General features: G+C 62.0%; 802 protein-coding genes, 2 tRNA genes, 2 other RNA genes, 12 pseudogenes and 2 riboswitches (2 of these 820 cut by a window edge). Of the genes and pseudogenes, 461 read left to right on the forward strand and 357 right to left on the reverse strand.

Going from position 1 to position 920,150, the window contains the following annotated elements; genetic code table 11:
• From ACYG9R_RS19225 to ACYG9R_RS19280, 12 genes and pseudogenes are all read left to right on the forward strand, one after another.
• A protein-coding gene (locus ACYG9R_RS19225; RefSeq protein ID WP_023734935.1) for an N-6 DNA methylase crosses the window boundary here: on the forward strand, positions 1–139 show its end. It extends 2,024 nt beyond the left edge of the window; only the last 139 of its 2,163 coding nucleotides appear in the window; the start codon falls outside the window, past its left edge; its stop codon occupies positions 137–139.
• Positions 140–300: 161 nt separating this feature from the next.
• Complete coding sequence (locus ACYG9R_RS19230) at positions 301–1,164, forward strand: RusA family crossover junction endodeoxyribonuclease (RefSeq protein ID WP_023734934.1); 864 nt, start codon at positions 301–303, stop codon at positions 1,162–1,164.
• A gap of 56 nt (positions 1,165–1,220) precedes the next feature.
• On the forward strand, positions 1,221–1,763 hold the full coding sequence (locus ACYG9R_RS19235) for a hypothetical protein (protein WP_155923340.1): 543 nt from the start codon (positions 1,221–1,223) through the stop codon (positions 1,761–1,763).
• A 261-nt stretch (positions 1,764–2,024) separates the two neighbouring features.
• Positions 2,025–2,237: a helix-turn-helix transcriptional regulator gene (locus ACYG9R_RS19240; RefSeq protein WP_081726958.1), complete on the forward strand. Its 213-nt coding sequence runs from the start codon at positions 2,025–2,027 to the stop codon at positions 2,235–2,237.
• Positions 2,227–2,400 carry a hypothetical protein gene (locus ACYG9R_RS19245; protein ID WP_023825069.1) on the forward strand — a complete coding sequence of 58 codons (174 nt, stop codon included), beginning with the start codon at positions 2,227–2,229 and terminating at the stop codon, positions 2,398–2,400. Before ACYG9R_RS19240 ends, ACYG9R_RS19245 begins: the two co-directional genes overlap by 11 nt.
• A 312-nt stretch (positions 2,401–2,712) precedes the next feature.
• Positions 2,713–3,435 (forward strand): hypothetical protein, encoded by a 723-nt coding sequence (locus tag ACYG9R_RS19250; RefSeq protein WP_023825068.1) that lies wholly within the window; start codon positions 2,713–2,715, stop codon positions 3,433–3,435.
• Between the two features lie 219 nt (positions 3,436–3,654).
• Positions 3,655–4,233, forward strand: a complete 579-nt coding sequence (locus ACYG9R_RS19255; RefSeq protein ID WP_031199909.1) for a hypothetical protein — start codon at positions 3,655–3,657, stop codon at positions 4,231–4,233.
• A gap of 298 nt (positions 4,234–4,531) precedes the next feature.
• A pseudogene (locus ACYG9R_RS19260) lies at positions 4,532–4,639 on the forward strand (SAM domain-containing protein); the annotation flags it as partial.
• 189 nt (positions 4,640–4,828) lie between these two features.
• Positions 4,829–7,258 carry an AAA family ATPase gene (locus ACYG9R_RS19265; protein ID WP_245260144.1) on the forward strand — a complete coding sequence of 810 codons (2,430 nt, stop codon included), beginning with the start codon at positions 4,829–4,831 and terminating at the stop codon, positions 7,256–7,258.
• Between the two features lie 17 nt (positions 7,259–7,275).
• Positions 7,276–7,935 carry a hypothetical protein gene (locus ACYG9R_RS19270; protein ID WP_155923339.1) on the forward strand — a complete coding sequence of 220 codons (660 nt, stop codon included), beginning with the start codon at positions 7,276–7,278 and terminating at the stop codon, positions 7,933–7,935.
• Positions 7,936–8,047: 112 nt separating this feature from the next.
• Positions 8,048–9,316, forward strand: coding sequence for an ABC transporter substrate-binding protein (locus tag ACYG9R_RS19275; RefSeq protein ID WP_023825066.1), 1,269 nt, complete (start codon positions 8,048–8,050; stop codon positions 9,314–9,316).
• A gap of 1,218 nt (positions 9,317–10,534) precedes the next feature.
• Positions 10,535–11,050 (forward strand): M23 family metallopeptidase, encoded by a 516-nt coding sequence (locus ACYG9R_RS19280; protein ID WP_023734925.1) that lies wholly within the window; start codon positions 10,535–10,537, stop codon positions 11,048–11,050.
• Between the two features lie 215 nt (positions 11,051–11,265).
• Here the strand turns inward: ACYG9R_RS19280 and ACYG9R_RS19285 are convergent, their stop codons facing one another.
• Complete coding sequence (locus tag ACYG9R_RS19285) at positions 11,266–12,537, reverse strand: twitch domain-containing radical SAM protein (protein WP_196813638.1); 1,272 nt, start codon at positions 12,535–12,537, stop codon at positions 11,266–11,268.
• Between the two features lie 290 nt (positions 12,538–12,827).
• Between ACYG9R_RS19285 and ACYG9R_RS19290 the strand changes: the two genes are divergently transcribed.
• The 9 genes from ACYG9R_RS19290 (at position 12,828) to ACYG9R_RS19330 (ending at position 31,366) form a co-directional block, all read left to right on the forward strand.
• On the forward strand, positions 12,828–14,909 hold the full coding sequence (locus ACYG9R_RS19290) for a caspase family protein (protein WP_023734922.1): 2,082 nt from the start codon (positions 12,828–12,830) through the stop codon (positions 14,907–14,909).
• A 685-nt stretch (positions 14,910–15,594) separates the two neighbouring features.
• A complete protein-coding gene (locus ACYG9R_RS19295) occupies positions 15,595–17,121 on the forward strand; it encodes a heparinase II/III domain-containing protein (RefSeq protein WP_196813637.1) in 1,527 nt (508 codons plus the stop codon).
• A 55-nt stretch (positions 17,122–17,176) separates the two neighbouring features.
• Positions 17,177–17,626 carry a hypothetical protein gene (locus ACYG9R_RS19300; RefSeq protein ID WP_023734920.1) on the forward strand — a complete coding sequence of 150 codons (450 nt, stop codon included), beginning with the start codon at positions 17,177–17,179 and terminating at the stop codon, positions 17,624–17,626.
• The gene (locus tag ACYG9R_RS19305; RefSeq protein WP_023825065.1) at positions 17,623–19,839 is read left to right on the forward strand and encodes a glycosyltransferase family protein; all 2,217 of its coding nucleotides are present in this window, start codon (positions 17,623–17,625) and stop codon (positions 19,837–19,839) included. Before ACYG9R_RS19300 ends, ACYG9R_RS19305 begins: the two co-directional genes overlap by 4 nt.
• A 90-nt stretch (positions 19,840–19,929) precedes the next feature.
• Positions 19,930–21,735: a methyltransferase domain-containing protein gene (locus ACYG9R_RS19310; RefSeq protein WP_023734918.1), complete on the forward strand. Its 1,806-nt coding sequence runs from the start codon at positions 19,930–19,932 to the stop codon at positions 21,733–21,735.
• A gap of 1,152 nt (positions 21,736–22,887) precedes the next feature.
• Positions 22,888–27,819: an AAA domain-containing protein gene (locus ACYG9R_RS19315; protein WP_023734929.1), complete on the forward strand. Its 4,932-nt coding sequence runs from the start codon at positions 22,888–22,890 to the stop codon at positions 27,817–27,819.
• Positions 27,816–29,330: a hypothetical protein gene (locus ACYG9R_RS19320; RefSeq protein ID WP_023734928.1), complete on the forward strand. Its 1,515-nt coding sequence runs from the start codon at positions 27,816–27,818 to the stop codon at positions 29,328–29,330. Before ACYG9R_RS19315 ends, ACYG9R_RS19320 begins: the two co-directional genes overlap by 4 nt.
• Before the next feature lie 847 nt (positions 29,331–30,177).
• Positions 30,178–30,642 carry a nucleoside diphosphate kinase regulator gene (gene rnk / locus ACYG9R_RS19325; protein ID WP_023825064.1) on the forward strand — a complete coding sequence of 155 codons (465 nt, stop codon included), beginning with the start codon at positions 30,178–30,180 and terminating at the stop codon, positions 30,640–30,642.
• Between the two features lie 160 nt (positions 30,643–30,802).
• The gene (locus tag ACYG9R_RS19330) at positions 30,803–31,366 is read left to right on the forward strand and encodes a nucleoside-diphosphate kinase (protein WP_023825063.1); all 564 of its coding nucleotides are present in this window, start codon (positions 30,803–30,805) and stop codon (positions 31,364–31,366) included.
• Positions 31,367–32,089: 723 nt separating this feature from the next.
• On the opposite strand, the gene ACYG9R_RS19335 is transcribed toward ACYG9R_RS19330, so the two are convergent.
• Positions 32,090–32,980, reverse strand: coding sequence for a LysR substrate-binding domain-containing protein (locus ACYG9R_RS19335; protein ID WP_023825061.1), 891 nt, complete (start codon positions 32,978–32,980; stop codon positions 32,090–32,092).
• 1,021 nt (positions 32,981–34,001) lie between these two features.
• Here ACYG9R_RS19335 and ACYG9R_RS19340 point away from each other — a divergent pair.
• Positions 34,002–35,156: a sulfite oxidase gene (locus ACYG9R_RS19340; RefSeq protein WP_023825060.1), complete on the forward strand. Its 1,155-nt coding sequence runs from the start codon at positions 34,002–34,004 to the stop codon at positions 35,154–35,156.
• Positions 35,157–35,527: 371 nt separating this feature from the next.
• On the opposite strand, the gene ACYG9R_RS19345 is transcribed toward ACYG9R_RS19340, so the two are convergent.
• The 7 genes from ACYG9R_RS19345 to ACYG9R_RS19375 all read right to left on the reverse strand — a co-directional run bounded on the left by ACYG9R_RS19345 (position 35,528) and on the right by ACYG9R_RS19375 (position 43,116).
• Positions 35,528–36,541, reverse strand: coding sequence for an ABC transporter substrate-binding protein (locus ACYG9R_RS19345; RefSeq protein WP_023825059.1), 1,014 nt, complete (start codon positions 36,539–36,541; stop codon positions 35,528–35,530).
• A gap of 342 nt (positions 36,542–36,883) precedes the next feature.
• Positions 36,884–38,032, reverse strand: a complete 1,149-nt coding sequence (locus tag ACYG9R_RS19350) for a response regulator (protein WP_023825058.1) — start codon at positions 38,030–38,032, stop codon at positions 36,884–36,886.
• A 13-nt stretch (positions 38,033–38,045) separates the two neighbouring features.
• Positions 38,046–38,393, reverse strand: coding sequence for a response regulator (locus ACYG9R_RS19355; protein ID WP_245260139.1), 348 nt, complete (start codon positions 38,391–38,393; stop codon positions 38,046–38,048).
• A gap of 14 nt (positions 38,394–38,407) precedes the next feature.
• Positions 38,408–40,516, reverse strand: a complete 2,109-nt coding sequence (locus tag ACYG9R_RS19360; protein ID WP_155923337.1) for a sensor histidine kinase — start codon at positions 40,514–40,516, stop codon at positions 38,408–38,410.
• The gene (locus tag ACYG9R_RS19365) at positions 40,482–41,045 is read right to left on the reverse strand and encodes an SCO family protein (RefSeq protein WP_023825055.1); all 564 of its coding nucleotides are present in this window, start codon (positions 41,043–41,045) and stop codon (positions 40,482–40,484) included. Before ACYG9R_RS19365 ends, ACYG9R_RS19360 begins: the two co-directional genes overlap by 35 nt.
• Positions 41,046–41,065: 20 nt before the next feature.
• Positions 41,066–42,073, reverse strand: coding sequence for an ABC transporter substrate-binding protein (locus tag ACYG9R_RS19370; protein WP_023825054.1), 1,008 nt, complete (start codon positions 42,071–42,073; stop codon positions 41,066–41,068).
• A gap of 29 nt (positions 42,074–42,102) precedes the next feature.
• A complete protein-coding gene (locus ACYG9R_RS19375; RefSeq protein ID WP_081726954.1) occupies positions 42,103–43,116 on the reverse strand; it encodes an ABC transporter substrate-binding protein in 1,014 nt (337 codons plus the stop codon).
• An 859-nt stretch (positions 43,117–43,975) separates the two neighbouring features.
• Between ACYG9R_RS19375 and ACYG9R_RS19380 the strand changes: the two genes are divergently transcribed.
• The 5 genes from ACYG9R_RS19380 to ACYG9R_RS19400 all read left to right on the forward strand — a co-directional run bounded on the left by ACYG9R_RS19380 (position 43,976) and on the right by ACYG9R_RS19400 (position 47,358).
• Positions 43,976–44,500 carry a hypothetical protein gene (locus ACYG9R_RS19380; RefSeq protein ID WP_155923336.1) on the forward strand — a complete coding sequence of 175 codons (525 nt, stop codon included), beginning with the start codon at positions 43,976–43,978 and terminating at the stop codon, positions 44,498–44,500.
• A gap of 128 nt (positions 44,501–44,628) precedes the next feature.
• Positions 44,629–45,258: a tyrosine-type recombinase/integrase gene (locus tag ACYG9R_RS19385; protein WP_023825052.1), complete on the forward strand. Its 630-nt coding sequence runs from the start codon at positions 44,629–44,631 to the stop codon at positions 45,256–45,258.
• An 84-nt stretch (positions 45,259–45,342) separates the two neighbouring features.
• Positions 45,343–45,729, forward strand: coding sequence for a DUF3768 domain-containing protein (locus ACYG9R_RS19390; RefSeq protein ID WP_245260138.1), 387 nt, complete (start codon positions 45,343–45,345; stop codon positions 45,727–45,729).
• 7 nt (positions 45,730–45,736) lie between these two features.
• Positions 45,737–46,759, forward strand: a complete 1,023-nt coding sequence (locus ACYG9R_RS19395) for a hypothetical protein (RefSeq protein ID WP_050590569.1) — start codon at positions 45,737–45,739, stop codon at positions 46,757–46,759.
• Entirely contained in the window at positions 46,759–47,358 is a 600-nt protein-coding gene (locus ACYG9R_RS19400; protein ID WP_023734909.1) for a hypothetical protein, read from the forward strand. The genes ACYG9R_RS19395 and ACYG9R_RS19400 overlap by 1 nt, the downstream gene beginning before the upstream one ends.
• Positions 47,359–47,362: 4 nt before the next feature.
• Here ACYG9R_RS19400 and ACYG9R_RS19405 read toward each other — a convergent pair whose 3' ends face one another.
• Positions 47,363–47,584: a helix-turn-helix domain-containing protein gene (locus ACYG9R_RS19405; RefSeq protein ID WP_023734908.1), complete on the reverse strand. Its 222-nt coding sequence runs from the start codon at positions 47,582–47,584 to the stop codon at positions 47,363–47,365.
• A gap of 153 nt (positions 47,585–47,737) precedes the next feature.
• Between ACYG9R_RS19405 and ACYG9R_RS19410 the strand changes: the two genes are divergently transcribed.
• Positions 47,738–49,219: a DUF4339 domain-containing protein gene (locus ACYG9R_RS19410; RefSeq protein ID WP_023825050.1), complete on the forward strand. Its 1,482-nt coding sequence runs from the start codon at positions 47,738–47,740 to the stop codon at positions 49,217–49,219.
• A gap of 460 nt (positions 49,220–49,679) precedes the next feature.
• Positions 49,680–51,836, forward strand: coding sequence for an exonuclease domain-containing protein (locus ACYG9R_RS19415; protein WP_023734906.1), 2,157 nt, complete (start codon positions 49,680–49,682; stop codon positions 51,834–51,836).
• A 493-nt stretch (positions 51,837–52,329) separates the two neighbouring features.
• On the opposite strand, the gene ACYG9R_RS19420 is transcribed toward ACYG9R_RS19415, so the two are convergent.
• A complete protein-coding gene (locus ACYG9R_RS19420) occupies positions 52,330–52,950 on the reverse strand; it encodes a Ros/MucR family transcriptional regulator (protein WP_460221841.1) in 621 nt (206 codons plus the stop codon).
• Positions 52,951–53,108: 158 nt separating this feature from the next.
• Here ACYG9R_RS19420 and ACYG9R_RS19425 point away from each other — a divergent pair, with 158 nt between their 5' ends.
• Positions 53,109–53,285, forward strand: a complete 177-nt coding sequence (locus ACYG9R_RS19425; protein WP_155923335.1) for a hypothetical protein — start codon at positions 53,109–53,111, stop codon at positions 53,283–53,285.
• Between the two features lie 84 nt (positions 53,286–53,369).
• On the opposite strand, the gene ACYG9R_RS19430 is transcribed toward ACYG9R_RS19425, so the two are convergent.
• A complete protein-coding gene (locus ACYG9R_RS19430; RefSeq protein ID WP_023734903.1) occupies positions 53,370–53,738 on the reverse strand; it encodes a DUF488 domain-containing protein in 369 nt (122 codons plus the stop codon).
• A 323-nt stretch (positions 53,739–54,061) separates the two neighbouring features.
• Positions 54,062–54,508, reverse strand: coding sequence for a hypothetical protein (locus ACYG9R_RS19435; protein WP_155923334.1), 447 nt, complete (start codon positions 54,506–54,508; stop codon positions 54,062–54,064).
• 163 nt (positions 54,509–54,671) lie between these two features.
• Here ACYG9R_RS19435 and ACYG9R_RS19440 point away from each other — a divergent pair, with 163 nt between their 5' ends.
• The 5 genes from ACYG9R_RS19440 (at position 54,672) to ACYG9R_RS19460 (ending at position 58,933) form a co-directional block, all read left to right on the forward strand.
• Entirely contained in the window at positions 54,672–55,913 is a 1,242-nt protein-coding gene (locus ACYG9R_RS19440) for a hypothetical protein (RefSeq protein ID WP_023734902.1), read from the forward strand.
• A 34-nt stretch (positions 55,914–55,947) separates the two neighbouring features.
• Positions 55,948–56,529, forward strand: coding sequence for a HupE/UreJ family protein (locus ACYG9R_RS19445; RefSeq protein WP_023734901.1), 582 nt, complete (start codon positions 55,948–55,950; stop codon positions 56,527–56,529).
• Between the two features lie 86 nt (positions 56,530–56,615).
• Positions 56,616–57,011 carry a hypothetical protein gene (locus ACYG9R_RS19450; RefSeq protein ID WP_155923333.1) on the forward strand — a complete coding sequence of 132 codons (396 nt, stop codon included), beginning with the start codon at positions 56,616–56,618 and terminating at the stop codon, positions 57,009–57,011.
• Between the two features lie 8 nt (positions 57,012–57,019).
• The gene (locus tag ACYG9R_RS19455; RefSeq protein ID WP_081726953.1) at positions 57,020–57,904 is read left to right on the forward strand and encodes a DUF4198 domain-containing protein; all 885 of its coding nucleotides are present in this window, start codon (positions 57,020–57,022) and stop codon (positions 57,902–57,904) included.
• 615 nt (positions 57,905–58,519) lie between these two features.
• Positions 58,520–58,933 carry a response regulator transcription factor gene (locus tag ACYG9R_RS19460; protein ID WP_050590565.1) on the forward strand — a complete coding sequence of 138 codons (414 nt, stop codon included), beginning with the start codon at positions 58,520–58,522 and terminating at the stop codon, positions 58,931–58,933.
• Between the two features lie 111 nt (positions 58,934–59,044).
• Here ACYG9R_RS19460 and ACYG9R_RS19465 read toward each other — a convergent pair whose 3' ends face one another.
• From ACYG9R_RS19465 to ACYG9R_RS19475, 3 genes are read right to left on the reverse strand one after another with little or no spacing between them, the layout of a single operon-like run.
• Positions 59,045–59,824: an ATP-binding cassette domain-containing protein gene (locus ACYG9R_RS19465; RefSeq protein WP_031247018.1), complete on the reverse strand. Its 780-nt coding sequence runs from the start codon at positions 59,822–59,824 to the stop codon at positions 59,045–59,047.
• Complete coding sequence (locus tag ACYG9R_RS19470) at positions 59,814–60,836, reverse strand: ABC transporter permease (RefSeq protein WP_031199895.1); 1,023 nt, start codon at positions 60,834–60,836, stop codon at positions 59,814–59,816. Before ACYG9R_RS19470 ends, ACYG9R_RS19465 begins: the two co-directional genes overlap by 11 nt.
• A gap of 58 nt (positions 60,837–60,894) precedes the next feature.
• Positions 60,895–61,842, reverse strand: a complete 948-nt coding sequence (locus tag ACYG9R_RS19475; protein WP_196813636.1) for a sugar ABC transporter substrate-binding protein — start codon at positions 61,840–61,842, stop codon at positions 60,895–60,897.
• A 404-nt stretch (positions 61,843–62,246) separates the two neighbouring features.
• Between ACYG9R_RS19475 and ACYG9R_RS19480 the strand changes: the two genes are divergently transcribed.
• On the forward strand, positions 62,247–67,817 hold the full coding sequence (locus tag ACYG9R_RS19480) for a trifunctional serine/threonine-protein kinase/ATP-binding protein/sensor histidine kinase (protein WP_023734893.1): 5,571 nt from the start codon (positions 62,247–62,249) through the stop codon (positions 67,815–67,817).
• Between the two features lie 178 nt (positions 67,818–67,995).
• Here the strand turns inward: ACYG9R_RS19480 and ACYG9R_RS19485 are convergent, their stop codons facing one another.
• The 9 genes from ACYG9R_RS19485 to ACYG9R_RS19525 form a co-directional block, all read right to left on the reverse strand.
• On the reverse strand, positions 67,996–73,461 hold the full coding sequence (locus ACYG9R_RS19485) for an ATP-binding sensor histidine kinase (RefSeq protein ID WP_023734892.1): 5,466 nt from the start codon (positions 73,459–73,461) through the stop codon (positions 67,996–67,998).
• 545 nt (positions 73,462–74,006) lie between these two features.
• Entirely contained in the window at positions 74,007–75,086 is a 1,080-nt protein-coding gene (locus ACYG9R_RS19490; RefSeq protein WP_023734891.1) for an ABC transporter ATP-binding protein, read from the reverse strand.
• A 34-nt stretch (positions 75,087–75,120) separates the two neighbouring features.
• Positions 75,121–77,229: an ADP-ribosylglycohydrolase family protein gene (locus ACYG9R_RS19495; RefSeq protein ID WP_023734890.1), complete on the reverse strand. Its 2,109-nt coding sequence runs from the start codon at positions 77,227–77,229 to the stop codon at positions 75,121–75,123.
• 38 nt (positions 77,230–77,267) lie between these two features.
• On the reverse strand, positions 77,268–78,101 hold the full coding sequence (locus tag ACYG9R_RS19500) for a carbohydrate ABC transporter permease (protein ID WP_023734889.1): 834 nt from the start codon (positions 78,099–78,101) through the stop codon (positions 77,268–77,270).
• Positions 78,098–78,943, reverse strand: a complete 846-nt coding sequence (locus ACYG9R_RS19505) for a carbohydrate ABC transporter permease (protein ID WP_023734888.1) — start codon at positions 78,941–78,943, stop codon at positions 78,098–78,100. The genes ACYG9R_RS19500 and ACYG9R_RS19505 overlap by 4 nt, the downstream gene beginning before the upstream one ends.
• A gap of 131 nt (positions 78,944–79,074) precedes the next feature.
• A complete protein-coding gene (locus tag ACYG9R_RS19510) occupies positions 79,075–80,394 on the reverse strand; it encodes an ABC transporter substrate-binding protein (RefSeq protein WP_023734887.1) in 1,320 nt (439 codons plus the stop codon).
• A 33-nt stretch (positions 80,395–80,427) separates the two neighbouring features.
• Positions 80,428–81,435 carry a LacI family DNA-binding transcriptional regulator gene (locus ACYG9R_RS19515; protein WP_023734886.1) on the reverse strand — a complete coding sequence of 336 codons (1,008 nt, stop codon included), beginning with the start codon at positions 81,433–81,435 and terminating at the stop codon, positions 80,428–80,430.
• A 404-nt stretch (positions 81,436–81,839) separates the two neighbouring features.
• Complete coding sequence (locus ACYG9R_RS19520; protein WP_023734885.1) at positions 81,840–82,622, reverse strand: alpha/beta fold hydrolase; 783 nt, start codon at positions 82,620–82,622, stop codon at positions 81,840–81,842.
• Positions 82,623–83,044: 422 nt separating this feature from the next.
• A complete protein-coding gene (locus tag ACYG9R_RS19525; protein WP_023734884.1) occupies positions 83,045–84,589 on the reverse strand; it encodes an FAD-dependent oxidoreductase in 1,545 nt (514 codons plus the stop codon).
• Between the two features lie 593 nt (positions 84,590–85,182).
• Here ACYG9R_RS19525 and ACYG9R_RS19530 point away from each other — a divergent pair.
• The 3 genes from ACYG9R_RS19530 to ACYG9R_RS19540 all read left to right on the forward strand — a co-directional run bounded on the left by ACYG9R_RS19530 (position 85,183) and on the right by ACYG9R_RS19540 (position 90,994).
• The gene (locus ACYG9R_RS19530; RefSeq protein WP_023734883.1) at positions 85,183–86,478 is read left to right on the forward strand and encodes an epoxide hydrolase family protein; all 1,296 of its coding nucleotides are present in this window, start codon (positions 85,183–85,185) and stop codon (positions 86,476–86,478) included.
• 1,325 nt (positions 86,479–87,803) lie between these two features.
• Positions 87,804–90,629 carry a PAS domain-containing protein gene (locus ACYG9R_RS19535; RefSeq protein WP_050590563.1) on the forward strand — a complete coding sequence of 942 codons (2,826 nt, stop codon included), beginning with the start codon at positions 87,804–87,806 and terminating at the stop codon, positions 90,627–90,629.
• Positions 90,626–90,994, forward strand: a complete 369-nt coding sequence (locus ACYG9R_RS19540; RefSeq protein ID WP_031199892.1) for a response regulator transcription factor — start codon at positions 90,626–90,628, stop codon at positions 90,992–90,994. The genes ACYG9R_RS19535 and ACYG9R_RS19540 overlap by 4 nt, the downstream gene beginning before the upstream one ends.
• 666 nt (positions 90,995–91,660) lie before the next feature.
• On the opposite strand, the gene ACYG9R_RS19545 is transcribed toward ACYG9R_RS19540, so the two are convergent.
• The gene (locus ACYG9R_RS19545) at positions 91,661–92,257 is read right to left on the reverse strand and encodes a redoxin domain-containing protein (protein WP_023734878.1); all 597 of its coding nucleotides are present in this window, start codon (positions 92,255–92,257) and stop codon (positions 91,661–91,663) included.
• A gap of 558 nt (positions 92,258–92,815) precedes the next feature.
• Between ACYG9R_RS19545 and ACYG9R_RS19550 the strand changes: the two genes are divergently transcribed.
• From ACYG9R_RS19550 to ACYG9R_RS19575, 6 genes are all read left to right on the forward strand, one after another.
• Positions 92,816–95,437 carry a PAS domain-containing protein gene (locus tag ACYG9R_RS19550; protein ID WP_155923331.1) on the forward strand — a complete coding sequence of 874 codons (2,622 nt, stop codon included), beginning with the start codon at positions 92,816–92,818 and terminating at the stop codon, positions 95,435–95,437.
• Positions 95,434–95,808: a response regulator gene (locus tag ACYG9R_RS19555; protein ID WP_023734875.1), complete on the forward strand. Its 375-nt coding sequence runs from the start codon at positions 95,434–95,436 to the stop codon at positions 95,806–95,808. Before ACYG9R_RS19550 ends, ACYG9R_RS19555 begins: the two co-directional genes overlap by 4 nt.
• A gap of 41 nt (positions 95,809–95,849) precedes the next feature.
• Positions 95,850–96,509: a response regulator transcription factor gene (locus ACYG9R_RS19560; RefSeq protein ID WP_023734874.1), complete on the forward strand. Its 660-nt coding sequence runs from the start codon at positions 95,850–95,852 to the stop codon at positions 96,507–96,509.
• A 293-nt stretch (positions 96,510–96,802) separates the two neighbouring features.
• Complete coding sequence (locus ACYG9R_RS19565; RefSeq protein ID WP_023734873.1) at positions 96,803–97,759, forward strand: enoyl-CoA hydratase/isomerase family protein; 957 nt, start codon at positions 96,803–96,805, stop codon at positions 97,757–97,759.
• Positions 97,760–97,825: 66 nt separating this feature from the next.
• Positions 97,826–99,223: a class II fumarate hydratase gene (fumC, locus tag ACYG9R_RS19570; RefSeq protein WP_031199887.1), complete on the forward strand. Its 1,398-nt coding sequence runs from the start codon at positions 97,826–97,828 to the stop codon at positions 99,221–99,223.
• A gap of 92 nt (positions 99,224–99,315) precedes the next feature.
• On the forward strand, positions 99,316–100,119 hold the full coding sequence (locus tag ACYG9R_RS19575; RefSeq protein ID WP_023734871.1) for an MIP/aquaporin family protein: 804 nt from the start codon (positions 99,316–99,318) through the stop codon (positions 100,117–100,119).
• An 86-nt stretch (positions 100,120–100,205) separates the two neighbouring features.
• Here the strand turns inward: ACYG9R_RS19575 and ACYG9R_RS19580 are convergent, their stop codons facing one another.
• The 4 genes from ACYG9R_RS19580 to ACYG9R_RS19595 form a co-directional block, all read right to left on the reverse strand.
• Positions 100,206–101,786 (reverse strand): MFS transporter, encoded by a 1,581-nt coding sequence (locus ACYG9R_RS19580; RefSeq protein WP_023734870.1) that lies wholly within the window; start codon positions 101,784–101,786, stop codon positions 100,206–100,208.
• A complete protein-coding gene (locus ACYG9R_RS19585) occupies positions 101,783–102,859 on the reverse strand; it encodes an HlyD family secretion protein (RefSeq protein ID WP_460221877.1) in 1,077 nt (358 codons plus the stop codon). The genes ACYG9R_RS19580 and ACYG9R_RS19585 overlap by 4 nt, the downstream gene beginning before the upstream one ends.
• A 329-nt stretch (positions 102,860–103,188) precedes the next feature.
• Positions 103,189–104,262, reverse strand: coding sequence for an MBL fold metallo-hydrolase (locus ACYG9R_RS19590; RefSeq protein ID WP_023734868.1), 1,074 nt, complete (start codon positions 104,260–104,262; stop codon positions 103,189–103,191).
• Positions 104,263–104,500: 238 nt separating this feature from the next.
• Positions 104,501–104,800, reverse strand: coding sequence for a hypothetical protein (locus ACYG9R_RS19595; RefSeq protein WP_023734867.1), 300 nt, complete (start codon positions 104,798–104,800; stop codon positions 104,501–104,503).
• A gap of 713 nt (positions 104,801–105,513) precedes the next feature.
• On the opposite strand from ACYG9R_RS19595, the gene ACYG9R_RS19600 reads away from it, so the two are divergent.
• The 3 genes from ACYG9R_RS19600 (at position 105,514) to ACYG9R_RS19610 (ending at position 109,063) form a co-directional block, all read left to right on the forward strand.
• Positions 105,514–106,170 carry a VOC family protein gene (locus ACYG9R_RS19600; protein WP_050590574.1) on the forward strand — a complete coding sequence of 219 codons (657 nt, stop codon included), beginning with the start codon at positions 105,514–105,516 and terminating at the stop codon, positions 106,168–106,170.
• Between the two features lie 409 nt (positions 106,171–106,579).
• Positions 106,580–107,872, forward strand: a complete 1,293-nt coding sequence (locus tag ACYG9R_RS19605; RefSeq protein ID WP_023734865.1) for an epoxide hydrolase family protein — start codon at positions 106,580–106,582, stop codon at positions 107,870–107,872.
• A 138-nt stretch (positions 107,873–108,010) separates the two neighbouring features.
• Complete coding sequence (locus ACYG9R_RS19610) at positions 108,011–109,063, forward strand: alpha/beta fold hydrolase (RefSeq protein ID WP_023734864.1); 1,053 nt, start codon at positions 108,011–108,013, stop codon at positions 109,061–109,063.
• Positions 109,064–109,090: 27 nt separating this feature from the next.
• On the opposite strand, the gene ACYG9R_RS19615 is transcribed toward ACYG9R_RS19610, so the two are convergent.
• Positions 109,091–110,854 (reverse strand): MOSC and FAD-binding oxidoreductase domain-containing protein, encoded by a 1,764-nt coding sequence (locus tag ACYG9R_RS19615; protein ID WP_023734863.1) that lies wholly within the window; start codon positions 110,852–110,854, stop codon positions 109,091–109,093.
• Positions 110,855–111,322: 468 nt separating this feature from the next.
• Between ACYG9R_RS19615 and ACYG9R_RS19620 the strand changes: the two genes are divergently transcribed.
• Both ACYG9R_RS19620 and ACYG9R_RS19625 read left to right on the forward strand, forming a co-directional pair.
• Positions 111,323–112,048 (forward strand): sensor histidine kinase, encoded by a 726-nt coding sequence (locus ACYG9R_RS19620; RefSeq protein ID WP_023734862.1) that lies wholly within the window; start codon positions 111,323–111,325, stop codon positions 112,046–112,048.
• Between the two features lie 152 nt (positions 112,049–112,200).
• Entirely contained in the window at positions 112,201–113,223 is a 1,023-nt protein-coding gene (locus ACYG9R_RS19625) for an SLAC1 family transporter (RefSeq protein ID WP_023825047.1), read from the forward strand.
• A 1,104-nt stretch (positions 113,224–114,327) separates the two neighbouring features.
• On the opposite strand, the gene ACYG9R_RS19630 is transcribed toward ACYG9R_RS19625, so the two are convergent.
• From ACYG9R_RS19630 to ACYG9R_RS19640, 3 genes are all read right to left on the reverse strand, one after another.
• Entirely contained in the window at positions 114,328–114,720 is a 393-nt protein-coding gene (locus tag ACYG9R_RS19630) for a GlcG/HbpS family heme-binding protein (protein ID WP_023734859.1), read from the reverse strand.
• 46 nt (positions 114,721–114,766) lie between these two features.
• Positions 114,767–115,606, reverse strand: a complete 840-nt coding sequence (locus ACYG9R_RS19635; RefSeq protein ID WP_031199880.1) for an enoyl-CoA hydratase/isomerase family protein — start codon at positions 115,604–115,606, stop codon at positions 114,767–114,769.
• Positions 115,607–115,904: 298 nt separating this feature from the next.
• Positions 115,905–117,725: an ABC transporter ATP-binding protein/permease gene (locus tag ACYG9R_RS19640; protein WP_460221842.1), complete on the reverse strand. Its 1,821-nt coding sequence runs from the start codon at positions 117,723–117,725 to the stop codon at positions 115,905–115,907.
• 509 nt (positions 117,726–118,234) lie between these two features.
• On the opposite strand from ACYG9R_RS19640, the gene ACYG9R_RS19645 reads away from it, so the two are divergent.
• Positions 118,235–118,750, forward strand: coding sequence for a Dps family protein (locus tag ACYG9R_RS19645; protein ID WP_023737320.1), 516 nt, complete (start codon positions 118,235–118,237; stop codon positions 118,748–118,750).
• Between the two features lie 189 nt (positions 118,751–118,939).
• Here the strand turns inward: ACYG9R_RS19645 and ACYG9R_RS19650 are convergent, their stop codons facing one another.
• Positions 118,940–119,833, reverse strand: coding sequence for a sensor histidine kinase (locus tag ACYG9R_RS19650; protein ID WP_081726924.1), 894 nt, complete (start codon positions 119,831–119,833; stop codon positions 118,940–118,942).
• Positions 119,834–119,930: 97 nt separating this feature from the next.
• On the opposite strand from ACYG9R_RS19650, the gene ACYG9R_RS19655 reads away from it, so the two are divergent.
• The 4 genes from ACYG9R_RS19655 (at position 119,931) to ACYG9R_RS19670 (ending at position 123,024) form a co-directional block, all read left to right on the forward strand.
• Complete coding sequence (locus ACYG9R_RS19655) at positions 119,931–120,641, forward strand: SDR family NAD(P)-dependent oxidoreductase (protein ID WP_023824710.1); 711 nt, start codon at positions 119,931–119,933, stop codon at positions 120,639–120,641.
• Positions 120,642–120,664: 23 nt separating this feature from the next.
• Positions 120,665–120,901, forward strand: coding sequence for a tautomerase family protein (locus ACYG9R_RS19660; protein WP_023737317.1), 237 nt, complete (start codon positions 120,665–120,667; stop codon positions 120,899–120,901).
• 236 nt (positions 120,902–121,137) lie between these two features.
• Entirely contained in the window at positions 121,138–121,593 is a 456-nt protein-coding gene (locus ACYG9R_RS19665) for a VOC family protein (protein ID WP_023744399.1), read from the forward strand.
• A gap of 684 nt (positions 121,594–122,277) precedes the next feature.
• Positions 122,278–123,024, forward strand: coding sequence for a Crp/Fnr family transcriptional regulator (locus ACYG9R_RS19670; protein WP_023824711.1), 747 nt, complete (start codon positions 122,278–122,280; stop codon positions 123,022–123,024).
• Positions 123,025–123,426: 402 nt separating this feature from the next.
• Here ACYG9R_RS19670 and ACYG9R_RS19675 read toward each other — a convergent pair.
• The 3 genes and pseudogenes from ACYG9R_RS19675 to ACYG9R_RS19685 form a co-directional block, all read right to left on the reverse strand.
• A pseudogene (locus ACYG9R_RS19675) lies at positions 123,427–123,711 on the reverse strand (PilZ domain-containing protein).
• 188 nt (positions 123,712–123,899) lie between these two features.
• Complete coding sequence (locus ACYG9R_RS19680; RefSeq protein ID WP_023669677.1) at positions 123,900–124,142, reverse strand: DUF982 domain-containing protein; 243 nt, start codon at positions 124,140–124,142, stop codon at positions 123,900–123,902.
• A complete protein-coding gene (locus tag ACYG9R_RS19685) occupies positions 124,142–124,372 on the reverse strand; it encodes a hypothetical protein (RefSeq protein WP_023737312.1) in 231 nt (76 codons plus the stop codon). Before ACYG9R_RS19685 ends, ACYG9R_RS19680 begins: the two co-directional genes overlap by 1 nt.
• A 191-nt stretch (positions 124,373–124,563) precedes the next feature.
• Here ACYG9R_RS19685 and ACYG9R_RS19690 point away from each other — a divergent pair, with 191 nt between their 5' ends.
• Positions 124,564–124,896, forward strand: coding sequence for a VOC family protein (locus tag ACYG9R_RS19690; RefSeq protein ID WP_245260103.1), 333 nt, complete (start codon positions 124,564–124,566; stop codon positions 124,894–124,896).
• 171 nt (positions 124,897–125,067) lie between these two features.
• Here ACYG9R_RS19690 and ACYG9R_RS19695 read toward each other — a convergent pair whose 3' ends face one another.
• Positions 125,068–125,985 carry an NADP-dependent oxidoreductase gene (locus tag ACYG9R_RS19695; RefSeq protein ID WP_023824712.1) on the reverse strand — a complete coding sequence of 306 codons (918 nt, stop codon included), beginning with the start codon at positions 125,983–125,985 and terminating at the stop codon, positions 125,068–125,070.
• Between the two features lie 244 nt (positions 125,986–126,229).
• Between ACYG9R_RS19695 and ACYG9R_RS19700 the strand changes: the two genes are divergently transcribed.
• A complete protein-coding gene (locus ACYG9R_RS19700; protein ID WP_023737206.1) occupies positions 126,230–126,439 on the forward strand; it encodes a DUF3072 domain-containing protein in 210 nt (69 codons plus the stop codon).
• Positions 126,440–126,510: 71 nt separating this feature from the next.
• On the opposite strand, the pseudogene ACYG9R_RS19705 reads toward ACYG9R_RS19700, so the two are convergent.
• Positions 126,511–126,874 (reverse strand): annotated as a pseudogene (locus tag ACYG9R_RS19705) (nuclear transport factor 2 family protein).
• Between the two features lie 822 nt (positions 126,875–127,696).
• Here ACYG9R_RS19705 and ACYG9R_RS19710 point away from each other — a divergent pair.
• Positions 127,697–127,942, forward strand: a complete 246-nt coding sequence (locus tag ACYG9R_RS19710; protein WP_023737208.1) for a hypothetical protein — start codon at positions 127,697–127,699, stop codon at positions 127,940–127,942.
• 739 nt (positions 127,943–128,681) lie between these two features.
• Entirely contained in the window at positions 128,682–129,029 is a 348-nt protein-coding gene (locus ACYG9R_RS19715; RefSeq protein ID WP_023824713.1) for a VanZ family protein, read from the forward strand.
• A gap of 667 nt (positions 129,030–129,696) precedes the next feature.
• Here the strand turns inward: ACYG9R_RS19715 and ACYG9R_RS19720 are convergent.
• Complete coding sequence (locus tag ACYG9R_RS19720; RefSeq protein WP_023737300.1) at positions 129,697–129,969, reverse strand: hypothetical protein; 273 nt, start codon at positions 129,967–129,969, stop codon at positions 129,697–129,699.
• A 59-nt stretch (positions 129,970–130,028) separates the two neighbouring features.
• On the opposite strand from ACYG9R_RS19720, the gene ACYG9R_RS19725 reads away from it, so the two are divergent.
• The 7 genes from ACYG9R_RS19725 to ACYG9R_RS19755 all read left to right on the forward strand — a co-directional run bounded on the left by ACYG9R_RS19725 (position 130,029) and on the right by ACYG9R_RS19755 (position 135,746).
• Positions 130,029–130,145 carry a glycosyl hydrolase 108 family protein gene (locus tag ACYG9R_RS19725; RefSeq protein ID WP_245260116.1) on the forward strand — a complete coding sequence of 39 codons (117 nt, stop codon included), beginning with the start codon at positions 130,029–130,031 and terminating at the stop codon, positions 130,143–130,145.
• Positions 130,146–130,216: 71 nt separating this feature from the next.
• Entirely contained in the window at positions 130,217–130,324 is a 108-nt protein-coding gene (locus ACYG9R_RS19730) for a DUF1515 domain-containing protein (protein ID WP_023737299.1), read from the forward strand.
• 597 nt (positions 130,325–130,921) lie between these two features.
• The gene (locus tag ACYG9R_RS19735) at positions 130,922–131,677 is read left to right on the forward strand and encodes a Crp/Fnr family transcriptional regulator (RefSeq protein ID WP_023737297.1); all 756 of its coding nucleotides are present in this window, start codon (positions 130,922–130,924) and stop codon (positions 131,675–131,677) included.
• Between the two features lie 1,532 nt (positions 131,678–133,209).
• The gene (locus ACYG9R_RS19740; protein WP_023824714.1) at positions 133,210–133,419 is read left to right on the forward strand and encodes a hypothetical protein; all 210 of its coding nucleotides are present in this window, start codon (positions 133,210–133,212) and stop codon (positions 133,417–133,419) included.
• Between the two features lie 129 nt (positions 133,420–133,548).
• Complete coding sequence (locus ACYG9R_RS19745) at positions 133,549–133,743, forward strand: hypothetical protein (protein ID WP_156933297.1); 195 nt, start codon at positions 133,549–133,551, stop codon at positions 133,741–133,743.
• Between the two features lie 369 nt (positions 133,744–134,112).
• Positions 134,113–134,334: a DUF768 domain-containing protein gene (locus tag ACYG9R_RS19750; protein WP_023737055.1), complete on the forward strand. Its 222-nt coding sequence runs from the start codon at positions 134,113–134,115 to the stop codon at positions 134,332–134,334.
• A 905-nt stretch (positions 134,335–135,239) separates the two neighbouring features.
• Positions 135,240–135,746, forward strand: coding sequence for a GNAT family N-acetyltransferase (locus ACYG9R_RS19755; protein WP_023737054.1), 507 nt, complete (start codon positions 135,240–135,242; stop codon positions 135,744–135,746).
• Between the two features lie 33 nt (positions 135,747–135,779).
• Here ACYG9R_RS19755 and ACYG9R_RS19760 read toward each other — a convergent pair whose 3' ends face one another.
• Positions 135,780–136,217 carry a nuclear transport factor 2 family protein gene (locus ACYG9R_RS19760; protein ID WP_023737053.1) on the reverse strand — a complete coding sequence of 146 codons (438 nt, stop codon included), beginning with the start codon at positions 136,215–136,217 and terminating at the stop codon, positions 135,780–135,782.
• Positions 136,218–137,773: 1,556 nt separating this feature from the next.
• On the opposite strand from ACYG9R_RS19760, the gene ACYG9R_RS19765 reads away from it, so the two are divergent.
• The 8 genes and pseudogenes from ACYG9R_RS19765 to ACYG9R_RS19800 all read left to right on the forward strand — a co-directional run bounded on the left by ACYG9R_RS19765 (position 137,774) and on the right by ACYG9R_RS19800 (position 146,656).
• Positions 137,774–139,213: an NAD(P)-binding domain-containing protein gene (locus ACYG9R_RS19765; RefSeq protein ID WP_023701140.1), complete on the forward strand. Its 1,440-nt coding sequence runs from the start codon at positions 137,774–137,776 to the stop codon at positions 139,211–139,213.
• Between the two features lie 24 nt (positions 139,214–139,237).
• On the forward strand, positions 139,238–140,413 hold the full coding sequence (locus ACYG9R_RS19770; RefSeq protein ID WP_023824715.1) for an acyl-CoA dehydrogenase family protein: 1,176 nt from the start codon (positions 139,238–139,240) through the stop codon (positions 140,411–140,413).
• A 13-nt stretch (positions 140,414–140,426) separates the two neighbouring features.
• A complete protein-coding gene (locus tag ACYG9R_RS19775; protein ID WP_023824716.1) occupies positions 140,427–141,686 on the forward strand; it encodes an LLM class flavin-dependent oxidoreductase in 1,260 nt (419 codons plus the stop codon).
• Between the two features lie 10 nt (positions 141,687–141,696).
• Positions 141,697–142,038 (forward strand): DUF3088 domain-containing protein, encoded by a 342-nt coding sequence (locus tag ACYG9R_RS19780; RefSeq protein ID WP_023727409.1) that lies wholly within the window; start codon positions 141,697–141,699, stop codon positions 142,036–142,038.
• Positions 142,039–142,042: 4 nt separating this feature from the next.
• Positions 142,043–143,224, forward strand: coding sequence for an acyl-CoA dehydrogenase family protein (locus ACYG9R_RS19785; protein ID WP_023824717.1), 1,182 nt, complete (start codon positions 142,043–142,045; stop codon positions 143,222–143,224).
• Positions 143,221–144,576, forward strand: coding sequence for an LLM class flavin-dependent oxidoreductase (locus tag ACYG9R_RS19790; RefSeq protein WP_023824718.1), 1,356 nt, complete (start codon positions 143,221–143,223; stop codon positions 144,574–144,576). The genes ACYG9R_RS19785 and ACYG9R_RS19790 overlap by 4 nt, the downstream gene beginning before the upstream one ends.
• Before the next feature lie 74 nt (positions 144,577–144,650).
• Positions 144,651–145,745: an LLM class flavin-dependent oxidoreductase gene (locus tag ACYG9R_RS19795; protein ID WP_023824719.1), complete on the forward strand. Its 1,095-nt coding sequence runs from the start codon at positions 144,651–144,653 to the stop codon at positions 145,743–145,745.
• 180 nt (positions 145,746–145,925) lie between these two features.
• A pseudogene (locus tag ACYG9R_RS19800) lies at positions 145,926–146,656 on the forward strand (NADPH-dependent oxidoreductase).
• Positions 146,657–146,662: 6 nt separating this feature from the next.
• Here ACYG9R_RS19800 and gcvA read toward each other — a convergent pair.
• Positions 146,663–147,673, reverse strand: a complete 1,011-nt coding sequence (gene gcvA / locus ACYG9R_RS19805) for a transcriptional regulator GcvA (protein ID WP_352723180.1) — start codon at positions 147,671–147,673, stop codon at positions 146,663–146,665.
• Positions 147,674–148,009: 336 nt separating this feature from the next.
• On the opposite strand from gcvA, the gene ACYG9R_RS19810 reads away from it, so the two are divergent.
• Together ACYG9R_RS19810 and ACYG9R_RS19815 are read left to right on the forward strand one after the other, a co-directional pair.
• Positions 148,010–149,605, forward strand: a complete 1,596-nt coding sequence (locus ACYG9R_RS19810; protein ID WP_023824720.1) for an ABC transporter substrate-binding protein — start codon at positions 148,010–148,012, stop codon at positions 149,603–149,605.
• A gap of 94 nt (positions 149,606–149,699) precedes the next feature.
• Positions 149,700–151,295, forward strand: a complete 1,596-nt coding sequence (locus ACYG9R_RS19815; protein WP_023824721.1) for an ABC transporter substrate-binding protein — start codon at positions 149,700–149,702, stop codon at positions 151,293–151,295.
• A 79-nt stretch (positions 151,296–151,374) separates the two neighbouring features.
• On the opposite strand, the gene ACYG9R_RS19820 is transcribed toward ACYG9R_RS19815, so the two are convergent.
• Positions 151,375–152,829, reverse strand: coding sequence for an FAD/NAD(P)-binding protein (locus ACYG9R_RS19820; RefSeq protein ID WP_050590553.1), 1,455 nt, complete (start codon positions 152,827–152,829; stop codon positions 151,375–151,377).
• Positions 152,830–153,015: 186 nt separating this feature from the next.
• Between ACYG9R_RS19820 and ACYG9R_RS19825 the strand changes: the two genes are divergently transcribed.
• Positions 153,016–155,460, forward strand: a complete 2,445-nt coding sequence (locus ACYG9R_RS19825; RefSeq protein WP_023824723.1) for an NtaA/DmoA family FMN-dependent monooxygenase — start codon at positions 153,016–153,018, stop codon at positions 155,458–155,460.
• Positions 155,461–155,491: 31 nt separating this feature from the next.
• Here the strand turns inward: ACYG9R_RS19825 and ACYG9R_RS19830 are convergent, their stop codons facing one another.
• From ACYG9R_RS19830 to ACYG9R_RS19850, 5 genes are all read right to left on the reverse strand, one after another.
• Positions 155,492–156,754 (reverse strand): FAD-dependent oxidoreductase, encoded by a 1,263-nt coding sequence (locus tag ACYG9R_RS19830; protein ID WP_023824724.1) that lies wholly within the window; start codon positions 156,752–156,754, stop codon positions 155,492–155,494.
• A gap of 8 nt (positions 156,755–156,762) precedes the next feature.
• Positions 156,763–157,980 (reverse strand): acyl-CoA dehydrogenase family protein, encoded by a 1,218-nt coding sequence (locus tag ACYG9R_RS19835; protein WP_023824725.1) that lies wholly within the window; start codon positions 157,978–157,980, stop codon positions 156,763–156,765.
• A 15-nt stretch (positions 157,981–157,995) separates the two neighbouring features.
• A complete protein-coding gene (locus ACYG9R_RS19840; protein WP_023824726.1) occupies positions 157,996–159,033 on the reverse strand; it encodes an ABC transporter substrate-binding protein in 1,038 nt (345 codons plus the stop codon).
• A 9-nt stretch (positions 159,034–159,042) separates the two neighbouring features.
• Positions 159,043–160,227, reverse strand: coding sequence for an LLM class flavin-dependent oxidoreductase (locus ACYG9R_RS19845; RefSeq protein ID WP_023670870.1), 1,185 nt, complete (start codon positions 160,225–160,227; stop codon positions 159,043–159,045).
• 63 nt (positions 160,228–160,290) lie between these two features.
• Positions 160,291–161,901 carry an ABC transporter substrate-binding protein gene (locus ACYG9R_RS19850; RefSeq protein WP_023824727.1) on the reverse strand — a complete coding sequence of 537 codons (1,611 nt, stop codon included), beginning with the start codon at positions 161,899–161,901 and terminating at the stop codon, positions 160,291–160,293.
• Between the two features lie 313 nt (positions 161,902–162,214).
• Between ACYG9R_RS19850 and ACYG9R_RS19855 the strand changes: the two genes are divergently transcribed.
• The 8 genes from ACYG9R_RS19855 (at position 162,215) to ACYG9R_RS19890 (ending at position 169,325) form a co-directional block, all read left to right on the forward strand.
• A complete protein-coding gene (locus ACYG9R_RS19855; protein ID WP_023670872.1) occupies positions 162,215–163,201 on the forward strand; it encodes an ABC transporter permease in 987 nt (328 codons plus the stop codon).
• Positions 163,202–164,200, forward strand: coding sequence for an ABC transporter permease (locus ACYG9R_RS19860; protein WP_023824728.1), 999 nt, complete (start codon positions 163,202–163,204; stop codon positions 164,198–164,200).
• Between the two features lie 2 nt (positions 164,201–164,202).
• A complete protein-coding gene (locus ACYG9R_RS19865; protein WP_023824729.1) occupies positions 164,203–165,201 on the forward strand; it encodes an ABC transporter ATP-binding protein in 999 nt (332 codons plus the stop codon).
• Positions 165,179–166,126 (forward strand): ABC transporter ATP-binding protein, encoded by a 948-nt coding sequence (locus ACYG9R_RS19870; RefSeq protein ID WP_023670875.1) that lies wholly within the window; start codon positions 165,179–165,181, stop codon positions 166,124–166,126. The genes ACYG9R_RS19865 and ACYG9R_RS19870 overlap by 23 nt, the downstream gene beginning before the upstream one ends.
• Before the next feature lie 20 nt (positions 166,127–166,146).
• Positions 166,147–167,202, forward strand: coding sequence for an aldo/keto reductase (locus ACYG9R_RS19875; protein ID WP_023670876.1), 1,056 nt, complete (start codon positions 166,147–166,149; stop codon positions 167,200–167,202).
• A 61-nt stretch (positions 167,203–167,263) separates the two neighbouring features.
• Entirely contained in the window at positions 167,264–167,902 is a 639-nt protein-coding gene (locus tag ACYG9R_RS19880; RefSeq protein WP_155923311.1) for an NAD(P)H-dependent oxidoreductase, read from the forward strand.
• Between the two features lie 299 nt (positions 167,903–168,201).
• Positions 168,202–168,501 (forward strand): hypothetical protein, encoded by a 300-nt coding sequence (locus tag ACYG9R_RS19885; protein WP_023729588.1) that lies wholly within the window; start codon positions 168,202–168,204, stop codon positions 168,499–168,501.
• Positions 168,502–169,139: 638 nt separating this feature from the next.
• On the forward strand, positions 169,140–169,325 hold the full coding sequence (locus ACYG9R_RS19890; protein ID WP_023681021.1) for a hypothetical protein: 186 nt from the start codon (positions 169,140–169,142) through the stop codon (positions 169,323–169,325).
• Between the two features lie 173 nt (positions 169,326–169,498).
• Here ACYG9R_RS19890 and ACYG9R_RS19895 read toward each other — a convergent pair whose 3' ends face one another.
• Both ACYG9R_RS19895 and ACYG9R_RS19900 read right to left on the reverse strand, forming a co-directional pair.
• Complete coding sequence (locus ACYG9R_RS19895; RefSeq protein ID WP_155921622.1) at positions 169,499–169,702, reverse strand: hypothetical protein; 204 nt, start codon at positions 169,700–169,702, stop codon at positions 169,499–169,501.
• A gap of 371 nt (positions 169,703–170,073) precedes the next feature.
• Positions 170,074–170,445 (reverse strand): response regulator, encoded by a 372-nt coding sequence (locus ACYG9R_RS19900; RefSeq protein WP_023670881.1) that lies wholly within the window; start codon positions 170,443–170,445, stop codon positions 170,074–170,076.
• Between the two features lie 495 nt (positions 170,446–170,940).
• Between ACYG9R_RS19900 and ACYG9R_RS19905 the strand changes: the two genes are divergently transcribed.
• Complete coding sequence (locus ACYG9R_RS19905) at positions 170,941–171,633, forward strand: N5-glutamine methyltransferase family protein (protein ID WP_023824730.1); 693 nt, start codon at positions 170,941–170,943, stop codon at positions 171,631–171,633.
• Positions 171,634–171,687: 54 nt separating this feature from the next.
• Here ACYG9R_RS19905 and ACYG9R_RS19910 read toward each other — a convergent pair whose 3' ends face one another.
• From ACYG9R_RS19910 to ACYG9R_RS19930, 5 genes are read right to left on the reverse strand one after another with little or no spacing between them, the layout of a single operon-like run.
• Complete coding sequence (locus ACYG9R_RS19910; RefSeq protein ID WP_023824731.1) at positions 171,688–171,954, reverse strand: acyl carrier protein; 267 nt, start codon at positions 171,952–171,954, stop codon at positions 171,688–171,690.
• Positions 171,955–172,009: 55 nt separating this feature from the next.
• Positions 172,010–173,566, reverse strand: coding sequence for a class I adenylate-forming enzyme family protein (locus ACYG9R_RS19915; RefSeq protein ID WP_031199694.1), 1,557 nt, complete (start codon positions 173,564–173,566; stop codon positions 172,010–172,012).
• On the reverse strand, positions 173,556–175,583 hold the full coding sequence (gene asnB / locus ACYG9R_RS19920; RefSeq protein WP_023824733.1) for an asparagine synthase (glutamine-hydrolyzing): 2,028 nt from the start codon (positions 175,581–175,583) through the stop codon (positions 173,556–173,558). The genes ACYG9R_RS19915 and asnB (ACYG9R_RS19920) overlap by 11 nt, the downstream gene beginning before the upstream one ends.
• 6 nt (positions 175,584–175,589) lie before the next feature.
• Complete coding sequence (nadE, locus tag ACYG9R_RS19925) at positions 175,590–176,570, reverse strand: NAD(+) synthase (RefSeq protein WP_280800234.1); 981 nt, start codon at positions 176,568–176,570, stop codon at positions 175,590–175,592.
• Positions 176,567–179,317 (reverse strand): non-ribosomal peptide synthetase, encoded by a 2,751-nt coding sequence (locus ACYG9R_RS19930; RefSeq protein ID WP_023824735.1) that lies wholly within the window; start codon positions 179,315–179,317, stop codon positions 176,567–176,569. The genes nadE and ACYG9R_RS19930 overlap by 4 nt, the downstream gene beginning before the upstream one ends.
• A gap of 341 nt (positions 179,318–179,658) precedes the next feature.
• Here ACYG9R_RS19930 and ACYG9R_RS19935 point away from each other — a divergent pair, with 341 nt between their 5' ends.
• Complete coding sequence (locus tag ACYG9R_RS19935) at positions 179,659–180,384, forward strand: AAA family ATPase (RefSeq protein ID WP_023670888.1); 726 nt, start codon at positions 179,659–179,661, stop codon at positions 180,382–180,384.
• Between the two features lie 79 nt (positions 180,385–180,463).
• On the opposite strand, the gene ACYG9R_RS19940 is transcribed toward ACYG9R_RS19935, so the two are convergent.
• Complete coding sequence (locus tag ACYG9R_RS19940; protein ID WP_023670889.1) at positions 180,464–180,676, reverse strand: DUF768 domain-containing protein; 213 nt, start codon at positions 180,674–180,676, stop codon at positions 180,464–180,466.
• 87 nt (positions 180,677–180,763) lie between these two features.
• Positions 180,764–182,242, reverse strand: a complete 1,479-nt coding sequence (locus ACYG9R_RS19945; protein WP_023824736.1) for a M10 family metallopeptidase C-terminal domain-containing protein — start codon at positions 182,240–182,242, stop codon at positions 180,764–180,766.
• 1,010 nt (positions 182,243–183,252) lie between these two features.
• Here ACYG9R_RS19945 and ACYG9R_RS19950 point away from each other — a divergent pair.
• From ACYG9R_RS19950 to ACYG9R_RS19975, 6 genes are all read left to right on the forward strand, one after another.
• Positions 183,253–184,479: a glycosyltransferase family 4 protein gene (locus tag ACYG9R_RS19950; RefSeq protein WP_023824738.1), complete on the forward strand. Its 1,227-nt coding sequence runs from the start codon at positions 183,253–183,255 to the stop codon at positions 184,477–184,479.
• The gene (locus ACYG9R_RS19955; protein ID WP_023824739.1) at positions 184,476–185,735 is read left to right on the forward strand and encodes an O-antigen ligase family protein; all 1,260 of its coding nucleotides are present in this window, start codon (positions 184,476–184,478) and stop codon (positions 185,733–185,735) included. The genes ACYG9R_RS19950 and ACYG9R_RS19955 overlap by 4 nt, the downstream gene beginning before the upstream one ends.
• A gap of 1 nt (position 185,736) precedes the next feature.
• Positions 185,737–187,734 (forward strand): asparagine synthase (glutamine-hydrolyzing), encoded by a 1,998-nt coding sequence (gene asnB, locus ACYG9R_RS19960; RefSeq protein WP_023681032.1) that lies wholly within the window; start codon positions 185,737–185,739, stop codon positions 187,732–187,734.
• Position 187,735: 1 nt separating this feature from the next.
• Positions 187,736–189,937 (forward strand): GumC family protein, encoded by a 2,202-nt coding sequence (locus tag ACYG9R_RS19965; RefSeq protein ID WP_023681033.1) that lies wholly within the window; start codon positions 187,736–187,738, stop codon positions 189,935–189,937.
• 69 nt (positions 189,938–190,006) lie between these two features.
• On the forward strand, positions 190,007–192,175 hold the full coding sequence (locus ACYG9R_RS19970; protein WP_031199699.1) for a polysaccharide biosynthesis C-terminal domain-containing protein: 2,169 nt from the start codon (positions 190,007–190,009) through the stop codon (positions 192,173–192,175).
• Positions 192,176–192,395: 220 nt separating this feature from the next.
• The gene (locus ACYG9R_RS19975; RefSeq protein WP_050589855.1) at positions 192,396–193,601 is read left to right on the forward strand and encodes an acyltransferase family protein; all 1,206 of its coding nucleotides are present in this window, start codon (positions 192,396–192,398) and stop codon (positions 193,599–193,601) included.
• Between the two features lie 49 nt (positions 193,602–193,650).
• On the opposite strand, the gene ACYG9R_RS19980 is transcribed toward ACYG9R_RS19975, so the two are convergent.
• Entirely contained in the window at positions 193,651–194,787 is a 1,137-nt protein-coding gene (locus ACYG9R_RS19980; protein WP_023737042.1) for an NAD-dependent epimerase/dehydratase family protein, read from the reverse strand.
• Between the two features lie 159 nt (positions 194,788–194,946).
• A complete protein-coding gene (locus tag ACYG9R_RS19985; protein WP_023689781.1) occupies positions 194,947–195,624 on the reverse strand; it encodes a helix-turn-helix transcriptional regulator in 678 nt (225 codons plus the stop codon).
• 254 nt (positions 195,625–195,878) lie between these two features.
• On the opposite strand from ACYG9R_RS19985, the gene ACYG9R_RS19990 reads away from it, so the two are divergent.
• On the forward strand, positions 195,879–197,597 hold the full coding sequence (locus tag ACYG9R_RS19990) for a PAS domain S-box protein (RefSeq protein ID WP_023824741.1): 1,719 nt from the start codon (positions 195,879–195,881) through the stop codon (positions 197,595–197,597).
• Positions 197,598–197,698: 101 nt separating this feature from the next.
• Here the strand turns inward: ACYG9R_RS19990 and ACYG9R_RS19995 are convergent, their stop codons facing one another.
• Complete coding sequence (locus tag ACYG9R_RS19995) at positions 197,699–198,376, reverse strand: LuxR C-terminal-related transcriptional regulator (protein ID WP_023670902.1); 678 nt, start codon at positions 198,374–198,376, stop codon at positions 197,699–197,701.
• A gap of 634 nt (positions 198,377–199,010) precedes the next feature.
• On the opposite strand from ACYG9R_RS19995, the gene ACYG9R_RS20000 reads away from it, so the two are divergent.
• The 9 genes from ACYG9R_RS20000 (at position 199,011) to ACYG9R_RS20040 (ending at position 209,579) form a co-directional block, all read left to right on the forward strand.
• Positions 199,011–199,739: a nucleotidyltransferase family protein gene (locus ACYG9R_RS20000; RefSeq protein ID WP_023681041.1), complete on the forward strand. Its 729-nt coding sequence runs from the start codon at positions 199,011–199,013 to the stop codon at positions 199,737–199,739.
• A gap of 49 nt (positions 199,740–199,788) precedes the next feature.
• A complete protein-coding gene (locus ACYG9R_RS20005; protein ID WP_023824742.1) occupies positions 199,789–200,940 on the forward strand; it encodes a DegT/DnrJ/EryC1/StrS family aminotransferase in 1,152 nt (383 codons plus the stop codon).
• On the forward strand, positions 200,937–201,611 hold the full coding sequence (locus tag ACYG9R_RS20010) for a sugar transferase (protein WP_023824743.1): 675 nt from the start codon (positions 200,937–200,939) through the stop codon (positions 201,609–201,611). Before ACYG9R_RS20005 ends, ACYG9R_RS20010 begins: the two co-directional genes overlap by 4 nt.
• Before the next feature lie 44 nt (positions 201,612–201,655).
• Positions 201,656–202,660, forward strand: coding sequence for an SDR family NAD(P)-dependent oxidoreductase (locus tag ACYG9R_RS20015; protein WP_023711226.1), 1,005 nt, complete (start codon positions 201,656–201,658; stop codon positions 202,658–202,660).
• The gene (locus ACYG9R_RS20020; RefSeq protein ID WP_023824744.1) at positions 202,657–203,934 is read left to right on the forward strand and encodes a hypothetical protein; all 1,278 of its coding nucleotides are present in this window, start codon (positions 202,657–202,659) and stop codon (positions 203,932–203,934) included. The genes ACYG9R_RS20015 and ACYG9R_RS20020 overlap by 4 nt, the downstream gene beginning before the upstream one ends.
• On the forward strand, positions 203,921–205,180 hold the full coding sequence (locus tag ACYG9R_RS20025; RefSeq protein WP_023824745.1) for a polysaccharide biosynthesis/export family protein: 1,260 nt from the start codon (positions 203,921–203,923) through the stop codon (positions 205,178–205,180). Before ACYG9R_RS20020 ends, ACYG9R_RS20025 begins: the two co-directional genes overlap by 14 nt.
• A 70-nt stretch (positions 205,181–205,250) precedes the next feature.
• The gene (locus ACYG9R_RS20030) at positions 205,251–206,165 is read left to right on the forward strand and encodes a class I SAM-dependent methyltransferase (RefSeq protein ID WP_245260104.1); all 915 of its coding nucleotides are present in this window, start codon (positions 205,251–205,253) and stop codon (positions 206,163–206,165) included.
• Between the two features lie 334 nt (positions 206,166–206,499).
• A complete protein-coding gene (locus tag ACYG9R_RS20035) occupies positions 206,500–208,212 on the forward strand; it encodes a type I secretion system permease/ATPase (RefSeq protein WP_023824747.1) in 1,713 nt (570 codons plus the stop codon).
• Positions 208,213–208,283: 71 nt separating this feature from the next.
• On the forward strand, positions 208,284–209,579 hold the full coding sequence (locus ACYG9R_RS20040) for an HlyD family type I secretion periplasmic adaptor subunit (protein WP_348528062.1): 1,296 nt from the start codon (positions 208,284–208,286) through the stop codon (positions 209,577–209,579).
• Between the two features lie 289 nt (positions 209,580–209,868).
• Here the strand turns inward: ACYG9R_RS20040 and ACYG9R_RS20045 are convergent, their stop codons facing one another.
• Positions 209,869–211,299, reverse strand: coding sequence for a coiled-coil domain-containing protein (locus tag ACYG9R_RS20045; RefSeq protein WP_023824748.1), 1,431 nt, complete (start codon positions 211,297–211,299; stop codon positions 209,869–209,871).
• 714 nt (positions 211,300–212,013) lie between these two features.
• On the opposite strand from ACYG9R_RS20045, the gene ACYG9R_RS20050 reads away from it, so the two are divergent.
• Positions 212,014–212,238: a hypothetical protein gene (locus ACYG9R_RS20050; protein WP_196813616.1), complete on the forward strand. Its 225-nt coding sequence runs from the start codon at positions 212,014–212,016 to the stop codon at positions 212,236–212,238.
• Positions 212,239–212,785: 547 nt separating this feature from the next.
• Here the strand turns inward: ACYG9R_RS20050 and ACYG9R_RS20055 are convergent.
• Positions 212,786–213,298, reverse strand: a complete 513-nt coding sequence (locus ACYG9R_RS20055; protein ID WP_023753040.1) for a response regulator — start codon at positions 213,296–213,298, stop codon at positions 212,786–212,788.
• A gap of 179 nt (positions 213,299–213,477) precedes the next feature.
• Between ACYG9R_RS20055 and ACYG9R_RS20060 the strand changes: the two genes are divergently transcribed.
• The 5 genes from ACYG9R_RS20060 (at position 213,478) to ACYG9R_RS20080 (ending at position 216,224) form a co-directional block, all read left to right on the forward strand.
• Positions 213,478–213,774 (forward strand): hypothetical protein, encoded by a 297-nt coding sequence (locus ACYG9R_RS20060; protein WP_023824749.1) that lies wholly within the window; start codon positions 213,478–213,480, stop codon positions 213,772–213,774.
• Positions 213,761–213,994 carry a hypothetical protein gene (locus ACYG9R_RS20065; protein ID WP_023670915.1) on the forward strand — a complete coding sequence of 78 codons (234 nt, stop codon included), beginning with the start codon at positions 213,761–213,763 and terminating at the stop codon, positions 213,992–213,994. Before ACYG9R_RS20060 ends, ACYG9R_RS20065 begins: the two co-directional genes overlap by 14 nt.
• Before the next feature lie 98 nt (positions 213,995–214,092).
• Positions 214,093–214,362: a hypothetical protein gene (locus ACYG9R_RS20070; RefSeq protein WP_023824750.1), complete on the forward strand. Its 270-nt coding sequence runs from the start codon at positions 214,093–214,095 to the stop codon at positions 214,360–214,362.
• A gap of 203 nt (positions 214,363–214,565) precedes the next feature.
• Positions 214,566–214,742, forward strand: a complete 177-nt coding sequence (locus tag ACYG9R_RS20075) for a hypothetical protein (RefSeq protein ID WP_155929682.1) — start codon at positions 214,566–214,568, stop codon at positions 214,740–214,742.
• A gap of 1,059 nt (positions 214,743–215,801) precedes the next feature.
• Complete coding sequence (locus ACYG9R_RS20080) at positions 215,802–216,224, forward strand: acetate/propionate family kinase (protein ID WP_023824754.1); 423 nt, start codon at positions 215,802–215,804, stop codon at positions 216,222–216,224.
• Between the two features lie 306 nt (positions 216,225–216,530).
• On the opposite strand, the gene ACYG9R_RS20085 is transcribed toward ACYG9R_RS20080, so the two are convergent.
• From ACYG9R_RS20085 to ACYG9R_RS20110, 6 genes are all read right to left on the reverse strand, one after another.
• A complete protein-coding gene (locus ACYG9R_RS20085) occupies positions 216,531–217,283 on the reverse strand; it encodes a GGDEF domain-containing protein (RefSeq protein WP_023754503.1) in 753 nt (250 codons plus the stop codon).
• A 165-nt stretch (positions 217,284–217,448) separates the two neighbouring features.
• Positions 217,449–218,162, reverse strand: coding sequence for a thermonuclease family protein (locus ACYG9R_RS20090; protein ID WP_245260106.1), 714 nt, complete (start codon positions 218,160–218,162; stop codon positions 217,449–217,451).
• Between the two features lie 13 nt (positions 218,163–218,175).
• Positions 218,176–219,375: an ABC transporter substrate-binding protein gene (locus ACYG9R_RS20095; RefSeq protein WP_023824756.1), complete on the reverse strand. Its 1,200-nt coding sequence runs from the start codon at positions 219,373–219,375 to the stop codon at positions 218,176–218,178.
• A gap of 98 nt (positions 219,376–219,473) precedes the next feature.
• Entirely contained in the window at positions 219,474–220,010 is a 537-nt protein-coding gene (locus tag ACYG9R_RS20100; RefSeq protein WP_460221843.1) for a lytic transglycosylase domain-containing protein, read from the reverse strand.
• A 247-nt stretch (positions 220,011–220,257) separates the two neighbouring features.
• Positions 220,258–220,629, reverse strand: a complete 372-nt coding sequence (locus tag ACYG9R_RS20105; RefSeq protein WP_023824758.1) for a hypothetical protein — start codon at positions 220,627–220,629, stop codon at positions 220,258–220,260.
• A gap of 68 nt (positions 220,630–220,697) precedes the next feature.
• Positions 220,698–236,099 carry an Ig-like domain-containing protein gene (locus ACYG9R_RS20110; RefSeq protein ID WP_460221844.1) on the reverse strand — a complete coding sequence of 5,134 codons (15,402 nt, stop codon included), beginning with the start codon at positions 236,097–236,099 and terminating at the stop codon, positions 220,698–220,700.
• 322 nt (positions 236,100–236,421) lie between these two features.
• Between ACYG9R_RS20110 and ACYG9R_RS20115 the strand changes: the two genes are divergently transcribed.
• Positions 236,422–237,360 carry a transglutaminase-like cysteine peptidase gene (locus ACYG9R_RS20115; protein WP_023696389.1) on the forward strand — a complete coding sequence of 313 codons (939 nt, stop codon included), beginning with the start codon at positions 236,422–236,424 and terminating at the stop codon, positions 237,358–237,360.
• A gap of 85 nt (positions 237,361–237,445) precedes the next feature.
• Here ACYG9R_RS20115 and ACYG9R_RS20120 read toward each other — a convergent pair whose 3' ends face one another.
• The 4 genes from ACYG9R_RS20120 to ACYG9R_RS20135 are packed head-to-tail and all read right to left on the reverse strand — an operon-like array spanning position 237,446 to position 243,028.
• On the reverse strand, positions 237,446–238,087 hold the full coding sequence (locus ACYG9R_RS20120; protein WP_023681069.1) for a ribbon-helix-helix domain-containing protein: 642 nt from the start codon (positions 238,085–238,087) through the stop codon (positions 237,446–237,448).
• On the reverse strand, positions 238,077–239,366 hold the full coding sequence (locus ACYG9R_RS20125; RefSeq protein ID WP_023824760.1) for an HlyD family type I secretion periplasmic adaptor subunit: 1,290 nt from the start codon (positions 239,364–239,366) through the stop codon (positions 238,077–238,079). Before ACYG9R_RS20125 ends, ACYG9R_RS20120 begins: the two co-directional genes overlap by 11 nt.
• 43 nt (positions 239,367–239,409) lie before the next feature.
• Entirely contained in the window at positions 239,410–241,542 is a 2,133-nt protein-coding gene (locus ACYG9R_RS20130; RefSeq protein ID WP_023824761.1) for a type I secretion system permease/ATPase, read from the reverse strand.
• A 37-nt stretch (positions 241,543–241,579) separates the two neighbouring features.
• On the reverse strand, positions 241,580–243,028 hold the full coding sequence (locus tag ACYG9R_RS20135; protein ID WP_023824762.1) for a TolC family protein: 1,449 nt from the start codon (positions 243,026–243,028) through the stop codon (positions 241,580–241,582).
• A gap of 1,445 nt (positions 243,029–244,473) precedes the next feature.
• On the opposite strand from ACYG9R_RS20135, the gene ACYG9R_RS20140 reads away from it, so the two are divergent.
• From ACYG9R_RS20140 to ACYG9R_RS20160, 5 genes are all read left to right on the forward strand, one after another.
• Complete coding sequence (locus ACYG9R_RS20140) at positions 244,474–245,190, forward strand: pentapeptide repeat-containing protein (protein ID WP_023687777.1); 717 nt, start codon at positions 244,474–244,476, stop codon at positions 245,188–245,190.
• Between the two features lie 504 nt (positions 245,191–245,694).
• Positions 245,695–246,882, forward strand: a complete 1,188-nt coding sequence (locus tag ACYG9R_RS20145; RefSeq protein ID WP_023736095.1) for a magnesium transporter — start codon at positions 245,695–245,697, stop codon at positions 246,880–246,882.
• A 534-nt stretch (positions 246,883–247,416) separates the two neighbouring features.
• Complete coding sequence (locus ACYG9R_RS20150; RefSeq protein ID WP_196813617.1) at positions 247,417–248,634, forward strand: tetratricopeptide repeat protein; 1,218 nt, start codon at positions 247,417–247,419, stop codon at positions 248,632–248,634.
• Positions 248,635–248,645: 11 nt separating this feature from the next.
• Positions 248,646–249,455 carry a FecR family protein gene (locus tag ACYG9R_RS20155; RefSeq protein ID WP_023824764.1) on the forward strand — a complete coding sequence of 270 codons (810 nt, stop codon included), beginning with the start codon at positions 248,646–248,648 and terminating at the stop codon, positions 249,453–249,455.
• Between the two features lie 90 nt (positions 249,456–249,545).
• On the forward strand, positions 249,546–251,516 hold the full coding sequence (locus tag ACYG9R_RS20160) for a CHASE2 domain-containing protein (RefSeq protein ID WP_196813618.1): 1,971 nt from the start codon (positions 249,546–249,548) through the stop codon (positions 251,514–251,516).
• 85 nt (positions 251,517–251,601) lie between these two features.
• On the opposite strand, the gene ACYG9R_RS20165 is transcribed toward ACYG9R_RS20160, so the two are convergent.
• The 4 genes from ACYG9R_RS20165 to ACYG9R_RS20180 form a co-directional block, all read right to left on the reverse strand.
• On the reverse strand, positions 251,602–252,576 hold the full coding sequence (locus ACYG9R_RS20165; protein ID WP_023824765.1) for a L,D-transpeptidase family protein: 975 nt from the start codon (positions 252,574–252,576) through the stop codon (positions 251,602–251,604).
• A 315-nt stretch (positions 252,577–252,891) separates the two neighbouring features.
• On the reverse strand, positions 252,892–253,146 hold the full coding sequence (locus ACYG9R_RS20170) for a hypothetical protein (RefSeq protein ID WP_023704584.1): 255 nt from the start codon (positions 253,144–253,146) through the stop codon (positions 252,892–252,894).
• A 224-nt stretch (positions 253,147–253,370) separates the two neighbouring features.
• The gene (locus ACYG9R_RS20175; RefSeq protein WP_023667962.1) at positions 253,371–253,574 is read right to left on the reverse strand and encodes a hypothetical protein; all 204 of its coding nucleotides are present in this window, start codon (positions 253,572–253,574) and stop codon (positions 253,371–253,373) included.
• 290 nt (positions 253,575–253,864) lie between these two features.
• Complete coding sequence (locus tag ACYG9R_RS20180; RefSeq protein WP_023681081.1) at positions 253,865–254,776, reverse strand: LysR family transcriptional regulator; 912 nt, start codon at positions 254,774–254,776, stop codon at positions 253,865–253,867.
• 176 nt (positions 254,777–254,952) lie between these two features.
• Between ACYG9R_RS20180 and ACYG9R_RS20185 the strand changes: the two genes are divergently transcribed.
• From ACYG9R_RS20185 to ACYG9R_RS20205, 5 genes are all read left to right on the forward strand, one after another.
• Complete coding sequence (locus ACYG9R_RS20185) at positions 254,953–256,155, forward strand: MFS transporter (protein WP_023824767.1); 1,203 nt, start codon at positions 254,953–254,955, stop codon at positions 256,153–256,155.
• Between the two features lie 300 nt (positions 256,156–256,455).
• Positions 256,456–257,283 carry a transporter substrate-binding domain-containing protein gene (locus tag ACYG9R_RS20190; RefSeq protein ID WP_023691453.1) on the forward strand — a complete coding sequence of 276 codons (828 nt, stop codon included), beginning with the start codon at positions 256,456–256,458 and terminating at the stop codon, positions 257,281–257,283.
• 144 nt (positions 257,284–257,427) lie between these two features.
• Positions 257,428–258,708 (forward strand): NAD(P)/FAD-dependent oxidoreductase, encoded by a 1,281-nt coding sequence (locus ACYG9R_RS20195; protein WP_023824768.1) that lies wholly within the window; start codon positions 257,428–257,430, stop codon positions 258,706–258,708.
• Between the two features lie 19 nt (positions 258,709–258,727).
• Complete coding sequence (locus ACYG9R_RS20200; RefSeq protein ID WP_023712239.1) at positions 258,728–259,699, forward strand: amino acid ABC transporter permease; 972 nt, start codon at positions 258,728–258,730, stop codon at positions 259,697–259,699.
• A 622-nt stretch (positions 259,700–260,321) separates the two neighbouring features.
• Positions 260,322–260,885, forward strand: a complete 564-nt coding sequence (locus tag ACYG9R_RS20205) for a sigma-70 family RNA polymerase sigma factor (RefSeq protein WP_023667968.1) — start codon at positions 260,322–260,324, stop codon at positions 260,883–260,885.
• On the opposite strand, the gene ACYG9R_RS20210 is transcribed toward ACYG9R_RS20205, so the two are convergent.
• The 11 genes from ACYG9R_RS20210 to ACYG9R_RS20260 all read right to left on the reverse strand — a co-directional run bounded on the left by ACYG9R_RS20210 (position 260,886) and on the right by ACYG9R_RS20260 (position 269,858).
• Positions 260,886–261,062, reverse strand: coding sequence for a hypothetical protein (locus ACYG9R_RS20210; RefSeq protein WP_023667969.1), 177 nt, complete (start codon positions 261,060–261,062; stop codon positions 260,886–260,888).
• Positions 261,063–261,203: 141 nt separating this feature from the next.
• Positions 261,204–261,422, reverse strand: a complete 219-nt coding sequence (locus tag ACYG9R_RS20215; RefSeq protein WP_023824769.1) for a hypothetical protein — start codon at positions 261,420–261,422, stop codon at positions 261,204–261,206.
• A gap of 73 nt (positions 261,423–261,495) precedes the next feature.
• The gene (locus ACYG9R_RS20220; protein ID WP_023691450.1) at positions 261,496–262,398 is read right to left on the reverse strand and encodes a class I SAM-dependent methyltransferase; all 903 of its coding nucleotides are present in this window, start codon (positions 262,396–262,398) and stop codon (positions 261,496–261,498) included.
• Positions 262,399–262,402: 4 nt separating this feature from the next.
• Positions 262,403–263,380 (reverse strand): GNAT family N-acetyltransferase, encoded by a 978-nt coding sequence (locus ACYG9R_RS20225; protein ID WP_023667972.1) that lies wholly within the window; start codon positions 263,378–263,380, stop codon positions 262,403–262,405.
• Positions 263,381–263,388: 8 nt separating this feature from the next.
• Positions 263,389–264,546, reverse strand: a complete 1,158-nt coding sequence (locus tag ACYG9R_RS20230) for a glycosyltransferase (RefSeq protein ID WP_031199707.1) — start codon at positions 264,544–264,546, stop codon at positions 263,389–263,391.
• A 7-nt stretch (positions 264,547–264,553) separates the two neighbouring features.
• Complete coding sequence (locus tag ACYG9R_RS20235; RefSeq protein ID WP_023699985.1) at positions 264,554–265,486, reverse strand: glycoside hydrolase 5 family protein; 933 nt, start codon at positions 265,484–265,486, stop codon at positions 264,554–264,556.
• On the reverse strand, positions 265,479–266,240 hold the full coding sequence (locus ACYG9R_RS20240; protein WP_023687791.1) for a TIGR04290 family methyltransferase: 762 nt from the start codon (positions 266,238–266,240) through the stop codon (positions 265,479–265,481). Before ACYG9R_RS20240 ends, ACYG9R_RS20235 begins: the two co-directional genes overlap by 8 nt.
• A gap of 3 nt (positions 266,241–266,243) precedes the next feature.
• Positions 266,244–267,047 (reverse strand): sugar phosphate nucleotidyltransferase, encoded by an 804-nt coding sequence (locus ACYG9R_RS20245; protein ID WP_023687792.1) that lies wholly within the window; start codon positions 267,045–267,047, stop codon positions 266,244–266,246.
• Entirely contained in the window at positions 267,047–268,147 is a 1,101-nt protein-coding gene (locus ACYG9R_RS20250) for a CgeB family protein (protein WP_023687793.1), read from the reverse strand. Before ACYG9R_RS20250 ends, ACYG9R_RS20245 begins: the two co-directional genes overlap by 1 nt.
• Positions 268,148–268,161: 14 nt before the next feature.
• Positions 268,162–268,758: a histidine phosphatase family protein gene (locus ACYG9R_RS20255; protein WP_023667978.1), complete on the reverse strand. Its 597-nt coding sequence runs from the start codon at positions 268,756–268,758 to the stop codon at positions 268,162–268,164.
• The gene (locus ACYG9R_RS20260) at positions 268,755–269,858 is read right to left on the reverse strand and encodes an inositol-3-phosphate synthase (protein WP_023736084.1); all 1,104 of its coding nucleotides are present in this window, start codon (positions 269,856–269,858) and stop codon (positions 268,755–268,757) included. The genes ACYG9R_RS20255 and ACYG9R_RS20260 overlap by 4 nt, the downstream gene beginning before the upstream one ends.
• Before the next feature lie 14 nt (positions 269,859–269,872).
• Between ACYG9R_RS20260 and ACYG9R_RS20265 the strand changes: the two genes are divergently transcribed.
• Positions 269,873–271,759 (forward strand): hypothetical protein, encoded by a 1,887-nt coding sequence (locus ACYG9R_RS20265; protein WP_245260107.1) that lies wholly within the window; start codon positions 269,873–269,875, stop codon positions 271,757–271,759.
• Between the two features lie 8 nt (positions 271,760–271,767).
• Here the strand turns inward: ACYG9R_RS20265 and ACYG9R_RS20270 are convergent, their stop codons facing one another.
• From ACYG9R_RS20270 to ACYG9R_RS20310, 9 genes are all read right to left on the reverse strand, one after another.
• Positions 271,768–271,953, reverse strand: coding sequence for a hypothetical protein (locus ACYG9R_RS20270; protein ID WP_023667982.1), 186 nt, complete (start codon positions 271,951–271,953; stop codon positions 271,768–271,770).
• A gap of 94 nt (positions 271,954–272,047) precedes the next feature.
• Positions 272,048–273,088 carry a UDP-glucuronic acid decarboxylase family protein gene (locus tag ACYG9R_RS20275; RefSeq protein ID WP_023681096.1) on the reverse strand — a complete coding sequence of 347 codons (1,041 nt, stop codon included), beginning with the start codon at positions 273,086–273,088 and terminating at the stop codon, positions 272,048–272,050.
• A 23-nt stretch (positions 273,089–273,111) separates the two neighbouring features.
• Complete coding sequence (locus ACYG9R_RS20280; RefSeq protein ID WP_023824773.1) at positions 273,112–274,215, reverse strand: CgeB family protein; 1,104 nt, start codon at positions 274,213–274,215, stop codon at positions 273,112–273,114.
• On the reverse strand, positions 274,212–275,306 hold the full coding sequence (locus ACYG9R_RS20285; protein ID WP_023667985.1) for a CgeB family protein: 1,095 nt from the start codon (positions 275,304–275,306) through the stop codon (positions 274,212–274,214). Before ACYG9R_RS20285 ends, ACYG9R_RS20280 begins: the two co-directional genes overlap by 4 nt.
• The gene (locus ACYG9R_RS20290) at positions 275,303–276,433 is read right to left on the reverse strand and encodes a CgeB family protein (RefSeq protein WP_023824774.1); all 1,131 of its coding nucleotides are present in this window, start codon (positions 276,431–276,433) and stop codon (positions 275,303–275,305) included. The genes ACYG9R_RS20285 and ACYG9R_RS20290 overlap by 4 nt, the downstream gene beginning before the upstream one ends.
• Positions 276,434–276,435: 2 nt before the next feature.
• Positions 276,436–277,536, reverse strand: coding sequence for a glycosyltransferase family 4 protein (locus tag ACYG9R_RS20295; RefSeq protein WP_023681099.1), 1,101 nt, complete (start codon positions 277,534–277,536; stop codon positions 276,436–276,438).
• Positions 277,521–278,813, reverse strand: coding sequence for a TIGR04295 family B12-binding domain-containing radical SAM protein (locus tag ACYG9R_RS20300; protein ID WP_023824775.1), 1,293 nt, complete (start codon positions 278,811–278,813; stop codon positions 277,521–277,523). The genes ACYG9R_RS20295 and ACYG9R_RS20300 overlap by 16 nt, the downstream gene beginning before the upstream one ends.
• Positions 278,810–279,883 carry a GDP-mannose 4,6-dehydratase gene (locus tag ACYG9R_RS20305; RefSeq protein WP_023691444.1) on the reverse strand — a complete coding sequence of 358 codons (1,074 nt, stop codon included), beginning with the start codon at positions 279,881–279,883 and terminating at the stop codon, positions 278,810–278,812. The genes ACYG9R_RS20300 and ACYG9R_RS20305 overlap by 4 nt, the downstream gene beginning before the upstream one ends.
• The gene (locus ACYG9R_RS20310) at positions 279,880–280,986 is read right to left on the reverse strand and encodes an NAD-dependent epimerase/dehydratase family protein (protein WP_023733216.1); all 1,107 of its coding nucleotides are present in this window, start codon (positions 280,984–280,986) and stop codon (positions 279,880–279,882) included. The genes ACYG9R_RS20305 and ACYG9R_RS20310 overlap by 4 nt, the downstream gene beginning before the upstream one ends.
• A 217-nt stretch (positions 280,987–281,203) precedes the next feature.
• Between ACYG9R_RS20310 and ACYG9R_RS20315 the strand changes: the two genes are divergently transcribed.
• On the forward strand, positions 281,204–281,479 hold the full coding sequence (locus ACYG9R_RS20315) for a hypothetical protein (RefSeq protein WP_023667991.1): 276 nt from the start codon (positions 281,204–281,206) through the stop codon (positions 281,477–281,479).
• Between the two features lie 215 nt (positions 281,480–281,694).
• Here ACYG9R_RS20315 and ACYG9R_RS20320 read toward each other — a convergent pair whose 3' ends face one another.
• From ACYG9R_RS20320 to ACYG9R_RS20335, 4 genes are all read right to left on the reverse strand, one after another.
• Positions 281,695–282,021 (reverse strand): low affinity iron permease family protein, encoded by a 327-nt coding sequence (locus ACYG9R_RS20320; protein ID WP_023824776.1) that lies wholly within the window; start codon positions 282,019–282,021, stop codon positions 281,695–281,697.
• Positions 282,022–282,131: 110 nt separating this feature from the next.
• Positions 282,132–282,614 (reverse strand): DUF2269 family protein, encoded by a 483-nt coding sequence (locus ACYG9R_RS20325; protein WP_023824777.1) that lies wholly within the window; start codon positions 282,612–282,614, stop codon positions 282,132–282,134.
• On the reverse strand, positions 282,614–283,900 hold the full coding sequence (locus ACYG9R_RS20330) for an SDR family oxidoreductase (RefSeq protein ID WP_031199708.1): 1,287 nt from the start codon (positions 283,898–283,900) through the stop codon (positions 282,614–282,616). The genes ACYG9R_RS20325 and ACYG9R_RS20330 overlap by 1 nt, the downstream gene beginning before the upstream one ends.
• Positions 283,901–284,065: 165 nt before the next feature.
• On the reverse strand, positions 284,066–285,022 hold the full coding sequence (locus tag ACYG9R_RS20335; protein ID WP_031199711.1) for an NAD(P)/FAD-dependent oxidoreductase: 957 nt from the start codon (positions 285,020–285,022) through the stop codon (positions 284,066–284,068).
• A gap of 188 nt (positions 285,023–285,210) precedes the next feature.
• On the opposite strand from ACYG9R_RS20335, the gene ACYG9R_RS20340 reads away from it, so the two are divergent.
• From ACYG9R_RS20340 to ACYG9R_RS20375, 8 genes are all read left to right on the forward strand, one after another.
• Positions 285,211–285,552 carry a DUF768 domain-containing protein gene (locus ACYG9R_RS20340; protein ID WP_023696361.1) on the forward strand — a complete coding sequence of 114 codons (342 nt, stop codon included), beginning with the start codon at positions 285,211–285,213 and terminating at the stop codon, positions 285,550–285,552.
• Between the two features lie 370 nt (positions 285,553–285,922).
• Positions 285,923–286,744 carry an ABC transporter substrate-binding protein gene (locus ACYG9R_RS20345; protein ID WP_460221878.1) on the forward strand — a complete coding sequence of 274 codons (822 nt, stop codon included), beginning with the start codon at positions 285,923–285,925 and terminating at the stop codon, positions 286,742–286,744.
• Between the two features lie 76 nt (positions 286,745–286,820).
• A complete protein-coding gene (locus tag ACYG9R_RS20350) occupies positions 286,821–287,522 on the forward strand; it encodes an ABC transporter permease (RefSeq protein WP_245259917.1) in 702 nt (233 codons plus the stop codon).
• Positions 287,522–288,193: an ABC transporter ATP-binding protein gene (locus ACYG9R_RS20355; protein ID WP_023668000.1), complete on the forward strand. Its 672-nt coding sequence runs from the start codon at positions 287,522–287,524 to the stop codon at positions 288,191–288,193. The genes ACYG9R_RS20350 and ACYG9R_RS20355 overlap by 1 nt, the downstream gene beginning before the upstream one ends.
• A complete protein-coding gene (locus tag ACYG9R_RS20360) occupies positions 288,190–289,365 on the forward strand; it encodes a type 1 periplasmic-binding domain-containing protein (RefSeq protein WP_023824780.1) in 1,176 nt (391 codons plus the stop codon). The genes ACYG9R_RS20355 and ACYG9R_RS20360 overlap by 4 nt, the downstream gene beginning before the upstream one ends.
• The gene (locus tag ACYG9R_RS20365; protein ID WP_023824781.1) at positions 289,353–290,315 is read left to right on the forward strand and encodes a PQQ-dependent catabolism-associated beta-propeller protein; all 963 of its coding nucleotides are present in this window, start codon (positions 289,353–289,355) and stop codon (positions 290,313–290,315) included. Before ACYG9R_RS20360 ends, ACYG9R_RS20365 begins: the two co-directional genes overlap by 13 nt.
• Positions 290,312–291,037, forward strand: a complete 726-nt coding sequence (locus tag ACYG9R_RS20370; protein ID WP_023824782.1) for an ATP-binding cassette domain-containing protein — start codon at positions 290,312–290,314, stop codon at positions 291,035–291,037. The genes ACYG9R_RS20365 and ACYG9R_RS20370 overlap by 4 nt, the downstream gene beginning before the upstream one ends.
• Complete coding sequence (locus ACYG9R_RS20375) at positions 291,034–291,840, forward strand: ABC transporter permease (RefSeq protein WP_023681112.1); 807 nt, start codon at positions 291,034–291,036, stop codon at positions 291,838–291,840. The genes ACYG9R_RS20370 and ACYG9R_RS20375 overlap by 4 nt, the downstream gene beginning before the upstream one ends.
• 1 nt (position 291,841) lies before the next feature.
• Here ACYG9R_RS20375 and ACYG9R_RS20380 read toward each other — a convergent pair whose 3' ends face one another.
• From ACYG9R_RS20380 to ACYG9R_RS20440, 13 genes are all read right to left on the reverse strand, one after another.
• Entirely contained in the window at positions 291,842–292,258 is a 417-nt protein-coding gene (locus ACYG9R_RS20380) for a c-type cytochrome (protein WP_023681113.1), read from the reverse strand.
• Complete coding sequence (locus tag ACYG9R_RS20385) at positions 292,239–293,117, reverse strand: cytochrome c oxidase assembly protein (RefSeq protein ID WP_023681114.1); 879 nt, start codon at positions 293,115–293,117, stop codon at positions 292,239–292,241. The genes ACYG9R_RS20380 and ACYG9R_RS20385 overlap by 20 nt, the downstream gene beginning before the upstream one ends.
• A complete protein-coding gene (locus ACYG9R_RS20390) occupies positions 293,114–293,455 on the reverse strand; it encodes a hypothetical protein (protein WP_023681115.1) in 342 nt (113 codons plus the stop codon). The genes ACYG9R_RS20385 and ACYG9R_RS20390 overlap by 4 nt, the downstream gene beginning before the upstream one ends.
• On the reverse strand, positions 293,455–294,060 hold the full coding sequence (locus tag ACYG9R_RS20395) for a cytochrome c oxidase subunit 3 (protein WP_023824783.1): 606 nt from the start codon (positions 294,058–294,060) through the stop codon (positions 293,455–293,457). The genes ACYG9R_RS20390 and ACYG9R_RS20395 overlap by 1 nt, the downstream gene beginning before the upstream one ends.
• A complete protein-coding gene (ctaD, locus tag ACYG9R_RS20400) occupies positions 294,057–296,027 on the reverse strand; it encodes a cytochrome c oxidase subunit I (RefSeq protein WP_023824784.1) in 1,971 nt (656 codons plus the stop codon). The genes ACYG9R_RS20395 and ctaD overlap by 4 nt, the downstream gene beginning before the upstream one ends.
• Entirely contained in the window at positions 296,024–297,037 is a 1,014-nt protein-coding gene (coxB, locus tag ACYG9R_RS20405; protein WP_023824785.1) for a cytochrome c oxidase subunit II, read from the reverse strand. The genes ctaD and coxB overlap by 4 nt, the downstream gene beginning before the upstream one ends.
• Positions 297,034–297,567, reverse strand: a complete 534-nt coding sequence (locus tag ACYG9R_RS20410; RefSeq protein WP_023824786.1) for a c-type cytochrome — start codon at positions 297,565–297,567, stop codon at positions 297,034–297,036. The genes coxB and ACYG9R_RS20410 overlap by 4 nt, the downstream gene beginning before the upstream one ends.
• Positions 297,564–298,355: a substrate-binding domain-containing protein gene (locus ACYG9R_RS20415; RefSeq protein ID WP_245260108.1), complete on the reverse strand. Its 792-nt coding sequence runs from the start codon at positions 298,353–298,355 to the stop codon at positions 297,564–297,566. The genes ACYG9R_RS20410 and ACYG9R_RS20415 overlap by 4 nt, the downstream gene beginning before the upstream one ends.
• Positions 298,356–298,413: 58 nt before the next feature.
• Entirely contained in the window at positions 298,414–300,291 is a 1,878-nt protein-coding gene (locus ACYG9R_RS20420) for a methanol/ethanol family PQQ-dependent dehydrogenase (protein WP_023824788.1), read from the reverse strand.
• Positions 300,288–301,070, reverse strand: a complete 783-nt coding sequence (locus tag ACYG9R_RS20425) for a heme-binding protein (protein ID WP_023712209.1) — start codon at positions 301,068–301,070, stop codon at positions 300,288–300,290. Before ACYG9R_RS20425 ends, ACYG9R_RS20420 begins: the two co-directional genes overlap by 4 nt.
• A gap of 273 nt (positions 301,071–301,343) precedes the next feature.
• On the reverse strand, positions 301,344–302,393 hold the full coding sequence (locus tag ACYG9R_RS20430) for a chemotaxis protein CheB (protein WP_023824789.1): 1,050 nt from the start codon (positions 302,391–302,393) through the stop codon (positions 301,344–301,346).
• A 135-nt stretch (positions 302,394–302,528) separates the two neighbouring features.
• Complete coding sequence (locus tag ACYG9R_RS20435) at positions 302,529–303,497, reverse strand: manganese catalase family protein (protein WP_023681124.1); 969 nt, start codon at positions 303,495–303,497, stop codon at positions 302,529–302,531.
• 366 nt (positions 303,498–303,863) lie between these two features.
• A complete protein-coding gene (locus ACYG9R_RS20440; RefSeq protein WP_023714655.1) occupies positions 303,864–307,016 on the reverse strand; it encodes a GAF domain-containing protein in 3,153 nt (1,050 codons plus the stop codon).
• A 220-nt stretch (positions 307,017–307,236) separates the two neighbouring features.
• Here ACYG9R_RS20440 and ACYG9R_RS20445 point away from each other — a divergent pair, with 220 nt between their 5' ends.
• From ACYG9R_RS20445 to ACYG9R_RS20460, 4 genes are all read left to right on the forward strand, one after another.
• Entirely contained in the window at positions 307,237–307,491 is a 255-nt protein-coding gene (locus tag ACYG9R_RS20445) for a hypothetical protein (protein WP_023714654.1), read from the forward strand.
• A gap of 128 nt (positions 307,492–307,619) precedes the next feature.
• Entirely contained in the window at positions 307,620–308,678 is a 1,059-nt protein-coding gene (locus ACYG9R_RS20450; protein WP_023714653.1) for an alpha/beta fold hydrolase, read from the forward strand.
• Between the two features lie 19 nt (positions 308,679–308,697).
• Complete coding sequence (locus ACYG9R_RS20455) at positions 308,698–309,228, forward strand: DUF1003 domain-containing protein (RefSeq protein ID WP_023714652.1); 531 nt, start codon at positions 308,698–308,700, stop codon at positions 309,226–309,228.
• Between the two features lie 242 nt (positions 309,229–309,470).
• Positions 309,471–309,863 (forward strand): response regulator, encoded by a 393-nt coding sequence (locus ACYG9R_RS20460; protein WP_023714651.1) that lies wholly within the window; start codon positions 309,471–309,473, stop codon positions 309,861–309,863.
• A 185-nt stretch (positions 309,864–310,048) separates the two neighbouring features.
• On the opposite strand, the gene ACYG9R_RS20465 is transcribed toward ACYG9R_RS20460, so the two are convergent.
• The 3 genes from ACYG9R_RS20465 to ACYG9R_RS20475 form a co-directional block, all read right to left on the reverse strand.
• Complete coding sequence (locus ACYG9R_RS20465) at positions 310,049–310,225, reverse strand: hypothetical protein (RefSeq protein ID WP_023687819.1); 177 nt, start codon at positions 310,223–310,225, stop codon at positions 310,049–310,051.
• A gap of 191 nt (positions 310,226–310,416) precedes the next feature.
• Positions 310,417–310,653 carry a DUF6894 family protein gene (locus ACYG9R_RS20470; protein ID WP_023668023.1) on the reverse strand — a complete coding sequence of 79 codons (237 nt, stop codon included), beginning with the start codon at positions 310,651–310,653 and terminating at the stop codon, positions 310,417–310,419.
• Positions 310,654–310,672: 19 nt separating this feature from the next.
• The gene (locus ACYG9R_RS20475; RefSeq protein ID WP_245260109.1) at positions 310,673–311,608 is read right to left on the reverse strand and encodes a Crp/Fnr family transcriptional regulator; all 936 of its coding nucleotides are present in this window, start codon (positions 311,606–311,608) and stop codon (positions 310,673–310,675) included.
• A gap of 212 nt (positions 311,609–311,820) precedes the next feature.
• On the opposite strand from ACYG9R_RS20475, the gene ACYG9R_RS20480 reads away from it, so the two are divergent.
• Entirely contained in the window at positions 311,821–315,150 is a 3,330-nt protein-coding gene (locus ACYG9R_RS20480) for a DEAD/DEAH box helicase (protein WP_032886946.1), read from the forward strand.
• Positions 315,151–315,220: 70 nt separating this feature from the next.
• Here the strand turns inward: ACYG9R_RS20480 and cyoD are convergent, their stop codons facing one another.
• The 5 genes from cyoD to ACYG9R_RS20505 all read right to left on the reverse strand — a co-directional run bounded on the left by cyoD (position 315,221) and on the right by ACYG9R_RS20505 (position 320,364).
• Entirely contained in the window at positions 315,221–315,631 is a 411-nt protein-coding gene (cyoD, locus tag ACYG9R_RS20485) for a cytochrome o ubiquinol oxidase subunit IV (protein WP_023668026.1), read from the reverse strand.
• Positions 315,628–316,314: a cytochrome (ubi)quinol oxidase subunit III gene (locus tag ACYG9R_RS20490; protein WP_023668027.1), complete on the reverse strand. Its 687-nt coding sequence runs from the start codon at positions 316,312–316,314 to the stop codon at positions 315,628–315,630. Before ACYG9R_RS20490 ends, cyoD begins: the two co-directional genes overlap by 4 nt.
• Complete coding sequence (cyoB, locus tag ACYG9R_RS20495; RefSeq protein ID WP_023824792.1) at positions 316,311–318,311, reverse strand: cytochrome o ubiquinol oxidase subunit I; 2,001 nt, start codon at positions 318,309–318,311, stop codon at positions 316,311–316,313. The genes ACYG9R_RS20490 and cyoB overlap by 4 nt, the downstream gene beginning before the upstream one ends.
• Positions 318,312–318,313: 2 nt before the next feature.
• Complete coding sequence (cyoA, locus tag ACYG9R_RS20500; protein WP_245260110.1) at positions 318,314–319,243, reverse strand: ubiquinol oxidase subunit II; 930 nt, start codon at positions 319,241–319,243, stop codon at positions 318,314–318,316.
• 230 nt (positions 319,244–319,473) lie between these two features.
• On the reverse strand, positions 319,474–320,364 hold the full coding sequence (locus ACYG9R_RS20505; RefSeq protein ID WP_023668030.1) for an MBL fold metallo-hydrolase: 891 nt from the start codon (positions 320,362–320,364) through the stop codon (positions 319,474–319,476).
• A 299-nt stretch (positions 320,365–320,663) separates the two neighbouring features.
• Here ACYG9R_RS20505 and ACYG9R_RS20510 point away from each other — a divergent pair, with 299 nt between their 5' ends.
• A complete protein-coding gene (locus ACYG9R_RS20510; RefSeq protein ID WP_023824793.1) occupies positions 320,664–321,821 on the forward strand; it encodes a hypothetical protein in 1,158 nt (385 codons plus the stop codon).
• A 69-nt stretch (positions 321,822–321,890) separates the two neighbouring features.
• Here the strand turns inward: ACYG9R_RS20510 and ACYG9R_RS20515 are convergent, their stop codons facing one another.
• Genes ACYG9R_RS20515 through ACYG9R_RS20525 form a run of 3 tightly spaced genes read right to left on the reverse strand, consistent with a single transcriptional unit; the run spans position 321,891 to position 324,777 of the window.
• Positions 321,891–322,412, reverse strand: coding sequence for a ferritin-like domain-containing protein (locus tag ACYG9R_RS20515; protein ID WP_023687824.1), 522 nt, complete (start codon positions 322,410–322,412; stop codon positions 321,891–321,893).
• A 47-nt stretch (positions 322,413–322,459) separates the two neighbouring features.
• Positions 322,460–323,602 carry a UDP-galactopyranose mutase gene (gene glf / locus ACYG9R_RS20520; RefSeq protein ID WP_023681140.1) on the reverse strand — a complete coding sequence of 381 codons (1,143 nt, stop codon included), beginning with the start codon at positions 323,600–323,602 and terminating at the stop codon, positions 322,460–322,462.
• A 2-nt stretch (positions 323,603–323,604) separates the two neighbouring features.
• Positions 323,605–324,777 carry a glycosyltransferase family protein gene (locus ACYG9R_RS20525; protein WP_023824794.1) on the reverse strand — a complete coding sequence of 391 codons (1,173 nt, stop codon included), beginning with the start codon at positions 324,775–324,777 and terminating at the stop codon, positions 323,605–323,607.
• A gap of 354 nt (positions 324,778–325,131) precedes the next feature.
• Between ACYG9R_RS20525 and ACYG9R_RS20530 the strand changes: the two genes are divergently transcribed.
• Positions 325,132–326,049, forward strand: coding sequence for a glycoside hydrolase family protein (locus ACYG9R_RS20530; RefSeq protein WP_023700021.1), 918 nt, complete (start codon positions 325,132–325,134; stop codon positions 326,047–326,049).
• Positions 326,050–326,329: 280 nt separating this feature from the next.
• On the opposite strand, the gene ACYG9R_RS20535 is transcribed toward ACYG9R_RS20530, so the two are convergent.
• On the reverse strand, positions 326,330–326,506 hold the full coding sequence (locus ACYG9R_RS20535) for a hypothetical protein (protein WP_155922451.1): 177 nt from the start codon (positions 326,504–326,506) through the stop codon (positions 326,330–326,332).
• A 139-nt stretch (positions 326,507–326,645) separates the two neighbouring features.
• On the opposite strand from ACYG9R_RS20535, the gene ACYG9R_RS20540 reads away from it, so the two are divergent.
• Both ACYG9R_RS20540 and ACYG9R_RS20545 read left to right on the forward strand, forming a co-directional pair.
• Complete coding sequence (locus tag ACYG9R_RS20540; RefSeq protein WP_023712198.1) at positions 326,646–327,155, forward strand: pyridoxamine 5'-phosphate oxidase family protein; 510 nt, start codon at positions 326,646–326,648, stop codon at positions 327,153–327,155.
• 40 nt (positions 327,156–327,195) lie between these two features.
• Entirely contained in the window at positions 327,196–327,795 is a 600-nt protein-coding gene (locus ACYG9R_RS20545; protein ID WP_023824795.1) for a cupin, read from the forward strand.
• 1 nt (position 327,796) lies between these two features.
• Here the strand turns inward: ACYG9R_RS20545 and ACYG9R_RS20550 are convergent, their stop codons facing one another.
• The 6 genes from ACYG9R_RS20550 to ACYG9R_RS20575 all read right to left on the reverse strand — a co-directional run bounded on the left by ACYG9R_RS20550 (position 327,797) and on the right by ACYG9R_RS20575 (position 330,409).
• On the reverse strand, positions 327,797–328,093 hold the full coding sequence (locus tag ACYG9R_RS20550; protein ID WP_023681146.1) for a SemiSWEET family sugar transporter: 297 nt from the start codon (positions 328,091–328,093) through the stop codon (positions 327,797–327,799).
• Between the two features lie 14 nt (positions 328,094–328,107).
• A complete protein-coding gene (locus ACYG9R_RS20555) occupies positions 328,108–328,518 on the reverse strand; it encodes a hypothetical protein (RefSeq protein WP_050590551.1) in 411 nt (136 codons plus the stop codon).
• A 90-nt stretch (positions 328,519–328,608) separates the two neighbouring features.
• Complete coding sequence (xth, locus tag ACYG9R_RS20560; RefSeq protein WP_023824796.1) at positions 328,609–329,385, reverse strand: exodeoxyribonuclease III; 777 nt, start codon at positions 329,383–329,385, stop codon at positions 328,609–328,611.
• 68 nt (positions 329,386–329,453) lie between these two features.
• Entirely contained in the window at positions 329,454–329,666 is a 213-nt protein-coding gene (locus tag ACYG9R_RS20565; protein WP_245259911.1) for a hypothetical protein, read from the reverse strand.
• The gene (locus ACYG9R_RS20570) at positions 329,663–329,818 is read right to left on the reverse strand and encodes a hypothetical protein (protein WP_155923313.1); all 156 of its coding nucleotides are present in this window, start codon (positions 329,816–329,818) and stop codon (positions 329,663–329,665) included. The genes ACYG9R_RS20565 and ACYG9R_RS20570 overlap by 4 nt, the downstream gene beginning before the upstream one ends.
• A gap of 63 nt (positions 329,819–329,881) precedes the next feature.
• Positions 329,882–330,409 carry a YciE/YciF ferroxidase family protein gene (locus ACYG9R_RS20575; protein WP_023681150.1) on the reverse strand — a complete coding sequence of 176 codons (528 nt, stop codon included), beginning with the start codon at positions 330,407–330,409 and terminating at the stop codon, positions 329,882–329,884.
• 423 nt (positions 330,410–330,832) lie between these two features.
• Between ACYG9R_RS20575 and ACYG9R_RS20580 the strand changes: the two genes are divergently transcribed.
• A complete protein-coding gene (locus tag ACYG9R_RS20580) occupies positions 330,833–332,233 on the forward strand; it encodes a phospholipase D family protein (RefSeq protein WP_023824797.1) in 1,401 nt (466 codons plus the stop codon).
• 91 nt (positions 332,234–332,324) lie between these two features.
• On the opposite strand, the gene ACYG9R_RS20585 is transcribed toward ACYG9R_RS20580, so the two are convergent.
• Together ACYG9R_RS20585 and ACYG9R_RS20590 are read right to left on the reverse strand one after the other, a co-directional pair.
• Positions 332,325–332,621 carry a hypothetical protein gene (locus ACYG9R_RS20585; RefSeq protein WP_023668045.1) on the reverse strand — a complete coding sequence of 99 codons (297 nt, stop codon included), beginning with the start codon at positions 332,619–332,621 and terminating at the stop codon, positions 332,325–332,327.
• 73 nt (positions 332,622–332,694) lie between these two features.
• Entirely contained in the window at positions 332,695–333,687 is a 993-nt protein-coding gene (locus ACYG9R_RS20590; RefSeq protein WP_023748070.1) for a YihY/virulence factor BrkB family protein, read from the reverse strand.
• 192 nt (positions 333,688–333,879) lie between these two features.
• Here ACYG9R_RS20590 and ACYG9R_RS20595 point away from each other — a divergent pair, with 192 nt between their 5' ends.
• The 3 genes from ACYG9R_RS20595 to ligD all read left to right on the forward strand — a co-directional run bounded on the left by ACYG9R_RS20595 (position 333,880) and on the right by ligD (position 337,198).
• Positions 333,880–334,104, forward strand: a complete 225-nt coding sequence (locus ACYG9R_RS20595; RefSeq protein WP_155921617.1) for a hypothetical protein — start codon at positions 333,880–333,882, stop codon at positions 334,102–334,104.
• Positions 334,101–334,394 (forward strand): hypothetical protein, encoded by a 294-nt coding sequence (locus ACYG9R_RS20600; RefSeq protein ID WP_023687836.1) that lies wholly within the window; start codon positions 334,101–334,103, stop codon positions 334,392–334,394. The genes ACYG9R_RS20595 and ACYG9R_RS20600 overlap by 4 nt, the downstream gene beginning before the upstream one ends.
• 161 nt (positions 334,395–334,555) lie before the next feature.
• The gene (gene ligD, locus ACYG9R_RS20605) at positions 334,556–337,198 is read left to right on the forward strand and encodes a DNA ligase D (RefSeq protein WP_023824798.1); all 2,643 of its coding nucleotides are present in this window, start codon (positions 334,556–334,558) and stop codon (positions 337,196–337,198) included.
• A 55-nt stretch (positions 337,199–337,253) separates the two neighbouring features.
• Here the strand turns inward: ligD and ACYG9R_RS20610 are convergent, their stop codons facing one another.
• On the reverse strand, positions 337,254–337,724 hold the full coding sequence (locus ACYG9R_RS20610; RefSeq protein WP_050590555.1) for a GFA family protein: 471 nt from the start codon (positions 337,722–337,724) through the stop codon (positions 337,254–337,256).
• A gap of 190 nt (positions 337,725–337,914) precedes the next feature.
• Here ACYG9R_RS20610 and ACYG9R_RS20615 point away from each other — a divergent pair, with 190 nt between their 5' ends.
• The 4 genes from ACYG9R_RS20615 to ACYG9R_RS20630 all read left to right on the forward strand — a co-directional run bounded on the left by ACYG9R_RS20615 (position 337,915) and on the right by ACYG9R_RS20630 (position 340,929).
• A complete protein-coding gene (locus tag ACYG9R_RS20615) occupies positions 337,915–338,139 on the forward strand; it encodes a hypothetical protein (protein WP_023712192.1) in 225 nt (74 codons plus the stop codon).
• 290 nt (positions 338,140–338,429) lie between these two features.
• On the forward strand, positions 338,430–339,914 hold the full coding sequence (locus ACYG9R_RS20620) for an alpha,alpha-trehalose-phosphate synthase (UDP-forming) (RefSeq protein ID WP_023824800.1): 1,485 nt from the start codon (positions 338,430–338,432) through the stop codon (positions 339,912–339,914).
• Positions 339,915–340,161: 247 nt separating this feature from the next.
• A complete protein-coding gene (locus ACYG9R_RS20625) occupies positions 340,162–340,326 on the forward strand; it encodes a hypothetical protein (RefSeq protein ID WP_023729495.1) in 165 nt (54 codons plus the stop codon).
• Positions 340,327–340,665: 339 nt separating this feature from the next.
• The gene (locus tag ACYG9R_RS20630; protein WP_023681159.1) at positions 340,666–340,929 is read left to right on the forward strand and encodes a hypothetical protein; all 264 of its coding nucleotides are present in this window, start codon (positions 340,666–340,668) and stop codon (positions 340,927–340,929) included.
• A 225-nt stretch (positions 340,930–341,154) separates the two neighbouring features.
• Here the strand turns inward: ACYG9R_RS20630 and ACYG9R_RS20635 are convergent, their stop codons facing one another.
• The gene (locus ACYG9R_RS20635) at positions 341,155–341,445 is read right to left on the reverse strand and encodes a hypothetical protein (protein WP_031262058.1); all 291 of its coding nucleotides are present in this window, start codon (positions 341,443–341,445) and stop codon (positions 341,155–341,157) included.
• Between the two features lie 2 nt (positions 341,446–341,447).
• Positions 341,448–342,002 carry a response regulator gene (locus ACYG9R_RS20640; RefSeq protein ID WP_050588792.1) on the reverse strand — a complete coding sequence of 185 codons (555 nt, stop codon included), beginning with the start codon at positions 342,000–342,002 and terminating at the stop codon, positions 341,448–341,450.
• A 158-nt stretch (positions 342,003–342,160) separates the two neighbouring features.
• Between ACYG9R_RS20640 and ACYG9R_RS20645 the strand changes: the two genes are divergently transcribed.
• The gene (locus tag ACYG9R_RS20645) at positions 342,161–345,274 is read left to right on the forward strand and encodes a CheR family methyltransferase (RefSeq protein WP_023729494.1); all 3,114 of its coding nucleotides are present in this window, start codon (positions 342,161–342,163) and stop codon (positions 345,272–345,274) included.
• A complete protein-coding gene (locus ACYG9R_RS20650; protein WP_023700039.1) occupies positions 345,271–345,687 on the forward strand; it encodes a response regulator in 417 nt (138 codons plus the stop codon). Before ACYG9R_RS20645 ends, ACYG9R_RS20650 begins: the two co-directional genes overlap by 4 nt.
• A 181-nt stretch (positions 345,688–345,868) precedes the next feature.
• On the opposite strand, the gene ACYG9R_RS20655 is transcribed toward ACYG9R_RS20650, so the two are convergent.
• From ACYG9R_RS20655 to ACYG9R_RS20665, 3 genes and pseudogenes are all read right to left on the reverse strand, one after another.
• Positions 345,869–346,114, reverse strand: a complete 246-nt coding sequence (locus ACYG9R_RS20655; RefSeq protein ID WP_023725497.1) for a hypothetical protein — start codon at positions 346,112–346,114, stop codon at positions 345,869–345,871.
• Between the two features lie 90 nt (positions 346,115–346,204).
• Positions 346,205–346,607: pseudogene (locus ACYG9R_RS20660) on the reverse strand (SDR family NAD(P)-dependent oxidoreductase); the annotation flags it as partial.
• A 606-nt stretch (positions 346,608–347,213) separates the two neighbouring features.
• Positions 347,214–347,999: an SDR family NAD(P)-dependent oxidoreductase gene (locus tag ACYG9R_RS20665; RefSeq protein WP_031199728.1), complete on the reverse strand. Its 786-nt coding sequence runs from the start codon at positions 347,997–347,999 to the stop codon at positions 347,214–347,216.
• A 524-nt stretch (positions 348,000–348,523) separates the two neighbouring features.
• On the opposite strand from ACYG9R_RS20665, the gene ACYG9R_RS20670 reads away from it, so the two are divergent.
• Genes ACYG9R_RS20670 through ACYG9R_RS20685 form a run of 4 tightly spaced genes read left to right on the forward strand, consistent with a single transcriptional unit; the run spans position 348,524 to position 350,896 of the window.
• Entirely contained in the window at positions 348,524–348,985 is a 462-nt protein-coding gene (locus ACYG9R_RS20670; protein ID WP_245260111.1) for a hypothetical protein, read from the forward strand.
• Complete coding sequence (locus ACYG9R_RS20675; protein ID WP_023681168.1) at positions 348,982–350,202, forward strand: NRAMP family divalent metal transporter; 1,221 nt, start codon at positions 348,982–348,984, stop codon at positions 350,200–350,202. Before ACYG9R_RS20670 ends, ACYG9R_RS20675 begins: the two co-directional genes overlap by 4 nt.
• Positions 350,199–350,561, forward strand: a complete 363-nt coding sequence (locus tag ACYG9R_RS20680; protein ID WP_245260251.1) for a hypothetical protein — start codon at positions 350,199–350,201, stop codon at positions 350,559–350,561. The genes ACYG9R_RS20675 and ACYG9R_RS20680 overlap by 4 nt, the downstream gene beginning before the upstream one ends.
• A gap of 2 nt (positions 350,562–350,563) precedes the next feature.
• Positions 350,564–350,896 (forward strand): hypothetical protein, encoded by a 333-nt coding sequence (locus ACYG9R_RS20685; RefSeq protein WP_023681169.1) that lies wholly within the window; start codon positions 350,564–350,566, stop codon positions 350,894–350,896.
• Positions 350,897–350,975: 79 nt separating this feature from the next.
• Here the strand turns inward: ACYG9R_RS20685 and ACYG9R_RS20690 are convergent, their stop codons facing one another.
• The gene (locus ACYG9R_RS20690) at positions 350,976–351,551 is read right to left on the reverse strand and encodes a GNAT family N-acetyltransferase (RefSeq protein WP_023824802.1); all 576 of its coding nucleotides are present in this window, start codon (positions 351,549–351,551) and stop codon (positions 350,976–350,978) included.
• A gap of 202 nt (positions 351,552–351,753) precedes the next feature.
• On the opposite strand from ACYG9R_RS20690, the gene ACYG9R_RS20695 reads away from it, so the two are divergent.
• From ACYG9R_RS20695 to ACYG9R_RS20715, 5 genes are all read left to right on the forward strand, one after another.
• The gene (locus tag ACYG9R_RS20695; RefSeq protein WP_031194920.1) at positions 351,754–352,074 is read left to right on the forward strand and encodes a hypothetical protein; all 321 of its coding nucleotides are present in this window, start codon (positions 351,754–351,756) and stop codon (positions 352,072–352,074) included.
• Between the two features lie 634 nt (positions 352,075–352,708).
• Entirely contained in the window at positions 352,709–353,119 is a 411-nt protein-coding gene (locus ACYG9R_RS20700) for a DUF427 domain-containing protein (protein ID WP_023725490.1), read from the forward strand.
• Between the two features lie 40 nt (positions 353,120–353,159).
• Positions 353,160–353,579, forward strand: coding sequence for an HD domain-containing protein (locus ACYG9R_RS20705; RefSeq protein ID WP_023824804.1), 420 nt, complete (start codon positions 353,160–353,162; stop codon positions 353,577–353,579).
• 332 nt (positions 353,580–353,911) lie between these two features.
• Entirely contained in the window at positions 353,912–354,418 is a 507-nt protein-coding gene (locus ACYG9R_RS20710) for a YciE/YciF ferroxidase family protein (protein WP_023668075.1), read from the forward strand.
• A 129-nt stretch (positions 354,419–354,547) separates the two neighbouring features.
• Positions 354,548–355,594, forward strand: a complete 1,047-nt coding sequence (locus ACYG9R_RS20715) for an ATP-dependent DNA ligase (protein ID WP_050590557.1) — start codon at positions 354,548–354,550, stop codon at positions 355,592–355,594.
• 653 nt (positions 355,595–356,247) lie between these two features.
• Here the strand turns inward: ACYG9R_RS20715 and ku are convergent.
• On the reverse strand, positions 356,248–357,075 hold the full coding sequence (ku, locus tag ACYG9R_RS20720) for a non-homologous end joining protein Ku (RefSeq protein ID WP_023681176.1): 828 nt from the start codon (positions 357,073–357,075) through the stop codon (positions 356,248–356,250).
• Positions 357,076–357,230: 155 nt separating this feature from the next.
• On the opposite strand from ku, the gene ACYG9R_RS20725 reads away from it, so the two are divergent.
• The 5 genes from ACYG9R_RS20725 to ACYG9R_RS20745 all read left to right on the forward strand — a co-directional run bounded on the left by ACYG9R_RS20725 (position 357,231) and on the right by ACYG9R_RS20745 (position 367,371).
• Positions 357,231–357,773, forward strand: coding sequence for a DUF6894 family protein (locus ACYG9R_RS20725; RefSeq protein ID WP_023700055.1), 543 nt, complete (start codon positions 357,231–357,233; stop codon positions 357,771–357,773).
• Between the two features lie 23 nt (positions 357,774–357,796).
• Positions 357,797–358,417, forward strand: a complete 621-nt coding sequence (locus ACYG9R_RS20730) for a cysteine hydrolase family protein (protein ID WP_023687850.1) — start codon at positions 357,797–357,799, stop codon at positions 358,415–358,417.
• A 637-nt stretch (positions 358,418–359,054) separates the two neighbouring features.
• On the forward strand, positions 359,055–359,381 hold the full coding sequence (locus ACYG9R_RS20735) for a response regulator (protein WP_460221879.1): 327 nt from the start codon (positions 359,055–359,057) through the stop codon (positions 359,379–359,381).
• A gap of 192 nt (positions 359,382–359,573) precedes the next feature.
• Positions 359,574–365,285: a HAMP domain-containing protein gene (locus tag ACYG9R_RS20740; RefSeq protein WP_031195793.1), complete on the forward strand. Its 5,712-nt coding sequence runs from the start codon at positions 359,574–359,576 to the stop codon at positions 365,283–365,285.
• Between the two features lie 10 nt (positions 365,286–365,295).
• The gene (locus ACYG9R_RS20745; RefSeq protein WP_023704642.1) at positions 365,296–367,371 is read left to right on the forward strand and encodes a response regulator; all 2,076 of its coding nucleotides are present in this window, start codon (positions 365,296–365,298) and stop codon (positions 367,369–367,371) included.
• Positions 367,372–367,496: 125 nt separating this feature from the next.
• Here ACYG9R_RS20745 and ACYG9R_RS20750 read toward each other — a convergent pair whose 3' ends face one another.
• The 7 genes from ACYG9R_RS20750 to ACYG9R_RS20780 all read right to left on the reverse strand — a co-directional run bounded on the left by ACYG9R_RS20750 (position 367,497) and on the right by ACYG9R_RS20780 (position 373,142).
• A complete protein-coding gene (locus ACYG9R_RS20750) occupies positions 367,497–367,925 on the reverse strand; it encodes a GFA family protein (protein WP_081726065.1) in 429 nt (142 codons plus the stop codon).
• Positions 367,926–367,964: 39 nt separating this feature from the next.
• Positions 367,965–368,108 (reverse strand): hypothetical protein, encoded by a 144-nt coding sequence (locus ACYG9R_RS20755; protein WP_460221845.1) that lies wholly within the window; start codon positions 368,106–368,108, stop codon positions 367,965–367,967.
• Positions 368,109–368,134: 26 nt separating this feature from the next.
• Complete coding sequence (locus ACYG9R_RS20760) at positions 368,135–368,452, reverse strand: hypothetical protein (RefSeq protein WP_023687854.1); 318 nt, start codon at positions 368,450–368,452, stop codon at positions 368,135–368,137.
• Positions 368,453–368,721: 269 nt separating this feature from the next.
• On the reverse strand, positions 368,722–369,693 hold the full coding sequence (locus ACYG9R_RS20765) for an SDR family oxidoreductase (RefSeq protein ID WP_023668089.1): 972 nt from the start codon (positions 369,691–369,693) through the stop codon (positions 368,722–368,724).
• Positions 369,694–369,876: 183 nt separating this feature from the next.
• A complete protein-coding gene (locus ACYG9R_RS20770; protein ID WP_023824808.1) occupies positions 369,877–370,518 on the reverse strand; it encodes a hypothetical protein in 642 nt (213 codons plus the stop codon).
• 455 nt (positions 370,519–370,973) lie between these two features.
• Positions 370,974–371,954 carry a cell division protein FtsZ gene (gene ftsZ / locus ACYG9R_RS20775; protein ID WP_023702103.1) on the reverse strand — a complete coding sequence of 327 codons (981 nt, stop codon included), beginning with the start codon at positions 371,952–371,954 and terminating at the stop codon, positions 370,974–370,976.
• Positions 371,955–372,272: 318 nt separating this feature from the next.
• The gene (locus tag ACYG9R_RS20780) at positions 372,273–373,142 is read right to left on the reverse strand and encodes a LysR family transcriptional regulator (protein WP_023668092.1); all 870 of its coding nucleotides are present in this window, start codon (positions 373,140–373,142) and stop codon (positions 372,273–372,275) included.
• Positions 373,143–373,377: 235 nt separating this feature from the next.
• On the opposite strand from ACYG9R_RS20780, the gene ACYG9R_RS20785 reads away from it, so the two are divergent.
• Together ACYG9R_RS20785 and ACYG9R_RS20790 are read left to right on the forward strand one after the other, a co-directional pair.
• On the forward strand, positions 373,378–373,533 hold the full coding sequence (locus ACYG9R_RS20785; RefSeq protein WP_023681184.1) for a DUF1127 domain-containing protein: 156 nt from the start codon (positions 373,378–373,380) through the stop codon (positions 373,531–373,533).
• Positions 373,534–373,674: 141 nt separating this feature from the next.
• Positions 373,675–374,745, forward strand: a complete 1,071-nt coding sequence (locus tag ACYG9R_RS20790) for a DUF930 domain-containing protein (RefSeq protein ID WP_023824809.1) — start codon at positions 373,675–373,677, stop codon at positions 374,743–374,745.
• A gap of 87 nt (positions 374,746–374,832) precedes the next feature.
• On the opposite strand, the gene ACYG9R_RS20795 is transcribed toward ACYG9R_RS20790, so the two are convergent.
• From ACYG9R_RS20795 to ACYG9R_RS20820, 6 genes are all read right to left on the reverse strand, one after another.
• A complete protein-coding gene (locus ACYG9R_RS20795) occupies positions 374,833–375,576 on the reverse strand; it encodes a ribonuclease activity regulator RraA (RefSeq protein ID WP_023824810.1) in 744 nt (247 codons plus the stop codon).
• A gap of 23 nt (positions 375,577–375,599) precedes the next feature.
• Entirely contained in the window at positions 375,600–376,763 is a 1,164-nt protein-coding gene (locus ACYG9R_RS20800) for a mandelate racemase/muconate lactonizing enzyme family protein (protein ID WP_023824811.1), read from the reverse strand.
• 31 nt (positions 376,764–376,794) lie between these two features.
• A complete protein-coding gene (locus ACYG9R_RS20805) occupies positions 376,795–377,892 on the reverse strand; it encodes an ABC transporter ATP-binding protein (RefSeq protein ID WP_023824812.1) in 1,098 nt (365 codons plus the stop codon).
• 124 nt (positions 377,893–378,016) lie between these two features.
• The gene (locus ACYG9R_RS20810; protein WP_023729478.1) at positions 378,017–378,907 is read right to left on the reverse strand and encodes a carbohydrate ABC transporter permease; all 891 of its coding nucleotides are present in this window, start codon (positions 378,905–378,907) and stop codon (positions 378,017–378,019) included.
• On the reverse strand, positions 378,904–379,863 hold the full coding sequence (locus tag ACYG9R_RS20815) for a carbohydrate ABC transporter permease (protein ID WP_023824813.1): 960 nt from the start codon (positions 379,861–379,863) through the stop codon (positions 378,904–378,906). The genes ACYG9R_RS20810 and ACYG9R_RS20815 overlap by 4 nt, the downstream gene beginning before the upstream one ends.
• A gap of 80 nt (positions 379,864–379,943) precedes the next feature.
• A complete protein-coding gene (locus ACYG9R_RS20820) occupies positions 379,944–381,422 on the reverse strand; it encodes an ABC transporter substrate-binding protein (protein ID WP_023668101.1) in 1,479 nt (492 codons plus the stop codon).
• Positions 381,423–381,627: 205 nt separating this feature from the next.
• Between ACYG9R_RS20820 and ACYG9R_RS20825 the strand changes: the two genes are divergently transcribed.
• From ACYG9R_RS20825 to ACYG9R_RS20845, 5 genes and pseudogenes are all read left to right on the forward strand, one after another.
• Positions 381,628–382,338, forward strand: a complete 711-nt coding sequence (locus tag ACYG9R_RS20825; protein WP_023739522.1) for a GntR family transcriptional regulator — start codon at positions 381,628–381,630, stop codon at positions 382,336–382,338.
• Between the two features lie 54 nt (positions 382,339–382,392).
• On the forward strand, positions 382,393–383,559 hold the full coding sequence (locus ACYG9R_RS20830) for a mandelate racemase/muconate lactonizing enzyme family protein (protein WP_023681194.1): 1,167 nt from the start codon (positions 382,393–382,395) through the stop codon (positions 383,557–383,559).
• A gap of 56 nt (positions 383,560–383,615) precedes the next feature.
• Positions 383,616–384,976, forward strand: a pseudogene (locus ACYG9R_RS20835) (mandelate racemase/muconate lactonizing enzyme family protein).
• Between the two features lie 47 nt (positions 384,977–385,023).
• Positions 385,024–385,351: pseudogene (locus tag ACYG9R_RS20840) on the forward strand (NIPSNAP family protein).
• A gap of 8 nt (positions 385,352–385,359) precedes the next feature.
• Positions 385,360–386,562: a mandelate racemase/muconate lactonizing enzyme family protein gene (locus ACYG9R_RS20845; RefSeq protein WP_023824814.1), complete on the forward strand. Its 1,203-nt coding sequence runs from the start codon at positions 385,360–385,362 to the stop codon at positions 386,560–386,562.
• A 74-nt stretch (positions 386,563–386,636) separates the two neighbouring features.
• Here the strand turns inward: ACYG9R_RS20845 and ACYG9R_RS20850 are convergent, their stop codons facing one another.
• Positions 386,637–387,275: a MarR family winged helix-turn-helix transcriptional regulator gene (locus ACYG9R_RS20850; protein ID WP_023824815.1), complete on the reverse strand. Its 639-nt coding sequence runs from the start codon at positions 387,273–387,275 to the stop codon at positions 386,637–386,639.
• 116 nt (positions 387,276–387,391) lie between these two features.
• Between ACYG9R_RS20850 and ACYG9R_RS20855 the strand changes: the two genes are divergently transcribed.
• Both ACYG9R_RS20855 and ACYG9R_RS20860 read left to right on the forward strand, forming a co-directional pair.
• The gene (locus tag ACYG9R_RS20855; RefSeq protein ID WP_460221846.1) at positions 387,392–388,921 is read left to right on the forward strand and encodes an MDR family MFS transporter; all 1,530 of its coding nucleotides are present in this window, start codon (positions 387,392–387,394) and stop codon (positions 388,919–388,921) included.
• 67 nt (positions 388,922–388,988) lie between these two features.
• Positions 388,989–389,825: an amidohydrolase family protein gene (locus ACYG9R_RS20860; protein ID WP_460221847.1), complete on the forward strand. Its 837-nt coding sequence runs from the start codon at positions 388,989–388,991 to the stop codon at positions 389,823–389,825.
• A 49-nt stretch (positions 389,826–389,874) separates the two neighbouring features.
• Here ACYG9R_RS20860 and ACYG9R_RS20865 read toward each other — a convergent pair whose 3' ends face one another.
• Positions 389,875–390,660: an SDR family NAD(P)-dependent oxidoreductase gene (locus ACYG9R_RS20865; protein ID WP_023824817.1), complete on the reverse strand. Its 786-nt coding sequence runs from the start codon at positions 390,658–390,660 to the stop codon at positions 389,875–389,877.
• Between the two features lie 82 nt (positions 390,661–390,742).
• Here ACYG9R_RS20865 and uxuA point away from each other — a divergent pair, with 82 nt between their 5' ends.
• From uxuA to ACYG9R_RS20890, 5 genes are all read left to right on the forward strand, one after another.
• Complete coding sequence (gene uxuA, locus ACYG9R_RS20870) at positions 390,743–391,927, forward strand: mannonate dehydratase (RefSeq protein WP_023824818.1); 1,185 nt, start codon at positions 390,743–390,745, stop codon at positions 391,925–391,927.
• Positions 391,928–392,130: 203 nt separating this feature from the next.
• On the forward strand, positions 392,131–393,420 hold the full coding sequence (locus ACYG9R_RS20875) for a D-arabinono-1,4-lactone oxidase (RefSeq protein ID WP_023687893.1): 1,290 nt from the start codon (positions 392,131–392,133) through the stop codon (positions 393,418–393,420).
• Complete coding sequence (locus ACYG9R_RS20880) at positions 393,417–394,589, forward strand: alanine racemase (protein WP_031199743.1); 1,173 nt, start codon at positions 393,417–393,419, stop codon at positions 394,587–394,589. The genes ACYG9R_RS20875 and ACYG9R_RS20880 overlap by 4 nt, the downstream gene beginning before the upstream one ends.
• A 79-nt stretch (positions 394,590–394,668) precedes the next feature.
• Positions 394,669–396,381, forward strand: coding sequence for an aldehyde dehydrogenase family protein (locus ACYG9R_RS20885; RefSeq protein ID WP_352497916.1), 1,713 nt, complete (start codon positions 394,669–394,671; stop codon positions 396,379–396,381).
• A gap of 49 nt (positions 396,382–396,430) precedes the next feature.
• Positions 396,431–398,083 (forward strand): FAD-binding dehydrogenase, encoded by a 1,653-nt coding sequence (locus ACYG9R_RS20890; protein ID WP_023691361.1) that lies wholly within the window; start codon positions 396,431–396,433, stop codon positions 398,081–398,083.
• Positions 398,084–398,322: 239 nt separating this feature from the next.
• Here ACYG9R_RS20890 and dgoD read toward each other — a convergent pair whose 3' ends face one another.
• Together dgoD and ACYG9R_RS20900 are read right to left on the reverse strand one after the other, a co-directional pair.
• Positions 398,323–399,471, reverse strand: coding sequence for a galactonate dehydratase (dgoD, locus tag ACYG9R_RS20895; protein ID WP_023714596.1), 1,149 nt, complete (start codon positions 399,469–399,471; stop codon positions 398,323–398,325).
• Between the two features lie 7 nt (positions 399,472–399,478).
• Positions 399,479–400,168: a FadR/GntR family transcriptional regulator gene (locus ACYG9R_RS20900; protein ID WP_245259915.1), complete on the reverse strand. Its 690-nt coding sequence runs from the start codon at positions 400,166–400,168 to the stop codon at positions 399,479–399,481.
• A 245-nt stretch (positions 400,169–400,413) separates the two neighbouring features.
• Between ACYG9R_RS20900 and ACYG9R_RS20905 the strand changes: the two genes are divergently transcribed.
• The 4 genes from ACYG9R_RS20905 to ACYG9R_RS20920 all read left to right on the forward strand — a co-directional run bounded on the left by ACYG9R_RS20905 (position 400,414) and on the right by ACYG9R_RS20920 (position 404,751).
• Complete coding sequence (locus ACYG9R_RS20905) at positions 400,414–401,403, forward strand: arabinose ABC transporter substrate-binding protein (protein ID WP_023668118.1); 990 nt, start codon at positions 400,414–400,416, stop codon at positions 401,401–401,403.
• 70 nt (positions 401,404–401,473) lie between these two features.
• The gene (gene araG / locus ACYG9R_RS20910; RefSeq protein WP_023824821.1) at positions 401,474–402,985 is read left to right on the forward strand and encodes an L-arabinose ABC transporter ATP-binding protein AraG; all 1,512 of its coding nucleotides are present in this window, start codon (positions 401,474–401,476) and stop codon (positions 402,983–402,985) included.
• Between the two features lie 11 nt (positions 402,986–402,996).
• The gene (gene araH / locus ACYG9R_RS20915; protein WP_023824822.1) at positions 402,997–403,947 is read left to right on the forward strand and encodes an L-arabinose ABC transporter permease AraH; all 951 of its coding nucleotides are present in this window, start codon (positions 402,997–402,999) and stop codon (positions 403,945–403,947) included.
• Between the two features lie 24 nt (positions 403,948–403,971).
• On the forward strand, positions 403,972–404,751 hold the full coding sequence (locus tag ACYG9R_RS20920; RefSeq protein ID WP_023668121.1) for an SDR family oxidoreductase: 780 nt from the start codon (positions 403,972–403,974) through the stop codon (positions 404,749–404,751).
• Between the two features lie 62 nt (positions 404,752–404,813).
• Here the strand turns inward: ACYG9R_RS20920 and ACYG9R_RS20925 are convergent, their stop codons facing one another.
• Positions 404,814–405,761 carry a GlxA family transcriptional regulator gene (locus tag ACYG9R_RS20925; RefSeq protein WP_023824823.1) on the reverse strand — a complete coding sequence of 316 codons (948 nt, stop codon included), beginning with the start codon at positions 405,759–405,761 and terminating at the stop codon, positions 404,814–404,816.
• Between the two features lie 86 nt (positions 405,762–405,847).
• Here ACYG9R_RS20925 and ACYG9R_RS20930 point away from each other — a divergent pair, with 86 nt between their 5' ends.
• The 7 genes from ACYG9R_RS20930 (at position 405,848) to ACYG9R_RS20960 (ending at position 412,982) form a co-directional block, all read left to right on the forward strand.
• On the forward strand, positions 405,848–406,555 hold the full coding sequence (locus ACYG9R_RS20930; RefSeq protein WP_023824824.1) for a DJ-1/PfpI family protein: 708 nt from the start codon (positions 405,848–405,850) through the stop codon (positions 406,553–406,555).
• Between the two features lie 121 nt (positions 406,556–406,676).
• On the forward strand, positions 406,677–407,411 hold the full coding sequence (locus ACYG9R_RS20935) for a FadR/GntR family transcriptional regulator (RefSeq protein WP_023824825.1): 735 nt from the start codon (positions 406,677–406,679) through the stop codon (positions 407,409–407,411).
• Positions 407,408–408,604: a PLP-dependent transferase gene (locus tag ACYG9R_RS20940; protein ID WP_023824826.1), complete on the forward strand. Its 1,197-nt coding sequence runs from the start codon at positions 407,408–407,410 to the stop codon at positions 408,602–408,604. The genes ACYG9R_RS20935 and ACYG9R_RS20940 overlap by 4 nt, the downstream gene beginning before the upstream one ends.
• A gap of 26 nt (positions 408,605–408,630) precedes the next feature.
• On the forward strand, positions 408,631–409,908 hold the full coding sequence (locus ACYG9R_RS20945) for an ABC transporter substrate-binding protein (RefSeq protein WP_023685297.1): 1,278 nt from the start codon (positions 408,631–408,633) through the stop codon (positions 409,906–409,908).
• A 231-nt stretch (positions 409,909–410,139) separates the two neighbouring features.
• Entirely contained in the window at positions 410,140–411,063 is a 924-nt protein-coding gene (locus ACYG9R_RS20950) for a carbohydrate ABC transporter permease (protein WP_023685296.1), read from the forward strand.
• A complete protein-coding gene (locus tag ACYG9R_RS20955) occupies positions 411,063–411,911 on the forward strand; it encodes a carbohydrate ABC transporter permease (protein ID WP_023691354.1) in 849 nt (282 codons plus the stop codon). Before ACYG9R_RS20950 ends, ACYG9R_RS20955 begins: the two co-directional genes overlap by 1 nt.
• A 3-nt stretch (positions 411,912–411,914) precedes the next feature.
• Positions 411,915–412,982, forward strand: a complete 1,068-nt coding sequence (locus ACYG9R_RS20960; RefSeq protein ID WP_023668129.1) for an ABC transporter ATP-binding protein — start codon at positions 411,915–411,917, stop codon at positions 412,980–412,982.
• A gap of 2 nt (positions 412,983–412,984) precedes the next feature.
• Here the strand turns inward: ACYG9R_RS20960 and ACYG9R_RS20965 are convergent, their stop codons facing one another.
• Positions 412,985–413,827, reverse strand: a complete 843-nt coding sequence (locus tag ACYG9R_RS20965; RefSeq protein WP_081725414.1) for an AraC family ligand binding domain-containing protein — start codon at positions 413,825–413,827, stop codon at positions 412,985–412,987.
• A 245-nt stretch (positions 413,828–414,072) separates the two neighbouring features.
• Between ACYG9R_RS20965 and melA (ACYG9R_RS20970) the strand changes: the two genes are divergently transcribed.
• The 6 genes from melA (ACYG9R_RS20970) (at position 414,073) to melA (ACYG9R_RS20995) (ending at position 423,061) form a co-directional block, all read left to right on the forward strand.
• Positions 414,073–415,539, forward strand: coding sequence for an alpha-glucosidase/alpha-galactosidase (gene melA, locus ACYG9R_RS20970; RefSeq protein WP_023687911.1), 1,467 nt, complete (start codon positions 414,073–414,075; stop codon positions 415,537–415,539).
• A gap of 98 nt (positions 415,540–415,637) precedes the next feature.
• Positions 415,638–417,749: an ABC transporter substrate-binding protein gene (locus tag ACYG9R_RS20975; RefSeq protein WP_023725460.1), complete on the forward strand. Its 2,112-nt coding sequence runs from the start codon at positions 415,638–415,640 to the stop codon at positions 417,747–417,749.
• 97 nt (positions 417,750–417,846) lie between these two features.
• On the forward strand, positions 417,847–418,854 hold the full coding sequence (locus tag ACYG9R_RS20980) for an ABC transporter permease (protein WP_023725459.1): 1,008 nt from the start codon (positions 417,847–417,849) through the stop codon (positions 418,852–418,854).
• On the forward strand, positions 418,855–419,991 hold the full coding sequence (locus tag ACYG9R_RS20985; protein WP_023687914.1) for an ABC transporter permease: 1,137 nt from the start codon (positions 418,855–418,857) through the stop codon (positions 419,989–419,991).
• Positions 419,992–420,001: 10 nt separating this feature from the next.
• Positions 420,002–421,669: an ABC transporter ATP-binding protein gene (locus ACYG9R_RS20990; RefSeq protein WP_023739498.1), complete on the forward strand. Its 1,668-nt coding sequence runs from the start codon at positions 420,002–420,004 to the stop codon at positions 421,667–421,669.
• 21 nt (positions 421,670–421,690) lie between these two features.
• A complete protein-coding gene (gene melA, locus ACYG9R_RS20995; RefSeq protein ID WP_352608518.1) occupies positions 421,691–423,061 on the forward strand; it encodes an alpha-glucosidase/alpha-galactosidase in 1,371 nt (456 codons plus the stop codon).
• Between the two features lie 29 nt (positions 423,062–423,090).
• Here melA (ACYG9R_RS20995) and ACYG9R_RS21000 read toward each other — a convergent pair whose 3' ends face one another.
• On the reverse strand, positions 423,091–424,737 hold the full coding sequence (locus tag ACYG9R_RS21000) for an acetolactate synthase large subunit (protein WP_023824827.1): 1,647 nt from the start codon (positions 424,735–424,737) through the stop codon (positions 423,091–423,093).
• 107 nt (positions 424,738–424,844) lie between these two features.
• On the reverse strand, positions 424,845–425,753 hold the full coding sequence (locus tag ACYG9R_RS21005; protein WP_196813619.1) for an AraC family transcriptional regulator: 909 nt from the start codon (positions 425,751–425,753) through the stop codon (positions 424,845–424,847).
• A gap of 126 nt (positions 425,754–425,879) precedes the next feature.
• On the opposite strand from ACYG9R_RS21005, the gene ACYG9R_RS21010 reads away from it, so the two are divergent.
• Entirely contained in the window at positions 425,880–426,536 is a 657-nt protein-coding gene (locus ACYG9R_RS21010; RefSeq protein WP_023824829.1) for a glutathione S-transferase family protein, read from the forward strand.
• A 125-nt stretch (positions 426,537–426,661) separates the two neighbouring features.
• Positions 426,662–427,222, forward strand: a complete 561-nt coding sequence (gene msuE / locus ACYG9R_RS21015; protein ID WP_023725454.1) for an FMN reductase — start codon at positions 426,662–426,664, stop codon at positions 427,220–427,222.
• A 301-nt stretch (positions 427,223–427,523) separates the two neighbouring features.
• Here the strand turns inward: msuE and ACYG9R_RS21020 are convergent, their stop codons facing one another.
• The 9 genes from ACYG9R_RS21020 to pcaQ form a co-directional block, all read right to left on the reverse strand.
• Positions 427,524–428,555 (reverse strand): hydroxyacid dehydrogenase, encoded by a 1,032-nt coding sequence (locus ACYG9R_RS21020; RefSeq protein ID WP_023824830.1) that lies wholly within the window; start codon positions 428,553–428,555, stop codon positions 427,524–427,526.
• A gap of 253 nt (positions 428,556–428,808) precedes the next feature.
• Positions 428,809–430,254: an aldehyde dehydrogenase gene (locus ACYG9R_RS21025; RefSeq protein WP_023824831.1), complete on the reverse strand. Its 1,446-nt coding sequence runs from the start codon at positions 430,252–430,254 to the stop codon at positions 428,809–428,811.
• Between the two features lie 94 nt (positions 430,255–430,348).
• Positions 430,349–431,134, reverse strand: coding sequence for a coniferyl-alcohol dehydrogenase (locus ACYG9R_RS21030; RefSeq protein ID WP_023824832.1), 786 nt, complete (start codon positions 431,132–431,134; stop codon positions 430,349–430,351).
• Positions 431,135–431,136: 2 nt separating this feature from the next.
• Positions 431,137–432,201: a branched-chain amino acid ABC transporter permease gene (locus ACYG9R_RS21035; protein ID WP_023824833.1), complete on the reverse strand. Its 1,065-nt coding sequence runs from the start codon at positions 432,199–432,201 to the stop codon at positions 431,137–431,139.
• The gene (locus ACYG9R_RS21040; RefSeq protein WP_023685279.1) at positions 432,198–433,094 is read right to left on the reverse strand and encodes a branched-chain amino acid ABC transporter permease; all 897 of its coding nucleotides are present in this window, start codon (positions 433,092–433,094) and stop codon (positions 432,198–432,200) included. The genes ACYG9R_RS21035 and ACYG9R_RS21040 overlap by 4 nt, the downstream gene beginning before the upstream one ends.
• Positions 433,091–433,819: an ABC transporter ATP-binding protein gene (locus ACYG9R_RS21045; protein WP_023736026.1), complete on the reverse strand. Its 729-nt coding sequence runs from the start codon at positions 433,817–433,819 to the stop codon at positions 433,091–433,093. Before ACYG9R_RS21045 ends, ACYG9R_RS21040 begins: the two co-directional genes overlap by 4 nt.
• Positions 433,816–434,490 carry an ABC transporter ATP-binding protein gene (locus ACYG9R_RS21050; RefSeq protein ID WP_352444670.1) on the reverse strand — a complete coding sequence of 225 codons (675 nt, stop codon included), beginning with the start codon at positions 434,488–434,490 and terminating at the stop codon, positions 433,816–433,818. Before ACYG9R_RS21050 ends, ACYG9R_RS21045 begins: the two co-directional genes overlap by 4 nt.
• 89 nt (positions 434,491–434,579) lie before the next feature.
• Positions 434,580–435,878, reverse strand: coding sequence for an ABC transporter substrate-binding protein (locus ACYG9R_RS21055; protein ID WP_023821833.1), 1,299 nt, complete (start codon positions 435,876–435,878; stop codon positions 434,580–434,582).
• A 276-nt stretch (positions 435,879–436,154) separates the two neighbouring features.
• Entirely contained in the window at positions 436,155–437,072 is a 918-nt protein-coding gene (gene pcaQ / locus ACYG9R_RS21060) for a pca operon transcription factor PcaQ (RefSeq protein ID WP_023685275.1), read from the reverse strand.
• A gap of 92 nt (positions 437,073–437,164) precedes the next feature.
• Here pcaQ and pcaD point away from each other — a divergent pair, with 92 nt between their 5' ends.
• Genes pcaD through pobA form a run of 6 tightly spaced genes read left to right on the forward strand, consistent with a single transcriptional unit; the run spans position 437,165 to position 441,983 of the window.
• Positions 437,165–437,974, forward strand: coding sequence for a 3-oxoadipate enol-lactonase (pcaD, locus tag ACYG9R_RS21065; RefSeq protein WP_023691336.1), 810 nt, complete (start codon positions 437,165–437,167; stop codon positions 437,972–437,974).
• On the forward strand, positions 437,967–438,380 hold the full coding sequence (gene pcaC / locus ACYG9R_RS21070) for a 4-carboxymuconolactone decarboxylase (protein WP_023714835.1): 414 nt from the start codon (positions 437,967–437,969) through the stop codon (positions 438,378–438,380). The genes pcaD and pcaC overlap by 8 nt, the downstream gene beginning before the upstream one ends.
• Positions 438,370–439,125, forward strand: coding sequence for a protocatechuate 3,4-dioxygenase subunit beta (pcaH, locus tag ACYG9R_RS21075; protein WP_023668154.1), 756 nt, complete (start codon positions 438,370–438,372; stop codon positions 439,123–439,125). Before pcaC ends, pcaH begins: the two co-directional genes overlap by 11 nt.
• The gene (gene pcaG, locus ACYG9R_RS21080; RefSeq protein ID WP_023712112.1) at positions 439,125–439,739 is read left to right on the forward strand and encodes a protocatechuate 3,4-dioxygenase subunit alpha; all 615 of its coding nucleotides are present in this window, start codon (positions 439,125–439,127) and stop codon (positions 439,737–439,739) included. Before pcaH ends, pcaG begins: the two co-directional genes overlap by 1 nt.
• Positions 439,740–439,758: 19 nt before the next feature.
• Positions 439,759–440,811, forward strand: coding sequence for a 3-carboxy-cis,cis-muconate cycloisomerase (locus tag ACYG9R_RS21085; RefSeq protein ID WP_023685270.1), 1,053 nt, complete (start codon positions 439,759–439,761; stop codon positions 440,809–440,811).
• The gene (pobA, locus tag ACYG9R_RS21090) at positions 440,811–441,983 is read left to right on the forward strand and encodes a 4-hydroxybenzoate 3-monooxygenase (RefSeq protein WP_023685269.1); all 1,173 of its coding nucleotides are present in this window, start codon (positions 440,811–440,813) and stop codon (positions 441,981–441,983) included. Before ACYG9R_RS21085 ends, pobA begins: the two co-directional genes overlap by 1 nt.
• A 13-nt stretch (positions 441,984–441,996) precedes the next feature.
• Here pobA and pcaF read toward each other — a convergent pair whose 3' ends face one another.
• From pcaF to ACYG9R_RS21105, 3 genes are read right to left on the reverse strand one after another with little or no spacing between them, the layout of a single operon-like run.
• Positions 441,997–443,202 carry a 3-oxoadipyl-CoA thiolase gene (gene pcaF / locus ACYG9R_RS21095; RefSeq protein WP_023687925.1) on the reverse strand — a complete coding sequence of 402 codons (1,206 nt, stop codon included), beginning with the start codon at positions 443,200–443,202 and terminating at the stop codon, positions 441,997–441,999.
• A gap of 1 nt (position 443,203) precedes the next feature.
• Positions 443,204–443,992: a CoA-transferase subunit beta gene (locus ACYG9R_RS21100; RefSeq protein WP_023685267.1), complete on the reverse strand. Its 789-nt coding sequence runs from the start codon at positions 443,990–443,992 to the stop codon at positions 443,204–443,206.
• Positions 443,989–444,846, reverse strand: a complete 858-nt coding sequence (locus ACYG9R_RS21105) for a CoA transferase subunit A (protein WP_023685266.1) — start codon at positions 444,844–444,846, stop codon at positions 443,989–443,991. Before ACYG9R_RS21105 ends, ACYG9R_RS21100 begins: the two co-directional genes overlap by 4 nt.
• Positions 444,847–444,962: 116 nt before the next feature.
• On the opposite strand from ACYG9R_RS21105, the gene ACYG9R_RS21110 reads away from it, so the two are divergent.
• From ACYG9R_RS21110 to ACYG9R_RS21165, 12 genes are all read left to right on the forward strand, one after another.
• On the forward strand, positions 444,963–445,733 hold the full coding sequence (locus tag ACYG9R_RS21110; protein ID WP_023714833.1) for an IclR family transcriptional regulator domain-containing protein: 771 nt from the start codon (positions 444,963–444,965) through the stop codon (positions 445,731–445,733).
• Between the two features lie 206 nt (positions 445,734–445,939).
• A complete protein-coding gene (locus tag ACYG9R_RS21115; RefSeq protein ID WP_023687928.1) occupies positions 445,940–446,665 on the forward strand; it encodes a GntR family transcriptional regulator in 726 nt (241 codons plus the stop codon).
• 3 nt (positions 446,666–446,668) lie between these two features.
• The gene (locus ACYG9R_RS21120) at positions 446,669–447,703 is read left to right on the forward strand and encodes an ADP-ribosylglycohydrolase family protein (RefSeq protein WP_023824835.1); all 1,035 of its coding nucleotides are present in this window, start codon (positions 446,669–446,671) and stop codon (positions 447,701–447,703) included.
• Complete coding sequence (locus tag ACYG9R_RS21125) at positions 447,700–448,674, forward strand: PfkB family carbohydrate kinase (RefSeq protein WP_023690765.1); 975 nt, start codon at positions 447,700–447,702, stop codon at positions 448,672–448,674. The genes ACYG9R_RS21120 and ACYG9R_RS21125 overlap by 4 nt, the downstream gene beginning before the upstream one ends.
• 33 nt (positions 448,675–448,707) lie before the next feature.
• A complete protein-coding gene (locus ACYG9R_RS21130) occupies positions 448,708–449,769 on the forward strand; it encodes an ABC transporter substrate-binding protein (RefSeq protein WP_023733149.1) in 1,062 nt (353 codons plus the stop codon).
• Positions 449,770–449,835: 66 nt separating this feature from the next.
• Entirely contained in the window at positions 449,836–450,705 is an 870-nt protein-coding gene (locus tag ACYG9R_RS21135; protein ID WP_023690767.1) for an ABC transporter permease, read from the forward strand.
• The gene (locus ACYG9R_RS21140) at positions 450,705–451,493 is read left to right on the forward strand and encodes an ABC transporter permease (RefSeq protein WP_031199749.1); all 789 of its coding nucleotides are present in this window, start codon (positions 450,705–450,707) and stop codon (positions 451,491–451,493) included. Before ACYG9R_RS21135 ends, ACYG9R_RS21140 begins: the two co-directional genes overlap by 1 nt.
• Positions 451,493–452,560 carry an ABC transporter ATP-binding protein gene (locus tag ACYG9R_RS21145; protein ID WP_023712103.1) on the forward strand — a complete coding sequence of 356 codons (1,068 nt, stop codon included), beginning with the start codon at positions 451,493–451,495 and terminating at the stop codon, positions 452,558–452,560. The genes ACYG9R_RS21140 and ACYG9R_RS21145 overlap by 1 nt, the downstream gene beginning before the upstream one ends.
• A 103-nt stretch (positions 452,561–452,663) precedes the next feature.
• Positions 452,664–453,752 carry a Gfo/Idh/MocA family protein gene (locus ACYG9R_RS21150; protein WP_023712102.1) on the forward strand — a complete coding sequence of 363 codons (1,089 nt, stop codon included), beginning with the start codon at positions 452,664–452,666 and terminating at the stop codon, positions 453,750–453,752.
• A 54-nt stretch (positions 453,753–453,806) separates the two neighbouring features.
• On the forward strand, positions 453,807–454,721 hold the full coding sequence (locus ACYG9R_RS21155) for a sugar phosphate isomerase/epimerase family protein (RefSeq protein WP_023705643.1): 915 nt from the start codon (positions 453,807–453,809) through the stop codon (positions 454,719–454,721).
• 16 nt (positions 454,722–454,737) lie between these two features.
• On the forward strand, positions 454,738–455,832 hold the full coding sequence (locus ACYG9R_RS21160) for a fatty acid desaturase family protein (RefSeq protein ID WP_023736018.1): 1,095 nt from the start codon (positions 454,738–454,740) through the stop codon (positions 455,830–455,832).
• Between the two features lie 86 nt (positions 455,833–455,918).
• Positions 455,919–456,722, forward strand: a complete 804-nt coding sequence (locus tag ACYG9R_RS21165; protein WP_023682254.1) for a 3-methyl-2-oxobutanoate hydroxymethyltransferase — start codon at positions 455,919–455,921, stop codon at positions 456,720–456,722.
• On the opposite strand, the gene ACYG9R_RS21170 is transcribed toward ACYG9R_RS21165, so the two are convergent.
• Entirely contained in the window at positions 456,723–458,231 is a 1,509-nt protein-coding gene (locus tag ACYG9R_RS21170) for an HAL/PAL/TAL family ammonia-lyase (RefSeq protein WP_023823208.1), read from the reverse strand.
• Positions 458,228–459,229, reverse strand: coding sequence for an ornithine cyclodeaminase family protein (locus tag ACYG9R_RS21175; protein WP_023696222.1), 1,002 nt, complete (start codon positions 459,227–459,229; stop codon positions 458,228–458,230). The genes ACYG9R_RS21170 and ACYG9R_RS21175 overlap by 4 nt, the downstream gene beginning before the upstream one ends.
• A gap of 110 nt (positions 459,230–459,339) precedes the next feature.
• On the opposite strand from ACYG9R_RS21175, the gene ACYG9R_RS21180 reads away from it, so the two are divergent.
• From ACYG9R_RS21180 to ACYG9R_RS21210, 7 genes are all read left to right on the forward strand, one after another.
• Positions 459,340–460,773, forward strand: a complete 1,434-nt coding sequence (locus tag ACYG9R_RS21180; protein ID WP_023823207.1) for a DHA2 family efflux MFS transporter permease subunit — start codon at positions 459,340–459,342, stop codon at positions 460,771–460,773.
• Positions 460,774–461,044: 271 nt separating this feature from the next.
• Positions 461,045–462,031, forward strand: a complete 987-nt coding sequence (locus tag ACYG9R_RS21185) for an ABC transporter permease (RefSeq protein WP_023668176.1) — start codon at positions 461,045–461,047, stop codon at positions 462,029–462,031.
• A 59-nt stretch (positions 462,032–462,090) separates the two neighbouring features.
• Entirely contained in the window at positions 462,091–463,116 is a 1,026-nt protein-coding gene (locus ACYG9R_RS21190; protein ID WP_023668177.1) for a sugar ABC transporter substrate-binding protein, read from the forward strand.
• Between the two features lie 78 nt (positions 463,117–463,194).
• Positions 463,195–465,318 carry an ABC transporter permease gene (locus ACYG9R_RS21195; RefSeq protein ID WP_023823206.1) on the forward strand — a complete coding sequence of 708 codons (2,124 nt, stop codon included), beginning with the start codon at positions 463,195–463,197 and terminating at the stop codon, positions 465,316–465,318.
• Positions 465,315–466,364 carry an SMP-30/gluconolactonase/LRE family protein gene (locus ACYG9R_RS21200; protein ID WP_023823205.1) on the forward strand — a complete coding sequence of 350 codons (1,050 nt, stop codon included), beginning with the start codon at positions 465,315–465,317 and terminating at the stop codon, positions 466,362–466,364. The genes ACYG9R_RS21195 and ACYG9R_RS21200 overlap by 4 nt, the downstream gene beginning before the upstream one ends.
• Positions 466,364–467,860, forward strand: coding sequence for a sugar ABC transporter ATP-binding protein (locus tag ACYG9R_RS21205; protein ID WP_023714820.1), 1,497 nt, complete (start codon positions 466,364–466,366; stop codon positions 467,858–467,860). Before ACYG9R_RS21200 ends, ACYG9R_RS21205 begins: the two co-directional genes overlap by 1 nt.
• Before the next feature lie 248 nt (positions 467,861–468,108).
• A complete protein-coding gene (locus tag ACYG9R_RS21210) occupies positions 468,109–468,516 on the forward strand; it encodes a carboxymuconolactone decarboxylase family protein (RefSeq protein ID WP_023823204.1) in 408 nt (135 codons plus the stop codon).
• 45 nt (positions 468,517–468,561) lie between these two features.
• Here the strand turns inward: ACYG9R_RS21210 and ACYG9R_RS21215 are convergent, their stop codons facing one another.
• The 12 genes from ACYG9R_RS21215 to ACYG9R_RS21270 all read right to left on the reverse strand — a co-directional run bounded on the left by ACYG9R_RS21215 (position 468,562) and on the right by ACYG9R_RS21270 (position 479,566).
• Positions 468,562–469,449, reverse strand: coding sequence for an amidohydrolase family protein (locus ACYG9R_RS21215; protein ID WP_023705629.1), 888 nt, complete (start codon positions 469,447–469,449; stop codon positions 468,562–468,564).
• A complete protein-coding gene (locus ACYG9R_RS21220) occupies positions 469,449–470,585 on the reverse strand; it encodes a vWA domain-containing protein (protein ID WP_023823203.1) in 1,137 nt (378 codons plus the stop codon). Before ACYG9R_RS21220 ends, ACYG9R_RS21215 begins: the two co-directional genes overlap by 1 nt.
• Positions 470,586–470,820: 235 nt before the next feature.
• Entirely contained in the window at positions 470,821–471,705 is an 885-nt protein-coding gene (locus tag ACYG9R_RS21225; protein ID WP_023823202.1) for an AAA family ATPase, read from the reverse strand.
• Positions 471,705–472,709: a xanthine dehydrogenase family protein molybdopterin-binding subunit gene (locus ACYG9R_RS21230; RefSeq protein WP_023696212.1), complete on the reverse strand. Its 1,005-nt coding sequence runs from the start codon at positions 472,707–472,709 to the stop codon at positions 471,705–471,707. Before ACYG9R_RS21230 ends, ACYG9R_RS21225 begins: the two co-directional genes overlap by 1 nt.
• A gap of 1 nt (position 472,710) precedes the next feature.
• Positions 472,711–474,078: a xanthine dehydrogenase family protein molybdopterin-binding subunit gene (locus ACYG9R_RS21235; protein WP_023736010.1), complete on the reverse strand. Its 1,368-nt coding sequence runs from the start codon at positions 474,076–474,078 to the stop codon at positions 472,711–472,713.
• A gap of 11 nt (positions 474,079–474,089) precedes the next feature.
• Positions 474,090–474,572 carry a (2Fe-2S)-binding protein gene (locus tag ACYG9R_RS21240; RefSeq protein ID WP_023725426.1) on the reverse strand — a complete coding sequence of 161 codons (483 nt, stop codon included), beginning with the start codon at positions 474,570–474,572 and terminating at the stop codon, positions 474,090–474,092.
• A gap of 60 nt (positions 474,573–474,632) precedes the next feature.
• Positions 474,633–475,427, reverse strand: coding sequence for an FAD binding domain-containing protein (locus tag ACYG9R_RS21245; RefSeq protein ID WP_023823201.1), 795 nt, complete (start codon positions 475,425–475,427; stop codon positions 474,633–474,635).
• Positions 475,428–475,443: 16 nt separating this feature from the next.
• Positions 475,444–475,887: an SRPBCC family protein gene (locus ACYG9R_RS21250; protein ID WP_023699669.1), complete on the reverse strand. Its 444-nt coding sequence runs from the start codon at positions 475,885–475,887 to the stop codon at positions 475,444–475,446.
• A gap of 111 nt (positions 475,888–475,998) precedes the next feature.
• Positions 475,999–476,826, reverse strand: coding sequence for an AraC family transcriptional regulator (locus ACYG9R_RS21255; RefSeq protein ID WP_023696208.1), 828 nt, complete (start codon positions 476,824–476,826; stop codon positions 475,999–476,001).
• Between the two features lie 149 nt (positions 476,827–476,975).
• The gene (locus ACYG9R_RS21260) at positions 476,976–477,746 is read right to left on the reverse strand and encodes an SDR family oxidoreductase (RefSeq protein WP_031199106.1); all 771 of its coding nucleotides are present in this window, start codon (positions 477,744–477,746) and stop codon (positions 476,976–476,978) included.
• A 39-nt stretch (positions 477,747–477,785) separates the two neighbouring features.
• Entirely contained in the window at positions 477,786–478,784 is a 999-nt protein-coding gene (locus tag ACYG9R_RS21265) for an ABC transporter permease (RefSeq protein WP_023673048.1), read from the reverse strand.
• A gap of 41 nt (positions 478,785–478,825) precedes the next feature.
• On the reverse strand, positions 478,826–479,566 hold the full coding sequence (locus ACYG9R_RS21270; protein ID WP_023699667.1) for an ATP-binding cassette domain-containing protein: 741 nt from the start codon (positions 479,564–479,566) through the stop codon (positions 478,826–478,828).
• A 466-nt stretch (positions 479,567–480,032) separates the two neighbouring features.
• Here ACYG9R_RS21270 and ACYG9R_RS21275 point away from each other — a divergent pair, with 466 nt between their 5' ends.
• Positions 480,033–481,022 (forward strand): sugar-binding protein, encoded by a 990-nt coding sequence (locus ACYG9R_RS21275; protein ID WP_023673050.1) that lies wholly within the window; start codon positions 480,033–480,035, stop codon positions 481,020–481,022.
• Positions 481,023–481,201: 179 nt separating this feature from the next.
• Positions 481,202–481,984, forward strand: coding sequence for a FadR/GntR family transcriptional regulator (locus ACYG9R_RS21280; protein WP_023673051.1), 783 nt, complete (start codon positions 481,202–481,204; stop codon positions 481,982–481,984).
• Positions 481,985–482,002: 18 nt separating this feature from the next.
• On the opposite strand, the gene ACYG9R_RS21285 is transcribed toward ACYG9R_RS21280, so the two are convergent.
• Positions 482,003–482,941 carry an NAD(P)-dependent oxidoreductase gene (locus ACYG9R_RS21285; protein ID WP_023687954.1) on the reverse strand — a complete coding sequence of 313 codons (939 nt, stop codon included), beginning with the start codon at positions 482,939–482,941 and terminating at the stop codon, positions 482,003–482,005.
• A 117-nt stretch (positions 482,942–483,058) separates the two neighbouring features.
• Between ACYG9R_RS21285 and ACYG9R_RS21290 the strand changes: the two genes are divergently transcribed.
• Positions 483,059–483,949, forward strand: a complete 891-nt coding sequence (locus tag ACYG9R_RS21290) for an NAD-dependent epimerase/dehydratase family protein (RefSeq protein WP_023699664.1) — start codon at positions 483,059–483,061, stop codon at positions 483,947–483,949.
• A 107-nt stretch (positions 483,950–484,056) separates the two neighbouring features.
• Positions 484,057–484,833 (forward strand): FadR/GntR family transcriptional regulator, encoded by a 777-nt coding sequence (locus ACYG9R_RS21295; RefSeq protein WP_023736007.1) that lies wholly within the window; start codon positions 484,057–484,059, stop codon positions 484,831–484,833.
• Between the two features lie 140 nt (positions 484,834–484,973).
• Here ACYG9R_RS21295 and ACYG9R_RS21300 read toward each other — a convergent pair whose 3' ends face one another.
• The 5 genes from ACYG9R_RS21300 to ACYG9R_RS21320 form a co-directional block, all read right to left on the reverse strand.
• Entirely contained in the window at positions 484,974–486,080 is a 1,107-nt protein-coding gene (locus tag ACYG9R_RS21300; protein ID WP_023736006.1) for a Gfo/Idh/MocA family protein, read from the reverse strand.
• A gap of 32 nt (positions 486,081–486,112) precedes the next feature.
• Positions 486,113–486,949 carry an ATP-binding cassette domain-containing protein gene (locus ACYG9R_RS21305; RefSeq protein ID WP_023712088.1) on the reverse strand — a complete coding sequence of 279 codons (837 nt, stop codon included), beginning with the start codon at positions 486,947–486,949 and terminating at the stop codon, positions 486,113–486,115.
• Positions 486,946–488,061 carry an ABC transporter permease gene (locus tag ACYG9R_RS21310; RefSeq protein WP_023823200.1) on the reverse strand — a complete coding sequence of 372 codons (1,116 nt, stop codon included), beginning with the start codon at positions 488,059–488,061 and terminating at the stop codon, positions 486,946–486,948. The genes ACYG9R_RS21305 and ACYG9R_RS21310 overlap by 4 nt, the downstream gene beginning before the upstream one ends.
• A 157-nt stretch (positions 488,062–488,218) precedes the next feature.
• Positions 488,219–489,187, reverse strand: coding sequence for a rhizopine catabolism ABC transporter substrate-binding protein (locus ACYG9R_RS21315; RefSeq protein WP_023696200.1), 969 nt, complete (start codon positions 489,185–489,187; stop codon positions 488,219–488,221).
• A gap of 63 nt (positions 489,188–489,250) precedes the next feature.
• A complete protein-coding gene (locus ACYG9R_RS21320) occupies positions 489,251–490,162 on the reverse strand; it encodes a polysaccharide deacetylase family protein (protein ID WP_023696199.1) in 912 nt (303 codons plus the stop codon).
• A gap of 359 nt (positions 490,163–490,521) precedes the next feature.
• On the opposite strand from ACYG9R_RS21320, the gene ACYG9R_RS21325 reads away from it, so the two are divergent.
• On the forward strand, positions 490,522–491,766 hold the full coding sequence (locus tag ACYG9R_RS21325) for a DegT/DnrJ/EryC1/StrS family aminotransferase (protein WP_023673061.1): 1,245 nt from the start codon (positions 490,522–490,524) through the stop codon (positions 491,764–491,766).
• 19 nt (positions 491,767–491,785) lie between these two features.
• Here the strand turns inward: ACYG9R_RS21325 and mocR are convergent, their stop codons facing one another.
• The 4 genes from mocR to ACYG9R_RS21345 all read right to left on the reverse strand — a co-directional run bounded on the left by mocR (position 491,786) and on the right by ACYG9R_RS21345 (position 495,082).
• A complete protein-coding gene (gene mocR, locus ACYG9R_RS21330; RefSeq protein WP_245260001.1) occupies positions 491,786–493,252 on the reverse strand; it encodes a rhizopine catabolism transcriptional regulator MocR in 1,467 nt (488 codons plus the stop codon).
• A 1-nt stretch (position 493,253) separates the two neighbouring features.
• A complete protein-coding gene (locus ACYG9R_RS21335) occupies positions 493,254–493,460 on the reverse strand; it encodes a LacI family DNA-binding transcriptional regulator (protein ID WP_023705614.1) in 207 nt (68 codons plus the stop codon).
• A gap of 214 nt (positions 493,461–493,674) precedes the next feature.
• The gene (iolE, locus tag ACYG9R_RS21340) at positions 493,675–494,586 is read right to left on the reverse strand and encodes a myo-inosose-2 dehydratase (RefSeq protein WP_023752959.1); all 912 of its coding nucleotides are present in this window, start codon (positions 494,584–494,586) and stop codon (positions 493,675–493,677) included.
• Positions 494,587–494,794: 208 nt separating this feature from the next.
• On the reverse strand, positions 494,795–495,082 hold the full coding sequence (locus tag ACYG9R_RS21345) for a DUF3175 domain-containing protein (protein WP_023673065.1): 288 nt from the start codon (positions 495,080–495,082) through the stop codon (positions 494,795–494,797).
• A 231-nt stretch (positions 495,083–495,313) separates the two neighbouring features.
• Here ACYG9R_RS21345 and ACYG9R_RS21350 point away from each other — a divergent pair, with 231 nt between their 5' ends.
• From ACYG9R_RS21350 to ACYG9R_RS21380, 7 genes are all read left to right on the forward strand, one after another.
• Positions 495,314–496,486 carry an MFS transporter gene (locus ACYG9R_RS21350; RefSeq protein ID WP_050590505.1) on the forward strand — a complete coding sequence of 391 codons (1,173 nt, stop codon included), beginning with the start codon at positions 495,314–495,316 and terminating at the stop codon, positions 496,484–496,486.
• A 155-nt stretch (positions 496,487–496,641) separates the two neighbouring features.
• Positions 496,642–497,670: an HTH-type transcriptional regulator GntR gene (gene gntR, locus ACYG9R_RS21355; protein WP_023746968.1), complete on the forward strand. Its 1,029-nt coding sequence runs from the start codon at positions 496,642–496,644 to the stop codon at positions 497,668–497,670.
• Between the two features lie 325 nt (positions 497,671–497,995).
• A complete protein-coding gene (locus ACYG9R_RS21360) occupies positions 497,996–499,120 on the forward strand; it encodes a sugar ABC transporter substrate-binding protein (RefSeq protein ID WP_023682221.1) in 1,125 nt (374 codons plus the stop codon).
• A gap of 94 nt (positions 499,121–499,214) precedes the next feature.
• The gene (locus ACYG9R_RS21365) at positions 499,215–500,777 is read left to right on the forward strand and encodes a sugar ABC transporter ATP-binding protein (protein WP_023749923.1); all 1,563 of its coding nucleotides are present in this window, start codon (positions 499,215–499,217) and stop codon (positions 500,775–500,777) included.
• On the forward strand, positions 500,774–501,754 hold the full coding sequence (locus ACYG9R_RS21370) for an ABC transporter permease (RefSeq protein ID WP_023733121.1): 981 nt from the start codon (positions 500,774–500,776) through the stop codon (positions 501,752–501,754). Before ACYG9R_RS21365 ends, ACYG9R_RS21370 begins: the two co-directional genes overlap by 4 nt.
• A complete protein-coding gene (locus ACYG9R_RS21375; protein ID WP_023673071.1) occupies positions 501,751–502,737 on the forward strand; it encodes an ABC transporter permease in 987 nt (328 codons plus the stop codon). The genes ACYG9R_RS21370 and ACYG9R_RS21375 overlap by 4 nt, the downstream gene beginning before the upstream one ends.
• 2 nt (positions 502,738–502,739) lie before the next feature.
• Complete coding sequence (locus ACYG9R_RS21380; protein WP_023823197.1) at positions 502,740–503,294, forward strand: gluconokinase; 555 nt, start codon at positions 502,740–502,742, stop codon at positions 503,292–503,294.
• On the opposite strand, the gene ACYG9R_RS21385 is transcribed toward ACYG9R_RS21380, so the two are convergent.
• Positions 503,289–504,437, reverse strand: a complete 1,149-nt coding sequence (locus tag ACYG9R_RS21385; RefSeq protein ID WP_023823196.1) for a hypothetical protein — start codon at positions 504,435–504,437, stop codon at positions 503,289–503,291. The two genes, ACYG9R_RS21380 and ACYG9R_RS21385, sit on opposite strands and share 6 nt — an antisense overlap.
• 113 nt (positions 504,438–504,550) lie before the next feature.
• Here ACYG9R_RS21385 and ACYG9R_RS21390 point away from each other — a divergent pair, with 113 nt between their 5' ends.
• A complete protein-coding gene (locus ACYG9R_RS21390) occupies positions 504,551–506,092 on the forward strand; it encodes an acyl--CoA ligase (RefSeq protein WP_460221848.1) in 1,542 nt (513 codons plus the stop codon).
• Between the two features lie 63 nt (positions 506,093–506,155).
• Here ACYG9R_RS21390 and ACYG9R_RS21395 read toward each other — a convergent pair whose 3' ends face one another.
• Together ACYG9R_RS21395 and ACYG9R_RS21400 are read right to left on the reverse strand one after the other, a co-directional pair.
• Positions 506,156–506,605 carry an RrF2 family transcriptional regulator gene (locus ACYG9R_RS21395; RefSeq protein ID WP_023673075.1) on the reverse strand — a complete coding sequence of 150 codons (450 nt, stop codon included), beginning with the start codon at positions 506,603–506,605 and terminating at the stop codon, positions 506,156–506,158.
• A 260-nt stretch (positions 506,606–506,865) separates the two neighbouring features.
• Positions 506,866–507,846, reverse strand: a complete 981-nt coding sequence (locus tag ACYG9R_RS21400; protein ID WP_023823194.1) for a sulfate ABC transporter substrate-binding protein — start codon at positions 507,844–507,846, stop codon at positions 506,866–506,868.
• A 240-nt stretch (positions 507,847–508,086) separates the two neighbouring features.
• Here ACYG9R_RS21400 and ACYG9R_RS21405 point away from each other — a divergent pair, with 240 nt between their 5' ends.
• Together ACYG9R_RS21405 and ACYG9R_RS21410 are read left to right on the forward strand one after the other, a co-directional pair.
• Positions 508,087–508,359 (forward strand): AbrB/MazE/SpoVT family DNA-binding domain-containing protein, encoded by a 273-nt coding sequence (locus ACYG9R_RS21405; protein ID WP_023687970.1) that lies wholly within the window; start codon positions 508,087–508,089, stop codon positions 508,357–508,359.
• Positions 508,359–508,757 (forward strand): type II toxin-antitoxin system VapC family toxin, encoded by a 399-nt coding sequence (locus ACYG9R_RS21410; protein ID WP_023725412.1) that lies wholly within the window; start codon positions 508,359–508,361, stop codon positions 508,755–508,757. Before ACYG9R_RS21405 ends, ACYG9R_RS21410 begins: the two co-directional genes overlap by 1 nt.
• 14 nt (positions 508,758–508,771) lie before the next feature.
• On the opposite strand, the gene ACYG9R_RS21415 is transcribed toward ACYG9R_RS21410, so the two are convergent.
• The 7 genes from ACYG9R_RS21415 to ACYG9R_RS21445 form a co-directional block, all read right to left on the reverse strand.
• Positions 508,772–509,812, reverse strand: coding sequence for a sulfate/molybdate ABC transporter ATP-binding protein (locus tag ACYG9R_RS21415; protein ID WP_023673079.1), 1,041 nt, complete (start codon positions 509,810–509,812; stop codon positions 508,772–508,774).
• Between the two features lie 73 nt (positions 509,813–509,885).
• Positions 509,886–510,770, reverse strand: a complete 885-nt coding sequence (gene cysW / locus ACYG9R_RS21420) for a sulfate ABC transporter permease subunit CysW (protein ID WP_023690809.1) — start codon at positions 510,768–510,770, stop codon at positions 509,886–509,888.
• Positions 510,763–511,614: a sulfate ABC transporter permease subunit CysT gene (cysT, locus tag ACYG9R_RS21425; protein WP_023687973.1), complete on the reverse strand. Its 852-nt coding sequence runs from the start codon at positions 511,612–511,614 to the stop codon at positions 510,763–510,765. Before cysT ends, cysW begins: the two co-directional genes overlap by 8 nt.
• Positions 511,615–511,632: 18 nt before the next feature.
• Positions 511,633–512,661: a sulfate ABC transporter substrate-binding protein gene (locus ACYG9R_RS21430; RefSeq protein WP_023823193.1), complete on the reverse strand. Its 1,029-nt coding sequence runs from the start codon at positions 512,659–512,661 to the stop codon at positions 511,633–511,635.
• Positions 512,662–512,891: 230 nt separating this feature from the next.
• Complete coding sequence (locus ACYG9R_RS21435; RefSeq protein ID WP_023714805.1) at positions 512,892–513,587, reverse strand: M15 family metallopeptidase; 696 nt, start codon at positions 513,585–513,587, stop codon at positions 512,892–512,894.
• A 241-nt stretch (positions 513,588–513,828) separates the two neighbouring features.
• Entirely contained in the window at positions 513,829–515,934 is a 2,106-nt protein-coding gene (gene pbpC / locus ACYG9R_RS21440; protein ID WP_031199095.1) for a penicillin-binding protein 1C, read from the reverse strand.
• Positions 515,935–516,017: 83 nt separating this feature from the next.
• Positions 516,018–521,504 (reverse strand): alpha-2-macroglobulin family protein, encoded by a 5,487-nt coding sequence (locus ACYG9R_RS21445; RefSeq protein ID WP_460221849.1) that lies wholly within the window; start codon positions 521,502–521,504, stop codon positions 516,018–516,020.
• A gap of 277 nt (positions 521,505–521,781) precedes the next feature.
• Between ACYG9R_RS21445 and ACYG9R_RS21450 the strand changes: the two genes are divergently transcribed.
• The 8 genes from ACYG9R_RS21450 (at position 521,782) to ACYG9R_RS21485 (ending at position 537,163) form a co-directional block, all read left to right on the forward strand.
• Positions 521,782–523,710 carry an autotransporter assembly complex protein TamA gene (locus tag ACYG9R_RS21450; protein WP_352791636.1) on the forward strand — a complete coding sequence of 643 codons (1,929 nt, stop codon included), beginning with the start codon at positions 521,782–521,784 and terminating at the stop codon, positions 523,708–523,710.
• A gap of 2 nt (positions 523,711–523,712) precedes the next feature.
• Complete coding sequence (locus tag ACYG9R_RS21455; protein ID WP_023823191.1) at positions 523,713–529,760, forward strand: translocation/assembly module TamB domain-containing protein; 6,048 nt, start codon at positions 523,713–523,715, stop codon at positions 529,758–529,760.
• Positions 529,761–530,012: 252 nt separating this feature from the next.
• Positions 530,013–531,665: an ABC transporter substrate-binding protein gene (locus ACYG9R_RS21460; protein WP_023668187.1), complete on the forward strand. Its 1,653-nt coding sequence runs from the start codon at positions 530,013–530,015 to the stop codon at positions 531,663–531,665.
• 223 nt (positions 531,666–531,888) lie between these two features.
• Complete coding sequence (locus ACYG9R_RS21465) at positions 531,889–532,923, forward strand: ABC transporter permease (protein WP_023687977.1); 1,035 nt, start codon at positions 531,889–531,891, stop codon at positions 532,921–532,923.
• Between the two features lie 13 nt (positions 532,924–532,936).
• Positions 532,937–534,094 (forward strand): ABC transporter permease, encoded by a 1,158-nt coding sequence (locus ACYG9R_RS21470; RefSeq protein WP_023690814.1) that lies wholly within the window; start codon positions 532,937–532,939, stop codon positions 534,092–534,094.
• Between the two features lie 48 nt (positions 534,095–534,142).
• Positions 534,143–536,359, forward strand: coding sequence for a dipeptide ABC transporter ATP-binding protein (locus ACYG9R_RS21475; RefSeq protein ID WP_023668190.1), 2,217 nt, complete (start codon positions 534,143–534,145; stop codon positions 536,357–536,359).
• Positions 536,360–536,501: 142 nt separating this feature from the next.
• Positions 536,502–536,729, forward strand: a complete 228-nt coding sequence (locus ACYG9R_RS21480) for a hypothetical protein (protein ID WP_023668191.1) — start codon at positions 536,502–536,504, stop codon at positions 536,727–536,729.
• Entirely contained in the window at positions 536,726–537,163 is a 438-nt protein-coding gene (locus ACYG9R_RS21485; protein ID WP_023668192.1) for a TA system VapC family ribonuclease toxin, read from the forward strand. Before ACYG9R_RS21480 ends, ACYG9R_RS21485 begins: the two co-directional genes overlap by 4 nt.
• 56 nt (positions 537,164–537,219) lie before the next feature.
• On the opposite strand, the gene ACYG9R_RS21490 is transcribed toward ACYG9R_RS21485, so the two are convergent.
• On the reverse strand, positions 537,220–537,810 hold the full coding sequence (locus ACYG9R_RS21490; RefSeq protein WP_023735994.1) for a transglycosylase SLT domain-containing protein: 591 nt from the start codon (positions 537,808–537,810) through the stop codon (positions 537,220–537,222).
• 216 nt (positions 537,811–538,026) lie between these two features.
• On the opposite strand from ACYG9R_RS21490, the gene ACYG9R_RS21495 reads away from it, so the two are divergent.
• Both ACYG9R_RS21495 and ACYG9R_RS21500 read left to right on the forward strand, forming a co-directional pair.
• Positions 538,027–539,565: a trimethylamine methyltransferase family protein gene (locus ACYG9R_RS21495; protein WP_023821802.1), complete on the forward strand. Its 1,539-nt coding sequence runs from the start codon at positions 538,027–538,029 to the stop codon at positions 539,563–539,565.
• Positions 539,566–539,643: 78 nt separating this feature from the next.
• Entirely contained in the window at positions 539,644–542,085 is a 2,442-nt protein-coding gene (locus ACYG9R_RS21500; protein WP_023712071.1) for a GcvT family protein, read from the forward strand.
• 97 nt (positions 542,086–542,182) lie between these two features.
• Here the strand turns inward: ACYG9R_RS21500 and ACYG9R_RS21505 are convergent, their stop codons facing one another.
• Positions 542,183–542,575 carry a DoxX family protein gene (locus tag ACYG9R_RS21505; protein ID WP_023707718.1) on the reverse strand — a complete coding sequence of 131 codons (393 nt, stop codon included), beginning with the start codon at positions 542,573–542,575 and terminating at the stop codon, positions 542,183–542,185.
• A gap of 208 nt (positions 542,576–542,783) precedes the next feature.
• Here ACYG9R_RS21505 and ACYG9R_RS21510 point away from each other — a divergent pair, with 208 nt between their 5' ends.
• The gene (locus ACYG9R_RS21510; RefSeq protein ID WP_023705593.1) at positions 542,784–543,272 is read left to right on the forward strand and encodes a hypothetical protein; all 489 of its coding nucleotides are present in this window, start codon (positions 542,784–542,786) and stop codon (positions 543,270–543,272) included.
• A gap of 75 nt (positions 543,273–543,347) precedes the next feature.
• Here the strand turns inward: ACYG9R_RS21510 and ACYG9R_RS21515 are convergent, their stop codons facing one another.
• On the reverse strand, positions 543,348–544,124 hold the full coding sequence (locus tag ACYG9R_RS21515; protein WP_023823190.1) for a VOC family protein: 777 nt from the start codon (positions 544,122–544,124) through the stop codon (positions 543,348–543,350).
• A gap of 192 nt (positions 544,125–544,316) precedes the next feature.
• Here ACYG9R_RS21515 and ACYG9R_RS21520 point away from each other — a divergent pair, with 192 nt between their 5' ends.
• Positions 544,317–545,036 (forward strand): gamma-glutamylcyclotransferase, encoded by a 720-nt coding sequence (locus ACYG9R_RS21520; protein ID WP_023668199.1) that lies wholly within the window; start codon positions 544,317–544,319, stop codon positions 545,034–545,036.
• A gap of 68 nt (positions 545,037–545,104) precedes the next feature.
• Here the strand turns inward: ACYG9R_RS21520 and ACYG9R_RS21525 are convergent, their stop codons facing one another.
• On the reverse strand, positions 545,105–545,509 hold the full coding sequence (locus ACYG9R_RS21525; RefSeq protein ID WP_155923166.1) for a hypothetical protein: 405 nt from the start codon (positions 545,507–545,509) through the stop codon (positions 545,105–545,107).
• Positions 545,510–545,761: 252 nt separating this feature from the next.
• Here ACYG9R_RS21525 and ACYG9R_RS21530 point away from each other — a divergent pair, with 252 nt between their 5' ends.
• The 6 genes from ACYG9R_RS21530 to ACYG9R_RS21555 all read left to right on the forward strand — a co-directional run bounded on the left by ACYG9R_RS21530 (position 545,762) and on the right by ACYG9R_RS21555 (position 550,848).
• On the forward strand, positions 545,762–547,129 hold the full coding sequence (locus tag ACYG9R_RS21530; protein ID WP_023668201.1) for an NAD(P)-dependent oxidoreductase: 1,368 nt from the start codon (positions 545,762–545,764) through the stop codon (positions 547,127–547,129).
• A 425-nt stretch (positions 547,130–547,554) separates the two neighbouring features.
• Positions 547,555–547,908, forward strand: coding sequence for a hypothetical protein (locus tag ACYG9R_RS21535; RefSeq protein ID WP_023668203.1), 354 nt, complete (start codon positions 547,555–547,557; stop codon positions 547,906–547,908).
• A gap of 59 nt (positions 547,909–547,967) precedes the next feature.
• Complete coding sequence (preA, locus tag ACYG9R_RS21540) at positions 547,968–549,281, forward strand: NAD-dependent dihydropyrimidine dehydrogenase subunit PreA (RefSeq protein WP_023668204.1); 1,314 nt, start codon at positions 547,968–547,970, stop codon at positions 549,279–549,281.
• A 109-nt stretch (positions 549,282–549,390) separates the two neighbouring features.
• Positions 549,391–549,909 carry an RrF2 family transcriptional regulator gene (locus ACYG9R_RS21545; RefSeq protein WP_023823189.1) on the forward strand — a complete coding sequence of 173 codons (519 nt, stop codon included), beginning with the start codon at positions 549,391–549,393 and terminating at the stop codon, positions 549,907–549,909.
• A gap of 26 nt (positions 549,910–549,935) precedes the next feature.
• Positions 549,936–550,394: a carboxymuconolactone decarboxylase family protein gene (locus tag ACYG9R_RS21550; protein WP_023690827.1), complete on the forward strand. Its 459-nt coding sequence runs from the start codon at positions 549,936–549,938 to the stop codon at positions 550,392–550,394.
• Between the two features lie 76 nt (positions 550,395–550,470).
• Entirely contained in the window at positions 550,471–550,848 is a 378-nt protein-coding gene (locus tag ACYG9R_RS21555) for a DoxX family protein (RefSeq protein WP_023823188.1), read from the forward strand.
• Positions 550,849–550,850: 2 nt separating this feature from the next.
• Here ACYG9R_RS21555 and ACYG9R_RS21560 read toward each other — a convergent pair whose 3' ends face one another.
• Positions 550,851–551,573: an SDR family oxidoreductase gene (locus ACYG9R_RS21560; protein ID WP_023823187.1), complete on the reverse strand. Its 723-nt coding sequence runs from the start codon at positions 551,571–551,573 to the stop codon at positions 550,851–550,853.
• Positions 551,570–552,409: an SDR family oxidoreductase gene (locus ACYG9R_RS21565; RefSeq protein ID WP_023823186.1), complete on the reverse strand. Its 840-nt coding sequence runs from the start codon at positions 552,407–552,409 to the stop codon at positions 551,570–551,572. The genes ACYG9R_RS21560 and ACYG9R_RS21565 overlap by 4 nt, the downstream gene beginning before the upstream one ends.
• Before the next feature lie 99 nt (positions 552,410–552,508).
• Here ACYG9R_RS21565 and ACYG9R_RS21570 point away from each other — a divergent pair, with 99 nt between their 5' ends.
• Entirely contained in the window at positions 552,509–553,381 is an 873-nt protein-coding gene (locus ACYG9R_RS21570) for a helix-turn-helix transcriptional regulator (protein WP_023823185.1), read from the forward strand.
• Between the two features lie 10 nt (positions 553,382–553,391).
• Here ACYG9R_RS21570 and ACYG9R_RS21575 read toward each other — a convergent pair whose 3' ends face one another.
• Positions 553,392–554,021, reverse strand: a complete 630-nt coding sequence (locus ACYG9R_RS21575) for a TetR family transcriptional regulator C-terminal domain-containing protein (protein WP_023687993.1) — start codon at positions 554,019–554,021, stop codon at positions 553,392–553,394.
• 255 nt (positions 554,022–554,276) lie between these two features.
• Here ACYG9R_RS21575 and aptA point away from each other — a divergent pair, with 255 nt between their 5' ends.
• From aptA to ACYG9R_RS21605, 6 genes are all read left to right on the forward strand, one after another.
• On the forward strand, positions 554,277–555,605 hold the full coding sequence (gene aptA, locus ACYG9R_RS21580; protein ID WP_023687994.1) for an omega-aminotransferase AptA: 1,329 nt from the start codon (positions 554,277–554,279) through the stop codon (positions 555,603–555,605).
• Between the two features lie 139 nt (positions 555,606–555,744).
• Positions 555,745–556,164: an endonuclease domain-containing protein gene (locus ACYG9R_RS21585; RefSeq protein ID WP_245260016.1), complete on the forward strand. Its 420-nt coding sequence runs from the start codon at positions 555,745–555,747 to the stop codon at positions 556,162–556,164.
• A 3-nt stretch (positions 556,165–556,167) separates the two neighbouring features.
• Complete coding sequence (locus tag ACYG9R_RS21590) at positions 556,168–557,418, forward strand: Zn-dependent hydrolase (protein WP_023690832.1); 1,251 nt, start codon at positions 556,168–556,170, stop codon at positions 557,416–557,418.
• A gap of 62 nt (positions 557,419–557,480) precedes the next feature.
• Complete coding sequence (gene hydA / locus ACYG9R_RS21595) at positions 557,481–558,932, forward strand: dihydropyrimidinase (protein ID WP_023699634.1); 1,452 nt, start codon at positions 557,481–557,483, stop codon at positions 558,930–558,932.
• Positions 558,933–559,012: 80 nt separating this feature from the next.
• Positions 559,013–559,306 carry a hypothetical protein gene (locus tag ACYG9R_RS21600; protein WP_245260000.1) on the forward strand — a complete coding sequence of 98 codons (294 nt, stop codon included), beginning with the start codon at positions 559,013–559,015 and terminating at the stop codon, positions 559,304–559,306.
• 16 nt (positions 559,307–559,322) lie between these two features.
• Positions 559,323–559,706, forward strand: coding sequence for a hypothetical protein (locus ACYG9R_RS21605; protein WP_031197044.1), 384 nt, complete (start codon positions 559,323–559,325; stop codon positions 559,704–559,706).
• Positions 559,707–559,723: 17 nt separating this feature from the next.
• Here ACYG9R_RS21605 and ACYG9R_RS21610 read toward each other — a convergent pair whose 3' ends face one another.
• Entirely contained in the window at positions 559,724–560,128 is a 405-nt protein-coding gene (locus tag ACYG9R_RS21610; protein ID WP_031196380.1) for a cupin domain-containing protein, read from the reverse strand.
• 110 nt (positions 560,129–560,238) lie between these two features.
• On the opposite strand from ACYG9R_RS21610, the gene ACYG9R_RS21615 reads away from it, so the two are divergent.
• From ACYG9R_RS21615 to ACYG9R_RS21630, 4 genes are all read left to right on the forward strand, one after another.
• Complete coding sequence (locus ACYG9R_RS21615; RefSeq protein ID WP_023682182.1) at positions 560,239–561,030, forward strand: ABC transporter ATP-binding protein; 792 nt, start codon at positions 560,239–560,241, stop codon at positions 561,028–561,030.
• Positions 561,031–561,360: 330 nt separating this feature from the next.
• On the forward strand, positions 561,361–562,239 hold the full coding sequence (locus ACYG9R_RS21620; RefSeq protein WP_023690837.1) for an ABC transporter permease: 879 nt from the start codon (positions 561,361–561,363) through the stop codon (positions 562,237–562,239).
• Positions 562,236–563,390 (forward strand): ABC transporter permease, encoded by a 1,155-nt coding sequence (locus ACYG9R_RS21625; protein WP_023682179.1) that lies wholly within the window; start codon positions 562,236–562,238, stop codon positions 563,388–563,390. The genes ACYG9R_RS21620 and ACYG9R_RS21625 overlap by 4 nt, the downstream gene beginning before the upstream one ends.
• A gap of 38 nt (positions 563,391–563,428) precedes the next feature.
• Positions 563,429–564,400: an ABC transporter substrate-binding protein gene (locus ACYG9R_RS21630; protein WP_023682178.1), complete on the forward strand. Its 972-nt coding sequence runs from the start codon at positions 563,429–563,431 to the stop codon at positions 564,398–564,400.
• 48 nt (positions 564,401–564,448) lie between these two features.
• Here ACYG9R_RS21630 and ACYG9R_RS21635 read toward each other — a convergent pair whose 3' ends face one another.
• Positions 564,449–564,907 carry an Lrp/AsnC family transcriptional regulator gene (locus ACYG9R_RS21635; protein ID WP_023682177.1) on the reverse strand — a complete coding sequence of 153 codons (459 nt, stop codon included), beginning with the start codon at positions 564,905–564,907 and terminating at the stop codon, positions 564,449–564,451.
• A gap of 123 nt (positions 564,908–565,030) precedes the next feature.
• Here ACYG9R_RS21635 and ACYG9R_RS21640 point away from each other — a divergent pair, with 123 nt between their 5' ends.
• Positions 565,031–566,314, forward strand: coding sequence for a cystathionine gamma-synthase family protein (locus ACYG9R_RS21640; RefSeq protein ID WP_023668225.1), 1,284 nt, complete (start codon positions 565,031–565,033; stop codon positions 566,312–566,314).
• Positions 566,315–566,560: 246 nt separating this feature from the next.
• Here ACYG9R_RS21640 and ACYG9R_RS21645 read toward each other — a convergent pair whose 3' ends face one another.
• From ACYG9R_RS21645 to ACYG9R_RS21655, 3 genes are all read right to left on the reverse strand, one after another.
• Positions 566,561–568,210, reverse strand: a complete 1,650-nt coding sequence (locus tag ACYG9R_RS21645; RefSeq protein WP_023735984.1) for a thiamine pyrophosphate-binding protein — start codon at positions 568,208–568,210, stop codon at positions 566,561–566,563.
• A complete protein-coding gene (locus ACYG9R_RS21650; RefSeq protein ID WP_023668227.1) occupies positions 568,207–569,382 on the reverse strand; it encodes a CaiB/BaiF CoA transferase family protein in 1,176 nt (391 codons plus the stop codon). The genes ACYG9R_RS21645 and ACYG9R_RS21650 overlap by 4 nt, the downstream gene beginning before the upstream one ends.
• A gap of 82 nt (positions 569,383–569,464) precedes the next feature.
• Positions 569,465–570,397 (reverse strand): alpha/beta fold hydrolase, encoded by a 933-nt coding sequence (locus ACYG9R_RS21655; RefSeq protein WP_023735983.1) that lies wholly within the window; start codon positions 570,395–570,397, stop codon positions 569,465–569,467.
• Positions 570,398–570,537: 140 nt separating this feature from the next.
• Here ACYG9R_RS21655 and ACYG9R_RS21660 point away from each other — a divergent pair, with 140 nt between their 5' ends.
• The 4 genes from ACYG9R_RS21660 to ACYG9R_RS21675 all read left to right on the forward strand — a co-directional run bounded on the left by ACYG9R_RS21660 (position 570,538) and on the right by ACYG9R_RS21675 (position 573,671).
• Entirely contained in the window at positions 570,538–571,428 is an 891-nt protein-coding gene (locus tag ACYG9R_RS21660) for an alpha/beta fold hydrolase (RefSeq protein ID WP_023735982.1), read from the forward strand.
• A complete protein-coding gene (locus tag ACYG9R_RS21665) occupies positions 571,425–571,874 on the forward strand; it encodes a MarR family winged helix-turn-helix transcriptional regulator (RefSeq protein WP_023714791.1) in 450 nt (149 codons plus the stop codon). Before ACYG9R_RS21660 ends, ACYG9R_RS21665 begins: the two co-directional genes overlap by 4 nt.
• A 98-nt stretch (positions 571,875–571,972) precedes the next feature.
• A complete protein-coding gene (locus ACYG9R_RS21670; protein WP_023735981.1) occupies positions 571,973–572,986 on the forward strand; it encodes a ribonuclease T2 family protein in 1,014 nt (337 codons plus the stop codon).
• A 70-nt stretch (positions 572,987–573,056) separates the two neighbouring features.
• Entirely contained in the window at positions 573,057–573,671 is a 615-nt protein-coding gene (locus tag ACYG9R_RS21675; RefSeq protein ID WP_155923164.1) for a hypothetical protein, read from the forward strand.
• Between the two features lie 5 nt (positions 573,672–573,676).
• Here ACYG9R_RS21675 and ACYG9R_RS21680 read toward each other — a convergent pair whose 3' ends face one another.
• Positions 573,677–574,963 (reverse strand): GGDEF domain-containing protein, encoded by a 1,287-nt coding sequence (locus ACYG9R_RS21680; protein ID WP_023705571.1) that lies wholly within the window; start codon positions 574,961–574,963, stop codon positions 573,677–573,679.
• 235 nt (positions 574,964–575,198) lie between these two features.
• Here ACYG9R_RS21680 and ettA point away from each other — a divergent pair, with 235 nt between their 5' ends.
• From ettA to ACYG9R_RS21695, 3 genes are all read left to right on the forward strand, one after another.
• Positions 575,199–576,848, forward strand: coding sequence for an energy-dependent translational throttle protein EttA (gene ettA / locus ACYG9R_RS21685; RefSeq protein WP_023725379.1), 1,650 nt, complete (start codon positions 575,199–575,201; stop codon positions 576,846–576,848).
• A gap of 49 nt (positions 576,849–576,897) precedes the next feature.
• The gene (gene tam, locus ACYG9R_RS21690) at positions 576,898–577,668 is read left to right on the forward strand and encodes a trans-aconitate 2-methyltransferase (protein ID WP_023823183.1); all 771 of its coding nucleotides are present in this window, start codon (positions 576,898–576,900) and stop codon (positions 577,666–577,668) included.
• Between the two features lie 131 nt (positions 577,669–577,799).
• Positions 577,800–578,921, forward strand: a complete 1,122-nt coding sequence (locus ACYG9R_RS21695; protein ID WP_023823182.1) for a beta-ketoacyl-ACP synthase III — start codon at positions 577,800–577,802, stop codon at positions 578,919–578,921.
• Here the strand turns inward: ACYG9R_RS21695 and ACYG9R_RS21700 are convergent, their stop codons facing one another.
• On the reverse strand, positions 578,922–579,488 hold the full coding sequence (locus ACYG9R_RS21700) for a methyltransferase family protein (protein WP_023823181.1): 567 nt from the start codon (positions 579,486–579,488) through the stop codon (positions 578,922–578,924). It abuts the gene before it with no gap.
• 196 nt (positions 579,489–579,684) lie between these two features.
• On the opposite strand from ACYG9R_RS21700, the gene ACYG9R_RS21705 reads away from it, so the two are divergent.
• On the forward strand, positions 579,685–580,296 hold the full coding sequence (locus tag ACYG9R_RS21705; RefSeq protein ID WP_023697036.1) for an MOSC domain-containing protein: 612 nt from the start codon (positions 579,685–579,687) through the stop codon (positions 580,294–580,296).
• A 59-nt stretch (positions 580,297–580,355) separates the two neighbouring features.
• On the opposite strand, the gene ACYG9R_RS21710 is transcribed toward ACYG9R_RS21705, so the two are convergent.
• Together ACYG9R_RS21710 and ACYG9R_RS21715 are read right to left on the reverse strand one after the other, a co-directional pair.
• Positions 580,356–581,198 carry an SDR family oxidoreductase gene (locus ACYG9R_RS21710; protein ID WP_023697035.1) on the reverse strand — a complete coding sequence of 281 codons (843 nt, stop codon included), beginning with the start codon at positions 581,196–581,198 and terminating at the stop codon, positions 580,356–580,358.
• A 145-nt stretch (positions 581,199–581,343) separates the two neighbouring features.
• Entirely contained in the window at positions 581,344–582,306 is a 963-nt protein-coding gene (locus tag ACYG9R_RS21715; RefSeq protein ID WP_023668243.1) for a D-amino acid aminotransferase, read from the reverse strand.
• Between the two features lie 152 nt (positions 582,307–582,458).
• Between ACYG9R_RS21715 and ACYG9R_RS21720 the strand changes: the two genes are divergently transcribed.
• Positions 582,459–582,965 carry a hypothetical protein gene (locus ACYG9R_RS21720; RefSeq protein WP_023682159.1) on the forward strand — a complete coding sequence of 169 codons (507 nt, stop codon included), beginning with the start codon at positions 582,459–582,461 and terminating at the stop codon, positions 582,963–582,965.
• A gap of 6 nt (positions 582,966–582,971) precedes the next feature.
• Here the strand turns inward: ACYG9R_RS21720 and ACYG9R_RS21725 are convergent, their stop codons facing one another.
• Together ACYG9R_RS21725 and tsaA are read right to left on the reverse strand one after the other, a co-directional pair.
• The gene (locus ACYG9R_RS21725; protein ID WP_023668245.1) at positions 582,972–583,286 is read right to left on the reverse strand and encodes a DUF2293 domain-containing protein; all 315 of its coding nucleotides are present in this window, start codon (positions 583,284–583,286) and stop codon (positions 582,972–582,974) included.
• Positions 583,283–583,788: pseudogene (tsaA, locus tag ACYG9R_RS21730) on the reverse strand (tRNA (N6-threonylcarbamoyladenosine(37)-N6)-methyltransferase TrmO). Before tsaA ends, ACYG9R_RS21725 begins: the two are co-directional and overlap by 4 nt.
• Before the next feature lie 166 nt (positions 583,789–583,954).
• On the opposite strand from tsaA, the gene ACYG9R_RS21735 reads away from it, so the two are divergent.
• Both ACYG9R_RS21735 and metF read left to right on the forward strand, forming a co-directional pair.
• A complete protein-coding gene (locus tag ACYG9R_RS21735) occupies positions 583,955–584,977 on the forward strand; it encodes an ArsR/SmtB family transcription factor (protein WP_023823180.1) in 1,023 nt (340 codons plus the stop codon).
• Positions 584,977–585,894 (forward strand): methylenetetrahydrofolate reductase [NAD(P)H], encoded by a 918-nt coding sequence (gene metF / locus ACYG9R_RS21740; RefSeq protein WP_023688016.1) that lies wholly within the window; start codon positions 584,977–584,979, stop codon positions 585,892–585,894. Before ACYG9R_RS21735 ends, metF begins: the two co-directional genes overlap by 1 nt.
• Positions 585,895–586,348: 454 nt before the next feature.
• Here metF and ACYG9R_RS21745 read toward each other — a convergent pair whose 3' ends face one another.
• Positions 586,349–587,266, reverse strand: coding sequence for a DMT family transporter (locus ACYG9R_RS21745; protein WP_023682155.1), 918 nt, complete (start codon positions 587,264–587,266; stop codon positions 586,349–586,351).
• Between the two features lie 211 nt (positions 587,267–587,477).
• Here ACYG9R_RS21745 and ACYG9R_RS21750 point away from each other — a divergent pair, with 211 nt between their 5' ends.
• Positions 587,478–588,698 (forward strand): alanine racemase, encoded by a 1,221-nt coding sequence (locus tag ACYG9R_RS21750; protein WP_023668250.1) that lies wholly within the window; start codon positions 587,478–587,480, stop codon positions 588,696–588,698.
• On the opposite strand, the gene ACYG9R_RS21755 is transcribed toward ACYG9R_RS21750, so the two are convergent.
• Positions 588,695–589,426, reverse strand: a complete 732-nt coding sequence (locus tag ACYG9R_RS21755; protein WP_023823179.1) for an SDR family oxidoreductase — start codon at positions 589,424–589,426, stop codon at positions 588,695–588,697. The two genes, ACYG9R_RS21750 and ACYG9R_RS21755, sit on opposite strands and share 4 nt — an antisense overlap.
• A 115-nt stretch (positions 589,427–589,541) precedes the next feature.
• Here ACYG9R_RS21755 and ACYG9R_RS21760 point away from each other — a divergent pair, with 115 nt between their 5' ends.
• Positions 589,542–590,441, forward strand: coding sequence for a LysR family transcriptional regulator (locus ACYG9R_RS21760; protein ID WP_023682153.1), 900 nt, complete (start codon positions 589,542–589,544; stop codon positions 590,439–590,441).
• 25 nt (positions 590,442–590,466) lie between these two features.
• Here the strand turns inward: ACYG9R_RS21760 and ACYG9R_RS21765 are convergent, their stop codons facing one another.
• Together ACYG9R_RS21765 and ACYG9R_RS21770 are read right to left on the reverse strand one after the other, a co-directional pair.
• Positions 590,467–591,696: a lytic murein transglycosylase gene (locus tag ACYG9R_RS21765; RefSeq protein WP_023682152.1), complete on the reverse strand. Its 1,230-nt coding sequence runs from the start codon at positions 591,694–591,696 to the stop codon at positions 590,467–590,469.
• Between the two features lie 32 nt (positions 591,697–591,728).
• Complete coding sequence (locus ACYG9R_RS21770; protein WP_023682151.1) at positions 591,729–592,526, reverse strand: glycoside hydrolase family 25 protein; 798 nt, start codon at positions 592,524–592,526, stop codon at positions 591,729–591,731.
• Positions 592,527–592,809: 283 nt separating this feature from the next.
• Here ACYG9R_RS21770 and ACYG9R_RS21775 point away from each other — a divergent pair, with 283 nt between their 5' ends.
• Positions 592,810–594,189, forward strand: coding sequence for a serine hydrolase domain-containing protein (locus ACYG9R_RS21775; RefSeq protein WP_023690860.1), 1,380 nt, complete (start codon positions 592,810–592,812; stop codon positions 594,187–594,189).
• A 124-nt stretch (positions 594,190–594,313) separates the two neighbouring features.
• On the opposite strand, the pseudogene ACYG9R_RS21780 reads toward ACYG9R_RS21775, so the two are convergent.
• The 3 genes and pseudogenes from ACYG9R_RS21780 to ACYG9R_RS21790 form a co-directional block, all read right to left on the reverse strand.
• Positions 594,314–594,970, reverse strand: a pseudogene (locus ACYG9R_RS21780) (class I SAM-dependent methyltransferase); the annotation flags it as partial.
• Positions 594,967–596,265, reverse strand: a complete 1,299-nt coding sequence (locus tag ACYG9R_RS21785) for a BtaA family protein (RefSeq protein ID WP_031199088.1) — start codon at positions 596,263–596,265, stop codon at positions 594,967–594,969. The gene ACYG9R_RS21785 and the pseudogene ACYG9R_RS21780, both read right to left, overlap by 4 nt.
• 31 nt (positions 596,266–596,296) lie before the next feature.
• Positions 596,297–600,256: a hydantoinase B/oxoprolinase family protein gene (locus ACYG9R_RS21790; RefSeq protein ID WP_023823177.1), complete on the reverse strand. Its 3,960-nt coding sequence runs from the start codon at positions 600,254–600,256 to the stop codon at positions 596,297–596,299.
• Between the two features lie 177 nt (positions 600,257–600,433).
• On the opposite strand from ACYG9R_RS21790, the gene ACYG9R_RS21795 reads away from it, so the two are divergent.
• The 7 genes from ACYG9R_RS21795 (at position 600,434) to ACYG9R_RS21825 (ending at position 604,415) form a co-directional block, all read left to right on the forward strand.
• On the forward strand, positions 600,434–600,631 hold the full coding sequence (locus ACYG9R_RS21795; protein ID WP_023668260.1) for a hypothetical protein: 198 nt from the start codon (positions 600,434–600,436) through the stop codon (positions 600,629–600,631).
• Positions 600,632–600,839: 208 nt separating this feature from the next.
• Complete coding sequence (locus ACYG9R_RS21800) at positions 600,840–601,559, forward strand: J domain-containing protein (protein WP_023668261.1); 720 nt, start codon at positions 600,840–600,842, stop codon at positions 601,557–601,559.
• Positions 601,556–602,323 (forward strand): N-acetylmuramoyl-L-alanine amidase, encoded by a 768-nt coding sequence (locus ACYG9R_RS21805; protein ID WP_023668262.1) that lies wholly within the window; start codon positions 601,556–601,558, stop codon positions 602,321–602,323. Before ACYG9R_RS21800 ends, ACYG9R_RS21805 begins: the two co-directional genes overlap by 4 nt.
• A gap of 184 nt (positions 602,324–602,507) precedes the next feature.
• A complete protein-coding gene (locus ACYG9R_RS21810) occupies positions 602,508–603,212 on the forward strand; it encodes a lytic transglycosylase domain-containing protein (protein WP_023729353.1) in 705 nt (234 codons plus the stop codon).
• Between the two features lie 50 nt (positions 603,213–603,262).
• Positions 603,263–603,660, forward strand: an RNA gene (gene rnpB / locus ACYG9R_RS21815) — RNase P RNA component class A.
• Positions 603,661–603,840: 180 nt separating this feature from the next.
• On the forward strand, positions 603,841–604,125 hold the full coding sequence (locus ACYG9R_RS21820; protein WP_023735972.1) for a type II toxin-antitoxin system ParD family antitoxin: 285 nt from the start codon (positions 603,841–603,843) through the stop codon (positions 604,123–604,125).
• A gap of 125 nt (positions 604,126–604,250) precedes the next feature.
• Positions 604,251–604,415, forward strand: a complete 165-nt coding sequence (locus ACYG9R_RS21825; RefSeq protein WP_245259999.1) for a type II toxin-antitoxin system RelE/ParE family toxin — start codon at positions 604,251–604,253, stop codon at positions 604,413–604,415.
• Between the two features lie 9 nt (positions 604,416–604,424).
• On the opposite strand, the gene ACYG9R_RS21830 is transcribed toward ACYG9R_RS21825, so the two are convergent.
• A complete protein-coding gene (locus ACYG9R_RS21830; RefSeq protein WP_023823176.1) occupies positions 604,425–605,540 on the reverse strand; it encodes a cystathionine gamma-lyase in 1,116 nt (371 codons plus the stop codon).
• Between the two features lie 402 nt (positions 605,541–605,942).
• Between ACYG9R_RS21830 and mraZ the strand changes: the two genes are divergently transcribed.
• From mraZ to ACYG9R_RS21935, 21 genes are all read left to right on the forward strand, one after another.
• Positions 605,943–606,416: a division/cell wall cluster transcriptional repressor MraZ gene (gene mraZ / locus ACYG9R_RS21835; RefSeq protein ID WP_023823175.1), complete on the forward strand. Its 474-nt coding sequence runs from the start codon at positions 605,943–605,945 to the stop codon at positions 606,414–606,416.
• Entirely contained in the window at positions 606,413–607,429 is a 1,017-nt protein-coding gene (rsmH, locus tag ACYG9R_RS21840; protein WP_023823174.1) for a 16S rRNA (cytosine(1402)-N(4))-methyltransferase RsmH, read from the forward strand. Before mraZ ends, rsmH begins: the two co-directional genes overlap by 4 nt.
• 4 nt (positions 607,430–607,433) lie before the next feature.
• A complete protein-coding gene (gene ftsL / locus ACYG9R_RS21845; protein ID WP_023823173.1) occupies positions 607,434–607,826 on the forward strand; it encodes a cell division protein FtsL in 393 nt (130 codons plus the stop codon).
• A 14-nt stretch (positions 607,827–607,840) separates the two neighbouring features.
• Entirely contained in the window at positions 607,841–609,565 is a 1,725-nt protein-coding gene (locus tag ACYG9R_RS21850; protein WP_023682141.1) for a peptidoglycan D,D-transpeptidase FtsI family protein, read from the forward strand.
• 54 nt (positions 609,566–609,619) lie between these two features.
• Positions 609,620–611,074, forward strand: coding sequence for a UDP-N-acetylmuramoyl-L-alanyl-D-glutamate--2,6-diaminopimelate ligase (locus ACYG9R_RS21855; RefSeq protein ID WP_023823172.1), 1,455 nt, complete (start codon positions 609,620–609,622; stop codon positions 611,072–611,074).
• The gene (locus ACYG9R_RS21860) at positions 611,071–612,504 is read left to right on the forward strand and encodes a UDP-N-acetylmuramoylalanyl-D-glutamyl-2,6-diaminopimelate--D-alanyl-D-alanine ligase (RefSeq protein WP_023823171.1); all 1,434 of its coding nucleotides are present in this window, start codon (positions 611,071–611,073) and stop codon (positions 612,502–612,504) included. The genes ACYG9R_RS21855 and ACYG9R_RS21860 overlap by 4 nt, the downstream gene beginning before the upstream one ends.
• An 18-nt stretch (positions 612,505–612,522) precedes the next feature.
• The gene (mraY, locus tag ACYG9R_RS21865) at positions 612,523–613,605 is read left to right on the forward strand and encodes a phospho-N-acetylmuramoyl-pentapeptide-transferase (RefSeq protein ID WP_023668273.1); all 1,083 of its coding nucleotides are present in this window, start codon (positions 612,523–612,525) and stop codon (positions 613,603–613,605) included.
• Positions 613,606–613,613: 8 nt separating this feature from the next.
• The gene (gene murD, locus ACYG9R_RS21870) at positions 613,614–615,014 is read left to right on the forward strand and encodes a UDP-N-acetylmuramoyl-L-alanine--D-glutamate ligase (RefSeq protein ID WP_023823170.1); all 1,401 of its coding nucleotides are present in this window, start codon (positions 613,614–613,616) and stop codon (positions 615,012–615,014) included.
• The gene (gene ftsW, locus ACYG9R_RS21875) at positions 615,014–616,165 is read left to right on the forward strand and encodes a putative lipid II flippase FtsW (protein WP_023823169.1); all 1,152 of its coding nucleotides are present in this window, start codon (positions 615,014–615,016) and stop codon (positions 616,163–616,165) included. Before murD ends, ftsW begins: the two co-directional genes overlap by 1 nt.
• Before the next feature lies 1 nt (position 616,166).
• Entirely contained in the window at positions 616,167–617,291 is a 1,125-nt protein-coding gene (gene murG, locus ACYG9R_RS21880) for an undecaprenyldiphospho-muramoylpentapeptide beta-N-acetylglucosaminyltransferase (RefSeq protein ID WP_023699607.1), read from the forward strand.
• Positions 617,291–618,697, forward strand: coding sequence for a UDP-N-acetylmuramate--L-alanine ligase (gene murC / locus ACYG9R_RS21885; RefSeq protein WP_023823168.1), 1,407 nt, complete (start codon positions 617,291–617,293; stop codon positions 618,695–618,697). The genes murG and murC overlap by 1 nt, the downstream gene beginning before the upstream one ends.
• A complete protein-coding gene (murB, locus tag ACYG9R_RS21890) occupies positions 618,694–619,659 on the forward strand; it encodes a UDP-N-acetylmuramate dehydrogenase (protein ID WP_031199085.1) in 966 nt (321 codons plus the stop codon). The genes murC and murB overlap by 4 nt, the downstream gene beginning before the upstream one ends.
• 302 nt (positions 619,660–619,961) lie before the next feature.
• On the forward strand, positions 619,962–620,888 hold the full coding sequence (locus ACYG9R_RS21895) for a D-alanine--D-alanine ligase (RefSeq protein ID WP_023668279.1): 927 nt from the start codon (positions 619,962–619,964) through the stop codon (positions 620,886–620,888).
• Positions 620,876–621,817, forward strand: coding sequence for a cell division protein FtsQ/DivIB (locus tag ACYG9R_RS21900; protein WP_023823167.1), 942 nt, complete (start codon positions 620,876–620,878; stop codon positions 621,815–621,817). The genes ACYG9R_RS21895 and ACYG9R_RS21900 overlap by 13 nt, the downstream gene beginning before the upstream one ends.
• A complete protein-coding gene (ftsA, locus tag ACYG9R_RS21905) occupies positions 621,814–623,121 on the forward strand; it encodes a cell division protein FtsA (RefSeq protein WP_023823166.1) in 1,308 nt (435 codons plus the stop codon). Before ACYG9R_RS21900 ends, ftsA begins: the two co-directional genes overlap by 4 nt.
• A gap of 66 nt (positions 623,122–623,187) precedes the next feature.
• On the forward strand, positions 623,188–624,846 hold the full coding sequence (gene ftsZ / locus ACYG9R_RS21910; protein WP_352446328.1) for a cell division protein FtsZ: 1,659 nt from the start codon (positions 623,188–623,190) through the stop codon (positions 624,844–624,846).
• 271 nt (positions 624,847–625,117) lie between these two features.
• On the forward strand, positions 625,118–626,065 hold the full coding sequence (gene lpxC / locus ACYG9R_RS21915) for a UDP-3-O-acyl-N-acetylglucosamine deacetylase (protein WP_023668283.1): 948 nt from the start codon (positions 625,118–625,120) through the stop codon (positions 626,063–626,065).
• Between the two features lie 262 nt (positions 626,066–626,327).
• Positions 626,328–627,197, forward strand: a complete 870-nt coding sequence (locus tag ACYG9R_RS21920) for an outer membrane protein assembly factor BamD (RefSeq protein ID WP_023668284.1) — start codon at positions 626,328–626,330, stop codon at positions 627,195–627,197.
• Between the two features lie 218 nt (positions 627,198–627,415).
• Positions 627,416–629,089, forward strand: coding sequence for a DNA repair protein RecN (recN, locus tag ACYG9R_RS21925; protein WP_023668285.1), 1,674 nt, complete (start codon positions 627,416–627,418; stop codon positions 629,087–629,089).
• Between the two features lie 111 nt (positions 629,090–629,200).
• The gene (gene ligA / locus ACYG9R_RS21930) at positions 629,201–631,405 is read left to right on the forward strand and encodes an NAD-dependent DNA ligase LigA (protein WP_023804333.1); all 2,205 of its coding nucleotides are present in this window, start codon (positions 629,201–629,203) and stop codon (positions 631,403–631,405) included.
• Positions 631,402–632,097: a DUF2461 domain-containing protein gene (locus ACYG9R_RS21935; protein ID WP_023682130.1), complete on the forward strand. Its 696-nt coding sequence runs from the start codon at positions 631,402–631,404 to the stop codon at positions 632,095–632,097. The genes ligA and ACYG9R_RS21935 overlap by 4 nt, the downstream gene beginning before the upstream one ends.
• 22 nt (positions 632,098–632,119) lie before the next feature.
• Here ACYG9R_RS21935 and ACYG9R_RS21940 read toward each other — a convergent pair whose 3' ends face one another.
• Positions 632,120–632,878: an SDR family NAD(P)-dependent oxidoreductase gene (locus ACYG9R_RS21940; protein ID WP_023823164.1), complete on the reverse strand. Its 759-nt coding sequence runs from the start codon at positions 632,876–632,878 to the stop codon at positions 632,120–632,122.
• A gap of 116 nt (positions 632,879–632,994) precedes the next feature.
• Between ACYG9R_RS21940 and ACYG9R_RS21945 the strand changes: the two genes are divergently transcribed.
• The gene (locus tag ACYG9R_RS21945) at positions 632,995–633,723 is read left to right on the forward strand and encodes an AzlC family ABC transporter permease (protein ID WP_023823163.1); all 729 of its coding nucleotides are present in this window, start codon (positions 632,995–632,997) and stop codon (positions 633,721–633,723) included.
• Positions 633,720–634,016 carry an AzlD family protein gene (locus ACYG9R_RS21950; RefSeq protein ID WP_023741691.1) on the forward strand — a complete coding sequence of 99 codons (297 nt, stop codon included), beginning with the start codon at positions 633,720–633,722 and terminating at the stop codon, positions 634,014–634,016. The genes ACYG9R_RS21945 and ACYG9R_RS21950 overlap by 4 nt, the downstream gene beginning before the upstream one ends.
• 155 nt (positions 634,017–634,171) lie before the next feature.
• Here the strand turns inward: ACYG9R_RS21950 and ACYG9R_RS21955 are convergent, their stop codons facing one another.
• The 3 genes from ACYG9R_RS21955 to ACYG9R_RS21965 all read right to left on the reverse strand — a co-directional run bounded on the left by ACYG9R_RS21955 (position 634,172) and on the right by ACYG9R_RS21965 (position 637,652).
• Positions 634,172–636,016, reverse strand: coding sequence for an aminopeptidase P family protein (locus ACYG9R_RS21955; RefSeq protein WP_023823162.1), 1,845 nt, complete (start codon positions 636,014–636,016; stop codon positions 634,172–634,174).
• Between the two features lie 105 nt (positions 636,017–636,121).
• Positions 636,122–636,994 carry a 50S ribosomal protein L11 methyltransferase gene (locus ACYG9R_RS21960; protein ID WP_023823161.1) on the reverse strand — a complete coding sequence of 291 codons (873 nt, stop codon included), beginning with the start codon at positions 636,992–636,994 and terminating at the stop codon, positions 636,122–636,124.
• An 82-nt stretch (positions 636,995–637,076) separates the two neighbouring features.
• Positions 637,077–637,652, reverse strand: coding sequence for an SCO family protein (locus ACYG9R_RS21965; protein WP_023697009.1), 576 nt, complete (start codon positions 637,650–637,652; stop codon positions 637,077–637,079).
• Between the two features lie 182 nt (positions 637,653–637,834).
• On the opposite strand from ACYG9R_RS21965, the gene ACYG9R_RS21970 reads away from it, so the two are divergent.
• The 3 genes from ACYG9R_RS21970 (at position 637,835) to ACYG9R_RS21980 (ending at position 639,865) form a co-directional block, all read left to right on the forward strand.
• On the forward strand, positions 637,835–638,353 hold the full coding sequence (locus tag ACYG9R_RS21970) for a CreA family protein (protein ID WP_032885447.1): 519 nt from the start codon (positions 637,835–637,837) through the stop codon (positions 638,351–638,353).
• A 61-nt stretch (positions 638,354–638,414) separates the two neighbouring features.
• A complete protein-coding gene (locus ACYG9R_RS21975) occupies positions 638,415–639,056 on the forward strand; it encodes a DapH/DapD/GlmU-related protein (protein ID WP_023697007.1) in 642 nt (213 codons plus the stop codon).
• A gap of 377 nt (positions 639,057–639,433) precedes the next feature.
• Positions 639,434–639,865 carry a low affinity iron permease family protein gene (locus tag ACYG9R_RS21980; protein WP_031197915.1) on the forward strand — a complete coding sequence of 144 codons (432 nt, stop codon included), beginning with the start codon at positions 639,434–639,436 and terminating at the stop codon, positions 639,863–639,865.
• Positions 639,866–639,891: 26 nt separating this feature from the next.
• Here the strand turns inward: ACYG9R_RS21980 and ACYG9R_RS21985 are convergent, their stop codons facing one another.
• On the reverse strand, positions 639,892–640,758 hold the full coding sequence (locus ACYG9R_RS21985) for an SDR family NAD(P)-dependent oxidoreductase (protein ID WP_023815565.1): 867 nt from the start codon (positions 640,756–640,758) through the stop codon (positions 639,892–639,894).
• Positions 640,759–640,889: 131 nt separating this feature from the next.
• Between ACYG9R_RS21985 and ACYG9R_RS21990 the strand changes: the two genes are divergently transcribed.
• A complete protein-coding gene (locus ACYG9R_RS21990) occupies positions 640,890–641,171 on the forward strand; it encodes a hypothetical protein (RefSeq protein WP_023668298.1) in 282 nt (93 codons plus the stop codon).
• 12 nt (positions 641,172–641,183) lie between these two features.
• Here the strand turns inward: ACYG9R_RS21990 and ACYG9R_RS21995 are convergent, their stop codons facing one another.
• Entirely contained in the window at positions 641,184–641,759 is a 576-nt protein-coding gene (locus tag ACYG9R_RS21995) for a TMEM175 family protein (RefSeq protein WP_023682120.1), read from the reverse strand.
• A 153-nt stretch (positions 641,760–641,912) separates the two neighbouring features.
• Here ACYG9R_RS21995 and ACYG9R_RS22000 point away from each other — a divergent pair, with 153 nt between their 5' ends.
• Positions 641,913–643,121 carry an MFS transporter gene (locus ACYG9R_RS22000; protein ID WP_023823160.1) on the forward strand — a complete coding sequence of 403 codons (1,209 nt, stop codon included), beginning with the start codon at positions 641,913–641,915 and terminating at the stop codon, positions 643,119–643,121.
• A 3-nt stretch (positions 643,122–643,124) separates the two neighbouring features.
• Here ACYG9R_RS22000 and ACYG9R_RS22005 read toward each other — a convergent pair whose 3' ends face one another.
• Positions 643,125–644,597, reverse strand: a complete 1,473-nt coding sequence (locus tag ACYG9R_RS22005; RefSeq protein ID WP_023823159.1) for an MATE family efflux transporter — start codon at positions 644,595–644,597, stop codon at positions 643,125–643,127.
• Between the two features lie 176 nt (positions 644,598–644,773).
• Between ACYG9R_RS22005 and ACYG9R_RS22010 the strand changes: the two genes are divergently transcribed.
• Positions 644,774–645,571: a L,D-transpeptidase gene (locus ACYG9R_RS22010; RefSeq protein ID WP_023823158.1), complete on the forward strand. Its 798-nt coding sequence runs from the start codon at positions 644,774–644,776 to the stop codon at positions 645,569–645,571.
• A gap of 78 nt (positions 645,572–645,649) precedes the next feature.
• On the opposite strand, the gene ACYG9R_RS22015 is transcribed toward ACYG9R_RS22010, so the two are convergent.
• Positions 645,650–647,125 (reverse strand): esterase-like activity of phytase family protein, encoded by a 1,476-nt coding sequence (locus tag ACYG9R_RS22015; protein WP_023823157.1) that lies wholly within the window; start codon positions 647,123–647,125, stop codon positions 645,650–645,652.
• A gap of 161 nt (positions 647,126–647,286) precedes the next feature.
• Positions 647,287–648,312 carry a LacI family DNA-binding transcriptional regulator gene (locus tag ACYG9R_RS22020; RefSeq protein WP_023688052.1) on the reverse strand — a complete coding sequence of 342 codons (1,026 nt, stop codon included), beginning with the start codon at positions 648,310–648,312 and terminating at the stop codon, positions 647,287–647,289.
• 194 nt (positions 648,313–648,506) lie between these two features.
• Between ACYG9R_RS22020 and ACYG9R_RS22025 the strand changes: the two genes are divergently transcribed.
• The 5 genes from ACYG9R_RS22025 (at position 648,507) to ACYG9R_RS22045 (ending at position 653,494) form a co-directional block, all read left to right on the forward strand.
• Complete coding sequence (locus ACYG9R_RS22025) at positions 648,507–649,538, forward strand: Gfo/Idh/MocA family protein (protein ID WP_023823156.1); 1,032 nt, start codon at positions 648,507–648,509, stop codon at positions 649,536–649,538.
• On the forward strand, positions 649,538–650,443 hold the full coding sequence (locus ACYG9R_RS22030) for a sugar phosphate isomerase/epimerase family protein (RefSeq protein WP_023744620.1): 906 nt from the start codon (positions 649,538–649,540) through the stop codon (positions 650,441–650,443). The genes ACYG9R_RS22025 and ACYG9R_RS22030 overlap by 1 nt, the downstream gene beginning before the upstream one ends.
• Positions 650,444–650,559: 116 nt before the next feature.
• Positions 650,560–651,573: a substrate-binding domain-containing protein gene (locus ACYG9R_RS22035; RefSeq protein WP_023682113.1), complete on the forward strand. Its 1,014-nt coding sequence runs from the start codon at positions 650,560–650,562 to the stop codon at positions 651,571–651,573.
• 86 nt (positions 651,574–651,659) lie between these two features.
• Positions 651,660–652,457: an ATP-binding cassette domain-containing protein gene (locus ACYG9R_RS22040; RefSeq protein WP_023668308.1), complete on the forward strand. Its 798-nt coding sequence runs from the start codon at positions 651,660–651,662 to the stop codon at positions 652,455–652,457.
• Positions 652,454–653,494, forward strand: coding sequence for an ABC transporter permease (locus tag ACYG9R_RS22045; RefSeq protein WP_023682111.1), 1,041 nt, complete (start codon positions 652,454–652,456; stop codon positions 653,492–653,494). Before ACYG9R_RS22040 ends, ACYG9R_RS22045 begins: the two co-directional genes overlap by 4 nt.
• A gap of 318 nt (positions 653,495–653,812) precedes the next feature.
• Here ACYG9R_RS22045 and ACYG9R_RS22050 read toward each other — a convergent pair whose 3' ends face one another.
• Together ACYG9R_RS22050 and ACYG9R_RS22055 are read right to left on the reverse strand one after the other, a co-directional pair.
• Positions 653,813–656,599, reverse strand: a complete 2,787-nt coding sequence (locus ACYG9R_RS22050) for an ATP-dependent helicase (RefSeq protein ID WP_023823155.1) — start codon at positions 656,597–656,599, stop codon at positions 653,813–653,815.
• 80 nt (positions 656,600–656,679) lie between these two features.
• Positions 656,680–657,657 (reverse strand): DUF2059 domain-containing protein, encoded by a 978-nt coding sequence (locus tag ACYG9R_RS22055; protein ID WP_245259998.1) that lies wholly within the window; start codon positions 657,655–657,657, stop codon positions 656,680–656,682.
• 98 nt (positions 657,658–657,755) lie between these two features.
• Between ACYG9R_RS22055 and ACYG9R_RS22060 the strand changes: the two genes are divergently transcribed.
• Positions 657,756–660,095 carry a glucose/quinate/shikimate family membrane-bound PQQ-dependent dehydrogenase gene (locus ACYG9R_RS22060; protein WP_196813565.1) on the forward strand — a complete coding sequence of 780 codons (2,340 nt, stop codon included), beginning with the start codon at positions 657,756–657,758 and terminating at the stop codon, positions 660,093–660,095.
• Between the two features lie 611 nt (positions 660,096–660,706).
• The gene (locus ACYG9R_RS22065) at positions 660,707–661,612 is read left to right on the forward strand and encodes a dienelactone hydrolase family protein (protein WP_023823153.1); all 906 of its coding nucleotides are present in this window, start codon (positions 660,707–660,709) and stop codon (positions 661,610–661,612) included.
• Between the two features lie 3 nt (positions 661,613–661,615).
• Here the strand turns inward: ACYG9R_RS22065 and ACYG9R_RS22070 are convergent, their stop codons facing one another.
• The 4 genes from ACYG9R_RS22070 to ACYG9R_RS22085 all read right to left on the reverse strand — a co-directional run bounded on the left by ACYG9R_RS22070 (position 661,616) and on the right by ACYG9R_RS22085 (position 664,298).
• Positions 661,616–662,065, reverse strand: a complete 450-nt coding sequence (locus ACYG9R_RS22070) for a response regulator (protein WP_023668313.1) — start codon at positions 662,063–662,065, stop codon at positions 661,616–661,618.
• On the reverse strand, positions 662,062–663,210 hold the full coding sequence (locus ACYG9R_RS22075) for a histidine kinase dimerization/phosphoacceptor domain -containing protein (RefSeq protein ID WP_023823152.1): 1,149 nt from the start codon (positions 663,208–663,210) through the stop codon (positions 662,062–662,064). Before ACYG9R_RS22075 ends, ACYG9R_RS22070 begins: the two co-directional genes overlap by 4 nt.
• Before the next feature lie 258 nt (positions 663,211–663,468).
• A complete protein-coding gene (locus ACYG9R_RS22080; protein ID WP_013531006.1) occupies positions 663,469–663,666 on the reverse strand; it encodes a hypothetical protein in 198 nt (65 codons plus the stop codon).
• A 146-nt stretch (positions 663,667–663,812) separates the two neighbouring features.
• Positions 663,813–664,298 (reverse strand): thioesterase family protein, encoded by a 486-nt coding sequence (locus ACYG9R_RS22085; protein WP_023823151.1) that lies wholly within the window; start codon positions 664,296–664,298, stop codon positions 663,813–663,815.
• Between the two features lie 102 nt (positions 664,299–664,400).
• Between ACYG9R_RS22085 and ACYG9R_RS22090 the strand changes: the two genes are divergently transcribed.
• From ACYG9R_RS22090 to ACYG9R_RS22100, 3 genes are all read left to right on the forward strand, one after another.
• Positions 664,401–665,810: an FAD-binding oxidoreductase gene (locus ACYG9R_RS22090; protein WP_023823150.1), complete on the forward strand. Its 1,410-nt coding sequence runs from the start codon at positions 664,401–664,403 to the stop codon at positions 665,808–665,810.
• 20 nt (positions 665,811–665,830) lie between these two features.
• Positions 665,831–666,310 (forward strand): hypothetical protein, encoded by a 480-nt coding sequence (locus tag ACYG9R_RS22095; RefSeq protein WP_023815557.1) that lies wholly within the window; start codon positions 665,831–665,833, stop codon positions 666,308–666,310.
• 157 nt (positions 666,311–666,467) lie between these two features.
• Complete coding sequence (locus ACYG9R_RS22100) at positions 666,468–670,400, forward strand: AsmA family protein (protein ID WP_023823149.1); 3,933 nt, start codon at positions 666,468–666,470, stop codon at positions 670,398–670,400.
• A 7-nt stretch (positions 670,401–670,407) separates the two neighbouring features.
• Here the strand turns inward: ACYG9R_RS22100 and ACYG9R_RS22105 are convergent, their stop codons facing one another.
• The 4 genes from ACYG9R_RS22105 to ACYG9R_RS22120 all read right to left on the reverse strand — a co-directional run bounded on the left by ACYG9R_RS22105 (position 670,408) and on the right by ACYG9R_RS22120 (position 672,209).
• Positions 670,408–670,629 (reverse strand): ribbon-helix-helix domain-containing protein, encoded by a 222-nt coding sequence (locus tag ACYG9R_RS22105; protein ID WP_023699587.1) that lies wholly within the window; start codon positions 670,627–670,629, stop codon positions 670,408–670,410.
• A gap of 13 nt (positions 670,630–670,642) precedes the next feature.
• Positions 670,643–670,837 (reverse strand): DUF4169 family protein, encoded by a 195-nt coding sequence (locus tag ACYG9R_RS22110; RefSeq protein ID WP_023823148.1) that lies wholly within the window; start codon positions 670,835–670,837, stop codon positions 670,643–670,645.
• A gap of 18 nt (positions 670,838–670,855) precedes the next feature.
• Entirely contained in the window at positions 670,856–671,395 is a 540-nt protein-coding gene (locus tag ACYG9R_RS22115) for an SspB family protein (RefSeq protein WP_023741675.1), read from the reverse strand.
• A 130-nt stretch (positions 671,396–671,525) separates the two neighbouring features.
• Positions 671,526–672,209 (reverse strand): TetR/AcrR family transcriptional regulator, encoded by a 684-nt coding sequence (locus ACYG9R_RS22120; protein ID WP_023823147.1) that lies wholly within the window; start codon positions 672,207–672,209, stop codon positions 671,526–671,528.
• A 187-nt stretch (positions 672,210–672,396) separates the two neighbouring features.
• Between ACYG9R_RS22120 and ACYG9R_RS22125 the strand changes: the two genes are divergently transcribed.
• On the forward strand, positions 672,397–673,602 hold the full coding sequence (locus ACYG9R_RS22125; protein WP_023823146.1) for a multidrug effflux MFS transporter: 1,206 nt from the start codon (positions 672,397–672,399) through the stop codon (positions 673,600–673,602).
• Positions 673,603–673,769: 167 nt separating this feature from the next.
• Here ACYG9R_RS22125 and ssrA read toward each other — a convergent pair.
• Positions 673,770–674,128, reverse strand: a transfer-messenger RNA (tmRNA) gene (gene ssrA / locus ACYG9R_RS22130).
• Positions 674,129–674,296: 168 nt separating this feature from the next.
• Here ssrA and ACYG9R_RS22135 point away from each other — a divergent pair.
• Positions 674,297–674,608 carry a DUF2853 family protein gene (locus ACYG9R_RS22135; protein WP_023667416.1) on the forward strand — a complete coding sequence of 104 codons (312 nt, stop codon included), beginning with the start codon at positions 674,297–674,299 and terminating at the stop codon, positions 674,606–674,608.
• Positions 674,609–674,968: 360 nt separating this feature from the next.
• A complete protein-coding gene (locus ACYG9R_RS22140) occupies positions 674,969–675,763 on the forward strand; it encodes a thymidylate synthase (RefSeq protein ID WP_023823145.1) in 795 nt (264 codons plus the stop codon).
• A 28-nt stretch (positions 675,764–675,791) separates the two neighbouring features.
• Here the strand turns inward: ACYG9R_RS22140 and ACYG9R_RS22145 are convergent.
• Positions 675,792–675,989: pseudogene (locus ACYG9R_RS22145) on the reverse strand (TOBE domain-containing protein).
• Positions 675,990–676,148: 159 nt separating this feature from the next.
• Here ACYG9R_RS22145 and modA point away from each other — a divergent pair.
• The 4 genes from modA to ACYG9R_RS22165 all read left to right on the forward strand — a co-directional run bounded on the left by modA (position 676,149) and on the right by ACYG9R_RS22165 (position 679,183).
• Complete coding sequence (gene modA / locus ACYG9R_RS22150) at positions 676,149–676,943, forward strand: molybdate ABC transporter substrate-binding protein (protein WP_155923189.1); 795 nt, start codon at positions 676,149–676,151, stop codon at positions 676,941–676,943.
• 15 nt (positions 676,944–676,958) lie between these two features.
• Positions 676,959–677,663: a molybdate ABC transporter permease subunit gene (gene modB, locus ACYG9R_RS22155; RefSeq protein WP_023668326.1), complete on the forward strand. Its 705-nt coding sequence runs from the start codon at positions 676,959–676,961 to the stop codon at positions 677,661–677,663.
• Positions 677,660–678,772, forward strand: coding sequence for a molybdenum ABC transporter ATP-binding protein (gene modC, locus ACYG9R_RS22160; protein ID WP_023823144.1), 1,113 nt, complete (start codon positions 677,660–677,662; stop codon positions 678,770–678,772). The genes modB and modC overlap by 4 nt, the downstream gene beginning before the upstream one ends.
• A 69-nt stretch (positions 678,773–678,841) precedes the next feature.
• Positions 678,842–679,183 carry a winged helix-turn-helix domain-containing protein gene (locus ACYG9R_RS22165; RefSeq protein ID WP_023667411.1) on the forward strand — a complete coding sequence of 114 codons (342 nt, stop codon included), beginning with the start codon at positions 678,842–678,844 and terminating at the stop codon, positions 679,181–679,183.
• A gap of 202 nt (positions 679,184–679,385) precedes the next feature.
• On the opposite strand, the gene cobF is transcribed toward ACYG9R_RS22165, so the two are convergent.
• Positions 679,386–680,159: a precorrin-6A synthase (deacetylating) gene (cobF, locus tag ACYG9R_RS22170; RefSeq protein ID WP_023682093.1), complete on the reverse strand. Its 774-nt coding sequence runs from the start codon at positions 680,157–680,159 to the stop codon at positions 679,386–679,388.
• Between the two features lie 147 nt (positions 680,160–680,306).
• On the opposite strand from cobF, the gene ACYG9R_RS22175 reads away from it, so the two are divergent.
• The 6 genes from ACYG9R_RS22175 to ACYG9R_RS22200 all read left to right on the forward strand — a co-directional run bounded on the left by ACYG9R_RS22175 (position 680,307) and on the right by ACYG9R_RS22200 (position 686,018).
• Positions 680,307–681,323, forward strand: coding sequence for a DUF4424 domain-containing protein (locus tag ACYG9R_RS22175; protein WP_023823143.1), 1,017 nt, complete (start codon positions 680,307–680,309; stop codon positions 681,321–681,323).
• Positions 681,323–681,841 carry a dihydrofolate reductase gene (locus ACYG9R_RS22180; protein WP_023667408.1) on the forward strand — a complete coding sequence of 173 codons (519 nt, stop codon included), beginning with the start codon at positions 681,323–681,325 and terminating at the stop codon, positions 681,839–681,841. The genes ACYG9R_RS22175 and ACYG9R_RS22180 overlap by 1 nt, the downstream gene beginning before the upstream one ends.
• Before the next feature lie 144 nt (positions 681,842–681,985).
• Positions 681,986–683,095, forward strand: coding sequence for an FtsH protease activity modulator HflK (hflK, locus tag ACYG9R_RS22185; protein ID WP_023823142.1), 1,110 nt, complete (start codon positions 681,986–681,988; stop codon positions 683,093–683,095).
• Positions 683,095–684,072: a protease modulator HflC gene (gene hflC / locus ACYG9R_RS22190; protein ID WP_023668332.1), complete on the forward strand. Its 978-nt coding sequence runs from the start codon at positions 683,095–683,097 to the stop codon at positions 684,070–684,072. The genes hflK and hflC overlap by 1 nt, the downstream gene beginning before the upstream one ends.
• Before the next feature lie 4 nt (positions 684,073–684,076).
• Entirely contained in the window at positions 684,077–684,262 is a 186-nt protein-coding gene (locus ACYG9R_RS22195) for a DUF2065 domain-containing protein (RefSeq protein WP_023668333.1), read from the forward strand.
• A 238-nt stretch (positions 684,263–684,500) separates the two neighbouring features.
• Positions 684,501–686,018 (forward strand): DegQ family serine endoprotease, encoded by a 1,518-nt coding sequence (locus tag ACYG9R_RS22200; RefSeq protein WP_023823141.1) that lies wholly within the window; start codon positions 684,501–684,503, stop codon positions 686,016–686,018.
• Positions 686,019–686,061: 43 nt separating this feature from the next.
• Here the strand turns inward: ACYG9R_RS22200 and ACYG9R_RS22205 are convergent, their stop codons facing one another.
• Together ACYG9R_RS22205 and serB are read right to left on the reverse strand one after the other, a co-directional pair.
• Complete coding sequence (locus ACYG9R_RS22205; protein ID WP_023744631.1) at positions 686,062–686,634, reverse strand: GNAT family N-acetyltransferase; 573 nt, start codon at positions 686,632–686,634, stop codon at positions 686,062–686,064.
• The gene (serB, locus tag ACYG9R_RS22210; RefSeq protein ID WP_023823140.1) at positions 686,631–687,518 is read right to left on the reverse strand and encodes a phosphoserine phosphatase SerB; all 888 of its coding nucleotides are present in this window, start codon (positions 687,516–687,518) and stop codon (positions 686,631–686,633) included. Before serB ends, ACYG9R_RS22205 begins: the two co-directional genes overlap by 4 nt.
• Here serB and miaA point away from each other — a divergent pair.
• Both miaA and ACYG9R_RS22220 read left to right on the forward strand, forming a co-directional pair.
• Complete coding sequence (miaA, locus tag ACYG9R_RS22215; RefSeq protein ID WP_023823139.1) at positions 687,508–688,491, forward strand: tRNA (adenosine(37)-N6)-dimethylallyltransferase MiaA; 984 nt, start codon at positions 687,508–687,510, stop codon at positions 688,489–688,491. The two genes, serB and miaA, sit on opposite strands and share 11 nt — an antisense overlap.
• Before the next feature lie 130 nt (positions 688,492–688,621).
• The gene (locus ACYG9R_RS22220) at positions 688,622–689,413 is read left to right on the forward strand and encodes a GGDEF domain-containing protein (protein WP_023668337.1); all 792 of its coding nucleotides are present in this window, start codon (positions 688,622–688,624) and stop codon (positions 689,411–689,413) included.
• Between the two features lie 287 nt (positions 689,414–689,700).
• Here the strand turns inward: ACYG9R_RS22220 and ACYG9R_RS22225 are convergent, their stop codons facing one another.
• Positions 689,701–691,533, reverse strand: a complete 1,833-nt coding sequence (locus tag ACYG9R_RS22225; protein ID WP_023668338.1) for an ATP-binding protein — start codon at positions 691,531–691,533, stop codon at positions 689,701–689,703.
• Between the two features lie 152 nt (positions 691,534–691,685).
• Here ACYG9R_RS22225 and ACYG9R_RS22230 point away from each other — a divergent pair, with 152 nt between their 5' ends.
• Genes ACYG9R_RS22230 through ACYG9R_RS22240 form a run of 3 tightly spaced genes read left to right on the forward strand, consistent with a single transcriptional unit; the run spans position 691,686 to position 693,102 of the window.
• Positions 691,686–692,252 carry a helix-turn-helix domain-containing protein gene (locus ACYG9R_RS22230; RefSeq protein WP_023668339.1) on the forward strand — a complete coding sequence of 189 codons (567 nt, stop codon included), beginning with the start codon at positions 691,686–691,688 and terminating at the stop codon, positions 692,250–692,252.
• A 4-nt stretch (positions 692,253–692,256) separates the two neighbouring features.
• Positions 692,257–692,565, forward strand: a complete 309-nt coding sequence (locus tag ACYG9R_RS22235; protein WP_023682084.1) for a hypothetical protein — start codon at positions 692,257–692,259, stop codon at positions 692,563–692,565.
• Between the two features lie 15 nt (positions 692,566–692,580).
• Positions 692,581–693,102 (forward strand): GNAT family N-acetyltransferase, encoded by a 522-nt coding sequence (locus tag ACYG9R_RS22240; protein ID WP_023823138.1) that lies wholly within the window; start codon positions 692,581–692,583, stop codon positions 693,100–693,102.
• Here ACYG9R_RS22240 and ACYG9R_RS22245 read toward each other — a convergent pair.
• Entirely contained in the window at positions 693,099–694,901 is a 1,803-nt protein-coding gene (locus ACYG9R_RS22245) for an NAD(P)/FAD-dependent oxidoreductase (RefSeq protein WP_023823137.1), read from the reverse strand. The genes ACYG9R_RS22240 and ACYG9R_RS22245 overlap by 4 nt on opposite strands.
• A gap of 138 nt (positions 694,902–695,039) precedes the next feature.
• On the reverse strand, positions 695,040–695,930 hold the full coding sequence (locus ACYG9R_RS22250) for a LysR family transcriptional regulator (RefSeq protein WP_023823136.1): 891 nt from the start codon (positions 695,928–695,930) through the stop codon (positions 695,040–695,042).
• Positions 695,931–696,051: 121 nt separating this feature from the next.
• Between ACYG9R_RS22250 and tmpA the strand changes: the two genes are divergently transcribed.
• The 3 genes from tmpA (at position 696,052) to ACYG9R_RS22265 (ending at position 698,607) form a co-directional block, all read left to right on the forward strand.
• Entirely contained in the window at positions 696,052–697,203 is a 1,152-nt protein-coding gene (gene tmpA / locus ACYG9R_RS22255) for a 2-trimethylaminoethylphosphonate dioxygenase (RefSeq protein ID WP_023823135.1), read from the forward strand.
• A complete protein-coding gene (tmpB, locus tag ACYG9R_RS22260) occupies positions 697,200–697,784 on the forward strand; it encodes a (R)-1-hydroxy-2-trimethylaminoethylphosphonate oxygenase (RefSeq protein ID WP_023707734.1) in 585 nt (194 codons plus the stop codon). The genes tmpA and tmpB overlap by 4 nt, the downstream gene beginning before the upstream one ends.
• A 394-nt stretch (positions 697,785–698,178) precedes the next feature.
• The gene (locus ACYG9R_RS22265) at positions 698,179–698,607 is read left to right on the forward strand and encodes a hypothetical protein (RefSeq protein WP_023731683.1); all 429 of its coding nucleotides are present in this window, start codon (positions 698,179–698,181) and stop codon (positions 698,605–698,607) included.
• Between the two features lie 49 nt (positions 698,608–698,656).
• Here ACYG9R_RS22265 and ACYG9R_RS22270 read toward each other — a convergent pair whose 3' ends face one another.
• The 3 genes from ACYG9R_RS22270 to ACYG9R_RS22280 all read right to left on the reverse strand — a co-directional run bounded on the left by ACYG9R_RS22270 (position 698,657) and on the right by ACYG9R_RS22280 (position 701,157).
• Positions 698,657–699,304, reverse strand: coding sequence for a LuxR C-terminal-related transcriptional regulator (locus ACYG9R_RS22270; protein WP_023668347.1), 648 nt, complete (start codon positions 699,302–699,304; stop codon positions 698,657–698,659).
• Positions 699,301–700,692 carry a sensor histidine kinase gene (locus ACYG9R_RS22275; protein ID WP_023690914.1) on the reverse strand — a complete coding sequence of 464 codons (1,392 nt, stop codon included), beginning with the start codon at positions 700,690–700,692 and terminating at the stop codon, positions 699,301–699,303. Before ACYG9R_RS22275 ends, ACYG9R_RS22270 begins: the two co-directional genes overlap by 4 nt.
• Positions 700,693–700,854: 162 nt before the next feature.
• Positions 700,855–701,157, reverse strand: a complete 303-nt coding sequence (locus ACYG9R_RS22280) for a DUF1236 domain-containing protein (protein WP_023731684.1) — start codon at positions 701,155–701,157, stop codon at positions 700,855–700,857.
• 561 nt (positions 701,158–701,718) lie between these two features.
• Between ACYG9R_RS22280 and ACYG9R_RS22285 the strand changes: the two genes are divergently transcribed.
• From ACYG9R_RS22285 to ilvN, 3 genes are all read left to right on the forward strand, one after another.
• Positions 701,719–702,681, forward strand: a complete 963-nt coding sequence (locus tag ACYG9R_RS22285; protein WP_023668350.1) for a DUF1236 domain-containing protein — start codon at positions 701,719–701,721, stop codon at positions 702,679–702,681.
• A 331-nt stretch (positions 702,682–703,012) separates the two neighbouring features.
• The gene (locus ACYG9R_RS22290; RefSeq protein WP_023817979.1) at positions 703,013–704,809 is read left to right on the forward strand and encodes an acetolactate synthase 3 large subunit; all 1,797 of its coding nucleotides are present in this window, start codon (positions 703,013–703,015) and stop codon (positions 704,807–704,809) included.
• Positions 704,810–704,890: 81 nt separating this feature from the next.
• Entirely contained in the window at positions 704,891–705,463 is a 573-nt protein-coding gene (ilvN, locus tag ACYG9R_RS22295; protein ID WP_023668352.1) for an acetolactate synthase small subunit, read from the forward strand.
• A gap of 11 nt (positions 705,464–705,474) precedes the next feature.
• Here the strand turns inward: ilvN and ACYG9R_RS22300 are convergent, their stop codons facing one another.
• Positions 705,475–705,855, reverse strand: a complete 381-nt coding sequence (locus ACYG9R_RS22300; RefSeq protein WP_023702997.1) for a metalloregulator ArsR/SmtB family transcription factor — start codon at positions 705,853–705,855, stop codon at positions 705,475–705,477.
• Between the two features lie 156 nt (positions 705,856–706,011).
• Between ACYG9R_RS22300 and ACYG9R_RS22305 the strand changes: the two genes are divergently transcribed.
• From ACYG9R_RS22305 to ACYG9R_RS22345, 9 genes are all read left to right on the forward strand, one after another.
• Entirely contained in the window at positions 706,012–706,968 is a 957-nt protein-coding gene (locus tag ACYG9R_RS22305; RefSeq protein WP_023823133.1) for an acyl-CoA desaturase, read from the forward strand.
• A gap of 122 nt (positions 706,969–707,090) precedes the next feature.
• Complete coding sequence (locus ACYG9R_RS22310; RefSeq protein ID WP_023682076.1) at positions 707,091–707,687, forward strand: LysE family translocator; 597 nt, start codon at positions 707,091–707,093, stop codon at positions 707,685–707,687.
• Between the two features lie 225 nt (positions 707,688–707,912).
• A complete protein-coding gene (locus ACYG9R_RS22315; RefSeq protein ID WP_023823132.1) occupies positions 707,913–709,208 on the forward strand; it encodes an efflux RND transporter periplasmic adaptor subunit in 1,296 nt (431 codons plus the stop codon).
• Positions 709,205–712,366: an efflux RND transporter permease subunit gene (locus ACYG9R_RS22320; protein ID WP_023823131.1), complete on the forward strand. Its 3,162-nt coding sequence runs from the start codon at positions 709,205–709,207 to the stop codon at positions 712,364–712,366. The genes ACYG9R_RS22315 and ACYG9R_RS22320 overlap by 4 nt, the downstream gene beginning before the upstream one ends.
• A gap of 65 nt (positions 712,367–712,431) precedes the next feature.
• Positions 712,432–713,055: a nitrile hydratase subunit alpha gene (gene nthA / locus ACYG9R_RS22325; RefSeq protein ID WP_023690920.1), complete on the forward strand. Its 624-nt coding sequence runs from the start codon at positions 712,432–712,434 to the stop codon at positions 713,053–713,055.
• Positions 713,052–713,711, forward strand: a complete 660-nt coding sequence (nthB, locus tag ACYG9R_RS22330) for a nitrile hydratase subunit beta (RefSeq protein WP_023822146.1) — start codon at positions 713,052–713,054, stop codon at positions 713,709–713,711. Before nthA ends, nthB begins: the two co-directional genes overlap by 4 nt.
• On the forward strand, positions 713,698–714,072 hold the full coding sequence (locus ACYG9R_RS22335; protein WP_023690922.1) for a nitrile hydratase accessory protein: 375 nt from the start codon (positions 713,698–713,700) through the stop codon (positions 714,070–714,072). The genes nthB and ACYG9R_RS22335 overlap by 14 nt, the downstream gene beginning before the upstream one ends.
• 35 nt (positions 714,073–714,107) lie before the next feature.
• Positions 714,108–714,350, forward strand: coding sequence for a hypothetical protein (locus ACYG9R_RS22340; protein ID WP_155921648.1), 243 nt, complete (start codon positions 714,108–714,110; stop codon positions 714,348–714,350).
• Positions 714,351–714,656: 306 nt separating this feature from the next.
• Positions 714,657–715,784, forward strand: a complete 1,128-nt coding sequence (locus ACYG9R_RS22345; RefSeq protein ID WP_023668361.1) for an ATP-dependent DNA helicase — start codon at positions 714,657–714,659, stop codon at positions 715,782–715,784.
• Positions 715,785–715,818: 34 nt separating this feature from the next.
• On the opposite strand, the gene ACYG9R_RS22350 is transcribed toward ACYG9R_RS22345, so the two are convergent.
• Positions 715,819–716,238 carry a SpoIIAA family protein gene (locus ACYG9R_RS22350; RefSeq protein WP_023690925.1) on the reverse strand — a complete coding sequence of 140 codons (420 nt, stop codon included), beginning with the start codon at positions 716,236–716,238 and terminating at the stop codon, positions 715,819–715,821.
• A 112-nt stretch (positions 716,239–716,350) separates the two neighbouring features.
• Between ACYG9R_RS22350 and ACYG9R_RS22355 the strand changes: the two genes are divergently transcribed.
• From ACYG9R_RS22355 to ACYG9R_RS22370, 4 genes are all read left to right on the forward strand, one after another.
• Entirely contained in the window at positions 716,351–717,091 is a 741-nt protein-coding gene (locus ACYG9R_RS22355) for a pyridoxine 5'-phosphate synthase (RefSeq protein ID WP_023690926.1), read from the forward strand.
• Between the two features lie 77 nt (positions 717,092–717,168).
• On the forward strand, positions 717,169–719,082 hold the full coding sequence (locus ACYG9R_RS22360; protein WP_023823130.1) for a potassium transporter Kup: 1,914 nt from the start codon (positions 717,169–717,171) through the stop codon (positions 719,080–719,082).
• Between the two features lie 141 nt (positions 719,083–719,223).
• Positions 719,224–721,143 (forward strand): potassium transporter Kup, encoded by a 1,920-nt coding sequence (locus tag ACYG9R_RS22365; protein ID WP_286459217.1) that lies wholly within the window; start codon positions 719,224–719,226, stop codon positions 721,141–721,143.
• A gap of 36 nt (positions 721,144–721,179) precedes the next feature.
• Positions 721,180–722,220: an SDR family oxidoreductase gene (locus ACYG9R_RS22370; RefSeq protein ID WP_023823129.1), complete on the forward strand. Its 1,041-nt coding sequence runs from the start codon at positions 721,180–721,182 to the stop codon at positions 722,218–722,220.
• Between the two features lie 50 nt (positions 722,221–722,270).
• On the opposite strand, the gene ACYG9R_RS22375 is transcribed toward ACYG9R_RS22370, so the two are convergent.
• Complete coding sequence (locus tag ACYG9R_RS22375) at positions 722,271–723,161, reverse strand: SDR family oxidoreductase (RefSeq protein WP_023706160.1); 891 nt, start codon at positions 723,159–723,161, stop codon at positions 722,271–722,273.
• Between the two features lie 138 nt (positions 723,162–723,299).
• On the opposite strand from ACYG9R_RS22375, the gene ACYG9R_RS22380 reads away from it, so the two are divergent.
• Both ACYG9R_RS22380 and ACYG9R_RS22385 read left to right on the forward strand, forming a co-directional pair.
• Positions 723,300–723,707 (forward strand): winged helix-turn-helix transcriptional regulator, encoded by a 408-nt coding sequence (locus ACYG9R_RS22380; protein WP_023823128.1) that lies wholly within the window; start codon positions 723,300–723,302, stop codon positions 723,705–723,707.
• Between the two features lie 75 nt (positions 723,708–723,782).
• Positions 723,783–725,111: an FAD-dependent oxidoreductase gene (locus ACYG9R_RS22385; RefSeq protein WP_023823127.1), complete on the forward strand. Its 1,329-nt coding sequence runs from the start codon at positions 723,783–723,785 to the stop codon at positions 725,109–725,111.
• On the opposite strand, the pseudogene ACYG9R_RS22390 reads toward ACYG9R_RS22385, so the two are convergent.
• Together ACYG9R_RS22390 and ACYG9R_RS22395 are read right to left on the reverse strand one after the other, a co-directional pair.
• Positions 725,041–725,704: pseudogene (locus tag ACYG9R_RS22390) on the reverse strand (glutathione S-transferase family protein); the annotation flags it as partial. The gene ACYG9R_RS22385 and the pseudogene ACYG9R_RS22390 overlap by 71 nt on opposite strands.
• A gap of 37 nt (positions 725,705–725,741) precedes the next feature.
• A complete protein-coding gene (locus ACYG9R_RS22395) occupies positions 725,742–726,047 on the reverse strand; it encodes a Rieske (2Fe-2S) protein (RefSeq protein WP_023668375.1) in 306 nt (101 codons plus the stop codon).
• 95 nt (positions 726,048–726,142) lie between these two features.
• Between ACYG9R_RS22395 and ACYG9R_RS22400 the strand changes: the two genes are divergently transcribed.
• From ACYG9R_RS22400 to ilvC, 3 genes are all read left to right on the forward strand, one after another.
• A complete protein-coding gene (locus ACYG9R_RS22400) occupies positions 726,143–726,601 on the forward strand; it encodes a MarR family winged helix-turn-helix transcriptional regulator (protein ID WP_023668376.1) in 459 nt (152 codons plus the stop codon).
• Between the two features lie 142 nt (positions 726,602–726,743).
• Entirely contained in the window at positions 726,744–727,409 is a 666-nt protein-coding gene (locus ACYG9R_RS22405) for a TetR/AcrR family transcriptional regulator (protein ID WP_081726780.1), read from the forward strand.
• 23 nt (positions 727,410–727,432) lie between these two features.
• Complete coding sequence (gene ilvC, locus ACYG9R_RS22410) at positions 727,433–728,452, forward strand: ketol-acid reductoisomerase (protein WP_013531065.1); 1,020 nt, start codon at positions 727,433–727,435, stop codon at positions 728,450–728,452.
• 80 nt (positions 728,453–728,532) lie between these two features.
• Here ilvC and ACYG9R_RS22415 read toward each other — a convergent pair whose 3' ends face one another.
• Positions 728,533–728,817 carry a PilZ domain-containing protein gene (locus ACYG9R_RS22415; RefSeq protein ID WP_023685169.1) on the reverse strand — a complete coding sequence of 95 codons (285 nt, stop codon included), beginning with the start codon at positions 728,815–728,817 and terminating at the stop codon, positions 728,533–728,535.
• 169 nt (positions 728,818–728,986) lie between these two features.
• Complete coding sequence (locus ACYG9R_RS22420; protein WP_023690328.1) at positions 728,987–729,580, reverse strand: BA14K family protein; 594 nt, start codon at positions 729,578–729,580, stop codon at positions 728,987–728,989.
• A gap of 157 nt (positions 729,581–729,737) precedes the next feature.
• Here ACYG9R_RS22420 and ACYG9R_RS22425 point away from each other — a divergent pair, with 157 nt between their 5' ends.
• Both ACYG9R_RS22425 and ACYG9R_RS22430 read left to right on the forward strand, forming a co-directional pair.
• A complete protein-coding gene (locus tag ACYG9R_RS22425; protein WP_023690932.1) occupies positions 729,738–730,850 on the forward strand; it encodes an endonuclease/exonuclease/phosphatase family protein in 1,113 nt (370 codons plus the stop codon).
• A 5-nt stretch (positions 730,851–730,855) separates the two neighbouring features.
• Positions 730,856–731,575: an NUDIX hydrolase gene (locus ACYG9R_RS22430; RefSeq protein ID WP_023668380.1), complete on the forward strand. Its 720-nt coding sequence runs from the start codon at positions 730,856–730,858 to the stop codon at positions 731,573–731,575.
• Here ACYG9R_RS22430 and ACYG9R_RS22435 read toward each other — a convergent pair.
• The 4 genes from ACYG9R_RS22435 to ACYG9R_RS22450 form a co-directional block, all read right to left on the reverse strand.
• A complete protein-coding gene (locus tag ACYG9R_RS22435) occupies positions 731,572–731,814 on the reverse strand; it encodes a hypothetical protein (RefSeq protein WP_023690325.1) in 243 nt (80 codons plus the stop codon). The two genes, ACYG9R_RS22430 and ACYG9R_RS22435, sit on opposite strands and share 4 nt — an antisense overlap.
• Before the next feature lie 129 nt (positions 731,815–731,943).
• Complete coding sequence (locus tag ACYG9R_RS22440) at positions 731,944–733,161, reverse strand: ABC transporter permease (protein WP_023823126.1); 1,218 nt, start codon at positions 733,159–733,161, stop codon at positions 731,944–731,946.
• Positions 733,158–733,862 carry an ABC transporter ATP-binding protein gene (locus ACYG9R_RS22445; protein ID WP_023823125.1) on the reverse strand — a complete coding sequence of 235 codons (705 nt, stop codon included), beginning with the start codon at positions 733,860–733,862 and terminating at the stop codon, positions 733,158–733,160. Before ACYG9R_RS22445 ends, ACYG9R_RS22440 begins: the two co-directional genes overlap by 4 nt.
• 4 nt (positions 733,863–733,866) lie before the next feature.
• A complete protein-coding gene (locus tag ACYG9R_RS22450) occupies positions 733,867–735,153 on the reverse strand; it encodes an efflux RND transporter periplasmic adaptor subunit (RefSeq protein ID WP_023712690.1) in 1,287 nt (428 codons plus the stop codon).
• Between the two features lie 113 nt (positions 735,154–735,266).
• Between ACYG9R_RS22450 and ACYG9R_RS22455 the strand changes: the two genes are divergently transcribed.
• From ACYG9R_RS22455 to ACYG9R_RS22465, 3 genes are all read left to right on the forward strand, one after another.
• Positions 735,267–736,175, forward strand: coding sequence for a PhzF family phenazine biosynthesis protein (locus ACYG9R_RS22455; RefSeq protein WP_023823124.1), 909 nt, complete (start codon positions 735,267–735,269; stop codon positions 736,173–736,175).
• 346 nt (positions 736,176–736,521) lie between these two features.
• Positions 736,522–736,597, forward strand: a tRNA-Lys gene (locus tag ACYG9R_RS22460).
• A gap of 32 nt (positions 736,598–736,629) precedes the next feature.
• Complete coding sequence (locus ACYG9R_RS22465) at positions 736,630–736,782, forward strand: hypothetical protein (protein ID WP_155923159.1); 153 nt, start codon at positions 736,630–736,632, stop codon at positions 736,780–736,782.
• Here ACYG9R_RS22465 and ACYG9R_RS22470 read toward each other — a convergent pair.
• The 8 genes from ACYG9R_RS22470 to ACYG9R_RS22505 form a co-directional block, all read right to left on the reverse strand.
• The gene (locus ACYG9R_RS22470) at positions 736,775–737,047 is read right to left on the reverse strand and encodes a hypothetical protein (RefSeq protein WP_155923157.1); all 273 of its coding nucleotides are present in this window, start codon (positions 737,045–737,047) and stop codon (positions 736,775–736,777) included. The two genes, ACYG9R_RS22465 and ACYG9R_RS22470, sit on opposite strands and share 8 nt — an antisense overlap.
• A gap of 250 nt (positions 737,048–737,297) precedes the next feature.
• A complete protein-coding gene (cobT, locus tag ACYG9R_RS22475; protein WP_023823122.1) occupies positions 737,298–738,308 on the reverse strand; it encodes a nicotinate-nucleotide--dimethylbenzimidazole phosphoribosyltransferase in 1,011 nt (336 codons plus the stop codon).
• Between the two features lie 24 nt (positions 738,309–738,332).
• On the reverse strand, positions 738,333–739,100 hold the full coding sequence (gene cobS, locus ACYG9R_RS22480) for an adenosylcobinamide-GDP ribazoletransferase (RefSeq protein WP_031199073.1): 768 nt from the start codon (positions 739,098–739,100) through the stop codon (positions 738,333–738,335).
• The gene (locus tag ACYG9R_RS22485; RefSeq protein ID WP_023670839.1) at positions 739,097–740,410 is read right to left on the reverse strand and encodes a cobyrinate a,c-diamide synthase; all 1,314 of its coding nucleotides are present in this window, start codon (positions 740,408–740,410) and stop codon (positions 739,097–739,099) included. Before ACYG9R_RS22485 ends, cobS begins: the two co-directional genes overlap by 4 nt.
• Positions 740,407–741,213, reverse strand: coding sequence for a uroporphyrinogen-III C-methyltransferase (cobA, locus tag ACYG9R_RS22490; protein WP_023670838.1), 807 nt, complete (start codon positions 741,211–741,213; stop codon positions 740,407–740,409). The genes ACYG9R_RS22485 and cobA overlap by 4 nt, the downstream gene beginning before the upstream one ends.
• Entirely contained in the window at positions 741,210–741,974 is a 765-nt protein-coding gene (gene cobM / locus ACYG9R_RS22495) for a precorrin-4 C(11)-methyltransferase (RefSeq protein ID WP_023670837.1), read from the reverse strand. Before cobM ends, cobA begins: the two co-directional genes overlap by 4 nt.
• Positions 741,971–742,357, reverse strand: coding sequence for a cobalamin biosynthesis protein (locus ACYG9R_RS22500; RefSeq protein ID WP_023690940.1), 387 nt, complete (start codon positions 742,355–742,357; stop codon positions 741,971–741,973). Before ACYG9R_RS22500 ends, cobM begins: the two co-directional genes overlap by 4 nt.
• Positions 742,354–743,580: a bifunctional cobalt-precorrin-7 (C(5))-methyltransferase/cobalt-precorrin-6B (C(15))-methyltransferase gene (locus ACYG9R_RS22505; protein ID WP_023823120.1), complete on the reverse strand. Its 1,227-nt coding sequence runs from the start codon at positions 743,578–743,580 to the stop codon at positions 742,354–742,356. The genes ACYG9R_RS22500 and ACYG9R_RS22505 overlap by 4 nt, the downstream gene beginning before the upstream one ends.
• 208 nt (positions 743,581–743,788) lie before the next feature.
• Between ACYG9R_RS22505 and ACYG9R_RS22510 the strand changes: the two genes are divergently transcribed.
• Positions 743,789–744,547 carry a cobalt-precorrin-6A reductase gene (locus ACYG9R_RS22510; protein WP_032885524.1) on the forward strand — a complete coding sequence of 253 codons (759 nt, stop codon included), beginning with the start codon at positions 743,789–743,791 and terminating at the stop codon, positions 744,545–744,547.
• Here the strand turns inward: ACYG9R_RS22510 and ACYG9R_RS22515 are convergent.
• From ACYG9R_RS22515 to ACYG9R_RS22555, 9 genes are all read right to left on the reverse strand, one after another.
• Positions 744,511–745,275: a precorrin-3B C(17)-methyltransferase gene (locus tag ACYG9R_RS22515; protein ID WP_023823118.1), complete on the reverse strand. Its 765-nt coding sequence runs from the start codon at positions 745,273–745,275 to the stop codon at positions 744,511–744,513. The genes ACYG9R_RS22510 and ACYG9R_RS22515 overlap by 37 nt on opposite strands.
• Positions 745,272–746,045, reverse strand: a complete 774-nt coding sequence (locus ACYG9R_RS22520) for a precorrin-2 C(20)-methyltransferase (protein WP_031199068.1) — start codon at positions 746,043–746,045, stop codon at positions 745,272–745,274. The genes ACYG9R_RS22515 and ACYG9R_RS22520 overlap by 4 nt, the downstream gene beginning before the upstream one ends.
• Complete coding sequence (locus tag ACYG9R_RS22525; protein WP_023823117.1) at positions 746,042–746,674, reverse strand: precorrin-8X methylmutase; 633 nt, start codon at positions 746,672–746,674, stop codon at positions 746,042–746,044. The genes ACYG9R_RS22520 and ACYG9R_RS22525 overlap by 4 nt, the downstream gene beginning before the upstream one ends.
• 2 nt (positions 746,675–746,676) lie before the next feature.
• Positions 746,677–748,167 (reverse strand): precorrin-3B synthase, encoded by a 1,491-nt coding sequence (gene cobG, locus ACYG9R_RS22530; protein ID WP_023823116.1) that lies wholly within the window; start codon positions 748,165–748,167, stop codon positions 746,677–746,679.
• Entirely contained in the window at positions 748,164–751,838 is a 3,675-nt protein-coding gene (gene cobN, locus ACYG9R_RS22535) for a cobaltochelatase subunit CobN (protein WP_352445517.1), read from the reverse strand. Before cobN ends, cobG begins: the two co-directional genes overlap by 4 nt.
• 18 nt (positions 751,839–751,856) lie before the next feature.
• Positions 751,857–752,909, reverse strand: coding sequence for a cobalamin biosynthesis protein CobW (gene cobW, locus ACYG9R_RS22540; RefSeq protein WP_023823115.1), 1,053 nt, complete (start codon positions 752,907–752,909; stop codon positions 751,857–751,859).
• A 2-nt stretch (positions 752,910–752,911) separates the two neighbouring features.
• Positions 752,912–753,337 carry a DUF1636 family protein gene (locus ACYG9R_RS22545; RefSeq protein ID WP_023823114.1) on the reverse strand — a complete coding sequence of 142 codons (426 nt, stop codon included), beginning with the start codon at positions 753,335–753,337 and terminating at the stop codon, positions 752,912–752,914.
• Between the two features lie 38 nt (positions 753,338–753,375).
• Positions 753,376–753,580: riboswitch (cobalamin riboswitch) on the reverse strand.
• A 58-nt stretch (positions 753,581–753,638) separates the two neighbouring features.
• Entirely contained in the window at positions 753,639–754,331 is a 693-nt protein-coding gene (locus ACYG9R_RS22550; RefSeq protein WP_023823113.1) for a DUF6348 family protein, read from the reverse strand.
• 29 nt (positions 754,332–754,360) lie between these two features.
• Positions 754,361–755,584, reverse strand: a complete 1,224-nt coding sequence (locus ACYG9R_RS22555; RefSeq protein ID WP_352445513.1) for a winged helix-turn-helix domain-containing protein — start codon at positions 755,582–755,584, stop codon at positions 754,361–754,363.
• A 327-nt stretch (positions 755,585–755,911) separates the two neighbouring features.
• Here ACYG9R_RS22555 and ACYG9R_RS22560 point away from each other — a divergent pair, with 327 nt between their 5' ends.
• The 26 genes from ACYG9R_RS22560 (at position 755,912) to ACYG9R_RS22685 (ending at position 781,740) form a co-directional block, all read left to right on the forward strand.
• The gene (locus ACYG9R_RS22560) at positions 755,912–756,277 is read left to right on the forward strand and encodes an NADH-quinone oxidoreductase subunit A (protein ID WP_023670825.1); all 366 of its coding nucleotides are present in this window, start codon (positions 755,912–755,914) and stop codon (positions 756,275–756,277) included.
• Positions 756,268–756,849, forward strand: coding sequence for a NuoB/complex I 20 kDa subunit family protein (locus ACYG9R_RS22565; RefSeq protein WP_023670824.1), 582 nt, complete (start codon positions 756,268–756,270; stop codon positions 756,847–756,849). The genes ACYG9R_RS22560 and ACYG9R_RS22565 overlap by 10 nt, the downstream gene beginning before the upstream one ends.
• 4 nt (positions 756,850–756,853) lie before the next feature.
• A complete protein-coding gene (locus tag ACYG9R_RS22570) occupies positions 756,854–757,456 on the forward strand; it encodes an NADH-quinone oxidoreductase subunit C (RefSeq protein WP_023823112.1) in 603 nt (200 codons plus the stop codon).
• Between the two features lie 33 nt (positions 757,457–757,489).
• A complete protein-coding gene (locus ACYG9R_RS22575) occupies positions 757,490–757,867 on the forward strand; it encodes a four helix bundle protein (protein ID WP_031193090.1) in 378 nt (125 codons plus the stop codon).
• Positions 757,868–757,933: 66 nt separating this feature from the next.
• Positions 757,934–759,124: an NADH-quinone oxidoreductase subunit D gene (locus ACYG9R_RS22580; RefSeq protein WP_023670822.1), complete on the forward strand. Its 1,191-nt coding sequence runs from the start codon at positions 757,934–757,936 to the stop codon at positions 759,122–759,124.
• Positions 759,125–760,456 (forward strand): NADH-quinone oxidoreductase subunit E, encoded by a 1,332-nt coding sequence (locus ACYG9R_RS22585; protein WP_023823111.1) that lies wholly within the window; start codon positions 759,125–759,127, stop codon positions 760,454–760,456.
• Positions 760,456–760,659: a hypothetical protein gene (locus ACYG9R_RS22590; protein WP_023823110.1), complete on the forward strand. Its 204-nt coding sequence runs from the start codon at positions 760,456–760,458 to the stop codon at positions 760,657–760,659. Before ACYG9R_RS22585 ends, ACYG9R_RS22590 begins: the two co-directional genes overlap by 1 nt.
• Positions 760,660–760,662: 3 nt before the next feature.
• Positions 760,663–761,967, forward strand: coding sequence for an NADH-quinone oxidoreductase subunit NuoF (gene nuoF, locus ACYG9R_RS22595; RefSeq protein ID WP_023670819.1), 1,305 nt, complete (start codon positions 760,663–760,665; stop codon positions 761,965–761,967).
• A gap of 72 nt (positions 761,968–762,039) precedes the next feature.
• Entirely contained in the window at positions 762,040–762,732 is a 693-nt protein-coding gene (locus tag ACYG9R_RS22600; protein WP_023823109.1) for an NADH-ubiquinone dehydrogenase subunit, read from the forward strand.
• A gap of 11 nt (positions 762,733–762,743) precedes the next feature.
• Positions 762,744–763,025, forward strand: coding sequence for a pentapeptide repeat-containing protein (locus ACYG9R_RS22605; RefSeq protein WP_023731233.1), 282 nt, complete (start codon positions 762,744–762,746; stop codon positions 763,023–763,025).
• Entirely contained in the window at positions 763,025–765,106 is a 2,082-nt protein-coding gene (gene nuoG, locus ACYG9R_RS22610) for an NADH-quinone oxidoreductase subunit NuoG (protein ID WP_023823108.1), read from the forward strand. Before ACYG9R_RS22605 ends, nuoG begins: the two co-directional genes overlap by 1 nt.
• A 2-nt stretch (positions 765,107–765,108) precedes the next feature.
• On the forward strand, positions 765,109–766,152 hold the full coding sequence (nuoH, locus tag ACYG9R_RS22615) for an NADH-quinone oxidoreductase subunit NuoH (protein WP_023685202.1): 1,044 nt from the start codon (positions 765,109–765,111) through the stop codon (positions 766,150–766,152).
• Positions 766,152–766,643 carry an NADH-quinone oxidoreductase subunit NuoI gene (gene nuoI, locus ACYG9R_RS22620; RefSeq protein ID WP_023690956.1) on the forward strand — a complete coding sequence of 164 codons (492 nt, stop codon included), beginning with the start codon at positions 766,152–766,154 and terminating at the stop codon, positions 766,641–766,643. Before nuoH ends, nuoI begins: the two co-directional genes overlap by 1 nt.
• Before the next feature lie 123 nt (positions 766,644–766,766).
• Positions 766,767–767,387, forward strand: coding sequence for an NADH-quinone oxidoreductase subunit J (locus ACYG9R_RS22625; RefSeq protein ID WP_023690957.1), 621 nt, complete (start codon positions 766,767–766,769; stop codon positions 767,385–767,387).
• A 1-nt stretch (position 767,388) separates the two neighbouring features.
• The gene (gene nuoK, locus ACYG9R_RS22630) at positions 767,389–767,697 is read left to right on the forward strand and encodes an NADH-quinone oxidoreductase subunit NuoK (protein WP_023670810.1); all 309 of its coding nucleotides are present in this window, start codon (positions 767,389–767,391) and stop codon (positions 767,695–767,697) included.
• Between the two features lie 10 nt (positions 767,698–767,707).
• Positions 767,708–769,681, forward strand: a complete 1,974-nt coding sequence (gene nuoL, locus ACYG9R_RS22635; RefSeq protein WP_023823107.1) for an NADH-quinone oxidoreductase subunit L — start codon at positions 767,708–767,710, stop codon at positions 769,679–769,681.
• Positions 769,681–771,186 (forward strand): NADH-quinone oxidoreductase subunit M, encoded by a 1,506-nt coding sequence (locus ACYG9R_RS22640; RefSeq protein WP_023823106.1) that lies wholly within the window; start codon positions 769,681–769,683, stop codon positions 771,184–771,186. Before nuoL ends, ACYG9R_RS22640 begins: the two co-directional genes overlap by 1 nt.
• Positions 771,187–771,204: 18 nt before the next feature.
• On the forward strand, positions 771,205–772,641 hold the full coding sequence (nuoN, locus tag ACYG9R_RS22645; RefSeq protein ID WP_023823105.1) for an NADH-quinone oxidoreductase subunit NuoN: 1,437 nt from the start codon (positions 771,205–771,207) through the stop codon (positions 772,639–772,641).
• A gap of 5 nt (positions 772,642–772,646) precedes the next feature.
• The gene (locus ACYG9R_RS22650) at positions 772,647–773,468 is read left to right on the forward strand and encodes a biotin--[acetyl-CoA-carboxylase] ligase (protein WP_352445505.1); all 822 of its coding nucleotides are present in this window, start codon (positions 772,647–772,649) and stop codon (positions 773,466–773,468) included.
• Positions 773,469–773,500: 32 nt separating this feature from the next.
• Positions 773,501–775,174, forward strand: coding sequence for a ribonuclease J (locus tag ACYG9R_RS22655; RefSeq protein WP_023753471.1), 1,674 nt, complete (start codon positions 773,501–773,503; stop codon positions 775,172–775,174).
• 96 nt (positions 775,175–775,270) lie between these two features.
• Positions 775,271–775,675 (forward strand): methylmalonyl-CoA epimerase, encoded by a 405-nt coding sequence (gene mce, locus ACYG9R_RS22660; RefSeq protein WP_023805491.1) that lies wholly within the window; start codon positions 775,271–775,273, stop codon positions 775,673–775,675.
• Positions 775,672–775,956 carry a DUF1467 family protein gene (locus tag ACYG9R_RS22665; RefSeq protein ID WP_023823104.1) on the forward strand — a complete coding sequence of 95 codons (285 nt, stop codon included), beginning with the start codon at positions 775,672–775,674 and terminating at the stop codon, positions 775,954–775,956. The genes mce and ACYG9R_RS22665 overlap by 4 nt, the downstream gene beginning before the upstream one ends.
• Positions 775,957–776,686: 730 nt before the next feature.
• Positions 776,687–778,015 carry a proline--tRNA ligase gene (gene proS, locus ACYG9R_RS22670; RefSeq protein ID WP_023823103.1) on the forward strand — a complete coding sequence of 443 codons (1,329 nt, stop codon included), beginning with the start codon at positions 776,687–776,689 and terminating at the stop codon, positions 778,013–778,015.
• A 104-nt stretch (positions 778,016–778,119) separates the two neighbouring features.
• Positions 778,120–779,358, forward strand: a complete 1,239-nt coding sequence (locus tag ACYG9R_RS22675; protein ID WP_027050260.1) for a lipoprotein-releasing ABC transporter permease subunit — start codon at positions 778,120–778,122, stop codon at positions 779,356–779,358.
• On the forward strand, positions 779,355–780,038 hold the full coding sequence (locus ACYG9R_RS22680; RefSeq protein WP_023823102.1) for an ABC transporter ATP-binding protein: 684 nt from the start codon (positions 779,355–779,357) through the stop codon (positions 780,036–780,038). The genes ACYG9R_RS22675 and ACYG9R_RS22680 overlap by 4 nt, the downstream gene beginning before the upstream one ends.
• Positions 780,039–780,489: 451 nt before the next feature.
• Positions 780,490–781,740, forward strand: coding sequence for a peptidase M50 (locus ACYG9R_RS22685; protein WP_023823101.1), 1,251 nt, complete (start codon positions 780,490–780,492; stop codon positions 781,738–781,740).
• A gap of 19 nt (positions 781,741–781,759) precedes the next feature.
• Here the strand turns inward: ACYG9R_RS22685 and lipB are convergent, their stop codons facing one another.
• Positions 781,760–782,503 carry a lipoyl(octanoyl) transferase LipB gene (gene lipB / locus ACYG9R_RS22690; RefSeq protein WP_023670798.1) on the reverse strand — a complete coding sequence of 248 codons (744 nt, stop codon included), beginning with the start codon at positions 782,501–782,503 and terminating at the stop codon, positions 781,760–781,762.
• A 338-nt stretch (positions 782,504–782,841) separates the two neighbouring features.
• Between lipB and ACYG9R_RS22695 the strand changes: the two genes are divergently transcribed.
• Positions 782,842–782,926 (forward strand) — tRNA-Leu (locus ACYG9R_RS22695).
• Between the two features lie 200 nt (positions 782,927–783,126).
• Here ACYG9R_RS22695 and ACYG9R_RS22700 read toward each other — a convergent pair.
• Positions 783,127–783,360 (reverse strand): GcrA family cell cycle regulator, encoded by a 234-nt coding sequence (locus ACYG9R_RS22700; RefSeq protein ID WP_081726779.1) that lies wholly within the window; start codon positions 783,358–783,360, stop codon positions 783,127–783,129.
• A 237-nt stretch (positions 783,361–783,597) separates the two neighbouring features.
• Complete coding sequence (locus ACYG9R_RS22705; RefSeq protein WP_023823099.1) at positions 783,598–784,677, reverse strand: sensor histidine kinase; 1,080 nt, start codon at positions 784,675–784,677, stop codon at positions 783,598–783,600.
• Between the two features lie 399 nt (positions 784,678–785,076).
• On the opposite strand from ACYG9R_RS22705, the gene ACYG9R_RS22710 reads away from it, so the two are divergent.
• Positions 785,077–786,009 (forward strand): TauD/TfdA dioxygenase family protein, encoded by a 933-nt coding sequence (locus ACYG9R_RS22710; protein ID WP_023823098.1) that lies wholly within the window; start codon positions 785,077–785,079, stop codon positions 786,007–786,009.
• A 27-nt stretch (positions 786,010–786,036) separates the two neighbouring features.
• Here the strand turns inward: ACYG9R_RS22710 and sucD are convergent, their stop codons facing one another.
• The 5 genes from sucD to ACYG9R_RS22735 form a co-directional block, all read right to left on the reverse strand.
• Positions 786,037–786,936 carry a succinate--CoA ligase subunit alpha gene (sucD, locus tag ACYG9R_RS22715; protein ID WP_023823097.1) on the reverse strand — a complete coding sequence of 300 codons (900 nt, stop codon included), beginning with the start codon at positions 786,934–786,936 and terminating at the stop codon, positions 786,037–786,039.
• Between the two features lie 128 nt (positions 786,937–787,064).
• A complete protein-coding gene (locus ACYG9R_RS22720) occupies positions 787,065–788,249 on the reverse strand; it encodes a malate--CoA ligase subunit beta (RefSeq protein ID WP_023712720.1) in 1,185 nt (394 codons plus the stop codon).
• An 18-nt stretch (positions 788,250–788,267) separates the two neighbouring features.
• A complete protein-coding gene (locus ACYG9R_RS22725) occupies positions 788,268–789,242 on the reverse strand; it encodes an HpcH/HpaI aldolase/citrate lyase family protein (RefSeq protein WP_023670793.1) in 975 nt (324 codons plus the stop codon).
• A gap of 10 nt (positions 789,243–789,252) precedes the next feature.
• On the reverse strand, positions 789,253–790,443 hold the full coding sequence (locus ACYG9R_RS22730; protein ID WP_023731220.1) for an aminotransferase class V-fold PLP-dependent enzyme: 1,191 nt from the start codon (positions 790,441–790,443) through the stop codon (positions 789,253–789,255).
• A gap of 146 nt (positions 790,444–790,589) precedes the next feature.
• A complete protein-coding gene (locus ACYG9R_RS22735; protein ID WP_023670791.1) occupies positions 790,590–791,255 on the reverse strand; it encodes a response regulator transcription factor in 666 nt (221 codons plus the stop codon).
• Positions 791,256–791,521: 266 nt separating this feature from the next.
• Here ACYG9R_RS22735 and mgtE point away from each other — a divergent pair, with 266 nt between their 5' ends.
• Positions 791,522–792,940: a magnesium transporter gene (gene mgtE / locus ACYG9R_RS22740; RefSeq protein ID WP_023670790.1), complete on the forward strand. Its 1,419-nt coding sequence runs from the start codon at positions 791,522–791,524 to the stop codon at positions 792,938–792,940.
• 158 nt (positions 792,941–793,098) lie between these two features.
• Positions 793,099–793,485, forward strand: coding sequence for a MerR family transcriptional regulator (locus ACYG9R_RS22745; protein WP_006203215.1), 387 nt, complete (start codon positions 793,099–793,101; stop codon positions 793,483–793,485).
• Positions 793,486–793,785: 300 nt separating this feature from the next.
• Here the strand turns inward: ACYG9R_RS22745 and ACYG9R_RS22750 are convergent, their stop codons facing one another.
• Together ACYG9R_RS22750 and ACYG9R_RS22755 are read right to left on the reverse strand one after the other, a co-directional pair.
• Positions 793,786–794,292, reverse strand: a complete 507-nt coding sequence (locus ACYG9R_RS22750; RefSeq protein WP_031199065.1) for a methyltransferase family protein — start codon at positions 794,290–794,292, stop codon at positions 793,786–793,788.
• Entirely contained in the window at positions 794,289–795,299 is a 1,011-nt protein-coding gene (locus ACYG9R_RS22755; protein ID WP_023733796.1) for a heparan-alpha-glucosaminide N-acetyltransferase, read from the reverse strand. The genes ACYG9R_RS22750 and ACYG9R_RS22755 overlap by 4 nt, the downstream gene beginning before the upstream one ends.
• A 232-nt stretch (positions 795,300–795,531) precedes the next feature.
• On the opposite strand from ACYG9R_RS22755, the gene ACYG9R_RS22760 reads away from it, so the two are divergent.
• A complete protein-coding gene (locus ACYG9R_RS22760; protein ID WP_023710815.1) occupies positions 795,532–796,731 on the forward strand; it encodes an MFS transporter in 1,200 nt (399 codons plus the stop codon).
• Positions 796,732–796,738: 7 nt separating this feature from the next.
• On the opposite strand, the gene ACYG9R_RS22765 is transcribed toward ACYG9R_RS22760, so the two are convergent.
• Positions 796,739–797,914, reverse strand: coding sequence for an aromatic ring-hydroxylating oxygenase subunit alpha (locus ACYG9R_RS22765; RefSeq protein WP_023823096.1), 1,176 nt, complete (start codon positions 797,912–797,914; stop codon positions 796,739–796,741).
• A 134-nt stretch (positions 797,915–798,048) separates the two neighbouring features.
• Here ACYG9R_RS22765 and ACYG9R_RS22770 point away from each other — a divergent pair, with 134 nt between their 5' ends.
• The 5 genes from ACYG9R_RS22770 to cobO all read left to right on the forward strand — a co-directional run bounded on the left by ACYG9R_RS22770 (position 798,049) and on the right by cobO (position 801,159).
• On the forward strand, positions 798,049–798,741 hold the full coding sequence (locus ACYG9R_RS22770; protein ID WP_031199063.1) for a gamma-glutamylcyclotransferase: 693 nt from the start codon (positions 798,049–798,051) through the stop codon (positions 798,739–798,741).
• Positions 798,742–798,808: 67 nt separating this feature from the next.
• Positions 798,809–799,003: riboswitch (cobalamin riboswitch) on the forward strand.
• A 36-nt stretch (positions 799,004–799,039) separates the two neighbouring features.
• Positions 799,040–799,219: a CbtB domain-containing protein gene (locus tag ACYG9R_RS22775; protein WP_023670784.1), complete on the forward strand. Its 180-nt coding sequence runs from the start codon at positions 799,040–799,042 to the stop codon at positions 799,217–799,219.
• Positions 799,220–799,234: 15 nt separating this feature from the next.
• Positions 799,235–800,038 carry a CbtA family protein gene (locus tag ACYG9R_RS22780; protein WP_023670783.1) on the forward strand — a complete coding sequence of 268 codons (804 nt, stop codon included), beginning with the start codon at positions 799,235–799,237 and terminating at the stop codon, positions 800,036–800,038.
• Positions 800,031–800,543, forward strand: a complete 513-nt coding sequence (gene cobU / locus ACYG9R_RS22785) for a bifunctional adenosylcobinamide kinase/adenosylcobinamide-phosphate guanylyltransferase (RefSeq protein WP_023710812.1) — start codon at positions 800,031–800,033, stop codon at positions 800,541–800,543. The genes ACYG9R_RS22780 and cobU overlap by 8 nt, the downstream gene beginning before the upstream one ends.
• 1 nt (position 800,544) lies before the next feature.
• Positions 800,545–801,159 (forward strand): cob(I)yrinic acid a,c-diamide adenosyltransferase, encoded by a 615-nt coding sequence (gene cobO / locus ACYG9R_RS22790; RefSeq protein ID WP_023706118.1) that lies wholly within the window; start codon positions 800,545–800,547, stop codon positions 801,157–801,159.
• A 157-nt stretch (positions 801,160–801,316) separates the two neighbouring features.
• On the opposite strand, the gene cbiB is transcribed toward cobO, so the two are convergent.
• The gene (gene cbiB, locus ACYG9R_RS22795) at positions 801,317–802,294 is read right to left on the reverse strand and encodes an adenosylcobinamide-phosphate synthase CbiB (RefSeq protein WP_023823095.1); all 978 of its coding nucleotides are present in this window, start codon (positions 802,292–802,294) and stop codon (positions 801,317–801,319) included.
• Here cbiB and cobD point away from each other — a divergent pair.
• Together cobD and ACYG9R_RS22805 are read left to right on the forward strand one after the other, a co-directional pair.
• A complete protein-coding gene (gene cobD, locus ACYG9R_RS22800) occupies positions 802,293–803,348 on the forward strand; it encodes a threonine-phosphate decarboxylase CobD (RefSeq protein WP_023823094.1) in 1,056 nt (351 codons plus the stop codon). The genes cbiB and cobD overlap by 2 nt on opposite strands.
• Entirely contained in the window at positions 803,345–803,854 is a 510-nt protein-coding gene (locus ACYG9R_RS22805) for a tyrosine phosphatase family protein (protein WP_023823093.1), read from the forward strand. Before cobD ends, ACYG9R_RS22805 begins: the two co-directional genes overlap by 4 nt.
• Positions 803,855–803,863: 9 nt before the next feature.
• Here the strand turns inward: ACYG9R_RS22805 and ACYG9R_RS22810 are convergent, their stop codons facing one another.
• Positions 803,864–804,667 carry a creatininase family protein gene (locus tag ACYG9R_RS22810; RefSeq protein WP_023823092.1) on the reverse strand — a complete coding sequence of 268 codons (804 nt, stop codon included), beginning with the start codon at positions 804,665–804,667 and terminating at the stop codon, positions 803,864–803,866.
• Between the two features lie 53 nt (positions 804,668–804,720).
• A complete protein-coding gene (locus ACYG9R_RS22815) occupies positions 804,721–805,104 on the reverse strand; it encodes a RidA family protein (RefSeq protein WP_023670775.1) in 384 nt (127 codons plus the stop codon).
• A 257-nt stretch (positions 805,105–805,361) separates the two neighbouring features.
• Between ACYG9R_RS22815 and ACYG9R_RS22820 the strand changes: the two genes are divergently transcribed.
• From ACYG9R_RS22820 to ACYG9R_RS22850, 7 genes are all read left to right on the forward strand, one after another.
• Positions 805,362–806,366 (forward strand): ABC transporter substrate-binding protein, encoded by a 1,005-nt coding sequence (locus ACYG9R_RS22820; protein ID WP_023823091.1) that lies wholly within the window; start codon positions 805,362–805,364, stop codon positions 806,364–806,366.
• A 2-nt stretch (positions 806,367–806,368) separates the two neighbouring features.
• Positions 806,369–807,193 carry an ABC transporter ATP-binding protein gene (locus ACYG9R_RS22825; protein ID WP_023706113.1) on the forward strand — a complete coding sequence of 275 codons (825 nt, stop codon included), beginning with the start codon at positions 806,369–806,371 and terminating at the stop codon, positions 807,191–807,193.
• Positions 807,180–808,031, forward strand: coding sequence for an ABC transporter permease (locus ACYG9R_RS22830; RefSeq protein ID WP_023670772.1), 852 nt, complete (start codon positions 807,180–807,182; stop codon positions 808,029–808,031). The genes ACYG9R_RS22825 and ACYG9R_RS22830 overlap by 14 nt, the downstream gene beginning before the upstream one ends.
• Before the next feature lie 198 nt (positions 808,032–808,229).
• Positions 808,230–809,531 (forward strand): cytosine deaminase, encoded by a 1,302-nt coding sequence (locus ACYG9R_RS22835; RefSeq protein WP_023823090.1) that lies wholly within the window; start codon positions 808,230–808,232, stop codon positions 809,529–809,531.
• Positions 809,531–810,934 (forward strand): FAD-binding oxidoreductase, encoded by a 1,404-nt coding sequence (locus ACYG9R_RS22840; RefSeq protein ID WP_031199061.1) that lies wholly within the window; start codon positions 809,531–809,533, stop codon positions 810,932–810,934. The genes ACYG9R_RS22835 and ACYG9R_RS22840 overlap by 1 nt, the downstream gene beginning before the upstream one ends.
• A gap of 286 nt (positions 810,935–811,220) precedes the next feature.
• Positions 811,221–811,802: an NAD(P)H-dependent oxidoreductase gene (locus ACYG9R_RS22845; RefSeq protein ID WP_023700354.1), complete on the forward strand. Its 582-nt coding sequence runs from the start codon at positions 811,221–811,223 to the stop codon at positions 811,800–811,802.
• Positions 811,802–812,383 (forward strand): NAD(P)H-dependent oxidoreductase, encoded by a 582-nt coding sequence (locus ACYG9R_RS22850; RefSeq protein ID WP_023690990.1) that lies wholly within the window; start codon positions 811,802–811,804, stop codon positions 812,381–812,383. The genes ACYG9R_RS22845 and ACYG9R_RS22850 overlap by 1 nt, the downstream gene beginning before the upstream one ends.
• Positions 812,384–812,551: 168 nt before the next feature.
• Here the strand turns inward: ACYG9R_RS22850 and ACYG9R_RS22855 are convergent, their stop codons facing one another.
• The 5 genes from ACYG9R_RS22855 to ACYG9R_RS22875 all read right to left on the reverse strand — a co-directional run bounded on the left by ACYG9R_RS22855 (position 812,552) and on the right by ACYG9R_RS22875 (position 820,165).
• Positions 812,552–814,999 (reverse strand): GcvT family protein, encoded by a 2,448-nt coding sequence (locus ACYG9R_RS22855; RefSeq protein ID WP_023744689.1) that lies wholly within the window; start codon positions 814,997–814,999, stop codon positions 812,552–812,554.
• Complete coding sequence (locus ACYG9R_RS22860) at positions 814,996–816,177, reverse strand: pyridoxal phosphate-dependent aminotransferase (RefSeq protein ID WP_023670766.1); 1,182 nt, start codon at positions 816,175–816,177, stop codon at positions 814,996–814,998. Before ACYG9R_RS22860 ends, ACYG9R_RS22855 begins: the two co-directional genes overlap by 4 nt.
• Positions 816,177–817,076 carry a homocysteine S-methyltransferase family protein gene (locus tag ACYG9R_RS22865; protein ID WP_023823088.1) on the reverse strand — a complete coding sequence of 300 codons (900 nt, stop codon included), beginning with the start codon at positions 817,074–817,076 and terminating at the stop codon, positions 816,177–816,179. The genes ACYG9R_RS22860 and ACYG9R_RS22865 overlap by 1 nt, the downstream gene beginning before the upstream one ends.
• Positions 817,073–819,526 (reverse strand): GcvT family protein, encoded by a 2,454-nt coding sequence (locus ACYG9R_RS22870; protein ID WP_023823087.1) that lies wholly within the window; start codon positions 819,524–819,526, stop codon positions 817,073–817,075. Before ACYG9R_RS22870 ends, ACYG9R_RS22865 begins: the two co-directional genes overlap by 4 nt.
• A gap of 96 nt (positions 819,527–819,622) precedes the next feature.
• Positions 819,623–820,165, reverse strand: coding sequence for a helix-turn-helix domain-containing protein (locus ACYG9R_RS22875; protein WP_023815506.1), 543 nt, complete (start codon positions 820,163–820,165; stop codon positions 819,623–819,625).
• 282 nt (positions 820,166–820,447) lie between these two features.
• Here ACYG9R_RS22875 and ACYG9R_RS22880 point away from each other — a divergent pair, with 282 nt between their 5' ends.
• Positions 820,448–821,152 carry a nitroreductase gene (locus tag ACYG9R_RS22880; protein WP_023700347.1) on the forward strand — a complete coding sequence of 235 codons (705 nt, stop codon included), beginning with the start codon at positions 820,448–820,450 and terminating at the stop codon, positions 821,150–821,152.
• 18 nt (positions 821,153–821,170) lie between these two features.
• Here the strand turns inward: ACYG9R_RS22880 and ACYG9R_RS22885 are convergent, their stop codons facing one another.
• The 5 genes from ACYG9R_RS22885 to ACYG9R_RS22905 form a co-directional block, all read right to left on the reverse strand.
• A complete protein-coding gene (locus tag ACYG9R_RS22885) occupies positions 821,171–822,613 on the reverse strand; it encodes an MFS transporter (protein WP_023823086.1) in 1,443 nt (480 codons plus the stop codon).
• Positions 822,614–822,766: 153 nt separating this feature from the next.
• The gene (gene soxG / locus ACYG9R_RS22890) at positions 822,767–823,384 is read right to left on the reverse strand and encodes a sarcosine oxidase subunit gamma family protein (protein ID WP_050590489.1); all 618 of its coding nucleotides are present in this window, start codon (positions 823,382–823,384) and stop codon (positions 822,767–822,769) included.
• Complete coding sequence (locus ACYG9R_RS22895) at positions 823,377–826,370, reverse strand: sarcosine oxidase subunit alpha (RefSeq protein ID WP_023815505.1); 2,994 nt, start codon at positions 826,368–826,370, stop codon at positions 823,377–823,379. The genes soxG and ACYG9R_RS22895 overlap by 8 nt, the downstream gene beginning before the upstream one ends.
• Positions 826,367–826,663, reverse strand: coding sequence for a sarcosine oxidase subunit delta (locus tag ACYG9R_RS22900; RefSeq protein WP_023670367.1), 297 nt, complete (start codon positions 826,661–826,663; stop codon positions 826,367–826,369). Before ACYG9R_RS22900 ends, ACYG9R_RS22895 begins: the two co-directional genes overlap by 4 nt.
• Before the next feature lie 11 nt (positions 826,664–826,674).
• Positions 826,675–827,934 (reverse strand): sarcosine oxidase subunit beta family protein, encoded by a 1,260-nt coding sequence (locus ACYG9R_RS22905; protein ID WP_023670368.1) that lies wholly within the window; start codon positions 827,932–827,934, stop codon positions 826,675–826,677.
• Positions 827,935–828,252: 318 nt separating this feature from the next.
• On the opposite strand from ACYG9R_RS22905, the gene ACYG9R_RS22910 reads away from it, so the two are divergent.
• The 14 genes from ACYG9R_RS22910 (at position 828,253) to ACYG9R_RS22975 (ending at position 845,604) form a co-directional block, all read left to right on the forward strand.
• Positions 828,253–830,742, forward strand: coding sequence for a mechanosensitive ion channel family protein (locus ACYG9R_RS22910; RefSeq protein ID WP_023700342.1), 2,490 nt, complete (start codon positions 828,253–828,255; stop codon positions 830,740–830,742).
• 144 nt (positions 830,743–830,886) lie between these two features.
• Entirely contained in the window at positions 830,887–831,150 is a 264-nt protein-coding gene (locus ACYG9R_RS22915; protein WP_023670370.1) for a hypothetical protein, read from the forward strand.
• Positions 831,151–831,356: 206 nt separating this feature from the next.
• Positions 831,357–832,790: a UbiA family prenyltransferase gene (locus tag ACYG9R_RS22920; RefSeq protein ID WP_023691000.1), complete on the forward strand. Its 1,434-nt coding sequence runs from the start codon at positions 831,357–831,359 to the stop codon at positions 832,788–832,790.
• A gap of 3 nt (positions 832,791–832,793) precedes the next feature.
• Positions 832,794–834,146: an FAD-binding oxidoreductase gene (locus ACYG9R_RS22925; RefSeq protein WP_023823085.1), complete on the forward strand. Its 1,353-nt coding sequence runs from the start codon at positions 832,794–832,796 to the stop codon at positions 834,144–834,146.
• A gap of 124 nt (positions 834,147–834,270) precedes the next feature.
• Positions 834,271–834,714 carry an EamA family transporter gene (locus ACYG9R_RS22930; protein ID WP_023700340.1) on the forward strand — a complete coding sequence of 148 codons (444 nt, stop codon included), beginning with the start codon at positions 834,271–834,273 and terminating at the stop codon, positions 834,712–834,714.
• Entirely contained in the window at positions 834,711–835,718 is a 1,008-nt protein-coding gene (locus tag ACYG9R_RS22935) for an NAD-dependent epimerase/dehydratase family protein (protein WP_023681794.1), read from the forward strand. The genes ACYG9R_RS22930 and ACYG9R_RS22935 overlap by 4 nt, the downstream gene beginning before the upstream one ends.
• Positions 835,719–835,785: 67 nt before the next feature.
• Positions 835,786–837,216: an aspartate aminotransferase family protein gene (locus ACYG9R_RS22940; protein ID WP_245259874.1), complete on the forward strand. Its 1,431-nt coding sequence runs from the start codon at positions 835,786–835,788 to the stop codon at positions 837,214–837,216.
• A 33-nt stretch (positions 837,217–837,249) separates the two neighbouring features.
• Positions 837,250–838,476, forward strand: a complete 1,227-nt coding sequence (locus ACYG9R_RS22945; RefSeq protein ID WP_023706096.1) for a glycosyltransferase 87 family protein — start codon at positions 837,250–837,252, stop codon at positions 838,474–838,476.
• Positions 838,473–839,228, forward strand: a complete 756-nt coding sequence (locus ACYG9R_RS22950) for an FkbM family methyltransferase (protein WP_023823084.1) — start codon at positions 838,473–838,475, stop codon at positions 839,226–839,228. The genes ACYG9R_RS22945 and ACYG9R_RS22950 overlap by 4 nt, the downstream gene beginning before the upstream one ends.
• A 154-nt stretch (positions 839,229–839,382) precedes the next feature.
• Entirely contained in the window at positions 839,383–841,944 is a 2,562-nt protein-coding gene (locus ACYG9R_RS22955; RefSeq protein WP_023823083.1) for a GcvT family protein, read from the forward strand.
• Positions 841,945–842,035: 91 nt separating this feature from the next.
• On the forward strand, positions 842,036–842,881 hold the full coding sequence (locus ACYG9R_RS22960; RefSeq protein ID WP_023823082.1) for a DUF1194 domain-containing protein: 846 nt from the start codon (positions 842,036–842,038) through the stop codon (positions 842,879–842,881).
• A 99-nt stretch (positions 842,882–842,980) separates the two neighbouring features.
• The gene (locus ACYG9R_RS22965; RefSeq protein WP_023823081.1) at positions 842,981–843,931 is read left to right on the forward strand and encodes an ABC transporter substrate-binding protein; all 951 of its coding nucleotides are present in this window, start codon (positions 842,981–842,983) and stop codon (positions 843,929–843,931) included.
• Positions 843,932–844,036: 105 nt separating this feature from the next.
• On the forward strand, positions 844,037–844,810 hold the full coding sequence (locus ACYG9R_RS22970) for an ABC transporter permease (RefSeq protein ID WP_023670383.1): 774 nt from the start codon (positions 844,037–844,039) through the stop codon (positions 844,808–844,810).
• A complete protein-coding gene (locus ACYG9R_RS22975) occupies positions 844,807–845,604 on the forward strand; it encodes an ABC transporter ATP-binding protein (RefSeq protein ID WP_023823080.1) in 798 nt (265 codons plus the stop codon). The genes ACYG9R_RS22970 and ACYG9R_RS22975 overlap by 4 nt, the downstream gene beginning before the upstream one ends.
• A 13-nt stretch (positions 845,605–845,617) precedes the next feature.
• On the opposite strand, the gene ACYG9R_RS22980 is transcribed toward ACYG9R_RS22975, so the two are convergent.
• From ACYG9R_RS22980 to ACYG9R_RS22990, 3 genes are all read right to left on the reverse strand, one after another.
• Positions 845,618–846,556: a GlxA family transcriptional regulator gene (locus ACYG9R_RS22980; RefSeq protein ID WP_348524244.1), complete on the reverse strand. Its 939-nt coding sequence runs from the start codon at positions 846,554–846,556 to the stop codon at positions 845,618–845,620.
• A 349-nt stretch (positions 846,557–846,905) separates the two neighbouring features.
• The gene (locus tag ACYG9R_RS22985) at positions 846,906–847,040 is read right to left on the reverse strand and encodes a hypothetical protein (protein ID WP_023681787.1); all 135 of its coding nucleotides are present in this window, start codon (positions 847,038–847,040) and stop codon (positions 846,906–846,908) included.
• A 363-nt stretch (positions 847,041–847,403) separates the two neighbouring features.
• On the reverse strand, positions 847,404–847,589 hold the full coding sequence (locus ACYG9R_RS22990; protein WP_023681786.1) for a hypothetical protein: 186 nt from the start codon (positions 847,587–847,589) through the stop codon (positions 847,404–847,406).
• A 202-nt stretch (positions 847,590–847,791) separates the two neighbouring features.
• On the opposite strand from ACYG9R_RS22990, the gene ACYG9R_RS22995 reads away from it, so the two are divergent.
• A complete protein-coding gene (locus tag ACYG9R_RS22995; protein ID WP_023670389.1) occupies positions 847,792–848,691 on the forward strand; it encodes a LysR substrate-binding domain-containing protein in 900 nt (299 codons plus the stop codon).
• Positions 848,692–848,791: 100 nt separating this feature from the next.
• On the opposite strand, the gene ACYG9R_RS23000 is transcribed toward ACYG9R_RS22995, so the two are convergent.
• The 10 genes from ACYG9R_RS23000 to ACYG9R_RS23045 form a co-directional block, all read right to left on the reverse strand.
• On the reverse strand, positions 848,792–849,781 hold the full coding sequence (locus ACYG9R_RS23000) for an alpha/beta hydrolase (RefSeq protein WP_023823079.1): 990 nt from the start codon (positions 849,779–849,781) through the stop codon (positions 848,792–848,794).
• 251 nt (positions 849,782–850,032) lie between these two features.
• Entirely contained in the window at positions 850,033–850,200 is a 168-nt protein-coding gene (locus ACYG9R_RS23005) for a hypothetical protein (protein ID WP_196813564.1), read from the reverse strand.
• Positions 850,201–850,386: 186 nt separating this feature from the next.
• Positions 850,387–852,456, reverse strand: a complete 2,070-nt coding sequence (locus ACYG9R_RS23010) for an ASKHA domain-containing protein (RefSeq protein WP_023681782.1) — start codon at positions 852,454–852,456, stop codon at positions 850,387–850,389.
• 380 nt (positions 852,457–852,836) lie between these two features.
• A complete protein-coding gene (locus tag ACYG9R_RS23015) occupies positions 852,837–853,817 on the reverse strand; it encodes a methyltetrahydrofolate cobalamin methyltransferase (RefSeq protein ID WP_023688111.1) in 981 nt (326 codons plus the stop codon).
• Between the two features lie 80 nt (positions 853,818–853,897).
• A complete protein-coding gene (locus ACYG9R_RS23020) occupies positions 853,898–854,989 on the reverse strand; it encodes a methylenetetrahydrofolate reductase (RefSeq protein WP_023823077.1) in 1,092 nt (363 codons plus the stop codon).
• Entirely contained in the window at positions 854,986–855,609 is a 624-nt protein-coding gene (locus ACYG9R_RS23025) for a methylenetetrahydrofolate reductase C-terminal domain-containing protein (protein ID WP_023823076.1), read from the reverse strand. Before ACYG9R_RS23025 ends, ACYG9R_RS23020 begins: the two co-directional genes overlap by 4 nt.
• Positions 855,602–855,904 (reverse strand): virulence factor, encoded by a 303-nt coding sequence (locus tag ACYG9R_RS23030; RefSeq protein WP_023670397.1) that lies wholly within the window; start codon positions 855,902–855,904, stop codon positions 855,602–855,604. The genes ACYG9R_RS23025 and ACYG9R_RS23030 overlap by 8 nt, the downstream gene beginning before the upstream one ends.
• A 188-nt stretch (positions 855,905–856,092) precedes the next feature.
• Complete coding sequence (locus ACYG9R_RS23035) at positions 856,093–856,875, reverse strand: formyl transferase (RefSeq protein WP_023823075.1); 783 nt, start codon at positions 856,873–856,875, stop codon at positions 856,093–856,095.
• Positions 856,876–856,984: 109 nt separating this feature from the next.
• Positions 856,985–857,560, reverse strand: coding sequence for a DUF4893 domain-containing protein (locus ACYG9R_RS23040; RefSeq protein ID WP_023670399.1), 576 nt, complete (start codon positions 857,558–857,560; stop codon positions 856,985–856,987).
• Between the two features lie 114 nt (positions 857,561–857,674).
• Positions 857,675–858,304 (reverse strand): DUF1638 domain-containing protein, encoded by a 630-nt coding sequence (locus ACYG9R_RS23045; RefSeq protein WP_023691015.1) that lies wholly within the window; start codon positions 858,302–858,304, stop codon positions 857,675–857,677.
• A 65-nt stretch (positions 858,305–858,369) separates the two neighbouring features.
• On the opposite strand from ACYG9R_RS23045, the gene ACYG9R_RS23050 reads away from it, so the two are divergent.
• Positions 858,370–858,510: an entericidin A/B family lipoprotein gene (locus ACYG9R_RS23050; protein ID WP_023670401.1), complete on the forward strand. Its 141-nt coding sequence runs from the start codon at positions 858,370–858,372 to the stop codon at positions 858,508–858,510.
• Between the two features lie 89 nt (positions 858,511–858,599).
• Here ACYG9R_RS23050 and ACYG9R_RS23055 read toward each other — a convergent pair whose 3' ends face one another.
• Positions 858,600–859,298: a corrinoid protein gene (locus ACYG9R_RS23055; protein ID WP_023670402.1), complete on the reverse strand. Its 699-nt coding sequence runs from the start codon at positions 859,296–859,298 to the stop codon at positions 858,600–858,602.
• Positions 859,299–859,559: 261 nt separating this feature from the next.
• Between ACYG9R_RS23055 and ACYG9R_RS23060 the strand changes: the two genes are divergently transcribed.
• The 7 genes from ACYG9R_RS23060 to ACYG9R_RS23090 all read left to right on the forward strand — a co-directional run bounded on the left by ACYG9R_RS23060 (position 859,560) and on the right by ACYG9R_RS23090 (position 867,423).
• On the forward strand, positions 859,560–861,134 hold the full coding sequence (locus ACYG9R_RS23060; RefSeq protein WP_023670403.1) for a trimethylamine methyltransferase family protein: 1,575 nt from the start codon (positions 859,560–859,562) through the stop codon (positions 861,132–861,134).
• A gap of 89 nt (positions 861,135–861,223) precedes the next feature.
• Entirely contained in the window at positions 861,224–861,910 is a 687-nt protein-coding gene (locus ACYG9R_RS23065) for a 4Fe-4S dicluster domain-containing protein (RefSeq protein ID WP_023670404.1), read from the forward strand.
• A 104-nt stretch (positions 861,911–862,014) separates the two neighbouring features.
• Positions 862,015–862,752, forward strand: coding sequence for a dienelactone hydrolase family protein (locus ACYG9R_RS23070; protein ID WP_023823074.1), 738 nt, complete (start codon positions 862,015–862,017; stop codon positions 862,750–862,752).
• 95 nt (positions 862,753–862,847) lie between these two features.
• Positions 862,848–864,026 carry a BaiN/RdsA family NAD(P)/FAD-dependent oxidoreductase gene (locus ACYG9R_RS23075; RefSeq protein WP_023823073.1) on the forward strand — a complete coding sequence of 393 codons (1,179 nt, stop codon included), beginning with the start codon at positions 862,848–862,850 and terminating at the stop codon, positions 864,024–864,026.
• A 215-nt stretch (positions 864,027–864,241) separates the two neighbouring features.
• Positions 864,242–864,802 (forward strand): RNA polymerase sigma factor, encoded by a 561-nt coding sequence (locus ACYG9R_RS23080; RefSeq protein ID WP_023696454.1) that lies wholly within the window; start codon positions 864,242–864,244, stop codon positions 864,800–864,802.
• 2 nt (positions 864,803–864,804) lie between these two features.
• On the forward strand, positions 864,805–866,916 hold the full coding sequence (locus tag ACYG9R_RS23085) for a vWA domain-containing protein (protein ID WP_023823072.1): 2,112 nt from the start codon (positions 864,805–864,807) through the stop codon (positions 866,914–866,916).
• A 240-nt stretch (positions 866,917–867,156) separates the two neighbouring features.
• Entirely contained in the window at positions 867,157–867,423 is a 267-nt protein-coding gene (locus tag ACYG9R_RS23090; RefSeq protein WP_031199054.1) for a hypothetical protein, read from the forward strand.
• 8 nt (positions 867,424–867,431) lie between these two features.
• Here the strand turns inward: ACYG9R_RS23090 and bmt are convergent, their stop codons facing one another.
• Both bmt and ACYG9R_RS23100 read right to left on the reverse strand, forming a co-directional pair.
• On the reverse strand, positions 867,432–868,454 hold the full coding sequence (gene bmt, locus ACYG9R_RS23095) for a betaine--homocysteine S-methyltransferase (protein ID WP_023823070.1): 1,023 nt from the start codon (positions 868,452–868,454) through the stop codon (positions 867,432–867,434).
• Between the two features lie 114 nt (positions 868,455–868,568).
• Entirely contained in the window at positions 868,569–869,426 is an 858-nt protein-coding gene (locus ACYG9R_RS23100) for a helix-turn-helix domain-containing protein (RefSeq protein ID WP_023681768.1), read from the reverse strand.
• A gap of 224 nt (positions 869,427–869,650) precedes the next feature.
• Between ACYG9R_RS23100 and ACYG9R_RS23105 the strand changes: the two genes are divergently transcribed.
• Together ACYG9R_RS23105 and ACYG9R_RS23110 are read left to right on the forward strand one after the other, a co-directional pair.
• Positions 869,651–870,661 (forward strand): fatty acid desaturase, encoded by a 1,011-nt coding sequence (locus ACYG9R_RS23105; protein ID WP_031199052.1) that lies wholly within the window; start codon positions 869,651–869,653, stop codon positions 870,659–870,661.
• A gap of 91 nt (positions 870,662–870,752) precedes the next feature.
• The gene (locus tag ACYG9R_RS23110) at positions 870,753–871,580 is read left to right on the forward strand and encodes a phosphate/phosphite/phosphonate ABC transporter substrate-binding protein (protein WP_023823068.1); all 828 of its coding nucleotides are present in this window, start codon (positions 870,753–870,755) and stop codon (positions 871,578–871,580) included.
• On the opposite strand, the gene ACYG9R_RS23115 is transcribed toward ACYG9R_RS23110, so the two are convergent.
• From ACYG9R_RS23115 to ACYG9R_RS23130, 4 genes are all read right to left on the reverse strand, one after another.
• Positions 871,545–872,852, reverse strand: coding sequence for a M24 family metallopeptidase (locus ACYG9R_RS23115; protein ID WP_023696460.1), 1,308 nt, complete (start codon positions 872,850–872,852; stop codon positions 871,545–871,547). The genes ACYG9R_RS23110 and ACYG9R_RS23115 overlap by 36 nt on opposite strands.
• Before the next feature lie 55 nt (positions 872,853–872,907).
• On the reverse strand, positions 872,908–874,437 hold the full coding sequence (locus ACYG9R_RS23120; protein WP_023823067.1) for an ArnT family glycosyltransferase: 1,530 nt from the start codon (positions 874,435–874,437) through the stop codon (positions 872,908–872,910).
• Positions 874,438–874,521: 84 nt separating this feature from the next.
• Complete coding sequence (locus tag ACYG9R_RS23125) at positions 874,522–877,092, reverse strand: GcvT family protein (protein WP_023823066.1); 2,571 nt, start codon at positions 877,090–877,092, stop codon at positions 874,522–874,524.
• A gap of 73 nt (positions 877,093–877,165) precedes the next feature.
• Positions 877,166–878,743, reverse strand: coding sequence for a trimethylamine methyltransferase family protein (locus tag ACYG9R_RS23130; RefSeq protein ID WP_023688131.1), 1,578 nt, complete (start codon positions 878,741–878,743; stop codon positions 877,166–877,168).
• A gap of 271 nt (positions 878,744–879,014) precedes the next feature.
• Here ACYG9R_RS23130 and ACYG9R_RS23135 point away from each other — a divergent pair, with 271 nt between their 5' ends.
• The 5 genes from ACYG9R_RS23135 (at position 879,015) to ACYG9R_RS23155 (ending at position 885,230) form a co-directional block, all read left to right on the forward strand.
• Entirely contained in the window at positions 879,015–880,208 is a 1,194-nt protein-coding gene (locus tag ACYG9R_RS23135; protein WP_023688132.1) for an MFS transporter, read from the forward strand.
• A gap of 110 nt (positions 880,209–880,318) precedes the next feature.
• Entirely contained in the window at positions 880,319–881,476 is a 1,158-nt protein-coding gene (locus ACYG9R_RS23140) for an MFS transporter (protein ID WP_023730703.1), read from the forward strand.
• A 97-nt stretch (positions 881,477–881,573) separates the two neighbouring features.
• A complete protein-coding gene (locus tag ACYG9R_RS23145) occupies positions 881,574–883,643 on the forward strand; it encodes a prolyl oligopeptidase family serine peptidase (RefSeq protein ID WP_023823065.1) in 2,070 nt (689 codons plus the stop codon).
• 32 nt (positions 883,644–883,675) lie between these two features.
• A complete protein-coding gene (locus ACYG9R_RS23150) occupies positions 883,676–883,798 on the forward strand; it encodes a hypothetical protein (RefSeq protein ID WP_023670422.1) in 123 nt (40 codons plus the stop codon).
• A gap of 52 nt (positions 883,799–883,850) precedes the next feature.
• Complete coding sequence (locus ACYG9R_RS23155) at positions 883,851–885,230, forward strand: aspartate aminotransferase family protein (protein WP_023688135.1); 1,380 nt, start codon at positions 883,851–883,853, stop codon at positions 885,228–885,230.
• A 424-nt stretch (positions 885,231–885,654) separates the two neighbouring features.
• Here ACYG9R_RS23155 and mmsB read toward each other — a convergent pair whose 3' ends face one another.
• From mmsB to ACYG9R_RS23170, 3 genes are all read right to left on the reverse strand, one after another.
• On the reverse strand, positions 885,655–886,539 hold the full coding sequence (gene mmsB, locus ACYG9R_RS23160) for a 3-hydroxyisobutyrate dehydrogenase (protein WP_023688136.1): 885 nt from the start codon (positions 886,537–886,539) through the stop codon (positions 885,655–885,657).
• A gap of 77 nt (positions 886,540–886,616) precedes the next feature.
• The gene (locus ACYG9R_RS23165) at positions 886,617–886,985 is read right to left on the reverse strand and encodes a four helix bundle protein (RefSeq protein WP_023688137.1); all 369 of its coding nucleotides are present in this window, start codon (positions 886,983–886,985) and stop codon (positions 886,617–886,619) included.
• Between the two features lie 69 nt (positions 886,986–887,054).
• Complete coding sequence (locus ACYG9R_RS23170) at positions 887,055–888,224, reverse strand: isobutyryl-CoA dehydrogenase (protein WP_023688138.1); 1,170 nt, start codon at positions 888,222–888,224, stop codon at positions 887,055–887,057.
• Between the two features lie 148 nt (positions 888,225–888,372).
• On the opposite strand from ACYG9R_RS23170, the gene ACYG9R_RS23175 reads away from it, so the two are divergent.
• Both ACYG9R_RS23175 and ACYG9R_RS23180 read left to right on the forward strand, forming a co-directional pair.
• Positions 888,373–888,981, forward strand: a complete 609-nt coding sequence (locus ACYG9R_RS23175; RefSeq protein WP_023670427.1) for a dimethylsulfonioproprionate lyase family protein — start codon at positions 888,373–888,375, stop codon at positions 888,979–888,981.
• 2 nt (positions 888,982–888,983) lie between these two features.
• Positions 888,984–890,459 carry a cobyric acid synthase gene (locus ACYG9R_RS23180; RefSeq protein WP_286488138.1) on the forward strand — a complete coding sequence of 492 codons (1,476 nt, stop codon included), beginning with the start codon at positions 888,984–888,986 and terminating at the stop codon, positions 890,457–890,459.
• A gap of 107 nt (positions 890,460–890,566) precedes the next feature.
• Here the strand turns inward: ACYG9R_RS23180 and ACYG9R_RS23185 are convergent.
• The 3 genes and pseudogenes from ACYG9R_RS23185 to ACYG9R_RS23195 form a co-directional block, all read right to left on the reverse strand.
• Positions 890,567–890,785 (reverse strand): annotated as a pseudogene (locus ACYG9R_RS23185) (AraC family transcriptional regulator); the annotation flags it as partial.
• A 99-nt stretch (positions 890,786–890,884) separates the two neighbouring features.
• A complete protein-coding gene (locus ACYG9R_RS23190; RefSeq protein WP_023670429.1) occupies positions 890,885–891,055 on the reverse strand; it encodes a hypothetical protein in 171 nt (56 codons plus the stop codon).
• 52 nt (positions 891,056–891,107) lie between these two features.
• A complete protein-coding gene (locus ACYG9R_RS23195) occupies positions 891,108–891,893 on the reverse strand; it encodes a TSUP family transporter (protein WP_023823063.1) in 786 nt (261 codons plus the stop codon).
• Positions 891,894–892,088: 195 nt separating this feature from the next.
• Here ACYG9R_RS23195 and ACYG9R_RS23200 point away from each other — a divergent pair, with 195 nt between their 5' ends.
• Positions 892,089–892,520, forward strand: coding sequence for a TerB family tellurite resistance protein (locus ACYG9R_RS23200; protein ID WP_023688142.1), 432 nt, complete (start codon positions 892,089–892,091; stop codon positions 892,518–892,520).
• 115 nt (positions 892,521–892,635) lie between these two features.
• Here ACYG9R_RS23200 and ACYG9R_RS23205 read toward each other — a convergent pair whose 3' ends face one another.
• The 5 genes from ACYG9R_RS23205 to ACYG9R_RS23225 all read right to left on the reverse strand — a co-directional run bounded on the left by ACYG9R_RS23205 (position 892,636) and on the right by ACYG9R_RS23225 (position 899,280).
• Positions 892,636–894,258, reverse strand: coding sequence for an ABC transporter ATP-binding protein (locus tag ACYG9R_RS23205; protein ID WP_023823062.1), 1,623 nt, complete (start codon positions 894,256–894,258; stop codon positions 892,636–892,638).
• Positions 894,255–895,124, reverse strand: coding sequence for an ABC transporter permease (locus ACYG9R_RS23210; RefSeq protein ID WP_023823061.1), 870 nt, complete (start codon positions 895,122–895,124; stop codon positions 894,255–894,257). The genes ACYG9R_RS23205 and ACYG9R_RS23210 overlap by 4 nt, the downstream gene beginning before the upstream one ends.
• The gene (locus tag ACYG9R_RS23215) at positions 895,121–896,068 is read right to left on the reverse strand and encodes an ABC transporter permease (protein WP_023700305.1); all 948 of its coding nucleotides are present in this window, start codon (positions 896,066–896,068) and stop codon (positions 895,121–895,123) included. The genes ACYG9R_RS23210 and ACYG9R_RS23215 overlap by 4 nt, the downstream gene beginning before the upstream one ends.
• A gap of 334 nt (positions 896,069–896,402) precedes the next feature.
• Entirely contained in the window at positions 896,403–897,878 is a 1,476-nt protein-coding gene (locus ACYG9R_RS23220) for an ABC transporter substrate-binding protein (protein WP_023823060.1), read from the reverse strand.
• 121 nt (positions 897,879–897,999) lie between these two features.
• Positions 898,000–899,280, reverse strand: a complete 1,281-nt coding sequence (locus ACYG9R_RS23225) for an acetylornithine deacetylase/succinyl-diaminopimelate desuccinylase family protein (RefSeq protein ID WP_023751595.1) — start codon at positions 899,278–899,280, stop codon at positions 898,000–898,002.
• 223 nt (positions 899,281–899,503) lie between these two features.
• Between ACYG9R_RS23225 and ACYG9R_RS23230 the strand changes: the two genes are divergently transcribed.
• On the forward strand, positions 899,504–899,935 hold the full coding sequence (locus tag ACYG9R_RS23230) for a L,D-transpeptidase (protein WP_023681747.1): 432 nt from the start codon (positions 899,504–899,506) through the stop codon (positions 899,933–899,935).
• 13 nt (positions 899,936–899,948) lie between these two features.
• Here the strand turns inward: ACYG9R_RS23230 and ACYG9R_RS23235 are convergent, their stop codons facing one another.
• The 7 genes from ACYG9R_RS23235 to ACYG9R_RS23265 all read right to left on the reverse strand — a co-directional run bounded on the left by ACYG9R_RS23235 (position 899,949) and on the right by ACYG9R_RS23265 (position 908,774).
• Positions 899,949–900,956: a lipid A biosynthesis lauroyl acyltransferase gene (locus tag ACYG9R_RS23235; protein ID WP_031199047.1), complete on the reverse strand. Its 1,008-nt coding sequence runs from the start codon at positions 900,954–900,956 to the stop codon at positions 899,949–899,951.
• A gap of 4 nt (positions 900,957–900,960) precedes the next feature.
• Positions 900,961–901,989: a zinc-binding dehydrogenase gene (locus tag ACYG9R_RS23240; protein WP_023815478.1), complete on the reverse strand. Its 1,029-nt coding sequence runs from the start codon at positions 901,987–901,989 to the stop codon at positions 900,961–900,963.
• Between the two features lie 36 nt (positions 901,990–902,025).
• Positions 902,026–903,297: a beta-ketoacyl-ACP synthase gene (locus tag ACYG9R_RS23245; protein ID WP_023700301.1), complete on the reverse strand. Its 1,272-nt coding sequence runs from the start codon at positions 903,295–903,297 to the stop codon at positions 902,026–902,028.
• 42 nt (positions 903,298–903,339) lie between these two features.
• Complete coding sequence (locus ACYG9R_RS23250; RefSeq protein WP_023823058.1) at positions 903,340–904,530, reverse strand: beta-ketoacyl-ACP synthase; 1,191 nt, start codon at positions 904,528–904,530, stop codon at positions 903,340–903,342.
• Positions 904,531–904,585: 55 nt separating this feature from the next.
• Positions 904,586–904,867, reverse strand: a complete 282-nt coding sequence (locus ACYG9R_RS23255; protein ID WP_010909964.1) for an acyl carrier protein — start codon at positions 904,865–904,867, stop codon at positions 904,586–904,588.
• Positions 904,868–905,076: 209 nt separating this feature from the next.
• Entirely contained in the window at positions 905,077–905,625 is a 549-nt protein-coding gene (locus tag ACYG9R_RS23260) for a histidine phosphatase family protein (RefSeq protein WP_023691044.1), read from the reverse strand.
• Positions 905,626–905,723: 98 nt separating this feature from the next.
• Entirely contained in the window at positions 905,724–908,774 is a 3,051-nt protein-coding gene (locus tag ACYG9R_RS23265) for a caspase family protein (RefSeq protein WP_245259997.1), read from the reverse strand.
• Positions 908,775–908,919: 145 nt separating this feature from the next.
• Between ACYG9R_RS23265 and ACYG9R_RS23270 the strand changes: the two genes are divergently transcribed.
• From ACYG9R_RS23270 to ACYG9R_RS23280, 3 genes are all read left to right on the forward strand, one after another.
• On the forward strand, positions 908,920–909,870 hold the full coding sequence (locus ACYG9R_RS23270; RefSeq protein WP_023833822.1) for an AEC family transporter: 951 nt from the start codon (positions 908,920–908,922) through the stop codon (positions 909,868–909,870).
• A gap of 251 nt (positions 909,871–910,121) precedes the next feature.
• On the forward strand, positions 910,122–911,579 hold the full coding sequence (locus tag ACYG9R_RS23275; RefSeq protein WP_023670445.1) for an NAD-dependent succinate-semialdehyde dehydrogenase: 1,458 nt from the start codon (positions 910,122–910,124) through the stop codon (positions 911,577–911,579).
• 193 nt (positions 911,580–911,772) lie between these two features.
• A complete protein-coding gene (locus tag ACYG9R_RS23280) occupies positions 911,773–912,798 on the forward strand; it encodes an aldose epimerase family protein (RefSeq protein ID WP_023823055.1) in 1,026 nt (341 codons plus the stop codon).
• 4 nt (positions 912,799–912,802) lie between these two features.
• Here the strand turns inward: ACYG9R_RS23280 and ACYG9R_RS23285 are convergent, their stop codons facing one another.
• Complete coding sequence (locus tag ACYG9R_RS23285; RefSeq protein WP_023823054.1) at positions 912,803–913,723, reverse strand: sugar kinase; 921 nt, start codon at positions 913,721–913,723, stop codon at positions 912,803–912,805.
• 154 nt (positions 913,724–913,877) lie between these two features.
• Between ACYG9R_RS23285 and ACYG9R_RS23290 the strand changes: the two genes are divergently transcribed.
• Both ACYG9R_RS23290 and ACYG9R_RS23295 read left to right on the forward strand, forming a co-directional pair.
• Positions 913,878–914,321: a FixH family protein gene (locus tag ACYG9R_RS23290; RefSeq protein WP_023751587.1), complete on the forward strand. Its 444-nt coding sequence runs from the start codon at positions 913,878–913,880 to the stop codon at positions 914,319–914,321.
• A gap of 4 nt (positions 914,322–914,325) precedes the next feature.
• Positions 914,326–915,525 carry a cytochrome-c peroxidase gene (locus ACYG9R_RS23295; RefSeq protein ID WP_023823053.1) on the forward strand — a complete coding sequence of 400 codons (1,200 nt, stop codon included), beginning with the start codon at positions 914,326–914,328 and terminating at the stop codon, positions 915,523–915,525.
• 1 nt (position 915,526) lies between these two features.
• Here ACYG9R_RS23295 and ACYG9R_RS23300 read toward each other — a convergent pair whose 3' ends face one another.
• The gene (locus ACYG9R_RS23300; protein ID WP_023681737.1) at positions 915,527–915,979 is read right to left on the reverse strand and encodes an Lrp/AsnC family transcriptional regulator; all 453 of its coding nucleotides are present in this window, start codon (positions 915,977–915,979) and stop codon (positions 915,527–915,529) included.
• Positions 915,980–916,143: 164 nt separating this feature from the next.
• Between ACYG9R_RS23300 and putA the strand changes: the two genes are divergently transcribed.
• Together putA and ACYG9R_RS23310 are read left to right on the forward strand one after the other, a co-directional pair.
• Positions 916,144–919,752, forward strand: a complete 3,609-nt coding sequence (gene putA, locus ACYG9R_RS23305; RefSeq protein ID WP_023823052.1) for a bifunctional proline dehydrogenase/L-glutamate gamma-semialdehyde dehydrogenase PutA — start codon at positions 916,144–916,146, stop codon at positions 919,750–919,752.
• Positions 919,753–919,839: 87 nt separating this feature from the next.
• Positions 919,840–920,150 carry the 5' end (the start) of a glycosyltransferase gene (locus tag ACYG9R_RS23310; RefSeq protein WP_023818078.1) on the forward strand. 754 nt of this gene lie beyond the right edge of the window, so only the first 311 of its 1,065 coding nucleotides appear in the window; the start codon lies at positions 919,840–919,842; its stop codon lies off the right edge, out of view.

Below are 920,150 nucleotides of genomic sequence, written 5' to 3' on the forward strand. Positions count from 1 at the left end.
GCAAGAGGCTGTCGCGAAATTGTTGATGCGCTCCGAGCTAAACATCGAGAACTTGTCGGAGCATCTCGGCGGAACGATTGAGGAGATTCGATCTCTCATTAGTGCTTCGCTTTTCCATGTGTTTGCCGCGAAGTCGTGACGGACCGACATGGTTTTGTCTAGTCGCCTTACGGGGCACCTTTCCTCGCTTTCTTCACGTGCACAAGGAATTTCTCTGGGGATTTGCGTGGGCAGTTTGACTGGTCGCTTCTCAGTGTGCCTGAAGCATCACACCGTTCGTGCATCCGTCGAGGCGTCCCGATGATCGAAGAGCCATATTCCGACGAGCCTATCTTTGTCGAACGCAGAGGGGCAGATGCGGGCCTCAATCCCATGTTCGGAGAGTGGCAGAAGACGTTCAACTTCGCGCCTGTACCATACGGGGATGGCGGGGCCAGATTGCGGGCATTCCACGAGGCCATTGCCACCGAGCTCACGAACAAGTGGATATATTCCCACGAGGTCCAGCTCGATATTACGCTGAACCTTGATGTCCAGACTGTTCTAGAAACATCGGATACGGCTGATCTCGACAACTACGCAAAGGCCATTCTCGACGGGCTCAAAGGCCCACGCGGCATTATGTTCGACGATACACAAGTGCAGGCGCTCGCGATCTCTTGGCTGGACGGCTACGGCGATCCTAGCTTCAAGGTGTCTGCGAGAAGTTCGCCCGACGATTTCGTGCTTAAGCCGGCTGAATTTTATGAAATGCCGGACGGGCTTTGGTACCCTCATGGTCGCATCGTCTGGAGCAATGGCGGCGAAGAGCCCCTTCCTGACAAAAGCCATTTCATAGGTCTGTCGATTATCGAACTCATGAGTTCGGTGAAGACGCGCGCTCGCGCCGAAATGCGCAATGCCGGCGCCGACCGTCTGCGCGCCTATCAACGCGGGAAGTATCTGTCATCAATGGCGCGGGGTTACCCGCGCGGACGGATTGCTGACAGCGGCTTCACTTTGCAGCCAAGGCGCGAATGGCAAGAGGCTAGGCGTATTTGGAGAGAGGCGAATCCCGGTGAGATCGACGACATAGAGCACGCTCTTTCGGAACTCCGAAAAAGCTACGACACGATGATAGAGGTGCTTGCCGGCCGCCTCCCAGCAGACGACAGGGGCCGATGAATCACCAGCCCGGATTCTCGCCCAGAGCCTTCCTACGAAGCCGGAAAGCGGCCCTCGTGCATTTTTCGACCGTCATGGCCGGGCGCTTGGATCTTACCTTTCCGAACGACTTACGGCAGGCGAAGACGATGAAGGGAGTGCCCCTGTCGTTCTCAACCATTTTGGCAGGTGACACGAATCCACACATGGCCGGTCGTGGCGGTGCGGAAGGCAGTGTCGGGCTGCTCGTTGATATCGGGCCTGATACAGTTATCAACTCCGTTTCGCCAGACGACAGCGGGAGCAATGTGGACGGCTCGCTTGGTCTCGATCCCAGTGATGAAAACTGTAAAAACAGCATCGACAATCGTCTCACCAGCAACGAATGGCATGTGAAGGATTACGTGCCAGTCGGCATATTCCTCCTAGCGCCGATTGTCGTTCGTGAAGTCCATGAGATTGGCGGTGCCTTGACGCCTATTGAAGTGAAAATCGGCCTTGAAACGATCTTGATGCATTTTCCCGGCGAGCGGGTTTTCAGTGCCAACGAGCGACATTCCTTGAGTGGGATCGTGTTGCCAGCCAATGGCAAGCTGTCGGCTATGACGACATGTTGCTAAAGTCATGGGAAATTATATAGCATAAACAAACGAGTTCTCAGTTTCATCCTGTCGGGCGCCCCGCCCAACGATCTTAGCCAATCTCGTATTGCGGCGCCCGAGAGGCTATCAACGGTAATGAGTTCCCATTTTCGCACACTCGCGGCGCTAAGCCGAATTGTTTGGCGCTAAGCCGAATTCGTCTTAGCGGTTTTCCGATCGTCCTCAGCTCGCTCAATCTCCGCTAACACCGGCGTCTTTCCTCTTAAGGAGTTGTCGCCGATGCCCCAGAATACCCTACTGCCCGCGACTGGCTTTGTCCGGCTCGCATCCATCCTCGCGCCTCAAGGCCCGATCCCTGTTTCTCGTTCGACTTGGTGGGCCGGCGTCCGCGCCGGCAAATTCCCGCCGTCGATGAAGCTCGGCCCGCGTACCACCGTCTGGCGGGTCGAAGACATTCGCGCGCTTATAGAAGGAGGCGTCGATGACCGCTGACAGCATCGATGCCGACGGCGCTTATTTGGGCTGCGCCGAAATAACGTCCCAGCCGGGCTTCGAAGCCGTCATTGCAGCGCGCCGCAACGCAGCGCGCCGCAGCCTGCACGAGACCATCTTGGCCCAGGTTACCGGCCAAGACGCGGTGGACAGCATCAACTAGGCCTAGGTTGGACGAGCTCTGGGCCGATAAAGCCATTTCATGTTCGAAGTTGGCGGCACGCTCGAAAACGCAAGCGGGAGGCCGAATCCTCTGACTCAGTGCCGCACGCAGAAGTAAGTGCAGAGAGAGAGCCGTGAACTGCGCTAGCAATCGCATTCGGCATCAACGAACCATGTCCATAACATGAGCACAGCGTCAACCGACCGTTGGCGAACCTTAAACGAAGGATACGTAATGCCTGACCAAACACATCACGACCAAGGCGACTTGGCGCCTTGGATTGCCGACAGACCTAGGAGCCTCCTTACGAGTGTGACCACCATCGATTCTGTCAACATTGCACAAAATGGTCAGTTCGTTGGAGACTGGATCCTACGTAAGGACTTCGATCCGGTCGCTGAAGCGGAGAAGGGCCAGCAAGCCTGGGATCTCATTCAAGACGGGATGGAGATCCAAAACCAGAGCTGGCTTCAAAATCAGTATGAAATTTTCCTCAAAATGGAGAACAACCGGGCAGAACACTACCAGCGATTTATCAATCACCCCTTCTTCGAGTTGTATCGCAAGAAGCGCCCGAAGTTGGACGACGAGCCGCTTGATGTCATGCGCCATGTCCTGCGCTTTGGCTTCCAGGCCTTCGAGACCAGAAGCGGGCTTTATCGAGCGGCCCGGCGCTACGCAGCGCTCCTGTGTGGGCATTATAACGACGGACGTCCGGCGGACGAAGTCGCAGCTCGGCTTAACAAAAAGTCGCGCAAGTACAGGCTGCTGACCTTGATGGAGCCTAAGAAGCCCAGGAAGGAGGACAGGTCGGTCAGCTCGGAGGTGCCAGCCACTTTGCGTATGCCCAAGCCGGAGCGGACGAAGCACAGCAAGCCCACTGTGCGGGTGCTGTTCAAAAGCGAAACGCTCGTCGAGCGGATCAAGGCGCTGCCGGTTGGCGGATGTTTCATTGTGGCCGTCGAACGCCGCAAGGGAAAGTTTATTGCTCGTTCAACAAAGCTGTTTCCGGAGGCTGCCGCTGACAACACTTAACGAAACCACGAGGGTGCAGGGCAAGAGACGGCGCCGCAGAAGTCGTACCTCGTCCATGTCGGTGTAATTGTTCTACACCCGCAGATACTAATTTCCCAGCAGTAAAATAGATGGGTGGCTAGCAGCGACGGATCGCCTCGCTCGTTCCGCAGCCCATCAATCAAAACAGCTCAGACCGGCCGAGGGACATCCTCGCCGGTAGTTGGAAGGTATTGCCAAATGAGACCCAATGACCATCACCACCACGACAACCGCAAAGCTGTTCACCAAATGATCAGTGGCTATTCGCAATGGGTAGAGGAGAAATTTTGCAACGGGCATCGCGTCTACCTAGTGACGATGCAATTTTCTCACTTACAAGGTGGGCATCGCGCAAAGTACGACCAGATGTTGCGCGATGCCGAGCGGGTCTACAAGTTTTTGATCATGCGGGTAGTGCGGAACTGTAAACGCATCACAGACCCCGATTTGCTGCCGTTCTGGATCTTGGTGCCGGACTTTCCTGTCGCCAAGTACGCCAAAATGAGCCTCGCGGCCGTCACTGTAAACGATGGCCTTCATCTCCATGCCATCATCGTGATGCCGAAAATCTGCCGGTTCAGCAAACGGCTTAGCCGCCACTTCAGGCTCAACCAGATGGCTTATGTGGTTGCCGACAAGCCGCTTTGTCGGTTGCATGCAAAACGCATCAAGACTGATCCCGGGTATGTGGTTGGATACGCGCTCAAGTCGATCAAATCGGGCCGCAGCAGCGTCGATGACATTGTCATCTTCCCGAGGTCACGCGGCGAGCGCTAGGCACGGCAGGATCGTTCCAGGGAGATCAACGATGACCCATGCAACTTCTATTCGCGCAAATATCACCGATTGAACCACAAATATGTCGCCCGAACGTCGTACCGCACCCTGATGTCCGCTATGCGCCCAATGTCCGCCGTTGATGTCTACTTGGTCGTTCCCCGAAAGCAGACGCTCGGGTCAGGCGGCATGATGTCCGGGTTTGACCCGTAACTGCCGTTCCCTGTTCCCGAGGGTATGACGACTCCCCTTCCAATTTGCGATATGGTTCCAGACAGCACCCTTAGGGGAGAAGGACGTGGACATCCCGGGATGGCTAAGTAGCCTTGGACTGGAGCGATACGCTCCGGCCTTTCGCGACAATGACATTGAACCCGAGATGCTTCCTCAGCTAACGGCGGAGGATCTGATAGCACTCGGGGTCACATCGGTCGGTCATCGGCGCCGGTTGCTTACCGCTGTGGCTTCCTTCGGAGACACGTCCAGCCCTTTGCCGATCAAAGCATCCTCGCGTGACCGCGGAAGCTCGCCGGCAAGGCCGCCCGAGCAGGGTGACGCACGGCCACCGCACGCCGAACGGCGCCAGTTAACAGTCATGTTCGTGGACCTCGTCGGCTCGACCGAGTTGTCGCAGCGCCTCGACCCTGAGGACATGCGGGAGGTCATTCGCGCTTATCAGATCGCAGTGTCAGGAGAGATCACCCACTACGAAGGGCGAGTCGCCAAGCTCATGGGTGATGGGGTGCTGGCTTATTTCGGTTGGCCGCAGGCGCACGAAGACGATGCCGAACGAGCGGTTCGCTCGGGCATGGCCGCCGCTGCAGCAACAGCCCGACTTACAGCGCCGGGAGGCCAACCGCTGGCTGCCCGCATTGGCATCGCGACGGGACTGGTCGTTGTCGGTGATCTCGTTGGCGAAGGATCAGCACAGGAAGAGGCCGTTGTAGGCGACACGCCTAACCTGGCTGCGAGGCTGCAAGCGCTCGCCGAGCAGGGCAGCGTTGTTGTAGCTGACGGCACGCAACGACTGGTGGCCGGTCTATTCGATATGGTCGATCTCGGCCACCGGGAGCTCAAGGGTTTCGCAAAGCCGTTCCGCAGCTGGCGCATTGTCGGCGAGACGGCGGCAGAGAGTCGTTTCGAGGCGCGGCAGGACATTGTGACGCCGATTGTTGGGCGGGACCAGGAACTCGAGTTTTTGGTTGACCAGTGGCACCGGGCCTGTGCCGGGGATGGCCGAGTGGTGCTGCTGTCTGGAGAGCCGGGTATTGGCAAGTCCCGGATTATCGCGGCGATGGTCGATCGATTGAGCGCCGGGCCCCCTGCGCGACTACGCTATTTTTGCTCGCCCTATCATATCAACAGCGCGCTTCACCCCGTGGCCGCGCAGGTCGAGCGGGCGGCTGGACTGGATCGCAACGACAGCACCGACACCAAGCTCGACAAGCTGGAGGCCCTGCTCCGCGGGATCGTTCCGGACGTGGTGGAAGCAATTCCGCTGTTGGCGACACTGCTGTCGATCGACACGACCGGCCGATACTCGTCGACCAGGCTGCCACCGTCAGCCCAAAAGGCCCGTACTTTGGCCGCCCTCGTCCAACAAATTGAATCGCTGGCCGCGCGCGAGCCCATCATCGTCCTTGTCGAGGATGCGCACTGGATCGATCCGACAACCGGCGAGTGGCTGGATATGCTGATTGAACGCCTGCGGAACATGCGGGCACTCCTGATTGTAACCTTTCGACCTGAGTTTCAGCCGCGTTGGATTCAGTTTTCGCATGTAACCGCGCTCTCGCTCGATCGCCTCGGACTCGGTCAAGGAGCAGCGATCATGGATCGCGTGGCGGGTGGAAAGACGTTGCCGCCGGAGGTAGCCAGCCAGATCTTGGCCAAAACCGAAGGCGTTCCGTTGTTCGTTGAAGAGCTGACCAAGACCGTGCTCGAATCCGGTCTCCTTATCGACGCGGGCGACCACTACGTGCTCTCAGGTCCTCTGCTTCCTTTTGCCATTCCGTCGACCCTTCAGGATTCTTTGATGTCTCGCCTCGACCGACTGGGTGCGGTCAAGGAGGTAGCTCAAATCGGCGCTTGCATTGGCCGCGTCTTCCATCATCGGTTGCTGGCAGCCGTGATGGGTGCCAACGAAGTCCATTTACAAGAGGTGATGCCGCAGTTGGAAGAATCCGAGCTCGTTTTTCGGCGAGGCGTTCCTCCAGAGTCGACCTATACGTTCAAGCATGCGCTCGTGCGGGATGCAGCCTATCAGAGCCTGCTGAAAAGCCGTCGGCAACAAATCCATGCCAAGATCGCCTCGACGCTGGAGGCGCAATTCCAGAATATTGTCGGGGCAGAGCCCGAGACACTGGCCCACCATTATACGGTGGCCGGCGTAAATGATCTGGCTGTCGCCTATTGGCTGAAGGCAGGGCAACTCGCGCTGAAGCGATCTGCCAATCTCGAGGCAGCGTCCCACCTCCGGAAAGGGCTAGAGCTGGTTGGATCATTGCCCGGATCTGAGGAGCGCCTTAGGCGGGAGCTTTCCCTGGAGAGCGCGACCGGCACCGCAATGATTGCGGCCAAGGGCTGGGGGGCTCCAGAAGTCCTTCAAGCCTTTTCGAATGCGCGAAGGCTCGCCGACACGCTGAACGACAAGCCTCAAATATTCGCTGCGATGCGCGGGGAGAGCTCGTATCAGACCATTTCAGGCAACCTACGAGCGGCCGAGGCCCTGGGCCACCAATGCCAAACTCTAGGTTTGGAGCTTGCGCAAGCTTCCGATGATTCAGGGTACATCCTCGAAGCACATCACCAACTTTGGGGGATCTACTATTACCTCGGCGACTACGGCGCGAGCGAACGTCATGCAAGCCATGGCCTGGCCACTTATGATTATGAGGACATCATCACCTTGCCTGGGGCTATGCCGGACACGACCCGGGCGTATGCTGTAGGGCGTTTTCTGCACAGATGCTCTTCATGCGCGGCCATTCGGTCCAGGCTCTCGCACGCTCACGCGATGCAATAGCGCTAGCCGAGCGAGACTTGCATCCGGTCAGCACAGCACAAGCGCAGCTAAGTTTCTGCTTGGTCCACCTGATGCGGCGCGAGCCTGCCGAAGCCCTTCAATGGGCGAAGAAAGCTGTCACTTTATGTGATGAATTCGTCATGCCATTGCTGCTTGGCCAGTCTCGTGTGTATTTCGGCTGGGCGCTCGCCGGTCTGGGGCAGTTGGAGGAAGGCATTCGCCAAATGCGCCTGGGAATTGCGGGTATCGCCGCAACTGGCGCGGATATGGGCATGGCCTACTACCTTTGCATTCTCGCGCGCAACTGCGGCGAGCGCGGCGATGCAAGCGAAGGCCTTGCCCTCCTGGCGCAGGCTTTCGACACTCTGGGCAAATCGACCTCGAAGTATCAGCTACCAGAGTTATTGTGCACAAGGGGTGAGTTGGTTTCAGCGCTGGACCCGACCGATGAAGCCGCCGAAAGCTGGTTCCAGCAATCGCTCTCGGCGGCCCGCGATCAAGGCGCGAAATCCTCTGAACTGAGGGCCGCGCTTCGGCTCACCCGCCTCTATGCCGGCCAAGGCCGCAACGATAAGGCGCGGCATATTCTTGCGCCAGTCCACGCCAGCTTCACCGAGGGGTTTGACACACCTGATCTCCTAGAGGCCAAAGGGCTGCTCCAAATGCTTTCGCATTAGACGGAACGTGGGTGAAGCACTGCATCCAATACGCAAATTCCTAGTTGGACGACGCTGCTGTGGAAGGAGAAGCGATATGCAAACGTGGGCTGGTCTGTTGCTAGGCGCCGCCATGACATTTGCGAGTGGACCTGTTTCGGCCAAGGAACTCACTATCCTTTGGGCGGAGTGGGATCCGGCGAATTACCTTCAGGAACTCGGCAACGAGTACGAGAAGGAAACCGGCGTCAAGGTAACTGTTGAAACGACTGCCTGGCCGGGATTCGAAACCAAGGCCTTCGCCGAGTTCAACGCCAGCGGCGACGCCTATGATATGGTCGTCGGCGACTCGCAGTGGCTCGGCGCGGGCTCGACCGGCGGCCACTATGTCGACCTGACCGACTTCTTCGCCAAGAACGACGTGGCCAAGCTCATGGCCCCTGCCACGGTAAAATTCTACGCCGAATATCCTGGCAACAGCGGCAAATACTGGGCGATCCCGCTCGAAGGCGACGCCGTCGGCTGGTCCTATCGCAAGGACTGGTTCGAAGACCCCAAGGAGATGGAAGCCTTCAAGGCGAAGTATGGCTACGACCTCGGCGTGCCGAAGGATTTGAAGGCGCTGCGCGACATCGCCGAGTTCTTCTACCGTCCGGACCAGAAGAAGTACGGCGTCGCGATCTATACCGACAATACCCACGACGGGCTGGCAGCGGGCTTCGAAAGCATGCTGTTCTCGTACGGCGGCGAGCTTGGCGACTACTCGACCTACAAGGTCGACGGCTTCATCAACTCCGACAAGGCGATTGCCGCGCTCGATGCCTACAAGGAGCTGTACGAATTCACGCCTCCGGGGTGGGCCAACGCCATTTTCACCGAGGACAACCAGGCGATCACTGAAAACCTGGCGGCGATGAGCATGAACTTCTTCGCGTTCTTCCCGTCGCTGATCAACGAGGCGAGCAATCCCAACGCCAAGAACACCGGCTTCTTCGCCAACCCTGCAGGACCGAACGGCGACCAGTTCGCCGCGCTTGGCGGTCAGGGCATCTCGATCGTCTCCTACTCCTCGAAGCAGGCCGAATCCCTGAAGTTCCTGGAATGGTTCATCAAGGACGAGACCCAGAAGAAGTGGGCGGCGCTCGGCGGCTACACCTGCAGCGCAGCCATACTGAAGTCGGACGAGTTCCAGAACGCCACGCCCTACAACAAGGCCTTCCACGAGACCATGTTCAAGGTGAAGGATTTCTGGGCGGTTCCGGAGAATGCCGAACTGCTGCTACAATTCAACCAGCGCGTATATCCTTATGTAACCGGCGATTCCGGCACGGCCAAGGAAACGCTTGACGCGCTGGCAGCCGACTGGAATGCGACTTTCAAGAAATACGGCCGCCGCCAGTAGGCCGTCTATTCTGGTGACCTCAATCGCCGCTTCTGGCGCAAGGCGGTAGCCACTTTGCCGGACGCAAGCGTCGGTTTTCTCGATCAATTGTCGCGAAGGGGACGGTCCGCTCCCGGCCTAAAGGCTGCCGGTCCACATTACGCCTCGTTGTCGTCGTTCTGGCGTGGCTTTGCCTAGCCCGAAGCGGTCGTACGCTCATGTCGAGGGTCGATCGCTCCTTACGAAGGAGGACACTGCGCTTCCGCCGCGGCAACGATCGAATTGCAGCGCCCGGCCCGCGAGGCCGCGCTGGCACTGGAAGAGATGCTAAAGGACCTACTGCCTACCCCCGCTGAGGCGCCTGAGCCCACCAACGCGCACCAGCCGCTTCCCAGTGCCCGATACACTCGCGACGCACCTGACGAGGCCGCCCGCCGCCGGGCCCGCGCCGAGCTGCTCGTGGCCAGATGTCTGAACCCGAAGAGCCGCAAGAGTGGCCGGTCGTGACGGACGGCGAGCCGATCCCCTTCGACGACCCCCTCGCCGATTGGTGACTTTGTGTCCGAAGCCCAGTGATACGCCCCTACAAGGCGCAAATCACACGGCGTCCCAGCATAAAAAATCTAACAAAAACAGCAATTCCATACCTGGTGCGTGATACGCTGTCCAATGGTTGTACCATCGGAGGGTCCAACCTGCCGCAACTAACCCCGGCAACTAGCACCAACCGACAGTTTACCGAACCCGGCGCTCAATCTCGCGTCACCAAGCGCTCGGCGCTTCCTTGGACGGGTCGGTGGGGGAGCGAGTCTCCGCCATTGCGGCTTAGCTTACCTGCGCAAACCAAGGGCTGTCACTTGCTACGTACAAATCAGCCTACATAGTGGAATCGAATTCTGGAGCTAGAACATGCCCGCCCGCTCGACAATTCGCACGGCCGCACCATCCAAGGGTACCTGTAAGGCACCATGCGTGGCGTCGAAACTTGGTGGTGCCTGCTAGTGCACCATAGCGGTCGAGGTCGGGTTGTGACTCGATTTCGATAAAAACAAGGAGATCTTAAATCGGCGGACGGGTGACAGGGATCGGGGGAGACCTCCAGCGTTCGGCCGCAACGAGGTCGAAGACTGGCGCTCGAACAATGTAAGCGTTGGCCTAGGTCGTGCTCCTACACGAGGGCAAGGTTATCATGGCGTGGGAAAGTTGATATGCTGCAGCAACGCCATCGGAGCACTTAACATGAAACTGCCGCTCGACGTGAACAAGATTCGGGACGACGGACCTCGTGAAGCCTTAGGCAACTCATTTGGTTTGGTCAGAAAGGACAAAAAGAACAAGGCGAAATGGCATAGAGGATGGGATTTGTCTGCCCGACCTGGCTCGGCGGTCTACGCGATAGCAGACGGACGAATAATACACAGATTTCATAACGTTAAGGGGTACGGAGAGGCCATTGTCCTAGAATTCGATAATCCCAAGTTCGATCCGTGGAGCAGAACGTGTGGAGGGCTGCAGACCTATCGCAAGCTTTATGCCGTTTACGCTCATCTCAGCAAGATGTTGAACTTGAACTCAGTACACAAAGGCCAAGTGATTGGATACACGGGCACCGGAGGTAATGCCGTAGGCGAACCTCCCCATCTGCATTTTGAAATCATGCTCGAAGAACCGCTTAACCCTCACTCGCCGCGGATCGATCCTGGCGAGTTGTTTGGCTACTCGTTCTATGTCTGCGAAGGCCGGATAGGGCGATAGCGCTCGTGACAGGAAACATGGGGTGAGGCCGCCAACGGCACTAAGGGAAACAAAGTCGATCCGTGTTCGGCAGTACAATTTACCTCTTGTCTGGAGGGAACGCTAACGGGCATCTACGAACCAGCGATGCGTGATAGACTGTCTCCCAGCTCGAACTGTGGAGAAGTGAACTCACTTTCCCATTTGGAGCCAACAACACGGGCGATAAACTGTTGTCAATCTCCGGTATAGTTGGCGAGCCGCCGGTCGACTGACAGAAGATTTTGGAACTGCCCCTGATCGTGGCGGGCGCTTTCAAATTCTCCGATGACCTTGGCGTCGTAAGCGCTACGTTTGGGGGGTGCGGCGGCTCCAAGCTTCTCCCTCGTCAACGCAAGTTCGAGTGTCGAGTACACCGTGTCGAAGAGACTGTCCCGATCGTGAGCGTCGATCCAAATCATCCATCTTCTGCACCAATCCGCCCTGACTTGTTGCGGAAGGAATTCGACCGCCATATAGCGGTTGATGTCGCGCGGCACCATCAACTTGGCTGTTACGTGTATTTTGCGCTTGAGAGCGAATTGCAACAAATCACCCAGATGAAGCAGGCCGACTGATGTTAAAGTCAAATCGAGCGCCGCACTTATGCACGCATGCCTACGCGTCATATCAAGGAGAATATCCAAATTTCGGGCAAATATGTCAGTCTTGAAGCCGGTCCTTATATACTCGCCAGCCTGCCCCACGCCGTCGATAGATGCTTGCACATACACACTATTGAAGCAGGGCCACAAATCTTCGACGCTTCGGCCCCGATACGAAAACACTGTGAGATTGGTGTTATATGCCACATCGACATTTGCGGCTTCGCCGGACGATGCGAGTTCGCTCATGACATCCCAATGGGTGGAATCCATCAGGGGCTCTCCGCCAGCCCAATACAGATGTCCTACACGGCGCTGTTTGGCCGCCGTCATCAGTTCTTCACGAGCTCTGCCCAAGGCGGCAGCCCTGAGATCGACATACGCGGGGTCCCAATTGTGAACGTGCTCGCCGAGTTCTTGAAGGCCGATGTTACGGCGCGCCTCGACCTCCGCTGAGGATGAGGAATGCGGACCGCAAGTCCGACAGCGCAAATTGCAGGTCGACGTTCGATAGTCGAATGTTACAGGTTGCAGGGTTGTGGAACCATCGTCGGCGGTCGATGCTATCGCTTTGTCGATCATCTCGGGCCAGCGGCTTAACACTTCGTCCTTGTAAGAAAGAGTCCGATTGCCCGTATTCGAGCAATGGCCGCACCGCTTCGGCAATGTGCCGCTCAGCATTTGTCGACGAACGCCTTTGACTTCTTCCGAATTCCAATAATCCTCCAGTGAAGCCGAGGGGCCGCCTTCGGGATACTTTTCCAAAGAGACATCGATGCAGCAAAGCTTTCTACGGCCCTGCGCGCTTACGTGCGCGTGGATCCAGGGGAGCAGGCAAAAGCTGTCAATGGGTGACGCGGCCACGGACAATCCAATATGGCTTGTTCCTAAAATCTAATCAAAATCGATCGGATACGCAAAGATTTTCCATTCCTACGTCTCGCAAGCGCGAACAATGCCGGATTATGCAGGAATGAGCCCAAGTTGCAGCCCGCGAATTTGAAGAAGGCAAGCGCGAGCGGCCATAGTGGCTAAATTCCCGCAGTTACTTTGTCGACCGCCCTTCTTTTGAGGTGTTCCGACTTGTGATCCAAGCCAATGTCGCCGTATGCTCATGATGATTTTTGTTCGAGTTGGCTTCTAGGGGTCGGCTAATGGTCAATCGCCGCCTGGTACTTAGCGCCTGCCTTTTTGTCCCACTGGCGTTGTGGGACACCGTAAAGCCGGCGGCGGCCGAAACTCGGCTCGCACTTGTTATCGGAAACTCAGACTATTCGAACGTTACGAAGCTTCCCAATCCGACGAATGACGCTCGGCTGATCGCATCTTCGTTGGAGTTGGTCGGCTTCACCACGATAACGGCAGTAAATGCCAAACGCCGTGACTTCCTCGAGGCGATTAAAAGTTTCGTCGGGAAAATCGATTCAGACACCGTCGTGGTCTTTTACTATGCCGGGCACGGCATCCAATACCACGATGAGAATTTCCTTCTGCCGATCGACACCGAAGTCAGGCAACCTGGGGATCTGCCTTTCGAAGGTGTCAGCCTGAAAGCAATCACTGACGAACTGATGGAGGCCAAGCCGCATGTAGCCATCCTTATTCTGGATGCGTGTCGTGACAATCCACTGAAAGGTGGCGCCAAGAACTCGAAGGCGGATTTCGATGACGGTCTCGCGAAAATGCCAGGTGCTGTCGGTACGTTTATCGCATTCGCGACAGCTCCGGGTGCGGCTGCAATGGATGGTGCGGACGCTGACAGTCCTTTTAGCAAGGCACTCGCGTCCTACATCTCGAAGCCTGGTCTGCCGATTGAACAGGTATTTAAGCGTGTTCGCGAAACCGTAGTCGACAAGACAGACGGATTGCAGGTGCCTTGGGACAACACTTCGTTGATCACCGATTTTTTCTTCGTTAGCGCCATGGGCGACGAGCCCGAAGTGGTGCGAATGTCCGAGGCAGATGCAACCGCTTGGCGGGATGCTTCGACGGCCGACACGCTCAAGGCGTACAAGGGTTACATTTCCAAATATCCGGATGGCTTGTTCTCCGACCTCGCTACCGCACATGTCCGTGCTATCGAAGAGCCTCCCAAGTCCGAAACGCCGAAGAGCGGAAATGAAAAGCGAGGGCTCTCCTCAGTGGCGGATCTTTCAGACTGGAACAAGGCGAACAAAGTCGGGAGTTCAGCTGCATACAAAGACTATCTCGTAGCGCATCCGGATGGATTCTTCGCCAAACTCGCCCGTCTGCGCATAGAAGATACGTCGACCGCCGACCTAGCAAACATGACTCCCATTACCACAGTGCAGACACCGAATTTTCAGGAGTTCGTTGAAAACCCGCTTTACCCGGAAGTCACTGATTGCGATCGGTTGGCCGGGCACGTCCAAGAGGCCGCCGATCCGGCGGTAGGGGTCTTTTTTGGCCAGATCGAGCCTGCCAAGGCGGTTCCAGTCTGCCAGCACGCGCTTGAACAATATCCCGACAGCTTGAGGATTCTGACCAATTATGCGCGAGCCATCGACGCGGCCGGACGTCACGAGGAGGCCCGCGCGCTCTATCAAGCCGGCGCCGAAGCCGGCTTCCCAATTGCGTACCGTTCGTTGGGTGACGTTTACCGTGACGGTCGCGGCGTCGAGAAGGACTTGAAGGAGGCCCGGTACTGGTATGCGCTCGGTGCCGAAAAGTACAATGTCTTTGCGGAGCTCAATCTCGCGCTGATTTACGAGGGCGGGCTCGGTGTGCCGGTTAACAAGAGCAAAGCTGTTCAATGGCTATGGCGCTCGGCAAGCCAGGGATTTGCTCCTTCCATGGAAAAGCTGGCCGGCTATTACCTCAACGGCGACGTCGTGCCGAAAGATGAGCGACAAGCGGCGATCCTTTTGCAAGGCGCAGCCGAAATGGGGCATATTTGGGCAGAGCAACGTCTCGGTGAACTTTACATTTCCGGTACCGGCGTAAAAGCCGACCCATTGTTGGGAAGGGAATGGATCGAACGGTCGGCAACGCAAGGAAACGCTTACGCGCAAGTCGAAGTCGCAAAATTGTACCGTGATGGGGTCGGAGGGAAATCCGATGCCGTCGTCGCTTTGAAATGGCTTTATCTTGCAAAGAAGGGCGGTGCCGTTTCGGCTGATGAAGCCCTGTCTGAGCTGGAGGCAAAAGTTTCGAAGAAACAGTTGAAGCAGGCTAAGCTGCTTGCCAGCCGTTTCGCGGCGAAGCCCATTAAATGACTTTGCTAGCGATTGGCGATAAAAAGAGCGGGGCCTAACAAAGCCGGAATTGCTGGCGAAACATTTTTGACGCGTAGTTTCGCGATATTGGTTGGAAGAGGCTTGTGCTCACAGTGCCCTTTCAGCTACCCTATGTCCTGCTGAAGGTTGTGTTGGGGAAACATAGCAACCCATGACCAAGTTTTTGCTGGCAAAGATTTCGTCATTGGCGTTTGCAATCTCCTCGGCAGCGCTTCTGAGCGGGTGTGAGACCAGCGGCGGAAAGCCCGAACTCTGCGACCCCGGCGTTCAAGGCGCCAGGTGCGCGAAGATACCCAAGGCAAATGCGGTAAGGAGCGCCAGCCCGCGCCAATCGTCCCACTACTAACCTTTGAGTGATCTTCCGCGAGATGGCGCCTCCCAAACCCGTCGATCGGGAACGCAATTTTCGACCTTCGAACCACTGAGGTTGTTTGCTTCGAATTGAGGCAAAATGAATGCGCCGCTTTTTGTCACACGACATGGTGTTGCAAGGATTAGAAGATCAGTCGATTCGGACCCCTTCGCGCGGAGGGTTGCGGATAGTGTCCTTTCGGATGCCGACTGCTTGATGGACTTGCCGCCCCTTCTGTTGGAACGCGAGCCGGGGCGGAGCGTAATTCTGCCGACGGCGCGTAGGTTGTACGATCGGGTCGCCGTCTTGGGAATGGCGTCGATATTGACGGGAAACAATCGCTATCGCCGTCGAGGCGTTTCTGAACTTGAGAACGCTACAGCTTTCGATAGCTGGAATCCGTCCCATTTTCTCGACGTTGCCGAAATGGCATGCGGATTTGCCCTTGGCTTGGAATGGTTCGGTCCGGCGACGTCACATACGGAACGCGTGTTTTTAGAAGACTCTCTCGCCGAGAGAGCTTTGCGGCCGGGCCTCGATCAGTTGCGCGCCGCAGCGCACTGGACGACAGCGGCACACAATTGGAATGTCGTTTGCTGTAGCGGCCTTATCGTTGCAGCATTGGCAGTTGGTGCGCGTCATGCAGAACTAGCGGGGGAAGTCATTGCGCGCGCGACAGCCGCACTCGCCCATGGCCTGTCCTCTTTTGAGTTCGATGGTGGTTATGCCGAAGGCCCGGGTTACTGGGAGCATTCTGCACGATACGCCGTCGTGGCACTGGCCGCGCTTAGTGAAAGGGGCTTTATAATCCCCGACCCTGCGGGCCTTGCTGCGAGTTGGCTCTTCAACCGGGAAACCACTGCCCCCTCAGGTGCATGCTTCGATTTCGGCGATACGGTCCCGCATCCCGGCCGTTCGCCGATCCTTGGTTGGCTTGCCAGTCATAGCGGCCAGCCGGAGGCGGCTCTATGGCAACGGACTTCGCCTGGCAATCTTCATCCGTTCGACCTCTTGTGGCTCTCCGAAGAACAGGAGTCGAGTTTATTCGTTCAGAAACCGGTCACCGCCTTTCAGGGGGCGGGAATCTGTATCTTGCGGAAGTCCATCGGAACCTCTGAGGCCTATATCGGGTTCAAAGGCGGGCGCAACGATATCAACCACGCACATCTTGATTTGGGATCGTTCGTCTTTGAGGTTGGCAAAATCCGTTTCATAAGCGAACTTGGACGTGACGACTACGCGCTTCCCGGGTATTTCGACCTTGACGCCCGGTTCAGTTATTTTCGACTTGGGACGGCTGGCCATAGCACGATCACGTTCAATGGTAGATCTCAGTCGCTGGGGGCGCATGCGCGATGGTTGGGGACCTCCGATCAAGTGGACTTCGTTGCGGCCGCCTTTGAGATTGAAGACGAAAGTTCCCCAGTGCGTCACCGTCGCGGCATTGTGATCGATGGCGAATACGTCTGGATAGTTGATGAGATCACGCGCAAGCACGACACGCTGGAACCCATCCGGATCAACTGGCGCGCCTTCACCCAAGCAGAAATTTTCTGGCGGCAAAGGGCGGCAACGCTCACCATCGGAGGGCAAACTCTTGCTGCAGAGATCGTCGATAGCGGCGACGTTGCCTGGATTGTCGATCCGGTGGCATCGCCGCCGGGGGAGGGTGACAATTCGGGATTTACATGCCTGCGACTCGAGACCGAGATGACAGGGTCAGCGCAACGTTTGTGTGTAGCGGTCTCGGCTCCGACAACCCAAGGCAGCATTGCAGACAGAATGCCACCGCCCAGTATTGATTTGTGGCCATTGACCTTGCCGAGGAACGCCGGCTGAATAAAAGTCCATGAATCGGCCTTTTCACTGAAACGCGTAGAGAGGCAGGTGAAATATGAGGCTTCGATCGCTTATACCGTTCGCTAAGCGCCGCAACGATAAGCAGATTCCTTCCGACGAAGACGATATGCACATCTACCGGAGCGTAGCTGCCAAACCACTCGTAATGGTGACGGTTCTTGGAGTGAAATCGGATCTTCTCGATGAGATTATCCAGACTACCTCGCGCAAGTTCGAACCCAAGCATCGCCTGGTCTTTCTTACCGACTCGTCGGAATTCGGCATCTTTCGAAGCAATGGGGCAATCTTCGAATATTTTCCGCCGCTGCTGGAGCAGCGTCTCCATGCTGCGGTAATGCCTTGGCCGGAGTACCTCACCGAACGCTGGGCGCTGCTGGTAGCCAAATGGCGACCTATCCACATTATCGCCTACGGACAGAACATCGACGGATTTTTGGCCGCGGCATTGTCATCCGTTGATCAAACGCCGGTGCGGGGGACGTGACACACTTCGACATTGTTTTCGTTGCTGACGTTCGTTTCGAGGGAGGAACCTCGACGGCAATCGCGCTTGAAATGAAGTGTGCGGCACGCATGGGCCTTCGTATTGGGCTTTTGATGGTGAAGGGGCCGCTTCTGGGGCTTCCCTTTCCTGTTCACCCGCATATCCGCGCCATCCTCGACAGCGGGCTTGCCGAAAGGCTCGACCCCGACGTGAGAATCTCAGCAACCCTTGTTATAATTCATCACCCCACGATCATGGAGAATAGGCCGACACGCCCCATCCGAATCCGGTCGGACCGTGTCGTGGTGGTATTGCACCATCCTTGCTATGATCGGAAATATGCCGTCCAGTACGATCTTCCCCGGATTGTCAGGAATTGCTTCGATGCATTTGGGTCGGAAATCCACCTGGCGCCGGTCAGTTCCGTCGTCCGGAACAGCCTGCCACGAACTCTGCCGCCGCACGCCAACGCTACCGAAGCCGATTGGGAGAATCTCCTCGACCTGGACGACTGGCAACAACGCCCCCCTCGGAACGTTTCGACCCCGGTCGTGATCGGTCGGCATTCGCGCCCCGATGCGCTCAAATGGCCTAACACAAGGCAGACCGCCTTGTTGGCCTATCCGTCTGACGGGTCGAAGTACCGTGTCCGGGTATTGGGCGCGGGCGACTATTTGCAGAAGCTATATGGCGACCTACCTTCGAATTGGGAGCTCTTGCCATTTTCGTGGGATGGCACCTCAGATTTCCTTCGCTCACTCGATTTTTATGTCTACTACCATAGTGACGACTGGTCAGAGGCATTCGGGCGCACCGTTCTGGAAGCAATGGCGATCGGTCTTGTTGTTATACTGCCTCCCCATTTCGAAGACCTATTCGCCGGTGCGGCGGTTTACTCCGCGCCGGCACAAGTGGAACGCGTGATCAAGCGTTTCGTCGACGACCCTGTCGCCTATGCAGAGCAGGGAGCCCGTGCTCGCGCGCATGTAGAAATGCGCCACATGGCCGAGCGCTACGTCGAGCGACTGCGGTCGTTTAGGGTGACGCCTAGCGTTGCTGCTGCGTGCTCGGTATTCTCGTCGTTGCAACCCTTGCCTGATCGCAATGTGCTGTTTATGTCCTCAAATGGCATTGGCATCGGGCATCTGGCACAGCAACTCGCTATAGCGCGCCACTTACCACCTACCCTGCAGGCGCACTTCGCGACAATGTCCTATTCCATAAGGGCGGTGATTGAGGAAGGTTATCCTGCACACTTCTTCCCATATCATCGGCATCTCGGTGCCGACGTCGGTGACTGGAACCGCGTTCTTTCGGAAGAGCTATTCGACCTAATCTCTCATTTAAAGCCTGCCATATTCGCTTACGACGCGACCGCGGTGTTCGACGGAGTGGTGCGCGCCGTAGCCACTCATCGAAATATGTTTTCGATCTGGGTCAGGCGCCCGATGTGGCGGGAAGTCCATCGGCCGTTTCTTGAGCTGGCATCGAAATTCGATGCCGTTATCGAGCCCGGTGAACTAGCCGAGGACTTTGACACCGGCCCGACCGCAGCGTGTCGTGGAGAAGTGTTCCTAGTTCCGCCGGTTCTGCACGTCGCGCCTTCGGAACGCCTGCCGCGCGAGGTGGCCCGAAAAGCGCTCGATCTGGCCGACAGCCTAAAGGTGGTTGCCATCCAACTTGGCTCTGGTGCCAATTACGACATGTCCAGTGTGCATAGGACCGTCGTCGACGCGCTGCTCCGGCGGACAGACACCATGGTGCTCGACATCCGCTCTCCACTAGACATTGTCGATCCTCGGGGCGTGCCTGACCATCCACGGTTAAAGCGCCTGTCGCTGTTTCCAAGCTTTCGATACAGTTTGGCTTTCGACGCAGCCGTGAGTGCTGCGGGCTACAACGCGTTTCATGAGCAAGTGCTGGGAGCGATACCAACACTGTTCGTGCCGAACGAAGCGGAGGAGATGGACCGCCAACTCGCTCGCGCCCGTTGGGCCGAACTGACTGGACGAGGGTTGGTTTTGAGACGGAATTTCGACTTGGCTCACAGCAAGGCGCTTGTCGACCGCCTGCTCGATCCCGCCGAGCAAGCAAACATCATTGACCGCTGCACGGCGATCGAATGGACGAATGGCTCCGAGGACATCGCGAGTTATATCGAAGACCACGCCAGGCTGGTTCGCACCGACTGGGATATTACGAAAGAGGATTGAGTATCGATGTCACCGCGACCCGATGCTGGAAGCTGGAGGGGCGGGCGGGTACCGACTTGCAACATTTGCGGATGCTCCCGATTTGTCGACATGGCACCGAACCCGGCGAGCATTTTCGTGCGACCGAGAGCCCAATGCGACGGTTGCCATTCCCTTGAACGCCACCGGCTCCTCTATGAGTTGCTCCGATCCCGGTCGTATCTGAACGGAGCCCGCCGTGTTCTCCATATCGCGCCAGAGCTTGGGCTGGCGCGCGCTCTGTGCGCGCGCTTTGGCGATGGCTACTTCGCCTGCGATATTGATCCGGCCAAATATCCCGGCCTTTCCGTAGCGCGAGTTGATCTATGCGACGGGCTTGCTGAGTTTTCGGAGCAATCGTTCGACATCGTGATACATAATCATGTGTTGGAGCACATTGCATGTGACTACAAGACCATATTGCGGCAACTCGACCTGCTCGTGGCGCAGGGGGGTGTGCACGCCTTCACTGTCCCGTTTATGAGCGGCGGCTTCAGAGAATCGTTCTCCGACAGTGAGAGCGACCGTCTGAAGAACTTCGGCCAGACCGATCACTACCGCGTTTTCGGAACCGAGGACCTGAGTTCAACGATTGCGGCAGTCGTGAAAGTGCCGGAAGCGTATGATGCCAGTTTGATGGTTCCGCCAGAACGACTACGCGAAATAGCAGTGCCGGAAAACCAATGGCGCGGCTACAACAACAATGCGGTCTTCTTCATAGAGAAGAGCGGAGTGAGAGCGCCAAGGACTGTTGCCCCGGTTGGCGGCATTTCAGAACGGCCGCAGCTTCCGTCACGTGATCGTCGACCCGCTGCACTCTTTGTCTCTGCGAACGGCGTTGGCCGCGGCCATATTAGCCGCCAATTGGCCATCGCCTCCCGCCTCTCTCAGCGTAGCGCCTTCTTCCTGACTATGTCCTATGCGGCACGGATGATTGCTGCAAACGGCTTTCCGTTCCAGTTTGTCCCGCATCATGACGCCACCGGTGAGCCGGAGCCGGAATGGCACGCAAATCTAGCGCGCGAGATCGAGCTTGCTTTGAACATGAGTGGTGCCGACACCCTTGTCTATGACGTCAACTTCGTCTTCGACGGGGTTATCGATGTATTGCGCGCACGAAAGCCATTGAAATCCTTATGGATTCGGCGTGCAATGTGGCCTGAGATACATCGCTCCTATATTGGCGCCGGCATTCATTTCAGCACCATCATCGAGCCGGGCGATCTGGCCGAAGCGCTCGATGAGGGACCGACCGTGAGCGACCGGGCCTCCGTTGAGCGGGTGCCGCCCGTATTAGTGATCAACCCTAATGAGAGACTCTCGCGAGAACAAGCCCGCGATGCGCTTGCCTTGCCTCGTGACCGGACGCTCATCATGGTCGATCTAGTGTCGACCAGAATCGATACCTACGTCAGGATGCGCGAGCGCGTTCTGCAAGATCTGCTGGGCAGGCCAAACACTTGTGTGGTCGAGTTGGAGCCGATGCAGAAGACCATCGGCACCGTAACGTCTAGTGACCGTCATCGGATAATCCGCGTCGACGGCGCCTTCCGCTACAGCGCCGCTTGGGACGCAGCCGTGACGCGTTGCGGTTATAACATCTTCCACGAACATATCCTTGGCACGGTTCCGAGCATCTTTGTTCCCAATGATGCTCCGGATATGGACCGGCAGTCGGTTCGTAGCAGATGGGCTGAGGAAAACGGTTGCGGAGCAAGCCTCGCAGTCGAGCCCGACGCCTCGCAGTTGCGGAGCAAACTCAATCTGATCTTCGATAAGGCATGGCGCGAGCGTGTTGTCAGCGCGTGCGCCCGGCTACGATCGGATGGGTGGCAGAACGGCGCCGAAGCGATCGCTCGGATAATCGATGCGGCATGATGGCCACGGCGGTGCGCTTTTACAGCCCGAGATAAAATCGACGGGGAGGTTCTCATTAAGAATCGAGAAGGCGTGGCTAAGGATGCTCTGCGGATCCGACCGCGAAATATTGGCGCGTCATCGAGCCAAAAAGACGTTTGTGATGGGACGTTTGTTAGCGTTCGGCACCTTCACACTATTGGACGTCGTTGTCTCCGTCGCTTTCCGTCGTCATCTCCGGGAGTGCTCATCCTCGCTCCGGGATTATACTGAACATGAATATGTGGAAACATAGGCCCTAGGTCGTTCACCAGAACTAAATACTTTGCGCTTCCAAAGTTAGAGTCAAGTTCCTTCTGCAAAAAGTATCCCATGAGAGTTGAAAACATGCCGACCCCAAGATCAGACAGTTTTTTCGTCCTGATATCAACTGCGTTACCGGAATGATGCAGGGACCAACGAGAGTGATTATACCACTCTTGTCCTGCAGTGAATTCAAGCTCGACGCGCCTCGGCGCATATTGCTTGAAAACGCGTCGAATTATCGGAATAGCCTGCCGCATTGGCGGACTGAGGCGGCTTTCGATCTGTCTCATCGGAATCTCCGTGAAAAAGAAAGTGTCATTCCTATACCACAAGTACCAGGTGCAGCGTAGAGGGCTCCGCACAAACCCGACACGGTATTCTGTTTGTGCCGCGGCATTGACGCAGCAGGACTGCTCAGGGGCGTGGCGAGTTGCGTTATCCGCACAATAGAAATCCTCACAGCTTTCCGAACAGAACAGGCATCCTGACCTGGCTGGCCCCGGATCTGTATGGCGGATGTGGACATGTGGATGTCATGGACCAGAAATCGAAAGTTCGCTTTTGGGAGTGCTAGCGGCAGCAGTGCGCCCAATTTCGGACGGTGAGGCAAACTTTGCCTTCGCCTGGAAGCAGACATTCCGATCGCCATCTTGATAGTCCACGGCAGAGCCCCGAAGCCGCCGTTCGGTCGAGGACTGCGACGTAGTCGGTCGACCCGCGCCAGTGGCCCGCGATCTTCTGGACAACATTGTTCGCTATGATCTACCCCCTTCCGCCAAGGCGCGTATCCTGCTCAAAGGAAGTTGCCAGCGCAAAAACGAAAGCTAACATCTGGAGTGGCCGCGGTAGCGGCTCGGGGGAATTCGCTTGAAGATCATCAACTGCGGGAACGGCCTACATGTGCGCGAGGTGAAGGGCATCGAGACCTTAGCTTCATTGCCTTCGCACTGGTTCGCTTATACGAACCTCGACCTTGCTACCGCGCCCGGCTCAAGCCGCGAGATCGACGTCATCATCGTGGCGGACGACCGCATACTCGTCGTCGATCTCAAGGATTGGTTCGGCCCGATCGAGAGCCGCGATGGGCATTGGTACAACGCCGGGCGGGACCATGGCCCGTCGCCGGTCGCGAAGATATCTGCCAACGCGCGCCACGTCTTCATTCAGCTCGAGGCCCACCTCAAGCGCCACGCCAAGGGCGCAAAGCCGATCGTCCCTAGGGTACAGGGCCTTGTGGTCCTGACCAAGGCCACAGACCTCAGCGGCATTTCGGAGACCGAGCGGCGGGCGGTAATGCCCGTCGCGGCGTTCACTTCTTCGCTCAAGTCGGTTCCCAAGCGGATCGAGGTGTTCGGCAAAGGGCCACCCGCTGGCATCCTGACCTCGGCGGAGTGGAAGGACCAGCTCTCGAAGTTCTTCAATATGAGCAAGGGCGTCTTCGTACCTGGCCGACGGACCTATGGTGGCTTCTATGCCTCGTCCGCCGCACCGGTGTTCGAGCACCCCGAGGGAATCTTCGCGGAGTTCGAGGCGAGCGACGAACGGCAGTCGCCAACCCTCGGAGTCCTGCGGCTATGGGATTTCTCCAAGGCGGAAACTCGCTTCCAGACCGAAGAAGGACGTAGCGAGATCGCCGGTCGCGAGCAGGAGGTCATCGCCTACCTGCAGGACCGAAGCGAACAGTGCGACAGCGTGATTGTCGGCGGCAAGACGCGCGACCCGACCTTCGGCGTACGATACTGGGAGGTCTATGACCGCCGGCGCCGGCTTCACCGTCTGACAGATTTTGGCAGCTCCGAGCTAGCTGACCTTAGCCGGGTCGATCGAATCGAACTGGCTCGCCAATTGCTCTCATCCCTCGACGCGCTTCACCTCGCGGAGGCAGCGCACCTCGACCTCGGACAGCACAGCGTCTGGGTGCAGCGACCGTCAACCGTTCGGCTCTCGCACCTGATGGCGGCAAGCTACCCCGATGTTCGCTCGCTCGGCGAGTCGCGCTTCCAGTTTCTGTCAACAGGCAAGCTGCCAGAGGACATCTTCGGAGTCGAAACAACCCCTAAACGTCGCGACGTGTTCCTCGCCGCTTCCGCCATTCACCGCATCCTCCTGGGCACGGGCCCTGCAACCTCGAGCGGAATTCCCGAGTGGGACAGCGAGTGCGACAAGGCATCCGACTACGTCGAACTTTACGGCTGGCTGGCGTCCGCGCTCGCGCCCGACCCAATGCACCGGTTCAAGGACGCGGGGGACGCGCTGACGGCCTTCAACGCTGCAGTCGCCATCCGGCCCACGCCTGCGGAAGTCGTAGCAGGGCTTGAGCGGCATCGCGGCGCGATCAAGAGCCAGATGGCTCTCTTCCAGGCCTATCCGCCTGCCGAGATCCTGCGAGACGACGAGACGCGCGCCTTGTGGCGCTCCTGCAAGGACGGTCGCGAGGTGCTGGTAAAGGTCTGGAAGCGTGCTTCGTGGGGCGACCAGAAGAAGGAAGGATCGCGCATCCTTGATTTCCTAGATCAGCTCGCCGAGCTCTCGGCAGTCGAGCCCGAGGGATGCGCGAAAATTCTGGGTGCGATGTGGCTGGGCGATGCGATCGTCATGATCCAGGAGTGGATCGATCGCCCCGACCTCGCGCTGTTGATGGCGGAGCACCCAGAGCAATTTGGCGAGGAAGCGCGGCTTCAATTAATCGACGCTCTTGCCCGGCGCGTCGAGGAGTTGCACACCCTTCGCCTGGCGCATGGCGACCTCAAACCTGCCAACATCCTCGTCGATCCCGCAGCACCGAGCGACCCGGTTATCGTCGACCTGAGTGACTTTACGACGGCCACCGAAGGCGACACTGTAACTGCGCGCTATGCCCCCGAGAGCGGCGGTCGCTTCGAACGCGATTGCTTCGCGGTCACAGTCATCGGCGAGGAGCTCCTCGCCGGAAGCGATTCGAGAATATCCGGCCGCCTTCGCGAGGCAATCGCGAAGGTGCGAACCGACGACCCGGCGAACGCGACGTTGCTTCCCTTGATCGATGTGCTGGCAGCCGGCGAGCCGCACGACGCGGACTTGGCGACGATCCGGCTCGCTAGCCCACACGTAGGGGCAGGCCCTTTGCTACCGGACGAGGGCCATTATTTCCTGCGCCCCGCCCCCTGGGGACGTACGCTCATTATCCGCGGGGCCTGCGAGGAGCTTGAGGTCAGCATCGGGGCTGACGGAAAGCCCTACCGGCTCAACCGGCGCGCTCTGGAGCAGTCGAGGATCAGGCTTTTCCAGAGGTTCGAGTTCGCGTCACTCGAAGCTGCCATCATCGTCGAGGACGGTCCAGTTACCAATCTGGAAGACCTCACTCCGCTGCTCGAACGCGAGGATGTCACTGCGGCCCTGGGTCCGACGCAGCCCAGGGCGACGGAGGCCGAGGTGAGCGCGGAGGGCGAGCAGCCCGCCGAACAACGCGACATCGTTTCAGGCGAGTCGCCCGAGGACGACCTGATCGAGGCGATCGCTGCTGAGCCACCGCCGAACGGTCAGGTAGACGTGGCGATGCTGTGGGGGATCCTCGTCGATGCCGAGCGGGAGTTGGTCACCTACGGGCAGGTTGCCGAGGACAGCGTCTTGGACATAAGCATCAACCGGCACAAGGTCCAGTTTGACCTGCTGAGTGGGTCGTTTGACTACAATCGGCGTGACCGTGTCATGGTCGAGCGCGAGGACCGCCGAGGCAATTGGCGGCCCGTCGGCCAACTCGACCTCCAGCGATCCAAGCCTGACACGCTCTATCTGGAAAGCATGCGGCCGGAGCAGCGAAACGGACCGCCGCTAGTCGGGGAGGGCGACGAGCTTCGCTTCCGGAGCCGCATGGAGGAGACCAGCCTCGACCGTCGCCAGGCTGCGGTCAGGCGGATCGTCGGGCGCACCTCGCGTACGCGCAACCTGATCGGAATCCTCGATCCGCGCACCGCGGCAACACCGCAGTCGTTGCCCGATCGCCAGCCGGTCGAAAAGTTGAAGGAGCAGTACGAGCTCAATGACCAGCAGGCCGAGGCCTTGTCAGCTGTGCTCGCCACACGCCCGCTCGCCCTCGTGCAGGGGCCGCCGGGAACAGGCAAGACGGTCTTCATTGCGGCGTTGGTGCATGCCGCTCTCACCTTGGGGCTGGTGCGCAATGTCCTGCTCGCAAGCCAAGCGCATGAAGCGGTCAACAATGCCGCCGAGGCCGTGCTTAAGCTCTTCGCTCGGGCGGGTGAGATACCGAGCATCCTTCGCGTCGGCAACGAGGGTGTTGTCTCAGACCGCCTGCTGCCATTCCACGTCGAGCGAGTCGAGCAGCTCCAGAAGGATAGGTTCCGTGCCGAGATGCGCGAGCGCTTGGCCGTCGCCGCCCAGGGACTGGGCATTCCAGAGGCGCTGACGGACGCGCTGACCCATGTCGAGCTTGCGATAAGGCCCGTCGCGGCCCGGCTGGCCAGCTTGCAGGACGAGGAAAGTTCGGCGCAACGAGTAACAGCGCTTCGCGAGACAATCAGCCAGCAGGTCTTGCCGCTTGGCATAGACGACACGCTGCCCGCCGACCTGGCGGCCGAGAAGATTGTCACGACGATTGTCGACGCCTGCCTCCAGGCCATGCCGCAGGGCGAGCGCCCGAGCGCTGACCGTGTTGCTAGGTTCCAGGCAGTCGCAGGGCTAGCACGCGACTTCGTGGGAACAGTCTCGACCGAGCAACGGAGCCTCGAAACTTTCCTCGCCGGAACGCGCCAGATCGTCGCTGGGACCTGCGTGGGGCTCGGCAGATCGGCGCTTGGCTTGACCTCAACACCCTTTGACCTCGTGATCGTCGACGAAGCGGCGCGCTGCACCGCCAGCGAGCTCGCGGTGCCGATCCAGGCGGGCGCATGGATCGTACTCGTCGGCGACCATAAACAGCTTGAGCCACAGCATCCGGAGTCAGTGGTCGACGAAGTCGCCGAGCGCCTCGGCGTGGGCGTGGCGGAGGTTGCGAGGAGCGACTTCGAGCGCATCTTCGAGACACCCTATGGGATTGCCGCGGGTCACACGCTGCGACGGCAATATCGTATGCTCCCCCCGATCGGTGAGATTGTCTCGCGGTCATTCTATGGCAAGCGCCTTGAGCATGGTCGCGTGACGCCGATCATCGACGCAGAAGCGCTACCTGCCGACCTCAGCGCGCCTGTCACGTGGTTCGACACGGCGCCGTTTGGCGAGCGCGCCAAGCAAGCCGATCCCAATCATCGCAAGAGCCTGACCAATACGGTTGAGGCAGACGTGATCGTAAGCCTTCTTAAGCGATGGAGCGAATGCCAGCTGTTCCTCGACTGGCTTGCCCAACAAGCAACGCATGCCCATGGCATCGGGATCATTTGCGCCTATTCGGCCCAACGTGACCTCGTGAGGCGCAAAATCGCCTTGGCACCGATCCATCCCTCGCTGCGAGCCGCGATGAAGGTGGACACGATCGACAGCTACCAGGGCAAGGAAAACCCCATCGTGATCGTGTCGCTTGTTCGCAATAATTGGGACGGGCCCGTGCAGGGCGGCTTCAAGACAATTCGGCCTGGATTCCTCGCTAGGCCCAACCGCATCAACGTCGCGATCAGCCGGGCGATGGACCGCCTCGTTATCGTGGGTAGCTTGAAGCGATGGGAGGAGGCCGGGCCGATGGACCGGATCGCGCGGGCCTTTGCCAGTAACGTTGAATACGGGCACGCAAGGGAAGTAGATGCAATGGCTTTACTGGAGAATCGGCTCAACGCCGCGCCCATCGATGGCGCCTTGGAGAAGGCACAATGACCGTCCAGCCCCGCAGTAAGGTGACGCTTGGCCCCGTGCGCGAGGGGCTCGTCGAAGAATCGGAGGACGGCCCGCTCCAGTTGGCGACGATCGACCTAACGCTGCCCTGTCGTCGGTTCGTCGTCGAGCACAAAGTCGCTGATGTTGGCAAGGTCTCCGTGACAGCCGAGTTTCTAATTCGCTTCGTCCGCGCAATGGGAAGCTGCACAGAGGAAGCGGTCCAGTCCTTCTTCGGATATAGCCGGCGCGAGATGGCCTACGTTTTCCACGAGGTCGAGGACGCCGACTACATCCGTCGGAGCGAGGGACGCATCACGCTGACACAGACGGGGCTTTCGCTCTTCCGCCCTGGTGTCGAAGAACCACTTATCTACGAGGTCGAGCGCAAGATCGCACGCGTCGGCTTCGACCTCATCTCGCTGGCGCCCGCCGAAAAGAAATTTCTGAGCTACTTCGAGCGGAACCTTCCCGAGCTGCCGCTGGCCGACGTTGAGCAAGTCAGCTCGGCAACGGAAAGGGTGCCGTCGTCGTTCCGTCGTTTCTTTCGCGAGTTCGCGCTGAAGATCGATCCAATCTCGACCCCGCGACGCACGCTCTATTCCATCGACGGGGTGGCGGCTGAGGAGCGCTTTTCGACGCTCGTGCGCGTCCGGTTGGTGTCATCGGGGCTCAAGCCAACCTTACCCGACATCGACCTTTCCGAGTGGAAGTCAGACTACGAGTTGTCAGATCGTGAGGCAGTGGGGCTTGCGGTCGCCGAGATGGTCGAGCGCATGGCTGTTGCGCGGCGGGAAGACGATGGCGAGGCATACCAGCTCCTGATCCAACTTGCCCAAGACTATCTTAAGGAATGGACGCGCCGCGATGGGTTAAGCGTGCAGCGGTTCTATCGACACGCCTTCACGAGCCACGGCGACGTCCGTGCTGACCGCCCGACCGTGCCGATCATCGGCAGCCTATTCACCAAGGAAAATGCGCGTAGGCTGTTCGATGTCGCAAGCTACGGCCTGCGCAAAACGCGCCACGCCGCAGCTGCGATCTATTGGGTGGTGCCCCAGGCCCCACTTTGGGGAAGCACCTCGATCATGGCCGAAATCCTCGAACAGTTCCGCGAACGGATCAATCGCTTGAACGAGGATCTCGGTGTGCGGCAGAACGTAGAGTCGATTTCGTTGACCGCACAGCGCGCCGAGCGCTGGGTGAAGGAAGCCTTCACCCGCGGGTACGAGTCGAACGCCCGTGTATTTCCCGGCGGGTTCGAAATGCTGCTCGTCCCGGGTGCCTTCGTCGCCGCGACGGTCCACGCGCCGATCGGCCAACAATCGGGCTTGCCGGTCCCTTTGGGCTTTGCGAGTTTCGACTCGCACGTGTTGGCGCGTGCGGGCGAGTTGCTCGACGCGAACGCCGAAGCGTTCAAACTCGGTGACGTGCTCAGACGAAACCTTATCGCGCCGCCCGCAACGGAAAAGACGGAGGACAGTGCAGGACGGGCCGTGCCCGCCTCAAAATAGCCGCCGCACCCCTCGAACGGCGAACATGATCCAGAAAAGTTGCGGTTCGCGACCTCGGAGACAGCAGCAGCTTCGCGTCGCACGTTGTTGACAACTCGCGGCGTCGAAAGGGGTCAATGCGCAAGGTGATCGAACCAAGCATAATTTTGAGCGTCGTCGAAACGGCATCTATCCCCAAAAATTCTATTAGAAGCGGTCAGACCGCATGCGGCCCCAAGGCTGCCGGACCGCAATGCGCCTATATCGGCCGCTAGGCATCCCGTCACCCGAGCCTGAAACCGGACGTTCCCGTCATCGTGCACTTAGGTGGATTTTCCGCCATAAGCCGACATCAGTCTACTGCCTTGAGCCCGGCGATCTCGACGCGACGCACCGGCCGTCGGGTGTCTCGACACCGGCAGATTTCAGGACAGTTGGTGATCTGAGTTGACGAACTCGCGCCTATCCTGCGTGCCATCCTAGGCGGCTGCTCCCTCATGTCGCAAGCGCTGCTGCCCCAATCAGGACCTTGTCGGATCCCTCCGGACGTGGTCGATCCGCCGGCATCAGCGTTCTGGCTGGCGTGGGTCGCCTTGACTTCGCGGAGTACGTCACCAACTATAGCTTATGAGCACCGCCGCCAAAATCCTTCGCGATTTTGTTTTCCGGGTTTGCCCCATCGCGGGATCATAACCCCCGGCTCGGCTGCCATGCGCCCCGAGCCGAGGGGCAACACTCCTAAGTCAACATGTGATCCGTAGGGTGCACCGCCTCTGGGCTTTGGTGCATCGACGAAGATTTTCCCGAATTGGCCAGTTCCCGCCACCTTTGATGACGGCACTGGCCCAACTAGAATATGAGTATCCAAATGCAGAACAACACGAAAACTCGGCGCAAGCCGAACATCCGCATCTCGCAGTCGGACCATGCACGTTTATCGGTCCTTGCAAGCACAGTGGCCGCACGAAATCCGGAGGCGGCAGATGAGCTGCTCGCCGAACTCGAGCGCGCGCGCATCGTCGCCGATGGCTGGGTCTCCACCGGCACCGTCCGGATGGGCTCGATTGTGACGTTCAAGCCCGACACCGGCGATCGGAAAACCGTGACGCTGGTTTTCCCTGGCGATGCGGACATCTCCGAAGGCAAGGTTTCGATCCTCACGCCAATTGGCACAGCCCTGATCGGCCTCTCGGCTGGGCAGTCGATCATGTGGACGGCGCGGGACGGGCGTCGACACGAATTGTTGGTGCTTGACGTGAGCCAGCCCGCTCCGGAAGGCGGTGTAGCCGATCGGCGCGCCCCAGCGTCTTCGACAATTGCTGCGGGCGTCTAGACATGGGCGTTTCCATTCGTCTCCTCAATCACGCGGGCAGCCTCATCGCGGGAGTGTGACCCCTGCGCCGGCCTGTCCTGGCCCGCACAGGGGGTAGCTTTCCACACCCGATCAATTGCTTGACGCCGGATCCCTTGCCGGGGCCGGTTGGAGACGCGCCATGCCCACTATCGATAGCTGTAAACTGACCACCAAGGACTACACGATTCTTGAAGTGATGCAGGAGCGCCGACCTGCCCGCGGCGATGCCTTCTCGGCTATCCTTCAACAGAAGATATCGAGCGCAGTTGTGGTGTTTCGGGAAGACATCCCGGCCACTGTCGTGACACTCAGTAGCCGAGTGGCTTATCGGGTGAACGACGGCCCTGCCGAAACTCGCATCGTCGCCCATGACGAGATACGTGGTCTGGTTGGCATGCTTTTGCCGATCACCAATTCGCGCGGCCTGGCGCTGCTTGGTCTGGCCGAAGGTCAGTCCATGTCCATTCCGACAGCGGACGGTGGCCTTGAAACGCTGTCTGTGCATGAAGTGGTCTATCAGCCAGAAGCCGCAAGGCGCGAGAGACTGAAGCTGGCGGGGGGTGCTGGGCCGGGCTCGTGGCGACCGGACGGGCCGGTACTGCGCATCGTCCATCGTTCCGATGAGACGCAAGACAAAGTGGCAAACCATGTCATGGCGGCTTTCGACACCGGGTTCGACGACCCGGGTCCGTCAGCCGCCTGAAAGCTCGACTATCCCGAAGGCTGTGGAGGCGGATAGACAGGCGTTCCGTCAGCTCTTGCCTGCACTAAGTGAGGCCAACGAACCAGGATCTGACTATGGACGATTACGACGACCAGAAAGGCGCCGAGCCTTTGAAGATGTGCGAGCCGCCCTGAGAGGTTGGGTATTCTTCGCCGCTCTAATGACCGGAATGTTGGGCGTGGCCTACGCATTGAGCGAAATGTGGATGACCGACGAAGGTCGTCCAGTCCAGTACGCGACACCAGCTACGCAAGAACAGTACGCGCGTCTGGTTGCGAGTGGGTGACCGCAGTCGGAGTGCGTCCAGAGGAGTATGGGACACACTCTGGCGCACGAAGGCATCAATGATCGACAAGGCGACGGCAATACAGCATTCGTCACATTCTGTATCAACACCAAGATGCCTTCACCGGCTGGCGCTACCTTCACAAGGCAAAGAAATCGATGATGTTCGATCAGAGTGCTTTTGAGGCAACGCTCGAAATGGTGCTCCGTGAGTTCGAGAAGAGATATCGGATTGAGCGGGTGAAGCCGCTTTGGCCATCCTGAATGTAGTCAGGATGGCAGGCCCCGATGCGGCCTTGATGTTCCTTTCGAGCGGTAGCTTCGGGACAGGAGCTTTCCTTGCCGGAGGGAAAGGCTAACGACCGCACCGAGGCGGCAGCGGCCGGGCGGTTTGGGGCGCGCCTGACCGTCCGGCCTTCAGGACCACGTGGCCTCGTCCGAAACCCACTTATGGAACGCGGCGATACGAGGGTCAGTCCAGCAATCTTTTCTGCAACACAAATGATAGGCCTCCGTGTCGTCAGAGATCTGCATATCCTTGAACGGCAGGACCAATTCTCCCTTGGTGATCTCTTGGTAGAGCACAGAGAGGTCTCCAATCGCGACGCCCTGACCCATGGCGGCGGCACGATAGGCCATATCGGCACTGGGAAAGACCTCACCCGAGTTCACGTCAAGAAGGTTCGGCGCAAATCGCCCAGCCCAAACTTTCCAATCGTGTCGATCAGGCGTTTCATGCAGCAGGTTATGGTGAACCAGGTCGGCAGGAAACGTTATTGGCACCCCCCTTTCCAGTAGCTTTGGAGAGCAAACTGGGGTGCCGAACGATTGCAACACCAACACCGCCTCGATATCTTTCGGCCGATTTGGATAACCGCAGTCAAAGGCGAGATCGAACTCACCTCCGAAGAAAATTTCCCAGTCAAAAGGAGCGGTCGTTACCCGAATACCGATTGCAGGCCATTGCTGCTTGAAACGGTCAAGTCGCGGTAGCAGCCACCGAATGGAGAAGGTGGGCGGGCAGATAACCTTCAGATGCCGAGGCTGGCGTTGCAGGTCTTGAGCTCCCGCGGCAATGCTTTCGAACGCGGCCGCCAGGATGGGTTGAAAATTGCGCCCCGCATCGGTCAAGACCAACCGACGGGGCAATCGTCGAAACAATTCCACTTGCAATGCTGTTTCCAACAGCTTGACGTGCCTGCTGATCGCTCCTTCGGTCACGCATAGCTCCTCAGCCGCGCGCGCAAAGCTTTCGTGGCGCGCGGCTGCTTCGAAAGCCCGAAGCGCATTGAGTGAAGGGAGACGCATCGACTGTCACTACCTCAGGAATTCTGAGCCTACCCCAGAGAAAGACTGGTTTGTAGCCGGTACGCTGTCTGCCTACGTTGTCATCTGCAAGCGCGAGGTTGGCACGGAGGCCTGACGGTGAGCAACAATCTTCTTGCATCGACGTTTCAGGACTTGTTCCAGCAGGTTCGAGCAATCAGAATAGCTGGCTATGTCTCAAGATGGCGGCAACAGCATTTCTACCGCCGTGACCTAGCGCGACTATCGGGGGTAGCGCCGCACATGATCGACGACATTGGGTTGACGAAGGACGAAGTGGAGTCTGAACTTGCAAAGCCATTCTGGCGATGATCGGATCCTGTCTAGGCCGACCACTTGAAAGCTGGAACCCTTCGTCGGGTGCGCTAAGCTTCCCCTTCAGGTCAAGTCACGACGCGCCCACGCCAACCCTGAATGTCCGGCCTTGAAGATTCGCAGACCGAAGCTGCCGGTCAGCTACCGGCCCAAGGCTACTGAGCTGTAATGCGCCTCAGTCTGCGGTCCGCTTCGCCACCGCCAAGCTAGAGTAACGGTTGCGCCAGTCTTCGGGATCGGTCGGCGCAGCGCGCTCGTCACGACGAACGGAACGAAGTGCAGCTTTTCAGCCGGTGGGGATCTCTATTGTGATCGCGTGGAAAGGTGGCGTGGGGTCATGGGCCTGAATTGGTCAACCACAAATTGAGCCTTCGATTGGCCTGGTAGTTGCCGTCGCCCTCGATCGCGATCCGAGGGGCTCCGATTTTTGGCAAGACCGGGAATCAGCAGGAACACCGCAAGGTCACTATCCCGTCCAAGTTGTGGACACTTCAATTTCAAAGGCGCATTCTTCAAAGACGAAACCCAAGCAGAGTTTCGTCCAATGCTCCAAATGCTTGAGATGCGTCGCTGATTGCCTGACCTGTCCGGACATCCGGGTGGGGCAGTCATTCATTGTGCGCCTGTCCGTGATCAGGCTACGGCCCACAAGGCAAGCTGCAGTCCGGATCAACTGGGAGGAAACAGAATGCCTCATCTTCAACGCAGAGAACTTATTCAAGGAAGCGCGGCTCTTGCCGCAATCGCCGCTCTCCATGCCTCGCGGGCTTACGGTTTTCCTGCACGGCCCGGCGAGGAAGTCGTCAAATGGACCGATCAGCTGCCGCCGAACCCCGTGCCGGAGGTCATCAAGAATCAGATCGTCTGGGAGGACCTCGATTCATGGGTGACGACCAACGACAAGTTCTTTTCAATCGCGCATTTCAACAGGCCGGTCATCGACGCAGCCACGTGGAAGCTCGAAATCGGCGGCCTAGTCAAAAAGCCGTTGGCCCTGACGCTCGCCGACATCAAGGCCCGGCCGCGCCAGGAAGTCACGTTCACGGTCGAATGTTCGGGCAATACGGGCCTCCCGTTTTTCAACGGCGGGATCGGCAATGCCCGCTGGGCGGGCACGCCGCTTGCACCGATCCTAGAGGAGGCCGGCGTTCTCGACAGCGGCATCGAGGTTGTCTTCTGGGCCGCCGACGAAGGCGAGATCAAGAAGGCCGATGACGTCACGTTCAAACAGAACTTCGCGCGCAGCATGTCGCTCGCAGACGCCATGGATGCAAAAAACATCCTTTGCTACGAGATGAACGGAACCACCCTGCCGCCCGACAACGGCTTCCCGGTGCGGCTGATAGCGCCCGGCTGGTACGGGGTCGCAAACGCGAAATGGCTCAAACGCATCGAGTTGCGCGACCAGCGCTTTGAGAACCGGTTCATGGGACGCGACTACGTCACGCTCCGCGAGGAGGACCATAACGGTGAGATCGTGTGGGTGGAAACCTCCGTCGGACGCGCGCGCCTCAAATCGGCGCCGGCCCGGGTGACCCATATCGGCAGCGATTACCGGATCGTTGGAGCTGCCTGGGGTGCACCGATCGATCGGGTCGAGGTGAAGATCGACGAAGGCCCGTGGATGCCGGCGACCCTTGACGCCACCGAAGAGGCTGAGTTCGCTTGGAAGATGTGGTCTTTGGACTGGCCCAAGCCGTCCGCCGGGGAGCACACCGTCACCTCGCGCGCGATCGATAAGAGCGGCAACATTCAGCCGGCAATGACCGATCCATGGATTGCTAAAAAACATACCTATTGGGAGAGCAACGGACAGGTGACCCGCCGTATTCAGGTCAGTTGACGGCCGAGCAGCTTTGAAAGCTGTGTGGGGACGGGTTTGAGTGCGATCCCGTTTCGCCCTGGGCATTGCCAGTTTAAACAGCGGTGCGGACGCAGAAATGATCGATAGGCCGATAGAGGTGGAATACGCAACGCTGCGCACGATTTTGCGCTCCAGGTGGCCATGGCGTTGTTGGCGGCATAGGGCGCAAATCTAAAGTCGCTGCGGTCGCCGTCGCCCTTGCGAAGGCGAGGCCGGTGTAATATTTGGAGGCTGGTTGGTGCCGACGTCCGCCCGTTAGTTGCCGCGAAAATGGCACAACGACACGGGCGCCTATCCTGCTCGCCCGCGCTATGATCAGCGCCAAGGCGAGAGCTGCGTCTGCTAAGGTCTCAGGCCTTCAACTCGCGTTTGAGCTCCTCGAGGAAACGCCAGTCCGTTCCGTTGGCCAGGATTTGTTGCGGGCTCGACTTGATCATGCCGGTCTCCTGCATGCGCAGCGCATAGAAGCGCACGCTGTCCTCGGCGTCGAACACGCGCCACTTGTCGTGCTGAGCACCGTTCAGCGTCCCAAGAGCTTCGTCATAGTTGGGTAGAAAGCCTCGATCGACGAGCTGCTGTGCCGCCAACGACGGATCAGAAGCGCACAGGTCAGCGGATTTGAGAATGGCGCGCAACACCCGCTTCGTCGCGACCGGGTATCTGCTCACATAGTCCGCATTGCCGGCAACCATGCAGCAAAAGTATTGCGACCACGGGCGGTCGGTCCCGTTGTTGACGATCGTATGGCCGATCTTCCGGGCGTGCAGGATCTGCGGTTCGGGCGGACCAGCCATGTAGGCATCGACCTTGCCGTCGATGAACATTTGCATAGGGGCCTGTTCACCCTCCACCCACTCGATATCGTGCATGGGATCAAGCCCAACGTAGTTGGCCATAAGGGCCGTCAGGATGTGAGGATGCGACTCCACCGACCCTCCCCCGACGCGCTTGCCCCGCAGATCCCTGATGCTGCGGACGCTGTCGTTGCCGATGAGCTCAAAGCAGCCGGAATGCACGCCGATCAGCACTTTGACCGGCACGCCAGCGTCGATCGATCTAATGTGCATCGACGGCATGTTCATGTCGAAATCGATCAGGCCGGCGGAGAGCCACTTGGAATTGTCGATGTGCGTGTCGCCTTCGACATATTGGACATCGGTGAAACCGTCGGCGCGCAGAAGTTCTCCGGCGAGGTAGATGGACGCCCAGCAGTAAGCGCCTCCGACCCACTGTCCCAAGCGGACGGTTGTCGTTTCCAGAGCAGGCTCCCCGGCCGCGCTGGATGGGCGGACATTGAGGAGCCCGGCACCACCGATCGCCGACAGGCCGGCCAGGAATGCGCGACGATTCTGAATTAGCTTCATCGGGACGCTCCTTTGGCAAACGGATCGTCCCTAGGAACCAAGCAAATGACCCCAGTAGAGGACGGACAATGCGTGAGCGCGCCAAGTAATCGGGAGTCGAAGCACGCCCTGTATAAAGGCGGAGTCTTGTCGCTCTTCAGTCGCTGACCAAGAACGCTTTCAGCCAGCGATTAACGACCATACGCCTTCTCAACGTTCGTGGCGAGGGCAATGCTCTCAGCCAGGGCCAAGCCCTGTACGGAACCCTCGCGATCGCTGATCGGTCTGGCTGCCGGCATCCTTGTATGGCCCAATTCACTCGAATGCGCAGAAGGCGATCTATCTCATTAGACACAGTGATCCCTAGCTTGGCCGACCGACCCACCGCACGATTTCATAGGCCGGCATCGGGCGGCGAAAACCCTTCAGTGTTAGTTCACCAACCGGAGCGGATTCGACCAGTGATTCGACCGCGCCGAAGACCCGTTGGCTGACGAGAATCTGTCGAGCCTTTGCCTCTTCGCACAATCGAGCCGCATGGTTCGACACAGTGCCAATTACCGCATAGTCGGCGCGCTGATCGAAACCGATCCGCCCGATAGTTGCATGGCCCCGAGCGATGCCGATTCCGAAGCCGAGCAAGTAATCCCGCTTCCGCCATTGCTCCGAATGCCCGTCAATCGCATCGCGCATTGCCGCGGCCATAGACACGGCCCTCTCAGAATGGTCGGCGCATGGCAGGGGATCGTTGAAAACCACGACGATACCGTCGCCGACGAACCGCTCCAAAGTCCCTTCGTAGCGGACGATTTGTTCGCCGAGACAGGCGTGATACTCGCCAAGAACCGTCATCACTTCCTCGGGCTCGGCGGTCTCGGCGAAGGCTGTAAAGCCGCGTAGATCGCAGAAAACGACGGTTACCTCGCGGCGGTGACTTTGCAGAAGCGCATCGCCATTTCCCGCCGCAACGATGAGGTCGGCGACCTGCGCGGGCAGAAACCGCCGGAGCCGGCCCATTCGCTCGATCTCGGCCACCTGCTCAGCCACGGTCTGCTCGAGCGAGCGGTTCCAGTCGGAAAGCTGTGTGGCCTGATCCTGAAGCAGTTTGGTCTGGCTTGCGACGGTATCGTGAAGCGCTTTCTGGCGCAGCATAGAGCGCACGCGCGCCAGCAGCGCCTGGTGCTCGAAGGGCTTCGTCAGATAATCGTCGCCGCCGGCATCCAGCCCCTCGACCACATCGCGCGTGTCGGCCTTCGCCGTGACGAGGATGACCGGAATCGCCTGGAGGGATATGTCCTGCTTGAGCAGGCGCACCACACTGATGCCGTCTAGCTTCGGCATCATGATGTCGAGCAGGATCAGATCCGGCTCGAGTTCGCGGGCTTTCGCAAGCCCCTCTTCACCATCCGCGGCAGTCACTACTTCGTAGCCATTTGCCTCGAGGCGCATGCGCAGGATCTCGAGATTTTCCGGAGTATCGTCGACCGCGAGAATTCGAGGCGGATCGTGCAAGCAATGTCTCCCCTCAGGAAAGGAACTGGCGAATTTCGGCGAGCAGCTGGCGCGGACTGAATGGCTTGGCAACGTAGCCATCGCACCCTGCAGCAAGGGCTTTCGCCTCGTCGCCCGAAAGCGCGTAGGAGGTGACCGCGATTATAGGAATGTGCCGGAGCGCTGGGTCGGCCTTGATGCGGCGGGTCGCTTCATACCCGTCGATCACAGGGAGCTGAATGTCCATAAGGATCAGGTCCGGCCTGTGCGCTCCGGCTGCTGCGATGCCGGCGGCGCCGTCCGCCGCCTCGATCAGTTCGTATTCGGTGGTGGCAATGAGATCCCGGATGATCTGGCGGTTGTCCTCGGTGTCTTCCACCATCAGGATTCGTTTGCTCATGCGGCCCTCACGTTCCCTTGCACCCGGATCGGTATTTTCAGGCGGAATGTCGACCCTGACCCGATCACGGACTCGACGTCTATGGTTCCGCCATGCATTTCGACGATGCGCTTCGAGATCGCCAGGCCCAGTCCAGTGCCGCCCTTCTGCTTGGTACTGCTGCTGTCGACCTGCTGGAATTCTTCGAAGATGAGAGCGTGGTCCGTGGACGCGATGCCGGGACCTGTATCCCGGACGGTGATCACGAAATGTCCGTCGGCCGCACCAGCAAGAATGTCGATCGCACCCGTCTCCGTGAATTTGACGGCATTGCCTGCGAGATTAAGCAGAACCTGGGTTAAGCGGCGCTCGTCTCCGCGGCCGATCGGGAGGTTCTCGGGAATGGTCGTAGCAAGAGTCAGACCTTTCGCTTGCGCCAGCGGCTCTATAGCCGCGACGGTTGATCGCACCACCTGTCCGACGGAATAGTCCTCAAGCGACAGACTGAGCTGGCCGGCTTCGATCTTTGAAAGGTCGAGCACGTCATTGATGAGCCCAAGGAGGTGGCGGCCGTTTGCCTGCACGCGTACCACGGTCGCTTTTGCCTTGTCCGGGAGCTCGCCGTAGATGCCGTCGACCAGCAGTTCAGTGAAGCCCAGAACCGAATTGAGCGGTGTCCTGAGCTCGTGGCTCATATTCGCGAGAAACTGGGACTTGTGGCGGCTAGCTGCCTCCAGCTCCCGGCCTTTCTCCTCGATCTCGCGGAACAGCTTGGCATTCTGGATCGCGAGCACCGATTGGGCTGCGAAAGTCTCCAGCAGGTGCACGACCTGCTCGTCGAACTCTCCTGGCTCCCGACGCCTGACGACCAGTGCGCCGACGATTTTTTTCGGCCTCAGCAGCGGAATGATGAGAATGCTCCGGTAGCCGGCGTCGAGCATGATCTTCTGAACGAGCGAGCGCGTTCCCGTAGCGAGATCGGGGATCTGGACAGGCGTGCAGTGCTCTGCAGCACCGCCGATTCCCATGTCATTCAGCCCGATGGCCTGATCTGACATCACCGCAATGAGTTCATTGCTCATCCCAAAGGTCGCGCGCAAGCGGAACTTTTGGCTCGTGCCGCTGAACACATAGATTGTGCCCGCGTCCGTGTCCGACAGTTGAACCGCCTTGGCCACGATCGTCTTCAGAACCGTGTCGAGATCGAGCGTGGAATTGACGGCCTTGCTGACTTCGCCAAGCGCCTCCAACTCGCCCACGAGTCGTGCAAGCTCGGCTGTTCGAGCTTGAACTTCCTGATACAGTCGCCCAAGCTGCGCGGATGTCTGATTGACGTTGCTGGCAAGCGCGCCTAGTTCGTCCCGGTTTGCAACCACAACCTGTTGGGCGAAGTCGCCGGCTGCTATCTGGCTGAGACGCGCTTCGATTTTCTTGACCGGCTCGACCAACGACGAGGAGATGATGTAGCCGAGCGCCAGCGCCAGCAGGATGCTGCCCACCGCAAAGGAGACGACGATCAATCTGGAGGTTCCGTACGCCCCTTCGGTCGTCTCTATTGCCGCCACCATGTCGGCTTCGGCGATGTTGACCAGCTGGTTGGTCAGGCGCTCGAGGCGGTCGGCCGATGGCACGATCTCGTCCAGCTGGACCTTGCGCGCCTCCTCGGTATTGCCGGCGCGAATGAGTTCGGCCACATGCGTCACCCCGGCCGTCAGCTGTTCGTACTCTTGCCTGACCTGGCCAAGCAATTCCACCTCGGCTTGGGCGACGAACTCCATGCGGTCGAGATCGTAGCCGAACTGATTGAGCTGGCGCAGCGCCGCATCCAGCATCCGGTCGTCCTGAAGCAACAGGGCGGTGGAGATGCCGTAGAGCTGGGTGGTCGTATCGTGCTGTACCTGGCGGTAGGCCGCGATCCTGCGTTGCAGCTTGATCAGCTCGTTGGTCTGGTCATTGACCCCACTCAACACCTGCAACCCGACGGCCCCGAGCACGATCAGCAGGCCGACGATCGACAGAAACGCGATCAAGAGCTTGGTCTGGACGCGCGCCGGCAGCCGGGCAACCCAGCCGACTAGCTGGTTCGTTATGTTACTTGGATTCGTCCAAGAGGCTGAGAAGGTCACCCCGGAACTCCTCGAGGTCGAAACGAACGCCGAGATACTGTACGCGCAACATACCGCTCGGGTCTATGAGCGATGCCACTGTGGTATGGTCGATATCGCCCTCGGCAGTCTTCCGCGCGAATACGCCGTATTTCAGCGCGACCTCGCGGACAGCCGACGGATCGCCCGTGAGGAATGACCAACCCTTTGGATCGGCACCGAAAGCCGCGGCATATTCCTCGAGCACTTCGGGCGTGTCGCGCTCCGGGTCGAGGGTGATTGAGACGAAGTCGATCTTCGACCCGAAGTTGGATCCGAGCTCGTCGCGCACCTGCGCCATGTTGGCGGTCAGCATCGGGCAAACGCTGGTACAGTAGGTGTACATGAACGCGACCGCGACCACCTTGCCGCGAAAATCGCGTAGCGACACGCGCGTCCCGTCCTGCGATGTCAGCGTGAAGTCCGGAGCGGGCCCGATAACGGGCAGGCGTTCCTCGTGGGGCGCGTCCTGCGCCTGCGCCGGCCAAGGAGCGAGCAGAGACAGTGCCAATGCGCATGCCGGCCAGCAACTCACGTCTTCATCTCGCGCTTGAGCTCCGCAAGGAAACGCCAATCCGTACCTTCCGCGATAATCGTGTCGGGTGTGGAGCCGATCAAGCCGATTTCCTTCAGCCGCAGCGCATAGAAGCGGACGGTGTCAGTTGAATCATAGTCCCGCCATTTCCGGTAAGGCAATTCGCTGATCGCTGCGAACGCATCATCGTAGTGGCTGGCGAACCCGCCCGCGACCAAGCGCTCGGCAACCAGGGCCGGCGCGGCGGTGCATAGATCCGCAGCCTTGAGGATGGCGCGCAGCACCCGCTTGGTGGCAACAGGATGCGCGGCCACGAAATCGCTGTTGCCGGACAGTATGCAGCAGAAATATTGCGACCAAGGTCGGTCTACGGTGCTGTTGACGATCACATGGCCGATTTTGCTGCGCCGCAATTCCTGCGGGTCCGGTGGAAAGCCCAGGAACGCATCGATGTCGCCGCGCGCGAACAGCTCCTTGGGCTTGACCGCCGGGTCCACGACCCAGTTGATGTCGCGCACCGGATCGAGCCCGACATAGGCCGCGATGCTGGCGAGGAACAGATGCGGCCCCGAGCCGAGCCCCTGGACGCCGACGCTCCGGCCTTTCAGATCGACGACGCTGTCGATCCCGCGCTTGGCAAACAGCTCGAAGCAACCGGGATGGACGCCACCGAGCAGAGTGATCCGCGCACCGGAGTCCAAGGCGACGATCGAATTTGTCACGAAGTTGAGGCTAAAGTCGATCTCGCCATTCGCCACCGCGGAGGCCGTGGCCGTACCGGGACCTGCGGCGACATAGGCAATTTCGGTGAAGCCCTCAGCGCGCAGCAGGTCCTCTGCAACATACTGTGGCGCCACGCAGATGCTAGGGATCTTGGCCAAGCGAATGCGCGTGGTCTCCGGCGCCGGCTCGGCAAGAACTCGAGTTGGAGCGCCGACGAGGCTTGCGGTGCCGACAGCCGTCAAGCCAGCCAGGAAGCGCCTGCGGCTCTGGTTGATTTGCATGTCTACGTCTCCCCTCGAGACAGATGGGATCAGGTTTTCAGCTCACGCTTCAACTCGTCGAGGAAGCGCCAGTCGGTGCCGTCGGCAATAATCTGTTGCGGACCCGCTTTGATCATGCCCGTCTCCTGCATGCGCAGCGCATAGAAGCGCATCGAGTCTTCAGGATCGAAATCCCGCCACCGGTCGTAGCGGATATCCTTCAGGGTTTGCAGCGCGTTGTCATACGACGGCATGAATTCGCGATCGACCATCAGCCGCGCCACCATCTGCGGATCCGACGCGCAGAGGTCGGCGGCCTTGAGGATCGATCGCAAGACCCGCTTGGTCGCCACCGGGTATCTTGTCACATAGTCCGTTGTGGCGGAGATCATGCAGCAGAAATATTGTGACCATGGGCGGTCTACGGCATTGTTGAGGATCGTATGGCCGATCTTTTGGGCGCGCAGCTCCTGCGGCTGGGGCGGCGTGCCGAGGAATGCGTCGATCTTCCCTTGAACGAAGAGTTCCGTCGGCTTGACACCCTCGGTCAAGACCCACTGGATATCGTTGACGGGATCGAGCCCGACATAAGCGGCCATGAGGGTCAGCCACACGTGTCGCGAGCTATTGAAACCATCCACTCCCACTCTCTTGCCCCGCAGCTCCGTGACGCTGCGGATGTTCTCCCTTGCGATCAGTTCGAGGCATCCCGAGTGCAACCCGGTCAGCACCTTGATCGGCACGCCGGCGTCGATCGACGTGATCTGGTTCGGCGGAAAGTTCACCGAGAAGTCCGTCTCGCCGCGCGCGATCCATTCCGATTGGTCGATGCTTTTGTCGCCTTTCACGTAGCGAACGTCGGTGAAGCCCTCGGCGCGCATCAATTCTCCGGCGATGTACGCGCCTGCCCAGCAGTAGGAAGTATCAACCCACCACGGCAGACGAACCGTGGTCGTTTCCAGTGGAGGTTCAGCGTGTAGTGACTCCGGAAGACCGACGATACCTGCAGCGCCTACCATTGCAGCGCCGGCCAGGAATCGGCGGCGGGTTTGGATGGTCTGCATCAGAACGCTCCTCTTCCGATTGGCAAAAGGCAATATTGGCCGGAACCGAGCAAAAGAGGTTTCGGCAGAGGCAGATGGTCCGGTGAGCGCGACGAGTAGTTGTGGAACCTAGGCGCCTAGTCCGATGTGGGAGTCTTGCGCTCTCAGTCGCCGGCTCATGTATTAGCAGCCGACGATATGCCTACGGTACGCCCAATTTGCGTAGGTTGCGAGCGCAAAACTTACTAAGCCAAACGTCTTGGTCCCACCGGCTGAACGTCCGCTATCGTTCTTCGGACGCGAAAAGCTGCCATTCCGCTGACGGCCAAGAGCTGACGACGAGATGAGATATGCCTGGCGGCGCGATCAGTCTCTAAATTCGCGATCTCTTGCCCATCGTTGCATCTCTCGTACTGTAAGCCTTCGGGTGAAGTGGCATCGGGCCGTTGGTTGGGACCCGCGTTGACAAGTCGGTCCGTGTTGCCAACTGCCGAAACGCTGACCTACGTAGAAATTGCTGCACAGTACTCTCAAATTCGCAAGCCGCAGCGCAGAACGAAACGCCACTGGTTGCGCCTACCTTATCTCCCTGCTGCTCGGATGAGTTGCGCCCTACTTCAATCACTATCTTCGATCGCAAGCCCGAGCATGTGAAAAGGGCGCCTTCAGTGCCCCTTTCCGTTTCGTAAATCGTCGGAAGCTTGCGCTCGGCTCAGAGTAGACAGTATCAGGTTTTTAATTCACCGCTTAGCCTCTCTAGGGAACCGTTGCGGCGGATTGCTCTATTCCTATATTCAGTTATATTTACATCTACATTTGACTTTGCCGTTTGTTCATGTTATGTTCTATCGTGACTAAATAAACAGCAATGGAGATTGAGATGGAGAAATTTGCCGTTATTCTTGACGGTAGCGTTGAAGGCAGACCGCGTGCGTGCACGTTCGCGGGGGATGCGATTGGCGCAGCTCTTACTGTCGCACACGCGCAGCGTGTCGCCGTAGTGGTCCCGTCGACCGACGAGCTTGCCGTCCTGGCAAAAGAGATACCGGTCGGTCGAGTGTCGCCGGCCGGCAAGGTCGTCTGTGCGTTTGTAAAACACGATGTCTACGAAAAGTTCGCGGCTTTGATCGGCACCGAGCACGAGCTGCGACCAGCCGATGCCGGCAGCGTCGCCGACCAGCCTCCCGTCACGGCACCGGCGCAACAGCTGGATCTTTGGTCTAGTATTGTCGTTGGCTCGACTGTGCTTGCCACGGTCGGCCGCGAGGACGGCTGGTGGGAGGCCGTTGTCCTTGCCGCCGATCCCTCCAGCGACCGCTTAACGTTGTCGTGGCGTGATTGGCCGAACCTGCCGTCGTTTAGTACATCGCGGCGCCGCGTAGCGCTTGCTGCACCGAGCGCTTGAACCTCGGTTGCCTTCGGCGGGAACGCGCCCGCCGAAGGCACATTTATTCCGCCAAAAGGTGATTGTGCAATCTCAAGTTGCATTTAACTCGTAAATGTGTCATTGTGATTGTGTCAACTGGTTGAGCTTTGTCGAAGATAGCCGGCCGTTTTAACCGCCACCAAACACACAAGGAATTCAACATGCGAGGTCAGCCAGCAAAGTTGCTGCGGCCGTCGGAACTGCGCGCGCTTCTGACTTGGAGCAAGCGAAGCCGACTGCCGCTGAGAAATCGTGTAATCGTACTTTTGAGTTTTCGTGCTGGCCTTCGAGCCTGCGAAATCGCTGCCCTCGATTGGTCGATGGTATCGACAGCGAATGGCAAAATCGCGCCATTGATCGAGTTGCCTGGGTGGGCGGCGAAGAAAGGAAGCGGTCGACGCATTCCGATGCATCCTGAGATCAGCCAGGCGCTCAAGCAACTCGTTCGCGGTGCCGACCTGACCGGGCCAGTCATCGTGTCGGAACGCAGAGACCGAATGAGCGCAAAAACCATCGTCAACTGGTTTGCTCGCGTCTACGGCAACTTGAACCTCGAAGGCTGCTCATCACATTCGGGCCGCCGAACCTTCATCACCCACGCCGCTCGCATGATCCACAAAGCCGGTGGTTCGCTGCGCGACGTTCAGCAGCTGGCCGGGCACAAGTCGCTGAATACCACCCAATCCTACATCGACGGCGACGCTACCGCCCAACGCAAGCTGATGCGTCTCCTCTAACCCCCACTGACCATCCAATCACCTTCGCCTCGGCAGCAATCGCTGCCGTGCCGCCTTCGCTCGTGCTCAAGAAAGGAAAAACTCATGACCAAGAAAGACAACGGAATGTCACCGGCTGATATCGAAATGATCCGGGGAATGCTCGATGAAAACCTAGTCAAAATCCGTCAACTCAACGACGACCTTAGGATCCGACGCCTTGGTGGAACAATTGTCATTACCGCTGGTATCGCCGGCCTTGGCGCATCGGCCGTAACGAAGACCATCGCCGCAATCGCCGCCTTCGATGCTTTCACACCGGAGAACGACCCCAACGGCGAGCATGACTGTGCTGTCATGACCGTCGACGGCGTCAAAATCATTTGGAAAATCGACTATTATGACCTCAAACGGCAGTTTCTTTCACCCGATGCCTCCGACCGAAACGTCACCTCTCGCGTCATGACCGTCATGCGCGCCGATGAATATTGAGAGGCACATGACGATGGTGAAAACAATTGATGACGCCCGAGCGATGATGGCAGCGCTGGTCACTCTGCCAGCCCAGTCAGAACATCATGGCATTGATCCATTGGCGCTCGGCCAATCCTCAGATGCGTCAGAGGCAATTGCCAATTCCGATACTTCCTGGCTGTACCGATCACTGATTGACGGTTTTAGCTACCAGGGGATTCGTGACTCACACGCCCGCGCTTATATCGAAAAGCACGGCAACGCCGAATGGTACGGCGTCACCAATGCGCTCAGCAGAGAATGGCTTTCCAGCGAGCAGGAACTCTGCCCGAAACTGGCTGACTTTGATAGCTATCGCGGTTGCCGTTATCGCAAGGCAATTCAGACCTGCGCTAATCCCGACAGCCTGGCCACGTGCCCTGTGCCGAAGCTTGCATTGAGGAAGGGTGTTCTTAACGAGCAAGCTTTCTCACTCTATCTGTTCATCCGCGACGTCTGCCGTGGCGATCTGGTTGCCTTCATCGACCGATTGCTTGATGTGACCAGCACCAGCGAAGACCCGGTCTCCGCCGGACGCGAAGAGCTTCTGGCGGCTTTCACGCAAGTCGTTGGCGTCTCACGCAAGCTTGCCGGCATGATGCTCTCGCAAATCCTCCTCAACGCTGGTCCCGATCGCCAACGATGGCACGCCGTCGGCGCATCAGTCGTCGTCGTCGACTCGCTGGTGCATAACTTTCTTCACCGGACTGGCATCCATGCTGCCTATCAAGCTGACCATCTCTATGGGCAACTCTGCTACAGCGCTGTCGGCTGTGAGTTTATCTTGCGCGACCTCGCAGCAAAAATGGCTGGCAAGCCGACCCTCTCCATCTCGCCACGAGCGCTGCAGCATGCGGTCTGGCGTTTCTGCGCCGCGGACGAACTGTCCGTCTGCAATGGGAACAACATTCGTGACACTCTCCCCTGCGAAATCCATTGGTGCCCGCTCGGACACCACTGTAGTCGACTTCCCCTCCGACCCGCGAAGCCTGGGAGGGAGGAGGCCTGATGTCACATCACGCACCGCTGCCCTTTCGCCAGGGCGAGCTCGATGGCCTCTGTGGGGTTTACGCTGTCGTAAACGCGGTTCGACTGGCGCTTGGCGTTCAAGCGAATCTTCTGCGCCAACGCGACTGGCAAGATCTTTTTGTCGCACTGCTGGAATCGGTTGATCGGTCTGTAGGGGCGGCTCACGCCGCTTCGAACGGTATCGATACACGGCCTCTAAAATATTTGCTGAAGGTCGCGATCTCGCATATGGCGACCGAACACGACTTGACCATCCGAGCAAAACCTATGCTGGCTCGAGACGAACGGCCATGTTTTGAAAAGCTCTTGCGTCGTATCGGCGATTGGGTTGGACAACCGGGTCAGGCCGTAGTGTTGTCAGTCTTCGGCTCGCTCAACCACTGGACGGTCGTCCGCCGTGTCAGCCATCGCTCTCTCATCCTCTTCGATAGTAGCGGCTATGCGCGGATCTCGCTCGATGCCTGCCGCATGGCCCACGAGCGGCCAAGGCCCAAAGGACGACAGCACATCGTCCCGCACGACGCCATTTTTTGCGTGGGCCGCCATGAATCAAAACGACGCGCAGCACTCAGTGGCTAGGACATCATTTCTTTGTCTTCGGTCGTTTCAAAAGGTCCGAAGCGTCCACGTTTAACGCATTGGCCAGTCGATCAACCACGTCGATTGAAGCGCTGTAGACGTTCCTCTCCAACGAGCTCACATAGGTTCTGTCGAGTTCCGCCCTATGAGCAAGCTCCTCCTGCGAAAGCCCTAGCTCGCCTCTCAGTGCCTTCAAGTTGAAGGCCAGCACCTCTCGTATTGTCATGAACGAGAGAGCAGCGCCTTGTCGAGTATTCCACCACGGAGTATACTCGACATTCCCGCTCTACGGAACCGACCGTCCGCCGGCAATTCCAAGTCTCGGCGCGCTCCATCACGGCACAGCTGCGCAACATCCTTGATTTCACGGAGAACTAACATGTCGCTTTGGTTTTACGAGCGGGACGGAAAATCCATCGGGCCGGTAGACGAGTCCGAGTTGGCAAGCATCATCGCTGCTGGCGAAGTGGATCCGGAAACTCGCGTCTGGACGGCGGAGTTTGGTACGGAATGGAAAGTCGCCAATCAAACGCGCCTTTTCAGGGATGATCTGTCGGCGCCACCTCTGCCGCAGCTTGTAGAACCTCCGCAGCTAGCTCCGATGATCGGGCGCCAGACTGCTAAGTTTGTGCATCCGGAGTCTTCGGAAATTTACGCATATCTGCTTGCTGGCTCCCCTCTGCTCATCACGGTGCTCGTACTAGCGGCTTGGTTCGCAACCCGCAATCTCGCTGATGGGGCCTTGGCAGCCGTCTATGTCGGAGCGACTCTGGCCACTCTCGTCCTTGCCCTTCGCGACCGTGGTGAACTGGTCAAGACCGGGTTGGCTAAGTCTGACACAATGATGGTTGGCTTCGTTCTCCTGACGCCTCTCATCTACTTCCTCAGGCGCGCAGCGGTGACAAACAGGTCGGCGCAAAAATACATCTGGATCTGGCTTATCTCGCTGGGCGTCTCCTTCATGGCTTCGCCAGAAACCATCCCTCCTCAGCTTGCCTTTCTAACAAGTGCGCAGCCCCCGTCTGCGTCTGCGGCAAGGGTTGGTAACCAGCCATCCAAACCCAAAGCCGAGATCGATAGACAGGTCTTGGACGACCTCGGTTCCAGCATCGTTAATTGCTGGGCTTTTCCGGCGAATGCGAAACGACAGGCATCCGTCCGCATGCGCTTGCTGCCGACGGGAGAGCTTGATGGAAAGCCAACTGAAATCACCGCGGGATCGGCGTCAACCAGGGCGGACGAGGCTTTGCCTGCCTCAGCCGTACGTGCGGTATTAAATTGCGCGCCGTATGCCAATTTCGTCGCAAAGTCGCCAGAGCTTGCGGGCAATGATTTGATTGTCACGCTCGATCCGGTGAGCATTTCATCTCGTGTGCAAGTGGCAGAAGCCGAAAAAAGCGAAGCCATAGGCGCCGTATCACAAGCCGACGCAAGTTCGTCGAACGCGGACGGAGGGTCGGCTGCTCAAAAGTTGCCGCCGTATAACGATATGCGGGAGCTCTTTGCAGAACACCTAGTGCTCCTATCCAACCCATTGAATGCTGGAGAAGCCGAAGCGAAGCTGCGGCAGCGAGTGGTCGCTCAAATGACGGCCTTTGTTGCTGATTACACGGAGGAGCCATCATCTTGGCTCATCCAACTCGCTGCCGAGGTTGGACCTGCTCTTACGCCAGGAAAGGGATTCTTCTGTCGTGTGTCCAAAGATGACGCAGAGAGCATCGCGCGGCTGCGGCTGGTCTCGGCTATTCGACCGGGAATTGTCATCTCTGGTGAGCTGGGAGAATATAACTTGGATCTCCCGAATCGCGTGATGTCTATCGTGCTCGACCCGTGCCAGATTGTTGATATCCCTCCCCAGTAAACCAGGTGGGCGCTGTACCTCTAATAAACAGCGCCAATGAACGCATCACTTCCGTGACTATGTAAGTTTTGATCGAAATGGCCAGCTGCATGGTAGTTGGTAGCTTTTGCCACGAATCGCTTGAGGCGTGCATCCCGAAGTACTCGGGCTTCTCGTGAGAAACCGAGGACGAAATCCGCGGCGCTGTCATGCCGTGTTGGCGATCGAGTGTATCGCACCTGATGGCACGAAAAACATGTCACCAGCTATGTGCTTCCGACCGGAGCCGAAGGTGACGATTCGTTTGAGCGACGCATGAGGAAACAATCGGATTGAGGTCCACGTTGACATCTTCTCAGGATTGGAACAAATGTAGAACGTGCCAATTTTCTCGACGCTATTAACTGCTTCCGTGAAGAGCGATCGCTCAAGCCTTCTCAGGAATGGCATGCGTCGAACTGCGTAGCGGATATGAACCTGAATGAAGCTGCCTGTGTTGCCGGTCTATTATTATCATGATCATTTCACCGAAATGCTCGACATCGTCAGCGATACCTATGGTGCGGTGCTGACGGATCGACACCGCGCGTTTATCGCGACTTTTGCGACAATTTCGAAGGATGCGCAGTGCCTTCTGATCCGCATGATAAATCGGCGCGGAAGCATCTTTCGACAGTCGGCTTTTCGTTACGCCGAGATATCGAACCCTGGCCGCGCCGTGGCAGTGCTCCGGGCCCTTGGATATGTGCGGTCACTCGCGCACAGCGACTATGCATCCTTCATCGTCTGCCATGCGAAAGAAGCGCTCACGAAGGCTGGGAAGGACGCCGGCCTCACCGATCTGCGAACGTCCTGGGCGAAGGGAAAGGTGGTCGAATATTATCTGGCGAACGTCTCATTTGAGACAGCCTATCACCATTGCGGAGGCGATGATTTCATCGCGCTCGGCGACACGGCCCCGGTCGAATTCCTGCTGTACCTGTATTTCGGGAAGACCGAGCGAGATTTGAAGAACTTCGCCCTGCGCGACCTCGGCATCCTGCGCACCAACAAAAATGCAAACCTGAGTGCCCGCTTCACCGACGCTGAAGAGGCTCATGCAAGCTTCCACTACAGCCGGCTACTTGATCGATTTGAGATCAAATCCGAGGTTACCTTTCGCGCCTCTATTTCTGAAATTCTCGATGGTCCCGAATGCACAACCGACTACGCCGAGGAATTGAAAAGCCGAGCGGCGCACAAGGCAGGACAGTTTTTTGAAAAAGACGGCGAGAAGGGAATTGCGATACAACTGTATCGTGCCGGTTCATCCTTTGTTTGTAATGAGCGCCTGACGCGTTTGCTCTACTCAACGGGAGATAAAAAAGGGTCGGAAGAGCTTCTTCGCAGGATGATTGACGATCCGGCGAGCGATGATGAATTCGTCTTTGCAAATGATTTTTATGCCCGCAAGTTCAACGGTCGGAGAACAGGGCTTTGCACCGAACTGCTGCGGGCCGGCCATACCGTCACAGTCGACGACAGCTGGCGCGGAAATCCTGAGGCTGGCGTAGCGGGCGTCATGCGAAGGCAGGGCCGCACGGTCTTCTATGCAGAGAATAAGCTCTGGCACTGCCTGTTCGCTTTGCTGTTCTGGGAAGAGCTGTTCGAGTCTGGCCAGCTCCATTCGAGCTTCGACTGGGTGCCGCATTGCTTGAAAGACAAGAGCTTCGCGCGTCTGTTCGCGCGCGATATTGACGCGAAGCTGTCTGCCGTGTCGTCGCAGTCCGTGCTCGCCCTAATTTTGCGCACCATCGCAGGAAAGTGGGGGACACCGAACGGGCTCTTTGCCTGGGATCATATCGACATGGATGCGATACGACCCTTGCTTGCCGCTCATCCCGGCGGGGTGAGCACCATCCTTCGGCTCATGAGCGAAGACTTTCGCGCTATGCGCGACGGATTTCCAGACTTGATGATCGAGTTCAATGGCGAGGTCGCTTTTCTTGAAGTCAAGGCGGAAGGAGACGCTGTACGCCGCAATCAACTCACGCGCCTGCGTCAGTTGTCCAGCGCAGGTATCAAGGCTGAAATCGTACGTGTCGATTTTCGCTTCGATCCTGATCAAGAATATGTCGTTGTCGACATCGAAACGACTGGAAGCTGGTCGAATGGCGACCGTGTTACCGAGATCGGTGCCGTAAAAATCCGCAATCATGAAATTGTCGATGAATGGACGTCGCTGATCAACCCGCAGCGGTCGATCCCGGCGGCCATCACACGGCTCACCGGCATTACAAACGCTATGGTAAGAGACGCTCCACTTTTCGCGGAGATCGCGGACAGCTTCATGCAATTCATGGGCGACGGCATCTTCGTCGCCCACAATGTCAACTTCGATTACGGCTTTCTCTCCGGCGAATATGAACGGCTCGAGCGTCGCTTCCGGTTTCCCAAACTCTGCACGTGCGCGACCATGCGCAAGCAATTCCCAGGTCATAAATCCTACAGTCTTGCCAATCTCTGCGACGTGTACGACATCGACCTCAAAGGACATCACAGGGCACTCTGTGACGCACGCGCCGCAGCTCATCTTCTCAACCTGATCAATGGGAAACGCGATACCGGTCCTGCAACGCTTGCGGAGCAAGCTGCATAGGCTGGCCCGGCGGTGAGTTTCGATTTGCACACGCGTCCATTGCCACTAATCGCCGCAGTTGCGATCTCGGCATCGCCCTAATTATGTCTTTGACACTTGCCGCACTCGCCCCGCGCTGATGGGCGACCAAATTCCGGCTAGCGGACTATTCCGGCGATCCGGCCAGTGACGCGCATGGACGTCCCGCGAGGGGACGCTCGACGATTTTGGGCTGTTTCCGAATGACCCTGATCTTACCTTGCTTGTGCAATCCTTGGAGCAGCTGGTAGCGCGGCCCCGCAAGCGCGTACTTGACGATTTCCGCGAGACAAAAAATTGCCGGTGTCGCAGCCGCCCGGGCGGCAGCAGCCCGACGCACCGATTATTGCCGTCGACGTCAGCGTCTCAGAATGGGGCACTATTGTTGGCTCCGTAATTGCAAGACACATATCGGGGTAGGGCACGGGAAGGTCCGCCGTCTCGCGAATGGGACGGCGGCTTTCGTGTTAGGTAGTCAGGCGCGTTCCTTCGCTTTGTGCTTAACCGGTGCCTTTGCTGGCGTAGTCTTTCGACCTAGACCAATTGACTTTGCCATTGCGGACCGAACGGCAGCGTAGTTCGGCGCCACCATAGGGTAGTCGCGCGGCAAACCCCATTTGGTGCGATACTCGTCAGGCGTAAGATTGTGTGACGTCGCCAAGTGTCGCTTCAGGGATTTGAATTTCTTCCCGTCTTCTAGGCTTACGAGGTAGTCGGGGAATATCGACCGATTTGGATTGACCGCAGGGATCAGCTCTGCTCGATCGGCTGCGACTGGCTGGCGGATGCCAGACAATGACGCGTGCACAGAGGCTATGAGGTCAGGTAGGGCGCCCACGGGAACCGGGTTATTGGCCACGTAAGCAGAGACTACATCAGCGGTTAGCTCGGCCAGGTGAACGTCGTGGTTGTGTTCGTCCATCATAAGTCCCCGTTTGTGGGGTCTGTCTATTAGAACGCCCTCATCCGTGCAACCTCCTCCATGCGAGCCACAACGACATCGCTTCATCCCTTGGCCATTAAGGGGCACCGGCAGATAGGCGTTGGCAATTAGCCAGTCACCGATGATGGTTTTGACAAGGTCAAACTTCGACATGTCCATCTCGACCGCAATGACGGACAGCGAATCCTCCACTCTCGGAACGAGTTCGATACCGTCGGTTTTTCTAATTACGAGCGCCGCGTCGGAGCATGAATTGTAGATCGGCGCGCGTAATCATTTGCCGCGTTGCGCCCGTGGGGCTATGACTGGCTATGAGTGAAAAAACTGATGATCTAAAGATCGAAATTCAGAAAGCTGTCGCCATGCTCAATGAATGCGAGGCGGCTATGCGTCTTGGCGAAAGCAACCTTGCCCACGATTTGATTCGCCAGACGATTGTTAGGTTTGAGCGATTGCTTCACGAGGCTGAAACTGTTCCTCAGACTTGATGGACATGCGACTTCAGCTTCGATGAGCGGCCGAGTTTGGTGCTTCCGTTGTAATTGTAGTCCGTGCAAAGCGATATGACATGATTACCAATCTTTCAGCAGAATATCTCTGAGGACAACGGCATCGTTGTGGGCTTCATCATGAGCCGAGTAGACGAGCGTGATAGCTCCCTGCCGTATCATATCGCGCAGTCGGTCGAGCTCACCGCGATGCTCGTTGATCTCCGCAACATATCGCATGCGGAATTCCTCCCAGCGTGCTGGGTCGTGTCCAAACCATTTCCGAAGCTGGGTGCTCGGCGCGATTTCTTTCATCCAAAAATCAATGCCCGCGTCCGTCTTCTTCACCCCTCTCGGCCAAAGCCTATCCACCAACACCCGCGTACCGTCGCTGACGTCACGGCTCTCATATGCCCTTTTTAATTTTACTGGGTGGAGAAGTTTTTCGCTCATCGATGCCCTTTCCTGTTCTGCCCGTCTTGGTGTCGTCAGCTGCACTCTCAGAAGCAAGCAGAATTCACTTCCGAGGCTGGGTTACTATTCTTTGCGCCGACCAGCCACACGTTCACACATAGTGGTGTTCCTTCGCGAAATTCGGAGACATTGAGCATTATCAGCCTGCCATGACCGCCATCTCTCAGCAATTTTGCAGGCTCTCAGCACGCTACCCCCGTCGCGGTGCGGATCCAATATGGTTTCGGGGACCATGGCCATTCAAAGATATCCCTACGCTCGCCGAAACCGGTGTAGCGGGCAACGCGACCGGAGAGTATCCATCATTGGTATCGGTGCAATAAAAGACGGCGGCATGGCTGTCCCACCGCCGGCAGATCGCTGACACCTATGATCACTTCAAGCAGCTGACGTTGAACGGCAGACACGTATAGGCAAAGCGTTGAAACCGAATTGCGGCGAAGGCTAAGCCCGGTCGCCAGTTGCACGTTCAGTGTCACCTGCCTTGCTCCTGCTTCTTTCGGTGGCGACAGGAATTGTTGATCGGCCACGTGCTGGGCCTGCGGCGCGCATTCACCGCGAGCACAAAGGGCAGTATCGTTTTGGCTGCTTTTGCTGCGGTCGGTGTTCCAGATTGTCTCTAACGCCACAACTTGGCTTGCTGCTGGCTTCGCTTGATACGCCCGTCTTGCCGGCAGATCGGGCAATGCGCTCGGCCGCCTGAGCCTGACAAGTTCGTCAAAGCACAAATCATTGAGGTCGTAATCCAATCGCGCGGATGTCCGCCCATTGACATCCTGTGTCTACGTCGAGCCACCCATTGCTCAATGGTATTGCCGATACGTTCGTTCAATAGATGTGTCCTCATCTCGGCTCAATTCTGTAGCGAAGCGGAGCCTTTTGTTGAAACGCCGGGAAACGGGAGTACGCGCGATGCCGCATGAACGATTGGATGTGACCCAGAGAGCGGTTGTCGCCGCGACGATGCTAGCGTTGTGTATCGGCGGTATCGAGCCCGCGTGGAGCTCTGATCACTTCGATTCCCCCGCCATGACCGCGAATCCCCAAGCGGATATTGCTGACGTGTACGCATGGACAGCGCCTGATGGTCGCCGGTTGAATCTCGTCATGACAGTGGTCGGACACAGCCTTTCCGACCGTTTGCAATATGTGCTGCATATCGATAGCGGGAAGACCTTTGGTCATACGACAGCTTCCACGACCATCACCTGCCGTTTCCCAACGCCTAAATTAGCGAGTTGCAAGCTTGGCAACTCGGATCGGGTGGACGGGGATGCCAGCAACATAGGTGGTCTACGGAGCCGCAATGGCAGGTTCCAGCTGTTCGCGGGACTGCGCGACGATCCCTTTTACAACAATGTCAAAGGTTCAATTAGCGCCTACGGCGTGGGGCTTGCTGCCATGAAAGGTGGAAGCGCCCCCCCCGATGCTGCCGGATGTCCTCAACTAGACGCTAAAGCCACGAAGGCGGTTGCCGATCAATGGCGGCACACGGATGGCGGTCCTGCAACCAATCTCCTTGGCAATTGGACGGCGTCCGCGATCGTTGTCTCCGTGGACCTGGACGCCATCTCGGCAGGGGGGTCGATATTGGCGGTCTGGGGTTCCGCCGCCACCTCGAAGCGACTACTCGATCGGATGGGCCGGCCGTTTGTTGGAAATACTTTGCTGGGCGTTTCTCCGTTTTCGACTGACGATGCGAGTGGTGATGAACGTGAGAAGTTCAACGAGGTCGGCGTGAAAGGAGGTGGTACCTTTGAGACGCGGATCGAAGGTTCGTTGGCATTCCAGGACAGTCTTGACGGAGAATGCGGCAATCAGCTGCTTGCGGAAAAGATGCCTGCTTCTCCGGCACGCTATCGCGCGCTTGCTAAAATGTTCGCTGACGACCGGCTCTGGGTCAACAGCGCGGTCCGTGAGTGCAAGCAGTTCCTGGCGGTTGAACTGGCAGCATTGGCCGGCCGGACTGCCTACCGCGCCGATTGCGGGGGCCGCAGCCCAGTTTACGACACACCGAATATGTGGCGATCTCTGTTAGTCCAAGGAACCACAAACGAAATCGCTTGGGACGGTCTGCTTGGCGATGAGCATCGACCTTCTGCAACAGACTTTCCGTTCCTTGCGCCGCCCGATCCGAAAGGGGTGGATCATTAAAATGCGCCGCGGTGCTCCGTGTCGCAGATCGACCATGAAGATCTTGGTTGGAATCGTGCTGATCTTCGCATCGAGTTCGGCGCAGGCCCACATGGGAACCGGTCTTCCTGGCGGGTTCGCGTCAGGGTTCTTGCATCCGCTCAGCGGCGCAGATCACATGTTGGCCATGGTTTCGGTGGGTCTATGGGGAGCCTATTTGGGACGCCCGCTCATCTATTTGCTTCCGGTAATTTTTCCGACGGTCATGGCAGGCGGCGCTCTGCTGGGAATGGTCGGCTTGCGCCTGCCGGCCGTCGAGGTTGGCATCGCGCTTTCAGTTCTGGTGCTGGGCGGCTGCATCGCCTTCGCTGCGGCCGCTCCAATCTGGTGTGCCGCCCTTATCGTCGGTGTTTTCGCAATCTTCCATGGCTATGCCCATGGGGAGGAACTGCCCTCGGCGGCCGACCCCGTGGCATATAGCACAGGCTTCGTGCTCTCCACCGGCTTGTTACACGTATTCGGTATCGGGATTGGCGCCCTCAACGGCTATCGTTGGGGCGCAGTGGCGACCCGCCTGACCGGTGGCTTCATCACAGCAAGCGGACTCTGGTTCCTATATGCGGCGACACGGCCGTGAGGGGAGGGGTACTTCCACCGGCGCTGTTGTTTGCGGCATTAGGTCTCGCGCTCGCTTTTGCTCCGCTTCGCGCGCGATTGTGGAGCTTGGTCGCACTCGTCGGCATACTTGCCTCAGTTTTGCGGGTGAATTTGCCGCCTGACTGGCTCGAGATGGCATTTCTCGGATGCTGGATAAGCACCGCTATCACCGCCGCGGCTGTTCACCTGCCTCGCGGGCTCGGCCTATCAGGCAGCGTTGCACTTGCAGTCAATGCAGGCGTTTGGGCTCACATGGTGGTAGCGTTCTCCGGCGTGCCCTCCGACGCCTTCTGGGCGCTGCTTGCGGTTACAGTGATCGTCCCAGCAGCCGGGTTGATCGCGTTAAATGCATCGATCGCTATCAAGGTGGCATCGAGTTGGCTCATCGCGATCGCTGTGCTTGCCGGAACACTGCCATTCCTTCATGTCACCCCCGGATATCTTCCTGACCACCTCGAATAGGAACTGTCATGACAAGAGATGGGCGAAGCCAATTTAGTCGGATTTTGCGCTCGCGCGGATGGCTCGCACTTTCTGTTCTGTTTGCTTGCAGTGCGTTTCCCGCAGGCGCCCATGATTTCTGGATTGCGCCAAGTTCATACTGGATTTCACCCGCCGTCGTCGTTGGGATGACTCTTCAGGTAGGGCATGGGCCATCTCGCCAGCGATCGCCAATCCCGCTGCGCCGCATAGTCCGTTTCGAAGCGGTGGGACCCGACGGTGCGAGAACAGATTTGAAGGCAGGGCTAAATTTGGGAGGCAGTGCGGAAGATGGCAGTTTCGCCCTTCAGAAACCCGGGTTGAACGTGATTGTTCTTCAGACGGACAGCCTCGCTCAAACACATTTGCCGTCAATCCGATTCAACGACTATCTCGAGGCCGAAGGACTGACCCCGGCGCTCGATTTGCGGACCCGTCTTGGTCGCATGGACCGCGATGGATCAGAAAATTACAGCCGATGTGCGAAATCGATAATGCAGGTCGGCCCCGTTGGCACAGGTCCTCAAGGGCAGATAACTCGCCCCCTGGGTTTACCACTGGAGATCGTACCGGACCGCAGCCCTTATGCACTCCCACGATCCGCGGAGTTTCCCGTGCGGGTTTTATATTTGGGCCGGCCGTTGGCCGGAGCGTTGGTCAAGTTGACCCATTTGGAGGACGACGCCGCGCCCTTGGAATCTCGCCTTACCGATCAGGCGGGCAGAGCGACCTTCACATTGCCGATTGACGGTTCATGGCTGCTGAATGTGATTTGGACGCGGTCTCAGCCGAGTTGGGCCGAAACGGACTTCGAAACCACTTTCTCCAGTCTCAGCTTCGGCTTCCTGCGGAGCGCGTCAACTCCAAGCCGTTAGGTTCCGCTCGAAAGATGGTCCATCGGACGTGAGGTGAACGCCGCACGGTCCATCCTGGACTTTCTCGTGGCGCTGCATAGGAAGGGTCAAGCCATGATCACGGCCTGCCATAGCGCCACCTTCGCATCCTATAAGCTGGCGTAATTTGGTTGTGTGCCACTGCCTTCGAAGCCGCTCTTGGTCACAAACCTGAACCGTATCTACGCTCAGCAGCAGATTGCGATTGATCGGCTCGACATGCTAACCATATCCATTGCGCCAGCGGCGACTTTTCCGATGGCTGCTGAGGCAATGAGACAGGATCCGCCGTCCCTGTTCAGATTCTCGTCCACGTATCTTTAACCGGTAGTAGAAAGTTCGGGACGACAGGGCGGCAGACGGAGCACTACGGGATTGCTAACCAGCCGCCTGCGAGAGGTCATGGTTTTGGTCACTCAAGGCTTGCGAGTCGAACCGGTGCGAGACGCGGCATAGGCGGATTGAGATGGAAGCACCTCATGGGAGAGTGATGCAAGAATGAAAGTTCGTTCGGTTACGGACATGGTGAGCACGGCCGCGAGCGTCAGTCTGGTGGCGGGAATGTCAGCAGAGCGTAACTGTCTTCGGAGGTGGTAGATGGCCACACCGCATGAGACGGACACAGGTCGGGCCACTGGCCAAAAGGTCCTAATCTCGATCATTGATGATGACGAGTCGATCCGCGAGTCCGTTGCGGGCCTAATTCTTTGGATGGGTTTCCGGGTCGCGACATTCGCATCTGGCCCCGAGTTTCTAGCCTCCCCTGAGGTCCTGGATAGCGCTTGCATCGTGTCCGACGTGCAAATGCCGGATATGAATGGCTTCGAGCTGCACCGTCGATTACGGGATCTAGGTCATAGTATTCCGACGATTCTGATTTCGGCATACCCCAATGACGAGGTCGATGTGCGCGCTTCGGCCGAGGGTATCATTGGTTACCTTTGTAAGCCCTTCAGCATCGAAGAATTGGTAATGTGTGTCCGTTCGGCTTCTCTAGCTCCCAAGGGATGATGCCGTAGCTTGGGGTCTCAGCAACAGTGAGGGATGCTATCTTGTGCTTAGAAGGCTTCGTCGGCAAAAATGACTTTGGAAGGTAGCCTGATGACTGCGATCGCTGGGTCTTCAACCAGCGTTCCGCTCCAATGCGCCGTTTGCTTCATCAATTTTGCCCGCCATCAGCCTCATCAGCTGGTTTTCCGTAAGGTCAGACCTCTTGAACGTTCCGAGTTGGCGCCCGAGAAACAGCACTACGAACGTATCTCCGATCGAGTACGCGTGCTGAGCGTTATGCGTAACCAAGATCACGCCGATTCCCGCCTCCTTCGCCTTCTGTATGTAGCCTAGGACGATCTCGGCCTGATTCACTCCAAGAGCCGACGTCGGTTCATCGAGAATGAGAATGCGAGCGCCAAAATGTACGGCTCGAGCGATCGCGACGCACTGACGTTGACCGCCCGAGAGGGTGTTGATCGACCTACGCACGGCGGCCGAGCTGACGCCTAGATCACGCAGCGCTTCCTCGGTCATCGCGATAGCGCTGCGGGAATCAAATCGCTGGAACGGTCCCCAGCCAATCCGTGGCTCTCGCCCGAGAAAGAAATTGCGATACACGGACATGATCGACACCAAGGCAAGGTCTTGGAAGACTGTTGCAATGCCCATGTCTAGAGCGTCGCTCGGCGACCCCAGACGCACTCCAACCCCTGATACGCGTACAGTCCCGTTGTCGGGCTTTGCCACGCCACATAGGATTTCAATCAGCGTAGACTTGCCGGCTCCGTTGTCACCTAGCAGGCAAACCACTTCCCCCGGCCGGACGGAGAGGCTCACGTCAACCAACGCTGCAACATTCTGGTACGATTTCGAGACGCAGACAGCCTCAAGGTAAGGGTCATCTTTTATGAGCCGCACCCTCCGGTTTCATCGCCTTTAATCGAGTGTAGTTATTGATAAGCACCGCTATCAGAAGCATGAGACCAAGAAATGTCATGAACCAGACATCGGGAAGCGGCGTGAAGAAGAAGCCTTGGTCGACCATGCCAAAGAGCAGGGCTCCGAAAAGGGATCCGATTGGCGACCCGTAGCCGCCGGTCAGGAGCGCACCGCCGATGACCGCAGCCGTGACCACCTCGAATTCGCGCCCGACCGCTGCGTTGGCATTGCTTTGGTTTATGGCAAAGATATCCAGTGCGGCAACTAACGATGCTGAAACCGCCACCGTCACATAGAGTAGGATTTTGACCTTTTTGACCGGGATACCCAGCCGCACAGCGGTCCGCGAATCTCCGCCGGTGGCATAGATCCAATTGCCGAAAGCGGTCTTTTCCAGGACCCACGCCGCTAAGATTGTTATGAGAACCCACCAGCACAGCGAAATGGAAAACGGACCGATCGAGGATGCAAACAATGCCGCCGACGCGTCCCCGGCCGTCACGTCTCGAACGCCATCCACCGTGCTTGTGCCAATCAACATCCGTAAGCCGCCTTGTGCAGCACCGCGCAGAATGAACAGCATCGCCAACGTTATTATGAAAGAGGGCAACCTGGTTGTCACGACAAGGAGGCCGTTGATTATTCCGACAACTGCTGCCGCCGAGATGGTGACGGCCAAAGCTGCTGAAAGTGGCCACCCACATTCAACTAAAAGGTAGCCTAAAATCGACTCGGCTGCCGCCACCATAGATCCAACAGAGAGGTCGAACTCGCCCGCTACCATCAGGAGCGTGACCGGTGCGGCAATAATGCCGATTTCCGCCGCGACCTCCAGATAGTTGCGTGTCATCGGCAGTGTCAGAAACCCTGCCTCGCCTGTGAAAACGGCAAAGAAGACAAAAACGATTACCGTCCCGGCGACGGCGGTCAATTCTGGACGGGCCAACACTGAAGCAATGCGCTTGGCGCTCAGGATTCCCATGGTGGCGCCTTAGTATCAAACGACATGCAGCGCCTCCAGCCCTGGATTCTGGTTACTCCTAGCGAGCGGAAGCCTCAAGTCTGTTGACGTTGTTCGGAGTGATAACGACGGGCCCGGTCACGAGCACTGGCTCGGCTGGTTGAATGGCTTGGCGAATATACAGCGCCAGCATTATCACCGGATAGTAGCCTTGAGCGTACTGTTGCGCATCAAGGGCGAAATCTAGTTGGTGCGCCTTGAGGGACGAAACGGCGCCTGCTGTTAGATCGATCGTGCCCCAATGCATCGCCTTTCCGCGCTCACCTATGTCGGTGCGGACCTGGGTCATTGCCGCGATGCAACATCCACCGATAGAGAATACGGCGTCTATCGAGGGGTCTTTTTGCAGTTGCGATTCGGTAATCGTCTTGATCCGGTTTGAATTGTTGAAATCGGTGAGCGGGATCTCGGCCAAAGCTGAAGTTCCAGCAAATGCCGCCTTGAACCCGTTGGTACGCGCATCAAGGAAGGGCAATGCGCCAATAGGGGCGGTGATAATCAGCGCGTGTTTCGAGCCGAGAGCATTGAACTGCGCTGCGCCCACCGCGCCCTGTCTACCCGGGTCATCGCCAACGAACGCAAGCGCGCCGACATCGGCCACCTGGTCGCCTCCCTGATTAACGATAATTACTGGAATGCCGGCTTCCGACGCTTTCTTGATACTCTCGTTTAATGAAGCGGGCGTTGGATCGGACACGATAATACCGTCAGGTTTTGCGGCTATGGCGGCTTCAAGATTCCGGCGCTGCTGGTTCGGGTCGTTTAGATTGTTTTCGATGCCGCGATACTGCACATTCACGCCAAGGTCGTTGCCTGCCTGCTCTAGGCCTTTGATAACGCCCGACCAATACGTATCGGACGGCGGGGAATGGGTCACCATTATGAAGTTTGGCTTGGCGATGGCGACGCCTTCGACGCTGGAGACGCACGCAAGTGCGATGGCTATCATTGCAACCTTGTTGAACATGATCTTTCCCTCTGGTGCATCCCTTACGCTCTTCTGGCGCGCCGACCCGCTCATCGCGGCGAGCCGCGTATTTTCGGCATTCGTAGTAAATGTACCAAACCCCATTTTTTTGCAAATCAGAGGGCACTGTCTAGCGACGGAGAAGGGAGCCAGGTGAGGATCAACCGCTCGCGCAATGACATTGGCATATTGTTCGCCAGAACTCGCTGAAGTTCCCTTGCCGTGTACCAAGAAGCGGCCACGGGGATTGGTGTCCTTTTTTCATTTTACCGCATTTGGACAAACTAGGCTCGCCTGCCAGTCGCCGAACAGTCGCCCGGTGGCGAGTGGAGCCTAGTCAGCACGGTTTCTTTGTGAAACGCTCCTCCGCAATATCCAATTGGAAAAACCGTGGAGCGTGATGGATGGAGCCGCAGATCTCGCTTTTTGCGCGCGAAAGTGGTCCTGAAGTTCTGTGGAAGGACGGCGAGCGCGCGCTCCATCGAGAGCTAATGGCTTATGGTGATCAGCCGCCGCGCAATGTGCTTGCGCTCAGGTTGACCACAGTGCACCCACGTCCGACGAGCATCGCTCAGATCGCGCATGAGTTCGAACTCAAGGACCATCTCGACAGTGCTTGGTCTGCCCGTCCCATAGAGCTCGTTCCAGACCGCGATAGAACGATACTGATATTGGAAGATCCCGGTGGCGAAACACTTGACCGCCATATCGGTAAACCGATGTCGATACCTCAGTTCCTTCGACTGGGTATAAGCACTGCAGCGGCCCTAAGCCATGCACATCAACGAGGCTTGGTCCATAAGGATCTGAAGCCGATACATATTCTGGTGAACCAGATATCTGAGCGAGTGTGTCTGACGGGGTTTGGCCATGCCTCCCGACTGCCGCGTGAGCGTCAGGCACTTAGCCCACCAGAGTTCATCGCAGGAACGCTTGCGTACATGGCACCTGAGCAAACCGGACGAATGAACCGCTCGATCGACTCGCGTAGCGATCTCTACTCGCTCGGAGTGGTGTTCTACGAAATGTTGGCGGGCGTGTTGCCATTCACCACGTCCGACCCCCTCGAACTGATTCATTGCCACATTGCCAGGACTCCGGCGCCGCTGTGTGAAAGAGTGGCGAATATACCAGGCCCGATCTCCGATATAGTCACAAAACTGCTCGCGAAGACAGCCGACGAACGCTACCAGACCGCCACTGGCGTCGAGCATGATCTCCAACGTTGCCTGTCGCAGTGGCAAGCGGCAGGGAAGATCGTCCCATTTACCATAGGCGCCCGTGACACGCCTGATCGACTAATGATGCCAGAGAAGCTCTACGGAAGAGATATCCAAATTGCGTCCCTGCTAAATGCCTATGGTCGCGTCGCGACGACTGGGGCAACGGAACTGGTGATTATCTCTGGGTATTCCGGGATCGGAAAATCCTCCGTCGTGAACGAGATGAATAAGGCCATATTATCGTCTCGCGGCCTCTTTGCTTCCGGCAAGTTCGAACAGGAAAAGCGCGATATTCCGTACGCAACGGTCGCTCAGGCATTTCAGCGATTGATCCGCAGCTTCTTAGGCAAGGGCGACTCGGAACTGGCAGGCTGGCGCAGGGCATTGCGCGAGGCCGTAGGGTCACAAGGACAGCATCTAGTCGAACTCATGCCCGAACTGAAGCTGGTTATCGGGGAGCAACCGCCTGCTCCGGATCTTCCGCTGCAGCAGGCGCAGCAGGCTTTCCAAATAGCCTTCCGAGGCTTTGTCGGCGTGTTCGCAACGGAAGAGCATCCGCTGGTACTGTTCCTAGATGATTTGCATTGGGTCGATGCGGCATCGCTCGACCTCCTCGAAGATCTGATGACCCGTTCTGAGCTTCGCTACCTGCTGGTGATCGGCGCTTACCGGGACAACGAAGTCGATTTGGATCACCCGCTCCCCCGCAAGTTGGAGGCCATTCAAAGCACGGGCCTGAAAGTCGAAAAGACTAAGCTGACGCCTCTCAGCCGAAAACATCTTGAAGAGCTGGTGATGGACGCGTTTCATTGCGTTCGGGCTCGCGCTGTCGCTCTAGCTAGAATTCTTTTTGAAAAGACCGCTGGTAATCCTTTTTTTGTAATGCAGTTCCTGTCTGCCCTTGTCGATGAAGGCGTAGTTGAATTCGATCGGACAATAGGAGCTTGGACTTGGGATCCTGAAGGCATTCGAAGCAAATTATACACCGAAAATGTGGTTGAACTGATGGTGGGCAAGCTTGCCCAGCTGTCAACAGTTACGCAATCTGCACTGCTCCAATTGGCTTGTCTTGGGACCGCCGCTTCCACCGCGATGCTTGCGACGGTCCTCTCGAGGTCGGAGGATCACGTCCATGCAGCGCTTTGGGATGCCGTTCGGCGGAATTTCATCGAGAAGAGTGACGATAGCTACAGATTTATTCATGACCGAATACACGAAGCTGCCTATTCGCTGATCCCGCACGACAAACGGATCGAGATGCATCTCCACATCGGTAGAGTGCTGGTCTTGAACACGCCCTCTTCAATGCGAGATGAGTTGATTTTCGATATCGTCAATCAGCTCAACCGCGGCACTGCACTTATCTTCTTGAAGGAAGAGCAGGAACAACTCGCCGAGTTCAACCTGATTGCAGGCAGGCGAGCTAGGGCGTCGGCCGCCTTTCTTCCAGCACTCAATTATTTCGCTACCGGCGCATCACTTTTGGGAGCCCAAGCTTGGGTAGATCGCCATGAACTCGCGTTTGCCCTTGAGTTCTATCAGGCTGAATGCGATTTTCTTATCGGTCAGAAATGGGCTGCCGAAGAACGCCTCACTACGCTCTCTGTCCGAGCAGGAAGTACGCTTGAGAGAGCGACTGTCGCTTGCCTGCGCATTGATTTGTATACGACCCTCGATCAATGCGACAAAGCCGTTGACATCTGCATCGAGTATCTGGGTCACTTGGGAGTGAACTGGTCACCGCATCCGACGCGAACTCAGGTGAAGCGCGAATACGGCAAGATTTGGAAGCGGATCGGCGATCGGACGGTTCAAGAACTGGTCGATTTGCCGTTGATGAAAGACGCTGTTTCCCTCGGCACACTAGACGTGCTCACGAGGATCTTTCCGTCGGCGCTTTTCACCGATGCAAATCTGCTTTCGCTTGCCATCTGCCGCGCAATTAATCTGAGCCTGGACGAAGGGCACGGCGACGGCTCCTGTGTTGCCTACGTCTTTTTCGGCAAAATAGCCGGGCCCCAGTTCGGCGATTACAAAGCTGGGTTCGCGTTCGGTCATCTCGGTTATGAATTGGTGGACAGGCCGGGCCTGGAGCGATTTCGCGCCCGTGCCTATCTCTGGTTTGCGCAGTTTTCATTAACGTGGACCCGACATGTCAGCGTTAGTCGAGCGCTTATTTGGCGGGCATTTGAAACGGCGAAGGAGGCTGGCGACCTCACGTTCACCGTGTATAGTTTCGATAACCTTAACACGAATTTCTTAGCGGCGGGTGATCCGCTTGAAGAGACACAGCGTCAGGCGGAGCGAGGTTTGGAGCTCGCCGTGCGAGCGAAATACGACCACATAATCGATCTCATGAAGGCGCAAATGGGTGTTATACGATGTTTGCGGGGACTGACTTACAAATTTGGCAGTTTCGATGATGGGCAGGTGAGCGAGTTTGAGCTCGAACGGCGCTACGCGGCCAACTCTGCAACTAAACAACCCGAATGTTGGTATTGGATTAGGAAGCTTCAGGTCCGCTTCTTTGCCGGGGAATATTCTACTGCATTAGCCTGCGCGGCAAGAGCCCGTGAGTTGCTTTGGACATCCGCTGCGATGTTTGAGACAGCGGAATATCATTTCTACGCGGCGCTTTCTCTTGCTGCTTTCTGCAATCCAGTCCTGGCGAAATCCGCCGATCCAACATCGCACTTCTCCAAGAGGCCAGGTGCGCTCGAGGACCACTGTCGGACACTCGTGGCGCATCACAGACAGCTCGAGCTGTGGGCTGAGAATTGTCCAGAGAATTTTGAAAACAGAGCTGCGCTGGTTGGTGCAGAGTTAGCGCGGCTCGAAGGCCGCTATCTAGAGGCGGAGCAGCTGTATGAACAGGCAATTCGCTCCGCCCGTGTCAATGGGTTTTTCCACAATGAAGCGATCGCCTATGAGACAGCCGCGCGGTTTTACTCCGCCAGGGGGTTTGAAGACATCGCAGAAATGTATCTTTCAAAAGCCCGCGACGGCTATTTGAGATGGGGCGCACTGGGCAAGGTAAGACAGTTAGAGGCTGACCATCTCAGATTAAATATCGTCAACCGATACGTCGGAAGCAGCGACGGGGCGACGCCTGCCAAACACCTCGATCTCGCCGCCGTTCTGAAGGCTTCTCAGGCTCTATCAAGCGAAATTCTGTTGCCACGACTCGTCGAGCAGTTGATGACGATCGCCTTGCAGAGTGCGGGCGCTGACCGAGGACTGCTTATCCTACCGCGTCAGGACGATTACGTGGTCGAAGCTGAAGCTCGAATAGTCGGCGACGGCATCGTCCTGCAATATGGCCACTCCACAGAACTGGTGGCTCCCGAAACCATCCTTCGCTACGTCATGAGGACGCAAGAAGCGGTAATTCTCGATGACGCAACCAAGCAGCATCTCTTTTCAGTCGACCCATATATGACTTTTCGCAACCCGCGATCGGTTCTCTGCCTTCCGCTGGTTCGTCAGGGGGTTCTGGGCGGAATGCTTTACCTTGAGAACACCTTGGCATCGCACGCCTTCACGTCCGATCGCATAACACTCCTGGAACTCTTGGGAACCCAGGCGGCGATTTCTTTGGAGAACACGCGTCTCTACAGCGATCTGCAAGAACGCGAGGCGCGTGTTCAGCGGCTGTTCAACGCCAACATCATCGGGATATTCACTTGGGATCTTAATGGTAGAATCACCGATGCGAATGATGCGTTCTTGCGGATCATCGGATATCGACGTGAGGATCTCGAGTCTGGCTCACTGCGCTGGAAGAGCCTGATGCCCGATGAATGGGATCCGCAAGATGATCGCATTATGGACGAAATGCGCGCTACTGGCGCCGCGACGTCATTCGAGGGAGCCTACGTCAAAAAAGATGGCACCCGCGTTCCTGTCTTGATCGGTGCGGCACTCTTCGACATGCGGTCAACCGAGGGCGTTGCATTCGTCGTCGATCTGACGGATCGGCAACTAGCCGAGGAAAAAGCGCGCGAAAGTGAACGTCGATATCACGAAACCAAGCTGGCGCTCGCACACGTAAACCGTGTAACCACAATGGGACATCTGGCGGCCTCGATCGCCCACGAACTGAGCCAACCTATCTCAGGTGTGGTTGTCAGCGCGGAGACGGCGTTACTATGGCTGGGCGAAGCGCCAAACGTTCCTGAAGCTCAAAAAGCGATCGCACGAGTTGTCCGCGATGGCACCCGCGCTGGGCAGGTGTTCAGTCGGATCCGTACACTTGTTAAAAAGGCACCCTCGCTAAAATCGATTTTGGATATAAACGAAGTCATCCTTGAGACCATCAGCCTTACACATGGCGAAGCCATCAAAAGTGGCGTTTCAATCGAAATGCGGCTCAACGAGAGGCTGCCGCTGATCTTGGGCGATCGAGTCCAGCTGCAGCAGGTCGTTCTCAACCTCATTATGAACGCTCTTGATGCCATCAAGGGGACCGGCGACACTGCAGGAGAAATCCGAGTGAGCTCTGCGGTCACGGGCTCCGGTGAAGTCCATGTATCGGTGCAAGACTCGGGACCAGGCATCGATCCCGCAAACCTCGAACGCATTTTTGGAGCGTTCTATACGACCAAGGCTGACGGGCTCGGCATGGGGCTCTCGATTTGCCGCTCAATTATTGAGGCGCATGGTGGAAAACTATGGGCAACTATGGTCCAAACTCGAGGAGTAATCTTCCATTTTGTCGTGCCTGTTGAGGAGAGAAGTCATGCCAGGCAGTAACCAAAAATACGATTCCCGATCTTCCATGAGGACGCACTCACGATGCTAGATGCGTCGTGCGTGCGGGGAAAGGACGCATTTCATAATGATGTCACCAACAACCTGGCGGATTTTGCTTCTTCTAGCAGTTTGGCCCATAGACTCCTGCCGAGCGTTCGATATGACGGCAACAAATGCGCTACGGCGATTTTTCAATTGGCAGCATAACGTTAAACACGGCGCCATGAGGTTTGTTCGGAGTTGCCCATAGCCTGCCGCCATGCGCTTCCACGATCGTGCGGCAGATCGGCAATCCCATCCCCAACCCACTGGACTTGGTCGTGTAAAACGCCTCGAAAATACTCTCAGGATTGGCCTGAGATAGACCCGGACCCGTATCGCTGACCGCGACAAGGACGCCGTCTGAGTCAACCTTGCTGGTGCTGATCGACAATTCGCGCAGTACCTGCCCAACCTCGCTCATGGCTTCGATGGCGTTCATGATCAAATTCAGGATCACCTGTTGTAATTGGACTCTGTCCCCCAAAATGCGCGGCAACCCCTCTGCCAGTTGCATCTTCGCCACGACGCCTCTCTCTGACATTGGGATACGGGCTAGTGCCGAAATTTCCAAAATTGTTTCGTTGATTTCCAAATTTTCCTTCCGGGCAGGGGCATTTTTGGAGAAGTCACGAATACGGCTTACAATATCAGCGGTCCTCTTACCGTCTCTCATAATGCGATCGATGGCGTGCTTGGCCCCATCCAAATCTGGCGGCTGACGAGCGAGAAAGCGCATCGCGGTTCCAGCATTCGTCAGCGTGGCAGCTATAGGTTGATTGACTTCGTGAACAATGGAGGCTGCGAGTTGGCCCATTGTCGCTACGCGGTTCGCGTGCACCAGCTCGGCCTCGGCGCGTTTTCGCTCCGTCAGATCTACAACGAATGCGACGCCCTGATGTCCGAGTTCGTCGAAGGTCGCCCCACCCACAAGCACGGGCACGAGATTGTCGTCTTTCCGAAGAAGATCCTTCTCGTACGGTCTGCAGGTTCCAGTAGAAGCCATGTCCGCGAATGCTCGTTCGTCCGCCCAGCTCCATTCGGCGGGTGTCAAGGAGGTCCAACGCAACGAGCCCGAAGCAACATCGCCGCGGCTATATCCCACGATTTGGAGAAAGGCCTCGTTGGCTTCCATGATGCGACCGTCGAGATCGAAAATACATATTCCGATGATATTGGAGTCGACAAGACGCCGAACCTTTGCCTCCCGCTCTTGGAGATCGCTATACAAGCGTGTGTTTTCAAGCGAGATCGCTGCTTGCGCCGCAAGCAGTTCCAGGACCCCGATTCGTCCCGGCGTGAACGCGTGTGAGGTCAGCGCGTTTTCCAGGAGGACAATTCCTGTCAACTCTCCCTGTTTGATCAGCGGTACGCACAGGATTGACTTTGATAGTTGATGGTGCAGATACCCGTCCACGGAGAACAGGTTAGGTTTGGAGGCATCATCGAGAATGACGCTTTCCCGTGTGCGGATGACGTAGCGCACAAGGGATTCTGGACACGTGATTGACGTGATCGGCTCTTGATTTAATGTGACTTCGATCTGATTTCCGGCCGCCCGCGCTTCCGCATGGATCAGATATTCACCCCCTGACGGCAGGATCAAAAGGCCGCGATCCGCGCCCGCGTTCTCGATCAAGGTCCTCATCAGCCGCTTGATTAACTTGGGCAGCTCGATCTCTCCAGACAAAGCCTGAGAGGCTGCTATGACACTCTCTGCGTCGAGATGTTGAACCCGGGAGCCAATGCCCGCGTCACGACCTTGCACTTCCGGAGCGGTCAGGTGCGGATAAAGCCGGTCTAGCTGCCGCGCCTTGCCGTCGGCGCCCCAGCGGACATAACATCGCCGAGCATGACCTAAATGGGCAATGGCGGAAATCTTTGAGCCGCGCGCATTGTAAAACCTCGCGGCCAACTCATAGGCAAGGCCTTCGTTCTGCACGAACCCTTGATCGCGAGCAGAGGAAATTGCCTCCTCGTAGAGCCGCATGGCTTCAGCATCCCGTCCTTCGATACGGGCGAGCTCCGCGGAAACAAGTGCGTGCTTGTCGCCGAAGGTCGGTGGGTAATTTGCAGCCCACTCTCTGAGTTGCTCCAGGTGCAGCGCCAGGAGATCATGCCAAGCTCCCTTCTCGCCGACCGAAGCGCTCTCATAGAGAGCAGTCACGGTCAGCGCGGTATAGTAAACATAGTCGAGCTTCTGGAAATGAACCGGTGCAGCCCAAAGCAATTCTTTCGCTGTCTCGGCCGATGCGAGCGCCTCGACGTAGTCGCCCGACAAGAACCGGGCTTGTAACTTCAAGATCCAGTACAGGCAGGTCGCCGTGGCCGTCCCGTCAGCCATGATCTGCGCCTCGAAATCCGCTTCGTCAAATTGCGCATCGCTGAAGGTAGAGAAAGTTAAGGACCGGCCCTGCATGGTCGCTACGAAGCGTTGCTGGGCCTCGATCACGGTAGCGACGTCATGGAACCGAGCTTTCCGGACAAAATCCAGGGCCCTTTCCGACTCCCGCCACACTGCGTCGAGCGGGTCGTTCCGCGTCAGAAAATTCGTTATCGACTTGTCCATGCAGTAGCAGGCGACAGTCAGATCACCGGTGTCGTTTGCTATACGAAAGGCCGTCTCAAGAAAATTTATCGAGGTTGCGATCGGTTGTGTCCAGACGGCGACAACGCCTTTCGCATGGTAGGCCTTCCCCCGGTAGGCGACGAAACCTTGCTTATTGACAAGCTCGCAGGCGAGCTCAGCGAATCGATAACCGTCGCCGTAACGGCCAAATACTGGTCCCAGGATTTGGCCGAGATCGGCATAGCCATGGGCCGATGCGCCGCAGGTTCCGTGCTGCATTGTCATCTTCGCTATCCGGCACGCGAGCAACGACCACAAATTGAAGTCGGTATGGTTAGCAGGGGAGAGGAGCACTGACAGCACATCCATCGCGGCCAGCATTTCTGGATCCGTCATCATTGGCAGATCAATCAAGTTTTCGATCGGCTGTCCGCCAAGAGTTTGCCAGACCGTTTCGTATTCCGCCTGGACTTGCGCCTCAGTCGGGTGCGCCGAGATGTCAATGCCGAACAGGCGCAGGCACGAGAGTGCGCTGTCGACGGCTTGGGCATTTTCCGATTTCAGAGTGTGGAGCAGGACTTTCAGACGATAGGTGGTCGCCAGGTCGACTTTCGACGCCGCGCGTTGCAGCAAATCAATTATCAATTGCTCAGCTTCTTCGAAGTTGCCGCTCAAGAATTCGCATTCCGCACGTTCTAACCAGAGGCCGAATGTCAGTTCGTATTGTTTGTTCCAGCTTGTTTTGTCGAGCATGGTCATGCCGGCCGCTAGATACACGGATGCGGACACATAGGCAGCGGACGCTTTGGCCTTTCTCCCTGCGCGCAGGTTGAGCGTCGCTAACTGGGATTTCTCCTGCGGTTTAATCAGTTGTCCAGCGCCCCGATTGAGCTGGCCGGCGACATCGAATAGGTGCTCGGCGAGCTGGTCATCCGTCATGTTCGCCAGAAGCGTGCGGCCGACGAGCAGGTGGGCGTCAACTCGATGTCCGTCGGGGATAAGCGAATAAACCGCCTGTTGAATTCGATCATGCAGAAACCTGTACGCGCCATCCTGCTGATCGATGAGACCTGCATAAACAGCTTCCCGGAGCGTCTCGTGCATTGCTTCCTCTGTCTCTTTCTGAACCAGAGTCAGGATGGCGACGTCGGTGGCGTGGCCAAGACAGGCGAGCTGTTTCAACACGTCTTGGGTCAGGGGAGAAAGTCGCTTCAGCTTCTCCACCATGAGATCCACCACATTATCGGTATAGCCCTTGGCGTGTATGAGATCGATTTCCCAATGCCAAGCTCGCGCAACAGGATCAAATGTGAGCAATCCCTCGTCGGCCAATTCCGTCAAAAACTGGATTGCAAAGAATGGATTTCCCCCGGTTTTCTCCTGAACCAGCTCCGACAAAGGCCGCGCACGCTCGATATCACAGCGGATTGCACTCGCGGTAAACTGGCTGATCTCGTCGGACCCGAGGGGACCCAGCTTTATCTCACCCACCCTCGCATCAGTTTTTTTGATCGTATCCAGCATATGCAAAAGCAGGTGAGCGGGCCCGACCTCGTCGTCTCGATAGGCGCCAACCAGCAGAAGGTTGCGCACCTCCGAATGCGTGATCAGGTGCCCGATAAGGTCGAGTGTGGCTGCGTCCAGCCATTGCAGATCATCCAGGAACAGCGCGAGCGGGTGCTCCGGCGTCGCAAACGCGCCAAGGAAGCGACGGAACACAGCCTTAAATCGGTTTTGCGCCTCTTGGGACGGCAGGTCGGAAACGGACGGTTGTTTCCCGATGATGAACTCCAGTTCGGGAACGAGGTTGACGATCAGCTGTCCGTCCACACCGACCGCCTCTGACAAGATACGCCGCCAGCGATCCACTTCCCCTTCGCTCTCAACGAGAATCTGACGGACCAGGGTCTGGAAGGCCTGTGCCAGAGTTGCGTATGGGCTATCGCGCTTGTACTGGTCGAACTTGCCTGCAGCGAAAAGTCCCCGCGACGGGACGATGACCTTATGTAACTCGTTCACCACTGAGGATTTGCCGACACCGGAATAGCCGGATATCAATACGAGTTCGGAGGTGCCTTCGACCACTACCCGATCGAACGACGCGAGCAGAGATTCGATCTCGCTTTCGCGCCCATAGAGCTGCTCCGGGATCATCAACTGGCCCGATGTGTCGTGGGCGGCTAGTGGGAATGGTTCGATGCGACCATGTAGCTGCCATTCCATTAGGCACCGACGCAGGTCGGCCTCGACCCCCCCCGCGGTCTGATAGCGTTCCTCGGCCGTCTTCAGGAGAAGCTTCATCACGATTGACGAGAGTACCTGAGGAATTTCGCTTATACTTTCAGTGGGCGAGACAGCACGCCTCGCAATATGGCAGTGCACCCATTCCATCGGATCAGAAGCGGTGAATGGGAGCCGGCTGGTCAAGATTTCGTACAGCGTGACCCCGAGAGAATAGAGATCGCTCCGGGAATCGATAGAACGGTTCATACGCCCCGTCTGTTCAGGAGCCATGTACGGAAGCGATCCGGCGATGAATTGGGGCGCTTCAGGCTGCTGACGCTCCCGCGGAAGCCGAGACGCAACCCCAAAGCCTGTAAGCCAAACGCGACCGCGGTCGTCTACAAGTGCGTTCGCCGGCTTGATGTCCTTATGGATGAGCCCTTGCTTGTGGACTTGACCAAGCGCCACTGCCAAACCAATGGCAATACGCAGCAAGTGGGATAAATCGATGGGGAGTCCTTTGTGCTCCTCTATTGCTTGGTCCAGGGGTTCACCGCCTGAATCCTCAAGGATGAGGAGCATTCGTCCTTGGTGGCGAGCAATGGCGAGGGGCCGGGCGGCCCATGCTGCATCAAGTCCGCTCGCCAGCGCGTATTCGTGTTCGAGCCGCCGAATACTCTGAAGTGACGGCTGCTCACCAGCGACCGACACCGCTAGAATCGGTGTCTGGTTGCCGACCTCTTTGCCGCGGTAGAGCGTGAACTCCGCCCCTTCGCGAAGCACCTCCAAGGCGTACTCGGAATCCTCGGCCATCAAGCTTCTTATTGCTAGGAGAATGAGCCCTTGTCACAGAAAGAGATTGGCCCGCGAAACCCGGAGTCGAGCACGACCCTACTGTCAATCTGCCGGAGCGTCCATCTTTATTGGTTTGCTGCGAATGAGCCGCAGCCCGATCCCAGCCTTGCAGGACAAACGCCACTTTACATAGACAGCCTTTCGTCCTGGAGTTCCACCTGTCAGGAGTCCGTCGCATTGATCAAGCTGACCGCTCTGATCCCGCAGCTCGGTATCGAGCAACTCGCTCTCGAGCTGTCGCTTGACGATGAGGCTTCGACAGGAAGGACGGCGCCACACAACTGGCCAAAGCGGCACATGGCGAAATGGCTAACTCGAAACTCAAGGCGCGGCTTTGAAGGAAGACGCCCAGAATTTTCGACACTCTGAGAGGCTCGCCGTATATCTGGCACATGTCGAGCCAGCAGAAATGCAGACGTCTACAAAACTGCGTGATGTGAGGCCGATCAATCGCGACACGCTCTTTCGATTCGAGACAATGCATCCGGCCAGGCGAGACCCCGTTATCGTCGATGCAAAGCTTGACTGGTCTCGGCGTCGAACAGGCTCACCTTGGCGATGTCAGGCTCTACAAAGAGAATCTCGCCGGGGCGGGCACTGATTCTCTCACGAAACACGGCGACCGCCGGCGTGCCGGCGATCCTCAAATGAACCTGTGTTTCGGAGCCTGTTGGCTCGACCACGTCAATCGATGCGGCAATACCCTTGCCCGAGAGAGGGATCCTGAGATGTTCGGGCCTTAAGCCGTAACGCACCTGCTTCCCCTCCGCCGCGCTGAAGCCCGGCGCGACCGGCAAAAGCGTGCCGTCGTTGGTTCGCACCGCCGGCGCGCCGTTGTTTCGCGTCACGACGCCATCTATGATGTTCATCGACGGCGAGCCGATGAAGGTCGCGACGAACAGATTGGCCGGATGATCGTAAAGCTCGAGCGGGCTGCCGATCTGCTCCACCCTCCCGTCATTCAACACGACGATCTGGTCGGCCATGGTCATAGCTTCGACCTGGTCGTGCGTGACGTAGACCGTGGTGGTGCGCAGGCGTTGATGCAGCGCCTTGATCTCGGCGCGCATGGCCACGCGCAATTTGGCATCCAGGTTCGATAGCGGCTCGTCGAACAGGAACACCTGCGGGTTGCGCACGATGGAGCGGCCCATGGCGACGCGCTGGCGCTGGCCGCCTGACAGCTGGCGCGGATAGCGATCGAGCAGCTGGGTCAGGCCAAGGATTTCCGCCGCCTTGGCCACCCGCTCGTTTTTTTCCGCCTTCGGCGCTTTGGCCAGCGTCATCGAGAACGCCATGTTCTCGGCGACCGTCATATGCGGGTAGAGCGCATAGTTCTGGAACACCATGGAGATGTCGCGCTTCTTTGGCGGCAGGTCGTTGACGACCTTGTCGCCGATGCTGATCGTGCCGCCCGAAATATCCTCCAGTCCGGCGATCATGCGCAGCAGCGTGGACTTGCCGCAGCCCGAGGGTCCGACCAGTACGACGAACTGACCGTCCGGGATCTTGACCGAGACGCCGTGCAGCACGGCGTGCCCGGCGTAGGATTTCAGCACGTTGTTGATTTCGACTGAAGCCATTCAGATCTTCCCTATGATCGTAGGTGCAGCACGTTCAGGCGCCGCTCACATGTAGTTCGTCGGTGGAGAGCGCACCTTCGGCGATGAGCAGTCCGATGCCGCCATCGGGCAATGCCTCGGCGCTGGTGTCGACCGCCTCGATCGCCACACCATCGAACAGCGCTTTGATGTGGCTGCCCTTTACGGTCAGCGTCACCGGGATCGCCTTTTCGAAAACGAGATCGTATGCCGTCTCCGCCAGAACGGCGGTGTCGGCGTCCCGTGTGCGCACGATTTGCAGCTTTCCGTCGCGAGTGGCGCGCACGGCGTAGTAACGCCGCAGGCCCTGAACGCGCGCGCAGACGCCACCATAATTGCCGAGGTGAATGACGATGTCGCCGAAGACTGTATAGTCGGTCCATTGCCGCGTCCCGTGAATCACGATGCCTTCGTCGCGGCTTTGCGAAATGCGGAAGCTCGGAGGATAGCGTTTGGAAAAGAAGCTGACGCCATTCACCCAGGCCATGCGCCAGAAATCGCATTCGCCGGCGGGACGGTGCAGCGTGAGTTCCGGCGCCCCGTCCCAGCGGAGATAGTCAAGCAGCACACGGCCATCCGCACGCTTGCCCCCGCTGGTGAGTACGATGCCGATCTCGGCGATCGGCTGGCCGTCCAGATCCGGCAGGCGCCATGACAGGACACGGTCTTCGCCCGCCTTCAAGATGACCGCATCGCCATCGAAATCGCGCAGACGATCCTCGCCATCATAGGCACGGATGCGCAGCCGCACCGACACCGCGCCCTGGTTGTGGCGATCGGCGACGACGCGCGCCTTGACCACTTGCCCGGGATAGACTAGCGGCGTCGCCATCAGATCGTAGGTGCGCATCGACAGCACCTCGCGCGGCGAGAAGGTCGGCGTCGTCACCGCGGCGCTCAGCCCTGGCGCCAGCGCCCCATAGTTTATGGTCAGTGCACGCGCGTTCTCGAATTCGACATTGCCGACGCGAACGCCGATCGCTGCGCCATGGCCTTCAACCGGGCGGAACCCTTGCTGGCTGCCGGACAGCGAGAAATGGAACTGCGCGCCGCCCTTGGGCGCATCGAGCGGATTGCCGCCGGCAAGCGTCATGCCGAGATTGGCGATGTAGTATGCCGTCCGCACCGCGTCGTTGATCGAATTGCCGCCATCGGCCGACGAGATCAGCAGCCGGTCGGCGATCGGCCCGCGCCAGTCCGGACCTGCCTCGACGCCATCGAGGCCCAGCATCAGCGCGAGCAGGCAGCCGACATTGCCGGCGTTGCAGTCGGTGTCCCAGCCGGACGTGTTGACGATCATCTGCGCCTTCTGGAAATCGTCAGGCGCATAAAGTACAGCCATCACCATCAGCGCGTGGTTAGGCACGACATGGCAATTGCCGGGATATTTGTCGTAGCCGTATTTGTCCTCGATCTTCTGACGCGTGTCGTGCCAGTCGGGATGCTGTTTCACCCAGCCTCTGATATCGGCGATGAGCTTGGCGATCAGGCTGTCGCGCGGGATCACCGACAGGCCGGTGTCGATGAGATGGTCGATGTCGCTGGACACGAAGGCTTCCGCCTCCATCGCTGCCCACAGCATCGCCGCATAGACGGATTCACCGTCATGCGAGACCTTGCCGGCCTGTTCGGCAAGTTTTGCCGCCAGAAGCGGCTGCCCCGGCGCCACCATCGCCCAGCCATCGATGAAGATCTGCGCGCCGATCTGCTCGGCCACGGTCGCACCATTGGTCGCGATCGACCCGGAATGTGGGGCAGGAATCCCCTTCTTGAGGTTGAGCCAGGCGGTATGCTCGGTCGAATTGCCCGAGCCGCCCCACCACAGGATCGAGCGTTCCTCGACGATGTAGTTCAGCCACGCCTTGCCGATGGCCTCGGCCGGCAAATCCGGCGAAATGCCGTAATCCTCAAGCGCGCGGATGAAGGTGAAGGTGCCGGCGACATCGTCATCCGTCACCACCAGCGGCTGGTTCAGCCGCTCATGCACGTAATAGTCGATCGGCCCGAGCTCTTTCATGATCTTCTGGTAAGTCCAGCCCTCGAACGGCCGGCCGAGATAAACCCCCACCAGCTTACCAAGCACGCCGGCATAGACCCGTTCCAGATAGTCATTGGGTAACTGCATGTTCTGCTCCAGATACTCGAAATATTTCAGCCCGGGTTTCAGCCCTTGACCGAGCCGCCCGCCATGCCTTCGATGAACCGCTTCTGCATGGCGACAAACAGCACCACCACCGGCACCACGATGATCAGCGCGGCGGCCATGATCTCACCCCAGTCGGAACTGTATTGCCCGCTGAGCAGGTAGAAGCCGATGACGGCAGTGACCTTGTCGGCCTTCTGCAGGAAGGTCGTCGCGATCACGAATTCGTTCCAGGAATTGAGCCCGATGATCAGCGCGACTGTCAGAATCCCGGGTGACACGATCGGCAGCATGACCTTGGAAAACACCTGCCAATGGGTGGCGCCGTCGATCAGCGCGGCTTCCTCGAGCTCCTTCGGCACGGCGATGAAATAGGTCCTCAGCAGCATCACCGCGAACGGGCTGTAGAGCGCGGTGTAGATCAACGCGACGCCGAAGACATTGTTGACCAGGCCGAGCTTGGCGAAGCCGAAATAGAGCGGGAAAATGTAGAGCTGGATCGGCGCCGTGGTGGTCGCCAGCAGGTAGAACGTCCAGATCTTCCACGAGGCGACTTTCTTGCGCGCCAGCACATAGGCCGACAGCGAGCATGTCGTGCAGACGAGAATGATCGTGGTGCCCGACAACAGCAGCGAATTGATGAAGGTTTTCGAGAACTTGGCGTGCGCCCAGGCGTTGGTGAAATTCTCCCAGCGGATCGGGTTGGGCAGTGACAGCGGGTTCTGCACGATCTGCGCCGCCGGCTTCAGCGCGTTGAGCACCAGAAGCGCGATCGGAAACAGCGCGATGAAGGCGCCGATGCCCAGCACGATGTAGGAGATGGTGAGCGTCGTCCGGCTTTCGACCATTCTCATTGCTCGCCCTCCTGCGTCTGCAGCCGGACATAGAAGAAGGTGCCTACGAGGCCGAACAGGCTGATCACCAGGGCCGCCGCCGCTGCCTGGCCGACATTGAGGTCGTAGAAAGCGTGGCGATAGGCGAGCGTCGACAGCACCTCGCTTGAAAACGCCGGGCCGCCCTGGGTCAGGATGTAGACGAAGTCGAAGGCGAGAAAGCTCCAGATCACCGTCATGATCAGCATCAGCATGATGGTCGGCCGGATCCCCGGCAAAAGCACATAGCGCATCATTTGGCCGTAGCTGGCGCCCTCGATGCGCGCCGCTTCGATCTGCTCCTGAGGCACCTGCCGAAGGGCGGCGAAGAAGATGACGCACAGAAAGCCCCACCAGTGCCATAGGTCGACGGTCGCCACGCCGAACAGCGCGGTCGATGGCTGCGCCAGCGGATTGGCGACCGGCAGGCCCATGCGCTGCAGCATGCCGAACACGCCGGTGACCGGGCTGTAGATCATGCCTTGCCAGACGCGCGCGGTGATGACCGTGGCGATGACGACCGGCAGGAAGTAGACGACCTGGAAGAAATTGCTGCCGCGCCGCACGATCAAGAGCATCGACGCCGCCAGCAGCCCCATGGCGATCGGCACCACGAGGAAGATGCCGGTCCAGATGATGTTGTTGGTCAGCGCCGACCAGAACACGCCATCGGCGAGCAGCGCCCGGAAATTGTCCAGCCCGGAGAAAGTCGGCGTCGAAATACCGTCCCAGTTGCAGAATGCCAGGACAACCGTCAGCAGTGCCGGAACCAGCACGATGACGAAATTGATGATCAGCGTCGGGACGAGATAGAGCCGGTGCATGGACAATTGCCCTGGGTTTTGGAGCATGATGCCGAAAAGTGTGAAGCGGTTTTCGGACGACATCATGCTCTATTGATTTAGCGCCGGTCAGGCGCCGCTCCGTCGCTGGTTCGGTTGGGTTTTGCGGTGCCTCAAGCCCGCTTCGGTGCCGCCGGCACCTTGCCGGCCGTCTTTTCCTGCTGAAACGTTTCGTCGAGCTTCTTGAGGTAGTCCTTCGACGAGATCTTCTTCAGCCAGACTTCCTCCATGCCGCTGACCAGATAGGTGTCGGTGGCGGGCGGCAGGAAGGTCCATGTCGTGTAGCCATATTGGCCGGCGCCGACGGCGGTCGACAGGTTCTTCATCGACTCGGTGTAGAGCGGCAGCACCTTGTCGGAGAGTTTTACCCCTGACAGATCCTTCAAAGGCAGGTTCCACTCGCCCTGCCAGGCCGAGTTCATGGCGCCGTAGAATGTGTCGCTGAAGATATAGTCGAGCACCGCCGCCGCGCCGTCCGGATTTTCGGATTTCGCGTTGACCGAGAGCGTCGAGCCGATGCCGAGCGCATAGACCGGCGGGCCGCTCGTGCTCGGGAAACCGACGAAAGCCGGTTCGGCATTGTTGGGCGGGAAATAGGTCGGGACGTTGGTAAAGCTCCAGGTTCCGCTCGGCGCCATGCCGGCCTGGCCGGTTGCCACCTGGGCAAAGGCCTGCTCCAGCGTCAGCGAGAAATAGTTGGGGCCGAAATAGCCCTTCTGCCACCACTCATCGAGCTTATCGATGGCCGCCTGGATGGACGGATCGGTCCATGGAATGGCGCCCGTCAGCGCCTTGTAGACATTGTCGGGACCAGCCACCGAATTGAGCACGATCGAGACATGGTGCTCGTTGGCCGGCCGCCAGTCGGCATTGCCGGCGCCGAACGGCACCAGGCCCTTGGCCTTCATCTCGTCGGCCAGCGCCTCGAGCTCGGCGATGGTGGTCGGCGCCTTCCAGCTGCTCTTGTCGAACAGTGTCTTGTTGTAGAACAGACCGAGCGTCTCGTAGGTCTTGGCCAGCGCATAGAGCTTGCCCTCGTACTTGCCGAGTTCCGTGAACAGCGGCAGCAGCCGGTCGTTCCAGCCGAGCTTTGCCGCGTAGTCGTCGAGCGGCAGCAACTGCCCGGCCTGCGCCATCGACGCGACATAGCTCGGGCCGGCGGTGAAGACGACGTCCGGGCCATTGCCCGACAGCATGGCGATGCGCAATTGCTTGTCGAGGTCGGAGCCGCGGAAGTCGATCGACAGATCATCCTCCGGATGCGCCGCATTGAACGGGTCGATCAGAATGGTCTTGAGGTTGTCCTGGTTTTCCGGTGAGGCGGATTCGTACCAGAAGCCGACCGGCTTCTTGTCGTCGGCAAAGGAAAGGCGCGGCAGCAGCGGCAGGGCGACAAGCCCGAGGCCGGTCTTGACCAATGTACGGCGTTGCATGATGTTCTCCTCCGATATCGTTTCTTATGGCAGTCAGGTCGAACCGCGTTCGATCAGGCTGTAGGGCATTTCGAGCGCGGTCCCCGCGCCCGGTGAGGCGCCGCGCAGGCGCTCCATCAGGATCTGTGCAGCCTTGACCCCCATGTCGCCCTGGAATTGCGCGACCGTGGTCAGCGATGGTGTGACCAGCCGCGCCGCCGAAATGTCGTCGAAGCCGGCAACCGCAATGTCGCCGGGAATGGCGATGCCGCGATCGCGCAGCGCCTGCATGACGCCGATGGCCATCAAATCGTTGGCGGCAAAGATCGCCGTCGGCGCATAGCCGCTGGCCAGCACCGCCTCGGCGGCACGGGCGCCGCCGGTCTCGCTGAATTCCTCGTCGACGAGGATGTAGGGCGTGCCGCCGGCCTCGGTCAGCGCGGTGCGATAGCCTTCGACCCGCACGCCCTGGGGGCCACCGCGGCCGGCGACCATGGCGATGCGCCTGTGGCCGCGGCCGATGAGAAACTGCGTTACCGAGAAGGCGGCGGCGTAGCTGTCGACAAAAATGTCGTCGATGGCGATGTCGCCGCCGCGCTTCTTGCTGGACTCGATACGCACCACCGGCACGCCGGCATCGAGCAGCGGTTTGAAGTCGCCGGCGCGCAAGGTGAAGAACACGCCGATCACACCGTCGACCCGCCCCTGACGGGACCAGTCGAGAAAATGCCGCTCGCGCTCGGCCGAGCCGTCGGTGCTGACCGCGATCACGTCATAGCTGAGGTTTTCGGCCACCGACTGGATGCCGCGCATCAGCGCCGGATAGAAAGGGTTGGTGATGTCGGGCACGACGCAGGCGATGGTCATGGTGCGGTTGGTCTTGAGCGCCTGCGCGAACCGGTTCGGCGTATAGCCAAGCTCCGCCGCCGCCTTGGTGATCCGCTCCCAGGTCTCCGACGAAATCGCCGGAGACCCGCCACCGCTCATCACCATCGACACGCTCGCCTGCGATACGCCCGCCAGCCGCGCAACGTCTTTCTGTGTGGCCCGACCAGTGCGCAATCAAAATCGTCCCTTATACGTAACAACAACCTATTAATACGTATTAAAGTACTGCGAATGGGGCGTCAAGAGGCGGAGTCTCGGGTCTAATCGCCGAAGGTACGCAGATGCATTTAGCCGGCGTCTTCGGGCCGATATTTCGCTCAAGACACCCGACCTGAGGGGCTTCATGATCGTCGTGGGGCAACGAGAAAGGCATTCGTTGCCCAGCGTGAGCATCGGTTGGTTCTTGGCCGATCGGATCGCACTGCGAAGCGAACTCATGACGGTACGGAGAAGCGTCAGGACCGCGTCCACCGGACGAATTGACGGCTCCCATATCAACCAGGGTCGCGACTCTATTCAGTGTTGCAAATGCTGCAATGTAGGTTCATCGGACTTGGATCTGCGCTTGTGACGCATTATCATTTTGCGTTCGCCGCATCCTCGATCAGAGCAGCCACCTCCCGAGGGTGGGAGACCATAACCAAATGGGAAGCGCCTGGGACGACCACTGTCTTCCGCGCATGGGCACGTTCAGCCATGAAAGCCATAGCGGCCGGCGGGATGTTGCGGTCTGAACCGCCGTAAATCGACCAGGACGGAATGGTTTTCCAGGCCGCACGAACTGCCCGTTCGGCCAGGGCGGCCTGATTCACTGGACGCTGCGCCGCACTCATCAGCCGCGCGTCCGCCTCGGGGAGGTCTGCGGCGAACTGGGCATGGAATTTGTCTTGCTGTATGTACAGGTCCTGGTCACCGTTCGGCAGATTGACTGGAGGCGCAAGCGTGGACCCGAGTGTGCTTCCCGGAAATTTACCAGTTAGTTCGAGGCTGCTCTCACCAATCTCGGGCTCGAAGGCAGCAACATAGACGAGCGCCCGCACATTAGATAACTGGCCCGCCATGGCGGAGATCACCGCCCCAGCGTAAGAATGGCCGACAAGAACGACCGGTCCCTTTACTGAACCAATGACGCTTGCGACATAAGCCGCGTCACCAGAGACGCTTCGCAAAGGGTTGGCCGCCGCGATCACAGTGAATCCGTCATGGATCAGATCCGCGATCACGCCGTTCCAGCTGGCAGACTCCGCGAATGCGCCGTGGACCAGGACGATTGTGGGCTTTGGCTCGTCGCCGAGGGCGACGGTGGCGCCGGCCAGACTAAATGCCCCGACTATCGCACCGATATTGACGAAACTGCGCATGATTCAACCTTTCTGTTAACTACTCCGCCACCAGAGCCGCTCAGTGTCGCCAAATCTATCGCACTAAGGTGTCGTCGACACCTTGGTGTAGGTGTGTTCAGCTTGAATAGGGCGAATCAGATCGGACTCGAACCGCCATCGCCCTTCCGTGGCTGGTCTCAATATTGAAATACGTGACCTGCCTTGCATTCAAATGTGCAACTGCCGGCTCGGGACTGACGGTATTGAGGAGATATGCAGAACCGGAGCTATCTGCCCTCCAAAGAAATCCTTGCGTGCGGATCAGCGAAAAAACGCTTCACCGTCGGACTACGTGGGTAAGTCAACAGACTACCGTCCTTCATGGATTTGTACCGCCAACGCTCGGCCCCTCATCTCTGATCTTTTTGGCCACCGGGAGCGCTGTGGCTCGTCCCCAAGCCCTACGACTTACCAACACTTGTTTGCCGCTCCATTTCCACCTCAGCTTCCAAGCTCTCGATGTCACGGAAGATCGAAGCAACGGCCAGCGTAAGCCCTGCGCGCTTGAAGCGCAGCAGGCAGTCTTTTGCACCAATGTCTCCATCAACCTTGATCTCGTCCCATCGCTCGGCATGACCAACGTAGTTGATCGGTATGTTGTAATGCTGGCTCCAAAAGAACGGCAGTGCGACGAATTTCTCGCTGTGGCCGAGCATATTGAGTGCTGCAGTTTGCCCTTGTCTCTCTGCAACCACCCAATGCTCGACACGAATCTTTTCGCCACTATTTGGATCGGGCCACCGCGCAATGTCGCCTGCCGCGAAGATCCCAGGCGCGCTCGTCTCCAGAAGGGCATTGACTGCGACACCGCGATCTATGTTGAGTCCAGCCTTTTCGGCCAGCCTAACCCGCGGTCGCACCCCGATACCGGCGACAACGAAATCCGCCTCAAGCATATTTCCGCTCCTGAGAGTCAGCTTCTTGCCATCGATGCTGCTCGCGATGTCCTCGAGATGGAATACGACACCGTTCTCCTCGTGGAGGGCGCGGATGAAGTCGCCCATTTGCGAACCAAGAACCCGCTCCATAGGACGTTTATCCGGCGCCACGACGTGAATTTCGATACCACGCGAGCGCAGGGCCGCGGCCACTTCCAGTCCAATGAAACTGGCGCCGAGCACGATGGCGCGGCGCGCGGTCGAGGCGTGCTCGATGATGGCCTTGCAATCCGCGAACGAGCGCAGCGTGTGAACGTGTGGCTGGTCGGCGCCGGGTATGTCCAAGCGAACTGGCTCGGCTCCGGTCGCAAGCAGTAGCCTGTCGTAGGGTGTCCGGGTCCCGTCCGCGAGTACAACCTCATGGGAACGTGCATCGATGCTGGCGACGTCCGCATTGAGACGCAGATCGATATCGTTCTTTGCGTAGAAGCTTTCCCGGCGAAGCGGAACCCAATCCTCCGGCGCATTGCCAGCCAAATAGTCTTTGGAAAGAATAGGCCGATCAACCGGCGGCGCGTCGTCGTTGCTGAGCATGACGATGCTGCCTTGATAGTTTTCGCGCCGCAGTTTTTCGGCTGCTGCGAAGCCTGCCGCGCCGCCGCCGACAATGACGATCTTCCCGGGAGGATGGCTGGACCCTCCTACGCGCTGCTTTGGTTCCGTCCGTTTTCGCTTTTCTCTCACGAATATCCGATCATCGCGCAGCTCCACCGACCAGCAAGCGAGTGGTTTTAAGGCAGGCGCGCGCAATGCTTCGCCCGTGCGCAAATCGAAGCACGCGTGATGCCATGGGCACCGAACCGTGCTCTCAACCAAAAGACCATCAACGAGTGGCCCGCCGTAGTGGGTGCATGTCGCCCCGATGGCGAAAACTTCAGTCCCGCGGCGTACCAACAACACCTGTTCACCGCCAGAATGACCGACGAGCTTTCCGCCATCGGGAAGGTCAGATAAAGCGATGCCGTTGACCAGATCCGGTCCGTTCGGTTTGGTATGATATTCAGCCATCTTCTTCTCCCTTCCCGATGCATTTGAGATCGCCTCCGACATTCCTGCCTCCAGCCCTTGGCCAGGCGGGCGGAGCTGATAGCTAGGGTCGCCTGTTTCAATCCGCCCCGGCCAACATACTGTGGATCTTACGGCGGCCATTGGGCCGGCGGTCCATGGCTAACGGCTCTCTGGCGTTGCTGTGTCGGTGACATCTTGCGCCTCAGTCAATGCGGACGGCAGGACGAATCAGCGCCGCGGCTCTGATTTCGTTTTCTCATTCCGAATCCATTTCGGAAAATCGAAGTCGCTGGCCATTATCGATTCGCGGGTATGAGACCCGCGCTGCCCCGCTAAATCAATTGGACCCAAGTATCGCCGATACCTTTGTGCCGACGATGAAATGCCCAATCCTTCGCGCTGTCTGCCGCAAGCGCCTCCGCAACAGCCCTGAGCTCGAGTGGCGGAGCCTCGGCGTTGCCGCGAGATGCACTTGGAGCATACCAAGGTATCGGCGATACCAACGTTCAATAGAAGTGACCGGTACTTACTGGCCTCATTGATTCGTGCTGTCTCGAGGCGAGCAGCTTTAGTCAAGTTATGAGGAGGTACAGATGTCATCATTATCTTCAATGTCCACCCGCCGGGAAGTTCTCGCGGCATCCGCCGCAGGGGCTATTGCGATGATTACCTTGCCGGGTGTCGCGGGAGCAATGAAGAGTGGCGGGTCTGAGACCATTCGCCCGTTCCGCGTCCACGTTGAGGACGCTGATCTCGTCGACCTCAAGCACCGCCTCAAAGCTACGCGGTGGCCTGAGCGCGAGACGGTGAATGACACCGCCCAAGGTGTTAGGCTCGCGACGATGAAGGCGCTCGCGCATTATTGGCAGACCGAATACGACTGGCGCAAATGCGAGGCGTACCTGAACGGCTTGCCGCAGTTCGTTACCGAGATCGACGGGCTGGATATCCATTTCATCCACATTCGCTCGAAGCATGCGAACGCGCTACCGGCCATCGTCACCCATGGATGGCCGGGCTCGATCATCGAGCAGTTGAAGATCATCGGTCCCTTGACCGATCCGACGGCCCATGGGGGCGGCGCTGCAGACGCCTTTGACCTTGTCATCCCCTCGCTGCCGGGACACGGCTTCTCAGGGAAGCCGACGGCAGCTGGCTGGGATCCAATCCGGATCGCGCGAGCCTGGGGCGAACTGATGACGCGGTTAGGGTACACGCGATACGTGGCGCAGGGCGGCGATTGGGGAAATGCCGTCACCGAGCAGATGGCGCTGCAGAGTCCGCCGGGTCTGATCGGCATTCATACGAACATGCCGGCCACGTTGCCGGATGAGGTCTCGAGTGCGCTCGCGGCGGGCGGCCCTGCGCCCTCCGGTCTATCGACCGACGAACGTTATGCCTGGGATCAACTCGACTTCTTTTGGAAGCATGGGTTGGCCTACGCCCAAGAGATGGCAAACCGACCGCAGACGCTGTACGCGCTGGCGGATTCACCCATCGGGCTCGCGGCCTGGATGCTCGACCACGATGCACGCAGCTACGACCTGATCGCCCGAGTCTTCGACGGAAAGTCCGAGGGTCTGTCCAAGGAAGACGTCGTTGACAACATCGCGCTCTACTGGCTCACCAACACTGCGGTCTCTTCGGCGCGCCTCTACTGGGAAAGCAAGCTAGCTTTCTTTGCGCCGAAAGGTGTGCCGCTCCCCACTGCGGTGAGTGCATTCCCGGACGAGATCTACACAGCGCCGCGCAGCTGGACTGAGAAGGCTTATCCAAAGCTGATCTATTACAACCGTCTCCCGAAAGGCGGCCATTTCGCGGCCTGGGAACAGCCGCAGGTTTTCGCCAACGAGCTCCGGGCTGCGTTCAGGTCGATACGTAGCGCCTGATCCCCGCCAGTGCAGACCTGCACGCCTCCCAAGTGGGCGTGGTGAGCGCAGAGTCCGGCCGTCCCCGCAGGCGGAGCGGCCGGCTCTGCTTCAGGACGTCATCATCGATGATCGTCACGAGCGGACGGTTGGTCATCGGACTGGGCGCCGCGTTTTCCGTATGCACGGTTTCAGGCCCGCGATTTGTTCCGAGATGTAAGGGATGGCGAACGGAACGCTCGCTCCCGGGCCGGTATGCGCTCTCCCAGATCTGTCCTTTGTGGTGCTCATCGATCGAGCGGCCAATGGAGAGCCCGACGCCGCCCTACTTGCTGCGACAGCAGCTGATCGGTGCGTCGGAAAACCCCGGTTTTTGTGATCCGACAACGATAATCCCAATATCATCCCGGTAGCCCCATTGGCATTGTCACGGGCGACACTCGGCGTCGCCAGAGCCGTACGTCCGGCAGCCGGCCACTGCGAGACAAGCCTCCGAGCGCCCCGACAACGACGTACCAACCTCGCCCGGCTGAAGGGTCTCTCCGAGCGATTGTGCGAGGGTGGCCACGGCGCAAATGCGCCGCTGCCACCATTGAGAAGCACGTAGACGAAGTCGACAGGGAGCATGCCGAGCAATGCGTACAGCAAGGTTCCCGTGGCAGGCAGCCAGTCCCCGAGGGCGCTTGCTAGTACCAGCAGAAATGCTGCGTCTGAACGAAATCATCTCCCAGAAGAAGGGAGGAAGAGTGATCCAAGGGACCTGACTTTCGAATTACGATTTCCAAGATTGAACCATTTTCTAGTCTCGGAAGAAGAGCGTGCACGCGCGATATTCTGTATCCTTTTACGAGCGAATCTTTGCCCAGCGACCGGCGAGAAAGACTCAGACCGATACCAAGGTGCTATGGATTTTCGGAATGGGAGGGAGCAGCGTTACACGAAAGTCCTGCGCTGGGCAGTTAAGTGGCCACGTCAGGTCAGCCTGTGCTGGTTGAGGGCGCTCAGCTGGATCGAGCGCGTGCCGTTATGTATTCCTTCAATAGTGAGGACCAAGGATATCGCGTTTTATGTCATTAATAAAATGCTTCGACCGCGGCGATCGAGTAGTTCAGATGGCGGGTCGACGTCGCCATCGTCACAATGCTAACCAATGGGGTAGCGACGGGATCGATCACAGTGCAGCGCATTGACGAGTTGAAGTTTCGCAGAACTACCGGCTTGGACCCAGGCATCAGTCAGTTCGGTATCCTCGAGAAAAATTCTTTCGTACCCACCACGCAAGAGTTTCTTCAAAGACTGCTTCAACGCCGTGCCGACAAAGCGCTCTCGCAACGAACTGCAAGCTGATGATGCAAATCGACGTTCTCCTCGCCGAGAATAACCGACTTCAGCGCTGTCTCAGCGACCTGGGTAGCGTTATGGCGCTGCCCAGCACATGGGGTGGCCGCGAGCCATTGATGGCCGGTCAACTACTCGACTTGGTTCTCGGCATGCTGGACCTCGACTTCGCCCATTTGCACTTCAAGGATGCCAACGACAATACGCGACGGCAGGTAACGCGACTGTCACAATGGGCGCGAAGCGTGGCCACATCGGAGGATTTCGGGGCGATGCTGGGGCCCTTGACGACCGCCGAGGCGACAGAATGGGCGCAACGACTTACGGTTGGCGGCAGTGTTCTTACGATCCTGCCTGTGCGCCTAGGCGCGCTTGGAGAGTTCGGGCTGCTGGTGACAGGTTCGCGGCGGGAGGATTTCCCGCGCGAGACCGAAACAGTTCTCCTGAGTGTCGCGGCCGCTCAGGCGACGATCGGCTTGCAGGCGGCTTTGCAACTCGACGAAGAGAAACGCTCTGCCCATGCAGAGCAAGCGATCGCTGCAAACGAGCGTAATCTTGCGCAGTTCGTAAACACGATTCCGGGTCTAGCGTGGTCCGCCCGGATCGATGGCTCGGCCGAGTTCTTCAACCAGCACTACCTCGACTACGTCGGGCTTACGGTCGACGAGGCGCTTGGGGCCGGTTGGGTGAACGCAGTTCATCCGGAGGATCTAGAGGGATTGATTGCGAGTTGGCATGCGATGTTGGCTTCACGTCAGGCAGGCGAAGCGGAGGCTCGGCTCAAGCGCTTCGACGGCGAGTACCGCTGGTTTCTGTTTCGTACAAATCCTCTGCACGACGAGGCCGGCGGAGTCGTCAAATGGTTTGGTGTCAACATCGACATCGAAGATCGCAAAAAAGCCGAGGAGGCGCTGCGTACTGGTGAGTGGAATCTTCGTCAGTTAACTGAAACCATCCCTCAGATGCTGTGGAGCGCTACACCCGATGGATCCATTGACTACTGCAATGCGCGCTTGTTGGATTACACGGGGTTCTCGGTTGGTGAAATCATCGGCGGTGGTTGGATCAAAATGCTGCACGCGGACGATGTCGAGCGGGCCAGGAAAGTCTGGCTTGCTTCCATTGAGAATGGGACTCCCTATCAGGTCGAAGTGCGGACGTTCCATGCTGCCGACCGCAGTTATCGCTGGGTTTTGACCGATGCGTTGCCGCTCCATGACGACTTCGGTCAAATTCTGCGATGGTATGGTAGTTGTATCGATATCCATGATCGAAAGGAGGCCGAATCAGCTATTGCAGCAAGCGAGCGAACCCTCGCACAAATTATCGATACGATTCCGGTCTATGTTTGGTCGGCTGGCGCCGATGGTAGCACCGATTTTCTCAACAGTGGCTATCTTGAATATCTCGGAATTGGGCGAGACCAGATGCAGGATTGGCCCTGGTCAGCCGTGGTTCATCCGGACGATCGTCAGGCAAGCGCCGGTGTCTGGAAGGACTTGTTAGTTTCGGGACGTGCTGGTGAAGTACAAGCCCGCTTCCGTCGTTTCGACGGGGAATACCGTTGGTTTTTGTTTCGGGCAAATCCGCTTCGTGATGAGACTGGTGCCGTCAAATGGTTCGGAGTTACGATAGATATCGAGGAATTGAAGCGTGCGGAGGAGAGGTTGCGCGCCAGCGAATGGAATCTGCGTCATCTCACGGAGACCATTCCTCAGATGCTCTGGAGCGCCAAACCTGACGGGGCGATCGACTACTGCAACACGCGTTTGCTTGACTATGCCGGATTCACTGCCGGGAAAATCACGGGCGACGGTTGGAAAAGTCTCGTTCATCCGGATGATCTCGCTCAAGCTGCGCGCGCGTGGTCCACGAGTGTCGTGACCGGCAGGCCTTATCAGGTGGAAGCGCGCCTCATTCACGCTGCCGACCGTTCGTTTCGCTGGTGTCTAACCACAGGCCTACCGCTGCGTGATGAAGACGGGCGAATCCTCAAGTGGTACGGCGTATGTGTCGACATGCATGAATGGAAAGAGGCGCAAGACGAACTACGCGAGACCCAGGCGGCGCTCGCTTACATAACGCGCGTGATGACCATGAGTCAGCTTACAGCATCGATTGCCCACGAGCTAAATCAGCCTTTGGCCGGCATCATGACGAATGCCGGTACGGCCCTGCGCATGCTGACTGCCGAACCGCCGAACATCGACGGAGCTCGTGAAACTGCAAAGAGAACAATCAGAGATGCTCAGCGCGCATCGGAGGTAATTTCTCGGCTACGCGCCCTCTTCACCAAAAGAATCACCACCTCTGAGGTCGTGGACCTGAATGCCGCCGCACAAGAGGTAGTTGCATTGTCATCGAACGAATTACACAAACGCAATGTGAGCCTTCGAGTCAATTTTGCCCAAAATCTACCACACGTAATAGGTGACCGCGTTCAGCTGCAGCAGGTAATTCTCAACTTCATACTGAACGGCGCTGAAGCAATGGATGAAGTGATGGATCGGCCGAGAGAATTGTTCGTCTCGACTGAGCTAGAACGAACGGGCCATGTTAGGGTTTCGGTCAAGGACGCCGGCGGCGGTTTCGATCCTGCTCTGGTCGAGAAGCTCTTCGGCCCGTTCTATACGACCAAAAGCGACGGTATGGGCATCGGTTTGTCCGTTAGCAAAACTATAGTCGAGAATCATCAGGGCCGTGTTTGGGCTGAGCGTAACGACGGCCTTGGCGCTACGTTCAACTTCTCAGTTCCTTCTCTGATTGCGCAAACATCATTCAACAGGTCTAGGAATGTCCCGTCGAGTTTGGCGGAAAGTACTGGACATACATGATGATAACACGGGCATACATCGCAGTTGTTGACGACGATGAGTCTGTTCGCGAGTCTCTGCCGGATCTAATCGGTATCTTTGGCCATGAAGCCGAAGCATTCTCCTCGGCAGAGGAATTCCTGGCTTCCAAACGGGTCAATCAAGCCAAGTGCTTGGTCCTTGACATCGCAATGCCTGGTATGTCCGGCATCGAGCTCCAACGCCAGCTGGCTCTCCAAGGTCGGCAGATTCCGATCGTCTTTATTACAGCACATGGAGATGATCGGGTCTGTCAGCGTCTGCGTCAGAGCGGGACAATTGAATGTCTCTTAAAACCGTTCACTGATACTGCGCTGCTTGATGCGCTCAACGCTGTTCTCCACTAGCTACTAGTTCAGGATGGTGGGGGCGTCGCCCTCGGACCGTGCTCTACTCGTCGCACACACCCCTCCCGAAGTCCGTTGACGCAGAGAATGGCGGGGATCGTCCTGCGCTTCATTCGTGAGCTTCGCGATGACTGATCCTAGTCGGCGCGTGACACTGAAGTGTTGTATGGCGGCCAAAGCAGGAGGGGGCGGTCTCTTATTCCTGATGCTCTGCCCGATATCGCCGGATCCGTGGGTCATCGCGTACGAGCCATAGCGGCCGTTCGCTATAAAGATCGAGCCCGTCGAGCGAATGATTGATCGGCAACGCCTGGGCGAGCCTTCCCGGTCCTCATGCCAGGTCGCTGAACCGCTCGATACCGCGATTGAGCCGCATGATCGCAGTGCCTTCGAGCGGCTCGAGCTTTCGACTCGGCATGCCCGGTCCGATCTCAGGGATCTAGCTCGAGACATTCAGCATGTCGAGATGCGGTAGGCGAGATAGAAATAGGCGTGACCGCGCTCGAAAAACAGCGAGCGATCGCACCCCAGTGGGGATCCAGAGCCGCTCGTATCTCAAGTCTTCCATGCTAAATCTTCTTAACATCCTCAGGCCAAAACCCCACACGGCGACTAAAGCTCGTCACCTTGCCAGCACGGACAGCGCGCACCCACAAATTTTCGAATTCATTCCTGTTCGCGAAATGTTTGAACGCGCGTCTTTCCGTAAGGATAGAAAAGCTCCTTACGACCAGTCTGCCACGCAGCCCTGAGTTCCGGCCTGTTGATGTCCCAGTCCGGCCGGCATTTCATAGTCACCGCTCGCATGTCCTGCCGCAGTTCCTCCACCGTGGGTCGCCCGAAAAACCAATACCCATTGTAGACCTTGTAGACGACAAGACCCGGCTCCATGACGATAACGTGAGGGATCATGGGGTTGTGCGTCGGATCCGTGTACTCCGCGATGTCGAGGTCCTTCTGCACAACGCGCCGCGGGTCCGAGAGAAAAGGCCAATGGGCGCCCACGCCAGTACGATATTCGCTCGTCTCCAGAAGATTGTCCGTCGTAATGGTGACAAGCCGGCAATAACCCACGTCCATTTCTCGATGAAGCTGGACTAGCCCTTCAGCCTGCCGGCGGTCCTTGGGACAATACCCGCCCCTACCGAGAACGAGGACCAACGGATCCCGTCCCTGCAACTCGGAAAGCGTTCGCCGCGCGGCAGTGTGATCTGAGAGTTCATAATTCGGAAAAATAGAGCCGGGAACAATATCGGATCGCATAATAGCACCACTGATTCCGACTGATAAATGTCAAGTCGCTAACGCAAACAGCAAGTAGTATACAATAGCAGGAAAACCGCTAAATCCATCTATACGATAGTATTGACAATACCATTGGATGACAAGACCCCAGACCAGGTCTAGCCGATATCATCGCGACCGCCCGGAGCCGCCCCAAATCCTTGCGTTTTCACTGTGTCACCGCAGGAGGTTTGGATGAATACGAAAACGAAAATGCTGCACTTCGACTCACCCACTCGTCACTGCCTATTGCCGAGTGACGTTTGACAGCCGCCGCTACACACGTCCGTCTAGGTCGATCCAGGATTAGCCGAGTTGGAGCAAAAAGGTGATGGCCTGACGGTGGTTTCGATCCCTGGCGCGCGAGCGTGCAGGAATGGAGGACGATAAAGTCGCGTTACTAGAGACATGGACGAACCGTCGATCGCAGATCATTGTCTTGCAGCGTTGCACTCCTTTTTCCCATCGCGCATTCGATCTCGTCCCAAAACCGACACCTACGCATAATAGACGTTAGTGTTGTCCCGGGGGCATGGTGTGTCAGGACGTAGGCCTGTTCTGGTAGGCGGCAACGGTCATGAAGAAACTGCCGCATCCGCTCCCTTCGCTGGATCTGAACTCGGCGACGTGGGTCATGGCTGTTCTTTCTTCAACGGCGATGAGGTTTTTGGCGTGAGCGCGGCAGAACAGAAGAAGCACTGTGCAAAAAGCGATGAATCCCTCGTGACAAGCCAGCACGATTTCAAACTCATCATCGATACCATTCCTGCGATGGCATGGTCAGCTCGCCCAGACGGCCTCACTGAGTTTCTAAGCCAGCATTATCTAGAGTACACCGGCCTCTCCGGCGAGCAGGCGAGGGGGTGGGGCTGGACGACTGTGGTCCATACTGACGACCAGGATGGGCTGCTCACCCTATGGCAGACAATCATAGTGTCGGGCGAAGCCGGAGAAACCGAAGCCAGATTGCGCCGATTTGATGGAACTTATCGATGGTTTCTTATCCGCGCTAACCCGTTGCGGGATGAGTCGGGCAACATCGTCAAATGGTATGGGTTGAACATTGACATCGATGATCTGAAGCAGGCTGAGGACAAGGCCCTCGAAGCTGAGGGCGAGCTACAACGAACGATCGACGGGATACCGGCGCTGGTTGCGGCTTATTACCCCGACGGCTCGCGAATTTCTATCAAAAAGCGGGGGCGCGAGTTCACTGGACTGTGTGCTGAGGATGTGACGAATGGTGGCTGTAGGGGCGCAATCCACCCAGATGACATCGAGCTCGAAGAGAGCAAATGGCGCGCATGTGTCGCGACCGGAGAAACGTTCGAGCATGAGTACCGCGTTCGTGCGAGTGACGGGACATATCGCTGGCACATTGCCCGTCGCGTGCCGGTCCACGACAAAGCGGGTCGGGTGATCCGATGGTACGGTATCAGTCACGATATTGAGGGTCGGAAACGGGCGGAAGCTTTTCTCGCCAGCGAGAAGCATTTGCTGAAGATGATCGCGTCGGGCAATTTGCTTCGGGATGTTCTCAGCGCGTTGTGCGTTTTTGTCGAAGACGCCGCCCCCGACTGCTTCTGCGACGTCCACCTGATAAATTGGAGCAGCTCGACATTCGAATATGCCGTGGCTCCTTCCTTGCCTCCCGACTACAGCGCGCCGATTGCCGGCATGCCCGTCGACGGCGACCTGTTGCCATGTGGCATAGCGGCCTATCAAAAAACGCAGGTGGTCGCAGTGGACATGGAATCTGATCCCCGTTGGTATACGTCGCCTGTGCGGCTACATGTTCTGAAGCACGGATATAGGTCGGTGTGGAGCACTCCGATTTGTTCCAGAGAGGGGCGGGTGCTTGCCACCTTTTGCATCGTCCAACGGAAGCCTGCGAGCCCTTCGCCGCACCATCAGGATCTCATCGCGCACGCCACACAAATCGCCAGCATTGCAATCGAACGTTCCCTTATCGAGGCAGCGCTCAGGCGGAGCGAAACGTTGCTTTCGGAAGCACAACGCTTAAGTTCCACGGGCGCGTTCTCCTGGCGCTTGGACACTGACGAGATCGCCTTTTCCGAGGAACTCTATCATATCTTCGAACTCGATCCGAACTCCCCCGTGACGCTTGAACGGCTCCGTGAGCGAATCCACGCGGATGACCTCCAGTCGCTGTCCGCCCAGATGACTCGGGTTCGAGCCGGGCAGAGTTATCTCGGCTATGAGATCCGGCTGCGGATGCCGGATAGCAGGGTCAAATTTCTACGCACGTTTGGCAAGGTCATTCGCCATCAGGATGATCGCATGGAATGCCTCACCGCAGTGCAGGACGTGACGGGGCGGCGACAGGCTGAACAAGCACTTGGCAGAGCCCGGTCTGAACTCGCACATGTAACCAGGGTTTCGAGCCTCGGAGTATTAACAGCCTCGATTGCCCATGAAGTCAGTCAACCTTTATCGGGGATCATTACGAACGCGAGCACCTGCCTGCGCATGTTGGCGGCCGATCCTCCAAACATTGACGGCGCACGCGAAACCGCCCGCCGAACCATCCGCGACGGCAATCTAGCCGCAGATGTGATAACGCGATTACGCGCCCTCTTCAGCAAGCGAGCACCTACCCTTCAGTCGGTGGATTTGAACGAGGCGGCAAGGGAGGTGATCGCTTTGTCGTCGGGCGACGTTCAGAGCAGTCGCGTGGTTCTTCAGCCCCAATTGGCTGAGGGTCTGCCGCTCGTTGCGGGCGACCGTGTCCAGCTTCAGCAGGTGATCATGAACCTGATGCGAAACGCGGTGGACGCCATGAGCGGGGTAGATGATCGCCCAAGGCAGTTGATAGTAAAGACCGAGGCGGATGGAAATGACCATGTGCGCCTGTCTGTACGGGATTCCGGCACAGGTTTCGGCCCAGATGGTGCGGAGCGGCTCTTTGAACCCTTCTACACCACCAAGAATGAAGGCATGGGGATGGGATTGTCCGTTAGCCGTTCCATCATCGAGAGTCACTGCGGGCGTCTATGGGCAGCAGCAAATGATGGCCCGGGAGTGACGTTCACGTTCTCCGTGCCCGAATACTCCAGGGAGCGATTGTCTTTGCAGGATGTGAGTGTTGGTACGGCGTCCGCGGTCGGTGGTGTTCGAAGATCGGCGGGAGCGAGATGAAGCCTGCGGATGCACTGGTGTCAGTGGTTGACGACGACACGTCTGTGCGCGAGTCCTTACCAGATTTGCTCAAGGAGTTGGGCTTCAGGGTGGACACATTCGCTTCGGCAACGGAGTTTCTGGCGTCTGACAGCATTCATGAAGCCAAGTGCCTGGTTCTCGATGTCACCATGCCCGTCATGACAGGCCCCGAACTGCAACAGGAACTAGCGCGTCGCGGGCAAGAGATTCCGATCGTCTACATTACCGCGCAGCGGACCAGTGCCATGCGGCTTCGTCTCATCGAACAGGGTGCGGTCGAGTGCTTGTTTAAGCCGTTCAGCGATAGGGCCCTTCAGGAGGCTCTCCATCTGGCGGTTTGTAAGCCTTGAAAGTGATGGATTGTTAATGCCGGCTTAGGAGGATAATTGCCATGTACACGGGTGTAGCGGCTGAACTAGGCAGTGTCGCGATGTCGGACGAAGCATCCGTGGTGTTCATTGTAGACGACGACATTTCGGTGCGTGAATCATTAGAGTTGCTAATCTGCTCGTCAGGTTGGCAGCCGGAGGCGTTCGGTTCAGCAAAAGAATTCCTCGATCGACCCCAGGTTGCCCTGGTTTCGAGCTGCCTCATCTTGGACGTCAATCTACCGGATCTGAGTGGGCTCGACCTGCAGAGTCTGATGGCTAACGAGCGTACCCCTATGCCCATCATCTTCATAACCGGCTACGGGGACGTACCGATGACAGTCAAGGCGATGAAGGCCGGGGCTGTCGAGTTTCTAACCAAACCATTCGACGAAGAGGAACTATTGGGTGCAATCAAGCTGGCACTCCAAAGGAGCAAGACCGCTCTCGCTCTGGACGCCGATTTGCAAGCTCTCAGGCATCGCCACGGATCGCTCAGCCGTCGCGAGCAAGAGGTTATGACGCTGGTCGTCTCTGGTCTCTTGAACAAGCAGGTCGGCTTTGAGCTTGGCATCAGCGAAATCACAGTCAAGGCACATCGTGGCCAGGCTATGCGAAAAATGCAGGCCCGCTCGCTGGCCGAGCTGGTGAACATGGCAGCCCGACTCGCCACCGCTGAGTAGTCGCTTTTCTCCGCGACTGGGTACCGATTCAAACGCCATCGCGCGGTGGGAGGCTCCATCAATCCCAAGGTATTGACGATACCATGGTGCTATCGTCTCAGCCCCGACATTCGTACATTATTGTGGTGTCTGAAGTAGATTTTATATATAAAAGGGACAGTAGAGCTTCTGTTGCTGATAAGAGGCAGTGATGGGTGAGTTGTGCGCGTGAAGTGGCTTAACTGAACCCTTGGTGCCGCGATGTGATCATGTTGTATGTGGCGGATTTTGACATTTAGCGAGGTAAATTGGCTATGATGTATTCCAAGGTCAAAAAGTCAGTATTGTTGGCCGTTGTCGCATTCCTGCAGGGGCCTCCGAACGTTTTCGGACAGGAAACAACGTTGCCCAGTGTTGCTAGCGCGCCGCTTGCAGCGACACTGAGCAAAACGACCGAAAAGATCCGCCTGACACGCAAGAGCGAGGCCTACTGGGAAGTCACTTTCAATAATCCTCCACTCAATATCATTGGCCCGTCCGAGGTCCGCGAGCTTGCAAAAATTGTTGGGCAGATCGAAGCTGATGGGAGGGTCAAGGTAGTAGTGTTTGACAGCGCGGTCCCTGGTTATTTCATCGCCCACTACGACCTGTTAGGTCCCCTCAAGGATTCCACAGGCATGGAGCCGGGGCCAACAGGTATGCATCCCGTGCCTGATGTCATGGTACGCATCAGTCGGCTGAAGGCTGCGACGATCGTTTCAATTCGTGGGCGGGCGAGTGGTATAGGCAGTGAGCTTGCGCTCGCCGCGGATATGCGGTTTGCCAGTCGAGAGAAAGCGGTTGTGTCGCAGTTTGAAGTTGGCGCCGGCTTCGTCCCTGGGGGCGGCCCTATGGCGCGGCTGCCTCGGCTGGTCGGCCGCGGCCGCGCTATCGAGATGTTGATCGGTGCCGAGGGCTTTGATGGCGAATTAGCCGAGCGCTACGGTTATGTGAATCGGGCGCTGCCCGATTCACAATTGGACAGTTTTGTCGACGCCTTGGCGACGCGAATTGCGTCGTTCGACGGGCAGGCGATCGCTGACGCTAAGACCTTGATCAACCAAGCTAGCCTGCCACCGGACTCTGAGATGCAGCCGGGGTGGGATGCGTTCATCACTTCCGTACAACGGCCTGCGGCCCAGGCGCGTCTAAAGGTACTCGTCAACGAAGGACTACAGCGGCCCGGAAAGGTAGAGAGAAACCTAAACGAATATACAGCCAAGTATCGGTAGCGGTCTACGGAGACTCGAATCAACGAGCAATATCAAGGGTTGTGAAGAGGACGGACCGTGACTCGCATGCGCAAGGAGACCGACAGTCTGGGTGTGGTGAACGTCCCAGCCCGCAAGCTGTGGGGGGCTCAGACGCAGAGGTCTCTCGATCATTTTTCCATCGGGAGAGATTTGATTCCGCGGGAAATGATCACAGCTTATGCGGTGCTCAAGAAAGGCGCTGCCAACGCCAATCAGGCAGGCGGACGGCTCGATGCTCAAGTCCATCGACTGATTGTGCAGGCATGTGACGAGATATTGGCGGGGCAGCATCAGGACATGTTTCCGCTCCACGTGTGGATGACGGGCAGCGGTACTCAGTTCAACATGAACGTTAATGAGGTGATTTCCAACCGGTGCTGTCAGCTGACCGGGACCGTCCTTGGGAGTAAGACGCCAGTTCATCCAAACGACCATGTTAATATGGCGCAATCGTCAAACGATTCATTTCCTTCCGCGATGAACATCGCGACGTCAACCAACGCTAAACGGCGCCTGATTCCGGCGGTCAAGCAGCTCGAGGAAGCCATCCGGTCCAAGTCCGAGGAGTGGAACGACATCATCAAGATCGGCCGTACTCATATGCAGGATGCAACGCCGCTGACTTTGGGCCAGGAATGGTCTGGATATGCTGAAATGCTGACCGACAACCTTGATCGGCTCGAGAGTTCATTAGGCGGCGTCTATCGTCTCGCCCTCGGCGGGACGGCGGTTGGCACCGGGATCAATTCCGCACCAGGTTTCGCAGAAGCAGCCGCGGCCGAAATCGCGAGGCTGACCCAGCTCCCATTTGTAACCGCGCCCAACAAGTTTGCCGTCCAGGGCGCACACGACGCCTTGGTACAGTTTTCTGGCACGATGCGCACTCTGGCAACTTCACTTTACAAGATTGGCAACGACATTCGTCTCATGTCGTGCGGACCCCGAACAGGCTTCGCCGAACTGATAATACCGGAGAACGAGCCGGGTTCCTCCATTATGCCCGGCAAGGTGAATCCCACCCAGGCCGAAGCGCTAACCATGGCTGCCGTGCAAGTGATGGCCAATGATGTTGCAGTGGGGTTCGGCGGGGCCGGCGGATATCTTGAGATGAACGTCTACAAGCCCCTGATCATCCACAACATCACCCACTCGATCACGATCATCACCGACAGCTGCACGAACTTTCGTCGGTTCCTGATCGAGGGTACGAAGCCCAACACGAAGAAGATTGCCCGGGATGTCCGCGATTCGCTGATGCTCGTCACCGCACTCTCGCCTGTCGTTGGTTATGATAAAGCTTCGAAGATTGCGCACTATGCGATGGACAACGATCTCACGCTGAAAGCAGCTGCTCTGAAGCTGGGCCTCGTTTCCGAAGCAGTGTTCGACCGCGTGGTTAAACCAGAAAAGATGGTGAGACCGTACGTCGCAACATCCGCCTAGGTGAGCGTTAGCTCGTCCAAGCCGGCGGCCGCTGCTGCCGTCCTGGGCAAGGCGGTCATCACCTTCAACTAGCTATTCCCAGGAGGATATCCATGAGCACCCATCCTGTTGGCTTCGGCGAGGCCGCTCTCGCACTGCAGATCGGCGAGTCTCGTTTCAACGCAAACTGGAAAAGTCCCCGACATCGGTTCAGGCGCCTATTGTCAGAGTTTATCGGCACTGCAGGATTGACTTTCGTATTATCAGCCGGTGCAGCCATTCTGGTTTTGCACGGCGGGATAAAGGTTGAGCCCATCATCGCTGCGTTCATCCTGTCGGCGATTTCTGCATTGTGGCTGGTCGCGGCGATCTATTTTCTCGGCGACATTAGTTCGCACTTCAATCCTGCCATGACATTTGCGTTTGCCTTGCGCGGCGATATGGGTTGGCCGATGTGCATGGCCTACGTCATTGTGCAGTTGATTGCCGCGGCGGCGGGATCACTTCTTGCCCGTTCGTTCTTCGGTATCGAAGGCAATCTCGCGGCCACGATTCCGCAACCTGAGCAACTCATCCAAGCAGTGTTCTTCGAGGCCATCCTGACATTTGGCATGGTTTTGATGGTGATCTCGATGGCAAACGGCCCGAAGCTCAATGGCCAGTTTATCCCTATCGCCGTGGGTGCCTACGTGATGTCGCTGGGGACCCTGGGGGGCCCCTACGAAGGAGCAGCGATGAACCCTGCCCGTGCTTTCGGACCCGACCTGGCGCGAGGCGATCTGTCAACGTGGTGGGTCTACGTCGTGGGACCGGTCGTAGGCGCGATTATTGCCGCATTCGCTGCCAAGATTCTCCGAGGCCCAGCCAATGCTCAAGAGGCACAGGCGGCGATGGGAACGCCCCAGGACGAGTCCTGAGTTAGGTCGACTATGTTTCGTCATCTGTTGAGTACAGATGTTTCCCCCGGCGTTTCCGACAATAGCAGCCTAGATCCTCGGTAAACTTATTCGCCCGAGGATCGACGGCCAAGAACCCTCTTGCAGACGACTAGGCAAGGCCCCGCGATCAAGAACAACAGCACAAGCGCGAAGAAGGCCTCATTGAAGGAAATGGCGATCGCCTGCCTGTCGACAGCCTGCCGCAGAAGCGATAGCGCGGCCCTACCAGAGACAACACTGTCGAGGCCCCTGCCCGCAAGTTGGCCTGCCACCGCTTTCAGACGCTCCTCGAGCGAGACATCGCCAACGGCCAAGTGGGACGCCAGGATGGTCCTGTTATAAGTAAGTTGTCGATCGAGATAAGTTTGCAGCAGAGAAGTACCGGTCAGACCACCAATCTGTTTACCAAGACCGAAAAGACCGATCCCGAATGGCAAGGCCTTGACGGGAAGCCGCATGAAGGCAGACAGCGTCAGGCTGATGAACAGGAGACCCAGCCCAAAGCCGCGCAGGAGCAGTGGAAACTCCAGATCCACAGTTCCGCTGTCGCTTGTCGAACCCGACAGGAACCACATTGACGAGGCGAAACACACGACACCGACAGGAGCCAAAGCAAGCGGATTTATTCTGCTTTTCTGTACCCCGACCCCCGCCAGCAGCAGGGTGCACCCCAAGATTACTCCACTCGGCAAAAGGAGTGTTCCAGCATCCGTAGCCGTGAAACTGAGAACGTTTAGGGCAAAGGCCGGGATGAGAAAGGCGCTGCCGGACAACGCGAATCCGGCTACCAGACTGACGACAAATGCGAAGCGAAAGTCGGGATCACCCAAAGGCGACGTGGGGAGGATCGAACGGTCCGATGCAAATCCAAGTTCCCACAGCGGCAGGAGGATGACCGCCAGCAAGCCGCTCAGGGCGAAAAGAGTGATGGGCCCGTCATCGAACCAATTGAACCTGCTGCCTTGCTGCGACACATACGTCAAAGATGCAGCGGCGATTCCAACCAGCACGACCTGGGGATAGGGGAGGCGGATCTTGTCGCGGAACGCTTGCCTCCGGTCCGCCGCCAGCATGACCAGGGCGACAATGCCCACCGGCACGTTGCTCAGGAATATCCAGTCCCATGACCGGTGGTCGACAAGCCAGCCTTGCAGGGCTGGCGTCACGGTCGTCGGGGCCATCACCGAGCCCAGGGCTAAAACAGCTTGCACTACCGGTTGCTGAGGGCTTGAGAAACGCAAGAACAGCAGCGTCTGGCCTGCCACGAGCACAGTCGCGCCGGCAAGACCCTGAACGATGCGGCAGAAGTCAATCCAGGCAATATCGGCGGAAGTGATCATTGCAGCAGACGCCAGGAGAAGCGCGACCGCGCCGGCGCGCAAACAGGGTGTAGGCTTCAGCGCTGCAACAAACAGCGGCGCGACCAAGAAGCCGGTCATTTTGGCCGCGAGAAATGCGATGTCTAAAGTCGCGAATTCGTCGCTCGTGGCATGTATGTCGCCCAGCATATCCAGGCGCCCGATAGAGAGCGCCGTGCTGGCGATCGAATCCATGACGGCGGTCAGTACAACTCCGATCAAGACCAACACGTCGCCCAGCGCTTCGGGCTTCGCCACTGAGTGTCGCGGTCCGATCTGACGGCTCATTTCGCCGCACCAGGCCGATTTCCGGCAAGCTCGCCAACCGGGTTCGAAGAGGTGGTTGCGGGATCGGTCTCTCGGCTCACCCGGACAGCAATGCGGGCTGAAAGTCCGGGAAGCAGCCGGCCTGGCAACGGATTGTGTGTAAGTCTTATCTTGACTGGAACGCGCTGAACGACGCGGATGAAGTTACCAGTCGCATTGTCCGGTGGCAGCACGCTGAAGGCAGCCCCGCTACCCGGGGCAAAGCTGTCAACGACACCATCAATCTGAACACCAGGGTACTCGTCAATCATCACCCGAACTGATTGCCCGATTTCCATTCGATTTAGCTGGGTTTCCTTGAAATTGGCCACGACCCACACATCTTGTACCGGAACGATGTCCATACCCGGGGTGCCGGGAGTGACGTACCGCCCGACGCGAACTTGCCGGTTGCCTACGACACCGTCGATTGGCGACTGTATGAGGGTATTGGCAAGATCCATCCTGGCCAGGCTGACTGACGCTTTCGCCTGAGCCATCGCTGCTTGGGCGCCGGCGAGTTGGGCACTTAGCACGCCAAGCTTGAGCCTTTGCGCCAGAGTATTGGCCGCCGCGGCTTTATCCGCAGCCTCGGCTTTTGTGAACCCGGTCTGTGCATCCTGGAGTTTTTGTTCGCTGGCTGTTCCGCTCTTCTGGAGAGCGGTGTAGCGGTCAAGATTGGCTCTTGCAAACAGCAGATCCGCTGAGACCGACCGCTCCTGTGCCGCCGCTTGTTCTATCAAGGCATCTTGCAGATTCTGCGTTGCTCCAATGTTTGCGATATCGGCTTGTCGCGTGGACAGGGTGGCAATGGCTTGGTCGAGTTTCGCCCGGTAGTCACTATCGTCGATGCGAAACAGCAAACTCCCCTTGCGAACGTTGGCGTTGTCTCCAACCGGGACTTCCACCACATAGCCGGAGAGCTTGGGCGCGATGCTCGTTATATCGCCGCGCAGATAAGCGTTGTCCGTGGTCTCCTCGAAACGGCCGTGAAAATACCATTGCCAGGCCCAGGCTCCCGAGAGCGAAATCGTTACAGTCGCCACCACCACGATAGCTACCTTCCGAGCCTGACCTATTGGTGCTCGCGTTGATGCAGACGAAGCCACAGAACCGATTGCGGGAGATGCCGCTGGTTGCGATTGGTCATCACTCTCAAACGGCGGTTGCGCGGGTCCTTCAAAGCCTTCAGCTCGGAGCATTTCAACGATCCAATCTCCAACATGTGGCTAGTCAACTTGCGAGTTGGCTCGGTGTGGCCGGATCGCGGATCAGTCGCCGTATTGGCTGCTAGTCCGGCAAACCCATTGAACGCCCCCGCACCGCCCCTCGACGAGATCGCCCAGAGGGACAACCCAGTCTGAAACCCTCGGATTGTAGGCCTTCAATCGATACGAAGGCTCTGCTCCATCGCGTAGCACTGGTCCCAGATGAACACGTCATACCCGGCCAGTCGGGACTGCCACTTGGGCGTGACCGCATTGACGCATTGCACGACGACGCGGTCGATATAATTGTCATAGACAGCCCAGAGGTTGGCCGTGTCTTCTGCTTCCATTTCTTCGCCGGGCGGCGTTGACTTCAGCGCAGCAGCTGCGGCGGCCTTCAGGTCATTCATGAATTCGAGCTGAGTACGGACGTCGGAATGCGTGCCTACGCGATTGACATGACCCCCAACAAGCGTTTCGAACGGCAATGTATCGATATAGGCCACTTGGTCGAAGTAGCCGGGGATGTCCTTGGCAAGTGCGAAGCGACGCCAAGGCATCCAGCCAGGAAAGATCACGTCCACCACCATCAGGACCTTCTGTTCTGGAGCATAGATGAAGATGTTGCCCGGCTCATGTGGACTGCTGCCGGGATAGGTCAGTTCAAGAACCTGACTACCGACGTTCAAGGTGTAATGGTCCTTGAATGTGACGCTCGGTAGGGGGCGCCTGGGATCTTTGGCCCGATCGAGCAGCCTCAAGGTTTCTTCCTGGGCGATGATAATTGGACGGCCGCCGAGGTCGTTCGCGCCGCCAATATGATCCACGTGCGCATGGCTGTAGACGAGATATGTGATAGGCCGATCCGTCACCTCAGCGATTGCCTGGCGTATGTGAGCCGAGTACCCCGGAGGGGCGTCGATCACAACCACACCTTTTTCATACACCAGGAACATCGACTGGTACCCGTTGTCGGTGACCATGTAGAGGCCGCGACCCAGCTTTTGGCTCCGGTATCCCTTCTTCCAGTCGATGGCGGGGGTTACGTCCTCCTTGGGAATCGGAAGGTACTGATCGACGCGCGCGCCTATCGGCGCCAACGACGGCATACTCTGGTAAGGGGCACCAGCCTGTCCGGGCAACGTGTCCGCGCGGGCACCGCCGATTGGCGCCAAGCCGAAGCCAATAGTGAGAATAAGACAACCGGCGCTTGCTGCTGCCCTCGAGATAGCGAAGCGGTATAGAAGCATAACAATCTCCTATCATCGAATAGTATTTAACATTAACGGTTTGTCGATAAGTCTGAACATCATTTGATGATCGTAGATAGCACCAATAACCTGGCGTTAAAGTAACGCCCTGACTGCGATTCTTAGAATGCACACCTCATGACCCGGCAATCACCCGAACCGATAGCGATAGACCGAATCACCTGGCACCTCGAACAATACTGACGGATAGGTGATCCCCTGTTCGATCGGAACAGCTTCAATGCCCCTGGCCAAGAGCATTCAGATCAGCACAGAATTCCGCGTAAGGTTTGGTCATCCCCGCGTCCTGACATTCTCTTATCATCGCCTTGCGCTTGCCCATTGGGAGGGTTCCAAGGGCTGCCCTAAACCTGCTCCTCATAACCGGATCCGTATGGGTCTGCCTCTTAATGGAACTGGTATGGCTAAACGACAGCTGGTTGATCGGGTCGATGACATCAAGTGCGCCGGCAAACGCGCTTCCCCCGATTACTGAGAGTGCAAATGCGGTGACGAGACATTTAGCTCTAACGTCCATGACGTATTCCTTTTCCTCACTGAGCAACCGCCGAGCTGACAATCGCCACGATAAACTACCAATACTTCTCCCGACCACGCTATAACGGGACGAATTGAAGTGTACCTGTAGACCGTCGCGAATCTATTGTTCGATGGTATCGCCGATACTTTGGCATTGATCGTCGAGAAATGCTGACCTGAAGTGCGTCTGTCGGACGCCAAGGAAGGAATTCGGTGCGATCGGGGCTTGTTGCTCAGCTCTCCGATGGCTTCCCGCCGTGTGCAGGTAGTCCTTGGCGCGATGCCAAATGCTCCACCTGATACCAAAGCGTCATGGATCCCATACTTTAAGCGGCCCACAATTTCGGTTTGCACGATAATTGCATTCAGTAGGTGGCGCACGTGTCCGGAGATAGGTCCTTGATTTTCCATCGGGAGCAAATGAGGCCGAAGCTTATGCCAAGGAGATCATTGTTGCCTGCAGAGCGCGAGTTCCTGGCGGCGTTGGCGACGGTGGGGATCGTCGGCGCCCCTCCCGGAACGCTGAAGGCGTGGATCCAAGACGATTCTCAGCGAGCGGGCGAGGGCCGTGGCGAGGTGGCTGCTCGATCCAGTCATTGTGTACAGTGGAACGCCAACCACCGATACCATCGGGTAATTGATGGGGTCGCGTTGCTCTGCTCTCGTGTTGGCACTGGGGGGAGTGTTGCCGCCGAACCGATGGAGCTTGATATGAGCGATGATGTAGAGCGCACCGATGCAGTCAAGAAGCGCCAGGAATTGCCGGCGGTCGATATGAAGCTTGAGGTCGTTGTCATTCCTGTTTCGGATGTCGACCGGGCTAAGCGGTTTTACGGCGACCTGGGTTGGAGGCTCGATGCCGACATTGCCGTCGGTGACGCATTTCGGGTTGTCCAGTTCACGCCTCCCGGCTCGCCAAGTTCGATCCACTTCGGTATCGGCCTCACGTCCGCCGTGCCCGGTTCCGTACAGGGGCTCTATCTCGTCGTCTCCGATATCGAAGCGGCGCACGCCGAACTCGCGGCTCGCGGGGTCGATGCGAGCGAAGTGTCATATCGTACAGGGCCTGGACAGCCGACGATCAAAGGGAGGGATCCTGAGCGGCGAACCTACAACTCCTTTACTTCGTTCAAGGATCCCGACGGCAATGGGTGGCTGTTACAGGAAATCACCACAAGACTCCCGGGACGCGTCGATGGCGACACGACGTTTGCCTCGCCAGCCAAGCTTGCAGCTGCGCTCCGACGCGCGGCAGAAGCCCATGGGGAGCATGAGAAGCGGAGGGGCGGACAGAGGGACGACAGCTGGCCCGATTGGTACGCCGAGTACATTGTAGCGGAGCAGACCGGCAAACCGCTGCCGGCCTGAGTGCTGCCATACTCGTACACGCCGGCGCAAGAAGGATAACGCCCACGGTGCATCGGACGAGTTTGTGTTGTGGGAATCGTCGAAGTTCGTGGGTATCAGGGTAGTAATTAGTGCGGTGCGCGGCGTTGTTCGAGCAGGTGAAGCACAACGCAAAATTCGTCGACAAGCACACCCAGCCCGAGGATTGTTCGACAACGGCTTGACGGCCATTGGAGGATTTCGGCCGATGTCCAGCAGGTGCGCTTTCTAACCACGCAGTACCTGACGATTCTGGATGACGTGACAGCGCGTATTTGGCGCTTGATCCAACCAGCGAAAGTATCGCCGATACCATCGTTCTATAGATTTTTGCACCTTGGATAAAGACCTTGTAATTATTGTGTGGATAGACGTGAACCAGGAGGATTTAATGTCAGCGACGTCGTTATCACCAACTCGTCGCGATGTCGTTGTTGCGGTCGCTGCGGTTGGAGCTGTCAATCTGGCGCCAAGAGTGTTGCGGGCAGCTGCTAGCGAAGAATCCATCCGTCCGTTCAATATCCACGTTCCGACATGGGCGCTTGCAGATCTTCGCAGGCGTATCAAAGCCGTAAGGTGGCCGGAACGGGAGACCGTCGATGATCGTTCGCAGGGCGTCCAACTGGCGAAGCTTCAGGCCCTCGTTGAGTATTGGGGCAGCCGTTATGACTGGCGCAGGGTGGAGGCAAAACTGAACAAGTTGCCGCAATTCATCACCAGCGTGGACGGAGTGGATATCCAATTTGCGCACATTCGCTCACAGCATGACGGGGCACTACCCCTGCTTATGACGCACGGCTGGCCTGGCTCGATTATAGAGCTCTTGAAGGTCATCGGTCCGCTGACTAATCCTACTGCGCACGGGGGGAGGATCGAAGATGCTTTTCACCTCGTTCTTCCAACCATGCCGGGGTACGGCTTCTCGGGTAAGCCAACTGCCACTGGTTGGGCTCCGGCGCGGACGGCTGCCGCGTTTCATGAGTTGATGCTCCGGCTGGAATACACCGAGTACGTGTCGCAGGGAGGCGATTGGGGTGCGATTGTCTCGCAGTTGTTGGCTGTTCAGGCTCCGAAAGGTCTTCTCGGTATTCACGTTAATATGCCAAGTACTGTACCGCCGGGCATTCTTCGGCATCTCCGCAATTTCGACCCGGCGCCGGCCGAATTATCGGATCGGGAGAAGAACGCCTACGATCGGCTGCTGCACTTCTATCGCGATGGCTTTGGCTACGCGGCGATAATGAATCAGAGCCCCCAAACCATCGGCTATGCCCTCTCCGATTCTCCCGTCGCAATGGCAGCTTACTTTTACGACAAGTTCTCTGAGTGGACGGATAGCGACGGAGAGCCAGAACGGATCTTCACCCACAACGAGATGCTGGATGCCATCTCTTTCTATTGGTTTACCAACTCGGGAGCTTCATCATCGCGAACGTATTGGGAAAGCTCGCAAGCAGGCGGTGGCCCGTTTGACGCGTTTGACATCCCAAAGGTCCCTGTGGCGGTCACCGTGTATCCGGCCGAGATCTACCGCGCACCACGGAGTTGGGGCGAGAGAAGCTTCCGCAACCTCATTTATTGGAATGAAGTGGACAGAGGGGGCCATTTCGCGGCGTGGGAGCAGCCTTACGTCTTCACTGCCGAGCTCAGAGAGGCGTTCAGATCGTTACGCCGATCAATCTGAGGCGAAAGAGGCGATCCTCCCCCCATCGCCTTCGCCCAGTAGCGCGGCCGGGTCGCCCCTCCACCCGGCCGCGCGTTTGAGTTGCAGGGGGCAAGAAGACACGGATCATTTCCCTGAAGGAGGCTAACAATGAATGACGTGCCCCAACAAATTGACCACAATCGCCGTCGCCTACTCGGGACGGCTGTTGCGGCTATGACTGCGTTAGAGCTCGGGACAGGTAGTCCCGCCGCGGCGAGATCCTCTGTCGATCACACAAGCAAGGGTCTCGCGACCAAAGCGACACAACAGTTGCTGGATTCTTTGAGGCAGATCGACGCCGGAATGCTTAACATGGGATACGCGGATATGGGATCGCGAACCGGCGCGCCGGTGGTCCTCCTCCATGGCTGGCCATACGACATCCAGACTTATGCCGGTGTGGCGCCTTTGTTGGCTGCCGAGGGGTATCGCGTGATCGTTCCGTATCTGCGCGGATACGGCACAACGCGGTTCCTTTCGGACAGTACGATGCGCAACGGTCAGCAGTCGGCAGTTGCCCTGGACGTCGTTGCACTGATGGATGCGCTCGGTATTGAACGGGCAACTATTGCCGGCTGTGACTGGGGCGCCCGAACGGCAAATATAATGGCAGCCCTATGGCCGGAACGGTGCAAGGCTATGGTCTCGGTGAGCGGCTATCTGATCGGCAGTCAACAGGCCGGGAGGCAGCCGTTGCCACCGAGCGCGGAATTGCAATGGTGGTATCAGTACTACTTTGCGACCGATCGCGGGCAGGCTGGCTATCGGAAATTTACCCGCGATTTCGCAAAGCTGATCTGGCGTCTCGCCTCGCCGCGATGGGATTTCGACGATGCGACTTTCGACCGTAGCGCGGTCGCCTTTGACAATCCCGATCATGTGGCGATTGTGATACATAATTACCGTTGGCGTCTAGGCCTCGCCGAGGGCGAACCTCAATATGATAACCTGGAGAAGCGGCTTGCGCAGGCGCCCGTCATCACCGTTCCTACAATCACGCTGGAGGGCGACGCTAATGGCGCGCCTCACCCTGAAGCCAGCGCCTACGCGAAGATGTTCTCAGGAAGGTACTCTCACCGCCTGATCACGGGCGGCGTAGGGCACAATTTACCGCAGGAAGCGCCGCGGGCTTTCGCCGATGCAGTAATCCAGGTCAGTGCGGGCACATGACGGTCCGACAAGTCCTGTCTGACTACCTTAGAGATCAAGGACGACGTCCCCAGTAGGCTGGGAACAGCAGATCAAGGTGGTGCTGCTTGTCGGCGGCTCAATTGGATCAGGCTGAAAAGCGACTGTTCCAGCCACGAGCCCGGTCTGACAAATGTGACAAACCCCCGTGCGGCACGACCATCGCGTGGGGACGTCGCACGCTTCAGCAAGTTCAAGCAGACTCTTGAATCCTGACCCCCAATGGACGCTCAAGCCACTGCGTGCGAACGAAACTAGAGGGCCCGTGCCGGCGGATTCCGCAGGTGGATGGGGCGGCCGCCCTGGGGATGTAGTAATACCTGGTGTACTCGAAGGACGCGGGCCGAACAGCTCCGTATGGATTGCATCTGCGGCGACACCCCAGTCTGCAAGCGCTGCGCCGAGGTCGCCCATAAACGCAGATGGCCCGCAGAGATAGAAGGTGCCATGGCGCGGAACATCGAGTTGTTGAAGCACCTCGATGTTCAAGTGTCCGGCGGAATCAAAATCCGAACCTTGCCTGTCCTCGCGATCAGGCGCGCTGTAGCTTACATGGCTGTGGCTGCGGGGCAGGTCTTTCAGCAAGTCTCGAACCTCTTGGGCAAAAGCATGTTCGTGGCCACATCGAGCTCCGTGGAGCCACCAGACTTCCCTTGTCGAACCCGTTGCCGCCAACGCATGGAGCATCGCAATCACGGGCGTCGAACCCACCCCGGCACTTAGAAGCACGATTGGACCGTTGCCTGGGCGTAGAGTGAAGCTGCCGCGTGGTGCGCTGATCTCCAGCACGTCTCCGACTTCAACCCGGTCATCAATGTAGGCACTCGCCACACCTTGTATTTCCCGCTTTACGCTTATTCGGTAGTAGGGCTCACCGGGTTCACCCGACAAAGAATAACTGCGCATAATGGCCGGGGCGTCGGGCGTCATTTGCAGGCGCAGTACGACAAACTGCCCAGGAAGCGCCGCTGCGAGGCGAGGTCCATCAACGGGCTCTAAGACCAGTGACATCACACTGATGCTCTCGCGGATCTTGTGCATCACGCGCAGCGGGCGAAATCCCGTCCACGCAGGAGGTGATTCCGACATGGGATCAAGCCCGGCATTGCGTCTCGTGGCATCACGGTCCTTGCTTTGTGCGAGCAATGCCCGGAAGGATCCCTGCCAGCCTTCGCTTAGCGCGGGGATGCGCAATGCTCGCTCGATTTGGCTGCGAGGGTGACTGGGCAAATATAGCAAGGCATTGACCTCCGACACGGTCATTTGCTCAGGGCCGCTCGCGACCTGGACGATCTCGTCTCCAGCCTCGACCTGGCCTTCTTCCAGGACGCGCAGATAGAAGCCGGGCCTGGCTCGCGCAACCAGCAGCGCAGCCATACGCGGCTCATTCATGCGAATACCGATCCGGTAGCAAGTGACGCGCGGTTGGGTCACTTCGAACAAGGCGCTCCCAATCCGGTAGCGATCGCCAATGCACACATCATGGTCCGGCAGGCCATCGACTGTGAAGTTCTCGCCAAACTGTCCGTAGGAAAAATTATTGCGGCCCAGCTCGCGTTGCCAATACTGATAGGATTCGGATTGGTAGACCAAAACGGCCCGCTGTTCGCCGCCGTGCCCCACCATGTCTCCCTGCTTGTCGCCATCGACGTTGAGCCGTCGTACCTGGCGTGGGCCCTGAACGGATGTTTTCCAGACTGCAGTATCAACTGTCCTTCCGCTCCAAGGAACGCCACGCGGCAAACCCACATTGACCGACAGCAAGCGAGCCATCCCTGCGTCCTTTCTGCCAGCCACCACCAGCCAGTTGCGCTCGGGTAAGCCCTGATCGGGGGATACTTAGCGTCAGCGCCCACCAATGCAAACTAGCACGTCGGGCCACCGAATCGATCGACACCAAAGTATCGGGAATACCATCGTTCAATATATCCGGACTTTGACCGCTGTCAGTAATCTATTAGTTGAACGCTTTTGATTGGCATATGTACAGGTATCGAGATCGGACGACGCAAGGGACTGTCATCTCGAGTTCTCAACCGGTTCCATCAATCCTCCACTGACGTAACGATGTCATCATCTGTCTGGCTGCTGGCGCGGGATTGTATGCGGGAGCTGTGTGAAACAAACGGCGAGGAGAGCGCTCCTGGGATTCAGTTGGTTTGTCCTCGATCACGATACGCAGTGATTATGCTTGGTTCCTGAACGTAAGCGAATGTTGAATCGAACAAGCGGAGAAGTCGGATGTCGAGCCTGCAAGTAGATAATAGTATATTTGAAGGGCATCGGAACATTCCGCAAGGGCGCCTGGCCCTGCAGATGTCCACCGCCGGCGTCGTCCATGACCTCGGTAATCTCATTCAAGTCGCGTCATCCGCGTTAAACCACCTGGGCAGAGACCCTAACATCGCAACGGCTCCAGGCGCAGGGATGGTGATTGCTGGCGCCAAGACCGCTCTCGAAAAGGCGGGTTGTCTCGTCAGGCAGACCATTAGGACAGCTAGAGAGATTGAAGAGGTAGTATCCCATGCGAATGTGGGCATCTGCTTGGCCGACGTCGAAGCTCTTGTACGTAGCGCGTGGGATGAAAACCTCCGTGTGGAGGTTTGCATCGACCCCGACCTTCCTTTGGTAAGGTGCGATCGAGCCGGGCTGCAAAATGCCGTCCTGAATCTTCTGCTCAATGCGCGCGATGCGATGCCCGACGGCGGCTTGATATCAGTTCACGCCATGGTGTCGGGAAATCCCAGGGAGGTGAATGTTCGGGTTGAAGACCGAGGAATTGGGATGACGAGCGAGACGATGGTGCGAGCATTTGATCTCTTCTTCACGACCAAAGGCGAGGGGTTGGGTGGAGTTGGATTGCCGATGGTCAAACGTTTCGTTGAAGATTCGGGTGGAAGCATCGATCTAGCAAGCATCCTCGGGTCAGGCACAGTCGTGACGCTGAAATTGCCGGCGATGCGTTAGCGACCTAAGGCGTAGGGTGTGCATTCAGCTGCCCATGTCCTTTGATTGGATGGCTCTGCGATTTTGGGGCAGGCTCGTGAGGATGCAATATTAAAGAGTGGTTCGAATCGGAAGGCGTTGCGAAAGTGACTGGACCGCATTCCAAGGGAAAGGTGGCGCTAGAGCACCAGGCCTTGATTCATCTCCCGACGGAGCGATCTCCAATAGCTCGGTTTCCCGCCTCGTTTTTTTCTATCGGCCTCGGGACAAGTTCGTTCTCCATAATGTGGCAGGTCGCGCATCAACTGTGGGCGGTCCCCAAAGGAATTGCTGTGGCGTCCGTGGTATTGGCCATGTGCATATGGACAGCTCTTTTGACGCTTTACGCTTTGAAGTTGTGGTTGGCCCCATTGGCCGTACGAGCTGAGCTCGCGGATCCTGTTCAGAGTTGCTTCCCTGGTCTGGTGGGTGTCGGGATGATGCTAACTGCGGTAAGCGTGTTGCCGTTCGACGCGACGGTAGCCACCATTCTGATATGCATCGGTGGAGTGCTCGCGATTGGATTTGGGTTTTGGCACTCGCAAAAGATCTGGAAACACGCAATTGCTCTATCGGACGCGACACCCGCCTTATATCTGCCTGTAGCCGCAGCGTCGTTCGTCCTTAGCATTGGCCTGTCGGCATTTGGGCAATTTGAGTGGGCCCAACTGGCTTTAGGCGCTGGGCTCTTCTCGTGGCTTACAATCGATTCCGTCTTGTTCCGTCGTCTCTATTTTGGCGAACCGCTCGGACATCACATTAGGCCGACCCTTGGCGTACAGCTCGCCCCTCCAGCGGTTTGTTCGCTAGCTTATGTCAACTCGTCGGCTACATCCGGAGATGTCTTTGTTCACTGTCTCATCGGTTACGCAATCCTGCAGGCCATTCTTCTTGCCGGCTTGCTTCCACGGATCATGGACCGCTTTTCCGCCGGTCTATGGAGCGTCAGCTTCGGCGCCACGGCGTTGGCGACAACGATTGAAAAATTGGCCGTTCGTGGCGACGCTGGTTTGGCTGGCATTTTGGCTGTTCCCATTTTTACGGCCGCAAACCTGCTGATTATATGGCTGGTTGTTAGGACAATAATTTTAGCCATGACAGGCTCATTATTGCCGTCACTTCCGGACGGGCAAGTACAGCATCCTGCATCTCGCTGAAGGGAGGCTACTTCCAGCGAAAAGCAGTTCCAGCAGGATGTGCAGCCTTGATCGCCGTGATCTTCCGGGAGCCAAGGACCAGGGGCACCCGGCTGCCAACCTTCGCCGAGAGATGGTCGCGCTGCACGATCCGGTCGGCCGCCGCGAGGCGCGCAAGCGGGCGTCTGGTATGTTGCAACATGTACCAGACTTCCGACGCTGATCCCGCGTCGACAGCTATATGCACCAGATAGCAGGCGATATATGCGTCAGCGCGTTATGATACCCATTGCGCTTGTGAAGTTGTCTTTGCTTGTCCCTGATGAGCGAGCCGTTATGCTCGACGCACGATCCAGGCGCAAATCCTCGATCTGCTGAGCTACCGGAGCGATGGCGAGATGCTCGAGCCTCTGCCGATGCTAGTTCATTGAAACGAGCGGCGTCAGCCTGACCTGTTGAACTGAGGACAGTCCGGCGTTGCCGCCGTCCGAGCTAATTCTCCGTAGAACTTCGAAGGCGACTTGGTGAACTCGGCAACGAAAATGCTTTTTGGTTGCAGCAGAATGCCTGCGCCGAGCAACAAGCTCAACAAAACCGCTATTTATCGCCGCAGCCTGAGCCAGCGTCGTGATTGCCTCGACTTATAGCAACTCGGTCTGCTAGCCACCCAACGGCGGAGCGGAAAAGGCGTCCGCAGCCCGCCTTGTTCTACGCCTTTGTAAGCTGGGCCGCGTCGTCGAAAACGCCATGTTCCCGGCAATCATCATATTCAAAAAGGCATATGTAGTGGACGGCCCGCCGGTCGATAACAATCGTGCCCCGGGGATGTTTCTCAAAGCAAGGTTCAGCAAATCTTCCGCAGCAGACTGCTGGCGAGCAACCCATGAACTCGCCGTCGTACGTGTCCGAGAGACGCTGTGTACCTCGGTCAAAGTGCATGGCCTGGTGCGCTTGTCGATCATGACGTTAGCCACAAGACCGCTCCGACCAATATTTTGTGACAGGACGCAGGACCGCTATGGAAATCTCGGCTACTGCTCTCCCCCCACACCGATGTTCGGTTGGGCTCCAAGGTGATCCCGTCGCCCCTAGCCGAGGGTTCTGGCGAATTTGGCCGAAGCGCAGTTAGCGGACACTAGCTTCCACAATCCAAACATCCTCTTCTGCAGTGCCGCCGCTAACGCCGACACCTGCATACACATTTCCATGCTCGTCGAGCAGCGGAACACCTCCACCCATAGGGCAAAAGCGCCCCCCGCCGACTGTGGGCAACGCGTATAGCGATTGGCCCGGCTGTACGAGCGGCAGGATGTCCGCCGTGCGAAGGCGTACCAGTGCCGAAGTATACGCCTTGCGCTCGGAAATCTCGAGCGCGAAGACAGGCGCGCCGTTCATCCGGTGTTGGAGAACCAGATTGCCGTGAACATCGATAATACATACGGCGACAGGGACGTTGACCTTTGTCGCTTCTGCCTCCACACGTTCGGCAACCGACTTCGCTTTCGTGAGCAGATCCATGGAATGATCCTTATCGTTGAGGGGACGCCGTCGCATCGACTGCGGTCTATCGCTGAGGCAGCTCGCCCAGGTGAAAAGCCAGCCGATTCTCGACATCTCCCGGCGACTGGAAGCCCTTGGCGGTCAGCGACTTGATGCCTTCCTGAGCGGCGGGTCGGCTTAGCGAAGCTATGCAGGCTTCCCATCCTGCGCCCAGCTCTACATCCGACGGAAGACTGGTATTGACCAAACGCTTGGTTTGCCCGATGGCCCATTTGTCGAACCTCGAAATCCGAGTGGCGAGCGCATCAACGTACGCGTCGAGCTCTGCGTCCGGCAGGGCTTTGTTCACGTAGCCATACGCCTCAGCCTGTTCTCCACGGATGTCCTCGGAGGTCAACAGAACCTCCATGGCGCGATTGCGACCGATCAGGTGAGGCAGGCGAGCCATCGGTCCGCCGCCGGCGACCATACCCACGCCAACCTCCCACTGGGAAATGATGGCCTTTTCCTTACTGGCGAAAGCCATATCGCAGGAAAGGGTGATTTCGCTCCCGTTGCCCGTAGCGCGGCCCCGGATGAGGGCGATCGAGGCCACCGGCGCGCGCGTCAGCCGCACAAGAAAATCCGGCCAGGGCGGCAGGCCCGTCGGTCCCGGCGGCAGCGCGAGCATATCCTCGATCCGCGCCTTGAAGTCTGAATGGTTGAGGAAGTATCCCTCGACGCTACTGTCGAACACCACCACCCGAAGATCTTCGTCAGCCTCAATGGCGTCAATCAGATGGGTGAACTCTTTCACCATCTGTGGACCCATGACGTTGAGCGGGGCATTGTCGAATGTGACTCGCCAATAGGTGGGCGTCCGGCGTGTCAGGCGAATCTGCGGGGTGGTTGTCGTGGTGTCCACTGGAAGCTCCTTGGATGTTTACCTGCTCGGTGCCTCGAAGATGATGCATTGGGTGCTGGCCCGCGATTGGACGAACGTGTCGCCAAGACCATGGTGTCGGTCTGGCAGGGCGGGCCCATCGCTCGGTGATCAAACGGGCACGACCCTCAATCGCGCTGCGAACCTCTGATCTGCAGGTCCCCTGCAGGATAAGCGCTGCATCAAGTGAACTGCGTAGTCATCGCGCAAAATATGGACGTGAGGGACGCTGTCCAACCGGACAGGCGATGGTACCACCCGATGCGATCTGAATATCGATCTATTGCTCGCGGCGGACGGCAGCCGGCTCCGGATCAATGGCGCCGGCCCTGACACGAACAGGTTTCAGCGGCTTGGCACCGGTGTCGTTGACGATTGTCAGGCCACGCGGAAAGAACCGGTTGTGATGCTGGCCGCGCCCGATATTGATGATCGCGGCTCCCTTCAGATGCTTTTCCAGCATCGTCAGCACGCGCCTCAGCGAGGGTCCGTCGAACGCATCCATCGCTTCGTCGATGATCACCCACTTCGGCTGCCGCAACGCGAGCCTGGTCACGCCCAGCAGGCGCTGTTCGTCATCGGCCAACTCATGGTCCCAGCGTCCCACGCGGTCGAGTGACGATGACAGCCGTTCAAGACCAACCTCGGTCAGCACGGCCGAAATGTCGGCATCGCTGGCGGGCGCATGCCCATTCGCGTGATTGAGCACCTCTCGCAACGTGCCGGCCGGCAAATACGGAACACGCGGCACGAAGATGAGAGTTTCTCCAGCCGGCAGGCCGATTTTCCCGCTGCCCCAGGGCCAAAGGCCGGCAATGGCGCGGAAGAACAATGTCTTGCCGGCGCCTGGGTCGCCGGTGATCATGACGCGCTCACCGGGATGGATCTCGACATGGCTGTCTGAAAGTTTGGTGCAGCCCTCCGGCGAGGCCACTTGGAGCTTCTCGAAGGTCAGGCTGCCATTGGCGTTATCGCCGAATTCGATGCGCTTTTCCTTGTCGTGCAACACATCGGTTTCATCGAGCGCAATGCGGAAGTCGGCAACGCGCATCAGCGTGGCGCGCCAGTCGGCGATGCCGCCGATATTGTTGATGAACCAGCGCAGCGACGAGTGCACCTGGTTGAAGGCGCCGACCGCCATCATCAACCCGCCAAAGCTGATATCGCCTGAAAAATAGACCGGCGATGCCACAAGGATCGGCGCCACCACGGTGATCCAGCCATAGGTATCGGTCACCCAGGAAAGGTTGATCTGCGCTTTGTAGATGTTTCGCATCGCGCCCAGCACCGTGCCAAGGTCGATTTCGAGCCGTCTCTTGGCATCGGCTTCGCCGTGATAGAGCGCGATGGCGTCGACATTCTCGTTGACGCGCACCATCCCGGAACGCAGCTCGGCCTCGCGGGTGTAGCGGTCGCTGTTGAGGCGGATCAGCGGCCGCCCGACCAGCCAGCTCAGCCAGGAGGCGATGCCGGCATAGAGGAACGCGGCCCAGACCATGTAGCCCGGTATCGCCAGCGACCAGCCGTTGATGTGGAAGACGAAGCCCGACGAGAGTTGCCAAAGCACGCCGACGAACGACACCAGCAGGATGAAGGATTGCAGCAGGCCGACGCCGAGGTCCGTCGACAGATCGGACAGATGCGCGGCATCCTGCTGCATGCGCTGGTCGGGATTGACGCCGATGGCGCCGGCATTGGCGAGCCGGAAGGCCCGCGCCGGCCGCATCCATTGGTCGATCAGGTCGAGCGTCAGCGCCTCGCGCAGCTTCAGCCGGATCATCTGGTTGAGCCAGGTCTGAGCGATGTTGAGCAGGAGCAGCGTGCCGGCAATCACGGCAAAGATCATCAGCTGATGCAGGAAGGCCGCCATGTCGCGACGCGCCAGCGCATCGTAGAAAGGCTGGTTCCAGCGGTTGAGCAGAACCTGGCCGATCGACGTGGCGACGATGACCGCCATGATGCCGACCGACGTCCAGACCAGCCACTTGAACACCGGTGAGCCTATCAGCGCCCGTTTGATCGTCGCCACCTGATCGCGCAGGCTGCTGGCATCGACGGTTACCGGCTGAGCGGTGGCGGACTTGTCCGGTTGATCAGCCATGCACGAGGTCCTTGCGTTCAGAAGCGTTGCTGAAACCAGATGGAGATACCTGAAGGCATCCGCCGCTCAAACGGACCGCGAATACACTCGCCGCAGAGAGGCCGGGAACGGGCCCAACCCCAGTTTCCATCATGACGACGAGGACTTCATCGAGCGACGCGATGCTACGACGCGTCGTGCTTGGCCCAAGCGGTATCGGCGACAGGTCTTCGTCATTTGGACATCGGTTTAACGACGCGTACACGATGCCGGTACTGTCCGACACCGTCCATAGCACCTAGGTGTCGGCAAGCAGCTTGAGCTTAACCAAATACGGTAGTTTTTTACGGGGTTTGACGGTGAAGGCGGCCAAATCCTCCTTGCGCCAATTCACGCTTGAAGCCCAAAGTACGATGCGTAGCGTCCCTACGATCGTCCGACACCTTCGTCTGATTGGATCAGAACACGGCATTTCCTATGTGGTTTGTCGAAACGGCGCCGGTGCGCGGCCTATAGAGGGAAGTTGAAAAATGACGCAACAGTTGAGCAAGACAGCCGGTTCGGATCGCTTCCTTCGCACTCCGACAGACCTTGGTTCCGAGGCAACCCGCGACATCGCTGCCGGCCTGGCCGGTCTGCTTGCTGACGTGTTCGCCTTGTATCTTAAGACCAAGAATTTCCACTGGCACATGAGTGGTCCGAATTTCCGGGACTATCATCTCTTGCTCGACGAGCATGGCGACCAGATTTTCGCGATGACCGACGCGATCGCGGAGCGTGCGCGTAAGATCGGCGGAACCACGATCCGTTCGATCTCCGATATCGCGGGACGCCAACGGATCCTCGACAACAACGCCGACTATGTTGATCCCCAGGACATGCTCTCAGAGCTTCATGGCGACAACAAGCAGTTGGTTGCGGAGCTGCGTCGTGTCCATGAGCTGTGCGATAGCTATTCGGACATTGCCACCGCGAGCCTGATCGAAGGATGGATCGACGAAAGCGAACGGCGCAGCTGGTTTCTCTACGAGGTTTGCCGCGCGTGAGCGGAACGTGGGCAAGGTGGCGGATGAGATCCTGCACGCCCGAAAAAAGCACCGGCAAGGATCGCGCACTCCGTTCCGCCGGTCGGGTAGCATGGATCCGTATCGACTCTGCCGCGTGAAACCGGCTCGCCCTCTGCTTGACTCCGATAGGGGACCCAGACCGCGCGATAGCAGTCTCGGGTGCAGAAGCTAGGGCGCTATCAGAGGGAAACGCACACCCACGATCGATCCACGCGGGGTGAATTTCCATTGCACCGAGCCCCCAATTTCCGCCGTCAGCGCGTGTATCAACCACCGCCCTCTTTCTTCTGGCCGATGATAGGCCGCGCATCCGTCGTCGCAGACAACACAACAGACACTGTTGCCACTCCTGTTCAGTGAGACACGGATTGAACCAGGGCTATCCCCTAGGCCGTGCCGTGCTGCGTTCCGGACCAACTCGGAGACGATCAGACCGACCGGCCAGCACCGCGCGGCGTCAAGCCGGATTTCGTCCGTTGCAACAGTCAGCTGAATGCTCCGCTCGCCAAGGGAGGCACGTGAAAGGCTGTGACACAGCTTCCCAACATGATCACCGAGGTCGATGTATCCCTCAGTGATGGGCACGAGAAGCGATTGATGCGCCTCTGCCATCGCCCGCAGACGATCCGCTGCGCGCCTTAACGCCAGCGTAGCCTCTCCGCTGGACGAGGCCAGCGACAGAATCGCTATCGCTTCGCCATATTCGTTGATTACCCGATGGCTAATCTCTTCGACAAGATGCCACGCCAGCGGCTGGCACGATGCCGATGATGGATTCGCACGTCCTGTTAGCATGACCAGATCCTCCGCTAACATCGCCGCACCTCGGAAGCACCGTTCGCGATGTTTCGGAAAATGACAGCAGACCGCGCCGAAACATTCTATTGGGCCAAGGTGTCGGCAATACTTAAGACGGACACACCCCCCTGTGGATGGGCATCGGAGTATTGGCGAGCAGTGCTCGTCCCAGTCAAAAATGCCCGGCGCTGTGGAGACGCCACCCGCCCGCAAAGCGGGTAGGTCGCTGTATAAACCCCGATACCTAAGTATATGCGATACCATTGGACGATGGTTGCCGGGCCATACTGCAGATACGTGTTACCTGGAAAATGACGGGACGCAGTCTGGTTGTTAGTGGTCAGTATCGCCGAGGTCTGTCATGGAAACTGGTCGTAAAGTCGTTGTCATCACCGGCGGGTCGCAGGGCATTGGCGCGGCGTTGGTTGAGGCGTATCTCGGCCGAAATTACCGCGTTGTCGCTACCTCTCGATCTATCAAATCTTCCGATAGCTCGGACTTGCTCACGATCTCGGGTGACATCGGCAACCCGGCGACGGGACCGAGGGTGATCGAGGAAACACTGCAGCGTTTCGGGCGGGTCGACACGCTGATAAACAACGCCGGAGTTTTCCTTGCCAGCAGTTTCACGCATTACACCGCGGAGGATTATGCCCGCGCCGTTGCTACCAATCTGACCGGTTTCTTTTTCGCCACCCAGGCCGCGATCGCCGCAATGGAACGTCAAGCGGGCGGCCATGTCGTCAACATCACAACCAGCTTGGTGAAGCAGGCCAGTTCGAAGGTGCCATCGGTGCTTGCTTCGCTGACCAAGGGCGGAGCTGACGCCGCGACCCGTAGTTTGGCGATCGAATATGCCCGCAGCGGAATCCGGGTGAACGCCGTGTCTCCGGGCGTCATCAGGACGCCGATGCATGCGCCAGAGACGTACGAGAGGCTGGCGGCCTTGCATCCACTGGGTCGGCTGGGTGAGATTTCCGATATCGTCGGAGCGGTCCTCTACCTGGAGGATGCCGCTTTCGTGACCGGAGAAACGCTTCATGTCGACGGCGGCCAGAGCGCTGGCCACTGAGCCATCAGTCAAGGGAGGTTCTTATGCCTATTGTCACCGTCCAGCTCACCCGCGAAGGCATCGAGCCTGGTGTGGATCATGTAACTGTGGAGCAGAAAGCAGCCATCTACAAGGGCGTGAGCGAGGTGCTGCTCGACGTCCTCGGGAAGCCGCTGGACTGGACCTGGGTAGTGTTTGAGGAAGTGGAGATGGAGAATTGGGGTTGGGGCGGGATGCCCGTCGCGGAATACCGCAAGTTGCTGGCCGCGAAGGGCGTTTGAGCCCTGATAGCCTTTCCTGAAAAACATGCTGGGGGTTCAGGTGGGATAGTTTCGTTTTCGACGTAAGCAGCCATGCTGTGTGACGCCGTGGAGGTGGAATGCCGTGTACGTCGCCGGCGTCGGCTAAGAGACGGATCATACAAAAGGCCAACTAAAACCCGTGTCGGCGGAGCGCTATTGAAATCTGTTCTCGCGGGCCATGGCGGATCGCGAAGACCTCGAAATAGGAGTCGCGGATGACGGAAGTACGAGTTGAGGATGAAATCTATGCAATGCCCCCGCAGCATGGCTTCACCGTCGCGCATTTTCTGACCGTCGCCGACATCGAACGCTCAGCTCGATTCTATGAGATGGTCTTCGGAGGACGCATTCTTAGCCTGGGCGATAGCAGCGGCGCGCCGGGATATATCCGCATCGCCAATACCTGGCTCATCGTCAACATCGGCGGCGGCCCCACACCTGACAAACCGTCGGTGACGCTCGGCGTTCCCCCAGATCCCGATTCACTCAGCAGCTTCATGAACATCCGCGTTGCTGATATTCATTACTGCTATCGACGTTGGCAAGGTCGGGGCGCTGAGTTCATCACGGAACCGATGGAAAAGTACGGCGAAACTCGCTGTTACATTCGCGATCCAGACGGCTACATCATCGAAGTGGGTCAGAGTAAGCCGCATGTCGTTTACGGTTAAGCCCTAGAAGGACGTATACCTTCTACTCGAGCCAGGCCTCGGTCTCCGCTAAGATGCTGAGCGGGTCATGCCGGAAATCTGGACGAGCGCCGTTCGGTAGATATTTTCGGGAGATCGCCTGGAAGGTTTCGGGCTATGCTCGCACAAGAAGTTCCATAGGTCGGCCGACATGATAGGTCGGAGACGCCGGGGATCGGTCTGCGCACAGCGAGCTTCCCGATGTCGGCCGTGCGCGTGAACAAAACCGACGTATCCCGGATGAATGGCTCGTCCGGAAAAGAGCAGAACCGCTGTCCTTCGGTGCGCAACGCGGCGAGCATTCCATCGCGCTCGCCGCGGACTAATTATCCAAGCGTGCCTAGTACGGGCTTTTGTCACTGATTTATGCTACAGGCGTGCTACTTTTTTAAAGAAATAGACCAATAAAATCAGCGCTTAGGCGAAGGCGCGCTGCGTCTCTTCGGGCGCGCCACTCTTCAAGCAAGTGCTTGAAATCGCTTAAAGCGTTGATTTTACTGCTACTGATCCGCACGCGTGCTACTTTCGCGTGCAAAAGGATTGAGGACAGCTGAACCCCAGCCCCGCCTGCATAGTCGACGCACCGACCATTGGCCGTCGTCTCCTCTGGGCAGCGGGAACATTAGCGCCAACTAAAAGTTGGGAGCAAACCCGAACAGGTTTTTGATGGCACATGGTCCGTCTTTCAACATCTTGATCCGCAAGCTCCAAGCCATCTCGGAACTCGCAGAATCAGACATTGCGATCTTGGGGAACATCTCGATTCAGGAGAAGAAATACCAGGCCAATGAAGACATTTTGCGGGAGGGCGAGAAGCCGAACCTTTCCTTCGTCGTTCTTGAGGGCTTGATAGGGTCGACCAAACTAACCGGGGAGGGCAAGCGTCAGATCTCCTCCTTTTTTGTTCCGGGCGACATTCCCGACCTGCATGGTTTGCATTTGTCGGTCATGGATTGCACTTTCACCCCTCTCATGCCCTCTCGAGTGGGCTTCATGCGGCACGACGATCTTCGCGCCATTTGCAAACAGCACTCTTCGATAACGAGAGTGTTTTGGCGCTCCACTGTGATCGATGCGGCGATCTATCGAGAGTGGGTCACCAACGTCGGAAGGCGCGACGCCTACTCTCGTATGGCTCACATTCTTTGCGAACTTATTGTCCGCCTTCGCTCGGTCGGTCGCATTGAAGATCATGTGGCCTATCTCCCCATAACGCAGGCTGCACTTGGCGACGCACTAGGCCTCTCCTCTGTGCACGTGAACCGAGTGCTTCAGGACCTTCGACGCGACGGTCTGATATCTACCCTTGGCTCGCGTTTTCATGCGCCCGACTGGGCAGGGCTCGTTCGCGCCGCAGATTTTGACTCTACCTATCTGCATCATAAGGCTGCGCAGACGGGTGCCGGTTTCTGAGAATGCTGGGTCGCTCATGATGCATTGAGCCAACCCCTCGCGATCCTTGAAACCGAATCTGCTGTAGAACCCGCATTCCAACAGGAATGTCGATCACTGCTTGAGAACTGGACCGCAGACTTACCTAGTGGACGGCATGGCTTCCCAAAGCTACGACCTGAGGAAGGAACCCGCCGAAAGCTGGACGGTGTTTGACGTCTTCACTGGGTACCCCCGCAGGCGCGTGAGCGTCTGGCTAACTATCTGGACGAGGAATATTCCCGTGATCTTCAGCCTTCTGACCATGTCGACCTGAAGCGAAGGTTCGCCGGGGGGTAACCTCTAAAGTATGACTGCCATGGAACACGTGTGGAGCGCCGGAGAATGTCCAAATTCCCGAGTCTGTGCATCCCGGGCATAGGCTTAGCCATAGTGGAGACGCGGCTTTGGCACGTTCCTATAAATTGAACCCCGATTAGGTCGTTCCTGCGCCACCGCAGAACTGCTTGGTAGGCAACGCCGTCGGTCGGCACGTAAAGCACGAACCGCTCGGGGACACGCGATTCCACCGGGACTTTGAGTTCAGCTCCGCCACTGTTTTGGTTCCGAATGGTGCAACTGATCTCGGAGTTTGTGATTCCGCCGATGATTGAGGCGCCTTTCAGCACCCCGCTGCCTTCGTTCGCGGCGATGCTCTTCATCAACCATGTGACCTCCATCGGTCGCCCCCGGCCCTATCCTACGCCCACGGGCGAACAGCTGTCCATCTAGGTCGTCGCTCGGTGGTGTCTCACTTTGAAATTTGACGGAGACGGACGGCAAAGATATCCGTTGCGCTGGTGAATTTGCGCACCGCCAACGCGAACAGACCCGAATGGTCTCGCCGTATAGCGATTTTAATCCGGCAGTAGCATCTCCTCTTCATCTGCTGCGGCTTCGAACAGCAGCCGGAAATCGTTACCCGGCATTTTGCCATCCATCGCAGATAGGCAAGCCTCGGCCGCCAGCCTCCACTTGGGGCCACGATTGGACCACTTTAGGAGCTCCTCGGCGGCGGCATCAACCCGGTTGACGCCAAGGCGAAGTCCCGGGCGCTCGGTCTTCACATAAACTGGAGGGTTGAACCAACGGTGGGGCATCACGCCTCTCGAACGTCAAAGGCGATGAACAGTCCCCAAGCTGAGGCTGCACGAACGATCATTTCGACCAACTGGCAGTCAGTCTCACGAAGATCATGGCCGCGCTCGCGCACCGCTGCAATGGTCGCCTTGACGGAAATTGTGTTGCCCGGTTGAGAACCCAACAGGACCTCGCGGACCAGCTCCTTGGCCGTTTGCTGCGTAGGCCGAACAGGTGCTTGAATGTCCATCCCATCCTCCCAGAGAGATAGAACCTCAATCAGCTATTCTGTGGGTCACTTTCCGAAAAAGGCAAGAGCCGGAAACGTACAAAGCAGGTTCCCGCAAACACCGCATTTCGGAACGGAATCCACCCTTGCCCATTTATTGGCGGAGCCAATTTGCACGAAGGATGTGAATGCAAACCCAAGGAGTTTACGCCGTGCTCGCCACGGCAAGGATGGAGAAAGCGGAGGAGTTCTATACCCGGCTTTTCGAGCGGAGGCCTGATGATCGTCCCATGGACGGGTTGATCCAATGGCGCAACGTCGCAGGCGCGAACTTGCAAATCTTCCATGATAAGGAAAATGCTGGGTCCGGCAGACTGACTATTGTGGTCCCCAAAATGGACAAAGCCCGGAGGTCGCTTGAAGAAAGTGGCGTAATGCTCACACGTGAATCGGAGGGTGATTACGGAAAGATTGCCCAGATCGCAGACCCTGACGGCAATCGTATCACTCTTGCAGAGCCCCCATCGCGGCCTTTCAACACGTGAAGGATTCGACCTCCTCTGTTTGGCAAACCAGCTCATCGGGTTACGATGGACGACCCCAATTCCTCGCCCGGCTACAATGACTACATCCCGCGAAAGGCGCTGTTTTGCACCTCACCGTGTCAGCTGCCGACGCGGCCATAAGGAGAGAGGACCCGCCTCCGCCCCAAATTCTCACGGACGAACGCGGACAACCGTCTTTCCTGCACGTCGGTCGGTTGAGTTGAAGGTGCCGATGGCATCATCCAAGCTCGAAACCTTGCCAATGTTCGTCCGCAGTCGTCCATCGCGGATCCGCTGCACTATCTCAGAAAGCTGGGGGCGATCAGCCTCGACGACGAAGTCAACGGTCAGGCCATCGGCAGGTCGAATGTCCGTTGGTCCAACGACTGTGACAAGGATACCTCCGGCCCGGACGAGCGTTGCGGATCGCTTCTGGAAATCGCCGCCGATGACATCGAACACCAGATCGACGCCGCCTACATCTTCAAGCGTGTCTTTTGCGAGGTCGAGGAATTCATTTGCACCGAAGTCGAGCGCTTTCTGGCGGTCGGCGGCCCGCCCGGTGCCGATCACATAGGCTCCAGCCTCCCTGGCAAGCTGCGCCACCATCGAACCGACGGCACCGGCAGCGCCATGCGCGAGAACGCTCTGCCCGGCCTTGATGCGGCCATGCTGAAACAGCCCCTGCCATGCGGTTAGGCCGGAGATCGGCAGGCTAGCGCCCACCGTAAAGTCGACATCGCCGGGCAGCGGCGCGAGGTTACGGGCCTCCATGGCAACATACTCGGCGAGGGTGCCGTCGCGATGCCAGTCCGCGAGGCCGAACACCCGCTGACCGATAGAAAGCCCTGTGGTGCCGTAGCCGAGCGCAGTGACCACACCAGCCAGTTCGTGGCCCAGGATCGAAGAGGTCCGGTCACGGAAGGCTCGATCGGCCCACGTCGAGGGCCACTCCAGTTCGGTGTTGACGAATCCTGCCGCATGAACCTGTACGACCACGTCGTTAATTGCCGCCTGAGGCTCGGGCAGCTCCACCAACTTCATCCCGGCCGTTCCTGCAGTCTGGTCCGTCGCTACGATTGCTTTCATGGGGATTGTCTCCTCACCGTTGGGGTAAATTGCGGGCGCGGAGGATCTTTCGATGTCTCGCGCAGAGTTGGCGTCGGGTTCATCGTTGGCGACCGCGAGCGGAAGCTAAGCAATCTCGTCGGATTCTTCCAGCACGGGTAACTTGCAGTCGTGAACACCTATGCCCTCGCAATTTCACACACTTCAAGCATGTGGAACAAAAGCAGATCAAATACGTTGTGCCGTTCCCAACACGGAGAGCGTCATGCAAACTTCACCCCGAGCCAAAAGCGAAACTATCAGCAAGGATCCTGACGAATGGACGACTGGTGACGAGCCAATGACTCCGTCGCAAGCTTCCTACTTGAAAACATTATGTGAGCAGGCGGGCGACGACAGAAGCTACGCTGAAGATCTAAGCAAAGCCGAGGCCTCGAAGCGAATCGACGCGCTAAGGAGTGAGCTCAAGCTCTAAAGGCGCTGGGAGACCTACGACAGGTTGAAGGTCGCCAGTTTCGCGGTATTTGGCCTGTGATCTGGACGGTCCTAATGGTGAAGGTGGTAGAGTTTGCTAACGATCTTCCACTCTCCTGCGATCTTGAGCAGGGAAAGATAGTCGGTGAACCTTGTGGTTCCAAATTCGTCCTCAACCTTCACAGTGGCTGCATCGCCCGTAATGTCGAGCGATGCGACTGTCCAGTTGGGGCTGGTGTTCGGCGGCAAGCCCGCACCCATCACCTCGCCGACATAGGGCATCGACACTCAGCCATTCGACCGCGCCCTGGAAGTTACCGATGTTTGATGCGCGTGGGTGGAAGGCTGCCCCCAGCCCTTCTTCGGCACCGGTGGACATGGCCAAAACGTAACCTTCGATGGTAGCGGTAATAAGACTTTCATCGGTCTGTGACATCGAGGCTTCTCCACGCCAGTGTTTGCAGCGGTCAGAGCATGGAGGGACCGATCCTTGCTGACAACAGGCAAACGGTTTTTCGGACCAGTTGGGTCCGTTTCCTTTGTTGCTTTCGCGGTTACTTCTGACGACGCCTCGCGCCAAAGGCCGCCAGAAATCAAGTCGAGTTGAGGGTGTGTCGCAAGCTCCCTACTTCCGAAACGAGTCAGCGCCCTGTGGTTTTGAAGCGAGTTCACTGTTTCAACCGCCTCGTTCTGTTCAACAACGAGGGCCTTGCGCTGCGGCTGCTTTGATCGAATGCAAGCGTTCGGAGTACGAGTAACCAACTCCCTTGCCGGTCGAGTACAACTTTACCGGCACCGTGGCCTAGCGATGCGCGCAAGCCTTCATGTGGGGGAGAGGCCAGCAGTGCTGCAGTTATGCCTTCCCTTCTGCAGCGAAAGCCCCAGCAGGCAAATCAAAGTAGCCAGCTCGAAGCGCTGTCCGACCAGAAGAGGCAGTTTCACTACAACGCCCCGCTTCGACGTTTTCGCGAGCAGCAGAAGTGTCTCGGTCGTTGCTGACAGCCGGAATAGCGGTCGTATCGGTATCCATTCTGGAGCAGATAATAGCAGGCTACACTTATCAGCAAGTGCTTATGAGCAGGCTTTCCGCGTGTAGACAACGAGGCAGCTAGATTGTCTTTATCCACCGTGCCGCACGGTTGGGGAGGCGACCAGAGCCGATGTGAAGGGGACTAGGCAAGCTAATATTCGCTTGCGCTAATTTAAAAGTGCCGTAACGTCATGCTCAGCCTTTTGGGGAGGCGCAACGGTGGGGAGTATGATGAGAGTAGCTGTGTTTTGCGCGGCGATCGTGATCGCTGGGACTGGTGTCGCTGTTGCCAAGGAGAAGAAGGTGGTGGTGAGTGACGCCACGGACCTTTGCTCTACGAAGCACTCGGCCAAGAAGCAGGTGCTCGAGCTGGACTGCAGGCCGACCGGAACCGCCAAATTGCCGGCCGGTGGAACGCCGGAAAAGCCGCGCCTTGGATACGACACCGATCCGTGGCTGGTTAAAGGCCTTTAGACACTAGGCGACGGCAACACAGCGCGGCTAAGGGGATTGTGCGCTGGCGGTGAAGCCTTCATTGTTCTCTCATCGGCGGAACATTGTCGCCTGGAAACGCTTCGGACGGTGCACTGCCCCATCAGTGCAACGTTCCCTTCCTTGTTTGCACTGGCCGGCTGCCGAAAGGTGGCCGGCTTTTTTGTATATAAGCGCAACCTGATGTTTGGAGCTTGTTGATTGGACAGCAGCGAGTGGCCGCTGCTGCGTTAGCGTCCAGGATTGGAATTTGTAAAGGCGAGATCACCAAGGCAGGGATGAACCAGGCTAGCAACGGTTTCGTCTGTTAGCCGCGACGCCGACGAAATTGAATTCAGAAGGGCGTCGGCCGGGCTGCCCAACATCAGGGTGGGCCAAGGCTGGACGGAGTCCGCTCCCGCCCAGCCGTGCCCGGCATGATACGCATCGCACCTGGGCGCAAGCCGTACCAACGGCCCGTCTATTCCGCCGCGCCTTTCGGCAGGAAACCCTCGGCCTCATCACAATGGAGGGCGACATTCGCAGCGCCCTATGGAACCATCCAGAGTGACATAGGCTGTTTTGTGGGACTTACTGGTGACATTAGTAGGCCTGTTAGGCATGTTCGCGCTCGTAGCTCAGATCCAGGTTGGAGCCCTGCCTCGTGCACCAGTATGGGAAGCGAGAACTAGGAACCGGGAGTGCTACGAATAGATTGCCGCAGTGCAGCTTTTTTCAGAGCATGGCAAGGGCTGCCTTTCTCTCCACGTTGGCGGTCGTCCTGCTGCTCGCGCTATTGCCAGACCACTTGCTGCACGCCCTCGGATTGGCCTTTACGTCTCATCACGACAAGCTCAACCACGCCGCCGCGTTCGCCACCTTGTCGGCTTTGGGTAGCCTCGGCTGGCCCCAACAGGTGGTCCGGCTGGCGGTTTTACTTGCTTTAACGGGCGCAGCGATCGAAATCCTTCAATGCGTCACAGAGCGTGACATGAGTGTCTTCGACTGGTTTGCCGACTGCGCCGGCATGGCATACGGGCTGAGAACTATCAGCTGGGTGAAGGAGATTCTAGGCGAACCGGTTATTTGATCGCCACAGGCTCCGCCTTACCGCCGCCGTGTTGGCCCACTTGCCAGCCTCACGCCGGGGCCGCCTTCGATCACCCTCGCTATTGCCATTCAATTCCGACGCAAAGGCCGATCGCAAGGCCATAGTTTTCAGGGCCGCTCACCATTTAGACTTAGGTCCGATTATTTCGCGCAAATGGCCGACGCCGGAAACATTTCTCCTTCTACTTTGTTGCAGTGGCCGTGCCGCTGAGGAGAACATGCACAGTGCCTCTATCAAATGAACTGCGCGACGTACCTATAGAATTCAAATGCCCCTCCTGTTCGTGCCCTATGGTGAGAAGGGGATCCTGGCTGAAAACGATTGCCGGTTTCAACTGCGGTAGCTGCAGGTCCAGAGTGCGGATCGGCTACGAAGAGAAGCTGGCCATATTCGAGCGGCACCTTAAGCGACGTGCGCCAGATCTGGGCCGACGACCAATGGAGTGCGATCCCGGCAACGATTCCTGAGAGTGTCGGAAATTCAAGCTCCAACTGCTTGCGGCTGGTCTTCTGCCGCAAGTCCAACCTTCATCTGGTTGCAAGGTCAGGAGGCTCTTTCGTCCGTACGGAACCGATGATGGCGAGCGGTTTCGATGCGCTCGGAGCACCGAGCAGGTCGACACGTTTCTGGTAGCGACCACCAATCTCTAGCTGACCGCTTCCACGTTCTGACGAGGTGCGAGCAACTTGATCTTCAATAGTCTTTTTCGAGCCAGCATGCTCGCCGCCTCTGCGATACGGTCTCCGTATGCATCGGCGACGAACGATAGCGTCGACAGGTCGATAATGAGGTCGTCGATCGCGCCCGCCAAGACACTGGACCCGCGCCCAAATTGATGCACCAGCGCCCGCACTTCCTTAAGTGCCGTCGAGGCTTCACCCGCATCCAGCAGCGCCTCGATCTCATCGAAAACCTGCATCCCGACCCTCCCGCTTTAAAACGGTGGCAATTTCGCGCGAAAAGAAAGCGCCTGCCAAGGTGCTCACGCGCGAAGGCGGCTATTCAGACAACAAGAAAGACCCTGGTGGCCCAACGATGAAGGGCGTCCATGGAGGGCGTTCAGCGAGACGCAACCGAGATCCGGCGCGACATTAAACGACAGCGATGCTTGAGCCGCGCTCTCTTACGAGCAATCCGAGCAGCGCCCAGCCGCCAGCCGATCGAAGATGTACGCCAAGACCGACAAGCTGGTGCAGCGTTTTGCCAAGGCTGAAGACGCGGTGAAATCCCTCAGAGAAGACATGACCGGGGTGAGGCGGCCACTGCCGAGGTGACCCGGTGGAAGTTGATGGGCATCGGCGCATTGGGCTCACTGCATCGCAGCGGCGGCGCTCGCGTCGCTAGTTACGCCCTATTCGTCTATCTGGCGCGAGCTGCGTGGCGGATCACGAGTTCTATCCGTGCTGCTGAGTCAGCAGAATTCCACACCACCTCCGGATAGGCCGTCTAGATCCGGTAACCGCACATTCTTGAGCACATTGTACGATTGTTACGCAAAGCAGCGGCCGCATCGACTCTCATCATCTTGGAACTACATTGCCACAATGGCTCAGCTCTTTGAATCCGACCCAGTGAACGCTTCATATCAGCTGATCGTGGACCACTATGAGACAGCGGTTTCACTCCAGGAGCGCATTGTCACTCGCGTTCGACAATGCGGTTTGTCAACGAAAAGTGATGACGAATTCCTGGAGCATCTGAACGCCGTCTTAGCGCGGGCGCGCCAAAGGTTGGCTCGGGCCGATCAATGCAATTAAGAATGGGACATCCGCGGTCCGCAGGCATAGAGTGTGCCATCGACGGCAACTCCAAGGGCGTCCGTCGGCTGTGAGCGATCAACATGCTTCCGCCCCCAATAGGGAGAGGGAGCTATGACAGCCTCCAGTTCACAAACTCACACTGCCGCGCAACGCGACACCGGCCAAAATTCGATCTATCGCAATTCGCTGCTGCTTCGAATGTGCTCGGCAGACTTGGCATTGCTGCAACCTCATTTCGAAAGCGTCTCCCTTGGGCTGAAGACGCATCTCGAAGTGGCGGGGTCACCAATCAGCACCGTGTACTTCTTCGAGAGCGGTCTCGGGTCAGTGGTGGGCGAGCTGCGGCCTGGTATCGAAGCTGAGATCGGAATCATTGGTTGTGAGGGCATGACCGGCTCAGCGCTCGTCATGGGCGATGACCGATCAACGCACGATTGTTACGTGCAATTAGAAGCCCGAGCCTTTGGTATAGACGCGGGCCTCTTCAGCAAGGCGCTTTTGACAAGCCCAACCCTGCGAAGTTTTCTGCTCCGCTACGTTCACTACTTTCACCTCCAGGCAAGCTTCACCGCGCTCAGCAATGCCCGGATGAACATCGTCGACAGGCTCTCAAGATGGCTGGTGATGTGCGATGATCGCGTCGACGGGAACAGCTTTGCGATTACGCACGAGTTCTTGTCAGTTATGCTCGGTGTCAGGCGGCCCGGCGTCACCATAGCGCTGCAAACCTTGGAGGGCCAAGGTCTGATACGCTCAATGCGAGGAGAGGTAGTCATTCTTGATCGCGCGCGTCTAATTGCGCTGGCTGATGGGTCATATGGCAGGGCTGAAGCCGAATACGCTCGGCTAGTCGGCAAACTGCATTGACGGCAGACGCCGCGCCCGTGCACAGTGCCTGCAACAGAGCCCGCCGGCTGAGCCACGGGTGTTTTTGCGTCAGGCGGGAACATTCCCGCTCTGAGGCTGTTTGGCCACAATCGGCTCGTTCTTCAGCGGTCCGTGCCGGTGACCAAGATGCGTCCCTCACTCGTCATGGTCGGCCCGCGCAGCCTCGGAAGCAGGCGCGGGCCATCCCATCAAGCCCTAGCCCCACGGCAGGGGCTTTTTGCTGTGCGGATCTGATGCGTTCCTGGCGGGAGTAAACGCTGTCGCTCCGTACCGAGGTGAGTTCCTCCCGGAAATGATGCATGAGCGCTCGCTCTTCCGCCAGACATGATCGGAGCGACCGTGCCATTTCGATACAAAGTGATGATTCTATTGGGTAATCTTTGCTCATCGTCGCATTCAAACTCGCGCTGAGTCTGTTTGTTCCATGGGCAAGAGCGCCTAGCTATTGAAAACCGAGCGACTTCTTTCGTTTGCCGCTTTAGGTATTGCGCAAGAGCAACACCTAAACGTGAGTTATCGCGACCTCGGCGCCTCTGGTTGACAATCGTGGCGGCCTCACTGCATTTTCGCGTTGAGGGACAAACGTGGGGATCCTGCCTGAAGAAGCCTTATCAGAAGCCTGAATTGAAGAAGCGCGAGAAGCTCTCGGCCGTAACGGCTGTGTGCACGCTATCAACCTGCACCGATGAGTGAGAACCTTTAGGCCCAAGGCGTTTTGCCGAATTCACACTAGAGAGGGACTGCAGTGAAGAAAGAATACAGGAAGCCGGTACTGACCAAACGTGGGCGTCTCAGCGCGGTGACGGCGGGAGGGTTACCTAGTGTTATTGTCTTGCCGCCTGAGCCCCTATGACCCAACGAGTGCCCTGCAACACAAGCCCGCTGGCCTCGTCGGCGGGCTTTTCATTTGCTTTAGGAACAACGCGTAAATGGATAAGTTGGTCCACCGCAGCGCTCGGTGAGGATGCCTTACCACTGCCGACCGGCGGCAAAGGGTCCGGCCCGCGCTTTCCTTCCTAGTGTGACGTGGCCCTGAAGGCTGCCAAGTTCTTCCTGCCTCACTGATCCAGTTCAAGCGGATCGTGATCTGGTTGCTCGTGCCACATCACCTGGCGGAAATCGCGTTTCGACCTGCTGACCGCAGATCGGGCATGCGTGAGATCGATCGTCCCCGTCCTGCGGTTGGTGTGGCTTGCCGGGGATAGGCGGTCCAAGGTCGGCTATTCTAGTCATGCTCGACCGAACACGATGCTGCGCAAAGTTCCGTCAGTCTGCTCAGTTGGTGAAAGAAATCGCACCAAAAGCGGTAGTCATCTGGTCGACCGTCGAAATGAGCCTCCAAAGCGCAGTGCGCTACGGCGTTCGCCGCTTCCATCCATAGAGTTCGATCTCAGATTGATCTCGGTCGACGAGATCGGCAATCTTCAAAGCGGCAAAATCAGCGCTCCGCATCGCGAGCCTCCGTGGACCAAATATTCCCAACCCCTAAGGGGTGACTATATGATCTCCTCATGACAACTCTGCGGTACGATATAAGGCGAGAACCGGATCGGACGTGGACGGTGTTCGACGTGTTCACCGGGCTCCCGGCTATTGTAGCGGGCCACGCATCTGTCGACCTTCCCGACATGGAGTATGCCGAAGAGCTGGCCGCCATCCTGAATGCCGACGACCTGAAGCAGAGGCTATCTCACGGTAGGTTCCCCGGAGGGTTCGCCTGACTGAAGTGGCATTAGCCCCGTCGTATTGCCCATCCAGGATGGTTCGTCCGGTCCGAACAAGCAACTGTTATTGATCTACCGACTATGACGGTCTTAAGTCGACTTACCATTGCTTTTCGTAGGGTGGACGTGACGGGCAACGTGGTGCCAATGTGCAAGGACGCGCCTTGCCTAGAAGTGGTCGGAGCCAGTGGCGAATGGGTGGTCCGCATCATTGAAACTGACCAGGAAATTACACGATCATTCGGCCTGGAATCGTTCGCGCTGTCCTTCGCGGAAGGCCAGCGGATACGCCTGCATCTCGACAAGGTTGTGCGGCTTTAGGACCCTCCTGCGGCTGGGTAACCTCAGAGCCGCGACGGTGATGGCCGATGGATGTGCTTGAACAAGAAATTGCCGATCTCCTGCATTGCCGACATATGCTGGTAATCCGCTAAAACCAAAGAAGGAGGCGATCTAACCCGATCGCGCCAACCAAGGCCAACACATAGGCGATAGCAATTCCTACAATCGCTGGGAGAACGAAAATGGCCGACGCCATGGTTGGGGAACCCGGGTGGGTAGGCGCCGGCCACAAGCGGAACAGGCCCGCCGCGCCACACACATCGCTGATTTGTCATGAGGTGGTTATGGTGTGATCGCGTAAGAGCTTAGATGACCGGAACCTAATAAACGCAGCGCGCTTATCTGCTCATGAGCACGCGCGGCGCAAACTTTCTGCAGAAGTGGATTTCGAACAAGGTCCCCAATACCGTCGGTTCCGGTATAATCTCCGTTGCCGAGCTGACCCAAGAGCTTTTCGCCGATGCTAAAGCGCTCGGCATCAAAACCACAGAGATCGAGGAAGATAGCGGCAGCGCCTACGAAGCGGTCCTCAATGCGATCGTCCGTCGCAACGACCACCTGGCAAACTGACCATGTCACGCTGCTAAGGGCGAGATACAGCGATAGAACAGGTCTTCCTTTGTTTGGCAGCCCTGTATTCAGCTTCCCACGGCAACGCGTGGAAGTCGGGCTTGTGCCCCGCCTCACGGTAGTCAGCCTGAGTGAGGTAACTTGCTTTGTCCCGCTCCACAACGCAAACAAACGGCGGATTCCCCGGGCACCTATAAACGCCTACAGCTTTTTCCATGCGACAGGTGTGCTACGGGTGCTCGAAGATGTCGTCCTTCATTGCGATGACAGAACAACACAGAAGATCGGGTGGCCCGTATTGTCGGCCCGGAACCCTGTAGGCGGACTGTAGGTGGGGGGCGGACGCAAAGGCACTCCGTTGGTCTGCGCTAATCTCGCTGCGGACCGAAACGGTAGGGGGCGCGTGGTGAATCGGTAAACTGGCGGAAGATTGCGGCATCGCGAACTGCTGAAGCGCCTTCGTCAACGTTATCGCGACGACATGGCGGAAGGGTGGAGAGGATGCCGGCCCAATTCCTGTTGGCGTTTCGGCTTTTCAGGCCGACGTAAACACCCGGCAGAGTGTCCCCAAATCCGTGGCCGAGAGCGATATCGGGCCGTCGTCGTTCTCTTTCCCGTTTGTAGAGATCGGCCATTCTTAAGGGTGAGCGGTTTCTTCGCATCGTAGCAAGAAACGGTCAAGGATGAACCAGCCAAAGGCGGACCGGCTCGCCTGTCAGCCGCCGCGTCTACACAGCTGAGCTCAGGAGGGCGTCGGCCCGGCTACCCAACAGTGAGAATTCTTTCGATCGGCGTGGTTCCGGGTTAAGGTTCCTCTCCGAATTAGGGGGCAGGCCCATACGGAATTTGCCAATTCTGTTTCAAACAGTAACTTCTGCTTTGTGTCGCTTTTGGGAGGCGTCTAGATGGTCATTGACATTTTACTGGTTGCCCCGACCGATCTCCATCGGGTCCGGGACCTTGCCCTGGTCATCTGGCAGGCCCACTATACACCCCTGATCGGCGCAGACCTGGCGGCGGGCATCGTAGCCGATATCTATTCCATGCCCAGTCTCTACGCGGACATGCACGAGCGACGGCAAAGCTATTGGATTATTACGACAGACGGGAAGGATGCAGGTTATGCCTCCGCGTATGTCCAAGGCGGAACCCTGTGGATCAAGAAGCTGTATCTGCTGCCTGAAACCCGAGGGCTGGGATTGGGCAAACTCCTGATCGAGACAGTTCGCAACTACTTCGGCGTAGGGTATCCGCAAGCGCTCTTTGTCGCTGAAAAGAACCAATCCGCGATCGATTTCTACCGTTCCCAGGGGTTTTCGATCGAGCGTCTGGAGCCTGTAATGATGGGTCCACACCAATTCCACGACTACTTGATGACCAGAGCGGGTTTACCGGACGCAGCAGGAAAATAATGGCGCGTCACCCGGCTGGCGGCTATCGGCTCATTAATCCAATATATCTGTGGGCAGGCTCGTGTCCTCCCCTGCCTTGTCCCAAGCCTGCGCCGCAATCTTCCAGTTGCCCTGATCCTTCACCAAAAGCATCATTTCAACCACTCGCTCCAAGTTGATCTCGTTTTCGACATTCTCACAGGCGATAACTGCCACTGCTACATTGCCAAACACCTGTATCTTGCTGCCGAGAACCCTTTCATCAAGCGACAACAGGTCGCTTCCTGCGAGAGAACTCATTCGCTTGATGAACGCGGGGATGGATTGGGGCCGGGCCGGCCGCGATGAAGGAAACATTTGCGCATCCGGAAAAAAATCGGATCGGAATTTCTCCCAGTCGGGCTCGCCCGCCGCCTTCCAACTCATGCTTGCAAACTGGCGCGAGATCAGAGCCCGTATGGCGTTACAGTCGCTCTCAACCGTTGTGTCCATTGCAGAAACCTCCTCAGATCATACTCAGGGGTTAGCAGAGGCTTCCCGGGCCGATTGGAAGGCTGCACCCTTTGCGATAGCTGCTCCAAACCTGGTCCAATAATATGCTTTCCGCAACATCATTGGCATGCCATCCGAAACAGAACCGCTTTCTCCTGTTCTAGAACAAAGGTTGCATTACAATTGATGCCGGTGGGGACAAACGCATCCGTGATTGGATCCCCGCAGGAGGGCAGCTTCGATCTGCCGCCAGCTAACAGTGGACGTTCAGCTCTCGGCCCCAAATCAGCATCGGCAAAGCTCGATTTGCACTATCCGGGCCCAATCCGGTCAAAATCGGTTTTTGTCACTGATCTATGCTACAGACGTGCTACCTTTGATAAAAATAAGCCAACGAAATCAACCGTTAAGGCGACGGGGCGTTGCGTCTCTTCGGGCGCGCCACTTTTCGCCACAAGTCGCTTGAGGCTTGCATCCCGGTACTCGGGCTTTCTCGTGAGAGAAACCCATGACGAAAGCTCGTCGCTCAGGCTCAGGTCGACGACCCGCATCGCCGGCGTGCACGATTTGACTGCTCGCGGCCGGGTAGTTCGCTTGGTCGTGGTGTAAAACAGCGGTTTAGAATGTTGGTGTTATTGTTGGTATCAAGCGCTACGGCGAGATATTAACTACAGGAAATCGCGAAACTAAATTGCGATAATGTGGGTTTCTCCGGGCCCACCATTTTATTATATATCAATACCTTACGCCTAATTATTTGAGTTTGAGTTGAGCGTTATCGGGTAAATCTATGGCTTCTGGGCAAAATGGTTTTGGGGCCCGTTCGTCAATTTTCTCCGTCTCGTTGATGGCACTGTCACACCTAGCTCAAGCCCCCTGGGTTCGAAATACCCTGCAAGGATGCCTGCGGCAATCGGCGGCAACGACGTGCAATTAGGCGGGTTCTGAACTCGGCCGCAGTCTCAAAATGCGCTTGCCAGTTCGGTTGATCTGTGCGGATCTGGCAGCCAATTCCGACAGAATTCTCTTACCCAGCCCGGACAGGTAAAGGCTGAGGAAATCATGAGAATGGTAATCGGTAATGTCCCCAACCGCATCGTTTTCCATCGGTCGTGCTTTGAAATAGATCTCAATCGCGACCGCGACGGCGCCGTGTACTTGACGCCGTGCAGCTCAAGGCGTGGTGAGAGCCGCCACCAATCGAAGTCCTCGAGGTCTCCTTTCGGGTGCATGACGCGTTTTTACACACGTGGGCTCGACCCCTACTTGGGTGAAGTGTCGGAAACGCAGCGTACTCCTTTCAACGGGCAAGAATTGCAGCGGAATCGACGCGGGCAACCGAGCGTTCAGATTATGTCAGCCCTGCGCGCCAATTGTTCGCTTGTCATCACGGATTGCAGGTGGTGCCGAATATCCGGCAGCAGCCCGGTGACGCTCCGATTGTGCCGTTGGATGCAAGTGAAAAAAACTACCGGGCAATCAAAGCAGACATTTCTGGACTGTTTGCCGACCGGGGCGGAGTTTGGTGTAACACTTGAACTTCAGCCAGGACCGAAATGGCCTTACCGTCCGATCCAGATCACGACGCCCGCGAAACACTTCGACTGATCGGTCCCGATCCGCAAAATTGGGTGCCGGATCGGGAGGGCATCGACCACAATGTCTTTGTCGTTGGCGGCGGGCAGACTGGCGCGACCTTCGCCTTCGCGTTGAGGCGGGCCGGCATCGGCAAGGTCACGGTCATCGATGCGGCGCCGGATGAGGGCAAGGCCGGCATCTGGCTCACGCATGCGCGGATGAACCGGCTGCGAACACCAAAGGGCCTGCCGGGACCGGAACTCGGCCTGCCGGGCCTGAGCTTTCAATCCTGGTACGAAGCGCGCCATGGTGCCGAAGCCTATGCAGGCTTCGACCGCATCGCGCGGACGGATTGGGCGAATTACCTGAAATGGTATCGCGACTTTCTCGGCATTGGCATTCGCTACGGCACGCGTCTCCTTCGCATCGAGCCGGCTGACGGGTATCTTCGCCTCCACCTCGATGCCGGCGGCACGCCATTGATCGAAACGGCGCGGAAGATCATTCTGGCCAATGGCTTTGGCGGCAGCGGCGGTCCAATGATACCGGCGGTGCTCGCTGCTCTGCCCCAGGGCTTTGTCGCACACAGTTCTGCAGCAATCGATTTTGCCTCGCTCAAGGGCAAAGCGGTCGCTGTCGTCGGGTCGGCGGCTTCGGCATTCGATGCGGCGGGGACAGCCCTTGAGGCCGGCGCGCAATCGGTGCGCCTGTTCGCGCGGCGCACCAGTATCGCCAGCGTGCCGATCAACCGCGTGCGGGGTTATCCCGGCGCCTATGACAACTATCCGCGCTTGCCCGATCCGGTGCGCTGGCGCCAGGCACTGCGCTTCCGCGAGGCCGGTTCGACGCCACCGCCCGATGCCGTGGAGCGGGTAGTGCGGCACAAGAATTTCCACCTGCATCTCGGTGCCCCCTGGACGAATGCGGATATCGACGGCGGCAAGGTCGTCACCGACATCGGCGCCGAGACGTTCGCTTTCGACTTCGTCATCGCCGGCACCGGCTATTTCGCCGACCCGACGCGCAAGCCGGAATTTAGCAATTTCGCCGCCTCGATCCGGCTGTGGCGTGACCAATACGCGCCGGCGGAAGGCGAACTGGATGAATTTTTCGGCGCCCATCCCTATCTCGGCCTCGGCCATGAATTCCTCGAGAAAGCGCTGGGGGAGGCGCCGTTCCTGAGGAACATCCACGTCTTCAATCCAGGCGGCTTCGTCAGTTTCGGCCTGCCGATCGGCGATGTTCCCTCTATCAGGCGCGACGTGCCGGCTGTCGTCGCCCGCATCAGCCGCGATCTCTTCCTTGCCGATCTCGACAGCCATGAGAGCCGGATAACCGGCAGCCATCCGGCCGAGTTCGGGGAGGAGGCCTACGCCTCTGCCGTCTGGCGGCCGGCACAGACCATTGCGGCGGAATAGACGCATTTCCATGGACAAACGCCGATGACCTTCAGCCCTGACCTTTCCGACCCGTTCGTCGCCACGGCGGTCGAGCTGCGCACCATCTTCGATCGCGATGCGGTGGCGCGCGACAAGGCCGGTGGACGACCGGTCGAGCAGATCCGCCTGCTCAAGGAAAGTGGACTGCCGTCGGCGCAGATTCCCAAAAACTATGGCGGCAAGGGCGCGCCCTGGCTGTCGGTGCTGCGCGTCGTGCGCGAATTTGCCCGCACCGATGGTTCGCTAGCCCATCTCTACGGCTACCATCATCTGCCGCTCAACGGCGTGTTATTTCGCGGTACGGACGCGAAGAAGGACCAACTGCTGACACGCTCGGCCCGCGAGAACTGGGTCTGGGGCAATTCCGGCAACGCCATGTCGAAGACCTCTACGGCCAGGCGCAACGGCTCGGGCTGGATCCTGAACGGCTTCCGGCCGTTCTCTTCCGGCTCGCACATCGCCGACTATATCCAGGTGGCATGGGAAGACGGCCAGGACCGCCTGGCAGCTGCGATCCCGGCCGATCGTGAAGGTATCGTCATCGAGGATGACTGGGATGGCGTCGGCCAGCGGCAGACGGGTTCCGGTAAAGTCACGTTCAAGGATGTGCATATCGGTGATGACGAACTGATCGGCTCGCCCGCCGTGCCGCTGACGCCGTTCCAGACGCTGATTTCACTCTTCCAGCAGGCGGTCCTGCTCAACCTCTTCGTCGGCAGCGCGCAAGGAGCGCTGAGCGACGGCCGCGACTATACGGTCTCGCAATCGCGACCCTGGGTCTATTCCGGCTATGAGAACCACACCGATGATCCGTTCGTTCAGCGCAAATATGGCGATCTCTATATCCGCACGCTGGCTGCCGCCGAACTCGCCGATGTGGCGGCGCGCAGCCTCGATGCCGCCTATGGCAAGGGCGAGGCCTTGACCCTGGAGCAGCGCGGACAGACGGCGATCGACCTTGCCACCGCCAATGTCTATGCCGGGCAAATCGGTCTCGACGCATCGAGCGAGGTCTTCGAGGTGATGGGCGCCCGCTCGGCCACCAAGGCCAATGGCTATGACAGGTTCTGGCGAAATGTGCGCACGCACACGCTGCACAACCCGGCCGAATACAAGAAGCGCACCATCGGCACCTGGTTGCTGACCGGGGAATTCCCGGTCGGCGGGTTGTATCGCTGAGGAGGCGCGGAAAATGGCCAGGCGCAAGGACAAGCTCAAGCTTGGAGCGTTTCTTCTCTTCACCGGCCACCATGTGGCGGCATGGCGCCATCCACAGGCGGCCGAGGGGACCAGCCTCGGCGACTATGTCGAACTGGCCAGGCTCGCGGAAGCGGCCAAATTCGATGCGATCTTCTTTGCCGATGGCGTCGCGGCGCGGCTGAGCAATCTCGAGGCTGCCAGCCGCAAGGCGCATAGCGGCGTCTATCCGTTCGAGCCCATTACGCTGCTGTCGGCGCTGTCGGCGGTGACCACCAACATCGGCCTGATCGCCACGGCTTCGACCAGCTATTCCGATCCCTACAATCTAGCCCGCCAGTTCGCGTCGCTCGACCATCTGAGCGGCGGGCGCGCCGGCTGGAACCTCGTCACCTCGTCCGATCCGGATGCGGCATTCAATTTCGGCCACGATACGCATATCCAGCACGGCGACCGCTACGATCGCGCCGAGGAATTCGCCGATGTCGTGCTTGGGCTGTGGGACAGCTGGGAGGATGATGCCTTCCCGCGCGACAAAGTGAGCGGGCGCTATTTCGACAAGGAGAAGCTGCATGTGCTGAACCACAAGGGCCAGCACTTCGAGGTGCGCGGTCCGCTGAACACGCCGCGCACGCCGCAAGATGAAGCCACCGCCTTCTATGCCGACGTCAAGGGCAGGCTCGGTAAGTACGGCCGTTCAGAGGATGATCTGAAAATCCTGCCAGGCATCTTTCCGGTCGTCGGCCGCAGCGAAGCCGAGGCGCAGGAAAAGTTCGAACAGCTGCAGGATCCCATCCAGCCGGAAGTGGGCCTCGGTCTGGTCTCGGCGCTGGCCGGCGGCTTCGATCTCACCGCCTATCCGCTCGACGGGCCGGTGCCGGAACTGCCGGAGACCAATGCCGGCAAGAGCCGGCAGGCGCTGGTCATCGATCTGGCGCGGCGCGAGAAGCTGACGATCCGGCAGCTCTATTTGCGCATCGCCGGCGCTCGCGGCCACTGGCAGGTGGTCGGCACGCCACAACAGATCGCCGACACGATGGAAGAGCGCTTTGAGAATTACGGCGCCGACGGCTTCAACATCATGGCACCGATCATGCCCGGCGGCTTGAAGGATTTCATCGAGTTGGTGGTGCCGGAACTGCGCCACCGTGGCCTGTTCCGTCGGGAGTATGAGGGCAGGACCTTGCGCGACAATCTCGGCCTGAAGCGGCCGGCAAACCGTTTTTCGCGGCATGCCGCTGCGGCGGCGGAATAGGAATGAGCCGATGGCGCGAGACACGCTCTTTCTCATCCAGCCGGGTTTCGCCGACCCAAAGCATCCGGGCCAGACCTTCGTCTGCCCCTATTCCAACAAGGTCGAAGGGCTGCTCGCAGCCTTTCCCGATCTTGCCGCCAGGCTGGACGTCGAGCGCGTGCCGTTCGCAAGGCCGAGGGGTAAGGTGATCGATACGCTCGGCGAACGCCACCAGTCGCTGCCGGTGCTGGTCGTCGGCGGTGATCCGCCAGCCGACCTACCGACCGCCAAGGGCAAGGTCTTTGCCGACGACACAAGGCGCATTCTTGCGCTGCTTGCCGAGCGCCACGGCTTCCCGCATCTGCATGAGTGACCTGATGAGCTTCGATCCCGATACCTCCAATCCATGGGTCGCCAAGGCGGTCGAGCTGCGCGACATCTTTGCCCGCGACGCGGTCGAGCGCGACCAGCTTGGCGGCAGGCCCGTCGAACAGATCCGCCTGCTCAAGGAGAGCGGCCTGCTCAGTATCGTCATTCCCAAGGAATTCGGCGGCGCCGGCGAACCCTATTCGACGGCGCTGAAGATCGGCCGCGAGTTCGCCAAGGTCGACGGCTCGATCGGCCACATCTACGGCTACCATTTCAGCGCGCTGATCGCCGCAAGGCTCAATTCGGACGAACCGTGCTCAGCCGATCTGCTGCGGCGTTCGGCTGCGGGCGACTGGTTCTGGGGCAACACCGGCAACAGCTTTTCCAAGACGCTGTTCGGCCGCAAGGATGGCGAGTGGACGATCGTCAGCGGCTTCAAGCCCTTCGCCTCCGGCTCGCATGTCGCCGACTATCTTTCGACCTCCTGGGAAGACGAGGTCAGCGGCGAGCGGAAGTTCGCGGCCATCCCGGCGGATCGTGAGGGCATCACCATTCTCGACGACTGGGACGGCATCGGCCAGACGCAAACCGGCAGTGGCAAGGTCGCCTACAAGGATGTTAGGATCCATGACAACGAACTGGTGCGCGGCTGGGTCGACGCGTCGCTGCCGATCCGCACCATCGGCCCGCTGCAGCAGCAAAGCGTGCTGCTCAATGTCTTCATCGGCACCGCCCAGGGCGCACTGCTAGCGGCACGCGACTACACGCTCAACAGCTCGCGACCGTGGATGTATTCCGGCGTCGAGCGCCACATCGACGATCCATGGATCAAGCGGCAATATGGCGAGCTCTGGGTCAAGACGCGGGCGGCAACGGTGCTGGCTGATCGCGCTGCGGCGGCGATCGATCATGCGATCGCGCGCGGCAAGGCGTTGACCGAGCAAGAGCGCGGGGAAGCGGCGGTTGCAGTTGCCGCGGCCAACGTGCTGGCCGGCAATGTCGCGCTCGAAGTCACCACCGAGATCTTCGAGGTGATGGGCGCGCGCTCGGCGGTGCGCAAATACGGCTTCGACCGTTTCTGGCGCAATGCGCGCATCCACACCTTGCACAACCCCGCCGAATACAAGGCCCGCACCGTCGGCACCTGGTATCTGACTGGCGCCTATCCCGAGCCCGGCGTCTTTCGATGAGCGGCCGACAGCTCCACCTCAATGTCAACATCCTGCACGCCGGCTTCTCGCCGGCGGCATGGCGGATGGACGGGGTCGACCCCTATGCCGCCTTCACCGTCGACCACTATGTGCAGGTGGCGAAGATCGCCGAGCGCGCCAAGCTCGACGCTATATTCCTTGCCGATCAGGCGGCAATTTCGGATCGCATCGACTATCGGCCGATTACATCGCTGGAACCGACCATCGTGCTGGCGACGATAGCCGCCGCGACCGAGCGCATCGGCCTGATTGCGACGGCATCGACCAGCTTCAACGAGCCCTACAACATCGCCCGTCGTTTCGCGACGCTCGACCATGTCAGCGGCGGGCGCATCGGCTGGAACATCGTGACCACGGCCGATCCCGCCTCGGCCCGCAATTTCGGCCTGACCGGCGCGATAGATCATGGCCGGCGCTACGAGCGGGCCGCCGAATTCACCGAAATCGTCAAGGCGCTGTGGGACAGCTGGGAGGACGATGCCTTCATCGGCGACGTCGCCAGTGGGCGCTTCGTCGATGCCGCCAAGGTTCACGCCATCGAGCACGAGGGCGCGCATTTTTCGGTGCATGGGCCGCACAATGTGCCGCGCTCGCCGCAAGGGCATCCGGTGGTCATCCAGGCCGGCGGTTCCGATGACGGCAAGGAGCTCGCCGCGCGCCACGCCGAAGCGGTGTTTTCCGCGTCGCAATCGTTCGAGGAGGCGCTCGCCTACGCAAAGGAGCTGAAGGCCCGGGCTGTCGCCTATGGCAGAAGCGGCGGCCTGCCGCTCAACCTCGCCGGTCTGGCCACCATCATCGGCAGCACCGAGGCGGAAGCGGAGCGGCGGCAGGAAGAACTGTGGGACCGCATCCCGCTCGACTACAGCCTGACGCGGCTGTCGGGCGTGCTCGGCATCGACCGCGAGCGGCTGAGGCTCGACGAGAAGCTGCCTGACGTCATCCCGCTGCCGCCCAACGGCGGCCACACCTTCTTCAAGGCCACGCTGGCACTTGCCCGCAACAACGATTTCACCGTTCGCCAACTGATCCGGGCGCTCAACGGCAGTACCGGCCACCGCACCGTTGTCGGCACGCCGGAGCAGATCGCCGACGATATCGAAAGATGGTTTGTCGCCGGCGCCGCCGATGGCTTCAACCTGATGCCTGACGTGCTGCCGACCGGGCTGGAAGTCTTTGTCGATACGGTCGTGCCGATCCTGCGCCGGCGCGGCCTGTTTCGCAGCGACTATGAAGGGCGCACGCTGCGCGACCATCTCGGCCTTATCAGGCCTGAAAGCCGTTTCGCGCCGCAGCCGCACAAGGCGTCAGGGTTGCTCGGGGCCACCCATTGAACGATCATCAAACGATAACGGCGCGGAAGGTACCGCCATTGACCTCCACGCTCGACAAAAATACAGGCCCGACAATGAGCGCTGATCCCGAATTTCTCTGGTACATCCCGAACCAGATCGATCCCGGTCACCGCGGCGAGCCGGCCGTCGAGGACCACAACAGCCTGGAGACGCTGACCAGCCACGCAAAGGCGCTTGAGGAACACGGCTGGAAGGGCGCGCTGATCGGTACCGGCTGGGGTCGGCCCGACACGTTTACCGTCGCCGCCGCGCTCGCCGCGCGGACCACCTCCTTCGAGCCGCTCATCGCGATCCGCCCGGGTTACTGGCGGCCAGCGCACTTCGCATCCGCGGTCGCCACGCTCGACCAGCTGACCCGCGGTCGCGTGCGTATCAACATAGTGTCGGGCAAGGACAACCTCGCTGCCTATGGCGACAGCGAAGGCGAGCAGAACCATCGCTATGCCCGCACCAGAGAGTTCATGCGGCTGGTTCGCAGACTTTGGACCGAAGAGAACGTCACCTTTGCCGGCGAGCACTTCAAGGTCACCGGGTCTACCGTCATGCCCCGCATCCCTGTCCGTGGAAACCGTCGCCATCCCAGGCTCTATTTCGGCGGCGCGTCGGAGGCGGCCGAGCGCGTCTCGGCCAGCGAGGCCGATGTCCAGCTGTTCTGGGGCGAGCCGCTCGACGGCGTCCGGGAGCGGATCGAGCGGCTCAAGGCCTTGAGCCGGGAACTTGACCGGGACCTCCCGCCTCTACAATTCGGGTTGCGGGTCACCACGCTGGTCCGCGACACCACCGGGCAGGCCTGGGCGGACGCCGAGGCGAAGGTCGCCGAAATGGCAAAGGGCCAGGGCGCCGGCTGGAATGATCATGGTCGGGCGGTAGCGGTAGGCCAGCAGCGTCTGCTCGATCTGCACACGCGCGGCGAGGTGCTGGACGACAATCTCTACACTGCGCCGGGCAAATATGGCGGCGGCGGCGCCGGCACCACCTGGCTGGTCGGCTCGGCCGCCGACGTGGCCAGTTCGCTCGGCAAGTACCGGGATCTGGGCATCACGCATTTCGTGCTCTCGGACACGCCGTATCTTTCCGAGATCAAGCGGCAAGGCGACCAGTTGCTCCCGCTATTGCGCAATAGGGTCCAAGCCGCGTTTGTTGAATGACGTGGGGTTGTCAGAACACCGAACGAGCCAGATCGCCAAATAGGGACGACAATGCCACAGCCGGCCGCTTTCAGCATCCGCCCTTCCGACGCCGACCTGCGCGGTGAAGCAGCACTAAGGCGGCGTTACCGGGCGCCGCAAGAGGCGAACACTGCAAACTAGAACGAAGCCCTCGAGGCGATCCTTTCACATCGCTCGGTCCGCAACTATCTCGCCAGGCCTCTGCCCGAAGGGACGCTCGAACTTATCATCGCTGCCGCCCAGTCGGCGCCGACCTCGTCCAATCTGCAGGCGTGGAGCGTCATCGCCGTCGAGGATCCGGCGCGCAAGGCGCGGCTTGCCGGACTGGCGGCGGTCAATCGCCATATCGAGCAGGCGCCGTTGCTGCTGGTTGGCTGGCCGACCTGTCACGGCTGCGCGCCATTGCCGAGGCAAACAGCCGGGCGGGCGAGGGGCTCGATTATCAGGAGAGTTTTCTGCTGGCCGTGATCGACGCAGCACTTGCCGCGCAGAATGCCGTGGTGGCAATCGATGCGCTCGGGCTCGGCTCCTGCTACATCGGCGCCATGCGCAATCATCCTGAGGCCGTGGCGCAAGAGCTCGGCCTGCCGCCGGAAACCGTGGCGGTGTTCGGCCTGACCGTTGGCTGTCCCGATCTCCTGGCTGCGACCGACATCAAGCCCAGACTGCCGCAGCGTGTTGCGCTGCATCGCGAGCGCTATCAGTCAGGCTTCGATCAGGACGATCTCGCAGCGTACAATCTGACGCTTCGCACCTTTCAGCAAGAGCAGTCGATGCCCGTTGTCGACTGGACCGAACTGATGTCGAACCGCATCGGCAGCACTGCGGCGCTGAAAGGCCGTGATCGCCTGGGTGATGCGCTCAAGGCGCTGGGCTTCAAGCTCAAATAGCCAAGGCTATTCGGCGGCAACGATGGCGATGCGCGCCGGCAGTGCTGCCGGCGGTGTGAAGTCGAGTGCGCCAACCCTTCGCGCCTCAGCCTTCAGCCAGCCATGGAAGCGCTCGACGGTCGCGAGCTTCGCCTTGTGTGGCGTCGTCGCGAAGTAATAGGAAAACTCGACCGGCTGCGGCGAGCCGAAAGGGCTGACCAGCCGCCCTGCCGCAAGGTCAGGCTCGGCCAGTCGGAATTTGCCGAGACCGATGCCCTTGCCGGCAACCGCGGCGTCGAGTACCAGCGAGGACTGGCTAAGCCGTATGCCGCCGTCGACAAGGCGGCCGGACAGGCCGTTGGATCGCAGCCAGCCCTTCCAGTCGGGGCAACTTGGATCGCGCTCCGGCCCGTCCTCATGCAGGATCGGCGCGTTACGCAGCCCTTCCGGTCCACGGAAGAGGCCGTGCGTGCGGGCAAATTCGGGGCTGCAGACAGGCAGCACCGCTTCCGAGAACAGCCGTTCCGTGATGAGGCCGCTATAGGCGCCCGAGCCGTAGCGGATGACACAGTCGATATCTTCGCTGGCAAAGTCGGCAAGCCTTGTCGATGCATCGACCAGTACTTCGAGTCCGGGCACCGCCTCACGCAGCGCGTCGAGGCGCGGGATCAGCCATTTGCTGGCGAAGGAGGGCGCGACCGACACCTTGATCGGCGCATCCTCCTCGTCGCCGGAAATACGCGCGACCGATTCGACAACGACGTCGAAAGCCTCGGTGAGCCCGGGCATCAGCGCCTGACCGGCCGAGGTCAGCAAAAGCTCGCCCCGGTTGCGCTGGAACAGCGGTTGCCCCAGGTGATCCTCCAGCAGGCGGATCTGCTGGCCGATGGCGGCGGGCGTGACATGGAGTTCTTCCGCCGCTCGCGTAAAGCTCAGATGGCGGGCGGTTGCGACAAAGGCGCGAAGCGAGGTCAGCGGCGGAAGTCTCGCCAGCGTCGGTCGTAGCTTCCTCGGTTTGGCGCGAATGAGATCAACCATGAGGCGCATTCAACACGTTCGGACCCGGCGCGACGAGGGCGGGCTTTGCGCCAAAGCGTGCGGCGGAAAATTTCGTTTGCCGCAGCGTCGCGCCAGCGGGAACGGAAATCTAAAAAATCGCAATGTCTACTATTCTTGTAGAAATAAGACGGGCAGCACCGATTTGGGTGTCGGTCGGCTTCGCAGGCCTGGAATGAACCAGTCGTGCAAAGCGGCGCTTTCGGCCGACGATAGAAAATCATTCTTCCGGTTTTGCGCGACGGCAGGGATCATTGCGTCGAGGCGCCGGAGTGCGTTCGGCCGCCGGATGCAATCCGTTTTCCGGAGCCCAAGACCATGTCTGTCAATCGTCGTCATTTCAACCAGCTCTTGCTGCTTGGGGGTGCGAGTTTCGCATTGCCCGGCCTTTCCTTTGCAGCCGAAGGCACGCCCGTTCAGGGCGGCACGCTCAACTGGGCCTACTATCCCGATCCGACGTCGCTGATCGCCATCAACACCTCGTCGGGCACCGGCCAGGCGATCGGCCCCAAGGTGAACGAAGGCCTGCTTGATTTCGCCTACGACCTCACCCCGAAACCGCTGCTGGCCACGGAGTGGTCGATCAGCGATGACGGCCTGCGCTACACCTTCAAGCTGCGCCAGGGTGTCAAGTGGCATGACAGCAAGGACTTCACCTCGGAAGATGTTGCCTTCACCATCTTCCGGCTGAAGGAGGCGCATCCGCGCGGCCGCATCACCTACCAGAACGTGACAGCGGTCGAGACGCCCGATCCGCACACCGCCATTGTCGTGCTTTCGAAGCCGGCGCCCTATCTGATCACGGCGCTGAGCAGTTCGGAATCACCGATCGTGCCGAAGCATGTCTACGAAACGTTCAAGCCGGCAGAACAGCCCAAGCTGGAACAGACGATCGGCACCGGCCCCTTCGTTCTCAAGGAATGGGTGCCCGGCAGCCATCTGATCTTCGATCGCAATCCGAACTATTGGGATGCGCCAAGGCCTTACCTCGACCGCGTCGTGCTGCATGTCATTCTCGACCCGGCGGCACGCTCGGCGGCTCTTGAAACCGGCGAGATCGATATCGGCGCCAATCCCGTGCCGCTGGCCGATATCGAGCGGCTGAAGGCCAACCCCGCTTTGGTCGTCGACACCAACACCTATGCCTATTCCGGCCCGCAGCAGCAATTGTTCTTCAACTACGAGAACGAAATCCTGACCAAGCGCGACGTGCGTCTGGCCATCGCCCACGCGATCGACCTGCAGAAGCTGGTCGACATTGCGCTCTATGGCTATGCGCAGGTATCGCCAAGTCCCATCAGCACGGCACTGCCCAAATGGTATGACCCCAGCATCAAGGCGCGCGAACCCGACCCCAAACTGGCGGAGAAACTGCTCGACGATGCCGGCCATCCGCGCGGCGCCGACGGCACGCGCTTTAAGCTCCGGCTCGCCTACAACGCGTTCCTGCCGGCGTCCTATGCCGATTTCATCAGGCAGTCGCTGGCAGTGGTCGGCATCGACGCCGAGATCCTGAAGCTCGATCTGTCGACGTTCCTGAAGACCGTCTACACCGACCGCGCCTGGGACCTGGTGGTTGAGTCGCTGTCGAACACCTTTGATCCGACGCTCGGCGTCCAGCGCGCCTACTGGTCGAAGAATTTCAAGATCGGCCTCGTCTTCTCCAACGCCAGCCACTATGCGAACCCCGAGGTCGACCAGATCCTCGAAGCCGCCGCAATCGAGCCCGACGAAACGAAACGGCGCGAGCTCTGGTACAAGTTCCAGCACATCATCCATGACGACGTGGTGTCGGTCGACCTCGTTGCGGCCGGTGCCCAGATTGTTGCCAACAAGAAGGTCAGGGATTTCGCACCCGGAGCGCAAGGCATCAACAACAGCTTCGCGCAGATCTGGCTCGCGCCAAACGCATAGGCGCTCGGATTGCCTTGCCTTGGATCGGTGCGTGAAACCACCGATCCCGACTTTTCCCCATAAAGACAAATCGCGCAAACGCGGAGTACCGACCATGACCATCAACCGACGCTTGTTCAATCAGTTCCTGCTGCTGGCCGGCGCGAGTACCGCCCTACCTGCCGGGGCCTTTGCCGAAGACGCCAAGCCGGTGGCGGGCGGCACGCTCAATTTCGTCTACTATCCCGAGCCCAACCAGATCGTTTCCATCAACACCAGCGCCGGTGGACCGGCCACCATCGGGCCGAAGATTTTCGACGGCCTGCTCGCCTACGACTACGACCTCAATCCAAGGCCGCAACTGGCCACCGAATGGTCGATCAGCGATGACGGGCTCGAATATGTCTTCAAGCTGCGGCCGGGGGTGAAATTCAGCGACGGCCATGATTTGACATCGCAAGACGTGGCCTTTTCGATCTCGCGACTGCGTGAAGCGCATCCGCGTGGACGCATCACCTTCCAGAATGTCACCGACGTCGACACGTCGGATCCGCATGTGGTGAAAATCAAACTGTCTAAACCGTCCGCCGCGCTGATCTCGGGGCTGGCCGCGACGGAATCGCCCGTCGTGCCCAAGCACATCTACGAGAAGCTGAAGCCGGCGGACGATCCGTCCTTCGAGCAGATCATCGGCAGTGGACCGTTCGTGCTCAAGGAATGGGTCAAGGGCAGCCACATCATCGTCGAGAAGAACCCGACCTATTGGGATGCGCCAAAACCCTATCTCGACCGGATCATCTTCCGCTTCATCACCGATCCCGGCGCGCGCGCCGCGGCACTCGAGACGGGTGAAGTCGACATCGGCCCGAACCCGGTGGCGTTTGCCGATCTGGAGCGGTTCAAGGCGTTGCCGCAGTTCGTCGTCGATAGCACCGTCTTTGCCTATAGCGGCCCGCTGCACCAGCTGATCATCAACCTGGAAAACCCGATCCTGAAGGAGAAGAAGGTCCGTCAGGCAATCGCGCATGCCATCGATCTTGATGCGATCAATGCCATCGTGTTCTACGGTTATGGCCAAGTGTCGCCGACACCGATCAGCGTCGTCAACAAGAAGTATTTCGATCCCGATGTGAAGGCGGCGACCGTCGAAACGGCGCTGTCGGAAAAACTGCTCGACGAGGCTGGCTTCAAGCGCGGAGCGGACGGCATCCGCTTCAAGCTCAGGCTCACCAACAATCCCTATAATCCGTGGGGCTATGCCGACTTCCTCAAACAGGCACTGGCCAAGATCGGCATCGACGCCGAGATCCAGAAATTCGACTTCGGCACCTATGTCAAAACCATCTACACGGATCGCACCTGGGACCTGTCGACGGAATCCTGCGGCAACATCTTCGACCCGAGCGCCGGTGCGCAACGGCTCTACTGGTCGAAGAACATCAAGATCGGGCTGCCATTCTCCAACGGCGCGCACTACGAGAACCCTGAGGTCGACCGGCTGCTGGAGGCCGCATCGGTGGAGCTTGACGAGGCCAAGCGCAAGCAGCTGTTCTTCAGGTTCCAGGAGATCATCGCCGACGAGTTGCCGATCATCAATCTGATCGCACCGCCGACCATCATCATTGCCCGCAAGGCCGTCAAGAATTACGCGCCGGGTGCTGAAGGCCTGTCGGCCAGTTTCGCAGACGCTTATATCGATCCGAACGCCTGAACCCGGCGGACATCAGCAAGAAAAGGGCCGCGTCTCGGCGCGGCCCTTTTCGTTTCTATGGTCTTGAGGTGCAGAACGGTCAGGCCAGAGCACGCAGCCTTGGGCTGGAGCCGACCAGAAGGCCGGCAAGGGCGATGGCTTGCGCCAGCTGTTCGCCGATGGAACTCGATTCCCAGGCGACGCCGCGCAGCGGATGGCCGATGGCAAACAGATTGCCGTGGGTCCTGCCGTCGCCGGAAATCACCTGGCCGTCATGCGTGGCGTCGATGCCGAACCCGGTCGCATGCGGCCTGACGATGCCGTTCTCCAGCAGGCTCTGGACAAACGGATCGGCGATCCGCCGCCAGTCATGCTCCTGATGGCCCCGGCAGTTGACGACACCGTCGAAACGCAGCCGTTCGACCGCGCCGCTATCGCGCCAGCGGATCTCGGCGACAATGCCGCCGGCTCGCGGATGCAGTGCCAGCACCCGTCCGGCGCCGCCCGCCCAACGGCCTTGGCTTTGCGCCAGTGCGACGCGCTCAAAGCTCGGCGGCGCCGCTCGATGCGCGGTGACGTCCCAGAAAGCGCGCAGATGGCGTGCGAACTTCAGGCGCTCCTTGTCGGTAGCGCCTTGCCACAGAGCCAGGATCCACGGCCGGATCGTCAAAGGCAGCCCTTGCCAGTCCAGCCCGGCGGCCTCGATGGCCCGGCGTTCGGCCTTTACCAAGGCAAGAAGCGCCCTCGTGGTTTTCGGCAGCGGCCGCCCGGTAAGAAAATCGCGCGACGCTTCGGTATTGCGCCGAGGCTCGACGATCTGTCCGCGCCGCGACACGACGCGATAGCTGCCCTTGAAGCCGCGCGCCTCCATGCTGGCGACGACGTCGACCATGCTGAGACTCGAGCCGATCAGCAGCAATTGCCTGCTGCCGGCAAGCCGGTCGAGCGCCGCCGGATTCCAGGGGTTGGCGACATAGCGGGGATCGCCGACGATGGCTGCTTCCGTGGCGGACGGCTCGCTCTGGAACACGCCGGTCGCCAGGACGACCTCATCGGCCAGCAATTGCTGGCCATCGCTGGTGCCGACGCAGACACCACATGGACCGGTCAGCATGTCTATTGCCGAGGCGTTGATGTGGCGCAATGAGGAACGCCCGTCCGCGTCTTTGGTCGCTCTCGTCAGTTCGGACTGGACATAGCTGCCGAACAGCCAGCGCGGCGGGCTGGAGTCAGGCACATCTGCGGGCGGCGCCCAGCCATGCTCCGGCCCATTCGCCATGAGCCAGCGAACGAGATGATCGGGGTCATCAGGGTGCAGCGAGAAGATGCGCGCCGCGCCGTTGACGAGGTGTTGTGGATCGACGGTGCTGTAGGCGACGCCGCGGCCGAGCTCTGCCCGTCGCTCGATGATGGTGATTGCCAGCGGTTCGGTCGAACGGTCGAGCAGCTTGATCGCGGCAACCGCGCCGGCAAAGCCACCGCCGACGATGATGATCGAGCGCGGGGTCGAACGCGGAGGGATGATCGAAGGCGGGGAGGAGGGGGTATGAAACATCAAGGACCTTTGCGACACCGACGGTGCGTGGCTCTAGCCCATCGCTCCCGCGCCGGCCATCGTGCTTTCCCTTGACCCGATGTCAAAAAACAATAATTGCCAGCTGGCGAAAGGCATTCTTTCGCTCAGTGGGTTTGGCAGGCGCTAGATAGGAACGCCCTTTTGCGATCAACCTGAAAGCCGCTGATGACTGAAGATCGAAAGATAAGGCTTGGCGCTTTCGTCCGCGGGCCGGGCCATCATGTAGCTGCCTGGCGCCATCCCGATGTGCCGGCCAATCCGGGCCTGAGTTTTCAGCACTACGCGGACGCCGCGCGCACCGCAGAGCGCGGCCTCTTCGACATGGTGTTTCTTGCCGACAGCCTCAGCGCGCGCAATGGCGAGCAGCCGATCGAGACTTTTGAACGCACCGGCCATGTCGTGCATTTCGAGCCGCTGACGTTGTTGTCGGCGCTCTCGACGGTGACGCAGAGGATCGGGCTCGTCGCGACCGCTTCGACCACCTATTGGGAGCCTTTCCATCTGGCGCGGCTGTTTGCCTCGGTCGACCATCTGAGCGGCGGCAGGACAGGCTGGAATGTCGTCACCTCGGCCGATGCGCCCGCGGCCGCCAATTTCAGCCGCGACCAGCACCCCGTTCATGCCGATCGCTACGACCGCGCCGAAGAGTTCGTCGCCGTGGCGCAGAAGCTGTGGGACAGCTGGGACGACGATGCCTTCGTCGCCGACAAGGCTTCGGGGATCGCCATCGACCGGCACGGCATCCATGCTCTTGACCATGTCGGCAGGCATTTCCGCGTCAAAGGACCGCTCAACGTCGCCCGCCCACCGCAGGGCCATCCCGTCATCGTCCAGGCCGGTTCGTCCGATGCCGGCCAGCACCTGGCGGCGCGCACGGCGGAGGTGGTTTTCACGGCCCATCCGACCATCGAATCGGCGCGGGGTTTCTACAGCGAGCTGAAGGGCCGGCTGGGCTCGTTTGGCCGCTCCGCCAACAGCTTGAAGATCATGCCCGGTGTCTTTCCAGTCGTCGCGCCGACACGTGCTGAAGCCGAGGACAAGTTCGACGCCATCCAGCGCCTGGTCGATCCGGTGGTCGGCGTGGCGCTGGTTTCCGGACTGCTCGGCGGCGTGGATCTCTCCGGTTATCCGCTCGACGGAGCATTGCCGGAACTCGGCAGTTCCGATGCAGTGAAAAGCCGGCTGAAAGTCGTTTCCGAATTGGCCGCGAGCCGGAACCTGACGATCCGGCAATTGTACCTCGCCGTTGCCGGTGCACGTGGCCATTTCCAGATCGTCGGCACGCCAAAGGATGTCGCCGACATGATGGAAGAGTGGTTCACCGGCGGCGCGGCCGACGGCTTCAACGTCATGCCGCCGATCCTGCCGACGGGCCTCACCGATTTCGTCGATCTCGTCATCCCGGAGCTGCAGCGGCGCGGCCTGTTCCGCACCGCTTACGAAGGCAGCACGCTACGCGAGAATCTCGGCCTTGCGCGTCCGGTCCGTGGCGCCGCCGAACAGCAAAGAGAGGAAAGCATCATGAGCGACACGACGATCGACTCGACAACGTTTCGCCAATGGCTGGCGGACGGCGAGGAACTGGCGGTGCTGGATATCAGAGACAGCGCGGCTGTCGGATATGCATCGCCGCTGTTCGCCACCAATCTGCCCGCAGATCAGGTCGAGGCGGAGATCGACCGCTTCATCCCGCGCAAAGCGGTGCGCACCGTGCTGGCCGATGACGGCAGCGGCGTTGCCGAGCGACTTGTCGAACGACTGACCGGGCGCGGACGCAGCCAGCTCTTCGCACTGGCCGGTGGAATTCCGGAATGGACGAAAGGCGGCTTGGACGGCTTGCCGACCTTCGACACGCCGGGCGTCGATTTTTCGTTGGCGATCCGCGACGAGAAAGGAACGCCGGTCATCACCGTCGACGAACTTGAAGCGCTCAAAGGCCAAGTCGCCGACGTGGTGATCCTCGACAGCCGGACGGTAGCGGAGTTCGACAAGGACCATGTGCCTGGCGCCATCAGCGTGCCGGGCGCCGAACTGGTGCTGCGCTTCGCCGACCTGGTGCCGTCGCCGGAGACGCAGGTGGTTGTCTCCTGTGCCGGCCTGCCGCGCGCAATCATCGGCGCGCAGACGCTGATCGACGCCGGTGTGCCCAACAGGGTTGCCTATCTGCACGACGGCACCAAAGCGTGGCGTGAGGCCGGCCTTGCGCTCGAGACCGGCAGGACTGCTGGGTATGGTTCGGCCAGCGAGGACGCGAAGCGCTTCGCCGGAGAGCACATCGCAAAACTCGCCGAAGGCGACAGCTTTCCGCGCATCGATGCGGCGACCGCGGCAGCCTGGGCGAAGGACGAGAAGCGGACGACCTACCTGCTTGACGTGCGCACACCGGAGGAATTCGCCGAAGCGCACATTGCCGGGTCGATCGCGTCGGAGGGCGGGCAGTTGCTCGGCGTCGCCTATCGCACCATCGCCGTGCGCGGCGCTCGTGTCGTGCTCATCGACGACCTGCTCGGCGTCCGCGCCGCGACGACGGCGCACTGGCTGCAACGCCGCGGTTTCGAGATCGCCATCCTGTTGCATGACTTCCAGTCGGCCAGCCTGGACGCGGCGTAGAGGAAGAACTGTCGAGTGATTTTGGAGGCCGCTATTCGGCGGCTTCCTTTTGACGGCGGCGGCCTGAGAGGACATTCTTCTGCATCGCCGTCAGCGAAGACCGCACCGCATTGGCGCCGTGTTCCAGCATTCTCGCCTCATAGTCCGACAAGGCTTCGAGGAGTGGTTTGTCGCCGCGTCTGGCGGCCACCAGTTCCGGCACCAGCAGCCCGGCATCATAGATCGCGGTGTTGCCGCCGAGCGCGCGGAAATAGGTCATGGCATGGATGGCGTCCCCGAGCAGCGTCACCCGTTTCGTCGGCCACGGATCGACAGGCTCCGAGCTGTGGACGTGCAACAGCGCCACCGTCGACGGGTCGGTGTAGCGAATGAGGTTGAGGATGTCCTTGTGCCAGTGGCCGATCTTCGAGATCAGCAAGTCGAGCAGTTCGGCGCCGGAGAGCCTTGCCAGCGCATCGTCCGTGGCGAGCTCATCCTTTTCATACGCGGTGTTCCACCAGACATAGCTGGTGGTGTTGTTGAAATGGAAACCGGCAACGTCCTTGTGGGTGTCGTCGTCCAGCCCGATCAGCCCATATCTACGATAGGCCTCGACATTGACCCGATGGCTGGTGACCATCAGCCCGTGACCTTCCGTCGGTCTGATGCCGGCATTGTAGTCGAGCAGCAGCGGCGAGATCTGGTGAAGGGCTGCGGCATGCAGCGTCATCTTGCCGGCGAGGCGTCTGACACCGGTGTCGAAGCTTCGCGCCTGCGGCACCAATTGCTGGCGCACGCGCGAGCGGGCGCCGTCGGCGCCGACCAGCACATCGGCATGGATTGTCGAGCCGTCCTCGAAATGAGCTGTTACCGAACCGTCCGGCTGCTCCTCGTAGCGTGAAAAGACCTTGCCATGGCGCACGACACCGTCGAGGCCGGACAGCAGCACCTGGCGCAGCGTGATGCGGCTCACCGACTTTTCGATATGCGTGTCGTCAACCTCGCCCTGCGCATTGCCGCCACCCCAGGCATCCTCGCCCAAGGTTTCGAAATTCTCGTCGAGCAGGATGTTGCGGTCCGGCGCCTGGCCGAGCGTGGCGACAAAGGCTTCGTAGAGTTCCGGCGGCAGATTGGCGATCAGCGAATCGATGCCGCGCTGGCGGATGCGCAGGCGGAAACCCTGGACATAGTCGGTGCGGGCGCGATCCTTCTCGAAGACGGCGACGCCGATGCCGTTCTTCTTCAGGCCCTGCGCCAGTGTCAGGCCGCCAGGGCCTCCACCGACGATGGCGACTTCGACATGTTCGGATGCCATGACGCCGCTCACCCGACCGCCTTGAGCCTGGGTTTGACAGCAACAGCCGGCGGCTCGGCTACCTGAGGGGCAGCGTGGCGGCTGAGCGCCGCTTTGGCGGCGATCGTGCGGATCATGTGGTTCTGTGGTGCATGCGAGCGCGCGGTCAGCGTATCGCGATGGTGGCGCTCGAGCTGGAAATCTCTGTTGAGGCCGGGATTGCCGGCAAGCTCCAGCGCCAGCGAGGTGACGGCAACGGCATTGTCGATGACGACATGCCTGACCGTCATGCCGTCGGTGCCGACCGGTCGGCCGGCATCGACATCTTCGGCGAGCGAACGCAGCAGCCGCGTGCTGGTCGCAAGCCGAACCTCGATGTCGCCCAGCCCCGCCTGGATGTGCGGCACCGTCGATAGCGGCGCGCCGAGGCTCGCCGGCGCGTGCGTGGTGACGAAGGAGGCCAGCCGGTCACGGGCCGCGCGGGCCGCACCATGGTAGACAGCGCCGATCAGCGAAAAGAAGAACGCTGTCGGCCCTTCTTCACGCCTCAGCAGTTCAGACGCCGGCTGTGCCTCGGTAATGTCTTCGGCAGGCACTACTACATTGTCGAGGATGACATCGTCGCTGGCGGTGGCCCGCATGCCGGCGGCATTCCATGTCTTTTCGACGCGCAATCCCGGCGCATTGGTCGGCACCAGGAACGAGGCGAGGCGCGGTTGCGGCTCGTCGGTCAGCGCCAGCAAGTTCACCCATTTCAGGATCGGAATGCCGGTGACGTAATTCTTGTGGCCGGATATCCGCCAGACATTGCCGTCGCGCCGGGCAATGGTTTCGGGCGGCTTGCCATGAGCGGGCGAGCCGATCCCCGGCTCGGCCTGCGCGGCGTTGATCAAAGCAGGGCCGAGGCGGCCGGCCTCGACAATCCGCTGCACCAGATGGCGCGGCCATTTGCCGGATTTCCGCAGCGCGTACTGGCTGTTGTAATGCATGGCCAGCACCAGCGCCGTCGACGGCTCGCCACGGCCGATCTCGGCGATCACTGCCTGGGCTTCCACCAGCCCGCCACCGAGGCCCCCATGCTCGCGCGCCGTCACCAGGCCAAGCAGCCCGGCCTGGTGAAGCCGGTCGAAATTGGCGAACGGAAAATCCCCGGTCGCGTCGTGATGCGCGGCGGTCATCGCGAAGTCGTTGGCAAGGCCGGCTGCCGTGTCGAGGAGTTGTGGAAACTCGGGAATGGTCGAGGTCATGAAGCTGGCTTCCTCTCAGGCGGCGGCGCGAATGGTCACCAGATCGAGCGGCCGGCGATCGACCCATTTCTCGACGTCGAAATCGCTGGCGAGAAAACCCCAGTCGCACAGGAAATCCTTGTAGTGGGAAACCGCCGCGATGAGCTCGGGCTGCAGCCCGAGGCCGAGATGTTTGTGGACATCCGGACCGTTGGCCGCCAGCACCTGCTCTTCGGTGGCGCCGGATTCGCGGGCAACGAAGCGCCGCGTCTCGTCGGGATGCGCCTCGGCCCAGGCGCTGGCGCGCAGGATCGTCTCGATCAGCCGAGCGATCAGATCGGGGCGTTCTTTTGCCAGCAAATCGTCGACGGTCAGCACGCGCGGCGAACCGGAATTGATGCGGATATTGGGCTCCGGGTGGAAGCCGAATTCGGCGACCTGGATGGCGCCGATCAGATTGGCGACATTGATGCCGGCCGTGCCCTTGACATAGATGGCGTCGACGTCGCCACGGATCAGGGCTGCTGCCTCCTCGCCATAGGCCTGCTTGCGCTTGAGGCCGAACAACGATGGCCCTTCCTGGCTGTCGAGCACACTGTCGGTCAGCGCGATGTCGACGATCTCGACGTCGGCATGGCTGAGGCCCTCGAGCGACAGCGCCGATACCAGGCCCTTCAGCGCCGTCGCCCGCATGAAGTCGACGATGCCTTCGGGACGCCGGGCGATGCCGAAGCGGCGGCCTTTCAGGTCTCTGGTCGTTTTGATGCCGGAGCCGGGCAAGGCGATGATGGCCTGGAACTCGTCGGTCCAGGTGATGCCGACGAGACGCGTCTTGCGCCCTTCGGAACGGGCACGGATCGGCGGCACGTTGCCGCCGTGGCGGAACGACCAGTCGAGCGTGTGGTTGAAATGGCTTTGGCGGATATCGCGGTTGGGCGAGTCGATGATCGACTTCAATTCGATCCCTTCCTTGCGGAAGGTTTCCTCGAGAAGCCCGAGTTGTGCCGCAAGTCCGACAGGCGTCGGCACCGGGCAGCGTGTGTACCAGATTTCGGAGATCGCAGTCGTGGTCATGATTGCTCCTCAGACGTTGCGCAGGCCGGCCTGCTTCATCAGCGGCAGGATGTTCTCGCCGAAGAATTCGAGATCCGGCTTGAAGTCGAAGAAGGACAGTTGCAGTCCGTCGATGCCGGCGTCCTTGAGCTTGACGAACTGGTCGACGATCTGCTCGGGCGTGCCGATGAGATAGATGTTGCCGCCGACCTTGGCGTAGGGATCGTCACGGCCTTCTCGACCTTTCCAGGCCTGGGCGTCGCTGTTGAAGGTCTGGAAGCCTTTCGGCGTGCGGCTGTCGGCATGGGCGACGATCTGGTCGGCGACCGCCCAGGCTTCCTTCTCGGTCGGTCGGCTGATGACCAGCGGGTTGAGCAGCGTGCGCACGGTGCGGCCGACACCGAGGGCCGCGTCCTTTACCTTCTTGGTATGCGCCGGCAGCGCCTCCAGCGCGCTGGCTATGTCTGAGCCGGCCGGGCTGGTGACGAAGACGATGTCGGAGTAACGGCCGGCAAAGGAAATGCCGGCGTCGGAGCCGGTGGCGTTGACCAGGATCGGCCGGCCGTAATTCGGCTTCGGCGTGACAAAGCCGCCGTTGAGCTTCCAGCTCGATTCTCCGGAGAAGGAGAAATTCTCGTCGTCCTGCCACAGCCGCTGCAGCACTTCGACAAACTCGGCGGCGAGTTCGTAGCGGCGGTCATGCTCGATGCGGTTCCAGCCGAACATCTCGTGTTCGACGGCGCGATGGCCGGTGACCACATTGATGCCCCAGCGGCCGCCGGAGATGTGGTCGAGAGTAGCGCCGAATTTCGCCAGATGCAGCGGATGCCACGGGCCGTAGAGAACATGCATGGTCGAGATCAGCATGATCCTCTTGGTGATCGCGGCCATGGCTGCGATGGACACGAAACTGTCAAGCGCCTGGCCGTTGAAGACACCGCCATAACCACCCTTGGGCAGCCATTGGCTGAGGGCAAAGACAAGGTCGAAGCCAAGCTCTTCCGCCCTGAGCGTCAGGTCGCGATTGTAGTCGAAGCGCCAGTCGGTCGAACGCTCCAGGGTCGAGTTGGTCCAACCACCGGCCTGGATCGGCAGGAACAGCCCGAGCAGCACCGGCTGCTGAAGCGCTTTCGACAGCGGGCTGTCGGGATAATCGGTGGGCGCCCTGAAGAAGGGCGTGCCGACGATGGAACCAGGCTTATGGGCGAGCGTCATGGCGAACTTTCTCGGATGGAGGCAGGGAACCCGTGCGTGAAGACCGCGCACGGGTTTGGCGGATCAGGCGACGATGTGGGCTGTTGCGAGGGAGCCGGCATTGCCCTCGGCGCCCACCGTGTGGTCGGCGATGCGCTTGTTGTAGAGGGTGATTTCCGGCTGGCTGACGATGCCGATGTCGGGCAGGTCCTCGACCAGGATCTGCTGGATCGCGGCCCATTGCTCGAAGCGCTTTTCGTGGTCGACCTCGACAGCGGCCGCTTCAAGGAGTTCATCGACCTTGGGGTTGCTGTATTTCGAGCCATTCGAGAACGGCACGCCCGGCTTGAAATTCTTCGACCAGTAGAGGCGCTGCACGCCGACCGTCGGGTCGAACAGATTGCTCATGCCGTTGAAGGTGAAGTCGAAATCGCGGTCGGTGTAGATGCGCTTGGTGTAGGTGGCGAAATCCTGGCTGCGCACGGTGACCGCGATCCCGACCGCCGACAGCGCCTGCTTGATGTATTCAGCGCCACGCTTGTAGGTCTCGCCGCTCGGAACATAATCGTGGACAAGCTTGAGCCGGATGCCGTCGGCGTCGCGCGGCAAGCCTGCCTGGTCGAGCAGTTTCTCAGCGGCAGCAATGTCGACCGGATAGGTCTTCAGGTCGGCGACGAACCACTTCTTCAGATTGGGATTGATCGGGCCCGGAATGGTCGCGCCATAGCCGTAGTTGATGGTGTCGCGGATGATGTCGCGGTCGATGACATGGGCGAAGGCGCGGCGGACGCGAACATCCTGGAAATAGGGTTTCTCCAGGTTGAACTCGACCCGGCTGATGCCGTTGGAATACTGGTAACCCTGCTTCTCGAAGCCGATATGCGGCAGCGTTTCGAATCGCTGCAAATCGCTGTACGGGATCGGCGTTGCCGGCGCCAGGTCGATCTCGCCGGTCTCGAGCGCCAGTGCGCGTCCCGAGGCGTCCGGAATGAAACGCACGATCAGCCGGTCGAGATAGGGGCGCGGTGCATCCCAATAGCCGGGGTTGCGTTCGTAGACGATGTGGCTGCCGCGGACCCATTCCTTGAAGACGAATGGGCCGGTGCCGATCGGAGCCGTGTTGACCGGATTCTCGGCGGCCTTGCTGCCGTCATAAAGATGCTTCGGCACGATCGGCGTTTCGGCCGCGGCCAGCGCCGTGATCAGGTAAGGTGCCGGCTTCGACAGAACCAGCGTCACGGTCAGCGGATCCGGCGTCTGGATATCGACAAGGTTGAGGAAGGTGTTGCGGCCGCGCGGATGAACCTCCTTGATCGTGGCGATCGAATAGGCGACGTCGGCAGCGGTGAATGGCTGGCCGTCATGCCACTTCACGCCTTCGCGCAGCTTGAATGTGTATTGCAGGCCATCGTCGCTGACCGACCACTGCCTGGCCAGCGATGGCCGCGGCGTGAGATCGAAATCATAGGTCAGCAGGCCCTCGGTGGTCTTTGCCGAGACGTAGACCGAATTGAATGCGGTGTGGGCGATCGTCGTCAGCACCGGCGGCTCAGCCGAGAGCAGCAGTGTCGCCGTCCCACCCTGTTTCGGCTCGGCTGCGTAGGCACTGCGCGATGCGGGCAACAGGGTGGCTCCGAGCACTGTCGCCGAAAGGCCGAGGAACCTGCGGCGGTTCGGAGTGAGGAAATGAGACATGGTGCCCTGGTCCTTTTTTGCTGCCGGCATCAATCGGCCGGTCGTCGGCAGCCGGGTGAAAAATCCATCGTTCCAAGAGCCGGCCCGTTTGTGAAAAGATTTGGCCGCCGCGCTCCCGCACTTAAGATTTCATACTTCAAATGGCTTTTTTTGTAGCATGAAATAAAATTCCATTCTGCAGTTTCGCCATTTGCAGAACAAAATTTCTTAGATCAGGTTTGACAATGTCTATAAATCTTGTCAACTAAAAAGCTCGGAACTTCCGGGAAACAGTAAACCCGCATCGTCAGCCACAGCCGGGATAGCGAAAACGATGTCGACCCTGACGCGCATTGGAAGAACGTTTCGACGCACCGCGATCCAGGCGGTGCCGACCGTTCTGGGCATTGTGATCCTGAACTTCTTTCTGCTGCAGCTTGCGCCCGGCGACGCCGCCGACGTCATGGCCGGCGAGGCCGGTTCGGCCACGGTGGAAACCATGGCTGCGCTGCGCGAGCGCTTCGGGCTCGACAATCCGCTGCTCGTCCAGCTGTTCAACTATCTCTACAACCTGGCGCATTTCAGTCTCGGCTTTTCGCCGCGCTACGGCATGCCGGTCGCCGACCTGATCGGCCAGCGGCTGCCGGGCACACTGTTGCTGATGGCGGTGGCGCTGAGTATCGCCATCGCACTCGGTCTCGTCCTCGGATCGTTGATGGCGGTGTTTTCGGGACGCCTGCCGGATCGTCTGCTTTCGGTCGTTTCGCTGCTGTTCTATTCGATCCCGGGCTTCTGGATCGGCTTGATGCTGATCGTGCTGTTCTCGGTCAAGCTCGGCTGGCTGCCGAGCGGCGGTTCGGGAACCATCGGCAGCAATCTGACCGGTCTCGCCGGCCTGTGGGACAAGGTGCGCTACATGATCCTGCCGGCGCTGTCGCTGGCACTGTTCTACGTGGCGATCTATGCGCGGCTGACGCGTGCGGCGATGCTGGAAGTCCAATCGCAGGACTATGTGCGCACCGCCGCCGCCAAGGGCTTGTCGCCAACCATCATCACCATCCGCCATGTCCTGCGCAACGCGCTGATCCCCATCACCACCATGGCCGGCATGCATGTCGGCGGCATGCTTGGCGGCGCCGTGGTTGTCGAGACCGTCTATTCCTGGCCCGGCCTCGGGCGCCTCGCCTTCGAGGCGGTCATGGGCCGCGATTTCACGGTGCTGCTCGGCATCCTGCTGCTGTCGTCGCTGCTGGTCATCGTCGCCAATGCGACGGTCGATCTGCTGCACGCCTGGCTCGATCCCCGCATCGGAGTGCGCTGAATGGCTTCCACCGATTTCGTCGCGGGCGACGCCCGCTCCCGCCGCGCCTATGCCGAGGCTCGCGAGCCTGCGGCACCGGCTGAACCCGAGGCGAAGAGCTGGAGCAATCTTCACGCGCCCGACGCGCGCTCCGCCTCTGCGGCATCGGTACCGATTGCAGCCGGCGGCCGGGCGCTGAGGATTTTCCTCCGCAATCCCAACGCCATGTTCGGCGTGGTGTTCCTGTCGCTGGTCGTGCTCGCAGCATTGCTGGCGCCCGTCGTTTATCCGGCCGATCCGCTGTCGATGGTGGCGCGGCCCTTCCTTTGGCCGGGGCAGAATCCTGGCTTTCCGCTGGGCACCGATTCCATGGGCCGCGACGTGCTTTCCGGCATTCTGCACGGTGCGCGGATTTCGCTGTTCGTCGGCCTGGTGGCGACAGCACTTGGCCTGAGCTTCGGCATCCTTGTCGGCGCCACCGCCGGCTATTTCGGCGGCTGGATCGATGACGTGCTGGTGCGCCTGATCGAGATCTTTCAGACCATACCGAGCTTCGTGCTTCTGGTCGTCATGGTGGCGATCGCGCAACCGACGGCGCTTGTCGTGACGGTGGCGATCGCCGTCATCACCTGGCCGACGGTGGCGCGGCTGACCCGCGCCGAATTCCGCGCCATTCGCGAAAAGGATTTCGTCATGGCCGCGCGCAGCCTCGGCTATGGCCATGCCCGCATCATCTTTCGGGAGATATTGCCAAACGCGCTGCCGCCTTTGATCGTGACCTCGTCGGTGATGGTGGCAACCGCAATCCTGATGGAATCGGCGCTGTCCTTCATGGGCCTCGGCGATCCCAATGTCGTCAGTTGGGGCTCGATGATAGGAGCGGGCAGGGAGTTGATCCGCACCGCCTGGTATCTGACAGCACTGCCGGGGCTTGCGATCGTCTTCACCGTGCTGGCGCTGAACCTGATCGGCGACGGCCTCAACGACGCGCTCAACCCGCGCTTCTCGCAGGAGCGCTAGAGATGACCGCTGCTTTGCTCAAGGTCGACAATCTGACGGTTCGCTTCCCGAGCACCGAGCCGGTCAGCCGGCTGAGTTTCGAGGTCGGCGAAGGCGAGACGCTGGCGATCGTCGGCGAATCGGGCTCCGGCAAATCGCTGACAGCACTTGCCCTGATGCAGCTTCTGCCGCGCTCGGCGAAGATCCCCAATGGAAGGATCGAGTTCGCCGGCAGGGATCTGCTCGGTCTCGACCAGAAGGCGATGCGGAACCTGCGCGGGCGCGAGATCGCCATGATCTTCCAGGAGCCGATGACGTCGCTCAACCCGGTGCTGACCATCGGCCGGCAGATCACCGAGGTACTGACGCTGCACGAAGGCATACGCGGCAAGGCAGCGCGGAACCGTGCCATCGAGCTTCTCAATCTGGTGCGTATTCCCGATCCGCAGCGGCGCATCGACGACTATCCCCACCAGCTTTCCGGTGGCATGCGCCAGCGAGTCATGATTGCCATTGCCGTTGCCTGCCGTCCGCGCCTGCTGATTGCCGACGAACCTACGACGGCGCTGGATGTGACCATCCAGGCGCAGGTGCTCGACCTGCTCGATACGCTGCGCCGCGAACTGTCGATGGCTGTCGTGCTCATCACCCACGATCTCGGCGTCGTCGCGCAGTGGGCCGACAAGGTCGTCGTCATGTATGCAGGACGCAAGGTTGAACAGGCGCTGCCCGGCGCGCTGTTCAGAACCCCGCTCCATCCCTATACGCGCGGCCTGCTGGCCGCTTCGCCAAGGCTGAAGACCAATCTGCACTACCGCGACGCCAGGCTGACGGAGATACCCGGCAGCATCGTCTCGGCCGCTGGCGAGAAAGGCTGCCCGTTCCGGCCGCGCTGCGCGGTGGCGCGCGATAGCTGCGCCCATTTCGTGCCCGACCTCGTCGAGGTGAGCGAGGATCGCCTCGTCGCCTGCCCCTACAGCTTCATTCCGGAGGTTGCGCATGGCGCTGCTCTCGGTCTCTGACCTCTCCACGCATTTCCATGCTCAGGGTGGTGCGTTGCGCGCCGTCGACGGCGTCTCGCTCGAGGTCGGACGCGGCGAAACGGTTGGCCTCGTCGGCGAAAGCGGCTGCGGAAAATCGAGCCTCGGCAAGACGATCATGCGGCTGGTCGATCCGACCAGCGGCAAGATCGAGTTCAACGGCACCGACATCACCGTTCTCGACGCCCGCCGGCTGAAGGCGGCGCGCCGCAACATCCAGATGATTTTCCAGGATCCGTTCGCGTCGCTCAACCCGCGCCACACGATTGGCGACATCCTGACCGCGCCGCTGAAAGTCCATAGCATCGGCAACAAGGCCGAGCGGCGCAAGATTGTAGAGGATATAATCGAGCGCGTCGGTCTGCCCAAGGATTCGCTTGGCCGCTACCCGCATGAATTTTCCGGTGGTCAGCGCCAGCGCATCGGCATCGCCCGGGCACTGATCCTCAATCCGGAACTGGTCGTCTGCGACGAGCCGGTGTCGGCACTCGACCTTTCGATCCAGGCCCAGATCCTCAACCTGCTGGTCGACATGAAACGGCAGCTCGGCCTGTCCTACCTGTTCATCTCGCATGATCTGTCGGTGGTCCGCTATTTCGCTGACCGGGTGCTGGTCATGTATCTCGGACGCATCGTCGAAAGCGCCGACAATGCGACGCTGTGGACCTCGCCAAAACATCCCTACACGCGCGCACTGATGGACGCCGTGCCGGACCCGGTGCGCCGGCGTCAGGCAGCGCCGATCCATGGCGATCTGCCGAGCCCGCAGAACATCCCCAGCGGTTGCCGTTTCCACACGCGCTGCCCGCTGGCGACGGATCTCTGCCGTTCGCAGGAGCCTGCATTCCGGGCGATCGCGGCGGGGCATCACGTCGCTTGCCACTACGCCGAACCAACCCTCAACTGAAAGTTCAACGGAGCAAAACAATGTCCGATTACCGCTATCTCGGCCGCAGCGCCCTGAAGGTTTCCCCGCTCAGCCTTGGCACCATGATGTTCGGCGGGCCGACCGAGGAGACGGTCGCGCACCGCATCATCGACAAGGCGCGCGAGCAAGGCGTCAATTTCATTGACACCGCCGACGTCTACCACAATGGCAAGTCCGAGGAAGTTGTTGGCCGCGGCATCAAGGCGACGCGCGATCATTGGGTGGTGGCGACCAAATTCGTCAACTCGCATGACAAGGGTCCCAATCTCGGCGGCCATTCACGCAAATGGGTGATCCAGACCGTCGAGAACAGTCTGAGGCGCCTGGGAACAGACTACATCGACCTGTTCTATTTCCACCGCGCCGTCTTCGATGCGCCGCTGGAGGAGCCGGTGCGGGCCATCGCCGACCTGATCCGCCAGGGCAAGCTGCGCTATTTCGGCGTGTCGAACTTCCGTGGCTGGCGCATCGCCGAAGTCGCGCATCTCGCCGATGAACTCGGCATCGACCGGCCGGTGGCCAGCCAGCCGCTCTACAACATCGTCAACCGCACCGCCGAGGCCGAGCAACTGCCGGCGGCAGCCTATTTTGGTCTTGGTGTCGTCTCCTACAGCCCGCTGGCGCGCGGCGTGCTGACCGGCAAATACGAGCCCAACCAGGCGCCAGCCGCCGACACTAGGGCCGGGCGTGGCGACAAGCGTATCGCCGAGACCGAGTGGCGCCCGGAATCGATCGAGATCGCCAGGCAGATCGCGGCGCACGCAAAGTCGCGCGGTGTCTCGGCCGCCGATTTCGCGCTGGCCTGGGTGCTCAACAACCGGCTGATCACGGCGGCGATCGCCGGTCCGCGCACTGAGGAACAGTGGGACAGCTACGCCAAGGCGCTGGACTTCAGGCTGACCGCCGAGGACGAGGCCTTTGTCGACCGCCTCGTCACCGCCGGCCATGCCTCGACGCATGGGTTCAACGATCCGAGCCATCCGGTCGAAGGCCGTGTGCCGCGTTCCGAGCCGGCCGCACCGATCCCGCTGACGCGGCCTCTGCGCGCCGCCTGACGGTCAGCTGTGGACTGGCGGGGCCGGCGGCCCCGTCAGAGTCTCCAATCATTTCGCACAGATGAGAGAGACCACGAATTTCCATGTCGAACGGCTGCGCCAGAACATCGTCGTGTTGTCAGGCAACACCCATAGGCCGTCGAAATCACGGAGGCTGGCGCATCATCTGGGTGAGGCACTGCGCGAAAAACTGTCGGTCACAGTGAATTTCCTCGATCTCGTCGATGCCGGCCGCGGTCTGGGTGCTGCGTTCACGCGTAAGGAATCGACGCCGGAGGCGCTGGATGTGGTGGCCGCGGTCGAACAAGCCGACGCGCTGATCGTGACGACGCCGGTCTATAATGGTTCCTATGCTGGCCTGTTCGACCTCATCGATCCGCTGGCACTCGTCGATCGCCCAGTCCTGATCGGCGCGACGGGAGGCGGCCAGCGCCACGCGCTGGTGGTCGAACACCAGCTTCGCCCGCCGTTCGGCTTCTATTCGGCGCTGAGGGTGCCGAGCGCCGTCTATGGCAGCGACAGCGATTTTGCCGACGGCAAGCTTTTGGATCCAACGGGCCTGGGCTGGCCGCACAGGCCGTGGACCAGTTCGCGACGTTGCTTTCAGCGCGGCAGCCGAAGAGCCAACCGGTCAGGCTGGCTTCAGGCTGACGGGTATCGGGCTCGGCCAGGTGCCGGCTGCCTCGGCAAACGGAACTAAGGGGTTCGGGAAGGTCGTGAACATCTTTTAGTGTAGTAGGGTGATGGCTGCCTGGAAGTTTCGCTATTCGTGCTCCATCTGAAGGCCAAACACCGAGCGTTCGGTGCTTTGGCCGTCGTCGGAACCATACGGAACGATGCGGGAAGATTTCTGATTTTTGCCCGCGAAAAACCCAACAAAATCGACGATTTTCGTTCGCCCTCCGGGCCTACCAGTCGCCTTGATGAACAAGGCTTTGCGTCGAGGGTAGACAACCTGGTTAGACAGTCGGTCAGACAAACCGCTTCAGAAGCTTCGCCATGCCCTCCACGGCGAGCCGCTCCTGCTCCGTATCGACTTTTTTATTGAAATCCCGAATTCGGTGGCCTTACAAGACCGATGTTGCCATTGCTCGTAGGTCGGCTGTGATGGATAACGTGGTTCCATTCCGCAAGGCCGTGCCTTGCGTCGAAGTGACAGAAACCTGCGGCGAATGGTTCGTCCGCGTGGTTGAGAAAGATCAGGAAATTGCCAGGTCATTCAATCAGGAATCGTTCGCGTTGTCCTTTGCAGAAGGCCAGCGGATACGCCTAGGGCTAGCGAAGGTCGTGCGCCTGTAGGGCGCTGTGGGGCGGCATTGTAGGCATTCAAGCATGAGCGGAACCTAATTTGCAGCCGCAAATTAATGTCCAATGAATGAACTCCCAAACCGGAAAAAACTCGTGCCTGACCCTCAACCTCGGCGCGGCTCCAACAAAGGTGTGTTGCTAGCGGCTGCAGCGCTGCTGTTTGCCTTTCTCGCTCTTATTCTGTTTGGGTTTTTTCAGTAAGTGCGCGCGGCGCCGGCTTCCTAGAGAGGGCAGAGCACCTGCCGACGTGATCTTCGATCGCTCGCGTCCTTGCGGCGGGGCGACTATCCAAGCCGGCTCGGTTCGTCGCTCCTGACGGGTTCGGCGGTCCCACCACAGCAGGATGATCATTCGGCAATTTTTGGCAGCGCCGGTATTCAACTCACGCCCAAAGCGATTGAACTGAAGCTGGCCGTCGATGTCGTGACTGACGCAGCATGAGCCGAACAGGCGAGGCAAGCGCAAGCCTTGGGGCCCAACCTCAGACAGACGAAGCACGCTCGTGCAGTCTGGAGACAGCGCAACGAGTTATTCATTCGGGCGCCTTCGCATCACCAGCGGAACGAAAGAGTTAACTGGCGGTTTACTAGGGAAGGATTGCAGGACGAAAAACATTGAGGACTTCTGCCATGACAATGTTGTTCGAACCACTCGACTCTGAAGGTTACAAGCGCAGCGTGGTCTACCATGCGGCACGCTTGTCCATGCTCCACAATCGAATGCTGAAGCGTTTCGACAAGGTCGATAAAGCGGCTGAAAAGGTTGAAGCCGAGGTGGAGCTGTTTGATGAAGCTGTTCGCACTCTTTACGAATGAGCGGCATGTTGACCGCCGACGTTCCTGCTAGCGCGTATACGGGCGCGGGGTTCACCGTTGCGTCACCAGGCGATGTCGCGCCGCGTATTTGGGCTTGATAAGCACGATCTAATGTATACGATTCACCCAGCCGGCCTGGCTCCCCCGCCATCGGGCCGGTCAGGCCCGACGGTTCAACGCACCACCCCAAACGACTGTCGGGCCGCCAGGACGCTCACTGCGCAGCCGGGTTCATGCTTTGCCTTTTTTTCTCGAAAAGCGCGAGCTTGGTCATATAACCAATTCTGATTTTTGCATGGCATTGGGTGCAGTTGAAGTTGGATATCACCTTCAACCACGATCCCTTTTTTATGATGACATGAGAACAGTTTGGACATTCCAGTTCCAGGTACTCGTCCCCCATATCGTTTGAAATCGGCACTACGACACTCCCCAACAGTTGCCCGTGAAACTTGCGCTTCGAGATCGGCCGGCACCTCCGTGCTCAAACCCCGAACGTGGGTCCTTGGCAGATGTTCCGCAATCCGACCTCTGGCGACCGGGATCGGACCTAAGTCCAAATCGCCGCCAACAGGCCGAGAAGTGGAACCCCGGCGGATGCTTTTTGAACGCTGAATTTCCGTCCTCGCCGGTCGTAGTCCGCCGTCCTCATGGCCAAAGCGCCAATGTTGCCCTTTGTGAGACTGACCTCGTCCGGCCTACCAGGTCGCCAGGGCGCAACTCCGGTAATAATGCGGCGGAGCGAATGTCAGCGCGAAGCTGTGCGCAGGGACGCCAACTCGCTCACAGCAGCAAGGATGACAGCATCGGTTGCCGGCTTCGGCAGGAATCTGCAGTCGCGGAAAGCCGCGGGAACGTCGGCGGGGCCAAATCCCGACAAGAAGGCAAAGGGGATGCCTCGCGCCTGCAATATCCTCGCCACCGGCAGACCCGTTTCACCGTTCAGCTGGATGTCTAGCAACGCCACGTCAATCTTGTCCGATTCGACAAGACGCAGAGCGGCGGATACCGACGGCACAGGTCCGACCACCTGATAACCGGCGCGACGCAGCCGCGCGGCAGTGTCCTGCGCGACTAGCCATTGATCCTCAACAATCAGAACACTCACGCTTTCGCTCACGGCCCCTCTCTGCGATTGACCGGAAATGAGATGTCGATCCGAGACCTTCGGACAGTTGTTTCGACATGTCCGCAAACCTATAGGTAACCTCTCCATGCAGCAAGGTGAGGCTGATACTGGAGCGGAGGCGCTTCCACCGACCACTTGCTGAATTACTGGAGCCGAAGATTAGCGCGTCAATGCAGCTGCGGTCCGCCTCCGCTCCATCAGAGTTGGATAGGCGTTTACCCTCTCCACGATCCGCAAAATCTAAAAGCCTCCGTACCACGCCATTGGCTCTTCAAAGCATCAGCAGCACCTCTCTCTCTCTCTCTCTCTCCATCTTGGGCGACCTGAGATTGCGATCGGTCAATGAGCGTCAGAAGTGCGATGCACCGAGTTTGTGCCTGCAGTTTTTCGAAGGAAAGGCTTGAGAATTCATGATTTCGGAGCAGGTTTGGCTGGCGCATGAGCGCCGCAGATCTATACTGGGGAGATCAAGCGATGGGGTCGGCCATGAGCAAAGAGTTCAGTGTAGCTGATGCCTATGGCGCCGGCCGCGCCATCTTCATGGGACTTGAACTTCTGGTTTCGCCCGGTGCGCTCGTCCCCAGACCTGAGACCGAGTTGCTCGGCAAGACCGCGCTTGGTGTGTTGCATCAGATGAACCTGCCGGCTCCGCGCATAGTTGATATGTGCTGCGGCACTGGGAATCTGGCGTGCTCGATCGCCTACCATGTGCCCAGCGCCCTTGTCTGGGCAAGCGATCTCACCGATGAATGCGTCGAAACGGCACGCCGCAACACCTCACATCACGGCATGGCTGAGCGTCTTTCGGTGCTTCAGGGCGACTTGTTCGACTCTCTCATCGGCCTTGGGTTAGACGGAACTATCGACGTAATCGTCTGCAATCCGCCTTACATTTCTGAAAAGCGGCTCGAGGGCGACCGCGCCCATCTGATCGAGCTTGAGCCGCGCGAGGCGTTCGCAGCCGGCCCTTACGGCCTGAGCATTCATATGCGCGTACTGAAAGACGCACCGCGATACCTGCGGCGTGGCGGCATCCTGCTCTTCGAGGTCGGGCTCGGCCAAGACCGACAGGTAGCGGGTCTGCTGGAACGCAGCAAGGCATTCGAGAACATCCGTTCGGTCTCGAACGAAGCGGGCGAGGGCCGGGTGGTCCTGGGGCAAGTCAAGACGCAGGCATGAATCCTGCGAGAGTCAGACCAAATACGGGGCTGCTCTGGGCGTTACGCTTACCCATCAGTTCATTTTGCGGATGATGTATTGCTCGATCCCCTGGATGGAATCGAGGTTTTCAGGCAGAAGTTCGCTATCCTCGACGATAATGCCAAAGGTCTCCTCGATGAAGCCGATAATCTCAAGCACACCCGTCGAGTCGACAATGCCTTGATCGAGCAAGGATGCGTCATCCAGCAATGCCTTGACGTCGCTGACGTAGAAATTTGAAACCAAGAAACTACGAATCTGCTCGCTGTAGATTCCGGTGCGTTCCTTGATGGTCAACATGAATTCGTCCTCCGTGGCGTCACCATTAAATCAGCGACTTGGTTCTGGCCCCGCATCATGACAGCGCCGTTTTCTTGAGTTTTCCCGTGTCCGTCATCGGCAGGTTCGCCACAACGACGATGGATTTCGGGACCATGAAGTTTTCCAGACGCTTCTGGCACTCCTTCTGCAGTTCCCTTTCGCCAATGGCTCTTCCATGCTCCATCACCACAAAGGCTTTCACCGCTTGCCCGAGGAGTTCGTCGGGAACACCGATGACAGCCGCTTCCCGGACTCCTGGAATGTCCATGAGTACGTTTTCCACTTCCCTTGGCGCCACCTTCTCGCCTCGCGACTTTATGATCTCATCCCCACGGCCAACGAAGTAGAGGTAACCCTCCGTATCCATCCGGCAGTAGTCGCCGGTGTATAGGACCTGCTCGCCGGGCAGCGGGCCGGGTTTGAGTTTCCTGGCCGTTGCCTCGGGCTTGCCCCAATACCCGTTCATCACCGTTGCGCCGCGAATGACGAGTTGGCCGACAACGCCTGGGCCTATCCGCCTGTCATGCTCGTCAACGATCCACATCTCCGTATTCGGGATTGCGATCCCTACGCTCAATGGCTTTCGCTCGAGGTCCTCTGGCGGCAAATAGGTGCAACGTTTGCATTCGGTGAGACCGTACATCGAATAGATGCGTGCACCCGAAAACAGCTCGCGAAGCATGAAAATATGCTTGAGGGGTAGGGCTGCCGCAGTGTTTGTGACGTAGCGGATGCTCGAGAAATCCTGGTCTTTGAGGGACCTGAGTTCGGAGAGTGCGGCAAAGATTGTGGGCACGCCGGGAAAGCCCGTAATGCCCTCCTGCCTGATCAACCCGAGGATCTGTGCCGGGAAAGCGAACGAGCGTTCGAGCACCAGCCGGGCGCCGGTACGAAAAGCCATGATCATCTGGTACAGTCCATAGTCGAAGGCGAGGGGTAGGACATTGAGGATCACCTCGTCCTCGGCAATCGCCAGGTAGGAAGCGATAGACGCGCACGCGGTCATCATGTTTCTGTGCGTCAGCATCACGCCCTTGGGTTCGCCCGTCGACCCGGACGTGTAGATGATGGCTGCCAGATCAACATCGATGCACTGCCGTGCCGGCGGCGTATCCGCGCCATTGGCGAGGGCGGCGTCCCAGCGCACGGCAAACGGCAGCTGGGCGAGTTCGACGTCGTCGATCGGTCCCGATACGATCACCCGCAGAAGTGACGGGCAGCCGCGCGCCGGCTCGCGGAAGATCGCGTGCAGATGGCCGTCCGTGATGAGCGCCGTCGGCCGGCAGTCGTTGAGCAGATAATCGAGCTTGTCGCTCTTGGTGAGCGGGTTGACGATGCACACCACCGCATTCGCCTTTAGCACCGCCCAGAAGCTAACCACCGTCTCGACGGTGTTGTCGGCGAAGATCATCACGCGATCACCGCGAACGACTCCGGATGCGGCCAGGTCCCGGGCGATCGCGTTGGCTCGCGTTTCGAGTTCGAGGTAGGTGACACGCTGCCTGTTGCACACCAGCGCCACCTTACTTCCGTGTCGGACGGCTGAATGGGCGAGGTAGTCATGCAGCAATGGTACGGCATCATGCAACATGCAGGCGCTCTTCCCGATGTTCGCAGTCGACGTCGACGCTGAGTGTGCATTCGAGCGTTGCACTGGGACAACCCGCGACGAACTGCTGATGAAGAAGTTGGGTCGACAACACGCCGACCAGCGCCATGTTGTCGGCATTGGACAGGTCGCCATCGCCAGTTCTGGCCTGGCATTTGGCAAGCAGGTGCGTGACCGCCTTTGGATCGAAGACATTCGCCTCGCGCAGGGCCGCCTGCGAAACCGCCTCGCGTGCGTAATCCGGAGCGTCTGCGCCGACGAAGCAAAGCGCGTTGGGCGCACGGAAGGGCTGCTTCTTGCGGGCTATGATCTCGGAGGGCAGGATGGGTGCCGCCATGCGCTTCAGCACGTGCTTCTCGTCGAGGCCGCGGAGTTTGAAGGAGGGTGGCAGCGAATTCGCGAGCCTCACAAGTTCATCGTCCAGGAACGGGAAGCGCCCCTCGACGGAGTGAGCCATCAGCATCCTGTCGCCTTGCGAGGAGAGCAGATAGCCCGACATCAGTGTTTGCACCTCGAGATACTGGTCCTGCGCAAGGGGGCTCCAACGGGCAAACTGCGCGGGCAGACGGGCGAGCAACTCGGACACGGCGTCGCGGCCCTGCGTTCGAGCCCGCATATCGGCCGTAAACAAGCGCTTGATGGCACTGGTGGTTCGCCAGCGTGTTTCATGAGCAAAGCCCGGCGCGTCGTAAGCGTGAATATTTCGCCCGAAGAACTGACGCGCCATCGCCTGCTGTTGCACCGGCGAGCGGGTGAGATAGGGGTAAAGGCGTTCCAGGAGCCGAGAGCGTCGTGTCGAAGTCGGGTGGCGCCCCCAGAAGCGGCGGACCTTGCCTTCGCGGAACAGGTCGTAGCCGGCGAACATTTCGTCAGCGCCTTCGCCGGTCAGCACGACCTTGATGCCACGCTCGCGCACCAGGTGCGAGAGCAGGAAGAGTGGCGCCGGGGCAGTCCTCAGGATCGGGCGTTCGGTGTGTTGGATTACCTCCGGAAAGATTCCGGCTATATCTCTGCGCGAAACGACCACTTCATGGTGCTCACTGCCGATCGTCTCGGCAACCATTCGCTGGAAGCGGGTCTCGTCATATTCGGTGTCGGCAAAACGCAAGGAGAAGGTTTGGAAGCGCTCGCCCGCGAAGCGCCTTGCGAGCGCGGCCACAAGGGAACTGTCCAGCCCTCCGGAGAGGTAGCACCCGACAGGCACGTCGGCGCGCACCATTCTGAGCGCCGTCGCGGCCTCAAGAGCGCTAGACACGCGGTCCACTGCGTCACTGCAGGACCCGGGGAACTCGCCCTGCCGCGATCCGAAATTGTCGGGATAGGAAGGCTGCCAAAAAATCCGCTCACGAACGGTGCCATCCTGATAGATGCGGACACGACCCGGCTCGAGTTCGTTGATTCCGTGGAAAACTCCTTGCGGCGGAACGACCGTCCAGAGCGTGAACGTCTGATCGATGCCGGCGGGATCAAAGGCGCGAGGTATGGATCGATCGGCCGCGAAAATGGCTTTCACTTCGCTGGCGAAATAAAGCCGGTGCGCATGCTCGCTGAAATACAGCGGGCAAATGCCGAAGCGGTCGCGCGACAATACGAGACGATTGGCCACTGAATCCCAGATTGCAATTGCCCATTGGCCGTTCATCCGCTCGAAGGCCGTTTCTCCCCACTCACGATAGGCGTGTAGCGCGACCTCCGTGTCGCTGCGGGTTCGGAAGCGGTGGCCGAGCGCCGTGAGTTTTTCACGCAATTCGACGTAGTTGAATATCTCGCCGTTGAACACGATCCACGTCGTAGCGCCTGTATCCGCCATCGGCTGCTGGCCACCGGAAAGATCGACGATGGACAGGCGCACATGCGCCAGCCCCGCGCGTCTGTCCCGGTAGAGACCGCGCCCGTCGGGACCGCGATGCGCCAGCGCGCCCATCATCTGCATCAGCGCCTGCCGCGAAGGAGAAGCCGCTGTGGCATTCAGCGCCACGATTCCAGCGATGCCGCACATGCTCGGTCAATCTCCGCCTTCGGCGGACAGCAAAGGCCGCGCGTGAAGATAGTGGGCCGCCCTTCGTTTCGCTTCGATGTCCTTGAACACTTTCTGAAGCTGGGGCTCGGTGAGGCCAGCAACCGCCGCGAGCTCATTGCTGGCGACCCCGTGGTTCAGGCCGTAGAGGCATAGATCCATCAGGTGATAGGGCAGCGCGAAATAGAATTCTTCCTGGCTTTGGGCCATGGAAAAAGTGTCGGTGGTCGGTGGCCGCCGCCGGATTTCATCATCCACCTCGAGATATTCCGCGAGTTGATAAACCTGGGTTTTGTAAAGGTGAACGATCGGCATCACGTCGGCGGCTCCGTCGCCCTGCTTGACAAAAAAGCCCTGGTCGTACTCGAGGCGATTTGGAGTGCCGACAACCGCGTATTTGAGGCGGTCGGCGTGATAGTATTCCGTCATCTTGCGCAGGCGCTGCTTGTAGTTTGTCGCAGCAACGATCTGCAGATAGGCAGCTGGCGGCAGACGCACGGTATCTACTTTACCCTGCGGATCCTGGACCGTGAGGCGGGTTATATTGAGCCCGCTGCTCTCCAGAACCGACGCGATCACCAGCTTGCATTTCCATCCTTCCCCATAATCGGGAACGACGGTCTGGATCGCCTCGATCTGCCGGCGGTAGGCCCCAATGGCCTCCAGTGCCGGTGCTATGTCCTCAAGGACGCTTTCAATGCCAAGCTGTGCCGCGAGGCGGCGGCCAAGTCTCAGGGAGTCGCCGGAAGAATCCCGCTCCGGCATGAACAGTCCCAGGACCTTGTCTTTCCCGAACGCGCGCATGCACAAGGTCGCGACGACGGAGCTGTCGATACCGCCGGAAAGACCGACAACCACGCCGCGACGATGCAGGGTGCCGAGAACCTGAGTGCGCAAGGTGTCAACGATGCGATCGACCTCCGCGCCGGCATCGAGCGTCAGCATGTCCTTGCTGAATTCCGGAATTATGTCGATGACAAGTCCTCCCTTTTGCGAGATTCGGCGGGGGAATAGGTCTGCACGATGGCCGTCTCGATAAGCGGACGGTTGGTGGCAAGGTTTGGTTCGACGACAAGGTCGATGTGGCTGCCCGTGATCGAAATGACGTCCAGGTGTGCCAAGACGCTGTCCCAGCCCAAGGCCCGCGGCATTCCCTCCCTGCGACATCGGAACAAGGTACCGGAGAGGGGCAGAGCCGGTTTCGGTGCCTCAAGCCACTGGAAGAATGACTTCGCCCTTAAAACCTCCTGCAGTTCCAGTTTGGTCCTGAAGATCGTCGGGTTGAACTCTCCATTGGCAAATCTGTCCAGAATCCTGGCCAGACGCGCTTCGCCGCCCACGGCGACGGTGATCTTCGCAAGGGCTCTGCAAGCCATCCGGTGCGCGGATATGCGGTTGGTGCGAATACGATAGAACGTACGGGTAAGTGTCTCCCAGTGGTTGCTCGGCTCGTGCAGGAGGCTCGTGTCGAGGATGCCCAGGAACCGCACCGTTCGCCCGGCCTTCATGAGCCGTGCGGCAACCTCGAATGCAACCGCGCCACCCAGAGAATGGCCGAGAAGTCGCACGGGGCCCGCAGGTTGGATGCGGCTTATCTGCTCGAGTGCGGCGCCAGCCATGGCGCTGAGGGTGTTGTGTCCGTCCAGTATCGCCGCAAGGCTCGGATATCGGATCGGGTTTACACGGGCGACTTTCCCCATGGCGGCTGCGAACGCAGCGAGGCTCGGACCATAGCCAACGGACCCTGGAAACAGGAAAAGAACCGGGGGGTGGTGCTTCTTTTCGCGCCCTTCGCCTAACCGTGCAGAGACGACCGCCTCAACCATCTCGTCCAAGCTCATGCCGACGGTGAATGCCTCGAGGCCCAGCTCTTGCCCGATGGCGTTTTCGATCGCCATGACGCAGTGCAGCAGCTGCAGCGAATCTCCCCCAGCATCATCCCAGTTTCCGGCGGCAGTGCCTGTGTTGAGAACCTGCGTCCACGCGTGCTGCACTATTTGACGCGTGTCCTTTGCTCCTCCGGCGGGCGGAGCATCGAGAGTGGACGACCGGGCGGCTTGCGCCCTCCTTCCGTGCGAACGATCTATCTCGGCCAGTGTTGCCAAATCGACCTTACCTCCCGACAGGCGTGGGATTGCGTCAACGGTGTGCAATCGCAAGGGACGCAATGGTGCCGGCAAGGTCATCCTGAGGAGCTGGCGAAGGTCGTCTGCAAAAGCGCCGCCTGCGAAGCGCTGGGGAACCACGAAGGCGATGAGTTCCTGCGCGGCCGTTACCATCACCACGGCATCCGCCACTGAAGGCGCGCAACGCAAGACCCGTTCGAGTTCGGCGGGCTCGATGCGTCGACCATTGATCTTGATCTGGCGCCCTTTGCGGCCGACGATCCTCAAGATGCCATCATCGTCCAGCCGAACGAGGTCCCCGGTCGAAAAAAGCCGAGCCTTGGGATCGTCGGGGTCCGGCTGAGCGGGAACGACCACACCGTTCTCCCAATGACCAAGCAGGACATAGCGGCTTTTGATCAGAAGTTCTCCACTTTCGCCTGGCCCTACATTGCGCTCCGCTTCGTCGACGATAGCGAATGTCATACCAGGGAGCAGCCTGCCGACGGGAACCGACGCGTCTTGCTCGGGCCAGTCAGGCGGCAAGAACCATTGCGAACCGATGGTTTCAGTCGATGAGTAGCCGATCTGGATCAGACACTGGTCCGAAACGGCTTTGCGCAGCAAAGCGATGTCCGTCCATGCCACTTTCTCCCCACCGATCCGGGCCACTCTGAGCGGCCAGGAAGCGTCGGCGGGCGCCTCAGCCAGGAGGGCTCGAAGCAGTGCCGGCACAAGATAGGCGATCGTCACACCTTCGGACTGCAATCGAGCGCGCGTAGCGCGCAGGCCGACAGTCTCCACCTCGAGAAGATGCAATGTGGCGCCCGTCAGCAGCGCCGCAAAGATCTCCCGGCAACCGGCGATCGTGGCTGGCCCGGTCAGCGGCAGGAAAACGTCATCCGCACTGATATGGCACGCATCGACATATTGCCGGACCCGCCATAGCAGGCTGCGTTGGCTGTTGACGATTCCCTTGGGGCGCCCGGTGCTACCTGAAGTGTAAAGCACCAATGCAGGCGCATCGACCGAAACGATAGGGGGCTCATGCTGCTGTTCTGGGTGTTGATCGTTGGGCGCCACGGCGGCGGCAATTTCGATCCAGATGATCTCTTGGGCCAATTCGACCGGGCGAACATTTTCGGCGCCTAAAATCGCGCCGAGCCGCGCGGCACTGACTATATCGAAAATGCGAGAGGCGGGATCTCTTGTGTTGAGCGGAACCGAAGGCCGTCCCGCCGCCATGGTCGCCAACATCGCCACAGGATACCAAGCGGAGTTTGCTTGCAGGATGCCGATGGCCTGCCCTTCGGGGACGACGGCACTGATATGAGTTGCCAGCGTCTCGACCGCCCGGAAAAGCTCAGAAAAAGTCAGGCGGTTGGCGCCGTCGCTGATTGCGAGCTTGTCAGGATGCCGCCTGGCGACATCTCCAAGGTGGTCGAAGATTGGAGTGTCCGCAAATTTGGCACCCATCTGTCGGTAACGGCGCCAGACTGGCCCCCCTTGGTCAAGATCATATTCGGGAACGACTGACCACTTTCGGGTGGGTCGCAGATCCACCTGTAGGTTTTGATTTGCCACTTCCGAATGCAAACACACTGAGGACATTCAGGGCCCCGCCAAGCTGACGGTCGAACATCGCTCGCCGCGGAGATCTTTTCATCAATCATTCGGATGATGCCTCGATCTTGCCTAGCCAGCGCTTCCCGAGCGTCCTTCAGAAGTTTTGCCATCTGTGTCCAGCACCGGTCGTTTTTCCTTGCAAGCTCCGTCGAGCGCAAGACGGCTTGCCCAGGCAAACGGAGCGATCGGCATCTCCGCTAGAATCCGGGCTCGGTGCCCAGATTCACTGACTGGAACAATCATTCAAATGAACGTTGGTGTGATCTGAAATCCGGCTAAGCTTGATCCGTAGGGGAATGACTGCTCGTTCGGAGACGCTTGAGCATATGATCATCGAGTTGTTTGGGCCGCCTGGCGCGGGTAAAACCACGCTGCTTCGCGGCCTCTGCCAAGGGCTGGCGAGACACGGCATCAATGTGAAGACAGTAAATGGGTATCGCCTGATTGAACCTGGATCGGCTCAGGATGACGCTCCGGAAATCCGCCATGGCATAGGAAGAATTGGCAAAAAGATTGCCACATCCGGTCCTATCTTGCTGTCGACCTTGCCAAAGGACAGTGTCGCGGCCCGGCTTCTGGCATCGATCCCTCTTCGAAGCCGCGTGTGGTCATGGCGAATGAAGGTCGACATCGCCCAACTGTGCCAGTCCTGGCGCCAAGCGCGGGAGTCGCCCGGTTGCTTCATCTTCGAAGAGGGCATGATTCAGGCTTTGTGTGCGCTGGGCGTGCTGGCTAGAACTCCAAGCCTCGACGCGGTCCGCGAGTGCCTGGCGTTCCTGCCGCGGCCGGATCTCGTTGTGCAACTCGACGCGCCCCAGGAAACGTTACGCCGCCGTCTTGTGGATAGGCATGCGCAGCAACCGCTCCTCGAGGTTATGCTGTTCGAACTTGGCGTGGACAAAGGATTAAGGCAGGCCGAAATCTCAAGAGAGGTCGGCGAGTGCCTGCGCCAGGACCGATGGCCGTTGATACAAGTCAATGGTGCTGAACCTCACGACGTGGACGGGGTCGTCGCGCGCGTTCTGGGAGAGCATGTTGGTCATGCTGCCTAGGCTGGCCCATGACCTATGATCCATGACACATTTATGCATTTGGCGCCAAGCCGGGCAGCATCTGCCGCCAAGCGCGCAATCATGTCGAATCGTGCTGATCGAGCACTTCGAGCATGGTCGTCAACATGCTTCCGACTTCCTCAGAGATTTCCTCGGGGCGGATTCCCGCTCTGATGGCATCCGCCGTTGCTTGGTCCGCAAGTTTCGCCGCAAGAGCCGGATCGGCCTTGGTGTAGAGTGGGATCTTATCCTCTACCCATTTCTGCAGGAATTCGATGCCGCGCGCGCTCATACCAAGTACAAGCTCGGCGGGGCTTCTTGGTTCCGTCAGCCATATTCAAGAACGTCAGACCATCTTGCTCAGCTGACGTTCCCACGGTCACGTCACGATGAACGAGGACGCCGTCAGAGCCAGATGTGGCGATAGAGTGGCAAATTGGATCTGATGTGCGCCGCCCGAGCCGTCGCTGTCAAGGGAAAGCGCGCCGGTCGTGCTGTTATAGACGATGTGATCGCCGCTGTCGTGCGCGGCCCTGCCGGCGTAAAACGCCGAAGAGGGAAGGGCGCCTGTATGCAGGCCGGCAAACACGGTGTGGTCGAGTTGGATCTTGTCGTGGCCCACTTTGAAATCGGTTACCTTGTCGATATTGCCGACCTTGAGAGCCGAATCGAAGACAAAGACGTCGTTGCCGCCATGTCCCGTCAGAACGTCTCTCCCGCCACCGCCGTTGATAGTGTTGCTCCCGGAATTGCCATCAATGGTTTGGGCGAATTCGTTTCCCGTGAGCTTGATGGCGGCAGTTCCCAATTTGCTGGTGGTCGCAAGATGCTCGACCTGCGAGCCGGCCGACAGCGCGTAGCTGACCGATGCCAGCACGCTATCGTTGCCGCTGTGCCGCAGTTCCACCACCTTGTCGCTGGCGTTGTTGACATAGTAGGTGTCGTTGTAGCCGCGGCCCATCATCGTGTCCGCGCCAGCGGTGCCGCGAAGCACATCCGCGCTACCCGTGCCGTAGAAAATGTGATCGCCGGTGCTGGTCGGAGGGACACTTGTGGGCGGAGGCACTGTGCTGGTAGGCGGCGGCGTCGGTTCGCTGGCCGAAGGACCGCTTGCGGTGCTCTGGTTGTGTTGAAGGAACAGAGCCTGCAGCGTCGGCGAGCTCTCAAGCGCCGTGTCGCCCTGTTGAGAACCCCAAGCATAGGCATAGTCGAAGGCCGGCGAAGGCGCTACCTTGGCCCAGTGGTCCAACATGGTCTTTTCCTGAGCAACGCTGGGCAGGACATAGCGACCGCCCGTGTCGGTCGTCCAGTCGCCGCCGCCGAAGGTCTGATACACGGGAACGACCTGACTGAGCGGGATGCCCGAGGCGACGGCCGCCGCCACAGTCCTGTCGATCATGTTGTAATCAATCGTGCTTGTTCCGGTCCGTACCGGGTAGGGATCCAAGCCGTAATAGTCGATATGCGTGTTGGCAGGATTGAATGTGTTTGAAAAGTCGGGGTTAGCGGAAGACCCCATGTTCATCATGGTTATGAAGGTCTTGGCGCCCGGCAGGTGGCTGTGGATCCAGTCTGACTCCGCCTTCAGATCAGCGGCGGTGGCATAAGTTCCCCATTTGCCGGTCGGGTCCGGCTCATCGACCAGGAAGAAGCCAAACACTTTCGGATTGCCGATGAAGGGCGTGACCTTCTGGATAAAGGAGGAGGTTGCACCATCGGCTTCATTGAGCCACACCAGGCCTTTCTGGCCGGCCGGCAAGGCGTTGAGCTGGTCCAAGGAAGATACATCAACAAGATTGAATCCGGCTTTCGCGACCTCGGAGGCCGACCCGCCCGAGGCGTAATGGAGTGTTGTCATTGACATACCCTTCGTCCGATTCGGTAGGCGCCCCACACCTGCCTAGGGAAAGGATCCATTAGCGACAAATCAAATACCGGCGTCCCTTGATAGAATCTTTGATCATCGTCCGGAAAACACAACAGCCTCGATGCTACGCTTGCGTTAGAGGTTTGTAGATGATCCAAGTATGTCGGGCGCTCAAGCCTGCAACGAAAGCATTGCAGCGAAGTCTGCCGGAGCGCCTGCGCATTTGCAGTGGCGGCAATCGGCCAATGCGCGCTTCGGTTGCGCGAGCCACCGCCCAAATGCGCGCTTCCGCAGGATTTATTCGAGCTCAGACCGCAAAAGGAACCGCGTCCTGGCGAAGCCCTCCCATTGCAGCCGCTCAATGCTCCTCGTAAAAAGCCTCGGCGCCAAAATGAGCAAGGCAGTACTCCACAAGGTCATGCGAGGCGCGCGCCGCTGGCAATTGCGGAGAGGCACTGAACTGGATCCCACCGGGTTCAACGGAAAGGCGGGCGTGCCGGTCCGGATGACGGCGAGCATGGCAACGCGGTCGCCTAGCCGCGGGAAGATGCGGCTGGTGGGTCCGACCATATCCAGAGACCGGGTGAAAGCCTGTTTCCAGACGAAGCGATCGGGAGAATTGGCGGTGCGAGTCATCACACCGCCTGGTCGCGATGTTGATCCGGCGAGAGAAGGCGGGCGGAAGTTGCTTTGAACGCGGCGCGCGGACCTTTCGAACACAGCCCTTTTTTATATCCGGCCCGCCGTGTCGTACGCGAAGATGTCGTCCTTGCACCGTCAGACCGGATGAACCCAACTCACTGACCGAGGCGACAGCGGTTGTGGCTGCATTGCCGCATCGTTGATCAGCTTGCTTCATGCAAACAGACGAGGACAGCACGAAAGCGTGCTCCTAGCGTGGGACTGGCTGTTGTGTGTTCAGGGGCGATGAAACCGGCCATGGAAACCGCGGATAGGATCAGCTGTTTTACGCGATTGGTATCGCATCCAGGAGCGACAGGATGAGTCCGCATCTGGTTTGCGTTGGAGGCGAGGATCATAGACTAAGAATCCCGTTTCTTTTGGCGCTTCGCGAAAGGGGTTTTCAAGTCACTGCCGTTTCGAGTGATCTCGGAGCCGCCTTTTCACCCCATGGCATTGCCCATCGCCGATTCGGGTTCGACCGCTTTGGCAGCGGCGGTGCAGAATGGGGTGCTGTCAGCGCGATCCGTGAACTGATGTCCGAACTGCGTCCGGACATCATTCAAAGTTTCGACACCAAGCCCAATCTCCTAACTCCACTGGCGGTGCGCGGGCACGTTCCCGTCGTTCGCACCATCAACGGGCTTGGTTGGACATTCTCGTCGCGGGAGCCGCGGGCCCTGGCATTGCGTCCTTTCTTTTGCGGCCTTCAGGGGGTGGCGTCTCGTTGGACAGCCATGACCGTCTTCCAGAATAGTGATGATCAGGCCTTCTTCGAGCGCTACCGGCTGGTGGCTCGCGGCAAAGGGCGACTGATCCGGAGTTCTGGCATCGACCCCGATGCATTCTCGATGGCAAGGTATCGTGGTCCTTCGGCTGCCACGATGCGCGAGGAACTTGGCCTACAATCGGCCCAGGTCATAATATTTGTCGGCCGGCTCACGCGGCAGAAGGGGATTCCAACCCTCATCGAGGCGGTTCCTCGCGTTATCCGCGAGAGGCCCAACGCGCGTTTCGTACTTGTCGGCCCGCAAGACTCCGAAGGTCCGTTTGCCGTCAGCAGAGCCGATATCGAGCGCCATGTTCCCCACGTTGTCGCATTGGGGCCAAGGCGCGACATTCCAGCCCTCCTTGGCATGGCGGATATCTTTGCGTTTCCGACGCAATATCGCGAGGGAATTCCGCGTGTCCTGCTGGAGGCGGGATTGTCCGGATTGCCGATCGTCGCCTCGAACATGCCGGGCTGCAACGATGTGGTTGAGGATGGCTGGAACGGCTATCTCGTGGCGCCGCGCGACGCGGATGGCTTGGCCTCCCGGATAGTCGATCTTCTTTCCGACCCCGCCCGTGGCAAGACCATGGGCAGCCGTTCCGTCGGATTCGTGCGGGAGCGGTTCTCGCTGTCGTGGGTAATCGACCAGTATTGCGACCTGTACAAGACAATCCTGGGTGGCAGATATCGCAGCAGGCTTGTTCAAGCGGCGCAGGCGAATCCGAGGGAAGAGGCGGTGCCGAGCCCCCATCGACTGGGCGAGGCGCGGCAATGATGCGTGATGCGCTTCTGGCCTTCGGCGTCGCGATGTCCTACGCGGCGCAACTCAGCATCCCAGGGCTGCCCTTCGGCTACAGCGAACTGTGCCTCACGCTCTGGATAATGCTGTCGATGACGCGAATCCTTGCTGGCGGCCAACTGGAGGTTACGCCGGCACTGGCTAAGCTTGGGCTTTTCTGGCTGATCCTGGCGCTTGCCATGGGCGTGGGTTACATCATCGGTTTTCTGACAACCACGTTGTTCCTGGATCCGTTGTTGCACGACACGCTGGCCTATGTGCTGTTGGCGTGCGTCACCTGTCTGGCCGCTGCGGAGCCCAACGCGTCCTTCCGTTTGCGTCGTATCGCCTGGTGGATGGTTGCTGTCGCGAATGCGGGCTTCATCGTTCAGGTAGGGCTTGGTTTCGGCTGGCTCCATCAGGCTGGGGTCGAACCCTGGTACTGGGACCGCTTCTGCGGGTGGTCCGACAATCCGAACCAGCTTGCGCTCTACTGCGCCCTGCTCGGTCCACTGGCCTTGCATCTTGCCACAACCACCAGCAATAAATGGGGAAGATGCCTTGCCCTATGCAGCCTCATATTCACCGTTTACGTCGGAAGGCTGACAAAAAGCGATACCTACCTTTATACCACGGTCCTGGCTTGTCTGATCCTTCTCGGGCTGCGGGTCCGGGCCTGGCTGACGAGCGACGGCAATAAGGCGAGCCTTTCAAGGCAGCTTGCCGTCCTGATGGCCGTTGGCTTCCTGCCGCTGGCCCTGTCTATAGCGCCCTATGCCCTCAGCGAGGCCTCCAGCGCCGAAGACTTCGCCAAGAGCCTGACCAAAGACAAGGGCGGGGAAGCGACTGCCCAAACCGCGGCGCTTCGCCTCTACCTCTGGAATGCAGCCTTGGAGAAGGGGGCACGATCGGGATCGCTTGGACTGGGTCCGGGCCCGCACCTAGATAGTCCCCCCGTGGTCAATCAACAGTTTTTGCCGCGGCCCTTCGAGGCGCACAGCACCATCCTGGATCTCTACACTCAGGGCGGCCTGATTTCGGTTCTAGCCCTGATGTGGATCTTCGGCTCGGCTGCGTTGTCCGCCTGGCGGGCGAAGCTGGACGCTCTGGTGGCGCTCGTGGCATCGATCGCCGTTTTCAGTGCTCCGCATTTGGTCATCCGCCATCCGATCGTGTGGTTCTGTCTGACCCTCTGCCTTGCCGCTGGGACGCCGGAAGCGATCCCCGCGATTGTTCGCCAGAGGAGATGCTAGAATGTGTGGGATCGCCGGAATTTTGTTGGCGCCCGATGCAGCCAACGCAAGTGCGCTCAGGGCCATCGGACCGATGGCGACGGCGCTTCGTCATCGCGGACCTGACGGTGAGGCCTTCTGGGTGAGCCGTGAAGGGGGGGTAGCCTTCGGCCACCGGCGACTGGCCATCGTCGACCTGTCCGAAGCGGGTCGCCAGCCAATGCTCTCCGCGAGCGGTCGGTATGTCATCACCTTCAATGGCGAGATATACAATTTTCGCGATCTGCGCCGTGAACTGGAAGGGGCGGGCCATCATTTCCGCGGCGCCAGCGACACGGAGGTCATGCTGTGCGCGATCGAAAGCTGGGGCCTTGATGCAGCCCTCGCGCGCTTCGCTGGCATGTTTGCTTTCGGGCTGTGGGACCTGAAGAACCGAACGCTTCAGCTTGCCCGCGACCGAATGGGCAAGAAGCCACTCTATGTCGCCTTAACACGTGACGCGCTTGTCTTCGCCTCGGAGTTGAAGGCGATCACTTGCTTCCCAGGGTTCACCCCGGAACTCGATGTCGATGCGGCGACGACGATGGTTTCCAACGGCTGGGTGCCGGATGACCGTTGCATTTGGCAGGGCGTGTTCAAGCTGCCGCCTGGTTCAATCCTGTCGGTCACTGCGGCGCAATTCGCCGACGCCCGCGGCACCGGTTCGCTTGAGCATCGCATTCACCCTTGGTGGTCGCTGGCCGATGTCGCCAGCAAGGGACAGCGCGATCCGATAGCCGCCAGCGACGAGGACCTCGCGACCGAGCTCGACAGCCTGCTCCGCCTGGCCGTCAAGCAACGAATGATTGCAGATGTGCCGCTGGGCGCCTTTCTGTCGGGCGGGATCGACAGCTCGACTGTCGTCGCCCTGATGCAGGCACAGTCCCGAAACCCCGTTCGGACGTTCACCATAGCGTTCGGGGAAGGTGGGTTTGATGAAGCTCCCCATGCGGCCGCGGTTGCTCGGCATCTGGGCACCGATCATACGGAACTTCATCTCTCGCCGGCTGCCGCGCTTGAGGTCATTCCGGAGCTGCCCCGGATTTGGGACGAGCCGTTTGCCGATGAATCGCAGATACCGACGCTGCTGGTGTCGCGCCTCGCGCGGCAACACGTAACCGTGGCGCTTTCAGGCGATGGCGGCGACGAGTGCTTCGCAGGCTATTCTCGACACTTCCTGGCAACCCGCCTCACAAAGCAGCATGAGCTGCCATTGTCATTTCGCCGGCTGTTGGCATCGGGGGCTGGGTTGCTGGCCCAAGCCTCTCAGAAAGATATCTTCGGCAATCTGCCGCTTTCGGCGAATATGCGGCATGGCTTGCGCGGTGACCGCCTGGCTCGCCTTGCCCGCCTGCTCGCGGCGCGAGATGAGGACGAACTCTTTCTGCAACTGACAAAATCTTCAGCCAACGACCTTGTTCATCGCAAGCCGTCGACAGCACCTACCGACACCACAAAGCTCGACGGCCTGCTCTCGCGTCTCCTATTCGCCGACATGACAGGCTATCTACCGGGCGACATTTTGGTGAAGCTCGATCGAGCCACCATGGCCAACAGCCTCGAGGGGCGATGCCCGATCCTGGACCATCGCGTCGTTGAATTCGCCTGGCGCTTGCCAGCCCGTGCCAAAGTCCGAAACGGGAAGGGCAAATGGTTGCTTCGCCGACTGCTTGATCGTTATGTACCACGCCGACTGGTCGACCGGCCCAAGCAAGGTTTCGACGTTCCGGTCGGGACTTGGTTGAAAGGGCCCTTGCGCGGCTGGGCAACCGATATCATTGCCACGATCGGCCGCTCCGGGGACGGGGTCATCGACCGTGAGAAGGTCGACGCATGCTGGCGCAATCATCTGCATGGAAGCCAAGATAATTTCCGCGACCTGTGGCCGGTGCTCATGTTTCAGGCGTGGCGCAACGAAGCCATGCGGCCATCGACGGTCGCCACGCACCCTTCTTACCATATCGAACTGACAGGGGATTGAGATGGAAGGTTCCATAGCCAACCGCGCCCGGCGTCCGCGCGCCAAGCAGATGGAAGTTGGGACACTTGAAACCAATCTGCGCTTGATGCGGCCGCCACGCGAGCCAACGCAATCGTCACCCTTCCACCAGCTCGTCATCATCCTGACGACGCGAAAATGGTTCTTGCTTGCCATGGCCCTTCTGGGCGGCATCCTGGCCGGACTGGCAGGCTTCACCCGCCCGGTGCTGTTCGAGGCAACGACCCAGGTCATTATCGATGCCCCGAGCAGCAGTGCTTCGGGCGGCGTGGCATCCGCCCAGGACTCGCTGGAATCGAACATCGATGATCATCTGACGATGCTCTCCTCGCAAGGCCACCTGCGTCGGGTCTTGGCAGCACTGCGCAAAGCCCAACCAGTCGACGGTAACGGAAAGACCGTCGTCAATGCCGTCCCGCCCGCGGCTGGCTCGTTCCTCATCGATCTCCTGAACAGGGCCTGGAGACAGGATAACACGGTGGCGGAAAATCCGGACGCAGCGGACGCGCCCGAGCTGAAGGCGCTACGCAACGGAATGAGGGTCGGACAAGAGCTGCGATCGCGCGTCATCACCATCGGCTTCACCGATCCAAATCCGGCGCGTGCGGCACTTGTCGCGAACACGTTTGCCCAGGTCTACATTCAAGATCTGGTACAAAAAAGCCGGGCATCGGATCAGGTTCATCTGGATTCGATAGTCGCCAGCCTTCCGCAAGTACAAAGGGATCTTGTCGAAGCGACAGATCGGCTGGAGACATACCGGCTCACGCATGGCGCCGTCGATCAGACTGCGGCCAACAACGCAGCCAGTGAGACAGCGGAACTCGGCCGGCAGATATTCCTATCGAAAGCCAGTCTTTCCGCGTCGGAAGCGCGCCTTCGCCGTATTGAGGACCTGCGCAAGGCGGGCGCCCCGGTCACGGCCATCGCTGAAGAAATCGGGTCGCCCGTGTTGACGGACCTGGTGACACGCCAGTCGGGTGCCGCCGCCGACGGCGATCTGCGCAACGCGATCGCCCGCGAAATGGAGCAAAGCGTTGCCCGAATCGCTGCCGAGGCAAATGTCTACCGGTCTCAGGCTACGGCTCTTGAAAGTCGCAAGGCGATGCTCGACGCGGCCGTGGCCGACACGGCGAGCCAACTTTCGGGGCTGCGTTCCCTTGAGCCTAGGGTAGCCATCGTGACGCAGCATTACAACGAACTCCTGAGCCGGCAGCAGGATCTGATACGTCGCATCGCCGCTCCTTCGCCAGGCGTAGCGGTCCTTTCGACCGCCTGGCCGCCGTCGACCCCCGTGACATTGTCGCCGATTTTCCTGATTCCCCCCGGCATGGTCGTCTTTGGTCTCATGGGGGCGGTCATTGTCCTGGTCCGCAACGGTTTCAACCAAACCTTGCGCAGTGAAGCCGAAGCCGAGGCCGAGCTTGGGGTCCCGTGCGTAGGACTGCTTCCCAGGGTTGCGGGACTTAATGCCAGAAAGCTGCGGCATCTGGTTCTGAGCCAGCAGAACTTGCCGTTCAGCCGCGCCGTGACTTCGCTGCTCGTCACTGCGGCGCCAACTCAGGGGAAGGGGCAGCCGCCGCATATCATTCTCGTGACGTCCAGCATCCAGGACGATGCCAAGACCGAGTTGGCATGGAGCCTGGCGCTGGCGGCAACGCGGCTGGGAGGAAGAGTGCTTTTCCTCGATCTCGATCGCAAGGATGTACGGCTCACGAACGGGTTTCGTGGTGAATTCAGCACCGACAAGGCCCGGAACTCCTTCGGCGACTATGTGAATGAACGTTGCGTGCTGAAGGATGCAATTACGAGGATGCCGGAAATCGGTATCGACCTCATGGCCGCTCCAGCACCTTCCGATGATCTCCTGACGCTTCTGTCCACCGTCGACAAATGCCAGTTCACCGAGGAGCTGCGTTCGGCCTACGACGTGGTCATCATGAACGGTCCCCTGGGCCTCGGGGGGCCTGAAACCAGGCTGCTTAAGCGCTGGGCCGATTCGGTGCTTTTTGCCGTTCGCTGGGCAAGGACGAGGCGCAGCATTGCCCGTGGTGCTCTGGATGCAATAGGGGCCGGCGGATCCGCCACCGTTCCAGTAGGGAGTGTGCTCACCCGGGTGAACCTGAAGAGGCTAGCCGGCTCCAGGCTCGGAGACAACGCCGATCTTCTGTTGGAGAGGGTTTGAAGATGCGTGTGCGATCTTCAACAGAAGCTCCAGGGAGCGATCGCGCCCCTAAATCGAGCCAGCTACACGATGATCATTGAATTTTTCGGACCTCCAGGATCCGGCAAAACAACCTTCGCACATGCGCTTGCGCAGCAGCTGCGCGGGAAAGGCTATCACGCCAAGGTCGCTCTCAGCTACAAGCCAAGCACCAGGGCCGCCAAATATGACCTCGGAATCTTGCTGTTCATATCACGGATCGTATCGGCGATAGTTTCAACCTCCAGAATACTGCTTTTTTCGGCAGGGCGAGCCGATGATATTTCCAATTCCTTTGCAATGGTGAGGATGATACCGCCAAGAAACCGAATTTGGCGCGCGCGAATCTGGCGATACATCCTGCACCTTTCGCGTTGCTGGAAGTCTGCTGAGCAATCGCCCGAAATTATAATTTTCGATCAAGGATATGTTCAAGCGATTGGTTCGCTTGCGATGTTTAATGGGAGCACCAACCCCAGAGCGCTGGAAAAGGCGCTCAGCCTCGCACCGGCGGCCGATCTCACCGTCAGGCTCTTGGTGCCAGCTGCGGTCGTGGAAAGTCGCCTTCGTCGGCGGATGGAGCTTGAGCCGCCGGCGGAACGGATTTTCGAGGCCGACTTGAACGTGAACATGCGCTCGTTCGCCGTTTTTGAAGCGATGCATGACCTCCTGACAACATCTGGCCGGGAAATCATCTCCGTCGAAAACACCGATGGTCCATCGACCTTTAAAAGTATTTGTCGGATTGAGAGACAAATACTTTCTGCATTGTCGCGCTTCGATAGGGCGGTCGGCGAAAAGCAAATTGAGTTGCCAGCTCATCGCGCAGATGTAACTGGTTCAGCAACCGCACCGCCGCGCAACAAGGACATGGGCTCGCGGCTCGCTTGGGCAAGCATATTCGCCTTGCTGATCTATATTGGTGGCGCTGGTTTGACCAGTCTTGCCCAGTTGGCAATTGCACGCCTTATCGGACCTCACAACTACGGCATCTATTCCTACGTTCAGGCTTGGACGTCAGTGCTCGCCTATCTGGCAACGCTTGGTTTTAATGTATCATTGTTGCGTTTCCTCCCGGCCTATAGGGCCAGTGGCAGGCTTGATCTGGCCCGCGGCGTGATAAGATTTGCGCTGCAGAGATCGCTGATAGCGGCAACCTTGTTCGGGATGATCGGCGCTGCGTCCGTCCTGTTCCTTTCAGATCCAACGGAAAGAGGACTTGAGACAAGCATCGTGCTCGGCATGATGGCTGTGCCCTTGGTTACGGCCTATGCTCTCGGAGCCACGCTTGTGCGTGCTTTCGGCGGCGTTGTCTCGGCGTTGTTGCCGGAGCGCATCATGCGAGACGGGCTCCTGCTCGTGTTGGTAGCGCTCCTGGCATTGTCGGGATTTCGAACAGTGGATGCGCCCTCGGTGACGCTGGCGGTGCTTGTGAGTTCCGCTTTCACAGCGGCGCTGGTGTTCATCATCGCTAGGAGGTTTGAACCACCCGGCCTGGGACACGCCAAGCCAAGTTATGCCTCGAGGGAATGGTGGCTTGCCGTCCCCCCGCTCATGCTCATCACTGGGCTCGATGTTTTCGTCAGTCGGGCAGGAGTCCTGGTTTTGGGCTGGACAAGCCATATTGCTGAAGCGGGTATTTTCGCGCTGGCCTTGAATGTCGCGATGCTCGTGGGCCTGTCCCGTATCGCCGTGGCAACCATGTTTTCGCCAACAGCAGCCGATCTCTACGTCAGAGGCGATCGCAGAGGCCTACAACAACTGTTCGCGCGCGCAACCCTGCTTTCTGCTGGCGGTGCCATCCTGGTGGCCGTCCCAATGATGGTGATAGTCGAGCCGTTCTTGAGCTATTTCGGTGAGGGTTATAGCGCGGGAGCGCCGATCGCACGGGTTCTGATTTTGGGATATGTCTTTGTCGCGCTGTGCGGGCCCCAACAGAATCTCCTGACCATGACTGGAAATGAATGGGCTGCGGCAACGACGATGGTAGCGGGTGCTGTGGCCAATATAATTGCCTGTGCAGCCGGAGTTGCGGTGTACGGCCTGCTTGGCGCTGCGGTGGGTGTGGCACTTGCACTGAGCATCTGGAGCATTGCCATGGCCGTTTATATCCGCAAGCGACTGAAAATCATGCCAGGCTTGGTTTTTGCCTTGCTGTCGATGAGGCCGAGCGCGGTCGATGCCCGTCAATGGCATTGGTTCTTGAGGGCGAGCAAATGAGACCACTGTTTTCGCTACGGTGATCGCCGTCGTTCGGGCAGGAAGTCACGAAGCCCGGATCGCACAAAGGCCATAGGGCTGCGCAGACGCTTCGGCGTATACCTGTTCCGGACACCCGCTCCCCGCGGGCAGCCGATACTTTGCGGGCGGTGTCCGTCATTTGAAGGATGCATCAGTTTCGGAGGTGCACCACGGTGTGCTCACAATCTGCGGAGCATCCATGGAACAAGCCCGAATGGCGAGCGCCTCGGCGCCTGCAGTGCGCCGTCGCTCGGAGAGATCGACGCCTGTCGAGCGCAGCCAACGCGAAACCCTCACCCAGGTCCAGGTCCTGCGCGCCCTCGCGGCTAGTTCGGTCGCGCTGCGACACGCCCAGCATGATGCGGCCACCCTGGAATTACAGGCCGGCCGCACCTTTCAGAGCTGGAATCCGATACCATGGAGCGCTGGAGTCGATATTTTCTTCGTGATTTCCGGCCTTATCATGGTGCATACGTCGCGACAGCTGTTCGCAAAGCCCGGGGGCGCGCGTCTCTTCATTTCCCGCCGGATCGCGCGAATTGTCCCGCTATATTGGGCGCTCACCTCGCTCTACATTGCGGTAGCGGTGGCCGCCCCAAATCTTCTCAACCAGAGCTACGTCGATTTCAGGTTTGTAGTCGAATCCTACTTATTCGTTCCGGCCAGTCGCCCTGACGGCGTCGTTCAGCCGGTCTACGAGTTGGGTTGGACGCTCAATTATGAGATGCTGTTTTACGTGCTGTTCACGGCGACGATCGTGCTGCCCATGCGGTGGGCAGTTACGGTCCTGCTCACGATCCTGGTTGGGATGGTGCTCTTGGGCGCTCTTGCGGCTCCTTTGCCAGAGCCTTGGGGTTTCTGGACCAATCCGATCATCCTCGAATTCGCTTTCGGCGCGATGATCGGGGTCATGTGCGCCTCGGGCCTGCGGCCTTCCGGCCCAATCAGGGCCTGTGTCGCCGCAACGGGACTGGGTGCCCTGATGCTTGCGGCGGCGTTTCCCGATATCTCGGCCGGCCTTGGTCGCCCTGTCGTGTATGGCATTCCGGCGTCTCTAATTGTTTGGAGTGCTGCCCTGGCAGAGCCGGGTAAACTGAGGCATGACAGCCTGGCGGCGAGGTGGGCCGCTGGCGTTGGCGATGCGTCATACGCTCTTTACCTCATGCATCCATTCGTGATCCGCGCCATGCGCATAATTTTCTGGCGTACAGGCTTGATCTTTGTGCTCGGCCCGTGGGCTTTCATCGGTTCGGCCTTGGCGATAACCCTGGGCGTGGCATTTATCACCCACCGTCTGTTCGAGAAGCCGCTCACCCGCTATGCGCGGCGCCTTTTGGGGGTCGGGCACAGCACAGGGCGGCAGCTTGGGTCCCTTCCATTGCCGGCGTATCCCAAGACAGATTGAAGGCGAGCCGCGACCCTGCCACACCAAGGAAATGCCGCTGTTGTGCTCACTATGCCGTTGCCGTAAGGCCGGCTGGTCGCACCTGTCCGACGGGGCATGCATGGAATTCCCGATACCATTCCACGAAACGTTGCACGCCGTCCTCCAGTGTTGTCGCCGGTGCGAAGCCAACGGCGCGGCGGAGGTCCCTGACATCGGCGCGGGTTTCCAGGACGTCACCTGGTGGTAAAGGTACGTTGACGCGAAGGGCGCGGCGGCCAAGGGCCGTCTCGATGAGCGCGATCAGATGGTTGATTTCTTCAGGCCGATCATTGCCGATATTGTAGAGCCGATACGGCGCCGAGCTGGTGGCAGGATCGGCAGCGCGACCGTCCCAATCGGGATCCTGACACGGTGGTTTGGCGAGCACGCGAACAACCCCCTCTACGATGTCGTCGATATAGGTGAAATCCCGCCATACGCGCCCGGCATTGGCGATTTCGATCGTTCGGCCCTCGGCGATGGCATGGGTGAAAGTATAGACAGCCATGTCGGGCCTGCCCCAGGGACCATAGACGGTGAAGAAGCGCAGTCCGGTTGCGGGCAAGCCGAACAGATGGCTGTAGGAATGCGCCATGCACTCGTTGGCGGCCTTGGTGGCGGCGTAGAAGCTCACCGGATGATTGGCACCATGATGCTCGGAAAAGGGTATGCGTCGATTGGCACCATATACGGAGCTCGACGAGGCATAAACGAGATGGCTGACGCCGGCGTGTCGGCAGCCCTCCAGAACGTTGAGAAACGCGACTATGTTTGACTCCACATAGGCATGCGGGTCCACGAGCGAATGACGTACCCCGGCCTGGGCGGCCAGATGCACGAAGTGCGATGGCTGGAATTCGCAGAACAGCGCTTTCACCAGCGACCGGTCCGCCAGGTCGAAGCGCATCGGCGTGAACCTCGGCTCGGCGCAGAGCCGTGTAAATCGCGCCTCCTTCAGCTTCAGGTCGTAGTAAGGCGTGAAGTTGTCGACGCCGATGACCTCGGCGCCGAGCCGCAAAAGGCGTAACGCAACATGAAATCCGATGAACCCAGCGGCGCCCGTGACGATGATCGGCCCCGTGTGCGTAAGGGTCGACGCAGCACCATCCTGCAGCCCGTGAACGATATCCGCCAGCTTGTTGACCTTCGAATCTGCTTCGGCCATGGCAAGTCACTCCCGTTTCCAGGTTCCGCGTTCCGCGCTATCTCGGCAGCGCTTGAACGATCGGAAATGGCGCCGCCGGCCTTGTGATCTACGCGACAGCGCGCTCAATGCGGGCCGCCGCTGTCTGAATCAAAGCGGATGCAGACAGCAGTCGATTTCTCATGGCAAAACCGAAATGCGCCCCAAAAGAGCCACTAGTTCCGCCTGACGCCTCGTGTCGGTCTTGGCGAACAGCGAGGCGAGCTGAGAGCGAATAGTCGTGCGACTGAGATGCCAGCTACGGGCGATCTCCAAGGGCGCGTCGCCATGGGCCAGGCGTAGCGCCAACTGCGTTTCCGCGCTGGTCAAACCGAACATCCTTTGCAACGTGCGAGGGTTGGCCGCCGATTTGTTATCCCGGTCCAGCAATGCGACGACGGTTGTCCCGTCCGGTGTAACGACGCCCGTCTCGTTCATGGTCACCGGCCTGTCGCCTCTGCTGTGGATCACTACCCACGAGAGTGAGCCCGGCTGGAGGTGGACCGGAACATTCGCGACCAGCCGCCTCAACCCGGCAGCAAGCTCGACGGCTGTATCAGTTGCTTCGCCCTGGCGTGCGAGGGTGTCCCGAGCGGCAGCGTTCCATTCTATTACTTTCTTGTCTCGGTCCAGGACGAGATAGCCGCAACCCATACGATCAAGCATGCCGGTGATGGATTCCAGGCTGCGTCGTCGAGATCCGCCGACCCTTGCGTCCGGCCGGTCCACAAGGCTTATCGGCCTTTCGTGGCGGGTATCGTTCAATACAATGTATTGCCTGCCTGCAAGCGCATCGTTTCGCGTTTCAATCAGTGTCATCGCTTCCACCCAACCCATTGCTACTGACGCAAATCAAATCTGATGAAGTTGCTGCTTCAACTTGAATTTCCACATACTGCGAGAAATCTGCGAATGGTTTTTCCGCAGCGTCTCTTGGATATATCTTTCTGAAGAGCGCTCCTGACACCATGATTTTATTCGCCGGCAAAGTCATGGCAATCGGGCATTGGGATTAGGTGCCACCCCTTCGGCCTAGTCTCGACGGACTAGACCGAAAGTTGTAGTCTTTGCGCATGGGTTCGGACCTGCGCTGGCTCAAATCGAATGTGTCGAGCACTACGTGGGCTCATCTAGCTTCGCTTTTGGTGTTTGCAGCATCGATAGCATTCGAGGCGATAAGTACGGTATATGGCGGCCAGCCGTTGCCGCTTGTTGCGTTTATCCCCATAACCGTTGTCATCGTGTATCTTGAGGGCCGTTTTGTTGCCATCGCAGCAACGCTTCTGATGGCGGTCGCCGGCTTGTGGATGCGACACCTGTTGGACGGTCACCTCACTGGTGGAGACTGGACCGGGGCCGTCTTCCTTCTGGGTTCGGGTAGCCTGATCGCAGCTGTGTTCCACCGCCTGCGACAAGATCTGCATGGTGCGCTCAGGGTGGCAGAAGCGAGGCTCGGTGCCATCGACGCTGCCGCCTTGGGCTTTGCTAATACCAATCGCCATGGCGAACTGCTGCAGTCGAATAGACGGCTTTTGGAGATGACCGGCTACGCGCACAAGGAACTTGCCCAACTCAAGCTGGAGGAACTCATTGTCCCCGACGATCGAGGTACTGTGCGGAAACTTTTGGAAGATTTGGGCAATGGGACCGCGTCTGCTACGGATATCCGCGTTTTGCGCAAGGATGGCACGGCATTCTGGGCTCACCTGGCCCTGTCTTCGTCGCGGCCGGAAGAGGCGCCAAATGAGAGCGTATTCGCGGTGATTGACGATATTTCCGAGCGACAAGCGGCACGCGAGGCCCTTCGGGCTCAGAAGGAATGGCTCGATCTCGCCGTATCTGCCGGGCGCCTGGGCACATGGCAAATAGACATTGAGGATGGGACAGTCGCCGGCTCCGGCAAGTTCTGGGACATCCTTGGTCTGCCTCCGGCCCCAGTCCGCCGCTTGGAAGAACTCTCGGCCGTAATCCATCCCGTCGACTGGCCGAAGTTGTCCGCCTCGGCAAAGCCTTCATCGGCATTGAACTTTGACGTCGAGATTCGCGTCCGGCAAGTGGATGGTCACACACGCTGGATTGCATTGCGTGGACGGCAGGAAGAGCACGGCGACCGCAAAATGCGCATCGGGGTGGCGGCGGATCTGACCGAACGTCGACAAACAACTTTGCTTCGCGCCGCCGTAAAGAGACGCGAGCGCATAATGCGCGAAGAGCGCCATCGGTTCAGCAATGTGTTTCCAGTGATTAGAGCTCTGGTCAACATGATCGATATTCCCGACAATGATGTTGCCAAATACAAGGAGATGTTGATCGATTGGATTCGAACACTGGAGGCGACCCATCGCATCCTTTCTCGTCATGCCAACCTGTCAGGGATGCTCCATGAACTCGTGGACCGGGAATTGCAGCCCTTCAAGGAGACACGCGACATTACGATCAGTGGACCTTCCCTCACTGTGCCAAGCGGCGCCGCCGAGGGCTTGGCGATGATCCTTCACGAGTTGACGACAAACTCGGTGAAACATGGTGCGCTGGGTGACCCGAATGGCAAGGTCGAAGTTAAGTGGCGATTTGCATCCGAGGACGAAGGTGACGACCTCGTGTTCGATTGGGTGGAATCGGGCCGACGGAAGAGTTCAAAAGTCGTACGCCGCGGGTTCGGGTCACTGATAATCGGTGTGGACAGCACGCCGCTTGTCGGGCATTCCCCGAATATGGAAATAACCGAAGATGGCCTTCGATATTCGCTGCGTGTATCGCGCAAAGAAATTGAGGAATTTGGATTGCAATAGAGCCCCTCCAAGTCGAAGCCGAATTGGCCAATTAACCGATGGTGTGGGCCCTTTGCTGCGATTTCCTGCAAGCAAACTCGGGCCGGTTCGAGGGGCATACGTCAACTCGCCTGTCTCGTCAGCCAGCTTTGGAGCAACACAGCTGCTTCGGTACGGTTTCTAACCCCAAGCTCACGCAGCACGGCTGCGGCATGGATTTTCGTTGTCGCCTCGGCAATGTCCAGATTACGGGCAATCTCCTTATTCGAGTACCCCTCTGCCATCAGCTTGAGGACGTCCTTCTGTCTAGACGTCAGCCTAGCGACGTCGCCCGAGCCCTCGTGCCGGCGGCTGGGATTTTGAACCGGAGGTGGGGGGGCATGCGATCTCTGGTCGGCAGACGTTCGAGATAGCAGAGATGGCACATAGATCCGGCCAGCGAGGATTTCGTTTACAGCCAGCACGACTTCTTCGTCGCTCTGCGATTTGACGATATACCCGTGAAGTCCGATCGAAAGCGCGGTCAGTATCTCCGAGCGGGAATCATCCCCGGAAACGATCGCAAAGCGAGTGTCAGGATAGGCAGCCATAAAGTCGCTGAGCACTTCCTGATGGAACAGCCCAGGCATGTTCAGATCGAGGATCGCAAGATCGATGGAAGCCTGCTCCTCTAGAAGATTGACCGCGGCATCGAAACACGAAGCTTCGAATATTTCGGCGCTTGGAATTCCAGCCATGAGAGCCAGCCGGAGACCACGCCGATATAAGCCGTGATCGTCGGCAATGACGATCCGAGCCATGCAACTACCCCAACGCGTTACTCGGTTCCCGACGAGAAAACCCGCTGGAACCTCCCATTCGCCTATGATCGACAATCCGTGGTGGTCCTAAAATGGCGGCCATCCACTGGTCAACGCATCACAGTGATGTCCGCAGCGTCCCATCCACGCACATCCAGAACGTCTAATATAATACTAAATTGCGAAGCTCATCCATAGATTTTTAACCCTGGCGTGCGGTGCCCGTCCGCAAAACGATGCCGGTTTCCCATTTCTGGGTCCAAAGCCAGCTGTTCAGGACCATCGTAATCATGTGACATCTGTTATGTCGCCACCCGCTGTCGCCGGACCTGTAGGCCGGTCCGCCCCTGGCGGATCGCAGCTTTCTTGAAAGCAATTGCTTTCGTTTTATCGGCGTCATGATCAGTGCCCAATCGCGCTTCTATCGGCTGTTGATCTCGTGGCCATCTAATACCTTGAACGTTTTGAATCCCTACCATTCGAATGCACGACGACAGCCGCCCCGGCTGTCACATACCTTTTCGCATATGATGTTCGGATTGCCGCCGAGGTTTGGCCGGATTTGAGGGTGTGCCCTGGCCGGACAATGGAACACCGATCCCGAACAAAGCCAACTGCAGATCAGGAGGATCGAATGAAAGCGGTGATTCAATGTGGTGGGATGGGTACGCGCCTTCGACCGTTTACATCGGTCCTGCCGAAACCATTAATGCCGATAGGGGCCAGGCCTGTTCTTGAGTTGCTTTTGAAGTGGCTGCGGCGCAACGGCATTGAAGAGGTATATATTACGACAGGGTATCTAGGACATTTGATCCGGAGCGTCTGCGGCGACGGATCGCAATGGAACTTGAAGATCAAATATACCCAGGAAATGGAGCCACTCGGCACCGTCGGACCTCTCTCTCTGATTAGGGATGAACTGAACGAAACATTTGTCGTTCTGAACGGCGATGTCCTCACAGATCTAAGCCTGAGCCGGTTTGTAGCCGCGCACCGCTTGCATAGGGATCCCGTTACGATCGCCACGGCGTGCCGTCATATCAAGATGGACTTCGGGGTCATCGACGAGATCGACAATACCGTCCAGCTCTTCCGGGAAAAGCCGACGCTTTCCCATCTCGTCAGCATGGGTATTTACTGCATGAACCCAGATGTCCTGCGGTTCATTCCGTCCGGGATCCCATTTGGGTTCGATGACCTGATGCTGCAGATGATGCAGGGCGGCACGACCGTGCATGTTTACAAGCATGACGGTCTTTGGCTCGACATCGGTCGTGTCGATGACTTCCAGAATGCACAGGCAATTGCCTGGGAAGATCAGTCGTCCTCAATCGAGGTCGCGGCTGCCGCTGCAGCCGCATGAAAGTCTGATGCAGAGGTCTAGCCACTAACAAGGCTTTCAGGAGGTCAAGATGCTCTTGGTGAGCGCCCCGATCCTAGGCGTGCCAGAGAAGGCAGCCCTGTCGCAGGTGATTGATAGCGGCTGGCTTACGATGGGGGACAGGGTACGAGAGTTCGAACAGGCCTTTGCCAGCATGCATGGCGCGCGAGATTGCGTCGCGGTTGGTTCCTGCACCGCAGCGCTCCATCTTCTCCTCCATGCTTTGGGCATCGGCCCTGGCGACGAAGTACTGGTTCCTTCGCTGACGTTCGTGGCGACGGCGAATGCGGTGCTGTATGTAGGGGCGACGCCGGTCTTCGTCGACATCGAGTCCGTCGACGTGCCGTTGATCTCGGTTGCGGAAGCCGAAGCGCGGTGCACGACGCGCACGAAAGCGGTCATTCTCGTTCACTTCGCCGGGTATCTCGCCGATCGGGAACAATGGCAGCGGTTCGCCCGGCTTCGCGGGCTGCATATCATCGAGGACGCTGCGCACGCGCCCGGGCTTAGGGAAGTCGGGACCTTCGGCGCCGCGGCCGCGTTCAGCTTCTATGGCAACAAGAACATGACAACGGCCGAAGGGGGCGCCGTGATTGCACGTGACCCCGATCTGCTCGACAGGGTTCGCCTGGCCCGCGGGCACGGAATGACCACGGGGACGCATCAGCGGCTGAACAGTCGTACGCCGCAATATGATGTCACGATGCTCGGGTTCAACTACCGAATGGACGAGATGCGAGCGGCAATAGGGCTGGTTCAGTTGCAGAACCTGCAAGAGTGGAACGAAATCAGGCGTATCATAGCTGTCTTGTACCGACGCCTGATCGCGGACCGTTGCCCAGCCATTGTCATTCCATTTAGCGAACCCCGGACGTCGGCTTACCACATCATGCCGATCGTCCTGCCGCGCTACGCGAGCCGGCAGGATGTCATCGACGAGCTGCGGACACAGGGCATACAGACCACCATCCACTACCCGCCGGTGCACCAAATGACGTTCTACCGCGAGCGCCTTCCCGGCGTGAGTTTGCCCCGAACAGAGGATTTCGCTGAGCGAGAGCTCACAATTCCGCTGCACCCCCAGATCACTTCCGCCGCCGCCGAATCAGTCGTGGCTGCCCTGGCAGCCGCGCTCAAAACAGGCGCGCTCAAAGCAGGCGCCCAAAGAGGAACTGCTGCATGAATGCGTTAGACCCTGCCTTTCACCGGATGTTCGTTCCCAATCCTGATCACGGCTTTGCGAGACGCGCAATCGATCTTGCGGTGGCGGGCATCGCTACCGTCGCATTGGCGCCATTGATGCTGCTGATCGCCGGAGCGCTTCTGCTCGAGGGCGGTGGCTCGATCTTGTTCGCTCAGACCCGCATCGGGGCCGGCGGCCGAACCTTCCGCATGTACAAATTTCGCAAATTCGGTGTGAACTGCGGCTCTCAAGGCCTTGCGCTGACGGTCGTGGGCGATACACGCATGACCACCGTTGGCCGCTTTCTCGCAGCGACGAAGCTGGACGAACTACCGCAGCTGTGGAATGTCCTCAAAGGCGAAATGGCGATCGTCGGCCCACGGCCCGAGAGCCTGGCTTTCGCCGATTGTTTCCGGGGCGAGCTTAGGGCCGTGCTGCAATACAAGCCAGGCCTGCTGGGACCAGCCCAGGTCGTTTTTCGGCACGAAGCGCATTACTTCCCCCAATCCGTAGATCCGATCGTGTTCTACCGGGAGGTCATGTTCCCCGCCAAGGCAACACTGGACCTCTCATATTATCCGCGACGCACCATCGTCTCCGACCTCGCGTGGATGGTGCGGGGAGTGCTGGCAGTGGTCGGTTGGGTTCCGGTACCGCCGATCGACATTTGAATATCCAAGGGAAGCGTTCCAAACAGCCAAAGGAATGCGCAGTGATGAGCTACAATGGAAAGAAAGTCCTGGTGACCGGCGCGGACGGATTCATCGGTTCGCATGTCACGGAGGCGCTTGTTCGCAACGGGGCAGATGTCACAGCCCTTGCCCTTTACAATTCCTTCGACAGCCATGGATGGCTAGACGATCTGCCGGACACCATCCGCAGCCAGTTGAGGCTCGTCCGTGGTGACGTCCGCGACAGTGCGTTCCTTAACCGGATCATGCGCGGCCAAGCCGCGGTTTTTCATCTGGCGGCGCTTATTGCGATTCCATACTCCTACGCCGCTGCCCAGTCCTATGTGGAAACCAACATCTTAGGCACGGTGAATGTCCTCGAAGCGGCGCGCCTGTGGGAGACGGAGCGGGTGATCCATACCTCGACGAGCGAGGTCTATGGAACTGCCCAAACCATGCCGATCGGCGAAACACACCCCCTGCAGGGACAGTCACCGTATTCGGCGTCCAAAATCGGCGCCGACATGATGGCGGAGTCCTACGCCAGGTCGTTCGATGTCCCTGTGGTCATCATGCGACCCTTCAACACGTATGGCCCGCGCCAGAGTGAACGCGCCATCGTGCCGACCATTATCCGGCAGGTCCTCGACCCGAAATGTCCTGCAATCATGATCGGGGATACCAGCCCGATCCGCGACCTGACCTATGTCGAAGATACCGCGACAGCGTTCCTGACCGCAGGTCTCGCCCAGCTCGAGTTCGGCCACGCCTACAACGCTGGCAGCCAACGCGCTGCGACCGTCTCGGACGTATTGGCCATTGTTCTTGAGTTGACCGATTGCAAAAAGCCGGTCCGTCGTGATGAAAGGCGCCTGAGGCCGCAAAATTCCGAAGTTCGCGCCTTGCTCGCCGACTCCTCGCGCTTTGAACGCGAGACTGGATGGCGGACACAGACCAGCCTGCGCGATGGGCTGGAGCGAACAATCACGTGGTGGCGCGAGCGCCTTAGTGAAGGCCGGGTACGGCGCGAAGTGGGTTACATGACATGACCCTGGGCGGCCGTCATGCGTTGGCGCTGTTGCTGGCTGCCGGTGCCATATCTCCCAACATCTACGTTGCCGGTGGCCGTCAAAGCAAGGCAGCGGAGGCGGCGGCCACTGCGGTCCTGAACAACCTGCCGGGCTATGTGCGCGAAACAAGGGATCCTTGGTCTGGCATGGTTTTCGCACGGATCACCAGACCGGGCGTTCTCGGCCGGGCGGGTGTATGCGGGAAGAAGTACTGCACCCACCGTTACTCAAGCGCACAGGCTTGGAATGCCGACCAGAGCCTGCTCCTGATCGCGAATGGCTGCGGTGGCCTGTGCTTTCTCGACGGACAAACCTACTTGCCTTTGTTCCACCGCAACCGCGCTACCGAATGCGAATGGCATCCCACTGATCCCGAGTTGATGATCTGCGTCGGGGGCCGGCAGATTGCGACATGGGCGCCACGTACCGATCATGAGGACGTCGTGTTTGCCTCCGCAGCGTACTCCAACCTCAAATTTGGACCCAACAAAGGCAATCCGAGCCGCGACGGCAGCCGGATTGCGGTGCGTGCAACGAACAATGACGGCAGAGCGGTGGTCTTTGGCTACGATCTAAAGCAACGGCGGAAATTCCCGGATATCGATCTTGCCGAATTACCGGGAACAACCGGCTCCTGCTCGATCTCACCACTCGGAATCAACATAGTGTGTTCCCAGCAATTACCGGACGGAATCGAAGCGAGTTTCGTCTTCTCCATAGACGGCATATTGCGCCAGAAGTGGATGGAGCACCATCGACCGGGCCATGGCGACATGACGGTCGATTCCGACGGAAGCGAAATCTATGTCGGGATCAGCAAATCGGATCCTGACAAATATCAGGTGATCAAGCGCCGCTTGGCTGATGGCAAGGCTACCTCGCTGATGAAATATGGCGAGGCCATGCATGCGTCACTCAGGTCGCTCGGCAGGCCCGGCTGGGTGTTTCTGAGTTATGGCGGCACGCCAGCCGAACTATCGCAGCATCCCGACTGGGCGCCTTACGCTCAGCAAGTCATTGCGCTGCGTCTAGACGGCAGTGGAGAGGTCCGCCGTGTCGCAGACACGCACAACGCGCCCTTCGACTACTGGAGCGAGACGCATGCCTCTCCGTCTCCAGACGGCACCCAGGTGGTCTGGTCCAGCAACTGGGGCGTGCCCGGTGGCCCGGTATACGATTTCGTTAGTCGTGTTGAATGGCCTTTGAAGCCGGTGTTCGACCGGAAGGAGATTGTCGCAAATGACCTTCAGTAGACGATACGTTCTTGGCGCAGTCGTGATGATGTCGCTAACCTCGATGGCTTGCGCAGGCGAGGTCGAGCCCTATCAACTCTCACCTGGCGATACGGTCGAGATAGGAATAGCGCCGATCCCTGATCGGACGCAGCGCGCCGTAGTCCAGATGGATGGCAATATCGCCCTTCCGGAGGCTGGAATGATCATGGTCGCAGGCCTGACGGCGTCCCAATTGCAAAGGCGCATGCAAGAGGTCTTGCCAAGCAAGATTTTTCACGTGCGTCTGACTGATGGGCGGGAGCAGACAGTTACTGTCGAGCCCGACGATGTCACAGCGATCATAGCGGACTATCGCCCGATCTATGTAACGGGCGATGTGCTCACCCCGGGACAACAGGCCTACCGTCCGCTCATGACTGTACGGCAGGCGCTGGCCGTTTCCGGCGGCTTCAGTCTTTTGCGATCACGGGCGGGCCAGGCCGGGCCTGATCCGGTCGATCTCAAGCGCGATTACGAAATGCTCTGGGGAGATTACACGAAAGAATACCTTCACGCCGCCCGCATTCGCGCCGAGCTTCAGGGCCAGGCGGATTTCGACAAGAAGACACCACAGGGATCACCTCTTTCGCCGAGCGTTGTAGCCGCGATGGCTCAGGCTGAAGCAGAGGCGCTGAAGGTTGCGCTGAGTGATTTCCGGCAAGAGCAGGATTTTCTGGAGAAGGGCCGGACGGACGCTGCCGAGCAAATTGGCGTTTTGCAGAAACGCGAACGAGTCGAGGGCGAGAGCGTGAAGGCGGATGAGCAAGATTTGGCGCGAGTGACGAAGGCATTCGATGCAGGCAATCTGACCAACACCCGGCTCGCGGATGTCAGGCGCGCGTTGCTTCTGTCTTCAAGCGGCGCGCTTCAAACCTCGGTCGAACTGATGAGGGCGCGGCGCCAGCAGGAGGACTTTGTCAGACAGCACGAACGCAACGACAATCAAAGGAGGATTGGCCTGCTGACGGATCTGAAGGACACCAACGCCCGGCTGGCGGATGTCACCGCCAGGCTCCATGCCGCCAGCGAGAAGCTGCAGCCGACCGGAGCATCCACACAGCCATTGCCGATTGCCGGCGAAACGGTACGGGCCCAGGTGACCATTGTGCGCAAGATCGGCAATGAATGGCGCAAGCTGTTGGCTGACGAAGATGCGATTGTGCTGCCGGGGGATACTCTCGAAGCCAGATTCAGCAGTGAACTGCAAAGTGTGGCAGTCCAATAGGGCGTCAGCGCAGTCCGTGCGGAGCTTACTGTTCTATCGGGGGGGCAACCCAACTGAACGGAGATCCAAGGTGAGGCGCATTTTCAACCAGGGAGCGACCCTGACACCCTCAACGAACGCGGATCAGATGACGCAGTCTGCAAGTTATGCTTCCCATATGCCGTCAGCGCGAATTGTGCGGTCCAGGTCGCGCGCCGGTGAGTCCGGAAATTGGCATGAATTTACGTCCAGCAAGGAGAGCAATGCGCAGGGCGGCTGGGTGTCGGACGGCTACAGGACCAGCCATTGCGCGCCCGGCTACGGCCTACATTACAACAAAACGCACAGTTCCGGCTATTATGGCGCGCTTTGGGAGAACATCGAAAAGCCCCTGATCCTCGACGTTCTTCGCCCCTTGAGCGGAGCGAGCCGAAACTGCCTCGATTTCGCATGCGGAACAGGTCGCATCGCCGAGGTAGCCGCCGGCCTCTTCAGCGAGGTGGTTGGCGCCGACGTTTCCAGAACTATGCTCGACAGCGCTCAAGTACCGCCCAATGTGAGTTTGCGTCACGTCGACGTGACAAGGGAGCAGTTGGGTATGACGTTCGATGTGGTAACCGCATTTCGTTTTTTCCTGAACGCAGAGGATGAACTGAAATGGCATGCACTGAAAGCGATCAATGAGCACCTGAAAGATGGCGGGCGGCTTGTGTGCAACGTTCACATGAATGCGACGTCGCCCGTCGGCCTGGCGTGCCGGCTGCTCAATCGAGTGTCTGGACGCACAATTCGCCACACGCTGAGCGCGGCGAGGTTCAAGGCCCTCCTGACTGCCTCGGGATTCACCGTCGAGCAGACGATACCGTACGGTTACCTGCCTCGGCCGGGAAACCTGTTGCCAGGGTTCTGTGAAATGATGATGCAGCCTGTCGAGAAGGCCTGCAGAAGGCTTTGCGTTCCTGGCCAGCTGGCGCAACACTTCCTGGTTGTTGCGAGGAAGCGCTAAATCCCGAGAAAGCCCCGAAAACGGCAGGCAGCGGTTTTCTTGGGGTGGCTCGCCCTGCATGAAACCCCGTCTAAATACGGTGGAACGGCAGTTTTCCCCCGATTTGACATGTGGGTTCCGGGTTTCTAAGGGCAGCGCCACGATTTTGCTACATTTTGACTAAAGTCCAATCATGTTAGTGGGGCGTAATATTAGAAGGCTAAGGGGATACGCTCCTGAACAGCAAGAGATTGTCCGTGCCCAGTGGGGCCAGTGAGCTTGCGCAACGATCTCTCACGGGAGGTCGAAACCCATGAACCCTGGTGGAAGGAGTTCGTCGGATCTGCGAGGCGCAATGCTTGGGACCGTGCCTGGCCTGGTAGGCGTCGGCGTATTCTCGGCAGTCATAAACCTTCTCGCCCTGACCGGCTCGGTCTATATGCTGCAAATTTACGATCGCGTTTTACCTTCGCAGAGCGTTCCGACGCTTGTCGGGTTCACCATCGGAATGCTGGGTCTTTACGCTGTCTACGGGCTGCTGGATTTCGTGCGGCTGCGCCTGCTGGTTCGAGTGGGCAATCGTGTCCATAGGAATTTGAAGCAGAGGGTGTTCGGCCTCTCGCTGTCCTTGCCGCTCATTGGCGGGCAGGATGCGAACCGGATACAGCCCCTCCGTGATCTCGATCAGCTACGCGGCTTCCTTTCCGGAATGGGGCCGACTGTCATCTTCGACGCTCCGTGGATTCCATTTTACCTGCTGATCATCTATTTCCTGCATCCCGCGCTCGGTCTGTTGTCCACAAGCGGTGCGATCATTGTCGTGCTGCTCACGGTCATGGCGGAAGTTCTTGGCCGCACATCGGTGACACGCGCGTCCGAGACGCTGGTGTCGCAGCGCAATCTCGCCGAATCCGGACGCCGCAACGCGGAGGTCGTACGCGCGATGGGCCTTTCCGCACGGCTTGCCCACCGCTGGGGCGAGATCAATAACGCATATCTGAGGCACCAAGAGAAGCTTTCCGACGTCGTCGGCGCCACCGGGGCACTCTCTAGGGCACTGCGTTTGGCCTTGCAGTCCTGCGTTCTTGGACTGGGTGCCTACCTGGTGATAGGAGGCGAAGCCTCGCCAGGTGTGATCATCGCATCCTCCATCTTGCTGGGCCGCTCATTGGCTCCTGTTGACGCCGCTATCGCGAACTGGCGAGGCTTCGCCGCGTTCCGGCAAAGCTATTCGCAACTGGCAACGGCCCTGGCCGCTTTTCCTGACCGGGACGAACATATGGAACTTCCGCGCCCCCAAGCGGAGCTTGCGGTCGAGGACCTGACTATAGCGCCACCGGGCCAGCAAAAACCGACGGTAGCCAATGTCAGCTTCCGCCTGGCTGCAGGGACGGGAATGGCCGTTGTCGGCCCGAGCGGTTCTGGCAAAAGCACGCTTGTGCGCGCGCTGGTGGGCGTCTGGCAGCCACTTCGCGGCACGGTGAGGCTGGACGACGCCTCGCTTGACCAATGGGACCAAGAACGTCTTGGCGCACATATTGGCTACCTGCCCCAGGACGTCGAACTGTTTGATGGAACGGTTGCCGATAACATTTCGCGATTTGGCGGGAAGGGCGACGCCAAGGGCGTGCTTGCAGCTGCCAAGGCAGCGGGCGTCGACAAAATGATCCTGCGATTGCCGAACGGTTTTCAAACTCGCATGGGCGAGGGAGGAACAGCGTTGTCGGCTGGACAGCGGCAACTCGTAGGGCTTGCCAGGGCACTTTACGGCGATCCGTTTCTCGTCGTTCTGGACGAGCCGAATTCAAATCTGGACGTCGATGGCGATACCGCCTTGGCCGGCGCGATCCTGGCAGTGCGCAGACGTGGAGGCATCGTCATCGTAGTTGCGCACCGTCCTTCTGCCCTTACCAACATCGACAGGGTACTCGTAATGTCCAATGGGATGCTTCACGCCTTCGGCTCACGCGAGGAGGTCCTGGCCAACGTCATCCGCCCCTTTGCTGCGCCTGTTGAACGCCCGGCAGCGGCCGTCGCGATGCACAAAGGGGTGAGCGGTCATGCATGAGGGATATTTTTTTGTCTGAGGCGACGATGGCTCCATCGGCCCCGATCGGCAATGGGAGCCGGCGCAACGCGATGATTTCGGGCACGCGCGATGGAATCAGGGCCAACCTGATCCTGGGGGCGGCGGTCACGGTTACGTTAATTGCCGGCGGCGGGCTCTGGCTCGGTCTGACCAAGATTGCTGGCGCGGTAATTGCGCCTGCGACCGTGGTGGTCGAGAGCAACATAAAGAAGGTCCAGCATCTGACGGGCGGCACGATAGGGGGCATCTTCGCGCAAGATGGGGACCATGTACGGGCCGGCGATGTGATGGCACGGTTGGACGACACACTGACACGGGCCAATCTGCAGATAATTAGCAAGGATCTTGATCGGGCAACGGTTCGGCTTGTGCGGCTGGAGGCAGAGCGGCAAGGCCTGTCGGAGATGCAGCTTCCGTTCAGCCTTCAAGCGCGAATGGGCGAGCCGGAGCTGGCTGCGCTGGTGAACGGCGAGCGCACGCTGTTCGACAGCCGCGCTACGGCCCTCAACGGGCAGAAGGCACAGTTGCAAAGCCGCTCAAAGCAACTCGAACGCCAAGTTGAGGGCCTCAAGGCGCAACAGACCGCGGAAGAACAATCCGTGGTCCTGCTGGATGGCGATCTTGTCGATGTACAGGCGCTTTTTACAAAGAAGCTGGTGTCCAAAGAGCGACTTAGCAACATCAGACTGGATGCCACCCGGGCGCACGGAGAATCAGGGCGCCTCGCGGCGGCGGTTGCCGAGGCGCAGGCCAGGATCAGCGAGACCGAACTGCAGATACTTCAGCTCGATGAACAAAGGCGTAGTGACGTAACGAGCGAACTTCGTGAAACGGAAGCCAAGCAGACCGAACTCAGCGAGCGCAAGGTTGTGGCGCAGGACGAACTGGCCAAAACCACCATCCGCGCTCCGCAATCGGGAACGGTACAGGAATCTTCCATTCACACGATCGGCGGCGTGATTGCCGCGGGCGAAGTTCTGATGATGATCGTCCCTGACACCGGCAACCTTGTGGTCGACGCGCTGATTGCGCCGTCGCGCATAGATGACGTTCGTCCAGGTCAGCGGGTCTCGATCCGGTTTCCGGCTTTCGACGCCGGTACCACGCCTGCCTGCCAAGGGTCTGTCAAGCGCATCTCGGCGGACCTGATAAAAGATCAACAGCGCCAGCTTTCTTATTTCTCGGCGCGCATCAATGTCGAAGACAAGTCCACATGTCTGACCGATGCCAAAGTGCTCAAACCCGGTATGCCAGCGGAGGTTCACATAAGTACGGACGAACACAGCGTCTGGTCTTATCTGCTGAAGCCACTTACCGACCAGATGTCGAGGGCTTTCCGGCAATGACATGGCGGCTGTGGGCGGTCGACCGCGGGCACACTGCAGGCGTGCTTGCTGACATACTGGCTGGTAGGCGACGTGATGCCGGACAGGGGTGACGCCGGCGGACGACGCGCGAGCTCGTCTGGGACATTGTCCCGGCTACAAGGCCCCAACAGGATTTTCCTGGCCGCCTCACCAAGTCCTGCTCCGACAACAGCGTTAGCGTCCTGTCATCTTTTGCGCAACAAAGAGCGCATACCGTTCCACGATCATCGACAGGGGCAATTGCCTCACGAGGAGAGGTTCTTTGCCCCTACGACGCGGCGAGGGCCCTCCGGCGGACACGGCGTGCGGCATGCACCGTTCGGTCTGCAGTCACCGCTACATTTGCCACGTCAGATGTATGCGGCAAGGCGTTCGCGCTTCCATGCGACCTCTTGTAGGGCAGCAATTCCCTGACCCGAGCATTGACCGAGGCAATTTCGACCCGCAAGTCCTCACATTCCTGCCGTCTCACATCGAGTTCAATCTGATCGGATGCCTGCTGCATGGACAGTTGTGCAAAATCTGCGGTGATCTTGGAAAGGTTCACCTTGTTGGTTTCGGCCTCCTCAGCGAGTGCGGCCAACCTTTCGTCAGTCACCTGTTTTTCCGCTAGGGCGTCGCTCCATTGTAGCTGGAGCCTGGCGATCTCGGCCGCGGCCTCGTTGTTTGCGATTGAGGCGAGTTCGAAGCGCGATTGGAGGCTTTGAACTTCTGAGCGCAATCCTCGGTTCTCAGCCTGGCAGCGTTTAAGCTCGCCATCCATGTCCGCCTGCATAATCCTGGCTGCTTCGGTCACCTCCCATAACTTCGCCTGCGCAACCTCGAGTGAGGTGTGCAATTTGATTGCCTCTTTTTCGCTCTTGCCGAGCGCACTCAGCATTTCGGAATTTCGCGCAGCTTCGTTGGCATGGATCGTGGAGAAGGCATCCAGCCTATGCCGTGCCTCTTCCTCCCGCTTCATGGCCTTTTCCAGGTCAATAGACAGGCTCACATTCTTTTCACGCAGCTGTTTGTTCTCTCGGGAGCGCCTGTCGGCCTCGACATTTGCGGCGGCAAGCATGTTCGTGAGGTCGCCAAATTCCGCTTCGTTCTTTGTGGTGGTGTTCGCCGCTTCGACCAGCTCCAGCCTTGCCGCGGCCAATGCGCCACGGAGCACTTTGCACTCCTGAACAAGGCTTGCCTGGCGCTGCTGCAATGTCTCGACCGTGCCCTGACGCTCACAGTACCGTCTGTTCAGGTCATTGAGTGTTTCCGACAAGCTCCTTTGATCTGCGATCAGATTTTGATTCGCCAACTCCAGTTCGTTGGCACGGAGAATGTCCGCGTGAAGGATGTGAAAAAACTCGAACGTCAGTTGACATGTGCTTGTAATTTCGGAGATTTTTGCGTTGATCTCCTCGAAATGGAGCTTGGCATCGTGGAACAAGCCGTTAAACGAGCTCACGGCAGCAATTCGGCTCTGCGTGTGTGAGGTCAGCCGATGTGCTGGTATCGGCGAGCTATCATCGTCGTCGCCGGCACCGCCCTCACTCCATACGCTGTCATCCTGTTCGTTGTTGTCGCCTGCCATGTTTGGCACGTCGGCGACATCCTCCAAATCGAGGCACTGGTCGACAGCGTTAGCCAAGTCAGCTTCGAGATCGTCGAACGACCTCTCCACATTGTCCTCGGCGCGTCTGATCAAATCCCTGAACTTCATGACTTCATCCCCTGCAGCCGCATGCCCGGAACCATTGAGGCACGAGGACTGAGATGCTTTTGTATCGAGAGCTCAACTCAGCGTCTTCGTTCAATCAAACGATGCCAGGGCGCCGGCGCCGCGAGGAGCCGAGAGCTGCGATTGGAAGGCCCTACATCGGTCTAGGTGCCTGCTGACTTATTCTTGAGGACTGCGCGGCTCCCCTTCTTGCCATCGTCTTGGCGTCAATGGTGTGTTGCCTGGGCACATTAACGCTCAGGTGCAGAAGCCCCGACGAACGGCCCGGCACAGCCTCTTGTGGGGCGCATCAGGCGGCCGGGCCTAACCGGCGGTTGAGTGTTTTGGTTTGCCGGCTGACTCACCATGCGACATTGGCGAGGCAAGCGCATCATTCGAACGAATTGGGGACCGGCCGCCTGGCCGCTCAATCACACTAAGCTTCCGTTGCCGGAGCTGGCGACGAGGTGCTTTGCCTCGAGCATTGGTATCTACATACGAAGCGGCAATACGCGCCGATGGAGCAGTGGTCCGACCCGTCAAACTATCGCTGCAAAATGCGCGGCGGAAGGCATCCGAGGATATTCTCCGTTCAGCGGTAGGAGATCGAACGCGGGCGATCTTGCTGAATTCCCCAAACAATCCCGGCGGATATGTATTCGGCAAGGAGGATCATTGCCACATTTGCCGAGCGGCACAATCTATGGATCATCAGCGATGAGGTTTACCGCAGCACAATATTCAACGGCGAGTTCCTCTCAACAGCATCTGCAGGCTAGGATGGACGCTTGGGCCGGTCTTGGCATCAGTTTGGAAAATCTTGCGCAATGCATGTTTTTCGGATCGCCGACCTGTATTCAGGATGCCGCAGCGGTGGCTCTCGATGAGGCGGTGACGAAGAGATGCGGTTTTCTCAAGCGAACTGCAGCGCTGCATCGTTGATTACGCACGTGGCGCTCCCCTCAAGATAGGTGGTTACCATTCTCGCGCTGCCGGTGAGCATTGGAGTCCGCACTGTGTTGGACGTGCGCTCATGCGTCGGGAAATTTCTTATAGACAGGGGAGGGTCTGTCAGGCTGGAAAATCACAAGCTGCCCCGCGAATGAGGAAGCAAAAAAGGTGCAAGACCAGATCGATTCTTCCGGGCAACTCGGTCCTCGCATCATCGCCGATCAGCGGCCGTACCGTCGAGAACCAAAATGCGCACGATCTCAGCCGGTCGGCTTCGACCAAAACATGCGGACTACCGGACGGGGACAGTCGGTGCCGCGTCCCGTCCTGTGGCCGGCGCTATGCTGACGCTCCTACGGTATCCCGTTCACCGCGGCAGGAGGGCGAATTTCCTCCGTCCTGCGCGGGACAACCGTCCACTGTTGCGGCCGCACGCAGGACTGCGGCTTATACGCCGTTCTTCCTTTGAGCGGCGTCCAGTTCGCAGGGCTAAATCACCATTGGTATGCAGACGAGCCTCTCGGCGTCTGGACAGAGATCAATTGCGCTTTGCACCAGGGTTCCTGGATCGTAAGCTCCAAACACGCTGCAGTCGCCTGATATGGTCCACTACGTTGGCCGGCTCATACGGCTTCGCAAGGTGCGGGCCTTCCTGACAAAGGTCGCCCGCCGCGATCGCAGTTCGTTCTACTGCGGCAGAAAGCACTATTTTGACCTCGGGCTTGTTCTCGCGAACCCACTTCGACAGTTGGAACCCGTTCATGTTGCCCGGCAGGTCAACGTCACACAAGACGGTGTCCACACCGAACTCCGCATAGTTCAACGCTTGTTGCGCCTCACGTGCGAAATGAGCCTCAATCACCCTGTAGCCACAGTGGCGGAGATAGTCCGCGATGACGCATCGGGCGATGACGTCGCCGTCAACCACGAGGATCGTTTGGCTCTGTTGGTTCGGGGCTTCCATTGACGGAGAACGGTCAGCAACCGGCAGGGTTCCACGCATCATGACCTGCGCGGGATGCCGACCGAAGATCGCGGCGAGATCCTGCACGAAATGATCCCTGCCGGCGGGCGCATTCAATTCAGCGGAGCGATGCCGCACTGGTGACGCCGTTTGCCACCTGGTCGACGAGACGGGCTAGAAGGCATGGTCTCGAAGCTCGAGGGCAGTCCATATCGCAGCGGCAAACGAGCGCTTGGCGCAAGATCAAGTGCTTTGAGGAAAAGGAAATGCAAATCATCGGTGCACAGCGCGAGCGCGGCAAAGCTACCCAGGTGATCATGGCTGAAAAGGCCTCTACAAAGGCGGCGCACTCGTCAACTTCAATGCCGATGAGCGGCAAGCGCTTTGGGATCGTGTCCAGGGCAAGGTTGGCGGCCCCGGTCCCGAAGGGACATAAAAAGGAAAAGGCCGAGTGGCTGAAGCCCGGACTGGTTGGCTGGGTCGAGACCCTCAAAGGCGAAGAGAAGCTGCGGCACGCAAGGCTGCTGGATTTCCGGGAGGATGATGCAAATGGCCATGCCTAAGAAAGATCAGGAACGCGCCACCTACGCCTGGATGTACGGCGCCCAAGCGCGCAAGGATGGCAAGGAGCGTGAGGTGCCAGCTTACTGGCAGGAACATGCCGACGCGTGGCTGCAGGGCTTTGACGGTGTGGCGATGGACGGTTTTGGCAAGACCAAAACCGTCAACAACGAGATGGAGGCCGAGGTCGACGAAGCTGCCGTCGAGCGCCCCGACGAATAGCCATTTTGCCGTATGCCGTATGGTTGTTTTTAATTGGAGAAGGGTTTCGTTGGGCCTATAAAGATTGCGTTTACCATTGCCTTTTTAGGGAGAATGCGATGGTTGCAACGCCCATAGAAATCGCTCAAGCCGCTACTGCGACTACGGCCACCTTGCTGAAGTGGCAGAAGTCCATGGAGGAACGCGCCACGTTTCGCCAGAACATGGATCAATCGCGCAGGGCGATTCAAGCCTCACGCGATCTGCTGAAGCGCCTTCGCCAACGTCATCGCGACGACATGGCGGAAAGTTCGGAAATGCCAACCCGTCTACTGTGCCGATATCGCAACGCGCCGGCAGCTAGCGGGAGGCGACCAGAGCCGATGTGAAGGAGAAAGTTTCAGTGGGCTGTTCCTGGGGTCGGCAACGAAGTTTAAGCCTTGTCAACCAGCGACTTTTTTCGCCCGCGTGGAAGCGCCACATGTCTTTCGACAAGGCGCACGTGCTCGGCCTCGACAGGGAGACGACGCCGGATGATGAGAGTATGCGATCATGCTAATGTCTGCGAACCATGCGAATGAAGGAAAGCCGCGTGGCAGTGCCAATCAACGACGTTGAGACCAAGGTCGGCGGGTGCGATCAGGTTCGGACCATGATGACGGGCTGGTGGGCCTGCACATGGTGGTGGCTACCGCGCTACCGCCTTGCTTTGCGCCAGCCGGCGGCCCATGCCTCTGCCTCGCTGCACAGCCAGCGCTCGCTGTACTGAAACTGATCGTCGTCTTCCAGTAATGCTCCTGCACTGGACGTGATAAATCGCTCATCGGTACTGGTGGAAATGTTGCCCTTGATATCGCAGCTCCCCGCGCCGGCCGTGCGGGTGCCACTCAGCCAGCCAGCTGGGATGAGCCGGTCAGGGAACCATCACCAGCGCCGGCAGATATTGCCGTCGCCACATCCACCGGCCCTTTGCGTTCTTGCGCCAGCGGTCGGCCTGATCCGCACCTTGATGACGCTGGACTTTGCCCACGCCCTCTCCCCCGAGTGCAGAATGCTTCCAAAGCGGTAGCGAGTCCAGACCGGAACATTAGCGCCGACTAACGGTTATTTCGGCAGTGTTCCGAACCGTGATTGGTAGAGCGTTGGTGGGTTTCATCTTGTCTATTTTTCCGGCCTGACGGCAGACCAGCTGCTAGGCAGCGCCGTTTCTATGATAGTGTGTTTGCTGCTTTATCACGCTCTAGCTACGGACCCTTAACTGATGGTCCACTTCCCGGCTACCCGGCAATCGAAGGTCGCGCGACGTTCCCGACTTTTTCAGCATGATGAGAAGCGCCTCTAGGATTTGTTGTGCGCCCGTAGCCAGTGCCCATGCATTCGCGACGATCTCTTGCTGACGCTCTGTCATCCCGCCCTCCTGAAAATATGAGGTCGGAGCGTGCTTTAGAAAGCTTCGCCCCAGCAGGGGCGTGCTTGACGATTTCGGCGAACAGAAAAAGTCGCCGGCTCCGCCCGACCAGGCCGGGATGGTCGTTGGGAAATTTGTTGACGGCGCTCGTGTTCACCTCACGTCCAACGCGGTTGAACTGCAGCTGACCGTCGATGTCGTGGCTGAGAATGTCCTTGAGGCTGGTCCTTTGGTCCCCGGGTCCAGCCAGGCGTCATAGTATGCCTGGTAGAGAATGAGAGGCTGTTGATCATGTGATGATGGTGCAGCTGGTTATGTCGAGATTGGAATTGTAAGCCCAAAGCCCGGCGAACGAGAAAGGCGCGTGGGCTGGCTGGGGCAAAGCGCGCAGCTGAATGACCGGAAGCTGCAGACGGACGATTGGTCACCCTTCTCTACGAGCAATCCGGCCTGCTCGGAGTGTCAGGGATATCCGGTGATATGCGGACGCTAATCGACTCCGATGATCCTCTTGCCGCCGAAGCAGTCGATCTCTTCGTCTATCGTATCGCACGCGAGATCGGGTCGCTGGCCGCTGCGATAGGCGGACTGGACACGCTGGTGTTCAAGGCAGGCATACGCCAAAACGCGCCATATATTCGAGAGAGGGCCGGGGCTGTGGCCGGCTGGCTTGCGGTTAATATCGACCACAAGCTGAATGGGCGAGGCGACGAGGTCATCAGCCTTGCTGGTTCCGACGTCGACGCGCTTGTGATCCCAACCGATGAAGAGAGAGCCGTGGGGATCCAGCTGCTATCTGTGTGCCTCAAGCTTTGTCGCTCGTACCCTGAGCGCCGAACCTGATGCTACTCGCGCGGCGGGTGTCTCGGCCTGTCAGGAGTTCGGCGGCAGGAGCATGGTCCCATAGCCGGCCATCAAGGCGATCAAGGCTGCTGCAACCAGCGGCAACCAGAACTTGATCGGTCCGGCAATACTGCCAGCGATGCGCGGCCGATGCCATCAGCACCGTCAGGAGCCAGACCTCCCACGGGTTGAAACCGCCCCATGGGTCAATCGTCCGGTTTGGCAACAAGGGCAAGATGATCGCTGCCGCAGCCGTGCGGCAAGACATATTTGCGGCGGTGTTCCTCCGGCAACGAGTCGTCTCAGCTAGTTGTGGAGGTGCGACAGTTGAAGTCCAGGCTGGTGCTCCACGCCGGATAACAGCGATTCCGCCGATCGGAACATGTCCTCGAATTCCAACTCGTTTTCAAACACCACGCCGCCGACGCTGATGGTCAGCGTGTCCGCGGTTCCTTTTGGCGCGAAATAGGCTTGGGCCACGCGCGCCCGGATACGCTCGCCGATCTCCCTGGCGTCGTCTTCTGTCGCACCGGGCAGAAAGACCCCGAACATGGAGGTTCCGATCCGGCCCACCAGATCTTCCTTGCGTACCGATGACTGGATGGTCGAGGCTATGAGCCGCAAGGCTTCGTCACCCCAGCCAAGGCCGAAGCGCAGATTGATGGACCTGATGTGTTCGGGATGAATGACCAGGAAGGCGCCAGATCTTGGACCAGACGATTCCGGCCTGGTTGCTCTCCTTTCAACCATCGACGTGAAGACTGTCCGGTTGAGGCAGCCTGTCAGGCTGTCAAAGGTCGCCGACTTGTTGAGTTCTCTTCGATAACGGACGAGCTCGGTCCGCTGCAGTCCAATGAACAGGAAAAGTGGGCCACCGACGATGACCGGCAACAGGATCGCTGTGACCATGCTGCGGCCGAAGGGCGTCAAGGCTTCCGAGAACAGAAGCAGATAATTTAGGCCAACCGAGAGGAGCAGAATTCCCGCCGATCCCAGGGCAGTCAGCCATGCGATATCTTTCCATTGCCGGGGCGAGCTATTCGCCATTGGTGTCATCATTAGCCAATCTCCCGCCTGATCGGCTGTCATAAGGCCAAGGTGCTGCACTTTCAGTTTCGAGGAAACATACAATTTTAGTAATGGCGCAATCACCTACCATCGGCCCGAAATCAGCCCTTCAAAAGCAAGGCTACGGCGGCAAAAGCAACGACACCGAATTATCGGCTATTGCGGCGGGCCGAATATCCCCATCTGCGCCTCTCTGGCCACTGCCTCCGCCTTGCCATAGATGCCACTCGCCAAGGCCGTCGCCCAGCCATTGGAAACAAGCCACGCGCCGACATCCTGCTTGCCCAAGCTGCACGGTGCCGCAATGGCAAAACGATCGATTTCCGGCGGCACGACGCATTTCAGCGCCCGGCCGCGCAGCCAGGAATTGAACGTCGCGCGCGCACGCTGGCCGCAAGGCCAGGCGATGCCACGAAAGGAACAGGTCTCATCCAGGTCAATGCCTTGGATCCCGCTGATGGCTACCTTGCGCCCCATCGATTCGAAGGTTGCCGACGAGGTGGCAACCGGTTGGTACAGCAGGACCTCTTTCCAATCCTTTGGCATTCGCATCCCTGCAGGCGCGGCCAGACCAAGGTCGCTGAGCGGCGGGCGCGGCTCGACCCGTTCGATTTGCGCCGAATCAAGCTGTGGCGGCGCGATAAGGTCCTGAGCAATCTTGCGTGCCCGTCCTCGCCATGGCGTATTGGCGACGGTCGCAACTGGTCGCATTGGCTGGCTATCGTCGATGGATTGACGCGGCGCTGGTATCGGCCGATCGATGGGAAGCAGATCGGCGGCCCGGATGATCAACAAGACCCCGGACAGGAGCAGCAGGCTTCCGAGCAATATCAAGCGATTGTGCCTCAGCCAGCCCATCAACTCAAGCAAGGTTCCTTGCCCCTCAATACCCCGATGTCGATTTGGCGACCAGCTTGAGTACGCCTTTTCGAACCTGGTAGAAGGGCATGGATCGCTCACTGGAGCCATCCGCCCGAAACCGGAACAGGCCGGTCGATCCGCGAAATCCGCTCCGATTTTCGAGCACCTGCTTGCTGAAGCCGTCAGGCCCGGCCGAACTTGCAATTCCTGCTGTCAGGGCGACCATATCATAGGCGTAGGCGACATTGGCGTCGGCTGGATAATTGTAGGTCGTCTTGAAGCGGTCGGCGATCGGGCCGGTTTCGGTTGGGTCGAGCGTGGCGATGTAGGAGCTCTCAAACAGCGGCTCCATCGGATGTTCCAGCCAGCGGTTGGTTCCAACGACGGCAATTGCTTTTCCAGGAATGCCTTTCGTTTTGAGCGCCGCAAGGATCTGCGCCGGATTGTCGTCGCCGCTGGCGATGATGATGGCATCGGGAGCCTCGACCAGCGAGCCCATATCATTGACCACTTTGGTGCCGCCATCGCCGGCCGGATACGGAATGGTGACGGCGAGCGTCGCGCCATAGATGCTGAGGCTGTTGGCGACCCGCTTTTCAACCGCGCCGGCATTCGCTCCTGCCGCGACGAGCAACACGAACTTCTTGCTGCCTTTGGCCGCCAGGCCGGCTGCGCCCGCGGCCGCGCTGTCGGCCTCGTTGAGGCGCACCGCATAGACGCCCGGGCCGCCGGCGAAATTGTCGGCCAGCGCCAGCACCGGCGGCCGCTTCGATCCCGACAGCTTGGCAATGTGCTGAGCCGCGGCAAGTTCCACCGGGCCGATGACGATCGTGGCTCCGGTGGTGATAGCCTTCACCGCCAATTCGCTGGCGTGCGCGCTGTCGCCCATGGTGTCCTCGACCGTGACCGTGAGCAGGACATTTCCAAGGTCGGCCATCGCCAGCTTGGTCGCATCGAGCATCTTCCTGCCGTTTTCGCCGGCGTTGCCCGGGGCCGACAAAGGCAGCAGCATCGTGACCTTCGTCGATCCCGTGCCGAGCGATTGCGTCGCCTGGGCGGGACCGGCAACAGCGCCGGCGGCCGGCGCTCCGGGTGCGGCTATCGCCGCCGGGTCGAGCGCGTCCGAGACGCTGCCCTTCGACTGGCAGCCCGACACTATGCCCGCGAACGCAAAGACGATCGCCCACGTCCACGAACCGTGTCGCTGCCGGCCAGAATCCATGATGCCTCCCTGATATCCCGCCGGGTATTTGTCCCGGTCTCATCCGTTCATCTTACGGCAGACTTGCCTCGCCGTCTTTGCAATTGCTGGATTATGGCTCAGCCGTCGAAAAGTCTTGCCCGGAGCGCCTTGATCATTCTGGCTTGCCCGGCGCTTCGATAGTCCGTGCATTTCATGTATCGCGGGCCCGGCACGAACAGCCGGCGCACACAAATCCGCCTCGCCGGGGCAGGGGCACCATCGTCTCCTGCTGTCGGGAATGCGGAGAATCCGAACGTCGCCACCGGCAATGGCCCGGCCACCGCAAAACCTTCTCTCGCCAGGATTGCACGCGCACGCCGGCAGTAGCGGACCGAAAGTTCGGAGAACCGGGTTTCACCGTGCCCGGCACGATACTTCATGACGGTGGTGCAGAGATCGCCTGCGGCAAGGCTGTTTGCCTGCGCCAGATATCTGACGCCGAGCGCGATGTTGGTCGCCGGCGCGCCAAGCTCGTCGAGCGAGCCACGAAAGCCCAGCATTCGGGCCGTCGCGGGCATTACCTGCATCAACCCGACCTCACCATCGGCGCCGTGCACATCGGGATCGAATCCGCTTTCGATCTCCATCACCGCGTGCGCCAGCACCGGCTCCAAGCCGTAGAGCGATGCCTGGCACGTCGCGAACGCCTTGAATGTCTCGCGCGTCCATTCCGGAGCGACATCGCAGCGAACCGGCCGCGTCAAGCCGGACGGAGCTTGCTGCTCGAGGGCAGGTCGTTCCAGCCAGTTGGCACGGGCTTCAGGGGCAAAAACGGCCAGTGCGATCGCTCCGGCAATCGCTCTCGACAATCTTCCACGGGCGATCATCGTCAGCCTGTCGGCGCGACTTGATCCCTTTCGGTCAGTTCATGTACTCGACCATGCGGTCGTGGAAGCACTCGCACTTGTTGAGCGTGTCCTCGTCCTTGTAGTTCGTCTTGAGGTAGCCATAGGCCATGCCGCAGGCGACCTTGGCTTCCGACGCCCAGACGAAGGCGGGGCGGGACGAATTGATCCATTCCGAGCTGTTGGCGACGGCCACCGACTCGTCCATCAGCTTGACCACCTGGACCTTGAGATCGACGATGTTGTCGTTCAACACCAGGTTCGATGTGCCGACGGTCCGGCAATAGTCGGCCACCGGCCCGTCGATGATGTCGGCGGCATAGCCCGTCGACCCGACTGCCAGCAACAGCGTCGCAGCGGAAACCAACAGTCTTACGGAACGTTTCATGATGAGATCCCCCTCTGTATTCCTAATCTCTAATACATAGCATAGTCGCGTGGCCCCGCACCATGCTCCTAGACCACGTTTGCCGTTGTCGTATGCTGCGTCACTCCGTCATCGTAGAGCAGGGTGATCGTGTTGGCGACGGGTGCATTCGTCAAGGTGGCCACGTCCACGAAATTGGCGCCGTTGGCCAAACCGTCGGCGTCGACGCTGACAGTGTTCGTTCCCGCATTGTAGTTCACGAAGTCGCCGACATTGGCCCCTCCGGCGGCTGTATCGAACAAGGAGGTAAGGTCGATGATGTCGCCATGGCCGCCGACACCGCTGTAGTCAGCGATAAGATCTTTGATGTCGAGGTGCTCGAGCTTGAACGTATCGACGCCTATACCACCGGTGAGCGTGTCCTGACCGGAACCGCCGATCAGCAGGTCGTTGCCGTCGCCGCCGAACAGTATGTCCGCTCCCGAGCCGCCGTAAAGCGTGTCGTTACCGGAGTTGCCCGACAAGGTATCATCGCCGCGTCCGCCGGAGAGGATATCAGCCTGGAGATTGAGTCCATTGAGGGTGTCGTTACCGTCCTCGCCGAGCAGCGTGGTTTCTGTCGCGGTCGTGGTGTGAGTGTCCACGCCCGAAGTTCCTTGCCAGGTGCTGAGATCGGGCGAAAGGTGTGCCGTCACTGACCCGGCAATTGGGTCGCCGTCACCGTCGGTTGCCGTGACCGGGATCGAGATGTCGAACGGTGTGACGGCGTTGGCGGTCGTGTAGGTGACCGGGCCTAGCTTGAAGTCATTCGAGCCAACATTGGCCGAAATTTCGATTGCGCTGAACGGGTCCGAATTTGCAACCACGGTAAAGGTGTCGCCTTGCGCGAGACCGGTGATCGTCCACGTTCCGTCCCCATTGTTCGTTGCGGTCGGAGTAGCTCCGCCGGAGCCGTTGACGACAGTGACCAAGGCGCCGAGGGCCGTGCTTTCGCCGGTAACATCACCTATGTAGGTGTTATCATAGTCGGCGTTGACCGGGCGGATCGTTATAGAAACCAGGCCAGGTCCCGAGACATTGCCAATCCCCTGTGTATAGCTAGCCACCTCGTAGTGATCCGTATAGTGGGTTCCCGCCCCGATGCCCGCGGGGGTTCCGGCGATGGTGCCGTCGGTGGTTGCATTGCTGACGAAATCGAAGCGGATCTTCTCACCAGGGCTGATGCTGTTTCCGCCATCGACGCCCCAACTGCCCGTGCTGGTGTTCACGGAATTGGGGCTGTTGGCGGTTGCGAGCAGGTCGCTGGTTGAGCCGATGGAGTCCAGGACAATCGCTTGGTTGTTGCCACCGCTTGGCGAGAAGTTCGCCGTATTGAACTGGTTGCCGGCAAACATCGTCGCGGCCTGGGTGTATGTCCAAGTATCTGTCGCCGGGTTCAGGGTCGCCGTGAAAGCGAGGTCGCTGCCGTTCGCGGCCGAGGTCCGTCCCTCCACAGTATGCGTATCGACGACGTGGAAGAAGACCTGCTCGCCATTCAGGAATATGTTTGTGCTGCCTGATGTGACGGCCGCGCCTTCGGTCACGTTGAACACGACATTGCCAACGCCGTCAGCACCGGCGCTCGCGGCAAAATTGATGCTCTCCGTCAGCACCGTATGCGTGGTGTTTTCCACGAAGATGCCATCCGGCTTGAATGGCAGCGGAACGTCGTCCAGGACCGTCAGATTGACCGATCCGGAAACATGATCACCGCTGGTGTCGGTTGCCACCACCTGAAGCCCGTTGATGGTGACGTTGCCCGAGCCGGCAAGATGCTGGAGCTGGTCGGTCAGTGTCGCGGTAACGACGGGTGTCAACGAACTGTTGGCGCCGGCGCTTGTGTTTGACAGCGCCAGATAGACGAATGCGCCGAGGTTCACGCTGCCGGCCGTTTGTATCAGACTGCCGACGAGTTGGTTGCCGACGAGCGCCCAGCTGATTGTGTATCCAGAGGCTAGGCCAGAAACAGTCGGCGCCACCCAGTTTGGATCGCCGGTCGGGTTGGCGAATGCAACATTAATGGCTTCGCCGGTCGTGGTGAAGGTGATGCCGCTGATTGCTTGCGCCGTCTCGCCGCGGCTGCCTGGGTTGGTGCCGGTCACGGCCCCGGCTTGGAGATCCGCAGGCGCCGAAGCATCGAGCGTGGTGTCGAGCGCGGCTTCGTTCAATGTCAACGATGCAGTCCCGCCACCCGATGGAACGGTGTTGGTCTGCACATTCAGGGTCACCGTGGCCGTCGAAGTGTCGCCGTCACCGTCCTTGATCGTGTAGGTGAAAGAGTCCGAGCCGACATAGATGCCCGTCGGCGTGTAGGTGAACGTTCCATCGTTGTTGTAGGTGACGGTGCCGTGAGCACCGTTGGTGGCGGTCACCTGGCCGCTGACCGGATTGTTGTCGGTGTCGACGCCGTCGGCTCCGAATTTGTCGTTGTCCAAGAGACCAGTGAGAACCGTTGCACCTGTGATGGTCGGAGCCCAGGTGTCGGCGGTGGCCGTCGGCACGTCGTCGACGATGGCGACGTTGATGGTGCCGGTGGTGGTGTTGCCGTTGGCGTCGGTGACCTTGTAGGTGAAGCTCTCTGCGGCGTTGACGGTGTCGGTACCGGCGGTCGCCGGTCCATGCACCGGTGAGGTCAGCGTGTAGACATAGGTGCCGTCGGTATTGACCTGGATGGTGCCGTAGGTGCCTGCGGTGGCGGCATTGCCGCCGCTCAGCAGCTGATAGGTCAGCGGTGCGAAGCCGCCAGTGGCGTTGAGCTGGTTGGAGGCATCGGTCTCGGTGGCCAGGGCCGGCAGCGAGCCGGTCACCGAGCCGTGCGCAAGGTCGGCGCCGCTCGTGGTGGTGTCGAGTGCGGCTTCGTTGACCGTCACGTCGTTGTCGGCCGGTGCAACAAGCCCGGCATCGGCCAGGTTGATGGTCAGCGTCGTCGTCGACAGGTCGCCGTCACCGTCCTTGAGCGTGTAGACGAACACGTCCGTGGTGTCGGCGGCGATGTTGTTGGCCGTCGACTGGTAGGTGTAGGAGCCGTCGGCGTTGAGATGCAAAGTGCCGTGCAGGCCGGCAATGTCGGTGCCGACACCGCCCGATACGGCCGTCGTGGTGTTGCCGCCGGCGGCGCGCACGCCATCGATGGTGGCGCCGTCGGCGCCGGCCACGTCGTTGCCCAGCACGCCGGTCGCGGCGACCGTCAGCAGGGCGCCTTCATTGACATTGCCGCTGTCGTTCGTGGCCGTCGGCACGTCGTCGACGATGGCGACGTTGATGGTGCCGGTGGTGGTGTTGCCGTTGGCGTCGGTGACCTTGTAGGTGAAGCTCTCTGCGGCGTTGACGGTGTCGGTACCGGCGGTCGCCGGTCCATGCACCGGTGAGGTCAGCGTGTAGACATAGGTGCCGTCGGTATTGACCTGGATGGTGCCGTAGGTGCCTGCGGTGGCGGCATTGCCGCCGCTCAGCAGCTGATAGGTCAGCGGTGCGAAGCCGCCAGTGGCGTTGAGCTGGTTGGAGGCATCGGTCTCGGTGGCCAGGGCCGGCAGCGAGCCGGTCACCGAGCCGTGCGCAAGGTCGGCGCCGCTCGTGGTGGTGTCGAGTGCGGCTTCGTTGACCGTCACGTCGTTGTCGGCCGGTGCAACAAGCCCGGCATCGGCCAGGTTGATGGTCAGCGTCGTCGTCGACAGGTCGCCGTCACCGTCCTTGAGCGTGTAGACGAACACGTCCGTGGTGTCGGCGGCGATGTTGTTGGCCGTCGACTGGTAGGTGTAGGAGCCGTCGGCGTTGAGATGCAAAGTGCCGTGCAGGCCGGCAATGTCGGTGCCGACACCGCCCGATACGGCCGTCGTGGTGTTGCCGCCGGCGGCGCGCACGCCATCGATGGTGGCGCCGTCGGCGCCGGCCACGTCGTTGCCCAGCACGCCGGTCGCGGCGACCGTCAGCAGGGCGCCTTCATTGACATTGCCGCTGTCGGCGGTGGCCGTCGGCACGTCGTCGACGATGGCGACGTTGATGGTGCCGGTGGTGGTGTTGCCGTTGGCGTCGGTGACCTTGTAGGTGAAGCTCTCTGCGGCGTTGACGGTGTCGGTACCGGCGGTCGCCGGTCCATGCACCGGTGAGGTCAGCGTGTAGACATAGGTGCCGTCGGTATTGACCTGGATGGTGCCGTAGGTGCCTGCGGTGGCGGCATTGCCGCCGCTCAGCAGCTGATAGGTCAGCGGTGCGAAGCCGCCAGTGGCGTTGAGCTGGTTGGAGGCATCGGTCTCGGTGGCCAGGGCCGGCAGCGAGCCGGTCACCGAGCCGTGCGCAAGGTCGGCGCCGCTCGTGGTGGTGTCGAGTGCGGCTTCGTTGACCGTCACGTCGTTGTCGGCCGGTGCAACAAGCCCGGCATCGGCCAGGTTGATGGTCAGCGTCGTCGTCGACAGGTCGCCGTCACCGTCCTTGAGCGTGTAGACGAACACGTCCGTGGTGTCGGCGGCGATGTTGTTGGCCGTCGACTGGTAGGTGTAGGAGCCGTCGGCGTTGAGATGCAAAGTGCCGTGCAGGCCGGCAATGTCGGTGCCGACACCGCCCGATACGGCCGTCGTGGTGTTGCCGCCGGCGGCGCGCACGCCATCGATGGTGGCGCCGTCGGCGCCGGCCACGTCGTTGCCCAGCACGCCGGTCGCGGCGACCGTCAGCAGGGCGCCTTCATTGACATTGCCGCTGTCGGCGGTGGCCGTCGGCACGTCGTCGACGATGGCGACGTTGATGGTGCCGGTGGTGGTGTTGCCGTTGGCGTCGGTGACCTTGTAGGTGAAGCTCTCTGCGGCGTTGACGGTGTCGGTACCGGCGGTCGCCGGTCCATGCACCGGTGAGGTCAGCGTGTAGACATAGGTGCCGTCGGTATTGACCTGGATGGTGCCGTAGGTGCCTGCGGTGGCGGCATTGCCGCCGCTCAGCAGCTGATAGGTCAGCGGTGCGAAGCCGCCAGTGGCGTTGAGCTGGTTGGAGGCATCGGTCTCGGTGGCCAGGGCCGGCAGCGAGCCGGTCACCGAGCCGTGCGCAAGGTCGGCGCCGCTCGTGGTGGTGTCGAGTGCGGCTTCGTTGACCGTCACGTCGTTGTCGGCCGGTGCAACAAGCCCGGCATCGGCCAGGTTGATGGTCAGCGTCGTCGTCGACAGGTCGCCGTCACCGTCCTTGAGCGTGTAGACGAACACGTCCGTGGTGTCGGCGGCGATGTTGTTGGCCGTCGACTGGTAGGTGTAGGAGCCGTCGGCGTTGAGATGCAAAGTGCCGTGCAGGCCGGCAATGTCGGTGCCGACACCGCCCGATACGGCCGTCGTGGTGTTGCCGCCGGCGGCGCGCACGCCATCGATGGTGGCGCCGTCGGCGCCGGCCACGTCGTTGCCCAGCACGCCGGTCGCGGCGACCGTCAGCAGGGCGCCTTCATTGACATTGCCGCTGTCGGCGGTGGCCGTCGGCACGTCGTCGACGATGGCGACGTTGATGGTGCCGGTGGTGGTGTTGCCGTTGGCGTCGGTGACCTTGTAGGTGAAGCTCTCTGCGGCGTTGACGGTGTCGGTACCGGCGGTCGCCGGTCCATGCACCGGTGAGGTCAGCGTGTAGACATAGGTGCCGTCGGTATTGACCTGGATGGTGCCGTAGGTGCCTGCGGTGGCGGCATTGCCGCCGCTCAGCAGCTGATAGGTCAGCGGTGCGAAGCCGCCAGTGGCGTTGAGCTGGTTGGAGGCATCGGTCTCGGTGGCCAGGGCCGGCAGCGAGCCGGTCACCGAGCCGTGCGCAAGGTCGGCGCCGCTCGTGGTGGTGTCGAGTGCGGCTTCGTTGACCGTCACGTCGTTGTCGGCCGGTGCAACAAGCCCGGCATCGGCCAGGTTGATGGTCAGCGTCGTCGTCGACAGGTCGCCGTCACCGTCCTTGAGCGTGTAGACGAACACGTCCGTGGTGTCGGCGGCGATGTTGTTGGCCGTCGACTGGTAGGTGTAGGAGCCGTCGGCGTTGAGATGCAAAGTGCCGTGCAGGCCGGCAATGTCGGTGCCGACACCGCCCGATACGGCCGTCGTGGTGTTGCCGCCGGCGGCGCGCACGCCATCGATGGTGGCGCCGTCGGCGCCGGCCACGTCGTTGCCCAGCACGCCGGTCGCGGCGACCGTCAGCAGGGCGCCTTCATTGACATTGCCGCTGTCGTTCGTGGCCGTCGGCACGTCGTCGACGATGGCGACGTTGATGGTGCCGGTGGTGGTGTTGCCGTTGGCGTCGGTGACCTTGTAGGTGAAGCTCTCTGCGGCGTTGACGGTGTCGGTACCGGCGGTCGCCGGTCCATGCACCGGTGAGGTCAGCGTGTAGACATAGGTGCCGTCGGTATTGACCTGGATGGTGCCGTAGGTGCCTGCGGTGGCGGCATTGCCGCCGCTCAGCAGCTGATAGGTCAGCGGTGCGAAGCCGCCAGTGGCGTTGAGCTGGTTGGAGGCATCGGTCTCGGTGGCCAGGGCCGGCAGCGAGCCGGTCACCGAGCCGTGCGCAAGGTCGGCGCCGCTCGTGGTGGTGTCGAGTGCGGCTTCGTTGACCGTCACGTCGTTGTCGGCCGGTGCAACAAGCCCGGCATCGGCCAGGTTGATGGTCAGCGTCGTCGTCGACAGGTCGCCGTCACCGTCCTTGAGCGTGTAGACGAACACGTCCGTGGTGTCGGCGGCGATGTTGTTGGCCGTCGACTGGTAGGTGTAGGAGCCGTCGGCGTTGAGATGCAAAGTGCCGTGCAGGCCGGCAATGTCGGTGCCGACACCGCCCGATACGGCCGTCGTGGTGTTGCCGCCGGCGGCGCGCACGCCATCGATGGTGGCGCCGTCGGCGCCGGCCACGTCGTTGCCCAGCACGCCGGTCGCGGCGACCGTCAGCAGGGCGCCTTCATTGACATTGCCGCTGTCGGCGGTGGCCGTCGGCACGTCGTCGACGATGGCGACGTTGATGGTGCCGGTGGTGGTGTTGCCGTTGGCGTCGGTGACCTTGTAGGTGAAGCTCTCTGCGGCGTTGACGGTGTCGGTACCGGCGGTCGCCGGTCCATGCACCGGTGAGGTCAGCGTGTAGACATAGGTGCCGTCGGTATTGACCTGGATGGTGCCGTAGGTGCCTGCGGTGGCGGCATTGCCGCCGCTCAGCAGCTGATAGGTCAGCGGTGCGAAGCCGCCAGTGGCGTTGAGCTGGTTGGAGGCATCGGTCTCGGTGGCCAGGGCCGGCAGCGAGCCGGTCACCGAGCCGTGCGCAAGGTCGGCGCCGCTCGTGGTGGTGTCGAGTGCGGCTTCGTTGACCGTCACGTCGTTGTCGGCCGGTGCAACAAGCCCGGCATCGGCCAGGTTGATGGTCAGCGTCGTCGTCGACAGGTCGCCGTCACCGTCCTTGAGCGTGTAGACGAACACGTCCGTGGTGTCGGCGGCGATGTTGTTGGCCGTCGACTGGTAGGTGTAGGAGCCGTCGGCGTTGAGATGCAAAGTGCCGTGCAGGCCGGCAATGTCGGTGCCGACACCGCCCGATACGGCCGTCGTGGTGTTGCCGCCGGCGGCGCGCACGCCATCGATGGTGGCGCCGTCGGCGCCGGCCACGTCGTTGCCCAGCACGCCGGTCGCGGCGACCGTCAGCAGGGCGCCTTCATTGACATTGCCGCTGTCGGCGGTGGCCGTCGGCACGTCGTCGACGATGGCGACGTTGATGGTGCCGGTGGTGGTGTTGCCGTTGGCGTCGGTGACCTTGTAGGTGAAGCTCTCTGCGGCGTTGACGGTGTCGGTACCGGCGGTCGCCGGTCCATGCACCGGTGAGGTCAGCGTGTAGACATAGGTGCCGTCGGTATTGACCTGGATGGTGCCGTAGGTGCCTGCGGTGGCGGCATTGCCGCCGCTCAGCAGCTGATAGGTCAGCGGTGCGAAGCCGCCAGTGGCGTTGAGCTGGTTGGAGGCATCGGTCTCGGTGGCCAGGGCCGGCAGCGAGCCGGTCACCGAGCCGTGCGCAAGGTCGGCGCCGCTCGTGGTGGTGTCGAGTGCGGCTTCGTTGACCGTCACGTCGTTGTCGGCCGGTGCAACAAGCCCGGCATCGGCCAGGTTGATGGTCAGCGTCGTCGTCGACAGGTCGCCGTCACCGTCCTTGAGCGTGTAGACGAACACGTCCGTGGTGTCGGCGGCGATGTTGTTGGCCGTCGACTGGTAGGTGTAGGAGCCGTCGGCGTTGAGATGCAAAGTGCCGTGCAGGCCGGCAATGTCGGTGCCGACACCGCCCGATACGGCCGTCGTGGTGTTGCCGCCGGCGGCGCGCACGCCATCGATGGTGGCGCCGTCGGCGCCGGCCACGTCGTTGCCCAGCACGCCGGTCGCGGCGACCGTCAGCAGGGCGCCTTCATTGACATTGCCGCTGTCGGCGGTGGCCGTCGGCACGTCGTCGACGATGGCGACGTTGATGGTGCCGGTGGTGGTGTTGCCGTTGGCGTCGGTGACCTTGTAGGTGAAGCTCTCTGCGGCGTTGACGGTGTCGGTACCGGCGGTCGCCGGTCCATGCACCGGTGAGGTCAGCGTGTAGACATAGGTGCCGTCGGTATTGACCTGGATGGTGCCGTAGGTGCCTGCGGTGGCGGCATTGCCGCCGCTCAGCAGCTGATAGGTCAGCGGTGCGAAGCCGCCAGTGGCGTTGAGCTGGTTGGAGGCATCGGTCTCGGTGGCCAGGGCCGGCAGCGAGCCGGTCACCGAGCCGTGCGCAAGGTCGGCGCCGCTCGTGGTGGTGTCGAGTGCGGCTTCGTTGACCGTCACGTCGTTGTCGGCCGGTGCAACAAGCCCGGCATCGGCCAGGTTGATGGTCAGCGTCGTCGTCGACAGGTCGCCGTCACCGTCCTTGAGCGTGTAGACGAACACGTCCGTGGTGTCGGCGGCGATGTTGTTGGCCGTCGACTGGTAGGTGTAGGAGCCGTCGGCGTTGAGATGCAAAGTGCCGTGCAGGCCGGCAATGTCGGTGCCGACACCGCCCGATACGGCCGTCGTGGTGTTGCCGCCGGCGGCGCGCACGCCATCGATGGTGGCGCCGTCGGCGCCGGCCACGTCGTTGCCCAGCACGCCGGTCGCGGCGACCGTCAGCAGGGCGCCTTCATTGACATTGCCGCTGTCGGCGGTGGCCGTCGGCACGTCGTCGACGATGGCGACGTTGATGGTGCCGGTGGTGGTGTTGCCGTTGGCGTCGGTGACCTTGTAGGTGAAGCTCTCTGCGGCGTTGACGGTGTCGGTACCGGCGGTCGCCGGTCCATGCACCGGTGAGGTCAGCGTGTAGACATAGGTGCCGTCGGTATTGACCTGGATGGTGCCGTAGGTGCCTGCGGTGGCGGCATTGCCGCCGCTCAGCAGCTGATAGGTCAGCGGTGCGAAGCCGCCAGTGGCGTTGAGCTGGTTGGAGGCATCGGTCTCGGTGGCCAGGGCCGGCAGCGAGCCGGTCACCGAGCCGTGCGCAAGGTCGGCGCCGCTCGTGGTGGTGTCGAGTGCGGCTTCGTTGACCGTCACGTCGTTGTCGGCCGGTGCAACAAGCCCGGCATCGGCCAGGTTGATGGTCAGCGTCGTCGTCGACAGGTCGCCGTCACCGTCCTTGAGCGTGTAGACGAACACGTCCGTGGTGTCGGCGGCGATGTTGTTGGCCGTCGACTGGTAGGTGTAGGAGCCGTCGGCGTTGAGATGCAAAGTGCCGTGCAGGCCGGCAATGTCGGTGCCGACACCGCCCGATACGGCCGTCGTGGTGTTGCCGCCGGCGGCGCGCACGCCATCGATGGTGGCGCCGTCGGCGCCGGCCACGTCGTTGCCCAGCACGCCGGTCGCGGCGACCGTCAGCAGGGCGCCTTCATTGACATTGCCGCTGTCGTTCGTGGCCGTCGGCACGTCGTCGACGATGGCGACGTTGATGGTGCCGGTGGTGGTGTTGCCGTTGGCGTCGGTGACCTTGTAGGTGAAGCTCTCTGCGGCGTTGACGGTGTCGGTACCGGCGGTCGCCGGTCCATGCACCGGTGAGGTCAGCGTGTAGACATAGGTGCCGTCGGTATTGACCTGGATGGTGCCGTAGGTGCCTGCGGTGGCGGCATTGCCGCCGCTCAGCAGCTGATAGGTCAGCGGTGCGAAGCCGCCAGTGGCGTTGAGCTGGTTGGAGGCATCGGTCTCGGTGGCCAGGGCCGGCAGCGAGCCGGTCACCGAGCCGTGCGCAAGGTCGGCGCCGCTCGTGGTGGTGTCGAGTGCGGCTTCGTTGACCGTCACGTCGTTGTCGGCCGGTGCAACAAGCCCGGCATCGGCCAGGTTGATGGTCAGCGTCGTCGTCGACAGGTCGCCGTCACCGTCCTTGAGCGTGTAGACGAACACGTCCGTGGTGTCGGCGGCGATGTTGTTGGCCGTCGACTGGTAGGTGTAGGAGCCGTCGGCGTTGAGATGCAAAGTGCCGTGCAGGCCGGCAATGTCGGTGCCGACACCGCCCGATACGGCCGTCGTGGTGTTGCCGCCGGCGGCGCGCACGCCATCGATGGTGGCGCCGTCGGCGCCGGCCACGTCGTTGCCCAGCACGCCGGTCGCGGCGACCGTCAGCAGGGCGCCTTCATTGACATTGCCGCTGTCGGCGGTGGCCGTCGGCACGTCGTCGACGATATCGATCACGATTGCCGCCGGGGCTGACGAGGAGGTGCCGTCCGACACGGTGAGCGAGAAGGTCTCGGTCTCGGTGACGGCGGGAACGTCCGTGGTCGGACTGGTCAGCGTGTACTGGTAGGTCGCTACGCCAGTTACCGCGTTGTAGCCGGTGATCAGCAGCGTGCCGTGGTCGCCCGGGAAGGTCGAACCGTTGAGGCTGGCGATGGCAACCGTGGTGCCGCCGATGGTGACGCTCTGGACGTCGTCGAGGCCGTCGGGGTCCGATACCGTGAAGGTGCCGGTCGCAACCGTGCTGCCGTTGCCGGCCGCCGAACCCGCCGCAAGGCCGGCTTCATAGACCAGGTCGTGCGCGCCGGCCGGGTTGCCCTGGTCGACGACGATCTGCGGCGCGTCGTTGGTGCCGTTGATGGTGATGGTCAGGGACGCCAGAGCGGTATCGCCGTCGCCGTCCGCCACGGCATAGTCGAAGCTCTCGGCCACGGTCTGGCCGGCATCCAGCGCCTGTACCGCGGCATACCCGGCCGGGTTCTGGGCCTGGGTGTAGAGCACGTATGTGTAGCTGCCGTCGGCGCCCACCGTCAGCTCGCCGTAGGTTCCTGCTACATGATTGGCAACGGCACCGTCCCAGGTGATCGAGCCCAGGCCGTCAGTGCCGAGGTGATCCGCGTGGCCGTCGGTTGCGTTGGCGTCGGCGCCGCCGACCCCCGTGATCACATTGCCATCTGCAGTCAGCGGCCCATCTTCGGTGACCGAGTCCTGATCGTTGACCGCAACCGGACCGTCATCCTGGAATTCGATGCTCAAGGAGACATGGGATACGGCGGTGCTCGTGTCGCCATCGAAATCGGTGATCGTGGCCTTGACGTGCAGGTCGGCGGTGACGGTCGCGATGTCGTCAAAGGCTGCGGTGCTTGAACCGTCGACGTTGTGAGCGATCGGCTGATACTGCCCGATCCAGACCGCTCCGGTTGGATCGACATAAACCTTGAAGACGTCGACGCCGTTGGCAGAGCCGACGAGAACGCCGTCCGCATTTGTCGAGAGCATGATTGCCAGGCCGTCGAGTGTCTTCAGGCCCGAATCGATGTTTGCCAGCGGGTTGCCGTTCGCATCCGTCACCGCAAAGGAGAACGTCGCGTCGTCGTCCGCGCCAACCGACGCATTGAACAGGCCGAGTGCACTGGCTGAAGATTTTGCGTAACCTAGTGCGTCTGGTTCGGTGACCAGGGCAGGCGGGGGCAGCGCGGTGTCGTTGGCCGGATTGGGATCCGCGGCATTGTTGACGCCGGCGGATTCGTCGTGGCTGACCCTGAAGACCTCCGTCTGCGTGGTGACGGTGGTGATCTTGGCTTCGATGCCGAAGATCTTGAACGGGTTGCCGCCAGTCAAGGTCGCATCGGTCCCGCCAGCGTTGGAATCGAAGGTAAAATCGTTGTAGTTGCCCACCTTGAGCTGGTCGAACGGTGTGCTGCCCACAACTTCGACCGTCGCACCATCCGGCACGCCGGCGAAGGCATAGCCCACCTGCACGCCGCCTTCGAAAACAGCCGTACCGGCCGTCAGCACACCGTTGATGTTCACGGTGAACGGCTCGAACGTGCCACCGTCCTTGGCGCCGATGAAAAGAATGGCATTGTGAATCTGGTGAGCCTGGGAGACGTCGATCGTGAAGCTGACCGACGACACGTCATAGGAACCACCGTCGGTGTTGGTGGGGATATTGAGGTTGTTGACGAAGTCCATCGTCACGATTTCGGGGCCAGCAAGCGGATGGGTTTCGTATCCGTCGATGATCTGGCCGTCGCCGACGCCGATCTTGGTGCCGGTGGTGTTGACGGAATTGTCGCCTTCGTTGATGTCGATGCCGCTGAGCTTGATGTCGTGATTGCCGGCGCCATCCATGCCGCGAATATCGGTGTTGCCGGCCTGAAGCGTGTAGACGATCGTTTCGGTCGTGGTTGTGGTTGTCGTGCCGGCATCCCGCGCGACGATCTGCGGAACGTCGTCGAGCACCTGGACCTTGAATGTACCAGCCGCCAGTCCGATGGTGTCGCCGTCACCGTCCATGGCAACGACAAAGGCCGAAAGATCGATACCGCCATTGGCAAGCGTGTTTTCGGTGTTGTCGCCCGGGAGCGTATCCAGAGTCGGATGATCGATCTGATCGATCAGGGTGAAGACATAGGAGCCGTCCGCACCGACGGTCAGGGTGAAAACAGGACGATCCGTGCCCGCCTGATAGCCGGCGCCGGCGCCTACATCGACATAGCCGGTCAGGGTCGTGCCGTCGGAAACGATGAGGACATTGCCGCCTTTCGAATCAAATCCCGAATCCGATGGGGTGGTTTGGGTGACAAGGCCGAAGGCCGAGGTCGCATTCGGGCCGTCAGAGCCGAAGTCGACGATTGCATTCAATGCGCCGGCAGCACCGATGGCAACAGCGGAGGAGTTTGTTCCGGTCACTTCGCCGTCCGGCTGAGGATTGTCGGCATTTCCGGTGGACTGGCTGTTGTGCAGACCGTCTTCGTCGACATTCGCGGTGATCTGGGCGGTGCCAATGGCCTTCGGCCCGTCGTCGTCGAAGGAGAATGCCGAACCCTTGCCGTCGATCAGGTCGACGGTCGCCTTCTCTGTGATGGTGTCGCCGTCGCCATCCTGGCGCGTTACCTCATATTGCAGCTGAACCTGGCCGCCATTGGTCAGCCACAGATTGAGTTCGGAATCGAACTTGTTGCCGTCGGCGCCATGGTTAAGTGCCTCATAGAGCGTGGTCTGCAGCTGCTCGGCGCCAGGCGCCCCGGTGATCGCGATGGTCAGAACCTGATCGCCATGCGTGTCGCGGCCGACGATCACTCCTCCTTCGAGGAAGAGCGTGACGGCGCCGCCGTCGGTGGCGGTGAGATTCGTGGCAAGGCCACCGGCCGGAATGCCGGTGAAGCTCAGATTCCCGGTAACGGTACCAGGACCGTCCGAACCATAGCTGCCGCCGACAGTGAACAGATTGGTCAGTCCGCCTGCTACCGCGGTGTTGACCTGCGCCAGGCCCGGACCGGCATCATCCGTGTTGGCGTTGCCGCCGGCATCTTCGGTCTCGCCGATAGCGCCATTGTAGCGATCCGCGCCAACCGTCTCGTCAAGCTCGACGGAAAGCAGGCCAGCCGCTCCATCGTGGGCGCCGACCGTTAGGCTTGGCCCATCGTCGTCGAAGGAGAATGCGGAGCCTTGGCCGTTGATCAGGTCGACGGTCGCCTTCTCGGTAATGGTGTCGCCGTCGCCGTCCTGGCGCGTTACCTCATATTGCAGCTGAACCTGGCCGCCATTGGTCAGCGACAGATTGAGTTCGGAATCGAACTTGTTGCCGTCGGCGCCATGGTTGAGCGCTTCGTAGAGCGTGGTCTGCAACTGCTCTGCGCCGGGCGCGCCGGTGATCGCAATGGTCAGGACCTGATCACCCTGCGTGTCGCGGCCGACAATCACTCCTCCTTCGAGGAAGAGCGTAATGGCCCCGCCGTCCGTGGCAATGAGATTCGTGGCAAGGCCACCGGCCGGAATGCCGGTGAATGCCAACTGCGCGGTCGTGCTGCCTGGCCCGTCGGCACCGTAGACGCCGCCAACGGCGAACAGCGAAGAAAGGCCACCCGCCAGGCCGGTTGTCACCTGGGCCAGGCCAACCCCGTCATCGGTGTTGGCGTTGCCGCCGGCATCTTCAGTCTCGCCGCTATTGTAGCGGTCGCCGCCGACCGTCTCGTCGAGTTCGACGGAAAGCAACTGTGCCGCTTGCGCGGTTGCCTGGACCGAAAGCGTTGGGCCGTCGTCCAGCACACCAATATTGAGGGTCGCGGTGGCCGGATCATTGTCTGTGTCTGTAACCACGACGGCAAAGCTGTCGGAAACCCCCTCGGTCGTTCCGGTCGATGAGTTGTCGTGATGATCAAGAGTGTTGTCGGCAAGGGTATAAATCCAGCTATAGCCGTTCGTAGGATTGCCGGTGACCACGAGCGTGCCGTATTGCCCGGCAACGCTGCCGCCGTTGGTCACGTCCACACCGTCAATGACAAGCGTCCCGATGCCATCACCCGAGACGATGTTGAAGGTCCCTGAAACCTGCTCGGCGGTGCTGGCCGGGTCCGTCCCGTCGGAAAGCGCGGCCTCGTTGACGACAAATCCGGAGCCAATGTCGATTGTCGGCGTCGTATCTTCTTCCCTGACCCCGATCGTCAGCTCACGCGGCTCCAGCCGTCCAAATTGCAGGTCCGTCGGCGGCAACAATGCGGAAAGATCGAAGCCGTCGCCGATACCACCTGGGGGAATGGTGAAGTCGCCGCCGGCACTGCCTGGGGCGCCGCCCGGGCCGGCCGAGATCGAACCATCGGCGCCGAAGGCGACATCGACGTGGCTCGCTTCAAGAGCGGCCAGCAAGGCCACGCGCGGAACTTCGACATCACCGATGATGAAGGTCGGCACGTTGAGCGCGCCATCCTTGATGAGGATGACTGAACCGTCGGCCTGTTCCAGCAACAGATTGTGGCCGTCGACCTTGATGTTGTCGATGGAGACGTCCGCCGGAAGTTTCACGATGTTGCTGGCGTCGGCCACGTATTCATGCGGCGCGGCTGCCGCCGGCGCTTTCGCCTCCGCGGGTGCTGCCGGCTGAACGGGTGCGCCACTGCCGACATCGACCGGCACCGGCTCGGCAGGCGCCGCCTGAGCGGCCTGCGCTACCTGGATGCCTGCCTGCGATGGCGAGCCGCCATGTTCATGTGAAGAGTGCTCGTCCCAAGAATTCGAGACGGTATCTAAATCGTTACTGGTCGTCATCGCCAAACCCCTCCGGCATTTCCCGGATAGAGACAGTGACGACTTCTGCTTTGCAACTGTCCCGCAATCAATTTCATATATCCCGGTATGCAAGTCTCGGCATTTTTTACGTGTGGTAAACCCGGAAGATATAATCTGATATACATTGACCGCGCCGCGCTTCGTTTATATCCGCCGGCTGAGCTGGATTGGTAAACAGAAGTATAAGTTTGAATAAAGTTTTACACAAAATAGGTATTCCCGATTGAAGGAAACTTATCCACCTTCCTTTCCAGTAATTTGAGACAAGATTGGTACCGTCCACAGTCAAGAGGTGGGCGTCATGAAAAAAGAAAAATCTGCCCTGGGAATAACCGGGCTCAGGCTCCTCCTGCTGGCAATGGCGATCGCAAGCCTGCCGCAGCCATCATCCGCGAAAGCAATTGCCGTGAATGCCGGCGCTGCCGCTGGAGTTCTGGCGGCGGTCGAAACCCCGTCCAGTCTCGGCGGCGTTTCGCTGGCTCGGCCGCAGCCATGGCAGCCGGTTTCAGCCTACCGGATCGGCATGATTTTCAGCAGCTCTGTTGCCGTTGATGAAAAGCGTGGTTCTTCGATCGCGCCGCCCGCCGCCGGGATCGACCTGATCCAGACGGCGGCGATCATTCCCGGCGTGTTCGGTTCTGTTGCCCTGTCGATGCGCAATTTCCCGGTTTCGGCGCGCTGGGCGCCGGTCTACAAGGCAATTGTCGACTGTACCGCGAGCAGCGCGTGCGAACGCAAGAACAGCGCCTTTGCCGAGATCGTCAAGGCAGCCGGGAACAAGCGCTTCATCGACAAGTTGTCCTTCGTCAACTCAAGTATAAATCGCGCCATCGCCTACAAGAAGGACAGCGTGGTTTACGGCAAGCTCGACTACTGGGCCAAGCCCCGGGAAATCCTTGAGCGGCGGGCAGGGGACTGCGAGGATTTCGCCATCCTCAAGATGGCCGCGCTGCTGCATGCAGGCATCCCGGCGCAGAGCATGTCGCTGGTCGTCTTGCAGGATCGCAAGCGCGGTTTCTTTCATGCCGTGCTGTCGGTCAGCACCGGCAGCGGCGTCTTCATTCTCGACAGTTTGAGCAATGTAGTTTCCCGCGACACAGACCTGCCGACCTACGTGCCGCTGTATTCGTTCAGCACCGATCGCGCGTGGATCCATGGCGCGAAGACCGGTTCTGCTCAAATAGCCGATATCAAGGGCGGCCTTTCGACGGTCGCGCCTGGTGAAGGTGTGCAGCCGTAAGCTCCCATCAGAGAGTCTTGAGCGCTCTATCTCTTGTTTGACGCAATTTTCCACGGAAACCGCTCGCACTTTTCCCGGAATTGCTCTAGCCGCCGAAGACGAACGCCATCAGCAGTTCCGGCTCGACCACCGGCGCCCGCACCGCGCTCAGTTGACCGCGGTAGCGGCGGTCGCCGGCGCCTATGACGAAACCGGTCGCGACCGGCGTCTCGCCATTGGCGTCGAGCCTAGCGAATATGTCGGCGACATTGAGGTCCAGCGCCAGCTTGAGATCCTGGCGCGCGTCCTCGTTCGGCGCCACCGGCAATTGCCGCCGCACCAGTTGCTGGAACGGCGCATTGAAGGTCAGGATCTTCTTCGACGATGCCAGGGCAAAGGCCGGCGAGGGACAGGCGACGAGAATGGCGCTGATGGTTTTGATCGACGCGAGCCTCTGCAAGGTGAGGTTTTGGTCGGCCAATCCACGCATGCAGGCTACGCGAATTGCCGATGTCAGGTTTCCGGCGTTGGCGTGGCTCTCTGCAATTTCCTCGATCAGTGTGCCGATCGTGCATTTGCGGCTTTCCGCCATCTGCTTCAGCGATGTCCAGAACGCCCGTTCCAGACGAATGCCGCGGCGCATGCCGCCACGCGCCACAACCCGGAACTCCAGTCCGAAATCCTCTGCCGCCAGCGGTGGCAGCAGCCGGTCGCGATCGGCAGGAAGGGAGACCGCGCTATCGCTCACTCATTGCCTCCTCTCGCGCCTTGTTGATCGGCTTCATAAGGTAGGTGAGAATCGTTTTGCGTCCGGTCTTGATGTCGACCGAACAGATCATGCCGGGGATGATCGAATAGGTCTTGCCGTCGCGTGTCAGGGTCGATTTGTCGGTGGCGACACGGACCTGATAATAGGGTTCGCCGGTCTTCTGGTCGACCAGGCTGTCGGCAGTGATGTTCGAGACCTTGCCTTCGATGCCGCCGAAGATCGAGAAGTCATAGGCGGTCACCTTGATCAGGGCATCCTGGCCCGGCCGGATGAAGGCGACGTCCCGCGGTGAGACCCGGGCTTCGACCAGCAGGGTCTCGGACGTCGGCACGATACCCGCGACGACCGCGCCGGGCTGGACGAAGGCGCCGACCGTGTTGATGTCAAGCGTGTTGACGATACCATCGACAGGCGAACGGATATCGGTACGCGCCACCTTGTCGGTGGCACCGCGTATCGTCTCGTCCAGCACCGAGAGATCGGCCAGCGCCTGCGTCAGATCGCTGAGCGCTTCCTGTTGCAGCTGGAGGCCAAGTTCGTCGACCTGAAGCTTGGCTTCCGTGATGGCAGACCTGGCTTTCTTGATGGTCTCTCCGGCAAGCGTCAGCTGACCATTGAGCTCGGTCTGCTCGCGCTCGACGCGGAGCTGCTCGGTTCGCGCCATCAGGCCCTTCTTGACCATCGCTTCGACCAGCTTCGCCTCCTGGTCGCTGACGGCCAGGTTCTTGGTGAGGCGATCGGCATTGGCGTTGGCTTCGTCGAGTTCCTTCTCACGCTGATCGAGGCGCGACTTGAGAACCGACAGTTTGACTTCGAAGTTGTCGCGCCGCGCGATTAGCAGCTTCTGCTCGTTGTCGCAGATTTCCGGCGCCACCTTCTGGATCTCGGGCGGGCAGGGAAACGCGCCCTCTAGACTTCCGGTCTGTTCGAATTTGAGCCGTGCAATGCGCGTCTGCAATGCCCGCGCCTTGGCCTGCTGCTCGCCAAGGCTGGAAGTGTTGAAGGTGTTGTCGAGACGAATGATGAGGTCATTCTTCTTGACGACCTGACCGATCGTCACGGCGATTTCCTGAACCACGCCCGGCTCGCTGGCCTGGATGATCTGGGTCTTCGACGCCGGTATGATCTTGCCGTCGCCGCGTGCGATTTCATCGACCTCGGCGAAGGATGCCCAGGCTACCGAACTCGCAAAAAGCGCTCCGATAATGAATATCGAAGCCGACGCAAAAAGCGGCGGACGGTCTTCCCTGGCTAGCATTTACCACGTCCCAACGTGCTGTGTTCACGCATAATTCTGTTCGTCAGGCGCTTGTTTTCTGCAGCGCTTGTATCACCTGGTCTTTCGGTCCATCGGCAACGATCTTGCCCTGCTCGATGACGATCAGGCGGTCGGCCAGCTCGAGCATGCTGAAGCGGTGCGTCGATACGATCAGGGTCGTGTTGCGATCGAAAGCCACTTTGAGCTGCTTGATCAGCTGGCGCTCGGAAGCCAGATCCATCGAGCCGGACGGCTCGTCCAGGAACACGATTTTCGGTTTGGTCAGCAACAGGCGGGCAATTGCCATTGTCTGCCTCTGACCGCCCGAGAGATTGGTGCCGCGCTCGCCGACATTCATGTCGTAGCCTCGCGGATGGCGGGAGACGAAGTCGTCGACGCCGGCAGCCTTGGCCGCCTCGACGATCTGCTCATCGGTCGCCTCCGGGCACGCCATCAGGAGATTTTCCTTGATGGTGCCGGAAAACAGATCGTTGGCTTGCGCGACGATCCCGACCGCGGCGCGAACCTCCGATGGGTGGTATTGGCGGATGTCGATCCCGTCCAGCAGCAGCTCGCCGGAGGTCGGCAGGAAAAGCCTGCCGATCAGCCTCCCCATGGTCGTCTTTCCCGAGCCTATGCGGCCGATGATGCCAATCCGCTCACCGGGCTTCACCGAGAAATTCAGGCCGGTCAGCACTTCGTTTTCGGAACCCGGGTAGACAAAGCCGACATTCCTGAATGCCATTGCACCGTTGCGAATGGGGCGGTTGACGAAACCAACCGTGTCCGGCCGATCCTCAGGCTGCGCCATGATCGAATTCACCATTCGCAGGGACAGCATCGCCTGGCGAAGTCTGGACAAGGTGATCGCAATCTGCCCAAGCGGGGCCACCGCCCGGCCCGCCAGCATGACGGTGCCGATGATGGCGCCGGTCGAGACATGCCCTTCCGAAAAGGCATAGGCGCCGGCCACGATCAAAGCGACGGTGACCATCTGCTGGATGGCTTGCGTTATGTTGCCGGCGGCAGCCGAAAGCTGTTTGATCTTCTCGGACGTGTTGGATGCGTTCTTGGAATGCTCCGCCCATTTTCGCAGAAGGTACGCCTCTGCCCGCAGCGATTTGATCGTTTCCAGCGTGGAGATGGATTCCACCAGCAGGGCCTGGCGCTGCGAAGCCTCGTTCATGGAAGCGGCAACGCGTTTGCCGATGCGCCGTTGCGTGATCAGCCCGACGATCACCGAGGCGACAAAGGCAATGGCCGGTATGACGACCAGCCAACCGCCTATCGCATAGATGACAAGAAGAAAGACGAAGACGAAGGCTGTGTCGATGAAGACGCTGATGGTGTTCGACGTGAAAAACTCGCGCACGAACTCGTACTGGGTCACCCGATTTGCATATTCGCCGGTTGAGCCGGGCCTTGCCGACAAGGACGAGTTCAGCACCTTCTCGAAAAGCATATAGGAGATGCGAAGATCGGCCTTGCGCCCGGCATAGTCGATCAGTGACGCTCTGGCGGTCTTCAAGAGTAGGTCGAACAGAATGACCGCGCCGATCCCGATCGACAGCACCCAGAGCGTCGATATCGCCTTGTTCGGCAAGATCCTGTCGTAGACGTTCATGGTGAAGATCGGTGAGGCAAGAGCCAGCAGATTGATGAATACCGCCGACAGGATGACCTTCGAATAGGTGCGCCAGAACGGCCCCATCGTGCCGGTCAGCCAATGTCGCCGCTCGATCTTGGCCGCCGAACCGACGCTCATCGCCTCTACTGCGTTGGCATAGGTTATCGAGAACGAAACGCCGCCACTAATATAACTTCCGGAAAACTCGGATTTGCTGATTATCGTGCGGCCGTCTTCCTGGGGAGCGGTCGTAAATCCACCGTCCTCGGTCTGGGCAAGCAGCGCTACAGGCAACTGGCTGACGCGAAACAGAATGGCGGGAAGGTCGATGCGTCCGCGAAGAAAGTCGCGATGGCTGAATTCCGTGATTTCAAGACCGATGCGTTCGGCAAGATGCCGGATGGCGTCGATATCGATGCGGGTGTCTGACAGCGGCACGCCGGCAAACAGCACGGTCTCGGAACTCGGCCTGCCGAGGTACCCGGCAACAGCGGAGAAGCAGGCCTTGAACGCCTCTTTTGGGGAGAGGATTTTGGGTTGTGGGTTCACGATCGGCCCGCAGGACTATCGTTCGTCCTTGACCTTCCTACTTCTTTCTTACCGGTGCGAGGATGTCGAAAGGCAGATCGTTCGTCTGCTCCGACGGCGTGCGCGCATAGGTTTCGGTGTCGGCCGTTTCAGGCGCATTGAACTCGGCCTTGGCATAGGCGGTGGCCTGTTTTGCCGGCTGAAGATTCATGGTCTTCAGCAACTGCCCGGTTGCCGCCAGCAGCCGGTACTGCGCGAAAAGCGACGCGTAGGATGCGGTGTCGGCAAGCGTAGCTGTGTTGAACCGCGTGTTCTGCGCGTCGAGCACGTCGAGCAGCGAGCGCTGTCCGACCTTGAACTGCTCGCGATAGGACGCCACCAGCCTTTCGTTGGCGGCAGCCTGAAGCTTCAATGTCTTTGCCAGATCGGCCTGCCGGAAGCGGCGATCCCATGACGTACGGACGGCTTCCTCGATCTCGCGCAGAACCTGGTGCAGCACAAGGCGCTGCTCGCTGGTGCGGCGGACCTGCTCTTGCTCGTTGGCTTTGTCGATGCCGCCGCGATAGAGGTTCCAGCGCAGCACCAGCCGCGCCTGCAGGTCGCTAGCGTCGCCATTGTCGCCGTCGATGTCATAGCCGCCGCGGGCGCGGCCTTCGGCGATGACGGAGGGCCCGAATTTCGCCCGCGCCGCATCCACCAGGGAGGCGGCGGCGTCGATATCGCTGTTGGCCATGTGGACGCGCGGATTGTTCTGTCGCGCCAGCCCTAGCGCGTCGTCGAGCGACCTTGGCAGCGCGCTCGAGACATCGCCTGGCCTTGACGCGTTGGTCAGCGGCTTACCGACCGTCTTGAAGAACCGTATCTTGGAAGCCTCCAGTTCTTCGGTCGCCTCCTGCATACGTGCCTTGGCAGCGAACAGCCGCTCCTCGGCCTGCTGGCGATCAGCCTCGTTCAACGCGCCGCCTGCAATACCTTGCCGGATGTCGCCGAGGATTGCCTGGTGAAAGCCCAGATTCTTCTTCGCTTCCGAAACGATCGAAGCCTGCAGCATGTATTCGAGATAGTCCTGGACGACAGACAGTCCAATGAATTCAGACCGTTCCAGCACCCGGAACGATGCGCCGTCGACCCGCGACGCCTGACGGTTCAGTTCCGCCCGCCTTGCGCCGCTGTCATAAAGCGTCTGCGTGACAACGACATCGGCTTCCGACGGATAGAGCGCGTCATCCTCTATGGACAGCGAACGCCGGGAGGAATTGTCGAGACGACGAACCCCCGCCGACGCCTCGACATCGACGCTGGGAAGATAAAGTCCCTTCGCTTGGCGTAGCTCGAATTCGATTGCTTCGCGGTTTTCGATCGCTTGGCCAATTTCGGGGTTGGACTCCACCGCAACCGCCATCGCCTCCTGGAGAGTGAGCGCGCGAGCATTCCCACAACTCAATATGGCGACCGTCGTCAGCAGGCCGAGGCGCTTGCCTATCGCCGACATAGATGTCGTATTCATTTCACCCCACCCCAACGTTCCCCTGCGCCATTATTGCCAGGCGTTACAACTCAACCGTGATTGTTCACAAATTTGCAAAATATGGGAGCACTTATTGATTTAGTGACCGCTAAAACGCTAAATTCAAGCAAAATTCTATAGAATGTCGCAAAAATGGCACATAAAATACCCACTGCGGTTTTTGAGTAACAGCCGTCCGAGTTTGAACAGGCAAGCGAAACCGCTCCGGGAAGGAGGACCGCAAGGCCACCTTACGACCTATTTGCTCCTGATAGCTTGACTATTTCTGGGTGTATTTTTTCAGCGAGGTGACCGACAACATCTTGGTTGGCGGCTACAATCGGCAGGATAATCTTAGCCCGCTTGCCAGAGCCTGGAACCGACACCCCGGTCTTTCTTCGACCTGAAGCGTGGGCATAAATCCCTGAGCCGGCGAATAAAGGCCGACAACTGCTTCACTGGCCAGCGTGCCAGCATAGGGCTCATATGACGGCCGATCAACGACTCGGTCAACCGAAGAGGTGACGGTACTTTTTGAGGCGGTTCTGTAGGCCATCGAATGCCGCAAGGTCCAAAAATCGCTCCATTGAACCCGATAGCTGGTGAAACCTCAAAATAGTTCTTGCGGCGATTTTCCGTTAAAATCAAAAGCGCAATTTTTTTGACGGTTAGTGTCCGCCTTTTCGCAGCTCAGAAAAAAATCTGACTGGAATTGAGTCATACGCTGTTTAAACAATGCGGAACGAAGTGGTCGGTTGCGCCACCACTTTGCGGGACGACATACGAGAGTTGCAGGACGAGCGCGGTCAAACATCGAGGGCCGCCGGCTCGTTAGATACCACTACTCGTTCCTCCGCGCCATTCCAACAGGCTGAACTTCGAGGCAAGTGAGCCGGTCCTGGTCCGGCGCCTCGACTCGTAAATCCATTCCACCGATCACAACTGCCTGCAAGCTGCCGCTTGTTTGTTACTTCCCAAGTCTCATCGGCCATATCGAGGCGCTAGACCGTCAGCTGGTCGCGCGCTGTTGCCACAGCTGCCGATCTGCAACCGTCCCCATTTCCGCCGTTCTGGACCCTGTCTCCCAACGTTTGCAAAACGAGGTCAGCTATGGTCGGCAGTTTGGGGTCGCGGGAGCATACGGGATGATACGGGACCTTTCAGATTTTGGCCCACCAAAATCCAGCAAAATCAACAATTTCCGTTCGCCCTCCGGGCCCACCAATAACTCACGGCTTACGCCGAACTCTTTGTTTTGTGATCGCATCCGCGAAAAAGCACTCTACCGTCAAAGCTTTTCCCCACCTCTCGATAATTTCGCAAGCTGCCGCTGGCTATCGGCGGATCGTTGATGCGCAACTGTGACGGCGGTCGTTACCGTGGCTCGAGTGTCAGCAGATGTGGTAAGGCTGATTGTCGACGAGTAGCAGAGGGGTCCAGCAACAATGACTTTGAGACGAACCAGAGCTTACGGCGGATCCGGCTTGGTTCTGGCGGTTTGCACTGTATTGGCTTGGCAAAACGCCACCGCCGCTCAAGATTGCTACGCAGCCGCGACGCCTGGCGTCAATTGGCAGGAGTGTGACAAAAAGCTTCTCATCCTGGAAGGACAGGACCTGAGCGGGGCAAACCTGTTCGGTGTTGATTTCACTTCGACCGACCTCAGGAACAGCAATCTCCTTGCGGCAAATTTTGAGAAGGCAACGCTTGTGCGCGCTTCCCTGGCCGGCTCGACCGCCAAAGGCGCCCGGTTCGACAAAATCGAGGCGTACAGGACCGACTTCAGCCAGATGGACGCGCAGGGCGCTGTGTTTACGGGCGCGGAAGTGCAGCGCTCGAATTTCCAGAACGCCAATCTGGTCAATGTTGATTTCACAAAGGCGGAATTGGGGCGTGCACAGTTCCATGACGCCGATATCAGCGGCAGCCACTTTTCGTTTGCCAATCTCGCGCGGGCGGATTTCCGAGGAGCGAAGTTCACCGCACCGATAGACTTTGACGGCGCTTTTTTCTTTCTGACCCGTATCGAGGGCCTCGATCTATCCAATTCGGCGGGTCTGTCCCAGTGGCAGCTCAACATGGCTTGTGGAGACGCCCGGACCGAGTTGCCTTCTGGCATGACGAGGCCAGAAGATTGGCCCTGTCAATTCCAGCAGGAATAGCCCGCCCGTCCGCTTCCCGCCCAAAGGCTGCCGGGCGGCAAAGCGCCTCAATTCAGTCCTCGGCCGCGGGTCAAAGCACGACACTGCGGGACATTTCCGGCAATCTCATTTACCGGCGAACGACAACGACCAAATGGAGGACGGATGCCCAAGGTCAAAGGTGATACCGCTCTGGACAAGGAGCGCGCCAAAACAGAGAAGCTCCTCAAAAAGGTTGGATACACAGCCTTGAAGGAGGCCGGTGTGGTATCCAAGCGACCCGACCTCCCAAATCTAAAGATTGAAAAGCGAGGGAAGTAGCGCGGACACTCCCATGCTGACCTGACCGAAGGCACGCCCAAAATGTAGACGTCTGCTTTGCCTTCTCAAGCTAGGAGTGTGCAGGCGGCGCTTGCGACAACCACAAAGCGGACTGCTGGGGCCGGAAGAAGCTGTCGTATTTCCGCCCCGGTGCGATCCGATACTTCACAACTTTTTCACTTTCCAATTGGGGGGCCATAGCAAATGAACGAAGAGACCGGCGTTCAGAAGTTGGTGCGCACGCTGCGTGCTCGAGCACCTGATGACGCAGCTGAATTGCTCGCTAGAGAGTCTCCCGAGTTCATCCGCGACACACTAAAGCTGTTGCCGGACGGGCACGCCCGTAAGGTGGCCGAGCATTTGCCACTGCATATGCGGCCCATCAGCTCTCATGACGGTGAGATGGGTTTCGCGATCCCCGAGTCGCTCGTCGACGTGATGGACCCGATCCCCGCCAGCGTTCCTGTCGGGACGACGGTTGCTGCCGCGGTGGAAGCTGTCAGAGGCGCCCAGGTGCCGACCGAGCTCACTTATCTCTACGTCACGGACGAGGGCAATAGACTGGTTGGCCTAGCGGTCCTGCGCGATCTGATGCTGAGCGAACCCGACGCGATTGTCGATCACATCATGCTGCCCAGGCCGTTCGCTCTTGATGTCGGTCTCTCTTTGAGTAACGCATGCAAGGCGGCGGTACGGCGTCACTATCCTGTCTATCCGGTGGTGGATGCGGAGAACCGGCTGCTCGGGCAGGTTCGCGGCTGGCGATTGTTCGAGCAGCAAATCATCGAGATTTCCGCCCAGTCTGGCCAGATGGTAGGCCTCCAGAAGGAGGAGCGCTCTTTTACGCCGCTGTTTTCAGCCTTCCTGAAGCGTCATCCGTGGCTGCAGTTGAATCTCCTGACGGCCTTCATGGCCGCATTCGTGGTCAGTTCGTTCACAGGCACGATCGAGAAGATCGTCGCTCTGGCGGCGTTTCTCCCGGTCTTGGCCGGGCAGAGCGGAAACACCGGCTGCCAGGCACTGGCTATGACGCTGCGTGGCCTTGCCCTGGGGGATGTGGACAAACGACCGAAGCTGCACTTGGTGATGAGAGAGGGCGCGCTCGCGGCCGCCAACGGCGTGCTCGTCGGCGTTGTTGCGGCTGCGGCGATGTGGTTCTATGCCTCGAGGCAACCGGCGTCGGCGGCGCAGGCGCCGATGCTGGCACTTGTGATCCTGCTTGCCATGTCCGGATCGTGCCTCATGTCCGGCATCTCCGGCGTGCTGATCCCGTTGGGCCTGCGCCGGGTAGGCGCCGATCCGGCGGTCGCCTCGGCGATCTTCCTCACCACCGTGACCGATATTGTAGGCATGGGCCTGATGCTGGGGCTGGCCACCATGCTCGTGCTGTAGCAAGCTGCGTGCGGTGACGCGTCCCTGGGCGTTGAGGCAATGAGCTGACCTCGCGTTAAACGAAATTGCAAGACCCGGGCCGAATCGCACACGCGTCGTGAGAAGCACCTTCCGGCAGCTCTCCGGCCCCTTGCGAAACGCGACGGAAGGCCTTTGGAGAAGCCGTGGGTGACCTTGAAGCCTGGTGACCAGATACGGAGAATCGCCCACCCAATATTAATCTTGTCGGCTGTGCGATCCACTACTGATGAGATTTGAGTTTGTTAAGCCTTGGGCCAAATACTTCAATCACGTGCAGCAATGTCGAGAAGAGTTTTTGACAATCAGCGCAGCCGAAATAGGAATAAACCCGATATCTTGTTGCGCAGCTGCAACAGCTGCTGAGGACTCGCATAAGTCCGGCGACCGTTCAGTCGCCTTTTTCTTGCAGTCGTGCTAAGTCTCTCGCACTAGTCGGGTTTGGGGTGGGTTCTCGGCATGCAATCTTCGTTTCGAACGATCTTCGGCGTCGCCGCAGCGCTGCTTTGTGCCGGCGTGTTGCCGGCCGGCGCACAAGGTCTTTTTGGGGCCTATGACGATGCGTTTGCGGCCCGCATCGCCAGTCCGGCCGACAATGGAACGCTCGCCCAATTCGTCACGGTTGCGGTCAACGCTGGGCAATACGATCAGGCGATCTCCTCGATCGAGCAGTATCTGATCCAGTACCCCCGCGATGCGCGCGCCCGGCTTGCGGCCAGCCGGTTGTATTACCATGTCGGGTCCTATGAATTGGCCCGGCGGCAGGTGCAGTACGGCATCGAAGTCGGGGGTCTGACCGCAAGTGAGCAACAGGAAGCTGTTCGCCTGCTCGCCCGCATCGAGCGCGCGTTGCGTGGCGTCACCTGGGAACTCGCCCTGACCGGCGGCGTATTCAGCGCATTCACCGATTTTGAGCCAGGCGGGGCGCAGGACGACGACAGCTTCGTCTCGCCTTACGGGCAGGCGGAAGGTTTTGTGCGGTGGGACCTCGGCACGCCAAGTGCCGACGCGCTCGTTCTTTCGGGGTCGTTGACCGCGACTGAGCGTCTTTTCACGGAAGACCTGTCGGTTCCGGGTGGCGAGAAGACTTTTATCCACGGCAACGCAGCGATAACCTGGGACAAGGGGCTGCCCAACAGCGGGATCGATTCGCTGCGCCTGCTGCTTTCCGCGTTCACCGTTACGGATCGTTTCGACAGCGACATTTACGAAACTGGTATCGGCCTCAGTGGACGTTTCGTCGTTCGCCCGACGGTCGAGACGACGCTCTTCGCCGGTGGCGGCTACATCGATCTAAGCGCCTCGCAAGGCATTTTCGCGGATAGCAGGGTCTTCTATGAGGCAGGCGGCAGCTACCGCTTCCGCAATGGCCAGGCGCTCGGCTTGCGCTTTGTCGGCTCGAATGAATTCGCTTCCGGATCGGGCGAAATCAGCCGCAGCTATACGGGCGAGGTCCGCTATGGCGGCCTGTTGATGAACGTACCGGATCTTTTCGCATGGTCGCACCAGATCGCCTTATCGGCCGGCCACAGCGACACTCCCGATCTGTCCGTCGGCATCGGCACAAATATCAAGAGCGACTTCTGGCGCATTGCCTCGGAAAGCGATTTTCAGCTGACGGAAGCGCAGAAGATCAGCGTCGATCTCGCCTACCGCAAAACCAACTTCGCCCTCGCCAACCGCGACCGAAAATCGTTCGAAATGCTCATGAGCTATACGTTGACGCTCAATTGAAAGAGGCCGCGATGAGGTATCATCAGATCGTCATTTTTATCGCCTGCCTCGCCTTCGCGGCACCATCCGCTGCTGAGACGGTCGGGTCGATGACGGCCTATCAGACCATCATCGTCCGCAATAACGGCGGGACGATGAACGTTGGCGCGGGCGTCGAACTCGGCGACCAGTTGCGCAGCAATCCCACCGGTCTCGGAATGCTGGTGTTCCGGGATGAATCGAGCGCCAAAATTGGTCCAAACACCAGCCTGACGATCGATGAGTTCGTCTACAATCCGGGCTCCGGGTCGGGAAAGATCGACATCGGGATGAACAGCGGCCTGGCACGTTTTTATGGCGGCCAGGTTTCGAAAGGGGGCGTCATGCAGGTTGCGACGCCGCACATGGTGCTCGGAGCGAGAGGCGGCATCATCGAAGTGCTGGTGGCAGCCGGCCAGACCGTCGGCATATTGCGCGCCGGCCGCATGACCTGCACGATCAATGGCAAACGGCTGGTCATCACGAACCCGGGCTACGCCTGCACGTCGGACGATGGCAAGCTTCTGGCCGGCTACGGCGGCATCGACGCCTTCCCGATCTTGGACAGTATCGACCGGATAGCGGGAACCGGCCTGCCGGGCGCACCGGGTCCTGGGTTGGAAGTAAGCGCAATTTGTGCGTCGGCTCTAGGCTCCTCGCTCAAAGTCTGCGGGTCCAGGGACGGCGCACTGCCAGGAGTGGTCATGGAATTCCCTGACAGCCCAACGCCACCTGCGGGCAGCGGGGGGCGGCGGGGCGAGTGTGAGGGTGAGGGTTGCTGCTACTACTACAACTGCGATTAGGCCTGGCTGCACGAGATGAGCCACTCGGTCGGTAGGCGCTGGGCTGATTGGCGGCAAGCCGGCAGACGCAAAATATCCGGCCTTGTGGTCGTGCTCCTGCTGCTCGCTTGCCATTTGGCTTTTGACGGGCCGTTGTCGCGCCTGCGTGAGCGGACGTACGACTTCTATCAGTTTCTCGCCCCACGTCAGGCGACGAGCAATCCTGTCGTGATCGTCTCGATAGACGACGCCAGCCTCAAGGCACATGGGCGATGGCCCTGGAACCGTGGCCTCTTGGCCGATCTGGTCGATGGCATCACGCAATCCGGTGCGGCGGTGGTCGGGCTTGCGCTGGTACTCCCCGAGGCTGACACCTCGCCTGAGGGCATCGCCGGAGACAAGCGCCTGGCAGCGGCGCTGTCCAAAAGTCGAACGGCGCTTGCCGTCAGCCTGGGCAATGAAGCGACGGTATCAGAAGCAGAACCCAAAGCCGGCTGGTCGATCGTCGGGCAAGTGCCCGATACACTTCCCGGCTTCACCGGTCTTACCGGCTCGCTTGCCGAATTCTCGAACGCCGCCGCAGGCCTCGGCGTGATTCGCACCTTGCCCGATCCCGACGGCGTACTGCGCCATGTGCCGCTGCTCTGGCTTCGCAATACCCCTCAACGCGCGCAGCTGTGGCCGTCTTTCGCACTCGAGCTCCTGCGCCTTTACGCTGGACAGGACGGTTACACAGCCCGGATGAATGCAGCCGGGTTCGACGCACTCAGGATGGCAGGCGCCATTGTGCCGCTCGAGCCGGAGGGGAGCATCCGCCTCTGGGAAACCGCCACGGACACGCCTCGCCTGTCTGCCAGCACTATCCTTTCGGGCCATGGCGATCCGCGGCTGCGGGACGCCATCGCCATTGTCGACCTGTCGGCTGTGGGCCTGACGCAGTACCTGCCCACGCCGACGAGTCCAGCGCGACCAGGAGCGGAGATCCACGCCGATGCGATCGGCCAGATGCTTGCCGGGCGCTTCCTGGCAGAGCCAGCGCACGCGCGTATGCTCGAGCGGCTCTGGTTTCTCCTCAGTGCCGTCGTTTTCATCGGGCTTTCTGGAGTGCTCGCCGGGCGTGTCGTGCTTGGCGCCATCTCCCTGGCGCTGCTGGCCGTCACGCCGTTCGTGTTCGGCGCTCTCGAGTACAGCCTGCAGGGTGCACTCTATGACCCGCTGCAGCCGGCGCTTGCAACCATCATGGTTGCGGGCTTCGAAGGCTATGTCCTCTACAGGCGCAGCGAGCAGCGCCGGTCCACCCTGACGCGACAGTTCTCCCAATATCTGTCGCCCTCCGTGGTGCAGCGCCTCGCAAGCTCGGACACCGAGGCAATCCTGTCCGGCGAGAAGCGCGAGATCACAATTTTGATCAGCGACATACGTGGCTTCACGACCATGAGCGAACAGCTCGACACCCAAGAGATCGCCAAGGTGGTCAACCATTTCCTCGGCATTGCGACCGATGAGATCCTCAAGCGCGACGGCACCATCGACAAGTTCATGGGCGATGCGGTGCTGGCCTTCTGGAACGCACCGCTAGATCAACCCGATCATCGTGAGCGTGCGCTCGACGCGGGCCTGGCCCTTATCGAGCGGGTGAGGCGCGAAGACGCCGCCTTCACCGCGGATGGCCATCGCTCCATCGAAATCGGCGTCGCCATCGAGACCGGCATCTGCTCGGTAGGCAATTTCGGCTCCGAACGGCGCTTCGATTACACCGCGATCGGCTCCCCCGTGAACCGCGCGGCACGGCTCGAATCGACGACCAAGAAGCTGGGCATCCCCCTGGTGCTTGGACCCGGCTTTGCGGCAGGAGCATCGATGCCGGTCGTCCAGGCGGGCGCCTTTGAGCTCCAGGGTTTCAAGGGCGAGGTCCCGGTTTTCACCGTTCCGGAGATGCAAGCTGCTCAACAAGGTATGAGCCGCGAAGTAGAGAGCCAACGTGGTGAGCAATCTGGCGCCCCCGCCATGGTGGTTGGTTCGCCGCCATCCGTGCAAATGGCGCCGCTTGATGTTGCACCCCGAACCCGAAGCACGCGCTGATCGGCCAACGGGTCGCAGGATGCGATTGTCACGGGCACCGACGGACATCTTGTTTCGGCGACATCGAGGGATGCGACGGCTTGCGTCACTCGTCCTTGAAAGTCACCTTCATATGTTTGTGCACCATTGAGGCGAGGTCCTCGGCATCCCAGTTCGTTAGCCTGATGCAGCCGTGAGAGAAGGTCTTCCCGATCTTGCCGGGTTCGGGCGTGCCGTGAATGCCGTAGCTTTCGATGGAGAGGTCGATCCAGATTGATCCCACGGGATTGTTAGGGCCGGCAGCAATGGTGAAGGGCCGCTTGGTTTTGACTCCCTTGAATGCAAAATCGGGATCGTAGTGATAGGTCGGGTTGTGCACCACCCTTTGGATCTCTGCCTGCCCACTTGGTGCCGGCTTCTCGTCGCTCCCGATCGACGCAGGGTAGACGGCAAGCGCTTTATTGGAGGGGTCGAGCACGCGCACCTGATGAGCGCCTTTGTCGACTTCGACGCCGGCAATGGTGGCGGGAGGTTCACCCCGGCCAACATCTGGTACCAGCAGCGTGGTTCCAGCTTTCCTGAATCCGGTGCCTGGGTTTAGCCTCCTGAGCAATGGTTCGCTCACATGGAAGCGCTCCGCCAGCTTCTCGATCGAGTCGTGATAGCCAAGCCTTCTCAGGCGAGCCATCCTCTCCATGCGCCCCGGAATGCGTTTGGTGAAGGGGCCGCGTACATCTTTGCGGGTCAGTTCATAGGTGATCAGAGCTGGGCTGGTGGAGGTTGCCATCAGCTTGTCCCAAGTCGCCTGGGTGAGCTTGCCATCTGGGGCCAGTCCGTTCGACGCCTGGAAGGCCTTGACCGCCTTGGCGAAGTTCTCTCCAAGGCGGCCGTCGATGAGCCCCGGTGAGAAGCGCGCACGATCCAAAAAAATTTGCGCCTTCAGCACGGCAGGATCGAGCCCTTTCGGATCGCCGGCGGAGAATTGCGCCTGATTTACAGCGGCTAGATCCAGCTTGGCCGCCTCCGTCCCGCCGCATGCGAAGGCGAATGCAATGGCGAGGAGGAGAAGGAGCCTGATCATCGATGTCACTCCTTGCGTTAAATCGCACCTGATCTGCTTCTATGACGCGCTGTGGCAGATCTGGTTCCATTCGCCGGTAGGAGGATCATAGGCAACCAGCCTTACGCCCGCCGACCGGTCCGAGACGTTCGATGCCCATGCCTTGCCCCTCACGAGAGGCGTTGCTGGCCGCGCAGATCGGCAGTGTAAAAATGGTCTGGCCATGTTGACGTGAGCTTCTACCTTCAAACTGCCCACTACCTGGACCGGCAGTCAAATGGTCTCAGGGCAGCAAGTGAGGAGATGCGCTGGGAACCGGCTTGTCGGGCGGGTATTCTATTGATCTTCGGTATCGATAGATCCATGTTCCGTCGTCACTGTGATCGCGTTGTCGCCCGCGATTACTCTAGCGTATTCGAAGCGCTCCAACTTCTGTTCTGCCGATAGGCCTTTGAACATCGCGGTGGCCGAGTTCGTGATTTTGAAGTCGCCGCAACTCGGACAGCGAAACTCCCGGATGTCACCAACTGTCTCCGAATTAACGAGCGCCTGCTCATCTGTAATCGGGCAAATTGCGGCCATCCAAGCCATCGTGGTCCTCCGTCCTAAGGCCGTCCCCGATTACCCAAAAGGCATCGTCGAGTGCAAAATCCATTTCTGCCGACGCTCACCCCACCTGGAGTACTCCACCGAGTAGATTGCGCTCTCCACTCTCCAACCCAGAATGTGGATTAAAGCCAGTTCCTCGGCGAGCGATTTGCTGGTGAGCGGTAGGCGCTCTCGCTCTGGAGCCTCTCCCAAACGATCGGAGATGTTCATGTAGCGTCGGGCAGGACCGAAGGGCCGGAACGTGGCGTTTTCATCTCTTCGGCAATCACCAGTAGCGCCTCCAGAGCGACGGCGATCCCCGACATCACCGTACTTATGTCTGCGCTGCCGCCGAGCGTCGAAAGTTCGGCCGCTCGCGTTTGCATGCTTTGGCTCAGCTCTTGTAACTTCAGGCGCAGCTCGTCATCCATGGTATGTTCTCCAAGCTTGACGCTGGAGGAACGCGCCTGCTTACAACCCGTTCCGCCGGTGGCCGCAGAGAACCAGAGACACCGCAGATGCTACAACTTGCGCTGTGGCGGCGCTTAGGATGGGCGGTGGATTGAGCCTCAGCGAATGACCGTCGGCAAATAGCGGATGCTTCAGTCTCGAAAAGGTGCTGGACGGCTCGATATGCACCGCCCCTTGGCCCTGGGTGCTGGTCCCATGCACAGTAAGGCCGTGCAAGTGCGCGCGGCCTCTGGGCTCAACATTCCAGTCGTCATGGTCCAAAGTTGTCCCAAGGTGGGTTCTCACCAAAGTGGGCGGCGAGAAGCGTCACGAAGCTTTGAACTTTGGCGGAAAGATGCCTTCTTGACGGGTACATCGCGTAGATCGACCGGCTTACCGGCTTGAACTGGGGCATCACTGTCTCCAGCTGGCCCGAACGAATGGCTTCTCCAACAAGGAAAGTGGGGCAAAGTACTATGCCTGCTCCACCCAGCGCCGCATCGCGCAGGAGCTGCCCGTTCGTTGCCGTCATCCGTGCAGTGATTTTTACCGCCACTTGCCCCTTTGGTCCGTCGAACCGCCATTTTCCGCGGCTGGCGCGCAACGCGTAGTCCAGACAATCATGGTCGTGGAGATCCGACGGCTTTGTGGGACGCCCGCGTCTGTCCAGATAATCGCGCGAAGCGCAGACCACCTCGCGTGACGGCGCGATTCGGCGAGCAACCAGATTGGAAACCGTGAGTGGAGCGATGCGTACCGCGACATCCAGGCCCTCTTCCACGATGTCAACCACACGGTCGTCCAACACCAACTCAACCGACACCTCCGGGTAGACCGCGAGATATTCTGCAACGACTCTCCCAAGGTGCATCGCGCCGAAGGAGATCGGCGCGCTGACACGCAGTGAGCCGGTCGGACGTGTCTTGCTCTCGGCCGCGCTCGTACGAACTTCCTCGACATCCTCGATTATGCGCAGACTGCGCTCGTAGACGGAGGCGCCGAGCTCTGTCAGGCTGATGCGCCGGGTCGTCCGGTTGAGAAGGCGTGCGCCAAGCCACTCTTCCAGCATCTGGACATGCTTGCTCACAGCCGCTGGCGATAGTCGCATCCGCTTGGCCGCTCCAGCGAAGCTGCCTTCACCGACGACGTTGGCAAACACGGTCATGCTGGTCAGCCGGTCCAACTGCAATCACCTCTTTCATTCACGTTTCGTGAATTCACCATCCATATCTCCCTCGATTATCAATCCGCAGTGGACAGATTATCTGAAACCAGGCCGGGATCAATTGCCCGATCCGTCTCTCTAACGTTTGCCCGAAACGTTGGCGTCGAGTGCCTTCTCGCGGGCTGGAGGTGATCATGTCTCTGACCAAAGCAGCCCTTCGGGAGAAACAGGGAGCCACTTTTCGCATGTGGCTCTCCGTGCTCACTGTATCGCTGGGTATTTTTTCGATGATCACTGCGGAGCAACTCCCTGTGGGGCTGATTCCGGCAATTTCTTCCGAGTTGAATGTCTCTATTGGGAGTGGCGGTCTCACGGTGACGATACCCGGCGTAATTGCGGCGTTCGCTTCTATCGGTTTGCCGTTGGCAGTGGGGAGGCTCGACCGGCGTATTCTGATGGCGGGCCTGCTCGCGGTAATGGCTGCGGCGAGCGTGATTTCAGCGCTCGCAACGAACTTTCCCGTTCTGCTCGCGTCCAGGCTGCTCGTCGGGATCACCATCGGTGGCTTTTGGGCGATAGCCGGAAGCATCGCAGTACGCCTTGTTCCTGGACCGTCCGTGCCGCGCGCCATGACTATTGTCTTCGGCGGTGTAAGTGCCGCTGCGGTGCTGGGCGTGCCGGCCGGCACGATCATCGGTGATCTAGTCGGCTGGCGCGGCGCGTTCTGGTCTCTCGCCTTCCTGAGCTTTGCCATACTGCTCGCCGCCCTGCTTGTGCTTCCGAAGCTGGAGGCGGCGCAGCCTGTGGAGGTGAAAGCCCTGCGTGCGCAATTGCGCAATCCCGCCCTCCTGTCGGGCGTGGTTGCGACCGCACTGCTGGTGGCTGCCCACTACGGTGCCTACACTTTCGTGAGCCCGGTGTTGCTGGAGGTCTCGGGCGTCACTGCAGGGAGCATAGGTTGGTTACTGTTGGGGTATGGCATTCTCGGAATGATTGGCAACGCCGTCGCAGGCGTCTGGGCCGCCAAATCCGTCGGTCGCACATTGGCCTGCATCGTCATTGGGCTCGGCGCCACGCTGGCTCTCTTCCCGTTGCTCGGGGTCACGCCGCTCACAGGAACCATCCTGCTGCTGGTGTGGGGCTTCGCGTATGGCGCGGCGCCCATCACGCTGCAGACGTGGGTGCTGAGTGCAGCACCAGAAAGCGCGGAGACCGCGACGGCCATCTACTGCTTCACTTTCAATCTTGCCATCTCCGTGGGTACCCTAGCGACCAGTCAGATCGTCGACACGATGGGCGTGAACAGGGTCCTCTGGGTCGACTCCGCCATCATCCTGCTGGTGCTGCTGCCGGTGTGCCGCGCACCCATGCTTAACCGGAACATCGGAAACTCGTAGACAGCAAGCCATCCTGTGCCGCCCATCTGGCAATGATGCTGTGTAGGTTGAAGTAGACCTTCGTTTCCTCTGTCTTGAAAGTCACGCGCATCACATCAAACGCGGGTTCCGCCGCACCGTGCGGGTGCCGATGCTTTGCGCCCCGGAGGACAACTGCCTACTTGAAAAAGGACTTGATCCCCTCGTCGATATGTGTGCTGATATGAGATCGATCTCATGCCGCGCTCTCAATTGCTGTTTCTCTACGGGAGCGCGCTCTGGGAAGCATATGTCTGAATGACGATGAAGAGGGAGGTTCAAGTGAGGAAATTGATCGCGTGGCTGGCCTTGGCCACTACCACGCTCGCGTTCGCGTCTGCGGCCTCGGCGGGTGAAACCATCAACCGGGTTACCTCGAAGAAGGCAATGGTGGTCGCCACAAACAGCGGTTGGCCGCCGCAGAGTTTCCTCGACGACAGCAATCAGTTGGTCGGCTTCGACATAGATGTCTCGAAAGAGATCGCAAGGCGCCTCGGTGTCGAGGTCAGTTTCGATACGCCGGACTGGGCGACGATGACGGGCGGCCATTGGCAGGGACGTTACGATCTGGGTGTCGGCTCGGTGACGCCGACCAAAGCGCGCGCCAAGGTGATCGATTTCGAAGGCATCTATTATTATAGCCCCTACGTTTACGTGGTTCACAAGGACAGCCCGGCCAAATCGGTCGCCGACCTGAACGGCAAGATCATCGGCGTCGAGACCGCCACCACGTCGGAGGATTTCATCCGCAGACAACTCGAGATCGATGCTCCCGGCCTGCCGCCCATCGAATACAAGCTGGAGCCCGGTGAGATCAGGACTTTCGCTGACTCAATGCTGCCGTTCGACGATTTGAGGCTCGGCGACGGCGTGCGCCTCAACGCGGTCATCGCACCAGAACAGACGGCTCAGAACGCGATAAAGAACGGCTACCCGTTGCGTGTCCTGGAAGGCGGCTATGCCTTCCGTGAGCCACTGGTGGTGATCGCGGAAAAAGGTGATGCCGAGTGGAATGCCAAGATCGGCGGCATTCTCGACGAGATGAAGAAGGACGGTACCCTCGCGAAACTGACCACCAAGTGGTACGGCAAGGATTACAGCTCTGACTGAGAGGCATCGTGGATAAAGCTTGAGCGGGGTGCATTCAATTGAACATCCCGCTCCATCTGTTTTGTTTCAGCCGCATTTCCACGACACCGGGCGGCTCCGCCTGCCTGCAAAATGCTCTAGTGCCGCCACCTCATCATATTGATCATGACATGTCCTGACACATATTACCGACGCACGCTTGCCGACAACACCATCAGACCGCCGCTGAGCGGCGTTTCCGAGTGCGAGACAGTCGTTGTCGGCGGCGGACTGGCCGGCCTGACGACGGCGTTGCAGCTGGCTCGCGCCGGCCAGCAGGTCGTCGTGCTTGAGGCGCAGCGGATAGGATTCGGCGCTTCCGGTCGCAATGGCGGCTTCGTTAATCCCGGTTTCGCCACCGGCACCGACAACATCGCCGCGATGGCCGGCGTCGACGCGGCACAAAAACTGCACCGCCTGTCCATCGAAGGCGTCGACTTCGTGCGGCAGACGATCCGCGATCTCGACGTCAAGGCGGCAGAGCCGCGCTCCGGTATATTGAGCGTGCTTCGCCACGATGGCGGCGCCGTGCTCAAGGCATATGCCGAGCAACTGGCGCGGGATTTCGACTACCGGCTCGACTATCTCGATCGCGACCAGGTGCGAGCGGTGCTGCATTCGGATCGCTACCACCAAGGCCTGCGCGATCCCAGCGCCTTCCACATGCATCCGCTTAACTATCTGCGCGCCGTTGCTGGCGAGATCGAGCGGCTGGGCGGCAGGATATACGAGAGAACGGCTGCCGTTGAAGCCAACCTTGACGGCGCCGAAAAGATCTTGCGTACCGACAGCGGCGAAGTGCGCGCCCGCCAGGCCGTAGTTGCCACCGGCGGATATACGGGGCCACTGGTCGGTCGGCTGCAGCGGGCATTCCTGCCGATCGCCACTTACGTTATGGTGAGCGAGGAGGCGCCTGACCTCATCGCCAAGGCGATTACGACGACCGACGCCGTCGGCGATAACCGTCGCGCAGGCGATTATTACCGTGTTGTCGAAGACGGCAGGCGGCTGCTCTGGGGAGGGCGCATCACCACCCGGGCAGCCTCATCGGGCGTGTTGGCGAGGCAATTGCGCCGTGAGATGGTCACCACTTATCCGCAGCTCGAACACCTCAAGACCGAACTCGCCTGGTCCGGGCTCATGTCTTATGCCCGGCACATGATGCCCCAAATAGGCCCGTTGCAGCCGGGCGTCTGGTACCTCACGGCTTTTGGTGGCCATGGCATCAACACCACGGCGATCGCCGGCAAGTTGATCGCCGAAGCCATACTGGGACAATCGGACCGCTACCGGCTGTTCACACCCTTCGGCCTTGCCTGGGCGGGCGGCCCGGCTGGACTTGCGGTTGCGCAACTCACCTACTGGAAGCTGCAGGCGCAGGATTGGTGGCGCGAGCGGGCCCGCTGACCGCAGGGAGATCGAAGACGTGATCGGCCGACTATTGCTCAACCACCCGGACGCGGCGCGCCGCGTTGGCGTGTTCTTCGTGCTCGCCGCCATCGCCGCCGGCCTGTATGGGCTCGGCATCAAAGCCAGTTGGCTCGGCAAGCTCGTTCCGTGGTCGGTCGAGTGGCTCGCCGCCAACCCGGACGTCGGGCGGGCGGTCTCGGCGGTGCTGATCGCATTGATCTTGGTGGCGAACTGGAACGCGCTGCGGTATCTCAGCCGCAAACAGCAGATTGTGGCAGTTTGGATAGAGCTGTTCGTGTTGCTAATGTTGTTTTTCTATTCCTTCGACCTGTCCTTCGCGTTCATCGCCAAGAAGATCGGCTTCCTCGTCTCGAAGGGTGTGGTGACGACCCTCTACATTTCGGCCATTTCGATCGCCATCGCCACCCTCATCGCCTTCGTTGGCGCCATCGCCAAACTTTCCCGCAACGGCGTGGTCTATGGCTTGGCGACCTTCTATACCTCTCTGTTTCGTGGCTTGCCGTTGTTGATGCAGATCTACATCATCTATCTCGGCCTGCCGCAGATTGGCTACGTGATCGGCGCCGTGCCGGCCGGCATCATGGCGCTGTCGCTCTGCTACGGCGCGTACATGACCGAGATCTTCCGCGCCGGCATCGAAAGCATCTCGCGCGGCCAGACCGAGGGTGCTACGGCACTCGGCCTTAGCGCTAACCAGACGATGTTCCTGGTCATCCTGCCGCAGGCGATGCGCGTCATCGTGCCGCCGACCGGCAACCAGTTCATTGCGATGCTGAAGGATTCTTCGCTGGTCTCGGTGGTCGGGGTCTGGGAGATCATGTATCTCGCACGCACGCAGGGCCAGACCGAGTTCCGCCACATCGAGATGCTCATCACCGCCTCGATGATCTATTGGCTGCTCTCGATGGGGCTCGAGTTCCTTCAGTCGCGGATCGAGGACCGGTTCGGGCGCTCACTCAAGCGCTGATCGTCATCCGTGATCTTCGCCAAAGCGAGTTGCACAGCACCGCAACAGCCAGCTTCGGAGAGCAGCTGCAGATTGTACGCGACAGCATGCCGTTCGGCGACGTCGTGAGGGGTGAATCAACCCGGTATTTCATCGGCTTAGCCCGATCGGAGGGCAGAATAGAGCAAGTGCTGGACGAGCATGTTCGTTGGCCGACCGCCCGGCAACTACGACCGATTGCTGGATTTCACCCGCGCCAATAAGTTAACAAAATTAATGACTCTAACATGTCTCCGGCCAACCATTATCGCTATGTATCGATGGCAGCCGAGTTCGCCACTGGTTCGCCAATAGGTTTGTCAGCAGTGGTTTGCGCGTTACCAGCCGCACGACTCGGTCCATGCCCTGCACAGCCAAACGCACCGGCGAGACTTCCCGGGAATGAAGCTCGGCATGGTGTTTCGTTCCTTTGAAGTGGGCGTGGTTGGGGGAAGACCGTAGTCGGCGTGTTCGCGCCCGGTGGAATTTTCGAAGAGTTGTTTCCAACGGCGGGAACGAACCAAACTTCCATGCATTTAGCTCTGGCTTCGTTCATTCACTCTTTCTTCTGGGAGCTGGACCATTGTCATCCGGAGGCTATCTCTTGGCCGACCAACAAACCAATGACGTTTCCATCGTTGATCTGATACCTGCCCTGCGGGCTTTCGCGCGCACCTTCTGCCGCGTTCCAGACGATGCCGACGATCTGGTGCAGGAAACGTTGACCAAAGGGCTCGCCAACATCGACAAGTTCGAACCTGGTACACGCATGAAGTCGTGGCTCTTCACCATCATGCGCAACACCTACTACACCCGGATCAAGATCGCTGCACGGGAAGCGCCAGGCCTTCTCGACTGCGCGTCTTCGAGACCGATTTCGGAAGCTACCCAGGAATGGACCGTTCAGAGCAAGGAAGTTCACGGCGCCATCCAAAAGCTGCCCGAACATCAGCGCGAGGTGCTGATGCTGATCGGCGTTTTGGGAGTGGGCTACGAGGAAACCGCCGAAATCTGCGGCTGCGCGGTAGGGACGGTCAAGAGCCGGCTGAACCGTGCCCGCGCCAACATCCTTGAGCTACTCGGGGAGAGCTCGTTGCAGACATTGATAGAAAGGCGAAATCAGCTGTCGGATGGTCAGCTCGATATAGAGGTCGACAGCCGCAGATAATCAGCTCTTCACGTCTCGCCGACGCTTCTCGACGAGAGCATTTTGCAATTGGATCGCCAGCTTGGATAGGCGGTCTGGTATCTTTTCCTGCTCTATGGCGGCCAGCAGGGAAGCAATCTCCTGATCCACTGCCATCTCGACAAGCAGATCCGTGGTATCGTCGCTCGAATGAGACATCACGTTCTCTTGATAGCATCCCTAGATCCAAGTCTGATGATGAGCGCTCGGCACTACAAGGCGTTGTCGACCGCCGAGAGGCTCACCGGCGGCCCTTGCACAGTTTTCCTCCGTGCCGCGGCAAGACGCGGCGCGGTGGCGTCAGTCCTTCAGCAACCGGTTTGCGGCGTGATCCTGAAATTGATCGGACTTGATTCGATTGCCGTCCAGCCCGCGCTCTCGGCTATGTTGCTTCCTGTCGCGGTTGGACAAAACCGCGCTTTCTTCGATCTTGTCCTTGTCCAAGGTGGTCATTGCGCCGGCGCCGGCACCTTTGCCTTGGCTGCCTTGGCCGAAATGCTTTTTGCCGCCGGATGCCATGATCTCCTCCTTCGAATCCAGGACACCGATCGGTGCCGACGCCCGAACCGGCATCGCGCTGTAATGTTCCGTCTCACCCAGCAAGCAGGAAGGCGTCGCCATCCCATGACCCAAACGGCTTCTCGCCGTCGATGACGACCCGCAATTGGTGAGCTTGCGCAAGACGGCCGATGTCGGCCCGGTCCAAAGAAAGCGATCCGCGATAAGAATAGTTGAGCAATGCGAGCCGGCCCGGCCGTTTGAGAACGCGCGCAATTTCATCGAAAAGCCGCTCAGCCATGCCGGCCAGGACCAGGTAGGGAAAGCTGTCGACCGCCAACACGCAATCGAAACTGTCGTCGTCGAAGTCGGCCAGATCGAGACCGGAGGTTTGGCGCAGTTCGACATTGCCGAGCGCTGCGCATTGCTCGGAGGCGATAGAGATCATCCGCGATGATATGTCGATGCCGACCATCCGCTTGAAGGAATTGGACAGCGCGCGCTCGAAACGTCCGATGCCGCAACCGATGTCGAGAATGTCTCGTTCAATTCCGGTGAATTCTCGCGCCTCGAGCCATTCAACGATTTCGTCGGTCATGGCTGTCAGCCGCTCGTCATCGCCAAGGGATCCTAACTGGACACTTGCGGCTGTCGAAATTGCTGCCGCGGCATCAAAACTCGAGGCCAGCCGCGTGACGACGGCAATATCCGTCTCGCCGTTACCGCGTTCATGCCGAACGGCGCCGCCTGTCGCTCGCAAAGTGGCAAGGACGCCCGGTCTGTGGCGCAGCAGTCCAGCGACCTTTCGCAGTCTTTCAGCATCGCCGGTATCCGCCGGACGGACTTTCAGCACGAACTCCGCCAATTCCGCCGCTTCAATTGTGGGCGGCAGGTGAAGCGCCAGCCTGACGAGAACAGCTTCGGCGCAGGCACCATCGGCCATGCAATCTTCGACCGCCCGTCTGACCGATGTCCGGCGCTGCGCGTGCACACTCATGACATCAACTCCGCGTCCAGATCCTCCGCATCGTCCACCTGTCGACGGCGCCCCAGCCATATTTGTAGGCCTCCTGGCCGCGCAGGAAGTCGAACTCGCGCGCATCCTCGCGGATCGACTCCGCGATCGCGTGGCCGATCAGGATCGCCCCTGGGCTCTCCTCGGCATATGCAGGATCTAGGCCGCCGAGATAGGCATAGGCGCGGCCGCGGTGGTGAAATCCGTAATAGGCGGCGACAGTCGTGCCATCGATCGCGAGCAACCAGCATCGGACCAGGCCGTGAGCATCGAGCAAGGGAAGTGAAAGCCCATGGAAGTGCTGCACGGCGGGGTCGGCCAATACACCACCTCCATGTCCAACCCAGCGTGCCTGGTGCAGGCGGATCAATTGGTTCAGGAAGTTCTGATCGCCCCGCGCTGACGCCAACGCGAGCCGGCCGCGTCTGGACGCCGCTTGGCGCGCCCGGCGCAACTGGCGCCTGCGCCGAGCGGGAACGCAGCCGGCCAACGTGTCGTCGCCGGCAACAGCAAGCACGGGACAGGCTGCATGAATTACCGGCCTCTCGACCGTTAAACCGGGATGCGCGATCGTAAGACCGGCACTGTTTTGCGGCAGATCAGACAAGATCCATTGTGACCACCCGACCGAGCAGATCGTTTCGGCAATGGTGGCGACAACCGCCGCCTCGATATCCCGGACAGCCAGGATGTCCAGATAATCACTGAGCGAAATACCGACCGGAAGCAGCTTCGAACCGGCCGTTCCATGCTCGAGATAGAGTGGCGCCAGCCCGACCAGATCGCCGCCACGCCAGACCGCGACTGTCGCCAGTTCACCGGGTGCGAATGCGCGCCACCATGGCACCAGCCAAGCGGGGGATTGGAACGGCGTCGCAGAGGAGCTCTGCTCCCATAGTTTCCACCAGTGCGGCGTCAAGGCATCGAATTTTACGGGGTCATCGATGATTTCGCTGCGCAACACTGCTTTTCTCACGGTGCCGCAGCGAAGCGCCGGCAATCTGTGCCAAGTTGTGCCAGCGCCTGATAGGCAGCCATATACGACGAGATCATCCGTTCCAGCGAAAACCGCCGTCGCGCCTCCACCCGGCACGCCTCGGCGTCCAGGCTGGGCGCCGCAAGAATGGCTTGGGCCATTTCGTCGACTGTGTTGACGAGAAAGCCCGTCCTGCCGTGCTCGATGACATCCGCAAGCGCGCCATTCGGGAATGCGACCACCGGGGTACCGCAGGCGAGGGCCTCCATGGCGACAAGCGAGCTTGTCTCGGCGGCGAGGCTTGGAATGACCAGACAGCGGGCTGCGTTGAGAAAGCGCCTCTTGGCGTTAAAACCGAGCGGGCCCAGGAAGCGGCGGCGAGCATCAAGACGGGATTGGACCTCGTCGCGAAAGTAGCGCGTATGTGTTTCGTAGGGATAGACCTTGCCGCCGATGACCAGGGGCACGCGCGCCTGTTTGGCCGCGTCCAGGGCCAGGTGAATGCCCTTTTCCGGGCAGACCCGGCTGAGAACCAGGGCAAAGTCTCGCTTCGGCTGCACCAGGCTCAGTGCTTCGATGTCAACGCCGTTGGGAATCGGCGCCACCAGTCTGGCCCCTGGTGGCGCCGTTTGCTGCTGGGTGGGCGAGACCGCATGGAGCCACAGGTCGTCCCGCGTCGGTCGCAGAGCCTCGGCCGGATACCAGTCCAAGGGCAGGTGGAGGCTCACCAGGGTCGGACCATCGTCGGGCAGATAGGCATGAAAATCGATGCCGTGCAGATGAACCACATCGATCGGCCATCGGGCGCGGGCAGCGGCGATCGCTTTGCGATGAGCCTGCTGCGCGCGGCTCTTCGCCGCCTCGTCGAGCACGCCGTTTTCAGCCGGTATTTCCACAAGGATACCGCTCGCGCTGGAGCCGCGGCAGCCAATGACGATAGAGCGGTGGCCGGCGCGAACCAGCTCCCGATCGAGCATCGACAGAACCTGTTCGGCACCGCCGACAGCATCGGGTCCGACGGGTGCGAGAGGGTAGGCGACATTGAGGACAGTGAGCGCCGCGGCTGGTTGCGCCTCGGTCCCGTATGCCGCACCACCTGTCGATGATGCCGCTAATTCGTCCAATGTGTCAGGCGTCTGGTGCATTGGCAGCATGACACTTTCACGCTGCCGAGGCCCGCCGCGTCGGGAGCGAAGCGGACGTCATGCCGGGCGCATAGCGGCGGATCATGGTTGCGCAGAATTCCGCGAACTCCTCCGGCGCCAGTGGCGGGCTGGTGTGGTGGGGCATCATTCCCCGATGCTGCGGTGTAAAGCAAAAGGTGACCGTCACGTCGAAATCGGCGAGTGCCTCCATCTGCCGGTCGAACCAGTCCAGCGCGTTCGGCCGGAAGCTGTCTGCCCAGGAAAGCCCCGTGCGCATATTGGTGACGCCCAGCCGCTTCATCCAGGCGACGGCATCGTCCAGCCGGGGGTCCTCGAAATGAAACCACTGCACCAGTCCCATTGCGGGCGTGTAGCGCAGGAACTCCTCCAGCGCTGGTTTTGGCGTGCCGTCCTGGCGCAGCAGCCCCATGTGGAAATGTCGATAGTAAGAAGAGCCCTCCGCCTCGCGATGCCGCGTCGTTGCTTCCCATTCGCGCGGAAGATCGTAGAGGCTGTACCACTGGATACGTGGTGCGTTGCCAATCAGCAACTCGGCGGTGCGCTTGAGCCCCCAGACCTGGATTTCTTCCGCGCCGAAGGTCGATACGCCGACTTCGCTGACCCAGATGGGAAGGTTGGTGACGGTCGCGATCTCGCCGATCTTCTGCGGCCATTCGTGGATCTGCCACAGGTTCCAGTCGAGCGGAAAGCCGTGCACGGCGACGGCATCGACATGGTCCAGCACGCCGAATTCCTTCATGCGGGTGATAAAGCCCGGATCTATCGGCGAGATGCCACCGAGTACTTTCGTCAAAGACGGGTTCTCCGACGCGATTGCGTCAGCCGACAAGATCGCCATCCTGGCAAAGCGGCTCCAATCGGGATCGAGCTCTGGGTCCCAATGCGATTTGTTGTTGGGCTCGTTCCAGATCATGGCGGCTTCAATCATGGAGCTGTCCTTTCGAGGGATAGATGGCGCCGCCGCCGGCCGGGTCCCCGGCTGCGCGGCAGAAATAGACCTCCTGCTCGGGGTGCAGAACGATCTCGAAACCGGCGCTGCGCAGCATCGCTTCGGTGCAGGCGCGGTTTGGAATCCACCAGTTGGTGGGATCGTCGGCATAGCGGTGCTCGATGAAATGCAGCTTGGGAAATTGCGGCTGGTCGAACAGGTCATGCGTCCAGAAATGATAGTTTTCTTCCAACTCGGGCAGATCCGCGCTGCCGCGCTGCATGGACTGGAAGATCATCAGGTCACGGGCGACATGTTCGCGGATCAGGTCGAGCGCGAGCAAGGGGTGGCGCAAATGGTAAAGCACCCCCATGAACAGCACGACATCGAATGTCTCGCGCAGCGAGCCGACGTCGTAGACCGAAAGCTTCTGGAATTCGATCTCGCAATCGGCAACCTCGGCCGCAAAGCGAGCTTGGGCCAGATAGGCGTCATCGAAATCGATGCCGAGGACACGGTCAGCACCTCGCCGTTTCATCTCGATGGAGTAAAATCCTGCATTGCAGCCGATATCGAGTACCGCCTTGCCTGTCAGATCAGCGGGAATGGCATTGGCAAATTTGCGCCATTTGATCAGCGGGTAGTTGCCCAGAAAATGGTTGGGAGCGGTTTCGACGCCGGCAAGTTCCATGTTGTGGAACCATGGGCCGAGCGCATCGATGCGGCGGCGGATTTCGGCATGGGAATGCAGCATGGCTCAGGCTCCTTCGCCAGGAACGACGGGTACATGCGACTGCGCGCCGGGCATGATCATGGTGGGCCGGCGGTGCGCGGATGAGGCGTCGTTTTCAAGCAACCGCAGCGCTGTGCGATAGCCGTTGAAAGTGCCGACATCGACATAGTCCGACCCAGCCCTGACACCAAAAGCTGTACCGCCGGCCGCAATATAGGCGTTGACCAAAGTGCCGATATATTCGTCACTGCGCTCCCGCTCACGCCAGAGTGCCGCAAGCTGATGCAGGATATGGCCCGGCATCTTGAACGCACCCCAAACCCAGTTCGTGGCGGCATCCTGCCGCTTGACCTGGATTTCGATCACGCGCTCGTGGACGTCGATGACGACGGCGTCGAAGAATTCCGGCTGATCCACCGGGAAAAGCAGAAATGAGAGCTGATCGTCGGGCAAATGGCGGAAACCGTCCTCGGGAAACCAGATCGTATCGGGAAGGCCGACCAGGACGACCTCGTCGGGCGCGACGAGGGGCGCCGCCCGGAAGATCGCATCGCACAGACCGACGGGGTTCGGCTGCACCACGAAGAGAGCCGCCGCGTCACCGTAGCCGGCGGCGTAGTATTCAAGGATGTCGGATTTGCCCGATCCGATGATGAAGCAAATCTTGTCGACGCCGGCCTGCACCATGCGCCGTACCAGATACTCGCTCACGGCGCAGGGACGCTCGGTCTGTCCATCGATCCGGCTACCGACCGGCAGCAGCTCTTTCGAGAAGCCGAGCGGCTGAATGCGGCTGCCGCGCCCGGCAGCGGGTACGATGCCCAACATCAGACCGCTTCCCTCATCGGTTCGCCGGGAGATCTTTGAAAGGCATCGTTCAGGATGCGATCCAGTTCCGCCGCGCGCCGTGCGGAAGTGTGTTCGCCCAAGACCCGGTCGCGGGCACGCCTTCGAATGCCGTCGAGCTCGCACTCCGGCAATTGCAATGCGGCGACCACATCATCGGTGTCATGCGCCAACAATATTTCGCGGCCGGGTTCGAAAAATTCGGCCAGGCCCGGCCATGCATCGGTGACGATGGCAGCCCCACACGCGGCCGCTTCGAAGAGCCGTCCCGACGGGCACCAGCCCTTTTGCGCCATCGCCTCCCGGGTGACGTTCAGTGTCAGGCGAGATGATGAGAAGAAAGCCGGATGGTCGGCTGGCGGAAGATGCCTGACAAAGAAGATGTTGTCACTCCATGGGAATTCCTGCGGATATTGCGCGCCGCCAATGATGAAACGGTGGTCGGGCAGGCGCGCGGCCGGGCGGACTAGCAGCTTTTCGACGCCGGCCTGGCGATCCGCCGCGTAAGTTCCGAGATAGGACAGATCACCGGCGAATTCGGCCCGCTTCTCTGCCGGCCGGTGTTGGTCGGGATCGACATGCCCATAGAGAGGCACCACGTGACGCGCGCCTAAAACCGACTTAAGCGCCTCGATCGCAGAGCCGCCGGTGTAACTCAAAACGAGGTCGAAATCGGCAAGACCCTCAGGTCCGAAATAGGGCGGACGCTCGCCTTGCTCGATGCGGGCAAGCGTGACCGGAGTGTCGAGATCGTAGAAGACACGCAATCCGCGACCTGTCTGCTGCGCCAGCCGCGAGGCCTCCACGGCGTCGGCACAGTAGGAGGTAACGACGACGACATCCGCTTGCTTCATTGCCCGCTCCGCAACGCGACGGATGTCTTCCCAGTCCGGATAAATGACGACGTTGCCGCCATCGAGCCGATCGAGATCACGCGTCCCGGCATAGTAGGGGGTATCGCGTTCGAAGAAGGTGATGGACCATCCCAGCCGACCCAGGGCGCGGATCAGTCCGCGCCAGAGCGTGGCATGGCCGTTGCCCCATGATGATGTAACAGTGAGACCGAAAATGACCATCTGCATCCGGAAAGTCCTCGTCAGGCAGCTTCGTTCATTCGCAGGAGCTTGGAGCCCCAGTCACCCGACACGATCGTCGTGATCGAGGCTGGATCGATGTCGAAGCGGAAGCAGTCGCCGACCGGCAAGCCAAGCACCTTGCAGACGGCGGCCTTGATGACGTCGGCGTGGCTGACCAGGGCGACACACTGGTTCGGATGCCGCTCGCGCACTGCGTTCATCAGTGCGACGATCCGCTCCTGGACATCCAGCATGGTCTCGCCGCTCGGTGTCCTGGCCTCCTGCCGCTGGTCGTTCCACGCCCGCCAGCCGGCGTCGCCGTTCAACTCGTCGAAGGTCTTTCCCGACCAATCGCCGAAATCGATCTCATCGAGTTCGGCGCAGATCGCAATCTCACCGACGCCGCAGGCAAGCGCGATCGGCACGGCCGTCTCTTGCGTACGCTCACGCGGGCTGCACAAGATGGCTTCAATCGGCTCCCGGGCCATGCGGCCACCAAGATGCGCGGCCTGCGCCTTCCCAGCCTCGCCAAGGCAAACGCCATCCATCCGTCCTGCAAGATAGGAGCCGACATTGTCGTGCGCTGCATGACGGATCAAAAAGAACGTTGTCGTCATTCCGCGGCATCCAGCAAAGGCTCGTCCTTGCCGGCGATGAAGGCGAGCGTGCGCTGCCGCGCTTCGGCGTCGGTGAACTGTTCGGGAGGCGACTTCATGAAATAGCTGCAGGGACCGGTCAGTGCTCCCGCTATGCCGCGATCGAGCGCAAGCTTGGCGCAGCGTATCGCATCGATCACCACGCCGGCTGAATTTGGAGAATCCCAGACTTCCAGCTTGAGCTCGGCGTTGAGCGGCACGCCGCCGAAGGTCGTCCCTTCCACTCGGATATAGGCCCATTTGCGATCAGTCAGCCACGGTACGTGGTCGCTGGGTCCGACATGAATATTGCCCGGCTCCAGGGGAACATCGAACTGGCTGGCCACGGACTGGGTCTTGGAAATTTTCTTTGATTCCAGCCGCTCGCGTTCCAGCATGTTGAGGAAGTCGGTGTTGCCGCCGAAATTCAGCTGATAAGTGCGATCGATGCGCACGCCGCGCTCGCGGAAGAGATTGGCCAGCAGGCGGTGAACGATGGTCGCCCCGACCTGGCTCTTGATATCATCGCCGACCAGCGGCAGCCCTCGCTGCTCGAAGCGCCGGCGCCATTCCGGACGTGAGGCGATGAAAACGGGTATGCAGTTGACGAAGGCGCAGCCGGCCTCAAGCGCGCATTCGGCGTAGAAGCGCGTCGCCTCCTCGGAGCCCACCGGCAGGTAAGAGACCAGCACGTCGGCGCCGCTGTTGCGCAGGATTTCGCTGACGTCGGCAACCGGCTCCGGCGCCTCCTCGATTTCGTCGCGCAAGTATTTTCCGATGCCGTCAAGTGTCGGTCCGCGCTCGACGCGAACGCCGTTTGCCGCCGCATCGGCAAAGCGGAACGTGTTGTTGGGGGCGGCGTAGATTGCTTCAGCGACGTCGAGGCCAACCTTGCTCCTGGCGACGTCGAACGCGCAGACAATCTCGACGTCGTCGACATGGTAGCCGCCGAGGTCGGCATGCATCAGCCCTGGGATTGGTTCGTTGCTTTTTGCGTGACGATAATAGGAGAGGCCCTGCACCAGGGAGGATGCGCAATTGCCGACCCCGACGATACCGACACGAACCTTTTTCGATCCCACGAAACTGCCGCCCTATGCTGTTCAAAGGTAAGTTCCTGCCGCCGAACCACCAGCGTGCCGGAATGTTCCTTGGCCTGCCGAAAAATTGCGCAAGACAGCATGGATCGAAGCAGCGCTCGCTGCGTTGCCGCAAAGGCAAAGCATTGGAAAACCGATCGATGATCGTTTACGGCGACCAGAAGCGGAGGCAGAGCGCAGAACGGCTTCGCGAAGCTGCCAGCGAGATTGCTCAAAGTCTGGACCGCATGGCTCATGGCGTCCGACGCCATGCCGCGTTGGTCGGCCTATTCATCAGCGTATCGGAACTGGTTCGCGCGCTTGCCGATGTCGATTTCGAGAACAGGGGCATCGACATCTTTTCGCCGCGGCAACAGCAAGGCGCCAGATTGCTGGTTGGTCTTGCGGCAGAGGTGGCGAAGTCGTGGCGAAGCGGTTTCGCCGTGGGCGGTGGCATCGAGCCGGGACTTCTCCAACTGCTGGACGGGTTGGATTGCGAGGCTGAGGTTCTGACCGGTTCTGCCGAGGGTTACGCGCATTACGCGCTTTATCCCGAAAGCTATTTGGGAGCGGCGCAGGAGTCAGGTCTCGATGCGAACACATGCGTGATCGGCATCCGCAGCATCGGCCTGGGGCTTGCAGCCATAGTGGCTGCCGCGATTGGCGCGCCGGCGCCATTCAGCGTTCGTCCGGTCGGCCATCCTTTCCGCAGGCACATCAATGCCGATCCGCGCTCGATCGCCACCTGGAAGAACAGTCCATCGGCACGCTTCGCCGTTGTAGACGAAGGTCCCGGTCTGTCCGGCAGTTCGATGCACGCCGTCGTCGCGTGGCTGCGGGAACTGGGTATTGGTATGGACCGCATTCACCTGTTTCCCAGCCATCCTGGCAACCCGGGCATCGAAGCGTCACGGGAGGCCAGGGAGACATGGTCGCGCTGTCCGAAACATGTGGCGACGGCGCTCGAATGCACCTTCCCCGAAAGCTCGAACATTCCCACGCTTAGCGAATGGGTGGCCGAGGCGGTCGGCAGCCCCGAATTACGCCTGACCGAACTGTCTGGTGGCGAATGGAGGAGCGTCCACTACGTCGACGAAAAGCATTGGCCGCCGAGCCCGCGCGGCATCGAGCGGCGTAAATTCCTGGCGTCCGCGGGGTGTGGTCGCTGGCTCGTCAAATTCGCCGGTCTCGGCGAAACCGGACGGCGTAAGAGACGAGCCGCGGAAATGTTGGGGAAAGCCGGGTTCGGATCGCAAGTGGTCGGGCTTTGCCACGGCTTTCTGGTCGAACGGTGGATTGACGGCACCACGATGGACCAGGCGCCGCTGCCAAGAGGAAGGCTGGTCGCGGAGTTGGCGCGCTATCTAACCTGGCGGGCGCTCAATCTCCGAACCTGCGAACCGGGTGCATCATTGCTCGCACTCGCGGAAATGGCTGTTTCCAATACATCTGAAGCCCTGGGCGAGAACCGAGCGGCGACGTTGCGCCGTTGGCTTTCGAAAAAAACCCCTGCGTATGTTCTGCAGCGGGTGGAAATCGACGGAAAGCTTCACGCGTGGGAGTTTCTCGTTTGTGCCGACGGCACGGTGCTCAAGACAGATGCCGTCGACCATTGCCGGGCACACGATTTGATTGGCTGCCAGCCGATAGAGTGGGACATTGCCGGCGCCCGTGTCGAATATGGACTATCCGACAGCGATGTGACGACATTGGTCGAGGGGATGGGGCTCGATATTGACAATGGCCACATCGATTTTTTCGAACCCTGCTATTTGGCGTTCCAAATCGGGCTCTGGAGCACGGCTGCGCAATCCGAAAATGGCCAGGAAAAAGCAAGGCTGGCCGCGACCGGAGACCGATACAGGGCGGGGCTGATACGATTCCTGGACGAATCTCAGGTGTAGCGTTTCGATCAATCCAGCCTTCGTAGCATGTCTGCTTCCTGCTCGAGAATAGCGGCCACTTCCTCGCGCTGCAGATGCGTCATCATCAGGCTGACGCAGCACTCGAGATAGGTGATGGAGGAGCGCCGCAGATAGGCAGCCGCCTCGCGTTCGGCAATCTTGTCGACATCCTTCGCGGGTCGCTTGGGTTGCATGAGGATGATCCTCCGTATCGGGTCCCTCCCGCCAAACTACAAGGTTGGATGGATGTTCCGCACGATCTCCGGGCAGGTCCGGCCGCGGCCCACGTCATGCAGGAAGGTTCTGCAGCCCGCCTGCGGGTCTCCTTTTGGCAAGGCCTGTCATCTGATCGCCGATGCCGGTGCCTTCGAGCGCCGCGAAATAATCGATCGTCAGCTTGAGCCCTTCGTTGAGCGGCACTCTCGGCGACCAGCCGAGCAGCGTTTTCGCACGCGAAATATCAGGCTGCCTGCGCCGAGGATCGTCTTGCGGCAGGGGCAGAAATTTCAGATCCGACTTGGTGCCGGTCATCGCCTTCACCAATGCCGCCAGTCGCACGATGGTGAATTCTCCGGGATTGCCCAGATTGACCGGCTTGCCCGGATTGGGGTCGATGTTCATCAGGCGCATCAATCCATCAATCAAGTCGGAGACATAGCAGAAGGATCGCGTTTGCTGGCCGTCGCCGAATATCGTCAGCGGACGCTTCTCGAGCGCCTGCATGATCAAATTCGAGACGATGCGACCGTCGGCCGGATCCATTCTCGGACCGTAGGTGTTGAAGATGCGCGCGACGCGGACGTCGGCCTTGCCGGCCCTTAGATAGTCGAAGCAAAGCGTTTCGGCGGTGCGCTTGCCCTCGTCGTAGCAGGCGCGTGGGCCGGTGCAGTTCACATGACCGACATAATCCTCCCTTTGCGGGTGTTGTTCCGGATCGCCATACACTTCGCTCGTCGAGGCCTGCAGCAGTCGCGCGTCATTGCGGACAGCGAGTTCGAGCAGGTTGAGGGTTCCGATCACGCAGGTACGCGTGGTGTGTATCGGGTCGGCCTGATAACGCGGCGGTGAGGCGGCGCAGGCCAGGTTGAAGATGTGATCCACGGGCTCGCCGAGATCCAATGGCCGGCAGATGTCCTGCTCGATCAACCGGAAACCCGGCCGGTCCATGATCGAGATGATGTTTTCCATGCGCCCGGTCAGAAAATTGTCGACGCAGATCACGCGCCAGCCGTTGCGGAGCAATACTTCGCAAAGATGCGAACCGAGGAAACCCGCGCCGCCGGCAACAAGCACCGTCTTTGCCCTGTGCGCCTTTCTTGTCTGTCGCATCGCTGTTTTCTCCTGTCTGCCGTTCATGCTGCACTTCCAATGTCGAGATCGAGGGCCGTCGCCCTTGGTTGGGTCAGCGCCGCCACGAATTCGCGAGCCCTGGCCCCACCGGTGTGGGAAGCGAGGACGAGTTTGCGAGCCCGGCCGGCCATGGCCAGGCGTGCGCGCTCGGACTCGCCAACGAGGATATCGATGACTTCGTCCGTCTCCGCGGCGGTGTGGATCGCCGATGCGGGAAAGAAGCTGTCGAGCCCTGGCCAGCGGTCGCTGACGATGGGCGTGCCGCAAGCCGCCGCTTCGAACAGGCGCACGCTGGGCGACCATCCTGCGGTGATCATGGAACTGCGTGTGACATTCAGCGTGTAGCGCTGACGGCTATAGAACGCGGCGTGATCGGCTGGCGGCAAATGTTCGATGCGTTCGACATTGTCCGGCCAGATGATGTCGGATGGATATTGGGAGCCGGCCACGACGAAACGGAGGTTTGGCATATGCCGTGCGGGCTCGAGCAGCAGAGCGTTCAGCGTTGTCTGCCGGTCCATGCTGTAGGTGCCGAGATAGCCGAGATCCCAGCGGACCGGATCTCCTGTCGGGTGATGCCGTTCCGGATCGACCGAACAATAGAGAGGTTCGGCATGGCGCGCGCCGAAGTCTTGCGCCAGATGGTTGAGCGTTGGGCCGCCAGTGAAGGAGAAATAGACATCGAAATACGGAATTTGCCGCGAACTCAGATAATCGCAATCGTCGGCTGAAAGCTTGGCCAGGGTCACCGGGGTGTCGATGTCGTAAAAGCAGAGCTGCCCCTTGCAAAGCGAGGCGACGATGTCGATGACCTGGCGTCCTTCTGGAACAAAGGATCCGATGACGATGATGTCGGCCTGCTCCAGGCACTGTGCGTAGTCGCGTTGCAGCTCCGCAGTGGTTTCGTAGTAGCGCAAGGCGCAGAACTCCGGTTCGCGCAGATCGCGGTGATTGGCGTACCATGGCACGTTGCGCTCCAGAAAAGTCACGTGGTGACCGAGTCCGTGCAAGCCTTTCAAAAGACCTCGAAAAGTGGTGGCGTGACCGTTTCCCCAGGATGAGGACAGCGACAGGCCGAGAAAGACGATGTCCAGTTTCTTGGTCATTCCGCTGCCTCCACGGCCCCGTGCTCGAAATGACGTTTGAAGACGGCATCCGCCACATCCGCCCGAAGCGCGTAGGTATGGTCCGCCAGCACGCGGTGAAGTGCGGCTTGGCCGATTGCCTTGGCCCGACCGGGGGTCAGCGAGCGCATTATTTCGGCGACATCGCCGCCGTCACGCGCGACCAGGATCTCCTCGCCTGGTTTCAGGAACAGTTCCACGCCCAGCCATGCATCCGTGATGAGACAGGCGCCGGCGCCAGCCGCCTCGAACACTCGCGTGGCCGGTGAAAAACCGTTGGCGGCCATGCTATCGCGGCTGATGTTCAACACGGCTTTTGGGGTGACATTGAAGGCGTTGTGATCGCGGGTGCCGACATGGCCGAGCCAGCCTACATTGGTGGGGAGCGGCTTATCGCCCCAACCCGAGCCTCCGAGCAGGAAACGCTGTTTCGGCAGCTGGCTGGCGGGATCGAGGAAAAACGATTCGACACGCGCTTCACGGTCCGGCAGCCGGTTTCCGAGGAACGCCAGGTCGCAGGCAAAACGCGCTTTGCTGGCGACCGGATGGTGCGTTTCGGGATCGAGCGCATTGTAGATGGGCACGCACTCCTTGGCGCCCATGGCACGATAGGCCCAGACAACGGGATCGCCGCCACCATAGGTCAGCACGAGGTCGATCTCCTGCAGTGCACGATGGAGCGGGTGGTCCGGCTCGTCGCGCAACTGGGCAAGCGTGGCTGGCGCATCCACGTCCCAGAATACGACAAGCGCGTCGCTGCGGGCGTGGTCGAGAACGGCGCGAAGCAGCGCCTCGTCTTCGAAACCGACGCCACTCGCCTTGACGACGATGTCGGCGCCGGCGGCACGTGCCGCGACCTGCATCAGCGCATGCTGGGTCGCCTCATAAACGACGACAGTGCACCAGTCGGGAGCTTCGATGTCGCGGTTCTTCTGCCGGTCGTAGACATCGGGTTCGTAGAACGTGATCTCGTAACCCAATTGCGAAAGTGCCTTGAGCAAACCGCGATAGTACGTCGCGGCACCGTTCCAGTACGACGACAAAAGGCTCGATCCATAGAATGCGATCTTCATGCGACGGCTTCCTTTGCGGCTGTCGGGACGGCGGTGTGTCGGTTCGCGCATTGCGTGAGCACGCCGAGCAACTCGTCGACGCGGTGGCGGCAGGTGTGCCGCGAGCGGATGGTCTCGAGACCCGAGGTCACCAGGGAGGCCGCAAAGTCCTCGTCGGACAACACCGTCCGAAGCTGTTGCCGCATTTGCGAGCCATTCTCGGCAAACAGGAAGTCGACACCGGGCCTGAAAAGCTGCTCGACATCGGACCATGGCGCTGAAATCAGCGGAATGCCGCAGGCGAGTGCCTCGAACATGCGGATCGTCGGGATTCCGGGCAACCTCTCGCGATAGGGGCGCCGTGGAACGTGAACGGTGACACGATGCGCGGCGAAGGCCTTCGGCACGTCGGCATTGGCGATCCACCCCTCATAGCGCAGTCCTGCGGTGGCCAGATCCGCAAGTGCGGTCTTGGGGTAGCGTACGCCGTGAACAGCGGCATCAAGGCCGAGATCGTGCGCCGGCTCGATCAGAAACTCCTTGAGTTCGGCGGTCCGCTCATCATCGCCCCAGTTGCCGATCCAGACCAGATCGGAGGTGGGGTGGATCTCCGGGTGCGGCTTGAACAGGCGATCGTCCGCCGCTTCATGCCAAGTGAAGACGCGCTTGCCCCAGCCGGCGCGCAGATAGCTCTCGCGCAAGGTTTCGCCAAAGGCGAGAACGCCGTCATAGTGCTCCAGCCGGAGCGCCGAGAGTGCCTCGGTCGCAGACACGGCCCGGTGGTGGGTGTCGTGAAAAAGAAGGATGAAGTTGCCGCCGGCGGCCCGGGCACGGCCAATACGTGCGACAAGCTCCGGATCCGTCCACTCATGAACGATCACAACGTCGGCCTCGGCAATCCAGGCTTCGTGATCAAATCCGGCGTCGTAGGTCACCGGCATCAGTTCGGGAAAATCCTTGCGGAAGCGTTCGATGGCGAACGACCCCTTCTCAGCCAGCAGATTCGACCGGCTCCAGCCATTCGCCGGCTCCAGCGCAATAGCCTGATGCCGGCGCTGGACCAGCTCTCGCATGACGCCGCGCAGGAAATGGGCATTGCCATGGTTCCAGTCGGAAACGACCGAGTGGGTGTAAAACACAAAGCGCATGATCAGCGCTCCGCCATCGCTAAGGCCGCTTTGTCGTAGACGCCGCGCATAGCCGCTGTCTGCTTTGTCAGCCTAAACCTGCGGCTGCGTCGGATGGCTGCCTGGCCAAGCTCTCGCCGGAGCTCGGCATCGCTGGAGAGACGGTTGAGGCAGGCAGCGAGATCGTGCGGATCGCGCGCGTCAAAGAATATCGCGGCCCCGTCCCATAGTTCGCGATAGGTGGCGATATCGGAAAGCACCAGGGGCGTAGCCGACATGGCGGCTTCCAGCGCGGCCAGGCCGAATGGCTCGTAGAGCGATGGCGATACGAAAATACCCGCGCGAGCCATCAACGAACGCACCTCATCGGACGGCACTGCTCCCAGAGGAACAGCATGGCTGAAGCTGACATGCTCGCCGTTTGGGCCGTTCGTCGAACCGGCGGCAAACAGAGGCCATCGCGTCAGGGACGCCGCCTGATCGACCACCGCCGCATTTTTGCCCTCGTCCCACCAGCGGGCAGCGGCGAAGACGAGCGGTTGATGCTTTTCGGCCTTCGGCAGAGGACGGGCACCATTTGTGACCACACTCAAGCGCGCGATCGGGCCGTAGCAGGTCTCTAGCATGTCGGCATGGCTGCGGCTCGGCGCGATGACCGCGTCGGCCCGATCCATGCCGCGTCTGTTGCGCTCCTTCTGCCAGGCCCATGCCCCATCCGCCGCCTGTCCTCTGACCGCATGGAACCAGGTCGTCACGCAGGAATGGGAGACCACCACGACCGGGCATGGCGCGTCGAATCCCGCCGCCTGCGAAGGCGCGTTGAAATGGACAAGGTCGATGGCGTGGTCGCGCATGGGCGCATGCAACTCCCGCGGCAGCGCGTCGAGATCACCGCCGTTGCGGGTCATCCAATCCGGCGGCGTGTTCAGCCAGATCAGCTTCGCGAAAGCCTCCGCCTCGTCGGCCTGCTGCCTGGACGGTGGCGGACCGAGGCCGGCAAGCACCACGCTATCGCCGCCGTTGACAAGTTCCCTGGCCAGGTCGAGCGCATAGCGCCACACGCCGCCCACGGCGTCGACCGTCATCAGGATGCGCCGCGAGCGCGGCGTCAGTGTCCGCAACATGTCGCCTCCAGTTCCGCCAGCGGACGCGGGCGCCTTTCCTGGATGTCGCTGAACTTCTGGAATGATGCGAGATAGTGATCATGGGCGCGCTCCCAGGCGAGGTCGTCGGGTTCGCCCCAAAGCTCGCGATAGCTTGGCGAACTCGGATACGGATAAAGCGGTACGGGTTCATTGGCCCACACGCCGTTGTCGATGAGGTGCGTTCGCCAGTAGTCCACAAGGGCAGGGTCATCCTCGACGACGCCGATCAGATTGGCCTGTACGAACGGAACGTGACGCCTGGCATTGACGAGCAGCGCGGCAAGTTCCTCGGTACCCAGCCGGCAGCGTTTCGCCAGCATCGCACGACCTTCCACGGTCAGGCTTTCGAGGCCGGCCTCGATGGAGACGCAGCCAGCCGCACCGAGCAGTTCCAGCAGATCGGGTTTCCAAAGGTCGATGCGGGTCTGCACACCGAACTTCACGTCGCGATCGATCAACGCTTCCAGCAGCGCTTTCTGCGGCAGGAAGATTTCATCGATGAAATAAATGTAGCCGACGCCCTGGGCAATCAGCCCATCGATTTCCGCTATGACCGCCTCGTGGTTTCGGCGGCGATAGGCATCGCGGAAATCGATCTTGGCGCAGAAGCTGCAATTGTAGGGACAACCGCGCGATGCTTCGACCTCCGCGCCGAACCCAACCTGATTGTCATCGAACCTGTGATGGTGATGCGAATGGGCAGCGATCCAGTCTGATGGCCATTGGAGTGGCGGATGATCGACAAACGAGCTGGCGTGGACGCCGCCGGTCAAAACCACCTTGGCCTCGCGCAGGTAAGCGGTCGAGGGCACCGCGCTCCAGTCGTCGCGCCGGGCAAGTTCCGCGACGATTTCCTCGCATTCGCCGCGCACAACAATGTCGACGCCAAGCTTGCGCAAGGTTGGCGCGGGCGTAGCCGAGCCATGCGGCCCGACCGCGACTGTGCGTCCACCGCGCCCGGCGAGACGGTTGAGGAAATCGGCCGGCACGCGCAACTCGGGTGGTGCGCAGCGCCAGAACAGATAAGTCGGGGCGGTACTGACGACCGTCATTGCAGGCGCGAAATCAGCCACACGCTCGGAGAGGTCCGAGTTGTCGAGCTTCTGCAATTGCCCATCCAGCATCAACACCTCATGGCCGGCTGTTTCGAGGAGGGATTTCGAATAGCCGAGTTCCAGCGGGAGATGTGGTTGGCGGCAGCCGAAATAGATGCTGTCGTCATAGGTCCAGAACGGGTTTACCAAGGCGATTTTCATGCGACGTACCTCACGACTTCGGGGCGAGGCTGGAGCCGGTGTTGTTGCAGCCAGTCTGCGAGATCGCGAATGCCTTCGCGCCATGAAACACGAGCTTTCCAGCCAAGCATCGCTTTGATCTTGCGGGTGTCGGCGACGAAGAAGGGCTGATCGCCGGTGCGTTCGCCATCATGGCGGATCGAAAGCTCACGGCCGGTCAAGCTACGGATCTCGCTCAACAGCATGCGCAGGCTGATCGCATTATCGGGGCCGCCGCCAAGATTGAATGCCTGGCCTTTGGTCGTCTCGATACGATCGAGCGTGGCCCTGTAGGCGGCGACCGCATCGGAGACATGCAGTATATCGCGCACTTGTCTGCCGTCGCCGTAAATGGTGATTGGACGTCCCGTCAGCGCACTCAGCAGGAAGTGCGCGACCCAGCCTTGATCCTCGGTTCCGAACTGGCGCGGCCCGTAGATGCAGCTCATCCGCAGCACCGCCGTGGGCATGCCGTAGGATTTGGCGTAGTCGAGCACATATTGGTCCGCCGCGCCTTTGGAGCAGCCATAGGGCGTGCAGAAATCCAGGCCGTGGGTCTCGTCGATGCCATTCGCTTGGATGATGCCGTCGCAAGGCAGGTAACGATCGCCGTCCTCGCGAACCGCGACGTCTGGCAGGCTGCCATAGACCTTGTTGGTGCTGGCGAAGACCACCGGAACAAACTCACTGCTCAGCCGCGCCGCCTCGAGGACATTGAAGGTTCCTCGAAGGTTGATGTCGAAATCCTCGTCCGGTTGGACCAGGCTCGTTGTGACGGCGGTTTGCGCGGCCAGGTGGAAGATCGCCTTGGAACTCTTCAGAACGGGCGCAAGCGCGTTGGCGTCGCGCACGTCAATCGTTTCGACCATGAGGCGGCTTCCGTGTTTCTGCGCCAGCCATTCAAGGTTCTGTTCGACGCCGGGGCGGCTGAGATTGTCGATCACCAGCACCGGCTCGCCATCCGACAACAGGCTGTCGGCCAGGTTCGATCCTATGAAGCCGCTGCCGCCGACAATGGCGACGGGCGCGTCGCGTCGATTGCGCGTATTCATGACACCAGCCCACGTTCTTCAAGCTCGCGTTTCATGTCGGCGCCGCGGTCGATGGCGGACGAGTTGCGCACCCAGGAAACGAAATCGGCGAGCGAATTCTCCAGTTGTTGCCTCGGCTCGAAACCGAGCAGCTCACGGGCCTTGGAAATATCGGCGAAGCAGTTGCGGATATCCCCGGAGCGCGCCTTGCCGAGCAACTCTGGCGAGCGGTCCGGCGTTCCCATGGCCTCGGCAAGTACCCGCGCGACGTCGCTGATAGCATAGGCTCGGCCGCTGCCGATGTTGATGACGTGACCCCTTGCCTGGCGTTGCTGCAGCGCAAGACGAAAGGCGCGGGCGACGTCATCCACATGGACGAAATCGCGTTTCTGTTCGCCATCCTCGAAGATCATTGGACGTTGGCCGTTGGCGAGACGCGAAGCAAAATTGGCCAACACGCCGGTATAGGGGTTCGATAACGCCTGGCCGGCGCCGAAGACGTTGAACAGGCGCAGCGCGACCGTATCGATGCCATAGGCTTCGCCGAAGATCAGCACGGCGCGTTCCTGGGCGTATTTCGTCAGTGCATAGATGGAGGCGAGATCGACCGGCTTTTCCTCGTCCGTCGGCAGGGGGGAGAGGGGTTCGCCTTCCGGCGACAGCGGATTCCACTGTCCGTTTTTGATGTCGCTCGCCTTGCGCCGGGCATTGTCGATGCGCCGGCCGTCCGATGTAGCATAGAGGCCCTCGCCATAGACACTCATCGATGAGGCGACGACAATGCGCTCGACCGGGTGTTTGATCAGCGCCTCAAGCAGCGTCGCGGTGCCGAGATCGTTGGTGCCGACATAGCGCGCGATCTCGTACATCGACTGTCCGACGCCGACTTCCGCGGCTAGATGAATGACCGCGTCAACGCCTTCCAGCGCCTTGGCGACCGCCTCCCGGTCCCGAATGTCGCCCTTGATCAGCTCGGCCCCGGCGGGAAGGGCGACTGTTTCGCCTGCGTGCACCTGCTCCAGCAGCACATCCAAAATGCGAACCGAATAATCCTGCTCGATGAGTTCCTGGGCGACATGCCGGCCAATGAAGCCGCAGCCCCCTGTAACCAATATCCGTTTCACGACCACTCCTCAGACAGGTAATCTTGGCGACCCGAACTTTTCGGCAAAAGGTTTGTTCCCTTGGCTTCAACAAAGTTCCTTTGGCCGGCTTCGTTCGGAAGCAGCCACATCGCGCTCGCCGCGCCGTGCCGGAACATTGCCGCGCTTGTGCTGTTAGGACGCCGGCAGCCCCGACGATGCCCGATGTTGGCAACGCCGATGATCAAAGGAGATTTCAATGTCCCAGTCGCAAACGACCACCAATCACGACGAAATCCGCAAATGGGCCGAGGAGCGGGATGGACGGCCGGCAGTGGTTCGCACCAAAGGGGCGGGCGGCATCCTGCGGATCGACTTCGGCAAACCCGAGGAAGCATTCGAGCCGGTCGAATGGGACGAGTTCTTCCGCATATTCGACGAGAACGATCTGGCCTTTCTTTACCAGTCCAAGACTGGTGACGGACAAACCAGCCGTTTCAACAAGTTCGTCGAGCGCAACCAGAAAGGCGAATGACGCACTTCGAGCCGGCCGATTTGCCTGACCTGGTTCTCGGGCAAATTTTTCTGGATGCAGTGGAACAATAGAGGGCTCCGATCCTTCGGTCGCTGAACCACAGCCGCAGCAAGGATCGAAGGCCTGGGCCTGAGCGCAGGAGGCGGCGGGGCTGGATAGGCGTCAAAAGCTGGAAACCCGCTACTCGTCCTGCCGTGAAACCAAAACGCCGCTCATCAGTCGTCCTGCTGCTTGCGGTGGCGGTGTTTTTCGATTTCCTCGGGCTCTTCATCGTCGATCCGCGTGATGTTCGAGGCATTGTGGTCTGATCGCAGGATCTCATCCAGTTTGGCGTGAATGGCCTGAGTGTCGCGGTGCTCGGCACGCTGGATGAACAGCGTCATGGCCCACGTAAACAAGGTAGCCGCTCCATGCCAGTCCAGGGTCTGTCGCTCGAAGATCATCCAAAGGATTGCGTAGACCAACAGGATCAGGAATGCCGCGGGGCGGGAGGTTAATGTGCCGATTGAGGTAAGCACGCCGGTGAGGGGATGATTGGCCATGCGAAAGAACTCGCGGCAGTGACCGTGGTTCCCGACCGCAGTGCATCGCGCCGGCACGAGCCAGCTAGGCGCGACGGATGAATTCACGGCGCAGTGCTTGCCGATCGCAGCTAGAACGATGACCACTCGATTGCCGGGCGCGCAATCATCAGCCAGAAAATGGCGAGCACGGCGCCGAAAGCTGGGAAGCCGAAGACAAACCAGCGTCTGAACAGCTGATGGTAGCGCTCGGGAGGAGGTTGGTTGGAGAGTGCGGCCTGTGTGGCTAGATTTCGCATCTCGATCTGCATCCACACGACAGGCAGCCAGAACAGGCCCGTCAAGATGTAGAGCAGGATCGAGAGAACGATCCATCCTTCGGACAGCGAATACCCCGCAACCCTAGCGAGGCCCAGTCCGGTCAGAGGTTGTGCGATAACGGCCGTAGCCGTGAACAGGAAATCAGCCAGCACGACAATGCGGGCGACGGCTGCGATCGTCGCGGCATTCCCGGTCCGGTGTGCCAAAAGCATGAAAAAAGCAATGCCGGCACCAGTTCCGAGCAGCACAGCAGCGCCGATCACGTGCAGGTATTTAAGCACGAAGTACGTCATCAGCGTTCCTCCAGAATGGCCAGCGCTGCAAAATGCAGAACGAGGATCGGGAGGATTTTGATCAACGGCCCGAGTGGCTCAAGCCAAAGATCCGGCCGCAGAATGCTCCCAGCGATCGCATAGAAAAGCGATACCGCGATTGCGCCGAAAAGACCAAGCCGGCTGGTTGGGCGCCAGGCGATAAGCGCCCCGACGGCGATGTCAGCCAGCGCGCCGGCGACTACCGCCGGTTCGGCCAAGGGGCCGGCAGCAGTGCCAATCAGCAAATCAACTCCGCTGCGCCAGCCGGCAGTGAGGGAAATGATGCCCGTCATGATCCAGAAGAGCGGCAAGATGACAAAGAGCGCCGGCTTGACGAAGTAAAGACCGGCGAACCATCGCTCCTGCACCGCCGCAGGATTTAAACGCAGTGCAGATGTAAGACTTGATGGTTGAATGCCGGTCGCCGTCATCCAGGGTTGGGGATCGCCGACAGCGCCACGGGCAATCTCTTTTGCTGCATTGCTGCGCATCGGCGGGCGCCAGCCCAGCTGAGCCGCGGCATCCCCGAACCTGTACAAGATAGCTGCGGCCCAATTGGGCAAGATGAACTCCCGAGCACTGCTCCATCCGAACCAGCGGCGATAGCGACCCACGACCTCGCTGATCGAAAGTGCCTCGGGCCCAGCCAGGTCCAGCGTGAGGTGCGATGGGCTGCCGGGTTTGAGGAAGAACAGGACGGTGGAGATCACGTCATCGAGTTGAACGACTTGGAGACGGCCCGTGTCGGGCATCAACGGCAAGAGCGGCAACGCCGCGAGGCCGCGAAAAAGTGCACTTGCGCCGAAGGCCGGCCTTCCCAGTACTACGGAGGGGCGCAGGATGACCCAGTCAAGGCTACGTGCCATCAGTGCCTCATCGCCGGCGAGCTTGCTGGCGGAAAAGGCGGACGGCTGCTGGCGATCGACCCCGATGGCAGAAAAGTGGATCACCTTATTCACACCTGCGTGCTCACACGCGGTGAAGAGAGCCGAGGCGCCGGTAGAATGGACATGCCGGGTGTTTTCCCGGGCACTATCCTGCAGGACGCCGGCACAGTTTACGACGGCGTCCACACCGGCGAGATAGGGGGTCCAGTCCTGAGGTCGCAAGGCCCGCGCCATATCCAGGGAAACGGTTTGGATCTCCGGGTGGACGCCAGTGTCTGCGTGGTGAAGCACGCGGACCACTTCATGACTCTCGCCGGCCAGGCGCGCGCAAAGCGCGGCTCCAATCAGACCTGACGCGCCGGTGACGAGAATTTTCATTCCTTCCTCCAGCCGTTCGCCAGCGCGTGCCCGTCCATCAACCCAGCGGCTGCGCCTGGGAGAACTCTAGCAAAGCCGAAGCCGGTAGTCTCACGCCGGGTGGAACAGGTTCCGGGCATCAACGCAGCCAAAGGTGAGCCGGTACGGTGCGTTCGCATCTGCAGGTCAACTTCGCCGGAAGTTCGTCGCCCGCTCGGCGCAATCGCGGAGGTCGTTATGAATGTGAGTTGCAGCCTTGGCGGCGTCTCCGAACGCAACAGCAATTTGATTGAGCCCCTCGGCCACGTCGCCAATGGCATAGAGTCCTGGCGTTGAAGTCTCAAGGTGTCGGTTGACCAGGACATAGCCTTCTGCGTCACAGTTAGCCCCCAGAGCAACCGCGAGTTCGGAGCGTACGTCGCTGCCCATCGAAGGGTACACCACATCGATGTTGCGCATCGGGGCGCCCTCGGCCATGACGACATCGAACCCGGTTCGTCGAGGGATCAGGTCATCGACAGCGTCCCAGATTTCAACTCCGCCTGCCAAGGCGGCGCCGCGGGCAGCTTCGGAAACATCATCCTGGTTATTGGCGAGCAAGGCGACCTGACTGCCATATCCCTTCAGGAACAGAGCCTCCCTGACGGCGAGATGCTCCGGACCAACAACGCCGATGCGGCTACCCCGGGCCTCATATGCATCGCAAACCGGGCACAGTCTGACAATGCCGGTTGCGATCGCCTCCTCCAGTCTTTCAATGGGAGGTGCCTTGTCCACAATGCCCGTTGCCAGAATCACGCGCCTTGCTTGGACAATCCCGCAGGTGGTCGTCAGGACAAAAAAAACCTCGCGTTTTTCGGCGTGGCCTACGCAACCATGGACAAGGCTCGCACCGTATAGCTGTGCCTGGGCTCGTAGGCGGCCGAGCAGTTCTTCCCCGCTGATGCCGTCGGGGAAGCCGGGACAGTTGCGGGATTTTGGGATGAGCTTGGCACGCGCATGCCCCGCGTCGAGCGAGATCACCGAACGCAGAAACCTGGCTAAATACATGGCTGCAGCGAGCCCCGCGGGGCCGCCGCCGACGATGGCAACGTCAAAAACTTGTGCGCCCGAAAAGCTTGGTTCGCCCGAAAAGCTTGGCATCGGGCCTAACTTCAACTCAACGAGCTTGTTCCACAGGGTCGAAATGGACGCAATCAGGATGCACACTGCACAATAAGAGTGAACTCCAATCGAGTCGTGAAGAGAAAGGCCACTGCCTCATCAAGCCTGCAAAAACCTCGTGGCTCCCAACGCTGTGAGTACAGCACCACTGGGAAAGTGAACGCATCATGGAACTTCGGCTCACCGTCGCGCTTAGTTTGGCGAAAGGGTGGTCTGAGATGAGCGCGACCAGAGAGTTTTTTCAAAACTGGCTACAGGAGAATGTCGGCACACTTCCTGGTCGAGAGGAAGTCAGCGTCGCGGTGCTCGCTCAGCAATTCGAGCAGGATGCCGAGGTGGCTGGTTATGGGCGTGAAGTAAGGGAGGACGAACTCGGAAACATCGAAGATGCTATCGTGCAAGCGATCGAGAACGCCGGGTCCGGGGTGCAGAGCCCGAGCTCCGAAAAGAGCGATCCGGCACCTGTAATGGACGCGTTGGAGGTCGATGATGCCAAGAGCGGACCGTAGCCCCTGACACCTTCTTCTGTTCGCCTGAACAAGCCCCCCGGGCTGCTATACGAGCTGAAAAACGGACCTTAGGTGCTTTCCCGTTAGTTCCATGCACCATTGAGGAACATTCCTGCCGCCACGGCGTTAGGAAAGTTCCTTCACACCCGGTGCGCCCGTGCTGACTGCTACCCTTCCAGGCGAATGGCTGACCCGGCATGATCAGGGTCACATCTCGCGGCGGGCCGCTGTTGCGGGTATTTGTTGCTGGCTATTGGGTGCTTCCGCAGAAGCCGCGCCACAGCCATCGCCGCTCGTGCGATTTGGCGTGCTGGGATTTGGCACCGCCGCCTGGGAAGTTGACGTCATGAGGCGACATGCGTTGGACACTGTGCACGGCGTATCAATCGAGGCTCAGCGGCTTGCCGGTACCGAAGCCGGTAAGACCGCATTGCTGGCGGGCAGCGTCGACGTCATCGTTTCGGACTGGGTGTGGGTCATGCGCCAGCGCAGCGAAGGCGCTGATCTGGTCTTCTATCCCTATTCTCGTGCCGTCGGCGCGCTGGAACTGCCGCAAGGCTCGCCCATTCGAACTCTTGCGGACCTCAAGGGCAAAAGGCTGGGGATCGCAGGTGGTCCGCTGGACAAAAGCTGGATCCTGTTGCGCGCGCTCGGCCTCCGTCAGGTGAAGCGCGATCTTGCTGAAGAGGTGGAGCCAGTGTTCGGCGCGCCGCCTTTGTTGGAGCAGGAATTTCTGGCGGGGCGACTGGATGCACTGCTGACGTTCTGGAATTTCGCCGCCCGTCTCGAGTCAGAGGGGGCAAGGCCTCTGCTCAGTGTCGCGCAAATCCTGCAGGGGCTTGGCGTATCCGTGGACTTGCCGATGCTCGGCTACGTCTTCCATGAAAGCTGGGCGCGGGCCAACCCGATAGCCCTCGCGCGATTCACGAGCGCGACCGCGGCAGCGAAGTCGCTGCTCGAGTCTTCGGACGACGAATGGCGGGTGCTCGCGCCCCAATTGGGCACGGACGATCCTCACCTACAGGCGGCGTTACGCGCCGCCTATCGAGCCGGAATCCCTCGTCGGTTCGGCAAAGCCGAACGTGATGGCGCGGCCCGGTTGTTTGCAATCCTGGCCGAATTGGGCGGCGAAGATCTGGTCGGCAAGGCGACGAGCCTCGATCCTGGTGTCTTCCGGGCCATACCGGCTTGAGCTCGCGCCAATGACCGATGTCCCAGCGTTCCCCATCACAATGCAGCGTTCGCAATCCACTGCGGCATTGCTGACCATGGTGCTCGTCTGGCAGATTGCATCATCGATCGCCGCCGATCGCCTGTTTCCTGGTCCGGTCCAGGTTGTTTCGGTTCTCCTGCACGAAGCGGTTCGGGGCGAGCTGCCATACCATTTGGGCATCTCGCTTGCGCGCGTCGTGGCAAGCCTCGGGTCGGCAATCGTCATTGGCGCGGCCCTTGGCTACGCGGCAGGCCGCTCGCACAGAGCCGACATATGGATGAGGCCTTGGATCGTGTTACTCCTCAACATGCCGGCGCTGATCACGGTCATTCTAATTTATATCTGGCTTGGTCTTGCCGAGACCGCGCTTGTCCTTGCGGTCGCGCTCAACAAGATCCCCAACGTCGTGGTGACTATTCGTGAAGGCGCCAGCCGGCTGGACAAGGACTTTGCCGAAATGGCTGAGCTCTATCGCTTCGGGCGTGCTGCAAAGCTGCAGCATGTCGTGCTGCCGCAATTGGCGCCGTTCTTTCTCGTCACCCTGCGCAGCGGGCTGGCACTAACGTGGAAGATCGTGTTGCTCGCCGAACTGCTCGGCCGCTCCAACGGCGTCGGGTTCCAGCTACAGGTCTATTTTCAGAACTTCGACGTCACCCACATCCTTGCCTATGCGATCAGCTTCGGCGTTGTGATGCTTGCCATAGAGTATGGACTGCTTGTGCCGTTGGAACGTCGTCTGTTCGCCTGGCGACGCTGATGCTGAGGATCAGGATCGAGGACAAGACTTTCCCCGGTGACGACGGACAGCGCCGGACGATCTTTCGCGCGCTGTCGCTTGATATAGCCGACGGACAGGTCTGCGTCCTGACCGGCCCTTCCGGTGTCGGCAAGTCGACGCTGCTGTCGATCGTTTCGGGCGTCGACCGCGAATTTCGCGGCAGCGTGAGCGGACGACCGCTTCCGATAGGCATGCTGTTCCAGACACCGAGGCTGCTGCCCTGGCTCACCGCCTTGCGCAATGTAGAGATGGCCATCCCGGATCGCGCGCCCGATGCGGCCCGGTGGCTTGCCGCTGTCGGCCTGAAAGGCAATGAGAAGAGCTATCCGCAGCGACTCTCGGGCGGCATGGCGCGGCGCGTAGCGCTTGCCCGGGCGCTCGCCGTGGAGCCTGCGCTCCTGCTCCTCGACGAGCCATTCGCTTCACTCGACGAGGCGACCGCGCAAGCCATGCGCCGCCTGCTGCAGGATTGTTTCGCCAGTCGGCGGACTACCACGCTGCTGGTTACGCATGATCTCGCCTATGCCTCGTCGCTGGGTGATCGGGTTATTGTTCTGGAGGGATCGCCGGCGCGCATCGTGCGCGATGTCGCAATCTCTGGTGGCCATGAAGCGGGATCGTCGCGCTTTGGGCTGGGGGCGACACAATGAGACTGTTGCTGGGCCTTCTCTTTCTTTTGCTGATCACCGGCCCTGGCGCCACCGAGCAACAGACGATGGTGATCGGGTATATCGGCCAGGAGCGCAAACCGGCTCTGCCCCTTGGACCCCTTGATGAAACCGTCACCGACGACGGCCTGCAAGGCGCACGGCTCGGCATTGCCGACGACGAAAGCACCGGCCGGTTTCTTGGGCAGAAATTTCGGCTGGAGGAAAGGATATTGAAACCAACCGAAACGCCGGACGACGCGGTAAGACAATTCGCCGATGCCGGCATCGCCTTTGTCGTCGCCGATCTCGACGCCAGTCAGCTTCTACAGGCCAGTGCCGCGCCCGGTGCCGAGCAGATGACGTTGCTCAACAGCCGGGCGCCGGACGACGTGCTTCGCCAGCAGGACTGCCGTCGGAACGTGCTGCACACGATCCCGAGCCGCGCCATGCTCGCCGACGGGCTGGCGCAATATCTCGCCTGGAAGCACTGGCAGCGTTGGTTCCTGCTTGTGGGGCCGCATTCGCAGGATCAGGCGATGGCTGCGGCCTTTCGACGGGCGGCGGCTCGCTTCGGAGCCGAGATCACGATCGACCAGCCGTGGACATTCAGGCCCGCCAACGGACGTGCCGATACAGGGCATGTCACGCTGCAGACCGAAATACCGGCGGTCACGCAGGTCAGCGACTATGATGTGCTCGTGGTCGCCGACGAGGCGGATGAATTCGGCGCCTATCTGGAGGGCCGCACTGCGCTGCCGAGAATCGTCGCCGGCACGCAAGGGCTGGTCGCCACAGGCTGGAGCGCTGTCAGCGAGGAATGGGGCGCCACGCAACTGCAGGACCGTTTCCACAGGCAGGCAGGGCGCTGGATGTTGCCCAGCGACTACGCGGCCTGGCTCGCTGTGCGCAGTATCGGCGAAGCGGCGACGCGCCTGCACAGTCTCGATCCCGCGGCAATCGGCAGATATATACGCGGCGACGCGTTTCTTCTCGCTGGCTTCAAGGGGCAGGGGCTTAGTTTCCGTCCCTGGGACGGACAGATGCGCCAGCCCATTTTGATCGCCGGGCCTCGCCTCTTGATTTCCAGCTCACCGCAACCGGGCTTCCTGCATCAGCGCACGCCGCTCGACACGCTGGGCATCGACCTGGAGGAGAGCACATGCAAGTTCTGATGACGCTGTTGTTGGCGGCGTTCGCTCTTGCTGCTCCCGCCGCCGCCGAGACCATCTATGTTTCCAATGAGCAGGATAATACGGTTGCGGTCGTCGACGGCGTGACAATGACTTTGCTGGCGACGATCGATGTCGGCCGCCGTCCGCGCGGGCTGGCACTGTCGATCGACAACAAGATGCTGTTCGTCGCGGAAGGCGACGACAACCGCGTCGACGTGGTCGACGTCGCGAAGCGGCGGGTCGTCGGGGAATTGCCTTCGGGAGCCGATCCGGAATTCTTCGCAGTCCATCCCGATGGCAAGCGGCTGTTCGTCGCCAACGAGAATGACAATCTCGTGTCGGTGGTGGACATCGCCGCGGCCAAGGTCATCGGCACCGTGGATGTCGGCGTCGAACCGGAAGGAATGGCGGCCAGCGCCGACGGCCGCTATGTCGCCTGCACTTCGGAGACCACCAGCATGGTGCATCTGATCGACGCAGGCACGCTTGAACTCGTCGACAATCTGCTGGTCGATACCCGGCCGCGCGCGGCTTTATTCTCGCCGGACGGGAAGCAATTCTGGGTGTCCTCGGAGATCCGGGGCACTGTCACCGTCTTCGACACGGCAACGCGCGCACAGACCGGCAAAGTCGAGTTCGAGGTGCCGGGTATACGACGCGAGGGTGTGCAGGCGGTCGGCATGGCGACGTCTCGCGATGGCACGACCGTCTATGTGGCGCTCGGCCCCGCCAACAGGATTGCGGAAGTCGATGTGAAAACGCTGGCGGTCCGTCAGCTCTACCTTGTTGGTCAACGACCCTGGCACGTTGCGCTCTCCGGCGACGAGAAGCGCCTGGTCAGCGCAAACGGGAATTCCGGCGATATTTCGTTTATCGATCTGGAAAACCAGGAGGTGGTGAAATCGCTGCCGGTAGGGCGGGGGCCGTGGGGCGTCGTGATCGGGCCATGAACGCCTTGTCGGTCGAGAATCTGGGCCATAGTTTCGGAAACCGGCGGGTTCTCGACGGCGTCTCTTTCTCTGTGGCCCAAGGCAGGATGTGCATCTTGCTAGGCCGCAACGGCGCCGGCAAGACGACGTTGTTCTCGCTGATCACCGGTCTTTATCACGCCCGCTCCGGCTCGGTGCATGTCTTCGACCAGGCGATGGATGTCAACCCGTCCGCCGCGTTGGCGCAGATGGGCGTCGTCTTCCAGTTGCCGACCCTCGACCTCGATCTGACGGCCGGCGAGAACCTGCGTTACCACGCGGCCTTGCATGGGCTTAGCCAGGCCTTGAGCAAGGAGCGCTCCATCCACGAACTCGGCCGGCTGGACGTGCTGGACAGGATCGACGATCCTGCCCGAGCGCTTTCCGGGGGGCAGCGTCGCCGTGTCGAGATCGCACGTGCTCTGATGCATAGCCCACGCCTTTTGCTGCTGGATGAGCCGACCACCGGGCTCGACGTGCCGGGCCGCCGCGCGCTCGAGCGGCACGTGCGGGAGCTTTGCCGCCAGCGCGGCATTGCCGTTCTGTGGGCAACACATTTTCTGGAGGAATTAACGGCGGATGACGATGTGGTGGTGCTGCATCGAGGCACAATGCGGTGGGCCGGCCGCGCCGATCGCCTGGCTACCGATCTCGGTGTAGCGAGCACGGGCGAGGCCTTCGCGTCGCTGACGGAGTCCGAATGAAAACGTCTCACGCGGTGCGCGCGCTCAACGGCATCCTGCGCAGGGAGATGCTGCGCACGTTGCGGCAACGCGGCCGGCTGCTCTCGGCGATGGTACGGCCGCTGGTCTGGCTGGCAATCTTTGCCGCTGGCTTCCGCTCCGTTCTCGGTCTGTCGATAACGCCACCCTACCAGACCTATGTTCTCTATGACGTATATGTGGTGCCTGGGCTAGCGGCCATGATGCTGCTCTTCCATGCCATGGCGAGTTCGCTGGCCATGGTCTACGATCGCGAGATGGGCAGCATGCGCCTGTTGCTGACCGCACCATTGCCGCGCTGGTACCTGCTTGCGGCGCGCCTGCTGGCCAGCGTGATCGTTGGCGTGCCGCTGGTCTACTTGTTTCTGTTGATCGCGCGTTTCTGGGATGTGCGGCCGCCCGTTCTCGGCTACGTCGCGGTATTTCCGGCGCTCGTGCTGGCGGGCCTCATGCTTGGCGCGTTCGGACTGCTTGTCTCCTCGGTTTCGACACAGATGGAGAACTTTGCCGGTGTCATGAATTTCGTCATCTTTCCGGTGTTCTTTGCCTCGACGGCGCTCTATCCGCTGTGGCGGCTTGCCGAGGCGGGACCGGTGCTGGCAACAATCGCCGCCTGGAACCCGTTCAGCTCGGCGGTCGAGCTGATACGCTTCGCGCTCTATCTGCGGTTCGATCCTGTCGCGGCGATTGTGGTCCTTGGCTGCCTCATCGCCTTCTTCCTCGCGGCGGTCATCGGCTACGATCCCGGCCGCGGCTTGTGGTCCCGGCGCGGCGGCGAGGGCTGATTTACCTCAAAGCATAGAGATAAGCGGCGATGTCCCGCGCCTGTTGCTCGGTGATCCTCGTCGACGGCATGGCCGTGTGCGGATTGACTTCCCTCGCCGAGCGTATCCAGCGGATCATGTTCTCCGGATTGTTTGCCAGCAGGCCACCGATAAAGACCCTGTCGGCAAGGCCACCATCCAGGCGGGGTCCGACCTGGCCTTGCGCACCCGGCACGCCGGGTATCGTATGGCAGCCGGAGCAGCCATTCGCCGTCATGATTGGAATGGCGCGGGCGCCTACGCCGCCGGTCGCCGCATCCGACTCGTGCCGGACGCGCTCGCGCCTGTCGGACCACAAAGTCGCCGCTGCGACAGCCGCAGCCAGCAGCAGGATTGCGGCAAGGGCGCCCCCGATCAGCCTACCCAGGTCGGAGCGCATGTGTTGCCTCCCTGGTTGCGCTGCTGCTTATCCAGAGGCCGGCGAGCAGCAGGGCGGCGCCGCCATAGATCAAGCCTGCCGGAACCCACATTACCAATCCGGCGAGCTGCTGGTCCTCGATCGCGGTCATTCCCCACAATGCCGCGCCGGCGCCATTCTCCGGATACCAGAGTTTGGGCGACATCAGCAGCAGGACACCGAGCAGGCCGGTATGAAGCGAGGTGAAGAAAAGATGCATGACGGAGTTGCCATAGGTTTGCTGTCGACCAGGGCGCGGTAGGAGCGCCCACCAGAACAGCAAGGCTGTGCCGAGGAAGCTCGCATGCTGGGCATAATGGAGAAAGCCCTGCTGGAGCGCTGCCTGGAACAACGCCGGAATGTGCCAGATCCAGATGGCGACGCCGTGAATGATCGTCGCGTTGAGGGGGCGGATGACCAGGGCCCAAACCGATTGCAGCGTCTTTGCGCGCGTGAGCTTGCCCGTTCCGCGGCGAAGTGAGGCCGGCAAGGACCAGAGCAGGACTGCGCCTGGGCACGCGGCGACAAGGAGAGGCGCCGCTACCGCCATCAGCAGTTCATGCTCGATCATATGGGCGGCAAACACCCGCTCGCCGAGCGCGTGGATGGGGCTGACCAGTGCTGCCGTCAGCACGCCCCAACCGGCGGCGAACAACAACGCCTGCCGCATCCGCTCGGGACGGCCTCGGCTGCTGCGGCGCCACAACCGAGTCGCTCCGATGGCATAAAGGAAGGCAATCGCGGCCAGCGGAAACGTGATGGGAAATGCGAGCGTCCATCCGGCCTCGGGCGCGCCGGCGCCGTAGCAGATCGAGGTCGAGAAGAACGCGTCGAAGCTCATCGCAGGCACTCGTCGAGAATGAGAGCCGCGCTGCCTTGCATGATGATGACGAGGGCAAACAGCAATGCCGCAAGCATGCCGAGATCGGCGACGAACTGCTCGGTGCTGCGCGTGCGCTCAGGCTTGAAGGCGGCGCCGCCCTGCCGCTTCGCCCGCCATGACAAGGCACCGCCGAGCAGCGAAAGCACGGCGAGCACCAGTGCCACGGGAAGTACCACCGGCACCTGGCGGTTGCACTGCCATGGTACGAGTGCGTAGTTCAGCTGCGTCGAGATTGCCCAAGCCATCGGCCCCGACAGAAGACCACCCCAGGACGTTCCCATTTTCAACGCACGCATCAGCCTAGCCTCGGCATCCAGTAGATGAGCAGATAGATCGGGATCCAGGTCAGCACCACGAAATCCCAATAGAAGACATTGTCGCCGACATCGCCGAAGCGCCGGCCGCTATAGCCATGGCGTGTGAACATCAGCACCGTCAAAACGATGGTGTCGCCGACATCGGTGATCAGGTGTGTGGTGTGGAGCCCGAGCAGCACCCAGAGCATCGAGCCATAGGCGTTCGTGTCCCAGTAGATGTTCAGCGCCGGGAATTCGAACCAGCGCACGACAAGCGGGGCCAGACCGAGCAGCGACATCACCACCAGCCCGATCCGCACCGGCACGATCGCGCATTGCTTGGCGTAGCTGTGGAGCATGTGGTTCGGCACCACGCTGATGATAAACAGGATGGTGACGATCGTTCCGGGCCAATGGTTGGGTTCCGGGGCGCTTAGACGCCAATTGGGCCACAAGGTCGCGAGATAGAGATAAGCGCCGGCGGCCAACGCAAAGCCCATCCCCTCCAGTGCCATGAAGCCGAGCGTTCCCCACCAGGTCGGACTCCGGGGGCCATGTCCAAAGGTCGGGAGGGCGGAAAGATCCAAGTTGGGACGCTGGTTCATTCCTCGTCCTCCGGATCGTCCTTGGGCCAGAACCAGCCGATCAAGGTGATGGCAATCGGCGCGGCGCCCCAGACGATCGCCCAGGGCGTGAAGATCGAATACACAAACGTACCGCCGACGGCGATTGCCGCCAGCAGCGGCCAGATCGACGGTGTCGCCGATTTCTCGCGAATGTCGGGGTGGGCTTCCGCCACGGTTGAGATCAACAGCTCACGGACATCGACGCGGAGTCCGGTCGCCACAGGCAGCGCCTCGCGTTCGGCCCAGAGCGGCTCGACATGTGTGACAATCGGAATCCGCGCGAAATTATAGCTTGGCGGCGGCGAAGACGTCGCCCATTCGAGCGTACCGGCATCCCAGGGATTGTTTCCGGCCAGTGCGCCCTTCAACGCGCCGTGTACAAGATTGAACGTGAACAGTACGAAGCTGAGGAAAAAGAGCACCGCGCCGGCGCTGATGAACAGGTTGATGTTGCCCCAGCCAAGCTCGGCCGGATAGGTGTAGACCCTGCGTGGCATGCCCCAGAGCCCGACGAGATGCATTGGGAAAAAAGCCGCGTTGAAGCCGATGAAAGCCAGCCAGAAATGCCAGCGCCCGAGACGCTCGCTCATCATGCGGCCGCTGATCTTGGGGAACCAGAAATAGGCGGCGCCCAGCAGCGGGAAGACCGAACCGCCGATCAGCACGTAATGGAAATGGGCGACGACGAAATAGGTGTCGTGCACCTGGAGGTCCAGCGGCACCGAAGCGAGCATGACGCCGGTGAGGCCGCCGATGACGAAGATGAAAAAGAAGCCGAACACGAACAGCAGCGGCGTGCGGATCACCGGCCTGCCGTCCCACAAGGTCGCCAGCCAGCAGAAGATCTGAACGCCATTGGGGATGGCGATCAGCATGCTCGACGCGGTGAAGAAGCTGGCGCCGAGCTTGGGTAGTCCCGTCGCGAACATGTGATGGACCCAGAGGCCGAACGAAAGGAAGCCGACGGCGATCAGCGACAAGACCAGCCCGAGATGCCCGAACACGGGACGCCGGGCGAAGACCGGGATGATCGCGGAGACCATGCCCGTCGCCGGCAGGAAGATGATGTAGACCTCGGGATGGCCAAAGAACCAGAACAGATGCTGGAAGAGCAGTGCGTCGCCGCCCTCGGCCGGGTTGAAGATATGTGTGCCGACCAGCCGGTCGAGGATCAGGAAGGTCGAGGTGATCATCACCGCGGGCATGGCGAAGACGACGACGAAGGAGGTAACCAGCATTGCCCAGACGTAGAGCGGAATCCTGTCCAGCAACATGCCGGGGGCTCGCTGCTTGAAGACGGTGACGATGGTTGCCACCGCGACGGCCAGTGAGGAAACTTCTGTGTAAGTGATCATCTGGGCCCAGACGTCGGCCCGCTTGCCCGGCGCGAATTCGGGGCCTGACAGCGGCACATAAGCAAACCAGCCGACGTCGGGCGCCATGTTGAGCGCGAAAGACACCCAGGCGAATATGCCGCCCGAAACATAGATCCAGTAGCTGAACGCGTTCAGGCGGGGAAAGGCGATGTTGCGGCTGCCGACCATCAGCGGCACGAGATAGATGCCTGTCGCCTGCACGATGGGCACGGCGAACAGGAACATCATGGTTACGCCATGCATCGTGAACAGCTGGTTGTAGAGGTTCGGGTCGATCAGACCGCGCTGCGGCCCTGAGAGCTGGATGCGCATGGCGACAGCGTTGAGCCCGCCCAGGCACAGAAACACGAAGGCGGTGATCAGATAGCGCCGTGCGACGACCTTGTGGTCGACGCTCGACAGCGCGCCGATGATGCCGGGAGGCGTGCGCCATGTCCGCGCCAGCCAGCGATCCAGGTTGGCATCGTCCATGCCGGTGTCGCGCGGTCCGTCATGCTCGGGTGCGACGTCGCCTGTGGCGGGCGTTTCGCGCGGCAGGTCGCGTTCGCTTGTGAGGTCCGCGCTGCTCATTTAAGCGCCTCGAGATAGGCGACCATGGCGTTGAGCTCGTCGCCGCTGAGCTCCACCACCGGCATGTGGGATCCGGGCTTGATGCCCTGTGGGTCGGCTATCCAGGCGGCGAGATTGCCGCGGCTCATGGTCAATGTCCCGGCGGCAAGCGTCTGCCGGCTGGCTATATGGGTGAGGTCGGGGGCGACCGTTCCTCCGGCAGGCGTGCCGCCTATTCTGTGACACATCACGCAAGGGCGCTTCAGAAACAGATCCTGGCCGGCCTTGGCCTCGTCCCCCGTCGGAGTAGCTGCCGGCTCCAACTGGTCGTTCCACCAGGCGTCGAACTTCGCACGCGGCTCGGCGATGATGAAGGTGCCCATGTTTGCGTGCTGCGCCCCGCAGAACTCGGCGCATTGACCTCGGTAAACACCAGGCTTGTCTGCCTTGAGGTCGAGCACGTTCATGTGGCCGGGAATGAGGTCGAGCTTGCCCGAAAGGCTCGGGATCCAGAAGGAATGGATGACGTCGGTCGAGGTCAGAAGAAGCCGCACCGGCTCCCCGGCTGGGATATGGATCTCGTTCGCCGTGGTCAGGATGCGGCTTGGCGTGGCATCCTCATAACGCACCTCCCACCACCATTGATGGCCGGTGACCCGAATGGTCAGTGCGGCATCCGAGCCGATCGCGGCGAGCGTCCTGTTGGCGAAGAAGCTCAGCAAGGTCAGTCCGATCAGGACAATGGCGGTCAACCCGACGGCGGTCATCACCGCGCGCAGCTTCCGGTCGTCGGCGCCGGCCTTGATCGCGAGCGGCTCCGCCTGCGCGCGCGACCGCATCATCAAGGGCACGACGAGGGCGATCATCACCAGCACCCACACCACGGCGCAGAGCGCGGTGAAGAACCAGATCAGCCATGCCAGTTCGCTCGCCGCCGGACCTTTCGGGTCGAGGGCGGATTGCCAGCCCGCGCATCCCTGGAGCAACAGAGCGCCGGCGGTGGCGAACGCCATCGAGACGAGACGTTTCACGGCGACTTCCCCAGCGTGGCCGCGTCGGGCATGCGGTTTTCCGACGGATGCGCCATCATGTCGTCATTGCGTTGCGGCGCGGCGGAAGACGGCGCGTTGCCGCTCAGCGAGCGCACGAAAGCCGCAAGCTCCCAGATCTGGTCGTCGGGAATCTTGTCGCGGAAGCTCGGCATGCCGTTTGGCCGACCGTCGCGGATCGTGGCATGGATGCTTTCGATCGAGCTGCCATAGAGCCACTTCTGGTCCATCAGGGCCGGCCCCATGCCGCCGCCGCCATTGGCGTGGCATCCCGAACAGTTGAACCAGCCGAAAAGCCGTTTCCCTTCGCTCATGTGGAAGGCGTTGGCCTCGAAGCTCGCCGCCTTGTTGTCGCTGGCGGGGGGGCGCTGTCCGCCGGGCTCCAGCGTGGTCACAGGCGTCGGCTGCTCGCCCGATCCGAGCGCCGATTGCGGGCGCGTGTCACGTTCCTCGCGCTGGCAAGCAGCGAGCGCAAGGATTGGAAACAGGAGCATGGCCGCCGCGGCTCTCATCGCACCGGGCTCCCCGGTGGATCGAGGCGGGGCACGCCATATTGTGACAGCAAGGCGTCTATCTCGCCCTTGTGCCTGGACAGGGCGCCATTGACATCGCCGCGCAGCGCATCGTCTTCGCGGCGGACGCCCATCGAGATGTCGTAGATCATCGGCAGTTGCGGTCCGTCGATGCGGGGCGCAACCGGCGTGATGCGGAGCGGCACCTTCTGCCTGGCGGCGAAGTAGCCGGCGAGGGGGCCCCAGACCACGGCAAGGTCGATCTCGCCACTCGCCACCGCTTCGACGATGCGCGCCGGCGGGTTGGGGGCGGAATAATCGCCATAGACCGGATAGCCGACGAGGTGCCCGACGATACCGCGGCGGCCAAGCGCCTGGACCGGAGGCGAATTGGCGCCATCGTCGCCGATGAGCTGAACACCGATCCGCATGTCGCGCAGCCGCGGATCATTGAACGATGCTACGTCGGGGCCGTCCCTGCGGGTGACGAAGACATAAGACGATCGGTAGTAGGGCGTGGTGGTGCGCAGCATTTCGAGGTTGCTCGGCGTGCCCGGCACGAGATCGCATAGACCGGCCTTCAGCGTGTTTCGGATGAAGCCGCGGCGCTGCGCCCACCAGGTATAGGTCAGCTTCGCGCCGAGATCGGACGCAACGATTTCGGCGATCCTGTTCTCGAAGCCCCGACCGGCCGCGTTGGAGAACGGCATGTTGTTCGGATCGGCGCAGACCCTCAGCTCACGTGCGTCGGCTGTGGCCGTCAAGAACACGAAGGCGATGGCGGCCATGCCGATCACCAGCCGTTGACACGCCTTTCGCGCCGGACCTACGGTCAAGTACAATCCATCAAGGCAGCCGGAACACATAAAGCGTGCCTCCCGAGGTTGTCGCGTTCTTCAGATCCTTCATGGCATTGACGAAACCGAGCGCGGCGGTGGCGTCACGCGGGTCAAGATCGCCCGATACAATGGCGCCGGCCCAGCCGCCGACGCCTGAGAGGATGGCGACATATTGGTGCCCGTCGGGACCGCGATAGGTGATGGGCTGGCCGATGATCCCGGACGAGGTCTTGAACTGCCAAAGCAGGTCTCCGGTCTTGGCGCTAACCGCCTTGAACCAGCCTTCCATCGTGCCATAGAACACAACGTCGCCGGCGGTCACTACCGCGCCGCTCCACACCGGGAAATTCTCCTTGAGGCTCCAGGCGGGTTTCTCCGCGGCGATGTCCCAGGCGGTGAAGGCGCCGCGATTACCGCCAGGCCCTGGTATCATGCGGACGTTCATGCCCACATAGGGCGTGCCGGCGATGTAGTTCACCTCGACGCCTTCTTCATCCATGCACAGATTGTTGTGCGGGATGTAGAGCAGGCCGGTCTTCGGCGAGAACGCGGAAGGCTGCCAGTCCTTGAGGCCAGACGCCGTCGGACAGATATCGCGAACGACCTTGCCGGTGCCGGTCTTCTTGTCCGGGTTTACGATCAGCCGGCCGGTTTTCAGATCCACACCTTTGCTGGAGTTGACCGGACCAAAGGGTTTTGCCGACAGCACCTCGCCGGTGGTCCGGTCGAGGATGTAGAGATAGCCGTTGCGCTCCGGCCGGATCAGCACCTTGCGCGGCTTGCCCTGCCAGGTCATGTCGAGCAGGATCTGCTCGTTGATGCCGTCATAGTCGTGGAGGTCGTGCGGGCTCCACTGATAGAACCATTTCGCCGCGCCGGTGTCTGGATCGCGCGCGAAAATGCCAGACGTCCACTTGTTGTCGCCCGGCCGCAAATCCGGATTCCATGGTCCGGGATTGCCGGTGCCGTGGAAGATCAGGTTCAGATCGGGATCATAGGAAATCCAGCCCCACATGTTGCCGCCGCCGATCTTCCAGGCTTCCGGCGGCCACGTCGTGACGCCAAGATCCTTGCCTTTGTCCATGTCGTAGTGCGGCTTGAAGTCCGGTCCGATCAGCACGTCCTTGTCCGGCCCGGTGCTATAGGCGATCCAGACGACATGACCGTCGCCGGCGTCGAGCGCCTTTACCCAGCCGCGAACGCCCATCTCGCCGCCGGAATTGCCGACCAGCACTTTGCCCTTCACCACAAGCGGCGCCATGGTGATGGTCTCGCCGATGTTGATGTTGCCGACATGAGTGTTCCAGATCGGCTTGCCCGTGTTCGCATCAAGGGCAATCGTGTGGCCGTCCAGCGTATTGAAAAAGATGCGCCCGTCGGCGAATGCCACCCCGCGGTTGACGACGTCGCAGCAGGCCACTCCCTGTGCCGCCGGCTCGGGATTGGGTTCGTACTTCCACTTCATCGGGGCGCCGGGCTTGGAGAGATCGAGCGCATAGAGGAAGTTGGGAAAGGGCGTCACGATATACATGGTGTTGCCGACGACCAGCGGCGCTGCTTCCTGGCCCTTGTTCACGCCTGTCGAGAACGTGAACGCGACCTGCAGGTTCTTGACGTTGCCTTCGTTGATCTCGGAGAGTTCGCTGAAGCGCGTCGACGCGTAGTTCTTGGCCGGCATCGTCCATTGGCCGTCATCGGGTGGCGAGGCTGCGGCTGGTGGTACGATCGCTGGTGTTTTAGGTGGCTCGGACGCAGCGCCCAAAAGCGGCAGGCAGGCGAGCAGCGTCACCAGAAGGATAGCGCCAAAGGAATTCCCGGCAGCCAATTTGCGGGTATGGCGTTCTACGTCAAGGCGCGTCAATGCCAACTGGGGCATAGCTTTCATTTATTGATCGAGCCTCCCACGCCGGCGCCGAGTTCGGCCGCGATGTCGGCCTCCGTTCCGGCACAAAGCGGATGGCCCCAGCCCGAAGCGCTTTTGCCGCCGGGGTCCAGATCGTAGACAATGGCATCCTTGCGATTTGGATTGACGCCTGCCGGGACCTTGTCGAAGCCGAGCGCCGCGCGGATACGCCAGGCGACATTGTGATCGGCGCATGAGGAGTCGCCTGAAACGCCGAGGCCGCCGACAATGCTCTTGCCGTCGTAGAGGGCAAGCCCGCCGCCAAACACCACGACGCCTCCGATCGGCTTGCCGACGAGCGGGTCGCCGGCGCTTCCGAACGTTTTGGGATCGCCCGTATAGGCCGCGGCCTGGTTGACGGGATTGGTCTCCTGCAGGCCAAATAGCGGCCCGCCCGGCTGCACCCCCGCATAGAGATTGGCCGTAGAGAGGGCCATCTGAGCCAGGCTGAGACCGTTGGCCGTGTTGGCTTTCTCCGCTGCTATGAGCCGACTTCCCGGCCATTGCGAGTCGGGGGTGGGGCCGCTGAACGCAATCGCGCAGACAGTGCCGTCACGGGCAACGATGGCTGCCCATTCGTTGGTTTCAAAGCCGCCATTGGCTGGTCCGCCGCTTGCCTTCACGTTGGCTTTGAGGGCTGCAAGCAGCTTGTCGTGGTCGGCCGGACAGGGTTCCTGCGCCATGGCCTCGTGCCCGTGGAACAGGCCACCCATCAGCAACAGCAGGCCAAAAAGAGGTACGAAAAGCTGCGAGCGATACATTGTCCTGGCATTCGTTTACATAACAAGGACCACCCCGGCAGACCGCAGAATGCGAGGATACGTCCAGTGCGTCAGTGCCTAACTCGCGTAATGCTTCTATGTTCCTGCTTTGCATAAAATTCATGCAGTTGGATTTGGGTGCAGGTGTTCAATCAAAGCATGGGACCTGGATACCCGTGGCCACAGGCCAAGCGGTGAGGCAACGCGGCTGATCCAGGAAAATGCGATCGGGATGGCGCAGACGCACCCGCCCTGACAAACCCTGTTGCCTTGTCACGGCGTTCGACGATGGATGATCTCTTCAATAAGTTTCGCGTCGGTTTCGTACTCCGCGGCCCGCGCAGCCATTTGGCTGGCCAGGCTGTGTCTTTCCCGCGCGGCTTCGCGTTTTGCCGTACGTTTCGCCAACTCAGCCCGCTGCTGGTGCGCTCTTAAAAGGCTCCAAAGAGCCTGTTCCGCATCGTCAGCCTGGGCCTGCATCAAAACGTCTGCCCCGAACGCATGTCCGGTGTGGCAGCGGTAACGGGTAATCGGCCCGTCTTCTATCTCCCATAGGGGGCCATGACATTCGGGGCAGACAAATGTCGAGGGGGCGCCAAGCTGGCCTTCGGTCAGTTCCATTGTGCTGTGCTCCTGAGCTGCAATCGCTGCCTCAAGGCGGATGCCGGACGGGATTTCTGGTGTCGGTCCTGCGATTTCGGAAGCAAGCCTGTGCAACAGGCCAGCCATTTCGGACAGAGGGACGCAATGGTCGATTTCCACATTCTGCAAGGCGCTCAGCGGCATGTCGGGTACTGCGGCGTCGCCGGGGTCCTGGACTACGCTGACGCCTCCGCACATCTTGATTGCGTGCAGGCCGGCGGTGCCGTCGGAGAGACTGCCTGTGAGCACGACGCCGATCACGCTGCCGCCAAAGCTGCAGGCCGCCGATCGAAACAGGGGGTCGATGGCGGGGCGCGCCAGGTTCTCGCGCGGCCCGCGCCGCAGCAGCATATGATCGTCGTGTAACAGAAGGTGAGCTCCCGGCGGTGCAACGAAGATGTGCCCGTTTTTAACCTTCATGCCGTTGGAGGCATTTGCAACGGGCATGTTGGCAGCGCGACCGAGAATGTCGCCGAGGTAGCTCGTGGGACCAACGTGCTGTACGACGAGGAGAGCCGCCGGGATGTCCGGCGAAAGATCGCGGACAAGTCTCTTCAGCGCGTCAACGCCGCCGGCCGATGCTCCGATTGTCACGATGCACCGGTTCTCGCAACCGTCGGGACGGACCTTGTCCGGCTGGCCCGCACGCTCCGAATCTGATCGTGGTGCGGCGGTGGCCATGGTTGCTTCACCCACATTCAGCACAGATGTCGATGCGAGCGCTCCGGCCAGTCCGTTGCTGGTCGGGCGCCCTGCCTTCGTCGGTGTTAGCTTCCGGCCGCATCGCGGAACATAGATGCCCGCGTCGGCTCTGTACTAACGCCTACGTGCGCGTTTGACAGCAGCCTCTGCCACGGCCGGGGCCTCCTGAATGCTTGCCGCGCCGCCGAAATCGGCGTTCTTGGTACGGCCAGCTCCCGGGCCTGCTCCTAGATCAGCGCCTGTTGTCGGATCGGAAGCCGGATCGGAAAGCGTACGGTCGGCCATCCTGGCCACCACCTTCATGTCTTTGGCCCCCAGCTTGACAGTTGCCAGGCCGTCTCCGCCGTCGACGGGCATCACCTCTTCAAGGTCATCGATCCGATCCCACTCTTCGCCGGAATTCCATGGGCCAGCGACATCGCCGTCGCCTTGAGAGGTGTTGACATACATGCTGGCGTACTTCTCTACGCCTGGGAGCTTGCCGGAAGGGAAATTGTTTTCGATCGCGTAGAGTGCTTTCTCGAACGACTTCTGGTGCGCGATCTCGCGGGTCATCAGGAAGCCGAGCGCGTCCTTGATTCCCGGGTCGTCGGTGATGTTGATGAGGCGTTCGTAAACGATCTTGGCGCGGGCTTCGGCGGCGATATTCGACCGCAAATCCACCGTAGGTTCACCGCGCGAGTCGACATAGGCCGCGGTCCAGGGAACGCCGGCTGAGTCGCACAGCGCGGGAGCGCCGCCGAACAGAATTGATTCCTTGGCTGTTGTGCCGCTGGCGCCGATCATCAGGTAAAGGTCCGCTTCCTTCATTTGGCCCTCGGCCAGCTGTGCCTTGAGCCCCTTGTTGAGCATGGTGACGATTGATCCCACCACTTCGAGATGGCTGAGTTCTTCGGTCGCAATATCGAGCAACATGTCGCGACGGCCAAGATCGTCCTCGCCAAGCCCTTGCGTGAAATAGCGCATGGCCGCTGCAAGCTCGCCATCGGCGCCGCCGAACTGTTCCATGATCATGCAGGCCAGGCGAGGATTCGGCTCCGAGACGCGAACGGTGTATTGCAAGCGCTTGTTGTGCATGAACATGGACATCTCTCCGGTTAGATCATCCGAACATCCCGGCAAGTTGATTGTTCCATCCGGCCATCGGCCAGCGAGCATTTTTACGGCAGCTTCAGTGTTGAGCATCGCAGGGAGCCAGAGGCGGCATTTATTCTCCGACCGGTGACCGGCGGCAACGAGATTTCGATCGTGCTGCGCCATCACGGCAATGAGCAAGGCCGCGGATGGGCAAGAGGTAGACAAAATCTGGAGGGATACTGGCTCGGAAAAGTGAAGCCGGGCCATATTAATACGATGTCGGTGTCGACACCTTCGGCCCGTTTCGCCGCACACCTTACGCGGCAAACGCCGGGTTCGGTCACACGGCGAGCGTCGCGGGCTGTTGCCCGTTCACTTTCGATCCAGCACCTTCCGGACTTTCTCTGCCAATTCGTCGATCGTGTAGGGCTTGGTCAAAAGTTCGGTTCCGAAATCGAGCGTGCCGTTGTGGACAATCGCATTTCGTGTGTAGCCGGTGGTGTAGAGCACTTTTAGCGACGGGTGCATTGTCTTGACCTGATCCACCAGCTCCCGGCCCGACATCTCCGGCATCACCACGTCGGTGAACAGAAGCGACGGCACTTGCCCGCTTTCGACGGCCACCAGCGCTTCGCGTGGACCTTGCATTTCCAGCACGGAGTAGCCCAGTTCCCGCAGCGCTTCCGCGGCCATCAGCCGGACGCGATCTTCATCCTCGACAACCATGATGATCTCGTCTGCACAGCCGGGGTGCTCGCCTGCCACGACGTCGATTTGGCTGTCGAGCACGCCATGGTGCGAGCGCGGCAAATATATTTTCAAGGTGGTTCCGATGCCCTGCTCGGAATAGATCTTCACACTGCCGCCGGACTGGCGAACAAACCCATAGACTTGGCTGAGTCCCAGCCCGGTGCCTTTGCCGACCCCCTTGGTGGTGAAGAACGGATCGAAGGCTCTTGCGACAACATCAGCAGTCATGCCCGTTCCTGTATCGGTGACCGCTATCATCACATACTGGCCGGAGGGGATCGCGTTCTCCCTGGCATAGCGATCGTCGACGTGGGCGTTTGATGTCTCGATCGTCAGCTTGCCGCCAGCAGGCATGGCATCCCTTGCGTTGACGCAGAGGTTGAGCAGCGCGCTTTCCAATTGCCCTGCGTCGGCCTCGACATGCCATAGCCCCGCGGCGAGCACGGTCTCGATCTGGATGGTTTCGCCAAGCGTCCGGTTCAGCAATTCGCTCATGCCGGAGACGAGGCGATTTGGATTCAGCCGCTTCGGCGCCAGTGGTTGCTGGCGGGAAAAGGCGAGCAGTCGCCTGGTAAGTTCTGCGGCACGTTGTGCTCCATCGATCGCGCCGGTTACGAATTGGTGGACGTTGGTATCGCCGTTTCTGAGCTTGCGCTGCACAAGGTTCAGGCCGCCGATGATGACGGCCAGCATATTGTTGAAGTCGTGCGCGATGCCACCGGTGAGCTGTCCGACAGCTTCCATCTTCTGGGCTTGGCGCAGGTGCTCTTCTGCTCTGGCGCGTTCCGCTACTTCATCTTTGACACGCTGTTCGAGCGTGCCGTTGAGTGTCTGCAGCGCCTTGAACAGTCGGGAGTTGTCGATTGCCGTCGCGGCATGGCCCGCAAGCCCCAGCAAGGCCGCCTCTTGCTGTTCGGCGAAGACGCCGATTTCTGGATGGCCAAGGAAGAGGCCACCCAGCACCTCGCCCGAACGCGAGACGACCGGCACGGCGAGATAGGAACGCACCGGCAGATGGCCCTCCGGCATGCCCTTGCGGGGCCAGTTCTTGCCGTAACGCGGATCGGTGAGGATATCGTCGGAACGCACCACGCTTGTTCCGCGGAAAGTGGGCTCGAACACCGCGGTGTTGCGCGGCATGGGAAAGTTTTCGAAAGCAGAACGAGGTGCCCCCGAAAGGGCGTAGAGCACATAGCTGTCGCCCTTGTCGTCGATCACATTGTAGAAGAAAGCTCCGAATTGTGCGCCCGACAGCACCACGCCGGCATCGGTTACCGTCTGGACAATTCGCTCCACGTCAAGCTCGGCCGCCACGGCTGCCGCAGTGGCGTTCATCAACTGAAGCTGATGCTCCACCCGCTTTCGCGCGGTGACGTCGACCACGGTGCCGATGAAGCGGATCGCACGGCCGGACTGGAAAAGCGCTTCCCCCGTTGCGGCAATCCAGCGCTCCTTGCCATCCCGAAGGCCGATCGTCCGGTATTCGATGTCGTAGCGGGAGGGGGTGCCCGGCGCGAGCGACTGGCGTACGGCCTCGTCGGCCCGTGCGCGATCTTCCGGGTGGAGGCCCGCCAGGAAGGCGCTTTCATATGTCACCTCCGCGTCCGGCGGCAAACCAAAAAGGGCTTTGCACCGGTCGTCCCAACGCAGCACTCCGCTGATGGGATCGTAATCCCAGGTGCCAATAGCGGCCGCGTCGGTGGCAAGCCTCAGCCGCTCCTCGCTCGCCCGTGCCGCCTGTTCCGAGCGCACGCGCTCGATGTGAGCCCAGGACCGCTCCGTCACCTCGGTCAGCAAGGACAGTTCGCGTTGCGACCAGACGCGGCGCTGCTTGTCGTGGATGGCCATCAGGGCAGTCAGTCGGCCTTGTTTGACCAAAGGCATACAGATGGTTGCCGTTATCCCGATATCCTGAAAGGTCTTCGCTTCCTCGGGAGCAATTTCCTCAAGGTTGTTGTTGATGATAAGCGGCTTGTTGGCGCTGAGGTTGGTGACAGCCAGGCGACCGAAATCGGCAAGACTGTAATATCCCCTGATGCTGGGCGAGCCAGGTGCGCTCCAATCGCCGCGGATGGTGAAATGGTCTTGGTCCTGCTCCATGTCGGCATAGGCGCAAATCGAGACGCCAAGATGTTCGCCGAGGAGCCGAGTGGTGATCTGCATGACAGCATCGGCGTCGGCCGCGAGGGCTATCTCCCTGCCGAGGCGGTCGAGAAAAGCAAGGCGTTCGGCGTTCTCACGGAGGGCCAGTTCGGCGCGAAGGCGTTCTATCGCCGTACGCGTCCGGTCCGCCACTGCCGAAATGAGGGCTATTTCCTCCGTCGCCCAGCGTCTGGGCGCGGAGTGGTTCAGGTATAACAGCGCCACCAGCCCGCCGTGCTCGGTAACGGGCATGTTGATGACGGATTGGGCGCTGATGGCTTTGAGTGCCTCCGCATGGCCGCTGGTTCGCGGATCTGTCTCGGCGTTTTCAAAGACAACGGTTTCGCCTCGCTTCAAATCCTCGATATACGAGCCGTAGTTCCTGAAATTCAGCGTCCCAGCCAGGCTTTTGATGCCTGGCGCGTTCCAGTCCCTGTCAATGGTGATCGTTTCTTTCTCTAGATCGATCGTGCCGTATCCGGCTCGGCTGATGCCAAAATGGTTCCCCAGCAGTTCCGCGGCTGCGTAGGCCAGTTCTGCGGGATCCGTAATCTCGCGAATACGGTCGCCCAGCGCTGCCAAAAGCTCGAAGCGCTGCAGTTCAGATCGCGGATTGCTTGAAGTGGCCCCCATTTCGCCCCCGTTTTGCCCGGACTTAAATGCAGTCTGCGGCCAAGAGTTCCCCGCAGGACGGCAGTTTCTTTGGCGGGCCGGTCAGCCGAACACGCCGCACCGGTCATAGGTTAATGACAGCTTGGCGCGCTGTGGCGGATAAAGGGGAAACCAGCGGGCACTTGACGAGCTACCGCTGGCTGGGTGCCCGAACCGCACTTCACTCGTTTGGAGACGTTTGATGCTTGACCGACCCATTCTTACGAATACGGACGCTCTCTATCCAGACGACCTGAAAACGCTTCGGTCGGTTTTCGACGCGCTGTGTCAGGAATTTGAGATTTCGTCGGACACTACCGCGGCAGAATCCATCGCGAGAGAGCTGGTCAGACTTTTCCAGACCGGGATGACGGAAGCGGCCATGCTGATCATTGCCGTGCGCGCACGTTGGCAGGGTGATTGGAAAATGGGAGGCAGCAGTGCTGCCCAGGCTTAACGGTCCCAACTCCATGGAGAAGGCCTACTTTAGCCGCTTGAGCCGGTTGTACAGCGTTGTCTTGTCTGGCGGAACAAGCTTTCGCCCCGAGAGTTGGGGTCGGCAGATAGTTTCCAACAGGCACGGGCATGGCGTTCGACAGAGATGGACCGAAACTCGCGACCGGGTTGCTCGCGGCCTCGTTGGCGGCGCTGGCGGCATACAACGCCATCCGCGCCAAACGTGCGATTGCCGGCCGGGCATGCGGACGTGTGATGGAGATCGATGGTGTGCGCCTGCATTTTATCGAAGCCGGAACCGGCATGCCGCTGCTTCTCCTGCATGGCAATGGATCCATGGCGGAGGATTTCAAGTCGAGCGGCATCTTCGATGAGGCGGCAAAGACCTATCGGGTGCTTGCATTTGATCGTCCCGGTTTTGGGCGAAGCTCACGGCCGCGCGGCCGGCGTTGGTCCGCTCGCGACCAAGCCGACCTTATACATGCCGCCGCCTGCGGGCTGGGTATAGAGAAATACCTCGTGCTTGGACATTCCTGGGGAGCTTGGATCGCCCTCGAATTGGCGCGCAGGCATTCTCCGTCGGTCGCCGGCATCGTGCTGGTCTCGGGCTACTACTATCCGCCACCGCGGCTGGATCTTGCACTGGCCGCACTCCCTGCATTGCCTGTGATCGGCACCGCGTTTCGTCACACCTTGCTGCCGCCGCTTGTAAGGCTTGCTTGGCATTGGGCAATGGAGAAGATCTTTAAACCCGCCGTCGTCGCCGGCGACTTCGCCGCACTCGCCAAAGATGTCGCCAGCCGCCCTTCCCAATTGCGGGCGGTTTCTCTGGAGACAGCATCGATGCTGGCCGCGTCCTTGTTGGGAAAGGCCAACTATAAGGACATTGCCGTGCCCACCGGCATCATGGCGGGATCCGGGGACCGGTTGTTCGACGCGCAACGCGATGCACGACGCTTGCACGCGGAAGTCGGTGGGTCTCTCCTTGAGGTGGTTCCGGGCGCCGGCCATATGGTTCATCAGAGCGCCCCGCAGGCAGTGGTCGGCATGGTGCACACTATTGCAGGAGGGCACGCCTTGTCCCAAGGGGGCCGTCGGCAGCGACCCAAGTCTCGTGCCGTCGAGTTCAAGGCAGATCCGGCCTCGTGGGAGCCACCGGCGATAAGCGACGCCGCTTGCACGGAATGATCTCCAAACGGGGCTTTCAATGAGCGACCAACGTCCAGCCGACATGCAGTCGGTGCTCCACCAGAACATACAGGCCCTGGTGGAGCACAGGCGACAGCAAGAGGAGCACCAAGGCGTTCAAGCGTGGGTCGCCGGCGCCGTTTCGCGCTTCGCGGGAAGCATGACTTTCGTCTATCTGCACCTTGCAATTCTTGTCGTCTGGGTCCTCGCGAACCTTGGCGCGATACCAGTCGTCCCAGCTTGGGACCCGACTTTCGTGATCCTAGCCATGGTCGCCTCGGTTGAGGCAATCTTCCTGTCTACTTTCGTGCTGATCAATCAGAACAGAATGGCCGCACACAGCGAGCGGCGAGCCGAACTGGATTTGCAGATCAGCCTTCTGAACGAACATGAAACCACGCGGCTGATCGAGATGGTGGCTGCCTTGACGGCGCGTCTGAATATCTCGACCCCGGCCGACAAAGAGCTGCCGGAACTCGCCGAGAATGTGGATCCCCAAAAGGTGATGACGCAGATCCAGCAAGCTTCTGGAGATCAGGAGAACGCTTGATCAAAGCGACCTCGTTGGCAACGGTTAAGCGTCGGCTACAACATGTAATTCAGCCTCATTGTCCAAGGCTGTCGAAGCAGCTAAGCCGGTGTCGGCCTTTTCCAGGGTGGCTTCCCGACGTCACAAGTCCGCCGCGCAATCGAGGCAGCGTAGAGCTTCGATACCAACAGGCTGCTGCGCGTCAGATGGAACCAAGTTGACGCCGAACTCGTATTAGCGGTGGCGGCTTGGGGAGATTCCGGATGAGCGAAGGTGCTGTTCTGATCGTCGAAGATGAGACAATGATCCTGCTCGACCTCGAGTCAGCTTTGGAGGAGGCCGGCTTCCAGGTCGTCGGCACTCGGAGTGCCGCCGAGGCGCTGGCGGCTTTCGACCCCGATCCGACCAAGTTCAAGGCCGTGCTCACGGACATCCGTCTGGGAGCAGGACAGTCGGGGTGGGAGGTCGCTCGGCACTTGCGAAGGTCCAACTCGACCATCCCGGTTGTCTATATCAGTGGCGACAGCGCGGTACACTGGGGAGCGGAAGGTGTGCCCAACAGCATAATGATCACCAAGCCCTTTTTTCTGCCGCAGATCGTAACTGCCGTTTCTCAACTTTTAAACGCGCAGCAAGGTGCAGAAACTCACCTCTAGGAATCGGACCGCGGCTCCACGAAACCACCGAACATTCTTTCTTCGGCCAATCGGCGCCGTCCGGCGTAAAGCGTTCGCGTCTGCTTGGGTCAAATGTCGGCGGCCTCAACCAGATGTCGACCTCAGCTCCTTTCCCTCGCCACCGGCTCGCATCCACTCGGAAGCCCTCCCGAAAGCAGGGGCGCTCATTGGTTGAGCTTTCGGTCGAGTTCATCAAGCAATGACCGATGCTCGCTGGGCATGTCCGCATCTGTCGGCAGATCCAGCAACTGGCGAAGCTGGCGACGATTGGCGTCCGATGAAATCCACTCCCGTATGAGGCGGGCTATGACCTTTTGTTGTGCCTTGCCGATTTCTTCCATGTTAGATTCCGGGCTTGTCCGTTGGACGAACTCGGCGGCTCTTTGATGGTTCCCTGTCCTGTACACAAATCGAGGCACAATCTATGGGTTAATGCATGTCGCTCAAAAGTGGCCTGGTTTTGAGACACGACATGCCAGTGGATGTTTGCAGTCCCAGTCCGCTCGCCTAACGCTGCGCGTAGAGTGCAAATTTATACGTTCGATTTTACCCGAAGCGAGAGGCTCAGCCGCAAAATCTTGGCGCCGTTTTCATCACGCACTTCGATAAACAATTGCTGCCCGTCGACGCTCTTCAGTGACTCTCTCGTGAGGTCGACAAGGCCCTCGAATCCCGCGCGGCGGACCTCTTCGAGGCCAGCGCATTCGACACCTATTTCGTCCTCGAAGATGAGATCGCCATCGCCGCTGTCGAAGAAAAATCGTGCCATCGGAGAGCTTCCGTCACTGCTAATCTGCGGGGTTCCTTTGGTGCAGGTAGGTCGTGTCGAAATCTCCTGCGTGAGTGAGGCCAGCCCAGTCCAGTGCGTGAACTTTTGATCCCGAGGTGGCAATGAGGCCTCTGCGTCGTAGTTCCTGGAGCATCCGGTTGACGTGGACCGTGGACAAACCCAGCGCATCGCCAAGGGCCGCCTGTGTAATGGGGATATCCGCCACGTGATCCTCAATGCGCCCCATGGAGCGCAAGCGAAAAATCAGTTCGCACAGGATGTGAGCCATGCGGGTGTATGCCTCGCGTCTTCCCACATTGATGACCCACTCCCTATAAATCGCGGCATCTATCAACGTCGACCGCCAAAAAGCGGTGGCGATGCGAGGGTGCTGGTCGCAAACGGCACGCAGGGTGTCATGCCGCATGAAACCTATTCGCGCCGGCGTAAGGGTCGAGAAGTTACAATCCATGACCGACAGATGCAGCCCATGCAGATCAGGAATGTCGCCGGCGACGAAGAATGATGTGATTTGTCGCTTTCCTTCGCCCGTATGTTTGGTGGAACCGACCAAGCCATCAAGAACGACAAACGAGTAAACAGGACGGTCGCCCTCACGCACCAGATCGTGGTTGGCCAAATATTCCTTCTCCTGGATCGGAATGCCTTTCAGAACGCCGATGTCGGCCTCTCGAAGATCCGAGATGGTCTGAAGCTTGCGAATGAGTACATCCGAGGATGAGGTGGGGAACAAATTGACTACCTGGCTGATGTTGGTGATCGAACTATTATCCGCGCCAAAAGTTCCGACTGGCATGGGGACATATGCGCGGCGGCAGAAGGCGCCGCCGTGCGGCATGGTCCCATGCCTGGAGCGTTTTGCCAGCGTCGAGCGTGGTTGAAGATCCCGGAATGATCGAAGCACCAGTTTTTTAGGACAGCCATAGGTGAGCAAGGCAGCAATGCATTAACCTATGACATAGGCTCGGCTAGAAATTTTCCCGCTGGGCAGCCAGCCCCAGGAGTTCGCCGATCACGGCGCAGCTTTGACCCTGTCGCTCCGCCCATTCAAGGGCTGCACCCGCAGCCCGTCCTGGAACTCTTTGATGCGCCGCCAGGAACGGGGTGGCTCCGCTGACGTTGTCTCAGTGGCAAGGTGAGATTTCAGTGAACAGGCATATTTCGCGGACGGATGTCGAACAAATCGATCACACGGATGACAGCGGGTTTGCGATAGAGCACGGCGGACCGCCATCCTCAGCAATCGCGGTAGCGCTGGCCCGTGGCCTGGAGACCAGTCGGGACAAGCACATCATCCATATAGCTCCCTCGGAACGCAGTGCCGAGGAGATCGCCGGCGCCTTGCGTCAGTTCCTGCCTGACGCGGATATAATCTTGCTGCCGTCCTGGGATTGCCTGCCTTACGACAGGGTGTGGCCCACACGCGCCAATATGGGGCGAAGGCTTCGTGCGTTGCGTGAGATCGCAACGAAGCCGGATCGCCCGCGCATCGCTGTAATGTCGCTCGAAGCCATTCTGCAGCGGGTGCCGCCTGCTCCGGTCATCGCTGGCGGTTTCACAATTCTGGAGGTGGGACAAAAGCTCGACCGTGACGATTTCAGAACCTGGTCCGAAGCCATTGGCTATGTCGTCGACGAGAGGGTCGACGAACCGGGTGAGATAGCCTTTCGGGGCGATCTCATCGATATTTTCCCTGCTGGCGCGGATGGCCCCGTTCGCGTCATCGTTGATCCCGATGCCTGCATCCGGCAGCTCAAGACCTACGACCCGCTCAGTCAGCTCAGCGATCAGGTTCGAGACTCGATTACGGTCGGACCGGCATCCGAGCTGATCTTTAAAGCTGGTGAGCATCCTGAGTTGACAGCGATGCGCACGACGTCGATGGAGGAGCGCCTGGTCGCATCGTATGGCGCTATGCCATCCGTCTTCGATGCGGCATCCAGCGCTTCGATCTCCTTCCTTGAAGGGACCGACGGGCAGCCGCTCGGCAGAATTCTGGATCTGGTCGAGGATGCACGTCGTGCCAGGCAGGAGGCAGCCGGAACGAAAAAACGTTTGCCGGGACGATTTTACCTATCCCGTGAAGAGTGGGACGCTGCTCTGCTTAACCGCTGCTGCGTGAGACTAGCCGTTTCTGCCGTGGGAGTTCCCAAATTCTTCCGCCAGGCCCGACCCGGGCATGATTTCGCGGAATTCATCAGAGGGCAGACGAGTGCCGGAGTCAGAGTAGTGTTCACCGGCGATGCCTCTGAACTGCAGCGAGCAGATCGCCTGCTCGATAGGAGACTAGGCCGGCGGGCAGAGGAAGCGGCCGACTTGCCGCAAATCCTTTCGGCCGCGAGGGGCTCTGTTCTCAAGGCTGAATTCGTCCTCGACGAAGGGTTTGTCGACGCGCAATCCAATATCGCCGTGGTGGCCGCATCCGACCTGTTTGGGCCCGCGTTAAAGGCGAGCGGGAGCGCGACCACGGGCATACTCGAACCCGAGTTGCGCATTGGCGATGTCGTCGTCCATGAAGACCATGGCCTGGGCGTGCTCGCCGCGGTCGAACAGGTCGAGTTGGCTGGCCAGCAACAGGATGTCGTCAGACTGGAATATCATGGCGGGGCTTCCTTGCTGGTTCCGGTCGACGACTTTGGACGAATATGGCGCTACGGCTCGGAACCGGAGGCAGTGTCGCTTGATCGCCTCAAAGGCGAGGGCTGGCCGAAGCGACGCGAAGCTGCGTTGCGCGAGATCGACAGGCTGGCCAAACGCCTCTTGAGTCTTGCCAAAATCAGGTCCAGCCAGCCTGCCGAGATCATAAAGCCCTCCCGCACGGACTTGGCCCGTTTTGCGGCGAGATTTCCCTATACGGAGACGCCCGACCAAGCGGCCGCCATCCGCGCTGTGCTCGATGATCTTTCGTCGGGAAGAACAATGAACCGGCTCGTCTGCGGCGATGTCGGCTTCGGCAAGACAGAGGTCGCCCTGCGTGCTTGCGCCGCCGCGGCTTTCTGCGGGAAACAGGTTGCTATCATAGCGCCGACAACTGTGTTGGCACGACAGCACTATGAGACGTTCAGCCGCCGCTTCGCAGGAACCGGCCTGCAGGTCGCCCACCTTTCTAGGATGGTCGGGGCAGCGGAGGCGAGAGCGGCAAAAGAGGGTCTGCGGAGCGGCCAGGTTGCGGTCGTTGTGGGTACTCAGGCCCTGGCGTCCAGGAGCGTCACCTTCGCCAATCTTGGACTGCTGGTGATCGACGAGGAGCACCGGTTCGGGGTCAAGTTGAAGCGGGCCCTGCGGACCATGACGCCTCGCCTCCATACGCTGAGCATGAGCGCCACACCGATACCCCGGACGCTGCAATCGGCGTTGTCGGGCATCCAGGACGTCAGCGTTCTAAACTCTCCGCCCGCCAAACGACGTCCCGTTCGCACGATCTTGGCAGCGTTCGATCCAGCATCGGTGCGCGCGGCCCTCCTGCGTGAATTTCACCGGGGTGGACAGAGCTTCTTCGTGGTCCCGCGGATCGAGGATATTGCCCCGGCCTGTGACCAGCTGAACAGACTGGTGCCGGAACTCGGGGTCAAGACGGCGCATGGTGAAATGAAGGGGAGACAGCTGGACGAAGTCATGGTCGGATTCGCCGACGGTGATGGCGACATTTTGTTGAGCACCGACATCATCGAGAGCGGCCTCGATGTGCCGCGGGCCAACACCGTCATCGTTTGGCGCCCCGACCGGTTCGGTCTGGCGCAGTTGCACCAGTTGCGGGGCCGGGTCGGAAGGGGGGCGGTGCAGGCCGTTGCGTTTCTTCTGACCCAGCCTGGCGTTGAACTGGCCGACGGCACCAGGGCCCGGCTTTCGACGATGCTTGCGCTCGATCGGCTCGGCTCCGGCCTGGCAATCAGTCAAAGAGACCTCGACCTGCGTGGCGCCGGAGATCTTTTCGGCGAAGACCAGGCCGGGCATATGAAGCTGATCGGAGTGGGCTTGTACGAGCACTTGCTGGAGCGGGCGGTCTCGGCGGCTGGCGGAGGGGCCAACTTCAGCAAGCAACTTGCCGAGATCAATGGCTCGGGAAAGGGGGCTTTTCCCGAGAGCTATGTCGACGAGCCTACGGTGCGCGTTGGCCTCTATGCGCGGCTCTCCCGCATCCGTTCGGAGCCGGACCTCGATACATTCAGCGAAGAGCTCGAGGACCGCTTTGGAGACATGCCTGGCGAAGTAGCCCTTTTGCTGGAATTTACCAGGTTGCGAATAGCAGCGTCGGAATTGGGCGTCGGCAAAGTCGATGTCGGTCCCGAGGCCATCGCGATCACCCCTCGGAACAAGCCGTCGGCGTCCCAATGGCGGAACAGCAAGGCGTTGGGCCTGGACTACCGGAACGGCCGCCTGATTTTCAGGCCTATCCAGCCCAGCGTCTCAGGCATCGATGCGGTTCGCTTAGCGCTTGATGCCCTACGCGCAGCCCAGCCAAAGCACGAGATCTGACGAGCCTTTTGTCTCCTGGGGCCATCCGTGCGAATGGCGCTGCGGGCGGCCGTGCGTTCGCGGGGAGCGTTCAAGGCATGGTTCCGGCTTGATGGGGTGTCATGGCAGCCATGTTTTCATTCAGATGGGCCATGATCCAGATAGAGCCCAGAACCACCAGCGCGACGATCAGCACGCCGAAGGCCAGCGCCAGGATGTTGTTGGTGTTGTCCGGCCCGGTGGTCAGGTGCAGAAAGAAGACAAGATGCACGCCCATCTGCGCAACGGCGAGCACCACCAGGGCCGAGATGACCGCGGGCTGGTAAATCAGGTCGGTTCGCGCCGCCAGGAATGACGCGATCGTGAGCAGGATAGCCAGGCCGAAGCCGAGCACATAGCCCGAGAGGCCCCCAGCCGTTTCGTGCTCGCTTATGTGTTCCTCGCCCGGCGCTGAATCGCGGCGGTCCTGCAACTCGCCGGTCTTGCTCTCGAACTCGGTCATGACGATGCTCCCAGCAGATAGACCAGGGTGAAGATGGCAACCCAGATGATGTCGAGGGCGTGCCAGAAGAGCCCGAAGCAGTGGAGCCGCCGCAAGATGTCGGGCCGAAAGCCCTTGACCCACAGCTGCGCCATCATCGTTCCCAGCCAGAGCAGGCCGAGACCGACGTGGGCACCGTGGCAGCCAACGAGCGCAAAGAAGGCAGAAAGAAATGCGCTGCGCGAGGGGCCTGCCTGCTCGCCGATCATTGCCGCGAACTCCTGTAGTTCCAGGAACAGGAACGCTGCCCCGAGCAACCCCGTGACGAGAAGCCAGAACTGCGTGGCAGCCATTGATCTGCGACGGGTGGCGAGTGTTGCCACGCCGCCGGTGAAGCTCGAAGTGAGCAGAAGGCCCGTCTGGACCGCAACCCGTGTCGGTTCGAACAGATCCTTGCCTGTCGGTCCGCCGGCGGTTGCCTTGGCGAGCACGGCGTAGGTGGCGAAAAATGCCGAGAACATGATGATGTCGGACAGGAGAAAGATCCAGAAGCCGTAGGTCACCGTGACGAACTTTGAGGCCGGGCCGCCTTCTCCGTGGCCCGTCGCAGAGCGCACCGCATGCCGACCGGTGTGATTAAGCCGATACGGGTCCCGTGCCTGGGTGCCGGCGCTGATGTCGCCGGAGAATGCGTGATCGCTCATGCCGGGCGCTCCCACCCGCGCAGCCAGGCAAACTGGGCTGCCTTGTGGTCATGATCGATGCGGGCGACCTCGTCGACAGGGATCTCGTAGTCTCCATGATCGCGCCAGGCGAATACGACGAAGGTTGCGTAGGCGCCGATGAAGCCGACGATCGCCAGCCACCATATATGCCAGATCAGCGCGAAGCCGATCAGTGTGCTGAAGAAGGCGGTGACGAAGCCAGTCGGGCTGTTGCGAGGCATCTCGATCGGCTCATATGCCTTTTCCTCGTCCGAGCTCTGTTCGATCCCTCGTTGCTTGATGCTCCAGTAGGGCTCTTCGTCTTCCACGTGAGGCAGCCGTGCATAATTGAAGACAGGAGGAGGAGAAGATGTCGACCACTCCAGCGAACGCCCGTCCCACGGGTCGCCGGTTTCGTCGCGAAACTTGTCGCGATGCCGGATCGAAACGAAAAGCTGTGTGATCTGCAGCGCCGCGCCGGCGATCATCACCACCACGCCGAAAGCGGCCACCACCAGCCACGGTGCCCAAAGGTCCATATCGATATGTTGCAGGCGCCGCGTCATGCCGAGCAGACCGACAATATAGAGCGGTACGAAGACCAGCATGTAGCCGGCCAAGGTGACCCAAAATGCCGCCTTTCCCCAGCCTTCGTGCAAACGGAAGCCGAACGCCTTGGGGAACCAGTAGGTGAAGCCGGCGAATGCTCCAAACAACACGCCGGAGATGATGACATTATGGAAATGCGCGACGAGGAAAAGGGAATTGTGTAGCACGAAGTCGGCCGGCGGGACGGCAAGCAGGACGCCAGTCATGCCGCCGACGGTGAAGGTGGTCACGAAAGCCAGTGCCCAAAGCATCGGCGTGTCGAAACGAACGCGCCCGCCATACATGGTGAAGAGCCAGTTGTAGATTTTCACACCGGTTCCCACGGCAATGACCGACGTGGCGATGCCGAAGGCGGCATTAACGTCCGCTCCGGCACCCATGGTGAAGAAGTGATGCAGCCAGACCATGAACGAGACGATGCAGATGAACATCGTGGCCGCGACCATCGAACGGTATCCGAACAGCGGCTTCGATGAAAAAGTCGAGAAAATCTCGGAAAAGATTCCGAAGGCGGGAAGCACCAGGATGTATACTTCGGGATGGCCCCACGCCCAGATCAGGTTGACGAACATCATCTGATTTCCACCAGCTTCGTTGGTGAAGAAGTGGAAGCCGAGATACCGGTCCAGCGTCAGCATTGCGAGCGTGGCGGTAAGGATCGGGAAGGCTGCGACAATAAGCAGGTTGGACGCGAGCGAGGTCCAGCAGAACATCGGCATTCGCAGATAGCCCATTCCCGGCGCCCGCATCTTGAGGATGGTCGTCACCAGGTTGACGCCGGTGAGCAGCGTGCCGACGCCGGAGATCTGGATCGCCCACAGATAATAATCGACACCGACGCCCGGCGAGTAGGCGGTTTCCGACAAAGGGGCATAGGGCAGCCAGCCGGTGCGCGCGAACTCGCCGACCACAAGCGAGATGTTGACCAGCAGGGCTCCGGAAGCCGTCAGCCAGAAGCTGACGGAATTGAGCGTCGGAAAAGCGACATCGCGTACGCCAAGCTGCAGCGGCACGACGAAATTCATCAGGCCGATCATGAACGGCATCGCGGCGAAGAAGATCATGATCGTGCCGTGCGCGGAAAAGATCTGGTCGTAATGCTCCGGCGGGAGGTAGCCCGGCCCGTGAATCGCCAGCACCTGTTGTGTGCGCATCATGATAGCATCGATAAAACCACGAAGAAGCATGAGCATCGCCAGCACAATGTACATCACGCCGATGCGCTTGTGGTCGACCGAGCTTATCCACTCGCTCCACAGATATGGCCAGTAGCCCTTCACCGTTATCCAGCCAAGCACGGCGGCTGCTGCCAGAAAGACGCCAAGGGCTGCGCCGAGGGGGATAGGTTGATCGAAAGGAACGGCCGACCAGTCGAGCTTGCCCAGCATCGTCATTCTGCGCCTTGTGGATGATGGGTCATCGTTGCCGCCGCCGCGGGTAATGCCCTTGGGCTCACCTGTGGCTCGCCGCTGGCTGCGCTCTCAGCAGGCCCCGGACCCGGTGGGAGCGTCTGCTGAACGACCGCTTCGAACAGCCCAGGCTGGACATGACCGAAGGAAGCCGGCGCCACATTTGTGCTTTGCCGGGCGAGTTCGCGATAGGCGTTGGCGTTGAGCACGCCGCCCCCGCCACGCAGCGATGACGCCCAGCGGGTGAAGGCATCGGCTGAAACCGCGCTCACACTGAAATTCATATCCGAGAAGCCGTCGCCGCTGAAGTGCGCCGACTGGCCGAAAAAGCTGCCCTCGCGGTCGGCCTGCAGATGCAATTCGGTCTGCATGCCGTTCATGACGTAGACCATGCTGCCAAGCTGGGGCACGAAGAACGTGTTCATCACGCTGGCCGAGGTCAACTTGAAACGCACTGGAACACCGGCGGGGATAACCAGTTGATTGACAGCGCCCACGCCCTGCTCGGGATAGAGGAACAGCCATTTCCAGTCGAGCGCCACCACCTGAATGTCGAGCGGCGGCTGGCTAGAAGGGATCGGTTTGCGCGGATCGAGCTGATACGATCCGTAGTAGATCAGACCGCCAATGAACAGGATGGTGAGCGTCGGGATCGACCAGACGATCAACTCCACGCGTCCCGAATAGGTGAACTCCGGGTTATAGCGGGCGTTGCTGTTCGAGGCGCGGAACTTCCAGGCGAATGCCAGAAGTGCAACAAGCGTGGGAACAACGATCACCAGCATCACCGCCAGCGAGTTCAAAAGGATCGTGCGATTACCGACACCAATTGGTCCTTGGGGATCGAGCACTCCCCCCGCGCAACCGGGCAAGAATGCGCCTCCGACGATCCAGAGCAGTTGGCGTGTCAACTTAGGGCTGGATGGCAAGAACACCGGCTCTGCAATCTCTCTTTGCGGGAACGCGGGCTAGAGGCATGCGTTCGTCGGGTTTCCATCTGAGCCTCCCCATGGCGCGGAACCTCGCGGCACTTCGCAGGGTGTCGCCACCTGAGCGAGTGCCCCAACTGTCGCCGGCCGGGTTTGTTCCGCTGGACCGAGTTACTCTGTCCGATGGTCCCGCCTTGGCCCAATCTGGCCATTCAGAACGATGGCGGCTCGATTGGCCTAGCTATCGGCGACGCTGGCTCCCGCACGAATTTCAATTTCGGCGGGACGGCGAATACCCTGAATCGCTCAGCCAGATTATCGAGAGCCTGACGCATGCCCACTCCCGCAGCAGCCGCACCGTGTCCACTGATGACCATCTGGGGGCCCAAGGCAGCCAGATGCTTCACGGACCTTTCCGCTGCATCCCAGTCTGGCGTGAAATAGCGCGGCGGACCGTGCATCTCGAGATCCTGAATGGCGACTTCATAGACCGACTCCTGACCGGTGGTGATGAAAGCGTCTCCTACGATGAGCGAGCGGTCTTGCTCGCGCCAGAGCGAGATATGCCCAGGGGCATGTCCGGGTGTGTGCAGCCATTGCCATCCGGGCATTCCGGGGATCGATCCATCGGCGGGCAAGGGTTGCAAACGGCTGCCAAGATCGATTGGCCCGCGTGGAAAAAGCGGTGAAAGCAGCGCCATCAGTCCACCCCCAACCCAGGGATCCGGTGGCGGATAGGATGTGGTTCCGTCCAAATAGGGGTGCTCGAGTGGATGGGCGAAGACAGGCACGTCCCAGCCATTTGCGAGTTCTAGAACCGTTCCCACATGGTCGAAATGGCCATGGGTCAGGATGATTGCAGCCGGCCGTGCGTTGACGCCGAACCGCTTTTCCGCGACCGCTAGAATGCTGCTGCGAGACGTCGGCAACCCGGTATCGATCAGCACCCAGTTCCGATCTCCGCTGCCCGGTGCGCCGAAGAACACGACATTGACGATTGCTAGCCGCAAGTAACCCAGGTCCGGTGCGATGCTCCAAGCGCCGTCGCCACGATCCTCGCGCCTGGCGTGGTCGATCTCGGAAAGTCGAATCTGAACGGTCATGTGATCCCATGCCTCTGTTGTTGCCGAGCAGCCGCTCGAGTGGATGACGGCGGCTGTACATCGCCCCGAACTTGGGACGGGCCTCCTTGTTCCTCATTTGCACGCGGCGCCCGGACAGTTCACCACCGGAACAAAGGCTCTACCAATGGGTTCGGCACTACCCGGCCACGCAAGGACGAGCTGGACTGAGCAACGAACATGGGGCGCGCCCGACTGAATTCGGTATTTCGCCAACGCGGTTCCCGGTCCGGACAAGGCGGCCGAGTTCGAAGCCGATTGCCCAAAGGAGACTTCGAAAAATGAGCGAAGTGGGACGCCAGACGGAGGCCTCGGTTCCGGAAGCTTCGCGCTTCGCCAGTTTTTTCATGGCAGGCTTTGAATGCTCCTCGCACCGGCGCAAGGACGGCGTTCGCCTCGATCTTATTCGTGCGACCTCGCATAATTTGCATGCCCTGGGCGACTACCGCGGCTGCGCCGAACTCGGCCTTCGCACCATCCGCGACGGCCTGCGTTGGCATTTGATCGAAACCGCTCCCGGAACCTATGACTGGTCAAGTTGGGCGCCAATGGTCGAGGCAGCCCGATCGGCAGGTGTTCAGGTAATCTGGGACATCTTTCACTACGGATCTCCGGACCATGTCGATCAGGGCTCGCTGCATTTCATCGACGCCTATGCCTCGTTCGCGGCAGAAGCCGTCAAGGTACACCGTTCGATCACCGGAACATCGCCTCTGTTGTGCCCCATCAACGAAATCTCGTTTTTCGCATGGGCTGTCGAGGTCGGCTATTTCCCGCGCGTGGGGCCGAACAAACGTGGATGGTTCAAGCGGCACCTCGTCAAGGCCGCCATCGCGGGTGTTCGTGCAATGCGGGAGATCGATCCCGCCTGCAGATTTGTCTGGGCCGAGCCGCTTATCCATATCGCCCCTCGTGACCGGACCCGCAGCGAACGGCGCCGGGCCGAAAACGCCCGACAGGGACAGTTCGAAGCTTACGACATGTTGCTGGGCCGCGTCGAACCTGAGTTGGGCGGGAGCGAAGATGTTGTCGATGTCGTGGGCTTGAATTTTTACCCGCACAATCAATGGTACGTAAACGGGCCGACGATTCCGATGGGACACCACGAGTACCGCGCCCTGTCGGAAATGTTGCTAGAAGTTGCTCACCGGTACGGCAAGCCGATGTTCATTGCGGAGACCGGCTCCGAGGGATCCGGCGGGCCGGCTTGGCTCCACTATGTCTGCGACGAGGTGCGTTCCGCAATCAGTCTCGGAGCGCCGATCGAGGGAATTTGCCTGTACCCGATAACGGCCTACCCGGGCTGGGACAATTCGCGACATGCCGAGGTCGGTTTGTTTTCCGTCATCCAGGCTGACGGCAGGCGACACCTGCGCAAACCCACAGCAGATGAACTGGCCCGTCAGCAAGCTCTTCTCGTCGCGGACACGATGCCTTGAAGGGGCCTCAAACGAGGGAGGGGCGGGCGGGCGTCTGTTTCGAAACGCCGCCCGCGCCGGTGCGGTGCATCAGCTTTTTGCAGTCGCCCCAGCCTCGCGCAGCCTGGCATATCGCATGGTAACGTCGCTCAGATTTTCCTTGAGCCAGTTGGCCATGGCTTCCTCTTCGTTCAGGTTCTGCTTGAGGGCCCTTTCAGCATCCTGGAAGCCCCCGGCGTCGGCCAGTACCAGCAGCGAATTGTAGGCAGCAATCTCGTAGTTCTCGAATGCGAAATTCGCCAGGCTGTTCTTGATGATCTCGTCGCCGGCCATCGAATGTCCAATGGCGGCCACGCTGCCAACCATCGACAAGGCAGTGTCCTTGAGGGTGGAGTGCTCCTCACCAAGGCCCTCCAGGACGGACTCGAGTCTCGTGATCTGGCCTTCGGTTTCCTGAATGTGCCGGCGCAAGCGATCGGCCACCTCCGGATAGTTCTCTATACGCTCGACCTGAGGCTTCATGATCGACAGCGCTTGATTTTCCATGGCGTGCGCGTTGCGCAAGCCGACGATAAATATCTCGCGGCTTTCCGAGTTGAAGTTTGTATCCATCGAGTTTCTCCTTCTGATACCCGCCCGATCTTCCGTCTTGGAAGAAACTATCTTCTCGGCTCGGCCAACAACGGCTCCTCCGTGCGTGCCCAGGCCGGGAGGCTTTTTTGGATGCGCGCGAAAGTGGCCAGAGCCTGTCCGACTACCTGGTCCATGTTGTAATAGCGGTAAGTTGCAAGCCGGCCGACAAACCACACGTCTGGGCAGCTTGCCGCGAGCGCTTCATAGCGCTTGTAGAGCACTTCGTTTTCGGGCCGGGGCACGGGATAGTACGGGTCCCCGATGTCCGTGGGGTATTCGTAGGTCAGGCTGGTCCGCGAACTCTGCTGGCCGGTCAGATGTTTGTACTCGGTAATGCGCGTGTAATCTTCCGTCTGGGGATAATTGACCACGGCAACCGGCTGAAATTGCTCGCAATCCAGTGTAACGTGCTCGAAACGAAGCGAACGGTACGGAAGGTGCCCGAGCTGCCAGCCGAAATATTCATCGATCGGGCCGGTATAAACCATGCGCCTGAACGGTATCTTCTCACGAATTTCACGGAAGTCGGTCTGCAGCATGATCTTGATGTTCGGATGATCGAGCATGCGTTCGAACATCCGCGTGTACCCGCCGGCCGGCATTTTCTGGAAGCTGTCGCTGAAATAGCGGTCGTCACGGTTGGTCCTGGTCGGCACTCGTGCCGTCACGGATTTGCTCAGCTGACTGGGATCGACGCCCCATTGCTTTCTTGTGTAGCCGCGGAAGAATTTTTCATAGAGCTCGCGCCCCACGGTGCTGACGACGACGTCCTCAGCCGTTCGGACATCCTCCACCGTTTCGCGTCGCGACGCGAAGAAATCCTCCAGCTGTGCCGAGGTCAGGTCTAGCCCGTAAAGCCGGTTGATGGTGTCGAGATTGATCGGGATGGGAACCAGTTGCCCGTCCACGGCCGCCAACACCCTGTGCTCGTACGGCCGCCATTGCGTGAACTGCGAAAGGTGGTCCACGATCGTTTGGCTGTTGGTGTGGAAGATGTGCGGGCCGTAGCGATGGATGAGGATGCCGGCTTCATTGTAGCAGTCGTAGGCGTTGCCTCCCACATGGCTGCGGCGATCGATCAGCAAAACGCTTTCCTGACGCTGCGACGCTATCCGTTCGGCAAGCACACTGCCGGCGAAACCCGCGCCGACGATCAGCCAATCGAACATGGCTATGCACTCCTGCGAAGGGGCAAGACCTTCTTGCGTTGGTAGGCGCGCTCAATGTGAGCTGCCATGGCATTCCATGTCCGTTCCCACGACATGTCCGCAAGATAGGCATCGACTTGCTGCAGGAGCATCTGACGCGGTCGCGAAAGGACGGAGCGCAGCTTGATTTCCAGATCGTCACAGTCGGCGATTTCCACCAGCCCGGCAGCACCGTAACTGCGCACCACGTCGACGATTGCCGTCGAGATCACCGGCAGACCCGCCGCGAGAAATTCCGGCGTCTTGGTCGGGCTGATGAAACGCGTCGCCTCGTTGAGGGCAAACGGCATCCATCCGGCGTCCCAATGGCGCAAATAGTCGGGCAGATCGCAGTAGGCTTTCGGGCCAAGCCAATGCAGGTTTTCGGCTTGCGGCAGGCTTGCAGGGTCGATCTTGACGACCGGACCGAGCATGACGAAATGCACGTCCGGCATTGTCTTTGCCGCTAGCGCCACGAGATCGACGTCCAGCCGCTCGTCGATGACGCCGAAATATCCAACCCTCGGGGAAGGAATGCCCGCCTGGTCGGCTGGGTCCCTTCCTGGCTGTCTTGCGGTGTGAAAGTGCCTCACATCGATGCTGCTCGGAAATGGAAAGATGGCGGGATGGAGGTGACGCTTGGTCTCGAACAAGCTTAGACCACCGGTGAAAACGAGATCCGCGCGGCGAAGAAGCGCCTTTTCCATCTGGCCCAGCTCGGGGGGCGCATTCCTGAACGCAGAGAGTTCGTCCATGCAGTCATAGACGCATATGTCTGGGTCGAGGAATTCCGTAAAGCGAAGAGCCATTGGGGTGTAGTACCAGGCGATCAGCCGGCTATGCGGCATAGAAGCGATGGTCTGCTGCACAAATCTCCGCTGGACGGCATCTGCTTTCGCGGCCGACGTGCCAAGCGGCAGCACTGGTGTGACAATCAGAATGTTTTCCGATGCCACGCTCGTCCGCATCAGCGGCTGCGGCAATTCTTCGAAAACGGGTTCTTCAAAATAGACCACTCGCTGCTGAGCGGATGCAAGGGTGAGGAGATGCTGCGGACGCTGGTGAACAAAATTCCATCGTAAGTGGGAGAAGCAAACCAGTATATTTTCGCGACGAACATATTGACTGCCGGTTACCCCGCCAAAGGCCGCTTCCATTGACATACTCCCTCTGTGACACTATTTATGTTACGATTAACATTTGTTAATCGCGAATGGAGAGAACTACTTAGTTCCAGCTCCTAACTTTCGATCAGGTGAGTTGTTCCAACTGAAATGAAGAAGGCCCGGTCGCCCGCCTTGGTCCACGCACGAAGCGGGATCTGGGTGCGGAGGCGAGGGCGGCTGTCGGAACCCGGCCGCCACTGAAAGCGTGGTTCAACGAGGAATGCTGGTGGACAGCGGCATTGCCGTATTTGCGTTGAACTCGTTGGCTATAGAATGTGCCTAACATCAATGATTCGCCTGTATCTCTGCGCGTCTCCGACTGCCGAGGCGAATTCCGGGGCTGACATGAACATCAACTTTGAAACCAACGTTTTTCCACTGTTTCATCCGCAAAGCGTGGATGATCTCAAGGACCCGTGTCCTGTCTTCGATGGCCGTGTCTGGCACGTCTTCGGGTCAAGCGGCACGGTCACCACCGAGACGTGGAGAATCTTGCATGCCACGGCGCCCGATCTTTATGGGCCGTGGGCCGAGCATGAGCCGATCGAACTTCCAATCAACGGTACTGGTGTTGCGGCTCCCGGTGTGACCCACGAGTGCGGCGTCTTCCACATGTTCATCCAGACGGAATTCATGAAGTCGGGTGGCCGTTGCGAGCATGCGGTTTCCAACGACGGGTTCCATTGGGTAGTCCTCAGTCCGGCCATTCTGGCCATCCCGGACACGGAAGAGGACGGCATTTACGATCCGCATCCAGCAGTCATTGGCGGTGGGCGCTACCTGGTTTATTCGGCTATGCCAAAATTCACGAGGGTGCCTCAGCCCGACATCTATCTGGCACGTAGCCAGTCCGACTCGTGGTTCGGTCCGTGGAAGCGGATCGGCAAAATCCTCGACCACAACGATGTTCCCCACCATAACACCAGAGATGATCCCGACTACGAATGGGGCATTGAGGGCGCGCAACTGATCGAGCTGCCGGACGGCCGGGTGCTTCTCAACGCCACTTGCTTTCTTCCGAATGGCCTTCGGGGAAACCGGCAACGGGTGTTTTTTGCCATCGCCGACGAGGTCAGCGGGCCTTACGTTTCGATCGGCCCGGTGCTGGAGCCAGGTCAACCGGGCGAGAACGGCCACTCGACGGTGATGATCGATGGCAGTCAGCTTTCACTGTTCTACCAGAGCCGGGTTGCCACAACCGATCACCGATGGCGCTATGGTTTAGCCAGATGCGACGTCGCTCTCTTTTCAAAGGTCGCGTGATTTCCAGGCTGCCATTAGCGCCTTGAGGCCGATGCGCGTCATGCAACTCCGGAGGGTTGAAGGTGATCCGCGTCGGTGACGGTAGCAAAGTGTCATCCGACGCAGTAGGAGACACGACATGGCCGATGCGGATCGACGATTGCCGCGATCGCACTGGCGGGAGGCAAGTCGGGAACGCCGGCCTTAACTCTGTCGCTTTTAGCGCAATGACTTGAGCCGTTCGTCAATTTTCTCAGTGGCATTGATGACACCGCCAGATGCCCTGCCAATGAGCTCATAGCTATTTCTTCGGTCCCTTGACAGGGAATGTCGCGTCGCCGTCTTTTTTGCCGGAGATCACCCGCGGATCGGCGCTGGCGACGCCATCGTTTCCGCCGCCCTTGTGGTCCTTTTCCGACTGACCCTTAGCGTCTTGCTCGGGTGTCCGTCTTGATGTTCGAAGCGTCTTGTCCGCCATCATGGCCTCGCGTTTGCCATCCAAACTTCCGGCAATTTCGAAAGTTCCACCGCTTTAGCAAGCCGAAGGACCAGTGAGTTGGAACGTCGTGGCGGGACGTGAGTTGTAAGCGAGGATATTCACCCGCAGGAGGACGCTTATGGCTAACCGCCGAGAGCAGCAGACGGACCTCACGCCCGCCGAGGCAACAGACCGCATCTGGGAACTCGCCGAGGACATCGACGTCTGCATGTTTGTGACCTGGGACGGCGAGTACAATCGAGCCCGTCCGCTATCTGCGCGTGTGGTCCGTGAGGAAAACGCCATATACTTCCTCGTCAATGACGACAGCGCCAAGAGCAAGCAGCTGTCGACCTATCCAAAGGTCACATTGGCCTGGAGTGACAACAGCCACTACAAATACGTCACGATGTCAGGCCCGGCCACAGTGACAAATGACAGGGAAAAGATCGCCGAGCTCTGGGAGAAAACTGACTCAGCCTGGTGGGATAATGCCGATGATCCCGAGATTCGTCTGATAACGGTCAAACCCGACGAAGGCGAATTGTGGGACAGCCCGGGGCTAATGATGGCTACCGCAACGATGGTGTTTGCGGCCGTTACCGGCGCCAAGCCGAATGTGGGCGACAACGCAAAGGTCGAGCTCTGAGCGAGCGGCTAAACTAACCTCTGCTTTAGAGGCAGCGTCGATGAGCATTTTGGAAACCAGCAAGAAAGTGATCGAGAACGTCACCGGTTTCGCAAGACCGCGCAAGCAAGCTGTCGCCGGATTTGTGAGGCAGCGAAAGTCGAATGAGTTCTGGTTCAAGGATGATGGACTTGTACCCAATCATCCAGCATGGCCGCTCGTCGTTTATCGCGGCGCCGTCGAATTGCCCGAAGGACTTGATCCAGCAGCCGTCATGGAGGTGCTTTTCGATGCAAACGGATGGGGCGATAGCTGGCGAAACGGCATCTATGATTACGTTCACTATCATTCGCAAATACACGAGGTTCTGGGAATTGCGCGCGGAAATGCTGAAGTCCGGTTTGGCGGCAAGAAAGGACGAACGCTGTCGCTGAAGGCCGGTGACGTCGCGGTCCTCCCGGCAGGCACCGGGCACCAATGCCTCTCGGCATCCGATGATTTTTTGGTTGTCGGCGCGTATCCTCCGTTTGGGAATTATGACGAATGTAGGAGCAAGGATCAGCATAGCGATGCGCTCGCAACCATCCCCAGCGTGGGGCGTCCGCGCAAGGATCCTGCATATGGCAGCCAAGGTCCGCTGCTGAAAAGTTGGAAGCGTTAATTTAGTCGTCGGGGTCGAAAGCCTTGGCAACTGCATCTTTCTCAGCCTGCGGCAGGACTGTCATTGTGAGAATGAACGCTGACAGCAGGAGACAAACGCCATTCGTGATTATGATCGGCCACTCTGCCTTCATGATGCCGAAGGCCAGCCACAAGGCGAACCCCAACACAGTGATGGCATACGTCGGTGCGGAGATGCCGCTTGTCTCTCGTGTCCTGATGATTTTCCAGGCTTGCGGGGTGAAACTGCTCATCGAGCAGACGGTCGCGAGATAGCCGATGAGCGTGACTGTCTGCATGGAAGCGGCCTGCCCTACGTCGCAGATACGCGCTTGAGATCAGATACGCGGACCACGCCGTGCTGGCTGACAAAGGTCAGGGTGGAGTCCGTGCTCTGGCTCTGCGAAACACCGGATATGCGATGGTCGCCTGTGTCATAAATCTCCATCTTTCCATGATCGTCGATGACCAGGCGGCTTCGCTCAGGAAACGCTGCGTAGCGCATATTGTTTTGAGAACCAGCGGCAGACGGGCTCCCAAACTCCTCAGGCCACCATGAGCCGGCGTGGGCCATGGCGGGATGATCGAGCAGGTGGGACGAGAGCTCCGCCGCGATAGCGTTGAGCTTCGCCTTGAGGCTGTCATTGAACATGTCGCCGACCATCGTCATGCCGGAGGACCATTGTGACATTCCTCCGAAGTCGACGTGGCTGAACTGGGCCATGGTTCCACCACCACGCCGCAACGCCTACATGCGGCCAAATCTAATCACGAAGGAGCGCCACCAGGTCTTCAGGCTCCTTGCCGAGGAAGCTCAATCAAGTTCTATCCAGGCTGGCGCATGATCGCTCGGCTTGTCCCATGCACGCGTTTCGGCATCTACTCCGGCATTCTTCAGGCGATCCAATAGGGATGAACTCAGCAAGAGATGGTCCATCCGGAGCCCGGAACTCCGATCGTACCCGCCGCGGTAGGAGAAGTTCCAATAGGTGTAAATTCCTTTTTCTGGATGAATGCGACGAACCGCATCGAACCAGCCCTGAGCAAGCATTTCGGCGTACGCGCTCCGGCTCTCGGGGAAGTAAACGGCATCGCCAACCCAGCGCCCCGGCACCGCCGCGTCGATCGGGCCTGGAACGACGTTATAGTCGCCGCACAGGATGGTCGGTGAGCTATCGCCGAGCAGCACCTGGCCATAGGTGATCAAACGTCGGAACCAGCGAAGTTTGTAGTCGAACTTCGGCCCCGGCGCTGGATTGCCATTGGGCAAATACAGGCAGCCGACAACAAGCCCATTCACATCTGCCTCGATGTAGCGGCTGTGCGAATCGTCGGGATCGCCCGGCAGACCTCGACGACGTTCCAGCGGCTCAATCCCGCGAGCGAGGATTGCCACGCCATTGTAGGACTTCTGTCCGTGCCAGATTGCGCCATAGCCGGCGTTTCTAATCGCATCGACGGGAAATTTTTCGTCAGAGGTCTTCAGTTCTTGAAGGCAGACGATGTCATAGCCGGTTTCGCCAAGCCACTTGAGAAGCACTGGCAGTCGGCTGTTGACGCCATTGACGTTGAAGGTTGCGATGCGGGTCATCTCGACGATTTAACGTCTTTGCGCCGCTTCGATGCGACATAGAGTCGGTAGCCAAATCTTGCCTTTTGTCATCGTCCATCTGCATTTTTGCTCGAAGCATTGGTGCTTTGACCGGAAGCAGCGGATGTCTTTGCATCTTTGGAATGCGCGGCAATCGCCGGACCCGCGCCGGTAGCTTTACGCATATCGCCGCTCCCCTTGCCGTCAGTCGATTTCTTGCTCAACAGTCCTGAGAAATATTTTCCAAAGAAGCCCATCCGACTCTCCATCTTGGCGCTCATTCGGCGACTTTGCGGGCCCTGAACTCATCTCTGCGCTGTTCTCGCAACTGCCGAGGATCGCTGCGCGAACCACCAAGGGCGCGGCGCCTGACCAGCGCGGCCGAACACTCAAGCAGGAAACATTCCAGTCCTTTGTAGATATGCGTGATCATGTCCTTCATCTCCCGGGACCGCCTCGGCACATAGGTCGCCGAGGCGGTTGGGTAGGCGATCAATCAAGCCGCTTTCCGTTCTGCCGCTCGTTCGTTGACGCCGGCTTCACCGAGGGCAGTCAGCGCCTCGTCGGTGGCCTTCTCCTCCTCAAGTGTCGCATTGAGGAGCGCAACCACGTCATCCTTGCCGAGCGTCGTAGCCCAGGCAATCAGGGTTCCATACCTGGCAATCTCATAGTGCTCTACGGCTTGCGCGGCACCGACGAGCCCTGCATCGAGCGAAGTCGAACCCTTGTACTCCTGAAGGATTTCAGATCCTTCCTCCAGGATGCCGTCGATCGCCGGGCAGGTTTTGCCGCGCGCGGCCGCGCCGAGAATCTCGAAGACCTCCTCCAGACGTTCGACCTGCCCCTCGGTTTCAGCGAGGTGCTTCTCGAATGCTGCCGAAACTTGCTCTTCGGATGCGCCTTTGGCCATCTTCGGCAAGGCTTTCAGAATTTTCTTCTCGGCATAGTAGATGTCTTTGAGGCCATCGAGGAAAAGGTCCTCCAGGTCCTTGTTGTTGCCATTGGCTTTCTTGGCAGTGGGCATTGTGCCGTCTCCTCTGTTGAAAATTGCCCGTCGCGAGCATTTTCTTAACTCGGAAACCCGAACCCGGTTCCGGGATAATGGAGATATCTAAATTTAAAGGGTCCTGCGCTTCACTGAGAACAACGACCACGTCATTCTCGTCGAAGAGCCGCGGCGGGGCGCACGCCATCGGGCTCCCGCCAACGGTCGTGCGGTCTGAGGGCCTGGCACTACAGGAGAAGCAAGTTCCGCGGCGGCAGCAGAGCAGTCGGGGCAACGCCTCTCAAGCCTCCTTACCGCTCTGCAGCCGCTTGATTGCTGGGCCCCGCTTGCATCCAGGAATTGGGTGATTGGACGCTGCGTATGCAACCAGAATACCTCAGAATGGTTCTAGCTATGATTTAAGCGGGATGGCGCGAGCGCCGTCCAAAGGTGGCAATTTTCATGGACGTATCGCTTTCGCGAACCGCAGACGACAACATCAAGGCCGGCAAGAGCGGCTTGCTGCTTGTCTCGGACAATTATGACGCTTTCGCCGTGCGCGTGCTGGCGGCAAGGAGCGCTGAGCGCAGTCTCGACCTGATGTATTACCTTTGGCATGATGATCACACCGGCCGCTTGCTGCTTCGCGAGGTTTTTCGAGCTGCTGAGCGCGGTGTTCGGGTGCGCATGCTCCTTGACGACGTCAATCCGCGTAAAAATGATGCGGCATATCTGGCGCTGAACAACCATCCAAACATCGAATTGAAGTTGTTCAATCCGAGCGGTATCAGGCGCGGTCGGATCATGCGTGGTGTGGAAGTGCTGTTGCGGCTCTTTGCATTGACGCGACGGATGCACAACAAGGCTTGGATCGTTGACGACAAATTTGCCATTGTCGGCGGTCGGAATGTTGGCGATGCCTATTTCGATGCGGCAGAAACCAATTTCCGGGACCTCGATCTGCTGCTCCTGGGGCCTGCGGTACGGCAAACCGCGGCGATATTCGATGCCTTCTGGGCTTGCAATGAAGCCAAGCCAATCAAAACCTTGGGATCAGTGGCTGAGCATGAGCATGCCAAATGGCTTGAAGGAAGCGATACCGGCCCCGATCCCAAATTCTTGAACGGCATCGGCAACCGGGGCTCGATCACAGAGTTTATTGCGGCCAGCAACGACGTTCATTGGGTGGATGGCGTGCGGGTCATTTCCGATCCGCCGGAGAAGGTTCGTGGTTGGAGACGTCGCAACTGGCTTATGAAAGAGCTGCGTCCCATCATCCAGTCGACGCGCGGGTGTCTGGAGATTGTGTCGCCCTATTTCATTCCCGGCAAAAGGGGCACAGCGATCTTGCTGGACCTTGTCGGCGCCGGTGTTGACGTTTCGGTTCTGACCAACTCCCTGGCCGCCACAGACGTCGCCGCAGTCCATGGCGCTTACGCAAACTATCGCAAGCGGCTGCTGAGGAATGGCGTCAAAATTTTCGAGCTTCAGCCGTTCAACCGGCGCTCGGCAATCTCGGTGTTTGGCTCGAAGGGCGCCAGTCTGCATACGAAAGCTTTCACCGTCGACGACAAGATCGGTTTCGTCGGTTCCTTCAATTTCGATCCACGGTCAGTGTCCTTGAATTCGGAAATGGGCGTGCTGTTTGAGGATCCGAAATTGGTCGCCGAGCTGCGGCATCGATTCCAATCAGAGATCTCTCCGGAAACAAGCTATCGGCTCGAACTGAAGCACAATGTTCTGCATTGGCATGGATGCGGCGAAGGCAAGATTCAGGACTATACGCATGAACCAGAAGCCGGATTTTTTCGCCGTATCCTGGCGGTCTTCGTCCGTCACCTCCCGATCGAATCTCAGCTCTAGCATCTGACGATGGGCGAGGACCTCGCGTTCTCAGCGAATTGCCGTGCCGGGGATCGCGTGAGCGAAACGTGAAACCCTGATCTACCACGGGTCAGCCAGACCGCATCACACCCGGTTCTTCGACAACCGCGTCGCCAATCCCATGCTGTCCGGCGTCCGGATCACTCGGCAACACGTCGGAAAAATTGACTGTGGCGACCAGGTATCCGGCTTCATCGTAGACCTTGATAGTCGATCCCGATTGCTTGGTTCCTGACCCAGGATCCGCCGCCACCGCTACGCGCGCCATCTCTATTGCTCTCGGACTGGCCATCTCCGCACTCGCTAGCTCTTCCTCGAGAGCGGTAGTCTGGCCGGATACTGTCGTCTCAAAGCGGAATTTTGGCATGGGCAACCTCCTGTTCCTATGCAATTCCGGTGTCCGGGTTGCGTTCCAAAGAAACAGAATTGGTGGGAAGCAGCTAAGATCGCCGCGATGGCCAGACCCGTGTCGCCACGAAGGTCAGCAAACCCGTGATCACAATCCAGGCCTGCACCTCGCGCTGGATGGTTGGCCCAGGGTTCGATGTCTGTCGCGACGGGCTCTCTGCCTCCACTATCGGTTGAAGGTCGGACCGACTGCCGAGACGGACGGAATAGGCCCGCGTGAACTCGGCGCCGAGCAGGAATATCTCAGACGAATAGTAAACCCAAAGCAGCACGACCAGCAGTGCACCCGCCGCGCCATAGGAGGATGCGATCGCGCTGGTTCCGATATACCAGCCAATCAGCGACTTGCCGATGGTGAAGAGCAAAGCGGTCACTGCCGCGCCAATTGCGACATCGCGCCAAGCGAGCGACCGGTCCGGCAGGATCTTGAAGATCGCGGCAAACAGAGCGGAAATCAGCACGAATGATACAATGCCGTTTATCGACGCGAGAATGATCGTGCCGAACGGCAGATGGGCGTTGATGACAGCGCCAAGCGCGGAAATGGCGGCACTCGCCGCCAACGACACAAGCAGTAGAAATCCCAACGCTGCAACCAGACCCAGGCTGGCCGCCCGCGCCCGCACCAATCGCGACACAGACATGGGTGGTGGGTCAATCTTCCAGATTGTGTTGAGCGAAAGCTGCATTTCGCCAAACACCCCGGAGGCTGTCACGAAGAGGGTGACGATGCCCACCAAGGTGGCAACAGTGCCGGCGGTTCTGTGAGAAGCGCTTTCGATGGTGCTGCGCAGAAGGTCGCCGGTTTGCGATCCCATCACGCCTGCGATTTCGGCCGACAGAGCGAGTTGAGCTGCTTCATGCCCAAAGACAAGTCCAGCAATCGCAACAACGATCAACAAGATCGGGGCCAGGGACGTAACGGCATAGAACGCCATCGCCGCACCGTGGCTGAGGGCATTGTCGTTGATGAATCCGAGGATGCTCTCCTTGCCAAGAACCCAGGCTTCGCGTGCCACCCGCATGGGGAATTCCTTTTGCCTCACGAGCAACCTAGTGCTGTCGGCAACGAAAGCGAGACCTGCCGCCAGTGCGCGAGGCGCGATTGCCGAGACACGCCCGCTTGTCTCTGCACGAACGGCCAGAAATGTTCCATGCGGCGCCGGAACTCGCCGGGCTCGTAATGGTTATCGGTCATCCGATTGGAGTGATCAAAAATGCCTGATAATGAAAACCGTCGCGAGACCGGCGCAACGAAGTACCCGGCTAGAACAGGTCCTGATCCTTCGGATGCGTTCTCTCAGGATGCGGCCGGCAACAAGAAACCCAAGAGTGGGGTCGGTCTGACGCGGCCAGTCAATGAGGTGGATGACAAGACGCACCAATCCGATGGCCAGAACGCCCCGGCGAGGCCGGGCGGCGGAAACACGGTCAAGCCATGAACGTTGCCAATCTTCAGCTTGAAGGGTTGATGATGGCGGTCGCGTCAATCAACAACCTGCTCGTTCACAAAGGTCTGCTGTCAATTGACGAGATCGATACCGCCCTGCGAAAGGCAGAGGCGTCCATGACAGGTGACGAGCGGACCTACGAAGACATGTCACCGGCCAACCGTGACGCGATCTGCTTCCCGATCCGGCTTCTGCAGATCGCAAACAACGCGCAAGGCGAACTGGACATCCCACCATTTTCAGAGCTTGCAAAAATGGTTGGGCAAACCAAGGAACCTTAACGTCAGCGGTGACGACACCTGTAGTCTCCGTGAAGGCCTCATTTGACGCCGATGCCACTCTGAGCGGAAAAGCAGCGTCGGCGTCGTCTCGGCTATGAACCGAACCAAATCTCACCCACTGCGTTGAGTCCCGGCGTTGCGTCATTAGTCGGGGCACTTCCATGAAAACGGGCGAGCTTTCAACCTACCGGGCCAAAAGGGATTTCGCGAAGACGAAAGAGCCCAGCGGCGAAAGCTCGATTGCGGGTTCGAACCGACTCCGGTTCGTCATCCAAAAACACGCGGCCACGCGGCTGCACTATGATCTTCGCCTCGAGCTTGGCGGGGTCTTCAAATCATGGGCTGTGACCAAAGGTCCATCACTGGATCCTCACGACAAACGACTTGCCGTGGAGGTTGAGGACCACCCGCTGGAGTACGGCGACTTCGAAGGCACAATTCCCAAAGGACAATATGGTGGCGGCACGGTGCAGTTGTGGGATCGCGGATATTGGGAACCGGAAGGCGCCATGTCTCCCGAAAAGGCGTTGGAAAAAGGCGACCTGAAATTCACGCTGCAGGGCAAGCGCCTGCATGGAAGCTTCGTCCTCGTGCGCATGAAGCATGACCGCAATGGCGGGAAGCGGACCAACTGGCTGCTGATCAAACACCGCGACAAATACGCGACAGAGGGCAATGGCGATGCGGTGCTGGCTCAGGACCGATCCGTCGCCTCCGGTCGGAGCATGGAAAGGATTGCAGCGGGAAAGGGGGCAGGTCCGAAGCCGTTCATGATGAAAGGTTCATCGTCGGCCGATGCGGATGCCGTTTGGGACAGCAAGCGCGGCCATGCCGACAAGCGCGCCGCCAAGTCGGCAAAGCCTGCTCCGCGGCCGAAGCGAGCCGCTGGTGCCTCAGCGGCGAAGATGCCCGACTTCATCCCACCACAGCTTTGCGCAACGCTTTCCCGGCCGCCGGCCGGGACGAACTGGGTTCACGAAATCAAGTTTGACGGTTATCGCGTCCAGTTGCGCGTGGAAGACAAGGACATCGCCCTTAAGACCCGCAAGGGTCTTGACTGGACGGAGAAATTTGGCGCCATCGCAAAGGAGGCCGCCAGCCTCCCCAACGTCATCATCGACGGCGAAATCGTAGCGCTTGACGAGAACGGCGCGCCCGATTTTGCCGCACTGCAGGCGGCGCTGTCGGAGCGCCGGACGAAAGACCTGATCTACTTTGCTTTTGACCTGCTCTTCGCAAATGGCGTCGATCTGCGAAAGATGCCTCTCTCACAACGGAAGGAACGTCTGAGCGAGATGCTCGGCGAAGTCGATCGCGGCGCGCAAAATCTCATCCGCTATGTCGAGCACTTCAGCAATGGCGGCGACGCGGTGCTGCGTTCTGCCTGTCGCCTTTCGCTTGAGGGGATTGTCTCCAAGAGGGCCGATGCAACCTATGTTTCGGGGAGGACCGACACCTGGGCCAAATCGAAATGCCGCGCCGGGCATGAGGTGGTCATCGGCGGCTGGTCGACGACCAACGGCAAATTCCGGTCATTGCTCGTCGGCGTCAATCGCGGTGAACATTTCGCCTATATCGGCCGTGTGGGGACCGGATTCAGCGAGGCAAAGGTCAAGCAGCTGATGCCCAGGCTGCAGGAGATGAAAGCCGCGACGTCGCCGTTTACCGGCGACGGCGCACCGAAAAGGAATTCAACCGTCTTCTGGACGAAGCCGGAATTGGTCGCGGAAATCGAGTTCGCCGGCTGGACCGGGGGTGGCAATATCCGGCAGGCCGCCTTCAAAGGCCTGCGTGAAGACAAGCCCGCAAAAGACGTCGAGGCCGAGCGTCCAGCCGATCCTCAAGAGACGCCGATTGCCGACCCTGCCAAGGTGACTGGCAAGACAGGAAAAAGCCCGGTTGTCATGGGCGTCATCATTTCCAAGCCGGACAAGCCGCTTTGGCCGAATGCCGGCGACGGTCAGCCCGTCGACAAGCTCGATCTTGCAGAATATTTCGAGACCGTTGGCCCCTGGATGATCAGACATATCAAAGGTCGTCCCTGTTCACTCGTGCGCGCGCCGGATGGCTACGCTGGCGAGCAGTTTTTCCAGCGCCACGCAATGCCAGGCACATCCAATCTGCTGGAACTGGTGAAAGTCTTCGGCGATCACAAACCGTATCTGCAAATCGACCGCGTCGAGGGTCTGGCCGCGATCGCCCAGATAGGCGGCCTTGAGCTTCACCCCTGGAATTGCCAGCCGGGTCATCCCGAAATACCTGGCCGACTTGTCTTCGACCTTGACCCTGGTCCGGAAGTCCCTTTTGCGAAGGTGGTCGCGGCTGCCAAGGAAATGCGCGATCGTCTCGAAGATCTGGGCTTGGTGAGCTTCTGCAAAACCACGGGCGGCAAAGGCTTGCATGTCGTGACGCCATTGGCGGCCCAACGCAGCAAGACGACATGGGCCGAGGCCAAGGCCTTCGCAAAGGCCGTCTGCATCCAGATGGCGGCAGACAGCCCGGATCTCTACCTCGTCAACATGGCCAAGAAGCTGCGGACATCCCGGATTTTTCTCGACTATCTCAGGAATGATCGCATGGCGACAGCCGTCGCCCCTCTCTCCCCTCGCGCCAGGGAAGGCGCGACTGTATCCATGCCGCTGACCTGGAGTCAGGTGAAGGCGGATCTCGATCCGAAAAAATACACCGTTCGCACGGTTCCGGGCCACCTGAAAAAGACCGTCGCCTGGGCCGACTACGACGATGGCGAACGGTCGATCAGCAGTGCCATCAAACGGATTGGTTCAGCAAAGCTTGCCGCATGACGACGTCGGTTCGCGCTGGCTTGCAGGTACGAGGCCCAAAGTCCAACCTCCTGCCTCACCGGTCTCTGGGATTGCCCAGGGCGGGGTCGCGCGCCCGGGTGTAGCCCTCGACGCGAGGCAAACCGTCATCCATCCTGATAAACGGCAGCCGCATTTCCCAATAGGCTTGAGCTTGGGGATGGAACTTCTCGGGCGCGTCCATGAATCCGATCGAGATGTAGAACTCGTTTGGCAAGCCTTCATCGGTGTACCCAATCGAGGTGCCACATTCCGAACAGAAGGAGCGCACGACGCCCCTGGTTTTCGAGAATGTTTTTGGTTTTGGGCCGAGCCAATCGACCTGATCTGGACGATAGCCAATCCAGATCGTCAGTGGGCTGCCGATCGCTCGTCGGCAGTCATCGTCGTGGTCGAAACAAATCCAAAAGGGATCGCCACTGAATTCAGCTGTGATGGCTCCGCAAAAGCAACGCCCTCGATCAATCCGGGCCGGTTTTCTGATCGTCGTTCGGGGTTTGTCGTCCATGGTAATCTTCCGGCCAGCGTGGTGGCGTAACGCGGCGGACGGCAAGCAGTTCCTTTGGACGTCAGAGAGCCGCAGACGCGCAACCGGCGGGCTGCTCGTCAATATCATTTGAGGCAGGTCAGGCCTTAATTTGTTGGGAACATTTTTTCAGGTCCGCACTTTGTTCGCCGTCTGACCAAAGGAGGCGACCTTGAAAACACGACGCATCGACAGGGAAAAGATCGAGAGGGCGGATCGAGAAGCCAAGTTGCTGTTGCAAGCGGAGCGGCATGCCAGGGAAGCCAAGACGGCGCGGCTTAGAGAACAGCGACAGTTATTGGAGGCATCGATAGCGCAGACCCCGCCCGCGCCCGCAGCGGTAAAGCCGCCGCCCCGTCAACGAAAGCCGACGCGCAAGGTAATCGAGGTGGACTGACGGTTTGGTCAGTTGACGCTTTTGCCAAGGTGGGGAGTTGATATGACAGGGCAGGAGATCCGGCAGCATGAATACCAAAGCGGTAAGTCCGGCCGTCGCCAAAGCCACGGCTGCTCGGCATGCTGGATCAAGGCCTCATCACCGGTGCGTCCGACGACGATCCTGCGAGAGCCGCTGAAAAAGGCGCCCGAGCGGGCCGAGAACCAGCGAATCCGGCTGGACACTTACGTCGGGAACAATCGCACGCGCGGACCGTTCCCCAAGCGAATCTTCACGCTCAGGATTTGCTCTTGTTGCAGCGACCGGACGAAATTCTCAACGAGGCTTCGCAAACGGTTGGTGACCCTCTTGAGCGCGACGCCGTAGGTGGGGAGCTAACTGGCGATCGCGCCATCCCGCGTCGTCTGGTTGTCGTCTCGAACAGGCTGGGGAACATTCGCGATCTGCAAGCCGGCGGACTTGCTGTAGGCATCGGGGATGCGTTGGCCGAGCGTGGAGGCCTATGGCTAGGAGCAAGCGCCGAGTATCAGGACTACGCCGCGAGCGACGAACCGCTGATCCGCTTGGAACGCGTGGGAAAGATCGAGACAGCTGCGCTTACCCTGCCGTATGAGGAGTATTCGCTCTATTACAATGGCTATGCCAACAGCACGCTGTGGCCGCTTTTTCATTACCGACTGGACCTCGTGAACCACCGGGCAGAGTTTCTACAGGCTTACCGGCAGATCAATGCGCGGTTCGCGAAGGCGCTCGCAGGACTGCTGTCGGGCGACGACGACCTGGTGTGGGTTCACGACTACCACCTTATCCCCTTGGCCGCCCAGTTGCGGCGGCTGGGAGTCCGGAATCGGATCGGGTTTTTTCTTCACATACCGTTCCCGCCGCCTGACCTGTTTGTAGCCACGCCCGATCATAAAGAACTCATCGATGACCTGCTTCAATATGACGTCGTGGGGTTCCAGACCGAAACGGACGTGGGGAATTTCCGGCGCTCAGTGCAGGCGGCCAACTCCACTACTTTTGATATCAATGGTTCGGCTGAGATGAACGGCCGCACGGTGTTATCGAGGTGTTTTCCGATAGGCATCGACGTCGATTCAATCGCACGCATGGCCAATGAGGCGGCGGAGGATGTGCAGATCGATTCCATGCGCCGCCAGATTCTGGGCCTCAAGCAAATCATCGGCGTCGATCGGCTGGACTACTCCAAGGGTCTTCCCGGCCGCATGGAGGCTTTCGCGCGTCTTTTGGAAAGGCATCCGGAACACGAGCGGGCGGCAACCTATTTGCAGATTGCGTCGCCGACGCGCGAGGAGGTCAGCGCCTATGCCGACATCCGGGCCCAGCTTGAAGCAACCGCCGGCGCGGTCAACGGAAGATACGCGGATTTGGCTTGGACCCCGATCCGCTACATCCACCGTGCCGTATCACGCTCTCGGCTTGCTGGCCTGTTGCGCGCTAGCCAGGTCGGATTGGTCACGCCCCTGCGTGACGGAATGAACCTCGTCGCCAAGGAATACATAGCCGCGCAGGACGAAGCCGATCCCGGAGTGCTGGTATTGTCGCGCTTTGCAGGTGCGGCCGAAGAACTTGCCGAATCCTTGATCGTGAACCCGTATGCGGTCGACGAGGTTGCCGATGCGATCGCAAAAGCGCTCGCGATGCCGCTTGACGAAAGAATTGCAAGGCATAGTGCACTGCTCAAGCGCATCACGCGCAATGACGCAGCAGAATGGCGGCGGTCATTTCTCGCCACGCTCGCGGGCGAGAACTAGCGCCTGGCATCGATGCCTGAATCCGTCCGTGTGTCACGCGTTCCCACACGGTCATAGCCCGGCCATAACCCGGCTGGCCGGAGCAGTTCGAAAGGCCTTGAAGCTGATCATGTACCTTGTCAGCCCGCATCAGAAACTTTTCGCTCATTGACGGAAGCGCGATAGCCCGCCTCAATCGGTGGACTATCGAAGGCTCCAGGGAACACACCGCCGGTCCGGTCGTTTGGGCTCTGATAGGAGATCTGCGATGACAAGGAACCCCACGCGAAAGGACAGTGATCTCTCTGAACAAGAGGCAATCAAGTTGGCCGAAGCCACCGACGTGTCACCCGGGCAGGCCAAAGAGCTTGCAGCCGAGCACGGCAAAGACGGCGCCAAGAAGGAAGCAAGAAATTACAAGGCGGAGGGCTGACTATGGCGGCCAGTGGATCCGCAAACGACAGAGACGCACGAGCCACTCTCTACGCACAAGGCGTACTGGAAGCCGAGCGTAAAGCGCGGGAAGAGAAAACGGCGCGATTGCGCAAAGCCCGTTTGGCGCGCGAGGAGATCAATCCGCCTGCACCCGAGCGGAAACCGGCAGTGCCGAATGCGCCAAAGCGGGCCGCCAAACCAGGCAGCCGAAAAGGTGGAGAAGATTAGCTTCAGCTTCTTCGGCTGTGCCGGCGGCACGCGTCGGGGAAGGGCAGACCGTGCGGTCGATCTGCACGATAAATTTGTACCTCATCGAACGACACAAAGGAGTCCAGTGATGACGGAGCATGTGTCCCGGAAGGAAGAACAGCGTGGCACCCGAAATGTACTCGGGTGGGGCGTCGTCATTGCGGCTGTGATCTTCGTCGCCCTGCTAGCCTTCTTTGTGTTCATACCCCTTTCAGGCGGATCGTGGCAGACATCGCCAGTAAAGCGCACCCCGGAACAGAACCAAGGCGGCAATGCCCCCGCCGAGACATCACCCGCGCCCGGCGTTAAAAAGAACCCGCAAGAAAATACCGAGATGCCAGGGCAGCAGTGATCGACCTTGGGCTGCGACCCAAGTTGGCCCTGATCTTCCTGATCGTCTCATCGGCGTCATGATGGGATCAGGGCCTTCTGGGCGCAGGAACCGCTGAGCTATTGAGACTGGGGTTTCGCCCACATCGAGCGCAGAAAGATTACCGCAGCAGCATCGGTCTGGCGAACGAGGCGATGACGCCATCGTGGAACTCGAGGCACATCAAGATGCCTAGCTGCAGGCCGTTCAGTTGGGATTTTTCAGCTGCTTTGACAACAGCAGTTGCTGCTGCAGCTCAAGGGCGAGCTTCAACAGCCGTTCAGGTGTTTCCTCTTCCGCGATTTCGTCGAGCAGCGCTGCGAGTGCGTCGCCCTCAACAGGATCGCGGAATGAGTCAGGTTTGGTTTGCGGAGGTTTGGCCACGAGGATTTCTAGCAGGAATGCGGCCGTATTTGCAAGACGAAGCGAAGCGCTCTTGGGGACGGGTACCGTAGCGGGGGCGGTCGACAGGGCGGCCTGCGGCAAACTATCGGACAATCTTAATTCATGATGCCAGACCTGTCGTTGCGGAGCACCTCCTCCATGAGCGTGTTGAGCCATTCGCTCAAGGGAAGGTCATGCCGCGTCGACAACCGCTCCTCCAGCGCCGCCTTCAATGTCCGTTCGACGAGGCGATCGGCCGCCTGTGGGTCGCCCAGCAGCAGCCGCGCGGACAGCCTCAGTTTTGGAAGAGCGCGGAAAACATTGTCTTCACCAAGCGCTGTTGATTGCGCGGCGAGGATCCCGGCAACCGTCCTGAACCCGGCCGGCTTGGAGAGGTTTTGGGTGTATCGGAACCGCTCCGGCAGGGTGATCTGATCGTTTCCGGAGAAGAATACGAACGGGATGCCTCTGTCCGTCAGCTCGTCGGCGAGGGGAAAAACAGTCTCACCGTTGAGGTCGATGTCCAGCACCGCCCCATCCGCTGAATCGATATATCGTCGAGCCCGGCTGACTGACGACACCGGCCCCAAAACGGTCGCCCCACAATCGCTGAAATAAGAGGCAAGTTCGCTTGCCAGCAAGAATTCGTCCTCGACGAGCAGAATTCGCATGCCTAATAACATAGCAGCCCTCCGGGCTTTAAACGGCGGTCGCGTCCATCGGTTCCGTGGCGATCGGCGGTGCGGGATGGGAATTCGACCAGGAACGGTTTACACATTGGATCGAAATCAGCGCTGCCGCGTTGCATTTCACTGAAGCAGGACAATTGATGCAAAAGCTGCCGAGGTTCCCCATAGTCGGTATTGGCGCCTCTGCGGGCGGCATTGCCGCCATGGAGGGATTTTTTCGCGGGATGCCGTCTTCGAGCGGGATGGCGTTCGTGATCGTCACGCATCTTAGCCCCGAACGGGAAAGTCTGCTGCACGAAGTGATTGCGCTTTACACCGGAATTCCGGTTCGTGTCGCTGAAGATGGAATGGGTATCCATCCTGACACCGTCTACGTGATGCCGCACAACGCGATCCTCACCATCGAAAATTCCAGCCTAAAGCTGCGCCAACCGAATTCCGTGTCCAGGGAGCGCAAGCCCATCGATATCTTTTTCAGCGCGCTGGCCGAGGATCAGGGCGAATACGCCGTCGGCGTCGTCCTGTCGGGCGGCGATTCCGACGGTACGTTGGGCATCAAGGCAATCAAGGAGAATGGCGGCCTGACGCTGGCGCAACTCTCCGACGAGTCGGGTCCGAGCAATCCCGACATGCCGCGCAGCGCGATCAGTTCCGGTCTGATCGATATCGCCATCCCAGCCGATGAGATGGGTGCGAAACTCATGGAATTTGCCCACAGCTTTGAACTGCTCGACGAGCTTGAAGCTGACGATGGCAAGGCCAGTGCTTTGAAACTCCGCAAGGGCCAGGAGGAAATCTACGCGATCCTGCGCAGCCATTCGGGACATGATTTCTCGGGCTACAAGGCCAAGACGTTCTTGCGTCGCGTCAGGCGACGCATGCAAATAACGCAGAACACCGCGATCGATGCCTATATAGAGTTGCTTCGTTCAAATGCGGAGGAAGTGCGGTCGCTGTTTCGCGACCTGCTGATCAACGTGACAAATTTCTTCCGCGACACGGACGCTTTCAAGACCCTGGAAGAAACCGTCATCCCCAAACTTTTCGAAGGCAAGGACGCCAACGATACGATCCGCGTCTGGGTGCCCGGCTGCGCAACCGGCGAGGAAGTCTTCTCGATCGGAATGCTGATGCGCGAGCATATGGATACACTTTCGGCTGTGCCGCGCATCCAGATTTTCGCCACGGACATCGATGACGCGGCGCTGGGCATCGCACGTTCGGCGCGCTATCCGGAGTCATTGCTTGCGGGCGTTTCGCCTGGACGTCGCGAACGCTTCTTCAGCAATGACGGCACAAGTTTCATCTTGAGCAAGAGCGTACGTGATCTCTGCATCTTCTCGGCGCACAGCGTCATCCGCGATCCACCCTTCTCGCGCATGGACATGGTGTCGTGCCGGAACCTCCTGATCTATTTCGGCCCCGATGTGCAAAAGCAGGTTATTCCGACCTTCCACTATTCGCTGAAGCCCGGTGGCTATCTGTTCCTTGGCACCTCCGAAAGCATAAGCCAGCATGCCGACCTGTTTGCACCGGTCGACAAGAAACAACGGATCTTCAAGGCACGAGAACATTCGGCGCCGCCGCGGCTGCCGATCTTGTTGAATGCTGCGCCTGCAACCAACTTTTCCAGCGCCAATGACACACATGCCCGCCGCGGCTTGTCTTATTCCCTAAGGCAAACCGTTGAAGCGCAGGTTCTCGAACGCTTCGCTCCGGCTCACGTCGTCGTCAATGGTGATGGAGATGTCGTCTATTACTCGGTCCGAACCGGCAAATATCTCGAGCCGCCGCAAGGGGTGCCGAGCAGACAATTGCTCACAATGGCACGCAGCGGCCTGCGTCTGGAATTGCGCGGCGCTTTGCGGGAAGCCGCCGAGGGCCGGCGCACGGTTGTGCGCGAAGCGATAGCCATTGAAGAAGATGAAGATCGTGTCCAATTCGTCACATTGACGATCGAGCCCTTGACTGATCGCGGCAGCGGCGAGCCGCTGTTTCTCGTCCTGTTCGAGCCGGTGGGCCAGCCGCAGCCGCGGCTGGAGGCTCTAAAGGTTCGACAGCCGGTGGCATCTGGGATTGCTGATTTCGAACGCGAGCTCCGCGATACGCGCGAGCGCCTGCAATCGACGATCGAAGAATATGAGACCGCGTTGGAGGAGTTGAAATCTTCCAATGAGGAACTCGTCTCGGTCAACGAAGAAGCCCAGTCCTCCAATGAGGAGCTCGAGGCCTCCAAGGAAGAAATGCAGTCCCTCAATGAGGAATTGAACACCATCAATGCCGAACTGGTTTCCAAGATCGAGGATCTCGATCGTGCCAACAGCGATCTGAAGAACCTGTTCGAGAGCACACAGATCGCGACTGTTTTTCTCGATACCAAGCTGGTTATCCGCAGCTTCACGCCGGCGGCGTCTTCGTTCTTCAACTTGCTGCCGACCGACATCGGAAGACCGCTGACCGATCTTGCCAGCCGGCTCGATTATCCGCACCTGCGCGACCATATTGCCCAGGTTTTCAGGGCCGGCGAGATGATCGAGCACCAGCTGCCGCGCGATAGCAACGGCATCCACTATCTCGTGCGGCTGATCCCCTACCGCGACAGCGCGCGGAAAATCCAGGGCGTGGTGGTGACCTTTGTCGATGTGACGACCATGGCTGAAGCCGAAGCCCACCAGCGGGTATTGATCTCGGAACTCAACCATCGGGTCAAGAACATGCTGGCTGTTACGGTCAGCATTGCCAGTCAGACCCTGAAAAATGCTCCCTCTTCGGAGGCTTTCGCCGAAGCGCTCATCGGTCGCCTGCGCGCCATGGCGCGGGCCTACGGAGTGCTCTCGCGCGAAAGCTGGAAAGAGGTCTCGGTCGAGGAAATCGTGCGGCAGGAAGTCGAGCCGTTCGGGCTGGAACGCATCAACACCACAGGCGAGGACATTCGGCTCAAGCCTCAGCAGGGCCTGTCGCTTGGCATGGTGATCCATGAACTTGCCACGAATGCTGGAAAATATGGCGCCTTGTCCGTGCCAAACGGCGTGGTGTCCGTGACTTGGTCGGCGTCGGATCACGGTTTTCAGCTCGAATGGTTAGAAAGCGGCGGTCCCGCTGTCAGTCCGCCTGAGAAGACGGGATTTGGTCTTTCGCTGGTGAAGGGCGAAATTGAGTATCGGCTTGGCGGAAATTTTGAAACATCTTTCGGTTCCGATGGTTTGAGCTTGCGGATTGAGTTTCCGTTTGATCATCGGGAGAGCGAAACGTGACTGCATCTCGTATCCTTGTAGTCGAAGATGAATGGCTGGTCGCGGAGGAGCACCGCGCAATCCTGGAAGAGGCCGGCTTCGCCATCGCCGGGCCAGTGCCGTCCGTTGCTCGCGCGAAAAAGCTGATCGAGAGTGAAGTCATATCTGCTGCGGTCCTGGACATTGGTCTCGGCGGCGAGACCAGCGCTGCCCTTGTCCCTCTTCTAGCGCAACGCGGAATTCCGTTTGTTTTCGTCAGTGGGTACACGGCATCCGACATCCCGCAAGATTTGCGTCATCACAAGATGCTGTCAAAACCCGTGTGGGCTGCCGCGCTGGTCGAGGCCGTGCGAAATATGCTCGGTGTTCAACCGACAGCTTTGGCAAGACACCAGGACAGCGGAACGGTGCCAACCCAACGAGAAGCCCGATAACTGCACAAAGACACTGGTTTTTCACCAGAGATGCGACGACATTCGGGTCCAGGCCCGAGCCGGCGTCGCCGGCAAGTGCCTGCGATCCGGCCGGCACGATTGGCATTCTCGCGGTCTGGCGTACTCCAGCGCTGGGCGAAAGTTCGCCACCGCGCGACGATTGGTCAGCCGTGTGAGCTTATCAAACAACGGGCAGTTCGCCCTCGGTTTTCCTCGCGTCGAATAGGACGCCAAGGCCGTAAGTGACGGCGCCAGCGGCAATCATCTCTGCCAACGCTGCGCTCGACACCGGGCAATGCGGCATGACAGCCTTGATCGCGAGTTCGGCATTCGCGATCGACACGAAATCGTGCCGTCGCTTACGGGTCTCCAGATATTGTTCGATCAACATCTGCAGTCGCCTTCTTTCTATATCATCGCCAGCCATTGGTTCCTCCTGTAGACAGACTGAAAGCCCACCACGCCTAAGGAGCGGTGGGCCTGGCGGCCCTTTTTGAGGACCGTGGACTCGAGTGAGGCGGGCAGCGTTGCTGACCAGGATGTCGAGACCGCCGAGGGGCGTTGCTGCTTCATCGACCAGCTTTCTGCAAAAGGCCTCATTGCGGATATCGCCGGCAAGCCTTTTGACCTGCCGCTTTTATTAGGTCCACCAGTTCGTCGGCGTCTTCCTGTTCTTCGGGGAGGTAGCCGAAAGCAACGTCCGCACGCTCGCGCGCGAATGCAATCGCCGCCGCACGACCGGTTCCGGAATCGCCGCCGGTTATCAGCGCTTTGCGACCGGCAAGCCTGCCTGGTCCCTTGTAGGTCGTTTCGCCGTGATCCGGGCGCGGCACCATCTTGCTGGCCAAACCCGGCCACTTCTGTTCCTGTGGCTTGAACGGCGGCTGGGGATATTGCGTCACCGGATTCTGTTTGAGCATCGGGCTCGCAGGGCCTGCTTTAGCAGGCACTGTTCCCGTATCGGCTGACGCCGTGGAAGCATAAGCGGCGAGAATTCCTCCCGCCATGCTTCCAGCGACAAGTCTACGCGCTGCGTCTGGTACATTGTCATGCTGGTCGTGGTTCATCATGGGCTCGCTTTGACGGCAGGTGACCGTTACGGAAGTGGCACCTAACCGGCCGTCGACGCGAATGTTCCCTTGTGATTGCAGTGAGGTGTGGGTCGCCTTTGCCCGTCTCGGCCGTGAGGCCGCATCACCACTTTGACACAACCTCCTGATTGTCGCGGAACGTCTTGTAGAGATCCGGCCCTGCTTTCAGATCGGCCCGGTGGGTAATCACAAGGAGGGATCGATTGCGCCGCTCTGGACCATGGCCAAAAGAGGTTCCAGGTAGCGTTGCGTATGCGTCTGGCCCATCCGGAAAGCCGGTCCCTCATTCATCGCCGCCAAACGGGATGTGATCGACCAGGCCAACACAGACGCCGGGAACCGAGATGGTGCCGCCTTGCGGCAGCGATAGATTGCCTCGCGCAGCACATGCGGTCTCTGCGAATGCCAGCCCGTTTGATGACGCGAAATATCAGCTCAGTCGCTGGACGCCGACCCCGGCTCGGCCATCCTACGGTGCTGTTCGGCCAAAGTGGCTGCCGGCGTGACATGCGCGGCGGCAACCTGCAGCTTGTTTTTCCAACCGCTGACGACCTGTTCATCACCGGCCATCATCGCCTCGTAACCCGTTTTGGCGACATCGGCCGGATTGTCCTTTTCATCGGTGCCGATCTTGGTATCCATCATTTCAGCGCGCTCGAAGAATCGCGTCTGCGTAGGGCCAGGCATCAGCACGGTGACCGTCACCCCGCTATCTTTCAGCTCATGGCGGAGCGCGATCGAGAAGGAATCGATGAACGCCTTCGTGCCGTTGTAGACGGCCTGGAATGTGCCGGGCATGAAGCCGGCGATCGATCCGGTGAACAGGATGCGCCCGCGACCTCGCCGGGCCATCTTGGCGCCGAGCTCATGCGCCAGATAGACCGTTCCAGTGACATTGGTGTCGATGATCCGGCGGACTTTTCGCCAGTCCTGGTCGACGAAGCCGTTGCCGAGCCCGCGTCCCGCATTGAGAAACAACAGGTCGATATCGCGATCGCCGATCTGGGAGATCAACCGATCGGCGCCCTCGACGGTCGCCAGATCGGCCTCAATGGCTTCGACCGTTACATTGTGGGTCTCAAGTGCCTCTGCCGCCTGCCGGATAGCCGGCTCGTCGGCGGCGATGATCAGGTCGTAACCGTCTTTAGCGCACAGCTTTGCGAGTTCCTTTCCGATGCCACTCGAGGCGCCGGTCACCACAGCGAGTTTGGCGTCCGTCATCATATCCTCCATCTTCGTGCCATCGGAACCACGAGCGGGCACAATTGTTCCGCGGCGTTTGGGCTGGATTGATCGTGCACTGTCATGACGGTCAGGCGACGGTCGTCGTCGCGGTCCTTGCGCGCATTCATAGAGAGCCGTTGCGACAAAAACCGTTCTACGCCATGAGAACTCGCCATGGCCTACCTTCAAAAAAAGGCCCCCCGAACGCATGGATTGAGTACTCAGAACGGATCAGTTGAAGTTGGAACAAGTGGCCCGGTTGGAAGTTCGAACCGTGCAGCGTTGTTGCCCTCCCATGTTGATGCTGCGCGATCGGGTCATCCCCTCAGCCCGATCTCCCGCGCTTCTCCGCGCCAAAGAGAAGCGCGGGCCTCCCTCTTTCACGGCTGTCCGGGATGAGCGTTTTGTTACGTTGACTAGCCGACCTCACAGGCTCGTCGTCGGTTTCGTTGACGAGCTCTCCGAGGGCTCTAGATCATTGATGCCGGACGCAGTTGGTTCGGGCCGGGGAGGAAATCCGCGTGGTGCATACAACGCGCGCTGTACCCCATAACGACCGTCATTTTCCGGTTGGCTGCCTGTGCTTGCTGCTGATTCTAGCCGGGTTGGCCGGATGCTCGTCTTCCAATCAGGTGGCGCAGCAATCACGAAGCGCGGCCTCCGCGGCACAGACCGTATCGATGGTGCTGGATGCCTGGGGGGAGGGAGCGGCACCGTCCGCCTATGCCACGGCCGCACTGCACTCGGTCGGAAAAACGCTGGCCGATGTCGAGGCGGAAATTCGATCGGCCGAGACCGCTGAACCAGCCGGGCGAGCAGGACTGACGGCAGCAGTCAACAGTTTGTCGGTTGCGGTGGCGCATGCCGAGGCGGGATTGCGGGTGAACAATCGCACTGAGGTGAAAAGCGCACAACAGGATCTTCGGGCGGCCATGCGCTCGCTCGCCGCCGCTTACACCAGCGCTTTCGGACCAAAGCCGTGAAGAAGCTTCTGGAAATATCGCTTGGCGTCGTCACCAGTGTCGGAGGTTTCCTCGAAGTCGGGTCGATGGCTACGGCGGCGCAGGCGGGTGCCGCCTTCGGATTCCAGCTGATCTGGGCCATAGTTCTCGGCACCATATGCATCATCTTTTTGGTTGAAATGGCCGGTCGGTTCGCCGCGATGAGCCATCACACGATCTCAGAGGGCATTCGTGAAAGATTTGGGTTCAACGTCTTCCTATGGCCGTTGCTCGTCGTCCTTCTCGTCAATTTCATGGTGCTGTCCGCTGAGATCGGCGGTGTGGCCATCGCACTCGAACTTGCCACCGGCATAGGCTTCCAGTGGTGGGCACTGCCGGTGGCGTTGCTGGCATGGCTGCTGCTGTGGAAAGGCACGTTTGGCTTTATCGAGAAAGGCGTTTCGGTCCTCGGCCTCGTGACGCTGTGCTTCGTGGTTGGTGCGGTGTTGTTAAAGCCCGACTGGACAGCGGTCGCTGGCAGCGCCGTGCCTTCGCTGCCGGCTCACGATGCCATCAATTACTGGTTCATGGCGGCCAGCATTCTCGGCGCGTCGATATCGCCTTATCTTTTCATGTTCTATTCCTCGGGAGCTATCGAGGACAAATGGGATGAAAGCCACCTGGGAGCCAATCGTGCCATCGCCGGGCTGGGCATGACCTTCGGTGGGACCATTTCGATCGGCGTGTTGATCGTCGCTGCTCTCGTTCTCGCGACGCGCGGCATCGACCAGGTGGACGACTATCACCAACTGCCGTTGATGCTGATCCCTATATTCGGCTTCTGGGGGTTCGTTCTATTCGTTGCCTCGCTCGCCATTGCCTGTTTCGGCGCCGCACTCGAAGTCGGGTTGCAACAGGCATATCTGGTGGCACAGGGCTTTGGCTGGACCTGGGGCGAGGATCGCAAGCCGCGCGATGATCCGGGCTTCAGTGCCGTCTATACGGCATCATTGTTTTTGGCCGCCATTCCGATCATGCTTGGCCTCGACCCACTGAGGCTGACCATCTTTTCCATGGCGGTAACGGCGGCGAGCCTTCCGCTGACGGTAGTTCCATTTCTCTTCCTGCTGAATGACGAACGCTATGTCGGCGAACATCGCAACGGCATCATTTCGAATGCCGCCGTTGTCTTCATTATCGCGCTTGCCTTCGTGCTCGCCGTGGTGACGATTCCGCTGCAGATATTCGGAGGCACATGATGGAATTGATGCGTGATCTCCTGGACAAGCAGGTGTTCGACCGCCGGCGGGTCAAGATCGGCAAGGTCGACGGAGTGGTGGCCGAGTTGCGGCGGGGCAAACCACCAAGGATTGTCGCGATAGAACTCGGCTCCATCACTTTGGCGCGCCGCCTTGGCGCGCGGCCCGGGGAATGGATGGCGCAACTGGCGACGAGGGTGGGTGGCAAACGCCACGCCGAGCCACACAGGATTGCGTGGAAAAAGGTGCAGGACAACGGGCTCGACATCGAATGTGACATCGAGGTGGGCGAGACGTCGATTTTCGCCTGGCAGGACTGGTTGCGCGATCATGTCATCGGGCGCATCCCAGGAGCGTGATGATGAGGACAGTCAACCTCGAACATCTTGCCGGGCGACGCGTGCTCTCGCAGCGTGGAAAGAGCATCGGTCACATCGAAGAGATTCTCGCCGAACAGCGTGGCGACGAGCTCGTCGTTACTGAATTCCACGTTGGCATCTACGCCGCGTTCGAGCGTCTGTCGGCTTCGACCATCGGCATCGCGATGCTCGACCTGTTTCGGCTGCGCCGTCGCGACGGCCTGTACCGCATTCCCTGGGATAAACTCGATATCTCCGATCCGGCGCGACCGCGGCTGCTATGCCCGATGACCGAGCTTCCCGGATGGAAAGGGCAAAAGGACCTTCGGGAGTAGATGGCTACGGCTGGGAGGGCTAAGGCGCCGGCGTTTTGCCGGCGAACAGCCGTTCGTGCAGATGGCGCCTCCGCAAAGATTACTGCAGGTTCTTGCGAAGGAAGATGCGGGCGTGTCCTGGAATAGCGAATTCGACTTTGCCGAATTCCTCAAACCCATGAAGCCGGTAAAATTGAGGCGCCTGGAAACTGCTCGTCTCGACGACGGCTCTCTTGCATCCACGCCTAACGGCTTCCTCCTCAATCGCTATAAGAAGCTGTGATCCATAGGATCGGCCACGCAATTTTTCAGGCAAGAAGAACATGTCGAGAAACAGGAGCCCCAGTTCCGTTCTGCCCCAAATTCCACCCCAGATCTTTCCCGAGGGGTCGGTAAGCTCCGCGCCGATCACTGCCCGGTCATCGATTCCGGTTTGTTCGATGTTGTGTCGATAGAGCGCAGCGGCCGCCTGCGTTCGTGCATCCCCGTTGTGAGCCAGAGCGATTGTAAATCCTTCGGATCGAGCCGGCATGCGTTCTGCTCCTGCGTCGGAATGGTCTTGAGATTCAACCGTCAGATTAACATCAAGGCGGCCGGTTCGCTCGCAGCTCTGATCGCCGCTTCTGTTGTAACCCGTCTTGCCCACATTCCGCATCGCGATCCGCGTCGGATGCATGCAGCCGCGCCCAACATATCGCTTTGGTGTTGAACAAAGCCCATCCTGCCCTTGTCAGGTCTCATCACAATTCGTGCGCCGTCAAGAGTGTCCACCTCGACGAAGGCTGCTGCGGATCACAATCCATTACGCCGGGAACAATGAGAAAAACCTGTCGTTGGGAAAGCGATCGCAATTCGGCGATTCAAACACGGAGACTGCAATGTTGAAGAAAATTCTAGCTGCGTCGGTGCTAACTATTGCCTTGGCCGGTTCCGCCTTGGCGCAGACAAATGGAACGGGTGCTGGCGGCACGGCTGGCACGGGTAATGGAACTGGTACTGGAACTGTTGGCAGCGGCGGCGCCGCTGGCAATGGAACTGGCAGCGGGAATGCGACCGTGCCAACCGATCCGAATTCCACAAACTCGACTACAAAATCGAACGGCATGACCGACCGTTGCAAGGACGCCGCAGGCAATGACATCGATAACAACACTGCAAGTGGCGCAACGACCTCGACCGTGCAAAACTGCAACAAGTAGCCGATGGACCTAGCGGCTTCGGCCGCCCGAAGGCCCGCCATCAAGACAATGGCGGGCCTCCGAATACGTGCCTCGCATGCTGCCTGGATATATAGGAGCACATGTGTCCAAAGAGACCCGGCGGGCCAAACTCGATCGCTTAGCAGCCTCGATTCCGAAGCACGAATTCGAATTCCTAATGAAGATTGCAAAGCTAAGCCGTCATGACCTACTTGGCCTGATCGCTAAACACGATGGCGGCAGGGGCAAGGTCTATAGGGACCTTGCGGCCCACTTGGCAGCAACTCAGGCCGCCCCGGAGCCCGTGCGTGAGGCGGCAGCTGACGACGGCCAAACAGCTGGAGCATCTCCAGCCACGAACTCGCCCGCCGGCAAGTAGCGGCGAAGATCATTTCGGTGCCAGCCCTGACGCTCCACGGAAGCGACGACCGTGTCGTCCTTCTAAAGTCTTCGAATGGGTTGGACGAGCATTTCACCGCCCCCTTACCGACGAGTACTGCTGGATACGGCAAGCGGTAGGCGCTAAGGCCGGCTGCCATTCAGCTTCATCGGACATGCCGGAACCTGAAGCGCCGCCGCGCATTTCGTCTCCAGGCATGACCGATCTTGCGGTAATCCCCAGGGAGAAATTCAGATGCAAACTTCAGGCGCAACTTCACAACACCACCTTGGCCGATTGGCCATAGAACCGTTTTCCGGCACGGTGACGGTGCGGTTTTCCGACGCCATCGTCGCGGCTACGGAGCGGGCGAAGGTCCTGCGTGAAGACGGCCACGAGCCCGTTTTCTATATCCCCTTCGAGGACATCTATTTCGATCTTTTCGAAAAGACCGACACCACCACCCGGTGCCCGCTTAAAGGCACCGCAAGCTACTGGCGTGTCCACGCCGTCGGCAGTTCTTCCGATGATTTCATGTGGGCCTACGAAACGCCCGATGCGGCTGCTCTGGCTATTGCAGGTCACGGCGCTTTCGATCCGGAAAAGGCCCGTATCGATGTCGACCCTGCCGAGGACAAGCGACACACGCCACATATCGTGGAATAGGTTTCATCAGGCAGAGACAATCACGGCAACGACAGGCGCGATGAGCATTTTCTACCAGGCGGCAAAGATTGCGGAGGAGGTTCACGCGTCGCAGCGCGATAAGACCGGGCGGCCCTACATCGAGCATTGCCGCCGTGTCGTCGACGCTGTCGAGACAATCGATCAGAAGACTGTTGCCTACCTTCATGACGTTCTGGAGAAAGGCGAAGGCTGGACCCGCGCCAAGCTCGAAGAAGCAGGCTTCGGACCTACAATTAGCGCGGCGGTCGATGCCATGTCGCGCAGGCCGGATGAGGAGTATTTCGCCTTTGTCCGGCGGGCTGCGTCGAACCCAGTGGCGCTCCCCGTAAAACGCGCCGATTTGGAGGACAACATCTGGCAGTCGAGGCAGGTCGGAGCGTCGGCGGCCAAATATGAAGAGGGCCTTCGCATACTTGACCAAGAGTTCTCCCGACAATAGTGCGCGCCCGACGCTGGCATTGCATTTGTCGAGGCAGCCATCGCCTGCGAGAGCTTGCGGCGCAGAGCACGTTTCGGCTCTCCTGGCCGTCAGTTTTTCCGCGCCGGCGGGCGCCTGAGGGTCGTCGTCTGGGCCATGGAACGTGTGATCGGGTCAAAGCTCCTCCGGAGATTGATCGCAGCGTTTCGAAAAGGAGTAACGGCCCGGCTCGGAATCAGGAACTCCTCCGGCACCGGCGCGTTGACCAGCAAGCCGGGACGAGTTCCCGGCCTCCGCGGGTGGCGGGCAAGCCGCCGCCGAACCCGAACTTCTGCACAATGAAAGGTAAAGCCATGGGCTTCTTTTCGAAGGACATCAAGACACTCGACGATCTCTTCGTGCACACGCTGCGCGACATCTATTACGCCGAAAAGCAGATCGAGAAAGCGCTGCCGAAGATGATCGGCAAGGCAACCGATCCGCAATTGAAGGCCGGATTCGAAAAACACCTCGAGCAGACCAAAGGCCATATCGAGCGCGTCGAACAGGTGTTCGAATTGCATGGCGTCAAGGCCAAGGAGGTCAACTGCCCGGCGATAGACGGCATTCTGGAGGAAGCCGACGATGTGAGCGGCGACGTCGACGACAAGGAGGTCCTAGACGCGGCACTGATAGCCTCGGCGCAGGCGGTCGAACATTATGAGATGACCAGATATGGCACGCTCATCGCTTGGGCCAAGCAGCTTGGCCGCAGTGACTGCGCCAACGTATTGGCCAAGAACCTGAAGGAAGAGCAGGCGACCGATCGCAAGCTCACCGAAATGGCGGAAAGCAAGATCAACATGCAGGCTGCCGAGTAGACCGTCCTAGGTCATGATGAGATTTGGTTGAAATCTCATCATGACCTAACCCTGTTGAAGCATGATTTTTTCCAAAGCCGGCACCAGTGCTGCGTTGAGTCGATCTCCATCGTTGTCCACGGAACTTTCATGACGGGCGAATCTGCCATCTCTCGCGATCTGCCGACGAGTGTAAAATCGTCTTTCGGCGTGGCGTTGAGCACGGCGCCGATGGAAGCAAAGGCTGCCGACACGTTGCCGGCCGATGCTGGCCGATGGCAATACGAACCCAAATGGGACGGGTTCCGCTGCCTGGCCTTTAAAGCCGGCGCGGCCGTGGAGTTGCGTGCAAAATCCGGCAAGCCGTTAGGGCGGTATTTCCCGGAAGTCGTCGCGATGTTGCATGAACTGAAAACAAAAGAGTTCGTGGTCGATGGTGAGATCGTCATCGAAATTGCAGGCTCTCTTTCTTTCGACGCCTTGCAGATGCGGCTGCATCCGGCGGAAAGCAGGATCCGGAAACTGTCGGTCGCGACGCCGGCAAAGCTGATCCTCTTTGACATGTTGGCGACCTCCGAGGGCGCCTTGATGCAACAGCCGCTCTCGGTTCGGCGCGCTGCACTCGAACTGTTCGTAAAGTCGGCCGGGCGAAAGGATCTCGAACTGTCTCGGGCAACGCTTGATTTGGCGGCGGCAGGCAGATGGCTTGGCCAATCCGGGCAAGGTTCGACCGACGGGGTCGTTGCCAAGCTTCTCGATGACGAATATCGACCCGGCGAGCGCGCCATGGTCAAAGTCAAGCGCCTGCGCACGGCCGATTGTGTCGTCGGAGGGTTCCGCTACCTGGCGAATTCGGGTGAAGTCGGCTCCCTGTTGCTCGGCCTGTACAATGACCAGGGGCAACTCGACCATGTCGGGTTCACTTCGACGATCGCCCGGGAGGACAGGGCCAAGCTTACGCGACAACTTGAAGCTTTGCGATCGGCTCCTGGCTTCACGGGAAAAGCGCCGGGCGGCCCCAGTCGGTGGAGCACGGAAAGAAGCGGACAATGGGAGCCATTGCGGCCCGAACTGGTGGCGGAGGTGCGGTTCGATCATGTCACCGGCGATCGTTTCCGTCATGGCACCAAATTTCTGCGATGGCGTCCTGACAAAAGCCCGAAGCAATGCACGTTCGAACAGATACTTGGAAAATGAGGCTTGGCGAGGCGTCGATAGGTCCACACCATCGAGACCAAATCCGTCAAGCATTCGGCGCAGCCAAATCCAGTCGCATTTCACTGGCGATCTTGAACCCGGCGGCGAGATAAACGCCTTTGCAGGAGGATGCCGGACCAAACTCGTTGTTCAGTCTGTCACCACGCCTCGCTTTGGCGGATCACGGTTCTCGTCCGGATTAGGAACTGGCACTTCGTCGGGAAGAAGATCCGGCTCAGGCTCGCGTATGTCCGGCGTCCACGTCGGCGCATCCACTGGCGGCTCTTCGGTTGGCTCTGGTTTGGGGGGCACATCTATTCTCCGGGTTTCGCTTGGGCGTGGGGTTCGGCCCGCCACCGGTCGCGCGTCGCCGCGTCTGGAGGCGAAAGGGTCTTTTCACACCCCATGTATTTTTACCGATGGCCAGCGGTCCTGGGGCTTGTCGGCGCCCGATCAGAGTCCTGCGTTCCGGCTCCTTGAGCGCAATGTTGGTATCCGCTGCCTCTGGCTCTTTGAGGACTGCCCCGTCGACGTTCTTGATCTCGGCCATAAGGCATCGTCCTTGGTGGCCAACGGGCAACCGCGAGAATTGTTCCGAGCGATTAAGGGCGGCTGGAGCTGCTGTGCGGACCTTCTGGCTGGGCAGTTATCAACTATGCTGTCTTGCGTTTCGGTGAGGCTCTCTTTGTGGATCTCGCCAGCCCTTCCTGTTTGAGGCTCTTCTTCAGCACCTCAGCGAGGTTGATGACATTCTCCTGTGGCCTTGGTGCGGGCTTCGGCAGCTTCTTGCCTTTGCGCTTTGCATCGATCATGGCGATCAGTGCGTCTTCATAGGTGTCTTCAAATTTCGAGGGATCGAAGGTCGTCACTTTTTTATCAATAAGCATGCCGGCGATTTCGAGCAGATCGGGGTCGTATTTCTGCTTGGCCAATCCATCGAACACAGTGCTTTCCGAAACCATTTCGTTGTGGTTGCGAAGCTCGGTCATCACCATCCCCTTGCCATAGGGCTGAATCAGCACTTCGCGGCCGCGCTGGTAGAGCACCACGCAGGATCGAGCGGCCACGCCCTTGTTCTTCATGGCATCGCGGATCACTCCGTATGCTTCGATTGCGGCGCCGTCGGCCGGGATCAGATAGTAGGGCTTCTCGAGATAGCGCGTATCGATATCGTCAATCGATACGAATTCGCCGACTTCGAGCGTGTGCTTCGACGTCAGCTTCAACGCCTTTATGTCGTCAGGTTCGATCTGGAGAAATTCGTCCTTTTCGATCTCGAAACCCTTCACCTGATCCGCTGCATCCACCAGCTTTCCGGTCTCCTCGTCGGCGTAGACGCTCCTGACCGGCAGACCGTCCTTGCGGTTCAAAATCTTGAAATGGATCTTGGATGCTTCGCTGGTTGCGCCGACAATCTTCACGCCGCAAGTAACCGAACCAACCTTCAAGAAGCCCTTCCAGGCAGCACGTGGCGCGGCCATTTTGCGCTTATCCCGTTTCCAGCTAGGGCAACGCGTTTCCGTTCGAATTGTTCCTGCGGCGGGGGCTCGGTGCACCGTGAATGTCCGGTGGGCGAAATCCTGTCGGTCTCGACAGCCGGGCCGGCGCCTGCATCCGCAGGAACCGAAAGCGCACCATGAACATTGTCAGACACAGGCAGGAGAGTGTCATGCAAGTCGTTCGGACCGAAGTGGTGAATGCCAGGGCGCCAGACGGGCAGTCGGTTCGCCGGGTGATATTTTGCGGCGAGGGCGGCGACTGCGTTACGGTGGACATGGCAAACGTCGGGATACAAGCTGAAGATGACGTGCTTGCCCGCGCAAAGGCAATCCTGGTCCAGACAGCGACCTTTGATCTCGCAGCCAATGAATATGACGCGAGCAGCAACGGCAATTTCGACCAGGTCGAGATAACCTCTGCAAGCGACGGCGCCGGCGACGTATATGTCTTTGAGTATCGCGATGGCGAAACCAGCCGACGCATACCGCCGTCGAGGATGGCGAGCCTTGAGGCGGCCCGGTCCGAAGCTATCCGCTGCGCAATCGATCTTCTCGCCGACCTGCAGCCTGGCACGGACGCTCTGTCCGGCTGGCTTGTGAGGGTATCCAACGAAAACGGTGAATTGCTTTACACTGTTGATGTGGCTGAGGCCGATGCAGCGCGGCAGGCAGGCCAGTAACCCAAACCCGACGGAATCCACCAGTGGCCGCCCAAGGATTGATTCACGGACCAATAGGCGACGATGGCCTGCATCTGTGCGTCGACATGCAGCGCCTGTTTGCGCCGGGTGGACCTTGGCCCGTGCCGTGGGCTGAAAAGGTGGTCCCGGCGATCGAAGAACTGGTCGCCAGACATGCCAGCCGTACCCTGTTCACGCGCTTCATTCCTGCCGCCCGCCCGGGCGAGGCGCCGGGAATGTGGGCAAACTACTATCGTCGGTGGGCGGAGGTAACCCTTTCCAACATCGATCCGCGCCTGATCGAGCTGATGCCTCAACTCGCACGATTTGTACCGCCGGCGACGGTGGTCGACAAACACGTCTATTCGCCCTGGACCGAGGGGCGGCTCGACGCGCTGCTGAGTGGCTCCGGCGTGCGTGCGCTCGTGATCACCGGTGGCGAAACCGACGTTTGCGTTCTCGCGACCGTGCTTGGCGCCATCGATCGTGGCTTTCGCGTCATTCTCGTCACCGATGCCATCTGCAGCTCTGCCGACCAGACCCATGACGCACTGATGGAAGTCTACCATTCCCGCTTCAGTGAGCAGATTGAGGCGGCCAGCATGGCGGAGGTGTTGGAGTGTTGGCCACAACTCACTCGCTGATCTGGTGGGCTTCAAGTGAAAGGGCCGACAATCGTCATTCTGGTCGGGCGGACTGTTTCAGTTGGCGGACGGCACTACAGTGAACCGGAAAACGTATATGAACGGCACGATTGCCTGATCTGGTCGCTCGCGTGAATCAGTGTCTGGAAGCGTACAAAGCCTTGCAGAGCTATCGACAGCGCGGCCAACCGTCATAGAATGAACAGGATACAGCGCCGAAGACTCGATGCCGGCATCTAGCAATCTTTGCGAGACATCCGGCGCCTCTGCCGTCGGCCTTCCGCAGGGAGGATGATGTGCTGAAAACCGAAGTCATTGACCTTGAAACCTATAGCGCAGTCTACGCGGTGATCTCTGGCTATCGCGCTGAGGACATTATCTCGACGGCGTTTGCGGTCGATGAAATCCGCGCAAGGTTTCCTGAGTGTCGCTGCGACGACGAGGAATTGGTCGGGCTTATGGTCCATGCCATGTCCGGCAAGAAAATTGCCGTGAGCTTCGACCACCGGGTGGAACCGGTCAGGCGGCGTGCTGCGCTGCCGATCGTTTCGATAGCAAAGGACCGGGATAATTGGACCACCATAGGTCCGTTGCGATTTTGGAAGACGAGGCGTTTATCGCGCTCGAACTTGAAGACATGTTGCGCGACGCGGGGTTCGACATCGCTGGGGTCTTTTCGTCCTGCGCCGACGCGCTGGAATGGTTCAGGGGCAGTTCTCCCGACATTGTTGTCATGGATATCGGCCTGGCGGATGGGGATTGCGTACGAATAGCTACGTTGCTTGACGGCCGAAACATCCCCTTTGTCGTCCATTCGGCAAACTACGCCAATTCGGGTTTTCACGATCCGATTTTCCTTCAAAGGGACATGGGTCGCAAAGCCTGCCTCGCCTTCCGAGTTGCGCAACGCAATTCATGCCTCTCTGGCAATGGCAAACGGCGATGGCGTGTCGTGGTCGGCTGAAGCCCGATAAATCCACAACCGCATCATGAAATCCGGCGTTCAAACCAAGGCGCAATCGTCGGCCTGGAATTCACGGCACGATGGAACAAAATTGAAAATGCCGCGTTTGGGGTCTTGCGGCGCGATCCACCATTAGCCGCGGGGGCAACTTTATCCGTGTAAATCCATAGGGCTGGGAGTGGCGCTGTGACCGTGCAGGCATCCAAGAAGCAATTGGACCGTCGAAGCATCCTGAATTCTCTGAAAGCCTTCCGGCGCGGCGATTTCTCCGTCCGCATCGACAATGTTTATGAAGGCCTCGATTCCGAGATAGCTGAGACTTTCAATGAGATCGCTGACCTCAACGACCAAGTGACGCGCGAGTTCGAGCGCTTGAGCCGGGTCGTCGGCAAGGAAGGGCGGATAGGCGAGCGCGGCCGGGTTCGAAATGCCACCGGCAGTTGGGAATCCAGTGTCCGTTCAGTCAATGATCTCATCGAAGACATGGTTCAGCCAACGGCTGAGGTTGCGCGCGTTATCGGCGCCGTCGCCAAGGGCGACCTTTCGCAGACCATGATGGTCGAAATTGATGGCCGACCGCTGCGCGGCGAATTCCTGCGCATCGGCAAGATCGTCAACACCATGGTCGGCCAGTTGGCCTCCTTCGCCTCTGAGGTGACGCGCGTGGCGCGCGAGGTCGGTACGGAAGGCAAGCTCGGCGGCCAAGCCCGGGTCAAGGGCGTCGCCGGCACGTGGAAAGATCTGACCGACAACGTCAACGCGATGGCCACGAACCTGACCGGGCAAGTGCGCAACATCGCGGAGGTTACGACGGCGGTCGCGTCGGGCGACCTGTCGAAGAAGATCACAGTCGATGTCAAGGGCGAAATCCTAGAACTGAAGAACACCATCAACACGATGGTGGACCAGCTTAATTCCTTCGCTTCGGAAGTGACGCGCGTGGCGCGCGAGGTCGGCACTGAAGGCAAGCTTGGCGGCCAGGCGCGCGTTGAGGGTGTTGGTGGTACGTGGAAGGATCTGACCGACAATGTGAATTCCATGGCCGAGAACCTGACTGGCCAGGTGCGCAACATCGCCGAAGTGACGACCGCGGTGGCTTTGGGCGACCTGTCGAAGAAGATTACGGTGGACGTGAAGGGCGAGATTCTCGAGCTGAAATCCACGATAAACACGATGGTGGACCAGCTGAATTCATTCGCGGGCGAGGTCACGCGCGTGGCACGCGAGGTTGGCACCGAAGGCAAGCTTGGCGGCCAGGCGCAGGTGCGCGGCGTCGCCGGCACCTGGAAGGACCTCACCGACAACGTCAACTCGATGGCCGAGAACCTGACCGGTCAGGTGCGCAATATCGCCGAGGTGACCACGGCGGTCGCGTCGGGCGATCTGTCCAAGAAGATCACGGTCGCCGTGCAAGGCGAAATCCTGGAACTCAAGGACACCATCAACACGATGGTCGACCAACTGAACTCCTTTGCCTCGGAAGTGACGCGCGTGGCACGCGAGGTCGGCACCGAAGGCAAGCTGGGCGGCCAGGCAGAGGTGAGGGGCGTCGGCGGCACATGGAAGGATTTGACCGACAACGTCAATCTCATGGCCGCCAACCTGACTGGCCAGGTTCGAAACATCGCAGAAGTCACCACCGCCGTGGCGCGCGGCGACCTGTCGAAGAAGATCACCGTCGACGTCAAAGGCGAGATCCTGGAGCTCAAGGACACCGTCAACACGATGGTCGACCAACTGAACTCCTTCGCCTCTGAGGTCACGCGTGTGGCCCGCGAAGTGGGATCGGAAGGCAAGCTTGGTGGCCAGGCGCATGTCGAAGGCGTCGGTGGCACCTGGAAGGATCTGACCGACAACGTCAACGCCATGGCCGGCAATTTGACGGTGCAGTTGCGTGACGTGTCGAAGGTGGCAACGGCCATAGCGACCGGCGACTTGACCCAGAAGATCACCGTCGACGCGCTGGGCGAGATCTTGCAGATCAAGGACGTCATCAACACGATGGTCGACCAGCTCAATTCCTTCGCTTCGGAAGTGACACGTGTGGCGCGCGAGGTCGGCTCCGATGGCAAGCTCGGCGGCCAGGCCCAGGTGCGCGGCATCGGCGGCACGTGGAAGGATCTGACCGAAAACGTCAACGCCATGGCGGCCAACCTGACCGGCCAGGTGCGCAACATCGCCGAGGTAACCACCGCCGTGGCGCTCGGGGACCTTTCGAAGAAGATCACCGTCGATGTCCGCGGCGAGATCCTGGAGCTGAAGGACACCATCAACACAATGGTGGACCAGCTTAATTCCTTCGCTTCGGAAGTCACGCGCGTGGCACGCGAGGTCGGCACGGAAGGCAAGTTGGGAGGCCAGGCGCAGGTGCGCGGCGTTGCCGGCACGTGGAAGGATCTCACAGACAATGTGAACTCGATGGCCGAGAATCTGACCGGCCAGGTGCGCAACATCGCCGAAGTCACGACCGCCGTGGCGCGCGGCGACCTGTCGAAGAAGATCACCGTCGATGTGAAGGGCGAAATCCTGGAGCTCAAGTCGACCATCAACACCATGGTGGACCAGTTGAACTCCTTCGCCGGCGAGGTCACCCGAGTCGCGCGTGAGGTTGGCACCGAGGGCAAGCTTGGTGGCCAGGCGCGCGTCGAAGGTGTTGCCGGTACCTGGAAGGACCTGACCGACAACGTCAACCTGATGGCGACGAACTTGACCAATCAGGTGCGCGGCATCGCCGATGTCGTGACGGCGGTCGCGCAAGGCAATCTCAGGCGCAAACTGACGGTCGACGCGAAGGGAGAGATCGCCCTGCTGGCCGACACCATCAACGGCATGATCGAGACGCTTGCCACCTTTGCCGACCAGGTGACCAACGTCGCCCGTGAGGTGGGCATCGAGGGTAAGCTCGGTGGTCAGGCGCGTGTGCCAGGTGCCGCCGGCCTCTGGCGCGACCTGACCGACAATGTCAATCAACTCGCTGCCAATCTGACCACCCAGGTGCGTGCCATCGCCGAGGTTTCGACGGCGGTGACCAAGGGCGATCTTACCCGTTCGATCAGCGTCGAAGCCTCCGGCGAGGTCGCCGCGCTGAAAGACAACATCAACGAAATGATCCGCAATCTGAAGGATCAGACGCTGAAGAATGCCGAGCAGGACTGGTTGAAGACCAATCTCGCCCGGTTTTCGCGCATGCTGCAAGGCGAGCGCGACCTTGCCACCGTCTCGCGGCTCATCATGTCCGAACTCGCTCCTCTGGTGAACGCCCAGTATGGGGTGTTCTACGTCACCAATCGCGACGAGGAGGAATCCTATCTTGAGCTGGCGGCTTCCTATGGCGCCGAGAGCAAGGCTGCCATCAAGCAGCGGCTTGATCTGCGAGAGGGCCTGGTTGGGCAAAGTGCCGCCGACAAGCGCGCCATCATGCTGGACAATGTACCGCCAGAATTCCTTCGGGTCACATCTGGTCTTGGCAGCGCCTCGCCAGCCAATGTCATCATCCTGCCTGCCCTGTTCGAGGATGAAGTCAAAGCCGTCATCGAGCTCGCCTCGTTCGGCGAGTTTCGTGACACACACCAGTCGTTCCTCAACCAGCTCATGGAATCCGTCGGCATCGTTCTCAACACCATCGCTGCGACGATGCGCACGGAGGGCCTGCTCAAGCAGTCGCAACTGCTGACGTCGGAATTGCAAGCGCGTCAAACCGAGCTGACAAAAAAGCAGGAAGAGCTGCATGCGACAAACGAGGAGCTGCAGGAAAAGGCGCAGCTGCTCGAGAACGAAAAGAAGCAGGTCGAAAACAAGAATCTCGAAATCGAGATGGCGCGACGCGCGCTGGAGGAAAAAGCCGAGCAACTGGCGCTCACGTCGAAATACAAATCCGAATTCCTGGCCAATATGAGCCACGAACTGCGCACGCCGCTCAATTCGCTGCTCATTTTGTCAAACCTGCTGGCGACCAACCAGCACGGCAACCTCAACGAAAAACAGGTAGAGTTCGCCCGCACCATCAATTCGGCAGGAACCGATCTTCTCAGCCTCATCAACGATATCCTCGATCTGTCGAAGATCGAGTCGGGCACTGTTTCCATCGACATCAACGATATGCCGGTGACGCATCTTCGCCAGCATATGGAACGAACTTTTCGTCAGCTGGCAGCCGACAAGGGACTTGGCTTCACCATCAAGGTCGATCCGGCGCTTCCCGACACGGTCCGCACAGATGAGAAACGCTTGCAGCAGATTGTCCTCAACCTGCTTTCCAACGCATTCAAATTCACCTCGGAAGGCGAGGTCAGCCTGAACTTCCGGGTTGAAAAGGCCGGCCGCCGCAATGGCGCGACGCAGCCGGTGAAGGCTCTCGCGATCGCCGTCACGGACACCGGCATTGGCATTCCAGAAGACAAACAGAAGCTGATTTTCGAGGCCTTCCAGCAGGCCGACGGCACCACCAGCCGCAAGTATGGCGGCACCGGCCTTGGGCTCTCGATCAGCCGCGAGATCGCTCGCTTGCTTGGCGGCGAATTGCGGGTCGAAAGCACGCCGGGCAAGGGGTCGACATTTACCCTCATCATCCCGTTCGACGGCCCCCGCGTGACGACAGTACAGTCGACCTTGGCTCCGGCGGCGGAGGCGGTTGCTGCGACAGCTCTGCTCAGCAGTCCGCCCTCGGCAGAGCTGATCGACGACCGCGATTCAATCCTACCCACCGATCGGATCGTGTTGATCGTCGAAGACGATCCGACCTTTGGCGGGTTGCTGCTTGGCCTCGCCCGGTCGGCCGGGCTGAAAGGCGTTCTGTCGACTGCAGGTTCCGGCACGCTGGCATTGGCCCGCAAGCTCGTTCCCGACGCAATCACACTTGATCTCGGACTTTCGGATATCGATGGCTGGGTGCTTTTCGATCTGCTGCGGCATGACCAGAAGACGAGGGGAATTCCTATCCATGTCATCTCGGGTGCCGAAGACATCGACAGTCTCGCACGCAAGGGGGCGTCCAGCATTTCCACCAAGCCCGTTTCCTCGGACGAGCTGATGAAGGTGTTTCAGGATATCCACTCGAAGAAGCTCCGCGTTCAGCGCCGCGTTCTGGTCGTGGACCCTGACCCGGAGCGGCGTCTGGCTCTGGTCGAGGCAATCCGCGACGGCGTAACGTCGGTCACCGCGATCGGTCGTGTTGCGGCAAATGCAGAAGACGTTGGCCTCGCCTTCTATGATGCCGTCGTGCTCGGCTTTGGACGCTCCGCCAAGGACAACGCAAAGGCGCTGGACGAGATCACCGGCCAATTCGGCGAAGCCTTGCCGCAGCTGCTGTTCTTTACACCTCACCCGGACGCGCTTGAACAGGTACTGGCATTGAACCCGGCCTTGGCGGAAGCACCGCGGGCGGAGAACTTCGCTCAATTGGCGCTGCATATTTCGGCAACGCTGCCGGGAGAAGGTCGCCAAGAGGCCTGGGCAGGAACTGAACACAACGGCAAGTCCGATCTCGCCGGGGCGAAAGTTCTCATCGTCGACGACGACATTCGTAACATTTATTCGCTCACGAGTGTTCTGGAGACCTATGACATACAGGTTCTGCATGCCGAGCGGGGCCGTGATGGCATCGCGCTTCTTGAACAGGCGCCCGATGTCGACGTGGCATTGATCGATATCATGATGCCGGAGATGGACGGCTACGAGACGATGCGGCGGATTCGCGGCACACCGGCGATTGCTCATATCCCGCTGATTTCCGTCACCGCAAAGGCGATGAAGGGGGATCGGCAAAAATGTCTGGATGCCGGGGCTTCCGACTACATCGCCAAACCCGTCGATCTGGATCTCCTGCTGGCGCTGCTTCGTGTCTGGATCGGACGTGCCCGATCCCGTGTCGAGAGCCCGGAAAAAATTCTCCTGGCAGCGAACTGACGGCCGTTCGATGCAAAAGCTGGCAAGAAACAGGGTAAGGAAACTTGAGGTGGCAGCTCTTGCCGAAGGGCCGGCAAGAGCCCGTATCCTGGCGGTGGACGACGATGAGCGCAATCTGCTGGCGATCAGCGAAGTGCTCGCGACTATCGGAGAGGTCATCTGCGCCCAATCGGGCGAAGAGGCTCTGCGCTTTTTGCTGAAAGAGGAGTTCGCCGTCATTCTCCTGGATGTCCTCATGCCAGGGTTGGACGGGTATGAAACGGCCGCACTTATCCGCCAGCGCGAGCAATCCAAGCGCACCCCAATCATCTTCTTGACCGCCATCAACAAGGAGGATGCGCATATGCTGCGCGGCTATGATGCCGGCGCGGTCGACTATGTGTTCAAGCCATTCGATCCGATCATGCTGCGTTCGAAAGTCGCGGTTTTCGTCGAACTCCACGAGAAGACGCTCGAGATCCAGCGCAAGGCGGAGGTCGAGCAGGGACTATTGGCGCAGGCGTTGCAGGCGCACAAGGACAAGCTTCAGGCCGAACGCGCGCTGCGCAGCGCCGAGCAACGGCAGGATGCCATCCTGAATTCGTTGCCGGTCTGCTTTCATGCTCGGGCAGCCGAGCCACCCTTCGCGGCGCGCTTTGTTACGGAGGGCGTCGAGCGCTTGACCGGCTTTGCGCCTGAATACCTGACATCGGATCCGGAGTTCGGTCTCAACCGCGTTCATCCCGACGACCTGCCGCGATTGAAGCAAGCGCTGCTGGCGGCCAAAACCACCGGCTCCTATACGTGCGAGTTCCGCTGGCATTGCGCCAATGGCGAGTATCGCATTTTTCTCGACCAGGGCGTGATGTCGGACGGGTCAGATGGCCGTGAACCGGAAATTATCGGCACATTGCTTGACATCACGGAGCGGCGCGGTCTTGAGGATCAGCTGCTTCAATCCCAGCGCATCGACGCTATCGGCAAGCTAACCGGCGGCCTGGCGCATGATTTCAACAACCTGCTCGCCGCAATTCTCAGTGGGTTAGGGCTGCTTGAACGCCGGGCTACGTTGGATGATCAGGCGCAACAGGTACTCGACCTGACGCGGCGTTCTGCAAAACAAGGCGCTGACCTTGTCGCGCGAATGCTGGCATTCTCGCGGCGCCAGACCCTGAAGCCGGAAGCGGTGCGCCTTGCTGCGCTGGGCGACACGATGAACGGATTGGTGGCGCCCGTGCTGGGGGGGTTGATCCGTTTCGACTGGCAGATCGATGACACGATCTGGCCGGTGCATGTCGATGCAGGCCAACTTGAATTGGCCTTGATGAATCTGGTTTTCAACGCGCGTGACGCCATGCCCTCTGGCGGGACAATAACCGTGCATGCGCAGAATCGATCGATCGGGACGCCAACAGAGGATATTCCGCCGGGCGACTATGTCATGATCGCCGTCAAGGACACCGGATCCGGCATACCCCCCGATCTTGTCGCCAAGGTCGTCGAACCGTTCTTCACCACCAAGCCGGTCGGTAAGGGAACGGGCCTCGGCCTCAGCACGGTCTACGGCTTCATGAAGCAGTCAGGTGGGACACTTCGCATAGAAAGCGTCGTTAACCGCGGAACTACCATGCAACTCTGGCTGCCACGATCGACCGAACAGCCGGTCGATCCTGTGGTGGAACCCGACATTGAACGAGCGTTCGCCGATGCCGGGATGGAGCACCCATCAATCCTCCTGATCGATGACAGCCATGTTTTGCGGCAATTGACCGCCGAGTCCCTTCGCCAACGTGGTTTCGAGGTGACCTGCGCGGGAGGAGGGGCGGAGGCGCTGGCCATGATGGAGCGCACTCCCGACGAGTTCGACGTCATTATCACCGACTTCGCCATGCCACTCGTATCCGGCGTCGACGTGATCCGCTTCGCGCGCAATTTGCGCTCGGACTGGCCAGCGGTCATGATCACGGGCTATGCCGATGCCCGGGAGATTGCCGATCGGCCGGCCGACGTGCCCTTGCTCGGCAAGCCCTTCCGCGACGAGGATCTGTTCGAAGCGATTTTCCTCGCGATAGAGAATGCGGCCCCCCAAAGGATCAAAACCGGCTAGCGCTTAGGGCTTGTCGACGGTCTGGCCACGTCGGCAGGCCGGGCAGATCGAGACCGCACTTTCGGGGCACGGCGACAAGGGCCGCATTCCTGATCGGCAATCTAGGTCATTCGCAACAGGCGGCGCTACCAGCGCTCCTCGGTGTCGCGGTCCGGTAGGTCTATTCCGCAGCACACCCAACCAAGGCGCTGCGCTGAACCGTAGTTGTACCGAGGCATCAGGTGAGCCGGATCATCGAAGGTACCGACGTGCAGCGCGATCTCGGTTGGCGACGCGTCGTAGCAAAGGCTGAGCGGCGATCCGCATTCTGGGCAGAAGCCTCTTTGCGCGATCGGCGAAGACCTTCGATATGTTGGCGTTCCGGAATTCCAGGTCAGGCTTTGGCAGGGCATCCAGGCAAGAACTGCAAACGCGCTGCCGGTCGCTCGTCTGCACATATCGCAGTGGCAGTAGTGAACCCTCGGTTCGATCCCGGCGCTGAATCGGATCCTGCCACAGAGACATCCGCCCTTGATGGCCAAGGAGCCGGGTAGGCGCTTGCCAACCTCACGCATTAAGATCGATCAAGGCGGCGCCGAACGCTCCGATCGCAGTCAAAGAGGCACTGCCGATGTTCTTGTCGGCGATGTTCTTGTCGGTTGCGAAGGCGTCAGCGCGGCGAAGCCTTCGTCACCGAGGTCGAGCACCACGACGAAAATTCTTTGCCCGCTGACCTGATTGACGAGCTTGGGTTTCATGGCGTTCCGAACCTGTTGCGGGGCAGTTAATGGGCATGGTGCTCGGCATTCCGCTTGCGTGTTGCCGCTGCCTTCTTTGCCGATTCCGATCGGCTTGCGGCTGACCGTGAAGCCGATGCCTTGCCGCCGCTTTTCCCACCCTTGTGGGCCGCGGGGTGTCCGGTGTGTTTACCACGACCCGAGCCGCCTTCTTTCTTGCCGCCGCCATCGTCCTTGTTGACGGTCGCCCATGCCCGGCGCTCGGATTCCTTCTCGGAAACACCGCGCTTCTCATAGCCTGCGGCAATGTGGTCGGCTTTGCGTTCCTGTTTGTCGCTGTATTTCGATTTGTCGCCTCGTGGCATGGTCGTTCTCCTGGCTCAATGATGTTTGAACGGTATGCCGGCGGGAGAGTTCCAAGCGGAAATTCAGAAAATTGAAAACGCGAGCGAGGATTTCGACCAACACGGAGCGTTATTGCTCCGGAGCCGTGGCGGGTGCCGTGCAGCGGCGGCGCACGGCACCGATCACGCGTTTCTTGAAGCGATCGAGCGCGGCAAGCGTCTCCCTGGAGACGACGTCTCCGCGTGCCGTCTACTCGGTAGCCCAATGCAACGAAATACGTTCCGCGACCTCAGTAGCCACCGACCACCGGCAGGATCTCTCCCGTGATGTAACTCGAGCAATGCGACGAGGCGAGGAACACGTAAGCCGGGGCAAGTTCTTCCGGTTGCGCTGGCCGTTTCATCGGCGTATCCGCGCCGAATTTCGAGACGTCGTCGGCTTCCTTGTCCGAAGGGTTGAGCGGCGTCCACACCGGACCTGGCGCGACCGCGTTTACCCGGATGCCCTTGCCGACCAGATTGCCCGAAAGCGCTCGCGTGAAGGCATGAATGCCGCCCTTGGTCATCGAATAGTCAACCAGTTGCTTGGAACCGTCGATGCCGGTCACCGAACCGGTATTGATGATCGCGGAGCCCGGCTCCATGTGCGGCACGCTCTCCTGCGCCATATGAAAATAGCCGTAAAGATTGGTCTTCAGCGTCGTGTCGAAATGTTCCTCGGTCAGGTCGTTGAAGTCACTGGAATGGATTTGGAAAGCGGCGTTGTTGACCAGCACGTCGATCCTGCCGAATTTTTCGACCGTCAGCGCCACGGCGTTGCGGCAATGCTCGCGTTCACTGACATCGGCTTTTATCAGTATGCAACGCCGGCCTTCCTTTTCGACGGCGTTTTTGGTCGCTTCGGCGTCCCTGTCTTCACTCAAGTATACGATCGCAATGTCGGCGCCCTCGCGGGCGAACAAGACTGCCACCGAACGGCCGATGCCGGAATCACCACCCGTGATAAGCGCTACCTTGTCATCGAGTTTTTTCGATCCGAGGTAGTAAGGCGCATCGTAGAGCGGAGCGGGCTCGATCGCCCATTCATGCCCCGGTTTGGGTTGATGCTGCTCGGGAAAAGGTGGCTCGGGATATTTGCGGGCGCCGGCTTGCATCGCTTGTTGCATTTTGCCAATGCTCTTCGTCTCGTCTTTGGCGTCGATACCACGCTGGATATGGCGTTGCTTGGCGGCTTCGGCTGAAGTCTGCGACTTAGTCTGCATGGCTTTCTCCTGTGCTCGGAGAACGAACAACGCATGCCGGGCAAAAAAGTTTGCGCAAATATCTCGATCCCGAAAGGGCTCGCCATTGCGAACAGCCTGCGAGGGGCGTGGAGCATTGGTCGTCAATAAGATCGGAATTGCCATGCCGGTGCCGTTCACACAAACACCACATTCATTACCCGCTCAAAGCACGCTCTTTTCAGAGCCATAGGGTTTGGCAATGCGGACCATGCCTTTCGTCCGAAGGCGCTGGTATAAATAGAAAATCGCCATCAAGCCGATTGCTGCTCCAGCACCAAGACACAGCGCGAGCAATAGTTCTGCACCGACACCAAACGCAAGCAGAGTAACGCCCGCCGCAGCGACGATGGCATTTATGAATGCGATCATAGTAGCTGCAGTGGTCAGGTACGCCAGGAGAGGCCCAGTACGAAGAGAAGGTTCGGCGTCATTTTCGGGCCAGCGACCGAATTCCTTGGAAAACTGGAAGGCAGCCTCGTCGCCCAAAGTTCGATAGTAGGCTCTGATCCGGGCAATGCCGATATGGGCCTGCATGTTCTCAGCGGCGATGTCGACCAACCTCAAGACGGTAAAGGCACCCAGTAAAAAGACCGATGGCAGCACAACCGCGACAAACGGCAGGAAGAACTCGGAGGACTGCGTAACAAAGCCCGTTGCCACCAGAGCGCTCGACAGAGCCATAATGTAGATGGTCGTCCGCGACGCCATTTCACTTATGGACGTGCTGATCGCTGTCTGCTGCACGAAATGCTCTGTCGTCAGGGCCGCGAGAAACGAAGCATCGGGTGTCGGCGTGTCAGCCATGGAGTATGCTCCTGTCGGGTCGACCTGAGTTTTTCTTCGATATAGCGCTTGCGAGGCTGGCCGCCACTGGACGCTCCCGACGTCTGACCCATGCCGGTTTTATTGTGCCATATCCAGCGAGCCCGCATCACCGATCAGAAAGGGCCGATCATGTGGTCAGCAGACGCTGGCCATATCGCAGGCGAAATGTCTGCCGCGGTCAATCTGTATGGCCTCCTGTTGGGGATCCGGGTCGAAGCGCATTCGCGGCGCGGTTGCAGTTGGGAGCGGTTCCGCGGCGGCGCTGATGCGAGTTCGCGCATTCGTGGCAGCGGCCTCGAAACAAATTCGGTCTCTAGGCCGGCAACGCGAATTCACCGGCAAGTTCAATGGTGCGGGCTTGCGGGCCGACTTTTCGGTGGCGAAGCCCATGACCACGGTCCACCAGACTCATAAATCAGCAGCCCGGATCCTGCCTACTGCGGTATCTCCAGGCCCTGCCGCAATCCTGTCGCGACGACTGAGACCCTGAATTTTCCGGCGAGTGCCCGGTCGAATATGGCGCCGACGATGATGTCGGCGTCGGCGTCGACCTCCTCGCGGATGCGGGTGGCGGCCTCATCGACTTCGAACAGCGTCATGTCCATGCCGCCCGAGATCGAGACCAGGACGCCCTTGGCGCCGATCATCGAGGCTTCGTCGAGAAGCGGGTTTGCTATCGCCGCTTCGGCGGCCTTCCTGGCGCGGTCCTCGCCCGTGGCTTCCCCGGTACCCATCATTGCGCGACCCATGTCGCGCATCACCGACTTCACGTCGGCGAAGTCGAGATTGATCAGCCCCTCCTTGACGATGAGATCGGTTATGCAGCCGACGCCGGAATAAAGGACGCGATCAGCCATGGCGAAGGCGTCCGCGAAAGTCGTCTTTGCGTCGGCGATCCTGAAGAGGTTCTGGTTCGGAATAACGATCACGGTATCGGCGCATTCGCGAAGCTGCTCGATGCCCTCTTCGGCGGCTTGCATGCGGCGCTTCCCTTCGAAGGTGAACGGCTTGGTGACGACGGCCACGGTCAGGATGCCGGCTGCCCGTGCAGCGTTCGCTATGACGGGCGCGGCACCGGTTCCAGTTCCGCCTCCCATGCCGGCGGTCACGAAGCACATATGGGTTCCCGCAAGGTGGTCCCTGATCTCGTCGATCGATTCCTCGGCTGCCGCGCGGCCGACCGCGGGCAGCGACCCGGCGCCCAGGCCTTCCGTGACATGGGCACCCAGCTGGATCAGCCGCGATGCTTTCGACATGGTCAGTGCCTGGGCATCGGTGTTGGCGACGATGAACTCCGCACCCTGCAGATTTTCGGCAATCATGTTGTTGACCGCGTTGCCGCCGCCACCGCCCACACCAATGACGGTTATCTTCGGCCGCATTTCCGAGATGACGGGCCTTGCCGCGGTGCTCATCGTCTTGTCTCCTTGGAATTGATCGACAAAAAAGTTCCCGGAACGCGCCGCTTGAACACGCCAGGTGCAAGAATCAGGTTCTATCGCCTTGGCACAGGGAATCAGAGGGTGAACTTTGCGGCAAGACAAGATGTGGGACTTGTACCATATACGCCTGAACGAGCCGACCTTTTGGACGAGTCTCCAGCCAATTTCCGGGATTGGCCCGGCTTCTGGCCAGCGAAAATCCACAATCCGGGATCCAACCCCTTCAAGCTTCACGCGCCCGCCTCACGCGCCAGAACCTTGAGAATCTGGCGGCCGATCGACGCCTGACGCTTAGCGGATCGGCATCTTGCCGCGAAACAACGGCTGATGGGCCCGCATCAGAGCGGCAATCCGGTCGGCAATCTTTCGTACCGGCGGGGAGTGGCGTTCCTCATGGTGGGTGACGATCCACTGGTCGGTTTCGAGTTCTGGGATAGGATGAGCGACGCGAACCAGCCGCGGATCGCTGTCACCGACGAAGCACGGAAAGATCGAAAGGCCGGCGCCTGCGGCCACCAATTCGCGCACTGAATGGGTGTTGTTGCCGCGCACGGCGATGCGATCGCCGTGATGGGCTTGCAGCCAGCGCGCCGAGGCAATGTTTGCCCCTTCGCCGGTGACGCCGACGAACAACCCGGCGGCGATGCCGTTGATCAGGTGGCGTCCGGAATAGATGGCATACGCGACCTTGCCGCTCTGACGGCCGGCCAGCCACTGTTCGGTCGGGCGCTCGCTGCGGATGCCGATATCGGCGGCGCGGCGACCGATGTCGACCCGGTCGGTGGTGGTGACGAGTTCCACCCTGATGCCGTCATCGACGGTCCAGATTTCGCCGATATGGGTGGAAACGAAGGCCGAGGTCCATGGCCCGGCCGAGACGCGGACAATGCGGTCGGGCAGGTTTCCCTCGCGCCAGCGGGTTAGCGACTGCATTGCTGCTTCGACGTCTTCGGCGCGCCGCAGCAGTTCTTCACCGACCGGGGTTAGTCGGTAGCCGGTCTGCTGACGTACGAACAGCGCTTCGCCGATCTGCTTTTCGAGCGCGGTGACGCGTCGTCCGAGTGTGGCTGCGCTGAGGCGCGTGGTTGCCGTCGCCGCGCTCAGGCCACCCAGCCGCGCAACGTCGAGAAACAACCTCAGATCGTCCCAGCCAATATCCATTTTGCAGAAATGAAAAACTCCTTGCGACCGTGGCTGTAGCGCGAAGCGGCCATCACGCGCAAGTATATAGGCATTGGAAGCGCTTGATAATTCTGCCCTGGCGGGAAAATGACAGGCACCTCGGTTGGCCAGGCAGTCAGCGCAATCCGTTCGATCGTGCATACGCTTTGCGCGATTGCTTTGCGTTTTCGACCAATCCAAGAGCGTGGGTATCCCGCTCGCCAAGGAGACGATCATGTTGCATGAACTTCGACACCGTTTCGCCCGCTGGCTTGCCTATCGCCAGACGCTTGCGAGCTTGAGGCGGCTTCCAGACAGCATATTGGCGGATGCGGGCCTTTCTCGCGAAGAGCTCCGCGAGCGTGCCCGCGACGCCAGCCTGCGTCGCTGAGATTGGAGGCGGGCATGCAGAGAATGGAGCCGGCGGCGAGAAGCAATCATGCGTCGTCTCCTCACTGCTGAGCTGCGGCTGAATGCGCCAATACGGTTGCCACGCTTGATGCCGCCGCAGTTTCGCTCCACATCGTGAGGGATGAAGACCGAGACATCCGAGCGGCGGCGGACTTTGCTGTGGGCCTTGCCCGCATCGCTGGTCCTGCATGCGCTCATCACCGCGTTCCTGGTCTATGGCCTGCCCGTTCCTGCCCAGCAGCCGCAGGAGGAGCAACCTATCAATGTCGCACTCGTGCCGCCGCCCGAACCACCAAAGCCGAAACCCGAAGCCAAAAGTCAGCCTGAAAAGAAGGTCGAAAAGTCGGTACCGGACAACCTGCCGTCAGAGAAAGTCCTGAAGCCTGCATTCCAGTTCGGTGACAAAGACACCGGCCCCAGGAAATCGCTGGATGGGAGAAGCGCTCAGGACCAAGCGTCGTCCACCGCCAAGGACAGCGAGCCCAAGCCGGCTGCCACGCCAACCGATGCGGAGAGCAGATCTGAACCGACGCCCGACGCTGCAAAGCCGGCGGAGCCAGCCAGTATCGATGAGAAGCCGGAAGCTGACAAACAGGAGGCGGGAGCTCCTGACGCCGACAGGCACGAATCGGCCGCTGCAACACCTTCGGCTGATGATGGCGGTGAGATCGAGCTTCCTGCGTCGGCTCAGGCGCCTGAGGCCAGACCCGACACTGCACCGAAACCCAGCCAGGCGAAGGCCGCGAAGCCGCCGCGCGCAAAGGCCGCAGAGCCAAACCCCACGGCCAACTCACTAGCGTATGCGGGGCTTCCGGGTGTTCGCAAGCTTTTTTCAAAAGGCGCTACCGGCGATCCCTTCGCAACGAACTCGATGGCCGACGTGCCACGGGGGCAACGCGTAGCCGACCTTTGCTCCAATCTTCTGGGTCAGCAACTGAACGACGCCGCTTATCGCCCCGTATTGCTCCCAAGCATTCCACTAGAGGTCGGCAATCTTCTGGACGCCCCGGATACCGCTTTTCGTACCGCGACGACTTGGTATCATGTGCGCTTTCACTGTGGGATCGACACCAATGCGACGCATGTGACGTCCTTCACCTTCCGTATCGGAGCCGCCGCTTCACCCGAGGAAAGCGTTTTTCTGGATCGGGAGGCCCGTCGGCAGGGTTTTCGAGTGGGACCAGGCATGTAGCCGAAGGCAAGGGTCTCAAAACCCACGTATTGCGGGCAACAATCACCTCTTGAACGGCTGCATGCCGAATGCCGTTGCTGCCGGGCCTCAGCCCTTCACTGGATTGGCCTTGCGCCACTCCTCATATTCGCCGCGGGCATCGTCATGCAGCGGATAGTAGCGCTGCAGCGGTGCGCCCTGCATCAGCTTCTCTCGCGAGAACTCTTCCCAATCGTGATGCTTCCGGGATTCTTCGATCACCTTTGCGGCCATTGCGACGGGAAGCACTACCACCCCGTCGTCGTCTGCGATGATAATGTCGCCAGGGATCACTGTGACACCGCCGCAGGCGATCGGAACGTTGACGGCGTTCGGATAGATGCTGGTTTGCACATGGTAGTTGGGCGTCCAGCCGCGCAGCCATAGCGGCAGATCGAGCTTTTCGACATTCGGCCGGTCGCGCATGCATCCATCGATGACGATGCCCGCGCCGCCTCTGCCCTTGAAGTAGGTCGACATCATATCGCCGAAGACGCCCGAGCTCATGTCACCGCGCGCGTCGACGACGACCACATCGCCTTCCTGCGCGTGGTAGAGCACGTGCCGGTGCAGTTGCGTTTCCGGGTCGGCGTATTCTCCCTCGCTGAAGAGGTCCGGCCGCTGCGGCAGGAACTGCAGCGTCAGCGCCGGCCCGACGATCGACTTCCCATGGTTCTGCGCCACCGGACCGACCATGTGCGGATTGCGGAAACCCATGTGGCCTAGCGTGCCGGCAACCGTCGCGGCGCCGATTTCCCTCAGGGCGTCAATGAGGTCTTTGGGCGGTCGCGTGATGTCAGGGGTATGCGTCATTGTGGACTCCGGATAAAAGGGGACTACCAGTTCGTAACAGACCCGTCGCGGCGCCTGAGGTGAGGCGCTTCCCAGAAACGAAAAGCCTCCGCCTGGACCGCCGCTTCGTTGACCTCGACGCCGAGGCCCGGCAGGTCGCTGACCGGATAGTCGGGACCGTCGAGCCGTGGCTGCACGGGGAAGAAGTCGGAATTGTCGAAGCCCAGCTTCGTCTCGGGTTCCCTGGTCTCGAGCCACGCGAAGTTGGGTACGGCGGCGGCGAGATGCAGGGTCGCGGCCGTGCACACCGGACCAAGCGGATTGTGCGGCATCAGGTCGACATAGTGCGCCTCGCTCCAGCCGGCGACTTTCATCGCCTCGGTGAGCCCGCCGACATTGCAGACATCGAGACGGTTGAACTGATGGATGCCGCGCTCGATGTAGGGCAGGAACTGCCACTTGCTGGCAAATTCCTCGCCGATGGCAAAGGGAATGTCGGTCATCCTGCGCAGGGATTCGTAGGCTTCAGGTGTCTCGTCTCGTATCGGCTCCTCGAGGAAATCCAGCACGCCGCGGCCGAGTTTGTTGCAGAAGCTCGCCGCCTCTGCCACCGACAGCCGATGATGATAGTCGATGCCGAGAACGACGTCGTCGCCAAGCGCCTCGCGCGCCTTGTTCATCATGCTCGCGGTAGCGCCGATCGACTCGCGGGGTTCGAAGATGTCCCTGCTGCTTTGCCCTGCGGGGAAGAAGCGGATCGCCTGCCACCCCCGTGCGCGCAGCTCCCGGGCTCGTTCGATGGCGACGTCGCCCTCGGCCTCGTCTCCGGTCGAGGCGAAGGTGGGGATGCGGTCGCGCTGCTTGCCGCCCAGCAGTTCGTAGACAGGCACCCCCAGCGCCTTGCCCTTGATGTCGTGCAGGGCGACGTCGATGGCGGAAATCGCCGCCTGCAGAACGCGCCCGCCTTCGAAGTACTGGCTGCGATATGTCTCCTGCCAGATCCGCCCGATCTGCATCGGGTCGCGGCCGATGAGAAACTCGCGATAATGCTCGACCGCGCCGGCAACGGCCTTTTCGCGCCCGCTCAAGCCGCTCTCGCCCCAGCCGAAGACGCCTTGGTCGGTCTCGATCTTGACGAGCATCTGATTGCGCGTTCCAACCCACACAGGATAGGGTTTGATCGCGGTGATCTTGAGCTTTTCAGCCATCCCCAACGTTCCCAATGAACCCCGTCTTGTCTCAGCCGGCCTTGAGGGCCAGTTCAGTTTCGCCATCGAACAAATGCAGCCGCTCCTGGTCGAACTCGAGCCAGATCTGCTCGTCAGGTGCGACCGCGATGTTGGGGGACACGCTGATGTTGACGATGGCGTCTGACAGCAACGCCTGCACAAAGGTGACGTCTCCGGTCGGCTCCACTGTATAGGCCTTGGCCGGGACGCTGCCTGGCACCGCGCTCTTGTGCAGCCTGATGGTCGAGTGACGTGCGCCGAGCACGACTTTCCTCGACGTTGCCCCCGCAACCTTCCGGGCGTTGAGCGGCGAGAGCTCAAGGCTCCAGCCCTCCGCGCCGGTCAACGCAGTGTTGCCGTTTGCTGTCGATGCCTCCAGTGGAACAAGGCTCATCGCCGGGCTGCCGATGAAGCTGGCGACGAACATGTTCACCGGATGGGCAAAGACCTGCGCCGGAGAATCGTATTGCAACAGGTAGCCGCCGTTCATCACCGCCATCTTGTCGGCCATGGTCACGGCTTCGAGCTGGTCGTGCGTGACATAGATGATGGTCGCCTTGAGGTCCTGGTGGAAGCGCTTGATCTCCGAGCGCATCTGGACGCGCAGTTTGGCGTCGAGGTTGGAGAGCGGCTCGTCCATGAGGAAAACGGCAGGGTCGCGGACGAGGGCGCGCCCCAAGGCGACACGTTGCTGCTGCCCGCCTGAAAGTTCGCGCGGCTTGCGCTCGAGCAGGTGCGTCATGTCGAGCACGCGCGCCGCTTCCTTGACCTTCCTGTCGATCTCGTCCCTGGGCAGCTTGCGCATCTGCAGCGGGAACGCCAGGTTCTTGTAGACCGATTTCTGCGGGTAGAGCGCGTAGTTCTGGAACACCATCGCGATGTCCCGGTCCTTGGGGTCGAGGTCGTTGACCACGCGGTCGCCGATGACGATGTCGCCCGATGTGACCGGGATCAATCCCGCGACAAGATTGAGCGTGGTTGTCTTGCCGCAGCCCGAAGGGCCGACGAGCGCAACGAACTCGCCGTCATTGACCGTCAGCGAAACGTCGTTGACAGCTTTGAAGCCGCCATAGGTCTTGACGAGATCTCTCAGGACCACGTGGGCCATCGGCAACTCCCTACGGCATGATGCCGAAAAGTGTGAAGCGGTTTTCGGACGACATCATGCTCTATCTCTTTGATTTAGAGGCGGATTCAGATTTGAGGTCGAACAGACCTGAAATCATCCGGCTCTAGTGTTTGACCGCGCCTTCTGTAAGGGCGCGTACGAAGTATCGTTGCAGGAGGAGGAACAGCACCACGACGGGCACGCTCATCATGAAGCTGGCCGCCATCAGGCCCGGAAAGTCCGTCGTATTCTCCGAGAAGAAACGCTGTATGCCGACCGGCAGGGTCAACTGCTCGTTCTTGGAAAGGAAGGTGTAGGCATAGATGTACTCGTTCCAGGCGCCAATGAAGGAATAGATAGCTGTGGCGATGATTCCGGGCGTCGAGAGAGGCATCACGATCAGGATGAAGGCCTGGAACCGGGTCGCCCCATCGATCCGCGCCGCCTGCTCGAGCTGCACCGGAATGTTGTCGTAAAAGCCCTTGAGCAGCCAGATCGCCAGCGGCAGGCCGAAGGTGAGATAGGTGAGAATGAGCGAGCCATGCGTGTTCACCAGCCCGATCGCGCGCATCAGGATGAAGAGCGGCACGAGAAAGATCACCGCCGGGAACATGTTGCGCAAAAGCACGGTGAAGAACAGGAAGTTTCGTCCGGGGAAACGAAAGCGCGAAAAGGCGTAGGCCGCAGGAACGGCCACGATCACCGAAAGGATTGTGGTGACCGTGGACACGTAGAGGCTGTTCCAGAAAAAACGCAGGAAGTCCTGGCCGACGCTGTTTTGCGGATCGAGCAGCTTCTGGTAGCTGGCCAGGGTAGGCTCTTCCGGCCACCATTGCGGCGGGAACTGCATCGCCGCGAAGCCGGACTTGATCGAGGTGATCAGCATCCAGATCATCGGCAACGCGGTGTAAAGCAGCATGAACACGAGGAAGATGCGCCCGGCCCAACGCCATCCGTCGATGCGCATGCGGCGCCGGGCCGGACGTTGAGGGACTGTCTCGACGATCGTGCTCATGCGCTCCCCTCTTTGCGCTCGTTGCCGGCCAGCGCACGGACGTAGAAGTAGCCCAGCACCATCAGCATGAGGAACAGGAGTACCGAATAGGCCGATGCGACACCCCATCGCTGCCGGCCGAAGGCGAGCTCATAAATGTGGGTGATCCAGATGTGCGAAGCGTTCGACGGCCCGCCACCGGTCATGATCCACGGGATGATGAAGGAATTGAAATTGGCCACTGCGAGCAGCAGGATCGTCACCGTCGAGACGTTGCGCAGATGCGGGAAGGTGACGTGCCAGAAACGCTGCCATGCATTGGCCCCGTCGACTTCCGCGGCGCGCAGCAACTGGTCGGGGACCGTCTGCAAACCGGCCATCATCATGATCATGGCAAACGGAAACTCGCGCCAGATATTGACGACGATCAAGGAGGGCAGCACCGTGCTGACGTTGTCGATGAAGTTCGGCGGCCGGTCAGCCAATCCGAGGCCGACCAGCACCGCGCCGATGATGCCGAAGTCCGAATGGTAGATCCACTTCCAGATATAGGAGGCGGCAACCGCGCTGATGACCCAGGGAATGATCAGGATAGCGCGCAGGACACCCCGGCCGATAAACTCGCGGTGGAGGGCCAGCGCGGCGGCAAATCCCAAGGCAAAGGCAACGAAGGTAGATGCGATCGTCCAGATCAGGGTGTTCAAGGTGACTTTCCAGAACACCTGACTGGTCAGGATGGCCGTGTAGTTGTCTAATCCGATGAAGGTCTTGTCGCGGAGCTGCAGGCCAGGCGGCGTCTTAAAGAACGACAGCTCGACCGTGTAGTAGATCGGATAGGCGATGACGATGAGCATCACGGCGATCGCTGGAAGCACGTATGCGTAGTCGGCGCGATGCTCCCAGATATTCCGCAGCACCCCGGAGCTACCGGATTGCAATCTTCGGCGAGCCTCGGCCTTCCCGGTCACGATCGTCACGATGGCGTGCCCTTGTTCTTCGGAGCAAAGCGGCTGCACGCACTATCGGCACAGCCGGTCGGATCGCAGGTCAGCCCGGACTAGAGTCCGTCCATCAGGTTCTTCACCTTCTCGGCCGCGTCGTCCGCTGCCTGGTCGACGGTCATCGCTCCGGTCAGGGCGTTCTGCAGCATGTCCGGGACGATGATATTCATGATCTCGGGGGATTGCGGCAGCGCCGGAAACGGAATGCCGTATGGCAACATCGAGGTCGTGACATCGAGGAACTTGATGTTGTCCAGACGTTCCTTCATCCATTTGGTCTTGAAGCCGTTGAGGTTGCCTGGGTTCGAGCCGGCATACGCCATCTTCAACGACCATTCAGGGCTCGTCCACATGCAGATGATGGCCTTTGCGGCCGGCTCGTCCACCTTGCCGCCCTCGACATATTCGGGCTTCAGGATGTGAATGTTCGAGCCACCAAACACGACCGCCCGCTTGCCGTCGGGGCCGGTCGGAATCAGGCCATAGCGCATGTTGTCGATGACGGTCTGCGCCTTGTCCTTGTCGGCGCCCGTTGCCTTCTTCTGCAGGTCGAGCATGACGTTATAGTCGGACGGGTGCGAGACCATCATGCCGAGTTGGCCGGCGACGAACAGGGGCTGGTTATCGGCCTGCTGGTTGGTGAGGGCCGAAACCGGAACCGACTTGTCGCGAACATACATGTCGTAGGAGGCTTGCAACGCCGCCTTGCTCTGCGGGCTATTGAGCTCGACCTCCTTATAGGTCGGGTTCGCGGAGGCTTCGTCGAAGACACCGCCGCCATAGGCCCATAGCTGCGGCATGAAGCGGTACGGCGTGTTGCCGGCGTTCTTGCGCGCCACGAGGCCGTAGCCGGCAATGCCGAGCTTGTCATGGATCTGCTTGGAATATTTGACGACGTCGTCCCAGGTAGCCGGAGCCTTGTCCGGATCGAGGCCCGCACGCTTGAAAATGTCGGCGTTCCAGATGAACGCCATCGTCTCATTGTTGGTGGGAATGCCGTAGGTCACGCCATCCCAGGTTACCGCCTTCATGGCGCCGGGCCAGAAATCCTCTGTGGGATAGCCCACATCTTCCGGCTTGAGCGGCTGCAGATAACCCTTCGAGGCGAACTCGGTTCCGCCCAGGATTTGCAGGCGGACCGCCATCGGCGCGGCGTTGCCCAGCAGCGCCGTGCGGAATTTGTCGAGAAGGTCGTTGTAGGTGAGGGCCTGATCCTCGAGCTGGATGTTCGGATAGGTCTTGCGGAACGTCTCGAAGAAATCCTTGTAGTACTGACGCAGCAGGTCGGGGTCGCCCTCGAACACGCCCTGATACCAGAACGTCAGTCGCCCTTTGTAGTCGAGCGGGGTGACCTTGCCGCAATCGGCGGCCGTGTCGAAATCCTGTGTGCCGGCGATGGAGCGCACATATTCCGGCGACCACTTGCTCAAATCGACTGGCGGCGAACCCAGCGCCGATCCCGACATGAGCGACGCCATCAAAGCAGTGGCGACAGTGCCGCGCAGGACGGCACCGCCGAGTGTAATCCTCGTCATAGTATCCTCCCAGATTCTCCCATGCCGCTGTGCGCCAAGGGGCTCGTCCGACCGTGCGGGATGCGTCCTTCTGCTCAATGTATCCCTTCGATCATCTGGTACGTTTTCAGATCGTGGATTGCCTGTCAACGCACCCGATCGTACATTGTTTGCAAAACGCGTGTATGATATCGAGCATGCGATGTACTAATCGGGGGAGCCGGCTTTGGCCGAAACAAGTGATTTCAAAGCAGAGCCACCCGTGGGGATTGATCCCATCGGGGCGTCCAGCGAGGGCGCCTCGCTTTATGAGCTGATCCGGGAAGACATCATCGAGGGACGGCTCGCCGCCAACGAACGGCTTGTGGTCACCGATCTCGCCCGGCGTCACGGCACCTCGACCAACCCCGTACGCGAGGCGCTGCAGCTGTTGCGAGGGGAGGGCTTCGTCACCTTTGTCGCCAACCGTGGCGCGCGCGTCCGGCCCATAGACCAGGATTTTGTCCGGGATATCTACGAGATCGGAGTCCTGATCGAGCCGGCCCTGACGCGATGGTTCGTGAACATGGCGACCGGCGAGGACATCGCCGAACTCGAACGCATCCAGGCTCTGATCGAAGAGAACAACTTCACCGACACATTGCGGCACAGTGAACTGGATACCGCCTTCCACACCGTGATGTACCAGCGCCACTACAACCGCCATGCCGCCGAGCTTTGGTGGAAGCATCGCGAAGTGCTGCGAGCCGTGAGCCGGCGTTTCAATTTCACGCTCGCGCGGCGGGCCGCCATTATGCGTGAACACCGCGAGCTCATCGCGCATATCAGAGCGGGAAATGCCGACGAGGCGGCCGAACTCATTTCCCGCCATGTCGAGGGTTCCGGTCGGCACGTCCTCGAACAGATGCGTGCGCGCAATGCCGCTCGGGCCGGATAGAGTTTCCAGCCCAGAACATCATTGGTCCAGCCATCAGACAGAGGTAGTTGAGAGATGAAAATCACGAGCGTTCGGCCGTGGCTGATCAAGTCCGATGCTTCCTATTGGGGAGAGTTCCTGTTCGTCGAGGTGACGACCGACGAAGGGGTGAGTGGCTGGGGGGAAATCACCACCACCACAAGGCTCGCCAACCGCGCGCTGTGCACGATCCTGCGGCAGATCGGTGTTGCCGTCACAGGTGAGGATCCGGCGCGCATCGAGCATCTCTGGCACAAGATTTTCCGCAGCTTCACCTATATGGGCAGCCGCGGCGCCGCAGTCGAATGCGTGAGCGCTATCGACATAGCGCTCTGGGACATTCGCGGCAAAGTTCTAGGCAAGCCGATCTACGAGCTGCTGGGCGGACCGGTGCGCGATGAAATCGCGCTCTATACCCATCCCAACCAGGCCAAGTTTACCAGCAAGGAGGCTGTGGTCCGCGAAATTCGAGACATCGTCGAATCCGGACACACCGGGCTGAAGTTCGATCCTTTCCCCCACCAGGGCCGCATCGCCGATGGCTTGGCGCGCGAACAGCGGGACGGCTACCTCGATGGCAGCATGACCCGCAAGGACGAGCGCGAGGCTGCCGAACTAACGGCTTTGATCCGTGAAACGGCGGGGCCCGATGTCGACATTCTCATCGACGCGCATGGCCGCTTCGACGTCCCCACCGCCATTCGCCTCTGCCGAAGCCTCGAGGAAGCCGGCCAGATCGACTGGTTCGAGGAGCCATGCCCGCCAGAAAGCCTCAATGCTCTCAAGCAAGTGCGTGAGAAGGTCAGTGCCGCCATCTCGTGGGGCGAGCGCGGCCACACCAAATGGGATTTCGTGCCGGTGCTCGAGAACAGGCTTGCGGACTACATCATGCCGGACGTTACCTGGACCGGCGGCATTACCGAACTGAAGAAGATTTCCGCCCTGTGCGAAGCCTACTACATCCCGGTCTCGCCCCATGACGCCGCGGGACCGATCAATGTGGTTGCGGGAGCGCAGGTGATGATGACGGTTCCCAACTTCTACAAGCTCGAAACGTCGGAGTGGAACCTGGACAAATATAATCACCTCATCGACGAGCCACTCGATGTCTCGAACGGCAGCCTCAAGCTGGCGTCGAAGCCGGGTCTCGGTGTCGAGATGAACCGAGACTACCTGCAGGCCCACGAGATAGAGCTTGGCTAGCAACGCTTATGCAGGCCGGGGGTGCGGGGCGCCACCAATCAGAACGAGGATAAGCCATGGCAAAGACGGGTAGCGCCGGCGAGGCGCTCAATCGGGTAAATACGAACTCCAGGCCGAGCGACCTGCGCATCACCGACCTGCGCGTTGCCGAGATCGTCGGCGCGCCGTTCACCTCCGCGCTGGTCAAGATCTACACCAACCAGGGCATTGTCGGCCTGGGCGAAGTGCGCGACGGCGCCAGCGCGACCTATGCGCTGATGCTGAAGAGCCGGTTGCTGGGCGAGAACCCTTGCGACGTCGACCGGCTGTTCCGCCGCATCAAACAATTTGGCGGCCATGGGCGGCAAGGTGGCGGTGTCTCGGCAATCGAGATCGCGCTTTGGGACCTCGCCGGCAAGGCGTATGGCGTGCCGATCTACCAGATGCTGGGAGGACGGTTTCGCGACAAGGTGCGTGTCTATTGCGACACCGACGCGGACAAGCCCAGCGGCACCGAGACCGGAAAGCGGCTCAAGGCGCGGATGGATCTCGGTTTCACCTTCCTCAAGATGGATCTCGGTCTGGCGCAGATTTCGCACATATCGGGCGCAGTGGTGGCGCCGGCCGGCGTGCTCGACGGTTTCCGCAGCCATGCCGCGCGCGCGGTCCGGCACGCACGCTGGACGAGCGCCGGGCGCGTAATGCCGCCTATGACGCGCAAAACGTGCCGCATCCCTTCACCGGCCTCCACTTCACCGAAAAGGGCATCGACCTGCTCGACCAATATATCCACGAGGTCCGCGAGGTGATCGGCTACGAGGTTCCGCTCGCCATCGACCATGTCGGCCACATCTCGCTGCAGGACGGCATCCGTCTGGCCCGGCGGATCGAGAAATACGCACCGGCCTGGCTCGAGGACGTGATCCCCTGGCAGTACACCGAGCAGTATCGGCAGTTGCAGCAGGCGACCTCGGTGCCGATCTGCACGGGTGAGGACATCTACCGCAAGGAAGGCTTCGAGCCGCTGCTCAACGCCGGCATCTCGGTCATCCATCCGGATCTGCTGACCACCGGCGGCATTCTCGAGACCAAGAAGATCGGCGACGCGGCGCAGGAGCATGGCGTCGCCATGGCCATTCACATGGCGGAAAGCCCGATCGCGGCAATGGCCGCCGCGCATGTCGCGGTGGCGACGGAAAACTTCATGGCGCTCGAATATCACAGCGTCGAAGTCGACTGGTGGGACGATATCGTCACCGGCCTGCCCAAGCCGCTGGTCAAGGACGGCTTCATCACCGTGCCCGACAAGCCTGGTCTGGGCATCGACGACATCGTCGACGAAGTGATCAGCCAGCACCTGCAGCCCGGCGTCACCGGCATCTGGCAACCGACCGATCACTGGGACGACGAATACTCCTGGGACCGCACCTGGAGCTGACTCTACACTTCTCTCCTCGGAGGGAGAGGTGAACAGAAGGATGGACCATGATCTACGAACTTCGCATTTACGACTGCGTGCCGGGCCAGCTGCCGGCGCTGCTCAAGCGTTTCAACGACCATACCTTGGCGCTGTGGGACAAGCACGGCATCCGCCAAGCCGGGTTCTTCACCACGGTGGTCGGCGAAAGCAGCAATCGACTGACCTATTTCATCGCCTGGGAATCCCTTGCCGAGCGCGAAGTGAAATGGAAGGCCTTCACCACCGATCGGGCATGGCTCGAGGCCCGCGACGAGTTCTGAGCGCGATGGCCCGATCCTGGCCAATATTTCCAGCCAGTTTCTCGCGCCAACCGCCTTCTCGTCGGTGAAATAGAGGACATCATGAAGATCACCGATCTCAGGTGCGCCGTCATCGGCAGGCACCCCATCGTGCGCATCGTCACCGACGAAGGCCTCCATGGCCTCGGCGAGGTCGAGTACACCAAGCCTTATCTGAAACCCTGGGTGCTGCATTTCCGCGACGCGCTGATCGGCGAGGATCCGACGGATGTGGAACGTTGCATGCTGAAGATCCGTCAGCGCGGTTCGTTCAAGCCCTATGGCGCCGCCGTCAGCGCCATCGAGCACGCTCTGTGGGACATCGCCGGCAAGGCCGCCGGCGTCCCGGTCTACAAGCTGCTTGGCGGCAAGGTGCGCGACAAGGTTCGGGTCTATAACGGTTCCATCCGCAAGAAGCGCACCGGCGACAGGCCGGAGGATTACGCGGCCGACGTCAAATGGATGATGGAGCGGCCGGAAAACTTCTTCATGGTCAAGCAAGGCATCAGCTTTCATTCCAACATGAAGACCAGCGTCCCCGACTTCCACTACGGCGTGCGTCAGCCGCCGACCTATCACGGCGCGATGGACCAGGGGCAGATCAGCGAGCGCGGCATGGCGCATATGATCGAATGCGTCATCGCCATGAAGGAGGTGCTCGGCGACACGGTCTCGCTGGCGCTGGATTGCGGCCCCGGCTGGTTCCTGCCCGACGCCATCCGCTTCGCGCGGGCCGTCGAAAAATACAATCTGATGTGGCTGGAGGACATGTTGACCGGCGACTATGTGCCGTGGGTCAACCCGCAAGCCTACCGCGAACTCACCACATCGACGTCCACGCCCATCCACACCGGAGAGCAGATCTATCTGCGTCATAATTTCAAGGAACTGATCGAGACGCAGGCGGTTCGCGTCATCGGTCCGGATCCCGCCGACATCGGCGGCATCGCCGAGCTCAAATGGGTGGCCGAGCACGCCTACATGCACTCGATCATGATGGCGCCGCACGGCACGGCGAACGGTCTGCTGGGCCTCGGTGCGCTGATCAATGTCTGCGCCACGCTGCCGGCCAACTACATCGCCTTCGAATATCCCAGCGCCTCCGACCCCTGGTGGGAGGACATCGTCATCGGCCTGCCCAAGGGGCAGATCGTCAGGGACAGCATGGTGGATCTGCTCGAAGCCCCGGGACTCGGCCTCGACATCGATGCCAAAGCGGCGAAGAAATACCTGGCGGAAGAGGACGCCGGTTTCTTCGGCCGATAACGATCCTACGCGACCTGAGCGTCAAGGGCTATCGAAGGGCTCGCATACATGGGTGAGCGTCCACGCCGTGCCGCCTATTTCGTTTCGGGCAGCATCTCGTCCATCAACTGCTTGACGGCGTCGGCGGATCTTTTCATCCCGGCTTCGTCCATGACCCATCCCGCGAAACGTTCCAGCAAGGTGGCGAACGTTACCAGCTCCTGCTCATCCCATTGTGCCAGCGATCCGGCGAAAATCCGCCATTTGGTCTGGCGCACCGCCGCCACCAAGCGCTCGCCCTTGGGGGTGAGTTTGAGGCGGATGCGCCGGGCATCGCGTTGCGATGCGACACGGCATGCATAGCCGCGCTCGACGAGGTCGGCCGAGATGCGGCTGGCGCGCGACGGGTCGATCTCGAGGCGCTCGGCGATGAGGCCAACCGTCACCTCGTCCTGCTGGTTATCGCTGAAAACCGGATTGTTCGCGATGGCGCCGATCGCATCGAGATGGCTCACTTCCAGCGAAGGGTCTACGCGCGCCAGGATCATGCGGCCGAAGTCGCGGCGCTGGATCGAGCGGCGCACCTTGCCCATCACCGCATCGATGGCGGCCACGGCCTCGGCCGCCGGTTCGGACAGGCCGCTGCCGCGCGCCAGATCGGCGAGATCCCGGTCGCCGCGCGTCTGGAACAGGGCTGGAAATCGATCCGGATTGCCGGATGCGTTGATGCTCATCCCACAGCGCGTTAGCAATAATATATGCTCGTGTCAATTATATGCTACGCGCACATATCTGGTTGACACCTCTCGGCTGTGGGCACATAAATCGCGCCCAAGCTACGGAGACACCGATGACTGTCGAGCAGACGCTGCCGAATGCAGCGCCCGTTGAGGCCGAAGCCAGGCCCGACCTTACGACCTTGATCGTCTATTTCGGCGCGTTGGTCGCGATGTTCATGGCCACCATCGACATGCAGATCGTCGTCACCGCCTTGCCAACCATCGCGGGCGAACTCGGCAATCTGCGTTTGTTCGGCTGGGTCGGTGCCGCCTACCTGCTCTCGACCGCCGCGGTCTCGCCATTCTACGGCAAGCTTGGCGACATGTATGGCCGCAAGAATGTCGTGCTGACGGCGATCGGCCTGTTCCTGCTGGGCTCGCTGGTCTGCGGCATGGCATGGTCGATGGAGAGCTTGATCGCCGCGCGCGTGCTGCAGGGTATCGGCGGGGGTGGGTTGATGGTTTCGGCCTTCGCCATGATCGGCGAACTGTTTTCGCCGCGCGACCGCGCCAAATATCAGGGCTACAGTTCGGCGGTGTTCGCGCTGTCGTCGGTGCTCGGCCCGCTGGCCGGCGGCTACATCACCAGCCTGTTCGGCTGGCGTTGGGTGTTCCTGGTCAATTTGCCGATAGGGATCATCGTGCTGGCGGTGCTGGCCTTCGCCATGCGCAGCCGGTTCAACGAAAAGCGGCACCGCATCGACTATCTCGGCGGCGTGCTGCTCGCCACCGGCACGACGGCGATCGTTTATTGGGGCTACCACGTGCTCGACCCCAGCGGACCGGACCTCATCACCTTCGCGCTGCCGCTGCTGGCACTAGGCGCCATCACCTTGTTCGTCATGGTGGAGCGGCGGGCCGAAGAGCCGATCGTACCTCTGCGGCTGTTCGGCAATTCGACGGTCAGCATCGTCTCGGGCATGTCGCTGGTCGCCGGAACGGTGACGCTGGGCATGTTCTTCTATTTCGCCCTCTACATGCAGACGCTGACGGGTCTCAGCCCGGCCGAAGTCGGCTTCCTGTTCCTGCCGGCGTCGCTGACATCGATGGTCATCTCGATCGTGGCCGGGCGGGTGATCGCGGCAACCGGCCGCTACAAATGGATCCCGGTGGTCGCCATGGGTATTGGCGGGTTTCTGATGCTGGGCTTCGTCCTCACCAACCAGCACACGTCGATCTGGGTGCTGGCGACGATGATGGCAGTGTTCGGCATCAGCATGGGCCTGCAGTTCCAGGTGCTGATCGTGGCGATCCAGGCGGCGGCACCGCTGCAGGATATCGGCGCGGTGACCTCGCTGATCACCCAGGCGCGGACGCTCGGTGCATCGCTGGGTCTGGCGCTGAACGGCGCGGTGATGATCTGGGCGCTGAACCGGCAGACGTCAGAGCTTCCCACTGAGGCCGCCGTATTGCTGCCGCAGGGCCTGAATGGATTGACGCCGCACCTCGCATCGAGCCTGCCGGGCGCGATCCGCGAAGTGGTGCTCGACCATTACTCCAGTGGCTTCAACGTGATGTTCATCTGGGTGGCGGCGCTCTATTTCGTCGCCATGGGGCTGACGCTGCTGCTCGAGGACAAAGAGATCCCGAAGCGGGCCTGAGCCAGAGTATGTCATGCGCTGGGCTTAGGCATTTGGCGATGATCTGAAATCACCGAGGAGGACAGCCATGATCATCGACACCCATCTGCACCTGATCGACCTGTCGGCGCTGCGCTATCCCTGGCTTGGCGGCGTGCCGGCGCTCAACCGCGATTTCCCGCATGCGGAATACGCGATCCAGGCCCGCCGGGCCGGCATCGAGGCCGCGCTGCACATGGAGGTCGATGTCGATCAAGCCGACATCCAGGCCGAGACCAGCCATGTGAAGGCGCAGTCGCTGGAGAAGGGCAGTCTGTTGCGCGGGGCGATCGCCTCCTGCCGCCCGGAGGAGGCCGGCTTCGCCGCCTATCTCGGGCGCCAGCAAGCCGACCCTTTCGTCAAGGGGTTCCGCCGCGTGCTGCATGTCATGCCGGACGAGCTTTCGGACAGCGCGCTGTTTCGCGAAAACATCAAGCGGCTTGCCGGCACCGGCCTGACCTTCGACCTCGTCGTCCTGCCGCATCAGATTCCAAGGGCGGTTGCGCTCGCCGATCTGGCGCCGGATGTGCAGTTCGTGCTCGACCATTGCGGCGTGCCGGACATCAAGGCCAGTGCGGAACATCCGTGGCGCGAGCATATGACCGAGATCGCGCGGCGTCCCAATGTCATCGGCAAGATCTCCGGTGTCGTCGCCTATGCCGATGCCGGCTCATGGACCGTCGAGACCTTGCGCCCCTATGTCGAGCACACGATCGGCATTTTCGGCTGGGACCGCGTCGTGTGGGGCAGCGACTGGCCGGTGTGCACGCTTGGCGGTGGCCTTGCCACCTGGGTGGCGGCGACACACGCGCTGATCGCGGGCGCCAGCCCTGAGGAGAGGACGAAATTGTTGTCGGGCAATGCCAAGCGGATGTGGAAGCTGTAGCGCGGTCGGACACCGATTGCCTGCAAGCGCGCAGAACGCCATCATAGCGCTACTTCACGCCAATACCTGCCGTCAGGCCGCCATCGATCCTGTAGTCCGCGCCGGTGCAGAAACCGGCCTTCGACGAGCACAGGAAGGCGATGAGTTCCGCCACTTCCTCCGGTTCGCCGATACGGCCGAGCGGATGCGCCGCGCCGAAGCGCTTGTAGGCCTCTTCGACATCGGCATCGCTGCCGCCGTCACCGCGCGCAGCCTTCTCCAGGATCGGCGTGCGGATCGAGCCCGGGCTGACCGAATTGACGCGGATGCCTGATGCCGCGTAGTCGAGCGCCAGCGAGCGCGTCAGCGTGTGGATGGCCCCTTTGGTCGTGGCATAGGCGGCAACGTTCTGCTGGCAGGCAAAACCCTGCACCGAGGCGACGTTGACGATGGCGCCGCCACCGCGCTTGATCATTTCCGGGATACCGAAATGGGCGGTCAGGTAGATCGAGCCGACATTGACCGTCATTGCCCGGTTCCAGCTTTCCCAGTCGGTGGTCGTCGCGGTGCCATAGGGATGGACGGCGGCCGAGTTGACGATGACATCCAGACCGCCGAACCTGGCGACGCCAGCCGCCACCGCGTCGCGCACCTGGTCGGAGACGGACACATCGGTGTCGATGACCAGCACCGCGGCACCAGCACTTTCCAGTTGCGCTTTCATCGCCGCATTGGCGGCGCGGTCGATGCCGCAGGCGATGATTGCGGCGCCACCGGCCGCAAGGCGTCTGGCGGTTGCCAGGCCAATGCCGGTCGTCCCCGTCACCAGGGCGACCTTGCCGTCGAAATCCATCATTTCTAAAAACTCCTCCATTTTCTATCGACTCCCATCGGGGTCCAACAATAAGTTGCCAACCTCTCGCAGAAGGAAAGCCGAAATGGAACAATGCTGGCGCTGGTATGGGCCCGATGATCCGGTGACGCTCGATCATGTCAAGCAGGCGGGCGCCACCGGCGTGGTCTCGGCGCTCCACCATATATATGACGGCCGCGCGTGGCCTGAAGCCGAAGTGCTGGAGCGCAAGCGCATTATCCAGGAAGCAGGACTGACCTGGTCGGTCGTCGAGAGCATTCCGGTCCACAATTCCTTCAAGATCGGCGCGCAGGAACGCGAGCGCTATGCCGGCTATTACCGCGATTCGATCCGCGCGCTGGCCAAGGCCGGCATCGCCACGATCTGCTACAATTTCATGCCGGTGGTGGACTGGACCCGCACCGATCTAGCCTGCCGTCTGCCGACGACAGGCTACGCCCTGCGTTTTGATGCCGTTGATTTCGCCGCCTACGATCTGTTCGTGCTGAAGCGCAAGAACGGAGCTGACAGCTACACGCCGGCGCGTATTGCGCAGGCGGAAGCGCGGCTGAAGGAATTGCCGCCCGAGAAGATGGACCAGATCGAGCGCAATCTGATCGCCGGCCTGCCGGCTACAGAGCGCAAGTATGACCGCGACAGTTTTCGCGAGGCGCTTGCGGACTATGACGGGATCGGGCCGAAGGAGTTGCGCGACAACCTCGCGTGGTTCCTGCGCGAGATCATTCCGGTGGCGGAAGAGGAGGGGGTGCGCATGTGTATCCACCCCGACGATCCGCCGTTTTCGCTCTACGGCCTGCCGCGCGTCGTTTCGACCGCCGAGGATGCGCGTTTCATTCTCGATGCCGTCGACAGCCAGGCCAATGGGCTGACGTTCTGCACCGGGTCCTACGGCACGCGCGCCGACAACGACATCGTCGCCATGGTCAAGGAATTCGCCGACCGCATCCACTTCGCCCATCTGCGCAACATCACCATCGAGGATGACGGCTCGTTCTACGAGGCCGAGCATCTCGAAGGCGGCACCGACATGGCGCATGTCATCCTGGCGCTGATGCAGGAGGAGGCGCGCCGCCGCAAGGAGGGCCGCGCCGACTGGCAAATCCCGATGCGGCCGGACCATGGCCACCTGCTCGCCGACGATATCGGCAAGACAAGGATCAATCCCGGCTACTCGCTGATCGGCCGCCTGAAGGGCTTGGCCGAATTGCGCGGCATCATGCGGGCCGTGGAAACGTTTGGGCTGGCTTGAAGGGGTAACGAACTATGTTCAATGCCGACGCCGGCTCAGCGTGCGTCGCTGTAGATCCATGCGGCCGGCGCGGACGCAAGACGCCTCCGATTGCCAGGTTGACAGAAAGCTGACAATGTATCATATCCGAAAAGCTGAGTATGTATCATATTATTCAGCGCTAGGAGAAAGACCGGCAAAGCCGGCGTCCCAGGGAGGCAATTTTGGGAGAGGCTATCAGCCAGTGGAGCAATTGGTCGGGCTATGTCACGGCCACGCCGCAGGCTTTTGCCGAACCGCAGAGTCTCGATGAGCTGAGTGGTGCCATTCGCAACGCGCCGGGACCAGTTCGATTCGCTGGCACGGGCCATTCCTTCACGCCTCTGGTCAAGAATGACGGGACGATCCTGTCGCTTGATCGCTTCGAGGGCCTGAGGTCGCACGATCCCGAAAGGCTGACAGCACGGGTCGGCGCCGGCACCAAGATCGGCGCGCTGGCAAAGCTGTTGCACGGCGTCGGCCAGGCGCTGCCGAACATGGGCGACATCGACAAGCAGGCGTTCGGCGGGGCGCTGGGCACCGCCACCCACGGCTCGGGCATCACGCTCGGCGCTTACCATACCCAGCTCGAGGCGATGCAGATCGTCGACGGGCGTGGCGCCGTGAAAGAGTTCGACCGTGCCAAGAGCCCCGACATGATCGAAGCCATGGGCGCTTCGCTCGGCGCTTTCGGCGCCGTCACCGAAGTGACGATCCGCAACGTGGCGAGCTACCGGATGCGGCACCGCCGCTGGACGGCGCCGATCGCCGATGTGCTTGCGCAATTCGAAAGCACCATGACGGCGCATCGTTCGGCCGAGTTCTACTATGTGCCGTTTTCCGGCCAGGCGCTGCTGATTGCCAGCGACATCACCGAGGCGCCGGCGACGGTGCGTCCGCCGACGGAAGACGACGATGCGGTGACGACGCTGAGAAAACTGCGCGACTATCTCAGCTGGCTCCCTTGGCTGCGCCGCCGTCTCATCGGCTCGGCCTTCGCCAAGGTGCCGGCCGAGGATTATGTCGAGGAGTGGCTGAAGGTCTTCACCTCCGAGCGCAACGTCAAGTTCAACGAGATGGAATACCACCTGCCGTTCGAGGAAGGGGCGGCCGCACTCAGCGAAATCATTGCGCTGCTCGAGACGCGGTTTCCAGAGGTCTATTTTCCGATGGAGGTGCGCGTCGTCGCGCCCGACAATGTCTGGCTCAGCCCCTTCTACAAGCGCCCAACCTGTTCCATCGCCATCCATCACGGCGTCGAGCGCGATCCGATGGCGTTCTTCAACGCCGCCGAGCCGATCTTCAGGAAGCGCGGCGGCCGCCCGCATTGGGGCAAGATGCACAGCCTGACATCAAGGGAATTGAGCGCGCTCTATCCGCGCTGGAACGATGCGATGGCGGTCCGCCGCGAGATGGACCCGGACAACCGCTTCGTGTCGCCCTATATTGCCAGGCTGCTCGGCGTCGCGGCATGAGCCTGACCGACACCTATTTCGCGGAAATGTCGGGCGCGCTCAGGGCAGCCGGGATCTTTCAGCCTTGCCTGGTGCTCGATCTCGACCGGCTCGATCACAACATCGCTGCGATCAAGGCGAAGTTCGCCACGGGCCTCGATCTGCGCCTCGTCGACAAGTCGCTGCCATGCCTGCCGCTGATCGACTATATCCGCGCGGCGTTTGCGACCGACAGGCTGATGACCTTTCATCTGCCGATCAGCGCCGAGATGCTGAAAATGTTTCCCCAAGTCGATCTCCTGTTGGGCAAGCCGATGCCGGTTGCCGGCGCCAGGCACGCGCTGACGAAGGGCGTTCTCGCCGGGCTCGGCGAAGCTACGTCGCGCATCGTCTGGCTGATCGATACCGAGGAGCGGCTGGCCGCCTATGGCTCGCTTGCCGCCGAGCTCGACCGCGAGCTGCGCGTCTGCTTCGAGGTCGATGTCGGCCTTCATCGCGGCGGTATCAGCGATCCCGACTCACTGGCCCGGGCAGTTTCCGCGTTGGCGAATTACCCGCGGCTGAAATGCGAAGGCGTCATGGCCTACGAGGCGCATATCGGCCATATCCCCAAACTGCTGGGAGGACCGGCCAAGGCGCGCGTCAAGGCGATCAGCCTGTTTCGCCAGTATGTCGCTTGCCTTGCCGCCGACCAGCGCAAGATCCTCAATCTTGGCGGCAGCAGCACCGCATTGCTCTATGACAGCTGGGTCGGCGCCAATGAATTGTCCATCGGATCGGCTTTTATGCTGCCGACCGATTTCGATGTGCCGAGCCTCAGCCAATTGTGGCCTGCCGCATTCATCGCGACGCCGATCCTGAAAGTGGTCGATGTCCAGGCGCCGGGCCTCGACCAGCGCTCCTGGCTGCTGCAGAAGCTCGGGCTGTTGCCGCGGCGCGGCTGTTTTCTCTATGGCGGAAAATGGATGGCGAAGCCCGTCCATCCCGTGGGGATGAAGACCGACAAGACGTTCGGCTTTTCGACCAATCAGCAATTCATGGCGCTGCCCGACAACGTCAATGTCGGGCCTGACGACTACGCCTTCCTGCGTCCGACGCAGAGCGAATTCGTGCTACAGCAGTTCGGTTCGATCCAGGTCTATTCCGGCGGGAAATTCGTCGAGCAATGGGCCGCACTGCCGTTTTCGTAGAGCAATTCCAGGAAAAGTGTGAAGCGGTTTTCCCACAGGAATTGCGTCAAACAAAGAGATCGAAGTGGAGGAGGATAGGATGGTTGCCAAGGCAGTCAAAACCCAGCCCGTGCAGCCTGAATGGGCAGCCGAACTCGACCTCGCGCTCACCGATCTCGACGCCAGGAAGGACGACTGGGCGCAGACCTCGAATGGCGAGCGGATCGCCTTGCTGCGGCAGGTCAAGGATCACATCCGCGAGGTCGCCGAGGCGTGGGTCAAAACCGCGACGCGCAAGAAGGGCATCCCGACCGGCTCGCCGCTGGAAGGTGAGGAATGGCTGGCTGGCCCGGCGGCGCTGATGGATGGCTGCAACCAGTTCATCCACACGCTGAGCCTGATGGAGGGCAAGAAGTTCCTCGACAGACTGCCGGTCCGCACCTTGCCCAGCGGACAGGTGGCGGTGACGGTGGTTCCGAATTCGCTCTGGGACAAGGTGTTGTTCACCGGGCTGAAGGCCGAGATCTGGATGCAGCCCGGCGTGACCAAGGCGAACCTGGCCGCAAACACCGCATCGGCCTATGACGCGCCGCGCACCAGCCGCAAGGGCAAGATCGGCCTCGTGCTCGGCGCCGGCAATGTCGCCTCGATCGCGCCGCTCGACTGCCTGCACAAGCTTTTGGTCGAGCACCAGGTGGTTCTGCTCAAGATGAACCCGGTCAACGACTATCTGATCGATTTCCTGCGGCCGGCGCTGCGGCCGCTGATCGAATTCGGTGCGCTGCGCATCGTGCGCGGCGGCGCCGATGTCGGCGCGTATCTGTGCAACCACGATCTCGTCGACGACATCCACATCACCGGTGCCGCCGCTTCGCATGACGCGATCGTCTGGGGGCCTGGCGAGGAGGGCCGCAAGAACAAGGCGGCGGGCACGCCGCGCAACAGCCGGCGTATCACCTCTGAGCTTGGCGGCGTGGCACCGACCATTGTGGTGCCCGGTCCGTGGTCGGATGCCGATATCGCCTACCACGCCGAACTGATCGCCACACAGAAGCTCAACAATTCCGGTTTCAACTGTATCGCCTGCCAAATGCTCGTGTTGCCCGAAGGCTGGGACAAATCCGACGCGCTTCTGGCGGCCCTCGAAAAGGTGATGCAGAAAGCCCCGTCGCGCCCGGCCTATTATCCCGGCGCGACCGAGCGCCTCGCCGCCTTCGAGGCGCATGCCGACAGCGTACAGAAATTCGAGCGGCCCGGCGGGCCGGCCTGCGTGGTGGTGCCGTTCCGGCCGGGCACGGATACCTATCTCGAAAATGCCGAGGTGTTCGCGCCGGCGCTCAGCGTCATGCGGCTGCCGGCGGGCAATGCGGAATCCTATCTGCGCGCCGCTGTCGCCTACGCCAATGAAAAGCTGCACGGCACGCTTGCCGCCAACATCCTCATCCATCCCAGGACGATCGCCGAGATCGGCCGGCAGCGGTTCGAGGAAATCATTGCCGAACTGCGCTATGGCGGCATCGGCATCAATTCCTGGAGCGGCGTTCTGTTCGCGCTGCTGCGCCCGACCTGGGGTGCTTTCCCTGGCCACACGCTCGACGACGTGCAGAGCGGCATCGGCGTCGTCCACAACACCTATTTGTTCGACAGACCGGAACGCAGCGTGCTCGAAGCGCCGTTCCGCATCATGCCGAAGCCGGCCTGGTTCCTGACCCACAAAAGGGCACACATGGTCGGCCGCCTGATCACCGAGTTCAACTACCAGCCGAGCCTCCTGAAGCTGCCGCGCATCATCTGGAACGCGCTGCGCGGCTAGCAACGAGCATCCGATCTCGAAAACAAAAGCCGGCACAGGAGCTACGACAATGGCTGACGCGGACGCAATCATCGTTGGCGGCGGGCTGGCCGGCCTGGCCGCAGCCGCGGAACTCGGCGATGCCGGCAAGCGCGTGATCATCGTCGAGCAAGAGGGTGGCGGTTTTCTCGGCGGCCAGGCATTCTGGTCGCTCGGCGGCCTGTTTTTGGTCAACACGCCCGAGCAGCGCCGCCTGCGCATCAAGGACAGCCGCGACCTCGCCTGGCAGGATTGGCTGGGTTCTGCCCAGTTCGACCGGCCCGAGGACCATTGGCCAAGGAAAGTGGCGGAAGCCTATGTCGATTTCGCCGCCGGCGAGATGCGGCCGTGGCTCTACGCCATGGGCATGCGCTGGTGGCCGGTGGTCGGCTGGGCCGAGCGCGGCGGCGCGCTGGCCAATGGCCACGGCAATTCAGTGCCGCGCTTCCACCTGACATGGGGCACTGGGCCGGGCGTGGTCGCGCCGTTCGAAAGGCGCGTGCGCGAGCACGTCGCCAAAGGGCTGATCACTTTGAAATTCCGTCATCAGGTCAGCCGGCTGATCAAGACCAACGGCGCGGTCACCGGCGTCGCGGGCGAAATCCTGGAGGCATCCGATGTCGAGCGCGGCAAGCAGTCGAGCCGCACGGCCGTCGGCGATTTCGACCTTTCGGCCGGTGTCGTGATCGTCACCTCCGGCGGCATCGGCGGCAATCATGAGTTGGTTCGCAAGGTCTGGCCGGTCCGGCGGCTGGGGCCAGCGCCGAAGCGTATGGTTGCCGGCGTGCCGCACCATGTCGACGGCCGCATGGTGGCGATCACCCAGGACGCCGGCGGGGCCGTCATCAACGCCGACCGCATGTGGCACTATGTCGAGGGGATCAAGAACTGGAATCCGATCTGGCCGAACCACGGCATCCGCATCCTGTCGGCGCCGTCGCCGCTATGGTTCGATGCTCTGGGACAACGCATGGAGGCGCCGTTCTTCCCGAGCTTCGATTCGCTCGGCACCTTGAAGCGTATCCTGTCGACGGGACACGATTATTCCTGGTTCGTGCTGAGCAAGACGATCGCTTCGAAGGAGTTCGTGCTGTCGGGTTCGGAGCAAAACCTAGACTTTACGGCCAAGGATTGGCGGGCCGTGCTGAAGAACCGGCGCGGCGGCAAGGCGCCACCATCGGTGGCAGCGTTCCTGGAAAAGGGCGAGGACTTCGTCGTCCGCGACAACCTGGCCGACTTGGTCGCCGGCATGAACGCGCTGTCAGGCGACAATCTGCTCGACTACGACCGGCTCAAGGCGCAGATCGTGGCGCGCGATCGCGAGGTCGACCATGCCTATACCAAGGATGCGCAGGTCACAGCCGTCCGCGGCGCCCGCAACTACATTGGCGACAAGATCTTCCGGGTGACCAAGCCGCACAAGATACTCGATCCCAGGCACGGGCCGCTGATCGCGGTGCGCCTCAACATCCTGACGCGCAAAACGCTTGGCGGCCTGCACACCAATCTCAATTCGCAGGTTCTCGACGGCAATGGCGAACCCATTGCCGGGCTCTATGCGGCAGGCGAGGTGGCCGGCGGCGGTGGCGGCGGCTATCACGGCTACAATGCGCTGGAAGGGACATTTCTCGGCAGCTGCATCTTCTCCGGCAGGAACGCAGGCCGGCACGCCGCGGGCAGGTGACGCGGCTGGCGGGCCAAGAAAAGGTCGATGAGAACAGGACATCCGCCATGTTCCATGGATAGCGACTGCTTTCGATCGCTTGCCGCAACCCAGGCGGTCAGCCAGTTGCGGCTTGCCGGCGCCGACGGTTCCCATGCGCTGGTGCTCGGCGCTGCGGCACATCAGAGGCCTGCGTTACGCTGGCGCCACCGCGAAATTGAGCTCGAGGTCCTGAAGGCCTGGCCGCAAGGTCGGCCGGGCTACCACTCGGCGAAGGAGCCGTCCTTGTGACGCCAGACCGGGTTGCGCCAGCGGTGGCCTTCCTTGGCCCTTTCCTTGACGTAGTCCTCGTCGATCTCGACGCCGAGGCCGGGACCATCGGGGATTGCGACATAGCCATCCTCGTAGCGAAAGACGTCCTTGTTGGCGGCATAATCGAGCAAATCGTTTGCGGCGTTGTAGTGGATGCCGAGGCTCTGTTCCTGGATGAAGCAGTTGTAGCTGACGGCATCGAGCTGCAGGCAGGCGGCAAGCGCGATCGGCCCGAGCGGGCAGTGGGGCGCCACCGCAATGTCATAGGCCTCGGCCATCGCCGCGATCTTGCGGCATTCGGTGATGCCCCCGGCATGCGACAGGTCCGGCTGGATGATGTCGACGGCGCCTTGTTCGAACACCGACTTGAAATCCCAGCGGCTGTAAAGCCGCTCGCCGAGCGCGATCGGCGTCGAGCCCAGGGCTGCGATCTCCTTCAGCGCCTCGCGATTTTCGCTCAGCACCGGCTCCTCGATGAACATCAGCCGGTAGGGTTCCAACTCCTTGACCAGCATGCGCGCCATCGGCCGGTGGACGCGGCCGTGGAAATCGACGGCGATGCCAATGTTGGACCCAACGGCCTCGCGCACCATGGCGACGCGTTCGACAGCCGCATCTATTCTGTCATGGCTGTCGACGATCTGCAGTTCCTCGGTGCCATTCATCTTCAGCGCCTGAAAACCGCGCGCCACCACTTCCCTGGCGCCATCAGCCACTTCCGCCGGCCGGTCGCCGCCGATCCAGGAATAGACCTTGATGCTGTCGCGCAGCTTGCCGCCGAGCAGTTCGTGCACAGGCACGCCGAGCGCCTTGCCCTTGATGTCCCACAGCGCCTGGTCGATGCCGGCAATGGCGCTCATCAGGATCGGCCCGCCGCGGTAGAAGCCGCCGCGATGCATCACCGTCCAATGGTCCTCGATCAGGCGCGGGTCCTTGCCGATCAGATAATCGCCAAGTTCCTTGACCGCTGCCTCGACCGTCAGCGCACGGCCTTCGACCACAGGCTCGCCCCAGCCGGTAACGCCGGCATCAGTCTCGATCTTCAGGAACAGCCAGCGCGGCGGGACGATGTAGGTGGTGAGCGAGATGATTTTCATGCTGGTCTCAGTTGTTCTTGAGTTTCTTGGCGCTGACCAGGTCGCGCGCCGCAAGGTCGAGGATCCGGCCTGCCGCCGCACGCGCCGCCGCGGCATCGCGCATGCGCAGCGCCTCGACCACCTCACGGTGCGCCGCCACCGCTTCCATGCGCCGGGCGAGCGAAATGGTCGCCGTTGCTTCGAGCGAGAATTTCAGCCCGGTGTCGATCAGATTGCCGATCTGGCGGAAGATCGGGTTGTGGCTCGCGGCATAGACGATCTGGTGGAAGGTGATGTCCGAGCGCGAGAAGGCGGCGAGATCCTCGCCGGCATTGGCCATGCCGCGCCAGGCGGCTTCGAGATCGGCGATCTCCTGCAGCGTCGCACGAGTCGCCGCCAGTTCAGCTACCAGAGGTTCGATGGCGCGGCGCGTTTCGAGGATGGCGTCGAACAATTTGTCGTCCAGCGCATGCGGCGCGTGCCAGGCCAGCACCTGCGGGTCGATGATGTTCCAGTTGTCCTGTTCACATACAACCGTGCCGATGCGCGGTCGCGACAGCACCAGCCCCTTGGCGGCCAGCACCTTCAGCGCCTCGCGGATGACGGTGCGGCTGACGCCATATTCGACGCCGAGTTCGTTTTCGGTCGGCAGGGACGAGCCGGCGGGATAGCGTCCGGAAAAGATGTCTGAGGCAAGCGCCTTTGTCACATCGGGCATGACGCGCGGGCGGCGGGTGTCGCCTGATGCCTTCTTCGAAGTTTCGGTCACCTCAGCCCTCCTCCAAGGCGGCGAAACCACTGATCTCGCGTCCCCGGCCTTACCGGATGCGGATGATTTGCGCCAGCGATCCCTGGTCAGAGCATGTAACTCAATTATCATACCAGATCAATTGACGAGTATGATAAAAAGAATTAGAGACTCTGCATCCGGGCTGAGCGCCCGGCCATCGCTGGGAGGTAATCATGCGACTTCTGAAGACCGCGCTCGTCGCGGGCGCCCTTGCCGTGCTGTCCGTCACGACCATCGCAGCATATGCTCAGGACACCAAGATAGGTTTTATCGTCAAACAGCCCGAGGAGCCGTGGTTCCAGGACGAATGGAAGTTCGCCGACCAGGCCGCCAAGGAGAAGGGTTTTACCCTGGTCAAGATCGGCGCCGAGGACGGTGAGAAGCTGATGTCGGCGATCGACAATCTCGGCGCGCAGGGCGCGCAAGGCTTCATCGTCTGCACACCTGACGTGAAACTCGGCCCCGGCATCGTCGCCAAGGCCGCCGCAAACAATCTCAAGCTGATGACCGTTGACGACCGTCTGGTCGGCGCAGACGGCAAGGCGCTGGAAGACGTGCCGCATATGGGCATTTCGGCGACCAAGATCGGCGAGGCCGTCGGCCAGGCGATCGTCGACGAAATGAAGGCGCGCGGCTGGAAGGCCGACGAGGTCGGCGCCATCCGCGTCTCCTATGATCAGTTGCCGACCGCCGTCGACCGGGTCGAAGGCGCCATCTCGGTGCTCAAGGCCAACGGCTTCAAGGCCGAGAACATCTTCGACGCGCCTCAGGCCAAGACCGACACCGAGGCTGCACTGAATGCGGCGACGGTGGTGCTCAACGCCCATGCCGACATCAAGAAGTGGGTCTCCTTCGGCCTCAACGACGAAGCCGTGCTCGGCGCCGTGCGCGCTTCCGAAAGCGTCGGCATCCCGGCCGAAAACGTGATCGGCGTCGGCATTGGCGGCGCGGATTCGGCGATCAACGAGTTCAAGAAGCCGACCGCCACCGGCTTCGTCGGCACGGTGATCATCTCGCCGAAGCGTCACGGCTACGAGACTGCGCTCAACATGTATGACTGGGTCGCCAACAACAAGGAACCCGAGAAGCTCATCCTGACCGCCGGTGCGCTGGCCAAGCGCGACGACTACCAGACGGTCCGCAAGGGTCTCGGCATCGAATAATCCTCCCTGTACAAACAGGCGGCGGCTCACAGTCGCCGCCTGTTTGGCATGGCAAAAGGATAGGCGCCCCATGTCCTTTCTCGACTTCTCGGAAATCACCAAGACCTATCCGGGCGTCAAGGCGCTGTCGGACGTCTCGTTCGGCGTCGACAAGGGCGCCGTGCACGGCCTGATGGGCGAGAACGGCGCCGGCAAATCCACGCTGATCAAGATCCTGTCCGGCGACCAGCATGCCGATGACGGCGAGATCCTCATCGACGGCAAGATGCAAGCCTATGCAACGACGCGAGATGCCTTCGACAATGGCGTCATCGTCATCCACCAGGAACTGCAGCTGGTTCCCGAGCTCACTGTTGCCGAAAACCTCAGCCTCGGCCGCTTCCCCGCCAACGCCGGCATCATCGCCCGTGCCAGGATGCTGGACGATGTTGGCGCCAAGCTGAAATCAGCCGGCATCGACATCGATATCAGCCGCAAGGTCAAGACGCTGTCGATCGGCGAGCGCCAGATGGTCGAGATCGCCAAGGCGATCATGCTCGACGCGCGCGTCATCGCTCTGGACGAGCCGACCTCGTCATTGTCGTCGCGCGAAAGCGAAATCCTGTTTGCCCTGATCGACCGCCTGCGCGGCGAGGGCAAGGTCATCATCTATGTCTCGCACCGGCTGGACGAAGTGTTCCGCCTCTGCGACAGCCTGACCGTGCTGCGCGACGGCAAGCTCGCGGCGCACCATGCGTCGCTGAAAAACGTCACACGCGACCAGGTCGTCGCCGAAATGGTCGGCCGCGAAATCTCCGATATCTGGGAGTTTCGCCCACGCCCGGCCGGCGATGTCCGGCTGAAGGTCGACGCTGTTTGCGGAGTAAAACTGACGACGCCCGCCAGCTTCGAGGCGAGGGCGGGCGAGATCGTCGGCTTCTTCGGCCTGATCGGCGCGGGGCGCTCGGAACTGATGCGGCTGGTGTTCGGCGCCGACCCGCGCTCAGGTGGCACCATTACCGTTGATGGCAAGGTCGTGCATGCCACCGATCCGCATGACGCGATCCGCGCCGGGATCGTTTTGTGCTCGGAAGACCGCAAGCATGACGGCATCATCCAGGGCCGCTCGATCGAGGAGAACATCAACATCTCGTCGCGGCGTCATCACACACGCTTCGGAATCCTGAACCGCGCTAGCGAGATCGCCACCGCCGAGACCTTCATTAACAAGCTCAAGGTGCGCACGCCGTCGCGCAAGCAGGACATCATCAACCTCTCCGGTGGCAACCAGCAGAAGGTCATTCTCGGCCGCTGGCTGTCGGAGCAGGGCGTGCGCGTGCTTATCGTCGACGAGCCGACACGCGGTATCGATGTCGGCGCCAAAGCGGAAATCTACGAACTGCTCTACCAGCTTGCCGAAGACGGCATGGCGATCGTCGTCGTCTCGTCCGAACTGCCGGAAGTGATGGGCATTTGCGACCGCATCCTGGTGATGTGCGGCGGGCGCATCAGCGCCGAACTCGCGCGCGACCAGTTCGCCGAAAAAGCGATCCTGGCCGCCGCTCTTCCCGATCAGAAAACCCCCGACGCGATCGCATCCTGAGGATCTTTGCCATGACCGATCAGTTGAAGAAGATCCTGCTCGGCGAACAGGGCCTCGTCGTGATCTTCATCGTCGCCTTCGCGCTGGTGTCGCTGCTGGTGCCGAATTTTCTGACCGACCGCAACATGCTCGGCCTGCTGCAATCGGTGGTCACCGTCGGCATCGTCGCCTGCACGATGATGTTCTGCCTCGCCGCGCGCGACTTCGACCTCTCGGTCGGTTCGATCGTTGCTTTCGCCGGCATGGTCGCGGTGATGGCGTCGAACTATACCGGATCGATCCTGCTCGGGCTTCTCGCGGCAATCGCCTGCGGCGCCTTGGTCGGCTTCATCAATGGCGTCGTCATCGCCAAATTCCGCATCAACGCGCTGATCACGACGCTTGCCACCATGCAGATCGTGCGCGGCCTTGCGCTGATCGCATCCGATGGCCGCGCCGTCGGCATCAACAGCCCGGATTTCTACCAGCTGGCGCTATCCAAGCTGTTCGGCATTCCGACGCCGGTCTGGGTCCTGGCCGTGCTGTTCTGCATCTTCGGTTTTGTCCTCAATCGTACCGTCTTCGGCAAGAACACGCTGGCCATCGGCGGCAACCCGGAGGCCTCGCGCCTGGCGGGCGTCAATGTCGACTGGACGCGCATCTGGATCTTTGCTCTGCAAGGCGTGGTCTGTGGCATCGCCGGCATCCTTTTGGCCTCGCGCATCACGTCGGGCCAGCCCAATGCGGCGGTCGGGCTTGAACTCTCGGTCATCTCGGCCTGCGTGCTCGGCGGCGTCTCGCTTGCCGGCGGCCGCGCCACCATGTCGGGCGTCATCGTCGGCGTGCTGATCATGGGCATTGCCGAAAACGCCATGAACCTGCTCAACATCCCAGCCTTCTACCAATACATTGTGCGCGGCGTGATCCTGCTGCTTGCCGTTTTGCTCGACAATCTGCGTTCGTCGGCACTGGGCCGGCGCTGACCATCTTCCAGTGGAGTGACAGCCATGGCTGAGCGCCTGTCCGGCAAACGCATCTTCCTCACCGGCGCCGCGCAAGGCATTGGGCTTGCCATCGCTGAAGCTTGCCTCGCCGAAGGGGCAAGGCTGTTCCTGGTTGATCGCGACGGCGCGCTGCTGGACAAAGCGGTCGCCGGCCTAGCAGCGCCGCAGGGCCATGTCGGGCATGTCTCAGCCGACATCAGCGACGGTGCCGCGATTGCCGCAGCCGTCGGTCAAGCGACCGACGCGATCGGGCCGATCAACGCGCTGATCAACAATGCCGGCATGAATGTGTTCTCGACGCCGCTCGAGGCGACCGAGGAGGAGTGGAACCGCAATTTCGACGTCAACGTCAAGGGCGCCTGGAACTGCGCCAAGGCGGTGCTCCCGGCAATGATCGCAAATGGCGGTGGCGCCATCCTTAACATCGCCTCGACGCACAGCTTCACCATCATCCCTCATACCTTCCCCTATCCCGTGGCCAAGCACGCGCTGCTTGGGCTGACCAAATCGCTGGCGCTGGAATATGCCGGGCAGGGCGTGCGCGTGAACGCCCTGGCGCCCGGCTATGTCGAGACGCAGAAGGCGACCGACTATTGGAACAGCTTTGCCGACCCGGCGGCCGCGCGCGCCAGGACGCTGGCGCTGCATCCAGGCGGCCGCATCGCCTCGGCGCGCGAGATCGCGCTGGCCGCTGTGTTCATGATTTCTGAGGAATGCCCGTTTATGAACGCCGCGACCCTCGTTGTCGATGGCGGGCTCAGCCAGCTACAGCATCCCGCCTGAACGCTGGAGAGGCTCTATTTCTACCGCGTCGACCGCCGGCTTAATGGCGCGAGCCGTCGCGATCAGAAACGCTCGCGATAGGCGCGCGGATTGGTGCCCAGCACGCGCAAAAAACCGCGCCGCATGGTTTCTTCCGAGCCGAAACCGCAGCGGCGGGCCGTCTGGTTGACGGGCTGGCCCCGCTCCAGCATCCGTCGCGCCGCCTCGATCCGGATCTCCTCGATCGCGCGGGCGGGTGTCCGGCCCGTGGCCTCGCGATAGCGCCGCGAGAAGCTGCGCGGGCTCATATTGGCGTGGTCGGCCAATTGCGTGAGCGACAGGTCACCGGCCAGATTTTCGAGGATCCAGCCATGCAGCAGGTCGAAGCGCCCGTCGCCTTGCTGCAGCTTGAGGGTCTGGCTGAATTGCGCCTGGCCACCGGGACGTTTCAGGAAGACCACCAACTCGCGCGCCACGCCGAGGGCCGTGTGCCGGCCAAGGTCGGCCTCGACGAGGGAGAGGGCGAGATCGATCCCCGCCGTTACGCCGGCGGATGTCCAGACATTGCCGTCGCGGATGAAGATCGGATCGGGTTCGAGCCGGACCGCGGGAAAGCGCCGGGCGAACTCCGCGCAGCGTCCCCAATGGGTCACCGCGCGGCGCCCGTCGAGCAGGCCCGCCTGCGCCAGCAGCATGGCGCCGCTGCAAACGGACGCGGTTCGCGTGGCATCGTGCGAGCGGCCGGCGATCCATTGAACCAGTTCGGGATCGTCGCAGGCCGCGTTGACGCCCCATCCGCCGGGGACAAGCAGCGTGTCGATCTTACCTCCGTGGGTTGGCAGCGCCGTGGCCTCCAGCACCAGACCGGCCGAGGTCCTTATCCGGGGTGAGGCGGCGACGACCACGACCTCGTAAGGAGCCGGTTCGCCGGCCTGCCTTTTGAAATCATTGGCGCTGGCAAAGACCTGCAGCGGTCCGCTGACGTCGAGGAGCTGGATGTCGGGATAGGCAAGTACTTCGATACGGCGCATTGGTTTGGCCCGAAGCGAGGGATGAATGGCAATCGTGCCAAACCATGATGCCGTAGATTGGTGGAAGTCAACCCACGGAGATTTCCATGCCCCTTCGTTTCGGCATCCTCGTATTCCCCGACGTCCAACAACTCGACCTCACCGGCCCATACGAAGTCCTGGCATCGGCCAAGGATGCCGAGGTGGAATTGATCTGGAAGGATCGCAACCCGGTGACGTCATCGACGCGCCTCTCGCTGACGCCAACCGCGACCTTTGACGATTGCCGGACCCTCGACGTGCTGTGCATTCCTGGCGGGGGCGGGGTCAACGCGCTGCTGGAGGACCAGACAGTCCTCGATTTCGTGTGGGAGCGCGCGGGGCAGGTGCGCTACATCACCTCCGTTTGCAGCGGTGCCCTGGTGCTTGGGGCGGCCGGACTGCTGACGGGCAAGCGCGCGACCACGCACTGGTATGCGCATGATTTCCTCGAGGAGTTCGGAGCGATCCCGGTCGACGAGCGTATCGTCGAAGACGGCAAGCTCATCACCGCCGGCGGTGTCACTTCGGGGATCGATTTCGGCCTGGCGCTGGTTGCGAGGCTGCTTGGACAGGAGGAGGCCGAGATCGGGCAGCTCTCGCTCGAATACGCCCCGGCTCCTCCCTTTCGGTCCGGCACGCCCGCCGAGGCTTCGCCGGCCGTGCTGGCGCAGGCAAAGGAGCGGCTCGCGGGTTCAAGGCGGGTTCGCGAGGAAATGTTCGCTCGCTGGCGCGAGGCTCGCGCCGCCGCTGCGCCGGCGCGCATCCACGGCTGAAGCAGCAGGGCCGAAGGTGCATCCCCTGGCCCTTCGGCCTTGCTGCGTTTCCACTGTTGACAGGTCCCTTCGTCTGTGCAGAAATTGGTTGGACCATTGAACCACTTCGGTAATAGCCCCGGTGACCCAATTCAGCCTTCCGCCGATCCAGACGACGGCCCGCGACGACGCGGTGCTGAAGGCGTTGGCCGGCTTCGTCATGCGCGAGAAGCTGGAACCCGGTGAGAGGCTGCCGACCGAACGCATCCTCGCTGAGCGTCTGAAGGTCAGCCGCAATACGGTGCGCGAGGCGCTGACGCGCTGGGAAGGGCTTGGCCTGGTCGAGCGCCGGCAGGGCTCGGGCACCTATCTCAAGGCCGCCGTCTCGCTCGACATGCTGCACATGCCGCTGACGCTTGCCGGCGGCAATGATTTCACCGGCCTGATGCGCACGCTGGAAATCCGCCGCGCGCTGGAAGCGGAAGCCGCCGCCCTTTGCGCCATTCGTGCCGACAGGGACGACCTCGCCGAGATCGAGCGCAAGCTCGACATCATGGAGGAAGAGTTTCTCAGCCGCGCCGGCATGTCGTCGGAAGAGGACTGGGAATTCCATCAGGCGATCTACCGCGCCTGCGGCAATCCGCTGTTCGAGCAGATTATCGCCGCCATGCACGAACTGTTCCACCGCTTCTGGGAACATCCGCTCGGCGTGCGCGATTTCGGCCACGCAAGCTTTCCCTACCACCGCACCATGTTCGACTGCATCGCCGCGCACGATCCGGAAGGCGCCCGGGCCGAAGCGCTGAAACTGATCGCCACGGTCGAGAACGATTTGAAGCGCGGCGCCGCCAACCTCAAACTTTCGGTCCGCAGATGAACGAGCACAGCTTCGACCCAGGCATTTCCGGCAGCGACTATCTCGCCGAGGCGGCGACGCTTCTGGCGCATGACGACCCGTTCCCTGGCAATGCGGTGGTGCCGCCGATCTACCAGACCTCGCTGTTCACCTTCGCCAGCTATGCCGACATGGCCGACACCTTTGCCGGGCGCAGGAAGCAGCCGATCTATTCGCGCGGCGACAACCCGACGGTGATGGAATTCGAGTCACGCGTCGCAGCGCTCGAAGGTGCGGAAGCCGCGCGCGGATTCTCCAGCGGCATGGCGGCGATCAGCGCGACATTGCTTGCCTTTGTCGGCGCCGGCGAGCGCATCGTTGCGGTGCGCAACTGCTATGGTGACGCCTACCGACTGTTCGAGCGGTTGTTCCCGCGCCTGCACATCAAGGTCGACTATGTCGACGGCTCCGATCAGGATGCGGTGGCCGCGGCTCTTCCCGGCGCCAAACTGCTCTACCTGGAAAGCCCGACCTCGATGACGTTCGAGCTGCAGGATCTCGAACATCTGACGCGGCTGGCGAAAGAGCAGGGCATCGTCACCACCATCGACAATTCCTGGGCGACGCCGGTGTTCCAGAAGCCGATCCTGCACGGCGTCGATCTGGTGCTGCACTCGGCCTCGAAATATCTCGGCGGCCACAGCGATACCGTCGCCGGTGTGGTGGCGGGCTCGGCCGCCCATATCAAGCACATCAACGACCAGACCTACTCGCAGCTTGGCGCAAAGCTGTCGCCCTTCGAGGGCTGGCTGCTGTTGCGCGGCCTGCGCACGCTGCCGCTGAGACTGCCGCATCACATGAAGAGCGGGCTCATCATCGCCGAGCGCTTGAAGGCGCATGACAAGGTCGAGCGGGTCAATCATCCCGCCTATTCCAACCATCCCGGCAAGAAGACGCTTGCCGGCTATGCCGGGCTGTTCTCCTTCGAGGTGACGGAGGATGTCGACATTCCCGCTTTCGTCGATGCGCTGAAATTTTTCCGCATCGGCGTCAGCTGGGGCGGTCATGAAAGCCTCGTCGTGCCGGCAAAGGCCTCGCTCGAGCAGACACCGGGTCTCAATTCGATGGCGCGCTTCGGCGTCAGCCCCCGAACCATCCGCTTCAATGTCGGATTGGAAAGCGTCGAAGACCTCTGGGCCGACATCGGCCAGGCCTTCGACAAAGCAAAAAAATGACTGGGTTCAAAATGGGAGTTCTGAACATGAAACGACTGAGCATCATGCTTGCCACCGCTGCCGGCCTGGCGATGTCCGCCAGCGGCGCATTGGCCGACACCACCCTCAAGCTGGTCGAGGTCATCACCAGCCCGCAGCGCACCGAATTCCTGAAGAAGCAGATCGCCGAGTTCGAGGCCGCCAATGCCGGCGTCAAGGTCGAGGTGGTCTCGCTGCCCTGGGGGCAGGCCTTCGAGAAATTCCTCACCATGGTGCAGGCCGGCGATACGCCCGACATCGTCGAGATGCCGGAGCGCTGGATGGGCCTGTACGCGACCAACGGCCAGCTCGAGGATCTCGGCCCTTACATGGCCAAATGGGACGACGCCAAGACGCTGGGCGACCGCGCCAAGCAATTCGGCTCGACCGTCAACAACACCCAGTTCATGATCCCGTACGGCTACTATGTGAATGCGCTGTTCTGGAACAAGAAGCTGTTCAAGGAGGCCGGTCTCGACGGCCCGCCGGCGACGCTCGACGACTTCATCGCCGATTCCAAGAAGATCTCCGCCATTCCGGGCAAGTACGGCTACTGCCTGCGCGGTGGCCCGGGCGCCTTCAACGGCATGCACATGTTCATGAACATCGCCGCTGGCAAGGGCGGCTACTTCAACGAGGACGGCACCTCGACCATCAACGAGGAGGGCTCGGTCAAGGGCCTGCAGATGCTGGCCGACATGTACAAGGACGGGCTGGCGCCCAAGGATGCGGTGAGCTGGGGCTTTAACGAGACCGTCACCGGCTTCTATTCCGGCACCTGCGCCATGCTCAACCAGGATCCGGATGCGCTGATCGGCATTGCCGACAAGATGAGTGCCGACGATTTTGCCGTGGCGCCGCTGCCTGTGGGGCCAAGCGGCAAATCCTATCCGACGCTGGGCTATGCCGGCTGGGCGATGTTCGCCAATTCGCAGCACAAGGACGATGCCTGGAAGCTGATGGCGACGCTGTTGTCGCCCAAGGACAATCTCGAATGGGCCAAGGAAGTCGGCGTCGTGCCGATCCACAATGGCGCCGACCAGGATGCCCACTTCAAGACCGAGCAGTTCAAAGGCTGGTTCACCGAACTCAGCGACACTTCCAAATATGAAATGGTGACGCCGCCGACACATCTGGAGAACCTCGGCAATTTCGTCGACCAGGTGGCGATCAAGAATTTCCAGGAAGTGCTGCTCGGCCAGAAGTCGGCCAAGGACGTTGCCGATCAATGGGCCGCGTTCCTGACCAAGGAACAGCAGGACTGGCTGGCCAAGAACAAGAAGTAGTTCTTCCACCTTCTCCCCGTTTACGGTGAGAAGGTGGCCCGAATGCATATCGCCCAAAAGTGCGTAGCGGTTTTGGGGCAACGACATGCACAGACAGGCCCGGATGAGGGGCAGCGCGAGCACCCCAAGGCTGGCGCCGCCCCTCATCTGCCTGCCGGCATCTTCTCCCCGTGAACGGGGAGAAGGGTGCTGTTGCCGCTGTCGGCACCCACCCATGATTGTTGAGCGCTAATGACTTATGCCGTGTCCGAAATACGATCCGCCGGCCGGCCGCGAAAGAAGCGGCTGACGCATGCAGCAATCGAGCCCTGGCTTTATCTCAGCCCGGCGATCGTTCTGCTGGTCGTGGTGCTGCTGGTGCCGCTGATCATCGGCATCAGCTATTCGTTCCGGAAGTTCTCCGCCTTCAAATCCGAATATGTCGGTCTAGGCCAGTATCAGGCGATGCTGACCGACCAGGTGCTCGGGCAGGCGCTGGTCAACACGCTGTGGTGGACCGTCGCCAGCCTGTTCTTCCAGTTCTTCCTCGGCCTGGGTCTGGCGTTGCTGCTCGACAAACCGTTTGTCGGGCGCAAGTTCGTGCAGGCGGTGGTGTTCCTGCCCTGGGCGGTGCCATCTTTCCTGTCGGGCCTGACCTGGGCGTGGCTGTTCAATCCGATCATCGGACCACTGCCGCATTGGCTCTTCACGCTCGGGCTGAAGGCCGAGCCGACCAATGTGCTGTCCGATCCGGCGACCGCCATGTGGGGGCCGATCATCGCCAACATCTGGTTCGGCATTCCGTTCTTCGCCATCACGCTGCTGGCGGCGCTGAAGTCGATCCCGTCGGAACTGCATGAGGCGGCCGCAATCGACGGCGCTTCGCCTTGGCAGCGCTTCACCAAGGTGACGCTGCCGTTCCTGGCGCCGACCATCGTCATCACCGTCATGCTGCGTACGATCTGGATCGCGACCTTCGCCGATCTGATCTTCGTCATGACCGAGGGCGGGCCGGCCGGCTCGACCAGCACGGTGCCGGTCTACATCTATGTCAGCGCCTTCAAGTCGCTGGACAAGGGCTATGCCTCCGCGGTGGCGGTGCTGCTACTGGTACTGCTCATCGCCTATGCGATCGCGCTGATCGCCATCCGCCGGTTGCTGGTGAGGCACGTCTGATGATTGCCGGACGCTCTACCTCCTCGCGCATCTTCAGCGGCGTCGGCCTCTACGCGGCGATTGCCGCCTATATGATCTTCGCCCTGTTCCCGATCTTCTGGACGCTGAAGATTTCGGTGACGCCGGAGCGGCTGCTCTATTCCGAGGGCATCACGCTGTGGCCGTCGCAGACGACCTTCCGCAACTTCATCACTGTCCTGGAAGCCTCTGACTTCCCCCGCTATTTCCTCAACAGCGTTATCGTCTCGGTGTCGACGGCGGCCTTGGTGACAGTCATCGCCACGCTCGCCGGCTACGCCATGTCGCGCTTCACCTTTCGCGGCAAGGCAACGCTGGCGATCATGCTTTTGCTGACGCAAACCTTCCCGCTGGTGATGGTCATTCCGCCGATCTACCGCGTCATGGGCGAGCTTGGCCTGACCAACAGTCTGGTTGGTCTGATCATCATCTACACCGCCTTCAACACCGCCTTCGCCACCTTTCTGATGCAGTCCTTCTTCGACGGCATTCCGAAGGATCTGGAGGAAGCGGCGATGATCGACGGCTGCACCCGGGCGCAGGCGATGCGCAAGGTGATCGTGCCGCTGACCTTGCCCGGCATGGGCGCCACGCTCGGCTTCGTCTTCACCGCCGCCTGGAGCGAATTGCTGTTCGCGCTGATGCTGATCTCCAGCGACGACCAGAAGACCTTTGCCGTCGGCCTGCTCACCTATATCGGCAAGTTCGCCGTGGACTGGGGGCAGATGATGGCGGCGTCGATCCTGGCGCTGATCCCGGTCTGCATCTTCTTCGCCTTCCTGCAACGCTATCTCGTCACCGGCCTCACCGCCGGCGCGGTCAAAGGATAATCGATGGCTTCCGTCACGCTGCAAAACGTCGAGAAGGACTACGGTTCGCTGCGCATCCTGCACGGCGTCGACCTCGAAATCGCCGATGGCGAGTTCGTCGTTCTGGTCGGCCCGTCCGGCTGCGGCAAGTCGACCCTTTTGCGCATGATTGCCGGGCTGGAGGAAGTGTCGGGCGGCGAGATCCATATCGGCGATCGGCTGGTCAACGATGTCGCGCCGAAGGACCGCGATATTGCCATGGTTTTCCAGTCCTACGCGCTCTATCCGCACATGGACGTGTCGTCGAACATGGGCTTCAGCCTGCTTTTGAAGAAGGCGGAGAAGACGACGATCGACGGCAGGGTAGGGGCGGCGGCCAAGCGCCTCGGCCTCGACAGTTTCCTCGGACGTCTGCCCAGGCAACTGTCCGGCGGCCAGCGCCAGCGCGTCGCCATGGGCCGCGCCATCGTGCGCGATCCCAAAGTGTTCCTGTTCGACGAACCGCTCAGCAATCTCGACGCCAAATTGCGCGTCCATATGCGCGCCGAGATCAAGGCGCTGCACCAGCAGCTCAAGACCACATCGGTCTATGTCACCCACGACCAGATCGAAGCCATGACTATGGCCGACCGCATCGTCGTCATGCATGACGGTTACGTCCAGCAGGTCGGCCATCCGCTCGAACTCTACGATCGGCCGATCAACACTTTTGTGGCCGGCTTCATCGGCTCGCCCGGCATGAATTTCTTTCCGGCGACAGTCGCCAAGGGCGGCAAGGTGGATGCGGTGCTGGCCGACGGCCAGAAGCTGAGATTGCCTGATGGCTTGCCATCGAAGGATGGCGATGTGCTCACCGTCGGGCTACGGCCGGAGCACATCCAGCTTGCCGACGATGGTCCGCTCAAGGCAGAAGTCGAGGTGGTCGAGCCGCTCGGCCTGTCGACGCAGTTCTATGTCCGGCTCGCCAACCAGCTGGTTTGTGTCTTCGTCATGGGACGCAGCACTATCCGACCGCGCGATACGGTGCGGCTGTCTGCCGATCCGGCGGCGCTGCATCTGTTCGATCCCGCAAGCGGCAACCGCATCGGGTAATCCTATCGAAGGCTGCCCAGGCTGGCATACATGCCGGTGGTACGGAACTGCGTCGGGTTGATGCCGTAGAGCCGGCGGAAGACTTTCGAGAAATAGTTGGCGTCCTCGAAGCCGCACAGGATGGCGACCTCCTTGACCGGCAGGAAATCGGCTTTGGTTAGCAGCTTCGCCGCCCGCTGCAGCCGCTGCTGCAGCACGAACTCGGCCGGCGGAACGCCTTCGCTCTCGGCGAAGCAGCGCGAGAAATGGGCGCGGCTGAGGCCGCTGATCTGGACGAGCTCGGCCACGGGCAAGGGCTTGTCGAGATTGGCGTTGATATGATCGATGACCGGCTGCATGACGCTCTGTTTCTCAGTGAAGGCGTGCGAGCCGAAGACATCGTCGTAAAGCGCCATCGCCGCCTCATAGGCGATTGCCGAAGCAGCGCCAGGCGAAGCGCCGCCCTTGATCAGGCGCAGGCTGCAATCGGCGAGATGATCGATCGTCTCCGGCTGCAGCCGAAACACCGGGCCGGAGACGCTGAGTATGGATTTGTGGACGCGCAGCGCCTCCTCGCCATTCATCGAGATCCAGAAATATTCCCAGCGGTCGCCCTTCTCCAGCCAGTAGCGATGGTTGTGCGGCACCAGCACCAGCAGCGTGTCGTTGGCCTGCAGGCGGTAGTTGCGGTTCTCGTAGCGCAGCTGGCCGGTGCCGCTGATCGTGTGCTGCAGCACGGTGAACGGTGTCTGGCCGCGCTTGCGCCCATCCCAGTCATAGGTCACGCCCTCGCGTACTTCATAGCCGGTGCTGGTTGGCATGGCATGCAGGCGTTGGCGGCCGCGCGGCAGCGAGATGGTGCGCATCAACTGTCCGTTGGCGATCAGATCATGCAGCACAAAATTACCCTCGAAAGCATAATCGTTCTCTGGCCGCGCCCTGGAATAACGGCATAATCCAAATCCTGAGAACGCGAAAGACCCGCGGTCGAGGAGCGGGCGGGGAGGAGAACGAGCCGGAATTCCGGCTCGAATGGCATGCGCGCCGAGGCGAGCCGCCATTCCCTTTCTGTTGCTCCTTACCCGGCATTCGAATGCATCGAGGTGAGGTGATGAGTTTCAAAATCGCTATTATCGGCGCCGGCAGCGTCGGCTTCACCAAGAAGCTGTTCACCGATATTTTGTGCGTCCCGGAATTCAGCGACATCGAATTCGCGCTGACCGATCTCAGCGAACACAATCTGCAAATGATCAAGGCGATCCTCGACCGCATCGTCGAGGCCAACAAGCTGCCGACCAGGGTGACGGCGACGACCGACCGCCGCAAGGCGCTGGAAGGCGCGCGCTACGTCATCAGCTGCGTGCGGGTGGGCGGGCTCGAAGCCTATGCCGACGATATCCGCATTCCCTTGAAATACGGCATCGACCAGTGCGTCGGTGACACGATTTGCGCCGGGGGCATCCTCTACGGCCAGCGCAACATCCCGGTCATCCTCGACTTCTGCAAGGATATATTGGAGGTCGCCGAGCCAGGCGCCAAATTCCTCAACTATGCCAACCCGATGGCGATGAACACTTGGGCGGCGATCGAATATGGCAAGGTCGATACGGTCGGCCTCTGCCACGGTGTCCAGCACGGCGCCGAACAGATCGCCGAAGTGCTCGGCGCCAAGTCGCACAGCGAACTCGATTATGTCTGCTCCGGTATCAACCACCAGACCTGGTTCATCGATTTGCGGCTCAACGGCCGCAAGATCGGCAAGGACGAACTGGTGGCTGCCTTCGAGGCGCATCCGGTCTATTCGCAGCAGGAAAAGCTGCGCATCGACGTGCTGAAGCGCTTCGGCGTCTACTCCACCGAAAGCAACGGTCATCTCTCCGAATATCTGCCCTGGTATCGCAAGCGGCCGGACGAAATCACCCGCTGGATCGACATGTCCGATTGGATCCATGGCGAGACCGGCGGCTATCTTCGCTACTCCACGGAAACCCGCAACTGGTTCGAGACGGAATATCCGCAATTCCTCGAAGCGGCGTCGAAGCCGCTCGACGTATCGAAGCGCTCGAACGAGCATGCCAGCCATATTCTCGAAGCGCTGGAGACGAACCGCGTCTATCGCGGCCACTTCAACGTCAAGAACACCGGCATCATCACCAATCTGCCGCAGGACGCGATCATCGAATCGCCCGGTTTCGTCGATCGCTTCGGCATCAACATGGCGTCAGGCATCACGCTGCCGGAAGCCTGCGCGGCCACCTGCATGGCTTCGATCAACGTTCAGCGCATGTCGGTGCATGCGGCTGTTACGGGCGACATTGACCTGCTCAAGCTCGCGGTGCTGCACGATCCGCTGGTGGGTGCGGTGTCGACGCCGGAAGAGGTCTGGCAGATGGTCGACGAGATGGTCGTCGCCCAGGCGCGTTGGCTGCCGCAATACGCCGATGCCGTGCCGGCCGCCAAGGAGCGGCTTTCGAAATCGATGGTGAAAACCCGCGACTGGGCGGGTGCGGCGCGGCGCAAAGTGCGCTCGATCGAGGAACTGCGCGCCGAAAAAACGGCCCTGAAACAGGCCGGCTGAGAATGCTGGCAGGCGGACAGCGGGAGGCCGGTTCGCCAATCAGCCATCATGAATAGATGCGGGCAGCAGCAGACGTCGAAACATCTGGGAGGAACACAATGAGGAACTTTCGTGGAATTGGCATTCTCGCCGGGCGAAGAATTGGCATTCTCGCCGGGCTGGCGCTGAGCGTCTCGGCATTGGCGCTTGGCAGTGCATACGCGTCCGAGCCGACCACGCCGCCGGCGCCGGCGGCGTTTCCCGCCGAGGGCAAAATCAAATACGTCGCCCGCGATTCCATCCTGGAGTTCAAGGCGCTGCCCGAATATCACGAGCCCGAGTGGGTCACCGAGAAATACGTCAAGACTGGCAAGCTGCCGCCGGTCAAGGATCGCCTGCCGAAGGAGCCGCTGGTGTTCAAGACCGGCAACATGCCGGACGGCATCGGCGTTTATGGCGACACCATGCGCCACGTCATTGGCGGCCGGCCGGAAGGCTGGAATTATGGCGCCGGCCAGACCCAAGGATGGGGCGGCATCGACATCGGCCTTTCGGAATGCCTGACGCGCACCGCGCCTTTGTTCCAGGTCGAGGCCAAGGACACCGAGCCGCTGCCCAACCTCGCCAGGAGCTGGGACTGGTCGAAGGATGGCCACACGCTGACCATGCACCTGGTCGAAGGCGCCAAATGGTCTGACGGCGTTGCCTTCAATGCCGACGATGTCATGTTCTACTGGGACGATGAGGTCGTCGACCCCAATGTCTCGCCGTTGAACGGCGCCACAGCGGAAACCTTCGGTGTCGGCACGACGCTGAAGAAGGTCGACGACTACACCGTCGAGTGGACCTTCAAGGACGCTTTCCCCAAACAGTATCTCTACGCCATGGCCTACGGCACCTTCTGCCCCGGCCCGGCGCATATCCTGAAGCCGCAGCATCCGAAGTACTCGAAGAATACCTACGAGCAGTTCAAGAACGCGTTCCCGCCGGAATATATGAACATTCCGGTGATGGGTGCCTGGGTGCCGGTGGAGTATAGGCCCGACGACATCATCGTCTTGCGCCGCAATCCCTACTACTGGAAGGTCGACGAGAAGGGCAACCAGCTGCCCTATCTCAACGAACTGCACTACAAGCTGTCGACCTGGGCCGACCGCGACGTGCAGGCGGTGGCAGGGGCCGCCGACTTCTCCAACCTCGAGCAGCCGGAGAATTTCGTCGCTTCGCTGAAGCGAGCGGCGGACAAGGACGCGCCGGCCCGGCTCGCCTTTGGCCCGCGCCTGATCGGCTACAATCTGCGCATGAACTTTTCCGCCAATGGCTGGGGCAATCCCGACGAACGCGGCCAGGCGATCCGCGAGCTCAATCGCAATGAGGACTTCCGCAAGGGCATCACCATGGCGCTCGACCGCAAGGCGCTCGGCGACTCGCTGGTCAAGGGGCCGTTCACCGCCATCTACCCCGGTGGCTTTTCCTCGGGCACCAGCTTCTATGACCGCAACTCGACCGTCTACTATCCCTTCGACATCGAGGGCGCCAAGGCGGAACTGGCCAAGGCTGGTCTCAAGGATACGGATGGCGACGGCTTCGTGAACTTCCCGGCCGGGACCGCCGGCGGCAAGAATGTCGAGATCGTGATGCTGGTCAACAATGACTACGGCACTGACAAGAGCCTCGCCGAAGGCGTCGTCGGCCAGATGGAAAAGCTTGGCATCAGGGTCGTGCTCAACGGCCTCAACGGCACCCAGCGTGATGCCTCGCAATATTCCGGCCGCTTCGACTGGCTGATCAGGCGCAACGAGCAGGAGCTGACTTCCGTCGTGCAGAATACCGTGCAACTCGCGCCCGTCGGACCCAAGACCAGCTGGGATCACCGCGCGCCCGAAAGCGGCGTGGTCGACCTGATGCCGTTCGAAAAGGAGCTTGTCGACATCGTCAACAAGTTCGTCTCCTCGTCAGACAATGACGAGCGCGCCAGCCTGATGAAGACGTTCCAGAAGATCTCGACGGAGCATGTCTACAATATCGGACTGACCGAATATCCCGGCGCCCTGATCATCAACAAGCGCTTCTCCAACATCCCGCAGGGAACGCCGATCTTCATGTTCAACTGGGCCGAGGATTCGATCGTGCGCGAACGCGTCTTCGTCGCCGCCGACAAGCAGCAGAAATACGAACTCTTTCCCGACCAGCTTCCCGGCAAGCCCGGCGACAAGGGTCCGACGAACTGAGTTTCCTCCCCTGGCTGACGCCCGGCCGCGCTGCGCGCGGCCGGGACGGAGTAAGGTCAGCGGCAACAGATTAGATCCAAGGAGGAGAAACGGTCCGATGCTGCGATTCCTGGCCATGCGCATAGCATCGGCGGTCCCGGTCATGGTCATCCTGAGCCTGGTCACCTTTGCCATCATCCAGGCGCCGCCGGGCGACTATGCCGACTATATCCGCTCGCAGCTCATCAACCAGGGCGGGGCGTCTTTTGCCGAAGCCGACGCGCAGGCGCAAGCCTATCGGGTCGAGCACGGCCTCGATAAACCGCTGCCCGTCCAGTACCTGAACTGGGTCGCCGGCATCATCACCCGCGGCGATTTCGGCTACAGCCTCTATTACAACAAGCCGGTCGCCGCCGTGGTCGGCGAGCGGCTGCCGCGCACGCTGCTGCTGGCACTGGTCTGCCATCTGCTGGCGTCGGTGCTCGGCATCACCTTCGGCATCTGGGCGGCGACCAGGCAATACACATGGATCGACTCGGGGCTGTCGGCCATCTCCTTCCTCGGCATGACGGTGCCGCGCTTCCTGATGGCGCTGATCATCGTCTATCTCCTGGTCTTCCAGTTCAACGTGTCGGAGATCGGCAGCTTCTTCTCGCCGCAATATGGCGGCGCGCCGTGGTCGTGGGCGAAATTCGCCGACCTCGTCAAGCATGTCTGGCCGGTGGTGGCGATCGCCACCTTCGGCGGGCTCGCCTACAATATGCGCGTCATGCGCGGCAATCTGCTCGATACGCTGAACGCGCAATATGTCGAGACGGCCAAGGCCAAGGGCCTGACCGGCAGCGCCGTCGTCATGCGCCATGCCGTGCCCAACGCACTGCACCCGCTCATCATGTATCAGGGCGTGGTGCTGCCCTACATGCTGACCGGCGAGATCGAGACGGCGATCATCTTTGCGCTGCCGACGGTCGGGCCGGCCATTGTCGGCTCGATGGCGGTCGGCGACGTTTATGTCACGGCGACCTTCATGATGGTGCTGTCGGCAACGCTGATCGTCGGCAACATCATCGCCGACATGCTGCTCGCGCTGCTCGATCCGCGCGTACGCCAGTTCAGGGAGAGCTAGATGCTGGCGCGTGACCCATCCCCGCCGCCGCCCCCGGCTGAAGCAACCGCGATTGCGACCCCACGCGGCAATGAGAGCTATATGGCGCTGGTCTGGCGCCGGCTGAGGCGCTCCTGGACCGGCATGGCCGGGCTGATCCTGGTCGTGCTTCTGGTGCTGATGGCGCTATTCGCCGATTTCTTCGCGCCGATGGACCCCAAGGTGACCGATGTCGCTTTCGCCCCGCCGCAAGTGATGAGTTTTCACGACAGAGACGGGAATTTCGTGCTCCAGCCGCGGGTCTATGCGCTGGCGGATTCTGCTGACCTCGACCCGGTCACCTTCCAGCCGGTCGTCGGGCCGGATTACGAGCATCCGCGCCTGCTCGGCTTCTTCGTCAAGGGCGCCGACTACCGGCTGCTTGGACTGATCCCCGCCAACCGGCATTTCTTCGCTTCGGCCGACGGCCAGCCGGTGCATTTTCTCGGCACCGACAAATTCGGCCGGGATGTGTTGTCGCGCGCCATCCAGGGCTCGCGCGTCTCGCTGATGATCGCGCTGACGGTGGTGTTCATCATCACCGTCATCGGCACCACGGTCGGCATGGTCTCGGGCTATTTCGGCGGCCGCTTCGACGTCTGGATGCAGCGCTTCGTCGAGTTGGTGCTCGCCTTCCCGCAATTGCCGCTCTATCTTGCGCTGACGACGCTGATCCCGGTGACCGCGCCGACCAACGTTTTCCTCGCCTTCGTCATCATCGTCATGTCGGCGCTGGGCTGGGCGCAGATGTCGCGCGAGGTGCGCGGCAAGACGCTGGCGCTGGCGCGGATCGACTATGTGCGCGCTGCCATGGCGGTTGGCGCCACCGACATGCGTATCATCATGCAGCACATTTTTCCCAATGTGATGAGCCACGTCATCGTCGCCGTGACGATCGCCATCCCGACGGTGGTGCTGCTCGAAGCCTTTCTCGGCTTCCTCGGCTTCGCCGTGAAACCGCCGCTGATCTCATGGGGGCTGATGCTGCAGGACACGGCTACCTATTCGGTCATCGGCACCTATCCGTGGATCCTGTCGCCGGTCGGCTTCGTGCTGATCACCGTCTTTGCCTTCAACGCGCTGGGCGACGGCCTGCGCGATGCCGTCGATCCCTATTGAGGTGGCCGGGATGACCGTTGCGCTCGCAGCCACCTTCGCACCAGCCGTCCGGCTCGACCATGCCGGCCGCCACGACCAACCCATCATCGATGCCCGCAACATCGAGGTCGCCTTCAAGGTCGAGCACGGCGTCGTCGACGCGGTGAAGGATGTCTCGTTCCAGCTCTATCGCGGCGAGACGATCGCCATCGTCGGCGAGTCCGGTTCCGGCAAGTCGGTGACGGCGCGCGCTGTCATGGGGCTCTTGTCGAAGCGGGCCACCGTGTCGCCGAACTCGACCATCGACTATTGCGGGCAGGACATACTGAAATTCCCCGAGAGCGCCCGGCGCAAGCTGCGCGGCAATCGCATCTCGATGATCTTCCAGGAGCCGATGAGCTCGCTCAACCCGATCTATACGGTCGGCAGTCAGATCGTCGAGGCGATCAGAGTGCATCGAAAGGTCAGCCGCAAGCAAGCCTGGGCGCGGGCGCTCGAGCTTTTGCGGCATGTCCAGATCCCCGAGCCGGAAGCGCGCATCAAACAGTATCCGCACCAGATGTCGGGCGGGCAGCGCCAGCGCGTGATGATCGCTATGGCGCTCGCCAACGACCCTGATGTGCTGATCGCCGACGAGCCAACGACAGCGCTCGACGTCACGGTGCAAGCACAGATCCTCAATTTGATCCGCAATCTGCAAAAAGAACTCAGGATGGCGGTCATCCTGATCACCCACGACCTTACCGTGGTGCGGAAATTCTCGGACTATGTCTATGTCATGCAGCATGGCGAGATGTGCGAGCACAACGTTACCGAGCGGCTGTTCGCCGACCCGCAGCATGCCTATACCAAGCGGCTGCTCGCGTCCGAGCCGCACGGCAAGCCGCAGCCGCTGCCGGAAAACAGCGGCACCATCCTCGAGGCCCGCGATATGCGCGTCTGCTTCATGCTGCGCCATGGCAGCTTCCTGAAGCCGGACTGGCGCGAACTGGTCGCCGTCGACGATCTCGGCCTGAAACTTTGCCGCCACGAAACACTGGGGCTGGTCGGCGAATCCGGCTCCGGCAAGACCACGTTCGGTCTCGCCTTGCTCAAGCTCACCGAGGCCAAGCGCGGCGAGGTCAGCTTCGACGGCCAGCCGATCCACGGCCTGTCGCGCGCCGGGATGCGGCCGCTGCGCTCGCGCATGCAGGTCGTTTTTCAGGATCCGTTCTCGTCGCTTAACCCGCGTATGACGATCGGCCAGATCATCGAGGAAGGGCTGGTCGTCAACAGGATCGGCGCGACACGGCGCGAGCGGGTCGGTCGGGTGCGCGACGCCCTGGTCAGCGCCGGCATGCCCGGCGATATCCTGTCGCGGTTCCCGCACGAATTTTCCGGCGGCCAGCGGCAGCGCATCGCCATTGCCCGAGCCATCGCGCTGGAGCCCGAATTCATCCTGCTCGACGAACCGACATCGGCGCTCGACCTTTCGGTGCAGGCGCAGATCATCGACCTGTTGCGCAAGCTGCAGGACGAACGCGGCCTTAGCTATCTCTTCATTTCGCACGACCTCAAGGTCGTGCGCGCGCTCTGCCACCGTGTCATCGTCATGCAGAACGGCAAGATCGTCGAACAGGGACCCGTGGACGAGGTCCTCACCCATCCCAAGACCGCCTACACCGAACGGCTCGTCAGGGCCGCCTTCGACGTGGCGTAGCAAAGTGCCGGAGGTTTAATAGTGGCAAGACATCCCAGGATCACCTTCATTGGCGCGGGTTCGACCGTGTTCATGAAGAACATTGTCGGCGACGTGCTGCAGCGGCCATCGCTGTCAGCCGCGACGATCGCGCTGATGGACATCAATCCGCAGCGGCTGGAAGAGAGCGCCATCGTCGTCAACAAGCTGATCGCAACGCTGGGCGTGAAGGCGAAGGCCGAGACCTATTCCGACCAGCGCAGGGCGCTCGCCGGCGCCGACTTCGTCGTCGTCGCCTTCCAGATCGGCGGCTTTGAGCCCTGCACCGTCACCGATTTCGAGGTGCCGAAGAAATACGGCCTGCGCCAGACCATTGCCGACACGCTCGGCGTCGGCGGCATCATGCGCGGCCTCCGGACCGTGCCGCATCTGTGGAAGATCTGCGAGGACATGCTGGCCGTCTGCCCCGACGCGATCATGCTGCAATACGTCAACCCGATGGCGATCAACACCTGGGCGATTTCAGAGAAATTTCCTGACATCAAACAGGTCGGCCTCTGCCATTCGGTGCAAGGCACAGCGATGGAACTGGCGCACGATCTCGACATTCCCTACGACGAGATACGCTACCGCTCGGCCGGCATCAACCACATGGCCTTCTACCTGAAGTTCGAGCACCGGCAGCCGGATGGCTCTTACCGCAACCTCTATCCGGACCTCGTCCGCGCCTATCGCGAGGGCAGGGCACCGAAGCCGGGCTGGAACCCGCGGTGCCCCAACAAGGTGCGCTACGAGATGCTCACGCGGCTCGGCTATTTCGTCACCGAAAGCTCCGAGCATTTCGCCGAATACACGCCCTATTTCATCAAGGAAGGCCGCCCCGACCTGATCGACAAGTTCGGCATTCCGCTCGACGAATATCCCAAGCGCTGCATCGAACAGATCGAGCGCTGGAAGGGCCAGGCCGAGGCCTATCGCTCGGCCGACCGCATCGAAGTCGAGCAATCGAAGGAATACGCGTCCTCGATCATGAACTCGGTGTGGACCGGGGAGCCTTCGGTGATCTACGGCAATGTCCGCAACAATGGCTGCATCACCTCGCTGCCGGACAATTGCGCCGCCGAGGTGCCGTGTCTGGTGGACGCCTCCGGCATCCAGCCGACCTATATTGGCGAGCTGCCGCCGCAACTCACCGCGTTGATACGCACCAACATCAATGTGCAGGAACTGACGGTGCAGGCGTTGATGACCGAAAACCGCGAGCACATCTACCACGCGGCGATGATGGACCCGCATACGGCGGCCGAACTCGATCTCGACCAGATCTGGGCGCTGGTCGATGAGTTGCTGGCGACACATGGCGACTGGCTGCCGACCTGGGCGCGTGGGAGCGCCAAGGTCCGGGCCGCCTGAGCGCTGCTGCGGCGGTATCTACTCCACCGTCAGGCCTCCGGTGGCGCCGGCAACCGGTGGCGCAGTTCCTCGACCAGCACGCGCTCGTTCTCCGAATAGTCGATCGGAACGACGACGAGATGGACGCCACCGCCGGCAAAAGCCTGTTCAAGCGTCGATTGTATTTCTGAGACGGCGCCGACCCTGGTTCCCTTGGCGCCATAGGCCTCGGCATATCTGACGAAATCGGGATTGCCGAAGGTCATGCCGAAATCGGGGAACCGGTCGACCGCCTGCTTCCAGCGGATCATGCCGAAAGCATTGTCCTCGATGATCAGCACGACGAGGTTGAGCTTCAGCCTGACGGCGGTTTCCAGTTCCTGGCTGTTCATCATGAAGCCGCCATCGCCGCAGATCGCCATGACGCGGCGTGCGGGATAGAGCATCGCGGCCGTCATCGCCGAGGGCAGGCCGGCGCCCATCGTGGCCAGGGCGTTGTCGAGCAGCAAAGTGTTGGCGACGCGCGTGCGGTAATTGCGCGCGAACCAGATCTTGTACATGCCGTTGTCGAGCGCCAGGATGCCATCGGCCGGCATCACCGCGCGCACGTCATGAACCAGACGCTGCGGCGTGAAACGGTCTTCGGTGGCGCGGGCGGCAATGCGGGTCAAAATGCCTTCGCGCAATGGCAGCAACGCTTGCGCGTTGGGGATCTTGCCCTCGATCCGGTCGGCAAGCAGCCTGAGCGAAGCGCCGATGTCACCGATCACTTCGGTCTGCGGGAAATAGACCTGCTCGACATTGGCTGGCTGGTAACCGACATGGATCACCTTCGGTCCCTTGTCGCCCATAATGAAGGGCGGCTTCTCGATCGTGTCGTGGCCGATGGTGATGATGAGGTCGGCCTGTTCTATCGCCTCATGCACATAGTCGCGCTCCGACAGCGCCGCTGTGCCCATGTAGAGTTCGGTGCCGCCGGGCACCGTGCCCTTGCCCATCTGGGTGGTGAAATAGGGAATGCCGGTTCTGATGACGAACTGGGCGAGGTCGGAGGTCGAGCGCGGCCGCGACGCGGCGGCGCCCAGCATCGCCAGCGGCCGCTGCGCCTTGATGATCATCTCAGCGGCACGGTCGAGCGCCAGCGGGCTGGCCAGCGGAAGCTCGACCGGATGCGGCGGGATCAGCGCGACATCATCGCACTCCTCGGCCGCGATGTCTTCGGGCAGTTCCAGATGCACCGGCCCCGGACGCTCCTCCTCGGCAATCCGAAACGCTTCGCGCACCACGGCGGGAATGGTCTTCGCCGAGATGATCTGACGTGACAGCTTGGTCAACGGCTTCATCGCGGCGACGATGTCGACGATCTGGAAGCGGGCCTGGCGCGACGAGCGGATGCCCTTCTGCCCGGTGATCATGATCATCGGCATGGCGCCGAGCAGCGCATAGGCGGCACCCGTCGTCAGGTTCAGGGCGCCGGGTCCCAGCGTGGTGATGCACACACCTGGCTTGCCGGTGAGCCTGCCATGGGTGGCGGCCATGAACGCCGCCGCCTGCTCATGACGGGTGAGGATGAGCTGGATCGAGGATTTGCGGATGGATTCGACGACGTCCAGGTTTTCTTCGCCGGGAATGCCGAAGATGCGATCGACGCCCTCATTCTCGAGGGCGGCAACAAGCAGGTCAGAACCTTTGGGCACGAAGCATCTCCTGGGCAAAGCGGCGGCGAACCGCGTCGGGATATGATCAGACATAGTGCTGGCAAAGTCCTACCGCGAGGCGCGGCCGCCGCCAATATCGCTCTGCCTTACAGATCCTTCCGTTTCCTGAATTGGCCGGGCGAGACGCCGGCGTGGCGCCTGAAGGCGGTGGAGAAGGCGGCTTCCGAGCTGTAGCCGACCGCCTCGGCGACTTGGCCCAGGCTCTTGCCCTCGTGCAGCAGCCGGCTGGCCTGCCGCATGCGGCAGCCGAAGAGATAGGCCATGGGCGCTTCGCCGACGAGATCGCGAAAGCGGGCGGCAAAGGTTGCCCTGGAGAGCCCGACCGCGCGTGCCAGGGTCTCGATCGTCCAGTCGTGGCCATAGGCTTCATGCAGGGTGGCGAGCGCTCTGGCGATCGCGGGGTCCTGCAATCCCCTCAGCCAACCTGGATTGTCCATGCTTTCCAGACCGGAGCGCAAGGCGCGCGTGACGATGGCCCCAGACAGGCGAGCCATGACCACGTCGCTGCCGGGACCTTCGTCGGTCGCTTCCACCAGCAAGGCCTCGACATAGCCACGCAGCCATTTGGGCAGACGGCCATTCGATCCCCGGATGTGAACGATGCGCGGCAGGCCGGCAAGTGCCGGATGGTCGGCGTCGCGAAAGGCGAAGGCGCCGCACAGGATGACGGTCTTTTCGCCTTCGCCGCCGCTGCGAATACGCCCGGCTGCGGTTTGGGTCGCCAGTTCGGCGGCGGGGACGTTCGCGCTTTTGAGCGCGCCGGGCGACCGCAGCACATGCGGATCGGCGCGCGGTGCAATGATCAGGTCGCCGGCATCGAGAGGCTCGACATCTTCCTCACCGAACACCGCCTCGCATCGCCCCTTGATGACGACGTGAATGCCGCGAAGCCCAGCCTGGCTGAACGAGATCGCCCAGGGAGCGGCCAGTTCGAGGCGCCGGTACCCGGCGGCTGCGAAGTGCAATTCGCGCATGAGGGTAGCCAGGAGATCCACGCTTCGCTCCAGAAACAGACGATCGATAAATCAATCCAGACGCTGTCGAATAGCGCGCCGGCCTTATTGGACCTAGCTATCCCCGACAGGCCGCTTGTCGGCGATAACGAAACTCAGGAGTAATTCATGCCGCCAATCGAGCTTTTTGTCGCGCAGCTTTGTCCCTATGCGCACAGTGTCAGGCTCGCCCTTGCCGAGAAAGGCCTGCAGGCGACGGAAATCGAAATCGATCTGCGCAACAAACCGGCGTGGTTCCTGAAACTCACGCCGACGGGAAAGGTGCCGCTGCTGCGCCATCAGGGGCAATATGTCAGGGAGTCGGCGATCATCTGCGAATATCTCGATGATGCATTCCCCGAACGGCCGATTTTCCCCAGGGATGCTCATGCCCGCGCTGAGGCGCGCATCTGGATCAGTTTCGCCGACACGCAGCTTTACGCCAGGACGGCAACCATGATGCACAGTTCCGACGCTATGGTTCATGAGCGGATCAAGGCCCAGCTTGCCGACGCCCTGCGCTTTGTGGAACAGCATGCCTTTGCGAGGCGAGGGGCGGACGAACGGTTTTTGCTGGGCTCGGAATTCAGCGCCGCCGACATCGCCTTCTATCCCTGGTTCGAACAGCTGTGCGTGCTTGAGAAATATCTGGGCTTCGTCATGCCGACCGAATGCGAGCGCCTGCTGCGGTGGCAGGAAACGGTTGCCGCCAGGGAGGCGGTGCGGACCTGCGCCAGGTCAACCGGCTTCTATCTGGAATCCTATGGCCGGCTTCTCGCGGCATGAGACGAGCGGGCAAACGGAAAAAAAATCCCCGGCAATGGCGCTGGAGGGCCTATCCTTGCTTCTTGCGGCAGGCGCAAGCCTGTAAATATGCGGTATGAAACCCCGCCGCGAGAGGTGAGAGAAATATGCCCAATCCAACCGTCGTCGGGTTTTCCGGCAATTTCACCAGGCCGTCCAAGACGCGTGGTTTTGTCGACCAGGTTGTCAGGGATATTGCGCGCCAGCATGGCCTGTCGGCGAGCACCTATGACATCGAAGACCTCGGCCCGTCGCTCGGCGCTGCCAAATGGGCGCGCGATCTCGACGGCCAGGCCCGGGCAGTCTTCGACAGCGTCGTCAATGCCGATGTGCTGGTGGTGGGGTCACCGACCTACAAGGGCAGCTACACCGGCCTGTTCAAGCACTTCTTCGATCTGTTCGATCCCGCCGCCTTGCGCGGCAAGCCGGTGGTGCTGCTTGCCACCGGCGGTAACGATCGCCACGCGTTGATCGTCGAGCACCAGTTGCGGCCGTTGTTCGGCTTCTTCGAGGCGCTGACGCTGCCGACAGGGGTCTATGCCACGGACAAGGACTTTTCCGACGGCGTGCTGCGGGCCGAACCCATCCTGAAGCGCGTCGAGCAGGTTGTCGGCGAGGTCGGGCTGGTGCTGGCCAATCGCTCGCCAGCTGGCGTTGCTGCCGGATAGAGCGAGGCGGGCAGGCCGCCTCCGGCTTTGCTCGGGAGTGAATAAAAAGGCCCGCCAGCGACGCGAATCGTGACGAGCCTCCTTGGAGTAGGCCAAGCCTCCCACAACCCGATTGGCTTCAAAATCAATACCCCGCCGGCTAGGCCTGGCGGGGTATCGATAGTAGGGTCTGGATCGAATGGGAGCGATCCGGGCTGAAAAACGCCAATACCAGTCAAAGGTTCCCGGTCATCCTGAGCGGCGATGACAAAGGGGTTTTGGCCAACTGCGAAATCCATCTCAGGCGGATTTCTCGCGACAACTAGTTCCTGTCCGCCGGCTTCGAACGCATCCTTGACACCGTCTCGCGCTCGGCGCGCTTGGAGCGCAGAGGCGGCAGGCCGCGATCGATCAGGTCCATGTCCTCCAGCACCATGTCGCCCATGCGCTTGAAGGCGATGTCAAGCGCACCGGCGCGGTGGGCGGAGCGCAGGAAGCCGGGGATCGTGCGGACCGGATGGTCCTGCGCCAGCGGTTCTTCAGGGAAGACATCGCTGGCGGCGACGATGTGGCCGCTTTCCACCGCCGCCATCAGGGCAGGGAAGTCGACGACTCCGGCGCGGCTGAGCAGGATGAATGCGGCGCCCTTGCGCATGGAGGCAAAAGCATTGGCACCGAGAAAGCCCTGATTCTCTGAGGTCACCGAAGCGACGACGAAGACGAAATCGCTGGTCGACAGCACCTCGTCCAGCGAGGCCGGCTCGACGCCACTGTCGATCAGGATCGATGGCGGCAGCCAGGGATCGAAGACCTTGGTGCGGGTGCGAAAACCCGACAGCAGTCGGTTGAGCGCACGGCCGAGATCGCCGAAGCCGATGATGCCGACATCGGCGCCGGACAGAAGCCGCGCCGTCAAATTGCCGTCGCCGCCCCACAGCTCTTCGCCTTTGCGGAAGGCGAGGTCGGCATCGACGATGTTGCGGGCGAGGTTGAGCGCCATGGCGAGGCCAAGCTCGGCCACCGGCTCGGCGAAGACGAGGCCGGTGGTGACGACATGGATGCCGCGCGCAAACAGCGTCTCATAGGGCATGTTGTTGATGAGGTTGGTCTCGACATTGAAGACGCAACGCAGCGCCTGCATCCGGTCCAAGGTCTCGGGCGAGATCGGCGGCTGGCCGAAAATATAGCGGGCTTCGGCAAGCACGTCGGCGGGCAAGTTCGCCACCCCCTCGGCCGTCGTCTCGACGACGCGGTAATGCGCTTTGAGGCGCGCCAGCTGCGGTGGGGTGAAGATCAGGTCGAGCGTGCGTGGTTCCGGCGCGCTGATGACCAGCGGCAGGGCCTTGTTTGGCATAACGATTCCTCCCCGGCGCGATCCGTATCGCGTATTTTGCTTTGCACTTGTGGTAGTCCCCAAAACCGCTTGCCGCCGTCCGGCGGCATGTGCTTGAGGGGTAAAATACCCACGATTAAACGATTTACAACTCCGGGAGGGGCCGCCGATCGCGTGGCTCGAGCCTTGCCGGGTTTTGATGCGGGAATCCGTTGGCTCGCCAGGCAACGGCCCTGAGGGCTCCTTTCCTTCTCCCCTGTGAGAGAAGGTGGAGTCAAAACGGATAGTGCTGCCCCGGATCCTCGATGGTCAGCCAGCGCAGGTCGGTGAACTCGGCAATCGAGGCCTTGCCGCCGAAGCGGCCGTAGCCTGAACCCTTGACGCCGCCGAACGGCATTTGCGCCTCGTCGCCGACGGTCGGGCCGTTGATGTGGCAGATACCGGCTTCGATGCGCGCGGCAACCGCCATGGCACGGCGGATGTCGCGGCTGAACACGGCTGAAGACAGGCCGTATTCGGTATCGTTGGCGACACATACCGCTTCGTCCTCGCCCTTGACGCGGATCACAGGCTTGACCGGGCCGAAGGATTCTTCCGAATAGACGCGCATCGCTGGCGTCACGTGGTCGAGCAATGTCGCCTCGACCACGGTTCCGGTGCGCTTGCCGCCGGCCACAAGCCTGGCGCCCTTGGCGACGGCGTCGGCAACCAGTTCTTCCATCTTGTCGGCGGCTTGGTCGCTGATCAGCGAACCGAGCACGACATGGCCGCGCGGGTCACCGGCAGGCAGCTGCGCCGCGCGGGCGGCGAGCTTGGCGACGAACTCGTCGGCGACCTTTTCATCAACGACCAGACGCTCGGTCGACATGCAGATCTGGCCCTGATGCATGTAGGCGCCGAAGGTCGCCGCATTGACCGCGGCGTCGATGTCGGCATCGTCCAGCACGACCAGCGGCGCCTTGCCGCCAAGTTCGAGCAGCGCTGGCTTCAAGTGACGGCCGGCGAGTTCGGCAATGATCCTGCCGACCTTCGTCGAGCCGGTGAAGTTGACGCGTCTGACTGCTGGGTGCGCGACCAGTGTTTCGACGATTGCCGCTGCGTCCTTGGGGTCATTGGTGACGACATTGATGACGCCCTTGGGCAGGCCGGCCTCGACCAGCACCTGGCCGATCAGCCGGTGCGTGCCTGGGCACATTTCCGAAGCTTTCAGCACAACCGTGTTGCCGCAGGCGATCGGCATGGCGATGGCACGGGTTCCGAGGATGACCGGTGCATTCCACGGCGCGATGCCGAGGCAGACGCCGGCCGGCTGGCGGATCGCCATGGCCAGCGTGCCGGGCTTGTCGGAGGGAATGACCTCGCCCGAAATCTGCGTCGTCATGGCGGCTGCCTCGCGCAGCATTTTGGCGGCGAGCATGACGTTGAAGCCGGCCCAGGGGCCGGTCGCGCCGGTTTCTTCCATCATCAATTTGGTGAATTCGCCGACCTTGGAGTCCATGACATCGGCCGCCTTGGACAGCAAAGCGCGGCGCTCGCCCGGGCCGGTCTTCGACCACGTCTTGAAAGCGGCAGCAGCGGCTTCGACAGCGGCATTGGCGTCGGCGATGCTGGCTGCGGCAGCGCGGGTCGCCAGCTTGCCGGTGAACGGGTCCATGCGCTCGTAAGAGGCTGAGCCGGAGGCATCCCTTTTGTCGCCGTCGATCAGAAGTCCGATGTCCATTGTTCTCTCCCTCGCTCGCCGTGGAGCGTCTTTTCTATCTATTATCGACCACGATCTGATCCGAACACCGGCTCCCACTTTTCGGGATCATGGTCTAGAAGCCGAGTACCTCGGCATTGATCGATGCTTCAAGCCCACCGTCAACCGGCACATTGACGCCGTTGACCCAGCGTGCGCCGTCCGAGCACAGGAACAGCACGACAGGCGCGATGTCGCCCGAGGTTCCGGCGCGCCCGACCCTGGCGATGTCGCTGTCCACGCGGGCGTCACCCAGCACATTGCGGAACTGTTTGAGGATCGGCGTCTCGACCGGGCCGGGGCTCACTGCATTGACGCGGATGCCGCGGCTCCTGAACAGATCCTGATGTGCGGCGCGCTGCGTCCACAACAGCAGCAGCTCCTTGGAAACGGGATAGCCTTCCTCGTTCTTCACCTGATGGTCGGCGATCATCTTCGCCACATCGGGAAAGCCTTCGATGCCGACCATCGATGCCGCGCGGTTGAGATTGGCGCGCCAGCCATAGCCGGCGATCGAGGCGACGTTGACCACGGCGCCGCCTTCACGAAGTCTTGGTGCGAGGCCTTCCGAGAGCGCGCGCAGGCCGTAGAAGTTGACGGCCAGTGTCGACACCGCACCGGTGTTGCCGGGGAGGCCGGCGACATTGCAGAGCGCATCGATGCGCTGCGGCAGGCGCCCGAGGAGATCGTCGACGCCGGCCTTGAACGAGATGTCGGCCTTGACGAAGAAGCCGACCGGTGCGGCAGGTTCACGCACGTCGACGCCGATCACGTCAGCGCCCAGTTGGCCGGCAAGTTCGGCCGTGCGAGCGCCGATACCAGAGGCGACACCGGTGATGAGGATGGTCTTGCCGAACAGCATGGTCACGCCTTTTCTGGATGCGTTGCGGCCTGTTGCGGCGAGGGCGCCGCGTCGCCATCTGCGGCGTTTGGCGGGAGCCTGACGCGATAGCCGACCGGCAGCAGGCGCAGGCCAAAGCGCTCCTCCAGCGTTCCCCACAGGCCGCGCGGCAGGAAGAGCGAGAACAGCACCGCCGTGGCGCCGAGGCCGATCAGATACCAGACGCCGGTGCCGCCGAACCAGGTCTCGATGAGGAAGAACAGCAGCGCACCCAGAATGGCGCCCTCGAAGGTGCCGATGCCGCCGACCAGCACCATGAAGATCATGTAGGCGGTCCACTGGACGTTGAAGTAGGTTTTCGGCTGGAAGGTGATCGACGTGGCCAACCACAGCGCGCCGGCCATGCCGATGCCGAAGGCGGCGAGCACGAAGAGCAGCCGCTTGGTTCCGGTGACGCGCACGCCGACCGATGCCGCGGCCTCCTCATTGTCCCTGATGGCGCGGATGGCCGCACCCGTGCTGCCACGCAGCAGGCTAAACAGGGTGGCGAGCAGCGCCGTCATCGCGGCCAACGCCAGCCAGTAGATCGTTGCCCGCCTGGAGCCGGCGTCATAGCCGTTGAGCGAGATCAGCGACGTCCCGGTCTCGCCTTGCACCAGCCGGTCGAAATTGACCAGGAGATGGGTGAGCGCCGCGATCACCCACATGCCGATGGCGAACTCGCCGTTCTTCAGCTTCAGCATGAATAGCGACATTGGCCAGGAGATCGCGCCGACAATGATCGCCGAGACAAACAGAGAAGCGAACGGGTTGAGGCCGGCATCGGCCAGGCGGATGGTGAAATAGGCGCCGAGGCCGAAGAACACTTGCTGTCCCACCGAAACCAGCCCGCCGAAGCCGGCCAGCGCGTTCCACATCGCCGCCAGGATCACATAGATGAACAAGGCGGTCATGCGGTCGACGGCGCCGGCCGACAGGAAGTGCGGCGCGATGCCAAGCAGCGCGATGATGACGACGACCGCAATCGCCGAGATGCGCGAGGCGGAGGTGCCGCGCTCGATGACGGGGTCGTTTAAAACCGCGCTCATGATGCTTTCCTCGCGGGCAGGCGCAGCAGGCCGCGCAGGCCGAGGCCGGAGGTGGAGAGCCGGATGAACAGCACGATCAGGAAGGCGACATGGCCGCCGATCAGAAAACCTTGCGGATGGATCTGCGCGCCGAGCGTCTGGGCGAGCGCCAGAACGATGCCGCCGACCAGCGTGCCCCATAGCGAACCGGCGCCGCCGATCACCGCCGCCTCGAAAGCGAACAGCAATTGAGGTGCGCCGGTATAGGGATCGAAGGTGGCGCGCATGGCGAGGAAGGCGCCGGCCAGCCCAACGGTGACCATGGCGATGGCGGCGGCGAGGGCATTGGCGCGGCGCGCATCGACGCCGACGAGACCGGCCGTGTCGGGATCTTCCGACGTGGCGCGGATCGAGCGGCCAAGCCTGGTGCGGGTGAGGAACAGCTGCAGTCCGCCAAGCAATATGACGGCGGCGGCGAACATGATCACGGCAAGCTTGCCGACATAGATGCTGCCCGGCCATTCCCAGGAATCGTAGGAGAGGCTGCCGATATAGGGCGCCAGCGAACGTGTGTCGGCGCCGAACTGCTCGAACAGCGCATTGTCGATGACGATGGCGAGGCCGAACGTGGTCAGGATCGGCAGGAGCGCGCCGCCGCGGGCGCTGCGCTCGAGCAGGAAGCGCTGCAGCGCCCAGCCGATGGCCGCCATCAGCGGCAGCACGATGAGCAGGCCGACGAAGGGCGAGATATGGAATTGCGAGGCGAGCCACCACAGCGCATAGGCGGAAAACACGGCCAGGCTTCCATGTGCGAGGTTGATGATGCGCATCACCGAAAACATGAAGGAGAGGCCGCAGGCGATCAGCGCGTAGTAGCCGCCGAGCAGGATGCCCTGGACGATCTGGTTGCTCATGCCGGCACACTCCCGGCGCTTTTTCTGTGCAGACCGAAATAGGCTTTCGTCACTTCATCGCGGGACATGCCCTTGCTCGGGCCTTCCAGCGCGACGCGTCCTTCGAGCATGCAGATGACCTTGTCCGAGACCGAGAGCGCGCGATTGAGGTCCTGTTCGACCAGGATGATCGTCGTGCCGGAGCTGATCAGGCCTTGCAGCGAAGCGTATACGCGATCGACCACCAGCGGCGACAGGCCGAGCGAGACCTCGTCGAGCAGCAGCAGTTCGGGATTGCTCATCAAAGCGCGGCCGATGGCGGTGGCCTGCTGCTCGCCACCGGAGAGATGCCCGGTCTTGGCATGGCGGCGCGGCTTCAGATTGGGGAACGTGTCGAGCACTCGTTCCACGCTCCAGTCGCCGGGACGGCCGGCGGTCTTGCCAAGCAGGAGGTTCTCCTCGACCGTCATCTGCACGAACAGTTTTCGCCCTTCCGGCACCAGCGCGACGCCCATGCCGACGCGCTTGTGCGAGGGAACGCCGGTGATATCGGCACGATTCAGCAGCACGCGGCCGGCCGTCGGCTGGTGCGCGCCGGCGATCGCCCGCAGCAGGGTCGTCTTGCCGGCGCCGTTGGCGCCGACCAGCGCCAGCGTTTCGCCGCGCTCGATCGAGAAGTTCACGCCGCGCACCGCCTGCAACAGGCCGTGGCGGACGACCAGATTCTCGATTGCGAGCAGGCTCATTTCGGGCCTCCGCCGAGATAGGCCCGCACGACTTCGGGGTCGGCCATCACCGCTTGCGGCTCGCCGTCGGCGATGATCTTGCCGGCGTCCATGCAGATCAGCCGCTCGGCCACCTGCAGCAGGATGTGGACGATGTGCTCGATCCAGACGATGCCGATCTTGCGCCGACGCAATTCCTTGATGGTATCGACAAGTTCGCTCGCCTCGCCATCGGTCAGGCCGCCGCCGATCTCGTCGAGCAGAAGCAGCGTCGGCCTTGCCGCGAGCGCGCGGGCAAGTTCTAGCCGCTTGCGGTCGAGCAGGCCGAGCGTTTCGGCGCGCCGGTTGGCCACGCCCAGCATGCCGCACAGTTTCAGCGACGCCAACGCCTCTTCATAGGCCTCGTCGCGGGCGAGACCGGCGCCATGCGATGCCGCAACAAAAACGTTCTCGAACGTGGTCATGCCGCCGAACGGTTTCGGCACCTGGTGCGTGCGCACCAGGCCGAGCCGGCAGCGCTGCGTTGCCGGCAGCGCCGTCACATCGCCGCCCTTGAAGACGACCGTGCCGGCGCTCGGCGGGAAGGCGCCTGACAAGATGCTGAGCAGCGTCGTCTTGCCGGCGCCGTTCGGGCCGACGATGCCGACAGCCTCATCGGCATTCATGGCGAAGTCGATATCGTCGAGCACCACCAGCGCGCCGAAGCGTTTCTGGATGCCGGCAGCGCGGAGGATCGCGGCGTTTGCTGAACCGTTCACGATGCGATCCCCGTAGCCGTCCGTCAGCCGTTATACGGCTGGAGCTTGGCCTCGACCGGAACCTTCGGGTCGGTGGCGTTCTCGGTCACGACGTAGTCGAGCGGGAATTTGCCGCCTTCCTTGGCCGCCACCCATTGGGTGCCGATGATCGGGCCGGGAGAGACATTGGCGACCGGGCCGCTGGTGAAGTCGACCTTGCCGATCATGGTCTCGGTGTTGAGCGTGCTCAGCGCCTTGGCGACGGCCGCCTTGTCCTTGGCGTCGGTGCTTGCCTTCAGCGCCTCGAAGCCGGCGTCGAGCAGCGACATCGAGGCGCCGAGCTGCTGCGTCCATTGCTTGCCGCTGGCGGCCTCATAACCGTCGGCCAGTTCGGTCCCCGAAACGCCGGTCAGCGGCGACTTGTAGGGGAAGGCCTTGTGCCAGTACGCGGCGCTCGAAATCTTGTTGCCGAGATCGCCGAGCGCCTCGATGTCGGACGGGAACAGCCCGGTCTTGGCGACCTGGCAGATCTTGATCTGCTTGATCAGGCCTTGCTGCGCGGCCTGGCGCCAGAAGGCGGCGAAGTCCGGCGGGATCGGGAAGGAGTTGAAGATCTCGACGCCTTCCTGTTTGAACAGTGCGATCTGCGAGGAATAGTCGGTGGTGCCGGTCTCGTAGGCGCCGGGATCGACGATGGTGAAACCCTGCTTTGCCAGCAACGGCGCCAGATGGGTGCGGATGGCATTGCCGTCGGCGTCGTTGGGATACATGACGCCGACCTTCTTGTTGGTCTCGATCAGGCTCCATTGCGAGATGTAGGTCCGGAAGAACTCGTCGACGCCGAAGCCGAAATGATAGGTCCATTTGAACGGCGAGGGTTCGCCGGGCTTGGCGCCGCGGCCGAAATACCAGGCCTCCCACGGCATGACGGTGGAGAGGCAAGGCACGCCGGCGGCTTCGCAGGCGTCGGCGACCGGGTTGATCACCTCCGGCGTCGACACCGCCAGCATCAGGTCGACGGCCTGGTTGTTGATGAGGTCCTTGGCGAGCTGGCCGGCGCGCGACGGGTCGGATTGCGTGTCCTGGTCGATGATCTCGACACTGTATTTCTTGCCGCCGATGTCGAGGCCGTTGGCGAGCGCCTTGCGGGCGAGATCGAGCACATAGCCGTCGGTCTGGCCGAAGCCGGCGAGCGGCCCGGTGCGCGGGCTGACAAAGCCGACCTTCAGCGTGTCGGCGGCCTGCGCGAATGCCTGGCCGCGGCTGAGCGCAAGTGCCGCGCCGCCGGCGAGCGATGTGGCGATGAACTGGCGCCGCGAGACGCCGGATTTGCTTGAGGTCATGCTGGTATTCCTCCCTTTCCTGACGGCACCTGGAGGTCACCGCCGGCCTGCTCAAAATCGATGCCGCCCGTTCTTAAGATCGGAGATCGCCCCGGCAGGCCTTGAGGCGGCAGCGGAACGCCGCCAATGCCGATAACGGCACGATTTCGATCCTCCCATCGTCACAGTGCCCTAGGTGTTTGGTTTGGTAAAATGATATTTTGCGGTGTTTCGTTAACCAACAGGTTATGGAAATACGGCTGAAGGCCCGCTCTGCGCCAGATTGGCGAAAGGTGCTCAGGCGTTCTGGCTGGCCGCCTCGCGAATGGTCTGCAGCAGGATGGTGAAGGCCGGCGAAGGCGCAGTGTCGGTCCGCATCGTCAGGCCGACCGGCCCTTTGGTTTCCTCGGTGTTGACGGGCAAGGCGACGAAGGCGCCGCTGGAGAGTTCGTTGGCGACGACGCCTGTCGATATGATCCAGACCGCATTGCTTTGGCGCAGGAAGGCACGGCCGAAGGAATCCGAGACGGTCTCGATCTCGGTCGCAGGCGCCGTCATGCCGTTGGTGATGAACAGGCGGTCGACGAACGGGCGGATGACCGACTCCCGCGTCGGCATCAGCACCGGGAATTCATCGAGCCGGGCGAAGATGTCCTGGCCCGGCTGCAGCAGCGGATGGCCGGCCCTCACCACGAACAGCACCGGTTCGGAATAGAGATGCTCGAAGAAGAAGCCGGTCATGTTTTCCGGCGCCGCAAGCCGGCCGACGACTAGATCGAGCGCACCGACGCGCAACTGTTCCAGCAGGACCGCGTTCTCGCCGGTGACGATCTTGATCGCAGCACCGGTATTTTCACTCAGGAACAGGCTTATGGCGCGTGGCATCACCTTGGCCGACACTGTCGGGAGCGCGCCGATGCGGATCGGATGCCGGTTGATGGCGCCGTCCTGGCGGACGGAATCGACGCCGCGCTTCAGTGCCGTGATCGCCGTGCCGGCATGGCCGAGAAAGATTTCGCCAAGCCGCGTCACCCTGATGCCGCGGCCGTCGCGTTCGACGACAGCGATGCCAAGCGCCTCCTCCAATTCGCGCAACGTCTTGGTCACGGCCGGTGGGCTGACATGGAGAAAGTCGGCCGCCCTCGCCACGCTGCCTTGCCGCGCTACCTCAAGGAATGCCTGCAGGTGACGGAACCTTATGCGGCTTTCGGACATGTTCTCATAACCTAGCAGTTAACGAAACGGCGTAAAATATCATTTTACCAAACCAAATGCCTTGTGCAATGTGAACACGGAGGATCCAAATCGTGCCATTCGTCAACATTGGCGGCATCACGCTGCACCATCGCCACATCAAGGCGAAGGGAAATGCGCGGCCGATCGTGTTCATCAATTCGCTGGGCACCGACTTCCGCATCTGGGACGAGGTGTTGTCCGAACTGGGTGGTGAAATGCCTGCGTTGGTCTACGACAAGCGCGGCCATGGCCTGTCCGACATTGGTGGCGTCAGCTCGATCGACGAGCATGTCGATGATCTGTCGGGCCTGATCGATCATTTCGAACTGAACAATGCGGTGCTGTGCGGCCTGTCGGTGGGCGGCCTGATTGCGCAAGGGTTTTATGCCCGGCGCCCCGAAATCGTCGACGGCCTCATCCTGTGCGACACCGCCCACAAGATCGGCACTGCCGACAGCTGGAACACCCGCATCGAAACGGTCGAAAGCAAAGGCATCCAGGCCATCGCCGATGCCGTGCTCAAAATGTGGTTTACGCCTGCCTTCCACGCGGACCGTGTCGCCGAGCTCGACGGCTACTGGAACATGATGACCCGGCAAGCCGTCGCCGGCTATATCGGCACCTGCGCCGCGGTGCGCGATGCCGATTTCACCGAGGCCGCGCAGGGGATCGCGGTACCCACGCTTTGCGTCGTTGGCGACCAGGACGGCTCGACGCCGCCGGATCTCGTCCGCTGGCTGGCCGATCTGATCCCAGGCGCACATTTCGAAATCATTCGTGACGCCGCGCACATCCCTTGCGTCGAACAGCCCAAGGCGCTGACCACCCTGATCCGCGATTTCGTCGCGGCGCTTCCCCTGAGAAAGCAGACCCATGGATGAACTGCCCAAAAACGAAACCAGATACCAGACCGGGCTGACCGTCAGGCGCTCGGTGCTCGGCGACCCGCATGTTGATCGCAGCGAGGATGCCGTCACCGATTTCGACCGGCCGTTCCAGGAGCTGATCACCGAGGCAGCCTGGGGCACTGTGTGGACGCGTCCGGGCTTCAGCAGGCGCGAACGCTCGATCGTGACGCTGGCACTGCTGGCCGCCCTTGGCCATGATGAAGAGGTCGCCATGCATGTGCGCGCCACCGCCAACACCGGTGCGTCGCGCGACGATATCTGCGAAGCGTTCCTGCATGTCGCGATCTATGCCGGCGTGCCGGCGGCCAACCGCGCCTTCAGGATCGCCAAGGAGGTGTTTTCGGAAATGGACGGAAGCAGGGCTGGCCATGCCAGCTGATGCCGGCTCGAACCGCAGGCCCGAGACCGGCGCCTTCTTCCAGCGCGACCGCGGCTGGCACCCGCCGGCGCTGACGCCCGACTACAAGACTTCGGTGCTGCGCTCGCCGCAGAAGGCGCTGCTGGCCTTCGACAACACGGCGTCGGAGATCACCGGTCCGGTGTTCGGCCACGCCGTGCTGGGCGAACTCGACAATGACCTGATCCACAATTTTGCAAAGTCCGGCGAGAGCGCCATCGGCGAGCGTATCATCGTCTATGGCCGCGTGCTCGACGAGCGCGGCCAGGGCGTCTCCGGCGCGCTGCTCGAATTCTGGCAGGCCAATGCGGGCGGCCGCTACCGCCACAAGAAGGACGGCTATCTCGCGCCGCTCGATCCGAATTTCGGCGGCTGCGGCCGCACCATCACCGATGCCGATGGCGGTTATGCCTTTCGCACGGTGAAGCCAGGTCCCTATCCCTGGCCGAACGGGCCCAATGACTGGCGGCCGTCGCACATCCATTTCTCGGTGTTCGGCCACGGCTTCGCACAGCGGCTGATCACCCAGATGTATTTCGAGGGCGACCCGCTGATCTGGCGGTGCCCGATCGTGCGCGGTATCCGCGACAGGGCGGCGATCGAGACGCTGGTAGCGGCGCTCGACATGCAGGCGACGATCCCGTTCGACGCGCGCGCCTACAAGTTCGACATCGTGTTGCGCGGACGCCGCGCCTCGCTGTTCGAAAACCGTCCGGAGGGCAATTGATGGCGCAATCGCTGACCCGGCTGAAGGAGAGCCCGTCGCAGACCGCCGGGCCCTACGTGCATATCGGGCTGACGCCGAATTTCGGCGGTATCGGCGGCGTCTACCCGACAGACCTGGGCGCCACGATGCTCAACGACAACGCCAAGGGCGACCGCATCGGTTTGCGCATTCGCGTGCTCGACGGCACCGGCACGCCGCTCAGGGATGCGTTGATCGAGATCTGGCAAGCGGATGCCAATGGCTTCTACAATTCGCCGGCCGAATTGCGCGGCGATGCCGATCCGGATTTTCAGGGCTGGGGCCGTCAGCCGACCGACATGGAAACCGGCCTGTGCAGTTTTCAGACGATCAAGCCGGGACGCGTGCCGTATGGCGACGGCCGGCTGATGGCGCCGCATATCAGCCTGTGGATCGTCGCCCGCGGCATCAATATCGGCCTCCACACGCGGCTCTATTTCTCCGACGAGGCCAAGGCCAATGCCGAGGATCCGATCCTGGCCCGCATCGAGCACAAGGTGCGCGTGCCGACGCTGATCGCCGAGCGGCAAGGCGACAACTATATTTTCGACGTCCATCTCCAAGGGGAGAAGGAAACGGTCTTCTTCGACAGCTGACGGTCAGGAAACCAATGACATGACCGTATCGCCCTTCGACCATCCGCTGCTCTCCGGCCTGCTCGGCGACGAGGAGGCGGCTCGGCATTTTTCGGTGGATGCGGAAATCGCCGCCATGCTCGATTTCGAGCGCGCGCTGGCGCAAGCGGAAGCCGAAAGCGGGACTATCGGCACGGATGCCGCCGCGGCGATTGTACCTGTCCTGTTGTCATACAAGCCGGACACCGCGCGGCTGCGGGCCGGTGTGGCGAAGGATGGCGTGATCGTGCCCGAACTGGTGCGCCAGTTGAAGGCAGCGGTCGGGGCGCCGCACGACGCCGGCGTGCATTTCGGCGCAACCAGCCAGGACGTCATCGACACTGGCCTGGTGCTTCGGCTGCGCCGGCTCATTGAACATCTCGACCTGCTGCTGACTGAAAACATTCTGCGGCTGGTGGGGCTGGAAGAACGTTTTGGCAGCCGTGCATTGACAGCGATGACGCGCATGCAGCCGGCGATCCCAATTCAGGCGTCGGACCGCGTGGCGGTGTGGCGCACGCCGCTGCAACGGCATCAGCAGAGACTGTCGGAGCAATCCAAGCGTCTGCTCGTGGTGCAGTTTGGCGGCGCCGCCGGCACGCTGGAGAAGCTGGGCGACAAAGGACCTGCCGTGCGCGCGGCCCTTGCCGCAAAGCTCGGCCTTGGCGACGCGCCGCAATGGCACAGCCAGCGGGATGCGCTGGCCGAATTCGCCGGGCTGCTATCGCTCATCACCGGCAGCCTCGGCAAGTTCGGCCAGGACATTGCGCTGATGGCTCAAGATAGAACCGACATCAAGCTGTCCGGCGGCGGCGGCTCGTCGGCCATGCCGCACAAGCAGAACCCGGTGAAGGCGGAAGTGCTGGTGACGCTGGCGCGCTTCAACGCCACCCAGCTTTCCGGCATGCATCAGGCGCTGGTGCATGAGCAGGAGCGCTCCGGTGCTGCCTGGACGCTGGAATGGCTGCTCTTGCCGCAGATGGCGGTTGCGACCGCGGCTGCGCTACGGCTCGCCGCCGAACTCGCCGGACAGATCGAAAGCCTGGGACACTGATGCGCACCCGGATTGTCATTGTCGGCTCCGGACCGTCCGGGCTGCTGCTTGGCCAGCTTCTCGGCACCATTGGCGTCGAGACGGTGATCCTCGAACGTTCGAGCCGGGAGCATGTGCTTGGCCGGGTGCGGGCAGGGGTGCTCGAACAAGGCACCGTCGAGTTGCTCGAAGAGGCGGGCGCAGCTGCAAGGCTGCATGCCGAGGGCCTGCTGCATGCCGGCATCTCGCTTGCCTTCGGCGGCGGCCTGCACCGGCTCGACCTCACGGCACTGACTGGGGGAAAGCATGTCACCGTCTATGGCCAGACCGAAGTGACGCACGATCTGATGGACAAGCGCGAGGCGGCCGGGCTGACCACCGTCTATGAGGCGGCCAACGTCGCGCTGCATGGTTTCGATGGCGAAGCGCCTTACGTCACCTATAGCAAGGACGGCGTCGGCCATCGCATCGACTGCGACTTCATCGCCGGCTGCGATGGCTATCACGGCGTCAGCCGCAAATCGGTGCCTGAGCGGGCGCTGAAAACCTTCGAGCGGACCTATCCCTTCGGCTGGCTCGGCGTGCTGGCCGAAGTGCCGCCGGCCGATCACGAACTGGTCTACGCCAACCATGAGCGGGGCTTTGCGCTGTGCTCGATGCGCTCGACACATCGCAGCCGCTACTATGTGCAGGTTCCGGTTGATGAGAGCGTCGAGGCCTGGAGCGACGACCGCTTCTGGGATGAGTTGCGCCGTCGCCTGCCCGAGCAGACTGCCGCCGCCGTTGTTACCGGGCCGTCCTTCGAAAAGTCGATCGCGCCGCTGCGCTCCTTCGTTGCCGAGCCGATGCGCTTCGGCCGGCTGTTCCTGGTCGGCGACGCCGCCCATATCGTGCCCCCGACCGGCGCCAAAGGGCTCAACCTCGCTGCCAGCGACGTGCGCTATCTCTTTGCCGGACTTCGCGAATTCTATCTGGACAAATCGCAGGCCGGGCTTGACGCCTATTCAGCCAAAGCGCTGGCTCGGGTGTGGAAGGCGGTGCGCTTCTCCTGGTGGATGACGACGATGCTGCACCGCTTTCCCGATACGGGCGAGTTCGGCCAGCGCATCCAGGAAGCCGAGCTCGACTATCTCGTGCATTCGCAGGCGGCGTCGACCGCGCTGGCGGAGAACTATGTCGGTTTGCCCTATTAAGGGCAGTGCGATCTCAAACCCGTTCGAGCGCCACTGCGATGCCCTGGCCGACGCCGATGCACATGGTGGCGAGCGCATAGCGGGCGCCGCGCTCGCGAAGCTCCAGCGCAGCCGTGCCTGCAATGCGCGCGCCCGACATGCCCAAGGGATGACCAAGCGCGATGGCGCCGCCATTGGGGTTGACGTGCTCCGCATCCTCGGCGATGCCGAGTTGGCGGAGCACGGCGATGCCTTGGGAGGCGAAGGCTTCGTTGAGTTCGATGACATCGAATTGGTGCGGTGTCAGGCCGAGGCGAGCGCAGAGCTTTTGTGTCGCCGGAGCAGGGCCGATGCCCATGATGCGCGGCGCCACGCCGGCGGCAGCGCCGCCGAGGATGCGGGCGATCGGCGTCAGGCCGTGTTTTTTCACAGCCGCTTCGGAGGCGATGATCAGCGCCGCCGCGCCATCGTTGACGCCCGATGCGTTGCCGGCGGTGACCGTGCCGTCTTGCCGGAACGGCGTCGGCAATTTGGCCAGCGACTCGACCGTGGTGCCGGCGCGGGGATGCTCATCCTTCGATACGATAGTCGCATCGCCCTTTTTCTGCGGGACCGTCACCGGGGTAATCTCCTTCGCCAGCCGGCCATTGGCCTGTGCCGCGACGGCCTTGTCCTGGCTGCGCACGGCAAAGGCGTCCTGGTCGGCGCGCGACACTGAAAAATCCTCGGCGACGTTCTCGCCGGTCTCCGGCATGGAATCGACGCCATATTGTTTCTTCATCAGCGGGTTGATGAAACGCCAGCCGATGGTGGTGTCATGGATCTCGGCATGGCGTGAAAAGGCGGTCTCGGCCTTGGGCATGACGAAGGGCGCGCGGCTCATCGATTCGACGCCGCCGGCGATCATCAACTCGGCTTCGCCCGCCTTGATGGCGCGGGCGGCAATGGTGAGCGCGTCCATGCCGGACCCGCAGAGGCGATTGACGGTCGAGCCTGAAATTTCCTTCGGCAGTCCGGCCAGGAGCAGCGACATGCGGGCTACATTGCGGTTGTCCTCGCCGGCCTGATTGGCGCAGCCATAGACGACGTCGTCGACAGCCTGCCAGTCGATGCCGGCATTGCGCTCGACCAGCGCCTTCAGCGGGATGGCGCCAAGATCGTCGGCCCGCACCGACGACAGCGAGCCGCCGAAACGGCCGATCGGGGTGCGGATGTAATCGCAGATGAATGCCTCGGTCATGTCATGCGGCCTTTTCTTTTCCGCTTCCCTCATGCGCCGCCTTGGTGCGGGCCTGCAGGTCACGCAATGTCGTCAGCTCGAGTTCCGTCGGCGCCGGCGTTTCGTCAAGCGCCTCGGCGAACTTTACGATCCAGCCGCAGCTGTCCTGCACCTGCTGCCGCGTCACGCCGGGATGCAGCGACACCACGGTGAATTCCTTGCTCATCGGGTCGGGCTTCCAGATGGCGAGGTCGGTGATCAGCAGCGTCGGTCCAGCGGTCTCGATGCCGAGGCGCTGGCGATGGTCGCCGCCATTGCCATGGCCGAAGGAGGTGAAGAAGTCGATCTTCTCGACCATGCCGCGCTTGGACTGCGCCATGGTGATGTAGATCTCCTTCGACGAGGTGGCGATCTCCGGCGCGCCGCCGCCGCCGGGCAGGCGGGTCTTGGGATGCGCATAGTCGCCGATGATGGTGGTGTTGATGTTGCCGAACTTGTCGAGCTGGGCGGCACCGAGGAAACCGATCGAAATGCGACCGCCCTGCAGCCAGTAGCGAAACATCTCCGGCACCGAGACGGTCGTGACGGCGGTGTCGCAAAGTTCGCCGTCACCGATCGACAGCGGCAAAACATCGGGCGCGGTGCCGATGGTGCCGCTTTCATAGATCAGCGTGATGTCGGGCGCATGCGTCAGTCGCGCGACGTTGCAGGCGGCCGACGGCGCGCCAATGCCGACGAAGCAGACATCGTCGTTTTTCAGGGCTCGGCTGGCGGCAATCGTCATCATCTCATTGGGAGTAAAGCCGCTCATGCCGCGCTCCTCAGATGCTTTACGCGGCCGGCGAAATCGTCCGCCGTGCGCTCAAGGACATTGGCCTGCATCCAGGTCTGGAATTTTTCACGGTCGGCGGCGATGTCGTCCCATTCGAGATAGGCGGCGTTGTCCCTGGCATAGTAGCCGTGCGTGTAGGAGGGATGCGAACCGCCTGATACCACCGAGATCGCAGCGATGGTCCAGCGCGGCAGCACGGTGAGGTTGGGATGCAGGTCGTCGAAATTGTCGACGACTTCCTCTACCGTCACCACGGCGCGCTTGGCCGCGAGCACCGCTTCCTTCTGGATGCCGATAATGCCTTCGACCAGCACATTGCCTTTTTTGTCGGCCTTCTGAGCGTGGATGAAGGTCACGTCCGGTCGGATGGAAGGAACGGCGGCAAGCACCTCGCCGGTGAACGGGCAGGTGACCGAGCGGATGTTGGGATTGACTGCCGCCAGCCCGGCGCCGCGATAGCCGCGGAACACCGCGCAAGGCAGGCCGGCAGCTCCCGCCTCGTAGGCGTTGGCCATGCCGGCATGGCTGTGCTCCTCGATCTCGATCGACCGGGGGAAGCCGTTCTCGATGGCGTCGCGGGCGCGGCGCAGCAGGCCGACGCCGGGATTGCCGACATAGGAGAAGATGATCTTCTTGGCCATGCCCATGCCGATCATCTGGTCGTAGATCAGGTCGGGGGTCATGCGGATGAGCGTCAGGTCGCGAAAGCCCTGGCGGATGGCCTCATGCGCCGCCGCCGTCGGGATCAGATGCGTGAAGCCTTCGAAGGCGACCGTATCGCCATCATGCAGGTTCTCAGCCACGGCCTGTTTGAGCGGCAGGAAATTGACCATCGCCAAGAACTCCGAAGTTCAAAAAGTTCGTATTGCGAACATTTGTTTTGTATGAGATATTTTTACATCGCGCCGCCGAGACGAGTCAAGGCGGCGCATTGTCTTGCGGAGGCCGCATGGAGGACGAGGCAACGACACGCGACCATGTCGGCTCGCTGGAGCGCGGCCTTGCAGTCATGGAGATACTGGCCCGGCATCCGGCCGGGATGACGCTGACCGAAATGGCGGAGGAGGCGGGGCTGACCCGCGCCGGCGCGCGTCGCTTCCTGCTGACGCTAACCGCGACCGGCTATGCCACGCAATCCGGCCGGCAGTTTTCGCTATCGCCGCGCCTGCTCACCATCGTGCGCTCCTGGCTCGGCGGCGCCTCGCTGTGGACATTCGCCGCACCCATCATGCGCGACGTGGCCGCCCAGTTCGACGAGGCCTGTAACGCGGCGGTGCTGTCGGGCGAGGAAGTCGTCTATGTCGCGCGCATTCCTGGCCGCCGCATCCTCAGCGTTTCGCTCGATGTCGGCACCAGGCTGCCGGCGCATTGCACCTCGATGGGGCGCGTCCTGCTTGCGGGGCTGGGCGCGGATGAGCTGAAGGCCTTGCTTGCAGAGGCGAGGATCGAACGGCGCACGCCGAAGACGATCACCAGCCGCGCCGCGCTGGCCAAGGCCATCGACGCGGCGAGGGCGGATGGCTTTGCCGTCGTCGATGAAGAGCTGGAACTTGGCCTGCGCTCGATAGCGGTGCCGATCTATGACCGCGCCGGCAAGACCGTGGCGGCGATCAACGTCTCGACGCAGTCGGCGCGGTTCTCCGTCGAGGCGATGGAGCGGGATATCCTGCCAGCGCTGCGGACGGCCAAGCAACGGATTGAGGAATTTTTCTTCGTGTGAGCGCAAGGCTAATCGCCTGAGGGAAGCGCTGCCCCCGCTCTGTCTCGGAGACGCGACGCCCTGCGCGGTTAGCGTCGCCATGCGAACAAACGATGCCCGGGGCACCTGAGCACAACGCATATGCGTGAATCCAAATATATCGTTGACGCCGCCCTTCAACTCCAATATCGAACAGGACTATACAGGTTTACTGAACAGGTACCCATATGAAGCGGCGCGCGGTTCAACTTTCTCCCGGCACGGGCAAGCCCGAGCAGATCGCCACCGTTCTCGAACATGAGATCCGCTCCGGCGTGCTTGGCTTCGGCGACCGCCTGCAAAGCGAGAACGAACTCGTCCAGCGCTTTTCCGTCAGCCGCAACACGGTCCGCAAGGGCCTCGAGGAGTTGTCCAGCCGTGGGCTGATCACGACCAAGGTCGGCATCGGCTCCTTCGTCACTTTCGACGGCAAGCCGGTCGATGACAGCATTGGCTGGTCGCGGGCGCTGGCCAATGCCGGCGCCAATGCCGAGACGCGGACGCTGCGGCTTGAAGTGATCGAGGATGCCGATCTTGCCGCGCTGCTTGGCATCGAAAGCCCGTTCTTCATCGCCGTCGACCGGGTGCGCACCAATGCCAGCGACGGCCATGCGATCTCCATCGAACGCAGCCGCCTGCCGCTGTCGCCCGAACTGGAGGACGTGCCGCTGCGCGGTCTGCGCGAAGGCTCGCTGCACCAGACGCTGCGCGGCGCCGGCCTCATCCCAGACCATGGCGAGGAATGGGTCGGCATCGAGATGCTGAATGCCGAAGACGCCGCCATTCTCGGCTGCCCGCAAGGCACGCCGTTCCTGCGCGGACGCCGGCTGACGCGTGCGGCTGACGACCGGCCGATCGAATATGTAACCAGCCTGCTCAACCCGGCGCATTTCGCGCTGCATATGAGGTTTTGAGCGATGCCGGACAGAACCAACGACACGCTCGATCGCGCCATGGGCGCGCTTGTCGGTGGGGCGCTCGGTGATGCGCTGGGCATGCCGACGCAGCTTCTGTCGCCGGCGCGGATCGCCGAGCTATACGGCCATGTCGAGGATTTCGTGGCGCCGTTTGCCGATCATCCGGTGTCGAAGGGGCTCGTTGCCGGCACCATCACCGACGATACCGAACAGACGCTGCTGCTTGGTCGCATTCTCGTCGAGTCCGGCGACCGCTTCGATCATGCGCGCTGGGTGAACGCACTGCTCGACTGGGAGCGCGAGGTCAAGGCGCGCGGCAGCTATGACCTGCTGGGACCATCGACCAAGCGCGCCATCGACGCCATCAATGACGGCGTGCCGGCGGAAGAGGCGGGAAGCCGGGGCGACACCAATGGCGCGGCCATGCGCATCGCGCCGGTCGGCATCATGATGCCGCTGGAACCGCTCGACGCTTTCGTCGCCAAGGTGGCCGAAACTTGCCGTGCCACGCACAACACCTCGATCGCCATCGCTTCGGCCGCAGCAGTTGCCGCCGCCGCCAGCCACGGCGTCGCCGGTGGCGACTGGCGTGCCGCCTCCGACAGCGCGGTAGCAGCCGCGCGGCGAGGCGCCCGGCTCGGACATTGGGTGACTGGTGGCGATATCGCCGCGCGTATCGCCTGGGCGCAGGAGCTCGTGCGCGGCAAGACCATGCGGGATGCGATCGGGCTCATCACCGATCTCGTCGGCACCGGTGTGGCCAGCCAGGAGTCCGTGCCGGCAGCTTTCGCCGTGCTTGAAGTCGCGCAGGGCGATCCCTGGCAAGCGGCAATCATCAGCGCCAATCTCGGCGGCGACACCGACACGATCGGCGCGATTGCCTCAGGCATGGCCGGCGCCTGCGTCGGCTTTTCGCAACTTCCGCAACAACACATTGCCAGGCTCGTCGGCATAGATATGGCGGGGGTGCGCTCGCTTGCCGAAGACCTCGTCGCGGCGCGCACGGCAAAGGCCAGCAAGGATGCCGCGGCATGAGTGGGCGTCTGGTCCATATCGGCAGCGCCGTCGTCGACTATGTCTACCGCATCGACGCCTTGCCGGCGCCGGGCTGCGAGAAGACCGCGTCGAGCTTTGCGCAGGTCGCCGGCGGCGGCTTCAACATGATGGTCGCGGCCAGCCGAACCGGCATGACGGTGGTGTTCGGCGGCCAGCTCGGCAGCGGACCGAATGGCGATTTTTTGCGCGCCGCGTTTGCGGCCGAAGGCATCATAACGCTGACGTCGCCATCGCCGGTCATGGACAGCGGCAATTGCGTCGCCATGATCTCCGGGGATGCCGAGCGCACCTTCGTGTCGTGGCCCGGTGCGGAGAGCATTCTCAGCCTCGAGATGATGAGGCCCGTGGTGGTCGCGCCTGATGATTGGGTGTTCACGTCGGGCTATACGCTGAGCTATTCCGGCAGCCGCGACGCGCTGACCGACTGGATCGAGGCGCTGCCAGAAAACATTCCCTTCGTTTTCGATCCAACGCCGGTCATCGCGGATATCCCACGTCCCATCCTGTCGCGGGTGCTTGCCCGTACGACATGGCTGAGCTGCAACATGACGGAAGCGGTCGAGATCGCTGGGCAAGGCGATGTCGAGGCACTCGCCGCCCGGCTGCTCGCCGACCACTGCCCAAAGGCCGAAGGCGTCGTTATCCGCGCCGGCGCCAAGGGCTGTTTCGTGAGGTTGGTCAATGGCGAGACGCAGACCATTGCCGGCTTCAAGGTCGATGCCATCGACACCAATGGCGCCGGCGACACCCATATCGGCGGTTTCGTCAGTGCACTCGCGCGCGGCGTGCATCCCTTCGAGGCGGCGCGCTATGCCAATGCGGCGGCAGCACTTTCCGTCACCCGCCATGGCGGCTCATCGGCGCCGACCGACAGCGAGATCCAGACTTTCCTGAGCCAGGCCGCCACGGGCGAGCCGGGCCAGAACCAGAAGGCCCATCAGACAGCCTGACCCGCCAAGCGGGCAAACAAGAGAGGAACGAACATGCGCATGCCAAGACTGACTGCCCTGCTGACGGCGACCGCCGTCATCACCTCCGCGCTCACGCTGGCCGCCAGTGCCGCCGAAGTGCATGTGCTCAACTGGAAGGGCTACGGCGCCGACGAGCCGTGGGCGATCGAAGCCTTCGAAAAGGCGACCGGCAACAAGGTCGTCAACGACTTCTTCAATTCCGAACAGGAAATGCTGACCAAGATCCGCACCAATCCGGGCCTCTATGACGTGGTCATGATCAACGCCGCCTTCAACGATCAGGCGATGGCGGAAAAGCTGATCCAGCCGATCGATACCTCCAAGCTGCCGAACTATGCCGACATCAGCAAGGACAAGGCGCAATCGCCGATGCTCGACCATGACGGCAAGGTCTATGGCGTGCCGTGGGTGTGGGGCCTGACGGCGCTGGCTATCAACGAAAAGTCCTTCGACAAGCCACCGACCTCGATCGCCGAAATGTGGGACCCAGCGCATAAGGGCCGGGTCGTCATTCGCGACGACGCTGTCGAAGCGGTGCAGTTCGGCGCCATCGCCACCGGCCAGAACATCAACGACATCAAGGATATGGACGCGGTCAAGACCAAGCTGACCTCGCTGATGCCGCAGATCAAGACCTTCTGGAGCTCGGAGAACGACTGGAACCAGATGGTCGCCTCCAACCAGATCGACATCGGCACCTATTGGAGCGGCTCGGCCGATCGCGCCAAGACCCACTTCAAGCTGCCGGTCTCGCTGGTCGTTCCGCAGGAAGGCGCCGTCGCCTGGCTCGACGCGTTCTCGATCCCGGTGGGCTCGAAGAATGTCGAAGGTGCGCAGGCCTTCATCAACTGGATGATCGATCCGAAATTCTATGTCGAATGGGTCACCAAGGTCGGCGCTCCGGTGTCGGCCAACACCAAGGCGGTGGAAGCGCTGCCTGAAGACTCCTTCAACCGCAAGGTGATGGGCGATCCCGAGGTGGCCAAGCGCATCCAGTTCCAGGCGCCGATCACCGACGCGCAGCGCGAGGCCTATCTGGCGCTGTGGCAGCAGCTCAAAGTCGACGTGAAGTAACGCTCACGTCCGGACCAGCCGGCGGTTGGCGCCGGCTGGCCCTTCAATCCTGGGGAGGAGGGTATCATGGCAGTACAGGGTGCGGTCGCGTCGCGCAGCGGGCTGAGATCGGCCCTGCCGCTGCTGGCGCCGGCCTATCTCTGGCTGACGGTGGCGATCTTCCTGCCGCTCTCGGCCATGGTATTCTTCTCCTTCATGACCGACCTGCCGCTGTCGGGAAAGCCGTGGGCGTTCACCCTTGGCAATTACGCCGCCTTCTTCTCGCAGAGCCTGTACCTGACGCTGCTGCTGGCTTCGCTTCGGCTCGGCCTTGAGGTGACGCTCTGGTGCGTCGTCATCGGCTATCCCGCGGCCTATGTGCTGGCCAAGGTGCTGAAGGGGCGCAGCCGCGAGGCGATCTTCCTGCTGGTCATCTTGCCGTTCTGGTCGAACGGGCTGGTGCGCATCTTCTCCTGGGCGATGGTGCTGCGCGAGGGCGGCATCCTCGACACGGCGCTCAACGCCGTGCTGCCGTTCAAGATCAACATCGATCTGATGTATTCCTACCCCGCAGTCATCATCGGCCTGGTGCACTCCTACGTGCCCTATATGGTGCTGACCTGTTACCTCACTTTGCAGGCCATCGACGACTCGCTGATCGAGGCCGGACGTTCGCTCGGCGCCTCGCGGCTGCAGGTGCTGAAGCGGGTGATCATCCCGCTGTCGATGCCCGGCCTAGTGGCAGGTGCGGCACTGATCTTCGTGCCGGTCGTCGGCTCGTTCATGGAGCCGCGCATCCTCGGCGGCCGCACCGGCACGTTCTACGGCACGGTGATCGAGGACCAGTTCGTCGCCGTCTTCAACTGGCCGCTGGGGGCGGCGCTTTCCTTCATCCTGCTGGCGGTGGTGCTGGTGATCTTGGCGGTTGCCTCGCCGGTGCTGCGGAGGGCTGCTTGATGATGACGACCCGCATCCTCGAAGGACTAGGCCGCTTCTACATCTTCCTGCTGCTCGCCTTCCTCTATCTGCCGATCATCATCATGGCGCTGATGTCGTTCAACGTCTCGCCCTTCTACCAATTGCCGTTCGAATGGACGGCGGAATGGTATGCCTCGCTCTGGCAGAACGACCAGCTGATCGCGGCGACCTGGAACAGCCTCGAGATCGCGGTCATCACCACGCTCATCTCAGTGGTGCTTGGCTCGGCCGCTTCGCTGGCGCTCTTCCGCTACGACTTCCGCGGCAAGAAAGTGCTGCAGGCGCTGCTGTTTCCGCCGATCGCCATTCCGTGGCTGATCACCGGCACGGCGATGCTGATCTTCTTCTTCGGCGTCGGCATTGGCCGCGGCCTGTTAGCCATCCTGCTCGGCCATGTGGCGCTGGCGCTGCCCTATGTCATCGTCGTCGTCTCGGCCCGGCTGCAGACTTTTGCACCGGAGCTGGAAGAGGCGGCGCGCTCGCTCGGCGCCAACCAGTGGCAGGTGACCGCGCGTGTGACGCTGCCGTGGATCATGCCCGGCGTCATTGCCGGCGGCTTGTTCGCATTTGCCGTGTCGTTCGACCAGTTTGTCGTCTCCTACTTCCTGGCGACGCCGGGGCAGACGACGCTGCCGGTCGAAATCTACGCCGCGATCCGCAAGGGGTTCACGCCCGAGATCAACGCGGTCTCGACCATCATCATTGTCGTGTCGATGGCGCTGATGCTGTTCACGGCGCGCTTCTTCAAATTCGGCGGAGAGAAATAATGGCCGGCGTGCAGGTATCGAACGTCTCCCGCAGTTTTGGCGCGCACAAGGCGCTGGACCACGTCTCCATCGATTTCGCCGATGGCGGTTTCTATGGGCTGCTTGGCCCCTCGGGCAGCGGCAAGACCACGCTGCTCAGGCAAATCGCCGGCTTCGACTTTCCCGACTCCGGCCGCATCGCCATTGGCGGCGAGAGCGTCGAACGGGTGCCGGTCGAAAAGCGGCGCATCGGCATGGTGTTCCAGAACTATGCGCTGTTTCCCAATATGAGCGTCGCCGATAATGTCGCCTTCGGCCTGTCGGTGCGCGGCGAAACGAAAGCGACGATCGCCACCGAAGTGCAGCGCGCGCTCGATCTGGTTCAGCTCGGCAAGCTCGGCGAGCGCCGGCCGCACCAGCTCTCCGGCGGCCAACGCCAGCGTGTGGCGCTGGCGCGCGCCATCGTCACCAAGCCGCGCGTGCTGTTGCTCGACGAGCCGCTCGGCGCGCTCGACAAGGCGCTGCGCGTCGACATGCAGATCGAGCTGAAGCGCATCCAGCGCGAGATCGGCATCACCACCATCTTCGTCACCCACGACCAGGAAGAGGCGCTGACGATGAGCGACCGCATCGGCATATTGCGGGACGGCAGGCTCGTGCAGGAAGGGCCGCCGGAGGAAATCTACGACCGGCCGAAGAGCGAATTCGCCGCCACCTTCCTTGGCGACGCAAACATTTTTCGCGGCGATGCGACCGGCAACGGCATCCGGCTGCCTGACGGCACGGCGATCGCCGCCGGGGTGGGTGATCGGCTTGCCGCCGGTACGAAGGCCAGCTGCGCCGTGCGTCCCGAACGCATTCGCATCGCGACCGATGCCGGGGTTGCGGATGCGGCCAATGCCAACGCTCTGAAGGGCCAGATCTCCAAGCGCATTTTCGCCGGCAACAACAGCACCTATTTCGTCGAGCGTGCCGGCCAGACGTTGAAAGTCATCGTCCAGAATACCGGCAGTGACCGGCTGGCCGAGGGCCAGAATGTAATGCTCAGCTGGTCGCCGGAAAGCACCGTGCTGATTGCCGCAAACTAGTTCGCACCGTCACCCCGGCATGGTTCTGATGGGAATTGATGGAGCGGACCTTGGCTGATGGGCCGGCCATGGCGTTATATCCTGTCGTCCAAGGGAGGAATGGATGGCAGGCCAGGGTTTCGAGCCGGATGTGAGGGTTCGCACCAGCGAATACCGGATCGGTTGCATCGGCGCCGGCATGATCATGGCCGAATGCCATCTTGCCGCCTATGCGCAGGCCGGTTTCCCAGTCGTCGCCATCGCCTCGCGCACCAAGACCAGCGCCGAGAAGGTGGCGAAGCGCTGGAGCATTGCGACCGTCCACGACACACCGGAACAGCTGATCGAGGATTCTGAGGTCGAGATCGTCGACCTTGCCTTTCCGCCCGACCAGCAGCCGGCGCTGATCCGCCATGCGCTGAAGCAGCCTCACATCAAGGCGATCCTGGCGCAGAAGCCACTGGCGCTGTCGGTCGATGAAGCCGTGAAGCTGCGCGACGAGGCAGCCAAGTCAGGCAAGATCCTCTCGGTCAACCAGAACATGCGCTACGACCAGTCGATGCGCGTCCTGAAGCAGATCATCGACAGCGGCGCGCTGGGCGACATCGTCTTTGCGCAGATCGACATGCATGCGATCCCGCACTGGCAGACTTTCCTTCAGGACTACGACCGGCTGACGCTCGCCAATATGAGCGTGCATCATCTGGACGTGCTGCGCTTCCTGTTCGGCGATCCCTCGGAAATCACCACGCTGACGCGCAAGGATCCGCGCACGACATTCGACCATTCAGACGGCATCACCGTCTCGACGCTGCGCTTTCCCTCCGGCGTGCTCGCCGTGTCGCTGGAGGATGTCTGGTCCGGACCGCGCCAGGAGGGCTATGAGGACGACCAGCACATCAACTGGCGCGTCGACGGCACCAAGGGTGTCGCCAAAGGCACGATCGGCTGGCCGAAAGGCGTGGCCTCGACGCTGACCTATGCGTCGACCAAGACGACCGGCGGCGAATGGGTCAGCCCGAGCTGGGACACGATGTGGTTCCCGCATGCCTTCATCGGCGTGATGGAGCAATTGCAGCATGCGGTGAAGACAGGCGCGCCGCCGGCGCTCTCCGTCGCCGATAACGTCAAGACAATGGCACTGGTCGAGGCGGGCTACCGCTCGATGGCGCAAGGCCGCACCGTCAAACTGTCCGAGATATCGATCGACTGAACATGCCGCCGAATAGTGTGGCGGCTGAATCGCTTACCGGGAGGAGTTCACATCATGATGCAGGCAGGTATCTTCACCGGCTATTTCCCCTATGAGCTCGCGGAGGCCGCCCGCCGCATCCGTGCACTCGGCTTCAACACAGTGCAGCTCGACATGCATTTCAGGGATGTCGATCTCACGGCCGGGCAGATCACCGGGGACAAGGCGAGGACAGTGCGCGACACGTTTCGCGACCACAATCTGCCGGTCTGCTGCATCTCGGGCTACACCAACATCATCCATCCCGACAAATCCGAGCGCGAGAAGCGCGTCGGCTATCTCAAGGAAATCATCCGCAATGCGCGCGACTTCGGCTCGCCCTACGTGATCTCGGAGACCGGCACCTACAACACCGAATCCGACTGGGTGCATCATCCCAAAAACAAGACCGAGGAAGGCTTCGAGGAATGCCGCAAGGTGATCTCGGATCTTGCCCAGACGGCTTACGACCATGGCGCGGTGTTCCTGCTCGAAACCTATGTCAACAATGTCGTCGGTTCGGTCGAGGAGACGGTCAAAATGTTCGCGCAGGTCGACCATCCGGGCCTCGGCCTGCTGATGGATCCGACCAATTATTTCGAGGCGCACAATATCGACCGCATGGACCAGGTGCTGAACCAGGTGTTCGACACGCTGGCCGACAAGATCCGCATCGCGCACGCCAAGGACGTCAAGCGCTCAGGCAGCGACAAGACCGAGAAGCATGCCGATATCGGCGACGCGGACGCGCATGAGGGGCTGACCTTCCGCGGCGTCGGCGAGATCGAGCTGCCGGCGCCCGGGCTGGGATCGCTGAATTACGATCTCTATCTGCAGCGGCTCAGTGAGAAGCACCCGAACATCCCTGTTATCATCGAGCATCTGACCGAGGACGACGTGCCGCGGGCGAAAACATTTCTCGACGGGAAGTTCCGCGCCAACGGGCTTTGAGGTAGGCGAGACGGTGATGGCGACGGCGGCCAAGACAAAGCGCGATTACGGCCTGGTCGGCGAAAGCACCCGCCGGGCGATCGAGACCGGGCTGGCCTCGGCCGAGTGGTATCACACCGACGTGCCGCGCAAGGCAATGAAGGAAATGATGCAGCGCTCCGACGGGCCGGCGATCCGCGATACAGTGATCTGGATCGCAGCCATCCTGGGCTCGGCCGCCGGCATCGTGTGGTTCTGGGGCACGTGGTGGGTGGTGCCGTTCCTGCTCGTCTATGGCGTGCTCTATGGATCGTCGAGCGACTCGCGCTGGCACGAATGCGGCCATGGCACCGCCTTCCGCACACGCTGGATGAACGATGCGATCTACGAAATCGCCAGCTTCATGGTGGTGCGCAATCCGGTGCAATGGCGCTGGAGCCATGCGCGGCATCACACCGACACGATCATCGTCGGCCGTGACGCCGAGATCGCGGTAATGCGGCCGCCAAATCTGGTCAAGGCGGCGCTTGCCTTCACCGGCATTCTCGATTTCCGTTATTCGCTGCCGATCCTGGCGCGCCAGGCGTTGGGCAAGCTGTCGGACGACGAAAAGAGCTACATTCCTGAGACCGAACAGGGCAAGGCCATCACGGCGGCGCGCTGGCATGTCGCCGTGTACGTTGCGACGATCGCCCTCGCGATCGCGCTGGGTTCATGGCTGCCGCTGGTGCTGATCGGCCTGCCGCGTTTTTATGGCAGCTGGCACATGGTTCTGACCGGCCTGCTCCAGCATATCGGGTTGGCCGACAATGTCGTCGACCACCGGCTGAACACGCGCACCGTCTACATGAACCCGGTCAGCCGCTTCATCTACTGGAACATGAATTACCACGTCGAGCATCACATGTTTCCGATGGTGCCCTACCATGCGCTGCCGAGGCTGCACGAGCTGGTCAAGCACGACCTGCCGGCGGCGAACCCGTCCATGTGGCATGCCTATCGCGAGGTCTGGCCGGTGCTGCTGAAGCAGCTGCGGTACGAGGATTATTTCCTCAAGCGCGAATTGCCGCCGACGGCGCGGCCCTATCGCGGTGAATTTCACGAGCTCGATATGTCGGCGGCGGCCGAGTAGCGAATAAACCACCCCGCCTTCTATCCGGCCTGTTATGGGGCCGGTAAGGTGACCGGGAAAAGCAACCAGCCAACAGGGACATCCCGATGAGCCGAAAGAGACCGACCGTCGCTGATCTGCGCGCCATGAAGGGCAAGCGCCAGCTGACCATGCTGCGCGTCCTGACCATGGACGAGGCCGAGGCTGCCGAGCGGGCAGGGGTCGATATCGTCTCGGTGCCGCCCGAGCTGGTGCTCAACCCTGAGTATCGCGATGCGGCGCCCAGCCTGTTCACCATGCCGGGCGAGAATTTTTATGAGATCGGCACGGCGGACGATTTCCTGCGCTGGGCGTTCCGGCTCTACAAGGCCGGCGCCGACGCCGTTTATTGCAGCGCCGGTTTCGCCACCGTGAAGCGGCTCGCCGACGACGCGATCCCCGTCATCGGCCATGTCGGCCTCATTCCGTCCCGCGCCACCTGGACCGGCGGCTTCAAGGCCGTCGGCAAGACCGCCGACACCGCCATGCAGATTTTTGAGGCGGTCAAGCAGTATGAGGCCGTTGGAGCTCTCGGCGCCGAGATCGAAGTGGTGCCGATCGAGGTGGCGAAGGCGATCTCGGAACGGACCTCGCTGATCATGCTGTCGATGGGTGCGGGCACCGGCTGCGACGCGCAATATCTGTTTGCCGACGATATTCTTGGCCAGAACCGGGGCCACATGCCGCGCCATTCCAAGGTCTACCGCAACTTCGCCGCCGAGTACGATCGTCTGCAGGCGGAACGCGTCGCGGCGTTTTCCGAGTACGTTGCCGACGTCGATAGCGGCGCCTATCCGGAAGACAGGCATGTCGTGCGCATGGATCCGGCCGAGCTCAGCCTGTTCATGAAACGGGTGGACGCAAAGGGCTGACTACTCGGCCTCCTTGCCGATCATCGCTGCACCTTGCCATGTTCCGTCGGCGAGCATGGCATGGAGTACCTCGGCATCCGTTCCCAGCGGCCGGTCCTCCCTCAACATCGCCACATGCGCGCGCACCGCAGCATGGATCGCTGCGGTGCCGGGCGCCAGCTTGAGGCTATCGCGCAGATCGACGGCTTGCGCGGCGGCCATCAGTTCGAAGGCGATCAGCCGGCGCCATAGCGCGATCATTTCGGCGCATTTCGACACCGCCAGAGGGGTCTGCGTCGCATGGTCCTCGACGCCTTCGGACACGGGAAGGAAATCCAGCATCACCGGATTGGCCTTGTGGCGGATGCCGGCCAGGATTGCCGTTGCCGTCTTTTGCAGCGGCACGAAACCGGCCGAGGCGCCGCCGACCGGCGACAAATATTTCGGCAGGCCGTTGCGGCCGGAGCCGGCGAGCTGGATCAAGCGGGCAACGCTTGCCGCGGCACATTGCGCGATCCCCAGGCCGAGCGTCTCGAAGGCCAGTGCCAGCGATGCGGTGTGGAAATTGCCGGTCGACAGAACCAGCCCGTCATCGCCCAGCACCAGCGGATTGTCGGCGGCGGCATTGAGTTCGATCTCCAGCGCCAGCCGCGCCTGGTCGATCGCCTGGATCAGCGCGCCATGGATCGACGGCATGCAGCGGATCGACAGCGGGTCCTGCAAGGTGGTCGGCGTCGGCTCCTCGTCGCGGGCAAGCAGGTCGCGCAGGCCCTTGGCCGCGAGTTGCTGGCAGGCTGCCGGCCGCGCCAGATGCAGGCGCGGATCGAGGATGGTGCGGTTGGCGCCAAACCCTTCCATGGTCAGCGCTCCCGCCTGCTGCTGTTGCGCAAAGGCCGACAGCGCGTCGGCCAGTACCAACGCGCCAGTGCCGGCTGATACCGCCGAGGCGTTGATCAGCGACAGGCCGTCTTTCGGCGCCAGGCTGATCGGAGCCAACCGCGCCATCATCAACGCCTTGGCCGCCGGCATGCGCCGACCCTGATAGTCAGCTTCGCCGTCGCCGGTCAGCAGACGGGCGAGCGCCGCCATCAGCACGAGATCGCCGGCGCCGATCGAGCCCAACTGCGGCATTACCGGATGCACGCCGGCATTGAGCGCATCGACAAGGGCGGTGAAAGCCACCGGCGAAATGCCGGAGCCGCCGACTGCCAGCATCGCTGCGCGCGCAAGCATGGTCGCCCGCACCGCCTCTTGGGGCAACGGTTCGCCGACAGCGCCGCTTCGCCCTTCCAGCAACTGGCGCTGGAAGGCGCTGGCATCGCCCTCGACCGACGTGCCGAGATTGGCGCCCAGCCCGGTGTTGAGGCCGTAAATCTGCTGGCCGGACGCGGCGACCTGGTCGAGCACTTTTCGCGCTTTGTCGAGCCTCTCGATGACAGTCGGTTCAACCTCGACCTTGCGGCCGCCGCGGGCGACCGCCGCGACATCCTCGACGCTGACGCCGGCGCCGGTGAGGACGAGCGCGCTCATGCGAAGCGCAGCCTCTGGCCGATGCCTTTATCAGCAGCCTTGGCCAGCATCGCCTTGCCCAGCGCAATGTCGGACAGCGACAGGCCGCGATGCCAGAACAGGATCGTCTCGTCGTCGCTTTGCCGGCCCGGCTTGAGGCCGGCGGCGATCTGGCCGAGCTCGGCGTGCAGCGTGGTCTCGCTCAGCCTTCCGGTTTCGACATGAGCGCGCAGCGAGCCGAACTTGCCGCCCTTGCACTGGCCCCAATCGTCGACGACCATTTTCTGCATGATGTCGGTCAGCGACAGCTCCACCGCGCTCATCGTACCATACGGCACGACCAGTGCACCAGGCTTGATCCATTCGGTCTTGAGCAGCGGCTGCGGCTCCGGCAGCCGTGAGGCTTCGACGACGATGTCGGCGCCCTTGATGCAGCTTTCCCAGTCGGCAACCGCGGTGACTTTCTTGCCGAGATCGGCCGAGAGTTTGGCGGCGAAGCCGTCGCGGCTTTCCGGGCGGCGCGAATGGACGCGGATCTCGTCGAAGTCGAAGAGATGGTCGAGCAGGCGCACATTCCAGTAGGCGGTGCCGCGCGCGCCGATATGGGCCAGCACCTTGGAGTTCTTGCGCGCCAGATGTTTGGCGCCGATGGCGGTGACAGCGCCGGTGCGCATGTCGGTGATGACGGTGGCGTCGAGAATGGCGCGCGGCGTGCCGGTGCGCGGATCGAACAGGTTTAGAATGCCAAATTCTGAAGGGAGCCCGTGCAGATAATTGTCGACATAGTCGCCGACGATTTTCACGCCCGCCGTGTCGAGCGGCGCAACGTAGCCGCGCAGAACGTTGAAATGGCCATGGAAGGAAGGGTCGGGTTCAAGATGGACGCGCGGCTCGATCACCGTCTGGCCATTGCCTTGCGCGATAAGCCCGGCTTCGACAGCGGCAATGATTTCGCCGTCGGTCATCTCCAGGGCTTCGATATCTAGGGCATTGAGGTAGTCGATATAGATAGGCTTCATGCAATGTCCTTGGCCGCCCGCCCATCCATAACAGGCTGCGAGCCGACACGGAAGTTTGTTGGATAAGCTCTGGACGGGGCCAGCCATATGCTGTTCAACGATGGTTCGCCATGACTGCCGTTCCCGACACCGAGGCCTCCGCCGTAGCCGCCAGCAATGCGCGGCGCGTGGCGTTGATCGTTGCCATCGCCTTTTTCATGCAGCTGCTGGATTCGACGATCATCTCGACCTCGCTGCCGCAGATGGGACAATCCTTCGGCGTGCCGGCGGTGGCGATGAGCATCGGCATCACCGCCTATATGCTGACCATGGCAGTGTTCGTGCCGCTGTCGGGCTGGCTTGCCGACCGCTTCGGCGCGCGCAACATCTTCCTGCTGGCGATCGTACTGTTCACGCTGGCCTCGCTGGCCTGCGGCTTCTCGCAGAGCCTTACCCAGTTCGTCGCGGCCCGTGTCGTGCAAGGCCTTGGCAGCGCGCTGATGACGCCGGTCGGGCGCATTCTGGTGCTGCGCAATGCGTCGAAATCGGAGCTGCTCAACGCCACGGCGCTGATCACCTGGCCGGCGTTGTTTGCGCCCGTGGTCGGGCCGGTGCTTGGCGGCTTCATCACAACCTATCTCTCCTGGCACTGGAATTTCTTCATCAACATCCCGCTTGGGCTGGTCGGGCTGGCGCTGGTCGCGCGCTTCATTCCGGGCGACCGCGCGGCCGATCCCAAGCCGCTGGATTGGCCGGGGTTTTTCCTCACGTCGCTGGGGCTCGCGCTGCTGCTCTACGGCCTTGAGCGCATCGCACATCCGGAAGACGGCGCCTTGCCCGCCGTGCTGCTGGTTGCCGCCGGCATCGTCATCGGCTGGCTGGCGGTGCGGCATCTCCGGCGCGCGCCGCATCCGCTGCTCGATCTCAGCGCGTTCAGGGTGCAGACCTTCGCCATCTCGACGCTTGCCGCCGGCACCATTTTTCGCGTGGCGATCAACGCCACGCCGTTCCTTTTGCCGCTGCTGTTTCAGGTCGGCTTTGGCCTTTCGCCGGTCGATGCCGGCTTGATGATCCTGGCCTATTTCCTCGGCAATCTCGGCATGAAGACGGTGACGACGCCGACGCTGCGGCGCTTTGGTTTTCGCACGGTCATGGTCGTCAACGGCCTGATCGCCTCGGCCTCGATCATGGCCTGCGCGGCGATCTCGCCGGAGACGCCGCAGGCGCTGGTGGTAGCGCTGATGCTGATCGCCGGCCTGACGCGCTCGATGCAGTTCACGGCGCTGAATACACTGGCCTTCGCCGATATCGATGCGGCGCAGCGCAGCTCGGCGGCAACTTTGTCGTCCATGCTGCAGCAGATGTCGATGCTGTTCGGCGTAGCGGTGGCGGCTGCCATTCTGAACCTGTCGCAGATCGTCAGGCACCGGCCGGCGCTCGACCTCGTCGATTTTCGCATCGCCTTCCTGGTCATCGGCGCCATCGGGCTGGCGGCGGCGTTGCGGTTCCTCGTGCTGCCGCCCGGTGCAGGCGCCGAAGTTTCAGGCCACATGACCAGGACCTGAATTCGCGATTTTCGCCGCTCAGGCGGCAATTAATTGCGCCTTGTGCTTTCGCCTCAGAACGGCACCTTCGCGCATACACGCAATGGCGCAACGGAATGCCAAAAGCGCAGCCTTTTCCTAGGATTGCGCCAGTTCTAGCAATCGGTGCGTCCACTGGAAGATTATCACTGCCAACGGGTGTTCCGAGCGCGGATTCATTTGACGAAGCGGCGCCGAGCCGATTAGCTTTCTCGGAAGGGGTGGCAGAGCTGCCATCGGGGCGAATGCAGACATGAACACGATTGGCTGGCCAAATGTCAGGAGCCTGAATCAGGAAGGCATTGTCTTTGCCATCGCCGTGGTGCTGTTCGTCGCCGCTGCCATTGGGCTGCCTGGTTTCATCGCTGCCAACAATCTCGTTGCCATCGTCCGCTCGGTGTCGGTGCTGGGCATTTTGGCGCTCGGCATGGCGGTCGTCATAATCGGCAGGGGCATCGACCTGTCGGCGGTGGCGATCATGGCGATGTCGGTCGCCTGGTATCTACAATTGCTCAACGCCGGAACGCCTGATGGGCTCGCCTTCGCCTATGTGCTGGCAGGCGTGCTCGCCATCGGCCTGCTCAACGGTTTTCTCGTCGCTTATGCCGACGTGCCGGCGATCTTCGTGACGCTGGCGACCGGCTCCTTCGTCTTCGGCTATGTCCGCTCGCAACTGATCACACAGGATGCGGTGCCGGTGCCTCAGGGCCATTGGGTGGAGTTGCTCGGCGGCCTGCGTTTCCTCGACATTCCGATCGAAGTGTTCGTCTTCGCCGGGCTCGCCTTCCTGTTCTTCCTGTTCCTGCGCTACACCAAATGGGGCCGCTACATCTATTTCGCCGGCGACAATCCGGTCGCCGCGCGCAACATCGGCATTCCGGTGCGGCCAATGCTGGTGCTGCGTTATGTGGTTTCGGCCTTCGTCGCGCTGATCGCCGGCCTGCTGACGGCGTCGAGCCTGCACTCGATCAACACCCGCGTCGTCAACTCGACGCTGCTCTATGACATCGTGCTGGTGGCGGTGATCGGCGGCATCGGCCTGTCCGGCGGGCGGGGCGGAGTGCGCAATGTGCTGGTGGGCGCTGCACTTATCGGCATCCTGTCGAACGCGATGACCATCATCGACATTCCGCTGCTCTATCAAAACCTGATCAAGGCGGCGATCCTGCTCGGAGCCATCATCGTCGACGGCATCATCAATCCGCGCGACGAACAGACCGCGCAGCAGGGCGACATCTAAGGGGTACCCGACGGGTCATGCGGACCGGCCGGCAATAAGTGAAAAACAGAGGATGTGACATGAAACTGATCAGAACACTGATGGCGGCCGCCACGGCGCTTGCCGCTACCGCCTTCGTCGCGCCGACCTTCGCCGCCGACGATCCGGGCCCGGCCGCATACGCGCAGGCGCTCAAGGGCAAGCGCGTCATGCTGGTGCCGCTGGCGATGGGCTTCGACCTTGCGCAGGGCTGGTCGCACTATCTGAAGACGGAAGTCGAGGCCTGGGGCGGCACCTTCGAAACACGCGATCCGAACTGGGTCGTCGATGCCGGCGCACAGGCGATCACCGACGCGATCTCGTCCGACACAAGGCCGGACGTGCTGATCATCCATGCGCCGGATCTCAACTCCTATTCCAAGCTGATGAAGAAGGCGCAGGCTGCCGGAACCTACGTCATACTGGTCGACAATCCCGCCAACTTCCCGGCCGACGCCTTTGTCGGCAGTGACTGGGACCGGCTCGGCCAACTCGAGGCCGAAGCGGCGATCAAGGGCTGCGGCGAGAATTCGTCGAAGAAGATCGGCCTTGTGCAGGGTGATCAGGCCAACTCGTCCAGTCTCTACCAGTATGCCGGCATCATGAAGGTGCTGGAGAAGCACCCCGACTTCAAAGTCGTGGCCAAGCCCGACTCCAACTGGGATCCGACGACGTCGCGCAACGTGACGACGACAATGCTGCAGCAGAACCCGGACATCTGCTCTATCATCGACTTCTGGGATGGCGACGCCACCGGCGCATCCGCCGCCATCCGCGACGCTAAGCTCGACGGCAAGGTGTTTTTGGTCACCACCGGCGGCGGTGAAAAGGCGGCCGATTGCGACAAGCTGCAGGACGGCACCTATGGCGCCGTTGTCATGACAGACCTTGCCCGCCAGTCCGGCGACATGAACGCTATCATCAAGTTCCTGCTGCAGAGCGGCCAGCCGGCCGGCACGTCGCACACCTACATCTACACGCTGGAGAAGGCTACGACCAAGGCCGACCTCAAGCCCGACAGCTGCTGGGACCTGAAGGCGCTGCAGGCCGAAGCGGCGGCGAAGTAAGCCGCGCTTTTCGACTGAAATAAACGAGGTGACTGGACAATCCGGTCACCTCGTTCCCTCATGGAATAGCAGCCGCCGATGTCCTTTCGCGAACGCCTCCAGTCCTGGCGCTACAATCTCGTGCCCGACCATCTGGTCGGCGAGATCCTGACAAAACGCTGGACCGACAACGCCATTCCGTTCCTGGCGCTGGTGGCGACGCTCAGCGTGTTCGGCTCGATCATTCCCGGCTTCTTCAAGCTGACCTCGCTGCAGGAATCGACCCGCCAGCTCGGCGAGTTCTCGATGGTGGTCACCGGCATGACGGTGGTGATGCTGGGCGGCGGCATCGATCTGTCCGTCGGTTCGATCTTCGCGCTGTCCTGCTTCTCCGCCGTCTATGTCTTCTTCATCCTCGAACAGTCTATCTGGCTGGCGCTGGCGGCATCGCTTGCCACCGGGCTCATCTTCGGCGCCGTCAACGGCTACCTCGTCGGCTATCTCAGGCTGCGCGCCTTTCTGACTACGCTGGTCACCTTCATTTTTGGCCGGGCGCTGTTCGATATTCTCGTCACCACCTATGCCGCAGACGTGCAGCTTTCCCAGGCGACATCCGATGTGCTCGACTTCATCGGCGACAGCACCTTCTGGGGGCTTTCGGTCTCGGTGTGGCTGGCGATCATTCTTGCCATCGTCACCCATATCGCGCTGACGCGCTCACGGCCGGGCTGGCATGTGCTGGCGGTCGGCGGATCCAGGCGCTCGGCGCACAATGCCGGCATTCGCGTGCGTCGCACCGTGTTCATGACCTATGTCTTTTCCGGCTTCTGCGCCTCGATCGGCGGCTTCCTGATCGCTTGCCGCCTGAGTGGGGCAGGGCCGGGCACCGGCCTCAACCTTGAGATCATGGCGCTGACGGCGGCGGTGGTCGGCGGCGTCAGCCTGGGTGGTGGCCGCGGCTCGGTCATCAAGGGGCTGATGGGCGCCATCATCGTGCTGACCATGACCAACGGGCTGATCCGGCTGGGCTATGGCACCGGCACCAACCAGATGGTGCTGGGCATCATGCTGGCGGTGGCGGTGACGATCGACATCCGCTGGCTGAAGAACCGCCATAAGGTGCTCAACGAAGTCTATGTCGCGCCGGTCTATCTCAAGATGGGCGAGACACAGTCTGCGGTGCCGGGCTCAGGCACGCCCTACGCGCTCGACAACCGGCTGTCGGCGGCCGACCATATCGGGCTCGGCGAGTTGGAAGGGCCGGAAGACGTCATCCTCGACCGCGACGACCATCTCTATTGCGGCACGCGCCATGGCGAGATCGTCCGCTTTTTCGCACCGGATTACGTTAAGTCGGAGGTGTTTGCCCATATCGGTGGTTTTCCGCTAGGCTTGGCCTTCGACAAATCGGGCAATCTGATCAGCTGCGTCGGCGCCATGGGGCTCTATTCCGTCTCACCGGATCGGGAAGTGAGGCGCTTGTCGGCCGAGACGTCGCGCTCCTGGACCTCGATCGTAGACGATGCGCGGCTGCGCGACCCCAATGATTGCGACATCGCGCCGGACGGGCGCATCTATTTCACTGACTCCACCAAGCGCTATGACGCCCACGATTGGGCACTGGACTCGATCGAGAACCGCGCCACCGGCCGGCTGCTGGTCTATGACCCGAAGGACGGTTCGACGAAGACACTGCTCGACGGCTACCGCTACACCAACGGTGTGTGCATGGCGCATGACGGCAAGTCGCTGTTCTTCGCTGAGAGCTGGGCCTGCCGCGTGCATCGCTACTGGCTGGAAGGGCCGAAGGCGGGCGCCGCCGAATGCGTCATCCGCGACATGCCGGGCTATCCCGACAACATCAACCGCGCCTCCGACGGCAATTACTGGATGGCATGGCTCGGCATGCGCACGCCGAGCTTCGACCTGTCGCTGCGCCATCCCGATATGCGCAAGCGCATGACGCGCCGGCTGCCGCAGGACGAGTGGCTGTTCCCCAACATCAACACCGGCGGCGTGGTGAAATTCAACGACAAGGGCGGCATTATCGAGGCGATGGGCGACCTCACCGGCGGCGCGCATCCGATGGTCACCTCGATGCGCGAGCACAAGGGTTTCCTGTTCGTCGGCGGCATCCTTAACAACCGCATCGGCCGCTACAAGATTGCGGGCGCCGACCCGAACTGGACCAGTTCCGCTTCTTATTGGCGAGCGAAGCCATGATCCTCGATCCTGTGCTCGACCTGTTTCGTGGCAAGGCGGTGACCATCCCACCGCTCGACGGTGCCTTCCGTCCCAACACGCGGCTGGACGAGGCGCCAGTGTTCGCCGATTTGACGGAGCCCGACAATCTTCTGGTTGCCGATGGCCGGCTGCTCGTTTCCAGCGGCAATGCGGTATATTCGCTTGCCGCAGGGGTGGAGCCGAAGGTTGTCGGGACCTTTCTTTCCCCCATCACGGCGCTGGCTCTATCACTGTCGGGCGAACTGACGGTGGGGTTGGAAAGCGGCAAGCTGCTGGTTGCCGGCAAGGAGGTTTCGCAGCCGGCCGGCGTCAGCTGCATCACCGCGCTTGCCTATGCAGACGACGGCACGTTGTGGCTGGCCAATGGCTCGGCTGAGCACACGCCGTCGCAATGGGCCGCCGACCTGATGAAGAAGGGCGCGTCCGGTTCGCTTTGGAGGCGGGACGCGGCCGCCGCCGAGTTCCGCAAAGTGGCCGGCGATATCGCCTTTCCCTATGGACTGCATCCCATTGGGCGGGATGTGCTGGTCAGCGAAAGCTGGCGCCATCAGCTCGTTCGCTTCGATGGTGCGACCGGTAGCCGCTCGACCATGCTGACGCATCTGCCCGGCTATCCCGCGCGCCTCGCGCCGGCCGGCGATGGCGGCGCGTGGCTGGCTCTGTTCGCGCCACGCAACCGGCTGATCGAATTCGTTCTCCAGGAAACCCACTATCGGCGCGACATGCTAGACCAGGTGGCGCCGGCCTACTGGATCGCGCCGGCTTTGGCCTCCAATCGCAGCTTCCTCGAACCGCTGCAATGCGGCGGCATCCGCACCATGGGCATCCACAAGCCCTGGTCGCCGAGCCGCTCCTATGGGCTGGTGGTCAGGCTCGATCAGAACATGCAGCCGCAATTCAGCCTGCACAGCCGCGCCGACGGCACGCGCCATGGCATCTGCAGCGTGGCGGAAACGGACGGCCGCCTGTTCATCGCCTCCAGGGGCGGCGATTGCGTGCTGGCCATCGACGCAGGAGGTCTCTGATGGAACCGATCGTGCGCCTGGAAAATGTCACCAAGAACTATCGCGGCGTGCCCGCGGTCAGACAAGTCAGCTTCGAACTGCGCAAGGGCGAAATCCACGCGCTGCTCGGCGAGAACGGCGCCGGCAAATCCACGCTGACCAAGATCATCGCCGGCGTCGTCGACGCCACCTCAGGCAAGATGTTCCACAAAGGCCGCGAGATCGCTTATGCGTCGCCGCATGCGGCGCTCGAGGCCGGCATCGCCATGGTGTTCCAGGAGACCAGCCTGGTGCCATCGATGACGGTGGCGCAAAACCTCTATCTCGGCACCGAAAAATTCCTCAACCGGCTGCGCGGCACCTACATTTCGGCGCAGCAGTTTTTGCAGTCGCTGAACTTTCCGGTCGACCCCAACGCCATGGTGGCGACGCTGGGCGCGGCCAAGCGTCAGATGGTCGAGATCGCGCGCGCCGTTCACCACAATGCCGAGATCATCATCTTCGACGAGCCGACGGCGACGCTGACGCCGGAGGAGAAGCGGCACTTCTTCGCGCTGATCCGGCGGCTGAAGGCGAACGGCGTCTCGATCGTCTTCATCAGCCATGCATTGGAAGAGGCGCTGATGATCGCCGACCGCATCACAATCCTGCGCGATGGCGAGCTGGTCATAACCGACGACACATCGGCCTTCGATCGCGACAAGATCGTCGCCGCCATGGTCGGGCGTACACTGTCGGGACAGATCTATCGCCAGCGCGACGAGGCCAGGCTGCGCAAGGCCGGCAAGAAGGTGCTGTCGGTGCAGGACATTTCGATGAGCAATGTCGTGCGCAACACCTCCTTCTCGATCTTCGAGGGACAGATCACCGGCGTGTTCGGGCTGATCGGCTCCGGCCGCACCGAGACCTTCAAGATCGTCTCCGGCATCTACAAGCGCGATTTTTTGCGCGGTGGCGCGATTGAACTCGACGACAGGCCGGTGCGCTATCTCGTGCCCAGTGAGGCGGTCGCCGACGGCATTGTCTATGTTACCGAGGACCGCAAGAGCGAGGGCATTTTCGAGACGATGGGCATCGCCGAGAACCTGTTCGGCGGGCTGCTGGCGGCGGGCCGCGAAAAGGCCTGGGTGATCAACCAGCAGGAGATGCGCACGCTTTCCGCTGAATGGACGAAGACGCTGAACATCAAGGCGATCAACGACAATGCCCGCGTGGTCGAGCTTTCCGGCGGCAACCAGCAAAAGGTGGTGATCGGCAAGGGGCTGGTGCAGCAGCCGCGTATCGTGATCTTCGACGAGCCGACGCGCGGCGTCGATGTCGGCGCCATCGCCGAGATCCACCAGATCATCAACCGGCTGGCCGACGAGGGATTGGCCGTCGTCGTTATCTCGTCCTACCTGCCGGAAATCATGAACCTGTCGGACCGGATTCTGGTGTGCCGGCAGGGCCGCATGGTCGAGGAGTTTTCGCCCGCCGAGGCGACGGAGGAGAAGATCATGTATGCGGCGGTTCATTAGGTTTCTGGTCGGTGTTTGAGGGTGCGCATAGGTCGCCAATTGGCGAAGGCCTCAGCGCCTTCGTCATCCTCGGGTCTCCGCGACGGCGCTTCGCGCCTGCTTCGCCCGTGAATGACGAAGCTGAGATGCTTCGGCCAATCGCCATGGTTCTGTCAGCATCAAAAACTGAATCGGAATAGCCGGTTAGCCGCCCTTGCTCGAGACCTGATTCAACCACCTGATCCACCGATTCAACGAAAGGAAACGCCATGGCCGCCACAAAACTCCTCAGCGATGCTGAGGTCGAAAAAATCCCGGTTGCGAAGGCTGTGTTCGATGACATCCGCGCGACGCGCAAATCGGATTTCGTCAACAATTTCTGGCGTGGGCTCGCCAACGATCCGGCCTTGCTGAAACGGACATGGGAACAGGTGAAGGTGGTGATGGCCACGGAGAGCGCCATCGACCCGCTGACCAAGGAAATGATCTATATCGCGGTGTCGACCGCCAATGGCTGCTCCTACTGCGTCCACTCGCATACGGCAGCTGCCCGCGCCAAAGGCATGACCGATGCGCAGCATGGCGAGATGGTGTCGATCATCGGGCTGGCCGGGCAGACCAACCATCTGGTGACTGCGATGCAGATTCCGGTCGATCCTGAGTTTGAAGTGAAGTGAGGGGCGGCTTTCGCTTCTCCCCTGTGGGAGAATGGAAAGCGTGCGCTATGCCGGTCTGTAAACCTTCTCTGCCGTATTCCAAAAGATATCCGCTTCCGCCACCGGACCGTGCTTCGCCACGGCTGCACGATGCGCCTTGATCAGTTCGGCGTGGCTGGTCCAGAGCTTCTCTATCGGGAAGTTGGAGCCGAACATCAGGTGGTCAGCGCCCAGAATGTCGATCGCATTGTCGACGATGTAGGCAATCAACGCCGGATCGTTGCGGTGGGCGAAGGTGCCGAGGCCCGACAGCTTGGCGTAGAAGTTCGGCGCTGTTGATAGAGTACTCAGGCCGGCTTTCCAGGCCTCGGTGGTTTCCGGCTCCATGCCGGTCAGCATGCCGGCATGGGTGAGGATGAAATTGGTGTCGGGGTTCTCGCCGACGAGCGTCAGCCCGTTCTTCATCTGGGCGGGGAAAAGCTGCAGGTCGAAGGACAGGCCATAGTCTTTAAGCCGCGCGACATTGGCCCGCACCCTGGGGTCGATGACCTGATCGGCCGAGGCAGCGAAGCGGAAGGCCGGCGTCTCGTGCCAATGCAGCTGCATGCGCACGCCGCGCAGCAGCGGGTACTTTTTCAATCGATCGATCTGGGGCCGGACATCGTCGACAGTCATATCGGTATAGCCGACGATAGCGTGCGGCCAGCCGGTCTGGTCGGCAGTCTTCTGCAGGAAGGCGACTTCTTTTTCGAAATCCTCCTTGGCCCAGTTGGTCTGGACATAGACGGCCTTCTCGACACCTGCGCCTTGCTGATCGGCGAGAAATTCCTCGATCGGATAGTCGCGGCGGATCGGTTCGTAGGGGCCGAAAATGCGCGGCACCATCGGCCCGACCAGCCATGGCTGGTCCTGCTGGCGCCAGATGTGGAAATGCGCGTCGATGGCTTTCTGCATCACGATACCCTTTTCCAGATTGCCGACGCCGCCGGGGCGGGGCGGGCGAGCGACAGGACGAAATCGGTGAGGCTCCCGAGCGACGAGCCGTCGATGAGATCGTCGAGATCGGGCAAGATGGCGCGCAACGCCGCCGTTGCCGGCTGGAAGCGCGGATCGCCGGCCAAAGGTGTGGCCAGCGACAGGCGAAAGGCGCGGGCGCTCAGGCGGCGTATCGCGGTCTCGAGATCGGCATGGTCGCCGCGCTCCAGCGCGTCCGACAGGATGATCACAGCAGCGCCGCGGGCGAAGGCTGAGAAACGGGGCACCGAGAGGAAGGCGAGCAGGGTCGGTCCCATGCGCGTGCCGCCGTCCCAGTCGTCTACGAGTGCCGCCGCTCGGGCGAGAGCCTGGTCGCGATCGCGGATACGCAGTGCGGACGTGATTCGGGTGAGCTGCGTGCCGAAGGTGAAGATTTCGGCACGGTCAGCACCTTGTACGGCGGCGTGAGCCAATTTGAGATAATCCGATGTATGCAGCTTCATCGAGCCGGAGACGTCGATCAGGATCAGCAGTTTGCGCGGCACCGTCTGGCGGCGGCGGAGCTGCGGCGAGGGGATATCGCCATCGGCGGTGACGATTTCCCTGAGCGAGCGGCGCAGATCGAGCTTGCCACGCGAATGGGTGCGCACGGTGCGGAATGAGCGGCGCGCGGGGAGGGCTGAAGCGAGCTTGCGGCGAAAGGCGGTCAGCCTGTCATCGTCACGCTGAAAATCGCGCGTGCTCAGTTGCTCCAGGCCCGACGACAGATCGCCGCCTTTCTCCTGGCGCGTGGTCTGTTTCTCCTCCTGGCGCGTGCCGTGATCGTCTTTGATGCGGGTTTCCTCGTCTTCCTCGCCTTCGATCGAGGGTTGGCCATCGCCATGGAAGTGATTGCGAAAATGCGCCTCGAATTCGCCGCGGCGATCGGGCGGGGGGGCAAGCGTTGCGAGCGCCGCCTCGCGGATGTCGGCCATCGAGCGGGGACCGAGCAGGGTGACCGCCTGCATGAAGCTGGAGACCTGCTCGGGGGCGACGGCAAAGGCGTGGCGGCGCAGCAGCCGGGCGAAGTGGAGGAAGGGCGCGGAGGCGAGAGGAAGGGTTCCCTGACGCATCATTCCTTCGCGCCCCCCTCTGTCCTGCGGGACATCTCCCCCACAAGGGGGGAGATCAGCAGCTTTGGCGCTTCGGTTCTTTCTGCGCCGCTGGAGATTGGCGAAAGCCAGGATGACGGCTGATCTCCCCCCTTGTGGGGGAGATGTCCGGCAGGACAGAGGGGGGCGCTGTCCCGCCAGCGTTGCGAAGTGCCCAGGTGAGGCCACCTCGCTATGAACGAGCTGTTGACCTCACACGTCACCCCAGCGCCTCCTCGACAATCTGGCCAAGCTCCGGCGCGATCGCGGACAAATCCTCCTCGTCCTTGATAAGCACACCGATGGCTCGGCGGAAGGCTTGCGGCCATGGGCTGCCGCCTTTCTCCAGTATGGTGGCGGCGTTGGCCCATTCTACGGCCTCGGAGATGCCGGGCGGCTTGGCCAGCGGGCGGACGCGGATCTCCTGCACAGCGGCCGCCACGGCGCGGGCGGTGGTCTCGGCGACATCGCCGGCGCGCAGCATGATGATGGCGGCTTCGCGCTCGGCGTCGGGATAGCCGATCCAGTGATAGACGCAGCGGCGCCGGAGCGCTTCGGCGAGTTCGCGGGTGCGGTTCGACGTTAGGATGACGATCGGCTGTGCCTCGGCGCGGATGGTGCCGCGTTCGGGAATGCTGATCTGGAAGTCGGAGAGGAATTCCAGAAGTAGCGCTTCGAATTCGTGGTCGGAGCGGTCGATCTCGTCGACCAGCAGCACGCGCTGCTCCGGCGCCCGCAGCACCTGCAGCAATGGCCGCGCGATCAGGAAGCGGTCGTCATAGATGTCGATCTCATGCTCGCCGGCATGGCGGATGGCGAGCAGCTGGCGCTGGTAGTTCCATTCGTAGAGCGCGTGTGCTGCGTCGATGCCTTCATAGCATTGCAGCCGCACCAGATCGCGGCCAAGCAGTTGCGCGATCGCCTTCGCAGCTTCGGTCTTGCCGACGCCCGGCGCGCCTTCGAGCAGCAGCGGTTTGCCCAGCCGTATCGCCAGGAAGATCGCGGTTGCGAGGCTGTCGTCGGCGAGATAACGCGACGCGGCGAGATGGGACGCCACCGCCTCCGGCGAGGTCGCGACAGTCTCTGCGTTCACCTCTGGCGTCATCAGTTCGCCGCTTGCGCCTTCAGCGCGCGCAATATGCGCTCCGGTGTGATCGGCAGCGTGTCGATGCGCACGCCGACGGCGTCGAAGACGGCATTGGCAACCGCGGGGATCTGCGGGTTCGCGCACATTTCGCCTGGCCCTTTGGCACCGTAAGGACCATCCGCCGACGGCCGCTCCAGCACGATGATCTCGGTTTGGGCGAGATCGCCCGGTCCCGGCATCAGATACTGGTTGAAGTCGGTGCCGCCATGGTCGCGGTTGGGATAATAGGGCTCGGTCGTTTCGTAGAGCGCGTGGCTGATGCCCATCCAGGAACCGCCGACCAGTTGCTGCTCGACCATTTTCGGGTTCAGCGCGCGGCCGATCTCGAAGACGTTCTTGACGGTCAGCACCGTAACCTCGCCTGTCTCGTCATCGACCTCGACCTCGGCCACCGTGCAGGCATGGGCGTAGCAGGTCGACGGCTTCATCGCGCCGGTCTCTTTCTCCGGATAGGAGCGCGGGATCAGGAACATGCCGCGGCCTGAGATCGAGCGGCCACGCTTGAAATGAGCCGACAGCGCGACATCGAAGATCGAGATCGACTTTTGCGGCGCGCCCTTGACCAGAATGTTGCCCTCGCCATCAGTTTCGAGATCGGAGGCGTTCACCTCCAGCTCTTCCGCCGCCACTTCCAGCATCACCTGGCGCGCTTCCTTGGCCGCCTGGATGACGGCGTTGCCGGCGCGGTGGGTGCCGCGCGAGGCGAAGGTGCCCATGCAGTGCGGACCGGTGTCGGTGTCGGCGGTGTCGATGGTAACCCGGTCCGTCGGCACGCCGATGGTCTCGGCGCAGATCTGCGCCATGATCTGCTTCAAGCCCTGACCGAGATCGACGCTGGAAAGCGTCACCATGAAATTGCCGGTCGGCGTCGAATGCACCAGCGCCTGCGTCGGGTCGCCGCCAAGGTTCATGCCCGTCGGATAGTTGATCGCGGCGACGCCGCGTCCGCGCCTTAGCGCCATCTCAAGCTCCCTTCTTGTAGGAGGACATCGCCATATACTTCTCCGCCACCGGCCAGTTGGCGGCGCGCGACGCCTCCTGCATGCACTCGATCAGCGCCGCTCCTTCGGTCGGCTGGCGATGCGCCTTCATGTCGCCATCGCGATAGGCGTTGATGAAGCGGAATTCGAGCGGGTCCATGCCGATCAGCCGCGCCAGCTTGTCCATCTGCACCTCAAGCGCGAAGTCGCCGATGGTGACGCCGAAGCCGCGCATCGCGGAGGAGGGTGTGCGGTTGGTGTAGACGCAGTAGGTGTCGATCCAGACATTGGGAATGGTGTAGGGGCCGGGATAGTGCGCCGCTCCCTTCTGCGCGCCATAAGGCGAGTGACGCGAATAGGCGCCGGCATCGGTGTAGCCGGTGACCTTGCGCGCAACGATGCGGCCGTCGTTCATCACGCCGTCCTTGATGATTATCTTTTCGGCGGCGCGCGGCGAGGAGATCTGCATCTCCTCCTCGCGGCTGTAGATGAAGGAGACGGGACGTCCTGTGAGCTTGGCGCCAAGAATGGCGATCGGCTCGACGATGACGTCGACCTTGCCGCCAAAGCCGCCGCCGACGGTGCCGCCGACGAAATGCAGTTTGGAGCCGGGCATCTGCAGGATGATCGACGCGTTGTCGAGGGTGAAGAACATCGCCTGGGTGTTGGTGTAGCAGGTGAAGCGGTCATTGCCTTCGGGCACCACGACGCAGCCCGTGGTCTCGGTCGGCGCATGCTCGATCGGCGAGGACTGGTAGCTCTGTTCCAGGATGTGGTCGGCGCCAGCGAAGCCCGCCTCGACATCGCCGAAGCGCACCTTGCGGCATTCGCCGCTGTCATAGAGGTAATAATTCTGGCCGTGATATTCGTTGACCAAAGGCGCGCCGGGCTTCAGCGCTTCCTCCATGTCGAAGACGGCCGGCAGCACCTCGTAGTCGACCTTGACCTTGGCTGCCGCTTCCTGAGCCGCGCGCTCGGTCTCGGCCAGCACCGCCACCACGGCCTCGCCCTTCCAGCGCACCTTGCCGTCGGCCAGCACCGTCTCGTCCTCCGGCCCGACCTGGATCAGGATCAGGATGGTGTAGACATTGTGCGGCACATCCTTGGCGGTGAGGATTTTCACCACGCCGGGATGCTTCTCCGCTTCGGAAGTGTCGATCGAACGGATGCGGGCATGGTGGTGCGGACTGCGCACCATTTTCAGGTGAAGCATATTCGGGACGTTGCGGTCGGCGAAATAGGCGGTCTTGCCCGTCACATGACCCGGCGAATCCAGCCGCGGCCGCCCATGGCCGATCTCGTGCAGGCCGTCCTTGCGCTGATCGGCGAAATAGTTTTTGCGCAGTTCCATTCTTTTGGTCCTTAGGCCGCGTTCTGCGAATTGGCTCGGGCCGCCGTCAGCACCGCCTGGATGATCGGCTCGTAGCCGGTGCAGCGGCAGATATTGCCGGACAGCGCCTCGATCACGTCCTCGCGGCTCGGATTAGGCGTGTGGTCGAGCAGCACCTTGGCGGCCATGATCATGCCCGGCGTGCAGAAGCCGCATTGCGTGGCGAAGGCGTCGAGGAAGGCACGCTGCAGCGGATGCAGGACGCCGGCCTCAGCGAGGCCCAAGGTGGTGCGGATGTCGGCGCCGCTGCAGGTCTCGGCCAGCGTCAGGCAAGAGAGCCGGAGTTCGCCGTCGATGATGACCGAACAGGCGCCGCAGGTGCCCTGGTGGCAGCCGCCCTTGGGCGAGGTGTCGCCGATCTTGTCGCGCAGCGCGTGCAGCAGCGTCGTGCCGCTGTCGACAAATTCGGCCTTCTCCGAGCCGTTGAGCGTGAACTGAACCGGAACCTTTGCCATGTTTTCCTCCCAGCGCGCCTGCCCGGTTGATCCGACAGACGCGCGCCCCCCAAGCGGTGGTTAAGTAAGCAGCAGCCGGCCGAGATGGACCGGCAGAACCTCGGCGCGATACCAGGCGCTGGCGATCGGGTCGGTGATTGGCGAAGTGCCTTCACCGGCTGCAGCCAGCGCCGCTGCGGCGCCGTCCTGGTCAAGCCTGCTGCCGATCAGTGCCTTTTCCGCAGCACGGGCGCGCATCGGCCGGTCTGCCATGCAGCCGAGCGCGATCCGCGCCGAGGAGACAGTGCCGTCGCCGGCCTGTTCCAGAACGGCGGCGATGCTGAGCACCGAGACGCCCTTCGGCTTGACCCGCGACGCTTTCAGGAAGCGGAAATTCTCGGCCTTCGGCAACGCGAAGGCGACTGATGTGACAATGGCGCGGCCGCCGTCCCGCCTGGCCAGAAAATCCTCGATAGGCAATTCCCCATCATCGGTGCCGACCGTCGCATCCAACGCCAGCAGGGCGACAGCGAAATCACCGTAGGGCGCCGGTGCGAACAGATTGCCGCCGACAGTCGCCATATTGCGGATCGCCGGGCCGCCGACGGCGCGCGCAGCCCTGGACAGCGCCGCAAGCTCGGGATGGCGGGCGATGGCCGCCATTGTCACCGAAGCTCCGATGCGGACCTTGCCGCCGGCAACGGTGATCCCGGAGAGGGCCGGATCAGTCGAGCGGACGAGGCCGGTGACGGAGACATCGCCTTCATTGGCGGCGCGCACGACCAGCGTGCCGCCGCCGAGATAGCGGGTGCCGGGCGCCTTCAGCGCCGCGTTGGCATCCCTGACGGCCGAAAAGGTCTGGAGGGCAAGCGCCATGGCAGTCTCCCCTGACTCAGCTCTGGCCAGAAAAATGGCTCTTCAATGCATTGAAGCCACCCTGGAAGACATTGGCGGCCATGCCGGCGGCGATCTTGTCGGCCTCTTCGGGCGCCGCGTCGAAGCTCGCGGTCCATTCGGCATAGGTGCGGTCGCAGTCGGTCACGCGGCGCAATTGCAGCGTCGCTTTGTGATTGGTCAGCGGCTGCGGCGTTTCGAGGATAGAATAGCTGACGCGGAAATCCGCATCGGAGAAGTCGAGCAGTTTTTCGCGGATACGCGCGCCGCTGGCGAGCTCGAAATTACGCACGCAGCCGATGGTTTCGGCGCTCTTGCCGTCTTCGATATGGCTCTTGACCATGCGCGGATGCCAGCCCGGCAGGCCGTTGAAGTCGCGTATGCGCGCCCAGACCTTTTCGACCGGCGCGTCGATGACGCTGGAGACGGTGACTTCAGCCATATGATCATTCCCCAACGAATTCGATACGCTGCAGGGTAGGGCGGCGGCCGGCGCTGCGCTTATCAATGGGTCTTGCGGCCCTATCAAGGAGTCTGAAAAAGAACGGCCCGTTCAGGCCATGGCACGCGCCGCTTCGCGGTAAAGCGTCGGCGGCACGCCGACATGGTCGCGGAAGAAGCGCGAGAAATTGCCCTGGGTGGTGAAGCCGAGATTGCAGGCGACCGAGATCAGCGGCTCCTGCGACCACTGCAGCTGCCGCACGGCTTCCTCCATGCGCAGCGTGTTCCAGTAGACATTGGGCGTCAAATTGGTCTGTTCCTTGAACAAAGCGAAGAAATGCGGCCGCGACAAGCCAACGCTGCGGGCGACGTCGTCGAACGAGATGCGTTCGCAGACATTGGCCTTCATCAGCTGGATTGCCTTGCGGACGCGAAAGTCCTGCATGGTGTTGATGCGGATGCGTACCTCCGGCGGCGCCGAGGCGTCGGCGGCGTCGAGCACGCTATCGATGAAGCGCTCGATCTCGTAATTGGCGACGTCGTCGATGCTTTCATTTTCGCTCAAATGGTCGAGCAGATTGGCGGCGGCCTGGTGCAGCCATGGTTCGAGCGTGATTGCGGCCTGTGCAAACAACGGCGCCGACGAAGGCAGGTCGCGGCGCCGGCGCGCCCAATCCGGATCGATGTAGAAGGCGAGGAACAGGCCGGGCCTGCCGTTCTGCGACAGAATGTGGCTGTGCGGCTGGTAGGAATTGATGCCGGCGGCGGTGCCGGGACCCAGCGGCACCGTCTCGCGGCCGACGGTCATCTCGCCGGCCGTGCCCTCCAGCCAGATGATGATGTGGGCCTCGACATGCGCATGGGTGACGAAGTCGCTGGCGACATTCAGGACAGAAACATGTCCGAACCGGCCCCAATAGAGCCTGATCGCGTCCGTCATGGGTATACCTCCCGCAGACGACTGGCCTCCCTTCGCCTGCAACGGGATTGTGCGGCTGAGTTCGGGGTCGCGTCAAGGCTGGGAGGTGTGGTGAGCTTGGGGGGCCGCTTATGCCGACGGATTTTCAGACTGAGCGATAGGGTTTCCCGTCAAACCGAAGCCGTCATGCCGCCGTCGACATAAAGCGTATGGCCGTTGACGAAGGACGAGGCGTCGGAGGCGAGGAACACGGCGGCGCCGATCAGTTCGTCGACATACCCCCAGCGGCCGGCCGGCGTGCGCTTTTCCAGCCAGGCGGAGAATTCCTGGTTGTCGACCAGCGCCTGGTTCATCTCGGTGCGGAAATAGCCGGGGGCGATGGCATTGATCTGCAAGCCGTATTTCGCCCAGTCGGTGCACATGCCACGTGTCAAATTGCGGATTGCGCCCTTGGTGGCCGTATAGGGCGCGATGTTGGGCCGGGCGAGTTCGCTCTGCACCGAGCCGATGTTGATGATCTTGCCCTTGCCGCGCGCGATCATATTGCGGGCGACCGCCTTGCCGGCATGGAAGGCGCCGGAGACATTGGTCTTGAACAGCCGCTCCCACTGCTCCTCGGGAAAGTCCTCAAGCGGAGCGCGGAACTGCACGCCGGCATTGTTGATCAGGATGTCGATGGCGCCGATCTCGGCCTCGATGCGGGCGACATCGGCATCGACCGCGCGAAAATCCGTCACGTCGAAGGTCGAGGGGTGCGCTTTGAAGCCAGCGTCGCGCAAGCCGGCGACAGCACCGGCAACCTTGCCGGCATCGCGGCCGTTGAGCACGACACTTGCGCCATGCTCGGCAAGGCCGCGCGCCAGCGCCAGGCCGATGCCCTGGCCGGAGCCGGTGATCAGCGCCAGCCGGCCGTTGAGCTCGAACAGGGTTTTCGATGTCAAGGCAACGGTTTCCAGCCGAAAGGTTCAGTCCAAAAACATTCAGTCATTGCGCCTGAAGTTGCGGATCCGGTCGAACAGCACCGCGAGCAGGATGGCGCCGCCGATGAACACGCCTTGCCAGAAAGCATTGATGCCGAGCAGACCAAGGCTGTTGCGGATCACTTCGATGAGCGCGGCACCGACAATAGCGCCGAAGGCGGTGCCGACGCCGCCGGCGAGATTGGCGCCGCCAATGACCGTGGCGGCGATGACCTGCAGTTCCATGCCGGTTCCGAGATTGGTGGTGACGGCGCCCAGCCATCCGGTCTGGATGATGCCGGCAATGCCCGCCGCCAGCGCCGAGATCATATAGACGGCGACCTTGATCTGCTTGACGGGAACGCCGGTCAGCGTCGCCGCGTGCTCATTGCCGCCAATGGCGAAGATGTGGCGGCCAAACTTGGTCCAGCGCAGCGTGAAGCCGGTGATCAGCGCCAAAAGGATCATGTAGAGCACCGGATTGGCGATGCCGAACACCCAAGCGCCGCCGCCCAGCGCCAGAAGCTTGTCGTGATCGGGGCCGAACTGGAAGACGACGGTGTTGTTGGAGGCGACCATGGCGAGGCTGCGCGCAATCGACAGCATGCCGAGCGTCACCACGAAGGGTGGAAAGCCGAGATAGGCGATCATGATGCCGTTGAAGGCGCCTATGGCGAGCGCGGTGGCGATCGAGGCGAGGATGCCGACCTCGATGGAGTAGCCGGCATGCATGGTGACGGCCAGCACCATCGACGACAGGCAGAGCACCGAACCGACCGACAGGTCGATGCCACCGGTGATGATGACGAAGGTCATGCCGAGCGCGATGATGGCGACGAAGGTGATGTTGCGGGTGATGTTATAAAGGTTCTTCGACGTGGCGAAGGCGTCGGTGGCAAAAGACAGGAACAGGCAGGCCAGGATGACCGCGATCACCACCCAGAAGGTCTGGCTGGCAAACAGTCTTGCCGGCAAGGATTGCTGCTTTTGTTCGATCGGCTGGTCAATTGTCAGTGCCATCGTCGACCTTCATGTGCTGTGCGTGGTGAAATTCGCTGAGATCAAACCTGTTCGATGGCGCCGGTGATCAGCCCGGTGACTTCCTCGGGCGAACTTGACGCAATCGTCTTGTCGGCGACCTTGCGGCCGCGCCGCATGACGATGACGCGGTCGGCGACGGTGAACACGTCAGGCATGCGGTGGCTGATCAGCACCACTGCGATGCCCTGGTCGCGCAAATGGCGGATCAGGTTCAGCACTTCGGCGACCTGGCGCACCGAGATCGCGGCCGTCGGTTCGTCCATCAACACGATCTTCGCCTGCGACAGCATGGTGCGCGCGATCGCCACCGCCTGACGCTGGCCGCCCGACATCTGCTTGACGAGGTCGCGCGGACGGGTCTCGGACTTCAACTCGGCGAATAGCTGGCCGGCGCGCTTGTACATGGCGGCATAGTCGAGGATGCGTAAAGGGCCGAGGCCGCGGCGCAATTCACGGCCGAGATAGACATTGGCGGCGGCGGTCAGATTGTTGCACAGCGCCAGGTCCTGGTGGACGATCTCGATGCCGTGCTGGCGAGCTTCCGCCGGCTTGTGCAGGATCAACTCCTTGCCGTCCATGCGCATGATGCCATGGCTGGGGCGGAAATTGCCGGCGATCATCTTGACCAGCGTCGACTTGCCGGCGCCGTTGTCGCCCATCAGGCCGACCACCTGTCCGGGCTCGATCGACAGCGATACGTCGTTGACCGCCTGGATGGCGCCGAAATGCCTCGAGATATTGGTGAGTTCGAGAACCGCCACCAGTCTTTGCCTCCCCGTGTTTTGCGACCCGCTGCTGTTCCCGGCGTGAATGCCGGCGCTGCTTTGGCCCCGCTCTCCCCATCTCCTCCCGGAAACAGCGTCAGCGTTCTTTTACGCAAAAGCCGGCGCTCGTCAATCAATTGTCGGACGAATTGAAGCCTTGGTTATCCAAAAATCCGTTTTGTAGGACAAATAGCATTGACGTTGGCCGCAAGCCGATATTAGCTAAGCGTCGGAGGAGATTATGCCGATGCCGCTGGCGGTTAGCCGGGCGGAATCGGCGGAGGTTTATCGGTCGAGGTTGCGGCGCCACCCATGTGTTGAGCCGGGCCAATGCCGCATCTGGAAATGCTTATCGATCTGTCTTGGCGACACGAGTGCTCGTGAAACGAACCTCGGTCATTAAGCATCCGGTCGATCTGTGTGGCGGGCACGCCGTGTCCGTCTGTTTCAAGGGAGGACTGACATGAGGAAAACACTTTTGCTCGCCGCCGTCGCCGCCATGGCGCTGGGCGCCGGGCCGGCTTTGGCCAAGAAACAGCTCGTCATCGTGGTGAAGGGTCTCGACAATCCATTCTTCGAAGCCATCCACCAGGGCTGCGAGAAATGGAACAAGGAAAATGCCAGCTCGGAATATGAATGCTTCTACACCGGCCCGGCATCGACCTCCGACGAGGCCGGCGAAGCGCAGATCGTTCAGGACATGCTGAGCAAGGCCGACACGGTGGCAATGGCGATTTCGCCATCCAACGCGCCGCTGATCGCTCAGACGATCAAGACCGCCAATCCGACGATCCCGATCATGACGCTCGACGCCGATCTCAGCAAGGAAGATGCCGCGCTGCGCAAGACCTATCTCGGCACCGACAACTATTTGATGGGTCACAAGATCGGCGAGTACATCAAGAAGGGCAAGCCGAACGGCGGCACGATCTGTACCATCGAAGGCAATCCCGCGGCCGACAACATCCTGCGCCGCGCGCAGGGCATGCGTGACGCGCTGTCGGGCAAGGAAGGCCTGGCGGCACTTGCCGGCGAAGGCGGCTGGACCGAAGTCGCCGGTTGCCCGGTGTTCACCAATGACGACGGCGCCAAGGGCGTGCAGGCGATGACCGACATCCTCGCCGCCAATCCCAAGCTCGACGCCTTCGGCATCATGGGCGGCTGGCCGCTGTTTGGCGCACCGCAGCCCTATCGCGACCTGTTCGGGCCGCTCAAGGACCGCATCGCCAGCAACGACTTCGTCATCGGCGCCGCCGATACGATCGGCGATGAAGTGGCGATCGCCCGTGACGGCCTTGTAACCGCTCTGGTTGGTCAGCGGCCGTTCGAAATGGGCTACAAGGCACCGTCGGTGATGATCGATCTGGTCGAAGGCAAGGCCGTCGCCGATCCGGTGTTCACCGGCCTCGACGAATGCACAAAGGACACGGTCGACACCTGCATCCAGAAGTAGGTTCTCGATTTCGGGGCGCCCTTTGACGGGCGCCCCGTCTCTTCCCGGACGGACGCAACGGTTGGGGCAGCAGGCTCCGGCTTTGACGCGTCTGTAGTTTGGATTTTCGGCAACGAGATCGGCGCGCCGTGCAGGTTCGGACCAGTCCGGACGCAGACGGCCGACGCATTGGAACGTGAATGCCGGACGAGAAATCAAAGAAGCGAACCGAGCGGGCCAAGGCACAAGCCAGCCGCGGTCCGGCTGTCATGCGCAGGGCCGGTGCCGCGCATTTTCCGGGAGCGAGCGTCCATGTCTCGCTGGCCGGCGAGATCGGCCTCAGAATCGTGCGCGGCGATTATCCGCCCGGCACCATTCTGCCCAACGAGGCCAAATGGGCCGAGATCTTCGATGTCAGTCGTTCGGCGGTGCGCGAAGCCATCAAGATGCTGATGGCCAAAAGCCTGCTGGCTTCACGGCCCAAGATCGGCAGTTGGGTCGAGCCCAGGGAACGCTGGAACCTGCTCGACCGCGATGTGCTGGCCTGGTACGCGACCGGGCCGGACCGGGAAGCCTTCCTGCGCACGGTGCAGGAGTTCCGTCACATCATCGAGCCGGAAGCGTCGGCCTTTGCCGCCACGCGGCGCAACGACGAGCAGATGGACGAGATCAGCCAGGCCTGTCGTGAGATGGGCGAGGCTCTGAACCTGCAGGAGCGTATCCGCGCCGATACGCGTTTTCACCTCGCCATACTGCGCGCCTCGGGCAACGATCTGCTGGTGCCGCTTGGCGTTCTGATCGAGTCGGCGCTCGATCATCTCTTTGTCTTCGTCACACGCGAGACCAGCGATCAGCGGCGGGCGCAGGCGCTGCATGAGGCGATCGAGAAGAACATCCGCCTGCAGCGTCCTGCGGCCGCGCGCAATGCGGTGCACAAACTGCTCGCCAACACCGACGATGTTATCGGCCGGTCGAGGCGCTGACACAGGCTTTTCGCCACCTCAAATCGTCTGCTTCTTGCCATCCTTGCTGGGCATCAGGTCGACGCCGTTGACCTTGCCGATATATGTCGCCAGCATCGGCACGAATTGCTCGGCCGGGCCAGTGGCATGGGCACCGGCGAAGGAGTTCTTGGTGGCGTTGCCGAGCGGGTTGGCGATGCCGGCCGCGCCCGCCATCGATTCCAGATAGGTCAGGTCCTTGAAGGCGTTGGCGATGGTGAATTTATGTGCGTCGCGGTCGCCCTCCAGCGTCCAGCGCATGAAGGTCTGGTAGAAGCCGCAATCCATGCGGCCGTTGCGGATGACGCTGTCGAAACGCGGTGGCGAGATGCCGACCTTTTCGGCCAGCGCCAGCGCCTCGGAATAGATCGCGGCATAGCCCAGCGAGATGAAGTTGTTGAGCAGCTTCATGCGGTGGCCGTCACCTGTATCGCCAATATGAACGATGCGGCCGGCCCAGGTTTCGATGACCGGCTTCACACGGGCAAACAGCGCGTCGGGCGCGCCGACCATGGCGTCGAGCGTGCCTTCCCAGGCTTCCTTCGGGGTGCGGCTGAGCGGTGCATCGACGAAGTCGACGCCGATCTCCTTCAGTTCCGCCGCCAGCGCCACCGTCGAGACCGGATCGGCGGTCGAGCAGTCGACGACGACCGAACCCTTCTTCAAGCCCTCCTTGAGGCCGCCGGGGCCGCGGATGATGGCTTCCACTTCGCGCGAGCCGGTGACGCAGATGAAGACGATGTCGGACGCCGCCGCCACGTCGCGCGAAGTCGCCGCCTCCTTGGCGCCCCGGCCAATCAGGTCCTCCGCCGGCTTGCGGTTCTTGCGGCCGAGGAAGGTCAGGCCATAGCCCTTGTCGACGATGTTCTTGGCAATGCCGTGCCCCATCAGGCCAAGGCCGATAAAGCCGATCTTTTCGCTCGCGGCGGTCGTGGTCATGTCTTGAAGTCCTGTTGCGATGATTGATAGTGGGCGCCGCCGTGTGGCGGGCGAGGGTGGTTGCGGAATGCCATATTGTCTGACAATACACGGAAATCCTAGGCATTGGAGACGAAAATGACGAAGCGGATCATGTTCACCGGCGGCAGCGGCAAGGCCGGTCGCCATGTCGTGCAATATCTGGTCGAACAGGGCTGCCAGGTGCTCAACATCGACACCAGGCCGCTCGACAATCCCAAGGTGCGCACGCTGATCACCGACATCACCGACAGCGGCCAGGTGTTCAACGCGCTGTCGAGCTATATGGGCCTGCATGAATTCGATCCGTCGCTGCGCCCGCAGCCGGTCGATGCCGTGGTGCATTTCGCCGCCATACCGCGCATCATGATCACGACCGACAATGAGGCGTTCCGCATCAATGCGATGGGCACCTACAACGTCATCGAGGCGGCGGTGAAGCTCGGCATCCCGAAGGTGGTGATCGCGTCCAGCGAGACCACCTACGGCGTGGTGTTCGCCAACGAGCCGCGCGATCCCAAATATTTCCCACTCGACGAAGAATACGACGTCGATCCGATGGACAGCTATGCTCTGTCCAAGGTCGTCAACGAGCACACGGCGCGCGCCTTTGCGCAGCGCAACGGCACCGATATCTATGCCTTGCGCATCGGCAACGTCATCGAACCGCACGAATATTCGCTGTTTCCGAAGTGGTTTGCCGATCCGGGCTTTCGCAAGCGCATCGCCTGGAGCTATGTCGACGCGCGCGATCTCGGCCAGATCACGCTGCGCGCCGTTGAAACGGACGGGCTCGGCTTCCAGGTGTTCAACGCCGCCAATGACGACACCTCGTCCGACCTGCCGACGGCCGAACTTTTGAAGCGGTTTTACCCCGACGTGCCGGTCAAGGCGGATCTCGGCGAATATGAAACGCTGCTCTCGAACCGCAAGGCCAGGGACATGCTCGGCTTCCGTCCCGAGCACAGCTGGCGCAAATACGTCAAATAGGACGGCCGGGGGCAAGGTTGCGACCTGATCTGTGCACAGCCGCAGGCTTTGCCGTCAACGTCCCGTCCTTTGCTTGACAGCTTTCGAAATCCGGACTTTGTGGAGGCATGAGGGACGGAAAGCCGAACAAGGGAAAGAAGCCTGAAAAGGCGGCATCCGGCGAGCGCCCGGCGACCCTTCGCCGGGCTGACGCCACCCGGATGCCCGGCACCAGCGTGCATGCCTCGCTGGCCAGCGAAATCGGGCTTCGGATCGTGCGCGGCGACTATCCGCCAGGCACCATCCTGCCCAATGAAGCCAAATGGTCCGAAACCTTCAACGTCAGTCGCTCTGCGGTGCGCGAAGCGATCAAGATGCTGATGGCCAAAAGCCTTTTGGCGTCGCGCCCCAAGATCGGCAGTTGGGTGGAGCCCAGGGAGCGCTGGAACCTGCTCGATCGCGATGTGCTCGCCTGGTACGCGACCGCGCCCGACCGTGAGGTGTTCCTGAAGACGGTGCAGGAATTCCGCCACATCATCGAGCCGGAAGCGACTGCCTTCGCAGCCATGAGACGCACCGAGGAGCAGATGGCCGAGATCAGCCAGGCCTGCCGCGAGATGGGCGAGGCGCCGAGCCTGCAGGAGCGCACGCGCGCCGATACGCGTTTCCATCTGGCCATCCTGCGCGCCTCCGGCAACGATCTGCTGGTGCCGCTCGGCGTGCTGATCGAATCCGCCTTCGATCATCTGTTCACCTATACGACGCGCGAACTCGACGATCTGCAGCATGCACAGCAACTGCACGAGGCGATCGAGAAGGCCATCCGCCTGCAGCGGCCGGAGGCGGCCCGCAACGCGGTGCGCAAGCTGCTCGCCAATACCGACGGCGTCATCAACACCCGGTAGGATATGCTGATATTCAGGTGAGGCCGGCCTGCAAACGCCGGCTTTCGCGCTTCACGTACTTAAGTACGCTCCGCTCCGGTTCTCGAAATCCAACGTTTTCGGCGCGGCCTGACCTGAATCTCAACACATCCTGCGAGCGCTCAGCCGGCCTGCGAAGTGGCCAGGTGCTGCCTGGTCAGCGCGACTAGCAGCGCCTGGTCGCGGGCGGCGTGCTCGGGGCGGTTGACCACCTCGTCGCCATTGACGATCGCACCCCAGAAGCCGCGCAGTTCCTCGACGAAGGCTTCGCCGTAGCCGGCACGCAGATCCTTCGTCGACAGTGTGTGGCCGTCCGAGGTCTTCACAGTCAGCCGGGTCGGATGATGGTTGAGCCAGGGCGAGGGGAATTCGAGCTCAAGGCTGGCATCGTCGAAGAACAGCGTGATGCGTTCCTTGTAGTCGGCGAGCTTCGGCACGGTGAGATGCGTCATCGTCCACAGCGCCTGGCCGTCGAGCAGTTTTACCGCGCCCTGGCCGCCATCGCCATTGGCGAAGATCTGCGCGCCGACAACCTCGCCCTCCGGCACGCTGAGCGCGTCGAGCAGGCCGTGCACGGCATTCACATCGTGAATCAAGGCGGAGCTGTAAGCGCCGGTAAACCCACGGAAAGCCAGATCGGTCATGGGCTGGCCGATGGCGCGCTCGACCTGTTGTTTCTGCTTGCTTTGCGCGGCGGCAATCAGCTCCTCGGGAATGTCGTTGCCTCGCTTGTAGCGCTGGTGGGCGATGAACGGCCAGGCATCGGGATCGTTGACCTCGACCGAGACGGACCGCAACGTCTTTGCCGTGCCGGGCAGCGAGGCCAGCGCCAGCCGGTAGCTCGGATCGAAGCGTTTCATATAGCCGACCTGCATAACCTTGCCGGCCTTGTCGCGCGCGGCGATGATCTCGGCGATTTCCGCCGGGGAATAGCAGAGCGGCTTTTCGCAGAAGACATGCAGGCCGCACCCAAGGGCGGCTAGTACCTGCTCGTAATGAAGCGGGTCGGGCGAGCCGATGACGACGGCGTCGAGCTTCTGGCCGAACAGTTGCTCCGGCGTTTCGAAATTGGCGATGCCGTGGATATCTGTGACGAACTCACGCGAGGTTTTCGACGGATCGGCGACGCCGACCAGTTCGAACAGGTCGCCGAGCCGCAACAGATTCGGAATATGCATGATCTGCGAGATCATGCCGGCGCCGATAACGCCAACCCGTATCCTGCTCATGCTGCTAAAACTCTCTGCAAAGTGTTCCAGGCTCAGGGTGCGGCGGCCGGCCGGTTGCCGATCTGCGCCAACAGCCCGGCAATCTCAGCTTCCACCGCCTTCAGATCCTCGCCGCCCGACATGATGGAAATCACCTCGTCGCGCGAGATCTCGGACTTTGCGTATGTGCCGCGATTGCGGCCGCGGTTGAGCAGCGTGAAAGTGTCACCGACAGGGTAGGCGTGGTGGATGTTGTGGCTGATGAAGATCACCGCCAGCCCGCGCATGCGCGCCTCGATGATGAATTTCAGCACCATGGCCGCCTGATGCACGCCGAGCGCCGAGGTCGGCTCGTCGAGGATCAGCACCTTGGCGCCGAAGTGGACTGCGCGCGCGATGGCCACCGACTGGCGCTCGCCGCCCGACAGCGTGCCGACTGCCTGTGTCGGGTCGCGCACGTCGATGCCGATATCGGCCATCGCCTGGCGGGCAATTGTGTTGGCGCGCTCCTTGTCGAAGCGCGAGAAGGGCAGGCGGCTTCTGGTCGGCTCGCGGCCGAGGAAGAAGTTGCGCGTGATCGACATCAGCGAGATCATGCCGAGGTCCTGGAAGACCGTCGCGACGCCGAGGTCCTGCGCGTCGCGCGGGCTGCGGAAGGTGACGGGCTTGCCGTCGACGAAAATCTCGCCCTTGGTCGGCCGGTGCACGCCCGACAGAACCTTGATCAGTGTCGACTTGCCGGCGCCATTGTCGCCGAGCAGGCAGTGCACCTCGCCGGGATAGACCTTGATGTCGATATCCTGCAGCGCGCGCACCGAGCCGAAATTGACCGACACACCACGTAATTCCATGGCTGGCTGGATGGCCGGGGATGGGTTTGGGTAGGTCATTTGCCGCCTCCGCGTCCGAGCGCCTTGAGGCGGATGTAGTTGTTGACGAGCACGGCCATCAAGATGACGATGCCGAGGAAGACCTTGAACCAGTCGGTGTCGATGCCGGTGTAGAAGATGCCCATCTGCACCAGGCCGAAGATCAGCGCGCCGAACAGCACGCCATAGACGGTGCCGTAGCCGCCGGTCAGCAGCACGCCGCCGATGACCGCGGCGATGATCGCCTCGAATTCCTTGAGCAGGCCGCGCGTGGTGTCGGCGGAGCCGGCCTCCATCACCTGGATGGTGGCAAGCAAGGTCGCGGCACAGGCGGTGTAGATGAACAGCGCGATCTTAACCCGGTCGACCGGCACGCCGACATTGCGGGCGGCATTGAGGTCGCCGCCGGTGGCGAAGATCCAGTTGCCGTATTTGGTCTGGGTCAGCACGTAGCCCGCCAAAGCTGTCAGGCCGAGCCACCAGACGATCGACATCGGAATGCCGACGACGAAGGGAATGCCGTCGGTACGGGTGGCGATCCAGCCTTGCGTGCTCATCCATTGGAAGAAGCCGGTCAGGAGATGGCCGTTGAACAGGCCCGCGGTTGCCGGGTCCGGCGCGCCGTCGAGGATGTAGGGGATCTGCGTGCGGCCGGTGACGGCGCGGGTGATGCCGATCGACAGGCCGCGCAGGATGTAGAGCGACGCCAGCGTCACGATGAAGGAGGGCAGGCGGGTCTTCACCACGATCAGCCCGTTGACGTAGCCGGTGAGGATGGCGACAGCGAAGGCGCAGGCGATGCCGCCCCACAGCGGCAGGTCCCAATATTTCACCGTCAGTCCGATGACGACGCCAGCGAAGCCGACCATCGAGCCGACCGAGAGATCGAACTCGCCGGCGATGATGAGAAGGGCTGCGGCCGTGGCGATGATGCCGAGTTCGGCTGCCAGCGTCAGGAAGGTCATCGACCCCTGCAGCGAATAGAGGTTCGACGCACCCGGCAGCAGGGCGAAGATGATGATGGTGGCGATGAGGCCGCCGGCGGCACCGGCTTCGGGCCGGCGCAGCCATTGCGTCAGCCGGCCGGTGCTGGCCAGCCGCTCGTCAGTGCCGGCAGCCCGTTTCGACGTCATGCCGAAACGGTCCTTGCCCAGTACCCCGGGGGCCGGCGCTTCTGGAGGTATCGCCTTGTCTTCCACAACAGCCATTAGGCTCCCCAATCGCTCACTTCGCAATCTCGACCAGAGACGGGGAGCGCATGGCGGCTCCCCGATCCGTTTTGGTCTTGCCTTAGCGGATGCCGTCCTTGGCGAGCGCCAGGATCGCCTTGGCCTTGTCGGGCGAGTCGATGAACAGCGGGCCGGTGTAGGCGTTGTTCTGCGGCCAGAAGCCATGTGTGGCATGCTCGACCAGATAGATCACCGGCAGGTATCCCATCAGATATTGCTGGGCGTCCATGCCGAAGCCCATTTCGCCGGCGACGACGGAATCCAGGACTTCGGGGCTGATGTCGAAGGTGTAGAGCTTGATCTTGCCGAACAACTCCTTCTGCCGGAAGAACGGGATCAGCGGATTGGCGGCGGTGGCGCCCAGCGCGAAGACGGCCTGGGTGTCGGGATGCGCCGACAGGTAGGCCTCGGTGCGGCGCTGGATGTCGGCCGGATCGGGCGACACGGTAAGCACCTCGGTGCCGCCGCCTGACGGCTTCAGCCCGTCATTCAACCCCTGGCAGCGCTGGTCGAGGCTGACATTGCCGACCTCGTGGTTGATGCAGACGACCTTGAGCGTGCCTTCCTTGGCCAGCCGCTCGCCGGCCTTCTTGCCGGAATCATATTCGGAGACTGTGCCGACATAGAGAGAGGTGCCGAGTTCGGCGCCTTCCTTCTCGCCGGAATCCAGCACGACCATCGGAATGTTGGCGGCAAGTCCGGCCTTGACCGATTTACCAAGTGCATTGGCGTCGGCAATGGAGACGGCGATGCCGTCTGGATTGGTGGCGATGGCCGCGTCGAGCAGGCGGGCCTGCTCGACGACGTCGAACACTTGCGGCGCATAATATTCGACCTTGGCGCCGGTGAGCGCCGCCGCATCGTCGACGCCGCGCTTGACCACCGACCAGTAGGGATCGGAGGCCGAGCCATGCACCACGAAGGTGATGCGGACATCCTTCGGGTTCTTCAGGCCCGCGGCCTGCACGACGCCCGCCAGCATACTCATCGAGACAAGCGCGCCGAGCGCCAGTTTCAGAACAGTCTTCATGTCATTCTCCCATTGTCGTTGCAGTTCCAATTCCCTCTTTGCGCCATTGGCCGATGGATCGGCTTACGGTGCTGCCCGGGTGGCCGCTTTGCGGGCCTTTGCCGGTGTCGATGCCCCGAGCCGTGCACGAAGCTCCTCGCGCAGCGGCTTCATGCCGATGATGTCGATGTCCTGCGCGCCGAGCCAGTCGCGGAAAGCCTGGTCGCGGAAGAGTTCATATTCCTCGGTGCGGATATAGGCGGAGCGAGGCTCGATGAGTTCCAACTCGCCCGGCGCGTTGAAGTGCAGGCAAAAGAAGGTCAGGCCTTCGCGCACCCCTTCGACCAATGCCTTGTAGGCGGGCTTTATCGGCTTGGAGCGTGGACGGCCCCAGGTCGTCTGAATGGCGGCGTCGAAGATGACAAAGCCCTTGGCGCGGGCTTCAGTGACGCCGCGCTGGAACGCCGCTTCGGTGACGCCGACGAGATTGTCATTGGGCGAATAGGCCGACAGCGTTTTGGTCAACAGCACCGGCAGCCGATATTCCAGGCCGAGCTTGATGTAGACGTCGCAAAACTCGGGCGACAGCGCTGCTCCCATATGGGCGTCAAGATGAGTGACGTCGATGCCGGCGCGGTAGGCGGTGTCGATCTGGGCGCGAAGCTCGGTTTCCACCGCTTGCGGTGCTGCCTTGCGGCGGGTGGTCGCGACATCGGGCCAGAAATAGCCGAACTCGTCCGTCAGGCCGGCCGCACGCGACGGCGACGTCAGCGGCCGCCATTTGTAGTGCTGCTTTTCGCTGTTCAGCGTCAGGTGGACGCCGAGATCGAGCCGGGGATCGGCGGCTGCCGCTTCGGCCATCTCAGGGAACCATGGGCACGGCACCATCACGGCGCCGGAGCTGCAGGCGCCCAGTGCGGTCAGTTCGAGGAAGGCACTGTTGGCGCCATGGCACATGCCGACATCGTCTTCATGCAGGACGAGCTGTCGCGTCATGGATGGCCACCGTCTTGCCGGCCACCATCTTGCCGGCCACCATCTTGCCGGCACGCCGGTTTCGAGGGTCTTCCAAAGTGTGTCCCGTGCTGCATGGAACCGACCGTTTGCCCAACTGGACGCGATGGAACGCCCAATGCCGGCTTTCCGACAGGGCCACTTCGACGAATTCGGATGGGTACGATTTTTCCGCGGGCCTGCATTCTGAAATGTCGATTTCATTCGATATGCCCACATTCGGCGTCAAACCCGGCCATCAAGCAACCGGGATGGCTTGGTCAGATCGCAGCGGAGTGGTTCTTTCAAACAGCGGCCGCAGGCGTACTGCTTTCATACCATCAGCGATGTGGAGACTTGCCATGTACACTGCCGGCGAAGAAGAGATCGAAGCCATTGCCAGGGTGATCCGCTCGGGTGCGCTGTTTCGCTATGGCGAGAACAGCGAGTGCAACCGCTTCGAGGCCCGCTATGCCAGGCATCTCGGCGTCGAGCATTTTGCGCTGGCCGCCAGCGGCACCTATGGGCTCGCCGCCGGCCTGATCGGCCTCGGCATCGGCCCGGGCGATGAGGTGCTGGTGCCGGCGCACACCTATATGGCGACCGCAACGGCAGTGCTGTCGGTCGGCGCCATTCCGGTCATTGTCGACATCGACGAGAGCCTGACCATTGACCCGGCCGCTCTGCGCGACGCCATCGGCCCGCGCACCAAGGCGGTCATCCCGGTGCATATGTGGGGTGCGGCCTGCAACATGAACGCGATCATGGATATCGCTAAAAAACGCGGTCTGCTCGTGCTGGAAGATGTCTGCCAGGGCATTGGCGGCGGCTATGAGGGCAAGAAGCTCGGCTCCATCGGCCATGCCGGCGCCTACTCCTTCAACTACTTCAAGAACATCACGTCGGGCGAGGGCGGCGGCATCGCCACCAGCGATCCGAAAGTGGCCGAGCGCGCGCGCTGCGCCATCGACCCCTGCCACTTCTACTGGCAGGGCCGCAGCGACAGCATCAAGCCGTTCGCCGGCATCGGGGCGCGCGCCTCGGAACTGATGGGTGCAATGCTCAATGTCCAGCTCGACCGTCTGGACGGCATCATCGAGGCGATGCGGGCGGAGAAGAAGAAGGTGCTGGCCGGCACGCGCCATCTCGGCAATCTCGGCCTGACGCCGTCGCCGATGAACAGCCCCGACGACGATTGCGCGGCACAGGTAATGTATCTGCTGCCCAGCGAACAGGCGGCGCAGACTTTTTCGAAGACCATTCCGAGCGTCATTGCCGGCAAGACCGGCCGCCACAATTTCACCCAGTGGGACCAGGTGCTGATGCATGAGGGCGCGCATCATCCGGCGCTCAATCCGTACACGCTGCCGGAAAACAAGGGCCTGCGGCTGACCTATGCCGACGACCTCGGCAAGGGTTCTCTCGACATCCTCAACCGCACGGTGATGATCGCGATGAATCCGGCGCATGGCGACGCCGACATCGACGACATGATCCATAACATCGATGCGGCGGCCCGTGTGGCGCTGGAGAATGCCTCGCTGGACGATGTCGAGGTGCGCAAGGCAGCACCGGTGGACCTGCAGAAATTCGACAGCGTGAATTGAAGAGCCGCGTTGGACCGGCTTATTGCCGGTCCAGTCGCATAAAGGCGGCGCGCAGCGCCAGCACTGCGCGCAGGATCTGGCGTTCGTCCATCGCGGCATAGCCGAGCAGCAGGCCGTGTTCCGGCTCGCTCGAATGGTAGTTGATCGAGATGCCCTGCACGTCGAGGCCCTCCTTGACGGCAGCGGCGACGACGTCGCTGTCCTTGTAGGGTCGGATAAAACTGGCCAGCAGCTGCATGCCGGAATCGTTCTCGGTCACAGTCAGCCATTCGGCCAGATGCTCCTGGCACAGTTTTACGAAATTGGCCTGCCGGCGCGCATAGAGCCGGCGCATACGCTTCAGATGCGTGGCGAAATAGCCTTGCGTGATGAAGTCGTTGACCGTCGCCTGCAGGATCAGCGGCGCGAACTGGCCGGTGATCGAGACGGCGCGGTCGAAGGGGACCGACAGTTCGCGCGGCACGATGAGATAGCCGATGCGGAGCGCCGGGATCAGCGTCTTGCCGAAGGAGCCGATATAGACGACCCGGTCGGCGTGATCGAGGCCGCGCAGCGCCGGTACCGGCCGGCCACGGTACCGGTACTCGCCGTCATAATCATCCTCGACGATCCAGGCGCCGTGGCGCTCGGCGATGTCGAGCAGCTGCAGCCGTTCCTCGATGCGCATGATGGTGCCGAACGGCCACTGGCAGGATGGCGTCACATAGATCAGGCGCGGCGGCGGCAGCTCTGGGTCTGCGAGATGCCATCCAAGGCGATCGACCTTCAAGGGCGCAAGCTGCGCGCCGCTGGCGAGAAAGGCGCTCTTGGCGCCGAGATAGCCGGGCTCCTCCATCCAGACATGGTCGCCTTCGTCCATCAGCACGCGCGAAGCGAGGTCGAGTGCTGCCTGCGCGCCGGTGACGATGATGACCTGGTCGGCGGTGCAATTGATGCCGCGCGACAGGCTTATGGTCGAGGCGATGGCCTGGCGCAGGCCGGGATGGCCGGCAAAGGAGATATAGCCGAGCAAATTCTCATCGCGGCTGCGTGCGTTGCGCACCAGAAGGCTCGACCAGATGGTGAAGGGGAAGGACGCGGTTTCCGGCACGCCGGGATGGAAGTTGATGACACCGGCATTGCGCGGCGGCTGCGGGCCGTTGACGATGGTCTGACCGCGCCGCGAGAGCTTTTGCGGAGCGGCAAGCCCGGCGCGCAGCGCGGCCGGCGGGCGTTTCTGCTGGATCGGCGCCACCCAGGTGCCGGACCCGGCGCGCGCCTCTATAAACCCTTCGGCGAGCAGCTGGTCGTAGGCGGCGATCACCGTGTTTCGGCCGACCTTGAGATCCTCGGCCAGCGAGCGTGTCGATGGTAGCAGCGTGTTCTGCTGGATCTGGCCGTCGAGGATGAAGCGCCGCAGGGCGCCATAGATCTGTCGGTGCATCGGTTCGTCCGAGCCGCGGTCGACCGACATGATGTCGAGGGAAAGGCGCATGTGGTCGGCCAAGCTAGTCTCCGACGAGCCTGGCTGCGCGCGCGATCTTTTCTTCGTTAAGCAGGCAAACGGTCTCGAGCACCAGCCGTCTGGTTGCGGGACGGACCTCACGGCTGTTCTTCAGCGCGCGGTGAACGGTTGCCGCGCCGAGTTCCGCCTTCTCGGCGATCTCACGGATGGTGCAAAGCCGTTCCATGCCGAGTGCCGCCTCGAATGCCATGTCGCTCCTCCATCCGCATCAAGGCATGCCTCGTCGCCAGCCTCAAGCTTGAAACGCCGGGCCGGCAACTCGGGGGCAAAAATTTCGATGCCAAGAACTGTGCGATCCGCGCCGCCAAGGGAGGGCGGCGGCGCGGATCGCCGGGCGCTTTCGCGTCGCTACCCCTACCGAGGCGCGCGCCCAACCGGCCCAACCACCAGCCCCCCGGCGGTGGTTAGGCCAAGTCTCGTATCGCGACGTCGAACCCGGCCGCGCAGGCCGATTTGAGAAGCGAAGCGTAACCTTTCGTGGCATAGGTCAAGGGGTGTGCCTTGGCCGGATCCTGCTCGGCCTCGACGACGATCCAGCCTTCGAAGCCGCGCTTGGCCAGCGGCTTCAACAGCGACAGGAAATCGACGGAACCGTCGCCGGGCACAGTGAAGATTCCTTCCATCACTGCCGCCATGAAACTCATGTCCTCGCGCCGTGCCTTCTCCAGCACGGCCGCGCGGACGTCCTTGCAATGGAAATGCACGATGCGGTCGAGATGCCGGTTCAGGAGGGAGGCCGGGTCGCCGCCTGAGAACAGACAATGGCCGGTATCGAACAGCAGGCCGACGCTCTTGCCGGTTGCGGCTATCAGCCTGTCGACCTCGTCATCGCTCTCGACGATGGTGCCCATATGGTGATGGAAAGCCATGCCGACGCCGAAGGCAGCCATGCGGTCGGCGAGTTCGGTCAGCTTCTCGCCATAGGCGGTCCATTCGCCGTCAGCGAGGCGCGGACGCTGTGAGATCGGCGCGAAAATGCCGTCATGACGGCCGCGCGAGGTGTCGGCATAGACGACGACCTTGGCGCCGAGGTCGCGCAGCAGGGTCAGATGCGAGGTGAGGGCGGCGAATTCCTCGTCGACCGTGCGGTCCAGAATGCGGCCGTCATACCAGCCGGAGACGAGTTCCAGTCCGTAAGAAGACAGGATCGGTCCAAGCTCGTCGCTTCGCCTGGGGAATTTGCCGCCGAGTTCGGTGCCGCGATAGCCGGCCTGCCTGGTTTCCGACAGGCATGTCGCGAGCGGCGTATCGCCGCCGAGTGCGGGAACATCGTCATTGCTCCAGGTGATGGGATTGATGCCGATCTTGACCGTCATGCCGCTACTTCAAAGGGCTCGGGGAAACACAAAGCCGAGGCCGGCAAACTGAGGGGAAAGAGGACCTGTCACTAGGTCCAGTTGAGGTGAATTTGGCAGAGCCAATCGGGAGCGCTAAAGCGCGTCCCGTTTGAACGGACTAAGTCGACGCGCTTAGGTCTTTGCATGTCGTTGTCTCAAAACCGGCGCCACTTTTGAGCGACATGCATTAATCCTGCTGCGGCCTTCCGAAGGCCGCGCGCAGTTCGTCCTTGGCGTCCTCGAGCACTTTCCGGCGCGCCTGCGGCAGGTTCTTGCCGGCGCGGTTGATGTAGAAATTCAGCATCGACATGGCCGACTGAAACGGCTCGGCCTTGCGGCGGTCGCTGTGCTCGGCCGAGCGCTTGAGCGAGGCCGCGATCTTCCTGGCGTCGTCGGCTTCGAAGATGTGGTCCTCGAGGTCCATCGCATCGCTGTGCTCGGTCACCTCGGCCGACCATTTCTTTTTCGCGGTCATGACAAACTCCTTCCTGTCGCAAAAACTCGAGCAGGCCGCCGCCGGTTCCCGAGAAAGCCGCCGGGCCGCTGGAGCCACGGATCATGGCCCTGTGGCGCTGCCCGTCGCGGTGAATGCGCCGATAGTGGCGACACAACGGTCGACTTCCCAGGACCGTAGACAGGAAACGCCTTGACCCCGATCGTCGCCAATCAGGCGGATAGCCCCGGCATCGACAGCAGCTACGCCTGGATGCGGCTTGCCATCTCCATGCTGCTGGCGACGATCGGTGCGGTCGGCATGTGGGCCGTCGTCGTCGTGCTGCCGGCCGTGCAGGCCGAGTTCGGCGTTGACCGCGCCGCGGCATCGATGCCCTACACCGCAACCATGGTCGGCTTCGCCGCCGGCAATGTGCTGGTTGGCCGCGCGGTCGATCGCATGGGGTATTGGATCCCGGCACTGCTATCCTCGGTGGCTCTCGCCGCCGGCCTGCTGCTCGCCGCGCTGTCGACCTCTATCCTGCAATTCACCCTTGCCCAGGGCGTGCTGATTGGTGTCGGCACATCGGTGATCTTCGGGCCGCTGATCGCCGACATCTCGCACTGGTTCAACCGTCGGCGCGGCGTCGCCGTCACAGCTGCGGCGGCTGGCAACTATCTCGCCGGAGCGCTCTGGCCAACCATCATGCCGACACTGATCAAGGCGGAAGGCTGGCGCTTCACCTATGCCGGCATCGGTGTCTTCTGCCTGGTCACCATGGTGCCACTGGTGCTGTTGTTGCGGCGCGCTGCTCCGGCGGCGGCTGCCGCCGGTTCGCCCGGAAGCCGGCCAGTGCAGTCGATTTCGCTGTCGCCGGCGGCGTTACAGGTGCTGCTGATCGTTGCCGGTCTCGGCTGCTGCGTGGCGATGTCGATGCCGCAGGTGCACATCGTCGCCTATTGCATGGATCTTGGCTACGGCATTGCGCATGGCGCCGACATGCTGTCGATCATGATGGCGGCGGGCGTCGTCAGCCGGCTCGCCTCCGGCTTTGTCGCCGACCGCATCGGCGGCGTGAAAACCCTGCTTATCGGTTCCGTGCTGCAATGCCTGTCGCTTTTGTTTTACATCCCGTTCGACGGGCTTGCCTCGCTCTATGTCGTGTCGCTGGTGTTCGGCCTGTCGCAAGGCGGCATCGTGCCTTGCTATGCCATCATCGTGCGCGAATACCTGCCCGCCAAGGAGGCCGGCCAGCGTATCGGCATCGTCATGATGGCGACCATCTTCGGCATGGCGATCGGTGGCTGGATGTCGGGCTGGATCTACGACCTGACCGGCTCTTACGCCGCCGCGTTCCTCAACGGGATCGCGTGGAACTTGCTGAACATAGTGGCCATCGGGCTGCTGCTGTGGAAAGCAAAACGCAGTGCTGCCCTGATGGCTTAGGAAGGCAGGATTGCCCTGTTGCTTGACAAGGGCGATTGGCTGCGCGACTCCAGCAGGCGAGTGGGTGCGGCAGCAGCCGGCATGGTGGCAGTGGAAAAGCTGAACATGGTTTCGCAAGGGCGCAGCGGCCGGGGCCCGGCACGTGGAGGATGTCCATGACCAAGCCGCGCTCGCGTCGCGGCGGCGGCCGCCCGACCCTATCAGATGTTGCGCGCAAGGCCGGCGTCGGCGCCATCACCGTGTCGCGGGCGCTGCGCGAACCGGAACGCGTCAGCCAAGATCTGCGGCGCCAGATCCAGGCCGCCGTCGACGAACTCGGTTATGTCCCGGATCCCAATGCACGGGCGCTGGCCTCGGCGCGCGCCGATGTGTTCGGCGTGCTGGTGCCGTCGCTGACCAACAACGTCTTCGCCGAAGTGGTGCGCGGCATCTATGACAGCCTGTCGGACGGCCCGTTCCGCGTCCAGCTCGGCAACACCCATTATTCCGGCCTCGAGGAGGAGCGCCTGCTGCAGGTGTTCGCACCGCAGCGCCCGGCGGCGCTGATCGTGGCCGGCATCGACCAGACGCCGACCTCGCGAAAACTGCTGGAGAGCGCGGGCTGCCCGGTGGTGCAGGTGATGGAGACCGGGTCCGATCCGGTCGACATGCTGGTCGGCTTCTCGCATTTCGACGGCGGCCGCACCGCGACCGAGCATCTGATCGAGGCCGGCTACCGGCGGATCGGCTTCATCGGCGCACGCATGGACCCGCGCTCGCAGCGGCGGCTTGCCGGCTATCGCGCGGCAATGGAGAAGGCCGGCCTGTTCGACCCCCGGCTGGTCACCACCACGCCGCTACTGTCCAGCGTGACGCTCGGCCGCGAGCTGCTTCGCGATGCGCTGGCCAAGATGCCGGCGCTCGACGGCGTCTTCTGCAACAATGACGACATCGCGCTCGGCGTTTTGTTCGAATGCCATAGCGCCGCGCTCAACGTGCCGAAAACAATCGGCATTGTCGGCTTCAACGACCTCGAAATGATGCAGGCGGCGTTCCCGCCGCTCACCAGTATCCGCACCCCTCGCTATGAAATCGGCCGTCGGTCTGTCGCCATGGCGCTGGCGGCGATCGCAGGACGAAGGCCTGAGCAGCGGGTCGTCGATCTCGGTTTCGAACTCAAGCCCCGCGAGAGCACCGCACGCTGAACACGCTTTGGCTGCCTCAGCAAATGGTGCTTTACACAACGTCATGGTAGCGCTACCATTTTCGTCGGGCAGACGTTTTGATGAAAGGCCGCCCCTGTTTATTATACATAAGCAACAGCTCATGCTTGTTTATTATGTATAATATGCTAGTTTCCTTTCTCGCCTGTGAAGCGGCGAGGGGGAGGGGATCGGGCCGGCTTCGGGCCCTTGAGACGTGGCGCCGGCCAGGCTGGAGGGCCTTCGGCAGGCGTGGAAACCACACCACGACAAACAGCATCAAATTAGCAAGCAGCAGCAAACAAAACTACAACTGGGAGGAATATCGATGATCAAGTCACTTGTTGGTGGCATCGTTGCCGCCACTGCATTCGTCATGCTGAGTTCGTCGGCCATGGCCGACCCGGAAGTCGTCAAGGGACCGTCGGCTGAGCCGGATTGCTTTGCGCCCTGGGCGGCTGATACGCAGTTCTTCAAGTTCCCCAAGAAAGACGGCCCATACCGCATCGCGCTCGCCAATGGCTATATCGCCAACACTTGGCGCATCCAGATGGTGCAGACCGCCAAGGCCTATGCGGCCCAGCCGGAGGTCGCCGCGAAACTGAAGGAATTCAAGGTCGTCTCGACCGGCGAGGACGTGCCGGCTCAGATTTCGGCGATCAACAACTTCATCGATTCCGGCTATGACGCGATCGTCGTCAACGCCCAGAACCCGACCGCTTTCGGGCCGGTCATCAAGCGCGCCAAGGAAGCTGGCGTCATCCTCGTCGCCTTCGACAATATTCTCGACACCAAGGACGCCATCAACGTCAATGTCGACCAGAAGGGCCTTGGCGAATTGTGGGGCAAATGGCTGGTCGGCCATGTGCCGAATGGCGGCAAGGTGCTCGAAGTGCGCGGCGTTGCCGGAACTTCCGTCGACACCGACCGTCACAACGGCATCCATGAAGCGCTCGATGCCTCCGGCAAGAAATGGGACGTCACCGAGGTGGTCGGCAAATGGGACGACGGCGTGGCACAGAAGGCCACGGCCGACGCCATTGCCACCAACGGTCCGTTCGACGGAATCACCGGGCAAGGCGGCGACACCGGCATCGTGCAGGCGATGATCGATGCCAAGCATGCTTTCGTGCCGTTCGGCGGGGAGACCGAGAACGGTTTCCGCAAGTTCTGCGCGGCACATGCCGGCGACGGGCTGAAATGCTCATCGGCCGGCACCGGTCCGGCGCAGGTCGCGGTCGCCATCAAGACGGCGATTGCCGCGCTCGAAGGCAACGTCGTTCCGCAAGCAGTGAAACTGCCGCTGGCGATCGTCGAGGATCCGAACTTCAAGGCCGGTCAGGATTTCTTCCCCGACCAGTCCGACAATTTCTTCGTCGGCAATTCCTTCCCGACCTGCGGCATCAATTTCACCGCGCAGGAAATCATGGGCCAGACCAAAGCTGACCAATAGGGGCTGACCAATAGGCGGCATATCCGGCGCCGCGGGATCTCCGCGGCGCCGGCCACTCGATATCCCTTGAAGTCAAACTGCCTCGGGAGGGCCGATGGACGGTGCGGTTCCGCTCTTCCGGATGGAAGGCATATCCAAGCGCTATGGTGGTGTGCGGGCGCTGGAAAAGGCCGAGCTTTCGGTCTCGTCCGGTAGCATCCACGCCATTCTCGGCGAAAACGGCGCCGGCAAATCGACGCTGATCAAGGTCATGGCGGGCGTCGTCGCGCCCGACGAAGGCCGCATGATGCTGAACGGCAGCGAGGTGACGTTCGCTTCGCCTGCTGCTGCAAACAAGTCCGGCATCGTCTGCATCTTCCAGGAGCTGTCGCTGGTTCCCGAACTCAGCGTTGCCGACAACATCGTCATCTCCTATCCGCCGAAGCGTTTCGGCATGATCGACCGCAAGGCGCAGCGCCGCATTGCCGAGGATGCGCTGGCACGCGCAGGTGCGGCCGACATCCATCCATTGGCGCTGGTCAAGGATCTTCCGCTTTCAAGAAGACAGATGGTCGAGATCGCCAAGGCATTGGCCAGGAAGCCGCGCATCCTGATCCTCGACGAGGCGACCTCGGCCCTGACCGCGACGGACGTCGCCAGGATATTCAGCGTGCTCAAGCGATTGCGCTCGGAAGGGCTGGCGCTGCTTTACATTTCGCACCGCATGAACGAGATCGCCGAGCTTGCCGACCACTGCACGGTGTTTCGCAACGGCCGCAATGTCGCCAGCTACAAGGCAGGCACAAAGAGCGACAACGAAGTCGTCGAACTGATGATCGGGCGCGAATACAGCCATATTTTCCCGCCGAAACCCGCGCGCACCGCAGCCGCCGCCGTTCCCGTACTGGAGGCGCGCAAGCTGTCCTGGACGGACCGGCTGGACAATGTCTCGCTGACGGTCGGGGCAGGCGAGGTCGTCGGCCTTGGCGGCCTGGACGGCCAGGGCCAACGCGAATTGCTGCTTGCCTTTTTCGGTGTGCTGCGCGGCCTCGGCGGCCAGATCCTTATCGACGGCAAGCCGGTTTCGATCGCCAGCCCGCAAGCGGCGCGCGACGACCGCATCGGCATGGCGCTGATCCCGGAGGACCGCAAGACCGAAGGCCTGATGCTGCCGATGACGGTGCGCGAGAACCTCTCCTTTGCCGCCCTAGACCGGCTGTCCAAGGCCGGCATCATCGACCGCGCCGCCGAACAGCGGCTGATCGACGACATGGTCGGGCTGCTGGCGATCAAGACGGCCGGCCTCGACATTCCGGTCGGTGCGCTGTCGGGGGGCAACCAGCAGAAGGTGGTCATCGCCAAATGGCTGATGCGCCAGCCGCGTATCATCCTGCTCAACGATCCGACGCGCGGCATCGACGTCGGCACCAAGCAGGAACTCTATCAACTGATGCGCAAGCTGGCGGATGCGGGGGCGGCGATCCTGTTCTATTCGACCGACTATGACGAACTGATCGGCTGCTGCGACCGCGTGCTGGTGCTCTATGACGGCGCGGTCAAGCGCGAGCTGGTCGGGGCCGAGATCACCGAGCGGGCGCTCATTGCAAGCGCGCTCAACATCCACGGCGATGACGGCGCGAGAGACGATGCCGGCGCAAGACAGGGAGCGGACGCGTGAAAGAGTGGCGCTACTGGCTGGCCGAGCAGCGCGGAACACTGATGGCACTCGGCATATTCATTGTCATGTTCGTCATCTACACCTCGAACCATCCGGCGGGCTTCACCGCCAATGTCGTGCAGACGGCGTCCAACAAGGGCGTGCTGCTCGCCTTCGTCGCCATGGCGCAGACACTGGTCGTGATCACCGCCGGCATCGACCTCTCCGTCGGCATGATCTTCACGCTGACCAATTGCCTCGCCTCCTGGCTGGTCATCGGCACCGGCCTCGAGACCGCTTTCGGCGTCATCGCCGTGCTCGGCACCGGGTTCCTGTGCGGGGCGATCAACGGCGCCATCGTCATCTACGGCCGCCTGCAGCCGATCGTCGCCACGATCGCCACGGGTGCGGTCTATTTCGGCATCGCGCTGCTGCTGAGGCCGTTTCCCGGCGGTTCGGTCAACGAAGGTCTCGCCGACGCGCTGACCGGACGCCTGTTGGGCGTGGTGCCGGCGAGCCTGGTCGTGCTGCTCGCCGTCGTGCTCGTGGTCTGGGTACCGTTCAGCCGCTCGGTGCTCGGGCGCGCGGCCTATGCGGCCGGATCCTCGGAGACGGCGGCCTACATGTCCGGTGTGCCGATAAGGCGCGGCAAGTTCGCTGCCTACGCGCTCGCAGGCCTGTTGGCCGCGATCGGCGGACTGTTCCTGACCTTCTTCACCTATACCGGCGATGCAGCCTATGCCAGCGGCAACGCCTATACGCTGTTTTCGATTGCCGCGGTGGTGCTGGGCGGCGTCTCGCTGTTCGGCGGCAAAGGCAGCGCCATCGGCGCCATCTTCGGCGCGCTGGCCTTCCGCACCATCGGCGACCTGTTGTTCGTGTTCGATTTCGACCCGCTATGGCAGCCACTGTTCCAGGGCGTTATCCTGCTGGTTGCGGTCAGCCTCGGCGCCTTCGCACTGTTTCGGGTCCGCAACCGGCTGGAGTGGTTCCTGTGAGCGAAACGACGTTGGGCGGCATAGCCGGCCGCATGCCGAAATTCATCCGCCGCGCCGATCCGGCGGTGCTGACGGCCTTCGCCTGCATCGTGCTGTTGCTGTTCCTAGGCAGCCTCTATTCCAGGAGCTTTCTGTCGCCTGAATATCTCTTGCAGCAGCTCAAGGTGGCCTCGTTCCTCGGCGTCATCGCCACAGGCATGATGCTGGTCATCCTGCTAGGCCAGATCGACCTGTCGGTGCCGTGGGCGGTGGCGGCGGGCGCGATGATGGCGTGTGCGGCTGCGGCCTATGGCCCGATCGGTGTGGCGCTGGCCATCCCGTTCGGCATCTTCTGCGGGGTGCTGATCGGCATCGTCAACGGCTTTGGCGTCGCCTATCTGCGCATACCCTCGATGATCATCACGCTCGCCACCAACGCTGTCGCGCAAGGGCTCATGGTCGTTTATACCGGCGGCTACTCGCCACAGGATTCGGCCACCGGCGCCATGCGCTATCTTGCGACAGGTTTTACCATTCCTGGCGTGCCTAACGCCGTCATCATCTGGGCGCTGATTGGCGCTGCGATGGTGTTCGTGCTGTCCCGCACCAGCTTCGGCCGCACCGTCTACGGCATCGGCAACCGCGAGCGTGCCGCCTATCTCTCCGGCATCGATACAAGGCGCGTGGTGATGATCGCCTTCGCTATCTCAGGCGGGCTGTCCGCCTTTGGCGGGGTGCTTCTCGCCGGCTATGCCTCCAAGGCGGCGCAATCGATGGGCGATGCCTATCTCTTGCCGTCGATCGCCGCCGTGGTTCTGGGCGGCACCTCCATCCTGGGTGGCCGCGGCTCCTATCTCGGCACCGTCGCCGGTGTCATTCTGATCACCCTCCTGCAGTCCATACTCTCGGTCATGCAGATGCCGGAGGCGGGGCGGCAGATCGTCTATGGCCTGGTCATCGTCGCCATGCTCCTGCTCTACGGCCGCGCGCCGGCAAGCCGCTGACCATGGACGAAAAGACCGCAAAGGCGCCAATGGGCGCTACCGGCTCAGTGCCTCGGGCCATTGTGGTGATGGGCGTCGCCGGCTGCGGAAAATCGGCTGTCGGCAAAGCATTGGCAGCAGAGGAAGGGGCCGTCTTTGTCGAAGGCGACAGGCTGCACCCGCCCGAAAACGTCGCCCGCATGGCGAGCGGCGAGCCGCTCACAGATCAACTGCGTGAGGGCTGGCTCGATGCCATTGGCGAGCGGATCGCGGACCTGACCGGCAGCGGCCAAAGCGTGGTTGCCGCCTGCTCGGCGCTTAAGCGCAGCTACCGCGATCGTCTGCGCGGCTTCCGCCGGGACATCGTTTTCATCTATCTGAAGATCGATCCCGCTACCGCCAAGCAGCGTGTCGCCAGCCGCAAGGGGCATTTCATGCCGGCAAGCCTGGTCGAAAGCCAGTTCGCCATCCTTGAACCGCCTGGCGCCGACGAGCGGGCGCTGACGGCCGACGCCACACTTCCAGTGGCTGAAATCGTCACCGCCGTTGCCAGCCTGCTGGCCGGCGCAAAATCATGAACCACCCTCGTCGGGCAAGGCGGTTTCCGGCCGTTCGGTGAACCGGTCATGGCCTGACCAGACCATCATTTGCTCGGGATAGAGTTTCAGCGCCTCCAGCAAGCGGTCGCGCTTGAGCAATATGTACTCGGCCTGAAGCGCCATGTTCTTGGCGCCGCCGGCTCTGGTCGCGGGCTCGCCGGCCTCTGCCGGGGCCGGCACCAGTTCGGGACTTAGGACGGCGCGGTATTGGCGGAACGGATCGGTCTCGAAGGTCGACATGGAAAACAGCGCCGCCTTGCCTCTGGCAGCGAAATTCGTCGGCGCCGAAGCCAGGTGGGTCCAGCCGCTCTCGCCAAGGCCGACTTCGGTGAATGTCGAGCCGGCATGCACCGTGTTGGTCACCAACACCACGCCGTTGCTGCCAAGGATCTTCTGGATCCGGCCGGTGACCTGGTAGGCGTCGCTGCGGTCGAACACGATCCGGCTTTTCAGGAAACGGTTCTCGACCCGAACCATCGGCGGGTTCAGGAAGCGCAAGCCGAAGGTCGAATCGGATATGCCGTGAGCCCTGACGCTGAGCTGGTGTGTCTCGATGCCGGCTTCATGGAGAGCGCGTTTGCCGATGATGGTCTGGGTCGTGAACTGATCGCACCAGATGATAGCGCCGTGGCCGCGCTTCAGCGCCGCTTGCAGGCCTTCCAGGCCCTCCAGCCGGATATCAGGTGACCAGCGGCGGCCGATGAGATGCGCGGCAAGTAGCAAACGCCGGCGGTGGTTGGCGCAGAGCAAGGCCCTGAACTGCCTTTGCGCATCGATGCCATTGCCGAGCACGCCGCGCGTCGCGGCGGCGTAGCGCACGAAATCCTTGCGGATATGGCGCTTGAGGCGCAGCCCCGATACGCGGCTGCAGATCGCGGCCCACCAATTGACCGGTAGCAATGCCGCGACCCCGAGATAAAAGGCGGCCAGCAGCAGCTCGCGGAGATCCCTGTTGTTGAAGGTGCGCAACTTGCCGGCGCGGACCTGCTTGCGGCTGAAGAAGCGGACATGCTCGGCGCGTTCGGGCACCAGGATGTCGGCGATGATTTCCGTATGATAAATGACGGCGGAAGATGGTGTCCGGTCGGCTTTCCGGGATTTTCCCAACCACGGCAGCCTCATCCGATCGGTGTCCACCTGTTCTTGCGTGCGTCCGGAAATCGCTTTACTGCGTCTGCCACGGGCGCGCAATCGGCGCCGGCAAGGCCATGGTGAACGCCATTCAGGGTTCGAACTTGAAACAGGCCCTATCGGTAGCACTTCCCCAACTGGCGCCCTGGCGGCCGGCTGCGGTGGCGCTGATGGCGCCGGACCGGCCGTCCCTGAGCTTTGCCGGCCTCGCCAATCTTGTCGACAAGCTCTGCGGCGATCTCGCCAGGCGTGGCGTTGCCCGCGGCACGGCCGTCGGCATCGTCTTGCCCAACGGCCCGGAAATGGCGGCCTGTTTCCTGGCGGTCTCGGCGTTGGCGACGGCTGCGCCGCTCAATCCGGCTTACGGCGAAGACGAATTCCGCTTCTATCTCGGCGATCTCGATGTGAAGCTGCTGCTGTGCGGACAAGGCATGGGCGATGCCGCGCGCAACGCCGCAAAGGGGCTCGGCATTGCGGTGCTCGACGTCGTCGTGACCGACGGCGCCAAGGCCGGCGAGTTTCTGCTGGCGGGCGACGCCGAGGTGGAGGCTGCCAGCGAGGCTCGCCTCGACGATATGCAGCTCAACGGACCCGACGATTTCGCGCTGGTCCTGCACACGTCGGGAACCACGGCGCGACCGAAGATCGTCGGCTTGCGGCAGCGCAATCTGCAGGCATCGATGGCCAACATCGCCAGCGCCCTGGCGCTGTCGGCAAACGATATCTGTCTCAACGTGATGCCGCTGTTCCATATTCACGGGCTGATGGCGGCGCTCAGCGCGCAGCTGGCAGTCGGCGGCGCTGTTGTCTGCACGCCGGGCTTCAACCCGCTCAAATTCTACGGCTGGCTGGGCGACTTCAGGCCGAGCTGGTACAGCGCGGTGCCGACCATGCATCAGGCGATCCTGGCGCGCGCCGCGCGCAATGGCGACACCATCGCGGCTGCGAGGTTGCGCTTCATCCGCTCGTCTTCGGCCGCACTTCCGGACACCGTGTTCCGCGACCTCGAGCGCGTCTTCGGCTGTCCGGTGGTCGAGGCCTATGGCATGACCGAGGCGGCGCACCAGATGACATCCAATGGCTTGCCGCCGGCGCGCCGCAAGCCATGCTCGGTCGGCCTGCCTGCGGGTCCGCAGGTGACGATCCTGGACGACAAGGGGACGATCCTTCCGGCGGGTGAAAAGGGCGAGATTGCGGTGCGCGGCGCCAACATTCATGATGGCTATCTCAACAATCCGGTGGCCAATGAAGCTGCCTTCAGCGATGGCTGGTTCCGCACCGGCGACCAGGGCCTCATCGACGAGGATGGCGATCTGAAGATCACCGGGCGGCTGAAGGAGATCATCAATCGCGGCGGCGAAAAGATCTCGCCGCTCGAGGTCGACAATGTGCTGCTCGATCATCCGCTGGTGGCGCAGGCGGTGACCTTCGCCGTGCCGCACGCCATGCTCGGCGAAGAGGTGGGTGCGGCCATCGTGCTGGCCGAGGGCGCCATCGCCGATGCCGAGCAGATTCGTGATTTCGCGCGCAGCCGGATCGTCGAGTTCAAGGTGCCGCGCCACATCCTGTTTCTCCAGGAGATACCCAAGGGTCCCACAGGCAAGATCCAGCGCGTCGGCCTGGCCGGCAAGCTCGGCCTGGTCTGAGGACTCTCATTTGAGCATGATCTTGTCCGAACCGGTTCCCACTTTTCGGGATCATGCTCGAATTTAGATCTGCGACGTCAGCTCGACCGGAAAATCATCATTGTCGGCGTCGCGCATGGCGGCGAGGCTGCGATTGTCCAGCACTTCGGCGATCGCCTGGCGCACTTCCAGCATCATGTGCCGGACCTGGCAGGTCGCCTCGTCGCAATCCTCGCAGCGCTGGTATTGTGTGCGGCTGGCGCAGGGTATGGGAGCGAGCGGGCCGTCCAGCACGCGCACGACGTGGCCGATCTTGATTTCGGAAGCCGGTCGGGCGAGGCGATAACCGCCTTCCTTGCCCTTGCGGCTGAGGACGAAGCCGGCATTGCGCAGCTCGCCCAGAATGGCATCCAGAAATTTCTTCGGGATGTTGTTGGCGATCGCGATGTCGTTGACGAATGCAAGCTGGCCGACCGGCAGGCCGGAAAGATGCACGAGGGCCTTGAGGCCGTATTTGCCTTTTTTGGTAAGCATGCCCGCTTCAGTTCATGAAAACCCCAACCACCCGCATCTGGCGGTTGTTTGTGTGCAAATCATGACGTTTCGCCTGAACAACCCGGTTTCGCGTAGAACAAGCCGCCCGGTTGAGATGTTAGGCACAAAGGCGTTGATTCTTTGTAACGTTTTCGCCGATCGCGACAGATTCCGCCTGAAAGCCGTTTGTCGGCGCGCGAAATCAAAAAAGCCGGCAAAGCGCCGGCTTTCTTGTGAGGTGAGGTCGAACGCTGCTGATATCAGCGGCTGCCATAGGTCTGGTCGAGCAGACCGCCGGCGGCGAAGTGCTCCTTCTGTACCTTGTCCCAGCCGCCGAAGACGTCTTCCACAGTCAGCAGGCGGACATCGGGGAAGTCGGCCTTGTATTTTGCCGCGACTTCAGCGTTGCGGGCGCGCAGGCCATTTTCAGCCGCGATGGTCTGGCCCTCGGGCGTGTAGAGGAAATCGAGATAGGTCTTGGCGAGGTCACGGCTGCCGTGCTCGTCGGCGACCTTGTCGACGATCGCCACCGGGAATTCGGCGAGCAGGCTGACCGTTGGCGTGACCTGTCCGAACTTGTCGTTGCCATACTCCTTGCGGATGCCGCGCGTTTCCGACTCGAAGGTGATCAGCACGTCGCCGATCTCGCGCTGCACGAAGGTGGTGGTGGCGGCGCGCCCGCCGGTGTCGAAGATCGGCACGTTGTTGAACAGCTTGGTGACGAACTCCTTCACCTTGGCGTCGTCGCCCTTGAATGCTTCCTTGGCGTAGGCGGTTGCGGCCAGATAGGTGTAGCGCGCATTGCCCGAGGTCTTGGGGTTGGGGAAGATCACCTGCACGTCGTCGCGCACGAGGTCGTTCCAGTCCTTGATGCGCTTGGGGTTGCCCGCGCGGACGAGAAAGGATGAGAGCGAATAGAAGGGCGAGGCGTTGTCGGGGAAATCCTTCTGCCAGTCGGCGGAGACGAGGCCTTTCTTGACCAGAAAGTCGATGTCGGTGACCTGGTTGAAGGTGACGACATCGGCGCCGAGGCCTTCGGCAATGGCGCGCGCCTGCGCCGAGGTGCCGGCATGCGACTGGTCGACGGTGACGCCCGGATGGCCGGCGACGAAAGCCTTGTTCACCTGGGCGAACAATTCGCGGCCGACATCATAGGAAGCGTTGAGCAATTTGTCGGCCGACCAGGCCGGCGAAGAGGCGAGGACCAGGCCGGTGGCGACGCTTAGCAAAAAACGCTTCATGAAAACAGGCTCCGATGTGCAATGCGTTGCCAGAACATAGCCGGGCCGGAGGGTGTACTGCGAGGCACACGGGGCAGACGTATGGCGTTGCAGCGAAAAAGAAATCGCTGAAGCAGGTTATCGGCGAAAATTCATTCCAGGCGAAATGCCGGTGCGTTGGGGTTTTCTGTGGTTTGCAATTCGAAGCCGAATGGCATATACAAATGGCATATACAAGTGGAACAGACAGGGGAGGCTGCCATGCCGCAGCACCGTCACTCGATACCACCGCCCAGGGAGGCGAAGTTGTTTCGCAACAACCGCAGTCAGGCGGTTCGCATCCCTGTCGAATTCGAGCTGCCTGGCGAGAAGGTCCTGATCAGCCGCGATGGCGACCGGCTGATCATCGAGCCGGTCCGCAAACCCGGCCTCGTCGCGCTCCTTGCCCAATGGGCGAAAGAGCCGCCGCTTGGTCCTGAAGACGACTTTCCCGAGATTCATGATGCGCCCGTGGGGCCCGAGGACATCTTCTGATGCGGTTCATGCTGGACACGAACATCATCAGCGACATGATCCGAAATCCGGCCGGCAAAGCCGCCAGTACGGCGGTTCGCGCGGGAGACGGTGCCCTGTGCACCAGCATCGTTGTCGCCTCGGAGCTGCGTTATGGCTGCGCCCGCAAGGGATCGGCCAAGCTGCTCGCCAAGGTCGAGCAATTGCTCGCCGAGTTACCTGTGCTGCCGCTCGATGTGCCGATGGATAACGAATACGGAGCACTTCGTGCCGAGCTGGAGGCCAGAGGCCAGCCAATCGGCCACAATGATCTTTTCATTGCTGCCCATGCCTGTGTGTTGGGGACGACACTGGTGACGGCCAACACCGCTGAGTTCCGTCGGATCAAGGGCCTGACGCTCGAGAACTGGCTGGAGTAGCGCCGGATCGATGTCTATGCCGCCGGGAAAAGCTTCCAGCGCCTTGGCCTGAACGCCACCCGGCTCTTCTGCGCCGCAGGATGGTCCACAGGCAGTTCGATCTCGACGCGCTGGCGCTCGCCGCCGATTTCCAGTTCGACGCGTCTTGTGCCGGCGACGCGGCGGCTGGCGGCGACCGTGCCGGCGATGCAGCCGCTGCAGCCGTCGAGCAGTTCGATATCGTGCGGGCGGAAATACAGCGTCGCATCGCCCTCGGGTGCGTGCGGCGCCGACACGCCGATCGGACGGTCGGCGAGCCAGATTTCGCCATTCTCAACCTTGACCGGCAGCATGCTCGATTCGCCGATGAAGGAGTAGACGAAGGGCGAGTTCGGCGTGTCGTAGATCTCGTCGGCGGAGCCGACCTGCTCGATGCGGCCCTGGCTCATCACCACGACGCGGTCGGCAAGCTCGAGCGCCTCTTCCTGGTCGTGGGTGACGAAGACGGTGGTGTGGCCGGTACGGTCATGGATCTCGCGCAGCCAGCGGCGGAGTTCCCGGCGCACCTGCGCATCGAGCGCGCCGAACGGCTCGTCGAGCAACAGCACCTTGGGCTCGATGGCCATGGCCCGGGCGAGCGCCACGCGCTGGCGCTGGCCACCGGAAAGTTGCGCCGGATAGCGCTTTTCCAGGCCGGAAAGCTGAACGAGATCGAGCAGTTCGGAGGCGCGTCGGCGGATTTCGGCCGCCGGTGGTCGCGACGGTCCATGCCGCACCTTGAGGCCGAAGCCGATATTGTCGGCGACCGTCATGTGCCGGAAGAGCGCATAGTGCTGGAAGACGAAGCCGACATTGCGCTCCTGGATCGAGCGGTGCGAGGCGTCCTCGTCGCCGAAGAAGATCTTTCCGCGCGTCGGCCGCTCCAGGCCGGCGATAAGCCTCAGCAGCGTCGTCTTGCCGGAGCCGGATGGCCCAAGCAGCGCGATCAGCTCACCCGACTTGATGTCAAGCGATACGTCATGGAGGGCCGGAAACCGGTCAAACTCCTTGCGTACGTTGGCAACGCGAACTTCCATGTAGATCCCTCAGTAATTTGGTGCATGTCGTTGTCCCAAAACCGGTTCCCAGTCTTGGGCGATATGCATTTAGTCAGTGCCCGCGCGTCGCGGCGATCTCGGCGCCGTAGCGCATCTCGAGAAGTGTTTTCAAGACCAGCGTGACCAGCGCCAGGCCGGCAAGCAGCGAAGCGACGGCAAAAGCGCCGACGGCGTTGTACTCGTTGTAGAGGATTTCGACATGCAACGGCATGGTGTTGGTCAGCCCGCGTATGTGGCCCGACACGACCGAGACCGCGCCGAATTCGCCCATCGAGCGGGCGTTGCACAGAAGCACGCCGTAGAGCAATCCCCATTTGACGTTGGGCAGCGTCACGTACCAGAAGGTCTGCCAGCCATTGGCGCCCAGAGAGAGCGCGGCTTCCTCGTCGCCGTTGCCCTGTTCCTGCATCAGCGGGATCAGTTCGCGGGCAACGAAGGGGAAGGTGACGAAGATGGTCGCGAGCACGATGCCGGGCACGGCGAACAAGATCTGGATGCCGTGCGCCTTCAGCCATTCACCGAACAGTCCCTGAGCGCCAAACAAAAGCACATAGACCAGGCCGGAAATGACCGGCGAGACCGAGAAGGGCAGGTCGATCAGCGTGGTTAGAAAAGCCTTGCCCTTGAACTCGAACTTGGCGATCGCCCAGGCAGCCGAAATGCCGAAGACGACGTTGAGCGGAACGGCGATCACCGCCACCAGCAGCGTCAGCCGGATCGCCGAGCGCGTATCGGGATTGGAGAGCGATTCCGTGTAGGCGCCAATGCCTTTCGCCAGCGCCTCGTGGAAGACGATGATCAGCGGCAGCAGCAGGAAGATGGCGAGGAAGGCGAAGGCCACCGCCATCAGCAGCAGCCGCACCGGCCGGCTTTCGGTCACCGCCGCCGACCGGCTCTCGTGATGCGGTTCGTAGGATTTGATCTCGGGGTCAGCCATAGCGCTTGCGACTCCATGACTGCGCCAGGTTGATGACCAGCAGCATCACGAACGACAGCAAAAGCATGATCGCCGCGATCGCGGTGGCCGCCGGATAATTGTACTCCTCGAGCCGGATGACGATCAGAAGCGGTGCGATCTCCGACTTGTAGGGAAGGTTGCCGGCGATGAAGATGACCGAGCCGTATTCGCCGACGCCGCGCGCGAAAGCGAGTGAGAAGCCGGTGATGATGGCCGGCGCCAGGCCGGGAAACAGGATGCGGGTGATGATCTGGAAGCGGTTGGCGCCGAGCGTCGCAGCGGCCTCCTCCACTTCCTTGTCGATCTCCTCCATGATCGGCTGCACCGTGCGCACGACAAACGGCAGGCCGATGAAGACAAGCGCCACGACAATGCCGAGCGGCGTGTACGCGACCTTGATGCCGAGCGGCGCCAGGAGATGGCCGATCCAGCCATTGGGCGCATAAAGAGTGGTCAGCGCAATGCCCGCGACCGCGGTCGGCAGCGCGAAGGGCAGGTCGACCATGGCGTCGACGACGCGGCGGCCGGGGAAGCGGTAGCGCACCAGCACCCAGGCGACGAGCGTGCCGAAGACGACGTTGACGGCGGCTGCGATGAAGGCTGTGCCGAAGCTGATTTCGAGTGCGTTGATGGTCCGGCGGTCGGTGGCGATCGCCCAGAAATCGGTCCAGCCGAGGGCTGCCGAGCGCCAGATCAGGCCCGACAGGGGGATGAGGATGATGAGCGTGAGGTAGGCAAGCGAGAAGCCGAGCGTCAATCCGAAACCCGGAATGACACTCGGCTGTCTGAATCGCCACCCCGCCTTGGCGGGTGCTATGGTCATGTCGTCCTGATCTAAATCCTACTGGGCCGGCTTGTAGATCTGGTCGAATATACCACCATCGCCGAAATGATAAGGCTGTGCCTTCTTCCAGCCGCCAAAAAGCGGATCGTCGATGGAGATCAGCTTGATTTCGGGCGTCTTCGGAATGTCAGCCGCATCCACCAGCTCGGGCTTGGCCGGACGATAGTGGTTCTTGGCGATGATCGTCTGGGCTTCCTTGGAATAGAGCCAGCCGAGATAGGCTTCGGCGACCTTGCGGGTGCCCTTGGCATCGACATTGGCGTCGACGATCGCCACCGGCGGCTCGGCCAGGATCGAGGTCGGGGGATAGACGATCTCGAAATTGTCGGCTCCGAATTCATTGAGCGCCAGATAGGCGTCGTTTTCCCAGCTGATCAGCACGTCGCCGATGCCCTTTTGCGCGAAGGTGACCGTCGAGCCGCGCGCACCGGTGTCGAGCACCGGAGCATTGGCGTAGAGCTTGCCGACGAATTCCTTGTTCTTGGCCTCGTCGCCGCCATCATTGGCGTTGGCATAGGCCCAGGCGGCAAGGTAGTTCCAGCGGGCGCCACCCGACGTCTTCGGGTTCGGCGTGATCACCTGGACACCGTCCTTGACCAGATCGCTCCAGTCGTGGATGCCCTTCGGGTTGCCCTTGCGGACCAGGAAGATGATGGTCGAGGTGTAAGGCGCCGAATTGTTCTCGAACTTCTTGCGCCAGTCCGGGTTGATCTTCTTCGACTTGGTGACGATGGCGTTGATGTCGCCTTCGAGCGCCAGCGTCACCACATCGGCATCGAGGCCGTCGATCACGGCGCGGGCCTGGGCGCCGGAGCCGCCATGCGATTGCTGGATGGTGACCGTCTCGCCGGTCTCGGCCTTCCAGTGTGCGACGAAGGCTTCGTCATAGGCCTTGTAGAGTTCGCGTGTCGGGTCGTAGGACACGTTCAGAATGGTCGTATCGGCAAACGCGAAACCGAGCGTGCCGAACTGGATCGATGTGGCGACCAGTGCGCCGAGCAGTTTCTTGAAATGAGGTTTGGTCATTTCCGCCTCCGTTGATGACGGCTGAACTCTATCGAATTGATAGAAATTAGATGCATTCAACGTTGCATTTTTTGTCCCCCCGAAGGAAATTTTCGCCGATATTGGGTTTCGGAAGGAAATATTTTCCTCATATTGGTCTAACCCGAATCCGGCCGGTTTGACGCTATCTAGGAGCTGACAGCGCAGAAGCAAGGCCGAGCGAGGGAAGGCTCGGTGTAGCACCGGGCGGTTCAGCCCGCAGTGATGGGAAAATCGAAGCGCAGCTTTGGATACGGCTCATCCCGAAGCGTGTAGTGCCACCACTCGCGCGCATAATTCTTGAAGCCGCCGGCGCGCATGGCGTCGAGCAGCCTTTTGCGGTTTGCCGCCGCTTCTGCCGCCAATGGGCGATGGGCGGTTTCGCTTGCCGGGTCGAAACAGTCGAAGCTGGTGCCGAAACCGAGCGTGCCGGCGCCGGCCGCGCCGCAAGCGGCGGATGACTTGTTCTTGCCGTCGCTGCGGGCGATGGCGACATCGACGGTCGAGCCGCGCGAATGGGTGGACAATTCGCCGATATAGCCCTTGGCGATGAGGTCGCCGCGCGGCACCAGAGGGTACCATTGCGGATCGGGCGGGCCGCCCTCTCTGGTCCATTTGCCCATGTCGGCAACGGCGCGGGCCGGGCGGTAGCAGTCGAAGACGACCAGCGTCAGGCCGTCGGCGGCGAGCGCTTTCTGCACGCCGGACAGCGCTTGCGCAGCTTGCTTCGTGAGGATGCAGACTGGGGCGTCGTAGCCATCGGCCTTGCGATGCAGGAAATTTTCCAGGCCGGCATAGCGGATGTCCTGGCGGATCGAGGGATCGACATCGGCCAGGCGGACGAAGCCGGCGGGCAGGGGATCGGCGTGGGCGGGGGGTGCAACGAGGATCATCAGCGTTGCCGCCATGAAGCTTGCCAACGAAGGACAGCGCGAGGCACCCCCCTCTGCCCTGCCGGGCATCTCCCCCTCAAGGGGGGAGATTGGCGGTTTGGACCTCGCGCTTACTACTCGACCGTTGGAGATTGGCGAAGGCAGCGAGGCGAATAATCTCCCTCCTTGCGGGGGAGATGGCCGGCAGGCCAGAGGGGGGTGCCTCGCGCCGGGTCTCGGGCGAAGAAGCCCAATCCCCTGAATCGCTTGGCGCCATCTATTCAACGAACACCTTCACGCTTGCCGCGCGTCCCACGGCGTCGATGACGGTGAGCGTCGAATAGCCGGCGCCGTCGGGCAGCCAGGTCGCAGTGCGGCGGCGGTCGATGCCGACGAGCGGCTTGCCATTGGCCAGCCAGCGGAACGGCGCGCGGCCGCCTTGCAGTTTCAGCACCAGCGGCGAGGCCTCGGCGGAATTGGTGGCGAGATCGACGCGGGCGCCGTTGGGCGGGAAAATGATCGTTGGCGCCGGTTCCGTCGGGCCTGCCTGCACCAGTCCGTCGGCGCCGGCGCCGAAGCGCGCCAATGTCACCGGCAGGTCTTCGCGCCTGGCCTTGACGACGCCGGCCGGCTGGCTGGGCAACGGGACGGCGGTCAGGCCTGAACGGACGAAGCCCTCGAACAGGATGGGGGCGGCCGAGACATAGCCGGACAGGCCGGGCACCGCACCGGCATCGGCGCGGCCGACCCACACACCCAGCACGTAGCGGCCGTCGAAGCCGACCGACCAGGCATCGCGATAGCCGTAGGACGTGCCGGTCTTGTAGGCGATGCCGCGCTGCAAGGCGCCCTCAGGCGGCTTTACGCCCGACAATATGTCGGTGATCTGCCAGTTCGCCTGGGCGTCGAGGATGGTGGCGGTGGCGCGCTCGTCGTTGGCCGGCTCGGTGCCGTCATGCAGCGTGTTTGCCTTGCCGCCATTGGCCAGGCCGGTATAGAGCTGGACGAGATCGCGCAGCGTTACGCCGACGCCTCCGAGGCCGATGGCGAGGCCCGGCGCCTCGTTGACCGGTAGCACCGGGCTGACGCCGGCCTGGCGGAAGCGCGCCATCAGCCGTGCCGGGCCGACCGAGTCGAGCACGCGGATCGCCGGAACGTTGAGCGACAGCTGCAGCGCCTGGCGGATCGAGACATCCCCCTGATAGCCCATGTCGAAATTCTTTGGCCGGTAGCCGCCGAAATCGACCGGACTGTCCTCGATCAGCATTTCCTGCGCCACCAGCCCTTGCTCGAAGGCGAGGCCATAGATGAACGGCTTCAGCGTCGAACCGGGCGAACGCACGATCCTGGTCATGTCGATCCAGCCGGAGCGGCTGGCATCGAAGAAATCGGCCGAGCCGACTTCGCCAAGAATGTCGCCGGTGCGCGCGTCCGCCATCACCATGGCGACCGACAGGCGCGGCCCAAGCTTGATCGCGGCATCTCGCGCCACCTGTTCCAGCCCTTGCTGGACGCTTTTGCGGATCGTCAGCTGCAATGGCTTGCCGGGTACGGCCTTGGGCAGCATGGCATAGGCGGCATGTGGCGCCAGTGCCGGCAGTTTGCGGCGCAAGCCCGAGACATCATCGAGCGCTGCGCGCGCGGCCTCGCGCTCGCCAAGCAGGTCAGCTGATACCATGCGGGTCAGCACGCGGTCGCGGGCTGCATGAGCGATGGTGAGATTGCGGTCGGGCCGGCGCTTTTCCGGCAATTGCGGCAGCGCAACCAGCAGGGCGGCTTCCGAGACCGTCAGCCGCTTCGGCTCCTTGCCGAAATAGGCGAGTGACGCGGCGCGCACGCCTTCGAGATTGCCGCCATAAGGCGCCAGCGTCAAATAGCGTTCGAGGATCTCCTGCTTAGACAGCCGCCGCTCGATCTGGATGGCACGCAGCATCTGCTTGATCTTCGAGCCGAGGCTGCGGTTTTCGCGTGGCTCGATCAGCCGGGCAAGCTGCATCGACAGGGTCGAGCCGCCGGAGACGATATGGCCGCTGGTGGCGAACTGGCCGGCGGCGCGCGCCAGCGCCAGCACATCGACGCCATCATGGTCCCAAAAGCGCTTGTCTTCATAGGTGACCAGCATGTCGACGAACTGCTTGTCGACCTGGTCGAGATGAGTGTCGAGCCGCCAGTAACCGTCCGGCGTGGCGAAGGCGCGCAACAGCTGGCCGTCGCGGTCCTGGACCTCGGTGGAGACGGTGAGCCTTCCGGGCAGCGGCGGCGGAAAAGCGCGGTCGAGTTCCCAGAGAGAAGCGGCAGCGATCGCCGCAAAGCCGACGAGGGAGGCGGCGGCGATGCCTGTTCGACGGAGAAATTTTCTGGAGAGCATGGTGGTGCCCTTCATCCGCCTGCCGGCTCCTTCTCTCCGCATAGCGGGGAGAAGGAGATGGTCGCGGACATCGGCGTGTTCATCTTCGTCAAGGCGCCTTACGGCGCCTTGATCTCCATCATGCCGGTGGCGGTGCGGGCCGAATATTGCGGCCGGTACATGTCCTCCACCGTGGCTGCCGGATGGGCATAGGTGCCCGGCGTTACCGCACGCACGACGTAGGCCAGCATGATGTTGCGGTCGCCATCGCCGTCATTGGGATTGAATGCCGCGACGAAACGGTCGTCGCGGAATTCGAGATGGGCGGCGTCGGTTTGCGCCAGCCAGGTGAAGTTCGACAATTGGGCGCTGGAGACAAGGCCCGGATTGTCGATCTCGAAGCCGGCCGGCAACAGGTCGGTGATCAGCAGGCGCGAAGGCCAGCGGTTCTGCTCGTAAACCTTGAGCACGACCACGTAGCGTTCGTTCTGCGTCGCCTCGGTGACGTTGGCTTCGGTGCCATCGAGCTTGTAGTAGGTGCGGTCGATGGTGAAGCCGTCGCCGCCGGCCGGCAAGGGCTCTACCGGCGAGGCGACCGTGGTGACGACCGCCTGCAGCGGCGTGGCGCCGGTGTTGGCGATGGTCAGCGGGCTGTCGGCAATGTCGGTGCCGCTGAGGTGGTTGGAATACCCACCGGCATGCGGCGCGCCGTTGACCGAGAGCGTGATCGAGTCGTTGCCCGACTTCAGCGCGCGGGCCGCCAGAAGCATCCAGGACTCGTCCTGCGTGCTGGTCCAGCGGGCATCGGCGCGTTCCCTTGCCACCAGCCGGATCAGCTCCGGCACGATGGTCGGCACCGGCCTCGATTCGGCGGCGAGCGCCAGGATCGCGGCGCCATCACGCAGCCGCGAGCCATAGTCGGACCGGTAGTAGTCGTATTCGGTGGTCGACTTGGCCAGCTGCAGCGCCGTCTGGAAGGTTGCTTCCGAACGCTGCGCGTCGCCGTAGAGCGCCAGGCTCGCCGCCAACTGGGCGACGGCCATCGGGCTCGAGAAGGCTTCGAGCTTGGTGTCGGCGTAGTAGCGCAGATCGCCGACCGAGGCCTTCTTGTTGCGGGCCAGAACATAGAGCGCGTAGGCGATTTCGCTGCCGCGATCCTGGACGTCCTGGTCGTAACCGACCGAGTTTTGCAGATTGCTCAGCGCCTGGCTCATCGCCAGGGCCGGCACGTCGTAGTTCTGCTCGCGCGCCCGGGTCAGGAACTCGGTGACGTAAGAGTCGAGCCACAGATCGCCGGAGCCCGGACCCCACAGGCCGAAGCTGCCGGCCGAAGCCTGGTAGCTCAGCACCTTGTAGATGGCGGCCTGCACGCGGCCGTGCAGTTCGGGATCGCTTTGCATGCCAACGCCGGACGCCAGATCGTTGACGTAGAGAAGCGGCATGGCGCGGCTGGTGGTCTGCTCGGCGCAACCATAGGGGTAGCGGTCGAGCGTCATCAGCAGTGACGGCACGTCGAAGGCGGCAGCCTGCGAAACGCCGACGCTGATCGAGGCGCCGTCGAGCAGGCTTGCCGCGAGCAGCTCCTTGTCGACGCGCAGCGAGCCGCCATTGCCCTTGAGGTCGACGACCAGACGGGTGGTGACCGGCAATTGCGCCGGACGCACCGGAACATACAGCGTCTGCTCGACGGCGGTGCCGTCGCCATGGGCGAGCTTGATGGTGATCGAGGCATTGCCCGCCGTCTGTGCAATCAGCGGCACGGTCAGCGTCTGGCGCTTGCCCTTGGCCAGCGTCAGCTTTTCGGGCAAGGGCTTGTCGCCGGTCGAGAGGTCGCCGGTCGTGGCGATCGACAGGGCATAGTCGCCCTCCGGACCGTCGGTGTCGGCGACGTCGAGCCGCATGATAGCTGCATCTCCAGGCGCCAGGAAGCGGGGCAGGCCGGCAGTGATCACCACCGGATCGCGCACGATGACATCGGTCGTGGCATGGCCGACGGCCTCCTTGGTCCAGGCGACGGCCATGACGCGCACGGTGCCGTTGAACTGCGGGATGTCGAAGTCGATCCTCGCCTTGCCGTCGGCGTCGAGCTGGACCGGGCCGGAGAAGAAGGCGACCAGCTTTTCGGTCGGCGGACTGCCTTGCGGCTGCATTGAGGCGCCGTCGCCGCCGGTCCTGAGCTTGCCGGTGGTGCCGAGGGAGCCGTCGATGAGACGGCCATAGATGTCGCGGACTTCGAGCCCGAGCATGCGCTGGCCGAAATACCAGCCCTCCGGATCCGGCGCCTTGTAGTTGGTGAGGTTCAAAATGCCGACATCGACGGCAGCGACCGTGACATAGGCATTGCTGCCCGGCGCTACGCCGGCGACCGAAACCGGGATCGACAACTGCTGGCGCGGCATCGTCTTGTCCGGCGGCGTCAGGGTGACGGCGAGCTTTTTCGAGCCTGGGTCGACCGTCAGCCATTTTACGCCGATGGCGCGCGCCGGCATGCGGGTTTCCTGCGCATCGCCGGGCCGGAACAGGGTTGCGGTGATGTAGGCGCCGGCGCCCCAGTCGTCACCGACCGGGATGTCGACCGTGCTGCCGCCGGCCGGCATGGTTGCCGTGACGGTCTTGAGCAGCTTGTCGGCGCCAATGGTGACCAGCAGTTCGCCGGCAAAATGCGGCGACACTTTCAGCTTGGCCACGTCGCCGACGGCATAGCTGTCCTTGTCGAGAGCGATCTCGAGCCCATCAGGCGTTTCGGTGGAGGTCGAGGAGACATACCAGCCGGCGTCGAACTCATAGCTGGTCGCCGGGCCCTCGGGATCGGCAGTCTCGATCTCGAGCCGGTACTGGCCCCAGTCGACCGGCATCGTCACGGTCGCCTCGGCATCGGCGCTGAGATCGACCTGGCCGTTGGCGATCGACTTGGTGAAGGTGACCGGTTCGTAGTTCCACGAGTTGTTGTTGCGGTACCACTGGTAATTGCGTTCGACCTTGACCAGCGACCACTGCGCGCCCTTCAGCGTCTCGCGCTTGCCGTCGGGGTCGACCGCGATGAGGCTGAACTTGGCGGTGCCGCCCTGCGGCACCTCATTGTCGGCGAAATCCGGACGAATGCCGATCATGTGGCCTTGCGGGCGGATGCCGATGTTGAGCGAGCGCTCGATGGCGCGGCCGCCGGTTTCGCGCATGCGAACCGTGACCTTGGCGTCGACCAGCTTGGTGGTCGCGGGCAATTGGTCGACCGTGACCGGGAAGGTCGCCTTGCCGTCGTCGCCGACCACCGGCAGACCGGTGAACGGGGTGACCGAAGGCTCGGCCGACTGCTCGTCGGCAAGGCCGAACGAATAGCCGGCGAAACGGTCCCAGTCGCGCGCCGTCGACAGCGTCAGCTCGCCTTCGAGCGCGAGGCCGGCGGCCGGCGCGCCATAGAGGAAGCGGCCGTCAATGTCGATGTTGGCGGTTTCGCCCTGTGCGATCTCCTGCTTGTCGGACTTCATGTCGAACTCGATGCGATCCGGCACGAAGTCTTCGACCAGGAACATCTGGCTGGAAACGGCCGCCTGCTTGGGATCGGTATAGATCGACACCGTCCAGGTGCCGCGCATGGCGTTGGCTTCCAGCGGCAGGTCGACGGCATAGCCGCCGGCCGAGACGCCATCGGCAACGATGCGGCGGTTCTCGACGCCGTCGGGACGGGTGAAGATGAAGGTCAGCGGCAGGTTTTCCACCGCTTTGGAGGCGCCGTCGCGGGCAAGGGCTGCGACATGCACATCCTCGCCGGCGCGGTAGATGCCGCGTTCGGTCCAGGCATAGACATCGAGCGCGCCCGGTGCGGCGCGTCCGGCGACGCCGCGATCGGACAGATCGAAGCCGGCGCGGCCCATGTCGAGGAAGACGAAATCGTTGTCGCCCTGCTTGGCCATCAGAACGGCCGGCACCATGCCGCCGTCGCCGCGCGTCAGGCCGGGGTTGAAGACAGCATGGCCTTCGGCGTCCGACGTGGCTGTGCCGAGGATTTCATTGTTCCTGGCCAGCAGCGTCAGTTCGGCGCCGGCGATCGGCTTGGCGGTTCCGAGCGAGCGGGCAAAGACATTGAGGCCATCCTGGCCGGTATAGGTCGACAGGCCGATGTCGGAGACGACGAACCACTGCGTGGCAAGCGAATTGTAATTGTCCTCGTCATTCTCGTTTACCGCTTGCGCGGTCAGCACGTAGACGCCGGGCTTGCGCTGCGGCAAGGCTTCGTCGACCGGGAACGACGTCGTGACGTCCTTGTTGAGGTCGTTGGCGATATCGAGCTGGCCCTGCCAGACCGGCTCACCCATCTGGTCGGAAATGCTGGAGATATCATAGCCGTCGAGCTGCTTCAGGAACTGATAGCCGGATAGAAGCTGCGCGAGCGAACGATCGCCGATACGGTAGAGCTTCATCTCCGCGGTGTTCATGTTGACGGTGACGACCGGGATGCCGCGGCGGGCGCCGGCGGGCAGCACGAAGCTGTCGCCGGTGAAGCGGGCGGACGGCGCACGGTCCTGCACATAGATCGACAGCACGACCGGAGCGGCGGTGACCTCGCCAATGGCGGCCGGCAGACCGGCGCGGAAGGTCACTTCGTAATGTTGGCCGTGCTCCAGGCCTTCGACGCAGATCTGCTTGTCCTTGGCCTCGACGCCCTTGGGCGGCTGGTTGTCGACGGTGACGAACTGGGCGTAGTCGACGCCGGTCTTGACCAGCTCCTCGGAAAACTGCGCGCAAATGCGCGGCGCGCTGGTGTCGGCGTCGATCGAGTGATCGATGACGCGGAAGCCCTTGCGGGCCTTGAGATCCTCATATTCGGCCTTGACCGCCGGCGAACTGACCAGCGCGAGGCTGGCTTCATAAGCCTGCAGGGCCGGACGGTAGAGATCGCGGCGGTCGAGGCCGTTGCCGAGCAGCGCCAGCACTTCGGCGCGGGTCTTGGTGGTGCGCAGCAACTTGTAGGCATTGATGGCGGCGGAGGTGCCTTTGACCGGCAGATTGTAGGATTCGGAGGTGCCGCTGGCCGGCTGTATGGCAAGCGTTTCACGCGCCAGACCGAGCCAAAGCTGGCCGTCGTCAGGCAGGACCGAGACCGCGGCCTCGTATTTGTTCATGGCCTGGCCATGGTCGCCGGTCAGTGCAGCCTGTTCGGCGGCGGCGCGGAGTGATTCCAGCCCGTCGGTCGGCTTGTCATAGGCCGGATCGGTCAGCTTGTTGCGGTATTGCTGGGCCTGGTCGGCCATCCAGTTGGGGAAGAAGGCGAGTTCCGGCGGGGCGCCGATATCGGGGTCGCCATCGACTTTGACGACCTTGCCCGCGACCGCGCCGCTGAAGGATTTCAACTGGTTATAGTCGGATTTTAGGAAGCACCATTTGGCCTTGTTGTTGTAAGTAAAGGCGCGGCAGGCGGGGTCGCCGAGGCATGTCGTCTTGCACTGATCGAGGCTGACATTCTGGTCCGATCTGAGATCGAAGCCGAAATAGTCGGAATTATTTGAGGTCACCACCCGGCGGGCTTCGGCCGCTTGCGCTACAGACCCCCAGGCGAAAATGAGAAGAATCAAGATCGACAGACCACGAGCCGCCGCGCGCATCGCCATAACACCCTCCAGACACTGCTACGTCCGCGGCATGTTCAAGCTTCAGTCAAGCTTGTCAACACGAGGACGGGCAGGTTTCCGCCCGCCAACGGTTCCCAAACCGGCCAATGACCGGTATGCCGATAGTTCATCCACGGGAAAGGGATCACGCTTTCTTGCGAAAACGCAGAAGGTGTGAATTCCAAGCCCTGCCTATTTCAGACAATTGGATTGTGGCCCCTTTACGAGCGCTTCAAAACTTCATTCCAATTTTAGTTTTGTAACCTAGGTTGTCCTGATGCCGGCGTATGAAGCGCAGATGTCGAAGGTAAGTGCGCCACGGCGCACGCTTTCGCGCGCGCTGATTGTGGCGTTGGCGTGCTCGAGCGTGCTCGTTGCCGAATCGGGGTCGGCGGCCGCCTTCGAGCTCTTCGGCATCAAATTGTGGGGCTCTTCGAATGACGAGGACGCCGATATCGTCGACCCGCTGCGCTATGCGGTGACCATCGAAGCGCCCGATGCCGACAAGGACTTGGTCAAGAAGCTCGAAAACGCCTCGTCGCTGAAATCCGACGAGGACCGCCCGGTTTCCGGCTCGCTCGGCCTTTTGGCAAAGGCGCGTAGCGACCGCGAACAGCTGGTCGCCGCGCTTTATGCCGACGCCCGTTATGAAGGCGTCGTCACCATCACCATCCAGGGCAAGGTGCTCGACGATTTGCCGCCCGATGCCGAATTTACAGCTCCGCAGCCGGTGCCGGTGGTGATCAGCATTTCGAGCGGGCCCAAATTCACACTTGGCAATATCAGGCTGGAGGGCGATGCCGCCGGGCTGGCGAGCGCCGATTTCGGGCTGATAGCCGGCGGCGATGCCGGCTCGGGCGCCGTGCTCAAGGCCGAGGCGCTGATCGTGCGGGCGCTGAAGCAGGAGGGCCGGCCGCTGGCCCGGATCACCGACAGGCAGGTCGTGGCCGAGCACACCACCTCGACGCTCGACGTGACGCTGACGGTGGCCGCCGGGCCGGTTGCCGGTTACGGCGACACCACCGTCGATGGCACCGAGAAGGTCGATCGCGAGTTCACCGAATATATGACCGGGCTGAAACGCGGCCGGCAATATTCGCCTGACGAGATCGACGATGCCCGCGACCGGCTGCTGAGGCTCGAAGTGTTCAACAGCGTGACGCTGAAGGAAGCCGACAGTCTTGACCCCGACGGCAACATTCCGATCGGCGTTCAGGTCAGCGAGCGCAAACCACGCTATTTCGGCGTCGGCGGCACTTTCTCCAACACCGAAGGGCTAGGCCTGGAAGGCTATTGGGGCCACCGAAATCTGTTCGGCCGGGCCGAAAAGCTGCGCATCGAGGGCAAGATCAGCGGCATCGGCAGCAACGATCTCAGCGAGCTCAACTACAATGCCGGCCTCATGTTCGAGAAGCCGGGGGTGGTCGGGCCGGCCTCGAAATTCATCGCCAGCGTCAAGACCGTACTCGAACATCCCGACGCCTACGACCATTTTTCGGTCAAGGGCAGCACCGGCCTGTCCTATGAGATCGACAAGAAGCAGACGGTTTCGGCTGAAATCGCGCTCGACTACTCCAGGATCACCGACGCCTTCGGCAAGCACAAATACCTGATCGCCAGCATTCCGCTGCAATATGTCTACGACAACAGGGACAACCGGCTCAACCCGACCAGCGGCTTCAGGGTTCTGGCCTATGCCGAACCGAGTTACGACATTCTGAGCGGCGCCGCCTTCCTCAAGCTCAGGGGCGAGGGGTCGGCCTATCAGTCGCTCGACACGGCCTCGAAATTCGTGCTTGCCGAACGCGTCGCGCTGGGTTCGATCGTCGGCACCGGCCTTCAGAACGTTCCAGCCGACAGGCGCTTCTATTCCGGCGGTGGCGGCTCGGTGCGGGGCTATGCCTATCAGGGCATCGGACCGAAGGACATCGACAATCAGCCGATCGGCGGGCTTTCCTTCTTCGAAACATCGGTCGAAATGCGCATTGCTCTGACCGACACGATCGGCATCGTGCCGTTCGTCGACGCCGGCACTGTCTCGACCACAGCGACGCCGGACTTTTCAGACGTGAAGGTCGGCGCGGGCGTTGGCCTGCGCTACATCACGCCGTTCGGGCCGCTGCGCATCGACGCCGCCGTGCCGCTCAACCGCGACCGTGGCGACCCGCGTTTCGGCATCTATGCCGGGATCGGACAGGCGTTCTGACGATGAAGATTTTGAAACGCATCCTTCGCCTGTTTTTCTACACGCTGCTGATAGTGGCGGCGGCGGGCATCGGCGCGTTGGTCGTGCTGACCAAGACCGAGCGCGGCCGCGAAAATCTCGCCGGCATCATCTCTGACATGGCCTCGTCAGGGGACAGCAAAGTCACGGTCAGCGGCATTAACGGTATCTGGTCCGGCGCGCTGACGGTCGACCATGTCGTGCTGGAAGACCGCGAGGGCGCCTGGCTGGTGGCCCGCAATGTGGCCGTCGACTGGTCGCCGCTGGCGCTGTTGTCGAAGAATTTCAGCGCCGACCGCATAGCGGCCGAACGGATAGAACTGGCACGGCTGCCTATGGCGAGCACCGAGCCGAGCAAGAGCGGGTCGACCGGCCTGCCGGTTTCGCTTGATATCAGAGCGATCGATTTGCCGGAGATCGCGCTCGGCCAGCAACTTGCCGGCAGCGGCATTGCCGAACTTGCGGCCAAGGGATCGGCCAAGGTCGATGCGTCGCCGCTGGCGATCCAGACGGTGCTCAACGTTACCCGCCATGACGGCAAGCAAGGCAATGTCGACGCCAACATCCACTTCGCGCCGGATGAAAACAAGCTCGACCTCGATCTCAAGGCTTCCGAGCCGGCCGGCGGCATCATCGCCAACCTGCTCAAGCTACCCGGCGCGCCGCCGGTCAACATCGTCGTCTCGGGCACCGGGCCGCTGGCCAACTGGAGCGGCATCGGCACCTTCATGGTCGACGGTCAGATCGTTACCCAGCTCACCGGCCGGCACCAGCTCACCGACAAGGGCAACCGGATCGAGGCCAAGGGCGACGGTTCGTTCGAAGGCTTCCTGCCGGAACGGTTCAAGTCGCTGTTTGCCGGCAAGACCAGCTTCGACCTAGCCGGCACCGCGACCGCGACCGGCGGCGTCGACATCGAGCGCGCTGCGATCGAGAGCGACGCAGTTCATGGTACCGCTGCCGGCATGGTCGACCCCAAGGGCGCCAGCGACCTTTCGGTCGAACTCGTGGCCAAAGCCAAGCCGGTCACGGTCAATGTCGGTACCCAGGCGCAGCCGATCATGGTGGCCATCAACAATGTGACCGCGCGCGCCTTCGGTGACGGCAAGGCGCCGATGATTGACGCCAGCGCTTCACTGGTGTCGGTGGTGGCGGGCGGCTCTCAGGTGAACAATCTGGATGCGAAGATCCATTCCGACGGTTTCGACATCGAGAGCCGCAGCGGCCCGGTCAGTGTAAGTCTGGCGGCCGCCGGGCTGAAGACCGACGTGGCGACGCTGGCGCCGCTGATCACCGGCAAGCTGACGGCCTCTCTTGCCGGCTCGATCAGCAAGGACGAGATTTCCCTCGACGAAGGCACGCTGCGCAGCGATGCTCTCAATGCCGGGCTGACGGCCAAGGTGACGCTGGCCGATCTCGCCATGACGCTGAAGATGAATGCCGATGCTGTGTCGACGGCGCTGCCGCCGCAGATCAGTTCGCTGCTTGGCGAACGGGTCAAATTCTCGGCGACCGCGACGCGCGATCCGCAGGGCTCTTTCGCCGCCAACTCGATCGAACTCACTTCCGGTTCGCTGAGCGCCAGCGGCACCGCCAGCGCGCAAGGCAGCGATATCCAGGCCGACATCAAGGGCAAGCTCGGCGACGTCTCGGTGCTGTCTTCGCTGGTCGGCGTGCCGGTCGCCGGCGGGGTCGATTTCGCGCTGACGGCAAGCGGCGCGCGCAACGCACCGGATTTCTCGGTTTCGGCCGACAGTGCCAGCCTGACGGCCTCCGGCCGCACGGTCAAGGACATCAAGCTGACCGCATCGGGCAAGGCCGACATTGTGAGCCCGGCCGCAGATATCTCGCTGACCGGCGCGGTCGACGAACAGCCGCTCGCCATCAAGGCGGCGCTGGTGACGAGCGATGGCAAGCGCTCCATCAAGGGGCTCAGCGTAGCGCTGGGCGACAACAAGGTGTCGGGCGACCTCACGCTCGATGAGAAATTCCTGCCGCTGGGGACGCTGACGATCTCCGCGCCCGATGTCGCGCCGCTGGCGTCGCTGGCCGGGCAGACGGCGGCCGGCGATATCGGCGGCACCGTGGTGTTCGCCAAAGACGGCGAGGCTCCCACTGTCACCATCAATGCAGCCAGCGTGTCGATCGCGCGCGGTGATGTGGCAGCCAAGGCAGTCACCGTCAGCGCACTGATCGCCAACTATCTCAACAGCCCTGCGATCTCCGGCACGATCAAGGCCGAGAGCGTGACCTCGGGAACGACCGTCGTCAGTGGCATCGGCGTCGACCTCAAGCGTGACGGCGACTGGACGAATTTCACCGGCGGAGCAACCATATCAGGCATTCCGGCGACAGCTGCCGGGCGGGCGAAGATTGCTGGCGGCGTGACCAGCGTCGAGATCGCGTCCGGCGAGGCGACGGTGCGCGGCATCAAGGTGGCGATCGCCGAGCCGTCGAGCCTGACCATTGCCGATGGCATAACCAACATTCAAAGGCTGGTAGTCGATCTCGGCGGCGGCTCGGTGACGCTGTCGGGCACGGCGGGCCAGACGCTCGATCTGGCGGCGACCTTCTCGGCGCTGCCGGCTGCGCTTGCCAATGGCTTTTCGCCCCGCCTCGATGCCGCGGGCACGCTCGACGGCACGGCGCAAATCACCGGGCCATCAGCAAATCCCGACATTCGCTTTAATGCAAAGCTGGCCGGCGCCGAGACGAGCCAGACCCGTCAGGCCGGGCTCGGGCCGCTCGATGTCGATGCGGCCGGCAGCTATTCCGCGGCCGGCGGCGTCGTGCTCGACCAGGCGACGCTTTCGGGTGAGAAAATCTCCGGCAAGGCGGCCGGCACCCTCAACCCGAACGGCGCCAGCGATTTCGCGCTCGATCTGACATCGTCCGGTCCGAGCCTGCCGTTGACGCTGGGCAGCGCGGAAAGCCCGATCAAGCTCGAATTGCAGGCGCTGTCGGTGAAGGCGGCCGGGCAGGCTGCGCAAGCCAAGCTCGACATCTCGGCGGTACTGCCTTCGGTGGCGACGGATGACGCCAAGGTCGAGGGCATTGCGCTTGCGCTGCATTCCGATGCATTTGATATGAAAAGCCGAACCGGTCCGATCTCGGGCACGGTGACGGCGGACAAGATCGGTCTGGACAATCCGACCATCGCGCCGCTGATCGCCGGCAAGATCACCGCCAAGATCGCCGGCACCCTGGCGGCGGACGCGATCACCATCGACAGCGGCTCGGTGCAGGCCGATGCGCTGGGCAGCGCCTTCAATGGCCGTGTCGGCTTTGCCGATGGAGCAATCGACCTCAACCTCAACGCCGACGTGCTGTCGGCGGCGTTGCCGGCGGCGGCGCGCAGCGTGCTGGCAGAGCGCACGCAGCTCAGCGCCACGCTGAAGCGGGATGGCAATGGCAATGTCAGCGCCAATCCGGTCAAGCTGGCGTCGGGCGCACTGACCGCGGACGGTCAGGCCAGTCTCGCCGACAACAAGCTCAGCGCAGATATCAAGGGTGCACTGGCCGACATCTCACTGTTGTCGAAAGATGCCAAAGGCGCGATCAGCTTCGCACTCAGCGCGCAGGGGCCTAGCCTGGCGCCGGACCTGTCGCTGACAGTCAACAGCGACCGGCTGCTGGTGGCGGAACGCGAAATCACCGGGTTGAAGCTGACCGCAACCGGCAAGGCCGACGCCGCCAATCCGGCGGCCAATGTGCAACTGACCGGCAATGTCGCAGGGCAGGCGCTGCAAGGCAGCGCGGTGCTGGCGACGGCCGACGGCAAGAGCGCCATCAACGGCCTGCTGCTGTCGCTCGGCAACAACAAGATCTCCGGCGACCTTGCGCTCGACGAGGCTTTCGTGCCGGTCGGCACCATCGCGCTCGACCTGCCGGATATCGGGCCCCTGGCGGCGCTGGCGCTGGAAAAGGCCGAAGGCGACGTGCGCGGCACCATCGCCTTCTCAAAGACCGCGGATGGCCCGAACGTCGCCGTCAAGGCTGCGACCGCTTCGATTACGCGCGGCGACCTGCAGGCGAAGACGGTGTCGATCGATGCGCTGGTCGCCAACTATCTCGCCGCGCCGGTCATCTCGGGCAAAATTCGCGCCGACAGCGTCATTTCCGGCGGCACCGCCATCAGCGGCATCGATGTCGATTTGAAGCGCGACGGCGACTGGACCGGGTTTTCCGGCGGCGCCACCGTCAAGGGCATTCCGGCGAAGGCTGCGGGCAGGGTAAAGGTGGCTGGCGGCACCACCACCATCGAACTCGCTTCCGGCCAGGCCACGGTGCAGGGCATCAAGGCGGCCATCGCCCAGGCCTCGACCGTCAGCATCGCGAACGGCACCACGACGCTGGACAAGCTGGTGCTCAATCTCGGTGGCGGCACGGCGACGGTGACCGGCAAGGTCGGGCAGGCACTCGACATCAGCGCCGCGCTGTCGAAGGTGCCGGCCTCACTCGCCAACAGTTTTTCGCCGGGCCTCCAGGCCGCCGGTTCGATTTCGGGAACAGTCAAGGTAACCGGCGCGCCGGGCAATCCGACTGTCGCTTTCGATATCGATGCTGGTGGGGTGCAGACCTCGCAGACGCGCAGCGCCGGTCTTGGCGGCATGAATATCTCCTCGTCGGGAACATTCGCCGGCAAGAAGCTCACCTTCAACGCCGACATCAGCGACGGCGCCGGGCTTGGGCTCAAGGGCGGCGGTACGGTGACGACGGCCGGCACACCAGCGCTGGTGCTCGACTTCAACGGCAAGGTGCCATTTTCCTTCCTGGCCGCCAAGCTTGCGGCGCAAGGGCTGTCGCTCAGCGGCACCGCTAACGTCAATATCCAGATGCGCGGCCCGGCGGCGTCGCCGGTGATCGGCGGCACGGTCAGCACGTCGGGCGCCCGCCTGGTCGACGCGCGCTCCGGCCTTGCCGTCAACGACATTGCCGCCGACATTTCGATCGGCAACGGCGTTGCCCGGATCAACCGGCTGACCGGCACGCTGTCGACACGCGGCAGCCTGTCGGCCTCCGGCACACTCGGCATCAATCCGGCGCAAGGTTTCCCAGCCGATTTGTCTATCAAGCTGGTCGACGGCCGCTATACCGACGGCAGGGTGGTGACAGCCAATCTCGGCGGCGACCTGACCATCAAGGGGCCGCTCACCTCGGCGCCGGTGATTTCGGGCACCGTCAATCTGGCCAAGACCGTCATCACCGTTCCGGATAAGCTGCCGGGCTCGCTGGCAGCGCTCGGTGTCAAGCACAAGAACGCGCCCGCCTCCGTGCGGGCGCAGGACAAGGCCTTGCGACCGGCGGCGGCCAGCGGGGGTGGCGGCAGTGGGCTTGTCCTCGACGTCACGGTCAATGCGCCGAACCAGATCTTCATCCAGGGCAGGGGCGTCGATGCCGAGTTCGGTGGTTCGCTGAGGCTGACCGGCCCGGCGGCTTCGCCGCAGGCGGTCGGCACCTTCACCTTGCAGCGTGGGCGGCTGTCGATCCTCGGCAAGCGGCTGACCTTTACCGAAGGCACGGTCGGCTTTTCGGGCTCGCTGGTGCCCTACCTCAACTTGACCGCGACATCGACCACGACCAGCGCCACCGTCACCATCGTCGTCTCGGGCGAAGCGACCAATCCGAAATTCGACTTCTCCTCGGTGCCGGCGCTGCCCGAGGACGAGGTGCTGGCGCAGCTGATTTTCGGCCGCTCTATGTCGAACCTGTCGCCGCTGCAGATCGCGCAGCTGGCCGAGGCCGCCGGCCAACTGGCCGGCGTCGGCGGCTCGACCTCGCTGCTCGAAAACCTGCGCAGTGCAATCGGCGTCGACGACCTGGATGTGACCACCGATGACCAGGGCGGGACGGCCGTGTCGGCGGGCAAGTATCTCAATGACCGCACCTATGTGACGATCCAGAAAGGCGACAGGCCAGGATCGGGCAAGGCGACGATCGACCTCAATGTCGGGCGCGGCGTCAAGCTGCGCGGCGAGGCCAACGATGGCGGCGAGGCCAAGGGCGGCATATTCTACGAAAAGGAATATTGAGTTCCTGGCCCTTACCGCCGCCGGAACTGGCGCTGTCTCAACCCGCCCAAATGTATCAGTTACTCGCCTAAGCAGATTCCGGCGGAATCTGGGCGCGCTAGCACTTTTGCGCCAAGTCTGTCGTTATCACGCGAACCGCTCCCTTTTCAAAGTTGCACATTCCCTAACAGGTTCCGTAGCCATGCCGTCTTTGACATCACGGCAGGGATGCGGAATGTTAAAAGGCGGAAAGCCAACAATGGGAGTTAAGGTATGACAAATTACAAGAGTAATGGCGATCGCGTTCCCGATCACATCCTGGCCATGGCCGAAGAAGCCAAGGCAGGCAAAGTCGATCGCCGCGAGTTCCTCGCCATGGCCAGCGTGTTCGGCGCGTCGACTGCGATGGCCTACGGCATGCTCGGCGTAGCCGTGCCGACCCAAGCCAGGGCCGAAGAGGTGCAGGGCAAGAAGGGCGGCATCCTGAAAGTCGCGCAATGGGTCAAGGATCCCAAGGATCCACGCAAGGCCGATTGGTCGGAAATCGCCAATGCCGAGCGCCAGGCGCTTGAGCCACTGGTCAAGTACACCAGCGAATACACGTTCCGCCCGTACCTTCTGGAGAGCTGGGAGGTCAACGACGACGCCACCGAGTACACGCTGCATGTGCGCAAGGGTGTGACCTGGTCGAATGGCGATGCCTTCACCGCCGATGACGTCATCTTCAATCTCAAGCGCTGGGCCGACAAGAAGGCCGAGGGCAATTCCATGCCTGGCCGTCTCGGCACGCTGGTCAAGGACGACAAGCTCGACGAAAGCGCCGTGACCAAGGTTGACGACCACACCGTCAAGCTGAAGCTCGGCAAGGCTGACATCGCGCTCATTCCGAACATGTGCGACTATCCCGGCCTCATCGTGCACAAGAGCTTCGACGAGAAGGGCGGCGACTTCAAAGCCTGCCCGATCGGTACCGGCCCGTTCGAGCTCGTCTCCTACGATGTCGGCCAGAAGGTGGTCTACAAGCGCCGCGAGGACAACAAGTGGTGGGACGGCGAGGTGTTCCTCGACGGCATCGAATTCGTCGACTACGGCACCGATCCGGCAGCCATGGTCAGTGCCTTCGAGGCCGGCGAAGTCCATACCAATTTCGAGACCTCGGCCGACTATGTGTCAATCCTCGACGGACTGGACCTGGTCAAGTCCGAAATCGTCACCGCGTCGACCATCGTGTGCCGCACCAACATCAACAACAAGCCTTACGGCGACCAGAAGGTACGCAACGCGCTGCAACTCGCGGTCGACAACAATGTCGTCCTGCAGCTTGGCTACGGAAATGCCGGCACGGTGGCTGAAAACCACCATGTCTGCCAAATCCACCCGGAATATTACGAGCTGCCCAAAGTCGCTCGCGATCCGGCCAAGGCCAAGGCGCTGATGGCGGAAGCCGGCCAGGCCGACTTCGAGCATGAGCTGATCACGGTCGACGAAGACTGGCACAAGAATACCGGCGACGCCATCGCCGCGCAGATGCGCGACGCCGGCCTCAAGGTAAAGCGCACGGTGCTGCCGGGCTCGACGTTCTGGAACGACTGGACCAAGTACCCGCTGTCGATGACCAACTGGAACATGCGCCCGCTCGGCGTTCAGGTTCTGGCGATCGGCTACCGCACCGGCGAGGCGTGGAACGAGTCGGCCTATTCCAACCCCGAATGGGATGCCAAGCTCAATGCAGCATTGGCCGTTGCCGATGCGGCCAAGCGCAAGGAGATGATGAAGGACATCGAGCAGATCCTGCAGGATTCCGGCATCATGATCCAGCCATACTGGCGCAAGCTCTACAGCCACTCGGTCAAGGCGGTGCAGAATTACAAGATGCATCCGACCTTCGAGCGCGACTACGGCAAGGTCTGGCTCGACCAGGCGTGATCGGAACGTCAGGGAAGGGGCGCTTCGCTCCTTCCCGTCACGCCTCGCATGGCCCAGAACCGGAAGCCGCCGCAGCAAAAAGTTGCGGACTCTCCTGAAAGACCGTTCAATAAAACTGGGTTGATTGCATCCGAGTGCCGATTTGACGGCCAACTCTGCCGGCAACGGCAAAGCTGGTTTTTCGAACTGGCTCCAACCCCAACCAGACCGGCAGGGGACCGCCATGCTTTCTTTCGTAATCCGGCGTCTCGGCACCATGGCATTGACGATGCTGTGCCTGACGATGATCGTCTTCTTCCTGATCAACCTCGAGCCGAATTTGAAGAAGCTGGCAATCAGCCAGACCGAAATGCACACATCGGCCGAACAGCTCGAAAGCTGGCTGGTCAACCATGGCTACCGGCAGAACTTCTTCGTGCGCTACGGCCAATGGCTGGGCGTCGTCCCGAAGCAACCGGTGACCGATCCGGCGACCGGCAAGCCGACGCAGCGTTTCTCCTTCTGCAACGAACCGCTGGAGCCGAAATTCTCCGGCATCCTGGAAGGTGATTTCGGCTGCTCGACCAAGTTCAAAACCACCGTTGCGTCAAAGCTATTCCCCGCACTCGCCGCCACCGGTATCCTGATGCTCTGCGTGCTGTTGGTGATGGTGCCGATTTCGCTGCTGATCGGCATCCTGGCCGGCATGCGCGAGGGCTCGCGAACGGACCGAACACTGTCCGTCGCATCGATCGCGTCGACGGCGACGCCCGAATATGTGTCGGGCGTCATCTTCACCGTCATCTTCGCCTCCTGGCTCGGCTGGCTCAACGGTTCGGCCGCCTCGGCAAGCCAGGGCATCACCTTCTACAATTTCACCCTGCCGGTGATGACGCTGGCGATCTACGGTATCGGCTACATCGCCCGCATGACGCGCGCCTCGATGGTCGAGGTGATGACGCAGCAATATATCCGCACCGCCCGGCTGAAGGGGCTTTCCTTCGGCAGCGTCGTCGTCAAGCACGCGCTGCGCAATGCGCTGATCGCGCCCTTCACCGTCATCATGCTGCAATTTCCCTGGCTGCTTACCGGCGTCGTCATCGTCGAGGTGATGTTCCGCTACCAGGGCTTTGGCTACACGCTGGTCGAGGCCGCCGGCAACAACGACATCGATCTGCTGCTTGGCTGTTCACTGGTGTCGGTGTTCATCGTGCTGATCACGCAGCTCATCTCGGATGTCGGCTACGCGTTCCTCAATCCGCGTATCAGAGTTCAATAGGGGGCTGGGGCAGATGCAGGTCGAATATATCGGTGCCTTCAATGTCGTGCTCGGCGTGATTGGGCGTTTCTGGCCGGTCTGGTTAGGGCTTGCCCTGGTGATGGGGGTGAGCTTCACCTACAAGAAAAGGCTCGGCCTCTACGGCCAGTTGTTCGATAGCGGCGTCGGCATAGTCGGTGTCGGCATCTGCCTGTTCTGGCTGTTCACGGCAATCTTCGCGTCGACCGTCGCGCCCTTCGATCCGCTCGCCCAGGTCCCGATCATGAAGGATGCGCTGCCGGGCGCGCTCGAGCCGGTATCGAAACTCATCTACTATTTCGGCGGCGACAAGCTCGCCCGCGACGTCTTTTCGCGCATGGTCTATGGCAGCCAGATCGTGCTGATCATCGCGCCGGCGGCGACCGGTTTCGCGCTGATGGTCGGCATCACGCTCGGTCTGCCCGCCGGTTACTATGGCGGCCGGATCGACACCGTGCTGTCGTTCCTGGCCAATCTGGTGCTGGCCTTCCCGGTGATCCTGCTGTTTTACCTGCTGGTGACGCCGGGCATCATGGATACGCCGATCCCCTACGCCATGGCCGGGCTGTTCTTCCTGTTCCCGATCATCTTCTTTTCGGTGCTGTTCTGGACCCGCTACAAGAACCGGCCGGACCGCCTCTATATATTGCTCGGGCTGACGCTGATCATCGGCGGCTGGGTCTATGCCGGCCTGGTGTTCGACGCCGATCCGTTCAAGATCATCCACATCGATCCCAACCAGCTCAACATCTTCGTGGCGGTGGTGTTCGCCTCCAGCCCCGGCGTATTCCGCATCGTGCGCGGCCTGGTGATGGACATCAAGACGCGCGACTATGTGGCGGCGGCGCAGACGCGCGGTGAATCGCCCTGGTACATCATGCTGTGGGAGATCCTGCCCAATGCGCGCGGACCGCTGATCGTCGATGCCTGCCTGCGCATCGGCTACACCACGATCCTGCTCGGCACGCTCGGCTATTTCGGGCTGGGCCTGGCGCCGGAGAGCCCGGATTGGGGCACCGCGATCAAGGACGCCAGCCGCCTGCTGCGCTCATTCATCCACCCGGCGCTGCCGCCGACGATCGCGCTGATGTCGTTCGTGCTGGGCTTGAACCTGCTTGCCGACTCGCTGCGCGAACAATCGATGAAAGACTGATCTGCGGGTTTCGGCGCCGCGAGCATGAAAATAGGATTGGAGCGACCCATGAATGAGGCAGTTCGAAATCCCGGCAACCCGACCCTTGGGCCAAGCGCTGCGCCGATCATCGAGATCGAGAACCTGTCGATCTCCTTCTTCACCCGCAAGGGTGAGATCCCTGCCGTCATGGACTTTTCCTGCACGGTGATGCCGGGCGAAGCCATGGGCATCGTCGGCGAGTCCGGCTGCGGCAAGTCGACCGTGTCGCTCGGCATCATGCGCGACCTCTCCAACATCGGAAAGATCGTCGGCGGCAAGATCAAGTTCCAGGGCAAGGACATGGGCGAGCTGTCCGACGAGGAGTTGCGCTCCATCCGCGGCAACAAGATCGCCATGATCTACCAGGAGCCGATGGCGAGCCTCAATCCGGCGATGAAGGTCGGCCAGCAATTGATGGAAGTGCCGCTGATCCACGACAAGGTGTCGAAGGAAGAGGCTTACAAAAGGGCGCTCGAAATGGTGCGCTCGGTGAGATTGCCCGATCCCGAACGCATGATGCGTTCCTATCCGCACCAGCTGTCCGGCGGCCAGCAGCAGCGCATCGTCATTGCCATGGCGCTGCTGTCGAAGCCGGCGCTGCTTCTGCTCGACGAACCGACGACGGCGCTCGACGTGACGGTGGAGGCCGGCATCGTCGAACTGGTCAAGGGGCTGGGCGAGAAGTTCGGCACGTCGATGATCTTCGTGTCGCACAATCTGGGCCTCATCCTCGAGACCTGCGACCGCATCACGGTGATGTATTCGGGCGAAGCGGTCGAGACCGGCAAGATCAAGGACGTGTTCGACCGGATGCGTCACCCCTATACGCAAGGGCTGTTCCGCTCGATTCCGCTGCCGGGCGCCGACAAGAATTCGCGGCCGCTGATCTCTATCCCCGGCCAGTTGCCGCTGCCGCATGAGCGGCCCAAGGGCTGCAATTTCGGCCCGCGCTGCCACCATTTCGTTGAGGGCGTCTGCAATGCCGCCGAAATCCCGATGATCGAGGTCGCCGGTCACGAAGGGCATTTCTCGCGCTGCGTGCGCTTCAACGAGATCGACTGGGAAGCGCTGCCTCCCGGCGCCAAGAAGGTCAATGAGAAGGTTGTGCCCGGCGCGCCGGTGCTCAAGATCGAGGATTTGAGAAAATACTACAAGGTCGGCGGCAGCGAAGTGTTCGGCTCCAGCGAAGGCCGCGTCGTCAAGGCCAATGAGACGATCTCGTTCATGGCGCGCGAATCCGAGACCGTCGCCATCGTCGGCGAGTCCGGCTGCGGAAAGTCGACACTGGCCAAGGTCCTGCTCGGGCTGGAGACGGCAAGTGCCGGCACAGTGACGCTGGGCAACAAGGAGATCCAGTCGACCGGCATCGAGAAGCGCAGCGTCGAAACGGTGTCGTCGATCCAGATGGTGTTCCAGAACCCGTTCGATACGCTCAATCCCAGCCACTCCGTCGGTTCGCAGATCATCCGCACGCTGGAAAAATTCAAAGTCGGCAACAATGTCGCCGAGCGGCGCAAGCGCATGCTGGAGCTGCTCGACCTGGTGAAGCTGCCGCGGGCCTTCGAGACGCGCAAGCCGCGTCAGCTCTCAGGCGGCCAGAAGCAGCGCATCGGCGTGGCGCGCGCCTTTGCCGGCGATGCCAAGGTGGTGGTGGCCGACGAGCCGGTGTCGGCACTCGACGTCTCGGTGCAGGCGGCGGTGACCGAGCTCCTGATGGACATCCAGCGCAAGAACAAGACGACGATGCTGTTCATCAGTCACGATCTGTCCGTCGTGCGCTACATCGCCGACCGGGTCGTCGTCATGTATCTCGGCTACATCGTCGAGCAGGGTACGACCGACCAGATCTTCGCGCCGCCCTACCACCCCTACACAGAGGCGCTGCTGTCGGCGATCCCGATCGCCGACACCAGCGTGGTCAAACGGCACATCGTGCTCGAAGGCGATATCCCGTCGGCGATGAACCCGCCGAGCGGCTGCCCGTTCCAGACGCGCTGCGGCTACAAGAGGCTGGTGCCGGACAATCTGTGCGAGACCAAGGTGCCGCCGGTGAAGCATCTCGGCGATGGCCATATGAGCCTGTGCTGGCTGTCGGACGATGTGCTGGCGACGATGGAGCCGGTGATCAAGTTCGACAGGGAACACGCAGCGCATGAGGGCGTGCCGGAAGACGCACCGGATGGGATCGGCCCCGGTTTCGCCGGCGAACCGCCGAAGCGCCCGCATGGCAAGAAGCCGAGCTGACCAGCCATAGAGGCAATGCCGCTCGTTGGCGCATTGCCACAGCGTCGCCATAGCTCAAGGAACGACAGCTACGTTCGCTTGAATATTGCTGTCCATTGCTTTATGTGATGCGTGATGTTTGATGCGCCATAGGGAGCATATTGTGAGAACCACACTTGCAATCGATGACGATGTCCTACTTGCGGCCAAGGCCATGGCGCGACAGCAGGATCGCAGCGTTGGCGACGTCATTTCCGATCTGGCTCGCCGCTCACTGCGCAGGCCCCCGACCGGCGGTGAACGCAACGGCATCCCCTTGCTTGCATCGCGGCCCGACGGCCCGATGGTCGATCTCGAAATGGTCAATGCGCTTCGCGACGAATTGCCGTGACCTTCCTGCTCGACGTCAATGTGTTGATTGCGTTGATCGATCCGGCTCACGTCGCGCATGAAGATGCCCATCGGTGGTTCCAATCCTCCGGGCATTTATCATGGGCAACATGTCCCATTACCGAGAATGGCGTCATCAGGATTGTAAGCAACCCGAAATACCCCAATTCTCCGGGTTCGCCCGCCGTGGTGGCGCAGGTTGTCGGCAAGCTGCATGCCCTTTCAGGACATCAGTTCTGGCCTGACGAGATCAGCCTTGTCGGTTCCAACGACATCGATGCAGCCAGGATCCTCACCCCGGCACAGGTAACGGATAGCTATCTGTTGGGACTCGCCAAGGCGCGTGACGGCCAATTGGCGACGTTTGACCGAAAGCTGTCGACGGCAGCGGTAAAGGGAGGGAGGTCGATCCTCCACCTGATCCCAAGCGAATGAATTGCTGAGTTCCGCTTCGATCGCAAACTGCGTGGCTGCAAGACCGCTTGGCAACGTCAGCTGCCGCATTGCTGCAGCTGTTCGGCATAGTCGCGGGCCATCTTTTCGGTCGCCCTGGCATAGCCCTGCACGCCGGCATCGCCACGGTTACCGCGGCCGTAGGCGGTCCAGCCAAGATAGTAGGCGAGATAGAGATTGTAGGTGTCGTTGCGGGCGACGCCGAACGTGTCTGATGTCTTGGAATGATACCAGCCGACGAAATCGACGGCATCGGCAAACTTGGTCCGCCTCGCCGCCCAACTGCCGGTTTCGCTCTGATATTGCGACCATGTGCCGTCGAGCGCCTGCGAGAAACCGGTGGCTGACGAGACATGTTTCCACGGAATGAAGCCGAGCAGTTTGGTACGCGGCGGCTTGGCATTGCTCTTGAAACCGGATTCCTTGCGCACCGTCGCCATCAGCACAGGGACGGGGACGCCGTATTTCTGCGAGGCGCGCTCGGCGGCCGACTGCCAGTTGTCGAACCAGCCGTCGTTCTGGTCGAAGACGGCGCAGACATTGTTGATATGGTTGGGCGGCGTCGCGCAGGCCGGCAAAGCCAGCAGCACGCCAACCGCTACAATTTTACTCAAACTCGAACTACGCATTGGAAAACGAATAGGCCGAAATCATAAAGGGAATCTTTCGGCGTTTCTTAACGGCTTGCCGGCCCGCTGCGCTCAGGGGGCCTGTATCATTATTCCGACCTTTCGCGTCGCCTTTATCTCCGTCAGAATTCAAAAATGCCGCCTTGGCTAAAATCACGTCCGCGAAGGGCGGATTTCTGACAGCGATGTCCGGATGCCGGCGCTCTGATGCCAGGCATGAATGAACCAAGACGCAAGCGCGGCGCGGAGCGAACCAGCAACCGGGGGCCTGCCGCCATCCCGCAACTTCCACTGCGGCGGGTGACCAATCCCTATCCGCCGATGGCGATGCTCTCAGTCGACCAGGTCGAAGCGATCCACGAAGCTTCGATGCATATTCTGGAAAATTTCGGCATCGAGGTAATGTCTCAGCGGGCGCTGGCGCTGTTCGAGAATGCGGGCGCAAAGGTCGACCATGCGACCGCGAATGTCCGCATCGACCGTGGCCTTGTGGCCGAGGCGCTGAAGACCACGCAGTCCAGCTATCGACTGACGCCGCGCAACCCCGCCAACACCATTCATCTCGGCGGCAACACGATCAATTTCACCCTCGTCGCCGGGCCGCCCAATGTGCACGACATGGAGCGCGGCCGGCGCGCCGGAAACTTGCACGACTATGCCGATCTGACCCGGCTGGCGCAGCATTTCAACTGCATCCACATGCTCGGTAACCAGGTCTGCGCGCCGGTGGAACTGCCGGCCAACACCAGGCACATGGATACCTATTTCACCAATCTGACGCTGACCGACAAATCGTTCCATGTCTCGGCGATCGGACGAGGCCGGGCGCTGGACGGCATCGAGATGATGGCAATCGCGCGCGGGCTGACGCTGGACGAGATGCGCGATGATCCCGGCATTGCCACCATCATCTCGGTCAACTCGCCGCGGCGTTTCGACGAGATGATGGCCGAAGGGCTGATGACCATGGCTGAGTTCGGCCAGTCGGTGGCGGTGACGCCGTTCACGCTGATGGGCGCGATGAGCCCGGTGACGCTCGCCGGCGCCCTGGCGCAGCAGAATGCCGAGGCGCTGTTCGGCGTGGTGCTGACGCAACTGGTGCGCCCCGGCGCGCCGGTGATGTACGGCGCCTTCACCTCCAACGTCGACATGAAGTCGGGCGCGCCGGCCTTCGGAACGCCGGAGAACACCAAGGCCAACATCGCCTCGGGGCAATTGGCGCGGCGCTATTCTCTGCCCTACCGCACGACGCCGGGGTCGGCATCGAATGCGGCGGACGCGCAAGGCGCCTACGAGACGCTGATGGCGCTGTGGGGCGCTGTGCTTGGCCACGGCAACCTCGTCTATCATGCCGCCGGCTGGCAGGAAGGCGGGCTGACGGCATCGTTCGAAAAGCTCATCATCGATGTCGAGATGATCCAGCACATGATGGAATTCCTGCGCCCGATCGTCGTCGATGAGGCGGAGCTTGCTGTCGAGGCGCTGGGCGCGGTGCCGACCGGCGGCCATTTCTTCGGCGAACCGCACACGCTGGAACGCTATGCCACCGCCTTCTACCAGCCGATGCTGTCCAACTGGCAGAATTACGAGGCATGGCAGGAGGCGGGCGGCCTCGACACGACGGCGCGCGCGACCCGGCTGTGGAAGAAGGCGCTGGAAGACTATGTCGAGCCGGTGATGGATATCGCCGTGCGCGAGGCGCTGGAGGAGTATGTGGCCAGGCGCAAGGAAGCGATCGGGCAGGGCGAGCCGTGACTTTTTCAGCGTCGGCGCGCGGCGCTGCCTTTCTGATTCACCTTATCTCCTCAACTCATTGATAATAGAGCAAAACTCATGAAATCGCATGCAAAGGTCGTGGTCATTGGCGGTGGCGTCGTCGGGTGCTCCGTGCTGTTCCATCTGGCGCGTCATGGCTGGACCGATGTCGTGCTTTTGGAGCGCGACGAGCTGACCTCCGGCTCGACCTGGCATGCGGCCGGCGGCATGCACACGATCAATGGCGACCCCAACGTCGCCAAGCTGCAGAAATACACGATCTCGCTCTACAAGGAGATCGAGGAGCTGTCGGGACAGGCGACCGGCGTGCATCTGACCGGCGGCGTACTTCTGGCGGCGACCGAGGCGCGGCTCGACTGGCTGCGCGGCGTCGTCGCCAAGGGGCGTTACCTCGGCATCGACCTTGAGGAAATATCGGCCAATGAAGCGGCCGAGCTGATGCCGCTGCTCGACCCGAAACAATTCGTCGGCGCCGTCCGCAACAAGGAGGACGGCCATCTCGATCCCTCCGGCGTGACGCATGCCTATGCCAAGGCCGCGCGGAAACTGGGCGCCGAGGTCGAGCGCTTCACCAAGGTCGAGGACATTGTGCGCCGGCCCGACGGCATGTGGCGCGTCATCACCAACAAGGGCGAAGTGGTGGCCGAGCATGTTGTCAATGCCGGCGGGTTATGGGCGCGCGAGGTCGGCCGCATGGTCGGGCTGGAGCTGCCGGTGCTGGCAATGGAGCACATGTACCTGATCACCGAGGATATGCCCGAGGTGGCGGCGTGGAACGCCAAGACCGGGACGGAAATCATCCATGCCGTCGATTTCGACGGTGAGCTGTACCTGCGCCAGGAGCGCGGCGGCATGCTGATGGGCACGTATGAGAAGGCCAACAAGGTCTGGTCCGAATTCCAGACACCGTGGAATTTCGGCCATGAACTGCTGGAGCCGGATATCGACCGCATCGCGCCGTCGCTCGAAGTCGGCTTCCGGCATTTCCCGGCCTTCGAGAGGACCGGCATCAAGCAGATCATCAACGGCCCCTTCACCTTCGCGCCGGACGGCAATCCGCTGGTCGGGCCGGTGCGCGGCCTTCCGGGCTTCTGGGTCGCCTGCGGGGTCATGGCGGGCTTTTCACAAGGCGGCGGCGTCGGTCTGGCGCTGTCCAACTGGATGATCGAGGGCGATCCCGGCGCCGACATCTGGGCCATGGATGTGGCGCGCTATGGCGACTGGGCGACGATGGCCTACACCAACGCCAAGGTGCGCGAGAATTATTCGCGCCGCTTCTCGATTCGCTTTCCCAATGAGGAGCTGCCCGCCGGGCGGCAGCTGAAGACGACGCCGATCTACGATTTGCTGTCGGCCAAGGGTGCGCAATGGGGTGTGTCCTATGGGCTGGAAGTGCCGCTGTGGTATGCGCCCGAGGGTGTCAGGGACGAATTCTCGTGGCGGCGTTCCAGCGATTTTTCCCATGTCGCCAATGAGGTCGCGACGGTTCGTGAAAGCGTCGGCCTGGCGGAGATTTCGAACTTCGCCAAATACAAGGTGACGGGAGAAGGGGCGGCCGCTTGGCTCGACCGGATCTTTGCCTGCAAGTTGCCCAAGCCAGGCCGCATGACGTTGGCGCCGATGCTGAAGGATGACGGCAAGCTCATCGGCGATTTCACGCTGGCCAATATCGGTGCCCCCAATTCCAACGGGACCGAGTGGTTCATCGCCGGCTCCGGTATCGCCGAGCAGTATCATATGCGCTGGTTCGAGGCGCATTTACCTGCGGATAGCTCAGTGCGCATGGAGGCGCTGGGGCAGAAACTGACCGGTCTGGCGATCGCCGGACCCAAGGCGAGGGAGGTGCTGGCAAAGGTCAGCCGCGCGGATGTCGCCAACACAGCATTCCCCTTCATGGCCGTCGCGAAAATGGACATCGGCATGGCGCCGTGCCTGGTCGGCCGCGTCAGCTACACCGGCGATCTCGGCTACGAGATCTGGGTGGCGCCGGAATATCAGCGCGCTGCCTTCCAGGCGTTGATGGCGGCAGGCGCGGAATTCGGCCTCGGCCTGTTCGGCTCGCGCGCGCTCAATGCGCTGCGGCTGGAGAAAAACTACGGCTCATGGGCGCGCGAATACCGGCCGATCTACGGGCCGCTGGAGGCCGGGCTCGACCGTTTCGTCGCCTATGGCAAGGATGCCGATTTCATCGGTAAAACCGGCGCTCTTGCCGAGCGCAAGCAGGGCGGCAAGCTCAGGCTGCGCACATTTATCCTCGATGCCGACGATGCCGATGTCATCGGCGACGAGCCGATCTGGTACGGTGGCGCGGTGCGCGGTTGGGTGACCTCAGGCGGCTATGCGCATCACTCGAAAAAATCCGTCGCCATCGGCTATGTGCCGAAGGAGATCGCAGACAAGAGCGACGGCTTCGAGATCGAACTTTTGGGCAAGCGCCACGCGGCGCGCGTTCAGGCAGCGCCGCTCTTTGACGCGAACTTCGAGCGAATGCGCGCCTGAAGCGCTTCGGCTTCGCCGAGGCGCTTCAGAGTCTTGTTTTGTGCAAGTCGTTATCCCAAAACCGCTGCGCACTTTTGGGCGACATGCATCAGGCGCGTCAGGTGCTGCGGCGGTTGTCGAGCGCGAAGGCGCCGGCGCCGGCAAACACCAGATAGAGGAAGATGAAGCAGAAGGAGATTGCCGCGTCGCCGCTGTTGTTGACCGGGAAGAAGTCGCGCGGGTAGTGCGCCATGAAATAGGCGATGGCCATCTCGCCGGCCAGAAGGAACGCGACCGGGCGGGTGAACAGACCGAGCGCCAGCAGGATGCCACCGGCGAACTCCAGGATGCCTGCCGTCGCCGTCAGGCCGCTAAGAGCGTGAGGCTCGGCGCTGACCGGAAAATTGAACAGTTTCTGCGAGCCATGCTCGAGGAACTGCAGGGCCGTCATGATGCGCAGGACGCCGAGTGCCTGCGGCTGAAATCTGGCGAGACCGTCAAAAAGCTTCATCTAAACTCCATTTTTCCAACCCTGCGGCCCGGCCATAAATTATCACCCGGCGCTGGACCATTCACTTCGCGTGGCCTGTCATCAACAATCGGTGATTGGAAATCACTTCCAGTCTGGACTTCAAAATTTGTTCTCGTTATGGTTGCATACAGCTCGTTTAAGTTGTATGCCTGCGTGTAGACACTCCAAACCAAACGGGTTCCTAGCCATGAAAAAAGTCGCCGTCAGCCTGTTCGCAATTCTCGCAAGCACCAGTTTCGCCATGACCGCTGATGCTGGCTGCGATGCCTTCAAATGGCCGGTGACACGCGAGCAGGAACTGTTTCCGGCTGCGCCCGCCGCGCAGTCCGGTGCCTCTCTTGCTTTCGGCGAAGCCGCGGATATGGCGCTGGAGCCGGTCGATGCGGTCAGCTTCACGGTCTCACCGCAACGCGCGCCGGCAGCCGGCACGTTCGGCGCGACGGCAAACGTGGCGGTGCCACCGGAAGGAGAGCTCCAGATCAGCCTGTCCGACGAGGCCTGGGTCGACGTCATTCAGGATGGCCAAGCCGTGAAATCAGCGGGTTTCACCGGCGTGAAGACCTGCCCCGGCATCCGCAAGAGCGTGCGCTTCAAGCTGACGCCTGGCGCAGCCACGATCCAGCTCAGCGGCGCCAGGAAAGAGAACCTCAAGGTCGCGGTGCTGGCGCCGGAGTGACCGCGCCCGGACGCGCCTCTCATCGCACCGGCAGTGCGATGAGAGCAGTTCCGTGCAGGCGAGTACCGGAGGGGATCAGCGGCCCGGCGCGATCAGCGCGAAATAGGCGCCTTGCGGATCGGTGAACTGGGCAATCCATTGGCCGGTCGGCACCGGCATCGGACCCATGACGATCTTGCCGCCATTGTCGGTGACGCGTTTGGCGGCTGCGTCGATGGCATCGACATTGAAGTAGAACAGCCAGACCGGTACCGGCAGCTGTTGCGGCTTGTTCATGATGCCGCCGCCGGATTCAGGGCCGGCCGAGAAGGTCTGATAGATGCCCATCTCGCCGACGTCCATGCTACCGGCATCGGTCCAGCCGAACTGGCTTGAGTAGAAATCGAAGGCCTTCTGGCGGTCGGCCGCATAAAGCTCGTGCCAGCCGACATGGCCCGGCGTCGTTGCCGGAAGGACGGGCTGGTCGGGCCCACTGGGCTGCAGGAACATGAAGGCGGCGCCTTGCGGGTCGGCGACGACGGAGAAGCGGCCGACGCCGGGAATGTCGTCGGGTTCGCGGTGAACAGCCCCGCCGGCGGCTTTCAGTGCCTCGGTCGAGGCATCGGTATCGCTGGTGTGGATATAGCCGAACCAGGCCGGCTTCAGACCCGTCCTGGCTGCTTCCTCGGGCAGGGTCATCAGCCCGCCGACGCCACGCTCGGCGGAGTTCACCACGATATAGCGCGGCATGCCGGGCGCCTTGTCGAAGGGCTCGGCCCGCCAGCCGACCACGCTGGTGTAGAACGCTTGCGCCGCATCGAGGTCGCTGGTCATCAACTCGTACCAGAAGAAGGGCATTGGGGATCTCGGCATTCTCGGTCTCCTCACCTATGCATAGATCGTCGTCCGATCCATCAAAGGACGTTTTCAGCGACGCGAATCCGACAGCGAACCGGAGAAAATTCAACGGCTGCGTTGACACATCGTTCCGCACTTCGCCCCACCGACGCCTTGCACGTGCGGCGGTTTTCGACTTTCCTTGGGCAAACGAGGGGTAGTCGTTTCATGCGCCTTATGTCGCTCACGCCTGAGCTTGTGTCACTGTGTCATCGCGAAGAGGTCGATCCCGGACCCGACTGCAGTTGGACGCAGCTGAACGATGAGGATTTTCGCACGCTTGCCTTACGGCTCTCCGACGAAGCCGATGCGGGGCCGTTATGGGTGTTCGCCTATGGCTCGCTGATCTGGAAGCCGGCTTTCGAGCCCGTCGAACGCCAGCGCGCCACTGCGTTTGGCTGGCATCGCTCCTTCTGCCTCGACATGGTGCGCTGGCGCGGCAGCGTCGCGCAGCCGGGGCTGATGATGGCGCTCGAACGCGGCGGCCGATGCGACGGCGTCATCTACCGCCTGCCCGACGGCGACAAGCCGCAGCAGATCGAAAGATTGTTGCGGCGCGAGATCGACGACCATGAGAGTGTCAGCTCGGTCCGGTGGGTTCCCGTGCGCACGGAGCAGGGCCGGATACGGGCGCTCGGCTTCTGGGTCGGGGTGACGGGCAGGGGAACCTCGCTTGGGCAGCCGCTAGATCGGGTGGCGCGGGTGTTGGCGCGGGCCTGCGGCCATGTCGGCTCGGGTGCGGAATATCTCTACAACACCGTCAGCCACCTCGAGGAATTCGGCATCCGCGACCGCAATCTGTGGCGGCTGCAGCAACTGGTTGCCGACGAGATCAGGTCGATTCATGGCGGCCCCTCAGATGCCAGCCTACAGCTGGCACCTTCGTAGCGAACAGCCACCAATCTTGGCCTGTGCCGGAGCGTATGCGGTTTCAAGGCGTTTCGCTCCTCGGGTGATCAGATCCAAGAAGGAGTGGCTTCACGAGCAATGACCTCAACCGTGCATTCGAGACTGAGCAGCAGAAAATGCGTACAGTCTACTGTCGGGCCAAGTGTCGATCGCAACCAATGCGAGTTCTCCACTCGCAGGATCGGCCACCTGTAGGAGGCTTGCCTGCCAGATCCAATCAATGGGATCGAGGTGTCCGCACGGATTTTGGTCAGTCCCAGCATGTCATCATGGGCAGCCAGGGCTACTACCCCTTGAAAATCGATCTTGAGAGTTCGTTCCGATGTCCCGAAGTCGCCTTCGACGGTCAGCTCAAAGTTATTGTCGGATTTTAGACGCCACACCTGACAGGCAGCCAGAGGTAAATCTCCCACGGGCTCCCACCGGTGAGCCGTCTCCCTATCATCGGTCATCGTCTTCTCCGTTGAATGAAAGCCGCGCATCGTGCTCAAGCGCCCTATCATTTCGCGCTGGCCTGGAACAGCTTGCCGCGACTTGGAGCTTGTCGCGCTCCCCTCTTTGAGGACGCAACCGTCACTCATAACATGAGCAACTAAATCATATTATCAGCTAGTCTTTTCAGCGGCTTGGGTCGAAAATTGACCAATTGATAAAAAAATAAAACGTGCTAGCCTTTCCCAAAACGAAAACATGGGGAACTGACGATGCCAGAAGGCCAGTTCAAGGACGGCATTGCCGGCGGCCGGCTTGCCGCCGACCAGTACGCCGAGAATTTTTCCGACCTGCATCCGCCGCTCGATCACCACGAGGCGCTGGTCGAATCAGACCGCTGCTATTTCTGTTACGATGCGCCGTGCATGAATGCGTGCCCGACCTCGATCGACATTCCCCTGTTCATCCGCCAGATATCGACCGGCAACCCGATCGGTTCGGCCAAGACGATTTTCGACCAGAACATATTGGGTGGCATGTGCGCCCGCGTCTGCCCGACCGAGACGCTGTGCGAAGAGGTCTGCGTGCGCGAGGTGGCGGAAGGCAAGCCGGTGCAGATCGGCCGCCTGCAACGCTACGCCACCGATGTCGCCATGGCCGAGCACAAGCAGTTTTATCCGCGCGCTGAATCGACCGGCAAGTCGGTCGCCGTCGTGGGCGCCGGACCGGCCGGTCTTGCCGCGGCCCACCGGCTCGCCCGCCAGGGCCATGACGTCACCATTCTGGAAGCCCGCCCGAAGGCCGGCGGCCTCAATGAATATGGCATCGCCGCCTACAAGAGCATCGACAATTTCGCCCAGGCCGAGGTCGACTATGTCATGGGGATCGGCGGCATCGATATCCATAACGGCAAGGCGCTCGGCCGCGACTACCAGCTGTCGGACCTGATCCTGAATTACGATGCCGTCTTCCTCGGCATGGGGCTAGGCGGCGTGAATGCGTTGCGCGCGGATGGCGAGGACGCCGATGGCGTTGTCAATGCGGTCGAGTTCATCGCCGGGCTACGCCAGGCCAGCGATCTCGCGAGCCTGCCGGTCGGCCGGCGCGTCGTCGTCATCGGCGGCGGCATGACGGCGATCGATGCCGCGGTGCAGTCGAAGCTGCTCGGCGCCGAGGAGGTGACGATCTGCTACCGGCGCGGCCAGGAGCACATGAACGCCTCCGAGTTCGAGCAGGATCTGGCCGCGGCCAACGGCGTCACCATCCGCCACTGGCTGCAGCCGAAGCGGGTCATCGCCGAGGCTGGCAAAGTGTCGGGCATCGAGCTCGAATACACCGCTATGAACGGGGACAGGCTTGCCGGCACGGGCGAGACGCTGACGCTTACCGCCGACCAGGTGTTCAAGGCCATCGGCCAGAGCTTTGTGCCGGCCGCGCTTAATGGAAGCGGCGCCTCGATCGATCTTGAAGCCGGCCGCATCAAGGTCGATGCGGAAGGCCGCACCTCGCTCGCCAATGTCTGGGCCGGCGGCGACTGCATCTTCGGCGGCGACGATTTGACGGTCTCGGCCGTCGCGCAAGGCCGCGACGCGGCGGAGAGCATCAACCGGGCACTGGCTGGAGGAAGCTGGAATGCCTAACGTCGTCAAGTTCGTTGGAGCTTTAAGCACGAGCCTGTTGCTGTTTTCTGCCAACGCCTCGGCGGCTCATCGTGTGACCAGATATTTTGATCAACCGGACGTTCGCGCAGGGGAGGCGTTCTCTCCTATGCTTGGGTGCGGGAACGAGGAGCTCATCTCTGGAGGTTACGCGCTTGATATCCCGCCGGCCAACCCTACTGCGTTGGTTGTATCGGCAAGTTATCCGTTTAGCGACCATGTGTGGCAGGTCGTCGTCCGAAACGATTCGAGTGAGCCTGTAGCAGTTCAGATGACTCTTGTTGTGATCTGTAGCTAGCGGAGAGAGTTATGACCGACATCCGCAACAATTTCGTCGGCATCAAATCGCCCAATCCGTTCTGGTTGGCCTCGGTAAAGCCGACCCGCTTGATCAACCGGGCACTGCGATGATCGCGCCGATCCTCGCTGCCGTCATCGGCACCGCGGCAATGCCGGCGGCTTCACCGGACTATTGGCTCTATACGCAATGGTGTGACGCGAAGGGTGAAGAGCGGATGTCCGTCGAGGCATCCGGTGTCGGCTTCAGCGAGCACACGATCTGCCAATGGACATCCGGGCCGCCAAGCGGCGATCATGTTGAGACAAGGATTTCATGCGCCAGCGTCTATCTCAACGGGGACGAGACCGTGCGCATGGATGAAAAAATGGTCGGGCTGGAAGCGCGCAAGGGCGATCCGGACCAGATCACGGTAACGGTCGAAGGTGAACCGCCATCGGTTTTTCTTCGATGCGAGGAATGATCCGATAGGCAACGCTTTAAGGTGGCGGTAAGCCCGCCACGGCCAGAGGAGAAAGACCCATGGCAGACATCCGCAACAATTTCGTCGGCATCAAATCGCCCAATCCGTTCTGGCTGGCTTCGGCGCCGCCGACCGACAAGGCCTACAATGTCATCCGCGCCTTCAAGGCGGGCTGGGGCGGCGTCGTGTGGAAGACGCTGGGCGAAGAAGGTCCGCCGGTGGTCAACGTCAACGGCCCGCGTTATGGCGCGATTTGGGGGGCCGACCGGCGCCTGCTCGGCCTCAACAATATCGAGCTGATCACCGACCGCGATTTGCAGGTCAATCTGCGCGAGATCAAACAGGTCAAGAAGGACTGGCCCGACCGCGCCATCGTCGTCTCACTGATGGTGCCATGCGTCGAGGAAAGCTGGAAGGCGATCCTGCCGGTGGTCGAGGAGACCGAAGCCGACGGCATCGAGCTCAATTTCGGCTGCCCGCACGGCATGTCGGAACGCGGCATGGGCGCGGCTGTCGGCCAGGTGCCTGAATACATCGAAATGGTAGTGCGCTGGTGCAAGGCCAACACCCGCATGCCTGTCATCACCAAGCTGACGCCGAATATCACAGATGTGCGCAAGCCGGCGCGCGCCGCACTCTCCGGCGGAACCGACGCGGTGTCGCTGATCAACACCATCAACTCGATCACCGGCGTCGACCTCGACAGTTTCGCGCCGCAGCCGACCATCGACGGCAAGGGCTCGCATGGCGGCTATTGCGGCCCGGCGGTGAAGCCGATCGCCATGAACATGGTGGCCGAGATCGCCCGCGATCCGGAAACGCGCGGCCTGCCGATCTCCGGCATTGGCGGCATCACCACCTGGCGCGATGCGGCTGAATTCATGGCGCTCGGCGCCGGCAATGTGCAGGTGTGCACGGCGGCGATGACATACGGCTTCAAGATCGTGCAGGAGATGATCGCCGGTCTCGAAAACTGGATGGACGAGAAAGGCCACGCCTCGCTCAACGACATTGTCGGCCGCGCCACGCCCAACGTTACCGACTGGCAGTATCTCAACCTCAATTACATCGCCAAGGCGCGTATCGACCAGGACGCCTGCATCAAATGCGGCCGCTGCCACATCGCCTGCGAGGACACTTCGCACCAGGCAATCACCAACATGGTCGACGGCGTCAGGCATTTCGAGGTGATCGAGGCCGAATGCGTCGGCTGCAATCTGTGCGTCAATGTCTGCCCGGTCGAGAACTGCATCACCATGGAGCCGCTGGCCGCCGGCGTGATGGACCAGCGCACCGGCAAGCCGGTGTCGCCGGTCTATGCCAACTGGACGACGCACCCGAACAACCCGATGGCCAAGGTGGCTGCGGAGTAGGGAACGGGTCGAAGAAAAAAGCGGCGCTTTCGAGCGCCGTTTTTCATTTTCCAATTGCAGATAAAATTTATCTAGGATAAAAGATATCCATGAATAGGAGCGCAACATCGTGAAACTGGGCGAGGGTGTAGAAGCGGCCATCCATTGCGCGGCCACACTGGCCAGCGTGGAGGGCAACAGCACGATACCGGGTGCTGCTTTGGCAGAGTCCTTCGGCCTGTCGCCGAGCTATCTGCTGAAACATCTGAACCAGCTGACTGCTGCGCGCATCCTGGAATCGGTGCCGGGACCGGCGGGCGGCTACCGGCTGGCGCGTCCGGCCGAGCGCATCACGCTGCTCGATATCGTGCTTGCGGTCGAGGGTCGCGAGCCGGCCTTCCGCTGCGGCGAGATCCGCCAGCGCGGCCCGGTCAAGATCGATGCTTCGGCCTATGTGAAGCCGTGCGGCATCAATGCCGCGATGCTGAAAGCCGAGCGCGCCTATCGTGCCGCTCTCGCGGAAACCCGGTTGTCCGACATCGTGGCTGATTACAAGGCCGAAGGCGATCCGCGATCGTTTGCCGCCAGCTGTGCCTTTGTCGCGCGCCATCAGCGGCCGCAGAAACCCGCTGCAGCCAAGCAAAGTTAACCCCCGCCAGACAGAAAGGAAAGACGATGAAACAGAGACTGCAATTCTTTGCCAAGGCGCCGGAAATCATGAAGGCGGTGTCAGCGCTCAACAAGGCGGTCGACGAATGCGGGCTTGAAGTGAGCCTGCTGCATTTGATCAAGCTCCGCGCCTCGCAGATCAATGGCTGCTCCTACTGCGTCGAGATGCACAGCCGCGAGGCAAGGCGCGACGGCGAAACCGAGACACGGCTCTATCTGGTTTCGGCCTGGCAGGAATCGCCGCTGTTTTCCGAACGTGAACGCGCGGCCCTTGCCTGGACCGAGGCAACGACCCTGATCGCCAACAATGGCGTTTCGGACGAACTCTATGCCCGCACGCTCGAGCACTTTTCGGAAGAGGAACTGGTCAAGCTGTCGGTCGCGATCGGCATGATCAACACCTGGAACCGGCTCTGCATCCCGTTCCACGCCATTCACCCGATGCCGGCTGCCAAAGCAGCCTGACCGTCCGGTTAGTCATGGAGCGCCGTCGAAAGGGCGGCGCTCCACCTGTTTCATGCTTAAGCACGGGGAAGATTTCATGCCTGTCGATTTGCCTTCGACCTTTTTGTTTCTCGGCCGCCTGTTGCTCGGCGGCGCCTTCGTTTTCGCCGGCCTGCGCAATGTTCAGAACGAGACCTTCCTGACAGGGCTGATGACCGCGCGCGGCGTGCCGCAGGCGAGATTGGCGTTGTGGGCCGGCATCGTCCTGCAGACCATTGCCGGCGCGCTGTTGATGGCCGGCCTGTGGACTGCGACCGCCTGCGCCGTGCTGCTGCTGTTTCTCATCGTCGCCACGCCGATGTTCCACAATTTCTGGGACCATCAGGGCCCGGACCGGGCCTCGCGCATCAACGGCTTCGTCGGCAACGTCGCCCTGGCCGGAGGCTTTCTCACGCTGATCGCACAGTCGCTGTAAGGTCACGCCGCGAAGCGCAAACCGCCATCGCAGGTCAGCACCTGGCCGGTCATGAAGCCGTTGGAGACGAGAAAGGCGATTGCGCCGGCGACGTCTTCGGCGCGGCCGATCCTGCCCACCGGGGTTTTGCCGGCATATTCGCTGAACACCGCCTGCCGCTGGTCTTCGGCCAGAAAATCCCACCATGGCGTGTCGATGACGCCGGGCGCAACGACGTTGACGCGCAGAGGCTTCAGTTCGACCGCCAGGATCGGCACCACTGTCAACAGCATGCCGTTGACGGCGGCGATGCCGGCCACGCCGCGCACCGACAATTGTGCCGACACCGCCGAGATGAAAGTCACCGATCCCGATCTGTTGAGCGTCGGCAAGGCTGCCTGCAAACAGGACAGCTGCGGCCGGACTTTCTCGTCGACGCCGCCGGCAATGTCTGAGAGGTCGAGGGTTTCGAACGGCCCAAGTCCCTTGCCGCCGCTGGCAGCCAGCACGAGGTGATCGAACGGTCCGAGTTCCCCAAAGAACTGGCGGACTTCGTCCGGCTTCGAAGCATCGAAGGCAGCTTTCTCGGCGGCGCCGCCGAGGCTCTTCCAAGCGCTGGTGAGCTTGTCCTGGTTTCGTCCGGTGATGGTCACCTTCATGCCCGGGCCAAGCAGTTTTCGCGCCGTCGCCAGGCCGATGCCGGATGAGCCGCCGATGACGACCGTGTGTTCGATCTTGCCGGTCATGAATGCTGTTCCTTCGATTTTGGGGAAGCCTGGCCGACGAAGTCGAGGCTCAGGGTTCGCAATTGCTGTCTGGCCTTGGCGTCATAGGCTTGTGCGTCGGCGCGGGATTCCTTTTGGCCATCGAAATAGAGGCCACTGCGGCCCTCCAGGGCGGGCGATGTCGCGAGGTTGAGAATGGCGTCGGCGCCGGTCTCGACCGAACTCCATGGCGTCACGCCGGCCCGGCGGACCATGGTGGTGTTCATGTAGCTCGCCGGATGCAGAGCGTTGACGGTGACGCCGCTGCCTTTCAACTCTCCGGCCAGGTCGATGGTGAACAGGATCTGCGCCAGCTTGCTCTGGCAATAGGCGCGCACGCCGTCATAGGAACGTGTCAGCATGACATCGCCGAAATCGATCGCCTGCTGGCCGGCCGAAGCGACGTTGATGATGCGCGCCGGCGAACTCGCCTTGAGCAGCGGCAGCAGTTCCGAGGTCAGCAGGAAACCGGCGAGATAGTTGACCGCAAAGCGCAGTTCGAAGCCGTCGGCGCTGAGCTGTCGCTTGGCGCCGGCCGTGCCGATGCCGGCATTGTTGATGAGGATGTCGAGCCGGTCGGTTTTTGCGCGTACGGCCTCGGCAAGGCGGCGGACCTCGGCTAGCGAGGCGAGGTCGGCGGCGAGGAACTCGGCTTTGCCGCCGGCGGATTCGATTTCTGCGACGGTTGCCTTGCCGCGAGCCGCGTCACGGCCATGCACCAGCACGCGCGCGCCGCCGGCGCCCAGCCTTTGCGCGACGACACGGCCGACGCCGTCGGTCGAACCGGTGATGAGGATTGTCTTGTCTTTCAGATCCATATTCAGAGCCTCCATCTCTCTGGATGGAAGATGGGGCGCCTGACCCAGCCCAAACAGTTCAAACTTTATCCTGGTATCAATACTGCTATAATAGCTCTCATGGATGCTCCCACGCACTCCGCTGAAGACAGCCGCCGGCGCGAGCTTGGCGCCTTCCTGCGCTCGCGCCGCGAAAGATTGACGCCGTCCGCCACCGGCATCGCGACCGGCCTGCGGAGACGCACGCCAGGCTTGCGTCGCGAGGAAGTGGCGATGATCGCCGGCGTCGGCACCACCTGGTACACATGGCTAGAGCAGGGGCGCGAGGTCAGACCCTCGGTGGAGGTGCTAGCGGCGCTCAGCGAAGCGCTGCGCCTCGACGCCGTTGAAAGGCGGCATCTGTTCATCCTGGCAGGCCGCCAGCAGCCGGAGAACCGCGAGGCTGCGCCGGAAAAGGTCGATGGCCCGCTGATGCATATGCTGGAGAGCCTGGTGCTGCAGCCGGCCTATGTCGTCGGGCGGCGCTGGGACGTGCTGGCCTGGAATCCGGCGGCGGTAGCGGTGTTCGGTGATTATGGCCTGCTAGAGGGCGACGCCCGCAACATCGTCCACATGGTGTTCACCAATCCGCATCACCGGCGCCTGCTGGTTGACTGGGAGCAATTGGCGCGCACCGTGCTGGCCTCGTTCCGGGCGGAAAGCGCCCGCTATGTGGGCGATGCGGATTTCGAGCGGCTGATCGTGCTTATGACGCGCTCAAGTCCGGAGTTTCGCGACTGGTGGCCGCAACGCGACGTGGCACGCCGATTGTCGGGGGTGAAACATGTCCGACATCCGAGCGCCGGCGCCATGACGTTCGAGCATATGAGCCTGTCGATCGACGACGGCTCGGACATGAAGCTGATCGTCTACACGCCGCTGGCCGAACAGAATTCGATCGAGAAGCTGCAGAATTTGCTTGAGGCGATGCCGGCGGAGCGCCGCAGCGCCTGACGCCCAAAGGTCAGCCCTTCGGCTTCAGCCCATCAATGAACAACTGCTCCAGAAACCGCGCCGCATCCTCGAAGCGGCCGTCGCCGCCGCGATCGGGCCCAAGCACCGCGCGGACCTGGACATCGAAATCGGCATAGTGCTGCGTCGTCGCCCAGATCGAAAAGATCAGGTGCCAGGGATCGGTGCGGGCGATTTTTCCTGCGCGCATCCAGCCCTTGATGACGTTGGCCTTCTCGTCGACCAGCGTTTTCAGCTCACCCGCCAGCAGCGGCATGATGCGCGGCGCGCCTTGCAGGATCTCGTTGGCGAACAGCCGGCTCTCCCTGGGAAAATCACGCGCCATTTCGAGCTTGCGCCGGATGTAGCTCCTGAGCTCGGTCAGGGGGTCGCCGATGTCGTCGAGTTCACGTAGCGGCGCCAGCCACGTCGCCAGCAGCCGCTCCATCAGCGTTTCGTGGATGTCTTCCTTGCGGCGGAAATAATAGAGCAGGTTCGGCTTCGACATCCCCGCGGCCTCGGCGATCTGGTCGATGGTCGAGCCGCGAAAGCCGTTGGTGGAGAAGACTTCGAGCGCTGCTTCCAGGATCAGTTCGCGCTTTTCCTGCTGGATGCGGGTGCGGCGAGGGGCTGAGCCTTCCATGGCGCCGCTCACCCCTGCAAGCCTTGGCCGAGCGGGTCATCTGGACCAATTCTCTGGACCAGTTTTTCTCTTACCCGTGGAGCGCACTTCGCAGGCCGCATTTCCGCTAGTAATCCCTTGACCGCCGACAGGGCGGTGCTAACGTTTGTCCAATCGGTCAAAAATTTGCGTAGCATGAAAACGCAGCAAAGACCAAGCTTTGGAAAGACCAAGCGTTAGCCGCACCGAAACAGGTTACAAGGGGAAGTCTTGGTCATGTCCAACCGGCTGAAAGTCACGCCGAACGATCTCAGCGCATTCTGGATGCCGTTCACGGCAAACCGGCAGTTCAAACAGGCGCCGCGCATGTTCGTGTCCGCCAAGGACATGCATTACACCACCAGCGACGGCCGCAAGGTGCTCGACGGCACCGCGGGCCTCTGGTGCGTCAATGCCGGCCATTGCCGTCCCAAGATCACCGAGGCGATCCAGCATCAGGCCGCCGAACTCGACTATGCGCCGGCCTTCCAGATGGGTCACCCGATCGTGTTCGAACTGGCCAACCGCCTGGTCGACCTCGCGCCCAAGGGCATGGACCATGTCTTCTTCACCAATTCCGGTTCGGAATCGGTGGAAACCGCGCTGAAGATGGCGATCGCCTATCACCGTGTGAAGGGTGAGGGCGCGCGCACCCGCCTGATCGGCCGCGAACGCGGCTATCACGGCGTCAATTTCGGCGGCATCTCGGTCGGCGGCATCGTCACCAACCGCAAGATGTTCGGCACGCTGCTCGGCGGCGTCGACCACATGCCGCACACGCATCTGCCGGAAAAGAACGCCTTCTCCAAGGGCGTGCCGGAATATGGCGCGGAACTCGCCAACGAGCTGGAGCGCATCGTTGCCCTGCATGACGCCTCGACCATCGCCGCCGTCATCGTCGAACCGGTCGCCGGCTCCACCGGCGTCATCCTGCCGCCGAAGGGCTATCTGCAGAAACTGCGCGAGATCTGCACCAAGCACGGCATTTTGCTGATCTTTGACGAGGTCATCACCGGTTTCGGCCGTCTCGGCGCGCCGTTCGCAGCGGATTATTTCGGCGTCACGCCCGACATCATGACCACCGCCAAGGGCGTCTCCAACGGCGTCATCCCGATGGGCGCGGTGTTCGTGAAGAAGGAAATCCACGACGCCTTCATGACCGGCCCCGAGCACATGATCGAGTTCTTCCACGGCTACACCTATTCGGGCAATCCGATCGCCTGTGCCGCCGCACTCGGCACGCTCGACACCTACAAGGAAGAGGGCCTGCTCACCCGTGGCGAGGAACTGGCGCCCTACTGGGAAGATGCGCTGCATTCGCTGAAGGGCGAGCCGCATGTCATCGACATCAGGAACATCGGCCTGATCGGCGCGATCGAACTGGCGCCGATCGCAGGCAGCCCGACCAAGCGGGCCTTCTCGGCCTTCGTCAAGGCGTTCGAGCGCGGCGCCCTGATCCGCACCACCGGCGACATCATCGCGCTGTCGCCGCCACTGATCATCACCAAGGGCCAGATCAACGAATTGATCGACCATGTCAGAGAAGTGCTGAGGGCGATCGATTGACAAACCGGGCGCGGATATCCCTCCCCCTCGAGGGGAGGGTGGCCGCGAAGCGGTCGGGTGGGGTCGGTGCGACCGGACGCCGACCCGCTCTTTTGTTCCGAGGCCGCTCCTGATGCCCCGTACCCGCGTGAGCTTCGAAATGCGCCAAAAGGCGCGAGCGCTTCGAGTTCACGCGACCAAAGGAGAATCGCTGCTGTGGTATGAACTGCGGGACCTGAAATCAGCCGGCATCAAGTTTCGCCGTCAGTGCCCGATTGGGCCGTACATCGTGGATTTTGCCTGCTTGGCGGTGAAGCTGATCGTTGAGGTCGATGGCGACATGCACGAACACGACAGGGGTAGGCGGCACGATGCCGTTCGCGATGCTTATCTGCGATCGCTCGGATTTGAAGTCTTCCGTGTTGACGAGCCCGATGTCATAAACAGCGCTTGGCACGTCGCGCAGGTGGTCAAAGAGAAGGTCGCGCGCGTCGCGGGCGACCCCACCCGACCGCTTCGCGGCCACCCTCCCCTCGAGGGGGAGGGGGACGCCGCCGCCCCGCAACCGATGAGGTTTTAGAGCATGGCCGCCCCAGGCGAGAATCTGCGAATCAATTCAGACCGTTTGTGGGATTCCATCATGGAGATGGCGAAGATCGGCCCCGGTATTGCCGGCGGCAACAATCGCCAGACCGTGACCGACGAGGACGGCGAGGGACGGCATCTGTTCAAGCGCTGGTGCGAGGCGGCCGGGCTCGAAATGGGGCTCGACGAAATGGGCACCATGTTTGCCCGCCGGGAAGGCGCTGATCCCAGCCTGCCGCCGGTTTATGTCGGCAGCCATCTCGACACGCAGCCGACCGGCGGCAAATATGACGGCGTGCTCGGCGTGCTCGGCGGGCTGGAGATTATTCGCTCGCTTAACGATCTCGGCATCCAGACCAGGCATCCGATCGTCGTTACCAACTGGACCAATGAGGAAGGCTCGCGCTTTGCCCCGGCTATGATGGCGTCCGGCGTGTTCGCCGGTGTGCTCGATCAGGCGGACGTGTATCAGCACACTGATAAACAGGGCAGGAAATTTGGCGAGGAGCTGGAGCGCATCGGCTGGAAAGGCACCGAGAAAGTCGGTGATCGCAAGATCCACGCCTTCTTCGAACTGCATATTGAGCAGGGGCCGATCCTCGAGGACGAAGGCATCGACATTGGCGTCGTCACCCACGGCCAGGGCCTGAAATGGCTGCAGGTAACGCTGACCGGCAAGGAGGCGCATACCGGCTCGACCCCGATGCCCAAGCGCCGTAATGCCGGGCTCGGCATGGCTCGGGTCATCGAACTGGTGCACGAGATCGCCATGGACTACCAGCCCGACGCCGTCGGCGCGGTCGGCCACATGGAGGTGTTTCCGAACTCGCGCAACATCATCGCCGGGCGCACCGTCTTCACCATCGACATCCGCTCGCCCGAGAAGGAAGTGCTGGACGCGATGGATGGGCGCATACGCGAAGGCATCGACACAATCTGTGAGGCGCTCGACATCCAGTACAAGGTCGAGCAGGTCGGCGCTTTCGATCCGGTCACCTTCGATGCCGGCTGCGTCAAGGCGATCCGCGACGCCGCCGATCGGCTCGGCTATTCCCACCGCAACATCGTCTCCGGCGCCGGCCACGACGCCTGCTGGATCAACCGCGTTGCGCCGACCGCCATGGTGATGTGCCCCTGCGTTGACGGGTTGTCACACAACGAGGCTGAGGAAATCACCAAGGAATGGGCCGGCGCCGGCGCCGACGTGCTGTTCCATGCGGTGGTAGAGACAGCGGGGATCGTGGCGTGAACTAAGATCTGTATTCAAAACGACGCTCACAAGAAGCGCGAAGAGAACAAGGGAACACGACAATGACCAAAGTCATCCGAAACGGCACCATCGTCACCGCCGACCGCACCTGGAAGGCCGATGTGCTGATGCAGCACGGCAAGATCGTCGCCATCGGCTCGAACCTGCATGGCGACCATGAGTTCGACGCCAGCGGCTGTTACGTCATGCCGGGCGGCATCGATCCGCACACCCATCTCGAAATGCCGTTCATGGGCACCTATTCGGCCGACGATTTCGAGTCCGGGACGCGTGCGGCCCTTTCCGGTGGCACCACGATGGTGGTCGATTTCTGCCTGCCGGCGCCGCAGCAGTCGCTGCTGGAAGCGTTGCAGATGTGGGACAACAAGACCTCGAAGGCTGCCTGCGACTACTCCTTCCACATGGCGATCACCTGGTGGGGCAAGCAGGTGTTCGACGAGATGGCCACCGTCGTCGACAGAGGCATTACCTCGTTCAAGCATTTCATGGCCTACAAGGGCGCGCTGATGGTGGACGACGACGAGATGTACGCGTCGTTCCAGCGCTGCGCCGATCTCGGCGCGCTGCCGCTCGTTCATGCCGAGAATGGCGACGTGGTTGCGGCGCTGTCGCAAAAGCTGCTCGCCGCCGGCAATAATGGCCCCGAGGGACACGCCTATTCGCGGCCGCCGGAAGTGGAGGGCGAGGCGACCAACCGCGCCATCATGATCGCCGACATGGCCGGCGTGCCGCTCTATGTCGTGCATGTGTCCTGCGAGCAGAGCCACGAAGCCATCCGCCGCGCCCGCCAGAAGGGCATTCGGGTTTTCGGCGAGCCGCTGATCCAGCATCTGACGCTGGATGAAAGCGAGTATTTCGACAAGGATTGGGACCATGCGGCGCGCCGCGTCATGAGTCCGCCCTTCCGCAACAAGCTGCACCAGGATTCGCTGTGGGCCGGCCTGCAGGCGGGATCGCTGCAGGTGGTGGCGACCGACCACTGCGCCTTCACCACCAAGCAGAAGCGCAACGGCGTCGGCGATTTCACCAAGATCCCGAACGGCACTGGCGGGCTTGAAGACCGCTTGCCCGTGCTGTGGACGACGGGCGTCAACACCGGGCGGCTGACGATGAACGAGTTCGTCGCGGTGACTTCGACCAACATCGCCAAGATCCTCAACATGTATCCTAGGAAGGGCGCCATCGTCGAAGGCGCGGACGCCGACATCGTGGTGTGGGACCCCAGCGCCAAGAAGACCATCACCTCGAAGAAGCAGCAATCGGTGATCGACTACAACGTCTTCGAAGGTTTTGAGGTGACCGGCCTGCCGCGCTTCGTCTTTTCGCGCGGCGAATTGTCGGTCGAGGAAGCGGAGGTCAAGGCCAAGCCCGGCCATGGCGAATTCGTCGCCCGCGAGCCGAACGCGGCGGTCAACCGGGCTCTATCGACCTGGAAGGACATCACCGCGCCGCGCAAGGTCGAACGCACCGGCATTCCGGCGACAGGCGTTTGACGTTGCGGAGCCCGGGGGCGCTCATTTCACTGGTCGTGGCGATGGTGGTCGCTGGTCCGGCAACAGGGGCCGAGAGGCTGGTGGGCTTCTGGGGCAACGATGCCGGTTGTGTCTTTGCAAAGGCCGGCTTTCAGGGCCGCGACGATTATATCGTGCTGACCGCCGAGGGCATCGAGACCTATGGCAGCGGCTGCCGGTTCGCGCAGCAATTGACGTGGGCGCCGGGCACGCAATCGCTTGATGCGACCTGTTCCGCCGAAGGCGAGGCGGGGACGACGGCTGAAACCGTTGTGGTCACCAACAAGGGCGAGGGTGGGTTCTTCGTGACCATTCCCGGTCTTGAAGAAATGGGGCCGTTGCAACCGTGTTCGTGACGTTGGAGCTGGGGGAATGAGCGCGCGCGGTTTGGGGCCGTCTGTTGCGATGGTAGTCGTTCTGGCTGCGGGTCAGGCCCTTGCGGCAGGCATCGACCTGACGAAACCCTATGGGGACAAATATGGCTGCATCAACCGCAACGGCCAGGAAGTCGCCGCCGATCGGATGCTGCTTTTGACCGACGAGGCATTGGTCACCGCCGCCAGCGCCTGCACCTTCACGGAGAAGCAAGCGCAGGCTGATGGTTCGCTGGTGGTGACGGCGACATGCGAGGCCGAAGGTGAAGACGGACAGGAGCCGACCAAATTCACCATCAAGCGCAGCGCCAAGAACGCCAAGAAGCTGACGGTCGCCGACGAGGACGGCAATGTCATGGGCGAAGTGGCGCGGTGCAAATGACGGCAGTCCCGTCAGCGTCAGGCCACCAGCGCATCCAGCTCCGGCAACAGGACGACGCTTTCCTGTTCATTGGGATCGGTGCGGGCGATGACGGCCGAGGACGGGGCGTTGCTCATATTGGCCGGCAGATGCGGTACGCCGGCCGGGATGTAGAAGAGGTCGCCGGCCTTGACGACGATGTGGTTCTCGAGCCTGTCGCCATACCATGTGTGGACCTCGCCCGAGAGCACATAGATCGCCGTCTCATGGCTTTCATGCAGATGCGCCTTGGCGCGGGCGCCGGGCGGCAGGGTGAGCAGATGCATGCAGATGCCGGACGAGCCGACCGTCTCGGCTGCAATGCCGGCAAAATAGGTCAATCCCTGCTTGCCTTCATAAGTGCTTTCAGGACGGATAAGGTGACAAGTGGGTTTGGGCGACATCGGCAAGGCTCCGGGCGTCGAGTGGGTGGGATTGGACGAGTGGAAAGCAACATCAACGCGAATGCAACGGCATTTCATCCTGGGCGGCTGCGAGAGGCAGGCAGCAAGCGATGACGGGACAATCGCCAGCCGTCGTCTCGGCAAGCAGACTTGGCCTTACCTTTCAGACCAATGACGGTCCGGTAGAGGCGCTCTCCAATGTCGACCTGACCATCGGCAAGGGCGAGTTCGTCTCCTTCATCGGCCCATCGGGCTGCGGCAAGACCACCTTGCTGCGCGTCATCGCCGATCTGGAAAAACCGACATCGGGCATGATCTCGGTCAACGGCATGACGCCGGAACAGGCGCGCGAGAAACGCGCTTATGGCTACGTCTTCCAGGCGGCAGCCCTTTTCCCGTGGCGCACGATCGAGCGTAACGTGGCGCTGCCGCTGGAGATCATCGGCCTTTCGAGAGCGGAGCAGGCCGAGCGCATCAAGCGCACGATGGAGCTCGTCAACCTCTCCGGCTTCGAGAAGAAATACCCTTGGCAGCTTTCCGGCGGCATGCAGCAGCGCGCTTCGATCGCCCGCGCGCTCGCCTTCGACGCCGACCTGTTGCTGATGGACGAGCCCTTCGGCGCGCTGGACGAGATCGTGCGCGACCATCTCAATGAACAGCTTCTGGAATTGTGGGCGCGCACCAACAAGACGATCTGCTTCGTCACCCATTCCATCCCCGAGGCGGTGTATCTGTCGACGCGCATCGTCGTCATGTCGCCGCGCCCAGGTCGGGTTACCGACATCATCGAATCGACGCTGCCAAAAGAGCGGCCACTGGATATCCGCGAGACGCCGGAATTTTTGGCGATCGCGGCCAGGGTACGCGATGGCTTGAGGGCAGGGCACAGCTATGATGATTGAGGGGGTAGCGAATGAGTGCGGACGTCGCCGCCACGCCTTCGTCATCCTAGGGCGAAGCAAGGAGCGAAGCGACGCGGGGCAGACCCTAGGATCCATACCGTTACCTATACGGTCCGCAACGGTGCAAAACGGTGCACACGCCGCTGCGCCCGCGAAGGCGAACATTCTCAACCGCTTATACCCCTCGGCCAACGTCACGGAATGGATCCTAGGGTCTGCACGACGCTTCGTGTCGCTCCGCCCTAGGATGACGAACGCGGAGGTGGTCGGCCTCCGCTTCGCTCCGGCCACCCTCTTCCCGGCGGGGAGAGGAGAAGGGGAGCGCGCCTGATGGACACCTTCCGCGAAAAATTCATCCCCGTGACCTCCATCCTCCTGGGCGTGGTGGTGCTCTGGTATGTCTTCGCCGTCATCCTAAACGCGCCCTTCCAGCGCGACCTCGACCGGCGCGCCGGGGAAACCCACGACACCGTCGAATTCATCGGCAAGACGCTGTCGCAGCCCAAGCCGACGCTGCCGGCGCCGCATCAGGTGGCGGTGAACTTCTTCGAGAACACCTTCCTGCGGCCCATCACATCGAGCCGAAGCCTCGTCTACAATGCCTGGGTGACCCTGTCGTCGACGTTGCTCGGCTTTGCCTTCGGCACGGCGCTCGGCATCGTCATCGCGGTTGGCATCGTGCATGTGGCGACGCTCGACCGCAGCCTGATGCCGTGGATCATCGCCTCCCAGACGATTCCCATTCTGGCGGTGGCGCCGATGATCATCGTCGTGCTGGGGGCGATCGGCATCAGCGGTCTGATCCCAAAGGCGATGATCTCGACCTACCTGTCGTTCTTCCCGGTGACGGTTGGCATGGTGAAGGGCCTGCGCTCGCCCGAACTCATGCATCTCGACCTGATGCACACCTACAATGCCAGTGTCTCGCAGACCTTCTGGAAGCTGCGGGTGCCGGCCTCGGTGCCGTTCCTGTTCACCTCGATGAAGGTGGCGGTGGCGGCGAGCCTGGTCGGCGCCATTGTCGGCGAACTGCCGACCGGTGCTGTCGCCGGCATCGGCGCCAAGCTTTTGGCAGGCGCCTATTACAGCCAGTCCATCGACATCTGGTCCGCCCTTGTGGCGGGCTCGGTGGTGGCGGCCCTTCTGGTCATGGTGGTCGGCATAGCCGGGCGCCTCGTTGACCGCGCGATGGGCGGGAGGCCGGCATGAACTGGCTGAAGCCCTCCTGGCAAGCCGTGCTGGCCATTGCGCTGTGCCTCGTCGCCGTCGCGCTCGGTGCGATGTCGAAGCCGGAAGCGGCCGCCCTTGCAGACCCGACAGCAAGCTTCGACTACCCCTATTTCGGGATAAAGACCCCGATGATCGGCCTGGCCGTGCTGGCAGGGCTGATCTCGATGATCAGAATTTCGCCGCTGGCCGAGGCTGCGGTGCTGTTCATCGGCGCTCATCTCGTCGCCTGGATGCTGATCTCGGGCATTACAGGTTTCGAAGGCACGGCATTGGCGCCTTATTTCCTGCTGCTCGCCGCTGCCTGGCTGCTGGCCTGGCGCTGTGTGGCGGTGCTGTCGGGGCTTCGCCCGATGGCAAAAGGGGCGCGGATGGCGCTGCGCCTCATCATCCCGGCGATCTTCGGCGCCTGGATCCTGATCATATGGGAAGCGGTGACGCGTGGCGCCGGCATTCCCTTCATCCTTTTGCCGCCGCCGAGCGCCATCGGTGTGCGCATCGCCAGTTCCCTGCCGGTGCTCGGCGCCGATATCAGGCAGACCATCTTCAAGGCGGTGATCTTCGGTTATGTCATCGGCAGCGGCGCCGGCTTCCTGGTGGCGATTGCGGCCGACCGCGTGCCGTTCCTGCGCCGCGGTCTGCTGCCGATCGGCAATATGGTCTCGGCGCTGCCGATCATCGGTGTGGCGCCGATCATGGTGATGTGGTTCGGCTTCGACTGGCCGTCCAAGGCCGCGGTCGTCATCATCATGACCTTCTTCCCGATGCTGGTGAACACGGTTGCCGGTCTTGCCGCCTCCGGCCATATGGAGCGCGACCTGATGCGCACCTATGCGTCGGGCTACTGGCCAACACTCTTGAAGCTCCGGCTGCCGGCGGCAGCGCCCTTCATCTTCAACGCGCTGAAGATCAACTCGACGCTGGCGCTGATCGGCGCCATTGTCGCCGAGTTCTTCGGCACGCCGGTCGTCGGCATGGGCTTTCGCATCTCGACCGAGGTCGGGCGGATGAACATCGATATGGTCTGGGCCGAAATCGCAGTTGCAGCACTGGCGGGTTCGGTCTTTTATGGCGTGGTCGCTCTCGTCGAGAGAGCCGTCACGTTTTGGCATCCCTCTGTCCGTGGTGGATAGGGCGGTGGGTTCGGGTGTTAACTTCAGAGGGTAAAAACATGAAAAGACTGATCATTCCGATGCTGGCCGGCGCGATGTCGCTGGCCGCGTTCCAGGCAATGGCCGCCGACAAGGTGACCTTGCAGCTGAAATGGGTCACGCAGGCGCAGTTTGCCGGCTACTATGTCGCCAAGGCCAAGGGTTTTTATGAAGCAGAAGGCCTCGACGTCGACATCAAGCCGGGCGGTCCCGATATCGCACCCGAGCAGGTGATCGCCGGCGGTGGCGCCGACGTCATCGTCGACTGGATGGGCGGGGCGCTCGCCGCGCGCGAAAAGGGCGTGCCGCTGGTCAACATCGCCCAGCCGTTCAAGAAGGCCGGTATGGAGCTGGTCTGCCCGAAGGACGGCCCGATCAAGACCGAAGCCGATTTCAAGGGTCACACGCTGGGCGTCTGGTTCTTCGGTAACGAATATCCATTCTACGCCTGGATGAACAAGCTCGGCCTGAAGACCGAAGGCGGCCCGGACGGCGTCACGGTTTTGAAGCAGAGCTTCGACGTGCAGCCGCTGATCCAGAAGCAGGCGGATTGCATTTCGGTCATGACCTACAACGAGTACTGGCAGCTGATCGATGCCGGCTACAAGCCGGACCAGCTCACCGTGTTCAACTACTCGGCGATGGGCAACGACCTGCTTGAGGACGGGCTCTATGCCTCGGAAGACAAGCTCAAGGATCCGGCTTTCGAAGACAAGATGGTGCGTTTCGTGCGCGCCTCGATGAAGGGCTGGAAATATGCCATCGACAACAATGACGAGGCCGCGGGCATTGTCATGGACGGCGGTGGCCAGGACGAAAACCACCAGAAGCGGATGATGAGCGAAGTCGCCAAGCTGATCGACAATGCCGACGGCAAGCTCGACCCGGCGACCTACGAGCGCACCGCCAAGGCGCTGCTCGACCAGAAGATCATCACCAAGGCGCCGACCGGCGCCTACACCACAGCCATCACCGACAAGGCGATCAAATAAGCCTGGCCAGGCAATTTCGACCTCGAGAGCGGCGCCTTTGACCAAATGTCAGAGGCGCCGTTCCTTTATGGTGTTCATGACGAAGCTGGTCTCGATCGACGCGACGCATTTCAGCCGCGCGATCTTTTCCTTGATGAAGCGCTCGTACTGTTCGAGGCTGCCGGTCACCACTTTCAACACATAATCGCGTGACCCGGTGACGAGGTGGCATTCCAGTACCTCTTCCCAACCGCGGATGGCGTCTTCGAACATGACGATCTCGTCCTCGTTCTGGCGGCTGAGCCGGACGGTGGCGATGGCGACCATGTTCCAGCCGAAGGCGGCCGGGTCGACCAGCGTGGTATAGCCCCGGATAATGCCGGCCTCCTCCAGCCGGCGTACCCTCCTCAAACATGGCGACGGCGACAGGCCGATGCGCTCCGCAAGCTCATTGTTGGTGATGCGGGCGTCGGCCTGCAGCTCGCGCAGGATCTTGCGGTCGAAATCGTCGGCTATCTTCTGTTGCACTTTTGCTCTCGCTCGGCAATTTGTTGCCGGGATGCAGCCATGCGAGGCCGAAAATAGCAAGGACTGGTGGACCGGGATCGCATAAATTGCTGGACGAGACTCCTCCAGAACGCAGGAAAAGCCATGACCGCGCCGCGCCCGTCGAAAACCCACATCGGCAACCACAAGCTCCATCCGGAAACGTTGATGTTGAGCTATGGCTTCGATCCGCAACTGTCGGAAGGCGCCGTCAAGCCGCCGGTGTTCCTGACCTCGACCTTCGTGTTCAAATCGGCGGAGGAGGGACGCGACTTCTTCGACTACACATCCGGCCGCAAGGAGCCGCCGAGCGGCACGGCGTCCGGCCTGGTCTATTCGCGCTTCAATCATCCCAACTCGGAGATCGTCGAGGACCGGCTGGCGGTCTATGAGGGAACGGACGCCTGCATCCTGTTCTCGTCGGGCATGTCGGCGATCGCCACGACGCTGCTCGCCTATGCCCGGCCGGGCGATGTCATCCTGCATTCGCAGCCGCTTTACGGCGGCACCGAGACGCTTTTGACGCGCACGCTGTCCGGCTTCGGCATCGGCGCTGTCGGCTTCGCCGACGGCGTCGACGACAAGGCGGTGCGGGCCGCTGCTGATGCAGCGGTGGCGAAGGGGCGTGTCTCGGTCATTCTCATCGAAACGCCGTCGAATCCGACCAACAGCCTGGTCGACATCGCACTGATCCGGAAGTTTGCCGACGAGATCGGCGCAAGCCAAGGATCAACGCCGATCATCGTCTGCGACAACACGCTGCTCGGCCCGGTGTTCCAGCGACCGATCGAACATGGCGCGGATGTCTCCGTCTATTCGCTGACCAAATATGTCGGCGGCCATTCCGACCTGATCGCCGGTGCGGCGATGGGCAGCAAGGCGGTGACCAAGCCGATCAAGGCGCTGCGCGGCGCCATCGGCACGCAACTCGACCCGCATTCCTGCTGGATGCTCGGCCGCTCGCTGGAGACGCTGTCCATCCGCATGGAGCGCGCCAACGACAATGCGCGGCTCGTGGCCGAATTCCTGCGCGATCACGCCAAGGTCGAGAAGGTGCATTACCTGCCGTTCCTGGGCGAGGATACGGCAGCGGGACGGGCCTACAAGGCGCAATGCAGCGGCGCCGGGTCGACATTTTCTTTCGATATCAAAGGCGGAGAGAAGGCGGCCTTCGCATTTCTCAACGGGCTGCAAATATTCAAGCTGGCGGTGAGCCTCGGCGGCACGGAGTCACTCGCCAGCCACCCGGCGGCGATGACGCACTCCGGCATTCCCTTCGACGTGCGCCAGCGCATTGGCGTGCTGGAGACCACGGTCAGGCTGTCGATCGGCGTCGAGCATCCGGACGATCTTATCGCCGACCTGACGCAGGCGCTGGCAGCGGTCTGATAGCTCGCTTGTAGATATCAGGAAAGGGGCGATCGTCTTGGCAGCGTCGGCGGGACAGCACCCCCCTCTGTCCTGCCGGACATCTCCCCCTCAAGGGGGGAGATCAGCAGCTCTGACCATAGCGCCCTGTCTGCAACGCTGCAGATTGGCGAAGGGCGACATGACATCCAATCTCCCCCCTTGAGGGGGAGATGTCCGGCAGGACAGAGGGGGGTGTGACGGAACTCGGCTTTCGCTGCTAACTTCTCAGCTCTTGTCGCGGATCTGCGTCATCGTCCGCGTCGGCGTGATCGCCTCGGGGTCGAGCCTGATTTCGACGATCGCCGGCTTGCCGCTGGCGCGGGCACGCTCGAAGGCAGGGGCAAAATCTGCCGTGTTCTCGACCGTCTCGCCGTGGCCGCCATAGGCGCGGGCAAGAGCGGCAAAGTCAGGGTTCTTCAGATCGGTGGCGACGACACGGCCGGGATAGTCGCGCTCCTGGTGCATGCGGATGGTGCCGTAGATGCCGTTGTTCACGACGATAACGATGATCGGCAGGTCGTATTGCACGGCGGTAGCGAATTCCTGTCCGTTCATCAGGAAGCAGCCGTCGCCGGCAAAGGCGATCACGGTGCGGTCGGGATGGAGCGCCTTGGCGGCAACCGCGGCCGGCGTGCCATAACCCATCGAACCGGAGGTCGGCGCGCCCTGCGTGGCGAAGCGGCGAAAGCGGTGGAAGCGGTGCAGCCAGGTGGCGTAATTGCCGGCGCCGTTGGTGAAAATGGCGTCGTCGGGCAGAACCTTTTCCAGGTAATTCATGATCGGTCCCATCTGGACCGTGCCGGGGCCGGTCTCAGGAGGCGTCGACCAGTCGAGGTAGGCAGCGTGTGCTTTCGCTGTCTCATCCGCCCAGGCTGGCGCGGAGGCTGGCTTGCGCTTGGCGAAGGCTTCGACGAAGGCTGACGGCGCAGCGTTGATCGCCAGGGTCGGCCGGTAGACACGGCCGAGTTCGCCGGCATCGGCATGGACATGGACCAGCGTCTGGTCGGGATAGGGGCTTTTCAGCAACGTGTAGTCGGAGGACGGCATCTCGCCCATGCGGCCGCCGATCAGCAGCACCAGGTCGGCCTGCTTGATGGCGGTGGCCAGCGTCGGGTTGATGCCGATGCCGACATCGCCGGCATAGTTCGGGTGCAGATGGTCGAACAGCATCTGGCGGCGGAAGGAGCAGCCGACCGGCAGCGACCAGGCCTCGGCAATGGTGCGCATACGTGCCACCGCTTCCTCGTCCCAGCGTGTGCCGCCGAGGATGACGAAGGGACGCTTGGCTTTGGCCAGAAGCTTTTCCAAAGCATCGAGTTCGGCTTCGCCGGGCCGGGTTTCGACCGGCGTGTGCGGCAAGGCCGCGGGCGCGTCGACAAGACTGGTCAGCATGTCCTCCGGCAGCGAGACGACGACGGGGCCGGGGCGGCCCGATGTCGCGACAGCAAAGGCGCGGGTGACGAGTTCGGGGATGCGCGCGGCATCGTCGATCTCCACCACCCATTTGGCGATGTCGCCGAAGAAGCGCTTGTAGTTGACCTCCTGGAAAGCCTCGCGCTCCTTGGCGTGGCTGGCGACCTGGCCGATGAACAGGATGACGGGTATCGAATCCTGCATGGCAATGTGAATGCCGGCCGACGCATTGGTGGCGCCGGGGCCGCGGGTGACGAAGCAGATGCCGGGCTGGCCGGTCAGCCGCCCCTGGCAGTCGGCCATCATGGCGGCGCCGCCTTCCTGTCGGCAGACAATGGTGCGGATGGGCGAGTCATGCAATGCGTCGAGCACCGCGAGATAGGATTCGCCGGGCACGCAGAAGATGCGGTCGGTGCCGTTCGCCTCGAGTGCGTCGACAATCAGTTGTCCACCGGTCTTCATCGTCCAGACTTCTCCAGTTCGGCAAGAATTTCTTCGGTATGTTCGCCAAGGCGTGGCGAAGGGCGTTCATAGACCAGCGGTGTGCCGGACATCACCATCGGCGCGCGCACCGAGGGCAGACGATTGCCATGGCCATCGTCGAGGTCGAGGCGCATGCCGCGTGCGATCGTCTGCGGGTCGGCAAACATCTGGCCGATATTGTTGATCGGGCTCGCCGGCACGCTTGCCGCTTCGAGCTTGGCCAGCAACGGGTCTCGGTCCCAGTTCTTCAGCGTCTCGATCATGTGCTCGCGCAATTTCACCCGGTTGGCGACGCGGGCCGGATTGGTGGCGAAATCGGGATTCGCTGAGAGATGGTCGAGTCCGACGGCGGCGCAGAATTTGGCGAACTGGCCGTCATTGCCGACCGCCAGGATGATATGGCCGTCCCTGACCGGGACAACCTCATAGGGCGCAATGTTCATATGCGCATTGCCCATCTGCACCGGCGCCTTGCCGGAGACGAGATAGTTGAGGTTCTGGTTGCCGAGTGCGGAAATCTGCGTGTCGAACAGCGCCATGTCGATATGCTGTCCCTGGCCGGTCTTTTCGGCATGGCGAAGCGCTGCCTGGATGGCGATCACCGAATAGAGGCCGGTGAAGATGTCCGATATGGCGACGCCGGCTTTTTGCGGCTCGCGCCCGACCTCGCCGGTGATCGACATCATGCCGGCCATGGCCTGGATGATGAAATCATAGCCGGCGCGGGGTGCGTAAGGCCCATCCTGGCCGAAGCCGGTGATCGAGCAGTAGACGAGCTTTGGATTGATCGCCTTCAGGCTCTCGTAATCGAGCCCGTATTTCTTGAGGCCGCCGAGCTTGAAGTTCTCGATCAGAATGTCGGCCGTGGCAACCAGCCGGCGCACCGTCTCGGCCCCTTCGGGCGTCGAGAAATCGACGGCGATGGAGCGCTTGCCGCGATTGCAGGAGTGGTAATAGGCGGCCGACAGGTTCTCGCCATCATGGCTCATGACGAAGGGAGGACCCCATTTGCGGGTATCGTCGCCGCCATCGGGGCTCTCGACCTTGATGACATCGGCGCCGAGATCGGCCAGCAATTGTCCTGCCCAGGGGCCGGCCAGGATGCGGGCGAGTTCGACGACGCGGACGCCTTTCAGCGGAGGTTCAGCCATAAATCACCAAAAACGGGTCGGAACCGCAGCCTCTATCAACCCGGGATGCCGCTGTCACGGGCCTTGCGGTGGGCCAGCGATGTCAGCGTTTGAGCACGCTATCGGCCCAGGCAGCGAAATCGTCCATGACGACATCGCGGTTCACCTCGTTCAAGCTTTCGTGGCGGGTGTCGGCGTAAACCTTTGAAACCAGATTCGAAAAGCCCATCGCACGCATGCGCTTGGCGAGATGGTCGATGCCCTTGCCATAGTCGGAGGCCGGATCCTTCTCGCCGCCGACGATGCTGACGGGCAGGTCGCGCCTGATGCCGGCAAAGCCCGCATCCTTGCCGCCTTTCTGCGCCATCTCCACGACATCGCGCCACATCGAGATCGAGGCATCCCAGCCGCACAGCGGGTCGGCAATGTACTTGGCCACTTCAGCCTCGTCGCGCGACAGCCAGTCGAACGGCGTCTTGTGGTTGGGCACCGCCTTGCCCCAGGCCTGGAAGGTCAGTTTGGGCAAGACGCGTGAGGGGACATCGGAGCCGAGCCTGAAGCGCTCATAAGCGAGGATGGCGAGCGCAAGCCGGCCGAGCAAGCCTTGTGAGAAATTGCCGTTCCAGATCGCCGCGGCGTGGACGCGCGGCGAGTGCGCCAGCAGGTAGTTGAGCGCCACCGACGCACCCATCGAATGGCCGAACAGGATGACCGGCAGGCCGGGCTGCTCCCTTGCGATCAAATCGTGGACGGCATCGACATCGGCGATCACCTTGGCCGGGCCGCCTGTGCCGGCGAACCTGCCGAGCGGGGCATCGGGCGCCTTGGTCGCGCCATGGCCGCGATGGTCGTGGACGTAGACATGAAAGCCGCGGGTGCTGAGGTAATCGGCGAAGCGGGCATAGCGCGCCGCATGTTCGGCCAGGCCGTGATTGACCTGGACTACCGCGCGTGGAGAGCCCCCCGCGTGCTTCACATAGAGGTTGAGCGTGGCCCCGGTCGGAGAGGCCAGCGTCGTCTGCTTGTCAAATGCCATGTCTCGCTCCTCGGCGACTGTTGGGCGACGGCGGGACCGACGTCAAGGGGAGGTCGAAATCAGCCGGGGTCACTATTGACAGCTTGCTGTCAATTTGGTTATATGACAGCATACTGTCAAATTACATCGGGAACATGAGTATGAAAACCGTTTCGACCGTTTCGCGCCGCGCGTTTCTGCTGGCGAGCCTTTCATCCGCAATGCTCCTGCCCGGCATTGCTTCCAGCCAGACCAGGGAGATGACCATGAAGACCTCAACCATTGCCGGCCCGCAGGGCCAGCTTGCCGGCTACGACATCAAATCCGGCGACGGCCTGCCGATCCTGTTCGCGCATGGCGACTGCAGCCGCGCCACACAGTGGAACCGGGTGATGCAGCTCACCGCAGGTGGCCGTGAGGCGGTCGCCTTCGATTTTCGCGGCCATGGCGCATCGGCGCCTGCAGCTGATGCCGACTACGGCTATGACGGCCGTGCCGACGATATTGGTGCGGTGGCCGATGCGTTCGGCCTGAAGCGGTTTGTCCTCGTTGCACATAGCGGCGGCAGTGGGGCCGCGCTCGCCTATGCCGCCGGCCATGCCGACCGTGTTGCCGGCATCCTGCTGGTCGATCCGGCGACCGATCCGCGCGCCCTGCCCAAAGAGATTCGCGACGGGTTCGTGCGCGATCTGGCGGGGCCAAACGGCGGCGATGTCCTGAGCGCTTATTACACCTCGATCGCCGGCTCCAACCCAGATGTCCGCAAACAGGTCATCGCCGATGCGGCGGTGGTCGATCCGGCGGCTCGGGCAGGCGTCGGCAAGGCGCTGGCGGAATGGAATCCCGAACCGACGCTCGACGCCTATCACGGGCCGATCTTCGTGCTGGCCACGGAGGCCAATGACAATGCGGCGGCCCTGTTTCGGCTGCGCAGCGGAATTGGCCACAGAACCGTCGCCGGTTCCGGCCATTGGGTGATGCTTGACAAGCCGGAGGCGGTGGCTGAAGCCGTCAACACTTTCGTTTCCACCATCGAGGCCGGCCAGAAATGACAAGCAGGACCGAAGCCGGAGATGTGCTCACCGAACTGGTGCTTGCCGTGTTCCGGCTGAATGGCGGGTTTCTCGACGCGGCCGACCGGCTGGCGGAGCCTGCCGGGTTGACGGCGGCGCGCTGGCAGGTTCTGGGCGCGGTGCTGAAGGAGCCGAAATCGGTTGCCGACATTGCCCGCCACATGGGGCTTGCCCGCCAGAGCGTGCAGCGCCTTGCCGACATTCTGGCCGCCGAAGGGCTCGCCGCCTATGCGGACAACCCGGCGCACCGCCGCGCCAAGCTCCTGGCGATGACCGATGCGGGCCGGGCCGCGATCAGGGATATCGGCACGCGCCAGCATGTCTGGGCCAACCGCATCAGCGAGGGCATCGAGCCTCGCGTGCTTGAGACCGCGCTTGATCTGCTGCGTATGTTGACGAAGCGGGTCGAGGAGGGCGGGGTCTGATCGACCGAGCGATTGTTTTTTGCGGCGGACGAAAGAAATCGTAATTCTGACATGTCACACGTTTCTAGCTTGCGCTATGAAACGCTAGGAGTGCTGGAATGCGGATATCGGCGATATGGGGTGCGGTGTTGGTGGCGCTGGCCGGTGTCGGCCTAGCGCGCGCCGATGTGAAGATGAGCGGCTCCTTCGTGGCCGATGCTGCCTGTCCAGCAACGCAGGCAATCAAGAGCGGCAAGAACCCCGGCAATATCGCGACAACGGCTGGACAGAGCTACGACCTCCTGGCCGGCAACAAGGATGCGCCGACGCATTACCTCATCCGCGTGCCGGGCGCCGATCCTGAGCGTCGCTGGGTCAAGATCAGCTGCGGTCATGTCACCGGCGGCAGCGCAGCCGCCCAGCCGGCCGCGCCCGCCGATCAGGGCAAGCCTGCGGCGCCGGCTTCAGGAAAACCCGAATATGTTTTCGCGCTGAGCTGGCAGCCGGCCTTCTGCGAAACCAAGTCGAGCAAGCCCGAATGCCAGGCGCAGACGGCGGGCGGCTTCGACGCGTCGCATTTCACATTGCATGGGCTCTGGCCGCAGCCGAACGGCAATTTCTATTGCCAGGTGCCGGCGAGCGACAAGGCCAATGACAATCCGGCCCATTGGGCAGACCTGCCGCCGGTCGATCTCGATGCCGCTACGCGCGCCGAGCTCGACCAGGTTATGCCGGGCACCGCCTCCAAGCTCGAACGGCATGAATGGATCAAGCACGGCACCTGCTACGGCAAGAGCCAGCAGGAGTATTTTGCCGAGGCGCTGAACCTGATGCGGGCGGTGAATGCCTCGCCGGTGCGCGAGCTCTTCACCAGGAATGTCGGCAAGCAGCTGACTTCGGACCAGATCCGCAGCGCCTTCGACAGCGCCTTCGGCGCCGGGTCGGGCGCGCGGGTGCGTGTCTCCTGCCTGGTCGATCCGTCGAGCGGCAGGCGGCTGATCGGCGAGCTGACGCTGGGCCTGACCGGCCCGATCGGCCCCGACAGTTCGCTGGGCACTCTCATGCTCGCCTCGGCGCCGACGACCAAGGCGGGCTGTCCGAAGGGTTCGGTCGATGCGGCCGGGTTCCAGTAGGATATCCGTCTGTCGCTTAGCAGTGACGCGGTGATATGGTCTGGATGTGTTTCATTCGGCGGGGGTGGCGATGAGTGGCATGACATCAGGCGGGCTGGCGCGGCTGGCTTTCTGGGCCAGGGGAATGACAGCCATAAAAGACGGCCGCATGGAATGGCCGGGCTTTTCCTATACCGATGCCGAGTGGGCGCGCATACGCGTGCTTGCCGCGCCGATCGGGGCAGGCCGCTACCAGCTGTTCACTTGGGTCAATGCCGCGATCTTCATCGCCATTGCCGCGCTCGGCATCGTCTGTGTCTTCCTGCCGCTGGCGACACTTTTGTTTCCGGTGCCGGCCGACACCAGCGCGCTCAAATTCTCGGCTCTGCTGGCGGCGTGTGCCTTCCTCATAATCGGGCTCGGCTTGCCGATCTCCATGCGCCTGTCGAGCGCGTTGGCCATCTCTCGGGAGATGCGCGCCGGTCTTGTCGGCGAAGCCGGTGACGAAGCGCTGGCAGCAAAAGTGTCTTGGCAGATCAACCGCATCATGCTGGTCATGTGCGGCCTGCTGGTGCCCGGCATTCTGTTGTTCATCGCTTATGACATCGATGCCAGTCCGATCATCACCGTGCTGAAATGGCTGGCCATCGCGCTGATAGCCGTTTCAGTTGCGGTCGGCGCGTTGCAGCAGCGCAAGCGGAGCTGACAGCCTTATCCGCTGACGCCACGCGTGGGCAATGTCCACGCAGTTAGGTCTTCGGCATCGTCATGCGCTTCGCCGACGACGCGGTCACGCCCGGTGGACTTGGCCCTGTAGAGACGCTCGTCGGCAAGGGCGAAGAGATCGGCAAGCGAGCCTACGGTCTCATCGACAGTGGCGATGCCGGCGCTGACGCTGATGTCGAACCGGTTTACGCACGCCTTGACGGCCTGGCGGAGGTTTTCTCCGAGCAACCTGGCGACCGCATGCGGCTGCGAGCAAAGGATGGCGAACTCCTCGCCGCCGATCCTGAAAACCTGATCGTGTGCGCCGGCCGCCTGGGTCAGCACCTGGGCGATCGATCTCAGCACCCTGTCGCCCTCGGCATGGCCGAAGCGATCGTTGATCGACTTGAAATGGTCGACGTCGACGATCAGCAGGCTGAGCGGTTGGGCCGTGCGCAGGCTGACGGCAACCAGACGTTCGCCGTCGCTGTCAAAGCGTCCCCTGTGCAACAGGCCGGTGAGGCCGTCGCGGCCGACATGTTCGACCAGGGCTTCGTAGCGCTCGCGATAGGTCAACGTGTCGAAGACGTCGGACAGCCCGCGGGGTGCCACGACCTGACGCGTTTCGAACCATCTGAGGTAGGCGACAAGCATGGCGCTGTAGGCAAAAGCGGCACCCATCTTGGCCAACCAGCCGCCGAAGAAGACCGCAATCGGTGCGCCTGCTACGAAATGCAGGGCGGTGAAAAATCCGGCCTGGTCGAAGGTGAGCACGCAGGCGACGCAAATCAGGATGCGGGAGAACGGCGCCTTGCGCAGATAACGCCCGAGCTTTTCGTAAAGCAGGATGATCAGGATGGCGTCGATGAAGAGCAGCGTCGTGCCCCACACCATCAGCCAGCCCAACTGGTCGATGAAACCGATATCGGGAAGCTTGCCGTCGGAAAGGGCTGAAATATCGTGCAGGCGCAGGATCAGGACCAGCCCGATCATCAAGGCGTTGCCGAGCAAAAGGCCATAGATCGGCTGGCGCACCGTGGCCGCATCTTCCTTCATGTAGAGCAGAAGCAGCATCACCAGCTTGCCGGAAAACAGCACCGCCGAGCCTGGCGAGACCATGCCGAAGGGCAGGGCGACATAGAAGACGCTGGCGAGATAGGTTTCGAGGAAATGCATGGCGCCCAGCGCGCAGACGAAGACGCCGAGGCCGATGCGATCCCTGAAGCGGAACAGCGTGACCATGACGCTGAAGTAGACGACCGCTTCGGCAAGGAGCAGGAAACTGTTCAGCACTACCTTCGGTCCGATCTCTACTTTCGATCGCGACAGGCCAGCGATCGATCCTGTTTTGACGCTGAAGGGTTAACCGGGGATTTCAACGCTCCCTACAACCGGCGGAAAACTTAACGTGCGGTGTACACCCGGCTTGAAATGGCAAAAGCGATTGCCGTTCGGCCCGGCATCGCCTACATAGCGGCCAACCTCCATTCAATCCGACATTTTCGGTCAATCATCAAGGAAAGCGCGCGTGGCACGCCAGTTCATCTATCACATGGCCGGCCTCAACAAGGCCTATGGCACCAAGAAGGTGCTTGAGAATGTCCATCTCTCCTTCTATCCCGACGCCAAGATCGGCATCCTCGGCCCCAACGGCTCGGGCAAGTCGACGATCCTCAAGATCATGGCCGGGCTCGACAAGGAGTGGAACGGCGAAGCGTGGCTCGCCGAAGGCGCCACCGTCGGCTATCTCGCGCAGGAGCCGGCGCTCGATGCCAACAAGACGGTGTTCGAGAACATCATGGAAGGCGTCGCCGCCAAGACCGCCATCATCGAGCGCTACAACGAATTGATGATGAACTACTCCGACGAGACGGCTGACGAGTCGGCCAAGCTCCAGGACGAGATGGACCGGCTCAATTTGTGGGATCTCGAACAGCAGGTCGAGATGGCGATGGAAGCGCTGGGCTGCCCGCCCAAGGATTCCGAGGTCACCAAGCTTTCGGGCGGTGAGCGCCGCCGCGTCGCGCTCTGCCAGCTGCTGCTGCGTCAGCCCGACCTCTTGCTGCTCGACGAACCGACCAACCATCTCGACGCCGAAACCACGGCGTGGCTCGAAAAGCATCTGCGCGCCTATCCGGGCGCCGTGATGATCATCACCCACGATCGCTACTTCCTCGACAATGTCACGGGATGGATCCTCGAGCTCGATCGCGGCCGCGGCATTCCCTATGAGGGCAACTACACCAAATACCTCGAAGCCAAGGCCAAGCGCCTCAAGCAGGAAGGTCGCGAGGACGACGCCCGCCAGCGCGCCATCGGCCGCGAGCGCGAGTGGATCCAGTCCAGCCCGAAAGCCCGCCAGACCAAGTCCAAGGCGCGTATCCAGGCGTTCCAGGAGCTGCTGGATGCAGCCGACAAGCGGCGTCCGAGCGATACGCAGATCGTCATTCCGCATGGCGAGCGGCTCGGCAATGTGGTGATCGAGGCGGAAGGCTTGTCGAAGGGCTTTGGCGACACGCTGTTGATCGAAGGCCTGGAATTCAAGCTGCCGCCAGGCGGCATCGTCGGCGTCATCGGCCCGAACGGCGCCGGCAAGACGACGCTGTTCCGCATGATCACCGGCCAGGAAACGCCGGATGCCGGCTCTGTCCGCATCGGCGAAACGGTGAAGCTCGGCTATGTCGATCAGAGCCGCGATGCGCTCGATCCGTCAAAGACCGTCTGGGAAGAAATCTCGGGCGGCGCCGAAGTGGTCAAGCTCGGCAAGTTCGAAGCCAACACCCGCGCCTATTGCGCATCGTTCAACTTCCGTGGCGGCGACCAGCAGCAGAAGGTCGGCAACCTCTCCGGCGGCCAGCGCAACCGCGTGCATCTGGCAAAAATGCTGAAGACCGGCGGCAATGTGCTGCTGCTCGACGAACCGACCAACGATCTCGACACCGAAACGCTGGCGGCGCTCGAAGACGCGCTGGAAAACTTTGGCGGCTGCGCCGTCATCATCTCGCACGATCGTATGTTCCTCGACCGGCTGGCCACCCACATCCTGGCCTTTGAAGGTGACAGTCATGTCGAATGGTTCGAGGGCAATTTCGAGGACTACGAGCAGGACAAGATCCGTCGTCTCGGCCCCGAAGCCGTCAACCCGCACAGGATGACCTACAAGAGGCTGACGCGGTAAGGGAGCAACCGGGGCGGCGAATTTCTCAACTGATACGAGGAAAGCTTGAATGACCGACTGGTCAGCCGCCCAATATCTGAAATTCGAGGATGAGCGCACACGGCCGGCGCGCGATCTTGTTGCGCAGGTGCCGGTGGATTTCCCGCGCCGGGTGGTCGACATCGGCTGCGGCCCGGGTAATTCGACCGAGCTGCTGGTCGAGCGCTGGCCGGATGCTGATATCAGCGGCTTCGACACCTCTCCCGACATGATCGAGAAGGCGAAGGCGCGCCTGCCCAGCGTCAATTTCGACCTCGCCGATGCCTCGACATGGCGACCGGCCGAGCCGGTCAACGTCATCTTCGCCAACGCGGTATTCCAGTGGCTGCCCACCCACCCGGTAGTGTTTCAGCGGCTGATGGGCTTTCTCGCCCCCGGTGGCGCGCTCGCCGTCCAGATGCCCGACAATCTGCTTGAGCCGTCGCATCAGGTGATGCGCGAGACGGCCGCCGAAATGCCGTTCGCCGCCAAGATGGCAGGTGCTGCGCGCGGACCGCTGCCGGCGGTGTCGTTCTATTATGATCTCTTGTCGCCGCTCTCCGACCGGGTGGATATCTGGCATACAGCCTACAATCATCCGCTGACCGACGCCGAGGCGATCGTCGAATGGGTGAAGTCGACGGGGCTGAAGCCTTTCCTCGATCCGCTGGACGCCGGCGAGCGCAAGACCTTCCTCGACAGCTACACGGCCAAGATCACCGAGGCCTATCCGAAGACCGCAAACGGCAAGGTGCTGCTGCGCTTTCCGCGTATCTTCATCGTCGCCAAGCGGGCCGGCTAGCACTCCCGATGACATCCGGCCACAGCCTATGGTTTAAGCCGGCGTAAACCGGTGGGGTGAGAAAAGTGTTGTGTCGCGCCCCTTCGTCGTTCACATGAGAACGACAACGCCTGCGCATGGACGGACTGGATATGCATCGCGTCATCATCAGCGGCATTGGCGTTGAAATCCCTGAAGCCAAGATCACCAATGAAGAACTGGTCGCCAGCTTCAATGCCTGGGTCGACACCGAGAATGCACGCCGGCAAGGCACGGATGAGACGCTGCTGCAGAAATCCGACAGCGCCTTCATCGTTCATGCCTCGGGCGTCCAGACCCGGCATGTGATCGAGCGCGAAGGCATTCTCGATCCGACCCGCATGGCGCCGCGCATTCCGGCGCGGCCCGACGATGCGCTGTCGCTGCAGGCCGAGTTCGGCGTCGCCGCAGCCAGGAAGGCGCTCGACCATGCCGGCCTGAAGCCGTCCGACATCGACCTGGTGATCTGCTCGGCCTCGCACCAGCAGCGGCCCTATCCGGCGATCGCCATCGAAATGCAGGAGGCGCTGGGCACCAAGGGCGCCGGCTTCGATATGGGGCTTGGTTGTTCATCGGCCGCGGCCGCCTTGCACATTGCGGCCAATCTGGTGCGGGCGGGCGCGCACAAACGCGTGCTGGTGGTCACGCCGGAGATCATCACCGGCCATCTCAATTTCCGCGACCGGCAGACGCATTTCATCTTCGGCGATGCGTCGGTGGCGATGGTGGTCGAGGGGCTGGCCAGGGGCGAGAAGCGGCCGGGGCGCTTCGAGGTGCTGGACACGCGCACCTGGACGCAGATGTCGAACAATATCCGCACCAATCTGGGCTATCACACCCGCACCGCCCAGGACGATCCTTACATGATCAACCTCGAAGGCAATCTGATCAAGCAGGTCGGCAACAAGGTGTTCAAGGAAGTCACCGTCGCCGGCCACAAATTCATTGTCGAATTCCTCGCCGAGCACGGGCTGACGCCGCAAGCCATCAGGCGCTTCTGGCTGCATCAGGCCAATGCGCGCATGAACGCCATGATCCTGAAACTGGCCTTCGGCCACGAGGTCGACCACGACCGCGCGCCGATGGTGCTGGAGCGGCTCGGCAACACCGCCGGCGCCGGCGCCATCATCGCGCTGTCGGAAAACCACGCCGACATGAAGCCCGGCGATTTCGGCGTGCTGTGCGCCTTCGGCGCCGGCTATTCGATCGGCGGCGCGCTTTTGCGGATGCTGTAATCAGGCCGGCATGAACGGCACCAGCATCGGTACGCTGCGGGCATAATCGTCATAGGCGTTGCCGAGTTCTCCGCGCAGAAAGCGTTCCTCCAGCCTTGCCTTCATGACGATGCCGATGGTGAGAGGAATCGCGCCGGCGATGCCCCAGACCGTGCCTTTGGCCGCCATTGTGGCAAGGATCGCCAGAAGCAGTCCGGTATAGATCGGGTGGCGGACCATTCTGTAGGGACCGGTGTCGACGACACGGTGTTCGGCCTTGGCCGTCACCGAAGCCGACCAGAAACGGCCGAGATGCAACCGCGCCCACCAGGCGAACAACAGGCCAACGGCAACAAGCCCTGCGCAGATCCACGCTTCGGCAAGGGTCGGAAACCAGAACCGCAGCCGGCCGGCATAGCCATGCGCGGGAATGAACAGCAGCACCGCGCCGAACAACCACAAAGCGCGATAGCGAAGCTCCTCCTGGATGCCGGCACGCTTTTTCGCCGGGTCGGCCCAGAAGGCGGCTAGAAACCAGGACACGACCCAGATCAGCCAAAGCAGCGCGATTGCAGTCCCGGGACGCATGGAAACCTCCGCAGACTTGTCTCACCATGAGGCCGGTGCAGCACGGCTGCAATGCGGCGCAGTACGATAGGATATGCGATCCGCGGTAAGAAGATCGTGATCGGCTGCCATCAGCCCGCTTGATCGGATCATCATTGCTTTGGACTGGACCGGGCTCATGGCTATCGCTAATGCGATCTTGCACAAGGAGTAAGCCATGCTGGATCTTTTCCCTGAGGCTCCGATCGAGATCATTTCAGCGCGAAAACTCGTAGCCAGGGTGACGGCGCTCTACGCCGCACCGTCGAATCACTTTCAGACGCGCCCAGTGGAAGCATTGCAGCTCGGTTTCGAAGGCATCGACGGCGACTTCCACGCCGGCGCCACCCGTCGTTCGGGCGGTCGCGAACCCTGGTATCCGCGCGGCACCGAAATCCGCAACGAGCGGCAGATATCAATCGTAGCAGCGGATGAACTCGCCGTCGTTGCCGAGCGGATGGGGCTGGCCGAGATCAAGCCGGAATGGATCGGCGCCAATCTGTTGATCGAAGGCGTGCCGCATCTCTCGATGCTGCCGTCAGGCACGCTGCTGTTCTTTAGAAGTGGCGTGACGATCAAGGTCGATGCGCAGAACGGGCCTTGCCGGCTTGCTGGACGTTCGATCGCCGAAAACGCCGAGATGGCCGATCGGGAGGCCGGCGCGCTGGCCTTCCCGAAGGCGGCGAAACGGCTGCGCGGCCTCGTTGCTTGGGTCGAGAAACCGGGTCGTATGACAACAGGGGAAGAGATCTCGGTGCGCGTGCCCGAGCAGTGGATTTATCGATCCTAGTACCGGGCTAGGGCACGGGCTGCGCCGCCGGGGCGACGCAGCCGGATTTCAAGACGCGCTCAGGCCGCCTTGCGGTTCTTCTTGGCGCCCTGCGCCTCGACGGAAACGTGGTCCCACTTTTCCCACAGCGCGATGCGGTTGGCGTATTCCTGCTTGATCATCGGTAGGCCGCCATCGCCGAAGAAGACGCGCAGCGGCGGCTCGGCCGCGTCGACGATTTCAAGCATCGCCGGTCCGGTGGCCTTGGGGTCGCCGGCGACCGAGTTGGCGCGGCGTTCCGCCATCTTGGCACGGGCCGGCGCGTAAGCCTCGATCGCTTTGGAGACCTTGGCCGAAGCGCCGGACCAATCGGTGGAGAAGCCGCCCGGCTCGACAAGCGTCACATGGATGCCGAATTCGGCGACCTCGATGCTGAGCGACTGGCTGAAGGCTTCGAGCGCCCATTTCGAGGCATGGTAAAGGCCGAGCGAGGCAAAGGCGTTGACGCCGCCGATCGACGAGATCTGGATGATATGGCCGGAGCCCTGCGCCCGCATGATCGGCAAAGCCGCCTGGGTGACCCAGAGCGCGCCGAACACATTGGTCTCGATCTGGTCGCGGGCTTCCTGTTCGCTGACTTCCTCGATGGCGCCGAAATGGCCATAGCCGGCATTGTTGATGACGACGTCGAGCCGGCCAAAGCGCTTGTGCGCCTCGGCGATGGCCGCATCGACAGCCTTCTTGTCGGTGACGTCGAGCTTGATCGCGGCGACATTATCGCCGTATTTCGCGACGAGATCGGCGAGCGTGCCGGCATCGCGCGCGGTTGCGGCGACACGGTCGCCGCGAGCGAGTGCGGCCTCGGCCCAGACTCGGCCAAAGCCTTTCGACGATCCGGTGATGAACCAAACCTTGCTTGTCATGACGTGGAATCCTTGCCCATGCGGGCCGTGAACTGGGAAGCGGAGGCTTCTCCGCTTCCGCGATATACGGTGCGTCGAGCGATTTTCCAGAGGCGAGGGGGAATCTTTTTGGTCACGTCATCGTGTGGAGCAGGACCTTCGCCGGTCAGGGATAGCGCACCGGGCTCGACCAGGCCGGGTCGTCATGCTTTTGCCAGTAGAGCGCCATCAAGCGCTTTGTGATCCCGCCTATCTTGCCGTCGGCGACAGCAGCGCCGTCGATCACTGTCACCGGCATGATGCCGCCGGCGGTGGAAGTGATGAAGACTTCGTCGGCAGCCTTCAGCGCGGCAACGCTGACGTCGACGGCCGTGGTGGGAAGCGCTGCCTCGGCGCAGAGGTCGAAGACGGTGCGCCTGGTGATGCCGGGCAGCACGCCGGCGGCTGGCGTCGACAGCCTGCCGTCCTTGACGCAGAACACGTTGAAGCCGGGGCCTTCGGCGACATTGCCGTTGAAGTCGAGAATCAATGCGGTTTCGGCCCCACGGTCATAAGCGTCGTAGAGGCCGCGCACGAGGTCGAGCCAGTGGTAGTTCTTGATCGCCGGATCGATCGAGACCGGCGGAATGCGCACCTTGTCGCTAATGGCGACATGCAGGCCGCGCCGCAACTGCTCGGCATTGGCGACCGAGCCGAAGGGAACTGCGAAGGCCATGAAGCGGTTGACCGCCTGGCGCGGATCGCGGCTGAAGGTCGGCGAGGCGCCGCGTGTGCACAGCATTTCGACATAGGCGGCGCGATGGCCCGACAGCGCCACGCAATTGTGCAGAATCTCGGCCACACCATCGCGGTCGGACGGGATCGTCATGCGCAGTTTTTGCAAGCCGGCGAAGAAGCGGTCGAGATGCAGGTCGAGTCGGAAGAAGCTCCCGTCCCAGACATGCACGGTGTCGTAGGTGGCGTCGGAATGCAGAAAGCCCCAATCCAGCACCGAGATCTTGGCTTGCGACATCGGCAGATACTGACCATCGAGAAAGGCGATGCCGTCGGGATAGGAATGCGGATCGATATGGCGATCCGACAAAGCCGGCAATGGCACAATGCTACCGGCTGCTGCGCTTCGGTTCATGGCGATTGGTCCCTTCGGCTTGATGCGGCAGATTCAAGCTAGTGGTCCCCTGCAGGCGGCATAGGGCCACCCAACCATCGCTGTTTGTCCTAGGTAGCACATTCGATATGCCCTATGGTCCGGCTTGAAAATATCCGGCCGGGAGGGGCAAAATGGGCAGATCTTTTCGGACCATCAGCTTTGCAATTTTCCTCGTCTTCGTCACTGGCCATGCCTTCGCGCAATGCGCTCGCGAGGGCGAGGCGCTGTGCCAGAACGGCCAGACCTATCGTTGCGAGAAGACGGGCAGCGAGCTGACGCCGATCTTTCAGAACGTGCCTTGCGTGGTCAACGCGGCGGGGCTCAACGGCGTCTGGACCGGCAGCGGTCATCAAAGTCCGGCCGGTGCTGCCGGCGCCGATTGGGCGATCGCAATGACAATCGGCGATGGCGCCGCGTCGATCGACTATCCGTCGCTCGGCTGCGGCGGATCGTTGACCCAGATTTCTCGCGACGACAGTTCGGCGGAATACCGGGAAAACATCAGCTACGGCCAGGACAAGTGCATCGACGGTGGCGGCATCACCGTCCGATTTTTCAAAGGGAACCTGTCCTGGACCTGGGTTGGCCAGGCCGACGGCCAGCCCTACAATGCGGTTGCCGTATTGAAGCGACGGTAGCTGAAATTATTCCTCTTCGTCCTCTGCATCGAGCAGGCGCGTGGCGCGCCAACGGGTCAGCACCATGTTTGTTTGCTCGATGACGAAGAACCGCGCCGAGTCGCGGTCATAGCCCTCGGCCAGCAGCTTTTCATAGTCGGTATGGCCGTGCCTGATATGGGCGATCGTCGCCAGCCAGACCGCGATGCCCGGCGGCAGCGTCTTCATGTGCACGGCGCCGGCCTCGGTGCGGATTTTCTCCATATCGGCATAGGGCGCCAGGGGCAGCAGTGCGGTCAGCGCCTTGGCGATGGCGCGGCGGCGGCCGGTGGGCGCGCTCATTTTTCGTCACGCCCGGCAATGGTCGCCTCGGGAAAGGCGTCGGTCGAGGCGAAATAGGGCTTGATGTCGATCACCGGGGTGCCGTCGAGCACATCGATGGCGTCGATGGCGATGCGGCCGTGGTCGATGTCGACGCGATCAGCCTGGCGATATGCAGCCCGACTGGGTTCGGCCGGGCAGGGGAGCGCAGCGAGAAAACGCCTTTCGGCTCAGCCGCATGGCGGGGTCTCTGGACAATCAGTGCCCGCGGCGCGTGATGCAGCCAGGACAGGATGACGATGTGGCTGGCCCGCTCCAGCGCAAGCAGGCCGTCGCGATAGGCAGGGTCGATGAGAACCGTGGCCGCCTGTCCGGCCTCGCGCGCCGCGCGCATGTTCTTTGGGCAGGTTTGCCTGGATGTCCATGGCGAGGCGATGCGGCCGATGAACACGATATGGCCATCCGCCGGCATGTCAGCCGGGTCAGTCTGCAGGAGCTTTTCGCCGTCGCGCGTCTCGAACATGGCTTTCGCCCTAGCACAAGTTTGCAGCCGATCGTCAGGGAAAAGCGGTTCTCTCGGGCGGGGACCATGTGTGCGGCATTTTCTTGTCAGGAAGCGACATAGGCCTTGCTATGCCGCCAAAGCTGACATAAACATATGTTTATATCTTTTCAACGAGAATACGCCAATGCATGTTTCGCTCGATACGATGGTTGATACGTTGAAGGCTGCGGCCGAATCGAGCCGGCTCCGCATCCTGGCGCTGCTGTCGCGCGGCGATCTCACCGTGTCCGACCTCACCGAGATCCTCAGCCAGTCGCAACCGCGGGTGTCGCGGCATTTGAAGCTGCTGCTGGAGGCCGGGTTGATCGGCCGCTACCAGGAGGGCTCGTGGGCCTTCTTCCGGCTGTCGGATACGGATTCCGCGCGCGACTTCGTCATGGGGCTCGTCTCTGGCATTCGCGGCGCCGATCCACAGGTCGAGCGCGATCTCGAGCGGTTGGCATCGGTCAAGCGCAAGCGCCAGGACCGTGCCGCCGAGTATTTCTCCGAGAACGCCGCCAGCTGGGATCACATCCGCTCGCTGCATGTGCCGGACCGCGCGGTGGAAGCCGCACTCCTCAAGCTGGTCGGCAAGCGGCCGTTCCAGTCGATGCTAGACCTCGGCACCGGTACCGGGCGGCTGCTGGAGATATTTTCGCCGCTCTACCGGCGCGGCGTCGGCATCGACATGTCGCGCGAAATGCTGACGGTGGCGCGGGCCAATCTCGACAAGGCAGGCATCGCCAATGCGCAGGTCCGCCAAGGCGACATTTTCGCGCCGCCGGTCGAGCGCGACGCCTTCGACCTCGTCACCATCCATCAGGTGCTGCACTATCTCGATGACCCGGCACGCGCCATTCGCGAGGCGGCGCGGCTGCTGCGTCCGGCGGGCCGGCTGGTGATCGTCGACTTCGCGCCGCATGCGCTGGAGTTCCTGCGCGACCAGCACGCGCATGTCAGGCTGGGCCTTTCCGACCGGCAGATCTCAGAATGGTTTGCCGAGGCCGGGCTCGATCTCGAGGATGCCCAGGAATTCGAGCCGCGCGGCGGCAACGAAGCCAGGCTCACCGTCAAGCTGTGGCTCGGCCGCGACCGCCGCATGCTGATGGCCGAGCCTTCCAATGACACCCAACCCACCAAAGCGTACCCTATGGGGGAAATCGCCTGATGAACCAGTTCCGCTTTTCCCGCCGTCCCGACATTGGCGACAAGGTCCGCGTCTCCTTCGAGTTCTTCCCGCCGAAGACCGACGAGATGGAAGCCAGGCTCTGGGACACCGTCACCAGGTTGGAGCCGCTGAAGCCGAGATTCGTCTCGGTGACCTATGGCGCCGGCGGCTCGACGCGGGAGCGCACGGCGCGCACGGTCAAGCGCATCCTGAACGAGACGACGCTGACGCCGGCGGCGCACATGACCTGCGTCGACGCCGCCCGCCATGAGGTCGACGCCGTCGTCCGCGAATTCGCCGACATGGGCGTGAAGCGCTTCGTCGCCTTGCGTGGCGATCCGGCGGCCGGTGTCGGCACCGCCTACCGGCCCCACCCCGATGGCTATGCCAATGGCGCCGAACTGGTTGGGGCATTGAAAGACGCCGGCGATTTCGACATCTCGGTCTCGGCCTACCCGGAAAAGCATCCGGAAAGCCCGGACTTTGCCACCGACTTCGACATGCTGAAGCGCAAGGCCGACAATGGCGCGACGCGGGCGATCACCCAGTTCTTCTTCGACAACGATCTCTACGAGCGTTACGTCGAGAAGGCGCGCCGCGCCGGCATCTACATCCCGATCGTGCCCGGCATCCTGCCGGTGCACAATTTCACCCAGGTCGCCAATTTCTCGGCACGCTGCGGCGCGCTGGTGCCGGCATGGCTGGCCGAGCGGTTCGAAGGGCTGCACAACGATCCGCAGACGCATGCGCTCGTGGCGTCTGCCGTGGCGGCCGAGCAGGTGCTCGACCTTGTCGAGCGCGGGGTCAGCGATTTCCATTTCTACACCATGAACCGGGCCGACCTGGTGTTTGCCATCTGCCATATGATCGGCATCCGCTCCCACGAAACAGAGGCAGCTGGATCCGCCGCCGCCTGAGCTTCATCGTGGTACGAAATCTGAAATATGCAAAAGGCCGGGCGAAACACCCGGCCTTTCGAATTTGTGGGCTATTGCTGCTGTTTTCTTCCGCTCCGGCGGTTACGGAAGAACACCTATGATAAGGGCGCCAATGAAGGCAAATGCAGCACAGATCATCAATGCGTTGATTGGCCTCGTAAGTCCCATGTCATAGTCTCCTTCTTCAAGAGCTATGGATGGGAGTCTAGGGGCATTTGTGCCACAGGCAAGCGGAAAATATGCTGCAATGCGACGCGATTGTGGAATTTGCGACCTGCCACCTGTCGTTAAGCGTTGAAACTCTTCGGCAAAAGCCGCTGGCAGCCTGTGAATAAATTGTGACGCGGCCGTGGCGAAAGCGAGGCATGGCAGCGCTACCAGAGCTAAAGCGCGTCGTTGTCCCAAAACCGCTGCGCACTTTTGGTCGACAGCATTAGCGCCGACCAAACAACCGCCCGTCGATCGTCACCAGGCCAAGCGCGATCAGTGCCATGCCGCAGAACTCGAACAGAGCGAGCCGCTCGCCGAGGAACAGGAGGCCGAGCAGGATGGCGCTGGCCGGGACGATGAGCGTGACCAGCGAGGCGTTGGTGGCGCCGGCCGAGGCGACGAGGTTGAAATAGAGGATGTAGGCGAAGGCAGTGGAGAGCAGCGCCAGCGCCAGCACCGCCGTCCAGACCGGCGGCGAGGCCGAGAACAGGCCGGCCGGGCCATAGGTGAGCAGCACCACCGGGATCATGATGATGGTCGACGCCGTCAATTGTCCGGTGGCGATGACCGGCGAGGGCACGCCCTTGAAGCGGCGGGCAATCATCAGCGCGACGGCGTATGACAGCGAGGCGCCGATCAGCGCGAATTTCGCCCAGACCGGGCCGCCGAGCCCGGCCAGCAGGCCGGGGCCGATCATGACAGCGGTGCCGGCGATGCCGAGCCCGATGCCGGCAAGCTTGTTCCAGGAGAGCTTTTCGTCCGCTGTCAGCGCGTTGGCGAGGATCAGCGTCCAGAACGGCGTCGTCGCATTGAGCACCGAGGCGACGCCGGCGCCAAGCGCGGTCTGGCCGGCAAAGATCAGCGAGAACGGGACGACATTGTTGGCGAGCGCCAAAAGGAAAAACAGGCCGGCATGCGGGAAGGCGAGGCGGAAGGACGGACCGCGAATGCCGAGATAGAGCTGCAGTGCAATGGCCGCAATGGCAACGCGAAACAGAACCAGCACCAGCGGGTGCATTTCGGCAACGGCGATGCGGGCAAAGAAGAACGAGCCGCCCCAGATGGCGCCGAGCAGCAGAAGCTGTCCCCAGTCCCTCAGCGTCATCGGTCCGCGCTGCACGGCTGTCGTGGCTATTGCCATCGTGAACGTCCTTCCCCGCGGCATCAATGCCAGCCACTCAGGCAGAAGGCATATCGGGTCCGGCGACAAGAGCCACCCGAAACCTGATTGCTGGCAACAGTGCTGCCAGGAGGGTGCGCCGCTGGGTCAGTGCCCGCCAGACACAGAATTGTTTTCTTTGGCCGCTAGCTTGGATTAATTGTGCGCAGCCGAGAAGTCAGGGGATTCGTCCATGCAGCGATTCGAGAATGCCCGCGAGGCGGCGCTGGCGCTTCGGCCGGACGATCCGGTCTACTGCTTTCGCCCGCAGGTGCTGAAGGCGGATGCCAAACAGTTCATGGGCATGTTTCCCGGCAAGACCGCCTACGCAGTCAAGACCAATGGCGAGCAGATCGTGCTGAAGGCGCTGGTCGAAGCCGGCGTCACCGCCTTCGATGTGGCCTCGCCCGGCGAGTTCGCCGCCGTGCGCGCCGTCTCACCCGACGCCGAGATGCTCTACATGCATCCGGTCAAGGCGCAGTCGGACATCAAGCTTGCGCTGGAAAAATACGCCATCCGCGTCATTTCGCTCGACCATGAGGACGAGATCACCAAGCTGACGCGGGTGGTGCGGGCGCTTGACATCGATCCGGGCTCCATCAGCGTGTTCGTGCGCATCCAGACCAAGGGCTCGGCGGCCTATGAACTGTCAAAGAAATTCGGCGCCGGGCCGGCCTATGCTGTGGAACTCGCCGAGCGACTCAACCGCACCGGCTACAAGGTCGGCCTGTGCTTCCATGTCGGCAGCCAGATCGAGGATCCCGACACCTATGAGCGGGCGCTGGCCTCCGCCGATTGGGTGCGCAACCGGCTGACCTTCGACATTGCGGGCCTCGATGTCGGCGGCGGCTTTCCCGCCGAGTACGGCCATGACCCCAATCGCAAGCAGATCGAGATGCCGTCGCTCGGCCAGATCATGTCGCGGCTGTCGGGCGACCTGAGGGAATACCAGTTCGACCAGATCCCGTTGGTGGCCGAGCCCGGCCGGGTGATCGTGGCGCGCTGCCTGTCGCTGATCGTGCGGGTGCTGCTGCGCAAGGGCAAGCGGCTCTACATCAATGACGGCATCTGGGCGTCGCTGTCGGATTCTTGGACCGGCAAGATCACACTGCCGGCCCGCTTCATCCCCGATCCGGCGATCCGCTCGCGCAATGGCGAGGAGAAGAACATCGTGCCCTTCAAGGTCTGCGGCGCGACCTGCGATTCCGTCGACATCCTGTCGCGGCCGTTCTGGCTGCCGGAAACCGTCGACACTGGCGACTGGATCGAGATCGGCCATATCGGCGCCTATTCGCTGTCGCTGAGAACCCGCTTCAACGGTTTTTATCCCGACACATTTGTCGAGGTGACGACGCCGTTTGACGAAGGCGATGCGCCGCAGGGATTCGCCAGCCTGGAGACAATGGCGGATTAGGCGACGCCTCCACCGGCCTGGATATTCTCGCCGGTCAGCCAGTGGGCCTCGTCGCTGGCCAGGAAGACCGCGACATCGGCAACGTCGCGGGGCGCGCCGATCCTGCCAAATGGAGACATGCCGGCCGCCACGGCGCGATCGCGCTCGGGAAGCAGGTCCGTGTCCGTGAAGCCAGGCGACAGCGCATTCACGGTGATGCCGCGCGGTCCGAGTTCACGCGAGAGCACACGGACGAATTGTTCGACGGCGCCCTTGCTGCCGAGATAGAGCGCCGTTTGCGTGAAGAACATCTTGGTGCCGCCGGTGGAGACCGCGATGATGCGGCCGCCGTTTCGCACACGGCGCGCTGCTTCCTGAAGCACGAAGAACGTGCCCTTGGCATTGGTGCCGAAGACATGGTCGAAATCGGCTTCGGTTGCCTCGGTCAGAGGCTTGATGACGGCGACGCCGGCATTGGCAACCACGATGTCGATCGCGCCGAACTCACTCTCAGCCTCGTCAAACAGGCGATGAATATCCGAGACGCTTGATATGTCGGCCTGGACGGCGATCGCCTTTCCTCCCTTGCCGGCGATGGCGGCCACGACCTCGTCAGCGGCTTCGTGGTTGCCGACATAGTTGACGACGACGGCAGCGCCCTTGGAGGCGAGTCCTTCGGCGATGGCTCGCCCAATGCCGCGCGAACTGCCGGTGACGAGTGCGGTTTTGCCTTGCAAGGACTTGGGCATGATACGTTTCCTTCAATCATTCAGGCCCGTGCCGGTTTCATCCGACGGGTCCGCTAGTCGAGAAATAGGGCCATGCAACTGATCAGATAATGGCCTATTATCTGACTAATACACAATGCGCGGTTCTGAATTCGCCGAGCTCAAGGCATTCGCCGCAATCGTGGAAGAGCGTAGTTTCGTCCGCGCCGCCGCCCGGCTGCGTGTTTCCCCGCCGGCGCTCAGCCAGTCGATTCGGCAACTGGAGGCTCGCATCGGCATCAGGTTGCTGAATCGCACGACGCGTAGTGTTTCACCCACTGGTGCCGGCGAGACGCTGTTTGCGCGCCTTGCCGTTGCGTTCGAAGAGCTGGAGGGCGCCGTAGCGGACATTCAAGCCGCGCGTGATCGGCCGGCGGGTTCGCTACGAATAAACGTGCCGCGTGTTGCCGCGGTGCGGTTCATCGGCCCGATCCTTGGCGACTTCCAACGCGCCTATCCTGATATCGCGCTGACCGTCATCGTCGACGATACGCTGACCGACATTGTTCGAGGACGGTTCGATGCCGGAATCAGGCTTGGCGAGCGGCTGGAGAAGGACATGGTGGCAGTGAAACTGAGCGGGGATTTGCAGATGGCGGCGGTGGCCGCTCCCGTCTATCTCGAAAATCGGGCCATACCGCGCCATCCGCAGGAGTTGCATCAGCACCAATGCATAACATTCCAGTGGCCTGGTGGCGGCAACCTCTATCGATGGGAGTTCGCGCGCGGCAAACGGTCTCTGGAAATCGCCGTCGAGGGCAGCCTGACTGTTAACGACACCGAGCTGATGCTGAACGCGGCGCTGGGTGGAGCAGGCGTTGCCTACATGATCGACTATCAGGTCCAGTCCTGGATCAATGCGGGCAGGCTGATGAGATTTCTAGAGCCCTGGTCGCCCAGCTTTCCAGGCTTCTTCCTGTATCACCCGAGTTCGAGGCACGTCCCCCCGGCTTTGCGGGCATTTATCGACTTCGTCCGGGCAAGGAGTAGGGAATAAGGAACCCAGCTTGGGCAGATTCTACTCACAGTTTCCCCAAAAGCTCCGGCGTCGGCCAGCCGTCGACCGGCATGCCGAGCCGCATCTGTTCCTTGCGGATGGCTTCGCGGGTGTTGGTGCCCAGAATGCCGTCGACGGTGCCGACGTCATAGCCCCTGGCTTCGAGCTTGGTCTGCAATTCCTTCATCTGGTCGCCATTGAGCCCGGTTTCGGGATTGCGCGGGTCGAACTGCTTTGCCCCGGCCAGCCGGCTGGCGAAGTTGGCGGCGGTCAGCGCGTAGGTGAAGGACTGGTTCCATTCGAGATAGACGTCGAAATTGTCGTAGGCGAGGAAGGCCGGACCTTTGCGGCCCATCGGCAGCGCCAGGCCGGCCTTCAGGCCATTGTCGATCAGCGGCGTGCCATCGGGATTGGTGACGCCCCACGCGGCCCATTGAGACAGCGGCAGCTTGTTGGTGCGGCCGGTCTGCTCCCAGGGCATGTCCTCGGGCACGCGCACTTCCTCGATCCACGGCTGGTCGCGTTTCCAGCCGCGCGACAGCACCTTGTTGGCCGTGGTCATGATCACGTCGGGTACGCTGCGCCTGAGGTCGACGATGCCGTCGCCGTCGCCGTCGACGCCGCGCGCGAGATAGTCGGAAGGCAGGATCTGCGTCTGGCCGATCTCGCCGGCCCAGGCGCCGGTGACGTCGGCCGGAACGACGCCGCGATCGATCAGCGTCAACAGCGGCAGCAGTTGCGGCCGAAACAGCTGCGGGCGGCGGCAGTCATGCGACAGCGTCACCAAGGCGCTCAGCGTGTGGAAATCGCCCTGTACGGCGCCGAAATCGGTCTCCAGCCCCCAGAAGGCGGTGATGATCGGCGCCTGGACACCGAACTGCTGGTCGGCGCGCGCAAAGATTTCGGCGTATTTCTTCAGATTGGCCGCGCCCTGCTTCAGCCGGTAGGCCGAGATCATGCGGTTGGAGAACTGAATGAAGGTCTGGGCGAAGACGCCCTGGGCGCGGTCACGCGCGAGCACCTTGTCGTCGATGGTGGCGGCCTCCAGCGCGTTAAGGCCGACAGCGCCGACACCGGCTGCCTTGGCTTCCGCCGCCACGCCTTGCTTCCAGGTTTCGAAGTCGCCGCCGCATTCCTGCGCCGCCGCCGGCATCGCCGTAGCGCCGAGCAGCAGGGCCGCGAGCAGCCCGGAGCGCAGGCGGCTCTTCGACTGTTTCCGGCGTAAATATCCCAGTGGCTGCAGGTAGGTGCGCATGGGACGTCGAAAAGCAGGCGGTAGAGCCGGTGTCAACGGGTGTTCTGCCGCAGCCACTTTTTCCAGGCTGCCTCAGTGCCGTTGAAGACGTTGATATCGGACTTGCCGTTCATGCCGGGCACGATACCGGTTCCGGTGTATTGCCAGAAGGTGAAAGGGTGGCTGCCGTACTTCTGGCGGGGGTGGCCGGCCACCGAGCGCAGCCAGTAGGGATAGCCGCGGAAGGTCGCAAGGTCGTTATCGTCGAAGAAGTCGACCGAGGTGTAGATGATCGGCTTCTTGCCATAGTGCCGCTCGATCATCTCGAGAAAGGTGGTCATTTCGGCCCGCACCGTCGCTGAATCCGGGCGCAGCCGGCAGGTCGGCGATTGCGGGTTCCACTCCATGTCGAGCACCGGCGGCATGGCCGAGCGGTCGACGGGCACGTTCTGGATGAACCAGCGCGCCTGGGTGGCGGCAGGCGTGCAGAAATAGAAGAAATGGTAGGCCGCGCGCGGAATGCCATTGGCCTTGGTGCGCGACCAATGCTCGTTGAAATACTCGTCGAAACGGTCGCCGCCCTCGGTCGCCTTGATGAAGGCGAAGGAGATGCCGCTGGCCTTGGCCGTCGGCCAGTCGACCGAGGTCTGGTATTTGGAGACGTCGGTGCCGTGAACGGCATAGTTCCAAGGCGCGCCGCTATCCCATTCATGCGGCTTGGAGTCTTCGAAACGCGGTGCGCGCACGGCAACCGTCGGGCTGCTGGATGGCGACATCGAGGGCACGAGATCGCCGGCGGTCGAGCAGGCGGCCAGCAGCGTCAACGTGATGAGGGCCGCGAAACGGCGCATCGCATTTCCCGAGCCGGAATCAGCCGGTCGCTGTTGGGTTGTCGTTGCAGGTGCCCCTCAGGCGATCGCCCCACAGCATCGCCTGATACGCTATTTTCGTGCATGTCGTTGTTCCAAAACCGCTGCGCACTTTTGGGCGACATGCACCAGTGATCGCCGATCATGGTTGATAACAGGTTGACGGCGCTCGACAAGAACACCGATTTTGCGGAAGCAATGGCGGCAAATCGATGACATAAATCGGGCCGCAAGCCACGGGCAGCGGAAAAGCAGGGACGGAAAGATGCGGATCGCCGTGAAGATCATCAAATGGCTGCTCGGCCTGGTCGTGTTGGCCATAGCCGCCCTGTTTACCTGGCTCTACGTCGCGCCGCCCGAACTGATCCGCGTCGGTTCCGGCTATTCCGCCAAGATTGTCTGCTCGAATGTTTTTATCGCCGGCCGTGATCCCAATGAGGTGCTTGCCATCGACGTGCAGGCGCCCGGCCATCCGCTTCTCAGGCTGATGAAGGTGTCGGTCGACAAGAACAGGGGGACCGTCTCGGCCGGGCTGCTTGGCTTCCTCGGCAAGAGCGTTGCTGTTGCGCGCGCCGGCCTGGGTTGCGCCTCGGTTCCTGATGGCGACGTCGGCAAGGCACGGCGCACGTCAATCCCTGCCGAGGCGTCGGCGGCCACCAAGGGCGATCTGTGGCCCGAGGGAGATCGAGTCGATGCCTCGCAAAATCCCGAAATCAACAAGATCCTCGACGGTGCGGCGATGACCGGCATCGGCATGCGCGCCGTGGTGGTGGTCAAAAATGGCCGCATTGTTGCGGAGCGTTATGGCGACGGCTTTTCGGCGAAAACGCCGCTGCTGGGCTGGTCGATGACCAAGACAGTCAACGCCGCGCTCGTCGGCACGCTGGTCAAGGACGGCAAGATGGCGGTGACCAATCAGGGCCTGTTCGGCTCATGGAAGGCGGACGGCCGCGCCGCCATCAGCCTTGCCGATATGATGGCGATGTCGAGCGGACTCGAGTTCAACGAGGATTATGGCGACGTTGCCGATGTGACGCGCATGCTCTACCTCGAACCGGATATGGCGGGCTTCGCCGAGGCCAAGCCGCTGACCGGCGACGTCGGCAAGGTCTTTTCCTATTCGAGCGGCACGGCGGTGATGCTGTCGCGGCTGTGGCAGGATGCTATCGGCGACAAGGACAAGGCGCTGATGTGGCCAAGGGCAGCGCTGTTCGGGCCGCTCGGCATGCAAAGCGCGGTGCTCGAAACCGACGAGGAGGGTACCTTTGTCGGCTCATCCTACCTCTATGCCACGGGGCATGACTGGGCGCGGTTCGGCCAATTCCTGCTGCAGGGCGGCGTCTGGAACGGCAACCAGATCCTGCCGGCCGGTTTCGTCGACTGGATGCGCGAACCGGCACCGGCCTCGAAAGTCTACGGCAAGGGGCAACTTTGGATCGAAGCCCCGGGGGACGAAGGAAATCCCGGCGCCGGCGTCGCCGCCGGCCTGCCCAACGATACCTACTGGATGGAGGGCCATGACGGCCAGACGGTCGCCATCATCCCGTCGGAGCAACTGGTGGTGGTGCGGCTGGGGTTGACGCCGGCCAAGCTCGGCTACCGGCCGCAGGTGATGGTCGGCGCGCTGATGAAGGCACTGCGCTAGCTCCCTTTACCCTCCCCTTGATGGAGAGGGTCGGCGCGTAGCGCCGGGGCGGGGTGCCTGGCACTTCACCCCCACCCGCGCCTTCGGCGCGACCTCCCCCATCGAGGGGGAGGTAAGAGTGCGCGATCTTGACGACCGCCAGCCAGGCATAGCCGCGATAAAGCGCGCGGAAACAGAAGCTTGCGCCGGTTCGCCGAGATTCCGATTCCAAGACTTCGCGCAATGATTCACGTGGCGTGACATGGAATTTCTTGAGCCAGCCGCGCAGCAATGTCCGGAACCAGTTGGGCAAGCCTTCCTGCTGGCCGAAATCGACGACATGCAGCGAGCCGCCGGGCGCGAGTGCCGCAAGGGCTGCTGAAACCGTCTTTTCCCAGCCGGGGATCATCGACAGCGAATAGGACACGAAGATGCGGTCGAAGCGCTCGATGCCGAACAGCGTCTTGGCGTCGAAATCGGTGGCGTCGCCGCGCGCCAGCACGATGCGGCCGGACAGGCCGTCGCGGCCGATCGCCTTGCCGGCGGTCTCCAGCATCTCAGCCGAGATGTCGAGGCCGTAGAGGCGGGCGTCGGGATAGTGGCGGGCTACAAGCGCGATGTTGCGGCCGGTGCCGCAGCCAAGTTCGAGCACTCTGCCATTCGCCGGCACATCCAGCCCGGATATCATCTGGTCGCGGCCAAGCAGATAGTATTTGCGGGTCAGGTCGTAGATGTGGCGCTGCCAGCGGTAGACGCCGTCCATCAGTTCGGCATGATCGGCCGGCAGCCGGCTCGCGCTCATGCCGCGCGCTTCACATAGAGGTGGAAGCCGCCATAGATGGCAGAGCGGTCGCGGGCCGAACAGTCGCGCGAGGCCTCGTCCTCGTAGGTCCACTGGTCGAGCAGCGAGATCGAGACGCGGCCCGGCAGCAGGCTGGGCTCGGCGGCGGTGCGGAAGATGACTCGGGCGCCGACCGAGGCGGTGCGGGTGATCTCCGACCAAAGGGCATTGAGCTGGTCGTCCGTCATCCAGTCCTGCGCGTCGAGCAGGACGAAACGGTCGACGGTGCCTGCGTCCTTGCCGGCCAGAAATTCGATCAGATTGGCGTGGTGGATGCCGACGCGATCGACATTGTTGCGGATCGCCTTGTAGTTGGCCTCTTCTAGATAGGCGGGCAGGGCGGCCTCGCCCGGATTGGGATAGCGACGGGCGAAGGCTTGCCAAGCGAAGTAGTTGTTCTTCAGCGGAAAATCGCAAGCGAGCTTTTCCAGCCGGGCCTTCAGCACGCTGGCCATCGAACCATCGCCCGAGGTGATCAGCGAATCGTACTGCGCCGGCGGAATGCCGAGGCCGAACAGCGAAGCCTTGCGCGAGGTAGCCCAGCGCAACAGCTTCTTGTCGAAGACCGGCGCCAGCTCTTCATTGAAGAAGCGGCGCTGGTCGGCGAGGCTCTTCGACGCCATGAGACCGGCGGGATCGACGCCGAAGAATTTGGCGATGCGGTGGCCCATGGCGATGAACAGGCCGAGCAGGCCGGTCTGGTAGAAATTGCGGTCGAAGACGGTGATGCGCCGGCGGCCGCGCCAGCTGCGACGCTCCCAATAGTGGCGGCTGACCGGGTCGAGATGCGGCGCGATGAAGCGGTCATAGGCTTGCGAATTGTGGTTGGTGCCGGCGGCGCCGAAGAAACGGAACAGATCGCCCTGCGAGGGCAGATGCCGCACCGCCTCCAGCTTCATCCGGTTCAAGGCGATGTGGGCGGCGTTGAGGTCGACCGCATCGACGCGTTCAGGCGAGCGGGTGAGGTAGGCGAGGATGTTGCAGCCGCCCGACGCTATGGTGACGACGCGGTGACCCTGGCCAAGCTGCATGGCCTCCATGTCGACTTCAGGGTCTTCCCAGATCTGCGGATAGACGAGACCGGAAAACAAGAGGGCGAACAGCCGCTCCGAGATGCCGGCCTTCGACAGCGGGCGGTTCTGGTAGACGGCTTTTCCAACTTCCTTGCCGCGGCGAAAAACGAGATCCGAGGAGACGTCCGTCATGGCAAAGTGATTCCCCATTTGCTTTGCCGCAAGCGGGTAACTCAGGGGCATGACAGGCGGGTGACAGCCTGTTGACGCGAGTTCAGGCCTTGCCAAATCCCCCGGGTGTCGGCGTCGTCAGGATGACGGCGTCGCCGGCGTCGAGCACGGTCTGGTCGCAGGCCTTCAGCGTCTCGACGCTGCCGTCCTGGCGGCGGACCTTGGTCGAGCCGACCTCGCCGTCACCGCCGCCGTCGAGGCCTTGCGGCGGGCGGTTGCGGTGCGAGGACAGGATGGCGCATTCCATCTTTTCGAGGAAACGGATCGTCCGCCTGGTGCCGTCACCGGCATCCCATTTGCCTTTGCCGCCGGAGCCTTCGCGGATGTGGAAATCCTCGAGCATGACGGGAAAGCGCAGTTCCAGCACCTCCGGATCGGTGAGGCGCGAATTGGTCATGTGGGTGTGGACGCCGGATGTGCCGGCAAAGCCGCGGCCGGAGTTCATCCGGCCTGCCGGCGAACCGGAGCAGATGGTCTCGTAATACTGGTACTGCTTGTTGCCGAAGGTCAGGTTGTTCATCGTGCCTTGCGCGTTGGCCATGGCACCCATGGCGCCGAACAGGGCGTTTGTGACATGCTGCGAGGTCTCGACATTGCCGGCGACGACGGCGGCGGGGTAGGCGGGCTTCAGCATCGAGCCGTCGGGGATGATGATGTTGATCGGCCGCAGGCAGCCGGCATTCATCGGGATCATGTCCTCGACCATGACACGGAAGGCATAGAGCACGGCGGCGCGGGCGACGGGCTCGGGCGCGTTGAAATTGTTCTTCTCGACCTTCGAGGTGCCGGTGAAGTCCACGGTCGCCTCGCGCTTTTGCCGATCGACGGTAATCTTCACCTTGATCACCTGGCCGGTGTCGGTCGGGTATTCGTACTCGGAACTATCGGGCAGCCGCTCCAGCACGCGGCGCACGCTTTCGGCGGCGTTGTCCTGGACATGGCCCATATAGGCTTCGACGACATCGAGGCCGAAATGGCCGACCATCTTGCGCAGTTCGGCCACGCCCTTTTCATTGGCGGCGATCTGCGCCTTTAGGTCGGCGATGTTCTGATGCGGGTTGCGGGCGGGGTAGGGATGGTCGGTGAGCAGCGTCTGCAGCTCCGCCTCGCGGAATTTTCCGCGATCGACGACGCGGAAATTGTCAAATAGCACGCCTTCCTCATCGACAGTGGTGGCGAGCGGCGTCATCGAGCCGGGCGCGGTGCCGCCAATATCGGCGTGATGGCCGCGTGAGGCTACGTAGAAGATTACTTCCTCCCCCCTTGAGGGGGAGGTGGCGGCGGAGCCGCCGGAGGGGGTTGTTGCGGCAGTGCTCGACGCTCTTGTGGTGCCTTCTGAGAGGACCCCACCCGGCCGCTGCGCGGCCACCCTCCCCTCAAGGGGGAGGGAAAACACCGGCGTCACCACGGTGATATCAGGCAAATGCGTGCCGCCATTGTAGGGGGCGTTCAGCGCAAAGACGTCGCCGGGATGGATGTCGCCGGAGTTCAGCCGGATGATGGTTTCGACCGAGCGGTCCATGGAGCCGAGATGCACCGGCATGTGCGGCGCGTTGGCGACCAGCGCTCCATGACGGTCGAAGACGGCGCAGGAAAAGTCCAGCCTTTCCTTGATGTTGACGGAATAGGCGGTGTTCTGCAGCGTGACGCCCATCTGCTCGGCGATCGACATGAAGAGGTTGTTGAAGACCTCCAGCATCACCGGATCGGCTTCGGTGCCGAGGGCAGCCGTGCGCACTTTCCGTTCGGTGCGGCGGATGACGACGTGATTGAGGTTGGTGATTTCGGCCCGCCAGCCCGGCTCGACGACGATGGTCTGGTTCGGCTCGATGATCAAAGCGGGGCCTGCGACCAGGTTGGATGGGCGCAGATTTTCGCGACGATGGATGCCGGCTTCGTGCCACCGGCCCTCGGTGTAGATGCGCCGCGTTCCGGAAGCGCCGGCTTCAACCCGTGCCGGTCCGGCCGGCGCAACGGCCTCGGCCCTGGTCTCGGCGATTTCGCTGCCTTCGACACTGAGCGTCTCGACGATCATCGGCTTGTCGTCATAGACGAAACCGAACTGCGCCTTGTGGGCGATCTCGAAATCGCGCCTGGCCTGGAAGATCGAGTCCTGCTCAAAATTCACCGGCAGCGTGGTGTCGGTGCCGTCATAGCGGATGTGCAGCACCGGCTTTGCGGCAACCTTGTCCTGCGCAATGCCTTGCGCTGCCAATTCGGCGATGACGGCTTTTTTCAACGTGCCGATGAGGCTGGCGATCTCGGTCCTGGATTCTTCGGCAAGCGGCTTCAGGAGTGCCTGCTGGCGCGACGCGAAAACCGACGACAGCCCGATACCATAGGCTGAGAGCAGACCGGAAAAGGGGTGGATCAGTACCGCCTCCATGCCGAGCGCGTCGGCAACCAGGCAGGCATGCTGGCCGCCGGCGCCGCCAAAACAGTTCAAGAGATATTCGGTGACGTCGTAGCCGCGCTGCACGGAGATCTTCTTGATGGCATTGGCCATGTTTTCCACCGCGATGGTAACGAAGCCTTCGGCGACGGCTTCCGGCGTGCGGCCGTCGCCGATTTCGGCGGCGAGCGCAGCGAATTTTTTACGCACGGCGGCGACGTCCAGCGGCTGGTCCTGGCCGGGTCCGAAAATCGCCGGGAAGAAATCGGGCTGCAGCTTGCCCAGCATGACATTGGCGTCGGTGACGGCAAGCGGGCCGCCGCGCCGGTAGGCGGCGGGGCCGGGATTGGCGCCGGCGGAATCCGGCCCGGCGCGGAAGCGGCCGGCTTCGTAATGCAGGATCGAGCCGCCGCCGGCAGCGACGGTATGGATGCGCATCATCGGCGCACGGATGCGCACGCCGGCAACCTCGGTGTCGAAAGCGCGCTCATACTCGCCGTCAAAATGGGCGACATCGGTGGAGGTGCCGCCCATGTCGAAGCCGATGACTTTCTCGAAACCGGCGAGTTTCGCCGTTTCGACCATGCCGACGACACCGCCGGCCGGGCCGGACAGCAGCGCGTCCTTGCCCTGAAACATGTCGGCGGCGGTGAGCCCGCCCGACGACATCATGAACATCAGGCGAGGGTTTTCCCTCCCCCTCGAGGGGAGGGTGGCGGCGGAGCCGCCGGGTGGGGTCGCCGCGGCAGTGCTCGACGCTTTGGTGGTGCCTCCTGAGAGAACCCCCTCTGTCGGCTTTGCCGACTGCCCTTCGCTATGGCTCCGGGCGTTCGTCGCTGAAAAAGCCAAATCGTCGGCTTTTTCTCGGCCTTTGGCCGACCGCTCCTCACCCTCCACAAGTGGGGAGATTGGCATCGCGCCCAGTTCTCCCGCCACCCTTTGCACATAGCGCGACAGGATCGGCGACAGATAAGCATCGACCACGGTGGTGTCGCCGCGGCCGACCAGCTTGATCAGCGGCGAGACCTCATGGCTGACCGAGACTTGGCTGAACCCGATCTTGCGGCAGACTTTCGCCACCGCCTTCTCGTGGTCGGGATATTTCCAGGCATGCATGAAGACGATGGCCACCGCATCGATGCCGTCAGCCTTCGCCTGTTCGATGGCGGGGCGGCAGGCGGCGATGTCGAGCAAGCGCTCGACCTCGCCATTGGCGCGCACGCGTTCGTCGATCTCGATGACCCGCTCGTAGAGCTGTTCCGGAAGGATGATCTCCTTGGCGAAGATGTCCGGCCGGGCCTGATAGGCGATCTTCAGCGCATCGCGAAAGCCCTTGGTGATGAGCAAAAGCACACGGTCGCCCTTGCGCTCCAGCAGCGCATTCGTGGCAACGGTGGTACCCATCTTGACGTCACCGACCAGGCCCGGAGGAATAGCGGTGCCGGATTTCAGCCCCAAAAGCTCGCGGATGCCGGCTAGGGCCGCATCGGGATAGGCTTCGGGATTTTCCGACAGGAATTTCCTGGGATGCAAACCGCCTTGCGGATCACGTCCGATCACGTCGGTGAAGGTGCCGCCGCGGTCGATCCAAAAATCCCATTTCTTGTCCACGCAGAACTCCGGCATTGCATTTGGGTCCAGACTGTTAGTTCGGCATCGCCCGGCCCGCAATCGGTAGTGCGCGGATGTTACATCAGGAAACGCAACGTTACGAAACTCATGACCGTTTGATGCATTTTGCCTTCGACCGTTCACCGCAACGTGAGCGTGTGTTGAAGGAGAGATGTCATGAAAAAGCTGATTCTTGCTTCCGTTTCCGCCCTGGCCCTGTTCGGCGTTGCCGCCTGCAGCGACAGCGGTACGGATAACACCACCACCCAGAGCACCAATCCGCCAGCCGCCGAGCCCATGAAGCCGGCGACGCCGGATGCACCGAAGCCTGCAGAACCGGCTCCGGCAACACCTGCTCCTGCCCCCGCGCAGTAGCAGCAGTCTCGGTCACTTTGACGTGACGAGAGAGGAGGCCGGCTTCGCGCCGGCCTTCCTGCGTTTAGGCGATTCGGGGGCTCAAGGGCCTTGAACCGGCTCTTTCCTACGGTTTGGGATCTGGCGCGTCGGTTGCTTGCGTAAATCGATCCACTCTGCGGCGCTGTCTTGGCTTGATAGCAATGGCCGGCGGCCCTAATAAGCGCTCATGTCGATTTGGGATCGCCTCGGCGACTTCATCACCCGCGTTTCATCTTCAGCCACGTCCGGCGTAGCCGATGTGGTCGAGGCCGTGCGCACGGTTTTCTCCGGTGACGCTGATCTGCGCCGGCGTGTCGCCTTCTCTGTGGCGATGATTGCGCTGTCAGCCAAGATGGCCAAGGCCGATGGCATCGTCACCCAGGACGAGGTTCGCGCGTTCCAGGAAATATTCGAGGTGCCGCGAGAACAGACCCGCAATGTGGCGCGGCTTTACGATCTGGCCAAGCGCGACGTCGCCGGGTTCGAGACCTATGCCGAGAGTATGGCGCAGATGTGCGGCTCGGGCCATTCGAACTGCGTCATGCTGGAAGACATACTCGACGGTCTGTTCCATATCGCCAAGGCGGACGGGCTGGTGCATGAGCGCGAAGGGATTTTCCTGCACCGTATTGCCGAGATTTTCCGCATCGACGAGGTGCACTACGAGGCCATTATGGCCAGGCACGTCAATCTCGGGGCCGGCGATCCCTATATCGTGCTCGGCATTGAGCGCGGCAAGCCGTTCGAGGAGGTCAGGAAGCGGTACCGCAAGCTGGTCTCCGACAATCATCCGGACCGGCTGATCGCGCGCGGCCTGCCGCAGGAATTCATCAAGATTGCAACGACCAGAGTCGCGGCGATCAACGCGGCCTATGAAATGATCGAGCGGGGCCTCAGGCACGCATGACCGGCTTCTCGCCCGACGAGCCAAGCGCGGAGGTCAGGGTATCGCCGAATTTCGGCCCGCGGCGCGAAACGCTCAGGCCCGACATGATCGTGCTGCACTATACCGGCATGGCGACGGGTGCTGCCGCGGAAGCCTGGCTGTGCGACCCCGCAAGCGAAGTCTCGTCCCACTACCTCGTCCATGAGAACGGTCGCATCATCCAGATGGTGCGCGAAAGCGACCGCGCCTGGCACGCCGGTGCAAGTTCCTGGTTCGGTCGTCGCGACATCAACTCCTGTTCGGTCGGCATCGAAATCGTCAATCCCGGCCATTCGCTCGGCTATTCGGCCTTTCCCAAGCGGCAGGTGGAAGCGGTGATCGGTCTTTGCCTTGGTGTCATCGAACGCCATTCCATTACGGCGCAAAGGGTGCTTGCCCATTCCGACATCGCGCCGGGGCGCAAGATCGACCCGGGCGAGAAATTCCCCTGGAAGGCGCTGTTTGCGGCCGGGGTCGGCCATCTCGTGCCTGCGGCGCCGGTCCGGCGCGGCGCGGTGCTGAAAGCCGGCGATACCGGCGCCGAGGTCGAGGCACTGCAGTCGATGCTGGCGCTCTATGGCTATGGCGTCGAGATATCAGGTGTCTTCGACCGCCAGACCGAAATCGTCGTCGAAGCTTTTCAGCGGCATTTCCGACCACGCCTGGTGGATGGCGTCGCCGACGGCTCTACGTCTAGCACGCTGCAAAGCCTGCTGACTTCCCTTAGGTCAGTTGCGTCTAAATAATCTTTTCCTGATATCCAAGTTACAGCCTGTCACTGAAAGTGAATTGCCTCGCCTTGTTCGACACAAATTCCGCCCTCAAAGGCAGTTCGTGCAAGTTATCGGACCTCCAGCCCCCCGGATGCTCCGATATTGATTAGGCGTTGCTGCGTGAAGATCTTCGCGCGGCCAAACAGAACAGGACCACATGCAGAAATTGACCGTTGTAACGGCAGCTATTGCTGCCGGAGTAATGACTTTTGCCTTCAGCACGGCCGATGCCGCACCAGTGAGCCAGAGGGCAGACCAGGGCTTCATCGCCGCACCCGCCAAGGCCACCATGACGAAGGCAAACCCGAAAGCAAAAAGGGCAACCACCGCGAAAGTGCGCAAAGCAGCCGTGGTGAAGGCCAGAAAAGCCACGGCCAAGAGGCATTTTAAGCGCAACAGGAAGAGCGTCGACCTGACGACGACCGCATCGATCCGCCCAAGCACCGCTGCGGAGTCGACTGCGGCAGCCGCGCTTGGCGGCCAGTATTCGGCAATCATTGCCCGCTATGCTGCGGCCGAAGGCGTGCCGGTGTCGCTGGCCCAGGCGGTCATTAAGATCGAGAGCAACTACCGGCCGAACATCGTCGGCAGCGCGGGTGAAATCGGCCTGATGCAGATCAAGCCGGCAACGGCGCGGATGATGGGGTATAGCGGCTCGGCCAAGGGTCTGTTCGATCCCGACACCAACATCAAATACGGCATGAAGTACCTTGCCATGGCGCGCAATCTCGGCGGCGGCACCACCTGCGGCACGATCCTGAAATACAATGCCGGCCATGCCGCGACGCGGATGAACCCGGTGTCGGCGGCCTATTGCGGCAAGGTCAAGGTGCAGTTGGCGGCATTGGGATCGCCGGCATAAGTCTGCTTTTTCATTTGCGTTTTGGAACGTGAACCCCTTTATACGCTCTGCCAGCTGGCCGGGCGGCCGCACCCGCAAAGCCGAAAGGCTGCGGGTGAGGAAAGTCCGGGCTCCATGGAGACACGGTGCCGGTTAATGGCCGGCGGGGGCGACCCCAGGGAAAGTGCCACAGAAAGCAAACCGCCACGATTTATCGGGGCAAGGGTGAAAGGGTGGGGTAAGAGCCCACCGCGCGACTGGCAACAGGAGCGGCACGGTAAACCCCACCGGGAGCAAGACCGAATAGGGACGGTGCGAGGGGAAACCTTCGAGGGCTGTTTCCGGCTCACCGTCCGGGTAGGTTGCGTGAGGCGCATGGCAACATGCGCCCAAGATGAATGGCCGCCACGTTCTCGCCCCGAAAGGGGCGAGGGCCATACAAAACCCGGCTTACAGGCCAGCTGGCAATTTCTCCCCCATATCGCGACTAATCCTTTGGATCAGCAGTCTGCGCCTTCGGGCGCAGCTGGCGATTCAGGTGCTTGAGCGATTGAATCAAGTACGCATGCTGGGGTCGAGACAAACGCATCCTTGAAGCTGGTACGATTTAATCGTACCATGATTGTCATGGTTTGATCAGGAGCGCATCATAGGTCACGTCGACAAACGCAGCATCACGCTTTCGCCGGAACTGGCGGCGGCGGTCGACGATGTCGTGGCCGCCGGCGAATATGCCTCGGCCAGCGAAGTCATCCGTGATGCGCTGCGGCAATGGAAAGACCGCCGCGATCTTCTCGGCTACACGGTCGAGGAATTGCGCAGGCTGATTCAGGAGGGGATCGACAGCGGACCGGCGGTGGACGGCCAGCCCTTCATGGACCGGCTGCGAGCCAAATATCAGAGGATGTCGGAAGCTGCAGGCTCGGAAGAGTGAAATATCGGCTGCTTCCTCAGGCGATATCAGATGTCGAAGGCATCGGTGACTACATTGCGGAACATAGCCCAAAGGGAGCCATGCGCCTTGTGGACGCTTTGGAGAGGCGCTAGACACTGCTCACCTTGCACCCGTTCTCAGGTGCGCCGCGCGATGATATCGCGCCCGGCATTCGTCATCTGATCGTCGGCGAATATGTCACTCTGTATCGCATGGGCGAAGACGCGATCGAGATCGTCCGCGTTTTGCACGGCAGGCGCGATATTGGCGCCGACGACTTGGTGACCTAATCCACCAGTTCAGACGCCGATCTTGTCCAGCGATGCCTCGATCGCCTGCCAGAGTTCTTCCACCGGCTCGCAGCCCACCGACAGGCGCACGAAGCCGGGCGGAACCGAATCTCCTCGCTTGGCCCGCCGCTCGGCGGAGGTGTGGACACCCCCGAACGACGTTGCCGCCTGCATCAGCGTGCAGTTGTTGATGAAATCCTCGGCCTTTTCCTGGGAGAGGAGTTCGAAGGACACGAGGAAGCCGAAGCGCTCCATCTGCGCCCGGGCGAGGTTGTGCGACGGGTCGCCCTCCAGCCCGGGGTAGCGCAAGCCGCTAACGGCGCGATGGTCTTTCAGGCGCTTCACGATCACCTCGGCAGAAGAACACATGCGGTCGAAGCGTACGCCCAGCGTCTCCAGGCCGCGATGCACCAGCCAAGCCTCGAACGGGCCGGGAATGCCGCCCGCGGTCTCGCGCCAGCCGGTGACGGCCGCGATGATATCTGGATTGCGGCTGGCGACATGGCCGAACAGCACGTCGGAATGCCCGTTGGCCGCCTTGGTGTCGGCAGCAACGATGATGTCGGCGCCGAGATCGAGCGGACGCTGGCCGAACGGCGTCATCGTGGTGTTGTCGACGACGACGATCGCGCCCGCTTGGTGCGCGGCCTCGGTGACGGCTGTGATGTCGCAAATGTCCAATCGCGGATTTGACGGGGTTTCAACGTAGACAAGGCGGTAGCCGTCGAAGCCGCCGTCGAGGAATGTAGCTGTCGGCCGCAGATCATAGGCGACGCCGAAGGGCTTGAGGAAACGTTCGGCCAGCGCGCGTGTGGCATGGTAGCCGTCCGAAGGCAAAAGCACGCGGTCGCCGGATTTCAACAGGCCGAAAAACACCGCCGAGATTGCCGCCATTCCTGAGGGGAAGCCGACGCATGGCGCGTCTTCCAGATGCGCCAGCATGTGCTCGACCGCATCCCAGGTGGCGTTGCTGTAACGGCCGTACTGACTGTAGCCGGCGCCGTCGCCCGGGTTGTGGAAAATAGCGGCCATGGTCAGCGGCAATGGGATGGGGTCGCCTTTGACAAGTCCGTCGCGACGCAGATGGGCAAGGGAGGCCGCGCGGGACCTGGCTGTTTCGGACATGGATTTCTGACCTTGTTGCTCAGCGAAAAGACTGACGACGCTATTCGCGGCAGTGATGCGCGGCAAGCCGCTTCCGCTTGGGCCAGCCCGCTCTAAACGGTTCGTTAGGCTTAATGGGAGATAAAGACGGGAGTGTTGTCAGAGCTGCTTTCACCGGTTGTGGCGCGCGCGTTTGTGAAGCCTGTTCCCGTTGACGCCCATAGTGCCCCATGATATCCCATTTCGATACCAAAGCCTTCGTTCCGCGTCAGGGTAAAGCGTACGCCAATCGGGCAGCCGCGGCGGCTGTGCGTTTGCGGCGTTTTGCCGCTGGGAGCGAAGCGGATTTTCGGCAGGGGACGCGCTTCGGCGCGGACGAATACATGGAGAGGGGTGCGGCGGCGGAAGCGGCTGCAGCGTGTCATGGACCGGTTTCTGTCAAGCGCGGTGAACAGGATCGATGCGAAGGGGCGGGTCTCCGTTCCGGCGCATTTCCGCGCGGTCGTGCAGAAGCGCGGCTATTCGGAACTCTATGCGCTGCGCGGCCTGGACGTGCCTGCGATGGATGTCGGCGGGCTCGATCTGCTCGACCGCTACGAGCAGCGCATCGCGCTGGAAGACCTTTTTTTGCAGACGGCGGACGATATGTCGTTCTTCTGCCATGGCGACGGGACGTTCCTGAAGCTCGATCAGGATGGCCGCATCACGATGAGCGATTTCATTCGCGAGCATACGGGCATCACGAGCGAAGTGGCCTTTGTCGGCCGTGGCAATTTCTTTCAAGTTTGGGAGCCTGGACGGCTGGCCGCCTATGGGGCGCAGGCGCGCGCTCGGCTTTTGCAGCTTCGGCAGGGGACGAAGGCTCACGAGGCCAAGGCTGGGGAGCGGCCGGAATGATGGCGGATCACGGCGATGATCTTAGCGCCGTTGGCGGACCGGTCCGCCACATTCCGGTCCTCCTCGCCGAAGTGCTGGAGGCGCTCTCACCCAAAGCCGGCGATGTGATCGTCGACGGCACGTTTGGCGCCGGCGGCTACACCAAGGCGATCCTGGCGAGCGGCGCCTCGGTGGTGGCGATCGATCGCGATCCCGATGCGATTGCCGCCGGGCGCGGCCTGGAACAGCAATCCGGCGGCAGGCTAAGGCTGGTGCAGGCGCCATTTTCGACGCTGGACGAGCAGGTCGAAAGCGCCGACGGCGTTGTCCTCGACATCGGCATTTCCTCCATGCAGGTCGACCAGCCCGAGCGCGGCTTTTCGTTCCGCACCGACGGGCCGCTCGACATGCGCATGGCGCAGGCGGGCTTGAGTGCTGCCGACGTCGTCAATTCGTTCAAGATAGGCGACCTTGCCCGCATCTTCGGCTTCCTCGGCGAAGAGCGGAATGCCGGCCGCATTGCCCGCATGATCGAGTCACGCCGCGAAAAACGTCCGTTCGAGCGCACGCTCGATCTCGCCGACGCCATCGAAACGCATATCGGCCGCGCGCCGAAGGACAAGATTCATCCGGCCACCCGCGTCTTCCAGGCGCTGCGCATTCTTGTCAATGACGAGCTGGGCGAATTGGCCAAAGCCCTAATGGCATCCGAGCGGGTATTGAAGCCCGGCGGGCGGCTTGCGGTGGTGACGTTCCATTCGCTGGAAGACCGCATCGTCAAGCGCTTCATCGCCGACCGCGCCGACGTCGCCACCGGCTCACGTCATTTGCCCGAGGCGCACGCGCGCACTGCGACCTTCCGCAAGGCTGGTGGCGGCGTGACGGCAGGCGATGCCGAGGTCGCTGCCAATCCGCGGGCGCGCTCGGCCAGGCTGCGTACCGCCATCCGCACCGAGGCGCCGGCGCGCGCCGGTGATCTCACCATTTTCGGCCTTCCAAAGCTTCCCGGCATCCAGGCGCCGCGAGAGAGGTGAATACGTGTTTCGAACCAGCGACATAGTCCTGATCGCCGTCATGGTCTTGGCCGCGGCCCTGACCTACAAGGCCAAGCGCGAGGCCGAGGAACAGCTGGCTTCGGTGCAGAAGATCGAGGCGCAGATCCGCTATGAGGAGGACACGATCGACCTGCTCAAGGCCGACTGGAGCCTGCTGACCCAGCCGTCGCGCCTGCAGAAGCTGGCTGAAATCTACAAATCGCAGCTCGCACTCGAGCCGGTCAATGCGCGGCAGATCGTCGGGCTCGACGACCTGCCGGCAAAACCGCTCAACATCGAGGACCTGTCGTCGCAACGGCTTGGCGGCATGGCCGACAATTCCGGCAAAGGACCAGCCGACAAGGATCCCGTGGTCACCGGAGCCATCGTCCAATGATCGCTGGATTTCCAATGCGCGCCAAACTTCCGTCGGTCGGCAAATTGCTGAAGCGCCGCGCACGGACCGGCGAGGACGGCTCCATCGTGGTCGAAGGCGCGCGCAAGGCGACCGGCGGCAAGGCCAAGACCCGCATCGTGATGACGATGGCGGTGTTCTTCGGCATCTATTCGACCATCGCCGGGCGGCTGGTCTATCTCGGTTTCCAGTCCCCCGACATGTCGAATGGGCCGCAAAGCCGGGTGACGGCGTCGCGTCCCGACATCGTCGACCGCAACGGCGAGGTGCTGGCGACCGACATCAAGACGGCATCGCTGTTTGCCGAGCCGCGCCGCATCGTCGATGCCGACGAGGCGATCGAAAAGCTGTCGACCATTCTGCCCGACATCGACCCCGAGCAGACCTATCACAAGCTGAAGAGCGGCGCCGGCTTCGTCTGGCTGCAGCGGCAGCTGACGCCCAAGCAGCAGGCCGACATCATGCAGCTCGGCATTCCCGGAATCGGCTTTCGCACCGAAAAGCGCCGCTTCTATCCGGCCGGCGTGACCTCGTCCTACATTGTCGGCCTCACCAACATCGACAATCAGGGCATCTCCGGCATGGAGAAATACATTGACGAGCAGGGCTTAAGCGACCTGCAGGCCTCAGGCCTTGCGATCGCCAAGGATCTGAAGCCGGTTCAGCTGTCGATCGACTTGCGCGTCCAGCATGTGGTGCGCGACGAGATTGCCGCCGGCCTCGAGCGCTATCGGGCCATGGGCGCCGGCGCCGTCGTGCTCAACATCAAGACCGGCGAAGTGGTGGCGATGGCCTCGGTGCCGGATTTCGATCCGAACAATCCCTTCAATGCGCAGGACAAGGATCGGCTGAACCGCATGTCGGCCGGCCTCTACGAGATGGGCTCGACCTTCAAGAGCTTCACCTCGGCCATGGCGCTCGATTCCGGCAAGGCGAACATGAACAGCCGTTTCGACGCCTCGCACCCAATCCGGGTCGGCCATCAGGCCATCCACGATTTCCATGGCAAGAACCGCGTGCTGTCATTGCCGGAGGTGTTCCTTTACTCCTCCAATATCGGATCGGCCCGTGAGGCCGAAATGGTCGGCATCGAGGGGCACCGCGAATTCCTGCATCGCCTTGGCCTTCTGGACAGGATGCAGACCGAACTGCCTGAAGTCGCCCGCCCGACCGAACCGAAGGTCTGGAAGCAGGTCAACTCCTTCACCATCGCCTTCGGCCATGGCGTGTCGACGACGCCGCTGCAGGCGGCCGTCGGCTGCGCGGCGCTGATGCAGGGCTATTTGATCCCGCCGACTTTCCTGGTCCGCAGCGAGCAGGATGCCATGGCGGTGGCCAAGAGAGTGGTCAGCGAAAAGACTGTGGAGGGCATGCGCTACCTCTACACGCTCAATGCCGAGAAAGGCTCGGCCAGAAACGCCAGGGCCCCCGGCTACCGCGTTGGCGGCAAGACCGGAACCGCCGAGAAGGTGATCAATGGCCGCTACTCGAAGGAACTGAATTTCAACACCTTCGTCGCTGCCTTCCCGATGGACGATCCGCAATATCTGGTGTTTACGATCGCTGACGCTCCGCACCCGGAAAAGCCCGGGATGACCGACGTTGCCGCCAACAATGCGGGTGTCATGGCCGGAAACATCATCAGGCGGGCAGCCGCCATGCTTGGCGTGAAGCCAGATTTCAGCCATGAAAATGGCGCAACGCTGGTTTCCTATCAGTGATTCTTAGGGCGCGCCGGCAACTGCGCGCCATTTTGTTGAGATAAACGGGGTTCGATGCACCTGAGAGATTTAGCCGGTATCCTGCCTGTCGAGGGAACATCTTCCCGCGATGTGGAGGTAACCGGGATTTCGTCGGATTCCCGCACGGTCAAGACCGGCGTGGTCTTTTTCGCGCTCGCCGGCAGCAAGGCGGATGGTTCGGCCTATGCCGCCGATGCGGCAAAGCGCGGCGCAGCGGCGGTTGTCGTTGGCAACGCCAGCGCCGTTTCCGGCCTGTCCGTCCCGGTGCTCAGCGTCGACGACCCACGCCTGGCGCTGGCGCTGAGCGCGGCACGTTTCTTCGGCAGCCAGCCGGAGACCATGGTCGCGGTTACCGGCACCGCAGGCAAGACCTCGGTCGCCGCCTTCACCAGGCAGATCTGGGAGCAGGCCGGCTTTGCCGCCGCGTCCATTGGCACCACCGGCGTGGTGGCGCCGGGCCGCAACGACTACGGTTCGCTGACCACGCCCGATCCGGTGGCTTTGCACCAGTTGCTCAAGGAATTGGCGGAGGCCGGCGTCACACACGCCTCGATGGAGGCTTCCAGCCATGGTCTCGACCAGCGCCGTCTCGATGGCGTCAAGCTCGCCGCGGGCGGTTTCACCAATCTCGGCCGCGACCATATGGACTATCATCCGACGGTCGAGGACTACCATCGCGCCAAATTGCGCCTGTTCGACACGCTGCTGCCGAAAGGCGCGCCGGCGGTCATCTTTGCCGACGATCCGTGGTCGGCGCCGACCATCCAGGCTGCGCAGGCCGCGGGGCTCAATGTGCTGACGGTCGGCCGCCATGGCGATTTCCTGCGCCTGAAGCGGGTCGAGCACGAGCGCCACCGCCAGCGCGCCGAGGTCGAAGCCGACGGCGTGCTCTACGAGATCGACCTGCCGCTCGCAGGTGACTTCCAGATCGCCAATGCCCTGGTTTCGGCCGGGCTGGCCATTTCCACTGGAACGCCGGTCGCCAAAGCTTTGATGGCATTGGAGAAACTTCAGGGGGCACCGGGACGGCTCGACCTTGTCGGCGCCACCGCCAATGGCGCGCCCGTCTATGTCGACTATGCCCACAAGCCGGATGCGCTGGAAAATGTGCTGGCCGCCGTGCGCCCGTTCACCACCGGTCGCGTCATCGTCGTGTTCGGCTGCGGCGGCGACCGCGACCGGGGCAAGCGGCCGATCATGGGCGAAATCGCCACGCGGCTGGCCGATGTCGTCATCGTCACCGACGACAATCCGCGCTCGGAAGTGCCGGAAACGATCCGTGCCGCGATCCTGGCAGCCGCGCCCCGCGCGATTGAAATCGGCGACCGCCGCAAGGCGATCCACGAAGCGGTCGCCATGCTCAAAGCGGGCGATACGCTGATCGTTGCCGGGAAGGGCCATGAAGAGGGCCAGACCATCGGCGCCGAGACGTTTCCCTTCTCCGACCACGAGGAAGTCCGCTCGGCGCTGCGGGAGCGGGCCGCATGAGCGTGCTCTGGACTTCCGAGGCGCTGGTCGACGCCATGGGCGGTCGGCCGCTCGGGCCGATGCCGGAGGGAATTTCGGGGATCTCAATCGACAGCCGCAGCCTGCAGCCGGGCGACGCCTTCTTCGCCATCAAGGGCGAGGCGATGGACGGCCATGACTTCACGACCGCGGCGATCAAGGCCGGCGCCGGCGTTCTGGTCGTCGCCGAAGTCAAATTGCCGTCGCTCGGGCGGCTGACGGCGCCGATGATCGTCGTGCAGGATGTGCTGGCAGCACTGGAGAAACTCGGTGTTGCCGCCCGCGCCCGTTCCAACGCAAAAATCATCGCGGTGACCGGATCGGCCGGCAAGACCACCACGAAGGAGGCGCTGCGCCATGTGCTGTCGACCGTCGGCACAGTGCATGCCTCGGCGCAGTCCTTCAACAATCATTGGGGCGTGCCGCTGACGCTGGCGCGGATGCCGGATGATTGCGACTATGCGGTGTTCGAGATCGGCATGAACCATCCCGGCGAGATCCGGCCGCTGGTCAAGATGGTCCGGCCACATGTGGCCATCGTCACGATGATTGCCGCCGCGCATCTCGGCTTCTTCAGAAATCTCGACGAGATCGCCAAGGCCAAGGCCGAGATTTTCGAAGGCATCGAGCCCGGCGGTGCGGCCTTGCTCAACCGCGACGATGCGCGCTGGAAGCTGCTCGACAAGATGGCGCGGGCCGCCGGCGTCGAACATGTCTTTGGCTTCGGTGAGAACGCCCGCTCGACCTACAAACTCACCAGATGCGAGCTGCATGCCGATCATTCCGACATTGCCGCCAGGATCGGCGGGCAGGATGTCGTTGCCCGGATCGGCGCGCCCGGCCGCCACATGGTACAGAATGTGCTCGCCGTTCTTGGCGCGGCGCATCTCGTTGAAGCCGACATCGCAAAGGTGGCGGAAGCGCTGGCCGATCTCTCCGCCGAACGCGGCCGTGGCAAGCGCCATGTGCTGCGCCATCCCAAGGGACTGATCACACTGATCGACGAGAGCTACAACGCCAATCCGGCCTCGATGGCTGCTGCCATGGCGCTGCTCAATGCGACGCCTGTCACGGGCGAGGGCCGGCGCATCGCCGTGCTCGGCGACATGCTCGAACTCGGCGACCATTCGGCCAAGCTGCATGCAGCCCTGGCCGAACTGATCGTCGGGACCGGCACGCACACGGTCTTTCTCGGCGGCCCGGAAATGCGGGCGCTGGCAGACATCCTGCCCGACGAGATCAAAACGGAATACCGCGCCGGCGCCGAGGAATTGAAGCCGCTGCTGTTGTCGACGCTGAAGGCCGGCGACGTGGTCATGATCAAATCGTCGAAAGGCATAGGCTTTTCAAAGCTGGTCGAGGCCTTGCTCGGCAAATATCCGGCGGAAGCCGCAGGCACGAAACAGAACTAGTCCGGGGGACGGAATCGCATGTTTACATTGCTCGTCGATTTTGCGGACAAGGTCTCGGTCTTCAATGTCTTCCGCTACATAACTTTCCGCACCGGCGGTGCGCTGATCACCTCGGCGCTGATCGTCTTCATCTTCGGGCCGACCATCATCAATTCGCTTAGGCTGCGGCAAGGCAAGGGCCAGCCGATCCGCGCCGATGGCCCGCAGACGCATTTCAAGAAGGCCGGCACGCCGACGATGGGCGGGCTGATGATCCTGTGCGGCATCGTCGGCTCGTCGCTTCTATGGGCGAACCTCTCCTCGATCTATGTCTGGGTGGTGCTCTTGGTGACGCTGGGCTTCGGTTCGATCGGCTTTTACGACGACTATCTCAAGGTAACCAAGCAGTCGCATCTCGGCTTTTCCGGCAAGGCGCGGCTGGCGCTGGAATTCGTCATCGCCGGCATTGCCGCCTGGGCGATCATGCATAATGGCCAGGCGCCGTTCTCATCGTCGCTGACTTTCCCCTTCGCCAAGGAATTCATCATCAATCTCGGCTGGTTCTTCGTGCCGTTCTCCTGCTTCGTCATTGTCGGCGCCGGCAATGCGGTGAATTTGACCGATGGCCTCGACGGGCTGGCGATCGTGCCGATCATGATCGCGGCGGCATCCTTCGGCGTCATCGCCTACCTCTCCGGCAATGCGGTGTTCGCCGAATATCTGCAGATTCATTTCGTGCCCGGCACCGGCGAGCTGGCTGTCGTGCTTGGCGCCGTCATCGGCGCCGGCCTCGGCTTCCTCTGGTTCAACGCGCCACCGGCAGCGATCTTCATGGGCGACACCGGTTCGCTGGCCATGGGTGGCCTGATCGGTACGGTCGCGGTCGCCACCAAGCACGAAATCGTGCTGGTCATCGTCGGCGGATTGTTCGTCGTGGAAATCCTGTCGGTCATCATCCAGGTCGGCTACTTCAAGATGACCGGCAAGCGCGTCTTCCTGATGGCGCCTATCCATCATCATTTCGAAAAGCTCGGCTGGACCGAAAGCCAGGTGGTGATCCGCTTCTGGATCATCGCCGTCATCCTGGCGCTGGTCGGCCTGTCGACCCTCAAGCTGAGATAGGAACCCGCTTGATACCCGCCGCATCCTTTTCGGGCAAACGCGTTTCGCTCTTCGGGCTCGGTGGCTCGGGGATCGCCACGGCGCGCGCGCTGATCGAGGGCGGCGCCGACGTGCTCGCCTGGGACGACAATCCCGATAGCGTCGCCAAGGCCGCTGGCCAAAGCATTGCGACCGCCGATCTGCGCGGCGCCGACTGGTCGAAATTCTCGGCCTTCGTGCTCTCGCCCGGCGTGCCGCTGACGCATCCCAAGCCGCACTGGACGGTGGAGTTGGCGCGTGGCTCCGGCGTCGAGGTGATCGGCGATATCGAATTGTTCTGCCGCGAGCGGATTGCGCGCGCGCCTGATGCGCCGTTCATCGCTATCACCGGCACCAACGGCAAGTCGACGACCACGGCGCTGACCGCGCATATCCTCAAATCGGCAGGGCGCGACACGCAGATGGGCGGCAATATCGGCCGGGCCATCATGACGCTCGATCCACCGCAGGCTGACCGGGACTATGTCGTCGAGTGTTCGTCCTACCAGATCGATCTCGCGCCCTCGATCAACCCGACGGCCGGCATCCTGCTCAACCTGACGCCCGACCATCTCGACCGCCACGGCACCATGCAGCATTACGCTTCGATCAAGGAGCGGCTGGTTGCCGGCAGCGAGACGGCGATCGTCGGCGTTGACGATTCCTGGTGCGCGCAGATCGCCGACCGGCTGGAGAGGGCGGGCCGGGAGGTGATCCGCATCTCCAAGCGGCTGCCGCTGACCGACGGTTATTTCGCAGACGGTTCCGATCTGATGGAAGCCGTCCATGGCCGCTACAGCCGCGTCGCCTTCCTCGAAGGCATCGGTTCGTTGCGCGGCCAGCACAATGCGCAGAACGCGCTTGCCGCTGTTGCCGCCTGCCTCAGGGTCGGCTTGAGCCTGGGCGAGATCCAGGCGGGACTGGAGAGCTTTCCAGGCCTCGCGCATCGCATGGAGCAGGTCGGACGCAAGGACCACGTGCTGTTTGTCAACGATTCCAAGGCGACCAATGCCGATGCGGCGGCACCCGCGCTGTCGAGTTTTTCGCGCATTTACTGGATCGCCGGCGGACTGCCCAAGGAAGGCGGCATCGAGCCGCTGCGCGGTTTTTTCCCACGCATCGCCAAGGCCTATCTGATCGGCGAGGCGGCGCCCGCGTTCTCGGCGACCCTCGGCGAAGCCGTGCCCTATGAAATCTCGGGCACGCTGGCCGCCGCGGTCGACCATGCCGCGAAAGACGCGGCCAAGGATGACAGCGGCGAGGCGGTGGTGCTGCTGTCGCCGGCCTGCGCCAGTTTCGACCAGTTCAAGAATTTCGAAGTTCGCGGCGAAGCCTTCAGGCAAGCTGCGAATGCTATCGAGGGCGTGAAACCCATCGGAGGGGCACGATAATGCAAAGCCGTCTCGACAAAAGCCCGGTTGCAACCTGGTGGTGGACGATCGATCGCTGGTTCCTGGCGGCGTTCCTGTCGCTGATGGGGCTTGGCATCGTCTTGTCCTTTGCGGCAAGCCCGGCGGTGGCCGAACGCATCGGCCTCGACAGTTTCCACTTTGCCACCAGGCAGATCATCTTTACCGTGCCGGCGCTCGGCGTGATGCTGGCAGTGTCCTTCCTGGAATCGCGGCAGATCCGGCGCATGGCGCTGATCATCCTGGGCATCATGCTGGTGCTGATGGTGGCCGTGCTCTATATCGGCGTCGAGGTGAAAGGCGCGCGGCGCTGGGTGTCGTTTGTCGGCCTGTCGATCCAGCCGTCGGAATTTCTGAAACCCGCCTTCGTCATAGTCTGCGCCTGGCTGTTCGCCGAACACAAGCGCCAGCCCGACATCCCGGGCAATTTGTTTGCCATGCTGCTGCTGATCCTGGTCATCTCGCTTCTGGTGGCGCAGCCCGATCTCGGCCAGACCATGCTGGTGACCGGCACCTGGGGCGTCATGTTCTTCATGGCCGGCCTGCCCTGGCTATGGATCATCGCGCTTGGCGCCACCGGCGCCGGCGGCCTGTTTGCCGCCTATACGGTGTTCCCGCACGTCGCCGCGCGCATCGACAAATTCCTGACCGGCGAAGGCGACACGTTCCAGGTCGACATGGGCCGCGAGGCGCTGATCAACGGCCACTGGTTCGGCGTCGGCCCGGGCGAGGGCACCGTCAAGCGCGTCATCCCCGACGCGCATGCCGACTTCGTCTTTTCGGTCGCCGGCGAAGAGTTCGGGCTGATCATGTGCTTCTTCATCATGTCGATCTTCGCCTTCATCGTGCTGCGCGGCCTCAGCACGGCGCTGAAGGAACATGATGATTTCACCCGCTACGCCGTCGGCGGTCTCGTCACCGTGTTCGGCCTGCAGTCGGTCATCAACATGTGCGTCAACCTGCAGCTGATGCCGGCCAAGGGCATGACGCTGCCTTTCATCTCCTATGGCGGCTCCTCGCAGATCGCCATTGCCATCTCGATGGGCATGGTGCTGGCGCTGACCCGCAAGCGACCGGAAAAGCGCAAGCAGATGGGCTTTGCCCTGTCGCAGCGCGCCCTGCCGGCGGAGTGATATGGCGCGGGGTGTGATCCTTCTCGCGGCTGGCGGAACCGGTGGACATCTGTTTCCGGCCGAGGCGCTGGCGCATGAGCTGATCGAGCGCGGCTGGGGCGTGCACCTGGCGACGGACGACCGCGCCGAGCGCTTTGCCGGCCATTTCCCGGCCGCCGCCATCCATCCGATCCAGTCGGCGACGATGGGCTCGAAAAACCCTGTCGCGCTGCTTGGCGCGTTCTGGAAGATCTGGCGCGGCGTGCGCCAGGCCTCCGCCGTCATGGCCAGGATCAAGCCTGATGCGGTCGTCGGCTTTGGCGGTTATCCGACCTTGCCACCGCTCTATGCCGCGACGCGGCGCAAGCTGCCGACGCTGATCCATGAGCAGAACGCAGTGATGGGCCGCGCCAACCGGGCGCTGTCCGGGCGCGTCGATGCCATTGCCGGCGGCTTCCTGCCGCAAGATGAAAGTGCCACAGGCGCCAAGACGGTGACGACAGGCAATCCGGTCAGGCCGCCAATCCTGGAGGCGGCCAAGACGCCTTACACCGCATCCAAAGGGGCGGATCCGTTCAGGCTCCTGGTGTTCGGCGGCAGCCAGGGCGCGCAGTTCTTTTCCGACGCCATGCCGACGGCGATCGCACTTCTGCCGGAGGCGCAGCGCAAGCGGCTGGTGATCACCCAGCAGGCCCGCGCCGACGACGTGGCGCGGGTGAAGGCTGGCTATGCGGCACTCGGCGTCCATGTCGAGGTCTCGCCCTTCTTCACCGATATGGCACAGCGCATGGGCGCGGCGCATCTGGTGATCTCGCGCTCCGGCGCCTCGACGGTTTCGGAGATCGCCGTCATCGGCCGGCCGGCGCTGCTGGTGCCTTATCCCTATGCGCTGGATCACGATCAGGCGGCGAACGCAGCCGCCCTTGCCGCGGCGGGCGGCGGCGAGGTGCATCCGCAATCGTCACTGTCGCCGGAGCGCATCGCGGCTCTCATTGGCGGGCTGATGGACACTCCCGAGCGGCTGACGGCCATGGCTGCCGGAGCGAAGTCGGCTGGCCGGCCGAACGCGGCACGGTTGCTCGCTGATCTCACAGAGGCTATTGCGTCCAGAAAAACCGTTTCGGATTTCAGGAAAGGGACGCATTGATGAAGATGCCGCAGACCATCGGCCTTGTGCATTTCATCGGGATTGGCGGCATCGGCATGAGCGGCATCGCCGAGGTTCTGCACAATCTCGGCTACAAGGTGCAGGGTTCGGACCAGGCCGACAGCGCCAATGTCCAGCGGCTGCGCGACAAGGGCATCGAATGCTTTGTCGGCCACAAGGCCGAGAATATGGGCGCGGCCGAAGTGGTGGTCGTCTCCACCGCGATCAAGAAATCCAATCCCGAGCTGAAGGCCGCGCGCGAAAAACTGCTGCCGATCGTGCGCCGGGCCGAGATGCTGGCCGAACTGATGCGCTTCCGCCAGGCGGTCGCGATCGGTGGCACGCATGGCAAGACCACAACCACGTCGATGGTGGCGACGCTGCTCGATGCCGGCGGGCTCGACCCGACGGTGATCAATGGCGGCATCATCAATGCCTATGGCACCAATGCCCGTATGGGCGATGGCGAGTGGATGGTGGTCGAAGCCGACGAAAGCGACGGCACCTTCCTCAAGCTGCCGGCCGAGATCGCCGTCGTCACAAACATCGATCCCGAGCATCTGGACCATTATGGCAGTTTCGACAAGGTGCGCGAGGCGTTCCGGCAATTCGTCGAGAACGTGCCGTTCTACGGTTTTGGCGTGATGTGCACCGACCATCCGGAAGTACAGGCGCTGGTCAGCCGCATTGAGGACCGCCGCGTCATCACCTATGGCGAGAACGCGCAGGCCGATGTGCGTTTCACCAACCACCGCATGGCGGGTGCCGTCTCGGCATTCGACGTGGTGATCCGCGACCGCAAGACCGGCGGCCAGACGACGATATCTGATCTGCGGCTGCCGATGCCCGGCCGCCACAACGTCTCCAACGCCACCGCCGCAATCGCGGTCGCGCATGAACTCGGCCTGTCGGCCGAAGCGATCAAGAAAGGGCTGTCGTCCTTTGCCGGCGTCAAGCGGCGCTTCACCCACACCGGCTCGTGGAACGGCGTCGACATCTTCGACGATTACGGCCACCACCCGGTCGAGATCACGGCGGTGCTGAAAGCGGCGCGCAGCGCCACCAAGGGCCGCGTCATCGCCATTGCGCAGCCGCACCGCTTCACCCGGCTGCATGATCTGTTCGACGAATTTTCGGTCTGTTTCAACGATGCCGACACGGTGATGGTGGCGCCGGTCTATGCGGCGGGCGAGGAGCCGATCGACGACGTGACCTCGGAGGCGCTGGTGTCGCGCATCCGCTCCGGGGGCCATCGCGATGCGCGCTACGTCGAAACCCCTGCCGCGATTTCGCCCGTCATCCGCGCGTTGGCGAAACCGGGCGACTTCGTCATCTTCCTGGGCGCCGGCAACATCACCCAATGGGCCTATGCGCTGCCTGGGGAACTCGGCGGTACCGTCTCATGATGCGCGGCCAGGACCTGCTCGACAAACTTGGCGACCGGCTTGCCGGCCTGCGCGGCCGCATCACGCCCAATGCCGAGATGGACAAGATCACCTGGTTCCGCGCCGGCGGTCTGGCGGACGCCCTGTTCCAGCCGGCCGACGAGGAGGATTTGGCTGCCTTCCTGCGCGCCGTGCCGGAGGACATCCCGCTCACCATCGTCGGTATCGGCTCCAACCTCCTGGTGCGCGACGGCGGCATTCCGGGTTTCGTCATCCGGCTTTCGGCCAAGGGCTTTGGCGAGGCCGAGGTGGTTTCGCCGACCGTCATCAAGGCCGGTGCTGCGACGCCCGACAAGCGCGTCGCGGCCGTCGCTTATGAGGCCGGCATTGGCGGCTTTCATTTCTATCACGGCATTCCCGGCGCCATCGGCGGGGCGCTGAGGATGAATGCCGGCGCCAATGGCGTCGAGACGCGGGAACGTGTCGTCGAGGTGCGGGCGCTCGACCGCAAGGGCAATCTCCACACCCTCAGTAACGACGACATGGGCTATGCCTATCGTCACTCGGCCGCACCTGCCGGGCTGATCTTCACCTCCGCCGTTTTCGAAGGTGTTCTGGAAGACCCGGAGGCGATCAAGGCGGCCATGGACGCCGTCCAGACGCATCGCGAGACGGTGCAGCCGATCCGCGAGAAGACCGGCGGCTCGACCTTCAAGAATCCGGAAGGCACCTCGGCCTGGAAGGAAATCGACAAGGCGGGCTGCCGCGGTTTGATGATCGGCGGCGCGCAGATGTCGCCGATGCACTGCAACTTCATGATCAACACCGGAACAGCGACCGGATACGACCTCGAATATCTCGGCGAGACGGTGCGCGCCCGCGTGCTTGAAAATTCAGGCATCCGCCTGCAGTGGGAAATCAAGCGGCTCGGCAATTTCCGCCCCGGCCATGCCGTGCAGGAATTCCTCGGACAGCTTCTTTAGCGCAAGCTGAAGTTCATGTGATGCTTGAACTTCAAACGGTCTGAAACAACAGCGCCACCGTTGCTCCAAAGACTCACAACACGCTTTTTCCGGCCGTTTTCGCGGAAAGTGAATCTGTCGGAATCATAAGCACTTGCCAGCGAATCAACTCTCTGATTCTCTGCCTTAAAGCGTTTCCTGATTTGAGTCGTTCGACGCGTCGACCGCGTTTTCCGTCTGGGGGGCAACCTGCCGGGAGACTCGGACTCAATCTGATCGCTGAATGCGTGGTTGCGGGCCCGCCGTGAGAGGGATGACGGGATATGAAGAACAAGCATGTGGCTGTCCTCCTGGGCGGATTCTCGTCCGAGCGGCCCGTGTCTCTGTCTTCGGGAAAGGCGTGTGCGGATGCGCTTGAGAATGAAGGCTACCAGGTTACCCGCGTCGATGTTGCGCGCGATGTCGGCGCCGTGCTCACCGAACTCAAGCCCGATGTCGTCTTCAACGCACTGCACGGCCCGTTCGGTGAAGACGGCACCATCCAGGGCATCCTCGAATATCTGGCCATTCCCTACACCCATTCGGGCGTGCTCGCCTCGGCGCTCGCCATGAACAAGGAGCAAGCCAAGAAGGTCGCCAAGGCTGCCGGCATCGCGGTGGCGGAATCGAAGGTTGCCAGCCGCTTTGCCATCCAGAACAAGCATCCGATGAAGCCGCCCTACGTGGTCAAGCCGGTCAATGAAGGCTCAAGCTTCGGCGTCGTCATCGTGCATGAAGGGCAGTCGCATCCGCCGCAGGTCATCGGCTCGTCCGAATGGAAATATGGCGAGACCGTCATGGTCGAGCGCTACATCCATGGGCGCGAGCTGACCTGCGCTGTCATGGGCGACGTGGCGCTCGGCGTCTGCGAGATCATTCCGACCGGCCATTCCTTCTACGACTATGATTCAAAATACGTCGCCGGCGGATCAAAACACGAAATCCCTGCTAAAATTTCATCAAATATTTACCAAAAAATACAGACACTGGCGCTCAAGGCACATCTGGCTATCGGCTGCCGGGGCGTTTCCCGATCGGACTTCCGCTATGACGACCGTCACTCCGAAAACGGCGAGATTGTCTGGCTCGAGATCAACACTCAGCCGGGCATGACGCCGACGTCTTTGGTGCCTGAAATCGCCGCCCAGGCCGGGCACTCGTTTGGCGAATTGTTGAGTTGGATGGTGGAGGACGCTTCGTGTCTGCGTTGAAATGGGGACAGGACAAGGGCAGGGGCGGCGCCGGGCCGGCGCTGTTCGGCATGCCGTTGTCGTTCGACCATTTCGTGCTGCCGCGCGTGCTGCGCCGGCCGGTGCGCGTGCTGGCGCGCCTGGGCGGCGGCGACTTCGTCGCGCCGCGCTTTTCCGCGGCCATCCTGTCGGCTTCGCTCATTGCATCAAGCAGCCTCTATGGCGCCATTCTCGGCGGTCATGCCGACGACATCGTCCAGAGCATCACCGCCCGGACCGGCTTTGCCGTCGACCAGATCAAGGTGGTCGGCAACCGCCAGACTTCGGAGATCGACATACTGGACCGGCTCGAGCTCGACGGCTGGACGTCACTGATCGGCTTCGATGCCGAGGCCGCGCGTGAACGTATTGATACCTTGCCCTGGGTCGAAGTGGCGGCGGTGCGCAAGGTCTATCCACATACGCTGGAAGTGCGTGTCGAGGAGCGCGAGCCCTTCGCGCTCTGGCAGCAGGGCGCGGAGCTTTCGGTCATCGAACGCTCCGGCGCGGTGATCGCGCCGTTCTCCGGCGGCAAGCAGGCGCTGCTGCCGCTGATCATCGGCACCGGCGTGCCGGCCAAGGCCCCCGACTTCGTGGCCAAGATCAACAAATTTCCCGAGCTCGCGGCTCGGGTCAAAGGCTATATCCGCATCGGCGAACGGCGCTGGGACCTTAAGCTGGAAAACGGCATCACGATCAAGCTGCCCGAGGATGGCGAGGACCAGGCGATCGCCGATCTGGTTCGGATGGACCACGACAACGGGCTTCTGACGCGGGACATCGCCGCCGTCGACATGCGCATCTCCGATCGCCTGGTGGTGCAGCTGACGCCGGAAGCGGCGACGCAGCGCCAGGCCGCGCTCAATGAAAAGCCGCAAAATCTGAAGCGCAAGTCGGGGACGAAGATATGAGCTGGCTTGGCGGCAACAGCGATGCCTCTTCGCGGCGTTCCGGCACGCTCACCGTGCTGGATGTCGGCTCAAGCAAGGTTTGCTGCGTGGTGGCGAAACTGAAGCCGCGCGAGGACGGCAAGCTGTTGCGCGGCCGCTCGCACCGCATCCAGGTGATCGGCATCGGCCACCAGAAATCGCACGGCGTGAAGTCGGGCGTGGTCGTCGATCTCGACCGCGCGGAGCACGCCATTCGCCTGTCCGTCGACGCAGCCGAACGCATGGCGGGACTGACCGTGGATTCGCTGATCGTCAACATGACGGCCGGCCGGCTGAAGAGCGAAACCTATTCGGCCACCATCAATCTCGGTGGCCATCAGGCCGACGAAGCCGACATCAAGCGCGTGCTTGCCGCCGGCGCCAAGCAGGCGCTCAAGGCCGAACGCGACGTGATCCATTCGCTGCCCGTCGGCTTTTCGCTGGACGCCGAGCGCGGCGTGCGCGATCCGCGCGGCATGGTCGGCGACCAGCTCGGCGTCGATATGCATGTGCTGACGGGCGATGCCGCGCCGCTGCGCAATCTGGAGCTCTGCATCAACCGCTCGCATCTTTCGGTCGAGCGCATGGTGGCGACGCCCTATGCCAGCGGGCTTGCGGCCCTGGTCGACGACGAACTGGAAATGGGTGCGGCCTGCATCGACATGGGCGGTGGCACGACGACCATCTCGGTGTTTTCGGAAGGCAAATTCGTCCACGCCGATGCCATTGCCATCGGCGGCAATCATGTGACGCTCGATATGGCCAAGGGCCTGTCGACCTCGCTCGACGCCGCGGAGCGGCTGAAGGTGATGCATGGTTCGGCGCTGCCTAGCAGTGCCGACGATCGCGACCTGGTCTCGATCCAGCCGATCGGCGAAGACGGCGAGATGCCGCTGCAGATCCCGCGCTCGGTGATGACGCGCGTCATCCGCGCCCGCATCGACGAGACGCTGGAACTGTTGCGCGACCGGCTGAACAAGTCGGGCTACGGCAATGCCGTGGGAAAACGCGTCGTGCTGACCGGCGGCGCCAGCCAGCTTGCGGGTCTCCCCGAGGCGGCGCGCCGCATTCTGGGACGCAATGTGCGCATCGGACGCCCGCTCGGCGTGGCGGGCCTGCCGGAAGCTGCCAAGGGGCCGGCTTTCTCGACGGCGGTCGGGCTGCTGATCTATCCGCAGATGGCGAGCTTCGAGAGCCATCCGGCGAAAGGAATTTCCGGTCTCAGGATGACCGGGACGGGCGGAAAACTGCATCGCATGAGTCAGTGGTTGAGAGACAGTTTCTAATTGACGGGGACAGCCCCATAGGCGGCCGCGGCGGCGAAGCGGCGGGAAAGGCAAAGGACGGAGACAATGACGATCAATCTGCAAAAGCCGGACATCACCGAGCTCAAGCCGCGGATCACCGTATTCGGTGTCGGCGGCGGCGGCGGCAATGCCGTCAACAACATGATCACCGCGGGCTTGCGCGGTGTCGAGTTCGTCGTGGCCAACACCGATGCACAGGCGCTGACCATGTCGAAGGCCGAGCGGCTGATCCAGCTCGGCGCGCATGTCACCGAGGGGCTCGGCGCCGGCTCGCAGCCTGAAGTGGGCCGTGCGGCGGCGGAAGAGTGCATCGATGAGATCATCGATCATCTCTCCAACACCCATATGTGCTTCGTCACCGCCGGTATGGGTGGCGGCACCGGAACCGGTGCGGCTCCCGTGGTTGCCCGCGCGGCGCGCGAACGGGGTATCCTCACCGTCGGCGTCGTCACCAAGCCGTTCCATTTCGAAGGCCAGCGCCGCATGAAGACGGCGGATCTCGGCATCGAGGAGCTGCAGAAATGTGTCGATACCCTGATCGTCATCCCCAACCAGAACCTGTTCCGGCTGGCCAATGACAAGACCACCTTTGCCGACGCCTTCGCCATGGCCGACCAGGTGCTCTACTCCGGTGTTGCCTGCATCACCGACCTGATGGTCAAGGAAGGCCTGATCAATCTCGACTTCGCCGACGTGCGTTCGGTGATGCGCGAAATGGGCAAGGCGATGATGGGCACCGGCGAAGCTTCGGGCGAGGGCCGCGCGATGGCCGCCGCCGAGGCGGCGATCGCCAATCCGTTGCTCGACGAGACCTCGATGAGGGGCGCCAAGGGCCTGCTGATCTCGATCACCGGCGGCCGCGACCTAACCCTGTTCGAAGTCGACGAGGCCGCGACCCGCATCCGCGAGGAAGTCGATCAGGACGCCAACATCATCCTCGGCGCCACCTTCGACGAGGAACTCGAAGGCGTCATCCGCGTCTCGGTGGTCGCCACCGGCATCGACAAATCGGCAGCTGAAATTGCCGCGGCGCCGATCTCGATCCGGGCCGTGCCGCCGCAGCAGAAGCCGGTCAGCCGCCCAGCGGCTCCGGGGGCGGAAGGCCGTCCGGCACCGGTCCAGCAGCAGACCTATGAGCAGCGCGCGGCCGATCCGGTGGCCGAGGCGATCCAGCTTGCCGAGGCCAATGCGGCGGCAATGGCTCGTCCGGCGCCGATGGCCCAGGCGGAAGATTTCCGCCCGCAGAGCAAGATCTTCCAGGCCCCGCCTGCCCAGCCGCAGCCTGTCGTGCAGCAGGTGATGCAACCGGCGCCGATGCGGGAAGTGCCGCAGCCGGTGGCTGCCGCACCGCAGCGCATGCCGCGGGTGGAGGATTTTCCGCCTGTGGTGCGGGCCGAGGTGGAAGCCAAGGGCCGTCCGGCCGACCATGAAAACAGCGGGCCGATGGGGCTGCTCAAGCGGCTGACCAACGGGCTGACGCGCCGCGAAGAAGAGCCGGCCCGGTTGCAGCCGGCACAGCCGCGCGAACCGAAACTGCGCCAGGCGGCGCCGGAAATGCGCCGCCTTGCCAGCCAGGATCCGCAGCTTTACGCGCCGCGCCGCGGCCAGCTCGACGATCAGGGCCGGTTGACGCCGCAGACCAGGTCGACCCAGGAAGACGACCAGCTGGAGATACCGGCTTTCCTGCGCCGCCAGGCCAACTGAGCCGTTAACGGTATGTAACACTTGTTAACAGGCAGACGAGAGATTGTCTGCCTGTTAACGTTTAAAGTGGTTTAATAACAAGGCGTTACGATGTGACGCTCAAGGTCTGTCGCGGTTACACAGAGTAAGAAACCGTGATTTGGAGTCTCCCTGACAGACCATTATCTTTGCGGCAGCACTTTCGGTGTGCTGGGATTCGGGGAAGTGGCCCTGCCTGCCGATAAAAAAGAGCCGCGCCTTTTGGGTTAAAGCGGACTTAGGCGTTTGGGCTATGGGGTTTGTCTTGCAAGACTATCAGACGACACTGAAATCGCGTGCAACGCTGACCGGTACCGGCGTTCACAGCGGCAAACCGGTCACCGTCAATTTCCTCCCTGCGGACGCCGACACCGGCGTGCTCTTCCACCTTTCGAACGGAAGCGAGAGCCGCGAGTTCCGCGCGCTGGTTGCTGAAGTCGGCGCGACCGATCTCTGCACCATGCTCGGCGATCCGGCAGGCGAGCATATCGCCACCGTCGAACATCTGATGGCGACGCTTTTCGGGCTTGGCATCGACAACATCGTCATCGAGATCGACGGTCATGAGGTTCCGATCCTCGATGGCAGTGCGGTGGCGTTCGTGGAGGCCATCGACCAAGCCGGCATCGAGACGCTGGCGGTCAAGCGCCGCTACATCAGGGTGGTCAAGCCCGTCCGCATCGAGAATGGCGCGTCCTGGGCCGAGTTCAGGCCCTATAGCGGCACGCGCTTCGAGGTCGAGATCGATTTCGAAAGCCCGGCGATCGGCCGCCAGCTATTCGCCTCCGACATCAACCCCGACATCTTTCGCCAGGATATCGCGCGCGCCCGCACCTTCGGCTTCATGAAGGATGTCGAGCGGCTGTGGGCGGCCGGCTATGCGCTGGGCTCCTCGCTGGAGAACTCGCTGGTGATCGGCGACGACAACCGGGTGATCAACATGGGCGGCCTGCGCTACCCCAATGAGTTCGCTCGCCACAAGACGATGGACGCGATGGGCGATCTGGCGCTGGCCGGCGCCCGTTTCATTGGTTGTTTCCGCTCCTATCGCGGCGGTCACCGGATGAATGCGGCCGCTTTGCGGCGGCTTCTGTCCGACCGTTCGGCCTTCGAGGTCGTCGAGACCACGCGCCGCGAGCGCGGCCGCACCGCCGAGATGAGCGCCGTCACCGGCCCTGTCTTTGCACCTTGGGTGATCTGATTCTTAACGTATTTCTGGCTTTCTGAACGCTGGCCGGTGTTGCACGGATGCATCACCGGCCGTGAAAGTGCATAGCTTTCCGGGCAACACCAAGTCGCCACAAAAATGTGCGATTGGCTAGACATAGCGTTGCTGGGCAAGGCAGTTATGGTTTATGGCTGCGGCCGTGTGTTAGGCGCATGTCGCTCAAAAGTGGGGATCAGTTTTGAGGGAACGCCATGCGAAAGGCATTGAACTAACGCCGAAAGGGCGCAATCCAATCATGTTCTTCAAGCGAGTTGGTCAATCGAAAGCGCCGTATCGGGCTGTTTTCCTGGCGCTTTCGGTGGTTGTGCCATCGCTGTTCCTCTCGGCCTGCATGTCGTCCGAGAAAGACGTCGACCTGTCGACCTATGTCGACCAGACCGAACCGGCCGACGTCCTTTACAATCAAGGCCTTGCCAATCTCAATGCCGGCCGCCTGGATGAGGCGAGCAAGAAGTTCGACGCCGTCGACCGCCAGCACCCCTATTCGGAATTCGCCCGCAAATCGATGGTGATGGGCGCCTTCGCCGACTACCGTGCCGGCCGTTATGACGAAGCGATCGGCTCGGCCAAGCGCTATCTGACGCTTTATCCGTCGACCGACGACGCGGCTTACGCCCAGTATATTATCGGGCTGAGCTACTACAAGCAGATCAAGGACGTCACCCAGGATCAGAAGGAAGCACGCCAGACCGTGCAGACGATGCAGGATCTGGTGACGCGCTGGCCGACGTCGGAATATGTCGACGACGCCAAGGAAAAGATCCGTTTCGCCAACGACCAGCTGGCCGGCAAAGAGATGCAGATCGGCCGCTATTATCTCGAGCGGCGCGAATACATTGCTGCCGTCAAGCGCTTCCGCAACGTGGTCGAGAACTATTCCAACACCCGCCATGTCGAAGAGGCGCTGGCGCGTCTGGCCGAAAGCTACTACGCGATGGGCTTGACCTCGGAAGCGCAAACCGCCGCTGCGGTGCTCGGCACCAATTATCCCGACAGCCAATGGTACAAGGATACCTACAAGCTGTTGCAGAGCAACGGGCTTGAGCCGCGCGAGAATGCCGGATCGTGGATATCCAAGGCCGGCAAGCTGATCACCGGCGCCTGACGCCCGAGCATCGACTGAGGCGGAACGCGCTTTTCGGATTGATCCGACGCTCAAACAAAAAGATAGTGCGGCGCTGCGACTCCATCGGTCGCATGCCGCTTCACAGCGGTTCAGTGGTTTGATTGAGGCGCTGAACCGTCCTAACTTTTTGTTCTACGCAATTCCGGACGGAAAACCGCTACGCACTTTTCCTGGAATTGCTTGAGGTCCGGGTTCTGATGCTTTCCAGACTGTCGATCCGCGATATCGTCCTGATCGAGAAGCTGGATATCGACTTCCAGCCCGGCCTTTCCGTGCTGACCGGTGAAACCGGCGCCGGCAAATCCATCCTTCTCGACGCGCTGTCGCTGGCGCTTGGCGCGCGCGGCGACGCCTCGCTGGTGCGGCACGGTGCTGCCCAGGGCCAGGTCATTGCCGTCTTCGATGTGCCGCGCAACCACCCGGTGCGCGCGCTGCTGGCCGAAAACGCCATCGAGGATGACGGCGACATCATCCTGCGCCGGCTGCAGACCGCGGATGGCCGTACCCGTGTCTTCGTCAACGACCAGCCGTCCAGCGTCACGCTGATGCGCGACATAGGCCACGCGCTGGTCGAGATCCACGGCCAGCATGACGAGCGCGCCCTGGTCGATCCAGGCGCGCATCGCGAATTGCTGGACAGTTTTGGCGGCCATCTCGGCGCCGCCCGCGCGACCGGCGAGGCGTGGCGCTACTGGCGCGGCGCCGAGCAGGAGTTTGCCAGGCACCGCGCCAAGGTCGAGGCAGCGGCGCGCGAGGCCGATTATCTCAGGGCCTCGGTGGCGGAACTGGCAAAGCTCGATCCGCAGCCCGGCGAAGAGACACAGCTGGCGGAACTGCGTGCAACGATGATGCGGGCGGAAAAGATCGCCTCGGAAATACACGATGCACAGGATGTGCTGTCAGGCCCGTCCTCGCCGCTGCCGCAACTGGCCAGCCTGCTGAGGCGCCTGCAGCGCAAGGCCAGCGAAGCGCCGGGACTGCTCGAGGATGTGGTGAAGTCGCTGGACGAGGCGATGCTGTCACTGGATGCAGCGCAATCGGGCGTCGAGGCGGCACTGCGCGCCACCGAATACGACCCGCAGAGGCTGGAGAAGGCGGAGGAGCGGCTGTTTTCGCTGCGTGCGGCCTCACGTAAGCACAGTGTGGCCGTTGACGATTTGGCGCAACTGCGCGACACCATGTCCGCCGATCTCGCCGATCTTGATGCCGGCGAGGGGCGCCTGCATGTCCTGGAAAAGCAGGCCTCAGCGGCGCGAGAAGCCTACGATATTTCCGCAGCCCAGCTCTCCGCCCTTCGCCATGCGGCCGCGGTCGGCCTGACCAAGGCTGTGATGGCCGAATTGCCGGCGCTGAAGCTGGAACGGGCTGAGTTCATCGTCGAACTGGCCAGCGATGGCGAGAACCGCATGGAAGAAGGCATCGACCAGGTCGAGTTCTGGGTGCGCACCAATCCCGGCACCAGGCCTGGGCCGATGATGAAGGTCGCCTCCGGCGGCGAGCTGTCGCGCTTCCTGCTGGCGCTCAAGGTGGCGCTGGCCGACCGTGGCTCGGCGCCGACATTGGTCTTCGACGAGATCGACACCGGCGTCGGCGGCGCCGTGGCCGATGCGATCGGCCAAAGGCTGGCCAGGCTGTCGAAGCGCGTGCAGGTGCTGTCGGTCACGCATGCTCCGCAAGTGGCGGCACGTGCTGCGACGCATTTCCTGATCTCCAAATCCGGCGGCTCGGACAAGGTCGCCACCGGCATCGCCGAAATGGACCGGGCGGCGCGCCAGGAAGAGATCGCGCGCATGTTGGCCGGCGCTACCATCACCGACGAGGCGCGCGCAGCCGCGGAACGGCTGCTGCGCGAGAATATTGCTGCAGCGTAGTCGTCGCAAGGCTTTCGGACTGAGTCAGGATATGGCTCCATCCCGCTGTTCAGGAATGCTTTTTCCGAAATCCTGATTTATGGTGCCTCGCCACTGTCCAGGGACCGCTGCATGTCTGAAAAACCAGTCGAATCGTTGAGCGAAAGCGAAGCCGCGGATGAGCTCCAGCGGCTGGCCGAGGAGATCGCCGGTCATGACCGGCGCTATCATGCCGAGGACGCGCCGACGATTACGGACGCAGAATATGACGCGCTGCGGCGGCGCAATCTTGCCATCGAGGAGCGCTTTCCCGGTCTGGTGCGCGAGGATTCGCCCTCGCTGCGGGTCGGCGCCGCGCCGGCGGAAGGCTTTGCCAAGGTGCGCCATGCGGTGCCGATGCTCAGCCTCGCCAAGGCCTACACAGACGAGGACGTCACCGATTTCATCGAGCGTGGCCGGCGCTTCTTCGACCGCGACAAGGACCTCGACATCGCGTTTACGGCCGAGCCGAAGATCGACGGCCTGTCGGCGTCGCTGCGCTATGAACGCGGTGTGTTCGTGCAGGGTGCTACGCGCGGCGACGGCACTGTAGGCGAGGACATCACCGCCAATCTCAGGACCATCGCCGACATCCCCGCCAAGCTGAAAGGATCGGGCTGGCCCGAGACCATCGAGATCCGCGGCGAGGTCTACATGACCTATGCGGAATTCGAGGCACTGAAGGCCCGCTCGGCGGCGGTGGGCGGCCAGGACTATGTCAATCCGCGCAATACGGCAGCGGGCTCCTTGCGACAGAAGGATGCGTCCGTCACCGCCAGCCGCAATCTTAAATTTTTTGCCTATGCCTGGGGCTATACGACAGCGGATCCGGCGCCGACCCAATATGATTCGGTGCAGAAATTCGCCGAATGGGGGTTCAAGGTCAGCCCATTGATGGTGCGGGCGAAGTCTGTCGAGGAGCTGATCGCGCACTACCACAAGATCGAGGAGCTGCGTTCGTCGCTCGGCTACGACATCGACGGTGTCGTCTACAAGGTCGACCAGCTGGAATTGCAGCGTCGCTGGGGCTTTGTCACCGGCGAGCCGCGCTGGGCGGTTGCGCATAAATTCCCGGCCGAACAGGCGATGACGACGGTGCAGAAGATCGACATCCAGGTCGGCCGTACCGGTACGCTGGCGCCGGTGGCGCGGCTAGCGCCGGTCACGGTCGGCGGCGTGGTGGTCGAAAACGTCACGCTGCACAATGAGGACTACATCAAGGGTTTTGACAGCAACGGCTTGCCGATTCGCGACGGCATCGATGTCCGCATCGGTGACACGGTTGTCATACAACGGGCGGGCGATGTCATTCCGCAGATCGTCAGCGTCGTCGTCGACAAGCGGCCGGCTGATGCGGTGCCTTACGAATTCCCGCACATTTGTCCGGTCTGCGGCTCGCCGGCGACGCGCGAAATCAACGAGAAGACCGGCAAGGAGGATTCGCGCCGGCGCTGCACCGGCGAGCTGATCTGCGCCGCGCAGGCCGTGGAGCGGCTGCGTCATTTCGTGTCGCGCGGCGCGCTCGACATCGAGGGGCTGGGCGCCGAGAATATCGACCTGTTCTTCAATTCGGGACTGGTCAAGACCGCCGCCGATATCTTCACCCTCAGGGATCGCCGCCCGGCCGTCACCAGGGCGCTGGCCGAGCGGCGCGAGGAGCAGGCTAGGCAGCGCGAGGCGGCATCGGGCAAGGCGCGCAAGAATGTGCGCGGTGTCGAGAACCGCAATTATGAAGGCCTCGACAAGCTGTTCGCGGCCATCGATTCGCGCCGCGAGCCGGAGCTCGACCGCTTCATCTTCGCACTCGGCATCCGCCATATCGGCGAAACGACGGCGGCCGTGCTTGCCCGGACGTTTTCGACCATCGAGGAGCTGATCCGCGTCGGCAAGGAAACGGCGGCGGCTGAGGATCCGCACAGCGTCTTCCCCTCCATCAACGGCATTGGCGACACGGTGATCGACGCGTTGCGCGATTTCTTCGGCAATGAACGCAATGACGACGTGCTCGACAGACTGCTCGAACAGGTCAAGCCGAAGCCGTATGTCGTCACCGTGTCGACCGACAGCGAGGTTGCCGGCAAGACCATCGTCTTCACCGGCACGCTGGAAAAGATGACACGCTCCGAAGCCAAGGCGATGGCCGAACGGCTCGGCGCCAAGGTGGCGGGTTCGGTGTCGGCGAAGACCGATCTGCTGGTGGCCGGGCCGGGCGCCGGCTCCAAACTGAAGCAGGCCAGCGAACTCGGCGTCGAAGTCATCGACGAGGACACATGGCTGCAACGGGTCGGCAAGGCATGACCGCCGGTTCGTTCAAAGGGTTCGGGCAAAAGGCCATACCGTTCCTCAAGGCGCTCGACTTCCACCAGAGCCGCGAATGGTTCCAGGAAAACCGCGCGCTTTACGACAGCGAGTTGCATGAGCCGTTCTGCGATCTGGTCGAGACGCTGACCGAGCGCTTCGCGGCGGCGGGTCTGGGCTTGCGCGGAGACCGCAAGAAGTCACTGTTTCGCATCAACCGCGACGTGCGCTTCGCCAAGGACAAGCGGCCCTACAACCAGCATTTGTCGGCCATGCTGTCGCCGGATGGCACCAAGATGGAGCAGGGCGTGTTCTTCGTCTATGTCGGGATCGACCGCTGCTTTGCCGATGTCGCCTGGTGGAATCCGGAGCCGTCCCTGCTGCTGGCGATGCGCAAGGCGATCGTCGCCCGGCCGGCCGAGTTCCGAAAACTGCTCTCAACGCTGAAGAAAAACGGCTTCGAACTTGAAACCGAGGGCCGCATGAAGCGCACGCCGCGCGGCTTCGAGCAGGTCAACGAACCCGATCTTGTCGACGCCATCCGCAACCGGCACTTCTATGTCCAGCACATGATCGATCCGGCTGGAATTCACGCGCCGACGCTGGTCGACGAGCTTGTCGATTTCGCCTTGCGCGCCAAGCCGCTGCTTGACTGGGGCAGGGCGATCCAGGGCACGGCACCGCGGAGCTAAATCAGCCCGGCGCACTGCACGGCTACATCCGCATCAAAAGACCGCCGTCGACTGCCAGTTCGATGCCGGTGATGTAGCTTGCCGCATCGGAAAGCAGGAATAGCGCGGCATTGGCCATGTCCTGCGGCGTGCCGATGCGGCCGAGCGGCGCATAATAGGCAACGGCCGCGCGTTTCTCTTCGGTGTCCCAGCGCGCCTGCAGCGGCGTCAACGCCATTCCCGGGCAGATCGAATTGGAGCGGATGCCATCGCCCGCCAACTGCATGGCGAGCGACTTCGACAGCGCACAGACGCCGGCCTTCGATGCCTGGTAGGCATCCTGCGGGGTCGGATCGCCGCGATACCACTGGATGGTGGAGAAGTGCACCATGGCGCCGCCGCGTCCGCCGGCCCGCATATGCGGAACCACCGCCCGCGCGGTGTGGACGAAGGATTTCAGATTGATGTTGAAGACCTGATCCCAGACATCGAGGTCCATCTCGAGGGCCGATTTGTCGCGACCGAACCAGAGCACGCCTGCGACATTGGCGAGATAATCGATGCCGCCGCGCTCGCGGCCCGCGGCATTGATGGTCTGCTCGACGAAGGCGGCGTCGGTGAGGTCGCCCTGGGCAAAGGTGAGCCGGTCGTCATAGGCGGCAAGCGACGCCGGACGCTGCTTGACGTCGATGGCGGTGACCGAGGCGCCGGCATCGAGCAGCGCCAGCGAGATCGCCTCGCCCATGCCGCCACCGGCGCCGGTGACGACCGCGTGCCTGCCGGTGAAGTCATAAGCGATCATCCGAACCCCCTCATTTGTTTTTACAACATCAGTTTCGCTGATTTGTTGGCTCAAGCGAATTCGTCTGACTTTTCAAACGCCGGCTCCTACATAGCAGCGCGAGATGGGAATGTGACATGTCGGCAGAGACCTTAAGCGAAAATTCCGTGGCCAGCGACTTCTGGGACGGCGTGCGGCTGTCGATGCCGGTGGTTGTCGCCGCGGCGCCATTTGGGCTGCTGTTCGGCGCCATCGCCGTCGACAACGGCTTTTCCGTTCTCGAAGCTTTCTTGATGAGCGCGCTGATCTTCGGCGGCGCCAGCCAGATGGTCGGCATCGAATTGTTCGGCCAGCATGTCGCGCCATGGCTGATCGTGCTGTCGATCTTCGCCGTAAACTTCCGTCACGTGCTTTACTCCGCCAGCATCGGCCGGCGAATCGCGCACTGGCCGGTTATCAGCCAAGCGCTGGGCTATTTCGTGCTCACCGATCCGCAATTCGCGGTGGCCGAGCGTAAGGCCGAAGCCGGCGAGACCGTTGGCTTTGCCTGGTACATGGGGCTTGGCCTGCCGGTCTATGTGTTCTGGGGGATCGAGAGCGCGCTGGGCGCGGTGTTCGGCAAGCTGATCCCGGACACGCATGCGCTCGGCATCGACTTCCTGCTGCCGATCTATTTCCTCGGGCTGGCCATAGGCTTTCGCAACCGGCCACTGTGGCTGCCGGTGGTGATCGCCAGCGCCGCGGCGTCGATCATTGCCTACAAAACTGTGGGATCGCCATGGCACGTCTCCATCGGCGCCGTTGCAGGCGTGCTTCTGGCCGTCATCCTGCCGCCGCACCATAGCGGTGTGGAGGCAAAACGATGAGCGCGACCTTGTGGATCATCATTGCCGGCGCGATCGCCACCTATCTCACCCGCGTCGGCGGCCATCTGGTGATCTCGCGCTTCGACCACATCCATCCACGCGTCGAGGCGGGTTTGAATGCCGTGCCGGCCGCAGTGTTGACGACGCTGGTGGCGCCCGCCGCACTTAGCGCCGGACCGGCGGAATGGGCGGCGCTGGTCGTCGCCGCTGTGGTCTCGCTGCGCGGCGGCCTGATGGCGATGTTTCTGGCCGGGGCGGTGGTGCTGGTCCTCGCGCGGCAGTTTGTGGCATAGGGCGCCTGCGCGCGGAACAGTTTCGAACTGTCGGCGCCGCCGCTCATTGCCCTGGCGGGCGTTCGTCACTCGAAAAGCCAAGCAATTGGCTTTTCGTCCGCTTCGCGGACCGCTCCTCACCTCCCCGTATAGTGACGGGGAGAAAGAAGCTCATTTCAGATCTTGGCGTCGTGCGGCAGCGGCGCTGTCGCTTTCTCCAGCCAAGCCAGCGTCTCGCCGTCGAGCATCGGGCCGATCTCGGCCAGCACCCAGGCATGGTAAGTATCCAGCCAGTGCAACTCCTCGCGCGTCAGCAGGTCGGTGCGGATCAGCCTGATATCGATCGGCGCCAGTGTCAGCGTCTCGAAACCGTGCATGGCGATGTCGCCGCCCTCCACCTGTTCAGCCGGTGTCACCAGGATCAGGTTCTCGATGCGGATGCCGTAGGAGCCTTCCTTGTAATAGCCGGGCTCGTTGGAGAGCATCATGCCGGCCAGCAGCTTTTCGGTGCCGGTGCGGGCGATGCGCTGCGGCCCTTCATGCACGGCCAGATACGAGCCGACACCATGGCCGGTGCCATGGGCAAAGTCGCAGCCATGCTTCCACAGCGCCATGCGCGCCACCGCGTCGATTTCCGAGCCGCGCGTGCCGGCGGGAAAGCGCAGCGTCGAAATGCCGATCATGCCCTTCAGCACCAGCGTAAAGCGCTCGCGCATCTCCTCGGTCGGCTGGCCGATCGGCACCGTGCGGGTGATGTCGGTGGTGCCGTCCTGATACTGGGCGCCGGAATCGAGCAGGAACAGCTCGCCGTTTGCCAGCTCGCGGTTGGTGGCGCGCGAGACGCGGTAGTGCATGATGGCGCCGTTCGGACCGCTGCCGGAAATGGTGTCGAAGGAGACATCGCGCAGCGGCATCTGCGTTTCCTCGCCGGTCTGCCGGCGCACCTCCTCCAGCTTGGTGACAACGGTTATTTCGTCGAGCGTGCCCGGCTTCTGCCGTTCCAGCCAGCACAGCAGTTTCGCCACCGCCGCCCCGTCTCGGCGGTGCGCGGCGCGGCTGCCGGCGATTTCCGCCTGGTTCTTGGTGGCGCGCGGAATGCGGGCGGGATCGGCCGCTGAAACAAATGCGCCGCCATTGTCCTCGACCAGCATTCTCAGCTTCTCCGCCGCCAGCACCGGGTCGAGCGCGATCTTGGCGCCGCCCTTGGCAAGGGTAACGACCGCCGCCTCGAATTCGCCGGGCTCGTGCAGATCGGCGAGTTGGGTGAGATAGGCGGCGACCGTGCGCGAAAACTTGCGCTGGTCCATGAACAGCTGGTGCTTGCCGTCGGCGGCAGGGATCGCGAAGCCGAGCGCCAGCGGCGTGTGCGGCACGTCACCGCCACGGATGTTGAAGGCCCAGGCGATCGAGGAGGGGTCGGTGAGCACGGCGTGCGTCGCGCCCTCCTTGCCGATTGCCGCCACCAGCCGCGCCAGCTTGTCCTTGGCGAGTTCCCCGGCAAAGCCGATCGGGTGGATTTCGACCGGCGCCACGGGCGGCGCCGGCTGATCCTTCCAGATGATGTCGATCGGGTTCCTGTCGAGCGGCACCAGCGTCGCGCCGGATTGCTCGGCCGAGGTTTTCAGCGCCTTGACCTCAGCGATCGTGTGCAGCCACGGGTCGAAGCCAAGCCTGGCGCCCTTGCCGAGATTGTCCTTGATCCAGGAGGCCGGCGGGTTGTCGACGAGACTCTCGATCGCAAAAATGTCGAGATCGACCTCGTGGCGCACTTGCAAGGTATAGCGGCCATCGACGAACATGAAGGCGCGGTCACGCTGCACAAGTGCTACGCCCGCCGAGCCGCTGAAGCCGGTCAACCATTTCAGCCGCGCCGAGCGATCGGCGACATACTCGCCCTGGTGCTCGTCGGCGCGCGGCACCAGGAAACCGTCGAGGCCATTATCCGCCAGCCATCGCCGCAGCAACGTCACGCGCGGCTTGCCGACGCTGGGGTCGCCTGCGGAATCGAAGGTCTGGAACATGGTATGCCTCCTGTATCGGGCGCGACCGTAGCGCATGACTCGGAAAACCGGAATCGATTTTCGCCAATCGCAACAGGCTCGGATTGGTCCAAAGCGCGTTGCGTCTCAGTGCTTCAGGTGGATCGTCACCCAGCCTTCGCGATGCAGGGTCCTGACATGCCGGAAATTCTGGCCGACATAGGCCGAGATCACCGCATTGCATTGGCGCTCGAGGATGCCGGACAACACGATCGAGCCGCCGAGGCTGATGTGCCTGGCCATCTCAGGCGCCAGCCGCATCAGCGGCCGCGCCAATATGTTGGCGACGATGAGGTCGAAAGGCGCGCGCTTGCCGAAGATCGGGTGGTGGAAGCCGGGCGCCGTCACCGTTTCAACCAGCGCCTTGACGTGGTTGAGGCGGGCATTGGCGGCGGCGACCCTGACGACGATCGGATCGATGTCGGTCGCCAGCACCGGAATATGCGCCAGTTTGGCGACGGCGATTGCCAGCACCGCGCTGCCGGTGCCGAGGTCGAGGGCATTCCTGGGACGTTCGCGGCGCACGACCCGTTCCAGCATTTCGAGGCAGCCGGCCGTGGTGCCGTGATGGCCGGTGCCGAAGGCAAGGCCGGCCTCGATCTCGATGGCGAGTTCGCCGCTGTGGCGCTTCCGGCGGTCATGCGCGCCATGGACGAAGAAACGTCCGGCGCGCACCGGCTTCAGTCCCTCCAGCGAGCGCGCCACCCAGTCGATGTCGGGCAAAACCTCGCGCTCGATCGGCTTCGACAGGGACAGTCCCACAAGGCTGTCTTTTAGCCGCGCCTCAACCGCGTCGACATTGCCGTCGGTGTAGAGCGAAACCTCATAGATGTCGCGGTCTTCATCGACTTCGAGCACGGCGATCGGCAGGCCTTCATCCTCGAAAGCCGGCTCGAGCGCGGCAAATATGCGGTCGGCCTCGATCTTCCCAGCGATGAAGTGGAGCCTGGTCTGACCCATCAGTTGGTCTCTTGCTTGAGCATGATCTCTGGACAACACTTTTCTGTCCGAGAAAACCGGATTCCACATTTAGGGATCATGCCTAGCCTGCTGCCAGCCGCTTCAGCTTGGCAATCGCGGTATCGGCGCTTTCGCCATAGGCGATGGTGCCCGAAAACTCGCCCTTGGCATTGAGCAGCAGCGCCGAGGCGGTGTGGTCCATCGTATAATCGCCGTCGCCGGTGTCGACCTTCTTCCAGTAGATGTTGAAGGACTTCGCCATGGCGTGCACCTTGTCGGGATCGCCCGATATGCCGACGATGCGGTCGGAGAAATTGCTGACGTAAGTGTTCATCACAGGCGGCGTGTCGCGCTCTGGATCGACGGTAACGAAGTAGGCGTTGAGGTTCTTGCCGTCGTCGCCCAGCGTCTTCAGCCAGCCGGCCATTTCGAACAAAGTGGTCGGGCAGACTTCCGGGCAATGGGTGAAGCCGAAGAAGACGATGCTGGGTTTTCCCCGGAAGGCGGCTTCGGTGATTGGCGCGCCTTTCTGGTCGACCAGCGTGAATGGCGCGCCATACGGTTCGCCACCATAGTGGCCGCGATAGAAGTCAAAGGTGAGCCAGCCGATGCCCGCCGCCATCAGAACGAGAATGCCGACCAGAATTGAACGCATCATCAGGAATTGTCCGTAGCAGAAATCATCGAGCGCCGGATCGGCGCCTCTCTGCCGGCAGTCTTAGCCGGTCGCAGGGGGCAAGGCAAAGATGCCGCGTTGCCGCAACCGGGCTGGGCGCTACCTTGCAAACAGCTGGCCCTTATCCCACCTGAGACCGGCAAACTGAACCTGAGGAGGCTCCCTTGCATAGACGGACTGGGCAGAGACGGATTGGGCAGAAACTGATCGGCGGCGCGCTGGCCGCATGCATTGCCCTTGGCGCCGGTGCCGCAGCGGCAGAGGAAGTCGGCAAGGTCAGCGTCGATTGGGTCGGCAACGACATCATCGTCGAGGCGATCAAGGATCCCAAGATCGACGGCGTGACCTGCCATGTCTCCTATTTCGACCGCAGCGTCATCGACCGGCTGCACAAGGGCAACTGGTTCGAGGATCCGTCTGATTCCTCGATCTCCTGCCGCCAGACCGGGCCGATCACCATCGGCGACATCGACATGAGCGAGGGCGGCGAAGAGGTGTTCAAGCAAGGCATCAGCCTGATCTGGAAGAAGCAGGTGGTGAACCGCATCTACGACAAGAAGAACGAGACGCTGATCTATCTCTCGCATTCGCGCCAGGTGCAGGACGGCTCGGCGAAAATGTCGGTGACGACCGTGCCGCTGTTCAGCCAGAACGTGGTGTGGACCGGCGGCAAGCCGAAATAGCGGATTCTCCGGGCGCAACGCGACAATTGCTTCCGCAATTGTGCGGGGGTAAATCCGCCAGATGGACCGTACCGAAAACCTCGTCCTGAAAGATCCGGAGCCGCGCATCCATCCGACCGCGGAGCTGAAAGCGTGCAAGCTTGGCCGCTATGCCTCGATCGGCGAACGGGTGGTGCTGCGCGAGGTCAATGTCGGCGATTTCTCCTATTTCGAGCGCCACGCCGAGGCGATCTACACGACGATCGGAAAATTCTGCTCGATCGCCGCCAACAGCCGCATCAATGCGCTAGAGCATCCGATCGAGCGGATCACGCAGCACAAGCTCAGCTACCGGCCGAACGAGTATTTCCGCTGGCTGGGCGTCGACGCGGCGTTCCGCGCGCGGCGGCAGGCCAAGGCGGTCAGCATCGGCAACGATGTCTGGATCGGCCATGGCGCCGTCATCATGCCCGGCATCAGCATCGGCAATGGCGCCATCGTCGGCGCCAATGCGGTGGTGACGCGGAATGTACCGGCCTACACAATCGTCGCCGGCGTACCGGCAAAGCCGTTGCGCATGCGCTTTCCCTCCGAGATCGCGGCGCGGATCGAAAGCCTCGCCTGGTGGGACTGGCCGCCGGAGAAACTCGCCAAAGCGGTTCCCGACATGCAGGCCTTGCCGATTGAGGATTTCCTCCATCGCTGGGAGCAAGAGCATTCCTGAGAGCTCGCCGCGCGTGCGCGGTTTCATCGACTGGCTGGCCGAAATCCTGGCGCCAAAATTCTGAACGGCACGTGTCGGGAAGAGTTCGCCGGCTGCGGCAACGCAACGAACCCCTTCCGCCATGCGGGGGTGGCGCAGCGGAAGGGGCTTGGAGACAAATCCGCGTGAAGCGGAAGGAACAGGTTTTGGCCTGCATGGCGACTATGGCAACAAACCGATAAGGCGGCTTTTCACGGCGCTGCGCCTTTGGCGTGCATACAATTGCATCAGCGATGCCCTCTGCGACAGGGAACCGGAAGCGGCTGCCGGTTGTTTATTGTTGGAGCGATGAATGGGCGTCGGGCAGTTTATCGCGCTTTGAACGGTCGAGGATGTGAATGATCGAAAAGCTGTTTACCAGAATCGCCAACACCGTTTCGCACTTGGCGGGCCTGCCGCCGACTTTCATCGCCTGCTGCGCCATCGTTATCGTCTGGGCGGTAAGCGGGCCATTCTTCGGCTTTTCCGATACGTGGCAGCTCGTCATCAACACGGGAACGACGATCATCACCTTTCTGATGGTGTTCCTGATCCAGAACACCCAGAACCGCGACGGCGCCGCGGTTCAGGCCAAGCTCGACGAACTGATCCGCGTCAGCGAGGGCCACAATCATTTCATCGGCATCGAGCACCTGACCGAATCCGAGGTCGAGGAGATCAGAGACAAATGCGAGCGGGCGGCAAAACGCCATGACCACGAGCTCGCCGAACTCGCGGCCAAGAAGGCCGTCGCGCAAAAGCGCACCGCGAAAAAACGCGCGCCCGCCTGAGTCTCGGCTTTGGCTGAGTTCGACGATCAGTTTCCCATAAAGGCCGCGAAAGCGTCCTTATGGTCGGGGTGCCAGCGCGAGAGAGCAGGCCGGTTCTCGATGATGTCGCCGATCGCCCAGGCCATGCGCTTTTCATCGGTCGGGCGCATCACCTCATTGTCGGGGCAGAGGATGTAGAAGTCCCCACGCGCCAGCGAAGCCAGCATGAAGTCGACCACCTGCTCGCCGGTCCAGGCGCCAGCCGGTTTTTCGACCGCTCCTTCGGTGAGGCCGGTGAAGGTGAAGCCGGGAATGAGAAGATGCGCCGCGACCTTCGCGCCCGGCTCGTTGCGCAATGCGTGCGCCAAGCCTTCGGTGAACGTCTTCAACGCCGATTTGGAGACGTTGTAGGCGAGATTGCCGGGTGGCGTGGTGATGCCTTGCTTGGAGCCGGTGTTGATGATCAGGCCAGGCTCTCCGGAGGCCAGCATGGCCGGAGCGAAGGCCTCGACGCCATGTACGACACCCCAGAAATTGATGTCGATCAGCCGCTTCCAGGCGTCGCCGTTCTCCCACGGTTTTCCCGGGTTGTTGCCGACGCCGGCATTGTTCATCAGCAGCGATACGGCGCCGAAAGCGGCATGCGTCTTTTCCGCCAGCCGGCCGAGTTCGTCGGCCTTCGACACGTCGGTGGCGACGGCAAGCACGGCATTCTCGCCGGTGATCGCGGCGACTGCCTGGCGGGCCGCATCGAGGCGCGCGCCGCCAATGTCGGCCAGCACCAGTCTCATGCCCATAGCCGCCAGCCTTTTGGCGGCGGCAAGCCCGATGCCGCTGGCGCCCCCGGTGACGACGGCGACGTTGCCTCGGTTGAGGGCGGGCAAAGCGGATTGGATTTCGGCGTCGGAGGTCATGATCTTTTTCCTAGGGTTCGGGTGGCGCCGAACTTAGCGCGGGACGCGCATCGTGCAAGGCCGTCCCGCGTGTTCGGGTTGACCGCATCAACGGCGGCCGTGCATGCTGCGGCTGAACAGGAGACTGCCGATTGACCGACTGGGTTGCGATCCTGAAGGAGCAGACCGCCACCGGCGACCAGATGGGCCGCGAGGTGCCACAGATGCTTGCCAATCCGGACATAAGCGAAGCGCAGGTGAAGACCTTGTTTTCGGCACTCGAAAAACAGGCCGAGTTCGTCGAGAAATTGCGCATGGCGCTGGAAAAATTCGGCCATGATTTTTCGATCATCAAGGCGGCCGAGCGGCTGGAGGAGCGCTATGCCGACCTTGCGGCGTCGGTTGCCGAAAAGCTGAAGGCGATGCGCAAGTAGAGACGTCCTACGCTACTTTTCCAGCACCCGCGAAAAACGCGTGTCCGGCACGAACCAGACGGCGGCCACCAGCACGAAGATCGCAACGCCGATCCATTGGTTGACGAAGGCAAGCGGGACGGCTGCGGCGTAGAGGGCCACCGAGATCTTGCCCTTGCGGTCATTGCCCAGCGCCTTGGCGAAGGCGGTGTCGTTGCCGTGCAAATGGTGCAGCTTGGTGGCGAGAAAGGTGTAGGCGACCGCACACAGCACCAGGTCGATGCCATAGACGGCGACGGGGACCGGCGCGAAATGGTTCTCGCCCATGAAGGCCGTCGTTGCCGGCATCAGCGACAACCAGAACAGAAGGTTGAGGTTGGCCCACAGCACGCGGCCGTCGACCCTTTGGACGGTGTGGAACATGTTGTGCAGATTGTTCCAGTAGATGCCGACATTGATGAACGACAAGACATAGCTGAAAAAGATCGGCCACAGCGGCAGAAGCGCTGAAAAATCCTCGCCATGCGGCACTTTCAGCTCCAGCACCATGATGGTGATGATGATGGCGACCACCCCATCGGTGAATGCCTCGACTCTACCTTTTCCCATGGTTTCTCCCTCTCGATGGAAAGACGTTAAGCGAGGACTTCGGGCAAGACCATCCTGACAAGGTTGTCAGGATGAAGTTCGGCGCGTGGAACGGCCATCCTTACATGGACGTTGGGGCGCAATTGGGCGTTGGGCGATTGGCCGGAGGTTGCCATGACCAGCTATGCCGAGACCACGACGCGCGACAACGGACCCGATGGCCGGCCCGCGATGGCCGCGGTTGCCGCCATGATCGCCGCGCTGTTCGCCGGCAGCACGGTGCTGACGCCGCTTTACGTCATCTACAAGCAGGCCTTCGGTTTCTCGCAGATCACGCTGACGCTGGTCTACGCCGTCTATGTCGTCGGCAATCTCGGCGCATTGCTGATGTTCGGGCGCTTGTCCGACGGCATTGGCCGCCGTCCTGCGGCGCTGGCGTCGATGGCCATAGCGGTGGTCAGCGCGGTGGTGTTCCTGCTGGCCGAGAATGTCGCATGGCTCGATGTCGCCCGCATATTGAGCGGCCTTGGCATCGGCGTCGGCGCTGGAACCGGCACGGCCTGGCTTGCCGAATTGATCGAAGGTAAGGACAAATCGCGCGCGGCAATCATCGCCACCAGCACCAACTTCGTTGGCCTTGGCCTCGGCGCGCTGGCATCGGGCCTGCTCGCCGAATATGCGCCCTGGCCGTTGAGACTAACGTTTGCGGTCTATCTTGCCTTGCTGGTGGTGGTGACGCTGCTGATCTGGCGTACCCGCGAAACCGTGTCCCGGCCGGGCAGGCTGACCGACGTTTCGTTGCGGCCACGGCTATCGGTGCCGAGCGATATCCGCGCTGCCTTCGTGGCGCCGGCGGTCACCGGTTTCGGCGCCATGGCGCTGGTCGGCTTCTATGCAGCCCTGGCGCCGAGCATCCTGGCGCAGCAACTGCATGTGGCCAACCATGCCGAGGCCGGCGCGCTGTTCTTTGAACTGTCGATCGTTGCGGCCGCGACCATTCTGGCCACGACCCGACTGTCCAGCCGCGCCGGCATGCTGGCCGCGCTGGCGCTGATGATCCCGGCCGTAGGGCTGATGGTTGCTGCTCAGTTTTTCGCGTCGATGTCCCTGATGGTTGCCGCCACCGCTGTGTGCGGCGTGGCGGCGGCGCTCGGCTATCGCGGCGGCCTGCAGGTGGTGAACCAGATCGCACCTGCCGAGCGTCGCGCCGAATTGGTGTCGGCCTTCTTCATCTGCTGCTTCTGCGGCAATGCGCTGCCGGTGATCGGCATTGGGCTGCTGTCGAGTTGGGCCACTCCGACGACGGCAAGCCTGGCCTTCGCCGGCATGATCGCGCTGTTCTCTGTCGTAGCGCTGGGGTTCGGCGTCAAATACGCGCGCTGAGCCTCACCCGTTTGGCGTCCCGGGCGCCATGTTTGCCCGTCCGCGCGGGATGCCGAGGCCGGTGTCGGGCGGCTCGCCGGCGGCCGGCCGGTCCTCGATCATGTGCATGGTGCGCCAGCGGCCGAAGCGATAATAGGCGGCGGCCAGCACCAGCGAGGTGATCGATCCCGCCGGAAAACTCCACCACAGCGCTTCCTCGCCGAGGTAGCTCCTGAAGAAGTAGGCAAAGCCGGTGCGCACGACCAGCACGGAAATCACCAGAATGATCAGCGGCGGCATCACGGCACCGGTCGCGCGCACGGTGGCGAACAGCACGATGGTGATGCCGAACAGGATGAACGACCAGGACGCCACCTTGTTGATGTGGGCTGCAATGTCGATTGCGGTGCTGTCGCCGCTAAGGAACAGGCCGAGCACCGGCCTGTCGAAGAAGAACAGCAGCGCCACCAGGGCGCCGGTGAGCACCAGGTTGAAGCCGACGCCGGACGCCGCGATGCGACCGATGCGGTCCCACCGCCCTGCGCCGACATTCTGGGCCGCCATCGACGAGACTGCGGCGCCGATCGCCAGCGCAGGCATCTGGATATAGGTCCACAGCTGCGCCGCGATGCCGTAGGCGGCGGCGACCTGCGAGCCGTAGGAGTTGACGATGCCCATCACGGTCAGCGCCGCCGCCGAAATGACGATCATCTGCAGGCCCATCGGCACGCCCTTGAAGACGACGATCCTGAGCAGCGCCGGATCCGGCCGCAGCAGAGCGAGGTTCGCGCCGGCGAGCCGCAACGGATGCTTTCTGGCATAAAGCACAACGAGGATGGCGGTCACGCTCACCGTCTGGCCGATCAGCGTCGAGGTGGCGGAGCCGGCGATGCCGAGCTCGGGGAAGGGGCCGATGCCGCGAATGAGCAGCGGATTGAGGATGATGTCGAGCACGACGGCGAGCGCCATGAAGAAGAATGGCGTGCGCGAATCACCCGCACCGCGCAGCACCGTCATCACGAAGGACAGAAGATTCATCATCGGCACGGCGACGAAGATGATACGCAGATAGGAGCGCGCCAGCGGCAGCGCATCGGGCGGGGTGCCCAGTGTGTTGAGGATGGCGTCGACCCAGATCCAGCCGCAGACGGCGAAGATAGCCGAGACGAGGAAGAAGAAGCTGGCGCTGGTGCCGACGATGCGCCGCGCCTCGGGCAGGTCGCGGGCGCCGACCGATTGCGCCACCAGGATGGTCGCGGCCATGCCGATCCCGAACACGGTGCCGAGAATCAGGAACAGCACCAGATTGGCGTTTGAGGTCGCCGTCAGCGCCGATTCACCGAGGAAGCGGCCGACCCAGACGGCGTTGATCGAACCGTTGAGCGACTGCAGCACATTGGAACCGAGCACCGGAAGCGCGAACAACAGCAGCGTGCGAGGGATTGGGCCGCTGGTGAGATCGCCGGTGCGCCGGCGCGGTGGTATTTTTTCGTCCATGGGCTGTTCGGCGAAGGTTCATCTCAAAGTCCGCCCGGCAATGATCGCCGATTTAACGGACAAGGTCGATGCGGCATCGGAACATCACGCTTAACGCGGCTGAGGCGATCAGGTTCTCAAAGCTTGCGTAATGGGCTATGGGTCATCGCCGCGAGGGGCCGCAAACCGGGGGGATCATGTCCGACAATCCATTATTTTCTGAGCGCCTGAATAGGCGCGCGTTTCTGGGAGCATCCACTTTGGGTGCCGCTGCCATGGCACTTTCGGCCTGCACAACCACTGATGTGGCAGCAGTACCGCCGACGCCGGCGCCGGCACCCGCACCCGAGCCCGCTTTCGGCGATGCCGCCACCATGTATTCGGCGCGCGTCGATGAGGGCTTTTCATTGCCGGCAATCCCCGTCGCCAAGCTCGATCCGAAATTCGTGCGCCAGATCGTGGACGATCCGACCGGCGAAAAACCCGGCACGATCGTCGTCGATACATCCGAGCATTTTCTCTATCTGGTGCGCGACGGCGGCAAGGCAATGCGCTATGGCGTCAGCCTCGGCAAGGCCGGGTTTGGCTGGACCGGCAGCGCCGTGATCCAGGCGCGCAAGAAATGGCCGGTGTGGACGCCGCCGCCGGAAATGATCCAGCGCCGGCCGGAACTGGCGAAATACAAGGACGGCATGCCGCCCGGACCGCAGAGCCCGCTCGGCGCGCGCGCGCTCTATCTGTTCCGCGACGGCAAGGACACGATGTACCGGCTGCACGGCACGCCGGAATGGGATTCCATCGGCAAGAACGCGTCGTCGGGCTGCGTGCGCTTCATGAACCAGGACATCATCGACCTCTACAGCCGGGTCAACGGCGTAGCCCAGGTCTATGTGCGCCCGAACCTGTCGGCCGCGGGCAAGATCATGGCTGTGTCGAGCCGGACCGCCGAGCCGATCGATTCCGGCGTGCCAAGGGATGCGGAGATTTTGAAATAGGTGCCTTCACGGCATCGCTGATCGCCGACAAACGGTTAGAGGCGGACGCGCCGGGCGCGTCCGCCTTTCCGTATACGGCTACTTGTTGGCGAGGCCCGGAAGCGTGACCTGATAGACCAGGAGCATGGTGTCGACATCGGCGCCGTCGTCGGCCTTGTAGGGCGCGCCGACCTGAAAACCGTCTTGGGTGAGAAAGTCGTTATCGTTGCCGACGAACAGGAAATAGTCGTCGGGCAGCGCCGGATCGAGCAGGCTGACCACCGACATCGCTTCCCACTTCTCCGACAGGTTGTTCTTGTCGTTCGGCTTGCCGTTATGCAGGCCGAAACGGCCGAGTTCCTTGTTGTCGTTGATGTCGATGAAGGGCGTCAGCCTGGCCGGGATCATCGATGGGTCGAGCACGCCCTTGGGCGCCAGCGGCTTGTCGGCGGCATCGAAGGCGCCGCCGGCAATGTCGGTGGCGCCAGAGACGTCGACGACGAAAATCTGGCGCAGCAGCGAAGTATCGCCCTTCACCCCCTGGCCGTTTCCGCTGTCGCGCGCCAGCATCAGGAAGGTCTTGTCGGACAGCGCCACGATTTCGCTCTGCGCGGCGACCTTGGTCTTGTCCTTGGCGTCCTTGAACACCGGCAGCGGCACGGCATATTCATGCACCAGCTTGAGATGGGCCGGGTCGGAGGCGTCGTAGACCAGCGCGCGGGTGTTCTGGCGCGTCGCGGGCGAATCGCCGCCATCCTGGCGGGGCGCCGACTGCAGCACAGTGATCAGCGACTTGCCGTCCGGCGTCAGCGCCATGCCTTCGAGGCCTTGATTGTTCTGGCGGCCGGTTTCGGGATCCTTCGGATCGGGTTCGGCTGCACCGGGGCCCGGATTGTCGGAGGCGAAGTTCGGCGCGCCCTTGCGCATCGGCACCAAAGCGGCGGGCGGCTGCGTTGCCGACAAAAGATGGCCGTCGGCCGAGAAGCGGTAGATGTTGGGGCCGTATTCGTCAGAGATGAACATGGTGCCGTCGGGCAGCCGCGCGATCGCCTCATTGTCGAGCGCCAGCTTGCCATTGGCCTCGGGCAGGATCGGCAGGTCGCCATTGGCCGCGCGCACGCCGTTGAGCGGATCGAGGCCGGTGGCGTCAGCGCCCTTGTCGTCGGTGAGGAGCAGGGAATCGGCAAGCGTCGCCTTGACGCCTGTCTGTTCCTGGCCGGAGGTGGGCGTGGCGCCTAGTGCTACCGGCGTGAACTCGATGCGAATAGTGTTGAGGCGCGGCCGGTAATCGGTGGTGCCGACGACATTGTAGCCGCGGTCGGGCAGCAACCAGAGCGAGCCCTTGTAGCCGTCCGCGCCACGGGTCCAGCTTGCGGCGTCGATGGACATGCCGGAGCCGGAGCCGAAGGTCTCGCCGAACTTGTCCTTCTGATCGGCCGGGATGCGGCCGACGCCGACCAGGCCCTTGTTGACGAAGCCACCAACGGTGGCGGTGCTGTCGGCAAGGGCAGGGGTCAGGGCGGTAAACAGCGCCAGCGCGGCGCCGAGCGACACGGTTCGGTGCGAGATTTTCATGGAGATCCTCTTTGTGACAAGCCTTGAGCGGCGCAAAGGGGCCACCGCATCGCATCGACGATGTCGCCCTCTCGCAAAGCGGTCTAGGACGCGAAGATGATAGTTGCGTGACAGAGCGGGCCTCTTCCTTCTCCCTTGTGGGAGAAGGGAGAGACGCACTTTCAATCGCTGTCGCGGGCGATCAGCTCCAGCGGCCAGACTTCGCGGATGATGCGCGGACCTTCCGGGCCGGCAAAGGCGGGAAGCGAGGCCAGCAGCATTTCGGCCAGCCGCCGGCCCATCGGCTCCAGCGACGGACGGAAGGCGGTCAGCGCCGGCGAGAAATAACGGCAGAGCGGCGTGTCGACGATGACGATCACCGCGATGTCGTGGCCGGGCCTGATGCCCATCTCGGCCAGTGCCTTGCAGCCGCCGAGCGCCATTGCGTCATTGTTGAAGATGATGGCTGTGGGCCGGTCCTTGGACAGCATCACGCGCGGCGTCACCTGGTAGCCTCCGGCCTCGTTGATGAAGCCGTCGGCGATCAGGCCGGGGTCGACTTCGATGCCATGCCGCTCCAGCGCCTTGCGGTAGCCGTCGAGGAACAGGTAGCCGAAGTTGAGATCAAGCGAAGGGCGGATGGCGGCAATGCGGCGGTGGCCGCGCGCGACCAGCCGGTCGACGGCTTCATCACCCGCCCTCTCGAAATCTATATCGAGCGAAGGATAGGTGTCGTCGCCGGATTGACTTCGGCCAAGCGTGGCGAAGGGAAAGCCGGCCTTGCTGAGATAGTCGATCCGATCGTCTTCCCGCCGTGTATTGGCCAACACGACCGCGTCGGCCCGGCGCGTCTCAACCACGCGGCGCAGCCTCTCCTGCTGATATTGGCCGGGCTCGCCCATGACGACCATCAGATCCAGGTCATCCTCGGCCAGCCGGCCCTGCAGACCGATCAGGAACGGGATGAAGAACGGTTCGCCATATTGCTGGTCGCCCGGATGCGGCTGCAGCATGAAGGCGATCGAATGGGTGGTGCCTTGCCGCAGGCTGCGGCCGGACTGGTTGGGCGAATAGTTCAATTGCTTGGCGGCGGCGAGCACGCGCTGGCGGGTGTCGGCATTGACGTCGGCGCGGCCGTTCAACGCCCGCGACACGGTGCCGATCGAAATGTTCAGGTGACGCGCTAGGTCATGGATACTGGACGCCAAGGACAGTTCTCCCCCTGTCTTGGCTAGCACCGGCTGCCGCCCAGGCCAAGGCTTCGGGATGATTTTCGCTGACAGCCGATTGACATTGTACGCCATCGGGTGTGTTCTCGTAAACGTTTACGGAGAAACGTTTACGGTGATGCCGGAAATGCCGTGACATTCGGTCTGGAGGGACCGGACGGGAGGAATGCCGGATGATGAATGCCGTCCTCGTCGGCTGTGGTGCGATGAGCAAGGCCTGGCTCGATGCCGCGAGGCAGATCGACGGGCTGGCCATTGTCGGCCTTGTCGATCTCGACGCCGAACGGGCGAAGGCGAGGGCGCACGAATACGGGCTCGACGGCGCGGTAATCGGCACCAGCCTCGACGCGGTGCTCGACCAGACCAGGCCCGACGCGGTGTTCGATGTCGTGGTTCCAGCCGCCCGGCGTGATGTCGCCTTTGCCGCCTTTGCCCATAATTGCCATCTGCTGACGGAAAAGCCGCTGGCCGATACTCCGGAAAATGCCCGCGCCATCGTCGATGCGGCACGTAACGCGGGGCGTATCCATGCGGTCGTGCAGAACCGCCGCTACGTCGCCAATGTCCGGCGCATCAGGCGCTTTCTCGACTCCGGCGCCATCGGCAAGCCAACCAGCATCCATGCCGATTTCTTCGTCGCGCCGCATTTCGGCGGCTTCCGCGAGGAGATGGCGCATGTGCTTTTGCTCGACATGGCGATCCATACTTTCGACGCCGCCCGCTACATGGTCGGCGGCGATCCCGCCGGCGTCTATTGCCAGGAATGGGAGCCGGCGAATTCCTGGTACCGGCAGGGATCGTCGGCCAGCGCTATCTTCGATCTCGGCGGCGGCAAGGTGTTCACCTATGCAGGCTCTTGGTGCGCGGCGGGCTTCCGCACCAGCTGGGAGAGCACGTGGCGCATCGTCGCCGAGCACGGCAGCCTGGTCTGGGACGGCGAGGACGGACTGAAGGCCGAGGTTGTGTTGTCGGTCCGCGACGGCCTGTTCGACCTGACCCAGCCCATCACAGTACCGCCGCTCGATTCCGCCGACCGCGTCGGCGGTCATCTCGGCATCATCAAGGATTTCATCCACGCCATCGAGACCGGCAGCGAGCCGGAAACCCGTGGCAGCGACAACATCAAAAGCCTGGCCATGGTTTTTGGCGCCATCGAAAGCGCCGAGACCGGACGGCGCGTCGCAATCACACAGGAAGCATCATGATGCCAAACCCGCTTCTCGACATCCGGATCGGCACCATGGTGCGGGCCAATCTCGAAGACCCGGCCGCCTACATCAAAGAGATTCTGCCGCTCGGCTTCGAGAGCATCCAGCCCTTCTTCTGGCAGACGCTGGGCGGCAAGGATTTGCCGCGGCTCGCCGGCGAGATCCGCGAGGCGATCGGCGATGCCGATGTCGTCGTGTCGTCGATCGGTGTGTTCGGCAATCCGCTGGAGGATGGCGAGGTCGATCGCGGCGTGCTCGCGGCCTGGGAAACGGTGATCGACAATGCGCATCTGTTCGGCGCCTCGACGGTCAGCGGCTTCACCGGCCGCCTGCGCGGCAAGAAGCTGACCGACAGCCTGCCGCGCTTCCGTGAGGTCTGGGGGCCGCTGGCCAAACGCGCCGCCGACAAGGGCGTGCGCATTGCCTTCGAAAATTGCGCCATGGACGGCAACTGGGCCGCCGGCGACTGGAACATCGCCCACAATCCGGACGCCTGGGAGCTGATGTTCAACGAATTGCCCGACGACAATCTCGGCCTCGAATGGGAGCCCTGCCACCAGCTTGTCTACCTCATCGACCCGATGCCGCAGATCCGCAAATGGGCGCCGCGCATTTTCCATGTCCACGGCAAGGACGCGACGGTGCGCTGGGATGTGATCCGAGAGCACGGCGTGTTCGGCAAGCTGCCCTTCGTGCAGATGCGCACGCCCGGGTTTGGCGACAGCGACTGGACGCGGGTGATCAGCGAATTGCGGCTGGCCGGTTACAAGGGCGCCATCGACATCGAGGGCTGGCACGACCCGGTCTATCGCGGCGACCTCGAAATCACAGGCCAGGTGCGCGGGCTGGAATACCTCAAGCAATGCCGGGGAGGAGCGACCTACCTGCCGAACCCGGCGTGACCGAGGGCCGGTGGGAGGAGCCGGCCTGACAGATTCCCAAGCACTGCCGACAAGCACTGCCGACAGGCGAACGACGAAACCCCTCGGCTCACCGAGGACAAAAGGGAGGAACGTGCATGAGCATCGCAATGAGAACGACACTTCTGCGCTCGACCGTCGTGGCCGCCGCCACGGCGCTGTGCGCTGCCATCTCCACTCTGCCGGCGCAGGCGCTCGACGCCCAGTGGTGCAAGGATGTCCACATCCGCTTTTTCGTCGGCGGCGCCGAGGGCGACGCTTTCGGCACCATCGTCTACAATGGCGCCAAGCAGGCGGCGTCCGATCTCGGACCCAAGGTCGACTACATCTTCTCGCAGTGGGACGTCGAGAAGATGGTTCAGCAATTGCGCGAGGCCGTCGCCGTGAAGCCCAACGGCATTGCCATGATGGGCCATCCCGGCGACGCCGCGATCATGCCGCTGGCCGAACAGGCGCACAAGGACGGCATCAAGATGATGTACCAGAACGTGCCGGTGCCGACGGTGGTGGCTGCGTTCGGCGGCGGCTATGTCGGCGCCCAGCAGGAGCAGCAGGGCCGCGCGCTCGGCGTCGAAGCGTTCAAGCTCGGCAATCTCAAGTCCGGCGACAAGGCGATCATGATCGGCCCGTTCGAGAACGAGGCCCGCGGCGCGCGCGAGCGCGGCACGGTGGCAGCACTCAAGGAAGCCGGCGTCGAGGTCATCCAGCTGTCGTCGCCGCCGAGCGGCGAATGGGCGTCCGACCCCAATCTGGCGATACCGGTGATCACCGCGGCCCTGCTCAACAATCCCGACGTCAAGGCGGTCGGCTATCCCGGCGGCCAGATGCTGGGCAACGTCGCCACCTACATGCAGGCGGCGGGGCGCAAGCCGGGCGACATCTTCAATTTCGGCTTCGACACCAGCCCGCAGATCGTCGAGGCGTTCAAGGGCGGCTGGGTGCAACTGACGGCCGATCAGCAGCCGTTTCTGCAAGGCTATCTGCCGATCCTCAGCCTTTGCCAGCAGGTGGTGCTGGGCCTGGCGCCGATGAATGTCGACACTGGCGCCGGCTTCGTCACGCCGCAGAATTACGAGATCGTCGCCGAGCTCGCCAAGCAGGCGCTGCGCTGACCTCCCAAACTGCCGGCTGGGCGCAAGCCCGGCCGGCAGGACCGCCGGCACCAGGCCGGGATGATACCACAGGAGCGAGGATCGCCATGGCCGAACGCATCATCGAACTGCGCGACATCAGCAAATCCTATGGCCAGGTCTATGCGCTGGGCGGGGTCAATCTCTCGGTCGACCGCGGCGAGGTGGTTGGCCTGATCGGCGACAATGGCGCCGGCAAATCGACGCTGATCAAGATCCTGTCCGGCGTCGTCAAGCCGACCAGCGGCGAGATCCTGGTGCGCGGCAAGCCGGTGACCGGCTGGAGTGCGGCACGCTCGCGCGACGCCGGCATCGAGACGGTCTTCCAGGACCGGGCGCTGGCCGTGCAGCAGACCATCGTGCGCAACATCTTCATGGGCCGCGAACTCACCGGCTTCATGGGCTTTCTGAAGGTCAATAAAGAGATAGAGGAGGCGAGCCGGCTGATGCGCGAGATCGGCTTTACCTCGAAAGTGTTCACGCCGCATTCGATCGTCGGCCAGCTCTCCGGCGGCGAACGCCAGGGCGTGGCGATCGCGCGCGCCATCTACAAGCAGGCCGAGCTGATCATCCTTGACGAGCCGACGACGGCGCTGTCGCTGACCGAGACCGCCAAGGTCTTCCATTTCGTGCGCCAGGTGCGGGCGAGCGGCCGTTCGATCCTGTTCATCGGCCACAACATCCACCATGTCTTCGACATCGCCGACCGCTTCGTGGTGATTGACCGCGGCAAGGTGGCGCTGACCGCCGATCGCACCGAGGTCAAGTCGGCCGAAGAGCTGATCAATTTCATGGAAGACGTTGCGCATCCCGGAGGATTGCCGGGGCTGCACGAGGCCGGCGACGCGGAGAGGGCAGCACGATGAGCAAGACCATGGAACCCGATCTGCAGAGCCCGCTCGGCGGCAAGGCGGCCCGGCCTGAGTGGAAGCACCCGTCCGACCATTGGCTGCGCGGTTTCGTCATCGACAACCGCGCAGCGCTCGGCACGCTCGCCGTGTTCATCATCATGATGGCGGCGTTCCTGATCGCCAACCCGACCGTGTTCACCACCTGGTATCTCTACAGATCCGTGCTGACCACGCTGCCGGTTGCCCTGTTCGTGGTGGTGCCGCTGGTCTTCGTCGTCACCTGCGGCGAGATCGACCTGTCGTTTCCCGCAACCATGGGCTTTGCCTCCTGGGTGTTCGCGCTGGTGGTGCAGGCCGGCTACGATCCGTTTCTCGGCATCGCAGCGGCGATTCTCACCGGCACGCTGCTCGGCTTTCTCGTCGGATCCCTGGTCGTTTATGGCGGGCTGTCGTCGCTGATCGCCACCCTCGGCATGAATTTCCTGCTGCGGGGACTGATCCAGATCATCAACGAGGGCAGATCGACGGCATTGACCGGTCTCAGCGACAGCTGGGCGTACACCATCTTCTCCGGTCAGGTGTGGGGTTTTCCGGTACAGGTCTTATGGGCACTCGCCTTCGTCATTTTTTCGGCAATGCTCTACAACCGGCACCGCTTCGGCGCGCAGGTGAGGGTCGTCGGCGACAACCCCGACAGCGCCCAGCAAATGGGCATCGACGTCAAGCGTGTGCGGGTGAAAGTGTTCATCTTCACCGGCATCGGGGCCGCGATCGCCGGCACGTTTTCGGTGATGATCAACTTCACCTGGTGGCCGACCGCGGGCGACGGCTATCTCTTGCCGGTGCTGGCTTCGGTGTTCGTCGGCGGCACGCCGACCTGGGGCGGCATCGGTACGGTTGCCGGTGGAGCGATCGGCGCGGTCACCGTGTCGTTCATCCAGACCGGCGTCGTGGCGGCGGGCCTGAGCGGCTTCTACGTCCAGTTCTTCAACGGGCTGATCATCATCCTGTCGCTGCTGGGGCACAAGTGGAACCAGGCGCGGTACAGGTGAGGGGCGGGCTAAATTGACGGGGACGCTCATGTTGCGGACCGCATGCCCCGACGACTGGGCAGACGCCCGTCGCTTCGTCATTCTAAGGCGGAGCAGGAGCGAAGCTCCGTCGCGTAGACCCTGGAATCCATTCCGCGACCTTGGCGTGCAGCTGCGCAGGATTCCGCACCGTGGCAACGCGTTGAAGACGCGGGATGGATCCTCGGGTCTACGCTGCGTCGCTACGCTCCTTGCTCCGCCCGTGGATGACGAGGCGGGGAGGGCTCCGCCAGACTACAACAATGTGGTCGCTTGTAGGACAACAGGACAAGCGGGCGCTCACACCGCCGCCACAAACCCGTCCAGCACGCGTTTCTGGCCGGCCTTGTCGAAGTCGATGGTCAGCTTGTTGCCTTCGATGTTGGAGATGTTGCCGTTGCCGAATTTCTGGTGGAAGACGCGGTCGCCGACGCTGAAGGGCGACGGCGTGTCGGCGACGGATTTGGCGACCAGTTCGCCGTCAATGGTGCGGCCTTTGACGCTGGTTCGGCCGGCGCCGTAGCCGGAGTCGGTCTCGCCATAGCCGATGCGCTCGACCTGGTGGCCGGAGCGCGAGCCCCAGTTGCGGTCGGTCGCCTCGGTGCGGTTGGCCTGCGCGCGCTGCCAGCCGGGCGTCGCATAGGTGTTGGAGAAGGCGCCGGATTTTTCCGCGCCGACATTGTCGAAGCGCGAGGCGCCGTAGGGGTTCTGCCGCCCTGCGCCCTGGCCGCCACGGCCCGACGCGAACGAACCGCCGCCATAGGAATTGCCGTAGCCGCCATAGGAGTTGCCGCTTTCGGCGACCTCGACATGGGCTTCCGGCAGTTCGTCCAGAAAGCGCGACGGGATGGTCGACTGCCACAGGCCGTGGATGCGGCGGTTGGAGACGAACCACAGATGCAGGTTCTTCTTGGCCCGGGTCAGGCCGACATAGGCGAGACGGCGCTCTTCCTCCAGGCCGGAGCGGCCGCCTTCGTCCAGCGCGCGTTGGTGCGGGAACAGGCCTTCCTCCCAGCCGGGGAGGAACACGGTCTCGAATTCGAGGCCCTTGGCCGAATGCAGCGTCATGATGTTGACGGCGTCAAGCTCGGCGTTCTGCTCGGCGTCCATGACCAGCGCGACATGCTCGAGGAAGGAGCGCAGCGATTCGTACTCCTCCATCGAGCGGATAAGCTCTTTCAGGTTTTCCAGCCGGCCCGGCGCCTCGACCGAGCGGTCGTTCTTCCACATGTCGGTGTAGCCGCTCTCCTCCAGAATGGTCTCGGCGAGTTCGGTGTGCGGCGTGGTTTCCAGCGCCTTCTGCCAGCGCTCGAAATTGGCCGCCACTTCGCGCAAGGCCGCGCGGGGCTTGGGCTTCAGCTCGTCGCTTTCTGCGAGCTTGGCGGCTGCCTCCAGCATCGGGATGCGCAAGCTCCGCGCCGTGTCGTGGATCTGGCGGATGGTGGCTTCACCCAGGCCGCGCTTGGGGACATTGACGATGCGCTCGAAGGCGAGGTCGTCGGCGCCCTGCGCGACGACGCGGAAGAAGGCCAGTGCATCGCGGATTTCCATGCGCTCATAGAAGCGCGGGCCGCCGATGACGCGGTAGTTGAGGCCGAGCGTGACGAAGCGATCCTCGAATTCGCGCATCTGGAAGGAGGCGCGGACCAGGATGGCCATATCATTGAGCTTGTGCTTGGCACGCTGGTAGGTCTCGATGGTCTCGCCGACGGCGCGCGCCTCCTCCTCGGAATCCCAGGCGGCGTGGACATGCACCTTCTCGTCGTCCTCGGCGACCTTCTCGGTGAACAGCGTCTTGCCGAAGCGGCCCTCATTGTGGGCGATGAGGTGCGAGGCAGTGCCGAGGATGTGCGCGGTCGAGCGATAATTGCGCTCCAGACGGATGATGGTGGCGCCGGGAAAATCCTTGTCGAAGCGCAGGATGTTGTCGACCTCGGCGCCACGCCAGCCATAGATCGATTGGTCGTCGTCGCCGACGCAGCAGATGTTGACTTTGTTTTCGCTCACGGGCCGTTCCGCGCCTGCCGGCGCAGGCCCTCCGCCCCCTCTTTTTTGCGCGCCTTCGGCGTCGCGGGAGTCGCCTCGCAACGGCTCGGACGCCCGGTCGGGCTTGCGGCCTTCGGCCGAGCGCGCTTTACCCTCCCCTGGATGGGGAGGGTCGCCGCGAAGCGGCCGGGAGGGGTGACTGGCGCCGGCGCTGCCACCCCCACCCGCGCCGCTACGCGGCGCGACCTCCCCCATCGAGGGGGAGGTAGGTCTTTGCGCCAGCAGCCGCAGCCACATGTATTGCGCGGTGTTGGTGTCCTGGTACTCGTCGACGAGGATGTATTTGAAGCGCTTGTGGTAGTCCTTCAGCACGTCCGGATTGGCGCGGAAGATGCGGATCGGGTGGCAGAGCAGATCGCCGAAGTCGCAGGCGTTCAGCGTCTTCAGCCGCTCCTGATAGGCCTTGTAGAGTTCCCGGCCCTTGCCGTTGGCGAAGCTGCGGGCATCGCCCTCGGCAATGTCGGCCGGGCCTTGGCCCTTGTTCTTCCAGCCGTCGATCATCTGCGCGAACTGCTTGGCCGGCCAGCGCTTGTCGTCGAGGCCTTCGGCCTGGATCAGCTGCTTGATCAGCCGTACGACGTCGTCGGTGTCGAGGATGGTGAAATCGGATTTGAGCCCGGCCAGCTCGGCGTGGCGGCGCAAGAGCTTGACGCCGATGGAGTGGAAGGTGCCGAGCCACGGCATGCCCTCGACGGCTTCGCCGACGAGATGGCCGATGCGCTGCTTCATCTCGCGCGCGGCCTTGTTGGTGAAGGTCACCGCCAGGATCTGCGAGGGGAAAGCCCTGCCGGTGGCCAGGATATGGGCGATGCGGGTGGTCAGCACGCGGGTCTTGCCGGTGCCGGCGCCGGCCAGCACCAGGACCGGGCCTTCGGTGGTTTCCACCGCCAGCCGCTGCTCGGGGTTGAGGCCGTTGAGATAATCGGGTGCGCTGTTGGGTCCGCTGCGGGCCGCCATGGCGCGCGCGGCTATGCCCGACGGGGCCGCGGGCCGCGCATTGGGTTCGTCGAAAAAGGGCATTTCTTCCGCAAAGCCGGACATCTCCCCCGAATGTAGTGATTCGGGAGCGAAAGACCAGAAGTGTCTACGTTTTGTTCTGCTAAAGTGCCCGATACTGCGGCTCAGGCCTTTCGGTAACCGAGCGCGACGAACAATCGATGTCCGAACGAGCGCGCTTCCTCTGTCATCACCATGCCAAAGGCCGTCAGCATCTGGTCGTAATAGCGGCTGCCCGCGGGTGACGCCAGGAATGTCGAGTACAGTCTGAGATCGCCGAGCGGGAGATCCCGGTACGTATAAGCGCTACCCTGCATGGCATTCTGTTCGATGTTCTGGCGAATTTTCACGGATTGCTGACGCACCAGCGCCATGATCTGTTCGTCCGACAGAGGCTTTCCGGCTGCGCCCAGCATCCCCGTAACCATCGCGTAGCTCATGTTCAGCGCTATCGCCTCGCCGGTGTCGACAGCGCTGATATCGTCGATGATCTTGCGGTACAATTCGAGCCGGGCTGGATCCTTGGTCGGAAGCTCGGCGAGGATTTGCTTGCCCTCTGTCTTCTTGCTTTGCCTGCCTTCCGGGCCAGACGACTGAATTTCCAAAGCGGTGACGTGCTTGCCCAACGGGGAAGCGTAAAACGCTGCGAGGTCGGACAGATCGGTGGCCGACAGCCTGTCCGCCATCCGCGATTCGATGGCAGTCTCCATTTTGACTGCGTCGAAGGCGCCTTCCAGCGCGACCGACAAGGCGTCCTGGAAATTTGCCGGTAACGGTTCGGGTATGGATTTCGTGGCTGCGGCGATGCCGGGACCGATGCCCATCAGCATCTCGTGAAAGCCGTTTGCCTTGTTGATCTCGCTCAGCGTCTGTGCCGGCGCGGCCACTGTGCCGGCCGTGAGCGCGACGAAGCTACAGAGGACAAGGACTACTCGCGTCAGAGGCGAGGCGAATGACATCACTCTGGTTGCTCCTGATGGTTGGTCGAAAGCAGACTGCTGGAAAACCCGGATGCCGGCAAGGCGGGATTGCCACCTGGCGTGTGGCCTCGAAAAAACGCCCTGTGCGCGGAGCCTGCGGGCATGGCCGTTTGGTTTCGCCATGGATCGCTCCCCGGCGGCTTGACAGGCACGGCGGGCGGGAGAAGGTTGTACCGCCGGGGGCAGGATTGGCATACCTTTGCCCATGGCCGCGCCGCGGAATGCGCATCAGTCGAAGGAGTATCGTCTTGGCTGTCGTCATCACCTCCCTCATCCTGTTCCTCATCGGCCTCGCACTTGGCGGCGGCGGCGTCTGGCTCGCGATGCTGGGCGGCAGCTGGTACTATGTCGTCACCGGTCTCGCCTTCCTCATCGCCGCATGGCTGCTCTTCCGGCGCAAATCGACGGCGCTCTGGCTCTACGCGGCGATCGTGCTCGGCACGCTGGCCTGGGCGGTGTGGGAAATCGGCTTCGACTGGTGGGAACTCGGACCGCGCGGCGGCATCATCGTGCTTCTGGCGCTGTGGCTGCTGACGCCTTGGGCAAGGCGGGGCCTGATCGGCCCCGACGCGCGCGCGCCGCTCATTCTGGCCGTGCTCGCATCGCTCGCCGTCGCCGGTTATTCGATGACGGCCGATCCCAAGGACATCGCCGGCGACCTCAGCGCCGACAAGGTGACGCCGACTGCCGATCTCGGCGGCAATGTGCCTCCGGGCGAATGGCATTTCTACGGCCGTACGCAATTTGGCCAGCGCTATTCGCCGCTCGACCAGATCACGCCCGACAATGTCGCCAAATTGCAGCCGGCCTGGATCTACCAGACCGGCGACGTGAAAGGGCCGGACGATGTCGGCGAAACCACCTACCAGGTGACGCCGCTGAAGGTGGGCGATGCGCTCTATATCTGCACGCCGCACAATTTCGCCATCGCCATCGATGCCGCCACCGGCAAGGAGAAATGGCGTTTCGATCCCAAGATCAAGCTCGACAAGGACCGCCAGCACCAGACCTGCCGCGGCGTGTCCTATTATGCCGATGCCAAGATCGCCGCCGGCCAGCCTTGCGCGACGCGCGTCTATCTGCCGACCTCGGATGCGCGGCTGATCGCGCTCGACGCCGCCAACGGCCAGGTCTGCCCGTCCTTCGCCGAAGCCGGCACGCTCAATTTGTTGACCAACATGCCGTATCCGAAGTCGGGCTATTATTACTCGACCTCGGCGCCGCTGATTGCGGGCGGCAAGATCATCATCGGCGGCGCGGTCAACGACAATTATTCGACGCAAGAGCCGTCCGGCGTCATCCGGGCCTTCGACGTCGACACCGGCGCCCTGGTGTGGAACTGGGATTCCGGCAATCCGGACCAGACAACGCCGCTGGCGGCAGGCCAGACCTACACCCACAACTCGCCCAACATGTGGTCGACGGCAAGCGCCGACGAGAAGCTCGGCCTGCTCTATGTGCCGCTCGGCAACCAGACGCCGGACCAGCTCGGGATGGGCCGCAGCGCCAATGTCGAGAAGTTTTCCTCCTCGATCACCGCGCTCGATCTGGCCACCGGACAAGTGCGCTGGGTGCGGCAGACCGTGCATCACGACCTCTGGGACATGGATGTGCCGGCACAGCCGACCCTGGTCGACATCACCACCGCTGCCGGCGTCGTTCCGGGCCTGGTTGGACCGACCAAGCAGGGCGACCTCTACGTGCTCGACCGGCGCAGCGGCGAGCCGATCATCCCGATCAAGGAAGTGCCGGCGCCGGGCGGCGCTGTCGAGGGCGATCACACGTCGCCGACGCAGCCGGTCTCGGATCTCTCCTTCAATCCGAGGCCGCTGACCGGCGCCGACATGTGGGGCATCACCATGTTCGACCAGCTGGCCTGCCGGATCGAATTCCAGGGCCTGCGCTACGAGGGCCGCTACACCCCGCCATCGGTGCAGGGGTCGCTGGTCTATCCCGGTAATTTCGGCACATTCAACAGGGGCGGCGTCGCCGTCGATCCGGTGCGGCAGGTGATGTTCGGCATGCCGACCTATCTGGCGTTCAAATCGCAGCTCATTCCGCGCGACCAGGTGCCGCCGCCGGATGAGGGGCGCGGCAGCGAGCAGGGGCTGAACCGCAATGAGGGCGCACCCTATGCGGTGGTGATGGGGCCGTTCCTGTCGCCGCTCGGCGTGCCCTGCCAGGCGCCGCCATGGGGCTATGTGGCGGGAGCGGACCTCAGAACCGGCAAGATCGCCTACAAGCACCGCAACGGCACCGTCTATGACATGACGCCGTTGCCCTTGCCGCTGAAGGTCGGTGTTCCCGGCATTGGCGGGCCGATGATCACCGCCGGCGGTGTCGTCTTCCTGGGCGCGGCGGTCGACGACTATCTGCGCGCCTATGACCTGACATCGGGCAAGCAGCTCTGGCAGGCCAGGCTGCCGGCCGGTGGGCAGTCGACGCCGATGACCTACACCGTCGCCGACGGCCGCCAGTTCGTGGTCATCGTCGCCGGCGGCCACGGCTCGGTCGGCACCAAGCCCGGCGACTATGTGATGGCCTATACGCTGCCGAAGTAGCAGCGATGTGACTTAGGTAAGTGATCGGCCCGGCAGATATTCTGGCAATGTCGCGCCGCCCCTCATCTGCCTGCCGGCATCTATACGGGGAGAAGTGCCCGGCAGGGCGATGAGGGGCAGCAGCAGCCTTGGTCAGCTTGCGTAAGAGATGGCCTTTGAGACTGGGCACGGAGCCCAGTACTTCATTGGTTAGCTGCGGCCCTGTTTCGGCCTGCTGGATCAGCGTGGTGACGGCCGACGCCGGTCGACGCGGACCTTCACCATCCGAGCGGCGGCTGCGGCAGCAGCGGAGCGCATTGCCAGCAAGGCAGCAACAGCAAGCACGAGCGCGCTTGCAAGGATCGGAGTAGACAAGGTCATGGCGTTGTTCCTTCTCGTCGGGCTCGCCGCTACGGGCGAGACCATCATCAGCTTCCTTCCATATTGTGGCGGCACCATCGACATTCTCTGAAATGACCAAAATGTGATGGGCGCGTTCCGCGGGGCCGCCGCATCGTTCGATGGCGCAAGCGTCACCCATCCGAGACTGGACCGTGCGAGCTTGCACCCTATCTTGATCCGCGAGTCATCCCGGAGTGACCGTGAGATCATCTCCTAACGAGGAGCACGCCATGACGAAACCCACCGCCGAAGCCGTCAAACCTGCCAAACCTGCCATCACCCAGGCGATGATCGATGCCTATGACGAATACACGCATCTGACGCTCGACCGCCGCCGCTTCATGGAACAGCTGACCAGGCTTGCCGGATCGGGCGCGGCGGCGGCCGCGATCGCGCCGCTGCTTGCGGCGAATTCGGCGCAGGCGGCAATCGTCGCCGACAACGATCCGCGCGTGAAGGCTGAAGATATCACCTATTCCGGCAGCAGCGGTGAGATGAAGGGCTATCTGGTCAGGCCGGCGGACCAGTCCGGCAAGCTCGGCACCGTCATCGTGGTGCATGAGAACAGGGGGCTCAACCCGCATATCAAGGATGTGGCGCGGCGCGTTGCGCTGGAGGGGTTCGTGGCGCTGGCGCCGGATTTCCTGTCGCCGCTCGGCGGCACGCCCGCCGACGAGGACAAGGCGCGCGACATGTTCACCAAGCTCGACGCCAGCCAGGTCACCGCCGATGGCCTGGCGACCATCGCCTATCTCAAGGGCGAGAAGGACGGCAACGGCAAGGTCGGTGCTGTCGGCTTCTGCTGGGGCGGCGGCACGGTCAACAATCTGGCGGTCAACGCGCCCGATCTCGCCGCCGGCGTCGCCTATTACGGCATGCAGCCGAAGGCCGAGGATGTGGCGAAGATCAAGGCGGCGCTGTTGCTGCACTATGCCGGCCTAGACGAGCGCATCGACGCCGGCATCGATGCCTACAAGAAGGCGCTCGACGCCGCCCATGTCGAATACACGCTCTATGTCTATGACGGCGTCAACCATGCCTTCAACAACGACACCTCGGCCGCGCGCTATGACAAGAAGGCAGCCGATCTCGCCTGGGGACGGACGATCGCTTTCCTCAAGGAGAAGCTGGCGTAAGCTTCAGGCCGCCGACGACGCCCATACGCTTTCATAGGCCGGCGACAGCGTAAAACCGGCCGGCAGCACCGAGACCGGGGGCGGGCGCCGCACGCCCTCCTGCAGATAGCGCAACGCCGACACCAGTCCGTTCATCGTGTAGGGCTTGGCGATGACGCCGATCGCGCCGGCGAAATGGTCGGGGATGCGTTTTGGATTGGCGGTCATGAACACCACCATGGAACGGTTACCCTCGCGGATATGCTCGGCAACCTCGACCCCGGTTGGTCCGTCGGCGAGGTGGATGTCGACAAAGGCAATATCGGCATCGGCGGTATCAATCATACCTCTTGCTTCGGCCAACGATGTCGCCCAACCCACAACGCTGTGGCCGGCTTCCTCGACGAGGCTTTCCAGTTCCATCGCCAGCAACGCCTCATCCTCGACGATCAGGACCTTGAGCGGTTCGTTCATGACAGCTTCCCTTTCTGCTGCGGTTCGTTCGGCATCGAGATGACGACCTTTGTGCCCGGGCCGGCGTCGCGCCATTCGATGTCGGCATGCAACTGACGGGCAAGCGACTTGATCAGCCGCATGCCGAAAGAAGCATCGCCACTGGCCTCGGCCATGCCGACGCCGTCATCGGAGACCTCGATGTTGAAGTGGCCGTCGGGCTGGCTCATCTTGATGCCGATGCGCCCCGCGGTGGTGCCGTCCGGCTTTGCCTTGAAGGCGTGCTTCAGCGCGTTGGTGACAAGCTCATTGACCATCAAGGCAACAGGCGTGGCTTTTTCGGCCGGAATGACGATGGGTTCGAGGTCCAGCGTCGGCTTGATCTCGGCGCGTCCGGATGCGGTCAGCAGGTCGGTGACCAGATCCCTGGCGAAATCCGAGACATCGAAGCGGCTGACATCCTTTGACTGGTAGAGACGGCGATGCACCGTGCTCAGCGCCTCGATGCGCTCCAGCATGGTGGTCAGCGATCGCTTCGTCGCTTCATCCTTGATTGCCCGGCTTTGCATGATGATCAGCGAGGAGATCATCTGCAGGTTGTTTTTCACCCTATGGTCGACCTCGTGCAGCAGCGTGGTCTGCGCCTCAAGGACGGCCTCAAGCTCGCGTGTGCGTTCCTTGACAGCCTTTTCAAAACGGTTCTTGTCGGCGGTGATGCGATCCTCCGAGCGCTTGCGATCCGAGACGTCGAGCTGTGAGGCAAAGAAGAACAGGAGTTCGCCTTTGTCGTTGGAAACCGGGCTGATGTAGAGCGCATTCCAGAACGTCGAGCCGTCCTTGCGGTAGTTCAACAGATCGATGGCGATATCGGTTCCCGCTGCTATCGCGTCGCGCACGCTAGCCACAGCTGCCTTGTCTGTCTCTGGCCCCTGCAGGAAGCGGCAGTTCTTGCCCATGACCTCGTCGCGCTCGTAGCCGGTCAGGCGCAGGAACGCGTCATTGGCAAAGACGATCGGATTGTCCGCCTGACGGGGATCGGTGATGACCATCGACATGCGGGTGGCGCGGATGGCGGCCGCGAACGGATCGCCCTTGCCGTGCTCGGCATGCAGATTGTCCGTCATGTGCCATGCGTCGGCCGGTTCCCTGGTCCTTTTCCAGTCCATGCTTTCACTCCAAGCCGTTTTTCAGGGGTCACAACGGCTTAGACGTGGAATTGGTTCAATCTTGATCTTCTTGTCGCAGGCAGCCATTTGCGGAACCGAATCGCCGGTTCCACAACGGATTGAAATAAATGGGTTTGAAGGTTGTCGGATGTAGCCGATTCGCTGAAAGCGGGGCTGGCGCAGACCTTTGGAAATGATCAGGTCGCAATTGTCCGTGGCGGCGCTCGCCAGTGTCGGCTTCTCAGAGCAGGGGAAACGTCAGGCGTGGCCACGCTTCATGCGCGCCTGCTTCAGGATGGCGCGCCAGCGGATCATGTCGAAGGGGATTGGCTCGTTGTTGTTGGCGATGTGGAAGATCTCGTTGTTGACGTTCTTCAACGAGCGCCAGAAATCATAGTCGGTGATGCGCGGATCGGCAGCCAGCCTGTCCACCTCGACCTTGATGTCGGTTTTCATGCACGTTCCTCGAACCGCCTGTTGCCCGCCGCCCGCATCGCAACTCGCATGGCACCGTTCTCAAACGGTCCGCTGAGTCGTTCAATGGCTCAAATGGCTTGTTCACGTTAAAACCTTGGTAAGGTTAACGCGGGCGCGGCAGCGCTTCAAGCGGTCCTGCGGCGAATACCGATCGAACGGCCGGCGCGCTCGGGCATCGGCAGCGCAGAATGGGCGGCGCGCATGGCTTTCACCTTGGCCTGCACATCGGCGGGGAAGGGCGCGACTTTCGGCCCGGACATGTCGACATGCAGCGACAGGGTTTCGGAAGTGGCGGCGAGCCAGCCATCGACATGGCGGATTTCCTGATAGGCCCGCAGCCGCTTGTCGTCGTGATCGATCAGCTGGAAGGATACGACGACCTTGTGTTCGAGGTGCAGTTCCTGGACATAGCAAACATGGACTTCGGCCGTGTAGATGGTCAGGCGCCGCTCTTTGACATAGTCCAGCCCCATGCCCATCGCCTCGAACGCCTCATCCGAGCAGCGGTCGAACAACACGTTGTAATAGGCCATGTTGAGATGGCCGTTGTAGTCGATCCAGTCCTTCTCGATGTCCATCGGTTTGGAAACGAAGGGGGCGGGAACAGGCATGGAAAGTTCCTTGTTCTGGTGCTGGACAGAGCGCGGCAGTCGAGACTACGCATCCATAATCGCATAACAAGCGTGGACGCTGGTCCATTCGCGGAGGAATTCATGGCTCTGAGCGACCTCAATCCGGTCGAACGCAACGAGGAAGGCATCGCCGCCGTGCTCGGCATTCTCAAGCAGCAGCTCGGCGAACGCTTCCAGACAGGCGCGGCGATCCGCTCGCAGCATGCGCATACCACCACCTATATTCCGACGCAGGCGCCTGACGGTGTCGCGTTCCCGGAGACGACAGAAGAGGTGCAGGAGATCGTACGTGCCTGCGCCGCGCACCGCGTGCCGGTCATCGCCTTCGGCGTCGGTTCCTCGCTGGAGGGCCACACCAACGCGCCGGGTGGCGGCATCTCGGTCGACACCTCGCGCATGAACCGCATCCTGTCGGTCAACCCCGAGGATCTCGACTGCACGGTCGAGCCTGGCGTAACGCGCGAGGATTTGAATCGGCACCTGCGCGATACCGGCCTGTTCTTCCCCATCGATCCCGGCGCCAATGCTTCGCTCGGCGGCATGGCGGCAACGCGGGCCTCCGGCACCAATGCGGTGCGCTACGGCACGATGCGTGAAAACGTGCTGTCGCTGACGGCCGTCATGGCCGATGGCGAGACGGTGACGACCGGCAAGCGGGCGAAAAAGAGTTCGGCCGGCTACGATCTGACGCGGCTTCTGGTCGGCTCGGAAGGCACGCTCGGCATCATCACCTCGCTGACCTTGAAGCTGCAAGGCATTCCGCAGGCGATCTCGGGCGGCGTCTGCCCGTTTCCAAACCTCGAGGCGGCCTGCAACGCGGTCATCGCGACCATCCAGATGGGCATTCCGGTGGCGCGCATCGAACTGGTCAATGGACTGCAGATGCGGGCGATGAAGAATTACTCGAAGCTCGATTATCCCGAGAGCCCGTGCCTGTTCGTCGAGTTCCACGGCAGCGATGCCGGCGTCGCCGAACAGGCCGAGACCTTCGGTGCCATTGCTGAAGACAATGGCGGCGGGCCATTCCTGTGGACGAGCGTCGCCGAGGAGCGCACGAAACTCTGGAAGGCCAGGCACGATGCTTATTGGGCGTCGCTGACGCTGCGGCCGGGCACCAAGGGCCTGTCGACCGATGTCTGCGTGCCGATCTCGCGGCTGGCCGAATGCGTTGCCGAAACCGAGGCCGACATTGCCGAGATGGGCCTGGTTGCGCCGATCGTCGGCCATGCCGGCGACGGCAATTTCCATGTGCTGGTGCTGATGGATGTCAACGACCCCAAAGAGATCGCGCTGGCGGAGAAATTCGTCTCGCGGCTGAACATGCGGGCGATCGCCATGGACGGCACCTGCACCGGCGAACACGGCATCGGCCAGGGCAAGATCGGCTTCCTGCGCCATGAGCTCGGCCATGGTGTCAACATCATGCGCTCCATAAAAAAAGCGCTCGACCCGCAAGACATCATGAACCCAGGCAAGATATTACCTGCATAGCCGAAATGTGAGGAGCGGCAATGGATACCCTGATTATAAGGGCATCGCTTGGCAAGACACTGTTACTGCTGTCGGCCAGCCTCTTCTTTGTCCTGGCCTGCGCTTTCCTGATTTATGTCTCCGAGGACGGCGACACCGCCGGCCTTTGGTGGTGCGTGGCCTTTTTCGGGCTGGTCGCGTTGGTGTTTGCCTGGCAGCTTGTGCGGCCGCAGATTCTGGTGCTGAACGGACAAGGTTTCAGTCTCGGCGGAGGCCTTGTTCGATCGCCCAAGCTGGTCCCCTGGAAGAATATCGAAAGCTTCTTCGTCGTCCATCGCCGGCGCAGAATCGGCGATATGATCGGGTACAATTTCGCACCGGGGGTCAAGAAAAGCTCCGTCATGGGCAGCGTGACCAAAAGCCTGGGCGCCGAAGCCGCATTACCCCAGGGCTGGACATTGTCCCCCGAGGAGATGGTGGTGCTGCTGAACGAATATCGCCGACGGGCCATGGCAGGATAGTCTCTTACGCACAGGCCGGACCGCGGTCAAAGGCGTCCAAAAATCTCTGCTCTTCCAGATACATCAGAGATCAAGCAACTCTGGATGAATTGCCTCTTTATCGACACGCTGATGCGGGTAGAGTGCGGCTGACTTTCAATCAACCCGTTCGGAGCTGATGCTCGCACGCCTGTTCGTGATCTTCGGTGGCTTGTTTGTGCTGGTGCTGGTAGCGGCGCTGGTGGTGCCGTATTTTGTCGATTGGACCGGGTACCGCGCCCAATTCGAGCGCGAGGCGAGCGCCATTCTCGGCCGCAAGGTGACGGTGCAAGGCGACGCCACGGCGCGGCTGTTGCCGTTCCCCTCGGTGACCTTCTCAAACGTCACGGTCGCCGGCGGCCCCGGCGGCCAGCAGGCAATGACCGTCGAGACCTTTTCGATGGACGCGGAACTGGCGCCGTTCCTGCGCGGCGAAGTGCTGATTTTCGATATGCGGCTGGTGCATCCGAAGGCGACGATCGACATCGCCGATAACGGCACGGTCGACTGGGCGATACGGCCGTCCTCGCCCTTCGACCTCAACCAGATCTCGATCGAGAAGCTGACGGTGACGGAGGGAGAAATTGCGCTCCGCCATGCCGCAGGCGGGCGCAGCCATCTGATTTCCGAGATCAATTCGACCATCTCTGCCAAGTCGCTGGCCGGGCCGTGGCGCATGGACGGAACGTTGCTGCTCGATGGCCTGCGTTCGACGGTTGCGGCTTCGACCGGCAAGGCCGAAGGCAGCGGCCAGATGCGGCTGAGGCTCAAGGTCGATCCCGATGCCTATCCACTGGTCATCGAAACCGACGGCAATGCAGGCATCGTCAATGGGGCTGCCGTCTATTCCGGCCAGTTCAAGATTTCCGGCAACGACAAAAACAGCGCCGAACTGCGCGGCAGCGATGGCGAGAGCGTCAAAATCAGCGCCGGCAAACCCGATCCGGGCTTCCGGCTGAACGGCAAGTTCTCGCTCGACCACCAGAAGCTTGGCGTCGACGAATTCCGCTTCGAGACCGGGCCGCTCGACAATCCCTACACAGCCGACGGCAAGGCTTCGGTCGATCTCGGCCTTAGGCCGAACTTCGCCATCGAGGCCAATGGCGCGCAGGTGCAACTGGATGAAGCGGTGGGCGCTGAGAAGGGCGCCGGCCTGACGCTGGACCAGCGCATTGCCGGAATCGAGCAGGCGCTGCTCGAACTGCCGAAGCCGAGCATCCCCGGCACTGTCGAGGTCAAGCTGCCGGCGGTGGTGGCTGGCGACACCACGGTGCGCGACGTGCATCTCTCGGCCGAGCCGGTCGAGGGCGGCTGGTCGGTGAAATCGCTGGCCGCGACCTTGCCCGGGCGCACGACGCTGGAAGCCAGCGGCATGCTCAGCGTCGAAGATCATTTCGGTTTCAGCGGCTCCATGCTGCTGGCGGTGGCGCAGCCTTCCGGCTTTGCTGCCTGGTTGTCCAAAGATGTCGACGAGGCGATCCGCCGGCTGCCGGCCGCCGGCTTCAAGGCCAAGGTGGACCTGTCGGAGAAGCGCCAGGCGTTCAGCGATCTCGAACTGATCCTCGGCAAGTCGAAGTTCACCGGCCGCATCGATTCCAGCCAGCCCGACGACGCCAAGTCCTCGGTGCTGATGCGGCTCGAGGGCGGCGAACTCGATGTCGACGGGCTGACGGCCTTCGCCTCGATCTTCGTCAGCGACAAGGGCGCCAACCGCTTTTCCGACCGTGACCTCGATTTTCAGATCAAGGCAGGGCCGGTCAATGCTGGCGGGCTCACCGCCGACACGGTCGATACCGCGCTCCGGCTCCGCGACGGGCTGCTCGAAATCGACCGGCTGTCGATTGGCGGCCTTGCCGGCGCCTCGATCAGCGCCACCGGCCGGATCAAGGATTTTCCGGCAAGCCCGACCGGCAAGCTCGATGCCTCGGTGGTCGCCGTCGATCTGAAGCCGCTGATCGACATTGCCGCGCAACACTATCCCGACAATCTGATGCTGAAGGGACTGGCTGGCCGCACGGCCGCCTATCCTGAACTGTTCCAGGACGCGCGCGTCGATCTGGTGGCGAGCGCCGCCGACAATGGCGACGGCACGACCGGGCTGGCGGTGAGCGGACAAGGCAAGGCCGGCGGTTCGGCCTTTTCGGCGTCGCTGTCGGGCAAGGGTGCCGTCGGCCAGTTGCTCGACGCGCCGGTGACGCTGACCTTCAACGCCAAAAATCCCGACGCCACCGTGCTGCTGGCGCTCTACGGCCTGCCGGCGCTGCCGCTCGGCATGCTCGGCCAGGCAAGCACCGATATTTCGGCCAAAGGCACGTTTGGCGGCGGCCTGGCGACGAGCTTCAATTTCGCCGCCGACGACTTCAGGGCGACGTTCGACGGCACCGTTGCTCAGACACCGCAAGGCGCCACCGCCAAGGGCAAGATCGGCCTCGACGCCTCCGATATAGAGCCGTGGCTGATGACCACCGGCGCCGGCCTGCCGGGAATGGGCACGGGCACCTCGACCTCGCTCAGCGCGGATGCCGATTTCGGCAATGGCCTGCTGGTGTTGAGCGGTCTCAGCGGATCCATCAACGAGTCGGAGATTTCGGGCGACGTCAACATCGATGCGAAGCAGGGGCTGCCGCATTTTGCCGGTGCGCTGGCGCTCGACGAACTGGACCTCGACCCGATTGCGGTTGCGCTGTTCGGTGACCAGTCGTTCCTCAGCAGCAACGCGAACTGGCCGACGGCGCCATTCAGCCAGAAATCCAGCCTGCCGTTCAGCGCCGATCTCGATCTGACGACGGCGACTCTTGCCGCCGGACCGCTGGCGACAGCCTATGATGCGTCGCTGTCGTTGAAACTCGACCAGGAAGGCATCCGCGTTTCGGACCTGAAGGCAAAACTGCTCGGCGGCGCGCTCACCGGATTGTTCGAGTTGAAGAACACGGACGGCACGGGGCTGTTCTCCGGCCAGATGAGGCTTGCCGGCGCTGACCTGGCGACCGTGCTGCCGGCTGCCGGCTTGAGTGGCAGCGGCGATTTCTCGACAGGGCTGTCGACCAGCGGCAAATCGGTCGACGCGATGATTGCCGCACTCTCCGGCTCGGGCACGGCGGCGCTGAAAGGCCTCACCATTGCCGGCGTCAATCCCGATGCCTTCGGCGCGTTGATTGCCAAGGCCGATGCGATCGGCCGCGACATCGACGTGGCCAAGACCGCGGGCTTTGCACCTGAGATCGCTGGCGACGGCAGCTTTGCTGCCGGCGATGCCGACATCGCCTTCACGGTCGCCGGCGGCACGTTGCGGGCACCACCGATCAAATTCGAAAACCAGGCGGCGACGCTGTCTGCCGACATCACGGCCGACCTCAACACCGGCACCGTCGCCACCAAGGGCGCTGTCACCTACAAGCCTGGCGACGAGGCGCTGATCGGCTCCGATCCGACGGTCAATTTCAGCGTCGATGGGCCGTTCGGGGCGCTGAAGAAGCAGTTCGACAGCGAGCCGCTGGCGCAATTTTTGACCCAGCGCGCGCTGGAAAAGGAGCAGCAGCGGGTCGAGGCGATGCAGGCCGCACTGCTCGAGAAGCAGCGGCTGCGGCGCGAGGTGCGCTACTACGCCGCCCTGCAGACCGAGCGCGACAACGCCGCCGAGGAATTGCGCAAGCAGGAGGAAGCGGCACGGCTCAAAGCCGAGGCCGACGCCAAGGCGAAAGCACAGGCCGACGCAAAGGCACAGGCCGAAGCGGATGCCAAGGCCAAGGCGGATGCCAAAGCAAAGGCCGATGCGAAAGCGCAGGCAGAGGCTGACGCAAAGGCCAAGGCAGATGCGGACGCGAAAGCGCAGGCCGAAGAGCAGGCTGCCGAAGACGCCGCCAACGCCGAGGACGAACGGAAGGAGGCCGAACAGGCTCGGATCGCTTCGCAGGAAAAAGCCAGGCTGGAGGCCGAGCGCAAGGCTCAGGAGCAGGCGCCGAAGGTCGACCGCTCACTTCCCGGCGTCAGTGACGGTTCGGCCCCGGCGCCGCCGAAGCCCAGGACAAATCCGTTCTCGGTCGACAATTTGCTGAAGTCGCTGGGCAATTAAGAACCATTCAGACCGCGCCGCGCTTGGCCCAGTCCAGCACATGAAGCCTGAGCGCCGAGGACAGGTTCGCATCTCGCGGTCTTGTCTCGTCGATCTCCGCGACCAGGGCAGCAAGGGTCAGCTTGCGCGCGGCGGCGATGGCGAGGAGATCGTCGTAAAAGGGTTTTTCGAGGGAATAGCTGGTGCGATGGCCGCGGATGGTCACCGAGCGTTTTTCGACCGGGCTCACCGCAGGCGGTCCATCAATCGCCCTGGTCTTCCGGGCGTTCGCGGCGGTGGCCGGCGACGAATTTTTCGGGCTTGTCCAATGTCAGCCGGTCACGAGTTCTTTCGGCTTTGGAACGGCCGTGCAGAGCGCGGTTCTCGCCGGCGAGCTTTTCCTTTTCGGTGCGCGCCTTCTGCTTGCGGACCTGGCGAAGGTTGACGATCTCGCCCATGTCGCGCCGTCCGTCCCGCTACTTCTTGCGGAAGGCGTCGAGCGACACGACGTCGGCGCCCTTGCCGGCATCGGCCACGGCGGGCTTTTTCTCCGCCTCAGTGGTAGCTGCCTTCTTCTCGGCCTTCGGCTTTTTCTCGGAGACGATAGCCAAGGGCTCGGCAGCCGGCTGGGCGGCTGCATCGTCTTCCGCCGGGACGTCGGTCTTGACGTCGAATTCGAGTTCGAAATTGACCGATGGGTCGTAGAAGCCGCGTACGGCCGAGAACGGGATTTCCAGCTTCTCCGGCACGTCGGAGAAGGACAGCCCGACCTCGAAGCCGGTATCGGTCACCTTGAGGTCCCAATACTGGAACTGGATGACGATGGTCATCTGTTCGGGATAGCGCTCGCGCAGCCTGGAGGACACCCGCACGCCCGGCGCGCCGGTCAGGAATGTGATGAAGAAATGATGATTGCCGGGAAGGCCGGTGCGCGCGACTTCGGCCAGGACCTTGCGCATGACGCCGCGCAACGCCTCCTGGGCCAGAATGTCGTAGCGGATGTGGTCGTCGGCCATGTGCTGGTCGGGTTCCGTTGAATCGTCCGCATAGCTGTAATCAAGCTTGAGCGCGGCGTAAACCGGATATAGATCGCTGATGCGCCGAAGCGAAGCCCGTGACGAACGATTTGATCGCCGGCTTTGACGTTCAGGCGCTGGCCAGCTGTTTTTCCACCGCTGCCGCGGATCTGCGCTTGCCAAAAGCGCGCAGGAAGGTGCGCACGCCGTGGGTGGCGGATTGCAACACTTCGTCTTCCGACGGCATGCCGCCTAGCATGAAGGTGGTCTGCAGTTCGGCGTTGGCCAGCGCCAGGAACTGGCGCGCCGCGACATCCGGATCGTCGACTGCGAGATGGCCTGCATGGGCGAGGCGGGCAAAACGGGCGGCAAGTGCGGGCCAGGTCCGGCCCGGCCCCTGGTCGCGCCATTCTGCGAAGAGCTCGGGATAGCGCTCGCCTTCGGTCTGGATCAGCTTGCGCAGGAAGCGTCCGTCGCGGTTGCAGATGCAGTTCTGATTCATGCGCACGGCAAAGCCAATCAGGTCGGCTTCCAGATCCTTCGGCTGGTCTGGGAAAGAGGCGAAGGTGGCGAAGATGCCGGCATTGCAGCGCTCCGTCAGATCGCGCACCACAGCCATGAAGAGCTTTTCCTTGTCGCGGTGGTGATTATAGATGGTCTGGCGCGACACGCCGGCCTCCACCGCGATCAGGTCGATATTCGCGCCGGCAAAGCCTTCCCGGCAAAAGACCGAAGCAGCCGCATCGATAATCGACATACGCTTGGCCTCGTGGCCGCGTGGCGGGAAAATGTCAGGAGAAATGGCAAGCTTCATAGAAATCTATATAGAGGTGATTGACGAATTAGACAAGGCTGTCTAAATTTGTGGACACAATAAATGGGGAATTCGCTCCGTAGAGATGAATAATCTCGCTCTGAGCCGTCGGATTTCAACGGGATGGAACGTCCTAGGTTAGTCGTCGCGTTGGCGGCGCCAACCAGACTTGAAAGAAGCCTTTATCATGAGTCCCAAATTCCTCCGCATCGCGGTCGTGCTCGGCCTGTTGTCCGCTATCGGCCCCTTCGCCATCGACATGTATCTGCCGGCGTTGCCTTCGATCGGCGAAGATCTGCGTGCCGGCACCGCCGCCGTTCAGATGAGCCTTTTGATCTTCTTCCTGTCGATGGGCTTCGGCCAGATCGTCGTCGGACCGATCTCCGACATGGTCGGCCGCAAGCTGCCGCTTTACGGCGGCCTTGCGCTGTTCATGGTCGGCGGTATCGGTTCGGCCATGAGCCCGACCATCGAATGGCTGATCGCCTTCCGCTTTCTGCAGGGACTGGGCGCCAGCGCCGGCATGGCGGTGCCGCGCGCCATCGTGCGCGACCTGCACACCGGCACCGAAGCCGCCAAGCTGATGTCGCTGCTGATGCTGGTGTTTTCGGTGTCGCCGATCCTGGCGCCGCTGACCGGCAGCCAGATCATCGAGAATTTCGGCTGGCGCGCCGTATTCTGGACGGTGACGGGCGCGGCCCTGCTGGCCACCATTCTGCTGGCGACCTCGCTGAAGGAGACGCGGCCGGCGGAAGAACGCGTCGGTTCCTCCTTCGGAACCGCACTCGCCGGCTATCGCTTCCTCATGGGTGACCGCAATTTCCTCGGCCTGGTGGCGATCGCCGGCTTCGGCATCGCCAGCTTCTTCGTCTACCTCTCGAGTTCGTCCTTCATTCTGATCGACCATTACGGGCTGTCGCCTTCCGTCTACAGCGTGTTCTTCTCGATCAATGCGGTCGCCTTCATCGGCATGTCGCAGCTGACGGGACTGCTGTCGGAGCGCTTCGGGCTGAAGCGCGTCGTCTGGGTGGCGGTGACCGGCTATGCCACGACGATGGTGGTGCTGTTCGCAGTCATGGCGACCGGCGTCGACCGGCTCGATGTGATGGCGGCACTGCTGTTCGTCGGCTACGGCTTCCTCGGCCTGGTCATCCCGACGACGTCGGTGCTGGCCATGGAAGAGCATGGCGAGATCGCCGGCACGGCCTCGGCGCTGATGGGCACGCTGCACTTCGCCATCGGTGCGCTGGCGATGGGCGTCGCCGGCATCTTCTTCGACGGCACCCCGCTGCCCATGGTGGCCGGCATCACGCTCTGCGCCGTAATCTCGTTCACGCTGGCCAAACTGACGCTCGGCCGCTCGCGCGAAGCCGTTGAAGCGCCGGCCGAGTAAGCTGACCGCAATCGACCGGAAAGGCCGGGTCATCCCGGCCTTTTTCACGTCTGGGGTAATCCGGCCCCGGCCAGAACCACGGCCTTCGACCGACGCCAGCGGGCAATTAAACCAGTTGATAGCCGAAAGCGGCAGCCGGCGTTGCGAGAACGATGTCGAGGGGGAGAAGTGGAGGTTTCTGTTGCCAGGTACCTCCGAACCCCGCCTAGAAGTGCGAACCTCTAGGGCTTGATTTGAAGCTATCGCACCGCTTACGCGGCGAGACGTGCTTCCGCATAGTTGTCATTTGCAACTACAGGTTTAGCCCGATGACGGTGGTACCATGCCGGGCAAAAGTACGATCTTTACACCTTCGTCGATCCTATTTCGCCCCCAGCAACAGCCGCTCTGATCACAGAGCGGTTCTTGGTGGAGGCGCCGGGTACCGCCCCCGGGTCCGAACGGCTTATTACATCGCCCATTTATCGCCATAGTCGGTCAAGCCGACAAAACGAATATAGGGGGCGGGCGCACAAAATGAAAGGCCGCAATGACACTTCTTGGCCGCACCAAACTGCGGCGCCGAGGGTTGACTCGCGCGCGGTCTCAACCGAAGCTTTGCGATGGTGAGGAGTATCGACCGAGCGCACAAGTTGCGGCAGCGCGCCACAGCCCTCATCGATCGGATCCCGTGGCGCCGACATGGGGAAATTTGATGGCCGATTATCTCGCAGACGTGAAGAAATACGACGCCGCCGCAAATGCCGATGTGGTTGCCAAGATTGTGAAACATCTGGGCATCGCGCTGCGCAACCGCGATTCCTCGCTGGTATCCTGCACCGACCCCAAGGAATTGGAGCGCGTCAAGACCAACTGGGTTGCCAAGAAACTCGGCGTGACCGACGGGGCGAAAGCCGACTCAGCGATCGAGAAGACCTGCAAGGCGTTGGCCGCCGACAGCTTCAAGAGCCGCGTGACTTTCTACTATCTGGTCGCCAAGAATCTGGGCAAGCTCGGCTCTTTGTAGAGATTATTGCCGATAGGCAGAGCGCGCGTTTGATTTTGCTCCTCACCGGAGGTCAGCACCGCCCCACATTGCCTGCCGGGCATTTCTCCCCGTATAGTGACGGGGAGAAAGGGCTGACCGCAGCCTTGGCTCTCTCTCTCTCTCTCTCTCTCTCTCTCTCGAACGCTTGTGATTGGCGAAACCGCTGATCACAGCGCCCCTCTCCCCGTCCCTATACGGGGAGAGGATGCCGGCAGGCAGGTGAGGGGCAGCGCTAACCCTTGAAGAGTGATGGGGCAAGCCGCGTTCTGGTCCTTTTGCTGTGTTCGGCCGGCGGCCAGTCGGCTATGATGCCGACAATCCCGAATCGAGGCGAAGCCGATGCGCCAGTATCTCGACCTTTTGCAGCATGTGCTGGACAATGGCGCCGATCGTGGCGACCGCACGGGCACCGGCACGCGTGGGGTGTTCGGCTACCAGATGCGCTTCGACCTGTCGCGCGGCTTTCCCATCACCACGACCAAGAAGCTGCATCTGAAGTCGATCATCCATGAACTCCTGTGGTTCCTGGCCGGCGACACCAACATCAAATACCTTAGAGATCATGGCGTTTCGATCTGGGACGAGTGGGCCGACGAGAATGGCGACCTCGGCCCTGTCTATGGCAAGCAGTGGCGCTCCTGGCCGGATGGCCATGGCGGGTCGATCGACCAGATTGCCAATGTTCTGAAGGAGATACGCAGGAATCCGAATTCACGCCGGCTGATCGTTTCGGCGTGGAACCCGGCCGAAGTGGAGGCGATGGCGCTGCCACCGTGCCACTGCCTGTTCCAGTTCTACGTCTCGGAGGGCAAGCTGTCCTGCCAGCTCTACCAGCGCTCGGCCGACATTTTTCTCGGCGTACCCTTCAACATCGCTTCCTACGCGCTGCTGACCTTGATGGTGGCGCAGGTGACCGGGCTGAAGCCCGGCGAGTTCGTCCATACGCTGGGCGATGCGCATCTCTATTCCAACCATTTCGAGCAGGCGCGCGAGCAATTGCGGCGCACACCCAAGGCGCTGCCGACGCTGTGGATCAATCCGGAGGTGAAGGACCTGTTCGCCTTCCGCTTCGAGGATTTCCGGCTGGAAAACTATTTTGCCGACGCGTCGATCAAGGCGCCGATCGCGGTCTGATCCGTCCACCGTCAATCAATTCCGACCCTCAATCGATGTCGACCATGACGTCGGTTGCCTTGATCACGGCATAGGCTGCTTGCCTTTTTCGAGCTTGAGATCGGCAACGGCCTCGTTGGTGATCGAAGCGTGACGACGGAGCCGGCGACATCACCGCGGACAGGCGAGGTGCTTTGACGATCTCGACGATCGTTCCCTTGAGGATGTTGCGGGCGCTGATCTTCATCGAAGTTCCTTTCCGGGTTTCGGTGCACGTCCAAACCAGAACAATCGATGCCGAACATACGCTTTCGCAGGAGGCGGCCTTCCCTTGTTATATTCATCCAGATATATCGGTCGGCAGGAGTCGAGCCAGCAGATTTCAAGCCCAGGGAGAGTTTTCATGTTGGGGCACAAAGGTTTTGGTTTGAGGGCGATCGCGATTGGCGGCTTTGCCGTAGCTCTGATGGCCGTGATGCCGGCGGCTCACGCGGGAGACAAGGTGATCGTGTTTGCCGCAGCCAGCCTCAAGGACGGGCTCGACGCCGTCACCAAGGCCTGCGAAGCCGATGTCGGTGAAGCGGCGACCGTCTCCTACGCCGCGAGCTCGGCGCTGGCCAAGCAGATCGAAAGCGGGGCGCCCGCCGATGTGTTCATCTCGGCCGACCTCGACTGGATGAAATATCTCTCCGACAAGAAACTGACCAAGCCGGACACCGAGGTGAAACTGCTCGGCAACCAGATCGTGCTGGTGGCGCCGAAGGATTCCAAGGTCGAAACCAGGATCGAGAAAGGCTTCGACCTCGCCAAGCTGATCAGCGACGGCAAGCTCGCCATGGGCGACGTCAAGGCGGTGCCGGCCGGCAAGTATGGCAAGGCGGCACTTGAATCGCTCGGCGTCTGGTCGTCGGTCGAAGGCAAGGTGGCGCAGGCCGAGAATGTGCGCGCCGCGCTGAAGCTGGTTTCAACGGGCGAGGCCGCGCTCGGCATCGTCTATGCCACCGACGCGCATGCCGACAAGGGAGTCAAGGTGGTCGGCACCTTCCCGGAGGATTCGCACCCGCCGATCATCTATCCGGTTGCCCAGACCACCGATTCGAAGGACAAGGATACCCCGGCTTTCCTGAAGTGCCTGCAGTCCGCCAAGGCGGTGGAGCTGTTTAGGGATCAGGGTTTCACCGTGCTCACGCCGAGCAATTAAGGTAGCGGCTGACGCATGAACTGGCTGCTGGACCTCACTCCCGACGAATGGAATGCGGTCCGGCTGTCGATCAAGGTGGCGACGGTGGCGATGCTGTTCAGCCTGCCGCCGGGCATCTTGATGGCGCTTTTGCTGGCCCGCGGAAAATTCTGGGGCAAGACGCTGCTCAACGGTGTGGTTCACCTGCCGTTGATCCTGCCGCCGGTGGTGACAGGTTATCTCTTGCTGCTTACCTTCGGCCGGCGCGGGCCGGCGGGAGCGTTCCTGGCCGAGCATTTCGGCATCGTCTTCTCGTTTCGCTGGACCGGCGCCGCACTGGCCTGCGGTATCATGGGCTTTCCCCTGATGGTGCGGGCGATCCGGCTGTCGATCGAGGCGGTCGACCGCAAAATGGAGGCAGCGGCGGGAACGCTCGGCGCCAACCCGGTTTGGGTCTTCGCCACCATCACGCTGCCGCTGATCCTGCCCGGGCTGATCGCCGGCTCGATCCTGTCCTTCGCCAAGGCGATGGGCGAGTTCGGCGCCACCATCACCTTCGTCTCCAACATTCCCAACGAGACGCAGACGCTGCCTTCGGCGATCTACACCTTCACGCAGGTGCCTGGCGGCGATGACGGGGCGCTCAGGCTGACGCTGATCTCCATCGTCATCTCGATGGCCGCATTGGTAGCCTCGGAAGTGCTGGCGCGGCGCGTCGGCCGGCGGATGGACATCGAATGAGTGTGCTGGTGGACATCAGCCATCGGCTCGGCGATTTCGCCATCGACGCGCATTTCGAAAGCGCCGGGCGGCTGACGGCGCTGTTCGGGCCCTCGGGCTCCGGCAAGACGACGCTGATCAACGTGATCGCCGGCCTGATCCGGCCGACCAAGGGCCGTATCGCGGTCGACGGCCGTGTGCTGGTCGACACCGATGCCGGCATTTTCGTGCCGAAGCACAAGCGCCGGATCGGCATGGTGTTCCAGGACGCGCGGCTGTTTCCGCATATGAGCGTGGCCGGCAATCTGCGCTACGGCCGCTGGTTCACGCCGCCGGCGGAGCGCTATGCGGATATCGACGCGGTCGTCGAACTGCTCGGCATCGGTCCACTGCTCGACCGGCGACCGGCAAAGCTGTCGGGCGGCGAGAAGCAGCGCGTGGCGATCGGCCGGGCGCTGCTTGCCAGCCCGAAACTGCTGTTGATGGACGAGCCGCTGGCCTCGCTCGACGATGCGCGCAAAGCCGAGATCCTGCCCTATATCGAGCGGCTGCGCGACGAGACCAAGCTGCCCATCGTCTATGTCAGCCATTCCGTCGCCGAGGTGGCGCGGCTGGCCAGCGACGTGGTGGTGATGGCGCAAGGCAAGGTCGCTGCCTCAGGCCCGACCGGCGCGATCATGCAACGGCTCGAATTGCTGCCGGCCGAGGAACGCGGCGAGGGCGGCGCGGTTCTCGACACCAAGGTGCTGCGCCATGATGAGATCTTCGGGATGACCGTGCTCGGCTCGGCGGCGGGCGAAATCCGGGTGCCGCTTCTGGCGGTCTCGGTCGGCGCGCCTGTGCGCATCCGCATCCGCGCCCGCGACGTGATGATCGCCACCGAACTGCCGAAAGGTCTCAGTGCGCTCAACATCCTGCCGGGCACCATCGTCGCAATCGGTCCGGGCGAGGGTCCGACGGTCGAAATCGGCGTCGACTGCAATGGCGCAACCGTGCTTGCCCGCATTACCGAACAATCCAGGCAGGTGCTGAAACTTCATCTCGGCGGCAAGGTGTTCGCGGTGATCAAGACGGTCAGTTTCGACCGTGCCAACACCGGCGCCGGGCTGCCGGCCGAAGCGGATGGCTGATAGCCGCTATATCGTTTTGGAATAGCGCTATGGGTCGAGAGGGGCTAGTGTGACTGTGGAGGACAAGAGATGCCGTCGCTGAGCCTGCGGATAAATCTCGATCCGGACGGGCGCATAGGTCCGGGCAAGATCGAATTGCTGGAGCAGATCGCCACTTTCGGCTCGATCTCGGCTGCGGCACGCGGCATGGAGATGTCCTACAAGCACGCCTGGGATCTGGTGGAAGATATGAACCGTGTGTTCGGCAAGCCACTGGTCGCGGCGCAGACCGGCGGCAAAAAGGGCGGCGGCGCACAGCTGACCTCAGTTGGCCTTGCAGTTGTCAGCCGTTTTCGCGCTATCGAGCGCGCTGCGGCGGCAGCGGCGGCCACGCATATGGACGCCTTGCAGGCGGAGATTGATGCTGGGTGAGGGTTGAAGCTTGCGATCCGTCACACCCCCCTCTGTCCTGCCGGACATCTCCCCCGCAAGGGGGGAGATCAGCTAGCCCGTAGACGGGCGCTAATCTGTTAGGCGATTGGCGAAATCCTCCGTGACGGCCAATCTCCCCACTAGAGGGGGAGATGTCCGGCAGGACAGAGGGGGGCGCGAAGGAACTCGACCTTTGAGCGCGCTATTCCTCGGGCTCTCCTGCTTTACGCAGCAGATACGTGTCCATGATCCAGCCCTTTCTTTTCCGGGCTTCTTCTCTCGTCCTCTCAATCTCCTCGCCGACATCACCCAGGCGACCGGAAACGATGATCTCGTCCGGTGTGCCGAGATAGGCGCCCCAATGGATGATCAGATCCTTGTCTGCCAGCGTGTTGAAGGCGCATTTGCCGTCGAGCATGACCACGGCGCTGCCGGCATTGTGCGGCATGCCTTGTTCGGCGAGGCGGCGGCCGGTGGTGATCAGCACGGGGTCGCCGATGCGGTTCAGCGCCATCTTGTGGCCGGCGGCTAGCGCCTGGACGGCGGTGATGCCGGGAATGACCTCCAGTTCGAATGCGACATTGCCCCTCAGTCGTACGCGCGCGAGGATGCGCAGCGCGCTGTCATAGAGCGAGGGGTCGCCCCAGATCAGGAAGGCGCCGCAGCCGTCCTCGGCAAGGTCGTCGCGGACCAGGCTCTCATAAATCTGGGCGATGGCCTCGTGCCAGTCATCGACGGTCGAGCGATAGGAAGGCGCCGGCTCGGCGCGCACCGGCACGTCGAACTCGACGCGGCGCGATTTCGGATTGCTGACGAAACGGTCGCAGATATGGCGGCGCAATTCGGCAAGGTCGTTCTTCTTCGCCCCCTTGTCGGGGATAAACAGGACGTCCGCCCGGTTTAGGCCTGATATGGCCTGCACGGTCATATGGTCGGGATTGCCGGCGCCGATGCCGATGACGAGAAGCTTGCGCATGACGCGAACTCCTGCCCGATCGAAACCTGTTAGTCCAGACCGCCGATTGGCGTGTCCCGACACTGTGGCGTCCTGCTGGGAGACGGAAGGCTTTGAAACGCCACACTGAAACGGCTAGGGTCGCGGCATTCTTGGCGAGGGGCTTCGATGTTGCAATATGTTCTGTCCGTAGCGCTGGCGCTTTTAGCCGTGCCCGCGCTGGCCAATGATACGACCGCCGAACTCGGCACAGGTGGCCTGATCCTGTCGCGTAGCGACGCGGTGTCGATGCAAAGCGAGGACCTCTATATCTCGCCGGAAAAGATCACGGTTGACTACGTCTTCCACAACAACACCGACAAGGATGTAAATGCCATCGTCGCTTTTCCGCTGCCGGACATCGAAGGCAATCCGGAGGAAATGCCGGCCATCCCGGAAAACCAGAGCAACAATTTCCTTGGCTTCGAGGTGACGATCGATGGCGCGCCGGCAAAGCCGCAGCTCGAGCAGATAGTGTTCGCTGTCGGCATCGATATCGGCGCCGATCTGAAGGCGCAGAACGTGCCGTTCAATCCGTTCGGCGATGCGGCCAAGGCGGCCCTGGCGAAGCTGCCGAAAACGGTCGCCGAGGATTGGGAAAACCGCGGCATCATCATCGAGGATACGGGCAGCGACGGTACCGAGGCGAACAAGGTCTATACGCCGTGGTGGCAGTTGCGCTCAACCTATTGGTGGCGCGCGATATTTCCGGCCAACAAGGATGTCCACGTCTCGCACCGCTACAAACCGAGCGTCGGCGGCACGTCATCGGTGAGTTTCTTCTATGACGGCAAGTTCACCGAGGGCAGCCAGTACACGACCTACAAGACCCGCTACTGCATGGACGACAGCTTCGAGAATGCGGTGCGGCAGGCCGCCAAGGCCGACGGTTATCCGCATTTTTACGAGAACCGCATTGCCTATATCCTGACCACCGGCGGCAACTGGGCCAATGGCAGCATCGGCAAGTTCAAGCTGACCGTCGACAAGGGCAACCCGAAAGCGCTGATCTCGTTTTGCGGCGGCAATGTCAAGAAGGTTGGGCCGACGACCTTCGAGACGAAGGCGCAGGATTTCTATCCCGAGCACAACATCGACATATTGCTTTTGGAGCCGTCGGATGACGGCGCCGGGGAAGCCAACTGATGGACGTCGCAATCTATGTCGCCATTGCTCAGAACGGCGTCATCGGGCGCGACGGCGGCTTGCCGTGGCGGCTGTCCACCGATCTCAAGCGCTTCAAGGCCGATACGATGGGCAAGCCCGTCATCATGGGCCGCAAGACTTATGAAGGCATCGGCCGGCCGCTGCCGGGCCGATTGAACATCGTGGTGACCCGCGACAAGGCCTGGCGCGCCGAGGGCATAGAGGTGGCGCACTCGCTGGAGGCAGCGATCCAGCTGGCCACGGTGCGCGGGCGTTGCATGGCCGGCGTCGACGAAATCTGCATCATCGGCGGCGGCGAGATCTATGCGCAGGCGCTGCCGCTGGCAGACCGGCTGCACGTCACCCATGTGCTGGCGGCGGTCGATGGCGACGCGCATTTTCCCGACATCGATCCGGATTTGTGGCGCCTTGTCAGCGCTCAGGACGTTCCGGCCGGTGAAAAGGACAGCCATGCGACGCGCTATTCGGTTTACGAGCGACGCCGCGGCGTGCATTGAGACGATAAAAGGGTCGCGAACGTCCAAAACGGACATGCTCGGCAGCGGATCGCGTTGAAAGCGCATCGCTGCGTCCCTATAGAAGAACAACTGGATTTGCGCCGCAACGTCGGCGCTGAGGGAATCCCAAGCGAAAGGACATTCATGCCCTGGAACGACAAGAGCGGCGGCGGCGGCCCATGGGGCGGCGGCGGCAACAATCAGGGACCCTGGGGGCAGGGACCGAAGGGGCCCAGCGGCCCGCCGGGGTCACCTCCCGATCTCGAAGACATCATCCGCCGCGGCCAGGACCGGCTGCGGCGCGCGCTGCCCGGTGGCGGCGGCGCCAGCCCGGCCGTGTTTGCGCTGATCGCAGCGGCTCTGATCGTGCTGTGGGCGTTCAAGGCGGTCTACACCGTGCAGCCGGACGAGGTTGCGGTCGAGCTGCGCTTCGGCAAGCCGAAGGCGGAGCTGTCGCAGCCAGGTCTGCATTTCCATTGGTGGCCCGTCGAAACCGTCGAGACGGCCAACATCGCCGAACAACTCGTCGATATCGGTGGTGGCGGCGCGACGAGCGGCAACTCGTCGGGGCTGATGCTTACCGGCGACCAGAACATCGTCAACGTCCAGTTTTCGGTGGCCTACCAGGTCTCCGATCCCCGGGCCTATCTGTTCGACGTCTCCGACCCAGAAGGCATGCTGCAGCAGGTCGCAGAGAGCGCCATGCGCGAAGCGGTCGGCCGGCGACCGGCCCAGGACATCTTCCGGGACGATCGCCAGGGCATCGCCGCCTCGGTGCGTGAAATCATTCAGACGACGCTGGACGGCTACAAGGCCGGCCTGAACGTCAACGCGGTTTCGATCGAGGACGCGGCCCCGCCGCGTGAAGTTGCCGATGCCTTCGACGAAGTGCAGCGCGCCGAGCAGGACGAAGACAAGTTCGTCGAGCAGGCCAACCAGTATTCCAACCAGAAGCTCGGCCAGGCGCGTGGCGCCGCGGCGCAGATCCGCGAGGACGCGGCAGCCTACAAGAACCGTGTCGTCCAGGAAGCCGAAGGTGAGGCGCAGCGCTTCATCTCGGTCTATGACGAATACGCCAAGGCGCCCGACGTGACGCGCCGGCGGCTTTATCTGGAAACGATGGAGAAGGTGCTGAAGGATTCCAACAAGGTCATCGTCGAACAGGGCGATGGGCAAGGGGTCGTTCCCTATCTGCCGCTGCCGGCACTGCAGCCGAAGGCGCCGCCGCCTGCGACCACGGGAGGAGCCCAGTGATGGCCAATCGTCTTCCCATTATCGCGGTCATCGCGGCCGTGCTTCTGTTCCTGCTCTACTCCTCGGTCTTCGTGGTCAACGCGCGCCAGCAGGCGCTCGTGCTGCGGTTCGGCGAGATCGTCGACGTGAAGAATGAACCCGGCATCTATTTCAAGGCGCCTTTCGCCTTCTTCGACGCCGACAGCGTGCAATTGATCGAAAACAGGGTGCTGCGCTTCGATCTCGACAACATCCGCGTCCAGGTTTCGGGCGGCAAGTTCTACGAGGTCGACGCTTTCATCGCGTACCGCATCTCGGATCCGCGCGTGTTCCGCTCAGCCGTGTCCGGTCAGATCACACTGGCCGAAGCACGACTGAGGACGCGTCTCGATGCGGCGCTGCGCCGTGTCTACGGTCTGCGCGACTTCGAGGCGGCGCTTTCGGAAGAGCGGGCCGTGATGATGCGCGAAGTGCGCGATCAGCTTCGGCCCGACGCCACCTCGCTCGGCCTGCAGATCGAGGATGTGCGCATCCGCCGAACCGATCTGACGGCCGAGGTTTCGCAGCAGACCTTCGACCGCATGAAGGCCGAACGTTTGGCCGAGGCCGAACGGCTGAGGGCACGCGGCAAAGAGGCCGCGCAGCGCATCACCGCCCGCGCCGACCGCGAAGTGGTGGAAATCGTCGCCGAAGCGCGCAAGGAATCGGAAATCCTGCGTGGTGAAGGTGAAGCCCAGCGCAGCGCGACCTTTGCCGACGCCTACAAACGCGATCCGGCGTTCTTCGACTTCTACCGGTCGATGAATGCCTATGGCACGGCGCTGGACAACTCCGGGACGACGATGGTGCTGTCGCCGAACTCGGAGTTCTTCCGCTTCTTCCGCAATCCGGACGGTACGGACGCGAAGCCGGCGACACCTGCGGCTCCGGCGACGGCACCTGCCGCGCCGGCGACGGCACCTGCCGCGCCGGCTGCACAACCTGCACCCGCCCAGTAGGGCGGTGCAGGATTTCCTTGCGGCCATAGGCCTGGTCCTCGTCGTAGAGGGTCTGGTCTATGGCGGCTTTCCCGGCCTTGCCAAACGTCTTGCCGGCGAAGTGCTGTCGACGCCGGAAATTGCGCTGCGCATCGTCGGGCTGGTGGCGATCGCCATCGGCGTCGGCATCGTCTGGTTGGTGCGTGGCTGAGGACCGCTGATCTGCAATTCCAGGAAAGTGTGAGCGGTTTTCCGTCCGGAATTGCGTTAAAGCAAAGGGATCGAACGGTTCGCCGTTTCCGCGAAACGGCGAACCGTTCTAAGGTGTAACGGAGGATTTATCCTCCTGATGTGGCCATAGCCGCAAACGTGCCGTATTTCTTGCCAACATGACGCGACGCGGCGTTTTGCCGAAGCGCTTTTCTTTTCAGCAATCCGGGAGGCTTTCGATGACATCCAACACCCTTCTGCGCGCGGCGCGGCGGACGTTCATCGCAGGTGCTGCGGCACTTCTGGTCGGCGCGCTTGCCGTTCCAGCTTTCGTGACGCCGACGATGGCCGCGGACGGACCGGCTTCGGTTGCCGACCTCGCCGAAGGCCTGCTCGGTGCGGTGGTCAACATCTCGACCTCGCAGACCGTGAAGGGCACGGAAGGTCCGGGCGCGGTGCCGATGCCGCAGCTGCCCGAGGGTTCGCCGTTCCAGGATTTCTTCGACGACTTCTTCAAGAACCGTGGCGGCGACAAGGATGGCGGCGCGCAAAAGGTACAGTCGCTGGGCTCCGGCTTCGTGGTCGACGCCGAGCAAGGCATTGTCGTCACCAACAACCACGTCATCGCCGATGCAGACGACATTGAGGTGAATTTCTCCGACGGCGTGACGCTCAAGGCGACGCTGGTCGGCACCGACACCAAGACCGACGTCGCGGTGCTCAAGGTCGACCCGAAGGGCCACAAGCTGACGGCGGTGAAATTCGGCGATTCCAACAAGATGCGCGTCGGCGACTGGGTGATGGCGATCGGCAATCCGTTCGGCCTTGGCGGCACGGTGACGGTCGGCATCGTCTCGGCCCGCAACCGCGACATCAATTCCGGCCCCTATGACGACTTCATCCAAACCGACGCCGCCATCAACCGCGGCAATTCCGGCGGGCCGCTGTTCAACAGCCTGGGCGAGGTCATCGGCATCAACACGGCGATCATCTCGCCGTCGGGCGGCTCGATCGGCATCGGCTTCTCCATCCCCTCGCAGCTTGCCTCGGGCGTCGTCGACCAGCTGCGCCAGTTCGGCGAGACCCGTCGCGGCTGGCTCGGCGTGCGCATCCAGCCGGTGACCGACGACATCGCCGAGAGCCTCGGCATGGCGACCGCCAAGGGCGCGCTGGTGGCCGGCGTCATCAAGGGCGCACCGGTCGACAACGGCACAATTCTCGCCGGCGACGTCATCATCAAGTTCGATGGCAAGGACATCCATGAAATGCGCGACCTGCCGCGCGTCGTGGCGGAAAGCCCGGTCGGCAAGGCGGTCGACGTGATCATCGTGCGCAAGGGCGTCGAGCAGACGGTGAAGGTGACGCTCGGCCGGCTTGAGGACGGCGAGAAGGTCGCTGCCGGTGAGGACGGCACTACCGATGAGGACAAGGGCGGCGACAAGGCGCCCGCGGTCTCCACGGCCTCGGTGCTCGGCATGACCGTCGGCGAGCTCAATGACGACACACGGAAAAAATTCGGCATCGCGGCCGACGTCTCCGGCGTCGTCATCACCGACGTCACCAAGGATTCGGCCGCCGCCGAGCGCGGCATCCAGGCCGGCGAGGTGATCACCGAAATCGCCCAGGAATCGGTCGCGACCCCGAAGGACGTGATGGACCGGATCGGCGCGCTGAAGGAGCAGGGCCGCAAGAATGCGCTCTTGATGCTGGCGTCCAAGACAGGCGAGTTGCGCTTCGTGACGATCCGGATGGATTGAGTCCGGAAAGCCCCATAACCGGTTGTTTTCAGGGAAAGGGCGGCTAGCGAGCCGCCCTTTTTCGTGCCTGCCAGTCCGTCCGCGACAGTTTGTAGAGGACATGCCGCTTGAGGTGCGGGTGGCTGTCAGGGATCGATGGGTGGTCGAAATCGCGAGCCGGGTCAGGGCTCATGCCAAGACGCTCCATGACGGCCGTCGAGCGGCGGTTGGCCGCGACGGCGAAGGAGACGATCTCGTCGCGGTCAAGCGTTTCGAAGCCAAAGGCGAGCCAGGCTTCGGAGGCCTCCGTGACATAGCCCTTGCGCCAGAATTCCGGCGCCAACCGCCAGCCGATCTCGATCGTATCGGAAGGCAGGGACGGCACGTGATCGGTCTTTAAGAGACCGACGAAGCCGATGCATTCCCCAGTCGCGGCGATCTCGGCGGCGGCAAAACCAAAGCCGTCCTCGGCGATCCAGCCCCGAAACTCGTCCATCTTGGCATCCGTCTCGGCGCGGTCGCGGCGGAACGGAAAGAATTCCATCACCCGCTCGTCCGAATTGATGCGGTGGAAGAGTTCGCGATCGCGGTCTTCCCAGTTGCGCAGGATGAGGCGCTCGGTGCGCATCGGTTTCATTGGGCGAACTCTTCCTGGCGGTAGCCCTGGAGATAAAGCAGCGCGGTGAGATCGCCATGGTCGATGCGGACCTTGGCTTCGGCAGCAACGGCCGGCTTGGCGTGGAGCGCGACACCGGTGCCGGCCAGGCGGATCATGTCGAGGTCGTTGGCGCCGTCGCCGACCGCAATCGCATCGAATGGCGTCAGGCCGAGGCGGGCCGAGATCTCGTTCAGCGCATCGGCCTTGGCGGCGCGGCCGAGGATCGGCTCGGCGACGAGGCCGCCAAAGCGCCCGTTCTCCTCGATCAGGCGGTTGGCACGGTTTTCCTGGAAGCCGAGCATGGCGGCGACACGGCTGGTGAAGACGTCGAAGCCGCCGGAGACAAGCGCCGTCCAGGCGCCATTGGCGCGCATCGTCTGCACCAGAGCGCGGCCGCCCGACGCCAGCGTCAGGCGGTTCGCGATGATGCGGCCGACGACGGCCGTATCGAGGCCTTTCAGCAACGCTACGCGTTCCCGTAAGGCGGGCTCGAAGGCGATCTCGCCGTTCATCGAGCGTGCGGTGATGGCGGCGACGCGGTCCTTGACGCCGATCTCGTCGGCGAGTTCGTCGATGCATTCCTGGTCGATCATGGTTGAATCCATATCGGCAAGCAGGATTGTCTTGCGGCGGCTTTCGGCCTGCTGAACGATCACGTCGACCGGCTCGGAGCCAAGTGCTGTGCGCAAGGCCGCACTTGCCTCAGCGGCTTCTGCCCTCTCGGGCAACACCAGATCGCAGGCGACGCCATCGCCCAGCCAGAGGACGGCGCTTGCGCCGACCGACCGTGAGGCCATACTCGCAAGCGAGGCCGACATCGCGCGGCGGACGGGGTGAGACACAAGCGTGGCAATGAGCGGCATCGAGACTTCCAAGCAGCTAGGCGAGGGCGGGCAGGCGGGCGAGGGCCGCGTGAAGAACGCGATCCTGATAGCCGGGCCGACCGCCAGCGGCAAGTCGGCGCTGGCGCTCGATCTCGCCGAGCGGAAGGGCGGTGTCATCGTCAACACCGATTCCATGCAGGGCTATTCGGTGCTCGATGTGCTGACGGCGCGGCCGAATGCCGCCGACCTCGCCCGCGCGCCGCACTATCTCTATGGCCACGTGCATCCCTCGACCGCCTATTCCACCGGCGCCTGGCTGCGCGACGTGTTGAAGCTGATCGATGACGGCACGCTTGCCCGGCGACCCGATGGCGCCGGCTTCGAACGTCCGGTGATTTTCGTCGGGGGCACCGGGCTCTATTTTCGCGCACTTGCCGAGGGCATTTCGGAAATGCCCGACATTCCGCAGCAGGTACGCGACCGCTGGCGCTACGAGTTAAAGGAGCAAGGCGCAGCCAAGCTGCACCGCATCCTGATGCATGAAGATTCGGCGGTCGCCATGCAGCTGAAGCCGACCGACGGCCAGCGCATCGTGCGGGCGCTGGAGGTGCTCGACGCATCCGGCCGCTCCATCCTAGAATGGCAGGCAGCGCGCGGCCGGCCGCTGATCGACCGCGACAGCGCTCGGTTCTTCGTTATCGAGCCGGACCGCGCCCCCCTTGTCGAGCGGATCGAAACAAGGTTCGACCGCATGCTCGATCTCGGCGCGCTCGATGAGGTCAAACGGCTTGCGGCGCTTGGCCTCGATCCCGACCTGCCGGCGATGAAGGCGATCGGCGTTCGCGAACTTTCGGCTGCCATGGCGGGTGACATCAGCTTTCCTCAGGCCATCGAGCGCTGCAAGGCAGCGACGCGGCAATATGCCAAACGGCAAACGACGTGGTTTCGCCATCAGCTGGGACCGGAATGGCTGAGATTGCAGCCCGGCGGCCGCTTGCAAACCGCGATTTGATTTTCGTGCTGCCAATACAATTAAAGAAACAGAAGTAGGAATGAACATTCCCGCTCCGGTTGTCTGGATTAACCGTCCGTAAGGCGCCGGCATGCCATAGATCCGGCGGGTACTTTGCAACGGGAAGCAGATGCGTTTCCACAAGGCGGAATCCGCATTTTTCGTCTTTATTTTCGTGATCCTGGCCGCAGGCCTGGTGACGCTTTATGCCTATGGTCAATTGCAGTTCATCGCGGTCGGTCACGATACGACTTCCCGGGTCGAGAGGATCGCCTATCTCAACACGCTGCTGTTTGTCACCGGGGTGCTGCTGGCGACAGCGCTGTTCTTCGGCGTGTTCTTCATCTACCCGCTGATCCGTAGGCAGGCCACGGAAGAGGGCAAGCTGCGCGCCATGACGGTTTCGCTCAGCGCCCGCTCGGAAACGCTGCAGCATGCGGCATTGACCGACGGCCTTACCGGCATGCAGAACCGGCGCTACTTCGATGATGCGCTGAAGGAATATCTCGAGGAATTCCGCCGCATCGAAAAGCCCGTCGGGCTGATGATCCTCGACCTCGATCATTTCAAGCAGGTCAACGACACGCATGGCCACGATGTCGGCGACGAGGTGCTTAGGGCAGTCGCCAATTGCCTCAAAGGCATGACGCGCTACCACGATGTGGTGGCGCGGCTTGGGGGCGAGGAGTTCGCCGTCGTCACGCCCAACATGGATGCGGAGTTGTTGGGGAAGTTCGCCGAACGCATCCGCAAAGCGATTGCCAACATGTCGGTGCTGTCGGGCAATGTCCGCCTCAAGATCACCACCAGCGTCGGACTAGCCGTCTGGGATCGGAAGGAAACCGCCGAGGAATTCTACCGCCGCGCCGACCGCCAGCTCTACGAGGCGAAGAGGCAAGGCCGCAACCGCGTCTGCGCCTGAAATCCCGGCATTAAATTCGTGAGGCTGGCCGTTTGATGCCGTCTTCTGCGCTTCCGGCCTTCGCCGGCCGAAGCACTCATGAGGTGGTGGCGGCAGCTATGGCTACGGCCGGCGTAGGCCGGTGCTCACGGACTCAATGTCCGCTCCGCTCCGGTTCCCGAAGTCGACACCGACCGACTCAGCCTGACGAATTTTCTGGCGTGATTTACCCAAGCGGCCAACGAAGCCGAGCCCTGGCGCTCCGGCGGCTTCTCAATTGGCCGGCAAAAAAGTCGCTACGCTGAAGGTCAATCGTTCTGCGGGCGCATGCCGAAGGTTGTGGGCTTGAGGCCGTAGCGCAGGTCGAAATCGTCGTCGGGCTGGACGCGCTGGGCGGTGGCCGGCTTGCGGTAATCGGGATCGCCGGCCTGGCGGCCGGAGTCCACGACCTCGGCGAAGGCCATCTGCTGCTGCGGTTTCGGGACGTTGCGCAGCCGCTCGACGATGGCGGCGAGATCGACGTCGTTGCCGTCCTGCGAGAACTCGTCCTGCTCTCGCTTGGCGGTGCCGGGGATCAGGTTCTCCGCCAGTTTTTCGAACTTCAGCCGCATGGTCGTCGCCACGCCTTCACCGAAGGCGATGGCTTCGCGCTGGCCCATGGAGGACAGAAAGGCCAGCGTCGAGGCGGAGGAATCGGCGATCGCCGAGCGGATGATCGCCTGGTCCTGCTCATTGGCCAGCCGCATGGCGAAGAAGGTCGAGCATTGCGACAGGATGGTCGGATCGAGTTCACCCGGGCGCTGGGTGACGACGCCGAGATAGCAGCCATATTTGCGGCCTTCCTTGGCGATGCGCGACAGTGCATGCCTTGTCGGGGCGAAGCCTAGGCGCGGATCGGCCGGCATATAGCGGTGCGCTTCCTCGCACAGCAACAGCAGCTTCAGCCGGCCCTCGCTCCACAGCGCAAGGTCGAAGGCCAGGCGCGCCAGCACCGAACAGACGGAGTTGACCACTTCGGACGGCATGCCGGCCATCTCGAAACAGGTCACCGGGCGGCCATGATGCGGCACACGGAAAATATTGCCGATCGTCTCGTGGATCGTGTCCTCGATCAGCCGCGAATTGAACATGAAGCGATAGCGCGGGTCGGACGCGGCGGACTCGATGCGCGTCTTCAGCGATTTCAGCGTCGGGCGGTCGTTCTTGCTTTCCAAGAGGCCCATGCGCTCGTCGATCTGCTTGATGAGATCGACCATGCGGTAGGGCACCGGCGTGTCGGCGGTCAGCGCATCGCTGCCGCGGCGCACGTAAGAGCCTGAATTGGGATTGCGATAGAGGTTCTTGGCGGCGGGGATCAGGTCGCGCAGGACATCGACTTCTTCCGGCACGACCTCTCGGCCGCGAAACAGCACTTCGGCGAATTCTTCGAGCCTGAACATCCAGAACGGCAGATCAAGCGTCTTGGAATCGACCCGGACGCAGAACTCAGGCAGGGATGCCGCGAATTCATTGTGCGGATCGAGAATGAGGATTCGCAGATCGGGCCGGGCGGCGATCGATTTGCGCAGCAGCAGCGAGATGGCGGTGGATTTGCCGACGCCGGTTGTGCCGACAACGGCAAAATGGCGCGCCAGCGTGTCGTCGATGGCGATGTTGGCGTCGATCGACTCATCCTGCGACAGCGTACCGATGGTGATCGAATGACGCCCGGCGAGATCGTAGACCGCCTGCAGATCACGGGTACGGATGCGGTGCGCTATGGCGCCGATATGAGGATAGGTGGTGATGCCGCGGTCGAACACCGGTTTGGCCCCCGGTTCGGCGCCGTCGCGCACTTCGCCGATCAGCTCGACGCTGACCTCGATGGGATTTTGTCCCTCATTGCTCCAGGCGCGATCCGACTTGCCGATTTCGTAGACCAGACCAACGGTGCGCGATGTCCCGAGATTGATGGAGATCATCTTGCCGACGGTCCACAGGCCGGTGACCGCGCCTTCGATGTCGTCGGCATAGGCGCTGATGGTGGCGCGCGCACCGTCGCACTGCACGACGTTGCCGAGAATGCGCTTGTCGCTCTGCTCTGCGCGGCGGCGCTCCTGCGAGGTCGGTTCGCCGACGGAGGCTTCGCGCTCGACAAACATACGATCCGATCCCCATTCTCGTGGAGCGTCGATCCTACACAGACGGGGTTAAGGTGGCGTGATGCGGGATGGTGTAGCAGGGGTTAACCCGTCAGCGAAAATTCAACCGGCCGGCCTCTTTTCCGAATCCAAATATTCGATATATTGGACGAATGACTGATATAGCGAATGACATGTCGGCCACGATAGGCAGACGAATCCACGCCGAAAGAGCCTTGCGGGACTGGTCGTTGGCCGACCTGGCGAACCGCTCCGGCGTCTCCAAAGCCATGCTCAGCACTATCGAGCGCGGCATGACCAGCCCGACGGCCGCGCTGCTGGTGCGCATCGCCGCTGCTTTCGGCATGACGCTGTCGACGCTGATAGCACGCGCCGAGCAGCAAGGTGGCGGCCTGCTGCGCGAGAGTGAGCAGCCGGTATGGCGCGACCCCGGTACGGGCTATGTCCGTCGGCATCTGTCGCCGGTTTCCGACACGCCGCTCGAATTGATCCGGGTGCAACTGCCGGCTGGCGCCAGTGTGAGTTTCCCGGCGGCGTCCTATGCCTTCATCAAGCAGCAGATGTGGCTGATCTCCGGGCGACTTGAGTTCACCGAGGGTGATATGGTGCATAGTCTCGAGCCCGGCGACTGCCTGGCGCTCGGCGCGCCGTCGGACTGCACGTTCCATGCCGTCGGACCGCAGCCGGCCGACTATCTGGTTGCGCTGGTCAGGGGCTGAAATCGTGGCAAGACGTCCCAAGCGCTCCGACAATGGCGGACCGCCGCTCGATGATTACAAGGGCCCGCCATGGGGCAAGGGCGATCCCTACATCTTCCTGGCCTGGCAGGCAGCGCATGCCAAGGCGTGGAAGGCGCCAAGCCGTGACGTGATGCTGATGCGCATGGAAAAGGCCGAGCGGCTTGGCCTGACCTATGAGGAATACACGCTCGAAATCCTCGAACGCGGGCTGCATCTGCAGCCGAAAGACACCGATCGCATCGCCGCGATCAAGGCGAGACGAAAGCGGCGCCGCGTCGCGCGTCTGGATTAGCAAGGGAAAGTGCAGGTGAGTCCCATCGAAATCAGGTCGCTGACTGCGGGAACACGCGACATGCTGGCCGACCTCCTGATCGAGACGGTCGCGGACGGCGGCTCCGTCAGCTTCATGCATCCCTTATCCAGGCAAGCGGCGGAAACTTTCTGGAGCAACTCGTTGGTGGCAGCAGAGAGAGGTGAAAGAGCGGTGCTGGGCGCTTGGTATGGCGACGCGTTGGTCGGCACCGTGACCGTGCTGCTCGACTTTCCTGATAATCAGCCGCACCGGGCCGAGATCGCCAAGCTGATGACCCGCGTCGAACACCGCGGCAAGGGCATAGCGAGCCGGCTGATGCGGGCGGCCGAAACGCTCGCCGTCGAGAAAGGCCGCACGCTTCTGGTGCTGGACACCGCAACCGAGGAGGGCGCTTCCGGCCTTTACGAAAAACTCGGCTTCACGCTCACTGGCGAAATACCGGACTTTGCCCTGAAACCGCATGGCGGGCTGACCGGCACGCTCATCTACTGGAAGCGCATCGGCGGCGCTGCCTAACCCTTGTGGTGAACCTCTTGCAGCGCGTAGACCGGCGTCGCGATGCCTTCCATGCGGGCCTTCAACTGCAACGCCAGGAACTGCGAATAGTGGCGCGACTGATGCAGATTGCCGCCATGGAACCACAGCGCCTCCTGATGCGTCGGCTTCCACATGTTGCGGAGCTCGCCTTCCCAGGGGCCTGGGTCCTTGGTGGTGTTGGAGCCGAGGCCCCAGCATTTGCCGACCTTGTCTGCGACCTCCCGTGAGATCAAATCGGCCGCCCAGCCATTCATCGAACCGTAGCCGGTGGCGTAGACGATGAGATCGGCCGGCAGTTCCGATCCGTCGGAGAGCAGAACGGAGTGCTCCTTGATCTCCTTCACGTCGACACCGCTTTTCAGCTTGATCGACCCGTCGATGATCAGGTCGGATGCGCCGACATCGATGTAATAGCCCGAGCCGCGCCGCAGATATTTCATGAACAGGCCGGAGCCGTCATCGCCCCAGTCAAGCATGAAGCCGGCCTTCTCCAGGCCCTTGTAGAATTTGTCGTCGCGCTTCTTCATCTCGGCATAGGCCGGGATCTGGAATTCGTGCAGGATCTTGTAGGGCAGGGAGGCAAAGACGAGGTCGGCCTTGGCTGTGGTCATACCGCTCGCGACCGCCTTTTCCGAATAGAGCGAGCCCAGGCCGATCTCCATCAGCGTGTCCGACTTGACGATGTGCGTGGTCGAGCGCTGCACCATGGTGACGTCGGCGCCGGCCTCCCAAAGGGCTGCTGCAATGTCGTGGGCGGAGTTGTTCGAGCCGATGACGACAGCTTGTCTGCCGACATAGGCATCGGGTCCCGGATGCTTCGAGGAGTGATGCTGGTCGCCCTTGAATGTGTCCATGCCCTTGAAGTTCGGCATGTTGGCCTTGCCGGATTGCCCCGTGGCCAGCACCAATTGTTTCGGCTTCAGCGTGATGTCCTTGCCGTCGCGGCGCACGACAACGGTCCATTCCTTTTTCTTGTCGTCATAAACGGCGCTCTTGGCCTCGGTCGATGACCAGTAATTCAGCTCCATCACCTTGGCGTACATTTCCAGCCAGTCGCCGATCTTGTCCTTGGGCGCGAAGACCGGCCAGTTCTTGGGGAAGTCGATATAGGGCAGATGGTCGTACCAGACCGGGTCGTGCAGGCACAGCGACTTGTAGCGCTTGCGCCAGCTGTCGCCGGCACGCTCGTTCTTCTCGACGATGATGGTGGGCACGCCGAGTTGCCGCAGCCGGGCGCCGAGCGCGATGCCGCCCTGGCCGCCGCCAATGATGAGCGTATAGGGCTGCGTCTTGAAGCCGAGTTCGGCGGCTTCCTTCTCGCGCTCCTCCTTCCAGGTCGGGCGGTTCTTGCCATGGCCGTGCTTGGCGCCGAGCGGCCGGTCGAAACCGGCCGGCTCCTCATGGCCCTTGAGCTCGACCATAGTGGTGAGCAGCGTCCAGATCTTGCCGTCCTTCAGCCGGATGTGGCCGAAGCCGCGCGCGACAGACGTTTCGAAACTGATCCAGCCGTCGAGCACGCCGTCGCTTTCCGTGGCATCCTCGCCCTTGGCGATCGCCCAGTTCGACGGTTTGGTCCTGGCCAACTGGCTGACCAGCATGTCGCGCACCTGATCGCGGCCTTCCATCGTCTTGATGTTCCAGGTGAAGGTGACGAGATCGCGCCAGTAACAATCCTCCTGGAAGCAGGCGACCGCCTTGTCGATGTCGCCGGCGGTGAGTGCCGCGCCGAAGCGATCGAGCAGGTCGGAAAGCTTCTTGTTGGGGGCCTTGTCGAGCATTGAATTTCCTCCGCGATTTTTCCTGGCCGCCCGTAGCGAACGGAACCCTGCCGAAGCTTGACGTCCGGCCTGGCGCAGTATCGCGGCAAATTATGCGCCGCGTCACGTCGTCCAATAGTTTGCCGCGTATTCAGGGGCTTATCGGGAAATCGGGACGCCGAAGAACGTCACGAACCAGCGGCGGACCGCTTCCTCGGCCGGGCTCAGATGCGCGCCCGAAGGTGCGGTCAGATAGTGGCCGGCACCGCTCGACAGCGTAAAGCCGGACAGGGTGACGAGAGATCCTTCGCGCAGTGCCGCGTCGGCCAACGGTCGCGATCCCAGCACCATGCCGGCGCCGTGCTTCGCCGCCTCCAGTGCGGTAACGAAACTGTCGAATTTGTGCGTCGGCCCGAGCGCCGGCTTCATCCGGGCGACGGCGAACCATTCGCCCCACATTTCCCGTGCGCCGACCACTGTAAGTCTCGGCAATCCCGTCCAATCCTTGACGTTGGCGAGATGTGGCGATGCCATCGGCGTCAAGGTTTCGCGGTTGAGGCGGTCGGCCTGCCGTCCGGCAAAGGAGCCGGAGCCAATGCCGAAACGGATGTCGAGACCCACAAAGCGCTCGCCGTAATCGGCCGGTGTGTGGATGGTCTCGATCTGCAGCTGGACGAAGGGCAGGTCCTTGGCCATTTGCGGCAGCTTCGGCGCGATCATCAGCACGGCGAAGGAAATCGGCGAGCGGATCGTCACGCTCTGGACGGTCTTGGGTTCAAACAGCTCGCGCGTGCTGTTGGCGATCACGGCGAAGGCCGATTGCAGATGCGGCAGGTAGGCGGCACCCTCCGGCGTCAATTCGACGCCGCGCGCCAGGCGGATGAACAGCGGCTGCTTCAACCGCTCTTCGAGAGAACGGATGTGCTGGCTGACCGCAGCCTGGGTCAGGCCAAGCTCGGCCGCGGCGGCGGTGAAATTCGACAGCCGCGCGGCGGCCTCGAAACTCCGCAGCCAGTCAAGCGGGGGCAAGGGCAGGGTTGTTTCAGTCATAAACCGTTTAGGGCCTCTGGCTGCAAAATGATAATTTGAGTCATGCCTTCGACATCATCACGATGCAACCGTAAACCCTGCGGAGTTGGCTGCGGGGCGCTGCGGACAGGAACGGATCCCCATGCTTAGCCAGGTGCTGATCGGCGACGAAGGAAGAACGATCGACCTCGGGTGGAAGGACGGCGCGCGCACTCGCTTTCACGCAGTGTGGTTGCGCGACAATGCGCTCGACGACAAGACGCGTAGCGCCGGCAACGGCCAGCGGCTGATCACCATTCTCGACATTCCCGTGCAGACATGGATCGGCGCAGCCGCGATCAAGGGCGATGCGCTTGAAGTCAGTTTCGAACCGGAGGGAAAGACGGTGCGCTTTCCTGCGGCATGGCTGAGCGCCAATGCCTATGACCGCGATGCCGCCCGACAGCCCGGCTGGACAGGCGAGGGCACCGTGCGATGGACCAGGGCCTCTATGCAGAATTCGGTGCCGCGCGCCGGCTATCTCGCTGCCAGCCGCGACCGCGCCGTCTTGCGGCAATGGCTGTCGGCGGTGAAGACCTACGGCTTCGCGGTGATGGACGATTTGCCGCCCGAATCCGGGGCGCTGTGCAAAGTGTCCGATCTGTTCGGCTATATCAGGGAGACCAATTACGGCCGATGGTTCGAGGTGCGCGCCGAGGTCAATCCAACCAATCTGGCCTACACCAATCTTGGCCTGCAGGCGCATACCGACAATCCCTATCGCGATCCGGTGCCGACCTTGCAGATCCTGTCCTGCATCGAAAACACCGTGGAGGGCGGCGAATCCAGCGTCGTCGATGGTTTTGCCGTGGCGGCCGCGCTGCAGGCAGAAAACCCCGAAGGCTTCCGGCTGTTGAGTTCATACCCGGCGCGTTTCGAATATGCGGGGTCGTCGGGCGTGCGATTGCAGGCCAAACGGCCGATGATCGAGCTCGGGCCGGATGGCGAACTCATCGCCATCCGCTTCAACAACCGCTCGCTGGCGCCGACCGTCGATGTGCCGTTCGCGGAGATGGAGGCCTACTACGCCGCCTATCGCCGGTTTGCCGAACTGATCGAGGATCCTTCCTTCGAAGTCACCTTCAGGCTCGAGGCGGGCGAGGCCTTCATCGTCGACAACACCCGCGTCATGCATGCCCGCAAGGCGTTCTCCGGCACCGGCAAGCGCTGGCTGCAGGGCTGCTACGCCGACAAGGATGGCCTTTTGTCGACGCTGTCGGCGATCGAACACGAATTCAAGGAAGCAGCGGAATGAGCAGCCAGGATTTGAACGCGAGCAACATCGTCGAATTCATCGCCGATATTTTCGAACGCCGAGGGGCTGAATCCTATCTCGGCGAACCCGTCACCATGTCGGAGCACATGTTGCAGGGCGCCTGGTTCGCCGAAAAGGACGGCGCGCCCGATGTGCTGGTGGCGGCAGCACTGCTGCACGATATCGGCCACTACACCAGCGAGTTCGGCACCTATTCGCCCGACGATGTCGAGGACAAGCATCATGACGAAGCCGGCGGCGAGGTGCTGGCGCCGTTCTTTCCACCGGTGATCGTCGAATGCGTCAGGCTGCATGTCGCGGCCAAGCGCTACCTCTGCGCTACCGACCCCACCTATTTCGGCAGGCTGTCGCAGGCCTCGGTCCACACGCTGTCGCTGCAAGGCGGGCCGATGAATGCCGAAGAGGTGGCCGAGTTCCGCAAGAACCCGTTCCACGAGGAAGCGGTGCGGGTTCGCATCTGGGACGAGGCCGGCAAGATCGCCAACATGAAGACCCGGGCATTTCGCGACTACATGCCGCTGCTGCAGCGGGTTGTCCGCGACTTCGCCAATCGCGCCTGATCGCAATCCGGGGAAGGAACGGCATATGCACCGTTTCGACGGCAAACATGCGCTAACCGTATGCCGCCGCAGACTTGCCGCGAGCGTCTGCGTGGGCAGGCGCTCGCGCCTCGCTGCCGATCCCTACCGGTGACGAGCCTTGTCACCGCGGATTTTATTGCGACATCCGTCGGCGCGGCCCAAGATCAGTAGGTCAGACTTCGGTGTATATTTGACTCAGACGAAGGTCTGAGAATCGAGCTGCAAGCACGAAAGGAGAGTTTCCTCAGCGTTTGTGAGCCGCAATTTTGGGCTGTTCATTCTTGAATACCGTGACACATCATGATGTGATGGTGGCATGAATGGAGAAAGGCAGCCCCTGTTTTCATCCGTGCGTCGCCGGGCGTACTTTAGCTTGCGCGTATTCGCGGCGGTTGCGGTGACGATGCCGGTGCTTGGTCTGCGGTTGAGCCATGTCGACGGTTACAAGATCGAATTCGCCGCTGCCAGCGCCAAGAGCGGAAACAATGGCAATGGTAACGGTGGTGGCAACGGTAGTGGTAACGGTAATGGCTCAGGCGGCAACGCCGGGAATGGCAACGCCAACGGAAAGGGAAAAAATGGTGCCGGCGACAACGCCGCCGGTAGCCAAGCTCCCAGTAGCCAAGTCAATGCCGCTGGCGACACGGTGACGGTACAGGGCGCCAAAATCCAGGTCGTGCATCGCGATGGATTCAGCGAAAGCATCGAGGCCGGCCGCTTCACTATGAAGGATCCGCTTGGAAGGACAATTGTCGAACGCGCCGTAAGGGCCTCCGACATTGCTCGTCTGAAAGGGCTGTGACTGCTGGTTCGCCAACCAGCATCCGACCTTCAGACAAGCCCCGATCTCCCTATACAAGACCCGTTTTGGGCGCGTGCATAAGAATGGCTGCTTCGGTGCGGTTTCGCACCTTTAGCTTTTGAAATATCCGAGTCATGTGGTGTTTTACCGTTTTCTCCTGCAGGTTGAGACGTTTGGCGACTTCTTTATTGCTCAGTCCTTCGCCTACCAAGGAGATTATCCCAAGCTCGCGTCCCGAGAGATTGGCAACGAGATCGGTTGTGCGCTTTTCCGGTCGGATCAGTTCATTCAAAAGCTGCGCTGACAGGGTCGGCGAAACATATTTTTTTCCTGCGGCTATATAAGTCAGCACCTCGGCCAGCGATGCCGCCCCAATCCCTTTCAGCACATATCCACGTACGCCCAGCCTGAGCGCCGTCGCCAAATCGGCGTTCGCCTCCGAGACGGTGAGCATGACGATCTTGCAGTCAGGCTGAGTTGCAAGAATATTTTCCGCTGCGGCCAGACCCCCTCCCGGCAAACTGATGTCGAGCAGCAATATGTCGGGATTTGCCAAGGCCGCAAGCTGTTCGGCATCCGTCGCGGTTTCGCCCGCACCAACGACTTCGAAGCCGCCGATTTCGGCGAGGCTGCGAGCCACACCCTCGCGAAACAGCGGATGATCATCAACAATGGCAATCCTTATGGGAGCGGTCATTTCTGGTCCTCGATGTTGAGCGTTATGGTCAGCCGGGTCCCCCTAGGGCTCGAAAAGGTCTCGAAGTGACCTCCGATACTTTCGATACGTTCCCTCATACCGGCGAGTCCAAGTCCTTCACACGATCCCGACTGGAATCCAGGGCCGTGATCAAGCACTTGAATGAGGAGCTTGCCCTGCGTCACTCTCGCCTTGACAGCCTGCCCCTTGCCCAGACCGTGTCGCCAGGCATTGTTCAGCCCCTCCTGCGCGAAGCGAAAGATGCTTATTTTCTCGGACGTCCCCAGGTCGGGCAGGCGAGATGGCAGTGAAAGCGATACGGAAGAGGCTGTACGGCGTTCATGTTCGGCAACCGCAAGCCGCAATATCTCCGCGACTGTCGAAGCTTCGATCTGTGGCAGTACGAGGCCGGTGCAGATGGCGCGGATCTCCCGCATCGCCTCATCCAACGTATGATGGATATCGGCGATCTCGGTCTTGCGGTGGCTTGGGGATGCGGCGGGATCGAGCAGCAGAGGGCTGTCCATGCGCAGCGCAGCCAGTGCGACGAGCTGAGCTGGACCGTCATGCAAATCAGACCCGATGCGACGCAAGTAACGTTCGTTGATTGCCGTTGCGCGGCGCGACGCCTGCTGGACGCGCTCCCGCAAAGCGGAATTCTGCTCCAAAAGCAACTGAAGCTCCGCCACTTGTGTCTCAAGCGCTGAACGCTGCGTTTCGATAGTGCTGCTGCCGCGAAGCACGATTCCCGAGAGCATCGCCAAGGCGACCGCGGTCGCGCCAGCCACGAGCAGCCAGCTCGACCATAGTGCCGAGTTTAAAGTGCCCTGAAGATCGTCGGCTATCTCGTAGAACTCGGAAACGGCCACAACATCGCCCGACCACGGCTCTCGAACCGGATTGTAGATCTCGAGCAGCGAGGCGGTGGGGCTCTTCCGTTCCTTCCTTTCATTTTCGTCCAGATCATTGAATTGCGCCACCACGTTTCCGCCGAACGCATGCAGCAAGTTCGCATTTGGCTCGAAGGTCTGGCCAATAAGAGCCGCGTCTTTGGCGTACAGCACCTTGCCATCACGCCGCCAAAGCACGAACGACGCCAGTTTTTTTCCGAGAGCACCCTGGTCCAGGGTTTCATCGAGTGCCCGTTTAACGGTGTCGCTGAGCTGCTGGCTTTTGCGCATATCCGGCAGGATTGGCGCGATGACACTGTCAACGTAAAGCGCGGTTGTGCTTGCAGAGTTGCGGATCACTCCATCTCGTATTTGCGAGGTGACCCATAGGCCGACGACCAGCATCAGCGACAGCAGCCCAATGCTTCCGACTATGATGAACTGCCAAGCCAACGATAGCCTGTTCCAGTTTTGATAGAGACTATCAATGTAGCGCACGTCTCAACCGACCCCGCGAGCTTTGGCCGTGCCAAAATCCTAAGCCATCCTACAACTAGAACGGTCGATGGTGCGAGCAAGCGCTAGGTTGAATTGCCGGGGAAACCGCAATTTCAGGGCATGATCCCACCGCCACCGCGGGGAACGGCGGTGGGATCAGCGTTACTGTATGATCTTGACGATCTTCCGCGTGCCGGGGTCGACCAGCACGGTTCGCCCGTCGACCACAACGTAGCGATACTTGACGCTCGGCACTTCATGCAGTTCCACCGTGTCGGGAATGGCGGTCCCCACGTTCAATTCGACACCTGGAATCTTCACCGACGCAAGGGGCTGCTTTTTCACGTATTCGCGCACAACCGTTTCCTGCTCCGGCGCGATGATGACGTCTTGAGCAGCAACTACGCCCGCGCTCGCGAGCAGCAAGAATCCGGCAATTGCGGTCGACTGGTACATGGTCGTCATGATTCTCTCCTTCATGCGAGCAACGCTCATGCATCTTGCGCGAGCTCGATTCCGATACGGTGGTGTTGGTGAGGTTGCACACCGCAAGCCGAACGGGCTTTTCGCGGCTGCGTTCCCGTGTGGGGCTTCGGTCCGGGCGTCATCGGGCCAATGGACGATAGGGGGAGGGACCAAAGTCTGGTGCCAGGCTGTAGAGGTCCTAGAGCCTCCTCAGGGCGGAACACAGGGTTCTCGGCATCGTTGAGATCAGCACTTGTGGGAGGCGTTAATGGACAACAGCGTCCATCAGGCACGATGGTTGCTCTTGCCTGTTTTCGGGGTAGCCATCCTGGTCATGACGACGGGAGTACTTCTAAGCTTGTGAGGCTGGTGTGGGATCACAAGCTCAGCAGATGTTACGTTGCATTGATTGTTTGATGCAATTTGTAGGTGATTGTTGCAAAATTACTGCCTACATTCATTGGTCTTCTTAGAAGCCCGATTTTATTCACAAAATGTGGAACAAAGTATTTTTGGCAGAGTTGGCTAGGCTGAGGGACCGACTCTTTAAGGAGAAAGCAGATGAAACATGTGTTGATCACGAGCATGATTGCGCTTGGCGTCGGGTGCGGCGCCGCGATCGCCCAGACCCAGGCCGTGCAGCCGAGCGGCGGCGACAACTGCGCCGCCGGCGCGGCCGATTGCCAGAAGGGCGGCAAGGCCGGCGAACAGGCGCAAGGCAAGATGAAGTCACAGACCGATCAGAATGCACAGGGCCAGGCTGGCGCCACGACCGATCAGCAGGCTCAGGGCAAAGCCAAGCTCAAGACGGATGAACAGGCACAGGGCAAGGCCGGGACCAGTACCGAGCAGAATGCTCAGGGTCAGGCCGGCGCCACGACCGATCAGCAGGCTCAGGGCAAGGCCAAGCTCAAGACGGATGAACAGGCCCAGGGCAAGGCCGGGACCAGCACCGAGCAGAATGCTCAGGGCCAGACCGGCACCAGCACCGAGAAGCAGGCTCAGGGCAAGGCCAAGCTCAAGACGGATGAACAGGCCCAAGGCAAGGCCGGGACCAGCACCGAGCAGAACGCTCAGGGCCAGACCGGCACCAGCACCGAGAAGCAGGCTCAGGGCAAAGCCGGGACCAGCACCGAGCAGAACGCTCAGGGCCAGACCGGCACCAGCACGGACCAGCAGGCCCAGGGCAAGGCCGGGACCACCACCGAGCAGAACGCTCAGGGCAACACAAACGTCCAGACCGACCAGGGCAATACGGCCTCGATCAACAACGTGACCGTCGAGCAGAAGACGCAGGTCACGCAGATCATCCACGAGACCAGGGTTGAGCCGGTGAAGAACGTCGACTTCGACATTTCGGTCGGCATCGAGGTGCCGCGGCACAAAGTGCGCCTGCACCGTCTGCCGGCGCGCATTGTCAAGATCGTCCCGGCCTACGAATCCTATGAGTACTTCGTGCTGGCCGACGGGCGCATCGTCATCGTCGACCCGGATACGTACAAGATCGTGCTGATCCTGACGTGACACGGCAGTGGCTCTTGTTCCCGGCGCGGTGCGATTGAGGGGTATCGTATGCGCCGCGGTGGCCCGCCGACCAGAGGCGGCGGGCCACTTGCTTTGTCTTTCGCATCGCGCGTTTTTCCCGTTGACACCTTGCCTTTCACCCTCGTAGTGTCCGCCACGATGAAAAAGGCACTCATTCTCGTAGGAAAGCGCGTGGGCAAGGCGGTGTAACCGCCGGGCGAAAACCTCCCATGCGCAACACACAGGCTCCCATCGGGGGCCTTTTTTATTGCCCGAAACACGACTAAACGACCAGCAATCGCCTCATGGCTAGAAGTACGGGACCAGACCGATGAGCAACGGACAGAACGAACGGCGCGAAATGCCAAACAGGGAAATGACTGGCGCCGAAATGGTGGTGCAGGCGCTGAAGGACAACGGCGTCAAGCATGTCTTCGGTTATCCCGGCGGCGCGGTGCTTCCGATCTATGACGAAATCTTCCAGCAGGACGAGGTCGAGCACATCCTCGTCCGCCACGAGCAAGGCGCAGGGCATGCGGCCGAAGGCTATGCCCGCTCGACCGGCAAGGCCGGCGTCATGCTGGTGACCTCCGGCCCTGGCGCCACCAATGCGGTGACGCCGCTGCAGGATGCGCTGATGGATTCGATCCCGCTGGTCTGCCTGACCGGGCAGGTGCCGACTTCGCTGATCGGCTCCGACGCGTTCCAGGAGTGCGACACGGTCGGCATCACGCGCCCCTGCACCAAGCACAACTGGCTGGTGAAGGACGTCAACGAATTGGCTGCCACCATCCATGAGGCCTTCCATGTCGCGACGACCGGCCGCCCCGGCCCGGTGGTGGTCGACATTCCGAAGGATGTGCAGTTCGCCAAAGGCATCTATGTGCCGCCGCAGGCAGCGCCGCGCACCAGCTATCAGCCGAAGGTCCAGGGCGACCTGGAAAAGATCAAGGCCGCCGTCGAACTGATGGCCAGCGCCAAGAAGCCGATCATTTATTCGGGCGGCGGCGTCATCAACTCCGGTTCGGAGGCCAGCCATCTGCTGCGCGAACTGGTCGACCTCACCGGCTTCCCGATCACCTCGACGCTGATGGGCCTCGGCGCCTATCCGGCATCGGGCAAGAACTGGATGGGCATGCTGGGCATGCACGGCACTTATGAAGCCAATATGGCGATGCATGATTGCGACGTGATGATCTGCATCGGCGCGCGCTTCGACGACCGCATCACCGGACGGCTGACCGCCTTCTCGCCCAACTCGAAGAAGATCCACATCGACATCGATCCATCGTCGATCAACAAGAACGTGCACACGGAAGTGCCCATCATCGGCGATGTCGGCCGGGTGCTGGAGGATATGGTGCGGCTGTGGCGGGCGAGCGCCAAGGCCGACAAGAAGGCGCTCCATCCCTGGTGGGAGCAGATAGCCAAATGGCGCGCGCGTGACTCGCTCGCCTTCAAGATGAACCACGATGTGATCATGCCGCAATATGCCATCCAGCGGCTCTACGAACTCACCAAGGACATGGACACCTACATCACCACCGAGGTCGGCCAGCACCAGATGTGGGCGGCGCAGCACTATCATTTCGAGAAGCCGAACCGCTGGATGACGTCGGGCGGGTTGGGCACGATGGGCTACGGCCTGCCGGCGGCGCTCGGCGTGCAGATCGCGCACCCGGATGCGCTGGTCATCGACATCGCAGGCGATGCCTCGGTGCAGATGACGATGCAGGAGATGAGCGCGGCGGTGCAGCACAATGCGCCGATCAAGATCTTCATCCTCAACAACCAGTATATGGGCATGGTGCGCCAGTGGCAGCAACTGCTGCACGGCAACCGTCTGTCGCATTCCTACACCGAGGCGATGCCCGATTTCGTCAAGCTGGCCGAGGCCTATGGCGGCCACGGCATTCGCTGCGAGAAACCGGACGAGCTGGACGATGCGATCAAGGAGATGATCGCGGTGAAGAAGCCGGTGCTGTTCGATTGCCGGGTGGCGACGCTCGCCAACTGCTTCCCGATGATCCCGTCGGGCAAGGCGCATAATGAAATGCTCCTGCCCGACGAGGCGACCGACGAAGCCGTGGCCAACGCCATCGACGCCAAGGGCAGGGAACTGGTCTAGGTCCAAGCCGGGGCAGGGCTGTCGCGAGAAGCCGTGCGCAAACAGAGAATTAGCTCAAAGTCTGAAATCGAGATTCATGTCATGAACGCACAGCTTCAACCGACCGGCTCCGCCTATTTCATCGCCAAGGAAACGGAAAAGCCGGAGAACCACACGCTCTCCGTTCTGGTCGACAATGAGCCCGGCGTGCTTGCCCGGGTCATCGGCCTGTTTTCCGGCCGCGGTTATAACATCGAGAGCCTCACCGTCTCCGAGACCGAACACGAGAAGCACCTGTCACGCATCACCATCGTGACGCGCGGCACGCCGCATGTGCTGGAGCAGATCAAGCATCAGCTCGAGCGCATCGTACCGGTGCACCGCGTCGTCGATCTCACCGTGCGCTCGCACGAGTTCGGCCAGGAGCGGCCGCTGGAACGCGAGCTGGCGCTGGTCAAGGTCGCCGGCACTGGCGAAGCCCGCGTCGAGGCGCTGCGTCTGGCGGATGCTTTTCGCGCGTCGGTCATCGACGCCAACACCGAGCACTTCATCTTCGAGATTACCGGCAAGGGTTCGAAGCTCGACCAGTTCATCGCCATCATGAAGCCGCTCGGCCTGGTCGAGATCTGCCGCACCGGCGTGGCGGCGATGAACCGGGGCCCGCAGGGGATGTAGTCTCAGTCCAACTATTTTACCGGCTTGGGATCGACCTTGCCGCTCGCCAGATTCTTACTCTCCCTTTTGATCGGGCGCGATACCGGACAGACGTCCTGGACGAAGCCGTTCAGCGTGTTAACCAGATTGTTCTGGACCAGCGAGTAGCGGATGAATTGTCCCTGCCGCTCCCTGGCGATGAGGCCGGCCGTCTCCAGGATGCTCAGATGCTGCGAGATCGACGGCTTCGACATGTCGAAGCGCGCCGCGATCTCGCCCGCGGTCAGCGAGGAGTGGGCGAGATAGGCGAGGATCTTGCGCCTCGGCTGCGATGACAGCGCCTCGAACACGCGCTGTATGGCGCTGCTTGCCCCGATAGCCGTGTCGCCATCCGCTGCATTGTCTTCGATCACCGCCTGCCTCTGTCGTTTCGCTTCCGGTATTTAGTCTATTGCCTAAATACCTAAATCGGAATAGTAGATAGTTAGCTTATTGCCTAAATAAGCGCCGGCGCGCCGGAAGGCAAGGCTCTTTGGTCCGGAAATGTTTCCTGCAGAGGAGGGGTGCCGATGAAGACCATATCCACAGGCAGAATGATCTCGCAGCCCTTGAGCGATGCCGAAGATGGCGAGGTCGTCTGGATGCCGGCCAAGTCGATCTGGGTCGGCGCGATGACGCTGATTGCGTTGGTGTTCGGGCCGCTGACCTTCAGCTGGAGCGCTTTCGCCCTGTTCGTAGCGACGACGGCGGTGACGATCTGCGCCGGACACTCGGTCGGCATGCATCGCCTGCTCATCCATCGCTCGTTCAGGGTTCACATCTGGCTCGAACACGCGCTGGTCTATCTCGGCACGCTCGTCGGCATGGCCGGTCCGTTCGGCATGATCTATGCGCATGACATACGAGACTGGGCGCAGCGCCAGACGGCTTGTCACGACCTGCACGCCCACCGCCGGCCTTTCTTCACCGACGCTTTCTGGCAAATGCATTGCGCCGTGGCGTTGCGCAATCCGCCTGACTTCGTCATCGAGCCGTCGATCAGAAACGACCGCTTCTACAAATTCGTCGAGCGGACCTGGATGCTGCAGCAACTGCCGTGGGCGATCCTTTTCTTGCTGCTCGGCGGGTGGAGCTGGGTGGTCTGGGGCATTGCGGTGCGTATCTCCGTGTCGCTGACCGGGCATTGGCTGGTCGGGCATTTCGCACATCGCAGCGGGCAGCAGGGCTGGCGTGTCGATGGCGTTGCCGTGCAGGGCTACAACCTGCCGCGTTTCGGCCTGGTGACCTTTGGCGAGAGTTTCCACGGCAATCACCATGCGTTTCCCGAATCCGCAAAGCTCGGCCTGGAACGCGGGCAGATCGATCTCGGCTGGCTCTTCATCCGCATCCTGGCTGCCCTCGGCCTCGCGCATGGCGTGAAGCTTCCCGGGAACACGCCGAGGCGCAAAGGCCTGCGGCGTGTGGCTGGCCGTCAGGAGGCGGCCGCCGCTCCCAGCCTGTTGTCGGCGCGGCCCCACGGCAGGTAGACTGTGCCGGCGTGGCTGGCTCGGATAGACGGATCACGGCGGAGCGCTTTGGACCAATCGAATGAAGTTGCGTCCAACGCCCTGTCGACTTAAGTCAGCATTGCTGACCTTTGTGAGCCGTCATGACCCTCGACGCTTTCCTTGCACTTTTGGTCTACGCCTTCGTGACCTCGATCACGCCGGGGCCGAACAACCTCATGCTCTTGGCGTCGGGCGTGAATTTCGGCCTCGTCAGAACCATTCCGCATATGCTGGGCATCAGCATGGGTTTCCTGGTACTGTTGCTTGCTGTCGGCTTTGGCCTGGGCGCGGTGCTGACGGCGTTTCCGGCCCTGCACACCGGATTGAAGATCGCCGGCGCTGCCTATCTGCTCTATCTCGCCTGGAAGATCGCCATGTCGCGCTCGCTGTCCAGCAAGGGTGAGACGGAGGCACGGCCGATGCGCTTCATCGAGGCAGCCGCATTCCAGTGGGTCAATGCGAAAGCCTGGGTGATGGCGATCACCGCCATGGCCGTCTACTCCAATCCGGACCACCCGTTCCTGTCGGTGGCGCTGATCGCGATCGCCTTCACCGTCGTCAACCTGCCGAGCGTCTCGGTGTGGGCCGGCTTCGGCACGGCGCTGCGCGGATTCCTGTCGGATCCGGTGCGGCTGAAATGGTTCAACATCGCCATGGGCGTGCTCTTGGCGGCGACGCTCTGGCCGATGCTGAAATAGACGCATCCGGCCTGAAATCTCAACCGCATCCTGGCTGGTTCTCCGACTGCTGAGCCGGCTGCATAGTCATTGTGCAGTGCACATTAAATCTTCGTAATGCCGTGTTTTGGCCCTTTTCCGACAAATGTGCGTCCTATCTACTTCGGCGAGATCGCGGCAAGGCGCCGTGATTGGGTAGAATGAGACCACCGGGTTCGGCGTGTCGGATCATAGGGCTTTTAGTCGATGCGCGGAAAAGTCGTTCTGGCGGTGGTGGTGGCAGCGGCCTGTGTCGCCGCGGCGTGGGTCTATTTTTCGCCGGCGGCGACGAGCAGTCTGCAGCAGATGCTGCCGGGCGCCAGGCAGACGGCAGCAGCGGACAAGCCGGTTGGATCGGACAAGGCTTCGGCCGACAATGCTGGCGGCAAATCCGGCGCCGGCGGTAATGCCACCCGTTCGGCCTCGATCGTTTCCGCCACCGCGACGACAGCCGATTTCCCGATCCGCCGCTATGCCATCGGCTTCGTGTCGTCGCCGGCCGTGGTCAACATCAACGCCCGCGTGTCCAGCCAGATCGTATCGATCGACGTCAAGGACGGCCAGATGGTGAAGGCAGGCGACCTTTTGTTCTCGCTCGACGACCGGGCGCTCAAGGCGCAGCTTGCCAAGGATCAGGCGACGCTCGCCAAGGACCAGGCCCTGCTAACCAGTTCGGGCTCCGACCTCCAGCGCGCCAAGGATCTCGTCGCCAAGCAGGCCGGCACGCAGCAGACTTACGACCAGGCGGTGGCGGCGCAAAAGGCTGCCGCGGCGACGGTCGATGCCGACAAGGCGACGATCGACGCCGACAATGTCCAGCTCGGCTTCGCCAGCATCAAGGCGCCGATTGCCGGCCGGCTGGGCGCGGTCAACGTTTCGGTCGGTGACCTGGTCACCTTGAGCAACGGCAACTCGAGCACGGCCACGCCGCTGGTGACGATCACCGAGATGGATCCGCTGCAAGTCAACTTCAACCTGCCGGAGAGCAACCTGGCGCTGCTGCACAAGGCGCTGGCCAACCCGCAGCAAGGCGCGGTGACGCTGACCAAGGATGGCGATCCGACGCCGATCGGCAACGGCACGCTCGACTTCGTCGATTCCAGCGTCGACACCGCGTCCGGCACCATCGCGACACGGGCGAGCATTCCCAATGCCGATCTTTCACTGTGGCCCGGCCAGTATGTGAATGTCGTGCTCGACGCCGGCATCATGCCGCAGATGACATCCATCCCGACGGTCGCGGTCCAGCCCAGCCAGAAGGGGCCGTTCGTCTATGTCGTCAAGCCGGACAACACGGTAGAGATGCGGCCGGTGCAGGTGGCGCTGACCGAAGGCGAAAACAGCGCCATCAGCGAGGGCGTCAAGTCAGGCGAGAAGGTTGTCGTCGAGGGCCAAACCAGGCTGAAGGACGGCGCCAGCGTGCATGAAGGCAAGGCAACTGCCGGCCGTCAGGCAGCGCCTAAGGTGGCGGAAGCCGACAAAGCCGGCGGAGCTGCCCAATGATCTCCGAATTCTGCATAAGAAGGCCTGTCGCGACGCTGCTGATGTCGTTCGCCCTCGTGCTGGGCGGGCTGTTTGCCTACAAGTTCCTGCCGGTGGCGGCATTGCCGAGCGCCGAATTCCCGGTCGTCAACGTCTCGGCCAACCTGGCCGGCGCGTCACCCGAAACCATGGCCACTTCGGTGGCGACGCCGCTGATCAAGCAGTTCGCCACCATTGCCGGCATCGATTCGATCTCAACCAGCAATTCGCTGGGACGCACGTCGATCGCCATCCAGTTCGTGCTCAACCGGGATATCGACGCGGCGGCCGCCGACGTGCAGGCGGCGATCGCGCGCACGCAGCGGCAACTGCCGCCCGAGATGACAGCGCCGCCGAGCTATCGCAAGGTCAATCCGGCCGACGCGCCGATCCTTCTGATGTCGCTGGTCAGCGACACGGTTCCGCTCACCGACCTCGACGCCTTCGCCGAAAACGTCATCTCGCCCTCGCTGTCGACCATCGACGGCGTGGCGCAGGTGTCGATCTTCGGCCAGCAGAAATATGCGGTGCGCGTGCAGATCGACCCGACGGCGCTGGCGGCGCGCGGCATTTCGATCGACCAGCTGCAGACTGCAATCGCGTCGGCCAACTCCAACACGCCGCTCGGCGTCTTGCAGAACGACAAGCAGCAGCTGACCATCACGGCCAACACGCAGCTCACCGATGCCGCCGGGTTCTCCAACCTCATCATCGCCACCAAGAACGGCCATCCGGTGCGGCTGGGCGAGGTGACGCGCGTCATCGACTCGGTCGAGACCACGACGACTGCAAGCTGGTATGACGGCACGCGCGCCATCATCCTGGCGGTGCAGCGCCAGCCCGACGCCAACACGGTCGACGTCGTCGACAAGGTCAAGGCGATGCTGCCGTCGTTCAAGGACCAAATGCCGGCCGCCGCCGACATCAAGCTGCTCAACGACCGTTCGACCTCGATCCGCCAGGCCGTCGACGACGTCCAGTTCACGCTGCTTCTGACGATCGCTTTGGTGGTGATGGTGATCTTCGTCTTCCTGCGCCGGGTGACCGCAACCATCATTCCGGCCGTGGCGGTGCCGATCTCGCTGATCGCGACGCTCGGCGCCATGTTCCTGTTCGGCTTTTCCATCGACAACATCTCGCTGATGGGCCTGACGCTCGCAGTCGGCCTCGTCGTCGACGACGCCATCGTCATGCTGGAAAACATCTTTCGCCACATGGAGGAGGACGGTCTCTCGGCCTTCGATGCCTCGCTGAAAGGCGCGCGCGAGATCGGCTTCACCATCATCTCGATCTCGATCTCGCTGGTGGCGGTGTTCATCCCCGTGCTTTTGATGGGCGGCGTCATAGGCCGCATCTTCAACGAATTCGCCGTCGTGGTGACGGTCGCCATCCTGGCTTCGATGTTCGTGTCGCTGACACTGACGCCGATGCTGTGTTCGCGCTTGCTGTCGGTGACCAAGGCCGATCGGGACAAGCATGCCCCCGGCCACAAGCACGATATCGTCACCCGCGGCTATGACCGGCTTTTGACCTTCTGCCTGCGCCACACTTTTCTGGTGTTCCTCGTCTTCGCCGGCACGGCGGCAGGGTCGGTCTGGCTGATCGAGGTCTCGCCGAAAGGCTTTTTCCCGCAAGAGGATATCGGCCAGATCTCGGTGACGACGATCGCCAGGCAGGACATCTCCTACGACGCCATGGTCAAGCTGCAGAACCAGGCGGCAAGTGTCTTCTCGCGTTCGCCCTATGTCTCGCATGTGGCCTGGTCAGCCGGCGGCGGCAACAATGCGCTGAACCAGGGCCAGCTCTATGTGCAGCTGAAGGACAAGAGCCAGCGCCCCGACATCGACAAGGTGCTGTCGGATCTGCGGCGGCAGCTGGCCGTCGTGCCGGGGATCGATGCCTATATGCAGCCGGTGCAGAACCTGCGACTTGGCGCGCGTTCTTCCGCCAGCGCCTACCAGCTCGTCGTTCAGGGCCTCGATACCGGCCTGACCGACACATGGGCGCAAAAGCTCAACGATGCGATGGCGGCCGATCATGCGAATTTCACCGACGTCACCAGCGATCTGCAGAACAATTCATTGCAGGCGACGCTGGTGGTCGATCGCGACAAGGCGGCGTCGCTCGGCATCGACACCGACACGCTGCGCTCCAGTCTCTATGGCGGCTTCGGCACGGAGCAGGTCTCGACGATCTTCGGCTCGGCCGACAGCTACGAAGTCATCATGGAGCTCGATCCCAACATCGAATGGTCGCCCGAGCGCATGCTGGCCATCCAGGTCAGGACGGCAAGCGGCAGCCTGGTGCCGCTCGGCGCCTTTGCCCGCGTCGACCGCACCGCCGGCGCGCTGACGGTCAACCAGCTCGGCCAGCTGCCGGCGGTGACCATCTCCTACAACCTGCCGCAAGGCGTGGCGCTGGGCGACAGCACGGCCCGCATCGCCGCGCTGAAGGAGCAGATCGGCATGCCGCCGGCGATTTCGACCAGCTTTGCCGGCACCGCCAAGACCTTCCAGGATTCGCTGGCCAATCAGGGCCTGCTGATCGGCGGCGCCGTTCTGACCATCTATATCGTACTCGGCATCCTCTATGAGAGCTTTATCCATCCGCTGACCATTCTGACCGGCCTGCCTTCGGCGGTGCTGGGCGCGGTGGTCGCGCTGCGCTTTGCCGGCATGGACCTGTCGGTGATCGCGGTGATCGGCATCCTGATGCTGATCGGCATCGTCAAGAAGAACGGCATCATGATGGTCGACGTCGCGCTGGAGCTGCGACGAGAAGGCATGTCGGCCAAGGAATCCATACACAAGGCGTGCCTGATGCGTTTCAGGCCGATCATGATGACGACGTTGGCGGCGCTGATGGGCACGTTCCCGATCGCGCTCGGCACCGGCGCCAGTGCTGAGCTGCGCCAGCCGCTCGGTGTCGCGGTGGTTGGCGGTCTCCTGGCGTCGCAGGCGCTGACGCTGTTCGTCACCCCTGTCATCTATGTCTATTTCGAGAATTTCTCCGGCTGGCTGGTGAGCTTCTTCTCTTGGAAAAAGAACAGGCCGGAGCTGCATGCGGTCGAGAGCGGCGAGCAGGCCTCGCTGTTCGCTCCCGAGGATCGGCTCGAGCCGCAAAGGGCCGCCGCCGAATAGGCGATAGCCCGTGGCCCAAGCTGTCATGCTTGCGGCCGCGTGCCGCCGATCCTAATCTGAGGGTCATGTCCCATGATCATGACCACGACAATGAGCTCGACCCATTTGCGGCGCGCGTGCGCGCGCTGGAGACCATCCTCACCGAAAAAGGCCTGATCGATCCGGCGGCGATCGACGTCATCGTCGACACCTACGAGACCAAGATCGGGCCGCGCAACGGCGCCAGGGCGGTGGCGAAAGCCTGGAGCGATCCGGCCTTTGCCGAGTGGCTGAAGCGCGACGCGACTGCGGCGATCACCTCGCTGGGCTACACCGGCCGCCAGGGCGAGCACATGCAGGCGGTGTTCAACACGGACGAGACGCACAACCTCGTCGTCTGCACGCTGTGCTCCTGCTATCCGTGGTCGGTGCTCGGCCTGCCGCCGGTCTGGTACAAGGCGCCGCCCTATCGCTCGCGCGCCGTGATCGATCCGCGCGGCGTGCTGGAGGAGTTCGGGCTGACCTTGCCGGCGGAGAAAAACATCCGCGTCTGGGATTCGACTGCCGAACTGCGCTATCTCGTGGTGCCGATGCGGCCTGACGGTACCGAAGGCTGGAGTGAGGACCAACTCGCCGAACTGGTCAGCCGCGATGCGATGATCGGCACGGCGGTGGCCAAAGAACCCGGGACAAAGAAGGTACCGGCATGAACGGGCCGCAGGATCTCGGTGGGCAGATGGGTTTCGGGCCGGTCGCGCCCGAAAAGGACGAACCGTATTTTCATGCGGATTGGGAGAGGCGGGCGCTCGGCGTGACGCTGACTGCCGGCGCCATGGGCGCGTGGAACATCGACGAGAGCCGGCACGCCAGGGAATCGCTGCATCCGGCCGTCTATTATTCCTCAAGCTACTACCAGATATGGATCAAAGCGCTCGAGGTGCTGCTGAAGCGCCATGGCTTCGTCAGCGAGCGCGATCTGACGGAAGGTCGGGCGGTCGATCCGGCGGCGACGCCCAAAAGGGTGTTGAAGGCCGAAAACGTTCCGGCGGTGCTGGCCAAGGGCAGTCCCTGCGACCGGCCGGTCGAGACGGCGCCGCGCTTCAAGGCCGGCGACCCGGTGCGGACAAGGAATTTCAATCCCACCGCCCACACGAGGCTGCCGCGTTATGCGCGCGGCAAGCACGGAGTTGTCGAGGCCGTGCGTGACGGTTTTGTGTTCCCCGACAGCAACGCGCATGGCAACGGTGAAAACCCGCAATGGGTCTATACCGTGGTCTTCGATGGCTCGGAAATCTGGGGCGAGGGCGCCGACCCGACGCTGAGCGTCTCGATCGATGCCTGGGAGAGCTATCTTGAGCCGGCCTGAAGGTGCACTGCCGGCGGGTCTGGACGAACCGGTATTCGCCGAACCCTGGCAGGCCGAAGCCTTCGCCATGACGGTGGCGCTGCACGACAAGGGCCTGTTTTCCTGGGCCGAATGGGCCGATGCGCTGTCGGCGCAAGTGAACAAGCCGGGCGCCGCAAGCGATGGCCACGATTATTACGAGCATTGGCTGGCTGCGCTGGAGACGCTGCTGGCGGCCAAGGGCGTCGCGGGAAAAAGTGACGTCGACACGCTCGCCGCCGCCTGGGAACGCGCCGCGCATGCAACCCCGCACGGCAAGCCGATTTTGTTGGAGAACGATCCCGGGCCGACCAGAGGTAGCGGCGGCGGCGCGAACATATAGTCCGCCTGTGGTTGGTGTTTGAAATCTGGCGGCCGATGCAACTAATTTTCGACGACCATGCGTTCGTCGTCCCCATAGACAAACGCCTCAACGACGGCGAAGCGGCCACGGTTTTTGGAAATGGCGACGAAGTCGTTGTCACCCAAGTGGAGGATCACTTGCTCGTCGCTGATGGTAACACGTCTATGGTTCTGGCATTTTCGTCACTCAGACAGGCCGTGACCTCGGTATATATCGCGAACCCTGCGTCATCCGACAAGGAGACAACGATGCCATAACCAGGTTCGCCGATTTCGATCTTCTTTATCGACTTTCCGATCAGCCTGTCTGCGAACGACCTCATCAATATCCTCGCTTATAGGTGTCTGCGCCGATCTGCATCTCGATCATGTCCGTGATAGTGGCATTGCCCGATCTAGGTTCAAATGCCTGAATTCAAATCGTTCGTTATCCGCTTGCATGTTCACTTTACGTTCGCATTTGCGCCTGCTAGTTTGTCCCGTTGAAGGTGAGGCAATCCCATCGTTTTAAGCGGTGTTAGCACCAAGCTTGTCTTTCTCTCGCGAATCCGGTCTGTCGAACCGATGGAATTCTCCCCCCAACAGGACGAGGCTCTGAAAGCGGTGGCGCGCTGGCTGAAAGAGGGCCGGCCGCAGGTCTTCCGGCTGTTCGGCTATGCCGGCACCGGCAAGACCACGCTGGCGCGCTATTTTGCCGAGCATGTCGACGGGCAGGTGCAGTTCGCCGCCTTCACCGGCAAGGCGGCGCAGGTGCTGCGTTCCAAGGGCGCGGTCAATGCTCGCACCATCCATTCGTTGATCTACCGGCCGAAGGGCGAGGAATCGGTGTCGGACGAGGTGACGGGCAAGACCTCGATGTCGCCGACCTTCTCGCTCAACCGGCAAAGCCCTATTTCACGGGCGAAGCTGGTGGTCATCGACGAATGCTCGATGGTCGACGAGCAGCTTGGCCGCGACCTTCTGAGTTTTGGCACGCCGATCCTGGTGCTTGGCGATCCGGCGCAGCTGCCGCCGATCTCGGGCGGCGGCTTTTTCACCGAGCATGAGCCGGATGTGCTCTTGACCGAAATCCACCGCCAGGCGCGCGACAATCCGATTATCCAGCTGGCGCTCGACGTGCGCGAGGGCCGCGAGTTCATGCGCGGCGACTACGGCACCGCGCAGGTCATCGGCAAGGAGGACGTCACCCAGGAGCTGGTGCTGAAGGCGGACCAGGTGTTGGTCGGCACCAACCGCACACGCCGCCGCTACAATCAGCGCCTGCGCGAGCTGAAGGGTTTCAATGCCGATTATCCGCAGGCCGGCGACAAGCTGGTCTGCCTGCGCAACGACCCCGCCAAGGGCCTGCTCAACGGTTCGCTGTGGAAGGTGATGACCTCGTCGCGCGAGACGGTGAAGCCGGGCATCAACCTTCTGGTCTCGCCCGAGGAGGACGATCCCGACCGCGGCGTCGCCAAGATCAAGCTGCTCAAGTCGGCTTTCGAGGATCCGGACGCCGATATCCCCTGGCAGCAGAAGAAGCGCTTTGACGATTTCGACTATGGCTACGCGCTGACCGTGCACAAGGCGCAGGGTTCGCAGTGGAACGACGTCGTGCTGTTCGACGAGAGCTGGGCGTTCAAGGAAACCCGCCAGCGCTGGCTTTATACCGCCATCACGCGGGCGGCAGAGCGGCTGACGATTGTTAGATAACTGGCGTTGGATAGCTGGCGTTAGATAGCCGGCGTCAGGTAGCAGCCGGCGCAGCAGGGCTGAGTGGCGTCGCACCCAGCCATTGCCAGGCATCCGCTTCGTCCTCGGCCGCGAAGTGCCTGAACTCGATGGGTGGCGAAGCCGGAAGGAAGTTCCGCGCATCCGCTATCCAGTCCGGCTCACCGATCGTCGCGCACCGGGCGATATGCTCTAGCGCATGAACCGTACCTTGTTTCAGCGTCTCGTCGTCCATATCGATCCAGTCGACGCCCTCATGGTCGACCAGCCGCACCAAGACGTCGATCCTCGGGTGCAGCGCGTAGGCAGCCTCCAGCAATCCGAACAGATTTTCGCCGTCGGCGGCCGATACATGGCCGACGACGTCGATGGCGAAAAGGTCCTCACGGTTGGTTTCGAGGCGGCGGATCGCGGGCACGGATTGGAGAAAATTCATTGGCTGGGTTCCCCCTTGCGAGCAGATGTCCTCACTGGAACACCCGAAAGCCCCTGTCTGTTCCCATCAAAGGCAGTATAGATGCGCTGCACAAACAGCCGGACCTCACGCCATGCCCGCGAAACTCTCGGTCAATCTCAACGCCATCGCCATGCTGCGCAACCGCCGCGACCTGCCGTGGCCGAGCGTCACCGGGCTCGGCCGCCTGGCGCTGGCGGCCGGCGCGCACGGGCTGACGGTTCATCCGCGGCCCGACGAGCGCCACACCAGGCATTCCGACCTGCCGGAGATCCGGGCGCTGATCGACGACGAGTTTCCCAAGGCGGAATTCAACATCGAGGGCTACCCGACCGAGGATTTTCTGGCGCTTGTGGAAAGGCACCAGCCGGAGCAGGTGACGCTGGTGCCCGACGATCCGGCGCAGGCGACATCGGACCATGGCTGGAACTTTGCCGCCGAGGCGGCGTTCCTTATCCCGATCGTCAAGCGTCTGAAAAAAGGGGGCTTCCGCGTGTCGCTGTTTTCCGATCCGGATCCCACCGGCGTCAATGCCGCGCGCGACACCGGCGCCGACCGCATCGAGCTCTATACCGGGCCCTACGGCAGCTACCATTCCGATTCCGCCAAGGCGCGGAAGGAGCTGGAAAGATTGGGAAAAACCGCGGATGCCGCACTCGCCGCCGGGCTCCAGGTCAATGCCGGGCACGATCTGGTGGTGAACAACCTTCCGGCATTGGCAAAGCGCATTCCGGCATTGGCCGAAGTGTCTATCGGACACGGGTTGACAGCCGATGCGTTGGAGTATGGCATGGCCGGCACGGTGGGGCGGTTTCTGAAGGCTTGCGGTTGGTAGCGGTGGAAGGCTCGTGTCGAAGGTGATATCGCATGACAGCAAGCAAGGCGCACCGCGCGGTGATCGGGGAGTAGTCGATGGCTCTTTCCAGCATCGGTAGCGAGGCTGAACCCGTCGAACAACCGAACCACTCCCACACTGAACAGCACAGCACCAAAGTTCTGATGCTGGGCGCGCTTGGCGTCGTCTATGGCGATATCGGCACCAGCCCGATCTATGCCTTCCGCGAGGCGCTTCACGCTTCGCCTGGTACCGACACGCGTATAGATGTCCTGGGCGTGCTGTCGCTGATCGTCTGGGCGCTGACGATTATCGTCACCATAAAATACGTCGCTTTCGTGCTTCGCGCCGACAACAAGGGCGAGGGCGGCACGCTGTCCCTGATGGCGCTGGCGCGCAGCGCCTATCCAAAAGGCGCCAAGCTTATCCTCGGCATCGGACTTTGCGGGGCGTCGCTTTTTTTCGGAGACGCTATCATAACTCCGGCCATTTCCGTGCTGTCGGCAGTTGAGGGCCTGGAAGTGGTGACACCGACGCTGGAGGCCTATGTCGTTCCGATCACCTTGGTCATCCTGGCATTTCTGTTCTCCGTGCAGCGCTTCGGCACGGGGAAGGTGGCGGCAGTATTCGGGCCGGTGACGGCGCTATGGTTCCTGGCCATCGGCGTTTCCGGGCTCTACCACCTGATGGACGATCCTTCGGTGCTGTTGGCGATCAACCCGTATTATGCGATCGCCTACTTAGCCGGCACGCCGACCGCCGCTTTCGTGACCGTTGGTGCAGTGTTCCTGGCGGTAACGGGGGCCGAGGCGCTTTATGTCGACCTTGGACATTTCGGGCGCAAGCCGATCGTGCTCGCGTGGTTTTCCGTGGTGTTTCCTTGCCTGCTGCTCAACTACTTCGGCCAGGGCGCCTTTGTATTGGCGAATGGCGGCAGGCCGACCAATCCATTCTTCGAGATGTTGCCGGATTGGGCGCTGATGCCAATGGTCGGCTTGGCAACGGCCGCCACCGTGATCGCCAGTCAGGCGGTGATCTCGGGTGCTTTTTCGCTGGCACGCCAGGCAGTGCAACTCAACCTGCTGCCCCGCATCGAGGTGCAGCACACGTCCGAAATGCAGAGCGGCCAGATTTATATGCCGCGCGTCAACCTGCTCATCGCCCTGGGAGTGATGCTGCTGGTTGTCGGCTTCGGCAGCTCGAGTTCGCTGGCTTCCGCTTACGGAATTTCGGTGACCGGCGAGATGCTGATGACAACCATTCTGCTGTTCGTTGTCATGCGCAATTTGTGGAAATGGCAGCTTGGGCTCGCCCTGGCATTGGCGCTGCTGTTCGGCACCATCGACATGGGTTTCTTCCTGGCGAATGTCGTCAAGATCGTGGAAGGCGGATGGGTGTCAATATCCGTTGCCTGCCTCATGGGGCTGATCATGACCACCTGGATACGCGGCAGCCGCTATCTCTTCGACAAGACCCGGCGCAACGAAATCCCGCTCGATTTCCTCGCCGGCAATCTGTTGAAGAAGAAGCCGCAGCTGGTGTCCGGCACCGCCGTGTTCCTGACCAGCGATCCGCAAAGCGCGCCGACAGCGCTGATGCACAGCCTGAAGCACTACAAGGTGCTGCACGAGCAGAACGTCATTCTGTCGGTGGTCACCGCACCGCAGCCGCTGGTGCCCGACAGCGAACGGGTCAAGATGGAGACAGTCAACGAGTTGTTCATGCGGGTGACGCTGACCTTCGGCTATATGGAGCAGCCCAACATTCCGCGCGCGCTGGCGATCTGCCGCAAGCAGGGCTGGAAGTTCGACATCATGACGACTTCGTTCTTCCTGTCGCGGCGCTCGCTCAAGGCATCGCCCAATTCCGGCATGCCGGTGTGGCAGGACAAGCTGTTCATCGGGCTCGCCCGCTCGGCGGCCGATGCGACGGAGTATTTCCAGATCCCGACCGGACGTGTGGTCGAGATCGGCACGCAGGTGGCGATCTGAGGTTTCCGGCAGCCTTTGACGCCACGCACCGGTCATTGCGGGGCAAGCCCTGCGCTGGGAACATGGTAGCCCTACCGTCACGGCACTTGATATTGCATCGCAGCAAGCGTAGAGCACCGCGCGCTTATCGGAGTGTCGTCCATGGCCCTTACCAATGCTGGTATTGAGGCAGAACCCGTCGAACAATCGAGCCATCCCGAAATCGAACAGCACAGCACCAAAGTTCTGATGCTGGGCGCGCTCGGTGTGGTCTATGGCGACATCGGCACCAGCCCGATCTACGCCTTCCGGGAAGCGCTTGTTGCGTCCTCCGGCGGCGAAATCGCCGAGCGCGGCGATATTCTGGGCGTGCTGTCGCTGATCATCTGGTCGTTGACGATTATCGTCACCATCAAATACATCATGTTTGTGCTCAGAGCCGACAACCGAGGCGAGGGCGGCGTGCTGTCGCTGATGGCACTGGCGCGCGGCAGTTTCCCGACCCGCTCGGCGATCATCCTGGCCATCGGTATTGTCGGCGCGTCATTGTTCTTCGGTGACGCCGTCATCACGCCGGCAATCTCGGTGCTTTCGGCGGTTGAAGGCATGAATGTCGTTACCCCGACCTTCCAGCCCTACGTCGTGCCGCTGACGCTGGTCATCCTGGCGATCCTGTTTTCGGTGCAGCGCTTCGGCACCGGCGGTGTGGCGCTGATCTTTGGCCCGATCACGGCGGTCTGGTTCCTGGCTATCGGTCTTTCGGGCTTGAACCACATCATCGCCGATCCCGAAATCCTGTGGGCGGTCAGCCCGCACTACATCGTCGCCTTCCTGATCAATTCGCCCGATGTCGCCTTCGTCACCATCGGCGCCATCTTCCTCGCCGTCACCGGTGCCGAAGCGCTTTATGCCGATCTCGGCCATTTCGGCCGCAAGCCCATCGTGCTCGCCTGGCTGGCCATCGTGTTTCCCTGCCTGCTGCTAAACTATGCCGGGCAGGGCGCTTTCGTGCTGGCGAAGAACGGTCACGTCGGCCACCCATTCTTCGAGATGAACGAAGGCTGGACGCTGATCCCGATGGTGGTGCTGGCCACTGCCGCGACGGTTATCGCCAGCCAGGCGGTGATCTCCGGCGCCTTCTCGCTGACCCGGCAGGCGGTGCAGCTCAATATGCTGCCGCGCCTCGAAATCCTGCACACGTCGGAACGGCAGTCGGGCCAGATCTACATGCCGCGCGTCAATGTTTTGCTGGCGTTGGCGGTGATGTTGCTGGTCGTCGGTTTCGGCGAGTCGAGCAAGCTCGCCTCCGCCTATGGCATCTCGGTGACCGGCAACATGTTGGTGACGACGGTGCTGCTGTTCGTCGTCATGACCCGCATCTGGAAATGGCGGCTGTGGGTGGCGGTCGCCATGACGGCGCTGTTCGGCTTCATCGACATCGGCTTCTTCGCCTCCAACATCGTGAAGGTGTTCGAGGGCGGCTGGGCGTCGCTTGCGGTGGCCTTCACCATCGTTCTGGCGATGTGGACCTGGGTGCGCGGCAGCCGCTATCTGTTCGACAAGACCCGGCGCAACGAAATCCCGCTCGATTTCCTCGCCGGCAATCTGCTGAAGAAGAAGCCGCAGCTGGTGTCCGGCACCGCCGTGTTCCTGACCAGCGATCCGCAAAGCGCGCCGACAGCGCTGATGCACAGCCTGAAGCACTACAAGGTGCTGCACGAGCAGAACGTCATTCTGTCGGTGGTCACCGCCCCGCAGCCGCTGGTGCCCGACAGCGAGCGGGTCAAGATGGAGACAGTCAACGAGTTGTTCATGCGGGTGACGCTGACCTTCGGCTATATGGAGCAGCCCAACATTCCGCGCGCGCTGGCGATCTGCCGCAAGCAGGGCTGGAAGTTCGACATCATGACGACGTCGTTCTTCCTGTCGCGGCGCTCGCTCAAGGCATCGCCCAATTCCGGCATGCCGGTGTGGCAGGACAAGCTGTTCATCGGGCTCGCCCGCTCGGCGGCCGATGCGACGGAGTATTTCCAGATCCCGACCGGACGTGTGGTCGAGATCGGCACGCAGGTGGCGATCTGAGGGGTCTCGAAGGGATAAATCGTCGAGGAGGCTAATATGAGCGGCGAATTGGTGCTGGTCACCGGCGGGTCCGGCTTCCTCGGCGCTCACTGCATCCTCGAACTGTTGAAGGCCGGCTACCGCGTCCGCACCTCCGTGCGATCGGCCAGGCGCGAAGCCGATGTGCTCGCCATGCTCAAGGCAGGTGGCACGGAGCCCGGTGACGCCCTTTCATTCGCCCATGCCGATCTGATGGCCGACGCAGGCTGGCCGGCGGCGGTGGCCGGCTGCGATTACGTGCTGCATGTCGCATCGCCTTTTCCGCCCGGCGTGCCCACGCATGAGGATGACCTGATCCTTCCGGCGCGCGAGGGCGCGTTGCGCGTGCTGCGGGCGGCGCGGGATACCGGGGTCAGGCGCGTCGTGCTCACCTCATCCTTCGCGGCCGTCGGCTATGGCAAAATGCGCGCGGATGGGCAGCCTTTCAACGAGGAAAACTGGACCGATCCGGCAGGCAAGGTCAGCGCCTATGTGAAGTCCAAGACGCTCGCCGAGCGCGCGGCCTGGGATTTCATCGCCGAGCAGGGCGGCGCGCTGGAGCTTGCGGTCGTCAATCCCGTTGGCATCTTTGGACCGGTGCTCGGCGCGGACCATTCGACCTCGACCGAATTTGTCCAGCGCATGCTGAACGGCGCCGTGCCTGGGCTGCCGCGCCTGTCCTTCGGCGTCGTCGACGCGCGCGACGTGGCGGATCTGCATGTTCGCGCCATGACCCACCCCGCCGCCAAGGGCGAACGGTTCCTCGCTGTCGCCGGCGATTTCATGACGGTGCGCGAGATCGCGCAGACCCTGAAGACGCGGCTCGGGCCGGCGGCGTCGCGCGTCTCGACGCGGGAGTTTCCCGATTGGCTGGTGCGCATCATCGGGCTGTTCAATCCGGAAGCGGCACAACTCGCAACGGAACTGGGCAAGATCAAGAACGCCACCAACGCCAAGGCGGTGCGCGTGCTCGGCTGGGCGCCACGCTCGCGCGAAGATGCGTTGACTGCCACGGGCGAAAGCCTGATCCGGCTGGGACTGGTCAAGCGATCGAAGTAATTGTGCGGGACGCCGGACCTTAAGGGCTCGGCGTCCCGCAATGGCAGCTTTCAGCCGGCCAGCGCAGCCTTGTTCGTCTCCAGAAACTGCTTCAGCGGCACCGACTTTCGGCCGGAGAGTTTTTCGACCGCGTCGGTCACCATGCCGAGGTCACCGGCGCGGGCGGCGGCGTCGAACGACACCAGCACCTTGGCGAAGGGTTCAGGCAGGCCGGCCGACTTCATTCCCTCGGTCAGGGCTTCGTCGGAAAGCTGGATGACCTTGATCGGCTTGCTGGTGACCTCGGTGACCAACGCCGCCACTTCGGCAGCCGTATACGCACTGGGGCCGGTGAGCGTGTAAGTCGCGCTTTCGCTGCTGTCCGAGGCGAGCCCCGCTGCGATCGCCGCCGCGAAATCGTCACGCGTGCCGTAGGAAATGGCGCCGTCGCCGGCGGAGGTGTACCACTGACCTGACGCCAGAACCTGCGGCAACGCCATGAACAGGTTCTCGTTATACCAGCCATTGCGGAATATCGTGTAGGGGATCCCGCTCGCCTTGATCGCCTGTTCGGTGTCGTAGTGGTCGGGCGCGAAAACAACCGGCGAACCAGGCTCGGGGTTGGGCATCGAGGTGTACAGCAGGTGGCCGACGCCAGCCTGTTTGGCCGCCGTCACCGCCGCAAGCTGCTGCTCGCGCCGCTTCCCCTGTACCTCAAGTTCGTTGGTCGAGATGACGAGTGCCCGGTCGGCTCCCGCGAAGGCCTCGGCAAGCGATTGCGGGTCGTTGAAGTCAGCGGCTCTGACGACGACGCCGCGCGCCGCCAGATCGGCAAGGTTGGCGGGTGTACGGGTGGTGGCGATGATGCGGTTTGCGGGGATCTTTAATGTGTCCAGCAGGTGGTTGATGACGCCGCGGCCAAGCTGGCCGGAAGCGCCGGTGACGAGAAGGGTTGCGGTCATCGGGGATCCTGAAATTGCGCCGGGTGGCGGGTGCTTCTGACAGTCTCAAAAAGAGACCAGCACTAAAATAAGAATTGACCGGCCACCGTAAAGAAGGCAGTTTTTAGGGAGGTAGGCACCGCCAGGGAACCAGCAGCCATGGACGGCAAGGTCGTCAATCTGAGAACCAAGCTCAATATATTCAAAGCCACCAGCGATGGCGCAAACATTGCCGATTGCCCGGTTCGCGACGTGATGCAGGGCGTGAACGGCAAATGGAGTTCGCTGCTGATGGCGGCGCTCGCAGAGCAGCCCTATCGTTTCGGCGAGTTGCGGCGCCTGGTGCCCGACATCTCGCAGCGCATGCTCACCCAGACGCTCCACGATCTGCAGCGCGACGGCTTTGTTCATCGCGAAGTGTTCCCGACCAAGCCGCCAAGCGTCGAATACAGCCTGACCGATCTCGGCCGTTCGATGTTCGGCGCCTTGCATCAATTGATCCTGTGGGCCGAACTCAACTATGGTGCGGTGCGCAAGGCGCGCGCTGCCTTCGACGCCGGTGGCTGATATTTTGGTCCATGCAGCAACGGCTTGATTTGACAATGGCGCTGAAGGATTGTCCGGCCAGTAGTTGGGCGGGCAATGGAAAAATCTCTCGACATCGCGATTGCGGGCGCCGGCCCGGCGGGGCTCGCCACCGCGCTCTATCTCAAGCGCGCGGGCCACAACGTCACCATCTTCGAACGTTTCGAGGAACCCAAGCCCGTCGGTTCCGGACTGATCCTGCAGCCGACCGGGCTGAGCGTGCTCGCCGATCTCGGCCTGCTCGACGACATTCTGGCGCTGGGGAGCCGCATCGAGCGTCTGCATGGCGCCGATGCCTCGAGCGGCCGCACCGTGCTCGCCGTGCGCTACGATGCGCAGCCTGGCGGCCGTTTCGGGCTGGCGGTGCACCGGGCGGCGTTGTTCAACGTGTTGTTTCGCGCCGCGCAGCGCCAAGGTATCGCCATCGAAACCAGTGTCGAGATCGAGGCGCTGGACGTCGGTGAGCGGGCGATCCTGATCTTCGACAAGAGCCGAACGGTGGGGGGCCGCGGAGCAGGGCCGTTCGACCTCGTGGTCGACGCCAGCGGCTCGCGTTCGAAGCTGCGCCGGTGCCTCAACGATCCGGCCGAGCCGCGGCAGCTCACTTACGGCGCGTTCTGGGCCTCGCTCGGCTGGCGCCAAGGCTTCGACGAAAATGCGCTGCTGCAGCGCTACGACAAGGCCAGCGTGATGATCGGCGTCCTGCCGATCGGCCGACCGGAACCGGGCGCGGAAAAGATGGCGGCGTTCTTCTGGAGCCTGAAGCCGGCGGATGCCGAAAACGTGCGCGCGGCAGGGCTCGACGCCTGGAAGGCGAGACTGGTCTCGCTGTGGCCGCAGTGCGAGGCGTTCACCAGCCAGATCGACAGCTTCGACCAGCTGTCGCTGGCGCGCTACGGCCACCACACGATGAAGCTGCCGGCCGGCCGCAGGCTGGCCGTGATCGGCGATGCCGCGCATTCGACCAGCCCGCAGCTCGGGCAAGGCGCCAACATGGCGTTGCTCGACGCGGCAGCACTCAGCCATGCCTTGGCACAAACGGGCAACGTCGAGGCAGCGCTGGAAAGCTACGCCCGGGCGCGGCGATGGCATGTCCGAATCTTCCAGCTGCTGTCGCTGGCGCTGACGCCGTTCTACCAGTCGGACGGCACGATGCTGCCCTTCTTCCGCGACAGGCTGGTGGCAACCATCGCCAAAATCCCGCCAGTGCCAAGCGTGCTTGCCTCGATGGTGGCCGGCACGCTGATCGATCCGTTCAGGCGGATCGGGCTAGAGGAGGTGCACTGGCCAGATCATCCGGCGGGATCAGGGTCGAGAGAAGCGAATTTCTCGCACGCAGGAATAGACGCAGCCGCTGCGGATAGTCCGGCGCCACGGCACCCTTGATCGAGGCGCGTTCGCTCAACGCCTTGCGCCAGGCCTGGACCAATGGCTTGCCGTCCAGAATGCCGAAATTGCCGATCCGGTCGAAGGCGTCGAGATAGCGGAAGACCGGGCCGTAGACGGCATCGACGAGGCAAAAGCACTCGCCATTGAACCACGGTCCGGCCTGGTCGGCCAGTTCGTCCTCCCAGACGATCGAACATGGCCGAAAGTGCCGTGGACTCTGCCAGGAAGGCGGCCTCCGTCGAAGCCGAGTAGAACCGGCCGATGGCGTTCAATGTCGCCGAGCCGAACTCGATCCAGGCGCGATGCCGGGCACGGGCGTAGGCGTCGGCCAGATGCAGAGGATTGGCTTGCGTCTCCTCGAGGAATTCGAGAATGACGGCGGATTCGAAGATCACTGTCTCCTCGCCATTTGCCTGGACGATCAGCAGCGGCACCTTGCCCAGCGGCGAAATCGCCTTGAACCAGTCCGGCTTGTTGGCGAGGTCGATGGTGACACGCTCAAACGGCACGCCTTTCTCGGCCAGCGAGATCGCCGCGCGCTGCACATAGGGGCATAGATGATGGCTGACGAGAATGAGCTTGCCAGTCATTTCATTCTTCTCAGGCATTTCATTCTTCTCAGGCATGTCACTCTCCCCAGACATAGTTCAACGCGCCGTCCTCGACGCGCGTCGACAGGAACATCAGTCGCGACGCTTTTGGCGCCGGACCTTCAAGCCGATCGCCGCTTTCCATATCGAAGGCGGCACCGTGCCATTGGCAGACCAGCTTGCCGTCCTTGCAGTCGAGCGGCCCGCCGAAATGCAGGCAGACATTGGCCGCGGCACGGACACGCTCGCCGCTGCGCCAGACATGGACCTCGCGGCCGAAGAACGGTGCGATCAGGCTGCCCGTCTGTGGGACGTCGGCGACTTTGCAAATTTCGTGTTTCATGGATCTTTCCCGGATCGATGCAGTTGCATGCATATAGATGCAAGTGCATTGACCGTCAAGCTTGATGCAACTGCATCTACCGCCTAGGGTGGGTCATGACCAAAACAACCACGCCTTCGCCCGAAGCCGTCAAGGCCTGGGCCCGCCTGATGCGGGTTTCGCGCCAGCTCATCGAAAAGGCGGAAGAGGCTTTGAAGACTAGCGGCTTGCCGCCGCTCGACTGGTATGACGTGCTGCATGAACTCGCCGAGGCGGGTGAGGGCGGGCTGCGGCCATTCCAGCTGACCGAGCGCACACTGTTTGCGCAGTATAACATCTCGCGGCTTCTGGCGCGCCTCGAGGCAGACGGACTGGTCGAGAAGCTCAGGGCTGCCGATGACGGCCGCGGCCAGACCATCCGCATCTCGGCCAAGGGCCGTCAGACGCGGCGACGGATGTGGGCTGTCTATGGACGGTCTATTGCCGAATTGGTCGGCGCAAAACTCTCCGCCGAGGAGCTGAAGATACTGGCGAGCCTGCTTGGAGAGCTGCGCCATCCGCCCGCCGATGATTGATCCGTCAGAATCTCGTGGTTTGCCCGGCGGCTCTCACGTCGACGATTTTTCTACCTAACCCTTGCGTCGAGCACAGGATTGCGCAATATGCCGAACCGTAACGTACGGTACGCCGTTTGAGTCGACCCGGCGACCTCATCGAATGGGCAGGAAATTGTTGCAGGCGAGTGCCGAGATCGATACCAGCGAAGTGCTGACAGAGCGGCAAACGGCCGTCCTGGACGCGGCTTTGCGGCTGCTGGTCGAGGAGGGCGACAATCTGACCATGACGGCGGTGGCGCGGCGCGCCAGCTGCTCGAAGGAAACGCTCTACAAATGGTTCGGCGACCGCGACGGATTGCTGACGGCGACCGTGCAGTGGCAGGCATCGAAAGTGCGCGTGGTGCCGGTCGACGGTGAGCGGCTCGATCTTGCCTCGATGACGGCAAGCCTGGAAGGCTTCGCCTCGGACTGGCTAAAGGTGATTTCGAGCGATACCTCGATCGCGCTGAACCGCGTCGCGGTCGGCCATGCCGGATCCGGAAAGGACGATCTCGGCGCCATCGTGCTGGAGAATGGCCGTTTCGCGCTGGCCAGACGGCTGAAGCCGGTGCTGCTTGCCGGCAAGCAGGCCGGACTGCTCGACTTTACGGACGCCGAAATGGCGTTCCGGACCTTTTTCGGGCTGGTCGCCCGCGACGTGCAGATCCGTCTGCTGCTCGGCGACAGGCTGGAATTGACTGAAGCGGCGATCGGCGGCGATGCCGCCCGGGCGACGCAGCAGTTTCTCGCTCTTTATGGAGCAAAAACCGGGCCGCAAGGCCTCTAATCTCTGTGGGAAGGAAGCAAAAGATGCGTGTCTATTACGATCGCGACGCCGATCTCAATCTGATCAAGGGCAAGAAGGTGGCCATTATCGGCTATGGCAGCCAAGGCCGGGCGCACGCGCTCAACCTCAAGGATTCCGGCGCCAAGGAAATCGCCATCGGCCTCAAGGCGGGATCGGCGACCGCCAAGAAGGTCGAGGCTGATGGCCTGAAAGTGATGAGCGTGGCGGACGCTGCCAAATGGGCCGATTTGATGATGATGGCGACGCCTGACGAATTGCAGGCCGACATCTACAAAAACGAAATCGCGCCAAACATTCGTGACGGCGCCGCGATTGCCTTCGCGCACGGCCTCAACGTGCATTTCGGCCTCATCGAGCCGAAGTCGACCGTCGATGTCGTCATGATCGCGCCGAAAGGCCCCGGCCACACGGTGCGCGGCGAATACCAGAAGGGCGGCGGCGTGCCGTGCCTGGTCGCCGTCAACCAGGATGCTTCCGGCAATGCGCTCGATCTCGCTCTGTCCTACGCCTGCGGTGTCGGCGGCGGCCGTTCGGGCATCATCGAGACCAATTTCCGCGAGGAATGCGAGACCGATCTGTTCGGCGAGCAGGTCGTGCTCTGCGGCGGCCTGGTCGAGCTGATCCGCGCCGGCTTCGAGACGCTGGTTGAGGCCGGCTACGCACCCGAAATGGCCTATTTCGAGTGCCTGCACGAGGTCAAGCTGATCGTCGACCTGATCTATGAAGGCGGCATCGCCAACATGAACTACTCGATCTCGAACACCGCCGAATGGGGTGAATATGTCTCAGGCCCGCGCATCATTACCGCCGAGACCAAGGCCGAGATGAAGCGCGTGCTGAAAGACATCCAGACCGGAAAATTCACCTCGGAGTGGATGCAGGAATACCGCGCCGGCATGTCGCGCTTCAAGGGCATCCGCCGCAACAATGACAGCCACCAGATCGAGGAAGTCGGCGCCAAGCTGCGCGCCATGATGCCCTGGATTTCCAAGAACAAGCTGGTCGACAAGGCCAAGAACTAACCCGCAGTCGTCGGGATTGGGAGCAAAGAGCCGGCGGAGCGATCCGCCGGCTTTTGATGCCGGTTTATCGATCAGGATAATCAGCCATAGTGCCAATGCGGCTTCGGCTCGGTGCCGGTGAACTCGACGCCGATGCGGTCGTCGCGGCGCCAGCGCACGATGGCCTTGTAGCCGATGCCGTCGACAGGCACATAGAGCAGGAACTCGTCCGGCACGCGCGCGTCTATCGAGACTTTCAGTTCGGCGCCGCCGGCATGCATGTTGCGGACCGTGCACTTGACCTCGGAATTGGTGAGGCCGGTCAGAATCGTCGCGCCTTTCAGCACGCGCTGCCGGTGTTTGTTTCGCAATTCGTTGTCGGCCATGACGGCACGTCCTTCGCGACCGGATCGGCGCGATCGTCAGATGGGGCACGATATCACGGATAGGCTGAGCCGATAAACATATGGTTAGCGGTGACCGAGACCAGCCGTCTTTCCCAAATGAAAACGGCGCCGCGATGGGGCGGCGCCGTCGTGTATTGTCGTTTATAGGTCAGCTGTAGGGCGACCAGCATTGCTGGCGCGGGCCACCATAGGGCTGGAACGTGTTGTCCCAGGCCCGGTAGGACCGATAGCGGTCGTAGCACCACTGGACATGGGCGCTGGACAGACGCTGCGTGCGGTAATAGCGGCGGGGCGCCGGCTGCACGTAGTAGCCGTCATTGTAATAGCCGTTGTTGTAGTAGCCGTTGTTGTAGATGCTGCCGAGGCCGAGACCCAGGCCGAGGCCGAGAACTGCTGCGGCGCCGGTGTCAAAATCACGGCCGCGATGGTGGCGGTGATGGCGCCAGCGCCAGTTGTCGCCGCCGTTCCAGTTGCCGCCATTCCAATTGCCGTTGTTCCAGTTGCCTGACCCGGCAAAGCGACGGCTGTCGTGGCGGCGCCACTGCCAATCGTTGAAGGAGCGGCGGTCATTGCCGCCCGCCCAGCTGTCGCGAACCGGTGTGATGTCAGACAATGCGGTGCTTGCCGGCACCGACAAGTCCGGCTGCAGGATCGGGCCCGCGGCGGATGGCGCCGTGAGACCCGAGAAAAGACCGAGCGCTAACAGCCCGGATTTGACTGTGGACGAAAAGAGCGAGCTCATTGCACTCTCCAAGTGATACAGGCCCCACGCCCGGATACCCCAGGGAAGTGGCCTATTGATGGACCTTGGCGTCTGAACGGAGGATGAACAGAAAGGTTCCATCAGCCATGACGAGCAGCCCTTGTTTTCATTGGCGCTTGCGGGCAAAGGTCAGTCCATGTCGCTGCGCCTCGCCACTTTCAATGTCGAAAACCTGATGAACAGGTTCGATTACTCGGGCTTCCGCAACCAGCTCAACGAAGACCGCACGCTGGCGCTTTTCGACATCCAGAGCGAAGCCGAATACCGGATGCTGGAGCAGGCGCGCGCCATCGCGCAATCCGACGATACGCGCCAGTTGACCGCGCTCGCCATCGCCGCCACCCGCGCGGACATCATCTGCATGCAGGAGGTTGACAACATCGAGGCGCTGAAGGCGTTCGAGTATGGCTATCTCTTCAAGATGGTGGGCGAGGGTTACCGGCAGAAATACACCACCGCCGGCAATGATTCGCGCGGCATCGACGTTGCCGTGATGATGCGCAACGAGACCGCGCAAGGTCAGCCGATCGAATTCGTGCGCATGACCAGCCATGCCTATGTCACGTTCGAGCAGTTCGGGCTGCACACGCCTGAACTCGAGGCGCTCGGCAACCTGGCCAACGAACGCATCTTCCGGCGCGATTGCCTGGAGGTCGACATCAAGGTCGGCGGCGTGCCGCTGACGCTTTACCTCGTCCATTTCAAATCGATGGGCTCGCCGCGCAACGGGCTCGACGGACGCGAGGCGACGATGCCGGTGCGCATCGCCGAGGCGCAAGCCGTGCGCCGCATCATCGAGGAGCGCTTCGGCAAAGAGCACGCAGCCGATAAAAACTGGGCGATCTGCGGCGACATGAACGACTACCGCCAGCGGGTGAAGATCGAGGGCGACGCCGTCGACGGCTACCGCTTCCAGGTGATCGACGAGAGCCAGTCCTGTATCGATGTGCTCACCGCCGGCGGCTTTTGCGAAAACGTCGTCGAACGCCGGCCGGAGATGGACCGCTGGAGTTTCTACCACACGCGCGGGCCGAAGGAGCGGCATCTGTGCCAGCTCGACTACATCCTGCTGTCGAAAGGGCTGGCGGCGAAGAATGCGACGGCGGTTCCCGACATCATCCGCAACGGCCAGCCCTGGCGCACCATCTTTCCGGCGGGACAGGCGGTGGAGCGCTTTCCGCGCGCCGGCTGGGACCGGCCGAAGGCGTCGGACCATTGTCCCGTCGCAATTACCCTGGACATGGCTTGAGCACGGTGAGCTTCGACCTGCCGCGCAACGTCATCCTGCCCGTCGACGAAATCGACGTCCGGCTCGACCCCGGCCCGCATCCGTTCGAGCGCGACAACGCGCAGGCGATCACTGACAACTGGCGGCGCGAGGTCACGGCCAATCCGGCGCTGTTCGACGGCACGGTGGTGCTGCTCTCGGCGCTCGCCTGGCGCGACAACCGGATCGTCGGGCGTTGTCACGCGGTGAAGTACTCGACCTTCCTGCTATGGCGAAAGAACCGGCAGGGGACGGGCGCCGAGCATGCCTATGGCCACGCCATGCTGGTCGCCGGCGACAACGCCCTGGTGGCGATCCGCATGGGCGCGCACACGGTCCCGGCCGGCAGTGTCTACTTCGCTGCCGGCTCGTTCGAGCCGATCGATTTTCGCGATGGCCGCGTCGATGTCGATTTCAACATGATCCGTGAAGTGCGCGAGGAGACCGGGCTTGACCTGACAGGCGCTGCGCGCGGCAAGCGCTACCATGCGCTGTCGACTTCGACCGGCACGGTCCTCTTCCGCCGCTACCACGTCGATGCGCCGGCCGACGAGATTGCGCGGCGCATCGGCGCCTTCGTCGCGACCGAGACCGAGCCGGAGATCGAGGGGCCGGTGATCATCCGCCACGCCGCCGACCTGCCGGAAGGGCTGGCACCGCATATGAAGCCGCTGGTCGAGTGGCATTTTGGCGGTGGCGGGGGCTAACGGCGCGGATTGTTCTGCGCCGCCTTGCGGTCGTTGCGGGCGGCGACGAGGAACAGGATAACGCCGATGCCCAGCAATCCACCCATGACCATGCCCATCGTCTGGCCGACGACTGCCTGAAAATCGGCGGTGACACGATCGGGATTGGCCATGCCGTAGCGGGCGAGATACCACCAAAGTCCCGCAAGGGCGCCTTCGATGATCACCATCGTCAGAATCAGCCGCGCCTTCTTGCTCATTGCCACTCCTTGACCAGATGCTTTGCTCTAAAATTAGCATCGCAGACCGGACGACAACAAGTATTGCCGATGTCGACAAGCACCCATCCTTGTGGATAGCGGTTGGTTGCGGTGGAGCTGATCTGGCGCTTATTCGTGGCGCAGCGCGTCGATCGGGTCGAGCCTGGCGCCGCGCAGCGCCGGGAAGAAGCCGAACACCATGCCGATCAGCGCCGAAAAACCGACGGCGAGCAGGATGACCGCCGGGCTCGGCGCAAACGGTATGGCCAGCGTTGCCGAGGCGAGGCCGGCCAGCGCCAGGCCGATCAGGATGCCGATAATGCCGCCGAGCAGCGACAGCACCGTCGCCTCGACCAGGAACTGGATGAGGATGTGCTTTTCATGCGCGCCGATGGCGAGCCTGATGCCGATCTCGCGGGTGCGCTCAGTGACCGAGACCAGCATGATGTTCATGATCCCGATGCCGCCGACCAGCAGGCTGACGCCCGCGACGGCGCCCAGCATGCCGGTCATGGTGGTGGTGGCGCTGGCCATGGCGTCGGCGATCTGGGTCATGTCGCGGATCGAGAAATCGTCTTCGCGGTCCGGCGTGATGCGGCGGGTGTCGCGCAAAATGTCCTCGACTCGCGGCTGCAATTCGGTGGTCGGGGTGCGGTCGTCGGCGGCGACGTAGATGTTGTCGATGTCGCGGTTGCCGGCGATGCGGCGCTGATAGGCGGCAAGCGGCATCAAGACGACATTGTCCTGGTCCTGGCCGAAGCCGGTATAGCCCTTGGGTTCGAGCAGGCCGATGATCTTGCACGAGGTGCGGTTGACGCGGATGATCTCGCCCTCGGGTTCGCCGGCGCCGAAGAATTGCTGGCGCACCGTTTCGCCGATCAGGCAGACGCCGGTGCCGGAGCGTGTTTCCGAATCCGAGAACGGGCGGCCCGACACCAGCTTCCAGTCGCGGGCGTCGAGATAGGCGCTGTCGGTGCCGGTGACGCCCGAGGTCAGGCTCTCGGTGCCGAAAATGACGCGGACTTGTTTCTGCGACGCCGGCGCAATGGCGCGCGCTCCGGTCAGGTGGGCTACTAGGGCGGCTACATCCTTGTCGGCCAGAGGCCGTACCGCCCGGTCGAGCCCGCCTGGTCCGCCGGTGCCTGCCGGGCGGCCGGAACGGACGACGAGCAGGTTCGAGCCGAGCTTGGCGATGTCCGACTTGACCTTGGCCGTGGTGCCCGAACCGATGGTCAGCATGGCGATGACGGCGGCGACACCGATGACGATGCCGAGCAGCGTCAGGAACGAGCGCAGCACATTGCGGCGGATGGAGCGCAGAGAGAGGCGGACGGTTTCCCAGATCATGACGCCAACTCCGACTTGGCCGTGTCGGACGCGACGTGGCCGTCGAGGAAGCGGATGGTGCGCTCGGCATAATCGGCGACATCGGCCTCGTGGGTGACCATGGCGATGGTCAAGCCGAGCTCCCGGTTCAGCCGCGTCAACAACTCCATGATCTCATGCGTGCGGGCGGTGTCGAGATTGCCGGTCGGCTCGTCGGCGACGAGCAGCGTCGGCCTGGTGACGATGGCGCGCGCGATCGCCACGCGCTGTTGCTGACCACCGGAGAGTTCGGCCGGCGTGTGATGTTCGCGCCCGACCAGGCCGACCTCCGCCAGCGCCTGCATGGCAAGATCGCGGCGCTCGCGGGCCGGCGCGCCGCGATAGATCAGCGGCAGCTCGACATTTTCCGCCGCCGTGGTGCGCGGCAACAGATTGTAACCCTGGAAGACGAAGCCGATATAGAGATTGCGCAGAAGCGCCCGGCGGTTGCGGTCGATCCGCCCGGCGTCGATGCCCATGAAGGAGTAGGTTCCGGCCGTCGGCGTGTCGAGGCAACCGATGATGTTCATCGCGGTCGATTTGCCCGAACCGGACGGGCCCATGATGGCGACGAATTCGCCACGCTGGATGGCGAGGTCGACGCCGGCCAGCGCATGGACCTTGGCTTCGCCCTGGCCATAGCTCTTCCAGACCGTGTCGAAACCGATGAGGCCCGCGGCCATGGCGTCAGCTCCGCAGCTGCGAGGTCGTGATAACCTCTGCACCTTCATCCAGCCCGGAGGTGATCTCGGTCAGTTCGCCGTCGGTGGAGCCGATCTTGACGTTGACCGGGTGCGGCCGGCCGTTCTCCAGCACATAGAGCGTGCGTGAGCCGTCGGTGGGCGCCTTCACCGGCTGGCGGCGGTTGCCGCCACGGCCCATGCGGCCGGTGAACAGATCGCTGAGGCTCCACGCGCGCGCGGCCTGCTGCGCCGGGCGGTAGCGGAAAGCGGTGGACGGCACGGTGAGCACGCTCTTGGCCTGCCTGGTGACGACCGAAACCGTGGCGGTCATGCCGGGCCGCAGCAAAAGCTCGTTATTGTCGACTTCCAACCGTGCATTGTAGGTGACGACGCCGTCGGTGGTGACCGAGGCGTAGGAGATGTCGCGGATCTCGGCGTCGAACGGCCGCTCCGGAAAGGCATCGACGGTGAAGCGTGCATGCTGGCCTGGTTTGACCGCGCCGATATCGGCCTCGTCGACCGCCGCCACCAATTCCATGTTCCTCAAATCGGCGGCGATGATGAACAGAACCGGCGCCTGCAGCGAGGAGGCGACCGTCTGGCCGGGGTCGACGGAACGCGTCAAGACGATGCCGTCAATCGGCGCATAGATGGTGCTCTTGGCAAGGTCGGTCTGCTGCGCCTTGAGATCGGCCTGGGCGATGGCGAGATTGGCCTGCGCACTATCGAGCGCCGCCTTGGAGCGGTCGCGCGTGGCAGTCGCCGCCTCGAGCGACTGATCGGTCGCCATGCCACGCCTGGTCAGTTCGGCCGCGCGGGTGAGGGCGCTTTCGTTCTCCTTCAGGGTTACCGTGGCGTCCTCGACATTGGCGGCAGCGGCCTTGGCCGAGGCTTCGGCGCGTTCGATCTGGACCTCAAGTTTCACCGTGTCGAGCGTCGCCAGCACATCGCCCTTCTTGACCTGCTGGTTCTCTTCGGCCGACACCGAGCGGATGATGCCGGACAGTTCGCTTGAAATGTCGACCTGGGTGAGGGGCTGCAGCGTGCCGGTCGCCGATACCGCGACGGTGAGGTCGGCAATGGTGGCCGGCGTTGTGGTGTAGTCGATCTTGGCCGGGGAGCCGGCATACCATTGGTAGCCGGCGAGGCCGCCGGCAACGGCGATCAGCGCCAGCAGCGCGTAAAGCCAGCCACGACGGCGCGTCTTGCGCACACCACTCTGGTCAAGCCCAAGCGCCGCCTCGATGGCGGAATCCGATTCCGTCTTTGGCAGATTGACAAGCTGGTCCACGCCGGACCCCTATGAAAGCGTAATGTCCCTATATGTGCACAGATCAGGCTTGGTGGTTCGAATATCAAATTAAATTTCGGCCATGTTCGGATTGAGGCGGAAGGTTTTTCAAGATGCAGACCCGCAATTACTTGCTCTACGATGTGTTTACGACGGAGCGGCTGGCCGGCAATCCGCTGGCTGTCGTGCTCGACAGCCAAGGGCTGGATACAGCCGCCATGCAGGCCATTGCGCGCGAGTTCAACCTGTCCGAATCGGTCTTCGTGCTGCCGCCGGACAATCCAAAACATCGCAACCGCATCCGCATTTTCACGCCCGACTATGAGATGCCGTTCGCCGGACATCCGACAGTTGGCGCCGCGATCGCGCTGGCCGAACTGACAGGCGAGGGCGAAGCCGGCATCTTCGTGCTGGAGGAGAATATCGGCCCGGTGCGCTGCGCCGTCAGCCGGCACGATGGCGCCACCTTTGCCGAGTTCGACCTGGCGAAGCTGCCGGAGCCGCTGAAGCTCGATGCCGACCCGAAGGCGATCGGCGCCGCCCTCCGGCTGGCGCCGCACGAGATCGGCTTCGAGAATCACCTGGTGTCGTTCTGGTCGGCAGGCGTGCCTTACGTCACCATTCCGGTCGCCAATCTGGAGGCTGCGGCCCGGGTCAAGCTCGACAACCAGGCCTGGTCCGAACTGGCGCCGCGCAAGAGCGAATGGGCTTTCGCCAGCCCGTATGTCTATTGCCGCCAGACGGTGAAGCATGACAGCGCCTTCCATGTCCGTATGATCGTGCCGGGCACGCCGTCCTATGAAGACCCGGCGACCGGGTCGGCGGCGGCGGCCTTTGCCGGCGCCATCATGCAGTTCGATGGCCCGACCGACGGCATTTCGCAGCTGTGGATCGAGCAGGGGCTGGAGATGGGCCGGCCATCGCGTATCCGGCTCGAACTCACTGTCGAGGGCGGAAAACTGGCCTCGGCGCGCATCGGCGGCCATGCGGTAAAGGTGGCGGAAGGCAAGCTGTTCGTTTGAGTGGCCCGTGGCTGAGATCGTCGCTGTCGGCGATCCTTCACGCCCCCCTCTGTCCTGCCGGACATCTCCCCCACGAGTGGGGAGATCGGATGTCGCATTGGCTTTCGCCAATCTCCAACGCCGAAAGACAGGCGAAACGGCAAGGCTGCCAATCTCCCCCCAAGTGGGGGAGATGCCCGGCAGGGCAGAGGGGGGCGCTGTCCCGCCGACGACTCTGGTTTTTGCTTCGCTGCAACACTCGAAACCGAAGCCCGGAGCGATTTGTCGGGAAATGATTCCGGCAGGGCTGGACAGGACCGGTATCGGCGGCTATATGCCCGCCAACGCCGGTTTTTGCCGGCCGAGTGGGTGCGTAGCTCAGTTGGTAGAGCAGCTGACTCTTAATCAGCGGGTCCACAGTTCAATCCTGTGCGCACCCACCAAATTTCTAGAAAAGTTGGTGGAAGACCTTGGAATGCCGGACGCGTTGACGCGCCTCGACATGCCTCAATCATGGGGCAGGTTTGCCTTAAACTCGGCGGCCGGTAAGCCGGTGCGCTATTTGGCGAAGGAGGGAAGGCCGCGCTGGATTAAGAAAGGCCCGGAAGCCGAAGCCGACATCAATTAAAGCCAGTTTGAAACCACGGACTGGTGTCATACCCTAAGCGCGGATTATAATGATCCAGGAAGTTTTCGGCCCTATTTGACGGTCGCGCAACCACGGTGCCTGTCGATTTGCAATCCGGTTTCGCGGTCGGCTTGCTGCCAGCCTTCTTATGAGCTGTAGAACACGAGGTTGTAGCCTGAGCGGTGGCCACCTTTTTCTTCTCTTTCGCAACAGCTGCTCCGGTAACGGCCAATACTATTGCTACGCCAAAGACAACGAGTTTCATTGAAAACGCCCTCACCCTGCACAATCCGTAATGATTGCGCCTGGTCACCGTTACGTCAATCACATTTTGTCGGCAAGGGCGGCCAATAGTGCCAGTAAAAAGAGCCTACCACAGAAGCAGCGGGCCAACCCCCAGGTGGGGAATCTTTCAGCGGCCGTGCTGTTCGAGCCACCAGCCCGGAATGCCAGTGACCGGCCCGACGATGGTCAGTGAAGGTTCGGGCCGGCGCCCTCCCGTCAAATCGCTCTAGCTACTTCTCCGACACGCCAGCCTCGGCAAAACTCGCCATCCTCGCATGGCATTCCAGTGCCGAGCGGACGATGTTGACGGCGAGGCAGGCGCCCGAGCCTTCGCCGAGCCGCATGCCGAGGTCGAGCAGCGGCGGCAGGCCGAGCGCTTCGAGCAGGCGGCGGTGGCCGGATTCGGCCGAGACATGGGCGGCGATGGTGTGGGCAAGGCCGTTGGGGTGCAGCCGCGCCAGGGGTGCTGCGGCGGCCGTGCAGACGAAGCCGTCGAGCAGCACCGGGACGTTCTTGCGGCGGGCGGCGAGCGTGGCGCCGAAGATGGCGGCGAGTTCGCGGCCGCCAAGGGCGGCGGCGATCTTCAGCGGGTCGGACAGCGCGTCGGCATGGCGCTTGAGGCCGGATTCAATGGCGGTGACCTTGCGCTTCAGCCCGGCATCGTCGACGCCGGTGCCGCGCCCGGTCCATTTTTCAGCGCCGCCGCCGAACAGGGCGGTCGAGATGGCGGCCGCCGGCGTGGTGTTGCCGATGCCCATCTCGCCGAAACAGACGAGGTCGAGGTCGTTCGTCACCGCGTCATAGCCAGCCGAGACGGCGGCGAGGAAGTTTTTTTCGTCCATTGCCGGCACGTCAGTGAAGTCGCCTGTCGGATGATCGAGATCGAGCGGGATGACGTCGAGTTCCGCGCCGGCGATGCGGGCAAGCTGGTTGATGGCGGCGCCGCCGCCGGCAAAATTCGCCACCATCTGCACGGTCACTTCCGACGGGAAGGCCGACACGCCCTGCGCGGTGACGCCGTGATTGCCGGCGAACACGAAGACTTTGACGCGATCGAGTTTCGGCATGTCGCGGCCCTGCCAGCGTGCCAGCCAGGCGGCGAGGGTTTCCAGCCGGCCCAGGCTGCCTTGCGGCTTCGTCAGCGTGTCCTGGCGGCGGGCGACTGCATTGGCGGCGGTATCGCTGCCGGCAGGCAGATCGAAACAGGCGGCGCGCAGTTCATCGAATGATTTGAAGGGCATGGGGAAGGAATCTCCGGGGAAGAATCAGGACAGGGAAATGGAAGCGACGAGCAGGACCGTGATCTCGCCCAGCTGCTGCAGGGCGCCGATCGTGTCACCGGTGTGGCCGCCGATCTGGTTGAGGGAGAGCGCGCGCAAGGCGCTGAACACGAGAGCGAGCAGGATCAGTGCGGCACAGGCGCCGCCGAGCCCCAGCGTCAGAAGGGGGATGGCGCCGAGCACGGCGCCGAGAACAGCTGTCTGGGCCGAGACGGTCCCGGCGCCGGCAGACAGGCCGTCACTGCGCGCCGCCGGCGCCAGATGCATGAACGCGCCGAGCAGGCCGCGCGATGCGGCGTGTGCGGCGATCAGCGCGAAGAGCACGCTTGTCGGATTGGCCAGTTGCGACAGCGCGCTCCAGCGGATGAGCATCGACAGGCCAAGAGCTGCTGCGCCATAGGCGCCGATGCGGCTGTCGCGCATGATCTCCAGTTTTTTATCGCGCGTCTTGCCGCCGCCAAAACCGTCGGCGACATCCGACAGCCCGTCCTCATGCAGGCAGCCCGTGGCGAGCAGGGTTGCTGCAAACGCAAGGGCTGCTGCCGGGCCGGGGGCAAGGCCGAGCTGTACGCCCGCTGCGTAGACGACAGCACCAACCACAGCGATGGCGAGGCCGGCGACAGGCGCCGCCCAGATCGCATCGGCCAGGCTGCGGCCACGAAAGTCGAAGACCGGCAGCGGCAGCCGGGTGAAGAAGACGAGGCAAAGCGCGACGTCCTCGAGCCCTTGCCGGGGCGAGGGCACGGCGGTCATGCACTCCTCGCAATGGCATGAAAGAAGGTGCCGCTGACATGGCCGCGCCGGTAGCCGGAGGCGCCGAGTGGATTGCCCTGGCCATCGGCTAGGTCGGCCAGCGGCTCGTCATTGCCGGTCGCAATCATCTGCGCATAGTGGAATTCATGGCCACGGATCAGCGCGCCTTGCGGCCCCAGCGGACAGGCGACGCGCAGGCGTGCCTCGCGGTAGCCGAGGTTCATCTTGCGCTTGGCAAAGCTGGTGGAATGGCCGAGCAGGCCAAGCATGGCGTGCGTCTCGCCGGCCGCGTCCTCCAGCGCTTCGCCCAGCACCATGAAGCCGCCGCACTCGCCATGGATCGGCTTGGTCTCGGCAAACCTGGCCATGCCAGCTCGGAAATTGGTCGCCGCCGCGAGGCTGCCGGAGTGGAGCTCGGGATAGCCGCCGGGCAGCCAGCAGACATCGCAATTCTGCACCGGTGCTTCGTCGGCTAGCGGCGAGAACGGCACGATCTCGGCGCCGGCCTGACGCCAGTGGGCGGCGACGTGCGGATAGAGGAAGGTGAAGGCGGCGTCTTCGGCGAGCGCGATTCGTTGGCCGGGCGGCTGCAAGGCATGTTCGAAACTGCCTGATGCCGGCGAAAACGGCGCGGCCAGCGCCATGATGGCGTCAAGGTCGAGGGATTTCTCGACCATGTCGGCGAGGCGGTCGAGATGCGTCATCAGGTCGGCATATTCGCCGGCCTGGACGAGGCCGAGATGGCGCTCCGGCAAATTGAGCGTGGGATCGCGCAGGATGGCGCCGACGACCGGCAGGCCGAGCGTTTCGATCGCCTCGCTGCACAGCTTGCGGTGGCGCTCGCTGCCGAGACGGTTGAGCACGATTCCGGCCATGCGCACATCCGGGTCGTAGGTGGCAAAACCCTTGGCGACGGCGGCCGCCGTCGTCGACTGTCCCGAGACGTCGAGCACCAAAAGCACCGGCAGGTGGTAGAGCCGCGCCAGATCGGCGGCCGAGCCGGTGCGGCCTTGTCCGGCCGGGATGCCGTCGAACAGGCCCATCGCGCTTTCGAGGAAGATAAAATCGGCATCCTCGGTGGCATTGCCGGCCAACGCGTTGAGCAGGTCAGGCGACATCGCCCAGCTGTCCAGGTTGACGCCGGACAGACCGGTTGCGGCGGTATGAAAACCCGGATCGATATAGTCGGGGCCGGACTTGGCGCCGCGCACCTTGATGCCGCGCCGGGCGAGCGCGCGCAAAATGCCGATGGTGACGCTGGTCTTGCCGGAGCCGGAACGCGGCGCGCCGATGATGATGGCGCGGGTCATGCGTTACCCGCCAGTGCTGCGCGCATGGCGACGATGCCGCCGACGACAATGAGGGCCGGCGAGGCCAATTCCGCCGCGGCGGCCGCTTCGGAAATGGTGGCGAGTGTCGCGACGACGGTCCGCTCCTGCGGTGTCGTCGCCGAAACGATGACAGCCGCCGGCGTCGACGGCGCCAGCCCGCCTTCGAGCAGCGACGCGGCGATAACAGGCAGATTGGCCATGCCCATATAGATGACCACCGGCTGGCCGGTGCGGGCGATCGCGCCCCAGTCGAGATCGTCATCTGTGCCGGCGGCATGACCTGTCGCCAGGATGATCGCCTTGTTGATGCCGCGCATGGTTGCGGGAATGCCGGTGGCGGCCAGCGCGCTCAGCCCCGATGTCAGGCCGGGCAGGACGCGGAACGGGATTTTTTCGCGCGCCAGCGCCAGCGCCTCTTCGCCGCCACGGCCGAAAATATAGGGATCGCCACCCTTCAGCCTGATGACGCGGCGGCCATCGCGCGCCAGCCGCACCAGCAGAGCGGTGATGTCGTCCTGCTTCATCGACGGCTTGCCGCCGCGCTTTCCCGCAAAGAACAGTTCGGCCTTTTCCGCGACAGCGACGACGTCGGGCGAGACCAGCGCGTCGTAGACCAGCGCATCTGCCTCGGCTAAAGCCGCCAGCACTTCCAGCGTCAGGCAGCCGGGATCGCCGGGGCCGGCGCCGGCCAGCCAGACATGGCCCGGCTCAAGCCGGCGCGGCTTGAAGTTCAGCCGGGCAAGGGCCTGTTCGAGCGTGGTGTTTTCGCTTTTACCGCTCACAATCCGTCCCGTCCCCGGAAACGCCGCTGATAGTGGGCGTCGTACAATGAACTCTCGTCAAAACCTTCCGCTGCCAGCGAGCGGCCGACGAAGATGATCGCCGTGCGCTCCATCGGGTCGGCGGCGAGCAGTGCCTCGATCGTGGCGAGCGTGCCGGTCAGCACGCGCTCGTCCGGCCATGAAGCGCGAAAGACGATCGCCACCGGGCAATCGCCGCCATAATGCGGCGACAATTCGGCGACGACGCGATCGATGGCGTGGATGGCGAGATGAATGGCCAGCGTCGCGCCGGTGCGGCCGAAGCCGGCCAGCGTTTCGCCCGGCGGCATTTTCGAGGCGCGGCCGGAGACGCGGGTCAGCACCAGGCTTTGCGCCACCTCGGGAATGGTCAGTTCGCGGCGAAGGGCTGCGGCTGCGGCGGCGAAAGAGGGAACGCCCGGCGTCAGCGTGTAAGGAATGCCGTGTTTTTCCAGCCGGCGGATCTGCTCGGCCACGGCGCTCCACACCGAGAGGTCGCCGGAATGCAGGCGGGCGACATCGTGGCCGGCCTGGTGGGCTGTCACATATTCGACCTCGATTTCGTCGAGTGACATCGGCGCCGTATCGATCAGTTTGGTCCCCGGTGCGCAGTGTTGCAGCAATTCCGGCGCGACGATCGAGCCGGCATGCAGACAGACCGGGCAGCTTGCCAGCAGCTTGGCGCCGCGCAGTGTGATGAGGTCGGCGGCGCCGGGACCGGCGCCGATGAAATGCACGGTCATGGCGCGTCTCCGCTGATGGCGATGGCGCAGGTGACCGGGCCGAGCACGGTGCGTGGACCAAGCAGCTTTGCACCGGGGCCGGCAACGGCAAGGGCGGAGGCTTCTGAGACGGAGGGTGTGCCGGCGAGATCCTGCGAGAGATCGGATTTGCTGAGTGCCTCCGACGAGACGGCCTGAAGTGCTGCGTCATCAACGATGATGACGGGAAGGTTGAGCGTGCGGCCAGCGGCAGAGATCGCTTCTTCGTCTTTCTTGAGCGCGGCGGTCGCCAAGGCCGACAGCGCCGTTATCGCCAGCCCGTGCGCTTCGAGGGCGGTTTCGATCGCCGCGAGCACGTCTTCGACGCTCACGCCCTTCCGGCTGCCGATGCCCGCCACCATCATGGCTTCACCCAGCTCCACTGGGTGACCGGCATGGCCGGGCGCCAGGCCTGCATCGAACCGACAGGAGAAGCGCGGGAAATGGTGATGCGGGTAAGGTCGCCGCCGCGCTTGATGTGCTCCGCGAGAAGCAGCGCCTCCATCTCCAGCGTCACCGCATTGGCAACGAGACGGCCACGGGATGGCAGCGCCTTGATGGCGGCGTTCACCACGCCGGCGTCGCTGCCACCTCCGCCGATGAAGATCGCATCCGGCGTGTCCAGCCCGGCCAGTGCCTTGGGCGCCGACCCTTCCACCACGACAAGACCGGGCACGCCGCAATGCGCGGCGTTGCGGACGATGCGGGCGGCGCGGTCGCTGTTGGCCTCGATGGCGATGGCGCGCGTCGAGGGGTGAGCGAGCATCCATTCGATGCCGATGGAGCCGGAACCGGCGCCGATGTCCCACAGCAATTCGCCACGCCTCGGCGCCAGCGCCGCAAGCGTGATGGCGCGGATGTCGTGCTTGGTGATCTGGCCGTCGTGCTCGAACAGATGGTCGGCGCGGCCAACGGTCAGCGGCAGGATGCGGGCCTCTTGTGTCGATTCAAGCTCAAGCGCCAGCACGTTGAGCGGATTGATGTCTCTGAGATCGAAAGCGTCGGCACGTGCCGAGCGAAGCTTCTCGTTCGGTCCGCCCAGCGCTTCCAGAACGGTCAGCCGCGAACCGCCGAAGTCGAGCTCTACGAGCAGGCGCGCTATTGTCGCTGGTGCGTCGCCGTCCGATGTCAGCGCCAGGATGCGCGCCCTGGGATGCAGCAGCGGCCGGATCAGGTCGAGCGGCCTTCCATGCAGCGAGATCGTCTCGATGTCCTGCAACGCCCAGCCGAGCCGGGCGGCAGCCAGCGAAATCGCCGATGGCGCGGGGATGACATGCATCTCTTCAGGCTTGACCTTGCGGGCAAGGGTGGCGCCGACCCCGTGGAAGAACGGATCACCGGAGGCGAGCACGCAGACGCGCCGGCCGGCCAGCGCCAGCACGTCTGCCATGCCGGCATCGAATGGCACCGGCCATGGGCGCTGCTCACCCTTGATGAGCGAAGCCACCAGCGCCAGATGCCGCTTGCCGCCGAAGACGGTCTCGGCGTCAACGATCTGCCGCTTGGCCTCGTCGCCGAGACTCGCTAAACCGTCCTCGCCGATGCCGACGATTGTAAGCCATTTTGGCGTGGGCTGTTTTTTTGACATGTCGCGCCGCCCCTCATCCGCCTGAGGCGTTCGTCGTTCGAAAAGTCAAGCAATTGACTTTTCGTCTGCCAGCCAGACCACTCCTCACCTCCCCGTGTAGTGACGGGGAGAAGGGAGAAGCTCCGGCGCTGACGCCTCCCTCTCCCCGTTCTTCACGGGGAGAGGGTAGGGGTGAGGGGCAGCGCCGACGCTGTTCAACATGGTGCTCATGAAGAAGATTCTGATCCTTGGCGGCACGACAGAAGCGCGCCAATTGGCCGGAAAACTGGTGGAAGATTTCCTTGTCACCCTGTCGCTGGCCGGGCGTACCGAAAGTCCGGTCGCGCAAGGCGTGCCGGTGCGTAGCGGCGGATTTGGCGGCGCCGACGGGCTGGCCGCCTATCTCAAGGAGACGCGAACCGATCTGCTGATCGACGCGACGCATCCCTATGCCGCGCGAATTTCCGCCAATGCGGCGCAAGCCGCGCAAATGACCGGCGTGCCGATCCTTGCTTTGCGCCGCCCTGGCTGGGAGCCAATAGATGGCGACCGCTGGACGCAGGTCGATACGACAGGCGATGCGGTGCACGCGCTTGGATCGCCGCCGCGCCGTGCCTTCCTTGCGCTCGGCCGGCAGGAGGTCGCGGCTTTCGAGGCGGCGCCGCAGCATCATTACCTTGTCCGCAGCGTCGATCCGGTCGAGCCGAAACTGGCGGTGCCGGATGCGACCTACCTGCTGGCGCGTGGGCCGTTTCGCGAGGCGGATGAACGCGCGCTGCTCGAGGAGCACCGCATCGATGTCGTCGTATCCAAGAACAGCGGCGGCGAGGCCACCTACGGCAAGATCGCGGCGGCGCGGGCGCTCGGTATCGAGGTGGTGATGGTGCGCAGGCCCATCCTGCCGGAGGTGCCGTCGGCCGAAACTGTCGAAGCATTGGCCGCGATGATCGATCATGGTCTCGACCCCGTCGCGGAACGCGGTGTGTAGACCAGCGCCGGTTTGTCACCGCGCTTGATGATCCGTGTCTCCGGCGAGCCGATGATGATGCAGGTCGCCATGTCGGCCCTTTCCGCCTCGACATCGGCCAACAGAAAAACCTCGATGCGCTCGTCCGGGCGGCCGGCGGCGCGGCCGAAGATGACCGGCGTGGTGCCGGGCAGGATGGCGCGCAGGCATTCGAAGGCACGGCCGAGCTGCCAGGGGCGCGCCTTGCTGATCGGATTGTAGAGCGCGATGACGAAGCCGGCGCCGGCGGCAGCGAGCAGGCGCAGTTCGATCAGCTCCCACGGCTTCAGATTGTCGGATAGCGAGATGGCGCAGAAATCATGGCCGAGCGGCGCGCCGATGCGGGCGGCAACCGCCAGCATGGCGGTGACGCCGGGCACGACAGTGACATCGACGGTGCGCCATTCGGCCGGACCGGCCTCGATCGCCTCGCAGACGGCGGCCGCCATGGCGAACACGCCGGGATCGCCGCCGGAGACGACGGCGACGTCATGGCCGTCCGCCGCCTTTACCAGCGCGTCCTTGGAGCGGGCGAGTTCCTCGCGATTATCCGAGGCGACGCGGGTTTGATCCGGGCGAAGATCAAGCCGGTCGAGATACGGCTTGTAGCCATAGAAGAACTTTGCCTCGGCGACGGCGCGGCTGGCTTGCGGCGTCACCTGGTCGGCATTGCCGGGCCCAAGGCCGATGACGGTGAGCCGGCCGCTCACGGCGTGCCTCCCATAACGCCAGGCCGGCCGGACCAGCCGGCGACCAGCACGATGGCGAAATAGGGGGCCTTGTCGTCCGGCTTGTCGGCGAGCTTCAACGAAACGCTGCCGGCCATGGTGCCGCGCTCGACATAGACGGCGCGGGTCAGTTTGCCGGTGGCTTCCAGCGCCCGCCTGATCTTGGGCAGGTTGCGGCCGACCTTCATGATGACGGCGGCATCCGTGTCGGCGAGACGGCGTGTCAGCTCGAACTCGCTCATCGTGCCGGGCAAAACCGTCAGGACATCGTCGCCCTGGACGATCGGCACGCCGGTCTGCGACCAGCAGCCCGACATGGCGGTGACGCCGGGGATGACTTCGGTCGGGAAGCGATGGGCGAGGCGGACATGCAGGTGCATGTAGGAGCCGTAGAACAGCGGGTCGCCTTCGGAGAGCACGGCGACCATGCGGCCGGCTTCGAGGTGTTCGGCGACCTTCTCGGCCGACTCCTCGTAGAAATCGGTGATCTGCGAACGGTAGTCGTCGTGATCCTTGTCGATCTCGGTGGTGACGGGGTAGAGCAGCGGCAGTTCCAGCATATCCGGCCGGAAGCGCGCCTCGACGATGGCGCGCGCATTGCTGTTGTTGCCGCGCTTAGCGAAGTAGGCGACGACATCGGCCTCGGCCAGAACGCGCGCGGCCTTCAGCGTCAAGAGCTCGGGGTCGCCAGGCCCCGTGCCGACGCCGACAAGACGGCCTTTTGCCAGATCTTCTTTGACGGCTGCGTTCACAGGCCGGGCCTCGCCAGCGAATTGAGGGCGGCTGCAGTCATGGCGCTGCCGCCAAGCCTGCCGCGCACGATGGCGTAGGGCACGCCGTAGGAGTTTTCAGCCAGCGCATCCTTGGATTCGGCGGCACCGACGAAGCCGACCGGCATGCCGATGATGGCGGCCGGTTTCGGCGCGCCATCGCGCAGCTTTTCCAGGAGATAGAAGAGCGCTGTCGGCGCATTGCCGAGGGCCACGACCGAACCGGCCATGCGTTCGCCCCAGAGGTCGATCGCGGCGGCCGAGCGGGTGTTGCCGATCTGCTTGGCGATGTCGTGCGTGCGCGGGTCGCGCAAGGTGCAGATCACCTCATTGCCGGCCGGCAGCCTGGCGCGGGTGACGCCATGCGAGACCATTTCGGCATCGCAGAAGATCGGTGCGCCGGCCGCCAAAGCGCTGCGGGCGGCGGCGACGAAATCGCTGGAGAAGACAAAATGACTTGATGCTTCGACCTGGCCGCAGGCATGGATCATGCGGATGGCGACGTCGGCTTCCGCCTCGGAGAACCGGGACAGGTCGGCCTCGGCGCGGATGATGGCGAAGGAACGTTCATAGATCGCGTTGCCGTCATGGATGTAGTCGTAGGCGGCCATGCTCATTTCCGTTGTTCAATTTGTCGGTAAGCCTTGGCGATTGCCGCCGGTCCGAGCCTTGTCAGGCAGGCGGCGGCGGTTTCACCTGGATATTGAGCGCTGCGGACCATCGCTGCGACGCGACCGATGCCGCGCGCGGCGTCATAGCCCGGCCTGTAGCCCGCAGGAAGGGCCTTTGCCGTCGCGTTCACGACAAGTCCGGCTCCGTTTTCGCCGCCGACGATTGTTAGCGCGGCAGAGCCGGGGTGAGCGCAGCCCTTGGCGCAGCCGGAAATGTGCAGTGTGAAGTCGAGGATATCAGCGTTTTCGGCGGCGATTGTCTCGGCGATGTCGCGCGTGGCGATGCGGCCGGAGGCACACGCAGGGGTGCCGGGGCAGGCGGCGATGCGGGTGCGCGGGTCGGCGGCGGTGGTGACGAAGCCGAGCGCGGTGGCGGTGGCTTGCAGGAGGTGGTTTGCGGACGATGGTTGGCCGAGGAAAAGCAAGGCGCGGCCGGGGGCGAGGCGGATTTCGGCGACGCCGAGGGACAGGGCGCTTTGGGCGAGGGCGATGAGTTTTTCGGCCGGCATGCTGCCATAGGGGAGGGCTATGCCGAGAGCGGTGGTGTCGTTGGATAAGGGGAAAAGACCGATAGGCCGGCGATCCTGCACACCCCCCTCCGTCCTGCCGGACATCTCCCCCTCAAGGGGGGAGATCGGCAGCTTCGACGCCGGCTTTTCCTTAACAACACCGGAGACTAGTGAAATCATCGGTGAAAGCGTAATCTCCCCCCTTGAGGGGGAGATGTCCGGCAGGACAGAGGGGGGCGCCTCGCGCAAACTTGTCAAACATAGCCAATCGGCAAGAGATGCCAATTGCCTCTCAGACAAATCCTTTGCATGGGCGTCGCGGCCCTTCTCTGCAACCATTCGAAGAGCAGCGACAATGATATCGCGCGCTGCATCGTCCCCAACCGTCGCAAGCAGTCTCGCGCTTTGGCCGTCAACAGCGACAGATACAGTCCACAGAACGCTAGCGCCGTCCCGCACCGCCTTCAGCCTGACATCGGCCGTCACCCCATCCATCGTCAACTGCCCGTCGCCATCGACAACCACCGAAACCTTCGGCCCGAGCCTTGGCGTCAGCCCAGCTTCCTCGACCGCAGCCCTGACCCGCTCAGCCAAAGATCGCGGATCGGCAATCTCCCGCGGATCGATGCCGGCCAGCGGCCCGGTCTCGACCGGCACGCCGGTACGCACTGCAATCCCCAGTGCATCGACCTCCGCCGCCAACAGCACGCCACTTTCCGCCGTCAGGCCGCGTATCTGCAGGCTGCCTCGTGCGGTCACTTCCATGATGCCGTTGCCGCGCTTCAAGGCGGATTTGCAGAGTCCGATCAGCGACTTGGGGGAAAGCCCTCCAGCAACCGGGTTGAGCCGCACCAGCAGGCCATCGCCGGTCTGCATCGGCTCCGAGAGAGCCGGACAGGCGCCGCGGCGCGAGAAGGCGTTCATGCCGCGACCCCGAGCGCCTCGGCCTCGGCGATCAACGCCGCGAGATCGTCGTCTATCGAGTTGCGCAGGGGATGCCAGAGACCGCGCCGGCGCGCCGACAGGAAGCGTTCTGCGATGACTTTGGCTGCGGCCGGGTTTTCGCGCAGGATGAAGGCGCGGACATCGGGAGCACCGACATAGGCATCATGCACGGCCTCGATCAGCGCGCCTGAAATGGCGTGCGTGGTTTCGGCAAAGCCGATGAGGCGATCGACCGTCTCGGCGAATTCCGATGCGCCGCGCGGGCCGTGCCGCATCTGGCCGGCGATGAAACGCGCATTGACGGCTCGCGCCCGCACAACCCGCGACACAGCCTCGCCGACCGAGCGCGGCTTCGGCTTTTGCGGGTCGGTGGTGTCGAGCACGATGACGTCGGCATTTCGGCCCAATGCCGCAAGGGCGGCCGAAAAGCCGCCGATGAAGGCGACATCGGCGGAGCCCTCGAGAATATCGCGGCCGGGATCGTCGCCGGTGTGGACGAGCAGATCGGCCTCGGCGATGCGGGTCTCGAAAGCGCCGGGGGAGGCAATGCCTTCGCTCTTGGCGCCGCCATAGGCATGCGACGTCGCATCGAGATAGGCGCGGCCGATCTCTTCGCGCGCGGCCCAGTCGCCACTCGACAACAGGTCCTCGACGCCGGCGCCATAGGTGCCGGGCGAGGTGCCGAAGATGCGCGGGCCGATCTTGCCATCGGCACGGGTTCTGGCGGCGAGCGGGTTTTCCGAATCGTCCTCGTCGCGCGCGGCAACGGCGTTGGCGGCGGCGTCGATCAGCGCGATCTGGGTCGGGAACATGTCGCGGAACAGACCCGAAATCCGCCAGGTGACATCGACGCGCGGGCGACCGAGCGTGGCCGGCGGCAGCACTTCGATGCCGGTGATGCGGCCGGTGGCCGAATCCCATTGCGGCCGGCAGCCCATAAGCGCCAGGCCTTGCGCGATCTCCTCGCCGCCGGTGCGCAGCGAGGCCGAGCCCCAGAGGTCGATGACCAGCGACCGCGGCCAGTCGCCATGCGACTGCATATAGCCGCGCACGACTTCTTCTGCCGCCGCCTTTCCCAGATCGTAGGCGGTCGGCGTCGGCATGGTGCGCGGGTCGGAGGTGAACAGGTTGCGGCCGGTGGGCAGCACGTCGGAGCGGCCACGCGCCGGTGCGCCCGCCGGACCCGCCTTGATGTGAAGGCCGTCGAGCGCGGCAAGAAGTGCTGCCTTCTCGGCTTCGGCACTTTGCCGGCGCACGGCGTCGGGCTCGTCGTCGGGAGCGCGGCCATAGATGTGCAGGCCGTCCTTGATGGCGAAATCCTTGAGGTCGCAGAGCCAGGCGTCGATGCGGCGCAGCGCCTCGTCGGGCGCGTCGGTTTTGGCGACGCCGGCTTCGGAGGCGAGGCCGGTCTTTTGCGCGGTGTCGACGATCAGCTTGGCCAGACGATCGCGCCGGCGGCGGTCGAGGCCGTCGGCCTGGGCGTATTCGTCGACGAGGCGCTCGAGCTTGTGCTGCTCTTCATCAAGGCCAGCAGCTGCCAGTGGTGGCGGCAGATGGCCAAGCGTGACGGCTGCTATGCGCCGCTTGGCTTGCGCCGCCTCGCCGGGATTGGAGACGATGAAGGGATAGATGACGGGCAGCGAGCCGGTGGCGATCTCGGGGAAGCAGTTTTGTGAGAGCGCAACCGTCTTGCCGGGCAGCCATTCCAGCGTGCCATGGGCGCCGACATGGATGAGAGCATGGATGCGGAGCGATTTGCGCAGCCACAGGCCGAAGGCCAGCAGATCGTGGCGCGGCGGCAGCGTCGGGTCGTGGTAATCGGCGCGCCGGTCGGCCGAGCGGCCACGGTCGGGGGCGAGAGCGACAGTGATGTTGCCGAAGGTGGCGGCGCGGAAGGGGAAGCCGCTCTTACCCTCCCCCTTGTGGGGAGGGTGGCCCGCAGGGCCGGGTGGGGGTGGTGCACCGCTACCCCCACCCCGTTTCGCGCCATCCGCTTCGCGAATGTCGCGAACCGACCCTCCCCACAAGGGGGAGGGTGAAGGAGCGCCCCATGCCGCCTCGACTGCAGCCAGTGCCTCAGCCGGCAAATCCTTTGAGAAGTCCAGATACTCATCCAGCCCCAGCCCACCATCGCTCCGCTCCAACGCGTCCAGCAGCGCACGCGGCGTTTGCGGAATCCCGTCAACGCGATAGCCCTGCTCCTTCAGGTCATGCAGCATGGCCAGCACGCTGGACGGCACATCCAGGCCCACGGCATAGCCAGTGCGGCCGGGCGCACTCGGATAATCCGGAATGAGGATCGCCAACTTACGCGTCGCGCGGGGCGTCTGCTGCAACCGTGTGAACGCCGCTAGCCTGTCCGCCACTTGCGCCACGCGATCCGGTTCCGGCCGGTTTGCAAAGGCGCGGTGGCCGAGCGCGGGGTCGGTCTCGCTCTCGCCCTTGAAGGAAATTGCGCCGGCGAGGATACGGCCGTCGAGTTCGGGCAGCACGACATGCATGGCGAGGTCGGCGGGCGCCAGGCCGCGCTGGTTGTTGTCCCAGACGTAGCGGCGGGTGGTGGCGACGATGACCTGGAAGACAGGCACGCCGGCGCGGTCGAAGAGCGTTTCGACGCCCGGTTCGGCGCCGGAAGCGAAGGCGGTTGCGGTGATGATGGCGGTGGGCTTGAGCGTGGCCAGCGCGGTTCCGACGAAGGCCAGGGAGGTCGGGTCTTTGAGGCTGGAGACGAAGATCGGGATCGGTCTCATGCCGCGCTGGCGGAGTGCATCAAAGAGGGCATCGATTGGCGCGACATCGGCGGCCAGCAGCATCGAGCGGTAGAATAGGATGGGGATGATGGGAAGGTTGATGTTGTCTGCGCCGAGTTCCCGCCCACCCCCCTCTGTCCTGCCGGACATCTCCCCCGCAAGGGGGCAGATTGTGCTCTCATAAATGTTTTCGCCAATCGCAGACCTTGTGGAGATCTCCAAAGGAGCAGGAGAGGAGCCGCCTTTGGTAACGGCTGATCTCCCCCCTTGCGGGGGAGATGTCCGGCAGGACAGAGGGGGGTGTGAAGGAACGCCGACATCGGCAAAATTCAACTTGCCTACGACGCCGCGGCCAGGCTCGTAGTAGCCAGCTTTCGGCACGCTGACCGGCTCAGCCGCCGCCGCATCCTGCCCAGCCAACCCCGCCAGCCGCTGCATCAGCGCTGCCATATTCTCCGGCCCGCCCTCGCGGAAATAGCCCAGCAGGCCGTCCAGCTCCTCGCGCGGCAGCGTCGAGGCTTCGATCAGCCTGAGATCCTCGTCGTGGCTCTCGCCCGGCAGCAGCGCCAGCTTGATGCCGTTCGCACGGGCAGTCGCGGCAAGCTGGTCGCAGCCATAGCGCCACCAGTCGTAGCCGCCGAGGATGCGCACCAAAATCACCTTGGCGTGGCGGGCGACGCTGTCGATCCAGAGGTCCACGGACATGGGATGGCGCAGGTCGCGCAGCGCCGCCAGCCGCATCGACGGCAGGCGGACGGCATCGGCCTTCCAGGCCGCCGCGAGGCCAGCGAGGTCGCTGTCGGTGAAGGACAGCGCCACGATATCCGCCGGCGTCTGCCGGAGATCAACTGGCTCGGCGAGATCGTCGAGCGAGGCGGAGGTCGTGGCGAGTATATGCATCGCGGCTCGTGCCTGAGATCAACCGGCGAGTATACGCTCGATCGCCGGACGGTTCAGCCCCTTCAGGCCAATGACGACGAGACGCGAGCGGCGATCGTCCTCGGCCGTCCAGGCGCGGTCATAGTAATGGTTGACGCGTGGGCCGACGGCCTGCAGCAAAAGCCGCATCGGCTTGCCGCCGACATCGACGAAGCCTTTTACACGCAACACGTTTTCCTGTTCGGCGGCGGTGGCGACACGCTTGGCCAGGTCGTCGGGATTGGCGATCGAGGGGATGTCGACGATGAAGGTGTCGAAATCGTCATGCTCATGATCGAAAGCGCCGTCGTGATGCGACTTGCGGTTCTCGATGTCGTCTTCGACGGCGAGACCGAGGCCAAGCAGCACCGACGGGTCGACCTTGCCATGCGCAGTCGGCACGATTTTTACCGCGCGAGCGGAATGCTCATTGATGATGGCGTTGGCGCGGGCCGAACCGGCTGAATCCATCAAATCGCTTTTCGACAGGATGATCAGGTCGGCGCAGGCGATCTGGTCCTCGAAGACTTCTTCGACCGGATCGTCGTGGTCGAGCGTTTCGTCCTGAGCGCGCTGTGCCTGCAACGCGTCCATGTCGTTGGCGACGCGGCCTTCGGCCAGCGCCGGGCCGTCGACCACGGCGATGACGCCATCGACGGTCACCCGGCTCTTCACGCTTGGCCACTGGAACGCCTGGACCAGCGGCTTGGGCAGAGCGAGGCCCGAGGTCTCGATCAGGATGTGGTCGACCCTCGGTGTCAGCGCGAGGATCTTGTCGAGGGCGGGCACGAAATCGTCGGCGACTGTACAGCAGATGCAGCCATTGGCCAGTTCGACGATGTTTTCCTCGGGGCAGGTGTCGATGCCGCAGCCTTTCAGGATTTCCCCGTCGATGCCGATGTCGCCGAACTCGTTGACGATGATGGCGATGCGCTTGCCGCCGGCATTTTCCAGGAGATGGCGGACCAGCGTCGTCTTGCCGGCGCCGAGGAAGCCTGTAACGACAGTGCAGGGAACACGGGAGAGGTTGGCGGCCGGGTTTGAAGCGTTCATCGTCAGTCCTTCAGCATGTCGAGGTGTGGGATGCGGGCAACGAGGCCGCGCTTGAGGCTATCGGGCCGGCCGCGCCACGGGATGAGGCCGTCGGCCGAAGTCGCGAAGAGCTTTGCGCCGGTAACGAGGTCGGCGCCGCTGGTTGCGGTCAGATCGCCGAAGACATAGCTCCAGCAGCCATCGCGCAGGATCGCGGCGCTGAGGCGGCGCTTGCAATTGCCGAGACATTCGGCGGTGCGGACCCGGATATCGCCGGCAGCGGCGCGGCGTGTGTCCTCAGCCAGCAATTCGCCGGCGCGCGGATGGGCGTCGGAACCGGTCTCATCGCGGCAGGAGGCGCAGACGATGACGGTCACGCCGGGCAGGGCGTCGTTGTCCCCGGACGCAATGTCCGCTGTGCCAGCCGAAAAACTGCTGTTCTGGTCCAAAAACCGTGCTCCTTGCCCGGAAACCCGCCAGGCGATCGGATACTTTGTCTCAGACGGCAGGTCTCCTGGCTCGCGGGTCGTCGCCTTGGTTAGCCGCCTTCCCGGTGTTACCCAGTGGCTTTCGGCCTTGGCTCGTCGCTTACAGTTGCGGGGACAGCCGCGGATTTGGGACCGAAATCCCGCACCGCATTCCCTCTTGGCCCTTGCCGTTGCGGGCAGGGGACCGTCTGCAGCGGATTTAGGCTTTTGCGGGCGGCGGTGTCAACGCACGGCTACGACATGGCGATGTCGGCAGGGGCTGTCATGTCCCGGCTTCCGGCAGTGCCAGGATGACCTGTCGGATAGCTTGATAGCCATCGCTATAGTCCCAGTCATGACCGACAGCCAGATTCTGTCCCTCATGCCAAACCGCGTTGTCCAGAAGGACTTCGGCACTAATCAGCGTGCCCTTCAAGCCTGCCAGAAAGGTCCGGACAAAATGGCTTCCGGGGGGTACCGAAGCTGTGAACAGCTTTTCCAGCTTGGCATAGAATGCTGGATAGCCTGGTGTCAGCGAGCATAGCTCGGTTGTGGCCTGGGAAATGACCGGGCCGCTATAGATTTTCCAGCGGGCATCTTTTCGCCAGATCTTCCAACTGGCGCTGCTTCGCTGCCAAAGCTCTATTTCGGCCTGCATGTTCTCGCAGACGTGTTCGGCCAGTCCCTCAATGGCCACATGGAAAACACCACGGAGAAACTTTTCAAACGCCTGGTTCAGTTCCTGTTCGCGCGTGTCGCCGAAGCCAGCAAAGGATTCAATGACCGGCTGAACATCAAGCAGCGGAGAAAAAATGTAGATTTCCAGGACCAGCCGGTCAGAACTCGTCTCGAACACCTCAGCCTCAAACCGAAGCTGCTTCGATTGGAGCATGACGTCCCTATCTCTGCGGACTGCATCTATTCCATGCGCAATGAGGGCGCCATGGATCATGTCGAGCACTTTGTCCGATGCCATTGCACAACCTACGAGGCTTATTGAGGCGTCTATGACAGACGCTGCAAGGGTTGGCCATCTCTCTCGCTAGCCAATGCCGGCCCCAGATTGCCGGCCGGCGTCACTTCGATGCGCTCAAGGCCAAGCCAGCCCTGCATCTCCTTTAGTTCCTCGAAAAGCTGTGCGGTGGTCTCAGGCGGTGCGCCTGCTTCGGCATAGGCGGCGTGGACGCGTAAGACACTCGCAGGCCGGTCGGCCTTGAGGTCGACGCGGGCGACGATCTTGTCGCCGAGCAAGAAAGGCAGCACGTAATAGCCATATTGCCGCTTGTCGGCCGGGGTGTAGATCTCGATGCGGTAGCGGAAATCGAAGAGACGCTCGGTGCGCGCGCGCTCGAAGACCACCGGATCGAAGGGCGCCAGTAGCGCGCGGGCCTCGATCTTTCGCGGCAGACGGGCGTCCTTATAGAGGTAAGCCGGCTTGTCCCAGCCTTCGACGTTTACCGGCAGCAACTCGCCCATCTCAACCAGTTCCTCCAACCGGCCCTTCATGTCGGCTGGCGACAAGCGGAAATAATCGCGCAGGTCACCCGACGTCGCGATGCCGTGGGCGCGGGCGGAAATGCGCAGCAATTCGCGGTGCGCGTCCTCGGCCGCCGGCACCGGCAGATCGAGGATCGCCTGCGGCAGCACGCGCTCGGGCAGGTCGTAGAAACGCTCGAAGCCACGGCGGTGCGCCGTGGTGATGCGTCCGGCCCAGAACAGCCATTCGAAGGCGTGCTTGGCGTGGCTCCAGCCCCACCAGCCGCCCGAACCTTTCTGGCCTTCCAGTGCCGAAGCGGCAATCGGGCCGCGCTCGGCGACCGCGCGGTAGATCTCTTCGATATAGGCGGCGTGCTCGCGGCCCCATTTGGCGAGGCCGAGATACATTTCGCCGCCTTGCTCGGCCCGCTGCATGCGCCAGCGCATCAGCGGGTAGGTCTCGACCGGCAGGAACGAGGCCTCATGCGCCCAGTATTCGAACACCGTGCGTTTGCGGGTGATGGCCGCATTGTCGAGCAAAGCCAGCGGGTAGGGGCCAAGGCGCGAATAGAGCGGCATATAGTGGGCGCGCACCACGGCGCTGACGGAATCGATCTGCAGCAGGCCGGTGCGCGACAGCACGCGGGCGAGGTGGCGGCGATCGGGCGTGCCGACCGGGCGGGGATCGAGAAATCCTTGCGCGGCGAGCGCGATGCGCCTGGCCGTGGGGAGTGAGATTTTGTCCTTCGTCAAAGTGTCTTGCCTCGAACCATTTTCCCGACTTTAGCCGGCGATTCCGGTCATGCTAGCAGGCAAATGGCGGGAGACGTGTCAGGAGACAAAAGTGGAGTGAAAGATGAAGGAAATCAAACAGGAGGAGATCGGACCAGTTTTTCCCGGCCTGCCGTCCAGCACTGTCTTTTGAACAAGGTTTGACTTGCTTCGCTGAAAGCCGTGCGCTAACCCTCGCCGCGTTGCAGCAAAGGCACCTAAAACGGTTCAGCGGTTAAACTGTCGCGCTTCCGCATTAGGGTTGGTTGCTGTAATCAAAGTGGATTGGCCGCCAACGGAAAGCCGAGCATGAACGTACTCCTCAGTTCATACCTGCCCATCGTCCTCTTCATCGCCGTGGCCGCGGTTGTAGGCCTGGCGCTTATCATCGCGCCGTTCCTGGTGGCTTATCGCAATCCCGATCCGGAGAAGCTTTCCGCCTACGAGTGCGGGTTCAACTCGTTCGACGATGCCCGGATGAAATTCGACATCCGCTTCTACCTGGTGTCGATCCTGTTCATCATCTTCGATCTGGAAGTGGCCTTCCTGTTTCCGTGGGCGGTGTCGTTCTCGAAGATCGGCATGCTCGGTTTCTGGTCGATGATGGTGTTTTTGGCGGTGCTGACCATCGGCTTTGCCTATGAGTGGAAAAAAGGAGCGCTGGAATGGGATTGAACGACAGTTCCGGAACGCTCGTCGCGCCGAAGCCCAAAGGCCTGATCGACCCCAATACCGGACGTCCGGTCGGTTCCGACGATCCGTTCTTCCTCGAGATCAACAATGAACTGGCCGACAAGGGTTTTCTGGTCACCTCGACCGAGGCGCTGATCACCTGGGCACGCAGCGGCTCGCTGATGTTCATGACCTTCGGTCTCGCCTGCTGCGCCGTCGAGATGATCCACACCTCGATGCCGCGCTATGATTCTGAAAGGTTTGGCGTGGCTCCTCGCGCGTCGCCGCGCCAGTCCGACATCATGATCGTGGCGGGAACGCTGACCAACAAGATGGCCCCGGCTTTGCGCAAGGTCTACGACCAGATGCCGGAGCCGCGCTACGTCATCTCGATGGGCTCCTGCGCCAATGGCGGCGGCTATTATCACTATTCCTATTCGGTGGTGCGCGGCTGCGACCGCATCGTGCCGGTCGACATCTATGTGCCCGGCTGCCCGCCAAGCGCCGAAGCGCTGCTCTACGGCATTCTTCTCCTGCAGAAGAAGATCCGCCGCACCGGCACGATCGAACGGTAGACCCATGGCCGCATCCCTGAGCGAACTGTCGACCTATCTCGGCGAAAAGCTGCCGGGCCGCGTCACCGATGCAGTGCTTGCCTATGGCGAACTGACGATCTCGGTTGCTACAGACAATCTGATCGAGGTGGCAAGCTTCCTGCGTGACGATTCGGGCTGCCAGTTCATTTCGATCATCGATATCTGCGGCGCCGACTACCCGTCGCGCGTCAAGCGTTTCGATGTCGTCTATCATCTGCTGTCGCCGAAGCAGAATTTGCGCATCCGCATCAAGTTGCAGGCCGACGAAGAGACGCTGGTGCCGTCGCTCACCGCTGTCTATCCCGGCGCCGACTGGTATGAGCGCGAAGCCTACGATCTCTATGGCGTGCTGTTCTCCGGCCATCCGGACCTGCGCCGCATCCTCACGGATTACGGTTTCGAGGGCCATCCCCTGCGCAAGGACTTCCCGCTGACAGGTTTCGTCGAGGTGCGCTACGACGACGAAGCCAAGCGCGTGATCTACGAGCCGGTGGAATTGAAGCAGGAATTCCGCAATTTCGATTTTCTTTCGCCATGGGAAGGGACGGATTACGTCCTGCCGGGCGATGAGAAGGCGAAACAGTGAGTAGGAAGTAGTGAGTAGTCAGTAGGAAAAGATTTGGAGCAACGGATCGAATCTTATCGCGACTTGAAGGTGTGGCAATCGGCGATGACGCTTGCTGAGGATTGCTACCGTTTCACCAAAGAGTTTCCGAGGGATGAGATTTACGGCATGACCTCTCAGATGCGCCGATCGGCGGTTTCGGTCGCAGCGAACGTCGCGGAGGGATACGGTCGGGAGAACAGAGGGTCGTTCGTTCAATTTTTGCGCATGGCGCAAGGCTCGTTGAAGGAACTGGAGACACACATACTGCTGGCATGTCGGGTTGGCCTGCTGCGAAAAGACAATGAGATTGAGCTGCTGCTGCGATGCGAAGAGATTGGAAAAATGATGAGATCTCTTATCCGAACGGTGCAGGCCAAGCAGGCGGAATGAAGCAGGCATTGAGATTGATGATCACTACTCACCACTCACTACTGACTCTTCGCCAGAGGCGCCAGAATGGCTGAAACCTCCGTCCGCAACTTTAACATCAACTTCGGACCGCAGCACCCTGCGGCACACGGTGTTTTGCGTCTTGTGCTGGAGCTTGACGGCGAGGTGGTCGACCGCGTCGATCCGCATATCGGCTTGCTGCATCGCGGCACTGAAAAGCTGATCGAGCACAAGACCTATCTGCAGGCGGTGCCCTATCTCGACCGGCTCGATTATTGCGCACCGATGAACCAGGAGCATGCCTTCGCGCTCGCCACCGAGCGGTTGCTCGGCATCGAAGTGCCGAAGCGCGGCCAGTTGATCCGCGTGCTCTATTCCGAGCTCAGCCGCATCATGTCGCACATCCTCAATGTGACGACGCAGGCGCTGGATATCGGCGCGCTGACGCCGCCGCTGTGGGGTTTCGTCGAACGCGAAAAGCTGATGGTGTTTTATGAGCGCGCTTCCGGTTCGCGCATGCACGCGGCCTATTTCCGTCCGGGCGGTGTGCACCAGGATCTGCCGGCGAAGCTGGTCGAGGACATCGGCAAGTGGATCGACCCGTTCCTGAAGTCGCTTGACGACCTCGACAAGCTGCTTACCGGCAACCGCATCTTCAAGCAGCGCAATGTCGATATCGGTATCGTGTCGCTTGCCGACGCCTGGGCCTGGGGTTTTTCCGGCGTCATGGTGCGCGGCTCGGGTGCTGCCTGGGATTTGCGCAAGTCGCAGCCCTATGAATGCTATTCCGAGATGGATTTCGACATCCCGATCGGCAAGAACGGCGACTGCTACGACCGTTATCTCGTGCGCATGGAAGAAATGCGCCAGTCGGCCAAGATCATGCGTCAGTGCGTCGACCTTCTGCTCGGCAAGGAGAGCACCGGGCCGGTGTCGAACCTCGACGGCAAGGTGGTGCCGCCCAAGCGCCAGGCGATGAAGCGCTCGATGGAAGCGCTGATCCATCATTTCAAGCTCTATACCGAGGGTTACCGCGTGCCGGCCGGCGAGGTCTATGCCGCGGTCGAGGCGCCGAAGGGCGAGTTCGGCGTCTATCTCGTCTCCGACGGCACCAACAAGCCCTACCGCTGCAAGCTGCGCGCGCCCGGCTTCGCGCATCTGCAAGCCATGGATTTCCTCTGCCGTGGCCACATGCTGGCCGACGTCACTGCCGTCCTGGGTTCCCTCGACATCGTGTTTGGTGAGGTCGATCGCTAAATGTCAGTCCGCCGTCTCGCAGAAGCAAGCGTCCAGCCAGCCACCTTCGCCTTCAACCGGGCGAATGCGGCGGTTGCGAAGCAATGGATCAAGAAATATCCGAAGGGCCGCGAGCAGTCGGCGATCATTCCCTTGCTGATGATTGCGCAGGAGCAGGAAGGCTGGGTCACCAAGGCGGCGATCGAGACGATTTCGGACATGCTCGGCATGCCGCGCATTCGCGGGCTCGAAGTCGCGACCTTCTACACGCAGTACCAGCTCAATCCGGTCGGCACGCGCGCGCATATCCAGGTCTGCGGCACCACGCCCTGCATGCTGCGCGGCTCGGAAGCGCTGATGGATGTGTGCCGCTCGAAAATCCATCACGACCAGTTCCACACCAACGACAAGGGCACGCTGTCGTGGGAGGAGGTCGAATGCCTCGGCGCCTGCGTCAACGCGCCGATGGTGATGGTCTTCAAGGACACGTTCGAGGATCTGACGCCTGAGCGGCTGGCCGAAATCATCGATCTTTATGATGCAGGCAAGGGCGCCTCGGTTCCCACGGGACCGCAAAATGGCAGAACCGGCTCGGAGCCGGCGCCTGGCCTGACGACGCTGAAGAGCGAAAAGGCGATCCTCAAAGCAACGCGCGACAAGGAAGCCAGGGCCGCGAGCAAGGCTGCCCACGCGGCGCCCGACGCAATCATTGCGGCGCCTGTTCCGGCTCCTGCCGCTCCTGCAGCGCCCGCCCCGGTCGCGCCATCCAACGCCGGCAAACCGAAAACCGATGCGCCGGAAACCAGCTCGGCGTTGACGTCGCCCTCCAGGGCCAAGGTTGCACCGGCGGCGGAAAAAGCGGCGAGCGTCCCGGCGCCCCTGCATTCGGCCGCCAACGCCAACGCCGCGGCGCCTGAAGTCGAGAAGGTCGCCAAGCAGCGTAATGGCCCGAAGACCACCGCCACGCCGGCAACTGCCTTCACTGCGCCGGAATTCAAGGCGCCAGCGGTCAAGGCCGCGGTGGCCCCGGCCGTCAAGGCGCCGGCAGCCAGGCCCGCAAAGCCGTCGCTCGAGGACAAGAACCGTCCGGCCGGAATCGACAGGCCGGCTGCGGTCGACGATCTCAAGCTGATCTCGGGCATTGGCCCGAAGATCGAGGGCATCCTTCATTCGCTTGGCATCTTCACCTTCACACAGGTCGCATCCTGGAATAAGGCCGAGCGCGACTGGGTGGATGGATATCTCGCTTTCCAGGGCCGCATCGAGCGCGACGACTGGGGCAAGCAGGCCAAGGCGCTCGCCAAGGGCGGCGTCGCCGAATACATCCGCGTCTTCGGCAAGGAGCCACGTTGATGGCTGAAGCGCAAAGCACCGGATCTTTGCTGACGCTGCGCAGCATTGTCATCGGCGTTGTCTGCATCGCTGCTGCCAACATCCTTCTGGAGGGGCTTCGGCGCCTCGTCGAATTGCCGTTTTCGGATACCCTGGAATCGGTGGCCGCGACCGGCATGGGCGTGCTGGTGTGGTTCTCGATCGTCTTGCGGGGAAAGAGGTAAGTCATGCTGGCTGACAAAGACCGCATCTTCAACAACATCTACGGCCTGTTCGATAAGTCGCTGGCCGGCGCCATGGCGCGCGGCGCCTGGGACAACACGCCCGGCATCATCGCCAAGGGGCGCGAGTGGATCGTCAACGAGATGAAGGCGTCAGGCCTGCGCGGCCGTGGCGGCGCCGGTTTCCCGACCGGGCTGAAATGGTCGTTCATGCCCAAGCAGAGCGACGGAAGGCCGAGCTATCTCGTTGTCAACGCGGACGAATCCGAGCCCGGCACGTGCAAGGACCGCGATATCCTGCGCAACGATCCGCACACGCTGGTCGAGGGCTCGTTCATCGCCGGCTTCGCCATGGGCGCGGTCGCCGCCTACATCTATGTGCGCGGCGAGTTCATCCGCGAGCGCGAAGCGCTGCAGCGCGCCATCGACGAGGCCTATGAGGCCAGGCTGATCGGCAAGAACAACACGTCCGGATACGATTTCGACATCTACATGCACCACGGCGCCGGCGCCTACATCTGCGGCGAGGAAACAGCGCTGCTCGAAAGCCTCGAAGGCAAGAAGGGCCAGCCCCGGCTGAAGCCGCCATTCCCAGCCAATGTCGGCTTGTACGGTTGTCCGACAACCGTGAACAATGTCGAGTCCATCGCGGTCGCGCCGACCATTTTGCGCCGCGGCGCGGCCTGGTTCTCGTCCTTCGGCCGGCCCAACAATGTCGGCACCAAGCTGTTTTGCATCTCGGGCCACGTCAACAATCCGTGCACCGTCGAAGAGGCGATGTCGATCCCGTTCCGCGAGCTGATCGAAACCCATTGCGGCGGCATTCGCGGCGGCTGGGACAATCTCCTGGCGGTCATTCCGGGCGGCGCTTCGGTGCCGCTGGTGCCGGCCGAGCAGATCATCGATGCGCCGATGGATTTCGATGCGCTGCGCGACCTGAAATCGGGTCTCGGCACGGCGGCTGTCATCGTCATGGACAAGTCGACCGATATCGTGAAGGCGATCGCCAGGCTGTCCTATTTTTACAAGCATGAGAGCTGCGGCCAGTGCACACCGTGCCGCGAAGGCACCGGCTGGATGTGGCGGGTGATGGAGCGGCTGGTGCGCGGCGAGGCGCAGAAGCGCGAGATCGACATGCTGCTCGACGTCACCAAACAGGTGGAGGGTCATACGATCTGCGCGCTGGGCGATGCCGCGGCATGGCCGATCCAGGGCCTGATGCGGCATTTCCGCGGCGAGGTGGAGCGGCGCATCGACGAGTTTTCGCGCAACGCGCACCGGGCCGAACCGGTGATGGTGGCTGCTGAGTAGATTGAAATCGGGCGCAAGCCCCGGACGGAAATATAGGGGCGGGGCTGACGAAGAAACGACCAGGAGATGTCTATGGCGCCCTATTCGAACCCTTTGATGCCCAATTTGGACCAGCTTGAGAAGATGAACCAGGATTTGACAAGGATGATGCCGAAGGAGATGGCCAGCGCCGTCAACCTTCTCGCGCATCCTGTCGCTGGTGCCGCCGCCATGTCGGCGCTGGGCTTCGGCCTTGCCAACCATGCCTTTGGCGTGTGGCTAGGCGCCTTGTCGGGTGCTGCCGAGGCATCGCAGCGGATTTTCCAGCCGATCATCGACGATTTCGAACAGCGCAGCCAAGGGTTCGCCGAGACCGCCCCCGCCACCAAGGCGCGCGCGGCGACCAGAACCCTGATCGCCGAGGCGCAGAGTTTTGCCCAGGATGTGACCGATATTGCCGCTCGCACCGTCGATGCCGAGCCGGAGAAGACCGATGCCGTCGCCGAAGGCGCGACGATCGGATTGATGCCGGAGGATTTCAGACAGCCCAAGGCCGTGGCTCGTCCGGCCAAGCCGTCGGATCTCAAGGCGATCACCGGCGTTGGACCGAAGCTGGAAAAAGTGCTGAACGGCCTCGGCATCTGGACCTTTGCCCAGATCGCCGCCTGGGCGCCGGAAGAGATCGCCTGGGTCGAGGACTACCTGTCGCTCACCGGCCGTATCGGCCGCGACGAGTGGACCCGCCAGGCCGCGGCGCTGACGCTGGCCGCCAAGGCGAAGAAGTAGGGGTGGCAGGCATGGAGATCCACGACAGGAGCGATGTTCTCGATGTGCGCAATGCCATCGTCAGCAACTCCAGATTTGACGATGTGAACTTGTCGAACACGCAGTTTCACAACGTCGACCTGTCGGCGGCCGTGGTGGACGACGCGAACCTCTCGAACGCGTTTTTCGGCAATGTGAATATGAGCAATCTGAAGATAGAAAACGCTGAAGTCGCCGGCATGATGATCAATGGCATCAGGCTGAGCGATCTGTTTCAGGCATATGAGACGGCGCAGACCGCCGGGGGCAATTGATGGCAAAGCTCAAGGTCGACGGGAAAGAGATCACTGTACCCGACCACTACACGCTGCTGCAGGCAGCCGAGGACGCCGGCGCGGAAGTGCCGCGCTTCTGCTTCCATGAGCGGCTGTCGATCGCCGGCAATTGCCGCATGTGCCTGATCGAGGTGAAGGGCGGGCCGCCGAAGCCGCAGGCCTCCTGCGCCATGAATGTGCGCGACCTCCGTCCGGGACCCAATGGCGAGGCGCCTGAAATCTTCACCAACACGCCGATGGTCAAGAAGGCCCGCGAAGGCGTGATGGAATTCCTCTTGATCAACCATCCGCTGGATTGCCCGATCTGCGACCAGGGCGGCGAATGCGACCTGCAGGACCAGGCGATGGCCTTCGGCGTCGATTCCTCGCGCTATCACGAGAACAAGCGCGCGGTCGAAGACAAGTATATCGGCCCATTGGTCAAGACGGTTATGAACCGCTGCATCCACTGCACGCGCTGCGTCCGCTTCACCACGGAAGTTGCGGGCATTTCCGAGCTTGGCCTGATCGGCCGCGGCGAGGATGCCGAGATCACCACCTATCTCGAAAGCGCCATGACCTCGGAGCTGCAGGGCAATGTCATCGACCTCTGCCCGGTCGGCGCGCTGACCTCCAAGCCTTTCGCCTTCCAGGCACGGCCGTGGGAGCTGACCAAGACAGAATCCATCGACGTCATGGACGCCGTCGGCTCGGCAATCCGCGTCGACAGCCGTGGCCGCGAGGTGATGCGCATCCTGCCGCGCGTCAATGAAGCGGTGAACGAGGAGTGGATTTCCGACAAGACCCGCTTCATATGGGACGGATTGCGCACGCAGCGCCTCGACCGCCCCTATGTCCGCAAGGACGGAAAGTTGGCGCCGGCCAGCTGGGCCGAAGCGTTCGTTGCGATCAGGGATGCGGCGTCGAATGCTGCGCCCGAGAAAATCGGCGCGATTGCGGGCGATCTTGCCGCCGTCGAGGAAATCTACGCACTGAAGCAGCTTATGGCTGCGTTGGGCTCAAGGAACACCGATTGCCGCCAGGACGGCGCCGCACTCGATCCCGCGCTCGGCCGCGCCAGCTACATCTTCAACCCGACCATCGAGGGCATCGAGCAGGCCGACGCGGTGCTGATCATCGGCGCCAATCCGCGCTTCGAGGCCTCGGTGCTCAATGCCCGCATCCGCAAACGCTGGCGGATCGGCAATCTGCCGGTCGGCGTCATCGGCGAGGTCGGCGACACGCGTTACGACTACGAACAGCTCGGCGCCGGTCCGGAGTCGCTGAAAGACCTGGCCGACGGCAATGGCAAGTTCTTCCAGGTGCTGAAGAAGGCGACGCATCCGCTGATCATCGTCGGCCAGGGCGCGCTGTCGCGTGCCGACGGCGCGGCGGTGCTCGGCCAGGCGGCGAAACTCGCCACCGCCGTCAACGCTGCCCGCGCCGACTGGAACGGCTTTGCCGTGCTGCACACTGCAGCCGCGCGCGTCGGCGGTCTCGATGTCGGCTTCGTGCCTGGCAGGGGCGGCAAGAACGTTGCCGGCATGCTGGGTGAGAGCGAGGTTCTGTTCCTGCTCGGCGCCGACGAGATCGACATGTCCAAGACCGGCGGCGCCTTCGTCGTCTATGTCGGAACGCATGGCGACGCCGGTGCGCACCGCGCCAATGTCATCCTGCCGGGAGCCGCTTACACCGAAAAGTCCGGCACCTATGTCAACACCGAGGGACGCGTGCAGCAGACCAACCGCGCGGGCTTCGCGCCGGGCGACGCGCGCGAAGACTGGGCGATCCTGAGGGCATTGTCCGATGTGCTGGGCAAGAAACTACCCTTCGATTCGCTGCAGCAGTTGCGCGCCAAACTCTATGGCGAATACCCGCATCTCGCCCGCATCGATCATGTCGAAGCCGGCAATGCCGATGACGTCGCTAGGGTGGCGAAGCTCGGCGGGCGGCTGAACAAGGGCACTTTCACCTCGCCGGTCACGGATTTCTATCTGACCAACCCGATTGCGCGGGCCTCCGCCGTCATGGCGGAATGCTCGGCGCTGGCGAAAAACGGCTTCAGGCAGGCGGCAGAGTAGACATGGACACCTTCTTCTCCTTCTACGTGCTGCCGACGCTGATCATCCTTTTAAAGTCGGTCGTGCTGATCGTCGTTTTGCTGATCGGGGTTGCCTACCTGCTTTACGCCGACCGCAAGATCTGGGCGGCGGTACAATTGCGCCGCGGCCCGAACGTCGTCGGCCCGTGGGGCACGCTGCAGGCTTTCGCCGATCTGCTAAAATTCGTCTTCAAGGAACCGGTCATTCCGTCCGGCGCCAACAAGGGCGTGTTCCTGCTGGCGCCGCTGGTGTCGGCCGTGCTGGCAATCTCGGCCTGGGCGGTCATTCCCGTCAATGCCGGCTGGGGGATCGCCAACGTCAATGTCGGCATCCTCTACGTCTTCGCCATCTCCTCGCTCGAGGTCTATGGCGTGATCATGGGCGGCTGGGCGTCCAACTCCAAATACCCGTTCCTCGGCGCGCTGCGCTCGGCGGCGCAGATGGTGTCCTACGAAGTCTCGATCGGCTTCGTCATCGTCACCGTGCTGCTCTGCGTCGGCTCGCTCAACCTGTCGGACATCGTGCTGTCGCAGCAGGATGGGCTGGGCACCAAGCTTGGCCTGCCCAACAGCTTCCTCGACTGGCACTGGCTGGCGCTGTTCCCGATGTTCGTCATTTTCTTCATCTCGGCGCTGGCCGAGACCAACCGCCCGCCCTTCGACCTGGTGGAAGCCGAGTCCGAATTGGTCGCCGGCCATATGGTCGAATATTCGTCGACGCCGTTCCTGTTGTTCTTCCTCGGCGAATACGTCGCCGTGGTGATGATGTGCGCGCTAGCCACCATCCTGTTCCTCGGCGGCTGGCTGCCGCCCTTCGACTTCGCCCCCTTCACCTGGGTGCCCGGCGTGATCTGGTTCGTGCTCAAGATCTGCCTGATGTTCTTCATGTTCTCCATGGTGAAGGCCTTCGTGCCGCGCTACCGATACGACCAGCTGATGCGGCTCGGCTGGAAAGTGTTTTTGCCGATCTCGCTGTTCATGGTCGTTGCCACCGCGGCCTTCCTCAAGATCACGGGGTTTGCGTGATGTCCGCTCTTGGCCAGGCCGCCAAATCGCTGCTGCTGCAGGATTTCGTCAGCGCCTTCTTCCTGTCGATGCGCCAGTTCTTCGCGCCGAAGGAGACGATCAACTATCCGCACGAAAAGGGGCCGACCAGCCCGCGCTTCCGTGGCGAGCACGCGCTGCGCCGCTATCCCAATGGCGAGGAACGCTGCATCGCCTGCAAGCTGTGCGAAGCGATCTGTCCGGCGCAGGCGATCACCATCGAGGCCGGCCCGCGCCGCAATGACGGCACGCGCCGCACCGTGCGCTACGACATCGACATGGTGAAGTGCATCTATTGCGGCTTCTGCCAGGAAGCCTGCCCGGTCGACGCCATCGTCGAGGGGCCGAATTTCGAGTTCGCGACGGAGACGCGCGAAGAGCTTTACTACGACAAGGACAGGCTGCTGGCGAATGGCGACCGCTGGGAGCGCGAACTGGCGCGCAACATCTCGCTGGACTCGCCCTACCGCTGACATTTGACGCATGGACGGGGCGAGGGGCCTCGTCTAAGGACAACGCAACTTGCCGGCCGGAGGCGGTCGCAGAAATCAAACAGGACGGATGTCCTGTTTGGACAGGAACCCGGGGGATCCCCAATGCTGAGTGGACTAGAGGCGGCCTTTTTCTACCTCTTCGCCTTTGTCGCGGTGGCGTCGGCCTTCATGGTCATTTCGTCGCGCAACCCCGTGCATTCCGTGCTGTTCCTGATCCTGACCTTCTTCAACGCCGCCGGCCTGTTCATGCTGACCGGCGCCGAGTTCCTGGCGATGATCCTGCTCGTCGTCTATGTCGGCGCGGTCATGGTGCTGTTCCTGTTCGTCGTCATGATGCTCGATGTCGACTTCGCCGAGATGAAGGAAGGCGCCCTGCAATATGCGCCGATCGGCGCGCTGGTCGGGCTGATCCTGGCGGCCGAGCTGATCGTGGTGCTCGGCGGCTACACCTTCGCGCCGCAACTGGCCTCGACGGTCTCCAAACCCATCCCGGATCTTGCCGCGCGGACAAACACCGCAGCACTCGGCGACATCCTCTATACGGACTACCTCTACTACTTCCAGATTTCGGGCCTCATCCTGCTGGTCGCCATGATCGGCGCCATCGTCCTGACGCTGCGCCACAAGGAAGGGGTCAAGCGGCAGTCGATCGCCGCCCAGGTCGGCCGCACGCCGGCGACAGGCATGGAAATCCGCAAGGTCAAGTCGGGCGAGGGGCTCTGAGATGGTCGTCGGCATCGCACATTACCTGACCGTATCGGCGATCCTGTTCACGCTCGGCGTGTTCGGCATCTTCCTGAACCGCAGGAACATCATCGTCATCCTGATGTCGATCGAGCTGATCCTTTTGGCGGTCAACATCAATTTCGTCGCCTTCTCGGCGGCATTGGGCGATCTCGTCGGCCAGGTGTTTGCCCTGTTCGTGCTGACGGTCGCGGCCGCCGAAGCGGCCATCGGTCTTGCCATTCTCGTCGTCTTCTTCCGCAACCGCGGCTCGATCGCGGTCGAAGACGTGAACCAGATGAAGGGTTGACGGGGCTAACATGTATCAAGCGATCGTCTTCCTTCCGCTGCTCGGCTTCCTGATTGTCGGCCTGTTCGGCAATGCGCTCGGCGCCAAGGCATCGGAATATATCACCTCGGGCTTCCTGGTGATCTCGGCCGTGCTGTCCTGGGTCGCCTTCTTCTCCGTCGGCTTCGGCGAAGGCGAGGTGTTCACCGTGCCGGTACTGCGCTGGATCCAATCCGGCGGCTTGGACGCGTCCTGGGCGCTCAGGATCGATACGCTGACGGTGGTCATGCTGGTGGTGGTCAACACGGTGTCGGCGCTGGTCCACATCTATTCGATCGGCTACATGCACCACGATCCGAACCGGCCGCGCTTCTTCGCCTATCTGTCGCTGTTCACCTTCGCCATGCTGATGCTGGTGACGGCGGACAATCTGGTGCAGATGTTCTTCGGCTGGGAAGGGGTGGGTCTCGCGTCCTATTTGCTGATCGGCTTCTGGTACAAGAAGCCGTCGGCCAATGCCGCTGCCATCAAGGCCTTCGTCGTCAACCGCGTCGGCGATTTCGGCTTCGCGCTCGGCATTTTCGGCGTCTTCGTTTTGTTCGGCTCGGTCAATCTCGGCACCATCTTCGCCAATGCCGCGACGTTCATTCCGGCTGAAGGCGCGCCGCAAGGGGCCGCCGTGCTGACCTCCCTCGGCTATGCGCTGGACAAGCAGGCGGCCATGACCATCGTCTGCCTGCTGCTGTTCATGGGCGCCATGGGCAAGTCGGCGCAGGTGCCGCTGCACACCTGGCTGCCGGACGCGATGGAAGGCCCGACGCCGGTTTCCGCGCTGATCCATGCCGCCACCATGGTGACGGCCGGCGTGTTCATGCTGGCGCGGCTGTCGCCGCTCTTCGAACTGTCGCATTCGGCGCTCACGGTGGTGACCTTCATCGGCGCCTTCACCGCCTTCTTCGCGGCGACCGTCGGCCTGGTTCAGAACGACATCAAGCGCGTCATCGCCTATTCGACCTGCTCGCAGCTCGGCTACATGTTCGTCGCGCTCGGCGTCGGCGCCTATGGCGCGGCGATCTTCCATTTGTTCACGCATGCCTTCTTCAAGGCGCTGCTGTTCCTGGGCTCCGGCTCGGTCATCCATGCCGTCTCCGACGAGCAGGACATGCGCAAGATGGGTGGCCTGCGGAAGCTCATTCCGAAGACCTACTGGATGATGGTGATCGGCACGCTGGCGCTGACCGGTGTCGGCATTCCGGTGACCGTCATCGGCACCGCCGGCTTCTTCTCCAAGGATGCCATCATCGAGGCTGCCTTTGCCGGCCACAATTCGGTCGCCGGCCTCGCTTTTGTCCTGCTGGTCATCGCCGCCTGCTTCACCTCCTTCTACTCCTGGCGGCTGATCTTCATGACCTTCCACGGCGAGCCGCGGGCGAGCCACGACGTCATGCACCATGTCCATGAATCGCCGCCGGTGATGCTGGTGCCGCTGTTCATCCTGGCCGCGGGCGCGCTGTTTGCCGGCGTTATCTTCCATGGTGCCTTCATCGGCGAAGGCTATACCGAATTCTGGAAGGCCTCGCTGTTCACGCTGCCGGACAACCACATCCTGCACGATATCCACGAATTGCCGCTGTGGGTCGAGCTGGCACCGTTCGTCGCCATGGTCATCGGCTTTGCAGTCGCCTGGAAGTTCTACATCCGCTCGCCGGAACTGCCCCTGAGTGTCGCCGCCAACCATCGGCTGCTGTATGCCTTCCTGCTCAACAAATGGTACTTTGACGAGCTCTACGACGTCCTGTTCGTGCGGCCGGCAAAGGCGCTGGGCAGGTTCTTGTGGAAGACCGGCGACGGCACCATCATCGACGGGCTCGGTCCTGACGGCATTTCGGCGCGCGTCGTCGACGTCACCGACCGCGTCGTCAAGCTGCAGACCGGCTATCTCTATCACTATGCCTTCGCCATGCTGATCGGCGTGGCCGCACTCGTCACCTGGATGATGCTCTGATGACCGCCTGGCCAATCCTCTCGCTGGTCACCTTCCTGCCGCTCGTAGGTGTGCTGATGATCCTGTTCATCAGGGATGACAGCCCGAATGCGCGTCGCAACATCCGCACCATCGCGTTCACGACGACAGCGGCCACCTTCATCATCTCGCTGTTCATCTGGACCGGCTTCGACAATTCGCAAGCCGGCTTCCAGTTCGTCGAGAAGTTTGCCTGGTTGGATTCCGGCATCTCCTACCATATGGGCGTCGACGGCATTTCGATGCTGTTCGTCATCCTGACGACGTTCCTGATGCCGCTCTGCATCCTGGCGTCGTGGGAAGCGATCGACAAGCGGGTCAAGGCCTACATGATCGCCTTCCTGCTCTTGGAAACGCTGATGATCGGCGTGTTCTGCGCGCTCGACATCGTGCTGTTCTACGTCTTCTTCGAGGCCGGCCTGATCCCGATGTTCATCATCATCGGCGTCTGGGGCGGCAAGCGCCGCGTCTATGCCTCGTTCAAGTTCTTCCTCTACACGCTGGCCGGCTCGGTGCTGATGCTGCTCGCCATCATGGCGATGTTCTTCCAGGCGGGCACCACCGACATCCCGACGCTGCTGACCCACAACTTCCCGGCCCACATGCAGACATGGCTATTTCTGGCCTTCTTCGCCTCCTTCGCGGTGAAGATGCCGATGTGGCCGGTGCACACCTGGCTGCCCGACGCCCACGTCGAAGCGCCGACGGCGGGCTCGGTGATCCTGGCCGGCATCCTGTTGAAAATGGGCGGGTACGGCTTCCTGCGCTTTTCCCTGCCGATGTTCCCGCTGGCCTCGGAAATGTTCGCGCCGCTGGTGTTTACGCTGTCGGTCGTCGCCATCATCTACACCTCGCTGGTGGCGCTGATGCAGGAGGACATGAAGAAGCTGATCGCCTATTCCTCCGTCGCCCATATGGGCTTCGTCACCATGGGCATCTTCGCCATGAACCAGGAAGGCGTGCAGGGCGCGATCTTCCAGATGCTGAGCCACGGCCTCGTCTCGGGCGCGCTGTTCCTGTGCGTCGGCGTCATTTACGACCGCATGCACACGCGCGAGATCGACGCTTATGGTGGCTTGGTCAACAACATGCCGAAATACGCCACGGTGTTCCTGATCTTCACCATGGCCAATGTCGGCTTGCCGGGCACGTCAGGTTTCGTTGGCGAGTTCCTGACCATGCTCGGCGTGTTCCGGGTCAACACCTGGGTGGCGTTCTTCGCCGCCACCGGCGTCATCCTGTCGGCCGCCTACGCACTCTGGCTCTACCGCCGGGTGATCTTCGGCGCGCTGACCAAGGAAAGCCTGAAGGGCCTGCTCGATCTGTCGACGCGCGAGAAGGCGATCATCTACCCGCTGGTCGTGCTGGTCATCTTCTTCGGCGTCTATCCCGCTCCCGTCTTCGATGCCACGGCCCAGTCGGTCAAGGCGCTCGTCACCAATGTCACCGCATCCATCGGCGCCGCGCAGACCGCGGCGGCGAACTGACCAGAGGTTTTGCGAACCATGACGCCGGACCTTTATTCCAGCCTTTCGCTCTCGACGCCGGAGCTGATCCTCGCCATCGGCGCGCTGGCGCTGTTGATGGTCGGCGCCTATTCGCGCGCCAACAAGGCCATTCTGGTGACCGGCCTTGCCGTCGCCGTGCTGGTGATCGCAGGCCTATGGCTGATCTTTCCCACGGGGCAGGGCGCAGCCTATGGCAACGCCTTCATCCAGGATCCGTTCTCCCGCTTCATGAAGGTGCTGTCGCTGATCGGTTCGGCGGTGACGCTGGTGATGTCGATGCGCTTCGCCAGGCAGGAGCATTTCGACAAGTTCGAATACCCGGTGCTGATCCTGCTCTGCACGCTCGGCATGATGCTGATGATCTCGGCCAACGGCATGATCGGGCTCTATCTCGGCCTCGAGCTGCAGTCGCTGGCGATTTACGTGCTGGCGGCGATCAATCGCGACAATCTGCGTTCGACCGAGGCCGGTTTGAAGTATTTTGTGCTTGGCGCGCTGTCGTCGGGCATGCTGCTTTACGGCATCAGCCTCATTTACGGCTACACCGGCAATGTCGGCTTCCAGGAAATCGCCTCGGCGCTCGGCAGGGGCGAGCGCCAGTTGGGTCTCGTCGTCGGCCTGGTCTTCGTTTTGGCCGGCCTTGCCTTCAAGATTTCGGCGGTGCCGTTCCACATGTGGACGCCTGATGTCTACGAGGGCGCGCCGACGCCGGTCACCGCCTTCCTGGCGGCTGCCCCCAAAATGGCGGCAATGGCGCTGATCGTGCGCGTCACCATGGGCGCCTTCAAGCCGATCGCTTCCGACTGGCAGCAGATCATCGTCTTCATCTCGATCGCCTCGATGGCGCTCGGCTCCTTTGCCGCAATCGGCCAGACCAACATCAAGCGGCTGATGGCCTACTCCTCGATCGGCCATATGGGCTACGCACTGGTCGGCCTTGCCGCCAACAGCCAGGCCGGCGTGCGCGGCGTCGCCATCTACATGCTGATCTATCTCGTCATGACGCTCGGCACCTTCGCCTTCATCCTCGCCATGCGGCGCAAGGAAGGCAATGTCGAGCAGATCAGCGATCTCGCCGGTCTGTCGTCGACCAACCCGATCATGGCGACGATCCTGACCATCCTGATGTTCTCGCTGGCCGGCATCCCGCCGCTCGCCGGCTTCTGGGGGAAATGGTACGTGTTCCTCGCCGCCATCAACGCCAACCTCTACGCGCTGGCGATCATCGGCGTGCTGGCCTCGGTCGTGGGCGCTTTCTACTATCTGCGCATCATCAAGCTCATGTGGTTCGACGAACCCGCCGGCGGTTTCGTGCCGATGGCCGTCGAACTGCGCCTCGTGCTCGGTGTCTCCGGCGCTTTCGTGCTGTTCTATGTGCTGATCGGCGGTCCGATCGCGACCTACGCCGAAGCCGCCGCCAAGACATTTTTCTGACCGGAATGGCATTTCGGCTGGCTCCCACCTCCGAAACGGAAGGGTTCCGGCTCGAGGCCCATGACAGTGTAGGTTCCACCAACACGCTTGCGCTGGACCATGCAAAGGCAGGCGACCCCGGCAAATTGTGGGTCGTTTCCAAGAAGCAGGAAAGCGGCCGTGGCCGCCGCGGCAGGGCCTGGGTATCGCCCGAGGGCAATCTGGCGGCGACATTGCTGGTCATCACCGGCGGTGAGTTGCGTCTGGCGGCGACGCTGGGCTTCGTCGCCGGCCTGTCGCTGGCCGATGCGCTTGACGCCGTGGTGCCGAAGGGCAGGATCGCCATCGGCCTCGACGGCGCCAGCCAGGGGCAGAACCGCTTCGAGCTGAAATGGCCGAACGATGTGCTTGCCTCCGGCGCCAAATTGGCCGGCATCCTGCTGGAATCGGCCATTCTCGATGGCGGCCGTTTCGCGGTGGCGGTGGGCATCGGCGTCAATGTGGTGGCGCATCCGCCGGATTTGCCGTATCCGGCGACATCGCTTCAGGCGCTGGGCGCGACATGCGACGCCGAAACGCTGTTTTTGGCGCTGTCCGATGCCTGGACCGACAATGCCCGGCTGTGGGACGACGGACGCGGGCTCGACGCCATCCGGCGTCGCTGGCTGGCGCGCGCGGCGGGGCTTGGCGGCGAGGTTGCTGTCAGGATTGACGGGAATGTGGTGCGCGGTACCTTCGAGACCATTGACGCGGACTGCCGTTTCGTGATCCGCGATGATGAGGGGTCGGTCGTGACGGTAGCCGCCGGCGACGTGCATTTCGGCGCCGTCGCGTCGGCAAAAGTTTAGGGCTGGCCGCAAGGGCCGGGAAGGGAAAATTGATGGCGAAAGCGCAAAACGCCGAACTCGTCTTCGTGCCGCTCGGCGGCGTCGGCGAGATCGGCATGAACTTCGCCCTTTACGGCTATGGGCCGCCTAGCGCGCGCGAGTGGATCGTCGTCGATGTCGGGGTGACCTTTCCCGATGCGGCGCATCCTGGCGTCGACCTGATCCTGCCCGATACGCGCTTCATCGAGGAAAACCTCGCCGGCCTGCGCGGCATCATCATCACCCACGCGCATGAAGACCATTACGGGGCGCTGCTCGACATCTGGCCGAAGCTGAAGGCGCCGGTGTGGATGACGCCGTTCAGCGCCGGCCTGCTGGACGCAAAGCGGCAGGGCGAGCAGGGCGCGCCGAAGAAAATTCCGGTGACGATCTACCGGGCAGGCGAGACATTCACCGTCGGCCCGTTCTCGATCGAGGCCATTCCGGTGGCGCACTCGATCCCCGAGCCGATGTCGCTGGCGATCACCTCGCCGGCCGGCACCGTCATCCATACCGGCGACTGGAAGATCGATCCGGAACCGACGATCGGCCCCAAGACCGACGAGGCGCGGTTTCGCGCCTATGGCGACAAGGGTGTGCTGGCGCTGGTCTGCGATTCCACCAATGCGCTGCGCGAAGGCGAATCGCCGTCGGAGGTGGCGGTGGGCGAAGGCCTCAGGGGCGTCATCCAGAGCGCTGTCGGCCGTGTCGCCGTCACCACCTTCTCTTCCAATGTCGGGCGCATCGTCTCGATCGCCAAGGCGGCGCGCGATGCCGGCCGCCAGTGCCTGGTGCTCGGCCGCTCGCTGAAGCGGGTCATCGATGTCGCCGGCGAGCTCGGCTACATGGACGGGCTGCCGGAGTTCATCGCCGAGGAGGATTTCGGCTTCATCCCGCGCGAGAACCTGGTCATCATCTGCACCGGCAGCCAGGGCGAGTCGCTGGCGGCGCTGGCAAAACTTTCGCGCGACGAGATGAAGTCGGTGTCGCTTACGGCCGGCGACACGGTGGTGTTTTCCTCGCGCACCATTCCCGGCAACGAGAAGGCGATCCTCGAGATCAAGAACCGCCTCATCGACCTCGGCATCAAGATCATCGAGGATGGCGACGCGCTTGTGCATGTCTCCGGCCATCCCCGCCGCAGCGAATTGCGCAGGATGTATGAGTGGGTGCGGCCGCAGATCGGCGTTCCCGTGCATGGCGAAGCCGCGCATCTGGTGGCGCAGGGGTCGCTGATGTCGACCTCCGGCATCGGCCAGGTGGCGCAGGTGCGCGACGGCGACATGCTGCGGCTGGCGCCGGGTCCGGCCACGATCATCGACCAGGTGCCGTTCGGCCGCATCTACAAGGACGGCAGGCTGATCGGCACCGACCAGGCGATGGGCATACGCGACCGGCGCAAGCTATCCTTCGCCGGCCATGTCGCGGTCAATGTCGTGCTCGACGACAAATATGAGCTCGCCGGCGATCCCGATCTGGTCGCCATCGGCGTCGCCGAGGCCGATGCCCGTGGCGAAAACATGGAAGATCTGATGCTCGACGCGGCCGTCGGCGCGGTCGACTCGATCCCTCGCCAGCGCCGCAAGGACCTCGATCTGGTGCAGGAAGCGGTGCGCCGCGCCGTGCGCGGCGCCGCCAACGAGGCCTGGGGCAAGAAGCCGCTGGTGACGGTGTTTGTGACGAGGTGAGGGAATAGGCAGTAGGCGGTAGGCAGTGGAGAAAATGCAGATGTATCACTACTGCCTACTGCCCATTCCCTACTCCCTTAACTTGTGGAGCACTTCATGCTGGGACGCCTGAACCATGTAGCACTTGCCGTGCCGGACCTGGCCGCGGCGATTGCGGCCTATCGCGATACGCTTGGCGCGAAGGTCACCGCGCCGCAAGCGCTGCCCGAGCATGGCGTTACCGTGGTGTTCGTCGATGTCGGCAACACCAAGATCGAACTCCTGGAGCCGCTGGGCGAACGGTCGCCGATCGCGGCCTTTCTGGACAAGAACCCCTCGGGTGGCATGCATCATGTCTGCTACGAGGTCGACGACATCCTTGTCGCGCGCGATCACCTCAAAGCGAGCGGCGCCCGCGTGCTGGGCGACGGCAATCCCAAAACCGGCGCCCACGGCAAGCCGGTGCTGTTCCTGCATCCCAAGGATTTCTTCGGCACGCTGGTCGAACTGGAGCAGGCATGAGCTGGATTTCGTTTGCCGCCCTGTTCTTCATCACCTGGTGGCTGATGCTGTTCATCGTGCTGCCGTTCAGCGTCAAGACGCAGGATGACGACCATGACGTGACGCTGGGCACGGTTGCGAGCGCGCCGCGCGGACCGCATATGCTGCGTGCCGTGATCCGCACCACCATCGTCACGGCTGTCGTCATGGGGGTTTTCTACAGCCTGACGCACGGGCTGGGCTACAGCCTCGACGAAGTCCCGCACATCATCCCCGAAGCCAGCCAGGCACCGGCTAACTAAACACTTTCCCGCCGACAGATCGGCTGGGATGTTTGTGCCTGTTTCGGAGCGCCAAACTCAGGTTTTGGCTCACCAGCTTGCGATGCGCAATCGGCGGCCAGGCATGGCCCACCCGCATTAGAATCACGCCTTGGTGTCAGGCTGACGCAAGCTCACGTGATTTGGGAACAGGTTGATCTAACCAGATGATCGGGCAAAAAAAAATGCAAGGCACAAGGCCTTGCAATTTAAACGCGTTCCGATCTGTTTTCCGGTTTCCGGCGGCAGCGGGTAACCGCGCCTAGATCGCATCCTCCCAAGACTTTGACCGCGTAGGAGAGCAGATTTTTCTCCACCCTCTCGGTTATCGGGGCACACTAGCCTAACCCTGATGAAATTGTCACGCAGAATTTTGCCCGCAATCGGGCAATCTGTGCTGCAGTGCACAATAGTGCGGCAGGCTTTGCTTGCGAAACGAACAACACCGGGGCTGCCGCCTTAATCTGGTCAGGTGTGCCGCGTCGCCCGGACGCGCAAAGCGTGTGTGAGCACTTCGGAGTCAGGTCATCATTTTGTATCAAAAGCATTATCGTTTTCGGTGCGAAGGTCTTTGGAAGAAGAATCGATTTTTGCGATTTCCGGCCGATGCGGCCGGTCGGGTTTCCATTCCGTCACGAAATAGCTATGAAGCCGGGGCAAGCAAGCCAGCCGCGCCGATTCCGGCGCAGCCTCCTCTCTCACGGACCTGTCCATGCGTTTGTCGCAGTTTTTCCTGCCCATCCTGAAAGAAAATCCGCGCGAGGCCGAGATCGTCTCGCACCGGCTGATGCTGCGTGCCGGCATGATCCGCCAGCAGGGGCAGGGCAGCTTTTCCTGGCTGCCGCTAGGCAAGCTGGTGCTCGACAAGGTCTGCCGCATCATCCGCGAGGAGCAGAACCGCGCCGGCGCTCTGGAAATCCTGATGCCGACCATCCAGTCGGCCGATCTGTGGCGCGAAAGCGGCCGCTATGACGACTATGGCAAGGAGATGCTGCGCATCAAGGACCGGCAGGACCGCGACATGCTCTACGGTCCGACCAATGAGGAAGTGGTCACCGAAATCGTGCGCGCCTACGTCAAGTCCTACAAGGACTTGCCGCTAAACCTCTACCACATCCAGTGGAAGTTCCGCGACGAGGTGCGTCCGCGCTTCGGCGTCATGCGCTCGCGCGAATTCCTGATGAAGGACGCTTATTCCTTCGACCTCGATTTCGAGGGCGCCAAAGCCGCCTACAACCGCATGTTCGTATCCTATCTCCGAACGTTCACGCGCATGGGGCTGCAGGCCATTCCGATGCGAGCCGACACCGGGCCGATCGGCGGCGATCTCAGCCATGAATTCATCATCCTGGCCGACACCGGCGAGAGCCAGGTCTATTGCGACCGCGAATATCTGTCGCTGCAGGTGCCCGGCGAGAAAACCGACTTCGGCAATGACGGCGAGATCGCCGACATCGTCAAGACGTGGACGACGCCTTACGCCGCCACCGACGAGATGCATGACGAGGCGGCCTGGGACAAGCTTGGCGAAGCCGACCGGGTCTCGGCACGCGGCATCGAGGTCGGCCACATCTTCCATTTCGGCGACAAATATTCCAAGCCCATGGGCGCCAAGGTGACCGGGCCCGACGGCAAGGATCATTTCATTTCCGGCGGCTCCTACGGTATCGGTCCGTCGCGGCTGGTGGCGGCGATCATCGAGGCCAGCCATGACGATAACGGCATCATCTGGCCGGAAGCGGTGACGCCGTTCGACATCAGCCTGATCAACATGAAGGCCGGCGACGCCGAGTGCGACCGCGTCTGCGGCGAGCTCTACGCCGCCTTCACCAGCGCCGGCAAGGATGTGCTTTACGACGACACCGACCAGCGGCCGGGCGGCAAGTTCGCCACCGCGGACCTGATCGGCCTGCCCTGGCAGGTGATCGTCGGGCCGCGCGGCGTGGCCGCCGGCGAGATCGAGATCAAGAACCGCCGGACCGGCGAGCGCGAGACGCTGCCGGTCGCGGAGGCCAGGAAACGCTTCGGTGCAACCGCATGAGCGAAGCCGCGGCAGCGAAGTCTTCGGTAGCCCAGTCTCCGGTTGGCAAGTCTCCGGTCGCCAAGTCTCCGGTCACCAAGTCTCCGGTCGCCGGCCCGTTCTCCATGTTCGAACGCATGGTCGCCTGGCGTTATTTGCGGTCGCGCCGCAAGGAGACGGTGATCTCGGTCATCGCCTCGATCTCCTTCCTCGGCATCATGCTGGGCGTCGCCACGCTGATCGTCGTCATGGCTGTCATGAACGGGTTTCGAGCCGAACTTCTGACCCGCATCCTCGGCGTCAACGGCCATCTGATCGTGCAGCCGCTGGATTCGCCGCTTGAGGACTATGCGCAGGTCGCAGCCCGCATCAACGGCGTGGCCGGCGTCAAATACGCGATCCCGCTGATCGACGGCCAGGTGCTGGCGCAAGGCAATGTCGGCGGCGGCATGGGCGCGCTGGTGCGCGGTATCAGGGCCGAAGACCTCGGCAAGATCGCCATCGTCGCCCAGAACGTCAAGCAAGGCACGCTTGACGGCTTCGACTCCGGCGATGGCGTCGCCATCGGCAAGCGCATGGCGGAGAATCTCGGCCTTGTGCTCGGCGACACCATCACGCTGATCTCGCCGGACGGCGATGTGACGCCGATGGGCACGACGCCGCGGCTGAAGGGCTACAAGGTGGCGGCGATCTTCGAGGTCGGCATGTCGGAGTATGACAGCTCCATCGTCTACATGCCGTTTTCCGAAGCGCAGCTCTATTTCAACATGGACGGCAGGGCGCAGACGATCGAGATCTATGTCGACAACCCCGATAATGTTGACGCGCTGAAACCGCTGGTCGATGCGGCGGCGCAACGCCCGATCGACATGGTCGACTGGCGCCAGCGCAACGAGACGTTCTTTTCGGCGCTGCAGGTCGAGCGCAACGTCATGTTCATGATCCTGACGCTGATCGTGCTGGTGGCGGCGCTCAACATCATCTCCGGCCTGATCATGCTGGTGAAGGACAAGGGCCACGACATCGCCATCCTGCGCACGATGGGCGCCTCACGCGGCGCCATCCTGCGCATCTTCCTGATGACGGGTGCTGCGATCGGCGTCACCGGCACGCTGGCCGGCGTGCTGCTCGGGGTGCTCATCTGCACCAACATCGAATCGATCCGCCAGTTCTTCTCCTGGATGACCGGCAAGGTGCTGTTCAACCCGGAGCTCTATTTCCTCAGCCAGCTGCCGGCAAAGATGGACCCGCGCGAGACCACCTATGTCATCCTGATGGCGCTCGGCCTGTCCTTCCTGGCAACGGTGTTTCCGGCATGGCGCGCCGCACGGCTCGATCCGGTCGAGGCCTTGAGATACGAATGAAGTCCGAGATCATTATCGAGCTGAAGAGCGTCGAGCGGCACTATGTCCAGGGGCCGCGCAAGCTCACCATTTTGAACGGCGCCGACTTTTCGCTGAAGCGCGGCGAGATGGTGGCGCTGGTGGCGCCGTCGGGCACCGGCAAGTCGACGCTGCTCCATACGGCGGGCCTGCTCGAGCGCCCCGACGCCGGTGACGTCATTCTGGCCGGCCGCGCCTGCGGACGGCTCTCCGACGACGAACGCACGGCGATCCGCCGCAACGATGTCGGCTTCGTCTATCAGTTCCATCATCTGCTGCCGGAGTTTTCGGCACTGGAAAACATCATGATGCCGCAGCTGATCAAAGGGCTTTCGCGCAAGGAGGCGTCGGAGCGCGCATCACAGCTGCTCGACTATATGCAGATCGGCAAGCGCGCGTCGCACCGGCCGTCGGAACTGTCCGGCGGCGAGCAGCAGCGCGTCGCCATTGCCCGCGCGGTCGCCAACGCGCCCTTGCTGCTGCTCGCCGACGAGCCGACCGGCAATCTCGACCCGGTCACCGCGTCCTATGTGTTCGAGGCGCTCGGCGCGCTGGTCAAGCAGTCCGGCCTTGCCGCGCTGATCGCCACCCACAATCACGAACTCGCCTCGCGCATGGACCGGCGGGTGACGCTGGCGGACGGCAAGGTCGTTCCGTCGTAGGCCCCAACTTCGTCATCCTAGGGCGAAGCAGGAGCGGAGCTCCGTCGCGAAGACGCTAGGATGACGAAGTGATTGGGGCGTGTCGGCCATGCGATGCGCCCTCCGTCAACACTGTCGTCACCCCGTCAACCTTTCCTTAACCCTGCTCAAACCGGCTGTCAGGATTCGTCGGCATGCCGTCTCCTGATCGTTGACATTCGAACAAAATCAGAACAAAATACGAACATAGCAACAACAGGAGAGAGTTATGAGCGATCTTGTTCAGGACGTCGTTTCGTTGGTGTGCATGAGTGCGTTTCTGGTTTCCATGGCCGTCTGGATCGGCGCCATGTGATGCAACTGCTGTTCGCTGCAGTGTTTTAGGCGGGCAGGAGGGGCGTTGTGCCGTTAAGCCTTTCTTGCCGCCGTGCCGCTAGACTGCCCTGCCAAATACAGGGAGCAAAAACCTCAGGTGTCGCCGATCGTGACGGCCCTTCTGGTGGCCGGTAATCTCGGATTGATTTTCCTTTTGATGACTGCGCCGCTCGGTTTGCGCACGGTGAGGCTCAGCCGCGTGATTACGATGGACCGGCAGCGCCTCTGGCAGGCGCTGTGGCCGCTAGGCAGCGATGCCGGCTGGTCCGGCGAGATACTCTCGGCCCAGCCGCTGGACGGGCAGGGCACGGCCCGCATCCTGCTGTCGTGGGAAGGCCGCGACGGCCAGCCGATCGAGCGCAGGTCGCGCTTCGAGGACGTCGTCGAAGGCAGTCGTTTTTCGATGCGGGTCATCGAGGATACCGCGCTCGACGCGTCGTTCTGGAAGGATTTTTATGAGACCACCGAACTCACCTCGGAAGGTGCCGGCACGCGGGTGACGCTCAGTCAGACCGATCGCTATCGCGGCGTCGCCTTCCTGGTGTTCCGCTACTTCGCCATGCGCCGCGAGCTCGGCAAGCTGGAGATCTGGGCGAGGACCGGACAGTATCGCAAGGGCGGCTGGTTCGAGCATCCGCTGAGCCAGGTCGGTTTCGCCGTTCTGTCGGCTTTCATCCTTTGGCCGTTCTTCGGGCTCAATCTCGGCGGCCTGGCGCTGGCCGCGATCCTGACCTCGGTGGTTGCCCTGCATGAGCTCGGCCACATGGCGGCCTTTCGGCTAACCGGTCATCGCAAGGCGCGGATGATCTTTATCCCGCTGCTCGGCGGCATCGCCATTGGCGGCCGGCCTTATGACAGCCGCTTCGAGGTCGCCTTCGTGGCGCTGATGGGCGCTGGTTTTTCCGCGTTCCTGGTACCGCTGCTGATCGTCGCCAGCGGGCTCGCATCCGGCGAGGGACATCGGCTCGCCGCGGCCCTTCTGGCGACGCTTGCCGGCTTTGCCGCGCTGTTCAACATCGCCAATCTGGTGCCGGTGTGGAAATTCGACGGCGGTCAGGTGCTGCGCCAGATCTGCCCGGGGCCGGTCGCCCTGGCGCTCGCCTCGTTTTCCCTGCTCTCGGCCTTGCTATGGCTTGGCTGGCTGGCCGGCTTTTCCCAAAGCTTTCTGCTGGTGGCGGGCGCCGTCTTTGCCATCCTCAGCCTGATGACAGTGGGTAGCGGGGTAAAACCGCGCCACGAATTGAAGCCGATCCGCATCTTCGACCGTTTCGCCATGGCCGGCGCGCTGCTGGCCGTCTTCGCCATTCACGGTTTCGGGCTGTTGTGGGCCTCGGCGCGGTTGCTTTGAGCGTTGGTCGAGGCGAGACTCAGCCGGCCTTGCGAGCCGGTTCTGCAGAAGTTGACTCCGCTGCCCCGAAAACATCCTCGAAGGCGGATTTCAGCGCCAGGTCGAAATCGCCCATGGTCACGGGCAGGCCGAGGTCGACGAGGCTGGTGACGCCGTGATCCGGCACGCCGCATGGCACGATGCCGCTGAAATGGCTGAGATCCGGCTCGACATTGACGGCAATGCCATGAAAGCTCACCCAGCGCCGCAGCCGGATGCCGATGGCCGCGATCTTGTCTTCAGCCGGCGAGCCGTCGGGCAGGGACGGGCGCTCGGGCCGCACCACCCAGACTCCGACGCGGTCCTCGCGGCGTTCGCCGCGCACATTGAAGGCGGCAAGCGTGCCGATGATCCACTGCTCGAGCGCGGCGACGAAGGCGCGCACATCCTCGCGCCGGCGCTTCAGGTCAAGCATGACATAGGCAACCCGCTGCCCCGGCCCGTGATAGGTGTATTCGCCGCCGCGCCCCGCGGCAAAGACCGGGAAACGGTCGGGGTCGATCAAGTCCTCGATGCGGGCGCTGGTGCCGGCGGTGTAAAGCGGCGGATGCTCGACCAGCCAGACCATCTCGGCGGCCGCACCCGTGCGGATCGCCTCGGCGCGCGCTTCCATCAGGGCCAGCGCATCGGTGTAGCCGGTCAGGCCGGGCTCGATGCGCCATTCGACCGGCGCCGAACCCGGCAAGGGCAGGAACGACGTGGCGATCTGGCTGCGTTCGGTCATGGCTTTTTCGTTTTTCGCGTGACGCACGCCGGCTTGGCGAAACCGGCTTGCGCTCTGGGGCCAAATGCATTTGCCCTTCATATGGCGGTATCCGGCTGAAACGTCCAGTTCGCCACGCATTTCGGCCTTCGCGCACGACCCCGAAGATAGGAACGATCTTCGGAAAGGATCATGCGCCAAATCAAAGTGCTGCAGCGTCCTTTGCGCGTCCCACAGGACGCGCGGCGCTGTAGAGGCCGATATGCCAATTTGCGGCGATTATTGCGCGCCGCGCCCTTGTTTCGCCGGAAACGATTTGCTACACGCCGCGAGCCGGTTCGTTCCGGCTCCTACCACGGGCGGTCGTGGCGGAATTGGTAGACGCGCAGCGTTGAGGTCGCTGTGGGGCAACCCGTGGAAGTTCGAGTCTTCTCGACCGCACCATAATTTTTCGGCCATTGAAATCATTGCGACTTCTCAGGCCGTCGACGCCAAATCATCGCCTTTGGCGCTTGAACCGGCCGCAGCAGAGTTGCAACAAGAGGTCGCAGAGCCGCACGCGAACGCCGCTTGGCTCGCACCGGCCAGCCTCCTGCACCCGAGTCCCCGGCTTTGCCGGTGGCGGGGCAGGGGATGTGGGCGACCTAAGCGGCGCGTCGTTGAGGGAAATGGAGACCCGGGCGGGCTCGACGAGGGTCAACGGCCGTCACGACGGTGTGGTGGTGATCGCAATAGACGCGATCCGGCGACGTTGGCCCGGCACAAAAACGGTAGCCACCGGGTACCGAGCGGTCTTCGCTCACCGGAAAGCGGCACTGGTTGAGGCCTAGCTGAATGAGGGGGACGTCTCTAGACGCTGGTCTGATATTTTCATGCATGATGGTTTTCAGTTTCCTGGTTCATAGCCATTGCCGGCCGACGGCCGCAGTGCGACCCGCCGGAGCGAGCTTCTCTCGTTTTGGAGGGCTGTGGACCACATATGGTGCTGATCGTACCGTCAAAGAAGCCCGGCGCCCCGCTTCTTCAGCCAAATCGTTTGCGACTTAAGGCCACACCCGCGAGCGCCCGAAGCAGTAACGACGCGCCGGCAAATCCCGGCCGGACAGGTCATAGCCTCAGTCCGTCGCCGCCGATCGGTTGAAGACGATGGTGACCCTGGTTCCCTCGCCGGCACTCGACTTGACGTCGAATTGCGCCTTGGCATTTTCGGTCAGCGACCGCGCGATCAAGGAGCCGAGCTTGCCGGGCCTGGGCCAGGTCTCACCCGTCGGCAGACCGATCCCATCATCGGCGACAGTCACCCGGCAACCATCGCCGCTGACGACGCTGTGCAGCGTGATCGTGCCGCCATCGCGCCCGACGAATGCATGTTTGAGAGCGTTGGTCAGCAACTCATTGACGACCAGGCCTGTCGGCATGGCAACGTTGATGGATACCGGATAGGTATCCACCTTAAGGTCGAGGCGGATACCTTCGACTGCGTGCGACGCCATGACGGCGGACGCGATCTGGCTGAGATACACGCCAAGATCCACCTCATCCTTCTGCTGGTCAGCCGACAATGTCTGGTAGAGGATTGCCAATGCGTCTACCCGGCCGGCAAGCCTTTCGAAACGCTTCTGGTCCGGTTCGGTGGCGTTGCGGGTTTCCATCCGGATCAAAGCGGTGATCATCTGCAGATTGTTTTTCACCCGATGCTGCAGTTCGCGCAACAGGGTGTCCTTCTCCCGGATGAGCTCCTCCGCGGGTCGCGCGTCCTCGGTCTCACCGTGTGCCGTGACGTCGACAAGCGCCACCAGCCGGAAGCAGAGCTTGCCGTTGTCGTCCTCGATAACGTTGGAATAAACGTCGACGATTGCCGGCTTGTCCTCGCCGCGCTCGAGGCGAAATGTGCCGACGAAATCGGTGTCTTCAACGACAGCCTCGGCGAGCGGCCTGTCCTTCTGCCGATGAAGCCCCCTGCCGGAAAGGGCCGCCCAGTTTTCCCGCGCAAGCTTCGGCGCCTTGAGGTCCGAGAGCTTCTCGAATTCGGGATTGGCGTAGACGACACGTTCCTTCGCGATCAATTCCGAGACGGCGATCGCGATCGGCATCTGGTCGAGAAATTTCTTGAACTGGTCGCTTTCCAGCGCGGTGGCGAGGTCAGGCGTATCGAGCAATTGCTCGACAGCGTCAGCCTTATCGGAGTCTGTCATCTCGGCGCCTGCGTGATGCGTGGAAGCCATCAATATCAGGCATGCAATTCACCCGCCATCTCCAATATCGAAGGGGATACGACAGCGTCACTACTGGTGCGGGCCGCGTCGCGCAGCGCTCCACCGCCTGCCGCTCACGAACGAATTGGACAGAAGGCATTTTTCTCAGGGCCGCCGAACTTTGAAAAGAAATGTCTATGGAATTTGTAGAATTACGCTTTGAATGGGATCTCGGTACTGCTCGCAAGCCTTGGCGGCCTTCGCCTCCTGAGCTGAGATCAGTGCTCTCGTTGCCAAGCAAGTCGGCTCCCGATGAGGGAGTTGCTCCGCCGATCGCTATGCGGCCGGCAGACGGCGGAGCATTGCCACCAGCCCGCGGCTTTAGAGGAAGAGGTTCCCATGACCAGACTTACCCCCGTAGAGCAGATCATCCCGGTTTCCGATATTGTCCCGCTTACCGGACGCGTCGGCGCAGAGATCAGGAACATTCGGCTCTCCGGCGACCTGCCACAGCAGACGGTCGCGGCGATCAACCAGATCCTGTTGCGGCACAAGGTGGTGTTCTTCCGCGACCAGGCGCATCTCGACGATGCCGGGCAGGAGCGCTTTGCCCAGCGTCTCGGCGACCTCGTCCCGCATCCGACCCAAGGTCCCGTCAAGGGAACGGCGTCCATTCTCGAACTCGATTCCAGCCGTGGCGGCGGTCGCGCCGACCAATGGCATACCGATGTCACCTTCGTCGACGCCTATCCGAAATTCTCCGTTCTTCGCGGCGTCGTCATACCGCCGGCCGGCGGCGACACCATCTGGTCGAACACCGCGGCCGCCTACCAGGACCTGCCCGAGCCGTTGAAACTGCTCGCCGACAATCTCTGGGCGGTGCACAGCAACGCCTACGATTACGCCGCGGTGCGGCCGCGTGCGAGCGCCGCGGAAAAGAAGCACTTCGAGGAAATCTTCACCTCGACGATCTACGAGACCGAGCATCCCGTTGTCCGCGTCCATCCCGAAACAGGCGAGCGCACGCTGCTGCTCGGCAATTTCGTGCAACGGCTGATCGGTCTTTCCAAAAGCGATTCAGCGAAGCTCTACGAGGTGTTCCAGTCCTATGTCACGGCGCCGGAGAACACCGTGCGCTGGCGCTGGAAGGCCGGCGATGTGGCGATCTGGGATAACCGCGCGACGCAACACTACGCCGTCAACGATTACGGCGACCAGCACCGGGTGGTCCGTCGCGCCACGGTCGACGGCGACGTTCCGGTCAGCGTCGACGGCCGCCGCAGCGCCACCCGCACCAAGGTCGCGAAGCCGGCAGCCGACAAGGCGGCATGAGGCGCGGTCGAACGCGAAGGCCGCTGTTCAGGCGGCCTTCTTCATCCCCGCCAGCGTCTCTGCAACCACCTCACCAAACGACGACGGCGTCGGCACGATGATCACGCCGGCTTCTTTCAAGATTTCCACCTTTTCCTGCGCCGACTCGCCGAAGGCCGAGATGATGGCGCCGGCGTGGCCCATGCGGCGGCCTTTGGGGGCGGAGAGGCCGGCGATGTAGGCGATGAGCGGCTTCCTCATATTGTCGCGCGCCCAGATGGCCGCTTCGGCTTCCTGCGGTCCGCCGATCTCGCCGATCATCACCACGGCGTCGGTGTCGTCATCCTGTTCGAACAGTTTCAGCATGTCCTTGAAGGACGAGCCGTTGATCGGGTCGCCGCCAATGCCAACGCTGGTCGACACGCCGATGCCGAGCGACTTCATCTGCGACGCCGCCTCGTAGCCGAGCGTTCCGGAGCGGCCGACGATGCCGACGCGGCCAGGCAGATAGATGCTGCCGGGCATGATGCCGATCAGCGCCTGTCCGGGCGTGATGACGCCGGCGCAGTTCGGGCCGATCAGCCGCATGCGGTCCTCGTAGCGGTAGCGCAGCATGTAGCGCTTGACCTGCATCATGTCCTGCGACGGGATGCCGTCGGTGATGCAGACGCAGAGTTTTATGCCGGCGTCGGCCGCTTCCATGATCGAATCGGCGGCAAAAGGCGGCGGCACGAAGACGATGCTGGCCTCCGCGCGGGTCTCGCGCACCGCGCCCTTGACCGTGTTGAAGACGGGCAGGCCAAGATGCTTCTGGCCGCCTTTGCCGGGCGTAACGCCGCCGACCAGCTTGGTGCCGTAGCGCTTCATGTCCTCGGCATGGAAGCTGCCGATCTTGCCGGTGAACCCCTGGACGATGACGCGGGTGCTGCGGTTGAGCAGGATTGCCATTTTCTCGACCTCCCTAGAGCATGATGCCGAAAAGTGTGAAGCGGTTTTCGGACGACATCATGCTCCATCTGTTTGATTTTAGAGACGGATTCAGATTTCAGGTCGATTCGACCTGAAATCATCCGGCTCTAGGCTGCTTTTTTCTTGGTGGCCGCGCGCCAGGCAGCGACGGCTTTTTCGGCGGCTTCGGCCAGCGTGTCGGCAACGATTACCGCCTCGCCGGAATCGGCCAGGATGCGGCGGCCTTCCTCGGCCTTGGTGCCGGAGAGACGGACCACCAGCGGCACGTTGACGCCGACCTCGCGTATCGCCTTGATGATGCCTTCGGCGACCCAGTCGCAGCGGTTGATGCCGGCGAAGATGTTGACCAGGATGGTCTCGACATTCTTGTCGCCGAGCACGGCGCGGAAGGATTTCGCCACCCGCTCCGGCGAGGCGCCGCCACCGATGTCGAGGAAGTTGGCCGGTTCGCCGCCGGCGATCTTGATCATGTCCATGGTCGCCATGGCGAGCCCTGCGCCATTGATGATGCAGCCGATGTTGCCGTCGAGGCCGACATAGGAGAGGCCACGGTCGCTGGCAAAAGTTTCGCGCGGATCTTCCTGGCTTTTGTCGCGCAGCTCGGAGATTTCCGGCCGGCGGAACAACGCGTTCTCGTCGAACGACATTTTGGCGTCGAGCGCGATCAGATTGCCGTCGCGGGTCACCACCAGCGGATTGATCTCCAGCATCGAGGCGTCGTAGTCGCGGAACACCTGATAGCAGGCGAAGATGGTTTCGGTCGCCTTGCCGATCAGATTGTGGTCGAGGCCGAGCCCGAAGGCGATCTCGCGCGCCTGGAAACGCTGCATGCCGACGCCGGGATCGACCGATGTGCGCAGGATGGAGTTCGGTGCCTTCTCGACGATGTCCTCGATCTCCATGCCGCCGGCAGCGGACGCCACGATCATGACGCGCTCTTCCTTGCGGTCGAGCACGAAGCCGACATAGAGCTCCTGCGCGATATCGACGGCTTCCTCGAGATACAGGCGCGAAATCAGCTTGCCGCGCGGGTCGGTCTGCTGTGTCACCAGCTTGCGGCCGAGCATGCCCTCGGCCGCGCTGGAAATCTCCTCGTCATTGGCGCACAGTTTGATGCCGCCGGCCTTGCCGCGGGCGCCGGAATGCACCTGCGCCTTCAGCACCCATTTGGCGCCGCCGATCTCGCGGGCCCTGTAGGTCGCCTGCTCGGGGCTGTAGGCCAGCCCGCCGCGCGGCACATGCACGCCGTGGCGTGCCAGCAGTTCCTTGGCCTGATATTCGTGGATGTCCATTTTGTCCTCCCTGAACAGTCAATGCGTGGCGACGCGCGGCTCGCTAGAGAATTGGCTGGCCCGTTCGATTGCCTCGTTGACCACCAGAACATTGCGCGCCATGCGTTCCGACGCTGCGTCGATCATCTTGCCGTCGAGTGCGGCCGCTCCCTTGCCCTGCGCCTCCGCCTCCTTCAGCACTTCGAGGATGCGCCGGGCGCGGGTGACCTCTTTTTCCGGTGGAGAGAAGACGTCGTTGGCAAGCGCGATCTGCGAGGGGTGGATCGCCCACTTGCCTTCGATGCCCAGCGCCGCCGCGCGCCTGGCGCCAGCGATGTAGCCCTCCGGATCGGAGAAGTCGCCGAACGGCCCGTCAATGGCGCGCAAGCCATAGGCGCGGCAGGCGACGGTCATGCGCGACAGAGCGAAATGCCACTGATCGCCGGGATAGTCGGGGTTGAGGCCGCCAATGTTGACCGTGCGCGCCTTGCAGCTTGCCGCATAGTCGGCGACGCCGAAATGCATGGCTTCCAGCCGGCCGGGTGTCGCGGCAATCGCCTCGACATTGGCCATGCCGAGCGCGGTCTCGATCAGCGCTTCGAGGCCGACGCGGGTCCTGAAACCCTTTGCCATCTCGATCTGGTTGACCATGGCCTCGACCATGTAGAGGTCGGCCGGCACGCCGACCTTCGGCACCAAAATGGTGTCCAGCCGGTCACCGGCCTGCTCCATGACGTCAACCACGTCGCGGTACATGTAGTGCGTGTCGAGGCCGTTGATGCGCACCGAGACGGTCTTGCCCTTGGCGCGCCAGTCGATGTCGTTGAGCGCCTGGATGATGTTCTTGCGGGCGCGTTCCTTGTCGGGCGGGGCGACCGCATCCTCGATGTCGAGGAAGATGAAGTCGGCGGCGCTGTTGGCCGCCTTGTCGATCATTTCCGGGCTGGAGCCTGGAACCGCCAGCTCGCTGCGCTGCAGCCGTAATTTCTTGAGGTGGTTGATGGTGTGGCTCATTGTCGGCTCCTCAGGCGGCTTCGGCGACCGGCACGGCGGCCGAGGCGCGGAAGTGCTGGATGGCGGCGCCGACGCCGGAGCCGGGCGCCAGCCGTACGCCGCAGTCGAGCAGCGCCATTTCGGCGGCCGAGAGCGAGGCCAGCACCATCACCTCGTTCAGCCAGCCGAGATGGCCGATGCGGAAGACCTTGCCGATCACCTTGTTGAGGCCGCCGCCGAGCGCGGTCTGGTATTTCTGGTAGGCGCGCTTGACCACATCGCCGCTGTCGACGCCGTCCGGCACCAGGATGGCGCTGACGGTGTCGGAGTGCCATTTAGGCGTCTTGGCGCAGAGCTTCAGGCCCCAGGCGTCGACCGCCTTGCGCACGCCTTCGGCGAGGCGATGGTGACGGGCGAAGATGTTTTCCAGCCCTTCCTCGGCGATCAGGTCGAGCGAGGCGCGCAGGCCGCGCAGCAGCTGAGTAGCCGGCGTATAAGGGAAATAGCCGGCGTCGTTGGCGCGGATCATATCTTCGAAGGAGAAGAAACAGCGGCGGTGGGTGGCGCTCCGCGAGGCCACCAGCGCCTTCTTGCTGACGGAGAGGAAACCGAGGCCGGCGGGCAGCATGAAACCCTTCTGCGAGCCGCTGACCGCGCAATCGACGCCCCATTCCTCCTGGCGAAAGTCGATCGAGCCGATCGACGAGACGCCGTCGACGAAGAGCAAAGCAGGGTGGTTGGCGTCATCGAGCGCGGCGCGGCAGCCGGCGACGTCGCTGGTCACGCCGGTCGCGGTCTCGTTTTGGGTGCAGAAGACTGCCTTGATGCGGTGCGCCTTGTCGGCCCTGAGCCGCTCGGCATAGAGCTCGAGCGGCACGCCGGTTCCCCATTCGCAGTCGATGACATCGACCTCGAAGCCGAGCCGTTCGGCCATGTCGACCCACAGATGCGAGAACTGGCCGAAGCGCGACATCAGCACGCGGTCACCGGGGCTGAGCACATTGGTCATCGCCGCTTCCCAGGCGCCGGTGCCGGAGGAGGGATAGATGAAGACGCGGCCGGTCTCGTTCTTGAACACCGTCTTGATGTCTTCGAACAGCGGTAGCGTGAGATCGGGGAAGGATGCTGCACGCATGTCCTCCATCGGCAGGTTCATCGCCTGGCGGACCTGTTCGGGAATGTTGGTCGGTCCGGGAATGAAAAGATGGGTGAAACCGGCCATGTCGCGAACTCCTCCTGATCCAGCAAAGCGGTGATGGGGAGTTTCGTTTCGACGGCTAATGGCAACAACACCTCAAGAGGTAACATCTTGCCGCGCGCGGGTGGGGGTTGCCTACCCGGGTGACCTACCCGCGGCTCATCGCTTTCCTACCCGAACGGCTGCTTCTGGGTACGCCGCTCGCGCGCATAGAGCGCGACGGCCATCGCCCGGTTGCGGACGTCGAGCTTGTCGTAGAGATTCTTGAGGTGATACTTCACCGTGTTCTCGGAAATCCCCGTACGCGTCGCGATCTGCAAATTGGTCCAGCCGTCGGACAGCACGGCCAGCAGTTCGCGCTCGCGCACGGTGAGCAGCGACAAGGGCGTGTCGTTGACCTTATTGATGTCGATGTAGGGGATGCAGATGCGTCCATGCGCGACGGCCAGGATGGTCTCGAAGATGATCGCTGGATCGTCGAACTGGAAGCAGTAGCCCTGGGCGCCGAGGCGCACGCACTGCTTCAGGATGCCGATGTCGTGGTCGTTGGAAAACACCGCGATGCGCACGCCGAGCTTGCGGCTGTGAACCTCGGCCAGCACATCGGCGCCGTCCATGTCGGCAAGCTTCCACCCGATGATTGCGACGTCGAATTCGCCTTCCGCTGCCAACTCAAGAAAATGCCTGCCGCTTTGCACGCAGGCCAGGAGCTCGAAGCGCCCGTCGCAGTCCAGCATGTCGCGCAGCGCCGATATCACGAGCGGATTGCGTTCGGCCACGACCACGCGCACGCGCCGTTCCTCGATTGCTTTCTGCGTCTGCGACCTGATCTTCAAGGGCTTCCGGCTGTTCTGGTTGTCGCCTGGGCGGGTCCGGCCTTTGCCTGAACCTGCATCATGACAATTCTGCCCCAACCGTGCTGGGGTGCTCTTTCCCCAGCGACATGCGCTGTCGCGCCGCCTGAATCCTGGGCGGCGTCATATCCTGATGAAATCGCTCTCGCCCATATGCAGGGCGGGGCGCATTTCGTTTGATATTACCGTGCGTTGCGCGCTAGACCTGACAGGCACCTTTTCCGAAATTCCCATGGCGGGAGCCGCTGGTGGAACGCCAGGACGACCACACGACCGGCGCCAAAGCCGCTGACGATGCCCACGCCGACATCTATGGCGAGGACGGCGCCGTTCTGTCATCATTCCTCGCCCAGATCGGGGCGGCGATCGCCGATCGCGATACGCTGACGCTGAAGCGCGAAGTCGACGACCTGCACCAGTCGGAACTTGGCGATCTGCTCGAGGCCCTGCACCCCGAACAGCGTCGCGCCCTTGTCGAACTGCTCGGCGCCGACTTCGACTTCTCGTCGCTGACCGAGGTCGACGAGGCGATCCGCCGCGATATCGTCGACAATATGCCCAATGAGCAAATTGCCCAGGGCATGCAGGACCTCGATTCCGACGACGCGGTCTACATTCTCGAAGATCTTGAAAAGGAAGACCAGGACGAGATCCTGTCGCAGCTGCCGTTCACCGAGCGGATCAGGCTGCGCCGCTCGCTCGACTACCCGGAAGAGACCGCCGGCCGCCGCATGCAGACCGAGTTCGTCGCCGTGCCGCCGTTCTGGACCATAGGCCAGACCATCGACTACATGCGCGAAGACAAGAACCTGCCCGAGCGGTTCAGCCAGATCTTCGTCATCGATCCAAGCTTCAAGTTGCTCGGCGCCATCGACCTCGACCAGATCCTGCGCACCAAGCGCACGACCAAGGTCGGAGACGTGATGCACGAGACGAGGCACGCCATTCCGGCCACCATGGACCAGGAAGAGGCGGCGCGGGACTTCGAGCAATACGATCTTCTGTCCGCCGCCGTCGTCGACGAGAACGAGCGGCTGGTCGGCGTGCTGACCATCGACGACGTCGTCGACGTCATCCAGCAGGAGGCCGAGGAAGATCTGCTGCGCATGGGCGGCGTCGGCGACGAAGAGTTGTCCGACAGCATTCTTTCGACCTCGCGCTCGCGCGTTCCCTGGCTGCTGGTCAACCTGTTGACGGCGTTCCTGGCGGCGTCGGTGATCGGCCTGTTCGACCGCACCATCGAGCACATCGTGGCACTGGCCGTGCTGATGCCGATCGTGGCCGGCATGGGCGGCAATGCCGGTTCGCAGACCATGACCGTCACGGTACGCGCGCTGGCGACCAGGGATCTCGACATCTACAATGCCGGCCGCATCATCCGCCGCGAAATGGGCGTGGGTTCCATCAACGGCATCATCTTCGCCGTGCTGATCGGCATCGTCGCGGCCGTCTGGTTCCGCGATGCCAATCTGGGCGGCATCATAGCGGCGGCGATGATCATCAACATGTTCGTGGCAGCCCTTGCCGGTATCCTGATCCCGCTATTGCTCGACCGGTTCAAGATCGATCCGGCGGTGGCGTCGGCGGTTTTCGTCACCACCGTCACCGACGTCGTTGGCTTCTTTGCCTTCCTGGGGCTGGCCACCTGGTGGTTCGCTATCCCTTGAGAAAGAGGCGTTGCGGGCTCAATTGACTTTTACGTAAATGTGGTGCGAGGCTTGCGCGGGGTTTCATGCCGAGTCCGGCTTGGAACGGGGTTGATCGGAATGCGTTGGAAATCCCGGGCGACCGGGCGTTTTCCGATGTTCCGACATTTGGAGCAAAGATGCGGGAATATTATTCGATCACCGAACTGACCCGCGAATTCGACGTGTCGACGCGGACGCTGCGCTTCTACGAGGATGAGGGGCTGGTGCAACCGGTCCGGCGGGGCCGCACAAGGCTGTTTCGCCCATCTGACCGGCATCTGATCCGCCAGATCATGCGCGGGAAACGGCTCGGCTTCTCGATCAACGAGATCCGCGAAATCATCCAGATGTATAAGGAACCGCCCGGCGAGGTCGGTCAACTCAAGCTGATGATCAAGCGCATCGAGGAAAAGCGCGAGGATCTCAGGCAGAAGCGCCGCGATCTCGAGGAGACGCTGGCGGAGCTCGACCAGGCTGAGGAGTCTTGCGTCGAGCGGCTGGTGGAGCTGGGGGTTAATACCTGAGCGGACCGTCGAGCGTTTGCGCGCCCGTCGCAAACGTTCGCGATTAGCGGAGGCCTTCCACACTTCGTCATTCTAGGGCGAAGCAGGAGCGAAGCTCCGTCGCGGAGACCCTAGAATCCATTCCGTGACATCGGTCGTGGAGTGCAGCGGTAGCGAATTCTGGACCATAGCAACGCTCTGGAGTCGCGGCATGGATCCTCGGGTCTGTGCTGCGTCGCTACGCTCCTTGCTCCGCCCGTGGATGACGAAGAAACGGATGCGCCAGCTAATCGCCAAGGTATACACCCCTGCCACGCCGCCTCAGATCCAGCGCCTGACCCGCTTCGCATAGTCGCGGTACTTCTTGCCGAATTTGGCGAACAGCACCTTCTCCTCGCTCTCGATGGCGACCTTCTGCGTTGCAAATGCCGCGATCAAAGCCAGCGGCAGGAACCATACGATCCCCGAGACGAAGGCGACGCCGATCAAAAGCAGCGTGTTGGCCAGATACATCGGGTTGCGCGTCACGCCGAACGGGCCGGACGTCACCAGATGATCCGGCACGCCATTGGGGTTCATCGTCGTTTTGGCCCCGATCATGGTGCGGATAGCGGTGAACCAGAGGGCTGCGACGGCAAACAGCACCACAAAGCCGGCGGCAAACAAAAGGTCGCCCAAGAGGTCGCCGATCCAGGGCAGGGGATAGAACAGGCCGAGCGCGATGCTGATGGCAATGGCGGCGATGTAGATCAGCGGCGGCCATGGGATCAGCCGTGGTCTCGGTAGATCGGGTTTTGCCAGCCCGGGTTTTGTGAGCTTGTCGGTCATTGTTGCCCTCCCTGCGTCATCGGACTCTCCTCCGTCCTTGCGGTGCAGATGCCGGCGAGTTCACCGAGATGCGCTTTGAACTCCGGGGTCTGGTCACCATTGTAGAGCCGGTCGAATGCCGCTTCGCTTTGCAGCGTGTCCAGCATGCACACACAATAGCTGGTGCAGAACTCCGTGTCGCGCTGCTGTTCGCAGGATACCTGGCATTCCTTGAGGAAGACTACTTCCCGTGTCTCGACCGGCGCCGGCGCGATCTGCGAGAACAGCCAGACGCAGCCGAACAGCAGCGGCTGGTGGATCAGATAGAAAGCCAGGCTGTGGCGGCCGATGAAGGTGAGCGGCCTGGTCCAGCTTCCTGATCCCAGCGTGGCCAGCCGCGCCAGCAGGCCGGTGGTGGACGCAAACTTTGCCGCGGCGATGCCGAGAAGCACGGCGCCGAACCAGGGAAACAGCGGCACGTAATCGTTGGAGCGCGGGTTGATCGCCGACAGGCCGACCCACCACAGCGCCGGATGATCGAAGGCTTCGGATCGGAAATAGATCGGCCCGGCGATCACCACCGCCGCCACGACAAGCGCCAGCAAGGACGGCAGCCGCAAGAACAAAAGGCCGAGCAGGCTGGCCAGCGCGATCTGATGCAGGATGCCGAAGAAGATGAAGCTGTCCGGCGTGATGAAGTACGTGACCGCCGATATAGCGGCGGCCGCGACGGCGACCATGGCAAAGCGTTTCCAGAAGCCGGTCCAGCGGATCTGCCTGCCATGCGCGAGAAACAGGCTGACGCCGACCAGGAACAGGAAGGTCGAGGCGATGCAGCGCGCATAGATCTTCCACCAGCCGACGGCGGTGAGGCCGGGATCGGTGTAGTGGAAATTTTCGAGATCCCAGGTGAAGTGGTAGCTCGCCATGGCGATCAGCGCGATGCCGCGTACGACATCGATGGCGACGATGCGCTTCGGTTGATCTCGCTTCAGTTGATCTCCAGGGGGTGCGGTATGGATGCTCATGGTCTCGCGATCTGATTCAGCCCCCAAGACGACTATCACGGTTGCACCGGACAAAAGAAGGCCGCCCTCTACGCTCCGGGTCGCGCCGTGCGGCTGCATCGGGCGACGCTTTAGGCCAGAGCCGGAAAGCCTTTGGCCGAATTCGCTTTTTGCCGGGAAGGGGTCGGTTTCCTGTTACCGGCGGAGGAAGCGCCAGCGCAGATTTGGGCTGCGAGTCTGATTTGGGGATCAAATGTCCACCCATGTGCGCCATCCGATCTGGCTTCCGGCCCTGCGTCCGGCGGATGCCCGCACCTTTGCTTCGCTCTATGCGGTCGAATCCTTCGCCCGCGCCACGGTATCGAGCGTCATCCCGATCCAGGCCTATGAGATTCTGCACAACGAGCAGATCGTCTCGATCCTCTACACCATCGTGGCGCTGCTCGGCCTGTCGGTGACCTTGTTCATGCCGATCTTGATCCGCAGGTTTGCCCGGCGCTGGGTCTATACCGCCGGCGCCTGCCTGCTGGCGATAGGCTCGCTGTTCTTCGTCACCCACACGCTTGCCGGGCAACTGGCAGGCATGCTGTGCCGCGTCATGGGGGCGAGCGCCCTGTCGATCACGCTCAACCTCTACATCATGGACCACATCCGCAAGACCGATTTCATGCAGGCCGAATCGTTGCGCATGGCGTGGTCGATGCTGGCCTGGACCGGCGGGCCGACACTCGGCATCTTCCTCTACACACGCTACGGCATCTATGCCGCGCATGGCGCGGTCGCGGTGTTTGCGTTGGCCTTGCTGGCGCTGTTCTGGACCTACAGGCTGGGCGACAACCGGTCGATCCGGCCGGGCAAGACACGGCCGGCCAATCCGCTGGCCAATATCGGCCGCTTCGTAGCACAACCCAGGCTTAGGCTGGCCTGGCTGATCGCCTTCGGCCGCTCCTGCTTCTGGACGACGTTCTTCGTCTACGGGCCGCTGTTCATGGTGATTACCGGCGAGGGCAAGCTTGCCGGCGGCCTGCTGGTTTCGGCCGGCAATGCGCTGTTGTTCATGGCGATCTTCTGGGGCAAAGCGGGAAAACGCTTCGGCGGCCGGCGCACCATGACCTTCGCCTATTTCGCCATGTCGGCGACGCTGCTTGCGGCGGGCGCGGTCGGCACTACCGCGCCGCTGCTTACGGGCTTTTTCCTGCTCTGCGGCGCCTTCTTCACCATCGCGCTCGATGCACTGGGCTCGACCGCCTTCATGCGCTCGGTGCGGTCCTATGAGCGGGCGCAGATGGCCGCGGTCTACCGCACCTATCTCGACTTTTCCGAGCTGACGCCGCCGCTGGTCTATTCGGTGGTGCTGGCGTTTTTCGGCCTCGGCTCGGTGTTCGTGACGCTGGGCATTCTGGCCGCTGTTTGCGGCTTTATCACCTGGCGCTATCTGCCGAAGTCGCTTTAGTCGCCGATCAGGCGGTTGCCTCAAGCGCTGCATGCCGCTCGCGCACCCAGTTGTGGAAGCGGTGCAGATCGTACTCCTCCGGCATCAGCACGCCGGCCGCGTGACGCATGGAGCGCAGGCCTTTCTGGTTGATCTCGCAGATCGCGGCATCCTCCTCCAGCACCTGGGTGCCGAAGGCGACGACATTGTCGATGTCCGTCTCAGCCAGCGCCTCGGGCGCGAACAGCCATTCGGCGGTGAGTTCGGTCTGTTCGGGACCGAGCGGCATCAGTCGCACCGTCCTGACATAATCGACATGGCCGACGATGAACATCGAGGGCAGGCTGGTGGCATAGGTCTGTCCGGCCGCACGCTCGGCTGGCGTCAGGCCCGGGAAGACCGGGCCATGGGCATGTCCGTCGCGCGACCAGGTCTCGGCGCCGGCGCGCAGGCCACCCGAAAACTCCGGTGCGTCATTGTCGGCATGGCGGACCCAGTCGGGGTCGTCGTGCCGGCTCATCAGGCCGCGGCCGTATATCGGCACCAGCCGAGACAGGTCCTTGTGGACGCCTGGGCAATGCAGGCACTCGTTGAAGTTCTCCCAGAAGATTTTCCAGTTGCAGTTCATCACCTTGCGCAGGACATGGCCTGATACCAGCGTTTCCAGCGGCCAGTTGGCGAGGTCGCCGGATGCGGGATCGAAGGAGGTCTCGGCGGAGCCGGCCGTCGCCTGCTGAAGGTTCACAAAGACAAAGCCGCGCCACACCGACAGCGCCACCCGGTAGAGCGGATGATCTGCCTTGTCGAAACCATCTGGCAGCGATTTCGAGGGAACGCGCACGAGATCGCCGCGCAGCGAGTAGGACCAGGCATGGTAGGGGCAAGTGATGAGCCGCGCTTTCAGCCGGCCCTCGCTTTCCTGGCAAAGCTGCGAGCCGCGATGCCGGCAGGTGTTGTGGAAGGCGCGCAACTCGCCGGTGTCGTCGCGCAGCACGACGATTTCCTGCGTGCCGACGCGGAATGTCCTGAATGCCAAAGGCTGGGCAAGATCGGCCTCGCGGCAGACGAGCAGCCAGCTTTTGTACCAGATGGCCTCGAGATCGCGCTGGTAAGCCTCGCTATCCCAATAGCCCGATGACGGTAGCGTCGGTTCGGCCCGGCTCAGGCCGTTATAGGGGTCGCGCTCGCTCGGGTTGGGATGCATGGCTGGCTTCCTATGAAGCGTCAGCCGACACCCCGGCAAATCGTTTGTCAATCAGAGTGCCGCATTGCCGGTTGCAGGCGCGGCGCATAATCATGTCGTGGACATGGGACATTCGGAATTGGGGGGATTCGGACGTGGCCGCACGACAGATGTCGCTTACGCCGGAGCTGGTCGCGCGCTGCTGGCGCGAGATCAGGGACCCCGGGCCTGATCCGGACGCGATGCATCTCGATGAAGCCGACTATGACGCGCTTCTGGATGAATTGCAGGTCGAACTCCCGGATAGCGAACCGCTATGGCTGTTCGGCTATGGATCGCTGATCTGGAAACCGGAAATAGATTATGTCGAGGACCGCGTTGCGCTGGCGCGCGGCTGGCATCGGTCCTTTTGCATGAACATGACGCGCTGGCGCGGCACCAAGGTCAGCCCCGGCCTGATGATGGCGCTGGACCGTGGCGGACAATGCAAGGGCGTCGCCTTTCGGCTGACCGACAATAACCGGCGCGAGCAGTTGGGCCGGCTTTTCCGGCGCGAAGTCACGCTGAAGCCGACAAGCTACCGGCCGCGCATGCTGAAGCTTGCAAGCGAGGCCGGACCGCTCAGGGCATTGGCCTTCGTGATCAACCGCAACGGCCTGACCTATTCCGGCCCGCTCGACGAAGGCAAGATCGTCGAAAGGCTGGCCACGTCCTGCGGGCACTGGGGATCGGGCGCCGACTATCTCTACAACACGGTGAAAAACCTTGAAGAGCGCGGCATTCACGATCGCCATCTGTGGCGGCTGCAGCGGCTGGTTGCCGAGCGGATCACCGCGTTGAACCCGTAACGCCGCATGGCGCATTCGCGCTGTTGGCCGGCGGAATTTGGTTTGCCGGATGCGGCCGTTTCAGCCTATAGTCATGCATGTCGTCGGTTCCGTTAGGGACCAAGAGGGAATGCGGTGAGGGCTGACTTGTTGCCCAATGCCGTGGCTGCCCCCGCAACTGTGTGCGGTAGTCCTCTCCAAGCCACTGAGGATTTTTCCTCGGGAAGGTGGGGAAGGGCGCTGATCCGCGAGCCAGGAGACCTGCCGGCGACAGGGAACTGACTTCGATGCCCTCGGGTGGAGGGCGAAAGGACAAGATATGAATACCGCTTCCGTCTCCCTCGGCGCATCCGTCTCCTCGCAGTCGCGCTTCATGCAGCTCGTGCTTAGCGCGTTTCTGGGCATTTTCGTCGTCGGCGTTGTCGGTTTCTCGCATATCGATGCGGTCCACAATGCGGCGCACGACTATCGCCATTCGATGGCGTTTCCCTGCCACTGACGAGGATCTGACATCATGAACCTGTTTCGCAACGTCGTGTTCATCGCGGCGATCGCAGGGCTCGTGGCGGGTGTCGCTCTCGCCTGCATGCAGGCCTACGCCACCGTGCCGCTGATCCTCAAGGCGGAGGTCTACGAAAAGGCTGGTGGCGGCCATGAGCATCAGCATGCCGCGGCGCCCGCCGCCAACGCTGCGGACACCGATGCCATGAGCACCGCCGCGCCGGCGGAAAATGCGGTGAGCAGCGCAGCACCGGCTGAAGCAGCCGCGCCGGCGGAGGACGAAGGCTGGGCGCCGGCCGACGGCTTCGAGCGTTTCGCCTTCAGTGTCGTCGCCAATATCGTCACCGGCATCGGCTTCGCGCTGGTCCTGGTGGCGGTTTCCGAGTTCGCCGGCGGCATCGGCAGCTGGCGCCAGGGCGTGTTCTGGGGCTTGGCCGGCTTTGCCGTGTTCACGCTGGCGCCAGGCCTCGGCCTGCCGCCGGAACTGCCGGCAATGCCGGCGGCCGATCTCATGCAGCGCCAGATCTGGTGGTGGGCAACGGTGATGACAACGGCGATCGGTCTTGCCCTTATCACCTTCCGCACGTCGGCGCCCCTGACCGTGCTCGCCGTCGTCCTGATCGTCGCCCCGCATATTGTCGGCGCGCCGCAGCCTGACAGTTTCGTAACGCCGATCCCGGAGGGCCTGCATCATCAGTTCGTGGTGGCGGTGACGCTGACCAATCTGGTGTTCTGGCTGGTGCTCGGCGCAGTTGTCGGTGTAGTGCGCGCGCGCTTCGCCGGCACCGCGACCAGCCTGCGCGACAGCTTTGCCTGATCGCAGTTTGACCTTCATCATCGGCGGTGCGCGCTCCGGCAAGAGCGCGCATGCCGAAACTTTGGCGACGGCGTTGCTGCCGCCATGGGCTTATATCGCCACCGCGCTAGCCTATGACGGCGAAATGCGCGAGCGCATCGCGCAGCACCGCTCGCGCCGTGGCGAGGGGTGGGCGACCATCGACGCCCCGCTTGATCTTGCAGGTGCGCTCGAGGCATTGCCGGACAACCAGCCGGTGCTTGTCGACTGCCTGACGCTTTGGCTAACCAATCATATGCTGGCCGATCATGATCTGGAGGGGGAGTGCCGGCGGCTGGCCGATGTGCTTTCGCGGCCGCGCGGACCGTGGTTCGTGGTCTCCAACGAAGTCGGACAAGGCATCGTGCCCGACAATGCGCTGGCACGCCGGTTCCGCGATGCCGCCGGCCGGCTCAACCAGCAGATCGCGGTCGTAGCTGATATGGTGCTTCTGATGGTGGCGGGGCTGCCGCTCAAGGTGAAATGAGATGACCGATATCGACACAAAAGACGAAGAGCGCCATCGCGCCAAGATGGCCAAGCGCAAGGCGGTGCAGGACGCCGAGGTCGCGGAAAAGACGGTCGAGAAGGGGCTGCTGATCGTCAACACCGGACCCGGCAAGGGCAAGACCACGGCTGCCTTCGGGCTGGCGCTGCGCATGCTCGGCTATGGCAAGCGCGTCGGAATGGTCCAGTTCATCAAGGGCAAATGGCACACCGGCGAGAAGGATGCCTTCGCGGCGTTTGGCGACCGCGTCGTCTGGCACACGATGGGCGAGGGTTTCACCTGGGAGACGCAGGATCTGAAGCGCGACATTAAGGCGGCCGAAGCCGCCTGGGCCAAGGCGCTGGAACTGATCGCCGATCCCTCGATCAGCCTCGTCGTGCTGGACGAACTGAACATCGCGCTGCGTTACGACTATCTCGATCTCGACAGAGTGGTGGCGGCGCTGAAAGCGCGGCGCGAAGGTCTGCATGTCGTCGTCACCGGCCGCAACGCCAAGCCGGCGCTGGTCGAGGCGGCCGACCTCGTCACCGAGATGGGCGTGACCAAGCATCATTTTTCGGCCGGCGTGAAGGCACAGCAGGGGATTGAGTTCTGAGGGGCTATCCTCACCTTTTACCCTCCCCCTTGTGGGGAGGGTCGATCCGCGAAGCGGAGCGGGGTGGGGGTCCTCGTAGGGCGCAGTCCCCCGCCCCGGCGCTTCGCGCCGACCCTCCCCACAAGGGGGAGGGTAAAGGAAGGGCGACGGTAAGCTCTCAGGACGTTACCGCGATAAGCACCGCCGACAGCAACCCGAACAGCCCAATCAGCAGATAGTCGGCGACCTGATAAAGTTTCAGCGCCCGCCTGATGTCCAGACTTTCCGCCTCGCGGCGGCCGCCTTCGCCCATGAAGGCATCGTTGACGACAACGCCGCCATAGCTGCGCGGGCCGGCGAGCGCCAGGCCGAGTGCGCCGGCCATTGCTGCTTCCGGCCAACCGGCATTGGGTGAGCGGTGCTTTTTGGCGTCGCGCCGCACTGCTTGCCAGGCGTTGCGGGGATCGGCGCCGTCAACGAGAAAGGCGGCGGCAACGATCAGCAACGCGGTCAGCCGGGACGCCGGCAGGTTGATCCAGTCGTCGAAGAGTGCCGCCGCGCGGCCGAAGGCCTCGTGGTGCGGGGTGCGGTGGCCGATCATCGAATCGGCGGTGTTGGCGGCCTTGTAGGCGACGCCGCCGGCCAGACCGCAGACACCTGTCCAGAAGGCGGGCGCAACGATGCCGTCGGAGAAATTCTCGGCCAGGCTTTCGATGGCGGCGCGGCTGACGCCGGCATGGTCGAGCTTCTCGGGATCGCGGCCGACGATGCGCGCAACCGCGATGCGGCCGAGCGCCAGCCCGCCGGTATCCAGCGAATCGGCCACCGCCTCGACATGTTCGGTAAGGCTCTTTTGCGACAGCAGCGACGAGGCCAGGATTGCCGTGATGATCATGCCGGCAGGAAAGAGCTGCCAGAGCAGGATTTGCACGATGAAGGCGATTGCCGCCGGCACCAGCACGATCACCAGCAGCGCCTGCACGCCGCGGCGGCGACGCAGCGCGTCGGAATCAGTGTCGCGGTTGAGCCTGTGGTCGAGAAAGGCTATCAGCCTGCCGAACCAGGTGACGGGATGGCCGACGGCACGGAACAGCCAGTCCGGGTAACCCAGGATGCGTTCGATGGCCAGCGACAGGAAAGCGATCAGGATCGACATGAAGCTTTCTGATGGAGCGATTACTGTGGTGGATCACGGTGGATCCCTTGGCCGGGCGAGGGCGCTCTTCCCTCACGCGCCACAACCTTTCGTCGATCTCTCGACAGGTATCAATCCGCACTCCTACCCGCTTTTCGAGCTGCCCGCCACCGCCCTGTCACGATTGCCGGAGGCCGCGCGCCTGCGTGAGCTGGCCAGGGTCGCGGCCGGCGCCTATGGCGCGCCTTCGGCCGAGAATGTGGCGGTCGCCCCGGGCACGCAGATCCTGCTGCCGCGCGTCGCCTCGCTGGTCAGCCCCGGCAAGGCGCTGGTGCTCGGGCCGACCTATGCCGAGCATGCCAGGGCCGCCGCGATTGCCGGCCATGCGGTGGCGGAGGTCGACGATTTCGAGGCGCTTGCGGGAGCCGAAATTGCCATCGTCGTCAATCCCAACAATCCCGACGGACGCGTCGTGTCGCGTGAAAGGCTGCTGCGGCTTGCCGAGGCAATGCGCGCCAAGGGCGGGCTGCTGGTCGTGGACGAGGCTTTCATGGATGTCGGCCCGCACGCGGAAGGCCTGGCCGGCGATGTCGGGCAGGGCGGCATCGTCGTGCTGCGCTCCTTCGGCAAGTTCTTTGGCCTTGCCGGCCTGCGGCTCGGTTTTGCGCTTTCCGACACGCTGACGGTCGAAAGGCTGGAGACGCAATTCGGACCTTGGGCCGTCGCCGGTCCGGCACTGGAGTACGGCATCCGCGCGCTTGCCGACAGCGGCTGGCAGGCCGACATGTGCTGCCGGCTGGCCGAAGATGCCGCGCGACTCGACGCACTGTTCGGTCGGTTTGGCATTCCCGTCGCCGGCGGCACGACGCTGTTTCGCTATCTGCGATTTGCCGATGCGCCCGGTCTGTTTTCGGCGCTTGGCGAGTGCGGCATCCTGCTCCGGCATTTTTCCGACCGCCCACAGGTGCTGCGCGCGGGACTGCCTGGACGTCAGGAGGAATGGCAGCGGCTTGAATCTGCGCTTGCTGACTGGGCCGCACGGCGCGACGATGGCGCCAGGGAGATCGCGCAATGATCCATGTCTGTTCGCTGGCCAAGCTCGAGGAGACGGTGGCCAGAAGCGGCGCCGAGCGCGTGCTGTCGCTGCTTGCCGCCGGCACCGAGGTGGCACGGCCGGCCTCGATCGCCAGGGAAAACCATCTGCATCTGGTCATGCACGACATTGCGGTGGCGCAGGACGGCATGACCATGCCGGGCGAAGACCATGTGCGCAATCTGCTCGATTTCGCCCGCCGATGGGACCGTGCGAAGCCCATGGTCGTGCATTGCTACGCCGGCATCAGCCGCTCGACCGCCTCGGCCTACATCATCGCGGCGGCGCTCGCCCCGAAGCGCGACGAGTCCGAATTGGCTCGGACGTTGCGAAAGCTTTCGCCCTCGGCGACGCCCAATCCACGGTTGATCGCCGTCGCGGATGCTCTGCTCTCACGACAAGGCCGCATGATCGAAGCGATCGAGGCGATCGGACGCGGCGCCGATGCTTTTGAGGGTACGCCTTTCGTGTTGAAGATCGACGGCTAAGGCGGCCCGCTATGCCAGCCAGTCGGCAAGCTTCGCCTTGCGCACATCCTTCAACAGGGTGATGAAGCCGTCGGCCTGATGCTCCGCCGTCAGTCGGCCTTTCTCGGCCGTGGCAATGCTGGCATCGCCGACCACGCCGTTGGGGTTGAGATCCCCAGCGATCCAGGCGAAAGCGTGCGTTCCGGTGTGGCGCAGCAGCGCAAATTCGGTTTCGGCGCGGGCGACCTTGGAGGCGAAATTGTCGGCCTTGGCCATGTCGACTAACTCCGGGCGAAAATGCAGCATCAACGAGGTCTCGACGTCGCCGCCATGGATGCCATGGCGGTCTTCCAGCTCGGTGTACATGCCGGCGGGGCGGCCGAAGCGCTGCCAGCTGGTCTTCACCGCCAGCATCCTCTCACGCACGCGCAGCTCGCGCGTGACGATGCCCATGATCTCTTCATTGCCGCCATGCGAGTTGACGACGATCAGTTTCCTTACGCCTGCGCGGGCAACGGACAGGCCAAGCTCGGTCCAGGCATCAACCAGGGTGGCCGCCGGCAGGGTGAGCGTGCCCGGCGCCTGCAGATGCTCGTTCGACTTGCCGACCGTTTGGACCGGCAGGAAGCGGATGTCGAGATCGCCGGGCAGGCGGGCGATGACCGTCTCCAGCATGCCGTTCATGATCGAGGTATCGGTTGATACAGGCAGATGGGGGCCGTGCTGCTCGATCGCCGCCACCGGCAGCACGGCAATCGTCGCCTCCGGATCGATCGCGGCGTATTCGGTGGTCCGGTAGTCGCCCCACCAAACGCGTCTGTTTGCAACGGTCATGTCATGCCTCTTGACTGTGAGGGAGACCTAGCGCGCCAAACGTCGCCTGTCGATCACCCAGCCGCAATCGCCTCGACCTCGACCTTGAACTCCGGCCGCGCAAAGCCTGACACGATCATCAGCGTCGAGGCGGGCGCGGGGCTGGCAAACAAGCGGTCGCGGACGTCCATATAGGGCCGCAGAAAGGCGCGGTCGGTGACGTAGGCGTTTATGCGCACGATGTCGCCTAGCCCCAGCCCGGCTTCAGCCAGAATCGCCGCTATGTTTTGAAAGCAGAGCTCGGCCTGCGCGCCGGCATCCTCGGGGATCTGGTCGTCCGCCGTGATGGCGACCTGGCCGGAGCACAGAACCAGCCGCTTGCCTGGCGGCACCTCGACGCCGTGGCTGTAGCGGGCGAAAGGCGGCTTGATCGACTTCGGCGCGAGGTATCTGAACATGGCAATCTCCTGTCTGCGAGACCAGCCTAAGACGTGACCGATAGTACGTTCAAGATGTGGTGCATGGCACAAGGGCGATTGTGGACAGGCGTCCAAAAAATAGGCACGATGCCTCCCGCACAGCATGGCCCCGTCCGGTCTTGGCAATGATCGCCGCGAGAAGCAGGCGGTCCGGGCGGTGGCATGTGTCTTGCTTCTTGGATCAATGGTGTCGAGCCCGGCGCGTGACGCTCCGGAGCCAACAAAGGGTGGTGTCGATGTACGGAAAACAGAAGATTTCAGCGCTTGCGGTCGCGCTGCTTGGAGCCGGCACGTTCGGCGCGGCAGCAAACGAGAAGGTCACCTTCGGCACCAACTGGCTGGCCGAGCCCGAGCATGGCGGCTACTACCAGGCCGTCGCCGACGGCACCTACGCTGCATGTGGCCTCGACGTGACGATTTCGCAGGGAGGTCCGCAGGTCAGCGGGCGGCCGCTGCTGCTGGCCGGCAAGCTCGATTTCTACATGGGCGGCAATCTGCTGTCGGCTTTCGACGCCGTCCAGCAGGGCATCCCGATGCGCGTCGTCGCCGCCGATTTCCAGAAGGACCCTCAAGTCATCATGTCCCACCCGGGGCAGGGGCTGGACAAGTGGGAGGATTTGAAGAACGCCGACCGGTACATTCTCGGCGACGAGGGCGTCCAGACCTTCTTCCAGTGGATGGTCATCGAACTCGGTTTCGATGCCGCCAAGCGCGTGCCCTACACCTACAACACCGCTCCATTCCTGGCCAACAAGAAGTCGATCCAGCAGGGTTACGTCACCTCGGAACCTTTTGCGGTCAAGAAGGAAGGCGGCTTCGTGCCCAACCAGTTCCTGCTCGCCGACTATGGCTGGGACACCTATTCGACGACGATCGAGGTGATGCAGGACACGATCGACAAGCGGCCGGAGGTGGTCCAGTGCTTCGTCGATGGCTCGGCCAAGGGCTGGTACAACTACCTCTACGGCGACAACAAGGCCGCCAACGAGATGATCAAGAAAGACAATCCCGACATGAGCGACGAGCAGATTGCCTTCTCGATCGAGCAGATGAAGAAGTTCGGCCTGGCCGATTCCGGCGACACCGAAAAGCTCGGCATCGGCGCCATGAACGAAGACCGGATCAAGAGCTTCTATGACAAGATGGTCAAGGCCAAGGTCACGCCCGAGGGCATCGATATCAAGAAGGCCTATACGCTGGCCTTCATCAACAAAGGTGTCGGAATCGAGCTGAAGAAGTAATCGTGAAGCTGGAAAAGATGGCGCAGGCGCCCATGACGGCATCGGGTGAAGGCCCGATGCTGCTGACGCTGCGCCATGTCGGCAAGGTGTTTTCCAATGGCGTGACTGCATTGAGCGACGTCGATCTCGCCATCCGCGAGGGCGATTTTGTCAGCCTGCTCGGGCCGTCCGGCTGCGGCAAGTCGACGGCGTTGAGGCTGATCGCGGGCCTGTCGACGCCGACATCCGGTCAGCTCGACTGGGGCGGTTCGATCGACCGCGCCAATATCGGCTTCGTCTTCCAGGAACCGACGCTGCTGCCTTGGGCCGATGTCTTCGACAATGTCTGGCTGCCGCTCAGGCTGAAAGGCGTGTCGCGTGCCAAGGCGGCGCCGGTGGTGACGGAGATGCTGGAGCGGGTGCACCTGACCGGTTTCGAAAACGCCGTGCCGCGCGAGCTTTCCGGCGGGATGAAGATGCGCGTCTCGATCGCACGCGCGATGGTGACGAAGCCGCGCATTCTGTTGATGGACGAGCCGTTCGCCGCCCTCGACGAGATCACCCGCTTCAAGCTCAACAACGACCTTCTGGAGCTGTGGCAGGACGAGCGCTTCACCGTCGTCTTCGTCACCCACAGCGTCTTCGAAAGCGTGTTCCTGTCCAACCGCGTCGTCGTCATGGCGGCGCGGCCGGGCCGCGTCCATGCCGAGCTTGCCATCGACGCCTCCTATCCGCGAGACGAGGTTTTCCGCACTTCGCCCGACTATGCCGCGCTCTGCCGCCAGGCCTCGGACATCCTGGTCAACGCCATCAACACATCAGCCGGACCGCACCATGACGGCCATTGACCAGAATGCCGCAACGCTCGACGCGGAAGAGGCGGGCCGCGTACGCCAGGAGCGGCTGGAGCGGATCGGCCGGTGGGTCTTGCCTTTGGCGATCATGATCCTGGCGATCTGGCTGTGGGACCGCATTTGCGTGTGGAACGCGATCCCGCAATATATCCTGCCGCGCCCCGGCGTGGTGCTGTGGACGCTCTATAGCGATGCGGGGCTCCTGTTCTCCGCGCTGCTGGTCACGTTGCGCATAACCTTTCTCAGCCTGCTGCTCGCGGTCGTCGGCGGCGTCGGACTGGCGGTGCTGTTTGCGCAATCGAAATGGGTGGAGATGTCGTTCTTTCCCTTCGCCATCGTGCTGCAGGTAACACCGATCGTGGCGGTCTTCCCGCTCATCAACATCTATGTGGACAACCAGACGGTGAAGCTTTTGCTTTGCGCCTGGATCGTCGCGTTCTTCCCGATCCTGTCCAACACCACGCTCGGCCTCAATTCGGTCGACCGCAATCTGCGCGACATGTTCAAGCTCAACGGCGCGACGCGCTGGCAGCAATTGCGCTATCTCAGACTGCCGGCGGCCATGCCGTATTTTCTAGGAGGCTTGAAGATAGCCGGCGGCCTGTCGCTGATCGGCGCCGTGGTGGCCGAGTTCGTCGCCGGCGCGCAGGGGCAGTCGTCGGGGCTGGCGTCGCGCATCATCGAGGCCGGCTACCGCCTCAACGCGCCAAGGCTGTTCGCGGCGCTGATCCTGATCTCGCTCACCGGCATATTGATCTTCCTGGTGCTGTCGCTGGTGTCGCATCTCATCCTGCGCCGCTGGCACGAGAGCGCGCTGAAGCAGGAGCGGTAGGGGGTTGGGTGACGTGATTGAGATGCTGGCGCGAAACACCCCCCTCTGGCCTGCCGGCCATCTCCCCCTCAAGGGGGGAGATTGGACGTCATCCGGGATTTCGCCAATTATCGACGTTGGAAGACGGGTGCTGTCGGAAAAGCTGCCAATCTCCCCCCTTGAGGGGGAGATGCCCGGCAGGGCAGAGGGGGGCGGTCCTTGATACCGACCTCTGGCTCGTACCATCTCACCAACGTCCGCCTTCACCGGTCGCTGACATCAGGTCTTGCCCCCACTTACGACACCGACGGTTTCGCGCTGGCCGACATCGCCGTCGCCGACGGTAAGCTCTCCAGCATCGCCGCGCACAAGAAATCAAAAGCGCCAGCCACCGCCATCGACCTTGCCGGCCGCATCATCCTGCCGTGCTTCGTCGACTGCCACACCCATATCGACAAGGGCCAGATCTGGCCGCGCAAACCCAATCCCGACGGCAGTTTCATGGGCGCGCTCAATGCCACCGGCGCCGACCGTGCAGCGCGCTGGAGCGCCGAGGACGTGGCGCGGCGCATGGATTTCTCTTTGCGCTCGGCCTTCGCGCACGGCACCAAGGCGCTGCGCACGCATCTCGACAGCGTGCCGCCGCAGGAGGAGATCTCCTGGCCGGTGTTCGAGGCGATGCGGGAGAAATGGCGCGGTCGCATCGAACTGCAGGCGGCCTGCCTGCTCGGCATCGAAGGCGTGCGCGACAGCAAGTGGTTCGAGAAATTGGCCAAGCGCGTGGCTGCGGCCAAGGGCGTCCTCGGCGTCGTCACCTATATGGTGCCGGATCTCGAAGAGCTTCTCGACAAGGTGTTCGCCGAGGCGAACAAACACGGGCTCGATCTCGATTTCCACGCCGACGAGACCGACGACATCGCGGCGATCTCGCTGAAGAAGATTGCCGAGGCTGCACTCTGGAACGGTTTTGGGGGCAACATCCTGGTGGGACATTGCTGCTCGCTGGCGCGCCAGCCGGACCTCGACGTGCTCGATACGCTGGACAAGGTCGCCAAGGCGCGGCTGGCGGTGGTGTCGCTGCCAATGTGCAATCTCTATCTGCAGGACCGGCGCGCCGACCAGACCACGCCACGCTGGCGCGGCGTGACCTTGCTGCACGAGATGAAGGCGAGGGGCATTGCGGTCGCGGTCGCCTCCGACAACACCCGCGATCCTTTCTATGCCTATGGCGATCTCGACATGCTGGAGGTCTACCGCATGGCGACGCGCATCCTGCATTTCGACCATCCGGTCGGCGACTGGCCGCAGACGGTGGCGGCGACGCCGGCCAAGGTGATGCGGCTCGATGGTGTCGGGACACTGGCAGCCGGTGGCAGCGCCGATTTCATCGTCTTCAAAGGGCGGAGCTGGACGGAATTGCTGTCGCGGCCCGAATCGGATCGCATCGTCGTGCGCAACGGCCGAGCGATCGACAGGCAATTGCCCGACTATGCCGAGCTCGACGAACTGATGGTGGAATGATGTATGTTTCGGCGCTCAAACGCGATCTCGAGGGGATAAAGCTCGACGACAATCCGGCCATCGTCCAGCAGAAGAGCCGCGACTTCTACTGGTACAGCCCCGTGCTGAAGCAGCAGCTCGACCACGTCACTGGCGACCTGATCGTGACGCCCAGGAACGAGGCCGAACTGATCCGCGTGCTTGCCGCTTGCCACCGTCATGGCGTTCCGGTGACGCCGCGCGGCAGCGGCACCGGCAATTACGGTCAGGCGATGCCGCTATCGGGCGGCGTGGTTTTGAACCTTGCCGAGATGAACGAGATCAAGGCCATAGCGCCGGGCCGCGTCGTCACCGGGCCGGGCGCGATCCTCGCCGACATCGACAGAGCGACGCGCGCGCATTCCGGGCAGGAACTGCGGCTGTCGCCGTCGACCTACAACACCGCCTCGATCGGCGGCTTCATCGCCGGCGGCTCGGGCGGCGTTGGCTCGATCAATTTCGGCGGTCTGCGTGATTTCGGCAATGTGCTGCGCCTGCGCGTCGTCACTATGGAGGCGGAGCCGAAGGCGCTCGAACTCACCGGCGAGGACCTGCACAAGGTCACCCACGCCTATGGCACCAACGGCATCATCACCGAGGTCGAGATGCCGCTGACTGCAGCCTATGAATGGATCGACGTGATCGTCGGCTTCGACGCTTTCATGCCGGCAGCCCGCTACGGCAACGCGCTGGCACGCCAGGACGGCATCCTGACCAAGCTGATCACGCCGATCGCCGCGCCCGTGCCGCAGCTCTATTTCAAGCGCCACCAGAAGTTCTTCCGGGACAGGCAAAGCATCTGCGTCGTCATGGTTGCCCGGCATGGGCTAGACGCGTTCCTCGCCTTCACCCGCCGCGCCGGCGGCGAAGTCATCTTCAATGCGGCGACGGCAACGGACGAAGAGAAAAAGGGCCTGCCGCCGGGCTTCGAACTGGCGTGGAACCACACCACGCTCAGGGCACTGCGGGTCGATCCCGCGATCACCTATCTGCAATCGCTCTATCCGTTTCCCAACCAGCTGGCGCTGGTCGAGAAGATGGACGCGATGTTTCCGAACGAGGTCTTTTCGCATCTCGAATTCGTGCGCCTCGACGGCAACATCACCTGCTTCGGCCTGCCGCTGGTGAAATTCACCACCGAGGCGCGGCTCAACGAAATCATCCGGCTGCATGAGGAGAATGGCTGCCCGATCTTCAACCCGCACCGCTACACGCTGGAAGAGGGCGGCATGAAGCAGACGGATGAAATCCAGCTCGCCTTCAAGCGCGAGACCGATCCGCAAGGCCTGCTCAATCCCGGCAAGATGATCGCCTGGGAAAATCCGGATTACGACTATCGCTCGGGCCGGACTTTTTTGTTCAAGGGTTTGCAGAAAGCAGAATGAGCAGAGGTTTGAGCTTGAGCACCCCCCTCTGTCCTGCCGGCACAGGCCCTACGCTGCCGCTTCGGGCGTTCGTCGTTTGGAAAGCCAAGCAATTGGCTTCCCATCGGCTTCGCCGACCACTTCTCACCCCCCGCAAGGGGGGAGATTGGCAGCCTGAACGCCGCAGCCAATCTGACACGCTGACAATTAGTGAAAGCGATGCGGCAGTCCGATCTCCCCCCTTGAGGGGGAGATGCCCGGCAGGGCAGAGGGGGGTGCCTCGCGCCGACCTCGCAAGTATTTCCCCATGAAAGTCCTCGTCCTCTACGCACACCCGGTGGAGACCAGCTTCAATGCAGGTCTGCACCGCACGATCGTCGAGCGGCTGACGGCCGCCGGCCATGAGGTCGACGATTGCGATCTCTATGCCGAGGATTTCGACCCCAGGCTGACGCGCGGGGAGAGGCTGGATTACCATAACCAACGCAGCCCTGCGGACCCGGCCGCGCCCTATGTCGAGCGGCTGCTCAAGGCCGAGGCGCTGGTGCTGTCATATCCCGTCTGGAACTACGGCTTCCCGGCCATCCTGAAAGGCTTTTTCGACCGCGTGTTTCTGCCCGGCGTGTCGTTCAAATTGGTCGACGGCAAGGCGCAGCCTTCGCTCCACAACATCCGCAAGCTGACCGCCGTCACCACCTATGGCGGCAGCCGCTTCCGCGCCATGCTGATGGGCGATCCGCCACGCAGATTGGTCAAGCGGATGCTGCGCGCGACGATCAGGCCCGGCGCCTCGGTGTCCTACCTCGCTCATTATTCGATGAACCTGTCGACCGACGAGACGCGGGCAGCCTTCATGGCCAAGGTCGCGGCCGGGATGGATGAATTCTGATGCGCGTGCTGGTGGTCTATTGCCATCCGGTGCCCGAAAGCTTTTGCGCCGCCATCAGAGATGCCGCAGTCGATGTGCTGAAGGCACGCGGCTGGGAGGTGCGGCTGCTCGACCTCTATGCGGAGAAATTCGATCCGGTGATGGGCTGCGAAGAGCGACGCGCCTACAATGAGCGGGCGCCGGAGGATCCGGCCCTAAAACCGCATTTCGAGCATCTCGCCTGGGCTGAGGCGATCCTGTTCATCTATCCGACCTGGTGGTACGGGCTGCCGGCCATGCTGAAGGGCTGGCTCGACCGGGTCTGGGCGACCGATGTCGCCTTCAAGCTGGGCAAGGGGCGCATCACGTCGCTGATGACACATGTCACCAGGGTCGGCGTCATCACCACCTGCGGCGCGCCGACCTGGTGGAGCGTCGTCGTCGGCCAGCCCGGCCGCAAGACCTTGCTGCGCGGTATGCGCGCGCTGTGCGCCCGCCGCTGCCGGACGTTTTTCCTGGCGCACTACCTGATGGACGCCTCGACGCCAAGGACGAGGGCGGCGTTTCTGGTGAAAGTGCGGGCGAAGCTGGAGCGGTTTTGAGCTTCTTCACCTCCCCCTTGTGGGGTGGGTCGCGCAGCAAATGCCGCAAGGCGGCTTTTGCGAAGCGGGGTGGTGGGTCTCGTAGGGCGCACCCCCACCCCGTCTCGCAATCGCCGCTTCGCTCCGACTGCGAGCCGACCCTCCCCACAAGGGGAGGGTAAAAAGGTGCTACATCCTCGTCCGTTCCGCCTTGGGATCGTACATCGGCTTCAGCGATGCTTCCGCCGCAAAACGCTCGCCGGCGATCTCGATCTCGTAGGACGAGGCCAGCACATCCGCCTCGCTCTCGCCCTGGCAGGGCACATAGCCCAGTCCGATCGCGCCGCCGAGATGGTGGCCGTAATTCCCCGATGTGATCGGGCCGACGATCTTGCCGTCGCGCAGGATCGCCTCGTTGTGGAAGAGCAGGGGTTCAGGGTCTTTCAAACGGAACTGCACCAGCCGGCGCGACAGGCCGGCTTCTTTTCTCTTCAGCACCGCATCGCGGCCGATGAACTCGCCCTTGGCGGTTTTGACCGCAAAGCCGAGGCCGGCCTCCAGCACATTGTCCTCGTCGGTGATGTCGTGGCCGAAATGCCGAAACGCCTTTTCGAGGCGACAGGAATCCAGCGTGTGCAGGCCGCAAAGTTTCAGGCCGACATCGCCGCCGGCCTCGTCGATCGCCTCGAAGACATGAGCCGCCTGGTCGGTCGAGACATAAAGTTCCCAGCCGAGTTCGCCGACATAGGTGACGCGGTGGGCACGGGCGAGGCCCATGCCGATCTCGATCTCCTGGAAGGTGCCGAATGGATTGTTGTCGTTGGAGAAATCGTTGGGGCTGACTTTCTGGATCAGCTTTCGCGCATCCGGACCCATCAGGCAGAGCACGGCCTCAGCTGCCGTGACATCGGTGATGACTACGAATTCATCCCCGACATGCCGGCGCAGCCAGGCGAGGTCGCGTTGCAGCGTCGCGCCCGGCACGACGAGGAAGTAGGCGGTCTCAGATAGCCGCGACACCGTGAGGTCGCTTTCGATACCGCCGCGCTGGTTGAGCATCTGGGTGTAGACGATCTTGCCCGGCGCCACGTCCATATCGTTGGCGCACAGCCTTTGCAGGAAGGCACAGGCGTCGCGGCCTTCGACACGGATCTTGCCGAACGAGGTCATGTCGAACAGGCCGACCTTGTTGCGGACCGCCAGGTGCTCCTCGCGCTGGTTGTCGAACCAGTTCTGCCGCTTCCAGGAATAGCGGTATTCGCGCTCCTGCCCCTCTCGCGCAAACCAGTTGGCGCGCTCCCAGCCGGCGACTTCGCCGAACACGGCGCCGCGCGCCTTCAGGTGTTCGTGCAGGGGCGAGCGCCTGACATTTCTGGACGTTGCCATCTGCCGGTAGGGGAAGTGATCCGCATAGAGCAGGCCGAGTGTTTCGGAGACACGCTCCTTGAGATACCTACGGTTCTTCTGGAATGGCTGGGCGCGGCGGATGTCGACTTCCCAGAGGTCGAAGGGCGCTTCGCCGTCATTGATCCACTGCGCCAGCGCCATGCCGGCGCCGCCGGACGAGACGATGCCGATGGAATTGTAGCCGGTCGCCATCCAGTAGCCCGACAGCTCCGGCGCTTCGCCGAGATAGTAGCGGTCGTCGGGGGTAAAGCTTTCGGGGCCGTTGAAGAAGGTGTGAATGCCGGCGGTTGCCAGCATAGGCATGCGATTGACGCCCATTTCGAGGATCGGCTCGAAATGCTCCATGTCCTCCGGCAACTGGTCGAAGCAGAAATCCTCGCTTATGCCGTCCATGCCCCAGGGCTTGGCCACCGGCTCGAAGGCGCCGAGCATCATCTTGCCGGCGTCTTCCTTGTAGTAGGCGCATTCATCGGGAACGCGCAGCACCGGTAGACGACCGAGCCCGGGGATCGGCTCGGTGACGAGATAAAAATGTTCGCAGGCATGCAGCGGGATGGTGACGCCGTTCTGGGCGCCGAGCTCGCGCGCCCACATGCCGGCGCAGTTGACGACGATGTCGGCCTCGATCGTGCCCTGGTCGTCGCCTTGCGCCCACGACACACCGGTGACGCGACCGGCCTTGGTATGGACCTTGGTGACCTTCACATTCTCGACGATGGCGGCGCCACGCTGGCGGGCGCCCTTGGCCAGCGCCATGGCGATGTTGGCCGGATCGCACTGGCCGTCGAGCGGCAGATGCACGGCGCCGACCACATCGGACACGTTGAGATGCGGGTACATCTCCTTGACTTCACCAGGCGAAATCTCGCGCACATCGACATCGAAGGCGCGGGCGAGCGAGGCCTGCCGATAAATCTCGTGCTTGCGCTCCTCAGTCAGCGCCACGGTGATCGAGCCGACCTGGCGCATGCCGGTGCCGACTTCCGTTTCGGCTTCCAGCTTGACGTAGAGGTCGGCCGAATATTTGGCCAGCCGCGTCATGTTCTGCGAGCCGCGCAGCTGGCCGATCAGGCCGGCGGCGTGCCAGGTCGTACCCGAGGTCAGCTGCTTGCGTTCGAGCAGCACGATGTCGGTCCAGCCGAGCTTGGCCAGGTGGTAGGCGACCGAACAGCCGGAGACACCGCCGCCGATAATAACCGCGCGGGCCTTGGTGGGAATGCTTCTGGTCATGCGGCCTCGCGGCGATAGCCGGATGCGAAGCGGCGCAGGCGTTTTGCGGCTTCCTGAAGCACCGGCTCCGGTTGGCAGAGGCTGATGCGGATGTGGCCGGCAGCGGCCTTGCCGAAGCTGGAACCCGGCATGACGCCGACACTCTCCTGGTCGAGAAAGGCCCAGGCGAATTTCTCGTCGTCGGGCTCGACTGCGGAGATGTCGAGCATGACATACATGCCGCCCTCGGAGCCGTGCACGCTGATATTGTTCATGCCGCGCACGGCGTCGAGCAGGACGGTGCGGCGCGCCGCATAGCGTTCGGCGATCTCCCTGACGCCAAAGCGGTTCTCCAGCGCCTCGGCGCAGGCGATAGAGATGAAGGCCGGCAGGCCGTAGGTCGTCACCAGATTGAGATTGGTCAACAGCGTGATCATCTGCGCTGGGCCGGTCAGCCAGCCCATGCGCCAGCCGGTCATGCCATGGCTCTTGGACATCGAATTGATGACCAGCGTGCGCTCCGCCATGCCGGGCAGGCCGCGCGGCGAGATGTGCTCGCCGCCGCCGAGCGTCCAGTAGACCTCGTCCGACAGCAGCCAGAGATCGTGCTCGCGGCAGATCTCGGCCAGCTCTTCCAGACGCTCACGCGAATAGACGGCGCCGGTCGGGTTGTTCGGCGTGTTGATCAAAATGGCGCGCGTGTTGGGCTTGAGCGCCGCGCGGATCATCTCGGCGTGCGGCTGGAAACCGTCTCCGGCCGGCGTCTCGACGACGGTGAAGCTGGCGCCGGCGGCGCTGAAGGTGTTGGGATAAGTCGCGTAGTAGGGCGCCACCACGATAGCGTGGTCGCCCTGGTCGAGAACGGCCTGCACCGCCGCGTAAAGGGCGGCCTGACCGCCCGGCGTGGCGATCACCTGGTCGGGGCTCGTCTCGACCCCGGTGCAGGCGGTCGAGGCCGCCGCCATCGCCCTGCGCAGGCGCGGAACGCCGGGAAGCGGGGTGTAGTGGTGGTTGCTGCCGCGAACCGCCGTCACGCAGGCTTCGATGGTCTGGCTCGGCGTATCGAAATCATGGTCGCCGACCGACAGCATGATGATGTCCTGGCCCGCCTCCTTGCGGGCCCATGCCTCGGTGTGGACCTCCCAGCCATCCTTGCCCGAAGGCACGATGCCGGAAATGCGCGATGATGGTCTGGGCATCAGGATACTCCCGAGATTTCGTGGCCGGCCTGTTCGAGCCGGTCGCGCAAGGCGGCGGTGTGGGCAGGGCCGACTTCGCAGCAGCCGCCGACGATGGTGGCGCCAGCGGCGACCCAGCCGAGCGCCTGGTGGGCATAGGCATCCGGATCAAGGTCGTGGCGTGCGTGCAGCACTTCCACCGTTCCACCATGCTTGAGCGCTTCGACAGAGGTGAAGCCATTGGCATAGGCGCCGACCGGGCCGCCGAGAGCAATCAATTCGGGCAGTGCCGCGGCGATAGCTTCTGGCCGGCAGCAATTCACCAGGCGCGCTGCAACCGTCAGGCCGTCGAGGGCGTCCGCCGCTGCCGCTATTGTTTCGCCGCTGCGCAGCCGCGGCGCGCCGTGATCGGCGAGCGTCCAAGACACCCAGACAGGTTTGCCGCTTTCCGACGCAGCGGTAACGGCCGCACGGCCTTCCTCGGCTGAGGCCATGGTCTCGCACAGGAACAGGTCGACGCCATCGGCCTGCTCGGCGACGATGCGGCGATAGATTTCCAGCGTCTCCTCGAACGATATGGTCAGCGCCGGCGCATAGCTGCCGAACAGCGGTGACAGGCAGCCGGCGATCGCTGCATCGCCTGCCTCCTCGCGTGCCTGTCTTGCCAATTCGATGCCGCGCTTCTGCAAGGGCCTGAAGAGGTCTTCTGCTCCTTCCCGCGCGAGCCGCTCCGGCGTCGCCGAATAGGTGTTGATGGTGATGACGCGAGCGCCGGCCCGGATGAATTCGGCATGCAGGCCACGCACCAGATCCGGCTCGTCGATCAGCACCCTGGCCGACCAGAGCGGCGTCGGCTCGGAGCTGCTGCGGCGGACCAGTTCCTGGCCCATGCCGCCATCGGTGAGAATGACTTTCTTCATGCTCTCAATCTTTCGTTTTTCGGATCCCACAGCGGCTCGTCTTTCTGCACGACCGCCTTGAAACGATCGCCAAAAATTTCAATCTCGATCGCGGTATTGGGTTCAGCCAGGTCGGCGCGCAGCATGCCGAGCGCGATCGATTTGTCGATGCGATGCCCCCAGCCGCCGGACGTCGTCTCGCCGACGATCTTGCCGTCATGCCAGAGCGTCGACACCGACGGCGCGTCGCAATCGCCGGGGTTTTCGACCACCAGCGTGACGAAGCGCTTCTTTACGCCTTGCTGCTTTTCGTTCTGCAGGGCTGCCTTGCCGCGGAAGTCGGGCTTGTCCCATTTTACGAAGCGCTCGAGCCCGCCCTGCAGGACCGTATAGTCGGTCGACAGGTCGCCCTTCCAGGTCCGGTAGCCCTTTTCGAGGCGCAGCGAATCCAGCGCATACATGCCGAACGGTTTCAGACCGTGTTTTTGTCCCGCCGTCCAGACGGCGTCGAAGATGGCGGCGGTGTCTCCCACCTTGGTGTGGATTTCCCAGCCGAGTTCGCCGGCGAAGGATACCCGCACCAGCTTCGCCCAGCGGCCGGCGATGGTGGTTTCCTGATGCGTCAGCCAGGGCAGCGAGAGATCCGCGCCACAGACCTCGGCCAGGATCTTGCGCGAATTGGGGCCGGCGAGGATTTGCGTCGAATAGTCTTCGGTCCTGTCGGTGAGGGTGAAAGCTGCGTCCTTCGGCAGGCGCGACTTCAGCCATTCGAAATCGTGCCACTGCGCTACCGCCGCGGTGATCAGCGTCATCTGCTCTTCGCCATGGCGCACCACCGACATCTCGGTGACGATGCGGCCCTTGTCGTCGGCGAAATAGGCGAGGCCGATGCGGCCGGGCTTGGGCACCAGGCCGGTGACCTGCAGCGCCAGCCATTCGGCTGCGCCAGGACCTTCGAGGTTGAAGCGCGAGAAGCCGGGCAGGTCCAGAATGCCGGCGGCGTCGCGCACCGCCAGGCATTCTTCGCGCACGCGGTGCTGCCACGGCCCGTCGCGGCGGAAGGTGAGTGTTGCTTCTTCCGACGTGTCGTCACCGCGTTGCGCATACCAGGTGGCACGCTCCCAGCCATTATAGGCGTCGAACTGGGCGCCGAGCGCCTTGATGCGATCGTGGATCGGCGACAGCTTGCGGTCGCGCCCGGCCGGCCAGGCATGGCGCGGGAACTGGATGGCGTATTCGTTGCCGTAGATCTCCATGCCCTTGGCGACGCTATAGTCGGGGGCGGCCGCAAAGCTGGTGAAACGGCGCGGATCGCAAGACCACATGTCCCATTCGGTCTGGCCCTGCGTCACCCATTCGGCCAGCACCTTGCCGGCGCCGCCGCCCTGGGCGATGCCGAAGGTGAAGACACAGGCCTCGAACGCGTTGGGAACGCCGGGCATCGGACCGATCAGCGGATTGCCGTCCGGCGCGTAAGGGATCGGCCCGTTGATCACCTTGGACAGGCCGGCAGTGCCGAGAATCGGCACGCGGGCTACGGCATCGGCAAGGTAGTGCTCGAGACGGTCGAGATCGTCGGGGAAGAGCTGGAAGGAAAAGTCCTCCGGCATCGGGTCGTTGTGGGTTGCCCAATGCGCGCGGCAATTGCGCTCATAGGGACCGAGATTCATGCCGTTCTTTTCCTGGCGCAGATAGTAGGAGGTGTCGACGTCGCGCAGCAGCGGCAGCTTCTTGCCCTGCTCCTTCGACCAGGCCACCAGTTCGGGGATTTCCTCGAACAAAATGTACTGATGGCTCATCACCATCATCGGGACGTCGCGGCCGAACATTTTGCCGACTTCCGCGGCTCGGTAGCCGGCGGCGTTGACGACGATCTCGCAACGGATCTCGCCTTGCGGCGTCTCGACAACCCATTCGTCGTTCTCGCGGCGCACACCTGACACCGGACAGAAGCGGACGATCCTGGCGCCTATGTCGCGCGCACCCTTGGCCAGTGCCTGCGTCAGCTGCGCGGGGTCGATGTCGCCGTCGTTTGGATCGTAGAGCGCACCTTTGAGGCCATGCGTCTCGATGAAGGGATAGCGGCGCTTGATCTCATCAGGGCCGACAATGGCGATGTCCATGCCCTGGTAGCGGCCCATGCCCTTGGCGCGCTGGAACTCCTGCATGCGCTCCTTGGTGTGGGCGAGGCGGAGCGAGCCGGTAACGTGGTAGTTCATGGGATAGTCGACCGCGTCGGCGAGACCGCGATAAAGCTCGGTCGAATAGCGCTGCATGTTCATCAGCGACCAGGACGACGAGAAGGTCGGCACGTTGCCGGCGGCATGCCAGGTTGAGCCCGATGTCAGCTCGTTCTTTTCAAGCAGCACGCAATCGGTCCAGCCCGCCTTGCAAAGGTGGTAGAGCGAGGAGGTGCCGACGACACCGCCTCCGATGATCACCACGCGTGCCGTGGTCGGCAAACCGGCCATATTCTTCTCCCAAACCTGAAGCGCGCTGCGCTTCTATTTTTTGCTTGATGCATGTCGTTGTCCCAAAACCGCTGCACACTTTTGGGCGACATGCATTCAATAAACAGGCGGCGAAACCACCCAGATGACCACGGCCGGCTCGCTGCCGGGATTGCGCCAGCGGTACGGCTTGCGCTCGAAGCGGAAGGAATCGCCTTCGACAAGACGGTGCCAGACGCCGGCGATCTCGATCTCGAAAATGCCAGAGGCGATGTAGCCGGCTTCCTCGGTCGGCCGCAGCTGCTCGCTCTTCATCTCGGCGCCCGGCGCGAAGATCGAACGCACCATCTCGAAACTACCGCCGAGATCGGGCGACAGAAGCTCCTCCACCAGGCCGGATTCGCTTGTGCCAAGCGTGCGCCGGCTGCCGGCGCGCACTACAACGCCGCGCTCCTTTTCGATCGGCACGTCGTGGCTGAAGAACAGGCTGAGTGGCACGCCGAACAGGTCTGCGAAGGCCCTGAGGTCGCCAAGCGAAGGGATAGACAGGCCGCGCTCGACCTGGCTGACCCAGCCGACGGAGCGACCAAGCTTCAGCGCGATCTCAGCCAGCGTCAGCCCGCGCGCCTTGCGCAGCGCACGGATGTCACTCGCCAGCAGGCGCTCGTCAGGTCCCTGCAATGTTTTGGGGATAGCTGGGGCCAAAACGCTCACTTGATGAAAAACTGGAAATGAATTTCATGAGAGCTCATGTCCGTGAAAAAATCAAGCGAATTTTCATGGACACACAAGATTTGCTTGCGCGATTTTGGCGGTTCATGCAAAGGCTCTGGCACGAGCGGCGGGTGTGGGAATGCGGGTCGGCGACCAAGGATTGAAATCTGCGCAAGGTCTTCTCCGATAGCCGGTTCGGCTTTCGAAGTGTGCGCAAAGGGACGGCCCATGCTGGAAAAAAACGGCCTGGCAGCGCATAACGCGGCTGTTGTCGACGAGGCGATCATCTCGCGCCGTTCGGTGCGCGCCTTCCTGCCCGACATGGTCGATGACGAGACGATCCGAGCCATTCTTGGCGTCGCCGCGCGCGCGCCTTCGGGCACCAATATGCAGCCCTGGCGGGTCTATGTCGTCAAGGGCGAGGTCAAGCAGCAGATCACCGATGCCATCCTGAATTCCGGTATCCGCGCCGAAAAGGCCGATTGGGACGAGTATCGCTATTACCCCACCCAGTTCTTCGAGCCGTATCTCACCCGCCGCCGCGCCAACGGTTTCGGGCTCTATGGGGCACTCGGCATCGGCCGCCGCGAGGTCGACAAGATGCGCGCCCAGCACGACCGCAACTTCGTCTTCTTCGACGCGCCGGTCGGCATGATCTTCACCATCGACCGGCGGCTGAACCAGGGCTCGTGGATCGACTACGGAATGTTCCTGCAGAACATCATGGTGGCGGCGCGAGGCAGGGGCCTGCACACCTGCCCGCAGGCCGCCTTCGCGCCCTATCACCGGCAGATCCGGCCGGTGCTCAACATCCCCGACGAGGAGATCGTCGTCTGCGGCATGGCGCTCGGCCTCGAGGATACGTCGAAACCCGAAAACGACTTCCGCACCGACCGCGTGCCGCTGGAAGAGTGGGTGACGTTCAGCGAATAGGGCTCGGCTACCGGGGCCTCATTCCACGTTCATCTGCGCGCCGTGGCCGCTGATATGGGCGCCGTCCTGCGGTGTCAGTCTGAGATAGGCAAACAGCGCACACAAAGTGATGACGCCCTCGACCACGAACAGGATGCGGAAGTCGTTGGTCACCGCCGGCCCGCCGCCAGCCAGGAACGACAACAGCGCCGCCGCCAGGCCGACGCTGATCGCTACCCCCAACTGCCACAGTATGTAGTAGAGTGCGCTGAAGCGGGCGAGCTGGTCGGGCGCGATGTCGGAATAGGCGAGATTGCCGGTCGAAGCCCACTGCGCCGAGCGCAGAACGCCGAAGGCAAAGATATAGACGAGCACGATCCAGACCGGCGTTGTCGCCTCAATCAAGGCGAAGCCCGCTACCATGGCAGCAACGATCGGCGTGTTGACGACCAGCACGCGGCGAAAGCCGAAACGGTTGAGCAGGCGCGGCATGAAGACACGCATGATCAGCGAGCCGATTGCGGCGACGAAAGTCAGCGATCCCGCCTGCACCGCGCTCATGCCAAAGCCGAGCTGGAACATCAGCGGCAAAAGGAAAACGACCGAGCTCAGGCCGATCGTGTCCAGCCCACCACCGGTGAGGAATGAGATGCGAAAGGTGCGGATGCGCAGGAGTTTCAGGTCAAGCAAAGGGTTGCAGGCGCGCAGGCAGTGGAAGGAGGCAAGCGTCAGGATGACGATCGCCAGCGTCAGCTCGGCCGCGATCATGCTGCCGGCGGCGTCTTTGGCCGCAAGCGAATCCATGCCGAAGACCAGCAGGACCATGCCGCTGCCGACCAGCAGGAAGCCCGGGAAATCCAACGGCGTGCGCACCGGCTTGGTGGCCGTCGGAAACAGCGAGGCGGCAAGAACGGCCGCCGCCAGCGCGAACGGCACGTTGATGAAGAAGATCCAGCGCCAAGAAATGTAGGTCGTCAGCGCACCGCCGACGAGCGGGCCGACCAATGGGCCGGACTGGCCGGCCAGCGAAATATACATGTTGATCTTCAGCGTGCGGCTGCGCGGGAAGGTCGACAGGATGACGACCTGGCCGAGCGTCCCCATCAAGGCGCCGCCGAAGCCTTGCAGCGCGCGGGCGCCGACCAGCGTCCAGATGTCGTTGGACAATCCGCACAGCGCCGATGACGCGGCGAACACCAGCAAGGCGAAGCAGTAAACGTTGCGCAGGCCGAAGCGGTCGGCCGCCCAGCCGCCGAGCGGCATCGAGATGATCAGGCTGGCGACATAGACGGTGATCAACAGGCCGAGCTGGCTCGGCGGCCGGCCGAGGCTGTCGCTGATACCGGGCAGGGCGGTGACCACGACATTCTGGTCGAGGCTGGTCATGAACACGCCGCAGGCGACCGTCAGCGGCAGCAGGAGCAAGGCTGTGGCCGACACATCGGCGCGATCCGTGGCGCCAGCGGATAGTTCTGCGGTCATGGGGATGTTCGAACCAAACGACGATGCCGACTCTGAGACGGGAGCTTTTTAATCCCCTGGGGCGGTTGGGCCACGTTCCCCACCATGGGCTTCCATTGGAGCATTCTCTAGCGGCAGAACCGGCTGGCCTTGAGGCCAGAACGGCTGTCGGCCCTACTGAACCTCGTAGCCGACCTCCTCGCTGGCATGGCAGAGCGCCTTCCAGAACGAGCGGGCGAAGGAGCGGAAGACATAGATGTCGAACTGGTCGGCGCCGGTGCGCTGGATCTGCGCAAAGACGTCGTGATGGGTGGTCGAACGGCCGGAGCCTGTGGGGAAGGCGGGCAGCGCAAAGTCGATGGCGAAGAATTTCGCCAGCACCCATTCGGCCTTAGGGCCGGCGATGCGGATTGCGGTGCGGCCATGCGACAGGTCGGTGATCGTGCCGATTGCCGGGGTTACGTCCCTGGCAAAACGCGCCGCCAGGCCCTCGGCATCGTCGACGACCGTGAATTTTCCAGGCGCGAAACCGAACACGGCCTTGCCGAACTTGGCGAGACCGCCGCCGGCACCGTCGGGCAAAGCGAGGCCGGTGACTTTGCCGATCGCCTCGATCAGCTGCTTTTCCGCGCCCGGCCATGCGGCCAGCTGCAGGATCGAGCCCGGCCTGGTCTCGGTCAGGATGACATCGACGCCATGCTCGAAATTGCCGTGCGAACCCGGATGGAACACCGGCTCGAGCGGCGAGAGGCGCTCGGGTGATTGGCGTTCGGGTGATTGGCGCTCAGCCATGCATGCGGCTCCCGTCCGGGTCGTAGAAATGGTTGGAGACGATCTCGACGGGCCCGAACCGCTTGCGCAGCGGATCGGAGACAAACGCCCGGGTGCCATGGCGCGCCTTGCCGCCTTCGACCAGGGCCAGCGCGATGTGCTTGCCCAGCGCCGGCGAATAGCAGCACGCGGTGATGTGGCCGATGGAATCGTGCGGATTGGCTTCGTCCAGTTCCTCGACGAGGTGGGCGCCGCCATTGAACGGCCGGTTGTCGAGCGAGACTAGGCCGACCAGCTGCAGCCGCTCGGGCGCGATCAGGCCTTCGCGGTCCATCATCGCCGAGCCGATGAACGGCTTCTTCTTCGACAGCATCCAGTCGAGATGCAGGTCGCGCGCCGTAGTGCGCCCGTCGATCTCCGCGCCGGTGACATGGCCCTTTTCGATGCGCATCGTGCCCAACGCCTCCAGCCCGTAGGTGACCAGGCCGAACGGCTTGCCGGCTTCGATAAGGGCTTCCCAGACATGGGTGCCGTAGCCGGCGCCGCAATAGACCTCGAAGGCCATTTCTCCGGAGAAGGACAGCCGGCAAATCATCACCGGCACGCCTGATATCTCGCCGCGCACGATGCCCATGAACGGCAGGGCTGTGTTGTCGACCGCGGTGCCGGTGACACAGGCGGCGAGGATGGCCCGCGCCTTCGGCCCGCCGATGGCCGCGCCCGCCCATTCGTCGGTTACCGAGGTGACGTGCACTTTGAGCTCCGGCCAGATGACGTCGAGGAAATATTCCAGATGCTGCATCACCTTGCCGGCGTTGGCCGTGGTGGTCGTCATCAGGAAATCCTGTTCGCCGAGCCGCCATGTGGTGCCGTCGTCGAAGGCCAGCCCGTCCTCGCGCAGCATCAGGCCGTAGCGGGCCTTGCCGACGGGGAGGGTGGAAAACATGTTGGTGTAGACCCGGTCGAGGAATTCGCCCGCATCCGGCCCCTGAACGGCGATCTTGCCCAGCGTCGAGACGTCGACGATGCCGGCGCTTTCGCGCGTCGCCCTGGCTTCACGGACATAGGCCTGCTCGACCGTCTCGCCGGCAAGGCCGTAGATCATTGGTCGATACCAGAGGCCAGCGGAATACATCGTTGCGCCATTGGCGAGGTGCCAGTCATGCATGGGCGTCAGGCGCTCGGGTTTCAGATCGCCGAAGCGTTCGGCGGCAAGCGAGCCGATCGACACCGCGGAATAGGGCGGGCGGAAGCGCGTCGTTCCGACTTCGGGGATCGGTTTGCCCAACGCCTCGGCCATGATGGCGAGGCCCGGAACGTTGGAGTTCTTGCCCTGGTCGGTCGCCATGCCGAGCGTGGTGTAGCGCTTCAGATGCTCGACGGAGACAAAACCTTCGCGATGCGCCAGCCGCACGTCTTCAGCAGTCACGTCATGCTGGAAGTCGACGAAGCTTTTTCCCTTGGCTTTGATCTCGAACACCGGCGCCGGATCGGGGTTTCCCGGGGCTGCTTCGACATCCGGCAAAGCTGCCGGCGCAGCCGCTCCGCCCGCGGCGGACAGGCCGGCTGCACGGCCCTCAGTGATGGCTTCGACGGTCGAAAAGCTGCCGTTGAAAGCGCCGGCGCCAATCCATTGCCGAGTCGGTTTCGGCGGCAGGAAGGCCTGGCGGGCAGGGTTCCATTCGGCTCTGGCACCGGCCTGGCTGGCGAGATGGATGGTCGGCGACCAGCCACCCGACATCAGCAGGCAATCGGCGTGGATGCTGCGGGCGTCACCGCTGAGCGCGCCCGAGGTCATGTCGAAGCGCTGCACCTTGAGGCCGGAGAGCGCCTTGCCGCCTTCGGTGGCGACCACGGCATGGCCGGAGAGGATTTCGGCTTCGGCCTCGGTGGCGAGGCTGCGCATTTCGGCCGAAAGCTCGGGGCGCACATCGACGATGGCGACAATAGCCGCCCCGGCCTTCCTCAGCGCCAGCGCCGAGCGATAGGCGCTGTCATTGTTGGTGAACAGCGCGATCCTGTCGCCGGGCAGCACGCCATAATCGTTAGCATAGCGCTCGGCGGCATGCGCCAGCATGACGCCCGGCCGGTCATTGCCGGGGAACACAAGCGGCCGCTCGAAAGAGCCGGTGGCCAGCACCACCGTCTTGGCGCGGATCGCCCAGTAGCGATGGCGCGGCTCGCCCTTGCCGGGCGTTTCCTTGTGGTCGGTGACGCGCTCGAGCGCGGCTAGCGTGTTGCCGTCGTAATAGCCCCACACCGTGGTGCGCGGCAGCAGGCGGACCGTGTCATGGCCTTCGAGCTGGCTGACGGCGCGCGCCGCCCAGTCGGCGGCCGGCGCGCCGTCGATGGCCTCGCCGGACCAGTTGGCCGAGCCGCCGAAACGCGGCTCGAGTTCGGCCAGGATGACGCGCGCGCCCTGGTCGGCAGCGGCCTTGGCGGCTGACAGGCCGGCCGGGCCGGAGCCGACCACCAGCACGTCGCAAAACGCGTTCATGCGCTCGTAGCGCGAGGTGTCGGCGGCAATACCGGCGCGGCCCAGGCCGGCGGCGCGGCGGATGAAATGCTCGCAGAACATCCAGAAGCGGGTGCCTTTCAGGGGGCCGAAGACAGGGCCCATGAAGGTCTTGTAGTAGAAGCCGGCGGCCAGGATCTTGCCGCCGAGCTGGTTGACGGCGTTGATGTCCCAGGCGAGCGAGGGAAAGCGGTTCTGGCTGACGGCCACCAGCCCGTCATAGATCTCGACCATGGTTGCGGCGATGTTGGGCTCGCGCACTTCGCCGCGCAGCACCGTCACCAGCGCGTTCGGTTCCTCGACGCCGGCCGAGAGCAGGCCGCGCGGGCGGTGGTATTTGAATGAGCGGCCGAAAAGCGTGACGCCGTTAGCAAGCAGCGCCGAGGCCAGCGTGTCGCCGGCATGGCCGGTGTAGGGCGTGCCGTCGAAGGTGAAGCGGATGGTGCGCAGCCGGTCGACGCGGCCGCCGGTCTCGGTGCGGCGCGGGCTCACGACTTGCCTCCGGCTTTGTGCCGGGCGGCGGCATTGTGGTCGCCGCGGGCGAAACCGGTGCTGGAAATCTCATGCGTGACCGTGTTGCGCACCATCCTCAGATGGGTGCGGCAGCCGCCCGAATGCTGCCAGATCTCATTGTGGTCGCCGGCCGGGTTCAGCCGATCGTAGACATAGGCGTTCCAGGCGTCGAGGTCCTGCGAGTTGGGCTGCGGGCGCTCGCGGTTGCCGTCGCCCTGATAGGTGAACTCGATGACGTCGCGCGGGCCGCAATAGGGACAAGTGATAAGCATTTGTTTGAACCCTAATGCAGCCGGGGCGTTGCGCCCTGGCCCTTGTCGTCAATCACTAGGCCGCGATAAAAACGGTCGAGCGTGAACGGCGCGTTGAACGCGTGCGGTTCGTCCTTGGCGATGGTGTATGCGAAGCACCAGCCCGAGGCCGGCGTCGCCTTGAAGCCGCCATAGCACCAGCCGCAATTGAGATACATGCCCGGCAGCGGGCCGGTGGTGATGATCGGCGAACCGTCCATCGACATGTCGCAGACGCCGCCCCATGAGCGCAGCATGCGTACACGCGCAAGGCCGGGAAACAGCGCCAGCATCTCGCTCATCACCTCATCGACGATGGGCAGGTTGCCGCGCTGAGCGTAGCTGTTGTAGCCGTCGATGTCACCGCCGTAGACGAGGCCGCCCTTGTCGGACTGCGACATGTAGAAATGACCCATGCCGAAGGTCAGCACCGTGTCGACGAAAGGTTTCAGCGATTCGGTGACGAAGGCCTGCAGCACATGGCTCTCGATCGGCATCCTGTCGATGCCGGCAAGCTGCATCACCCGTCCGGTGCTGCCGGCAACGGCCACGGCAACTTTCTTGCCGCGGATCTCTCCGCGCGTCGTTTGCACGCCGGTGATGCGGTCGCCGTCGCGCAGGAAGCCGGTGACCTCGCAATTCTCGACGATGTCGACGCCGCGTCGGTCGGCGCCGCGGGCATAGCCCCAGGCAACCGCATCGTGACGGGCGGTGCCGGCGCGCGGCTGCATCAGGCCGCCGACGATGGGAAAGCGCGCGGAGGCCGACATGTCCAGCGCCGGGACCAGGCGCGCGATCTCGGCGGTGCTCATCAGCTCGGCATCGACGCCGAGATGGCGCATGGCGTTGCCGCGCCTTGCCAAGTCGTCGAACTGGCCCGGCGTGTGAGCCAGATTCAGGCAGCCGCGCTGCGAGAACATGACGTTGTAGTTGAGGTCGTGCGAAAGGTTCTCCCACATCTTCATCGAATGTTCGTAGAAGCGGGTGTTGGACGGCAAAAGGTAGTTGGAGCGCACCGCCGTGGTGTTACGGCCGACATTGCCGGAACCCAGCCAGCCCTTTTCCAGCACCGCGACATTGGTGATGCCGTGCTCCTTGGCCAGATAGTACGCCGTCGACAGGCCGTGGCCGCCGCCACCGATGATGATGACGTCATAGGAAGCCTTGGGGTCGGGCTTGCGCCAGGCCGGCTTCCAGTCCTTGTTTCCCTTGAGCGCGTTCGTGAGAAGCGAAAGGGCTGAATATTCCGCCATTCTTCATGTCATCCCTAGAGCATGATGCCGAAAAGTGTGAAGCGGTTTTCGGACGACATCATGCTCTATATCTTTGATTTGTAGAGCCGGATGATTTCAGGTCCAACAGACCTGAAGCCATCCGGCTCGGGTGCGATGCGGCAGACTATAGAGCAGGCGGCGGGCGCAAAGCCAAGATTGCGCCATGGCTTTTCGACTGGCCGACTCCCGCAAGGCGCCCAACTGTCATGACTTCGCCACGACTTGCTCCACGGGATGAGCGTCTCTATCAAGGACCGCTTTAGAAGCGGCCTTGCCGCCCTTTGAGTCGCCACCATTATGCTTTTTCGCTTCTTTCGCCTGATCCTGGTCCTCGCGCTCGTTGCCTTGGCGCCGCATTCGTTCGGCGCGATGGCGCAGGGGCTGGGCCAGGCGCCTGCCGGGCTGGTCGCCGACCAGCAGAAAATCCTGCAGGGTTTGACGACGAAAACCGACGCTCTGGAGAAGAAAGTCCAGGAGGACGGCGTCGACGACACCACCCTCGTCGAGATCCGCCTGCAGCTGGAAGAGCTGTCGCGCGGTGCGCTGAACAGCGCGCTGGCGTTTCGTTCGCGGCTGGGAGAGATCAATTCGAGGCTCGAGCAGCTTGGCGCCCCGCCGGCTGCCGGACAGCCCCCTGAACCGGACATCGTGACCGGCGAGCGCCAGGCGCTGGCGTCGGAAAAGGCGGAGATCAACGCCGTCATCGCCGGGGCGCAGAACCTGTCGATTCGCATCAATTCGCTGATCGAGAAGATCGGTAATATGCGCAGCGAGCTGTTTCGCAGCGGCCTAACCAAGCGCTATGTGCTGTCCGATGCACTGAGCCCGCAGGTGTTTTCCGACGCAAGGGACGAATACGCCAATTTTTACAGGGCGGTGTCGTCGTGGCTGAGCTTTGCCTTCAAGTTCAAGTTCCAGGCGATGCTCGCGGCGACCCTCATGGCGCTTGCGTTGGCCGTGGTGCTTCTGGTCGGTGGGCGCCGCCTGTTTGGGCGCATCTTCGAGCCCGACGCGTCGGTTGAAGATCCGACGTATCTCAGTCGCCTGTCGGTGGCGTTCTGGTCGACCTTGCTGCCGACGCTGGCGGTCAGCGCCTTCCTCGCCTCGACGGTGTTCCTGTACAACTACTACAATGTGCTGCGCGGCGACATAGGCGTGTTCCTCAACGCTCTGGCAGCCGTCATCGCCATAGTGTTCTGTGTCAACCGCCTGACCAATGCGGCTCTGTCGCCCAGCATGCCGAACTGGCGTCTGATCCAGGTCGAGACCGGCCCGGCGCGTTGGCTGGTGCGGCTGACGACGGCCATGGCAGTCGTCATCGGCATCAACAATTTCCTGTCGATCGTCAACGACAAGATGGGCTCGCCTCTGTCGCTGACGGTGGCCAGGAGTTTTGTCGCCACCGTGATCGTCGGGGTCATCCTGATCCTGATGGCGCTGCTGAAGCCTTACAAGGACGTCGCTGGGCGCTGGCGCCGCTGGCCGGCCTGGCTGCGCTACACCTGTGTCGCGCTCGGCCTGTTCACGATTGCGGCGGCGCTGTTCGGCTATATCGGTCTTGCCATCTTCGTCTCGTTGCAGGTCGTGGTCACTGGCACCATCCTGCTCACCGCCTATATCGGCTTCCTGTCGGCGCGCGAGATCGGCGAGGAGGGTGGTTTCGCCGGCACGTCCATCGGGCGCTGGCTGAAGACCAATTCCAGCTATGAGGACACCGCGCTCGACCAACTCGGCCTCGTCGTCAGCGTCGCCATCAACCTGATGATCGTGCTGGTGTTCCTGCCGCTGATCCTGTTGATGTGGGGCTTCCAGCCCGGCGATATCCAGGCCTGGGGCTATAAATTGGCGACAGGCGTCACCGTCGGTTCGGTGACGATTTCGGTCACCGGCATCCTCACCGGCATCGTCGTCTTCATCATCGGCTATTTCCTGACCCGCTGGTTCCAGGGCTGGCTCGACGGCTCGGTTATGGCTCGCGGCAAGGTCGATACCGGCGTGCGCAACTCGATCCGGCTGGCGGTCGGCTATGCCGGCGTCGCGCTCGCCGGCCTGGTCGGCATCTCGGCGGCGGGCATCGATCTTTCCAATTTGGCGCTCGTTGCCGGCGCACTCTCGCTGGGTATCGGCTTTGGCCTGCAGAATGTCGTGTCCAACTTCGTGTCGGGCCTGATCCTTCTCGCCGAGCGGCCGTTCAAGGTCGGCGACTGGATCGTCGCCGGCGACACATCAGGCACGGTCAAGAAGATCAGCGTGCGCGCCACCGAAATCGAGACCTTCCAGCGGCAATCGGTGATCCTGCCCAATTCGAACCTCATCAACAACGCCGTCGGCAACTGGACGCACCGCAACAAGCTCGGACGTGTGGAGATCAAGGTCGGGGTCGCCTATGGCAGCGACGTCAAGCGGGTACACGCGGTCCTGCTTGAGATTGCGCGCGGCCATGCGCTGGTGCTGAAGAACCCGGAACCCTTCGTGCTGTTCACCAATTTCGGGCCGGCAGCACTCGAGTTCGAGATCCGCGTGTTCCTGGCCGATGTGCTGAACGGCGCCATCGTTCAGAACGATATCCGCTTTGCCGTTCTCGATGCTTTTGACGCCGAGCACATAGAAATCCCCTCGACGCCGCGCGCCGAGGTCAAGGTCAAGCAGACCGACGCATGGCCGATCGACGACGACAAGATCGAAGTCGAGTTCGCCGAGAAGGAGCAGGCGGAGGCCAGAGCCGCCACCGAGGCGAAGCGGCTGGCCAAAACTGGTCGCAAGGCCCGCAAACCCGATCCCAGCTAGGCCCCAAGCTCCTCCCAAACCGATTGCGGCATGAATGCGGCATTCAGTTGCGGTTCAGCTTGCATCTCATATAAGCTCACATGCAAAGGCGAGAATGCCTTGCGAAATGCAACAGAGGCGGTGTGGAAACACCGATATTGCAAAATGTGGAAGTCGCTCGTCGTCGCCATCGCTCTTACCGCAGCGAGTGGCTCGGCCTTTGCCGCCAGCGCGGTCAACAAGGATGCTGAGACCCGTACGCTGATCGTGACGGAAGGCGGCGGCAAGACGGAGTTGGCGCTGGCCGCTGGCGAAACCGTGGAATTCTGCCCGAACGGCTGTTTTGTCACCTTGCCCAATGGTGACCTCGAGGCCCTGACCGGCTCGGAAACGGTCGAAATCTCGGGTGGCGTTGCCCGCATCAAGTAAAGTCGGCAGGCAGATGTAGTAGAGGCCGGGCAATGCCCGGCCTTTTATTGTTCGCGGTAGCGATTGCTTAACAATGACGCGGGAAATATCGTGGCGCCTACCGGCTGCAACCGTGCGTTTTAACGTTCAATACGCCGTTCCGCCGCTATACCGGTGCGAAGACGCCGAAACACGGCGCAACCGGTTATGAATAGGGCAGAACGGACATGGATGCGCGGTCGGACAAGAACGCAATCCCGCTTGCGGTCGACCTCGACGGCACGCTGATTGCGACCGATCTTCTTTGGGAAGGCCTGTTCATCCTGCTCAAGAAGAATCCGCTCTATGTTTTCCTGGTTCCGTTCTGGCTGGCCGCCGGCCCGGCGCGGCTGAAACAAGCGATCGCAGACCGCATCGACATCGATCCGGCCTCGCTGCCCTATCGCGAAGCGCTGCTGCAGCGGCTGCGCGCCGACCATAGCGACGGACGCAAGATCGTGCTGGCGACCGGTACGCCACGCAAGTTCGCCGAGGCGATCGCCGCGCATCTGGGCGTCTTCGACTATGTGCTGGCGACCGACGGTCCCCACAACATGACCTCGGGCCGCAAGCGCGACGCGCTCATCGCCGCCTATGGCGACGGCGGTTTCGACTATGCCGGCAACAGCCGGCACGACCTCAAGGTTTTCGGAGCCGCACGCAACGCCATCGTCGTGGCGCCCGACCGCCATGCGAGGCGCTGGCAGGCCGCGCATAGCGCCGAAAGGATGCCGGCGCCGAAAAGGACATTGAAGACATTCGTCAAGATGCTGCGGGTGCATCAGTGGCTGAAGAATTCGCTGATAGCGGTGCCGATGGTGCTGTCGCATGAATACTTCAACATCAACATGATCTGGCAATGCCTGCTGGCGTTCGTCTCCTTCAGCGCCGTGGCTTCCGCCATCTACATCCTCAACGATTTCTTCGACCTTGCGCTTGACCGCAAGCACCCGACCAAACGCAACCGGCCTTTCGCCAGCGGCGCGCTGTCGATACCGTTCGGTCTCGGCGCGATGGCCGCTCTGCTGACGATCGGCATCGCCGCCGGGCTTCTGTTGCCGATCGAGTTCCTGGGCGTGCTCGCCGGCTATCTGGTGGTGACCACAGCCTATTCGCTGTCGTTCAAGCGCATGCTCCTGGCCGACGTACTGACGCTGGCGGGGCTCTACACAGTGCGTGTGCTGGCAGGTGCTGCGGCGACCGGGGTCGAAGTCTCGTTCTGGCTGCTCGCCTTCTCGATTTTCTTCTTCCTGTCGCTGGCGCTGGTGAAGCGCTATGTCGAACTGCGCACCACAGCCATTCCGGTGGGCGAGCGCATTGCCGGTCGCGGCTACCGCATCGAAGATCAGGAGATCGTCGCCCAGGCGGGCATGGCGTCGGCCTTCTCCTCGGCGCTGGTGCTGGCGCTCTACATGGACAGCGTCTCCGTGCGCGAACTCTATCCGCATCCCAGGCTGGTCTGGCCGCTGGCGCCGATCGTGCTGTATTTGACCATGCGGGTCTGGATCCTGGCGCGCCGCAACGAGATGAATGATGATCCGGTCATCTTCATCATTCGCGACTGGCGAAGCCAGATCGTCGTGGTGATCGGCGCCGCCCTTCTGGTCGCGGGAGGCTGGTAGGGCATGGCCGGCGAACGGTACCGGAGTTTTGGCCTCGCCACGCCGGCCGCAAAGCGAGCCATCGGGGTCGACGATGCCATCGCGCTGATGCGAAGCGGCAAGGCGACAAAGAACGCTCTGCTCGCCTATGGCAATGGCCGCTCCTACGGTGATTCCTGCCAGAACGGGCCAGGTGCGGTCGTGGACATGCGGCCGCTGAACCGCATCGGCGCCTTCAATGCCGAGACCGGCCTGCTCGAGGCGGAGGCCGGCGTGTTCCTCTCCGATATCATTGCGCACACTGCACCTTACGGTTTCTTTCCGACTGTCGTCCCAGGCACCCAGTTCGTCACCCTTGGCGGCGCGATCGCCAATGACGTCCATGGCAAGAACCATCACCGGCGCGGCACCTTTGGCTGCCATGTCGAGTCGTTCACGCTGCTGCGCTCGGACGGGCGGACCTACACCTGCTCGGCAACCGACAATGCAAGGCTGTTTGCGGCGACGATCGGCGGCATGGGGCTGACCGGCCTGATCCTGTCGGCCTCGATCCGGCTGATGCGGGTGCATTCGCTCGATATCGCCGAGAAGGTAACGCGGTTTGCCGATCTCGGCGAATTCTTCGAACTGGCCGAGGCCGCCGACCAGGCCAATGAATATGCCGTCGCCTGGATCGACCAGCTTGCCGGCGGCCATGGCCGCGGGCGCGGCCTGTTGTTGACAGGCAATCATGCCGAGTATGGCTCGCATGCGGCGTCTCGCGCCGGCTCCCGTTTTTCAGTGCCGTTCCAGCCGCCGTTCAATGTGCTCAACCGGCCGTTCCTCACCGCCTTCAACGCCGCCTATCGGTGGAAGAAGGGGCGCTCGCCGGGGCCGAGCCAAACCGGCTACCAGGGCTTTTTCTTTCCGCTTGATGGTGTCGGCGACTGGAATCGGCTGTATGGCCCGAAAGGTCTCTACCAGCACCAGAGCTTGGTGCCGGAAAATGTCGCGCGCCAGACCGTGCCGGCGCTGCTCGAGGCGGCGCGACGGGCCGGGCAGGGCTCTTTCGTCACCGTGTTGAAGCGCTTCGGCTCGATCCGCTCGCCGGGGCTGCTGTCTTTTCCGCGGCCAGGCTTCACGTTGACGCTGGATTTCCCCAATCGCGGCGACAGGACGCTGGCCCTGCTCAGCGAACTCGACGGCATCACGGTCGCGGCCGGCGGCGCGGTCAACCCGTACAAGGATGCGCGCATGGGCGCTGATACTTTCGCGGCCTCCTTCCCGAATTGGCAGCGGCTTGAAGCGCTGCGCGACCCGGCGTTCGTGTCCAGTTTCTGGCTGCGGACGGCGAAAAAGCTCAACGTCCGGCCAGGGCGTGTCGAGGCAGCTGAATAGGTACAATCCGAATAAGTCATGGTGAATAGATCGTAATTTCCGTGGTTTACTCAAAGCATTGTCGTGACTTCATGAAATGTTTGCAGGTTCGTAATACGACCGTTGCGAGTGGCGGGTGCAAAATATGAAATACATCGTCTTCATTCTGTTCACGGTCATGACCAATGCCGCCGCGCAGCTGATGCTGAAGCAAGGCATGATGTCACTCGGGCCGATTTCGTTCGAAGGCACCAATCCGCTGTTGAGGCTGTTGCAGGTCGTTTTCAGCCCATGGGTGTTTCTCGGCCTGTGCACCTTCGTCATCTCGATGGCTTCGCATCTCTATGTGCTGTCCAAGGTCGAGCTCAGCTTTGCGTATCCGTTCCTCAGCCTTGCCTATGTCGCGGTTGCGATCTTCGCCTATTTCATCTTCCGCGAGGACCTCAATGCCTGGCGCATTGCCGGCATCGCCTTCATCTGCGTCGGCACCGTGCTGATCGCGCAAAGCGGTCGAGACTTGGGCGGGCGCGGGCATGACGACCAAACCGCTTCCATCATCCCCAACAAGACCAGCGAGATCGTTCGATGAGACATGTTATTTTCGGCGGCGACGGCTTCGTCGGCCGTCATCTTGCCCCGAAGCTTGTGGCCGATGGTGAAGAGGTTGTCGTTGCCGACATCGTCAAGAGCGACCTGACGCACTATCGCAACGTTCGCTTCGTCACCTGCGATGTCACGGATACGGCCTCGGTGGCCAACATCGGATTGAAGGCCGACGACATGATCTACAACCTGTCGGCCAAAATGCTGTCGCCGATCCAGGTGCGGGCCAAGCGTCACGACTTCTTCTTTCCGGTGAATTTCCATGGCACCGAACACATCATGCAGGCGATGGACAAGGCCGGCGCGTCCAAGCTCGTCCACTACACCACCGACATGATCTACGGCCATACGGTCACCCAGCCGATGACCGAGGAACATCCGGTCGCGCCGCTCGGCGAATATGGATGGTCGAAGCAGAAGACCGAGGAGCTCGCCGCGCAATGGCGCAAGCGCGGCATGTCGATCTCGCTTTTTCGACCGCGGCTGATCATCGGTCCCGGCCGGCTCGGGATCCTGGAAAAGCTGTTCAAACTGATCGACTGGAATTTTCCTGTGCCGATGATCGGCTCGGGCAAGAACCCCTATCAGTTCATCTCGGTGTTCGATTGCGCGGAAGCTGCCCGCGCGGCCTGGAAGGCAGGCGTGCCCAACCAGGCCTATAATCTGGGCTCCCTCAATCCGCCGCCGGTGAAGAAATTGCTGGGCGACCTGATCAAGCATGCCGGCTCGAAATCGCTGCTGATCCCGACGCCGGGCTGGGCGGTCAAGCGCACCCTCGACCTGCTCGATCTCATGAACATGCCGATCATGGATCCCGAACAATATCTGATCGCCGATGAGGAGTGCGTGCTCGACGTATCCAAGGCCGAGCGCCAGCTCGGCTGGGTGCCGCAATATCGCGACGAGGACATGCTGATCGCCGCCTACAGCGAATACCGCGCCAAGAAAGACGGGCTTGCCGTCACCGCAAATCATGTCCCCGCCGAATAGGTGGGACGACCAGGAGAACTCCGAAATGACCGTCATGGCCAAGCCTGAGCAGACGAACGCGCGCACCATGGTCGGCGCGCCGGCGTTGTCGCCTACCGCCATCGCCAAGCCCGACCTGATCAGCGTCGAGCAGGCGAAGGCGATGGATGTTGCGCGCATGACCGACTTGTTCAAGGCGCATCTCAATCCGGGCCAGCTGCATTTCATGAAGCTGCTCGGCTTCCACAAGATCAAGATCGAGCGTGCCGAAGGCATGTTCTACATCGACCAGAACGGCCGCAAGATTCTCGACTTCTTCGGCGGCTTCGGTTCGCTGGCCTTCGGCCACAACCATCCGCGCATCCTGGAGGCCCGGCGCAAATTCCAGGAGGAGAAGCGCCAGGAAATCGCCATCGCCTTCATGTCGCAATATGCATCGGCCCTTGCGCACAACATCGCCAAATGCTCGCCCGGCGATCTCGACATGGTGTTTCTGGGCTCGTCGGGTTCGGAAGCGATGGAAGCGGCGGTGAAGCTCGCCGAGCGCGCCGCCGGGCCTAAGAGGCCAAAAATCGTCTATGCCGAGAATTCCTTCCACGGCAAGACCAAGGGCGTGCTCGGCATTACCGATGGCCAGCTCTACCGCGCGGACTTCAAGATGGCTGAGAACACCGTTCGCATTCCGTTCGCCGATATCGAAGCGGTCGAGCGGCTGTTCCGCTCCGACCCGGAGGTCGGCGTCATCGTGCTTGAGACAATCCAGGGCGGCGGCGGCATCATCCAGGCGCCGGCCAAATACTGGCAGAAATTGCGCGTGCTCTGCGACCAGTATGGCGTGCTGTGGGTGGCGGACGAAGTGCAGTGCGGCTATGGCCGTTCGGGACGCTTCTATGCCTTCGAGCATTATGGCGTCGTGCCCGATGTGACGGCGCTGGCGAAATCGCTCGGCGCCGGCAAGGCGGCGGTCGGCGCGATGATCGCCCGGCGCGAGGTCTATATGAAGGCCTATGGCACGCCGAAGACGGCGATGATCCATGCCATGGCCACCTTTGGCGGCATGGGCGAGGCCTGCGTCACCGCGATCGAGGGCATCAACGTGCTCTATGATGAGGGGCTGATCGACAACGCCGCCACTACCGGCGACTATCTGCTGCAGCGCCTGCAGGCGCTGAAGGAGAAGTACCCGAAGATCATCAAGGATGTGCGCGGCAAAGGCTTTATGGTCGGGCTCGAGTTCCACGACTTCTCGCAGACCTTGCCGATGGTGCTGCGTCCGATCGTCAGCGTCCTCGACGACAAGCTGAAGGGCTCGCTGTCGGGCTTCGTCGGCGCGCTGTTGCTGCGCGACTATGACGTGCTCGTCGCCTTCACCGAATACAACCGCAACGTCATCCGTCTCGAGCCGCCGCTGATCTGCCAGCGCGAGCATGTCGACCATTTCGTCGATGCCTTCGATAGCCTGCTGTCGCGCGGCATCGTGGGGATCGTGAAGGATTTCGTCAAAAGCCAGGTCCGTTAAAGAAGTCCGTTGAGCGAAGTCCCGAGTCCGACAATGCTGAGCAAGTCTCCCGCCCCGCAAAACACACTCGACCGGCTGACCGCGGCCGCTCTGGCGTGGGGCGAGGGGACTTATGCGCGATGGGCCGCGCCAATCGGCGCGATCGCGTTTTCGCTCTATATCCTGCTGACGGCGTTTACCGCCTGGACGATGCCCGATGCCAATTGGGACATGCTGCCTTATCTCACAATCGCCGAGGAGGGCGCTTACCCAGATGCCCAGGCGCTGCATGACTATGCCTACAGGACGGTCCAGGCCGGCGTTTCGGCCGCCGACTACAAGGCGCTGACAGACGATGGCGGCGGCTTCCGCAGCCATATGGCGCAAAATGCCGCCGACTTTCACTCGCTGCTTGGCATGTACCGGATCAAGTTTCTCTATGCCGAGATGCTGTCGACGATGAGTTCGGTGATGTCGCCGGTCGAGGCGATGCGGGTGCTGCAGGTGGTCTCGGTGCTGCTGTTCGGGATGATCACGCTGCTGTGGCTGCGAACCGAAGGCGCGCTTGCGCTGGCGCCTGTGGTCGGCGCGGTGCTGATCATGGCCGATTTCGGCGATGCCGCACGCGCCTCGACCCCGGATCTGTTGTGCTCGGCGCTGTTCCTCGGCGGGCTGCTTGCCTATGTGCGCGGCCGCGAGGCAGCGACCGCTGTCCTGCTTTTCCTGGCCTTCATGGCGCGGCCGGACAACATCGTGTTCCTGGCCATTTTCGCCGTGCTGCTGCTGGTCTTCCGGCAGCGGGCGTGGGGCGCGCTGGCCGGCTTTGCCGCGTCCTTCGTCGCCTATTTCGCGATTTCGCACTGGGCCCAGCATCCCGGCTGGTGGCCGCATCTGTGGTTCTCCAGCATCGAGCAGCACTACAATATGGATGGCTTCGAGCCGCCGTTCTCGGTTGGCGCCTATCTCAAGGCGTTTGCCGCATCCTTCATTCGCGCTATCAGCATCAACAGCTGGGTCGGGGTCTCGGTTCTGGCGCTGGCCGCGTGGTTTGCGCTCGGCCGCGCCGGCTTCCGGCTCGATCGCCGCGCCGGCATCCTGCTTGCAGCACTGGTGCTCGGCGTGCTGGCGAAATTCACCGTCTTTCCGATCCACGACACCCGCATCTACTTCCCGAACCTTCTGCCGCCCTACCTTTTGCTTGTCGGCCCGATCATGGCGCTGTGGGCGTCGGCAAGCCTGAATGGAAGGCGGCCCATCGCCATACCTGGAGGTAAGCCATGAGTTCCATTTCCGGGCTGGCGCGCATCGCCCTTTCGCTCGGCCTGCCCGCCGGCCTGCTCGATCGCGGGCCGGCGTTGCGTGGCACGAAATTCCTGGCCAAGGCGGCGCTGAAGGCGCGGTTTGGCGGTGGGCAAGCCTTCCAGATGGTCAATGTCGGCGCTTGCGACGGCGCGCTGTTCGACGACGTCACGCCGTGGCTGCACCGCATTCCGCGGGCGCGGGCCGTGCTGGTCGAGCCGATCCCGTACAATCAGAAGCGGTTGCGCGCCAACTATCCCGACACGGAACGCTTCGTCATCGAACCGGTCGCGGTGACGAAGACCAAGGGCACGATCACCGTCCACACTTTCGATGCCGCGGCACTCGAGGCCGGCACGCTGCCGATCGATTTCATCGGCTGCTCGTCGGTCACCGACACCAATCTGATGTCGGGCAAGAATGCCTGGGGCGAGGACGACGCCAATTTCAACAAGTTCGCGCCGCACGTGAGGGATATCGAGGTGACGTCGGAAACGCTGCAGACGCTGCTCGACCGCAACGGCATCACGCATATCGACGCCTTCCTGGTCGATTGCGAGGGCGCCGACTGGATCGTCTTCGAACAGCTCGACCTCAAGCGCTACCGCCCCGGCATGATCAAGGTCGAGGTCGGCGCGCTGCCGGCGGCTGAAATCGGCGAGGTCGTGGTCAAGCTCAAGACATCAGGCTATCAGGTCGGCTTCCAGGCCGAGGACATCTGGGCCTTCGCCTGAGATAGATCGCCACTGGCGGCACGCCGGCGCGCCGGGTCGCGTCGCATCTGCGACGTGTCGCAAACAGGCGGTAGCTCCATCCACGTCCTCTGCATATTGTGCGCCATTCGAACGGGCGCGGACACGCCCGCTTTATCCCCTTGGAGTCGCGGCAATGGCAGAGTTTCCGAAACAGGCGAAGGTCGTCATCGTCGGCCTGGGTGGCATTGTCGGCGCGTCGATCGCCCATCATCTGATCGAACGCGGCTGGACCGACATTGTCGGCATCGACAAATCGGGCATCCCGACCGACATCGGCTCGACGGCGCATGCCTCGGACTTCTGCTACACCACCAGCCACGACTTCTTGTCCTGCTGGACGACGCTCTACTCGATCGATTTCTACGAAAAGATGGGCCATTATGCCCGCATCGGCGGCCTCGAAGTGGCGCGCGTCGGCGACGACAGCCGCATGGACGAGATCAAGCGCAAGATCGCCTCGGCCAAATCCTTCGGCACCCGCGCCCGGCTGATCGAACCGGCCGAGATCAAGGAAAAATTCCCGCTGATCGAAGAGTCCATGGTGCAGGGCGGCCTGTGGGATCCGGACGCCGGCCTGGTCATCCCGCGCTCGCAGACCGTCGCCGGCAAGCTGGTCGACCAGGCGGAAGCTACGGGGAAACTCAAATCCTTCGCCAACACGCCCGCCAAATCTCTCATCGTCGAGGAAGGCCGCATCAAGGGCGTCGTTACCGACCGCGGCACGATCATGGCCGATTATGTCATCGTCTGCGCCGGCATCTGGGGCCGGCTGATCGCCGAGATGGTCGGCGAGGACCTGCCGGTCATGCCGATCGACCATCCGCTGACCTTCTTCGGTCCCTACAATGAGTTTGCCGGCACGGGCAAGGAGATCGGCTGGCCGCTGCTGCGCGACCAGGGTAATTCGGCCTATATGCGCGACACCGGCGACCCCAGGACCGCCGAGGGTGGGCAGATCGAATGGGGTTATTACGAAGAGACCAATCCGCGCCTCTGCCATCCGCGCGATTTGCTGGAAAAGGATCAGGCGCGGCTGTCACCGTCGCAGCGCGATCTCGACATGGAGCAGATCCTGGCGCCGCTTGAGCGCGCCATGGAGCTGACGCCGATCCTGGGCGAACTCGGCTACAATGAAAGCCATTCCTTCAACGGCCTGTTGCAGGTGACCCCCGATGGCGGCCCGTCCATGGGCGAGAGCCAGAAGGTGAGGGGCCTCTGGTACGCCGTCGCCATCTGGGTCAAGGACGGCCCCGGCATGGGCAAGCTGATCGCCGACTGGATGACGGACGGCCGCACGGAAATCGACCATCACGCCATCGACTATGCGCGCTTCTATCCGCACCAGACGAAAGAGCAGTTCATCTGGGATCGTTGCACCGAGACGGCGATGAAGGTCTACAATCCGGCGGTGCATCCGCGCGAGCCGTTCTCCAAAGGTCGCAACATCCGCCGCTCGCCGTTCTGGGAGCGCGAGAAGGAGCTTGGCGGTTACTTCATGGAGCTGGGCGGTTGGGAGCGCGCGCATGGCTATGCCGCCAACGAGCATCTGCTGGAGAAGTATGGCAACCGGGTTCCCGTACGTGAGAACGAATGGGACAACCGCCATTTCTGGCGGGTGTCCAATGCCGAGCACCTGGCGATGAGCGAGGATTGCGGCATCGTCAACCTCTCGCATTTCTCGATGTACGACATCGAAGGGCCGGACCATGTCGCGCTGCTGGAGTGGCTGTGTGCGGCCAAGATCGGTGGCGACAACAACATCGGCAAGGGTATCTACACCCACTTCCTCGACGAGGAAGGCATGGTGCGCGCCGACTTCACCGTCATCCGCATGGCCGACCGCTGTCGGCTGATCGACGGCGCCGACGCCGGTCCGCGCGACTTCCGCTACATGCAGCGCACCGCGCAGGATAAAGGCTTTGACGTCACCATCACCGACGTGACGGAAAAATATGTCACCATCGGCATCTGGGGACCGAACGCCCGCACGACGCTGCAGAAAGTGGTCGAAAATCCGGATGGTCTCTCGCTCGAGAACTTCCCGTTCGCGGCGATCAAGCCGGTCAGGATCGGCGGCAAGGACGTCACCGCCTTCCGCATCTCTTATGTCGGCGAGCAGGGCTGGGAACTGCATATGCGTTACGAAGACGGCCTGGCCGTTTGGGACGCGCTGCGCTCGACCGGGGTCATGCCGTTCGGCGTCGAGACCTATGCCAACACCCGGCGCATGGAAAAGAGCCTGCGCCTGCAGAACGCCGACCTGTTGACCGAGTACAATCTGCTCGAGGCCGACCTTGCCCGACCGAAGGTCAAGGAGAACGATTTCTGCGGCAAGGCAAAACATGTCGAATACCGCGCCCGCGAGCACCAGCCGGCGATCCTGTGCACGCTGGTGATGACGGAAAACGTCGATTCGAAGGGTGTTGCCCGCTATCCCGTCGGCACCATGCCGGTGATGGATCCGAAGACCGGCGAGACGCTGGTCGACGAACTCGGCCGCCGCTCCTTCACCACATCGATGGCCTATGGCCCGACCATCGGCAAGAACATCGGCCTCGCCTATCTGCCCTGGGCCCATGCCCAGGAGGGCCGCAAGTTCGCCATCGAATATTTCGGCGAGACCTACCCGGTCGAGGTGGCTGCCGTCGGCTACAAGCCGCTCTACGATCCGGAGAATTTGAAACCGCGGAGTTGAGCGTCATAGGTTCCAACCAACACATCGAAAAGCCCGGCACCTCTCCGGGCTTTTTGCTTTGTCAGCAGCCGGTTTTCGCTTACCTTCGGGTATGTCTGCTTTTTCTTGCGCACGACATTTCCTTTCAGGCAGCGCCGCGCTGGCGCTGGGGCTCTGGCTGGTGCCGCCGGTTCAAGCCGCCGAGCCGGTCGACGTCGAGCTGGTGCTGGCCGTCGACGTGTCGCTGTCGATGTCGCCGGGCGAACTCGAAATCCAGCGTCACGGCTATGCGGCGGCGCTGACGCACGACAATGTGCTGCAGGCTATCGCCGATGGCGCCTACGGCAAGGTCGCCGTCACCTATGTCGAATGGGCGGGTGCGACCACGCAGCAGGTCGTCGTGCCGTGGACGGTGATCGCCAGCCGGGCCGATGCTGAGCGGGTGGCCGCGCAGCTTTCCGCCCATCCGCCGGCCAGCGCCCGGCGCACCTCGATTTCCGGCGCGCTGGAATTCGGCAGCGATCTGTTCGCCGAAAGCGGTTTTCAGGGGACAAAGCGCGTCATCGATATTTCCGGCGACGGCCCCAACAACCAGGGCGGGCCCGTCGACATCACCCGCGACGCGGTGGTCAAGCAAGGCATCATCATCAACGGCCTGCCGCTGATGACGCGCGGCGGGTTCGGCGGCGCCTACGACGTCAACAGTCTCGACCGCTACTACAGCGACTGCGTCATCGGCGGTCCCGGATCCTTCATGATCCCGGTCAATGACTGGACGCAGTTTCCCGAAGCGATCCGCCGCAAGCTGGTGCTGGAGCTGGCCGGCGCCGCTTCGCCGCAACGGGCGAGCGAGGAGGCCGGGCATCCGCTGGTGGTGCTGGCGCAGGACCGGCCGACCGACTGCCAGGTCGGCGAAAAGATGTGGCGCGACCGCAGCTGGATGTTCGATTCGCGTTAGCGTGCGCATCATCACGCTGCCGTGAAGGGCCGGCTTCATTGACAAGCCCATGGGCGTCTGTGACACAATTCGACATCCGAAAAAACAAGGGGAACCGACATGAACAAGACCATCGTCGCTGCCGCGGCATTGGCGCTTGCGGCTGCAATATCCGTGCCGGCCGAGGCTGCCACATCGGTCACCATCGGCATCAGCGGATGGACCGGCTTTGCGCCGCTGACGCTCGCCAAGCAGGCCGGCATCTTCGAGAAGCATGGCCTCGACGTGACCCTGAAGAAGGTGCCGCAGGCCAGCCGGCCGCTCGCCATCGCCAGCGGCGATCTGCAATGCGCCGCCACCACGGTCGAGACCTGGCTGGTGTGGAACGCCTCAGGGGTGACCACCAAGCAGATCTTCCAGCTCGACAAATCCTATGGCGCCGACGGCATTGTGGTGCGCAACGACATCAAGACCGTCGCCGACCTCAAGGGCAAGAATGTCGCGTCCTCGGCGCCGGGCACGTCGCCCTATTTCATGCTGGCCTGGGTGCTGAACAAGAACGGCCTGTCGACCAAGGACGTGACGGTCGTCAATCTGGAACCGGATGCGGCGGCGCAAGCCTTCCTCGCCGGTCAGAACGATGCGGCGGTCACCTACGAGCCGTTCATCTCGGCGGTGCGCGACAAGTCCGACCAGGGCCATATATTGGCGACGACGCTCGACTATCCAATGGTGCTCGACACGGTCGGCTGCACACCTGAATTCCTCACCGCCAATCCCGACGCCGCCAAGGCGCTCGCCGACAGCTATTTCGAAGCGCTCGACCTGATCAAGAGCGATCCGCAGAGATCCTACGAGACCATGGGCGCCGACGTGAAGCAGTCTGCGAAAGAATTCGAGGATTCGGCGAAATACCTGAAATGGGCCGACAAGGCGGAGAACAAGCAGTTCTTCACCAAGGAATTCCAGGACTTTTCCAAGACCGCCGGCGAGCTTCTGCTGCAGATGGGGTTGATCAAGGAAGCGCCAGATGTTGCAGCGCTTGCCGATACCAGCGCGGTGGCGAACTGATAGTCCGGCCTTTGACCATCATGCGGCGGTGCCAGCGCGCCGCCGCTTTCTACCGGGCAACGCGACTGAGCATGGGGACGATCTGACGATGCGGACGATCTGAAGATGCGCCCCTTGCATCCGGTGTCGCCGGGCATTCGAACCGTGCTTGGCATTTCCTTCTTCGTGCTGTTCGTCGCCTTCTGGGCGTGGATCACGCTTGGCGGCCACGTCAACCGCATCTTCCTCGCCGATCCGCTGTCAATGCTGCGGGATGGCTGGCGGCTGCTGGTCGAGGATCGCTTCTGGCTCGACATATTGATCACCATCTGGCGGGTCTTCGGCGGGTTCCTGCTGGCGTCGATCGTCGCCGTGCCGATCGGCATCGCCATGGGCGCCTGGAAGCCAATAGAGGCGTTTCTGGAACCGTTCGTCTCCTTCGCCCGCTACCTCCCGGCTTCGGCCTTCATTCCGCTGCTCATCCTGTGGGCCGGCATTGGCGAGCTGGAAAAGCTGCTGGTCATCTTCGTCGGCTCGGTGTTCCAGATCATCCTGATCGTCGCGGTCAAGGTCGGCTCGACGCGGCGCGACCTGGTCGAGGCGGCCTATACGCTGGGCTCGACCAACAATGGCATCGTCAAACGGGTCATCATGCCGGCCAATGCGCCCGAGATTGCCGAGACGCTGCGGCTGGTGCTCGGCTGGGCCTGGACCTATGTCATCGTCGCCGAGCTGATCGGTTCGTCCTCAGGCATCGGCTACATGATCATCAACAGCCAATCGCGGCTGGCGACAGGGCAGATCATCTTCGGCATCATCGTCATCGGGCTGATCGGATTGTTGTCCGACTTCGCCTTCAAGGCGTTCAATCGCTGGCTCTTCCCCTGGAGCCTGGCATGAGCAAGTTGCTTATCGAAGGCGTCTCGCGAACCTTCGCCGGCGTGCGTGGCGGGCAGCCGGTCAAGGCGCTGATGCCGGTCGACCTTGCGGTCGCCGCCAACGACTTCATCACCATTCTGGGGCCGTCCGGCTGCGGAAAGTCGACGCTGCTCAGGATCGTTGCCGGACTGGAAGGGCCGAGCGAAGGCCGTGTGCTGCTCGACGGCAAGGCGGTGACGCGGCCGGGACCGGATCGCGGCATGGTGTTCCAGTCCTACACGCTGTTTCCCTGGCTGACGGTGGCGCAGAATATCGCCTTCGGCCTGCGCGAACGCGGCATGGCCGAAAAGGAGCGAGACGGGATCGTCGCTTCCTATGTCGACCTCGTCGGGCTCAAGGGCTTCGAGAACCATTGGCCAAAGCAGCTGTCCGGCGGCATGCAGCAGCGCACGGCGATCGCCCGGGCGCTGGCCAACGACCCCGAAATCCTGTTGCTGGACGAGCCGTTCGGTGCGCTCGACAACCAGACCCGTGGGCTGATGCAGGAGCTGCTGCTCGGCATCTGGGAACGGCGCAAGAAGACGGTGCTGTTCGTCACCCACGACATCGAGGAGGCGATCTTCATGGCCTCGCGGGTGATCGTGATGAGCGCGCGGCCAGGCCGCATCAAGTCGGATGTCGCCATCGACCTGCCGCATCCACGCCACTACACGCTGAAGACCAGCCCGGAGTTCTCAGGCCTGAAGGCGCGGCTGACCGAGGATATCCGCGTCGAGGCGATGCGCACAGTACAGGCGCAGCCCGCCGAAGCCTGAGTGCGTTTTCGGATCAGGCCGCCAGCAATTGCTTGCGGTCGACGCGCTCCTGCTGCGGCGAGCGGGCATAGAGCTCGCGGTAGCATTTGGAGAAATGCGACGCCGAGACGAAGCCGCAGGCGACCGCCACTTCGACCACCGGCATCGACGACTGGATCAAAAGGTGTCGCGCGCGGTCGAGGCGGATTTCCAGGTAGTAGCGGGCAGGGGACCTGCCCATCTCGGTGCGGAACAGCCGCTCGATCTGGCGGCGCGACAGGTCGACGTGGTCGGCGATTTCGATCAGCGACAGCGGCTCGGAGAGGTTGCCTTCCATCAGTTCGATGATGGTCAGCACCTTGGAATTCTGCACGCCGAGGCGGGCGCGCAGCGGCAGGCGCTGGCGGTCGGTGGGGCTGCGCACGCGGTCGGTCAGCACCTGCTCGCACACGCGGTTGACCAGATTGTCGTCGAAATCGTCGCCGATCAGCTTGAGCATCATGTCGAGGGCGGCGGTGCCGCCGGCGCAGGTGTAGATGTTCTGGTCGATCTCGAAGAGGTCGGCAAAGACGTTGGCCTTGGGAAAGGCCTCGGAAAAGCCCGGCAGGTTTTCCCAATGGATGGCGCAGCGCTTGTTGGAGAGCAGGCCGGCGGCGGCAAGGATATGCGCGCCGGTGCACAGGCCGCCGACGGCGACGCCTCTGTTGTATTCCTCGCGCAGCCAGGCGAAGGCCGACCTATTCTGGTAGCGCTCGACATTCATGCCGCTGCAGACGATGGCCATGTTCGGCCGATCCGGCCCGGCCATTTTCTTGCGCTCTTCCTCGAGCGAGGTGTTGACGGCGCATTCGACGCCGTTGGAGGCGCGCACCGGCTTGCCGTCGATGCTGGCGAGGCGCCAGCGATAGGCCTCATAGCCGAGCATGCGGTTGGCCGAGCGCAGCGGGTCGAGCGCCGTCGCAAAGGCGATCATGGTGAAGTCCGGGACAAGGAAGAATACAAACGATCGCTTGATCGGATGCTTTACGGCGTTCAAGGGAACCTCACGCGGCCATGGCGCGAACAGGATGTCGCGAACAGCACAGCGACATCAGGAAAAACCATTCCTGTCAATTGGCTAGGGGGCTAAGCGGAAACTATATTTGCGACATGGGTCGCAAATGAGCAATCGTCCGGGATGACAGGCACGGGCTGCCGACGGATTGGGCATGGTGGCGGCGGCATAGGTGCCAAAAATGAGAAACGCCGCTTCGGTCAAGCCGAAGCGGCGCTGATATCGACTATCGGCAGCGGCAGGGAAGCGCTGAGCGCTAGCCGTTATCTCAGGCAACGAAACCGAGGCGCACCGCATTCATGGCACCGGTCTGGCCGGGCATGGTATTGGCAAGGCGCTGGCGCTCGAGAGCGGTCGTCAGGTTCATTTCGCGGCGGGCAAAGAGGCGGGCAAAAAGCTTCATCATCATCTCCTATCGGTTGCTCAGACGGGTCGCCTTCGCTTGATGGAGTGGGGCAGCTCGTTTGCTGACGGTGATATAGGCCTGCGTGGGCAGAAACTAAATCGCAAATGCGAAGCGCTTGAATGGAAATGCGACATCGTTTGCGACATTATTGGGCATGGTGCCCAAAATTTACGATTACTTACAGTGTGTTACCGGCGACATTGAGGCGCCATGCAAGTGACGCATATGCGCCATGCAGCGGCGACACGGCTCTGAAAATCATTTGAGTGCAAATAAGTTGGAGAAAGCCTGCAGGGCGAATAGAGAAGGCCTGCCGGGCTGGTCTGCGCGGCAGGCCTTCAGCACAAGGTACACAATGGTTTACTTTGCTCCAGCCCAGGATCCGACGCCGTGGCGTGCACCGGTCTTGGTGTCGGCAGCTTCAGGCCAGCCGATATCCTTCTGCAGTTCGATCGGTAGCGAGCGGATCGCACGTTCGGTCTGGAAGCGGGCGCGGGCCGCGCTCAATTCGGTCGCAAGCCGACCGATGGATGACAGGATAGACATTTCATTCTCCTTTGGTTGTGGCACGTCCCGCATGAACGCGTTCCGTCGCCTGGATATTCCGCATCGAGTGCAATTCCGTGTCAGGAGCGTTGGAGCCATGGCACGTCCTGCCTTCGATGGAGTTGACTATCCTCCCAATCTGATGTTCAATCAAACGAAATGGAATGATGCTTCACATCAGAAAAATTGAAGGTCGATCCCGATGAACGCCCCACTCAATCATCCGCTGCCGCTGCTCGATCTCGACGTTTTGCGCACCTTCGTGGCCATTGCAGAGACCGGCAGTTTCACCACGGCGGCCAATGCGGTGTTCCGCACGCCGTCGGCGGTCTCCATGCAGATCAAGAAGCTCGAGGACATTCTCGGGCGCTCTGTTTTCGCGCGGGATGCGCGCTCGGTGACGCTGACCACGGATGGCGAGATGCTGCTCGGTTATGCCCGCCGGCTGTTGTCGATCAACCGCGAGGTGGTGTCGAAGTTCATCATCCCCGAGATCGTCGGCGTGGTGCGGCTCGGCTCGCCGGACGACTATGGCGAGCGCGTGTTGCCGCATGTGCTGAAGCGTTTCGCGCAGTCGCATCCGTCGATTGCCGTCGACGTCACCATCGACCAGAGCAGCAATCTGCGCCGTCGCATGGACGACCGGGCGCTCGACATCACGCTGCTGACCAATTCCTACAAGACCAGCGCACTCGGCGCCGAGGTGCTGCTCACCGAGCCGATCGTCTGGGCCGGCGCCAAGGGCGGCAGCGCGCATCTGCGCGAGCCTTTGCCGGTGTCGCTGTGGGAAGAGGGCTGCGCCTGGCGGGCCGGCGCGCTCGATGCGCTAAGCCGTGAAGGCCGCAATTACCGCATCGCCTATATGAGCGCCCACACGGCCGGCCAGCGCGCCGCCATCATGTCCGACCTCGCGGTTGCACCGTTGCCGAAGTCGTTCCTGGGCAACGACATGGTCGAGCTCTGCCCGAAGGACGGCATGCCCGATATCGGCACCTACAATCTGGCGATGGTGGTGTCGCCGGACGCCAGCGCGCCGGTCAAGGCCGTCGCCGACCATATCCGTGCGACGTTCGAGCTTTTCCGCGAAACCGGCAAGTTCTAGAGCGGTTCACCGTTTCACGGAAACGGCGAGCCGCTCTAACTCCTGGTTTTGACGCAATTCCCAACGGAAAGCGCTACACGCTTTTCCCGGGAAAACCGTTTTACACTTTTCCTGGAATTGCTCTGCTATTCCGCTGCTTGGGCGGGCGCGCCGCGAGAGCGGGTCGCGCCGTGCGCCGCGCAGTTGCGCGCCGCCTGGTGGGCTCACCTTCAAGGAAGGCGACGATGCTGTCCCTGGCGCGACGCGCCTCCGGCATCTCGATCAGCGGCCAGACGTGGAACATGCCTTCCTCGTAGACGACCTGGACGTCGACGCCGGCAGCGCGCGCCTTTTTGGCGAAGATCAGATTGTCGGGGCTGAGCAGGTCGTGCGAGCCGGTCAGAAGCAGGGTCTGCGGCAGCACCGAGAGGTCGCCATAGAGCGGGCTGATGTGCCAGTCGCTGCGATCGATGCCGGCACTGTACATGCGGATCGCTTCCAGCCCGCCGGAAATGCCGAGCCACGGATCGTTGCGTTCCGCCTCGAACACTTCGGGGTTGGACAGTGACATGTCGAGGCCGGGTGAAATCAGCACGTGGCGCGACGGCAAGGGCAGGCCTTCCTCAGCCGCCATCATGGTCAGCACGACGGCCATGTTGCCGCCCGCGGAATCGCCCATGAAGACGATGTCTTCAGCGTCGGTCTCATCCAGCATCTGCCGGTAGACGTCGCCGACCATGCCGAACATGGCGTGGAAATCATGCTCCGGCGCGATGGGATAGATCGGCACGGTGATGCCGAAACCCAAGCGCTCGGCCATCTCGGCGATCAACCCCCAATGATAGGATGTGATCTGGAAGACATAGGCGCCGCCATGCATGTAGAGAATGCGCCTGCGTTCGCCGGCCTTCGGCGCGATTTCATAGACAGGGAAGCCATCGACGCTGCGCTCGGTGATATCGAGCTGCTCCCGCAGCAATGCCGGGGGATGATGATCCTCGGTCTTGCGGGCATAGGCGATCCAGCGCTGCAGGTTTTCCGGGCTGGCAAATGCCTTCTTGCGGCTGTGCCGGAGGATGAAGGAAACGAGGTGGCTTTTGAAACTGGGCATTCGCGTACACAAGCTCGGCCGCAGCCGACTAAGAGAATTCCCCCACTGTCTCGAAGATCGTACCTCCAGCCGAAATGTCAAGATTCTGGCCCAAGCCAACACGGTTGTTTGATCAGCCAGGTCCGCTGTTTTGCGCAGCGCGGCTCAGCGCCGGGGCAGCAGCGCGGCGCGCAGCTTGACGTCGGTCGCAGCCGGGACCATGCGGCGGCCCCGGCGCTTGGTCAGCAATTTGCACTTGTCGGCGAAGGTCATCAGCGGCCCGAGCCCAGGATCAGACGCGACAGGTTGGTCTGGGCGTCGATGCGCGGCGACACGGGCCAGCCGATGTCCTTCTGGATTTCGGGTGGCAGGTTGTTCATGGCGCGCACGGCCTGTGCATTCTTCATGGCCGCACGAAAACGGCCCAGGGTCTCGAACATCTCTATTCTCCTTTGGAGCGTTGTGGCGGCGGAATAGTCCGGTCCGCCATTCGATGTCCGTTAAATGCTTCACGTCTGTATCGGACGGATTGCGCCAAAACAGCGTTTCGGTTTCCAGATCGGTGCGATCTGGAAACATTTGCATACAAATGAAATTGGGCGAATTGGCGGCCTTCGTAAGGCGGCTTATTCCCGGCTGCGCCTGGCGGCATGGCCTTCGCGCGAACGCCGGCGCGGGGCGGCGTCGCCGGCGACGCCATCCTCGCTGACGGTCTTGCGTGGCGGCAATTTCACCGCCGCCGACAGTTTCGGGAACGGATCGACCTTGTTGGGAAGCGCCATGGCGTAGACGAAATGCTCCTGGAATTTCGGCTCCAGTGCGGTCTCGATCTTCTCGATGTGGCTGACCGTGTCCTCGATCTCGCGGCGATAGCCGCGGTTGAGCAGCGCCATCCGCGCACCGGCGCCGGCGGCGTTGCCGACGGCCGAGACCTTGTCGAGGTCGCAGTCCGGGATCAGGCCGAGCACCATGGCGTATTTCGGATCGATGAACGAGCCGAAGGCGCCGGCGAAATGGATGCGGTCGACGTGTTCGGTGTTCTGCTTTTCCATCAGAAGCTTGGTGCCGGCATAGAGCGCCGCCTTGGCAAGCTGGATGGCGCGCACGTCGGTCTGCGTGATGGTGATCTTGGGTTCGCCTTCCTTCAAGACATAAGAGAAGGTGCGGCCGTTGACCGTGACGCGCGGCGACCGCTCGGCCAGCGACCCGTCGATGACGCCATCCTCGGAGATGATGCCGGCGAGGTACATTTCGGCCACGATCTCGATGATGCCGGAGCCGCAAATGCCGGTGACGCCGGTCGCCTGCACGCTATCCAGGAAGCCGGGGTCGTCGGACCAGAGTTCAGAGCCGATGACGCGGTATTTCGGCTCCAGCGTATCGGGGTCGATGCGCACGCGCTCGATTGCGCCGGGGGCAGCGCGCTGGCCGCCGGAGATTTCCGCGCCCTCGAAGGCGGGACCGGTGGGCGAGGAGGCTGCGACCACCCGCTTGCGGTTGCCAAGCACGATCTCGGCATTGGTGCCGACGTCGACGATCAGCATCATCTCGTCCTGGCGATGCGGGCCTTCCGACAGCGTCACGGCTGCGGCGTCGGCGCCGACATGGCCGGCAATGCAAGGCAGCATATAGAGGCGGGCGCCCTGGTTGAGCTTCAGGCCGATATCGGAGGCCTTGATGCGCACCGCGCCCGAGACGGCGAGTGCGAAGGGCGCGCCGCCGAGTTCGGTCGGATCGATGCCGAGGAACAGATGGTGCATGATCGGATTGCCGACAAAGACGGAATCCAGGATGTCGTTGCGCTGGACATTGCCTTCCGCGCAGACCTTGTCGACCAGGCCCGAGATCGCCTCGCGTACGGCGACCGTCATGCCTTCGCGGCCGTCCGGGTTCATCATCACATAGGAGACGCGGCTCATCAGATCCTCGCCGAAGCGGATCTGCGGGTTGGAGGTGCCCGACGAAGCGGCGACGCGGCCCGACAGCAACGACACCAGATGCATGGCGATGGTGGTCGAGCCGATGTCGCAGGCCAGTCCATAGGCCTCGTTCTTGAGGCCGGGCCAGAGTGCTATGACGCGGGCGATGTCGCTTTCGGCATCCTTGTGGATGGCCGCGGTCGCGGTCCAGTTACCCTTGCGCAGTATGCCTTGCACCTGCGGCATCAGGTAGAAGTCGAATTCGAGGTTTTTAAAGCCCCAATCCTTCATCAAGGCGATCTTGAGGCGGTCGAGATCGCCCAGCGGCTTGTGCATGTCGGGCTCTTCGATCTCGACATAGCACATGCGGATTGCCGCATCGCGGGCGATGACGCGCGTGTCGGCATCCTTGCGGATGGTCTGGGCGTTGATGACCGTGTCCTGCGGCACGTCGATGACGAGGTCGCCGAGGATCTGCGCCGAGCAGGACAGGCGCCGCCGCTCGGGCAGGCCGCGGACGCGCTCATATCGCTCTTCCTTGGCGCCCTTGGGCGAGATGTGGTCGTTGGACGAGACGATCTTGTGCTTGGCGAAATTGCCTTCCTGCACTTCGATCTGGCAGCGACCGCAGGTGGCGCGGCCACCGCAGACGCTCTCGACATAGACGCCGAGCTGACGCGCGGCATCGAGCACCGGTGTGCCGACGGGAAAGCGCCCGCGCTTGCCTGACGGCATGAACAGCACGAGCGGATCGGTAATGTTTGCAGGCGAGTTCATATTTTCATTACTCGACTAAGCCGGCACTGGGAAAAGATTTCACATATGCGAGGCTTGCCAGATAGGAAGCGATGAGCGGCAGCGGATACCATCGCAGCCAAAACATGGAGAAATTGTCCAGTCTTTGCCGGTCCAATGTCCTTGCGGGAATTGCCCCGAGCAGAAGTGGAAATGCGATCAGGACAAACATTAGCAAGGCAGTGGCGTAGATACACAGAACAAAATACCGGAGGTATCCATGACTCAGATAGCCGAAGGCATAGGACCCGGCCAAAAGCATAAATACGCTGCAAAAAGCCACTCGCAGAATTACCTGCCAGTTCGGCATTTCAGGCCTTGTGCGGTCTTGATCTGTCAAGAAAACCGTGTCCTGTCTCGCTCTATCCCCTGGCCATGCGGGCTTCACGGCCGCCGCGACGGCGACCGCCATTGCCATTGCCGCCGCCTTCGCCCGGAGCGTTAACCGCGGTGGGCGCTGCGACCGCCTGACCGCCTTCGGCCGGCTTGTAGTCCTTGTAGGTCCTGATCCAGTTGGTGCAGTTCTCGTCGGTGCCGTTGAGCACATTGGCGCCGCGCACGGCTTCCATTTCCTGCGGGCGCACCGGGTTCATGATCGCCGAGGTCATGCCGGCGCCGATCACCATCGGGATGAAGGCGGCGTTGATGCCGTGGCGGTGCGGCAGGCCGAACGAGATGTTGGACAGGCCGCAGGTGGTGTTGACCTTGAGCTCTTCACGCAGGCGGCGCAACAGCGCGAAGACCTGGCGGCCGGCATCGCCCAGCGCGCCGATCGGCATCACCAGTGGGTCGACGACGACGTCATGCGCGGGAATGCCGAAATCGGCGCAGCGCTGCACGATCTTTTTGGCGACGGCAAAGCGCACATCCGGATCCATCGAAATGCCGGTCTCGTCGTTGGAGATGGCGACGACTGGAACGTTGTACTTCTTGACCAGCGGCAGGATGGCTTCGAGCTTTTCCTCTTCGCCGGTCACGGAGTTGACCAGCGGCCGGCCCTTGGCGACCTTGAGCGCTGCCTCGATGGCGGCGGTCACCGACGAGTCGATCGACAGCGGCAGGTCGACCAGGCCCTGGACGATCTCCAGCGTCTGCACGAGCAGGCCGGGTTCGGTTTCGTTCGGATTAACGGAGGTGACGCCGGCATTGACGTCGAGCATGGTGGCGCCGCAGGCGGCCTGTTCCAGCGCATCCTTGATGACGGTCTCGAAATTGCCGGCGATCATCTCGGCGGCCAGCTTCTTGCGGCCGGTCGGGTTGATGCGCTCGCCGATGACGCAGAAAGGCTGGTCGAAGCCGATGATGATCTCTCGTGTCGCCGAGGCGACGATGGTCCGGGTCATGAAGTCTCTCCGCCTGATATAAAGATTTCTTTATATCGTTGTCTGGTTTCATTCAAGCAAATGGCTGGCCGTCCGCGCCGTCAGTGCGCGATCTTCACCATATCCACCTGCGTTTCGGTAATGTCGTCGTGCAGTATGCTCTCGAGCCGGTCGGCGACCATCTGATCGTCGTGGCGGATCTCGCGTTTCCATGGCTGGCGGCCTTTCAGCACGCCCGATTCATCGACGATCTCGGCGACATATTCCTCCTGGCGGTAGGCCATCACATGGATGCCGGAGACACCAGGAATTTCCTTCACCTCGTTGATGATGTCGGTGCAGAGCTGCTTGCCTTCCTTCTTCTGGTCCTGCGCACCTTCCAGCCGCTTGATGATCTCGTCCGGAATATGGATGCCGGGCACGTTGGAGCGGATCCATTTGGCCGTCTTGGCCGAAGCCAGCGGGCCGACGCCGCACAGGATGAAAACTTTTTCCGTATGCCCCAAGTCCCGCGCCCTCTGCATGAAGGTTCTGAACATCGGCACGTCGAAGCAGTATTGCGTCTGCACGAACTGCGCGCCGGCGGCGATCTTTTTGCCGAGATGGATCGGGCGGAAATCGAAGGGTGGCGCGAAGGGGTTGACGGCGGCGCCGAGGAAAATTTGCGGCGGCGTCGTCAACTTGCGGCCGGACAGGAACTTGCCGTTGTCGCGCATGATGCGGCAGGTTTCCAGCAACGACATGGAATCGAGGTCGAAGACAGGCTTGGCGCCGGGCTGGTCGCCGGCCTGGACGCCGTCGCCGGTGAGGCACAGCATGTTGGCGACCCCCATGGCGGCACCGCCCAGCACGTCGCCCTGGATGGCGATGCGGTTCCTGTCGCGGCAGGCGATCTGCATGATCGGCGCGTAGCCCATGCGGGTGAGCAGCGCGCAAATGCCGACCGACGACATGTGGCAGTTGGCGCCGGAGGCATCGACGGCATTGATGGCGTCGACCCAGCCGTCGAAGATTTTCGCGCGGTTATAGACGTCTTCGGGATCGGCGCTGTCGGGCGGGTTGAGCTCGGTGGTGACCGCGAATTCGCCGCGCCGCAGCACACGCTCCAGCCGGCCACGCGAGGAGTGGCCGGGCAGCGGATCGAGCGGCAGATGGATGCCGGCCGGGTTTTCATCGCGCTGGCGGCCGATCACGCGGCCGCTCCAGTGTTGGCTTTGGCCGCTGCTTCACGGGCCGCTGCCGACTGGGCCGTCACCCGCAGCCAGGCCGAGGTTTCGCGCAGCGACTGGTCTACGGGCTTCTGAACGGTCAGGATCTTGTCGCCATGCTCCATGTTCCGCGAACCTTCCCAGGCCTTGACCCAGACGCAAGGCATGTCGGGCTCGACCTCGCAATTGCCGTTGGCGCGCACGCCGCCACACGGGCCGTTGCGCAGCTGCTTGGGGCAGTTCATCGGGCACGACATGCCGGTCGAGGACAATATGCACTGACCGCACATGCGGCAGTCGAACATGAAGCCTTTTACGCGTTTTTCAACGAACTTGATCGGCGCTTCGACGCGGCCGTAGCCAAGGCCTTTCCACAGCGGATGGAGCAGCAGGAACATGTCTGCGAATCTGGAGTAGAACCATTCGAGCAATCGCGAATGGCGGATCGACCACAGCCTGATCGCAAACGAGCGCTGCACGCGCCGCTGCGGCGATACGTCGGCCGGCTTGTAGTCGGATTTCGGCGCTGCCTTCTTGACCTGCGTGGCCTGGGTCACCGCCTGGGTAACCCTTGGCCCCTCTTTGGCAGGAGTGGTTTCAGACATTTTCTTTCCCGCCCGCCTTGACCAGAGCGACCAGCCGCTCGCGGTCGTATTTCGCGTCGATGTCGCTGAATGCCTTCTCGACCTCGGCTTCGAGGTCGTCGCCGACCGGGATCGGATCGGCCTTGCGCCATTCGGCGAGGTAATCGTCGGTGCCGCCGGCGCCGGTGCGCATGGCGCACATATCGATCGCCTCGGTGAAGCGCAGCGGCAGTTCGCGCTTGGCGTTCTGCCGGCCCTTCTTGACGATGACCTGGGCGGGGATGTCGCGCCAATAGACGACGATCAGATCGGCCATGAATTCTCTCACTCCCTGTAGAGCGCCGTGCGTCCATGAGGGAAACGACGCTCCACCACTTTGTCCAGCAGGTGCGAGCATTGCCGGATGCGCAGTGGGGCTGCTTGTTATGGGACGACGCGCGCGCATTCAAAAGCGACGCTATTGGACGTCGCAAAAAGAAAGGCGAGATTCCGAGGGAAGGCTGGCTACCAAACCCGCTTGGTCAGGCCGGTCCAGAGATAGAACCAGATCGTCGGATGGTACCATTGTTTCGACGGCAGGCCGGGGTCGATCGTGACAAGCTTGCCGTCCAAGGCACCGCGGACCGCCTCGACGCAGATGTCACGCGAGAACGCCGCCTGGCGCAACGCATAGCTCGAAATAGTGTCGCCGGGCTCCGGCTTGCCGCGCGCCTGTTTCAACACGCCGCCGGTATCGACGCCGGCGTCGACCAGATGCACGGTGGTGCCGAAATTCTGGAGATCGCCGGAGGCCAGCGCCCAGTAGCCGCCATTCATGCCGCGGTATTTGGGCGCGATGCCGGCGTGGTAGTTGAGCACCGGGCAGGGCATTTGCGCCAGCGTCTGCCGGGTCAAGAGCCGGCAGCCGGCGAGCAGCACCACGCCCGGGCGGATGTCGGCGATCGCCTGCAGGCAATCGGCTGCGTTGGCGGAGGAGACGTGGATGATCTTTTGTCCCGGCTTCGGCTCGGTCTCAAGCTTCTGATCGGCGATGAGCCGCTCTGCGTGGCCAGCGAAGAAGCTCTTGCCGAGCCTCGTCAACACCATCGTGCCGAGTTGACCGATGGCCGAAAACAAGCCCTGGCGGCGCACCCGGCCGAGCAGCAATTGTTTTTTGGATTCAGGGCTTTCGAGGATGACGCTGACAGGACCGAACTGGTCGGCGATGGCGTTGACGATTGCCCAGATGTGCGGTCCGCCTTCGGTGACGATGACGATCGCAGCACTTTTTTCAACCGCTGATGCCATGGCACGCTTTCTTGCCGGCGCGCAACCATTTGCCGTGCGCTGCCCGGCTCAATTCTGTGCCGGGCAGGTTAAATCTTGATGACCGCCCGGCCAGCGAGAGACCAACGGATCAGCGCTTGAACTCGATGATGTCGAGTTTCGATTCGTAGTAGGGCGCCGGGAATTCGATGCGCCATTCATTGGCGCTGGTGCGGAAGGCATAGCCGACCTGGTCGCTTTCCGGGCCGCTGCCATAGGGTTTTGGCTTGTTGTCATTGACATAGCCGGAGCCGAGATAGATCGCGCGTTTTTCGCTATCGTCGAAGAAACGGCCCTTGGTGCGTTGCGAGCCGCTGACCTTTTCCAGCTGCCAGCCGGAGCCATCGTCCGTGACCTTGCACTTGAACCAGCCATAGATGACCAGCGGGCCGGTCAGGCCCACCTTGATGGTTCGGCATTGCCAGTTGCCGCTCAGGTCCTTGTCGGAAAAGGCCACTATCGGCTTTGCCAGCAGCGCGTCGAGTTGGCTGACCTCAGCCGGGTCTCCCGCTTTTGCCTCGGCCAGCGCCGCCTTGCGGGTCTCGCCATATTTGTCGAGGCGAACCTTGTCGGCAGGCGTGATGATCTTCTGCACCTCGCCGTCGGCGCGAGCGGGCAAGACGAGGCAGAGGAGGCCAAGGGCGGCAAGCAGGACGCGAGGGGTCATCGGGACGTTCCGTGTTCGGATGGCTGAATCAGCCTGTTTGCTTTTGGCTCACAACTTAACCATTCGCGGCGGCCTGTCATCTGTTCTCGACAGCGTCCCGGCTCAAGAACCGCTTCAGGCGTGGGCGGCGGCCTGCGCCAGTCCGGCCGTCAGGTCGCCATAGCCGGTCGAGCGGCGCTCATAGGCGAGGCCAAGCATCTTCGCGGCCTTCTCGGCGACTTTGTCGAGTTCCGGATCGTCGGTCTGGGCGATGTAGATCAGCTTCTGGTAGTTGCCGAAATAGTCCTTGATCAGCTCCGGGTGCTTGTCGAGGCCGAGCGGCTTCATGAAGAAGGCGTCGAACTGGCGGCACAGGAAATCGGTCATGTAGAACGACATCATGTCGTCGTCGGCGACCTTCGCATAGGCGTCCATGCCCTGGTAGAAGGCAAAGCAGTGCGGCCCGGCCATGCGCTCGACGCCGTGCTTCTCCAGGACCCGGTCGAGCATGCCGCCGGTACCGCAATCGGCATAGCCGACGAAGATGTTGCTATAGCCTTCCGCCTTGGCCTTTTCGATCGCCTTGTCCATCGCCGGTGCGATGCGGTCGGGGTAGAAATGGAACTCCGCCGGCAGGCAGGTCAGGTCGAGATGGTCGAGCTTGAGCTGCTCCTTGACGGCCAAAACTTCGCGCGCAATCATTCCACAGGCGATGACCAGCAGCCTGTCGTCTTGATTCGGTTTCGTTTTTTGCATTCTGGCCATGGAACCCGGTCGAAGCGGCCTTCGTTGCTGTGGGGCGAATCTATCGAGAGAGGGATAAACCGTCCATGAAACTGTTACGCGTTGCGCCGATTGCAATCCTTGCCTGCGTCCTGGCGCTTACGGCCTGTGCCAACACCGTCCGTGGTGTCGGCCGGGATATCAAATCGACTGCCAAAGCCGTCGACGACACCGTCACCAAACCCTGACGCAGCCATCCGTTCCAATAGCTGGGAACAAAAAAGCCGCGCTGCAAGGCGCGGCTTTCGATTGTGGGCCAGACGCCTTACGGAAGAGATCAGGCTGAAGCGCGCATATTATGCTTGCGCTTCATGAAGTCCTTCGCGGTCTCGACCGCCACAGCCGCGTCGCGGCAATAGGCATCGGCGCCGACGGCCTTGCCGAATTCCTCGTTGAGCGGCGCGCCGCCGACCAGGACGACATAGTCGTCGCGGATGCCCTTTTCCTTCATCGTGTCGATGACGACCTTCATGTAGGGCATGGTCGTGGTCAAAAGCGCCGACATGCCGATAATGTCGGGCTGGTGCTGCTCGATGGCGTCGAGGTATTTTTCCACCGCATTGTTGATGCCGAGATCGATGACGTCGAAGCCGGCGCCTTCCATCATCATGCCGACGAGGTTCTTGCCGATGTCGTGGATGTCGCCCTTGACGGTGCCGATCACCATCTTGCCCTGCTTCGGCGCGCCGGTGGCGGCCAGCAGCGGGCGCAGGATGAACATGCCGGCCTTCATGGCGTTGGCCGACAGCAGCACCTCGGGAACGAACAGGATGCCGTCGCGAAAGTCCTCGCCGACGATGCGCATGCCTTCGACCAGAGCTTCGGTCAGCACCTTGTAGGGCACCCAGCCGCGCTCGAGCAGGATGTTGGTGCCTTCCTCGATCTCTTCCTTCAGCCCGTCATAGAGATCGTCGTGCATCTGCTGCACCAACTCGTCGTCGGAAAGCTCGGAGAGGATGATCTCGTCGTCGGCCATTTTTCTCGGGCTCCTTGCCGCACGGGATGCGACCACGGCGGCTTAAAATAATCGCGTCAATACCTAACCCGGCGGGGGCAGGTATCCATAGCTGATTTGCGACTTCCCGCAAAAGGAAAGCGACCGCAAATCTATTGGAATTCTTGTCGATTTTGCGACAGGCGTTGGCGCTGGCGGGCCGTTTCGAATAGGGTGCATGGCTACGATCCGGGCGAGAAGCCGCCATACGCGGCCGCAAACGGTTTTTAGGGAAAAACGATCATGAGTGAAAACGCGTCAGTCGACCAGGAAGCGTCCAATGCGCGACGTGGACGTGCTGCCAGCGGCGGCGCGGCTGCAAGGCGGGCGGCGCGCTCGGGCGGCGGACCGGGCACCCAGCTCACCTATATCAAGCGCAAGATCAACATCTATGAGGTCCTCAACGAGGAAGGCCTGGCGATTATCGAAAACAACACCGATACGGTGCTGGAAGAGATCGGCATCATCTTTCGCGACGACGCCGAGGCGCTGCAGCTTTGGAAAGAGGCGGGCGCCGACGTCAAGGGCGAGCGCGTGCATTTTCCCAAGGGCCTCTGCCGCTCGCTGCTGAAGACCGCGCCGCCCATCTACACCCAGCATGCGCGCAACGCCGAACGTTCGGTGCAGATCGGCGGCAACGCCACGGTCTTCGCGCCGGTCTATGGTCCGCCCTTCGTGCGCGATCTCGACGGTGTCAGGCGCTACGCGACGATCGAGGATTTCCGGAATTTCGTGAAGCTCGCCTATATGGCGCCGTCGATTCACCATTCGGGCGGCACGGTTTGCGAGCCGGTCGACGTGCCGGTCAACAAACGCCATCTCGACATGATCTACAGCCACATCAAATATTCGGACAAACCGTTCATGGGTTCGGTGACGGCGCCAGAGCGGGCCGAAGACACCGTCGCCATGGCCAAGATCGTGTTCGGTGACGATTTCGTCGAAAACAACACCGTGCTGACCAGCCTGATCAACGCCAATTCGCCGATGGTGTTCGACGAAACCATGCTAGGCGCGCTGAAGGTTTATTCGCGTCACAACCAGGCTTGCATCGTCACGCCGTTCATCCTTGCCGGTGCGATGAGCCCGGTGACGGTGGCCGGCACGCTGACACAGGTTCTGGCCGAGGTGCTGGCCGGCGCCTCTTTCACGCAGTTGATCCGCCCCGGCGCGCCGGTGCTGTTCGGCACCTTCGCCTCGTCGATCTCCATGCAGTCTGGTGCGCCGACTTTTGGCACGCCGGAGCCGTCGCTGGTTTCCTACGGCGCCGCACAGCTTGCCCGCCGGCTCGGCCTGCCGTTCCGCACCGGCGGATCGCTCTGCGCCTCCAAGGTTCCGGACGCGCAGGCCGCCTATGAGAGCGCCAACACGCTCAACTCGACCATTCTTGCCGGCACCAATTTCGTCCTGCATTCGGCAGGCTGGCTCGAAGGCGGACTGGCGTCCTGCTACGAGAAATTCATGATGGACATCGACCAGCTCGGCATGACGCAAAAGTTTTCCGAAGGCGTCGACCTGTCGGAAAACGGCCAGGCGATGGACGCCATCCGCCAGGTCGGCCCGGGCAGCCACTATCTCGGCTGCGACCACACCCAGGCCAATTTCCAGACCGCCTTCTACCGCTCCAGCATCGCCGACAACAATTCCTACGAGCAGTGGCTGGCCGAGGGCGAGAAGACAGCGCCGCAGCGCGCCAACGAACTCGCCCGCCGCTGGCTGGAGACCTATGAGGCGCCGTATCTCGATCCGGGCATCGACGACGGGCTGAAGGACTACATCGCGACGAAGAAGGCGTCGATGGCTGACGCCTTCACCTGAAAGGAGCCCGAGTCAGGCGGGGCTAAAGTCGCCAACATCATCCACAAGGAAGTCTGGCGGAGCGCTTTCTCCGACCCGGACAAGAAGGGATGATTGCGCGGCGCCGGGCTGACGAGATAGCGGCCGTGCTTTCCGCCGACGGCCTCATCCTGCGCGGCGGCTTCAATTTCGCAACAAGCGAAACGCCGCCGCATAGCCCTTCAGCCGCCCCTGCCAAATCCGTGCTGTTGGTCGGGCAGGCGGGAGCGGCACCCTGGCCGCATTTCCTGCGCTGGCGGGAAAACCAGCCCTACACCATCGCCAATCCGCTCGACACCTGGTCACGCGAAGTGATCGGTGCGGTGGCGGAGAAATTCGGTGCGCGCTCCGTTTCGCCTTCGGACAAGCCTTATCTGCCGTTCCAGCAATGGGCGATGCGGGCGGAGGGGCTGAAACCGTCGCCGCTGGGCATCCTGATGCATCCGCAGTACGGGCTCTGGCATGCCTATCGCGGCGCGTTGCTGTTCGAAGACGAGATCGCGGCTCCAGAAGCTCACGCATCGATTCACCTTTGCGACGCCTGTGTGGCAAAACCTTGCCTGAAATCCTGTCCGGTTGACGCCTATTCCGCGGATGGTTTCGCTCATCAGGCTTGCCTGGCGCATGTGCGGGGATCGAAGGGCGAACCATGCCGCGGCGGCGGCTGCCTCGACCGCAACGCTTGTCCGTATGGCACGGCCCATCGCTATCCGCTTGAGGTTCAGGCCTTTCACATGACGGCGTTTGCTGGCCTGTAGCGGCGTTGAACGCCTGCACAAAGTGTTGAACGGGATTGTCAGGGAACGGCTTGCCCTGACAATGCCTGCTTATATGTATCGCACGACAATCAATGGGGCGAGCCATGGCGAAGCAGGACATTGAGATAGAGACCGGAGACGGCGTGGCGAAGGCGGGATTGTTCCGTTCGGCGACTGTTTCCCCGGTCAAGGCCGGTATCATTCTCTACATGGACGCCTTCGGTCCGCGACCGGCGCTCGACGCAATGGCGGAGCGGCTGGCGGGTGAGGGCTATGCGGTGCTGGTGCCGGATCTTTTCTATCGCAACGCACCCTACGGGCCGTTCGAGCCCAAGACCGCTTTCGTCGTCGAGGAGACCAAGGTCGCGCTGACGGCGTTGGTCCACGGCACCACACAGGACATGACCATCCGCGACAGCAGGGCGTTCCTCGACACGCTTACCGCTGAAGGTGTCACCGGACCGGTCGGTGTCGTTGGTTACTGCATGGGCGGGGCGCGGGCTTTGAATGCGGCTGCAACCTATCCCGATCGCATCCTGGCGGCGGCAAGCTTCCATGGCGGCAATCTGGCCAGCGATGCCGCGGACAGTCCGCACCGCAAGGCTGCAATGATCAAGGCGCGGGTCTATGTCGGAACGTCTGGGGTGGACCGCAGCTTTCCGCCGGAGCAGTCGGCGCGACTGGCCGAGGCGCTGCGCGTGGCGGAGGTTGACCACGTCATCGAAAACTATGCCGGCATGGCGCATGGCTGGTGCGTGTCGGACCACAGCGTGTTCAACGCGACCGGCGCCGAACGTCATTGGAAGCGATTGACGACGCTGTTCGCCGAGACGCTGATCTAACGAGGCGTTGCCTGAAGTCGCAACGAACGGGTAGAGACTGCACGATTGGCGCGGCCTGTTAAAACAGCCCCAGTCGAGCGGGAACGAACAGCCTGATGCAATCCTATGATGTCGTGGTGATCGGCGCCGGTGCGGCCGGAATGATGTGCGCCATCGAGGCCGGCAAGCGCGGCCGCTCGGTCCTGGTGCTCGATCACGCGGCAAAGCCCGGCGAGAAGATCCGCATCTCCGGCGGTGGCCGCTGCAATTTCACCAACATCCACACCAGCCCGAAGAATTTCATCTCCGGCAATCCGCATTTCTGCATTTCGGCGCTCAGCCGCTACACGCAAGGCGACTTCATCGCGCTCGTCGAACGCCATGGCATTGCCTATCACGAGAAGACGCTGGGACAGCTGTTTTGCGACGGCTCGGCGCGCCAGGTCATCGACATGCTGGTTTCCGACATGCAGGATTGGGGTGTGGAACTGGCGTTGTCGACCGAGGTGAGGAACGTCAGCAAGACCGCGGACGGGTTTGTGCTGACGCTCTCCGCTGGCAGCGTCGCTTGCAGCTCGTTAGTCGTGGCTTGCGGGGGCAAGTCGATCCCCAAAATGGGCGCGTCCGGTTTCGGCTACGAGCTTGCGGCGCAATTCGGCCTTGCGGTGGTGGAAACACGGCCGGCGCTGGTGCCGCTTACCTTCGACGCAAGAACGCTGGAGCGGCTGGCGCCTTTGGCCGGCAATGCCGTCGATGCCGAAGTCGCCTGCGGCAAGACGCGGTTTTCAGAAGCGATGCTGTTTACGCATCGCGGCTTGAGCGGGCCTTCCATCCTGCAGATCTCGTCCTATTGGCGCGAGGGCGACGAGATCCGCATCGCCATGCTGCCGGGGAGGGATGTGGCGGAACTGCTGCGCGCCGCCCGGCGCGTCAACGGCAGGCAAGCGGTGCAGACGGTGCTTGCAAACCATTTGCCGAAGCGCCTTGCGCAAGCGGTCGCCGAGCGCAGTGGGATCGATGGCAATCTCGCTGATTTGACAGACCTGCAAATGAAAACCGTCGAAGCCGCCGTCAACGACTGGCGCATCAAGCCGGCCGGCTCCGAGGGTTACCGCACGGCGGAAGTGACGCTTGGCGGTGTGGATACCAACCGGCTCGATCAGAAGACGATGCAGGCGAAATCCGTGCCGGGGCTGTTTTTCATCGGCGAAGTCGTCGATGTCACGGGCTGGCTGGGCGGCTATAATTTTCAGTGGGCTTGGTCGTCCGGCTGGGCCTCGGGCCAGGTGTGCTGATATTCAGGTGAGGCCGGCCTGCAAACGACGGCTTTCTGTGCTTCCGGTGCTCGCGTACCAAAAGTACGCTCCGCTCCGGTTCTCGAAATCCATCGTTTTCGGCTCGGCCTGACCTGAATCTCAGCGCACCTGTTGCGCGTGCATCCGTCGCCTCGGAAAAAAATCTTTCCATAACCCCAAGGATTGGCCATTAGCCTTCGTCCAACAGGCAAATGATGGCGATGATGCTGGATGAAAGCGAAGCCTCCGACGCCGAATTGATCGGGCGGGCGAAGGGCGGAGACAGGGGTGCCTTCGGCAAATTGCTGGAGCGGCACTACGACTTCGTTTATCGCGCCGCCTATCGCTGGTGCGGAAAGAAGGCCGATGCCGAAGACATCGCCCAGGAGGTCTGTGTCCGTCTCGGCAAGGCGATCCGCGACTACCGCGGCGGCGGCGCGTTCACGACATGGCTCTATTCCGTGACGCTGAACGCGGCGCGCGACATGATGCGCAAGACCACGCGCGAAAACGTCAAGACCGAGGCTTTCGGCGCCTACAGCATGATTTCGGGAGAGGCCTCGGCCGAGCCCGAAGATCCGACTGAGGCGCTCTGGGCAGCGGTGCGGCAATTGCCGGACAAGCAGCGCGATGCAGTACTTCTGGTCTATGGCGAAGGTTTGAGCCACGCGGCCGCCGCCGAGGCGATGGCAATCTCGGAGACGACGGTTTCCTGGCACATCCATGAAGCGAAGAAACGGCTGAAGACGTTGATGCGTTCAGCCGGGGAAGTGTGACCATGGTCGACGACAACGAACTCAACAGGCTGCGCGACGCAGCAGTACCGGCGCCGGGCGAAAGCGCGAAGGCACGCGCCTTCGAAGCCGCCATGAGCGCCTATGATCAGGAAAATATTTCTGCCGTCACCCAAGGATCGGTCGGCGGGCTTCGTCTCACAGAGCGAGCACAAAAGCTCTGGAGCGAGATCATGCAAAAGAAACTCATCGCCACGCCGGCCATTGCCGGGCTCGTCGCCCTGCCGATCGCCGGATACGCCACCTTCCATATGCTGAGGGAACAGCCGTTGCCGTTCGGCGGCGACGAGAAGATCACCGAGACGCTGGCCGACAAGCCGGCAACCAATGGGCCGGCGATCAACGCGCCGGTAAAAGAAAAGCAGGCGCCTGAAGGCGACAAGAAGACCGACGCCGATGTGCGAAGCCGCGACACCACTACGCCGCTTACGCCACCCGCGCCGCCGAAGCCCGAATCGACCGTTGCTGTCGCCCCGGCGCAGCAGGATGCGCTGGGACGCGGCGTGTTGGCCGAGCCTGCGCCAGTTGAGAGCCGCGAGTTTTCGCTTGACGGCAGTGCTGCTCCGGCCGGCGGCGCGCGGGTCAACCGCATGGCCGGCGCGACCGAATCCAAGTACCTGGCACAGCCTTCGACGATGCCGGCCGACCAGATTGCGCCGCAGGAGCCAAACCGCGACCGCGTCGAGGATTTCAAGACCAATCCGGTGCATGCAGCCCTTCAGGATCCGGTCTCGACCTTCTCGATCGACGTCGACACGGCTTCCTATTCCTTCGTCCGCGGCTCGCTGAAGCAGGGCTACCTGCCGCAGGCCGATACGGTCCGCGTCGAGGAGATGGTCAATTACTTCCCCTATGACTGGAAGGGTCCGGACTCGGCTTCGACGCCGTTCAACTCGACCGTCAGCGTCATGCCGACGCCGTGGAACGGGCACACCAAGCTGATGCACGTCGCCATCAAGGGCTTCGACATCAAGCCGGTCGAGCAGCCCAAGGCCAATCTGGTGTTCCTGATCGACGTCTCGGGTTCGATGGATGAGCCGGACAAGCTGCCGCTGCTCAAGTCGGCTTTCCGGCTGCTGGTCAGCAAGCTCAAGGCGGACGACACCATCTCGATCGTCACCTATGCCGGTGACGCCGGCACCGTGCTGATGCCGACCAAGGTTACCGAGAAGGACAAGATCCTCAAGGCCATCGACAATCTGTCGCCCGGCGGCTCGACGGCCGGCGAGGCGGGCATCAAGGAAGCCTACAAGCTTGCCCAGCAGTCCTTCGTCAAGGATGGCATCAACCGTGTGATGCTGGCCACGGACGGCGACTTCAATGTCGGCCAGACCGATGACGACGATCTGAAGCGACTGATCGAGCAGGAGCGCAAGACCGGCGTCTTCCTGTCGGTGTTCGGCTTTGGACGCGGCAATCTGAACGACCAGATGATGCAGACCATCGCCCAGAACGGCAACGGCACCGCCGCCTATATCGACACGCTGGCCGAGGCCGAGAAGGTTCTGGTCGAGGATGCCTCCTCGACGCTGTTCACCATCGCCAAGGACGTCAAGATCCAGGTCGAGTTCAATCCGGACAAGGTCTCGGAGTACCGGCTGATCGGCTATGAAACCCGTGCCTTGAACCGCGAGGACTTCAACAATGACCGCGTCGATGCCGGCGATATCGGCTCCGGTCATTCGGTGACCGCCATCTACGAGATCACGCCGAAGGGCAGTGGCGGCGAGCAGATGGATCCGCTGCGCTACGGCCAGGCGACGGTCAACAATGGCGGTGTCGCCAATGCCGACGAATATGCCTTCGTGAAAATCCGCTACAAGCTGCCGAACGACGACGTCTCGAAGCTGATCACCACGCCGGTGACGTCGGCCAACGAGGTCGCGTCCTTCGACCAGGCCAGCACCGACCAGCGTTTCTCCGTCGCTGTCGCCGCCTTCGGCCAGAAGCTGCGCGACGAGGATGCGACCGCGAAGTTCGGCTACGACAAGATCATGGAGATTGCCACCGCCGCCCGAGGAGCCGACCCGTTTGGGTACAGGTCCGAGTTCCTTTCGCTTGTGCGCCTTGCCTCGGCGCTCGGCGGTAACCGGTAGTGGCAATACAGCCGGTTGCTTTCAGACGGGGGTCGTTCTGATACGGGGAACCGGCTACGGGCGGGTGAGGCAGGCCGGCGGGGGAAACCCTGCCGGCCTTTTTTCGGATCGATTAATCCGAAGCGCACAGATGATCCGCCTGATCGTTAAATTGCGCGGCTTTTCCGGAACGTCATCGCAATGCCCTGCTATTATTGCATGGGGTCGGGACTGGGCTTGGGGAGCCGGGAATTGCAGATCATGAACATTGGAAACACGACGCCGGCGGTGAGACACACGCAGGCGTCGGGAACGCTGTCGCCAGAATCCAGGCGCATCATGGATGACGTCGACGCAGCCCGGAATACCGCAAAGTCGGCGCTGACCAATGACCGCTTTCGTGTCATGCTGGAGCAGATCGGCAATCCGCAGTCGTCGGGTGACCTGGTGACGGTGAATGAAAGCGCCGACAGCACCGCCCTGGATTTCAAGACGGCGCTATCGCGTTACGCTGAAAACAGCGAATAAGTTCGATATCAGGCCCGGGTGCGGCGGCGTTCGCGGCGGGCTTCGCTGGTCTCGGCGGTGTTTTCCGTCGCCACCTTGTTGCGCATCGGACCGATGCGCTCGACGATCGCCGCGACGGTCGGGCGTTCGGATTTGGTGTGCGCGTCGAGCGCCTTGCGCATGGCGGCAAGGTGCTGGAACGACGTGCCGCAGCAGCCGCCGATGATCTTCGCGCCGCCATCCACCGCCAGCCGGACATAGTCGGCCATCAGCTCCGGCGTGCCGGAATAATGGATCTCGGTGCCACGAAATTCGGGAATGCCGCAATTGCCCTTGACGATCACCGTCGCTTCCGGCTTCGCCTCGGTCATGTCGAGCAGCGAGGCCAGGATGTCGGAGGCGCCGACACCGCAATTGGCGCCGACACCGAGCGGTGTCTCTGAAAGTCCGTCGACGACGCCGTGGATATCCCTGGGCAGCAGGCCCATCATGGTGCGGCCGGCAGTGTCGAACGAACCGGTATAGGTGTAGGGCAGGCCGACGCGGATGGCGGCCTCCGCCGCGGCGCGGATTTCGTCCGGCGCAGACATGGTCTCGATCCAGGCGACTTCGGCGCCGCCTTCCTTGAGACCCTCGATCTGCTCGGCAAAAGCCTCGACTGCTTCGTCATAGGTCATGGCGCCGAGCGGCACCAGCAACTCGCCGGTCGGACCGACCGAGCCGGCGACGATGACTTTCCTGTCGGCCTTGTCGGCGACCGCGCGGGCAATCTCGGCGGCGCGCTTGTTCAGCGCATGCACGCGGTCCTGCGCATGGTGCAGCTTCAGCCGGTGGCGCGTGCCGCCGAACGAGTTGGTGAGAATGATATCGGCGCCGGCGTCGACGAAATTCTGGTGCAGGCTGGTGATGGTGTCGGGCGCTGTCTCGTTCAGCAACTCGGGCGCTTCGCCGGCCTCTAGACCCATGGCGAACAGATTGGTGCCGGTGGCGCCATCGGCGAGCAGCACGCCCTTTTCGGCCAGCAGAGCATCGATGGGATTGTTCTCGGTCATCGGATCGACTTTCAGATATTTGAATGGAATAAGGATATAAAGAAGTGTTTATGTCCAGTCAATGTGTTTGCAACCTGCAATGCCGCGCGGCGCACCTTTCCGGGGCGTTGGCGGTCAGGCAGAACCCGATGGAAATGACGCGCCGGCCAGATTGCGCGCGTAGGCGGCGGCCTCATGCGGGTTGATGTCGGCGGCCCGGATCAGATTGTCGAAATGCTGGGTCAGCGCCTGTACCGGCTGGGTGGCATTCAGCACGACATACATGTCGCCGACATAGATGGCGGCGCGGTAGGGACCGAAGATTGTCAGCGGGATCGAATAGCGCATGCGGCCGTCATAGAGGAACAGGCGGAAGGTGGGGTAGAGATCGTCAAGCAGCGTCGCCATATGGGCAAGCTGCTGCCGGCGGTCAGCCTCGGGAAAGCGGTCCCAGACGCCCAGGCCGCGGGCAAAGATCTCAAGCGTATGGCGCGGCATGCAGACCTCCATGTCGGTCTCAGGGCGCCGGTTGTACTCGATGCGGTACTGCGTCTCGCTGGCCTGCGCCAGACGGCTGCGGTTGGTGATGTTGGCTTCGTAGTCGACCAGCTGGCGTGTGCGCAGGAGATCGGGAATGCCGGCCGGCACATAGCGGATCTTGGTGCCTGCGGCTTCCGCGAACCATTTGGCGAGCAGCGTGCGGTCGAAGCCGTCGGGCGCCTCTTCGATCTCCAGGCTTTCGCGGATTTCGCCGGTGACGCCTTCGTCCTGGGAGAGGCCGAGCAGCCAGTCCAGCGAGATCTTGAATTCGGCGGCGATGTTGAGCAGCGTTTCGGCGCGTGGCAGGCGCGTCGAGGCGCCGGACATCAGTTGCGACAGCGCCGACCGGTCGATGCCGACTGCTGACGCGAAAGCTGACTGGTTGAGATCGGACCGTGTCAGGAGCAGCTTCAGGCGCTCCCGGAAGATTGCCGAAAGGTCCCGTTTGTCCACTGTTCGTTCTCCGCACTCTTTTAGGAAAAATTTGCGCCCGAGCCGTCGATTCAGCACTTCCAGCGTAAATGAATCCGTAGGGTTGTTTACAATGTATAACATCTGCGGTCGAAAATGCGCAATCGCAACATTTTGTACACTTTGTCTCGTTGAGCGGAATCGCTTCTCCTGACACTATGCTGTCAGGAACCAATTCCGGCGACTGAGGGACAGTGGTCGATAGCATGACAGGCAAGCGCATCAAGCGACGCGACGCAGCCGCCATCGAGTGGCCGACCGTGGTGCTCGCTTTCTTCTGTTACGGAATGTGGCTCGCTGCCGGGCTCCTGCTCTGGCCCTCTTATCCGATCCCGGCACTTCTTCTCCTCGGCTTCATCCTGGCCTTGCAGTCGTCGATCATGCACGAAGTGCTGCATGGCCATCCGACGCGCAGCGCGCTCATCAACGAAGCCTTCGTCTTCCTGCCGATCGGCCTGGTCTGGCCGTACCGTCGCTTCAAGACGCTTCATTTGCGCCACCACGCCGACGAGCGCCTGACCGATCCCCTCGACGATCCCGAGAGCTATTACCAGGCGTTGTGGATGCATGACGATCTGCCGCCGACGATGAAATTCCTGCTCAAGATCAACAACACCATGGCCGGCCGTTTCTTCCTCGGCCCCTGGCTGTCCTGCATCGGTTTCTTCGTCGACGACGCCAGGCATGTGATTGCCGGCGATAAGGTGATCGGCAAGGCATGGCTGCTGCATGCGATCGGCCTCGCCATCGTGGTGCCGATCGTGCAGTTCGGCTTCGGCATTCCGGTATGGCTCTACATTCTGGTGCCGGTCTGGCTCGGCCAGTCGCTGATCGCGGTCCGGACTTTCGCCGAACATCAGTGGTCCGAGCACCCTGAAGGACGCACGGTGATCATCGAGCGCTCGCCGCTGTCGTTCCTGTTCCTCAACAACAATCTGCACTTCGTTCACCACAAGACCCCGACCGTTGCCTGGTACAGGCTGCCAAAACTGTTTGCCGACCGCCGCGACGAGTGGCTGCGGATGAACAATGGCTACGCCTATCCGAACTATTTCGCACTGATCAAAGCCTACGCCTTCAAGGCCAAGGAGCCGATCGTGCACCCGGTGCTGCGCCGCCAGGCCGAGCCGGGCAGGGCGTTCAAGCCGCGCATCAGGGCGCGCAGCATCAGCGGGCTTGGCAGCGCGCCGGTTCCGGCCGAGCCGCCGAAGGAGTAATCCCCGGACTTCCCGAACCCGTGTCGGCCAATTCTGATTGGACGCCGCGTTTTTGCGATCCTTTCCCGAGCCATGATGATTGAGTGTCGGCATGAGTGATTTGGTTGCGGCATTGCCGATGTATGACTGGCCCGAAGTGCGCGGCGAGGTCGACGCGCAATGGGCAGCGTTGCGCGATGCTTTTCGGCACAAGGGCGTCGATGGGCCGCAGACAATCGTGCGCCGCAATGGCGACCTGCCGCCGGTGCCGGGCGGTATCCACGACGCCGAGGGCAGACTGATCGCGCCCGATCCGGCGACACTGCCGCCGGACGAACTCGACCATCACCAGCTTTGGCTGCATCCGGCGCTGCTGTTCGCGCAGACCTGCTGGGGGCCGATGGAACTCGGCCTGAGCAAGCATGTGCAGGTGGTCGGCCAGCCGAGCTACGACGCTTACGAGGGCGGCGAAGGCGAACTCTATTCGAGCGCGCTGGTGATGCGGACGGGCGAGGGACCGGAGGCTCGCTCGCCCGCGGATGGCAAAGCCTCGCTGCCGCTCGATCTGATGCGCGGCAAGCGTTTTACCTACAACAGCCTCGATTCGATGTCGGGCATCATTGCACTGGCGCGCGATTTGCAGGCCGCCGGCGAAAGCCTGGATATCTTTTCCTCGCGCAGCGAAAGCGGTGGCCATCGCGGCTCGATCGTCGCGGTCGCCGAGGGCAAGGCGGATATAGCTGCCATCGACTGTGAGAGCTGGGCGCTGGCGCAGCGTTTCGAACCTGCGGCAAACGCCGTGAAGGTCGTCGGCTGGACGGCAAGGCGCAAAGGCCTGCCCTACATCACCGCCAGGACGACGCCGGAAAAGACGCTCAAGGCTCTGCGCGAGGCGCTTGCCGGATCAGCCGAGCAGCCTCGCATCCAACGGGTAGGTTGAAAGCTGCTCGTTACCGGTCTCGGTGATCAGGATCTGTTCCTCGATCTTGACTCCCTCATGGCCGCCGAGACGGCCGATATAGCTTTCCACGCACAGCACCATTCCCGGCTCCAGCACGCCATCGGGCGTGTCCGGCGTCCAGTCGCTGGCATGTGGCAGGGTTGGATACTCGTCGGCGAGGCCGACGCCGTGATAGAGCACGCCGTAGCGCGCCGGGAAGCAATCTCCCGGCGGCACCACGGAGCGTTCGACCAGGTCGCGAAAGGACATGCCGGGCTGCATCAATTGCGTGTTGTGGGCGATCTGGTCGGCGGCGATGCGGAACAGGTCGCGCTGCTCGTTCGATGGCCTCGCATCGCCGCAAAGCCAGGTGCGCGAGAGATCGGCGCAGAAGCCGTAGGGACCGATCAGGTCGGTGTCGAAGGCGACGAGGTCGCCTTCCTCGATCACCCGCGACGAGCATTCCTGGAACCACGGATTGGTGCGCGGCCCCGAGGCAAGCAGCCGGGTTTCGATCCATTCGCCGCCGCGCGCAATGTTGCCGCGGTGGAGTTCGGCCCACAATTCGTTTTCGGAAATGCCCGGCGTCAGCGCCTTCTCCATTTCACCCATCGCCGCTTCGCAAGCGACGATTGCGCGGCGCATGGCGAGGATCTCGTCCGGCGATTTGATCAGCCGCGCATTTTCCATCACCGCTTCGCCATTGCCAATCGAGATGCCGAGCCGGGCGAGTTCCTCGACGCCTTCCGGGTTGATGTGGTCGACCGCAATGCGGCTGTTGCCGCCGCCATGCTCCTTGACCAGATCGGCGATGCCGGCCGCCCAGCGGCGGACTTTGTGCTCGGTCAGCTCACCGCCATAGAGGTACATCCACGACACTGCCGGCCGCACCTCGTCAACGACGCCGGAATGGTCGGACAGATGCTCGCAGGAGAAATAGTCGAACAGCACCACGGGTCCCTCAGTGGCGATGAAGCAGTGGCGGGTCGGATTGTGCGCGACCCACAGCTGCATGTTGGTCGAATCGGTGGCGTAGCGGATGTTGACGGGGTCGTAGAGCAGCGCGCCGGCGTAGTTTCGGCGCCTCAGTTCGGCTCGGATGCGCTCGAGCCGGTATTGGCGCATAGCGGCAAGATCGGGCGCGGCGATGCCTGCCGCTTGCCATTCGGTTTCAGCCAGCGCGCCATAGCCCAGCACATGCTGGTTCAGCGACGCCGCTTTCTGGCGCGAGGCGTCGCGCAAGGCTTCGACGGAGCCCGGCTCGAACGGCATGATCTTGCGGTGACGGCCGAACCCTTGTTTCTCCACCCGACGCCTCCCTGCCGACTTACTGTGGCGCTGCGCCCGCGGCCGCTTTCTTCAGCCGCGTGACCGTCAGCGTGCGGGTGGGCGGCTCGCTGTCGAACAGCATCGGGACGACCAACTGCTGCGGCGAGCCGTCAGCGACATAGCCGGCCTCGCTCAAGGCCCGCAGGATGCCCTCAGGAGGTTCCTTGTCATTGGCCATCACGAGCACCGCCGGCTCGATCAGCAAATGGCCGAAGTCCGGCATCTCGTCGTCGAGCACGACCAGATCGGGATCGACAAGACGCAGATTTCCCACCCAGTGCCAGCTCGATATCGCCGTGCGAACCGGACCGTTTGCCGTCAGCTGGCCATAGAGCGACTGGTAGTCGACACGCACGATGCTGCCGCGGCTGTCGCCGCCATTGAGGTGCGTGTACCAGGTCACCGGCAGCACGAGGATGGCAAGCGTTGCGCCGACAAAGACGACGACGTCCTGCACCTTCCTTCCCTTGTCGCCTCTGGCATCCATCCGCAAGGCCAGCGCGACCGGCAGCAACACAAGGATGGGAAGCATCCAGCGATCGCGAAATTGCGTCGTCCCGCTCGCCAGGACGAGCACGATGGTCATCGCCAGGGCAAAAGCGATGGTGCGCCACACCAGTTTCTCGGTCCATGGCGCCGGTTGCAGAGCCGGCGCCGGCTTTTTCCATGCGATGAGCAAAGCCGCGACGAATATGCCGGCCGGCAACACGGCGAAATACAGGATAGCCTTGCCCAGTCCGCGCATTCCGTAGAATGCGGTTTGTATGGCGCTTTCTCCTCTGCCCATGCCGAAGCCGCCGCTGTGCGACAGCAACTGGTCGGTGTAGGTCAGGTTCCAGTAGAGCGTCGGCAGGCAAAGCAGCACCGCCACGACAAGGCTGATCGAAAACCGGCGGTTGAGGATGACGCCGCGCGTTTCGCGCAGCGACAGGGTGGACAGGATCAGCGCGCCGAGAAAGATCGCGTTGTTGTATTTCGACAGGATGGCGGCGGCCATCGCCACGCCAAACAGCACATAGGTGGCCAGCGAACGCCGCTGCACCAGTTCAACGAGCGCAAGAAACAGCACCACTGAAAAACAGAAAGCGGCGATCGAGTGGGTGAGGGCGTGCTGCATCTCCCACACCATCTGCGGAAACAACAGCAGGCCGAACAATGCGGCGGCGCCAGCGCGGCTGGAATAGCCCAGGCGGCGGACAGCGATGAAAACCGACGCCAGCGCCGCTCCGATCAGCAGGTACTTCACGATCTTGAGCGCCAGGATGTTCGTTCCGACCACGGCGGCGACGAGGCGGGCAAGCCAGGTGTAGAGCGGCGGCTGCGAGCCGCCATAGCCAGCCCAGAGGTAGTGCATGTACATCAGCTGTTCGGAATCGTCGACGCCGACACCGGTTCCTACGACATGGGACAGCAGCGCCATCACCACGATCTGGACGACGCAATAGACCGCGACGCAGACCAGTGCGGCGTTGAAGGGACCGACCTTGCCTTCGCCGAGCCAGTCCGTCCATTTCTCTAGATACTGCAAGGGGATCGTCTTCTCATCGAGGGAAAATGCCTGCGGCCAACTGCCGAAGGCCCCTTACACGATCTCACGCTCCCTGTCGCCTTTTCAGGTCCGCATCTTCTCGCCGCTGGGGTCGAAGGGCGCCTCGACATTGATGCGCGCCGGACGCCGGTGGCCGAGGATCTCGATCTCGAACAGTCCGGCACTTTCGTCCTCGGCGAGTGCCGCCGGCACATAGCCCTGCGCCATCGACTTCTGTACATAGTGCGCATAACCGCCCGAGGTGACCCAGCCGACCACGCGCCAGTCGCCGTCGACGATGCCGCGCACGGCGGAAGCGCCTTTGGCAGCCTTCGAGCCACGCACTTCCTTGCCCGCCATGTCGAAGCGCGGCGCGCCATAACCATGCGGCTTTTCCACCGTGCCATAGTCCTTGCCGACCTTGGCCCAGATCGGCTCGTCGCCCATGACATCGGCGTCGGCCGCATCGATGATGAAGGAGACACGGCGCAGTTTCGGTCCTTCCGCCTGTTCCTTGGCGGCGGCCTCGCGGCCGATGAAGTCGTTCTTCTCCAGCTTGATGAAGCGGTCCATCCCGCCTTCGAACGGGCCGTAGATCGGCCGCAGCTCGCGGTACCAGGTCGGGAAGTTCTTCTCCAGGCGCATGGAGAGCAAAGCGCGCATGCCGAAATCGACGAGGCCGAACTCCTCGCCGGCGTCCTTGATCGCCTTGTAGACCAGGCGCTCATAGGCCGGCGCCATCCAGATTTCATAGCCGAGATCACCGGTATAGGTGATGCGGTTGACCATGCAGGGCGCGCCCCCGACCGCCATTTCGCGGAAATCCATGAAGCGAAACGCCTTGGTCGAGATGTCGACATCGACCAGCTTCTGCAAGAGATCGCGCGATTTCGGCCCGGCGATCGACAGGCCGACGAGCGTCTGATCGAAGCGGTGGATGCGCACCGAACCATCCTTCGGCAGGTGCTTTTCGAACCAGCGCATGTGGTACTTCTGCGCGGCGGACGAACCCCAGATCATAAATCTGTCTTCGCCTGCCTTGGCGATGGTGAAGTCGCCGATCAGCTTGCCGAACTCGTTGATCATCGGCGTCAGCACGATGCGGCCGATCTTCGGCATGCGGTTGGTCATCAGCCGGTTGAGGAAATCCTCAGCCGCAGGTCCCGACACTTCGTATTTGGCGAAGTTGGCGATTTCGGTGACGCCGACGCGTTCGCGCGTGGCGCGCACTTCCTCGCCGATAGGACCGAAATCGTTTGAGCGGTGGAAGGAGACGACGTCCTTCGGCTCCTTGCCCTTCGGCGCGAACCACAGCGGGGTCTCCAGGCCCCAGCTATCGCCCATTACGGCGTTGTTGGCGAGCATCGTGTCATAGAGCGGGGTGGTTTGTGCAGGGCGCGCAGCCGGCAGCTCTTCATTGGGGAAGCGGATGGAGAAGCGGCGCGAATAGTTTTCGCGCACCTTTGCGTTGGTGTAGCGCAGGCCGGCCCACTCGCCGAAGCGGGCGACATCCATGCCCCAGACGTCGAAGCCGGGATCGCCATGCACCATCCAGTTGGACAGCGCGAGGCCGACGCCGCCGCCCTGGCTGAAGCCGGCCATGACGGCGCAGGCGCACCAGAAATTGGTCAGGCCCTGCACCGGCCCGACCAGCGGATTTCCGTCGAGCGCGAAGGTGAAGGGGCCGTTGATGATCTGCTTGATGCCGGCTTTCTCGATGCCGGGGAAATGCTTGAAGCCGATCTCCAGCGACGGCGCGATGCGGTCGAGGTCGGGCGGCAGCAGTTCATGGCCGAAATCCCACGGCGTATTGACCGGCGACCAGGGTTTGCAGGCTTTTTCATAGGTGCCGAGCAGGATGCCGTTGCGCTCTTGGCGGGTGTAGATCTCGCCCTTGAAGTCGAGCACGCCGATCATCTCGCGGCCGGTCGATTTGTTGAATTCCTCGACCTCGGGCATCGGCTCGGTGAGCAGGTACATGTGCTCCATGGCCAGCACCGGCAGTTCGACGCCGACCATGCGGCCGATCTCGCGCGCCCACAGGCCGCCGCAGTTGACGACATGCTCGGCGTGGACGGTGCCCTGTTCGGTGACGACGTTCCAGGTGCCGTCAACTTCCTGCGTCAAGTCGACGACGCGGTTGCGCAGCACGATCTCGGCGCCCAGCTTCTTGGCCGCCTTGGAGTAGGCGATCGTCGTGCCGGAGGGATCGAGATGGCCTTCGACCGGATCCCACATGGCGCCGACGAAATTGGTCTCGTCCATCAGCGGGAACATCGCCTTGGCTTCGGAGGGCGTGATCAGCTCGGTGTCCATGCCGAGATAGCGGCCCTTGGCGTGGGCCAGGCGCAGAAAATCCATGCGCTCGGGCGTATCGGCCATCATCACGCCGCCGGTCAGATGCAGCGAGCAGGACTGGCCGGAGATTTCCTCGATCTCCTTGTAGAGCTGCACCGTATAGGCCTGCAGTTTGGCGACGTTGGGATCGCCGTTCAGCGTGTGGAAGCCGCCGGCTGCGTGCCAGGACGAGCCGGAGGTGAGCTCGGACCGCTCGATCAGCATGATGTCGGTCCAGCCGGCCTTGGCCAGGTGATAGAGCACCGAGCAGCCAACGACGCCGCCGCCAATGACAACCGCTTTTACATGAGATTTCATGAGAGATAGGTCCGTTTTTGCGTAAATTGAATCAGGTGTGTCGGTTGGCAGGATGCCGCCAGTTGCTTGCCGATCAAAAATCGGTCGGCGCGCCGCCTTCGGCCGTGCGCTTTTCGACGAAGTCGTTGAGCTCTTCGCGGATCGCCGGGTCCATATAGGGTTCCTCGTAGGATGCCAGCCGCTCCTTCCAGACCTTGTTGGCCTTTTCCAGCGCGGTCGGCGATCCGGCTTCGGCCCAGGTTTCGAAATTGCGCCAGTCGGAGAGGATGGGCGAGTAGAAGGCTGTCTTGTAGCGGTCCTGCGTGTGCTGGGTGCCGAAGAAATGGCCGCCGGGGCCGACCGACTGGATGGCGTCGAAGCCGAGCGCTTCGTCGGACAGGTCGAGCGGGGTGAGGAACTCGGCCACCATCTGCAACAGGTCGATGTCCAGGATGGTCTTCTCGTAGGAACAGCGCAGGCCGCCTTCGAGCCAGCCGGCGCCGTGCATCATCAGATTGCCGCCGCCCTGGATGGCGCCCCACAGCGAGAACACGCTTTCATAGGCTGCCTGCGCGTCGACCGTGTTGGCGGCGCAGGTATTGGAGGTGCGGTAGGGGATCTTGTAACGGCGGGCAAGCTGGCCGCCGACAAGCTGCGCCTTCATATATTCAGGCGTGCCGAAGGCCGGCGAGCCTGACTTCATGTCGACATTCGAGGTGAAGCCGCCATAGCCAACCGGCGCGCCCTTTCTCACCATCTGGGCAAAGGCGATGCCGGACAGCGCCTCGGCATTTTGCTGCACCAGCGCACCGGCGATGGTCACCGGCGCCATCGCGCCGGACAGGGTGAAGGGCGTGATGACGACGACCTGACCCTTGCTCGACATCTGGATGATGCCTTCCATCATCGGCACATCCAGTTTCAGCGGCGAGTTGGTGTTGATGATGGTGAAGACGGACGGCTCTTCGAGCATCTGCTCATGGCTGATGCCGCGGGCGATCCTGGCGATCTCGATGCCGTCGACATTGCGCTCCTTGCCGAGCGAATAGATGTGGAACACCTTGTCGGTCAGCGTGGCGAGGTCGCGGATGCATTCGAGGTGGCGCACGGAAGGATGGATGTCGGTCGGCTCGACCGGATAACCGCCGGTGCAGTTCAGGATGTTGTGCATCTGCGCCAGACGCAGGAAGTTGCGGTAGTCCTGCTGGTTGCCCGGACGGCGGCCGCGATCGAGGTCGGAGCAGTTCGGTGCCGACGCCATCATCGACAGGATCACATTGTTGCCGCCGAAGCGCACATTGTGCGCCGGGTTGCGGGCATGGAGCGTGAATTCCGGCGGGCAGTTGGAGATGAGATCGAGGATCATGTCGCTGTCGAAGCGCACGCGCTCGCTGCCCTCGCGGACATCGGCGCCGTTTTCCTTCATCATGCGGCGCGCTTCGTCATGCAGCACGTCGACGCCTATTTCCCTCAAGACGCGCAGCGAGGCGAGGTGGATCGATTCCAGCTCGTCGTCAGAGACCAGCTTGGTCGGCGTTAGCGGATTTCTCAGTTGCCGAAAAGCCGGCTGTTCGAAGGCGGCCGAGCCGCCGGCGCGCTTGCCCGCACGGCCACCGCGACGGGCCCGGTCGGTTGCCAAAGGCGGTTCGGCTGGATGCAGGGCGGCGGTCATGATGGTCCTCGTACGATGCTGGTAGCGGGCGGCATAATGGACCGGCGGCTGTCCGACCATTGCGGAGGCGGCGACCACTAGGACGAGGGAAGCGACATGCCCGAACGGCAGTCCGATAGTTGACAACCTTGCCGGGGATTAGCGGACAGGACGCGCCCACTGCGGCTCTTGGCGCAAGGGGATTTCAGGCGCGGCCCTTCCTTTCCCTAAATCGAACCGCTAGCTCAGTGGTTTGCCGCTGGATGGGCCGGCAATTCATGTGGAAGGCATCATGGCTGCGACCGGTTCGAGCGATGGCGAAGCGGGGACGCAATGGGCGGCGCTTGCCGGCGTAACTGCCGCCCTCGCGATGTTCGGTGCGGCGCAAGGGCTGAGCTCGCCGCTGTTTACGCTGCTGATGCAGAAGCAAGGCATGTCGCCGGCGCTGATCGGCTTGTCGGCAGCGATGATGCCGCTTGGCCTGATCCTTTCGGCCTCGTTCGTGCCGGCAGCCATTCGGCTGGTCGGCGCGCGCAACCTGGCTGTGGGTTGCTCATTGATTGGGGCGCTGTGCTTCCTCGGCATCGGCTACCTGCAGGACTGGGTGGGCTGGTTCGTCATCCGCTTCATCATCGGTATCGTCATCAACCCGCTCTATATACTGGGCGAAGTATGGGCGCTGTCGCTGGCGCCGCCGTCGCGCCGCGGCAGGGTGATGGGGGCATTCAACACCGTGCTGGGCGCTGGCTATGCTGCGGGGCCTTTGGTCCTGACCGCGGTAGGGATATCGGGCTGGGTTCCTTTCCTGGTCGGCATGGCCGGCTTCATCCTGTGCGCCGCGATCCTTCGTGCTGTTTCCTCAAGCCTCGCCGGCTTCGAGGATGACGGCCAATTGCCCGGCGGCTTTTTCGGTTTCGCCAGGCTGGCGCCGGCGCTGTTGTTTGCCGTGCTGGTTTCGGCGGCGGTCCAGCAGGGCACCTACGCATTGATGCCGGTCTTCGGTGCTGCCTATGGCCTGCCCGAAAGGACGCTGGCGGCCCTGGTGATGGCACTGTCGCTGGGAAACATCTTCCTGCAAATCCCGCTCGGCCTGCTTGCCGAGCGTTTCGGCGGGCGGGCGATGATCATCTTCTGTGCGTTGGCGACAACGGCCTGCGCGGTTTTGCTGCCGTTGTTGATCACGACGCCGGCGATCTGGCTCGTCCTTCTCGTCATGGGAGCGGTCGGCTATGGCGTCTACACCATGGCGCTGGTGGAGCTCGGCAGCCGCTTCAAGGGAACCGTGCTGGTCGCCGGTAACGCCGCCTTTGCCTTGATGTGGGGCGCCGGCGGCATTGTCGGCCCGCCCGGCGCCGGTGCGCTGATGCAGGTCATCGGTCCGCTCGGCCTGCCGGTGGTGATCGCCGGACTCGACGCGCTGCTGGTGAGCTTCGCGCTTTACCGATCGTTCAAGCGCCAAACTCCTGACAGGCCCAAAAACTCCTGACAGGCCCAAACTCATGACAGGCCTTGTCTGGAGCAAACGGTTTTTACCGGGGCGGGGCTTACCCGCGTCGGACAGAAAAGCTAGTCCTGAGCCTGGTTTAGGTGCCAATGATGAACCTGGCGGAAGCTGACAACGAGAAGATGCAGTGGGCGGCGATCAGCGGCGTGATCGCGACCGTCTCGGTGTTCGCCATCGCGCAAGGCCTGTCCTATCCGCTGCTGAGCTTCATCCTGCAACGCCAAGGCGTTTCGCCGGCCATCATCGGGCTCTCGGCGGCAATGACGCCGATCGGCTTCATTGTCTCGTCGCCGCTGATCCCGGCACTGGCGCGCCGGTTCGGGGCAGGGCGCACCGCGCTTACCTGCGCGGCGCTTTCGGCTATTGTGCTTGCGCTGATCGGCTGGACCCAGAATGTCTATCTGTGGTTTCCGCTGCGCTTCTTGATCGGGGTGGTGACCAACCCGCTCTATGTCTTGAGCGAAATCTGGGTCATTGCACTGGCGCCGCCATCGCGCCGCGGTCGCGTCATGGGTGTCTATTCAACCATCATCTCGGCCGGCTTCGCTGCCGGGCCGCTCTGCCTGCTCGTTGTCGGCACCGTGGGATGGCCGCCATTCCTGGTGGGGATCGCCGCCTTCATCTTCTGCGGCGCCTGCCTGGCGCTGGTGCTGCCGCAACTGCCGAAGGTCGACGAAGCCGGGCGCAGGGTTTCGGTCATGGGCTTCATGCCACTGGCATGGCTATTGCTGTCGGCGGTGGTCGTTGCCGCCGGTTTCGAACAGGGCGTGCTGGCGCTGCTGCCGGTCTACGGCACGCACTATGGCATCGCGGAAGCGCGCATGTCGGCGCTGCTGTCGGTGATGATCGCAGGCAACATCGCCATGCAGGTGCCGCTCGGCTTGCTGGCGGAACGGCTGACGGCGCGTCTGGTGCGATTCATCTGCGTCGTGGTGACGGTGCTGGGCTGCGCCCTGTTGCCGCTGCTCATCGAGACGCCGCTGATCTGGCCTTGCGTCTTTATCTGGGGCGCGGTCTCCTATGGCATCTACACCATGTCGATCATCGAGCTCGGCGAGCGCTTTACCGGCTCGGCGCTGGTCGCCGGCAATGCCGCCTTCTCCCTGATGTGGGGCATCGGCGGCATCGTGGTGCCGCCGCTGGCGGGTGGCGTCATGGATGTGATCGGCGCCTCCGGTCTGCCGATCACGCTGGGCGCGATTTGTCTGGCACTGGCTGTGGCCACGGTCCTGCGCCGGCGGATGGTTTGAGGCCGCATTCCCCCGATGACCTGACGTACCATCTTGAATAAAACCGCTTGCAACGCGATGTAGGCAGGGCTGCCCGCCACTAGCCTGGAGACCATGCGTGACCCAATCGACGACAAAACGCCAGACGGATGCCACCGCGGAGGACAAGTTCCTCTGGCTGGAGGACCGGACCAGCAAGGAATCGCTCGACTGGGTGCATCGCCAGAACCAGATCACCGTGGCCGAACTACAGGGCGATCCGTCCTACCAGGCGGCCTTCGAGACGGCGCTCGACCTGATGACGGCCGAGGACAACATTGCGGTCGGTGCCGCGCTCAACGGCCAAGTCTATAATTTCTGGCAGGACAAGACCAATGTGCTCGGCCTCTGGCGCCGCACGACGGTTGCTTCCTACAAGACCGAGAAGCCTGTGTGGGAGACGATCATCGACTTCGACGTGCTGTCGGCCAAGGAGGGGGTGAAGTGGGTGTTCAGCGGCGCCAGCCGCCTTTACCCCGATTTCAACCTTTGCCTGGTGGCGATGTCGCCGGATGGCGGCGATGCGAGCGAGATGCGCGAATTCGACATCGAGACCAAATCATTCATCGAGGGCGGCTTCCGCGCTCCCGCCTCGAAATCCGGCTTTTCCTGGCTGGACAGGGACACGGTCATTGTCTCGGCTGCCTTCGATGAAGACGACAAGACCCAGTCCGGTTATCCGCGCGTCGTCAAGCTGTGGAAGCGCGGCACCCGGTTGGAGGAGGCGACGCCGATCTTCGAGGCCGAGAAGCAGGATCTCGCGGCCGGCGCGGGGGTCGAGCATGATGGCGACAGGCAGTATTTGTTTCTGGCCCGCACGATCGCCTTCTTCTCCTCGCACAGTTTTCTGCGCCTGCCGTCGGGCGAAAACCGGCGCATCCCGCTGCCGGACGATGTCACCGACACCGCGCTGTTCAAGGGCCGGTTCGTGTTCGGGGTGCGCAGCCCATGGACGGCGCCGGGCGGCACTGAGTGCTTGCCGGACGGCCTCTATTCCTTCGATTTCGAACACTGGATGGACACCGGCGACCTGGGCCCTGTTGAAACCATGCTCGCGCCAGCGCACCGTGTTTCGGTCGCCGGCATTGCCCGCACTCAGGACCGGCTGTTCATCAATCTGATGGACAATGTGCGCGGCAAGGTCGTTGTCGCCGAGCGCAGCGGCGACCGCTGGTCGCTGAAGCCGGTGGCGCTGCCCGAGAACGGCAATGTCGGCATCGCGCATGCCGAGCATTTCGGTTCCAGCGTCTCCTTCTCCTTCACCGATTTCCTGACGCCGAGTTCGATCATCTGGTCGGACGATGACGGGGTGACGCTGGCCACCGTGAAATCGCAGCCGGCGCGGTTCGACGCCGCGCCGCTGGTCTCGGAACAGTTCGAGGCGCGCTCGAAGGACGGCACCATGATCCCGTATTTCGTCGTCAGGCGGCGCGACCAGAAGGGTCCGGTACCGACGCTTCTCTATGGTTATGGCGGCTTCGAAATACCGCTGCTGCCCGGCTATGCCGGCGTGCGCGGCAGGCTGTGGCTGGAGAAGGGCAATGCCTATGTGCAGGCCTGCATTCGCGGCGGCGGCGAGTTTGGGCCGGCCTGGCATCAGGCGGCGCTGAAGGGCAATCGCCAGACTGCCTTCGACGATTTCGCCGCGGTGGCGCAGGACGTCGTCAGGCGCGGCATAGCCACGGCTGCTTCCCTCGGCATCCAGGGCGGCTCGAATGGCGGCCTGCTTACCGGCGTTTCCCTGACGCAGCATCCCGAACTGTTCGGCGCCGTCATCATCGAGGTGCCGCTGCTCGACATGCTGCGCTACACCGAACTGCCGCCAGGCGCCTCGTGGATCGGCGAATATGGCGATCCGGCAAAACCGGAAGAAGCCAAGTGGCTCGCCGCCTATTCGCCGTACCATCATGTCTCGGCCGATGCCGTCTATCCCCCGGTGCTGCTCACGACATCGACCGCCGACGACCGCGTCCATCCCGGCCACGCCCGCAAGATGGCGGCGAAGCTGCAGGAAGCAGGTCACGGCAAGACGTTGTTCTTCGAGGAGACGGAAGGCGGCCATGGCGGTCGCGGCGACCGCCGGCCGCAAGCGGCGCAAACCGCCATGAAATACGTGTTCCTGCAAAGGGTATTGAGCGGCACCGCTTGAATTCCGGGCCTCGGGCGGCATAGACTGCCGCCATGGTCTACATGAGCACATCCGGCGCCTTCGGGGTCGCGGTGACACCGTCGCCGCGCACGCTGCGCGCCGAACTGCTCAGGCTGTGCGCCCGCATCGGCTATTCGCCGCCCGCCGTCCTCTGACGAAGTCGCCCCGGCAGCTTGCCGGTTTGATTCCAGAGGAAAGAGCAAACCCATGACTTACCAGAATTATTCGCTGAAGCAGCTTCAGCAGATTGACGCCGCGCATCATCTGCATCCCTTCACCGACCACAAGGAATTGCGCGAGACCGGCTCGCGCATCATCACCCACGCCAACGGCCCGTTCATCTACGATGCCGACGGCACCGAAATACTCGACGGCATGGCCGGGCTGTGGTGCGTCAATGTCGGCTATGGCCGCGACGAGCTGGCCGACGCCGCTTACGCGCAGATGAAGGAATTGCCCTACTATAATTCCTTCTTCAAATGCTCGACGCCGACGCCCGTGCTGCTGTCGAAGAAGCTGGCCGAGCTGGCGCCCAAGGGCATCGCCCAGGTGTTTTACGGCTCCTCCGGCTCGGAGGCCAACGACACGGCGCTGCGGCTCGTGCGCCACTATTGGGTGCTGGAAGGCAAACCGGAGAAGAACCGCATCATCTCGCGCAAGTCGGCCTATCACGGCTCGACCGTCGCCGGCACGTCGCTCGGCGGCATGGATTCGATGCACAAGCAGCTCGGCGGGGCGGTTCCCAACATCGTCCATGTGATGATGCCCTATGCCTATGAGTTGGCGCTGCCTGGCGAAAGCGACCATGATTTCGGCCTGCGCGCGGCCAAGGCGGTCGAGGATGCCATTCTGGAGGCCGGCGCCGACAAGGTGGCTGCCTTCATCGGCGAGCCGGTGATGGGAGCGGGCGGGGTGAAAATACCGCCGATGAGCTATTGGCCGGAAGTGCAGCGCATCTGCCGCAAATACGATGTGCTTTTGATGCTGGACGAGGTCATCACCGGCTATGGCCGCACCGGCGAATGGTTTGCGGCGCAGACCTTCGGCATCGAGCCCGACACCATCACCACGGCCAAGGCACTGACCTCGGGCTATCAGCCGCTGTCGGCGCTGCTGGTCGGCGACCGTATCGCGGCGACGCTGGTCGAAAAGGGCGGCGAATTCTACCACGGCTATACCTATTCGGGTCACCCGGTGGCCTGCGCGGTGGCGCTGAAGAATCTCGAGATCATGGAGCGAGAAGGCCTGGTCGACAGGGTCAGGAACGACACTGGACCTTACTTCGCCCAGGCGCTGCAGGAGCGCATTGCCGGCCACGAACTGGTCGGCGAGGTGCGATCGATCGGGCTGATGGGCGCGGTCGAGATCGTCAAGGACAAGGCGACCAAGGAGCGCTTCCTGCCGGCGGGCAGTGCCGCCGTCACCGTCCGCGACCACGCCATCGCGCAAGGCCTGATGCTGCGCGCCACCGGCGACACGATGATCCTGTCGCCGCCGCTGATCTGGACCCGCGCGACGATCGACATGGCTTGCGATCGCATCGCCAAAGCGCTGGATCTGGCGCAAGCGGATTTGCGCAAGAAGTAGATGGAACGACAGCCGGACGCCTTGCAATCAGGGCGCCCGGACTGTGCGCCTGCTTATCGTCAGGGTCGAAGGGGTCAGCGCACCGATCGTGCTGGTCAATGAAGACCATCAGGCAATTCCGAACGCTGCAATCGGAATATAATTCAGATCGAACAGTATAGGACTGCAAAACGCAAAAACCGCGCTCCATCGGAACGCGGCTTTGCCAGATACGCATGGCATTTCGCCAACAATACACTTGCGAAACTTACGGGCTCCGGTACGCGAGACCTGATCCGGAGCGCCGGGCGGATGCGATATGTCCGCCTCGCCATCCGTTATATAGGCACATCGTTACCGCCGGGTTATCGAGAGCTTAAGCAAATCTAAATTTGCAATTTTTCCGCGCAATAAAAATCGAGAAAAGCGCTGCCAAATTCGAAACTTATAGAGAACTGCCGCGAAGGAAATTTATGATGCCGGAAAAATCCGATCCGCCATTTCCCTGGGCGTTGAACAGCGCATAAAGCTGGGCCGCTTCGGCCCCCATTGGCGTCACCGCGCCGGCGCTTTGGGCCGCCTCCTGCGCCAGTTTCAGGTCCTTCAGCATGAGTGCCGCGGCAAAGCCCGGTTTGTAGTCGCGGTTGGCGGGTGAGGCCGGCACGGGACCCGGCACCGGGCAATAGGTGGTCAGCGACCAGCACTGGCCCGACGAAGTCGAGGCAACGTCGAACAGGGCCTGATGCGAGAGGCCGAGCTTTTCGGCCAGCACGAAGGCCTCTGCGACGCCGATCATCGAAATGCCGAGCATCATGTTGTTGCAGATTTTGGCTGCCTGACCGGCGCCGTCGTCACCGCAATGGACGATGCGGCCTGCCATCGGCTTCAGGACCGGTTCGGCCTTGGCGAAGGCATCCTTGGCGCCGCCGGCCATGAAGGTCAGCGTTCCCGCAGCAGCACCGCCGGTGCCGCCGGAGACGGGGGCGTCGATCGAATGCAGCCCGTGCTTCCTTGCTACGGCATGCGCCTTGCGGGCCGACTCGACATCGATGGTCGAGGAATCAATGAACAGGGCGCCTGGTTTGGCCTTGGGTGCGATGTCCTCGTAGACCGAGAGCACGTGCTTGCCGGCGGGAAGCATGGTGATCACGACATCGACGTCCTTCACCGCGGCAACAGCATTAGCCATGACGGTGACACCATGCTCGCGCGCGACGGTCAGGTTCTCCGGCATCAGGTCGAAGCCATGTACCGTATGACCCGCCTTGACCAGATTGGCGGCCATAGGATTGCCCATATTACCCAAGCCGATGAAGGCGACAGTGGTCATAGCGGTGCTCCATGATGAGTAGGCAGTAGGCAGTAGGCAGTAGGCAGTAGGCAGTAGGCAGTAGGCAGTAGGGCGACCTATTCGGGTGCGAGTTTGAGAATAAGTTGGCGAAGCATTTTTCCGATGGCCTCGGCCGCCAGAAGCAGGTGCTCAGCTTGCCCATGCGTGGCAACGCCAATGCGTTGAGCGATTTGGAGGTGTGTCTCGAACTCCTTAAGCGAGCCTTGGGCTATCCTGAGAAATTGCTGATAGGAGCCTCGGTTGTCTCGGCCATAGCCTTCCGCGATGTTTGCAGGGATAGAGGTTGCTGAACGGCGGATTTGGCTGGTCAGCCCATATAATTCCTCTTTGGGCCATGTCTTGGTCAATGAGTAGGTGCTGATAGCCAGATCCATCGCCTGCTGCCATACGATAAGATCCTTGTACGAGTTGACCTTGCCGGTCATCTTTGCCTACTGCCTACTGCCTACTGCCTACTGCCTACTGCCTACTGCCTACTGCCTACTGCCTACTGCCTACTGCCGTCCGATCAACGCCCGCGCGATGATGACGCGCATGATCTCGTTGGTGCCTTCGAGGATCTGGTGGACGCGCAGGTCGCGCACCAGTTTTTCGATACCGTAATCATGAAGATAGCCATAACCGCCATGCAGCTGCAGCGCCTCGTTGGCGACGTTGAAGCCGATGTCGGTGACGAAGCGCTTGGCCATGGCCGACCATTTGCCGGCATCCGACGCCTTGCGGTCGAGTTTCGAGGCGGCGGCGTAGAGAAAGATCCGCGCTGCCTGCAATTCGGTCTCCATGTCGGCCAACCTGAACTGCAGCGCCTGGAACTGGTTGATCTTCGAGCCGAAAGCCTTGCGCTCGGCGGTATAGGACAGCGCCTTGTCGAGCGCAGATTGCGCGCCGCCGAGCGAACAGGCAGCGATATTGAGGCGGCCGCCGTCAAGGCCGGCCATGGCGATGCCGAAACCTGCGCCTTCCCCCGACAGCAGGTTTGCAGCCGGCACCTTGCAGTCCTCGAAGATCACCTGGCGGGTCGACTGCATGTGCCAGCCCATCTTGTGCTCGTTGGCGCCGAAGGAGAGGCCGGGCGCATCCTTCGGCACGACGAAGGTGGAAATGCCCTTCGGCCCGTCGGCGCCGGTGCGCGCCATGACGACATAGAGGTCGCTGTCGCCGGCCCCGGAGATGAACTGCTTGGCGCCGTTAAGCACATAGTCGTTGCCGTTCTTCACCGCGCGCGTCTTCAGCGCCGCGGCATCCGAGCCTGAACCCGGCTCGGTCAGGCAGTAGCTCGCCAGCCATTCCATCGAGGTCAGCTTCGGCAGGAAGCGTTGGCGCTGCTCGTCGTCGCCGAAGCGGTCGATCATCGACGCCGCCATATTGTGGATCGAGATGAAGGAGGAAAACGCCGGATCGGCGTGCGACAGTGCCTCGAAGATCAGCACGGCGTCGAGCCGGCCGAGCGCCGAGCCGCCGACATCGTCCCTGACATAGATGCCGCCGAGGCCGAGCGGGCCGGTCTCGCGGATTACATCGGCAGGAAAGTGTCTTGCCCGGTCCCATTCGAGCGCATTGGGCGCAACGCGATCGGCGGCGAAGGCCTGTGCCATCTCCTGGATGGCGCGCTGTTCCTCGTTGAGCTCGAACTGGCTGGTGCTCGCATCGACCGCGGCGTCCATGGCGTGCTCCCTGTGTTCCCCAGCTGGGGTTGGCTTGCTGGCCTGTTGTTTTTGGCTTTGCGCGCCGCTCAATCTAGACCAATGATGCCGCCGCGCAACCCGGCTCGCCGCGCAGCCGCTGTGCATGAATGGATCAAGGGAGCATTGCGTGCCGACATATTTCGACGAATTGCTCGACCGCTTCCATGCCTATCTCCGGGGCGTGGACAACGCGCTGGTGCGGGACGCCGTGACCCGGATCGGCTGGAATATGACGGCGCGCGTGCTCGAAGCGCATCCGCTGCCTTGCCTTGGTCTGCTCGACCGCATTGTCGAACTGGCGCCGCCGGACCCGCAGCCTCTGGTGCAACTGCTGGCGGAGCGTCGTGACGATCTGTGCTGGGGGCAGACCTACAACGCGAGCGATTTTGGTGAAGCGTTCTTGCAGAAATACGGCTGGCTGGAGGTGTTTGGCACGCGCGGCCATTTCGCCAATGAAGAGGTCGCGGCCGGATTGCTGATCCTGGGGCCCGGCATCACCTATCCCGACCATCATCACATTGCCGAGGAGATCTACATTCCGCTGACCGGCGGCACCGAGTGGCGCATGGGCGAAGGCGGCTTTCACACCCGCCAGGCGGGCGAAATTATCCATCACGCCTCCAATGTCAGCCATGCCATGCGCACCGGCAGCGAAGCGTTGCTGGCGCTCTACATCTGGCGCGGCGGGCCGCTGGCGCAGAAATCGACCGTTTCCGGCGCGCAGGGCAGGGGCTGAGCATGGCCAAGGCGATCATGCTGCAAGGCACGGGTTCGGATGTCGGCAAGACGGTGCTGGTGGCGGGGCTCTGCCGCGCGGCCAGGAATCGCGGGCTGAAAGTCAGGCCGTTCAAGCCGCAGAACATGTCGAACAATGCCGCCGTCGCCGACATTCCGGGCGACGACCGCCCCGGCGGCGGCGAGATTGGCCGTGGGCAATGGCTGCAAGCGCTGGCGTGTGGTGTTCAGCCGACCGTGCATATGAATCCGGTGCTGCTCAAACCCCAGAGCGACATCGGTTCGCAGGTGATCGTGCAGGGCAAGGTGTTCGGCGAGGCGCGAGCGCGCGACTACCAGACAATGAAAGCGGGGCTGATGGACGCCGTGCTGGAGTCCTGGACGAAGGTCGGTGAGGGCGCCGATCTGGTCGTCGTCGAGGGCGCCGGATCGCCGGCCGAAATCAACCTGCGCAGCCGCGACATCGCCAATATGGGCTTTGCCACGCGCGCCGACGTGCCGGTCATCCTGGTCGGCGACATCGACCGCGGTGGCGTCATCGCTTCGGTCGCCGGCACGCATCTGATCCTGCCGGAGGGAGACAGGCGCATGATCGTCGGCTACCTCATCAATAAGTTCCGCGGCGATGTCTCGCTGTTCGACGACGGCATCCGGTCGATCGAAAGCTTCACCGGCTGGCGCTGCTTTGGCGTCGTGCCGTGGCTGAAGGCGGCGGCGCGATTGCCTTCGGAGGATTCGGTCGTGCTCGAACGCCTGGCATCGGGCGAGAAGCGGGCGTTGAAGGTCGCCGTGCCGATGCTTGGCCGCATCGCCAATTTCGACGACCTCGACCCGCTCAAGGCCGAACCGCAGGTCGAAGTGGTGTTTGTGCCGCCGGGGCAGCGCTTGCCGGAGGATGCCGGCCTGGTGGTCATTCCCGGTTCCAAATCGACGATCGGCGATCTCATGAAGTTCCGCGAGAATGGCTGGGATCGCGATCTCCTCGCGCACCGCAAACGCGGCGGCCATATCGTCGGCATTTGCGGCGGCTTCCAGATGCTCGGCCGCCTGGTGCGCGATCCCGATCGCATCGAGGGCAGCGTCACCGAGGCGGAAGGTCTTGGTCTGCTCGACATCGAGACGGTGATGGAGCCGGAAAAGACGGTGCGCAATGTCAGCGCCCGCTCAGTGCCGTTCGGCCTGGCGCTCGAGGGCTACGAAATCCATCTCGGCCGTACCACCGGGCCGGACATGGCGCGGCCGTCGGCTGTGATCAACGGCATCGACGACGGTGCCATTTCCGCCGATGGCAAGGTTTTTGGCACCTATCTGCACGGCCTGTTTTCCGCCGACGCTTTCCGAGCGAGATTCCTGGAAAGCCTCGGCGTGAAAGGCGGCGGCGTCGACTATCGGGCGGAGGTGGAAAACGCTCTGGACGAGATCGCAACCGAACTGGAGCGCCATCTCGATTGCGATGCGATTTTTGGGTTAGCGAGGTAGGGCCGCCCATCGTTTCGTCATCCTCGGGTCTGCGCTTCCGCTTCGTTTCCACTCCGTGGATGTCGAAGTTCGGGCGCTTTCGCCGACCTTCGACGCGGCGCTGAAGGACCAAGGCCGATGGCGAAGGATTCTGCGAAACTGATCACCAGCGGGACGGTGAGCGAGGCGTATTCGACATTGCGAAAATGGCCGGGCGCCGTTTCGCGATAGCCACAAATGTCGGTGACCGCGTTCTGCAGCCGCAGGCCCGGCGCGCGCCGCACCATCTCGAACCGGTCGGCTACCGGGCGGTGCTGTTGATCGTGGCGCTCCGTCTCGCCGGACATGGTCATCCTTCCGCGCGGAAGAGCCTAACGGACCATGCATCCAAAGCAAAAGCGCCCGGCTTTTGACCGGGCGCTTCGAATTGCAGAAGTCTCGGGTGCCTAGGCGCCGCGCATCAGGCAGGCGGCGGCAAGCACAATGTATGCGATGAGGACAATCCACACCGCAGCCAGAGGAATGAACGCAAGAACGCCAAGCGCGGCGAGCACGCCGATGATGGCGATGACTAGGGATATGATGAAAACAAGCTGAGTGGGTGCACTAAGATTCATGTGTGGTCCCTCCAACATGATTCGTACAACGGCATCCTATCAGGCGTGAGGCTTATACACCAATCAGCTGGCGCAATGGGTTCGCCGGGTCGGCCAGCAGCTTCACCGCCAGCGCCAGGCAGATGATCACCAGCAGCGGCTTGATCAGCCGGGCGCCGATGCGGATGGCAAGGCTGGCGCCGAGCCGGGCGCCGAGGAACTGGGCGACGCCCATCATCAGCCCGATCTTCCAGTAGACGACGCCGGCGATGGCAAAGACGATGAAGCCGCCAATGTTGGAGGCGAAATTGAGCAGCTTGGTGTGTGCCGTCGCCTTGAGCACGCCGAAGCCGGCAAGGCTGACGAAGGCCAGCATATAGAAGGAGCCGGCTCCCGGCCCGAACAGCCCGTCATAGAAGCCGACCAAAGGGGCGATGATCAGCCCGAACAGGAAGGGCGACAGGCGCTCGGCGCGGTCGACATCGTTCATGTTGGGTTTCACGGCGAAGTAGATCGCGATGGCGATCAAAAGCAGCGGCAGCAGCGCCCGCAGGAGATCACCTGGCACGAATGCCGCCAGCAAGGCGCCGACGGCACTGCCGGTAAGGGCCAGAAGCGCCGATGGCAGCTGTCGACGCAGATCGACATGGCCATTCCTGGCATAGTGGATGGTCGCCGAAGCGGTGCCGAAAATGCCCTGCAGCTTGTTGGTTCCAAGTGCTGCGACCGGCGGGAATCCGGCAAGCAGCAGGGCCGGGATGGTGATCAGCCCGCCGCCGCCGGCTATCGAATCGACAAAGCCGGCTGCAAAGGCGGCGAAGGCAAGCATGATGACGGTGTGGGTAGCGAGGTCGAGCATCGGGATTTCTGAACATTCCGGCGGGAAAGGTGATGCCGCGCCTTCTCATGGCCATCTGGTTTGCGCAAGGCCGATTCCGCGCTACGTCCATCCAAGCGCGTTGCGCTTGGATTTCCTGTGGTGCATGTCATTATCCCAATACCGCTGGGCAATTTTGGGTCATGTGCACTGGGCGGACTCGGAAAAGGGATACTGTTGGCGATGGCATTGCTCGACCAGATACGCTCGATCTTCGATGGTGACCCCGGCGTGCGCAAGGTTGCCGACGACCCGGTGCTGTCGGCGGAACTCTTGATGCTGTTTCGCATGATCCTGGCCGACGGCTCGGTTTCGGAGAGCGAGATGGTCGCCTTCCGGCGCATCTGCAAGGACGCCTTCGGCATCCCGGAAACCAGCATCGACGCGGTCATCGAATATCTCAATGATTTCGGCTACGAGACCAACGGTTCGCAAGCCATTGCGCTGTTCCGCGATCTCGATGTCGAACGGCGCAAGTTGCTGGCGCTCCACATGGCGGAGATCGCCAAAGCCGATTCCAAACTGGCAGAGAGCGAAGTGCGGCTGTTGCGCCGCACGCTCGATTTGCTCGACATCAGCCCGGTCGATGTGGTGAAGCCGGAGGAGTGAGGCAGACCAGGGGCAACGGCCGCCCGGCCGGGTCCCCGCTGCTTCGCAGCGTCCCAGCGTTCGTGACCTTTCATCGTGCCACTGGCACGATGAATTCGCTGCGCGAACCGGTCACTCACCCCTGTTCCTGCATACGGTGAGCGATCGCCCGATGCAGATCGGGCGCAGCCGCGACCAGCGCCCTGGCCGCCTCCGACTGCGGATGATCGAGCACGTCGCCGGTCTTGCCGCGCTCGACGATCCTGCCGTCATGCATGACCAGCACCTCATCGGTGATGGCGCGGGCGACGGTCAAATCGTGAGTGATGAAGAGATAGGCGATGCCGAGCTTCTGGTTGAGCTCTGCGAACAGATCGAGGATCTGGGCGCGGATCGAGACGTCGAGCGCCGAGACCGGCTCGTCGGCGACGACCAGCTTCGGCCTGGTGATAATGGCGCGGGCGATCGACAGGCGCTGGCGCTGGCCGCCGGAAAACTCATGCGGATATTTGTCCATGTCGCTGACGCCGAGGCCGACCTCGTGCAGCGCATGCGCCACCATCTCGCGCCGCTCGGCCGGTGTCGGCTTCTTTTCCAGTACATGCAGCGGCTCGGCGACCAGTTTCTCGACCTTCTTGCGCGGGTCGAAAGAGCCGTAGGGATCCTGGAACACCACCTGCATGTCGCGCCGCGCGGCTTTGAGCTCCGCCTCGCTTTTACCGGTGATGGTCTCGCCGCGAAAGCGGATCGTTCCCGATGTCGATTTGTCGAGCGCCAGGATCATGCGGGCAAGCGTTGACTTGCCGCAGCCGGAGCGGCCGACCAGCGCCACCGATTGGCCCGGCGCCAGCGACAAGGACACGTCGTCGACGGCGCGGATTGGAGCCGCTGACTTGAACAGGGAGGTGCGCCGGCCCGGATAGTCCCGTGTCACGCCTTCGACCTCAAGCAGCGGTTTGCCCTGGCCGGTGGCGTGAACCTTGGCGCGCGCGGGCACGTGCATGGAGGCCAGCGCCAGCTGGCGCGTGTAGGGATGCAGCTGTTCCGATAGCGTGCGTGCGGTGTCGCCGGCTTCCATCACCTCGCCATGGCGCAGGATGGTGATGCGGTCGGCCATTTCGGTGACGACGGCGAGATCGTGCGAGATCAACAGCAGGCCCATTCGGTTTTCGCTGACAAGGCCGCGCAAGAGGTCGAGGATCTGCGCCTGCAGCACCACGTCGAGCGCCGTGGTCGGCTCGTCGGCGATGAGCAGCTTGGGTTTCAATGCGCAGGCAATGGCGATGACGACGCGCTGGCGCTGGCCGCCCGACAATTCGTGCGGATAGCGCGACAGCGGGAATTTCGCCTCGGGCAGGCCGACGCGGTCGAGCATTTTGCGCGCCCGGTCTTCGGCTTCCGCGTGGCTGGCTTTGGTGTGCCAGCGTATGCCTTCGGCGACTTGTTCGCCGATGGTCTTGACCGGGTTCAGCGCCGTCATGGGCTCCTGGAACACCATGCCGATGTCATCGCCGCGCAACGCGCACATCTGGTCCTCTGTGGCCGCGAGGATGTCGATGCCCTCGAAGGTCACGCAGCCGGTGGCGCGCGCAGCATGCGGCAGAAGCTGCATGATGGTCAGCGCCGTCATCGATTTGCCCGAGCCGGATTCGCCGACCAGCCCCATCACCTCGCCGGGCGCGACGGAGAGGTCGACCCCTTTGAGGATCGACGTGTCGCCGATCGCCAGCGACAGGTTCTCGATCTGCAGCAGGCTCATCGTTGCCGCCGCGACTTCGGGTCGAGTATGTCGGCGATGCCGTCGCCGAGCAGATTGAGCCCAAGCACGGTGACGACAATGGCCATGCCGGGGAAGATCGCCATCCACGCCGCCACCACCATGCGCGTCTGGGCGTCGAACAGCATGCGGCCCCAGCTCGGCATTGGCGGCTGGGCGCCGAGGCCGACATAGGAGAGACCGGCTTCGGCCAAAATGCCGAGCGCGAACTGGATGGTGCCTTGCACCAGAAGCAGCGTGGCGATGTTGGGCAGCACGTGCTCGATTGTAATCTGCGTCTTGCTCTTGCCGGCGGCGCGCGCGGCGAGGATGAACTCGCGCGGCCAGATCGCCAGCGCGCCGGCGCGGGCGACACGCGCAAACACCGGGATGTTGAAAATGCCGATTGCGATGATGGCGTTGATTGCGCCCGGTCCGAAGATGGCGGTGATCATGATCGCCGACAGCAGCGCCGGGAAGGCGAAGACGAGGTCGTTCAGCCGCATCAGCGCCTCGTCGACAAACCCGCCGCGCGCCGCGGCGAAGGCGCCGAGCGGCACGCCGACGCCCATGCCGATGCCGACCGCGACCAGCGCCACGGCAATTGAGTTGCGGGCGCCGACCATGATCATCGACAGGATGTCGCGGCCGAAATGATCGGTGCCGAACCAGTGCGCCGCAGAGGGCGCCAGCGTCTTGTCCGAGATCACCAGTTTGGTCACGTCGTAGGGCGTCCAGACGTAGGAGATGACCGCTATTGCAGCCACCAGCACCGTGATGGCGAAGCCGATGAGGAAGGAGCGGTTGCGGAAGGCCTTGGCCAGAATGCTGCCCAACGTCTCCTGCGGGATGTCGATGTGCAGCGTCATTGCCGGCCTCGAAGGCGCGGATCGACGATGGCGTAGGAGACGTCGACGACGAGGTTGACTGCAATGACGGCGACGACCAGCAGCATGACGATGCTTTCCACCACGATCAGGTCGCGCTGAGTGATCGCCTGGAACACCAGCCGTCCCAGACCAGGCAGATAAAAGACGTTCTCGATGATGATGGTGCCGGCGAGCAGGAAGGCGAATTGCAGGCCCAGAATGGTCAGAACCGGGATCATCGCATTGCGCAGCGCGTGCCGCCACAGCACAGCGCGATAGGGCAGGCCCTTGGCGCGGGCGGTGCGAATATAATCCTCGTTCAGCACCTCGAGCAGCGCGGAGCGGGCAACGCGAGCCAGGATCGCGGCCTGCGGCAGAGCGAGTGCTACGGCCGGCAGCAGCAGCGATTTCAGCGCCGGCCAGGCGCCGGCGCTCCAGCCGGGGAAACCGCCGGCCGGCACCAGCCGCAGCCAGACGGCAAAGAGGTAGATCAGCATCAGCGCGAACCAGAAGTTCGGGATGGCGACGCCGAGCTGGGCGGCGCCCATGGCGATCGTGTCACCGGCCCGCCCGCGCCGGCTGGCGGAATAGAGCCCGACCGGGATGGCAATGATGGTCGACAGCGCCAGCGCGATCAGCGCCAGCGGCAGGGAAACCGCCATGCGCTCGCGGACAAGGTCGATGACCGGCACCGAATAAGTGTAGGAGCGGCCGAAATCGAGGCTGAGCAGGCCACCGACCCAGTGGAGGTAACGCAGGAGAAGCGGTGCGTTGAGGCCCATCTGGTTGCGCAGGAGTTCGACCTGATCGGCGCTGGCGTTGAGGCCGAGCATCAGCCGCGCCGGGTCGCCGGGCAGGATTTCGAGCACGGCGAAAACGATCATCGAGGCCAGGATCAAGGTTGCGATGGCGATGGCGAGGCGTTTGAGGAGGTAGGCGGTCATGGTGGAGGGAATGGTGCGTTGCCAAGTGCGATGACTGAGCAAAGGCAGCGTTCTGTCACACCCCCCTCTGTCCTGCCGGACCCGGCCCTTCGCTGTCGCTTCGGGCGTTCGTTGTTCGGAAAGCCAAGCAGTTGGCTTTCCGTCCGCTGCGCGGACCACTCCTCACCCCCCGCAAGGGGGGAGATCAGCAGTTTCCGTGTCGTCGACCAGCGTTCAACGTTCGCGATAGGCGAAAGCGGAGATGAGAGCCCAATCTCCCCCCTTGCGGGGGAGATGCCCGGCAGGGCAGAGGGGGGTGTGAAGGAATGCACACTGTTGCCTGTCGGGCGCCGCCTCAATCCGTCCACTTCACCTTGGTCAGATCATTCGCCTGGATCGGCGCATTCTCCCACAGGCCCTGCAGCTTGGCGTCCCAGACGCCGACCTTCGGCAGTTCATAGAGGAAGCCGACCACGGCGTCGTCGGCCAGGATCTTCTGTGCTTCGCCGAGCAGCGTGTTGCGCTTGGCGTCGTCGGAGGTGAGGTTCAGCTCGGCGATGATCTTGTCGAAGGCGGGGTTGTCGTAGTTGAAGTAGTAGTCCTTGCGCGAATAGATATCGATGTCGCCGGGCTCGGTGTGGGAGACGATGGTCAGGTCGTAATCCTTCTTGGTGAACACCTGATCCAGCCACTGCGCCCATTCGACCGGAATGATTTCCAGGTCGATGCCGACATCGCGCAGCTGCGAGGCGATGATCTCGCCGCCAAGCCGTGCATAGGAAGGCGGCGGCAGTTTCAGCGTCGCCTTGATGCCGTTTTCGAAGCCGGCTTGCTTCAGCAGCTCCTTGGCCTTGTCGACATTGTGCGGGTACAGGCCGGTGAGGTCGACATAGGCCTTGCTGGCGGGCGACATGTGCGAACCGATCGGCACGCCGAGGCCGGCCGAGGCGCCGTCGATGATCGCCTTGCGGTCGAGCGCGAAGGCAATCGCCTGCCGCACCTCGAGGTTGTCGAAAGGCGGCTTCTTGTTGTTGATCGCCAAAATGGTCTCGCCCTCGGTCGAGCCGATCACCACCTTGAAGCGCGGATCGTCCTTGACCTGCGCGACGCTGTCGGGATCGAAGAAAGGGAAAGCCTGGATGTCGCCCGAGAGCAGCGCCGGCACGGCGGCAGCGGCTTCGGGAACGATGCGGAACTCGGCCTTGTCGAGGAACACCGGGGCGCCCCAGTAAGTGTCCGATTTCACCAGCGTGATCGACGAGCCCTTGGCCCAGCTCTGGAATTTGAACGGGCCGGTGCCGATGGGCTTTTCCTTGTTGGTGTCGGCGCTCTCGGGCGCCACGATCACGGCGTCGCCCCAGCCCAGATTGTAAAGGAACGACCCTTGCGGGTTCTTCAGCGTCACCTTGACCGTTGCCGGATCGACGACTTCGACCGTATCGATGGCGGCGAACAAGGCCTTTTGCGCGTTTACGGAATTGTCGGCACGGGCGCGGTCGAGGGAGAACTTCACGTCGCCGGCGTCGAAATCGCTGCCGTCATGGAATTTGACGCCGGTGCGCAGCTTGAAGGTGTAGACCTTGCCATCGTCGGAAATGGCCCAGCTCTCGGCAAGGTCGGGCAGGACTTCGCCATTCGGGCCGATGCGGGTCAGGCCCTCGAAGACGTTGGCGTAGAGCACTTCGTCGATCGCCGCGGCAGCACCGGCGGTCGGATCGAGATGTGGCGGCTCGAGCGTAATGCCGATCACCAGGTCGGTGCGTGCGGCAAATGCCTGACTGCCGGCCAGTGCCAGCACTGCGGCGGCAAGAATGGTTTTCCACAATTTCATCGTGCAACTCCCAAATGCTCGAACCCTGGTACGATAGAAGCGTGATTTCGAGGTGGAGTAAATTGCGTTTCGTGCTCTGCAGCGGCGCGGGGAGGAATGTTTTTTCAGCGAAGTCGATGGTTCAGTCCGCGGCCGTGCCCCTAAGCAGCACATTCAGCCCGATCGCCATCACCTTGGCCGACTCCACCATGTCAGAGATACCGACCCATTCGTCGGGCCGGTGGGCGAGGTCCAAAATGCCCGGGCCATAGGCGATGCAATCATAGATGTGGCCGATGCGGGCGATGTGCTTCTGGTCGTAAGTACCTGGTGAAATGACATAATCCGGCTCGCGGTCGAAGATCGCCATGATGCCTTGCGCCACCGCCTTGACCACTGGCGCATCGCGCTCGGTCATCAGCGGCAGCACCTCCATCAGGTCGCGAATCTCGTAGTCGAACTTTTTGCGCTCGCGCTTCAGCCGGTCGAGGATATCGGTCACCTCGCTCTTGACCGTGGCAAGGTCCTCCTCGAGCAGGAAGCGGCGGTCGATGGTCAGCCGGCAAGCGTCGGGCACGTTGGGTGAGGGCAGGCCGGGGCGGAAATCCTCGGTCTGGCCGCCATGGATCGAGTTGATGTTCATGGTCGAGCGCTTTGCGCCTTCGGGCACGACAGGCATGCGCGTCACCTTGCGGTCGAGCGCCGGAAAAAGTTCATCCTCGAAGGCCTGCAGCACGGCGCCCATGTGGCGCACGGCATTGTCGCCGAGGAACGGCATCGAGCCATGCGCGATCTCGCCCTTGGTCTCGATCTCCGCCCACCAGACGCCGCGATGGCCAAGACAGATGCGGTCCTTGTTCAGCGGCTCGGGGATGATGACGTGGTCGACCTTGGGTTTCGAGAAATAGCCGAGCCTGGCCAAATGGGCGACGCCGCCGAAGCCGCCGGACTCTTCATCGACGGTGCCGGAGATTTCGATGGCGCCGGGAAAGTCGGGGAAAACCTCCATGAAGGCTTCCGCCGCGATGATCGAGGCGGCCATGCCCCCTTTCATGTCGCAGGCGCCGCGGCCGTAGACCTTGCCGTCCTTCACCACCCCGGCAAAGGGATCGACGCTCCAGCCTTCGCCGGCTTCGACCACATCGATGTGCGAGTTGAAATGGACGCAGGCCCCAGGCGAGCGGCCGTCGAAGCGGGCGACGACATTGACGCGGGGATAGCGGTCGGTGTCGCCGGGCGTGCCTTCGGCGCGGATGAATTCGGTTTCGAAGCCAAGCCTGCCTAGGCGCGCACCGATATATTCGGCGCAGGGGCGATAGGCTTCGCCGGGCGGGTTGATGGTCGGGAAGCGGATCAGGTCGGCGGTCAGTGCGACCAGGTCATCAACACGGGCGTCTATCGCTTTGAAGAGTCGTTCGCTCATTCCCGGATTTGAGCAGGCAAGGGGGTGGTTTTGCAAGCATCGCGCCACTGGCGCCGAAACTTCGTGTCGCAGCGGCAACTATGGCGGGAAAATCGTTCAAATTCGCTGCTTTAGATTGGCGAATTTATCAAGGAGTGTGTGCTAGGTCACTCACCTGTCGTTAAAAAGATGAAAAACCGCGTGATGACAGGGCAGGCAAGGGGCATCAAAGGGGTTTGATCTCATGACTAAAATCGTTCTCATGGCAGCTGCTTTTGCTGCGATGCTGTTCGGCACGTCCATCGAAAGCAGGGCTGCCTCGCTGGTGGCCAGCATCGACGTCTCGTCGCAGACCATGACCGTCAGCCAATACGGCCAGGTGCTTTATCGCTGGAGCGTGTCGACCGCGCGCAGCGGCTATTTCACGCCGCGTGGCACCTATCGGCCGCAACGCACGGCGCGGATGTGGTATTCGAAGAAATACCACATGTCGCCAATGCCTTACTCGGTGTTCTTCCATGGCGGCTACGCCATCCACGGCACCGGCGCGGTCAGACAGCTAGGGCGTCCGGCATCGCATGGCTGCGTGCGGCTGCACACCGCCAATGCCGCGATGTTCTATGCGATGGTGCGCGAAGTCGGCTTCGGCAATACGCGGATCGTTGTTACGAACTGAGCCTATCGGCGACTTAAGATTGACGCTGCCGCTGGCCGGTGGCGTTGGCCTGTCCACGCCGGCGGCGACGCCGGCCTGAGATTTCCCACCTTTTGTGGAACCACATCCACTGTCCCGGATCCTCGCGCACCCAGCGCTCGACCACGTCGGCGAGCAGTTGGGTGGTGGCCGCGACATCGACGCTGCCGCTTTCATTGCGCGGCAAGGTCAGCTTGTCCTCGATCTCGAGGCGGAAGCGGTTGCCAGGCAGCCGCACACATCGCGCCGGATAGACGTCGCAATCATAGTGACGGGCGAGCATGCCCAGAACCGGATTGCTCTGGCATGGGCGGTTAAAGAAGATCGTCTCCAGCCCGCTGGAGAATTTCTGGTCGACTAAAACGCCGATATTGCCGCCTTTCTCCAGAATCGACGCCAGCGCGAAGGAGGCGCCGGTCGAAGACGGCAGCAAGGCGCCCATGCTCGAACGCCGCGTCGAATGGATATAATCGGCGAGGTAAGGATTGTTGGGCGGACGAAACAGCGCCGTGATCTTCATGCCGAACGTCGCGGCTGCCACGGGCAGCAGCTCGAAATTGCCGAGATGGCCGGTGAACAGGATATGCGGTTTGTCCTCGCCAGCTATCTGATGGAAATGATCGGCGCCACCGACTTCGACGCGGCCGGGCGTCGCTGCCTTCGGATCATAATCGAAGAGCGCGTCAAGAAAGATGTATTCGGCGGCGAGCCGGGCCATGTTGCCCCACATGTCGGAGGCGATGGCCTCGATCTCGACATCGCTCTTTTCGGGATAGGCAAGGCGCAGATTGTCGATGGCGACACGGTGGCGCCCGACCCGCGGACCGATGCGCCGGGCCGCGCGGTCGGCGAAATTGAGCGCCCTGTCCGCGGGCAGGAGGCGCAGCAGCGAGATGATCGTCATCGCCACGCGCGCCACCAGCCAGTGCTCCATCTGGCGCAGTCTTCGGCCATAGCGGAACATGAAGTCCCGGCGGGCTTTCTTGAACACCTTGCCGACCATAGTCCTAAGAAACGCGCAGGATGATCTTGCCGAACACGTCGCGGCCTTCCATGCGCTTCAACGCGGCGTCGATGCCGTCGAAGCCGACTTCGGTGTCGATGACAGGTGCGACCTGTCCCGCCGCCATCTTCTGCATGGCGTTGGCCATGTTCTCCATGCGGCAGCCGAAGGACCCGAGCAGCTTCAGCTGCTGCTGGAACAGCTGCATCAGATTGATCTGCGTCGACACGCCCGAGGTCGAGCCGCAGGTGACGAGGCGGCCGCCGCGCTTGAGGCAAAGCATCGAGGCGGCAAAGGTGTCGGCGCCGACATGTTCGAAGACGACGTCGACGCCCTTCTTCCTGGTGAGCTTGCGCACGACGCCTTCGAAACGATCGTCGCGGTAGTTGATGACATGGTCGGCGCCGAGCGCCTTGGCCTTGTCGATCTTGTCGTTGGAACCGACCGTGGTGATGATGGTGCAACCCATGCGCTTGGCCAGCTGGATCGCCGCCGAGCCGATGCCGGAGCCGCCGGCATGGATGAGGATGGTTTCGCCGGGCTGCAGCTTGGCATTGTCGAACAGCATGTGCTCTACGGTGCCGAAGGTGACGGGGGCGACGGCAGCGCCGACATCGGTCACGCCGGGAGGAGCAGGGACCAGCAGGCGCGCCGGCAGGTTGATCTTCTCCTGGGCAAAGCCGTCGAGATGGAAGCCGTGGACGCCCGAGACATGTTCGCAGAGATTGTCGCGGCCTTCGCGGCAGGCGCGGCAAAGGCCGCAGGTGCGCGCGCCGTAGATCGACAGCAATTGTCCGGGCAGCAGGCTGGAGACGCCGGGGCCGACAGCTTCGACCTCGCCGGAGGCTTCGGCGCCGACGACCAGCGGCAGCTTACGCTTGGCAAAGGCCATGCCACGCCAGCCCCAGACGTCGATATGGTTCAGCGCCACCGCCTTGATGCGCAGCGTGACTTCGCCCAATGCGGGGGGCGGCGGGGGCGGCAGGTCCACCGTTTCAAGACGGCGGTCCTCGATAAGTTGCAGTGCGCGCATGGGGCCTGTCAGTTCAGTCTGGCTGAAAAAGGTCGCTTAGACCGGTTCCCGCGCCATGACAAGGCAAGTGTTCTGGCCGCCGAAGCCGAACGAGTTCGAGAGCACGGTGCCGACTTCGGCATTGCGCTTCTTGTTGGGCACCACGTCGAGCACGATTGCCGGGTCGGGATTGTCGTAGTTGATGGTCGGCGGAATGACGCTTTCGCGCATGGTCATCAGCGAAAACGCCGCTTCGACGGCGCCGGCCGCCGACAGCGTGTGGCCGATCATCGACTTGTTGGACGAGACCGGCATCGAGCCGATGCGATCGCCGAACACGGTCGACAGCGACAGATGCTCCATCTTGTCGTTTTCCGGTGTCGAGGTGCCGTGAGCGTTGACGTAGTCGATCTCGTCCTTGCTCAAGCCGGCATCGGCAAGAGCGGCGCGCACTGCTGCGATCGCCGGGGAACCGTCGGGCTTGGAACGGGTGCGATGGAAATCGTCGGCCTTTTCACCGCAGCCGCGCAGGATGCCGAGAACGCTTGCGCCCCGTGCAAGGGCCGCCTCAAGCGATTCCAACACCAGAGCGCCGGAGCCTTCGGCCAGCACAAAGCCGTCGCGGTCCTTGGAGAAGGGTTTTGACGCCTTTTCCGGGATGTCATTGTGGGTCGACAGCGCCGAGAGCAGCGAAAAGCGGATCAGCGCCTCGGCGGTTGCCGAACCGTCGGCGCCGATCGACAGCGCCCGGTCGCATTCGCCGCGCCGGATCGCCTCGACGCCGAGCTGGATGGCGGTGGCGCCCGAAGCGCAGGCCGTCGACAGCGTGATCGGCAGGCCGCGCGTGCCAAAGCGGTCGGCCAGCCGGTCGGCGATCGCGCCGAACTGCGTGCTTGCGAACGTATCTGTTTCCTTCAGCCCGCGCGCCACCCTGAGCAGCCTTTCGGCGCCGGCGCCTTTGCCGTCGGAATTGTAGAGCGCGAAGCGATCCTGCCAGTCGAGTTCGACCGGCGGCGAGGCGAGGAACAGAGGCCCGCCAAAATCAGAGGAATCGAGGCCGGATTCGGCCACCGCCTCCTTCGCTGCGGTTTCGGCCAGCTCGTAGGTCAGCAGGCTGGCGCCTTTCGAGCTTGAGTCGAGGAAGTCGACCATGCCGGAGATGCGGGTGTTGAGGTGGTCGACGGGAAAGCGGGTGATCGGGTGGATGCCCGATTTGCCGGAGGTCAGTGCCGCCCAGTTATCGGCCTTGCCGATGCCGAGCGACGTTACCACGCCGATGCCGGTGACGGCGACGATCGGCCTGCCCATGTGATCTCTGAGATTGGCCATCCGGAACCTCTTAACTTTGCAGCACGATCGCGCAGCGCTGCTTCAAGCAGCGTTGACCAGCGCCATGCCCTCGAATTGGTGATAGCCGATCGCCGTTGCGAGCACGGTTTCGGGAATGCCTTCGAACGGCTTCTCGGCCGCGGCGTCGAATACGGGGTAGGCGGCCTTGCGGTCGACGGCCAGGGCGGCGAGGGCGACCGCGAATGGAAACTGCGCTTCCTTCATATGCCCGGTCAGCGTGGCGAAGCCGCGCGCCGATATCGCCGGATTGGCATCCAGCGCTGACTTTTCGGCTGACGTTGCGGTATGCGCCCCGGATGCGCCCGACAGGGCCAGCAACTTGCCGTTCGGGAGAGCCGCCTGTTTGAGCAATGCCGCGATCTCGGCGTCAAGCTCGCCGCGCGAGCGCCGGGCGCGGCCTGAGACGACCGGTCCGAGCTCGGCATAGATTTTCCGCCCACGGCTTTGCGCGTGTTCGCGCTGCTCCAGCACCAGGAACGCGCCGCCGGAGCCGGAGACCAGGCCACCGCCCTCGGCGCCCTGTCTCTGCCAGACCGGCTTCCATGGGCCGCGATGCAGATAGCCGGCCAATTCATAGCCGAGCAGCATGTCGGAATGTTCGGTCTGGAAGGCGCCACCTACCAGTATGTGGGTCGACTGTCCGGAGCGGATGCGCGCCGCGGCGGTCTCGACGGCGGCGACGCCGGCACCTTCCTCGCCCATGAAGGTCCTCGACGACCCCGTCACCTTGTGGACGATGGAGATGTTGCCGGCGAGCAGATTGGAGAGCTGGGCCAGGAAAAGGGTCGGCCGCAATTCGGTGGTCAGTTTCTCGTTGAGCAGCACGTCGCGGTCGTTGCGGCTCTCGGACGCTGCGAGGATGGCGGCATCGACCGCCTCGTCCCGCTCGCCGCCGCCGGCGGCCACCACCATGTCCATGGTCGTGCAGAGCTCGTCATTGCCCTTGATGCCGGCGTCATCCAGCGCCATGCCGGCGGCATAGGTGCCCAGCCTCTGCCAGGTTTCCATCTGCCGCTGGTCGCCGCGCTTGGCGATCTGCAGGTTCCAGTCGATCTCCGGCAGGGGATGCACGGTGTAGGGCGCAAAGCGCGCGGCTTCGAGCACCGGCTGCAAGCCGGGCTGCGCCAGCTTCTGCCAGTGGGTATCCGGACCCTCTCCCAGCGAGGAGACAAGGCCGATACCGGTGATGACGACGTCGCGACGGCTGCTCATGAGCGGCTTTGTGGGTCAGGCGGCGCAGCCCGTCAAGGCCGCGCGCCAGCCGATATCAGGCGGTCTTGGCGGCGACCAGCGCGTCGATCTTGGCGCACAGGTTCTTCATGACGAAGTAATCGTCGGTCGAAGCCTTGCCGTCATTGACTTCCTGGGTCCACTTTTCCAGCGGCACCTTGATGCCGAATTCCTTGTCGATGGCAAAGACGATATCGAGGAAATCGAGACTGTCGATGCCGAGATCGTCGATCGTGTGGCTCTCGGGAGTGATGGTGTCGATATCGATCTCGCTGGTGTCGGCAATGATCTTGGCGACTTTGTCGAACGTGGTGGACAAGGGCTCTTCCTTCGGTTGCGGGCGGAATCTGTCCGCATCTGGTTTGGGCGCTGTCTAATCGGTTTTTCCCGGCAGGAAAAGGCCTGATGCGCGGGGCGCAGATGGTATGGCCTTCCCATAAAGACAAGAAGGGCTGCCCGACAAGCCGGCGGCCCTTCCAGTTGACGTTACGTCAGATCAGTTTTTAGGGAGCTTGACCACTGGCTTTCTCAGAACGTGACGCGGCCGAGCACGCGCAAGCCATCGCCCTGCGGCTCGACCACCACCGCTTCGCCCTCGCGCGGCGAGACGCCGGTCAGCGCGACGATGTTTTCGAGATGCGTGACCATGACCAGATTGTCGGAACCGGTGTAGGCGCGGATTTCCTTCATCACCGCGTCGAGCTGCGCGGCCTTCTCGGTCGGATCGCTCCTCAGGAGGTCGAGCGGCGCAAAAAGCTCCGGCTCCGCCTCGAAGGCGATGCGGGCGGTGTCGAGGCAGCGGCAATAGCGGCTGGACAGCACCCGCTCGATGGGGGCGGCGCGGGCGCCGAACAGCGCGCCGATCTTGCTCGCCTGCTGCTTGCCGCGCGCCGATAGATTGACCTGGGTGGCGCAGTTGTCGATGTCGAAATTGGCGGGGTCGGTGGTGCCGGTGACCAGTGCGTGGCGAAGCAGCACGACATGGCCGCCGTCACGCAGCAGCGCCCAGCCGGCGTCGGTCGCGTGGGCGACGGCGGGAACAGCAAGCAGGAACAGCGACAGCACAAATCGAATCATCGAAACCTTTCCGGGAGCCGGATGCCGCTCCGGTCATTCTGATATAGGGATCGGAAAGCCGGCACAAAGACAAGCGAAAGGCGAACCCTCGGTTCGCTTCACATTTTCGCCATTTGCTTCTTCGCCAGCTCGATCTTCTGATCGGTGAGCGGGATAGGGATCGTGTAGCCGGCTTCTGTGAAGCCCTGCTTGGCGTTCTCGAAGAATTCGATCGCCTTGAGATATTCCGGCTTGCCCGCGCCATAGCTGGCGCGGTTCCAGTGGACGTCGCCGATATTGTTCTGCTCGAAGGCCCACTGCAGCGGCTGACTTTCGCGCGTAAACACCTTCAGCGCCGCCGTGAACGCCGCTTCGGCGTCGTTGAGATATTTGTCGGTCCGCTGGAGATTGCCGAGATTGAGCAGGCTCATACCGATGCCATTTTGAGCGTTGGCCCAGTCGACCGGCGCGGCCTCGATGGTGAGTATTTCGAGCGCTGCCCGCCGCGCCGCAATCGAATCCTGCAGCGTCTTGGCATCGCCATTGCTCATGCTCAACCAGTGCAGCGTCGAGCCCAGGCCGGCCTGGGCCATTGCCCATTGCCGCGGGTTGGTCTCGCGCTTGTACTCGCGCAACGCATTGCCGTAGGCGTCGACCGCCTCGCTGTAATGCTCGGGCTTGTCGGTGACGCCGCCGAGAAGCTGCAGCGTGTTGCCGAGATTGTAGTAGCTCATCGCCCAGTCCTGCGGGAACTTCCGCCTGACATAGACCTGCCGTGCCGCCTGGAAGGCTGCCGCCGACTGTTCCAGCTTGACCGCATCACGCGTGCGCTGGCCCAGCGTCTGATAGATCGAGCCGAGATTGTTCTGGGCTGACGCCCAGTCCATCGGGAAGCGCTTGCGGGTAAACACCGTCAGAGCGTCGTCATAGGCAGCAGCAGCTTCTTCGAGCGTAGCCGTGCCCATATCGAAGCGGGCGATACCGCTCAGCGCATTGCCCAGGTTGAGGCGGCTGGTCGCCCAGGACACCGGGAAAGTTTCGCGGGTTCGCACTTCCAGCGCGGCGCGAAACGCGTCGGCCGCCTCGTTGATCTTCGCCTTGTCGTTGAGCTGGATGCCAAGCGTGACCAGCGTGTTGCCGAGATTGTTCTCGATCATCGCCCATTCTACCGGCGTTTTTTCGCGCGTGTACTCCTCGAGCGCCAGCCGGTAGGCGGCTTCGGCCTGCTTCAGATGCTCGCCGGTGGGTTCGCGTTCGGAGAGCGCATAGAGGGCGAGGCCAAGATTGTTCTGCGAAGAGGCCCAGTCCAAAGGCAGCTTGTCGCGCGGGCGCTTCTCCAGCGTGGCGCGCATTGCCGCCACCGCATCGTTCAGGCGCTTGGGGTCGCTTTCGCGTTCGCCGATCTTAAGCAGCACATTGGCCAGGTTGTTCTGCGCAGCGGCCCAGTTGCGATCATCTTTCTCGCGCTCGAAAACGGCAAGCGAACCGCGGAAGATCTGCGCTGCCTCTTCCAGATGCGCGGTCTCGGTTTCGCGTTCGCCGATGGTTTGCAGCACGACCGCCATGTTGTTGCGAGTGATTGCCCAATCGCGGCTCTGTTCGCCATTGGGAATGAAGTTCAAGATGACATGATAGGCCTCGATGGACTGTTGTAGTGCATCGAGGTCGCCGGTGGCGTAGCCATAAGCGTTCAGCGCCTCGGCCTCCTGGTTCTTGTAGTTCCAGCGCAGCTTTTCGTCCCACTTCTCGACCAACGAATACGCCTTGGCATGGTCGGTGGCGGCGGATTTGTAGTCGAAGACCAGCGCGGCGGCGTCGGCGCGTTTGGCATAGATGGCGGCGTCGGCGATGCGCTTCTGCCGGAGCAGGTCCTCGGCCTCGTCGACCGCACCGCTGTTTTCCTCGATCCGGCCGACCGCGTCGTCGAGGAATTTGCGCGCCGTCACCATGGCGCCCTGGCCGATGGCCTTGTCGGCGGATGCGACCAGGCGACTGATCTCAGGATCGTCGGTGCGTAATGCGGCGCGCTCGGCCATCATCTTCTTCAGACGCTCGGCCTGGCTGTCCAGCACCTTCTGCAGGTCGTTCGGATCCTCAGGGATCTTTTCCGTGCCGAGCGCCTTGAGCACGCCGTAGAGCGCGTCAAGGGGCACGCCGTCCTGCAGAGAAGCCAGCTCCACCTGAGCCCGTTTGGGATCGGGCAGGTCGGAAATGGTCAGCAGCAATTGCCGCCGCTCACCGGTGATCAGCCCGTCGTCGCCAGTCGGTTCCGGCGGCGCGACGCCGAAATAGAGCAGGCGACGCAGGCTCTCGCTGACCCAGGGGCGCTGCTTTGCCTTGGTGTCGAGATAGACCTCCTCGGTAACCATGCGCATGACCGAGCCGAATTCCGTGCCTTTCATCGCGGTGAGGTGGCGCAGCAGGGCGGCGGCGTAGGGGCTGTTTTCGCCGGCGGCGCCATCAAGTGCGGGTCGGCCCGGCTCGGCGGCGAAGCCGACCACGGTTCCCAGGCTGGCATCATCCACTGAGGCACTGGCAAGCGCCTTGGCGCCGCGCACCGGTTCCAGCCCGCCGGCGCCGACAGGCTCGGCGGAAGCCGTCGGCCCGCGGCGCACGACCGCGTCCGGCGGAAACGGGTTGGTGCGGCAGGCGTCAAGCAGCACGATCGTCACCGGCACGGTCTTTTTCAGCTCGTCCATGACGGCTGAAATCGGCACCAGCGCCTCACCGGCATTTTTCAACGACGAGACGTCGGCATCGACCGGCACCAGATAGTTCTCGCCGCCCGCCTCGATGCCGTGGCCGGAATAATAGATGAAGGCGACGTCGGCGCCTTCGGCGTCCTCGACAAACCGATCGAGATCGCGCTTCAGCTTGGCGGCATCGCGATCGGTGACGTTGCGGGCGTCGAAGCCGAGGTCGGTCAGCATCTTGGCCATGTCGCGGGCGTCGTTGGCCGGGTTGGCAAGGGCTGCGATGTGTTCGTATTTCGACTGGCCGATGATCAGCGCCACGCCCTTGAGACTTTTGGTCTCGGCGGCCTGGGCCTCAGATACGCCAAGGCAAAGCAGTATAGCGACGAAACCCGCCAGCCACCCCTGTCTGACCAGCCACACTTGTCTGACCAGCCACCCCTGTCTGAAATGACGCTGTTTCGGCGTCGCAACCATTCGCTGTGTGTCCGCCCTGATGATACCAAGCCTGTATAGCGCTGCCACCCGACCATTATCAAATTCAGGCGCCGGGCGGATCGAGGATCAGTTTCTGAAGATCATGGCGATTGCGCTGGAATCCGGGCTCGCCTATCCCTGAAAAATGTCTCCGCTCACCGAAACCGTTCTTTTCGTCTTCAGCCTCGTCGCGCTCGGCTATGTCACCGGGCTCACCGGCTATCTGAAACCGGCCAGCGGGGACGGCATCTCCGAATTCGCCATCAACGTCGCGATGCCGCTGCTGCTGTTTCGGACGATGGTGAATTCGGATTTCCACGGCGTGGCGCCCTGGTCGCTGTGGGGTGCTTATTTCGCGGCGGTTGCAATGACATGGGCCGCCGGCCATCTGGTGACGACACGGATCTTCGGGCGGGACGCGCGCACCGGCATCGTCGGTGGAGTGTCGTCATCCTTCTCGAATGTGGTGTTGCTGGGCATTCCCTTCGTTCTCGGCGTATTCGGGTCCAGCGGATTCGAAGTGCTGTCGCTGCTCGTTTCCGTGCATCTGCCGACCATGATGATGGCTTCGATCATCATGTTCGAGATATTTGGCCGCGGCGTCAGCGAGCCCGTACACCCGCTGCGCATCATCCAGAGCTTTCTGAGAAGACTGTTCACCAATCCGTTGATCATCGGCATCCTGGCCGGGCTGGCATGGCGCCTCACCGGCGCGCCGCTGCCGAACCTTGCCATGCGATTGGCCGATGCGCTGGCTAACACCGCCGGGCCGGTGGCGCTGTTCGCCATGGGGCTCAGCCTGCGCCGTTTCGGCATTTCCGGTAACATCCGACCGGCGCTGGCGCTGTCGACGCTGAAACTGTTCCTGATGCCGGCGCTGGTGCTCGGCCTGGTCTGGCTGTTTGGCCTGCCGCCCTTGACGGCCAAAGTGGCGGTCGTGGTGGCGGCGCTGCCGTCCGGCATCAATTCCTATCTCATCGCCGTGCAGTTCAACACCGGCCAGGCGCTGGCGTCGAACCAGATGACCATCGCCACGGCAAGCGCGGTTGTTACAACCGCCTTTTGGCTGACGGTGGTGGTGCATGTCTTTGGGTAGGCTTGGTCTTCTGTAAGGCTGGTCTTTGGCAAGGCTGGTCTTTGACAAGGCTGCGGCCCAAACTAATTTACATGTGAATTTTCTCTGGCGTTGGGCTGGCCCAAAGCCTATATGCCATCTTGCAATTGCTTGCCGGGCTTGCCCTAGGTAAAGAGCAGTGGCTTCAGCGTGTCGGCTCCGCCGCCATTGTGCACGCTCGTTCAAGAGATCCAGGAAACCGGCCCGTCAGTGCGCCGAACGGAGGCTAGACCATGCTGCAGAAAACCAGCCATTTCATGCGCCAGGCCAATCTCATCAACGGCGAATGGGTGCAGGCCGACAGCGGCCAGACGGTCGACGTCAACAACCCGGCCACCGGTCTCAAGATCGGCACCGTGCCGAAGTCGGGCAAGGCGGAAACCCGCCGCGCCATCGAAGCCGCAAGCGAAGCCTTCAAGACCTGGCGCAAGACGACCGCGCTTGAGCGCTCGAAGCTGTTGCGCAAGCTGCATGACGCGATGATGGACAATCAGGATGTGCTGGCCGAACTGCTCACCATCGAGCAGGGCAAGTCGCTCGCCGAATCCAAGGGCGAGATCGGTTCGGCTGCCGCCTACATCATGTGGTTTGCCGAGGAAGGCCGCCGCACCTATGGCGATGTCGTGCCATCGCCATGGGGCGATCGCCGCATCCTGGTGACCAAGGAGCCGGTCGGCGTCATTGCCGCCATCACGCCGTGGAATTTCCCCTCCTCGATGCTTGCCCGCAAGCTTGGCCCCGCGCTTGCCGCCGGCTGCACCGCCGTGGTCAAGCCGGCCTCGCAGACGCCGTATTCCGGCCTTGCATGGGGCGCGCTCGCCGAGGAAGTCGGCTTCCCAAAGGGCGTCATCAACATCCTGACGGGTGCTGCCGGCGAAATCGGCGACGAGATCTGCGCCAATCCGCTGGTGTCGAAGATCACCTTCACCGGCTCGACCGAGATCGGCAAGCTGCTGATTCAGAAGTCGTCCGTCACCGTCAAGAAGGTCTCGATGGAACTCGGCGGCAATGCGCCGTTCCTGGTCTTCGACGATGCCGACCTCGATCGCGCCGTCGCCGGCGCCATCACCGCCAAATACCGCAATTCAGGCCAGACCTGCGTGTGCACCAACCGCTTCCTGGTGCAGGCCGGCATCTACGACAAGTTTGTCGAGAAGCTGGCCGCTGCCAGCAATGCGCTGAAAGTTGGCTCGGGCCTGGAAGAGGGCGTGCAGCAGGGACCGCTGATCGACGTGAAGGCGGTCGAGAAGGTCGAGGAATTCATCGCCGACGCCACGTCGAAGGGTGGCAAGGTCGTTGCCGGCGGCAAGCGCCACGCGCTTGGCGGCTCATTCTTCCAGCCGACCGTCATCGCCGATGCGAAGCCTGACATGCGCTTCATGAAGGAAGAGATTTTTGGCCCGATCGCCCCGGTGTTCAAGTTCGAGACCGAAGAGGAAGCCATTGCGCTTGCCAACGACACCGAGTTCGGCCTGGCCGCCTATTTCTACACCGGCGATCTCGGCCGCGCCTTCCGGGTCATGGAAGGCCTGAAATACGGCATGGTCGGCGTCAATGAAGGCCTGATCACCACGCCGGAAGCGCCGTTCGGCGGCGTCAAGGAATCGGGCCTCGGCAAGGAAGGCGGACATCAGGGCATCGAGGACTATCTCGACACCAAATATGTCTGCATCGGGGGGCTCGGCCTCTAAATCATTGACGGGCAGGGCAGGCCGCGGGCCGGCCCTTGCCAGACGACATTCAGCCGGACTGGAGCGGTTCAGCGTTTCACGGAAACGCCGAACCGCTCCAGTTCTTTGTTTTTTGCAATTCCGGACGGAAAACCGTTTCACACTTTTCCTGGAATTGCTCTAAGTCGATAGATCGACGAATTAGCATTTGGACATAGCGATGAAGGACGGCGAAGTCTTCGGCACGACGCAGGCAGGCGAACCCGTTCGCCGTTTCACCATCCGGGGCGGCGGCGTCAGCGCCAACATCATCGGGCTCGGCGCAATCATCCAGGATCTGCGGCTCGCCGGTCACGACGCGCCGCTGGTGCTGGGCTACGACCGCTTCGAACCTTACGAGACCGACCGGGCCTTCTTCGGCGCGGTCGTCGGCCGCTATGCCAACCGCATCCGCGACGGCCGCTTCACCATTGCCGGCCAGCGCTACCAGACTGAGCGCAATTTCCTCGGCAAGCACACGCTGCATGGCGGCTCGGAGGGCTTCTTCCACCGGCCGTGGACGGTTTCGCTGCACGGCCGGGATTTTGTCACGCTGACCCTGCACGATCCCGAGGGCCCGATGGGCTTTCCCGGCGCGCTCGACGTCACCTGCACCTACCGGCTGAAGATCCCCGGCACGCTCTCGATGGAACTGACCGCCACTTGCGAGGAGCCGACGCTGTGCAATCTGGCGCAGCATTCCTATTTCAATCTCGACGATGGCGGCGCCGGCGACATTCTCGACCACCGGCTGATGCTGAACGCCGGCGCCTATACGCCTGTCGATGGCGAGATGATCCCGACCGGCGTCGTCAAACCTGTCGACGGCACGCCCTTCGACTTCCGCCAGGCGCGGCCGCTGCGCATGGAAACGGAAGGCGAGCAGCTTCCCTACGACGTCAATTTCTGCCTGGCGTCAGCCCGGGGCCCGCTTCACCAGGTGGCGTGGGCGCAAGGCGCCAATTCCGGCGTCGAGATGGAAGTCTGGACCACCGAGCCGGGCCTGCAGCTTTACACCGGCCAGTATGTCGCGCCGACCTCGGGCGGCCTGGACGGACGGCGCTACAAGGCGTTTTCCGGCTTTTGCCTGGAAGCGCAGACCTGGCCCGACGCGCCGAACCGGCCCTATTTCCCGCAGGCCACGCTGTGGCCGGGCCAGATCTATCATCAGGTGACGGAATATCGTTTCAGGCTTCCCTAAGGTCTTAGCCCTCGAAAGCGGTTCTTAGAACCTCGAACGGCGCCAGCGCGCCTCGCACCTGCACGACAGCGGCGGCGACGCGATGCGCGCGCTGCACGGCATCCGCCGGGGCATGGCCGGCAAGCCGGGCGGCGAGATAGCCGCCATTGAAGGAATCGCCGGCGCCGGTGGTGTCGACCGGGGTGGTGACATGCTGGGCCGGAACCGGCTGCAGGGCTCCGCCAGTGGCGATCAGCGCGGGTTCCTCGCCATTCTTGACGACGACTTCGCCGACCAGTTTTCCGAACCGCTCGGCGGTCGCTTGCGGTGCCGTGTCGCCAAACAGCATCTGCTCGTCGGGAAAGGTCGGCAGCGCGATGTCGGTGACGGCAAGCGCGTCGAGGATCGCGGCTTGCGCCTCCTCGCGGCTCTGCCACAGGCGCGGCCGGTAGTTGGGGTCGAAGGCGACGAGCGAACCGGCAGCCCGCGCCTTGGACACTTCCGCCAGCAACGTCTTGCGCGCGGCGGCATCCAGAATTGCCAAAGTGATTCCGGAAAAATACACAAAAGCCTGGTTTTCAAGGCTTTTTGCCAAGGCGGCCGGGTCCGAGGCGAGCCGCCTGGCCGCCGCGTCGCTGCGCCAATAGGTGAAGGCGCGTTCGGCGCCGGTCAAGGTGATGGCGTAGAGGCCGGGCCGCGCGCCTGGGATGACCGGGCTGGCGCCGATGTCGATGCCGTTTTCGGCGAAGAACGAAATCTGGCCCTGCGAGAAGGGATCGTCGCCGAAGGCCGAGACATAGGTCGCCGGCCGCTCGCCGCTCAGCGCATGCAGCGCCCACAGCGTGTTGAACGTGTCGCCGGCAAAGCCCATGCGCCAGTTCGGCCCGGCCTGGCCGGACAGTTCGAGCATGCATTCACCGATCGAAGCGACGCCGTCTGCTGCCATGTATCTGTCTCCGGATCAGTTCGCTGCTGTAGCTTTTTGCGGCCGGCAGCGCCATGCTTGGCGGCGGCGGTTTTTTGCGCCAGAAGCGTTTTCCCACAGAAGCGGCGGGACGCGAATTGCTTCCCGAGACGTTATGTCCAGAAGAGGAACCGGTTTGGCATCGATATGGCGTTATCTTCTTGCGGGCGTTGGTCTGGCCGCCTTGCTGGCTGGCATATTGGCGATCGTCTATCTGACCGCGCCGCAGTCGGCGCCGAGCCCCGATGTTTCGCGCTCGAAGAAGACGGCGAACGGCTTGTTTGTCGCCAGCATTCAGCCGGAACGCGGCGTTATCCGGCAAGGCGAACTGCAATCCTGGTTGCTGACCCTGAAGACGGTCAAGGGCGATTCCGTGGAAGGTGCGGCGATCTCGGTGTCCGGCGGCATGCCGCAGCACAATCACGGCTTGCCGACCAGTCCGCAGGCGACCGACTATCTTGGCGAGGGACGCTACCGGATCGAGGGGCTGAAATTCACCATGAGCGGCGTGTGGCAGTTGCGCTTCGCCATTTCGGCGGCGGCCGGTTCCGACACGGTCGTCTTCAACGTGGTGCTGTGAGCGGATGAACCGCCTGTTGCGCCTTCTGGCCTTGGCTGCGGTTTTGCTCGTTGCCGGCTGCGGCAAGCCGGACTTTTCCGATGCCGAGAAGAAGACCATCGCTTCGCTGGCGCTGAACACCTTGCCGGCGCTCAAACCCGACACCACCAACCGCTTCGCCGACGTGCCGGCCGCCGCAGCCCTGGGCTCCACTCTGTTCTTCGACCAGGGGATGAGCCGTGACGGGAACGTATCCTGCTCGACCTGCCACAAGATCGACCGGCAGTTCCAGGATGACCTGCCGCAATCCGTCGGCGTTGGCCGAACCAACAGGCGCTCGATGCCGCTGGCCGGCATTGCCCGCAATCCGTGGTTCTTCTGGGATGGACGGCGCGACAGCCTGTGGGCGCAGGCGCTGACGCCGCTGGAAAACCGGCTTGAGCAGGCGGGGAACCGCGCGGCCTTCGCGCATTACATCCAGAAGCGGTTCGGCGAGCGCTATGAGCGCATCTTCGGGCCACTGCCGGATCTTTCCGCCGTGCCGGCCAACGCCAGCCCGCTAGGCAATGAGGCCGAGCAGGCGGCATGGAAGGCAATGACCGCGGCCCAAATGGACGACGTCAACCGCGTCTTTTCCAACATCGGCAAGGCGATCGCCGCCTTCGAACGGTCGATCGAACCGGCACAGACGCGCTTTGACCGCTTTGCCATCGATCTTGCGTCAGGCGCCAAGCCGAAAGCCGACGATGCCTTTTCGCAGGAGGAGATGCTCGGGCTGAAACTGTTCATCGGCAAGGCCAATTGCGTCACCTGCCATAACGGCCCGCGCTTCACCGACAACGCTTTCCACAACACCGGCGTGCGGCCGGTCAGGGATTTGCCATTGGATCGCGGCCGTTTCGATGCGGTGGCCCAGGTTCAGGCCGACCCATTCAACTGCTTCGGCGCCTTCCGCGATGGCGACGCCGGCGCCTGCGGAGAACTGCGCTTCATCGTCAAGGCAGCACCCGAACTGATGCGTGCCTACAAGACGCCGTCGCTGCGGGGCGCGGCGACACGGCCGCCCTATATGCATGCCGGACAGTTCTCCACGCTGGAGGAGGTGGTGGCGCACTACGCGAAGGCGGAGGCGGCCGTTGAAGGCACCTCCGAAGTGCACCCGTTGCAACTGTCGGACCGCGAACGCGCGGCGCTGGTGGCGTTTTTGAAGACGCTGTCGGAGTGAGCTAGCGATCCTTCACCGTCTCCATGGCCACGAAGGTCGAGGTCTGCGCAACATGCGGCAGTGCCGAGATGCGCTCGCCGAGCACGCGGCGATAGGCGGCGATGTCGGTGGTACGGACTTTCAGGAGATAATCGAAGCTCGACGCCATCATGTGGCACTGCTCGATCTCCGGCACGGCCTGCACCGCACGGTTGAAAGCATCGAGCGCGGCCGAGCGCGTGTCCGACAGTTTGACCTGGACGAAGGCGACATGGCCTTCGCCCATGCGCTCGCGATCGATGATCGCCTGATAGCCCCTGATATAGCCGTCCTTCTCCAGGCGCTTCACCCGCGCCTGCACCGGCGTCTTCGACAGGCCGACCTTGCCGGCCAGTTCCGACATGGACAGCCGCCCGTCGCGCGCCAGCGCCGACAGGATGTTTCTGTCGATGCGGTCCAATTGGTCTTCTGTCACGGATATCACAGCCCATCTGATAACAATTGAGCCGCAATGATAGATCATCCGGACTGCCATGTCGATTTCTTTGGACCGGCCGAAAATGCGGCTCTGTGCTAGCTTGCGCCATTCGGTCCGGCGACCGCCGGCCCGCTCCCAGATGCTTGCTCCGCAGGACCGCCATGCCGCTCGACACCATCCGCCAGCAGATCCGCGCCAACTACCTGCCCGACGAAGACGCGGCTGTGAAGCGCTTGGCTGCCGCGACAGAACTTTCGGCCGATGACCGCAAAGCCGTCTCGGCCCGTGCCGCGGATCTGGTGCGCGCGGTGCGCGGCTCGTCTGACCCGCGGCTGATGGAGGTTTTTCTCTCGGCCTACGGCCTCTCCACCAAGGAAGGCGTGGCGCTGATGTGCCTGGCCGAGGCACTGCTGCGCGTGCCTGACACCGAGACCATGGACGACCTGATCGCCGACAAGATCGCACCGCATGACTGGTCGGCGCATTCAGGCGGTTCGAGCTCGATCTTCGTCAACGCCTCGACCTGGGCGCTGATGCTGACCGGCCGTGTGCTCGACGAGGGCGAGGGCGGCATTGAAGGCACGCTGCGCTCGATGGTTCGCCGGCTGGGCGAACCGGTGATCCGCAAGGCGGTCGCCGCCGCCATGCGCGAAATGGGCGAGCAGTTCGTGCTCGGCCGCACCATTGCGGAAGCCGTCAAGCGCGGCAAGTCGATGATCCAGAAAGGTTATCTCTATTCCTTCGACATGCTGGGCGAGGCGGCCCGCACCGAGGCCGACGCGCTGCGCTACCTCAAGGCCTATGCCGATGCGATCTCCTCGCTCGATTCAGGCTCCAACGGTCCCGATATCCGCCAGAACCACGGCATCTCGGTCAAACTGTCGGCGCTGCATCCGCGCTACGAAGAGGCACAGAAGGAAAAGATGCTGCCGGTGATGGCGGAGCGGCTGCTGTCGCTGGCGCTGGCCGCACGCCATTCGCGCATGGGCCTCAACATCGACGCCGAGGAGGCCGACCGGCTCGACCTGTCGCTCGACGTCATCGAGCGTGTGTTGTCCGAGCCGGAGCTTGCCGGCTGGAATGGCTTTGGCGTCGTCGTCCAGGCCTACGGCCCGCGCGCGGCCTTCACCATCGACTGGCTCTATGCGCTGGCGGAAAAGTACGACCGCAACATCATGGTGCGGCTGGTCAAGGGCGCCTATTGGGACACCGAGATCAAGCGGGCACAGACGCTCGGGCTTTCCGGCTACCCCGTCTTCACCCGCAAGGCCAACACCGATGTTTCCTACATGGCCTGCGCCAGGAAGTTGCTGTCGATGACCGACCGCATCTATCCGCAATTCGCCACGCACAATGCCCATACCGTCGCCGCCATCCTGTCGATGGCTGACAACCGTGACGCTTTCGAATTCCAGCGCCTGCACGGCATGGGCGAAGCGCTGCATGAGACGGTGCGCCGGGCCGAAGGCACGCGCTGCCGCATCTATGCGCCGGTCGGCGCGCACTCCGACCTCTTGGCCTATCTGGTTCGCCGCCTGCTGGAGAATGGCGCCAACTCCTCCTTCGTCCATCAGCTCACCGACGAGGACGTCGAGCCGGAGGATATTGCGCGCGATCCGCTCGAAACGGTCGAGAGCCAGGGCCCCGCCGCCAATCCGGCAATCGCTCGTCCTGCGACGATCTTCGGCGCTGGTCGGCGCAACTCGAAGGGGTTCGACATCACCGATCCGGTGACGCTGGCGGCGATCGACAAGGCCAAAGCGGCCTTTGCCGGGCCCGAGCGCTGGCATGCCAAGCCGATGACGCGCGCCGCCGGCTACGGCAAGCAGCGCCCGGTGGTCAATCCGGCAAAGCCTGCCGAGATCGTCGGCACGGTCGCCGAAGCCGCTGCCAAGCAGGTCGCGACCGCGGTGCGCTTTGCTGTGGAAGCGCAGCCGGCCTGGGCGAAGCGTCCCGTTGCCGAGCGCGCCGCCATCCTCAACCGCGCCGCCGACCTCTATGAGGCCAATGCGGTCGAGTTTTTCGCGCTCGCCACCAGGGAAGCCGGCAAGTCGCTGGCCGACGGCGTGGCCGAAGTGCGCGAAGCTGTCGACTTCTTGCGCTACTACGCTGCCGAGGCGGCCAACAACGAAGCGGGCACCGAGGCGCGCGGCGCGATCGTGTGCATTTCGCCGTGGAATTTCCCGCTCGCCATCTTCACCGGCCAGATCGCGGCAGCGCTCGTCACCGGCAATTCGGTCATCGCCAAGCCGGCCGAACAGACGCCGCTGATCGCCTTCCGCGCAGTCGAGCTGCTGCGCGAGGCCGGCGTGCCGGAAGATGTGATCCAGCTTCTGCCGGGCGACGGCCCGTCGGTCGGCGGACCGCTGACTGCGGATCCGCGCATTGCCGGCGTCTGCTTCACCGGCTCGACCGAGGTTGCAAAGCTGATCGAGAAGCAACTGGCCGAGACGGCCGCGCCGGACGCCATGCTGATCGCCGAGACCGGCGGCCTCAATGCCATGATCGTCGATTCCACAGCACTGCCCGAACAGGCGGTACGCGACATCCTGGCGTCCGCCTTCCAGAGTGCGGGTCAGCGCTGTTCGGCGCTGCGCGTGCTCTACGTGCAGAAGGATGTCGAGAAGAAGATGCTGGAGATGCTGAAGGGCGCCATGGAAGCGCTCACCATCGGCGATCCCTGGCAGATTTCGACCGATGTCGGGCCGGTCATCGATGACGAGGCGCAGGAATCGATCCGCGAGTATTGCACCAAGATGGGGCTGCAGGGCCGGTTGATTGCAAAGCTCGAAGCACCGAAGGACGGCCGCTTCGTTGCGCCGCATGTGTTCCGGGTCAAGGGCATCGAGGAGATGGAGCGCGAAGTGTTCGGTCCGGTGCTGCATGTCGCCAGCTTCGACGCCGACGGGATCGACGCCGTCATCGCCGCCATCAACCGCAAGGGCTATGGCCTGACCTTCGGCCTGCACACCCGCATAGAAGGCCGCGTCCAGCATTTCGTCGACGGCATCCATGCCGGCAACATCTATGTCAACCGCAACCAGATCGGCGCCGTCGTCGGTTCGCAGCCCTTTGGCGGCGAGGGGCTTTCGGGCACCGGGCCGAAGGCCGGCGGGCCGCATTATCTCCGGCGGTTCCGCAAAGGGCCGGAGGCGGGCACGGAGATTGCCGGGGGCCACAAGGTGACTGCGACCGAACTCGCCGACAATCTGCCCGATCCGACGCTTGGCGGCTGGTCGACGCGGCCGGATCGCATCGCCATCCTGAGAAAGCATCTGCGCGGCAAGGGCGCTGCAGCCATCGGCGCTGCAGCCGCCATCGATTTCGGCCAGGTCGACCTGCCCGGACCGACCGGCGAGGCCAACACGCTGTCGCTGTCGCCGCGCGGCCGGGTGCTGTGCCTCGGTCCGGACGCCGAAACGCTGCTTGCCCAGACGATCCAGGCGCTGGCCGCCGGCAATGCGGTGCTGGCCGTGGCGCCGGGCGCGCCGGCAGCACTGTCGGCGCTGACCGGCAAGGGGTTGCCGCTGGCGGCCATAGACGGTCGGCCAGACCCAGTCGAAGCGCGTTCGCTGCGCGTCGATGTCGTCGCCTTCTCGGGCAGGCCCGAGGCGGCGCGGATCGTGCGCAAGGTCATTGCCGACCGCAGCGGGCCGATCGTGCCGCTGGTCAGCGAGGTGCTCAACTCGGCGGCCTATGCGCATGAACGCGCTGTCTGCGTCGACACCACGGCTGCCGGCGGCAATGCCAGCCTGCTCGCGGCGGCCTAGGGGGCTTTTCGCGGCTCGCTTGCCTGCGTCGGGTTGCAAGGGTATGCGCAAGGGACAGAGAGCAACTCGAGCGGGGCAGCCGAACAGATGGAAGACACGTCCCGACCGTTTGAGCTGCCGCGCGTGGCGGTGGTCATCACCTGCTTCAACTATCGGCCGTACGTCGAACAGGCGATCCGCTCGGTGCTTGCGCAGACCTACCGGAATTGGGAATGCGTCATCGTCGACGATGCCTCGACGGACGGCTCGGCCGACCATGTCCGACAGCTTCTAAGGGATATAGAAGACCCGCGCCTGCGCCTGTTGGCGCGCAAGGAGAATGGCGGCCAGACCGCGGGATTCCGCGACGGCTTTGCCGCAACCGACGCGCCCTTCGTCGCGTTTCTCGACGCCGATGA

The organism is Mesorhizobium sp. RSR565B, assembly GCF_054719465.1.

Excerpts from the sequence above, each read along its gene's own strand:
- ACYG9R_RS19230 (WP_023734934.1), top strand. The coding sequence starts at position 301 with ATGATCGAAGAGCCATATTCCGACGAGCCTATCTTTGTCGAACGCAGA.
- ACYG9R_RS19240 (WP_081726958.1), top strand. The coding sequence starts at position 2,025 with ATGCCCCAGAATACCCTACTGCCCGCGACTGGCTTTGTCCGGCTCGCA.
- ACYG9R_RS19245 (WP_023825069.1), top strand. The coding sequence starts at position 2,227 with ATGACCGCTGACAGCATCGATGCCGACGGCGCTTATTTGGGCTGCGCC.
- ACYG9R_RS19255 (WP_031199909.1), top strand. The coding sequence starts at position 3,655 with ATGAGACCCAATGACCATCACCACCACGACAACCGCAAAGCTGTTCAC.
- ACYG9R_RS19265 (WP_245260144.1), top strand. The coding sequence starts at position 4,829 with ATGTTCGTGGACCTCGTCGGCTCGACCGAGTTGTCGCAGCGCCTCGAC.
- ACYG9R_RS19275 (WP_023825066.1), top strand. The coding sequence starts at position 8,048 with ATGACATTTGCGAGTGGACCTGTTTCGGCCAAGGAACTCACTATCCTT.
- ACYG9R_RS19280 (WP_023734925.1), top strand. The coding sequence starts at position 10,535 with ATGAAACTGCCGCTCGACGTGAACAAGATTCGGGACGACGGACCTCGT.
- ACYG9R_RS19290 (WP_023734922.1), top strand. The coding sequence starts at position 12,828 with ATGGTCAATCGCCGCCTGGTACTTAGCGCCTGCCTTTTTGTCCCACTG.
- ACYG9R_RS19295 (WP_196813637.1), top strand. The coding sequence starts at position 15,595 with ATGGCGTCGATATTGACGGGAAACAATCGCTATCGCCGTCGAGGCGTT.
- ACYG9R_RS19300 (WP_023734920.1), top strand. The coding sequence starts at position 17,177 with ATGAGGCTTCGATCGCTTATACCGTTCGCTAAGCGCCGCAACGATAAG.
- ACYG9R_RS19310 (WP_023734918.1), top strand. The coding sequence starts at position 19,930 with ATGGCACCGAACCCGGCGAGCATTTTCGTGCGACCGAGAGCCCAATGC.
- ACYG9R_RS19320 (WP_023734928.1), top strand. The coding sequence starts at position 27,816 with ATGACCGTCCAGCCCCGCAGTAAGGTGACGCTTGGCCCCGTGCGCGAG.
- rnk (WP_023825064.1), top strand. The coding sequence starts at position 30,178 with ATGCAGAACAACACGAAAACTCGGCGCAAGCCGAACATCCGCATCTCG.
- ACYG9R_RS19330 (WP_023825063.1), top strand. The coding sequence starts at position 30,803 with ATGCCCACTATCGATAGCTGTAAACTGACCACCAAGGACTACACGATT.
- ACYG9R_RS19335 (WP_023825061.1), bottom strand. The coding sequence starts at position 32,980 with ATGCGTCTCCCTTCACTCAATGCGCTTCGGGCTTTCGAAGCAGCCGCG.
- ACYG9R_RS19340 (WP_023825060.1), top strand. The coding sequence starts at position 34,002 with ATGCCTCATCTTCAACGCAGAGAACTTATTCAAGGAAGCGCGGCTCTT.
- ACYG9R_RS19345 (WP_023825059.1), bottom strand. The coding sequence starts at position 36,541 with ATGAAGCTAATTCAGAATCGTCGCGCATTCCTGGCCGGCCTGTCGGCG.
- ACYG9R_RS19355 (WP_245260139.1), bottom strand. The coding sequence starts at position 38,393 with ATGGTGGAAGACACCGAGGACAACCGCCAGATCATCCGGGATCTCATT.
- ACYG9R_RS19370 (WP_023825054.1), bottom strand. The coding sequence starts at position 42,073 with ATGCAAATCAACCAGAGCCGCAGGCGCTTCCTGGCTGGCTTGACGGCT.
- ACYG9R_RS19375 (WP_081726954.1), bottom strand. The coding sequence starts at position 43,116 with ATGCAGACCATCCAAACCCGCCGCCGATTCCTGGCCGGCGCTGCAATG.
- ACYG9R_RS19380 (WP_155923336.1), top strand. The coding sequence starts at position 43,976 with ATGGAGAAATTTGCCGTTATTCTTGACGGTAGCGTTGAAGGCAGACCG.
- ACYG9R_RS19390 (WP_245260138.1), top strand. The coding sequence starts at position 45,343 with ATGACCAAGAAAGACAACGGAATGTCACCGGCTGATATCGAAATGATC.
- ACYG9R_RS19395 (WP_050590569.1), top strand. The coding sequence starts at position 45,737 with ATGACGATGGTGAAAACAATTGATGACGCCCGAGCGATGATGGCAGCG.
- ACYG9R_RS19400 (WP_023734909.1), top strand. The coding sequence starts at position 46,759 with ATGTCACATCACGCACCGCTGCCCTTTCGCCAGGGCGAGCTCGATGGC.
- ACYG9R_RS19405 (WP_023734908.1), bottom strand. The coding sequence starts at position 47,584 with ATGACAATACGAGAGGTGCTGGCCTTCAACTTGAAGGCACTGAGAGGC.
- ACYG9R_RS19410 (WP_023825050.1), top strand. The coding sequence starts at position 47,738 with ATGTCGCTTTGGTTTTACGAGCGGGACGGAAAATCCATCGGGCCGGTA.
- ACYG9R_RS19415 (WP_023734906.1), top strand. The coding sequence starts at position 49,680 with ATGAAGCTGCCTGTGTTGCCGGTCTATTATTATCATGATCATTTCACC.
- ACYG9R_RS19420 (WP_460221841.1), bottom strand. The coding sequence starts at position 52,950 with ATGTCGAAGTTTGACCTTGTCAAAACCATCATCGGTGACTGGCTAATT.
- ACYG9R_RS19425 (WP_155923335.1), top strand. The coding sequence starts at position 53,109 with ATGAGTGAAAAAACTGATGATCTAAAGATCGAAATTCAGAAAGCTGTC.
- ACYG9R_RS19430 (WP_023734903.1), bottom strand. The coding sequence starts at position 53,738 with ATGAGCGAAAAACTTCTCCACCCAGTAAAATTAAAAAGGGCATATGAG.
- ACYG9R_RS19440 (WP_023734902.1), top strand. The coding sequence starts at position 54,672 with ATGCCGCATGAACGATTGGATGTGACCCAGAGAGCGGTTGTCGCCGCG.
- ACYG9R_RS19445 (WP_023734901.1), top strand. The coding sequence starts at position 55,948 with ATGAAGATCTTGGTTGGAATCGTGCTGATCTTCGCATCGAGTTCGGCG.
- ACYG9R_RS19455 (WP_081726953.1), top strand. The coding sequence starts at position 57,020 with ATGACAAGAGATGGGCGAAGCCAATTTAGTCGGATTTTGCGCTCGCGC.
- ACYG9R_RS19460 (WP_050590565.1), top strand. The coding sequence starts at position 58,520 with ATGGCCACACCGCATGAGACGGACACAGGTCGGGCCACTGGCCAAAAG.
- ACYG9R_RS19470 (WP_031199895.1), bottom strand. The coding sequence starts at position 60,836 with ATGGGAATCCTGAGCGCCAAGCGCATTGCTTCAGTGTTGGCCCGTCCA.
- ACYG9R_RS19475 (WP_196813636.1), bottom strand. The coding sequence starts at position 61,842 with ATGTTCAACAAGGTTGCAATGATAGCCATCGCACTTGCGTGCGTCTCC.
- ACYG9R_RS19480 (WP_023734893.1), top strand. The coding sequence starts at position 62,247 with ATGGAGCCGCAGATCTCGCTTTTTGCGCGCGAAAGTGGTCCTGAAGTT.
- ACYG9R_RS19485 (WP_023734892.1), bottom strand. The coding sequence starts at position 73,461 with ATGGCCGAGGATTCCGAGTACGCCTTGGAGGTGCTTCGCGAAGGGGCG.
- ACYG9R_RS19490 (WP_023734891.1), bottom strand. The coding sequence starts at position 75,086 with ATGGCTTCAGTCGAAATCAACAACGTGCTGAAATCCTACGCCGGGCAC.
- ACYG9R_RS19495 (WP_023734890.1), bottom strand. The coding sequence starts at position 77,229 with ATGCAGTTACCCAATGACTATCTGGAACGGGTCTATGCCGGCGTGCTT.
- ACYG9R_RS19500 (WP_023734889.1), bottom strand. The coding sequence starts at position 78,101 with ATGAGAATGGTCGAAAGCCGGACGACGCTCACCATCTCCTACATCGTG.
- ACYG9R_RS19505 (WP_023734888.1), bottom strand. The coding sequence starts at position 78,943 with ATGCACCGGCTCTATCTCGTCCCGACGCTGATCATCAATTTCGTCATC.
- ACYG9R_RS19510 (WP_023734887.1), bottom strand. The coding sequence starts at position 80,394 with ATGCAACGCCGTACATTGGTCAAGACCGGCCTCGGGCTTGTCGCCCTG.
- ACYG9R_RS19520 (WP_023734885.1), bottom strand. The coding sequence starts at position 82,622 with ATGCGCAGTTTCGTCAATATCGGTGCGATAGTCGGGGCATTTAGTCTG.
- ACYG9R_RS19525 (WP_023734884.1), bottom strand. The coding sequence starts at position 84,589 with ATGGCTGAATATCATACCAAACCGAACGGACCGGATCTGGTCAACGGC.
- ACYG9R_RS19530 (WP_023734883.1), top strand. The coding sequence starts at position 85,183 with ATGTCATCATTATCTTCAATGTCCACCCGCCGGGAAGTTCTCGCGGCA.
- ACYG9R_RS19535 (WP_050590563.1), top strand. The coding sequence starts at position 87,804 with ATGATGCAAATCGACGTTCTCCTCGCCGAGAATAACCGACTTCAGCGC.
- ACYG9R_RS19540 (WP_031199892.1), top strand. The coding sequence starts at position 90,626 with ATGATGATAACACGGGCATACATCGCAGTTGTTGACGACGATGAGTCT.
- ACYG9R_RS19545 (WP_023734878.1), bottom strand. The coding sequence starts at position 92,257 with ATGCGATCCGATATTGTTCCCGGCTCTATTTTTCCGAATTATGAACTC.
- ACYG9R_RS19555 (WP_023734875.1), top strand. The coding sequence starts at position 95,434 with ATGAAGCCTGCGGATGCACTGGTGTCAGTGGTTGACGACGACACGTCT.
- ACYG9R_RS19560 (WP_023734874.1), top strand. The coding sequence starts at position 95,850 with ATGTACACGGGTGTAGCGGCTGAACTAGGCAGTGTCGCGATGTCGGAC.
- ACYG9R_RS19565 (WP_023734873.1), top strand. The coding sequence starts at position 96,803 with ATGATGTATTCCAAGGTCAAAAAGTCAGTATTGTTGGCCGTTGTCGCA.
- fumC (WP_031199887.1), top strand. The coding sequence starts at position 97,826 with ATGCGCAAGGAGACCGACAGTCTGGGTGTGGTGAACGTCCCAGCCCGC.
- ACYG9R_RS19575 (WP_023734871.1), top strand. The coding sequence starts at position 99,316 with ATGAGCACCCATCCTGTTGGCTTCGGCGAGGCCGCTCTCGCACTGCAG.
- ACYG9R_RS19580 (WP_023734870.1), bottom strand. The coding sequence starts at position 101,786 with ATGAGCCGTCAGATCGGACCGCGACACTCAGTGGCGAAGCCCGAAGCG.
- ACYG9R_RS19590 (WP_023734868.1), bottom strand. The coding sequence starts at position 104,262 with ATGCTTCTATACCGCTTCGCTATCTCGAGGGCAGCAGCAAGCGCCGGT.
- ACYG9R_RS19595 (WP_023734867.1), bottom strand. The coding sequence starts at position 104,800 with ATGGACGTTAGAGCTAAATGTCTCGTCACCGCATTTGCACTCTCAGTA.
- ACYG9R_RS19600 (WP_050590574.1), top strand. The coding sequence starts at position 105,514 with ATGAGCGATGATGTAGAGCGCACCGATGCAGTCAAGAAGCGCCAGGAA.
- ACYG9R_RS19605 (WP_023734865.1), top strand. The coding sequence starts at position 106,580 with ATGTCAGCGACGTCGTTATCACCAACTCGTCGCGATGTCGTTGTTGCG.
- ACYG9R_RS19615 (WP_023734863.1), bottom strand. The coding sequence starts at position 110,854 with ATGGCTCGCTTGCTGTCGGTCAATGTGGGTTTGCCGCGTGGCGTTCCT.
- ACYG9R_RS19620 (WP_023734862.1), top strand. The coding sequence starts at position 111,323 with ATGTCGAGCCTGCAAGTAGATAATAGTATATTTGAAGGGCATCGGAAC.
- ACYG9R_RS19630 (WP_023734859.1), bottom strand. The coding sequence starts at position 114,720 with ATGGATCTGCTCACGAAAGCGAAGTCGGTTGCCGAACGTGTGGAGGCA.
- ACYG9R_RS19640 (WP_460221842.1), bottom strand. The coding sequence starts at position 117,725 with ATGGCTGATCAACCGGACAAGTCCGCCACCGCTCAGCCGGTAACCGTC.
- ACYG9R_RS19645 (WP_023737320.1), top strand. The coding sequence starts at position 118,235 with ATGACGCAACAGTTGAGCAAGACAGCCGGTTCGGATCGCTTCCTTCGC.
- ACYG9R_RS19650 (WP_081726924.1), bottom strand. The coding sequence starts at position 119,833 with ATGGTATCGCATATACTTAGGTATCGGGGTTTATACAGCGACCTACCC.
- ACYG9R_RS19655 (WP_023824710.1), top strand. The coding sequence starts at position 119,931 with ATGGAAACTGGTCGTAAAGTCGTTGTCATCACCGGCGGGTCGCAGGGC.
- ACYG9R_RS19660 (WP_023737317.1), top strand. The coding sequence starts at position 120,665 with ATGCCTATTGTCACCGTCCAGCTCACCCGCGAAGGCATCGAGCCTGGT.
- ACYG9R_RS19665 (WP_023744399.1), top strand. The coding sequence starts at position 121,138 with ATGACGGAAGTACGAGTTGAGGATGAAATCTATGCAATGCCCCCGCAG.
- ACYG9R_RS19670 (WP_023824711.1), top strand. The coding sequence starts at position 122,278 with ATGGCACATGGTCCGTCTTTCAACATCTTGATCCGCAAGCTCCAAGCC.
- ACYG9R_RS19680 (WP_023669677.1), bottom strand. The coding sequence starts at position 124,142 with ATGCCCCACCGTTGGTTCAACCCTCCAGTTTATGTGAAGACCGAGCGC.
- ACYG9R_RS19685 (WP_023737312.1), bottom strand. The coding sequence starts at position 124,372 with ATGGACATTCAAGCACCTGTTCGGCCTACGCAGCAAACGGCCAAGGAG.
- ACYG9R_RS19695 (WP_023824712.1), bottom strand. The coding sequence starts at position 125,985 with ATGAAAGCAATCGTAGCGACGGACCAGACTGCAGGAACGGCCGGGATG.
- ACYG9R_RS19700 (WP_023737206.1), top strand. The coding sequence starts at position 126,230 with ATGCAAACTTCACCCCGAGCCAAAAGCGAAACTATCAGCAAGGATCCT.
- ACYG9R_RS19710 (WP_023737208.1), top strand. The coding sequence starts at position 127,697 with ATGATGAGAGTAGCTGTGTTTTGCGCGGCGATCGTGATCGCTGGGACT.
- ACYG9R_RS19715 (WP_023824713.1), top strand. The coding sequence starts at position 128,682 with ATGGCAAGGGCTGCCTTTCTCTCCACGTTGGCGGTCGTCCTGCTGCTC.
- ACYG9R_RS19720 (WP_023737300.1), bottom strand. The coding sequence starts at position 129,969 with ATGCAGGTTTTCGATGAGATCGAGGCGCTGCTGGATGCGGGTGAAGCC.
- ACYG9R_RS19730 (WP_023737299.1), top strand. The coding sequence starts at position 130,217 with ATGTACGCCAAGACCGACAAGCTGGTGCAGCGTTTTGCCAAGGCTGAA.
- ACYG9R_RS19735 (WP_023737297.1), top strand. The coding sequence starts at position 130,922 with ATGACAGCCTCCAGTTCACAAACTCACACTGCCGCGCAACGCGACACC.
- ACYG9R_RS19740 (WP_023824714.1), top strand. The coding sequence starts at position 133,210 with ATGACAACTCTGCGGTACGATATAAGGCGAGAACCGGATCGGACGTGG.
- ACYG9R_RS19750 (WP_023737055.1), top strand. The coding sequence starts at position 134,113 with ATGAGCACGCGCGGCGCAAACTTTCTGCAGAAGTGGATTTCGAACAAG.
- ACYG9R_RS19755 (WP_023737054.1), top strand. The coding sequence starts at position 135,240 with ATGGTCATTGACATTTTACTGGTTGCCCCGACCGATCTCCATCGGGTC.
- ACYG9R_RS19760 (WP_023737053.1), bottom strand. The coding sequence starts at position 136,217 with ATGGACACAACGGTTGAGAGCGACTGTAACGCCATACGGGCTCTGATC.
- ACYG9R_RS19765 (WP_023701140.1), top strand. The coding sequence starts at position 137,774 with ATGGCCTTACCGTCCGATCCAGATCACGACGCCCGCGAAACACTTCGA.
- ACYG9R_RS19770 (WP_023824715.1), top strand. The coding sequence starts at position 139,238 with ATGACCTTCAGCCCTGACCTTTCCGACCCGTTCGTCGCCACGGCGGTC.
- ACYG9R_RS19775 (WP_023824716.1), top strand. The coding sequence starts at position 140,427 with ATGGCCAGGCGCAAGGACAAGCTCAAGCTTGGAGCGTTTCTTCTCTTC.
- ACYG9R_RS19780 (WP_023727409.1), top strand. The coding sequence starts at position 141,697 with ATGGCGCGAGACACGCTCTTTCTCATCCAGCCGGGTTTCGCCGACCCA.
- ACYG9R_RS19785 (WP_023824717.1), top strand. The coding sequence starts at position 142,043 with ATGAGCTTCGATCCCGATACCTCCAATCCATGGGTCGCCAAGGCGGTC.
- ACYG9R_RS19790 (WP_023824718.1), top strand. The coding sequence starts at position 143,221 with ATGAGCGGCCGACAGCTCCACCTCAATGTCAACATCCTGCACGCCGGC.
- ACYG9R_RS19795 (WP_023824719.1), top strand. The coding sequence starts at position 144,651 with ATGAGCGCTGATCCCGAATTTCTCTGGTACATCCCGAACCAGATCGAT.
- gcvA (WP_352723180.1), bottom strand. The coding sequence starts at position 147,673 with ATGGTTGATCTCATTCGCGCCAAACCGAGGAAGCTACGACCGACGCTG.
- ACYG9R_RS19810 (WP_023824720.1), top strand. The coding sequence starts at position 148,010 with ATGTCTGTCAATCGTCGTCATTTCAACCAGCTCTTGCTGCTTGGGGGT.
- ACYG9R_RS19815 (WP_023824721.1), top strand. The coding sequence starts at position 149,700 with ATGACCATCAACCGACGCTTGTTCAATCAGTTCCTGCTGCTGGCCGGC.
- ACYG9R_RS19820 (WP_050590553.1), bottom strand. The coding sequence starts at position 152,829 with ATGTTTCATACCCCCTCCTCCCCGCCTTCGATCATCCCTCCGCGTTCG.
- ACYG9R_RS19825 (WP_023824723.1), top strand. The coding sequence starts at position 153,016 with ATGACTGAAGATCGAAAGATAAGGCTTGGCGCTTTCGTCCGCGGGCCG.
- ACYG9R_RS19830 (WP_023824724.1), bottom strand. The coding sequence starts at position 156,754 with ATGGCATCCGAACATGTCGAAGTCGCCATCGTCGGTGGAGGCCCTGGC.
- ACYG9R_RS19835 (WP_023824725.1), bottom strand. The coding sequence starts at position 157,980 with ATGACCTCGACCATTCCCGAGTTTCCACAACTCCTCGACACGGCAGCC.
- ACYG9R_RS19840 (WP_023824726.1), bottom strand. The coding sequence starts at position 159,033 with ATGACCACGACTGCGATCTCCGAAATCTGGTACACACGCTGCCCGGTG.
- ACYG9R_RS19845 (WP_023670870.1), bottom strand. The coding sequence starts at position 160,227 with ATGACGCTCGCCCATAAGCCTGGTTCCATCGTCGGCACGCCCTTCTTC.
- ACYG9R_RS19850 (WP_023824727.1), bottom strand. The coding sequence starts at position 161,901 with ATGTCTCATTTCCTCACTCCGAACCGCCGCAGGTTCCTCGGCCTTTCG.
- ACYG9R_RS19855 (WP_023670872.1), top strand. The coding sequence starts at position 162,215 with ATGTCGACCCTGACGCGCATTGGAAGAACGTTTCGACGCACCGCGATC.
- ACYG9R_RS19860 (WP_023824728.1), top strand. The coding sequence starts at position 163,202 with ATGGCTTCCACCGATTTCGTCGCGGGCGACGCCCGCTCCCGCCGCGCC.
- ACYG9R_RS19865 (WP_023824729.1), top strand. The coding sequence starts at position 164,203 with ATGACCGCTGCTTTGCTCAAGGTCGACAATCTGACGGTTCGCTTCCCG.
- ACYG9R_RS19870 (WP_023670875.1), top strand. The coding sequence starts at position 165,179 with ATGGCGCTGCTCTCGGTCTCTGACCTCTCCACGCATTTCCATGCTCAG.
- ACYG9R_RS19875 (WP_023670876.1), top strand. The coding sequence starts at position 166,147 with ATGTCCGATTACCGCTATCTCGGCCGCAGCGCCCTGAAGGTTTCCCCG.
- ACYG9R_RS19880 (WP_155923311.1), top strand. The coding sequence starts at position 167,264 with ATGAGAGAGACCACGAATTTCCATGTCGAACGGCTGCGCCAGAACATC.
- ACYG9R_RS19885 (WP_023729588.1), top strand. The coding sequence starts at position 168,202 with ATGCCCTCCACGGCGAGCCGCTCCTGCTCCGTATCGACTTTTTTATTG.
- ACYG9R_RS19890 (WP_023681021.1), top strand. The coding sequence starts at position 169,140 with ATGACAATGTTGTTCGAACCACTCGACTCTGAAGGTTACAAGCGCAGC.
- ACYG9R_RS19895 (WP_155921622.1), bottom strand. The coding sequence starts at position 169,702 with ATGTCCAAACTGTTCTCATGTCATCATAAAAAAGGGATCGTGGTTGAA.
- ACYG9R_RS19905 (WP_023824730.1), top strand. The coding sequence starts at position 170,941 with ATGAGCAAAGAGTTCAGTGTAGCTGATGCCTATGGCGCCGGCCGCGCC.
- ACYG9R_RS19910 (WP_023824731.1), bottom strand. The coding sequence starts at position 171,954 with ATGTTGACCATCAAGGAACGCACCGGAATCTACAGCGAGCAGATTCGT.
- ACYG9R_RS19915 (WP_031199694.1), bottom strand. The coding sequence starts at position 173,566 with ATGTTGCATGATGCCGTACCATTGCTGCATGACTACCTCGCCCATTCA.
- asnB (WP_023824733.1), bottom strand. The coding sequence starts at position 175,583 with ATGTGCGGCATCGCTGGAATCGTGGCGCTGAATGCCACAGCGGCTTCT.
- ACYG9R_RS19930 (WP_023824735.1), bottom strand. The coding sequence starts at position 179,317 with ATGTCCTCAGTGTGTTTGCATTCGGAAGTGGCAAATCAAAACCTACAG.
- ACYG9R_RS19935 (WP_023670888.1), top strand. The coding sequence starts at position 179,659 with ATGATCATCGAGTTGTTTGGGCCGCCTGGCGCGGGTAAAACCACGCTG.
- ACYG9R_RS19940 (WP_023670889.1), bottom strand. The coding sequence starts at position 180,676 with ATGAGCGCGCGCGGCATCGAATTCCTGCAGAAATGGGTAGAGGATAAG.
- ACYG9R_RS19945 (WP_023824736.1), bottom strand. The coding sequence starts at position 182,242 with ATGACAACACTCCATTACGCCTCGGGCGGGTCGGCCTCCGAGGTCGCG.
- ACYG9R_RS19950 (WP_023824738.1), top strand. The coding sequence starts at position 183,253 with ATGAGTCCGCATCTGGTTTGCGTTGGAGGCGAGGATCATAGACTAAGA.
- ACYG9R_RS19955 (WP_023824739.1), top strand. The coding sequence starts at position 184,476 with ATGATGCGTGATGCGCTTCTGGCCTTCGGCGTCGCGATGTCCTACGCG.
- asnB (WP_023681032.1), top strand. The coding sequence starts at position 185,737 with ATGTGTGGGATCGCCGGAATTTTGTTGGCGCCCGATGCAGCCAACGCA.
- ACYG9R_RS19965 (WP_023681033.1), top strand. The coding sequence starts at position 187,736 with ATGGAAGGTTCCATAGCCAACCGCGCCCGGCGTCCGCGCGCCAAGCAG.
- ACYG9R_RS19970 (WP_031199699.1), top strand. The coding sequence starts at position 190,007 with ATGATCATTGAATTTTTCGGACCTCCAGGATCCGGCAAAACAACCTTC.
- ACYG9R_RS19975 (WP_050589855.1), top strand. The coding sequence starts at position 192,396 with ATGGAACAAGCCCGAATGGCGAGCGCCTCGGCGCCTGCAGTGCGCCGT.
- ACYG9R_RS19980 (WP_023737042.1), bottom strand. The coding sequence starts at position 194,787 with ATGGCCGAAGCAGATTCGAAGGTCAACAAGCTGGCGGATATCGTTCAC.
- ACYG9R_RS19985 (WP_023689781.1), bottom strand. The coding sequence starts at position 195,624 with ATGACACTGATTGAAACGCGAAACGATGCGCTTGCAGGCAGGCAATAC.
- ACYG9R_RS19990 (WP_023824741.1), top strand. The coding sequence starts at position 195,879 with ATGGGTTCGGACCTGCGCTGGCTCAAATCGAATGTGTCGAGCACTACG.
- ACYG9R_RS19995 (WP_023670902.1), bottom strand. The coding sequence starts at position 198,376 with ATGGCTCGGATCGTCATTGCCGACGATCACGGCTTATATCGGCGTGGT.
- ACYG9R_RS20000 (WP_023681041.1), top strand. The coding sequence starts at position 199,011 with ATGAAAGCGGTGATTCAATGTGGTGGGATGGGTACGCGCCTTCGACCG.
- ACYG9R_RS20005 (WP_023824742.1), top strand. The coding sequence starts at position 199,789 with ATGCTCTTGGTGAGCGCCCCGATCCTAGGCGTGCCAGAGAAGGCAGCC.
- ACYG9R_RS20010 (WP_023824743.1), top strand. The coding sequence starts at position 200,937 with ATGAATGCGTTAGACCCTGCCTTTCACCGGATGTTCGTTCCCAATCCT.
- ACYG9R_RS20015 (WP_023711226.1), top strand. The coding sequence starts at position 201,656 with ATGAGCTACAATGGAAAGAAAGTCCTGGTGACCGGCGCGGACGGATTC.
- ACYG9R_RS20020 (WP_023824744.1), top strand. The coding sequence starts at position 202,657 with ATGACCCTGGGCGGCCGTCATGCGTTGGCGCTGTTGCTGGCTGCCGGT.
- ACYG9R_RS20025 (WP_023824745.1), top strand. The coding sequence starts at position 203,921 with ATGACCTTCAGTAGACGATACGTTCTTGGCGCAGTCGTGATGATGTCG.
- ACYG9R_RS20035 (WP_023824747.1), top strand. The coding sequence starts at position 206,500 with ATGCTTGGGACCGTGCCTGGCCTGGTAGGCGTCGGCGTATTCTCGGCA.
- ACYG9R_RS20040 (WP_348528062.1), top strand. The coding sequence starts at position 208,284 with ATGATTTCGGGCACGCGCGATGGAATCAGGGCCAACCTGATCCTGGGG.
- ACYG9R_RS20045 (WP_023824748.1), bottom strand. The coding sequence starts at position 211,299 with ATGAAGTTCAGGGATTTGATCAGACGCGCCGAGGACAATGTGGAGAGG.
- ACYG9R_RS20050 (WP_196813616.1), top strand. The coding sequence starts at position 212,014 with ATGAGGTTTACCGCAGCACAATATTCAACGGCGAGTTCCTCTCAACAG.
- ACYG9R_RS20060 (WP_023824749.1), top strand. The coding sequence starts at position 213,478 with ATGCAAATCATCGGTGCACAGCGCGAGCGCGGCAAAGCTACCCAGGTG.
- ACYG9R_RS20065 (WP_023670915.1), top strand. The coding sequence starts at position 213,761 with ATGGCCATGCCTAAGAAAGATCAGGAACGCGCCACCTACGCCTGGATG.
- ACYG9R_RS20070 (WP_023824750.1), top strand. The coding sequence starts at position 214,093 with ATGGTTGCAACGCCCATAGAAATCGCTCAAGCCGCTACTGCGACTACG.
- ACYG9R_RS20085 (WP_023754503.1), bottom strand. The coding sequence starts at position 217,283 with ATGATGACACCAATGGCGAATAGCTCGCCCCGGCAATGGAAAGATATC.
- ACYG9R_RS20095 (WP_023824756.1), bottom strand. The coding sequence starts at position 219,375 with ATGGATTCTGGCCGGCAGCGACACGGTTCGTGGACGTGGGCGATCGTC.
- ACYG9R_RS20105 (WP_023824758.1), bottom strand. The coding sequence starts at position 220,629 with ATGAAACGTTCCGTAAGACTGTTGGTTTCCGCTGCGACGCTGTTGCTG.
- ACYG9R_RS20110 (WP_460221844.1), bottom strand. The coding sequence starts at position 236,099 with ATGACGACCAGTAACGATTTAGATACCGTCTCGAATTCTTGGGACGAG.
- ACYG9R_RS20115 (WP_023696389.1), top strand. The coding sequence starts at position 236,422 with ATGAAAAAAGAAAAATCTGCCCTGGGAATAACCGGGCTCAGGCTCCTC.
- ACYG9R_RS20125 (WP_023824760.1), bottom strand. The coding sequence starts at position 239,366 with ATGCTAGCCAGGGAAGACCGTCCGCCGCTTTTTGCGTCGGCTTCGATA.
- ACYG9R_RS20135 (WP_023824762.1), bottom strand. The coding sequence starts at position 243,028 with ATGAATACGACATCTATGTCGGCGATAGGCAAGCGCCTCGGCCTGCTG.
- ACYG9R_RS20140 (WP_023687777.1), top strand. The coding sequence starts at position 244,474 with ATGACTTTGAGACGAACCAGAGCTTACGGCGGATCCGGCTTGGTTCTG.
- ACYG9R_RS20145 (WP_023736095.1), top strand. The coding sequence starts at position 245,695 with ATGAACGAAGAGACCGGCGTTCAGAAGTTGGTGCGCACGCTGCGTGCT.
- ACYG9R_RS20155 (WP_023824764.1), top strand. The coding sequence starts at position 248,646 with ATGAGGTATCATCAGATCGTCATTTTTATCGCCTGCCTCGCCTTCGCG.
- ACYG9R_RS20165 (WP_023824765.1), bottom strand. The coding sequence starts at position 252,576 with ATGATCAGGCTCCTTCTCCTCCTCGCCATTGCATTCGCCTTCGCATGC.
- ACYG9R_RS20170 (WP_023704584.1), bottom strand. The coding sequence starts at position 253,146 with ATGGCTTGGATGGCCGCAATTTGCCCGATTACAGATGAGCAGGCGCTC.
- ACYG9R_RS20175 (WP_023667962.1), bottom strand. The coding sequence starts at position 253,574 with ATGGATGACGAGCTGCGCCTGAAGTTACAAGAGCTGAGCCAAAGCATG.
- ACYG9R_RS20185 (WP_023824767.1), top strand. The coding sequence starts at position 254,953 with ATGTCTCTGACCAAAGCAGCCCTTCGGGAGAAACAGGGAGCCACTTTT.
- ACYG9R_RS20195 (WP_023824768.1), top strand. The coding sequence starts at position 257,428 with ATGACATGTCCTGACACATATTACCGACGCACGCTTGCCGACAACACC.
- ACYG9R_RS20210 (WP_023667969.1), bottom strand. The coding sequence starts at position 261,062 with ATGTCTCATTCGAGCGACGATACCACGGATCTGCTTGTCGAGATGGCA.
- ACYG9R_RS20215 (WP_023824769.1), bottom strand. The coding sequence starts at position 261,422 with ATGGCATCCGGCGGCAAAAAGCATTTCGGCCAAGGCAGCCAAGGCAAA.
- ACYG9R_RS20220 (WP_023691450.1), bottom strand. The coding sequence starts at position 262,398 with ATGAGTGTGCACGCGCAGCGCCGGACATCGGTCAGACGGGCGGTCGAA.
- ACYG9R_RS20230 (WP_031199707.1), bottom strand. The coding sequence starts at position 264,546 with ATGCTGCCAATGCACCAGACGCCTGACACATTGGACGAATTAGCGGCA.
- ACYG9R_RS20235 (WP_023699985.1), bottom strand. The coding sequence starts at position 265,486 with ATGATTGAAGCCGCCATGATCTGGAACGAGCCCAACAACAAATCGCAT.
- ACYG9R_RS20240 (WP_023687791.1), bottom strand. The coding sequence starts at position 266,240 with ATGCTGCATTCCCATGCCGAAATCCGCCGCCGCATCGATGCGCTCGGC.
- ACYG9R_RS20245 (WP_023687792.1), bottom strand. The coding sequence starts at position 267,047 with ATGTTGGGCATCGTACCCGCTGCCGGGCGCGGCAGCCGCATTCAGCCG.
- ACYG9R_RS20250 (WP_023687793.1), bottom strand. The coding sequence starts at position 268,147 with ATGCAGATGGTCATTTTCGGTCTCACTGTTACATCATCATGGGGCAAC.
- ACYG9R_RS20255 (WP_023667978.1), bottom strand. The coding sequence starts at position 268,758 with ATGACGACAACGTTCTTTTTGATCCGTCATGCAGCGCACGACAATGTC.
- ACYG9R_RS20265 (WP_245260107.1), top strand. The coding sequence starts at position 269,873 with ATGCTGTTCAAAGGTAAGTTCCTGCCGCCGAACCACCAGCGTGCCGGA.
- ACYG9R_RS20270 (WP_023667982.1), bottom strand. The coding sequence starts at position 271,953 with ATGCAACCCAAGCGACCCGCGAAGGATGTCGACAAGATTGCCGAACGC.
- ACYG9R_RS20275 (WP_023681096.1), bottom strand. The coding sequence starts at position 273,088 with ATGCGACAGACAAGAAAGGCGCACAGGGCAAAGACGGTGCTTGTTGCC.
- ACYG9R_RS20280 (WP_023824773.1), bottom strand. The coding sequence starts at position 274,215 with ATGACCAAGAAACTGGACATCGTCTTTCTCGGCCTGTCGCTGTCCTCA.
- ACYG9R_RS20285 (WP_023667985.1), bottom strand. The coding sequence starts at position 275,306 with ATGAAGATCGCATTCTATGGATCGAGCCTTTTGTCGTCGTACTGGAAC.
- ACYG9R_RS20290 (WP_023824774.1), bottom strand. The coding sequence starts at position 276,433 with ATGCGCTTTGTGTTTTACACCCACTCGGTCGTTTCCGACTGGAACCAT.
- ACYG9R_RS20295 (WP_023681099.1), bottom strand. The coding sequence starts at position 277,536 with ATGTTGCGGACACTGACGCCGCGCTCGCGGCGCATCCTGATGACGGTC.
- ACYG9R_RS20300 (WP_023824775.1), bottom strand. The coding sequence starts at position 278,813 with ATGAAAATCGCCTTGGTAAACCCGTTCTGGACCTATGACGACAGCATC.
- ACYG9R_RS20305 (WP_023691444.1), bottom strand. The coding sequence starts at position 279,883 with ATGAATACGCGCAATCGACGCGACGCGCCCGTCGCCATTGTCGGCGGC.
- ACYG9R_RS20315 (WP_023667991.1), top strand. The coding sequence starts at position 281,204 with ATGTCCCAGTCGCAAACGACCACCAATCACGACGAAATCCGCAAATGG.
- ACYG9R_RS20320 (WP_023824776.1), bottom strand. The coding sequence starts at position 282,021 with ATGGCCAATCATCCCCTCACCGGCGTGCTTACCTCAATCGGCACATTA.
- ACYG9R_RS20325 (WP_023824777.1), bottom strand. The coding sequence starts at position 282,614 with ATGACGTACTTCGTGCTTAAATACCTGCACGTGATCGGCGCTGCTGTG.
- ACYG9R_RS20330 (WP_031199708.1), bottom strand. The coding sequence starts at position 283,900 with ATGAAAATTCTCGTCACCGGCGCGTCAGGTCTGATTGGAGCCGCGCTT.
- ACYG9R_RS20335 (WP_031199711.1), bottom strand. The coding sequence starts at position 285,022 with ATGCCAAGCTTTTCGGGCGAACCAAGCTTTTCGGGCGCACAAGTTTTT.
- ACYG9R_RS20340 (WP_023696361.1), top strand. The coding sequence starts at position 285,211 with ATGGAACTTCGGCTCACCGTCGCGCTTAGTTTGGCGAAAGGGTGGTCT.
- ACYG9R_RS20350 (WP_245259917.1), top strand. The coding sequence starts at position 286,821 with ATGGTGCTCGTCTGGCAGATTGCATCATCGATCGCCGCCGATCGCCTG.
- ACYG9R_RS20355 (WP_023668000.1), top strand. The coding sequence starts at position 287,522 with ATGCTGAGGATCAGGATCGAGGACAAGACTTTCCCCGGTGACGACGGA.
- ACYG9R_RS20360 (WP_023824780.1), top strand. The coding sequence starts at position 288,190 with ATGAGACTGTTGCTGGGCCTTCTCTTTCTTTTGCTGATCACCGGCCCT.
- ACYG9R_RS20365 (WP_023824781.1), top strand. The coding sequence starts at position 289,353 with ATGCAAGTTCTGATGACGCTGTTGTTGGCGGCGTTCGCTCTTGCTGCT.
- ACYG9R_RS20370 (WP_023824782.1), top strand. The coding sequence starts at position 290,312 with ATGAACGCCTTGTCGGTCGAGAATCTGGGCCATAGTTTCGGAAACCGG.
- ACYG9R_RS20375 (WP_023681112.1), top strand. The coding sequence starts at position 291,034 with ATGAAAACGTCTCACGCGGTGCGCGCGCTCAACGGCATCCTGCGCAGG.
- ACYG9R_RS20380 (WP_023681113.1), bottom strand. The coding sequence starts at position 292,258 with ATGCGCTCCGACCTGGGTAGGCTGATCGGGGGCGCCCTTGCCGCAATC.
- ACYG9R_RS20385 (WP_023681114.1), bottom strand. The coding sequence starts at position 293,117 with ATGAGCTTCGACGCGTTCTTCTCGACCTCGATCTGCTACGGCGCCGGC.
- ACYG9R_RS20390 (WP_023681115.1), bottom strand. The coding sequence starts at position 293,455 with ATGCGTGCGTTGAAAATGGGAACGTCCTGGGGTGGTCTTCTGTCGGGG.
- ACYG9R_RS20395 (WP_023824783.1), bottom strand. The coding sequence starts at position 294,060 with ATGAACCAGCGTCCCAACTTGGATCTTTCCGCCCTCCCGACCTTTGGA.
- ctaD (WP_023824784.1), bottom strand. The coding sequence starts at position 296,027 with ATGAGCAGCGCGGACCTCACAAGCGAACGCGACCTGCCGCGCGAAACG.
- ACYG9R_RS20410 (WP_023824786.1), bottom strand. The coding sequence starts at position 297,567 with ATGAGAGCCGCGGCGGCCATGCTCCTGTTTCCAATCCTTGCGCTCGCT.
- ACYG9R_RS20415 (WP_245260108.1), bottom strand. The coding sequence starts at position 298,355 with ATGGCCGCCATCGCCTTCGTGTTCTTGACGGCCACAGCCGACGCACGT.
- ACYG9R_RS20420 (WP_023824788.1), bottom strand. The coding sequence starts at position 300,291 with ATGAAAGCTATGCCCCAGTTGGCATTGACGCGCCTTGACGTAGAACGC.
- ACYG9R_RS20425 (WP_023712209.1), bottom strand. The coding sequence starts at position 301,070 with ATGTATCGCTCGCAGCTTTTCGTACCTCTTTTTGGCCTGCTGTTGCTG.
- ACYG9R_RS20430 (WP_023824789.1), bottom strand. The coding sequence starts at position 302,393 with ATGGCCACCGCCGCACCACGATCAGATTCGGAGCGTGCGGGCCAGCCG.
- ACYG9R_RS20435 (WP_023681124.1), bottom strand. The coding sequence starts at position 303,497 with ATGTTCATGCACAACAAGCGCTTGCAATACACCGTTCGCGTCTCGGAG.
- ACYG9R_RS20440 (WP_023714655.1), bottom strand. The coding sequence starts at position 307,016 with ATGGGGGCCACTTCAAGCAATCCGCGATCTGAACTGCAGCGCTTCGAG.
- ACYG9R_RS20445 (WP_023714654.1), top strand. The coding sequence starts at position 307,237 with ATGCTTGACCGACCCATTCTTACGAATACGGACGCTCTCTATCCAGAC.
- ACYG9R_RS20450 (WP_023714653.1), top strand. The coding sequence starts at position 307,620 with ATGGCGTTCGACAGAGATGGACCGAAACTCGCGACCGGGTTGCTCGCG.
- ACYG9R_RS20455 (WP_023714652.1), top strand. The coding sequence starts at position 308,698 with ATGAGCGACCAACGTCCAGCCGACATGCAGTCGGTGCTCCACCAGAAC.
- ACYG9R_RS20460 (WP_023714651.1), top strand. The coding sequence starts at position 309,471 with ATGAGCGAAGGTGCTGTTCTGATCGTCGAAGATGAGACAATGATCCTG.
- ACYG9R_RS20465 (WP_023687819.1), bottom strand. The coding sequence starts at position 310,225 with ATGGAAGAAATCGGCAAGGCACAACAAAAGGTCATAGCCCGCCTCATA.
- ACYG9R_RS20470 (WP_023668023.1), bottom strand. The coding sequence starts at position 310,653 with ATGGCACGATTTTTCTTCGACAGCGGCGATGGCGATCTCATCTTCGAG.
- cyoD (WP_023668026.1), bottom strand. The coding sequence starts at position 315,631 with ATGACCGAGTTCGAGAGCAAGACCGGCGAGTTGCAGGACCGCCGCGAT.
- ACYG9R_RS20490 (WP_023668027.1), bottom strand. The coding sequence starts at position 316,314 with ATGAGCGATCACGCATTCTCCGGCGACATCAGCGCCGGCACCCAGGCA.
- cyoB (WP_023824792.1), bottom strand. The coding sequence starts at position 318,311 with ATGCTGGGCAAGCTCGACTGGTCGGCCGTTCCTTTCGATCAACCTATC.
- ACYG9R_RS20505 (WP_023668030.1), bottom strand. The coding sequence starts at position 320,364 with ATGACCGTTCAGATTCGACTTTCCGAGATCGACCACGCCAGGCGCGAG.
- ACYG9R_RS20510 (WP_023824793.1), top strand. The coding sequence starts at position 320,664 with ATGAGCGAAGTGGGACGCCAGACGGAGGCCTCGGTTCCGGAAGCTTCG.
- ACYG9R_RS20515 (WP_023687824.1), bottom strand. The coding sequence starts at position 322,412 with ATGGATACAAACTTCAACTCGGAAAGCCGCGAGATATTTATCGTCGGC.
- glf (WP_023681140.1), bottom strand. The coding sequence starts at position 323,602 with ATGTTCGATTGGCTGATCGTCGGCGCGGGTTTCGCCGGCAGTGTGCTT.
- ACYG9R_RS20525 (WP_023824794.1), bottom strand. The coding sequence starts at position 324,777 with ATGGAAGCGGCCTTTGGCGGGGTAACCGGCAGTCAATATGTTCGTCGC.
- ACYG9R_RS20530 (WP_023700021.1), top strand. The coding sequence starts at position 325,132 with ATGAACATCAACTTTGAAACCAACGTTTTTCCACTGTTTCATCCGCAA.
- ACYG9R_RS20535 (WP_155922451.1), bottom strand. The coding sequence starts at position 326,506 with ATGGCGGACAAGACGCTTCGAACATCAAGACGGACACCCGAGCAAGAC.
- ACYG9R_RS20540 (WP_023712198.1), top strand. The coding sequence starts at position 326,646 with ATGGCTAACCGCCGAGAGCAGCAGACGGACCTCACGCCCGCCGAGGCA.
- ACYG9R_RS20545 (WP_023824795.1), top strand. The coding sequence starts at position 327,196 with ATGAGCATTTTGGAAACCAGCAAGAAAGTGATCGAGAACGTCACCGGT.
- ACYG9R_RS20550 (WP_023681146.1), bottom strand. The coding sequence starts at position 328,093 with ATGCAGACAGTCACGCTCATCGGCTATCTCGCGACCGTCTGCTCGATG.
- ACYG9R_RS20555 (WP_050590551.1), bottom strand. The coding sequence starts at position 328,518 with ATGGCCCAGTTCAGCCACGTCGACTTCGGAGGAATGTCACAATGGTCC.
- xth (WP_023824796.1), bottom strand. The coding sequence starts at position 329,385 with ATGACCCGCATCGCAACCTTCAACGTCAATGGCGTCAACAGCCGACTG.
- ACYG9R_RS20565 (WP_245259911.1), bottom strand. The coding sequence starts at position 329,666 with ATGAGCGCCAAGATGGAGAGTCGGATGGGCTTCTTTGGAAAATATTTC.
- ACYG9R_RS20570 (WP_155923313.1), bottom strand. The coding sequence starts at position 329,818 with ATGATCACGCATATCTACAAAGGACTGGAATGTTTCCTGCTTGAGTGT.
- ACYG9R_RS20575 (WP_023681150.1), bottom strand. The coding sequence starts at position 330,409 with ATGCCCACTGCCAAGAAAGCCAATGGCAACAACAAGGACCTGGAGGAC.
- ACYG9R_RS20580 (WP_023824797.1), top strand. The coding sequence starts at position 330,833 with ATGGACGTATCGCTTTCGCGAACCGCAGACGACAACATCAAGGCCGGC.
- ACYG9R_RS20585 (WP_023668045.1), bottom strand. The coding sequence starts at position 332,621 with ATGCCAAAATTCCGCTTTGAGACGACAGTATCCGGCCAGACTACCGCT.
- ACYG9R_RS20590 (WP_023748070.1), bottom strand. The coding sequence starts at position 333,687 with ATGCGGGTGGCACGCGAAGCCTGGGTTCTTGGCAAGGAGAGCATCCTC.
- ACYG9R_RS20595 (WP_155921617.1), top strand. The coding sequence starts at position 333,880 with ATGCCTGATAATGAAAACCGTCGCGAGACCGGCGCAACGAAGTACCCG.
- ACYG9R_RS20600 (WP_023687836.1), top strand. The coding sequence starts at position 334,101 with ATGAACGTTGCCAATCTTCAGCTTGAAGGGTTGATGATGGCGGTCGCG.
- ligD (WP_023824798.1), top strand. The coding sequence starts at position 334,556 with ATGAAAACGGGCGAGCTTTCAACCTACCGGGCCAAAAGGGATTTCGCG.
- ACYG9R_RS20610 (WP_050590555.1), bottom strand. The coding sequence starts at position 337,724 with ATGGACGACAAACCCCGAACGACGATCAGAAAACCGGCCCGGATTGAT.
- ACYG9R_RS20625 (WP_023729495.1), top strand. The coding sequence starts at position 340,162 with ATGACAAGGAACCCCACGCGAAAGGACAGTGATCTCTCTGAACAAGAG.
- ACYG9R_RS20630 (WP_023681159.1), top strand. The coding sequence starts at position 340,666 with ATGACGGAGCATGTGTCCCGGAAGGAAGAACAGCGTGGCACCCGAAAT.
- ACYG9R_RS20640 (WP_050588792.1), bottom strand. The coding sequence starts at position 342,002 with ATGCGAATTCTGCTCGTCGAGGACGAATTCTTGCTGGCAAGCGAACTT.
- ACYG9R_RS20645 (WP_023729494.1), top strand. The coding sequence starts at position 342,161 with ATGCAAAAGCTGCCGAGGTTCCCCATAGTCGGTATTGGCGCCTCTGCG.
- ACYG9R_RS20655 (WP_023725497.1), bottom strand. The coding sequence starts at position 346,114 with ATGGCTGGCGATGATATAGAAAGAAGGCGACTGCAGATGTTGATCGAA.
- ACYG9R_RS20665 (WP_031199728.1), bottom strand. The coding sequence starts at position 347,999 with ATGACGGACGCCAAACTCGCTGTGGTGACCGGCGCCTCGAGTGGCATC.
- ACYG9R_RS20680 (WP_245260251.1), top strand. The coding sequence starts at position 350,199 with ATGATGGAATTGATGCGTGATCTCCTGGACAAGCAGGTGTTCGACCGC.
- ACYG9R_RS20685 (WP_023681169.1), top strand. The coding sequence starts at position 350,564 with ATGAGGACAGTCAACCTCGAACATCTTGCCGGGCGACGCGTGCTCTCG.
- ACYG9R_RS20690 (WP_023824802.1), bottom strand. The coding sequence starts at position 351,551 with ATGCATCCGACGCGGATCGCGATGCGGAATGTGGGCAAGACGGGTTAC.
- ACYG9R_RS20695 (WP_031194920.1), top strand. The coding sequence starts at position 351,754 with ATGTTGAAGAAAATTCTAGCTGCGTCGGTGCTAACTATTGCCTTGGCC.
- ACYG9R_RS20700 (WP_023725490.1), top strand. The coding sequence starts at position 352,709 with ATGCAAACTTCAGGCGCAACTTCACAACACCACCTTGGCCGATTGGCC.
- ACYG9R_RS20705 (WP_023824804.1), top strand. The coding sequence starts at position 353,160 with ATGAGCATTTTCTACCAGGCGGCAAAGATTGCGGAGGAGGTTCACGCG.
- ACYG9R_RS20710 (WP_023668075.1), top strand. The coding sequence starts at position 353,912 with ATGGGCTTCTTTTCGAAGGACATCAAGACACTCGACGATCTCTTCGTG.
- ACYG9R_RS20715 (WP_050590557.1), top strand. The coding sequence starts at position 354,548 with ATGACGGGCGAATCTGCCATCTCTCGCGATCTGCCGACGAGTGTAAAA.
- ku (WP_023681176.1), bottom strand. The coding sequence starts at position 357,075 with ATGGCCGCGCCACGTGCTGCCTGGAAGGGCTTCTTGAAGGTTGGTTCG.
- ACYG9R_RS20725 (WP_023700055.1), top strand. The coding sequence starts at position 357,231 with ATGAACATTGTCAGACACAGGCAGGAGAGTGTCATGCAAGTCGTTCGG.
- ACYG9R_RS20735 (WP_460221879.1), top strand. The coding sequence starts at position 359,055 with ATGTTGCGCGACGCGGGGTTCGACATCGCTGGGGTCTTTTCGTCCTGC.
- ACYG9R_RS20745 (WP_023704642.1), top strand. The coding sequence starts at position 365,296 with ATGCAAAAGCTGGCAAGAAACAGGGTAAGGAAACTTGAGGTGGCAGCT.
- ACYG9R_RS20750 (WP_081726065.1), bottom strand. The coding sequence starts at position 367,925 with ATGCGTGAGGTTGGCAAGCGCCTACCCGGCTCCTTGGCCATCAAGGGC.
- ACYG9R_RS20755 (WP_460221845.1), bottom strand. The coding sequence starts at position 368,108 with ATGAAACCCAAGCTCGTCAATCAGGTCAGCGGGCAAAGAATTTTCGTC.
- ACYG9R_RS20760 (WP_023687854.1), bottom strand. The coding sequence starts at position 368,452 with ATGCCACGAGGCGACAAATCGAAATACAGCGACAAACAGGAACGCAAA.
- ACYG9R_RS20765 (WP_023668089.1), bottom strand. The coding sequence starts at position 369,693 with ATGCAGACTAAGTCGCAGACTTCAGCCGAAGCCGCCAAGCAACGCCAT.
- ACYG9R_RS20770 (WP_023824808.1), bottom strand. The coding sequence starts at position 370,518 with ATGGCTGACACGCCGACACCCGATGCTTCGTTTCTCGCGGCCCTGACG.
- ftsZ (WP_023702103.1), bottom strand. The coding sequence starts at position 371,954 with ATGAGCACCGCGGCAAGGCCCGTCATCTCGGAAATGCGGCCGAAGATA.
- ACYG9R_RS20780 (WP_023668092.1), bottom strand. The coding sequence starts at position 373,142 with ATGGATATTGGCTGGGACGATCTGAGGTTGTTTCTCGACGTTGCGCGG.
- ACYG9R_RS20785 (WP_023681184.1), top strand. The coding sequence starts at position 373,378 with ATGTTGCATGAACTTCGACACCGTTTCGCCCGCTGGCTTGCCTATCGC.
- ACYG9R_RS20790 (WP_023824809.1), top strand. The coding sequence starts at position 373,675 with ATGAAGACCGAGACATCCGAGCGGCGGCGGACTTTGCTGTGGGCCTTG.
- ACYG9R_RS20795 (WP_023824810.1), bottom strand. The coding sequence starts at position 375,576 with ATGACGCATACCCCTGACATCACGCGACCGCCCAAAGACCTCATTGAC.
- ACYG9R_RS20800 (WP_023824811.1), bottom strand. The coding sequence starts at position 376,763 with ATGGCTGAAAAGCTCAAGATCACCGCGATCAAACCCTATCCTGTGTGG.
- ACYG9R_RS20805 (WP_023824812.1), bottom strand. The coding sequence starts at position 377,892 with ATGGCCCACGTGGTCCTGAGAGATCTCGTCAAGACCTATGGCGGCTTC.
- ACYG9R_RS20810 (WP_023729478.1), bottom strand. The coding sequence starts at position 378,907 with ATGAGCACGATCGTCGAGACAGTCCCTCAACGTCCGGCCCGGCGCCGC.
- ACYG9R_RS20820 (WP_023668101.1), bottom strand. The coding sequence starts at position 381,422 with ATGACGAGGATTACACTCGGCGGTGCCGTCCTGCGCGGCACTGTCGCC.
- ACYG9R_RS20830 (WP_023681194.1), top strand. The coding sequence starts at position 382,393 with ATGAAAATCACGAGCGTTCGGCCGTGGCTGATCAAGTCCGATGCTTCC.
- ACYG9R_RS20845 (WP_023824814.1), top strand. The coding sequence starts at position 385,360 with ATGAAGATCACCGATCTCAGGTGCGCCGTCATCGGCAGGCACCCCATC.
- ACYG9R_RS20850 (WP_023824815.1), bottom strand. The coding sequence starts at position 387,275 with ATGAGCATCAACGCATCCGGCAATCCGGATCGATTTCCAGCCCTGTTC.
- ACYG9R_RS20855 (WP_460221846.1), top strand. The coding sequence starts at position 387,392 with ATGACTGTCGAGCAGACGCTGCCGAATGCAGCGCCCGTTGAGGCCGAA.
- ACYG9R_RS20860 (WP_460221847.1), top strand. The coding sequence starts at position 388,989 with ATGATCATCGACACCCATCTGCACCTGATCGACCTGTCGGCGCTGCGC.
- ACYG9R_RS20865 (WP_023824817.1), bottom strand. The coding sequence starts at position 390,660 with ATGATGGATTTCGACGGCAAGGTCGCCCTGGTGACGGGGACGACCGGC.
- uxuA (WP_023824818.1), top strand. The coding sequence starts at position 390,743 with ATGGAACAATGCTGGCGCTGGTATGGGCCCGATGATCCGGTGACGCTC.
- ACYG9R_RS20880 (WP_031199743.1), top strand. The coding sequence starts at position 393,417 with ATGAGCCTGACCGACACCTATTTCGCGGAAATGTCGGGCGCGCTCAGG.
- ACYG9R_RS20885 (WP_352497916.1), top strand. The coding sequence starts at position 394,669 with ATGGTTGCCAAGGCAGTCAAAACCCAGCCCGTGCAGCCTGAATGGGCA.
- ACYG9R_RS20890 (WP_023691361.1), top strand. The coding sequence starts at position 396,431 with ATGGCTGACGCGGACGCAATCATCGTTGGCGGCGGGCTGGCCGGCCTG.
- dgoD (WP_023714596.1), bottom strand. The coding sequence starts at position 399,471 with ATGAAAATCATCTCGCTCACCACCTACATCGTCCCGCCGCGCTGGCTG.
- ACYG9R_RS20900 (WP_245259915.1), bottom strand. The coding sequence starts at position 400,168 with ATGCCCGATGTGACAAAGGCGCTTGCCTCAGACATCTTTTCCGGACGC.
- ACYG9R_RS20905 (WP_023668118.1), top strand. The coding sequence starts at position 400,414 with ATGCGACTTCTGAAGACCGCGCTCGTCGCGGGCGCCCTTGCCGTGCTG.
- araG (WP_023824821.1), top strand. The coding sequence starts at position 401,474 with ATGTCCTTTCTCGACTTCTCGGAAATCACCAAGACCTATCCGGGCGTC.
- araH (WP_023824822.1), top strand. The coding sequence starts at position 402,997 with ATGACCGATCAGTTGAAGAAGATCCTGCTCGGCGAACAGGGCCTCGTC.
- ACYG9R_RS20920 (WP_023668121.1), top strand. The coding sequence starts at position 403,972 with ATGGCTGAGCGCCTGTCCGGCAAACGCATCTTCCTCACCGGCGCCGCG.
- ACYG9R_RS20925 (WP_023824823.1), bottom strand. The coding sequence starts at position 405,761 with ATGCGCCGTATCGAAGTACTTGCCTATCCCGACATCCAGCTCCTCGAC.
- ACYG9R_RS20930 (WP_023824824.1), top strand. The coding sequence starts at position 405,848 with ATGCCCCTTCGTTTCGGCATCCTCGTATTCCCCGACGTCCAACAACTC.
- ACYG9R_RS20940 (WP_023824826.1), top strand. The coding sequence starts at position 407,408 with ATGAACGAGCACAGCTTCGACCCAGGCATTTCCGGCAGCGACTATCTC.
- ACYG9R_RS20945 (WP_023685297.1), top strand. The coding sequence starts at position 408,631 with ATGAAACGACTGAGCATCATGCTTGCCACCGCTGCCGGCCTGGCGATG.
- ACYG9R_RS20950 (WP_023685296.1), top strand. The coding sequence starts at position 410,140 with ATGACTTATGCCGTGTCCGAAATACGATCCGCCGGCCGGCCGCGAAAG.
- ACYG9R_RS20955 (WP_023691354.1), top strand. The coding sequence starts at position 411,063 with ATGATTGCCGGACGCTCTACCTCCTCGCGCATCTTCAGCGGCGTCGGC.
- ACYG9R_RS20960 (WP_023668129.1), top strand. The coding sequence starts at position 411,915 with ATGGCTTCCGTCACGCTGCAAAACGTCGAGAAGGACTACGGTTCGCTG.
- ACYG9R_RS20965 (WP_081725414.1), bottom strand. The coding sequence starts at position 413,827 with ATGCGCACCATCTCGCTGCCGCGCGGCCGCCAACGCCTGCATGCCATG.
- melA (WP_023687911.1), top strand. The coding sequence starts at position 414,073 with ATGAGTTTCAAAATCGCTATTATCGGCGCCGGCAGCGTCGGCTTCACC.
- ACYG9R_RS20975 (WP_023725460.1), top strand. The coding sequence starts at position 415,638 with ATGAGGAACTTTCGTGGAATTGGCATTCTCGCCGGGCGAAGAATTGGC.
- ACYG9R_RS20980 (WP_023725459.1), top strand. The coding sequence starts at position 417,847 with ATGCTGCGATTCCTGGCCATGCGCATAGCATCGGCGGTCCCGGTCATG.
- ACYG9R_RS20985 (WP_023687914.1), top strand. The coding sequence starts at position 418,855 with ATGCTGGCGCGTGACCCATCCCCGCCGCCGCCCCCGGCTGAAGCAACC.
- ACYG9R_RS20990 (WP_023739498.1), top strand. The coding sequence starts at position 420,002 with ATGACCGTTGCGCTCGCAGCCACCTTCGCACCAGCCGTCCGGCTCGAC.
- ACYG9R_RS21010 (WP_023824829.1), top strand. The coding sequence starts at position 425,880 with ATGCCGCCAATCGAGCTTTTTGTCGCGCAGCTTTGTCCCTATGCGCAC.
- msuE (WP_023725454.1), top strand. The coding sequence starts at position 426,662 with ATGCCCAATCCAACCGTCGTCGGGTTTTCCGGCAATTTCACCAGGCCG.
- ACYG9R_RS21020 (WP_023824830.1), bottom strand. The coding sequence starts at position 428,555 with ATGCCAAACAAGGCCCTGCCGCTGGTCATCAGCGCGCCGGAACCACGC.
- ACYG9R_RS21025 (WP_023824831.1), bottom strand. The coding sequence starts at position 430,254 with ATGGACATCGGACTTCTGATCGACGGCGACAAAAGGGATGCCTCCGGC.
- ACYG9R_RS21030 (WP_023824832.1), bottom strand. The coding sequence starts at position 431,134 with ATGCTGTTCGGCAAGACCATCCTCATCACCGGTGTCGCCTCTGGTATC.
- ACYG9R_RS21035 (WP_023824833.1), bottom strand. The coding sequence starts at position 432,201 with ATGAGCGCGGTTTTAAACGACCCCGTCATCGAGCGCGGCACCTCCGCC.
- ACYG9R_RS21040 (WP_023685279.1), bottom strand. The coding sequence starts at position 433,094 with ATGAGCAACCAGATCGTCCAGGGCATCCTGCTCGGCGGCTACTACGCG.
- ACYG9R_RS21045 (WP_023736026.1), bottom strand. The coding sequence starts at position 433,819 with ATGAGCCTGCTCGCAATCGAGAATCTGGTCGTCCGCCACGGCCTGTTG.
- ACYG9R_RS21055 (WP_023821833.1), bottom strand. The coding sequence starts at position 435,878 with ATGACCTCAAGCAAATCCGGCGTCTCGCGGCGCCAGTTCATCGCCACA.
- pcaQ (WP_023685275.1), bottom strand. The coding sequence starts at position 437,072 with ATGTCCGAAAGCCGCATAAGGTTCCGTCACCTGCAGGCATTCCTTGAG.
- pcaC (WP_023714835.1), top strand. The coding sequence starts at position 437,967 with ATGGATGAACTGCCCAAAAACGAAACCAGATACCAGACCGGGCTGACC.
- pcaH (WP_023668154.1), top strand. The coding sequence starts at position 438,370 with ATGCCAGCTGATGCCGGCTCGAACCGCAGGCCCGAGACCGGCGCCTTC.
- pcaG (WP_023712112.1), top strand. The coding sequence starts at position 439,125 with ATGGCGCAATCGCTGACCCGGCTGAAGGAGAGCCCGTCGCAGACCGCC.
- ACYG9R_RS21085 (WP_023685270.1), top strand. The coding sequence starts at position 439,759 with ATGACCGTATCGCCCTTCGACCATCCGCTGCTCTCCGGCCTGCTCGGC.
- pobA (WP_023685269.1), top strand. The coding sequence starts at position 440,811 with ATGCGCACCCGGATTGTCATTGTCGGCTCCGGACCGTCCGGGCTGCTG.
- pcaF (WP_023687925.1), bottom strand. The coding sequence starts at position 443,202 with ATGACCGAGGCATTCATCTGCGATTACATCCGCACCCCGATCGGCCGT.
- ACYG9R_RS21100 (WP_023685267.1), bottom strand. The coding sequence starts at position 443,992 with ATGAGCGGCTTTACTCCCAATGAGATGATGACGATTGCCGCCAGCCGA.
- ACYG9R_RS21105 (WP_023685266.1), bottom strand. The coding sequence starts at position 444,846 with ATGGTCAATTTCCTGCCGCTCAAACAGGCCGTGGCTGAGAACCTGCAT.
- ACYG9R_RS21110 (WP_023714833.1), top strand. The coding sequence starts at position 444,963 with ATGGAGGACGAGGCAACGACACGCGACCATGTCGGCTCGCTGGAGCGC.
- ACYG9R_RS21115 (WP_023687928.1), top strand. The coding sequence starts at position 445,940 with ATGAAGCGGCGCGCGGTTCAACTTTCTCCCGGCACGGGCAAGCCCGAG.
- ACYG9R_RS21120 (WP_023824835.1), top strand. The coding sequence starts at position 446,669 with ATGCCGGACAGAACCAACGACACGCTCGATCGCGCCATGGGCGCGCTT.
- ACYG9R_RS21125 (WP_023690765.1), top strand. The coding sequence starts at position 447,700 with ATGAGTGGGCGTCTGGTCCATATCGGCAGCGCCGTCGTCGACTATGTC.
- ACYG9R_RS21130 (WP_023733149.1), top strand. The coding sequence starts at position 448,708 with ATGCGCATGCCAAGACTGACTGCCCTGCTGACGGCGACCGCCGTCATC.
- ACYG9R_RS21135 (WP_023690767.1), top strand. The coding sequence starts at position 449,836 with ATGGCAGTACAGGGTGCGGTCGCGTCGCGCAGCGGGCTGAGATCGGCC.
- ACYG9R_RS21140 (WP_031199749.1), top strand. The coding sequence starts at position 450,705 with ATGATGACGACCCGCATCCTCGAAGGACTAGGCCGCTTCTACATCTTC.
- ACYG9R_RS21145 (WP_023712103.1), top strand. The coding sequence starts at position 451,493 with ATGGCCGGCGTGCAGGTATCGAACGTCTCCCGCAGTTTTGGCGCGCAC.
- ACYG9R_RS21150 (WP_023712102.1), top strand. The coding sequence starts at position 452,664 with ATGGCAGGCCAGGGTTTCGAGCCGGATGTGAGGGTTCGCACCAGCGAA.
- ACYG9R_RS21155 (WP_023705643.1), top strand. The coding sequence starts at position 453,807 with ATGATGCAGGCAGGTATCTTCACCGGCTATTTCCCCTATGAGCTCGCG.
- ACYG9R_RS21160 (WP_023736018.1), top strand. The coding sequence starts at position 454,738 with ATGGCGACGGCGGCCAAGACAAAGCGCGATTACGGCCTGGTCGGCGAA.
- ACYG9R_RS21165 (WP_023682254.1), top strand. The coding sequence starts at position 455,919 with ATGAGCCGAAAGAGACCGACCGTCGCTGATCTGCGCGCCATGAAGGGC.
- ACYG9R_RS21170 (WP_023823208.1), bottom strand. The coding sequence starts at position 458,231 with ATGAGCGCGCTCGTCCTCACCGGCGCCGGCGTCAGCGTCGAGGATGTC.
- ACYG9R_RS21175 (WP_023696222.1), bottom strand. The coding sequence starts at position 459,229 with ATGAAGCCTATCTATATCGACTACCTCAATGCCCTAGATATCGAAGCC.
- ACYG9R_RS21180 (WP_023823207.1), top strand. The coding sequence starts at position 459,340 with ATGACTGCCGTTCCCGACACCGAGGCCTCCGCCGTAGCCGCCAGCAAT.
- ACYG9R_RS21185 (WP_023668176.1), top strand. The coding sequence starts at position 461,045 with ATGAACACGATTGGCTGGCCAAATGTCAGGAGCCTGAATCAGGAAGGC.
- ACYG9R_RS21190 (WP_023668177.1), top strand. The coding sequence starts at position 462,091 with ATGAAACTGATCAGAACACTGATGGCGGCCGCCACGGCGCTTGCCGCT.
- ACYG9R_RS21195 (WP_023823206.1), top strand. The coding sequence starts at position 463,195 with ATGTCCTTTCGCGAACGCCTCCAGTCCTGGCGCTACAATCTCGTGCCC.
- ACYG9R_RS21200 (WP_023823205.1), top strand. The coding sequence starts at position 465,315 with ATGATCCTCGATCCTGTGCTCGACCTGTTTCGTGGCAAGGCGGTGACC.
- ACYG9R_RS21205 (WP_023714820.1), top strand. The coding sequence starts at position 466,364 with ATGGAACCGATCGTGCGCCTGGAAAATGTCACCAAGAACTATCGCGGC.
- ACYG9R_RS21210 (WP_023823204.1), top strand. The coding sequence starts at position 468,109 with ATGGCCGCCACAAAACTCCTCAGCGATGCTGAGGTCGAAAAAATCCCG.
- ACYG9R_RS21215 (WP_023705629.1), bottom strand. The coding sequence starts at position 469,449 with ATGCAGAAAGCCATCGACGCGCATTTCCACATCTGGCGCCAGCAGGAC.
- ACYG9R_RS21220 (WP_023823203.1), bottom strand. The coding sequence starts at position 470,585 with ATGATGCGTCAGGGAACCCTTCCTCTCGCCTCCGCGCCCTTCCTCCAC.
- ACYG9R_RS21225 (WP_023823202.1), bottom strand. The coding sequence starts at position 471,705 with ATGACGCCAGAGGTGAACGCAGAGACTGTCGCGACCTCGCCGGAGGCG.
- ACYG9R_RS21230 (WP_023696212.1), bottom strand. The coding sequence starts at position 472,709 with ATGGCGCTAAGGCGCGGACGCGGCGTCGCCGCGATCAACTATCCGACG.
- ACYG9R_RS21235 (WP_023736010.1), bottom strand. The coding sequence starts at position 474,078 with ATGGAACTGCGCAAAAACTATTTCGCCGATCAGCGCAAGGACGGCCTG.
- ACYG9R_RS21240 (WP_023725426.1), bottom strand. The coding sequence starts at position 474,572 with ATGGCAAAGGTTCCGGTTCAGTTCACGCTCAACGGCTCGGAGAAGGCC.
- ACYG9R_RS21245 (WP_023823201.1), bottom strand. The coding sequence starts at position 475,427 with ATGGCGCTTGCCCTCCAGACCTTTTCGGCCGTCAGGGATGCCAACGCG.
- ACYG9R_RS21250 (WP_023699669.1), bottom strand. The coding sequence starts at position 475,887 with ATGGCTGAAGTCACCGTCTCCAGCGTCATCGACGCGCCGGTCGAAAAG.
- ACYG9R_RS21255 (WP_023696208.1), bottom strand. The coding sequence starts at position 476,826 with ATGACGGACGCGATCAGGCTCTATTGGGGCCGGTTCGGACATGTTTCT.
- ACYG9R_RS21265 (WP_023673048.1), bottom strand. The coding sequence starts at position 478,784 with ATGGCACTGACAATTGACCAGCCGATCGAACAAAAGCAGCAATCCTTG.
- ACYG9R_RS21275 (WP_023673050.1), top strand. The coding sequence starts at position 480,033 with ATGAGGAAAACACTTTTGCTCGCCGCCGTCGCCGCCATGGCGCTGGGC.
- ACYG9R_RS21280 (WP_023673051.1), top strand. The coding sequence starts at position 481,202 with ATGCCGGACGAGAAATCAAAGAAGCGAACCGAGCGGGCCAAGGCACAA.
- ACYG9R_RS21285 (WP_023687954.1), bottom strand. The coding sequence starts at position 482,941 with ATGACCACGACCGCCGCGAGCGAAAAGATCGGCTTTATCGGCCTTGGC.
- ACYG9R_RS21290 (WP_023699664.1), top strand. The coding sequence starts at position 483,059 with ATGACGAAGCGGATCATGTTCACCGGCGGCAGCGGCAAGGCCGGTCGC.
- ACYG9R_RS21295 (WP_023736007.1), top strand. The coding sequence starts at position 484,057 with ATGAGGGACGGAAAGCCGAACAAGGGAAAGAAGCCTGAAAAGGCGGCA.
- ACYG9R_RS21300 (WP_023736006.1), bottom strand. The coding sequence starts at position 486,080 with ATGAGCAGGATACGGGTTGGCGTTATCGGCGCCGGCATGATCTCGCAG.
- ACYG9R_RS21305 (WP_023712088.1), bottom strand. The coding sequence starts at position 486,949 with ATGACCTACCCAAACCCATCCCCGGCCATCCAGCCAGCCATGGAATTA.
- ACYG9R_RS21310 (WP_023823200.1), bottom strand. The coding sequence starts at position 488,061 with ATGACGTCGAAACGGGCTGCCGGCACTGACGAGCGGCTGGCCAGCACC.
- ACYG9R_RS21315 (WP_023696200.1), bottom strand. The coding sequence starts at position 489,187 with ATGAAGACTGTTCTGAAACTGGCGCTCGGCGCGCTTGTCTCGATGAGT.
- ACYG9R_RS21320 (WP_023696199.1), bottom strand. The coding sequence starts at position 490,162 with ATGACGCGACAGCTCGTCCTGCATGAAGACGATGTCGGCATGTGCCAT.
- ACYG9R_RS21325 (WP_023673061.1), top strand. The coding sequence starts at position 490,522 with ATGTACACTGCCGGCGAAGAAGAGATCGAAGCCATTGCCAGGGTGATC.
- ACYG9R_RS21335 (WP_023705614.1), bottom strand. The coding sequence starts at position 493,460 with ATGGCATTCGAGGCGGCACTCGGCATGGAACGGCTTTGCACCATCCGT.
- iolE (WP_023752959.1), bottom strand. The coding sequence starts at position 494,586 with ATGACGGTCAAGATCGGCATCAATCCCATCACCTGGAGCAATGACGAT.
- ACYG9R_RS21345 (WP_023673065.1), bottom strand. The coding sequence starts at position 495,082 with ATGACCGCGAAAAAGAAATGGTCGGCCGAGGTGACCGAGCACAGCGAT.
- ACYG9R_RS21350 (WP_050590505.1), top strand. The coding sequence starts at position 495,314 with ATGCGGCTTGCCATCTCCATGCTGCTGGCGACGATCGGTGCGGTCGGC.
- gntR (WP_023746968.1), top strand. The coding sequence starts at position 496,642 with ATGACCAAGCCGCGCTCGCGTCGCGGCGGCGGCCGCCCGACCCTATCA.
- ACYG9R_RS21360 (WP_023682221.1), top strand. The coding sequence starts at position 497,996 with ATGATCAAGTCACTTGTTGGTGGCATCGTTGCCGCCACTGCATTCGTC.
- ACYG9R_RS21365 (WP_023749923.1), top strand. The coding sequence starts at position 499,215 with ATGGACGGTGCGGTTCCGCTCTTCCGGATGGAAGGCATATCCAAGCGC.
- ACYG9R_RS21380 (WP_023823197.1), top strand. The coding sequence starts at position 502,740 with ATGGACGAAAAGACCGCAAAGGCGCCAATGGGCGCTACCGGCTCAGTG.
- ACYG9R_RS21385 (WP_023823196.1), bottom strand. The coding sequence starts at position 504,437 with ATGAGGCTGCCGTGGTTGGGAAAATCCCGGAAAGCCGACCGGACACCA.
- ACYG9R_RS21395 (WP_023673075.1), bottom strand. The coding sequence starts at position 506,605 with ATGCTTACCAAAAAAGGCAAATACGGCCTCAAGGCCCTCGTGCATCTT.
- ACYG9R_RS21400 (WP_023823194.1), bottom strand. The coding sequence starts at position 507,846 with ATGAAGCGTTTTTTGCTAAGCGTCGCCACCGGCCTGGTCCTCGCCTCT.
- ACYG9R_RS21405 (WP_023687970.1), top strand. The coding sequence starts at position 508,087 with ATGCCGCAGCACCGTCACTCGATACCACCGCCCAGGGAGGCGAAGTTG.
- ACYG9R_RS21410 (WP_023725412.1), top strand. The coding sequence starts at position 508,359 with ATGCGGTTCATGCTGGACACGAACATCATCAGCGACATGATCCGAAAT.
- ACYG9R_RS21415 (WP_023673079.1), bottom strand. The coding sequence starts at position 509,812 with ATGGAAGTTCGCGTTGCCAACGTACGCAAGGAGTTTGACCGGTTTCCG.
- cysW (WP_023690809.1), bottom strand. The coding sequence starts at position 510,770 with ATGGCTGACCCCGAGATCAAATCCTACGAACCGCATCACGAGAGCCGG.
- cysT (WP_023687973.1), bottom strand. The coding sequence starts at position 511,614 with ATGACCATAGCACCCGCCAAGGCGGGGTGGCGATTCAGACAGCCGAGT.
- ACYG9R_RS21430 (WP_023823193.1), bottom strand. The coding sequence starts at position 512,661 with ATGACCAAACCTCATTTCAAGAAACTGCTCGGCGCACTGGTCGCCACA.
- ACYG9R_RS21435 (WP_023714805.1), bottom strand. The coding sequence starts at position 513,587 with ATGGCGGCAACGCTGATGATCCTCGTTGCACCCCCCGCCCACGCCGAT.
- pbpC (WP_031199095.1), bottom strand. The coding sequence starts at position 515,934 with ATGAAGGGCACCACCATGCTCTCCAGAAAATTTCTCCGTCGAACAGGC.
- ACYG9R_RS21445 (WP_460221849.1), bottom strand. The coding sequence starts at position 521,504 with ATGGCGATGCGCGCGGCGGCTCGTGGTCTGTCGATCTTGATTCTTCTC.
- ACYG9R_RS21450 (WP_352791636.1), top strand. The coding sequence starts at position 521,782 with ATGCCGGCGTATGAAGCGCAGATGTCGAAGGTAAGTGCGCCACGGCGC.
- ACYG9R_RS21455 (WP_023823191.1), top strand. The coding sequence starts at position 523,713 with ATGAAGATTTTGAAACGCATCCTTCGCCTGTTTTTCTACACGCTGCTG.
- ACYG9R_RS21460 (WP_023668187.1), top strand. The coding sequence starts at position 530,013 with ATGACAAATTACAAGAGTAATGGCGATCGCGTTCCCGATCACATCCTG.
- ACYG9R_RS21465 (WP_023687977.1), top strand. The coding sequence starts at position 531,889 with ATGCTTTCTTTCGTAATCCGGCGTCTCGGCACCATGGCATTGACGATG.
- ACYG9R_RS21470 (WP_023690814.1), top strand. The coding sequence starts at position 532,937 with ATGCAGGTCGAATATATCGGTGCCTTCAATGTCGTGCTCGGCGTGATT.
- ACYG9R_RS21475 (WP_023668190.1), top strand. The coding sequence starts at position 534,143 with ATGAATGAGGCAGTTCGAAATCCCGGCAACCCGACCCTTGGGCCAAGC.
- ACYG9R_RS21490 (WP_023735994.1), bottom strand. The coding sequence starts at position 537,810 with ATGCGTAGTTCGAGTTTGAGTAAAATTGTAGCGGTTGGCGTGCTGCTG.
- ACYG9R_RS21495 (WP_023821802.1), top strand. The coding sequence starts at position 538,027 with ATGAATGAACCAAGACGCAAGCGCGGCGCGGAGCGAACCAGCAACCGG.
- ACYG9R_RS21500 (WP_023712071.1), top strand. The coding sequence starts at position 539,644 with ATGAAATCGCATGCAAAGGTCGTGGTCATTGGCGGTGGCGTCGTCGGG.
- ACYG9R_RS21505 (WP_023707718.1), bottom strand. The coding sequence starts at position 542,575 with ATGAAGCTTTTTGACGGTCTCGCCAGATTTCAGCCGCAGGCACTCGGC.
- ACYG9R_RS21510 (WP_023705593.1), top strand. The coding sequence starts at position 542,784 with ATGAAAAAAGTCGCCGTCAGCCTGTTCGCAATTCTCGCAAGCACCAGT.
- ACYG9R_RS21515 (WP_023823190.1), bottom strand. The coding sequence starts at position 544,124 with ATGCCGAGATCCCCAATGCCCTTCTTCTGGTACGAGTTGATGACCAGC.
- ACYG9R_RS21520 (WP_023668199.1), top strand. The coding sequence starts at position 544,317 with ATGCGCCTTATGTCGCTCACGCCTGAGCTTGTGTCACTGTGTCATCGC.
- ACYG9R_RS21525 (WP_155923166.1), bottom strand. The coding sequence starts at position 545,509 with ATGACCGATGATAGGGAGACGGCTCACCGGTGGGAGCCCGTGGGAGAT.
- ACYG9R_RS21530 (WP_023668201.1), top strand. The coding sequence starts at position 545,762 with ATGCCAGAAGGCCAGTTCAAGGACGGCATTGCCGGCGGCCGGCTTGCC.
- ACYG9R_RS21535 (WP_023668203.1), top strand. The coding sequence starts at position 547,555 with ATGATCGCGCCGATCCTCGCTGCCGTCATCGGCACCGCGGCAATGCCG.
- preA (WP_023668204.1), top strand. The coding sequence starts at position 547,968 with ATGGCAGACATCCGCAACAATTTCGTCGGCATCAAATCGCCCAATCCG.
- ACYG9R_RS21550 (WP_023690827.1), top strand. The coding sequence starts at position 549,936 with ATGAAACAGAGACTGCAATTCTTTGCCAAGGCGCCGGAAATCATGAAG.
- ACYG9R_RS21555 (WP_023823188.1), top strand. The coding sequence starts at position 550,471 with ATGCCTGTCGATTTGCCTTCGACCTTTTTGTTTCTCGGCCGCCTGTTG.
- ACYG9R_RS21560 (WP_023823187.1), bottom strand. The coding sequence starts at position 551,573 with ATGACCGGCAAGATCGAACACACGGTCGTCATCGGCGGCTCATCCGGC.
- ACYG9R_RS21565 (WP_023823186.1), bottom strand. The coding sequence starts at position 552,409 with ATGGATCTGAAAGACAAGACAATCCTCATCACCGGTTCGACCGACGGC.
- ACYG9R_RS21570 (WP_023823185.1), top strand. The coding sequence starts at position 552,509 with ATGGATGCTCCCACGCACTCCGCTGAAGACAGCCGCCGGCGCGAGCTT.
- ACYG9R_RS21575 (WP_023687993.1), bottom strand. The coding sequence starts at position 554,021 with ATGGAAGGCTCAGCCCCTCGCCGCACCCGCATCCAGCAGGAAAAGCGC.
- aptA (WP_023687994.1), top strand. The coding sequence starts at position 554,277 with ATGTCCAACCGGCTGAAAGTCACGCCGAACGATCTCAGCGCATTCTGG.
- ACYG9R_RS21585 (WP_245260016.1), top strand. The coding sequence starts at position 555,745 with ATGCGCCAAAAGGCGCGAGCGCTTCGAGTTCACGCGACCAAAGGAGAA.
- ACYG9R_RS21590 (WP_023690832.1), top strand. The coding sequence starts at position 556,168 with ATGGCCGCCCCAGGCGAGAATCTGCGAATCAATTCAGACCGTTTGTGG.
- hydA (WP_023699634.1), top strand. The coding sequence starts at position 557,481 with ATGACCAAAGTCATCCGAAACGGCACCATCGTCACCGCCGACCGCACC.
- ACYG9R_RS21605 (WP_031197044.1), top strand. The coding sequence starts at position 559,323 with ATGAGCGCGCGCGGTTTGGGGCCGTCTGTTGCGATGGTAGTCGTTCTG.
- ACYG9R_RS21610 (WP_031196380.1), bottom strand. The coding sequence starts at position 560,128 with ATGTCGCCCAAACCCACTTGTCACCTTATCCGTCCTGAAAGCACTTAT.
- ACYG9R_RS21615 (WP_023682182.1), top strand. The coding sequence starts at position 560,239 with ATGACGGGACAATCGCCAGCCGTCGTCTCGGCAAGCAGACTTGGCCTT.
- ACYG9R_RS21620 (WP_023690837.1), top strand. The coding sequence starts at position 561,361 with ATGGACACCTTCCGCGAAAAATTCATCCCCGTGACCTCCATCCTCCTG.
- ACYG9R_RS21625 (WP_023682179.1), top strand. The coding sequence starts at position 562,236 with ATGAACTGGCTGAAGCCCTCCTGGCAAGCCGTGCTGGCCATTGCGCTG.
- ACYG9R_RS21630 (WP_023682178.1), top strand. The coding sequence starts at position 563,429 with ATGAAAAGACTGATCATTCCGATGCTGGCCGGCGCGATGTCGCTGGCC.
- ACYG9R_RS21640 (WP_023668225.1), top strand. The coding sequence starts at position 565,031 with ATGACCGCGCCGCGCCCGTCGAAAACCCACATCGGCAACCACAAGCTC.
- ACYG9R_RS21645 (WP_023735984.1), bottom strand. The coding sequence starts at position 568,210 with ATGAAGACCGGTGGACAACTGATTGTCGACGCACTCGAGGCGAACGGC.
- ACYG9R_RS21650 (WP_023668227.1), bottom strand. The coding sequence starts at position 569,382 with ATGGCTGAACCTCCGCTGAAAGGCGTCCGCGTCGTCGAACTCGCCCGC.
- ACYG9R_RS21655 (WP_023735983.1), bottom strand. The coding sequence starts at position 570,397 with ATGGCATTTGACAAGCAGACGACGCTGGCCTCTCCGACCGGGGCCACG.
- ACYG9R_RS21660 (WP_023735982.1), top strand. The coding sequence starts at position 570,538 with ATGAAAACCGTTTCGACCGTTTCGCGCCGCGCGTTTCTGCTGGCGAGC.
- ACYG9R_RS21665 (WP_023714791.1), top strand. The coding sequence starts at position 571,425 with ATGACAAGCAGGACCGAAGCCGGAGATGTGCTCACCGAACTGGTGCTT.
- ACYG9R_RS21670 (WP_023735981.1), top strand. The coding sequence starts at position 571,973 with ATGCGGATATCGGCGATATGGGGTGCGGTGTTGGTGGCGCTGGCCGGT.
- ACYG9R_RS21675 (WP_155923164.1), top strand. The coding sequence starts at position 573,057 with ATGAGTGGCATGACATCAGGCGGGCTGGCGCGGCTGGCTTTCTGGGCC.
- tam (WP_023823183.1), top strand. The coding sequence starts at position 576,898 with ATGACCGACTGGTCAGCCGCCCAATATCTGAAATTCGAGGATGAGCGC.
- ACYG9R_RS21695 (WP_023823182.1), top strand. The coding sequence starts at position 577,800 with ATGCATCGCGTCATCATCAGCGGCATTGGCGTTGAAATCCCTGAAGCC.
- ACYG9R_RS21700 (WP_023823181.1), bottom strand. The coding sequence starts at position 579,488 with ATGCGTCCCGGGACTGCAATCGCGCTGCTTTGGCTGATCTGGGTCGTG.
- ACYG9R_RS21705 (WP_023697036.1), top strand. The coding sequence starts at position 579,685 with ATGCTGGATCTTTTCCCTGAGGCTCCGATCGAGATCATTTCAGCGCGA.
- ACYG9R_RS21710 (WP_023697035.1), bottom strand. The coding sequence starts at position 581,198 with ATGACAAGCAAGGTTTGGTTCATCACCGGATCGTCGAAAGGCTTTGGC.
- ACYG9R_RS21715 (WP_023668243.1), bottom strand. The coding sequence starts at position 582,306 with ATGAACCGAAGCGCAGCAGCCGGTAGCATTGTGCCATTGCCGGCTTTG.
- ACYG9R_RS21720 (WP_023682159.1), top strand. The coding sequence starts at position 582,459 with ATGGGCAGATCTTTTCGGACCATCAGCTTTGCAATTTTCCTCGTCTTC.
- ACYG9R_RS21725 (WP_023668245.1), bottom strand. The coding sequence starts at position 583,286 with ATGAGCGCGCCCACCGGCCGCCGCCGCGCCATCGCCAAGGCGCTGACC.
- ACYG9R_RS21735 (WP_023823180.1), top strand. The coding sequence starts at position 583,955 with ATGCATGTTTCGCTCGATACGATGGTTGATACGTTGAAGGCTGCGGCC.
- metF (WP_023688016.1), top strand. The coding sequence starts at position 584,977 with ATGAACCAGTTCCGCTTTTCCCGCCGTCCCGACATTGGCGACAAGGTC.
- ACYG9R_RS21745 (WP_023682155.1), bottom strand. The coding sequence starts at position 587,266 with ATGGCAATAGCCACGACAGCCGTGCAGCGCGGACCGATGACGCTGAGG.
- ACYG9R_RS21750 (WP_023668250.1), top strand. The coding sequence starts at position 587,478 with ATGCAGCGATTCGAGAATGCCCGCGAGGCGGCGCTGGCGCTTCGGCCG.
- ACYG9R_RS21755 (WP_023823179.1), bottom strand. The coding sequence starts at position 589,426 with ATGCCCAAGTCCTTGCAAGGCAAAACCGCACTCGTCACCGGCAGTTCG.
- ACYG9R_RS21760 (WP_023682153.1), top strand. The coding sequence starts at position 589,542 with ATGCGCGGTTCTGAATTCGCCGAGCTCAAGGCATTCGCCGCAATCGTG.
- ACYG9R_RS21765 (WP_023682152.1), bottom strand. The coding sequence starts at position 591,696 with ATGCGCACCTACCTGCAGCCACTGGGATATTTACGCCGGAAACAGTCG.
- ACYG9R_RS21770 (WP_023682151.1), bottom strand. The coding sequence starts at position 592,526 with ATGCGCCGTTTCGCGGCCCTCATCACGTTGACGCTGCTGGCCGCCTGC.
- ACYG9R_RS21775 (WP_023690860.1), top strand. The coding sequence starts at position 592,810 with ATGCGGATCGCCGTGAAGATCATCAAATGGCTGCTCGGCCTGGTCGTG.
- ACYG9R_RS21785 (WP_031199088.1), bottom strand. The coding sequence starts at position 596,265 with ATGCCCCTGAGTTACCCGCTTGCGGCAAAGCAAATGGGGAATCACTTT.
- ACYG9R_RS21795 (WP_023668260.1), top strand. The coding sequence starts at position 600,434 with ATGAAAAAGCTGATTCTTGCTTCCGTTTCCGCCCTGGCCCTGTTCGGC.
- ACYG9R_RS21800 (WP_023668261.1), top strand. The coding sequence starts at position 600,840 with ATGTCGATTTGGGATCGCCTCGGCGACTTCATCACCCGCGTTTCATCT.
- ACYG9R_RS21805 (WP_023668262.1), top strand. The coding sequence starts at position 601,556 with ATGACCGGCTTCTCGCCCGACGAGCCAAGCGCGGAGGTCAGGGTATCG.
- ACYG9R_RS21810 (WP_023729353.1), top strand. The coding sequence starts at position 602,508 with ATGCAGAAATTGACCGTTGTAACGGCAGCTATTGCTGCCGGAGTAATG.
- ACYG9R_RS21830 (WP_023823176.1), bottom strand. The coding sequence starts at position 605,540 with ATGTCCGAAACAGCCAGGTCCCGCGCGGCCTCCCTTGCCCATCTGCGT.
- mraZ (WP_023823175.1), top strand. The coding sequence starts at position 605,943 with ATGGACCGGTTTCTGTCAAGCGCGGTGAACAGGATCGATGCGAAGGGG.
- rsmH (WP_023823174.1), top strand. The coding sequence starts at position 606,413 with ATGATGGCGGATCACGGCGATGATCTTAGCGCCGTTGGCGGACCGGTC.
- ACYG9R_RS21850 (WP_023682141.1), top strand. The coding sequence starts at position 607,841 with ATGCGCGCCAAACTTCCGTCGGTCGGCAAATTGCTGAAGCGCCGCGCA.
- ACYG9R_RS21855 (WP_023823172.1), top strand. The coding sequence starts at position 609,620 with ATGCACCTGAGAGATTTAGCCGGTATCCTGCCTGTCGAGGGAACATCT.
- ACYG9R_RS21860 (WP_023823171.1), top strand. The coding sequence starts at position 611,071 with ATGAGCGTGCTCTGGACTTCCGAGGCGCTGGTCGACGCCATGGGCGGT.
- mraY (WP_023668273.1), top strand. The coding sequence starts at position 612,523 with ATGTTTACATTGCTCGTCGATTTTGCGGACAAGGTCTCGGTCTTCAAT.
- ftsW (WP_023823169.1), top strand. The coding sequence starts at position 615,014 with ATGCAAAGCCGTCTCGACAAAAGCCCGGTTGCAACCTGGTGGTGGACG.
- murG (WP_023699607.1), top strand. The coding sequence starts at position 616,167 with ATGGCGCGGGGTGTGATCCTTCTCGCGGCTGGCGGAACCGGTGGACAT.
- murC (WP_023823168.1), top strand. The coding sequence starts at position 617,291 with ATGAAGATGCCGCAGACCATCGGCCTTGTGCATTTCATCGGGATTGGC.
- murB (WP_031199085.1), top strand. The coding sequence starts at position 618,694 with ATGATGCGCGGCCAGGACCTGCTCGACAAACTTGGCGACCGGCTTGCC.
- ACYG9R_RS21895 (WP_023668279.1), top strand. The coding sequence starts at position 619,962 with ATGAAGAACAAGCATGTGGCTGTCCTCCTGGGCGGATTCTCGTCCGAG.
- ftsA (WP_023823166.1), top strand. The coding sequence starts at position 621,814 with ATGAGCTGGCTTGGCGGCAACAGCGATGCCTCTTCGCGGCGTTCCGGC.
- ftsZ (WP_352446328.1), top strand. The coding sequence starts at position 623,188 with ATGACGATCAATCTGCAAAAGCCGGACATCACCGAGCTCAAGCCGCGG.
- lpxC (WP_023668283.1), top strand. The coding sequence starts at position 625,118 with ATGGGGTTTGTCTTGCAAGACTATCAGACGACACTGAAATCGCGTGCA.
- ACYG9R_RS21920 (WP_023668284.1), top strand. The coding sequence starts at position 626,328 with ATGTTCTTCAAGCGAGTTGGTCAATCGAAAGCGCCGTATCGGGCTGTT.
- recN (WP_023668285.1), top strand. The coding sequence starts at position 627,416 with ATGCTTTCCAGACTGTCGATCCGCGATATCGTCCTGATCGAGAAGCTG.
- ligA (WP_023804333.1), top strand. The coding sequence starts at position 629,201 with ATGTCTGAAAAACCAGTCGAATCGTTGAGCGAAAGCGAAGCCGCGGAT.
- ACYG9R_RS21935 (WP_023682130.1), top strand. The coding sequence starts at position 631,402 with ATGACCGCCGGTTCGTTCAAAGGGTTCGGGCAAAAGGCCATACCGTTC.
- ACYG9R_RS21940 (WP_023823164.1), bottom strand. The coding sequence starts at position 632,878 with ATGATCGCTTATGACTTCACCGGCAGGCACGCGGTCGTCACCGGCGCC.
- ACYG9R_RS21945 (WP_023823163.1), top strand. The coding sequence starts at position 632,995 with ATGTCGGCAGAGACCTTAAGCGAAAATTCCGTGGCCAGCGACTTCTGG.
- ACYG9R_RS21950 (WP_023741691.1), top strand. The coding sequence starts at position 633,720 with ATGAGCGCGACCTTGTGGATCATCATTGCCGGCGCGATCGCCACCTAT.
- ACYG9R_RS21955 (WP_023823162.1), bottom strand. The coding sequence starts at position 636,016 with ATGTTCCAGACCTTCGATTCCGCAGGCGACCCCAGCGTCGGCAAGCCG.
- ACYG9R_RS21960 (WP_023823161.1), bottom strand. The coding sequence starts at position 636,994 with ATGGGTCAGACCAGGCTCCACTTCATCGCTGGGAAGATCGAGGCCGAC.
- ACYG9R_RS21965 (WP_023697009.1), bottom strand. The coding sequence starts at position 637,652 with ATGATGCGTTCAATTCTGGTCGGCATTCTCGTTCTGATGGCGGCGGGC.
- ACYG9R_RS21975 (WP_023697007.1), top strand. The coding sequence starts at position 638,415 with ATGGACCGTACCGAAAACCTCGTCCTGAAAGATCCGGAGCCGCGCATC.
- ACYG9R_RS21980 (WP_031197915.1), top strand. The coding sequence starts at position 639,434 with ATGATCGAAAAGCTGTTTACCAGAATCGCCAACACCGTTTCGCACTTG.
- ACYG9R_RS21985 (WP_023815565.1), bottom strand. The coding sequence starts at position 640,758 with ATGACCTCCGACGCCGAAATCCAATCCGCTTTGCCCGCCCTCAACCGA.
- ACYG9R_RS21995 (WP_023682120.1), bottom strand. The coding sequence starts at position 641,759 with ATGGGAAAAGGTAGAGTCGAGGCATTCACCGATGGGGTGGTCGCCATC.
- ACYG9R_RS22000 (WP_023823160.1), top strand. The coding sequence starts at position 641,913 with ATGACCAGCTATGCCGAGACCACGACGCGCGACAACGGACCCGATGGC.
- ACYG9R_RS22005 (WP_023823159.1), bottom strand. The coding sequence starts at position 644,597 with ATGGACGAAAAAATACCACCGCGCCGGCGCACCGGCGATCTCACCAGC.
- ACYG9R_RS22010 (WP_023823158.1), top strand. The coding sequence starts at position 644,774 with ATGTCCGACAATCCATTATTTTCTGAGCGCCTGAATAGGCGCGCGTTT.
- ACYG9R_RS22015 (WP_023823157.1), bottom strand. The coding sequence starts at position 647,125 with ATGAAAATCTCGCACCGAACCGTGTCGCTCGGCGCCGCGCTGGCGCTG.
- ACYG9R_RS22025 (WP_023823156.1), top strand. The coding sequence starts at position 648,507 with ATGATGAATGCCGTCCTCGTCGGCTGTGGTGCGATGAGCAAGGCCTGG.
- ACYG9R_RS22030 (WP_023744620.1), top strand. The coding sequence starts at position 649,538 with ATGCCAAACCCGCTTCTCGACATCCGGATCGGCACCATGGTGCGGGCC.
- ACYG9R_RS22035 (WP_023682113.1), top strand. The coding sequence starts at position 650,560 with ATGAGCATCGCAATGAGAACGACACTTCTGCGCTCGACCGTCGTGGCC.
- ACYG9R_RS22040 (WP_023668308.1), top strand. The coding sequence starts at position 651,660 with ATGGCCGAACGCATCATCGAACTGCGCGACATCAGCAAATCCTATGGC.
- ACYG9R_RS22045 (WP_023682111.1), top strand. The coding sequence starts at position 652,454 with ATGAGCAAGACCATGGAACCCGATCTGCAGAGCCCGCTCGGCGGCAAG.
- ACYG9R_RS22050 (WP_023823155.1), bottom strand. The coding sequence starts at position 656,599 with ATGTCCGGCTTTGCGGAAGAAATGCCCTTTTTCGACGAACCCAATGCG.
- ACYG9R_RS22055 (WP_245259998.1), bottom strand. The coding sequence starts at position 657,657 with ATGGCGAAACCAAACGGCCATGCCCGCAGGCTCCGCGCACAGGGCGTT.
- ACYG9R_RS22060 (WP_196813565.1), top strand. The coding sequence starts at position 657,756 with ATGCGCATCAGTCGAAGGAGTATCGTCTTGGCTGTCGTCATCACCTCC.
- ACYG9R_RS22065 (WP_023823153.1), top strand. The coding sequence starts at position 660,707 with ATGACGAAACCCACCGCCGAAGCCGTCAAACCTGCCAAACCTGCCATC.
- ACYG9R_RS22070 (WP_023668313.1), bottom strand. The coding sequence starts at position 662,065 with ATGAACGAACCGCTCAAGGTCCTGATCGTCGAGGATGAGGCGTTGCTG.
- ACYG9R_RS22075 (WP_023823152.1), bottom strand. The coding sequence starts at position 663,210 with ATGGACTGGAAAAGGACCAGGGAACCGGCCGACGCATGGCACATGACG.
- ACYG9R_RS22080 (WP_013531006.1), bottom strand. The coding sequence starts at position 663,666 with ATGAAAACCGACATCAAGGTCGAGGTGGACAGGCTGGCTGCCGATCCG.
- ACYG9R_RS22085 (WP_023823151.1), bottom strand. The coding sequence starts at position 664,298 with ATGCCTGTTCCCGCCCCCTTCGTTTCCAAACCGATGGACATCGAGAAG.
- ACYG9R_RS22090 (WP_023823150.1), top strand. The coding sequence starts at position 664,401 with ATGGCTCTGAGCGACCTCAATCCGGTCGAACGCAACGAGGAAGGCATC.
- ACYG9R_RS22095 (WP_023815557.1), top strand. The coding sequence starts at position 665,831 with ATGGATACCCTGATTATAAGGGCATCGCTTGGCAAGACACTGTTACTG.
- ACYG9R_RS22100 (WP_023823149.1), top strand. The coding sequence starts at position 666,468 with ATGCTCGCACGCCTGTTCGTGATCTTCGGTGGCTTGTTTGTGCTGGTG.
- ACYG9R_RS22110 (WP_023823148.1), bottom strand. The coding sequence starts at position 670,837 with ATGGGCGAGATCGTCAACCTTCGCCAGGTCCGCAAGCAGAAGGCGCGC.
- ACYG9R_RS22115 (WP_023741675.1), bottom strand. The coding sequence starts at position 671,395 with ATGGCCGACGACCACATCCGCTACGACATTCTGGCCCAGGAGGCGTTG.
- ACYG9R_RS22120 (WP_023823147.1), bottom strand. The coding sequence starts at position 672,209 with ATGAAGCTTGCCATTTCTCCTGACATTTTCCCGCCACGCGGCCACGAG.
- ACYG9R_RS22125 (WP_023823146.1), top strand. The coding sequence starts at position 672,397 with ATGAGTCCCAAATTCCTCCGCATCGCGGTCGTGCTCGGCCTGTTGTCC.
- ACYG9R_RS22135 (WP_023667416.1), top strand. The coding sequence starts at position 674,297 with ATGGCCGATTATCTCGCAGACGTGAAGAAATACGACGCCGCCGCAAAT.
- ACYG9R_RS22140 (WP_023823145.1), top strand. The coding sequence starts at position 674,969 with ATGCGCCAGTATCTCGACCTTTTGCAGCATGTGCTGGACAATGGCGCC.
- modB (WP_023668326.1), top strand. The coding sequence starts at position 676,959 with ATGAACTGGCTGCTGGACCTCACTCCCGACGAATGGAATGCGGTCCGG.
- modC (WP_023823144.1), top strand. The coding sequence starts at position 677,660 with ATGAGTGTGCTGGTGGACATCAGCCATCGGCTCGGCGATTTCGCCATC.
- ACYG9R_RS22165 (WP_023667411.1), top strand. The coding sequence starts at position 678,842 with ATGCCGTCGCTGAGCCTGCGGATAAATCTCGATCCGGACGGGCGCATA.
- cobF (WP_023682093.1), bottom strand. The coding sequence starts at position 680,159 with ATGCGCAAGCTTCTCGTCATCGGCATCGGCGCCGGCAATCCCGACCAT.
- ACYG9R_RS22175 (WP_023823143.1), top strand. The coding sequence starts at position 680,307 with ATGTTGCAATATGTTCTGTCCGTAGCGCTGGCGCTTTTAGCCGTGCCC.
- ACYG9R_RS22180 (WP_023667408.1), top strand. The coding sequence starts at position 681,323 with ATGGACGTCGCAATCTATGTCGCCATTGCTCAGAACGGCGTCATCGGG.
- hflK (WP_023823142.1), top strand. The coding sequence starts at position 681,986 with ATGCCCTGGAACGACAAGAGCGGCGGCGGCGGCCCATGGGGCGGCGGC.
- hflC (WP_023668332.1), top strand. The coding sequence starts at position 683,095 with ATGGCCAATCGTCTTCCCATTATCGCGGTCATCGCGGCCGTGCTTCTG.
- ACYG9R_RS22200 (WP_023823141.1), top strand. The coding sequence starts at position 684,501 with ATGACATCCAACACCCTTCTGCGCGCGGCGCGGCGGACGTTCATCGCA.
- ACYG9R_RS22205 (WP_023744631.1), bottom strand. The coding sequence starts at position 686,634 with ATGAAACCGATGCGCACCGAGCGCCTCATCCTGCGCAACTGGGAAGAC.
- miaA (WP_023823139.1), top strand. The coding sequence starts at position 687,508 with ATGAGCGGCATCGAGACTTCCAAGCAGCTAGGCGAGGGCGGGCAGGCG.
- serB (WP_023823140.1), bottom strand. The coding sequence starts at position 687,518 with ATGCCGCTCATTGCCACGCTTGTGTCTCACCCCGTCCGCCGCGCGATG.
- ACYG9R_RS22220 (WP_023668337.1), top strand. The coding sequence starts at position 688,622 with ATGCGTTTCCACAAGGCGGAATCCGCATTTTTCGTCTTTATTTTCGTG.
- ACYG9R_RS22225 (WP_023668338.1), bottom strand. The coding sequence starts at position 691,533 with ATGTTTGTCGAGCGCGAAGCCTCCGTCGGCGAACCGACCTCGCAGGAG.
- ACYG9R_RS22230 (WP_023668339.1), top strand. The coding sequence starts at position 691,686 with ATGACTGATATAGCGAATGACATGTCGGCCACGATAGGCAGACGAATC.
- ACYG9R_RS22245 (WP_023823137.1), bottom strand. The coding sequence starts at position 694,901 with ATGCTCGACAAGGCCCCCAACAAGAAGCTTTCCGACCTGCTCGATCGC.
- ACYG9R_RS22250 (WP_023823136.1), bottom strand. The coding sequence starts at position 695,930 with ATGACTGAAACAACCCTGCCCTTGCCCCCGCTTGACTGGCTGCGGAGT.
- tmpA (WP_023823135.1), top strand. The coding sequence starts at position 696,052 with ATGCTTAGCCAGGTGCTGATCGGCGACGAAGGAAGAACGATCGACCTC.
- tmpB (WP_023707734.1), top strand. The coding sequence starts at position 697,200 with ATGAGCAGCCAGGATTTGAACGCGAGCAACATCGTCGAATTCATCGCC.
- ACYG9R_RS22270 (WP_023668347.1), bottom strand. The coding sequence starts at position 699,304 with ATGACCGCTCCCATAAGGATTGCCATTGTTGATGATCATCCGCTGTTT.
- ACYG9R_RS22280 (WP_023731684.1), bottom strand. The coding sequence starts at position 701,157 with ATGACGACCATGTACCAGTCGACCGCAATTGCCGGATTCTTGCTGCTC.
- ACYG9R_RS22285 (WP_023668350.1), top strand. The coding sequence starts at position 701,719 with ATGAAACATGTGTTGATCACGAGCATGATTGCGCTTGGCGTCGGGTGC.
- ACYG9R_RS22290 (WP_023817979.1), top strand. The coding sequence starts at position 703,013 with ATGAGCAACGGACAGAACGAACGGCGCGAAATGCCAAACAGGGAAATG.
- ilvN (WP_023668352.1), top strand. The coding sequence starts at position 704,891 with ATGAACGCACAGCTTCAACCGACCGGCTCCGCCTATTTCATCGCCAAG.
- ACYG9R_RS22305 (WP_023823133.1), top strand. The coding sequence starts at position 706,012 with ATGAAGACCATATCCACAGGCAGAATGATCTCGCAGCCCTTGAGCGAT.
- ACYG9R_RS22310 (WP_023682076.1), top strand. The coding sequence starts at position 707,091 with ATGACCCTCGACGCTTTCCTTGCACTTTTGGTCTACGCCTTCGTGACC.
- ACYG9R_RS22315 (WP_023823132.1), top strand. The coding sequence starts at position 707,913 with ATGCGCGGAAAAGTCGTTCTGGCGGTGGTGGTGGCAGCGGCCTGTGTC.
- ACYG9R_RS22320 (WP_023823131.1), top strand. The coding sequence starts at position 709,205 with ATGATCTCCGAATTCTGCATAAGAAGGCCTGTCGCGACGCTGCTGATG.
- nthA (WP_023690920.1), top strand. The coding sequence starts at position 712,432 with ATGTCCCATGATCATGACCACGACAATGAGCTCGACCCATTTGCGGCG.
- nthB (WP_023822146.1), top strand. The coding sequence starts at position 713,052 with ATGAACGGGCCGCAGGATCTCGGTGGGCAGATGGGTTTCGGGCCGGTC.
- ACYG9R_RS22340 (WP_155921648.1), top strand. The coding sequence starts at position 714,108 with ATGCAACTAATTTTCGACGACCATGCGTTCGTCGTCCCCATAGACAAA.
- ACYG9R_RS22345 (WP_023668361.1), top strand. The coding sequence starts at position 714,657 with ATGGAATTCTCCCCCCAACAGGACGAGGCTCTGAAAGCGGTGGCGCGC.
- ACYG9R_RS22350 (WP_023690925.1), bottom strand. The coding sequence starts at position 716,238 with ATGAATTTTCTCCAATCCGTGCCCGCGATCCGCCGCCTCGAAACCAAC.
- ACYG9R_RS22355 (WP_023690926.1), top strand. The coding sequence starts at position 716,351 with ATGCCCGCGAAACTCTCGGTCAATCTCAACGCCATCGCCATGCTGCGC.
- ACYG9R_RS22360 (WP_023823130.1), top strand. The coding sequence starts at position 717,169 with ATGGCTCTTTCCAGCATCGGTAGCGAGGCTGAACCCGTCGAACAACCG.
- ACYG9R_RS22365 (WP_286459217.1), top strand. The coding sequence starts at position 719,224 with ATGGCCCTTACCAATGCTGGTATTGAGGCAGAACCCGTCGAACAATCG.
- ACYG9R_RS22370 (WP_023823129.1), top strand. The coding sequence starts at position 721,180 with ATGAGCGGCGAATTGGTGCTGGTCACCGGCGGGTCCGGCTTCCTCGGC.
- ACYG9R_RS22375 (WP_023706160.1), bottom strand. The coding sequence starts at position 723,161 with ATGACCGCAACCCTTCTCGTCACCGGCGCTTCCGGCCAGCTTGGCCGC.
- ACYG9R_RS22380 (WP_023823128.1), top strand. The coding sequence starts at position 723,300 with ATGGACGGCAAGGTCGTCAATCTGAGAACCAAGCTCAATATATTCAAA.
- ACYG9R_RS22385 (WP_023823127.1), top strand. The coding sequence starts at position 723,783 with ATGGAAAAATCTCTCGACATCGCGATTGCGGGCGCCGGCCCGGCGGGG.
- ACYG9R_RS22395 (WP_023668375.1), bottom strand. The coding sequence starts at position 726,047 with ATGAAACACGAAATTTGCAAAGTCGCCGACGTCCCACAGACGGGCAGC.
- ACYG9R_RS22400 (WP_023668376.1), top strand. The coding sequence starts at position 726,143 with ATGACCAAAACAACCACGCCTTCGCCCGAAGCCGTCAAGGCCTGGGCC.
- ACYG9R_RS22405 (WP_081726780.1), top strand. The coding sequence starts at position 726,744 with ATGGGCAGGAAATTGTTGCAGGCGAGTGCCGAGATCGATACCAGCGAA.
- ilvC (WP_013531065.1), top strand. The coding sequence starts at position 727,433 with ATGCGTGTCTATTACGATCGCGACGCCGATCTCAATCTGATCAAGGGC.
- ACYG9R_RS22415 (WP_023685169.1), bottom strand. The coding sequence starts at position 728,817 with ATGGCCGACAACGAATTGCGAAACAAACACCGGCAGCGCGTGCTGAAA.
- ACYG9R_RS22420 (WP_023690328.1), bottom strand. The coding sequence starts at position 729,580 with ATGAGCTCGCTCTTTTCGTCCACAGTCAAATCCGGGCTGTTAGCGCTC.
- ACYG9R_RS22425 (WP_023690932.1), top strand. The coding sequence starts at position 729,738 with ATGTCGCTGCGCCTCGCCACTTTCAATGTCGAAAACCTGATGAACAGG.
- ACYG9R_RS22435 (WP_023690325.1), bottom strand. The coding sequence starts at position 731,814 with ATGAGCAAGAAGGCGCGGCTGATTCTGACGATGGTGATCATCGAAGGC.
- ACYG9R_RS22440 (WP_023823126.1), bottom strand. The coding sequence starts at position 733,161 with ATGATCTGGGAAACCGTCCGCCTCTCTCTGCGCTCCATCCGCCGCAAT.
- ACYG9R_RS22445 (WP_023823125.1), bottom strand. The coding sequence starts at position 733,862 with ATGGCCGCGGGCCTCATCGGTTTCGACACGGTCTGGAAGAGCTATGGC.
- ACYG9R_RS22455 (WP_023823124.1), top strand. The coding sequence starts at position 735,267 with ATGCAGACCCGCAATTACTTGCTCTACGATGTGTTTACGACGGAGCGG.
- ACYG9R_RS22465 (WP_155923159.1), top strand. The coding sequence starts at position 736,630 with ATGCCGGACGCGTTGACGCGCCTCGACATGCCTCAATCATGGGGCAGG.
- ACYG9R_RS22470 (WP_155923157.1), bottom strand. The coding sequence starts at position 737,047 with ATGAAACTCGTTGTCTTTGGCGTAGCAATAGTATTGGCCGTTACCGGA.
- cobT (WP_023823122.1), bottom strand. The coding sequence starts at position 738,308 with ATGCCCTTCAAATCATTCGATGAACTGCGCGCCGCCTGTTTCGATCTG.
- cobS (WP_031199073.1), bottom strand. The coding sequence starts at position 739,100 with ATGACCGCCGTGCCCTCGCCCCGGCAAGGGCTCGAGGACGTCGCGCTT.
- ACYG9R_RS22485 (WP_023670839.1), bottom strand. The coding sequence starts at position 740,410 with ATGACCCGCGCCATCATCATCGGCGCGCCGCGTTCCGGCTCCGGCAAG.
- cobM (WP_023670837.1), bottom strand. The coding sequence starts at position 741,974 with ATGACCGTGCATTTCATCGGCGCCGGTCCCGGCGCCGCCGACCTCATC.
- ACYG9R_RS22500 (WP_023690940.1), bottom strand. The coding sequence starts at position 742,357 with ATGATGGTGGCGGGCATCGGCAGCCGGAAGGGCGTGAGCGTCGAAGAC.
- ACYG9R_RS22505 (WP_023823120.1), bottom strand. The coding sequence starts at position 743,580 with ATGTCAAAAAAACAGCCCACGCCAAAATGGCTTACAATCGTCGGCATC.
- ACYG9R_RS22510 (WP_032885524.1), top strand. The coding sequence starts at position 743,789 with ATGAAGAAGATTCTGATCCTTGGCGGCACGACAGAAGCGCGCCAATTG.
- ACYG9R_RS22525 (WP_023823117.1), bottom strand. The coding sequence starts at position 746,674 with ATGGCCGCCTACGACTACATCCATGACGGCAACGCGATCTATGAACGT.
- cobG (WP_023823116.1), bottom strand. The coding sequence starts at position 748,167 with ATGAACGCCTTCTCGCGCCGCGGCGCCTGTCCGGCTCTCTCGGAGCCG.
- cobN (WP_352445517.1), bottom strand. The coding sequence starts at position 751,838 with ATGCATATACTCGCCACGACCTCCGCCTCGCTCGACGATCTCGCCGAG.
- cobW (WP_023823115.1), bottom strand. The coding sequence starts at position 752,909 with ATGAACGCTTCAAACCCGGCCGCCAACCTCTCCCGTGTTCCCTGCACT.
- ACYG9R_RS22550 (WP_023823113.1), bottom strand. The coding sequence starts at position 754,331 with ATGGCATCGGACAAAGTGCTCGACATGATCCATGGCGCCCTCATTGCG.
- ACYG9R_RS22560 (WP_023670825.1), top strand. The coding sequence starts at position 755,912 with ATGAACGTACTCCTCAGTTCATACCTGCCCATCGTCCTCTTCATCGCC.
- ACYG9R_RS22565 (WP_023670824.1), top strand. The coding sequence starts at position 756,268 with ATGGGATTGAACGACAGTTCCGGAACGCTCGTCGCGCCGAAGCCCAAA.
- ACYG9R_RS22570 (WP_023823112.1), top strand. The coding sequence starts at position 756,854 with ATGGCCGCATCCCTGAGCGAACTGTCGACCTATCTCGGCGAAAAGCTG.
- ACYG9R_RS22580 (WP_023670822.1), top strand. The coding sequence starts at position 757,934 with ATGGCTGAAACCTCCGTCCGCAACTTTAACATCAACTTCGGACCGCAG.
- ACYG9R_RS22585 (WP_023823111.1), top strand. The coding sequence starts at position 759,125 with ATGTCAGTCCGCCGTCTCGCAGAAGCAAGCGTCCAGCCAGCCACCTTC.
- ACYG9R_RS22590 (WP_023823110.1), top strand. The coding sequence starts at position 760,456 with ATGGCTGAAGCGCAAAGCACCGGATCTTTGCTGACGCTGCGCAGCATT.
- nuoF (WP_023670819.1), top strand. The coding sequence starts at position 760,663 with ATGCTGGCTGACAAAGACCGCATCTTCAACAACATCTACGGCCTGTTC.
- ACYG9R_RS22600 (WP_023823109.1), top strand. The coding sequence starts at position 762,040 with ATGGCGCCCTATTCGAACCCTTTGATGCCCAATTTGGACCAGCTTGAG.
- ACYG9R_RS22605 (WP_023731233.1), top strand. The coding sequence starts at position 762,744 with ATGGAGATCCACGACAGGAGCGATGTTCTCGATGTGCGCAATGCCATC.
- nuoG (WP_023823108.1), top strand. The coding sequence starts at position 763,025 with ATGGCAAAGCTCAAGGTCGACGGGAAAGAGATCACTGTACCCGACCAC.
- nuoH (WP_023685202.1), top strand. The coding sequence starts at position 765,109 with ATGGACACCTTCTTCTCCTTCTACGTGCTGCCGACGCTGATCATCCTT.
- nuoI (WP_023690956.1), top strand. The coding sequence starts at position 766,152 with ATGTCCGCTCTTGGCCAGGCCGCCAAATCGCTGCTGCTGCAGGATTTC.
- ACYG9R_RS22625 (WP_023690957.1), top strand. The coding sequence starts at position 766,767 with ATGCTGAGTGGACTAGAGGCGGCCTTTTTCTACCTCTTCGCCTTTGTC.
- nuoK (WP_023670810.1), top strand. The coding sequence starts at position 767,389 with ATGGTCGTCGGCATCGCACATTACCTGACCGTATCGGCGATCCTGTTC.
- nuoL (WP_023823107.1), top strand. The coding sequence starts at position 767,708 with ATGTATCAAGCGATCGTCTTCCTTCCGCTGCTCGGCTTCCTGATTGTC.
- ACYG9R_RS22640 (WP_023823106.1), top strand. The coding sequence starts at position 769,681 with ATGACCGCCTGGCCAATCCTCTCGCTGGTCACCTTCCTGCCGCTCGTA.
- nuoN (WP_023823105.1), top strand. The coding sequence starts at position 771,205 with ATGACGCCGGACCTTTATTCCAGCCTTTCGCTCTCGACGCCGGAGCTG.
- ACYG9R_RS22650 (WP_352445505.1), top strand. The coding sequence starts at position 772,647 with ATGGCATTTCGGCTGGCTCCCACCTCCGAAACGGAAGGGTTCCGGCTC.
- ACYG9R_RS22655 (WP_023753471.1), top strand. The coding sequence starts at position 773,501 with ATGGCGAAAGCGCAAAACGCCGAACTCGTCTTCGTGCCGCTCGGCGGC.
- mce (WP_023805491.1), top strand. The coding sequence starts at position 775,271 with ATGCTGGGACGCCTGAACCATGTAGCACTTGCCGTGCCGGACCTGGCC.
- ACYG9R_RS22665 (WP_023823104.1), top strand. The coding sequence starts at position 775,672 with ATGAGCTGGATTTCGTTTGCCGCCCTGTTCTTCATCACCTGGTGGCTG.
- proS (WP_023823103.1), top strand. The coding sequence starts at position 776,687 with ATGCGTTTGTCGCAGTTTTTCCTGCCCATCCTGAAAGAAAATCCGCGC.
- ACYG9R_RS22675 (WP_027050260.1), top strand. The coding sequence starts at position 778,120 with ATGTTCGAACGCATGGTCGCCTGGCGTTATTTGCGGTCGCGCCGCAAG.
- ACYG9R_RS22680 (WP_023823102.1), top strand. The coding sequence starts at position 779,355 with ATGAAGTCCGAGATCATTATCGAGCTGAAGAGCGTCGAGCGGCACTAT.
- lipB (WP_023670798.1), bottom strand. The coding sequence starts at position 782,503 with ATGACCGAACGCAGCCAGATCGCCACGTCGTTCCTGCCCTTGCCGGGT.
- ACYG9R_RS22700 (WP_081726779.1), bottom strand. The coding sequence starts at position 783,360 with ATGCATGAAAATATCAGACCAGCGTCTAGAGACGTCCCCCTCATTCAG.
- ACYG9R_RS22705 (WP_023823099.1), bottom strand. The coding sequence starts at position 784,677 with ATGACAGACTCCGATAAGGCTGACGCTGTCGAGCAATTGCTCGATACG.
- ACYG9R_RS22710 (WP_023823098.1), top strand. The coding sequence starts at position 785,077 with ATGACCAGACTTACCCCCGTAGAGCAGATCATCCCGGTTTCCGATATT.
- sucD (WP_023823097.1), bottom strand. The coding sequence starts at position 786,936 with ATGGCAATCCTGCTCAACCGCAGCACCCGCGTCATCGTCCAGGGGTTC.
- ACYG9R_RS22720 (WP_023712720.1), bottom strand. The coding sequence starts at position 788,249 with ATGGACATCCACGAATATCAGGCCAAGGAACTGCTGGCACGCCACGGC.
- ACYG9R_RS22725 (WP_023670793.1), bottom strand. The coding sequence starts at position 789,242 with ATGAGCCACACCATCAACCACCTCAAGAAATTACGGCTGCAGCGCAGC.
- ACYG9R_RS22730 (WP_023731220.1), bottom strand. The coding sequence starts at position 790,443 with ATGGCCGGTTTCACCCATCTTTTCATTCCCGGACCGACCAACATTCCC.
- ACYG9R_RS22745 (WP_006203215.1), top strand. The coding sequence starts at position 793,099 with ATGCGGGAATATTATTCGATCACCGAACTGACCCGCGAATTCGACGTG.
- ACYG9R_RS22750 (WP_031199065.1), bottom strand. The coding sequence starts at position 794,292 with ATGACCGACAAGCTCACAAAACCCGGGCTGGCAAAACCCGATCTACCG.
- ACYG9R_RS22755 (WP_023733796.1), bottom strand. The coding sequence starts at position 795,299 with ATGAGCATCCATACCGCACCCCCTGGAGATCAACTGAAGCGAGATCAA.
- ACYG9R_RS22760 (WP_023710815.1), top strand. The coding sequence starts at position 795,532 with ATGTCCACCCATGTGCGCCATCCGATCTGGCTTCCGGCCCTGCGTCCG.
- ACYG9R_RS22765 (WP_023823096.1), bottom strand. The coding sequence starts at position 797,914 with ATGCATCCCAACCCGAGCGAGCGCGACCCCTATAACGGCCTGAGCCGG.
- ACYG9R_RS22775 (WP_023670784.1), top strand. The coding sequence starts at position 799,040 with ATGAATACCGCTTCCGTCTCCCTCGGCGCATCCGTCTCCTCGCAGTCG.
- ACYG9R_RS22780 (WP_023670783.1), top strand. The coding sequence starts at position 799,235 with ATGAACCTGTTTCGCAACGTCGTGTTCATCGCGGCGATCGCAGGGCTC.
- cobO (WP_023706118.1), top strand. The coding sequence starts at position 800,545 with ATGACCGATATCGACACAAAAGACGAAGAGCGCCATCGCGCCAAGATG.
- cobD (WP_023823094.1), top strand. The coding sequence starts at position 802,293 with ATGAAGCTTTCTGATGGAGCGATTACTGTGGTGGATCACGGTGGATCC.
- cbiB (WP_023823095.1), bottom strand. The coding sequence starts at position 802,294 with ATGTCGATCCTGATCGCTTTCCTGTCGCTGGCCATCGAACGCATCCTG.
- ACYG9R_RS22805 (WP_023823093.1), top strand. The coding sequence starts at position 803,345 with ATGATCCATGTCTGTTCGCTGGCCAAGCTCGAGGAGACGGTGGCCAGA.
- ACYG9R_RS22810 (WP_023823092.1), bottom strand. The coding sequence starts at position 804,667 with ATGACCGTTGCAAACAGACGCGTTTGGTGGGGCGACTACCGGACCACC.
- ACYG9R_RS22815 (WP_023670775.1), bottom strand. The coding sequence starts at position 805,104 with ATGTTCAGATACCTCGCGCCGAAGTCGATCAAGCCGCCTTTCGCCCGC.
- ACYG9R_RS22820 (WP_023823091.1), top strand. The coding sequence starts at position 805,362 with ATGTACGGAAAACAGAAGATTTCAGCGCTTGCGGTCGCGCTGCTTGGA.
- ACYG9R_RS22830 (WP_023670772.1), top strand. The coding sequence starts at position 807,180 with ATGACGGCCATTGACCAGAATGCCGCAACGCTCGACGCGGAAGAGGCG.
- ACYG9R_RS22840 (WP_031199061.1), top strand. The coding sequence starts at position 809,531 with ATGTATGTTTCGGCGCTCAAACGCGATCTCGAGGGGATAAAGCTCGAC.
- ACYG9R_RS22845 (WP_023700354.1), top strand. The coding sequence starts at position 811,221 with ATGAAAGTCCTCGTCCTCTACGCACACCCGGTGGAGACCAGCTTCAAT.
- ACYG9R_RS22850 (WP_023690990.1), top strand. The coding sequence starts at position 811,802 with ATGCGCGTGCTGGTGGTCTATTGCCATCCGGTGCCCGAAAGCTTTTGC.
- ACYG9R_RS22855 (WP_023744689.1), bottom strand. The coding sequence starts at position 814,999 with ATGACCAGAAGCATTCCCACCAAGGCCCGCGCGGTTATTATCGGCGGC.
- ACYG9R_RS22860 (WP_023670766.1), bottom strand. The coding sequence starts at position 816,177 with ATGCCCAGACCATCATCGCGCATTTCCGGCATCGTGCCTTCGGGCAAG.
- ACYG9R_RS22865 (WP_023823088.1), bottom strand. The coding sequence starts at position 817,076 with ATGAAGAAAGTCATTCTCACCGATGGCGGCATGGGCCAGGAACTGGTC.
- ACYG9R_RS22870 (WP_023823087.1), bottom strand. The coding sequence starts at position 819,526 with ATGGCCGGTTTGCCGACCACGGCACGCGTGGTGATCATCGGAGGCGGT.
- ACYG9R_RS22880 (WP_023700347.1), top strand. The coding sequence starts at position 820,448 with ATGCTGGAAAAAAACGGCCTGGCAGCGCATAACGCGGCTGTTGTCGAC.
- ACYG9R_RS22885 (WP_023823086.1), bottom strand. The coding sequence starts at position 822,613 with ATGACCGCAGAACTATCCGCTGGCGCCACGGATCGCGCCGATGTGTCG.
- soxG (WP_050590489.1), bottom strand. The coding sequence starts at position 823,384 with ATGGCTGAGCGCCAATCACCCGAACGCCAATCACCCGAGCGCCTCTCG.
- ACYG9R_RS22900 (WP_023670367.1), bottom strand. The coding sequence starts at position 826,663 with ATGCTTATCACTTGTCCCTATTGCGGCCCGCGCGACGTCATCGAGTTC.
- ACYG9R_RS22905 (WP_023670368.1), bottom strand. The coding sequence starts at position 827,934 with ATGGCGGAATATTCAGCCCTTTCGCTTCTCACGAACGCGCTCAAGGGA.
- ACYG9R_RS22910 (WP_023700342.1), top strand. The coding sequence starts at position 828,253 with ATGCTTTTTCGCTTCTTTCGCCTGATCCTGGTCCTCGCGCTCGTTGCC.
- ACYG9R_RS22915 (WP_023670370.1), top strand. The coding sequence starts at position 830,887 with ATGTGGAAGTCGCTCGTCGTCGCCATCGCTCTTACCGCAGCGAGTGGC.
- ACYG9R_RS22920 (WP_023691000.1), top strand. The coding sequence starts at position 831,357 with ATGGATGCGCGGTCGGACAAGAACGCAATCCCGCTTGCGGTCGACCTC.
- ACYG9R_RS22925 (WP_023823085.1), top strand. The coding sequence starts at position 832,794 with ATGGCCGGCGAACGGTACCGGAGTTTTGGCCTCGCCACGCCGGCCGCA.
- ACYG9R_RS22930 (WP_023700340.1), top strand. The coding sequence starts at position 834,271 with ATGAAATACATCGTCTTCATTCTGTTCACGGTCATGACCAATGCCGCC.
- ACYG9R_RS22935 (WP_023681794.1), top strand. The coding sequence starts at position 834,711 with ATGAGACATGTTATTTTCGGCGGCGACGGCTTCGTCGGCCGTCATCTT.
- ACYG9R_RS22940 (WP_245259874.1), top strand. The coding sequence starts at position 835,786 with ATGGTCGGCGCGCCGGCGTTGTCGCCTACCGCCATCGCCAAGCCCGAC.
- ACYG9R_RS22945 (WP_023706096.1), top strand. The coding sequence starts at position 837,250 with ATGCTGAGCAAGTCTCCCGCCCCGCAAAACACACTCGACCGGCTGACC.
- ACYG9R_RS22950 (WP_023823084.1), top strand. The coding sequence starts at position 838,473 with ATGAGTTCCATTTCCGGGCTGGCGCGCATCGCCCTTTCGCTCGGCCTG.
- ACYG9R_RS22955 (WP_023823083.1), top strand. The coding sequence starts at position 839,383 with ATGGCAGAGTTTCCGAAACAGGCGAAGGTCGTCATCGTCGGCCTGGGT.
- ACYG9R_RS22960 (WP_023823082.1), top strand. The coding sequence starts at position 842,036 with ATGTCTGCTTTTTCTTGCGCACGACATTTCCTTTCAGGCAGCGCCGCG.
- ACYG9R_RS22965 (WP_023823081.1), top strand. The coding sequence starts at position 842,981 with ATGAACAAGACCATCGTCGCTGCCGCGGCATTGGCGCTTGCGGCTGCA.
- ACYG9R_RS22970 (WP_023670383.1), top strand. The coding sequence starts at position 844,037 with ATGCGCCCCTTGCATCCGGTGTCGCCGGGCATTCGAACCGTGCTTGGC.
- ACYG9R_RS22975 (WP_023823080.1), top strand. The coding sequence starts at position 844,807 with ATGAGCAAGTTGCTTATCGAAGGCGTCTCGCGAACCTTCGCCGGCGTG.
- ACYG9R_RS22980 (WP_348524244.1), bottom strand. The coding sequence starts at position 846,556 with ATGATCGCCTTTGCGACGGCGCTCGACCCGCTGCGCTCGGCCAACCGC.
- ACYG9R_RS22985 (WP_023681787.1), bottom strand. The coding sequence starts at position 847,040 with ATGAAGCTTTTTGCCCGCCTCTTTGCCCGCCGCGAAATGAACCTGACG.
- ACYG9R_RS22990 (WP_023681786.1), bottom strand. The coding sequence starts at position 847,589 with ATGTCTATCCTGTCATCCATCGGTCGGCTTGCGACCGAATTGAGCGCG.
- ACYG9R_RS22995 (WP_023670389.1), top strand. The coding sequence starts at position 847,792 with ATGAACGCCCCACTCAATCATCCGCTGCCGCTGCTCGATCTCGACGTT.
- ACYG9R_RS23000 (WP_023823079.1), bottom strand. The coding sequence starts at position 849,781 with ATGCCCAGTTTCAAAAGCCACCTCGTTTCCTTCATCCTCCGGCACAGC.
- ACYG9R_RS23005 (WP_196813564.1), bottom strand. The coding sequence starts at position 850,200 with ATGTTCGAGACCCTGGGCCGTTTTCGTGCGGCCATGAAGAATGCACAG.
- ACYG9R_RS23010 (WP_023681782.1), bottom strand. The coding sequence starts at position 852,456 with ATGAACTCGCCTGCAAACATTACCGATCCGCTCGTGCTGTTCATGCCG.
- ACYG9R_RS23015 (WP_023688111.1), bottom strand. The coding sequence starts at position 853,817 with ATGACCCGGACCATCGTCGCCTCGGCGACACGAGAGATCATCATCGGC.
- ACYG9R_RS23025 (WP_023823076.1), bottom strand. The coding sequence starts at position 855,609 with ATGTCTGAAACCACTCCTGCCAAAGAGGGGCCAAGGGTTACCCAGGCG.
- ACYG9R_RS23030 (WP_023670397.1), bottom strand. The coding sequence starts at position 855,904 with ATGGCCGATCTGATCGTCGTCTATTGGCGCGACATCCCCGCCCAGGTC.
- ACYG9R_RS23035 (WP_023823075.1), bottom strand. The coding sequence starts at position 856,875 with ATGGCATCAGCGGTTGAAAAAAGTGCTGCGATCGTCATCGTCACCGAA.
- ACYG9R_RS23040 (WP_023670399.1), bottom strand. The coding sequence starts at position 857,560 with ATGACCCCTCGCGTCCTGCTTGCCGCCCTTGGCCTCCTCTGCCTCGTC.
- ACYG9R_RS23045 (WP_023691015.1), bottom strand. The coding sequence starts at position 858,304 with ATGGCCAGAATGCAAAAAACGAAACCGAATCAAGACGACAGGCTGCTG.
- ACYG9R_RS23050 (WP_023670401.1), top strand. The coding sequence starts at position 858,370 with ATGAAACTGTTACGCGTTGCGCCGATTGCAATCCTTGCCTGCGTCCTG.
- ACYG9R_RS23055 (WP_023670402.1), bottom strand. The coding sequence starts at position 859,298 with ATGGCCGACGACGAGATCATCCTCTCCGAGCTTTCCGACGACGAGTTG.
- ACYG9R_RS23060 (WP_023670403.1), top strand. The coding sequence starts at position 859,560 with ATGAGTGAAAACGCGTCAGTCGACCAGGAAGCGTCCAATGCGCGACGT.
- ACYG9R_RS23065 (WP_023670404.1), top strand. The coding sequence starts at position 861,224 with ATGATTGCGCGGCGCCGGGCTGACGAGATAGCGGCCGTGCTTTCCGCC.
- ACYG9R_RS23070 (WP_023823074.1), top strand. The coding sequence starts at position 862,015 with ATGGCGAAGCAGGACATTGAGATAGAGACCGGAGACGGCGTGGCGAAG.
- ACYG9R_RS23075 (WP_023823073.1), top strand. The coding sequence starts at position 862,848 with ATGCAATCCTATGATGTCGTGGTGATCGGCGCCGGTGCGGCCGGAATG.
- ACYG9R_RS23080 (WP_023696454.1), top strand. The coding sequence starts at position 864,242 with ATGGCGATGATGCTGGATGAAAGCGAAGCCTCCGACGCCGAATTGATC.
- ACYG9R_RS23085 (WP_023823072.1), top strand. The coding sequence starts at position 864,805 with ATGGTCGACGACAACGAACTCAACAGGCTGCGCGACGCAGCAGTACCG.
- ACYG9R_RS23090 (WP_031199054.1), top strand. The coding sequence starts at position 867,157 with ATGAACATTGGAAACACGACGCCGGCGGTGAGACACACGCAGGCGTCG.
- bmt (WP_023823070.1), bottom strand. The coding sequence starts at position 868,454 with ATGACCGAGAACAATCCCATCGATGCTCTGCTGGCCGAAAAGGGCGTG.
- ACYG9R_RS23105 (WP_031199052.1), top strand. The coding sequence starts at position 869,651 with ATGACAGGCAAGCGCATCAAGCGACGCGACGCAGCCGCCATCGAGTGG.
- ACYG9R_RS23110 (WP_023823068.1), top strand. The coding sequence starts at position 870,753 with ATGAGTGATTTGGTTGCGGCATTGCCGATGTATGACTGGCCCGAAGTG.
- ACYG9R_RS23115 (WP_023696460.1), bottom strand. The coding sequence starts at position 872,852 with ATGCCGTTCGAGCCGGGCTCCGTCGAAGCCTTGCGCGACGCCTCGCGC.
- ACYG9R_RS23125 (WP_023823066.1), bottom strand. The coding sequence starts at position 877,092 with ATGAAATCTCATGTAAAAGCGGTTGTCATTGGCGGCGGCGTCGTTGGC.
- ACYG9R_RS23130 (WP_023688131.1), bottom strand. The coding sequence starts at position 878,743 with ATGACCGCCGCCCTGCATCCAGCCGAACCGCCTTTGGCAACCGACCGG.
- ACYG9R_RS23135 (WP_023688132.1), top strand. The coding sequence starts at position 879,015 with ATGGCTGCGACCGGTTCGAGCGATGGCGAAGCGGGGACGCAATGGGCG.
- ACYG9R_RS23140 (WP_023730703.1), top strand. The coding sequence starts at position 880,319 with ATGAACCTGGCGGAAGCTGACAACGAGAAGATGCAGTGGGCGGCGATC.
- ACYG9R_RS23150 (WP_023670422.1), top strand. The coding sequence starts at position 883,676 with ATGGTCTACATGAGCACATCCGGCGCCTTCGGGGTCGCGGTGACACCG.
- ACYG9R_RS23155 (WP_023688135.1), top strand. The coding sequence starts at position 883,851 with ATGACTTACCAGAATTATTCGCTGAAGCAGCTTCAGCAGATTGACGCC.
- mmsB (WP_023688136.1), bottom strand. The coding sequence starts at position 886,539 with ATGACCACTGTCGCCTTCATCGGCTTGGGTAATATGGGCAATCCTATG.
- ACYG9R_RS23165 (WP_023688137.1), bottom strand. The coding sequence starts at position 886,985 with ATGACCGGCAAGGTCAACTCGTACAAGGATCTTATCGTATGGCAGCAG.
- ACYG9R_RS23170 (WP_023688138.1), bottom strand. The coding sequence starts at position 888,224 with ATGGACGCCGCGGTCGATGCGAGCACCAGCCAGTTCGAGCTCAACGAG.
- ACYG9R_RS23180 (WP_286488138.1), top strand. The coding sequence starts at position 888,984 with ATGGCCAAGGCGATCATGCTGCAAGGCACGGGTTCGGATGTCGGCAAG.
- ACYG9R_RS23190 (WP_023670429.1), bottom strand. The coding sequence starts at position 891,055 with ATGAATCTTAGTGCACCCACTCAGCTTGTTTTCATCATATCCCTAGTC.
- ACYG9R_RS23195 (WP_023823063.1), bottom strand. The coding sequence starts at position 891,893 with ATGCTCGACCTCGCTACCCACACCGTCATCATGCTTGCCTTCGCCGCC.
- ACYG9R_RS23205 (WP_023823062.1), bottom strand. The coding sequence starts at position 894,258 with ATGAGCCTGCTGCAGATCGAGAACCTGTCGCTGGCGATCGGCGACACG.
- ACYG9R_RS23210 (WP_023823061.1), bottom strand. The coding sequence starts at position 895,124 with ATGACGCTGCACATCGACATCCCGCAGGAGACGTTGGGCAGCATTCTG.
- ACYG9R_RS23215 (WP_023700305.1), bottom strand. The coding sequence starts at position 896,068 with ATGACCGCCTACCTCCTCAAACGCCTCGCCATCGCCATCGCAACCTTG.
- ACYG9R_RS23220 (WP_023823060.1), bottom strand. The coding sequence starts at position 897,878 with ATGAAATTGTGGAAAACCATTCTTGCCGCCGCAGTGCTGGCACTGGCC.
- ACYG9R_RS23225 (WP_023751595.1), bottom strand. The coding sequence starts at position 899,280 with ATGAGCGAACGACTCTTCAAAGCGATAGACGCCCGTGTTGATGACCTG.
- ACYG9R_RS23230 (WP_023681747.1), top strand. The coding sequence starts at position 899,504 with ATGACTAAAATCGTTCTCATGGCAGCTGCTTTTGCTGCGATGCTGTTC.
- ACYG9R_RS23235 (WP_031199047.1), bottom strand. The coding sequence starts at position 900,956 with ATGGTCGGCAAGGTGTTCAAGAAAGCCCGCCGGGACTTCATGTTCCGC.
- ACYG9R_RS23240 (WP_023815478.1), bottom strand. The coding sequence starts at position 901,989 with ATGCGCGCACTGCAACTTATCGAGGACCGCCGTCTTGAAACGGTGGAC.
- ACYG9R_RS23245 (WP_023700301.1), bottom strand. The coding sequence starts at position 903,297 with ATGGCCAATCTCAGAGATCACATGGGCAGGCCGATCGTCGCCGTCACC.
- ACYG9R_RS23250 (WP_023823058.1), bottom strand. The coding sequence starts at position 904,530 with ATGAGCAGCCGTCGCGACGTCGTCATCACCGGTATCGGCCTTGTCTCC.
- ACYG9R_RS23260 (WP_023691044.1), bottom strand. The coding sequence starts at position 905,625 with ATGATTCGATTTGTGCTGTCGCTGTTCCTGCTTGCTGTTCCCGCCGTC.
- ACYG9R_RS23265 (WP_245259997.1), bottom strand. The coding sequence starts at position 908,774 with ATGGTTGCGACGCCGAAACAGCGTCATTTCAGACAGGGGTGGCTGGTC.
- ACYG9R_RS23270 (WP_023833822.1), top strand. The coding sequence starts at position 908,920 with ATGTCTCCGCTCACCGAAACCGTTCTTTTCGTCTTCAGCCTCGTCGCG.
- ACYG9R_RS23275 (WP_023670445.1), top strand. The coding sequence starts at position 910,122 with ATGCTGCAGAAAACCAGCCATTTCATGCGCCAGGCCAATCTCATCAAC.
- ACYG9R_RS23285 (WP_023823054.1), bottom strand. The coding sequence starts at position 913,723 with ATGGCAGCAGACGGCGTCGCTTCGATCGGTGAATGCATGCTCGAACTG.
- ACYG9R_RS23295 (WP_023823053.1), top strand. The coding sequence starts at position 914,326 with ATGAACCGCCTGTTGCGCCTTCTGGCCTTGGCTGCGGTTTTGCTCGTT.
- putA (WP_023823052.1), top strand. The coding sequence starts at position 916,144 with ATGCCGCTCGACACCATCCGCCAGCAGATCCGCGCCAACTACCTGCCC.